The organism is Sphingomonas psychrotolerans, assembly GCF_002796605.1.
Lineage (GTDB): Bacteria > Pseudomonadota > Alphaproteobacteria > Sphingomonadales > Sphingomonadaceae > Sphingomonas > Sphingomonas psychrotolerans.
This window is the reverse complement of record NZ_CP024923.1, coordinates 3278723-4183956: the sequence shown is the minus strand read 5'-3', so window position 1 is coordinate 4183956 and position 905234 is coordinate 3278723. Positions and strand designations below refer to the sequence as shown.

The window sequence follows — 905234 nt, the reverse complement described above, 5'->3', positions numbered from 1 at the left end:
ATCGATGCCGAGTTGGCCGAGCGGTTGGCCGCGGTCGCCGCGGCGGCACCGACCCGCTGGGAAGGGCTGGTCCAAGAGAATATTGGCTATATCCAGCTTGCGCTAGAGCCCGACGTGCAGCGCATTATGTTGCGCGACGGGCCGGCAGTTCTGGGCGATCCAGCGAACTGGCCCGGCGCGCTCGCGTGCATCGCGTCGATCCGCGGCAATATCGAGCGGCTTCAGGCGGACGGCGTCGTCCGCGCGGACATCGACCCCGAAGCGGCGGCGCGTATGATCACCGGCTCTTCAACTGACGCAGCGCTGTGGATTGCCAATTCGGCCGACCCCGCGGAGATCTCGCGTCGCGTGATCCCGGCGTTCAAGGCGATGCTGGAAGGTTTGCTCGCCAGTCTCTGAGGTCGCCAAGGCCCCCGACGAGAGCAGTCACGCGAGGATGGCGTGCCCGCATAATCGCGCCCAGAAAGCGTTAACGGCAACCGCGCGTAGCTGCTCTGCGCCCGATTTCAGTCATTTGACATCCCCACCACCGCCGCCAAAAGCAGCCGTTCGTTCATTTGGCTGGTCGGCGGTTGATAACGACGGACTTTGGCATTCACCTGCGGGGCCGTTTTGGCGGCAATCCGCGCAATATAATTGCGGGTGTCCACGCCCCGCGTCGTTGATTACACGGACCGGTGTGGGGAGGAATCACTTGCCCCCTCTCGAAACGTAACACAACGACTGGCGGGGCTATTGGAATGCTACAGTCGGACGGCCTCATGTTCGGTGATGTTGTGTTGGATCGCAGCGGCCTGTTCGCGCATCGCGACGGCAAACAGATCCGGTTTACCCGTAGCGAGCGGGCGCTCCTTTTGGCGCTGTCGCGGCAACCGCACAGCCTGATGCGGCGCAGCCAATTGCTCGACGCGATTGCATCGACGGATTCGGACATCTCGGATCGCAACATCGATTTTCTAATCAACCGGCTCCGTGCAAAGCTGGGCGACAGCGCACGATCTCCCAGATTCATCGCCACGCAATATGGCGAGGGCTATGTGTGGATCGCCGCCCGATCGCCGGTTGCCGCCCCGAAACAGGATCGCGCGCCCGCGAACGAAATTCTGGCGATTGTCCCTGCCGTCCCCCGGCAGGATGCGCGCTTGGCCAAACAGGCAGAGGCCATCACCGGACAGATGCGTGACAGGATCGTGGGCGCGATCGGCCCGGGCCAGGCCGTGATCGTCATGGGCAGCGAAGCGGGGATCACGACACGATATCTGCTGAACGTACGCTATCAGGAAGGCGGCGCCGGCCTGTGTTGCATGGCCACGCTTCGGGAGGTCCAGTCACGGCGCATCCTCCGGGCGCTTCGGATTGAGATCGAAAGCGGCGATGCCACGCCGCGCACGCCCGAGATCGAACGCGCCGCGAACGATGTCGTCGAGGCGCTGCAGCGAAATCTGGCCGAGGCGTCGGAAGGGCTGGGCACGCCGACCGACCAGCCACTCGAGATCCGCCTTCGCAAGGCAACGACATTGCTATCGGCCTCCAACCCGGAATGGCTGGAGAAAGGCCTGCAACTGCGCGCTGCGCGCGAGCAGAACCCGGCCAGTGCGGACCTCGCGCTCCAGTGGTGTCTGCATCTGTTCGCACGCCTCGTCCTCACCAATCCATTCACGGGCATCAGCCGCGGCGAGCGCGACGATCTGGAGAGCGAAATCGAAGCGACCGTTCTGGAATGCCTGCCACTCATCGAGAGCAATCCCCTGCTGATGCTGGCCGCCGCCAAGCTTCTCTACTTCGTCGACCGCGGTCACCTGGAGCTGGCGGAGGATCTCGCGGAGCGGGCCTTCGCCCGCACGGCGGATTTTGCAGCCGCCCTGCCGATACTCGGGCAACTCCGGCAGGCGCGCGGCAACTTTCCCGCTGCGGTGGCTTTCTTCGATCGCGGTATCGAGATGGCGGATCCCGGTTCCGAGTTCGAGACGCACATGCGTGTCCTGAAGTGCATCGCGCTGCTGGCCGCCGGCGATCGCGAAGCACTGAAGGCAGAGGCGCCCGCTTATGAAAGCCCGCATTCCCCGCCTGCACTCCGCGTGATGGTCGCCGTTCTGGTCACCCCGCCCGGTGACGCGATACCGCAGGTGGCCACGGACGTCCTTGTCGCCGCCGGTCCCGAAGGCGCACGCAATGCAATCGAGTTCACCTACATGACGTCCGCGCGCCAGCTCACCTCGCCAGAGGCGCGCGCCAACATCGTCCATGGGCTTCTTGCCCACCTGACCCGGCTGCACGGCGCGGGCGTCATTCCGCCGGTCGTAATGACGGGCCTCAACGCGCCGATCTGAGCGCGCGGTCACGCACATTTTCGCACGCCGTTCGGGGCGGCGGCGCATTCGTGCCATTTTCAAATATTGCGCAAACAATCGCCTGCTACCGGCGGCTCGACTGTCCAGATCGTCTGGTCCCCATAGCTCGCCCGGCCTCCAGCCGGGGTCGGTCTGATGGGACACCTTGTCCTTCGATACGCCGGAGCCTGCCATGTCCGCTTCTTCGTCACGCCCGCGCAAAACCGATCTTCTGCGGCTGTTCCTCATCGCAGGGGTCTCGGTTCCAGCCCTTCTGGTGGCGTGCGCGAAGCCGGCCATGGCCCAGGCGGTCGTCAACGATGGCGAAACGCGGGAGTTGCAAGGGAACTGGACCGTGATCGAGGATCTGACGCTGAGCGGCAGCGGCACGGCCGGAAGCGGCGCGTTGCGCAATCTGTCGGGCACCAACGTCGTCACCGGCGACATCACGCTGGCAGGGGACACCTGGCTCCGTGCAGATACCGCTCCGATCGGTCTGCCCGCATCCACATTGGTGGTGGCCGGTGGGCTCGACGGCGGGGGTTTCGATCTGACGACCACAGGCACCGGCCGGATATTGATCCACTCCCCTCTCACCAACATATCATCGCTGACGCAGATTGAGGGGCGCCTCACGCTGGATGATACGAACACCTTTACCGGTCCCGTCACCATCAACGGCGGCTATCTCGAGCTGCTAAACGGCCAGGCCCTGGCTGACACCGTCGCGCTTACCGTCAACACCGGCGCGGCCGTGCACATCGCCAATTCGGAAACGATCGGATCGCTGTCCGGTGGCGGAAGCGTCTTTGCGGCGGAGGACCCCTTTGCAGTGGGCGCCCCCGTGACGCTGACGGTCGGCGGCAACAATGCTTCGACGACCTTCTCCGGATCGCTCCAGGACGGCGGTGCCAATGTAGCCCTCTTCGCCAAGATCGGCACCGGCACGCAGACGCTGACCGGCGCCAACAGCTATTCCGGCATTACCACCATCAGCGGCGGCACGCTGCAGATCGGCAATGGCGGCACGACCGGCACGCTGGGCACGGGAAATGTCATCAACAACGCAGCGCTGCGGTTCAACCGGTCCAACGCCTACGCCGTTGCCAACCGGATCCAGGGCACCGGCACGGTCACGATCGCGGGCACCGGACCGATCAGGTTCACCAACTTAAACACGTATAGCGGCGCTACGACGATCCTGTCTGGCGCCACGCTGACCATTGCGAACTCGCTCGCGCTGGGTTCGAACGCCAGCGGCACGACCATCCAGAACGGTGGTACGCTGGAGCTGCAGGCTAGCATCTCCGTCGCCGAGGATCTGACGCTGAGCGGCAGCGGCACGGCCGGAAGCGGCCCGCTGCGCAACCTGTCGCAGCAGAATTTGGTCACCGGCGCCGTTAATCTGGCGGGAGACACGCTGCTCCGTGCGGATGGCGATCCGAACGGCCCGCCGCTGTCCGAAATGCGGTTGACCGGCGCGTTCAACGGTGGCGGCTTTACGCTGTCGACGACGGGCACCGGCCGGATCTCGCTCACCGGCAATATCAGCAATCTGTCGTCGCTGACGCAGGACGATGGGGTGCTTGCGCTCCTTGGGACGAACACGTTCACCGGACCGGTCACCGTCAACGGGGGCTCCTTGCAGCTGGCGAACGGTCAGGCCCTGGCCGATACTGTCGCGCTTACGGTCAACACCGGCGCGGTCGTTCAGCTCGGCGCGCCTTCGGAGACGGTCGGGTCGCTGGCGGGCGGCGGACGCATCATGGCGGCCATCGGCCCCGCGACGCTGATGGTCGGCGGCAACAACGTTTCGACCACCTTCTCGGGATCGATCGAGAATGGCGGTGCCAATGTGACCAGCTTCGCCAAGATCGGCACCGGCACGCTGACGCTGTCTGGCAACAACAGCTACACCGGCACGACGACGATCAGTGGTGGCACGCTGCGGGTGGGCAATGCCGGCACGACGGGCGCATTGGGCACCGGAAATGTCGTCAACAACGCGGCGCTCGTGTTCAACCGCAGCAACGCGCTGACGATTGAAGGTGCGATCAGCGGCGGCGGCACGGTTCAGCAGATCGGCATCGGCACAACGATCCTGACCGGCAACAACAGCTTTACCGGGATCACGACGATCAACAGCGGCACGTTGCAGATCGGTAATGGCGGCACGACCGGCACGCTGGGCAGCGGGAATGTCGCCACCAATGCGGTGCTGGCGTTCAACCGCAGCGACGTGCTGACGGTCGCCAATATCATTACGGGCGGGGCCAGCGGCAGCCTCAACCAGCTCGGCAGCGGCACGACGATCCTGACCGGCGCCAACACCTATACCGGCACGACTGCAGTCTCGGCCGGGATCCTCAACATCCGCAACGGCGGCGCGCTCGGGTCTTCGGCCGGCGGCACGACCGTCTTTACCGGCGCCGCGCTCGAGCTGCAGGGCGGGATCACCGTCGCCAGCGAAGTGCTGATCCTGTACGGTACCGGCGCCGCCAACGGCGGCGCATTGCGCAACGTCTCCGGGAACAACGTCTGGGGCAGTGCTGTCTCGCTAGGATCGGATTCGCGGATCGTCGTCGAGGACGGTGCCGCGCCCGGCGTGGATGAATTGGTCCTGCAGTCGTTGCTTGCGGGCAACGGCAACGCGCTTACGGTGGCGGGCGCCGGGCGGCTGACCATCAACGGACCGGTTACCGGGCTGAGCGCGTTGACGATGGACGGCACCGGCACCTTATCGCTGGCCGGCGGGGGCTATTCCGGCGCGACGATTGTCAATGGCGGCACGCTGTCGCTGCGGGCCAACACCCTCTTCACCAGCGACTTCACGGTGAACGGTGGTGGCACGCTCTCGCTGGCAGCGGACAATATTCTGCAGAGCCTGTCGGGCGCTGGAATCGTGACCGGCAACGGCTTTAATCTCCAGCTGCGCGATGGCGGCAGCTTCGGTGGCGCGCTCAGCGGCGTGAATACGCTCACGCTTTCGGGCGGCACCTTCGCGGTCACTGGCGCTGGCAGCCTGGCCACCAGCATCAACCTTTTGGCAAATGCGGCATTCGACATTTCGGGCGTCAACGGCAGTGATTTTGCCGTGAGCCGGATTGGCGGCAACGGCAACATCTTGCTGGGAGCAAAGACGCTCGTGTTGAGCGGCGCCGGCGGTGACAGCGTGTTCGCCGGCAGGATCGCGGGCAGCGGCGGTCTCACCGTCACCGGCGGCATGCAAACGTTGTCCGGCGACAACACCTATACCGGCGTCACCACCGTCACCAATGGAACGCTGCAACTCGGCGACGGCGGCACTTCCGGATCGGTCGCGGGCGCCATTGCGCTCGCCGGCGGCACGCTCGCGATCAACCGCTCGGACGATATCGCGCTCGGCAACATCACCGGCACCGGCGGCTTCGTGCAGAACGGCACGGGTACCACCCAGTTGACCGGCATCAGCGGACTGACCGGCATTACCGTCGCGCGCGGCGGACTGAGGCTGGTTGGCGATCCCACGACCAGCGCTGCGCTGACGGTCAATGGCGGCACGCTCTATCTGGGCGACTTGACCGGCGGCACTGGCCGCTTCGCGAGCCTGACCGGCCTTGGCGGGGGTGCCATTCAGCTGGGTTCAACCACGCTGACGGCTGGCGACACCGGTTCAACGGCCTTTGACGGCGTGATCTCCGGCACGGGCGGCTTCAATAAGGTGGGCACTGGCGTGCTGACCCTGTCGGGCGCCAACACCTATACCGGCGCCACCGAAGTGCGCGAAGGCACGCTCCGGCTGGGCGCGAACGAAGTCCTGTCCGACGATAGCGTGCTTTGGGTGCTGAACGGCGCAACGCTTGATCTGCAGGGCTTCACCGAGACCGTTGGCAGCTTCTCGATCCAGGGCAATCTGATCGGCAACGGCAAGCTGATTGCGGGCGCCTACCGTTTCTATGGCGGCACGGTCGGCCAGGGGCTCGGCGCGGGTGCGGTCTATCAGATCTCCGGCACTACGTTGCTGCAGGGCACCTCTGACGCCGCAACGGTGCACGTGCAGGGCGGGACGCTTGCGCTCGGCGCGACCGAGCGCCTGTCGGACAGCGCCGCGCTAGATGTCCAGACCGGCGCCACGCTCGACCTCGGTGTCTTCGACGAGACTATCGACACGCTGGCGCTGAGCGGCACGCTGGACGGCACCGGAACGCTTGCCGCGACGAGCTATGCGCTCGACGGTGCGACCGTGAACGCCAATCTCGGCACCGGCACCCTGACCCAGGCAGCCGGTACGTCGCTGCTGAACGGCAGTGCGCGCGCGCAGACGGTGACGGTTTCGGGGGGCATGCTGCGTCTGGGGGCGGCGAACCGTCTGGCGGACAACGCGGCAGTTACAGTGGCAAGCGGCACGACGCTCGATCTCGGCAGCTTCGACGACACGGTGGCGTCGCTGGCACTGGCCGGCACGCTCTCCGGTGCCGGTACGCTCACTGCAGGGACCTACACCCTCGACGGCGCCACGCTCGACGCCAATCTCGGCACCGGCGCGCTGACGCAGACAGGCGGCACTTCCGTGCTGAACGGCAGCGCGGCGGCGCAGACCGTGACGGTTTCCGGCGGCACGCTGCGTCTCGGCGCGGCAAACCGGCTTGCCGACAATGCGGCGGTCACCATTGCCAGCGGCACCACGCTCGATCTCCAGGGCTTCGGCGACGCCATTGGCTCGCTGGCGCTGAACGGCACGCTCTCCGGCGCGGGTACGCTTTCGGCAAGCAGCTACACGCTGAACGGCGCAGCGATCGACGCCAATCTGAACGGCGGAACGCTGACTCAGGTGGGCGGGATCTCGATCCTGCGTGGCGCCGCCACCGGCGCCTCGGGGCGGATCGATGGCGGCACGCTCCAGATCGGCGACGGTGGTACGTCAGGCAGCTTCGCGGGAAACATTGCCGTCACGGCCAATCTCGTCTTCAACCGCAGCGATACGACGAGCTATGCCGGCGCGCTCTCGGGCAATGGCAGCATCACCCAGCGGGGTGGCGTGTTGACGCTCAGCGGCGACAGCTCAGCCTTCGCCGGCACCACCACGGTATCGGGTAGCGGCCTGACGGTGGTCGGCACGCTTGGCGGCGCGGTCGCGGTCGACCAGGGCGCGCTTTCCGGCACCGGCAGCATCGGCGGCGCGATCACCATTGCCGACGGCGCCTCCCTTGTCGGCGCGCAGGGCAGCGTGTTGTCGATGGGTTCGCTCGTGCTGAATGCGGGCGCGATCCTCCAGGTCTCGCTGTCACAGCCTTCGTCATCGGCATTGTTCGACGTCGGTGGGGCATTGACGCTCGACGGCGTGCTCAATGTCCGCACAGGGCCGGGGTATGGCCCCGGCATCTACCGGTTGTTCGATTATGCCGGTACGTTGACCGACAATGGTCTTGCGATCGGCACCATCGACGGCGCTGCGGCAACCGGGCTGAGCGTACAGACCGCGGCCGCGGGCCAGATCAATCTGGTCAATTTGAACAGCGCAACGCTGGCCTTCTGGGACGGCGGCAACACCGCGCTCCATGACGACAATGCAGTCGATGGCGGCGCGGGCAGCTGGAGCGTCGGCGGGCGCAACTGGACGACGCAGAACGGCGCGCTGAACGGCGCGATGACGCCGGTGCCGAGCTTCGCGGTGTTCCAGGGCAATGGCGGCGCGGTGGCGATCGACAACGGCGCCGGCCAGGTTGCCGCCACCGGCATGCAGTTCGCCGCGGACGGCTACACGCTGAGCGGCGGCGCGCTGGCGCTGTCGGGTGCGCGGGCGACGATCCGCGTCGGCGACGGCACGGCAGCGGGCGCGGGCTACACCGCCACCATCGCCTCGGCGCTCACCGGCAGCTCGACCTTGGTCAAGACCGATCTCGGCACGCTCGTGCTGACCGGGGCCAACACCTACACTGGCGGCACCGCGATCGAGGCGGGCACGCTGATCGGCAATGCCGGCTCGATCCAGGGCAATGTCGCCAATGCAGGCGCGCTGGTGTTCGATCAGGCGGCGGGTGGCAGCTATGCCGGCAGCGTCACCGGCACGGGCACAATTACCAAGGCAGGAGTCGGCGCGCTTAACCTGACCGGCGCGAATGCCACCAAATGGTCGGTTACCGGTGGCAGCCTGGTGACGACTACGACGCTGTTCAGCGGCGATGTCGCGCTCAGCGGCGGCACCAGCCTGGTGTTCGATCAGACTGCCGCTGGCACTTATGCCGGCGTGATCGGCGGGTCCGGCCGTTTGGTCCTCCAGGGCGGCGGCGCGGTGATGCTGACGGGCGATAGCTCGGCCTTCGCCGGCAGCGCTACCGTCGGCAACACGCTATCGGTGAACGGCAAGCTCGGCGGCATGGCCGATGTGCTCGCCGGCGGCCGCCTGCAGGGCATCGGTACCATCGGCTCGGCCCGGATCGCCGGCACGGTCGCGCCGGGCAATTCGATCGGCACGCTGACCGTCATGGGCAACCTCAGCTTCCTTTCGGGAAGCACCTATGAGGTGGAAGCCAATGCCGTGGGCCAGAGCGACAATATCGTCGTCGGCGGCAGCGCTGCCATCGCCGGCGGCACCACGGTTACGGTGTTCGCAGCGAACGGCAATTACGCTGCAAACACCACCTATACGATCCTCACCGCGGCGGGCGGCATTGCCGGTACCTTCGCCAACGTGACATCGAACCTGGCCTTTCTGACGCCGACACTGACCTATAGCACTACCTCGGTGGCACTGAACTTGCGGCGCAACACGATCGACTTCGCCACGATCGCCCAGACCAGCAATCAGCGCGCCGTCGCCCCGGCGGTCGAAGCGCTGGGCCTTGGCAATTCGGTGTTCGACGCCACCGTCGTGCTAACCGCGCCCGAGGCGCGCGCAGCGTTCGATCAGCTTGCCGGCTCGGACTATGCGAGCATGCGTGGCCGTCTGGTCGAGGACAGCCGCTTTCTGCGCGACGCGATGCTGGCGCGTTCCGAGCTTGGCGGGGTCGAGGGCCTGTCGGTCTGGGGCCGTGCGATCGGTTCGTCGGTCACGATGGACGGCAACACCGAGGCCCAAGGCTATAATCGTTCGACCAAGGGCTTCCTGACCGGCTTCGACGGTTCGCTCGGCGCCAGTTGGCGAGCGGGCGTGGCGCTCGCTTTTGCCGATAGCGAGTTGCGCACCGGCAATGCCACGCACAATGCCGACAGCTACAGCGCCGGTGGCTATTTGCTCGGTTCCTACGGCGCGCTGCGCGTGCAGCTGGGCGGTGCATATAGCTGGCACGATGTCCGTTCGCTGCGCAGCGTCGCATTCGGCGATCTCGCCCAGGTGCTGGTTGACCAATACGACGCCCGGACCTTTCAGGTCTTCAGCGAAGTCGGTGCCAAGACCGATCTCGGCGGATTCGAGCTCCAGCCGTTCATCGGGGTGGCGCATGTCACCGTGTTCGACGGGGGGATCGCCGAGCATGGCGGCTCCGCCGCGCTTTCCGGCGGCGCCGATAGCGTCAAGGTCACTTATGGCAATGTCGGCCTGCGCACCAGGCTGGCGTTCAATCTCGGTGAGACCGAGTTGCGGCTCGCGGGTTCGGCAGCGCTGCGCAGGACCTTCGGCGACCATGTGCCGGCGGTCGATCTGCGCTTCGCCGGCGGTGCGCCGTTCCAGGTGCAGAGTGTGCCGCTCGATCGCATCAGCGGCGTGGTCGATGCCGGGATCGAATTCGATCTCGGCAAGTCCACCGTGCTCGGCATTTCCTATACCGGCGCTTATGGTTCGCGCACGACCGACCACGGTGGTCGTGCAGCGATTAGCATACGGTTCTAACCACCGCATCTGCTCGGATGTGGTCCATCGCGAATGTCCGCTTTCCGCCCTCGAGGCCTTGAAACTGCCAGTCCGCCTGCGGCCCAGAACCGGTCGTCGAAAGCTGGAGTGGGGAGTGGCTGAAAATGGGCCGCTAGCTGCCTGTCCGCTTCTCGTTGCGAAAGCGCCAAAGCAGCCGTGGAACACGTGGCGGTAGCAAAACACCAATTCTCCACGCTCCGAATGCGGGATCGGGGCTTCGATTTGTATGTGTGACAACTACAAATGTTACGCTACCTTAATCAACGGATCGTATTTGTTCCAACGCACCAGCCTCTTCGAGTGTTTATGACGACCGACGGGAATGAACGCCAGCGTGCCCTCGATCCGCTTGCGTATCAGCAAAGCGTGATCGACCACCTCAAGCGCGAGGAACCGCACGCATGGGAATGGTCGTCCTCGGCTGGGTCGGACCGGGAAGCCGACGAGGTTCGCGACTCCATGCTGCGCGACACCTATCGGATCGAGCAGACCGGTCATCCCCAGGTGTTCGAGGCCTGCCGGACGGCAATGACGCGGGTCGGCATCGAAGCGCCGGTCACACTGTACCAAGCCACCGATGGCAGCATGAATGCCTCGCTGGTCTACGTACCCGGCGAAGTCCATCTCGTCTTCTTCGGCCCGATCCTCGAAAAGCTCAACCCAGCCGAGCTGCTGGCGCTAATGGGGCACGAACTCGCGCATTATCTCCTGTGGTCGATGGCTGAACGCGACCATTATCGCGCCAGCCGGGTCCTCGACCATGCGCTGTCCTATTCCGACGCCAAGCCGTCCCACCGCGAGACTGCACGGCTGCTGAGCCTGCATACCGAACTATTCGCCGATCGCGGAGCGGCGCTCGCCGCCGGTGCGCCCGGCCCGGCCATCGCGGTGCTGGTCAAGGTGATGACCGGGCTCTCCAACGTCGATCCCGACGCCTATCTGCGGCAGGCCGCAGAGATCGAGGCCAAGAGCGACAAGTCACAAGGCCTGTCGCATCCCGAGATCTATTTGCGCGCGCGTGCGCTACAACTCTGGTGGGACGGCGATCCCGGTCTCGACGCATGGCTGCGCAAGCATCTCCACGGTCCGCTCTCGATCGAGGCGCTCGACCTGATGGGCCAGAGCAAGCTGACACAGATGACGCGCGCCTTCCTCGCCCGCTTCCTGACCGAGATCGAGGAGCCCGGCGCCGAGATCGTCACGCAGCTGCGCGCGGTCTTCGCCGATTTCGGGCGACAGGAGGAACGCCTGCTCGACCTCGCCGAGATCGGCGTCGAATGGATCGACGATGCCACCCGCGACTATTTCGTCGCGCTGATGTTTGACGTCGCCATGGCCGATCCCGACGCAACCGATGCGGTCATGCTCGCCGCGGCGAAGACCGCAGCGGAGATCGGCGCGACCGAGCGCCTCACCGGCGCGCTGCGGCGTGATCTCAAATGGACCAAGACGCGCAGCGACAGGCTGGTGACACAGGCGGCGAAGGCAGTATGAACACGCAGCCGATCGACACAGCCGAAAGCCCCCACGCGACGCCCGCACGTACGCTGCGTATGGTAATTCAGGATGGCAGGCTGCTGCCATCCGACGATCTGGTACACGCCGTGCTTGGCCTGATGCGGCAAGTGGCGCAACTGCACGCCGAGGGCCGGGTCGCGCGCCTCGCCCTCGACACCGTGATCGAACTCGACGACGGCCGGCTGGCTTTGGCCGACCCCGTGGGGATTCCGCCGTCCGGCAACCTCAAAGCAATCCATGCCGTGCAGCCGCAGCTTTCGAGCGCGCTCAAGCTCGTCGGCAACTATCGCGTAACGCAAGACGAGGAGCGCGGCACCAGGATCGACGATCTGCGCGTGCTCGACGGCGACGAGCTTACGATCGAAAGTCCCGCTTATGTGACGCGGCTGCGCAGCTGGGAGATCGAGCTCGGTCACCATGACGAGATCACGGATGTGTTTCAGCTCGGCATGATCATGGCGTCGCTCGCTTGCGGTCTCGATCCGGCTAATGTCGAGGACCTTGGGCGGTTCTCCCTGGGTCGCGACAATTTGTTCGCCATCGCCCCGAGACTGCATCCGGTGATCGCCTCGCTCATCCTCGAGGCGACCGAGCTGAATCGCCATGAGCGCGCCCACGACCTGGCCGAACTGGCGCGGCGGCTCGACACGTGGCGCGATCAGCCGACGGGCATCGCAGTCGAGCGCGTGCTCGCCGAGGCGCGAGGCGTGCCTGGGCGCCGCACGGCCGTGCTCGCACACTTGCGGGACCGGCTGTTCGATCTGTCGCGCCGCAACCGGCTCATTCACTTCCGCTCCACCCAGAGCTCGGTCAACTTCACCGATGCCAGCATCCCGATCGTCATGCGCATCGAAAGCGTCCGGGCAGATTCGCTGTGCACGTGGAAGGGGCAGTTCGCGAAGGACCTGCTGGGCGCCAAGCCGGTGTCGCTCAATCGCTGGCTGCGCTTCGAGGACCAGCCCCAGATCCCATCGCAGCTCGACAGGATCATCCAGGAAAACCGCCGCAACCGCAACGAATATGGCTTTTCGAGCCTGCGCCTGACGGTGGCCTTCCTGCATTGGCACAATCTCAAGGAAGCGCCCGAGGAACGCATCAGCTCGCCGCTGCTTTGGCTGCCGGCCGAAGTCGCCAGACGCAAGGGCGTGCGCGACCAATATGTGCTGAGTTGCCAGGACCCGGTCGCCGAATTCAACCCGGCGCTGCGTCACATGCTGCGCCAGCTTTACGACATTGATCTGCCCGAGACAGTCGACTTGTCGGAAACCCCGATCGAAGCGATCCATCAGGCGATCCGCGCCCAAATCCACGAAAGCGCGCCGGGCGTGCGGCTCGAACTGCAGGAGCGTCCGGCGATCCGCCTGATCCTGCAGCGCGCCGTGCAGCGAGTGAATCGCTTCAATCGGCGGCGCTCGGGTCAGAAGGAGACGATCCGCGCCAAGGCCGACTTCAATTATTCGCGCGACGACTATCGTCCCCTCGGACTCGCTTTGTTCGAGAAATTCGTCAAACCCGATCCGCTGCCGCAGCGGCTGGCGGCCGGCGGCGGCCACATACCCAAGCGCGAGTTCATGGTCGCCGAGACCGAAGCCACCGCCTACGGCAAGGCCGGCGGCGAAGGACATAAGTTCTCCTGGGAAATCGACCTCACCCAGGTCACGCTGGCGAACTTCAATTACAAGAAGATGTCCTTGGTGCGCGACTACAACGCGCTGATCGAAACGCCCGAGCCGCAGCCCGCCTTCGACCAGGTGTTCTCGATCGAGCCGCGCCCCTTCGTCGAGGACGCGCCGCCGCCGATCCCGCCCACTCAGCAGTGGAGCGTGGTGCCGAGCGACGCGACACAGGAGCAGGCGGTCGCCTTCGCCCGCACCGCCCGCAGCTTCATCATTCAGGGCCCGCCGGGCACGGGCAAGTCGCAAACCATTACCAATCTGATCGCCGACTTCGCCGGACAGGGTAAGCGTGTGCTGTTCGTGTGCGAAAAGCGCGCCGCGCTCGACGTGGTGTTCCACCGTCTCGGGCAGGCGGGCCTCGATGGCCTGGCAACGATCATCCATGATTCGCAGGACGACAAGAACGCCTTCATCGCCGACCTGCGCGAGCAATATGAACGCTGGGGCCGCACGACGGACGGGCTGGAGGACGCGCACGCCGCGCGCACGCAGACGGTGGCGGCGCTCGAAGGGCATCTTCACCAGATCGCCGAATTCGAGGCGGCGGTGGGTCGCACTGGCGCCGACGGCGAACCGCCGTTGCGCGACCTCGTGCGGCGCGCCGCGGCCCTTCCTCCCGTCGGAGCGGAGATCGGCCCCGCCGCGCGCGAGACGCTTCCGTCCCTCGCGTTATGGGACGCGCAGCGCGATATGGCGGTTCGTGTGTTTCGCGGGTTGCACCAGATCGTGGGCGCGCAGAGCCTCGCGGTGCATCCTTTCGCCAGGCTGTGTGGCCGGCTGCTGCGCGAAGAGCGTCCTTATACTGCGGTGGAGGCCGCGACGCAGCGCGCCGAAGTGCAGCTGCAACGGCTCGATGAACTGCTCGACGATGCGGCCGTACCGCTCGCGGGCAGTTCGACCCTCGCCGATACGCGCGACGTCGCGGCGCTGGCGGAGCAGTTGGTGGCGACAGGTCTCGCCGCCGCATCCGACCTGCTCGATCGATCGTCGCCGCAATCGCAGACGCTGGACGCGGACCTGGCCACCATCGCCGTGCTCAAGACTGCCGAACAGGCAGCTGCGCGGACGGCGCATGCCTGGCACGACCCGCTCGACGCCGCGGATACCGCGGCTGCGCTGGAGCTCGCGAGAGCCAAGGAAGGCTCGTTGTTCGCGGTGTTCAGCGGGAGCTGGCGCGCACTTAAGGCGACCATCCGGACACGCTACGACTTCGCCTCGCACGTCGTCGCGCCGAAGGTCAGCACGGTGCTCGAGGCGCTCGCCGCACTGCACCAGGCGCGCGAGGCGCATACGTCCGCCCGCACCGCGCTGGAGCGGCGGATAGGCACGACGGACCTCGCCGGCCTGCTCGACATGCGCGCGCGGCTGGGCGACGCTGCGCCTGGCGGCGCTGTTGGTGCCACATTGGCGCTGGCCAGATCGGGCGACAGGCAAGCGCTCGCGTGCATCGCCCGGCATGCCCCCACGCTGCGTGCCCTCGACGCCACGCTCGACGGCGCGCTCGACGCGCCCGATCTGCTGACGCTCGACGAGCTCGCCGAGCTGCTGCGCGACTTACGCGAGAATCTAGACGACCTTCCCGACCTCCTGCCGCATCTCGCGGAAGTTCATAACGCTCCGGCGGCGGTCGCCGCTGCGCTCACTCGCCTGCCGCTGCCGCTGGCGTCGATCGAGGCCCTGGTGCTCGATGAGGCGATTGCCGCGCGCGAACGCGCCAATCCCGATATCCGCCGATTCGACGTCGACCGCATGATCGCGCTTTCGCGCCGCGTCGCGGCGGCGCGTGACCTGCTGCGCGACCAGAATTCCGCAGCGATCCGCGCCACGCTGCACCGGCAGTTCCGCGACCACGTCAAGCTATCCGAGACCTCGATAACGCAACTCGACAATGCTGCGCGCGGGTTCAAAAAAGTCTACGCCACCGGTCGCCGCGAGCTCGAGCACGAATTCGGCAAATCAATGCGCTACAAGTCGATCCGCGAACTCGCCAGCGGCGACAGCGGGCGGGTCGTCAACGACCTCAAGCCGATATGGCTGATGAGTCCGCTGTCGGTGTCCGATACCCTGCCGCTCGCGCCCGATCTGTTCGACGTGGTGATCTTCGACGAGGCGAGCCAGATCCCGACCGAGGACGCGGTCCCGGCGCTGTGCCGCTCGCGCCAGGTCGTGATCGTCGGCGACGAGATGCAGCTGCCGCCGACGAGCTTCTTCTCTACTGCGCAATCGGACGACGAGATGGAAGTCACGGCGGAGGAGGACGGCGAGCGCATAGCCATCGTGCTCGATGCCGACAGTCTTCTGAGCCAGGCCGCGCGCAATCTGCCGGCGACGCTGCTCGCCTGGCACTATCGCAGCCGGTTCGAGGCGCTGATCAGCTTTTCCAACGCCGCCTTCTATGCCGGCGATCTCGTCACCATCCCCGATCGCACGTTGCGCCGCCGCCATAAAGGCGGCGAGCCGGTACAATCCGACAGCGACGAGGCCTGGGCAGCCGGCGCCGAGCGCCTGTTGTCGGCACCGATCACCACGCACCGCGTGGCCGACGGGGTCTATGATCGCCGCGCGAACCTCCCCGAGGCGCGCTACATCGCCGGGCTGGTGCGCGAACTGCTGGCGCGCGAGACCGGCCAGAGCATCGGCATCGTCGCCTTCTCCGAAGCCCAGCAATCGGAAATCGAGGACGCGCTCGAGCGGCTCGCTGCCGAGGACGACGCGTTTTCCACCGCACTCACGCGCGAAGTCGAGCGCGAGGAGAACGGGCAGTTCAGTGGGCTGTTCGTCAAGAATCTCGAGAACGTGCAGGGCGACGAGCGCGACGTGATCCTGATGAGCGTGTGCTATGCCCCCGACTCCGACGGGCGCATGGCGATGAACTTCGGCCCGATCAACCAGCGCGGCGGGGAGAAGCGGCTCAATGTCATCTTCAGCCGCGCCAAGCGACACATGGCGATCGTCTCGACCATCGCGCCCGAGGCGATCACCAACATCCACAATGATGGCGCTCGAGCACTACGCAGCTTCCTCGCCTTCGCCGAGGCGCAGTCGGCGGGGGCCGAGGACAGCGCCCAGGCGGTGCTGGCGACGCTCAACCCCGATGCCGCGCGCGTCTTCGACGCCCAGCTGCCCCCCGATCCAGTGCGCGAGGCCATGGCCGCGGCGCTGCGCGCGAAGGGGCACGAAGTGCACGAGCATGTGGGCGGGGCGAGCTTCCGCTGCGACCTTGCCGTGCTCGAGCCGGGGGGAGAAGGCTATGCGCTCGGCGTGCTGCTCGACCGCGCGGCGACTGGCCCCGACGCGATCGAGGAGCGCTTCGTCTTCCGTCCGGGCATATTGCGCGCCTTTGGCTGGCGCGTGGTCGATGTTCCGGTGACCAGCTGGCTGCGGGCGCGCGACGCGGTGATCGAGCGCATTGAGCAGGAGTTGCGGCGATCGAGCTGGGACCTCGCCGAGGCCGATCCCTTGGGCGGTACCAACCTACCCCCCCTGCCGACCGCGTCGGCCGCTGCCACCGAGGTCAAGACTGGAAACGGCGGCGCTGTCGCGCCAACAGGGGCCGCAGGGGAAGATGCACAGCCCTTTGTCGGCATGACCGAATATCGATTGGTCGCAGGCACCTCGAACAAGTTCTGGCGCGTTGGAGTCGCGGGCACCGATCTGATCGTCGAGTTCGGCCGCGTCGGCACCAAGGGTCAGCGCGTGGTCAAGAGCTTCGAGGATGAGGACCGCGCCCGCCGCGAGGCGAGCAAGTTGGCTTTCGAGAAGACCCGCAAGGGCTATGAGGAAGTCGGCTGATCCCGCCGCCGGGCCTCAGGCCCCGGCGTTCAAATGTTTGAACAGCGGCGGGTTGATCGTGCAGTTCTCGATCACCTTCGACAGGCGCAGCACGGCCTGGTCGATATCGCTGCCGCCCATGGCGATGAGCGTCGCGATGGCGGCGTTGGCGACGATCTTCGAGCGCATGCCTTCATCGCCGGCGCACATATAGGTCGCGGCGGTCTGCGCCACCTTCGCCAGCGCGTCGATCGCACGCGCGCGATCCGGCATCAGCGCCACCAGCCATACCGCGCCGCGCAGGAATTCCTCGTTCTGGACGCTGACTCGCATCCAGGTGGCGCGCGATTCGTAGGTGCTGCGCCCGTCCGCGCGCCGGTACACCGGCTTGCGCAGCCCCAGCACGCCTTCGGTGGCGCGCGTGTTCTTGTAGACATAGTCGTCCGTGCGAATCAGTTGCGTGTGCAGCGCGCTGCACAGGCCATGCTGCGCTTCGCTGGCGAGCACCATGGCAACCGCCCTGCCGAGCGCAGCCACCGAATCAGCATGCCGCACCGGCCAGTCGGGATGCTGTGCTTCCAATTGATCGATCGCGACGGCGAAGCGATCGCCGTTGCAAAGGTCGGAATACGTCGCCTTGTCGAGTGCCGGCGTGTGGAAGAGCGCCAGCCAGTCGTGCAGCCGCGCTTCCACAAGCTCCAGCCCGAGCGGCGCGCACGATGCCAGCGCCTCCTTCTGCCAGGCCGCGGTCGCCCTGGTGGCGCGGCGCTGCGTGATCAGGGTTTCGACAAGCGCGGTCCAGTCCGAATTCTCGAGGTCGGCGAGCACGTCGAGCCCCGGAATCTGGTCGCTGTTCCACATGTATCGGGAATGGGCCTGGGCGAGCTCAATCATGCCCGGCAGGCGGCGATAGGCCGCGGGATCGGCGAACCCGGTGCGCTTGCCATTGTGCTGGCTGAGACTGGCGAGCGCAGTGCCGCCGTCCTGCCAGGCCGCGAAACGCGGCGCGACGTCGCCGACCGTCGGCCAGGCTGCGGCAAAGGCAGCGCCGTCACGCATCCACGCGGCCTTCGCGCCGCCCTTCGTCTGCCGCCGAATATCTTCAAGCGCGACCGTCACCTCGGCAAGGAGGTCGGCCCAGAATTGGGCGTTGAGCCGCTCGCATTCTTCGATGGCCCAGGGATTTTCCGCCCCCTCGCAGCGCTGCAGGAGAAACTCGGTTGCGCTCACCTCGACACCGGCGAGCTTCTCGAGCTTTTCGGCGCGCGCGATCATCTTCTTGGTATCGGCTTTGCGATAGGAAGAGTTACCGCCACGTATCTCGGCCGCCATGGCGCTCAACGCTTCGCAGTCGCGGCTCGAGAGGTAGCCCCCCTGCTTGATCGCGCTGCCGATGAGCGTGAGCAGCGTGTCGAAACTCGTCTGCGCGTAGCGCTGCTTGCGCAGGCGCTCGTCGCCCAGAAGCAGTTTTACGAGTCCGCCGATGTGCTCCGCGCGCACTTCGACCGGCTGGCTGTAGATACAGCAGTGGGCATGGTAAGCGGCCTTCGCGCGCGGCGACGCGCCGTCGCGGTTGCCGTCGTGGAGGCCGGGCCGGTCGGCGAGATCGGCCAGCAGATCGCCGCGCTCCTCCGCCGTGAGATCGTGGAGGGCCCGCGACTGGCGGTAAAGGTCAGAGAAGCCCGCCTTGTCGAGGTCGCGTTCGCTCGACAGCGCGGCAAAGAACCGGTCGAATGGCGTGCTGCCACCGAAAAGTCGGTCCTGGGCTCGTGGTTCCCCGAGCCCCTTGCGCCCGAAGCCCTGCCCCAAGCCCTTACGACCGAACCCCATGAAACCCACGATGCGCCTCCCCAAGACACCTTCCCACGTCGCAGAATCCCTAGCTGATCGTAGTTTAGATGAAATGAATATATTCTCCTAAGAGCCGGGCGCTCCTCTCTTCCCGTACTTCCAGACGGCCGATCAGTCGGGCGTCCGATAGCTATTGCCTGTGCTACGAAAGGTCGTTCGCTCAGCGCGGCAGGCGAAAATGCGGCCGGTTTCGGGATCGCCGCTTGATCCGGTGAATGGCGGCACCTGGGCGCATCGCGGCCGCTCGTCTTGCGCGGCTGGAACCGGGCCGATAGCGGTCCGGGAGCTTTTTCGGGATCGGGATGGATTGCTGCCGGTCACGCGGTCGATGACTGAAGGTCCGCTTCGATATCACAGTGGTTGAAACCGGCGATAATCGCTAAGCATTTTCCGCAGCCCACGCTGCCGCTCTCTAGAGAATTCCGTATATTCTACAATTACTTGGAATTTTCGTTAACTTTGTCTTAACCTATAGCCCCTATCGATCATCGGAGCATTCGTAGTTTCCGACTCGCGTAGATCGAGCAACGAGGCGATCCGGCTCAAGCCGACTATCAGAACTTTCTACGTGTGCACCCCACCGCTGCGTGAGGTGCGTCACGCTCTGATGACGCGCCAGCACCCGAGAACATCATGTTCAAGCCAAGCCACGTCGCGTTCGCGATGCTCGCGATGCCTGTCGCCGCGCAGGCGCAGCAAGTGCCCAGCGTAGGCACGCAGCTTCAACAGCTTCCGCAGCCTCCCGCACCGGAGCGGCCCGCGCCCGATCTCGTCGTCGACCGGGCGGTGATCACCGCCGATGCGCCGGGCGGGCCCTCCATCCAGGTGCATTCGCTCCGCATCACGGGGCAGACGCGATTCTCCGAGGCCGAATTGCTGTCCGCGGCCGGTTTCGTACCCGAGCGGTCGTTGACCTTCGCCCAGCTCCGCGCACTCGCCGCGAGAATCTCCGAATTCTATCACGCCCGGGGCTATATCCTCGCCCAGGCCTATCTCCCCGAGCAGGACGTTCAGGACGGTGCGGTGACGATCGCCGTGGTGGAGGGCCGCTACGGCAAGATCGACCTGCGCAACAGCGCCCCTATTTCGAACGGGGTACCCGCGCGGGTCCTGAGAGGCCTCGATTCGGGCAACCTCGTCTACAACGACACGCTCGAACGCCGTCTGCTGCTATTGTCCGACATTCCGGGCGTTCGGGTAAAGGCCACGCTGGCGCCTGGCACTGCGGTGGGCACCTCCGATCTGATCGTCGATGTGACGCGCGGCCCCCTGATCACTGGCAATGTCGAGGCCGACAATGCCGGCAGCCGCTATACCGGCGCCTATCGTTTCGGCGGCACCATCAACGTCAACAACCCGGCGGGCATCGGCGACTTGCTCAGCGTCCGCCTGCTCGCATCCGACGGGGGGCTCGGCTATGGGCGGATCTCGTACCAGGCGCCGGTCGGCAACGCGACGCTGGGGCTGGCTTTTGCCCATCTGCGCTACACGCTGGGTCGCGAATTCGACGCGCTCGACGGCACGGGGACCGCGAACATCCTCACCGCTTTTGGCAACTATCCGGTGGTCCGTTCGCGACGCGCCAACCTCTATGCGCTGGCCGCTTTCGACCGCAAGATGCTCAACGACGATATCGGTCTGGTATCGAGCGAGTCACGCAAGCGGATCCACGCCGGAACGCTCGGTTTCTCGGGCGATTTTCGCGATGATCTGGGCGGCGGCAGCACCAACGTCTTCTCGGCCGGCTGGACGATCGGCAATCTGAATATCCGCAGCGCGCCCGAGCGCCTCATCGACGCAGTCACCGCGCAGAGCGCCGGGGGTTACAACAAGCTCCAGGCCAGCTTCGCGCGGCTGCAGACGATCGCGGGTCCCTTCTCGCTCTACGGCGCGGTGCGCGGGCAGATCGCTTTCGACAATCTCGACAGCTCGGAGAAGATGGAGCTCGGCGGCGCTTATGGCGTGCGTGCTTATCCGAGGGCGAATCGTTCGGCGACATCGGCTATCTCGCCACTGTCGAGGCCCGGCTGCGGCTCGGCCAATGGACGGGCAAGCTTCCCGGCGAATTCGAGCTGATCGGCTTCGTCGATACCGGCCAGGTGCGATACGCGCAGGATCCCTGGTTCACCGGCTCCAACCATGCCCGCCGCAGCGGCTACGGTGCCGGACTCAACTGGTACGGGCCCGAGGGCTTCATTCTGCGCGGCAGCTATGCCCGCAAGCTGGGCACCGGCCCGGCGACGTCCGCGCCCGATCGCGACGGGCGCTTCTGGTTCCAGATCGTGAAGATGTTTTGACGAGCGACCGAGATTGGCTGGGCGCCCCGCCCGTACGCGTAAAGGATTGCACCATGACCAGCACCGATCGCCGCAAGCGCCTGTTGTTCGGATCGACGGCGCTGGTGAAGTTCGTCGGCCTCGCCGCGCTCGGCATCGCGTCGCCCGTGGCGACGGCACAAGCCCAGACTTTGCCGAGCGGAGGCACGGTGACGGCTGGTACGGCGACGGTGACCAGCAATGCGAACACGCTGACGGTCAACCAGAGCAGCCAGAACGCCGTGCTCAACTGGCAGAGCTTCTCGATCGGCAAGACCGAGACCGTCGTCTATGTCCAGCCCAACAGTAATTCGGTCGCGCTCAACCGGGTGACCGGTCCCGATCCGTCGGCGATCCTCGGTTCGCTCTCGGCCAACGGCAAGGTGTTCCTCGTCAACCCGAACGGCGTGGTCTTCGGCAAGGGTGCCAACGTCAATGTCGGCGGGTTGGTCGCCTCGACGCTCGACCTCTCCGACGCGGACTTCATGAACGGGCATTATGCCTTTTCCGGCAGCGGCGGCACGGTGCGCAACGACGGCACGATCACCGCCGATGGCGGCTATGTCGCTTTGCTGGGCGGGCGCGTCGACAATCAGGGTGTGATCCGCGCCAATCTGGGCACCGTCGCGCTCGCCGCAGGCACCGCGATCACGCTCGACGTGGCGGGTGACGGACTGCTCAACGTCGCGATCGACAAGGGTGCGGTGAACGCGCTCGTCCAGAATGGCGGCATGCTCCAGGCCGATGGCGGGCTGGTGATGATGACCGCGCAGGCGGCGGGCGCCTTGCTGCGCACCGCAGTGAACAATAGCGGCGTAATCGAGGCGCGCAGCCTGCAGAACCGCGACGGCAGGATCATGCTGCTCGGCGACATGCAGAACGGCACGATGCGCGTGGGCGGCGTCCTCGATGCCAGCGCGCCCAATGGCGGCAATGGCGGCTTCATCGAAACCTCGGCGGCGACGGTCAACGTCGCCAGCAACGCGCGCGTCACCACCGCCGCCGTATCCGGCCTCACCGGCACCTGGCTTATTGATCCGGCCGACTTCATCGTCGGCGCCGGCGGCAACATCTCCGGCGCGACCCTGTCGACTCAGCTGGTCACCAACAATGTCGTGATCAGCACGATCCCGCTGCCCGGCGCCGCTACCGGCGGCAATGGCGACATCATCGTCAACGATGCCGTCGCGTGGACCGCTTCGGGCACGCCGACGACATTGACGCTCAACGGCTATCGCGACGTCGTCATCAACGCCGCGATCAGCGCGACCAACGGCAACATCGTCGCGTGCTGCGGCCGCGACGTGATCGTCAATGCACCGCTGACCACGGTCAACGGCAGCATTTCCTTGAGCGCCGGCCGGAATATCCAGGTGTTCCACGCGCTCACCACCACCGACGGCAATATCCGCCTGTGCGCGGGGCACGATGTGCATATCGACGCCGCCGTCACGCTGACCCGCGGCTCGACCATTCCGGCGCAGAGCCTCGGCCTGCCGGTCGGGCTGACCCTGATCGCGGGCGCGGACGGCAGCGGCCCCGGGCCGGCCGGCGGAACGGTGATCTTCGCCCCGCTCGCGCCGCCCACCACGGTCACCGTCGCGCCGGTGAACCTCTATTATAATCCGGTCTCCTATGCCGCGCCGACCGACTTCTCGACCCGCTTCGTGCTGACCGAGGGCGCGACTCTGACCCAGCGCATGCTGGTCTTCCCCAATGGCGACAAGGTGTTCGACGGCACCAACACCGCCACCCTGACGGGGTTCAACACCAACGCTGCATCCGGGCTTCCCGTCGGCGTCGTGCTGATCCAGAACCCGGGCGCGACGGCGGTGTTCGACGATTCCGCAGTGGGAACCGGGACCGGGATCACCTTCGTCGGCTACAGCCTCGGCGGCGCCAATGCCGACCAATACGCGCTCGCCGCAAATTGCTGCGCTGCCGGTTCGAGGACGCGCGGGACGATCAGCCCGGTGGCCACGCCGACGCCGACTCCTGCGCCGACCCCTACCCCGACGCCGACACCCGTCCCCACGCCGACTCCAACGCCAGCTCCCACGCCGACGCCTACTCCAGCTCCGACTCCGACTCCGACTCCCACGCCGACGCCGACGCCGACGCCGGTCCCGACCCCCACGCCAACGCCAACGCCGGCACCGACACCTGCTCCGACTCCGGCACCGACGCCCGCGCCGTCAGCGAGCCTGCCCGCCATTCAGCAGCCCCTCACCGGGCTCGCCCCCGAGGTGCGGATGCTGCCGATCGCGCCTGGCCTCGCCGTCGCGGACACCGGCGTGCGGATGCCCGGCACACAACTGGCGTCGTTCGAGGCGCCCATAGTCGCCGACCAGCGCCCGATCAGCCGCGTCGGCAGCGAAAAGACAGGAAACAGCTTCCTCGAGGCCCCGAAGCCCAAGGCGCCGGTCGTGCCGGTCTATCGTCGAAAACAGGCGCGGCACTGATCTGGCCCGAATCGTGCGCCACCATAAGACCCGCCGAACCGGGATAGCGCAGCGCCCGGCAGCGCGGCGCCTGCTGCTGACAGCGCTGATCGGCAGCTTCGGACTTGCCATGCCTGCCGGGGCGCGTCCGCTTGCGAACGCGCCCGGCGACGCCAGAACCGACGCTGACTTCGGCGGCGAAGTCGCCTCCAAAGAGGTCCGCCAGATCGCCAACTGGATCTTGGCTTCGCGCGACAATCAGGCATTGCCGTTCATCGTCATCGACAAGATCAGCGCCAAGGTCTTCGTCTTCGATGGCGAGGGGCGGATCCGCGGCGCGGCGCCGGCGCTGCTCGGCATGGGCCGCGGGGATGATACGGTCCCGGGCATCGGCCAGCGCAAACTCGCGACGATAAAGCCGGCCGAGCGCACCACCCCGGCAGGACGGTTCGAAGCCGCGCTCGGAAACGACTTCGACCAGGACATTCTATGGGTGGACTATGACAGCGCATTGTCGCTCCACCGCGTCATCCAAGGCAATCCCAGAGATCGGCGGCATGCCCGCCTGGCCTCGCCGACTCCGCTCGACAACCGCATTTCCTATGGCTGCATCAATGTGCCGGTGCATTTCTATGACGCAGTCGTGGCGCCTGCGTTCAAGGGCACCGTCGGGATCGTCTATATCCTGCCCGAGACGAAGTCGCTCGAAACAGTATTTTCGCTTCGCGCGGTCGCGATCCCTAGCCCCTGATTATGCCCGGTTCGCCGCGTTTTGCGTCGGCGATGGCGGCGCGCAGCAGCGACAGACGCCGAAACAGATCGGGATGTGTCGCGGCGACCCCCGTGCTCTGATTTACCAGTCCGCGGATGAACCTCTCGGCGCCCGACAGGTCATATGCCGCCGTCGTCGCGAGGCTCACTGCGAGGCGATCGGCCTCTTCTTCAGTCGCGCGCATCTGCGCAGACCCCACCGGGGTCAAGGGCAGCATGGTGTTCAGCGAAGCGCCTTCGGCGCCGAGCCGATGGCGATGATGGAGCAGGTTGTGCGCCATCTCGTGCCCGATCACCAACGCGAGGTCGTCGTCTGTGCAACGGTTGAGCAACCCGTCGCTGATCATCACGCGCGTTCCGTCGGCCCAGGCGTTGACTTCCTCGTCAGGGATGAATTCGACGTTGGACGGACAGCCCTGCTCGGCGACGAACCGAATATCGCGCTCGCCGCTTGTCGAGGACACGCGAAGTGTCACGGCGCCGCGGCGCATTTGCGCGACCAGTATCTGCTGCACCCGCTCGACCGACAAGCGGCTTGCATCGCCATCGACGACAGGCTCGCCAAGATCGTGTCCATTCACCGAAAGAAGCTGGTCTCCGGCCACAAGCCCGGCTTTGGCGGCGGGAGTCCCGCCGATCACGGCCATGACTCCGACATACCGCCCAAGCCCGAAATTGCGTGCTGCCTCTGGCCGGTCCGCAGTCTCATATTGTTCGAGCCTGTGGAGAACGAAACCCGGTTGTGGCGTGAGAACGGGCTTGCAGCGTGCTCCGTTCGCGATCGCAAGTTTATACGCAACACGGGCGACCCTCAGGTCCTGCGCGCGCAATTGCGCAAAACGGCCGTCCGGCACCGGGCCGGTGCTCGCAGAAGCGGCACCGATCGATCCGATCGCCAGCAAGGCTGACAATATCGCGCAGCAGACGGATTTGACGCGCGCGGCGCCGAACAGGTCAAGATGCGCCAACCACGGTGCTACATACATTCGCCCCATCTAGGTCGCCCGGCCCCGGCGCAAAACACCGGAGCATGGCCAATAAAGGGACGTGCCGAAACGGTACCGAAGAGAAACCTGTTAACTGCTTGCTCTCTATTCGGCGAAAAGGCGCACGGCATACGAAGCTGCGCCAGATGTCATTCCTTCTCCCCGCCGGAATCGCAGCCTGCAGCGCAAGCCGCATTTTCTTGATTCCGCGATCATCAACGAAGCTGCGAGCAAGCACCCCGCTCCGTTCAAAGCGACGTCGTACCACGACGATATTCCACACTCTTCTTTAGACCGCGGCCAATTGCAGAATAACTGAAGCGCACTGGACCGCCGCTTATCAGCTGATATTCGAAAAGAACGACCGCTTTCAGGCTCAGCCCTCGCCGCGCTTGGTGATCGCTAGTGGCGGATTGCTGCCGTTCGTCGGGGACGTCCGCAATTGGGCCGGTTGCAGAAACGACGTATCAAACCAGCCGGTCGACGCACCGACTTAGTGGGCTTCCCAAGACTTCTGTTCGATCCTCTTGCCGCCGTCGATCTCCAGGCGCGCCTTAGAGGGGAGGCGTCGAGGGAGCCTCTCCCATCGATTGGGCGCTGCATGAGCTGCTTCATCAGCGCTGTGGCCCGCCTGTCGTGTCGGGCACTGCAATGACGGCGTTTTGCTCGCGGACTCAGATTGCCGCTAAGCTAGACGGACTGATGCAGCCCGATGCAAATATCTACGCGTTCGGTTTTGGTTCTGAGGATTGGATACGCAATCGAGTATCTTGGACACGCAATTGATGTCGGACGATCACGCAAATCTCACGTTTTTTGCGGATCGCTGGCCACGCAATCGGTTTATGCCAGACGGCTCCGATCGGCGCGCAGGCTCTGATCGGGCCGACGATGGCGGCGAAGCCGACGTTTAGCCGGGCCACGCCACGGGTCCCCTCCCTTTCTGGGGAGGGAGGAATCGGCAGAGATCAGCTCTCGGCGTCTTCCGCCGGCGCCTCGCCCTCGGCAGGACGCTCGAACCACGCCTCGACCGGGCCGGTCAGCTTGATCGTCAGCGGCTGGCCCTTGCGGTCCATCTTCTTGCCGAGCGCGACGCGGATCCAGCCTTCGGAGATGCAATACTCCTCGACGTCGCGGCGCTCGACGCCCTTGAAACGGATGCCGATGCCGCGTTCCAGCAGCTCGCGCTGAAAATGGGGGTTGCCGGGATTGACCGACAGGCGGTCTGGAGGAGTATCGCTCATGAATCGGCCCTTTGCCGTTATTGCGCGACGCTTTCAAGATAACGGTGGATCGCCGAGACCACCACCGATCCCTCGCCTACCCCCGAGGCGACTCGCTTGACCGATCCCGAGCGCACATCGCCCACCGCGAAGACGCCGTGCGCCGACGAGCAGAAGAAGGTCTCGCCCGAGCCGGTCCTCACGAACCCGGCCTGGTCGAGCTCGACGCAGCCGTCGAGCCAGTCGGTGTTGGGCTGCGCGCCGATCATCACGAACAGCGCGCCGACTTCGTGCCGCTCCACGGTACCGCTCTGACGGTGCGTCCAGCTGAGCGCGCGCAAATGCTTGTCGCCTTCCAGCTCGGTCACTTCGGTGAAGGGATGGAGGGTGATCTTGTCCGAAGCCTCGATCCGCTGGATCAGATAGTGCGACATCGTCGCCGCCAGCCCCGCCCCACGCACCAGCATGTGGACGTGTCCCGCGGTGCGCGAGAGATAGATCGCCGCCTGCCCCGCCGAATTGCCGCCGCCGATCACCACGGCGGTCTGCGCGGCGCACAGCCCGGCCTCCATCGCGGTCGCGGCATAATAAATGCCGTTGCCCTCGAGCTCGGCATAAAGCGGCAAATCGAGCTTGCGGTAGCGCGCACCGGTGGCGACCACCACGGCATGCGCCTTGAGCGTCGCGCCGTCGTCGAGCCGGATCGTATAGGGCCGCGCGTCGCAATCGATCCCCGCGGCACTGCGCGACACCAGCAGCCGCGCCCCGAATTTCTGCGCCTGGACCTGGGCACGCCCGGCGAGCGCCTGTCCCGAAATACCCGTCGGGAAGCCCAGATAATTCTCGATCTTCGAGCTCGTCCCCGCCTGTCCGCCCGGCGCCACCGATTCGATCACGATCGTGTCGAGCCCCTCCGACGCGGCATATACCGCCGATGCAAGACCGGCCGGCCCCGCGCCCACCACCGCCACGTCATGGACATGCTCGGGATCCACCGCCGAGGCGAGCCCCAGTGCATCGGCGAGCTGGGCGTTGCTCGGGTTGCGCAGTGCCCGCCCGTCGGCGACCACCACCGGCAGATCGGCATCGCTCAGCCCGAAACATTCGAGGAAGCCCGCCGCGTCGCCATCGGTTTCGGTGTCGATCCGCCGGTGCGGCAGCGCGTTGCGCGACAGGAAGGTCTCGATCCGCGCGGTGTCCGACGCATGCGCCGGCCCGACCAGCGCCACCCCGGCCGTTCCGTGAAGCAGCATCCCCACCCGGCGCAGGATGAAGGCACGCATCACGATCTCGCCGATATCGGGCTCGGCCACCATCATCCGGCGGAACTCGGCGCGCCCGACCCGCACTACCCGGGTCTCGCCTTTGGCGCGCGCGCTGACGAGGATCGTGCGGTCGTTGAACAGGTCGAGCTCGCCGGTGAACTGGCGCGGCACATGGGCGTGGACCACGCTCTCGCCGCCCTTCACATCCACGTCGACGATCTCGATCGCCCCGCCCAGGCACAGGAAGAAATCGACGCTGCGATCCCCGCGCCGGAACAACATCGCGCCGTCCGCCAGTCCTTCCTCGGTGCCGAACGCGGCAACCCGCGCCGCCATCTCGCCCGACAGTGAAGGAAAGGTCTGCGCCTCGCGCAGATAGGGGTCCGAAGGATCGGGTCGTTGCGCTGGCGAATCATGTCCCATGCCGGCACTTTAGCGCCTCTTCCGCACATGCGAAGAGCGGCGCGGACCTGCGCCCGCGCCGCTCGTCTCACCCGGCGACCGGATCAGCGGCAGTAACGCACGCGCACACGCCGATCGAGATACGGATCATAGACCCGCCGCACGGTGCACCGGTCCCAGCCGCCGCGATAGCGCCGCTGGTAATCGCGGTAATAATAGCCATCGGTCGGGTAATAACCGCGCTCGCGATAATAACGCCGGTCGTAATCGTAGCGACGATCGTAGCGGTCGCCGCCGGCCAGCGCCGCGCCGATCGCGAGCCCGGCAATGCCTGCGACGATCGCGGTGCCGGCATCACCGCGATCACGATGATAATAACGGTCGCGATAACCGTAGCGCTGCGCCTCCGCCGTCGGCGCGACGGCGACCAGCACGCTGGCGCCGAGGACCGTGCCGAGCACTGCCTTCTTGACGAGATTGGTCATGCTATTCCTCCTCTCAAACAACACGCCGGGACATGAAAACAACGCGATTGGCGGCGCTTATGTCCCTGAATAGCGCGCCGCGGCTGAACCCATCCGGAATCGGGTGTTCAGCCGCGGTTTAGGCGGTTAATCGGTGCGGCATGGCTTATTGGCTCCTCCGCTCCGAACCCGATGCCTATGCGTGGGACGATCTGGTCCGCGACGGCGCCACCGAATGGAACGGCGTGCGCAATTATACCGCGCGCAATTTTCTGAAAGAGATGCAGCCCGGCGACCGCGCCTTCTTCTACCATTCGAACACCGAAAAGGCCGTGGTCGGGATCATGGAGATCACCCGCGCCTGGCAGCCCGACGGCGACGACGGCAAATGGGCCAGCGTCGCAGTCAAGCCGGTCGAGAAGCTTGGCCGTCCGGTCCCGCTCCCCGACATCAAAGCCGAGCCGCGCCTCAAGGATCTCGAGATGCTCCGCCAGTCGCGCCTGTCGGTGACTCCGGTGCGCGAGGCCGAATGGGCGGTGCTGCTGGAGATGAGCGGCACCTAGACCCTCCCCGGAACGGGGAGGGGGACCAGCCGCAGGCTGGTGGAAGGGGCTCTCCGCGAGCGAGTCCGTTGAGAGCTCGCTCTCCACCCCGAAACCAGGTTATGCGGCCCCCTCCCCGTCCCGAGGAACTTCCGCCTCCTCCGCCGGCACCCAGGCCTCGGCCTCCTCGATCAGCATCACCGGCTCCAGCGAACCGCGATACGGCGTCCCCTCGAACGGCAGAGTCACGAACGGCTCGTCCGGATCGTCCTCGGCCACGTCGGCGGCCGCCTCTCCACCCGCATCGATCGCGGCATCGCCAGCGGCGCGACGCTCGGCACAAGCGACGATCGCCGCCGCGACCGCCGCCTCGGCCTCGGCATCGAGCGCCACTCCGGCAAACCCCGCCAGCGCTGCCGCGAGCCCGTCGTCGCGCAGCGCGCCGGCCTCGCCCCCGCCCACCTCGCCGTCGCTGACCACGGTCTGCACCATCGCGCTCGCCTGCGCCGCCGCGATGCTCCCGCCATCCACGATGCTCCTTCCCGCACCGACACCCGTCCCCGCGCTCGCCCGCGTCGAGAAATAGTTGATCGTCGTGCGCTTGCCCGAAGCGTCGCGGCCGTAATGGCGCAGGCAGAAGATCAGCAGCGCAGTGTTGTGCTTGCGGCGAAAGCCCATCAATTTGCCGCCGACGAACACCGGGATCAGTTCGCCCTCGATCGCGCGCTCGAAGGCCAGGTCCTTCAACCGTGCCAGCCCGAAATCGAGTGCCGCGTCCCACGCCCGCCGAAATCCTTCGGCCCCAGCCGCGCGGCGCAGCGCATAGGCATTGGCCTGCGCCATATTGACCATCGCCGCCGCGCGCCGGACGGATCCCGTGTCGGCAAGCGCCGCGATGAACGCCTTTTGCCGCTCGGGCGTCCACCCGTCATGCCGATTGCCCTTGCGCGGCACCGCCGCGAAGTCGGGTATATCAGGCCGCGCCGCGCGCGGAACGGGAACACGGTTTTGCATGAAGACCCCTCCTGTCGAATCGCCAATCGATCAGGGTGTATGGATTTCGCGGCGTGTAGGAAAGGGTTTTGTTTCCGGTTTGTTCTATCGCTGGATAGCCTCAGCCAAGCGGCAGCCTGACCACCGCGCGCAGTCCGCCCTCTGGACGGTCGGCTCGCTCGATCGGCGCGGAGAGGAGCATGGCGAGTTCGTCGAGGATCCGGCTGCCATTGCCTGGCTTCGCTGCGGGCCCGAGGCCGACACCGTCGTCTTCGACGATTAGCTCGGCATAGGGTCCGTCGAAGATCAAGCGGACCGCAAGATTGCCGCCTGTCTCGGGGAATGCATATTTGAGAGCGTTGACCACCAGTTCGCTGGCAATCAGCACAAGCGCCCGCCTTTGCTCGGATGTCAGCCACAATTCCGCGACCGAACAGCGCAATCGGACCGGCCGTTCGCCATTTCCGAAAAGCTGGACGAGCCCCGTGACGACCCGCTTCAGCAGGTCCGCGCAGGGCATCTTCGCGCCGGGAGCCTGTTCTTCAGCGAGTTCGGCATAGGCAGCGGCGAGCGCGTGCGCGTTTGCTGCCATATCCTCGAGATAAGATGCGTCAGGCAATCGAGCGCGCATATGGACCAGCGCGGCCGCGAGCTGCGCAAGATTTCGCGCGCGATGTACGGAATCTCCCGCCCATAGCGCGCGTCTGGCATCTGGGGTAAGTGAAGTATCGATGCGCGCTGGCGAGACCGGCGGACTGAACAGTTGAATCAAAGATTCCGCCGTTAACGCCGAATTGCATCCCGTGGAGGCAGACTTGTCTCCTTGTGCCTCCACTGTGCTTTCCCCAGCGTAATCTAGTCCATGCTAGTCGAGTTCTGGGGGCAGTTTCTTGCTCATGATCAGTGATACGCACGGGAAAATGCATGATTTCTGTGGAGTCGCTGCGCCCACTGGATTTCCGGCCTGCGCCAGGGGCAATGGACGAGACCAAACTAGCGGATCCCGCCGTTGGAAGTCCCGCCGTTGAAGGTCCCGCCGGCACCAGGATTGCCATCGACCTCCTGCAGGACGTCGATGCCAAGCGTGGTCGCGATCACCGAAAGTAGTCGATGGGCGGGATTATCCCCGGGATCGTCGTCACGTTGGTCGCTGATGTCGTTCTGCACCTCTACGGCGGTCCGCACGATATCCACCGCTTCCCCGACCGACAGGACCGATCGCATCAGCAGGCCGTGAATAAGACTTTCCACGAGGAGAAGTGCAGCTTCGCCGTGCGGGTCGGGCCGCGCAGGGTTCGCGGCCGAGGCCACTTCATTGTCGGTAACATCAGACATGGATTGGCGCCTTGGACAGCAGGCGAGGAAGGATCCTCAGCCGCCGACGCCTGAAACGTGTATCGACGATAGCTGGAACCTAGTGGCTGCGCCGCTCCGTTCCTAGCTTGAACTTAACTTTGGATAATATCCTACGGCAATATATTGTAGCGAGGCTATTTCGTAGGCCTTGCAGGCATGGCAAATCGGTTTGTCCAAAAACTCAACGGCTTCGTCCAATTGGGCGGCGAGGAGATCGCCGCGCTTGAGCGCGCGACCGCGCATCCGCGGAAGCTGGCAGCCAGGCACGACCTGATCCGCGAGGGAGACAAGCCTGGGCCGGTGTTCGTGGTCCTCGATGGCTGGGCCTTCCGCTACAAGATCCTTCCCAGCGGTTCCCGGCAGATTATGGCATTCCTGATGCCGGGGGATGCGTGCGACCTGCACGCCGGCATGCTCGCAGAGATGGATCACAGCATTCAGACGGTCGTGCCCAGCCGGGTCGTCGCCATCGCGCGCGGCGAGATGGACAGGATGATGCAGGATTACAACGCCATCGCCAGAGCGATGTACATCGCCCAGCTCGCGGACGAGGGCACGCTGCGGGCCTGGATCGTCAGCATGGGTCGCCGCAGCAGCACCGAGCGCGCCGCGCATCTCATGTGCGAGCTCTATATCCGCGCGCAGAATATCGGGCTGGTGGAGGGCACCGAGTTCGAGCTCCCGCTTTCCCAGATCGTGCTGGCCGACGCGCTCGGGATGACGCCCGTCCACACCAACCGGGTCCTGAAGCAGCTGCGCCTTGCCGGCGCGATGGTCCTGCGGCGCGGAAGCCTGACGATCATGGATCCGGTGAAGCTGATCCAGATCGCCGGTTTCGACGAAAACTATCTCCACCGCCGGCTGCACCCGCCCCGCTGATCTGTCTCACCCGCCTCCGGTCCGCGTCGTGCCCAAGCAAAAAGCGCCGGGGTCTCCCCCGGCGCCTCTCATACTCCCAAACCCTCAGGCCGCCTGCTTCGCCCGGCTGGCCCGCTTGCGATCATGCGGATCGAGGAAGCGCTTGCGCAGCCGGATCGACTTGGGCGTGACCTCGACCATCTCATCGTCGTCGATATAGGCGATCGCCTGTTCGAGCGTCATCTTCTTCGGCGGGGTGAGGCGGATCGCATCGTCCTTGCCGCCCGATGCGCGGAAGTTGGTGAGCTGCTTCGCCTTCATCGGATTGACCTCCAGGTCATCCGGCTTGGCGTTCTCGCCGACGATCATGCCCTCGTAGAGCTGCTCGCCATGCCCGACGAACAGGATGCCGCGCTCCTCGAGCGGGCCGAGCGCGTAGCTGTTGGCCTCGCCCGAGCCGTTCGAGATCAGCACGCCGTTCTTGCGGCCTTCGATCTGGCCCTTGTGGGGGCCGTATTTCTCGAACAGCCGGTTCATGATCCCGGTGCCGCGGGTGTCCGACAGGAATTCGCCGTGATAGCCGATCATCCCGCGCGAAGGCGCCGAGAAGGTGATGCGGGTCTTGCCGCCGCCCGAGGGGCGCATATCGGTCATCTCGGCCTTGCGGATGTTCATCTTCTCGACGACCGTGCCCGAATATTCCTCGTCGACGTCGATGATCACGGTCTCGTACGGCTCGGTCTTCTTGCCGTCCTCGTCGGTGCCGAACAGCACCCGCGGACGGCTGATGCCAAGCTCGAAGCCCTCGCGGCGCATCGTCTCGATCAGCACGCCGAGCTGGAGCTCGCCGCGGCCGGCCACTTCGTACGAATCGCGGTCGTCGGCTTCGGTGACCTTGATCGCGACGTTGCTCTCGGCTTCGCGGAACAGGCGGTCGCGGATCATCCGGCTGGTCACCTTGGTGCCCTCGCGGCCCGCCATCGGCGAATCGTTTACCGCGAAACGCATCGACAGTGTCGGCGGATCGATCGGCTGAGCGTGGAGCGGCTCGGAGACCGAGGGGTCGCAAATCGTGTTCGAGACGGTGGTGTGCGTCAGCCCCGCGATCGAGATGATGTCGCCCGCCTGCGCTTCGTCGGTCGGCACGCGCTCGAGACCGTGGAAGGTCATGATCTTGGTCGCACGCCCGGTCTCGACGATCTTGCCGTCATTATCGAGGCTGTGGATTGGCTGGTTGGTCTTGACCGAGCCCGAGAACACCAGGCCGGTGAGGATGCGCCCGAGGAAATTGTCACGGTCGAGCAAGGTCACGAGGAACTTGAACGGTCCGTCCGGATCGGCCGAGGGCGGCGGCACATGCTCGATGATCTTGTTGAACAAGGGCGCCAGCGTGCCTTCGCGCAGGCTGTGATCGTCATTGGCATAGCCGTTGCGGCCCGAGGCATAGAGCACCGGGAAGTCGAGCTGCTCGTCGGTCGCCTCGAGGCTGACGAACAGGTCGAACACTTCGTCGAGCACTTCCTGGATGCGCTCGTCGGGGCGGTCGACCTTGTTGACCACGACGATCGGACGCAGCCCGAGCGCGAGCGCCTTGCCGGTGACGAACTTGGTCTGCGGCATCGCGCCTTCTGAAGAATCGACCAGCAGGATGACGCCGTCGACCATCGACAGGATCCGCTCGACCTCGCCGCCGAAATCGGCGTGGCCCGGCGTGTCGACGATGTTGATCCGGGTGCCTTCCCAGTCGACGCTGGTGCACTTGGCGAGAATCGTGATGCCACGCTCTTTTTCCAAGTCATTGGAATCCATGGCTCTTTCTTCGATCCGCTGATTGTCGCGGAACGTGCCGGACTGGCGGAAGAGCTGGTCGACGAGCGTGGTCTTGCCGTGATCGACGTGGGCGATGATCGCCACGTTGCGGAGGTTCATGCGTATATCCTGATTGCCGCAAAGGTGCGGTTTCGCGGGCGCCTTTAGCGCAATTTGTGCGTTGCGGGAAGAGCAGCCCGCGCTAGGGATAAACACATGGCCGAACCATTGAGCATCCTCGTCATCATGGGCAGCGTACGCGAGGGGCGCATGGCGCTGCCGGTGGCGAAATGGGTGCTCGAACAGGCAGCTGCGCGCGACGACCTCGCCTGCGCGCTGGTCGACCTCAAGGATTGGAACCTGCCCTTCTATCCCTTCGCGCACGCGCCCGCGCAAGGCAATTACGTCGATCCGCTCCAGATTCGCTGGGCCGAGAAGATCGCGTCGGCGGACGGCTACATCCTGATCTGCCCGGAATATAATCACGGCCCGCCCGCGGTGCTCAAGAACGCGCTCGACTTCGTCTATGCCGAATGGAACCGCAAGCCGGTGACCTTTGTCGGCTATGGCGGCAACGGCGCCGCACGCTCGATCGAACAGCTGACCTGCGTCGCGCGCGAGCTGCAGATGGCCCCGCTCGAAGCCTCGGTCCACGTCATGGGCGTATGGGGCAAGGTGAAGGACGGCCTGTTCGCCGGCGACGACAAGGATATGCGCTGGACCGGGCATTTGTTCGACGAACTCGTCTGGTGGGGCCGGGCGCTGAAGGCGGCGCGCTGACCTTGGCGAGGGCGCCAGGGTGTACTATTTAACTGCTACACTTGGATAGCTGACGCTTAGCCCTTATGGATGGTCGCAACAGCTTTGGAGATTTGAGCATGGCGACCGAGACTGCAGTAGCCGAACAGGAGCTGGTACTCACGCCACCGAGTCCCGTGGCAGTGGTGGCGCCTGAAAAGGCCGCCGGTCTGGTGCCGGTGGAAGACACCAAGAAGAACGAGCTCGAGAAGCGGGTCGAGGGGTTCATCGACGATCTGATCGCGCAGGACGTCAACTCGCCCGAATTCGGCAAGCGCGTCGATGCGATCGCGGCGATGGGGCAGAAGGAGATCCGTGACGCCGCGGGCCAGTCCAATCGCTTCCTCGACAGGCCCGTGCGCGCGATGAGCACCGACACCGGCGTCGGCGCCGATCTGCTCCAGCTGCGCAAAACCGTCGAAGAGCTCGATCCGGGCCGCAACGGCAAATTGATCGGCGGCAATGACGGGTTCCTGTCGAAGCTGTTCGGCGGCTCGCCGCTCAAGCAGTATTTCCGCAAATACCAGTCGTCGCAGAGCCACATCCAGGCCATCCTCAAGAGCCTGTCCAGCGGCAAGGACGAGCTGCTGATGGACAATGCCGCGATCGACACCGAGCGCGCGAACCTGTGGGCGGCGATGGGCCGGCTCGAGCAGATGATCTATCTGTCCAAGGCGATGGACGCCAAGATCGAGGACAAGGCCAACGAACTCGATCACACCGACCCAGCCAAGGCCAAGGCGCTGCGCGAGACCGCGCTATTCTATGTCCGCCAGCGCACGCAGGACCTGCTCACCCAGATGGCGGTGACGGTGCAGGGCTATCTCGCGCTCGATCTGGTCAAGAAGAACAATGTCGAGCTGGTGAAGGGCGTCGACCGCGCCTCGACCACCACGGTTTCGGCGCTGCGCACCGCGGTTACCGTCGCGCAGGCACTGACCAACCAGAAATTGGTGCTCGACCAGATCACCGCGATCAACACCACCACCGCGGGGCTGATCGATTCGACCGGGCAATTGCTCAAGAGCAACACCGCGGCGATCCACGAGCAGGCGGCGAATTCGACGATCCCCGTCGAGACGCTCCAGCGCGCCTTCCAGAACATCTACGACACGATGGACGCGATCGACACCTTCAAGCTGAAGGCGCTCGACAGCATGAAGACCACGGTCAACACGCTCTCGAACGAAGTCGAGAAGTCGAAGGGCTATATCGCCCGCGCCGAGGGTGCCGCGCAGAACCAGGGCGGCGGCGCGACCGACACCTTCAAGCTGGAGGCGATGTAAGCCCGTGACCGATGTCGACCGTTTGAGCGCACGCGCCGAGGAACTGATGGAGCGTGCGCGGGCGCGCGCGCCTTCGACGGCGGCCGACAAACGGCTCCGTCGCCGGCGCGAGGCCGAAGTGGTCCGGCGTGTCGGGCGAATCGCGATCGCCGACGGCGCGATACTCTTCGGTGCGATCGTCTTTGCGCTTGCCGTGGCGCCGCTGGGTATCATGGGGGCGATGCTCGTCGCCTTGCTGCTGGTCGCCGCGACGCTGTTCTTCGCGGTCCTGCCGGCGGGGAGCGGCGCGCCGGAGGTCGAGCAGCTCGCACAAGTACCGCTCAAGGCATTGCCGCGTACCACCGAGCATTGGCTCGACACGCAGCGGCCCGCCTTGCCCGCCCCGGTGCACGGTCTGGTCGATTCGATCGGAGTGAAGCTCGAGTTCCTCGCGCCGCAGCTCGCATTGCTGGATGAAGCTTCGCCCGCGGCGGGCGAGGTCCGCAAACTGGTGGGCGAACAATTACCCGAGCTGATCAAGGGCTATGCGCGGGTGCCCGAGCCGCTGCGCCGGGTCGAGCGCAACGGGCTCACCCCCGACCAGCAGCTCGCACAGGGGCTGCAGGTGATTGACGACGAGATCGCCCAGATGTCGACGCAGCTCGCCCAGGGCGATCTCGACCTGCTCGCAACGCGCGGCCGCTATCTGCAGATCAAATATCAGGGCGACGAGGTAGGCGGCGCCTGAACCCATCCGGCGCAGCGCGCGTCGAAGTCACGGGCGAGCATACCGAGGCTGACCGAAGCGAACCGCGCGAGCAGCAGCGCCTCCGCCTCGCCCAGCGCATCCGCCACGGCTTCGTTGACCAATTTCTCGACGAGGCAATCCGGCTGATCCGATTCGGCGCCGATCGCGAACAGCTGCGGCCCGCCCACGGCGCGATGCACGTCGAGTAGCGACACCGAATCGAGATCGCAGGCGAGCAGCCAGCCGCCGCCATGCCCCTTCTCCGAGCGGACATACCCCGCATCGCGCAGGCCCGCCATGGTGCGGCGGACCACCACCGGATTGGTGCGCAGCATCGCCGCGATCATCTCCGACGTCATCGGCCCCTCGTGCCGCGCCATGTGCAGCAGGACGTGGAGCATTCGGGAAAGGCGGCTGTCGCGTCGCATCGCTCGATCCTTGGACCCTGCACCGGAATTGGCAAGCAGCGCCGTTCATGCTACATTTGATGTTACATGATTCGCAGGAGTTGCCAATGCGCCGAATGAACGACCCCGATCGCTGGAACGAGATGGCGAAACATTATGAGGAAACCGCGCACCCGTTCACGGCGCCCTTCGCCGAGGCGGCGCTCGCGCGGATCAAGGTGACGCCGCAAACGCGGCTGCTCGACGTCGCGACCGGCACCGGGGCGCTGGCGCTGGCGGCGGCGCGGGCGGGCGCGCAGGTGCTGGCGACCGACTTCTCGTCAGGCATGGTCGCGCGCGTGGCCGCGCACGGCCTGCTTAATCTCGAAGGCCGGACGATGGACGGACAGGCGCTCGACCTGCCCGATGCGAGTTTCGACGCGGTGTTCTCTGTGTTCGGAGTGATGATGTTCCCCGATTGGCGCAAGGGCCTCGCCGAGATGGCACGGGTCACCCGGCCGGGCGGACACGGCGTGGTCGCCACGTGGCAAAGCCAGGGCGCGGCGACCCATCTTCTGCTCGGGCAAGTGGTCCGCGCGCTGTTCCCGGATCGCGAATGGCGCACCGGCCTTCCCGAAGGCCTGACGATGCTCGGCGATCCCGAGCAGCTATCGACAGAAATGGTTGCCGCCGGGTTCGGCGCTCCGGGCATCGAGACGATGACTCACGATTATCTGCTCCGGATGACCAATCTCGATCCCGAGACCCAGTTCGGGCTGAGCGAGGATTGGGCCACGCTGCGCCCCCAGGACCAGAAGGCGGTGATCGACGAGGTCCGCCGCCGCGCGGACGGCAGGGAGGTGCTGCCCATTCCATCGACCGCGCTCATCGCGCTGGCCATCCGCCCTGACGTTTGAGGGCAAGCGCCGGGAAGCGGCACCGACCGCGACCTGACATCCCGACGCCGCGCACGGTTGCGCGACAAAAGGATGTTCTCGATGCCCAGATTTTCGAACAAGGTAATACTCGTCACCGGCGCCAGTTCGGGCATCGGGCTGGCGACGGCGCGGCTGCTCGCCGCCGAGGGCGCCAGACTGGTGCTCTCAGGGCGCAGCGCCGATGCCCTTGCCGAGCTCTGCGCGGAAATCTCGGCGACGGGTGGCAAGGCGGAAGCGCTGGCCGGCGATGTCCGCGACGAAGACACGGCGCGAGCGCTGGTGCGTATTGCGGAGGATCGCTTCGGCGGGCTGGACGCGGCGTTCAACAACGCCGGGATTGTCGGCGATATGGGCCCCCTCGAGGAATTGCCGCTCGAGGCGTGGCGCACGCTGGTCGACACCAACGTCACCGGCGCGTTCCTCGGCGCCAAGCACCAGATCCCGGCGCTGCGCCGGCGCGGCGGCGGCGCATTGCTGTTCACCTCGAGCTTCGTCGGGGTCGGCGCCGGATTGCCCGGCATGGCGGCCTATGCCGCGACCAAGGCTGCCTTGGTCGGCCTCGCCCAGGGGCTCGCGGTCGAGCATGGCGAGGGGGGCATTCGGGTCAACGCGCTGGTCGTGGGCGGTACCGACACGCCGGCCAACACCGCGCGCGGCGCCGGACCTGAAGTGCTCGAATTCATCCAGAAGCTCCACGCGCTGCGGCGGCTCGCCGAGCCCGAGGAGATCGCCCGCGCGGCGGCGTTCCTGCTTTCCGACGAAGCGAGCTTCGTCACGGGATCGGCGATGGCGGTCGATGGCGGCGCTTCGGTCACCAAGACCTGAGCTTCAGCGCTTGCCGATCGCTTCCTTCGCGCGATCGGCAAGCCGCGCGACCGCGGCGGTGTGAATGCCGGGGCTCGTCGTCAACACCCCGAACGCCTGCGCGTCGGGCGTGTTGAAGGCCAGCGGCCGACCGAATGCGTCGCTGACCGAGGCGCCGGCCTCCTCGGCGAGCAGCACCGCCGCGGCGATGTCCCATTCATTGCCCCAGCGGATCGTCGCGAGCAGATCGGCCTCGCCCGCCGCGACCATCGCGATGCGCAAGGCGATCGAATTGGGCTTGGCGACCGTCACCAGATCGTGATCGACCTTGGGGAGCTGGTCGGCCGGCACGCGCGCTCCGGCCAGTTCAGTGCGCTCGGTCACGCGCAGGCGCTCGCCGTTACGGAACGCGCCCGCCCCCGCCTGCGCGGTCCACACTTCGTTCCGCGCCGGCGCATCGAGCACGCCGATCACCGGCCGCCCCTTGTCGACCAACGCGACCGACACGGCCCAACCCGGCCGCCCGCGCAGATAATCGCGTGTCCCGTCGATCGGATCGACCACCCAGATCCGCTCGGCATCGAGCCGCGCGGCATTGTCGATCGTCTCTTCGGACAACCAGCCGGCGTCGGGAAGCAATTCGCTCAACCGGTAGCGCAGCATCCCGTCGACCTCGAGATCGACCGCGCAGACCGGATTGCCGGGCGATTTCTCCCAGCGTCGGAAATCGGTGTCCCACAATTTGATCGCGAACCGCCCCGCATCGGCGGCGATGTTCTCGACTTCGGCGGCCAGATCACGCACCGGCGATGGTCATCCCGTCGATGCGCAGGGTCGGCGCGTTGATGCCAAAGCGGAACTCGAGATCGTTGGCCGGGGTCAGCGCGAGGAACATGTCCTTCAGGTTGCTCGCGATCGTGATCTCCGAGACCGGGCGGGTGATCTCGCCATTCTCGATCAGAAAGCCCGCGGCGCCGCGGCTGTAATCGCCGGTAATGCTGTTGACCCCTTGCCCGATCAGCTCGGTGACGAGGATGCCGCGCTCGATCTCGCCAACCAACGTCTCGGGCGGAATGCTGCCGGGCTGCATATAAAGGTTGCTCGGCGCGACGCCCGGCGCACCGGCACCGCCGCGCGCGGCATGCCCCGTCGGCTCGAGCCCCAGCTGCCGGGCCGAGGCGCTGTCGAGCAGCCACGTCTCGAGCATGCCTTGATCGATCAGCTTGATCGGGAGCACCGGCAGGCCCTCGCCGTCGAAGGGCCGCGAGCGCAGTCCGCGCGGGCGGTGCGGATCGTCGCAGATCGTCACGCCTTTCGCGAAGACCTGCTTGCCGAGGCAATCGAGCAGGAAGCTCGTCTTGCGCGTGATCGCCGCGCCGGAAATCGCGCCGAGCAGATGTCCGACCAGCCCTGCCGAGACGCGGCGATCGAATATTACCGGCATCGCGCCGCTTTGCACTTTGACCGGATCGAGTCGCGCCACTGCGCGCTCGCCCGCCAGCCGGCCGATCGCTTCGGGTGCGTCGACCATCGCGGCGTGGCGCGCGCTGTGATGCGCATGATCGCGCTCCATCGCACCGCCGCTCCCCGCGAGCACGCTCGCCGAGACGCCGTGGCTGGTCTGGGCATAGACGCCGGTGAAGCCGTGGCTCGTCGCGATCGCCATGACCGAACGGCTGGCGCCCGCGCCGGCTCCTTCGCTGTTGGTCACGCCCGGGACGGCGCGCGCGGCCTCCTCGGCGGCAAGCGCGCGCAGCTTCAACACCTCGGGCGCCTCGTTCGCGCCGTCGTCGAGGTCGAGCAAAGGCGGGCTGCCGTGCAGCAGCCGCTCCTGCGGGGCGAGGCCGGCCCATTTGTCCTCGGGCGCCTCGCGCGCCATCGCAATCGCGCGCTCGACCAGGGCGTCGAGCGCATCGGTGCTGAGGTCCGAAGTCGAGACGCTTGCCGAGCGGTGCCCGACGAAGACGCGCAGGCCGAGTTCCTCGCTCTCCGAACGCTCGACATCCTCGAGCGCACCCATCCGCACCGACACCGACAGCGAACGATCCGCGGCGAACACGGCGTCGGACATATCGGCGCCCGCCGCGCGTGCACGATCGACGATGTCATGGACGCGTTCGCAGGCTTGGGACTCGGTCAGCATCGCAGCGACTTAGGGAGCCTGCCCCGCAAGGTCAAAGCGTCTGACCAACGACGAAGCAGGCGGCGAACATCAACAACCCGGCATTGCGGTTCGAGCGGAAGCGATGGAGCGCATTGGCACCGTCGGCGGGGACCAAAGTCGCCACCTGCCAGCCGAGATGGAGCGCCATCGGGAGCAAGGCCGCAAGTGCCAGCGGATCCGGGCGGAGCTGCCAGATGGCCGCGCCCCAAAAAGCGAGGGCAGCCGCATAAAAGCCGGCGACGCCGCCGCGGACCCGGCTTCCCAGTCGCCGTGCCGAGGAGCGGACGCCGACCAGTGCATCGTCCTCCACATCCTGCAGTGCATAGATCGTGTCGTAGCCGATCACCCAGAAGATGCAGCCGACGTAAAGCAGCAATCCCGGGAGCCGCGCACTCTCCGGCGCTTCAGCCCAGCCGACCAGAGCAGCCCAGGAGAAGACGAGCCCAAGCCACGCCTGCGGCCACCAGGTGATTCGCTTCATGAACGGATAGGCGGCGACCAGCGCGAGGCTGCTCAACGCTACGACTGCACCCGGCGGCGTGAGCTGAACCAGAACGACCAGCCCGATCAGGCACAGCGCCAGCAGCCAGATCCACGCCGCGCGAAGCGAGACCGCCCCGCTTGCCAGTGGCCGGCTGGCAGTTCGCGCCACCTGTCGGTCGAGGTCGCGATCGACGATGTCGTTATAGACGCAGCCGGCGCCGCGCATCGCGATGCTGCCAAGCAGGAACCAGAGGATCAGGTCCCAGCGGGCCAGCGCGTTGCCCGACAGCGTGATCGCCCAGGCGCCGGGCCAAAACAGCAGCCACCAGCCGATCGGCCGATCGAACCGGGCAAGCAGCGCGAAGGGGCGCAGGGCGGCGGGGAGCATCCCGACCAGCCCGCGATGTTCGGTGTCGGGGACGATTTGCGCCGGTTGTACCATGCCAACGCTTCTTGGACGGGCGGCTGCAAAGATCAAGCAGGCCTGTTGAACCGTGTGGACGGATCGGCCAGAGAGTCGCCATGCGCGCGCTCTGCCTCGCTCTTGCAGCCACATTCCTGACCGCGGCACCCGCATTTGCCTGCTCTGTCGTGTCGGGCTATCGCGTGCCGACCAGCCTCACGCTTGCCGACCGCGCCGACACCATCTTCGTCGGCACCGTCATGGGAGAGCGCAGGGAGGCGGATGGATCGGGAGGCGTGGTGCTCGTCCGCCCGACCCTGTTGCTCAAAGGCAGCGCATTGCCGCAGCAAGTGGCGCTTGGCGGCTGGCTCGCGAAGGCGCGGGAGATGATCACCCGCAGCGATCCCCGGGAACTGAGACAACCCAATTCCGATGCGCTGGGCGGCGGGTGTACCCGCTACGTTTTCGCGAAGGACATGAAGCTGCTGCTGTTCTTCGAGCGCAAGGCAGGGAAACTGGTTTTCGCCGGCTATCCTTTCGCGCGCGTATCCGAAGACGTGCCATCGGATGACTCGCGTTGGGTGAAGGCAGTACGGACCTATGTTGCAATCGCCGCATTGCCGGGGAGCGAGCGGAAGTCCGCGCTGATCGCGAGACGCGACGCGCTGCGTGCGCAGCCAGGGGATACGGACGCCGCGGCCATCGCCGACGACATTGATCGGGAGCTCGCTGCCCAACGCACGCCTCCGTTCGATTGAAATGCCCGCAACCCCCGCCTGGCCGCCGCAATCCACTCCGCGCCTGTTCGTCGAGACCGAACTCGCGCCCGGCCCGCTGCGCATCGATGGCCCGCCCGCGCATTATCTGATCCAGGTGATGCGGCTGAAGACGGGCGATCCGGTCAAGCTGTTCGACGACATCACCGGCGAATGGCTCGGCATCGCGCAGGCGGTCGGCAGGCGGGATATCGTGCTCGATGTAGTCGAAAGGCTGCGCGAACGCGAGCCGGTGCCCGATCTGTGGCTGTGCGCCGCACCGATCAAAAAGGGTCGGATCGACTGGGTCGCCGAAAAGGCATGCGAGCTGGGCGTCGCACGGCTCGCACCGGTGCTCACGCGACGCGCCGTGGTTGACAAGCTAAACCTCGGTCGGCTGCGCAGCCACATGATCGAGGCGGCCGAGCAATGCGGCCGCACCGCGCTGCCAGAGCTGGTCGAGCCGGTGAAGCTCCCCGCGATGCTGCGCGACTGGCCCGTCGAACGCGCATTGTTCTTCGCCGACGAGACCGGCGGCATGCCCGCGCTGGAAGCGATGCGCGCCCGTCCCGGCCCCGGCGCGATCCTGGTCGGCCCCGAAGGCGGCTTCGACGCCGAGGAGCGCGAGGCGATCCGGGCGCATCCGAAAGCGATTGGAATTGCGCTCGGTCCGCGTATCCTGCGCGCTGAAACCGCGGCAGCGGCCGCCGTAAGTCTTTGGATGGGAACGGTCGGCGATTGGTGACCGAACGGTATGAAATTGCGACTGGCGCGTGTCCTCACGCGCAGCTAAAGGCCCGCGGATGAGCACGAAGACCGTTTCGGACAGCAACGCAGCGGTCATCGAGGATCGTGCCCAGCTGGTGGACTATTTCGCTCGCGGCGAGAAGCCGAAGGACCGCTGGCGGATCGGCACCGAGCACGAGAAGTTCGTTTATTGGAAGACCGCCGATCACCGCGCGCCCAGCTATGAGGAGCCCGGCGGCATCCACGCGCTGTTGATCGGCCTGACTCATTATGGCTGGAAGCCCGTTTATGAGGGCGACAACATCATCGCGCTCTCCGGCCCCGACGGCGCGATCAGCCTCGAGCCCGCCGGCCAGTTCGAGCTTTCCGGCGCTCCGCTCGAGAATTTGCACGAGACCTGCGCCGAGACCGGACGGCACCTCCAGCAGGTCAAGGAAGTCGGCGACCGCCTCGGCATCGGCTTCCTCGGTCTGGGCATGTGGCACGACAAGACCCGCGCCGAGCTGCCGATCATGCCCAAGGGCCGTTACAAGATCATGCTGAGCCACATGCCGCGCGTCGGCAGCCTCGGGCTCGACATGATGCTGCGCACCTGCACGATCCAGGTGAATCTCGATTATGCGACCGAAGCCGATATGGCGAAGAAGTTTCGCGTCGGGCTCGCGCTCCAGCCGCTGGCGACGGCATTGTTCGCCAATTCACCGTTCACCGAAGGCAAGCCCAACGGCTTCCTCTCCTTCCGCAGCAACATCTGGTCGGACACCGATCCGGCGCGCACCGGCATGCTGCCCTTCGTGTTCGAGGACGGCTTCGGCTATGAGCGCTACACCGACTATGCCCTCGATGTGCCGATGTACTTCGTCTATCGCGACGGCAAATATATCGACGCCGCCGGACAGAGTTTCCGCGACTTCCTGAAGGGCGAACTCCCCGCTTATCCCGGCCACAAGCCGACGATCGACGACTGGGCGGATCATCTTTCGACTGCCTTCCCCGAAGTGCGGATGAAGCAGTTCCTCGAGATGCGCGGCGCCGATGGCGGGCGATGGGGGCGGATCTGCGCGCTGCCGGCCTTCTGGGTCGGATTGCTCTATGACGATGCCGCGCTCGACGCGGCGTGGGATCTGGTCAAAGGCTGGTCGATGGACGAGCGCGAGACGCTGCGGAGCGCAGTGCCCAGGCTCGCGCTCGACGCGCCGATCCCCGGCGGCGGCAAGCTCAAGGACATCGCCGGCGAAGTGCTCGACATCTCGGCCGCCGGCCTCAATGCCCGCGCCCGGCTCAACGCCTCGGGCGACAATGAGAGCGGCTTCCTCGACCCGCTGCGCGAGATCGTGCGCACCGGCAAGGTCCCGGCGCAGGTGCTGCTCGACCGGTTCAACGGCGAGTGGGCCGGGGATATCACCCGCGTCTACGAAGAAGCGAAATTCTAGAGCGTTCCAGGGCGTAGGGCCGGCTCGCTCGAAATCCTCCCCCGCTTGCGCGAGGGAGGAATATCACGCTCGCCGTCAGTTCGACGGTGCGAGCTTGGTATTGAGCACCCAGCCGACATTGTCGTTCTCGTCGGCGACTTCCCACCACAGGCCGTTCTTGGTGCCAGTAGGATAGACGATCGCGCCCGCAGGCAGCGTCCGCAAGACCCTGGCTGACGCCGAGGCGGACGCGCGCAACGCGACGGGAGCCTGCGCAGTGAAGGTCTTGGTCGGCGTGGCGCCGGCCGTACCTGCGTCACCGTCGCGCACCAGGCCGAGGCCGGTGACCATCCGGCTATACGCCTGGATGAACGACAATGTGACGATGCGGCCGATGTCGGTGTTGTCATAGCCGCCGCCGACGGCGCCGCCGATCGCGAGGAAGCCGCCGCCGCCGAACGACAGATTGTTCTTGGCGGCATAGCCCTCTTCGACTGCGATCGTCTCGGTGGTGCGGACGTTGGTCAGCGAGAGCTGGGTGTTGGCTTCCATCTTCTTGCTCTTGATGCCGCCGAGCAGCCCGCCGACGCGGCCGCCGACCAGTCCGCCGATGCCGGCCGCAGCACCGCTGCCGCTGACATTGCTGTTCGCGCTCTGGATCTCGGCGACCAGCACATAATCGGCCGCCTTGATCTGACCTTGGCCGACATTGGAGCCGCGCTGCATACCGAGGCCCGCGCCGATGTTGCGCTCGCGCGTCGCGGCATTGAGGCCGGTGCCGCGATCGACGATGTTGAAGCAGCCCGAACGCTGGACGAGCACGCGCAACAGCTTCTGCGGCGGCGCCAGCTGGTTCTGGGTCCAATAGCTGGGATCGTCACCGTCCATGATCGCGACCGTGCCGAGCTTGCGCGCGCAACGCGGCACGTCGGACGCGGCGGCTTCCTGCATCTTCTGGCCCTTGGAGGCGCGCGCACCCTGCGCGGCGGCCGGCGTCACCGCCAAGGCCGCGGTTGCCACCGAAACTGCGAACAGCATCGCTTTCATCAGATTCCCCTTTGTGATCACATGCCCACTGACTTGCGGCATATGGGCGAAACGACCCAAAGGCTAGTCCCGCGCGACCAGCCGAGGGCGGTTCGCAGCGCTCAACGCCGGCCGAGGATCCGGTCGAACAGGCGCGGCACCGGCGCATTCCGCGCCATCCAGGCGGAATATTCCTGATAGGCCGGATCGCTGCCGAGATGGCGTTCCTCGGTCTGCGCGCGCCAATAATAGACTCCGCTGACGCACGCCATCACTGCAGCGTTGCGCACCGCATCGTGCCAGCCGGTGGTGGCGAGGAACGGCATGGTCGAGAGCCACCAGAAGAGGTTCTTCGAGAGATAGGCCGGGTGCCGGGTCCAGGCATAGGGACCATGGGTCAGCACGCCGCGATGGGTGAGATTCGAGAAGCGCAGCCCGAAGGCAATCGTCGCCCAGGCGTAGATCGCAGTGAGCGCGACCAGCACCGCGCCGAGCGCCGGCAGCAGCCACGGAAAGCTCCCCAGCCAGTGCGACCAATCGGCGCTGCCCTGATGATAATCGAGCGGCCCGCCCTGCCCCATCAGCAGGAACGGCGGATAGCAGATCAAAGCCGCGGTCCAGCCGGCGGCGTAAGGGTTGGCGGTGCGGATGTGCGAGTCGAGCGGGCGCAGCGTGAGGATGTAGCCGGCAGTGGCGAACGCGACGTCGGCCACGAACATGAAGGTGACGCAGTACATCGCCAGTGCAACCGGGTTCCGCAGTACCGTCATCGGGTCGATCGATATGAATTCCGCGAAACCGGGCGGCACGATCGCGACCATGAAGGCGAGGAAGAACGCCTTCACTGCCCAGCTGCGCAGATGATTGAAGATTGCCTCGCGGTCCCAGCCCTCGACGCCCATCGCCCATGCGCCGAGCGACCAGGCGCCGTCGCGCGGCTCGGTCAGCTTGCGGTCGAGCCAGAGCACATAGGGCACCGACAGCGCGAACAATGCCGGTGCGATCGCGACGAAGCACGACATGGCGAACGGGTAATTGGCGTAACGCGTGTCCCACCAGACCCGGCCGAGCGCGTAGATTGCGGCGATCGCCCCCCAGGTCAGCCACAGCCCGGTGAGCTTGGTGACCGAACCATCGAGCGTCTCGCGCCACGGCCGCTTCAGACTCCAGTCGATGCCGGTCGAGGGATTACGGTGCACCTTGTCGACTGCGAGCGACCAGACCACCATCGGCAAGGCGCAGGCAAGGACGTTGACCAGCGCCGCATAGGGGCCGTTCATGCCGAAATGGTGCGCCACGATCAGCCAGGCGGTCATCCCGGCCAGCCCGACGAAACCGACGGCGCCGCTCACTGCGGAGCGCGGGCGCGGATCGGCCTTGGCGCGCGAGGCCAGAGCGGGGTCGTGATACATGGCCGAAACCTCTAGCCCGCAATGGTTAGGGAGCCGTGAAGGCTAACCGCCAGCCCTTTACCTCCCGTAATTCAACGGCCTAAGAGCCACTATCTCCTCGTGGACAAGAGGTCCTTCCCAATGCTTCGTGCGCTTTCCGTCGCTGCCCTGCTCCTCGCCACCGCCGCGCCCGCGCTCGGGCAGAATTCGGCGCCCCAGCCGGCACCGTTCGTCGATACGATCCCCGAGGCGCGCGACACGGCCTATCCCGGCACGATACTGCTCGACATTGATGCCACCGACACCCAGCGCGGCATCTTTCGAGTCAAGCAGACCATCCCCGTGGCGAAGAGCGGGCACCTAGTTTTGCTCTATCCCAAATGGCTGCAGGGCAAGCACGGTCCGCGAGGGGAGATCGAGAAGCTCACCGGATTGCAGATCAGCGCGAATGGCAAGCGCCTGCAATGGAAGCGCGATCCGGTCGACGTGTTCGCCTTCCATATCGACGTGCCCGGCGGCGCGAAGAAGCTCGACCTCGAATTCCAGTTCGCCTCGGCCACGTCGAGCGATCAGGGGCGCATCGTCATGACCCCGGCGATGATGAGCCTCCAGTTCAATTCGATGAGCCTCTATCCGGCTGGCTATTATGTCCGCCGCATCCCGGTGCAGGCGCGCGTGAAATATCCGGAGGGCTGGTCGGCCGCGTCGGGTCTGCCGTCGAAAGCGACCGGATCGACCTACAATTACGAGAAGACCAATTACGAAGTGCTGGTCGATTCGCCCGTGCTCGCCGGTCGCTATTACCGCCCGATCGAGCTCAGCCCGCGGGTGACGCTCGACGTTTTCGCCGACACTCCCGAGGAGCTCGAGGCCAAGCCCGAGCAGATCGAGGCGCACAAGCGCCTCGTCGATCAGACGGTGAAGACAATGGGGTCGCAGCCCTACGACCAATATCACTTCCTGCTCTCGATCAGCGACGAGTTGGGCGGGATCGGGCTCGAGCATCACCGCAGCTCCGAGAACGGCGTGAAGCCCGGCTATTTCATCAAATGGGACGACAACCCCACCGGCCGCAATCTGCTACCGCACGAATTCACCCATAGCTGGGATGGCAAATATCGCCGCGGCGCCGACCAATGGGCGCCCGATTATCGCACGCCCACCCGCGGCTCGCTGCTGTGGGTCTATGAGGGCCAGACGCAGTTCTGGGGCTATGTGTTTCAGGCACGCTCGGGGCTGGTGAGCAAGAACGACACGCTCGAATCCTATGCGAGCATCATGGCGAGCCTCGACAATCGCAAGGCGCGCGAGTGGCGGCCGATGGGCGACACCACCAACGATCCGGTGATTTCCGCGCGCGCCCCGAAAGGCTGGGTGAGCTGGCAGCGCTCGGAGGATTATTACAACGAGGGCCTGCTGATCTGGATGGAAGTCGATTCGGTCCTGCGCGAGCAATCGAAGGGCATGAAGTCCATCGACGATTTCGCGCGCGCCTTCTTCCAGGGCCGCGACGGCGATTATGGCGAAGTGACCTACACTTTCGACGATGTCGTCCGCACGCTGAACGCGATCCAGCCTTATGACTGGCGCACCCTGCTCGATCAGCGCGTCAATCAGGTGTCGCAGCGCGCGCCGCTCGCCGGATTCGAGCGCAACGGCTACAAACTGGTCTATACCGAGGAGCCCAACAAGGCGACCGGCAAGACCGTGGTCGATCTCGCTTACTCGCTGGGGCTGACGCTCGGGCCGAAGGGCATCACCACCGTCGCGTGGGACAGCCCGGCCTTCGAGGCGGGCGTGGATCTGGGCGACGAGATCGTCGCAGTGAACGGTCGCGCCTATACCGGCGACCGGCTCAAGCAGGCGGTCAAGGAAGCCAAAGGCGGCAAGGATCCCATCAAGTTGCTGCTGAAAAGCGGCGAGCGCTACCGTGAAGTCGCCATCGACTATCATGGCGGGCTTCGCTATCCGCACCTCGTGAAGACGGCCACGGGAGAGGCTGGCCTCGACAAGCTGCTCCAGCCCCGCTGAGACGGGACGGAGACGCCAACCAAGCAAGGTCCGCAATGCGTATCGATTTGATTCCGGTCGGCGATAATCCGCCGCACACCCTCAACGTCATCATCGAAGTGCCGACCGGCGGCGAACCCGTGAAATACGAGTTCGACAAGGCCAGCGGCGCACTGTTCGTCGATCGCATCCTCCACACGCCGATGCGCTATCCGGCTAATTACGGCTTCGTGCCGCATACGCTTTCGCCCGACGGAGATCCGCTCGACGCGCTGGTGATCGCGCGCTCGCCGTTCATCCCGGGCTGCGTCGTCCGCGCGCGTCCGATCGCAGTGCTCAACCTCGAGGACGAGGCCGGGGGCGACGAGAAACTGGTCTGCGTCCCCGACGACAAGACCTTCCCTTATTATTCGGACATCGAGGAAAAGGACGATCTGCCCAGCATCGTGATGGAGCAGATCGAGCATTTCTTCACCCACTATAAGGACCTCGAGAAGAAGAAGTGGGTGCGCGTCGGCACCTGGGGCGGCGCCGACGATGCGCGCCGCATCACGCTCGAGGCGATCGAGCGCTACAATAGCGACAAGGCGGCGGCGAAGGAATCGGTCGAGGTCTCGCACGGCTGAGGCAGTTTCCGGGCCGATGCATCGCGTCGGCCCGGTACGCCCGCCACCGCTGGCCCCGGCGCCCGACCGACGCTAGGCTGCCGCGATGACGGAACGCTCTCAACGCGGCATCGGCAATCTGATTGCGCCGCCGCGCTTTCTGATCTTCGCCGCGGCGACTGCAATCGCCGCGACCTTGGCGATTCCCTATTTTGGCCTGCGCACGGGCACGATGATCGCGTTCGACATGGGCGCGGCGCTGTTTCTGCTGATCTCGCTGCCACTGCTGCACCACCGGTCGGGCGACATGCGGAGGTCGGCCGAACGCAACGACGCCAACCGGCTGTTGCTGCTGTTCCTCACCCTCGCGGTGAGCCTCGTCGTTCTCGTCGCAGTCGCCAGCGAATTGATGCAGGGCGATTCGCCCGACATGCGATCGATCGCACTGATCGTCGGCACGCTCGTTTTGTGCTGGGTATTCAGCAACACGATCTACACCCTGCATTATGCCCATCTTTATTATCGTGCCGGCGATGGCGGCGACGCCGGGGGACTGCAATTCCCCGAGACGCCCGAGCCCGATTATTGGGACTTCGTCTATTTCGCCTTCTGCCTCGGCATGACCTTCCAGACCAGCGACGTCAGCGTCACCGATCGGGGCCTCCGGAAAGTCGTGACTTTGCACTGCCTCGCGGCGTTCGTGTTCAACCTCGGCATCGTCGCGTTCACGATCAACGTGCTGGGCGGTTAGGACTTCCCTCCCTGCCGGGAGAGGAGGTCGCGACGGAATGTCCGCGGCCGCGCAGCGCAGGCTTGCATGGCGGGCGCGCAGACACCAATCAGCCGCGATGCGGATCGCTCTCTTCGAACCCGAAATTGCTGGAAACGTCGGCGCCGTCCTGCGGCTCGGCGCATGTCTCGGCGCCGCTGTGGACCTGATCGAGCCTATGGGGTTCGAATGGGAGGATCGACGGGTGCGCCGGACCGCGATGGACTATATCGACCATGTCGTCGTTGCACGGCATGCCGGTTTCGACGCGTTCAGGGCGACCATCGGTTCGCAAAGGCTGGTGCTGTTCACCACGAAGAGCGCGCGATCTGCGTTCGATTTCAGCTTCCTGCCCGACGATATCCTGCTCTTCGGAAAGGAAAGCGCGGGCGTTCCGACTGTTGTCGCCGATGCCTGCGATGCACGGGTGCGCATTCCGATGCGGCCAGCGGTACGCTCGATGAACCTTGCTTCGTCGGCAGCGCTGGCGTTGGGCGAAGCCCTGCGCCAGACCGCCATGCTACCGGATTAGCCGCACGCGCGCGTCGTCCGGCTTGCAATGTAGGATTTCGCCTGCGGCGCTCGACGCGCCGGAAGCCGTTCCGCTGCTCTTTGACAGGTCCGCAATTCACTTCGCTTCGCGAAAGAATATTGCGAGATGAATCGCGTTTCCGTGAACTGAGTCAATTTAAGGGCTGCCGCCCGATAGCCGGCCTATTGGTCAGTGCCCCTGGGGAGAAGGCGAATCGGGCCGTCCGGCGGAAGGGTGCCGGAAAAGCCCGCATCTCCGAGCTGTTGACCACACAAGACCAGTGCGGGCACGTCCAGTCCATCGAACGAACCGTCCGGCAACGGTATCGTCGCACGCCATGGGCGGCCGCCTTCGCGCACTGCCACGTTACAGACCCTTCGTGCTTTCAGATCCCGAATCGCTTCGATGAAATGCGCGTAGGTCGGCTGCGGGGCGAGAGTGATGAATGCCAGCGCTCGCTCCCGGCCGGCCATGGTTTGCACCGGGCTCATGGAAGCCGCGAGGCCCTTGTCGTTGCTGTCCCACTCTCCCTGATGCAGGCGCACCGCGGGTTGGCTGGCGGGCACCTCGATGGAGAGTGAATCGATACCGACCCAAGTGACCGTCCCCACCGCATCGACGCTGTGCCAGCGCCACGCGAAGAATGCGGTGTTTGCTGCCACGAGCAAGACTACCATCACACTCAGCGATGCGCGGCGCCTGAGCATGCTAGCGCTTCTTCGGCTTCTTCTTCGGCGCGCGCTGTCCGGCGGCGATCCCCAGCGCGGCCCATTCGCGCATCGCGTCGGCGTCGTCGTACACGTCCTCCGGCGCGCGGCGATAGTTCATGGTGCCGATCCGGCCGTTGGCGAATTCGTAGCTGAAGCGCTCGCAGCCTGCGGCGTCCCACAATGCGTCGCTCTCGGCATCGGCCTTGAATCGCAGCATGCCGTCCGAAGTGACGATCGCGAACGGCGCGCCGCCGAGATAGAGCGTCGCGCCGCCCATCATCCGGCGCATCGTCACGCTGCCGAGGGGTTCGAGCGCCTCGGTCACCCACGCGACGAGCCCTTCGTCGACCGCCATCAGTGCGCCGTCAGCTTGAGGCCGGCGATGCAGGCGACCACGCCGAGGATCAGCAGCGAGCGCAGCACCGTGACCGGCTCGCCGAACCACAACATGCCCACGACCACCGCGCCGACCGCGCCGATCCCGGTCCACACCGCATAAGCAGTCCCCATCGGAATGCTGCGCGACGCCATTTCGAGCAACACCATCGACAGCGTCGCGGTGACGAGAAAGCCGAGAGTCCAGGGGATGTTGCGAAAGCCGTCGGCGTAGCGGAGGCACGTGGTGAAGCCGACCTCGAAGCAGCCGCCGAGGATGAGCAGCAGCCACGCCATCAGCCGCCCCCCGCCAGCTTGACCAGCGCGTCGCCCGCGACACGCTGGACGCGCCATTCGTCCATGCCCACTGCGCCCATCGCGCGGTAGAAATTGATCGCGGGCTCGTTCCAGTCGAGCACTGCCCATTCGAATCGACCGCAGCCGCGTGCCAGCGCGATGCCGGCGAGGTGCCGCAGCAACGCGGTGCCGACCCCCGCCCCGCGCGCTGCCGGCGTGACGTAGAGATCCTCGAGATAGATTCCCGGCCGGCCGGTCCAGGTCGAGAAGTTCTGGAAGAACAGCGCAAAGCCGGCCGGGGCGCCGTCCAGCTCGGCGATCACCGCCTCCGCCGTCACGCGCGGGCCGAACAGCGCCGCCTCCAGCATCTCCTCGGTCGCCTCGACGGCATCGGGCTCGCGTTCGAACTCGGCAAGTTCGCGCACGAGGCGCAAGATCAGCGGCACGTCGGCGGGCGTGGCGGGGCGGATTTGAGTCATGGGAACGCTGCCTCTGCTTCGGGTGCGGCGCCGTGGCCGCCTTTCTTGCGCGCGGCGAGCAGGCAGCCCGCCACGATCAACACGGTGCCCGCCACGGTAGCGAGCGTCAGCTTCTCGTCGAACATCCACCAGCCCATCAGCGACGCCCAGATGAAGGCGGTATATTCGACCGGGAGCAACACCTGCGCTTCGGCACGGGCATAGGCCCAGGAAAGCAGAAGCAGCGACACGACCGCCAGCAAAGCCGCAATGACGATTCCCGGCCAATGCGCCGCCGCCGGCACCGCCAGCCACCACGGCGCCGCGAGCGCCAGCAGCCCGAGCACGAATAAATTCTGGAAAAACGCAATCTCCAGCGGCCTGGCCATCTGCGCCTGATGCCGCGCGACGACGAGGTTCATCGCGTAGACCACTGCCGAGAACAACACCGCAGCCATGCCGAGCACGGTCTCATGGCTGTGCGTCCCGCCGACCCGCCCGGCGACCACCACCGCGACTCCCGCCAGCCCGAGCAATGAGCCCCATATGGATTGCGAATTGATGCTTTCCTTGAGGAACAGTGCAGCGAGGCCGAGTGCGATCAGCGGGGCGATGAACGACAGCGCGATCGCCTCCGCCAGCGGCACGCGGACGATCCCCCAGAAAAAGGCGATCGCCATCACCGCGACGAGGATGCTGCGGCCGAAATGCACTTTCATCGTGCCCCGATTCGGCAAGGTGGGCCGGGTGCAGGCATAGACCGCGCCGGTCAGCAGTACCGCGACGCCGATCCGCCAGACCAGAGTGTTGTACGCGCCGATCTCGATCGACACAGCCTTCATCACTGCGTCCATGATCGCATAGAGTGCGATTCCCGCCGACGCGACGCCTAGTGCAACAGTGTTGGGACCCCGCATAAGGCGCGCATAGCCGCCGCGCGCGCCGAGGTCACGTCTGTCTAGCGCAGCCGCATCTCGTCGCCGGCCAGATGGACCGAACGCAGCTTGCGCAGATAGGATTGGCCAAGCAGCGACACGTCGAGGTCCTCGACCACCGCGGCATGGACGTCGCGCACGCGTTTGCCGTCGAGGACGATGTCGTCGATCACCACGCGCTGGCCGTAGACATCGCCCGAGGCGCCGCGCGCGACGACATCGAACCGTTCGGGATCGAACTTGACCTTGGCACGCCGAGCATCATCGAGCGTGAGCGCGACCATGTCGGCGCCGGTATCGACGAGGAACTTCACCGTTTCTCCCTCCACCTGGGCGAAGGCGAAGAAATGACCGCGGTTATCGGACTTGATCACGGTCTCGACCGGCACGTCGGCGGGCGCAGCCTCAGCAAGGGCAACGACCGGGGCCGGTGCAGGCGCCCGCTTGACCGGCGCCATCACACCGATGACGACGCCGATCGCCACGACCGAGAGGAATGCCCACCGCATATCGCAGCCGAGACTAGACTCCGCTGCTTACCAGCCGGCTAACGCGTCGCGGAATCCCTGATCATACCGCCCGCGTGCGCCAGTCGGCAGGAAGGTTGGCCGCGTTGCGAACCCATGATGCCATCCCCCGATCGAGCGCGAACACCGCTGCGGCGATGCCCAGCACGCCGGTCAGTACGATGCCGATCTGCACGGTCCAGCCGCTATCGAAGCCGACAAGGACGAGATGAAACGGCGGCGCGATCAGATAGCCGACCCCCAGCCTGCCGCCCCATGTCGCGACTGTGTACGCGATTCCGAGCCGCATTGGTTCGCTGATGCGATGCCCCTCCGGCAATTGGATGCGGCGCGAGATCGCCGGCTTCAGTCGTGTGAGCGCGACCCAGATCAGCCCCTGCCGAACGAGCACCAGCGCGACACCGAGCACGAGCCATGTCGCGAACGCCGCGAAATAGCTCGAAGCTAGTATCACGCCGCCGCCTGGGCCGCGGCGCTCTCGGCGGCTTCGATCTCGGCGGCCTTGGCCTCGACCAGCCGGACGATGTGCTCGATCATGCCGGCGTCCTGAACATGGTGATCGGTCACGCCCGACAGATAGACCATGTGCTTGCCGTTACCGCCGCCGGTGATCCCGATATCGGTCTCGCGCGCCTCGCCGGGGCCGTTGACCACGCAGCCGAGCACGCTGAGCGACATCGGGGTGCGGATATGCTGGAGCCGCTCTTCCAATGCCTGAACGGTGCGGATCACGTCGAAGCCCTGCCGTGCACAGCTGGGGCACGAGACGACCCGGACCCCGCGGTTGCGGATGCCGAGCGCCTTGAGGATCTCGAAGCCGACGCGGACTTCCTCCTCCGGCTCGGCCGACAGCGAGACGCGGATCGTGTCGCCGATCCCGTACCAGAGCAACGAGCCGATCCCGATCGAGGACTTGACCGTCCCGCCGACGAATCCGCCTGCTTCGGTGATGCCGAGATGCAACGGGCAATCGACCTGGTCGGCGAGCTGCTGATAGGCGGCGACCGCGAGGAACAGGTCGCTCGCCTTCACCGCGACCTTGAATTCGTGGAAGTCGCGATCCTGAAGCAGCTTGATGTGATCGAGCGCCGACTCGACCAATGCCTCCGGGCAGGGCTCGCCATATTTCTCGAGCAGGTCCTTTTCGAGGCTGCCCCCATTGACGCCGATCCGGATAGCGCAGCCATTTGCCTTGGCGGCGTTGACCACTTCGTTCACCCGGTCGGCCGAACCGATATTGCCCGGATTGATGCGCAGGCACGCGGCGCCCGCATCGGCAGCCTCGAGCGCGCGCTTATAGTGGAAATGGATATCGGCGACGATTGGCACCCGGGCAGCGCGGACGATCTGCTTGAGTGCCGCCGTGCTTTCGACATCGGGGCAGCTCACCCGGATGATGTCGACGCCGGCGTCCTCGCACCGGCGGATCTGATCGATCGTCGCGCGCGGATCCGAAGTCGCGGTGTTGGTCATCGTCTGCACCGTCACCGGCGCGTCGCCGCCGACGGGGACGTTGCCCACCATGATCTGGCGGCTTTGTCGACGCACGATGTCGCGCCACGGGCGGAGGGACATGGACTTCCTTGCTAACGCTTTGCTTACTCGCCCCGCATATAGCCCTCTGCGCCTCGCCGCGAAAGGCGCGAGTGGTCGAGGACAAGGTTTTGACAGCGCCCCGCGCGAATATCGGTACCCAGCAGAGCCAACGCCATTACGGCATGGACTGGTTGCGCATCGCCGCGTTCGCGCTGCTGATCGTCTATCACGTCGCGATGGTGTTCGCGCCCTGGGCGTGGGTGATCAAGACCAGCCACAGCTATCCCCAACTGATCGCGCCGATGGCGCTGCTGACACCATGGCGGCTCCCCTTGCTGTTCGCGGTTTCGGGCTATGCCTCACGCAAATTGTTCGATCGATCGGGCGGCGCGCCGGCCTTCGCCCGCTCGCGCGCGCTCCGGCTGCTGGTGCCGCTCGCCTTCGGCATGGCGGCGGTCGTGCCGGTCGAGATGTGGGTGCGAGTGATGGAGACCGGCTACCCACATGGCTATCTCCGCTTCTGGGCGATCGACTATTGGCGCGCCGGCAGCTTCTACGAGCGCGAATTCCCGAGCTGGGAACATCTCTGGTTCGTCGCCTATCTCGCCGCCTACAGCCTGCTTCTGGCCGCGGCGCTGGCATGGCGCGGCCCGAAGGTGTTGCGTGCACTCGCGCGCCTCGCCGACTGGCTGACGCACCGGTGGCGATTGCTTTGGGTGCCGGCCGTCGTGCTCGTCACGCTCAGGCTCGGCCTGTTGTTCGTCGCGCCGGAACGCCAGGGGCTGGTGTCGGACTGGGGCGGCCACAGCCAATATGTGCCGCTTTTCCTGTTCGGCTTCGCGCTAGCCGGCGCGCCGCAGCTCTGGCTGGCGGTCGCCCGCATCTGGAAGGCCGCGCTCGCGGCAGCAGCAATCGCGGGAGCCGTGATCGTGGCGATCGAGATCGCCTATCCGGGCACTGCCGTGCCTTCACATGAGCTGATGGCACTCGACCGTGCGGCGCGTGCGGTGATGGCGTGGGGCATGATCCCGGCCTTGTTTCACGTCGCCGAGACCTGGTGGAACCGCGATCACGAATGGCGCAAGCCGCTCGCCGAGGCCGTGTTCCCTTTCTATATCATCCACCATCCCGCAATCGTGGTGATCGCATGGTACAGCCTGCCGCTGGACCTCAACCCGTTCGCCGAGTTCGCGCTTCTGCTCGGCGGCACCACTGCGATCTGCTTCACGGTCTATGCGATCGGGCGTCGGATCGGCTGGCTGCGGCCGCTGATCGGGCTGCGGCCGCTGGCGCGCGGTTCGCGATCTGCTAGGGAGGCGTCGATTTCCGGAGTGCCGTGATGCGCCTCTTGCCCTTCTTGCTCGGAGCCCTTCTCATGCCGCTGGCTGCCCAGGCCCAGGATAAACCCAAATGGACGCTCGTCATTCATGGCGGCGCCGGGATCATCGAGAAGAGCCGGATCACGCCCGAGCAGGAAGCCGGCGCGACGGCGGGGCTGAACGCCGCACTGGACGCAGGATCGAAGGTGCTGATTGCCGGCGGCAGCGCGCTCGACGCAGTGCAGGCGGCGGTGCAAGTGCTCGAGGACGATCCGCACTTCAATGCCGGGCGCGGCGCGGTCTTCACCTGGGACGGCCGCAACGAGCTCGATGCCGCGATCATGGACGGGCGCAACCGCGCCGCCGGATCGGTGGCGGGAGTGACCACCACCCGCCACCCGGTCGCCGCCGCACGCGCAGTGATGGAAAAGAGTCCGCACGTGATGCTCTCGGGCGCGGGCGCCGACGCGTTCGCACGCGAGCAGGGGCTCGAACAGGTCGACAATAATTGGTTCGCCACCCCCGAGCGGCGCAAGCAGCTCGACAAGATGAAGGCCAACGACAAGCTCGGCTGGTTCGACGTCGATCTCAAATACGGCACCGTCGGCGCAGTGGCGATGGACGGCGAAGGCCATGTCGCCGCCGCCACTTCGACCGGCGGATTGACCGGCAAGCGCTGGGGCCGGATCGGCGACGCCCCGATCATCGGCGCGGGAACCTATGCCGACGACCGCGCCTGCGCGGTGTCGGCGACCGGCGCGGGCGAGTTCTTCATCCGCGAGGGCGTCACCCACGAGATCTGCGCACGCATCCGCTTCAAGGGCGAGAGCCTGCAGCAGGCGGCGGAGACGGTGATGGCCGAGGTCAAGGCGCTGGGCGGCACCGGCGGGGTGATCCTCACCGGCCCGGGCGGCGAAATGGCTTGGACCTTCAACACCCCCGGCATGTATCGCGGCCGCGCCTCCTCCAACGGCGACCGGCTGGTCGCATTCTATGGTGACGACAAGTGAAGCGATTTCTGATCCTGCTCGCTGCGATCCTCGGCTTCGGCGCGGCGACTACGCCCGCCCAGGCGTATTGGGAATATGGCCACGAGACCGTGGCCGCGATCGCGTATCGCAACGTGACGCCCGCGGTACGCGCCGAGATCGGCAGGCTGCTCAGGCAACAGGCGCTGCTCGAGACGCCGACCTGCCCGGCGCGCACGATCGAGCAGGCCAGCGTCTGGGCTGATTGCATCAAGGAGCTCGGGCCGCGCTTCAGCTATGCGTATAATTGGCACTATCAGAATGTGAACGTCTGCAAGGACTTCACCCTCAAGGGCAATTGCCCCGACGGCAATTGCGTCTCGGCGCAGATCGAGCGCGACACCAAATTGCTCAAGGACCGCAAGGTGCCGGCGCGCGAGCGGGTGATGGCGCTGGCCTTTCTCGTTCACTTCGTCGGCGATCTGCACCAGCCGCTCCATGCCGGCGATCGCGGTGATCTCGGCGGAAACCGGGCGAAATCGACCTACGGCATCTACTCGACCGAGAAGCTCAACCTCCACAGCATCTGGGACGGGCTGCTCGCCGAGCGGGCGATCTCCACGCCACCCTCGCTGGTCCGCCTCTATTCGCCCGAGGAGCGTACCGCGGTGAACGGCGGCGGCGTCGAGGACTGGAGCCGTGACAGCTGGCAGATCGCCCGCGATGTCGCTTATGCCAGCGCTTATGGCGATCCGTGCGGTCCGGTTCCGGAGCGGGCCAGGCTCGACGAGGCGACGATCGAGAAATTGATCGAACCGGCGCGGCAGCAACTCGTGAAGGGCGGGCTGCGACTGGCGCGGCTGCTCGACGAGGCGCTCGGCTAGTCCTTGTCGCCCCAGCGCCAGCGCCAGCCGCCGTCGGTCTTTAGCCAGCACAGCCACAGCGTTCCGACGAACAGCGGGAGGAACAGCAGCTGATAGAGAGCGCTGCGCTGGGTGAGCTTTGCAATGCAGCCGGCGACAAGCAGCGTCGCGAGCATCAGCGCCCAGCCCTGCCAGGTAGCGGGTACGGCACCCCAGCCATAGCGCTTCCTGGCGAACCAATAGCCGGGGCGGACGGGGACCCAGCCGCGGATCCACGCCGGCCTCATGACAGTGCCATCACGATCCCGACGGCGAGCAGCATCAACGCCGTCCCGACGAGCCATGGAAGCCGCTTTGCGCTGCTGTGAAACACCATCATCATCGCATGTCTCCTCGATGCTATCTGCGGGCCTCAGCCCCTGGCGTAGTTCTCCAGAAAGCCGCAGCGTTGGCAGCGCCAGACCTGGATATCGATCGGCTTGTGGGGCAGCTTCAGGCCGAGCAGCAGGTTCTTCCTGGGCGGCCCCGCCACCCAGCCCGCGGCGCGGCGATAGGTGTCGCGCCCGGACAGAGTGAAGCCCTCCTCCATCGCACTCTGACATTTGGGGCAAGCGTGCGAGCGCATCTCACTCTCCTTCTTTGGTCTCCGGCGCACTCTGCCGGGGCGGTCGTCCCCTGCGGGGGCGGACCGGATCCGCCAGCTTGACCCCGCGGCGCCCAAGCGCCTCGCGCAGCAGGCATTCTACCTGCGCATTGACGCTTCTCAGGTCGCTCGCCGCCGCGCGCTCGATCGCCGCGTAGAGCGCGGGATCGAGACGCAGGGGGAACGCCTTTTTGGGGGGTGCCGACACGCAGGGTTCCTATTGGTAGAGCGAGCCCGCGTTGACGACCGGCTGGGTGTCGCGCTCGCCGCACAGCACCACCATCAAGTTCGAGACCATCGCGGCGCGGCGCTCGTCGTCGAGTTCGACGACGTTCTTCTCGGAAAGCAACGCCAGCGCCATCTCGACCATGCCCACTGCGCCCTCGACCAAAGTGGTGCGCGCCGCGACCACTGCCTGCGCCTGCTGGCGCCGCAGCATCGCCCCGGCGATCTCCTGCGCATAAGCAAGGTGCGTGAAGCCGCATTCGTCGACGGTGATCCCCGCCACGGTCAGCCGGGCGATCAGTTCGGCGCGCAGCTCGCCGCCGACCTGATCGTGGTTGCCGCGCAGGGTGACTTCCTGATGCTCGAAATCGTCATAGGGATAGCGCGAGCCGATCGTGCGCACCGCGGCCTCGATCTGGACCATCACGAACGCCTTGTAATCGTCGACGTCGAACAGCGCCTGCGCGGTATCGGTGACGCGCCACACCACTTGCGCCGCCATCTCGATCGGATTGCCGCGCAGATCGTTGACCTTGATCCGATCCGAGATGATGTTGTTGGAGCGGACCGACACTTTCTTCTTGATCATCCACGGCCAGGTCCAGCGCAGCCCGCTGGTGCGATCGGTGCCGCGATAGTCGCCGAACAGGGTGATCACCACCGCCTGGTTGGGCTGGAGCAGATAGAAGCCGGCAATAACGAACAGGAACAGGAAGCACGACACCAGCAAGGTCGAAACTATCACAGCATCGGCGACGCGATCGATCTGGCTGATCGCCCCGACCACCCCTGCAATCGGCAGCAACAACAGCAGCAACATGCCATAGCCGCTCATGGTGTGCGCCGCGCGCTCGCTGCTCTGCCGCAATGCAGAGGTCGCGCCACGAATGTCCGTCATCCTTGCCTCCCGTTATTGTGATATCACTTTTATATCGCAGATAGCAGACTTGCAAGCGCAATCGGCAGACACGCGAACGCCGCCGATCCGCGAGGATCGACGGCGCCCGGAAAAGCCCGTGAGGGCGTGGTTCAGTTGATGACGATGGTCACCGCGCGGCGGTTCTGCGCCCAGCTGCTTTCGTCGGAGCCCAGTGCCAGCGGGCGCTCCTTGCCATAGCTGATCGTGGTGATCCGCGTCGCCGAGACGCCACGCGCCGCGAGATAGTTCTTGGCGGCGTTGGCGCGGCGATCGCCGAGCCCGAGATTATATTCGCGGGTGCCGCGCTCGTCGGCATGGCCCTCGAGCGTGATCCGTGCCTCGGGATGCGCGACCAGCCATGTTGCCTGGCTATCGAGGATCGAGCGGGCTTCGGAGTCGATATCATATTGGTCGAGCGCGAAATGGACGGTGTCGCTGGTGACTTCGCGCTTGAAATGCTCGTTCAGGCGCCCGGCGAGCGTATCGCTGCTCTCGCCGCCGCCATCGGTGGGCGCCGTGGTTTCGGTCGGGGTCGGCGGCAGCTCGGGAGGACGCTTCTTGGCGCAGCCCGCGGTGGCGACAAGCGCCAGGCCCAGGACCAGGCTGGTCGTCATCTTGGCCATCATATTTCTCCTCTAGTCGTGATCTTTTGCAGCAATCCGCTTGCGTAACGTTTCAGGGGCGAATCGGTCCCCAGCTCGGATCCGAGCCGTCGAGCGGCGTCGGGATCTTTCGCGCATTGACCCCGGTGAGATCGACCGACCACAGGTCGGGCCGGCCCGATCCCTGCGCCGCGCGGAAGAACATCAGCACGCGGCCATTGGGCGACCAACTCGGACCCTCGTCGCCCCAGGCGCTGGTCAGCAATTTCTCACCGCCGCCGCTGGCGTTCATCACCCCGATCCGGAAGGCGCCGCCGCCGGTGCGGGTGAAGGCGATCAAATCGCCGCGCGGGCTCCACACGGGCGTCGCATAGCGCCCGCCGCCGAAGCTGATCCGCTTCTGGTTCGAGCCGTCGGCGTTCATCACGTAGAGCTGCTGGGTGCCGCCGCGATCGCTTTCGAACACGATTCGGCTGCCGTCGGGCGAATAGCTGCCGCCGGTGTCGATGCCCGGCACGTTGGTGAGGCGCTGCGGCGCGCCGCCGGTGGCGCTGATCCGATAGATGTCGGTATTGCCCGCCACCGACATCGAGAAGAGCACCCAGCGCCCGTCGGGCGAGAAATGCGGCGCGAAATTCTGGCTGACATTGTCGACCAGCCGGCGGTTGGTCCGCGCGCTCATATTGTAGATCCAGATCGACGGGCGCCGGTTCTCGTAGCTCATATAGACGATCGCGTTTTGCTTCGGCGACATGCGCGGGGTGAGCACGATATTCTGGCCGTTGGTCAGGAAGCGGTGATTGGCGCCGTCCTGATCCATGATCGCGATCTGCTTTCGGCGTTTGCCCTTGGGCCCCTGCTCGGCGACATAGACGATCTGGCTGTCGAAATAGGGGCCTTCACCGGTCAGCCGCGCATAGATCGCATCGGCGCATTTATGGCCGGCCCGGCGCCAGTCGCCGGGGGAAACGACGAAGCCCTGACGGACCAGCTCGGTCTGAAGCGAGACGTCGTAGAGATAGCAGCCGACGGTGAGGGTGCCGTTGCCGTTCGCACGCACATATCCCTGGATCAACGCCTGCGCCGAGCGGCCGCTCCACGTCGCATAATTGGGCGCATTGACCTCCGAATAGTTGATCCCGGGGACCGCATTCGGTCCGCGCGTGGCAAACAGGCCGGTATTGCGCAGGTCGTCGTCGATCACCTGCGCGAGCTTGCGGCCGAGTTCGTCGGTCGGCCCGGCGGCGGTCGACACCGCTTGCGAAGTCGGCATGGCGGGAATGGCGATCGCCATGTCCTGCCCCGCCTGATTGGTCACGTCGACGCTGAGCACCGACTCCTGGCCCTGATCCTGCCCGGGCGCCGGCGGCGCCTGCTGCTGGTCCTGCGCAATCGCCGTGCCGCTCGTGGCGAGCAGCAGCGCGAGCGCCATTGACGTTGCCTTCATGGTTACAATCCCTCGTAAAGTGTCGGTCCGATCGTCTTCCACGCATCGTAGAATTTGGGCGGGAGCCTGAACGGCGCCGCGAGCGTGACCGCGCGGATCGCACGTTCCTTGTGCAGCGCCGCCTGCGAACGATTGCTCTCGGTCAGACCCGTCTGGGTCACCCGCGGCGCTCCGGCAAGGCTGCCGTCCTTGTTGAGCGACACGATAATACGCGTCTTCAACTTGTCCGAATCGGCGCCGCTTGGTGGCCGCCAATGCGGTTTGATCTGGCGCATGACCTCGGCCTCCAGCGCCGATCGGACCTGCGGCCCGACTGTTGTTGCCGGCGGGGTTTGCGCTTTGCCCTGTGTCGCCTGCGCAGTCAGCCCACGCTCGAACTCGGCGCCGAGCAGGCCGCTGGGCCGTACCGCACGCGGGTTGGGTTGCGGCTTCGCGACCGACTTGTTCGGGGCCGGCGCAGGCTTGGCGGGCGCCGCCTTGGGTACCGGAGCGGGTTTGGCGGGTGCCGCCTTGGCGGGCGCCGGTTGGGACTTTGGCTGTGGTGCGGGTTGCGGTTGCGGCTCGGGCTTTGCGGCGGGCGCTGTCGCGGGCTCGGGCGGCGCCGACTCGGGCTCGACCGGTCCCGCTTCGGGCGCGATCTGCGGTGCCGGCGCTTCGCTGCTCAACTGGGGCGCGCTGCTTTCGAGCGCGGCATCGTCGGTGATCGAGACCTCGATTGGCTGCGGCTTGAGCGTCTCTGCATTGGGCGTCGCCAGGAAGCCGACCGAGAGCAGCCCGAACAGCGCCACATGGCCGAGGGCGGCGATAGCGAGCCCGCCTATCTCTGCGCGTGTCAACGCCATGGCATCACTTGCTCGCGGCGTTGGTCAGCAGCGAAACGCGGTTGAGCCCGGCACGGTTGAGCTCGCCCATCACCCGCATGACCTTGCCGTAACCGAGCCCCTGATCGGCGCGCAGAAAGATCTGTGGCGGCTTGCCGTCGGCGCCTTTGCGCGCAGCGACCTGCTCGAGCATCGCGGCCAGCCCGGCGTCGTCGACCGGCTCGTCGTCGACGAAAATCTGGCCCTTGTCGTCGATCGCGAGCTGGACTGGCTTCTGCTCCTGATCGAGTGCCTTGGCGCGGCTCTCGGGCAGGTTCACCGGCACGCCGGCAGTGAGCAACGGCGCGGTGACCATGAAGATGATCAGCAGCACCAGCATCACGTCGACCAGCGGCGTGACGTTGATCTCGGCCATCGGCGCGCGGCGACCGCGGCTCTTGTTCGAAGGAAGCTGCATGGCCACGCTTTAGGCCTCCATCTCCAGGCGGCGGCTGAGCGTCGCGTGGAAGCCGTCGGCGAAGCGGTTGAGCCGCGCCTCGACGCGGTTGATGCCGTGGCTGTAGCGATTGTACGCGATCACCGCGGGGATTGCCGCGAACAGGCCGATCGCGGTGGCGAACAGCGCCTCGGCAATGCCGGGCGCCACCACCGCCAGCGACGAATTCTGCTCGGCTGCGATGCTGGTGAAGCTGCGCATAATGCCCCAGACGGTGCCGAACAGCCCCACGAACGGCGCGACCGCGCCGACCGTGGCGAGGAAGTTCAAGCGATCGGCGAGGCGATCGATCTCCTGCGCAACCGTGGCGCCCATCGCCGTGGCCAGGCGCTCGCGCGTGCCTTCGCGATCGATCGACTTGCCGGTGGTCGAGCGGCGCCATTCGGTGACGCCGGCGGAGAAGATCCGCGCGATCGGCTGATCGCGAGTCGAGGCGCGGCGGTGGAATTCGTCGATATCGTCGGCTTCGCGATATTCGGTCTCGAAGCTGGCAATGCCCTTCTTCACCGAACCGATGCGGAAGCCGAAGCTGAGGATGATCGCCCAGGTCCACAGGCTCGCCAGCAGCAGACCGATCATCACGCCGCGGACCACCCAATCGGCCTGGAGGAACAGGGCGACGGGCGACATGGTCGCGGCGGCGGTATTCAGAAACAACATATGGAGTTCAGTTTCCCTTCCATAGCAGCGGCTCGAACGCCGCCACCCATTGCGCCGGCTGGCGCCGCGGCCGACCTGCCGGGGAGACGAACGCCGCCTCGACTTCACCTGTGGCCACGATTGTTTCGCCGCGCATGACTCGTTGCTGAATGACCACGGCCGCGGCGCGCATCGACACAAGCCGGCTCACTACGATCAGTTCCTCGCCAAGCCGCGCCGGCGCGCGATAGTCGAGCCGCACGCTGCGCAGCGCATAGGCGCCTTCGCCGCTCTCGAACGTGGTGCGCTGATCGACGCCGGCGGCGAGCAGCATGTCCGAGCGCGCGCGCTCCATGTAACGCAGATAATTGGCGTGATAGACGACGCCCGTCAGGTCGGTGTCCTCGAAATAGACGCGCAAGCCGAAATGATGCTCGAGCCCCTCGAAGCGGCCGATGGCGGAGAGCGCGTGCATGAACGGGCCTTAACCAAGCCTTGGACTCGGGGGAACCCCCGCGCTCAGTCGAACAGCCCCTCTTGTGCGGTGGGCGGCGGATCGAGCCCGAGATGCTTCCAGCCCGCGGCGTTGAGGCAGCGCCCGCGCGCCGTCCGCGCGATCATGCCGATCTGGATCAGATAAGGCTCGATCACTTCCTCGATCGTGTCGCGCGGCTCGCTCAGCCCCGCGGCTAGCGTCTCCACCCCGACCGGGCCGCCTCTGTAGATGTCGGCGATCATCATCAGATAGCGCCGGTCCATATTGTCGAGTCCGAGCCCGTCGACCTCGAGCCGGGTGAGGGCGGCATCGGCGACCTCGGCGTGGACGGTCTCCTCGCCCGCCACGGTGGCGAAATCGCGGACACGGCGCAGGAGCCGCCCGGCGATCCGCGGAGTGCCGCGCGCGCGCCTGGCGATTTCGTGTGCGCCGTCAGGGGCGACGTGCAGGTCGAGCAAGGTCGCGGCACGGGCGACGACGCGTTCGAGCTCCTCGACCGTGTAGAACTGGAGGCGGATCGGAATGCCGAAACGATCGCGCAGCGGCGTGGTCAACAGCCCCTGCCGGGTGGTGGCCCCGACGAGGGTAAAGCGCGGCAAATCGATCCGCACCGAACGTGCCGACGGGCCCTCGCCGATCATCAGGTCGAGCGCGCGATCCTCCATCGCCGGATAGAGGACTTCCTCGACCGCGGGATTGAGCCGGTGGATCTCATCGATGAACAGCACGTCGCCATCCTCGAGATTGGTGAGCAACGCCGCGAGATCGCCCGATTTGGCGATCACCGGCCCCGAGGTCGAGCGAAAGCCCACCCCCATTTCGCGCGCGACGATCTGCGCGAGCGTGGTCTTGCCGAGCCCGGGCGGGCCGAAAAAGAGAACGTGATCGAGCGCCTCGCCGCGCTGCTTCGCGGCCTGGATGAAGATGCGCAGGTTTTCGCGTGCGGCGCGCTGGCCGACAAACTCGTCGAGATGCTTCGGGCGCAGCGCGGCGTCCACGTCCTCGGGTTTGCGGATGGGGGCGATGATGCGGTCGGCGTCGGTCATCGGGGCGCCCAAAGCTCCGAGTATCCCTCAGCGGTCAAGACCTGCACCGAAGCGAAGCGCCGCTGGAGATACTGCAGGGTATCGGAGGGGAAGAAAGCACCGACCTGCGCCAACGTCACGTTGGAAGGCAAACTAGGCAGAACCACCGAAACGTGCTCGTCATGCAGATAATGGCGAGCACGAATCGGTGCGTCAGGGTCGCCAAAGAAATAGTCGATGAAATTATAATCCTGCTCAAGCTCGCCGTCGTTGAACATCATGTCGCGCCCATGTTCGATACGGAACGGCGCACCCAAATCTCCAGCTTCGAAGACGACAAAGGTGGAAGGAAGCTCGCCTGGCGCCGACCACGAACGCTCGCCCTTCCATTCGGGAACGAAAGGATGATCTGCCCCGCTCACTTCGCCGCCTTGCGCAGCGCGAGCCGCACCAGCGCGTCTAGCGTCGCGCCCGCACCGAGCTCCTCATTGGCGGCGCCGACCGCATTGCTCGCCTCCGCCGGCTTGAAGCCGAGATTGAGCAGCGCCGAGACCGCATCCGACGCGGCGCTTCCCGCGGGCACCGGCGCGCCACCGCCGCCGCCGAGCGCCATGCCGCCGGCCTTGTCCTTGAGTTCGTTGACGATGCGCTGGGCGAGCTTGGGTCCGACGCCGTTGGCGCGGGCGATCATCGCCGAATCGGCGCGCGCAACGGCGGTGCGCAATTCATCGGGGGCGAGGATCGACAGGATCGCCAGCGCGACCTTGGCGCCGACGCCCTGGACATGGGTGAGCAGCTTGAACCAGTCGCGCTCGTCGGCGGTGGCGAAGCCCATCAGCCGGATGAAATCCTCGGCGACGAGCATCTCGGTATGGATCGTCACCGGATCCCCGGTGATGCCGAGCTTCTCGAGCGTCTTGGCCGAGGCGCCGACCAGATAACCGACCCCGCCCACGTCGATCACCGCGCTGTCCGCGCTCGTCGAGACGAGCATGCCCTTGAGGTGGGCGATCATGCGCGGCGAGTCCGACATCCAACCATCTGGTTGGTTGACTCGCTTGACTCGATTCGCGTTTTTGCGCCGCCGCTTGACTCGGTCCGAAGCGCTTCGCGCGCGGCCGTGGCGGCAAGGCGGAAAGCCGGAAGGATCATGCGCGGTACATAAGCAGAACGCACCCATGCAGGAAAGCGAAATCAGGCGCGGAGGCGGCGAGCGCTCGCGAGATGGTGCGCGTGGCAGATCGCCACTGCGAGCGCGTCGCCGGCATCGGGGCCATCGATCTTCACTCCAGGCAGCAGCCGCGCGACCATTGCGTGGACCTGCGCTTTCTCGGCGCCGCCGGTGCCGACCACCGCCTTCTTGACGATGCTCGGGGTATATTCGCCGACATCGAGCCCCGCGCGTGCCGCCGCACACAGCACTACCCCGCGCGCCTGGCCGAGCTTGAGCGTCGATTGCGCGTTGGAATTGACGAACACTTCCTCGCAGGCCGCAGCCTCTGGCGTATGATCGACGATCAAAGCGGCGAGCATCGCATCGAGATGCGCAAGGCGGCGGGCGAGCGGGGCTTGCGGATCGGTCTTGAGCTTGCCGTTGGCGACATGGCTGAGCCGGTTGCCCTCGGCACGGATCAGGCCCCAGCCGGTGGTGCCGAGCCCGGGATCGAGGCCGAGGATGATCAGTTTTGAGCTCCGGCTGGCAAATCGATCTTTATCGTCGCCGTCACCGCATTGTTCGGGTTCGGGGTGAGGAGAATTATGATTGCGCTAGTCAGCCCCAGAACACCCCACCAGTAAGAGCGGCGACGTAGGTCAACAATACCGCGCGCTGCGCAATATACCGCAGCAACAACCCCGGCCCAAAACCATGGGCTCAACCCAATTTCTCCATAATTTCGTCGGAGACTTCGTAATTGCCCCATACCGTCTGGACGTCGTCGTCGTCGTCGAGCGCGTCGATCAGCTTGAACAGGGTCGCGGCATCGCCTTCGTCGACTGCGACCATGGTCTGCGGACGCCAGGCGAGCTTGGCGCCTTCGGCCTCGCCGAGCACCGGCTCGAGCGCCTTGGCAACTTCGTGCAGGTCGCCCTGCGCGGTCCAGATCTCGTGACCTTCCTCGGAGCTCGTCACATCCTCGGCGCCGGCCTCAAGTGCGGCCTCGAACACCTTGTCGGCATCGCCAGCCTTTGCCGGATAGTTGATCAGCCCCATGCGATCAAAGGCATGGCTGACCGATCCCGGCGCACCGAGATTGCCGCCGTTCTTGGCGATCGCAGTGCGCACATTGGTGACGGTGCGGTTGCGGTTGTCGGTCAGCGTCTCGACGATCAGGCTGACGCCGCCCGGGCCGAACGCCTCGTAGCGGATTTCCTCGTAGCTCTCGGCATCGCCCTTGCTCGCTTTGTCGATCGAGCGCTGAATATTGTCCTTGGGCATCGACTGCGCCTTGGCGGCGTTGACCGCCGCGCGCAGCCGCGGGTTCATGTCGGGATCGGGCAAGCCCATCTTGGCCGCGACGGTGATTTCGCGGCTCAATTTGGAGAACATGCCCGAACGCTTCTTATCCTGCGCGCCCTTGCGGTGCATGATGTTCTTGAATTTGGAATGGCCTGCCATGGCGCTCTCTTCGGGAAATGGAGGGTCTCTCTAGGCCAGGCGCGGCGGGATCGGCAATGGCGCCCCCGTCTCGTCATCCCGGCGAAAGCCGGGATCTCATGCCAGTTGCCGTTCGCTTGACCGCCTGAGATCCCGGCTTTCGCCGGGATGACGGATTTTCTCAGTGCAGCCCGAGCGCGTTGCGATAGGTTTCGAGCAGCGCGTCGGCCTCGTCGCGGTGATGCTTCTCCATCTTCCGCAGGCGGACGATGTGGCGCATCGTCTTGGTGTCGAAGCCAGTCGACTTGGACTCGGCATAGACGTCCTTGATGTCGTCGGCGATGCCCTTCTTCTCTTCCTCGAGGCGCTCGATCCGCTCGATGAAGAGGCGCAATTGCTCGGCGGAAATCGAATCGGACATTTGGACGCTCCTGCTGGTTTGACGCCGCGCCTGCGCAGGACCGCAACTGCGGCCCCGGGGATCGGCGAGGAAAAGGAACCGGGCGCTTAAAGGACGCAGGCGCCGGGCTCAAGTGCTACCGGCCGGGCTCGCTCATCGACGGCGGATCGCTGGCGGGAAAGCTCTCATCGAGCGCCTCGTCGAGCAACGCCTCGCGATGATTTTTGGCGAGGCTCTCCTCCATCCGCGCAAGCTGCTCGGGGCTGGCCTGCCCCTGGAACTTCGCCTTCCATTCGGCGAAGGGCATGCCGTGGATCAACGCGCGCGCTTCGTCCCTGGTCAAGGTGCCATCGGCCTCCTGCACCCAATCCGCGAGGCAATTGCGGCAGAAGCCGGCAAGCCCCATCAGATCGATATTCTCGGCATCGCTACGATGGCGCAGATGGTGGACGAGCCGCCGGAATGCGCTGGCCGCCACTGCGTCGTCTAAAGTCTCGAGTGTCGGCACATGAACCTCCGTGGTTGATCCACACGGATTAACGGTTAGAGGCAGGCGCGCACAAGGATGACAGCGATGACAAAGGCCATAAGCCCCCGCAGCCGTAAAGTCCGCGTCCTCGCGACGCTGGGACCGGCGAGCAACACCGTCGAGATGATCGAGCGCCTGTACGAGGCGGGGGCCGATGCCTTCCGCGTCAACATGAGCCATGGCGATCAGGCATCGAAGGTGCCAGTGATCGCGGCGATCCGCAGTCTCGAAAAGAAGTTCGGGCGCCCGACGACGATCCTCGCCGATCTTCAGGGCCCCAAGCTGCGCGTCGGCAAGTTCGCCGAGGGAAAGGTGGTGCTTGAGACGGGCCAGGAATTCACGCTCGATCGCGATCCGACGCCGGGCGATACGACTCGCGTCGAGCTGCCGCACCGCGAGATCTTCGAAGCGGCGCATCCCGATGCGCGGCTGCTGCTCGACGACGGCAAGATGGTGCTGCGCGTTACCGCGGTCGAGAAGGACAAATTGATCACCCGCGTCGAGGTTGGCGGGACCCTGTCCAACTCCAAGGGGCTCAACGTCCCCGACATGGTGCTGCCGATGGCGGCGCTGACCGAGAAGGACCGCAGCGACCTCGCTTTCGCGGTCGAGCAGGGCGTCGACTGGATCGCGCTGAGCTTCGTCCAGCGGCCCGAGGATCTGATGGAGGCGCGCCGGCTGATCGGCGGCAAGGCGGCCCTCCTCGCCAAGATCGAGAAGCCGAGCGCGATCACCCGGCTCGAGGAGATCGTCGAGCAATGCGACGGCGTGATGGTCGCGCGCGGCGATCTCGGCGTCGAATTGCCGCCGCAAAGCGTGCCGCCGCTGCAGAAGCGAATCGTCGAGACCGCGCGGCGGATGGGCCGTCCGGTGATCGTCGCGACGCAGATGCTCGAATCGATGATCGATTCGCCCTCGCCGACCCGCGCCGAAGTCTCCGACGTCGCGACTGCGGTCTATGACGGCGCCGACGCGATCATGCTTTCCGCGGAGAGCGCGGCGGGCAAATGGCCGATCGAATCGGTGGCGATGATGAATTCCATCGCCGACGCCGTCGAACGCGACCCCGCGCATGGCGACCGCGTCCACTTCACCGTCACGCGGCCCGATCCGACCACTGCCGACGCGCTCGCCGAAGCAGCGAAGAACATCGCGCGCACGGTTTCGGCATCGGCGATCGTGTGCTTCACCAGCTCGGGGTCGACTGCGCGGCGAATCGCCCGCGAACGGCCGACCGTGCCGATCATGGTGCTGACTCCGAAGATCGAGACCGCGCGGCGCTCGGGCCTGCTCTGGGGCAGCCACGCCGTCCACACCCGCGACGTCGAATCGTTCGAGGAGATGGTCGCCAAGGCCAAGCGCATGGCGCTGCGCCAGGAGCTGGCTGGCGCGGGCGACCGCATCGTGGTGTGCGCCGGCGTCCCGTTCGGAACGCCGGGGTCGACCAACGTGCTGCATGTCGTGACGATTTTGGGCGACGAGCTGAAGAATTATCAGGGACCCGAGGGCGGCTAGGCTATCGTCACCCCGGCGAAAGCCGGGGTCTCGGGCCGCGGACCCTGCACTCGCCGCATGAGATCCCGCCCTTCGCCGGGATGACGCTAGCTGCTCAACAACCCCAGCCGGACCAGCTCGGTGCGGAAATCCTCGGCGGACGTGAACAGCACGCCGTGGATACCGGCGGCATTGGCGCCTTCCACATTGGCGGGGCTGTCGTCGACGAACACGGCGTCGGGGCCTTTCAGCCCGAATCGTTTCAGCGCCAGCGCGTAGATCGCCGGATCGGGCTTCACCAGCTTCTCGTCGCCAGAGACGACGATGTCGCGGAAGCGATCGAACAGCTCCGCATATTGCGGCACCCAGGCGCGCCAGAATTCGCCCGAGAAATTGGTGATCGCAAAAAGCGGCACGCCCGCGGCATCGAGCGCGCGGACGATATCGGGCATGCCCGGCACTTCGTGCGGAATCGTCTCGTTGAAACGCGGACCCCAGGCGTGGATCAGTTCGGCATGCTCGGAATATGCCGCGCTCAGCTCGGCCGAGGTCTCGGCGAACGGACGCCCGGCATCATGCTGGAAATGCCATTCCTTGGTGACGACGTTCGCCAGAAACGCTTCGAGCGCCCGATCGTCCTCGATCAGGCGCTCGTAGAGGTAACGCGGATCCCATTCGAAGAGGACCCTGCCGACATCGAAGATGACGGCCTTCGGCGTCCCCACGTCCGGAATTAGCCCTGGCGGGCCTTGAACCGGCGGTTGGTCTTGTTGATCACATAGGTCCGGCCGCGACGACGAATCACGCGGTTGTCGCGGTGACGACCCTTGAGCGACTTCAATGAATTCACGATCTTCATGACCGATTCGCTTCTCAAATATCTGATGCTGGAAAAGAGGCGCCCGCCTAATGGGGGTGGACGCCCAAGTCAAGGCGCCGACGCCCTTGTGGAACCGACTCCATCGGGGCAGGGTTGAGCTGCGGCGGGGCGTTCTCCCCGCGAGACAGGAGGCGTGCCCCGTGACCAAGGTTCTCAGCATCGCAGTAGCGGGCGCGGCTTTGCTCGCGGGCGGCTGCACCACCAATACGCGTACCGCCCCGGTGGAAGTCACCCGCTATCATCTCGGCCAGCCGATGGAGCGCACCACCGTCGCGGTCGAGCCGATGACCGGCGCGGCGCAGATCAGCCCCGAATATCAGCTCTATGCCGATGCCGTGGCGGCCGAGCTCGAGCGACTCAGCTATGTCCAGTCGCGCAGCGACATGGCGTCGGGCTATATCGCCGCGGTCTCGTTCACGCGCACCCAATTGGGCAGCTATCGCGAGCAGCCACCGGTTTCGATCGGCCTCGGCGGCGGCGGCATCAGTGGCGGGCGGCGCGGCGGCGTGGGGCTCGGCGGCGGGCTGTCGTTCGGGATCGGCGGCAAGACGCGGCAAGTGATCGGCTCCGAACTCGCGGTCCAGCTGCGCCGGCGCAGCGACAATACCACGGTATGGGAAGGCCGCGCCGTCACCGAATCGGTGAGCGGCAAGCCCGGCAGCGACCCGCGCGAAGCGGCGGCGCGGCTCGCACGTGCGCTCTTCAGGGACTTCCCAGGCGAGTCCGGGGTGACTACCACGGTCAAATGAGCATCCAGATCAACGCCGCTTTCGACGGCGGCAATATCCGTGTGGTGGCGATCGAGGGAGACCGGGTCGACCTCGAAATCGTCAAGGATCACCTGTCAGACTTCTACCAGTGGTTCCATTTCCGACTGGCGGGAGCGAAGGGCCGCACCCTCACTTTCCGCATCCTCAATGCCGGAGGCTCGGCCTATCCGTTCGGCTGGCCGGGCTATCAGACGCGCTGGAGCACCGATCGCGAGCTTTGGCGGTCCACCGACAGCGACTATTCCGGCGGCGTGCTGAGCTTTACCCGCACGATCGACACCGATCTGGTGTGGTTCGCCTATTTCGCACCCTATTCGATGGAGCGTCATCACGATCTGGTGACCCGGATCACCGCGCAGCCGGGCGTCAGCCACCGCGAACTCGGGCAGACGCTCGACGGCCAGCCGATCGATTGCCTGAGCGTGGGCGAGGGCCCCAGGCAGGTCTGGCTCTATGCCCGCCAGCATCCCGGCGAGACGATGGCCGAATGGTGGATCGAAGGCGCGCTCGAGAAGCTGGTCGACCTCGATGATCGAACCGCGCATGCGCTGCGGAGCAAGGCGACCTTCCATATCGTCCCCAACATGAACCCCGACGGGTCGCGCCGCGGGCATCTGCGCACCAACGCCGCGGGGATCAACCTCAACCGCGAATGGCATTCGCCGACGCCTGAGAAGAGCCCCGAAGTCCTCGCAGTGCGCAATCGGATGGACGAGACCGGCGTCGATTTCGCGATGGACGTGCACGGCGACGAGGCGATTCCCGCCAATTTCCTCGCGGGCTTCGAGGGCATCCCGAGCTGGACCGACGAACTCGGCGAGAAATTCTACAATTTCGCCCGCCGGCTCGCCGACTCCACCCCCGAATTCCAGCTCGACCTCGGCTATGAGAAGTCCGCGCCGGGCAAGGCCAATCTGTCGATGTCGACCAATCAGCTGGCCGAGCGCTTCGGCGCAGTCTCGATGACGCTCGAAATGCCCTTCAAGGATCACGACGCCAACGCCGATGCGGAATTCGCCTGGTCGCCGGCGCGCTGCAAGATCCTTGCGCATGCCTGTCTCGACACCCTTGCCAGCATGATCGACGAAATCTGATGGAAATCCGCGACGGGGGACTCGACGACCCACAGGTCGTCGCGCTGCTGAACGTGCATTTTCAGGGGATGCTCGCCAATTCGCCCAAGGACAGCTGCCATTTTCTCGACCTGTCAGGGCTGCGCGCGCCGGGCGTGACCTTCTGGTCGGCGTGGGACGGCGAAGACCTGCTCGGCTGCGGCGCGCTCAAGCAGCTCGACCCGCAGCATGGCGAAATCAAGTCCATGCGCACTGCCGCCGAACATCTGCGGCGCGGCACCGGTGCGGCTCTGGTGTCGCACATCCTCGGGGTTGCACGCGCGCGGGGCTACAAACGGCTGAGCCTCGAGACCGGATCGGGCGAGGCTTTCGACGCGGCGCATGCCCTGTACCGCCAGTTCGGCTTCACCGAATGCGCGCCGTTCGCGGACTATAAGGAAGATCCGTTCAGCCGCTTCCTGTCGCGGGTGCTCTAGCCCTCCTCGATCGTCCGCTGCTCGGCGGGGCCGATCGCCAGTTCGTGCCAGTCGAGCGCTTCCTGCAGCCGCTCGAATTCCTCGGCGCCGATCGCATCCTCGTCGCGCAGCGCGTGCAGCCGTTCGCGCTGCGCTGTGATCGCCTTCAGCTTGAGCCGCTGGCGCGCGAGGAAGTCGGCGCAGGCTTCGCCCCCTTCGAGCGCGGCGCGATCGATCTCGAACTGGCGCCGAACCTCCCCGGCGACGCGACCGTCCGTGCGGCCCACGGTATCGAGCGCCGCGTCGGCGAGCGCGCGTTGCGCCACCACGCGCTCCCGGTGGTCGTCATCCTCGTTCAGCCCGAGCAACCGGATCAGCGGCGAAAGGGTGAGGCCCTGCACCACCAGCGTCGCGAGCACCACGGCGAAGGCGGAAAGAACGATGAGGTCGCGCTGCGGGAAATCGGAAGGCAATGCGAAGGCAGTGGCGAGGGTGACCAGCCCGCGCATCCCGCACCAGCCGATCACCACAGCCTGCGCGAAGCTCGCCGGCCCGGCGTCGCCGCGCAGCCAGGCGAACCGCACCGCCAGCCGGTTATAGGTCAACACCCAGACGAGCCGGGTGACGATGACCGCGGCGACGACCATCCCCGCGACTCTCGCCGCCTCGCGCAGCCGATCCGGAGTCATCGCGCCGATGATCGAATGCGCCTGCATCCCCATCATCAGGAACGCGACGACGTTGAGCACGAACACGACGACGCCCCACACCGCGAAGGACTGGACGCGATCGCGTGCCTCGATCTTCATGCGGGGATCGTTGGCGATGAACATTGCCATCGTGACGACGCAGAGCACTGCCGACAGCCCGAGCCGCTCGGCGATCAGCCAGGCGAGGAAGGTGTTGACGAATTCGAGCAGATTGCCGCCGAACGAGCCGCGCGTATGCGGAACGATGAAGCGGAATCCCCATGCCATCGCCAGCCCGAGCGCGATCCCGCCGGGAACCGCCAGACCGAGCTTTAATCCGACCACGCCGTCGATCGCGCCATGGCTCTGGATCGCGACGGCGGCGCTGAACAGCAACAATGCCGTCGCGTCGTTGAGCAGGCTCTCGCCGGTGAGCACTTGCGTTGTGCGCCGCGGGAGCGACGCCGAGCGCAGCACCGTGGTCGCCGCGGCGGCATCGGGCGGCGCTACGATCGCCCCGAGCGTGATCGCCGCGGCGAGCGGAAGTCCGGCGAACGCCCAGCCGACCCACGCCACCACCGCGGTGGTCAACAGCACCGCGACCACTGCCAGCGCGACCAGGGGTCGCCACAATTTGCGTACTGCCGCGAGCGGGAAATCGAATGCGGCGTCGAGCAGCACCGGCGCGATGAACAACGCCAGCATCGTGTGCCCGTCGATCGCGATCTCCGGGCTGCCCGGCACGAGGGCGACGATCACGCCCGCGGTGGCGAGCATCGTCGGATAGGGGATCCACGTCCGCCGCGACACCTGCAGCAATATGACTGCGAGGAGCAAGAGTGCGACGAGGCTTTCGAAAAAGGTCATTAACCCGGGCTAACGCACGACGCGCGCATTCAGGCGAACAGTCTTTCGAGGAAGTCCGCCATCGCGCGCCAGCTGCGTCGATCGGCGCGCGGCTCGTAAGCGACGCCTCCCGTGCCAACTCTGCCGACATCGGTAAAAGCGTGACCGGCATGGCCAAAGGCAAGAAGCTGCCAGTCGGCGCCGCTTGCGGTGAGCTCATGCGCGAGCGCGACGGTCGCATCGGGCGGTGAGATCGGATCGTCCCAGCCGTGGCAGATCAGCAGTTTCGCGGTGATCGGCGCGACGTTTGGAAGATCTGGACGATCATAGACGCCGTGGAACGAGACGCCGCCGAGGATGCCGAGCCCGGCGCGCGCCATGTCGAGCACGCATTTGCCGCCGAAGCAGAAGCCGATCGCGGCGACCTTGCCCGAATCAGCCTGGGGCAAGCCCTTCAATGCCGCGAGCGAGGCGGCGAGCCGGTCGCGGAGCAGCGCGCGATCGGCATTGAGTGCGTCCATGTAGCGGCTGCGATCCTCGGCCTGCAGCGTGGTGCGCTTGCCCTGCCCGAAGACATCGGCGGCAAGCGCGACATAGCCGAGCGCCGCCAGCGCCTCCGCCTTGAGATTGTCGGCTTCCTTCTGGCCCAGCACATTGGGCAGCACGAGCAGGCAGGGGCGCTTGCCCTGGATTGCGTCGTCCCATGCCGCGACGCCCTCGAACGGGCCGCCGGGACCGTCATAGACCAAAGTCTGCCGAACGATTGCCATCGTCTGTCTCCTTGTCCGCGCCGCATCAGCCGCTAAGGACCTCGGCAACCCGTTTCAAGGAGGCCGCATGCCCAAGCTCGTCCTGATCCGCCACGGCCAGTCGGCGTGGAACCTCGAAAATCGCTTCACCGGCTGGTGGGATGTCGACCTTACCGAATTGGGGGTCAAGGAGGCCTGGGCCGCGGGCGAGCTGATGAAGCAAAAGGGGCTCGACTTCGACCTGACCTTCACCAGCTTCCAGAGCCGCGCGATCAAGACGCTCAATCTTTCGCTTGAGGCAATGGGCCGGCTGTGGCTGCCCACCGAAAAGAGCTGGAAATTGAACGAACGCCATTATGGCGGGCTCACCGGGCTCAACAAGGCCGAGACCGCGGCGCTGCACGGCGACGACCAGGTCAAGATCTGGCGGCGCAGCTTCGACATCCCGCCGCCGCTGCCCGAAGCGGGATCGCCCTGGGATCTGGCGAAGGACCTGCGCTATCACGGCGTGCCGATCCCGCAGACCGAGAGCCTGAAGGACACGATCGCGCGGGTGCTGCCTTATTGGGAAGAGCGGATCGCGCCCGAGATTCGCGCGGGCAAGCGCGTATTGATCTCGGCGCACGGCAATTCGCTGCGGGCGCTGGTCAAGCACCTGTCGGGGATCCCCGACGAGGAGATCGTCAACCTCGAAATCCCGACCGGCCAGCCGATCGTCTATGAGCTGGACGAGAAATTGGTGGCGACCGATCGCTATTATCTGAGCGAGCGCTAGACCGACATCAGTGCGTCGAAGATGCGGCAGCGCCAGGTCACCCGACGCGTGACGATAAGGTCAACGGCCTCGACCGGCCCTCCCCGGCGGACCTGGATCAGCACCTGATAGCGCTTTGGCGTGCCCGAAGCCGCGGGCGCAGTGGGAAGATCCGTATAACAGCCATCGGGATCGTGTTCGACAACACAGCCTTCCGCGCGATAGCCGGTGCCCGGCACCAGCAAGGTCATCGCCGCGGGCGGATTGCCGACGATGCCCCCGCACTCATAGGCGACGACGCCTGCCACCACCGGTTCCTCAAGGCGCTCGACCCGCAATACGGAGGGAAAGCCGGGCTCCCAACCAGATGAATTCTGGACGTTGATCGTGCAGCCGGAGCGATTGTTGCCGACGAGCCCGTTGATTTCCTCGATCGGATAGGGCGCCGCCGCCATGACCCCGCCGAGCACGAAGAAAAGCACGATCGCGGCCAGCACCTTGCGCATTGCCAATCTCCCCCTTTTTCCGAAGGTGGCGTCGGCATCTTCATAGTTCAACCGGCGTTGCCCTTCGCGCCCCGCCCCGCTAGGCAGCGGCCTCCTCGCGGGAGCACGGGAATGGCGGACGCGCCTCTGGTCGGCATCATCATGGGCAGCACTTCCGATTGGGAGACGATGCGGCATGCCGCGCGGGTGCTCGACGAACTCGGAGTGCCGCACGAGACCAGGGTGGTCTCGGCGCACCGCACCCCGCAGCGGCTCTACGACTATGCCACAAGCGCCGCGGACCGCGGGCTCAAGGTAGTGATCGCCGGCGCCGGCGGCGCGGCGCATCTGCCGGGCATGGCGGCGTCGATGACGCATCTCCCGGTGCTCGGCGTGCCGGTGGAGTCGAAGGCGCTGAAGGGCGTCGACAGCCTCTATTCGATCGTCCAGATGCCCGGCGGCGTCCCGGTGGGCACATTAGCGATCGGCAAGCCCGGCGCGATCAATGCGGGCCTGCTCGCCGCCGCGATCCTCGCGACTTCGGACGACGCACTCGCCGAGCGCCTCAAGGCGTGGCGCGCTGCGCAGACCGAAAACGTGGCGACCGACCCCGAATGAGCGCGCTGCCTCCCGGATCGGTGATCGGCATCCTCGGCGGCGGCCAGCTCGGGCGGATGCTCGCGGTGGCCGCGGCCCAGCTCGGCTATCGCACCCACGTCCTCGCGCCCGACGCCGAGAGCGTCGCGGCGCAGACGGCCTCCAGCTACACCCGCGCCGATTATCACAGCCGCATCGTCCTCGACGAAGTCGCCGACCAGACCGACGTGGTGACCTACGAGTTCGAGAATATCGCGATCGGTCCGGTCGAGTATCTGTCGGGCAAGGTGCCGGTGCGGCCCGGCCCGCAGAGCCTGTCGATCGCGCAGGATCGCGCGCGCGAGAAGGCTTTCGTCGCGGCGCTGGGCGGGCGGACCGCCCCTTGGGCATCGGTGTCGACGCTGGAAGAATTCAAGGCTGCGATTCGCGAGATCGGCGCTCCGGCGATCCTGAAGACGCTTCGGCTGGGCTATGACGGCAAGGGCCAGGTGCGTATCCGCGACGCCGCCGAAGTCGAGGCCGCCTGGGCCGATATCGGCGAGCGGCCGGCGATCCTCGAAGGCTTTGTGACCTTCAGCCACGAATTCTCGATCATCACGGTGCGCGGGCTCGACGGCGCGCTGACCAGCTATCCGCCGCCCTGGAACGAGCACAAGGACGGCATCCTCGCGCGCTCGACGCTCCCCGCCCCGGCCGAGATCGCGCGGCACTGGGCCGAGGCGGCGACGCTGGCGGGGCGCGTCGCCGAGGCGCTCGGCCATGTCGGCGTGTTGACGCTCGAATTCTTCGCGACCGAGGATGGGCCAGTATTCAACGAAATGGCGCCTCGGGTGCACAATAGCGGGCATTGGACGATCGAAGGCGCCGAAACCTCGCAATTCGAGAACCATATCCGGGCGATCTGCGGACTGCCGCTGGGCAGCACTGCGCTGACCGGCAGCCATGTCGAGATGATCAACCTGATCGGCAGCGACGCCGACCAATGGCCTGAACTGCTCGCCGAGCCGGCGACGCACCTGCACCTCTACGGCAAGGGCAATGCCCGACCGGGACGCAAGATGGGGCATTTGACCAGGGTTCGGCGCTGACCAACAATTCGTCACCCCGGCCTTTGGCCGGGATCCACTCACGCGTCGACACGAAAAGCCTGGAGGTGTGAGGCCTAGCTGGCGACGAGGTGGACCCCGGCACAAGGCCGGGGTGACGGTTTAGATAGCAGCCCCGCAAACGAAAAGGCCCGCCTCCTTTCGGAAGCGAGCCCTTTGTCTCAGCCTTGGGAAAACCTCAGCCGCGCGTACCGTTGATCGGGAAGCTGCCAAACGCGCCCGCAGTGACGGTGCCGTTGAGGTTGTCGCCGTCGACGGTCGCCTCGACGGTGAGCGTCATCGGCATCGGCACGGTGATGTCGAGCGAGAAGTTCAGCGTGTCGCCGTCGACCTTGCCGTCCTTGATGTCTGTCGTGCCGAGCCCGCCCGAGAAATTGCCGGTGAAGCTGTCCCCCGCGCTCTGCACGGTCAGCACTGCCTGCTGATCGCCCATCGGCGATTTGGTCACCGTGTTCCAGCTGCCGTCAACATTCGCCATCTCGTCTCTCCTGATCCGGAAATTACTTCGACGCGGCGGTCGCGGTCGAACCCGCCACCGACGCTGCGGGGACCACCTCGACAGGCAGGCCGAGGCTGTCAAGCTGCGGCTTGACGGTCTTCGCGTCGCCCACGACCACCCAGACGAACTTCTTCGTGTCCAAAGCCGCGCGTGCCGCAGCGTCAAGCTGCGCGACGGTCATGCTCCGATATTTTTGCGTCACGGTGTCGTAGAAATTGTCCGGGCGCTTGCGCAGGTCGTTCTGCTGCATCGCCGAGAGCACTGCCCCCGACGTCTCGAATCGCCCGGCAAGCTCGCGGGTGGTGCCGTTGATCTCGCGCGTCAGTTCGGCATCGGTGACGCCCTTGGTGCTCAGGAAATCGCCCACCTGCTGCTGGATCGCCTTGATCGATTCGCCGGTCTTGTCGGCCTGGACCGGGGCGCCGATCGTGTAGGGCACTGCCTTTTCGAGCCAGTCGTAACCGCCGCGCGCGCCGTAGGACCAATGCTTGTTCTCGCGCAGCTCCATGTTGATCCGCGACAGGAAGCCGGCGCCGAGCACCTGATTGGCCGTGACCTGGGTGAGCAACTCGCTCGACGGATCGAGCTGAGTCATCTGCCCGGCGAGGATCAGCGACTGCGGCGAATCCGGCCGGTCAACCAGCACGATCTTCGGCGCGACTTGCTTCGGCGCCACGGTGAACGCCTTGACCCCCGCGGCCCCCTCGCCCTTCCAATTGCCGAAGCGCGCCTCCAGCGCCGCCTTGACCTCGGCCAGCGGACGATCGCTGACCACGAAGATCTTTGCCTTGTCCGGCCGGATCCACGCCCGGTAGAAAGCGAGCAGATCGTCCCGGGTCAGCGCTTTGACTGCGACCGGATCGCCGCCGCCGGCGCCAAGCTTCACATAAGGGTTGCCGGGGCCATAGATCAGCGGCGGCAGCACGCGATTGGCAAGGCCCTGCGGATTGGTCAGCTCGGCGGCGATGCCGGTGAGCTGGGACGTGCGCAGCCGCTCGATCTCGTCGGGCGCGAAAGCCGGATTACGGACGACATCGGCAAACAGATCGAGCGCACCGGGAAGGTTCGGACTAGGCGCCGCCACCGACAAATAGGTCCGATCCGACGAGCTGCCGGTGTTGATGCTCGCGCCCAGCCGCTCGCGCGCCTCGGCGATCGCGATCGAATCCTTGGTTGTGGTGCCTTCGTCGAGCAGCGAGAGCACAAGGTTCTGGGTGCCGAGCTTGTTGGCGGGATCGGCGACGACGCCGGCGTCGAAGCTCATCACTACTTGCGTGACTGGCACCGCAGTGCGGTTCGCATAGATGATCTCGACGCCGTTCGAGAGCTTGCTCCGCGAGACGTCGGGGAAGTCGAGGTCGCCGATCTGCGCGACATCGGGGAGTGCCCCGCGAGTGCCCTTGAACGGCTCGGCCTTGGTACCTTCGGCCGGCTTGACCGCAGCGGGCACTGCCTGCGCTTCCTGATAGGCTTCACGCTGGCCGGGCTCGACCATGATCGTCAGCGACGGACGGCTGAGCCACTTCTGGCCGGCAGCCCGCACCTGCGCCGGAGTCACCCGGGCAGTCTCCTCGAGCTGCTTCTTGAAGAAGCCCGGATCGTTCGAATAGAGTTCGCCCGAGGCCAGGGCGACGGCCTTGCCGCCGAAACCACCGACCGATTCGAGCCCCGAGATGCGGCCGGACACCGCCGTGGTGGCGACACGCTGCACTTCGTCGGCGGTCGGCCCGTTCTTGATCAGATCGGCGACGATCTCGTCGAGCCGCTTCGCCACCAGATTGGCGTCGACGCCCGGCTTAACGATCGCCTGGACCTGGAACATGCCGAGCTGCGCCATCGACTGGATTCCGGCCGAGACCTGCACCGCCAGCTTTTCCTTGCGCACCAGCGCATTGTCGAGCCGCGAGCTGGCGAGCCCGCCGAGCACGTCGCCGAACACGTCGAGCGGCACCGAATCGGGATCATTCAGCCCCGGCACCGCCCAGCTGCGCAGCACCATCGTCGCCGCGACGCGGTCTTTCATCACCACGGTCTTCGACTGGGGCAGCGTCGGCACCTCGACCTTGGGGAGCACGCTCTTCGGACCCGCCGGAATCGCGCCGAAATATTTCTCGACCAGCGGCCGCGCTTCCTTCGCGTCGACGTCGCCGGCGAGCACGAGGACCGCATTGTTCGGCCCGTAATGCGATCGGAACCAGTTCTTGACGTCGTCTAGGCTGGCCGCATCGAGATCGGCCATCGAGCCGATCACGTTATGGCCATAAGGGCTGCCCGCGAGCAGCTCCTCGAGCAATTTGTAATAGACGAGGCCATAAGGCTGGTTGTCGCCCTGGCGCTTCTCGTTCTGGACGACACCGCGTTGCTCGTCGAGCACGTCCTGGGTGATCGCGCCGAGCAGATAGCCCATGCGATCGCTCTCGAGGAACAATGCGCGGCCGAGCGCCGGCCGCGGCACGGTCTCGAAATAATTGGTGCGATCGAACGAGGTGGTGCCGTTGAAGTCGGTCGCGCCGACTTGTTTGAGCGGCTCGAAGAAATCGCCGGGGGCGTTCTCGGAGCCATTGAACATCAGATGCTCGAACAGATGCGCAAAGCCGGTCTTGCCGTTCGGCTCGTGCTTCGAGCCGACATCGTACCAGGTCGACACCGCGACGATCGGCGCCTTGCGATCGGTGTGGACGATCACCCGCAGCCCGTTCTTGAGAGTGAATTCCTCATACGGAACGTCCACCCGCTTGACGAGCTCGGCGACCGGCACGGGCTTCGCCGTCGGCGCCGCCACCTGCTGGGCAACGGCGGGCGTGGAGGCGGCGGCGAGCGCAATCGTCGCGGCGCTGCAATACATCAGGAATGATTTCATGGTTGTTGGATTACCCCGGAGCATGATGCTGACGCGAGCATAACGCAGACAGTAACCGCTGCAACCGAATCTGGACGGCGAAGATCCGTCGCGACACCACTTCCTGTACGCATTTGCGACGCGCCTGTTTTCGGTTAGCCTGAGCGGGCCAACGCCTTTTCGAAAGACCTCTCCACACATGCGCGTTCCGATGCTCCTCGCCGGGCTGCTGCTCGCCGCCGCGCCGCTCGCCGCGCGCCCGCAGGCGGCGCCCGGGGAGCCGCGGTTCAGCGCGGCCGAGATCCGCAAGCACGTGACCTTTCTGGCCGACGACCGGCTCGCGGGGCGCGACGCCGGCACGCCGGGGCACGAACTCGCCGCGCGCTATGTCGCCGAACAATTCGCCGCACTGGGCCTCAGGCCCGGCGGCACCGACAAGGGCTGGTTCCAGCAGGTGTCGCTGGCCGAATATGGTCTCGACGACCGCCGCCCCGCCTCGCTTCGTGTCGGCCCGCACAAATTCGCCAACGGCGCCGAGGTGCTGATCGCGCCTTCGCCGCGCTTCGGCACCGCAACCCAGACCGTGACGGGCGGCGCGGTGTTCGTCGGCTATGGCCTGGAGGCGCCCGATCTCGGCTATGACGATTATGCCGGGCTCGACCTGCGCGGCAAGTTCGCGGTGATGCTGATCGGCGTGCCGAAGGGGCTGCCGGCAGCGACGGCCGCGCGCATCAACCGCGAGCGCGGCGTGACCGCCGCGAAGCACGGCGCGGCCGGCATATTGTACATCGCAGGGCCGGCCGATCAGCGGCAATGGCGCTATGCCGCCGGCTATATGCTCGATGACACGACCAAATGGCTGAGCGAGCAAGGTTTCCCCGACGGCATCGATCCGGGAGTCCAGATCGGCGCCTATCTGAATGAGACTGCGGCAAAGGCGCTCTTCCAGGGTGCCGGTATGCGCATCGAGCAAATATTCGCCGCGGCCGCGTCCAGCGGCAGGCTCAAGGGCTTCGCGCTCAAGCAACGGGCGACGCTGGAGCGCACCAGCAAGGTCAAGGCCTATCGCAGCCCCAATGTGATCGGCGTCCTGCCCGGCTCGGATCCGGCGCTCGCCGATCAATATGTCGTGCTGAGCGCGCACCTCGATCATGTCGGCCGCGACTCGCATTTGCCGGGGGACAAGATCCACAACGGCGCGATGGACAATGCCGCGGGCGTCGCGACGATGCTCGAGGCGGCCCGCGCCTTCGCGCAAGGCAAGACACGGCCGAAACGCTCGATCCTGTTCGTCGCGCTCACCGCCGAGGAGGACGGGCTGCTCGGCTCCAGCTATCTCGCCCGGCATCCGGTGACCGGCAGGGGCCGCCTCGTCGCCGACGTCAATCTGGACATGCCGATCCTGCTCTACGACTTTCAGGACGTGATCGCATTCGGCGGCGAGCATTCGACGATGGGCGAGATCGTCGCGCGCGCCGGTGCCCGGATGGGCGTCGCCGTCTCGCCAGATCCGGTGCCCGAGGAACAGTTTTTCGAGCGTTCCGACCATTTCAATTTCGTCAAGGCGGGGGTGCCGTCGATCTTCCTGATGACCGGCTTCGCGAATGGCGGCGAGAAGGCATTTCGCGATTTCCTCGCCAACAATTATCACCAGGTGTCCGACCAGATCGACCTGCCGTTCAATTGGGACGCAGGCGCGAAATTCGCGCGGCTGAACTATCTGATCGCACGCGAAGTGGCGGATTCACCCGAGGCTCCGCGCTGGTACGCGGGCAATCCGTTCGGCGATCGCTATGCGCCGAACGCGCCACGCGCGCCGCGGCCCGCGAAGACGAACTGACACGCGTCGATCGGGCCGCCCTTGTGTTGCACAATGGCAACACTACATCGCTTGCGTAACCAACAGGGGCCAGCATGAACCTCGAAAAATTCACCGATCGCGCCAAGGGCTTCCTTCAGTCGGCGCAGACCGTCGCGATCCGCATGAACCATCAGCGGATCGCTCCCGAGCATCTGCTCAAGGCACTGCTCGAGGACGAGCAGGGCATGGCCAGCGGGCTGATCCAGGCCGCGGGCGGCGAGGCGAAGCGCGCGCTTTCGGAAACCGACGCGGCGCTGGCGAAGATCCCCGCCGTGTCGGGCGGCGGTGCGCAGCAGACGCCGGGGCTCGACAATGACGCAGTGCGCGTGCTCGATTCGGCCGAACAGGTCGCTGCCAAGGCCGGCGACAGCTTCGTCACCGTCGAACGCCTGCTGCTCGCGCTGACGCTCGCCACCACGACGACGGCGGGCAAGGCGCTCGCCGCCGCCGGGGTGAAGGCTGAAGCGCTCAATGGCGCGATCAACCATCTGCGCAAGGGCAAGACCGCGGATACCGCAGGTGCCGAGGACCGTTACGACGCGCTCAAGAAGTTCGCGCGCGACCTCACCCAGGCCGCCCGCGAGGGCAAGCTCGATCCGGTGATCGGCCGCGACGAGGAGATCCGCCGCACGATCCAGATCCTCGCGCGCCGGACCAAGAACAATCCCGTCCTCATCGGCGAGCCCGGAGTCGGCAAGACTGCGATCGCCGAGGGCCTCGCATTGCGCATCGTCAATGGCGACGTCCCCGACGGGCTCAAGAACCGCGCCTTGATGTCGCTCGACATGGGTAGCCTGATCGCCGGCGCCAAATATCGCGGCGAGTTCGAGGAGCGGCTGAAGGGCGTGCTCGATGAAGTGAAGGCCGGCGAAGGCGACATCATCCTGTTCATCGACGAGATGCACCAGTTGATCGGTGCCGGGAAGAGCGAAGGCGCGATGGACGCGGGCAATCTGCTCAAGCCCGCGCTCGCCCGCGGCGAACTGCACTGCATCGGCGCGACCACGCTCGACGAATATCGCAAATATGTCGAGAAGGACGCGGCGCTCCAGCGGCGCTTCCAGCCGGTGTTCGTCGGCGAGCCTACGGTCGAGGATACGATCTCGATCCTGCGCGGGCTCAAGGAGAAATACGAGCTGCACCACGGCGTGCGGATCACCGACGCCGCGATCGTCGCTGCCTCGACTCTGTCCAACCGTTACATCACCGATCGATTCCTGCCCGACAAGGCGATCGACCTGATGGACGAGGCGGCGTCGCGCATCCGTATGGAAGTCGAATCCAAGCCCGAGGAGATCGAGAATCTCGACCGGCGGATCATCCAGCTCAAGATCGAACGCGAGGCGCTGCGCAAGGAAACCGATGCGGCATCGAAGGACCGGCTCGCGACGCTCGAGGCCGAACTCGCCAATCTCGAGCAGCAATCGGGCGAACTGACCACGCGCTGGCAGGCCGAGAAGGACAAGATCAACGCCGAATCCCGGCTCAAGGAACAGCTCGATGCCGCCAGGCTTGAACTCGACCAGGCGCAGCGCGCCGGCGATCTCGGCAAGATGGCCGAGCTCAACTACGGCACGATCCCGGCGCTGACGAAGCAATTGGCCGAGGCCGAGCAGCAGACCGGCAACGCGATGCTGCGCGAGGAAGTCACCGCCGACGACATCGCAGCGGTGGTGGCGCGGTGGACCGGGATTCCGATGGAACGGATGCTGGAGGGCGAGCGCGAGAAATTGCTGCATATGGAGGAGCAGCTCGGCAAGCGCGTGATCGGGCAGGCCGAGGCCGTGAAGGCCGTCGCGACCGCAGTGCGGCGTTCACGCGCCGGGCTGCAGGATCCCAATCGTCCGCTCGGCTCGTTCCTGTTCCTCGGGCCGACCGGCGTCGGCAAAACCGAGCTGACCAAGGCGCTCGCCGAATTCCTGTTCGACGATTCCTCCGCGATGGTGCGGATCGATATGAGCGAGTTCATGGAGAAGCATTCGGTAGCGCGGCTGCTCGGCGCCCCTCCCGGCTATGTCGGCTATGAGGAAGGCGGCGTGCTGACCGAGGCGGTCCGCCGGCGCCCCTATCAGGTCGTCTTGTTCGACGAAGTCGAGAAAGCGCACAGCGACGTGTTCAACGTCCTGCTCCAAATGCTCGACGACGGGCGGTTGACCGATGGACAAGGCCGCACGGTCGACTTCACCAACACGATCGTGATCCTGACTTCGAACCTCGGCTCGCAATTCCTCACCAACCTGGCCGACGGGCAGAAGGTCGAGGATGTCGAGCCGCAGGTGATGGAAATCGTCCGCGCGCATTTCCGACCCGAATTCCTCAACCGGCTCGACGAGATCATCCTGTTCCACCGGCTCGCCGCCGATCACATGGCGCCGATCGTCGACATCCAGGTCGGACGGGTGGGCAAGCTGCTCGCCGATCGCAAGATCCGGATCGAACTGACCGACGCCGCTCGCGGCTGGCTCGGGCGAGTCGGCTATGATCCGGTCTACGGCGCGCGTCCGCTCAAGCGCGCGGTGCAGCGCTATCTTCAGGATCCGCTCGCCGATCTGATCCTGCGCGGCGACGTCAAGGACGGATCGACGGTGCACATCGATGAGGGCGACGGGGCGCTGAGTCTGCGCGTCGCCTGACGGGCTGACGCATGCCGGGCGGCTTTGCCCTCGGCATGCGTCGTGTCGTCAGCAGCCGGCCTGGCGCTGGCAGGTGTTGGTCTGCGACCGCTCGACATTCTGACGGTCGAGCTGACGCTGCTCGGCCCATTCGGCGCGGGTCATGCAGACCTTGCGCGTCTGGAGGCGACTGCCGAGAACTTCCTCCTTCTTGCACACGACCTCGTTGGGGTCGCGCGGCTTGGGCTTCGATTGCTGTGCCGTCGCCGACGTCGCGATCAGCGAGAGCAAGGATGCCGCGACGATCGCGGCTGCAGCACTTCGGATCATGATACGCTTTCCAAAATCAGGCCGCCCGACAGCGGCAATATGGCCGATTTTGAGCGCGAACCACGGCCGAGTCCAGCGCTCAGAGCGTGTAGCCGAACTTCTCCGCCCATGGCGCAAGCGCAGGCAGCACCGGCTCGAGATGCGCGCGGTAACGATGCCAACGGCCGACGGCACGCTTGTAGATCGGCTCGGTCACCTGCGAATAGCTGGCAGTGGTGATCAGCCCGCGCGATCTGGCGGTGCCGACATGGTCGACCGCCTGCGGGTGCCATTCCAGCCCGAGCCAGTCGAACAAGGGCCGGATCTCGGCCTCGACATTCTCGATCAGGCGTTCGTAGACGATCGGGTGCGCCTCGACCGCGAACAACGCGTTCGCGCGTTCCCAATGGCTGAAGCTCAGATCATAGAGTGCCGCGGCATCCTCCAGCCGCAGGAAGTTCGACATCGCGCGGTTGAGCCGGAAATTGCTCATGAAGCAGCTGAGCAGCACGTCGCAGGGATGGCGCAGCGCGAGGATGAAGCGCGCCTCCGGAAACAGCCGCTTGATCAGCGGCACCTTATGCAAAAACAGCGGCGACTTGTCGACGAGCAACTGCCCCGGCGCCAGCGGCACGAGCTTGGCGACTTCCTCGAAGTAGCGCGCGCGCGCCGCGGCGATCGCATCGGGATCCATCGTGGCCAGCGTGTTCAGACCGCCGATCGCGTCGTCGACCAGGTTAAGCGCCGGCTTTTCCTCGAGCACGGCAACGTCAGGATGCCCCATCAGGATGGTGTCGAGCAAGGTGGTGCCCGAGCGCGGGAACCCGACGAGGAACACTGGCGCGGGCTGATGGGACGGCGGCACGTCGCCGGTCCAGCCGGCTACCCATTCGGGGGTCATCACGGCGAGTTCGCCGCGCAGTTCGCCGCGCAGTTCGGCAGCGCGCTTGAGTGGCTCCGACGGGTCCGCCGCATGCCGCGTCGCGGCCTCCTCGAACCATTGAAATGCTTCATCCGAGCGGCCGAGCCGGTCGAGCAATGTCGCGTGCAGATGCGCGGTGCGTTCGGGCTCGACTTCGGGCGGTACCAGCGCCAATGCTGCCAGTCCTTCCTCGAAACGCTTGGCGCGGCGATGCTCGAGCGCCCGCAGGAAGCTCAGCGTGCCGATGTCCGCGCCGCTCGCCTCGGCCCGTGCGATCAGCGGCGCAAACTCTTCCTCGCGATTGGTGTGCTCGTATTGAATGGCGAGCCCCAGATAGGCGTCGCGCGCGCGCGGATCCACGTCGAGCGCCCGCAGAAAGGCCTGCTCCGCCTTCCCGGTTTCCATCACCAGCCCGTATTCGATGCCGAGCTTGAGCTGCATCCCGGCGTGCGCCGGGTCGCGCTGCACTGCCGCTTCGAGCATCGGCAGTGCTTCTTCGTGCCGTCCGTCGCCCTTCAGCAGGACATAGAGGTCATGCCTGGCGTGCGAATCTTCGGGAAAGCTCTCGGCCGCAGAGCGCAGGACGGCTTCCGCCTCGGCCCGTCTCCCCGCGGATCGCAACGCCGTCGAGAGATTGAGGTGCGTCGGTGCCGCCCGAGGATCGAGCGCGATCGCCTGTTCGAGCGCAGCGATGCTGCCGTCGAAATCGCCCAGCGCGGAGCGGGCATTGCCGAGATTGTTCCAGCTCTCGAAATCCTGCGGAGCGCGCTCGATGACGAACGCGTAGGCTTCGGCCGCCTCGGCGAAGCGATCGAGCGACTGAGCGAGGAACCCGCGATAGCGCGCGACCCGAAGCGTGGAATCGTTGAACGCCAGCTCCGGCGTAGCCACTGCGAGCGCCGCTTCGCGGTCCCCCAGATCGATCAGCACGGCGATCCGGTTGCAGGCGATGGTCGCATCGCCGGGGCGGGCACGATGTGCGCGGCCAAGGTGCCCGGCAGCAGCGGCGAGATCGCCGGCACGCGCCGCGAGCATTCCGAGAAAGGCGTAGAGCGGCGCCGGATCCGAGCTTCCCGGGACGGCTTCCTCTGCGCGCGCACGGGCACCGTCAAGGTCTCCCGCCTGCGCGGCGCGCACCGCGTCGCGAAGCGCATCTGCGGTAATCGGATCGAGCGTCGATGCATTGGCCATTGCCCAGCTATGAACCGGCAGACGCAGCCAGCGCAAGCCAGCGGGCGCGAGACAAAAAAGGGGCGGCCGGCTTGCGCCGACCGCCCCGATTTGTCGTCTTGGTCGAAACTTAGAAGCTCAAGGTCACGCCTGCGAACAGGTAGCGGCCCAGCGCATCATAGGTCCCCGGATAGGTGTTGCCGTTGCAAGGACCGGTCGGGCAGAGGTTCGAACCCGAGCGGTTGGCATTGCCCGAGGTCACCAGCGGCGGCTCGAGGTCGAACAGATTGTTGACGCCGAGACGGAAGGTGTACGATTCGCCGATCGAGAAGGTCGACGTCAGATCGATATAGTTGAACGCCTTGAGGCGCGTGCCGGGGTTGAAGTTGAAGTTCCCCTCAAGGCTCGGCTGATCGGTCGTCGTCTCGGCATGAACGGGGCCGAGGTGACGCCACTGAACCGAAAGGCCGACGCCGCCATCCATCTGCAGCGTCGCGCGCAGCTTGTGCCGCCACTCGGGAAGCGGCGAGCCCGCATCCGTCGTGCCGCCGATGCTGCAGGTCGGACCGTAAAGGCCGGCGCAGTCATACGGCGTCGTCAGGCCGTTATTGACCTTGTAGCTGTCGAGATAGGTGCCGTTCATGTTGAGCGCCAGCCGGCCGAGGCCGAAGAGCTGCATCGAATAGGATGCCCCTACTTCGATGCCCTTGGTCTGCAATTGCCCAACGTTGTTCGGCAGATCGGTGACGAAACCACCCGGCGTGAGCCACAGCGAGCCGGCGGCGTCGCGGTTGATCAATGCGCACGATGCTGGCGTGAACGTCGCTGTCGCATTGTCGGTGCAATCCTGCAGGATCGCGTCCTGGCCGTACGAGCGGATCGCCTGTTCGATCTTGATGTCGAAATAGTCGACCGTCAGCGCGAAGCGCGGCAGGAAGCTGGGCTGGAAGACGACGCCGAGCGTCTTGGTCGTCGCCTTTTCGGGCTGCAGATCCGCGTTGCCGCCGATCAGGCCGTTATACTGGCCGGCCGGATTTCCGGTAATCCCCTGCCCCACCGCGATACCCTGCGCGCGGCAGCCATAGTCCGTTGCTGCGACTGGACGGGGATTGCCATTTGCATCGGTCAGGCTCGCGCACGGATCTTCCGAACCGTTCAGACCGACAGTCGCGGTCGAGAACAGCTCCTGGATGTTCGGCGCACGCACCGCTCGGTTATACGTGCCGCGGAAGCGGATGTCGCTGATCGGCGCGAAGTCGACGCCAACCTTGTAGGTGTCGGTCTTGAGCTCGAGTTCGGTCTTGCGCCACTCGACACCGACGTTGATCCCGACGCCCTCGCTCGCCCAAGGCGTCTGGATGCCGTAGCCGCCCAACTGGCCGGTGAACGAGATGTTCGCTACCTGCTCGGTGGTCTGGCCCTGCTGGAAGCCTGTCGCCGACAGATAGTTCACCGCCGCTGGGCTCACGCCGCCCGGACCGGCGAAGATGTTGTAGGGCACACAGTTCGCGTCGCTGCCGTCGAGCACCGAACGGCAGATCGGCTGGACTCCGGCGACGCGGGGGTCATCGACGATGTCGAGCGCGCGCGTGAGACGCGCCACCGAGAACTCGTTCGAATAGACCTGCGAATACTTGACGCGGCCGAACTGGTAATAAGCGTCATACGACCATTGCTCGCCAAGGTCGCCCTTTGCGCCGATCACACCGCGATAATTGGTGTGCTGGAGATCCGACTGGCGCGGACCGCCTTCGGTGTTCCGCCGCAGCACCTGGAAGAAGGCGCGGTTATAGGGCGCGCCGGTGATCGGATCGAAGAAGGTGAGCGGTGCCGCACCCGGGTTCGGATTGTACTGCGCAGCCGATGCCAGCGGGAAGTTGCCGAGGAAGCCGTTGATCAGGTTGCCCGACGCGCAGGTCACTGCGCGTTGCGCAGCCGAGAGCAGCGGATTGTCGCAATTGACCGTCAGCGTGTTGCCGAAATTGCCCGACGGGGCGATCTGGGCGACCGTGCGGTCGTCCATGAACATGAATTCCAGGTACGGCTTAAACGCTTCATCGACGTCGTAATTGATGAACGCACCGGCCGTGTAGCGCTCGTCTGGGCGCTGGAAATAGTTGGTCGGCGCGAAGTTGAAGCGCGTCGTGGTGTTTTCGAACCCGCCGCCCGGCATGAAGGTGTAGACGGTCGACGAGGCGGTGTTGAGGTTCGGATCGAACAGGATCACCGTGCCGTTGCCCGAAGTCAGCGAGCCGCCGCAATTGGGAGCGCCGCCGCCGGTGTTCTGGATGGTGCACGCGCTGTAATCGCGACGCGACTGGGTGACTGCGTTGACCTTGCGATAGCCAAAATAGGCAGTCGCGTGGCCGCGATCGTCGCCGCCGAAGCTGGTGCCGAACGAGACGGTAGTGTCGATGGTACCGCCGTCAACGACATTGCTCGTCGGATATTCGAAGCCGGTCCGGCCCTCCGCCTGACGTGCGTCGAGGATGCCCGGGGTGAGCTTGTTGCGGTTGCTGTGCTGATAGACGCTATACTGGCTGTCTATCTTGAAGCCTTCGAAATCGGTGTCGATGATGAAGTTGACGACGCCGGCGACGGCGTCGGCGCCATAGGTCGACGATGCGCCGCCGGTCAGCACTTCGACGCGCTTCAGCATCGAGGCGGGGATGATGTTGATGTCGGCAGCCGAGCCGCTGGTCGGGCTCGGATCACCCGGCAGCAGGCGCCGGCCGTTGACGAGGGTCAGCGTACGGCTGGTGCCGAGACCGCGAAGATCGACCGAGGCGGTACCGTCGGCGCCGTTCGACATCGCCGAAGTCTGGCTGGCGAACACAGCCGGCAGCGAGTTGAGCATGTCTTCGACGCGGGTCGTGCCCTGGAGCTTGATGTCCTCGGCGCCGACCACGGTAACAGGCGCCGTGGAGGTGATGTTGGCCTGCGGAATGCGCGAGCCGGTGACGACGATTTCGCCCTGGGGCGTCGCTGCGTCCTCGGTCGCCTGACCTTCAACCGGCCCGGAAACCGGCACTTCGGTCTGCGCGAAAGCCGGCGCGGCGAACAACGTTCCTGCCAGCACGAGCGCCGACAACGCCGTGCCGCCGCGCAAACCGCGTGCGATATTGGTTTTCTTCGTGCTGATCCCTCGCTTAACTTCCGACCGGGTCCCTGGACCGGCGGTCGGCGTGTCTCCCCGCTCCGCATGCCGCGCTGTGCACGTGCAATAATCAGAGCTTGGAGGTGGGATGAAGCGGCGCTTTGCTAGTGTAAAGCAGGCATTGGGCTCGGCCCGCCGCCTTCTTGAAGCGTGTAACCGAAAAGCCACAGAATGGGTTCGAATGTTGCGCGGCAACATCGCCTGGAGCACAAAAATTATGTTGCACCGCACCCGGCGATGCCGCTCAATCCGCCGCCGGCATGGGTCCGGCGACGAGCAGCGGGTCGATCCGCGCGTCGCGCCACTTCAGGCTCCAGTGCAGATGCGGCCCGGTCGCGCGGCCGGTGCGCCCCACCGCACCTACCGGCTGGCCGCGCCGCACCTGTTGGCCGAGCTTCACGTCGATGCGGGAGAGATGCATGAAAGCGGTGTTCAGGCCCATGCCGTGATCGATCATCAGCAAATTGCCCTCCAGCGTAAACGGCGTGGCGGCGGCGAGCACCACAACACCGTCGGCCGGCGCGAGCACGACGGTTCCTGTCGGGCGCGCGATGTCGATCCCCGAATGATAGGCCCCGGGCTCGCCGCGATAGATGCGCTGCGAGCCGAACAGAGTGGAGATGCGACCGGTCACCGGCCACAGGAAGCTCTGACGCCAGCCTTGCGAATCGCTTCGCATCGCGCGCGCGGCATTGATCCGGGCCAGTTCGGCGGGGCGCACCCGATCGAACTCGGTGCGCGGCACCGGATATTTGGGCAGCGTGTTCAGGCGCGAGATGTCCCATGCGCGCGGCGCAATCGCGAGCGTCTGGCGCACTTCGCTGCCATTGGCGAGCCGGGCCGCGAGGACCGCAGTCGGCGTGGCATCGCGATCGAACGCGATCAGGAAGCGGCGATCAGCGGCGATCGCCACGGGCGCACCGTTCAGGCTGAGCAAGGTCGTTCCGCGCGGCGCAGTGCCGGTCGCGAGACCGCCTTGCACCATTTGCCCGACAAGGCCGAAGCGATCCCGCTGGGTCGCGGCCGCCGCGCTTTGCGGGCTCCCGTTGCCCTGCGCATTGGTGCAGAGCAGACCGGTCGCCAGCGCGGCGATCGCGAGCCGCCAACGCTTCATTTGCCGTGCAGCGCCGTGGCCGCATGTTCGGCGGCGGCATAGGGCTCCTGACGCTCGACGCTCCAATAGCGCAGGATGTCGAGCGGAATGCGGTCGCCGCTGACTGCGCAGACGACATGATCGCCGGGCGCGAGAACGCGGAAGCCGTTGGCCATATAGTGCAGCTTCGCGGCGCGGGCGGTGTTGGACATCAGCATGGCGGCGCTTCCTCGTCACGTATCGGGTTCATAGCAGGCTCGGCTGCTCGGGTTTGACGGCAGTGTAGGATTTGCCGGCGGCTCGCTCAACCCGGGCGTCTACCGGGCCGTCCCTGAACTGGAGCGTAATCGCCCCCGCCGCCTGCGCCTCGGCGACGGTGGTGACGACCTTTCCGCTCGCCTTGGCGCCGACGCGGACATAGCCGCGCTCGAGCAGATTGTCCGGATTGACGCTGTCGAGCAGGCGCGAGGCCCCTTCGAAGCGATGCTTCGCAGTGGCGATGAGTTGATCGAGCACCGCCGGCCGCAGCGCCCCGGCATCGCGATCGAGCCGGGCCCGCGCAAGCGTGACGCGGCGCTCGAGCGCGCGATCGAGCCGGCCGGCCAGATCGTCCATCTTCTGGCGCTGGGGGCCGAGCAGCGCGTCACGGCGCGGGAGCACGCGGACCAAAGCCGCGAGCCGCTCGCCGGCGCGCTCGTGATAGCGGCGGACGCAGCGTTCGGTGCGGTGGGCGAGCGTCGCGACGGTGTGGCGCACGTCGGCGAGCACCGGCACCGCGATCTCGGCGGCGGCGGTCGGCGTCGGCGCGCGCAGATCGGCGGCGAAATCGCACAGGCTGGTATCGGTCTCGTGCCCCACCGCGGAGATCACCGGAATGTCGCTGTTGGCGACCGCTCTGACCGCTATCTCTTCGTTGAACGCCCACAAATCCTCGATCGAGCCGCCGCCGCGCGCGACGATCAGCAGGTCGGGACGGCGGATCGGGCCGTCCTCGGGCAGCGCGTTGAAGCCCTGCACTGCCGCCGCGACCTCGGCGGCCGCCCCCTCCCCCTGCACCTTGACCGGCCAGACGAGGACGTGGCTCGGGAAACGATCGCCGAGCCGGTGGAGGATGTCGCGGATCACGGCGCCGGTGGGCGAAGTCACCACCCCGATCGTCCGCGGCATATGCGGCAACGGCTTCTTGCGCGCGGCGTCGAACAGTCCCTCGCCGGCCAGCTTCGCCTTCAATTTCTCGAACAGCGCCATCAGCGCGCCTTCGCCGGCAAGCTCCATCCGCTCGATGACGATCTGATATTTGGAGCGGCCCGGATAAATGGTGAGCTTGCCCGTCGCGATCACTTCGATCCCGTCCTGCGCCGCGAAGGGCAGAGCCGCGGCCGCGCCGCGCCAGATCACGCCGTCGATCACGGCATCGGCGTCCTTGAGGCACAGATAGGCATGGCCCGAGGCGGCGCGCTTCCACCCCGAAATCTCGCCGCGCAGCCGGACATGGCCGAACTCGCCCTCGACCATCCGCTTGAGCGCCGAGGAGAGCTCGCTGACGCTCATGGCAGGCGCGTTGTCCCCCGGCATTTGCTCGGCTACCAGCCGGCCGGATGACGTATCGGAAAAGGGGTCGGGCATGAACGTCCTGTTGCTGGGTTCGGGAGGCCGCGAGCATGCGCTCGCATGGAAACTGGCGCAATCGCCGCTCCTCACGAAGCTCTACGCCGCGCCGGGCAATCCGGGAATAGCCGAGCATGCCGAGCTGGCCGAACTCGCGCTTTCGGATCACCGCGCGGTGATCGATTTCTGCCTGCGCCACTCGATAGGCTTCGTGGTGATCGGGCCAGAGGCGCCTCTGGTCGAGGGGCTCGGCGACAATCTGCGTACCATGGGGATCCCCGTGTTCGGCCCCAACAAGGCCGCGGCGCAGCTCGAAGGGTCGAAGGGCTTCACCAAGGATCTGTGCGCGCGCGAGAACATCCCGACCGCGGGCTATGTCCGGGTCGAGAGCCGCGATGGCGGGCTGGCGGCGCTCGGCGATTTCACGTTGCCGGTGGTGGTCAAGGCCGATGGGCTCGCCGCGGGCAAGGGCGTGACGGTGGCGATGACTCGCGAGGAGGCCGAAGAGGCGATCCGGGGGATCTTCGCAGTGCCCGGCGGCAGCGCAGTGATCGAGGAGTTCCTCGAAGGCGAGGAAGCCAGCCTGTTCGTGCTGACCGACGGCACCACTTTGCTGCCATTCGGATCCGCGCAGGACCATAAACGCCTCGGCGAGAGCGACATCGGGCCCAACACCGGCGGCATGGGCGCCTACAGCCCCGCCCCGGTGCTCACCCCGGAGCTCGAGCGGCGTGCGATCGACACGATCGTCCGTCCGACGGTCGAGGCACTGGCGCGGATGGGGACACCCTATTCGGGGGTGCTCTACGCGGGGCTGATGCTGACGGCAGAGGGGCCGAAGCTGATCGAGTATAATGCCCGCTTCGGCGATCCCGAATGCCAGGTGCTTATGCTGCGCTTCGAAGACGATTTGCTGGAGCTGATGGTCGCGACGGCGAAAAGCGAGCTTGCCGGCCGGGCGGACCCCGCTTTCTCGGCGGACACGGCGCTGACCGTGGTGATGGCGGCGAACGGCTATCCCGGCACGCCCGAGGCCGGCGGCGCCATCCGCGGAATCGGCGCGGCCGAGGCGACCGGTGCGAAGGTGTTCCATGCCGGCACCCGCAAGCAGGGCGATACGCTGGTGGCGAGCGGCGGGCGCGTGCTGACGGTGACGGCGCAGGGGAATTCGGTGCGCGCAGCGCAGGCGGCGGCCTATCGCGCGGTGGACGCGATCGACTTCGCCACCGGCTTTTGCCGCCGCGACATCGGCTGGCGGGAGGTGGCGCGCGAGGGCGCGGCCGGCTAGCAGCTCAAGCGAGCCGGCATTCTCCCGGCTTGATCCCGTCGAGCGTCCAGTCGCCGATGCTCCATCGCACCAGTCGCAAGGTCGGGTGGCCGATCGCGGCGGTCATCCGGCGCACCTGCCGGTTTCGCCCTTCGCGTATCGTCAGCCTGAGCCAGCAATCGGGCACCGTCTTGCGGAAGCGCACCGGCGGATCGCGCGGCCAGAGCGCGGGAGCGGCGATGCGCTCGGCCTCGGCCGGGCGAGTCATGCCGTCCTTCAGCCGGACGCCGTGCCGCAGCGCCGCGAGGCCGGTCTCGGTCACCTCGCCCTCGACCTGCACGAGATAGGATTTGGGCAGCTTGAACTTCGGATCGGCGATCCGCGCCTGCACCCGGCCATCGTCGGTGAGCAGCAGCAGGCCCTCGCTGTCGAGATCGAGCCTTCCCGCCGGATAAACCTCCGGCATCTTGATGAAGTCCGCCAAGGTAGGCCGCTTCGGCCCCGCGCTCTCGTCAGTGAATTGACACAGCACGCCATAGGGCTTGTTGAACAGGACCAACGTCATCGGCGGCGCAGCCTTGCGAGCGCGATCCCGGCGAGATTTTGCGACCGCTTGATATGGCGCACCCGCGGTCGGCCTGCGGCGGACGCCAACGCGCGAAACCGCTCGAGATGGCGAATATCGACGCCGCGACATTTCACCGTGCCATTGGCCTTCGCAACCACATCGGCGGTATCGCCGATCAGGACGAAGTCCGCGGCATCGAGCGATCGGGCGATCGTCAGCGCCTGAATCAAGGCGAGCCACTCGGCATCGCTGCTCGTTCCGTTGCCAAGATCGCGCAGGATGGTCGTCCGCCCCCCCGCGACGACTGCGATCTCGATCGCCCCCGGATTGGGACGGCAGCCGCCATCGAAGAAGATTTTCAGGCGTGACGGCATCCGGATGCCTTTATCCAGCGCACGGGCGAGCGCAACCGACCGGGCGGAATCCTGTCCTCCGCCCGAACCTGCCCGCTGATTGGCGCGAAACCGTTACCGCCCCCTAGCGGACGCTCGCACCGGCGGTTAGCTTGGCCAATGCTCGAACTTGATGATCCACGTTGGTCGACCTTAACGCATGCGTACGGAAGTGCTGCCGACACTCCAGAACTAATTCGTCAGCTCGCGCATGCGCCGGGGCCGGCGGGCGACCATGAAAAGGAACCGTGGTTCACCCTCTGGTCAAGCCTATGCCATCAAGGCGATGTATTCGACGCCTCTTACGCGGCCGTGCCGCATATCGTAAAAATTGCCTTCTCCGCGATGGAACCCGTCGATTTCAGCTTCTTTCAGCTACCCGCGGCAATCGAAATCGCTCGAAACAATGGGCGTGGGCCGCAAGTCCCGGCGCACACCGATACGGCCTATACGCAAGCCCTATCTCGCCTGAACGAGTGCGTCGCAGTGCATCGGCACGAAGATTGGGACGAACCCATGCTCCTGTCCGCGCTATCGGCGCAGGCCGTAGCCAAGGGTCACCATAGAGTCGCTGAGGCGATCATGAACCTCGACGACGATCTCATAGGAAGGATCGTTGATCTCAATCTCGGCGAGGTAGAGTGACGAGCGCTCTCCACCCTCAGCCGACGATGCTCCGCGCCACGGCTTCGGCGACCTTGATCCCGTCCACCGAGGCGGAGAGGATGCCGCCAGCATAGCCCGCCCCCTCACCGGCGGGGAACAGCCCCGCGGTGTTCAGGCTCTGAAAGTCGTCGCCGCGGGTGAAGCGCACCGGCGACGAGGTGCGCGTCTCGACGCCGGTCATCACCACGTCGGGATGATCATAGCCCGGGATCTGACGGCCAAAGACCGGCAGTGCCTCGCGCATCGCCGCCACTGCGAAATCGGGCAGGCACTGCGCGAGGTCGGTCGGGTGCACGCCCGGGCGGTAGGACGGGACGACGCTGCCCAGGCTTTCCGACGGCCGTCCGGCGAGGAAATCGCCGAGCCGCTGGGCGGGCGCCTTGTAGCTCGACCCGCCGGCGACATAAGCGGCGGATTCCCAATGGCGTTGCAGCGCAATGCCGGCGAGCGGATCGCCGGGATAATCACGCGCCGGATCGATCGCGACCACCAGGCCCGAATTGGCGTTACGCTCGTTGCGCGAATATTGGCTCATGCCGTTGGTCGCGACGCGGCCTTCCTCCGACGTCGCCGCGACCACCGTGCCGCCCGGGCACATGCAGAAGCTGTAGACCGTGCGGCCGTTCTTGCAGTGATGCGAGATATGATATTCGGCGGCGCCGAGGATCGAATTGCCGGCATCGGCGCCGAAGCGGGCCTTGTCGATCCACGATTGCGGGTGCTCGATCCGCACCCCGATCGCGAAAGGCTTGGCCTCGACATATACCCCCGCTGCGTGAAGCATCGCGAAGGTGTCGCGCGCGCTGTGCCCGATCGCCAGCACGACATGATCGGCCTCGAGCGTGTCGCCGGTGTGGAGGTGGAGGCCGCGGACCCGGCGCTTGCCCTCGGCGTCGGTCGCGATGTCGAGCCCGTCGACGCGGGTGGAGAAGCGATATTCGCCGCCCAATTGCTCGATCGTCTCGCGCATGCTCTCGACCATCGTCACGAGGCGGAAGGTGCCGATATGCGGATGCGCCTCGGTGAGGATCTCGGGCGGGGCGCCGGCCTTGACGAACTCCGTGAGCACCTTGCGGTCGAGATGGCGCGAATCCTTGATCCGGCTGTAGAGCTTGCCGTCGGAAAAGGTGCCCGCGCCGCCCTCGCCGAACTGGACGTTGCTTTCGGGATTGAGCACGCTGCGCCGCCACAGCCCCCAGGTATCCTTGGTCCGTTCGCGCACGACCTTGCCGCGATCGAGGATGATCGGGCGGAACCCCATCTGGGCGAGGATCAGCCCGGCGAACAATCCGCACGGCCCCGCGCCGATCACCACCGGGCGCAGCGAGACGCCGCTCTCGGGCGCCTTCGCCACGAACTGATAGCGGGTGTCGGGCGTGCGCTGGACGCCCCGATCCTTGCGGAAGCGGGCGAGCACCGCCGCCTCGTCCCTGACGTTCACGTCGACCGAATAGACAAGCTGGATGTCGGTCTTGTCGCGCGCATCACTGGCGCGGCGCGCGATGACATGGCGGACGAGCTCGCGCGGCGTGATGCGCAGCCGCCGGCAAATCGCGGCGGGCAGCGCCTCCTCCGGATGGTGGAGCGGCAGCGTCAGTTCGGTGATGCGCAACATCAGGGCGCCTTAGCGAGTGGCGGGGCCCGGCGCCACCGAGGCACGGCTTGGGCAAAGGCGCCTCAGGCGCGCAGGGCCCCGCCCGCGATCAGTTTTTTGGAAAGCGCCTGCCAGTCGAAACCCCAGCGGACCGGGTCTTCCTCACCGACGATATGGTCGCTGCCGCCCGAGCCGGACAAAAAGACGTCCTCCAGCGTGAGCGGGGCGCGGCCGAGCGCGCAGTGGAAGATGCGGACCTTGCTCCGCGTCTCTTTCGCGCCGTCGGGCAGCACGATACCGAGGCGATTCGAACGCATCCGGACCAGCAGGCCCGGAGGAACGACCCCGATGCTGCGGAAGAATTTGAACAGCAGCTCGCGATCGAAATGCCCTTCCCAGCCGTACATCTCGGTCGCGGTGCGCAGCGGCGTCCAGCCTTGCTTGTAGGCCCGGTCCGAAGTGAGCGCGTCATAGACGTCGCAGATCGCGCCCATCCGCGCGGCGAGACTGATCGCGTTCCCCTTGAGGCCAAAGGGATAGCCCGAGCCGTCGATCTTTTCGTGATGGAGCAGGCTGACGTCGAGCACTTCCTGGGTGATGCCCTCGCCCTTTTCGAGCATGGCGTGGCCCTGTTGCGGGTGCGCGCGGATCAGCGCGAACTCGGCTTCGTTGAGGCGGCCGGGCTTGTTGAGGATCGTGTCGGGGACACTCATCTTGCCGACATCGTGGAGCAGGCCGGCGAGACCCATCGACCGCACGGTCGGCTCTCCGAGGGCAAGCTGTCGCGCGAGATTGACCATCAGCGCGCAGACCGAAACCGAATGGAGATAGGTATATTCGTCCTTCGACTTGAGCCGCGCCATGTCGATGAACATCGCGGGGTTGCGATCGACGGCGTTCGATATGTCCTCGGCCACCGAAGTCGCAGCCTCGGCATCGATCGGCCGACCCGACCGGGCGCCGTCGTAGATGCCCTTCACGACCCGCTTCGCCTGCGCAATCGTCTTCTTCGCACACTCGCGATCGGCTTTGGCGGTGTCGCGGGGTACGACCGGCACGGTCGCCGGAGGTGCGGGACGAAGTGATGCGCGGGGGCGGAGCCTGGCGCGGGCACGGATGGCGCAAGGCCGCGCTCGACATCGATCACCACCGCCGACACCTCGCTGGCGAGCACGGCGGCGAGATCTTCCGGCCGCTCGAGCAGGAAGCGTGTGCGCCAGAAGGGATGGCTGAACCACGAGCCGTCGAACCCGTGGATGTACATCCCCATCTTCACCTGGCTGGGCGGTATCCGTCGCAGCAAGTCGGGCCTCGGCAAAATCTTCCCCGCAGCCGGGCTACCATGCGCCAGGTTACGCAGAACTTAAGGTGCGCGATTTGTCTGAGAGTTCCGCGCAACCATCAGGGCTGCCTCTTTGACCTTGGCCCAGGCGAGCCGAGTGCGCTCCCCTCCCGCTTGCGGGAGGGGAATTGCCCATTCGTCCGTCAGCCGGCGGCGCGATTCGCCGATTCGTGCGCCAGCTTCTTAAGATCGGCTTCGGCGCGCGCGCCGTAATGCTGGATGATCTCGGCGGCGCAGATCGCGCCGAGTCGCAGCGACTCCTCGAGCCCCCGGCCCTGTGCCTGGCCGAACAGGAAGCCGGCGGCGAACATGTCGCCGGCGCCGGTGGTGTCGACCAGCCTGGCGATCGGCTCGGCAGGGACTTCGACGCGCTCCGAACCCTGCAGCGCCATTGCGCCCTGCTCGCTGCGCGTGACGACGAGCAGCGGCACCTTTCCGTGAATGTGCTGGACCGCCGACTCGAAATCCTCAAGTTCGCACAATGCGAGCAGCTCGCTCTCGTTGGCGAACAGGATGTCGATCAGGCCATCCTCGATCAACTTGCGGAAGTCATCGCCGTGGCGCGAGATGCAGAACACGTCGGACAGGGTGAAAGCCACCTTGCGCCCGTTGGCGCGGGCGATGTCGATCGCCTTGCGCATCGCTGCGCGCGGCTCTTCGGGATCCCACAGATAGCCTTCGAGATAGAGGATCGCGCCGCCGGCGATCAGTTGTTCGTCGAGCGCGGCGGCGGGCAGGAATTGCGACGCCCCGAGGAAGGTGTTCATCGTGCGCTGGCCGTCGGGCGTGACGAAGATCAGGCAGCGCGCGGTGGTCGGCTGGCCGGCACGCACCGCGGTGTCGAAGTCGACGCCGGCGGCGCGGATGTCGTGTGCGAATACGGTGCCGAGCTGGTCGTCGGCGACCTGGCCAATGAACGCGCACTTGCCGCCGAGTGCCGCGATCCCCGCGACGGTGTTCGCCGCCGAGCCGCCCGAAACTTCGCGGCCGGGCCCCATCTTCGCATAAAGCGTGTCGGCCTCTTCGGGCGAGAACATCAGCTGCATCGACCCCTTGGCGACGCCGATCTCCTCGATGAAGCTGTCTTCGGCCTGGGCGAGGATGTCGACGATAGCGTTGCCGATCGCGACGACGTCATGCGTAATGGTCAAGGTGGAAAGCTCCGACAGGGTTGCGCGGACGCCCTAGTGGGGGCCAAAGCATAGCGCAATGATCCACGGTCTTCTCCTCGCGCTCGGCCAATTGTTCGACCGGCAGATTTTGCGTGTGCTGGTCAAGTCGCTGGCGCTGACCCTGCTGCTCTTCGTCGGGTTTGGATTCGGCCTCTGGGTCGCGATGGACCGGCTGGCGGGCTTCGCGAACGAATGGATGGGGCTCGGCAGCAATGCGGGCGTGCTCGCCGATGTCGCGACCCTGCTACTGCTCGCGCTCGGCTGGTGGCTGCTGTTCCGCGCGGTCGCAGTGGCAGTGGTGGGAATCTTCGCGGATGAAGTCGTCGCCGCGGTTGAGGCGAAACACTATCCGCACGCCCATGCCGCCGCGCGCGACGTGCCGTTGGGGCGATCGATCACGATGGGCGTGGGCTCCGCGGTGCGGACGATCGGCTATAATTTGCTGCTCTCACCGCTATACCTGATACTGCTCATCACCGGGGTCGGCACCGCGCTCGCTTTCTTCGCGGTCAATGCGTGGCTCCTCGGGCGAGATCTTGGCGACATGGTCGCGGCGCGGCATATGCCCTATGCGCAGTTGGCCGAGTGGCGGCAGGGCACCCGGCTCCGCCGCTTCGCGCTGGGGGCGATCGGCACGGGCTTGTTCCTCGTGCCTTTGGTCAATCTGCTGGCGCCGGTGCTCGGCGCGGCGCTGGCGACGCATGCATTCCACCGCGGGAGAGGTACATGAGGTTCTGGGTATTGGCGGGCGGGCTGCTGCTATCGGGATGCGGTGGCGAGATCGTCCCCGCCGCGCGGCCGGCAGCCTATGTCGCCGTGCCGAGCGCGGCGCCCGCCCCGACGAGCGCCGTCGCCGTCGCCGTGAAGGGGCAGACCGCGCCGCGTCTGATCGCGCAGTTCGGCCCGCCCGCGCTGGATGCCAGCGAAGGACCGGCGCGCAAGCTCCAGTTCGCCGGGCCGATCTGCGTGCTCGACGCCTATCTCTATCCCGCGAAAGGGCGCGGCGAGCCGGTGGTGACGTATCTCGACACGCGCCAGCGCGACGGCGGCCCGATCGACCAGGCGAGCTGCGTCGCAGCATTGGCGCTACGGCAGCCGGCGGGCCGCTAAATCAATCCTCTCCCCTGAGGGGGAGGGGCTTTGAAGCCGCGCCAGCGCCCATTCGGCTGCCTCGCGGATCGTCTCGTCGGGATCGCCCAGCAATGCGCGGACCGGCGGCACCAACGCCGCACTGCCACTGTTCCCTGCCGCGACCAGGCAATTGCGGACCATGCGGTCGCGGCCGATGCGCTTGATCGGCGAACCGGCGAAGACTTCACGGAAACCCGCATCGTCGAGCGCCAACAGGTCCGCCAGCGCCGGCGCGGTGAGCTCGGCGCGCGGCGCAAAGGCCAGGTTCGCCTGCGCCGCGGCGGCGAACTTGTTCCACGGGCAGACCGCGAGGCAATCGTCGCAGCCATAGATGCGGTTGCCCAAATTCTCGCGGAATTCGAGCGGGATCGGCCCCTTGTGCTCGATCGTCAGATACGAAATGCAGCGCCGCGCATCGAGGCGATAGGGCGCGGGAAAGGCATTGGTCGGGCATGCCGTCTGGCACGCGTCGCAGCTGCCGCAGGTGCTATGCTGGGCGCGGTCGGGCGCGAGATCGAGCGTGGTGTAGATCGCGCCGAGGAACAGCCAGCTGCCATGGCTGCGGCTGACGAGATTGGTGTGTTTGCCCTGCCAGCCGAGCCCCGCGGCTTCGGACAGCGGCTTCTCCATCACCGGCGCGGTATCGACGAAGACCTTGACGTCCGCGCCCGGCGCCGCGCCGACCAGCCAGCGCGCCAGCTCCTTCAATTTGCGCTTGATCAAGTCGTGATAGTCGGCGCCCTGCGCATAGACCGAGATCCGGCCGATCTCGCCTTCGCCCGCCAGCGCGAGCGGATCGACCGCAGGCGCGTAGCTCATGCCGAGCGCGATCACGCTGCGCACCTCGGACCAGAGCGCGGCGGGGCTCTCCCGGTGGTGCGCGCGCTCCTCCATCCAGATCATCGAGCCGTGTGCGCCTTCGGCCAGCCATTGGCGCAGGCGCACACCCGCGGCCGGCGCCGCGTCGGCACGCGCGACCCCGCAGGCGGCAAAGCCGATTTCGGCCGCCTTCTCCTGGATCCTTTGTTCGAGTGGCTTGTCTTGGCGCACGCGGACCCGCTACCACGAAGCGCAACGGAGGACATTAGTTTGAGCAGCGATCTGGCGGTGAGCGCCACCGGCCTCGTCAAGCGTTTCGGCGACCGGCGGGCAGTCGACGGCGTCAGCATCGCGGTTCCCAGGGGGCTGATCTACGGCGTGCTCGGCCCCAATGGCGCCGGCAAGACCACGACGTTGCGCATGCTGCTCGGGATCATCGAGCCGGACGAAGGCGAACGCATGCTGCTCGGGCACGATGCGCCGCGCGATGCGAGCGACCGCGTCGGTTATCTGCCCGAAGAGCGCGGGCTCTATCCCAATATGAAGTGCCGCGAGGCGATCGCCTTCATGGGCGCGCTGCGCGGGTTGCCGTGGCGCGTCGGGCGCAAACGCGCCGGCGAACTGCTCGAAGCCGCCGGGCTTGGCCACGCTGCCGACGACAAGATCCGCAAGCTCTCCAAAGGCATGGCGCAGCTTGTCCAATTGCTCGGATCGGTGGTGCACGAACCCGAATTGCTCGTTCTCGACGAGCCTTTCTCTGGCCTCGACCCCGTCAATCAGGAACGGCTGGAAAAGCTGATCCGGGCGCAGCGCGACCGCGGCGCGACGATCCTGTTCTCGACCCATGTGATGGCCCATGCCGAACGGCTGTGCGACTATCTGTCGATCATCGCCGGGGGCGTGGTGAAGTTCGAAGGAACGGTGGACGAGGCCCGCGCACTGCTGCCGCTCAAGGCGCATTACACCCCGCACCACCATGCCGAGACCGCCGGCGCGCTGCTGCCGCCCGACGCCGAGCGCAAGAACGGGAGCTGGCGCTTCACCGTGCCCCCGGAGGGGATCGAGGCATTGCTCGTCCGGCTGATCGATGCGGGCTACGGGATTTCGGGGCTGTCGATCGAGCGGCCGGGGCTGCACGATGCGTTCGTCAAGATCGTCGGCGCCGAAGCGCTGGAGCAAGCGGCATGAAATTCTCCCGCATGCTCCGCCAGGCGCTCACCGTCGCGCGCCGCGACTTCACGGCGACGGTGATGACGCCTACCTTCCTGCTCTTCCTGCTGAGCCCCTTGCTGATGATCGGCTTCGCGCTGGTCGGCAGTATGACTGCGTCGAGCGCGGCGGGGGGCAGTGCGGAACGCGAACGCGTCGTGATCGTCGCAGCGCCCGGCAGGGCCGGCGCGATCGCCGCCGCAGACAAACAGCTGCGCAAGCTCGTCGCCGGGCCGAGGTCGTGGACGACGCTGCAGATCGAAGGCGCAGGCGACCACGTTGCGGCACAAGCGCAGGCACTGCTCGACAGCAGCCAACATGACGTGACCGCGGTGCTCTACGGACCGCTCGAACGGCCAATCATCCTGCGGCGACCGGCACGCGACCCGGACGCCAATTATCTCGCCCAGTTGGCCGAGCATACGCTGCGCGCCGAACGGAGCGGCGGCGCGCAGTTGAGTCGCGCCGAGATCAAGGTCGTCGGCGCTGGACAGGCGACGAGCGGGGGGCGGAGCCAGACTGCGTTTTTCGCCGCGCTGGGCATCTTCTTCCTGACGCTGATGCTCTCTGGCCAGGCGGTCGGCGCGATGGCCGAGGAACGGTCGAACAAGGTGATCGAAGTGCTCGCCGCCGCCATTCCGCTCGAGAGCGTGTTCTTTGGCAAGCTACTCGGCGCGTTCGGATCGGCCCTGCTGTTCGTGTGCTTCTGGGGCACGCTCTTCGCCAATTTGCCGCGCTTCCTGCCGCCCGCCGTCGCCGACGGGTTGAGCAACCTCAACGTCGCGATCGGACCGATCTTTCCTCTGCTGTTCGTCGTCTATTTCACCATGGCATACATGCTGCAGAGCGCGGTGTTCCTCGGCGCCGGCGCGCTTGCGGGCACCCAGCGCGAGATCCAGATGCTGTCGCTGCCGATCACCATTTTCCAGTTCGCGATGTTCGGCTTTGCCTCTTATGCCGCCGGCCACCCCGATGACTGGCTGGCGCGCGCGGCGGAGATCTTCCCGTTCAGCTCGCCACTGGCAATGGCGGCGCACGCGGCGAATTCGCCCGCTTTGTGGCCGCACGCGCTGGCGCTCGCCTGGCAAATGCTGTGGGTCGCGATCACCGTCACCGTGGCGGCACGGCTGTTCCGCCGCGGGGTACTCCAATCGGGCAGCCCGAAGCGGAGCAAACGCGGGGAACGCCGCGCTATTGACACAACTGTCAGTTAAGGTTCTCCTCTTCCCAAAGCAGGAGAGGCAGAATGGCGACGCTGGCAACCGAGTCGATTTCGGGGGACGCAGTCGATCCGCTCGATATGAGCCGTCCCGAGCTCTATCGCGACGACGTCTGGCAGGCGCCGTTCCGCGAGCTGCGCGAGAAGGCACCGGTATATTATACCGAGCATAGCAGCTTCGGGCCCTATTGGTCGGTCTCGTCGTACAAGCCGATCGTCCAGGTCGAATCGCTGCCCGATCTCTATTCCTCCGAAGCCGGCGGGATCACTATCGCCGACCTGAAGGAAGGCGACATCAAGATGCCGATGTTCATTGCGATGGACCGGCCCAAACATACCGGCCAGCGGCGGACCGTCGCCCCGGCGTTCACGCCTTCGGAAATGGTGCGGATGAACGAGAATATCCGGACCCGCAGTGCCGAGATTCTCGATTCGCTCCCGGTCGGGCAGGAATTCGACTGGGTCGATACCGTGTCGATCGAGCTGACCACCCAGATGCTGGCGATCCTGTTCGACTTCCCATGGGAGGAGCGACGGCTGCTGACCTATTGGTCCGATTGGGCAGGCGACATCGAAATCGCCAAGGATCCGGTGCGCAAGGAGGAGCGACGGACCATCCTGTTCGAATGCGCCGCCTATTTCGGCAATCTGTGGCAGGGCAAGATCGGCAAGGAGCCCACTCCCGATCTGATATCGATGATGATCCATTCGGATGCGATGGCGCACATGGATCAGATGGAGTTCCTCGGGAATCTGATCCTGCTGATCGTCGGCGGCAACGACACGACGCGCAATTCGATGAGCGCCTACGCCTGGGGGCTCGAGCAATTCCCCGACGAGCGCGCGAAGCTCGAGGCCAATCCGGGGCTGATCCCCAACGCGGTGCAGGAGATCATCCGCTGGCAGACCCCGCTCGCCCACATGCGCCGCACCGCGACGCAGGACAGCGAACTGGAAGGGCAACAGATCCGGGCGGGCGACAAACTGGCGCTCTGGTATCTCTCGGCCAATCGCGACGAGAGCGTCTTCCCCAATGCCGACAAGATCATCGTCGACCGCGAGAATGCCCGGCGGCATCTCGCATTCGGCCACGGCATCCATCGCTGCGTCGGCGCGCGGCTCGCCGAGCTGCAGATCGGGATATTGCTCGAGGAGATGGCCAAGCGCCGGCTGCGGGTGAACGTGCTGCGCGAGCCGGAGCGGGTCGCCGCATGCTTTGTGCACGGATATAAGAAGATGCCGGTGGAATTGAGCAGGTATTGACTAACGCCTTCTCCCCTTGTGGGAGAAGGAAGGGGCCCGCGCCGAAGGCGTGGGAAGGATGAGGGGGCCGCCTGGTGAGGCACACACACCCTCACCCTTCCGCCGACTTCGTCGGCTCCCTCCCTCTCCCACAAGGGGAGAGGGAAGCGGTTGGAACTGGGCCACAGGCTTCCCACATCTCTGCCATGCAAACCGATCGCCGCACGCTTCTCACTGTCGCCGCACTCGGCGCCGCCACCGCCGCTTGCGGCGGCGTGCCCGCGGAAGCGGCACAGCGCTTTGCCTTCACCCTCACCGATGCCGAGTGGAAGAAGCGGCTGAGTCCCGCCGCCTATCGCACGCTGCGCCAGGGCGCGACCGAGTTTGCGGGAACCAGCCCGCTCAACAAGGAGCATCGCGCCGGGGTGTTCGCTTGCGCGGGATGCGGGCTGCCGCTGTTCTCCTCGTCGACCAAATTCGACAGCGGAACGGGGTGGCCGAGCTTCTACAGGGCATTGCCCAATGCGGTGATTACCAAGAGCGATCGCTCGCTGGGAATGGCGCGCGTCGAAGCGCTGTGCCGGCGCTGCGGCGGTCATCTCGGCCACGTCTTCGATGATGGACCGCGGCCGACCGGCAAGCGCTACTGCATGAATGGCGTGGCGCTGGCGTTCACACCGAAAGCCTGAGTTCAGTGCTCCTGCTTCTGCAGGAGCGCCAAACTCAGTTGATGCCGGCTTCGGGCTGCAGATCGCTGAGGTCGAGGGTCAGCGAAGCGACCAGCACCTTGTCGGCCTTGTTAGCCATTTGCGGTGCTTGGAATGCGTCATCGTCGGCGCCGTCGGAATAGATGAAGCCGTTGATCGGATAGCTCGAGGTGCCGAGCCCGCCGAGCGGGGCGAACCACACGCGGACTTCGCTCCAGTCGCCCGCCGCCGACACGTCGACTGCGCGGACGTCGCGCTCGATGCCGCCGCGGCGCGACCAATTGGCGTGGCTGAGCAGCACTTCACGGTCGCTGACGATCTGCGAGACCATGGCGACATGGCCGAACCGGTTCTTCGCGGTCTTCTTGAACGACATCACCGCGCCGACCCTGGGGGTGTTGCCGCGCTCATAGCGACCGGCGGCCTGACCCCACCAGGTCCAGGCATTGCCGTGGATCTTCACGCCGGAGATCTGACGCGCATAGGGGACGCACTGCAGGAAGGCGCTCTTCGCCTGGGCGGGCACGGCAGTCATCAGGGCGCACGACACCACCAGCGCAAAACGCGCTGCGAAAACACGGAAATTCATTGGACCCCCCGGTCAGGAAGCGGTTGAGAGTTGCTAACCTGATCATAGGACGACGGTACACCCCCTCGGCGCGCCGATCCGACGAAGCGTTGCGGCGAACCGACGGGCCGAAGGAACGACCCCGAGAACGGCGGAAATCAGCGGGTTTTACGTAGGTACGGAGGTTTAGAATCTCTTAATTTCGCCAGCGTTTGAAGGTCCGGATCCGCCCGTGACGGGAGTCCGTCGGGTTGCGGAACGCGGGATGCGCCGCGCAGTTTTGTTGCGCCAAGGCATCAGTCTAGGTGTTTTCCACGATGCCGAAACTCGGCTCATCGCAAGCGATGTTGCGCCGCAACACCTTTTCGATTCCTATAATGAATGGGAGCCAACGGCTGATTAAGCGGCGCGTTAACCATTCTGCCGCATGATCACCGCTGGGGATGAGTGGGGTGGGAGTATTAGGTGATGGCATCGAGAATGAAGCCGGCCGAGGGCGCCATGACGCTGGCCGAAATGAAGGAATTTGCAGGGTTCACTGCAGCGACGCAGCGCTATGTGCGCCGTGCGCTCGACATCGGGCTCGAACGCGAGGACGCGATGGAGCGCTGGTCGCGCGATGTGGTCGAAGCCGCGAGCATCCGCGCCCAGGCGCGCATGTACGAGCGCATCCCCGAGCTGCGCGCGCTGATGCCCGACGATAGCGACCTCGCCGCGGTTGAGCCGTTCATGGCACCGCTGGTCACCGTTTCGGCGTTCGATCTCGGCCAAGGGCGTCTGACCAGCTTCTCGGCCTATCGCTTCCTCTATGAGCGGCTGGTCGGCGCCGAGGTGCGTCCGTGGCTGCCCGCCGCCTTCTGCGCGGCAGCGGCGCTGCCGCACCTCCATCCGGATCTGCGGCGCAAGCTGCTCCAGTCGATCAGCGAAGCCGCGGCGACCGCCTCGGGCTGGTCGAACCGTCAGCCGGCCTTCTTCCCGCAATGGGTGGAAAAGGTCGACGCCGCGGCGCTGCCTAACTAACTTCGAACGGGTCTGTCCTCACCGGCAGGCCCGCCACCCCATTTCTCCGCGTGTCGCCTGATCGAGGTGCAAGTGATCGCGGTGCGCCGCATTGTAATCGGGCGAAAGCACCGTCGAGAACAATTTGCACCCGCCGGTGCGCACCTCGCGCAGAAACGCGGCCTTTTCTCCACCCTTGTCCCAATCGCCGAGCACGCTGATGTGGGTACCGTCGGAAAGCCGGAAGCCCGCCACGTCGATCGCGTCGGCGGTGGCATGCTCGCTCCAGTCGCCCGCGCTGCGGCCGTAGAGACGGCGGCAGGAATAGCTGCCGAGATGCTCGACTCGCTCGACCCGCGCGCCGAAATGTTTCTGCGCGGCGGGCTGAAGGACGTTCCATTCCCACATCGCGAGGCCGGCGGCGACCGGGCAAGAGACGCCCAGCCGCGCGGGACTGAAGCCGATTCGCTGCGCGCCGCCGGGGGCGAAGCGCAAGCCGTCGACATAGCCGCATCGCTCGCCCGATTTGACCGTCGGCAGGATCGTGTAGCGCACCCCCGCCGACTGGAGCAGCGCCCGGCATTCGGCGAAATTGTCGGTCAGTCCGGCGAGCTTGCGGCCGGTGAAGGCGCCGATCGGCTGGCCGAGGTCGAGCCGGGTCCAGGGCAGATCCTGCGGGCGATTGCGGACGGTCGCGTAGATCGCGAAAAAGACGAGGAGCAGCACAGCGAAGATCACGACGGCGAGGATCGCCTGACGGAGCGTTTTCATGCGCGGATTGCCCGCGCCAGCGGCTCCTCGGTGACCGGATAGCCGAGATCGTCGGGGATGCAGAGATGCGCGCCGTCGTCGCGCGTCTCGATCCACGGCGTGATCGTGCGCACCGGAAGCGCGCGCGTAGCGGCGACAGCATCGGCGAAGCTGGCGAAAAGCGCGAGCCGCTCGAGATTGCGGCGGGTGGGGAAGATGATCGTCGCCTCGCCGCGATCGGCGGCGTCGAGCACCGCGCGCGCCGACGCCCAGAGCACCCGGACATTCTCGTTGCCGTCGACCACCGGCTCGGCGCCCTGCGGCGCGCGGGCGAGGTAGAAGCGCGTGTCGAACACCTTGTGGTGGACGCCGGCGGGCAGCCAGCGCGCGAACGGCACCAGCGCGTCGAGATCGAGCGCGCCGCCGACTTCGTCGAGCAACGTCCCCATCGCTTCACCGGCGTAAAGCCGGCGCTGGAGATCGGGAATGGCGGCGGCCGGCATGCGCACGCCCACTGCGACGCCGGCTTCCTCGATCGTCTCGCGCACTGCCGCGATCCGGCCGGCGACATCGTCCCGATCGCCGGCCATCGTCGCTGCCAGCACATGATCGCCGGGGTCGACGCGGCCGCCGGGGAATACCAGCGCGCCGCCCGCGAACGACATCGCGCGCGCCCGCTCGACGATCAGCAGCTCGGGCGGCCCGCCCTCGGCTTCGCGCATCACGATCACGGTAGCCGCGGGAATCGCCTCGGGTTCGGACATGCCTCCGATCTAGGGGGCGATTCCCCGCTTCACCAGCCCGGGCTCTTCAGGCGGACGCGCGCGAGCATGTCGCTTGAGGTCAGGAACAGCGTCTTGCCGTCCTCGCCGAACGCGCAATTGGCGATCGCCTTGCCGGTGGCGATCAGGCCCAGCGCCTTGCCTTCGGGCGACAGCAGGTAAATGCCGCCGGGGCCGCTGGCAAACAGCCGGCCCGCTTTGTCGACCTTGAGCCCGTCGGGCAGGCCGGGCAATTTGCGCGCGAGCGGCGCGCTGAAATCGTGAAAGACGGTTGGGGCCGTACGCGGCAGCCCGTCGGCGCCGAGCGGATACGCCAGAATCTGCGGGCGCGCCTCGTCGGACATCGCGACGTAGAGCGTGGTCTTCTTGGGGCAAAGGGCGATGCCGTTGGGCCGCTTGAGCGTCTCGTCGATCACCCGGATCCTGCCGTCGGCGGTGCGCAGGAACACGCCGTTGAACGCCAGCTCCTTCAGCGGCGAGGTGTCGCCTTCGGTGAGACCGTAAGGCGGATCGGTGAAATAGAGCGCGCCGCTCTTGCCCGCCACCACGTCGTTGCAGCTGTTGAAGCGCTTGCCTTCGTAGCGCTCGGCGAGGATCGTCCGGCGCTTGCTGGCGAGATCGACCGCGACGACTGCGCGTGTCCCCGAATCGGCGATGATCAGCCGCCCCTGCGCATCGACCGTCATGCCGTTCGATCCGGCCTCGCGGATGCCGGCGGGGATCGGCCCGGCCAGGCCCGACGGGGTGAGGAACGGCGCGATCGCTCCCCCTTGTTTCCATCGATAGGCGATGTTGGCGGGAACGTCGGAGAAGAGCAGATAGCCGCCCTTCTTCACCCACACCGGCCCCTCGGCCCATCGATAGCCGGTGCCGAGCACTTCGATCGGGGTGTTCACGTCGATTACGGCATCGAGCGCGGAATCGAAGCGCGTGATGCCGCCGACGTTCGCCGCGCGGGCGAGCATGGGGACGAAGGGAAGCGCCGCGATTCCGGTGAGCGCGGCGCGGCGCGTGATGGCCATGGTCATATCCCTCTCTTTACACGAACGGCCAGATCAGCAGCGCGATTCCGAAGCTGGTCAGACCGGCGATCGTCGCGCCGATCGTCCAGCTGCGAAAGGTCTGCGCCTCGGTCAGCCCGAGATATTGCTTCACCAGCCAGAAGCCGGTGTCGTTGACATGGCTGGCGATCGTCGCGCCGCCGCCGATCGCGATCGTCACCAATGCGATCCGGCTGGGGCTGAGCGCCGCGGCGGTGATCAGCGGCCCGGCAAGCCCCGCGGCGGTCACCATCGCGACCGTGGCGGATCCCTGCGCGATGCGGACGAACGCCGCGAGCAGGAAGGCGAAGACCGGCACCGAGACTTGCGCGGCAGTGACCAGCGCGGTGATCTGCTGCCCCGCCCCCGATTCGATCAGCACTTCCTTGTATGCCGCGCCCGCGCCGATGATCAGCACCATCAGACCGGCAGGCTCGAGCGCGCGGGTCATGATGCTCGACAGCGTCGCCCAGGGCGCGCGCTCGCGCACTCTCAGCCAGCCGGTCACCGACAATGCGGCGAGCATCAGTGCTGTGAAGGGGTGACCGAGGAACAGCAGGAAAGTCTTGGCCGGCCCCGGCGCCATCGCCTGCCCCGCCACCGCCGCGATCAGGATCAGGGCCAGCGGGAACAGCATCGCCAGCAAAGCCGGCAGGAAGCCGATCGCGTTGGTCTGCGGCGCGCCTTCGTCGAGCATCGGCGGCGGCGCCTGATCGCCGAAACCGGGCGCGCCATGGAACATCTTGGCGAAGACCGGCCCCGCAAGCAGCGCCGAGGGTATCCCGCAGATCAGCCCGTAGAAAGCGAGCAGCCCGTAATCGGTATGGATCAGCTCGGCGACGGCCACTGGCCCCGGGTGCGGCGGCAGCAAGGCGTGCATCGTCATCAGCCCGGCGAGCAAGGGCAGCGCGAAATAGGTCACCCGGCGTTCGGCGCGGATAGCCAGGGTGGCGAGCAACGGCGCGAGGATGATGAACGCCACGTCGAAGAACAGCGGCACGCCGACCACGATGCCCACTGCGGTCAGCGCCCAGGGCACGCGCTTCTCGCCGAACATGTCGAGCAGGCGGTGGGCGATGGCGTTGACGCCGCCGCTCGCCTCGAGCAGCCCGCCGAGCACCGCACCGAGCCCGATCACCACTGCCACGAAGCCGAGCGCCTCGCCGGTGCCCTTGCGGATCGCCGCGATCACTGCCTGCGGTTCGCCGCCAAATGCGAGCCCGGTGACTAGCGCGACAAGCAGCAGCACGAGGAACGGCTGCAGCTTGAAACGCAGGACGAGGAAAATCACCGCGGCGATGCTCGCGGCGACGATCGCCAAAGTGTACCAGGGCTCGGGCATCAGGCCTTCGCCACCCGGATCGTCTTGCCCTCGCGCGCGGCGCGATAGATCGCCTCGATCAGCCGCATGTCCTTGAGCCCCTCTTCGCCCGCGACGATCGGCTCGCGGCCGCTGATCGCGCATTCGGCGAGATGATCGAGCTGGGCGACGAACTGGTTCTTGGCCGGCGCCGGCAAGGTCACCTGCTCGGTCTTCCCCTTCTTGCGCGTCCACATCTGGTGGCCGTCATAAGGCGTGGAAGGCTCCATCCCTACCCAGCCTTCGGTTCCGGTCGCCCGCCATGCATTGTGGTTCGAGCTGTAGCTCGAAACGCAAGCGGCCAGCGCGCCCGAGGGGAAGCGCATCTGCCAGTCTATCCGATCCTCGACATTGCGGAAGCGGGGATCGCTGCGGTCGGTCGATTCCATCGCGCTGACTTCGATCGGCTCCTCGCCCGCGAGATAGCGCGCGGCGTTGAGGCTGTAGATGCCGATGTCCATCATCGAACCGCCGCCCGACAGCGGCCGATCGAGCCGCCACTGATTGGGCTGGGCGTTGAAGCCGTGCTCGGAAGTGATCAGCCGCGGGCGGCCGATAAAGCCGCTCTTCACCAGCGAAATGCCGTGGCGGTTATAGGGCTCGAAATGGCTGCGATAACCGATCATCAGTTTCTTGCCGGCCTTTTTGGCCGCGGCGATCATCGCCTCGCATTCGGCCGAGGACACCGCCATCGGCTTTTCGCACAGCACGTGCTTGCCCGCCTGGCTGGCGCGGATTGAATATTCGGCGTGCAGGGAATTGGGCAGCACGACATAGACCAGGTCGATATCGGGATTGTCGCGGATGCTGTCGTAATTGGCATAGCTGTAGCGATGCGTTTTCGGAATGCCATATTCGGTGCCGAAGCGCTCAAGCTTCTCGGGCGTGCCGCTGACCAGAGCAGTGAGCTTTGCGAATTCGCAATCCTTCAGCCGCGGCATGATCTGGCGGGTGGCATAGCTGCCCAGCCCGACGATCGCATAGCCGAGCTTGCGCTTCGGCGGCTCCTGCGCGCGGCCGCACGCCGGCAGCGTCGCCGCCAGCAACGCGGCGCCCGAACTGGCCAAGATTTCGCGACGGCTTTGCCCGTTCCTCATCATCCTCTCCTCTCTCCGAGGGTAGCGCTATCATGAGGATGGCGGCAGGCGAAAGACACTCATGGTCGTATGCGCGATAGCCGCCCCCGCGCGCTAGACCGGCAGGCGGACCGTGGCGATCAGTCCGCCGCCCTCCCTGTTGGCCAGTGCGACGTCGCCGCCATGCGCGCGCGCCACCGCCCGCGCGCTGGGCAGGCCGAGGCCGACTCCGCCGGTATCGCGATTGCGCGAGCGCTCGCCGCGGAAGAAGGGTTCGAAGACATGATCGAGATCTTCCGCCGGGATACCGGGTCCGGAATCGCGCACGTCGAGCACGGCATGGCCGTCGATCAGGGCCAGCGACACCTCGGCCCCGCCGGCATATTTGACGGCGTTCATCACCAGATTGGTCACCATCGCCTTGATCGCCGCGGGATTGGCATTGAGGACCAGGGGTTCGCCCGGCGCGAGCGTCACGATCTCGCCGCGATCGGCGAGATCGTCGACCACCGTCTCGGCGAGCGAGCGCAGATCGAGCGGCCGGCGCACCGGCGGCTGGCTGGTCTCGCGGACATAAGCGAGCGCCGTCGACACCAGCCCCTGCATGTCGCGGATATCGCCCTCGCAGGCCTGGCGCAGATCGTCGGGCGCGGCCTCGAGCCGCAAACCTAGCCGCATCAGCGGGGTACGCAGATCGTGCGCGACTGCGCTCATCACCGTGGTGCGATCGTCGACATAGCGATTGAGCCGCGCCTGCATCGTGTTGAACGCCGCTGCGGCTTCGGCGATCTCGCCGGGACCCTCGAGCTCGAGCGGCGGCGCGCGTGGATCGCGCCCCAGCCGCTCGGCGGCGGCGGCGAAGGCGCGGATCGGCCTGGCGAAGCGATGCGCGAGCGCCCAGGCGAACGGCGCCACCGCCACGGCCGAAACGATCAGCCAGGCCAGCACGAACCAGCGCCACGCCTCGAACCCCTCGACCGGCTCGACCCGGAGCCACTGCCCGTCAGGCTGGCGCCATGCTGCCGCGAAATCCCCGATCAGGATCACATCGCGCGCCACTGCGGGGCTGATCGGCGCGGGCCGCGGCACCGCCGTGCGCTGGAATACCCGCTCGCGCTGCAGGAACGGCGTTGGGAAACTAATGCGAACCGATGTCGCCGGAACGCCGAGCGCAGTGGCGAGCGCCGCCTCGATTCGCTCGCCGCGCGGGTTCCACGCCGCCGGCTCGACCGCCGCGAGTCGCTCGACCTGCAATTCGCCACCGGGATCGCGCCCGTGCATCGCATGGACGACCTGCCCGACCGTATAGAGCTTGGCCGACGGCGTCTGGACCGCGATCAGCAGCGTCAGGTTCATCAGCTGGACCACCGCGACGCAGACCAGCATCAACAGGAAGATCCGCAGGAACAGCGGCGAACGCGCCGCGCTCCCGGCTGAGATCATGCGCGCGCGACTCGCGGGACGAACAAATAGCCTTCGTTGCGCACGGTACGGATGATCTCGTCGCCGCCGGCGCGCAGCTTGCGGCGCAGGCGGCTGACCTGCACGTCGATCGCGCGATCATAGGCGTCCGAATCGGGTCCGCGCGCGGCCTGGAGCAATGCCTCGCGCGTGAGCACCCGGCGCGACCGCTCGATGAACACGCGTAGCACCGCGAACTCGCCGTCGGTGAGGCCGACCAATACGCCGTTCGGATCGAACAGCTCGTGGCTGCCGAGATCGATCCGCCACCCGTCGAAGCCATAGACCTCGCTCACCGGCGCCGGGCCGATTCCGCGCTTGCGCAGCGCCGCACGCACGGTGGCGAGGATTTCACGCGGACTGCACGGCTTGGGCAGATAATGGCCCGCGCCGACCTCGAGCCCGAGGATCCGATCCTGCTCCTCGCCGAGCGCGCTGAGCAGGATGATTTCGGGTCCGTCGCGTCGCGCGATGCGGCGGCAGGCGGCAAGCCCGTCCTCGCCGGGCATCATCACGTCGAGAATCACGCAATCGACCGGCGTGCGCGCGAGCACTTCATCCATGCCGCGTGTGTCGGCCGCGGTCTCGACACGGAAACCATGCGCACCGAGGCTGTTGGCGAGGAGATGGCGAATGTCGTGATCGTCGTCCACGACGAGCAACGTCGCCGAATCGGCATGGGTCTGGGCTAAGCTGGCCATATCCCATTGTAGGTGCGATGTGTCTGAAATGCTGCCCTATTTTTTCTATTGAGCGCAATGGCTTGTCGGCACCCGGCCAAGACGGGGACGGGCCCCGCCATCGCTGGCGGAGCCCGTCTTGATCAACCGTCAGCCGGCTTCAGTGGCCGCGGCGGCCATTGCGGTCATGCTTTTCGATCTGGATCCGCGCCGAGAGCGCGTCGAAGCGGCGATCGAGATCGCGGCGCTCGGCGAGGGTCAGGCCCGGGCGGCTGGCGCGATAGCGCGCCTCGAGCCGGCTGAGCTCGCGGAACTGCATCTTGAGCCGCGTCGCTTCCCGGCGGCTCAGCGCACCCGAGCGGATACCCTGATTGATGCGCGCCTCGAGCCGTGCCTGGCGCGCATTGATGTTCTGCCAGCCGGCCTGATAGCTCGCGGCGTGCGGCGCCGGAGCGGCAATGGCGGTGGCGGGAACAGCCGCGGCGGCGATGCCGAGGCCGGCGAGCATGAGCGAGAACTTCTTCATGGTACTCTCCTTTGAAACGGGACCGCGCTGCGGTCGAAGGGCGTTATCGAACGCCGCTGTCGCGGGAGTGTCCCAGGGCTCGTCCTATTGTGTCGCGATTTGTCGCAGAGCCGGCGCGAGGCTGAACGGGGGTTCAGAAACCAGGGCGTATCGACCTTCAACGGCGCAGGACGATCCAATCCTCCCCCGCCAGGGGAAGATTACGGAATGTCGATTGCACCTAGGCCGCGAGCAGCCGTTCGGCCTGCGCGCGCGCCTCGGGAGTGATCTCGGCGCCCGAGAGCATCCGCGCAATCTCCTCGCGGCGCTGGCCGGAGTCGAGCGGAGTGACGCCGGTGCGAGTGACGAGGCCGTCATGGCTCTTGGCGATCAGCAGATGCTGGGCGCCCCGCGCCGCCACCTGCGGGCTGTGCGTCACGACGAGGACCTGCGCGGTCGAGGCGAGCCGTGCGAGCCGATCGCCGATCGCGCTCGCCACCGCGCCGCCGACGCCCCGATCGATCTCGTCGAAGATCAGCGTACCGGCGCCGCCTTCCTCGGCCAGCGCGACCTTGAGCGCGAGGATGAAGCGCGACAATTCGCCGCCGCTGGCGATCTTGATCAGCGGCGCGAACGGCGCGCCCGGATTGGTCGAGACCGCAAACTCGACCCGGTCCATCCCCGCCGGCGACCACGCGCTCTCCTCGAGCGGCTCGACCACAGTGCGGAAACGCGCAGCATCGAGCTTGAGCGGCTTGAGCTCGGCCTCGACCGCGACATCGAGACGCGTAGCGGCCTGCGCGCGAGCCTCCGATAGCGCGCGTGCCGCATCGCGATAGACGCGATGCGCTTCCTCGACGGCGAGTTCGAGCCGGGCGATCCCGGCCCCGCCACTCTCGACCCGGTCGAGCCGGGCCGACAGCGCGTCGAGCAGTGCGGGCAATTCATCGGGCTGAACGCGGTGCTTGCGCGCGAGCGCACGCAACTCGAACAGCCGGGTCTCGTCCGCTTCGAGCGCAGCGGGATCGAAAGCGAGCGCCCCCGCCGCCGCATCGATGCGGTCCTGCGCGTCGGCGCCGTCGGTGATCGCCCGGTCGATCGCGGCGAGCGCCTCGGCCAGCGCCTCATGACTGTCGGCGATCCGTTCGAGGATGCGCGCCGCCTGGCGGAGCTGGCTAAGCCCGCCTTCCGAGCCTTCGAGCAGTTGGGCCACCGACTGGAGCTCGCCCGCGACCTTCTCGCCGCGCTGCATGGTGGCGCGGCGGCCGGCGAGAAGCGCTTCCTCGCCCGCTTCGGGCGCGAGCGCGCGAAGCTCGGTCACCGCATGGGCGAGCCATTCGCGGTCGCGCTCGGCGACGTCCTGTTCGGCGCGCGCCACCGCGAGCGCGTCCTCGGCCTCACGCCAGGTGCGATGCGCCACGGCGATCGGTCCGGCATCGAGTCGGCCGAACGTGTCGAGCAAAGTGCGATGCCCACGCGGATTGAGCAGGCCGCGATCGTCGTGCTGGCCGTGAATCTCGACGAGATGCGGGGCGAGTTCGCGGAGCAGCCCCGCCGATGCCGGCTGATCGTTGACGAAGGCGCGGCTGCCGCCGTCGGACTTGACGATGCGGCGGACGAGCAGAGGCTCGCCGGGTTCGAGTTCGAGGCCGTTCTGCGCCATCAGATTGGCGATCGCCCCGTCCTGCGCCGGCGTCTCGAAGCTGGCGGTGACGACGGCCTGGGCGGCGCCCTGACGCACCAGCCCGCTTTCGCCGCGGGCGCCGAGCGCCAGCCCCAAAGCATCGAGCAGGATCGACTTGCCTGCGCCGGTCTCGCCGGTCAGCACGCCCAGTCCCGTGCCGAATTCGAGGTCGAGCGCCTCGATCAGCACCACGTCGCGGATGGAGAGCGCCGTCAGCATGCGGGGCGGCTTATTGCAGGAACGGAGGAGGAACGGAAGTCATCGCTTTCACCCCTGCCGTCATCCCGGCGAAAGCGGGGATCTCAGGCGAAGGCGCATGCGGCCCGAGATCCCGGCTGTCGCCGGGATGCCGGGTGTTTTCGGTAACGCGCAATAGCTCTCAGCTCGCGGCGGGAGTCTGTGCCTTGGCGAGCTTGTCCTGATTGTCCTGCATCAGGTCGTAGGCCCGCTTGTACCAGTCGGTGCCCGGATAATTGGCGCCGAGTACCGCTGCCGCCTTCTGCGCCTCGCTCGGCATGCCGAGCGACAGATAGCTTTCGGTCAGCCGCAGCAGCGCCTCGGGCACGTGCGTGGTCATCTGATAGTTTTCGACGACGTTGCGGAAGCGCATCGTCGCGGAGATCCACTGGCCGCGGCCCTCGTAGAAGCGGCCGATCTCCATTTCCTTGCCGGCGAGATGGTCGCGGACGAGATCGATCTTGAGCCGCGCATCGGCGGCATAGCGGGTGTTGGGATAGCGGCGAGTCAGCTCGCCAAGCGAATCGAGCGCCTGCTGAGTGATCTTCTGGTCCCGGGTCACGTCGGCGACCTGCTCGTAATAGCTGAGCGCGATCAGATAATAAGCGTAAGGCGCGTCGCGATTGCCCGGATGGACCGCGAGGAACCGCTGCGACGAAGCGATCGCCTGCGAATAATCCTGGTTCAGATAGTAACTGAACGCCCCCATCAGCTGCGCGCGCCGCGCCCATACCGAATAGGGATGCTGGCGCTCGACTTCGTCGAACAGGGCGGCGGCCAGCTTGTACTGGCGCTGGTCGAGCCGCTCCTTGCCGGCGCTGTACAGCGTGCCGACGTCGCGCGCGACATAAGGAAGGTCGGAGCGAGCGCCCTGCTTGGCGCAACCTGCGACCGAGAAGGCGAGCACCGGAACGAGGGCGAGCGCAAGCGCGCGGGTAATTGGAATACGCATCGACGGGGGTCTTAGCCCAGCGTGGTGGCGTCAAACAATCCTTTTCGCGGCGGCTTTGTGGCGGCCGGGTTCGCACCGGTGATTGCACTGGCGCAGCGGATCGGTTGACGGCATTGGTGCGTTGCACAATCATTGCGCATCCGAACCGGAGGAATTTTAGTGACTGCGACGCTTCTCGCCACGCATCGTGTCGAAAAACCGTGGGGACGCCACACATTGTGGCCCGGCTTCGCAGATCCGGCGCCCGATCAGGATCCCGTCGGCGAGATCTGGTTCAAGACTCCGGGCAACGACACGCCCGACCTGCTGATCAAATATCTCTTCACCAGCGAGAAGCTGTCGGTGCAGGTGCACCCGAATGACGAACAGGCCCGGGCCAAGGGTCTGCCGCGCGGCAAGGACGAATGCTGGGTGATCCTCGACGCCGAGCCCGATTCGACGATCGCGCTGGGCACGAAGCAGCCCGTCGATCGCGATACACTGCGCGCCGCCGCGCTCGACGGATCGATCGAGGATCTGCTCGACTGGAAGCCGGTCAAAGCGGGGGACTTCTTCTACTCGGCCTCGGGCACCGTCCATGCGATCGGCGCCGGGATCACTTTGGTCGAGGTGCAGCAGAACAGCGAGACGACGTATCGGCTCTACGATTATGGCCGCCCGCGCGAGCTGCATCTGGAAGACGGCGTCGCCGTCTCGGATGCGACGCCTTATGTGCCGCATCCGATGCCCGGCAAAGTGGCCGAGGATCGCACGATCCTCGTCGAGGGCCCCAAATTCGTGCTCGAGCGCTGGGAAGGCGGGCGGCGCACGTTCACGCTTCCGGAGGGCGTGACCGGCTGGCTGGTGGCGCTGGCGGGCCAAGGCGTGGTGGACGGCGTCGCTTTCCACGCCGGCGAATGCCTCACGCTGGCCGGCGAATGCGAACTCCATGTCGAGGCGGGCAGCGACCTGCTTTTCGCCTATCCGGGCAGCAGCCGCATCTGAAGCCGCGTCATGGCCGGCAGATGAACATGACGTAGTTTGACATTCACGCAACTTCGCGACGATCCGGCACGTTGGGTTTGCATCCGAATAGAACAGGAGCAAATCCATGCGTATCCTATTTGCCGCCGCGATCGCCGCGGTTGCGCTCCCGGCACTGCCGGCGATGGCGCAGACCCCGCGCCAGGAATATCGCGAGAATATCCGCGACGCGCAGCGCGACTGTAATCGCGAACTGCGCCGTGCCGAAAGTCGCCGCGAATATAATCGCGAGATGCGCGAATGCCGCCGCGAAATGCAGCAGGCCCAGCGCGAATATCGCCGCGACAGCCGCGATTGGCGCCAGTATCGCAACTATGACTACAACCGCCTGCCCCGCGGCCAGAACGCCTATTATGCCGATCAATATTATCGCGACGGCAGCTATTATCAGGAGCGCCGCCTGAGCCGGAACGACCGCGTCTATCGCGGCAATGACGGCCGCTATTATTGCCGCCGCTCGGACGGCACGACCGGCCTGATCGTCGGCGGTGTCGCCGGTGGTCTGCTGGGCAACACCCTGTCGAACGGCCGTAATGCGACGCTCGGCACCCTGCTCGGCGCAGCCGCAGGTGCGGCGCTGGGGTCGTCGGTCGACCGCGGCAACGTGCGCTGCCGCTAAACGTCTCTGCCACGCAGGCGAGAGGGGCCCGGCGCTTCGGCGTCGGGCCTTTTCGTTGGGCTAGATCAGCCCGCCGGTGAGGAACAGCCTGATCCCGCTGATCGCGAGGATCAGCAGGTTGAGGTTGCGCCCGGAATTGCTGCTCGACAGCATCCCGATCACCGTGCCGACCAGGGCGAGCGGAAATGCGACCCAGTTGAGCAGCGGCACCAGCGGGAACGGGATCACTCCGACCAGCGCGAAGAGCCCCGCGAACAAACCGATCAGGATGGAGACGATGTTCAGCATTCGGCGAATATGGTGCCTCGAGGGTGTGTTGGCAAGCTAAAGCGCATCGGTATCTCCAAAGGGTTCCTTAACCTTGCTGCGGCATGACCTCGACGTTCAAAGGAGCGTCTTGCGCATGGTCCGCACCCTCGGTTTCATCCTGTTCGTCTTCCTGCCGCTGGCGCTGGCCGGCTGCGGCGGGCCCGACAATGCCAACAACATGATGAGCGATGCGGAACTCGGCAACGCCGCCGACCCGGCGGTCACCACCGCGCTGCAGGACCAGATCATGGTCGACCCCCAGCTCGGCCGCCAGGCCAATGGCGATGCGATCCGCCCGCCTTCCCAGCCTTATTCGGGAGGCGTCCCAGCCGACGGAGTCGCCACCAACGGCGAGAAGGTCGACACCGCCGGCCTGATCAAGGCCCCCGCCCCCGTCGCCGGCAAGGATTGCCCCGAATGCGCGGCAGCGCGCGAGGCAGTGACTCTCGGCGGGATCGCGGCGCGGCAGAAGAACCCCCGGATCAAGGGCTGCGCCGGCGCGCTCAAATATTCGGCCGCCTGGGCGCAGCGGCTTCCCGCCGATCTGCCGCTCTATCCGCAAGCACGGGTGACCGAAGCGGCAGGCGCCCAAGGCGGCAATTGCGCATTGCGCGTGGTCAGCTTCTCGGCCGCCCAGTCGATCGACGCGCTGCTCGACTGGTATTACACCAGGGCCACCCGTGCCGGCTACAGTTCGGAGCATCAGCGCGACGGCGCACAGCATGTCCTCGGCGGTACGCGGAGCCGCGACGACGGCGCCTATGTGCTGTTCCTGACCAGGCGCAAGGACGGCGGCACCGACGTGGATCTGGTCGCCAATAACGGCATCTGATCCGGCGCACACGAACAGCGCGGTTCCCCTGAAGAGCAAACCGCGCTACCGGCGCGATATGCCTTCACTTCTTCTAGTCATGCTCGGCGGCGCGTTCGGCGCCGGCGCCCGACATCTCGTCGGGCGGGCGACGCTCGACCTGCTCGGCCCGAACTTTCCGTGGGGCACGCTCGCCGTGAACCTGATCGGCGGGCTCGCAATGGGCCTGCTCGCCGGCGGCCTCGTCCGCTTCGGCGCGCAGGGCGAGCAATGGCGGCTGTTGCTCGGCGTCGGCGTGCTCGGCGGATTCACCACTTTCTCGGCCTTTTCACTCGACGTGATGCTGATGCTGGAGCGCGGCGATTGGGGCGTGGCGCTCGGCTATGTGCTCGCCTCGGTGGTCGGTTCGGTCGTAGCGCTCGCACTGGGCCTCGGCATGGCAAGGGCAGTGGCATGAGCAACGACGTCCGCCAGTTCATCGTCGGCGCAGACGACGACGGCATCCGTCTCGATCGCTGGTTCAAGCGGCATCTGCCCGACGAATCGAGCTTCAACATCGTCTCGCGCTGGGCGCGCACCGGCCAGCTGCGCGTCGACGGTGCGCGCGCCGATCCGGGCGACCGCATCGCGGCGGGACAGACGATCCGGGTGCCCCCGGCCGAGCCGGTCAAGGCAGGGCCCGCCAAGCCCAAATCGGACCGCCCGCCGCTCAGCGACGAGCAGACCGCGTTCATCCGCGAGATGGTGATCCATCAGGACGCGCAGGCGATCGTGCTCAACAAGCCCCCCGGCCTCGCGACGCAGGGCGGCACCAAGACGACGGAGCATGTCGACGGGCTGCTCGACGCGCTCCAGTTCGAGGCCGAAGGCCGGCCCAAGCTCGTCCACCGGCTCGACAAGGATACCTCGGGCGCGCTGCTGCTCGCCCGCACGTCGCGCGCCGCCGCTTTCTTCTCCAAGCACTTCTCGGGGCGAAGCGCGCGCAAGCTCTATTGGGCGCTGGTCGTCGGCGTGCCCGAGATCGAGGACGGCCTGATCGAGCTGCCGATCGGCAAGCAGCCGGGCACCGGCGGCGAGAAGATGCAGGTCGACACCAAGGAAGGCGCGCCGAGCCGCACCCGCTACCGCGTGATCGAACAGGCGGGCAACCGCACCGCGTGGGTCGAGCTCCAGCCGCTCACCGGACGCACCCACCAGCTCCGCGTCCACATGGCGGCGATCGGCCACCCGATCGTCGGCGACGGCAAATACGGGCTGCAGGAAGCGTTCCTGACCGGCGGCATCTCCCGCAAGATGCATCTCCACGCCCGCCGCATCCGCATCGATCATCCCGATGGCGACAAGATCGACGTCACGGCCGAATTGCCCAAGCATTTCGCCGAATCGATGCACACGCTCGGCTTCGACCTCAGTCTGGGCAACACCAATGCGCTCGACGATCGGCCGCCGATGAGCCGCGAGCAGAAAAAGGCGCAGGGTCGCGCGCACGCCAAATCGGTGCGCAAGGAGCGCCGCGGCGAGCGGCGCGGCAGGGGCCAGAAGGACTAGATGCGCGCCAGAGAGAAGCGGCCGTGGTTGGGTCTGGCTCTCGCCGCTCCCGCATTGACGGGCTGTGTAGCGCACGGCGCCACGAAGCCGATCGATGTCCTGTCCGCCTTCTCTGCCAATGATGGCCAGCGCATCGAAGTCCGTGGTTTCCTTCGGTATGGGGACGACGCGCGAGGCGTGTGGCAATCGCAGGCATCGTATCGTGACTATACGCCCGAAGCGGCACCCGCCTGCATCACGCTCTGGAACGCAGGCGCGTTTCGTGAGCAGCTCTTGCGACGCGATGGCTCGACGATAACGATTACCGGAAAAGTCCGCGTCGAACCGCCGCTCCACGCCGGCGAAATCTCACTCGGCCGATGCAGCGACGTCGGGCTCGTCATCGAGCGTCTCCGATGAACCGCCTCGCGATCTTCGATTGCGACGGCACGCTCGTCGACAGCCAGGCCAATATCTGCCGCGCGATGGAGGAATGCTTCGCCGTCTCGCGGCTGGATCCGCCGCCGCGCGCGGCGATCCGGCGGATCGTCGGGCTGAGCCTCGTTCCCGCCATCGCGCAATTGCTTCCGCAGGCCGAGGCGGGGCAGCACGAGACGATGGCCGAGGATTACAAGCGCGCCTTCTTCGCGATGCGCGCCAGCGGGGCGCTCGATCCGGAGCCGTTGTTCGATGGAATCGCCGAAGCGATCGAGACGCTCGATGCGGGCGGCTGGCTGCTCGGCGTGGCGACCGGCAAATCCGATCGCGGGCTGAAGCACATCCTCGAGCATCACGGGCTCGCTCACCGCTTCGTCACGCTGCAGACCGCCGATCGCCACCCCTCCAAGCCGCACCCCTCCATGATCGAGACGGCGATGGCCGAGGCCGGCGCCGCGCCCGAAACCACCGCGATGATCGGCGACACCAGCTTCGACATCAGGATGGCGCGCGCGGCGGGCACGCATGCAGTAGGTGTTGCATGGGGCTATCACACCATGCATGAATTGCTCGAGTCGGGCGCGCACCATGTCGTCGCGCATGCGTCGGCGCTGCCCGCCCAGCTGGAGGCCCTATGACCGACATGACGGACGCCGATCGCCTTGCGCGCAATCGCTATTTCATGATCGCCGGAGTCAATCTGCTCGCCACCGCCGGCGCGGTGCTCGGGCTGCTCGTCGCCGGGCGCTCGAACAGCTGGGAAGGCAGCGTGCTGGGCGGCGCGATCCTGCTCTCGGCATTGTACGTCATGGCAGTCGTGCCCCGCGCGATGGCGCGGCGCTGGCGAACCCCGCAGCCGTGAGACGTTTCTGGAAAGACGTGACGGTCGAGCCGGGCAACGGCATCGCGCTCGACACCCGGCCGGTGCGCACGCCCGGCCGCGCCACGCTGACCGTGCCGACGCGCGCACTCGCCGAAGCGATCGCCGAGGAATGGCGCGCGGTGGGCGACACGCTCGATCCGCGCGCGATGCCGCTGACCGGGCTCGCCAACGCCGCGATCGACCATGTGGCGCCCGACCCCGCCGCTTTCGCCGCCGGGCTGGCCGCTTACGGCGAGAGCGACTTGCTCTATTACCGTGCCGAGGAGCCGGCCGCCCTGGTCGACCGCCAGGCCGCCGCCTGGGACCCTTTGCTCGACTGGGCGCGCGGGCGCTACGACGTGCATTTCGAGCCGACCGCCGGGGTGATGCATCATGCCCAGCCCGAGGCGACGGTCGCGCGGCTGGGCGAAGCCGTCGCGGCGCTCGACGCGTTCCGGCTCGCGGCATTGTCGCCGGTGGTGACGATCAGCGGCTCGCTGGTCGCCGCGCTGGCCCTGATCGAGGATGCGGCCACCCCCGAAGCGGTGTGGCAGGCCGCGCATATCGACGAGGATTGGCAGGCCGAACGCTGGGGCGAGGACACGCTGGCGGTCCAGGCGCGCGAGGCGCGGCGGGTGGATTTCGACGCGGGGGTACGGTTCCTGGGGCTGCTCTAATTGGAAAGGCCTGCGGTGTTCGCCTCGCCGCGGCTAAGAACATTTAGCGAACGAATCGTTGACATGTAGGAAAGCAATTTGTCTAGCCTTATCTCCAGCAACGGAGGTGAGCATGTTCAAGGTAAAAGACCACGGCGCAGTCGGTGATGGGGTGGCCGACGATACATTTGCTATTCAGAGTTTATTGAATCAATTTGGTTCTATCGGCGTAAGTCAATCTACAACCGTTGTTAATATTGACTTCGGGGAAGGCGTCTATCGTATTACGCAACCACTATACGTTAAGCAGAATTATCTTAGGCTCTTTGGGTCGAGCGCCACGATCAAGTGCGACGGGGCAGCCTACGGCCTGTTCTTGTCATACGACAATTCGGTCAACAACTTGATCGGCGTTCAGATCGAAGATCTGTGGATCGAAGGGGCCGACGTGCACGGAATCATTGCACAGTGTGCCCCCCAATCGCGTTTTCGGCGACTGAAAATCACAGGCTGCGGTGGCGATGGCATCGCCATATTCGGCTCTGTCGCAGTGAAGACGGAGGATTGCGTCCTCGAGGACAACGGCGGTTGGGGCTATCGCGAGCAGGCGTTCTCGAAGACTTATGCAGGCGCTCCGCAACCGGTCATCGTCGGCTGCATCGCCAACGAGGTAATCCGGCCCCGCGCCTATCGAAATAAGTTCGGCGGGCTGGCGTTTTATGAGAGTCAGCAACCGTACGTCTTGCGGCCAGATTTGGAAGAGAATGGCGAGACCAGCGGTCGCGGTATCAGTTTCGAGACGGTTCTCAACGGTGTCATCGACACCCCCTACGATGAGAAGTCGCGCTATGCGGTCATATTTGAGGCGGTCCCCCGGCTTATGCCCGCTTTCCAGGGTGGCCATAACGAAGTGCGATCTGGTCAGTTGAATGGCGAACTGGTGGACGGAGCAGTTCCACTCTCTGTCTACATCATCGCTACGGATCACAACGTTATCGCGGGAGGCAGGCTCGCCGGCAACGTGCAGATCAATGCAACCTCGGCCGACAATGTCATCATGCCTGGGACGTTCATCGGCGGGACGCTTACGAACAACGGCGTTCGCACGAAGGATTTGCGATAGTTCGAGACCTTATGAGGTAGCGAAAGTTGGCGCGGCGGCTCGATGAGTCGCCGCGCACGGCAGGCATGATCTACGCGAATGTCCGCTAGTCGATGGCATGGGGAAGCCCTTAGGCTCCCGCCACACTCGGGCGCCCTCGCGCGCGATTAAAAAGAACAAACCTTGAACATCGTCCGCGATGCGCTACCTATATCCGGCGACTAGATCGCCGCTCCTTGTTATCGTCGCATCGCTCCCCTTCCCGATACCGAATCAACCGGCGCGCTTGTGTCGCGTCAGAGCCGCCAAGCTGTCGCGTGTATGCCGCGCGGGTGGCGTGTCGCTGTAGCGTGGGTGTCGCGTCAGCGTGGCGTTACGGGCGCGTTGGCCCGTGCCGAGTCAACCACGCTCAAGTTTTTATTATTTTAAATCAGCGCGTTACCGAGTCAAGCAACCCGCAAAAACCCGCTTTCGAGTCAAGCAGCACGCGCTTGACTGCGCTCCCGCCTCGGCGACGATCCGGCAACCCTATTTCATCAGCCCGCGGATAAACCCGATCAGCCCGGTCTGGCGCGAGCGGCGCAGCCGCTCCGCCTGCAGGATCGTGTGGACCGACTCGAAGCATTCCTCGACTTCGTCGTTGACCAGCACATAGTCATAGCCGTCCCAGTGGCTGACTTCGTTGGTCGCCCGCGCCATCCGCGCGTCGATCACTTCGACCGGATCGGTCGCGCGGCGGAGCAGCCGTTCGTGCAATTCCTTGAGCGACGGCGGCAGGATGAACACCCGGACGACATCGCCGCCGGCGAGCTGGAACAATTGCTGCGCGCCCTGCCAGTCGATGTCGAACAGCACGTCGCGGCCCGAGGCGAGGATCTTGTTCACGCCGTCGCGCGGGGTGCCATAGCGATGGTCGAAGACGTGCGCCCATTCGAGGAACTCGTTGTTCGCCACCATCTCGCGGAATTTCTCGAGGTCGATGAAATGATAGTCGACGCCGTCTTCCTCGCCCGGGCGGATCGGCCGGGTGGTGTAGGATACCGACATTTCGAGGAACGGATCCGCCTTGAGTAGTTTCCGGGCAATCGTCGACTTGCCCGCGCCCGAGGGCGAGGACAGCACGAAAAGGACGCCGCGGCGGCGGAATTTATGCGGATCGTTCTCGGTGCGGTGGGGCATGGGCGCTACTGGCGTGCGGACTCGGCCCCCGTCAAGTCAGACGCGCTCGTTGCGTCGCCTGCGGCGATCCCTGGCGAAGCGATACAGGCCGTAGCCGCCGGCGAGCAGCAGCCCCGGCGTGCCCATCCGGGTGATCGCGCGCTGCGCGACATAGCCAATCGCCGCGCCCTTGACGCCGCCCCGGCCGTCGCGCCGGTCGATGCGATTGCCGATGAACGCCCCGATCAGGTTGCGGATCATATCGCCGTCTCCGAACTGGCGAAGCGGTGGACGCCGTACGCGAGCGCGCCGAATACCAGCAAGGCGGGGACGACATTCTTGGCGACCTTCCACGCCGCCACCCCGGCCACCGCGCCGAGCGTGCCGCCCTCGCCGTCGCTGGCGTCTATCCTGTTGCCGATAAAGGCGGCGATTGCGTTGCCGATCATGCGAGACTCCCGGATTGGTTTCGGGAAGTAAGCGGTTAAATCCGATGCTTGTTCCGCTCCTGCAAGCGTAAGCGGAGGGCCGGTCGCCGCTTCTGTCCGCCAGGCAGCGATTAAGTTACCGTTCAGCCGAACGCGCCTTTTCTCGGGCAAGACAAAAATCAATCGGGGAGGAATTACACATGCTGCAGGTCTTCGCTCTGGCGATAGCTGCGTTCGCGCTTCCGCAGACCGCCCCCGTCGCACAGCAACGCCCGGACGCGCCGCAGCCCACGCCGACCGCGACGCCGACCGACACGCCGGGCACGCCTGCCGGAAAGTCGATCAACGAGGCGGGTCCCCAAGGCCCGGCCCCCAGCCGTCCGAAGCCCCGTCCCACGACGACCCCCGGGGTCAAATTCCGGCAGTGATCCGCATCCGGGCGCACACCCGGATGCAGTCAATCGCCGTCGGGGATCAACGCCCGACCATCGTCTCCGGCCGGACATATTGGTCGAAGGTCGCTTCGTCGACCAGCCCGAGCGCCAGCCCGCTCTCCTTGAGCGTCAGGCCCTTTTCATGGGCGTTCTTGGCGATCTTGGCGGCATTGTCATAGCCGATCGCCGGGGCGAGCGCAGTCACCAGCATCAGCGAGCGGCCGACCAGATCGGCGATCTGCTTCTCGTTCGCCTCGATCCCGTCGACGCAGCGCTCGGCAAAGCTGGTCATGCCGACCGACAGCAGATGGATCGAGCGCAGCACGTTCGCCCCGATCAGCGGCATGAACACATTGAGCTCGAAATGCCCCTGCATGCCGCCGACGGTGACCGCCTGGTTGTTGCCGATCACCTGCGCCGCGACCATCGTCAGCGATTCACACTGGGTGGGATTGACCTTGCCCGGCATGATCGAGCTGCCCGGCTCGTTGGCGGGCAGCGACAATTCGCCGAGCCCCGAGCGCGGACCCGAGCCCAGCAAGCGGATGTCGTTGGCGATCTTGTTGAGCGCGACGGCGAGCGTATTGAGCGCGCCCGAGAAGAAGACCAGCCCGTCCTTGGCAGCCAGCTGCTCGAACTTGTTCGGCGCTGGCTCGAAGTTCGTGCCGGCGATATCCGAGATCGCCGCCGACATGTCCTCGGCCCAGCCCTCGGGCGCATTGAGCCCGGTGCCGACGGCAGTGCCGCCGATCGCGAGCTTGCGCAGGTTTCCATTGAGCGCGCCTTCGATCCGCGCCTTGCAGCTGATCAGCTGTGCGGCATAGCCCGAGAATTCCTGGCCGAGCGTCAGCGGGGTGGCGTCCTGGGTATGGGTGCGGCCGATCTTGATGATGTGGTCCCAGCCCTCGGCCTTGGTGACCAGCGAAGCGGTCAGCCGGTCGAGCGCCGGGATCAGCGCGCCCTGCGTCGCGCGGACCGCGGCGACATGGAGCGCGGTCGGGAAGCTGTCGTTCGACGACTGGCTCATATTGACGTGATCGTTGGGATGCACCGGCGATTTGCCGCCGCGCGTCCCCGCCAGCACGTCGTTGGCGCGGCCGGCGATGACTTCGTTGACGTTCATGTTGGTCTGGGTGCCGCTGCCGGTCTGCCAGATCACCAGCGGGAACTGGTCGTCGAGCTTGCCGTCGACGATTTCCTGCGCGGCCGCCTCGATCGCGTCGGCGATGCCGCCGTCCATGCCATGCTTGCGATTCACCCGCGCCGCGGCCTGCTTCACGATTGCTTGCGCATGGACAATGCCGATCGGCATCCGCTCCATCTCGCCGAACGGGAAATTCTTGATCGAGCGCTGTGTCTGCGCGCCCCAATAGGCGTCGGCAGGGACTTCGATGGCGCCGATCGAGTCGGTTTCGGTGCGGGTAGTCATTCTTCCTCCGTCACCCCGGCGAAGGCCGGGGTCTCAGGCCGCTGACGCAACCTTTGTGGCATGAGATCCCGGCGTGCGCCGGGATGACGGTCCCTTAGCTATTTCTTCCGCTTGAAGTCCACCGAGACGACGTTCGAGCCGTCGTCGGCCGGAGTCACCGTCGGGCCGTCATTCTCGGCCTCTTCGTGCGGCTCGGGGCCTTCGGGCACGTCCTGCGCCTGGAAGCGCAGCTCGAAATTGACCGCCGGATCGTGGAAGCCGGTGATCGCCGAGAACGGGATGTTGAGCATCGCCGGCACCTGGTTGAAGCTCAGCCCGACCGAGAATTTCTCGTCGTCGACCCTGAGGTCCCAGAAGCGGTGCTGGAGGACGATCGTCATTTCGTCCGGAAACCGCTCGATCAGCCGCTGCGGGATGTCGACTCCGGGCGCATGCGTCTTGAAGGTGATGTAGAAATGATGCGCGCCGGGCAGCGCCTGAGTCGCCGCGACCGAGCCGAGCACGCGCCCCACCACGGCACGCAGCGCCTCCTGGACGATCTCGTCATAGGGAATCAGGCTATCGGGCACGGTACCGGTCATGGACCTTGGGTAGCGCTTCACGCCCGCGGGTCAAGCGTATGCTGCTTGGCCCCAAGCAAGCCTATTTTGCTTGGGAGCGAGTGGGCGCTATGGGGGCGCCATGCGAACCGCCACGATCAGCCGCAAGACCAGCGAGACCTCGGTCGACGTCACCCTCAACCTCGACGGCACCGGCGCCTTTGCCGTGTCGACGGGCATCGGCTTCTTCGATCACATGCTCGAGCAGCTCAGCCGCCACTCGCTGATCGACATGGAGGTGAAGACCGTCGGCGACTTGCATATCGACCAGCACCACACCGTCGAGGACACCGGGCTCGCGATCGGCGAAGCCGTGGCCAGGGCTCTTGGCGACAAGAAGGGCATCCGCCGCTACGCCGATGCGCTCTCGCCGATGGACGAGACGCTGGCGCGCGTGGCGATCGACATTTCGGGGCGCCCCTTCCTCGTCTGGAAGACCGCGTTCAGCCAGAAACGCCTCGGCGAGATGGACACCGAGATGTTCGAGCACTGGTTCCACAGCTTCGCGCAGACCGCGGGCGTGACGCTCCACGTCGAGACTTTGTACGGCAGCAACAACCACCATATCGCCGAAGCCGCGTTCAAGGGTCTCGCCCGGGCGCTGCGCGAGGCAGTCGAGATCGATCCGCGTAAGGCGGACGCGATCCCGAGTACCAAGGGAGTGCTGTGATGATCGTCGCAATCCTGGCCTATAAGGCACCGCTCGAGACGGTCGACCTTCACCGCGCCGCGCATATCGAATGGCTTCGCGCGCGCTATGCCGACGGCACGATGCTTGCCTCGGGCCGCCAGACGCCGCCGACCGGCGGCGTGCTGTTGCTCCGCGCGACTCGCGCGGCCGCAGAGGCGCTGCTCGCGCAGGATCCGTTCGCGGTCCACGACATCGCCGATTACACCCTCACCGAATTCACCCCGACGATGACCGCGCCGGGGCTGGAAGCGCTGGCGGGATGAGCGTTGCGCTGATCGATTACGGCGCGGGCAATCTCCACTCGGTTCACAATGCGCTGAAGGCGGCAGGCGCCGAGGGGCTGGTGATCACCGCCGACCCGGACGTGGTGGCGAAGGCCGATCGCATCGTGCTGCCTGGCGTCGGCGCGTTCGGTGCCTGCGCCCGGGGCCTGCGCGAAGTCGACGGGATGATCGCCGCGCTCGAGCAACGCGTGCTGACCCAGGCCACACCCTTCCTCGGCGTGTGCGTCGGCATGCAGCTGATGGCGCGTCGCGGCGAGGAGCTCGGCACCCATGACGGGCTCGGCTGGATCCCGGGCGTAGTGCGGCATTTGCCGCCCTCCCCCGATGTGCGCGTACCCCATATGGGCTGGAACGATGTGATCCCCGTCGGCGCTCACCCGTTGATTGAGCCTGGCGAAGCCTATTTTCTCCACAGCTTCGCCTTCGAGGGCGAGCATGTTCTCGCCACTACCGAGCATGGCGGCCAGGTCACCGCGGCGATCGGTCGCGACAATATGGCCGGCGTCCAGTTCCACCCCGAAAAGAGCCAGCGCTACGGCATTGCGCTGCTGGAGAGGTTCCTAAAATGGAAGCCGTAGCTTCTGGCCTGATCGTCTTCCCCGCCATCGATCTCAAGGCCGGGCAGGTCGTCCGGCTCGCCGAAGGCGATATGGACCGTGCCACCATCTATGGCGACGATCCCGCGGCGCAGGCCGAGATCTTCGCGCAGGCCGGCGCCGAATGGCTCCACGTCGTCGATCTCGATGGCGCCTTCGCGGGCGAATCGGTCAACGGCGCGGCAGTGGCGGCAGTCCTCGAGCGGTTCGGTGGCAAGATCCAGCTCGGCGGCGGCATCCGCAATCGCGAATCGATCGATCGCTGGCTCGATCTCGGCGTCGCGCGCGTGGTGATCGGCACTGCGGCGCTGGAGAATCCCGAACTGGTCCGGGCCGCGGCGCGTGACAATCCCGGCCGGATCGTCGTGGCGGTCGACGCCCGCGATGGCATGGTCGCGACGCACGGCTGGGCCGACGTCTCGGACGTATCGGTGGTCGATCTCGCGCGCCGGTTCGAGGATGCCGGGGTGGCCGCATTGCTGTTCACCGATGTCGGCCGCGACGGTCTGCTCAAGGGATGCAATGTCGAGGCGACCGTGGTGCTGGCGCGCGCGGCGTCGATACCGGTGATCGGCAGCGGCGGCGTGACCGACATCGGCGACATCCACGCGCTGAAAGGCCATGTGACCGACGGAATCGAGGGCGTCATCACCGGTCGCGCGCTGTATGACGGGCGCCTCGACCTCGCCGAAGCAATCGCGGTGGCCAAGGCATGAGGGAAGCCGTCGCCACGATCGCTCCCCTCCCGCTCGCGGGAGGGGGCGGGGGAGGGGCTGGCCACATGCCGGCGCCCTCGCGGCGCTCCCCTCCCCTCACCCAGTGCCGGGTGAACGATGCCCCGCATCGTTCAGGCCATGCCGGGGGCATAGCCGACCCGGCGCTCGCAAGCGGGAGGGGAATTTGACCGTCCGCGCCCGCGTGATCCCCTGCCTCGACGTGGCGAACGGCCGCGTGGTGAAAGGCGTCAATTTCGTCGACCTGATCGACGCCGGCGATCCGGTCGAGCAGGCGCGCGCCTATGACGCCGCCGGCGCCGACGAGCTCTGCTTCCTCGACATCACTGCCAGCCACGAGGCGCGCGGAACGATCCTCGACGTCGTCCGCCGCACCGCCGAGGTGTGCTTCATGCCGCTCACCGTCGGCGGCGGCGTGCGCGGCGTCGAGGATGCACGTGCATTGCTGCTCGCCGGCGCCGACAAGGTCGCGGTCAATTCGGCCGCGGTGTCGCATCCCGAAGTCGTCGCCGAGATCGCCGAGCGGATGGGCAGCCAGTGCGTCGTGGCCTCGGTCGACGCGCGGCGCGTTGGCGAGCGCTGGGAAGTGTTCACCCATGGCGGGCGGCGCGCGACGGGGATCGATGCGGTTGCGCACGCGCTTCGGCTCGCGGAGCTCGGCGCGGGCGAATTGCTCGTCACCTCGATGGACCGCGACGGCACGCGCGATGGCTATGACCTCGACCTGATCCGCACGATCGCCGATCAGGTGACGGTGCCCGTGGTGGCATCGGGCGGCGTGGGCAATCTCCAGCACCTCGTCGCCGGCATCCGCGACGGCCACGCCTCGGCGGTGCTCGCCGCATCGATCTTCCATTTTGGCGAGGCCAGCATTGCGGAGGCGCACGCCGCGCTGGCGGCGGCGGGGATTCCGGTTCGCAAGTGAACCAGTGCTCCTGCGAAAGCAGGAGCGCGCCCCGCTTAACCCTTCCCCAACCCTGCAGCCGCTACACCCTCCGCATGCTCCGCATCGCCATCGCCCTGCTGATCGCCGCCCCCGCCCTCGCTGCGGCACCGCACAGCGGTGTCGTCGGCACGCGCTCGATGCCCGAGCTCTCCGACATCGCCTTGTTCGCCTGCGCGGCGTTCGGCGTGTGGTTCGTGCGCAATCGGCTGCGCGCGCGCTTCCGCCGCGACACGCCCAAGGATTGACAGCCGCGCGCCTCTCCCGCAGCCGGAGCAGCATGGCAGATACTCTCGACGCGCTTGAAGCCGTGATCCGCGAACGCCGCACCGGCGACCCGGCAAGCTCCTATGTCGCCCGGCTGACCGCGAAGGGTCGTGCCAAGATCGCGCAGAAGCTCGGCGAGGAAGCGGTCGAAACCGTGATCGCCGCGATCCAGGATGACAAGGCTGCGCTGACCAGCGAAGCCGCCGACCTGCTCTTCCACCTCGCGGTGCTGCTCGCCGATGCCGGGCTGAGCCTCGACGACGTCCGCGCCGAACTCGCCCGCCGCGAAGGCGTGTCCGGGATCGACGAAAAGGCCAGCCGGCCCACGCAATGAGCGTCACCCCGGCGAAGACCGGGGCCCAGAGTTTCTCTGCTGTTCGGCCTGCGGCTCTGGGTCCCGGCTTTCGCCGGGATGACGGTTTGGTATGTCCAGAAGCAGAGGAGAACCGAAATGCCCATCGACGCCGCCCGGCCCTATGATCCGGACAACATCTTCGCCAAGATCCTGCGCGGCGAGATCCCATCGAACAAGGTCTATGAGGATGCCCACGCCCTCGCCTTTCACGACATCAATCCGCAGGCGCCGCGGCACATCCTCGTGATCCCCAAAGGGGCCTATGTCAGCTGGGACGATTTCGCCGCCAAGGGTTCGGATGCGGAGATAGCCGGCTTCGTCCGCGCCGTCGGGCAGGTCGCGCGCGACGCGGGGATGGTCGAGCCCGGTTACCGGCTGCTCGCCAATATCGGGCAGGACGCGCATCAGGAGGTGCCGCACCTCCATGTCCATATCTTTGCGGGACGTCCGCTGGGGCCGATGCTGGTACGCTGAACCGCCGCACTAAGGGATTGCGCCACCCGGTTTTGCGGCTAGGCTCGCGCCTTTCAATTTCGGGGCGGCGCGAACCGGCGCCGCGAAGGGGACCACTCAATGATATTCGGGCGCGTAAAATCACTCGACGCCATTCTGGCGACAGCCGAAAAGAAAGCGCTGCATCGCTCGCTCGGCGCCTTCCAGCTCACCATGCTGGGCATCGGCGCAGTGATCGGCACCGGTATCTTCGTGCTGACCGCGGAAGCGGCGCAGAAGGCCGGTCCCGGCATGATGCTGGCGTTCGTGATCGCGGGCTTCGTCTGCGCGGTCGCCGCGCTCTGCTATGCGGAAATGGCGGCAATGGTGCCGGTTTCGGGCTCTGCTTATACCTATAGCTATGCGGTGATGGGCGAACTGGTCGCCTGGATGGTCGGCTGGGCACTGATCCTCGAATATGCCGTCGCCGCGGGCGCGGTGTCGGTGGGATGGTCCGGCTATGTGGTCGGGCTGCTCGAGAACGCCTTCTCGATCGACATCCCCGACATGCTGGTGCGCGGACCCTATGACGGCGGCCTCGTCAATCTGCCCGCAATGGCGATCGCCGGCCTCGTCACCTGGCTGCTGGTGATCGGTACCAAGGAAAGCGCATTCGTCAATTCGATCCTCGTGCTGATCAAGGTTGCCGCGCTGACGCTGTTCATCATCCTCGCCGTGCCGGTGATGAACATGCAGAATTTCGAGCCCTTCTCGCCGCTCGGCTTCGCCGGCGTTTCGGCGGCGGCGGCGTCGATCTTCTTCGCTTATGTCGGCTTCGACGCGGTCTCGACCGCGGCCGAGGAAACCAAGAACCCGCAGCGCAACATGCCGATCGGCCTGATCGGCAGCCTCGCCATCTGCACGATCTTCTACCTGCTCGTCGCCGCCGGCGTCATCGGCAGCGTCGGCGCGCAGCCGATGCTGGGCCCCGACGGCGCGGCGCTTGCCCCGGGCAGCGTCGAGCTGACCAAAGCGTGCGCCGACAACATCGCCGCCACCGGCCGCGACGCGGTGGTCTGCTCGAAGGAAGCTCTGGCCTGGACGCTGCGCGAAATCGGCTGGCCACAGATCGGCAATCTGATCGGCCTCGCCGCCGGCCTGGCCCTGCCTTCGGTCATCCTGATGATGATGTTCGGCCAGACCCGCATCTTCTTCGTGATGAGCCGCGACGGCCTGCTTCCCGCGGTCTTCTCCAAGGTTCATCCGAAGTTCCACACCCCGCACGTCATCACCATCCTGACGGGCGTCTTCGTGGCCTTGTTCGCGGCCTTCTTCCCGGTCGGCAAGCTGGCCGACATCTCCAACTCGGGCACCTTGTTCGCCTTTGCCGCGGTGTCGATCGCGGTACTGGTGTTGCGCCGCACCGATGCCACGCGGCATCGCCCGTTCCGCACGCCGCTGATCTGGCTCACTGCGCCGTTCGCGATCCTCGGCTGCGTCTATCTGTTCTACAGCCTCGGCTACGACACCAAGATGATGTTCCTAATCTGGGCGGCAATCGGTCTCGTGGTGTATTTCGCCTATAGCCGGCGCAAGAGCCATGTGGGCCGCGGTCTCACCGAAGTGCACGAGCACGAGGCCTATGAGGAACTCGATCCGCCGGTGCCGGGCACGAAGTGAGCCGGGCACGGACCTGAAGGGGCCGGAGGAGCGATCCTCCGGCCTTTTTCATTTACATCCCTCCCGAAAAGCAGCTTGCGTCAGTAATGATATAGAATATCATTACCGTTCATCCGGGGGTCATCCCAGAGGCGCAACAACTCCCCGGACGGCCCGCAAGCGGCCGGCAACCACTGGGGAGAGTCACATGCCGCGTTCCGCGTTGATGCTCGGTTGTTCCGCCATCCTGATCAGTTCCGCCGCGCCGCCCCCGCCCCTCAAGGCGTCCCCGCCCACCGTCGCGCAGGATCGGCATTCACCGGTACGCTGCGTTCGCGAGCGCGGCCAGCCCGAGGCACTGCCCGCGCCAGGCTATGCGCCGCCGCCGGCTTATGCGCCTTCCGCACCCCCGCCACCGCTACTCAGCATCGCCCCGCCGACGGCCGAGATGCGCGTCACCGGACAAGCGATGAAACGGGCCACGGGCATGGCCGTGCGAACCGCCCCCTACGGCGCGCCCGGCAACAGCGAACGCTATGACGGCAAGGAAGTCGCATCGATCCAGCAGGTCCTCGCCAACCCCGTCTCCACTTTCTCGGTCGATGTCGACACCGGCGCCTATGCCAATGTCCGCCGCTTCCTGACCCAGGGGGAGGACGTGCCCGCCGCGGCAGTGCGCACCGAGGAGATGATCAACTATTTCCGCTACGATTATCCGCGCCCCGACTCGCGTGAGGCACCGTTCAGCATCACGACCGACGTCGCGTCCACACCGTGGAACCCCGACACGCGGCTGCTCCGCATTGGCCTGCGCGGCTATGACGTGAGCGCGAAAGGCCGCCCGCCCGCCAATCTGGTCTTCCTCGTCGACGTCTCCGGCTCGATGTCGAGCCAGGACAAATTGCCGCTGGTGAAGAAGGCGCTGACGATGCTCGCCGATCAGCTGACGGTGAAGGACCGGGTATCGATCGTCGTTTATGCCGGCGCCGCGGGCGTGGTGCTCGAACCCACCCACAAGAAGGAATATGTGAAGGCCGCGCTCGAATGCCTCGACGCGGGCGGATCCACTGCGGGCGGCGACGGCATCAAGCTGGCCTATTCGGTCGCACGGGCCAACTATCTGGAGGGTGGGATCAATCGCATCTTCCTCGCCACCGACGGCGATTTCAATGTCGGGATCAACGACAACAAAGTGCTCGAGGATCTCGTCAAAAAGAACCGCGACGACGGCATCACGCTCACCACCCTTGGCTTCGGCACCGGCAATTACAACGAAGCGATGATGGAGCGCATCGCCGATGTCGGCAATGGCAACTACGCCTATATCGACAGCGCGATGGAAGCGCAGAAGGTACTCGACGACGAACTCGGGGCGACGCTCTTCACCATCGCCAAGGACGTCAAGGTCCAGGTCGAGTTCAACCCGGCGCAGGTCAGCCAATATCGCCTGATCGGCTATGAGAATCGCGCGCTCGCCGAGGAGGATTTCGCCAATGACAGCGTCGATGCCGGCGATATCGGCGCGGGACATCAGGTGACTGCCTTGTACGAAGTCGTCCCCGCCGGCGCCGCAGGCTGGATTTCCGCGCGTCGCTACGAGGGCAATCGCCCTGCCCCCGCGCCCGCGACGGGCGACGAGTTCGCGCATGTGAAGCTTCGCTACAAATTGCCCGGCGAAGCGGCCTCGCGGCTGATCGCGCGCCCCGTCTCGGCCGGGCTGCTGCGCACCGCGCAGGCGCCCCGCGGCGACATGGCCTTCGTCACATCGGTCGCGGCGTTCGGCCAGCGGCTGCGCGGCGACAAATATCTGAACGGCTATGGCTATCGCGACATCGGCGCGCTGGCAGGCGCCTCCGACAATTACTGGCGCAGCGAGTTCGCGCGGCTGGTGCGCCTGGCCGATAGCGGCAAGGGTTCGGTCGCCTCGGCCGAATGACCCGGCTGGACGCTGCGGAATCCGGCGCTATGCAGTTGAGAATGCGCGTGACTGCATGGCGTCGGGAGCGAATTGGATGAACGATACGGCTTGGCAGACGGGCGGCGCGTTATACGACGGGGCGCCGGTGTGGCTCACTTTGTCTTTCGTGCTGATCGGCGTCGGTATCCTCGCGGCCTTGTTCGTCCTTGCCTGGGGCACCCGGCTCGCTAAACGACGCCAGCAGGCACGTCAGCAGCTCGAGGCGCGCGGTGAAGTGCACCAATCGAGCGAACCCGCTCCACCGGTGCGCCCGGTCGCGGCCCCGCCCGTCGCTCCCTCACCGCCACCGATCGCCGACACGCCGGTGGTGGCCACCGCGCCTCAACCCGATCCCGAACCGGCACCGCTCGCCGACGAGCCGATCGCCGCCGCCGCGCCGCTCGATGCTTCGCCTGCCGCGCTCGCTGCATCGGATCCAGCGCCCGCGCCGTCGAGTGCCGACGACCTCACCCGGATGAAGGGAGTCGGCCCCAAGCTCGCCGAACGGCTGAACGCGCTGGGCGTCACCAGCTTCGCCCGGATCGCCGCACTCAGCCCCGCCGAGGCCGAAGCGCTCGACGCACAGCTCGGAACGTTCCAGGGCCGCATCCACCGTGATCGCTGGATCGAGCAAGCCGGCTTCCTCGCCCGCGGCGATCAGGCAGGTTATGAAGCAGTGTTCGGCAAGCTCTGACCCCGCTTCGCGAGGGAGGAAATTAGCCGGCCTGCCGCACCAGCAGCTTGTCGATCTTGCGCCCGTCCATGTCGACGATCTCGAAGCGCCAGCCCTGCTCGGTGAACAGCTCCCCCTCTTCGGGCAGATGTTTGAGCACCGCCAGCGCCAGCCCCGCGACCGTCGCATAATCGCGGTCCTCGGGCAGATCGATGCCCAGCCGCTCGGCGAGTGCGTCGGCCGGCATCTGGCCCGAGACCAATAAGGATCCGTCCTCGCGCACCACCAGGCTCGGCGTATCGCCCGGCTCGGCGTCGGACGCGAAATCCCCCGCGATCGCCGCGAGCAGATTGGCGGGCGTCACGATCCCTTCGAAATGGCCATATTCGTCATGGACCAGCCCCATCGGCACCTCGGCGCGGCGCAGCGCACCCAGCGCGTCCATCGCGTCGACCTGGTCGGGTAACACCGGCGCAGGGCGCATCAGCCGCCGCAGGTCGAGCGTCTCGCCGCGAAACAAAGCCGCGGCGATGTCGCGCGCCTGGACGACGCCGATCACCGAATCGACCGAACCTTCGGCCACCGGCAGCCGGGTATGCGGCGTGGCGAGCAGCGCATCGCGGATTCCGGCCGCGTCGAGATCGACGTCGAGCCAGTCGACATCGGTGCGCGGCGTCATCACTTCGCGCACCGGTCGGTCGGCGAGGCGGACGACGCCCGAGATGATCGAGCGCTCATGCTCCTCGATCACGCCGGACCGCGATGCCTCGGCGACGATCAGATGGAGTTCCTCGACGGTGACGCGGTTTTCCGATTCGCGCTTGAGGCCGATGATGCGGAAGATCAGCGCGCTCGATTTGTCGAGCAGCCACACGATCGGCGCAGTGATCCGGCTGAGCCACAGCATCGGGATCGCCATCACAGCGGCGATCGGCTCGGGCGAGCGCAGCGCGAATTGCTTGGGTACCAGCTCGCCGACGACCAGCGAGGCATAAGTGGTCACGGCGATCACCAGCGTGATCCCCACCGTGCGCGCGGTCTCAGGGTCTAGCCCCAGCCCCTCGATGCGCTGCGCCACCGGCGTGCCGAGGCTGGTGCCCGAATAAGCGCCGGCGATGATGCCGATCAGGGTGATGCCGATCTGCACGGTCGAGAGGAATTTGCCGGGATCGGCGGCGAGCCGAATCGCAGTCGCGGCGCCGCGGTTGGTGCGCGCCAGCGCCTCGAGCCGGGCGGGGCGCGCGGAGACGATCGCCAGCTCCGACATCGAGAAGACACCGTTGATCGCGATCAACACGAGGATGATCGCGACGTCGATCCAGGGAAAGGGAGCGGGCATGATGTGTGCCCTCCATATCCGCACTGGGCCGCGCTTCACAACCGCCTCTTCACGAAGCTTCGATGCGCAGGCGGAACAAGGCGCGGCTGCGGCGGGTTTTCCGGCCACGGAATCACAAGAGGAACCCCCTATGTCCATCACTCGCAAGACGCTGATCGCCACAGCGCTCGCCGCCACCACGCTCACCGCAGCCTGCGTCACCGATCCGGTCACCGGCGAACGCCGCGTCTCGCGAGCGGCGATCGGCGCGGGCGCGGGCGTGGTCGGCGGCTATCTGCTCGGCGATCTAGTCGGCGGCCGCAACGACCGGACGGAGAAGATCGTCGGCGCCGGCATCGGCGGCCTCGCCGGAGCGGGCATCGGCGCCTATATGGACCGGCAGGAGCAGGAGCTGCGCCGCCGCACCGCCGGCACCGATATCCGGGTGATCCGCCAGGGCGACGATCTGGTGCTCAACATGCCATCGAACGTCACTTTCGCCACCAACGAATCGAGCGTCCAGCCGCAGTTCCGCGCCACGCTCGATCAGGTTGCCGACGTGCTCAGGCAGTATAACCAGACCTATATCGACGTGTACGGCCACACCGATTCAACCGGCAGCGACAGCTATAATCTCAGCCTGTCGCAGCGCCGCGCCACCGCGGTCGCCGACTATCTGACCGGCCGGGGCGTGCAGAGCGCGCGGCTCGGCACCCGCGGTTTCGGCGAGACCCAGCCGATCGCCAGCAACGACAGCGAAGAAGGCAAGGCCGCCAATCGCCGCGTCGAGATCAAGCTGGTGCCGATCACCCGGCAGGACGTCGGGTAAGCCGTTCGCTCGAACGATAGTGCTCCTGCGAAAGCAGGAGCACTGGATGGCTAGGTGCGACGCTTCCTGAAAAAATCGCGCAGCAACGCCCCCGCCTCGGCCTCACCGATCCCGGAATAGATTTCGGGGCGGTGATGGCAGGTCGGCTGACCGAAGAAGCGCGGACCATGCTCGACCGCGCCGCCCTTGGGATCGCTGGCGCCGTAAAAGAGCCGCGCGATCCGGGCATGCGCGATCGCCCCTGCGCACATAGCGCAAGGCTCCAGCGTCACCCACAAGTCGCAATCCTCGAGCCGTTCATGACCAAGGATGCGCGCCGCCTCGCGAATCGCGAGGATTTCCGCATGCGCGGTGGGGTCGTGGAGCCTGCGCGGGGCGTTGGCGGCTGTGGCGATCGCCTTGCCCTCGTGCATCACTACCGCGCCGACCGGCACTTCCCCCGCCTGTGCGGCCTCGCGGGCAGCATCCAACGCGGCGCGCATCGGTTGGGGGAGGGGGAACATGACGGTGGACTACTGCCCCTGACCCTCTTCGTCACCCCGGCACTTCGACCGGGGCAATGACTATGCAGTAGCCGCAGTCGTCGGCGCATCCGATCGGCTATGACGCAGCACCGCCCACAGCGCGAATGCAACGCCCGGCAAAAATCCCAGCACGGTCAGCCCGCACGCAATCAGGAAGTCCCGCCCCGGCCCCCGCGCGAGGTACACGCCCAACGGCGGCAGCAGCACTGCGGCAACGATTCGCCCGGCCTGCATTATTTCGCGGCGGGCGTGGGCGCGGGCGTGCCCGGCGCCTGTTTCACGTCGATCGTCGGGAGAACCACGGTCGCCTTCTTCATCTCCACGGTGGGCACCTCGACGGTCCTCGCGGTATTGCCGATCCCGACGCTGCCCGTCTCCGCGCTATATTTGGGCAGCTGGCCGCCTTCGGACTGCAGGGTCACCGTCGGCAGGCTCGCGCCTTGCTGCTGGTTGAACCGCAGCATGCCCGTCGCCATCGCTGCTACCACGCCAAGGGCGATCAGCCCGATCAGCACGAGGATTGCACGCATTGCCTTAATCTCCCTGATCGAATCGTTTGCGTAATAACGCCGCAAGCGCCAAGTGGGTTGCGTCGGCTGGCGCTTTGATCGGCGAATCGGTTGACGCACCCGGCCATTACCGCTATCGGCGCGGCCTTTCCGGCTTATGCCAAGAACCAGGATTTAAAGCGATGTCGCGCATTTGCGAGCTGACCGGCAAGGGCCGGCAGGTGGGACACAACGTCTCCCACGCCAACAACAAGACCAAGCGGACTTTTCTGCCCAATTTGCAGAATGTCACGCTGATCTCGGATTCGCTGGGCCGCAGCATCCGTCTGCGTGTCTCGACGCACGGCCTGCGTTCGGTCGAGCATGTCGGCGGTCTCGACAATTGGCTGCTCAAGACCAGCGAAGACGATCTGTCGCTGCGCGCTCGTCGCCTGAAGCGCGAAGTGCGCAAGGCGTCGACTGCCGAGAAGACCGCGGCCTAACCAGTCTTTTGCGGATTGGCGTCAGCCCGTTCCCTTCGCGGGGGGCGGGCTTTTCGCTTGTCCGGGGTTAGCCTTCAGGTCCAGCCGGAACTTGAGCAGCAGCGACTGCTCCCAGATCTCGCCATTGTCGTCCGACGCGATCCACACGATCGTGTCCGCGCCTTCGCGGGTGACCGCCAGCGCCTCGAAATTGTCGTGCTGCACCGGGCGTTGGAACGTCGCCAGCTCGACGCCGCGCGCCACCGTCCCGGCGCGCAGTCCGCGCATGTCGATCAACACCAGTTTGGCAGTGAACAATCCGGACAGTGTGAGCCGGCGATTGAGCACCAGCAGCCGCCCATCGGGGAGCTCGGCCATGTCGGTCGGGTCATAATTCGCCGGTGGCACGTAAGCGAGGCGTTCAGGCGCCCGCACCCTTTCGGTCGGATCCCCGGCAAAGCGCAATACGATCCGGGCGTCGGGCCGGCCCCGCGGCCGCGCCGTCTCGCTGATCACGAGGAATTCGCCGCTGCGCAGCCGCACCATCGCCTCGGCGCCACCGGCGATCGACCAGTCGGCCATCGCCGCCGGCTGAACGCTCCGCTCGGCGCGGGTCAGGCTCGAATCATAGCGCCAGATCGCATTGCGGTTCTCGAAGCCGATCCACGCCCGCCCGGTCGCCGGGTCCCAGGCCAGCGATTCGGAATCGCGGTGTCGCTTGATCGCGCCGGTACCCGGCCCGGGCAGATCGGCGAAGCGCAATTCACGCGGGCGCAGATCCGCGCCCATGCGGAACGTGACGAGATTGCCGCCGTCGCTCAGCAGGGTGAACCTGTCTCCCACCACACGCATCGCCGAAAAGCCGCCAAACGCCGGATCGTCGCTTCGCAGATTCAGCCCGCCGAGCCAAATGAGCGCTCCCAGCCTTGTCCGGGCGGGATCGGAAGGGTCGAGCGGCACCGGCGTGGCGATCATCTTCGGCCGGTCGCCGAGGATCTGGCGCGGCTCGATCCCCGAGGCGGTGACCGACAGCATCAGGAGCGACGAGAGCGGAACGGCGAAACGCATTGGTCCGCCATAGCCGTTCGGCCTGAACGAGCCAGCCCCGCGGAAGATGAACCTCGGATAACAAGTGCGTTCAGCCAATGCCAAGGAGTGACGGCTATAGGCAGCAAGGTAGTTTGCGTATCGAGGTCCTCGCGTAGCGTATCGAGGACCGGGGGGCCGGCTCCTCGCGGAGCCGGCCCATTTCCTGTCAGTACATGTGCTGCCCGCCATTGATCGACAGAGTCGACCCGGTCACGAAGCCCGCTTCCTCCGAACACAGGAACGCCACGCCGCGCGCGATTTCGCTCGCCTGGCCGAGCCGGCCGACCGGGATTTTGGCGACGATCTTCTCGAGCACCTCGGGCGGCACCGCGGCGACCATGTCAGTATCAATATAGCCCGGCGCGATCGCGTTGACTGTCACGCCGGCGCGCGCGCCTTCCTGCGCCAGCGCCTTGGTGAAGCCGTGAATGCCCGATTTGGCCGCGGCATAGTTGACCTGGCCATATTGCCCGGACTGCCCGTTGATCGAGCCGATATTGACGATCCGGCCCCATTTGCGGCTGCGCATGCCGGGGAAGGTCGCGTGCGCCATGTTGAAGCAGCCGCCCAGATTGATGCGGATCACGTCCTCCCACATATCGCGGCTCATCTTGAGAATCGTGCCGTCGCGGGTGACCCCGGCATTGTTGACCACCACGTCGACCGGACCGAGCTCGGCCTCGACCTGCGCCACGCCCGCGGCGCAGGCGTCGAAATCGCCGACGTCCCATCTATAGGCCTTGATGCCGGTGCGCTCGGTGAAGGCCCGGGCCTTCTCGTCGTTGCCGGCATAGTTGGCCGCGACCGTCATGCCCGCGTCCTTCAGCGCAAGGCTGATCGCCTCGCCGATTCCGCGCGTTCCACCCGTCACGATCGCTACGCGTGCCATTAGCTGCCATCCTCTCTTCGTTTTCGTTACGCAACGCTAGGCAGCGTCTGCCCAGCCCGCAAGTTCCCGCGCCAATATCTTCTTGAGCATCGCCACGCCGACATGGCTTGCATTGAGACAAGGCAAAGCCGCGAAATCGGTGCCGCCGGCGGCGACAAAGGTCTCGCGGCCGCGGATCGAAAGCTCCTCGAGCGTCTCGACGCAGTCCGCCGAGAAGCCCGGGGCGACGAGTGCGATCCGGGTGATGCCCTTCGCCGGAAGCCCCGCCAACACCGTATCAGTCGCCGGCTCGAGCCATTTGGCGCGGCCGAACCGCGACTGGAAAGTGATCGTCAGCTCCCGCCCCAGAGCCTCGCTCAGCAGCCGCGCGGTCTTCTGGCAGTGGCAGTGATAGGGGTCGCCGAGCTCCAGCGTCCGCTGCGGCATGCCGTGGAAGCTGGCGAGAATCGCCTGTGGCTCGAAATCAAGCGCGGCCAGCGACGCCTCCACCGAGGTCTTCAGCGCATCGATATAAGCCGGATCGTCATGATACGGCGGCAGGGTGCGCAGTGCCGGCTGCCAGCGCATCTGCGCCAGCGCCGCAAATGCCGCGTCGTTGGCGGTCGCGGTCGTCGCCGCGCAATATTGCGGGTAGAGCGGCGCGATCAGGATGCGCTCGCACCCCGCCGCCTTGAGCGCGCGCAGCCGGTCGCCGAGCGCCGGGCGCCCATAACGCATCGCATAATCGACGATCACGTCCGGCCCGAACGCACCCTGCAGCGCCGCCGCCTGCTCGCGGGTGATCGCGGCGAGCGGGGATCCGTCCTCGCGCCAGACCTGCTTATAGGCATGTGCGGACTTCGCAGGCCGGGTGCGCAGGATGATGCCGTGCAGGATCGGCTTCCACACGAAGCGCGGAATCTCGATCACGCGCGGATCGGACAGGAATTCGGCCAGATAGCGCCGCACCGCGCCCGCCTCCGCCGCATCGGGCGTGCCAAGGTTGACGAGGAGCAATCCGACCTTGCGGGTCGGGATCGTCGGATGGTCGCCGGGGGGAGTCATTCGATGTCCGATAACAGAGGCAGGCGGCGGAAGCGCACGCCTGTAGCAGCCTGCAACGCATTGGCGATCGCCGGGGCGACCGGCGGCACCGCCAGCTCGCTCGCCCCACCCGGCTCGGCGCCGCTGCGGATCAGCTCGACGGTGATGTCGGGGCAGTCGGCGAGCGTCGGCAGGCGCAGCTCGGAAATCTCGCGAACGTCGGCGACATTCTCGGTGAACCCGGTCGAGCAACCCACCGCGCCCGCGAGCCCGAACAACAATCCGCCCTCGATCTGCTGCATCACCAGATCGGGATTCACCATCCGTCCGCAATCGACTGCGGCGACCAGCCGCTCGACCTTGACTCGCCGATCGCTGGTCAACTGTGCCTCGGCGAGCACCGCGATGTGCGATCCGCGGAAGCTGTGGCAGGCGATCCCCTGCCCGCTCCCCGGCTGGCCGCCCTGCCAGCCGCCCAATTGCGCCACGACTTGCAGGCAGCGCGCAAGCCGCGGCTGCTGGCCCAGCATCGCCATTCGGAACGACAAGGCGTCCTGCCCGGCGACGTGCGCGAGTTCGTCGAGGAAGCTCTCGGTGAAGAAGCAGGTGTAGCTATGCGCGCCCGAGCGCCAATAGCCGGTCGGCACGCCGATCGTCGCGGGATGGTAGTCAACTGCGAAATTGGGGATCGTATAAGGCGGCACCGCACCCGCCACTGCGCTCGCATCGCCCCCGCCCAGCGCCAGCGCCGCGGCCGGCAGCGCATCGCCGTGAAGCAAGCGTTGTGCAAGCTCGCGTCCGCTCGCCGGCGCGGCGATCTTGGCGAGCCAGCCGGTCAGCCGGCGCTGCGGGTCGAGCCGTGCACTCATCCGTCCCGCCGCGGCGGGACGGAAGCGATCGCGCCGGAAATCCTCGCCGCGCGGCCAGGTCAGCTGGACCGGCCGACCGATCTTCACTGCCAGCAACGCCGCCTGCGCCGCGACGTCGGTTTCGAGCTTCGCGCCGAACGAGCCCCCGGCCATGGTCGGGTGGAGGATCACGTCGTTCTCGGCGACCCCCGCCGCGCGCGCCGCGGCAGCGCGCGCGAGCCCGGGCGCCTGGGTCGGCAGCCACAAGGTCACCCGCCCGTCGCGAAACACCGCCGTGGCAGTCATCGGCTCGAGCGAGGCATGAAGCGCCAGCCCGACGCGATATTCGGCCGCGACCAGCTGCGCGCCGCGGAACTGCGCTGCGAGATCGCCCGCCGCGGCGATGCGCGATCCCGCGCCGTCGAACGCCGCGCTCAACGCCTGCTCGATCGAGTCGCTGTTGACCACTGGCTCGGGGGTGCGGAAGCGCGGCCGCATCGAATCGAGCGCACGATCGGCCGCCCAACTATTGTTCGCGACGGTGGCCACCCAGTCGTCGGTGGTGACGACCGCGAGCATGCCGGGAATCTTGTCGGCGGCGGCACGGTCGATGCGCGCCAGCCCGGTCTCGCCCACCGGCCCCTGCCGGATCGAGGCATAGACCATGTCGGCCAGCCGGATATCGGCCGCGAACAAGGCGCTGCCGTCGACCTTGGGCGGCGCATCGAGCCGCGGCAGCGGCTGGCCATAGAGCCGCGCCTCGTCGCCCACGCGCGGCGGCACGGTGTCGGGAAGGCTCTGCTCCGCCGCCTCGGCCGCGAGCGCGCCGAAGCCGAGCTTATGATTGCCCTGGAAGACAAGGTGGTTGAACGTCCCGCACGCCTGCCAGTCGACGCCCCAGCGCTTCGCCGCCGCCTTGCACAGCAATGCGCGCGCGGCCGCGCCGGCGCGGCGCAGCTCGCCTTCGAAATTGCGCACCGACGTCGAGGCGCCGGTCAGCAACAGCCCGGTTCGCCGGACATAGCTCGCACGGAGCGCGTCGGGGAGCTCGCCCAGCGCCGCCTCGAACAATTCTTCCGCCGCCAGTTGGTTGGCATAAAGCGGATTGAGTGGCGCGGGCTCGACTCCAACCATCTTCCAGTCGGCACCGAGCTCGTCGGCGATGATCTGCGGGAAGGCGGTATAGACTCCCTGCCCTTCCTCGCATTGCGGCACCGCGACCGAAACATGCCCGTCGCTGCCGATCTTGAGCCACGCGCCGAACAGACTTTCGCCGGGCGCCGCGGTCAAATTGGGAAGCCAGGTGCGCGGCCATGCCGCCCACGCCACGACCAGCCCGATGCCGGCGCCGCCGCCGATCAGCAGCGTCCGCCGATCGAGCCTGATGCGCGCGCTGGGGTCCCGGGCCATCGCATTGCTCTATCGCGGGGCTTGCGCCTACGCCAGCCATTGCGGTCTTGGGTTTACCGCACGGCTGCTCTATCGCAGGCCGACGAACGATTGCCGGGGAACGACAAGACCGTGCTGCTCCACCTTCTCGCCGCCGCCAGCGATCATATCCAGTTCAAGGATCTCGGGCTGAGCCCGGTCGCGGTCAATCTCGGCTTCTTCCAGATCAAATGGTATTCGCTGGCCTATATCGCCGGCATCCTGATCGGCTGGTGGTATCTGCTCAAGCTGCTCGCCCAGCCCGGCGCCCCGATGGCGCGACGCCACGCCGACGATCTGGTCTTCTATGCGACGCTCGGCATCATCCTCGGCGGCCGGCTCGGTTATGTCCTGTTCTACGCGCCCAACATGATCGTCGAAGCGCCGTCGCAGATCATCCGGCTGTGGGATGGCGGCATGTCGTTCCATGGCGGGGTGATCGGCACGACCGTCGCGATCCTCCTGCTCGCGCGGCGCCAGGGGCTGAGCTGGCTGCGAATCCACGATTATGTCGCCTGCGTCGCGCCGTTCGGTCTGTTCTTCGGCCGCCTCGCCAATTTCGTGAACGGCGAATTGTGGGGCAAGCCGGCGGACCTCCCCTGGTCGGTCGTCTTCCGCAATACCGTCGAGACCGGCCTGCCCGAACCCGCCCGTCACCCCAGCCAGCTCTACGAAGCGGGGCTCGAGGGCGTGCTGCTCTTCGTAGTGCTCTGGTTCTTCTTCTGGCGGACCGATTCGCGCTATCAGCCCGGCAAGCTCGTCGGCATCTTCGTGCTCGGCTATGGCCTGTGCCGCTTCTTCGTCGAGTTCTTCCGTGAGCCCGACGCACAGCTCGTCTGGCTGGTCGACGCCACCGGGCTGCACATGGGCCAGTGGCTGTGCATTCCGATGATCGTGGGGGGCATCTATCTGATCGCCACCGCCAAGGGCCGCCGCCAGCGCGTCGAGCCGATCGCCGGATCCGAAAGCGTCGCCTGAGCCCTGGCGCCGGGATGACGGCACGGATGCGACGCGTTAGGGACATAGTGTGACCAATCCCGATCATCCCCTCGCAGCTTCGTCCGCCGAGCGCATCGAAAACGCCGCCGCGCCGCTGCTCGCCGAACGCCTGTCCCGCGCGATCACCCTCGCCGGGCCGATCCCGCTCTCGCAATATATGGGCGCGGCCAATACGCATTATTATGCGACGCGCGATCCGCTGGGCAGCCGCGGCGACTTCACCACCGCGCCCGAGATCAGCCAGATGTTCGGCGAGCTGATCGGGCTGTGGCTCGCCGATCTCTGGGATCGCGCTGGGCGGCCGGCCGCGCGCTATGTCGAACTCGGGCCGGGACGCGGCACGCTTGCCGCCGATGCGCTCCGCGCCATGGCCAGGGCGGGTCTCGCACCGCCGGTCGACCTCGTCGAGAACAGCCCCACGCTCCGCGCCGCACAGGCCGAGCGCGTGCCGGGCGCCGAATGGCATCTCGATCTGGTCGGACTGCCGGAAGACGCGCCGCTGCTCGTCGTCGCCAACGAATTCTTCGACGCGCTGCCGATCCGCCAGCTGGTCGCCACCGGAGAGGGCTGGCGCGAGCGGCTCGTCGCCTGCCAGGACACTTTGTTCCTGCCGGTCGTCGGCGACCGCAGCTTCGACATGATCATCCCGCGCGACTTGCTCCACGCCGATCCGGGATCGATCCTCGAGACCTCGCCCGCCAGCGTCGCCATCCTGCGCAACCTTGCCGCACGATTGCTCACGCAGGGCGGCGCGGCGCTGATCATCGACTATGGCTATGAAGGTCCGGCGATCGGCGACACGCTCCAGGCAGTGCGCGGCCATGCCTATGCCAATCCGTTCGAACATCCCGGCGAGGCCGACCTCACTGCGCATGTCGATTTCGCCACGCTCAAGGAAGCCGCCGAACTCGAGGGACTGATCGTCCATGGCCCGGTCACGCAGGGCGCGTTCCTCAAGGCGCTCGGGATCGAGCCCCGCGCCGAAGCGCTCACCAGGGCATCGCCCGATCGCGCCGAGGCGCTCGCCATGGATCGCGACCGGCTGATCGACCCGGAGCAGATGGGCGAATTGTTCAAGGTCATCGCGCTCACCGCCCCGGGCTGGCCGGTGCCGGCGGGGTTCGAATGAACGCCACGATGATCCGCTATCGCGACGCCACCCCCGCCGACCTCCCCGAGATCGACGCGCTGTACCGCGAAAGCTTCGTCGCGACGTTCGGCCATCTCTATCGCTCCGCCGATCTCGCCGCCTTTCTCGGCCAATTCACGCCCGCCGCATGGGCGCACGAGTTCGCGAAATCCGGCAATGCCTTTCGGGTTGCCGAGGACGATGACGGCCTGCTCGGCTATTGCCACCTGGGCCCTGTCACGCTGCCGATCGAGCCCGACGCTTCCGCGATCGAATTGCACCAGCTCTATCTCGCCGAGCGCGGCAAGGGCAGCGGCGCGGCGCAGGCGCTGATGGACTGGGCGATCGCCACCGCCCGCGCGCGGGGCGCCGCGCGGATCGTCCTCAGCGTCTATGTCGACAATCATCGTGCCCAGCGCTTTTACGCGCGCTACGGCTTTCGCGAGATCGGCAAGAATGCATTCCGTGTCGGCGATCATGTCGATGACGACCGCATCTGGAGCATGGATCTGTGAGCCATGTCGAAGTGATCCGCGCCCGCGCGCTGGACGGCGTAGCGCACGGCTTTCTTGGGCGGCGCGGCGGCGTCTCGACCGGCATGCTCGCCGGACTCAACGTCGGTACCGGCTCGGCCGATGATCCGGCGCTGATCGCCGAAAATCGCCGCCGCGCCAGCGAGGCGGTGCTCCCCGGCGGCCGCCTCGTCACGCTCTTCCAGGTGCATTCGCCCGACGCCGTCGCCGTGATCGAGCCGTATGAGGAGCGGCTGCGCCCGCGCGCCGACGCCCTGGTCACTGACCGGCCGGGGCTGGCGCTCGGCATTCTAACCGCCGATTGCGCGCCCGTGCTGCTCGCCGACACGCAAGCGGGAGTCGTCGGCGCCGCGCATGCCGGGTGGAAAGGCGCGATCGGCGGCGTCACCGATTCGACGATCGCGCTGATGGAAACGCTCGGAGCGAGGCGCGAGCGCATCGCCGCCGCAGTCGGCCCGTGCATCGCCCGCGCCAGCTATGAAGTCGACGATGGCTTTTTCCGCCGCTTCGCCGAAGCCGATCCGGCCAACGAACGCTTCTTCGCCGACGGCAAGTCCGGGCACCACCAGTTCGATCTCGAAGCCTATGTCGCGCATCGCCTCGCCGCAGCGGGAATCCGCACCGTCGAAGTGCTCGGCCTCGACACTTATTACGACGAAAACCGTTTCTACAGCTTCCGCCGCGCGACGCATCGCGGCGAGCCCGATTACGGCCGCCAGATCGCGATAATTGGTATCAATTGAGACGTTCCTTCGGCTAGGGAGCGATCAAACAAATCCGGAGAGCCCCATGACCGACGAAACCGAAGCCGAGCTGACCGGCGCCACCGCGCGGCGTCGTCCCAAGGCCAGCGTCGACAAGATCGGCGGGCGCGAGCTCAAGCCGTCGACGATGATGATGGGCCATGGCTATGATCCGGTGCTGTCGGAAGGGTCGCTCAAGCCGCCGATCTTCCTGACCTCGACCTTCGTCTTTCCCAACGCCGCGGCGGGCAAGCGCCACTTCGAGGGCGTCACGGGCAAGCGGCCCGGCGGCGCGGACGGCCTCGTCTATTCGCGCTTCAACGGTCCCAATCAGGAAATCCTCGAAGATCGCCTCGGCATCTGGGAAGGCGCCGAGGACGCGCTCGCTTTCTCTTCGGGCATGTCGGCGATCGCCACCCTGTTCCTGTCGATGGTCAAGCCGGGCGACACGATCGTCCATTCGGGCCCGCTCTACGCCGCGACCGAGACGCTGATCGCGCGCATCCTCGGCCGCTTCGGCGTGCACTGGCTCGATTTCCCCGCCGGCGCGACGCGCCCGGAAATCGACGCGGTGCTGAACCGGGCCGCGAGCGGCAACGTCGCCTTGATCTATCTCGAATCGCCGGCCAACCCGACCAATGCATTGGTCGATGTCGAGGCCGTCGCGGCGAGCCGCGACGCGATCTTCAAAGGCGCCAAGCCGCCGATCGCGATCGACAATACCTTTCTCGGCCCGCTGTGGGCGCAGCCGCTCAAGCAGGGCGCCGACATCGTCGTCTATTCGCTCACCAAATATGCCGGCGGCCATTCGGATCTGGTCGCAGGCGGCGTGCTCGGCTCGAAGGAGCACATCAACACGATCCGGCTGATGCGCAACACGATCGGCACGATCTGCGATCCCCACACCGCGTGGATGCTGCTGCGCAGCCTCGAAACGCTCGAACTGCGCATGAGCCGTGCGGGCGAGAATGCGGTCAAGGTCTGCGAATTCCTTCGCACCCATCCCAAGGTGGAGCATGTCGGCTATCTCGGCTTCCTCGAAGAGGGCAGCCGCCAGGCCGACATCTACAACCGCCATTGCACCGGCGCCGGCTCGACCTTCTCGCTCTATCTGAAGGGCGGCGAGAAGGAGGCGTTCGCGTTCCTCGACAGCCTCAAGATCGCCAAGCTCGCGGTCAGTCTGGGCGGCACCGAGACGCTGGCCAGCCACCCTGCGGGCATGACCCATCTGTCGGTACCCGAAGCGCGCAAGCAGGCGTTGGGGATCACCGACAACCTCGTCCGCATCTCGATCGGAGTCGAGGACGCCGACGATCTGATCGCCGACTTCGAAGAGGCGCTGCAGGCGGTCTAAATTGTCTCGGTGCTCCTGCGAAAGCAGGAGCACCGAGAATCACAAGCGACGTCCTTAGTAACTCTGGGCTCCTGCTTTCGCAGGAGCACGGCAGACCTAATTGCGCAGTGTCAGGTCCTTGGTGCGATCGGTGGCCGGAGGCGTCACCGGCCCGCTCGCAAAATACGCCTCGAGCGCGTCGAGATCGGCCACCCCGGTCAGCAATTCCTCGCCCCCGGCCAGCGTGGTGAAACCGTCGCCGCCATTGGCGAGGAAGTTGCTGACCACCACCCGATAGACGCGATCGTCCGTGATTGGCGCGCCGTTCAGCCGCGGATCCACCACCCGCTGCCCCACCGGCTTGCCAAGGTCATAGCCGAAGCCGAAGCCGCGTGAGACCAACAGCAAATTGCGCCCGCCCGCTTTGTTTTCGTCGAATTGCTGCTCGAGCACCGCGCGCAATTGTTTGCCGGTCAGGCTCTTGATCACGAGCGTGTTGCCGAAGGGCTGCGCGGCATAGATGTCGCCGAACGTGATCGTCCCGTCGGCACGCGGGGTGAGCGATACGCGGGCACTGCCCGCGTTCATCAGCGCGATCTCGGCGCCGCCATTTGCGGGCGACGCCGTCGCGGCGAGCTGGGCGTCGGCGATCAGATTGCCGAGCACTTGTTCGCGCATGTCCTCGTCGGTGCGCGGCGCCGGCGCGGTCAGCCGGCCGATCGGCCGCTCGGCATAGCTTTTCGTCGCCGCCGCATAGCGCGCGACCAAAGCCGCCACCCGCGGCTCGGGGACGAATCGCGCATAGCGCTCGCTGATCGGCACCGGTCCTTTGGCGCCGGTGAACGCCTCGCCCTGGACGAGCACATTGTTGGCGCGCTTCGCCACGACGCGGCCCGCCACCGGATCGATATCGAGGCGGATGTCGGTCAGCAAAGTCCCGCCATATCCCGCGCTGGTCAGCAGCAGCGGCCGGGTCGCATCCACGCTGCCATAGTCGCAGACATAGGCGTTGTGGGTATGGCCGGAGACGACGAGATCGACGCGCGGATCGAGCCGCTGCAAGACGGGCAAGATGTCGCCGGTCATGCCCTCACAGCTGTTCGCGTCGAAGGCCAGCTTGCTGTAGCCGCCCTGATGGATCAGCACGACGATCGCGTCGGCGCCTTCGGCCTTGAGCTTGGGTACCAGCCCATTGACGGTATCCGCCTCGTCCTCGAAGTTCAGCCCCGCGACGCCGCTCGCCATCACCAAGGTCGATGTGCCCTTCAGCGTCATGCCGATGAACGCCACGCGAACCTGCCGCGTGCCCTTACCGAAGCTGCGGATGCCATAGCTGGGGAACAGCGTGCCGCCGTCATCCTTGGCGACATTGGCGGCGAGATACCGGAACCCCGCGCCCTCGAACGGCTCGATCGCGCAGGGCACGCGCTTGGTGTTCTTCTCGCAGCCGCCGTTCTGGAGACGGAGTAGTTCCTTCTGGCCGCGATCGAATTCGTGATTGCCGACGGCGTTGAAATCAACTCCGATCAGGTTCATCGCGTGGATCGTCGGCTCGTCGAGGAACATCGACGAGACCAGCGGACTTGCGCTGATCATGTCGCCTGCCGAGACGGTTACGCTATTCGGATGCCCCGCGCGCAGCTTGGCCACCGCTGAGGCGAAATAGGCGGCGCCGCCGGCGGGCACGCGCATGACGCCGCCGTCACCCGGTATATCCACCGCCAGCTTGCCGGCCTCCAGATTGCCATGGAAATCGTTGAACGCGATGATCTGGACCGAGACTGGCGCCGTTGCGGGCGCAGCACCCGGCTCGGCGACGCGCCCCGCACACCCGGCCAGCAAAGTCGCCGCCAGCATCCCGATCACACCACGCATCCGCACCACCTCCATCCGCCACGCCGTGGCGGGGAGATGTTACCGCGTGATTTCGCTCAGCGTCAGCCCCATAGTCGCGCGCGATACGCCTCGAAACAGCGTGCGCCGCATTTGAGCCGGATCAGCGCGCCCTCGGCCATCGCCGTCGCGCGGCGCGGATCCTCTTCGACCGCGGGCCTGATCGCCTCGCGGTTCCAGTCCTCGCTATGCTTGACGTCGAGCACTGCGTGGAGCGTGAAGTACCGGGCTTCCTTCGGCGTCAGCCCGACACGCTTGAGCCCTTCGGCAACCAGCGCCGAGCGCCCCGGCGCAGTCAGCTCAACCACACCCAGCGCGCCGACCGAATGCCATGCATAGCGCCGGTTAGTCGCCATCGCAGTCATCGCATTGGCAAGGCTCAGGCTCTCCCACACGGTCTTTTCGATCACCGGCTCGACTGCGAGCGTCTCGACCAGCGCATCGAGCATCGGGCCGTGCATGCCCTTGGCAGTGCCATGGCCCATCTCGTCCCAATAATTGCGCGCGAGCTCGAGCTTGGGGCGGACCGGCAGCTTGACCTGCGTCATCGCCACCAGATCGTCGAACCCGGCCTCGCCCGCGGCCTCCTGCTCGAAGAACCAGCGTAATTCGTCGCGGTTCGCTTCTTCGGCGAGCCACGGGAACAGCGGGTCACCCTGCCCGGGCCCGCGCTCCTTCAACCCTTCGAACCACGCGATGAAGCCCTCGACATCGGTCGGCGCCGCAGCGGCCTCGTCGGCCACTTCGGCGCGAAGCTCTTCAAGGAAAGCCCCTTCGAGCCGCTGCATCTTGATGTCGCGTTCGAATATCCGGCTCCAGTCATGGCTGGGAAAGCCGGGCTCGAGCCGCTCGCGATTCCAGTGCGCGAGGCCCCGTTGAAAGCTGTCGGTTAGAAATTGCGAACCCGCATCATTTGCGAAATCGCTCGGACGTGTAGCCATGTTGGTATGCTCTCCTGCCGGTATTCAAACCGGCAGGCCCGCCCGATGGTTCCCGCAAACGACCTGTAAGGGCCGCCAACAGACTGCAATTTAACCCAAATCAATCAAATCGGCGACGCGTCCATCGCCTGGTCGAGCTGCCGCAGATCGGCGCCGCGGGTCTCGCGCCCGAACCACGCGACCAAAGCGAGCGCGACGAGGGTCGGCACCAGGATCGCCGCCGCAGCCCAGCCCATCGCCGGCACCAGCGCCGTGATCGACAGCAATTGCGCGAGCACGCCGCCGGCCTTGGTGCACGCCGCCACCCAGCCGGTCGCCCGCCCGCGCACGCGCATCGGGAAGCTCTCGGCAGTGTAGGGCAGCACGATCGCGATGATCCCGTTCGAGCCGACGATCAGCAGCGCCACTGGCAGCACCGGGCTCATCCCGCCGACCAGCTCCAGCCACATCACCCCGATCAGCCCCAGAAAGGTGATCCCGATCACCGTGACCAGCGACCATTTGGTGCTCCACCGGCTGTAGAGAAACGCGCACAGGAACACCGTCGGGAAGGCGATCAGCGCCGAGGCGGCGAGCAGCTTGCTCGACACCGCGACCGAATAGCCCTTGCTCACCAGATCGGCGGGCAGCCACAGTAGCAGCCCGAAATTGATCAGCCCCCATGCGATCGCGGCGGTCGACAGTGCGACCAGCTTGCCGATCAGCTTCGCGCCGGTGAGCGGAACATGCGCCGCCGTCGTCCGCGCATCGGCTTTGGGCGCCGCCACCTTGCGCACCGTCGAGCCGAACCTCGCCATCACCGCCGCCGCCTCGGCGCGCCGCCCGCGCGCGAGCAGGAACTTGGCCGATTCGGGAATGAACACGCCCAGCAGCACCAGCAACAGCCCGGTCGGCAGGTTGAGCAGCCACAATATCCGCCAGCCGAAGATCGGCTGGAGCAGCGCCGAGGCCCCGCTCGCCGCGAAATAGCCGCCGACCGCCCCGAGCCCGCCGACCAGCACGAGGCTCCAGCCGCGGTGCTTGCTCGGCATCATCTCCGCCAGCAGGGCATATGTGACGGGCAGCATGCCGCCCGCCGCGGCGCCCATCATGAAGCACATGCCGATGTTCCACGCGAGGCTGGGCATCGCGCCGCAGATCGACGTACCGACGAACATCACCGCCGAAAGCAGGATCGTCGCCTTGCGGCCATAGATGTCGGCGAGCACCCCCCACACCACCGATCCGGTCACCGTCCCGCACAAGGCGAAGAACGGCACCAGCGACACGGTGGCTTTGGACACGCCATATTCCATGACCATGCCGGGCACGGTGAAGCCGAGCGCGGCGGGCTTCATGATGTCGATGATCAGCGCGACCACCAGCACTACCATCAGCCCCCAATGCGCCGGTCCCAGATGCGCGTCCTCCGGCGCGGCGATCTCGAAATCGTCCTGCGCCGCGAGCTGCGCCGAGACGTTGCGTGGCAGCAGACCCCAGGCGGCGATCAGGCAGCCGACGACGATCAGCCCCATCCCGCCGACCATGTCCCAGCCCATCGGCATGCCGGCGAGCATATAGTGCATGTCCTTGCCCATCAGGAACATGGGGATGTGCATCAGCACACCGATCGTGACCGCGACGCAGCCGAGCACGAACAGCCACACGCCGCGCCGGTCGATAAAGGTACTGCCCGCCTGCATGTAAGGTCGCCCCTTGCCCCGCAACGGGCATAGGGGAGAGCGGCGTGAAGAGCAAAATCGGACTGGTGCAAACCGCGATCGTGCTGTCGCGCGGGACCAACACCCAAATCGAAGCAGGGTTGGAACGGTCCTCGGCGCATGCTTTAACCCGCCCCATGCCCAGTAGCTTTCCCCGCGCATTGGCTGCGCTCGCCGCCCTTTCCCTCACCACCGCGCCGCTCGCCGCGCAGACTGCTTACGAAAGCGTCGACCCGTTCATCGGCACCGGCGGCGAGGGTCACACGTTTCCGGGGGCCGTCGCGCCCTTCGGCATGGTCCAGTTGAGCCCTGACACCGACACCGGCTGCGTCATTCGTGAATGCTACGGCCATGCCGCCGGCTATCGCTACGACGACCCGACGATCCAGGGTTTCTCGCACACCCATTTCTCGGGCGCGGGCCATTCGGATCTCGGCGACTTCCTGATCATGCCCGCGGCGGGCGAAAGCGTACTGCTCGAACCCGGCGACGCAGCCAAACCTGGCTCGGGCTATCGCTCGCGCTTCGATCACGCCACCGAGACCGCGCAGCCCGGTTATTACGCCGTCACCCTCGCCGACGCGAAGATCCGCGCCGAGCTCACCGCCGGCACCCGCGTCGGCGTCCATCGCTACGCCTTCCCCGCCGGCACCCCCGCACACCTGATCCTCGATTTGCGCAGCGTGCTCTACAATTATCCGGGCAAGACGCTCTGGTCGTCGATCCGCATCCGCCCCGACGGCACGATCACAGGATCGCGCGAGACCCGCGGCTGGGCGCCGGCGCGCAAATTGTTCTTCGCGATCCGCCCCTCGACGCCGCTGACCGGCCACGCCTTCCTCAACCGCGAGGAAAAGATCGACTATAAGGGCTTCCAGGGTCCGGGCCGCGGGCGCGACGACCTCGACCAGCTCGCCGGCCGCGCACTCGTCGCCCGGCTCGATTTCGGCAAACTCGACAAGCCGCTCGAACTCCAGGTCGCGCTCTCCAGCGTCGACGAGGACGGCGCCATCGCCAATCTCGACAGCGAGCCCGGCGGCTTCGACGCGATCCGCGCGAGCACGCGCACCGCATGGGAGCAGGCGCTCGGCGCGATCGAGATCGAGGCGCCGGCACCGACCAAAACGATGGTCTCGACCGCGCTCTACCACGCACTGATGGCCCCCAGCGTCTTCTCCGACGCCGACGGGCGCTATCGCGGTCCCGACGATCAGGTCCACAAGGCCGAAGGCTTCACTTTCCACTCGACCTTCTCGCTCTGGGACACGTTCCGCGCCGAGCATCCCTTGCTGCTGCTCGTCCAGCCCGAGCGCCGCAATGCGGACTTCGTCAATTCGCTGCTCGCCAGCCAGCAGCAAAGCCCGTTCGGCATCCTGCCGGTCTGGCAGTTCCACGGCCGCGAGACGTGGACGATGATCGGCTACCACGCCGTTCCCGTCATCGCCGACGCGTATCTCAAGGGCGTCCGCGGCTTCGACGCAGAAGCCGCGCTCGACGCGATGGTGAAGAGCGCAAGCTACGGCCCCTATGGCGGGCTCGATCACTATATGAAGCTCGGCTACGCGCCGATCGACAAGGAGCCCGAGGCCGCGTCGAAGACCGTCGAATACGCCTATGACGACTGGACCATCGCCCGCATGGCGCGCGCGCTCGGCAAGGACCAGGTCGCCGCCAGCTTCGAGAAGCGCGCCGGCAATTGGCGCAACAGCTTCGACGCGAAGACCGGCTTCCTGCGCGCCCGCAAAACCGACGGCAGCTTCCGCACCCCCTTCGATCCCACCGCGATCAACTATGGCTCGGATTATACCGAGGGCAACGCCTGGCAATATTCGTGGTTCGTGCCGCAGGACCAGGCGGCGATGTTCGGCCTGCTCGGTGGCGACAAGGCCGCGGTCAAAAAGCTCGACGCGATGTTCGACTTCGACAATTCGAAGCTCGATTACAGCCATGCCGAGGACATTGCCGGGCTGATCGGCCAATATATCCATGGCAACGAGCCGAGCCACCACGTCGCCTATCTCTACGCTTTCGCCGGCCAGCCGTGGCGCACGCAGGAGCGGCTCAAGCAGATCGTCGAGAGCCAGTACAAGACCGGCCCGGCGGGTCTCTCGGGCAATGACGATCTCGGCCAGATGTCGTCATGGCTCGTCTTCACGGCGCTCGGCTTCTATCCGGTCGCGCCGGGATCGAACCAGTATGTGATCGGCCGCCCGTTCGTGGATCGCGCGACGCTCAATCTGCCAAACGGTAAACGCTTCACTGTCCTCTCGGATGGCCTGTCGGCGACCAACGGCTATATCGGCAAGGTCACGCTCGACGGGAAGCCACTGGACCGCAGCTACATCACGCACGACGAACTGTCCGCGGGTGGCGAGCTGCGCTTCACGATGCAGGCGAAACCGAACCGGAGCTGGGCGACCTCGCGCGCGGCCCGTCCCTTCTCGACGAGTACCGCGCGTTAGGTCGAAATCGGCGCGAGCACGTTCATAGCCGCTAGCGACTCGTTGCGCTGCCCAACCTGCATGTGCCCGTCACTCCGGGCCGCCATCCAGGTCGCCGACACACTGCAGCTCGGGATCTGCTTGCGCCATGCGTTTCAATTCTCCCGTTCGCGCAACGATCCCCGGAAAAATTGCGTCAGGGGCGGCCGTGTAGGTCCGAATCAGCCGCAGGGCCCAGGCATAATGCTGCGCGCCCGTTTCGCAGCTGTTGCTGCCGCCGTCACTTTCACCCCAGACTTTGCGCCATGGGGCTTGGCCGTCACGCTTCAGGATGGCCTGAAAGTCACCGATGGGACCCGCCCCATGGACATAGGCAATTGCCCGCGATCCGGCACGCAAAACGCGAAATTGGCGGAATGTGAAACGCGACTGCGGGTCATCGTCACCCGCGTGCAACGTCTTGACGATCGCGGTGCGTTCGGCGCTGCCAGCTACGGGCGTATGGACAGTCTGCGACTTGGCAACGGCCGTTGGCGCCAGGACAAACAATATCGTCGCAGTGCCCCGCGCACACCATGATCGTGTCATATCACCAGCCTTGCAATGTAGGATTTCGTCTGCTTGGCTCGCCGTGCCGAACGATGCTCGACCGCTCTTTCACATGTCCGCAACTTGACTCCATCTCGTGAAATAATGTTGCGAGATGAATCTCGTTTTCGTGAACTGAGTCAACTTAAGGGAACGAAGGCCTAGCCGTCGCCGACACGCTCAATATCGGCGCCGACGCCCTGGAGCTTCTCTTCCAGCCGCTCATAGCCGCGGTCGAGATGGTAGACGCGCTGGACCTGCGTTTCGCCCTCGGCGACCAGCCCGGCGAGGATCAGGCTCATCGACGCGCGCAGATCGGTCGCCATCACCGGGGCACCGACCAGCTTGTCGACGCCGTGCACCACTGCGGTCCGCCCGCGCACGTCGATATTGGCGCCCATCCGCGCCAGCTCGGGCACGTGCATGTAGCGGTTCTCAAAGATCGTCTCGGTGAGCACGCTGGCGCCGTCGGCCTTGCACAGCATCGCCATGAACTGCGCCTGCATGTCGGTGGCGAAGCCGGGGAACGGCGCGGTCGACAAGGTCAGCGGCTTGATCCCGTTCGGCGCGGCGATGCGGACCGAATCGCGCTTCTCCTCGACCGTGACGCCTGCCTCGATCAGCGCGTCGAGCGTCGCACGCATGTCGCCCGCATCCGCGCCGACCAGTTCGAGATCGCCGCCGGTGATCGCCGCGGCGCAGGCATAGCTGCCTGCCTCGATCCGGTCGGGCATCACCGCATAGGTCGCGCCATGCAGCCGGTCGACGCCTTCGATGGTAAGCGTCTCGCTATGGATGCCGTCGATCCGGGCACCCATCGCGACCAGCAGATTGCACAGATCGACGATCTCGGGCTCGCGCGCAGCATTTTCGAGCACGGTCGTGCCCCTCGCGGTCGCCGCCGCCATCAGCGCATTCTCGGTCGCGCCCACCGACACCACCGGGAAGCGGAAGCGTCCGCCCGCAATCCGCCCGCCCGGCGCGCTCGCCTTCACATAGCCCGCGGCAACCTCGATCTCGGCGCCCATCGCCTGCAATGCCTTGAGATGCAGGTCGATCGGCCGGTTGCCGATCGCGCAGCCGCCGGGCAGCGATACCGTCGCTTCGCCGGCGCGGCCGAGCAGCGGCCCGAGCACGAGGATCGACGCCCGCATCTTGCGCACGATGTCATAGGGCGCGACGGTCGAGGTCAGCTTGCCGGCGCGCGTGGTCATCACCCGGCCGAAATCATTGGGGCGGGTACCCTCGATCGCCGTCGAGGCGCCGAGCTCATTCAGTAGATGTCCGAAGCTGTCGACGTCGGCCAGCCGTGGCAGATTTCGCAGCGTGAGCGGTTCGTCGGTCAGCAATGCGCAGGGCATCAGCGTCAACGCGGCGTTTTTCGCGCCCGAAATGGCGATTTTTCCGGAAAGGCGGTTTCCGCCGCGGATGAGGATACGGTCCATGGCCGAGCTTCTAGCTCCTCGGGACGCAGGTGCAAGCGCGACGGGCCGTGAAACGGGTTGATCGACTTTAATGCATTGATTCCGCTGCACTGCTTTGCACTGGGGACGGGGGGAATACGAATTCGTGTCGGGTAGTTGTTTCGCGGATATAGTGAGCGAGCTCGTAGAGCTTTCCCAAGGGGAGAGGGATGCGCTCGAAAAACTGGAGGAACGTCAGCGGCCGGTGCGCCGCGGGGCGGTGCTGCAGCGTGAGAACGAGCCGTGCAACGAGCTCTTCATCCTGCGCAAGGGGCTGATGATGAGCTATGTGCTGCTCGCCGACGGCAGTCGCCAGATCCTCCGCTTCCTGTTTCCCGGCGACATGCTCGGCGTGTCGAGCGCGGTGTATCAGGAAGCACCCGAGACGCTCGCCGCGCTTTCCGATTGCGTGGTGTCGCCGTTCGATCGCGCCGCACTGGCCGAGATCATGCGCGAACATCCGCGGCTCTCGGCGCTGATCCTCGTTTATTGCCAGATCGAGCGCGTCGCTTTGACTGACCGGCTCGCCGCGCTCGGCCGAACCAGTGCCAAGGCGCGCGTCGCCGCATTGCTGCTCGAGCTGCGCAATCGCCTGCGCACGACCAATAAAAGCATCGCCAATGCCTTCGCGCTCGGTCTCACCCAGGAAGAGATCGGCGATGCGACCGGTCTCACCGCGGTGCACGTCAATCGCATGCTGCGCCAGCTCGAGGAGGACGGCCTGATCACCCGCGAATCCGGGCGCGTTACGCTCCTTGATGAGCGTGCGCTCGGGCATGCCGCAAATTATGTGAACCGCTATAAGGGCCTCGATCTGAGCTGGCTGCCGCCGCCGCGCAGCTGAACTTCGGCGCAGAGGGTCTCGCTAAGCTTTTTCCAGCGTGCACTGCAGCGGATGCTGGTTCTGCCGGGCGAAATCGATCACCTGGCTGACCTTGGTCTCGGCGACTTCGTAGCTGAATACCCCGCAGACGCCGACGCCGCGCTGGTGGACGTGGAGCATCACCCGAGTCGCCTCCTCCATGTTCATCCGGAAGAAGCGCTGCAGGCAGAGCACGACGAACTCCATCGGGGTGTAATCGTCGTTGAGCATCAGCACGCGGTAAGGCGTCGGCTTCTTGGTGCGCGTGCGAGTCCGCGTCGCGAGTCCGACCGACGGATCGCGCGTCCCCGTGTCGTCGTCGCCGTCGTCGCCGTCCTCGGCCATCCGGATTATGAATTTGCTGGTTTCGGCCATCGCGCTGAAAATATGGGCTCGTCGGAGTCGAGGCAAGGCCAAGGCCACGCCATTAATCTTCAAAAGAAGCACGCGCCGTCAAAAAGAAAGGGCGGCTGCCCTGCGGCAACCGCCCGTCTACGCGTTTACTGGAGCGCAAAAATGCGCTCAGGCGACGGTCTTCACCTTCTCGGCGGCAACCGCGAAGCGACCGGAGATCGGCTGCGCGGCGTCGCCGGCGAGCTTGAGCACGGCTTCGGTATTCTTCGAAGCTTCAGCGACATACGCGTCGAATGCGCCGCGAACGAAGTCGCTCTGCAGCTTGAAGAAATCGGCCGGCGACTTGACGGTCGCGAGCGTCTTCAGTGCGGCAGTCGCGTTCTCGAACGACTTGCGGCCATATTCGGCAGCATCCTGGCCGAGGGTCTCGAGGCCCTTGGCAGCGATGCGGCTCGACTCGACGACGGCCTCGAGGTTGCCCTTGGCGAACTCGTTGGCTTCCTCGACCAGCTTGGTCGACTTCTCGACGGCGGTCTTGGTGCGATCGTTCCAGTCGGCGAACAGAGCTTGGGCCTTGACGGTGTTGTTCTCGAAATTGGTAGCCATGGTGCTGGTTTCCTTGACGATGGGCGCCGCGGCGGTCTCGATGACGGCTTCGGCTGCGTTGACGGTTTCCGCGACGGCGACTTCAGTCTGCTCTGCCGCCACTCGAACGGTTTTCACTACTTCCTGCGACGCTGTTTCCACGACCGGAGCCGGTCCGGCAGCATTCACCGGAGCAACTGCTTCGATGACGGCTTTCGGCACGGGCTTCTTCTCGGTTTTGGCTGCGACAGCCTCAGCCTTGGGCGCTGCCGGCTTCGTGGCGCGCGCCGCAGGCTTCGGAGCGATCGGCTTCGCCGGCGCTTTCGGTCCCTTGGTGGCCATGTGACTCGGTCCCCTGACTATTGCTGCAATGCAGCATATAAAGAGCAGTTGCGTGCATTGCAAGAAGAAATATTGTGCAGTGCACAAAAGTCGTTTACGCTACGGAACGAGCAGCCTCAGCGCGTGCGGACGTAGCTCCCCGGTGCATCCTCGATCGCCTTGAGCTTGCCCTTTCCGGGCACACGTGCACCTTTTGCACCCACCTTCCTCGAATCGACGCTTTCGATCCACCCAACCCAATCGGGCCACCAGCTTCCCTTGGTCTCCTTCGCGCCGGCCATGAACTCGGCGAGCGTCTCGACCTTCGCGTTGTTGACCCAATATTGGTATTTCCCCGCGGCCGGCGGGTTCACCACCCCGGCGATGTGCCCCGATCCGGCGAGCACGAACTTGAGCGGCCCCTTGAGATGGTGGGTGATTTTCCACACGCTTGCTGCAGGTGCGATATGGTCCTCGCGACCAGCCTGGACATAGGTCGGAGTCGCCACCTTGCCGAGATCGATCGGGGTTCCCGCGATCGAGAGCAGCCCCGGCGTCACCAATTTGTTGTCGCGGTACAGATCCGTGAGATAGCTCAAATGCCAGGTCGAGGGCAGGTTGGTGACGTCCGAATTCCAGTGAAGCAGATCGAACGGCACGTAATCCTGCCCCATCAGATAATTGTTGGTCACATAGCTCCAGATCAGGTCGCGGCCACGCAACAGGTTGAAAGTCATCGCCATATAGCGCCCGTCGAGGAATCCTTCGCCGCTGAGGCTCTTGATCCGCGCCAGCTGATCGTCATCGACGAACATCTGCAGGTCGCCGGCCTCGGAGAAATCCACCTGCGCGGTGAAGAAGGTCGCGCTCTTCACTTTTTCGGGCTCGCCCCGCGCTGCGAGCACGGCCAGCGTTGCCGCCAACGTCGTCCCCGCTACGCAATAGCCGATCGCATGCACCCCTTCGACACCGAGCACCTCCCGGACAGTGTCGATCGCGTCGATCTGGCCGCGTTCGACATAATCGTCCCACACCACGTCCTTCATGCTGGCGTCGGCAGACTTCCACGACACGACGAACACGGTCAGCCCCTGCGCGACCGCCCAGCCGATGAAACTCTTCTCCGGGGTCAGGTCGAGGATGTAGAAGCGATTGATCCAGGGCGGGAAGATGATCAGCGGCGTGGCATAGACCTCCTCGGTTACCGGCGAATATTGGATCAGCTCGTAGAGCGGCGTGCGTTTGATCACCTTGCCCGGCGTCATCGCAAGGTTCTTGCCCAGTTCGAACGCACCTTCCGCCGTCTGCGTCATCTGCCCCTTGGCGATGTCCGACAACATGTTCTGCAGGCCCTTGAGCAGGCTCTCGCCCTTGGTCTCGACGATCTTCTCGAGCACCTGCGGATTTGTCGCGGGGAAATTGGTCGGGCTCACTGCGTCGATGAAGCCTTTGGTCGCGAAGCGGATCTGCTCCTTCTGCTTCGGATCGACGCCTTCCAGTGCGTCGACGCCCTTCAGCAGATTGTCGGCAATCACGAAATAGCTCTGGCGCAGGAAGTCGAACACCGGCTCCTCCCGCCATTGCGGCGCCTTGAAGCGCTTGTCCTTCGCCTGTTCGGGCGTCTCCTCGAACGGAATCGCATGCGCCGGATCAAGGAAGCGCTGCCACAGCTGCATCGTGTCGGCCCAGAAGTTCGCACTGGCCCTGAGCGCGCTCGCCGGATCCATCGCCGGGGCCGTCGGCACCTGGCGCATCAGATCGAAGCCATTCTCGAGCATCATCTGCTGTGCCTTGCCCAACACCCAGGTCCAGTGCTGGAGGTCCTCGAGGCGGGGAGGCGGCGTCGTGGTATCTTCCATGCGTTTCCCTCTCGATCGGCGACTGCGAACCTTTAGCGCCGACAAGCCAACTCGTCATTCCCGGACACGCAGGAATGGCGTAGGAACGCATCACGGCGCAATGCAGCGCCCAAATTCGAGAGAGAAGTGGAAATGTCCGAAGAGTTCTACCGCATCAAGCGGCTGCCGCCCTACGTCATCGCCGAGGTAAACGGCATGCGGGCAGCGGCGCGTGCGGCGGGCGAGGACATCATCGATCTCGGCATGGGCAATCCCGATCTGCCGCCGCCCGATCACGTAATCGAAAAGCTCTGCGAAGTCGCCCGCAAGCCCGACGCGCACGGCTATTCGCAGTCCAAGGGCATTCCCGGCCTGCGCCGCGCCCAGGCGAATTATTACGGCCGCCGCTTCGGCGTCGAGATCGACCCCGAGAGCGAAGTGGTCGTGACCATGGGGTCGAAGGAAGGTCTCGCCAGCCTCGCCACGGCGATCACTGCGCCCGGCGACGTAATCCTCGCGCCCAACCCATCGTACCCGATCCACACTTTCGGCTTCATCATCGCCGGCGCCACGATCCGCGCGGTGCCGACCACGCCCGACGAGCATTATTTCGAGAGCCTCGAGCGCGCGATGAACTTCACCGTGCCGCGCCCCTCCATCCTTGTCGTAAATTACCCGTCGAACCCGACCGCCGAGACGGTCGACCTCGCTTTCTACGAACGGCTCGTCGCCTGGGCACGCGAGAACAAGGTCTGGATCATCTCGGACCTCGCTTATTCCGAGCTTTATTACGACGGCAACCCGACCGTCTCGATCCTGCAGGTGAAGGGCGCGAAGGACGTCGCGATCGAATTCACCTCGCTCTCAAAGACCTATTCGATGGCCGGCTGGCGGATCGGCTTCGCGGTCGGCAACAAACAGCTGATCGCGGCGATGACTCGCGTGAAATCCTATCTCGATTACGGCGCCTTCACTCCGGTTCAGGCCGCGGCCTGTGCGGCACTCAACGGCCCGCAGGACATCGTCGAGAAGAATCGCCAGCTCTATCACAAGCGCCGCGACGTGCTGGTCGAGAGCTTCGGCCGCGCGGGCTGGGACATCCCCTCTCCGCGCGCATCGATGTTCGCCTGGGCGCCGCTGCCGCCGGCACTCGCGCATCTCGGCTCCCTCGAATTCTCGAAGCAATTGCTCAGCCATGCCAAGGTCGCAGTCGCGCCCGGCGTCGGTTACGGCGAGAATGGAGAGGGCTTCGTTCGCATCGCAATGGTCGAGAACGAGCAGCGCCTGCGTCAGGCGGCGCGCAACGTGCGGAAGTACCTGCAGTCGATGGGGGTCAACACACCCAGCGTGAAAGCGGGCTAGCGCCTTACTTCCTCGTCACCCCGGCCCTGTGCCGGGATGACGAATAAAGGGAGGTCAGGCGGTCTCGCGGTCGAGAAGCTCGTTAACGTCGAGCCCGAGCAGCGCGATGTGATCGCGTACCCGCGGCCAATGGCCATTGAGGAAACGCTCGCGCTCGGCGATGCGCAGCCGCTCGACCGCGCCCGGCAGCACGAACATGCCGACTCCGCGGCGGACCTCGACATAGTCGTCGTCCTGGAAGCTCTGATAGGCCTTGGCGACAGTCAGCGGATTGGCCCCGTGCTCGGCGGCGAGCGCGCGCACCGAGGGAAGCTGGTCGCCCGCGCGATATTCGCCGCGCAGGATCGCCGCGGCGATGGTGGCGCGGAGTTTGAGGTAAACGGGTGAGTCGTCGTGCTCGAGCGCTGTCATGGTGCAATAATACACCAATTAGCGATCGGGTCCATACCCGGGATTCCATTCGTGTACGATTTCGGACAGTTTGCCGCGCGGCCGCTCCTCGAGTTCGCGCCCCGGCGTGCCGATGAAGACGAACCCGGCGATCCGCTGCGGCGCCGCGCCGAACAAGTCGCGCACTTGCTCCGAATAGGCGGCCCAACCGGTCAGCCAGCTACCGACGAACCCCATCGCATGCGCCGCATGGAGCAGGTTCATGCACGCCGCCCCTGCCGATAGTTGCTGTTCCCATTCGGGAATCTTGTGTCCGGGCACCGCCGCAGAGAGCACGACGATCAACGCAGGCGCCTGCGTCACGAACTGCGCCGTCGCCTCTTCGTCGCGCGCATTGCAGTCAGGTTTCTCGGCGCGCTGGATCTCGACCAGCCTGAGCGCCAGCGCAGGCCGTGCCTCGTCAGGTACGATCACGAAGCGCCACGGCGCCAGCTTGCCGTGATCAGGCGTGCGCGCCGCGATCGCGACTATCGCATGCAGTTGTTCGAGGCTCGGCCCGGGCGCCACCATGTCGCGCGGCTTGCCCGAACGGCGGGTCTGGAGAAGACTGAGCGGCGTGGCGCGGTCATTGAAGGTCATGCCTGCGATCTAGGGGCCGATCCGCCGCGCGCCAACCGTGGTTTATGATCGGAAATCGTCCGCGGCGACGAGGACCAGTTCAAGATCCCGTGGCGAGCCGCTTAGCTTGACTCAGTTTGCGGAAACGCGATTGATCACGCAACTTTCTTTCGTGCGTCGTGGATCGCGCAGGGCATCAACCGAGTCAAAGAGCGGCCGGTTACCGGCCCGGCGAGGCAAGCAGACGAAATCCTACATTGCAAGCGCCCCGGCGCTCCCGGCAGGACGGGAGGGCGCCGGGCCTCGCGCTTTACACCCGCGACTTTCCGTCTAGTTTGACCGCCCATGCGCCGGGCCAAGTCCCGGAAACCGATATATAAAGGTCGAAATTCCGCATGGTCGAAACGCCAACCGCCGACAGCCCGGCAGAACCCGATATCAGCCACGTCAATCCCGCGGCGGAAAAGACCTGGTTCGGCCATCCCCGCCAGCTCGCGCGCATGTTCACCACCGAGATGTGGGAGCGCTTCGGCTTCTACGGCATGCGCGCGCTGCTCACGCTCTACCTCACCCAGCATTTCATGTTCGGCGACCGGCAGGCGACGGGTATCTATGGCGGGTTCACTGCGCTGGTTTACCTCACTCCGCTAATCGGCGGGTACCTCGCCGACCAGTTCCTCGGCTCGAAGCGCGCCGTGAAGTTCGGCGCGATCGTCATGTCGCTGGGCTATCTGATCCTGTGCTTCGGCGGCCCGACCGCGCAGCCTCACGCGAGCATCGACGGCCAGCGCTACGAAGTCTCGATCGAAAAGGCCGGTGATCGCGAAGTCCGCTATGTCGTAGACGGCGCGCGCAAGCTCGAGATCAAGGGCAATGACGACGGCTCGGTCGACCTGCTCGAGAATGGCGCGCCAGTCCGCAAGATCGCCAAGGGCGCCTTCGAATCGGACGCTGATCGCAGCCCGTTCTACGTGATGGTGATGCTGATCGGCCTGTCGATGGTGTCGACCGGCAACGGCTTCTTCAAGCCCAACATCTCCACGATGGTCGGCGAACTGTACCAAGTCGGCGACAGGCGACGCGACGCCGGCTTCACCATCTTCTACATGGGCATCAACATCGGATCGTTCTTCTCCCAGATCCTCTGCCCGTTGCTTGCAGTGGTGCTCGGCTGGTGGGCGGGCTTCGGCCTCGCCGCGATCGGCATGATGGTCTCGTGGGCGCTGATCCAGTTCAACGGCAACTCGCTCGCCGGTTATGGGGAGCCACCGGCACGCCCCGAGGTCGAGCGCCAGCAATGGTTCATCTATGCCGGCGCGCTATTGATCGTGCCGGTGTTCTACTTCCTCTACGTCAACCTGATGAACTCGGTCGAGCCCGCGGCGGGATCGGGGATCCTCGGCTACATCGCCTCACTGCCGCTGATGGGCAAATTCCTGTTCGGCACCTTCCTTCTCTCGGTCCCGGGCATTCTGATCTGGTCGTTCGTCGCGGGCAGCCGCCAGGAATTCCAGATGATGCTCGCGGCAATGACGCTGATCGTGTTCAACGTGGTGTTCTGGACCTTGTTCGAGCAGGCCGGCTCGTCGCTCACTCTGTTCGCCGACCGCAATACCGATCTCTCGGTGTTCGGCTTGTTCAGCATCACCGCCCCGCAGACCCAGTTCTTCAACGCCGCCTTCATCATCCTGCTCGCGCCGTTCATGAGCATGTTGTGGACCGGCCTCGCCAGGCGCGGGCTCGAGCCCTCAATTCCGGTCAAATTCGGCATCGCGTTGATCGGCGTGGCGGGCGGCTTCCTGCTGCTCGTCTGGGGCGCCAGCTTCGCCGATACCAACTTTCAGGTCGGGCTCTGGTGGCTTGCGGGCCTATATCTAATCCACAGCTTCGCCGAGCTTTGCATCTCGCCGGTGGGTCTCAGCATGATCACAAAGCTGTCGATCGCGCGCGTGGTCGGGTTGATGATGGGCGTGTGGTTCCTGTCGATCTCGGTGGCGCAATATTTCGCCGGGATGATCGCGCAGATCGCCAGCGTCGATACGGTGGGTGGGCAGGTGACCAACCTCAAGGTCAGCCTCAATACCTACCTCGATATGTTCACCTTGATCTCCTATTGGGCGATCGGGCTGGGCGTGCTCCTGCTGCTGCTCAGCTGGCCGCTCAAGAAATGGATGCACGGGGTCACATAGGATGGAGTCGACCGACGGGGGCTGCCATTGCGGCGCGGTGCGCTACCGCGTCAGCGGCGAACCCGCCGCCACAACCCACTGCCATTGCGCCGACTGCCGCCGGATCACCGGCGGGCCGACGCTCGCCTGGGCGATCTTTCCCGAAGACAAGGTGGAGATCCTTGCCGGCGAGGTGGCGGTCTATGAATCGTCGCCCGGAGTGGAATGGGGGTTCTGCGCGCGCTGCGGATCCACCCTTACGTATCGCCGGGCGAGCCGGCCGGGGCTGTTCGACGTTACCACCGCCACGCTCGACGATCCCGAGATCTTTCCGCCCGAGAAGGAAATCTGGACCGGCGAGCGGCTGTCATGGATCCGCTCGAACCCGGACGTGCCGCACTTTGCGCGGGCTGCGGGGGGCTAGGTAATTCGTCGGCTGATCCGTTCCCCTGCGAAAGCAGGGGTCCAGGGTTGCAAGCGATGCGCTCTGGGCTCTGGACCCCTGCTTTCGCAGGGAAGTGGAGCAAGTGAAAGCACCAGATACGAAAAGGGGGGAGCGTCGCCGCTTCCCCCTTTTCGGTAGAACTTGCGGGCTCGCTCAGCCTGCCTGTGCGGCGTTGCGGCGGTGCGAGAGATAAAGCGCGATCAAGGAAAACATCGGACAACCCTCATGAAAGTCTCTGCTGCAATGCAGCATAGGACGCATTTGGGTCGTTGTGGTGCCAGCGGCAAATGCAATGTTTCCGGATTGCGGTTGCACAAACTGCAATCGCTTCTGTGAAGCCGTCGAAACAAATCGCCCCGACATCTCTGCCGGGGCGATCCGCGTTACGATGGGGAGGCGCTTACCAGATGTGCACGCGCTGCTCGGGGGGCAGATAGAGCGCGTCGCCCGGCTTGATGTCGAACGCCTTGTACCAGGCGTCGACGTTGCGGACGATACCGTTGACCCGGAACATCGGCGGCGAGTGCGGATCGGTGAGCAGCTGCTGGCGCTGGGCGTTCTCGCGCGCCTTGGACTGCCACGCCTGCGCGTAAGACAGGAAGAAGCGCTGGTCACCGGTGAGCCCGTCGATCACCTTCGCCTTGCCGTGCTTGGCCTGATATTTCTGGTACGCCGCATAGGCCGCCTCGACTCCGCCGAGATCGCCGATATTCTCGCCGAGAGTCAGCGCGCCGTTGATCTTGGTGCCGGGGATCGGCTCGAACGCATTATATTGGGCGGCGAGCGCCGCGGTGCGCTCCTTGAAGCCCTTCTTGGCCGCATCGGTCCACCAATTCTCGAACTTGCCGGTGGGGCCGAACATGCTGCCCTGATCGTCGAAGCCATGCCCCATTTCGTGGCCGATGATCGCGCCGATCGCGCCATAGTTCACCGCCGGATCGGCGTCGGGATCGAAATAAGGCGGCTGCAGGATCGCGGCCGGGAAAGTGATCTGGTTCGCCAAGGGGTTGTAATAGGCGTTCACCGTCTGCGGCGTCATTTCCCACAGCGAGCGATCCACCGGCTTGGGGAAACGCTGAAGCTGAAGCTGGTGCTGGAATTCGCCCGCGCGCATCGCATTGCCGAGCACATCGCCGCGCTCGACCTTCAACGCCGCATAGTCGATATATTTATCGGGGTGCCCGATCCGCGGCTCGAACGCCGCCAGCTTGGCGAGCGCCGCCTTGCGCGTGGCATCGTCCATCCAGGTCGAACCGGTGATCCGCTCCTGATAAGCGGCACGGAGGTTCTCGATCAGCTCGCTCATTTGCGCCTTGGCTGCCGGCGGGAAGTGCTTCGCCACATAGATCGCGCCGACCGCCTCGCCCAACGCGCCGTTGGTGAGCTGTATGCCGCGCTTCCAGCGATCGCGCTGCACCTGCACGCCGTTGAGCGTGGTCGAGTAGAAGCCGAAGCGGGTATCGTCGAACGCCTTGGGCAGGAACTGCGCGTGATCGCTGACGAAGCGATATGCCAGATAGTCCTTCCACGTCTGGAGCGGCGTCGCGACGAGGATCTTGCCGATCGCAGTGATCGCGGTGTTCTGGGTCATCAACACCGTCGGCGACGAATCGAGCCCGGCGGTCTTGAGCATCAGTGCCCAGTCGAACTCGGGCGCCTTGGCCTCCAGCCCGGAAAGCGGCTGCGGATCGTTGAGCTTGGCGATGTCCCGGCTCTGCTCGGGCGACCATTGCTGCTTCGCGATCGCGGTTTCGAGCGCGACGATCGCATCAGCCCTGGCGCTCGCGTCAGGGATGCCGGCAAGTTCCTGGATCTTCTGGACATAGGCGCGATAGGCGGTGCGGAACGCGACGTATTTCTCGCCGTCGAGCAGGTAATAATCGCGGGGCATGCCGAGCCCGCCCTGACCGGCGACTGCGGTGTAGCGCGTCGGATCGGCGAGGTCGGGGATCACCCCCAGCTCGACCGGCGCGGCATAGCCGGGGCTTGCGAAAAGGACCTGCAGACCCGCAAGGTCGTTCACTGCGGCGATCTTGCCCAGATAGGGCTTGAGCGGCGCGGTTCCGCGCGCCTCGATCCCCGCCGCGTCCATCCACGTCGCGTAGAAATCCCCGACCTGCTTGCCCGACGCGCCATATGCGGCCGGGTTCTTCGCCATGTCGTCGAGGATGGCGCGGACGTTCGCTTCGGCCTCGACCGTGAGCAGCACGCCATAGCCGGCCGAGGCACGGTCGGCGGCGATCTGGGTGCGCTCGTTCCAGCCGCCATTGGCGAAGGTCCAGAAATCGTCGCCCGGCCTCACCCCGGCCTTCTGCGCAGTAAGATCGACGCCGAAGCTGCCATATTTCGCCCCGCCGGAGGTCGATTGAGTAAACGCAGGCGCAGTCACCACCAGCGCGACGCCCGCAGCGAGGCGCGCCAAAGCCCTGATCTTCATGAAAGAATTCCCCGTAATCCAGTGTATTATCGGAGTGTATCGCCGGCCTGTGGCGGGCGCAACGGGCAATCGTGAGCGACGAACGCAACCCTCCCCCGCCAGGGGGAGGAGTAACGCGGCTCACCCCACCCGGTTCGCCACCAGATCGTCGACCACCGCGGGATCGGCGAGCGTGCTCGTATCGCCCAGCGACGACACCTCCCCCTCGGCGATCTTGCGCAGGATCCGCCGCATGATCTTGCCGGAGCGCGTCTTGGGCAGTCCCGGCGCGAACTGAAGCGCGTCGGGCGTGGCGATCGGGCCGATCTCGGTTCGCACCCAGTTGCGCAGTTCGGTGCGCAGCGCCTCGTCGGCCACACAGCCGGTGTTGAGCGTGACATAGGCGTAGATGCCCTGCCCCTTGATGTCGTGCGGCATGCCGACCACCGCGGCTTCGGCGACCTTGGGGTGGAGCACCAGCGCGCTCTCGACCTCGGCGGTGCCCATGCGGTGGCCCGAGACGTTGATCACGTCGTCGACCCGCCCGGTGATCCAGTAATAGCCGTCCGCGTCGCGGCGGCAGCCGTCGCCGGTGAAATATTTGCCGGGATAGGTGGTGAAATAGGTCTGGAAGAAGCGCTCGTGATCGCCCCAGACAGTGCGCATCTGCCCCGGCCAGCTGCGCGCGATGCACAGATTGCCTTCGGTGGCGCCGTGCAGGACAGTGCCTTCGGCATCGACGATCTGGGGATCGACTCCCGGCAGCGGCAAGGTCGCCGATCCAGGCTTGAGGCCGGTGGCGCCCGGCAGCGGCGAGATCATCTGCCCGCCGGTCTCGGTCTGCCACCAGGTGTCGACGATCGGGCAGCGCCCCTCGCCCACCACCGCGTGATACCAGCGCCACGCCTCGGGATTGATCGGCTCGCCGACCGTGCCGAGCAGCTTGAGCGACTTGCGCGAGGTCTTGGCGACATAGGCGTCGCCCTCCCGCATCAGCGCGCGCAGCGCCGTCGGCGCGGTATAGAGGATCTCGACCTGGTGCCGGTCCACGACCTGCCAGATCCGCGACGCGTCGGGCCAGTTGGGAACCCCCTCAAACATCAGGGTCGTCCCGCCATTGGCGAGGGGGCCATAGACGATATAGCTGTGCCCGGTGACCCAGCCGATATCGGCGGCGCACCAATAGACCTGCCCCGGCCGGTAATCGAAGACCAGCTCGTGGGTGTAGCTCGCCCAGAGCAGATAGCCCGCACTGCTATGGAGCACGCCCTTGGGCTTGCCGGTCGAGCCCGAGGTATAGAGGATGAACAATGGATCCTCGGCGCCCATCGGCTCGGCCGGACACTCCGCGGAGACCAGAGCTGCCGCCTCGTGATACCAGACGTCGCGGCCCGGCTGCATCGCTACCTCGCCGCCGGTCGCCTTGACGACGATCACTTTCTCCATCGCGCGTGCATGCGCCGCCGCAGCATCGACATTGGCCTTGAGCGGCACGCGCTTGCCCCCGCGCCGGCCTTCGTCGGCGGTGATCACGACCTTGCTGTCGCAATCGGTGATTCGCCCCGCCAGCGCCTCGGGTGAGAAGCCGCCGAACACCACCGAATGGATCGCGCCGATCCGCGCGCAGGCGAGCAAGGCGAATGCCGCCTCGGGGATCATCGGCATATAGACGGTGACGCGGTCGCCCTTCTCGACGCCCTCGGCCTTGAGCACATTGGCGAAACGGCAGACTTCTTCGTGAAGCTGGCGATAGGTGTAGCGCCGCGCCTCCTCGTTGGGATCGTCAGGCTCCCAGATGATCGCGATTTCGTCGCCACGGCGGCCGAGATGCCGGTCGACGCAATTGGCCGCGACGTTCAATTTGCCGTCGGCGAACCAGCTGATGTGGAAATCCTCTTCGTCGAACGACCAGTCGCCGGCGAGCTCGGGGCGACGGATCCAGTCGAGCCGCTTTGCCTGCTCGAGCCAGAAGCTGCCGGGATCGGCGATGCTGCGGCCGTACAGCTTTTCATATCCGGCGGCATCGACGCGCGCGCGGCGCGCCCATTCGTCGGACACGGGGTACAGGCTGTCGCTCATCTTGAATCCGCTCCTATTGCCCGCGCTCCATGTCCCGAACCGACGCCCCCGCGCAAGTCGCGGAATCCGTTACGGCACCGCTCCAAGCCGTAGTTTTTCTGAAGCTGCGACAAACTGCGACATATTTTAGGTGGAACCGATCGCCTCCGCCGACCATCTTGCCAGCCATGGCCAGACGCCCGATCGCCCTGACGCTCATTCTCGCTTTGCCGCTCGTCGCCTGCGCGGCGGGGCCGGACTATCGCCCGCGCACCGCGCCCGAGCTTGGCGTGCCCGATCGCTATTCGGTCCCCGCCGACCAACGCGCCCGCGAAGACCTGACCCGGTGGTGGGAAAAGTTCGACGATCCGCAATTGGCGTCGCTGGTCCAGCGGGCGCAGGCGTCGAACCTCGACATCGCCCAGGCAGTCACTCGACTGCGCCAGGCGCGCGAATCTTTGGTCCAGCAGCGCGCATCGCTGTTCCCGAGTATCAGTGCCTCGGGCGGCGCAGCGCGCAGCGAATCGCTTCGCGGCGGGACGACCACCACGACACTTCCCGACGGCAGCGTCACCTCCTTCTCGACCGGCGGCCGCAACAGCTTCTCGCTCGGCGCCGATGCCAACTATCAACTCGATCTGTTCGGCGGGGTCCGCCGCGGCGTCGAATCCGCCCGCGCCGGCTACGAAGCCGCAGGCTTCGACTATGCGACGGTGCTGATCTCGATCGAGGCGGAGACCGCGCGCAATTACGTCCTCGCCCGCGCCGCGCAGGCGCAGCTCGCCAATGCGCGCAATTCGCTCGCGCTGCAGGAGGACAATCTCCAGATCGCCCAGTGGCGGGTGCAGGCGGGGCTGGTCTCGACGATCGACCAGGAACAGGCGCGCGCCCAGCGTGCCCAGACCGCCGCGACGATCCCCAGCCTCGAGGCCAATTACAACGGCTTCGTCTCGCGGCTCGGTGTGCTCACCGGCCAGGCGCCCGGCGCGCTCAAGGCCGAGCTCGAGGCCGTCAAGCCGATCCCGCGCGGTCCGGCCCAAGTTGCTGCGGGCATCCCCGCCGAAGCGCTGCGCCAGCGCCCCGACATCCGCGCCGCCGAACGCAACCTCGCATCGGCAACCGCGCAGATCGGCGTCGCGGAGGCACAGCTATACCCCTCGCTCGGCATTGGCGGCAGCATCGACGTCGGCAGCAGCGCGCTCAGCTCGATCTTCGACGTGATCACCGGCCGGCTGTTCGCCAACATCGCCCAGACGATCTTCGACGCCGGCCGCACCCGCAGCCAGGTCCGCTCGGCACAGGCTGCGGCGGACGGCGCGTTCCTCTCGTACAAGCAGACCGTGCTCACCAGCCTCGAGGACATCGAGAATTCGGTAATCGCGCTGCAGGCAGCGCAGCGCCGGGAAGCCGAGTTCCGCATCGCGTTGGAAGCGGCGAACAGCCAGGCGATCCTCGCGCGCATGCAATATCGCTCGGGCCTGTCCGATTTCACCACGCTCAACCAGGCCGAGAGCCAATTGCTCTCGGCGCGCAACGGCCTTGTCGGCGCGCAATCCGATCAATCGACCGCGCTGATCCAGCTCTATCAGTCGCTCGGCGGCGGCTGGGACAGCGAAGTCACTCCCACGGCCCCGGCGCGGGCCCCATCGACCACAGGCGGCACCGCGAATGGCGACTGATCCCAATTCGAACCTCAATGATTTCCTCGGTACGCCCGCGCGCCCGTGGTGGCGGCGCTGGCTCAAATGGATCATCGTCGGCGTAGTGGTGCTGCTCGCCGTGCTGCTGCTGTCGCGTTTCGTGTTCGGCGGTGCCACCGCCACGCAATATTCCACCGAAGAGGCCGCGCGCGGCAATCTCACCGTCACGGTTTCCGCCACGGGCAAACTTGCCCCGACCAATCAGGTGCAGGTCGGCTCCGAGCTTTCGGGTCTGGTCGAGACCGTCACCGTGGACGTCAACGACCGCGTCGTGAAGGGCCAGCCGCTCGCGGTGCTCGACACCTCGCAGCTCGACGACGAGATCACCCAGGGCAGGGCTCAGCTCAACGCCCAGCAGGCGCAGGTGGCGCAAGCGCAGGCGACCGTCGCCGAATCGCGCGCGCAGCTCGCCCGGCTCGAGGAAGTCAGCCGCCTCTCGGGGGGGCGTGTTCCCGCCAAGGTCGAGATGGAACAGGCGCGTGCCGCCTTCCAGCGCGCCAACGCGGCATTGGCTGCGGCGCAGGCCAATGTCGTCGCGGCGCGCGCCGGGCTCTCCTCGAACGAGACACGGCGCTACAAGGCGGTGATCCGCTCGCCGGTAAACGGCGTCGTGCTCGCCCGCCAGATCGACGCCGGCCAGACCGTCGCCGCCTCGTTCAACACGCCGACGCTGTTCGTCATCGCCGAGGACCTGTCGGCAATGGAGCTGCAGGTCGCGATCGACGAGGCCGATGTCGGCTCGGTCAAGGACGGCCAGCTCGCGAGCTTCACCGTGGATGCCTTTCCGGGCAAGACCTTCCCGGCGACGATCACACGGGTCGATCTCGGCTCCAACCTCTCGGGCCAGTCCACCACCACGACCACCACGACTCAGTCGCAGGTCGTCTCTTATGCGGCGACCCTGAGCGTCGCCAATGCCGACCAACAGCTCCGCCCCGGCATGACCGCGACTGCGGAGATCGTCACCAAGGCGCGGCCCAACGTGCTGCTCATCCCCAATGCGGCGCTGCGCTTCCGTCCCGGAGCGGGCACGAGCAGCGGCCAGGGCGGTATCGCGGGTGCGCTCGTTCCGCGCGGACGTCGCGGCGGCGGTGGCGGCGCGCAGCCCAAGGCGGCGACGATGAGTCGCGGTGCGCAGCAGACCGTCTACATCCTCGGCGACGACGGCCAGCCCCAGCCGGTGCAAGTCACCACCGGCGACACCAACGGCACCGTCACCGAAGTGACCGGCGGCGATCTCAAGCCCGGCATGAAAGTGATCACCGGCCAGCTTGCTGCCGAGGCCGGTAGCCAGCGGCGACAGGGCGGCGGCCAGCGGCGCCAAGGTGCCGGCGGCGCAGGAGGCCAGCGTGGCGGGCAGTGAAACGCCGATCATCCGGCTGCGCGGCGTCACCAAGCTCTACGGCCAGGGTGCGACTGCCTTCCAAGCGCTGAAAGGCGTGGACCTCGACATTCAGGCCGGCGATTTCGTCGCGGTGATGGGCCCGTCGGGCTCGGGCAAGTCGACCACGATGAACATCCTCGGCTGCCTCGACGTACCCACGGACGGGCAGTTCCTGTTCAAGGGCGTGCATGTCGAACGGCTTGAGCGCGACCAGCGCGCCTTGCTCCGCCGCAAATATCTCGGCTTCGTCTTCCAGGGCTTCAACCTGCTCGCGCGCACCTCGGCGCTCGAGAATGTCGAGCTTCCCTTGCTCTATCGCGGCGACGGCAAGAAGGAGCGCCGCGAGACCGCGATGGCCGCGCTCGACAAAGTCGGGCTCAAGCAATGGTGGGACCATACCCCCGCCGAGCTTTCCGGTGGCCAGCAGCAACGCGTCGCGATCGCCCGCGCGCTCGTCACCAACCCCGACGTCCTCCTCGCCGACGAGCCTACCGGCAATCTCGATTCGGAGCGCTCGATAGAGATCATGCAATTGCTCACCGATCTCAACCGGACCAGCGACATCACCGTCATAATGGTCACCCACGAACCCGACATGGCCGCCTTTGCGCGGACGATCATCCACTTCAAGGACGGGCTGGTCGAGCGGATCGACAACCACGCGCGCGAGCCCGCCTGATGCTCGGCACCACCTTCTCGCTCGCGGTCCGTTCGATCTTCCGTCACAAATTGCGTTCGTTCCTGACGACGCTCGGCATCATCATCGGCGTCGCCGCGGTGGTGGCGATGGTCACGCTCGGCAAGGCGACCACCAAGGCCGCGCAGCAACAGGTCGCCAGCCTCGGCACCAACGTCCTCCAGATCCGCCCGGGCCAAGGGTTCGGCCGCGGCGGTGGTGGCCCGCGTCCACCCGACTTCAAGGAAGCGGATGTCGAGGCAGTCGCGCGGCAGGTCGCCGGCGTCAACGCCGTCGCCCCCCAGGCGCAATCGACTGCGACGGTGATCTATCAGGGCGCCAATTGGTCGACGACGATCAACGGCACCACCAGCGCCTTCTTCCAGGTCCAGCCCTGGCCGCTCGTCTCGGGCCGCGTCTTCACTCGCGCCGAGGAGCAGGCGGGCAAGGCGGTGTGCATCATCGGCAACACGATCCGCACCAACCTGTTTCGCGGCGGCGAGGCAGTCGGCGAGCGGCTGCGCGTCAACGGCGTGTCGTGCGACGTGATCGGCACGCTCTCGACTCGCGGCCAGGGCGGGTTCGGCGATCAGGACGACGTGATCATCATGCCGATCAAGCAGGTCCAGCGCCGCTTCACCGGCAGCCGCGACATCAGACTGATGCTGGTCGGCGTGGACCCCGCTTATGACGGCGCGCAGGTTCAGGAGTCGATCAAACAGGTGCTGCGCGAACGACGCCAGATCAGCGGCGGCAAGGAAGACGATTTCAACATCTTCGACACCGCGCAGATCAGCGCGACGCTCACCGGCATCACCACCCTGCTCACCCAGATCGTCACTGCGGTGGCGGCGATCAGCCTCGTCGTCGGCGGAATCGGGATCATGAACATCATGCTGGTCTCGGTCACCGAGCGCACCCGCGAGATCGGCATCCGCCTCGCGATCGGCGCAGTGGCGAGCGAAGTGCTGATGCAATTCCTGATGGAAGCCGTGGTGCTCTCCTGCCTCGGCGGGCTGGTCGGGCTGCTGGTGGCGCAATTGGTGGTGCTCGGGCTCGCCCCGCTGATGCAGGTCGAATGGATGTTCGAGCCGCAGATCAACGTGATCGCGTTCCTCGTCTCGGCGCTGATCGGCGTGGTGTTCGGCTATTTCCCCGCACGCCGCGCGGCGAGCCTCAATCCCATCGACGCGCTGCGGCACGAGTAATTTCTACTTCCCGTCGGTCGGCAGTCCATAAAGAGCGCGCAGCTTGTGGAGGTCCTCGCGCGTGTCGACATCGACCAGCTCCGCCGGGCTGGTGACGACATGATGCCCGCGCTTGATCAGCTCGCGCCCGCCCTCATCGCCCTTCAGATCGAGCAGCGCATCGAACAGGTTCCGGCCGAACAGCGCCGGCGGACCTGGCTGCACGCCGTCGCTCGAGGCGACGATCGTGTCCGCCCCATCGGCCGCATCGAACATCCGGTAGATATGCGCCGCCGTCACCCGCGGCATGTCGGCCAGCGCGACCAGCACCGCATCGGCGCCCGCCGCCTTCGCAGCCGAGACGCCGTGGCACAACGACCGCGCCTGCCCGAGCGAAGGATCGAGACTGGGCTCGACGCGATAGCCCAGAGCCGCAAAATCGAGGCTGGTGGCGGAAACCACGGCGATGCGCGTCAGGAACGGCACATTCTCCAGCGCCGTCACCAAATGGTAAGCCAGCGGCTTGTCGAGGAACGGCTCGGCTAGCTTGTCCGCATCGGTGAAGCGCAGCGAGCGTCCCGCCGCGAGCAGGATCAGCGCAGTCCGTTCAGGCGTCAGCATGAAAACTCCTCACCATCGAAGCGGCGATCGAAAGCGCGATCTCCGCAGGCCCGATCCCGCCGATGTGGATCCCGGCGGGTCCCTCGATCCGCATGAGATCCGCCTCCGCGACACCCGCAGCGCGCAGTCGCTCCAGCCGCGCGGCATGGCTCTTGCGCGATCCCAGCGCCGCGACATAGCCGGTGGAATGGCCAAGTGCGGCGACCAGTGCCGCATCGTCGATCTTCGGATCGTGGCTGAGCGTTACCACCGCGGTGGCGCGATCGGGGCGCAGTGCAGTCACGGCCTCGTCGGGCCAGCGGTCGTCGAGAATCACGCCCGGGAAACGCTCTTCGGTGAGAAACCGTCCGCGGGGATCGATCACATGGGTGACGATGCCCAGCTCGCGCGCCAGCCCGGCGAGCCGCTGCGCGATCTGCACCGCGCCGACGATCAGCAGCCGGCGGGGGGGATCGTAGCGATTGACGAAATCCCCCTGCGAACCCGGAGCGCTGCGGCCGGTCGCAAGATCGGTCCCCACGTCGAGGAACGCACCGCCCGCCCGCGCGGCTTCGATCGCCTCGAACAGCTGCGGATCAAAGCCCTCGGCCGATACCGGCTGCACCAGCACCGCGATCTCGCCGCCGCAAGGCAGACCCACTTCCCATGCAGCCGAGTCGGCTACGCCGTAGCGCTTCACCATCGCCGGCGCGCCGGCGATCACCTCCGCCGCCGTGGCAAGGATGTCGGTTTCCACGCATCCACCCGAGACGGATCCCTCGAACCTCCCGTCACCATGCACCAACATATGGCTGCCGCGCGGCCGGGGCGCCGAACCCCAGGTCGAAACGACCGTGGCGAGCGCCATCGGTGCGCCTGCCCACGCCCGCGCCGCTGCCAGCACTCCGTCGTTTTCCGCCACGCTTCGCCTCGCTCTCGTCACAACCGCCCGATAACGCCTGGACGGTGGAAAGTTTCGTGGCAAGATCGCTGGCGATCACGACGTTGCTGCTGGCGCCGGCCTGTGTCGGCGTGCAGGAGAGAGGTATGGCCGGTTCGCCCATCGTCATCGCGCACCGCGGCGCCAGCGGCGAACGCCCCGAGCACACCTTGCTCGCCTATCAGCTCGCCATCGAGCAGGGCGCCGATTTCATCGAACCCGATCTCGTCCCGACCAGCGACGGCGTTCTCGTCGCGCGCCACGAGAACGAGATTTCGGGCACCACCGACGTGGCCGCGCATCCCGAATTCGCAAGCCGCAAGACCAGCAAGCAGATCGACGGTGCCGCGGTGACCGGCTGGTTCACCGAGGATTTCACCCTCGCCGAACTCAAGACGCTCCGTGCGAAGGAACGGCTCCCTCAGCTCCGCCCCGGCAATATGCGCTACGACGGACAGGCCGAGATCCCGACGCTCGACGAGATCATCGCGCTGGCCAAACAGGCCTCGCGTGCAACCGGCCGGACGATCGGCATCTATCCCGAGACCAAGCACCCGAGCTATTTCGCCGCCATCGGCCTGCCGCTTGAGGAACGGCTGATCGCGGCCCTGCACTCGGCCGGCTGGGACCGCGCCGATGCGCCGGTGTTCATCCAGTCGTTCGAAGTCGCCAATCTGAAGAAGCTCAAGTCGATGACTCGCGTGCCCCTCATCCAGCTGATGAGCGCGAGCGGCGGTCCCGCGGACGGCGCCGAGCCGAGCTATGCGGCGATGGCGATGCCCGCGGGGCTCGCGCGGATCGCAGGCTATGCGGCGGGGATCGGCCCCGAACGGACGATGATCCTCCCCGCCTCGGGTCCCGCCACCAGCCTTGTCGCCGACGCGCATGCCGCGGGGCTCAAGGTCCACCCCTGGACCTTCCGCGCCGAGAATTTCTTCCTGCTTCCCGCGTATCGCACCGCCGGCGGCCCGGCCGAACAGGGTCGGCTCGCCGAAGAAATCGCGTATTTCATCGGACTCGGCGTCGACGGCTTCTTCAGCGATTATCCATATATAGGTGTAACAGCGCGCGCGTCGGCATCCGCTTCGCCCGCACATCGAAAGTAGAATTCATGCGCAAGTTGCTTCTCCCGATCGTCATCGCGCTTCCCCTCCTTTCGGGCGGCTGCATCGCCAAGACCGCGTGGGACGTTGCCACGCTGCCGGTCAAGGCAGGCTCGCAGGCAGTCGACTGGACGACCACCAGCCAGGAAGAATCCGATCGCAATTACGGCAAGAAGATGCGCGAGAAGGAAGCCAAAGAGGGCAAGGAGCGCCGCAAGCGCGAGAAGGAATGCAAGAAGAACCCGGACAATTGCCAGTCCTATGACGGCTACCGCGCCTCGGATCCTGAGTGATCGCCCAGTATCTGCGCCACGGCGCGCAGCACTTCGGGCTTCATCTGAACCCATAAATGGCTGCTGCTGATTTCGATTGCGCGCGCGCCCGAATCCTCTGGCTCGCGGCAGATCAGGCCATTCACCAGCCCGTCATTGCGGCTCCAGATCGCTGTCGCCGGGACGGGTAGCGGCCTCGCCGCCTCTTTCAGCCGTGCGTTCAGCGCCGGATCGTCGATCTTCTCGCCGGTCAGCCATTCGAACTGACGCCAGACATTGGTGCAGGTCGGCGGGCCGGCGAAAGGCGCGCTGATCGTGATCACTTCGCGCACCAGTTCGGGATGCCGGTGCGCCGCTACCCGAGCCATGATCCCGCCGAGCGATACGCCAATCAGGGTGACTTTCTCACCGGTCTCTGCATGCAGCGTGGCGATCCGCTCCATCAGTCGTTCGCCTTCGGGTCCGATCGCGCGCGCGCCCAGATTCCTGCCGAGTGCCCAGCCTTCGGCGCGATAGCCGAGGCGCGCCAGATAGCGCCGCATCACGAAGTTCGAGCGGTCCGAATTGACCAGCCCGGGCAGCAGCAGCACCGGGCGGCCATCGCCTCGTGGTACGTCGTCGAGCGTCTTCCACTCGCGGATCAGCCGCCCCAGCCCCCAGGCGGCGCGCGGCCATTCGGAAAGCAATGCCAGCGGCGGCGGCGGTACCTCGGCGGAGGCGGGTACGGCCAGTTTCAGAACCATTGCATCACTCCCGAGGGAAACGGCGTCCATATTCCGGCCCGGACGCCCGCGGCGCGCAGCGCCTCGCCCGTCCAGGCATTGCAGGTACGGAACAGGCTGTACCCACCCCGCGCGCCGTAGAACGCATCAGCGGCGCCATAGCCGCGTGCCGGCGCCCCTTCGCCGAAAGTCCCCCGAAGAAATGCCGCCAGCCGCCGATATTCTTCGGGGCTGAGCGTGATCGCTTTTGCATCGGGCCCGATTTGCGGTTCCGCGATGTGCGATACGTGCATCACGGTTTCACCCGCGCCGGCCATCGCGCGCGCGACTCGAAGCGGGTTCACGTCCCACCAGGTCGGGGTATTCAGATAAAAGTCGCGGTCGCCCCAGCCGAATGCGAGGTGGCTCGCGGCGGCTCGCGCCGGATCGGCGAGATGCTCGGGCCGGATCAGGTCGTCCCACGCGACGCCCTCCGCGGAGACCGGCAGCACCAGATCGGTATGGATGCCGTTGTCGATCACATAGACGGTCACGCCCTGTGCCGAAGGCTTCCACCCGCGATTGGCGGGTATCGCGCTTCCCACCAGTCCCGCGGCAAGATAGCAGAGCATCGCCACGCCCAAAGCGAGCGACAGCTTCCATGTCCAGCGCAGGGTCCGCACCAGGCCATTTCGTATCATTTGCAACAATGCTATGGCGGTTCCGATGACCAACGACACCCATGTCCTCGACCGTCCGCCCGAGGGCGCGGCGGCCGACTGGACGATACCGCAGAATTGGCAGGCGTACACCGCCGAGGAACACGCGACCTGGGACATCTTGTTCGAGCGTCAGGCGAAGCTTCTCCCCGGCCGCGCTGCGCAGGCCTATCTCAAGGGCCTCGATGCGCTGCGTCTGTCCGAATCGGGCATTCCCGATTTCGAGGAATTGTCCGAGCGGCTGATGAAGCTCACCGGCTGGCAGGTGGTCGCGGTCCCCGGCCTCGTCCCCGACACGGTGTTCTTCGACCACATGGCCAATCGCCGTTTCGTCGCCGGCAACTTCATCCGCCGTCCCGACCAGCTCGATTATCTCCAGGAGCCCGACGTATTCCACGACGTGTTCGGCCACGTGCCGATGCTCGCCGACCCGGTGTTCGCGGATTATCTCGAAGCCTATGGCCGCGGCGGCGTTCGCGCGATGGAGCTCGGCGCGCTCAAGCAGTTGGGCCGGCTCTATTGGTACACGGTCGAGTTCGGGCTGGTGCGGGAGGCCGAAGGCTTGCGCATCTACGGCGCCGGCATCGTATCGAGCTCCGCCGAGAGCCGCTTCGCGCTCGAAGACCCGAGCCCCAACCGGATCGGCTTCGACCTCCGCCGGGTGATGCGTACCGAATATCGGATCGATGATTTCCAGCAGAATTACTTCGTCATCCCGAGCTTCGAGGAGTTGCTACGCGTGACGATCGAGACCGATTTCGCGCCGCTCTACGAAGAAATCCTGCCGTTGCCCGACATCCCCGTCGCCGAGATCCTGCCGACCGACGAAGTCATCACTTACGGTACGCAGGAATATGCACGGGGCCGCGCCTGATGAAGTTTCTCGATTCTCTGTTTGGCAAGAGGGAAAGCCCCGCTCCGATCGAGAAACCAGTCGCAGTCGATGCTGCAAGCGACGCAATTTTCGAGCGTGCCGACGCCGAGCTGCGGCTCAAAACCGAAGCCGCGATGGGAATGTGGGGCTTGGGTTCAGGTGAAAGTTGGGCGGCCGATCTCGAAGCCGGGACGATCACCTTCGTCAATGACAAGGGCTGGGAGATCACTGCGCCGGTGCAGGTGGTGGGCACGCTCAACACCGCCGACGGCACTTGGCTATGGGGCTGGGACCACCCTTCGGTGCCAGAGCCGGTCTCCGCACATGCGCAACGCGTACGTGAGTTCGGCGAGCAGCACGGCCTCGCGGCGCTCACCACCCGCAAGATCGAAGCCGAGGAATCCGACGGCTGGTCCTTCACTGCGCTGGCTTGCCATCTCGCGGACGCGCAGGGCGGCTATCGCGGCCCCGCCGGCAATACGCTGGTGTTCATGACCTATGGCGAGGTCAGCATCCGGGATCCAAACGCCGGCTGAGCGTCAAATATCGAGCGCCCAGCCGTCACGTCCCTTGGGATCGGGCGGCGTGGACGGCACGTAGCGCGCTGCCCCCGCCCGCAGCCGCAGGATCGTCCAGTCGCCGCGGCGATCGAATTCCTCCAGCGTGCAGCCGCAGCCCGCAAACGCCGCCACCACCTGCACGCGCTGCGTCTCGAGCAGCCCCGCGAGCACGATCGTCGCGCCGGCATCGGCAATCGCCGCCAGCTCGGGCGCCATCGAGACCAACGGCCCGGCAAGGATATTGGCGATCACCAGATCATAAGGCGCCTGCGCCGTGATCGCATCGCTGAGCGCGCCGTCGGCGACGACGAGGTCCACACCCCCGATCCGGTTCGCCGCGGCGTTTACCTGCGTCACTTCGATCGCGGAGGGGTCGATATCGGTCGCAACGATACGCGCCTCAGGCCAGAGATGCGCCGCCGCGAATGCCAGCAGCCCGGTGCCGGTGCCCACGTCGATGACGCTCGCGAAGGCGCGGTCCGCCATCGCGTCGAGCATCCTGAGGCATCCCGAGGTGGTCGCATGATGCCCCGTCCCGAACGCGCGGCCGGCATCGATCAGGAAGGCGCGTCCGCCTTCGGGCGCATCGACCGGATGCGCGCTGGTATGCACCACGAACCGGCCTTCGCGGATCGGCTCGAGCCCCTGCTGGCTCATCGCCACCCAATCCTCGTCGGTCAGCGGCTCGATCACCGGCGCGACGCCTGCCGCGCTCGGCGCCAATGCGCGCAGCGCCGCAATCATCGCCGCATCGGGTTCCTGCTCGGTATAGGCGTCGAGCCGCCAGCGCTCGACATCGTCCTCGACTTCCTCGGTGGTCATCAGCACCGCGTCGATCGCCAGCTCGCCGGCATCGATCGCCTCGGCCTCGGCGCGGGTGCAGGGGAAGCTGGTCTTCCAGCTGTCGACCTCAGCGGACATAGCTCGCCCCGTTCACGTCGAGGACCGCGCCGGTCATCGAGGGCGGCGCCTCGAGCGCGCAGAAGCGCGCGAGCGTCGCCACTTCCTCAGGCGCGGCGACGCGGCCGAGCGGGATGTCCGCGAGCAATTTCTCGCCGCCGCGGCTGGCCAGATACTCCTCGGCCATGCCGGTCATCGTGAAGCCGGGGCAGATCGCGAAGGCGAGGATACCCTGGTTCGCATAGCCGCGCGCGATCGACTTGGTCATGCCCACCATGCCCGCCTTGGACGCGGCATAATGCCAATGTGCGGGGCTGTCGCCGCGATAGGCAGCACGGCTGGCCACGTTGACGATCCGACCCGGCCGGCCCTCGGCCTGCCAGTGGCGCACCGCGAGCCGGCACAATTCGGCCGATGCGGTCAAATTGACCCGCATCGTCCGCTCCCATCCTGCAACCCAATCGTCATGATCGAGGTCGAGCGGATTGCTTTCGAAGATACCGGCATTGTTGATCAGCACGTCGATCCGCCCATCGAGCACATCGAGGGCCTTCTGCCAGAGCGCCTGCGGCGCGGCCGGATCGTTGAAATCGGCAGGAATGCCGCTGCGCGTGCCCTGGCCGACAAGCCGCAGGCCTTCGCCGGTCAGCGAGTCGGCAATGGCCGCGCCGATCCCGCGGCTGGCGCCGGTGAGTAGGATATTGGTCATAGGACCGCCCTAGCCCGAAGGCCGGGGCGGCGCCAAGATCAGGCGGCGACCGAATTCGAGAAGGTCTCCGCAGCGGCACGCAGCTGGTTGAGCCGGTCGTCGACTTCGGCGACGTCGTGCTGGAGGGTGTCGATCTCGCTGGTCACCGTCTTGGTGTCCTCGCGGATCGCGCCGATCGTCGCCGACATCGAATCGGCGGCGAGCGCAGTCTCGTCGACTGCGGCTGTGATCGCGGTCACGGTCTGCGCCTGGACTTCCATCGCGGTGCGGATGCGGTTGGCGCTTTCCTGCACTTCGTTGACCGTCGAGCGGATCGAGGCGTTGGTCTCGACCGTCGACCGCGTCGCCGACTGGATCGAGGCGATCTTGGCGGCGATGTCGTCGGTCGCGCGGGCGGTCTGGCTGGCGAGGCTCTTCACTTCCTGCGCCACCACTGCGAAGCCACGACCGGCATCGCCGGCACGCGCCGCCTCGATCGTAGCGTTTAACGCGAGCAGATTGGTCTGACCGGCAATGTCGCGGATCAGCCCGAGGATCGATTCGATCGACTTGGCGTGATCGGAAAGCATCTCGGACATCCCCACGGCAGCCCCCGCCTGGCCCGAGGCGCGCGTCGCGATATCGGCCGCGGCCTCGACTTCCATCCGGGCGTCCTCGATCGCGCGGATCAGTCCGGCCGCGGTCTGCGCGGCTTCGCGCATCGCGACCGCCGATTGCTCGGCCGCCGCGGCGACTTCGCTGGCCTTGCCCAGCATGCCGCGCGCCGAATTCGACGCGCCCTGCGCCTGGACGCGGATGCGGTTGCCCAGCGCCGTCGCGCCTTCGATCGATTCGCTGATGCTGGCGCGGAAGCGCGCCGAGCTGTCGCGCCGCTCTTCGCTGACCTGGGCCGCGTCGGTGGCGCCGAGATGGCCCGCCATCAGATCGGCCTCGGCCATCGCAAGGCGCTGCACCACGTCGCAAAGCCGACCGAGCCGATCGGCATCGGAGACCTTTTCGCGCAGCACCGCCATGGTCGCGCTGTGCGCATAGGCGAAGGAGGCGAGCACCGCGGGCAACGGCACCCCGCCTTTATAGGTCTCGGCCGCATAGCCGCACGCCATCTCCACCCACGCCTCGGTGAACGGACTGCCATATTTCAGCTGCGAATAGCGCGCGCCGAGCTGGACCTGTTCCTCGAAATTACGTGCGTCCTCGAATGCTGCGCGCATCGGCGCGCTCGCCGGCAGGACGATGAAATGCTTCCAGAAAGCGCGGGAGATATCCTCGTGATGTCCCTCGAGCAATTGGCTGATCTCGGCACAGGCAGGCAATACCGCCTCGTCCCAGTCATAGACCCGCCGATGCTCCTCGACCGAGCGGGTTCCCCCGCTCCAACGTCCCGGTTCGCGCCGTCCCACCATTTGCGTCTCTCCTAGGCCGCGACTTTCGATACGAAGTCGCTGGCGCTGAACTTTAGCGTGCCGAGCTGGGCGTCGAGGGCGGCGAAGCCCTGACCCACCCGGTCGATTTCGGATGCCACGGTCTCGGTATCCTCGCGGATCGCGCCGATCGTGGCGGACATCGAGTCGGCGGCGAGCGCAGTCTCGTCGACTGCGGCGGTGATCGCCGTCACCGTCTGTGCCTGCACCTCCATTGCGGTGCGGATGCGGTTCGCGCTTTCCTGCACTTCGGCGACGGTCTCGCGGATCGAGGCATTGGTCTCGACCGTGCTGCGCGTCGCCGACTGGATCGATGCAATCTTGGCGGCGATGTCGTCGGTCGCGCGGGCGGTCTGATTGGCAAGGCTCTTCACTTCCTGCGCAACGACCGCGAAGCCACGACCGGCATCGCCGGCACGCGCCGCCTCGATCGTCGCATTGAGCGCGAGCAGATTGGTCTGCCCGGCGATGTCGCGGATCAGCCCGAGGATCGACTCGATCGACTTGGCGTGATCGGAGAGCATCTCGGACATGCCGACGGCGGCACCCGCCTGACCCGAGGCGCGGGTGGCGATCTCGGCCGCAGCCTCGACTTCCATGCGCGCATCCTCGATCGCGCGGATCAGCCCGGCAGCGGTTTGTGCGGCCTCGCGCATCGCCACTGCCGATTGCTCGGCCGCGGCGGCGACTTCGGACGCCTTGCCGAGCATGCCGCGGGCCGAGGCCGAAGTGTGGACGGCCTGCACGCGGAGCTGATCGCCCTCGCGCGACGCGCTCTCGACGGTCAGACCGATCGAATCGCGGAAGTCGGCCGCGAGCCGGTCGCGCGCGGTCTGCGCGCTGTGCTCGCGGTACATGTTGTAGAGCTCGACCGTGATGTCGCCCTCGAGCGCCGAGAGACGCATGAGCGTATCGATCAGCCCGACGAGCCGGCTGTCATCCGAAGCAAGCCGGCGCGTCAGCACCTGCAACGCGGCGCGATCGCTGGCGCTGATCATCGACAGCAAAGCCATCGGCGGCACATCGGCGTCATAGGCCGCGGCGACCGAGCGCTCGATCGATTCGATCCATGCGCTGCCCTGCGTATCGAGGAACCGGTTCTTGAGAAATACCACGCCGATGTCGATCATCTTGGCGGTGTCGTCGGACGCCCAGCTGCGCTCATCGGCGAAGCAGCGCAGCCATTGCTGCCAATAGGCTTCGGACACCGAGTGGATCTCGGGCTCGAGCGCTTCCCAGGTTTCGCGGCTCGAACGCACCAGCGATCCCTCGACGTCGAACACGCGCAGCCGTGCGCGAATGTCGATCCGGGCGCTCATCGTGCCGGGTGCCGGCAGATCCTTGGTCGATGCCACAGTACACAAATCCCCTTGGAGCCGCCGCGGGAACTCTCGGCCGCTATTCCCTCCGCTATGGCGGGAGATTGGTTAAGAGCGGGTTAGGACCCATCGCGACTGCGCATCCCGACTTGCATCCGTTGCACTGCGGACTAAGGAAGCGGCGTCGACCCGAAAGGAATGCCCTTGGCCAACGTCCGCAACCCCGCGCGACCGCTCTCGCCGCACCTATCGATCTGGAAATGGGGCCCCTCGATGGCGGTCTCGATCGTTCACCGCGCCACCGGTTCGGGCATGGCGACCGTGGGCACGATCCTGTTCGTCTGGTGGCTGAGCGCGATGGCATCGGGGCCGGCCGCCTATGGCGCGTTCGTCGATCTGTTCACGGTCAGCTCGGGCAAGCTCAACGTGGTCGGCTACATCTTCGGCATCGGCCTGACCTTGTCCTTCTTCCAGCATATGGCATCGGGCGTCCGCCACCTGTTCCTCGACGCCGGTGCGAATTTCGAACTTGGTGCGAACAAGCGCACCGCGCTGGCGACATTCGTCGTCGCGGTGGTGGCAACTTCGGCGTTCTGGTTGTTCCTGTTGGAGAAGAGCAATGGGTGACGGCACCGAACTGGGCCGCGTCCGCGGCCTCGGCTCCGCGCATCAGGGTGCCGAGGGCTGGTGGCACCACAAGATCAGCGCCGGATCGAATCTGGTCCTCGTATTGTGGTTCCTCCTCTCGATCGCGCTGCTGCCGGCATATGATTATCCCACGATCAGCGCGTGGCTGGCCCAGCCTTGGGCCGCCGTGCCGATGATCCTGCTCGTCGTCAGCGTCTTCTATCACTTCCATCACGGCCTCACCGTGGTGATCGAGGACTATCAGCACGATCACACCCGCTTCGTGCTGCTTCTCCTGCTCAAATATTTCACCATCGCCACCGCGACGCTGGCGATCTTCTCGATCCTCAAGGTCGCCTTCACCGCCGGAGCCGCGCTCTGATGCCTGCCGCCTACAAGATCATCGATCACACCTATGACGCGGTCGTCGTCGGCGCCGGCGGTTCGGGGCTGCGCGCGACGATGGGCTGCGCCGAAGCGGGCCTCAAGACCGCGTGCATCACCAAGGTGTTCCCGACCCGCAGCCACACCGTCGCCGCGCAGGGCGGCATCGCCGCCAGCCTCGGCAACAACTCGCCCGATCACTGGTCGTGGCACATGTTCGACACCGTCAAGGGCTCGGACTGGCTCGGCGATCAGGACGCGATCGAATATATGGTCCGCGAGGCGCCGGCAGCGGTCTACGAGCTCGAGCATGCCGGCGTGCCGTTCAGCCGCAACGAGAACGGCACGATCTACCAGCGCCCGTTCGGCGGCCACATGCAGAATATGGGCGAAGGCCCGCCGGTGCAGCGCACTTGCGCCGCCGCCGACCGCACCGGCCACGCGATGCTCCACGCGCTCTACCAGCAGAGCCTGAAGTACGACGCCGACTTCTACGTCGAATATTTCGCGCTCGATCTGATCATGGAGAACGGCGCCTGCCGCGGCGTGATCGCGCTCTGCATGGAAGACGGCAGCATCCACCGCTTCCGCAGCCATGCCGTGGTGCTCGCCACCGGCGGCGGCGGCCGCGTCTATCAATCGGCGACCTCGGCGCACACCTGCACCGGCGACGGCAATGGCATGGCGCTGCGCGCAGGCATCGCGCTTCAGGACATGGAGTTCGTCCAGTTCCACCCGACCGGGATCTACGGCGCGGGCGTGCTGATCACCGAAGGCGCGCGCGGCGAAGGCGGCTACCTCACCAACTCCGAGGGCGAGCGCTTCATGGAGCGCTACGCCCCGTCGGCCAAGGACCTCGCATCGCGCGACGTCGTCGCGCGCTCGATGGCGATGGAGATGCGCGAAGGCCGCGGCGTCGGCAAGGACAAGGATCACATCTTCCTTCACTTGAACCATATCGACCCGAAAATCCTGCACGAACGCCTGCCCGGCATCACCGAGACCGGCAAGATCTTCGCCGGGGTCGATCTGACCCGCCAGCCGCTGCCGGTGACGCCGACGGTCCATTACAATATGGGTGGCGTCCCCACGAACTATCATGGCGAGGTCGTCCAGAATAAGGACGGCAATCCGGATACGGTCGTCCCCGGCCTGTTCGCGATCGGCGAGGCGGCTTGCGTATCTGTCCACGGCGCCAACCGCCTCGGCTCCAATTCGCTGATCGACCTCGTCGTATTCGGCCGCGCCACCGGCCTCCGCCTTAAGGAAATCATCAAGCCCGGCACCGCGCATGCCGCGCTGCCCGCGGGCTCGGAAGAATTCGCGCTCACCCGGCTCGACCATTTCCGCAACGCCAGGGGCGCCACGCCCACCGCCGAGATCCGCCGCGACATGCAGAAGACGATGCAGCGCCACTGCGCCGTGTTCCGCGACAGCGCCTTGCTGGCGGAAGGCGTCACGCACATGGACGAAGTCTATAAGAGCTTCGCCGATGTGGGCATCCAGGACCGCTCGCTGATCTGGAACACCGATCTGGTCGAGACGCTCGAGCTCGACAATCTGATCGGTCAGGCGGTGGTAACGATCCAGTGCGCCGCAAATCGCAAGGAAAGCCGCGGCGCCCACATGCACGAGGACTTCCCCAATCGCGACGACGCGAACTGGATGAAGCACACCGTAGCGACCTTCGGCGGCTGGGGCGGCAAGGACGGCGGCGTCGCGATCGACTATCGCCCGGTCCACGACTACACGCTCACCGACGAGATCGAGTACATCAAGCCGAAGAAGCGCGTGTACTGAGGACGGGGACACCCCGTCGAGGAGACGATGGGGATGAAACGGGGATTGATAGCGTCTTGCGTCAGCCTCGCGGCGGCGGCGCTTGCCGTCCCCGCCGCGCTGGTCTGGGCAAGCCCGGCCTGCGCTGATTCGTGGACATTGCCGGAAACCAGAACCTACCTGTTGGCAAGCAAGGGGTGCCGTCTCACGATCGTCCCTCGCGACCTCGAGAGCCAGCTCGCTTTTTTTGAGGGCAAAGTCGACCACACCGAAAAAGCTGGTCAGCGCCCCGGCGGCACGCCGCAATCCAACGCCACCCTCGAACGCCGGCTCCCGGATGGGCGGTGGGAGCGCATATGGTCGCGCGCGTTGGTTAATGACGTGGCGCCCGTCGACGCGCTGGTCAGCGATGGCATGGACTATGTCGTCACCTTCGATAATTGGCACTCCATCGGCTATGGTGACGACGCGATCGTGATCTACGATATCGCGAACGGTGGCGTCCGTACCTTTTCGGTCGAGAAGTTGCTCGGCACCGATTACTTTGCCGCGCTTCCGCACTCGGTCAGCTCCGTCCAGTGGCGCGGCGACAAGCGCATCGAGGGCGGCCAGCTTGTGATCGACGTGGTCGTGCCCGACGAATCGCGAAGCATGGGCCACGAAAATCACGTCAAGCTGGCGATCGACCTCGCATCGGGCAAGACAACCGAACGCTCGCCGGGCGCGTGGAGGGGGGCACGGACATTCGCCGAACGCGTCAACGCCGCTTCGCGGGCAGCGGAGCAAGCGAACCGCGCGGAGCGCGGCGCACCGCTGCCTGGCCCTGCGTCGCATGACGTGCTCGGATGGCACAGCTATTTGCGCGAGGCCTTCTGGCGCGTCGATCCCGACTGGATCGAAGGGTCTCCGGCGACGACGGTCCTGCTAGCGCGGCGCGCTCCGAACTATCGCGATTCGGTAAAATGGATCGGCAAGCATCTCGAAGAGAGCGGCGGAGGACCCGAGATGTTCGCAGGCGTCGACGAGGCAGATCTGATGGGGGTGCTCACAAAGGTGACCGCCCGGCTTCGTCCGGGAGCGCTGCATGGCAAACAGGTCTACATAGCAGCATCGCAGGCCGTCCATGCACGCCTCACTGCCCTCTTCGCCCCGAGTCGCGCGACGCTGGTCCTGCTCGATCCAGCCAGGCCCATCCCGCAGCGCCCGGAACGCCTCCCCCGGGCGGATGGCAGCTTGCCAACTCCGTTCGATTTTCGAAAATCCGAAGATTCACCCTAGGCCGGCAGCTTGACTTCGCGACGAGGCCCACGAGATTGGCGGTAACAATCGGGGGCATGCTGTATGCGTTTTGTGTTCCATGCATGGGTAGCAGCGGCGATGCTGCTCGCGGCTCCAGCGGCGACGCAAGTCGTACAGATCGCCCACACCAAGGAATGGCCGCAGATCCTCGGCGGCGCGAGCCAGTCCGAGATCGCCGACGCGGTGGCGCTCGGGCCGCAGCTCGAGCGTGGGCGTCCGGCCAAATGGCTGCTTTCCGACCGCCGGAATCTCCTCCGCACCGCCGATGCGCTCCTGCCGCAGCGGGCCGGGCTGGTCGACGCCTATGTCGTGTCGGTCGCGCTCGACAGCGATCCGGTATTCGGCCGCGAGGCGCGCGAGACCGCCAAGGTCCTGTCTCGCCGCTACGACGCGGCCGGGCGAACCCTTTTGCTCGCCCGCAACGGCGACGCCCCGGCGGGAAGCCTCGAATCGCTCACGCTCGCCCTCGCCCGCGTTGCCGAGGTGATGGACAAGAAGCAGGATGTGCTCGTTCTCTACGCCACCAGCCACGGCGCCAAGATCGGCATCGCCTATCATGATGGCGACGAAGGCTATGGTATCCTCTCGCCCAAACGCCTCGCCGCGATCCTCGACGAGCTCGGCATCCGCAACCGGCTGCTGATCCTCTCCGCCTGTTATTCGGGCGTGTTCGTGCCGGTCCTGTCGAACGACAACACCGTCCTGCTCACTGCCGCCTCGTCCGATCGCACCTCGTTCGGCTGTCGCGCCGAGAACGACTGGACCTTTTTCGGCGACGCGCTGATCAACCACGCATTGCGCAAGCCCCAGCCGCTCGGCGACGCACTCGTCGAGGCGCGCGACATGATCAGCGAGTGGGAAATGTCGAACCGCCTGCCGTCTTCGAACCCGCAGGTGACGGTGGGCGAAGGGGTCGAGGCGTGGCTCGCCCCGCTCGAGGCGCGCATGCCCAAGACCGCTACTGCGCCGGTCGGCGCGCCGGCGACCGACGCGCTCCAGCCGTGAGGCGGAACCGCGGCTCCCGCAAAGGGTTGCGCACGCGATGACCGACACTCAGGAAAATCGCGCCGCCCGCTACCCCCTGCTCAGCCAGCCGCACGTCGTGCTGCACGGCCCTGTGGATCACGACATGTATGCGAGCTTCCGCCGACAGCTGGCCGATGCGCCGGCCGATGGACCCTTGGTGATCGCGATCTCGACGCTCGGCGGCGATCCCGAAGTCGCCCGGCTGATGGGCGACGAACTCCGCCTGCTGCGCGACTATACCGGGCGTGAAACGCTCTTCCTCGGCAAGGTCGCGGTCTATTCGGCGGGCGCCACCTTCATGGCGAGCTTCCCGGTCGACAAGCGCTTCCTGACCCGCGGCACCCGGATCATGGTCCACGAGCGGATCATCACCAAGACCGTCGATATTGCAGGTCCGCTCAAAAGCGTCGTCGCCGGGCTCAAGGCCAATCTCCACGAGATCGAGGAATCGGTGCGGATCGAGGAGGAAGGCTTTCGCGACCTCGTCGCGGGCTCGAAGATCGCCTTCGAGGAAGTCCAGAAACGCGCGCCTTCGAACTGGTATATCGAGGCCGAGGAGGCGCGCGACCTCGGCCTCGTGCTGGACTTGATCTGAGGCTTTAGACGAAGATGCCGCCGCCCACGTCGATGGTCGCGCCGGTGATGTACGAGGCATCGTCGCTCGCGAGGAAGGACGCGACGCCGGCAATCTCCTCGGGCCGGCCATATCGCTTCAGCACGGTCAACGCGCGAATCTGATCGGCGAACTCGCCCTCATCGGGGTTCATGTCGGTACCGACGGGGCCCGGCTGGATCGCGTTGACCAGGATGCCACGGGGCGCCAGATCGTGCGCCCAGGCTTTTGCGAACATCGACGCCGCGGCCTTGCTGGCGCCGTAGACGCTGTTCCCGGCAAAGCCCGCCGTGAAGCCGCTCACCGAACTGACCAGGATCACGCGCGCGCCGTCGCTCAGATGCGGCAGCGCCGCGACCGTTCCCGCCAGCACACCCTCGACATTGACTCCGAAGACGCGGCGATAGGTTTCGAGCGATTCGCCCCCAAGTGGCGCGAATTCCGCCACGCCGGCATTGTGGACGAGGATGTCGATCCCGCCCAGCGACGCCGCCGCCTCGTCCACCGCCCGCCGCACCGCCTCGGCATCGGCAGCATCTGCCTGGATCGCCTTGCCCTTGACGCCTTCGGCTTCGATCGCCGCTACGCTTGTCTTCGCCCCGTCATGGTTGCCGGCATAGGTGATCACGACATCGGCGCCGTCGGCGGCCAGCCGTTTGGCGATCGCCGCGCCGATCCCGCGCGATCCGCCGGTCACCAGCGCGCGCTTGCCCTGAAGCTTCTTCGACATTCTACTAATCTCCAATCCCCAGCCAATCGCTTCGCCGGCTGCCGGGACAGGCAGTTATTTGGGATGCCCAACGAATAGTTCAATATTACCGAACTATGGAATTGATGAAACATTCCTATATCGGGAGTATGGATCGCCTGGTGCACCCCGACCTCAAAGACGTGAGCCTCGCTGCGGCGCTGCACGCACTCGCCGATCCGGTACGGCTGGAGATCATCGCGCGGCTGGTCGAATGCCCCTGCCTCAATGCGAGCGCTGCCTGCGGCCAGAGCACGCCGAAAAGCACCATCTCCAACCATTTGAACGTGCTGCGCGCCGCCGGGCTGGTCGAGACCAAGGTCGAGGGGCGCGAGCGGATCAACCGGCTGCGTTGCATGGATTTCGACGCGCGCTTCCCCGGGTTGCTCGCCGCGGTGCTCGCCAATAAAGGCTGAGCTTTGCGGCGCCTATGGGGTTGCGCTGCGAATGCGAAAGGCATAGCCCGCGCGCAACACCGTAGTCTCGAGGACTCCCAGGAATGGCCGATTTCCGCCTGCCCAAGAACAGCCGCATCACCAGGGGCAAGGAGCACAAGGCCGACGCGTCCGCCACGCGCGTCAAGAAGTTCAAGATCTACCGCTACGATCCCGATAGCGGCGAGAATCCGCGCTACGACAATTTCGAAGTCGATCTCGACGCCTGCGGCCCGATGGTTCTCGACGCGCTGATCAAGATCAAGTCGGAGCAGGACAGCTCGCTCACCTTCCGCCGCTCGTGCCGCGAGGGCATTTGCGGGTCGTGCTCGATGAACATGGACGGGCGCAACGGCCTCGCCTGCACCACCGCGATCGAGGACATCAAGGGCGACATCCGCATCACGCCGCTCCCGCACATGGACGTGATCAAGGACCTCGTCCCTGATTTCACGCACTTCTATGCGCAGTACAGCTCGATCAAGCCGTGGCTGCAGACAGTCTCGACCACGCCTTCGGGCAAGGAGCGGCTCCAGAGCCCCGAGCAGCGCGACAAGCTCGACGGCCTGTACGAGTGCATCCTGTGCGCCTGCTGCTCGACCTCGTGCCCGAGCTATTGGTGGAACAGCGACAAGTTCCTGGGGCCAGCGATCCTGCTCCAGGCCTATCGCTGGCTCGCCGACAGCCGCGACGAGATGACCGGCGAGCGGCTCGACCAGCTCGAGGATCCGTTCCGCCTCTATCGCTGCCACACGATCATGAATTGCGCGAACGTGTGCCCCAAGGGCCTCAATCCGGCCAAGGCGATCGCCGAGATCAAGAAGATGGAAGCCGAGCGGGCGCTTTGAGCGAATTCGTCGAGCAGCACTTCCGCTACGACGACGATCCCGATCTGCCTGGCTGGAAACGCTGGGAGATCCTCGACCAGGGGCGGTTCAACAGCTTCATCGGCGCGCTGTCGGTCAAACTCGACGGCAAGGTCGCGCGGGTCCGCACGACCTTTCGCCACCAGCATTCGAACCTGCGCGACCATATCCATGGCGGCGCGATCGCCGGCTTCATCGACATGGCATTGTTCGCCGCAGGACGCAGCTTCGGGGTGCTTAGCGGCCCCGCATCGACATTGGATATGTCGATCCAGTTCATCACCGGCGGCGCGATCGGGGTGGCCACCGAAGCGCATATCGAGCTGCTTCGCGAGACCGGCCGGCTGCTGTTCCTGCGCGGCGTCGTGGTGCAGGACGAAGTGATGGTCGCCAGCTTCCTCGGCACGATCCGCAAGCCTTCGCCCAAGTGAGCAAGGTCCTCGCCCGCTATCGCGAACTCGTCGCTGCCGGCGAGCTTCGCGCAGATGCAGAGCAGGCCGCCGCGGCCGAGCGGCTCGACCGGCTCGCGCAGGAACTCGAGGCCGTCCCCCAAAAGGGCAGCATCCTCTGGCGCGCGCTTGGCCGCAGGCCCGAGCCGCCGCGCGGCGTGTATATGTGGGGCGGCGTCGGGCGCGGCAAATCGATGCTGATGGACCTGCTGTTCGACTGCGTCCAAATCCGCCGCAAGCGCCGCGTCCATTTCCATGAATTCATGCTCGAGGTGCACCAACGCCTCAACGCCGAGCGCCAGAAGAACACCGAAGATCCGGTAATCGCGGTAGCGGAAGCATTGGTCGACGACATTCGCCTGCTCGCCTTCGATGAGATGGTGGTCAACAACCCCGCCGATGCGATGATCCTCTCGCGGCTGTTCACCGAGATGATGGCCCACGGCCTGACCGTCGTCGCCACGTCCAACCGCGCACCCGGAGAACTCTACAAGGATGGCTTGAATCGCGAGTTGTTCCTGCCGTTCATCGCACTGATCGAGGGCAAGATGGACGTGCGGACCCTCAACGGTCCGGTCGATTACCGCCTCGATCGCCTTGGCAGCATGGACACATGGCTCGTCCCCAATGGCCCCGAAGCCACCGCCCAGCTCTCCGCCGCCTTCTTCCGCCTCACCGACTATCCGGTCGAGGACCGCGCGCGGGTCCCCGCGTGCGACCTGCCCGTTCAGGGCGGCCGCGAGATTCGCGTGCCGAAATGCGTCAAGGGCGTCGCGGTCTTCTCGTTCAAGCGGCTGTGCGGCGAGGCGCGCGGCGCGCCCGACTATCTCGCGATTGCGCGCCGTTTCCACACCATCATCCTCGTCGGCATCCCACGCCTCGGTCCCGACAACCGCAACGAGGCGGCACGCTTCGTCACCTTGATCGACGCACTATACGAGAACCGGGTCAAATTGCTCGCCGCGGCCGATGCCGCGCCCGACGATCTCTATATCGCCGGCGACGGCGCGTTCGAGTTCGAGCGCACCGCCTCGCGCCTCCACGAAATGGCTTCCGACCAATATCTGGCCGAGGGGCATGGCGAGCATTAGACTGACATAAATACCGTGCTCCTGCTTTCGCAGGAATACGGTAGAGGGAGAGAGCATGATGAGACGGTTGTCGCGCGCGCTGGCCTTGCTGGTCCTGCTCCTCGCCCCCTCCGCCTTCGCCCAAGCCGTGCTCACCGGCGCCGACATGCGCCCCGCGCAGAGCCTCGACGGCGCCTGGCACTGGTCGGTCGATCCTTATCGCGACGGCAAGGCGGGCTTCCACGGCGGCATGCCGGGGGAGAGCAGCCGGCGCTGGAGCGATATCATACAGGCCGACGCCCTCGAACAGAACCCGCGCGCGCGCTACGAGTTCGACATGCAGCGCTCGCCGGTCACGCACCTCCCCGGCAGCTGGATCGGTCACGCCGCCGAGATGCGCTATTATCAGGGCCTTGTCTGGTACCAGCGGACCTTCGACGCGCGAAAGCCCGCGGCCGGCACTCGCATGTTCCTGCGCTTCGGCGCCGCCGATTACACCACCGACGTCTACCTCAATGGCAAGTCGGTCGGCAGCCACAAAGGCGGCTTCACCCCCTTCGTCTTCGATGTGACCGAGTTGCTCCGCGACGGCAGCAACCAGATCACTATCAGCGTCGATTCCGCGCGCACCGACGACGACGTGCCCCCGCCCGTCACCGACTGGGAAACCTATGGCGGCATCACCCGCTCGGTCACGTTGGTCACCGTCCCCGAGACTTTCGTCGACGACGCGTGGGTCCGGCTCGGCCGCGACGGGCGCATCCATGCCGATGTCCGCCTCTACGGGCATCAGGCGCAAAACCGTGACCTCGCGGTGCGCATTCCGGCGCTGGGGCTGACGCTGTCGGGCAAGACCGACTCGAGCGGCAGCTGGACCAGCAGCGCGCCGGCGCCGGGCATGCTCAAGCGCTGGTCGCCCGAAGTGCCGACTCTTTACGATGTCCGGATCGAGTCGGGCACCGACCTGCTGCAGGACAGGATCGGCTTCCGCACGATCGAGACGCGCGGCACGCAGATCCTGCTCAACGGCAAGCCCGTCTTCCTGCGCGGCATCTCGATGCATGAGGAAGAGCTCGGCAAGGACCCGGTCCGCGCGATCACGCCTGCCGCCGCCCGCGCACTGCTCACCGAGATCAAGCAGGGGCTGAACGGCAATTTCGTCCGCCTGGCGCATTATCCGCACAGCGAAGTGATGACTCGCATGGCAGACGAACTCGGGCTGATCGTGTGGAGCGAGGTCCCGGTCTATTGGCGCGTCAACTGGAACAACCCGGCGACGCTCGCTTCGGCCCGCCAGCAACTCCGCGAGAACATCGTCCGCGACCGCAACCGCGCCTCGATCGCCCTGTGGAGCGTCGCCAACGAAACCCCGATCGGCGACGCGCGCAACGCGTTCCTGCGCACCCTGATCGCCGATGTCCGCGCCATCGACGACAGCCGGCTGGTCACCGCGGCCCTGCTCAGCAAGCGCGAAGGCAAGGTGATGCGCATCGACGATCCGCTCGTCGCCGATCTCGATGTCATGGCGATCAACACCTATAACGGCTGGTATTCGCAGGATCCGCTTGCCGAACTGCCCAGCTTCGAATGGCGCTCGCCCGCGAACAAGCCGCTGATCTTCTCCGAATTCGGCGCCGATGCCCAGGCTGGTTACAACGACGCCGCAGCAGATCCGCACAAGTTCAGCGAAGAATTCCAGGCTGAATATTATCGCCAGACGCTGGCGATGGCGGCGAAGGTGCCGTCGCTGGCGGGGTTGAGCCCATGGCTCCTCAAGGACTTCCGCTCGCCACGCCGCCAGCATCCGGTCTTCCAGCAAGGCTGGAACCGCAAGGGGCTGATCTCGGAAACCGGGGCCCGCAAGCAGGCGTTCTTCGTGCTAGCGGAAGAGTATCGAAAGCGGGCTGGGCACTAATCCTCCCTCGCGAAGCAAGGCGGATTTCGCCTACCCAGCCATCGCCGCCGCCAGGTCCTTCCCGCGCCCGCTCAGCCCATACAGCGGCAGCGGCGGAAAGCTGCCCTCAAGTCGTCGCGTCACAAGATCGCGGCCAATCATCGTCTGAAGCGTCTGTGACAGCGCGCGCGGGGTGACCGGCGTCAATCTTGCCTGGAGTTCGCCGAAGCGGCTCCATTCAGGCGCAAGGCCGACCACCAGCGGCAGGCTCCAGCGCGGCAGATCGGCAATACCAATCCCCTGCCGCCGGCGCTCGTCCATGATCCGTTCGGACAAAGCCCCCGCCACGCGCCCCGTCTCGCTCAGCAGATATTCGGGGCGAAGCGGATGCCCATGTCCGGGATTGGGGATCACCCAGCCGCGGCTGCGCAGATGTTCGAGGCACCGTGTCAGGCTGTGCGGCGACATCGCGTAATGCCGGCCGATCACGGCGAACCGCGACCCGCCCTCGCGTGAAAGCAGCGCCATCACCGGCAGCGCCCAGCGATTGGCGCAGAGATTGCGCAAAACCTCGTCGGGAATGATGGCCGTTGACATCCTGCCCATTTCAATATCAGCTATATAAATGGAAGCATAGAGTCGAAAGGAAGAAATCGATGAACACCATCGCCCCTGCTGTCGCGGAAGCCGCTGCTTCGTCTGCAATCGCCTATGACGGCGGGCTCACCTGCGCGATCAACGTCTCCAGTCTCGATCGTTCTATTCGCTGGTATTGCGACGTGCTCGGCATGAAGCTGATTTATCGGATGGACGAGATCGCGTGGTGCGAGCTCTCGACATCGGTCTCGCGAGTGAATGTCGGGCTGTCCGAAGTCGAGCAGGTACCTGTCGGCGGCGGTGCCGTCCTTACTTTCGGGGTGACGGATCTCGATGCCGCCAAGGCCGCGCTCGACGCCGCGGAGGTGCGACAGGACGGTCCGGCGCAGGAGATCCCCGGCATGGTTCGGCTGCTCACCTTCTACGATCCCGATGGCAGCGCACTGATGTTCTATCAGGACCTGAGCGGCGCCCCGACGAGCTAAAACAGGCTGGCGAACCGCACGCTTACGCAATGGCGATGCGTGCATGAGCATACGTCCGAGATCTATTGCACTTGCGAATTAGTTGCAAAGATAATCCCTAAGCGATGCGAGTCTCGGGTTGCGGCGACTCTATTATGGGCCTAAGCCGCCCGCGTTTCAGGGGTGCCACAGCTGCGCCCCGCGGTTGCTTGACTAGCGCTTAGGAGATTCCATGGCTCGCAAGAAGATCGCGCTGATCGGCGCCGGTAACATCGGCGGCACGCTCGCCCACCTCGCGGCACTAAAGGGCCTGGGCGACATCGTCCTGTTCGACGTGGTCGAGGGCGTGCCGCAGGGCAAGGCACTCGATCTCAGCCAGTGCGGCCCGGTCGAGGGCTTCGATGCGAAGATCACCGGCACTAATGATTATGCCGACATTGCCGGTGCCGACGTGATCATCGTCACCGCGGGCGTCGCCCGCAAGCCAGGTATGAGCCGCGACGATCTGCTCGGCATCAACCTCAAGGTGATGAAGGCAGTCGGCGAAGGCATCGCCGCCAACGCCCCCGACGCGTTCGTGATCTGCATCACCAACCCGCTCGACGCGATGGTCTGGGCGCTGCGCGAATTCTCGGGGCTGCCGCACCAGAAGGTCGTCGGCATGGCCGGCGTGCTCGACAGCGCGCGATTCAGCCACTTCCTCGCCGACGAGTTCAAGGTTTCCGTCAAGGACGTCACCAGCTTCGTGCTCGGCGGGCACGGTGACACGATGGTGCCGGTGATCGAATATTCGACCGTCTCGGGCATCCCCGTCCCCGATCTCATCGAGATGGGCTTCTCGACCAGGGAGCGCATCGACGCGATCGTCCAGCGCACCCGTTCGGGCGGCGGCGAAATCGTCGGCCTGCTCAAGACCGGCTCGGCTTTCTACGCGCCGGCCACCTCGGGCATCGCGATGGCGGAGAGCTATCTCTACGACCAGAAGCGCGTGCTTCCGGCCGCGGCGCACCTGACCGGTCAGTACGGCATCGACGATCTCTATGTCGGCGTGCCGGTGATCATCGGGGCGGGCGGCGTCGAGAAGGTGGTCGAGATCAAGCTGGGCGACGAAGCCAAAGCCAACCTCACGGTCTCGGTCGACGCGGTCAAGGAATTGCTGGTGGCGTGCAAGGCCATCGACGAGAGCCTGAACTGAGCCGATGCCTCGCGGTCTGATCCTCTCCGCCTGTTTCGTTGCGCTCGCCTTTCCGGGCGTCGCTTCGGCGCAGAGCGGGGCCATGTGGACGGACGACCTCGGCCGCATGATGTCGCTCGATTTTGCCGGCGGTACTGCCACGCCGCCAGCGCCCGTCGCGATCGAACCGGCCGCCATGACCGACCTTTTCAAGAATGTATGCGTGCTCGGCGACGCGCGGGCAGTGGGCGTGAGCAAGGCGGCCGTAGCCCAGTCGCTCACACCCGTTCAGTTCGCGATGGGCGGCAAGAATCCTCCTGCGATCGGCCTTTGGCGCGGTGAGGGCGTCATCATTTCTCAGGCCGACGTCTTTCTGGGAAACAAGTCGCCGCAGTGCAACGCGACATTCTATGTCGCCGGCCTGCCTGCGAAGGACGCGGTGGTTTCCGCGATGACGGCGGCGCTCGGCGCGCCTCCGGCCAATGCCGCCGAGGCGGTGGGCAAGAACGGCAAGCCAGCCAAATGGTGGACTCCCGAATGGTCGGTCACGGCCACTGACGGAACCCCGCTGATCGCTGTCGCCCATATCACCAGGGGCGGTCGCGACATGCCGGGTGACCGCATCCAACTTTCTCTTCGCGTTGCCAGCAAAAAGGGCCGCTGAAACTCATGAGCATCCTCGTCGACAAGAACACCAAGGTCATCACCCAAGGCATGACCGGTGAGACCGGCAGCTTCCATACCAAGGCGGCGCTGGAATACGGCACGCAGATGGTCGGCGGCGTCACGCCGGGCAAGGGCGGCACCGAGCACCTCGGGCTGCCCGTGTACAACACCGTCGCCGAGGCCAAGGCGAAGACCGGCGCCACCGCGTCGGTGATCTACGTGCCGCCCCCCTTCGCAGCCGACTCGATCCTCGAGGCGATCGACGCCGAAATCCCGCTGATCGTCACGATCACCGAAGGCATTCCGGTGCTCGACATGGTCAAGGTCAAGCGCGCGCTTTCGGGCTCGAAGTCGCGCCTGATCGGCCCGAACTGCCCCGGCGTGCTGACGCCCGGCGAGTGCAAGATCGGCATCATGCCCGGCAGCATCTTCTCGCAGGGTTCGGTCGGCGTCGTATCGCGCTCGGGCACGCTGACTTATGAGGCGGTGTTCCAGACGACCAATGCCGGCCTCGGCCAGACCACTGCGGTCGGCATCGGCGGCGATCCGGTCAACGGCACCAACTTCATCGACGTGCTCGAATTGTTCCTCGCCGACGAGGCGACTCACTCGATCATCATGATCGGCGAGATCGGCGGCGACGCCGAGGAGCAGGCGGCGCAGTTCCTGATCGACGAGGCGAAGCGCGGCCGCAAGAAGCCGATGGCCGGCTTCATCGCGGGCCGCACCGCGCCTCCGGGCCGCCGCATGGGCCATGCCGGCGCGATCGTCTCGGGCGGCAAGGGCGATGCCGAGAGCAAGATCGCGGCGATGGAAGCAGCCGGCATCCGCGTCGCCGCCAGCCCCTCCGAGCTCGGCTCGACGCTGGTCGAAGTGCTCAAGGGGTAAATTGCTGCGCTCGCACGCCTATATGAGGATGTGAGCGCTACCACGGAACGGAATTGACCATGGGCTATGAGGGCCTCGACTTCGACGACATCGCCGGCGGCGTGAGCCCCGCCTTCGTCGAGACATTGTACCGCCGCTACAAGGCCGACCCGAATTCGATCGAGCCGGGCTGGCGGCAATGGTTCGAGGGCCTCGACAACACCGCCCAAGGCCCGAGCTGGGCCAATCCGCGCTGGCCGCTGAGCGAAACCGACGCGCTGACGGCAGGGCTCGACCCCACCCAGATGGAGCCCGCGCCCAAGCCGGCCAAGCCCGGCACCCTGCCCAAGCCCGCAGCCGCCACCCCGTCGCAAGACGATATCGTCAAGGCGGCGGGCGATTCGATCCGCGCGATGCTGCTGATCCGCACCTATCGCGTGCGCGGCCACCTCGCCGCCAATCTCGATCCGCTCGGGCTCGCCCGCCAGGATCTACCCGAGGATCTGCGCACCGAATATCACGGCTTCCCCGACAGCGACCTCGATCGCCCGATCTATCTCGGCGGCGTGCTCGGGCTGCAATGGGCGACCGTGCGCGAGATCATCGACATCCTGCGCGCCAATTACTGCGGCAATGTCGGCCTCGAATATATGCACATCGCCGATGTCGAGGAGCGCCGCTTCCTCCAGGAGCGGATGGAAGGCAAGGACAAGGCCGTCACCTTCACGCCCGACGGCAAGAAGGCGATCCTCTCCAAGGTGATCGAAGCCGAGCAGTGGGAGAAATTCCTCGGCCGCAAATATGTCGGCACCAAGCGCTTCGGCCTCGACGGCGGCGAAGCGATGATCCCGGCGCTGGAAGCGGTGATCAAATATGGCGGGTCGATGGGCATCCGCGAGATCGTCTACGGCATGGCGCATCGCGGCCGCCTCAACGTCCTCGCCAACGTCATGGCCAAGCCGTTCCGGGTGATCTTCCACGAATTCGGCGGCGGCTCGGCCAACCCCGATGACGTCGCCGGCTCGGGTGACGTGAAATACCATCTCGGCACCAGTACCGATCGCGAGTTCGACGGGATCAGCGTTCATATGTCGCTGGTCGCCAACCCCTCGCACCTCGAAGCGGTGAATCCGGTCGTCCTCGGCAAGTCGCGGGCGTTGCAGACGCTGCGCAGCGACCTCGTCGAGCACGAGCAGGTTCTTCCCGTCCTCATCCATGGCGACGCGGCGTTCGCGGGCCAGGGCATCGTCTGGGAGTGCCTCGGCTTTTCGGGGATCCGCGGCTACAATACCGGCGGCTGCATCCACTTCGTCATCAACAACCAGATCGGCTTCACGACGAGCCCGCAATTCGCACGCTCCTCGCCGTACCCGTCGGATGTCGCCAAGGGCGTCCAGGCGCCGATTCTCCACGTCAACGGCGACGATCCCGAAGCGGTGACCTTCGCCTGCAAGGTCGCGATCGAGTTCCGCCAGAAGTTCAAACGCGACGTCGTGATCGACATGTGGTGCTATCGCCGCTTCGGTCATAACGAAGGCGACGAGCCGAGCTTCACTCAGCCTTTGATGTACGCCAAGATCAAGCAGCATCCCCCGGTCAGCGAGGTTTACGCCAGGCGTCTCGCCGCGGAGGGCGTGGCCGATCAGGCCTTCGTCGACGAGAAGACCAGCCAGTTCACGACCTTGCTCGAAGGCGAGTTCGAGGCGGGCAAGTCGTACCTCCCCAACAAGGCCGACTGGTTCGCCGGCCGCTGGTCGGGCCTCGGCGCGCCCGCCGATGCCGAGACCGCGCGGCGCAGCGTCGATACCGGCATTGAGAAGAAATTGTTCGACAGCCTCGGCCGCACGCTGACCGAGATCCCCGCCGACCTCGAGATCCACAAGACTCTCGGCCGCGTGCTCGACGCCAAGCGCGAGATGTTCAAGTCGGGCGAGAATTTCGACTGGGCGACCGGCGAGGCGCTGGCGTTCGGCGCGTTGCTTTCCGAAGGCTTCGGCGTCCGCCTCTCGGGGCAGGATTCGGGCCGCGGCACGTTCAGCCAGCGCCACGCCGTCTGGGTCGATCAGAAGACCGAGAACAAATACGTGCCGCTGCAGACGATCCCGCACGGCAATTTCGAAGTGCTCGACAGCCCGCTGTCCGAATATGGCGTGCTCGGCTTCGAATATGGCTATGCCTCGGCCGATCCGAAAGCGCTGGTGCTGTGGGAGGCGCAGTTCGGCGATTTCGTCAACGGCGCGCAGATCATGATCGATCAGTTCATCGCGTCGGGCGAAGCCAAGTGGCTGCGCGCCAACGGCCTCGTGATGCTGCTCCCGCACGGCTATGAAGGCCAGGGCCCCGAGCACAGCTCGGCCCGTCCCGAGCGCTTCCTTCAGCTCTGCGCGCAGGACAATATGCAGGTGGTCAACATCACCACGCCTGCCAACTATTTCCACTTGCTGCGCCGCCAGATGCACCGCAATTTCCGCAAGCCTTTGGTGCAGATGACCCCCAAGTCGCTGCTTCGCCACAAGATGGCGGTGTCCCGGGCCGAGGACTTCCTCGGCGACACGCACTTCCAGCGCATCCTCTCGGATCCCTCGGCACCGGCGGATCTGGACGTGAAGCGCCTGGTGCTATGCACCGGGAAGGTCGCCTACGACCTGATCGAGGCACGCGACGCGGCGGGCGACCAGAACACCGCGATCGTCCGGATCGAGCAGCTCTATCCCTTCCCGGGCGAGCCGCTCACTGCGCGTCTCAAGCGCATGCCCAACCTCGAAGAGGTGATCTGGGCGCAGGAAGAGCCGAAGAACAACGGCTATTGGTTCTTCGTCGAGCCGTTCATCGAGCAGTCGCTGATCGATGCGGCCAGCAAGCCGCAGCGCCCGCGTTATGCCGGTCGCGCCGCGGCGGCGTCGCCCGCCACCGGCCTGATGAAGCGCCACACCGCGGAGCAGGGCGCGCTCGTCGCCGAAGCGCTCGGCCACAGCGTTCGCGAAGAGATTCGTCGGACCCGGAAATCGTAATTCCCGTCATCCCGGCAAAAGCCGGGATCTCGGGCGATAGCATATAACACCATGAGATCCCGGCTTTCACCGGGATGACGAGGTAGACAAGATGGCAGACGTTAAGGTCCCGGTCCTGGGGGAATCGATCACCGAAGCGACGCTCGGCGAGTGGCTCAAGAAGCCCGGCGACGCGGTCAAGCTCGACGAGCCGATCGCCAGCCTCGAGACCGACAAGGTCTCGGTCGAGGTCCCTTCGCCCGTTGCGGGCGTGATGGGTGACCAGTTGGTCAAGGTCGGCGACACCGTCGCAGTCGGCGCGGTGATCGCGACGGTCGGCGAAGGCGGCGGAGCCGCTGCTGCCGCACCCGCCTCTGCCCCTGCCGCACCCGCGCCCGTCGCGACCGGCGAACAGGCAGGACCCGGCGAGCAGGTCCGCGAACGCGGTGCCGACGCCGCCGCACTGTCGCCGTCGGTGCGTCGCGCGGTGCTCGAGACCGGCGTCGATCCCTCGACCGTGCAGGGCACCGGCAAGGACGGCCGGCTGACCAAGGACGATGTCGTCGCCGCCGCAGCAGCCAAGCCCGCTGCCGCTCCGGCAGCCGCGCCTGCTCCTGCTCCGGCCGCTTCGACTTCGGGAGGCCGCAAGGAAGAACGCGTCCGCATGACGCGCCTGCGCCAGACCGTCGCCAAGCGCCTCAAGGAAGCGCAGAACACCGCCGCGATGCTGACGACGTTCAACGACGTCGACATGACCGAAGTCATCGCCGCGCGGACGAAGTACAAGGATCTGTTCGAGAAGAAGCACGGCGTCCGTCTCGGCTTCATGGGCTTCTTCGTGAAGGCCGCCGTCCAGGCGCTGCGCGACATTCCCTCGGTCAACGCGTCGATCGACGGCGAAGAGATCGTCTATCACGATTATGCCGACATTTCGGTCGCAGTCTCCGCACCGCAGGGCCTCGTCGTGCCCGTCATCCGCGACGCGCAAAGCCTGTCGGTCGCCGGCATCGAGAAGACGATCGGCGATTTCGGCAAGCGCGCCAAGGACGGCACGCTCAAGATGGAAGAGATGAAGGGGGGGACTTTCACCATCTCCAACGGTGGTGTGTTCGGCTCGCTGATGTCGACTCCGATCATCAATCCGCCGCAAAGCGCGGTGCTCGGCCTTCACCGTATCGAGGACCGCCCGGTGGTCCGCGATGGCCAGATCGTCGTCCGTCCGATGATGTATCTCGCGCTCAGCTATGATCACCGCCTGATCGACGGCCGCGAGGCAGTCACCTTCCTCGTCGCGCTCAAGAATGCGATCGAGGATCCGACCCGGCTGCTGATCGATCTGTAAGATCTATCTCCATGTGCTCCTGCGAAAGCAGGAGCCCAGGATTACTAAAGGACATCGCTTGCGACTCTGGGCTCCTGCTTTCGCAGGAGCCCATGACGGGAGGCAGAAACGAAATCCGGCTGTGTCTACATCATGGCGAGCAAGCGCAACGGAACGCTCTACACCGGCGTCACCAGCGACCTCCCCGGACGTGTGTACCAGCAGCATCGCAACGGATTGGTGGAGGGCTTCACCAAACGGCACGGCTGCAAGCTCCTCGTCTGGTACGAGGCACATGACGATCTCGATGCAGCTCGCCTTCGCGAGCTGCAGATAAAAAATGGAAGCGGGCTTGGAAGATCGAACTGATCGAACAACATAATCCGCAGTGGAAGGATTTGTACGGGACGTTGTTTGGCTAGTCGTGCTCCTGCGAAAGCAGGAGTCCAGAGCCACAAGCGGCGCCCTTCGTAACCCTGGGCTCCTGCTTTCGCAGGAGCACAAGTGGAGCAAGTAGATGGCAGACGGCAATTACGACTTCGACGTCCTCGTGATCGGCTCCGGCCCCGGCGGCTATGTCGCTGCGATCCGCGCCGCGCAGCTCGGCCTGCGTACCGGTTGCGTGGAATCGCGCGAGACGCTGGGCGGTACCTGCCTCAACGTCGGCTGCATCCCTTCCAAGGCTTTGCTCAACGCCTCCGAGAAGTTCTACGAAGCCGCCTCGGGCGCGCTCGCCAAGCATGGCGTCAAGCTGGGCAGCGTCGAGCTCGATCTGCCGGCGATGATGGCCGACAAGGCGAAGGCGGTCACCGGCCTGACCGGCGGTATCGAATTCCTGTTCAAGAAGAACAAGGTCGAATGGGTGAAGGGTCTGGGCACCTTTATCGACGCACACACGGTGCAGGTCGGCGAGCGGAAAGTCACCGCGAAGAACGTCGTCATCGCCACCGGATCGTCGGTGACCCCGCTCCCCGGCGTCGAGATCGACCAGAAGATCGTCGTCGATTCGACCGGCGCGATTGCGCTGGAGAAGGTCCCCGAGCATCTCGTCGTGATCGGCGGCGGTGTGATCGGGCTCGAGCTCGGCTCGGTCTGGCAGCGCCTCGGCGCCAAGGTTACGGTCGTCGAGTTCCTCGACCAGCTGCTCCCCGGCATGGACAGCGAGGTCCGCAAGGAAGCCGCCAAGATCTTCAAGAAGCAGGGCATGGAGATCAAGCTCTCGACCAAGGTCACCGGCGTCGCCGTCAATGGCGGCAAGGCGACGGTGACGGTCGAGCCCGCCGCAGGCGGCACACCCGAGACGATCGAGGCCGATGCCGTGCTCGTCTCGATCGGGCGCAAGCCCAACACCGACGGCCTCGGCCTCGACAAGATCGGCCTCGCCACCAACCAGCGCGGCCAGATCGAAACCGACCACAGCTTCCGCACCAAGGTCGACGGCGTCTGGGCGATCGGCGACGTCATCCCCGGCCCGATGCTCGCGCACAAGGCCGAGGACGAAGGCATCGCGGTTGCCGAGAACATCGCCGGCCTCACCGGCATCGTGAACCACGATGTCATCCCGAGCGTGGTCTACACCCACCCCGAAATCGCCGGCGTCGGCCTCACCGAAGAGCAGGCCAAGGAAAAGGGCGAGATCAAAATCGGCAAGTTCCCGATGGCAGGCAACAGCCGCGCCAAGGCGATCGACGACACCGTCGGCTGGGTGAAGGTCATCGCCGATGCGAAGACCGATCGCGTGCTCGGCGCGTGGATCATCACCTCGGTCGCCGGCACGATGATCGCGCAGGTCGCACAGGCAATGGAGTTCGGCGCGACCTCCGAAGACATCGCCTATACCTGCCACGCCCACCCGACCCACAGCGAGGCGATCAAGGAAGCCGCGATGGGCGTGCTCGGCAAGCCGATCCACATCTGATGCGCCGGGCCGGCGACGGGATTAGCGGAGCTAATCGCGAGCGCCCCAGGCCCGGCCGGCCGGCGGCGCCAAAGCGCCGACCGACGACGCGGCTTTGCCGTGTCGCTATCGCCCTGTCTCTGCTCGCCCCGTCGGCATCGGCGCGCGCCCAGGACGCAACGATCGCCGTCCCTGCCGGCGATCCGGAGATGGCGGCGGCGATGAAGAAGGCGCGCGCCGGCCTCCCCGTCTTCTTCGGTCACGCCACTGCACCCGGCCCCGACGAGGGCGGGTTCATGATCAAATATGATCTGCTTCCCGGCGCGCCTTCCGAATTCATCTGGGCCGAAGTGATTTCGCACAAGGGCGACGTGACGATCGCGCGCCTGCTCAACCCGCCACACTCACCCGGTTTCACGCAGGGCCAGCAAGTCAGCGTCCGCGACAATCAGGTGGTGGACTGGGCGTGGTGGCACGCAGGCACGCTGATCGGCGGGGCGACGATGCGGGTGCTGATCGCGCGAATGCCTGCTGCCGAAGCGCGGGCGATGCTAGACCGCTTCGGCTGGTAGCACGCGTCGGTCGGCCACGCGCGCAATCGCGACGGTCAGCGCCGCCGCGATCAGCGCCGCCAGCCACAGCGCCTCCCACCCCCAGCGCAGCTGGCTCGCCGCGCCCGAGACCACCCCGGCGAGAAATCCCAGCCACAGCGCCAGATACGGCACCCAGCCCCAGCGATCGCGGTCGCCCATCAGCGCACCGGCGAGCTTCTGCCCGATCCGCACCAGCGATCCGGTCATATAGGTCAGCCCGATCGTCACTTCGCCGTCGCGATTGAACACCCCATTTTCGGTGCCCATCGCCGCGGCGAGCAGGACGAGCACCGGCGGCCCCGGCGCCACCGCCGCGACGATCGCCGCCAGTGTCAGCAAGCCCGTCACCGTCGCCATCACTGCGGTCTTGTGCCGCGCGCCCGCTGCGCGGACGAGCACGCTCGACACGATCACTCCACCCACGAAGCTCAGGATCAGCCCGCCCGCCACTGCCGCGTCGCTGCCGATCCCCTGGCCCAGCCCGACTCCCAGCCGCGTCGAATTGCCGCTCATGAACGAGGCGAAGAAACCGCCAAGGCTGGTGAAGGCGAGCGCATCGACGAACCCCGCGAGCGCGGCGAGGCAGACGGCGACGGCGATCAACGGCGATTCAGTCCGTTCCATGCAGCCTTAATGCCGCAGCACATCGGATGCCGCCACCCCACGTTTGACCTCTCCGCGCCGACAGGGGACAATGCCGTCATGCAAGCTCAGGTCGCTGCCCAGATCGGCCCCATCCTTCCCGTGCTCGATCTATTCGGCATCGCCGTGTTCGCCGCGACCGGCGCACTCTCGGCCACGCGCCGCGCCCAGACCTTCGTCACCGTGGTGTTCTTCGCGCTGATCACCGGCGTCGGCGGCGGCACCGTGCGCGACTTGCTGATCGGCGCGCCGGTCTTCTGGGTCCATGACGCGACGTTCGCGGTGCTGATCCTCGCGGTCGCCGCGGCGATCTGGTTCACCCCGCAGCGCTGGTGGAGCGCCCGCACCTTCGACTGGCTCGATGCCCTCGGCCTCGCCGCTTATGCCGCGTTCGGCGCCGCCAAGTCGCTCGGCTACGGCATCCCGCCGGTTCCGGCCGCCTTGATGGGCGTGATGACCGCGTGCCTCGGCGGGATCATCCGCGACGTGCTGGTCGGCGAGCCTTCGATCCTGATGCGCCCCGAACTCTACGTCACCGCCGCCGCGCTCGCCTCGTCGGTCTATGTCGCGCTCAGCCTCGCCGGCCTCACGCCGCTGGCCGCCGGGCTGATCGCCGCGGCCGCCGGCTTCGCACTGCGCGCCGCCGCGATCGTCTGGAAGCTGCATCTGCCCGCCTATCGGGGAGGGCGGTAGAATGTGGGATTTCCACGAACGGCATTTCCGCAGCGGCGACATTCGAGAAGAACCGGCTATCGCGGCGTTTGCTTCGGGGCTTGTCGCGGATGGTCCCGGGAGAATCGACGTGCAGCGGAGCGTGCTCGCTCGCTATCCCCTGCAGGTGCTGCCGCTGATCGAGTGGGATCTTTCGGAGAATGCTCCAGAACTTTTCGGGACGTTGCAAAGCGGCGGCGCTACCAGGGGCTTCTTCCTAGATTATCCTGGCGACGGCGTGACCGGGCGATTTCATGTGTGCGATCTGACGCCCGAGATCGCTACGCTAATTTGCGACGAACGCCTGTTTGGCTCGGCAACGGTCTTCGTGGACGATCTCTTTCTGTCGGTGATCGCAGCCTGGTACACCGACATCACGCATCTCTGCATGCGCGTTCCGCTGTTCGACGCCCATCTGGCCGAGCATCCACTCCACCTCGATCTTTTCGGCGACCCTGCAGAGCGCCCGGCGTGCAACTTCGAAGAGGCATTGAAGGGGGCTACGAAACGAATCGCCGCCTGGTTTGACGCGCCTCGACGCGGCGTTAGCCCCGCACCACCCCGACATCGCTGAACTTCTTCGGCTCCACCGGTGGCACGACCGGCGCGTTGAGCTCGCATTGCCAGAAGCCGACGTCGATCCACTGGCCGTGCTTGAAGCCGACCTCGCGATAGACACCGGCGCGGCGGAACCCGGTCGCCTCGTGCAGCCGGATCGAGCGGTCGTTGGGAAGGGTGATCGCGCCGATGGCATGGACGAAGCCCTGCGCGCGCAGCGTGTCGATCAGCGCCTCGTAGAGCAGCCGCCCCACGCCCGAGCCGCTCGATGCGTCGGTCAGGTAGATCGAAGTCTCGCAGACGTAGCGATAGGCCGGCCGGTCGCGGAACTTGCCGGCAAAGGCATAGCCGATCACCCCGCCATCGGGATCGCCGGTGGTGGCGACCATCCACGGATAGAGCCCGTCGCTGGCGGCCATCCGCGTGCGCATCGCGCGTGCATCGGGCGGCTCGATCTCGAACGAGGCGGTGCCGGTCAGCACGTGCGGCGCATAAATCGCCGCGATCGAGGCTGCATCCTCCGGCGTCGCCGGCCGAATCGCGATCACAGGCCGATCCTCGCGATCAGCAGGTCGAGCAGGCTCTTGTCGTCGGCGCGCATCATCGCCGGTCCCATCCCCATGCATTCGAGGCAGCGCATCTGCACCGATCCGCCCAGCGCCAAGCGCCGCGCATCGCCCAGCGCCTGGCCGAGCAATGCGCGCCGCTCCAGCGCAATCCGCCCATAAAGGTCGGCACCGGCGGGTTGGTCGGCCCAATCCTCGTCCTCATCCTTGTCGCCGCCGCCGATCACCGACGCGGCGAACTGCATCCACGCGCTCGGCCCCTTTTCGAGATACACCGCATGGACCTTGGCCGGGTCGAGCTTGGCGCGCCGCGCCGCCTCAGCGATCGCATCGTCGATCCCGCCGAAGCGGTCGACCAGCTTCAATTGGTGCGCCACTCCCCCGATCCACACCCGACCCTGCCCGATCTCGTCGACCCGCTGCGGCGTCAATTTACGCGACTGGGCGACGAGGTTGACGAAGCGCCCGTATCCGGCCTCGATCGCCGCCTGCAGGATGCGATCGGTGACCGGGTTGATCCCGCCCATCAAATCGGGCTGCCCGGAGAGTGGCGTGGTCCGCACCCCGTCGGTCGTCACGCCGATCTTGGCGAGGCTGTTCTCGAACGATGGCAGCACCCCGAATATCCCGATCGATCCGGTGATCGTCGAGGGCTCGGCGAAGATCGCGTCGCCCGCAGTCGCCACCCAATAGCCACCGCTCGCGGCCAGGCTGCCCATCGAGACCACCACCGGCAGGCCCTGCGCCTTGGCCTGCAGCACGGCCTGGCGGATCTGCTCGGAGGCCATCGCCGATCCGCCCGGCGAATCGATCCGCACCACCAGCGCCTTCAATTTCTTCTCGGCGAGCCCCCTGAGCAGCAGCGAACTCACGCTTTCGCCACCGGCATGACCCGGCCCGGCCTTGCCGTCGACGATCTCGCCGGCGACGGTGATCACTCCAATCGCGTCGCCCCCGGTCGGGGCCGGATTGGCGACCACCCAGTCGGCCAGCTTGATCGTCTTGAAGCTCCCCGCCGGCTTGCCCGCCGGCGCGCCGGCGATCTCGGCGACGCGCTTGCCGAACGCCAGCCGGTCGCCGACCTTGTCGACCAGACCGTAAGCGAGGTTCGACGCCGCGATATCGCCGCGCGACCCCGCCACCACCACGTCGGGCTGGGCCAAATAATCGGCGATCCGCGCCTTCGGCCGCGCCTTGGCGACACCTTCGCGCCACTGGGCGAACAGCGCGCCGTACAGCGCGTCATTGGCGGCGCGCGCCTCGGGCGACATGTCGGCGCGGATATAGGGCTCGACCGCCGATTTGAACTTGCCGACCTTGTAGACGTGCGCATTGACGCCGAGCTTGTCCATCAGCCCTTTGTAATAAAGCTGGGTGCCACCCGGCCCGGCGATCAATGTGCCGCCCAGCGGATTGACCCAGATCTCGCTGGCATTGGCCGCGAGCGCATAGCCGTCGTCGGTATAGCCGGTCGCGTAAGCGAGCACTTTCTTGCCGCTCGCGCGCACCTGGCCGATCGCATCCGCCACTTCGGTGACCGCCGCGGGATAGCCGCCCATGAAGCGGTCGAGATCGAGCACCACGGCCTTGACCCGCCCGTCGGTCCGCGCGGTCTCGAGCGCACGCAGCACGTCGCGCAGGCGATGCTGCTTCATCGTCTCGCCGCCGCCCAGATTGGCGAAGGGATCGGCTTCCTCAGGCTGCTCGACTAGCGTCCCGTCGAGCGCGACGACGAGCGCGCCGTCAGTCACCGCCGCCTTGTTGGGCTTGTACGAGAGCGCTGCGAACAACCCGGCAAAGAATAGCAGCATCAGGGCAAGGACAAGGAAGTCCTTGATCCCGACCAGAATTTTCCACGCGCCCCGAACCAGTCTCACTTGGCACCGCTCCTCGATTGCTCCCTTCTGCTACCGGATGGCGCAAGGCGAGTAAACGGCCGTGTGTTATTTCTGCAATACAGATGGCGCCCGAGCGGCGATCAGCGCGCCACCAATCGCGTGTAGAGGTGCCAGGTCGCATAGCCGAGCACCGGCAGCACCACCGCCAACCCGACGAAGAAGGGAATCGATCCCGCCACCAGCAAAGCCGCGACGATCACGCCCCAGCGTGACATCATGCCCTTGTTGGCCATCACCGCCATCCGCGAGATGTGGATCGCGGTGCGCGCGTCGACATCCTTGTCGACCAGCATCGGCATCGCCACCACGCTCATCGTCAACACCGCCGCGGAGAAGCAGAGCCCCGCCAGATTGCCGAGCACGATCAGCGCCCATCCCTCCGGCGTAGTGAACAGCCGCGTCGCAAAAGCCGCGGCGCTCTCGGGCGCGCCGACCCCCATCAGCGTGACATACAGTCCGGCAGCGACCGCCAGCCATGCGAAGAACAACATCAGCAACAGCGCCGCCACCGCGAGAAACGCGTCGAACGAAGGCCGCCGGACGACATCGAGGAAGTGCGACCAGTCGGACTCCAGTCCGGCCTCGCGCCGCCGCGCCAATTCGTAGAAGCCGCCCGCCGCCGCCGGACCCATCAGCCCGACACCCGCGGCGATCGGAAAGAACAGCGGGATCAGCGAATCCTGCAGCGCGATCGCCGCCGCCGCAAAGCCCACCAACGGATAGATGATCCCGATGAACAGCAGGTCGCCGCGATGTGCGAGAAAGTCTGCCCAGCCCTGGCGCAGCGAATCGCGCAGGTCTGCGGCAGTGACGGTGCGGACTTCGAACGCCTCTGCGGGGCGCCCGACAGCGTCGATACGAGCGACAGTCATGACGCGCTCCTTCGATGTCCCCGGCAAGCGCAATTGTACGCCTTCCAGCGGCGATAAGCGAATCGATTACAGCGACCGGCGCGGGTGTGAGCTAATACATCGAACGCACGCCACGGAGGCCCACATGGTCGATCCCGCCCGCTCCACCGGTGCCGACAATCCGATCGGCCCGCCTTCGCCGCAGCTCGCGACGCAGGCGCAACTCGCGATCAGCGCGAACCGCCTGCCCGGCGGCGGCGTCGACGTGCAGGGCCTCGCCGCCAGCGTCGAGCGCGTACGACAGGAAAATCCCCAATCCGCCGGCTGGGTGGAGGCCGAGATCGACCGCAACCTCACTCCGGTCGAACGCGGCGAACTCGCCCGCGCGCTCGAGGGCGACACCGCCACACCGCCGACTCCAGCGAACGACCCCGGTCCCGATCCGGTGCAGCTCGGCCTCGACCTCACTCAGCTCGCGCTCGACATCACCGGGATCATCGAGCCGACGCCGATCTCGGACGGTAGCAACACGGTCATTTCGGCCGGTCGCGCGATCGGTTCGCTCTTCTCGGGCGATTTCGGCGATGCCGGCGGTCACGCGCTCAACGGCGTCCTCTCCGCCGCCGGGATCATCCCCTATCTCGGCGACGCGGCCAAGGCCGGCAAGGTCGGCAAATGGGCGCAAACCGTCAGCGACTCGGTTGCCGCCGTCGTCGCCAATCCGGCGTTGCGCGGCGCGCTCGAGCCGGCGCTGCGTCAGGTCAAGAATGCGGTCGACGCGATCCCGCAGGGTGCGATCGACGCGCTCCCTGCCAGCGCGCGCGACGCGATCCAGCGCATGAAGAGCCAGCTCGACGAATTCTTCGGCGCCGGCACGCGCCAGGCCGACGAGGGCGTCTATCAGGGCACGGTACGCGGGCAGACCGTCGAGCTTCGCGGCGTCGACTCGGTCTCGGTCAATTACGTCAAGCGCGACCGCGTCGAATACGCTGCGCTCCGCCGCGACTTCGACTCCACTGTGCGCGGCGATTTCCTGCGCGATCTGGCGAGCGATCCGGCCAAGGTCGATGCGCTGCGTCGCGCCGGGCTCGATCAGGCCGCGATCGACCGGATCGCTTCGGGCCGCGTGCCGCAGGGCTGGCAGGTTCACCACAAATTGCCGATCGACGACGGCGGCACCAACAGTTTCGACAATCTCGTGCTGATCAACAACGATCCGCACCATCTCGCGCTCACCAACGCCCAGCGAACCTTGGTCGGCGATCTCGCTGTCGGACAGAGCCGCCAGATAGACTTCCCGATCCCGCGCGGCTTCGTCTATCCTCCGACGCCATAGGGGATCGCACGGGAAGCTGAACGCTGATGGCCGGAGATGATGGCATGGATGCAGTGATAGTGGCGGCGCGCGACGCGCAGGTGGCGGTAGGCGAGATCGTCCAGGCGGGCGCCGACGAAACGAGGATCGCGGCGTTGCGGGCGGCGCTGAAGCGCGAATTCAGCGCGACCTTGCCCGACGATTATGCCGCATTGCTGCGCCGCTCGGACGGCGTCGATTTCGACGGCCTCGTCCTCTACGGCAGCTGGCAGAGCGCGGCGACGCCCGGCCCCGGCGGCTTCTGGCAAGGCCTCGTCGCCGCCAACAAGCTCTGGCGCGAAGGCCCCGGCCATGACGCGTATCTGGTGCTCGGCGAAACCGACATCGACCTGTTCACGGTAAACCTCGACGGCTCCGGGCCGGTGCTGCGCGACAAGGTGTCGAGCGACATCAACGAGACCTTCCCCAGCGTCGCCGCCGCGATCCAGCGCCTGCTCGCCACGCGCCGCTAAGCCACTCCCGTGCTGCGGCGACGGCCGGAGCGATGGCGAAAGCGATGTTCTAGCACACCCAGCGCTCCGGCCTGCGTCCGAGCACGAGATCGGTTGGACCGGCTCGTCAAAGATTCCGCCGCAACCCCGTTGACGAATCCCTTCCGGCTACGCATATCCAACCGTGTTAGCACTCGGGCAAGCTGAGTGCTAAACCCCGTTCAATCTAGTTAGAGGATCGCAGCGCAATGAGCTTTCGTCCGTTGCATGACCGCGTGCTCGTCCGTCGTGTCGAAGCCGAAGAGAAGACCGCCGGCGGGATCATCATTCCCGACACCGCCAAGGAAAAGCCGCAGGAAGGCGAAGTCGTCTCCGTCGGCACCGGCACCAAGGCCGAAGACGGCAAGGTGACCCCGCTCGACGTCAAGGCCGGCGACCGCATCCTGTTCGGCAAATGGTCGGGCACCGAGGTCAAGGTCAATGGTGAGGATCTCCTCATCATGAAGGAATCCGACATCCTCGGAATCCTGGGCTGATTTTCCGTCACCCCGGCGAACGCCGGGGTCTCCCTCCACCAGCGCGGCACCAGCCGCCTGAGATCCCGGCTTTCGCCGGGATGACGAACTAGAGAAGGAATAGCCAACATGGCAGCCAAAGACGTAAAGTTTAGCCGCGACGCACGTGAGCGCATTCTGCGCGGCGTCGACATCCTCGCCGATGCAGTCAAGGTCACGCTCGGCCCCAAGGGCCGCAACGTCGTGATCGACAAGTCGTTCGGTGCGCCCCGCATCACCAAGGACGGCGTGACCGTCGCCAAGGAAATCGAACTCAAGGACAAGTTCGAGAACATGGGCGCGCAGATGGTCCGCGAAGTCGCTTCGAAGACCAACGACGTTGCCGGTGACGGCACCACCACCGCCACCGTGCTCGCACAGGCGATCGTCCGCGAGGGCATGAAGTCGGTTGCCGCCGGCATGAACCCGATGGACCTCAAGCGCGGCATCGATCTCGCGGTCATCAAGGTCGTCGAGGACATCAAGGCGCGCTCGAAGCCGGTTTCGGGCACCAACGAAATCGCCCAGGTCGGCATCATCTCGGCAAACGGCGACACCGTCGTCGGCGAGAAGATCGCCGAGGCGATGGAGAAGGTCGGCAAGGAAGGCGTGATCACCGTCGAGGAAGCCAAGGGTCTCGATTTCGAGCTCGACGTCGTCGAAGGCATGCAGTTCGACCGCGGCTATCTGAGCCCGTATTTCATCACCAATCCGGAAAAGATGACGGTCGAGCTCAGCGATCCCTACATCCTGATCCACGAGAAGAAGCTGTCGAACCTGCAGGCGATGCTGCCGATCCTCGAAGCGGTCGTCCAGTCGGGCCGTCCGCTGCTGATCATCGCCGAGGACATCGAGGGCGAGGCTCTCGCCACGCTCGTCGTCAACAAGCTGCGCGGCGGCCTCAAGGTCGCAGCGGTCAAGGCACCGGGCTTCGGCGATCGCCGCAAGGCGATGCTCGAGGACATCGCCGTCCTCACCAAGGGCGAAGTGATCTCCGAGGATCTCGGCATCAAGCTCGAGACCGTGACGCTCAGCATGCTCGGCACCGCCAAGCGTGTTTCGATCGACAAGGACAACACCATCATCGTCGACGGTGCGGGCGAGCATGACGCGATCAAGGGCCGCACCGATGCGATCCGCCAGCAGATCGAGAACACCACCAGCGATTACGACCGTGAGAAGCTCCAGGAGCGTCTCGCCAAGCTCGCCGGCGGCGTTGCCGTGATCAAGGTCGGCGGCGCTTCGGAAGTCGAAGTCAAGGAGCGCAAGGACCGCGTCGACGACGCGCTGCACGCAACCCGCGCAGCCGTCGAAGAAGGCATCGTCCCCGGTGGCGGCACGGCCCTGCTGTACGCAACCAAGGCTCTCGACGGCCTCAAGGGCGTCAACGAAGACCAGACCCGCGGCGTGGACATCGTCCGCAAGTCGCTGACCGCGCTGGTTCGCCAGATCGCGGCCAATGCGGGCCATGACGGCGCCGTGGTGTCGGGCAAGCTGCTCGATCAGTCGGACACGTCGTTCGGCTTCAACGCCGCGACCGACACCTACGAGAACCTCGTCTCGGCCGGCGTGATCGACCCGACCAAGGTCGTCCGCACCGCGCTGCAGAACGCAGCCTCGGTCGCCGGCCTGCTGATCACCACCGAAGCGGCGGTGAGCGAGCTGCCGGACGACAAGCCCGCCATGCCCATGGGCGGCGGCGGCATGGGCGGCATGGGCGGCATGGACTTCTAAAGTCCTTCGCTTCACTGAACATGCGAAGGGCCGGGGAAACCCGGCCCTTTTGCTTTTTTTCGACAGACGCGCTCCTTCCTCCCGGCCTCCAGAGAGCAGGCCAAGGGAGTTGACTTCCCAGACCCACAAAGCGCTTCCCTGCGCCGGGAAAGCGCGACAGATTGGGCTTTCCAACTGCGCCGGGCCGGTCGGCGCGCTCTTCGGGGAAGCCTTGATGACCGAACTATCCCGCCGCGAAGCGTTGGCTGCTGCTGGTGCGCTCGCGAGTCTCGCCATCTCCGCGCCCGGCTGGGCCCAGGGCGCCGCCCAGGCTGGCGGCGCCGCGTGGGACCTCACCGAAATCTACCCCGATGACGCGGCGTGGGAGGCGGCGCGCAAGGGTGCGCTCGCGGCGTTGCCGGGCATAGCCGGATATAAGGGGCGGCTCGGCGAGAGCGCCCAGGTGCTGGCCGAGGCGCTCGGGCTCCAGTCCGATCTCGGCAAGACGATCGCCCGGGTCTACACCTATGTCGGACTGAAGGGGGACGAGGATGTCCGGATTGCCGCCTGGCAGGAGAAGCAGGCGCAGGCAGTCGACCTCTACACTGCCTTCGGCGAGGCGACTGCGTGGTTCGCGCCCGAGATCCTCGCTGTCGGCAAGCCCAGGATAGACGGTTTCATCGCCGCCAGTCCGACGCTCCGGACGCGTTTCGACTTCTACCTCGCCAACATCGTCCGTCAGGCCGAGCATACGCTGTCGCCCGAAGGCGAAGCCCTGCTCGCCAGCGCGGGCGCGCCGCTCCAGGCGCCCGGCGACATTTCGGGCCAGCTGCGCTCGTCGGACATTCCGTGGCCGACGATCAAGCTTTCGAACGGCAAGGAGGTCCGCCTCGACAGCCAGGGCTATACCCTCAATCGCGACGCCCCCGACCGCGCCGACCGCAAGGCGGTGTTCGACGCTTTCTGGACTGCGCACGGCAAGTTCAGGAATTCGTTCGGCGCGACCTACAACGCCAAGGTCAAGAGCGATATCTTCTATGCCAAAGCGCGGAAGTATCCCACCTCGCTCGCCGCCGCGCTTTCCGGCAACAACGTGCCCGAGGCGGTCTATCGCACGCTCGTCGCCGAGACGAACAAGGGCCTGCCCCAGCTCCATCGCTATTTCGATCTGCGCCGGCGGATGCTCAAGCTGCCCGACATCGCTTATTACGACATCTACCCACCTCTGGTCTCGCTCGACCGCCCGTTCAGCCTCGATCAGATGCGCACGCTGACGCTCGAGGCGGTCAAGCCGCTCGGCCCCGAGTACCAGGCCCGTATCGCGAAGGCGACCGCGGCGAAGTGGATGGATCCGTGGCCGCGCGAGGGCAAGAGCCCCGGCGCCTACATGAACCCCGGCGCCTATGAAGTGCACCCCTATCTGCTGCTCAACCTGTCGGAGAAATATGACGGGCTGAGCACTTATGCGCACGAATGGGGCCACGCGCTCCACTCGCTGCTCGCCAATGCGGCCCAGCCTTATGACAAGGCCGATTATCCGATCTTCCTCGCCGAGATCGCCTCGACGCTCAACGAGCAATTGCTCGTCGCGCACATGCTCAAGCAAGCGAAGACCAAAGAAGAGAAGCTCTTCTATCTGGGCCAGCAGATGGAGAATTTCCGCGGCACCTTCTACCGCCAGACGATGTTCGCCGAGTTCGAATTGAAGACGCACGATCTCGCCGAAGCGGGAGAAGGCCTGTCGGGCAGCAAGTTCACCCAGGTCTATTTCGACCTGCTCAAGCGCTATCACGGCCCGAGCATGGGCTTCGACCCGGCCTATGCGAACGAATGGGCGTTCATCCCGCATTTCTACAACAGCTTCTACGTCTATCAATACGCCACCTGCATCGCCGCGGCGACGTACTTCGCCCAGGCGATCCTGAAGGGCGGCGCCAAAGAGCGCGACAATTATCTCTCGGTGCTGAAGGCCGGCGGCTCGGACTATCCGGTCGACATCCTCAAGCGCGCCGGCCTCGATATGGCGTCGCCGGCGCCGTATCAGGCGCTTGTCGCCACCTTCAAGGACACGCTCGATCAGGCCGAGGCGCTGCTCGCCTGATCGCAGCGGCGGCCCGGCGTCACCGTTTCAGCGCGTCGACGATCTTCCGGATCTCCTGGCTGCGTCCGCGCGGCAACACGAGGATGTCGTTCCCGGTCGCAACCACGATCAGATCGCTGACCCCGACCAGCGCCACGCGCTTGCCGGGCTCGCTACGCACGAGGCAATTCACCGTGTCGATCGCCACTACGTCGCCGCGGCAGACATTGCCGTCGCCATCGGCTTCGCTGATCGCATAGAGCGCGTCCCAGCTGCCGACGTCACTCCAGCCCATCGCGACGGGGACCACTGCCACCCGCGGCGCCTTCTCCATGACCGCATAGTCGATCGAATCCGACGGCGACTTCGCAAAGGCCTCGGCGTCGGGCCAGATGCGCAAGCCGTCGCGCCGCGCCTTGTCCATCGCCGCCTGCGCCGCCACCAGCATGTCGGGCGCATAGACGCTCAGCGCGCCCAGATACATGTCGGCGCGGAACAGGAAGATGCCGCCGTTCCACGCATGATCGCCTGCCGCGAGCATCGCTTCGGCCTTGTCGCGCGGCGGCTTCTCGACGAAACGCGCGACCCGGTGGACGCCTTCGGCAAGCCGCTCGCCCACCTTGATCCAGCCATAGCCGGTTTCCGGTGCATCGGGCGCGATGCCGAACGTAACCAGCCACCCTTCCTGGACGAGCGGAAGCGCAGCCTGGATCGCCGCATGAAACGCGTCGACGTCGGCGATCACATGGTCCGACGGCATCACGAGGATCGGGTCGCTCCCGCCGCCCGCCGCGATCGCGGCAAGCGCGATCGCCGGCGCGGTATTGCGTCCCGCCGGCTCGAGGATCAGCGCCTGCACTTCGGTCACGACGTCGGCGAGTTGCGCCTCCACCTGATCGGCATGCGCGCCATTCGCCACGATGATCGGCAGGGCGAAGTGCTCGCCCGCGGCACGCAGCGCGGTCAATTGCAGCATCGTCTGCTCCCCGGTCAGCGACAACAGCTGCTTGGGTCGCTCGGGGCGCGACAGCGGCCACAGCCGGGTCCCCGATCCTCCCGAGAGGATGACGGGAATGATCGGCTTCGCTTCCGGCATGGTGAATGGCTCCCTGTTCAGGCCGCAGATATAGGTATTCGCCCCGCCCGACTAAACGATGTGGGCCCGAAACGGTTTCGTGTCGAACCGCCGTTTCCGACACATTCCCCGCTCCCGCGACGCGTGTCGGGTTTGTTTACACTTTGGCTCTAGTCCTGCGGGAGCCATGATCCGTTTGTTCAAGCATTACGTGCCGAACGCCGTGCTGCTGCTCGGCCTGCTGGACCTCGTCCTGTTGCTGGCCGCCGGCGAGCTCGGCTGGATACTCCGTGCCCATCAGCTGGGCATGGGGCCCACCTCGATGGCCGACCGCGCGCCGCAATTGCTGAGCTACACGGCCTTCATCGAAGTGTCGATGATCGCCGTCGGCGTCTACGGCACCGACGCGCTCCAGTCGCTGCGCTACGCCACCGCGCGGCTGATCGTGGCGGTATCGCTCGGCGTGATCGGCCTCAGCGTCCTCTATTTCCTGATCCCCGAAATCAGCTTCTGGCGCTCGAACCTGCTCTACGCGATGGGCGTGTCGGTCGTCCTGCTGATCTTCCTGCGGATCCTGCTCGGCAAGACGCTGGGCAGCCAGGCATTCAAGCGGCGCATCGTCGTGCTGGGCGCCGGCGCCCGCGCCGCGCGGCTCAAGACGCTGTCCAAGGCGCCGGGCGCGGGCTTCGCCGTGGTCGGCTATGTAGCGATGAGCGAGGCCAACCGCGTCATCCCCGAAGCGATCGCCCGTGACGCCATCTACAATCTCGCCGATCATGTCGAGCTGCTCAACGCCAGCGAAGTCGTCCTCGCGCTGGAGGAGCGCCGCAACGCACTGCCGCTCAAGGATCTGCTGCGAATCAAGACCACCGGCGTCCATGTCAACGAGATCTCGACCTTTCTCGAGCGCGAGACCGGCCGGGTAGATCTCGACAGCGTCAATCCGAGCTGGCTGATTTTCTCCGACGGCTTCTCATCGGGCCGCATGGTGTCGAGCGCGTTCAAGCGCCTGTTCGACATCTGCGCCAGCCTGTTATTGCTGGTCCTGACCCTGCCGCTGGTCCTGGTCACCGCGATCGCGATCAAGCTCGAGAGCAAGGGCCCCGCTTTCTACCGCCAGCGCCGCGTCGGCCTGTACGGCGTCGGTTTCGACGTCATCAAGCTGCGCTCGATGCGCCAGGACGCCGAAGTGGGCGGCAAGGCCGTCTGGGCCGAGAAGGACGATCCGCGAATCACCCGCATCGGCCGGATCATCCGCAAGCTGCGCATCGACGAGTTGCCGCAATGCTGGAGCGTGCTCAAGGGTGAAATGAGCTTCGTCGGCCCCCGCCCCGAGCGCCCCCAGTTCGTCGAGGATCTCGAGCAGAAGCTGCCTTATTATGCCGAGCGCCACATGGTGAAGCCAGGCATCACCGGCTGGGCACAGATCAACTATCCCTATGGCGCCTCGATCGAGGATTCGCGTCAGAAGCTCGAATACGACCTGTTCTACGCCAAGAACTATTCACCCTTTCTCGACCTGCTGATTCTGCTCCAGACGATCCGCGTCGTGCTGTTCCCGGAAGGCGCGCGCTGATGACGGCCGCGCTGATCCTGTGGAGTCATGCGCTCGCGGCGTTGCTCTTCGGCGGGCTCACGATCTGGACGGTGCGCGCATCGGCCAGCGGCTTGCCGCGCCGGCCCCTCGCCGCGGCACTGGCGCTGACCGCGTTATGGGCGCTTGCGGTGGCCGGGATCGGCGCAGGCGAGATGGTGACGCGCATCTTCGAAACGCTGCGCAACCTCGCCTGGCTCGGGTTCATGGTCACGCTGCATCGGCGCGACGCCAATGTCCGGCCGCCGCTGGCGCTCGGCACGGTATATGGCGTGGTCGCACTCGTCAGCATCGGGACGCTGGTGCTGCACATCGCAGCGAACGTCGGCACCCCCGAGGCGGCAGGGCCGATCGAGAGCGCCGTGCTGCTGCTCCGCATGCTCGTCGCGGTCGCCGCGCTGGTGCTGATGCAGGCGCTCTACTCCGCGCTCAATCCGTCGGCCGGGAGTGGGCTGCGCTGGATCGTGGCGGCACTGGCGGGACTGTGGATCGCCGATTTCGCATTGTTCTGCACCGAGTATCTGACGGCGCATCCCCACCCGCAATCGATCGCGGCACGCGGCGTCGCGATGGTCGCGGCGGCGCTGGCGATGGTGACTGCGCTCCAGCGCAAGGGCGAACTCAACGTCCAGGTCTCGCGCGCCGTCGCCTATCAGTCCTTGTCGCTCGTCGCGATCGGCGCCTATTTCGCGTTGCTCGCGCTCGCCACCAGCGCGCTCGCGACGATCGGCGGGAGCAACGCACGGCTGCTCCAGACCGCGTTCGTACTCGGTTCGACCGCCGCGATCCTCACGCTTGTCTCGAATGGCTGGCTGCGTGCCTGGGCCAAGGTGAAGCTGGCCAAGCATTTCTTCCGCCACCGCTACGATTATCGCGCCGAATGGATGCGCTTCACCGAGACGCTGGGCGCGCCCGAGGGCGCCGCTCCGCTCGACGAGCGCATCGTCAAGGCGATCGCCGATCTGACCGAATCCCCGGCCGGCCTGTTGCTGGTGCCCGACGATAGCGGCCTCGAACCCGGTGCGAGCTGGAACTGGGATCGCAGCAGACTGCCCGTCGCCGCGGATGCCGCCCTTGCCGGTCATCTCGCGGATACCGGCCGGATCATCGAGCTCGATCGAGTGCGCGCCGATCCCCGGTCCCCCGACGCCGCGGCGGTGCCCGGGTGGATGCTGGACGCCGTCGATGCCTGGGTGCTCGTGCCGCTGCCGCATCTCGGAAGCCTCGCCGGCGCGATCCTGCTTGCCCGCCCGGCGCTGGACCGCGCGCTCGACTGGGAGGATTTCGATCTGCTCAAGGTCGCCGGGCGTCAGGTGGCGAGCTATCTCGCCGAAGCGCGCGCGCAGGAGGCGCTGGCCGATGCCCAGCGCTTCGACGAGTTCAATCGCCGCTTCGCCTTCATTCTCCACGACATCAAGAATTTGGTGAGCCAGCTCACTCTCACCGCGCGCAACGCCGAACGGCATGCCGACAAGCCCGAGTTCCGCGCAGACATGATCGCGACCCTCAAGGACTCGGCCGAGCGGATGAACGCACTGCTCGCCAGGCTCTCGCAGCATCATCGTGGGCGCAGCGAAGCGCCGCACGCCGTTGAGGTCATGCATCTGGTTCAGCGCGCAGCGGCGGCGCGCGCGCGGCAGCATCCGATGAACCTCTCCGGCGCCTCGAGCGCGATAGCCCATGCTGACCCGGCAGGACTCGAACAATTGCTCCATCATCTCGTCCAGAACGCGATCGAAGCGAGCCCCGCGGACGCCCCGGTCACCCTCACCGTCGGCGCCGATGAGATCAACGTCACGATCGACGTGGTCGATCAGGGCTGCGGCATGTCTCCCGCCTTTGTTCGCGACAAATTGTTCAAGCCGTTCGTCTCGTCCAAGGCCGGCGGCTTCGGCATCGGCGCGTTCGAGGCGCGCCAGCTCGCCGCGGCGATGGACGGGCGGATCGAAGTGACATCGCGCGAGGGCGAAGGCACACGCTTCCGGGTAATCCTCAAGGCCGCCCACGCCGCCGATCTTCGCCACGAGCGTGCCGCATGACCGAGATCCGGAAATTGCTGATCGTCGAAGACGATGCCGGCCTCCAGCGCCAGTTGCGCTGGGCCTATGAAGGCTATGAGATTCACACCGCCGCCAATCGCGAGGAAGCGATTACGCTCATCCGCGCCGAAGAGCCGCAAGTGGTGACGCTCGATCTCGGCCTGCCGCCCGATCCCGACGGCACCACCGAAGGCTTCGCGACGCTGGAAACGATCCTCCAGCTCCGTCCCGACACCAAGGTGATCGTCGCCTCGGGTCACGGCGCGCACGAATCGATGCTCAAGGCGATCGCATTGGGCGCATGGGATTTCTACCAAAAGCCGATCGATATCGACGCGCTGGGGCTGATCGTCGCGCGCGCCTTCCACGTCCATGCGCTCGAAGCTGAAAATCGCCGCCTTGCCGAACGCGCCGAGGCCGGCGCCGTGCTCGGCGGGATGATCACCGGCGCCCCCGAGATGCTCAAGGTCACGCGCACGATCGAGCGCGTCGCCGGCGCCGACGTCTCGGTGATGCTGCTCGGGGCAAGCGGCACCGGCAAGGAATTGCTCGCGCGCGGAGTGCACGACGCCAGCCCCCGCAAGAAAGGCGCGTTCGTCGCGATCAACTGCGCGGCGATCCCCGAGACTCTGCTCGAAAGCGAGCTGTTCGGGCACGAAAAGGGCGCATTCACCGGCGCGGTCAAGACGACCGAAGGCAAGATCGAGCTCGCCCAGGGCGGCACGCTGTTTCTCGACGAGATCGGCGACGTGCCGCTGCCGCTCCAGGTCAAATTGCTGCGCTTCCTGCAGGAGCGCGTGATCGAGCGGATCGGCGGCCGCAAGTCGATCGCCGTCGACACCCGGGTGGTCTGCGCGACGCATCAGGACCTCGACGCGATGGTCGCCGACGGACGTTTCCGCGAGGATCTCTATTATCGGCTCGCCGAGATCGTGGTCCGCATCCCCGGCCTCGCCGAACGCCCCGGCGATGCGGGGCTGCTCGCGCGCCACTTTCTCACCAAATACGCCGCGGCGATGCAGACCGGCGCAAAGAGCTTCGCGCCCGATGCGCTCGCCGCGATCGACGCATGGAGCTGGCCGGGCAATGTCCGCGAGCTCGAGAACCGGGTGAAGCGCGCGGCGATCATGGCCGAGAGCAAGATGGTCACCGCTGCCGATCTCGACCTCGAAGACAAGGCCGATCCAATGCCGATCAACCTCAAGGCCGTGCGCGAGCTGGCCGACCGCAAGGCGATCCGCCACGCGCTCGCGCGTGCCGAAGGCAATATCTCGGGCACCGCGCGGCTGCTCGGGATCAGCCGTCCCACTCTCTACGATCTGATGAAGGCCTATGACCTCCAGCCGTAAGCATTCCCGCACCACCCGGCGCAAGCCCGGGCTTCGCCGCCTGATCGTGATCGGCGGCGCGATCGGCGCCTTCGTGCTGGTGCTCGCGGCGTGGTTCACGCTGTCGCCCGCCCGGCTCGATCCGGTGGCGGCGCGCGCCGCGCTGGAGAGGAGCGGCAAGCTGCTCGATGCGCACAACGCCACCGCCGCGCGCGACGCCGCGCTTGCTGCGGTCCGCGCCGATCCCGGCAATGCCCAGGCCCATTTCACGCTGGCACGTGCGATGCTCGCGCTCCGCGACGGCGTCGGCGCTGCTGCCGAGCTCCAGCGTGCCGTCGAGGCCGGGTACAAGCCGAAGCAAGTCGCGCATCTGCGCGCGCACGCCCTGCTGCTGCAGGGTCAGGAAGAAAAAGCGCTTGCCGAAGCGAATAAGGCCGACCCGCAATATCGTGTCTATGCGCTGCGCATCCGCGCCCGCGCGCTGGCATCGTCAGGCAAATTGCCCGATAGTTTCGCGGCGCTGGACGAGGCTTTCCGGGCCGCACCGCGCGATGCCGATCTCTGGGCCGATGCCGGACGTCTCAAGCTCGATGCCGGCGACGTGCTCGGCGCGATCCAGGCGTCCGGACAAGCCGTGACGCTCGATCCGGGTAATCTCGATGCCCTCGTGCTGCGCGGGGAAATGGTGCGCAGCCAGTTCGGGCTGGTCGCGGCGCTGCCGTGGTTCGAGGCGGCGCTGAAACGCGATCCGGATGATTTCGGCGCGCTGATCGAATATGCCGCGACCTTGGGCGATGCCGGGCGCACGCTCGATTCGCTGGCGGCGACGCGACGGGCCCTGGCGGTGCGGCCCGGCAGCGCGCAGGCGCTCTATCTACAGGCGGTGATCGCGGCGCGCGGCGGCAATGCCGATCTCGCCCGGAGCCTGATCGAACGCGCCGGTCCCGGCCTTGCTCAAGTTCCCGCGGCGTTGCTGCTCGGCGGCGCGCTCGACATCGAGGCGGCCGATTACGAGCAGGCGATGGAGAAACTGAAGCCGCTCGTCGCCAATCAGCCGATGAACCTCGCGGCGCGCAAACTGCTCGCGATCGCGCTGTTGCGCACCGATTCGGCGCGCAATGCGATCGACTTGCTCCGCCCCGTGGTCGCGCGCAGCGACACCGACAGCTATTCCCTGGTGTTAGCAGCCCGCGCCCTCGAACGGATCGGTGACCGTACCGCCGCAGCGCAATTGCTCGACCGCGCCGCCTGGCCGGTGCGCGGCGACGCGGGCGCATTCTCGACTGACGACAGCACCTCCGTGCTGGCAGCCGACGCGGATCAGCGTCCCGGCGATCCCGCCGCGCTGGTGCCGCTGATCCGGGCGCTGATCGGCCAAGGCGACAAGGCTGGCGCGCTCTCCAGAGCGCAGGACCTCGCGCGGCGGCATTCCGGCGTTCCCGCAGCACATCTGCTCGTTGGCGACACGCTAATGCTGACGAACCGCTTCGCCGATGCCGCGCTCGCCTATCGCAGCGCCGCCGGCCTGCGCTTCGACGAACCGACGATGCTGCGGCTGGTCGAGGCGCTCGACCGTGCCGCCCGCCGCGCCGACGCCGCCAACGTCCTTGCGCTCTTTCTGTCGCAGAACCCGGTCAACGCTGCCGCGTTGCGGCTCGCGGGCACATGGCAGCTCGCCGCCGGCGATTACGACGCGGCGATCGACACGCTGGAACTGCTGCGCGACCGGATCGGCGACGGCGACGCTGCGCTCAACGCCGATCTCGCGGTAGCGTATACCGGCGCGGAGGAATTCGACGCGGCCGCAGATTTCGGCGAGGCCGCCTACGGGCTCGCGCCAGGCAACCCGGTGGTCGCAGACGCTTATGGCTGGGCGCTCTATCGCAACGGCGACGTGCAGGCCGCAGTAGAACTGCTGCAGAAGGCGGTAGTGCTCGCTCCACACCATGCCGGGCTGCGCTGGCATCTCGCCCAGATCTATACCGATCTCGGCCGCAAGCCCGAGGCGCGGGCACAGGCGCAAGCGGCGTTGACCGACCCACGCTTCGCCGAGCGCGCCGCGGCGACAGCATTGGTTGTCCAGTCCTGATCCCCGAGCGAGCTTACTGCTGCTCGTCTTCGACCAGTACTCAAAATGAAAGAGGCCGCCGGGCCCCGTCAGGGTACCCGGCGACCTCCGACATGGTCAGCGGCCGGAGAGTTCCAGCTTGGGAAACCATGCGGGCCGCTTCGTGAAGGGCGATGTGCGTTGACTGGAGGAGGATACCTCCCGCGCATCTACGGACGGAGGGCTTCCGTCCGCGCCTTCAACTCAGCGGCGCGTCTCCCGAACGAACTGAACCGACCCCATTGCTGAACCATGAGACATCGGATCACCTCCTTTCGCTAGTTGAAGAACGAGCGTGGCTTGCGGCCACGAGCGAATCTTGAATCATCGCGACTCGCAGAACAAGTCTTGTTTTGCGATCAAGATGGTGCGATTCTTAGAGTTCTGTGGTTCGCGCGACTTAACCGCGGCAATCCTCCGCCACCCGCAAGATCTCGGCCCAGGCCGGCACGACGAGGGTCGGCGCGCCGCCGCCCTCGACCACGAACCGCCCGCGGCTATACCCCATCGCGTCGATCAGCGTGTCGCGTGCGCCGAGTTCGGCGGTCGAGCCGGTGGTCGTGGGAGTGACGGCAAGCGTTCGCGCCACGCTGGTGGTGCGGACGACGAGGCTCGGCGCCGAGAACGATCCATACCGCGACAGCAGGATGCGGCCGCGATCGCAGCGCAGCGTCAGTTCCGGAGACTGGGCGGAGCGTCCGAACGCGGCCACGCTGCCCTGCCCCTCCGGCCGCCAGCTCCAGCTGCCGGGGGTCAGCGGCCAATCGCGCCAGTCGGCACTCCGCGGCGGCGGTGGCGGGGCGGGGGCCGGCGGGGGCGCGGGGGTGGGCACCGCCACCGGCGGCGCGGGCCGTATCGGGGGCTGGCTGGGCGCGACGCAGGCGGTGAGCGACAAGGCCCCCACGGCGACGCTGGCGAACACGGACGAACGACGCATGCCGCGCCTTATGGGGGAAGTCCCCCGCCGCCTCAACCTTGGATCAGGCGGCTGCCCGCTGAGACGCGATGACTCGCTCGACATGGGCGTAGAGCACGCGCTCCTCCCGTTCGATCCGCTCGGCGAGATCGGCCATCAGGATGCGGGTTTCGGCGCCGAACCACTCCCATTCGCGCGAGATTCGGCCGACCGGCCAGGCAGCCATGTAATTGGCGAAGGCCGGCCCCAGCATGCCATGCTCCTGGCGATAGGACCAGGCGATATCGGTCGCAATCGCGTCCCCCGACGAAAGCAGCCGGTCGTAGACCAGCCGGTCCTCGCCGGCGCAATGATCGCGTAGCGCCTGCGCCATCTGCCAGCGCATCGCAGCGACGGCAGCGGCGTCGGGCACCGCGGCCGAGACGATCGAGAGCAATTGTGCGGCCTGCACCTCGAGGGCTCGATGTTCCGCGCAAAGCCTTTCAATCACTCGGTCGTGTCCCATGGTCATACCCAAAGCACAGCTACCGTACGACGGTCAGTCCGTAGAGTCCCCATCCCGTGTCGTTACGGAGCAATATCTATCCAATATAGTAATGGGTGTGGCGGCCGATCAGCGTGAACGCCCACCACCCATCCGCATCTTGCTCTGCTTGCCGTATCGCGTCTTGCGCGTCCCCGGTTTACCTTCGTTGCTGCGGCCCATGATCGGCGCCTTGCGCTCACCCGCAGGCAATCCGAGCTCCTCGGCCTCGAGCGCGCGGATCTCGTCGCGCAGCCGCCCGGCCTCTTCGAACTCGAGATTGGCGGCAGCGTCGCGCATCTTCTTCTCGAGGCTCTCGATATAGCCGCGCAGATTGTGGCCGACCATGTGCGGGCGATCGGCGTCGATCTCGACCGTGACACCGTCCTTGTTCGACACGTGCGCGATGATGTCGCCGATGTTGCGCTTGATCGTCTCGGGCGTGATACCATGCTCGATATTATACGCATGCTGCTTCTCGCGGCGGCGCCCGGTCTCGGCGAGCGCGCGCTCCATGCTGCCGGTCACGCGATCGGCATAGAGGATCACGCGGCCGTCGACGTTGCGCGCGGCGCGGCCGATCGTCTGGATCAGCGAAGTCTCCGAGCGCAGGAAGCCTTCCTTGTCGGCATCGAGGATCGCGACGAGGCCGCATTCGGGAATATCGAGCCCCTCGCGCAGCAAGTTGATGCCGATCAGAACGTCGTACACGCCCATCCGCAAATCGCGGATCAGCTCGATACGCTCCAATGTCTCGGTGTCCGAATGCATGTAGCGGACCTTCAATCCCGCCTCGTGCATATATTCGGTGAGGTCCTCGGCCATCCGCTTGGTCAGCGTGGTGACCAGGGTGCGATAGCCGAGCGCCGTCGTCTTCTTGCACTCCTGGATCAGATCCTGGACCTGCTCCTCGACCGGCTTGATCTCGACCGGCGGATCGATCAGCCCGGTGGGGCGGATGACTTGCTCGACGAACACGCCGCCCGCTTGCTCCATCTCCCACGCGCCCGGCGTCGCCGAGACATAGGTGGTCTGCGGACGCATCGCTTCCCATTCGTTGAAGCGCAGCGGGCGGTTGTCGATCGCCGAGGGCAGACGGAAGCCATATTCCGCCAGCGTGATCTTCCGCTTGTGATCGCCGCGCGACATGCCGTTGATCTGGCCGATCGTCTGGTGACTCTCATCGACGAAGAGCAACGCGTTCTCGGGCAGATATTCGAACAAGGTGGGCGGCGGCTCGCCGGGCATGCGGCCGGTGAGGAAGCGGCTGTAATTCTCGATGCCCGCGCAAGAGCCGGTCGCGGCGATCATCTCGAGATCGAAATTGGTGCGCTGTTCGAGCCGCTGATGCTCGAGCAATTTGCCCTCGGCCTCGAGCTCCTTGAGCCGTTCGGTCAGCTCGTGGCGAATGGCTTCCATCGCCTGCTTCATCGTCGGCCCGGGCGTCACATAATGCGAGTTGGCGAAGACGCGGACATAATCCAGGTTCGCAACCTTGCTACCGGTCAGCGGGTCGAATTCGGTGATCTCCTCGATATCGTCGCCGAAGAAAGAGATCCGCCAGGCGCTGTCCTCATAATGCGACGGAAAGATCTCTAGGCTGTCGCCGCGCACCCGGAAATTGCCGCGCGAAAATGCCTGATCGTTGCGCTTATACTGGAGCGCGACAAGTTTGCGGATGATCTCGCGCTGATCGGCGACCTGGCCCTTTTTCAAGTCGAAGATCATCGCCGAATAGGTCTCGACCGAACCGATGCCGTAGAGGCACGAAACCGAGGCGACGATGATCACGTCGTCGCGCTCGAGCAGCGAGCGGGTGGCCGAGTGGCGCATCCGATCGATTGCCTCGTTAACCGAGCTTTCCTTCTCGATGTATGTATCCGAGCGGGCGACATAGGCCTCGGGCTGATAATAATCGTAATAGCTGACGAAATATTCGACTGCGTTCTCGGGGAAGAAGCTCTTGAATTCGCCGTAGAGCTGCGCGGCGAGGATCTTGTTGGGCGCGAGGATCAACGCCGGGCGCTGGAGCTCCTCGATGACCTTGGCCATGGTATAGGTCTTGCCCGATCCGGTGACGCCGAGCAGCACCTGATCGCGCTCGCCGTTGCGCGCCTGCTCGACCAGTTCGGGGATCGCATAGCGCTGGTCGCCCGAGGGCTGATAGTCGCTGACCAGCTTGAACGCCCGGCCGCCCTCGAGCTTGTCGGGGCGGTTGGGGCGATGGGGGACGAAGCCCTGCCCGGAATCGGGCTCTTCGAGCGAAGTGCGAATCTGGATGGCCATAATGGAAATATGGGGCCTCTATCGGGGGACGCAATCGGGACGTGCCGGTTGACTCCGGTTGACTCGTTCGTGGCTTTTTTCGCGGAAGCGGCGGGTTTGCGCCCGCGATGCGTCGGGTACGCGACACCTGCGCGACATACACGCGCCACCGACGCGACATGTGCGCGGCAGGTGCGCCACACCTGTGGGCCACGAACGCGACTGCCGCGCGCCAACCACGCACCGGCCTGGCGACGGGCGCGGCGGCGAAGCGGCGGCGGCGCGCGCGGGTTGGTTGGAAGAGATTCTGCTGGTTGCCCATCTTATGGAACAAAAGCAGATCAAATCCCATTTTACCAGCGCTTTGATGAAGCCGTGGGGCGGCTGCAATGCAGTTTGCTGCCGATAGTGGCGCCTGGGCTTTTGGGCATCCCCCCTTTCGACAGGGACATCCGCCAGGCGAGAAGCGGACAGGCGGAAAGTTACCTGAGCCGTCGAAATCGACATCTCGCGCAGCCGGCGTGCCTCAGGGTTTCAGCTCGAACGCGCCTTCGGGCGGCGGTGGATAGACGCGGGGCTTGTCGCCGTAGCGCGCAATCAACGCATCCTCGCGACGATCGTGGTCCATTGACTCGACATTGACCTCTTCGGGATATTTGAACGACACTTCGAATTTGCCGTCCTTGATGGCATATTCCATCACCGACCAGCGCTTGCCCTCCGGCTCGAGGTGCCACGCCTCGAAGAGCAAGTCGATCAGCTCCTTGTTGTCGGGGTCGAGCCAGCGAACCAGCTTCCCCTCCTCCTTGAATATGTTCGGGCTGATCCACCCTTCGGCGATCTCGACGTAGAGAAACACGTCTTCCGGGTCGCCATCTGCGATGTCGGCCAGCACGCCTCCGACCTGGCTCAGAAGCGGCCCCAGCAGATCGAGCTTATCTTTTGCCATTTTTCTTGTCCGTGGCTTTGTTCGGGAAATTCTTGAACTGTCTTCTTCCGTTGACATACCAGGTGACCGCGACGGCATCGGGCCGCTTCGACGCGCCTTCGTAATGCGGGACGATATCGACGAACACCTTTTTCCCCGCTCGCAACTCTGCGGCCCATAGATCCTCGAGGACGCGGTAGCCGCCGCGATTGAAATTGGCACTCTGGGCGAAGTGGTTGAAGCTGTCAGTGGGGCCGTTGAAACGAGCAGCGACATAGTGCCCGCCGTCATCTTTTTCAGCGCGATCCGGTACATTCGCCTGATTTGCGCGTGATCGCCTGGGTCTCTCCGCGAAAGTGAGGAGGCCGGACGCCCGCCGCGTCCGGGAAATGACATCGATCTGATAATCATAGCCATTTCGGCTCTCCCTTCTCCAATTCGAGTCGAGGATCTGGCTCTGCAGCGACGGCGGATTTGCCGGGTTCGGCGGTAACCGTCCGCCATGCGTGCGCATGTAGTAAGCGAGCGCGAGAAACTTGTTCTTCGCTTCCCGGCCCTCGTCCAGATATCGCTGATGCGGCAGCTTCAGTCGCTGGCCGACCCGGAGACGCTGATCGGATGGAATCCGGTTAAGCCACGCCAGATCTTTGATCGTCAGCCCTTTGCGGGTGGCGGCGATGCGCGTCAGACTGTCGCCGTTCCGGACGACATAGATCGCATGATTGCGGGGATTCTGAGGATCATTCTCGCGCTGGGCCCGTGCCGCGTCCGTCTCCCGAGCGAATGCATCGCCCGCATTTTGCGGCGACGCTGTCCTACGCGCCCCGGCCCGCGGACTTCGTGCGCTGCTCTTCCCATCTGGAAAGTAGCGCCCTTGATCCTTGAACGTGAATCTCCCGTCGTCAGGGTCATGCCACGGGTTGAACTTGCGCTCGATGGCATCGCGAACCGGACGGCGACCGGTTCTGAGGTAGATTTCGAATGCAGTGGCGTGGTGAGACCGCTCTTCTGGATGCTGCATAGACATGCCTCCCGTCCGGCGACTTAGCATGTACGTTGGAACAAATCAAGAACATTATCTAGAGGCTTCGGCATTGCCAATCGCCGCGATTTGCGCTGAGGAGCGACCGGTCACGACTAAGGGAATTTGCCACGATGCGCGCCATCATCGTCCTCGGAGCGGCTACCCTCGCCCTCTCCGCCTGCCAATCCGCCGAGGAGAAGCACGCCGCAGAAACCGGCGAGATCGATGTGACCAACGCCCCCACCGATCAGGTCTCGAAGCTGATCAAGGCCGCCGCGCCGAAGACCGCGGTCAAGCCCGGCCTGTGGAAGGCCGAACTGCGGATCGAAGCGGTCGATACCGGCCCGGGAATCGATCAGGCGCAGCAGCTCGGGCTGGCGAAGCGGCTCGAGCGCGACGCGATCGAGTGCAAGACCGCCGCGCAATTGAAGCCGTTCGACATCGAGAAGCTCGAGAAAGCCGCCGGCAAATGCACTTTCATCCGCTATGTCTCGAAGGGCGGGAAGGTCGATGCCAAGATCCAGTGCAGCAAGCCCAATGCGCCCGCCACGGCGATCCTGATCAACGGCACCACATCGGCCACCGGCTTCGACGTGACGATCGACAACCAGACCGGCGCCGCCGGCCAGCCCGGCTATTCGCTGGTCAAGATGCGCTCGATCGGCACCCGCGTCGGCGAATGTCCCGCATCCGCCAAAGGCTGAGCCCCGCGGCTCAGCGCTCCACGCCCCGCCGATAGGCGATCCGCCACATCGCCGCGGCAATCGCCGCGGCGATGCCCGCGAGGATCGCGCTGGTCGCCAGCGCGCTCAGCCAGCGGTACAGCCAGGTCCGGCTGTCCATCGCGGGCATGTCGAACATCCCGAAGCCATAGGTCTGCGCGCCGACGAAGATCAGCATCGCCGTCATGGCGCCGACCAATGCGGCGTGCCATGTGCGGCGGAGCCCGGCGATGTGGAGCGCCAGCCAGATCGGCCCGCCCACTGCCGTGATCGCCACGCCCGAGAAGATGCTGACGATCAGCCAGCCTTTGAGCAGGTCGAGTGGATCGCGCTGGCCACCGAGCAGCAACAGCGCGAGCCCGATGCCGCCAGCCAGCGCACTGCCCGCGCCGAGCGCGAGTCCCGCCCGATCGATCGTCGTCTCGTAGCGGCGCTGCGCGCGCATGGCGCGTCGATTGATCTGTTCCAGAGCCCTCTCCCGCCGGCAGGTTACGCTGGTCCGGACCCGGCCTCAAGCCGCTCAGCGGAACGCGTCGAACCGTCCGTCGCGTTCGCACTGCGCGACTCGTGCCATATCGGGTCGCCGAGCCGGTGCGCCGAGCGCGGGCACGTCGAAGGGGACGCCGATCGCTACGGGTGCGAAGCGGGCCGGGTCGCTGCCGGCGCAGACCTGTGCCGCACGCAGCATGCGCGGCGGCGTGGCATAGCCTTCGCGCGAGAGCCGGAAGGTGCCCCAATGGATCGGGAGGGCGAAGGGGCGCCCGAGGCCATCCCATACCCGCAAGGCGTCACGCGGCCCGATATGGCTGCCGCTCGCCATCTGGCCTTCCTCGAAGCGGAAGGCGCCGATCGGGATCGCGGCGAAACGGATCGGGCCAAGCGCAGCCGCCTCGGCGGGCCATTTGCCGTCGCCGAGCCCGGTATCGCCGGCGAAGAAGACATTGCCATGCGGCAGGCGGACCACGAAGCTCGACCAGAGCGCCCGGTTGCGATCGCTGAACCAGCGGCTGTCCCAATGGTGGTTACGAGTGACATGCACCATGGCCGGCCTGACTGGCGATTTCGGCGGATCCCCGCTCCACGGATTGTCGAAACGCATGACCGGAGTGGAGTCACCCCAGTCGAGCGCCTCGAAACCCGGACAATCGCCGCAATCGGTGGCGTCGTATCGGCCTGGAATTCCCGCGGCCCGAAGCAACGCGTCATTGCCGAGGCTGGTCACGATGATCGGCTCGTCGCGATCCCAAAGTCGCTTGAGCGTCGCGAGATCCATATGATCGTAATGGTTGTGGCTGACGAGAACGAGATCGATCTTCGGCAGGTCCTCGAAGCGCACGCCTGGCTGCGCGACGCGGGTAGGGCCGAAGCCGAACGGCCCGGCGCGCTCGCTCCACACCGGATCGGTGAGGATGTTGAGGCCGTTGGTCTGTACCAGCACGCTGGCATGCCCGATCCAGGTGACGCGCATCGCCTCCCCTTCGACGCGCGCTGGCGGTTTCGATGGACGTACCGCCACGCGCCCGGGCCAGACCGGCTGGGTCGGGTCGCCGAAAATCCGCCGCGCGAGGAAGCCCGCGCGGCTGCTTGCCGCGGGCAAGCGATCATCGTCGCCGTCGGGATTGAAGAAATGCGCCCCGTCGAAATGCGCGCTCACCGGTCCGCGATAATAGATGCGGTCGAGGAAATGCGGGAGCACGGTAAGGAAGAGGCACAGGATCACCAGGATCCACAACAGCCCGGCAAGGGCAAGCTTGAGCAGGCGCATTCGCCCTTCTTGCGGGGGGCACCGTTGCAATCAAGCTTGATCGGCGGCGCCCGCCTCCCCTAACCCGACGAACATGACATCCGCGCTGCCCCGGACCGAGGAAGAAGCCGCCGCCGAGCTGGCCCGGCTTGCCGACGAAATCGCTCATCACAACAGACGCTACCACGACGACGACGCCCCCGAGATCAGCGACTCGGAATTCGACGCGCTGATGCGGCGCAACACTGCGATCGAAGCCGAATTCCCCGAACTCGTCCGCGCCGATACGCCGTCGCGCAAGGTGGGCGCCGCGCCCGCGGGCCACCTTGCCAAAATCGCGCATGCACGGCCGATGTTCAGCCTCGACAATGGTTTTGCCGAGGAGGATGTCACCGACTTTCTCGGCCGGGTTCGCCGCTTTCTGAACCTTGGCGAGGATGCGGCGATCGCCCTCACCGCCGAACCCAAGATCGACGGGCTCTCGTGCTCGCTGCGGTACGAGCAGGGCAGGCTCGTCCAGGCGCTCACCCGCGGCGACGGCCAGATCGGCGAGGACGTCACTGCCAATGTCCGCACCATAAGGGACATTCCGCAGGAGATCGCCGGCGCGCCTGCGATCTTCGAGGTGCGCGGCGAGGTCTATATGGCCAAGGACGACTTCGCCGCCTTGAACACGCGTCTGCTCGCCGAGGCCGGGGAGACCGGCAAGGAGGCACGCCAGTTCGCCAATCCGCGCAACGCCGCCGCCGGTTCGCTGCGCCAGAAGGACGCGTCGGTCACCGCATCGCGTCCGCTGCGCTTCCTCGCCTGGGGCTGGGGCGAAGTCACTGCGCTGCCAGGCGAGACGCAGACCCAGGTCATCGCGGCGATTCGCGGCATGGGCTTCCCGGTGTCGGAGCTGTTCGCCGGGCCGCTCGCCCTCGCCGCAGCGCTGGCGCAGTATCGCACGATCGAGGCACAGCGCGCCGATTTGCCCTTCGACATCGACGGCGTCGTCTACAAGATCGACCGGCTCGACTGGCAGACCCGGCTCGGCTTTGTCGGCCGGGCCCCGCGCTGGGGCCTGGCGCACAAATTCCCCGCCGAACGGGCGCAGACGACATTGCGCGCGATCGACATCCAGGTCGGCCGCACCGGCAAGCTCACGCCCGTGGCGCGGCTCGAGCCGGTGACGGTCGGCGGCGTCGTCGTCACCAACGCGACGCTGCACAATGCCGACGAGATCGCCCGGCTCGGCGTGCGCCCCGGCGATCGCGTAATGCTCCAGCGCGCCGGCGACGTGATCCCGCAGATCGTCGAGAATTTGACGCTCGCGGAGGAGCGCCCGGCTTTTGCCTTCCCCGACCATTGCCCGCGTTGCGGATCGGAAGCCGTGGCCGAGGAAGGCGAAGTCGACGTCCGCTGCACCGGCGGGCTGATCTGCCCCGCACAGCGGCTCGAGCGGTTCAAGCATTTCGTCAGCCGCGGCGCGCTCGACATCGAAGGGCTGGGTGAGAAGACCCTCGTCGAGTTCCTCGACCTCGGCTGGATAGCCGAACCGGCGGACATCTTCCGCCTCGCCGCGCATCGCGAGGAATGGCTGGAGCGCGAGGGCTGGCAGGCGAAGTCGGTCGACGCGCTGCTCGCCGCGATCGAGGCCAAGCGCACGCCCGATGCCGCCCGGCTGCTCTTCGGGCTCGGCATTCGCCATGTCGGCGCAATCACTGCGCGCGACCTGATGAAGCGCTACACGACGCTCGTGGCGATCCAGACGCTGGCCGACGAGTGCATCGCGCTGCGCGATGCCAATCCGGCCGCGCTCGGCGAAAGCGCACAGAAGCACCGCGCGCGGCTCGACAAGGCGATCACCGAGCATATCGGCGTGGAGAATGTCGGCGGCGCCGTCGGGCAGGCCCTCGCCGATTTCTTCCACGAGCCGCATAATCGCGCACTGTGGGACGATCTGCTCGGCGAGGTCGCGCCGCCGCCCTTCATCGTCGAGACACGCGCGTCCGAGGTGTCGGGCAAGACGTTGGTGTTCACCGGCAGCCTTGAGACGCTGAGCCGCGACGAAGCCAAGGCGCAGGCCGAATCGCTGGGCGCGCGAGTCGCCGGATCGGTGTCGGCGAAGACCGATCTGGTGATCGCGGGACCCGGCGCCGGCTCCAAGCTCAAAAAGGCCGCAGAGCTTGGCATCGAAGTGATTTCCGAGGGAAAATGGGCCGAGATCGTCGCTGCCGCCGAGTGACTTTTTTGCAACGCAACAGATGAATCAACTGTTACCAACAGCTTGCACAGGCCGTCCCGGTTGACTGTCATCGAGTCGACATAAATGAATTCCAAGGGCAGCCGCGACGGTGAACGACACCGCGCGTGTATTCGTGCACCTTGGGCACACCGAAAGGGACTTTTCTAAAATGCGCACAAAGCTTTTTGCCGGCGTGGCTTTTGCCGCGCTGATGATTCCCGCGAGCGCGCTCGCGCAGTCGACCGGCACGATCGACTTCGAAGAGGGCAGCGAAGAGATCGTTGTCACCGGTACGCGCACGCAGAACGGCGTGAACGGCATCGTGGTTCCCGACACCACGAAAACCCGCGGCGTGCTCAACCAGGAATTCATCCAGCGCCAGGCCCCCGGCCAGTCGGTCAACGACCTGATCAACCAGCTTCCGGGCGTCAGCTATACCAACAACGATCCGTTCGGTTCGTCGGGCGGTTCGCTCAACATCCGCGGCTTCGAAGGCAGCCGCATCAGCCAGACCTTCGACGGCATTCCGCTCAATGATTCGGGCAACTACGCCATCTACGGCAACCAGCAGCTGGATCCCGAGCTGATCGAGCAGGTCAACGTCAACATGGGCACCACCGACGTGGACAGCCCAACCGCCGGCGCCACCGGCTCGACGGTGAACTACCGCACCCGCAATCCGGGCGAGGATTTCGGCGTCAGGCTGATCGGTTCGGTGGGCGACTTCGACTTCTTCCGTGTCTTCGGCATGGTCGATACCGGCACCTTCACCTCGTTCGGCACCCGCGCCTGGCTCTCGGCGAGCACGGCGCGCAACCACTCGCCGTTCAACGACCGCGCTCAGGTCGAGAAGCAGCAGTATAACGCCAAGCTCTACCAGCCGCTGGGCGACAATGGCGACTTCGTCGCAATCTCCGGTCACTGGAACGAGAACCGCAACAACTTCCAGGGTTCGGTGCCGCTGCGCACGGACGTGGTTCAGTACAATACCTCGACCGGCGCCGTTACCGCGCCGCGCGTCGTCGGCCCGAACACCGGCGATCGTTTCCCGATCACCAACGACGAGCGCGAATATTCGGTGCCGCTCTGCCAGATCAACAATACCGCCCGCGCCGGCATTCTCGATGCGGCCAATAGCTGCGGCTCGGTATTCGACGAACGTTTCAACCCGTCGAACACCGGCAATGTCCGCATCAATTCGCGCTTCACGCTCGCCGAAGGCCTCGTCTTCGCGGCCGATCCCTACTACCAGTACACCAAGGCCAACGGCGGCGGCACCACGGTCGGCCAGGAAGCCCGCCGCGACGTCAATCCGGCGCTGCAGAACCCGGCGCTGCCGTCCTCGGCAACCAATCCGGCCAATTCGAACTGCAACACCACGCCCAACGGTGCGACGGTGAGCTGCCAGGTCGGCTATATCGGCGGCACGCCCTATTTCGGCCGTGACCTGAACGGCGACGGCGATCTGCTCGACACCGTCCGTCTGCTTACGCCGAGCCAGACCCAGACCCATCGTATCGGTGTGATCTCGTCGCTGCGTTACACGCTGTCGCCCGGCCAGACCGTGCGTGTCGCCTACACCTATGATCGCGCACGCCATCGCCAGACCGGCGAGACCGGGTTCCTGCAGTATAACGGCAAGCCCTATGACGTCTTCCCGGTCAACGATCCGGTCCTCGACGTGAACGGCAACGCTCTCCAGAAGCGCGACCGGCTGTCCTTCGCCATCCTGCATCAGTTCGCTGCGCAATATAATGGCGAGTTCTTCGACGGCACCGTCCGCGTCGACGCGGGCATCAGCGTCAAATTCATGCGCCGGAACCTGAACAACTATTGCGCCACGTCGAGTGCTGCAGGCTTCATCGAGTGCTTCGGCCCGGACACCGCGGCGCAGGCCGCGTGGCTTGCGGCGAACCCGACGCAGACCGTGCCCTACGCCGCAGGCGTCGAGGGTGCGACCTGCCCGGCCAACCCGGTACCGGCCACCAACTGCACCTTCCCTACCCAGGGACCGCAGCAGCGCATCGTCGATTACAAGCGCGCCCTGCCGAACATCGGGTACGTCGCCGACATCACCGACAAGCTCTCGCTTTACGGCAACTTCTCGCAGAGCATCCAGGTCCCGGGTACGGATAATCTGTACAACTCGTTCTTCTATCCGGTGACCGCCGATCAGGCGAACCCGAAGCCCGAAACCACGGACAATCTGGAAACCGGCGTGCGCTATCGCTCGTCGAAGATCCAGGCGCAGGTCGCGGCCTGGTACACCAACTATAACAACCGGCTCGCTTCGTCCTACGACGCCGATCTGGACAAGACGGTGTATCGCAACCTCGGCAAGGTGAAGCGCTTCGGTTTCGACGGCACGATCGCCTATCGCCCGATCAACGAGCTGAGCGTCTATGCCTTTGGTTCGTACCTCGAATCGGAGATCCAGGACAACGTCGTCGCCGGCCGCACCGGGGCAGGCGCGCCGATCTACGCTCAGACCAAGGGCAAGCGCGAATCGAACGCCCCGATCTACACCTTCGGCGGCGGTGCGCAGGCAAATCTGGGCTTTGTGGACTTCGGCTTCAACGTGAAGCGTACCGGCCCGCGCTACGTCTACGACACCAACGAGTCGGTGCAGCAGATCGTCGCCTTCACTGCGGCGAACAGCCCAACCGGCGTTGCGCAAACGCGTACCATCCAGGTCTTCGGCAACAAGGTTCCGGCCTATACGCTCGTCGACTTCAACGCGCGCCTCCCGCTCGGCTGGGCCGGTCTCAACGACAAGACCTACTTCCAGCTGAACGTGCTCAACGCGTTCGACAAACTGTGGGTGAGCTCGCTCAACAGCGGCAACGGCGCGCTGAACCAGGGCCCGACCTTCAACCCAACGAACGGCGCGGTCACTGCATACGGCAACGCACCGAACTCGCAGATCGGCTATCCGCGCACCTTCATGGGTTCGCTGGTGGTGGGCTTCTAAGCCCCTCCCGACCGGGAACAACAAAACCGCCGCTCCAGCGATGGAGCGGCGGTTTTCGTTTGTGCCGGCCGCGGCGTCGCGCCGCTGCCGGGATCAGTCGGGAATCGCGACGACTTCCAGAATCTCGATCGCTTCGGGCCGGCCGTTGAAATCGACGCGCTCGCCGGCCTCCGCGCCGAGCAAAGCGTTGGCCAGTGGGGCCGAGAAGGCCAGCCGGTCGGCGTGCGGATCGGCTTCGTCATTGCCGACCACGTCGATCACGCGCGCCTTGCCCGCCAGCCGGATACGCACGCGCGAGCCGATCCCCACGACGCCCTCCTCAGGCGGTGGCGCGATCTCGGCAGTGCTCCGCCGCGTGTTCCAGTAACGCCGCTCGCGCCGGAGCACTTCGCGCGGCTCCTCCGCGGTCTCGGCAGCGATCGCCGCCTCGAGCTCGACAACCTTGGCCTCGATCAACGCGAGCCCGCGCGCAGTCACCAGATTGGGGCCGGCGGGCAGCGGAATCTCGAACTTCGGTTCCTTATGTTCCTCGTCGCTATCGCGGCGGAAGGCGACACTCATCTTTGGGGCAGTTCCTCTAGCGTGGATGATACCTTCCAAAGATCGACGGCGCCTTCGGTTGCATGGGTGTCGATCTCCGCAAGCTCCTCAGGACTGAAATTGAGACTTTTTACCGCATCGAGCGAGTTATCGAGCTGCTCCACCGTGCGCGCGCCGATCAACGCCGAAGTCACCCGCGGATCGCGCAACACCCACGCGATCGCCATCTGCGCGAGCGTCTGACCGCGGCGTTCGGCGATGGCGTTGAGCGCCCGGATGCGCGTGATATTCTCCTGCGACAGCAGACCGTGGCCGAGCGAACCGCCCTTGGCGGCGCGTGCGTCGGCGGGAACCCCGTTCAGATATTTGGACGAGAGCATCCCCTGCGCGAGCGGCGAGAAGGCGATGCAGCCAGTGCCGAGATCGCCGAGCGCGGCGAGCAGGCTCTCTTCCACCCAGCGATTGAGCATCGAATAGCTCGGCTGGTGGATGAGCAGAGGCACCCTGTATTCGGCGAGGATCGCCGCGGCCTGGCGGGTCAGCTCGGGCGAGTAGCTGGAGATGCCGATATAGAGCGCCTTGCCCTGCCGGTGGATATGGGCGAGCGCGCCCATCGTTTCCTCGAGCGGGGTCTTCGGGTCAACCCGGTGCGAATAGAAGATGTCGACATAATCGAGCCCCATCCGCTTCAGGCTCTGATCGCACGAGGCGATCAGATATTTGCGCGATCCGCCGACATCGCCGTACGGCCCCGGCCACATATCCCAGCCGGCTTTGGTTGAGATCACCAGTTCGTCGCGGTGGCTGGCGAAATCGCTCGCCATGACACGGCCGAAATTCTCCTCGGCGGAGCCGTAAGGCGGGCCGTAATTGTTCGCGAGATCGAAATGAGTGACGCCGCGGTCGAAGGCGCGGCGCAGCATCGCGCGGCCGGTCTCGAACACGTCCGCGCCGCCGAAATTCTGCCAGAGGCCGAGGCTGATCGCGGGCAGATCAAGGCCGCTGCGCCCGCAGCGGCGATAGGGCATGCGGCCGTCGTAGCGCATGGGGTCGGCGGTCCAGGGCTGGGGATAGGACATGGGCTTCGAAACTCCGGCGAGTGCAGGTGCGAGCGTGTAGCCTATCGTGCGGGACGGAACAGCCCGGCTGACGAACCTGCTATAATGATACCGGCCCCGCCGCGTCTGTGAAGGATTGTCCAACCATGCCCCGATTGGCGCTCGTCATGATCGTGCGGAACGAGGCGCGCTGCATCGCGCGCTGCATCGATAGCGTGCGGCAGCATGTCGACGTGATGATCGTGCTCGACACTGGATCGACCGACGACACGGTGGCGATCGCCGAGCGGTGCGGCGCGACGGTCCATCACTTTACGTGGTGCGACGATTTTTCCGCGGCGCGCAATGCCGCACTGGCTTTCTCGGACGCCGACTGGAATTTGATCCTCGACGCCGACGAGTGGCTCGAAGGCGACGTGGCCGCACTCGGCAGCCAGACACTGCCCCCTGCCCCCGCTCCGGCGCGCTTCATCGGCGGTGTCAGGATCGTCAATCAGGCCGGGCCGGACCAGCCGGCGGCGCGCAAATTCATCCCGCGGATCCTGCCGCGCGGAGTTCGCTATGAAGGGCGAATCCACGAGCAGCCGGTCTCGCCTTTGCCTTTGCCAATGACAGTGCTGCCGCTCGCGCTGCGCCACGACGGGTTCGAAGACGCGCAGCTCGCGCGCAAGGCCGGGCGCAACGAAGCGCTGCTGCGCGCCGAGCTGGACGCCAATCCCGATGATTCCTATTTTTGGTTCCAGCTCGGCCGCGAGCATCTCGTGCGCGGCAACGCCGATGCGGCGGCCGATGCGCTGCTCTCTGCGCATCGCACCAGCGCGCCCGACGCGGCATGGCGCCACGGCGTGGTCGTCGCCGCGCTGCAGGCGCTCAAGCGCGCCGAACGGTTCGATGAGGCGCTGGCATTCGCCGACGCCGAGCACGCCCATTGGCAGCGCTCGCCCGATTTCTACTTCGCAGTCGCCGACCTCTATCTCGAATATGCCAGCCGCAACCCGGCGATCGCGATGGGCGAATTGCTGCCGATCGTCGAAGGGGCGTGGAAGCGCTGTCTCGAAATCGGCGAGCGCCCCGACCTCGACGGGTCGGTCGAGGGCTGCGGCAGCCATCTCGCCGCGCAGAACCTCGCAATGTTCTACGAGACTCTCGGCATCGAAGACGAGGCGCAATCCTATACGGAGATGGCCGCCGGGATGCGCGGGCGGCTGGCCGCCTAGACGGTGAAGCTCTCGCCGCAGCCGCAGCTGCCCTTGGCATTCGGATTCTCGAAGACGAAGCCTGCAGTGAAATCGTCCTCGACCCAGTCCATCGTCGATCCGACCAGATAGAGCACCGAGGCGCCATCGACGAAAAAGGTGCCGCCGGGGGTCTCGATCTTCTCGTCGAACGGCTTGGCCTCGCTGACATAGTCGACCGAATAAGCCAGCCCCGAACAGCCCCGCCGCGGCGTGGAGAGCTTGACTCCGACGGTACCCTCCGGGGCCTTGGCCATCAGTTCGGCGATGCGGGCATGCGCACGTTCGGTGAGGTTGAGCGCGGCGGGGCGCGTGCGGAGCGTGGCCATCACAGCATCCCCAGTTCGAGCTTGGCGTCGTCGGTCATCTTCTGCGGGTCCCAGGGCGGATCCCAGACCAGATTGACTTCGGCATGGCCGATCCCGGGCACCGATCCGACGCGCAATTCGACTTCGCCGGGCATCGATTCGGCTACCGGGCAATGCGGCGTGGTCAGCGTCATCTGCACCGAGGCATGGCCGTCGGCGGTAATGTCGACGCCGTAGATCAGCCCGAGATCGTAGATGTTCACCGGGATTTCGGGATCGTAGATTTCCTTGAGCGCGGTGATCACCGACTCATAGAGGTCGCCGCCGGGCTCACCCGCCGGATGCGGCTCGGGCTTTTGCGACAGGAAGCCGGCGAGATAGTCGCGCTTGCGCTCGAACGTCTCATGGACCTCCTCGACCCGCGCCTTGGGCGGCGTCTCGACGGCGTCGACCTCTTCCACTGCGATCTTGCGTTCCTCGTTCACCCGAAGATCCTCGTCACTCGTTCGATACCCTTGACCAAAGCGGCGATGTCGGCCGCTCCATTGTAAACCCCGAAGCTCGCCCGCGCGGTCGCCGAGACGCCCAGCGCATCCATCAGCGGCTGCGCGCAATGATGCCCCGCGCGGATCGCGACATTGCCTTCGTCCAAGATGGTGGCGACGTCGTGCGGATGCACCCCCTCGACTGCGAAGCTGACGATCCCGGCGCTGTCGTCGGGGCCGAACAGGCGGACGCTGTTGACCTGCGTCAGCGCGTCACGCGCCGCGCGCACCAGGGCCGTCTCGTGCGCATAGATACGCTCCAGTCCGATGCCCGCGACATAGTCGACCGCCGCGTGCAGCCCGACTACACCGACGATGTGCGGCGTCCCCGCCTCGAAACGGCCCGGCGGCGGCGCATAGGTGGTGCGTTCGAACGTGACCCGATCGATCATCGAGCCGCCGCCCTGCCAGGGCGGCATCGCGTCGAGCAGGTCGTAACGGCCCCACAGCACCCCGATCCCGGTGGGTCCGTAGAGCTTGTGGCCCGAGAAGACATAGAAGTCGCAGCCGATCCCGGCGACGTCCACCGGCAGCCGCGGCACTGCCTGGCAGCCGTCGAGCAGGATCTTCGCGCCCACCGAATGCGCGATTTCGGTCGCCCGCTTCGCGTCGAGCACCGAGCCGAGCACGTTCGAGACATGCGCCAGCGCGACGAGCTTGTGCGCCGGCGTGATCATCGCCGCCATTGCGTCGAGATCGATACGATGATCGGCGGTGAGCGGGATTACGTCGATCGCGGCGCCGACGCGTTCTGCGACCATCTGCCACGGCACGATGTTCGAATGATGCTCGAGCGTCGAGAGCAGGATGCGGTCACCGGCCTTCAGCTGCGTCCCCGCCCAGCATTGTGCGACGAGGTTGATCCCCTCGGTCGCGCCGCGGACGAAGATGATCTCCTCGGGCTTGCCGCCGATGAATGTCGCCACCCGGGTGCGCGACGCCTCGAACGCCAGCGTCATGTCGGCCGAACGCTGATAGACCCCGCGATGCACGGTGGCGTAGGTTTCGCCATAGCCGCGGGCGATCGCGTCGAGCACCGGCCTGGGCTTTTGCGCCGTCGCAGCGGTGTCGAGATAGGCCCAGCCGGTCGGAATCGCCGGGAAATCGGCGAGCAGATCGAGCGGGCGGGTGTCGGCAACGACGCTCACAACGCGGTCTCCAGCCACTTGTCCGCATCCGCCTCGAATGCCTCGCGCACCGCGTCCTCGCCGATCCGCGACAAGGCGTCGGCGACGAAGGCGCGCGTCAGCAGCGCCTTGGCGCGCGGTTCGGGGATACCGCGGCTTTCGAGATAGAACAGCGCGCGCTTGTCGAGTTCGCCCACCGTCGCGCCGTGCGCGCACTTCACATCGTCGGCGAAAATCTCGAGCTCGGGCTTCAAATTCACTGTCGCCCCGCGATCGAGCAGCAGCCCGCGCAGCGACTGCTCGCCATCGGTCTGCTGCGCGCCGCGCGCGACTTCGACCCGGGCGGCAAGGCTCGCCACCGAACGGTTCGCCGCCACTGCGCGCCACAATTGCCGCGAAGTGCCTTCGATCGCCTCGTGCCGCACCGTGACCGCAGCTTCCTGGCGCTGGGTGCCCGCGAGCAGGGCGCCGCCCATCTCGGCGAACGCGCCCTTGCCGGTGAGCGTCAGGGCACCGTCGATCCGGCTGCCCATCCCGCCGGCGCCGAGGAAGATCGAAGTCAGACTCGCCGCTTCGCCGACCTCGGCCTCGTCGCGGATCGAGACGAAACCCTCGGCCTGGAGCAGCCGCACCGAACGCATCAGCCGAGCGCCGCGGGCAAGCGTCATCCGGCTGGTCCGATTGGCCCAGCCCGCGCCGGCATAGGTCTCGACCACCGAGGCGACCGCGTCCTCGGCCAGCACGATCCGCGCGGGCACATGGCTCTCGCCGCCCGAACCGAGATGGACAATCTGGACGCCGGTTACCGCCGCCTGCGCGTCGAGCGTGAGCACCCAGCCCTCGCCCTCGGCCATGCTGCCGAGCGGATGCGCCGTGTCGGGCACGAAACGCGCGATCTTCACCGGTCCGGGGCGGCTATGCGCAGGCTCGAACACGCCGTCGACGAACAACAGACGGGGACCCTCGATATCGAGGAAGAGATCGGCAGGCCTGACGTCCGCGTCGCGCGGCTCGGCATCGGCGGCGGCACGCAGCGCAGCCATATCCGCCCAGCGCCACTCCTCGAGGCGGGGCGAGGGAAGTTCGAGGACGGTCACGCCGCCACGACTCCATAGCCTTCGCGCTCGAGCGCATGCGCGAGTTCGGGGCCGCCGGTGCGGGTGATACGCCCGGCTTCGAGCACATGGACGAAATCGGGCTGCACGTAATCGAGCAGGCGCTGATAATGGGTGATCAGCAGCACCGCCTTGTCGGGCGCGCGCATGATCCGGTTGATCCCCTCGCCCACTGCCTTGAGCGCGTCGATGTCGAGCCCGGAATCGGTCTCGTCGAGGATCGCCAGCTTCGGGGCGATGATGCCCATCTGGACCATCTCGTTGCGTTTCTTCTCGCCGCCCGAGAAACCGACATTGACCGGACGCTTGAGCATTTCCTGATCCATGCCGAGCGCATCGGCCTGGGCGCGCGCGAGCTTGAGGAACTCGCCCCCGGAGAGCGGCGCCTCGCCGCGGGCACGACGCTGCGAATTGAGCGCCTCGCGCAGGAACTGGACGTTCGAAATGCCCGGAATCTCGACCGGATATTGGAAACCGAGAAACAGCCCCGCCGCGGCGCGCGCATGCGCACTCATTTCGAGCAGATCGGCGCCTCCGAAGGTCACGCTCCCGCCGGTCGCGTCATAGCCCGGCCGGCCGCCGAGCACATAGCCGAGGGTCGACTTGCCGGCGCCGTTCGGCCCCATGATCGCGTGCACTTCGCCCGCATTCACGGTGAGGCTGAGCCCCTTGAGAATTTCCTTGCCGTCGATTTCGGCGCGCAGGTCGGTGATGTTGAGCATTATTCCTGTTCTTCCCCGAGCCGGGTGCGCGCATATGCGAGCAGCTGCGGCCGCACGCAGGCGCGCATCGCCGCCGCTTCGTTGATTCCGGTGCGTGCGCAGGCGACCGTCGCCTCGCACGCGGTGCGATCGAACCCGCTATCGCCGCTGGTGCGGGCGATCGAGCACGAGCGAATGCGCTTCTTGCGGTCGAGCTGGAGATGGACGTCGAGCGCACGCAGCCGCGCGGTGACCACGATTTCCTCCTCCGGCGGCTGCGGCACATCCTGCACCGCCGGCGCCATCAGCAGGGCGGCGAGCAACAGGCTCATAACGGCACCGTCAGCAGCTTGATCGTCTTGAGCGGCTCGGGCGCGTTATACGCGTCGACCCGGCCGCCTTCGGGCAGTTCCCAGATGATCTTGTATTGCTTGGGCTGGACGATCGCCGCGGCGACATCGGCCTCGACCGCGTCGAGGATAGCTTCCATCCGGCCCCACCAACGCTTGTTGACCGGACGATCGCCGAGCAGGATCCGGCCCTGCGCATAGTCGCTCTCGACGAACGCGCGGCACCCTTTGATCGCGTCGCCCACCTTGGCAGCGCGCGCGGCAGCCTCGGCCGGGGCGACGCCGACCTGGCGGACGATGCAGCGGGCGTGGCGCGTGGCGATGCCGATCTGCGGCACGCTGTCGACGGCGACGCCGCCGGCCGCCTGGACGGCGAGCGCGAGCAATATTCCGAACGTCATTCCGATACTCCCAAGGGCGCGAACACTCGCCCCTTCAAACGCTCTGCCCGGAAGATGCTTGCCGGGTGCTGACTGCGCGCGGTGCTCATTCGCCGAGCTCCTTCGCCGGCCCGAGGCGAATCACCGGCCCATCCGAAGGCGGTTTGGGCAGCGGCGGCAATTTGACTCGCTGGCGCTCGGTCTCGCGGCTCGGCTCGGTGAGCCCCAGCGGTCCCGCCTGGCCATCGGCGAGCGAGGGGCCGGGATCGCGTAGATTGGGCAGGACAAAGGTCTGCGGCACTGCGGTGGCGACGGGCCGCAATGCGCCCGGCGTCGGCGCCATCGCCATTTCGAGCGGCCCCAATTCACGGCAATCGGTCACTTCGTCGGCGGTCTTCGCGAAGCAGATCGGCGTCGCCTGGCAGGCATTGGTGTCGCGCTTCTGGCTGCCGCTCGACACCATGATCCGGCAATTGCGCAGCTTGCCGTCGGCGCCCTTGTCGAACAGCATCGTGGTGTGTCCAAAGGTCGCGCGCACGACGATCTCCTCGCCTTCGACCTCGTCGGCGGCGGGCGGCGCAGCAGGCAGGTCCTGCGCTAGAAGGAGCAAGGCGAAGGGGATCATAGCGCGTGCTGTTCCCGAGCGCCTTTCAATTCCGCGATGATCTCGCGAATGGCGGGGAGATCGAACATGCCGTCGCCTTGTTGCAGAAGCTGTTGTCGAAACGGCTCCAACTCAGGCGTAGCTCTTACCGAAGTGAAGTCGTCCCACTCCCATTCGCCACAACCGGGCGTATCGCCGATGAAGCGCTCAAGCATCTCTGCGAGTTCGAGCTTGGTCACCCCACGCTCCCCTCCAGCGAGATCCCCAGCAGCTTCTGCGCCTCGACCGCGAATTCCATCGGGAGCTGCTTGAGCACTTCGCGCGCGAAGCCGTTGACGATCAGCGCGACCGCGGCCTCGGAATCGAGCCCGCGCTGCATCGCGTAGAACATCTGGTCTTCGCTGATCTTCGAAGTGGTCGCCTCGTGCTCGATCTGGGCGGTGGGATTCTTGACCTCGATATAGGGCACGGTGTGTGCGCCGCACTGGTCGCCGAGCAACAGGCTGTCGCACTGGGTGAAGTTGCGGACATTCTCGGCGCCGGCATTGACCAGCACCTTGCCGCGATAGGTGTTGTCGCTCCGCCCCGCCGAAATGCCCTTCGAGACGATCGTGGACCGCGTGTTCTTGCCGATGTGGAGCATCTTGGTGCCGGTATCGGCCTGCTGGCGGCCGTTGGTCACCGCGACCGAATAGAATTCGCCGACCGATCCGTCGCCCTGCAGGATGCAGGAAGGATATTTCCACGTGATCGCGCTGCCGGTCTCGACCTGGGTCCAGCTGACCTTCGAGTTCTTGCCTGCGCAGAGCGCGCGCTTGGTGACGAAGTTGAAGATGCCGCCGAGCCCGTTCTCGTCACCGGGATACCAGTTCTGCACGGTCGAATATTTGATCTCGGCATCGTCGAGCGCGACCAGTTCGACCACCGCCGCATGGAGCTGGTTCTCGTCGCGCATCGGCGCGGTGCAGCCTTCGAGATAGGAGACATATGCCCCCTTGTCGGCGACGATCAGCGTGCGTTCGAACTGGCCGGTATTCTCGGCATTGATCCGGAAATAGGTGCTGAGCTCCATCGGGCAGCGCACGCCCTCGGGGATGTAGACAAAGGTGCCGTCGGAAAAAACCGCCGCATTCAATGCCGAGAAGAAATTGTCGCGCACCGGTACGACCTTGCCGAGCCATTTGCGGATCAACTCGGGATATTCGCGGATCGCCTCGGAGATCGAGCGGAAGATGACGCCCGCTTCCTCCAGTTCCTTGCGGAAAGTGGTCGCGACCGAGACGCTGTCGAACACCGCGTCGACTGCGATCTTGCGCGCACCCTCGACCCCGGCGAGGACCTTCTGCTCCTCGATCGGGATGCCGAGCTTCTCATAGACGCGCAGAATCTCCGGATCGAGCTCGTCGAGGCTGCCGATCGTCTTCTTCGCCTTGGGCTCGGCGTAATAATAGGCGTCCTGATAGTCGATGTGCGGGATCTGCAGCTTCGCCCATAGCGGAAGCTCCATCTCCTGCCAGATGCGGAACGCCTTCAAACGCCATTCGAGCATCCATTCGGGCTCATTCTTCTTGGCCGAGATGAAGCGAACGGTATCCTCGCTCAACCCCTTGGGCGCGAACTCCTGTTCGACGTCCGAGGCGAAGCCCCATTCATATTTCTTGTTCGCGGCGGCAAGCGCCTCGGCGTTCCTGGTAGCCATATTACACCTGTTCCCCGGCAAAGGCCGGAACCTGACGAGGTTCCGGCTGCAGGGTCCCGGCCGGTGCCGGAGAGCTGGAGAGTTGCGCGAGAGAAACCCCCGCGAGCGCGCCCTTAACGGCGCCGTTGACTGCGTTCCAGTGCGGCCTGACCCGGCAGGTTCCCTCGACCGCGCAATCGTGGCGACCGCTGTCGACGCAGGTCGTCAGCGCGATCGGTCCCTCGATCGCCTCGACGATGTCGGCGACCGTGATCGCCGCGGGCGGGCGCGACAGGCGGAAGCCGCCGCCGGTGCCGCGCGCGCTTTCGATCAGCCCGGCCGCCGAGAGCTTGCTCACCAGCTTCTGCACCGTCGGCAGCGGCAGCCCGGTCTCCCCGGCGAGCAGAGTCGCGTTCAGCCGGCACGACGCGCCGCAATGGCGCGCGGCGGCGGCCATCATCACTACGGCATAATCGGCAAGGCTCGAAAGACGCATCTGCTCTCTGCTAGCCCTCTGCGCAAAAGCGCGACGGACTTCAATCGGAATGATTCTGTCCGATTGCAGATGGTATCAAGCGGCGCGAAGGTCAACCGGTTCGGGGAAGACTTCGGGCAGGAAGTGAAATCCTTCGTTCTGCAGCGTCAGCGCGAGCGCCGGATCGACGTTACCGCGCAGAGTGGTCGGGGTGTGTCCGGTGAAGTGCTTGACCTCGTTGATCATGTGCGACTGATCGGCAAACGGGCCGACCACGTCGGAGATCGGCGCGCCCTGGAAGATCTGCATCGCGGCGCGGATCGCGCGGAACTTGCGCTTGAGCTTGGTCGGCGGCCCGCCGAAATATTCGAGGCACAGCCGCTGGACCTGGCGCTCACCGAGCCCGGAAGTCACCTCGATCGTGGCATAGAGCGCATCGATCGTCGGATCCTCGCTCGCCGCCCATTCGCGCACCGCCTCGAGGAACGGGAAATGCGCGTCGGGAACCGGCTTCACTTCCTCCTGCCGCATGATCAGCTGGGGCGCGATCGCCGAGATCATCTCGTCGAGCTGGGTCATGTCGCGCAATTGCTCGAGCAGCCGCGGCGCGCGCTCGCAGAACAATTTCTCGCCGTCGATGATGTGATCGGTGACCTTGTGCGCGGGGATGCCGATCAACGCTTTCCAGCCGATCGCACGCAGCACCACGCCGAAGCAGAGCACCGGGCCGCGCATCCGGTAGGTCGCGGCGGCGGTGCCGGGGCCGGCCACCATGATCGGCTTCAGTGCCTCGATATGGCCGTCGGGGAAGGTCATCTCCCCCTCGCCGTGGATCAGGAAGCGGATATGCCCGAGATCGATCCGTTCGGAGCGTTCGAGCTCGCCTTCACCGTCCCAGCGGAACAGATAATAGGATTCGACATGGGGGAGCAGCCGTCCCTTGGCGCGCTTCAGCGCGATCGTCGGTCCGGACGAACGTACGACATGGCCGTCGGAACGCGCATGCGCCTCCGCGACGATGGAATTACTTGTGGTTGCGCCCCGCATGTACGACCCGAGCCCCCCGGTTCCCCGAATCTGTGTCTCGCTCGTACCTATAACCGGCGGCGCGCGCAGATAAAAGTGGCCCGGCCGGTGTTACCCGGCCGGGCCAGTGGAAAGGGTTCCCCCCGTTGAAGCGGAAACCCCTCGGGTCGCAAAATCTGATTAGCCCACCCGTAGGACTACGTATTGGACGGATTCGACATCGCACGATTTTTGACGCGCGCGCCGCTCGATGCGAAGGCGTTCGGCATGTCCTATCCGCTCCGTTCCGCACTATTCTCCCTCGACGCAGAGAATGCGCATCACGCGACAATCGCGGCGCTCCGCGTCTGGGGCAGCCTCGGCACCCCCTTCTCGAGTCGCTCCGGATCGGATGCATCCTCCGCGGTGCGGGTAGCGGGAATCGACTTCCCCAACCGGGTGGGGCTCGCAGCGGGCCTCGACAAGAACGCCGAGGCAGTCGCGGGGCTGTTCGGACTCGGCTTCGGCGCAGTCGAGGTGGGGACGCTCACGCCCCGCCCGCAGCTCGGCAATCCCAAGCCGCGGCTGTTCCGTCTCGTCGAGGACGAAGCCGTGATCAACCGGATGGGGTTCAACAATCAGGGGATCGACGCCGCGCTGGCGCGAATCGCGAAGCTACCGCGCCGCGCCGGGGTGCTCGGGATCAATGTCGGCGCGAACAAGGATTCTGTGGATCGAGTCGCCGATTATGCCGAGGGCGTGCGCAAGGCCGCGCCGCATGCCGATTACATCACGATCAACGTCAGCTCGCCCAACACTCCGGGCTTGCGCGATCTCCAGTCGCGTCCGGCGCTCGACGAATTGCTCGCCGCCTGCCACGCCGCGCGGGGCGGCACCCCGCTGTTTCTCAAGATCGCCCCCGACCTCGATCGCGCCGGGATCGACGGCGCGGTGCGCGCCGCGATCGACAACCGGATCGACGCGCTTATCGTCTCGAACACCACGATCTCGCGTCCGTCGGGGCTGCACTCGCCGCTTTCGGGCGAAACCGGCGGCCTCTCCGGCGCGCCCTTGCGCGAACTCGCCGCCGCCAAGCTGGTCGAGGCACGCGCGGCAAGCGGCGACGCGCTGCCGTTGATTTCGGCCGGCGGGATCCACAGCGCCGACGAAGCCAAAAGGCGGCTCGATGCCGGGGCGGTGCTCGTCCAGATCTACAGCGCTCTCGTCTATCGCGGCCCGGGACTGGCCCGCGCGATCGTCCGCGGTCTGGCCGCAAACCTCTGACGTAGCGTCTTTGCCGGCACGCCAAAGCGGGCTACGGCTGGCTCTATGAAAACAATGGTCGCGCTGCTGGTTGCCCTGTTCCTGCCCTTCGCCGCATCGGCGCAGGGGATCGTCAGCGCCGCCGACCCGCGCGCCGCCGCCGCGGGGGTGGAAATCCTGCGCAAGGGCGGATCGGCGACCGACGCGGCGATCGCGACGATGCTGGCATTGAACGTCGTCGAGCCGCAGAGCGCCGGGATCGGCGGCGGCGCGTTCTTCGTGCAATATGATGCCAAGCGGAAGGCGACCACGACGGTCGACGGCCGCGAGGCCGCGCCGATGGCCGCCGATTCGCGCTGGTTCTACGCCGACGGCAAGCCGCTCGGCATTCGCGACGCCGTTCCCGGCGGGCGCAGCGTCGGCGTGCCCGGCACGCTGCGCGCGATGGCGCTGGCGCATCGCCGCGGCGGCAAGCTGCCTTGGGCAGCCTTGTTCGAACCCGCGATCCGGCTGGCGCGCGAGGGTTTTGCGGTGTCGCCGCGTTCGAAAGGCGCACTCGGACGCTTCCGCCACGGCGATGCCGGAATCCGCGCGATCTTCTACGATGCTGCCGGCAAGCCGCTCGACACGGTCCGCAATCCCCTACAGGCCGATTTGCTCGCGCGCATCGCGAGGCTGGGACCCGACAGCTTCTATGTCGGCCCGCAGGCGGCGAAGCTGGTCGCGACGGTCAACAATGCGGCGCGCAATCCGTCGAAGATGACGCTCGGCGACCTTGCCGCCTATGAAGCGAAGGAACGCCCGGTCCTGTGCGGCAGCTATCGCCGCCACAAGATCTGCTCGATGGGACCGCCTTCCTCCGGCGGCCTCGCCGTGCTGATGATCCTTAAGCAGCTCGAGCGCTTCGACATGGCGAAGCTGGGCAAGGACTCGCCGGTCGCGTGGCACCTCTTCGCCGAGTCGTCGCGGCTCGCCTACGCCGATCGCGACATGTATCTCGGCGACCCCGATTATGTGCGGATCCCGCTCAAGGGCCTACTCGACTCGAAGTACATCGCCCGCCGCTCGGCGCTGATCAGCGCGACCGGCAGCATGGCGACCATCGCCGCGGGCACCCCGCCCGGCGCCCCGCCGCGGGTCCGCGCGCCCAATAGCGAAGTCCCCGGCACGACCTCGCTCTCGGTCGCCGACGGTGCGGGCAATGTCGCGCAGGTGACCACGACGATCGAGAGCCCGTTCGGCTCAGGCCTGTCGGTCGACGGGACGATGCTCAACAACGAACTCACCGATTTCGACATCGTGCCGGAGAGAGACGGGTATCTCGTCGCCAACCGGGTCGAGGGCGGCAAGCGCCCGCGCAGCTCGATGGCGCCGACGATCGTCTACGGCCCCGACGGCGCGGTCCGCCTCGCGGTCGGTGCCGCGGGCGGATCGACGATCATCGCGCAGGTATCGAAAGCGATCATCGGCGTGGTCGACTGGAAACTGAGCGCGCAGGACGCAGTCGCGCTGGGGCTGGTCTATGCGCCCGGCCCGGTCGCGATGGTGGAGAAGGGCACCGAGCGCGAGGCGATGATCCCGGCGCTGCAGGCATTGGGCGAAAAGGTTCAGGCTGCCCCGCTCGGGCTCAAGGCAAATGCGATCGAGCGTGTGGGCGGCCGCTGGGCCGGTGCCGCCGATCCGCGCAGCGAAGGCGTGGCGATGCACCAGGACGGGCGCGTGCCGGAGATAAAGCGCTTCGGCGCGGTGCCGAGCCGCCCGTCGGAATAAACGGGACGCCGCCAAAGCGGTGCTCAAGGGGAGAGCGATGCGAAAACTCGAGCGGTTCGACAATTTGGTCCAGATGTTCTTCACGCGGGCGCGCGAGAAGGGCGACAAGCCGTTCCTCTGGCACAAGACTGGCGGCGCGTGGCAGCCGACCAGCTGGGCCGAGGCCGCGCGCCAGGTCGCCAGCCTCGCCACCGCGCTGCAGGCGCTGGGGCTCAAGCCCGGGGACCGGGTGATGCTGGTCTCCGAGAACCGCCCCGAATTCTGCATCACCGACCTCGCGATCATGGCCGCCGGCTGCGTCACCGTGCCGACCTACACCACCAATACCGAGCGCGATCACCAGCATATCATCGAGAATTCGGGCGCCTGCGCGATAGTCGTTTCGAACACCAAGCTCGCCAAGACCCTGCTTCCGGCGGCGATCCGATCGTCCTCGGCGCGGATGGTGATCGGGATCGACGAGGTCCGGGCCGGCCAATCGGGAACGATGGACTTCCACGACTGGAAGGATCTGATCGCGAAGCACCCCGCCGATCCGGAGACGGTCGTTGCCCGCGCCTCGTTCAAGCGCGAGGAACTCGCCTGCATCATCTATACCAGCGGCACCGGCGGAAGCCCGCGCGGCGTGATGCAGCATCACGGCGCGATCCTCCACAATGTCGCCGGCTGCTGCACGATCATCTCGGAGGATTTCGGCTGGGAGGACGAGGTATTCCTCTCGTTCCTGCCGCTCAGCCACGCCTATGAGCATAGCGGCGGGCAATTTTTCCCGATCGGGCTCGGCGCCGAAATCTATTATTCCGAAGGTCTCGAGAAGCTCGCCTCGAACATCGAGGAGGTCCGCCCGACGATCATGGTGGTGGTGCCGCGATTGTTCGAAGTGCTGCGCACCCGGATCACCAAGCAGATCGAGAAGCAGGGCAGGTTCGCCAACATGCTGCTCGACCGCGCCGTCTATCTCGGCGGCAAGCGCGCCGCGGGCACCACCAGCCTGCTCGACACGCCGATGAACCTGCTGCTCAAGGCGACCTTGCTGCCCAAGATCTCGAAGCGCTTCGGCGGGCGGATCAAGGCGATGGTATCGGGCGGCGCGCCGCTCAATCCCGAAGTCGGCATCTTCTTCGACTCGATCGGGCTGACCTTCCTGCAGGGCTATGGCCAGACCGAGGCGGCGCCGGTGATCTCGTGCAATCGCCCCAAGGCCGGGCTCAGGCACGATTCGGTCGGCCCGCCGCTGCCCGACGTCGAGGTCAGGATCGCCGAGGACGGCGAGATCCTCGTCCGCGGCGAGCTGGTCATGCACGGCTATTGGCGCAACGAGGAAGAGACCGCGCGGGTTCTCAAGAACGGCTGGCTCCACAGCGGCGACATCGGCGTGATCGACGACAAGGGCAGGATCAAGATCACCGATCGCAAGAAGGACATCATCGTCAACGACAAGGGCGACAATGTCGCGCCGCAAAAAGTGGAGGGGATGCTCACCCTCCAGCCCGAGATCGTCCAGGCGATGATCGCCGGCGACAAGCGACCGTACATGACCGCGGTGATCGTCCCCGATCCCGAATGGACCGCCGAATGGTGTGCGCACACCGCCACGCGCTGCCATTTCCGGGAATTGTCGCACGATCCCGATTACAAGGCGGCGGTCGGCGCCGCAGTCGAGCGAGTCAACCGAGACCTGTCGGTGACCGAGCGCGTCCGCAAATTCATCATCGCCGACGCGCCGTTCACGATCGAGAACGAGCAATTGACGCCAAGCCTCAAGATCCGCCGGCACGTGCTGAAGCAGGTGTACGGAGAACGGCTCGACGCGCTGTACTGAGCGCCCGAACTCCCCTCCCTTCAGGGAGGGGAGTTTATTCAGCCCCCCGCTTGCGCGTCAGGCCCGGGCACCACCACCATCGTCCAGTCCCGGTCGGGCCGCAGATACTTCTGGGCGAGCGCCTGCACCTCGGCGGGCGAGGTCGTCGCCACGTCGCGCGCCAGCGTCTCGACCGCCGCGACCCGCGCCGGATCGAACGCCCCGCCCTCGACCAGCCGCATCCAGAACATGTTGCCGCTCGATTGGCGGATCAGCATCTGCTTGATCGGAGTCAGTGCGCGGTTGAGTTCGTCGGCGTCGACCGGTTTGGCGATCAGATCGGCAGCGATCCCGCGCGCGAGCTTGAAGAAGAACTCGGTCTTGTCGGGCGGCACCATGCCCAATGCGATCAGCTTGCCGCCCGATTCCATGCCGAGCGGCCATTGGCTGGCGACGTTGGGCGAATAGCTGATCCCCGCCTGACTGCGCAGCTGATCGATCATCCGATCGCGGAAGATCGCTGCGAGCACTTCGAGCTTGCGGCTCTCGGTGATTCCCGCGCTACCCGCGCCGGTCGGCCACGCGATCACTGCCGCCGCCTGATCGGCCTTGCCGCTATGGGTGCGGACGACCGGCTTGTCGGCATGCGCGGGGAAGGCGACCACAGGCACGGGCGTCTTGCTCGCCGGGCGCGGCTTGAGCGCGCCGAAGGTTTCCGCGACGGCCTTGATCGTCGCATCCGAATCCATGTCGCCGAACACTTCGACTTCGATCGGTCCGGTGGCGAGCAAGGGCTCCCAAAGCTTGCGGAAGCTCGCCGGCGTCGTCGCCTCGATCGTCTGGCGATCGGCGATGCCCCAGCGCGGATCGCCCGAATGGAGCAATTTCTCGAGATCGCGGCCGAGCACTGCGTCGGGCGACGAGGACAGTCCGGCATAGCCGGAGAGCACCGCGGTCTTGGCGCGGATCACCGGATTGGGATCCCATGCCGGCGCCACCAGCTTCGCCGCGAACAGCCGCAGCTGATCGGGCAGATCTTCCTTGTTGGTCTGCCCGTTGAAGCGGAACGCGTCGCCGGCGACGTCGAAGTCGAAGCCGATCTGGCGCTTGCCGATCAGCGCATCGAGCTCTTCCTGACCAAGCTTGCCCACGCCGCCGGCGACCAAGGCCATCTCGCCGGCCCAGCCCGGGCTCGGCCGGGCCGGCAGATCATTGAGCCCGCGTCCGAAGCGGACATTGACATAGACCTTGCCGACTTCGGAAGAATCCTTTCGCATCAGCAGATTGACGCCGTTGGCGAACACCACTTTCTCGATCTCGAGCTCGGGCAACAACGGCGTGCGGCTGACCATCTTGCCCGGCGTGCCGAGCTTCGGCAGCTGGGCGAAGCTGACATTGCCGAGCGCCCGGCGCTTGCCGCCATTGGCGACGACATCGGCCTGCAACGCCGCGGTGACCTTGGTCATCAGCTGCGGATCCGGTGTGTGCGTGTTGACCAATGCGCGGACCGCAGTGCCCTCGAACACCCGCTTTGCCGCGGCCTGCACTGTCTGGGGCGTGAACATCTTCGCCGCGACGGCCGCCTTGAAAATGTCGTACGAAGCCTCGGGCGTCGTCACCGTCTCGTTGATGTCGACTGCTTCGACCAGATCGTCGGCGAGCTTGGCGCCGGCTTCGACCGGCGCGGTCGAGATCCGCTGCTTCATCGACGATTCGATCTCGGCGAGCTCGCGGTCGATTTCGGGCTGGCCCGGCGCAGTGGTCTGGGCGTCGGCGATCACACCGCGCACGTCGCGCAGCGCCGTCTCCCAGTCCGCGCCCACCGGCATGACGTTGACCGTGGTGACGTTGGCCGAGCGTGCGACGTCGCTCAGATCCGCACCGGCACCGACGAAGCTGCCGCCCGAGCGCGCACGTGATTCGAGCCGCCGGTTGATGATCCGGATTGCGACGAGGTCGATCATCCGCTTCTGGTTGAAGATCACGGTATCGCTGAACACCGTCCACGGGCGGACGATCGCCATCATCGCGAGCGGAGGCACGGCCGGCTCGACGATGCTCGCGGCGACCGGGTTGCCTTCGGCCGACGGTTTGCCGAAATCGGGACTTGGCGGATTGGGTCCGTCCGCCTTCCACGTGGCGAAATGCTTCTGCACCAGCGTCTCGAGCACCGCCGGTTCCATATCGCCGATCACGATCACCACGGCGCGGTCGGGCCGGTACCAGCGGTCGTGGAAGGCCTTCACTGCGGCAGGCGTCGCCGCGGTCAGCGCGGCGGTGGTGCCGATCGGCTTGCGATTGGCGACCGGCTGTCCGGCGAACATCAGCCCGAGCATCGCGTCCTGCATCCGCTCCTGCGCGCCCGGCTGCTCACGCGCCTCGGCGAGCACCACCGGGCGCTCGGCATCGAGCGAGGCCTGGGTGATCGCCGGGGCGGACAGCATGCCGGTGAGGATCTTGAAGCTCTCGTCGAGCCCGGCGGCGGTCGCGGTCGGCAGATCGAGCTTGTAGACGGTCTCGGTGAAGGTGGTGCTCGCGTTCGAATCCGAACCGAAGGTCACGCCCAGCCGCTGCCAGATCCGCTTCGATTCCCCATCGGGAACGAAAGTCGAGCCGCGGAACGAGAGATGCTCGAGAAGGTGCGCGAAGCCGCGCTCGCTGTCCTGTTCGTTGAGCGAGCCGGCATCGATCCGCACGCGTACCGAGACCTGGCCGGGGGGCACGCCGTTCTTGCGCACGGCATAGCGCACGCCGTTCGAAAGCCGGCCGAACTTCCACTCTTCGTCATGGACGAGGTCGCTGCCCTTGTAGAGCCAGGGGTCCTCGGCGGTCTGGACCGGCCGAGGGGCGACCTGCGCGTGCACCGGCAGGGCCGGGGCGAGCGTGACGAGGGCGAAAGAGGCGAGGAGCGGCGACCGCAGGAAACGAAGCATGGATCCCCATCTAATGGCGAAACCCCGCGCTTGCCACCGGGTACCTTTCGCGCAGGTGTACGGCTTTGCGGGAAGGCTGCGGTTATTCCCGTCTTTCTCGTCACCCCGGACTTGTTCGGGGTCCCCAGGCGGCTGAGCGATGCGATAGAGTTCTTTGCCGGCACTTGCGGCGCGGCGGACCCCGAAACAGGTCCGGGGTGACGATGGGAGGAGTGGGTCAATTCGTCCAATCGACCGTTGAACCGCAGGCGCTACACCACCATCTTGGTGCTCACAGGAATTCGACATGCTGACCGATAATGCCCAGGCCTGGAGCGAGTTTCGGCGGATGCTGGTGTGGATCGCACTCGCCGGCGTACTGATGGTCATCGGGGCGCTCTGGTATCTCTCGCTCTACGACGCGCTCTATCCTTCGGCGATCCTCGCCGCGATCGGCGGTGTGTTCCTGTCGACCCTGCTCGGATGCGGGCTGTTCGCCGCCGCCTTCTTCAGCGACAAAAGCGGCCATGATTCGAACGTGAGCAGCGCGACGCAGCAAGACGACGAACAGGGCAGCTGATTTTCTCCCGCGAAACCTTTCGTTTCCCGCCGCCCGCTTGATCCGGGGCCTGCCAGGCGCCACATGCCAGCCATGTTGATCGAGACCGAAGCCACGCCCAATCCGGCGACGCTCAAATTCCTCCCCGGCCGCACCGTGATGGACGCGGGCACCCGCGACTTCGCTACGCCCGAGGACGCCGAAGCGTCGCCGCTCGCGAGCGCGCTGTTTTCGTTCGGCGACGTGACCGGCGTTTTCTTCGGGCGCGACTTCATTTCGGTCACCGCCGGCCCCGGCGTCGACTGGCGCGACCTCAAGCCCGACGTGCTGGCGATCCTGCTCGATCATTTCTCGGCCAACATGCCGTTGTTCCACGCCGGGTCGGCGGGTTTCTCGGTCCCGCCCGAATCGGCCGATTTCGGCGACAATCCCGAGGATGCCGAGATCGTCGCGCAGATCCGCGAGCTGATCGACACCCGCATCCGCCCCGCGGTCGCCAATGACGGCGGCGACATCGTCTATCGCGGGTTCGATGCCGGCAAGGTCTATCTCCAGATGCAGGGCGCCTGCGCGGGCTGCCCGTCCTCGACGGCGACGCTGAAGAACGGCATCGAGCAATTGCTCAAATATTATGTTCCCGAAGTCACCGAAGTTCGCGCGATCTAGCTTCGCGCACCACCGAAAGGATTGAACCATGGGTCGTCCCCTCGATGATGCGGGGCTGGATACGATCTTCCGTACCGCACGCACTTATAACGGCTATACCGACCAGCCGGTCACCCAGGCCGATATCCAGCGGATCTACGATCTGCTCAAGATGGGGCCGACCGCCGCCAATCAGCAGTCGGCACGCTTCGTCTGGCTGCTGAGTCAGGAGAGCAAGGACAAGCTCGCCGACCTCGCGACCGCCAGCAATCCCGACAAGATCCGCAAGGCGCCCGCGACGGTGATCATCGCGATGGATCTCGCATTCAACGAACAGCTTTCGTGGCTCTTCCCGCACGTTTCCGATGCGAAGAACTGGTTCGCCGATGACGCGATGCGCCACGCCAACGCCTTCCGCAATTCGACGCTGCAGGGCGGCTATTTGCTGATCGCCGCGCGTGCTTTGGGCTTCGATACCGGTCCCATGTCGGGATTCGACAACGCCAAGGTTGACGAAGCCTTTTTCGGCGACCAGCCCAATCTGAAGTCGAACTTCATTGCAACGCTGGGCCATGGCGACCCTTCCACCATCTTCGGGCGGCTTCCCCGCCCCGAATTCGATCAGTTCAATCGCATCGCCTGACGCGTTGCTGACGCTCGTCATCGAAACCGCGACCGCCGCCTGTTCGGTGGCCCTGCTGCGCGGCGGCGAAGTTGTCGCCAGCGCGCACGAAGTCGTCGGGCGCGGCCATGCCGAGCGGCTCGTCCCGATGATCGCGGCCTTGCCCGATCAGGGACGCGCCCCGCGGATCCTCGTCGATGTCGGCCCCGGCAGCTTCACCGGAGTCCGCGTCGGGCTCGCCGCGGCGCTTGGCCTCGCGATCGGCTGGCAGGCCGAGATTCACGGCTATTCGTCGCTCGCCTTGCTCGCCGCAACCGGGTTCGCGGAGTCTCCGCAATGTCCCGCACTTGCCGCCATACTCGAGGGCGGGCACGGTGAAGTCTTCATGCAGTCGTTCACGGCATCGCCGCTCACGCCCGAAGGCCCGTTGCAGTCGCTGGTTCCCGCGGCAGCTTTAGCCGCGCTGGGGCAGCGGCCCGCGATCGGCAGCGGAGTCCGTCATCTCGCCGCGCTCGATCCCGGCCGTGCGTTGACCGAGGCGCTTCCTCGCGCGGAGGACGCACGGCTGCTCGCCAGTGATCTCGCCAGCCTTCCTCCCCGTCCGATCTACGGCCGCGCGCCCGACGCGAAGACACTGGCGGAGCGCGGCCTGGCATGACCGGCACGCTCAACCTGACCGAGTTGCGCGAAGGCGGCGCGCAGGACCTCATCGAAGTCAGCCGCATCATGGAAGAGGCATTCGACCCGCGCTTCGGCGAGGCATGGACCAGCGCGCAGTGCCTAGGCATGCTGTCGCTCCCCGGAGTCTGGCTGGTGATCGCCAGTTTCGATGGCCAGGACGTCGGCTTCGCGCTCGCCCGCGCGATCGCCGGCGAGGCCGAATTGCTGCTGCTGGCGACTCGCCCCGCCGCGCGCCGCCGCGGTGTCGCCGGGGCGCTGCTCCGCGCGATAGTCGCCGAAGCCCAGGCGCGTGGAGTCGCGCAACTGCATCTCGAGGTACGCGCGGGAAACGATGCCGTCCGGCTATACCGTCGCGAAGGTTTCGAGAAGGTCGGCGAGCGCAAGAACTATTACAGAGGCAAGATGGGCCAGGCGTTCGACGCTCATACCTATGCGCGCGAGCTTCGCTGATTTTTTTCGTAACTGAAGGTTAACGACTTGCCTTCGGTCTAATATGGTCCGATAGGGCCGCCGCAGGTGGCATCTATAGTCACCGCAAAATGGGTCGAAGGAAATAAGATGGACAGTTCAGCTGACATTCAGGAAACACTCATCACGCTTACCGCGGATATTGTTGCGGCACATGTGAGCAACAATAGCGTTGCTGTTTCCGATCTTCCGGTGCTTATCCAGAATGTACACGGCGCCTTGACTGGCCTTGGCCGTACTGTTGTTGAACCGGAAGTAAAGCAGGAGCCCGCCGTTTCGATTCGCTCTTCGGTGAAGCCGGACTTCATCGTTTGCCTCGAAGACGGCAAGAAGCTCAAGATGCTCAAGCGTCACTTGATGACGCACTATCAGCTGACGCCGGAACAGTATCGCGCGAAGTGGAATCTTCCCGCTGACTATCCGATGGTCGCTCCCAACTATGCCGAGCAGCGCCGCACGCTCGCCAAGAAGATCGGTCTGGGCACCCAGCGCCGCAAGCGCTGAAGTCCCGCCGCAAGGCATGAGATGGCGCGCCGGCCGGAGCAATCGCTTCGGCCGGCGTCCTGCTGCCTCTTCCCCCTCGCGCACATTGCCGTTACATCGACGCCATGCCGCGCAAAATCGATCTCGAGCAGCTCTGTCACGACAAGGGACTGCGCATCACCGAGCAACGCAAGGTGATCGCGCGGGTTTTATCCGACGCCGACGATCATCCCGACGTCGAAAAGGTCTATGAGCGCGCCTCGGCGATCGATCCGGGCATTTCGATCGCCACGGTCTATCGCACCGTCCGGCTGTTCGAAGAGGCCGGCATCCTCGATCGCCACGATTTCGGCGACGGCCGCGCGCGCTACGAGCCTGCGCCCGAGGCGCATCACGACCATCTGATCGATGTCGAATCGGGCAAGGTGATCGAGTTCGTCGATCCTGAGCTCGAACTGCTCCAGAAGCAGATCGCCGAGCGGCTGGGCTTCCGCCTCGTCGATCACCGCATGGAGCTCTACGGCGTGGCACTCGACCGGAAGATCTGATCGTGGATGCGCGGCGCGCCGAGGCCGCCGCGGGTGTGGCCGCCAGACTGACGATCGCGGAACAGGCGCGGATGTGGAGCCGCGTTGCTTTGCTGGTGCTCGCGGTGCTCAGCCACGTGCCGATGTACTATTTGTGGCGGCTGCTGCGTTTGCCCATGCCCTGGCCGCGCTGGTTTCTCGGCCGCGCCGCGCGCATCGCCGGCGCACGCGTCGTCAAGGTCGGTACGCCGCTTCGCCGCGACGTCTTCTATGTCTCCAACCATCTCAGCTGGATCGACATCCTCGCATTGGGCGGCGCGAGCGGCACTGCGTTCGTCGCCAAGGCCGAGATCGGCACCGCCCCGGTGGTCGGCTGGCTCGCGGGGATGAACCGCACCGTCTACGTCAAGCGCGAGAACCGGCTGGGCGTCGCCGATCAGATCAACCAGTTGCGCGATGCGCTGGCCGACAATTGGGCGATCACGATCTTCCCCGAAGGCACCACCACCGACGGCAAGTCGCTGCTGCCGTTCAAGACCCCGATGCTGCGCGTGCTCGAGCCGCCGCCGCCCGGCGTGATGGTTCAGCCGGTGCTGCTCGATTATGGCGACGCCGGGGAAGAGATCGGCTGGATCGGCCAGGAGCGCGGAATCGACAACGCCCGCCGCATTCTCGCGCGCAAAGGCAGCTTCGAACTCCGGGTTCACTTCCTCGAACCCTTTTTCCCCGGCGACTTCCCCGGCCGCAAGGCGATCGCCGCGGAAAGCCGGCGGCGGATCGAAGCGGCGTTGGTGGCGGCGCTGGGGCACCCGTTGCGCCCGTTCCGGTTTGCCGAGGAAGCGATCGGATACAAACCCTCGCCCAATTCTTGATCGTCACCCCGGCCCTTCGGCCGGGGTGACGGATTGCGTGGCGGAAGCTATAGCCCGCTCCAAATGAAACCGACCCCCAAAACCTTCCACGTCAAGTCGTTCGGCTGCCAGATGAACGTCTATGACGGCGAGCGCATGGGCGAGCTGATGGCCGCGCAGGGCATGACCGCCACCGACGACGCCAATGCCGCCGACCTCGTCGTGCTCAACACTTGCCATATCCGCGAGCGGGCGACCGAGAAGGTCTATTCGGACATCGGCCGCCTGCGCAAAGTCGCGCGCGAAGCCGATCGACCGGCACCGATAATCGCCGTCGCCGGCTGCGTCGCGCAGGCCGAAGGCGCCGAGATCGTCGCGCGCGCCAAAGTCGACGTCGTGGTCGGCCCGCAGGCCTATCACAACCTCCCCGGACTCGTTGCGCAGGCCGCCGCCGGCGCCGCCGCGGTCGACACCGACATGCCCGCCACCGCCAAGTTCGGCGTACTGCCGGCGCGACGCAAGGTCAGCCCCTCCGCCTTCCTCACCGTGCAGGAAGGCTGCGACAAATTCTGCACTTATTGCGTCGTGCCCTATACCCGCGGCGCCGAGATCAGCCGTCCGTTCGACGCGATCGTCGACGAGGCAAAGGCTTTGGTCGATGCCGGCGCGCGCGAGATCACCTTGCTCGGCCAGAACGTCAATGCGTGGGACGATGCCGAGGGCCGCGGCCTCCACGGCCTGATCCGCGCGCTCGACCGGGTCGAGGGGCTCCACCGCATCCGCTACACCACCAGCCACCCCAACGACATGCGCGAAGGCCTGATCCGCGCGCATGCAGAGGTCGAGAAATTGATGCCCTATCTGCACTTGCCCGTGCAGGCGGGCAGCGACCGCATCCTCAAGGCGATGAACCGCTCGCATAGCCGCGCGTCTTACCTCGCTTTGCTCGAGCGCGTCCGCGCCGCGCGGCCCGACATCGCGCTGTCGGGCGACTTCATCGTCGGCTTCCCCGGCGAGACCGAGGCAGATTTCGCCGACACGCTGAGCCTGATCGACGAAGTCGGCTATGCCGCGAGCTTCAGCTTCAAATATAGTCCGCGCCCCGGCACGCCGGCGGCCGAGATGACCGACGGCTTCGTACCGGAAGAAGTGATGGTGGAACGTCTCCAGCGGCTCCAGGCCGCGATCGCGCGCGATCAGGCGGCGTTCAACGCGGCCACCTTCGGCAAACGCTGCACGGTCCTGATCGAGCGCAAGGGCAAGCTTCCCGGCCAGATGCTGGGCAAATCGCCCTGGCTGCAATCGGTGCATCTGATGACCGACGCGCAGATCGGCGATCTGATCGAAGTCGACATCGTCCGCGCCGATCCCAATTCGCTCGCGGGTGTGGAGCGCCTGCGCGACGCGGCCTGAGTGGGGGGCGGTGCCGCGGCGCTGTCGTCGCGAGGTCACACATGCACTTTATTCGGCATGTATCTCGCCTGCCTCTGTCAAAGAGGGTTTCCGTCTGCCATCTTCACCAGGACTCATGCGCCACGGAACCACTTGCACCGCTTCCGGTTTCGCCTCTTCAGGCCGCGCAATCTCTACGCTTCCAACCCTGCCGCCGGCGGACCGCGCCGGCATTGCGTTCGACCACCGTTTCCCGCCTGAAAGGACCGCATGAGCCGCAAGCCAGTCCAAGCCCAGACCGGGGAACGCTCGCGCACCGAAGTCAATTTCGACAAGCCCCAGCTTCTGCCGCAGCTTTTCGGCGAATATGACAGCAACATCCTCGCGCTCGAGGAGCGGCTGGGTGTCTATATTCATGCCCGCGGCCAGCGCGTGGTGATCGAGGGCTCCGCCGAAGCGGTCGCCCATGCGCGCGAAGTACTCCAGGAACTCCACAGCCGAGTGATCCGCGGCGAGGACGTCGATACCGGGCTGATCGACGCAGTGATCGCGATGTCGACCGAGCCGATGTTCACGGGCATCGTCAAGACCGACATCCCCGCCGGCAATGGCGGCGGCGCCCCGCCGATCATGATCCGCACGCGCAAGAAGACGATCGTGCCGCGCTCGGTCGCCCAGACGCATTACATGCGCGAGCTGATGTCGAACGACATGATCTTCGCGCTCGGGCCGGCTGGCACCGGCAAGACCTATCTGGCCGTGGCGCAGGCAGTGGCGCAGCTGATCACCGGCAGCGTCCAGCGGCTGATCCTGTCGCGTCCGGCGGTCGAGGCAGGCGAGCGGCTCGGCTTCCTGCCCGGCGACATGAAGGAGAAGGTCGACCCCTATCTCCGCCCGATCTACGACGCGCTCTACGATTGCCTGCCCGCCGAGCAGGTCGAACGTCGGATCGCCTCGGGCGAGATCGAGATCGCGCCGATCGCGTTCATGCGCGGCCGTACTTTGGCCGACGCCTTCGTCATCCTCGACGAGGCGCAGAACACCACCCCCGCGCAGATGAAGATGTTCCTCACCCGCTTCGGTGCCAACAGCCGGATGGTGATCTGCGGCGACCCCAATCAGGTCGACTTGCCCGGCGGCCCGCCCGCCTCCGGTCTGCGCGACGCGGTCCAGCGGCTCGAGGGAGTCGAAGGCATCTCCTTCTCGTGGTTCACCGCCGCCGATGTGGTGCGCCATCCGATCGTCGGCCGCATCGTCCAGGCCTATGAGGGCCCGAATGCTTGATGCTTCCAATAAAGCCCCTCCCCTTCAGGGGGGGCTTTAGATGCTTGACGTCGCCGCCCTTCGTGAGGAGCCTTGGCCACAAGGCGACTGGGAAGCCCTCGCCACCCGCGCCGCCAACGCCGCGATCGCCCAGTCCGCCCATGGGGAATGGCGCGAATGGCCGACGGTGATCGAGATCGCCGTCCGCCTGACCAGCGATGACGAGGTTCAGACGCTCAACCGCCAATATCGCCAGAAGGACAAGCCGACGAACGTGCTGTCCTTCCCGATGGTCCAGCCCGATCTGCTCGAGACCGTCACCCAGAACAGCGACGACGGCGAAGTCATCCTCGGCGACATCGTCCTCGCCTACGGCATCTGCGCGGCCGAGGCGGCCGAGCGCGGCGTCAGCGTCGAAGATCATGCCAGCCACCTGATTGTCCACGGCGTGCTGCATCTGCTAGGCTATGATCATATGGAGGACGCCGCGGCCGAGGGGATGGAAGACATGGAGCGCGCCGCGCTCGCCAGTCTCGGCCTGCACGACCCATATTCCGTGCGCGAGGACTGAACACGAACATGCCCGAGGGCCCCAGTACCGGACACAGTACCGGCACCAACGAGTCCCCTTCCGAACGCGGCGGCATATGGCGGGGCATCCGCACCTTGCTGTTCGGCGACGAGCAGGAAGAGACGCTGCGCGACCGCATCGAGGAGGCGATCGACGAGCATGAGGACGAAGGCGGCAAGGCGCCGGCCGGCGACCTCGCGCCGATCGAGCGCCAGATGCTCCGCAACCTGCTCCATTTCGGCGAGCGCGACGCGGGCGACGTCGGCGTACCGCGCGCCGACATCGTCGCGATCGAGGAAACCACCAGCTTCGACGGGCTGGTTCAGCTCTTCGCCGAGGCGGGGCACAGCCGCCTGCCGGTCTATCGCGACGAGCTCGATACGATCATCGGCATGGTCCACATCAAGGACGTGTTCGCGATTCTCGCCACCGGCGCGCCGCAGCCCGAGACGATCGCCGGGCTGATCCGCCAGCCGCTCTATGTCCCCCAATCGATGGGGGCGCTGGACCTGCTCGCGCGGATGCGCTCGAGCCGCACCCATCTCGCGGTGGTGCTCGACGAATATTCGGGGACCGAGGGGCTTATCACGATCGAGGATCTGATCGAGGAGATCGTCGGCGAAATCGAGGACGAGCATGACGATGCGCCGACCGCCTTGCTCGTGCCGATCGACGGCGGCGGCTGGGATGCCGATGCCCGCGCCGAACTCGAGGACGTCGCCGAGACGGTAGACCGCCGACTCGGCGAAGTCGAAGAGGATGTCGACACGCTCGGCGGGCTCGCCTTCGTGCTGGCCGGGCATGTCCCCGCACCAGGCGAATGCCTCGCCCATCCCAGCGGCTGGACGCTCGAAGTGACCGAGGGCGATTCGCGCAAAGTCACCCGGCTGCGCCTGCACCCGCCCAGGCAGCTCGCCGAGTTCGAGGAATAGATTTCATGCTCAAGCGCATCCTCATCGTTCTCACTCTGCTGGTCGTCGTGGCGATCGCCGGATGGTTCTGGGTCAGCCAGCCGGACAAAGCGCGCCTCAGTGAGCAGGCAGTGACCGGCAGGACGCCGCAGCTCAGCGAGACGCGGAGCGAGGGCTTTCCCACGGTCGGGATCGCCAAGCCGGTGGGCTGGGCCGGCGGCGCGAGGCCGACGGCGGCGGCGGGGCTTCAGGTCACGCCCTTTGCCGACAAGCTCGATCATCCGCGCTGGCTCTATCGCCTGCCGGGGGGCGATGTACTGGTCGCCGAGACCAACTCACCGCCGCGCAAGGGGGGCGGGATCACGGGTTGGGTGATGGGCCTGCTGCTCGGCCAGGCCGGCGCCAACGTTCCTTCGCCCAATCGCATCACCTTGCTGCGCGACACCAACAATGACGGCGTCGCCGACCAGCGCTCGGCACTGCTCACCGGGCTCAACTCGCCCACCGGCATGGCCCTCGTCGGCAACTGGCTCTATGTCGCGAATACCGACGCTCTGGTCCGCTACCCCTTCACACCGGGCCAGACGAAGATCACTGCGAAGCCGGAAAAGATCATCGCGCTTCCCGGCGGCGGCAATCACTGGGCGCGCAACGTGGTCGCCGCGCCCGACGGCAAGACACTCTATGTCAGCGTCGGCTCGGCCTCGAACATCGCCGAGAACGGGCTTGAGGCGGAGGGCACGCTCTATGCCGGCGGCCCGCGCGCCAATTTCGCGAAGAACGGCCGCGCGCTGATCCTGCAGGTGTGGCCGGATACCAAATATGCGCGCGTCTACGCCTGGGGCTTGCGCAATCCCAACGGCATGGCGTTCGAACCAAAGACCGGTGCGCTGTGGACCGTGGTCAACGAGCGCGACATGCTGGGATCGGACATGCCGCCCGATTATCTGACCCAGGTCGATTTCGGCGCCTTTTACGGTTGGCCGTGGAATTATTGGGGCGGCTATGTCGACAAGCGGGTGACGCCCGAGCGGCCGGATCTGCGCGAATATTCGAAGCGGCCGGACTTTGCGCTGGGCGCGCACGTGGCGCCGCTGGGGCTGAGCTTCGCCGGCGACGCCAGGCTCGGCGGCAATTGGGCCAACGGCGCGTTCGTCGGGCTGCACGGATCGTGGAACCGCGAGCCCAAATCGGGCTACAAAGTGGTCTATGTCCCCTTTGGCGACGACGGCTTTCCGGCGAAAAGCGCGAAACCCGTCGACCTGCTCACCGGATTTCTCTCCGCGGACGGCAAGACTACGCGCGGCCGCCCGGTCGGGGTGATCACCGATGCGAGCGGCGCGCTGCTCGTCGCGGACGATGTCGGCAACGTGATCTGGCGCGTGAGCGCCAAATAGGCCGTTACTCGAGCAGCTTCGTGCCCTTCTCGGTCAGCTTCTCGCGGATCTTCGACGCGAACAATGCGAGCATCGGCGGCAGATCGACTTCGGCGTGGACCTTGTCGTCGAGCACGTCGAGCCGGCTGGACACCTTTTGCCCCATCGCCGACACGGTGAAGTGCAGCGTGTCTCCTTCCCACCGTTGCTCGACATGCCCGCCGCCGGGCACGATCTCGGTGATCCTGCCCACGCCTCCGGCAATGCGCGCGCGCGCCGCGGCGCGGCCCAATTTGTGCGGAATATCGACGACGACCGGATCAGCCATCAGCGTGCGAACAAATTTGCATCGTCGGCAAACGCCTTGAACTCGAGCGCGTTGCCGCTGGGGTCGTAAAAAAACATCGTCGCCTGCTCGCCGATCTGCCCCTTGAAACGAACATGCGGCGCGATTCCGAACCGGATCCCTGCCGCCTCGAGGCGGGCGGCAAGCGCCTCCCAGTCGGGCATGGTCAGCACCACGCCGAAATGGGGCACGGGGACGTCGTGGCCATCGACTGCATTGACGACTGCTGCCGGCTTTGCGCCGGGATCGCGGTGCGTGACGATCTGGTGACCGAACAGATCGAAATCGATCCAGCTATCGGTCGAGCGCCCCTCCGCACAGCCGAGCACGCCGCCGTAAAAGGCACGCGCGGCTTCGATGTCGTGGACCGGGAAAGCGAGATGGAAGGGACGCAGGGTCATGCCCTTCCCTTACCCCGCCTCCCGCTACCCGTCACCCGGCCTCGTGCCGGGGTGACGAGAGACGGGTAAAGCGTGCCACCTCTCCCCCTTGTCGAAAGGATCGGGTAAGCGACGACCGATGCTTTCCCGCCCCCTGCTCACGGCCCTGCTCGCCGGCCTGATCTCTGCCACCGGTTTCGCACCGTTGAACCTGTGGCCGATCACGCTGCTCGCCTTCGCCACGCTGCTCTGGCTGAGCTGGTCCGCACCGACGTTGAAGAGCGTGCTGCTGCGTGGCTGGTTGTTCGGGCTCGGGCATTTCACCGTGGGCAACAACTGGATCCAGCACGCCTTCGACTATCAGGACAAGATGCCGCCGGTGCTCGGCTATTTCGCCGTGCTGCTGCTGGCATCGTACCTTGCGATCTATCCGGCCTTCGCAATGGGGCTCGCCTGGCGCTTCGCCCGGCTTGTCCGCAGCCGCGCCGGCCGGGAAGGGCCCGATATCGCCTTCGTCCTTGCGGCGGCGGCTTCGTGGATCGTCACCGAATATCTGCGTGCCGTGCTCTTCACCGGCTATCCGTGGAACCCGCTCGGGGTGATCTGGCTGACGACACCGCTGGCGCAGATCTCGGCATGGATCGGCACCTATGCCTTGTCGGGCGTCGCGATCCTGGCCGCCGGCTTGCTCTTCCTCGCTTCACGGCGCCACTATCGCCCGGTGATGATCGGCGCGCCGTTGCTGATCGCGCTGTCGCTGGTCAACATGGACTTCGCGCTAACCGCGCCCACTCCAGACTCGACGGCGCCGCGCGTCCGCGTGATCCAGCCCAATATCGGGCAGGAGGACGTGGCCGACGTCGATTACCCCGAGCGCGTGCTGGTCAAATTGCTCGAACTGAGCGGGCGGCCCGGCCCGGCGCCCCGGCTGCTCGTCTGGCCCGAGGGCACGGTCAATTATTATGTCGAGGACGGCTATCCCGACACGCGCTTCTATGGCCGCGGCGATCCGCGCTGGGTCCGTGCGCGCATCGCGGCGCAACTCGGACCGAAAGACATCGCGCTGATCGGCGGAACAGCCTTGTTCTTCGGTAAGGACGGGCAGTTGAGCGGGGCCGGCAATTCGGTCTGGTCGCTCGATTCGCAGGGCAGGCTCGGCCAACGCTACGACAAGGCGCATCTCGTCCCATATGGCGAATATCTGCCGATGCGGACGCTTCTCGCCCCGCTCGGGCTCGCCCGGCTGGTGATGGGCGAAATCGACTTCATCTCCGGCCCCGGCCCGCGCGCGATCGACACGCCCGGCTTCGGCAAGGCCGGAATCCAGATCTGTTACGAGATCATCTTCTCCGGCCAGATCGTCGATCGCCGCAACCGACCGGACTTTCTGTTCAACCCGTCCAACGATGCGTGGTTCGGCAAATGGGGGCCGCCGCAGCATCTGGCGCAGGCCCGGCTGCGCGCAATCGAGGAGGGACTGCCGATCCTGCGCTCCACCCCCACCGGCATCTCCGCGGTGATCGACGGGCGTGGCCATGTGCTCGAATTGATCCCGCACCAGCAGCAAGGCGCGATCGAGCTGGCCCTGCCCCGCCCGCTGCCGCCGACACTCTTCGCGCGAATCGGCAACTGGCTCGCCTTCCTCGTCGCCGGCGCATTGTATTTGTTCGCGATTGCGTTCCGTCGTCTGGCCCGCTAGGGGCAAGATATAAGGAAAGCTTTATATGGGCATGGCAACGGCCCGGCTGTCCTTCCCACGACTCGAGGAAAATCATGCGTTCCAGCTATCTCTTCACGTCCGAATCGGTTTCGGAAGGTCATCCCGACAAAGTCGCCGACCAGATTTCCGACGCCATCGTCGACCTGTTCCTGTCCAAGGACCCTGAAGCTCGCATCGCCTGCGAGACGCTCACCACCACCCAGCTCGTGGTTCTCGCCGGGGAAATCCGCGGCAAGGGGATCATGGACGAGGCCGGCAATTGGGCGCCCGGCGTAAAGGAAGAAGTCGAAGCGACCGTGCGCAATACGGTGAAGCGGATCGGCTACGAGCAGGACGGCTTCCACTGGGAGACGCTGCGCTTCGAGAACAATTTGCATCCGCAGTCGGCGCACATCGCGCAGGGCGTGGACGCAGGCGGCAACAAGGACGAAGGCGCCGGCGACCAGGGTATCATGTTCGGTTATGCGGCCAACGACACCCCCGATCTGATGCCGGCGACGCTCTATTACAGCCACAAGATTCTTGAGCGCATGGCCGCCGATCGCCATTCGGGCGCGGCGCCGTTCCTAGAACCCGACGCCAAGAGCCAGGTCACGTTGCGCTACGAGGGCAGCAAGCCCGTCGCAGCCACGGCGATCGTCGTCTCGACCCAACACGGCAAGGGCTATGACGAAGGCGACAAGGAAGCCGAGCTCCATGCCTATGTGAAGAAGGTCGTTGCCGACATTCTTCCGGCCGAGCTGCTTTCGGAGACCGTCTATCACATCAACCCGACGGGCAGCTTCGAGATCGGCGGACCCGACGGCGACGCCGGCCTCACCGGGCGGAAGATCATCGTCGACACCTATGGTGGCGCGGCGCCACACGGCGGCGGCGCCTTTTCGGGCAAGGACCCCACCAAGGTCGATCGCTCGGCGGCGTACATCACCCGCTATCTGGCGAAGAACATCGTTGCCGCCGGCCTCGCCCAGCGCGTGACGATCCAGCTCGCCTACGCGATTGGCGTGTCGAAGCCGCTGTCGCTCTATGTCGACACGCACGACACCGGCACCGTCGGCGACGACGAGATCGAAGCCGCGATCCAGGGCATCGAGAAGCTGGGCGGGCTCACCCCGCGCGCCATCCGCACCCATCTCGGCCTCAACAAGCCGATCTACGAAAAGACCGCGGCCTACGGCCATTTCGGCCGCAAGGCCGAAGGCGATTTCTTCCCTTGGGAGAAGACCGACCTCGTCGAGGACCTCAAGGCCGCTCTGGCCTGATCGGACTGCAAACCTCAAACAGGGGCCGGGGGAGCGATCCTCCGGCCCTTTGCGTTGCAATCGCCTCTTTCCGCGCTAGTCTTCCGGCGAGGGGGATATGAGATGCGCCCGGCATCGCTGGCACTTGCCCTGGTCTCCGCGTCACCGGTCCACGCGCAAGCGGGCGGTGACGAAGCTGGGGCGCTTCAGGCCGCTATCGAGCGCGGCCGGCTGCTTTATTCCTATGACCAGGCCGCGTGGCATGGCACCGACGATATGCTCGGAAAGATCAAGAAGCCGCAGGAGCGGCTGGGTGGGTGGATCGTCGACGGACCGCCCGAATCAGCGGAACTGGTCTTCTACGACCAGAATACAGCTGATCCCCACGCCGTCTATGTGGCTACCTTCAACGGCAGCAAGTTGCTTTCCTCGCGTGTGCTCGGCCCCGGAGAGGATCGCAGTCTCACGCCGCAGCGAAAGCGCATGATCGCCGCGGTCAGAACCGCGACTGCCGCCTTAGAAGCCAGCCAGGTCAAGCGATGCGTGGAGAAGCCGTTCAACACGGTCGTGCTGCCGCCCGCGAGCGCGAACGATCCGGTGAGCGTCTATTATCTCACTCCGCAGATCGACACCAAGGTCATCCCATTCGGCGGCCATTACCGCGTGGACGTCTCGGCGGACAACAAAGCGGGTCCGGTCCGTGCGTTCACCAAATCGTGCATCGCATTTCCGATAGAACCGCCTGGCAAGAGCAAGAATGCGAAATCGACGATCCTGACAATCACCCATCTGCTCGATCCCACACCAACCGAAATTCACGTCTTTTCCTCACTCGTGGCGGGCAGGCTCGTCATGGTAATCACGGCGGCGGAAAGAATCTGGTCAGTCGATGGCGACAGGGGTATCCGCCCCTTCGATCTCCGCGCCAGATAGCCGGCGCCGTCTGGCATCGCTCGCCGCGGGATTCTACGGAGCTCGCGTTAACCCTCAGGTAACCGCGCTTGTTCACTACGATGGCTGCAAAGGAGCGGAAACGTTGGAGTCGCAGTCAGTGACATCGGAATCGGAAGGCGGGTCGAAGTCCGACTCAGGCCTTACCATCGCGTTTCAGCCGATCGCCGATATCTCCGGCAATCGCGTCTACGCCTATGAGGCGATCATCCGCGGTCCCAACGGCGAGACTGCCACCCAGATTTTCGAGTCGCTCTCCCCCGAAGCCAAAGTGAGCTTCGACCAGCGCTGCGCCGCGGGTGCGATCCGCTGGGCAATGTCGGCGGGGCTCGGCACCAGCGGTGCGCGTCTGCTGATCCCGGTCCAGGCCGAATCGATCCACGCTCCCGCCGAGCATCTCGAACCGATCCTGCGGGTCTCGCGCCTATCCGGCCTGATCCCGGAGCGCCTGATCTTCGGGCTCGACGGCTATCGGCAATTGTCGGGTCCCCATCTCGCCGAAATCATCGACGTCCACCGCAAGGCAGGGCCGCTGACTGCATTCTCCGGCCTCGGCCCCGGCCATGCCGGGCTTGCGCTGTGCGGCCGATATCTGCCCGATCTGGTGATCCTCGAATCCGAACTCGTCAGCGCGATCGCCAGCAGCTGGTCGCGCCGACTCGTTCTCGAGGATCTCACGCCGCGTATTCGCAGCCTCGGCCTCAAGGTGATCGCCACGGGCGTCGATAGCGAGCCGGTACTCCAGCGGCTGCGCGGCTACGGCATCACATTGGTCCAAGGCGAGGAGATCGCCAGTCCCGCGGTGCGCACTCTTCCCACGCCGACGCTGCGCCGCGCCGCCTGAACCTCCGGCGCTCGCTCGCCGATCGCGCCGCCGAATCCCGAAGCGCATCACGCGATTCCGAATGACGCGTGTGCGCAGTCGACATTGCGGCATCGATTCGCTCGATCTTGTTGGCGCGGCGTGCGGCCTTTGGCACCGCGAGCTCTTCCTTGCCATGCCGCAACGACCCGCGGGTAGCCGTGCGGTTCGACGGCCGACTCCGCATGGTATCGGGTGTAACCCCGGAGAATCCCTATCGGTGGGAATCCAACGCGGCAACGCACGGAATGGGCAGGGCGGACATTAACCAATATTTCAGCTCCCGAACGAGGAGCCCGCATGACCGCCACCTATTCAGCCCCCCTGTTGACCGCCACGCTCAATCGCGCCGATCCGCGGCTCGATCTCACGATCGGCTTCCGCCCGATGATCGCCAAGGGCGCCGATCGGCCCTTTGCGTGGCAGGCAGTGGCGAGCGGCGTCGATGGCCGCAGCTTTGCGGCAATCTCCGCCTCCTTGCTCCCCGAGCAGCGCCCCGCGCTCGAGGCGCGTCGCCTCACGCTGGCGCTGGCACGCGCCGCCGCACTGGGCCTCCATCGCGGCGAGGCGTTGATCGCCATCCCGCTCGGCGCCGCGGCGGGGCTGGCCGAGCCGCTCCTTTCGCATCTGTTCCGCGCCGCGCTGGCGAATCATGTCGCCAGCGATCGGCTGGTGGTCGAGATCAGCGCCGACGAGCGCGGCGATCTTGATCAAGCCGTAGCGCTCGCCGAGGCCTGCACCCGGCGGGGTATCTCGATAACGCTCGATGCCTTTGCCGCCGGGCCGGTCGCGCTCAAGCTGCTCGCGCGCTTCACGCCGCGCTTCGTCAAGCTCGACCCGTCGCTGGTACGGGGAATCGACGGCAGCGCATCGCGCCGGCTGATGGCCGAAGGCGTAATGCGGCTCGCTCGCAACATGGGGGTCACCGTGATCGCCCGTGGCGTCGAGCGTCGCGGCGAGCATGACCTGCTCCACACGATGGGCGTGCACCACTTCCAGATCGCCACCGCGTCGATCCCCCATCCCGACCTCGCCCGCCGCGAGCCCCGCGGAGTCGCACAGCCGCTGCACCGTCGCCTCGCGCATCATAACCGCGCCGCCTTTCCGCTGCGCGCCGCCCGCCCCGCCGAAATGGCGCTCGCAGTCTAGGTTGCACGCCGCCGCAACGGCGCTAACAGGCCGCATGGCCGATCCGATCACCATCCGCCGCCTCTATGGCCGCGCCAAGGGACACAAGCTCCGTCAGGGCCAAGCGGCGTTGGTCGAGGAGATGCTGCCCGAAATCAGCATTCCCGAAACCGGCCCGCTCGATGCGCGCACGTTGTTCGGCGACGACCGTTCACTTGAGTTCGAGATCGGTTTCGGCGGTGGCGAGCATCTCGCCGGCCAGGCGGCGATGCGCCCCGATCACGGCTTCATCGGCTGCGAGCCCTTCCTCAACGGCGTGGTCGGCGCGCTCAACCATATTCGCGACGACAAGCTCGACAATGTCCGGTTGCACATGGGCGATGCGCTCGAAGCACTCGAGCGACTGCCCGACGCCAGCCTCGATCGCGTGTACCTGCTTCACCCCGATCCCTGGCGCAAAGCGCGTCACGCCAAGCGCCGGATGGTCAATGACGGTCCGCTCGACCTGATCGCCGCCAAGCTCAAGCCCGGATGCGAGTTTCGCCTCGGCACCGACGACCCGACTTATTGCCGCTGGGCGATGATGGTGATGAACCGGCGCCGCGACTTCGCATGGCAGGCAGAGAGCGCAGCCGACTTCCTCACGCGCCCGGCCGATTGGCCCGAGACACGCTACGAGCGCAAGGCGCGGCGGCAGGGGAACGAAGTCTGGTACTTCCGGTACCTGCGAGTCTGAACCTCATAGATCCAGTTCTACCCACACCGGCGCATGATCGCTGGTCTTCTCCCAGCCGCGCACATGCGAATCGACTTTGGCCGTCGTCAGCGTCTTTGCCGCGGGCGCGTTGAGCAGCAGATGGTCGATCCGAAGCCCGGCATTGCGGGCGTACGCGTTCCGGAAATAGTCCCAGAAGGTATAGATCGTCTCATCGGGGTGCAGCGTGCGCAGCGCATCGCTCCAGCCCTGAGCGAGCATCCGGAAATACGCCGCCTTCACTTGGGGCGCGAACAGCGCGTCGTCTAGCCAGCGCTCGGGCTTGTAGACGTCACTGTCGGTGGGCATCACGTTATAGTCGCCCGCGATCACCACCGGCGCTTCGGTCCCCACCAAGGTCGCAGCATGCGCGATCAGCCGGTCGAACCAGCGTAGCTTATAGTCGAATTTTGGTCCTGGCTTCGGGTTGCCGTTGGGAAGATAGAGCCCGGCCACCAGCACACCGTTCACAGCGGCCTCGATATAGCGGCTGTGGCTGTCGTCTGGGTCGCCGGGAAGACCGCGTCGGGTCTCGACCGGATCGCAGCCGCGCGCGAGGATCGCCACGCCGTTCCAGCTTTTCTGCCCGTGCCAGACTGCGCCGTAACCGGCATCGCGGATCACGCCCTCGGGGAATTTCTCGTCGGGCGCCTTGAGTTCCTGAAGGCACACCACGTCGGGTTTGGTTTCGGCAAGCCAGCGCAACAGTACCGGAAGCCGCCCGTTCACGCCGTTCACATTCCAGGTCGCTATCCGCACGCAGATCCTCCGCCCCAACAAGGCCTGTGAAGCACAAAGGGTTCCCATGTGCCGGTTGACCCGCCCGTCAGCCGCGCTTAGGGGCACGCAGCGTGGGTCCGTAGCTCAGTTGGTAGAGCAAGCGACTTTTAATCGAGAGGTCCCGGGTTCGAATCCCGGCGGACCCACCACTCGAAACCCTTGCTGTCGGGACAACCTGACCCTGACCCTCGGGCAACCTTAAGGCGACCCTGCGCGGGCAGTAATAGTGGCTGCATCTAGATGCGGTGTCAGTAAGCACGATCATCCTTGCCGGAGGTGATGTGGCAAACGCCCCGCGCAATGACCAATGGTGGGCCGTTTGTGGTCCGTCCGCTTTCAACTGGCTCGGCCGCGATAGCTGCCATCGAGGCCGCGAGGCTCGCGAACGGCAGCTCACGCCCCTATTCACGGAATAGCCCCAAAGTCGGCCGTTCAGGCTGGTGAGGCGCATCCCCCGAAAGCGGACGTTTGTTCATCTGGGCACAATGACCGCCGGCCGAAGTCCGATCGACAGCACGCATATGAAGGTCCACCGCTCGGCGGGCGGCGGAAACGGCGGTCATTTAGCGTGGCCGCGTCGCTGCCCGAAAGCGGCGATACGTTCAGCTTGAGGGCGAACGGCCGCTACTGCAGAGGACCGCGCTGCCCGCCATCCGCTCCCAGCCAATCCCCACTGCCTAGTATAAGCGCCGTGCGAATCAGCGCCGGGGAACTGAGGCCCCTGCATATGGGTCATAATTTGGCGGCTGTTTTGATGGCTCGACTGAAACTGCCAGGACGGGCGGTGGCACCGCGGCGGATTGGCTTCCATGAATGGCGCTTTTAAGGCCTGCCACGATGCTTGAGGCCCCAAAACGGGATAAAGCAACCCAGAATGACGGTGAGCGCGCGCCGGATGTCGACGCGACTGCTGAGCGCCACGAAACTGACGCTGGCGACTGCGATGACGGCAACAGTTGTTGCTTGCCGAGCAGAGTGCCCTGCAGCCAGCCGAGTATTTGTTTAGGCTACAATAATGCGCACGCCTATTATGCAGCATTAGACAGCCAAAATCTACTTGATAACCCTTGGGCGAATACTGTGTAGGCACCATAACCAGAACGAAACAACGGCTGTAATCGTTAACCCACGTAAATATACCTCCATTCTGGTCACCGGCTCCCGAAGGTCAGGAAGGGCATTAATTAGCAGAAAAAGCCACAACAACACCACGCCTAGCAAGCCAGCGTAGTAGGCAAGTTTTATACGCATGATTATCCCAATTAGTCCAAATATCATAAGGATTGTAATGGCTATCCTGATCCATTCCTTCAAGCCACCGTCAAGGAAGATGCCTACGTAAAATATGGCCATAACGAACAATGCCGAAGCCATGACCAGCCGGAGCCTAAAGGTTGTGCTATTGGACATTTCTTTCGCACCACTCTTTCATCTCAGATTTGGTGAATCTGTGAAAATTGTTGCCATCGTAACCTGTCTGTAGCGCATCTATTGAATAAGGGCTGCTTCCGCCGAAAATCCTCTTGATGGGCTTGATCCAGTTTTGATAGATCCACACCTCCGGATCACTCCATCCGTCTTTGGCCGCGAAAAGAAAGTTCTCTGCATTCCTGTACGTGGTTACGTTCCACTGCTTCGGAGCGTTATCGGGATTACGCAAGTGCACAGCGAGCTGGTGCGCGGTCTCAAAGTTCCAATTTGCCTTCGCCAACAGAGCGCAAACCAAGCGATTTCTGGCGGCTGTTTTCTTTGGATCCGCCTTTTCCGGTTTCGCGGGCCTGCAGGTTGACGGGAGCCCATTTGTGATGAGGCAGGGACCTTGGGAAGTCTGCCTCCGCTGAGCTGCGGCGCGACTTTCCGCCTCCTGATAGTTGCATAATCATACCAGTTCAGCCCGTCGCCATATCCGATCGGATCCGTCTGCAGGAACCGCCTTCGTCGCGAGACAGGGCAGCCCCACCTTCTATCGCGATGCAAGCGGTGAACTCAGGCGCGGCCTTGAGCGCTACCGCGCAGGGATGGAGCATTTGCCCGAGAAACGGCATTAACAAAATGGACAGCATGGTACTTCCTCAAGCAAAATTGGCGCAGGTATTCGCTCGCGCACACGCAATTTGCGTCGGCGGTATTCGTCGATGTTCGGGTGGTGCTTAGCCTTAGCTTGGCGGAGGAGAACTATAGTTGATTAGGTCACCTGGCTGGCAATTTAACTCACGGCAAATCGCCTCTAATGTTGAGAAGCGGATCGCCTTCGCTTTGCCCGTCTTCAGAATAGACAAATTGGCTAAGGTGAGGTCGATGCGTTCGGAGAGCTCCGTCAGGGTCATACCGCGCCTCTGAAGTAGGACATCGAGCGTCACACCGATCGGCATCAGACTGTGCCAATCAGATCGTCGCGCATCGCCGAACCGTGCCGAAATACACGAGCGAGGATGAAAACCGTCGCGGCGAGGACTATTCCTCCACAGGGCGCTCCGAAGTTGACCGTCAACTCCTCGAAATACTGCGAGAGCCAAAAGGCGATACCACTGGCTAGCCAACCGCCTGCGGTTGCACCCAGAGCATACCATCCCATCCGGGCCAGCCGCTCTGCGTTGGCGGGCTCGAACGGGTCGCCGGTTCGCACCGTTCCAATAATACGTCCCAGCTGCATGGCGAATAGGACAGACAAGAAAAGTGTTAGCAGCACGACCATAGCACCGACGACGATCAGCGGAAGCGCAAACGATGGGGCGCTAGCGAGACCCTCGAAGATATTCGACTTAGGGTCGAGGAGTATCACTATCGTGGCACCCGCAACGATGACCGCGAAGAGTGCGGTGACCGCAATGTAGATGTGCAGTCCTATGCGGGAGATAGTGAGTAGCACGTCTCCCCGCTGCCTGTTTGCCATGGTTTTACCTCCAAAAAGCCGTTAGCCACAGCATCTCGAATATCGATAAGCACCTAGAAGCATATCGTCAATCAATAATATTGATATTCGATGTGGCCGGTGCTGTAAGGCGCTGCTCGGCAGAGTCGGGCGCGCGGGCGGCATGCCCATCCTCTCAAAGAAATTCCTCGCTCGCGCGCCTACTCAAGAATCCGCAACCACCGAATTGCCGTCGTTCGCGGTGGGATGAACAAACGGCGGCTTTCGGGTGCCGGCGCGACCGTTCGGAACGACCAGCGTTGAGCGCAAAGCTGCCTTCCCTCCCCTGCCGATCTTTTGGTCAGAGCGCCTAACCAGATCGCTCAGTTCGGCTGAGCGGGAGGAAGCCCGGATTCCCCGCAGCGAATTGCTTTGACAGAACAATCTTATGGGCAACTTCCAGCTACCCCACACTTTCCCCCACCCTTGGTGTGAGATTGTATGGAGCGATGCGACATGGCTCGCGACCGGTAGGCGCCCAATTGCCGCCGTCCAGCGGCACTCGCGCGAAGCCCATAAGCTGCCGCTGGTTCAAGCTTGGGCAGTCCCACGCTTGACCATCATCGCCACGATGGCTCGTTTGAGGGGTGTAGGACGGTACCCCCCCATGTCCAATCGGCTCCGACTCGAGCAGCTTCGTTAGGAGGGCCCACATCGCTCCCGGGGGTCGGCTCATTCTCGCTACGCATCTTTGCGAGTGGATCGGCCGACACTTTCTTAACGGCAGTTGTTAGATCATCGCGACGTGCAGGGAGTACCAATATGGATCGCCACACCCTCGACAGCTTAGTATTGATGCCGCCGCCCCCCTTCGCTCACCAGGAGCACTGGGAGCGGTGTCCGAGTTGCAGCCAGTGGTTTGACGCGCGTGACCTCGCTGATGTGCTTCATCACGATTTCGAAAAAACCACTCCGAAGCGAGCGCACTGAATTTTGGGAGGAGGCGAACTTAGATGGGTGCGGACTCGCTGAGCCAAGCGAAGTCTCCCGATCTTATTCGGCCTCACTCCGAAGGCAGAGGCCACTGGTTCGAATCCAGTCGAGTCCCATAAAATCAATAACTTAGAGACTCAACGCGACGGCCGTGCGGAAAACGTACGGAAAACGTCGTCGGACCAATTCGTCCAATTTGGGACGATGTTCCGGCGGTCGGGCGGATGCTCTCCCTGATTCGCATCCGCTTTGAGGGCAGATCGCGCGCTTGCACGGAGTCAGAGCCGATGCGTCGAAACACCGCGGTCGGTCGATCAATGTCCTGTTGTGAGCCGTTTGCAGACCGGCAGGTTTCGGCATTGGAGTTCCGATTGCTGCCGTTCGCGAGTGTTGCAGACGCAGCAGTACGCGCTGGCTGGTGTTGGGTTACCGCCACCCAATCCATCGATATCAAGGCGCATCAAATCGATATAGATGGTCTGATCTCGGCGACGCGTTCCTAAGCTTCCCCCTCCCAGCCGCGGACCGAAGAGAATCGGCCCATAATCGACAAGAAAGACCAGGAACGCGCCAGCCCAGGTGACCGCCGCAACCTCCATCCCAAATCCATAGTCGAGGAGACCGAGCGACGCCGAAACCCTCAGCAGGGCACCGCCGGTCACGAGCGCGTAGAGGAGCACGGTCAACGGACTCGCTTTGAGCTCGCGGCCGGTATGACTCAGGCTCGCCCGTGTCATCACGGCGAGGATCATCGTCGCCATCGCACCCGCCGTCAGGGCATGGATCGCCGCCGACCGCGGGATCGGCGCGCCGAGGATCGAGGCGGCCAGAAGAACGAGCCCTACCGGGACCCAAGCATAGCCGATGTGGAGGATGAGCACGAGGGGGTCCGCTGCCGCGCGCAATCCGCGCCAGCGCGCCAGGCGTATCGTCTGCAACAGGCCGGCGGCCAGCAGGACGGCTCCCACATACCGCCGCTCGGGAGTCGCTACCCAGGTGAGGAGGCCCAGCGCCGTAATCGCGATCGTCGCCAGATCGAACCGGCCCGGCTGACCGGGCAAACCTTGGCTGACCCCCCGTTTTGCGAGCCAGTTGTGCGTGAAAGAGGGAATGATCCGGCCGCCGATCAGCGAGATCATCAGTACGACCAGCCCGAGCCCCAACCGCCAACCCAGTCCGTCGTCTGCGAACCACCCAAACGCGGCCGCATAATCAACGGCGTTCGCTATCCCGAAGAGCAGAACCAGACCGACTGTGGGCACATTGCGGTTCTTGCGGGCGCGCACTTCCCGGGCTGCGAGGCCTGCCAGGAGGAGGTAGAAGCCGATGTCGAGCAGGGCGGCGGGGACGATCCCGATAATCGCCGAAAACAGTACGGCCAGGCGCGCAACGAGCCAGACACCGAACAGAGCCGCGAGAGGGGCGCCGGCAATGGGAAGCCGCCCGGTCCAGTTGGGAACCGTGGTGAGCAGGAAACCCGCGACTACCGCTCCGACGAACCCGAACAGCATTTCATGCCGGTGCCACGCGAGCGGCTCAAACGCGCCGGAAATCGTCAGCGCTCCGGTAAGCGCTGCCGCCCACAAGGCGAGCGCCACGACCGCCCAGACCGCTCCGCCAAAGAAGAAGGGCCGGAAGCCTCCGCGTAGAAAAGGCGGCGCGGCCGCCATCCTCCGCCGTCGCAGCGCCAGCATCTTCTCGCCTCGGGTTTGCACGTTAGCCTCCATAGGTCGCCAGAATTCGTCTGACACGAGCACCCATCATGTGGCCAAGTCAGTCCACTCCCGTAACCGCGGGGCCGGCGGTTCGACCGTCGGCGAAACCTAGTCTCCACATCTGGCCGAGACGACCGCAGCGCGTGGTTCCGCCGGGCAAAAAGTGCCCAGCCAGTACGTACCACTACCAATCGCTTCCCACAGGGGACGATCGCTAACAAGCAGTGCGAGGCGCTTGTTTACTGGAGAGTTGCAGTGAGGATGAAGGACGCTGGCGCGGGAGGGGGAATGTGCGCAGCCTAGATCTGGCAGCGATAGTTTGGCTGCGACGAGGATTCCCGGTCCCATCGCGATGTCGCTGCCTTCGCAACGACAGAACCAGAGCTGTGCTGTGACTGCGCCTGGTCCGTCGGGCGATGCAAAGCCTCGCGAGCGCGTGTTGTTGATCGACTCCGACGACGGACTTCGGCGGACCCTGCAACTCCTGCTGGCCGGGAACGGCTATGACGTGCGTTCCTTTGCGTCCGCGACTCAGGCGCTGGCAGACTCGGCTTGCGGCGAGGCCGATTTTCTCATCGTTGGCGACATGCTGCTGGACACCAGCGCCGCGAACGTGGTCGCCGAACTCCGGGAGCGTGGCTGGCAGGGACGCGCAATCCGGATCGGCGATCTCGGCGATGCAAACCAGGTCAATACGGCCGCCGACAGCTTCGCTTCGATCATCACGCGGCAGGGCGGCCGCCTCGAGCTGCTGGGTGCATTGGCCAGGTGACGAGCCCGTCCCGGTTTCACCGAAGGCGGATCTATGTCATGCAGGCGCCTCCGTCGAACGCCAGGAGCAAGCTTGACCGGATTTGTTTTCGAGAGTGCGTAGAAGCGACGTGGGCGATCGGACCAAGGCTCCTGTAGCCCGGTACTTGTTGCGCTTTGGCTACGCCGTTGCCGCCGTCGCTGTCGCCGCGGGACTCCGCCTGCTGATGGAGCCGTTGCTGCACGGGCGATCCGCCTATCTTCTGTTCACGGTCGCCGTCCTGGTGAGCGGATTGTTCGGCGGTGCGCTTCCGGCGGTGGTCGCGACGCTGGCCGCGGCGCTGGCGGTTCACTTTCTTGGGTGGACGTCGGGGGGCGGCGAGCTCGCCGAGCTGCTCACCTTCATCCTGGTCGCCGCAAGCATTATCTGGGTCTCCGGATATGTCTCCCGGCTGCGCGACCGATCAATCGACAGCGAGGCCAGGGCGCGTTTTCGCGCCGACCGCTCCAACGAACTCGCAGACGAGCTGAACCTGCTGATCGACGGCGCCGCCGGCTATGCCATGTACACACTCGATCCGGAGGGACGGGTCTCCATCTGGAACGACGGCGCCGAGCGCCTTAAAGGCTGGAGCGCGGAGGAGGTGGTGGGCCGTCACACCTCCATCTTCTACCCGCCAGCGGCGGTTGCAGCGGGAAAGCCCGAGGCCGATCTCGAGCGCGCACGCTTGACCGGGCGGCTCGAGGAGGAAGACTGGCGCCTTCGCAAGGATGGTTCCGAGTTCCTCGCCCACATCCTGATCACGCCGCTACAGGACGGACAGGGCCGGCTTCGGGGGTACGGCAAGGTCATCCGGGACGTTACCGACCAGCGCGCGGGCCAGCATCAGGCGAGCGCGAGTGCAAACCATCTTCGCTCTATCCTGTCGACCGTCCCCGATGCCATGATCGTCATCAACAAGTCGGGGGAAATCCTCTCCTTCAGCGCGGCGGCGGAGCGCCTGTTCGGCTATGAGGAAGCCGAAGTCGTGGGAACGAATATCAGGCGGATGATGCCCTCCCCTGACCGTGAACGTCATGACGGCTATCTCGATCGCTATCTGCGCACCGGCGAGCGCCGGATCATCGGCACGGGACGCACCGTCATCGGCCTGCGCCGCGACGGCACAACTTTCCCGATGGAACTTGCCGTCGGCGAGGCTGTCACAGAGGGCGAGCGCCTGTTTACCGGGTTCATTCGGGATCTCACCGAGAAGCAGCGGACCGAGGAGCGCATCGAGGAACTCCGTTCCGACCTCGTCCATGCCGCGCGGGTGAGCGCGATGGGCACCATGGCATCGACCCTGGCGCACGAGCTGAACCAGCCGATCACCGCAGTCGTCAATTATGTTCGAGGCGTCGACAACCTGCTGCGCGAAGGCAATCCCGACGATCTGGCAATGATCCGGGAGGCGCTCAGCGACGCCTCGAAAGAGGCGCTGCGCGCCGGCAACATCGTGCGACGGCTCCGCGAGTTCGTTGCCCGCGGCGAAGTCGAGAAAGGCGTCGAGCCGCTGCCCGAGCTGGTCGAGGAGGCATCGAAACTCGCATTGACCGGCGCGCGCGAGAAAGGGATCGAGGTGCGCTTCGACCTCGATCCGCACGCCAGCCCGGTGCTTGTCGACAAGGTCCAGACGCAGCAGGTGCTAATCAACCTGATGCGCAACGCGATCGAGGCGATGTCGGAGTCACCCGTGCGCAAACTCTCGGTCTCGACGCACAAAGATGGCGCCGGCTTCGTGCGCGTCACCGTGGCCGACACCGGTCCCGGCGTGGCCCCCGAGATCGCCGACAATCTGTTCCGCGCCTTCAACAGCACCAAGACTGCCGGGATGGGGCTTGGTCTTTCGATCTGTCGGACTATCGTCGAGTCCAATGGCGGCCGCATCTGGATGGAGCAAAGGGAGGGCGGTGGATCCCTGTTTCACTTCACCGTGGTCCATGTCGAACCGGAGACGATGCAATGACCGACAAGCGCCTCATCCACATCATCGACGACGAGGATGCGGTCCGCCGTTCGGCCAGCTTCATGCTCAAGACATCGGGGTTCGCCGTTTGCACCTGGGAGTCGGGCGTCGCCTTCCTCAAGGAAGTGCGGCACGCCGAATCCGGATGTATCCTGCTCGACATTCGCATGCCCGAGATGGATGGCCTTGAAGTGCAGCAGGCGTTGAACGAGCGAGGCATCACGATGCCGGTGATCGTGCTGACCGGGCATGGCGACGTCTCGGTCGCGGTACGCGCCATGAAAGCCGGGGCCGTCGATTTCATCGAAAAGCCATTCGACAGCGACGTGCTCATGGCCGCTCTCGAGAACGGATTTGCGCGCCTCGATTCGTCCAGCGACGCAGCGACGCGGGCAGAGGACGCGGCAGTTGTGCTTGGTGCGCTCACGGCACGCGAGCGCGAGGTGCTCGAAGGGCTGGCGCAGGGACTGCCCAATAAAACCATCGCCTATGACCTCGGAATCTCGCCGCGAACCGTGGAAGTCCATCGCGCGAACGTGATGTCCAAGCTCGGCGCGCGCAGCCTGTCCGATGCGCTCCGGATCGCCTTTGCCGCCGGTCTGGGCCATGACAAGGGATCGCCCGGTCCGGGCTCCGCGCCTGGGACCGCGGGAAACTCCGTATAGCCGAGCCGCGAGCGCCGTCTCTAGACTGAAGCCTTGTTTGAGACGATCAATCAAGGCGATGAGACTGGCCATGAGTTACGACGCAATCTTCAACAGCGCGCTCGCACGTCTCCATGCCGAGGGTCGCTACCGCGTGTTCTTGGACATTCTGCGAAACAAGGGTGCCTATCCCAATGCGCGCTGCTTCGCGGGTGCGGGGGCCTCCCGTCCGATCACCGTGTGGTGCTCGAACGATTATCTGTCGATGGGCCAGCATGCCGATGTGATCGCGGCGATGGAAGAGGCGCTGCATGATGTGGGGGCCGGCTCCGGCGGAACGCGCAACATCAGCGGCAACACGCACTACCACACCGAGCTCGAGGCCGAACTCGCCGACCTGCACGGTAAGGAAGCCGCCCTCCTGTTCACGTCCGGCTATGTCTCGAACGAAGCCACGCTGGGAACCTTGGGCAAGATCCTTCCGGGCTGCATCATCTTCTCCGACGCGCTCAATCACGCGTCGATGATCGCCGGGATCCGCAATTCGGGCTGCGCGAAGCAGGTGTTCCGGCATAACGACCTCGAGCATCTCGAGGAACTGCTGGCCGCGGCGGACCCCGCGGCGCCGAAGCTGATCGCGTTCGAGAGCGTCTATTCGATGGACGGCGACATCGCGCCGATCGGTGCGATCTGTGATCTGGCCGAGAAATACGATGCGCTCACCTATCTCGACGAAGTGCACGCAGTGGGGATGTACGGCCCGCGCGGCGGCGGGATCTCGGAGCGGGACGACGTCGCCGATCGCCTGACGATCATCGAAGGTACGCTGGCCAAGGCGATCGGCGTGATGGGCGGCTATATCGCGGCGAGCAAAACGATCGTCGATGTGATCCGCAGCTACGCGCCCGGCTTCATCTTCACCACCTCGATTGCGCCGGTGCTCGCTGCAGGCGCGCTGGCCAGCATTCGCCACCTGAAGCGCTCCTCCGTCGAGCGCGAGCGCCAACAGGCGGCCGCGGCGCGGCTCAAACAATTGTTCGCAGATGCCGGGCTGCCCGTGATGGTGTCCGAAACCCATATCGTACCGTTGCTGATCGGCGATCCGATCGTGGCGAAACGGGTGAGCGACGCGCTGCTGGCGCGCTGGGGCTTCTACGTCCAGCCGATCAACTATCCGACAGTGCCGCGCGGCACCGAACGCTTGCGCTTCACCCCGGGGCCTTCGCACAGCGACGAAGCCATGATCGCGCTGACCGGAGCGCTTGCGGAACTCCTGGCGCCCTCGACGCTTCGCCTTGCAGCCTGACTTGCGCGTTCGTCTGGACGATCTCCCGATGAGCATGGTGCAGTGACGAGAGACAAAGACGCATGACTGGTCGAATCGAGTGCCCGAGCCTCCGCTCGCGGGTAATGAGCGCCGAGGATGCTGCCCGGCACATCGTCTCGGGCTCTACCGTTGGGATGAGCGGATTCACCGGATCTGGCTATCCGAAGGCGGTGCCGCTCGCGCTGGCCGCGAGGATCGAGGCCGAGCATGCCGCTGGCCGGCCGTTTCGCGTTCGGGTGTGGACGGGTGCGTCGACCGGCCCGGAACTCGACGGGGCGCTCGCCAGGGCGGACGGCATCGAGTTTCGCCTGCCGTACAATGCCGATCCCATTGCCCGCGAGAAGATCAATCGTGGCGAAATGGAATATTTCGACATGCACCTGAGCCAGGTGGCGCCGATGGCGTGGCAGGGTTTTCTCGGGCCCCTCGACACTGCCGTAATCGAAGTGACCGGCGTTCGGGCTGACGGAAAGCTGATCCCGTCATCCTCGGTAGGCAACAACAAGACCTGGCTGGATCGCGCGAGCAAGGTGATCCTCGAGGTCAACCGATGGCAGAACCCCGCGCTCGAGGGGATGCACGACATCTATTACGGGACGGCGCTGCCGCCGGACCGGGTGCCGATCCCGCTCGTGCGTCCCGACGATCGGATCGGCGAACCCTATCTGCGCTGCGACCCCGACAAGATCGTAGCGATCGTCGAGACCGAATCCCCGGATCGCAACCTGCCGTTCGACCCGCCGGGAGAGGCCGCGCACGCCATTGCCGCGCATTTGCTCGAATTTTTCGGCCGCGAAGTGAAGATGGGGCGACTGCCGCAATCGCTGCTGCCGATCCAGTCGGGCGTAGGCAATATCGCCAATGCGGTGCTGACGGGCCTGATTGACAGCCCCTTCTCCAACATGACCGCCTATACCGAAGTCATCCAGGACGGGATGCTCGACCTGCTCGCGGCCGGCAAGCTGCGGATGGCTTCCGCGACGGCATTCTCGCTCAGCCCCGAAGCGGCGGCGCGGCTCAACGCCGACATGGGAGCGTTCCGCGACCGGATGATCCTGCGCCCGCAGGAGATCAGCAACCATCCCGAACTCATCCGGAGGCTCGGCTGCATCGCCATGAACGGGCTGCTCGAGGCCGACATCTACGGCAACGTCAATTCGACGCATATCATGGGATCGCGGATCCAGAACGGGATCGGCGGTTCGGGAGACTTTGCGCGCAATGCCTATGTCTCGATCTTCATGACGCCCTCCACCGCGAAAGGCGGCAAGATCTCCGCCATCGTGCCGCAGGTCAGCCATGTCGATCATATCGCGCAGGACGTGCAGGTGATCGTCACCGAGCAGGGGCTGGCCGATCTGCGCGGGCACAGCCCCAAGGAGCGGGCGCGGCTGATCATCCAGAATTGCGCGCATCCCGGCTTCCGGCCGGCGCTTCAGGACTATTTCGAGCGCGCCTGCCGCGATTCCTACGGCAAGCAGTCGCCGTCGCTGCTGCACGAGGCGCTGTCGTGGCACCAGCGGTTCATCGACACCGGGACAATGCTCGCCTGACCCGCGGCAGCGTTAGCCCAGCGTGCGGCGAAGCACGACGCAGGTCGGATCGCCGTCGATTTCCTCGGCAGTGAATCCCATTTCGTGCTCGAGGCTGATCGCAGCATGATGCTCGCGGCTTTCGATCGACTCGATCGTCTTGAGCCCGCGTCCTTCAGCATAGCGCACGACGTGCTCGAGCAGCGACCAACTGACCCCGCGGTGCTTGTAATCGGGACGGATCGAGATCGCGACTTCGCCGCGCTCGCCCGCCGGATCGATGGCCAGCATCGCCGTCGCGATCACCGTGCCCTCGGCTTCATCGAAGGCGAGGAAGTTCTCTGTCCGGTCGTGATCGACCACGGTCATCGCGACGAGGCGCTCGTGACCGACTTCGCGCACGGCGGAGAGGAACCGGAAGCGCAGATCCTCGGGGCTGACCAGCGCGAAGAAGGCGCCGAGGGCCGCTTTGTCCTCCGCCCGGACCGGCCGCACGGTGAACCGATAGCCGCTATGGGTGACCAGTGTGGCAGCAACTGAACGCAAATCGGATTGAGTGTTCATCGTCGTCCTTTCAGGATCAGGGTTGGAGGACGATACGGCCGTCGACCTTGCCGGCGCGCAGTCGGTCGAGCACGTCGTTTACCGCCGATAGCGGTTCCACCGCCACCTTCGCCCGCACCTTGCCCTCGGCCGCAAAGGCGAGCGCTTCGGCCAGATCCTGCCGCGTACCAACGATCGAACCCCGCACAGTGATCCGCTTGAGCACCACGTCGAAGATGGGCGTCGGGAAATCGCCCGGCGGCAGCCCGACGAGCGCGACGGTTCCCCGCCGGCGCGCGCAGGCGATCGCCTGGCCGAAGGCGGCTCGCGATACGGCGGTCACCAGCACGCCATGTGCCCCGCCCCCGGTCGCGGCGACGATGCTGGCCACCGCGCCCTCCGTCGCACCATTCGCGGTGAAGTCGGCACCGAGTTCGCGCGCCAGCGCCAGCTTGTCTTCGGAGACGTCGATCGCGGCGACGTGGAGCCCCATCGCCTTGGCATATTGAATTGCGACATGGCCGAGACCGCCAATCCCGGAGATCACGACCCATTCGCCGGGCTTGGCCTCGGTTTCCTTGAGGCCCTTGTAGGTGGTCACGCCCGCGCAGAGGATCGGCGCCAGAGCGGCGAAGTCCGGGTTCGCCGGAAGACGGCCAGCATAGGCCGCATTAGCTATCGCGTATTCGGCATAGGTGCCGTTGACGCTGTAGCCGCTGTTGTTCTGCCGCTCGCAAAGCGTTTCCCAGCCGGTCCGGCAATATTCGCAGCGGCCACACGCATCGTGGAGCCAGGGGATGCCGACCGCGTCGCCTTCCTTGAGGTCGGTGACGCCGGCGCCGAGGGCGGCGACATGGCCAACACCCTCATGGCCCGGAATCAACGGCAGGGTCGGTTTGACCGGCCAGTCGCCGTCGATTGCATGGATGTCAGTGTGGCAGACGCCGGTCGCCACGATCTTGACCAGCACTTCGCCGGGGCCGGGCACCGGGATCGGCATTTCCTCGATCGTGAGCGGCGCGCCGAAGTATCGCGCTACTGCCGCAGTCATCGTAGTCATCGGCTTGCCTCCATGGCTATGCTCGCGCGCCCCGCCTACGGAGCCGTAGTCCTTCGATAAATGCGTGGATTCCCGTAAATGGTCCGGCGGCCGCGCCGGCGAGGCGATCAGGCGACGAACGCGAAGGCAGAGAACGCAAAGCCCGTTTGACTCGCATGGGGGCCCGCAATCGGGCGCGACAGGAGGTTTCCCAAGGCTGGTGGGTTCGTGCCCGCTTTGGCCGTAACCGACGTGAAACCAGCGCTAGCCGGCGCGCTTCGCTGCGCGCTGCCGTTCGCAAGGCATCGCATGACAGGTCGTGGCGCACGGGTCCTTGCGCGGCACCGGGTCGGCCGGCGCGGCCGGCTGCGTTCCGCAGAAGCGCCCGAATATCGTTGCACCAGTCGCGGGCGCCGGCACCGCAAGGGCAAGCGGCGGAAGCAGCAGGAACAGCCGGCGCTTCACGCTTCGGGATCCTCGTCGATGAGGATGCGTAGCGCCGCGCCATCCATATCGTCGAATTGCCCGGCGTTGAGCGACCAGACGAAGGCGCCGAGGCCAGCGAGCCCGAGCGTCAGCGCCACGGGGATCAGAAAGATGAGGCCGTTCATCGCGCGCAACTCCTGAGACGAAGGGCATTGGCGACCACGATCAGCGACGATCCGGACATCGCCAGCGCGGCGATGAGCGGAGTCACATAGCCGGCGATCGCGAGCGGGACGGCGAGCGCATTGTAGCCGATGGCAATCGCGAAATTCTCGCGCACGACCGCCAGCGTGCGCCGCGCCGCGCGCACTGCGACGGGGACGGGGAGCAGGCTGTCGCCCATGAAGACGAAGTCGGCGGCGGTTTGCCCGACATCGCTCGCGGAGGCTGGTGCCATCGAGACATGTCCCGCGGCCAGCGCCGGGCCGTCGTTGAGCCCGTCACCGACCATCAGAACCCTGTGCCCCTCACGATGGAGGCGCTCGATCGTCTCGAGCTTCGCATCCGGGGTTAGCCGGGCTACCGCGAACAGATGCAGCGCCTTCGCTACCGGCGCGACTGCCTCGGGCCGATCGCCCGACAAAATGGCGGAATCAATGCCGAGCGATGCCAGCTGCTCGATGGCGCCCAATGCGTCCGGGCGAAGCGCATCGGTGAAGCTGAGCACCTTCGGCGCGTTCCCATCGATCAGAAACGCAGTGGCGAGCTCCTCGTGCGCCGCCGTGATCCCCAGCCAGCTGGGTCGGCCGAGCCGGACAAGCTTGTGGTCGAGCTTTCCCTCGATTCCGAGCCCGGCGTGTTCGCGTACGTCGCTGAGATTGGCCGCGCGGACACCGGCTGCTTCCAGCGTCTGTGCGAGCGCGCGGGCGATGGGATGACGGCTCGCGCGCGCCAGTGCGAGTGCGGCCGGCGCCTCGTCCGCTTCGAGCGCAAGCGCCCCTTGCGGGACCGGCCGGCCGAGCGTCAGCGTGCCGGTCTTGTCGAAGCGCGCCGTGTCGGCTTCGGCAAGCCGCTCGAGCGCCGAGCCGTCCTTGACCAAAATCCCTCGGCGCATCAGTGCGCCTGCCGCGACCACCTGCGCCGCCGGCACGGCAAGGCCGAGCGCACACGGACACGTGATGATGAGCACCGCGACCGCGATCAGCAAAGCCTCGTGCCACCCGGCGCCGGCAAGCATCCAGCCGGCGAAGCTGGCGGCTGCGAGCGTGTGGACGGCCGGGGCATAGAAACGCGCCGCCCGGTCGGCGACACGGACGTAGCGGGAGCGGCTTTGCGAGGCGGCCTCCATCATCCGCGCGATCTCGGCAATGGTGGTGCGCTCGCCCGCGGCAGTGACGCGCACCGTCAGCGGCGCATCGAGGTTGAGCGTGCCGGCGAGCACCCGGCTTTTCGCCGCCACTGCCTCCGGGCGACTCTCGCCGGTGATCAGCGAAAGGTCGAGGCTGGAGCTGCCCTGCTCGACCACGCCGTCGGCCGCCAGCCGCTCGCCCGCGGCGACGATGAGCCGCATCCCCGGTTCGATCGCGTCGGCGGCGAGCCAGCCGGTGGTGCCGTCGGGCAGCAGCACGGTCCCACCCGGTGCAGTCTGGCGCAGCAGCGCCTCGACGCCCGCGCGCGCGCGATCGCGCATCACGCTGTCGAGGAAGCGCCCGATCAGCAGGAAGAAGACCAGCATCACCGCGCCATCGAAATAGGCGTGCGGACCGCCGGTGATCGTCTCGAACAGGCTAAGTGCGGATGCCAAAGTGACGCCGATCGAGATCGGCACGTCCATGTTGGTGCGCCCGCGCTTGAGCGCCGTCCACGCGGACTTGAAGAAGGGACGGCCGGCATAAGCGATGGTCGGCAGCGCGATCAGCGCCGACAGCCAGTGGAACATGTCACGAGTCACGCCCACCGCGCCCGACCAGACCGACACCGACAACAACATGATGTTCATCGATGCGAAGCCGGCGACGGCGACGGCGCGCAGCAGCGCCCTGGTCTCATCGCCCTGCGGGGAGGATTGGGTCGAGACGATCGGCTGGGCGTCGAAGCCGATCTGCCCAAGCGCGAGGCGCAAGGCCTCGGGCGTGACCGAAAGATCGTGGTCTACCACGACACGCTTGCTCGTGAAGTTCACGCGCGCGCTGCGGATCCCGGGTAGCGGCGCCAGTTCGCGCTCGATCCTCGAGATGCAGCTCGCGCAGCGGATGCCCGGGACGCTGAGTTCGCTGTGCTCGGCCGTGGCGCTCATGCCGTAACGTCCTTGATGAGGTCGGCGTGCTGGTGATCGCGGGCAACGCGCAAATGGAGCCGCCACCGGCCCGCGGGAAGCCGCGTCTGCGCGACATAATGGCCCGGCTCCACTTCGAGGAAGCGCAGCCGGATTTCGGGCGCCCGGCCCAACGGGTGCCTTGCGACCGCTGTGATCCTCGCCTCCGCTAGCGCGCCCGACCCGGCATTGCCCTCCAGGACCGGGCGGCGATCGACGCTTCGCGCCGCGATGGTCCAGCCCAGCCGATCCTGCGCCTTGGCCTCGGCGAGCCAGCCGTTGAACTTCTGGCTGGCGACATAGCTGTTCGCCACCACCACGCCGCCGAAGGTGCGCGTGGCGAGCGTCGCCATCGTCACGTTGACGCTGACCACGACGCCGAAAAAGGCGACCATCGCGGCCAGCATGTGCCACCCGGTGAAACGGAAAGGCCTGGTCATTCTACTGTCTCCGGACGGTCGAACCGTGCTGCGTCGCGGTCGGCCCCGCCTTGGTCATCGAGTGCGGTCAGGCCGAACGTGAAGTCCTGCGCGGCAGGCCCGCTGCGGGACGCACGGACATAGATCCGGCGCCTCGCCACCTGGTCCGGCCCGACCTGAACCGTCAGCGAGGGCCGGGCGCTGCCCTCATCGCTCAGCGAGTCCCAGATCGCGCCGCCGGACAATCCCTCGATCGAGATCCGCACGGTGCGCGGCCGCGTCTCCATGTTGCGGACCTTGATCGTATAGGCATTGCGCACGCTGCCGTCGGAAAGTTGGACGAAGAGCGGATTGCGCTCCTGCGCTACCGACAGGTCGAGCCGGGTGCGCGCGCCGAGCGACACGATCATGCCGAGCCCCACTGCCGCCCAGAGGCCGAAATAAAGAAAGGTTCGCGAGCGCAGGATGGTTCGGCGCACGGGCACGGGCGCGCCACCCTTGCGCTCGACGTCGCAATCTTCGAACGTCGCATAGTCGATCAGCCCGCGGGGACGGGCGATCCTTGCCATCACGTCATCGCAGGCGTCGATGCACAGCGCGCAGGTGATGCAGCCGATCTGCGGGCCGTTGCGGATGTCGATGCCTGTCGGGCAGACCGCGACGCAGGCATTGCAGTCGATGCAATCGCCGGCTTCGTCGCCGACCTCGACCCGATCGACCGCGCGCTTGAGGCCGCGAGTACGCGGCTCGCCGCGCCACTCCTTGTAGGTCACGATCAGCGAGCGCTCGTCGAGCATCGCGCCCTGGATGCGCGGCCAGGGACACATGTAGATGCACACCTGCTCGCGCATCCACCCGCCGAAGATATAGGTGGTCGCGGTGAGGATCGCGATCGTCGAATAGGCGACAGTCGCCGCGCGGCCGCTGAAGAGCTCCCGCAGCAGGGTCGGCGCGTCGGCGAAGTAGAAGATCCACGCACCGCCGGTGAGCGTGCCGACGAGCAGCCATGCGCTATGCTTGGCGGTACGCTTCACGATCTTCGACGGGCCCAGAGGCGCCTTCCGCAGCTTGATCTGGGCATTGCGGTCCCCGTCGATCAGCCGCTCGATGTGGAGAAACAGATCGGTCCACACGGTCTGGGGGCACGCATAGCCGCACCACGCTCGCCCAACCGTCGCGGTGAGCAGGAACAGCCCGATCCCGGCCATCACCAGCAGCCCGGCGACATAATAGAATTCGTGCGGCCAGATTTCGATTGCGAAGAAATAGAAGCGGCGATTCGCCAGATCGACAAGCACCGCCTGGTCGGGGGCATAGACGCCCCGCTCCCACCGCAGCCACGGGGTAACGTAATAGATGGCCAGCGTGACCGCCATGATCGCCCATTTCAGCCGACGGTAGAAGCCATCGACTGCTCTGGGGAAGATATCGGGCCGGCGGGCATAGAGCCCGCCTGCCTTTCCGGTGCGGTTCACGTGGCTGGACATGGCGCCTGCGCTATCGCTTCGCCTGCTCGCCGCCGCCGAGCGAGTGCACGTAGGCGGCGAGCATCTTGACCGTCACGGGATCGAGGCGCTGGCCCCAGGCCGGCATCACGCCCTGGCGCGCGTTGGTCACGGTTTCGGTGAGCGCGGCGCGATCGCCGCCGTAGAGCCAGATCGGGTCGGCGAGGTTCGGGGCGCCCACATCGCGGTTTCCCTCGGCATTGGCGCCATGGCAGGCCGCGCAATTGTCCGCGTACAGCTTGGTGCCGCGCTGCGCAGAGGCGCTCGCCGGCTCTTGCCGCGAGACGAGGCGCACATAGGATACGACATCCTCGACCTGCGCCGCAGTCAGCATCTGATCCCGCCCGAACGCCGGCATCTGCGATACGCGCGTGGCGTCATCGCCCGGCTGGCGGATGCCGTTGACCAGCGTTGTGTGGATTCCGGCCAGGTCGCCGCTCCACAACCAGTCGTCGTCGTTGAGATTGGGGTAGCCTTTGCTCCCTGCGGCGCCCGAGCCGTGGCACTGGACGCAATTCACCTTGAAGGCGGCCCGGCCGCCTTCGACCGCGGCGCGCATCAGTTCAGGACTGGCGGCAAGCTGCTCGATCGGCATTTGCGCGATCGCTTTGTTGGTGCTCGCGCGCGTCGCCTCCGCCGCTGCGACCTCCTTTTTCAGATCGCCGCGGCTCGACCACCCGAAGGTTCCTGCGGTCGCCGAATCCATCAGCGGAATCGCTGGATAGACGACGACATAACCCAGCGAGAAGATGATAGTCGCGTAGAAGGTCCACAGCCACCATCGGGGCAGCGGCGTGTTGAGCTCCTGGATGCCGTCCCACTCGTGAGTGTTGAGTTCGGTGCCGGTAGCGGCGTCGATCTGCTTTTCGGAATTCTCGCTCATTGCGCGGGGTCCTCATCACGCAAGGGGATCATGCGGGCCTCCTCCATCTGGCTCGCAGCCGAAGGTCGCAGCGCGCGCCAGACGGCGAGGAGGAACACGCCGACGAGGAACGCGAGGCCCCAGCTGTCGGCAAAGTGGCGGAGTACCTCGTAGCGGCTCATTTCGCCTGCTCCTTGGCTTCGGCCTTGGAGGTGTCTACGAGCGTGCCCAGCATCTGGAGATAGGCAACGAGCGCGTCCATCTCGGTCAGGCGCGATGGATCGCCGTCGAAGTCGCGCACCTGCGCCTTCGGGTACCGCTTCTGCAGATCCGAGCCGTCGGCGTTCGCCGTCGCCTGGAGCTTCAGGTCCTCGAATGCCTTCTTCACATCCGCGTCGGTGTACGGAACGCCGACCCGGCGCAGCGCCTTGAGGTCAGCGCCGACGCCAGCGCCCTCCAAGTCGCGCCCGGCGAGGAAGGCGTAGGTCGGCATGATCGATTCGGGCACCACCGACTGGGGGTTCTTGAGGTGCTGGACGTGCCATTCGTCCGAATAGCGACCGCCGACGCGCGCGAGGTCGGGGCCGGTGCGCTTCGAGCCCCATTGGAACGGATGGTCGTACATGCTCTCGGCAGCGAGGCTGTAATGCCCGTAGCGCTCGGTCTCGTCGCGGAACGGCCGGATCATCTGCGAGTGGCAGTTGTAGCAGCCCTCGCGGACATAGATGTTGCGGCCGGTTTGTTCGAGCGGCGTATAGGGCCGCATCCCCTCCACCTTCTCGACGGTCGAGTCGATCCAGAAGAGCGGCGCGATCTCGACGATCCCGCCGATCGCGACGGTGATGAGCGAGAGCACGAGCAGCAGCGTGACGTTGCGCTCGATCTTGCCGTGGTCGAAGAACTTGGTTGCCATTGTTGCGGGTCCTTATTCGGCAGCCAGAAGCTGGGGCGGGGTGTTCGCCTTCGCGCCCCGGAGCAGCGGCTTGTCGGCCGCCGGATCATATTGGGCGTCGCTCATCGGCTTCTCCTCGCGCAGCTTGCCGCGGATCGTCTGGAAGAGGTTCCAGGCCATGAAGAAGGCCCCCAGCAGGTAGAGCCCGCCGCCCGCGGCGCGGATCAGGTAGTAGGGCTGCATTGCTCCCACGACTTCGGCGAAGCTGTAGACGAGGTAGCCGTCGGGGCCGTACTCGCGCCACATCAGGCCCTGCATGATGCCCGCGACCCACATCGCCGAGGCGTAGAGGACGATGCCTGCGGTCGCGCACCAGAAGTGCCAGTTGATCATGCGCAGCGAATAAAGCCGCTCGCGCTTCCATAGCCGCGGGGCCATGAAATAGATCGCCGCGAAGGTGATCATCCCGTTCCAGCCGAGCGCCCCCGAATGGACGTGGCCGATGGTCCAGTCGGTATAATGCGAGAGCGAATTGACGCTCTTGATCGACATCATCGGACCTTCGAAGGTGCTCATGCCGTAGAACGCGAGCGCCAGCACCATCATCCGGATGATCGGATCGGTGCGGATCTTGTCCCATGCGCCGTGCAGCGTCATCAGCCCGTTGATCATGCCGCCCCAGCTCGGCATCCACAGCATCACCGAGAAGACCATTCCCAGCGTCTGCGCCCAGTCGGGCAGCGCGGTGTAGTGGAGGTGGTGCGGCCCCGCCCAGATGTAGAGAAAGATCAGCGACCAGAAGTGGATGATCGACAGGCGATAACTATAGACCGGGCGTTCGGCTTGCTTGGGCACGAAATAATACATCATGCCAAGGAAGCCCGCGGTCAGGAAGAAGCCGACCGCATTGTGGCCGTACCACCATTGGGTGAGCGCGTCCTGCACGCCCGCAAAGGCCGAATAGCTCTTGGAGCCGACGAGGCTCACCGGCATCGACAAATTGTTGACGATGTGGAGCATCGCCACTGTCACGATGAAGGCGAGGTAGAACCAGTTCGCCACATAGATGTGCGGCTCGTTGCGCTTGAGGATCGTGCCGAGGAACACCGCGAGATAGGCGACCCACACGACCGTCAGCCAGAGATCGACATACCATTCGGGTTCGGCATATTCGCGGCCCTCGGTGATCCCCAGCAGGTAGCCGGTTGCCGCGAGCACGATGAACAGCTGGTAGCCCCAGAACACGAACCTCGCGACGCCCGGCAAGGCGAGCCGCGCGCGGCAGGTGCGCTGGACGATATAGAAGCTGGTGGCAATCAGCGCGTTGCCGCCGAAGGCGAAGATCACCGCCGAGGTGTGCAGCGGCCGCAGCCTGCCGAAGCTCGTATATTCGAGCCCCAGGTTCAGCGCAGGAAAGGCTAGCTGGAGCGCGATGTAGAGCCCCGCCAGGAAGCCCGCGATTCCCCAGAATACGGTGGCGATGGTGCCCCAGCGGATCACCTCGTCGTCATATTCGCCGCTCTTGAGAGCTTGCACGGCCGGGGTCGCCACGCCGCGCATCGCATAGAAAGCGGCGATCAGACCCGCTCCGGCGCAGATCGCCATATGGATACTGAAAGCCGTATCCACGCTCGTCGCGGCTGCGAGAACCGCCAGCATTGCCAAGAAGGCCCAGGCAAAGGATCCCGTGACAGCTTCGTCCATATTCAGCCCCTTCGTTCCGCCAGGCAGGCGTCACGTGTTCAAAATCAGGGCCTCCCGTTTCATTCTTGCGATCGAAACGGACAGGTCCCCCGCCCATTGGCTCTGTAGGTGCGTCGATGAACCGCACGGAATACGTAGAGGTACGAAGACGCATTGACCCGGAGGGCGGCGGGACCAAACGCGTTGCTCGGTGGGCTTGTGCACCACGAAGCGGAAATCGCCGTCAGGCGTTGGGGACCCGCATGCCACGGAAACATAGAACACCGGCATCCTCTAGGCCGTAGACTCATAAAAAGCGGCCAGTCGGCAAGCGCCCCATTGAGCGTCATTCAACCTGCCGCAGGCCGCCGCCTGAAAGCGGCCATTTATATCAGAGGGAACGACCACTAACGAGCCAACATCAGTCGGGTGGATCACGCACGTGGCCAACCACGCAAGGGTGGTTGATCGGCATCGAAGTCTCAGAATGAAGCCCAATTGCCGGACTGAGGGCCCTGGGGCACCACCTTCGCCATGTCGAGCGCCCTGACGGGCGACACATAGCTCGAGGTGCGAGGTCCAGGGCGCCTTGGGGGAACCTGGCCGGCGACCGCAGATCGCACCCCGGCCCCGATGTTGAATTTGGCCGCCTGTTCGCTCAGCGCGGCAACTTCGCCCGTCAGGCTACGCGCAGCAGCGGAGGTCTGCTCGACCATCGCGGCATTCTGCTGGGTCGACTGGTCCATCGTCCCGATCGCGATGCTGATCTCGCTGATCGCAGTCGATTGAGCCTGATTGTCGCTCGCCATCTCGCCGAGCAGCTTGTGGACTTCGCCCACATCGCCCGAAATGTCGGCAAGCGCCGTATCAACCTTCTGGACCATCCCCACCGCTGCGACGATGTCGGTCTGGGTGGCGGTCAACTGGTCGCGGGCACGGCCCGCTTCCTCTTCCGCCCGCATGGCGAGCGCCGAGACGAGATCGGCGACGACCGCGAAGCCGCGGCCGGCTTCACCGGCGCGACCGGCTTCGACCGCGGCGTTCATCGCGAGAACGCGGGTCTGGAAAGCGATCTTGTCGAGTCCCTCGATCACGCTGTCGATGCCTTTCGCGCTTTCGCTGACACGGCCCATCGCCTGCACTGCCTCGTCGGCGACCGTGCGGCCACCCGAGACCGTAGCGATCGCGTCATCGGCGCGTGTCACAGTTCGACCGGCAGCTGCGGCGGTCGCCTTGAGGCGCGCGTCCATCTGCGTCACTGCGGCAGACGTTTCCTCGAGGCTCGCGGCATTGGCTTCGGTGCGTCGCGCAAGATCCTCCGACGCCTGGGCGATTTCGCCCGAGCCGCTATGGATCGTCGCCGCACTCTCCGTCACCGTGCTGATCAGCGCCCGCAGGGATTTGAGTGCTGCATTGAAGTTCTCCTTCAGAGCAGCGTAACCGGCAGGGAATTCATCTCCGATGACGGCGGTGAGGTCACCATCTGTCAAGCGCTCGAGGCTCTCGCTCAGGCTCCCGACGGCGTCTGCCTGCTCCTGCGCCTGACGCTTCTGCTCGACAGCTGCTTCCCGGAAAGCATGCATGGCCTTGGTCATTCGACCGACGCAATCCTGATAGTCGGTGAATTGAATCGGTGTCACGAGATCGCCCGCGGCAAGCGCTTCCATGCGGACGACTGTAGCCACATAGGGATCCGCGATTGCCTGGCGATAGCGCACGCACTGAACTGCCGCGCCGCCGATCAGGAGCGCCACGACCGGAATTCCGACGATCAAGGGGGCGAACATCGCCACCACCGCGACAATCGCCATGACCGCCATCAGCGAGGTGAACGCTATGAGAAGCTTCGCACGGATTGGTGCGACTTCGCGGAACCGTTGCATATTCTGGTCTTCCGTTTTGAAGCCCGCCGGATCGTGGCCATGTCGGTACCACGTTGCGCAGACACGCAGATGGTCTCGATTCCTTATAGGACATCTCGCGGAAACAATTCACGAAGATGCAGTTATCGCCCGTTGATGCAGAAACCCGTGTTGCGAATCCATGCGCTATGGCCCAATCGACGCTGCGCCCGACAATGAAGCGTGCTCTCCTCCCGCAATACCCGGAAGTTATGGTCATGTGCTCGCGCGAGCGCTGCTCACGGCCGATTCACACAGGAAATTGATCACCGGACCGACAGGTCCAACGTGACGATCGGCACCCGAACGACTGACCGGGATCGATAGAGGATGGTTCTGCCTGCACTGAACGAAAGTCCGCTTTCCACCAATAGTCGGTCGTTCCGCCCTTGCGCCGAAAGCGGTCGTTTATGAGTTCACGACCTAGTTTGATGCTGGAGCGACCGCGGTGCTGCTGAGGCTGGAAACCTTCAAACGGCGCTGGAGGATCGGCTGGGATGCGTGACTGCGCGGGCAACTGAGCGCGTGCAAGTGCGAGATAGTGGCCGGGGATAGAGGCAGGCGACGCAACTGCACCGCCTGCCCCGGCATCGATCAGAAGCGGAAGCCGATCCCCACGCCCGCCACGATCGGATTGATGTCGACGTCGACCGACCGCCGGGTCGCGCCGGTCGCGAGGTGCGCGGTCGTGTTCATATCGATATATTTGATGTCGGCGTTGACGAAGAACTTCCGCGTGACGTCCACGTCCACACCCGCCTGCAAGGCATAGCCGAAGCTTTCGTCGAGTTTGACGCTCGTCTCGCCCCCGAGCGCACCCTCGAGCGAACGGCTCGCATCCGCCGAGTAGAAGATCGTGTAGTTGACCCCAGCACCCACATAGGGCCGCACATGGCTGCGCGGTGCGAAATGATATTGCAGCGTGAGCGTCGGCGGGAGGACCCACGTGTCGGCGATCTGGTCGAGTGCCCCGATCGAGCCACGCCCGGTGATGCCGTGCTTGGTCGTCGCGAGGATGAGCTCGGCGCCGATATGATCCGTTACCAAATAGGTGAAGTCGATCTCTGGCATCACGGAATCGCCGACGCCGACCTCGCTTCCGGCGATACCGCTGACTGGGCCGCTATCCTCGGTGGGCGACACCATGATGCCGCGCAGCCGGACGAGCCAGTCGCCCGCTTGCGTCTGTGCGCCGGCCGGAGCGGCCGATAGCATCGCCGCGGCTGCGGTTGCGACGGATAGGAACGTACGCATTGAAACCTCCTTGGTTGAGGAGGCTGCCCTTAGGTTTAAAGCAAACCGGTTCGGATGCGTAATTTCCCGTACGCTGGCGGCTGGTCCCGCACCGGGCTCGAGAGCCGCTCGTGGCGCGCGGACCACCGTCTTATCGGTTCACGCCGTTTGGTCCGTAACCATGCCGGTCTGTGCTACGGATCTGACGGTCTAACGACCGGGATTCATCTCGTGCCCGGGCAGCCGGAGCGCGTCACGACGCCTACGAGGGAGCGCCGACGCAAGACCAGGATGCCTGAAATCACAGACTCAGGTACCTCAGGCTCAACGACCTAAGTCCGGGTTAGGGCGCCCTGTCAGCCTCATGAGCGGAAACCAGTGCGCGCAAAGCAATCCGACCCCTCGCCGAGTTGGCGAGGAGCCGGCAAGGCGATCCGGGGGCCCTCAGCGAGCATGACGACACCCGAGGCCCCTTTCGAGCCCCCCTGCCCGCCTTAGTAGGCCAGTGGCGCATTGCTGGCTGCATCATGCCTTAGCTGCGGTAGCCCTGGCGCGGGTTAGTCGACGCCATTGACCGAGGTTGGCGCAAACCCTCCTGCCCCTGCCCGACCGCTTTCCGGAGGCTTCCAAGATAAAGCGGCTGGCAGATCGCAAGGCTAGCCTCGGCACGACGGACAAACTGCTGCTCGTCCTTTCCGGCTAGTGCCCGCTCGCCGCGGCGGGATCGGCCGGCTGATGCGCCTTGAAGATGGTCGCGTTCTCCGGCCCCTCGACGACGAGCAGTCCCTTCAGCCCGCGCTCCATCCGCGACAGCGCATGGTCGACGAGGACGAATCGGCCCGGCACTTCGACCTTGAACTCGGTCACCCCGGCGCCGCCCGGCGGGACGGTGATCGTCTGCACGTCGGTCATCGGGGCCGAAGTGATCGACGCCAGCGGATAGGCTTTGTCGAACACCTCGCCGATGACGTGGAAGCTCGAGGTCTTGTTCGGGCCGCCGACGCCGAAGTAGATGCGGACCGTCTCGCCCACTTTGGCTTTTAACGGCTGCTTCACCAGCGCGTCCGCCGCGCCGTTGAAGACGTAATACTCGGGCGTCTCGGCGAGCAGCTTGTCGATGCTCTCGGTGAGCTCGCCCTTGGTGCCGAACGCCTGCTCGGTATAGACTTCGCCCTGCATCACGTAAAATTCGCGATCCACCTTGGCCATGCCTTCCGCCGGCTCGACGAGGATCAACCCGTACATGCCGTTGGCGATGTGCTGGGCGACCATCGGCGTCGCGCAATGATAGACATAGAGCCCGGGGTTGAGCGCCTTGAAGGTGAATCCCTTGCTCTCGCCCGGATTGGCCAGCGTCGCGACGGCGCCGCCGCCGGGACCGGTCACCGCATGGAAATCCACATTGTGCATCATCACGCTGTCGGCGGCATTCTTGAGCGTGACCTCGACCGTGTCGCCGACGCGGACACGGACGAACGGCCCCGGCACCTTGCCGTTGAAGGTCCAATAGTGATAGCTGGCGCCGTCATCGAGCTTGCCGGATACTTCGACGGTATCGAGGTGAACCCGTACGGTTTCCGGGTTGCGCCGCGTAACTGCGGCAGGAAGATCGTCCGGGGCGCGGACAATGTCGCCCGACTTTGCACCGGTAGTGGCAACTGCATGCGGATGGGCATCTTGCTGCGCGACCGCGCTTACAGGAATAGTAAGAGCGAATACTGTGGCTACAGTCGCCAGCAGCAAATTCTTGCTCAACATCGATCTATCCTTTCACTCTCAACTTGTCTGGCTCTGTTGTATAGAGTCCCGGCCGCCCCGCGTTGCGGAGGATCAAATTTGTGCTGCAGCTGCGAATTTGACGTGGATCACTTTGCGGCTGGGCGCGGCGGCCCGCGCCGCTAGCCGGCGGCGAGATTCTCCAGCGCCGCGCGGTCGAGGATCAGCAGCTCATGGATCCCCATCATCCGGACGAGCCGCGCCGACTTGAGCGCGCCCAGCTCGCGGCTCACCGTCTCGATGCGCAGCCCGAGATAGTCCGCGATGTCCGAGCGCGACATCGGCAGCAACGCGCGCGGCGCCTGGCCTTCGGTCTGCGGGGTGTGCGCCACCATCTGGAGGATGAAGGTCGCCAGACGCTCGGCCGCGGTCTTTCGCCCGAGCAGGACGAGTTGGTCGCGCGCCGCCGAAAGCTCGCGCACGGCGGCGGTGTAGAGCCGCCGCTCCATATGCGGGTGTTCGTCGACAAAGGCGTCGAACCGGGGGCGCGAGAAGCGGCAGAGCTCCGTCGGCGCCACGGCTTCCACGGTGAAGGGGTGCTCGTCGTCCATTGTGATGCCCAGGAAATCGCCGGGGAAGGCGAATCCGGTGATCTGGCGCCGTCCGTCGGGGAGGAGCTTGGACAGCCGCAGCACGCCCCGCGTCACGTTGTACACCTGGCCCGCAGTCGCACCTTCCCAGCACAGCGCCTCGCCCGAATCGAGGTGCCGGGTGTTCCCGCTCCGCTTGAACGCGGCGAGATCAACCTGACCGAGCACGTTGCACACCGCATGATCGCGCACCGGGCAGCCGAAACAGGGGTGGTCGCACTGCAGAAGGGTGTCGGCGGGCGGGGGGGCCGCAACGGCCGTGTCGGGAAGGTACATCGGATGTCTCCGGAGGAATTGCGCGGAAGTGAGGCAGGTCAAGGCGTTGGCGGGGAGACCCGTTATGGCGAGGTTATTCTGCGAAGGGATCGAGCGGTTATGGCGTATCTCTCAGTTGCCGAGATGGCGTCCGACGAGGGCGACGCGGCCTATGCGCTCGTGCGTACGCTGGACCCCGGGCTGGGCCCGGCCTGCTGGTCGGCGTTCATCGAAGCGCAGCACACCCGCGGCGGAATCCTGGTGTTGCGCACCCCCGACCGGACGGTGATGGGACTGGCGAGCTGGCACGTAGCCGATTGCGCCGGGAACGGCCGGCTGATGGTGGTCGAGAATTTCGTAACCGCCGAACTCAGCGCCGCGACCCCGGGCCGGCGAAGGCTCGCCGGCGCGATCGAGGCGCTTGCACGCGCGCGCGGGTGCCGCGGCATCCGGCGATCGCCGGGCGATCGCCCGGGATCGGCGGAGACGCTCCGCAACCATGTCGCGATTTCGCGCAATCCCCCGCTGCGTCGAAGTCGCAGTGGCAGCGCCGCCGAGATGTACCCGGCCTTGTGACTGTTCGCGGCTCATGGCGCGGAGCTCGACGCAGGCGCCGACAGCGAACGGATTGTAGCTGCGAGCGCATTACCGAACAGCGGCTTTTCGAGCAGCGCCGCCCCCGCCTGCGCGACGAGCCCGCGCAGGCGCGCGTCGGGATTGGTGGTGATCAGAATCGCCGGGGTGGCGATGCCGCGCGCGCGCAAGTCGCGCAGCAGCGTGAGCCCGTCCATGCCCGGCAGCCGGTGATCGAGGATCATGCAGGCATCGCCGCTGAGCGGTGCCCAGGCGAGCGCGGCCTCGGCGCTCGCATAGGTTGCCACCTCGAAGCCTTCGGTCTCCAGTGCGAACGCGATCGCAGAGCGCACCGCGGGGTCATCGTCCACCAGCAGTATCCTGGGGTCCGACATCACGCGCCGCCCGCCGCTGCGACGCGGTGGCTGCCGAGGGATTGTGCGCCCGGACCGCACCATGGACGTGTCATGTTGAATTCTCCGTTCCACTGCGGCACTCGGGCGACCCACATATCGTGAGAACCGCTTAGGCGCGGCCACCGGGAGCTGGAACTTGGGTCTTCATCCTACGGCAGGTACCGGAGGCGCGCCGCTGAAAGGAGAGACGCTCGCCGCGGCATTGCGCCCGCGCGCCTCGCCGCCGATCATCGAGCGGATCGATGCCGTGACCGCGACGTTCGCCGGGCTCACGATCGGCTGCGCGGGGCTCGCGTTGCGCGTCGGGCTCGACCCGTTGCTCGAGAATCGCGCGACCTATATCTTCCTGGTGCCGGGCGTCGTGGCCGCGGCGCTCGGCGGCTTCTGGCCGGCAGTGATCGCGGCGCTGTTGACGATCGCCGGCGGTGTCGCCGCCGACCGGTTCACTGGCGACCTGCTCTTCGGCGACTGGGTCGCGGCGAGCGTCTTCCTGTGCATCAGCCTGGTGATCGGGGCAGGCGGCGCCTGGCTCAAGCGCGTGCGCGCGCGCGCCGCGGCGAGCACGCAGGCGCTCGCCCAGCGGGAGGCGCATCTCATCTCTATCCTGCAGACCGTCCCTGACGCGATGATCGTGATCGACGAGGCGGGGTGCATCCGCGACTATAGCCACACCGCCGAGCGCCAGTTCGGCTGGACCGCCGAGGAGGTGACCGGCAAGAACGTCAGCATGCTGATGCCCTCACCCTATCGCGAGGCGCATGACGGCTATCTCGAGCGTTATTATCGCACCGGCGAGCGCCGGATCATCGGCGTCGGCCGGGTGGTGGTGGGTGAGCGCAAGGATGGCTCGACCTTTCCGATGGAGCTTGCGGTTGGCGAGATGCGCCTCTCGGGTCGCCGCTTCTTCACCGGCTTCGTCCGCGACCTCACCGAACGGCAGAAGACCGATGCGCGGCTCCAGGAGCTTCAGACCGAGCTCGTCCATGTCTCGCGCCTCACCGCGCTCGGCGAAATGGCCTCGGCGCTGGCGCACGAGCTCAACCAGCCGCTGAGCGCGATCGGCAATTATCTGATGGGGAGCAAAACGCTCCTGGAGCGCGAACCGGTTCCGAACGCGCGCGTCGTCGAGGCGGTGCAGCTCGCGAGCAAGGAGGCGTTGCGCGCGGGCGAGATCATCCGGCGGCTGCGCGACTTCGTCGCCAAGGGCGATACCGAGCGTCGCCTCGAGAGCCTGCCCAAGCTGATCGAGGAAGCGAGCGCGCTCGCGCTGGTCGGCGCGCGCGAGCACAATATCCGCGTCCGTTTCGAGATGAGCCCCGACGTCGATCTCGTGCTGGTCGACAAGGTGCAGGCGCAGCAGGTCATCGTGAACCTCATCCGCAATGCGGTCGATGCGCTGGGCGACTGGGATGGCACGCGCGAGCTCACCGTCCGCGTTGCTCCGCAGGACGGCGACATGGCGCTGGTCGAAGTGGCGGACACCGGGCCGGGCATCCGTCGCGATGTCGCCGCGCAGCTCTTCCAGCCGTTCGTCACCACCAAGCGCACCGGCATGGGCGTGGGACTTTCAATTTGCCGCACGATCATCGAAGCGCATGGCGGCAAGATCTGGGTGGAGGCCTACCCCGGGGGGGGCGCCGTGTTCCGCTTCACCATACCCAGCGTAGGCCAGGAGGAACTAGATGATGGCGAATGAGCAGGTGGTGCATATTATCGACGACGACGAGGGTGTCCGCTCGTCGCTCGCCTTCCTGCTCGATTGCTCGGAGATCCCCACGCATACCTATGAATCGGCGGCGCAGTTCCTGAAGATCGTGCCGACGATGCAGCGAGGTTGCATCATCACCGACGTCCGCATGCCTGAGATGAACGGACTCGAACTGCTCGCCAGGCTCAAGTCGCTCGGCGTGCCCGATCCGGTGATCGTCATCACCGGGCATGCCGACGTGCCGATGGCGATCCAGGCGCTGCACGCCGGCGTATCCGACTTTATCGAGAAGCCGTTCAGCGACGAAGTGATCCTGCTCGCGGTGCGATCGGCGCTCGCCAAGCAGCATAATCGCGAGGAGATACAAGTCGAGCGCGACCAGATCGACAAGCGGATTTCGACGCTCTCGGCACGCGAGCGCGAGGTGATGGATCGCCTGATCGAGGGGAAGGCGAACAAGGTGATCGCCTATGACCTCAGCATCAGCGCGCGTACCGTCGAAGTCTATCGCGCCAATGTGATGACCAAGATGCAGGCGCGCACGCTTTCGGAACTGGTGCGGATGGTGATGATCGCGCGGCTCGCCTAGCCGCGCCCGAGCCTCAGCCCGCGCGCGGCAGGCCCCATTTGTCGGCGATCCACGCGCGGAACCGCGCCTTGGGATCGACGCTCTCGTCGCGCGCTCGCGGTGTCGCCTCGAGCACGCGCGTCACTTCGGGCACCCAGCGGCGGATCGATTGCTCGATGCCGCGCTTCAGCGTGATGCTCCCCGAAGGGCAGCCTCCGCAGGCGCCCTCCATCCGCACCCAGGCGGTGCCGTCTGCGGAATCGAACCGCACGAGCAAAGCGTCGCCGCCATCGGCGGCGAGCATCGGGCGCACCCAGCGATCGAGGACATCCTCGATCTGCTGCTCTATCTCGCCGAGCGGCGCCGCGGGCTCTCCCCGTTGCGGCGCGGGGCTGTCGGGCGCGTCGGCGATCGCGAAGGCGATGTCGGGGCGCAGCGTGTCCCATGCGGTATGGGGGCCGTCTCGCACCACGGTCACGAATTGTTCGGCGATCATCACGCGCACGACGCCATGGATCGCGAGCAGCGCATCGGCGAGCGGGTCGGCGCCCGCGGTGGTTCGGTCGAACTGGCGCGGGGGACCCGGCGGGAACGCCCGATCCGCCCGGACGCGCAATGCGTCAGGGTTGGGCGTCGCCTCGAATTCGATCCCGGTCACGGCGCGTCGGCCGGGACCGGCCGCGCCCAGGCGAAAAGCCGCCGCACCCGCACCCGAAGTCGCGTGCGGGCGACCGGCGATCGCGTCGCCTCGGTCTCGATGGCGGGGACGGGCGCCGCCTCGGCCCATTCGGCCACCGGGACGAGCGCCATCAGGCCGGCGCACGGCCAGACTGCCACAATCTCACGGGCGTCGCACATTGCTCGCTCTCCGAACGAATTGCTGTTGTTCACGCCGCCGGCAATGGTCCCCGCGGTCCGCGCGACCTATTGGGATGTTGACCCTAGGGTGCGTGCCGGAGGCGCCCGCCCGTCAGGGCTTCCCGTCCGGGCGCGGGCCGATCAACATCGGGCCATAAGCGAGCACGAACAGCACGAACGCCCCGCCCCATGCCGCGCCGGCGATCTCGATCGCGCGCATATAGTCGATCGGCAGCAGCGGCGCGGCGACGCGCAGCGCCGCGCCGAGCGTCACGAGGATGTAAATCGCGCGCGTGCTGAGATCGGCGGCGAGCGGCCGGCCGGTGTGGCCCCGCGTCGCGCGCGTCATCACCGCGAGCGTCATCGATGCCATTGCCCCCGCCGAAAGCGCGTGGAGCGCGGCGGAGACGGGGATTTGCCCGAGGAAGATGCTGCCGCCGAGCAGCAACAGACCCAGCGGGAGCCACGCATAGGAGGCGTGCAGGATCAGCACGAGCGGCTCGCGCACGACCCGATGGCCCGCCCAGCGCGCAAGGCGCGCGGCCTGAAGAATGCCGGCGATCAGCAGCAGTGCGCCCGCATAGGGCGCATAGGGCACGGCGGCCCACGCGAGGAGCGCGATCACCGTGGCGGCGATCGTCGCGATGTCGAAGCGATTGGCCTGTGGCGGAAGATGCTCGGTTTTTCCCTGGCTGGTCAGCCAGTTGCGGGTGAACGCCGGGATGATCCGGCCGCCTATCAGCGTGATGAGCACCAGCACGATCGCGAATCCCAGTCGCCAGCCGAGCCCGGCGGGAACGGCGAGGCCGAGCGCCTCGGCATGGTCGAGCGCGGTGGCGAAGGCGAAGAGCGAAACCGCGATGACGATCGGGAAGTTGCGGTTGCGCGCGGCGATGACCTCGCGCGCGGCGATCACCGCGAGGACGGCGAGGAAGCCGATGTCGAGCCCGATCGCGAGCGGCGCGCCGAGCGTCGCGGAAAAGAGCAGCGCCAGCCGCGCGGTCAGCCACAGCAGCGCGAGACCCGCCAGCGGCGCGCCGGCCATCGGCGGACGGCCGGTCCAGTTGGGGATGGCGGTGAGCAGGAAGCCGCCGATCACCGCGCCGAGATAGCCGAACAGCATCTCGTGGCGATGCCAGGCGAGCGGATCGAGGTGGCTGGGCAGCTCGAGCCCGACGGAAAGCACGGCGACCCAGAGCACCAACACGATCAGCGCCCAGAGCGCTCCGCCGAGGAAGAAGGGCCTAAAGCCGCCGCGGAGCAGCTGCGGAATGCGCATCGGGCTCTCGCCTTGGGAGTCGGTCTTCATCGCGGGTACCTGCGCTTGTCGTGAAAAGGAGGCCGGCCCCGCCCGAAGGCGGGACCGGCCGGGCGATGCCGCTTATTCGGCGGGCATCAGTTCCGGCTCGCGGACGTCGGCCGCAGGCTGACGGCGACCGAGGAACATCTTCGCCACACACAGCGCCAGCAGCATCGCGCCGATGCTGAAGACGATGTCCCCCGGAACCCGCATCCACACCAGCGTCTCCATGACGGTGCCGTGGACGATTTCCGGCGAGCGCGCGTACCAGAAGCTGTTGGTCACGCTGTGATACGCCTGGTAGAGGCCGGACGGTACGAGGCTGAGGAAGACCATCCCCGCCAGCCCGAGGTTGAGCGACCAGAAGACCGCCTTGAGCAAGCCCTCTGACCAGACGGCATCGCGGAAGGCGGTGCGCAGGCAGAACAGCATCAGGCCGATACCCAGCATCCCATAGACCCCGAAGAGCGCGGCATGGGCGTGGCTGGGCGTCATGTTGAGGCCCTGGATATAGTAAAGCGAGATCGGCGGATTGATCGCGAAGCCGAGGATCCCCGCGCCCACCAGATTCCAGAACGAGACTGCGACGAAGAACAGGATCGGCCATTTATAGGTGAGCACCCACGGCGCGGCCTTGGTCCTCCGATAATTGTGCAGCGCTTCCACGCCGAGCAGCGCCAGCGGCACCACCTCGAGCGCCGAGAACATCGCGCCCCAGGCAATGATGGGTGTGGTCGTGCCCGAGAAATAGAGGTGATGGAGCGTGCCGAGGATGCCGCCGGTCAGGAATACCGCGGTCGAGAAGACCACCGCGATATTCGCCGCACGCGCGCGCACCAGCCCCAGACCCGCGAAGATGAGCGCGATCACCGCAGTGGCGAACACCTCGAAGAAGCCCTCGACCCACAGGTGGACCACCCACCAGCGGAAATACTCGATCATCGAGAGCGGGCTGTGGCGACCCCAGGTGAGCGCCGCGCCGAAGAACAGCCCGATGCACACAGTCGATACGAAGACCATGCCGATCAGCCCGCGGCTCTCCGACGGCGTCCTCAGCGCCGGCCAGAGTGCCCGACCGACCAGGGTCAGCCAGAGCATCAGCCCGATGAAAAGCAGGATCGCCCAGAAGCGGCCGAGATCGACGAATTCATAGCCCATATGGCCGAACCAGAAGTTCGCGGCATGCCCCAGCTTCTGCTGGATCGCGAACCACTCGCCCGCGAACGATCCGATCACGACGACGAGCAACGCGACCCACAGGAAGTTCACGCCCAGCTTTTGAAACCTGGGTTCGTGGCCCGAGAGCATCGGCGCGACATAGAGGCCGGTGGCGAGCCAGGCAGTGGCGATCCAGAAGATGCCGAGCTGGGTGTGCCAGGTGCGGGTAAGCGCATAGGGAATGTAGTCTGAGATCGCGACGCCGTAAAAATCCTGCCCCTCGACGGCGTAATGGGCAGTGATCGCGCCGAGCACCACCTGCGCGAGGAACAATCCGATGACGGTGACGAAATATTTGGTCGTCGCCTTCATCGAGGGAGTGGGCTTCATGCCGAGCAGCGGATCCTGCGCCGGAACGTCGGCATGCTCTTCTTCGCCCTGACGCGCCTGATACCAGGTCAGCCAGCCGACCCCGGCGATCAGGAACAATACGCTGGCGATCGACCAGATGCCGAGCGCGGCGGAGGGCGTGTTGCCGACCAGCGGCTCGTGCGGCCAGTTGTTGGTATAGCTGATCGTGTCGTCGGGGCGATTGGTAACGCTGGTCCATGCCGTCCAGAAGAAGAAGGCGCCGAGGCTGGCGCGGTCCGTCGCGTTGGTGAGCGAGCGCTCGGGAATCGCATAGTCGATGCGCAATTCCCGGAGGGCCGGATCGCTGCTGAACAATTTGGTGTAATGATCGGCGACCTCGGCCATCGCCTGCCCGCGCTCGGGCGAGACGGTGATCGCGCCGGTGCCGGCATCGTAGCTGTTGGTGCGAAGCTCGTCCTTCAGCCGCTGTCTGAGCGCGGCCTGGTCTTCCGAGCGGAGTTGCGCGAACGGCTTGCCGCGCTCCTTCTTCGCCCAGATGTCGAGCAGCGCGGTCGCCTCGCGGTGGAGCCAGTCGGCGCCCCAATCGGGCGCGACATAGCCGCCGTGACCCCACACCGAGCCGAGCTGCATGCCGCCCAGCGTCTGCCAGACCTCGCGGCCCGTCTGGACCTGCGCTTTGGTATAGAGGGTGTCGCCCATGGTGGTGACGACGGTTTCGGGCACCGGTGGTGCCTTCACGAAGATCTCCCGGCCGATAAGGCCGAGGATTGCGAAAGAGATGACGAAAATCGCCCCCAGCCACAACCATAGCTTCTTTGAGTTGATCATCTTACCCCCGATGGGTTTGAAGGAGACTGCGCGATAGGGCGGCGTGGCGCTCCCGAAAATTCGTGGGCGCGACCTAGGGTACGTACCGGAGGGAGAATTCCGGAGGGGCGGCCCGGGCGCGTTCGAAAAGCCAAAGGGCGCCGCCTTCCGGCAGCGCCCTTCGATCATCGCCCGTGGATCAGCGGACGCCGGCGAGGAGTCCCGCCATCACCGGCTTGGCCTTGCCCGGCAGGCTCACTGCCTTGGCCTGGGCGAGATTGGCGGGATTGCCCACGATCACCACACCGACCATGCCCATGCTCAGATGCGGAGCGCATTTGAAGCCATAGACGCCGGGCTTGGTGAAGGTCACCGTGAGCGGCTTGCTGAGCGCGCCCTTGAACGGCTGGGCGCCAGCGGGAAGCATTCCCGGGATGGTCTCCACATTGTGGCCCATGTCGTTCGGGGTGAAGGTCACGCTCTGGCCGGGCTTGATGCGGACGATCGCCGATTCGAACACCATCATGCCCGCAGCGCCGCGATTGAGCATTTTGACCGTCGCCGCTGGTGCGGCCGCAGGCGCCGGGGCGCCGGGCGATCCGAGGGCGAAAGCCGCGACGGCGGGAAGGGCGACGGCGAGCGCAACGGCGCTGATCTTCAGAGCGGTGATACGCATTTAAATCTCCATTCGACTGAAGGGCGACTTTTGCCCTTGGCTGAAGCCTTGTTGCGCCCGAATCACCGCGGACCGCGTGAGCTGGATCAAAAACGGACGCGGCCCCGCTGATTTGAGGCAGATCAAACGCGCCGCACGCGCCCTCCCCCATCGCTGGGCTCAATCCGCCAAAACCGCTGCGAGGGGACAAAATCATGGAATTCGCGAACGCGCTTGCCGAAGAGATCTGGTCGGCCAAATACCGCTTCCAGCCCGCGCCGGACGAGGGCGACGCCAGCGTCGATGAGACGATCGATCGCGTCGCCGCGGCCATCGCCGAGGCCGAGCTGCCCGAAACGCGCGACGCCTGGCGCGCGCGCTTTGAGGAAGCGCTGACCGACTTCCGCTTCATCCCCGCCGGCCGCGTGCTCGCCGGTGCCGGCACCGACCGCTCGGTCACGCTGTTCAACTGCTTCGTGATGGATACCATCCCCGACAGCCTCGCCGGCATCTTCGCGCATCTGCGTGAAGCCGCGGTCACGATGCAGCAGGGCGGCGGTGTGGGGATGGACTTCTCGACCATCCGCCCCTCGGGAAGCGCGGTGCGCGGCGTAGGCGCGCAGGCCTCGGGCCCGATCAGCTTCATGGATTGCTGGGACTCGATGTGCCGCACGGTCGAATCGGCCGGCCAGCGACGCGGCGCGATGATGGGATGCCTGCGCATCGATCATCCCGACATCGAGGCTTTCATCGATGCCAAGCGCGATCCCAGGCGCCTGCGCAACTTCAACATATCGGTGCTCGTCACCGACGCGTTCATGAAGACGCTCGCCGCGGGCGGCGAATGGCCGCTGGTCTTCGAGGACGAAGTTGTTCGCACCGTCCCCGCGCGCGCTCTCTGGGAACGGCTGATGCGCGCCACCTATGACACCGCCGAGCCCGGGGTGATCTTCATCGACCGGGTCAATGCGATGAACAACCTCGCGCATTGCGAGACGATCGCGGCGAGCAATCCGTGCGGCGAGCAGATGCTGCCGCCTTATGGCGCGTGCCTGCTCGGCTCGATCAACCTCGCGCGGTTCGTCGATCGCCCCTTCTCCGGCGGGGCGGCGCTGGACGAGGAGGCGCTTGCCGAGGTCACCCGCGTCGCGGTGCGCATGCTCGACAACGTCATCGACATCTCGCGCTATCCGCTGCGCGACCAGGAAGTGGAGGCAAAAGCGAAACGGCGCATCGGGCTGGGCGTCACCGGGCTCGCCGACGCATTGCTGTTCGTCGGCGCGACCTATGGCAGCAGCAAGGCCGTAACGCACACGCGCCGCTGGCTCGAGGTGATCAAGCGCGAAGCCTATCGCACCTCGGCGCTGCTCGCGCAGGAAAAGGGTGTCTTCCCGCTCTACGACACGTCGATGCTCGATCGACCGAATCTAACCTCGCTCGACGCGGAGACGCGCGCGCTGATCGCCGGGCACGGCCTGCGCAATGGCTGCCTCACGTCGATCGCCCCCACCGGAACGACCTCGCTGCTCGCGGGCAATGTCTCCTCGGGTATCGAACCGGTCTTCGCTTATTCCTACACCCGCCGGATCCGCCAGCCCGACGGCAGTACCCGCGAGCAGGCGGTGGAGGATTATGCCATGCATATCTGGCGGCGCGAGAAGGGCGACGCCGAGCCCCCGGCCGAGCTGTTCGTCAGCGCGCAGACGCTCACCCCGTCGGACCATCTGACGATGCAGGCGGCGGCGCAGGCGCTGGTCGACAGCTCGATCTCCAAGACCGTCAACTGCCCCGAGGACATCAGCTTCGACGCGTTCGCCGACATCTATGTCGAGGGCTATCATCTGGGGTGCAAGGGGCTGACCACCTATCGCCCCAATGCGGTGACCGGCTCGATACTCAGCGTCGATGCGCCGGCCAAGGCCGAGGCCATCGAGGAGATCGCGCTCGCGCCGCGCGCAGAGGCGCTCGACGGCACGACCTACAAGCTGCGCTGGCCCGAAAGCTCGCACGCGGTCTACGTCACCATCAACGACGTGCCCGACGGGGACGGCCGGCGTCCGTTCGAGATCTTCGTCAACTCCAAGAATATGGAGCAATATGCCTGGACGCTGAGCCTGACGCGGATGATCTCCGCCGTTTTCCGTCGCACGCGCGACGTCGCGTTCGTGGCGGAGGAACTCAAGGCGGTGTTCGATCCGCGGGGCGGGGCGTGGATGCACGGGCGATACGTGCCCTCGCTTCCCGCCGCGATCGGCGGAATCATCGAGCGCCACATCGGCGGCCTCGACCATCCCCACCCGCATCCGCATGCCGAGACCGCGCCCACGGCAAAGGCGACCCCGCCGATCTGCCCGCAATGCGGCGCCGCATCGCTGATCAAGGTCGAAGGCTGCGCCAACTGCCTCGACTGCGGCTATTCGAAATGCGGGTGAGCGCTAGACCGCGCGCGAGTGCCGCGCGTTCGTCTGCCCCAGATATTCGTCGAACGCCGCGGCGACGGCGCGCACCAGCGGGCGCGCGTCGTGCGGCACTTCGATCAGCCCGCCCTCGAGCGTTACCAGCCCGTCAGCAACCAGCGCCGGGATCTCGGCCGCGCCGGCGAGCATCCGTGTCGCATCGCTCCCATGCCGTCCGCACAAATCGGCAAGGTCGACGCGATAGTCGCACATGATCCGCTCGATGATCGACGCGCGTAGCCGGTCCTCGCCCTGAAAGGCGCACACCTTGGTGCTCGCGGTGCCGTGCCCGGCGACTCGCTTCTGATAGTCGCCGATCAGCACGGCGTTCTGCACATAGCCCTGGGGCAGCCGTCCGATCGACGAGGCGCCGAAGCCGAGCAGCGTCGCGCAGCCATCGGTGGTGTAGCCCTGGAAGTTGCGGTGCAGCTTGCCCGCCGCCGCTGCCTGCGCGAGTTCGTCCTCGGGGAGCGCATAGTGATCGAGGCCGATGCGGACATAGCCGGCGCCTTCGAGCAGGCCGGCGATCGCTTCCGCCTGCGCATGCCGCTCGGGCCCGCTCGGCAGCGTCGCCTCGTCGATCTTGCGCTGGTGGATCTTGAAGCTGGGCACGTGCGCATAGCCGAACACCGCGAAGCGATCCGGCCGAAGCTCGAGCGCGCGCGCGACCGTATCGGCGCAGGAGTCGATCGTCTGGAGGGGAAGGCCGTAGATCAGGTCGAAATTGACGCCCGCGACGCCCGCGGCGCGCAAGCCGCGGGTCGCCGCGGCGGTCTGCTCGTAGCTCTGGATCCGGTTGATCGCGCGCTGGACCACCGGGTCGAAGCTCTGGACGCCGAGGCTCGCGCGGGTGATCCCGCCCTTCCCCAGTGCGGCGATCATCTCGGGCTCGAGCGTGCGCGGATCGAGCTCCATCGCGACTTCGGTCGCTGCGTCGATCCCGACGGTCGCGCGGAGCCGTTCCATCAGCGCGAGAAACTGGTCCGGATGCATCAGGCTGGGCGTGCCGCCGCCGAAATGGATATGGCGCGCGGGCAGCACCCGCCCGATCCGCGCGCCCGCCCATGCGATCTCCGCGTGAAGCGCATCGAGATAGCGGGCGATCGGCGCGTCGCGCGCGGTGATGGTCGTATGGCAGCCGCAATACCAGCACATCGACCGGCAGAACGGAACGTGCAGATAGACCGACACCGGCTCGCCTTGCGGCAGCGCCGCCAGCCATTCGCCATAAAGCTGCGGGTCCATGCCCGGCGCGAAATGCGGCGCGGTGGGATAGCTGGTGTAGCGCGGCAACGCGCGATCGGCGTAGCGGCTGATGGTTTCCGGCGTCACGTGCAACTCCTGCGGATGGTCGAGCGCCCGGCGCTCTAGCTCAAGCGAGGTCGGGCTGCCCCTTGGGGACGTACCGGATGGGAATTCTCCGCGCCTTGGCCAATCTGTGCGCCCGCGCCTTGTGCCGCCAGCGCAGGATCCCGGTGACGAAGAGCAAAGCCGGCAGTAGTCCCGAGACGAAGACCAGCATTCGCCCGGCAAGCCCGAACGCCTCCCCATTGTGGAGCGGGTGGAGCCAGTTGAGCGCTTTGTCCCCCCATGAATCGAAACGCGGATCGCGCACCGCCAGCACCCGCCCCGAATATTGATCGATCCACACATTGGTGCGCGGGAAGCGCTGGCTCGGCTCGTGCGGCTGCGCGAGGTTGATGCGGTAGACCCCGCCCGGCCCGTCCGGAGTTTCGATCCAGGCGAGGCGGGCATGCGGGAAGCGCCGCGCGGCGATGGCCACGGCGGCGTCCACGGCGATGCGCGAAATGCCCGGTGCCGAATGCAGCACCGGCGGGCGATGGAGCGCGCTGACGCTGGAGAGCAGCGGCTTCACCTGATCGGGCAAGTCGAGCAGCGCGCCCGTCGCAGTGACGACGGCGAGGAGCACCAGCCCATAGACACCGGAGAGGCTGTGGATGTCGTAGACCCGCCGCTGCGGCGCGGCGTGCGGCTTGGGTGCGAGTGCGCCCCTGAGCCGCGCCGCCGCCGGCCACCAGAGACAGAGGCCCGACGCGAGCAGCAGCAGCGCCAGCAGCCCGGCGACCCCGACGATGCCCGCGCCCGCCGATCCGGCGAGCAGGCGATAATGGAGATCGTAGACCCAGGTCATCCCGCCCTCGCCCCAGCCCTGCTGGCGGACGATGCGCATCGCGCCCGGATCGACCCAGGCGAGCAACGGCGCGAAGCCGCGCTTGGCCGCCTGCGGGGTCTGCATGTAGCGCGCCGGAACCGCTCCCCCGCCCGGCTGGACCTCGATCCGCCACGCGCCTTGCAGCGCCGGATTGGCGGCGCGCAGCGCGCCGAACACGTCCTCCCAGCGCGCGGGTTGCGCGCCCGGCGCGGCGTGAACCGGCGGGTGCATCCCCGCGTCGATCCCGCGATAAAAGACCAGCGCGCTCCCGCTCAACCCGAGCAGCGCGAACAGTCCGCCGAGCGTCAGCCCGATCCACAAATGGAACTGCACCCATGCGCGCCGGGCGGGACCCGTCATGGTCAGAACTTCGCCGCCAGCGCCGCGAATATGCTGCGCTTGTCCATCGGCGAATGGAGCGTCTGCGCGCCGTCCCACCAGACATATTCGGCATAGCGATTGGCGAGGTTCTTGACCTGCACCTCGAGCTCGAGATGGTCGGTCAGCGCGTGGCTCAGCTCGAGGTTGAACTGCACATTGTCGCCGTAACGCGCGGTGCTGTTGGTCTTTTCGAGATAATAGCTGCCCTGCGCGGTGCCCCATAGCGACACGCGCCAGCGCTTGGTGGGCTCCCACGCGAAGCCCGCCGAGGCGAGGAACGCGGGCACGTGATCGATCTGCTTGCCGAGGCTCTCGGGGCTGGCCGGATCGGGCTCGGTGATCTTGCCCTCCTGCCAGCCGATGCTGCCCCAGGCCTCGATCCCGGCGGCGGGGCGCGCGGTGACCTGAAGGTCGACCCCGCGGCGGCGCGTGGCGCCGAGATTGTCATAGTCGCCGGCGGGATCGTTGAGCTTGCGCCGCACTTCGCCGGTGGCACTCTGCTCCCAATAAGCCAGCCGCGCCTCCAGCTTGCGCCCGGCGGCGTATTTGGCCCCCGCCTCCCAGCCCTGGTTGATCGAGGCGGCGAGATCGGTGACGCGCGGCGGCACCTTGTAGGTGCCCGCGCGCCCACGCCGATCTGGAAGGTGCGTCCCCAATTCCCGTACAGCGTCAGCCCGCCCAGCGGCTCGACTGCGACGTTGATCTTGGGCTGTTCGATCGCGCCATAATCGTTGACCGGATAGCTCTGGCCGGTGAGCCGATCGGCGAACGATCCCCCAACCCAATCGACCCGGAACGCCGGAACCAGCTTGAGCCAGCGCGTCGGCTCGATGACCGCCTGGATATAGGCGCCGGTGACGTCGAGATCGAAATCCTGGTCGCGGGTCTGGCGGGTGCGGACGCGTTCCGCGGTGTTCCAGCGCAGGCTGTGGTTCGACTGCGCCTGATGGTCGCCGCCGGTTTCGAGGGTGAGATTGTGGAGCCCGACAAATTCGGGGCGCCATTTGACGTGCCAGGTCACGCCGCGCTGCTGCTCGTCGGCATAGCGCTCCTGCTGCGAAACGCCCGCGCTGAACCGGATGAACCGCCGGTCGTCGAAGGTGTTGAGATAGCCGCGGAGGCTGGCGTCGAGCCCTCGTGCGAGATCCGCCTCGGCATGCAGGCTGTACTGGCCGATCCGGCGCTCGCCGCCGTCGCTGCGCGAGATCGCATAGGATTGGCGCGGGTCCGCACGCGCATCGGCTTCGCTCAGATAGCCGGGCTCTTCGGCCTCGCTGCGATAATGGCGCGCGATGGCGCCAAGCCGCACGTCGCCGCCCGCGGGCGCGTAGAACCACTTGCCCGCCAGCGCCAGCCGATCATAGTCGCTGTGCGCGCGAAACCCGTTGGAGCGGCGATAGCCGACGAGATAATCCTGCGTGAACGCCCCCAGCCGCAACCCGCCAGCTGCCTGCATGTCCAGAATCTGGTGGCTGCCATAACCGAGCCGTGCCGCAACGCCCTCGCCGCCGGTGCGCGTCCGCACCGATGCGTTGCCGGCGATGTTGTGCAGCCCCCAGCGCGGGTCGCTGGTGCCGCGCACCGTCTCGATCGACGCGATGTCGAGCGGGAACAGCATGTCGATGAAGGGCATGTTGCCGTCGTTGGTGTTGCTCGGGATGCCGTCGATCAGCAGCTTCACCGCATTGATCTCGCCCTCGCCATTGAACCCGCGGAACGAGAATTTGCCCGAGGTGGTGCCTTGGTTGAAGCTGGTGAGCGTCACGCCGGGCGGCCTTCCGAGGAGTTGCCAGGCATTGTCGACATTCTGGCGCTCGATGATGTCGGCGCCGAGCCGGTCCACCGAAGTGAGCACGCTCGCCGCGGACTCGCGGTCGCGACGGCCCACGACCAAAATCTCGCCGATGACGAGCGAGGGATCCCGGACCTGGAAGTCGGATGGCGGGGCCGGCCGATCGTCGTCCGCCCGGGCTTCCGGAACCCCCATCGCCGCCAGCAGCAGCACCGCCCCTATCGCGCGCATGATAACCCCCGTATCTTCGAGGCCCGGGCGGGCGGCACCCCATGTGCCGATCGCAGGCCGATCTTGAGGGCGGCTTTCCTCCCGGCCGCGTGCAGCCGCAACTTCGGTGCCGTGCCTAGGGGAAGATACGAATGCCCCGCAGCGACGCGATCGGTCTGGTTGCGTTGCGGCGTCGGTTGACGTCGCGTTCAAGCCGCAAATCGCGGTCGCCGAAAGGAAACCGGTCGCAGCTTGCCGATGCTAGGCCAGCATGGTGCCAATCATCGTTCGGGGGAGCCGCGTGCGCGCGCCGAGGCCTAGCAGCGCCCCGCGCAGCGCGCGCGCATGGGGGCGCTCGTCGGTGTAGAGCGACACGATGTGGTTGGTGGCCTCGAACACCGGCCGGCACAGCAACCGGTGCCGCTGCTCATAGCGGCGCAGCGGCCGGAGATCGCCGAGATCGCTGCCGCGTCGTGCGCTTTCGGCAAGCTGGCGCGCGAGCGTCGCCTGACCCTGGATCCCGAGGTTGAAGCCGTGCGCGGTAACCGGGTGCATGCCGACCGCAGCGTCGCCGATCAGCGCCGCGCGGGGCGCCACGAACCGGTGCGCGAAGGTGGTGACGAGCGGGTAGCGGAAGGGCTCGGATAGTAGCGTGATGCTGCCCCAGCGGCGCTTCGACCGGCGCTCGAGTTCGGCGGCGAGGGCCGCGGGCGGCAGTGCGCACAATTCGCGGATCTCGCGATCGCCCAGCGTCAGCACGAACGACGATTGCCGCGGCTGCAGCGGCAGCAGCGCGAGAGTCTGGCCGTGATCGAACCATTCGGTGGCGATCTGGCCGTGATCGTGTTCGTGCGCGACCTTGACCACCAGCATCGATCGCCCGAGCGCATTCATCTCCGCGCCGAGCCCGAACGCTTGCCGCGTCTGCGACAGCCGCCCATCGGCCGCTACTACCAGCGGCGTGCGCAAGGTGCGCCCGTCGTTCAGGGACAGCGCCGCGCTCGCGGGCTCGAACGCGATACCTTCGACATCGCGCTCGACGAGCCAGTCGAGCCCGTCCTGCCCGGCCACGCCCTCGAAGAGCGCGCGCCGCAGGTCCTGGTTCGACACCATCTTGCCGAGCTCGCGGCGCCGGCGCGCCGGATCGAGCACCAGTGCGCGCTTCGCGCCGCCGTTGAGGACGTGCGCCGCGGCAAGGCTGGCGACGCCGCCGGGCGGCAGGAGGTGCCGGACGCCGAGATCGTCGAGGATTCTCACCGAGCGCTGGCTGAGCGCGATTTCGCGCCCATCATAATCGGGCCGGGCCAGCGCGGCGAGCGGCTGGCGCTCGATGATCGCGAGCTTGAGCCCGAAGCCGGCAAGCGAGCGCGCGAAGGCCAGGCCGATCGGACCCCCTCCGACGATTGCGATATCATAATCCATCCGGCTCGTGATAGCCGAGCGCGCCTCGGTGCGCTTGACCCAGGTCAAACCGGCGCCGGCATCCGGCGCAATGGCCCGACGGTTGCGGTGCCAGATTTCCAAGGCTGGGCGGCGTTCCGCCTCGACAAGATCGGCCTCTCTGTTGACGTTAGAGCATTGCTCGCCAAGCCATCCGGCACGGCCGAACCCCACCAGTTCAGCGAGCCGTCAGCGAAGGGTTTGGTGAGCGCATGGCATCACCCCTACTCGGGCGCATTAGGTGATCAATTCCATTTGGAGAGCGATCCTCCCTCGCACCTGCCGTTCGCGGATTGGTGACCGCGCGGCCGCTTTTGGATCTGCTTCTCGCAGCCCGAACGGCGGACTCTGGGCGCATAGCGGCAACGCTATGGTTGCCTTCTCCCTCGCTCGCCCAGCGCCATATTTTAGGACGACGAGCGGCTCTATTCCTCACCGTGCCCGCTGCATCAAGAGGAATAGAGCTGGAGAGAGCGACCAGACTTGGTTCCCGGCACACGGACAGCAGGGAGTGGCCAGCGCCCCCGAAATTTAGCTGGAGCGGAATGGGTTGGGAAATAACGGTTTTGGAGCAGGTTCGGTTGGGCAGGTAAGGTTGGGAACCCCGGGTTCCCGTGCGTCTGGGGTGCAGACACGGGTTGGCCCAACACCGGCTGCCGGTTCGATGAAGCGGCACTAGGCAGGGAAATCGTTGCGGGTAGTTGCAAGGGCCAGCCGCGGACGGCGCCACGGCCACACAACGTTGCATGCAACGGTTGCATTTCGCCGGCGATTGCCGCGTATTTGCGACCATTAGTTCTCAACCTGAAGGTATATCGGTTTCGGGAAGCAGCGCGGCAACGCTGAACGAACGCTATTGGGCGCATTCCCGCGCGTCAGCTATGCCCACACCTGCCCGGCGGCTCTTGGGCCGAAAGCCGTCGGGCAGCTTCAAGTATGATCGATCAAAAGCCGCCACTCGCTCGGTGCTACGCCGGCAGCTTACACCAACACCTGCCCAGCGGTTTTTGGGCCGCTTCCAGACTGTCGGCTTTTAGGAAGCAATGGCGCGATAGCTGCCATTAAATTTTGGCGGGCGTCCGCTTTGGTCCGCTCCCACTCCAATGACGGCGATGCTGGCCCAAGGATCGGGAGGCAACCTTTTTGACCCTTCTGCGTCAGCTGAACTGTGGCCGGCGCCTCGAGGCGGGCGACGAGATCGTCGCTTCGCATGCGGTCCGAAAAGTCGGCCATATCAATCGCTGAACACTGGAGGCTTGATGTCTCCCGCTCCCTCGCCGTGGCGGCGCCGGCCAGTCGTTTGCGCACCGGGAGGTGAACGTCCTCCCGGTGCGCAGCCGATCAATAGCTGGACACCCGCGAACGCTTCGAGTTGTGGCCACCATTGCGATAAAGAATGTCGCTCGCCGTTTCCGGGGTCACGCTGGCGTCGGTCGTATCCACCGACACGAAAACGCCACCGCGACCGAGGTGATCGCCGTAATAGGCGGTGTCGTCCTCGCTGACGCCGTGCTTCACCAAGGTCTCGCTAAGGGTGCCTGCTGCAGCGCCAGCGAGTGCCCCGATGGCGGCGGCGCCCGGAACGGCACTCGCAGCTATTGCTCCCGCGGCTACCAGCGGACCGACGCCCGGGATAGCGAGCGCTGCAATGCCGAGACCGGCGCCGAGCGCCCCTCCGCCGAGGATTCCGCGCAGCACGCTGCCATTGTCCTCGTCGACGACCTCACCGGTGGCGTCCTCGGTAGTTGCGGCACCCTCGTTTTGGGTCACGACCGAGAGCGCCTCGTGTGGCACTCCGGCGGCGCGGAGCTCTTCCACTGCGCGCATCGCTTCCGCGCGAGTGTCGAATACGGCCGAAGCCAGATGGGACATCATCATTGGTTCTCCTGTGGATTTCAACGAACGGAGCCCCGGCGGACGAGATTGACGACCGCGAGCAGGACGACTGCGCCGAGCAACGAGACGAGAATGGACGGGATGCTGATCTCGCCGCTGGTGATGGGTGCGCCGCCAATCAGGGGCGTGAGAAGGAAGCCGGCAACAAGCGCGCCGACGATGCCCACGACGATATTGAGGACGATGCCCTGCTGGGCGTCCGTGCGCATGATCATGCTGGCGACCCAGCCGATCAAACCGCCTACAATTAGAAGGACGATGATGCCCATGACTGCTCCTTTGACGAGGTTATTCGAGCGGCATTAACGGGCACGACCATCACAATGTTCAGATGCTGCTCGGTCCAGTAAGCGCGCTTGTTAGTGCAGGTGCACTAGCGTGGTTGGTATCGAGCAGCGGAACGAACCTGCGCGCAGAGACTTCAGATCACATGCCAACCGTCGATCCGCCCCCGTTGTTGCAGCCCACATTCCGGCATTTGGAGCAGTTAATGGCCCAGCTGCTGGACGGAGTGATCCTGATCGATCCCACCGGAACGATCCTGAGCGCCAACGCCGCCGCCCTGCGGATGCACGGCGTGCGCACGGCGGCGGGACTGGGAACGACGGTCGAAAGCTATGCCGAGCGTTTCTCGCTACGCGGGCAGGATCACCGCGCGCTGAAACGTCGCGAGTATCCGCTGTTCCGCCTCCTTGCCGGCGAGAGCTTCCCCGACCTGATTGTCGAGGTTGCGCCCGCAGGCGAGGACGACGTCCGCTGGGTACACCAGGTGCGCGACGTGACCATGGACGATGACGGCGGCGAGCCGGACTGCCTGGCGCTCGTTATCAGCGATGTCTCGGACCGTTTCGATGCGGAGGCACGGTTCAGGGCATTGTTCGAAGCCAATCCGGCACCGGCGCTGATCGTGCGACTGCGCGATCAGCGCATAACCGAAGCCAATCCGGGTTTTCTGGGGCTGACAGGCTTTCAGCCGGATCAACTGGCTGGTCGGACTCTCTTCGGGCTCGACCTGCTCCAGGATCTGCCCGATTCTGCCGCCTTTCGCGAGCAGGTGGAGGCGGGTCAGATCGTACCGCAGACCGAGGCGGAGTTATTGGTTGTCGACGGGTCACGGCGGCGCGTTCTTTTTGCTGGCCAGCCGGTCGACGTCACCGGGGAGGACGCCCTGTTGCTGACCTTCGCCGATCTCGAGCCGTGGCGACGGGCGCAGAATGCGCTCGCCGAAAGTGAGCGGCAGCTTTCCTCCATGTTCGAGATGGCACCGGTCGCCATGGCTATCACAAGCGACGCCGATCACAGGGTCCGCCGTGTCAATGCCGCCTTCCGTCACCTAACCGGGTTTCACGAAGAGGAGACTGTTGGGCGCACCGTCGACGAGTTGCAGCTCTGGGAGGATGGGGAACAGCGCGAGGCAGCCGAGAAGGAAGTGAAGGAGTACGGTAACTTCCGCAATCGGGAGGGGCACCTGCTGCCGAAAGGCGGAGCGCCTGCTGACTGCCTCGTCTCGGCGGATACGATCAGCGTGGAGGGCGCACCTTGCGTGCTGTGGACCTATGAGGACATCACCGAGCGACGCCGCAGCGAGCAAGAACTGGCTGCGGCCATTGACGAGGTGATGAAGGATGCGAGTTGGTTAAGCCGCTCGATCCTGGACAAGGTCGCCAACCTGCGGCGACCCGGAGCCCCGATACCTCCGGTCGACCTCAGTCCGCGTGAACGTGAGGTGCTGGAACTTATTTGCGACGATCTGGACGACGCCGCGATAGCGCAGCGATTGGCGCTCTCGCGCAATACCGTGCGCAACCATGTTGCCCGCCTTTACACCAGGATCGGTGTCAACCGACGAAGCGCTGCAGTGATCTGGGGTCGTGAGCGAGGAATGGGGCGCAGGTCTGAGTAACGGACGGGCCCGGACCCGCCGGTCTCACCTGAGCGTTGAGCCAGACACTAGGAGAGCAAAATGACGATGAACCCGAAGCCAGGCAACGAGCCCGATTCCAGTGACATGTCGATCGAGCACGATCTCGACGCGGAGGTGCGCAAGCCTGCAGATCCAAACCTTGCCGAGGAAGAGGAGGCCGCGAAGCTCGGCGATTTCGCATAGAATGGCAGGCGCACAACCGCACGCCGGTAGCTGGACAGAGCGACTGGCGCTCGGCTTCAGTGGCGTTCGCCCCCAGGCACACGCTCTCGCCGGCGAAGTTTCCAGACGATGATGCCATCCCCTTCGTAATCGAATTCCACCTCACGCTTATCCGGCTCCACGAGGCCCGCCGTCGCATGATCGCAAACCATGCGGGTGCAGCCGAGGTGGGGTTCGCGGTTGGTTATGAAAGCGCCTCGCAGTTCAGCCGTGAGTACAAGCGTCTCTTCGGAGCGCCGCCGTGTCGGGACACAGAGAGGGCAAAGGCAGGTTTGGGGCGCATCAATCCGCACTGATCAGGCGACAGCGCCGCATCCATCCTTCGTTACGCCGTTCAAGCTCGTGCAACCCGCTCGCTTCGCATGTTTGGGATCGATTGCTATGACCGTCACATGTCGCGCGCAAATTCCTATCAGGCAATTGGGTGCTTCAGCGCTGCGGGTCACCGAGATAGGCGCGGGCCGCCGACGATCTAATCATATCGTGTAGGGCGCGGTGCCCGCCGTCCATCGTAGACCTTGCGACAATGATGACGTCGCAAGGAACGGAATGATGGTAGACGCAGTCGGCGGTGGCGGCTCCAGCAGGGATAGCTCGCGGAATGACTCGGCATCCTCCAGTTCGAGGTCGATGCAGGAGTCGGCGCAGCGCAGCGCCGCTACCCCCCAGGATACAAAGGCGGATCCGCAGCGCTCGCTGGCAGAAGCGGCAGCCAAGGGTACTCCGGTGGAAGCAGGGAACGCTCTGCGCGCGCTTGACACGCAGAATGACGGGAACCGCGCCGCGACCAATGCGCAGGTGGAAGCCCAAAAAACGTCGAGCGTGGCCAATGGCGTCTATTCCGCCACCCAATCGGTGTCGACGACGACGCGCTCGGTTGATGGCGTGGAAGCCGTGACCGATGAGCGCAAGCAGACCATCTCGGTCAACAACAAGAGCGCGTCGATCAGTAATACCACCACCCGCACTGCCACGACCCAGGAATATGACGATGCGGGCAAGGCAGTGCACAGCGATCCAGCGACCGGGACTCCGGCTGAAACGGTGCAATCGAGGTCGCAGCAGACATCGACGAAGTCGATAGACGCCAACGGCATCAGCGCGACCAAGTCCGTTTCGGAACAGCGCGGCAGCTACGGCGTCGGCGCCGAAAGCAAGACTTCGCTCGGCGAAAAGGGTGTTACCACCGGCGGGACCGTTTCCGGCAATATCGGCGACCTGAATGCCAAGGCAAATGGCGGCATCACTGCCAACAGCCAGGGTGTCACGATCAGCGGCGGCCTGAACGTCAATGCCGGCCCGATCGGCGTCCAGACCAGCGTGGAACAGGTCAGCCAGACCGGGCTGACCAGGACAACCACGGTGACCTCCGCGAAGATCGGAACCGTGCCGGGCACGCCTGTAACCGCCGCGGTGGAATACAAGCAGACCAATGTCAGCCAGGCCAGGCACAATCTCGACGGCACCGTCACCTATGACGTGACCGGCGAGACGAAGGTGGGCGGGACAGTTGGCATCGATGCGAAGCAGACGAAGGTCGATGCCTCGCTGACGACCGGTTATCGCACCGTCCACTCGATCACTGTCGCCAAGGATGTCAATGTTACGACCATTGACCCCACCAAGCCGGCCAGTTGGCCCGCCGGCACCCGGGTGACGATGAAATCTGAGGATTTCAACGCCAATACGCTCAGCGCTTCGTATCAGAATGTCGGGCTTACGCTCAGCCAGGAAAGCAGCCTCGGCACGACCGTGTCCATCGAGAAGCAGGCCGATAATACCGTCTCCGTGACGGCCGGGCCGACGGCGGGCTTCCTGTCCAACGGCAAGCTCTCCGCCGATCTGGCAGGCTTCGGCGCGCAGATCGGGGTCGAGAACAAGACAAGCATCAGCGCGTTCAGCAGCTTCAATCTCGATCTCGACGCGCCTGCCGCCCAAAAGGCGCTGAGCGAGGTGCTGAGCGGCCAGAAGCCGCCACAGGCGAGCACGGTTGGCGTCAGCAATTTTGCGACGACCAACACGCTCACGAACAACTACAACCTGTCGGCGCAGCTGAACACGCCGCTTGGCCCCCTGGGTCTTGGCCGGAAGGTAAATGACCAGAATGTCACCACCACGCTTGCCGATGGCAGCGTCACCTTCTCCGATACGTTCGATCCGAATGCCGATGGCAAGCCCGAACTGACCATCAGCGGGGCGATGGTCAACGACGTTGCGGTGGAGCGGACTTTCTCCTTCCACCTGAAGGCCGCCGACGAACAGGACGTGCAGACTTTGCAGGCCACTACCGGCAATATGGGCATCAAGGTTGGCGACACCGTGAATGTGTCGCTGACGGAAGCACAGTTGCAGGATCTGCGCCTGGGTAACCGTCCGGCGGAAACCACGCTGCACGAACGGCAGTTCAGCAACGCCGCGCTGGCGGAGAACATCACGCTCACCGGCAGCACCCAGGGCATGGCCACGCAACTCGCCAGCATGCTTTCGGCGAACCGCTTCGGCGATCACGCGTCGCCGGCGCAGATGTTCGACTCAAGCGCGACGATGCCCGGCACGATCACGGTTACGCGGTAATATCAGCCTCGGCAGCGCGTCCAACAATGACGGTGTATGGAACACTGCCGGCGCAACGCTGGAATTCGAGATCCGGCCCACCTTCCTGCAGAGCTGGCCATTCAAGCTGCTGTGCGGCGCAACGCTGCTCGGGCTGCTCTGGCTCGCTTACAGAATGCGAGTGCGCGCCATCGCGGGGCGCATCCGGTCTCGCATGGCCGAACGCGAACGGATCGCACGCGAGCTGCACGATACGCTGATCCAGAGCGTGCAGGGTCTTATCCTCCGCCTGCAGCTGATCGCGGAGGATCTGCCCGCGGGTCAGGCGCAGCGCGCGCCACTGGAGGACGCGCTCGACACCGTCGACGCGATGCTGGGACACGCCCGCGACCGGGTGCTGAACCTTCGTGCCGCAGCCGACGATAGCGCCGACTTTGAAGCCATGCTCGCGAGGGCTGCTGAAGCGCAGGACCGGGCGAGCGGGCCGCCGGTCGCCGTGTTCGTCGAAGGGCGCTTAGCGGCCGGTGGCGCCGTCGATGCGCTGTTCAGCCTTGTCCCTTTTCACTGGCCGCCAGTGCCGGCAGGCGGTGCTGCGCCGTAGCACGCGGTCGCGCGCGCCAGCGCGCGAGGCGTCCCCCTCCTTCACATCCGCGGGCCGCTACACTTGAGGCAGTCCAGTCACTGCGGCACCGCGGCCCCGGCATAAGGATCATAGCCTGCCGGTCGCTGCGGCAGCGTGGCGAGCGGCGATAGGTCGGGCGTCATGGGTCGTGGCGAGGCAAGCACGGGCCCGCCCCCCTCGCCCACGGCGCTTTGCAAACCGGCCACGATGCTCGATGCCCCGAACAGGATGAAACACCCGACGATGACCGTCACGGCCCGGCGAAGATCGACGCGCCCGCTCAAGGCCATGAAGCCCATGCTCGCGACGGAAATCACGGCAACGGTGGTGGCGATGGTTCCGAGCAGGGTTCCTTCCAGCCATCGAACGGCGGCGACAATCGCGCCGGAGCCCGCTGGATCGTTGAAGGAAGGGGCGTAGCCCAAAGCTGCGGTGGCCTCCCACGCAGCTGTGAAACCTGCAAAATCGAACATGCTCTGCATGCTGCGCTGGAGACAGCTGCCGATCAAGCGATCTATCGCACGGCATCGACCTGTTTGAATCGCCAGCGTCGACAGTCTCGGCGTCGTCAGTCATCTCGGGCCGGATTCGGCTAACCGCGCGATTCCGCAGCGCCGAGAGATTTTGGGGGAGATAAGTGCATCCTCTCGACCGCAGCGCGCTCGCTGCGAATGCTGCCAGGCGAATCTGCCCAAGGAAAGATGCTGGATGTAGGCAATCACAGCCCCCCATCTCTCAACCTGGCAACCAAGTCATGCCGATCGACAGCAACAACAAACTGCTAACGCGCGCTGTGCTGAAGCAGTGATCGACTTTCGGCCAGATGTTACCCGGACGCGAGGCCCCGCGCCGCCGCGCGCGCCGCTTTGTATCCAGCACGCCGGCCCTGTTCGAAGCCGATGCGCCGCTGGTAGCCCGGGTCGTCCGGATAATCGCGGAATTCGTCGACGACCTCATCGAAAAGCTCGCGCATCTCGTCTTTGAATTCGGGGTGCGAGAAGATGTAGAACCGGTTCGCACGGATCGCGTCGAGCGTCCGCTCGGCGACGATGTCGGGCTCCATGCCGAACTGGTGGACCTGTTCCAGCCGCCCGACCATCTCAGTGTTGACCGCCTTGGCCCCGCCCAGCAGCGCCGCAGGGCGCACTTCGTCGCTCGCGTAGATATGGCTTTTCACCAGCCCCGGGCACAGCACCGACACACCGATCCCGAACGGCGCGAGGCTGTAGCGCAGCGACTCGCTCATCCCGCGCACGGCGAACTTGGTGGTGTTGTAGATGCCGGGCTGCGGCCCGCACAGAAAACTCGCCATCGACGCGGTGTTGACGACGTGCCCGCCGTCCGCGCGCGCCTTCATCCGCGGCACGAAGGTCATCACCCCGTTGATCACGCCGTGGAGGTTCACGCCCATCACCCAATCCCAATCGTCGAAGCTCGATTCATCGATCGTCTGGAACAGGTTGATGCCGGCGTTGTTGAACAGGAGGCTCACCGGGCCGAGTTCCGCCTCGACGCGGTCGGCGGCCGCCGCGAAACCTTCGCGCGAGGCAACGTCGAGCGTCACGCCGATCACATGCTGGTTGTCGAGCGCCTTCAGCGCCGCCTCGATCGCATCCTCGCGGATGTCGGCGATCGCGACTTTGCAGCCTTGGGCAAGCAACGCGCGCGCGATGCCGAGTCCGATGCCGTTGGCGCCCCCCGTGACAAAAGCCGTGCGGCCCGCGAAATCCTTCATGCGTCCACCTTCATGCCGGCGTTGAGAGACTTTTGCCGCGCGATCTCCGCGGCATGGATCGGGTTGCGGAACAGCACTGCATAGAGCGATTTATACTCGGTATTCTCGGGCAGATCGGGCACCGCCGCGACCATCGCGTCAGCGCGGTCCTTCACCCCATCGTAGAATTCGCGGTGCGTGAGGATGTAGAGTTCGTCGGCGAGGATTCCGCGCAACACCCGCTGCCCAACCTCCTCCCTGGTCTGGTAGAGATGGGTGTTGGCATCGGCCGCGCGACGTTTGTCGGCCTCGGCATAGCCGGTGTCGGCGAGGGTTGCGGGTCGGGTTTCGCCGGCCTTCGCGATGTTGGTCGCGACCGCGCCGGGGCAGAACACCGAACAGATGATTCCACGCGGCTCGAGCTCGAGCCGCATCGCCTCCATCATGTTCGCCACAGCGCCCTTGCCGGTCGCATAGATCGTCGCGCCGGGGTGAGGCATGATGCCGGACATGGACGAGGTGTTGACGATGTGCCCGCCCTCGCCATGCTTCAGGATGCGCGGGAGCATGGTGACGATGCCGTTGATCGTCCCGCCCAGATTGACCCCCATCACCCAGTCCCAATCGGCGTAGCTGGCCAGTTCGGTGGGGCCGACCACCGCGACGCCGGCATTGTTGCACAGGAGGTGGATATTGCCGAACCGCGCCTCTGTGGCATCGGCGGCGGCGGCATAGGCGGCGCGATCGGTGATATCGAGCCGGAGCGCGAGGACATTCTCCCCGCCGTCGAGCTCGACCGATGCCGCGGCGAGATGATCGTCGCGAATGTCGGCGATGACGACGTTCATTCCCGCGCCGAGCAGCGCCTTGGCGATGCCGAGCCCGATGCCGCTCGCACCGCCTGTGACGAACGCGGTCTTGCCTTGCAGATTCTGCATCCAGTCTCTCCCTCGCGGCGATGTTTTCAGCGCCGCATTTTTCTCTCGCCTTTTGTATCCAACACGTACAGTTTGCCAAGCGAAAACGAGGCCGCCCGAGCAGCCCGAAATTCGAGGGAGGATGAAGATGGCGATCGGCCCCGCGGCGGCATCCGTCGAGATGACGGCAGGCGAAGAAATCGCGAACCCTGAGGCGAAGCCCCATCCGGCGCGCGAGTGGCCGACGCCGACCGCCGCCTATTGGGCGCTGTTCGTCATCGTGCTGGCCACCTTCATGACCTTTTTCGACCAGGTCGTGTTCGGTATGCTGGCGCAACGGATCAAGGTCGATTTCGGGCTGACCGATGCGCAGCTCGGGTTCCTGGCGGGGCCGGCGAGTATCATCTGCTATTTGTTCGTGGGCATTCCGCTGGCGCGGCTGGCCGATATCTATCCGCGGAAATATGTGCTGTCGGGCGGTGTCGCGGTGATCGGGGTGATCACCGCGCTGGGCGGGATCGCGCAGACCTTCGTCCAGTTCGTCGTCTCCCGCGTGTTCCTCGCGGCCGGCGGATCGGCGCACGCGCCCGCATCCTATTCGCTGCTCGCCGATGCCTTTCCGCCGCACAAGATCCCCCGCGTATTCGCGCTGCTCCAGTTCGGCTTCATCGGCGGCGTCACGCTGGGCCCGATCGTCGGCGGCATGCTGATCGCCATGACCGGCCACTGGGCGCCCACCGAGATCGCGGGCCTGCGGATCCTCGGTTGGCAGTGGATCATGGTCTGGATCGGATTGCCGGGACTGCTGATCGCGCTGCTGTTCCTCACCATCAAGGAGCCAGCCCGGCTCGCTCCCGCGGCCGATGCCGTCCAGGCCCCGGCCGATGCGGCATTCGGCCGCCGCATCTTGACTTTTACCGGGTTGGACGCCGCGCGCGCGATCCACGCCAATCGCAAAGTGTACTACCCGATGTTCGCCGGGCTGGCGCTGAGCGCGATCGAAACGTTCGGGCTCCAGTTCTGGCGCGTGCCCTTCATGATTCGCACCTACGGCTGGGACGAAGCGCAGATCGGCGCGATCATGGGCAGCATGCTGCTGGTCGCCTCGTTGCTCGGCCTCCTGCTGGGCAGCATTTTCGTCGAATGGCTGGGCAAGCGCCACAAGGATGCCAATGTGCGCGCCGCCGCGATCTTCTTCGGCTGCACCACGATCTGCGCAATCGCCGCCCCGCTGATGCCCAACGGCCATCTCGCGCTATTGATGATGTCGATCGGCTCGATGTTCGGCATCGCCGGCGCGGTGCCGCAGAACGCGGCGATCCAGCGGGTCGCGCCCAACGCGATGCGCGGGCAGGTGACGGCGATCTACCTGTTCATGTTCACGTTCTTCGGCGCGATGGGCAGCTTCATCATCGGGCTCGTTCAGGACCTCGTGATCGGGGCCGAGGCCGATCTGTGGAAGACGCTGGTGCTGACCGCCTCGACGCTGCTGCCGCTGGCCACCTTCTTCATCTTCCGTGCAATCAGGCCCTATCGCGAGGAGGTCGAACGGCTCGAGGCGGCGGGGCGTTGACTCGTGCCCAAGGCCAGCGCAGATTGTACGCAATACATACAAAAAGGAGGACGAGGATGTCGGATACAGATCGCATCGCCACGCTCGAACAGCAGGTCGCGGACCTGGCGCAACGGATCACGGTGCGTGAGGACGAGCTGGACGTGCGCAAGCTGCAGTATCTCTACGGCTATCTGATCGACAAATGCCTCTATAACGAGACCGTCGACCTGTTCACCGACGACGGCGAAGTGCGTTTCTTCGGCGGCGTCTGGCGGGGTAAGGAAGGCATCCGCCGGCTCTATGTCGAGCGGTTCCAGAAACGCTTCACCTACGGCAACAACGGCCCGATCGACGGCTTCCTGCTCGAGCATCCGCAGATGCAGGACATCATCGACATCCAGCCCGACGGCGTGACCGCGCTCGGTCGCGCGCGATCGATGATGCAGGCGGGGCGCCACAAGGATTATGTCGGCAGCGAGCCGCACCTCCAGGCGCGTCAGTGGTGGGAAGGCGGCATATATGAGAACACCTACACCAAGGTGGACGGTATCTGGCGCATCCAGATCCTTAACTACATGCCGCAATGGCACGCCGATTTCGAAACCGGCTGGGCCAACACTCCGCACGAATATGTCCCCTTCCCCAAGGTGACCTATCCCACCGACCCGACCGGCCCCGATGCGCTGATCGAGGATCACTGGTTGTGGCCTACCCACAAGCTGGTGCCCTTCCACATGAAGCATCCGGTGACCGGCAAGGAAATCGTCGCGGAGCGCTGGCAAGGTGACGCCGACCGCGCGGTGGCGAAACAGACAAAGGCCGCGGCGGAAGCCGGAGCCTGATCGCCGATGGCATATCCCGATCTTGCGATGATCATCGACGGTGAGCGCGTTTCGGGCGGCGGGCGGCGCACGCACCTCGTCGTCAATCCCGCGACGGGCGCGACGCTGGCCGAACTGCCGCTCGCCGATGCGGCCGATCTCGACCGCGCGCTGGAGACCGCGCAGCGCGGTTTCCGGCGCTGGCGGGATTCGACCCCGCACGAACGCGCCGCGGTGCTGCAGGGTGCGGCCCGGCTGATGCTGGAGCGCCAGGAGGATCTCGCGCGCATCGCGACGATGGAGCAGGGCAAGCCGCTCGCCGAGGCGCGGATCGAAGTGCTGATGAATGTCGGCCTGTTCAATTTCTACGCCGGCGAGGTCTTTCGCCTCTACGGCCGCACGCTAGTCCGCCCGGCCGGGCTGCGCTCGACGGTCACCAAAGAGCCGGTCGGGCCGGTCGCCGCGTTCGCGCCGTGGAACTTCCCGCTCGGCAATCCCGGGCGCAAGCTGGGCGCGCCGATCGCCGCCGGCTGCTCGGTGATCCTGAAGGCGGCGGAGGAGGCCCCGGCGTCCGCGCTCGGGGTGCTCCAATGCCTGCTCGACGCCGGGTTGCCCAGCGAAGTCGCGCAGGCGGTGTTCGGCGTGCCTGACGAGGTTTCGCGCCACCTGCTCGGTTCGCCGATCATCCGCAAGCTCAGCTTCACCGGATCGACCGTGGTGGGTAAGCATCTCGCCAAATTGGCGGCCGACGATTGCAAGCGCACGACGATGGAACTCGGCGGGCACGGCCCGGTGCTGGTGTTCGACGATGTTGATGTCGATCAGGTGCTGGCTACGATGGCACCGGCGAAATATCGCAACGCTGGCCAGGTCTGTGTGTCGCCGACCCGGTTCATTGTGCAGGAGGATGTGTTCGAGCGTTTCCGCGATGGTTTCGTCGAGCGCGCCGGCAAGATCGTTGTCGGCGACGGGCTCGATGCGGAGACGCAGATGGGGCCGATGGCCAATCCGCGCCGCCCCGATGCGATGGAGCGGCTGATCGGCGACGCTACGCGCAAGGGCGCCACGCTCCACACCGGTGGCGAGCGCATCGGCAATCGCGGCTTCTTCTACAAACCCAGCGTCCTCTCCGAAATTCCGCTCGACGCCGAGATCATGAACGAGGAGCCGTTCGGGCCGATCGCGCTGATCAACCCGTTCGCGGACGAAGACGCGATGATCGCCGAGGCGAACCGTCTGCCCTACGGCCTCGCCGCCTATGCCTGGACCAGCGACGCGAAGCGTCAGCGGCGCATCGCGCGCGCGATCGAAAGCGGGATGATCGGCATCAACACCAATATGATCGGCGGCGCGGATGCGCCGTTCGGCGGAGTCAAATGGTCGGGCCATGGCTCCGAAGACGGACCCGAAGGCGTCGAGGCGTGCCTCGTCACCAAGGCAGTGCACGAAGGGTGAGACGATGAGCCACGACCTGAATACCGGCGGCGATCGCGGCTACAAGCGGATCGCCACCGAGGAAGCGTTTGCCACCCGCGAGCAGATCGACGTCTATCTGCGCATGGTGAAGGGCGGCACCGCCGACAAGGGCATGGTATCGCTATGGGGCTTCTACGCGACCAGCCCGTCGGAACGCGCGACGCAGATCATCGATCGGCTGCTCGATCTGGGCGAGCAGCGGATTCGCCACATGGACGAAACCGGCATCGACGTCGCGGTTCTCGCGCTCACCGCGCCGGGCGTCCAACCGCTGCTCGATCTCGATGAGGCCAAGGGGATCGCGCGGCGATCCAACGACCATCTCGCCGAACATGTCACGCGCTATCCCGATCGCTATGTCGGGATGGCGGCGGTCGCGCCGCAAGATCCGATATGGTCGGCAGACGAAATCCGCCGCTGCGCGCGCGATCTGGGCTTCAAGGGCGTGCAGATCGCCAGCCATACGCAGGGCGAGTATCTCGACGATCCCAGGTTCGATCCGATTTTCCGCGCGCTCGCCGATACCGGCCAACCGCTCTACATCCACCCCTCGACCCCGCCCGACAGCATGATCGGGCCGATGCTGGACGCGGGGCTGGACGGCGCCATCTTCGGCTTCGGCGTCGAGGCGGGGATGCATTTGCTGCGGCTCATCACCAGGGGCATCTTCGATCGCTATCCCGATCTCACCATCTGCGTCGGGCATATGGGAGAGGCGTTGCCCTTCTGGCTCTACCGGCTCGATTTCATGCACCAGGCGGGGGTCCGCGCGCAGCGCCATGATTTCCTGAAACCGCTCAACCGGACGATCCACGAATATCTGCGCAGGAACGTGATGATCACGACGAGCGGGATGGCATGGGAGCCCGCGATCAAGTTCACCATGGACGTGCTGGGGGATGACCGCGTGATGTATGCAATGGACTATCCGTACCAGTATTTCGCCGACGAGGTCCGCACCCACGATAATCTGTCGATCGGCGATGCCGCCAAGAAGAAGCTGATGCAGACCAACGCCGAGCGCGTGTTCAAGCTATGAGGGACGTATCGCCAAGAGCGTTGCCGACGCTCGTGCCGAAGGGCGCGCGGTACGCGCTGGCGCTGGTCGCGCTGACCAATGCGGTCAGCCTGCTCGACCGGCAGATCCTCGCGATCCTGGCGCCCGCGATCAAGGCCGACCTGCATGTCGGCGATGCCGAGATGGGCCTGTTGTTCGGCACCGTCTTCGCGCTGTTCTACGCCTTGTTCTCGATACCGCTCGGACGACTGGCCGACGGCTGGGTGCGCACGCGGCTGCTCTCGATCGCGCTGGCCTTCTGGTCGGCGGCGACCGCGCTGGGCGGTCTCGCGAACAGCTTTGCAGTGCTTGCCGTCTCGCGGCTCGGCGTCGGCATCGGCGAGGCGGCGAGCCAACCGGCCGGCACCAGCATGATCTACGATTACTGGCCCAAGCACCGGCGCGGATTCGTGATGGCAGTGCTCGCCTCGGCGATCGCGCTCGGCATCGGCGGCTCGCTCGCGCTCGGCGGTCTGGCCGCAGAGTGGTGGGACGGGCTTGCCAAAGCAGGGCAAGCGCCGATTGCGCTGCGCGGCTGGCAGTTCGCGTTGATCGTCGCCTCGCTCCCCGGCTTCGTGCTGGCGCTGCTGATGTGGAGGCTGCGCGAGCCGGTGCGCGGCGCGATGGACGGGATCGACACCGCGCCCGATCCGCACCCGTTCCGCGCGAGCGGCGCGGTGTTCGCCGCGGTCCTGCCCGGCCTGCACTGGATCGTGTTCGCCAGGCGCCGCGCGCCGCGCGCGACATGGGCGTTCAATTTCGGCGCGCTGGCACTGATCGTCGCGGCAATGGTGACGCTGACGCACATCGCCAACGGCCTGTCGCCGCGACCGCCGATGACGCTGCTCGGGCTGACGTTCAGCGCGCACGCGCTGCAATGGGGCGTGATCGGCTTCGGCCTGCTGGTGATCGTCAACCTGATGCAGTCGATGCGGATCGCCGATCCCCAGGCGTTCCGCGTCATGACGAAATCGCCGACGCTGATGATGGCGATGGCGGTCGGCGCGCTGCAATCGGTGCTCAATTACGGGATGATGGCGTTCAACCCCAGCTTCATCATCCGTTACTACAACCAGTCGATGGCGGAGACTGCGTGGCAGTTCGGCCTGCTCGCGGCGGTGATGGGGATCGTCGGTCCGCTGATCTGGGGGCCGCTCTCCGATACGCTCCAGAAGCGCTTTCCCGGGGCGGGCCGCGCCTATGTGGCGTTGTTCGCGATGGGGCTATCACCGATCCTGTCCTTCTGGGTGTATCTCGCGCCGACCGCGGGCGACTTCTATCTGCGCTTCGTGTTCTATAGCCTGGTGCTGACCGGCTGGATGCCGCCGCTTTATGCGATCATCTACGATCAGGTGCTGCCGCGGATGCGCGGTATCACGTCGAGCGTCTATCTGCTGGTGATGACCATCCTCGGCCTCGGCATCGGTCCCTATGTCGTCGGGCTCCTGTCCGACGCCACCGGAAACCTGCGCTGGTCAATGCTGGGAATCAACGCGGTTGGCGTGCCGATCGTGATCCTGATGCTGCTGATAGCAAGACGGGCGCAGCGGGACGAGGACGGGATAAGGGAACGGGCCGGGGCTACGGCACCCGCCACACCTACAGCTTGAACGCCGGCGCATAACGCGCGCCGGCGCAGACATCGTGACGCCGTCCGGGCGCGTCTATCCCGCCTCGTGCACGAAGATCACGCCGCCAGGCCGATCTCCTCGGCGGTGGCCCAGTTGCCGTGGAGCCCGAAGCGCAGCCGGATCGGGATGCGGACCTCGGCGATCGGGCCCTTCTCGATGTCGAGCGCATCGAACAGCAGCAGATCGGAGCGATGCTCCTCCAGCCGATTGCACACCATGACGATCCAGCCGTCGCCCTCGGGCGCGTCGGGGCCGCGCGCGATGAAGCATGGCTCCTGCAACGACGATATTGGGCCGCACCACCATTTCTGCTCGGTACCCGCTTCATGGTCGATCAGCCCGAGCGTGTTCATCAACATGCCCGCCGGGCTGCCACCCCTCAGCTCGACCGGCTTCGTCGGATCGATCACCAGCATCCAGCCATAGCGATAGGGCAAGCCGGCGCGCCGTTCGTCGATGCGCGGAAATTCGCCCATCATCGTCGTCAGCCGCTCGCGGCTTTCGAATGCGTCCGAATTCGACGCCATGTCGACCGTCCAGCGCGTCAGGAAGCTCGCCGATTCCGGCCCGTTGAACGGCGCGCCGTGGATGTCGGGAAAGAACGGGAACATGTTGTTCTTCGCCTCGGGCGTGTCGAAATGGAGCCTGGTCCCGTCCTGGAACGCGTTCATCACATGGCTGGCGAAGCAATTGTCGCGCTTGAACCAGCGGATGTCGTCGGCAGTCGCGTCCGCGCGCCGCGGCAGGACGCCCAGATAGACCGGCAACGTCGTATCGAAGCCGAAATGCGGCAGTCCCTGCTCCAGCCGCTCCCAGTTCGACGTGCACGGCACGACGTGGAACAGCGCGTAATCGGGAGTGATCGCGAAATCGTGCATCATCGCGTAATAGGGCAGCTCGAACCACAGCTCCTGCTTGAGCTCGCCTTCGGGCGACACGACGTAATAGGTCATGTCCCGGGTCAGCACTCCCTTTGCCGCATAGCCGAACGCGATCATGTCGCCGGTTGCCGGATCGACCTTGGGGTGCGCGGTGAAGGTCTGCCCGGTCATCGCGCCGTTGAACCAGGTATAGCCCTCGGTCTCGAGCGTCGCGGGGTTCATCACCAAAGCGGGAGAATCCTCCTTGAGCGCATAAAGCTTGCCGCCATAGACGAACGCGTTGGTGTTCGCGGTGCCGCGGATTTGCCCCTTGACCCTGTCATCGTCGGTGAGCGGATTCCGATAGGCGCCGAACAGCCCCTCCCCCGCCGCGTGTTCCAGCTTCCATTTGTCGGTTTTCGCCCAGCGCTGCTTGAAATCGACTCTGCCGCCCTTCAGCCGGAACATCGTGATCATGCCGTCACCGTTGAACGAAATATCGTCGCCCAGGCGCGGCGCGAACTGCGGATCGGGCTGGACGCGGTAGAAGGCGCCGTCGAGTTCGGGCGGGATCGTCCCCTTCACATCCAGATCGGCGATGTCCGCCTCGATCCGTGACGGCGTGTTGAAGCCGGTAAACGACGGCGTGTCGGGGAAATGCGTCACGGCCAATCCTCTCATTTTGTTGTTTGACGGCATTGTATGCAACGCCAACAATTTTTCAAGCCGAGGCATTGACGCTCGGGTCCCCGCCGCCCAAACTGTTACTATGAATTACCTGTCTAAGCAGAAGCGGCCTCGCCCCGCCGAACAGGTGGGTATCGGCGGCATCGAAGAGATTGTCGGCTTCCACATCCGGCTCGCGCATGGCGCTGTGTATCGCCATTTCACCGAGACCTTCTCCGAGCTCGATCTGACGCAGAAGCAGGTTTCGGTGCTGTGGTTGATCGACGACCATCCCGACATTGCCCAGGCCGATATCGGCAGGCGGCTGCAGATGGACCGGGCGACCGTAATGGCGATCATCAATCGCCTTCAGAAGCGAGGCTTCGTCGAACGCGGCGCGTCCACCATCGACCGGCGGCGCCAGACCCTGCACATTTCCGAGGCGGGTCACGCCGCGTTGCTTGCGGCGCGCGCGTGTATCCTCGATCACGAACGATGGTTGAAGGCGCGGTTCACCCCGGCGGAAACCGCGCTGCTGGTCGAGTTGCTGCGCCGGATCCACGAATAGCCGCCACGCTTGAACATTTTGTAGGGCTTCCCTCGTGACCAGTCTCCCCACCCGCACGATCGGCCCGTTCACCGTCTCCGCCATCGGCCTCGGCTGCATGAATCTCAGCCACGCATATGGCCATCCGGTGTCGGAGGAGGACGGCGCGGCGTTGCTCGGTCGCGCGCTCGATCTCGGCGTGACCTTCCTCGACACCGCTGCGCTATACGGTGGCGGCAATAACGAGCGCTTGCTGGCAAAAGCAGTGATGCACCGCCGCGCGCAGTTCACCCTCTCGTCGAAATGCGTGCTCGACATGCATGACGGCAAGCGCGGGCTGGACGGTTCGCCCACAGCCATCGCCCGGACGCTCGACGGGGCGCTGCAACGCCTCGGCACGGACTACATCGATCTCTATTCTCTCCACCGCCTCGACCGGAATGTGCCCGTCGAGGAGTCAGTCGGCGCGCTCGTGCGCGCGAAGGAAGCGGGCAAGATCGGCGCGATCGGGCTATCGGAAATGTCGGCGGAAACGATCCGGCGCGCGCACGCCGTTCATCCGATCGCCGCGGTGCAAAGCGAGTATTCGCCGGTCGTCCGCAACCCGGAGATCGCGGTGCTCGATACCTGCCGCGAACTGGGGATCGGCTTCGTCGCCTTTTCCCCGGTTGCACGCGGGCTGCTGTGCGATGCCGTGCGCGACGATGCTTATGAAAGCGACAACGATATCCGCCGCGCGATGCCGCGCTTCACGGGTGAGAATCTGCGGCACAATCTGATCGCGGTCGGCGCGTACAACGCACTCGCCCTGCAGGTCGGGGCGACGCCGGCGCAGCTCGCGCTCGCCTGGGTGCTGGCGCGGGGCAATCATGTCGTTCCCATTCCGGGCACCCGCAACATCGCCCATCTCGAGGAAAACCTCGGCGCGCTCGATCTGACGCTCGACGCGAGCGTGTTCGCCGAGATCGATGCGATCTTCGCCGACGGCGGGATCCGCGGCCCACGCTATTCTGCGGCGATGCAGGCGCAGATCGACACCGAGATCTTTCCCGGCGAAGAGCTCGCCTGAACGCTATTTCGCGCCGTCGAAGCGCAGCTTGACCCCCGAAAGCGCAACAGCGGCGATCAGCGACCCCAGCGCCAGCGCGATCGCGACTCCGGCAAGCGGCAGCCCTGCCGCAAACAGGAAGCCGGCGAGGATCGGCGACAGTGCCGCCCCACCCCGCCCGATCCCGATCGCGAAACCCGTGCCGGTCGCGCGGACGTGCGTGGGAAAGGCGCGTGCGAAGATCGTGTAGAGCCCGACCACCGCACTATTGGTGAACAGCCCGGAGATGCAGGCAAGTGCCGCCAGCCCGGCGAGCGAGCGCACGCCGGCCGCACCGAACAGCGCGATCATCACTGATGACAGCGCGAGGACCACGACCGTCATCGGCTTGAGCGCGAAGCGTTGCGCAAGCAGCCCGAAGATCGCTCCGCCGACCGCCCCGCCGACATTGGCCCAGACCAGTACGCTCGCCGCCTGCGCCGGCGGATAGCCGAGATCGACAACGATCTTCGGGACCCATTTGAGGATGAAGTAGAAACTCACGATGTGCGCGAAATAGGCAATCGTCAGGAGTATCGTGATGCGCCGCAGCCCAGGCTTCAATATGTCCGCAACCGACGCGCCTTCCTCCTCGGGCGTCGGCGCCGGAAGCCCGTCGACGGGGCCGTGTCCCATCCGCGCGAGCGTGCGGTTCACCTTTTCAAGCGCACCCGCGGGGCGCCGCGAGACGAGGAACTGCACCGGTTCGGGCACGAGGAACCAGACGATCGGGATGAAGCAGGCGGTGACGATCGCGCCGAATTCGAACACCGCTCGCCAATCGCCGCCCTTGAGCAAGAACGCCGCGATCGTGCCGCCGACGACCGCACCGATCGGATAGCCGATCACCATGACCGCCAGCGCCAGGTTGCGGCGGCGGCGGTTGGCGAATTCGGCGGTGACAGCGTTGATCGACGCGAGCATCCCGCCAATGCCTAGCCCTGTCAGGACACGCCAGATCGACAGCGACACGATTCCATCGGCCTGCGTCACCATCAACATACCGATCGACATCACGACGAGGCAGCCGAGGATCGTCGCACGGCGGCCGATCCGGTCGGCGACCCCGCCGAGCAGCACCGATCCGACCGCCATGCCGATCAGCTCCATCGACAGCACGATGCCCAGCGCGGCGCGATCGATCCCCCATTCCGCCGCGATGCCCGGCGCGGCGAAGCTGATCGACAGCACATCGAACCCGTCGAGCGCGTTCAAGCCGAAGGCCACCGCAACCGCGGTGATCTGCAACGCGCTCATCGGCGCGTCTTCGATGATGGTGCGCGGATCGCGTGTCATGATCTTCCCCTGAATGATCGAGGACGAGCCCGTCGGCCGACCCTTGGCGACTGCGTGGAGCACTGCTGGATCAACCTCCGGCATGGGTCAACCTCTCTCAATGTAATCCGTATGCAACACTTACTATGATGGCGTAGTGAGAGACATTAGAACCAATAAGCGATCGCACGCATCTCGATCGACGAACGGGGCGGGACATCCGCGGCGCAATCGGGATCGTCAAACGCCACGTGTGGCACGCTATGGGCCATCGCGGGATCGCTGTCGTTGGTCTTGAATATGATCACCTCGTCACGGGTGAGGTCGCGGAACCAGTGCCAGCGATGCGTGGCGGAATGGGCGACCACCAGTCCCTCGAAAGACCAGGCATCCACCCCGTCGCGATCAAACATCGCATCGGCCGGGATCAGTTCGTCCGCAGTGACGCTGCGCGCGTCGCACAGTGCAAGCGGTACGTCTTGCGGCGGCGCGGAGAGCGCCCGCCAGACATTGTAGTGCGCGACGCGGCGGGGCTTCCGCCCGCCTTCCGGTTGCGACCGCGCCGCGAACTGGGCCGCAGTCAGATCCGACACGTCGACATGCGCGAACCGCGCGGGACGCGAATTGTCCAGCGCGCCAGAGAGCGCCGATCGCTCCGCGAAACGCAGCACGCCGGGCCCCGAGACGACGATCGCATCGGCACTGGTGACGCTTTCGAGCAGCGCCACGATCTCGCCGGGATGGACTCGCGCCACTTCGCCGGCGTCGGCGAAATCGATGACCTGGCTACGATGTGCGACAAGCTCGAAACCGTCGCGGTCGAGTTCCGCGCCCGAATCGCGCGAATCGGTAATCGTCATCACGTGGGGATCGAGCACGACGGTGTCGCGGCTCGAGTCGTTGGCAAAATAGGCCATCCGCGCGGCGCTGCGCGCAACATAATTGATCGTCGCCTGCATCGCGTATTCCTCTCCGACTCGGTCGCTGGACTAAGCCGCGACCGTATGCTTAACATACACTTGGTGCCTCGCCCGCTCGTGCGATGCAAGCATCATGGCACGCGGATAGCGTCGCATTCCTGCAACGGCCGAAGACTTAGCGTCCGGGCATCTTGCCAGCCGCGAAATTGTATGCCTTACTCACAATCGACGCCAACCTAGAGCGTCATGGCGGCCACGTTTCGATCAAGAGCGGGCGCAGCCAGATTCAGGAGAGGATCTAAGATGCAGAGCACCGCTCGTTCGCCCTTTCAGCGAATCCTTCTCGCCTCCGTGTCGGCGTCTGCGATGCTCGTCGCGAGCCCGGCGATGGCGCAGGACGCAGACCCGCAGGCCGCTATTGTGCTCGCTCAGGCCGAGACGCCGTCCGCGCCGGGCGCAAAATCCACACCGCCACCGCCCGTTGATGATACCGCACCCGCGCAAGACGACGCCGATATGTCGGCGGAGATCGTCGTCACCGCGCAGTTCCGCGAGCAGCGATTGCAGGACATCCCGATCTCGATCACCGCAGTCAACGCCGCGCAGCTCGAATCGCGCAGCCAGACCAACCTGGCGCAGGTCGCCGACGCTGCGCCGAACGTGTCGCTGAAACCGCAGGGCGCCTCGTTCGGCCCGTCGATCAGCGCATCGATCCGCGGCGTCGGGCAGAATGACTTCAATCCAGCCTATGAGCCGGGCGTCGGCATATATATCGACGACGTCTATTATCCGCAGCTGACTGGCGCGGTCTTCGATCTGCTCGACGTCGATCGCGTGGAAATCCTGCGAGGTCCGCAGGGCACCCTTGCCGGCCGCAACTCCGAAGGCGGCGCGATCAAACTCTACTCGCGCAAGCCGACCGGCAAAGATGGCGGCTTCGTCGAGGGCTCTTATGGGAGCCGCAACCGGATCGGCCTGCGCGCCGCGGCCGATTTCAAGCTTACCGACAAGTTGTTCGGGCGTCTCTCGGGCGTGTTCAAGCAACAGGAAGGGTTCGTCGACCGGATCGATTACGGTTGCGCCGTCCCGACGAGCGGGATCGCGACGACGCGTGCGCCCGGCGATTGCCGGATCAGCAAGCTCGGCGGCGTGGGGTATCAGGCGGTCCGCGGTATCCTGCAGTGGGAGCCGAGCGACGCGCTCGAAGTTACCCTCATCGGCGACTATACCCATGACGAACACACGATCGCGGGCGAAGTGCTGCTGGCGACCTCGACGATCAACTCGCCGAACACCAATGCGGCGCCCGGGACCCCCTATGACAACCGCTTCGTCTGCGGCTCCTATTGTAACTACATCACCACTGGCCAGCCAGCCGGGACATGGGTGCCGCCGATCCCGGCCGATCCGTTCGGCGCGGCGGGTACGCGGCTCGCGGCGACCTCGGGCACCGATCGCAGCATCTACGATGGTTGGGGCGTGTCGGGGCAGATCAACTATACCCTGAGCGACATGTTCTCGGTATCGTCGATCACGGGCTATCGTGCGTTCGAGACGCAGTTCGACAGCGACGACGATCTGTCCCCCGCCAGCATCGGCTTCGGGTCCAACAGCCTTGTGAACTGGAGCTTCAGCCAGGAACTGCGCCTGAACGCCAAGCTCGGTGAGGCGATCAACTTCACCCTCGGCGGCTATTATTTCGAACAGGAATCCACCTATGATTCGCTCCAGGACATCCGGTACGTGCCGGTCTATCCGCTGCAGTTCCGCCAGCCCGATCCGACGTCCGCAAAGGCCAAGGCCGTGTTCGCGCACGCCTCGTGGGAACCGGTCGAAAATCTGACGCTCAGCGGCGGCTTACGCTACACCGATGAATCGAAGGACCAGACCTATTTTCGCCTGAATCTCGATGGCACGGTCAACCGCTTCCTCGATCCGATCGGGGCCGCCTACGGCCTCGCCTATTCGGGGCCCGATACCCGAGACTCGAACCGCAACGGCAACATCACCGAAATCGTCACCGCCCTCTCCGGGCTGACCGCGCATTATGACGCGCGACGCTGGGACTATCGGCTCGCGGCGGACTATCGTCTTTCCGATGCGCTGCTCGTCTACGCCACGCTGTCGACCGGCTTCAAAGGCGGCGGCAGCAACCCGCGGCCGTTCAATGCCGCGCAGGTCATCTCCTTCGCACCCGAACAGCTGACCGCCTATGAAATCGGGTTCAAGAGCGACTTCTTCAGCCGCAAGGTGCGCCTCAACATGTCGGCGTTCCTCAACAACTACAAGGATATCCAGATCCCGGTCAGCACTTGCCCGGGCGCACCTTGCGCCGCGCGCCTCAATGCCGGCGACGGGCGGGTGAAGGGTTTCGAGGCCGAGCTGACCGCCTTCCCGATCCCGGGTCTCGCGATCGACGCATCGCTCAGCTACCTCGACTTCGCCTACCACGCGGACAGCCTCAACCCGGCGGCCGCTTATCCGACCAATCCAGGCGGCGTCGACCCCAACGATCCCCCGACGGTGCCGCCATGGAAGGCCAATATCGGCGTGCAGTACAAGATCGATCTCGGCGACGCCGGCAGCCTGACGCCGCGTGTCGACGTCAACTACCAGGACAAGCAATATACCGGCCCCACCGTGATCGCCGGCACGCGTATCCGGAATTTCATTCCGGCCTACACGCTGACCAATGCGCGCCTGACCTGGCAGAACGCCAGTAAGGACCTCGACGTATCGCTCGAAATGACGAACGTCTTCGACAAATACTATCTGCTGACGATATTCGATCTTCGCGCCGCCGGCGCCGGGTTCCGCAAGGGTCGGCCGGGGAATCCGATGGAATGGGCCGTCTCGGTCAAGAAGAAGTTCTGACGGGTCGGCCGGGATGACGACGGTCGCCGCCGCCATCCCGGCCCCCTCCCCCTATCGAAGGAGGCTGTCCTCGCATGACCGATGTCGCGCTCTACCACTGGGAGCCGAATGCCAATTCGGGCAAACCGATGCTGGCGCTGATGGAGAAGGGCGTCGCGTTCGACAGTCACTATCTCGATCTGCTCAATTTCGACCAGCACAAGCCCGCCTACCTGGCGGTCAACCCGCTCGGCACGATCCCGGCGATGACTCATGGCGACCGGGTGCTGACCGAATCGACCGCGATCATGGAATATGTCGACGAGGCGTTCGACGGCCCCCGACTGATGCCCGGCGATCCGGTCGACCAGTGGCGGGTGCGCTGGTGGATGAAGTTCATGGACCAGTGGCTCGGGCCGAGTTTCTCGATGATCGGCTGGAGCATCTTTATCGGCCCGTCGGTGCGCCAGAAGGATCCGGCCGAGCTGGAGGCGGCGATCGAGCGTATCCCGATGCCCGAGCGCCGCGTCGCGTGGCGCAAGGCGATCGGCGGTACCTTCTCGGCCGAGGAGATGGCCGAATCGCAGCGTCGGGTCGGGCTTGGCATCGTCTTCCTCGAGCAAGCATTGGCGAAGCGGGAATGGCTCGCGTCGGACAGCTACAGCCTTGCCGACATCAATGGCTTCAACCTCGCTTATGCGCTGCCGTTGTCGCAGCCGACGCTGTCCAACGACACGCTGACGCCCAACATCATGCGCTGGCTCCGCGCAATCTACGCGCGCCCCGCGACCAAGGCGTGCTGGGCAATGGGACGAACTCCCATGGCGAAGCGCGTGGCGATTCTGGAGGGCAAACCGGCATGATCCCCATCCTGTACCATGGCGAACCGAACGGGCCGTCGTTGACGGTCCTCGCCGCTGCGTTCGAGAAAAGCGTAGACGTCACGCTCGCACGGATCGATCTCGCCGCGGGCGAACGGCATTCGGAACGCGCGCCGCACGCGTTCGAGGTGGACCAGTCGATCGAAGGCGAAGGCCCCATTCTCATAGTGGACGGCATTGCGATGACCGACAGCGTCTTCGTCGCCTGCTATCTCGACGATGTCGGCAGCGGCCCGGCGCTGCGCCCCGCCGACCCCTATGAACGCTGGCAGACGATGGCGTGGTGCCGCTATGTGATCGAACGCGTGGCGCCCGCTGCATCCTATCTCGGGCTCGAGCAGATGCCGCCACCGCTGGTGCCCGATGGCATCGCGAGCGTCGACCTCGCCGAGCGCTGGCGCGATGCGCAAGCGGGTCGCTTCGATGCGGACAGGCTCGCCGATAGCCGCGTCAAGATCGCGCAAGCCACCGACAAGGTCGAGGCGCAGCTTGCTGACGGACGCGACTGGCTGATGGGACCGTTCGGCATCGTTGACCTAGAGACCTATGCCTGGCTCGCGGGAATGCCGGGAATCGCGCCCGATGCTTTCGCCGGAAAGCCCCGTATCGCGGCCTGGCTGGCGCGTGTCGCGGCACGCCCCTCGGTCGCACGCGCGCTCTCGCTGGCGACGAGCGAGGCGCCCGAAGCGGTCTGGGCGCCCGGCCCCGAAATCAACCGCTGGGGCTGACATGCGCTCGATCGACTATTTCGACCGCGGCCACGATCTCGATCCCCGGCGCGCCTGCCTGATCGACACCGAAAGCGGCGAACGCCTGACCTTCGCCGAAGTGAAGGCGCTGACCGAGCGGATCGCGATCGCGATGTACGCGAACGGCTTCGAGAACCAGGCCCCGGTCGCGCTGTACGGCCCGAACAGCGCGGCGATCATGGTCGCCCTGCTCGCGATCTGGCGCGCCAACGGCCAATGGGTGCCGGTCAACACGCGCAACGCGATCGACGCCAATGCGGGCTATCTCAACTATGTCCGCTGCGGCTGGCTGTTCTACCATTCGAGCCTGCAAGCCGATGTCGCGGCGCTTCGCGCGCAGGTGCCCAGCCTCACCCGCTTCATCTGCCTCGATCGCCCGTGCGACGGCGATCCCTCGCTCGACCGGTTCGTCGCCGATTCGCCTGCGGGCGATCTGCCCGACATGTCCGATCCGTTCGGCAGGCCCGACGACGTCGTCGGCCTGTTCCCGACTGGAGGCACCACCGGGCCGTCGAAGGGCGTCGTCGTCACCAATCTAGGCTGGGGTACGATGCTGGAGACGCTGGGCGACGCGGTCGGCGGGCGGACCGATGATCCGGTGTCGCTGGTGGTGGCGCCGGTCACCCATGCGGCGGGGCCAGTCGCGCTCGGCACGCTGGCGCTGGGGGCGACGCAGGTGATCCTTCCCGGCTTCGATGCCGACACCGTGCTGCGGACGATCGCCGAGCATCGCGTGACCCACATGTACCTTCCCCCGACCGCGCTCTACGGCCTCCTCGCTTCGCCCGAACTGGGCAGGCAGGACACGTCGTCGCTCAAGATCTTCATCCTCGTCGGATCGCCGGTGTCGCCCGAAAAACTGCGGCTTGCGGTCGAGAAGTTCGGGCCGTGCATGTGCCAGGCATATGGCCAGGTCGAATCTCCGATGATCACGACGTGGCTGCCCCCCGAGGTGGTCGCGGCGGCCGCCGCCGGCGATCATCCCGAACGGCTGGCGAGCTGCGGACGCGCGACACGGTCGGTCCGGGTCGGGCTGATGGACGATTGCGGCAATCTGCTGCCCGATGGCGAGCCCGGCGAGATCGTCGTGCGCGGCGTGCTGGTCTCGAAGGAATATTTCGAGCTGCCCGAGGCGACCGCGGAGGCGCGGCAGTTCGGCTGGCATCATACCGGCGACGTCGCCTATCGCGACGCCCACGGCTATCTCTTCATCGTCGATCGCAAGAAGGATATGGTGGTGACCGGCGGGTTCAACGTCTTCACCGCCGAGGTCGAGGCCGCGATAACCGAACTCGCATCGGTCAGCGAATGCGCCGTGATCGGCGTGCCGCACGAGAAATGGGGTGAATCGGTCCATGCCATCGTCGTCGCCGACGGGATCGACGAAGCGACGATCATCGCGCATGCCAAGGCGCGGCTGGGCGGCGTAAAAGCCCCCAAGAGCGTCGCCTTCGTCGATGCGATCCCGCGCACGCCGGCGGGCAAGATGGACAAGAGGGCGCTGCGGGCCGCGCATTGGGGCGGCGGGCGGATGGTCAATTGACCGGACGACGGACAGCGTCGCTGGCACGAAAGAGGATGCGGGCAATGCGGATCGATGTGCGGCGCGCGGGTATCACGGCGCTGATCGTGGCGGGAGCGGCGCTGTCGATGGCGGTCTCCGGAGCCAGCGGGCCCGGCACGCATGCCAGCGGAGTCGATGGTCAACGGATCGCCGCGGGAGCGCCGGGCGAGTGGCTGTCGACCGGGCGCACCTATGACGAGCAGCGCTTCAGCCCACTCGAGCAGATCGGCACAGGCAATGTCGGGCAGCTCGGCCTCGCCTGGTCGGCCGATCTCGATACCGCGCGAGGGCAGGAAGCGACTCCGCTGATGATCGACGGCGCGCTCTATGTCTCGACCGCGTGGAGCATGGTGAAAGCGTATGATGCGCGCACCGGCAAGCCTCTATGGTCCTATGATCCGGAGGTGCCGCGCGAGACGCTGGTCAAGGCGTGCTGCGACGCGGTCAACCGCGGCGTCGCGGCATGGGGCGACCGGCTGTTCGTCGGCACGCTCGACGGCCGCCTGATCGCGCTCGACCGCGCCACCGGCAAGCCGGCATGGAGCGTCGTGACGCTCGACCAGACCAAGAATTACACCATCACCGGCGCGCCGCGGGTGGTGGGCGGCATGGTAATCATCGGCAATGGCGGGGCTGAATTCGGCGCGCGCGGCTATGTCACCGCCTATGATGCGCAGACCGGCAAGCAGCGCTGGCGTTTCTACACCGTCCCCGCGCAGCCGGGCACGGAACCGGACGAGCCCGCCTATCTGAAAACGGCCGCCTCCACCTGGTACGGCGAATGGTGGAAGCAGGGCGGCGGCGGCACCGTGTGGGACGCGATGGCCTATGATCCCGCGCTCGACCTGCTCTATATCGGCGTCGGCAACGGCAGCCCGTGGAACCAGGCGTATCGGTCCGAGGGCAAGGGCGACAATCTGTACCTGTCGTCGATCGTCGCGATCAAGGCGCGCACCGGCGAATATGTCTGGCACTACCAGACGACGCCCGGCGATTCGTGGGATTTCACCGCGACCCAGCACATCATGCTTGCCGACCTCACGATCGACGGCAAGCCGCGCAAGGTGCTGATGCAGGCGCCCAAGAACGGCTTCTTCTACGTCCTTGATCGCACCAACGGGCAATTGCTCTCGGCGAAGAATTTCGTGCCGGTCAATTGGGCCACCGGCGTTGACATGGCGACCGGGCGTCCGATCGAGACGCCCGAGGCACGCTATTACAAGACCGGCAAACCGTTCTTCGGATCGCCGGGCGCGACGGGCGCGCACAGCTGGCATCCGATGGCGTTCGATCCGAAGACCGGGCTGGTGTTCATCCCCGCGAACATCGCCGCTTTCCCTTATTTCCCGGACAAGGACTGGAAGCCGTCGAAGCTCGGGTTCAACGTCGGCGTCGATATGGGAGCCGCGACGATGCCCGCCATCCCCGCGGTCCGCCAAGCCGCGGCTGCGGCGACGACCGGCGCGCTGATCGCCTGGGATCCAGTGGCGCAGAAGGAGCGCTGGCGAATACCCTATAAGGGCCCGTGGAACGGCGGTATCTTGGCGACCGGCGGCGGGCTGGTCTTCCAGGGCAATGCGACCGGCGAATTCGCCGCTTATTCGACCGGGGACGGGCGCAAATTATGGTCGTTCCCGGCGCAGACCGGAGTGGTCGCCGCGCCGATGAGCTATGCGATCGACGGCGAGCAATATGTCGCGGTGCTCGCCGGATGGGGCGGCGTGTGGGCGCTGGCGCCGGGCGTTCTCGCCGACATCAGCGGGCCGAGCCGCAACATCAGCCGGTTGCTGGTGTTCAAACTCGGCGCGAAGGGCGCGCTGCCCCCCGCTCCACCATTCGAGCAAATCCCGCTCGATCCGCCGCCATCGACAGCGACGCCGGCTGTGATCGCCACCGGCGCGGCGCGGTTCGCGCGCTATTGCGGGGTGTGCCACGGCGACGCTGCGGTCGCGGGCAGCCTGATCCCCGATCTGCGCCGCAGCGGCACCCTCAACGACGCGGAGACCTGGCGCCAGATCGTCCATGACGGCGCGCTCAAGGACAACGGCATGGTCGGCTTCCAGTCGGTGATGACGCCCGCCGAGATCGACGCGATCCGGACCTATGTCATCCGGCGCGCCAATGAGGACAAGGCACTGGAAGACAAGACCGCCCGGACGCAATGACGGTGGACCAAACTGTATCCGTGGGATACCAATTGGACACGACCGGCAGGAGAGACGCCATGAACGAGATGACCAAGATTTCCTACGCGCAGCACGCCTATTCGGACGGCGCGAAGACGGCGCTGGGTCGCCGCCCGCAATTGTTCATCAACAATGAATGGGTCGATTCGTCGCACGGCGCGACCATCCCCGTGATCGATCCGTCGAACGGCAAGGAAGTGACTCGCATCGTCGACGCGAGCGACCAGGACGTCGATCGTGCAGTGGCGGCCGCGCGCACCGCGTTCGACGACGGCCGCTGGTCCGATCTGCCGCCGATCGTGCGCGAAGGCATGATGCACAAGCTCGCCGATCTGATCGCCCGGCACGCCGACGAATTCGCCGAGCTCGAGGCGATCGACAACGGCAAACCCAAGGGCATGGCCGCCGGCGTGGACATCCCCGGGGCGATCGGGATGATGCACTACATGGCGGGATGGGCATCGAAGCTCGGCGGCGACATGATCGAGCCGATGTCGATGCCACGCGGCACCGTCCACAGCTATGTCCGCCGCGAGCCGGTTGGCGTCGCCGCGCAGATCGTGCCGTGGAACTTCCCTTTGCTGATGGCGGTGCTCAAGATCGCGCCGGCCCTCGCGGCGGGCTGCACGCTGATCCTCAAGCCGGCCGAACAGACCTCGCTCACTGCACTGCGCCTCGCCGATCTCGTCGCCGAAGCCGGATTTCCCGCGGGCACGATCAACATCATCACCGGCAACGGCCACACGGCGGGTGACCGGCTCGTCCGCCACCCCGATGTCGACAAGGTCGCGTTCACCGGATCGACCGAAGTCGGCAAGATCATCAACCGCACCGCGACCGACAGCCTGAAGCGCGTGACGCTCGAACTCGGCGGGAAATCGCCGGTGGTGGTGCTGCCCGATGTCGATGTCGACGCAACCGCCGTCGGCGCGGCGGGGGCGATCTTCTTCAATTCGGGCCAGGTCTGCGTTGCGGGGTCACGGCTCTATGCGCATCGTTCGATATTCGACAAGCTGCTCGAAGGCGTCGCCAACGCCGCGGCCTTCTGGGTGCCGCGCCCTTCGCTCGACCCTGCCGGCCATATGGGGCCGCTGGTGTCGTCCGAGCAATTCGATCGCGTGATGGGCTATATAGACGCGGGCAAGAAGGCGGGCGCCAGCGTCGCGATCGGCGGAGATTCGCCGTCATCGGACGGCGGCTATTACGTCAACCCGACGGTGCTGGTCGATGTGCGGCCCGACATGAGCGTGGTGCAGGAGGAGATTTTCGGCCCGGTCGTGGTGGCGCAGCGCTTCGACGATCTCGACGAAGTGGCGAAATCCGCCAACGACACCTGTTTCGGACTGGGCGCGGGCATCTGGACGCGCGACATCTCGGCGATGCACAAGCTCGCCGCCAAGATCAAGGCGGGCACCGTCTGGGGCAATTGCCACGCGGTGATCGATCCGGCGCTGCCGTTCGGCGGCTACAAACAGTCCGGCCTGGGCCGCGAACAGGCGCGCCAGGGTGTCGAGGCCTATACCGAGCTCAAGTCGGTCATCATCCAGCTGTGACCGTCACGCGCCCGATCGGGCGCGAACCAGGCTGAACGCATACATCCCGCCGCTGCGCAGGCGGCGGGGGACAAGGAGAGGTCATGCCCGTGGATCCCAGTAAGGTCGTCGCCATCGACGTCCACGTCCATGCCGAGGTGTCGTGCCACGATCCCGAGGATCCGGTGATGGCGAAGTTCTTCGATGCCGCATCGGCCTATTTCAAGGCCGATCGCAAGCGCCCGACGATTCCCGAGACGATCGCTTATTATCGCGAGCAGAATATCGCCTTCTGCCTGTTCACGGTCGATTGCGAGAGCGGGATCGGCGCCAAGCGAGTCAGCAATTACGAGATCGCCGAACTGGCCGCGCAGCATGATGACATCGTCATCCCCTTTGCCTCGATCGATCCGCGCAAAGGCAAATACGGCGCGCGCGAGGCCCGCGACCTGATCGAGAATTACGGAGTCAAAGGCTTCAAGTTCCACGGCATCATGCAGGATTGCCACCCGGCCGACCGCGTCGCCTATCCGATCTACGAGGTGATCGCCGAATACGCTCTGCCCACAATCTTCCACACCGGCCATTCGGGCATGGGCACGGGGATGCGCGGCGGCGGCGGCGTGCGGTTGAAATATGGTCAGCCGATGCTGATCGACGATGTCGCAGTCGACTTTCCCGACATGAAGGTCATCCTCGCCCATCCCGGCTGGCCGTGGACCGACGAGAGCCTGTCGATGGCGCTGCACAAGGACAATGTCTTCATCGATCTGTCGGGCTGGTCGCCCAAATATTTCCCCAAGCAGGTGATCCAGTACGCCAATACGCAGCTGAAGCATAAGATGCTGTTCGGCAGCGATTTCCCGCTGATCCGCCCCGACAAATGGCTGGCGGCGGCGCAGGAAGCGGGGTTCCGCGAGGAGGTGTTGCCGCTGATCATGAAGGACAATGCGGTCCGTGTGCTGGGGCTCGCATGAGCCCTGTCGCCGGTCGCCCTCTCACCATCCTCACCGTCGGAGACTGAAGCCGTGGCCCTCAGATATTATCATGCCGAACCGGTCGCCAATTCGCTCAAGTCGATGATCCCGCTGAAGGAGAAGGGTCTCGATTTCGAGAGTGTCTATGTCGATCTCCACAAGTTCGAGCAGCACCAGCCCTGGTTCGTCGCGATCAACCCCGAAGGGCAGGTGCCCGTTCTCGACCATAACGGGACGATCATCACCCACACGAGCGTGATCAACGAATATCTCGAGGACGCTTTCCCCGACGCGCCGCCGCTGCGCCCGAACACACCGGAGGGCAATGCGCGGATGCGCTACTGGAACAAGTTCATCGACGAGCATGTGATGAACTTCGTTTCGATGCATGGCTGGCACCGCATGGTCGGCGTGATCGCGCGCGGTATCGACACCGGCGAATTCGACCAGCTGGTCGAGCGTATCCCGCTCCACGAGCAGCGCGAGAAATGGAAGACCGCGCGATCGGGCTTCAGCGAGGCCGATCTGGCGAACGCGACGCGCAAGATCGAAGTCGCGGTCGACAAGGTCGAGACGCAGCTCGCCGCGAACCAATGGCTGGCCGGCGAGAGGTTCACGCTCGCCGACATCAATTTCTATTCGCATTGCGGGATGATGGTCGAACGGATGTTCCCCGACCTCGAGATCGCCACGCACGCGCCACGCCTCGTTGACTGGCGCGACCGGGTGACTGCGCGACCCGGCGTCGCCGCCGCGCTCGGAATGCCCGATCATACCGCGCCGGGCCTGCGCACCTGGACGGGACACGCGCGCTGATGCTGGCTGAGACGATCGACGGACGCGCCCTCGCTCGCGCGGTGGTCGAACAGGTAAAAGCCGGCATGGTGGCGCTCGATCGCGCGCCCGGTCTCGCGGTGATCCTCGCCGGCGAGGATCCGGCGAGCCATGTCTATGTGAACGGCAAGGTCAAACTCGCGCGCGAGATCGGCTTCGCCGCCGAGGTGATCCTGCTGCCCGCCGATACCAGCGAGGACCGCGTGCTCGCCGAGATCGCCCGGCTCAACGCGCGCGACGAGATCGACGGCATCCTCGTCCAATTGCCGCTCCCGGCGGCGATCAACACGTTGCGCGTGATGGCGGCGGTCGATCCGGAGAAGGATGTCGACGGGCTCCATGCGCTTAACGCCGGTCGGCTCAGCCAGGGATCGGGCGGGCTCATCCCCTGCACTCCGCTCGGCTGCATGAAGATCATCAAGTCACTCGTCCCTGATCTGACCGGCAGCCACGCGGTGGTCATCGGCAGCTCGAACATCGTCGGCAAGCCGATGGCCGCGCTGCTGCTCGAGGAGCACGCGACGGTGACGCAGGCCCATGTCCACACACGCGATACGCAGTTCATCTGCCGCGGCGCCGACATAGTGGTGAGCGCGGTGGGCAAGCCGGGGCTGGTCCGCGGCGACTGGATCAAGCCGCGCGCGGTGGTGATCGACGTCGGCACCACGCGGGTCGCGAAGCCGGAGGGCGGATACCGCATCGTCGGCGACGTCGCCTTCGACGAGGCACGTCATGTTGCCGGTGCGATTACTCCGGTGCCCGGCGGAGTCGGCCCGATGACCATCGCCTGTCTGATGGAGAACACCCTGACGGCCGCCTGCGCCCGCGCCGAGGCACGGCGGCTGGCAGCGGCGGCCTGATCGGGATCGGTGACGAAGATCTGCCGCAGCCTGAACCAGCTGCGCCAGCCCGAGATGTCGGCGCTACCCCCTCAGAAAGTAAGCGCGCCGCGGCGCTGGGCAAAGCGCCAGCCTTCGCCGGTCAGGACGAAGCGATCCTCGAACCCGCCGATCAGCGGCGGCGCATCGACACCGGTGAACAGCAGCATTGCGCTCGATCCACGCGCCGCGGTCGCACCCTCGACATCGATGACGATGTTCGAGCAGATGTGACGGGTAATGCGCACCGGTCGCGACCGGAAGGCGGTGAGGATCGCATCCCTCCCCATGATCGGCGCATCCGGCGCGGTCGGGCGCGTCATGCTGCCATCGGCCGCATAGAGCGCCGCAACCTCCTCCCAGCGTGTCGCGTCGCTCAACTGCGCGTAGAGATTGATCAGCCGCGCGCATTCCCACTCGATCGCGCGCGCCTCGGCCGGGGTCAGCCCCATGTCGCGTCCTCCCGTCAGAGCCGCGCGGCGGCGAGATCGGCACCCTCGCGCAGCGCGGCCAGCTTCTTCCATGTTACCGCCGGATCGATCTTGCCATAGCCGGCGAAGGTGCCGAAGCCGCAATCGGTGCTCGCGATCACCCGATCGGCGCCGACGATATCGATGAAGCGCGCGATCCGCTGGGCAATCAACTCGGGATGCTCGAGATAGTTGGAGCAGGTGTCGATCAGGCCGGGGGCGAGGATCTTGTCGTCAGGCAGCGCGGCATCGCGCCACACCGTCCATTCATGCTCATGCCGTGGGTTCGCCGCCTCGAACAGGATCGTCGCGGGCCTGGCGCGCAACACGATGTCGATGATCCGCTCGAGCGGGATGTCATGATCGTGCGGGCCTTCATAATTCCCCCAACAGATATGCATCCGCATCCGCTCGGGCGCGATATTCGCGGTCGCCGCGTTGAGCGCCGCGACATTGGCCTCGATCGTCTTCAGGAACGCCGCCTCTTCCATCTCCTGGTACCCGGTGTGGCGCGACATTGCGAGATCGGGACAATCGAGCTGGAGTTCGAATCCCGCCTCGGCGATCGCCTCATATTCGGGCCGCATCGCGTCCACGAGATCGGCGAGATAGGCATCGTGGGTCGGATAAAAAGCGTTCGCCTGAAAGGCGGTGATCAGCCCCGGCGAGGCCGAATTCATGAAGGCGCGCGCGCCTTCGCCATGCCGATCGAGCGCGGTGCGGAAGCGCCTGATGTCGTCGTGGAGCGGATCGAGGTTGACGAGCCTGATAGGCCCCACGCAATCGGCGCGGGTGAATTCCTGCGCGCCCATGATCGCCGCCAGCTTGGTGCGCAGCTCCGGCAGCGGCGCCAGATCGAGCGCGGGCTTGCGCGCGCTATTACCTCCGAACCCGCTCAGCCGCTCGATGATATAGGTCGAATAGCCGACCTTGCCGAGCTCGCCGTCGCTGACGATGGTCACTCCGGCTGCGACCTGCGCCGCGACCGCGGCATCAACCGCCATCTGCACCGCGCTGTCGAACGCCGCCGCGTCATAGGGCTCCCCCGCGTCCCGCGCGAGCAGCAGCGGGGTAAGCTCGGATCCGCGCGGCAGGCTGCCGACATGCGTAGTGGGAATCGAGCTGGTCATGTTGGCATTACTCCTGGGTTCGCGATGGCTATTTCCCTTTAATGCGGCGTGTCACTCCCGGAGGCCGAGCATCGCCCGCGTCTCGCCGATGCTGGCGACATCGCCGCCCAGCCGATCGATGATGTCCACGCCCCAGCGCACCAGATCGGCATTGTCCTTCGCCTGGCGTCCCTTGCGCAGATAGACCGTATCCTCGAAACCGACGCGGACATTGCCGCCGAGCAGCACCGCCTGCGCCGCCATCGGGAAGGAATGGCGGCTGACGCCGAACCCCGTCCAACGCGCGCCGCGCGGGATCTGGTTTTTTGCGTACATCATCGCCTCGGGCGTCGCGGGCAGGCCGTATTTGGTGCCCAGCACGAACGAGAATGGCGCGCCCTTCGGCAATGCGCCCTTCGCCATCAGATCGTCGGCGAACACGAAGTCGCCCGCCTCGAAACACTCGATCTCGGGCAGCACGCCGGCGTCCTGGATCATGTGCCCCATCCTGGTGATCATCGGATCGAGGTTGATCGCGACGCCGCCCCACAGCTGCATCGTACAGATGTCGAGCGTGCAGATATCGGGCTTCAGATCGAGGATATGTTCCAGCCGCCGTTCGGCGGTGAACATCAGCGTGCCGGGGCCGCACACCGCCGGGTCGTCCGCGCTTTGCATCCAGGTACAGCCCGGACCGGTGGTGACATTCAGGATCACGGCGTCGTTCTTTGCGCGGATCAGGCCAACCACCTCGCGGTAATCTTCCAGCGACTGCGACGGTTCGCCGGTCTCCGGATGCCGCACGTGCAGGTGGATGATCGTCGCGCCCGCATCGGCCGCAGCCAGCGCTTCGTTCGCGACATGATCGGGCCGGAACGGGAAGTTGGGATGTGCCGGCATCTTGGCGCTGCCGGTCACCGCGCAGGTTATGAAGACCTTCTCGGCCACGCTCGCTCTCCTTTGCGGCCTCGGTTATGCTACTGGCATAGAGGGGATGCTCGCAGACACCGCGATGGCCGGGAAGGCCGCTCGGTCTGCCATTATTGAAAGTAACTGGATACGCATGGCGCATCGTGAAGAACTGACCCGTTTTCTGAAGACCGCGCGCGCCCGGCTTTCTCCCACCGATGTCGGCCTCCCGCCGGGAGAGCGCCGACGGACTCGCGGGCTGCGGCGCGAGGAAGTGGCGACGCTCGCCGGGATGAGCGTCACTTGGTACACTTGGTTCGAGCAGGGCCGCGACGTCCAGCTCTCGGTGCCGATGATCGAGCGCCTGGGCCGCACGTTGCGGCTCGACGGCAACGAGCGCGAATTCCTGTTCGCGTTGGCGCAGCACCGGCCGCCCCCGCTGGAAACGCAGATAGACGAGGAAATCCGGCCGGGCACGCAGCATTTGATGGACAGCCTCTCGATTCCGGCCCTGGTCATCGTCGAGGACTGGACGGTCATCGGGTGGAACGCGCTCGTCGCGCGCGCCTTTCGCGATTATGGCGCGCTGCCGCGCAGCGAGCGCAATCTGTTCCGCATATTGATGCTGAGCGATCGTTATCGTGAGGATCCCGATCACTATCGGGAGATGGCCCAGCGGCTCACCGCGCGGTTCAAATGGGACTATAGCCGCACGTCGAAGCCCGAGATATTCGACGCGATCATCGCCGAAATGCTGGAGCAATCCGAAATCTTTCGCGAATGCTGGCAGGAATCAGAAATCCTCGCGCATTTCGAACATATCAATTCGGCCAATATGCCGAGCGTCGGGAGAATTCTGTTCCTGCATACCTCCTATGCCGTCGAGGGCGCGCCCGGCCAGCGCCTGATCCTGTTCGCGCCGCTCGACGCGATCAGCGCCGAACGGCTCGCGAAACTGGCGGCCGACCAGCTCGGCTAGGACGCGAGCGCGGCGGGCAATTGGGTGCCGAGGATCAGGTCGGCGCCGCGTTCGGCGATCATGATCGTCGCCGCATTGGTGTTGCCCGATACGATCCTCGGCATGATCGACGCATCGATGACGCGCAGGCGATCGACGCCGCGCACGCGCAGTTCGGGATCGACCACCGCGGCGGAATCCGCGCCCATCCGGCACGTCCCGACGACATGATAGAGCGTCGATCCGGCCATCCGCGCATAGCCGAGCATGGATTCATCGGTGTCGCCGAAGGGATCGTCGGTCGAGACCAGATAAGGCGCGACCGCGGGCTGGTGCATGATCTTGCGGATCAGCTTGAGCTGCGCGACCGCGACTTCCTGATCGATCGGATCGGATAGATAATTGGCGACGATCCGGGGATAGACAGCCGGATCGCTCGACGCGATGTGGATATTGCCGCGCGACTCCGGACGCACCTGGCACGGTGTGCAGGCAAGCCCCGGCGTGCGTTCCAGATCGAACTGTTGATGGTCGTTCTGCTTCTGGAGATCGACCGACGCCGCCATCAGATGCAGTTGCACGTCGGGGCTCGCCAGCTCGGGCCGCGTCTTGGTGAAGGCGACGATGTGCGCCACCGCGTAGCTCAGCAGTCCGGTGCGGTTGATCGCATATTTCGCGACCTCTTTGGCCAGCCCCCAGCCGTGCGCCATCTGGTTGATCGTGCGATAACCCGGCTTCACTGCCCATTGCGCGCCGATCATGAAGTGATCCTGCATATTCTCGCCCACCCCGGGCGCTTCATGCAGCAGATTGATGCCGTGTTCGCGCAGCACCTCGCCTCGGCCGATGCCGGACAGCTCGAGCAGCTTGGGCGATTCGACCGCGCCCGCGGCCAGAATCACTTCGGCATTGGCGCGGGCGCGCACGGTCCTGCCATTCTGTTCGAATTCGACGCCGATCGCGGTCTTGCCGTCGAACAGGATGCGCTGGGCATAAGCGCGCGTTTCGATGCGCAGGTTGCTGCGCCCCTCGACCGGATGGAGATAGCCGACCGCGGTCGAACAGCGTCGGCCATTCCGGGTGGTCAGCTGGAACCAGCTGACCCCTTCCTGGTCGCGCGCGTTGATGTCGGGCGAATAGGGGATGCCCGCCTCGACACAGGCATCGAGCAGCGCCTGACTGACCTCGTTATGTTCGGGAAAATCGGCGGTGTTCAGTGGGCCGCCGACACCGTGGGTGTCGCATTCGCCGCGTTCCTGGTTCTGCGCGCGGCGGAAATAAGGAAGCACGTCGTCATACGACCAGCCATCGCACCCCATCTGGCGCCAGCCATCATAATCCTCCGCCTGGCCGCGAATGTAGAGAAGTCCGTTTATCGACGACGACCCGCCCAGCACCTTGCCCTTGGGCCATTTGTGGACGCGCCCGCCGGTTCCCGCGTCGGGCTGGGTCTCGTACATCCAGTTGACCTTGCGGTCGTTCAGGGTCTTGCCGAAGCCGATAGGCATCTGGATCAGCATATTGGAGACGAACTGACCAGGTTCCTTCAGCGGCCGATCGTCGCCCCCGGCCTCGAGCAGCAGCACGCGGTTGCCGGGAGCCGCCGACAGGCGGTTCGCGAGCACGCAACCGGCGCTGCCCGCCCCCACGACGATATAATCCGCCTCGATGTCGAACTGGGTAGCCATAGATCCTCTCCGCTTTTGCCGCGAAGCGTGCGCGACCGGCCGAGGGCGCGCAAGGAAGCATGCAGTTCTATCAGCGGCACTACCCGGTACCGCTGCGCAGCGCGGCCGCTACTTTGTGAAATACGCGATCGCGCGGAATTCGTAGCTTTCGCGCGTGTGCGCATCCGGCCGGCCGGTGTCGTGGAACGCAGTGTGCGGCGCGCGCCACGCACGGTCATGGTCGCTGTCGTGAAATTTGATGAAGATCACCTCGTCCGCGGTCATGTCCGGGAAATACCACCAGCGGTGCGCCGGGTTGTGGCGGAAGATGGTCGCGGCCATCATCTGATCCTCGCCCTCGATCGGGGCGAACAGCGCATCGCCCTCGGGAATTTCGTCGACATCGACCTTGACGTTGGGGACGCCGTCATCGTCGCCGATGCTGGCGAATTCGCACAAAGCCAGCGGCCAGTCCTGCGGCGGATCGGAAAAGGTGCGCCACAGGCTGAAGGCGATGAAGCGCTTGTAACCGGGTCCGCCGGGCGCGGTCTTGTCGTAGATCGCTTTGGCGAGACGGTTCGCGGAGGACGTGTTGAAATCGACATGCGCCTCGGCCGCGGGCGGCTGGATTCCCGCACCCGAGATCACCGGCGAGCGCAACTGGCCGCCCATCGGCACTACCAGATCGCAGCCGGTCAGCGCCTTGGTGATCGCATCCACCTCGGCGGGATAGGCGCGCTTCAGCACTGCCTGGTCGCGGAAATCCTCGATCCCGCTCGGCTGGTGCGAGAGGCAGAAACCGTGCGTGTCGAGCGTGAAAGGCTCGGGCGCCAGCCGCGCGTTGCGGATGGTGACGGGATAGGGCTGGTAGATGCCGGTGTTGAACTCCTTGCCCGGCGCCCAGAAGCGCCGGTTGATCCGCGATGTCGGGATCAGGTAGTCGATCGTCGTGTCGATCCCCGCGGGCGCCTCGCTCCTGGTCATCACCATCGCCATCATTCCTGTCCTTGGTTCGTCCGTTCGAACAATGCCCGGACCGTATCGGGCACGCGCTCCGCCTTCAGCCCGCCGGGCCGGTCCGCCGCGGGCACGGTCCACACGCGCTTCTCGGTGCATTCGACGCAGATCGCGCCATCGAGCAGCAGCCGGTGCTCGACCGTGAAGCTGGCATTGCCGAATGCCGGCGCGGCGCTCTCGATCGTCACATTGTCGCCATAAGTGGTCGGGCGCAGAAAGCGCGCCGCGACATCGACCATCGGAAAGCCCGCCACCCCCATGTCGCGCAGCATATCGCGCTTGCGCGGCAGGCCCGCCGCTTCGAACAGCAGGATCGTGCTTTCCCCGAACATATCGAGATAGCGCGGCGCATAGACGATCCCCGCCGGATCGCACTGGCCCCATTCGATGCGGACGCGGCGGGTGAGGAAGGGGGTCATGAGGCTCAGGCGAGGATGTTCTGGCCCTGGCGGGTGGTCTTCTCCGCCATCTCCTCCGCACTCGGGGGCGTGGGCACCAGCAGTCCGCGCTGCGCCGCCGGCCGCGCAGCGATCGCATCGAGCCAGCGCTGGAGATGGGTGAATCCGCTCATATCGACCCCTGCCCAGTCGTGGCCGCGGACCCAGGGGAAGCATGCCATGTCGGCGATCGAATAGTCACCGGCAAGATACTCGTTGTCGGCCAGCTGCGCGTCGAGCACGCCGAACAGCCGCTGGCTCTCGCGGACATAGCGGTCGATCACTTTGGGCAGCTTCTCGTCGAAATAGCGATTGAAGACGGTCGCCTGCCCCATCATCGGCCCCAGCCCCGACATCTGCCACATCACCCATTGGATCACCTGGCTTCGCCCCTTTGGATCGGCCGGCAGGAACCGGCCGAACTTCTCGGCAAGGTAGATCATGATCGCGCCGGATTCGAATATCGCGAAATCGTCTGCATCATGGTCGATCAGGGTCGGAATGCGCCCATTGGGATTGAGCGCGACATACCAGTCCTGCTTCTGTTCGAGATTGGTCAGCGAGATCGGCGTAACCTTGTACGGCTCACCCAGCTCCTCGAGCAGAATCGCGACCTTCCAGCCGTTCGGGGTCTCGGACGTCAGCAATTCGAGCATGATGTTTCTCCGGTTCGGCACTCGATGAAGCAAAGTCCCGCGTGCGCGGCAAGGTAAGTGCCGGCGCTATCATCGGGTATGACAGGTTGGGCGTGGCCGGCAGGCGCCCACGCAGTTACTCCGGCTGATAGTATCGCCAGGCGACTTGCGCCGCTCGACATGCGGCGCCACCGGTTTCGACAGGCGCAATGGCGCGATCGGAGAGGATATGGAGAGTTCCGCATGTTGACGCTGTACAGTTTCGGTCCTGCGGCGAACTCCTTGAAGCCGCTTCTCGCGCTGTATGAAAAGGGCCTCGAATTCACCCCGCGCTTCGTCGATCCGAAGCGGTTCGAGCATCACGAGGACTGGTTCAAGCAGATCAACCCGCGCGGCCAGGTGCCGGCACTCGACCATGACGGGCACATCATCACCGAATCGACGGTGATCTGCGAATATCTCGAGGACGCCTTCCCCGAGGCACCGGCGCTGCGCCCGGCCGACCCCGTCGCGATCGCGGAGATGCGCGTTTGGACCAAATGGGTCGATGAATATTTCTGCTGGTGCGTATCGACGATCGGCTGGGAGCGGATGATCGGCCCGTCGGCGCGCCAGCTGTCCGACGCGGAATTCGAGGACAAGGTCGCGCGCATCCCCGTCGCCGAGCAGCGGACCAAGTGGCGCAACGCCCGCGCCGGCTTCCCGCGGGAAGTGATCGACGAGGAAATGCGCAAGATCCGCCTCTCGATCGCCAGGCTCGAAGCGCGGCTGGCGGAGAGTCCCTGGCTCGCGGGTGACGATTACACGCTTGCCGACATCTGCAACTTTGCGATCGCCAACGGCATGCAGTTCGGCTTCCCCGAAGTAGTGAACGCGGAGGCGACTCCCCATCTGCTAGGCTGGATCGATCGGATCAACGCGCGTCCGGCGGCGCAGGCGATGTTCGCCCGGTCGAAGAGCGAAATGCCCGCACGCGAACCGGCGACCGTATGACGGAGAAGCAGCGATGAACTGGAGCGACGAACCGGCGAGCGGCCAGCTCAGAATGTATCACATTCCGGGCTGCCCCTTTTCAGAACGGGTCGAACTGCTGCTCGACCTCAAGGGGCTGCACGACATCATGGCCGATCACGAGATCGACATTTCGAAGCCGCGCCCCGACTGGCTGCTGCGCAAGACCCGCGGCACCACCGCGCTGCCTGCGCTCGAGCTGGAGAATGGCGAGACGCTGAAGGAGAGCATGGTCATCCTGCGCTACTTCGAGGATCGCTTTCCCGAGCGGCCCGTCGCGAGGGCCGACCCATACGAGCATGCGGTCGAGGCGATGCTGTGTGCGACCGATGGCGCGTTCACCGGCGCGGGCTACCGCATGATCCTCAACCGCGATCCGGCGAAGCGCGACGAGCATGCCGCCGAGGTCGACGCGCAATACGCGCGGCTCGACGATTTCCTGCTTTATTATGCGCCCGACAGCGATTTCCTGTTCGACGCATTCGGCTGGGCCGAGGTCGCGTTCGCGCCCATGTTCAAGCGGCTGGCATTTCTCGAATATTACGAGGCCTATGCGGTGCCACAGCACCTGACCCGCGTGCTGCGCTGGCGCGCGGCGTGCCTGGCGCATCCGGTGGTCGAGCGGCACCACAGCCACCGCGAGCTGATGACGCTCTATTACGATTATTCGCAGGGCGGCGGAAACGGGAAGATCCCCGAAGGCCGCCAGATCTCCAGCTTCACGCTCGATCCCGCATGGCACACCCGGCCGATGCCGCCGCGCGACAAATGGGGCACGCCCGCCACCGACGCCGCGCTGGGCCTGATCCCCGCCTGATCTTTTCCAAAGGAATATTCCATGAAGAGCTATCCGCAACATTACATCGACGGCCACTGGGTCGACAGCCTCGGCGGCCGCAAGCTCGAGGTGATCAATCCCGCGACCGAGCGGCCGGCATCCGAAATCGTGCTCGGAACCGCTGAGGACGTCGATGCCGCCGTCGCTGCCGCGCGCCGCGCGTTCGAGAGCTTCTCGCAGGCATCGAAGGAGGAGCGAATCGCACTGCTTGAACGCGTGATGGCCGAATATCAGAAGCGCGTACCCGAGATCGCAGAGGCGATCGCCACCGAGATGGGCTGCCCGATCTCGGTGGCAATGACCGCGCAGGCAGGCTCCGGCATGGGCCATCTCGGCCATGCGCTGAAGGCGCTGCGGGAATACGGCTTTCAGGAGAAGATCGGCGACAACATGGTGATTCGCGAGCCGATCGGCGTCGTCGCGCTGATCACGCCGTGGAACTGGCCGATGAACCAGATCGTCGCCAAGGTCGGCCCGTGCCTCGCCGCCGGCTGCACGATGATCCTGAAACCGTCGGAAGAAGCGCCGACTTCGGCGGCGATCTTCGCCGAGGTGATGGAAGCCGCAGGCGTGCCCGCGGGCGTGTTCAACCTCGTCCAGGGCGATGGCGCAGGCGTCGGCACCGCGCTCGCCAAACATCCCGGCATCGACATGATCAGTTTCACCGGCTCGACCCGCGCAGGTATCATGGTCGCGAAGAACGCCGCCGATACGGTGAAGCGAGTCGCGCAGGAACTGGGCGGAAAATCCCCCAACATCATCCTCGAAGGCGCGCCGCTCGATCAGGCGTTGCCGGGCGGGGTCGGCGGGGTACTGCTCAACTCGGGCCAGAGCTGCGTCGCGCCGACGCGGATGCTTGTCCACATATCGCAGCATGACGAGGCCGCGCAGAAGGTTGGCGCGATGTTCGCCGCCAAGCAGGTCGGCGAACCGCTGGCCGAAGGCGATCACATCGGCCCGGTCGTCAACGAAAGCCAGTGGAACCGCATCCAGGGGTTGATCCAGACCGGCATCGACGAGGGCGCGACATTGGTTGCCGGCGGCACCGGCCGCCCGGCGGGCAGGGAAAGCGGCTTTTATGTGAAACCGACGGTATTCTCGAACGTCACCCCTAACATGACGATCGCGAAGGAGGAGATTTTCGGCCCCGTCCTCGTCATCATGCCGTATCAGGACGACAATGATGCAGTGCGCATCGCCAATGACACGCCCTACGGCCTTGGCGCCTATATCGCGGGCGATCCGGCCCAGGCGAAGAAGATCGTTCCCCGCATCCGCGCGGGCGCGGTGTATGTCAACGCGGGCGGGCTCGCCTTCGACATGCCGTTCGGTGGCTACAAGCAATCGGGCAACGGCCGCGAGTTCGGCAAGTTCGGGCTGGAGGAGTTCCTTGAGGTGAAATCAGTGATCGGCGTGATGCCCGAAGACGCGCCGGTCGCAGCCTGATCGGCGACAAAAACCCGATCGCGCAAATGGAGCTTTGACGAGGCGGGGCCTGGGCCCCGCCTCAGAGCGTGATCAGCGCGTCCAGCGCAATTGCGCCTTGGCCCTGCGGATAGACGATCACCGGGTTGAGATCGACCTCACGGATCGCCGGCGTCGCGGCCACCACCCGGCCCAGCGCCGCGACGATATCGGCGACGGCGCCTATATCCATGTTCGGCGCGCCGCGGAAACCATCAAGCAGCGGCGCCATGCGCAAAGTGCGGAGCGCGGCGACAATCGCCTCGCGGGTGAGATCGGCCGCCAACAGCTGCACGTCGTGGAGCAACTCGGTGGCCACCCCGCCGAACCCGACAAGGATCACCGGCCCCCAATCCGGATCGTTGCGCGCGCCGACGATCAGTTCGATCCCGCGCTCGGCCATCGCCTCGACCAACACACCATCGAGCGTCAGGTCGGGGCGCGCGACGGCGATATTGGCGGCCAACCGCGCCCAGCCTTCGGCGACCGCGCCGGCGTCCGCCAGTCCGACGATCACGCCGCCCGCATCGCTTTTGTGCGGGAGCGCCGCGGCCTGCGCCTTGAGCACCACCGGATAGCCCAGCCGCTCGGCGGCCTCCACCGCCTCGTCCGCCGTCTTCACCAAGGCGAATTGCGGGAAGGCAATGCCGCGCTCGCCGAGCAGCGCCTTAGAGCGATATTCAGGGACGATGCAGCCTGCGCCGGGCAGTCCCTCCAGCGGTGCGGCGTCCATCGCCGCGACCGAATCGTCGCGCGCGGAGAAGGCCGTGACCCGCGCCAGCGCCCTGAGCGCGCGCTCCGCGGTCGGCAGATAGGGTACGTTCAGCGCACGGAGTGCGGTAATGTCTTCAGCCAGCACGCCCCCGCCCTCGTCGACCCTTGCGACCAGCACGGGTTTGGCCGTGCGCAGGTCGCGCAATGCGTCGAGGACCGCGGCGAATTTGATATGCGAGGTACGGGCATCGGTGTGAATCAGCATGACGACGACCGGGCCGATGCGGTCGTCCGCGAGCAGTGCGGCAAGTGTCCGCCCATACAGACCCGAATCGACCAGTCCCTGCGCGGTCACGTCGAGCGGGTTGCTGACGGGCACGAAATCGGGGAGCGCCGCGCGCAGCGCCGGGCTGTCCGCATCGGTCAATGGCGGCAGGTCGAGGTCGATTGCCTCGGCCAGGTCGAGCATCATCGCCTTGAACGCGCCCGATTCGGCGATCACGCCCGTGCCGCCCGCCGGCAGCGTCGTACACCGCACGGCGATCTCGGCCACGTCGCCCAATTCTTCGAGGGAATCGACGAGGATCACGCCCGCGCGCTCGACATGGATGCGCATCACCGCATGATCGCCCGCCATCGCGCCGGTGTGAGTCGCGGCGCTCGCAGCCCCGGCAGCGCTGCGCCCGGGATGGAGCAGCACGACCTGCTTGCCCGCCGCGCGCGCCGCGCGGGCCACGGCCAGGAACCGCGCAGGCTTGCGGAAATGCTCGACGATCATCGCGATCACCCAGGTATCGGGGTCGGCGATGAGGTGCGCGACATAGTCCTCAACGCCGCTGGCGGCCTCGTTGCCGGTCGAAACATAGCAGCTGAGCGGCACCTCGCGCGTGATCATCGTCGTTGCGAGCACCGCCGCCATCGCGCCCGATTGCGACACGATCCCGACGCGCCGGGGCCCCTCCGCGTGCGCCTCGGGCAGTTCGATGAAGGTGAGCGAGACGCGGTCACAGAAGTTGACCAAGCCGAGACAGTTCGGCCCCTCGACCACCATCCTGGCGTTTCCGGCGATCCGGGCGATTTCCTGCTGGTCGGCAAGGCCCTGCGGCCCATCCTCGGCGAAGCCCGCCGTGAAGATCACCACCGCGCCGGCCTTGCGCCGTGCAAGCCCACGGATCGCATCGAGCACGCCGGCACGCGGAATCGCGAGCACCGCCGCATCCACCCCTTCGGGTAGATCGTCGACCGAAGCGACGCAGGCACGCCCGCGAATCTCGGTGCGTTTGGGATTGACCAGATGGATCGCGCCCGAGAAGCCCTGCCGCTCGAGATTGGCGAGCACCGATGCGCCGAGCGCGCCAGGCTTGTCCGATGCCCCGATGATCGCCACCGAGCGCGGCCGGAGCAGCCGATCAAGCGGCAAACGCCCAGCCACGTCACGCAGCGTCGAACCCGCAATTTCTGCATCGCTCATGTCGGCAACCACTCCCCGGTCGGCTGCGCGAACGGCGCGCCACGCTCTTATCGCGGAGACTGTATGCTAGGCAGACAGTTTTGCAACCCCGCCGCCTCTCCCCCGCTTGGCCGCACCGGCGGCATCGCGCGGCTGGCGGAGCTTGCGGACCAGCGCCACCAGCGCGGTGCGCTCCTCGGCAGAGAGAGCCGCGCTCATGCGACGGTCGGATTCACGCAGGCGCGCGACCATCTCGGCGAGCCGCACCTCCCCGTCAGCGCTGAGGTGCAACGCGTTGGTCCTGAGGTCGCGGCCGGCGCGGCGCTCGACGAGATCGCGCTCGGCGAGATAGTTGATCAGCTTCATCGCACTCGAGCGATTGATCCTCAGCGCGCGTCCCAAGGCGGTCTGATCACAGCCGGGATTGGCGCGGATCAGCAGCATCGCGGTCAGCTTGGCGGGAGTGATGTCGAACGGAGCCAATGTCGCACGCGCGTCGGTCACCATTGTCAGATGCGCCATCTCAATCTGATAGCCGAGCAAGGTCTCGAGGTCGCGGTCCTGCTTCATGGGTGGTCGTCGTCCCTGATTCTGCGTCCGTATCGACGCTTCCGCGATGCCACGCACAAAATCCAGCCCCTGTTGTGGCACGACGATGGCAGGGACGCGATGACGCGGTATAGCGGCAGCATGGGCGACAACCATTCCAGTCCGGTCAAATCGGCGATCCGCACGCTCGACATCATCGAATATGTCGTCGCGCGCGATCGGCCGGTGATCGCGCAAGAGATCGCGGAGGCGCTGGTGATCCCGGTCAGCAGCCTGTCCTACCTGCTGACGACGCTCGTCGAGCGCGGCTATCTGGCGCGCGATGGCCGCCGCTATGCGCCCGGGCCGGGGCTCGAACGGCTCCAGTCCCGCACCGCCAGCTTCACGCTTGCCGAGCGTGTCGCGCCGCTGGTGCGTGCGCTCCGGTTGCAGCTCAATGAGACCGCCTCCTTCTTCATCCGTTCGGGCTGGGAAGTGGAGGCGCTCGTCACCGAGACGAGCGAGCATGCGCTGCGCTACGCGGTAGAGGTGGGATCGCGCACGCCGCTGCATGGCTTTTCCGCGGGCAAGGCGATCCTTGCCGCGTTGCCCGACGCCGAGGTCGCGCGATTCCTGGCCGAGACCGACCGCCAGGCATTCACCCCGGCCACGATCGTTTCGGCCGAGGGCTTGCGCGATGAGGTCGACGACATCCGCCGCACCGGCGTGGCACGGACGCGGGGGGAGCATAGCCCGGGCATCCATGGCATCGGGCGCGCAGTGATCGTCGACGGCGTGCTGATCGGCGCGTTCAGCATCGCGATCCCGAGCGTCCGGTTCGACGCGGCGATCGAACGGCGCGCGGTCGGGCTACTTGCCCGCACCGCCGCGCTGCTCGAAGCGCCGTGACGCACCGGGGAGCGCCCCCCGTGCACCCGTCTGTCAGGCGGGCTGACGGTTCCGCCAGCTCTCTGCATAGGCATCACGCGCCACTTCGGAATAGGGCACGGGGCTGACCACCGCCTTGATCTCGGTCTGAACGTGTTTCTCGACCGTGGGCTTGCGGGTGCCGCCGTCGGGCTCGCCCCATAGCAAGGTCACTTCGGTGCCCGGTTCGGCATGTTCGGCATCGAGCATGGCGAGAGTCAGCATCCGGCCTTCGTTCGCGCTGTACCCGATCCAGGTCGAGACACCGACGAGCTTCCCGTCGATCAGCACCTGATCATAGGGATGCATCGCGTACACCGCCGAGGGGAATTCCATATATTTGGCGCGGTCGGCCTTGGTGAATTGCGAGCTGACGACGCGCATCAGATCTTCGTTGTCGAGCGCGAGCGTCACCTTGCGGCGGTGTGGCAGCCCGGCCATCCGCTCCAGCGCATCGCGGCCGATGAAGTCGTGATCGAATTTGACGAACGGACCATAACCGAGGTCCCACGGCGTCAGATAATAGCCCTCGACCGTTTCGGGCACATAGCTGCCGCCGATCGACGCCTTGGCTTCATAGGAATTGGCCGAAAGCCATTCGCGATACGGGCGCAGCGCCTCGCCGGTATAGGTCGCTGGCAGCGGCGACGGGATCCAGCCCGATTCGATCGTGTTCGACGAATAGGTGCGGCCACCGACCAGCGTCAGCCCGAACTCCTTGCCCGCCTCGATCAGCGCATTGCGCACGACGTCATAGTCAGCCCAAGGACCGAACAGTTCGTAGCCCGGCTGCCCCGCCATGCCGTGGCGCAGCGCGCGGACTTCCTTCCCGGCGATCGCGGTCCGCGCCATGTGAAAGAATTTGAGATCGGGCGGAGTCGCACCCATCGCCTTTTCCAGCGTGGGCATCGCGTTTGGCCCCTGGAGCTGGAAGCGATAGGAGCGCCGGTTTTCGGGATCGGGACGCACCGCGGTCCGCTCGTCGCGCGAGACGGTGACGTTCCAGCCGCCCGTCGCGGCATGATATTCGACCCACTCGATCACGGGCGCGCGGCCGACCAGGTTGAACTTGTCCTCATCGAGGTAGAACAGGATGACGTCGCCGATCACATAGCCATCGGGAGTGACGGGCACGAACTGCTTGGCGCGATCGGGCACGAAACCCTTGAAGCTGTTGACACCCAGCGCGTTGAGCATGGCGAAGGCGTCCGGCCCCTCGACCGCCAGATCGACCATGTGGAACGACTGATTGAACAGCACGCAGGTCTGCGCCCAGGCCTGCTGCTCGGCACGCCAGTTCGAATATTCGGCCGGCACGCCTGGATAGACATTGGGGCCGGTCTGCTGGTTGCGCAGCAGCTCGACGATGTCGCCGCTGGCGTCGAGCAACTGCTGCAGGGTCTGGTCGGTCATGCGGTCTTCTCTCCATGTGACGATGTTGGGGATGGCGTTTCGGGTGCCGCGAGCCAATCGGCGATCGCCGCGTTGAGTGCGCCGGGGGTCTCGGCCGGCAGCATGTGGCCCGCGCTTTCGACGACGGCGAGTGTCGCGCCGGGGATTCGTGCGGCGATATTCTCGTGCTGCACCGGGGGGCTCCAGCGATCCTCGCTGCCGACCGCGATGAGCGTCGGAACCTGGATGCGGGGCAGCAGGCTCTCTACTTCGGGACGGGCAAGCAAGGCCTCGATCTGCGCTTCGAAGCGCCCCATCCCGGCGTCGACGCACATCCGCCGCAGCGGCGTTACCAGCGCCTCGTCGGATTGCCGCGCGGAAGCCACCATGGGCGGCAGCCAGGCGTCGACCAGTGCCGCCATGCCCTTCTGCCGTCCGATATCGCGCAATGCATGGCGCTTCGATGCTTCCTCAGCGTTTGGCAAATGAACGCCGGTGCTGACCAGCGCGAGGCGCGCGACCCGATCGGGCGCAAACCGGAACACCTCCAGCGCCACGCGCGCGCCCATCGAATGGCCCAGCAGCGCGAAACGGCGCGGCGCCGCCTCGAGAACCAGTTCCGCCATCGCGGTGAGCGAGCTCGCCTCGCCATAATCGGGCGCGCCAATTGCGGTGGGGAAAGCACGCAATTGCGACGCGAATATCCGGACATCGCACATCAACCCCGGCAACAGGATCAACGGGCACGGATCGTTCTCCGAGTCCAGATCATTCGCGTCCATGAATGTTTCATCTATACGAATTACATCGGCGGCGCTAGAGCGATCGTCGCGACGGCAGCGAAGCGCGACGTCGCCGCAGGAGGAGCCGTCATGTCGATTCCGCAGATCCATCCCGCATGGGACAAGCCGCCCGCAGGCGTGACCGACGGCTATTCACTCGAGATGACTGCCAAGGACGTGCCGGCGCTCCGCGCCGCAGCACCCCGGATCGCGCCCGAAACCCCGATCGCGATCACTTTCCTGCCCAACGAGACGATGGATGCCCGTATCGCCGCCGCGGCCGAGGTGCGTGCGCTGGGGTTCGAGCCAATGCCGCATTTGTCCGCGCGCCGGATCGCCTCGCGCGCGGAGCTCGAGGCGATCGTCGCGGGGACGGTCGCCGAGGCCGGCGTCAAGCGCGTGTTCCTGGTTGCCGGCGATCCGCCGGTGCCCGCCGGGCCGTTCGAAGACACGATGGCGCTGCTGCGCACCGGATTGTTCGAGCGCAACGGCATCACCGCGGTCGGCGTCGCCGGGCATCCGGAGGGACACCCGACGATGAGCGAAGCGCAATGCTGGGAAGCGCTGGAGATCAAGCGCGCCGAGATCACAGCGCGCGGCATGGCGACCTTGATCGTTACCCAGTTCGGCTTCGACGCCGACCCGTTCATCGCCTGGCTGCTGGCGCTGCGCGCGCGCGGCATCGACGCGCCGGTGCGGATCGGCGTGCCCGGGCCGGCGGGGATCAAGACACTGCTGCGCTACGCCGCGCATTGCGGCGTCGGCGCTTCTGCAAGCGTGATGACGAAATATGGCGTGTCGATCACGCGGCTGCTGGGGACCGCCGGGCCGGACAAGCTGGTCGATCGCCTCGCCGCCCGACTGACCCCGGTGCACGGCCCGGTGCGGCTGCATTTCTATCCCTTCGGCGGGCTCGAACGCACCGTCGACTGGATCGAGGACTACGCCGGCAAGGGCTGAAGGCTCGTCGCGCGGACCCTGCTCAGCCCGCGTCGCTGCCCCCCGTCTCGTCGACCGCGGCGAAGTGCGTCGCCGGCGTCTGCGATGGCGGCGGCCCATTCTCGGCCAGCTGGCGCAACGCTGCCAGCGCGACCGGATCGAGACCTGCCCCGCCAGCCGCGACATGATCCGCAATATGGCGCCGCATGCGCGGATCCCAGAAGGCGGCGATGTGATCGGCGGTTGCGACGATCGCCCGTTCGCCGCCGCCGACTGCGACGTTCCGCGCGATCTGGTTGACCATATAGACTAGCCTGTCCACGCCGCTCACTCGGCCGGCTCCGCCACGATCCGGCGCGACCGGACTCCAATCGCTTCGTAGCCCTCCTGCCATTCGCTCGGCCCGTTGGAGGCGGCGACCTGGACCGCCGTCACCTTGTATTCGGGGCAATTCGTAGCCCAGTCGCTATATTCGGTGGTGACGACATTCGCCTGCGTCGTCGGGTGGTGGAAGGTCGTATAGACCACGCCCGGCGCAACGCGGGTGGTGACGAGCGCGCGCAATGTCGTCTCGCCCGAACGGCTTGCCAGCCGCACCCAGTCGCCATCCTTCAGCCCGCGATTCTCGGCGTCGGAGGGATGGATCTCCAGCCGGTCCTCGGGGTGCCAGGCGATGTTCTCGGTCCGCCGGGTCTGCGCGCCGACATTATAGTGCGCCAAGATGCGCCCCGTGGTCAGCAGCAGCGGGAAGCGCGGCCCGGTCTTCTCGTCGGTAGGCACATAATCGGTTACGACGAAATTGCCCTTGCCGCGCACGAAGCCGTCGATGTGCATCACCGGCGATCCTTCGGGCGCCGCTTCGTTGACCGGCCATTGCAGCGATCCCGCCGCGTCGAGCTTGGCGAAGTTGACCCCGGCGAAGCTCGGCGTGAGGCGCGCGATCTCGTCCATGATTTCGGACGGGTGGGTATAGCTCCAGCCGAGCCCCAGCGCATTGGCCAGGCCCTGTGTCACCTCCCAGTCGGCGAGCCCGTTCAGGGGCGACATCACCTTGCGCACCGGCTGTATGCGGCGCTCGGCATTGGTGAACGTCCCGTCCTTTTCGAGAAAGGTCGATCCGGGCAGGAAGATATGCGCGTAGTTCGCGGTTTCGTTGAGGAACAAGTCATGAACGATGACGCATTCCATCGCCGCCAGCCCGGCCGCGACGTGCGCGGTATTGGGGTCTGACTGGAGGATGTCCTCCCCCTGGACGTAGAGTGCCTTGAAGCTCCCCTCCACGGCGGCGTCCAGCATGTTGGGGATGCGCAGTCCCGGCTCGGGATCGAGCGTGACGCCCCACGCCTCCTCGAACAGCGCACGGGTCGGGCCGTCCGAGATATGGCGATAGCCGGGCAGTTCGTGCGGGAAGCTGCCCATGTCGCACGCGCCCTGGACGTTGTTTTGGCCACGCAGCGGGTTCACCCCGACCCCGGGGCGGCCGATATTGCCGGTCGCCATCGCGAGATTGGCGATCGCTATGACGGTCGACGAGCCTTGGCTGTGCTCGGTGACGCCAAGGCCGTAATAGATCGCCGCATTGCCCCCGGTCGCATAGAGCCGTGCCACCGCGCGCAGATCCGCGGCGGGCACGCGCGTCACCCCCTCCAGCGTTTCCGGGCTGTTGCGCGGCTGCGACACGAACCCCGCCCAGTCGAGATACCCGTCCCAATCGCAGCGTTCGCGGACGAACGCCTCGTCGGCGAGCCCTTCGGTGACGACTACATGCGCGATCGCGGTCAATACCGGAACATTGGTGCCGGGCTGGAGGGCAAGATGGTGCGACGCCTCGACATGCGGCGAGCGGACGAGGTCGATCCGGCGCGGGTCGATCACGATCAGCTTGGCACCCTCGCGCAATCGCCGTTTCATCCGGCTGGCGAAGACCGGATGGCCGTCGGTCGGGTTGGCGCCGATCACCAGGATCACGTCGGCGTCCATCACGCTGTCGAAATCCTGCGTCCCGGCCGAGGTGCCGAAGGTCGCCTTGAGCCCGTAGCCGGTCGGCGAATGGCAGACCCGCGCGCAGGTATCGACATTGTTGGTGCCGAAGCCCGCGCGAACCAGCTTCTGGACGAGGTACGTCTCTTCGTTGGTGCAGCGCGACGAAGTGATACCACCGAGCGCGCCGCGGCCATGATTGTCGCGGATGCGGTTCAGTTCCGACGCGGCATAAGCGAACGCCTCGTCCCACTCGACCTCGCGCCATGGCTGGTCGATCCGGGCGCGGATCATTGGTTTGAGGATGCGGTCCTGATGCCGGGCATATCCCCAGGCGAACCGACCCTTGACGCAGCTATGCCCGCGATTGGCCTTGCCGTCCTTCCAGGGCACCATCCGCACCAGCTGCTCGCCGCGCATCTCCGCGCGGAACGTGCAGCCGACCCCGCAATAGGCGCAGGTGGTGACGACCGCCTTGTCGGGCAGCCCGATCGTCTTGACCGCTTTCTCGGTGAGCGTCGCCGTCGGGCACGCCTGCACGCAGGCGCCGCAGGAAACACATTCGGACGACAGAAAATTGTCCCCCGGCAGTCCCGCCGACACCGTCGAGGCGAAGCCGCGGTCGTCGATGGTCAGCGCGAACGTGCCCTGCACCTCGTCACACGCCCGCACGCAGCGCGAGCAGACGATGCATTTGGAGGGGTCGAAATCGAAATAGGGATTCGACGTATCGATCGCCGCACCGAGATGGTTGGCGCCCTGATAGCCGTAGCGGACGTCGCGCAGGCCCACCGCGGCGGCCTGGTCCTGCAGCTCGCAATCGTTATTGGCGCTGCAGGTCAGGCAATCGAGCGGGTGATCGGAGATGTAGAGTTCCATCACCCCGCGCCGCAGCTTTTCGATCCGCGGGGTCTGGGTGCGCACGACCATGCCCTCGGCGACCGGTGTGGTGCAGCTCGCCGGCGTCCCGCGCGCGCCGTCTATCTCGACCAGGCACAGGCGGCACGAACCGAAGCTCTTGAGATCGTCGCTCGCGCAGAGCTTGGGGATCGATGTGCCGTTTTCGGCCGCCGCGCGCATGACGCTGGTGCCCGCAGGGACGGTGATGGGTTCGCCGTCGATCGTCAGCGCCACCATTTCGGTGGATCGACTGGCGGGCGTGCCGAGATCGCGTTGTGGTTCGTAGCCCATTGTCAGACCCCCTGCGCCACGCGGCCCTGCCCCGCGTCTTCCACCGCGGGCAGGCCGAAATCCTCGGGCCAGTGGCGCAGCGCACTCATCACCGGGTAGGGGGTGAAGCCGCCAAGCGCACAGAGCGAGCCATATTGCATCGTCTCGCACAGATCGGTCAGCAGCGCGACTTCGTCGGCGCGGACACGACCCGCCGCCGTGGCATTGTGCATCTGCGGCAGCGCCTCGACCACGTCTGCCAAGCGCCCGCCGCTGCGGATACGGTCGAGCGTCTCACGCCCGCGTACCGCGCCGAGCCGGCAGGGCGTGCACTTACCGCAGCTTTCCACGGCGCAGAAGTCCATCGCGAAACGGGCCTGCGCGAGCATATCGGCGCTGTCATCGAACACGACGATGCCGCCGTGGCCTATAAGGGCGTCCGCGCCCGCGAACGCTTCGTAGTCGAACGGCAGGTGGAAGGCAGAGGGAGGGATATACGCGCCGAGCGGACCGCCGACCTGCACCGCCTTGATCGGCCGGCCGCTGGCAGTGCCGCCGCCGATGTCGTTGACGAGCTCGCCCAGCGTCACGCCGAACGCGGTCTCGTAGAGCCCGGCGTGGCGGATATTGCCGGCAAGCTGGATCGGCATCGTCCCGCGCGACCGACCGACGCCATGATCGACATAGGCGGTCGCGCCCTCGGCAAGGATGAACGGCACGGCGGCGAGTGTCAGCACATTGTTGACGATGGTCGGCTTGCCGAACAGTCCTTCGATTGCGGGCAGCGGCGGCTTGGCGCGGACCTCGCCGCGCTTCCCTTCGACGCTGTTGAGCAACGAGGTTTCCTCGCCGCAGACATAGGCGCCGGCGCCTTCGCGGACATGGAGCACGAACGGCGCGACGATCGCGCGGCTAGCCTCGATCGCGGCGGTCAGCTTGGCGATGGCGTGCGGATATTCGGAGCGGACGTAAATATAGCCGCTGCCGGCACCTGCCGCATGGGCGGCAATCGCCATCCCCTCGATCAGGCAGAAGGGATCGCCCTCCATCAGCATCCGGTCGGCGAAGGTGCCGCTATCGCCTTCGTCGGCGTTGCAGACGATGTAGCGGCGGTCGGCGGGAGTATTGGCGACCGTCCGCCACTTGATCCCCGCCGGGAAGCCCGCGCCGCCGCGCCCCCGAAGCCCGGAAGCGGTGACGGCGTCGAGAACGGCCTCCGCACCGATCGCGTGGGCGCGCTCCAGTCCCTTCCAGCCGCCGGTGGCTGCATAATCATCGAGGCTAAGTGGTCGCGTCCGTCCGGCGCGCGCGAAGGTCAGGCGCCGCTGCGAGGCGATGAAGGGGTGGTCGGCGATCAGGCCGATCGAAAGTGCGTCCGCGCGGCCCTGGAGGATCGCGGGCACGTCGGCGGCGGTGGTGGGGCCGAAGCCGTGACCATCGATCTCGACCAAAGGTTCGAGCCAGTGCATCCCCCAGGAGGAAACGCGTTCGATCGTGGCCCCGGCCTTCTCGAACGCCGCGGCGACCGGGTCGGCGCCGCAGGCAAGCGCGGCGGCATCGTCGGAGATGCGGATGATCATGCCATCGCCTCGATCAGCGCAGCAAGCCGCGCGTCATCGAGCCGTGCATGGATCTGGCCATCGGCCATCGCCGCCGGGCCGACGCTGCACAGCCCGAGGCAATAGACCGTTTCGATCGCAACGCGGTCACTAGCGGCCCGTGTCGCGGCGGGCACCAGCGCCTCGACCCCGCGCGCTTGGCATGCCTCGGCGCGGCATAGTTTGAGCACCGGGCGCGGCTCGGCGCGCTCGCGGAAATCATGATAGAAACTGACGACGCCGTGGACCTCGGCGCGGCTCAGGTTGAGCGCGGCGGCGATCCGCCGCTTGGCGGTTTCGTCGATACAGCCGAATTCGCGCTGGACAGCGTGGAGGATCGGCAACAACGCCCCTTCCTCCTGCGCATGCCGCGCGATCGCCGCGTCGAGCCGCAAGTCTGCGTCCGGTCTCTCCATAGCTGCAACTTACGCCGAATGTCGCATCGAGACAAATCGTATTTGTATGCAAGGCATACTATCATAGTATCAGGACCGAGACGATTCTGCGTTGGCGACTTTTGCGGCGGTTCCGTGATTGGGGCTTGTGTGGCACTCCGACCCGGCATAGGAATTTCCTATAGGTGAATTTTTCGCATATAAGAAATCAACACAGTTAAGGATCAGCATGGACAGCCAGCCGACGGTGCGAAGGAGGAAGTGGGAACGACGCCACTTATCGCTGCCGTGCGCCTAGGGTGTTGCGCCAAGCTATTATTTCCAACCGAAGGAAGAGCGCCGTGACCGATGTCTGTACCCTGACCTTGTCCTGCGACGACCGACCAGGTCTCGTGGCGACCGTCGCGGGCTTCCTCGCCGCGCATGGCGGCAACATCCTGGCCGCGCAGCAGTTCGACGATCGGCTGACCAACCGCTTCTTCATGCGCGTTGTGTTCGCACTGACCGATCCCGGCGTCGACGTGGTCGCGATCCGGGACGCGTTTGCCGAGGCGGCGGCGGCGCACGGCATGGACTGGAAGCTGTGCGCCGCGGGCGAGCGTCAGCGCGTGCTGCTGATGGTATCCAAATTCGACCATTGCCTGGGCGACCTGCTCTATCGCCGCCGCATCGGCGAGTTGGACATGGACGTCGTGGCGATCGTGTCCAATCATCCGCAGGCGGTGCTCAACGTCTCGATGATGGGCGACATCCCCTATCATCACTTGCCCGTGACCCGCGATACCAGGCCGGAGCAGGAAGCCCAGATCAAAGCGCTCGTCGAACAGACCGGCACCGATCTAGTGGTGCTGGCGCGCTACATGCAAATCCTCTCGGACGACATGGCGGGCTATCTGTCGGGCCGCTGCATTAACATCCACCACAGTTTCCTGCCCGGCTTCAAGGGCGCCAAACCCTATCACCAGGCGCATGCACGGGGCGTGAAGATGATCGGCGCCACCGCCCATTATGTGACCGCCGATCTCGACGAGGGCCCGATCATCGCGCAGGATGTCGAGGCGGTCAGCCACGCCGACACCCCCGACGATCTGGTGCGCAAGGGCCGCGACATCGAACGCCGCGTGCTGGCCGCCGCGGTGCGCGACCATCTGGAACACCGCGTACTACTGAACGGCGCGCGCACCGTCGTCTTCCGGGACTGACGCACAGATGGCGCCAATCACCGATCGCGGGGGCGCGCACGCCGAACTTCGCATCACGGTGCGCGATCTGCCGGTGATGGCAGATATCGGCATCAATCCGCACGAGATCGGCTATCGCCAGCCGCTGATCGTCAGCGTGACGCTGGGGATGGATCGCGTGGCGCGCGATACGATCGACGCCACGATCGATTACCGCCAGGTCGCCCGTGCGGCGGAAGCGCTGGGCGAGCAGCGGATCGCACTGATCGAAACCTTCGCTGACCGGCTCGCGCATGCCTGCTTGGCGCTGTCCGGGCACGCGCACTGGTGCGAAGTGACGATCGACAAGCCACACGCTTTGCCCGCCGGCATCGCCTCGATCACGGCCAGGTACGAGACCGCTGACGCCGCGGCTGGGCGCACATCTGCACCAGGAACTTAGCGAATGGCGGGCGGAACACCGATATTGCATCGAGCGACCCGGTCGCCCGGCTACCAGAATTCGGGCCAGTAGAGGCGCATCGGGTTGTCGATTAGCAGCTTGCGCTGCAGGTCGGCGGTTACTGCGATCCGCGGGATGACATCGACGAGCGATCCGTCGTCGGGAATGCGATGCTCCATGTTCGGATGCGGCCAGTCGCTCCCCCATAGCACCCGATCCGGGTAGCGCTCGACCAATGGACGAATCACCGCGACGAAGTCGTCGAACGGCGGTCCTTGCGGCGACAGGCGCTCGGCGCCCGACACCTTGGTCCAGATGTGGGGATGCGCGTCCAGCAGATGCTTGAAGGCAATGATGTCCTTGCCATCCCGCCCTTGCGCGATATCGGGACGGCCGAGATGATCGACGACGACGATCGTCGGGATCGCTTCGAGAAACGGCACCAGCTCGTCGAGAAGATCGGCCTCGAAATAGACGACGACGTGCCAGCCGAGCGGAGCGATCTTGCGGGCGATTTCGAGAAACTTGCCCTTCGGCGCATCGTCGACCAGCCGCTTGAGGAAGTTGAAGCGTACGCCTCGAATCCCGCCTGCGTGGAGCCGCTGAAGCTCGGGAAGGTCGATATCGGGATCGACCACGGCGACGCCGCAGGCGAGGCCTCCCGATTTGGCAATTGCTGCCAAAGTCGCGGCGTTATCAGTGCCGTGGCAGCTCGCCTGGACGATGACGTTGCGCGAAAAGCCCAGCCGGTCGCGCAGCGCGAACAGCATTTCGGGCGTGGCGTCCTCGGGATGGTATTTGGCCTTGGGACTGAACGGAAATTGCGCCTCGGGCCCGAAGACATGGACATGCGCATCCACTGCGCCTGGCGGCGGCACGAAAGCGGGCGCGGTTGGCGTATCGATCCAGGTCTTGGTGCGGCTCATGCGAAGATCATCCCGTCCATCAGCTTGCGCGCGGTGCGCAGCAGCGCGGCGCTGACCACGGTGCCTGTCTCGTCGGTTTCGAGCACGCAGCTCATCTCGCCGGTGGGGTGCTCCACCGACAAGGTCTTGCGTCGCCCCACAGGCACCCGCGCCACTTCGGCCGCGGGCGATCCCGGGACCAGGCAAGCGGTGGCGACGCTGACCGCGCCGAGCACGCCGATCGTGGCGTGCGCGCGGTGCGGGATGAAGCTGCGCACGGTCACCGCGCCGCCTTGCGCGGGCGGTGCGACCAGCATCATCTTGGGCACCGATTTGTCGGTGACGTCGCCCAGGTTCATCATCGGCCCGGCGCGCAGCCGGATCGCCTCGATCCGCGCCTTGAGCGCAATATCGGCATCGAGCATGTCGCGATCCTCATAGCCGGTGGCGCCGACATCCTCCGCCTTGAACACGACGCACGGCATGCCGTTGTCGATCAGCGTGCAGGCCACGCCCTCGATCCTATCGACGGCATTGCCGGTCGGCAGCAGCGCACCGCACGATGATCCCGCGGTATCGCGAAATTCGAGCGGGATCGGCGCAGCGGTGCCGGGCACGCCGTCGATCGCCGCATCGCCGGCGTAACGCGGCATGCCACCGGGGGTCTGGCAAGTGGCGATCGCGATCTGCCCGGTATTGACCATGAAGATCGAGACGTGCGTCTCGTCCGCCGTTGCCGCGATCAACCCGCGCTCGATCGCGAAGGGGCCCACACCGGCGAGCATGTTGCCGCAATTCTGCGCGTCGGACACGATCGCCTGATCGACGAACACCTGCAGAAACAGATAGTCGACGTCGACACCGTCGCGATCGGATCGGCGCACGATCGCGACTTTCGAGGTCAGCGGATCGGCGCCGCCCATCCCGTCGATCTGGCGCGGATCGGGCGAGCCCATCGCGCCGAGCAGGAAAGCGTCGCGCGCCGCCGGCTCCTGCGGCAGATCGTCGGCGACGAAGAAGCCGCCTTTCGACGTGCCGCCGCGCATCCACATGCAGCGTATCCCGTCACTCATAGGTCAGGCCGAGTTCGGCAAGCTTTCCGCGCATGTCGTAGATGTCGAGCCCGAGCTCGCCCGCGGCCAGCCGTTGGCGCTTCGATTCCTCCGCCGCCTCGCGTGCCTGCGCCTTGGCGAGCACCGCCGCGGCATCGGCGCGCTTCACTACGCATACGCCATCGTCGTCGGCGACGATCACATCGCCCGGATCGATCGCCGCGCCGGCGCAGACGATCGGCAAATTGACCGATCCGAGCGTCGCCTTGACCGTCCCTTGCGCGAATATCGCCTTCGACCAGACGGGGAAGTTCATCTGGGCAAGATCGCGGACGTCACGCACCCCGGCATCGATCACCAGCCCACGACAGCCGCGCGCCATCGCCGAGGTGGCGAGCAAGTCGCCAAAATAGCCGTCTTCGCACGGGCTGGTCGGTGCCAGCACGAGTATGTCGCCGGGCTGGAGCTGTTCGATCGCGACATGGATCATCCAGTTGTCGCCTGGCGGCGCCGAGATCGTCACTGCCGATCCGGCGATGCGCGCGCCGGGATAAATCGGTCGCAGGCGGCTGGCGAGCAGGCCAATGCGCCCCTGCGCCTCGTGCACGGTCGCAACGCCGGCGGCCGCCAGACCGTCGATCACTCTTGCCTCGGCCCGCTCCACAATGCGGATCACCCGTCCCGGCATGCTCGAACTCCTATCCAGGCACCAAGCCCTAAGCGCAGGAACCGCGGCGCCCAATCGGAATTGCACTCCGGCGATAAGCTATTGCTATAGGTGCGCAGATGCTGCGCCCCTTCGATCTCAATCTGCGCCACCTGCGCGCGCTTCCGGTGATCGTCGCGCAAGGCAGCATGAGCGGCGCGGCGCTGGCAGTGAATCTGTCGCAGCCGGCGCTCACCCAAGGGCTGGCGAAGCTCGAGCGCCAGCTAGGCGTAGCGCTGTTCGACCGCCACCGCGACGGGGTCTCGGCGACCGAGGGCGGGATGTTGATGGCCGACCGGGCGACCGCGGCGTTCGGGCATCTGGCTGCGCCGACGGCCCGTCGCGGCGGGCGCGGCTTCGCGCGGCCCGAGCAACTGATGACCGCCAGCCAGCTCCATGCCTTTCTGGCGCTGGCCGATGCCGGCAGCTTCGTCGGCGCAGCAATGGCGACTGGGCTCTCGCAGCCTGCGCTCCACCGCGCCGCACGCGATCTCGAGCAAATTGGCGGGGTCGTCCTGGCCGAGCGGCGCGGTCGCGGCGTCGTGCTCACCGCCGCTGGGCGCCGGCTCGCGCGCGGCATCCGACTCGCTGCGCGCGAGATCGCGGCGGGGATCGTCGAAGCTTCCGGCGCAGCCGAAACCGGGACGATTGCGATCGGCGCGATGCCGCTGTGCCGGGCGCTAATCCTGCCCCATGCCATCGCCGCATTCGTCGCGGGCACGCCGCGCGCTCTGGTCGATGTCGCCGAGGGATCGTGGCGCGAACTCGTCGAGCCGCTTCGCGACGGCGTGATCGACCTGATGATCGGCGCGCTGCGTGATCAAGCGCCGCACGGACTTGCGCAGCGCGCGCTGTTCACCGATCGCCTGGCGGTGATCGGCCGCGCCGGCCATCCGCTGGCCGCTGTCGCCGAACCGACGCTCGAGGATCTCGCGCGGTTCGGCTGGATCGTCGGGCAGGCCGACACCCCGCTGCGATCGCATTGGGAGGCGCTGTTCGCCGGCCGTAAGCCTGCAGAAGCGCCGATCGAATGCGGCTCGGTAATGGTGATCCGCGGAGTCTTGCGCGATAGCAACTTGCTGACCTTGCTCTCGCCAGACCAGGTTGCGCTCGAAGTACGCAGTGGCGTCCTCGCTACGATCGGTCCCCCGCTGGCGCAATGCGTGCGCACGATCGGCATCACCACGCGCCTCGGCTGGCGCCCGACCATGGCGCAGCGTCGCTTCGTCGATCTGGTCGAAAACGCGGTTGCCCAGACCAGAATTCCGGAAACCGAATAGCCGGGGCGGCATTGTGATTGGCGGGCCAGCGCGGCGCTGCCCTAGGCTTCCACGATGGACGTTGCGTTCGCCTTTGTCGGTTTTGGAGAGGCCGGTGCTGCCTTTGCGGGTGGCGCTCGGGCTCGGGGCTTTGATCGCAAAACCGACGATCCCGCCACGCGCGAGGCCAAGCTCGCCGACTTCGCACGCGCAGGCGTGCAGGTTTGTGAGACGCCCGCCGAAGCGCTTGCCGGGGTTGGCGCGGTACTGTGCCTCGTCACCGCAGACCAGGCACTCGCCGCCGCCCGGACCGCTGCGCCGCTGATCGCATCCGGAACGCTGTGGCTCGACATGAACAGCGTGGCTCCCGACACCAAGCGCGCCGCCGCGGCGTTGATCGAGGGTGCCGGCGGGCGCTATGTCGATGTCGCGGTGATGTCGCCGGTCCATCCCAAGCGCCGGGCCGCGCCGGTACTGGTCGGTGGCCCGCATGCCGAAGACGCCGCAGCGTTCCTCGCAGGCATCGGCTTCACCGATGTCACAAGGGTTTCAGGACCGATCGGCCAAGCCTCGTCGATCAAAATGATCCGCTCGGTAATGGTAAAAGGTCTCGAGGCACTGACCGCGGAATGCTTCCTTGCCGCCGATGCCGCGGGCGTCGGCGAGACGGTGCGCGCTTCGCTCGACGCGACTTGGCCGGGCGGCGATTGGGCAGGCAGAGCCGACTATAATCTCGATCGCATGATGGTCCACGGACTGCGCCGCGCCGCGGAGATGGAGGAAGTCGTCAAGACGCTCGACGCGCTGGGTACCGGATCGGCGATGACGCGCGGCACGGTCGAGCGCCAGCGGGCGATCGGCGCGCTGGGACTGGTTCCGCACGACGGCCTCGCCGCGAAGCTGGCTGCGATAAAGGGGGCGACCCGATGATCATCGATTGCCACGGCCATTATACCACCGTGCCCGCCGCACACGCCGCGTGGCGCGAGGCCCAGAAGGCGGCATTCAAGGCCGGCGAGGCGCCCCCGCCCTACCCCGCCATCTCCGACGACGAGATCCGGGAAACGCTGGAAGCCAACCAGATCCGCCTGATCCGCGAGCGCGGCGCCGACATGACGATCTTCAGCCCGCGCGCCTCGGCGATGGCGCCGCATGTCGGCGACGAGGGCGTGGCGCTGGCCTGGGCACGCGTGAACAACGATCTGATCAAGCGCTGCGTCGATCTGTATCCGGACGTGTTCGCCGGCGTGTGCATGCTGCCGCAGAACCCCGAGGCGGGGCTGAACGGGTCGATCGCCGAACTCGAGCGCTGCGTTACCGAACTCGGCTTCATCGGTTGCAATCTCAATCCCGATCCGGGCGGCGGGCACTTCACTGCGCCGCCGCTCACCGACCGATATTGGTATCCCTTCTACGAGAAGATGGTCGCGCTCGACGTGCCGGCGATGATCCATGTCTCGGGCAGCTGCAATCCGGCGATGCACGCCACCGGTGCCTATTACATCGCCGCCGACACGATCGCCTTCATGCAGCTGATCGAAGGCAATCTGTTCGCCGATTTCCCGACGCTGCGCTTCATCATCCCGCATGGCGGCGGTGCGGTGCCTTATCATTGGGGCCGCTATCGCGGGCTGGCCGATATGCTCAAACAGCCTGATCTCGGCGAGCATCTGATGCGCAACGTGTTCTTCGATACCTGCGTCTATCACCAGCCGGGGATCGACCTGCTGGCAAAGGTGATCGACACCAGGAACATCCTGTTCGGCAGCGAGATGGTCGGCGCGGTACGCGGAATCGATCCGCAGACCGGCCAGTATTTCGACGACACCAAACGCTATGTCGACGCGCTGCCGATCACCGACGCGCAGCGCCATGCGATCTTCGAGGGGAATGCGCGGCGCGTCTTCCCCCGGCTCGATGCGATATTGAAGGAGAAAGGCCTGTGACCGGCCCCACCGACATCCACGCCTATCTGGCGGCGTTCGACGATATTCCGGGCACCCGCGTGTTCACCGCCAAGCGCGCGCGCCAAGGCTACCAGCTCAACCAGTTCGCGATGAGCCTGATGAAGCCCGAAAATCGCGAGCGCTGGAAGGCGGACGAGCGCAAATATCTCGAAGACTGGAAGCTGAGCGACGAGCAGCGGGAGGCGCTGCTGGCGCGCGACTATAACCGGCTGCTCGATCTGGGTGGCAACGTCTATTTCCTCGCCAAGCTGTTCTCGACCGACGGCTTGAGCTTCGCACAGGCGGTGAGCACGATGACCGACATGAGCTTCGAGGAATATACTAGGATGATGGTCGGCGGCGGGCGATCGCCCGAGGGCCAGCGCTCGATCAAGGAGGGCCGCTGAGATGGCACGTATCACTGCAGGCGTCGGGTCCAGCCACGTTCCGCTGCTCGGCGTCGCCTCCGATTTCGGCAAGGATTCGGACGATTATTTCGGCCCGATCTTTAACGGCTATGAATGGACCCGCGTCTGGGAACTGGCCGAGAAGCCCGATGTCGTGATCCTGGTCTTCAACGACCACGCCTCGGCGTTCGACATGAAGATCATCCCGACCTTCGCGATCGGCTGCGGCGAGCAGTACAAGCCCGCCGACGAAGGCTGGGGCCCCCGCCAGGTGCCCGATGTCGAGGGGCATGCCGACCTGGCCTGGCACATCGCACAGAGCCTGATCCTCGACGAATTCGACATGACGATCATCAACGAGATGGACGTCGATCACGGGCTGACCGTCCCCCTGTCGATGATGTTCGGCAAGCCCGACAAATGGCCGTGCAAGGTGGTGCCGCTGGCGGTCAACGTGGTCACCTATCCGCCGCCCTCGGGCAATCGCTGCTGGGCGCTGGGCGAAGCGATCCGCAAGGCAGTGGAGAGCTTTCCCGAGGACCTCAACGTCCAGGTCTGGGGCACCGGCGGGATGAGCCACCAGCTTCAGGGACCGCGCGCCGGGCTGATCAACCGCGAATGGGACAACCGCTTTATCGACGGGCTGATCGGCTCGTCCGACGCGCTGCGTCATATCCCGCACCTCGAATATCTGCGCGAGACCGGATCGGAGGGCATCGAGATGGTGATGTGGCTCATCATGCGCGGCGCGATGGGCAAGACCACGCGCCTCCTCCACCGCCATTATCACGTGCCGTGCAGCAACACCGCGATCGGCCATCTCGTGCTGCGCCCGGACAATGGCGAGGGGCTCGACATGACCGGCAGCGATTTCGCGGCCGCGGCTGAATAGAGGACCAGGATCGACCATGAAAATCGCACTCGCCGGCGCCGGTGCCTTTGGCGAAAAGCATCTCGACGCGCTCAGGCTGATCGACGGAGTCGAAGTCGTGTCGGTGGTCGGGCGTCGGCTCGAGCCGACGCGCGCGGTGGCGGACAAATACGGCATCGGCCATGCCTGCACCGATCTCGCCGAGGCGCTCGAACAGCCGGGGCTCGACGCAGTGATCCTCGCGACGCCGACCCAGATGCACGCGGCGCAGACGATCCAGTGCTTGGAGGCAGGCAAGCACGTCCAGGTCGAGATCCCGCTGTGCGACAATCTCGCCGACGGCGAGGCGGTGCTCGCGAAGCAGCAGGAGACCGGGCTGGTGGCGATGGTCGGCCACACCAGGCGCTTCAATCCCAGCCATCAATATCTGCACGGCAAGATCGCGGCCGGCGACCTCGCGATCCAGCAGATGGACGTCCAGACCTATTTCTTCCGCCGCCAGAACATGAACGCCAAGGGCGAGGCGCGCAGCTGGACCGACCATCTCTTGTGGCACCACGCCGCGCACACGGTGGATCTGTTCGCCTGGCAGGCTGGTCCCATTGTTGCCGCCCATGCGCTCGAAGGGCCGATCCATCCGGAGCTCGGCATCGCGATGGACATGGCGATCCAGCTCAAGAGCGAAAGCGGGGCGATCTGCACTTTGTCGCTGAGCTTCAACAATGACGGGCCGCTCGGCACCTTCTTCCGCTACATCTGCGACAAGGGCACATGGATCGCGCGTTACGACGATCTGGTCACCGGGCGCGAGGAAGCGGTGGACCTGAGCGGCGTCACGGTGTCGAGCAATGGCATCGAGTTGCAGGACCGCGAATTCGTCGCCGCGATCCGCGAAGGGCGCGAGCCGAATGCCAGCGTCGCGCAAGTGATGCCCTGCTACCGCGTGCTCGACGCGCTGGAAAAGCAGCTGGCCGGCTGAGCCCAGTGAAGACCAAGGTGGCGATCATCGGTGCCGGCCCCGCCGGATTGCTGCTCGGCCATTTGCTGCGCAGCGAGGGGATCGACTGCGTCATCGTCGAGCGCCAGTCGGCGGCACACATCCTGTCGCGAATCCGCGCCGGCGTGCTCGAAAGCGTCACCACCCAATTGATGCACCGGCTGGGTCTGGACGCACGAATGAACGCCGAAGGGATGATCGAGCACGGCTTCAACTTGGCCGACGATGACCGGATGATCCGCATCGATATCGAGGCGCTGACCGGGAGGTACGTCACGGTCTATGGCCAGACCGAATTGACTCGCGACTTGATGGATGCCGCGCTCGATCGTGGCCTGCCGATCGTCTACGAAGCCGGCGAAGTCGCGCTCCACGATGTGGACGGCGAGCGGCCGTGGATCAGCTACGTCGTCGACGGGCAATCGCAGCGAATCGATGCGGACTTCATCGCGGGGTGCGACGGCTTTCACGGCCCTTCGCGGAAGGCGGTCGGCGACCATCCGGCGCGGACGTTCGAGCGCGAATATCCGTTCGGCTGGCTGGGTATATTGGCCGACGTAGCGCCCTGTCACCCCGAACTGATCTACGCCAACGGCCCGCGTGGCTTTGCGCTGGCGTCGATGCGCTCACCCACCCGCAGCCGCTATTATATCCAGGTGCCGCAGGCCGCGCGGATCGAGGATTGGTCGGAGGATCGGCTGTGGGACGAACTCGCCGCGCGGTTCGACTCGATTTCGGACCGCGGTGTCGCCCGGGGCCCCGCGCTCGAAATGTCGATCGCGCCGTTGCGCTCGTTCGTGTTCGAGAAGATGCGCCGCGGCCGCCTGTTCCTGGCGGGCGATGCCGCGCACATCGTCCCTCCGACCGGCGCCAAGGGGCTCAACCTCGCCGCCTCCGATGTCGCTTATCTTGCCGAGGCGCTGATCGCCTGGTTCGCCAAGGGCGACGCGGCGCCGCTCGCCGGCTACGAAGCGCGGGCGCTGGCCCGTATCTGGAAAGCCGAGCGCTTCAGCTGGTATCTGACCAAGCTGATGCATCGCTTCCCCGAAGACGGTGCATTCGAGCATCGTATGCAGCGCGCCGAAATCGACTATGTCGCGACCTCGCGCGCGATGCAGACCGCGATCGCCGAGAATTACGTAGGGCTGCCCTTGTGAGCGTTTTGCCCGAGCGCACGCCCGGTTCGCTCCCGACCCAGGAACGCGCCACCGACTGATCCGTCAGATCGTGCCCCAGACGTCTTGGGCGACTCCCATCACCAGCCGCAGCTTCGCCGATTGCTGCTCCATCGCGATATCGTTGCCGTGCACCGTCGACGAGAAGCCGCATTGCGGCGAAAGCGCCGCTTGGTCGAGCGGCAGGTATTGCGGCATCGTCGATCCGGCGCTTGACGTCGTCGGCGCTTTCCATGTCGGCGAGCTTGGTCGTGACCAGCCCGAGCACCACGGTCTTGCCCTTGGGTACATGCCGCAGCGGCGCGAAATCGCCCGAGCGCGGATCGTCATATTCGAGGAAATAGCCGTCGACGGCGAGGTCGTTGAACAGCACTTCGGCGACCGGCTCGTAGCCGCCCTCGGCAGCCCAGGACGAGCGGAAATTGCCGCGGCACAGATGGACGCAAATGACCATGTCGGCAGGCGCGTCGCGGATCGAGTCGTTGATGATCCGGGCATAGAGCCGCGGCAGTTCGTCGGGATCCATGCCGCGGTGGCGGGCATTGTCGCGCTGGGTCTCGTCGCAGAGATACGCCAGATTGGTGTCATCGAGCTGGAGATAGCGGCACCCGGCATCGGCGAGGCTCGCGATCTCGGCGCGATAGGCCGCGGCGATGTCCTCGTAGAACTGGTCGAGGTCCGGATAGGCGATAGCGTCGATCGCGTCGCGCCCGCCGCGGAAATGCAGCATCGTCGGCGAGGGGATCGTCACCTTGGGCGTTTGCGACGTGCACGATGCGAGGAACTCGAAATCGCGCCGCTGGATATCGTGCGCGTGGCGCACCGGCCCGGTCACCTTCATCACCGGCGGCGCATATTCGAGCTCCTTGCCGCCATGCTGGTGAAACTTGACCTGGGTGCCGCCGGCTTCGTCGACTCCGTCAAGCTGGAGCAGGAAATCGGTGTGGAAATAAGTGCGGCGAAATTCGCCATCGGTAATCCCGTGGAAGCCGAGCGATTCCTGCATCGCCACGACATCGCGGATCGCCGCGTCTTCGGCGACACGCAGCGCCGCCGTGTCGATCCGGCCTTGCTTGAAAGCCCAACGCGCCTCGAGCAGCGCGGCGGGGCGCAGGAAGCTGCCGACATGATCCGCGCGGAAGGGCGGCTTGGGCATGATCACGGCTCCGATACGGCAGGAAAATTGGTATGCGGTACATGCATTTCCACGCCAGTGTTGACAAGTCTGCACGGCTGCGAATCGCCGAATCAGCGCGCAATCACTGTTGCGTGACATAGCATTTTGCGCGAGGCTCCCGAAAATCGTGGAGAGGACGATGCCTGACGACAATCCCCAGGAGATTCTGGATCGCGCCCCGATGTCGCGCGCGCAATGGGGAGTCGTCGCGGTCATGGTCGGCCTCAACGCGCTCGATGGATTCGACGTGCTGTCGATCAGCTTCGCGTCGCCGGGAATTGCGCACGACTGGGGGATCGAGCGCGCCGCGCTCGGGCTGGTGCTGTCGATGGAGCTGATCGGCATGGCGGCCGGGTCGCTGGCGCTTGGCGGGATCGCCGACCGGATCGGCCGGCGCGCGACCATCCTGACCTGCCTCGCGATCATGACCGCCGGAATGCTCGCCGCCGCAAGCTCGACCAACGTCTACCTGCTCTCCACCTGGCGGCTGATCACCGGCCTCGGCATCGGCGGCATGCTGGCCGCCACCAACGCCGCGGTGGCGGAAGCCGCCAATGCCCGGCGGCGGGCATTATGCGTCGTGCTGATGGCCGCGGGCTACCCGCTCGGCACGATCATCGGCGGCTCGATCTCTGCGGTGCTGCTCGCTTATTACGGATGGCAGGCGGTTTTCGTTTTCGGCGCCGTGGCCAGTGCCTGCTTCGTCCCTGTGGTACTTCTCGCAGCGCCTGAGTCGATCGCGTTCCTGCTTCACAAACGCCCACCCGACGCACTGGCGAAGATCAACCATGCGCTGGCACGGATGGGCCACGCCGCGATCGCTTCGCTGCCCGAGCCCGAATCCATGGCGCGCAAAACGTCCGCGATCGAATTGTTCTCGGTCGGCCTCAGGCGCCAGACCGTGCTGCTGACCCTCGCCTATCTCGCGCATATCATGACTTTCTACTTCATCCTCAAATGGATTCCGAAGATCGTCGTCGACATGGGCCATGCCCCGTCGGAAGCGGCAGGAGTGCTGGTCTGGGCCAGCGCAGGCGGTGCGATCGGATCGCTGCTGCTCGGATTGCTGACTTCGCGAGTCAGGCTGCTGCCGCTAACGATCGGCGCAATGCTCGCATCGGTGGCGCTCGTCATCCTGTTCGGCCGCGGCGGCAGCGATATCGCCACCCTGTCGCACCTCGCGGCAGCCGCCGGTTTCGCCACCAATGCCGGGGTGGTGGGGCTATACGCACTGGTCGCGCGCAGCTTCCCGACCGGGCTTCGCGCCACCGCCACGGGGTTCGTGATCGGCATCGGTCGCGGCGGCTCGGCGCTCGCGCCCGCACTGGCGGGGCTGCTATTCGCCGCCGGCTATCCGCTGGCGACCGTCGCGATCCTGATGGCGCTGGGCTCGGCGGTGGGTGCGCTGGCGCTGTTCGGCCTCGCCGGCCGTCGGCGCGCGTCCGGATGAAGAACGATAGTATTGCAGGCGTACATTTTAAGCTATATAACATAGCAATATCCGGAGAGGCTCAATGGCAACCTTGGTTGAAGAAGCGCGGACGTTCGACCGCCGCAATCCGGTGACCGGCGACGTCGCGACCAGCGCGCCCGCCGCGACGGTGGCCGACGCCAATGCGGCGTGCGCGGCGGCGGCCGCGGCGTTTCCCAAATGGTCTGCGCTGGGCCCCAATGCGCGCCGCGCACTGCTGATGAAGGCGGCGGTCGCGCTGGAGGCGCGCGCCGAGGATTTCGTCGCGGCGATGATGGGCGAGATTGGCGCCACCGAAGGCTGGGCACGGTTCAACCTGATGCTCGCCGCGGGCATGGTGCGCGAGGCCGCGGCGCTCACCACCCAGATCACCGGCGAGGTCATTCCCTCGGACAAGCCCGGATGCCTGGCGATGGCGCTGCGCGAGCCGGTCGGCGTGATGCTCGGCATCGCGCCGTGGAACGCGCCGATCATCCTCGGCGTCCGCGCGATCGCGGTGCCACTCGCCTGCGGCAATACGGTGGTGCTCAAGGCGAGCGAGCAATGCCCGCGCACCCACGCGCTGATCGCCGAGGCATTTGCCGAGGCCGGGCTGCCGGAGGGTGCGGTCAGCCTGGTCACCAACGCGCCCGAGGATGCCGCCGAAATCGTCGGCGCGCTGATCGACAATCCCCATGTCCGCCGCATCAATTTCACCGGGTCGACGCATGTCGGACGGATCATCGCAGTGCGCGCGGCGCAGCATCTCAAGCCGGTCTTGCTCGAACTAGGCGGCAAGGCGCCGCTGATAGTGCTGGCCGATGCCGATCTCGACGAAGCGGTGAAGGCCGCGGCGTTCGGCGCGTTCATGAACCAGGGCCAGATCTGCATGTCGACCGAGCGGATCATCGTCGAAGACAGCGTCGCCGACGCGTTCGCCGCGAAGTTCAAGGCCAAGGTCGCGTCGATGGCGGTGGGCGATCCGCGCGCGGGCAAGACTCCGCTCGGCGCGGTGGTCGATCAGAAGACCGTCGACTGCGTCCGCGGCCTGATCGACGACGCGCTCGCCAATGGCGCCGAGCAATTGGTCGGCAGCGACGCCAACGGCGTGCTGATGCCGGCGCATGTCATCGACCGGGTCACGCCGGCGATGCGGCTGTTCCGCGACGAGAGCTTCGGCCCGGTCGTCGGCATCGTCCGCGCGCGCGACGAGGCGCATGCGATCGCGCTGGCCAACGATACCGAATATGGCCTGTCGGCCTCGGTCTTCACCCGCGATACGGCGCGCGGGCTGCGGGTCGCGCGGCAGATCCAATCGGGCATCTGCCATATCAACGGCCCCACCGTCCATGACGAGCCCCAGATGCCGTTCGGCGGAGTCAAGGCCTCGGGGTACGGCCGCTTCGGCGGCAAGGCCGGGATCGATGCCTTCACCGAACTGCGCTGGATCACGATCGAGACCGAGCCGGGCCATTTCCCGATCTGATCGATCGCCTGCCAGACACTAAAAGGATTAGCCGAAACCATGACTGAACTGAGCAACGCCGGCGTCGTCGCCTATGAAGTCGAAGACAGCATCGCCTGGGTCCGCTTCAATCGCCCCGACAAGCGCAACTCGATGAGCCCGACGCTCAACCGCGACATGTTGGCGGTGCTCGAAGCGCTCGAATTCCGCAGCGATGTCGGTGTGCTGGTGCTCAGCGGCGAAGGCGCCGCCTGGTCTGCTGGCATGGATCTCAAGGAATATTTCCGCGAGAACGAAGCCAAGGGCCTCGGCGCGACGCGCCAGGCGCAGCGCGAGGCCTATAGCTGGTGGGAGCGGCTGCGCTGGTATCAGAAGCCGACGATCGCGATGGTCAATGGCTGGTGCTTCGGCGGCGGCTATGGCCCGTTGTTCGGCTGCGATCTCGCCTTCGCCGCGGAGGAAGCGCAGTTCGGGCTTTCGGAAATCAACTGGGGCATCCTGCCGGGCGGCGGCGCATCGAAGGTGGCGACCGAGCTGCTGCCGTTCCGCAAGGCGATGTATCATGCGATGATGGGCGAGAACCTCAGCGGCACCCAAGCCGCCGAATGGGGACTGGTCAACGAAGCGCTGCCGCTCGCGCAGCTCAAGGATCGCGTCACCGAAGTCGCCAAGGTGCTGCTCGCCAAGAACCCGGTCGCACTCAAGGCGACCAAGGACGCGATCCGCCGCGTGCGCGAGATGAGCTATGACAATGCCGAGGACTATCTGATCCGGGCGCAGGAAGCGGCCAACAGCTTCGATTCCGAAGGGCGCAAGGAAGCCACGCGCCAGTTCATCGACGAGAAGAGCTACAAGCCCGGGCTCGGCGCCTATGATCGATCCAAGGCCGACGTCTGAGGTCGATCGTCGATTAGGGGCGTGCGCGCCCTGTCTCTGCCAGCCCCTCTCCGCCCGCTGGGTCAGGATATATGATGCCCGATCTTTCCCGCCTGCTCACGCCGCGCTCGGTAGCAATCGTCGGTGCTTCGCCTACCCTTGGCGCGTTGGGCAATTCGGTACTCGCCAATCTGGTGCGCCACGGCTTTGCCGGCGACATCCATTTGATCAACCCCAGGCGCGACACGATCGATGGCCGGCCATGCCTCAAGTCGATCGAAGAGCTGCCGGAGGGCGTGGACGCCGCGGTGCTGGCGATCCCGGGCGCTGCGGCGATCGACGCATTGCGGGCATTGGCGGCGCGCGGCGTGGGGGCGGCGATCGTCTTTGCGGCGGGCTTTGCCGAGGGCGGCGAGGAAGGCCTGGCGGCGCAGGCCGAAGTCGGCCGGATCGCCGCGCAGCACGACATGGTGATCGAGGGCCCCAATTGCCTCGGCATGGTCAATTATGTCGAAGGCGTGCCGCTGACCTTCGTCGAGACGCCGGCATTGCGGCTGGGCAGCCGGCCGGGGGTCGGGATCGTCTCGCAATCGGGGGCGATGGCGGTGGTGCTGGGCACCGTGCTGATGGGCAAGGGCCTCGGCATCTCGCTCTCGGTTTCGACCGGCAACGAAGCGGCCAGCGGCGTCGAGGATTACGTCGCGCATCTGATCGGCGCGCCGCACACCCGCGTCATCGCGATGATCGTCGAGCAGTTCCGCAATCCCGCGCGCTTCCTAGCGCTCGCGGCGCAGGCCTACGCCGCCGGCAAGACGATCGTCTTGCTGCACCCCGGAAAATCAAGCGCGGCGCGCGAATCCGCCGCCACTCACACCGGCGCGATGGCCGGCGACTGGGACGTGATGCGCGTCAAGGTCGAGCGCGCCGGGATATTGCTGGCCGATAGCCTCGAGGAGCTGGGCGATCTGGTCGATCTGGCGCTTCGCGCGCAGCCGCTCGGCGCGGGCGGCACGGCGGTGCTGACCGAATCCGGAGCGTTCAAGGCACTGACGCTGGATCTTGCCGAAGCGATCGGCTTGGCACTGCCTACATTGGACGGGGATACCGCGGCGCGGCTCCGCGCGGCGATGCCCGATTTCATCCCGGTATCGAACCCGATGGACCTGACTGCGCAGGCGTTGGTCGACCCGGATCTGTACCGGCGCGCGATCGAACCGTTGCTCGACGATCCGGCCATTTCGGCGGTCGTGCTAGCGATCATCCAGACCGACGAAGCGACGTCGGCACGCAAATTCCCCGCGATCATCGATGCGCTTACCGCGCTGGCGCCGCGCAAGGCCATGGTCTTTGCAGGCCTCGACGAAGGGGCAATGGTGCCAGCCGGATATGTCGAGCAACTGCGTGCGCTGGGCGTGCCCTATTTCCCTTCGGCCGATCGGGCATTCCGGGCACTGGCGCGACTGTCGCGGCACGCGGCGCGCGATCAAGGCACAAGCGGCGCCAAACCGATCGCGCTCGATGGGCTCCAGGCGGGAATCACACCCGAATATCGCGCCAAGCAATTGCTGGCGCGGGCCGGCATTGCCTTTCCGGCTGGCGATCTGGCGACCACGATCGAGAAGGCGCAAACCATCGCCGAACGCGTAGGCTATCCGGTGGCAATCAAGGCACAAGCCTGCGAACTGTCGCACAAGAGCGACGCCGGCGGCGTGATCCTGGGTCTCCCCGATGCCGAGTCACTCGCGCGCGGATGGGACCAGCTTCACGCGAACATCGCCGGACACGCACCCCGCACGACGCTCGAGGGCGTCTTGGTCGAGGCAATGGGCGCGCGGGGCGTCGAACTGATCGTCGGTGCGCGCAACGATGCCGAATGGGGTCCGGTGATCCTGGTCGGGATGGGCGGCGTCCAGGCCGAGCTGACCCATGACGTGCGGCTGATCGCTCCCGATCTCACCGAAGCCGCAATCATCGCCGAATTGCGACAGCTGAAGAGCGCGGCGCTGTTCGACGGCTTCCGCGGATCGCCGGCGCTCGACCTCGAGGCGCTGGCGGCGATGATCGCGCGGCTGGGCGCAGTGCTAGCCGGCACGCCGGCCATCCGCGAGATCGATCTCAACCCGGTGATCGTCTATCCGCGCGGGCAAGGCGTGATCGCGCTCGACGCGCTGATCCGGGCCGAATAGCCTCTACCCCGCCGGGCTCTCGATCCGCGAAAGCAGGTTGAGGAGCAATTGCTGCTCCAGATCGCTCAAGCCCGCCAGCAGCTTCTTCTCGTGCACGGCGATGCGCGTCATGCATTCGGCGAGAAGCGCCTTGCCCGAGACGGTGAGCTCCAGCGAGAAGGAGCGGCGGTCGCGCGGCGTCATCGTCCGTTCGAGCGCACCGCGCTCGACAAGCTCGTTGATCAGCGAGACCATGTTGGCGCGCTTGATGCCGAGCATTTTGCCGACCGCGCCCTGATTGATCCCCGGATTGGCCTCGACGACGGCGAGGATGCCGACCAGCACCTGGCGCATGCCGGTGCCTTCGACGGCCGATCGGAAATCGAGCGCGAACTCGCCCGACGCGCGGCGAAGGTGGAAGCCGACAAGGGGAGAAAGGCTGCCGAAGCTGATGGTTTTGCGCGACATCGCGCAGGTGAAAGCGGGGTTTGCCGCGGCAGTCAACCAGCGTGCGGCGGGCGATCGTGGCGAACATCGCCCACCCGGCGCGCGCGCAGCGATCGAAAGTCGCGTGCAGCCGCGATCATGCGGAGCGCGTCGTCGCGATAGAATTGCCATCCGGCGGTCGTGCCGGTGCGGCTCGCGGCGATCGCCGAGGCGATCCGTTCGACCATCGTCATCCCACCCCTCCTTGCTCTGGCGGCACGGTATCGCGCGCCGCGCATTTGTACGTGTTACATACCGATTAGCAAGCGCCTCATGACCATCGCGCGCGGCACGGAGGTCCCCCGGCACGAAGCCGGGGCGACCTGTGCCCGAGGTCTCAGACGCGGGTGGTGCGCCAGCCTTGCTGGTAGGTTTCGCGCGCCACCCGCGAATAGGGGACCGGGCTGACCACCGCGCGGACTTCGATCTGCCGGTGCGGCTCCACCGTGGTCTTGCGGGTGCCGCCATCGGGCTCGCCCCACACCACTTTCAGTTCGGTGCCGACCTGGATCTCATGATCGATCGTCGCCAGGCTCAGCGCCGATTTCTCGTTATAGCTATAGCCGGTGAACATCGACAGGCCGACCGTGCGGCCCCCCGAATCCACGACCTTGTCGTAATTGGACGAGGCGTAATTGGCGAGCGGCAGATCGAAGAACTTGTAGTTCTCGCCGTCCGGATCGAGCATCGACGCGAAGATCTTCGCCACGTCCTCGGCGTTCCACGCCAGCGTCACCTTGCGCCGCTGCGCGTCCTTGTCGAGCGCTTCGAGCGCCTCGCGCCCGTGGAAATCATGGTCGAACTTGACGAACGGGCCATAGCCGAGCTCGTACGGGTTGAGATAATAATCCTCGATGCGCTCGCCGACGAAGCTGCCGCCGATGCCGCCGGTCGCCTCGTAGCTGTCGGCGCCGAGCCACTCGCGATAGCCCTTCAATTTGTCGCCGGTGTAGATCGCCGGGAGCGGCGACGGGATCCAGCCGCTTTCCAGCGTGTTCGACGGATAAGCGCGGCTGCCGCAAGCGACGATCCCGAACTCCCTGCCCGCTTCGAGGATCGCACTCCGCACTTCTTCCTGCTCGTCATACGGGCCCCAGATTTCGAGCCCCGGCGCGCCCGACATGCCATGGCGCAGCGTGCGGATCGTCTTCCCGGCGATGTTCATCATGCTCATGTTGAAGAATTTGAGCTGCTCGACCGGACCGCCGTTGAGCTTCTCGATGATCGCCCAGGCATTTGGTCCCTGGATCTGGAAACGCCAATTGACCCGCCGGACCGGCTTGCCCATCGGCCGCGCCGGACTGCGGTCGTCCTTGACGATCTCGACGTCATAGCCGCCGGTCTGGGCGTGGTACATCAGCCAGTTGGCGGCCGGCGCGCGGCCGACATAGACGAACTTCTCTTCGGCCAGATAGAAGAGGATGCCGTCGCCGATGACATGGCCATAGGGCGTGGTCGGGACATATTGCTTGGCCTTGTCGACCGAAAAGCCCTTCATCGAATTGATCGCAGTGGCGCTGATCAGCTTGAGCGCGTCGGGTCCGCTGATGAACAGATCGACCATGTGGTGCGACTGGTCGAACAGCACCGCCGAATGCTGCCACGCATATTGCTCGCTGCGCCAGTTCGAGAATTCGGGCGCGACCACCGGATAGACATAGGCCCCGATCTGCGAATTCCGCAGCATCTCCACGGGATCCCCCGCGGCGCTCAGCACCTGTTCCAGATTGGCTGCCGTCATGTCGCTATCCTCTCGCTCGCAATATCATTGCGCCGCATTCCCGCGCCGCTTGCCGCACCCTATTCCTCCCGATATTGATACGCAACACATACAATTAGGTGATGGCTTGCGAAGGGGTCCCAGCGACTCGAGTTCTGCAGATTGACGCTGTCGTGCGTCGCCCGTCGGGCCTGCTGGCAGGAGCATGTTGCTCGATGGCACGAGGACCGTCCTGTTTACGAACCGAGCGCGGGAGGCGAGATCGCTGCGTGCATGGAGGCGCTTCGCCCCAAGCGGCATGCGCATCGGATGCGCGGCGACGGAAATCACCTCGCGTTTCACCAGGCGCGAGGTCCGGCGCGAGGTCCAGCAGTTGATTAGCCTGCTGAAGCGGATACGCAGCTGAACATCGGCGCTCTTCTCCGCTTGGTAAGGGAGAAAAGAAGAAACTTCAGAAGCTGCTCGACAGCTGCACGAACCAGCTGCGCGGCCGCGCATAGATGCGCTCGGCATAACCGAGCGTTCCCAGCGATGCATTGCCCTGGATCAGATAGTGCTCGTCGAACAGATTGGCGATGCCCGCGGTGGCCTCGATGCCGTTGCCGAGCACCAGCGTGGCCGAAGCGTTGGCGACGAAATAGCCGTCCTCCTCGATCGAGCGGATGCTGCCGGTGATGAAGGTTTCCTTGGCGGTGTAGCTGCCGTCGAAGCGCGGGGTCAGCTTCATGCCGTTGCCCAGTTCGATCGCATAGGAAATCCCGACACTGCCCTGGAATTCGGGGGTGAACGGCAGATCGTCGCCCGGTGCGACGGTGGCAGTGGCGCCGGGAACCGGGGTGATGCTCTTGATCTTGTCGCGCAGATAGCTGCCGGCGGCATCGAAGGTCAGGCCCCAGGGCGAACGATAGCTCAGCTCCGCCTCGACGCCGCGCATCCGCGCTTCGCCGGCGTTGAACAAGAGCGGCACGACGCCCTGGCGGAAGATCAGCTGGATGTCCTGATATTCTGCCTGGAACGCCGCGAGGTTCAGCCGCACCCTGCCGAACTGGGTCTTGACGCCGACTTCGTAGCTGGTGACTTTTTCCTCATCGAACGGCACCGGCAGATTGCCCGCCGGCGCGGCATTGTAGCGCGTGTTGAACCCGCCCGATTTGAAGCTGCGCGCATAGGACGCATAGGTGCTGATCGCGTCGTTCCAGCGATATTGCAGGCTGGCTGAGCCAGTGAGCGCCGAGAAGGTTCGCGCGAAGGGTCGATTGAAGATGAACAGCGGCCCGCCCTGCGACGTCGCCAGCGTCGGCAGCGGGCTGGGATCGGGCAGCGTGGAGGGGAAGAGGTTGAACACCGTCCCCTGATACGTCTTGCGGTCCGTGGTATAGCGCAGGCCACCGCTGATCTCGAGCCCGGTCGCGGGCTTGACGCTGACTTCGCCGAACGCCGCCACCGAATCGGTCTTGAGCCGCGAGACCTGAAGATCGCGGCTGGTCGGCCCGCCTGCCAGGATCGAGCGGATCACCGGGGGCGAGGGCGGGAATGCCAGCGGCACCGTCGCGCGTTCGCGGGTGACCTCATTGAAATAATAGCCGCCGAGGATCGCGCTAACCGCGTTGAAATCGAGCTGGAGCTGGACTTCTTGGCTGAACTGCTGCGATTTGCCGCCGACATCGGTGGTGATCATCAGGAACGGCGTATTGTCGGCATCGCGGACGCCGCGCGATTCGGTCTCGCGATAGGCGCTGATCAGCTTGATCGACGCCTGTTCGGTGAGGTGGATGTTGGCAGTGGCGGCCGCGCCCCACACTTCGGAAGTGCTGAGCACCGGCGCGGTGCCGCCGTTGACATAATTACCGCGCGCCTGGAAGTCGTTGGCACAGCGGGCATCGTTGATCAGCGGCACGTTGGGCGCGCCGAAGCGCGGATTGCCCGGGGCGATCGGCGCGAACGGGATCGTCGCGCCGGGGCAGCCGGCGGCGACGCTGACGATCGCGGCAACGGGTGCCTGCTCGTTGATCTCGGCAAAGACGAACGGCGCGCCATGTTCGCGGCGCTTCGAATAATCGGCGCGGATGAACAGGTCGAAGGCGCTCGACGGCGCCCATTTGACGGCGGCGTTGAACGACTGGCTGTTGTCGTTCCCCAGATCGAGCCCGTCGAACGCACGGATCACATAGCCGTCGCGCTTGCGAAAGCCGCCGGAGATGCGGGCGGCAGCGGTGTCTCCGAGCGGGATGTTGAGCGCGGCAAAGCCTTCGTAGAGATTGTCGGTGCCGACACGGAAGCGCGCCTTGCCGCCAAACACGCCGAGTTCGGGCTGGCGCGTCCGCACCAGGATCGCGCCGCCGATGGTATTGCGCCCGAACAAAGTGCCCTGCGGTCCGCGCAGCACTTCGACTCCGTCGATGTCGCCGAAATCGATCGCGCCGCCGACCGCGCGGCCCAGATAGACTTCGTCGAGATAGATGCCGACCCCGGGATCGACTGCCGCAGTGGGATCGACCTGACCGACGCCGCGGATGAACACCACCGAGGACGCACTATTGCCCGAAAGCTGGCCCGCGGGCTTGAACTGGAGGCTCGGCGTGACGCGCTCGAGATCCTGGGTCTGGAGAATCTGCCGGGTCTCGAGCATTTCGGCGGTGAAGGCCGATACCGCGACCGGCGTGTCCTGCAGCCGCTCGGCGCGGCGCCGGGCAGTCACCAGGATTTCGCCGTACTGGGGATCCTGCTGATCGCTCTCTGCCGAAGGCTGCTGATCGGTCGCCGCAGTCTGCGCGATCGCGGGCGGAGCGACTGCGCAGAGACACGCCGCGATCGAGGCCAGGCTGCAAGCGGACAATACGTGACGAAGCGGCGATTCGATCATGTCTTCCTCCCCTGGCCTTCCGCGAGTTCGCCCCGCTGTGTCGGCCGGTGGATCATGGATCGCGCTTGGGGGGATGTCAATAAATGCTATGATACATAGCTAGACAGCCGCAAAGCTTGGTCGCGCTTTGCTGGTCGAGCCACCAGGTACGCTCGATCACATCAGTGCGGCTGACCAAGCGCGCTAGCCGGCCCAAACCCATCCTCGAGCGGGCCGAAACCGCCGGTCAGCGGTTTTCTGCTGACCGCTGAGGTAGATCCGCATGGCCTCACGGCGGGAACGCGCCGCACCACATTTGAGGATTCGCCCAGGCTCGGATGTTCAAGAGTGTCACAACGTGTATCAAAAACTTGCCCCCTCGATCTGCCTTCCGAATGTCAGTGACGTCGCGGCGCCGGTCCACCGAGCGGCCGCCAGGCGGGCGTTCCCTTCTCGAACGGATCGTCGGTCAACGCATGCGCGTCGCTGCCATCGGCCCGCATGACGTAGATCTCGCCATAAGGCTGGGGGTTCGCCGGATGCAGCAGTGCCTCGTCCTTGAACCCGCTCCTCGCGCTCGCGAAGGCGATCCACTTGCCATCGGGCGACCAGCTGTTGTGGGCATCGTTGCCGGGCGCGTTCGTCAGCCGCTGCAATCCCGAGCCGTCGGCATTGACCGTCCAGATCTCGTAGTCGCCGTCGATATCGGCGGTGAATGCGATCCTGTTCGACACCGGCGACCAGGACGGGAAATTATAATGTGCCGGGCCGCTCAGCAGCGTGCGGCGCGAGCCCGAGGCGGCATTGACGATTTCGAGCCCGTTCCCGCCGGCTCCCGCCTTGCGGAAGACGATCTGGCTGCCATCGGGCGACCAGCTCGGGAACCCGTAATTGCCCGCGCCATCGGTGAGCACCTTGAGGTCGCCGCCTTCGCGGTTGATCGTCGCGATGTCCGCCCGGGCGGGACCCTTCAGGTTCTGGAAGAACTGACCGAGGCCGAAGGCGATATGCGTACCGTCGCGTGACAATTCAGGGGCAAGCGCGCTTCGTTCGGCCTCGCCGAAGACACGCTTTGCACCGGAGCCGTCCGCCGCCATCGTCAGGATGCTGTTGTGCAGGATGCCCGCGGTCTGATCGTTGCTCACCCTGTGGTCGCCATCGGGTGTGTAGGACGGGAAAATGCCCGTTCGAATGATCCTGAAGCGCGGGTCGAGCGAGGTCCAGGCGCGGTGCGGCGGCCAGGTGCTCTCGACGTCGCGGTGGAAGATCACCTTCCGGCCGTCCGGCGACCAGGCCGGGTTGCTGAAGGCGCCGCGCGCGCCGGGCGATCCGGCCGCGCGCTCGACGCCACCCTCGGGGCCTCCCGACACATAAGCGATCGATTGCTCGCCGAGCCAGCGCGGTGACCATTTCTCGCCGTCGCCGGTCGTCAGGACGGTCCGTTGCCCCGTCGCCAGTTCCAGCGTCTCGATTTGCGTGGTTCCCCGCAGGCGCCGTGCGGCCGTTACCTTGGCCACCTCGCCGATCGGCGCGGTGTAGAAAGCGAGCCGCGTGCCGTCGGGCGACCAGGAGGGACTTCCGGCAAAAGCATCGTCCACCGACACCCGCCGCAGGCCGCTTCCGTCGGGCCGCACGATGTGGATTTCGGTGGAATGGCGGATGGTGAAATCGCGTGCGGGAAGCCTCGGCTTGCGCGATTCGCGGTCGGACGAGAAGGCGATCCACTTCCCGTCCGGCGACCAGGAGGGGCGGAAATCACCTCCGGGTGCCCGGGTGAGATTTTTGACCCGTCGTGTCCGCATGTCGAGCAGCCAGATGTCGGCGTTTCCGCTCCGGCTCGATACGAATGCCAGCGTGCTTCCGTCCGGGGAGAGCGCGGCCTGGTCGTCATAGGCACGGTGGCTGACGAGCGCCTCCAGCCCCGAGCCGTCGAGCCGCGCGCGATAGATGTCGTACGAACCCGCGCGGCGCGAAGCGAAGACGATCCACCTGCCGTCAGCCGAAAAGCTGGCATTCGCATCAGCTTCGGGGTGTGCGAGGAAAGGGCGGGCATTGCCGCCATCGGCGTCGGCGATGAAGATATCAGCATTGAGCGGCGCGAAGCTGGCGAAGGCGATCTCATACTCGGCGGTTTGGCTGGTGGCTGAACCGGCGAGGGCGAGTAACAAGGTCGGGACAGCCATCAGCAAGGCGTATCGACTTAAACTCACAGTGGCTCTCCTCAATCAAAGGGTTCGACGCTGTCGGGACGCGGAACCCGGATGCCTCATTTCAACCTGAAAAGACGTTCGGCATTACGATGGAAGATGCTGGCACGCTGCGCGCCGGTCAGGCTCACCCCTTCAATGAATGCAACCGCATCATGGGAGCTTTCATACGGATAATCGACTGCCCACATCACGTTCTCGTTTCCTGCGGACTTGAGCACCAGGTCGAGCAGGTCGGGGGATTCGAATCCGCTTGTCGTCACGGCGAAATTGCGGCGGAAATATTCGCTCGGCGCCAGCGCAAGCGGCTTCATCCGCCCGTCTCTGGCTCGGCGTGCCGCCATATGGTCGAGGCGCCACATCCAGAATGGCAGCGCCTCGCCCATGTGACCGAGGACGATACGCAGGCGCGGATAGCGATCGAACACGCCGCTGAGTATCAGCCGCACGGCGTGCGTTCCGGCCTCGACGCCGAAGCCCCAGATCGATCCGCCCATGCTATAGTCGCGGAAAGGCGCCGCCATCCCGTTCGACGGCGCGCGCGGGTGCAGATAGATCGGCCGGTCGAGCGCCTGCGCCGCTTCGAGAATCGGCGCGAAGCGCGGGTCATCCAGATACAGATCCCCGGTGTGCGAATTGACGATGAAGCCGTTCAGCCCGAGCCTGTTCACCGCGCGCTCCATTTCCAGCGTGGCGCGAATCGGATCGTGCGGGGCGAAGCAGGCCAGTCCGGCGAAGCGCCGGGGATGGCGCGAGATCGCCGCCGCGAGATGATCGTTGGTGGCGATGGCGAACGCACTTGCCGCAGCCGGCTCGAACATCTGCACGCCAGGGATCGTGACGGAGAGGACCTGCACGTCGACCCCCGCCTGATCCATGTCGGCGAGGCGCTCGCCGTCGAGATCGAGCAATTGGCGGCGAAACCGGTCCTGGTTCGAACCCGGGCGCGGATTGTCGAAGATCGAGAGAATGCCGGTCGGCACATCAAGGCTCGCTTTTGGATCTGTACGTGCAATCTCCAGCCATGCTTTGGCGAGGGCGGGCGTCGCAAACGCTTCTTCCGTGGCGATCTTGCGGATCGGCACCGTGTTGGGCCGGCCGCGCGCAGAGACGACCGGGCCGGTCATCGCGAGGCCGGCAGTCGTTCCGCCCAGAAAACCGCGACGCGTGGTGCGCATGGTTGGTCTCCCCAATCTGAATGTCATACCGAGCCTGACTGCCGCCTTGCGACGCGCGCACGCAGCGCGGCATTCAAGGCCGCCGTTCGCGCAATCTGCGTCGACGCCCGCGGATCTGCTCGATCAGGTCGCCGAGCTGCGTCAACACCGCCATCGGGCCGCACAGGAACCCGATGGCGTAGATCGTGACCGCGGCCCAGAAGAACCCCGGTTCCTGCTCGAGCGTGACCCAGCGCCCGCCCCACCGCCGCGGCATGAAGGTCGAATGCGTAGCCCAGGCCAGCCAGAGAAGGCGGCCGCACATGACGAACGCGGCACTGCACGCGACAATCCAGAAGACCAGTGCCCCTGTCTTGCGCAGTCGCCGCCTTGCGCCCTTGTCGATACCGATGCCCATAGATCCTGCTCTCCTGCCTCATGCGCTGGTGATGCCGCTCAGCATCTGATTCGCTGTTTCAGGACCCAGAGCTGTTGCGCATCGGGTGTGGCGAGCGCGAAGTAGCTGCCTTCGACATGGCCATCGGGGCGGATATGGCCGCGATAGGCGCTGCTGCGGCCATTCGACCATCGCACGCGGAAGCTGAGATTGCGGCCATGGATTCGACCATCGTGCAGCATGCCTCTGGCCGCCGTCGGCGTCGTGACGCTCCCGGAGAAATATGTGTCTATCTGGGCGATTTCGACCCGGGCGAAAGTGCCGTCGGCATGGGTGACCTGCCACAAGACGCCCAGCCGGCAGGGCGTAGTCTCACGCACCGGCGTCGCGACGGACGGGCTCGACGCGAGGCCGGCCGAAAGGGCGAGCGTAGCCGTCAGCCGGCGATGTCGCGCGGTGTAATGATGGTTTCGCATACAAGTCCCTATCCTGCGATGGCCGGATGATCTCGCTGCGTCCGGCCTATCGGGCGGTGGCTTTGGTCAAAAAGGACCCGGGCCTGACTTGAGGCTGACTTTTGGCTGATTTCTGGGGTAAGAGGCGCCCGTGAAGACGACTTTGGCCAACGAGCCCGAGCTTGCGCTGGGGGCCGGTACGCTTCGGCCGCCGACATGCGAGTTCACTTGGTCAGGCGGCACCGGGACGCTCGAACCGCAAGTGGTCCAGGTGCTGCTCGTGCTGGCCCGTAGCGAGGGTCGGGTGGTCTCGCGCGATGCGCTGGTCGAGCAATGCTGGGACGGCAGGGCCGTCAGCGAAGATGCGATCAACCGCGTCATCTCGCGCATTCGCCGCCTGTCCGAACGGACCGGCGCGTTCGGCCTCACCACGATCCGTTCGGTCGGCTATCGAATCGATCCCCCGCAAGGCGCGACCGCGCCAGTGCCGTCCGAGCCGCGGCTGGACGCATCGCCCGGTCCGGCCATTCCCGAGCCCGAAGCGCCCCCGCGGCGAACCTGGCGGATCATCGGGGCGCTGGCCGTTGCGGGATTGGTCGTATCGGGCGTTGGGATCACCGTTTGGCCGGGCGCCAAGGGCACCGATGCCGCGCCCGTCGCGCGCGCCGCAGGGTACACGATCGCCGTCTTGCCCTCGGCGCCGAACGAGCCGCATTCCGAGGCGCTGGGCCATCTTGCCGAACGGCTGCGCCTTGCAGTGTCGCGGATGAGCGGCATGCGCGTCGTCGACACCGCGGTGATCGGCGAGCCGGGCAAGCGTTCGGCGACCGACCTGGTGCTCAGCGGCGGCGTCGCTACCGCGGCCGGCCGGGAGACGATCACCCTCAGCCTCAACGACGGCCGGACTGGTGTGCGGGTATGGGGTGCGACCTTCGACTCCCGCAGCGCGCCGGGGCTTGTTGCAGAGGAGCGGGCGATTTCCTCCGCGACACGCTATCTCGCGCTCTGGCTGGGCGACCGCCGCGCCGGCCTTCCGGCGGCGCGCGAGCCCGAGGATCCGGACGTCCTCACGCTGGTTGGGGGCGCCGACAGGAAATATGCGCAGGCAAGCGAGGCGCGCGAGCTGGGCGACTGGCCGACCTCGAAACGGCTCAGCATGGACGCACGCGCCCTGAGCGACGAGGCGCTGGCGATGGATCCGGCCTCGGTCGCCGCATTGATGCTGCGCTATCGCGTTTCGATCACACCGCGTCATCCGCGCGAAGGAGAGGATTTCGCCGCGTTTCGAGCGCGCCAGGCCCGCGCGACCGAAGCGGTCAACAAGGCGCTGGCAATCAACCCCGACGATCCCGAGGTGCTGATCGCCGCCGCCGCACAATTCGAGAGCGCGCGACACTGGGACGATTCGCGACGACTGCTCGACCGGGCGGTCGCGCTCGCGCCCAATTCAGCCGATGCCAATACCTGGTATGCTTATGCCGTGGGCGTGACCGGAAAATGCGATGAGGGACTGCGCCACGCGCAGATTGCCGCCGCGCTCGAACCCGAGCGGACATGGCGACGGCTTGCGGTGCCGCGACTGCTGCAATGCGCGGGTCGCTCGGCCGAGGCGGTCAAGACCTATCTCTCGCTGATCCGCCGCGATCGCACGCATGTGTTCGTGCTCGGCGATCTCAACCTCATCCTGCTCGGCAATCGCAGTGCGTCCGAACTCCGCGCTGTTTCGAAGCACATTCGCGAGCGCGTCTGGGCGGGTAAGCCAATCCCGCCGGTCGCCGTGCGGCTCGACCGATTCGATGCGGCGGCCGAGGCGATCGAGGGGCGGCCGGCGCGCTACCTGGCAATGATCCGCAAGGACGAGCGGGAGGTGCGGAGCAGCGCACCCGCGCGCGCGGGCTTCACGCGCACCTTGCCCGATGCGCTGTTCGTGCTCGCCTTCGAATATGCGCATGCCGGCGCGACCCAAGATGCGATCCGGTGCCTGCAGGAAGCCGTGAAGGGCGGCTCGCTATATTTGCCTTGGGCCCTGCCTTACGGCGCGTTCGAATTTCCGGGCGCGGTTCGGCGGGACCCGCGCTATTTCGCGCTCTGGCGCTCCACCCCCGAACTGAGTTCGCTGATGGAGGAGCGTCGACGCGCGGTCACAGAACGGCCACCAGCATCGGCAAGGCAGGCGGCAGGCAAATAATATAGGCCCCTGCGCGGGCCGGCGACCCAGTAACCCCCGAGAAATCAGGAAAAGATCAGCTTCAAGTCAGGCTGGCGTCCTTTCTGGAGGAGGCCCTTCCCAATAGGTCAGGCCGCGTGCCGCACGTGGCGCGGAGTGACCTTTCCGAGGGGATTCATCATGACCAATATGCGCTTTTGCCGACGCTCCAAAGGCGCCTGCCTTGCGTTAATCGCACCTTCCGCGTTCGTTACCCTGCTTTGCACCTCAGGCCCCGCCTTCGCGCAGGTGACGATCGGAGGCGAAGGGGCGGGGGAAATCTCTGCCGTCTGTTCGGCGGACGGCATGCTTGCCGTGACCATCAACAGCGACGATTGTGGTGGCGGGCTGAATTTCTATCCTCCAACCGGGCTGCGCATAGGCTCGACCACGACCGGAACGACGTTCGCGCTCAATGGCACCGCGACTTTCAACGCCGCCACGACGACATTCAACGGGAGGGTCGTCAGCGCCAATATCGCCAATGGCGGCCTGGTCTCCACCGGCCGGCTCGAAGTAGCTGGCGCCACCACGCTCAACACCTTGTCGGTGGCAAATCGCACGACGATGAGCGTGGCGCAGATAGGCACGCTATCGGTGACCAACGGCACTGACCTTGGCGCGCTGGAAGTGACCAACAACACGTTGATGCGCGGCACTCTGAGGGTCAACCAGCAAGCAACGCTCAACGGCGGCGCTGCCATTCTGGGCACTACCAACGTTCAGACCCTGGAGGTTGCCGCCGGACTGGCGGTCGCCCCGGGCGCGACGGTCGAAATGGGTGGCAATCGCATACAGAATGTGGGTTCGCCCACAACGGGCACCGACGCAGCGAACAAGACCTATGTCGATGTGATGGTTGCGAGCGTCGCGACGGACGTGACGACGCTGAACGACCAGGTCAACCGCCAGGAGGCGCGCATCGCCGAGGTCGTGGACACCAACGCGGCGCAGGACGCGCGGCTCGGCGTAGCGGAGACTGAGAACGGCACTCAGAACACCCGACTGGCATCTATCGAGACGAAAGACATCAGCCAGGATGTGCGGATGACATCGATCGAGGCGAAGGATGTCAGCCAGGATTCGCGGATGACCGCGATCGAGGCCGTTAACACCATGCAGTCGGGCCAGATCAGCACATTGCGGGATGATGTCGGCGGGTTGCAGACCTCGGTCAACGGGCTGCGCCGGAACATCCGGGAAGCAAATGGCGGCATCGCGGCCGCGGTAGCGCTGGGGGCACGATGATCGTACCGGACAGCGCCGTTTCCATGTCGTTCAATCTGGCCACATATCGCGGCCAGCAAGGCTTTTCGGGCTCCGTCGTCGGGCGGATTTCACCGAAAATCTACGTGAACGCCGGAGTCGGGGGATCAACCGTGCGCCGATCAACTGCCGGGCGCATAGGCATCAGCTTCGGACTGTAATCTCCCCGAAGGAAATTCGATACCAAAGCAGATGAAGCTCGCAAAGTCCGCGCCGAGGCGTCGTGATCGCGTTTTTCCGGGGAAAGCAGGTCTCGGTGCTCCCCTCTGTTGTGTCCAGGATTGACCCTGAGCGTCGATGGGGCTTGCGCATTCGTTCGCTCGGAGCCCGGACCGCATCCACCGACGCGGGACATTCAACCTCCCCCGCGTTCCAGGAAGAATGGACGACAGGCTTTTGTGAAGTGCGCGAGCCCTCTCCTCTGGTCGGCAACAAGTGAGCGCTTTACTGACTGGCGGTCCAGGCGCGGCCACCCGGAACGCGGCCATATTTCACGTATCCGTCCAGCGCGTAGACCGTGTAAGTCTGTCTTCCGGCATCAGGGAAAGCGGACGGGAGTATGTGCAGGTCGCGATCGACGATGCCTCACGCATCGCCTGCGCCAACATCCTGCCCGATGAGAAAGCGAGCAGCGCCGCCGCAGCGCTCCGCCATGCAGTGGCCTATTATCAAAGCCTCGGCGTCACCGTAGCGCGCATCATGACCGACAACGGCGGCTGCTACCTCTCGGAGGCCTTTCGCCTCGCCTGTCGCGACCTCGCCCTCAAGCACATCCGCACCAAACCCATACGCCCCGCACGAACGGCAAGGCAGAGCGCTTCATCCAGACCGCGCTGCGCGAGTGAGCCCACGGGAGGATCTCTAAATACGGATCCGCGAACAGCGCTGCTTCGCGCCCCTGGTTTTCGTGCCGGCTGAAAGTCAAGATAATCCGAGTCTCGTAACAGGCGCGTCACAACTCTTCCCCACCGGGCTCGGCGGGGGCGAATAACGCCCGGGGGAGCGCAATGGTTTGGATCACGGCTATTCGCCGGTGTTTGCCGATGCAACACGCCGATTGGCGCGGAAAAGATTTCGCACAAGTCATCCTGACGCAGCGATGCCAGCGGGGGCAGCAGGAACTTTGACAAGTCCGCCTGTAGCCGAATCAGCGCGCTGAAGGTCACCGAGCGCGCACGCTGCTCGCGCAACTCAATTCTACGACAGACCCGTCCTCTCGCGGCCCGCGGTTCGGGGGGACGAATTTGCTCGCCCCGGCGCTCGAGCCGGCGAGCCGCCACTCAGAAGAGACACAGGAGAATTCGAAATGAACCGGAAGTTCAGGAACCTCGACCGCACGACACCGCTCCTTCTCGGAGCCGCTCTCGTCGCACTCACCGCTGCCCCCGTCGCCGCCCAGACCGCGTCGGTGCCACCGGCGGACGAGGCGGGCGCAGATGAGGATATCGTGGTTACCGGCTACAGCCGCAGCCTCCAGGAGGCGATCGACATCAAACGCGACACGATCGGCTTCTCGGACTCGATCGTCGCCACCGACATTGCCGATTTCCCCGAGCAGAATCTGTCCGAAGCGCTCCAGCGCGTCCCTGGCGTGACGATCGAGCGTGACAAGGGTCTCGGCACGCGCGTCAATGTCCGCGGCCTGCCGAGCGAGTTCACCTTTGTGTCGATCAACAAGCTGGCGACCGCGTCCGGTTCGGGCGGCCGCGACGTCGAGTTCGACATTTTCGCTTCCGAACTGATCCAGTCGGTCACCGTGCAGAAGTCCCCGACCGCGGCGGACGAGGAAGGCGGCATCGCCGGCTCGGTCTCGATCCGCACTGCGCGCCCGTTCGACACGCCCGGCCTGCGCCTCGTTGGCAGCGCGGAAGGCGCGTACAATTCGATCTCCGAGAAGATCGACCCGAACTTCTCCTTCCTCGCCAGCAACACCTTCGGCGACTTTGGCGTGCTGGTCTCGGTGGCCAAGCAGCAGCGCACCAACCGCACCGATTCGAACTCGGGGATCAACTTCCGCCCGATCTCGCGCTGGACCGACCGCACCGGCGCCAACCGGAACCAGGCGATCGCAGTGCTGCAGCGCGATGCCGGCGTGACCTTCACCAACGACCTCAAGAACAGAATCGTCTTCCTCGATAAGGTCGGCGACCGCGTCTATCAGAACGATCAGGATCGGCTCGGCCTTTCCGGCTCGATCCAGTACAAGCCGAGCGAGAGCTTCAGCCTCGCCTTCGACGCGTTCGTCGGCTCCTACGACACGGTCGAGGACGAATATGATGCGGCGGGCTATTCGGCGTCGAGCAATTCGACGCTCGAGACGATCCACGACTTCGACGCCACCACGCTGGCGGACGACGGCATCATCGTGCTGCGCGACGTCTCCTACACCAACACCCAGCACGAATTCCTGAGCAAGGAATATGTCAACGAGACCGACTATCGCCAGTTCGGCAGCGAGATGAACTGGGAGACCGGCAACTGGAAGATCAACGCGCTGGGTGGCTATTCGGGCGCGCGGAAGACGCTGGACTTCGCCAACCTCAAGCACGTCGCCTACGCGCCGTCGCGCACCCGGTATACCGAGAATGGCGGCGAGACGATCCCGAGCGCCAATCCGCGCACGATCGACATGTATAATGCGCCGTCCTCCTATCTGTTCGAGGCGTATGAGACGACGCGCGAGCGCATCAAGGACGACAAATACGCAGCCCAGCTCGATGTCAGCTACCAGTTCGACACGTCTGCGTTGAAGCGACTCAACTTCGGCGGGCGCTACACCCGCAAGACCAACGAGCGCGAATATGGCGAAGAGAAGATCCAGGGTCCGACGCGCGGCAGCACGGCTTATATCAACCGCCGTACGCTCGCCGACAGCCCGCTCGAGAAGGTGACCGACATCGTCGGCGGCAAAGCCTATCAGGCGCGGGACCTCGACTGGGCGCAGATCTCGAACGAATATGCCCGCGACTTCTTCCGGCCTGCCGGCTTCGTCACGCCATTCGGCGATGCCAATTATTACAAGGTCAAGGAAGAGACGCTCGCCGGCTATGCAATGGTCGATTTCGAATTCGACGTGTCGGTGCCGCTGTTCGTCAATCTCGGCGGTCGCTACCTGCGCACCGCGATCCGTTCGGAGGGCTTCCACCAGATCCAGAACCCGAATGGCACCACCGGCCTCACCCCGGCGCCCGTGTCTAGCGAGGGCCGCTACGACAAATTCCTGCCCTCGTTCAATGCGCATGCCGAGCTGACCGACAGCCTTTACCTGCGCGCCGCCGCGTCGCAGACGCTGATCCGGCCCGCGCTGACCGACCTCGCCTACAAGCGCACGGCGAGCTGGAACGACTTCCGCTTCACCGACGGAAACCCCAATCTCAAGCCGACCTATGCCGACCAATGGGAAGTCGGCGTCGAGAAGTATCTCGGCCGCGGCGGCATCCTGGCGGCGTCGTATTTCTGGAAGAAGATCAAGGGCGTGGTACAGAACGAGCTGACGGGCACCGTCCCCGACGTCACCAAATACAACGCCAACGGCACGATCGACGGCGTCTACGACTTCGACGTCTACCAGCCGGTCAATGCCGAGGGTTCGTACACGGTGAGCGGCGTCGAGCTCAACGCAGTGGTGCCGTTCGGGATGTTCGCCGACTGGCTCGACGGCTTCGGCGTCAATGCCAACGTCACCTTCCTCGACAGTTCACTGACCGGCGAATCCGACCTCGACATCGCGACCTCGCCGATCGGGCTGGCCGACAACACCTACAACGCCACCATTTTCTACGACAAGGGTCCGCTCTCGCTGCGCGTGTCGTACAACCGCAAGGGGCTTATGTGGAGCGAATCGAGCGCAACATGTATCCGGTGTACCGCGATGCCTATGGCCAGTTCGACGTCTCGGCGAGTTACCAGTTGACGCCGAACTTCCGCGTTGAGCTGCAGGGCATCAATGTCGGGAACGAGAAGACCACGGGCTACACCATGGATCCGTCCTTCCCGACGACCTACGAATTCTCGGGAAGCCGGATCAGCCTGGGCGTCCGCGCGCAGTTCTGAACCGTTGCGGGCTCTCGCCGCAGTATGGCGACGAGGGCCCGCACGATTAGCTCCACTTAGGAAAGCATCGCCCCATGATCTCCCGCATTGCAATCATCGCTCTGCTCGCTGTCGCCAGCCGGCCTGCCCTGGCGCAGGATGCCGCACCCGATCTGTCGCGCGCGGCGCGCGGCGATGTGCGTCAGCCCGGCGGCGCGCGGCGGCTTCCGGGCGATATGCGCCAGACCTATCGCAAGCTGAGCGCCAAGGGCGAAGTTCGCAACGTCATCCTGTTGATCGGCGACGGCATGGGAGATTCGGAAATCACACTCGCGCGCAACTATGCCGAGGGTGCCGGGGGCTATTTCAAGGGCATAGACGCCCTCCCCTTCACCGGCCAGTACACCCACTATTCGCTCGACCGCGAGACCGGCAAACCCAATTACGTGACCGATTCCGCGGCATCCGCGACTGCCTGGGCGTCAGGGGTCAAGAGCTATAACGGCGCGATCGGCGTCGATATCCAAGGCAAGCCGCACCAGACGCTGCTCGAACGCGCCAAGGCGGCGGGGCTCGCCACTGGCGACGTGTCGACCTCGGAGATCCAGGACGCGACCCCCGGCGCGCAGATCGCCCATGTCGTTCAGCGCAAATGCTTCGCGCCGGCGGTGACCAGCAAGACCTGCCCGGAGAACGCGCTCGAGAATGGCGGCGCCGGCTCGATCACCGAGCAGTTGCTCGACACGCGCGCCGATCTCGTCCTCGGCGGCGGCGCCGCAAGCTTCGCCGAATCCGCCATGGCGGGAAAGTGGAAGGGCCGCACGCTTTTCGACCAGGCGCAGGCGCGCGGCTATCGCATCGTCCGCAACGCCGCCGACCTCGACGCCGTGACGCGCGCCGACGATCGCCAGCCGCTGATCGGTCTGTTCGCGGAAGGGAATATGCCCGTACGCTGGACCGGCCCGCGTGCGAGCTACCACGGCAATATCGACAAGCCCGCCATCACCTGCCAGCCCAATAGTGAGCGCACCGCCGCCACGCCGACGCTCGCCGCGATGACGCGCAAGGCAATCGCACTGCTCAAGGACAAGCCCAAGGGGTTCTTCCTCCAGGTCGAGGGCGCATCGATCGACAAGGAGGATCACGCCGCCAATCCGTGCGGGCAGATCGGCGAGACTGTCGACCTCGACGAGGCCGTCCAGGTCGCGCTCGAATTCGCCAGGGCGGACGGGCACACGCTGGTCATCGTCACCGCCGATCATGCGCATACCAGCCAGATCGTCGGCAACGGCACGCGTGCACCGGGGCTCACGGCGGCGCTCAACACGCGCGAAGGCGGGGTGATGACAGTCAATTACGGCACCGCCGAGGAAGGGTCGCAGGGGCATACCGGCACCCAGTTGCGCATCGCCGCTTTTGGTCCGCGCGCAGTCAATGTCTCCGGCCTGCTCGATCAGACCGACCTTCACTACATCATCCGGGACGCGCTCGCGCTCGACTGAGCGGGGTTCCGCTACGCTCGATATGCGCCTTGTTGGTGAAACCCGTCGTGTTCGAGGCAGAGCCCGCCAAAACGAGACGCAGTCCATAGCTGCCAAAGGCGACAGGAATAAGCGTTGGCGGCGCTTGATCGAAACGTTCGTCCACTGCCTTTTGCCGCCGCGACATCGGCTGGCCCGCGGACCTATAGTCTATCCGATTACCGACAGCCGCGGCCGCGGCTTCTATTCCACTCGCGAGCCCAATAGCAGCGAGAGAGATGGACATGGCCCTAGCCGTCGACAGTGCCGGTACACGAACCGCGCCGCCGCCGCCGCCGGTCCAGGCCCCGACGACGGTCCAGCTCGCCCAGGCCCCCGCGCAAGTCCCCGCTCAGCCAGGCGGTCTTACGCCCCAGGCGCAGGCTGCACGCACCGAGATCGATCGCCGCCTCGATGGCACCGGGACCTTCGGCGTCCAGACGCATGGCGACGACCAGGCGATCGCCAGCACGCTCGCCGGCCTTTCACCGAGCGATGCCAATGCCGTCGTCGCCGATCTCCAGGCTTCGGGCCGCCTCGACGACCTGGCCGGGACGGTTACCTCCGGCAGCCTGTTCACCGGCTCGCTCTCAGCCGACGAGCGCAACCAGTTCTTCACCGACATGGCCGGCAAGCTCGACGGCAATAACCTTGCCTCGCTCAGCCGCGCCTTCGACACGATCGGCGGCGATGATGGCCGCGAAGGCGCCGGCTATGTCCAGGACCTTGGCAACGCGATCGCGGCGCATTCCACCGCGCAGACCAAGATCGATTTCGTCCGCGCGCTCGGCCCCGACACCGTCGCCGCCGGCAAGGATTCGCAGTTCGACGCAGGCCTGCTCAGCCGCACCAGCTATTACGGCAATCCCCAGGCAGTCGCGGTCGGCGAGGTGCTGAGCTCGCTGCGCGGCGCCCAGGCCCAGGAAGCGTTCAACGCGCTCGACAGCAACCAGCAGAGCGCAGTGTTCCAGGCCGCGATCGGCGAGACCTCCACGCACTTTACCGGCCAGCGGGGGGGCAATTGGACGCCGGGGTACGATACCCGCCTGTTTGGCGAGATCACCACCGCGCTCGCGACGATGCCCGATGCGCACCAGAAGGCGCAGGCCTTCGCGGTCGGCGCCGAAGTGATGCGCGGCGAACGCCCCGGGAACGCCGCGGTGCTCACCGGCCAGAACACCAGCGAGCCCCAACGCGCGATGACCGAGATGGCGGCGGCGCTCGGCAACATCATCGACAGCGATCCGAGCGGCATCGTCAATGACCTCTCGAAATTCCGCCAGCCGCCGGCCGGCTCGGGCGACGTTGCCACCGCCAACGGCAACGCGCTCGCCAGCTATGCGCGGGTGATGCTCGACAGCGGCCAAGGCCCGCAGGGCAGGCTCGGCGCGCAGATGGCGCAGGTCGCCGCGGGCAGCGACGGCCAGCCGAACCGCGACACGGCGTTCGACCATGCGGTGGACGGCCAGTATCGCACCGCTACCGGGCTCGGCTATTTCATCGGCGCGGCATCGGCTGCGGCGAGGTCGATCAAGACCGACAATGCCGAGCAGAACCAGCTGATCGGTAATACGCTCGCATCGGGCCTGACGCTGCTCGACAAGTCCGGCATCGCCGCCACCGCCATGGCCGTGGCCAAAGATTGGGTACGCACGGCGACCAACTCGATGAACGGGGCTGGCGCGAGCGATCCCACCCAGGCCTTGACCGATGCGGCACTTCCGACCGACGCAGCGGGCAATGACTCGTCGCTCTCCGATTCGCGCTCGGCTTTCCTGTCGACGCTCAATTTCGTCTCGGCCAACGCCAAGCCGTAGCCTCGCCGCGGCGCTGGGCCTGGCACTGATCGGCGCGGCTTGCTCCCAGGCCGCACCGGTCGCGTCCCCGTTCGACCCGCCGGGCGCGGTAGCCGACGCGCGGATACCCTTTGCCGATCCCTATCGCGCCGATCTGGTGCAGAGCGCCGATCTGATGCTGCGTCGCGCGCGGCAGCAGGGCGCCGAATGCGCGGAGGCGCGCTTCCTGCGTGTCCCGGCCGGCAGCGCGGCCGGGGTCCTGGCGAGCTATCGGCAGCAGTTGCAGGAAGGCTGGACGCCTGCCGATACCGTCGCGCCCACCTTGACCAGGGGCGCTTCCTTCCGGAACGGCGATGTCTGGTTCGCGGTCGCCATCGCCGACCGCCCACAGGGCAAGTGGACGGGCATGGTGATCGTCACCAATACCTGGTGGGACGCCCCGTCGCGCGATGCGCTAGCCAAGTGCCGCGCCGGCTAGGCGCGCATCGACCTCTTTTCGTTGTTCCCGAGGGCAAGAATCCGGGGTCGCTGTGATGTGCACGTCCATGGCACGGCTCATCGGCAGCGATCCGCGACAGCGGGGCAGCCGAATAGACAAGCGATCCGGTTTTCCTGTTGCTCCTGCACCCGCTGGGCACTCCGTCGATCCGAAAGCGGCGAAAGATGATTCGCGTTCGTACCGGCAGACCCGTCGAGGACCCGCTGCAAGATCGCGAGCTGCTCCCAGGCGATGAGTTCGCTCTCTACCGACGGCTGGTCGCCCCCGGCGCCCCTGCGCGCTCATCCAGAATCCTTTGTGCGGACCGTAGCCCGCGTGCGCTATTATGGCGGAAGGAAATTACCCCCTCCGGCTCGTGACATGTGAATGAATTTGTTGCCAGAAACTGCCTTCGCCGCGGCCCGACTAATCGAGTCCGCTCTTGCCTGGCGCCCAATATGCCTTGGCGGCGATCCGGCTCGCCGGAACGGCCAGCCGCTTCAGCCCCTGACGAAGCCGCTGGATGGTGCCGGCCTTGCCGGTCAGCACGAACGACGCGCCGGTTGCCGCCAGCCTCGCCAACTGTTCCTCGATCTCAGGAAGGTGCGCATCGTGTGCATCCCGGGCGATCAGCGCAAACTCGCCGAGCTTTAGCTGCGCCATGACCTCGCGGCAGCTTCTGACGTCCGCGACCTCGAAGCAGCCGGCAACCGGGCCGTTCCGCCCTCCCTGCGCCAGCGCATAAGCGAGCCCGATCGACGTCTCGTCCCCGAATATCGCCAGCGGCCCGGCCATGCGTCGCATATCGAGAGACGGTCGAGGACCGAAGATGTCGCACATATCGTGCGGTGCCACGTCGCGCAGCCAGGTGCTGCCCGGTCCTTCGCCGTGGACATATCCCAGGATACAGGCGCGCCCCGTTGCGGAGTTCCATTCGATCGGCGTGTAGGTGCGCGACGTAAACGCCGACCCCATCGCGATCTGGATCTTCTGCCCCGGCACCCAGGCGACGCCCTCGAGCGCCGGACCTTCGAGCGTGATCAGGCGAAACCGCTCGGCCAGTTGCTCGTTGGCGGTCACCGCCGCCCGCTTCATCAGCAGGCGGATTACCGCCTGGCTCAGCCGGCCAGGGACCTTGGGCGCGACACGTTCGGGGATTCCATCGGCAGCATCACCGGGTCCTCACGGTGAATTCGTTGCCGCGCCCCTCGTCGATCGCGAGCGCCTGCGACAGATAGCCATTGGCGGGATCGCGGACATAGGCCTGGTATTGTGGATCGAAGGCGTTCCCGCCGAGCGCCATTGCTCCAGTGCGCAGATGCGGCTCGAGCAGCTTGGTAGCCCATTGCCCGGCGCCCTCGCCCGACGCCTCTATCTCGGCCATCACCTTCTCGACATGCGCGTGGTCGGCCACGTGTGCGTCCTGGTGCAGCTTGTCCAGCAGCGACGCGACATTTCCCGTTTCCAATGTGTTCACTTGCTTCGCCCTTCCCGGCTCGACCGATCTGGTCCGACTCGATAGAGGCAATGAGGAATGGCGTCATTGCGAAGGGCGGACATAATGTTATCCATTTCCGCCAATCGAGCGAGTGGGGCATCATGCCTATTCTGACCGAGCTCAGCGATGAATCCGATTGGGTCGAGCCCGACGACGTTCCCCGTCCGGTAGTGACCTATGGCTTCATGGCCGAAGATTTCGGCGGCCTCGAACTCGACCTCCACCGGCACGCCAAGGGCCAGATCGTGCTGGTGCAGCGTGGCGCCCTGAGCTGCGAGGTCGACGGCGGACTGTGGATCGTTCCGCCGCGTAGCGCGGTGTGGATCCCCGGCGGCGCGCTGCACGCGATCAAGGTGAGTGGTACGCTGGATGGTTATGGCGCGTTCATCGACACGGCGTGGAGCGCGGGGCTGCCCACGAGCTGCTGCGCCATCTCCGTAACACCACTCCTCCGCGAGCTGCTGGCGCGGGCGGCGAATCTGCCGCTGCTCTACGCGGAGAATGGCGTGAATACGCGACTGATCTCGGTGCTGCTCGATGAGCTCGGGTCGGCCGAGATTGAGGACCTGCACCTGCCCATGCCAAGCGACCCGCGGCTGCGACGGATCGTCGAGGAAATGATGGCTGCACCCGCCGATCGAGGAACCATCGACGCCTGGGCCGGGCGTGCCGGACTCAGCGAGCGGACTTTGGCCAGACTGATACGCCGTGAGACAGGGATGAGTTTCGGTCGCTGGCGGCAGCAATTGGGCATCATGCTCGCGGTCAAGTGGCTCGCCGCCGGCGGTTCCATCAAGCAGGTCGCGGGCGACCTCGGCTATGAGAGCGTACCAAGCTTCGTGACCATGTTCCGCAAGGCGCTGGGAACCTCACCCGGCCGCTACATGGCCGAACGTCACGCCGGGCGGCACTGAGACCGCCACGCGGCTAACATCGGATACGAAGCCGGGCGGGGACGTTCCAAACCGCGCGTCAGGATCTTGCCTGCCGGGAAGGATCAGCCTCCAGGCTTCGCACGATGCCGTCAGAACGCAGTCGAGAGCGAGAATTTGACGGTTGCCGGCAGCCCTTGCGCGAGCAGGCTCGATCCCGTCGCCGCCCAATAGCGCGTGCCGGCGATGTTCTCGCCATAGACGCGCGCGATCATGCGGTTGCCGCGCAGCCGGAAGGTGTAGCTCATCCCCAGGTCGAAGGTCGTATAGCCCGGCACATGGCCCTGGTTGAGCGCGTTCACTGCGCGGCGCCCGACGTGAAACAAGCCGCCCGATACGCGCACGCCTGCGATCTGGGGCACGCGATATTCGACGAACAGCGAACCGGAGAATTTCGCGGTGTTCTCGATGCGCTTGCCGACCACCGCCGCCGCGCCCGATTCCTGGGTCGCGTCGAGCACGATGCCGCTCGCCATGAGCGAGAGGTTGGGCGTTACCTCGCCCGTGGCGCTGAACTCGACGCCTTCATAGACGGCGCCGCCATCCTGCACGAAGAAGTTCTGCGCATTGAGATAGGAGGATGGCCGGGTGATGTGGAAATATGCGGCGGTCAGCAGCAGGCCGCGCATCGGCTCCAATTTGGCCCCGACCTCCTTTTGCTTGCTGAGCGCTGCGGGCAGGATTTCGCCGGCATTGTTGGCGATCTGCTGCGCGATCGCGCCGGGTTCCAGCCCCTCGATATAGTTCCCGTAGAGATTGGCCCACGAAACGGGCTTCACCATCAATCCCCAGGAGAAAGTGCCGGGCTTGAGCGCATAGGCGCTGGTGCGACTGACATCGCTATAATCGGTCTTTCGATAGCCGATCGTCGCCTGGAACCATTCGCCGTAAGTGATCCGGTCGAAGGCATAGACACCGAGATCCTCGATACGCGAGGGATTGGGGACGATGGCCGGCGGCGTGGGCTGCTGCGGAATCGCGACGGGATCGTAGAGATTTTGCGCGAAGGAGCGTCGCACCGCGGTCGGCACCCGGGAATCGCGCGTGGTGTACGAAACGCCGACCAGCAGATTATGCTCGAGTGGGCCGGTGTGGAAAGCTCCCGAAAGGTCGCCGCGATAGATGGTGTTACGATAGTCGTTTCCGCTCGTCATCGCGACCGCGACAATGCCGTTCCCGGTGGCGAGATCGTAGCTGCCGAAGGAGGAATAGTCCCGGTCGCGCGAGAGGAAGGAGTCGCCGATCGCGGCCGCCAGCCGCCAGCCCGGTGCGACTTCATAATTGGCCCGCGCGAGCAGATTGCGCTCCCACCCTTTGGCCTGCATCCATTCGGCGCCGAGGTTCTTGGAAGGCGATTGCAGCGGCGGGATGGCAATGACGCCATTCGCCGCGGCGGGCAGGGCGAACTCGGTCGGCTCGCTGATCGTCTTGTAGACAGTTTCGGCGTCGAGCAAGATCTCGAGACCTTCGGCGGGCCGCCAGTCGAACGCGGCGGTGACGAAATGGCGTTCGCCTTCGACGGCGCGTACGCCGGGCTCGAGGATCGCGCTGCCGGCGTTGACGCGTAGGCCAGCCGACCCGAAGCGGCGACTGACGTCGAAACTGCCGCCGATCGTGCCGTGACTGTTGCCGATGATCTCGAAGCGCGTGACGGGACCATCGATCGGCCGCTTGGTGACGAGATTGACGATGCCGGAGGGGTTGGCGAAGCCGTAATAGAGACCCGCCGCGCCCTTAAGCACTTCGATCCGGTCCTTGCTCTCGATCGGCTGCTCGACCAAATTCACGACCGGCAGGATGCCGTTCCAGCGGACATTAGCGAAATTGTTGACCGGGATGCCCCGGATCGAGAGGTTGCTGTAGATCACCGTGTTGATTTGCGCCTGGGTGACGCCGGGGGTGTTGCGCACGGCGTCAATCAGCGAGCGCGCTTCCTGTGCGTCGAGCAGTTCACGCGTCATTACCGCGACGGTCAGCGGAGTATCGCGAAGCCGGGAATCGCGGAAGGTGCCCGCCTGCACGAAGTCCGCGCTGAAGCTGCCCAGCCGATCCGCGGTGACGACGATGTCGCCGGAAGTCTCTTCGTCGCTCGATGGCGCGGCACCGCCGGGTGCCGTCTGGGCGGAAACGGGGCTACACGCCAGCAACGACGCCGAGGCGACCATAACGCTGTTCTGTTTGAACGCTTGCGTTCGCCCAACCCTGGACGGCCGAACTCGATTGCCAGTGCGCGCCATTCTTCCCCCGAGGATCGATCCGGAGGCCCCTGGCTTATATGCAAATGGTTTGCAATATCACCTCGGAACGATCAGCGTGCCAGCGTCTCGATGATCGGGCAATCGGGACGGTCGTCCCCATGACAACGGGCCGCGAGATCGAGCAACGTCGACCGCATCTCCTCCAGCGCCCGAGCCTTCCGCCCGAGCTCTTCGGCCCGCGCTGTGGCAAGCGCCTTCACATCCCCGCTCGAGCGCGCCCTGTCCTGCCACAAGCCGAGGAGCGAGCGGATCTCCTCGATGGGGAAACCCAGATCGCGGGCATGGGCGACGAACCGCAGCCTCGCCACATCCGTATCCGAATAGTCGCGATAGCCGCTGTCGCGGCGCGGCGGCTCCGGGATGAGTCCGATCTTCTCGTAGTGACGGATCATTCGCTGCGAGACCCCGCTCGCACCCGATGCCTGGCCGATGTTCACAGGCGGGCTCCGTTCAACCTCAGCGCGTTGGTCACAACTGCAAACGAGGACAATGCCATCGCTGCGCCCGCCAGCATAGGCGAAAGCAGGATCCCCGCCACCGGATAGAGCACGCCCGCCGCGATCGGCACCCCGATGCCGTTGAACAGGAACGAGAACCACAGATTTTGCCGGATATTGCGCATGGTGGCTTTCGCCAGGCGGCGCGCGCGGACCATGGCGGCAAGGTCCCCCTTCGTCAGGGTCATGCCTGCGCTCTCGATGGCCACATCGGTCCCGGTGCCCATGGCGATGCCCACATCGGCGGCAGCCAGCGCCGGTGCGTCGTTGATACCGTCCCCGGCCATCGCAACCACCGCGCCCTTCGCCTTGAGCTCGCCGACGATGCGCGCCTTGTCCTCGGGCTTCAGGTCGGCATGCACTTCATCCACGCCGCCAATCGCCTTGGCGACTGCGTCGGCCGTCCCACGGCCGTCGCCCGTCAACATCACGATCCGCAAGCCCTCCGCGTGGAGATCACGGATGGCGCTGCGCGCGGACGCCTTCACCGGATCCGCCACAGCCAGCATCCCGGCGAGCCTGCCATCCAGCGCCACAAGCGTCACGCCAGCGCCTTCCGCCCGCCGCGCCTCGGCGCGGTCATGGAGGGGACCCGGATCTGCCCCAACCGATCGCATCATCGCCGCATTGCCGATCGCGACGGTGCGTCCGGCCACGCGCGCCGAAACACCTGCGCCCGTGATCGAGCCGAAATCCTCGACGGCGGGGATCTCGAGACCCCGCTCCCCGGCGGCAACCACGATCGCATGGGCGAGAGGGTGCTCCGAACGGCGCTCGACCGCGGCGGCCCACGCCAGCAGGTCGCTCTCGTCGACGCCCTCCATAGCTTCGATCCCTACCAGTTTCGGCTTCCCCTCGGTGAGCGTTCCGGTCTTGTCGATCACAAGGGTGTCGACCTTTTCGAGCGCTTGCAGCGCCTCGGCGTTCTTCACCAGCACGCCGGCATGTGCGCCGCGCCCGGTGCCGACCATGATCGACATCGGCGTGGCGAGTCCGAGCGCGCAGGGGCAGGCGATGATCAGCACCGCGATGGCGTTGAGCAGCGCGTGACCGAAGCGCGGCTCCGGTCCGACCAGGTTCCAGACCGCGAACGTCGCCAGTGCGATCGCCACGACGAGCGGCACGAACCAGCCGGAGATCCGGTCGGCAACGGCCTGGATGGGCGCGCGACTGCGCTGCGCCTCCGTCACCATCTTGACGATCCGCGCGAGGACCGTGTTCGATCCGATCGCCTGCGCCTCCATGACGAGGCTGCCGGTGGTATTGACCGTACCCCCGGTCACTTTGGAGCCCGGCGCCTTTGCCACAGGAGCCGGCTCGCCGGTCAGCATGGCCTCGTCGACCGACGAGCGACCCTCGATCACCGCACCGTCGACCGGCACGGCCTCGCCAGGGCGGATGCGGAGCCGATCGCCCTGCATCACTTCCGAGAGGTCGATTTCCTGCTCGCTGCCGTCGGGGCCGATCCGCCGCGCAGTCTTCGGCGTCAGGGTCATCAGCGCACGAATCGCGCGGCCCGTGGCGGCGCGGGCGCGGAGTTCCAGCACCTGTCCGAGCAGAACCAGCGTGACCACGACGCCCGCGGCCTCATAATATACCGGCACCATCCCGTGCATGCGGAAGCTGGACGGGAAAAGCCCGGGAGCCACCGTCGCCACCAGGCTGTAGAGAAATGCCGCGCCCACCCCGATCGACACCAGGGTGAACATGTTGAGGTTGCGCGTCCGGATCGACGCCCAGCCACGCTCGAAGAATGGCAAGCCGGCCCACAGCACGATCGGCGCCGTGAGCAGGAGCTGCACCCATGGATTCCAGCTTGCCGGGACGAAATGAACGCCGGTCATCTCGGCGACCATCGAAATCATGAGCAGGGGCACCGTGAGGGCGCCCGCCACCCAGGTCCTGCGCGTGAAATCGACCAGCTCCGGATTGGGGCCATCGTCGAGGCTAGGCTCTTCCGGCTCCAGCGCCATGCCGCAGATCGGACAGGTGCCGGAGCCCTCCCGCCGGATCTCGGGGTGCATCGGACAGATCCAGATCGCCCTCGGGCTCGCTTTTGGCGCAGGCTTCGGCTTGTCTCCCAGCCAGGCGTCAGGGTTGCCGACGAACTTCGCCCGGCATCCTGCCGAGCAGAAATAGTATTCGTGAGCGGCGTGCGAGACGCGGTGCACCGTCTTCTCCGGATCCACGTCCATGCCGCACACGGGATCCTTCGCGATGGCAGTGGTACGGACCTTGTCAGGGTCGCCGCAGCAACCTCCGGCATGATCGTGAGCAGCGTGGTCCATCGAACGATTCCTCCAACGCCGTCTCTTGTGAGGCCTGACATCATGTCAGGGTCAAGCGGTATCGGCGAAAGGAGTCAGGGACCCAACTTCCTTGCGGCCGTGTCCTCCCGACCCTACAATGAGGGCTTGATGACCCGGCTTCTCGCCTCTTTTCTCGTGGCGTTCGCCATGTTCTTCTCGCCGCTGGCGATGGAGATGGGCGTCGGCATGGCCATGGCGCAGACGACCGCCAGCATTTCCGATGGCGGCTGCGCCGGAATGCATGATCCCGCCCCGGAGCACGAGCAGAAGTCGGGCCTGAAGATGAACTGCGCGGCAGCCTGCGCAGCCATTCCGGGAACGCCGGCCACCGTGCGCGCCCGGTTCATCCATCCCAAATCCAGGGCTGCAATGGTGCCGACGCAGGCGCTTTCCGGAATCCGGCCCGAGGGAGAGACTCCCCCGCCGCGAATCGCTTCAGAAATCTGAACCACCCGTTCTTCGTTCTGATTTTCTGGAGCTACCAAATGAAAATGTTTCTGACGACGATCGCGCTTGCGATCGCGACGCCTGCCGTGGCGCAGACCGCGCCCGCCAATCCGACAGGCCAACCGCAGACCGCGCCCGCCACTGCCTGCACACCCGAGCACGCCGCGATGGGTCATTGCACCCTCAACAAGCTCGCTGTTCCTGCCGCCGCTCCCCATGCCGGTCACGACAGGGAGGGCGACTGCTGCCAAAAGGGCGCTGACGGCAAGATGGTCTGCTGCGACAAGAGGGCGCAAGCGGGCCATAACGGCCACTGAGACGGCCCGGGAGGCGCCGCACCGGCGCCTCCCGGATCTCACGACATCGGCTCCGCACGTTCGGGGCAGCCGAGGAATTTACATGCACCAGCTTATCGAACGGCGGGCGTTCCTGCGGGCGGGAGCCCTGGGCGCTGCCGGACTCGGCGCGGCAGGCCTGTTCCCCGCATGGGCGCAGAACGGCACGCCTGGCCTCGTCCCCGACATGGAGACGCTCAGCGGTGCGGACATCCGCTTGCGCGTCGGGCATGACATGTTCTCCGTCGGCGGCCGCAAAGGGCACGCCGTTACGCTAAACGGCGTGCTGCCCGCGCCGCTCATCCGCCTTAAAGAGGGACAGAATGTCCGGATCCATGTCGAGAACGCGCTCGACGAGGACACTTCGATCCATTGGCACGGGCTTCTTTTGCCCTTCCAGATGGACGGCGTTCCGGGGGTCAGCTTCCCCGGCATCAAGCCGCGGTCGACCTTCACCTATGAATTTCCGATCCGGCAGAGCGGCACCTATTGGTATCACAGCCATTCGGGTCATCAGGAACAGCAGGGCCATTACGGTCCGCTGATCATCGAGCCCGCTGCGGCCGATCCCGTCGCCTATCACCGCGAGCACGTGATCGTGCTCAGCGACTGGAGCTTCCTCCACCCCCATCAGCTGATCACCAGGCTCAAGCAGGAGGGCGGCTATTTCAACCGCCAGAAGCAGACGCTGCTCGGCCAGCTTTCCGGCGCGTCCGAGGACCGGATGTCGGCGAAAGATCGCCGCATGTGGGGCAAGATGCGGATGGATCCGACCGACATCGCCGACGTCACCGCCGCCACCTATACCTATCTGATCAACGGCCACGGGCCGCACGAAAACTGGACCGGTCTCTTTCGGCCCGGCGAGCGCGTCCGCCTGCGGATCGTCAACGCGGCCGCGATGACGATCTTCAACGTCCGCATTCCGGGACTCCGGATGACCGTGGTGAGTGCGGACGGCCAGAATGTGCGTCCCGTGACGGTCGACGAATTCCAGATCGGCAATGCCGAGACCTACGACGTGATCGTCCAGCCGACCGAGGATCGCGCCTTCACCTTCGTCGCGGAGTCGATCGACCGTTCGGGCATGGGCCGCGCGACGCTGACGCCGCGTCTCGGCATGCGCGCGCCCGTACCGCCGCTGCGCGATCGACCCGTCCTGACGATGAAGGACATGGGCATGGGCGGCATGAATCACGGCGCGATGGACATGCGCGGCATGAACATGCGCGACAAATCCAGTGTGCCCCCCAACGTCAAGGTGGGCGTCGGCGTCGACGCGATTGCCATGGCCCCCGTCGATCGGACCGGGGAACCCGGAATTGGCCTCGAGAATGTCGGTCACAAGGTGCTCACCTATCGCGACCTCGTCTCGCTCGCCCCGAACCCCGACGCGCGCCCGCCTGCACGCACCGTGGAGGTGCACCTTACCGGCAACATGGAGCGCTTCATGTGGTCGTTCGATGGTAAAAAGTTCAGCGAGGGGGCGGAGCCGATCCGCTTCGAGCTGAACGAGCGGACCCGCGTCGTGCTGATCAATGACAGCATGATGACTCACCCGATCCACCTCCACGGGCACTTCTTCGAGGTGGTGAACGGCCACATCGGGAACCATCCGGTGAAGCACACCGTCATGGTGCTCCCGGGGGGAAAGGTCGCCTTCGACCTGACCGCGGACGCGCCCGGGGACTGGGCGTTCCACTGCCACCTGCTGCTCCACATGCATGCCGGGATGTTCCGTGTCGTCACAGTGCGGCCGCTTCCGGGAGAGGCCGCATGAGAACCATGCTCTTTCTGCTCGGCCCTTTGGCATTCGCCACCCCGGCCTTCGCGCAGCACAGCGGCCATGCGGCTACTGCCCAGCCGGCTGCCGCTATCGACCCGTCATGCCCGCCCGAGCATGCCGCGATGGGCCATTGCACGCCCAGGCCGGCGGGAACCGCAAGCGGGCAGGAGCCGGGCGTTGCTGGCCCTCCAGTGGCGCCGCCCTCGGCCCGGGCGCTGGGCGGCCCCATGAATGCCGCGGATCAGGTTTACGGCACCGACGCGATGGCGGATGCCCGTGCGGTACTCCGCAAGGAACATGGCGACATCGTCACGTCGAAGGTGCTGATCGACCGGGTCGAGGCCGGGTTCCGGCAGGGCCACCAATCCTACGCCTGGGAGGCGCAGGGCTGGTATGGCGGCGACGTCGACCGGTTCTGGATCAAGTCGGAAGGCGAGGGAACGTTCAGCGAAGCACCCGATACGGCTAAAGTGCAAGCGCTCTACAGCCGTGCGATCGATCCATGGTTCAACCTGCAGGCAGGCTTGCGCCAGGATCTGGCAGGCCCGGACCGGACGCATTTCGTGCTCGGCCTCCAGGGTCTGGCACCTTATTGGTTCGACGTGGCCGGCGCGCTGTTTCTCTCGACAAAGGGCGATCTCACCGGCCGGTTCGAAGCCGAATACGACCAGCGCCTCACCCGGAAGCTGACTCTCCAGCCGAACCTCGAATTCGATCTTGCCGCCCAGGACGTGCCAGAGCTCGGCATCGGCGCCGGCCTCTCCACGGCCGAGGCCGGCCTCCGGCTGCGCTACGCGTTGATCCCGGAGTTCGCGCCTTATATCGGCATCAAATATGAACGCGCATTCGGCCGCACCCGCGATCTGGCGCGGGCGCGCGGCGATACGGAAGGCTTCAGCTTCCTCATTGGCTTGAGGACCTGGTTCTGAGCGATCAAGCGGCGGATCGCTGCATGCCTCAAACCTTGGTCAAGCGAACCGCGATATAGGGTTTGCCCGGCAACGCGATCGTCGGGCGGCGCGGGTCCTGCACTTCATATTCATTGAGCTGCGCCATGCGGAACACACCGTCGACCGGCGTGATCGTCATATTCCATGTATCGATCACGTCGACACGATAGCTGTTGTGCGGATCCTTGGCCCGCGTCGGCAGCACGACGGCCCATTCGCTCGGCCGCGTGCCGCCGAAATACTTCAGATACCAGCTGAAATCGCGCCCGCCGAGATGATAGTCCCAAAATTGCTGGATCGGATCGATGCCCGGCAGCGGCCCGCTTTCGAGGATGCGGCGCAGGAAGGCGAGGCGCGGCGGACTCGTACCGCGCAGGCGCCCGCCCTGCCCCAGCCACGAATGATCAGGGTCGCCGCTATCGGTGATCACTTCACCGTGCCCGACATAGGCGCCGCCCACGGTTCCCCACCAGAAGCGCTCGACCAGTTGCTCGCCGGTCAGCCGCGCCCAGCGCTTGTCCGAATTGCCTTCGTAGATCACTTCGTCGAAGATCACTGCCTTCTGCGCGAAGTTGCGATGCGGATGGACCCGGCCGTCGTCGAGAACCGCGGCGCCATGCTGGATGCTCGCATGGGTGATCCACGGCTTGCGATGGTCGTAATAGACGTCGAGCTGGTGGATCGAGCGTAGCCGGTCGTGCGGATCGGCGGCGACCAGTATTTCGAACAGACGGTCCCAGTCGGCGACGACCTTGTCTTCGACGATGTCATATTCGTTGGCCATCGACCACCAGACGTTGCGGAATGCCCCGAAGCGCGCGGCCACGTAGCGCAGATAGCGCTCGTCGTCGGCGCGCCGCATGCCCGAATAGCCGCGCTTCTTGTCATAGGGATGGAACAGGATGACATCCGCCTCGATCCCCAGTTCGCCCAGCTTTCGGATGCGATCCTCGAACCGCCGGAAATAAGCAGGGTCCAACCGGGTCGGATCCCAGTCCCTGGCCCCGCTCCCGGTCCGCACGAACGGATCGGTCGCGACCGACGGCACGTTAGGAAACACGCACATGCGGATCTTGTTGAACGGAGCGGCCTTCAGCGTGGCGAGCGTCTCGGCGCAATGCGCGTCGGATTGCAGCGCCCACGAATAGGCAGTGGTGCCGATCGGCCGATACGGCGTGCCGTCGGCATAGACGAAGTGATAACCGTCCGGCGTCATGCGGACCGGACCGCGATTGCCGGTACGGGGCGCGACACTTTCTACGGCGCCGCTGCGACCGTCGAGAGCGGCCATGTTGCTCGTCGTCCGCCACGTCCAGCGGCCGAGCTCGGGGGGCTGAAGCGGACGCGATACACGCCTTGGCCGTCGTAGAAGCCGGGAACCGCCATCTTCTTCCCCGCGAATTCGAAGACCGCCGCGAGCTGGACGTCGTCGAACGGATTGCCGGCGGCCGGGCCGTCCAGCGCGATCTCGTACAGGCCCCAGCGTTCGACACTCGCGACCCTCGCGGCGGAGGCTTGCGGTATCAGCGCCGCCGCGCCCGTTCCCAGCGTCGCTCCCAACATCGTCCTGCGCGAAACCGTCAACGGCTCTCTCCCCGACACATCTTTATGACTCTTTCCGGCTCCAAAACATAATATCATATGTCGTCATATAACAAGACACGTGTCATCTGATTGACGGCTAGAGGATCGCCAGTTAGACATCATACGTCTTATAAATTCGCGTTGGAGGGGCTGGTGGTCGCGCTATTCGGCGAGAGATTGTCGCGGCGGGCGCTCGCCGAACGGACCGGCAGCCTGTCGCAATTCGCCGGGGTGCAGCTTTCGACGCTCGGCGACGGCGTCGAGCGCGGCGTCCGCCGACTCGAGTTCCGCACCGGCACCGGCCTGCGCTTCACCGTGCTGATCGACCGCGCCATGGACATCGCCGAATGCGAACATGCCGGCCGCGCAATCGGCTGGCACTCGCCATCGGGTTTCCGGCATCCCGGCCTCCACGATTATGAAGGCGAAGGGGGGCTCGGCTGGTTCCGTTCGATGTCCGGCCTCAACATCACCTGCGGCCTCGACCATACTTTGTTCATGCACGACGACCCCGCGGGCCATTATTTCTACGGCCCCCGCAAAACCGTGTCGTCGTCGCTGCACGGCCGCGTCGGGACGATCCCCGCGCGCCTCACCGGCTATGGCGAGCGCTGGGAGGGCGACGAGTGCGTGCTGTGGGCTGAGGGCGTGGTCCAACAATCGACCGTGTTCGGCGAGGATCTGCATCTGATCCGCCGCATCGAGGCAAATGTCGGCAGCGACGAGATCCGCCTGCACGATCGCGTGGTCAACCATGGCTTTTACCGCACGCCGCACATGTATTGCTACCACATCAATGTCGGCCATCCGGTGCTCGCCGAAGGATCGCGCTACGTCGCGCCGATCCGCGAGGTGTTGTGGGCGGCGCACGCGGATAAGTACGAAGCGCAGGGCGTCGGCTATCGCACCGCCCCCGCCCCGATCACCAATTTCCACGAGCAGGTCTGGCAGCACGACATGGCCGCCGACGGCGACGGTCGCGTCAACGTCGCTCTGGTCAACGAGCGGCTCGGCTTCGGCTTCGAGGTCGAGACGCTCAAGAGCCAGTTCCCGGCAATGTATCAGTGGCAGAACTTCCACGCCGGCCATTATGCGCTCGGCATCGAGCCATCGACCAACCATGTCCTCGGCAAGGATTTTGCGCGCGAGCGCGGCGAACTGATCTGGCTCGAGCATGGCGACGAGCGCCGCTACGATACGGTGCTGCGCACCCTGCCGAACGCCGCTTCGGTGTCCGATGCCGTCGCCCGGATCGAGCGCGTGGCGCGCCAGCCCGACGCGGAATATCCGCAACCCAGCGGCAACTTCCCCGCGATCCCCGGATGCTTGGCATGAAGGGCCGCACGATCCTCTACACCGGCGCGGCGGGCGGGCTCGGCCTCGATACCAGTCTGTTGTTGATGCGGCGCGGCGCGACCGTGGTCGCGATCGACAACGATCCCGCCAAGGTTGCGAAGCTGCGCGACGCAGCCGCCGCGGTCGAGACCGGTCGGCTCGTCGTTTCGACCGCCGATCTCTCGGACCTCGGGGGCTTCCGTGCCGAACTCGACCGGTTGATCGCCGAACTCGGGGGCTTCGATGTCGTCGTCAACAACGCCGCGATCTATCCGTCGAAACCCTTCGAGGACTACACGATCGAGGAGCATCAGTTCGTCCAGCGGGTGAACGTCGATGCCGGCGTGGTCGCGGTGCAGGCGGCGTTGCCGGGGATGCGCGCGCGCGGCTTCGGCCGCATCGTCAACATATCGAGCATCACCATCTCGGGCGGCTGGGCGAACCTGTCGCCTTATGTCGCGTCGAAGGGCGCGCTGATTGGGCTGACGCGGGCATGGGCACGCGAATTCGGTCCGTACGGCATCACCGTCAACGCGATCGCGCCCGGCGCCTTCCCGACCGACGCCGAGAAGATTCACCCCGATCCCGAAGGCTATAACCGCATGGTGCTCGACGCGCAGTCGATCAAGCGTCGCGGATCGGCCGAGGACATCGCCGCGGCGATCGCCTTCTTCGCCGCCGACGAGGCGAGCTTCATCACCGGCCAGACGCTGCACGTCAACGGCGGCTGGGTCATGGCCTAAGGACCAGCGATACCCATGAATATCCTCAGCGGCATCCGCGTGCTCGATTGCTCGATCGCGATGGCCGGACCGTTCGCCGCGCAGCGCCTCGGCGATCTCGGCGCCGACGTCATCAAGGTCGAGCCGACCTCGGGCGAATGGCAGCGCCACGCCGCGGCCGGCGGCGCGACCGGCAACCAGATCAACGTCTCGTTCCTGTCGCTCAATCGCAACAAGCGCTCGCTCGCGGTCGACCTGAAGGCGGCCGAGGGCAAGGCGTTGCTGGTCGAGATGGTCAAGACCGCCGACGTCTTCCTGCAGAATTACCGTCCCGGCGTCGCCGAGCGGCTGGGGGTCGATTACGCGACGCTGTCGGCGATCAATCCACGGCTGATCTACATCTCGATGTCGGGTTATGGCGAAGACGGCCCCTATCGCAGCTATCCCGGACAGGATCTGCTGCTGCAGGGCATGTCGGGCGCGATGCTGTCGGCGGGTGCGGAGGGGCAACCGCCCTCCCCCGCCGGGCAATATCTGGTCGACGCAGTGACGGCCTATTCAGCGTTCGAGGGGGCGCTCGCCGCCTTGTTCCACCGCGAACGCACCGGCGAGGGCCAATTGGTCCAGATCAACATGCTCGATGCGATCACGACGATCCAGATGCAGGAATTGTCGGTGTTCACGGTCGGCGGCAAGCCACAGGCGCGCTCGGCCGAGGCGCACGCCCACAGCTATATCCGCGCGCCCTACGGCGTGTTCCAGACCAGCGACGGCTATATCACACTGGCGATGGCACCGCTGGCCAAGCTCGGCGCGTTGCTCGACGATCCGTTCTTCGCCGACATGGACGACCAGACCGATGGCTGGACGCACCGCGACGCGATCTTCGCGCATGTGAAGGCCAAGCTGCTGTCGGCGACCAGCGCCGAATGGCTCGACCGCTTCCGCGCCGCCGATATCTGGGCAGGCCCGGTCTATGGCTATGCCGAGCTCGTCGACGATCCGCAGATCAAGCACAACGGCACCTTCGTCGAATATGAGCATCCGACCGAAGGCCGGGTGAAGACGCCAGGCTTCCCGATCCGCTTTTCGAAAACTCCGTCGCAGATCGACCGCGGTGCGCCCTTGGTCGGCGAACATAGCCGTGAGGTGCTGACCGAGCTGGGGCTGGACCTCGACGCGATCGATCGGCTGGTCGAATCGGGCGTGGTACGCCAGCACATATGACGCAAAAATATCGCGGTCTCACTTGGGATCACCCGCGCGGCTACAATGCGCTCGCCGCCGCGGCGGACGCCGCGTGCGACGTGGCGATCGCGTGGGACAAGCATTCGCTCGAAGGCTTCGAGTCCCGATCGATCGCCGAGCAATGCGCGCTCTACGATCTCGTCGTGCTCGACCATCCGCATGTCGGCGAAGCAGTCGCGGCCGATTGCCTCGTCCCGCTCGAGGATCTCTTCGCGGGCGACGAACTCGCGCAATGGGGCAATGCGGCGATCGGTCCGTCGCTGGAAAGCTATCTTTATGCGGGCCGACACTGGGCGCTGCCGCTCGATGCCGCGACGCAGGTGATGGCATATCGCCGTGACTTCGCCGAAAATCCGCCAGCCAGCTGGGATGCAGTGATCGCGCTCGCCGAACGTGCGCCCGTGGCGCTGTCGCTCGCCGGCCCGCATGCCGCGCTCAGTTTCCAGTCTGCGTGCGGCGCGCTCGGTGCCGAGCCGCCCCAGCCGCGCGACGGCTTCCTCGACCGCGCCGTTGCCCGCCTGGCCTATGCGATCCTCGCACGCCTGACCGGCGATGCCACGCGCCGCGCGGCGGGTCTCAATCCGATCGCGATGCTCGAGGCGATGGCCTCGGGGGACGGGCCGGCTTTGTGTCCGCTGATCTACGGCTATGTGAACTATTCGGCGCGCGGCACCATCGCTTATGCCGACGCGCCGCGTGGACCCGGCGGCCGGATCGGATCGACCCTCGGCGGCACCGGCATCGCCGTATCGCGCCGCGCGAAGGTGACGCCGGAGCTGCTCGAGCATCTCCGCTGGCTGATGTCCGACGCCGTGCAGCGCGACTTCATTCCCACGCACGATGGCCAGCCGTCGCTGCGATCCGCCTGGACCGACCCGCGGGTCGATGCCGCCGCCGGGGGTTTCTACAGCGCCACGCGCGCGACAATCGAGACAGCGTTGGTCCGTCCGCGCCATGACCATGCCATCGCGTTCCAGACCGAGGCCTCCGCGCTATTGCGCGCCGGTCTGCTCGATGGGTCGCCGGCCGACCCGGTGCTCGACGCAGTCGAAGCTGCTTATTCCCGACATCATATTCCCGGAGTGGAAACATGACCGAAGACCTGCGCTTCACGATTCAGGATCGCGTCGCGACGATCCTGATCGATCGCGCGCACAAGCTGAATGCGATGACTCCTGCGATGGCGAGCGCGCTGGTCGCGGCCGTCGCGGAGTGCAACGCCTCGGACGCTGTGCGTGCCGTCGTGGTGACCGGCGCGGGCGAGAAGGCGTTCAGCGCCGGATCGGACATCACTACGCTCGACGGCTATGCGACCGCATGGGATTTCCGCAACCGCGCCGATTATTGCGACGCCCTGCGCGCGTGCCGCAAGCCAGTGATCGCCGCGATCAACGGCTATGCGCTAGGCGGCGGGCTGGAGACCGCGATGGCCTGCGACATCCGCATTGCTTCCACCAACGCCCGCTTCGCCGCGCCCGAGATCAAGCTCGGCTGGATCGGCGGCGGCGGCATGGCCGCGGGGCTGGCCTATTCCGTCGGCACTTCGAACGCCGCCATGATGCTGCTGACCGGCGACATGATCGACGCCGATCGCGCGCTGGCATGGGGGCTGGTCAGCGAAATTCTGGCCCCCCATCGCCTCGTCGCGCGCGCCCACGAGATTGCAGGCGTCATCGCATCGCGCGCGCCGATCGCCGCGGAGACCGCCAAGCTCAATTTGCGCGCCGCGTTCACGATGCCGTGGGACAAGGCGATCGAATATGAACGCGATCTGCAGGCGATCTGCTTCGCGACCGACGACGCCCGCGAGGGCCGGGCCGCCTTCGCCGAAAAGCGCGCACCCGATTTCAAAAGGCGCTGAACATGCTGCTGGACCCTGACGACATTCTGCCGCGCGACCGCGACGCATTGCTGCTCGGCCGCGTCTGGCGTCCCGATCGCTGCGGCCCTTCGCCGGTCCGCGTCCATGGCGATCGCCTGATCGACATCAGTGCGGTCTTCGCCACCGCACGCGATGTCTGCGAGGCAACCGACCCCGCCGCGGTGCTGCGCGATGCGCCGGGAGAGGATATCGGGCCACTCACTGAAATCCTCGCCAACACCGACCCGCATGATCGCGACGAACGCCGCCCGTGGCTGCTGTCGCCGATCGACCTCCAGGCAGTGAAGGCGGCGGGGGTGACCTTCGCGACCTCGATGCTCGAACGCGTGATCGAGGAGCGCGCGCGCGGCGATGCCGACGCCGCCACGGGTATCCGCGAGCAAGTCCGTGCGCTCGTCGGCGACGATCTCCGCCGGTTGCGCCCCGGCTCGGCCGAGGCGATGGCACTCAAGGATGCGCTGATCGCAGCGGGCGCGTGGAGCCAATATCTCGAGGTGGGGATCGGCCCCGACGCGGAAATCTTCACCAAGGCCCAGCCGCTATCGACGGTCGGCGTCGGGGCCGAGATCGGCGTCCACCCGGCCTCGAGCTGGAACAACCCGGAGCCCGAGATCGTGCTGATCGTCGCCTCGACCGGTCGGATCGTCGGTGCGACCCTGGGCAATGACGTCAATCTGCGCGACGTCGAGGGACGATCGGCGCTGTTGCTGGGCAAGGCCAAGGACAATAATGGCGCCGCCGCAGTCGGGCCGTTCGTACGGCTGTTCGACCATCGTTTCGCGCTCGCCGATGTGGAAGCGGCGGACGTGGCCTTGACAGTCACCGGCACCGACGGTTTCGTGCTCGAGGGCCGATCGGCGATGTCGGCGATCAGCCGGCCGCCCGCCGATCTCGTCGCGCAGGCGATCAACGCGCACCATCGCTATCCCGACGGGCTCGTGCTCTATCTCGGCACCATGTTCGCACCGACCGAAGATCGCGATGCCGAGGGCAAGGGCTTCACCCATCACGAGGGCGACGTCGTGCGGATCAGCTGCGATCCGCTCGGCGCGCTGGTCAACCGCGTGACGGCGACCGATGCATGTGCGCCATGGGCGTTCGGCATTGCGGATTTGATGCGCAATCTCGCCGCCCGCGGGCTGTTGTGAGCCGCCCGCGAATCCTGCTGACCCGGCGCTGGCCGGCGGAAGTCGAGGATCGACTGGCCGAACGCTACGACGTGACGGCCAATCTCGACGATCTCCCGCTGGACGCCGCCGCTTTTGCCGCCGCGATGCGCGATTATGACGCGGTCTGCCCGACCGTGACCGACCGGCTGCCCCAGGACATCGTTGCAGTCAGTGATCGCCGCGCCCGGATCATCGCCAATTACGGCGCCGGTTTCGAACATATCGACCTGGACGCTGCCCGCACCGCTGGGATCATTGTCACCAACACCCCCGACGTACTGACCGATGCAACCGCCGATATCGCGATGATGCTGATCCTGATGGCCACCCGCCGCGCGTCCGAAGGCGAGCGCGAGTTGCGTGCCGGGGAATGGTCGGGTTGGCGGCCGACGCATCTGCTCGGCACCAGCCTTGGCGGCAAGACGCTCGGGCTGATCGGCTATGGCCGCATCGCGCGCGCGACCGCCGTTCGTGCGCGGGCGTTCGGGATGACGGTGATCTATCATAGCCGCCACCCAGCCGACGACATGCCGGCAGAGGCCTATCGCGCGACGCCCGCTGCGCTCGCAGCCGATTCCGATGTCGTCTCGCTCCATGCACCCGGTGGCGACGCGACGCGGCACATGGTCGACACCGCCTTCCTGTCGGCGATGCGCCCGACGGCCGTGTTGGTGAACACCGCACGCGGCACCTTGGTCGACGAGGCCGCGCTCGTATCGGCGCTGACGAGAGGGACGATCGCGGCCGCGGGGCTCGACGTCTATGCGAACGAGCCGCGGGTGGGGCCGGCACTGCTCGCCTGCCCCAATGCGGTGCTGCTGCCGCACCTCGGCAGCGCGACGCGCGAGACGCGCATTGCGATGGGGATGCGCGTCACCGACAATCTCGACGCCTTCTTCGCGGGTGCGCCGCCGCGTGACCGGGTCGCTTGATCGCGTCGAGGCGGCCGTTCGCGGCTGGCTCGATTCCGGGACGGGCCGGCCTTTGATTCTCGGTCTGTGCGGTGCGCAGGGATCGGGCAAATCGACCCTCGCGAAGGGACTGCGCGACCGGATGGAGGCGCGCGGTATCGCCACCGCACTCCTCTCACTCGATGATCTCTATCTGTCGGGCCATGCGCGGGCGGCAACGGCGCGGGACATCCACCCGTTGCTGCGCACGCGCGGGGTTCCGCTGACGCACGACGTTGCCCACGGAATTGCGTTGCTCGACGCGGTGCGGGGTCGCGAGGCCACGTCCTTCCCGCGTTTCGACAAGGCTCGCGACGAACCCGAAGCGCAGCGCCAGCCTGTCCCGGCCAAGCTCGACCTGCTGATCTTCGAAGGCTGGTGCGTCGGCGCCCGCGCGCAGGACGACGCCGCCGTCGCGGCACCGATCAATGCCCTCGAACGCGACGCGGATCCCGACGGCAGCTGGCGTCGCGCGGTCAACGCTGCCCTGTGCACGGGATATGCCGAGTTGTTCGCGCGGATCGACCGTCTGGTCCTCCTCGCTGCGCCGGGCTTCGAGATCGTCGCGCGCTGGCGCCTCGAGCAGGAGGAAGCGCTCCGGCGAACGCTCGAAGCACAGGGCCGCAGTACGGCGGGCCTGATGGATGCCCCCGCCGTACTGCGGTTCGTCGCGCATTATGAGCGGCTGACGTGCTGGATCCTCGACGAAATGCCGGCACGCGCGGATTTGGTGCTGCGCCTCGACGTCGACCGGAACCTGATTGCCTGAAAAATAGGCCGCCGCGCCGTTGAGGCGCAGCGGCCGAGGACCGGGGTTGGGGGCCGGCTACAGGAGTTGCTTCAGCGGCGGACGCCCGCATTGGCGATCACTGCCTTCGCCTCGGCGGGCCAGTCGCGGTCGGGGATGAGGGGGTTATCGCGCTCGGTGTTGCCGATCTCGGTGAGCCAGCGCCCGCCGGTGGCATCCGAATTGTGCCAGTTACCGGTCGCCAGATTGTCGGTCGAGATCCGCCGCCGGAACATCTTGCCGGCGGTGTTGATGTTGAGCCACTTGCCGCGCGTCTCGACGACGTTCCCGGTCACCCGGAAATGCTTGCTGCCTTCGTCGAGATAGATCGCGATCTTGTCGTCAATGTCGAAGATGTGGTTGCCGCGGATCACCGCGCCGGGATTGGCCGACAGATTGTAGATCGCGCCGCCATCCATGAACCACGTCTTCACCCCGTGGATGCGGTTGTTCTCCACCACTGTGTCGCGCAGCGTGGTCGGGGTGGTGTAGCGCGTGTTGTGGACATAACCCTTCTGGTTCTCGTCGTAATTCGGATTGCCGCCGGCATCGTTATAGCCCCAGCCCCAGCCGACCGCGATGCCGTCATACGGCGCGTCGCTCACATCGTTGTGCGCGATCCGCGCGCCGCTGATGTAGGTGGTCAGGATCGCGGCATTGTCCTTATAGTCCTGGCTCACGGTCGCGACATTGTTGTCCTCGATGACGAGGTCGCGGTTGACCAGCGCAGGGTCGCCGGCATGGTGCGCGTCGACGCGAATACCGCCCGCCATGATCGCGCTGCCCGACAGGACCGCGAAATGATTGCGCGCGACTCGTATCCGCGCGGTGGCGAGACCGACGCCGCTCAAATTCGCATTGGCGTCGTTGCCGATCCCGAGCGCGATCTGGCCGAGCTGGGTGAAGCGGTTATTCTCAAAGGTGACGTCACGCGCGGCGGCGACCTGGACAGCGGCGGGCATCTGGTTCCAGCGCTGACGCATCGATTCGAACTCGACGCAGCCCCAGCCACAGCTCTGCCATGCCGCTGCCGGCCGGATCGGCGAGGTTTCGGACAGAAAGGCGCCGCTCTGCTGATTGGCATAGCCGGTCGGCTGCGAGGGCCCCATCCAGCTGGTGTACGAGAAACGCAGGCCCCGGAACGCCAGCCGCTCGACCGGCGCCGCCGGCGTCCCGGCGATCGAGACCAGCGCATCGAGCCGCGGCAGCACCACCTTCAATCGCCTGATGTCGTCGTCCTGCGCGATCCGGAGGTATAATTTGCCCGCCTGCGGATCGAGGAACCACTGATACGTCCCCGCATGCCAGTCATTCACCTTGCCGATGAACTCGAGCGCATTGACGAGAAACAGCCGCGAATCCGCCGGGAAGATCGGCTTGGTGATCGTGTCGTAGCCCCAGCTGTTATTGTCCCACGCCGGTTGCTGCATCGTCACCGTGCGCCCCGAGATCGACTTCACCGGCGAAAAGCGATCGGTGAAGAAGCCAGTCGCCTCCACTTCCAGCCGGTCCGCCCGCTTGATCGCGGCGACATAGGCCAGATCGGGATTGACGATGTCGAAGCCGGTGGCGTTGAATGCCAGATCGGCGGCCTTGATCTCGATCCACGGCCGCTCGGCGAGCTGATCGTTGACCCAGAGCTGGCGCGCATCGACTCCCTTGGGCACGTCGGCAACCCAGATCCGCCGCTCTTCGTCATAGGGACGAAAGCCGCTGACCGTCAGGCCGCCCGACAGCATCGGCCGGGCGCCATCGGCGGCGCGCCATTCGACATGGTGGCCCCGCTGGCCCCCGTCCGCGGCCCGAAAGCGGAGCGGCCGATCGAGGCTGTAGGTGCCGTCGGCGAGGACGACGGTGACGTCGCCACCGGCATTGGCCGCGCGCGCCAAGGCCTGCGCGCGTTCGAGCGAACGGACCGGGCGCGCCTTGCTGCCAAGCGCGCGATCATCGCCGCTCGGCGCGACGTGGATCACCGCCTGCGCGAGAGCGCTCGTCGCCGAGAGCAATGCCACCATTGCCAACGCCGTTCGCAGGGGGACGCGGATCGGCGATCGAGGTGCGCCAGCGTTCATCGATCCTGCTCCCGGATGGCTTCTCGTTGATCAAACGCCGATGGACAGCGTTCGCGATAGACGTATGATGTCTTATGTTTAGCACGCATGCAAGCGCGCTATCATCGGGAGAGCGCATGTTTTCGGCCGCCACTTTGATCAACCGTCGATCCACCCTGCTCGGCACGGGCGCCGTGCTGCTCGCGGCCGGCCTGGCGGACGAGGCGCAGGCCGTCGCCACGGGCGTGTTCGAAGATGTCCGCCGCCATGGTGCCCGCGGCGATGGCGTGGCGATCGACAGCCCGGCGATCAATCGCGCGATCGAGACCGCAGCGAAGCGCGGCGGCGGCACCGTCGTGGTGCCCGCAGGCCGCTATCTGTGCTTCACGCTGCGGCTGCGCGACAATATCGCGCTCGTGCTGTCCGCCGGCGCGACAATCGTGGCCGCCAATCCCGACACCCACGGCGCGCATTATGATCCGCCGGAAAACTACAGGGAGGAGCAATTCCAGGATTTCGGGATCACCCATGTCCACAACAGCCTGATCCGCGGCGACGGCGTTTCCAACGTCTCGATCCTCGGCCCCGGCATGCTCCACGGTCTCGGGCTCGATCGCGAAGGTCCTGGAGATCGCTGGCATGCCCGCCGGGGCTGGCAGTCGGCGGCCGCGCTCGGCATCACGCCGCGTGAATTGGCGTTGCGCGACCCCAAAGAACGGGCGCCGGTCGGCCGCGCCAACAAGACGATCGGTCTGATGAACTGCCGCAACGTTCGGCTCGATGGGTTCACGATCCTCCAGGCCGGACATTTCGGAATAATCGCGCACGGCTGCACCAACATGCAGATCGACGGTGTGGTGATCGACACCGACCGTGATGGCATCGATATCGACGCATGCCGCGACGTGCGCGTGGTGAACTGCACAGTCAACGCGCCCAAGGACGACGCGATCGTCCTGAAGAGCAGCTACGCGCTCGGCCGCGCGGTGATGTGCGAGGACATATTGATCTCGGGCTGCAAGACCAGCGGCTATGCGATGGGATCTTTGCTCGACGGCAGCTATCGTGCGTCGGACTATCTCTCTCCCGACAAGCTCGGGCCGCTCGGCCGGATCAAGCTGGGTACCGAGACCAATGGCGGCTTCCGCAATGTCCGGATCAGCGATTGCATCTGCACCAACAGCCGCGGAATCCTGATGGGGATCGTCGATGGCGGGACACTGGAAGACGTGTCGGTATCGGGGATCATCCTGCGCGATCCGGTCAATCACCCGCTGTTCGTCCATCACGGCGCCCGGATGCGCGCGCCGCGCGGCACGCCGGTAGGCCGGATCCGCCGGGTACGGTTCGAGGATGTCACGGTATCGGGTGCGCATTCGCGCTTTCCCTGCGGAGTCGAGGGCATCGCCGATGCCCCGGTCGAGGACGTCACCTTTCGCAACATAGACATCGCCGCGCAGGGCGGCGGCACCCGCGAAGACGCGTCGCGCGTGCCCGAATATCGCCGTGAAACCAGCCTCGAAGTCAGCTATCTTGGCACCCTGCCCGCCGCCGGCTTCTATGCCCGCCACGCCCGCCGGCTCACGATCCGCGACGTCAGCCTGCGCACCGCCGCCGCTGATGCCCGGCCGGTCATCGCCTTGCGCAACGTCGAGGGTGCGATCGTCGACGGGATCGCATCGCCGATGCTCCGCGACGCCGTGCTCGACACCCGCGACAGCCGCGATGTCGCGCTGGGCGAGGTCACGACCTGGGGAGACTGAAACGGGTTGTTCTTGGCCCCTCCCCTTCAGGGAAGGGGCTTTGAAATGGTTCAGAAGCGGATGCGCGCACCTGCCGAGACGCGCCGGCCGGTCTGGCGGAACTCCTTGGTCCGATCCGCGCTGACCGAGTAGATGAATTCCTTGGCATTGTTCAGATTCACTGCGTCGGCAAAGACCGTGAAGTGCGATCCGATATCGTACGACAGGCTGACGTCGAGCTGGCCATAGGCATCGAAATATTCCGGCTCGCCGTTGCGCCCCGACGCGACCTGCAGGAAATTATCCCGATAGGTATAAGCGGCGCGCGCCGAGATGCCGTATTTCTCGTAGAAGCCGACGAGGCTGTACGAAGTTTTCGACAGCCCCTCGAGCCCGAACGACACATTGGCGACGGCGTTGGTATAGTTCGCATTCGATTCGGTGTAATTGAAGCTGGTCTGCACGCCGAAGCCGTCGAACGGCGACGGCAACCACGACCCGAACGACTGGCGATAGCCGACTTCGAAGCCCTTGACCGTCGCGCCCTTGCCGTTGCCGGGCACGGTGACCTGGAAGGTGACCTGATCGACCAGCTGCGGCGTGGTGATCAACGTCACGAAGGATTCGATGTCCTTGTAGAAAACAGCGGCGTTCAGCAGCGAATCCGGCGCGAAATACCATTCGGCGCCGAGTTCGACCTGCTTCGCGCGGAACGGCTGCAGATCGGGGTTGCCGCGACGGATCGTCTCGTTGCCCGGGTTGGTCTGGATCGACTGGCGCGGCGACAGATCGGACAAGGTCGGCCGCGTCAGCACCTTCGAGGCGGCGAAACGCAGCAGCAGATTGTCGGTGAGCGACAGCCGTGCGTTGAGCGACGGCAGCCAATCGTCATACTTCCCGCGGAAGCTGACCGGGATCACCGGCGACACGACGATGATGTTCTGCCCCGCCCCGTTCGGACGCGCGCTGGTGACGGTGCGCGATGCGCCCGACGAGGTATAATCGGTATTCTCGTAGCGCACCCCGACATTGATCGCGAGCGGCATGCCGCCGATCTGCGTGTCGAGCGACCCCATCAGATAACCGACCCGCACCTTCTCATCGACCACCGACGATGCCGAGGGAGAGAACACCGCCGGATTGAACGCCTTGCCGTCCTGTGCGGCGAACTGGTCGACGGTCTGGACCAGCGCGAGCGGATCGTAGATCAGCCAGTCGCGGAGAATGTTGCCGCCGCCGCCGGAGAAGAAATTGCGGTTGGTCGGCTGGAAAAGCGACGTCGGCAGCACGCGATTCGAGTCACAATAGGCGCATTGCTCGCCGAACGGCGTCTCGTCGGCGGTGATCGTCTTGATCCGGCTCTGCGCCATCGCGCCGGCGCTCAGGGTGAAGGCGCCGCCGCCCGGCTTCCATTCCACATCGCCGCGATATTCCTCGATCTCGTCGTCGATGTCGGCGCCGCCGCCCCAGATGTAATAATGCGCGGTCACGCCCTGCGGATTGGTGGCCGCGTTCGCATAATTGGGGCTGCTGAACGTATAGTCATAGATCGGACTGCCGCTGCGCCGATCGAAGGAAAGGTCGACATTCTTGCGCCGGATCGTGGTGAACAGATTGTTCTCCTTGCCGCGACGGCGCGCATCGGACACCGACCCGTCAAGCCGAAGCCGCAAATCGTCGGTCGGGCGCCAGTCGACGTTGATTCCGAGCTGATCGGTGGTGACGTCGCGATCGTCATACTGGATGATCTGGTCGACGAAGCCGCCGACATACCGCTGATAGACGGCCTCTCCGCCCTCGACGACCTGCTCGGCGAGAGTCCCGCCCGCGAAGTCATAAGCGAGCCCGGTTTGCTGCTCGACGAAGCGCGCCTTCGAATACAGCCCGTCGATGGTGACGGTGAACTTGTCGCTCGGCCGCATCTGGACCGATACGTTCGCGCCCCAGCGAGTCAAATCGCGCTCGAAGAAGAACGGCGACAGGTTCGACGGCATCGAGACGCGGCTGAACGGCGCGACTCCCGGACCGATGCGGCCGCCCGGGACGCCGGCCCGATTATAATAGGAATCGGTGCTTGATCGACGAACGTGACCGGCGCCGATCGTGAATTCGTCGTAGCGGTGCTCCTGCTCCGAATAGACGCCCGCCAGCGCGACCCCGAAGGTGCCCGCCTCGTTCTTCCAGCTGCCGACCAGCGAGAATTCGGGATTCCAGCTGTCGGCGAGCTCCGACCACATCCCCGACGCCGATCCCGCCAGCTTGAACCCGGTCTTTTGATCGAGCGGGCGCAGCGTGCGGACGTCGACGGTGGCGCCGATCGACGCGCCGTTGATGTTGGCCTGCGGCGATTTGTAGACGTCGGCGCCCGAGATGATTTCGGACGGCAGCACGTCGAACGAGAATTCGCGCCCGTTATTGTCGGTCGCCAGCGTGCGGCCGTTCACCGTGACTGCGTTGAATTTGGGACCAAAGCCGCGGACGGTGACGAACCGCCCCTCGCCACGATTGCGCTCGATCGTGACGCCGGAGACGCGCTGGAGCGATTCGGCGACGTTGCCGTCGGGAAGCTTGCCGAGATCCTCGGCGACGATCGAATCGACCACCGCGACCGAATTCCGCTTGATGTCGATGGCGGCGCGCTCGGCGGCGCGGATGCCGGTGACGACGATTTCGTCGGTTTCTTCAGACGCGGGGTCGGAAGCCGTGGTCTGCGCGACCGGTTCGACCGTCTGCGCGGCAGCGGCTCCGCTCCACAGCAAGGCACCCAAGGCGGGCGCCGCGAGCAACGCGACACGAAAATTACGGGCCGAAAACGTCATGCTATCCCCTCCGATTATTTTCTCCCGTCCACCATAATATGCATCACCTGTCAAATGATGATCATACATATTACGTTTAGCGGACGGACCGGATCGGCAGGACGCACAGAGCGGAACCGAAGACGAAGACGATCGCCGCCCAGAAGATCACGCGATAGTCGCCGCCGGTCGCGCCGAGCAACGCCGCGGCCATCACCGGGCTGAGGATCTGGGGGATGTTCACCGCCGTGGTCAGCACGCCGAGATCGCGCCCCTCGTCGCCCAGCGCACTCTGCGGCAGCACCTGGGTCATCAGCGCGATGTCGATCGACATGAACATGCCGTAGCCGATTCCGATCACCGCGGCGTAGATCCACATCCCCGACATCGACGGCAGCGCCAGCGGGGCGATCATCGCGCAGCCCATGATCAAGCTGCCGGCGATGACGAACGGCTTGCGGCGCTGGATGCGATCGGACCACCAGCCCGAGATCAGCGACGACGCGACGAGGCAGATCAAGGTGACGATCGCCATGTTTGCGATGGCGATGTTGGAGGCGCCGTCTTCGAGCCGGATATAGTCGCGCAGGATGTAGAGCAGATACGCCGCTACCGCCTGATAGCCCATATAGATGGTGAAGCGGCTGAGGAACGCCCAGGCGAAATCGGGATGCTCGCGCGGGCTGATCCAGAAGCCGCGCAGAAACTCGCCCCACACGATCGGACGCCGCGGCATCGCTGCGCTCGACGGCTCGCGGTTGAGCCCGACAAAAGCGAGGCACGAGACCGCAATGGCGGCGGCGAACAGGCCGTAAGCGAGCATCGCAGCGCCCGCCAGATAGCCCGCGACCACCGTGCCGGCGGTCAGCCCCGCGGTCATCCCGGCGCCGACGATCCCCGATATCCCGCCGCGCGCTTCGGGTGCGAAGCGATCGGCGATCAGCGTGGTCATCGCCGGCTGCATCGAATTGTAAGCGACCGCCGCCATCACCCAGAGCACGATCAGCGACCAGAAACTGGTCATCAGCGACACGCCGAAGAGCGCGAGCGAGCCGATCAGCGATCCGATCGCGATCCACGGCGTGCGCCGGCCCCAGCGGCTGCGCGTCCGATCCGACAGCGCGCCCGCGATCGGCGTCGCCAGCGTCGAGAAGACCGACGTGATTGCGAACAAGAGCGCGAGGTTGTTCGCCTTGTTGCCCGGATCGAGCTCGGCGATCTGGTTGGGCAGCAGCACCCCGAGCACGCCGCTGTACAGCGCCATGAGCAGGAAGAAATTGATCATCAGCGAGACCTGCAGCCGCCTCCGCTGACGTCCCTGCACATAGTTCGGCGCGTTGGTCGCGGCGCTCAATGCACGGGTCCCTCGGGGACCAGCCGCAGCCCCGCCTCGCGCGGACGGCGGTGCGGACCGGCGCCGGAGGTCCAGCTGCCATCGGCGCGGTCGCGTGCGATCCGCGCCTCGTCGACCAAAATCCCCAGCCCGGGACGATCGCCGAGCACGATGCCGCCGTCGGCGATCTCCTGGTCGATATCGAGCCCGATCGGCCAATTCATATCCTGCACTTCGATCCCGATCATGTTCGGCGCCGCCGCGGCGGCATGCGCGATCGGATTGCCGTCATAGCCGACCGGCGATACCGGCAGATCCCGGACGTGCGCGGCGATCGCGACGCGCTGGAAATGGGTGATCCCCCACACGCTGCCGGCCTGGACGACATCGACCGCGCCGGCATCGAGCAAAGGCGCGAATTGCTCGAGCCCGGTCAAATTCTCGCCGGTCGCCACCGCGCACCGCGCAGCGCGGCTGATCGCGGCAAGCCCGGCGGCGTCCCAGCGCCGGACCGGCTCCTCGATCCATGTCAGGTCCACGCCCGCGGTCTCGATTTCGGCGAGGTGGCGGATCGCCTGCTTGCGGTTCCAGCTTTCGTTGACGTCGAGCATCAGCGCGGGGGCCGGCGTATTGCTTCCCAGGATGCCGCGCACACGCTTCAGCCGGCGGATATCGCGCGCCAGATCCTTGCCGCCCTTGATCTTCGCCGACGTGAAACCGCGCTCCGCCCAGCGCGCATACAGCGCGTCGAAGGCGTCGTCGTCGAGGCCGTAGCACAGGCCGGACGCATAGCCGCGGACGAAGCGATCGAGCGCGCCCAGCGTCCGCCACAGCGGCTCCTCGGCCATTTTCGCCTTCAGATCCCACAATGCCATGTCGATCGCGGCGATCGCGCCATAGGTCAGCCCGGCATGGCCGCTCTTGAAGACGTGCGACAACATGCTGTCGTAAAGCGCCGGAACCGCGCGCGGATCCTGCCCCTCGACCGCCGGAAACACCCGGTCGATATCGGCATGCTGGCCCAGCCCGATACCCTCCAGCCCCGAATCGGTTTCGAGGATCAGGATCGGCACCTCGGTGATGCCGGAAGCGACGACGCCATTCGCGTCGCCCACCGGGCGTCCCCAATCATGCGAGGTGACCAGGCTACGATAGCCGGTGACTTTCATTCATGCCCCTTCACTGCAATCGTCAGGTCCTACGATGCAGAATACGTATTATGTATTATCTTTCCTATTGGCAAGGCGTTGACGAAGCCGCCGCCAAGCGCTCAACGTGCGGCAATCGACCGCCTTCATGAACGAGACGCACCTGCAATGAACGACCGTCCCACCCCCGAGCCGATGCGCATCCGGCGCCGTCCGCGCCTGGCGGAGGCAGTGGTCGAGGATCTGGTGAACGCGATCGTCACCGAAACCTATCCGGCCGGCACCGCGCTGCCGCCCGAAGGCATGCTCGGCGAGATGTATGGCGTCAGCCGCACGGTGGTCCGCGAAGCGACGATGGCGCTCACCGAAAAGGGCCTCGTCGTGTCGCAACAGGGCCGCGGCACGATCGTCCGCGATTCGAGCGCATGGGGCATGCTCGACCCGATGATCCTCGCCGCCTTGTTCAAGCGCGAGGACGGGCTGTCCTATCTCGACAATCTGTCAGAAATCCGCTCGCTGCTCGAAGGCGCAATGGCGGGCAAGGCCGCCGAGCGCCGCACGCCCGAGGCGCTCGCCGAGCTCGGCGAGCAGATGGCCAAGCTCCAGAAGCTGATCCCGCACCCCGCCGCTTATGTCCACGAGGACATCGCTTTCCACGACATCCTGATGCGCATGTCGGGCGACAAATTGAGCAAGGCGGTGATCGACGGCGTGCAAGCCGAGGCGCTGCGCAACCACGGCTATAGCGGCAAGCTGACCGTCGAGCATGTCCGCGAAACCCACGCCTCGCACGAAGCGATCTATGCCGCGATCGTCGATGGCGATGCCGATCGCGCGTGCCGGGCGATGCGCGACCATATCGAATCGTCATGGGCGCGCCGCCGCGCCGCGCGACTGCCGCGCCGCTGATCGACACGAAGCGGCACGGCACGATGCGCATCCTCGATTCGCATATCCATTTCTGGCGGATCGGCGGGCCCGGCCACGCTTGGCCCGACGCCGACTGGCCGCTTATCCATCGCGATTTCGTGCCCGATGATTTGCGCGCCGAGGCGGCGGGTCTGGGCGTGGTCGGCGGCGTGCTCGTCCAGTCCCAGCCCGACGACCGCGATACCGACTGGATGCTCACGCTCGATGACCCGCTCATTCGCGCGATCGTCGGCTGGGTCGATCTCGCCCACCCGGAAGCGCCGCGCCGCATTGCCGAACTGGCCCGCCAGCCGAGAATCCGGGGCCTGCGTCCGATGCTCCAGGGGATCGCCGATACCGAGTGGGTCCTGCAACCCAGCCTCGACCCGGCAATCGAGGCAATGCTCGCGCACGGGTTGCGGTTCGACGCGCTGATCGAGCCGCGTCATCTGGGCACGCTCCACCGCTTCGCCACGCGCTGGCCCGAGTTGCCCATCGTGATCGATCACGCCGCCAAACCCCATGCGGCGCGGGGTGAACTCGATCCGTGGCGCGACGAGATCACCGCGCTAGCAGCGCTCCCCAATCTCTGGTGCAAGCTCTCGGGCCTGCGCACCGAACAGGCGACGGGCCAGCCTTACGAGGCGTTGCGCCCCTATGTCGCGCATCTCGTAGCGAGCTTCGGCGAACGCTTGATGTGGGGCAGCGACTGGCCGGTGCTGCGCCATGCCGGCGACAGTTATGCCGACTGGATCCGCGCAACTCGCGATCTGGTCGGCACGATGACATCGGCTGCGCTCGAACGACTGTTCGAGGGAGCTGCGAAAAGCTTCTACGCCATTGACGTATGACGTATGACAAGCTTTAGCTGACGCGTCGTTCAGTCAGTCGGAGCCGGGTGCGATGGTCGATCTCAATGCCTTGGGGCGGCTGGGCTTCGGCGCGGCCTCGATCGGCAATCTCTATCGCGCAATGCCCGACGAAGACGCCGCCGCTGCCGTGCGCAGTGCGTGGGACGCCGGTCTGCTTTATTACGACACCGCGCCGCATTACGGCTTCGGCCTGAGCGAAAAGCGCCTCGGACATGCGCTCGCCGAAATCGATCCGGAGCAACGCGCGATCCTCTCGACCAAGGTCGGCCGCCGGCTCGATCCGGTTCCGTCCGGCACCGACCTCACGGTGCCGCGTCAGGCGTTCGTCACCCCCGAGCCGTTCGAAAGCGTGTTCGATTACAGCTACGACGCAGTGATGCGATCGTACGAAGCGAGCTGCGCCCGGTTGCGGCGCGACCGCATCGATATCCTTTATGCGCACGACATCGGCCGCATGACCCATGGCGACGATCACCAGCGCCGCTTCGCCGAATTCATGGAGGGCGGCTACCGCGCGATGCGCGAACTGCGCGACAGCGGCGCGGTCGGCGCGATCGGCCTCGGCGTCAACGAGACCCAAGTGTGCGAAGAAGTGATGGCGGTCGGCGAGATCGATGTCGTCCTGCTTGCCGGCCGCTACACATTGCTCGAGCAGGAAGCGCTCGAAACCTTCCTGCCGCTGTGCGAGGGACGCGACGTGAAGATCGTGCTCGGCGGTCCCTATAATTCGGGCATTCTCGCCAAGGGCGTACGCCGCGGCGGCGAGCTCCATTACAATTACCAACCCGCCCCGCCCGCGATCGTCGCGCGCGTCGGCGCGATCGAGGATCTCTGCGCCGAGCATGGGGTGCCGCTGGCCGCGGCGGCATTGCAGCTCCCCCTCGCCCACCCACAAGTCGTCTCGGTCATCCCCGGCATGAACAGTCCGCGCCAGGTCGCGCAGGCAGTGGCGCTGATCGACACCCTTATTCCGCCTGCTTTGTGGTCCGATCTCAAGGATCGCGGACTCATCCGCGCCGACACCCCCATTCCCACCCCCCGTTTGAAAGCCTAAAGATGCGCCTTGCAGGCAAGACCGCCGTCGTCACCGCCGCCGCCCAGGGTATTGGCCGCGCCACCGCCGAACTGTTCGCGCGCGAGGGCGCCCGCGTCGTCGCTGCCGACATCAACCCTGAAGCGCTCGCCACGCTCGAGGGCTGCGAAACGCATGTGCTCGACCTGCTGGACGGCGAGGCGATCGCCGCTTTCGGCGAGCAGTTTGGCGGAATCGACATCCTGTTCAACTGCGCGGGCTTCGTCCACGCCGGCACGATCCTGACCACCGACGAAAAGGATTTCGACTTCTCGTTCGATCTGAACGTCAAGTCCGCCTACCGGATGATCCGCGCCTTCCTGCCCGGCATGATCGCGCGCGGCGGCGGGTCGATCGTCAACATGTCGTCAGTCGCCGGATCGGTGATCGCGGTCCAGAACCGCTTCGTCTACGGCGCCTCGAAAGCAGCGGTGATCGGGCTGACCAAGTCGGTGGCGCAGGACTATGTCGGCAACGGCGTGCGCTGCAATGCGATCTGCCCCGGCACGGTCCAGTCGCCGTCGCTGGACGAGCGGCTCGCGGCGACTGGCGATGCCGAAAAGGCGCGCAACGCGTTCGTCGCGCGTCAGCCGATGGGGCGGATCGGATCGGCCAAGGAGATCGCCGAACTCGCGCTCTACCTCGGCAGCGACCTCTCCTCATACACCACGGGCACGATCAACGTCATCGACGGCGGCTGGAGCAACGCGTGACCCGCATCTGCCTCGCGCTCGACCTGATCGACGACGCCGGGCTGATCGCCGAATATGAGCATTGGCACCGCGCCGGAAACACCGATCCCGCGGTTACCCAGTCGATCCGCGACGCCGGCATCGACAATATGGAGATCTATCGCGCGGGCAACCGGCTGTTCATGATCATCGACGCGAGCGAGAACTATTCGCCCGATCGCAAGGCGCAAGCCGATGCCGCGAACCCGGTGGTGGTCGCCTGGGTCGCGAAGATGAAGCGCTTTCAGCAGCCGATCCCGGTAGCCGGTGCCGACGGGACGTGGCACCCGATGGAGCGCATCTTCCGCCTTACCGAGCATTGACGCGCCCCGTGCGCCGTCGGAGCACGGGGCCAGGTCGTTGATTTAACCAAGGACCAGCCCCCATTTTGTTATCCCCGCGAAGGCGGGGACCCATCTCCCACGCGACCCGCGAGCGCGCCGGCGCATCTGCCGCTCGCTCAGGAGATGGGCCCCCGCTTTCGCGGGGGATGACGGGTTTTGAGCTACCGGGCCACCACGTCAATCGCCGACACCAGCGCCTCGCCCACAACCCCGGCGAAATCGAGGGTCAGCGTGCCACCCCGAACCGTTGCCGGCAGCTCTACCGTCGTCGCCGTCATCCCCGCCCCGGCCTTCGCCACCGGATCGATGCGAACCGGTGCGCCGCCGCTCGCGGTAACGGTGAAGACGCGCTTGCCCGGCGCCGTCTCGGCTGGATCGAACAGATGGAGCGTCACCCGGTATTGGCCATCGGGCAGCGGCAGCGCGTAGCGAAACGCCTTGCCCGTCCGCCAGCTGGCATAGAGCCGCGGTTCGCGCGCACCGGCGACGACCCTCGCCGCCTTGCGCTGCTGGCCGGCCGCATAGAGTTCGCGCTGGTACGGATTGAGCGTGAAGCCGAGGCCACCGTCGAAGAAATCGTCCGACCCATACCGCGTGCCGCCGGCCAGCGTAACGCCTTCCAGCGTGCCGGTACGGACATGGATCGCCCGTTCGGGACCGGTGTAGCGAAGCGTCATTCGATCGGTCTGCCCGGCCGCCGTCGCGACGAGCGCATTCTCGCCGGGCACCAGCCGCACGCCCGGCCAGACGCAGACAAAATCCGCGCACGCCGCGGTCCCCAGCGCGCGCCCGTTCACGCTCAATTGCGCTTCGGGCGCGTTCGAATAAGCGCGCACCTCGATCACCGGATAGGCGCGATCGACATAGCGGCGCCCGGTCAGATGCAGCACCGGCGCCTTGCTCCACGCCGCCTTGTAGAACCAGTACGCGTCCTTCTTGACGCTGCGATCGAAGGTCACCAGCCCCTTGGTGTTGATGTCGCTGCTGTCGCCTTCCTCGCGAAGGTCGCTGGTGGCGTCGAACATCTGCCACACCCAGGTTCCCCACAGAAAATCGAGCGGCTTGAGTTCCCTCCACGACAATTCGTGGACGACCGCCTGGATCTCCTCGGCCTGCGGGCGATAGATGCTCTCGATCTTCCCGCCATGGACATTGTCGGTGTGCTGGCTGATCGCACCGCCCGCGCCATATTCGCCGACCCCGACCGGCAGCGTCGGATTTTCGCGGTGATAGCCCTGCATCACTGCGCCCAGCCGCGCCGCATCTGCGACCCGGCCCGACGTGTACCAGCCATAATAGAGGTTGTAGGCCACCGTATCGGCGGTCCCCGCGGTGCGATCGCGGCCGTCGTCCTTCTCGCCGGGCAGCACTTCGCAGCACGCCGCGATCGTCGTCGGCCGGGTCGGGTCCTCGCGCTTGGCGACGGCGTTGAGCGCGTTCATCAGCGGCCGCGCATTCGACGGAGTCAGGCCCTTCGACGCCCAGTTGGTGATCTCGTTGCCGATCGACCACACCCCGACCGAGGGATGGTTGTAATTCTGGCGGATCAATTCGACCATCTGCGCCTCGGCATTGGCCTTCATCGCCGGCGGGGTATCGGCCTTGCCGGGGATCGAGGCCAGATTGACCAGCCCGAGCTCGGCCCACAACACCATGCCGTTGCGATCGGCGAGGTCGAAGAACGGCGTCGCGTGATTATAATGCGCCAGCCGGATCGAATTGGCGCCGAGTTCCTCGATCAGCGCCATATCCTGCTCGTGATCGGCCTGAGTCAGCGCCCAGCCCTTTTCCTGCCGGTCCTGGTGGCGATTGACGCCGTTCAGCCGCATCGGGCGGCCGTTGAGGAGGAACCCCTTGTCGGCGTCGACCGCGACCGTGCGCAATCCGAGCGGCTGCTCGACCCGGTCGAGCACCGCGCCGCCGCGGCCCAGCAATTCCACCGTCATGCGATAGAGATAGGGATCGTCGAGCCCGTTCCAGCGCCGCGGCCTGGCGATCGTCAGCGCGGTCTCGCGCGCCGTCGCCGTACCCGCGGCGAGGCTGAACCGCTGTTCGGCTTGCGCGACTTGCCGGCCGTCGCCGTCCGCAATGCGCGTGCGCAGCGTGACGGCGCTCACCCGGCCCGAATTGCGCAGCCGCGTCAGCACCGCGACCGTGGCGGCGGCATCGTTCAGCGTGGTGATGCGGCCATAGATTCCGGGACCGCCGTGATCGAGCAGGTCGATATGCGCCTGCCCGGTCACGATCAGCGATACCGGGCGATAGAGCCCGCCATACATGAAGAAGTCGCCCGAGATCGGCACGACGAACTCGGTCGGGCTGCCGGGGTCGGGCTTCGAATTGTCGACCTTCACCGCGACGATATTCTCGCCCGGCCGCACCGCGTCGGTCGCGTCGACGCGGAACCGGCTGAACGCGCCTTCGTGTCGCCCGAGCTTGCGGCCGTTGACCCAGACATCCGCGACGATGCTCGCCGCGTCGAACTGCAAATACACGCGCTTGCCCGCCGCGTTCGCCGGCAGCGTGAAGCGCAGCCGATACCAGCCCACGCCGCGCGTCGTATTGGCATCCGGACGCCGCGTGACGGCGTAATTGCCGACCTTGTTCCAGGTGTGCGGCACCGCGACGCGTTGCCACGCCGCATCGTCGAAACCCGCCGCCGTCGCGTCGCCGCGTACCTCGCCCAGATGGAAGCGCCAACCCTCGGCGAGCGTCGTCTCCGCGCGGCCCTGTGCAGCGGCGGGCGACACCCCGAGCGCGAGCAGGAACAGTAACACGATCGCGAAGACCCGGTTCGGCATCATTCTCTCCAACCTGTTGTTCGGGGGCCGAGCCAGCGGTCGGCAAAAGCGAGGAAATGCGTCCAATCCGACGCGGTCAGCGCATGCGGCCCGGTGCGGACATGGTAGCCGATCCGCGACTGAATCGAGCGATCCGGCGCCGGCATCACGGCGCTGTCGAGCCCGCCCGCGCCGAGCAGGCGATAGACCCCTTCGGCACCCTTGGCGGCGAGGAATTCGCCCTTCGGATCGCTCCACCAATCCTCGGTCGCGCTGGCGATGTAGACGGGACGCGGCGCGACGAGCGCGATCAGTTCGTGAGCATCGACGGGCAGTTCGTTCTCGCGCCCGGCCCAGGTCTTGAACCGCGGCGCGAACCAGTAATTGTTCATGACGCGGATCGTCTCGCCGAAATTGCGTCGATAGAGCGACGCGCCGCCCTCGCCTGAATCGTTCGCGATCACCATCGCGAAGCGCTCGTCGCGCGCACCTGCCCAGAGCGCGGCCTTGCCGTACCGCGAATGGCCGAACACGATCACCCGGCGCGGATCGACGGCGCGATCGGTCGCCAGATAGTCATACACCCGGCTGAGCCCCCACGCCCAAACCGAGACCGCGCCCCAATGCGCCGGATCGGAAGCGTTGGTGCGGAAATAAGGCTGGATGCTATCGCCGCGCTTGCTCTCGTCGTCGGGATAGAGGTCGCCGGTGAAATATGTCGCGACGCCGTAGCCGGCCTCGAGGATCGTCTCGATCGGCCATTCCGCCGCATCGATCCCGCGCGATTGCATGGTGGCGCTGCCTTTGCGGATGCCGGTGGCCGGCACCACCCAGCTCGGCGTTATCGCAATCGCCGGATCGGCGTTGACGGCCTGATTGCCATGAAAATTGGGACCAACGAACACCGGCACGCGACCGGTCGCGCGGGCGGGCAGATAGAGCAGCACGCGCAGCTGCGGCCCGTCGCGGCGCCCGTCGAGCAGGATCGTCACCTGCCGGCGCAACGCCAGCCCGCCAAATGCCGTGCCCTGTTCGTCGAGCTGGTAGCGCTGCCGCCGCAAGGGCGCAGGCGCGACGCCGTAGATCGACTGCTCGAACAGATGCACCAGTTCGGCCCGCCGCTTGCGCCAGCCGCGTGCATCGGTCACCGACCGCCCGCCTGCAGAGGTGAGTATCGGCGGGAGCGTATAGGCGCCAACCCGCACCTCGTCGGAATTCCCGTCAAGCTGGGCGGACGCCGGTATCGCACCCAGCGCCACGCCGGCGAGACACAGGCCGAACGCGAAGGGGCGAGTCCGGAACTTCAGCTTTTCATCCTCTCGAACAACCTGTAATACAGGATTGACTGCGTGCCTATCGATTAATCTCGTTGTCATTGCACTCAAGCATTCATACGATGATCATATGAATTAGAACAAGGGAGGAAGCATGCGGCGTCGCGATCTCATCCGGATGATGACGGCTGCAGGCGCGATCTCCGCCTTGCCGCGTTTCGCCTATGCGGCAGGGGCCGTGGTGAAACTCGGGTTCGATCCGAACCGCACCGGCGCGACCATCCCGCGCGATTTCGTCGGCCTGTCCTTCGAGCGCGCCCAGCTCTCCAATCCCGGCTATTTCTCGGCGGAGAACACCGAACTCGTCCGGCTGATCCGCGGACTATCGCCTGCCGGCAATCTGCGCCTCGGCGGCTCGTCGGGCGAGCATACCGACTATATCGGCGACAAGACCCGGCCGCCGCCGTTCGAAATCTTCGGCCCCGAGCACAACAAGACGATCAAGCAGGGCATGTTCGTCTCGACCGCCGCGCTCCGCACGCTGCGCGGATTCCTCGACGCGACGGGCTGGAACTGCCTCTACGGGCTGAACCTCGCGCATGCGACGCCCGAGCAGGCGGCGCGCGAGGCGGCGGACGTCCAGCGTATCCTCGGACCGCGCCTGCTCGCGCTGCAGATCGGCAACGAGCCAGACGCCTTCCGCAACCGGTTTCGACCCGCCGAATGGGGGCCGCGGGATTTCCTGGCTGAGTGGGATCGCTTCCACACCGCGATCGCCGCCGCCGCCCCCGGCGTCAAATTCGCCGGGCCCGACATCTCGAACAAGCTCGACTATCTGACGGCGTTCGCCGGCGTCGCGCGGCATTATCCCGACGTGATCATGCTGACCGGCCATTATTACGCAATGGGGCCGGCGGGTTCGCCCGACGCCACGCTGGATCAGCTGATGGAGCCCCAACCGAAGACGACGACGCTCAAGCTGGCGGGCGTCGAAACCGTGCAAAAGGCGGTGCGAACCGCGGGTCTGCCCTATCGCATGGCGGAGGGGAACAGCTGCTGGGACGGCGGCAAGATCGGCGTGTCGGACGTCCATGCCGCGGCGATTTGGGGCGCCGATACGATGCTGCGGTTCGCGCGCCGCGGCTGGATCGGGGTGAACTGGCACGGCGGCGGCAACGGCAATTATTCCCCGATCGTCGGCACCCCCTCCAAAGGCTTTACGCGGCGCCCGCTTTATTACGGCACGCAGTTCTCGCAATTGCTTGACGGCGCGACCTTCCTCGACACTGATGTCACGACCGTCGATCCGTATCTGGGCTATTATGCGCTGCGGCAGGCGGGTCGAACGAGGATCGTGGTGATCAACAAGCGCGACACGCCGGTGACGGTGCAATTGCCCACCTTGCCCGAGGCCAAGCGGATGGTGCTGACCGGCCCCTCGGCCACAGCGAAGGATGCCACGACGCTGACCACCCGATCGCAACGCCCGGCCCGGAGGGTGACGATCCCGCCCTTGACCGCGATGCTGTTCACCCTCGCCCGCGGCCGCGGCTGATGCCCCTGCGCCTCTCACGCCGCGCTGCGATCAAGGCCGGCACCGGCGTCGCGCTGGCGGGCGCGCTGCCCGGCCATGCCGCTGCCGCGGTCACCGCCGAGGATGCGAACCTGTTATGGTACGATGCGCCCGCGACCGAATGGGTACAGGCGCTGCCGCTGGGCAATGGGCGGCTGGGCGCGATGGTGTTCGGCGGAATCGCCAATGAACGCATCCAGCTCAACGAAGACAGTTTCTTCGCCGGGTCGCCTTATGACAGCAATAATCCCAAAGCCGGTGCCGGTCTGCCGCAGGTGCGCGAGCTGGTCTGGGCGGGGCGCTACAAGGAAGCGCAGGAGTTCGCCGACGAGGTGGCGGTCGGTCGGCCCAGCCGCCAGATGTCGTACCAGCCGATCGGCGACCTGCTGCTGCTGTTTCCGGGCATCGAGAATGCCCAGAATTATCGGCGGTCGCTCGACCTCGACGGCGCGATCGCGCGGACGCGGTTCAAGGTCCGCACCGTCACCCATCTGCGCGAGGTGATCGCCTCCGCCACGGATCGCGTGGTCGCGCTCCGCCTGAGCACCGACGCGCCGGCCGGTTCGGTCAACGTCACGCTCGCCTTGTCCACCCCGCAGGATGCGGAGATCGCGGTCGAGGGCGACGCGATCGTCCTGCGCGGCATCGGTCCTGCGCAACACGGCATCCCCGGCGGGATACGCTTCGAGACGCGGGTCCATGTGCGGCGCGTCGGCGGCCGCCAGACCGTCGGGCGCGACGGCATCCGCATCGAGGACGCCGACGAAGTCATCCTGCTGGTCGCCACCGCCACCAGCTTTCGCCGGTTCGACGATATCGGCGGCGATCCTTCCGTCATCGCGCGCGCGGACATTGCGGCCGCGAAGGCGAAAAGCTGGCCGGACCTGCTCACCGCGCATCAGGCCGAGCATCGACGGCTGTTCCGTCGCATATCGATCGATCTCGGGCGCAGCCCGGCGGCCGACATGCCGACCGACCAGCGCATCGCCCGGTCCGCCGACCTCGACGACCCGGCGCTCGCCGCGCTCTATTATCAGTTCGGGCGCTACCTGCTGATCAGTTCCTCACGTCCGGGCACCCAGCCCGCCAATCTGCAGGGCATCTGGAACGAGCGGACCGCGCCTCCCTGGGAGTCGAAGTGGACGCTCAACATCAATGCCGAGATGAACTATTGGCTGGCCGACACCGGGCATCTCGGCGAACTGATCGAACCGCTGCTGCGCCTGACCGAGGATCTGGCGATCACCGGGCAGCGCACCGCGCGTAACGATTGGGGCGCCCGCGGCTGGGTGGCGTATCACAACACCGACCTCTTTCGGCAGACGACGGTCAACTCTTCGGCGTTCTATGGCATGTGGCCGATGGGCGGGGCGTGGTTGCTCAGCACCTTGTGGGACCATTGGGACTATTCGCGCGACCGCGATTTCCTCGCGCGGCTCTATCCGCTGATGGCATCGTCATGCCAATTCTACCTCGACGCGCTGGTGCCGCATCCGCGCACCGGCGAGATGGTGATGAACCCGTCCAACTCGCCCGAGAACTCGCACCATCCCGGCGCGTCGATCTGCGCCGGGCCGGCGATGGACAGCCAGTTGCTGCGCGACCTGTTCAACCGGACGATCGCGGCGTCGAACCTCCTCGGCAGGGATGCTGGGCTACGCGCCGAGATCGCCGCGAAGCTGACGAAGATCCCGCCCGACAAAATCGGCAAGGCCGGCCAGTTGCAGGAATGGTTCGAGGATTGGGACATGGAGGCGCCGGAGATCGATCACCGGCACGTCAGCCATCTCTACGCACTATATCCGAGCGACCAGATTTCGCTGCAACGCACCCCCGCGCTGGCCAAGGCGGCGCAGCGTTCGCTCGAAATCCGCGGAGACGATGCGACCGGCTGGGGCCTCGCGTGGCGGATCAATCTATGGGCCAGGCTCGAACAGCGCGAACGCGCGTACAAGGTGCTCAAGATGCTGCTGCAGCCGGGCCGCACCTATCCCAACATGTTCGACGCCCACCCGCCGTTCCAGATCGACGGCAATCTGGGTGGGGCGAGCGGGATCGGCCAGATGCTGCTGCAAAGCCATTCGGGAATGATCCACCTGCTGCCCGCGCTGCCGCGCCTCTGGCCCAGCGGCCGCGTCTCCGGCCTGCGCGCGCGCGGCAATGTCGGGGTCGACATCACCTGGTCCGGCGGCAAGCTCGAGGAAGCGACGCTGACTGCCGGGAGCGACGGCGATGTCCGCGTCCGATCGGCAGATGCAATCCTCGATGTCGCCTTACGCAGGGGTGATCGCTTTCGCCTGACCTCGGGGCCAACCGGGCTGCGCGCCACCCGGCTGCGCCGCGGCTAGCCGACGGTACCGACCCCGTATCGTTGCCACTCCGGCCGGATCAAATGGTGATCGACGAAGGCCGGGCCGTCGCATTCAACCGCGATCACGGTGGTCGGCGCATCCGGCGCGACCTCGGGCAAGCCGGTCAGCCGCAGCGATACAGCGTCCTGGGTGAAGTGCACCGGCTGGCCCGTCCCGAGCAATCGCGCCGACAGCGCCCTGGCACGCACGCCGCCCACCGCGACCACCGTCTCGGGTCCGAAGAAATCGAGCCACGCCGCCGCCCGGGTCTTTGACGGCCAGAAATAGACGTGGACGTACAGCGTGTTCCCCGACGCAGTGAAATTGGTATAATTGCCGAAGGCATCGGCGGCGCGGCCGCGCGCGCCATAGATCGCTGCGCCGTTGGTCTTCAGCCAGCCCCCCACCGCCTCCAGCACGCGCACCGATTCCGCCGGCACGTCGCCCGCCGCATCGGGGCCGATGTTGAGCAGATAATTGCCGCCCTGCTGGACGCACAGTGTCAGGTCGTTGACGATCCGCTTCGGGCTCTTCCACTCGTCGTCGGTGCGTTGATAGCCCCATCCCAGATTCATCGTCTCGCACGTCTCCCACGCGCGCTTGTCCGCCGCGACCTTATGCTCGGGGGTCGAGAAATCGCCGGCGAGGCCGTTGCGGTTGTTGACGATGATCTGCGGCTGGAGATCGAACACCATCGCGTTCATTTCGTCCGCGCGCCACTGTTGCGGCGTCAGCGGCAAGGTGACGTCGTACCAGAGGATGTCGATCGTGCCGTAATTGGTCAGCAGCTCGCGGATCAGCCCGTGGGTGTACGCCACGAAGCGTTCGCGCGCGGCGGGATCGGTCGCACAGGTCTCGCCATCGGGATGATGCCAGTCCATCAACGAATAATAGAGCCCGACCTTCAGCCCCTCGGCACGCGCCGCCTCGACGAACTCGCGAACGAGGTCGCGGCGCGGGCCCTGCTTCGCCGCGTTGTAATTGGTGAGCTTGCTGTCCCACAGACAGAAGCCCTCATGATGCTTGGCAGTGAGCACCACGTATTTCTGGCCGGCGCGCTTCGCCAGACGGGCCCAGTCACGCGCGCAGCCGCGCTTCGGATTGAAGTGGCGGGCGAGCCGCTCATATTGCGGGATCGGGATCCCTTCGGATTCGAGCACCCATTCCTGATGGCCGATGACGCTGTACAGCCCCCAATGGATGAACATTCCGAACTTGGCTTCGTGCCACCAACGCATGCGATCGGCCCGGGTGTGCTCCTGGTACGGGAGTAGTGTCGGTCCTCCGATCGTCTGAGGGGCGGCATGTTCCTGTGCCAACGCAGGCGCACCGAAAGACAGAGCCGCCACGCCCGTCGCCCTGCTCAGGAAATCGCGACGCCCGACTCGATTGTCCATCCTGCTCTCCCGCGATTGCCGGTCCCTGAGTTGGCAAAGCCCGGCCCGATGGGACGGACCGGGCTCTGCTCTTCTGGCGCTTCCCGAGGGCCTAGAATTTAAGCGCGACGCCGGCCGAGAATTTGCGGCCGCTATAGGTGCTGTAGAGCGAGTCCTCGCGGTTCGAATCCACGTAGAAGCCGAGCTCCTGATTGGTGAGATTCTGCGCCTCGAGGCGGATCTGAACGCTCGGCGTCAGCTGGTAGGACGCAGTGGCGTCGACGAAGAATGCCGAGATATTTCCCTGCACGTCGCTGCCCGCGCGGCCCGACGGCACGCGCAGCAGGAAGTTGTCGCGCCACGAACCGCTGGCCCGGATGCTGAACTTGCTGTCTTCGTAATAGAGCGTGCCGTTGGCGGTATATTTGGACAAATTGACCAACGCCGCCTGGATCGGCGCCTGACACGCGGCATCGTTGCAATAGGAAATGTCGGAATCGGCGTAGGTGAAGTTCGCCAGCGCCCCGAGGTTCGACAGGAAGCCGGGCAGGAATTCGAAGCCCGACTGGATGTTGACCTCGACGCCTTTCAGCGGGCCGCCAGGGGTGTTGTTCTTGGTCGAAAAAGTGAATTCGGTATCCGCGGTGTTGCCCGATCCGGCGAGCAGCGACAGCGGCAGGCCCGTCTGGCTGAAGGGGACGTTGATTTGTCGAGTCTGGATGAAGCTGTCGATGTCCTTGTAAAAGCCGCCGATCGCGATGATCCCGGTCTTGCCGAAATAATATTCGAGGCTGATGTCGGCGGTCTTGGCGCGGATCGGGTTGAGCAGGAAATTGCCCGCCGACACGGTGCGCGTGTTTTGCGCGATCGACACGTTGCCGGGAATCAGATCGCCCAGTTCGGGCCGGGTCATCACCTTCGCCGCGGCCAGCCGCAAGATCAGCTTGTCGGTCACATCGAAGGTCAAAGTCGCGGAGGGCAGCCAATCCTCATAGCTGCGGGTCAGCGTGGTGGGTGCGCCGTTGATCGCGCCGAACCCTTGCTGCGTGGTGTGAACATACCGCACGCCCAGATTGCCGCGCAGCGGCACGAACAGGTCGCCGGCGAAGTCGAACATGGCATAGCCACCCTTCACCGTCTCCTTCAGCGATCCCAGCTGCGGCGGATTGAGCGCATAGGCGCCGGTCTGGTTCTCGAAGTTGAACACCGAATTGAACTTGGCATAATCCGGCGCGGCCCAACTCGAGATGGTATCCACCGGCAGCGAGCGACCGAAGTCGCCGATCGGCGTGGTCAATTGCGCGATCGTCGTGCCGGTGGGGAGGCCCGGCGCAAGGTTCTGAGTCACGCGGTCGCGGCTCCAGCGCTGATACTCGGCCTCGCGGTACGATCCGCCGGCGCGGAACTTGACGCCCTCGACCAGATCCAGCGAACCGTTGAGCTCGGCGGTCAAATTGTTCGATTCGTCGCGGCTGCGCTGCATCGCCAACGTGCCGTTGACCGTGCCGTCGGCGGACGGCGGCCCGAACCCGAAATTGGCCGGGTTGTCGACGTCGACGCCCCAGTTGATCGTGGGGAAGCGGCGGTCACCCCGGAAATCGAAGGAGAAATTGTTCACATTGTTCGCGAACGTCGCGATCTGCGTACGCACGGGCTTGTCATAGATGGTGCGCGACATGCCGATATAGCCGTCGAGCTGGAAGCCCCCGAAATCGCGCGATCCCGACAGATTCACCTGGCTGAACGTCGTCGTATATTTGCTATAGGTCAAATCGTTGGTCAGATCGACGCCGTTGAAGCGGCCATAAAGCAGCGTGCCGTTCGGATCGCGCTCCGCCTCCAGAACCGAGGTTTCGGCGCTGCCATGCTGTCCGGCGTTGCGCGAGAAGGACAAGGCGGTGATCGTCTGGTCGCTGCGGGTCACGTCATAGCGCGAGAACAGGCCGTCGAGCGCGAAGCGCGTATAATCGTCCGGCCGCGCCTCCAAGGTCACGGTCGCGCCGAAACGCGAATAATCCTGGTCCGAGCGGACGAGGCGCGGGCTGCGCGGGATGAAGGTGCCGGTGCTGTCGACCAAAGCGTAATTGGCGTTGTTGGTCGTCGTGTTGGGCAAACGCGGATTGCCGGTCGAGCAATTGGCGGCTGTCGTGCCGTTCAGCGCGCTGTTGCCGGGGCTCTGTGGCGCAAATCCGACCGGCGAACAGAAACGATTGAGACGCCCCTGGATGACGTCGACCGCCGACCAGCCTTCCTCGCGCGTGTAGCGCTTGGTCCAGGCGACCGACGCGGAGACGCCGAACGTGTCGTCGAGGAATTTCTTCGAGATCAGCCCGGTCACGCGCGGGCTGAACTTGCGCCGCAGATCGTCATAGGTTCCCTGCGCGCTGACCGCGAGCGTGAAATCCTGAGCCGCGGCCAGCGGCCGCGGCGTCTGGAGATCCACCGTCGCGCCGAGCGATCCCTCCTCGATGTCCGCCGACATGGTCTTGCGCACCGTCAGCGAACTGAACAGCTCCGACGCGAAAGTGCTGAAATCGAACGAACGCGACGAGACATAGCCCGAGCGGATGTCGGAAGATCCGGCCGAGCTGGCGCCTTCCATGCCGTTCAGCTTCACGCGGGTGAACTGCGCGCCGAGACCGCGAACCGAGATCGTCTTGCCTTCGCCGCCGTCACCCCGGGTGATCGCGACGCCGGGCAGACGCTGCATCGATTCGGCGAGGTTCGAATCCGGAAATTTGCCGACATCCTCGGCGGTGATCGTATCGACGACGCCGACTTCCTTGCGCTTGATCGCCAGCGCGTCACTGAGCGATTCGCGGAAGCCGGTGACGACGATCTCATCCTGCTCGGCCTCGGCCGGCTGGCCGCCAGCCGCGTCCTGCGGGGCCGTGGCATCCGTCTGCGCGAACGCCGGAGCAGACAGAGCAAGCCCGATCGCCAGCGCTGTCGCGGAGACCGTTACACGCACAGAATCCTTACGCGAAATCATCCCGAAATCCTCCCCGATATGTTTTGATTTAAGTTCTCGGTAGACAAACCTGTAAGACAGATTAACCTGTAAGACAACATACAAATTCGGCCCTGATATCAGGGCGATCATCAGGAGAGTGCCCCCATGGATTCAACGCGTCGCGAAGCGCTGCAACTGGCCTCGGGCGCGCTGCTCTGCGTGTTGCCCGCGCTCCCTGCGCTTGCCGCGCCGAAGCGCCGGATCGACATCCGTCGCCACGGTGCAGTGGCGGACGGCACCACGGTGAACACCGTCGCGATCCAGAAAGCGATCGATGCGTGCGCCGCTGCGGGCGGTGGCGCGATCCTTGTCCCCAAGGGCGTCTTCCTATCTGGATCGATCGTGCTCAAGCCCGGCGTCGGCCTCGAATTGAGCAAGGGCGCGGTGCTCAAGGGATCGCCCAATCTCGCGGACTATCCGCTGGTGCTGCGCCGCTTCTGCGAGGCCTATCCCGAAGCGTTGCGCATGGCGCTGATCAACGCGACCGGCAATCACGGCCTGCGCATCACCGGCCCCGGCACGCTGGACGGCAATGGCGAGCCGTTCTGGCGGATGTTCTTCGACGCGCCCGAGGAGCATGTCGGCACCACCAAGGTCTATTATCCCTTCCCCCAGATCGCCTTCATCCAGGACTGCGAGGACGTGCTGGTCAGTGGCGTCACGTTCAAGGACGCGGCGTTCTGGAACCTGCACATGTATCGCTGCCGCCGTTCGATCATCGAGGATTGCTCCTACGAAGTGCCGCACGTCATCCGCGCGCCGAGCAGCGACGCGATCGATCTCGACAGCTGCCAGGACATCACGGTGCGCCGCTGCCGCTTTTCGGTCGACGACGATTGCATCGCGCTGAAGGGTACGCAGGGTCCGGGCGCGGCGGCGTATAGCGAGGCGCCGCCGGTCGAGCGCATCCACATCCACGACTGCATCTTCGAATATGGCCTGGGCTGCGTCACCTTCGGCAGCAACGGCACCGTGATGCGCGACATCAAGGTCGAGCGGATCATCAATGTCGGCGATATCCCGACGATCCGCTTCAAGATCCGCCCCGACACGCCGGGCCAGGTCTATGAGCGGCTCCATGTTCGCGGTGTCCGCCTCCAGGAAGCCCCGCAGCCGGTCAGCTTCTGGCACCGCGGAGAGGTATTCCACGGCTATAACAAGCCCAATTTCGGCGCCGATGATCCCGCGATCGGCCTGATCGTCAACGCCCGCCTCACCCACGGCACCAAGGTGCCGGGCAAGGCTCCCGGCGGGATCATCCGCGACATCATCATCGAGGACGTCCGCGGCACGACACGCGGCTTCGGCAACATCAGCGGCAACGCGACCACGGCGGTCTCCAATTTCACGCTGCGCGATGTGGACGTGACGCTGACCGATCCGAAGCGGACCAAGCTGATCGCCAAAGGCGTGCCGGGGCTCAAGCTGGAGAATGTCCGGGTGAACGGCGCGCCGGTGGTGGTGGAGGCCTAGGCGAATTCTCCTTCTCCCCTTGTGGGAGACGGAAGGGGCCCGCGAGCGCAGCGAGTGGGAAGGATGAGAGGGCCGTGAGACTCACTCCCCCTCACCCTTCCGCCGACTAAAGTCGGCTCCCTCCCTCTCCCACAAGGGGAGAGGGAAAGCTCACAGCCGATACGCCGCCTTCACCAGATTGTACGCAAGGTCCTTCGCCACCGCGAAGGCCTCGTCGCGCTCGAGACGATGTTCGGCGACCAGCCGGGCGAGGAAGCCGCAGTCGACGCGGCGGCTCAGATCGTGCCGCGCGGGGATCGAGAAGAATGCCCGGGTATCATCGTTGAAGCCGACGGTGTTGTAGAAGCCGCCGGTCTCGGTCACTTGCTCGCGAAAGCGCCGCATCCCCTCAGGACTGTCGTGGAACCACCATGCCGGCCCGATCCTCAGCGCCGGATAATGGCCGGCGAGCGGCGCGATCTCGCGCGCATAGGTGCTTTCGTCGAGCGTGAAGAGGATGATCGTCAGGTCGCGTTCGTTGCCATAGGCATTGAGCAGCGGCTTGAGCGCGCGGACATATTCGGTCGGCGATGGCCAGTCGTCGCCCTTCGCCTCGCCGAAAGTGCCGGTGACCGCGGGGTTCTGGCTGCGCAGCGCGCCCGGGTGGATCTGCATCACCAGCCCGTCATCCACGCTCATCCGCGCCATTTCGGTCAGCATCTGCCCGCGGAACCGCTCGGCCTCCCCGGCGCTGGCCTGGCTCGAGACGATGCGGCCGTACAGTGCCGCAGCCTCTTCCTGCGGCAAATTCTCGGTGTGCGCGGTCGGGTGGCCGTGGTCGGTCGAGGTCGCGCCGCCATGTTCGATGAAATACAGCCGCCGCTTGCGCAGCGCCGCCAGATAGCCTTGCCACGTCCCGACATCCTCACCGGTGATCCGGCCGAGCTCTGGCAGGTCCTCGCGAAACCGCGGATGCTCGGGATCGGTGACGTTGTCGGGACGGAACGCAGTCATCACCCGGCCGCTCCAGCCGCTCGCCTTGATCGCCTTGTGATGGCGCAGATCGTCGAGCGGATTCTCGGTGGTCGCGATCGCCTCGATCCCGAACCGCTCGAACAATGCCCGCGGCAGAAATTCGGGCCGCTTCAGCTGCGCGTCGATCTGATCGTAGATCCGGTCGGCATTCGTCGGCGACAGGCGCTCGGTGATGCCGAGTATCTCGTGGAACGCATAATCGAGCCACATCCGGCTGGGCGTGCCGCGCAGCAGGTGGAAATTCTCGGCGAAGCGGCGCCAGATTTTCCGCGTGTCGGTCTCGGTCCAGCCGCCGTCGATCCGCGGCACGCCCAATTCCTCGAGCGGCACGCCCTGGCTGTAGAGCATCCGGAAGATGTAGTGATCGGGGATGATGAACAAGGTCGCCGGATCCGGAAACGGCTGGTTCTCGGCGAACCATGACGGATCGGTGTGCCCGTGCGGGCTGATGATCGGCAGATCCTTGACCGACAAATAGAGTTCGCGTGCGATCGCGCGGGTCTCGGGGTCGGCGGGCAACAGGCGATCGGGATGCGGCGCCAGCGGCGCTTCGATGGTCATGTATTCAGAATCCCTGGGATGCGCCGCCGTCGATCGGCAGCAGGACACCGGTGACGAACTTCGCGGCCGGCGAGCAGAGGTAGACCGCGGCGAGGCCGATATCCTCGGCTTCGCCGAAGCGCTGCATCGGCGTGCGCTGGAGGATGCGCGACGAGCGCGCCGGATCGCCGTCAAGCGCCTTGCGCAGCATCGGTGATTCGATCCAGCCGGGGGCGATCGCGTTGACTCGCACCCCCTGCCCGGCGACTTCGACTGACAGCGCACGGACCATGCCGACATAAGCCGATTTGGCCGCCGAATAGGCGATCACGCCGGGCATGCCGAGCATGGAGGTCATCGACGCGGTGAACAGGATGCTGCCGTGGCGCACCGCGAGCATCCCCGGCAGCACCAGCCGCGTCAGATTGTGCGCGGCCAGCACATGCGTGTCGAGCATGCCGCTGAATTCCTCGACGCTGGTGTCGACCGCCAGTTTCTTGAAATTGTGCCCGGCATTGTTGGCGAGGATCGAGATCGGCCCGACCCGTTCGCGGACCCGCTCGACCAGCGCAGCGATGGTGTCATAGGCAGTGACGTCGGCGACTTCCCAATGCGCGCCCTCGCCCAGTTCCTCGGCCGCGGCCTTGACCATCTCGGCGCGGCGGCCGACCAGCACGACCTGTGCGCCGGCTCCGTGCATCGCGCGCGCCATGCCGAGGCCCAGCCCCGATCCGCCGCCGGTGATCAATGCGACTTCGCCGTCGAGGCGAAAGGCGGATGCGGGATCAAGCGGCACTGCGGCACCCCCGATCGAGATCCGGCGTGTCCTGGTGCTTGTACATCACGAAATACTCCCTGTGCCCGAGCGCTTCGGGCTTGCTCGGCATCCCCCCGGCGACATCGGCGACCATCGCGCCCAGTTCGTCGGCGCATTGATCGAGCGTCATCTCGCCCGCCAGAACGCGGCCGGCGTCGAAATCCATGTCCTCGTGCATCCGGCTGAAAGTGCGGCTGTTGCCTGTCACCTTGATCAGCGGGGCGACCGGCGACCCGATCACGCTGCCGCGCCCGGTGATGAACAACACGATCTGGCTGCCACCCGAGATCAGATCCATGATCCCCTCGGTATCGTTGGGATTGGTGTAGCCGAACTGCATGAAATGCGCGTCGGGCACCGAATCCATCACCCACATGCCCGGCCAAGGCGGCGTCTCGCCGACCTTGATCACCCCCTGCAGCGGTCGCGATCCGCTCTTGGCGAAGGCGCCCATGCTCTTTTCCTCGATCGTGGTCAGCCCGCCCGCGAAATTGCCCGGCGACACCGAATATTGCCGCACCTCGCGGCAATAACGCTCGGCCTTGGCATAAGCCGCCTCCAGCTCACCGCGGGCGCGATCGTCGGCGGCCCGGTCGAGGATGATGTCACGCAGCCCGATCATCTCGACGATCTCCTCGCAGATCGCCGAGCCGCCGGCATCGACCACGCGATCGAACAGCCGCCCCACCGCCGGATTGCCGACCAGCCCGCTGGTGCCATCCGATCCGCCGCACTCGGCGCCGAGGATCAGATCGGCAAACCCCATCGGCACGCGCGGGGTCTCGCGGTGGATGCGGTCGCGCAAGCTCCGCACGATCGCCTTGCCCTTTTCGGTCGACGAGCGCGTTCCGCCGACATCCTGGATGAAGAAGGCGTCGGCCGGGCGCCCGCTTTTCTCCACCGCCTCGGCGATCCGCGCCGGCTGAGTATATTCGCACCCCAGCCCGACCGACAGCACCGCGCCGACATTCGGATGCCGCGCCAGCGACAGCACCAGCCGGATGGCATATTGATTGTCGTAGCAGCCCGGAAAGCCGATGACCTGAACATCGTCCTCGCCCGCGGCGATGGCGTGGGCGACATGCGCGGCGCACTGGACGGTGTAGATCACCAGCACGAGGTTGCGCACGCCCTTGCGCCCGTCGGGACGCAGCCACCCGCTCCAGCTGCGATCGAACACTTCAGTCATAGCGCATGTCCTTCCCCGCGCCGGTGATCACGTCGAAATCACCCGAGCGCTCGTCGAAGCCGCTGATGCAATTGTGCAGATGGACCCAGTCGCCGCGCGCGATCGCGGCGCTGGCGGTGCCGATCGGGATGCCGAACTTCACCACTGCTTCGCCGGCGGCGATATCGGCGACCGCGACCTTGTGTCCCAACGCGATCGGCCGGAGCAGGGCGACATCGCCGCCCGCCTCGCCGTGCAGCACCACGCGGTCTTCGGCGTCGCCGAGCAAGGTCGCGACATTGTCGGCCGCGTGGATCTGGAAGGCGGTGGTCACAGGATGCCGTATTTCAGAAAGGCGTCGGTGCTCGACATACCGGCATCGATCTCGCGGCGCACCAGTTTCTCGCCCCGCGCCTTCTCCAGCGCGCGGTCTACCACCTCCTGCTCGACTGCGCGCGGGATGACCAGCACCCCGTCAAGATCGCCGAACACGAGGTCGCCGGGCTGGATCGCCACCTGCCCCACCTCGATCGGGCAGCGATAGTCGATCACCTTGGTCCGCACCCCCGAATCCGCCGCGAACCGGCCGCGGCTGAACACCGGCCATTCCTGCTCGAGGATCTGCGGCGTATCGCGATGATAGCCGTTGATCGCCGCCCCGTTCGCCCCGCGCTGGCGCGCCGTCGCGGTGAGGATCTCGCCCCAATAGGCGCAGCGCATCGCGCCACCGCTGGCGATGTAGATGTCGCCGGGCTCGAGCTGGTCCAGCGCCTCGGTCAGCTTGCCGAAGGGCTGTGCCTGCGTGCCATAAACGTCGATCATCAGCACCGGCATCGCACGGCCGATCAGCTTCATGTGCGTCTGCATCGGCTGGATCGGCTGCGGCAGGAACTGGTGGACCAGCCCCAAAGTGTCGAGGATGTCCCCGACCACGGGGGTGTACAGCTCGGAACGGAACAGGTCGAAAAGTTCGGCGTCGGTCATCGGGTTTCCACGCGGAAGGAGCGGCGCAGGATCAGCGCCATGAGCAATACGGCGAGGGGATAGGCACACCCCGCCGCGATGAAGAGAACCATGTAGTTGCCGCCGGTGGCATCGAGGATGCGCCCCACGGCCATCGCGACGAACATGCCGCAAATGCCTGCCGCGAAGCCGCCGATGCCGATCACCGAGCTCACCGCGCGGGCGGGCAAAGTGTCCGATACGATCGTGTAGAGATTGGCCGAAAGCCCCTGATGCCCGGCCGCGGCGAGCGCGATCAGCAGCACCGCGCTCCACATGCTCGACACGCCGGACACGAACACGACCGGCATTGTGCACGCCGCCATCAACGCCATCGCCACGATCCGCGCAGGCACTGCGGGCATCCCGCCCTGCACCAGCCGCGACGAGATCCAGCCGCCAAGGATGCTGCCGACATCGGCGACCAGATAGATCGTCACCAGCGGCGCGATCGACGTCATCATGTTCATGCCGAAGCGGGTGTGGAGGAAGCCGGGCACCCAATTGAGATAGAACCACCAGACCGGGCTGGTCAGCAGCATGCCCAAAGCATAGGCGCAGGTGCCGCGATAGCGGAGCAGCGACAGCCACGGCACGCGTTCCGGGCTCGGTTCGTCGCCGCTGCGGATATAAGCGAGTTCCTCGGCCGAGACGCGACGCTGCCGCTCGGGCACTTCGTAGAAGCGCAGCCAGAGCACCAGCCAGATAATCCCGAGCGCCCCCGCGATCAGGAACGCCGCGCGCCAGCCGACCAATGCGACGACGAACGGCAGCGAGATCGGCGTGACGATCGCGCCGATATTGCTGCCGGCGTTGAACAGGCCGGTCGCGAAGGCGCGCTCTTTGGCGGGAAACCATTCGCGCACCGCCTTGATCGACGCCGGGAAATTGCCGCCTTCCGAAAGGCCCAGCGCGCCGCGCGCGAACTTGAATCCGATCACGCTCGACATCAGCCCGTGCAGCGCCGCGCTGATGCTCCAGCCGGCGACCGCCAGACCCAGCCCGCGCCGCACGCCGATCAGATCCATCATCCGCCCGCCGAACAGATAGCCAAAGGCATACATCAGCGAGAAAGTGGCGACGATGTCGCCATATTCGGTTTCGGACCAGCCGAGTTCAGCGTCCAGCGTTGGCTTCAACAGGCCGAAGATCTGCCGGTCGATGTAGCAGATGGTGGTCGATGCGAAGAGCAATGCGACCACCACCCAGCGATACCGTCCCGCGGGCTTCGCAGCCGGCGCCGTGATCGTCGCGGCTGGCGCGCTGACGATGGGGGTCATGGGGGTTGCTTCCTCTCCGGACCGCAATTTCCGCACGACGCGATTGCCATCCTGTATTACAGGTTTGGAGCATTTGAGTAAGCAAGGCAAGCCAGTTTTTGCTTTGCGCACGCTGGGCCGCTGCTAATGCGGTAAGACAGGCTGGGCATACGGCGCGCTCTGGGGAGAGATGATTTGCCGGCGATCGCGAATGAAACCGTGACCGTTCCTTCGAAAAGCGGACTGGTCGATCTAGTGATCGAATATCTCCGCGATCACGTCGCGACCGAGCGCCTGCGCCCTGGATCGAAACTGCCGAGCGAGACAGCGATCAGCACCACTCTGGGCGTCAGCCGCCCCGTGGTTCGCGAGGCGATGCGCGCGCTGGCGGGCACCGGGTTGGTCGAAATGGCAGTCGGCAAGCGGGCGACGATCGTGTCGGTCGACGGCGAGATGATCTCGCGCGTGATCGAAAACGCCGTGCTGATTGGCCAGGCGGGCGCGCCCGACATCCTCGAAATGCGTCGCGGTATCGAGATCACCATGGTCACCCTCGCCGCATCGCGCCGCACCGATGCGGAGGCCGCAGCGCTCGGGGCGATCATCGAGGAAATGGCCGGGCTGCTCGGCGACGCCGATCGCTACGCCGAACTCGACATGCGCCTGCACATGACTTTGGCCAAGGCGACCGGCAACCCGCTCTATCCCTTGCTGATCGAGGCGTTCCGCCAGCTGATCCAGGCGTCGATGCTCGAGGGGCTCGAACGCTGGGCGGCCACGCCCAAGCTCCAGCGCGTTCAGGACCTGCACGTCGAGATCGTCAAGGCGGTGATCGACAAGGATCCCGGCCGGGCCGGGCAGGCGATGGCGCAGCATTTCGACGACGCGATCAACGCGATCCTGGGTCCGCTCGTCGACGATGGCCCGAACGGCTAGCCGATCCACGCGACGCTGCCGATCTGCACGTCGCTGCTGCCGGTCGCCTTCACTGCAAGCGCGGCCGGCGCCGATGCGCGCACCCCATGGATCTGCGCGCCGGCCACATCGTCGAGCACGATCGCGGGTCGTGCGTCGGGCTGGTCGGTGGTGAAGCTCACATCCTTCGCCGCCACGCCGCGTGCGTGCCGGACGTAGAGCCCGAATGCCGGCAACGTTCCCATGAAACTGGGTTCCAGACTCGAATTGCGCCGCTCCGGGGGAATGCGCGCCGCATCCTCGGGCGTGCCGCCACCCGAACAGCGGACATGGACATTGGTCAGTGTGACGTCCTCGATCGCCTTGTCCTCGATCCCGACCACGCCGCACGGATAGCGCCCGTCGGCGCCCGATACGTTGATGTCCGAGAAGCGCACGCGCCGCACCGTCGCGACCGGCGCGCCTTCCGGCGCGCGCTGGCGGGCGGAGAGGCGGACGAACAAGGGGTGGTTGACGATGTTGCGCATCGTGATGTTGGAGAAGGTGACGTCCTCCAGCGTGCCGCCGTCAATCGCGCCCATCTGCAAGCCGCGGCTGTTCTCGCAAGTGCAGTCGGTCACCAACACGTTGCGAAAGCCGCCGACGCTGTCGGTACCGAGCTTGATCCGGCCGAGCACCCCGACCTTGTCGGTCGAGACATAATCGGATTTGCGATAGCTCCCGTCGAACATCGCGCCCAGCGCATAGCCGCTGGTCTTGCACCCGATCACCGTCAGGTCCTCGCAGACGATCCGGCGATTGAGCGCGTACGAACTCTTCAGGCAGATCGCGTCGTCCTTGTGCGCATTGACGATGCAATTGGCGACGCGGACGTTGCGGCAACAATCGATATCGATGCCGTCGCGATCGGTGTCGACGGTCAGATTGTCGATCGTCACGTTGCTGCAGCCCAGCACATAGACTGCGAAATGGCCGCCCTGCAGCACGGTGAAGTCGCGCAGCAGCACGTTGCGGCTTTCCTTGAACGCCACTGCCTTGTTGCCGCGCCCTTGCTGCTCGCGCTCAGCCGGATCGGTCAGCCGCGCCTGCTCGGGGGTAAGGCCCAGCGATTGTGGCAACCGGAAACCGGGCATGCCGTGCCAGCGCGGTCCCGGCCCTTCGCGCTCGAGCCCCAGCCCGTGGATCAGCCCCTTGCCGATGATCGCGACGTTGTTGACCCCGTCGCCGTAAATCAGGCTGGTATGGTTATGGTACACGCCGAAATCGGTGAACTGCTCCTCGAAGGCCCCTTCGGGCAGGTCGTAATGGCGGCCATGCGTATCCGGATCGGCGGCGACGATCACCGATCCGGCGGACAATACCAAAGTGATGTTGTCCTTCAGCCGGATCGAGAAGCAGAGATAGCGCCCCGGGGGCACGATCACGGTGCCGCCCCCTGCCCGCGCCGCGGCGGCGATCGCGCGGTTGATCGCCGCGCTGTCGATCGCCCTGCCGTCGCCCTTCGCGCCATAATCGCGCACGTCGTGGAAGCTGCGGAGCGCCCCGCTCGCCCGCACCGGCAGCGCCGCGGTGGCGAAGGCGGCGCCGAGCCCGAGCGTCACGGCGCGACGGCCGAACTCGGCATTGGCCAGCAGCAATGGCGATGCGCCCACCGGTCACTCCCCTGATTTTGATGTTGTGAGCCGGATGTAGCCGCCCTATCCTGTAAGACAAGTTTTATCGGGAGGGGAATGCGCGATGCGCATCGAGACGTTCGAGACCTGGATCTGCAAGCGTCCCAAGGGTCTGTTCGACGAAGACCGGCAGGGCGCAGCACCGATGCCGTGGAGCTACGGCGTCGGCAAGATCATTACGTCGGACGGGATCGAAGGCATCGCCACTTTCTGGGCGGCGCGATCGGGCGCGGTAACCGATGCCTATCTGTCCGACGTGATCGCGCCGGTGATCCTCGGGCGCAGCATCCACGACCGCGAGAAGATCTGGCACGATTTCTGGAACATCGACCGCCACGGCGCCTTCTTCCCGGTCTTCCTCCCCGGCCCGATCGACGTGGCTTTGTGGGACGCCGCGGCGCGCACCGCCGAGCTGCCGCTGCACCAATATATCGGCAGCTACCGCACCAGCATGCCCGTCTATGCCAGCAGCCTGTGGCTGCCCGGGGTCGACGATTATGTGCGCGAGGCGCTGGCCTACAAGGCGCGCGGCTTCAAGGCGTACAAGGTTCATCCGTGCGGCCCCAGCGGCATGGACATGGAGATCCACGCCGCGGTGCGCGCGGCAGTCGGCCCCGACATGATCCTCATGAGCGACCCGGTTTCCGAATACACCCTGCACGAAGCGATCAAGGTCGCGCGGCACATGGAAAGCCTCGATTATTATTGGCTGGAAGAACCGTTCCGCGACTATGAGCTCGACAAATATGCCAAGCTCAGCGCCGCGGTCGATATTCCGATCGTCGGCACCGAAACCACGCGCGGCGGCCCGTGGGGAGTAGCGCAAGCGATCCGCGACAATGCCGTCGACATGGTCCGCGCCGACGTGTCGTGGAAGGGCGGGATCACCGGCACGCTGAAGGTCTGCCACCTCGCTGAAGCGCACGGGATGAACTGCGAACTGCACACCACGACGATGGGGCCGATGGACGTGGCCAACCTCCACGTCGCCTGCGCGGTGCGCAATTCGGAATATTTCGAGCTGTTCGTTCCCGAAGACACCTTCCAGGTCCCGATGAAGCAGAGCCTGCGCGATTTGATGGACGCCGACTGCAATATCCACGTGCCAACCGGTCCGGGCCTCGGCATCGATGTGGATTGGGACCTGGTCGACGACAATTGCGTGTCGCACCACCGGTTCACCGCACGCCCTGACGCCTGAATATCGCCTCACCAGCAAGGAGAGGCTGCCGCGGGCCGGTAGCCGCAAGGGAATCATGCGGTAGCCGCCCCGGCATGAATTGCTGTCCGTTGCCGGGGCGACGGCTGTCCCCCTAGCGACGGTTAGATGAACGAAAGCGATATGCCACCGGGAATGGGACCGGGGCGTGGCCGCATCGTTTCCGGGCCCTTCCGAAAGGGGCAGCCGGGGTGCCCGGTGCTCTCGTCCAGTTCTTGCGTCCCGGCTCTATTTCCGTTCGAATGCCGTCTAGGACTCGCGATATCATCTTTGCCGTCGGTTCGGCGGTGCGCCTCCCGGGCGAATAGCCCGGCGAAAAACACGGCGGCGAAGCTAGAATGATCGGCCGTCGGAAGCCGTCTTCGCGCGTACCGGCCCGTCCCGTGAAACGGGCTGAACATTCGCCTGTTGCAAAATATTGGCGTAATCGCATTGTTGGGGCAGGATTCGAGGGGTAGGCAAAGTGCGATTTCGGACAGTCTGGCCATATCTGGCCGCGTTGTTGAGCTTTGCCTCGGCGCTTCCCGCCGCCGCGCAGGATTCGCTGTCGGATCCCGCGGGATCGGGCGTGATCGTGTCCGCGGTGCGCTGGCTCGAGGGGACGTTGCTGGGAACGGTCGCAACCGTCGTGGCGGTGATCGCGGTCGCCACGGTGGGGCTGTTGATGCTCACCGGCCGGATCAACTGGCGCTATGGCGCAACGGTTATCCTGGGCTGCTTCATCCTGTTCGGCGCTGCCAGCATCGTCGCCGGGATCCAGTCGACCGCGCAACTGGGACAATAGGATGAACGGTCTCGAGCAAGACCAGTTGTTCGTCGCGCTCACGCGTCCGCAGATGTTCGCGGGCGTCACCTACAGCTATTTCATCGCCAATGCGGTCATCGCGACCGAATTGTTCCTGATCTTCAAGTCGCCCTGGGCAGTCGTGGTGGCGCTCGCCATTCATTTCGCGGGCGTGATCCTCTGCCTGCGCGAGCCGCGCTTCTTCGATCTGTGGCTGACCCGGCTCGGCCGCTGCCCGCGGGTACGCAACTATGCGATCTGGCGATGCAACTCCTACCGGCCCTGACCAGCGATCCCGGGGTCGTGCGGCGCGAGGCGCCGGCCGGGCGCCATTTGCCTTATGCCCGGCACGTCGACGATCGCACGATCGAGACGCGCGACGGGCTGCTGATGCAGGTGCTCCACCTGCGCGGCCTGTTGTTCGAGACCGCCGACACCGATGAGATCAACTATCGCAAGCGGCTGCGCGATGCGATGCTCCAGTCGATCGGGTCGTCGCGCTTCGCAGTCTACAGCCATGTCGTCCGGCGGCGCGTCGATGCGGGGCTGACCGCCGATTTCCCCGACGCCTTTTCGGCCCGGCTTGACGCGACGTGGAACGCGCGGCTCGCGCAGAAAAAATTGTACGTCAACGACCTGTTTCTGACCCTCGTCCGGCGCCCGTTGCCGGGTCGCATCGGCCTTCTCGACCGGCTGCGCGGCGGCACGACGGAGGCGAGCACCGGACATGAATTGCGCCAGCTCGACGTCGCCCGCGATGCGCTGCTCGCGGCTTTGGGCAGCTACGACCCGCGGCTGCTCGGCGTCTATCAGACGCCGCAGGGCACCTGTTCGGAACCGCTCGAATTCCTGTCGTCGCTGTACAATGGCGAGGTGCGGCCAGTGCTGCTGCCGCTGCAGGATCTCGGCGCCTATCTGCCCTATCGCCGGGTGAGCTTCGGCCAGGAGACGGTCGAGCTCGGCCCGACGGGCACGCTGGCGCGCAGCTTCACCGGGCTCATCTCGATCAAGGACTATCCCGGTCAGACCGCGCCCGGCATGCTCGACGAGCTGCTGCGGCTGCCGTTCGAGCTGACCGTCGCGCAGAGCTTCGGCTTCGTCGAACGGCAGGCGGCGCTGTCGAAGATGAACCTCGCGCTCCGGCGGATGCGCTCGGCCGAGGACGAGGCAGTGAGCCTGCGCGCCGACCTGTCCGGCGCCAAGGACGATGTTGCCGCCGGCCGCGCCGGTTTCGGCGAGCATCACATGACGATCGCGGTGCAGGGCGGCACGCCGGCCCAGGTCGACGAAGGCGTCGCCGAGGTCCAGGCGGTGCTCGCCGATATGGGGATCATCGCGGTTCGGGAGGAGATCGCCCTCGAGCCGGCGTTCTGGGCGCAATTCCCCGGCAATTTCAAATATATCGCACGGCGCGGCCTGATCTCGACGAGCAATTTCGCGGGGTTCGCCAGCGGCCACAATCTGCCGCAGGGGCGTGCCGCCGGCAATCACTGGGGCGATGCGGTGACTCTGCTCGAGACCACCGCCGCGGGTCCCTATTATTTCAATTTCCACCAGGGCGATCTCGGCAATTTCACGGTGATCGGGCCGTCGGGATCGGGCAAGACCGTGGTGCTCAACTTCCTCCTCGCCCAGGCGCGCAAATTCGCCCCGCGGATCATCTTCTTCGACAAGGACCGCGGCGCCGAGCTATTTCTGCGCGCGATCGGCGGCCGCTACGATCTGCTGCGCCCCGGCACGCCTTCGGGCCTCAACCCGCTGCAGATCGACGACAATCCCGCCAACCGCCAGTTCCTGATCGACTGGATCGCATTGCTGGCGGGCGGCGCCGACATCGAAGAGATTGCGCGGATCAAGGACGCGATCGACGCCAATTTCGGCCAGCCGATCGAGCAAAGGCGCCTGCGCCACCTCGCCGAACTGTTCCGTGGCGGCCACCGTCCGCATGGCGCCGATTTGTGGGCGCGGCTGCGCCCGTGGTGGGGCGAAGGCGAACGCGCCTGGCTTTTCGACAACGAAAGCGACGAGACCGATCTCACCGCCGACACGGTCGGCTTCGACATGACCCAGATCCTCGACGATCCGGCGATGCGCACCCCGGCGATGATGTATCTCTTCCACCGGGTCGAGGAGCGGCTCGACGGCACTGCGGCGATCATCGTGGTCGACGAGGGCTGGAAGGCGCTCGACGACGACGTCTTCGTCCGGCGGATCAAGGATTGGGAAAAGACGATCCGCAAAAGGAACGGCATCGTCGGCTTCGCCACCCAGAGCGCGCAGGACGCGCTCGAGAGCCGCATCGCCAGCGCGATCATCGAACAGGCCGCGACCCAGATCTTCATGGCCAACCCGAAGGCGCGCGCCGACGATTATGTCCACGGCTTCGGCCTGACGCCGCACGAGTTCGAGCTGATCCGCACGCTTCCTGACAATGCCCATTGCTTCCTGATCAAGCATGGCAACGAGAGCGTCGTCGCCCGGCTCAACCTGACCGGCGAGCGCGACCTGCTCACCATCCTGTCGGGGCGCGAACGCACCGTCCGGCTGCTCGACGACATCCGCGCCACCAGCGGCGACGATCCGGCGGACTGGCTGCCGCGCCTGCTGGAAGTGGCATGAGCATTCCCTGCCCCGGCGTGGTCGACGACGCGTTCCTCCAGAGCGTGCTCGGCTTTGTCGACTGCCAGGCCCAGACGCTCGGCGCTGCCGGCTATCAGGCGCTGTCGGCGCCAGGATCGCCGCTGTCGCTGTTTCTCACCGGGCTGCTCACTCTGTTCGTTGCGTTCGTCGGCTATCGCATGCTGCTGGGCGAAACGCCGGGGATGCGCGACGGCGTACTCGCTCTGGTCAAAGTCGGCATCGTGCTGGCGATGGCGACCAGCTGGCCGGCCTATCGGACCCTGCTCTACGACACCGTCTTCCATGGACCCGCCGAACTGGTCTCCAGCGTTGGCGCGCCGGCCGGCCTCCCCGGCACGACCGGCGGCATGGCCACGCGACTCGAGCTCGTCGATCAGGCCTTGCTCGCACTTGGGCGACTGGAGATCGCCGCCGTCAACACGACCGGCGAGATCCGCGTCGTCGACGGCCGCGAAGTCGTGGTGCCGCCGCCTCAGCGCGATCCGCAGACCATCTTCGGCCCGACTGCATTGGGCACCGCACGCTGGGTGTTCCTGACCGCCACCATCGCCGCCTTCGCCTCGGTCCGGCTACTCGCCGGCCTGCTGCTCGCGCTCGGCCCCTTCTTCGTAGCCTTCCTGCTGTTCGAGGCGACGCGCGGCCTGTTCGACGGGTGGATACGCGCGCTCGCTGCGGCGATGCTTGGCGCAGTGGCCGCGACGTTGCTGCTCGCGGTCGAGCTTGCCTTGCTCGAACCGTGGCTGACGGAGCTGATCGCGCGGCGCGAGGCGACCTTGCCGATCGGCGGCGCGCCGACCGAGCTGTTGGCGGTGACTTCCGCCTTCGCGCTGGCATTGGTCGCCGGGCTCGGCATGGCGGCGCGACTGGCCGTCGCCTTCCGCCTGCCGCCGCGCTGGCGGACCGTGCCGGCACAGATCATCGCCGATCTTCGCGCCGACAGTCGCGCCCGCGCGCCGCTCGCCGAACGCCACGCGCACACCCCCGCCGAGCAATTGTCGCGCGCCGCCGCGGTGGCCGAGGCCGTGGCGCATAGCCAGCGCCGTGAGGCAGCGGCTGCCGGTACCGGGGTCGGCGGCATCCCGGCGCAGGCTGCGATCAAGACCGCCACCGGGCGCGACATGCCGGCGGCGGCGCCGGCACCGCTCGGCCAGAGCCACCGCCGTCGAACCCAGAGCCGGGTCTCCGCGGGTGCGGCGCGAAGGGACAGCAACGCATGAAGAACAAGGCGCGCGAAGCGCTCGACGCTTATTATCGCGAGGCCGGGAGCTGGGCGGAGGACCGGCAAACGACCTTGCGTGCCTCGCGCCGCGCCGCGTGGATCGTTGCAGCCATCGCCACTGCGGTCGCGCTGATGCTCGCGCTCGCGCTGCTGCTCCTGATGCCGCTCAAGACGGTCGAGCCCTATACGTTGCTCGTCGACAAGCAGACCGGCTTCGTCCAGGCGCTCAAGCCGCTCGACCCGCAGCAGGTGAGTGGCAACACCGCACTCACCCAAAGCTTCCTCGTCCAATATGTCATCGCGCGCGAGAGCTTCGACATCTCCGCCGTACAGGCCAATTACCGCAAGGTCTCCTTGTGGTCGCAGGGCGACGCGCGCACGGCCTATGTCGCGAGTGTCCAGGCTTCCAACCCGGACAGCCCGTTGGCCAGGCTCCCCCGCAGCACGGTGATCGAGACGCGCGTGAAGAGCGTGTCGCCGCTCGGCCAGAACGCGGCTTTGGTCCGCTTCGACACGATCCGGCGCGATGCGGGCGGCCGCACCGAGCCGCCGCGGGCCTGGGTATCGGTGATCCGCTATCGTTACGCGGGCGAGCCGATGAGTCTCGAGGATCGCTTCGTGAACCCGCTGGGCTTCGAAGTGACGCGCTATCAGCGCAACGCCGAAGCCCCGCCGCCCCCCGAACCCGGCCCGACCGCGATGCCGCAGCCCCGCGCGACTCTGGCCCCGCTCGCGCCCGCGACTCCGCAGCCGGCGCCGCGTCCCGCCCGGCCCGAGGTGGAGTTGTGAGACGGTGGTTGGTCATCGCGCTGATCTTCGCGCCCGCGGCTGCACTGGCGCAGTCCGCATTGCCCCCGCTCCCGCCCAATCCGCGCTTCCAGTCGGTCGAATATAGTCCGGACACGGTGTTCACCCTGCGCGCGGCGCCAGGCTATCAGGTGGTGGTGGAGCTCGCCCCGGACGAGCGCATCGAGAATGTCGCGGTCGGCGACAGCGGCGCGTGGCAAGTCACGGCCAATCGCCGCGGCGATCGCCTGTTCGTCAAGGCAGTGCAGCAAGGAGTGACGACCAACATGACGGTGGTCACCGATGCGCGGCTCTATTCATTCGAGCTGGTGCCGCTGCCCGGGCCGACGCTCGACATGGCCTATGCCCTGCGCTTTCGCTATCCCGATCCGTCACCCGATCCGGCGAAGACCGCCGCCGAGACCGAAACCGGTCGCTACAAGATGCGCGGCAGCGAGGCGCTGATCCCGAGCGGCATGCACGACGACGGCACCCATACCTATATCGAATGGCCGCCGGGTCGCACACTGCCGGCGATCTATGCCGTCAACGACGCGGGCAAGGAGACGCTGGTCAACGGCATGATGCGCGAGGGCCGGATGGTGATCGACAGCGTCCAGCAGAAGCTGATCTTCCGCATCGACGACCGCAAGGCGACCGCCGTGCGCGTCGCGGCCGGGGGCCGCTGATGGCGACGGCACCTTCCACCGACCCCCGCACGGCCAGCGAAGCCACTGTCCTTCCGGCAGTCGCGCGGCCGCGATCGGGACCGCCGGTCTGGGCGATCATGCTCGGCGTCGCGCTGGTCGGGCTGCTGCTGTTCGTCGCGCTCGACGCCCGGCGCCGGTCACTGACGGCGCCCGCGGTGCGCGCGCGCTCCGCCGACCTCGTCACCACGCCGGCGCCCCCGCCCGCTTTATATGTTCCCCCCGAGCCCGCGCCGCCACCGCCCGTCATTCAGCCGGTGACGGTGGTGCAGCCGGCCCCGACGTACCGGGCCCCACCCCCGCCATCGCCGCAAGTCATCTACGTCCCCCAGCCGACGGCCGCGCCGGCACCCGCGCCGTTGCCGCCGCGGCGCGCGACGACCGAACCGGCGCTGGTGATCGACACCACCGGCCCCGCGCCGGCCGGCCCCAATGCGCAGGGCGGACCGCAAGTCCAGATGTCGCCGCTCGGCAATCCAGGCGGCAGCCTCGCCGGCGCGCGTGCCGGCGCCGGCGTGCTGGCCAATCGCGCGACGACGGTGCCGCAGGGCACGTTGATCCCCGCAGTGCTCGAGACCGCGCTCGATTCGACGCGGCCGGGGCTCGCCCGCGCGATCGTCTCACGCGACGTTCGCGGCTTCGACGGCAACCGGGTGCTCATCCCGCGCGGCAGCCGGCTGATCGGCGAATATCGCTCGGACGCCGAAGCCGGCCAGAACCGCATGCTGGTCAACTGGATCCGGCTGATCCGCCCCGACGGCGCGACGATCGCGATCGGCTCGCCGGCAGGCGATACGCTCGGACGCGGCGGCATCCGGGCCAGCGTGAACACCCATTTCTTCGAGCGCTTCGCAGGGGCGATTCTGCAATCCGCGCTCGACGTGGGCGTCAATCTCGCCTCGCGCTCGGTGGATTCCTCCGTCGTCCTCCTCCCAGGCGGCGGGCTTCAGGGCGGGGTGATGCGCTTTCCCAATCAAATCCGGCCGACGCTCAAGGTCAAGGCGGCGACCAGCATCTCGATCTTCGTCGCCCGGGATCTCGATTTCACCGGCGTCGAGGGGCGATGACCGGCGCCGCGGCCGAGCGCGAGGGGCAGGTCTATCTTCGCTCCTACCTGGCGCCGCTGACCGGCATGCTCGCGCGGCCCGACGTCACCGACATCTACGTCAACCGTGCACACGAAATCTGGGTGGAGACGCTGGGCGGCGCGATCGAGCGGCACGAAGCCCCCGCGCTCGACAATGCGACGCTCGAGCGGCTCTCCCGCCAGATCGCCGCACTCTCCCATCAGGGGATCAGCCGCGAGCACCCCTTGCTCTCCGCCAGCCTGCCCGACGGCGCACGCGTGCAGATCGCCGCGCCGCCGGCGACCCGCGGACCGATGGCGATAGCGATCCGCAAACATGTCACTTCCGATCTGTCGCTCGCGGACTATGAAACGGCGGGCGCGTTCGATGCGACCCGCCACGGCAGTGAACGCGACGCGGTCAGCGCGCGGCTGGCGGAAATGCTCGCCGCGGGGGACATTGCCGGGATGCTCGCGGCGGCGGTGCGGGCGCGCAAGAACATCCTCGTGTCGGGGGGCACGTCGACCGGCAAGACCACCTTCCTCAACGCACTGATCCGCGAGATCCCCGCCGAGGAGCGGTTGATTCTGATCGAGGACACCCCCGAGCTTCACCAGCATCACGACAATCTGGTCGGGCTGCTCGCGGTGCGCGGCGCGCTCGGCGAGGCGCGGGTGAGCGCCACCGATCTGCTCGCCGCGTCGCTGCGCATGCGCCCCGATCGCATCATCCTCGGCGAGCTGCGCGGCGAGGAAGCCTATGCGTTCCTGCGCGCGGTCAACACGGGGCACCCCGGCTCGATGACCTCGGTCCACGCCGATTCGGCCGAGCGCGCAGTGGAGCAGATCGTGCTGCTGGTGCTCCAGGCAGGCACCCAGCTCGGCCGCGAGGACGTGCGTCACTATGTTCGCAGCACGGTCGACGTGTACGTCCATCTTGCGCGCAGCGGCGGCAAGCGGCGCGTCGCCGAAGTGGTGCTCGCAGCTGGCTAGATCCCGCGGCGCGAAAAGCGGTTCGAGCCTCCGCCAGATGCGCCGATCCGCGCGGTCTGCCGCGTAAGGAGAATCCCCTAACGCCGGGCCGCCGCCGCCGAACCCTCTATAATCACTGGATGAAGGTCCGGAGATAGAGTGATGGCGTTCCTTGCGCGCATGAATATCGGCAAGCGTATATTGATGATCGGTGCGGCCTCGCTTCTGGGGCTGGTGCTCGTGCTGGCATTGTCGATCGGCCGCCTCGATGCGGCGCTCACCCAGAGCTTCGACGAGCGCACGAAGCAGACGCTCGACGTCGCCTATAGCCAGTTCGACCGCTTTCAGGCCGAGGAACGGGCGGGCCGGATGACGCGCGAGCAGGCGCAGGCCGCCGCCAAGGACGCGATCCGGTCGATGCGCTTCGGCAAGGACGATTATTTCTTCATCCTCGATACCGATCACAACATGATCCTCCATCCGGTCAAGCCGGAGAAGGAAGGCAAGAACGTCGCCGACGGCACCGACGCCGACGGCAAGCATCATTATCGCGAGATGGTCGAGGCCGTGAAATCCGACGGCGCCGGCTTCATCTCGTACAATTACGAGTTGCCCGACGGCAAAGGCTCGAAGCCCAAGATTTCCTATGTCCGCGGATACAAGCCGTGGGGCTGGGTGATCGCGACCGGCGTGTTCAATTCGGAGATCCGCGCCGCGGTGAACGACGCGACAATGCGCCTCGGCGCGGTCGTGGTATTCGTCCTGCTCGGCCTCGCCGCGTTGATCCTCGTGATCAGCCGCTCGATCACCGCGCCGCTCGGCCAGATCACGGTACGGATGCGTACCCTCGCCGACGGCGACACCAGGGCCGAAATCCCGGGCGCCGATCGCCGCGACGAGATCGGCAACATGGCCGGTGCGCTCCAGATCTTCCGCGACAATGCCATCGCCAAGGCCGCGGCGGAAGCCGCCAAGGCACAGGCCGACGCCGATCAGCAGGCGATCGTCGCGTTGCTGTCCGAAAAGCTCGAGGCGCTGTCCGAAGGCGATTTGACCGGCACCATCTCGGGCAACGTTCCGCCCACTTACGCGGCGCTAAGCGGCAATTTCAACACTGCGCTGGGCAATCTGCGCGATCTGATCGCGGCGCTTGCCGACGCGTCGCAGAGCATCGAGAGCGGATCGAGCGAGATCGCTGCCGCCTCGGACGACCTCGCGCGCCGCACCGAGAGCAACGCCGCCAGCCTCGAAGAGACGTCCGCGGCACTTTCTCAGATGAACGCCCGATTGAAGTCGAGCGCCGAAGCGGCGGACCGCACCGTCGACCGCGCACAGCAGGCGATCGGGATCGTCGGCTCGGGCCGCGCCACCGCCGAGGAAGCGACCTCGGCGATGGATCGCGTCTCGGGCAGCGCGCAGGGCATCGACGACGTCATCGAAGGCCTCGACAAGATCGCTTTCCAGACCCGCGTTCTCGCAATGAACGCCGCGGTCGAGGCCGGCCGCGCCGGCGAGGCGGGCCGCGGTTTCGCCGTGGTCGCCGATCTGGTCTCGGCACTGGCGATGCGCGCCGAGGAAGAAGCCAAGCGCGCCCGCGAGCAGCTCTCCACCACCCAGAGCGAGATCCGCTCCGCCGTCGACGCAGTGCTCAAGGTCGATGCCGCGCTGGCCGAGATCACCGGCAGCGTCGAGCAGGTCCACCAGTTCGTCGAGACGATGGCGAGCGACAATCGCGCGCAATCCGCCACGATCGGCGAGATCGCCACCGCAGTGAACGTCATGGACCAGTCGACCCAGCAGAATGCGGCGATGGTCGAGCAGACGTCCGCGGCGGCGCGTAATCTCGCCGGCGAAGTCGTCGCGCTCACCCGTCAGTCGGCGCGCTTCAATGTGGGGACGACCGTCAAACGCCCCGCAGCGAAAGCGAGCCCGCCGGCGCAACGGGCGGCTCCCGCGTTCATCGCGGCGAGTCGCGCCGAACCCGAATGGGCCAGCTTCTAGCCAGCCCGATCTCTTCCGCAGCGCGCCGCCAGGGACGGAGCGCCCTCTCTACCCACTCGGTAGCCCGGATGCGCCGTGCGCGGCGTGCACGGCTCCCGCTGCCCTAGCTGGAAATACCAATGCTCCGTCCCCTCACCCGCCTCGCTTTCGGTGTCTCGCTGCTGGCGCTCACGATTGCGCCTGCCGCCGCGCAGACATTCACGCCGATCTCGACCGATCCGGCCGTGCCCGGAAACGAGATTCTGGTCATCGCGGCCTATAACGGATCGTCCGAGACGCCGGGCAAGAAGCAGGACGTGCCCCCAGCGCAGCCCGCCACCCCGCCAAGCGAGGCAACGCCCGAGCGCGCGCCCGCCAATCCCGCGGTCCGCGCCTATCCGCGCCAGGCCGATGGCCACGGCATCAAGCTCGGCGGCTACAATCTATCGCGCTGGGCCGAAGATTGGCGGATGATGCGCGATCCGAAGAAGCGCAAAGATTTCCTCGATCGTCTCAAATACCTGCCGATCGACGCAGCGGGCGATGTCTATCTGACCCTGTCGGGCGAAGTCCGGCTCAGGGCGGATTATTATTCGAATCCCGGCATGGTCGACTCGGAATATCGCGTCGAGGAAAAGCTGCGTCTCGTCGGCGGCGCCGACCTTCATGTCGGGCCGTTGCGTTTCTATGGCGAGCTCGCGCATGGCGGCCTTGCCGGGCATAATTACGGCACGCCGACTGCCAAGTTCCGCGATGACCTGTTTGCACAGCAATTCTTCGGCGAAGTCGGCGGCACGATCGGCCCGGTGACTCTCGGCGCGCGTTACGGCCGGCAGGAATTCACCGACGGCTCCTCGACGCTTGTCCAGCAGAAGGACAACAACTCGATCCGCACTGTCGAGCAGGGATTGCGCGGCTGGGCACAGCTCAGCGCCTTCCGCGTCGACCTGTTCGACTTCGAGCACGTCAAGCTCGGTACCAAAGGCCTCAGCGACGACATCCCCGATGCCCAGACCCGGTTCTCGGGCGTGACCGCAGGTGTGGTGCTGCGCGACGACAAGACCCACAAGCTGTTTCTGGATCCGTTCGTCTGGCGTGAGCGCAACGACAAGCAGCGCTGGGGCAGCATCACCGCCCGCGAGATTCGCCGCTATTACGGTGCGCGGCTGTGGGGCAGCTATGGCGATCTGACGCTCGACTGGACCGCCGCCCATCAGTCCGGCGAATTCGCTGGCCGTGCGATCAGCGCATGGAGCGTAGCCGCCGCGCAAACCTATGTCCTGAACAAGAAGGGCTGGGCGCCCAAGGTGGGCGTGCACTTCGATTACGGGAGCGGCGGCGGCAGCTTCGGCACGGGCACGATTCATGCGGCGCGTCCGGTCACCGCCGGCAGCGTAGCCTACAGCTATCAGGGCGCGCTGATGACCACCAATCTGTTCCAGGTGTCGCCCAACTTCACCGTTTCGCCCGCCAGGACGCTCGACGTGACCGTCGAGTATCAGCGCAGCTGGCGCCCGAGCGAGACCGACGCGGTCTATCGGGGTGCCGGCACCGCTTATGCCGGAACCCAACGGATCGTCGGCGATCATATCGGGGACGCGCTGCATCTCCAGGCGAGCTGGAAGATCACGCCGCGTCTCTCGCTAACCGGGCGCTGGGAGTATTTTGCAGCAGGCGATGTCCTCGAAGGTGTCGGCGTCGCCGACTCACATTATTTCGGCAGCTGGCTCAACTTCCGCTTCTGATGTGGTGCCATCGTCCCTCGCGCAACGAGGCACGATGGCATTCCGCTGAACCACGCTTCCGTCACATCGAACACTCTTGATACCTTATATCATCTCAGCTACCGCGCCGCAGCACATTCTTGTTCGGGGTATCCCATGCTGCGTAGTCTTTTGCTTGCCACTGCCGCCTTCGTCGCCTTGCCAGCGCATGCCGAGGAGAAGGCAGCTCCTGACGCCACCGCCAATGCTCCGGCCGACGCACCTACGACCCCCGGGCAGGACCGCGATCACGCCCAGCCCAACCAGGAAATCGTCGTCACCGGCACGCGCGCCCGCGCCACTGCGGACGTGCTCGGCGGCACGGCGGTCCTCGCCGCCGAGGAACTGACTCGCGAGATGCGCCCGACGATCGGTGAGACGCTCGCGTCGCAGCCCGGCGTGTCGGCAACCTCGTTCGGCCCCAATGCCTCGCGCCCGGTGCTGCGCGGCTTCACCGGAGATCGCGCGCGGCTGCTGATCGACGGAATCGGCAGCATCGACGTATCGAACACCTCGGCGGATCACGCCGCAGTGATCAACCCGCTCACCGCCGACCGTATCGAAGTGCTGCGTGGCCCCTCGGCCTTGCTGTTCGGTCCCTCGTCGATCGGCGGCGTGGTCAACGTCATCGACAGCCGTATCCCGCGCCGCATGGCCGAAAGCCCGCTCCATTTCGACGGGATGGCAACCTATGGCAGCGCATCGGACGAGCGTTCGATCACCGGCGTCGCCGACGTGCCGGTCGCGGGCAAGCTCGTCGTCCACGCCGATGGCAGCTACACCAAGACCGGTGACCTGCGCAGCGGTGGCTATGTGCTGACCCCCGCGCTGCGCGCGCAGGCCGCGGCCAGCGCCGATCCCGACATCCAGGCACTCGCGAACCTCAAGGGCGAGGTCCCCAACACCGCTGCGCGCACCTGGGACATTGCCGGCGGCGCGGCGATCGTCGACGATCGCGGCAGCCTCGGCTTCTCGGTCTCGCGTTACGACAGCCTCTACGGCGTGCCGATCCGCTATTCGCTCGATCCGTCGGTCGAAGCCGAAGCGGTCCAGCTGCACGCCAAGCAGACTCGTTTCGACGTGCGCGGCGACATCACCACCGAGGCCGCGGGCATCCACCAGATCCGCGTCCGGCTCGCCGCGGCGGATTATCAGCACAGCGAGATCGAGGACACCGGCGAAGTCGGCACCACCTTCTACAGCCAGGGTTTCGAAGGCCGGCTCGAATTGGTCCAGGAAACCCATGGCGAGTGGGAAGGCGTCACCGGTGGGCAATTCTCGACCCGCAACACCCGCATCGTCGGCGAGGAGAAGTTCCTGCCGCGCACCGAGAGCAGCCAATATGGCCTGTTCACGCTCCAGTCGCTCGATTTCGGCGCGCTCAAGGCCGAAGCGGCATTGCGCTACGAACATAACGGCCTGCGCGCGCAGGCCGATCAGGATATCGGCAATCCGCTGCTCGATCGCAGCTTCGACAGTCTCTCTGCCTCGCTCGGCGCCAGCTATGCGCTGGCCGAGCACCTGCGTCTCGGCGTCAATGTGTCGCGCAGCGAACGTGCGCCGACGCAGGAAGAATTGTTCGCCAACGGGCCGCATGCCGGCACCCAGGCGTTCGAGATCGGAAACCCCGACTTCACCACCGAAAAGGCCTGGGGCGTCGAAGGCACGCTCAAGGGCAGCGGCGACGGCTGGAGTCTGTCGGCGGCCGCTTATTACAACTGGTTCACCGACTATATCTACGATGCCCCCACCGGCGCGATCGAGGACGGTCTGCCGGTGTTCCAATATAATCAGGCCAATGCCCGCTATTACGGCTTCGAAGTCGAGGGCTCGGCGCGGCTCGCGCAACTCGGCGGCTTCGCGATCAATGCCGACGCATTGTCGGATTTCGTCCATGCCGAATTGGTCGATCAAGGCCCGGTCCCGCGCATTCCGCCGCTGCGCGTGATGGGCGGACTCGAGGCGCAGTCGGACGCGCTCACCGGTCGCATCGAGGTCGAGCACAGCTTCAAGCAGGACCGAGTCACCGATTTCGAGACCAGGACCGGCGGCTTCACCCTGGTCAACGCGTCGGTCTCGTGGAAGCCGTTCGGCGCAGGCTCGAACACCAGCCTGATGCTGTCGGCGAACAATATCTTCGACGTCGAGGCGCGCCGCCACACCAGCGTGCTCAAGGATTATGCCCCGCTCGCCGGCCGCGACCTGCGTGCGACGCTGAGGGTGCAACTCTAGGCGCGATGCGGCATTAGGGGCGGATGGAGACTCCGCCCCCCGAGCCCGTCGTCGCGCTCAAATCGGAAGCCGCATCGTCGCGGCGTATCCCCTGGCCGATCGTCGCGCTGGCGGCGGTGGCGCTGCTGCTCCTTGGGCTGGTCTGGTTCGGGCACGCGATCATGGACGACGACGTCGCCGAGATGGACCGCGCGATCATGCTAGCGATGCGCGTCTCCGGCCACCCCGAACAGCCGCTCGGTCCGCATTGGCTGCCGTCGGCAGTGCGCGACGTGACTGCGCTGGGCAGCTCGACCGTGCTCACCATGGTGGTGGTGTTCACGGCCTGCTTCCTCATGCTGCAACGGCGCTTCCGCTCGGCCCTGCTCGTCGTCGCCGCGACCAGCCTTGGCGGGTTGGCGGTCACCTTCGTCAAGGCGCTGATCGCCCGCTCGCGCCCCGATCTGGTCGACCGGCTGATGGAGGAGACGTCGCACAGCTTCCCGAGCGGCCATGCCGCCAACAGCGCGATCGTCTATCTCACGCTGGCGACCCTGCTCTTCCCGCTGGTTCGCGGCTGGCGGATGCGCGGGTTCGTGATCGCAGTGGCGATGCTGCTGGTCGGGCTGATCGGAGTGAGCCGCATCTATCTCGGCGTCCACTGGCCCAGCGACGTCCTCGCCGGCTGGGCGTTCGGCAGCTGCTGGGCACTGCTCTGGTGGGGTGTCGAGCTGAAGTTGTTCCGCAAAACGACCTAGCCAACCTGTCACCCCGGCCTTGTGCCGGGGTGACAAGCTAACGCATGTCCGCGCTTACGAGCCATTCCGGCGGAACGGCTTTTCTCAGGCGTGCCCCACCTTGCCACCCATACCCACACCTTCTCGTGCGGAGTCATGTCGGCATCATCGACGTCCGCGTCAGCCCTCGCGCTCGGCCAGCTTGCGCTCCCACGCCAGCGCATCCTTGACGATTCCCTCGAGATCGTCGTGCTTCGGCCGCCACGGCAGGGCGCTCAGGATCTTGCTGTTGTCCGCGACCAGCGCGTCGGGATCCCCCGCCCTGCGCCCCTCCAGCCGCCGCTCGATCTTGCGATTGGTCACGCGATCCACTGCGTCGAGCACCTGCAGCACCGAGAAGCCGCGGCCATAGCCGGCGTTCATCGTGTGGCTCTCCTCCGGCCGCGCGATCAGCAGATCCAGCGCATCGACATGCGCCGCGGCGAGATCGGTGACGTGGATGTAATCGCGCACCCCGGTGCCGTCCTCGGTGGCGAAATCGGTGCCGAACACCGATACCGCGTCGCGCTTGCCCGTCGCCGCTTCCGCCGCGATCTTGATCAGATGCGTCGCGCCCGCGGTCGATTGGCCGCTGCGGCCCTGCGGGTCCGCACCCGCGACGTTGAAATAGCGCAGCGCGCAATAGTTGATCGGGTGTGCCGCGGCGACGTCGCGGAGCATGAACTCGGTCATCAGCTTGGACATGCCATACGGATTGATCGGCACCTTGGGGCTGTCCTCGGAGACGGGCACCTGCTCGGGGATGCCATAGGTCGCCGCGGTCGAGGAGAAGATGAAATGCTTCACCCCGGAGGCCACTGCGCTCTCGATCAGCGATCGGCTCGCGACGGTGTTGTTGCGGTAATATTTGAGCGGGTCGCTGACGCTCTCGGGCACCACTACCGATCCGGCGAAATGCATCACTGCAGTCACGCCATTGTCGCCCATCGTCGCGCGAATGGTCGCCTCGTCGTCGATGTTCGCCACGACCAGCTTCGCGCGCTTGTCGACCGCCCAATCGAACCCGGTGACGAGGTTGTCGACCACCACGACCTTCCAGCCCGCATCGAGCAAAGCCAGCACCGCATGGCTGCCGATATAGCCTGCTCCGCCCGTCACCAGCACACACCCGTCGCGCATTCGGATCTCCCTTTGGCGCTTCGCCTATAGCGGCGATTGCGCTCAGCCAACCCCAACCTATCTTAACCGCGACAAGGAGATCGAAATGACAGTCGAAACTGCGACGCTCGCCGGCGGATGCTTCTGGTGCACCGAGGCGGTGTTCAATGATGTCGTCGGCGTGAGCAAGGTCGAGAGCGGCTATATCGGCGGCAATGTGCCCAATCCGACCTACAAGCAGGTCTGCGGCGGCGACACCGGCCATGCCGAGGCGATCCGGGTGACCTTCGACACCGATCAGATCCGCTATGGCGATCTGCTCGACATCTTCCTCGCGACCCACGATCCGACCCAGCTCAACCGCCAGGGCAATGACGTGGGCACCCAGTACCGCTCCGCGATCTTCCCGCATTCCGACGAACAGGAGGCCGAGGCAAAGGCTGCGATCGCGCGTGCCTCGGCCGACTGGCCTGCGCCGATCGTCACGACGATCGAGCCGCTGTCCGAATGGTACCCCGCCGAGGATTACCACCAGGAATATTGGCAGGGCGAAGGCCAGCGTAATCCCTATTGCATGGCAGTCATCCCGCCCAAGCTGCGCAAACTGCGCAAGAGCTTCGCCAACCGGCTCAAGGAAGGCGCTGCGGCCTGAACGTCATCCCGGCGAAAGCCGGGACCTCAGGCTGCGAGCGGACGGCTGCCTGAGATCCCGGCCTTCGCCGGGATGACGGCTATTTGGGAAAGGCCGCCCTTCGCAGCCGGTCGTTGATCGCCACGCCGATTCCCGTCTCCGGCACCGGCGCCACGGCGATCGCTGCCGCTGTCGACGCATCGCCGCGATGCAGGGCGTCGAACAAATTCGCCGCGGCCTCGACCAGATCGCCGCGGATCGACAGCGTATCGTCCCCCGGCACCGCCCCGAACCCGATCAGCCACTCGCCTTCCCGCCGCACCGTCGCGTTCAGCCGCAACGACTTTCCGGGAGCATAGTGGCTGTCGAGCTGTCCGGGCGCCACTACCCGGTGCTCCGGCGAAGGCCGGAGCGTTGCGTCACCGAGCGATTCGCGCTGTAACGCAGGGTTCCGGCCTTCGCCGGAGAACAAATCTCTCTCGCTCAGCGGCCCCGGCCGCAGGATCGTCTGCCCTTGAACGATCGTCGACTCGATGCCGGCAGAGGTCGGCCCATCGTCGATCACCAGCGGAATCCGCCCGGCCAGGCTCTTCGCGACATGCTCGGCCCGAGTCGGCGAAATCGACCCGCTGGCATTGGCCGACGGCGCCGCCAGCGGCAGCCCGGTCGCGTCGAGCAGTGCCTGCATCGCGCGATGATCGGGCACGCGGATCGCGATCGTGTCGAGCCCCGCGGTCACCAGCGAGGCGATCCCCGCCCCGGCACGCAGCGGCAGCACCAGCGTCAACGGCCCCGGCCAGAAGCGCCGCGCCAGGTCGCGTGCCGCATCGTCGAACATCGCGATGATCTCGGCCGCCTCGAGATCGGGCACATGCACGATCAGCGGGTTGAAGCTCGGCCGCCCCTTGGCCGCGTAAATCCCGGCCACCGCACGCGAATCACTTGCGTCGGCGGCGAGCCCGTAGACCGTTTCGGTCGGCACTGCGACGCAGCCACCCGCGCGAATCACCGCGCAGGCCTCGGCGATCGCGGCCGCGCCGTAGGGTAAGATGCGGGGATTTGTCGGGCTCACCCGACGGGCGCTATAGCGCGGCAAACAAGACGACAAGAGAGGCCTGATGTTCACTCCCGCCATCGCCGAGCAGCGCTTCGTGCTCGAGTCCATCGTCCGCCTGTCCGAGATCAGCGCGGAGGCCGGCGAAATCACCGACGCAGTGCTCGAAGGTGCGGGACTGTTCGCCGCGGGCGAATGGGCGCCGCTCGACCGGCTGGGCGACACCCATGGCCCCAAATGGAGTGAGCAGGGCGTGACGATGCCCGCAGGCTATGCCGCGGCGTACAAGGCCTATGTCGAAGGCGGCTGGGGCACGATCGGCTCGCCCGCTGAATATGGCGGTCAAGGCCTGCCGGTCAGCCTGTCGATCGCGGTGCTCGAAACGCTCGGCACTGCCAATATGGGCTTCGCGCTCGCGCCGATCCTGACGGTGGGCGCGATCGAGGCACTGGCGCATCACGGCACCCCCGAGCAGCAAGCCCTCTATCTCCCGAAGCTCGCCACCGGCGAATGGACCGGCACGATGAACCTCACCGAGCCGCAGGCAGGCAGCGACGTCGGTGCGCTCAAGAGCAAGGCCGAGCCCGTCGGCGACGGCACGTTCCGGATCAAAGGCACCAAGATCTTCATCAGCTTCGGCGATCACGACATGGCCGACAACATCGTCCATCTCGTCCTCGCCCGCACCCCCGACGCGCCCGAAGGGACGAAGGGCCTGTCGCTCTTCCTCGTCCCCAAATACCGGCTGAATCCCGACGGCACCCCCGGCGATTTTAACGACGTCCGCACCGTCTCGATCGAGCACAAGATGGGGCTCCACGCTTCGCCCACCTGCGTGCTCAGCTTCGGCGATCATGACGATTGCATCGGCGAGTTGATCGGCGGCGAGATGGGCGGCATCCGCGCGATGTTCACCATGATGAACAATGCCCGGCTCAATGTCGGCCTGCAGGGCGTGCAAGTCGCCGAGCGCGCCACCCAGCGCGCCGTGGCTTATGCCCGTGAGCGCGTCCAGGGCGTCCGCGCCGGCGCGCCCGCCGCGATCGTGGAGCATCCCGACGTCCGCCGCATGCTGCTGCGGATGAAGGCGCAGACCCAGGCGGCGCGCGCTTTGGTCTATTACGCCTTCGGCCAGCTCGACCGCGGCCGTGCCGGCGACAAGGCCGCGCAGGCCCGCGTCGAATTGCTCACCCCGCTCGCCAAGGCGCACGGCACCGATCTCGGCAACGAAGTCGCCAGCCTCGGCGTGCAGGTCCATGGCGGGATGGGCTATATCGAGGAGACCGGCGCCGCCCAGCATTTCCGCGACGCGCGCATCACCCCGATCTACGAAGGCACCAACGGCATCCAGGCCGCCGACCTCGTCGGCCGCAAGCTCGGCATGGACAATGGCGGCACCTTGCTCGCGTTGCTCGATCAGATGCGCCGCGAGGCCGAGGATGCCGAGTTGCTCCGGCTGATCGACGCGTGCGAGGAAGTCGGGCGTCATTTGCTCGGCGCCGACACCGACGACCGGCTCGCGGCAAGCTACCCGTTCCTGACCATGCTCTCGGTCGCCACCTGCGGCTGGCTGATGGAGCATCAGGGCCGCGTCGCCGCGCGGTCGGAGGGCGATCCCGCCTTCCTCAAGATGAAGGCCGCCGCGGCGCGCTTCTACGTCGAGCAGATCGTCCCCGAGGCCATGGGGCTCAAGGCCGCAGCGATGGCGCCGGCGGAGCTGCTCTATTCGATCGATGCCGAGGCGTTCGCGGTCTGACTATTTACCGTCACCCCGGCCGAAGTGCCGGGGTCCACTGTGCGGCTGGGCGAGGCGATAGCGCCTCTAGCTGCTCGCGTCCGGATCGGTGGACCCCGGCACTTCGGCCGGGGTGACAGAGGGTTGCTTGTGTCCGCTCCGCCGCCACATCCCGCGCAGCATCCGCCCCGCCAACGCCGGCAGCCCCGGCCGCACGAACAGCCAGTCACGGATCGCCGGACCGCGTTCGGCGCCGATCACGCGCTTGTACCCGCTGTCGCCCGCGCCCCAGTCGACGGTCGTGATGCCGTCCTCGATCCCGCGGACGAGGTTGCGATAATAGAGCAATTTGCCCGGCGAATGCTTGGCGAAGGCGGGATCGTAGCTATTGGCGATCGCATATTTGAGCGCGCCCGCATTGAGGTCGAACGAGAAGGCCGCGGGCGCGCCGTCGACGCGCAGCACCGCCGCCCACATCATCCCGGCAATCACCGGATCGGCCGAAGCCGCGCGCCAGAAGCCGCCATGGCCTTCCTCAGTGAATTTGGCGTCCGATCCGTCGGTCCGCGCGGCGATCCAGCTCTTCCGCTCGATTTCGGCCAGCGCGTCGAAGGCGGCCATGTCCCAGTCCGCCCCCGACACGAAGCGCCAGTCGAGTTCGCCGTGCCCGCCCAGATGCTTTTCATGAAAACGATTCTTGCGCAGCGTCGAGTTGCGCGGCCAGCCGCCATCGGCTTGCGACGCGGCGATATCGAGCAGGAAGCTTTCGGCGACGAAGCGGTCGAGCACTGCCCAGCCCTTGGCCGTTGCGGCCTCGCGGAGCAGCTCGAGCGCCGGATCGCCGTCATAGACCGGCCCCAGCCGCAAGGCATTCGCCTCACGCCCCAGCCGGGCGAGCAGCGCCTCGGCCACTTCGATCCCGGCGTCGGAACGCACCGGGAAGCTGCGAAACGGCCAATAGCATCCGGGCGCTGTCGCGAGCCGCAGCCAGCCTGGACCCATCGGCACGATCGGCAGCGCCGCCGCCGGCTCGCCTTCGCGTGCCACGGTGAGCGTCCGCGCCGCGCCGCCATAGGCCTGCAGCGCCGCCGCGAACCAGCCATAACGGAGAAAACGGTGCGAGGGCGCCGCGCGGGCGGCTACCGAATCGATGCTCGCCGCCAGTCCGTCGACGCATTCGACCGTCAGTACGGGCGGCAGGCGCGTGAAATCGTCGAGCGGCATCGGCTTGGTCATCCCCCGTTCTTACGCCCGGATCGGTTACCAACCGGTAGATTACCTAACCCGCTTGCGCTCCGCCGCGCCAGCCCGTCATAACCGGCACATGATGTCAGGCCCCTATCTCTCCACCGTCGCCGACACGATCCAGAGCGCGATCGCGCCGGTGTTCCTGCTCGCCGGCATCGGCGCGATCCTCAACGTGATGGTCGCCCGCCTTGCGCGGATCGTCGATCGGGCGCGCACCCTCGAGGAGATCCATCCGCGCTCGACCGGGCCGGAGCATGATCGCCACGTCTGGGAACTGCGCCTGATCGACAAGCGCATCTCGGTGATCAACATGGCGATCTTCCTGTGCGTCTCCAGCGCGCTGGCCACTTGTTTCGTCGTTGCGTTGATGTTCGTCTCGCGGCTGTTCGGGCTTCATGTCGGCGGAATCGTCGCGGTCGCCTTCGTCGTCTCGATGCTGCTGCTGATGACGTGCCTGATCTATTTCCTGATCGAAGTGCGCATGTCGCTCGGGGCGATCCATGTCCGCGCAGAATTGCTCGAGCTCGACAGTAGATAAGCGTCAGATCTCCCGATGCGCGAAAGCTCCGCGGAAGGATATTGCGTCACCGAAGCGTCTGCGGTCCCAGCTCGGCCGGCGCGCTCGGCAGATAGCGCGGCGGCACCCGTGCCTGCGTCGCCTGTTCATAGGCAAAACCCGCCTTGAGCAGCAATTCGTCGGCATAGGCCGTCCCGATGAACGACAGCCCCGCCGGCAGCCCGCCCTCGACCAGCCCCATCGGCACGGTGAGGTGCGGATAGCCCGAAACCGCCGGCAGTTTGCTCGCGGAAGGGCCGCTGAACTGGTCGCCATGCGCAGGGTCGCTGAGCCACGGCGTGCCATAGGTCGGCGTCACGAGGATCTGCGCGTTCGCGGCCTTGAGCATCGCGTCGATCCCTTCGACTCCCGCCAGCCGAAGCGATTTCGCGCGCGCGCCGAGATATTCGGCGTCCTTGGTCCTGCGCGTCTTCTCCGCCTTGAGGAAGCTCTCCTGCCCGAAGAACGGCATCTCCACTGCCTTGTTCGCTTCGTTGAACGCAATCACGTCGGCCAGCGTGCGCACCTTCACTGACGCCGGCGTGGTCGCGAGATAGGCCGCCAGATCGTCCTTCAATTCGGTGTAGAGCACTTCGCTCTCGGCATCGCCGAGCCCCTTCAATTCGGGCATCTTCACTTCGACCAGGATCGCCCCGGCGCCGCGCAGCTCGTCCAGCGCCTGGTCGAAGCGCGCGGCGAGTTCGCGATCCATCTCGGGCTTCCAAAAGCCGAGGCGCATACCCCGCAGCGCCTCCGCCGAAAGCCCGGCGGCATAGTCCTTGCGGTATTTGTCGGCGCCCCTGGTCGCCGCATCCTTCGGATCGCTGCCGACCATCGCCGAGAACAGGATCGCCGCATCCTTGACGCTGCGCGCCATCGGCCCCGGCGTGTCCTGGCTGTGGCTGATCGGCACGACATGGGTGCGGCTGACCAGCCCGAGCGTCGGCTTGAGCCCGACCAGCCCGTTCATCGATGCGGGGCAGACCACCGATCCGTCGGTCTCGGTCCCCACCGCGACCGCGGCGAGGCTCGCCGCCACCGCCGCGCCGGATCCGCTGGACGAACCGCAGGCGCTGCGATCGAGCGCATAGGGGTTCCTGACCAGCCCGCCGACCGCGCTCCACCCGCTCATCGAATGGTTCGAGCGGATATTCGCCCATTCGCTGAGATTGGTCTTGCCGAGGATCACCGCACCCTCGGCACGCAGCAGCGCCACCATCGGCGCGTCGCGCCCGGTGCGGTTGTCGGCCAGCGCGAGGCTGCCCGCGGTGGTCGGCAGTTCCTTGGTGTCGATATTGTCCTTGATCAGCACCGGAATGCCGTCGAGCGGCCCTTTCAGCGTGCCCGCCTTGCGCCGCACGTCGCTCGCCCGCGCCTGATCGAGCGCGTTGGGCGAGATCGCGATCACCGAACGCAGCGTCGGGCCGTTCTGGTCGATCGCCTCGATCCGGTCGAGATACGCCTGGGTCAGCCGCGCGCTGGAGGTGCCGCCCGCGAGCATCGCACGGAGTTCGTCGATCGACTTCTCGGCGACGTCCACGGCTCCGTCCTGCCCCGTCGCGGGGGCGCTCGCCATCAACGCCAGTGCCAGCAAGCCCATCCGCATGCGCCGTCCCCCCAAAAATCAGGCGCATAGTCCTAGAGCGCAACACCCATGCCGAAAAGTCCCGGGTGCATTCGCGCCAACTCGCACCCGGCCCTGTGCCGGGGTGACGCGTGAAGCGGGCGCGGTGACCGCGAGGATCTTGCCGGTCGCTCGTCGAACGACTGCCGGCGGCATATCGCGAAGGCGCCCGCCGATCGCCCGAACACTACCCCCGAACACTACCCATTGTGTCCACCGATTCCTCCCCGGAATATTTTTTCGGTTCGCGCTGTGTTCTCTTGCCTTTCAGGGACCCGAGGATTGACCATGCGTCGCAGGTTCGGGGCCACTGCGAGCCGAGTCATTTTAGCGATGAACCGTTTGGTAAAGGGCTGATTTAACCCCTTGTGCCCGGACTCGGTTTGGCACAATCTGTAGTGGTAAGACTAAGGGGCAGGCTCAAGCACTGGTAGAAGCACCCCCGCATACCCATATGCGGTGAGGCTCTGTCGTGCCCGGCTGCCGGCGCTGAGTTCGTTTTTTGTTCTCGCGCGAAGCCGTGGCGATGACTACTATCGCCGAGCCGCCCCGAGTCGCACCGAAGCCTCCCGGAAGGAGGCGCGTGCAGAGTCGAAAAAGGGTCGGATGACATGGAATTCAGGGACACGGAAAACAGCGTGAACGACACCGTCGCCGAAGCCCCCGCACCTGCCGAAGCCAAGGCAGCCAAACCGAAAAAACCCGTGCGCGATTCGCATGCGGTGAACCCGCGCGCCTGGCCGCTCGAGGTCGATCACAGCCGCGACGCCTTGCTCACCGAATTCGGCAAGGAGACGCTGAAGGACCGCTATCTTCTCCCCGGCGAGACCTATCAGGATCTCTTCGTCCGCGTCGCCTCGGCCTATGCCGACGATGCCGCGCATGCCCAGCGCATCTACGACTATATCTCGAGATTGTGGTTCATGCCCGCCACTCCGGTCCTGTCGAACGGCGGAACCGGCCGCGGCCTGCCGATCAGCTGCTTCCTCAATTCGGTACCCGACAGCCTCAACGGCATCGTCGACACGTGGAACGAGAATGTCTGGCTCGCCTCGCGCGGCGGCGGCATCGGCACCTATTGGGGCAATGTCCGCGGCATCGGCGAGCCGGTCGGCCTCAACGGCAAGACCAGCGGGATCATCCCCTTCGTCCGGGTGATGGATTCGCTGACTCTCGCGATCAGCCAGGGGTCGCTGCGCCGCGGTTCGGCCGCCTGCTATCTCGACATCTCGCATCCCGAGATCGAGGAATTCCTCGAAATCCGCAAACCCTCGGGCGATTTCAACCGCAAGGCATTGAACCTCCACCACGGCGTGCTCATCCCCGATGCGTTCATGGAAGCCGTCCGCGACGGCGCTGAATGGTCGCTCAAGAGCCCCAAGGACGGCTCGGAGCGCGCCAAGGTCGATGCCCGCGCCTTGTTCCAGAAGCTGGTCGAGACGCGCCTCGCGACCGGCGAGCCGTACATCGTGTTCGCCGATCACGTGAACTCGAACATGCCCAAGCATCACCGCGATCTCGGCCTCAAGGTCTCGACCTCGAACCTGTGCAGCGAGATCACCTTACCCACCGGCAAGGATCATCTCGGCAATGAGCGTACCGCGGTGTGCTGCCTGTCCTCGCTCAACCTCGAGACGTGGGACGAGTGGAAGGACGCGAAGGGCTTCATCGAGGACGTGATGCGCTTCCTCGACAATGTGCTGAGCGACTATATCGAGCGCGCCGAGCCCGGCATGGAGAAGGCCGCTTATTCGGCGATGCGCGAGCGCTCGGTCGGTCTCGGCGTGATGGGCTATCACAGCTTCCTGCAGGCGCGCGGGCTCTCGTTCGAGGGTGCGATGGCCAAGTCGTGGAACCTCAAGATGTTCAAGCACATCAAGGGGCAGGTCGACGAAGCCTCGATGCAGCTCGCGGTCGAGCGGGGCCCTTGCCCCGATGCTGCCGACATGGGCGTGATGGAGCGGTTCAGCTGCAAGATGGCGATCGCGCCGACCGCGAGCATCTCGATCATCTGCGGCGGCACCAGCGCGTGCATCGAGCCGATCCCGGCCAACATCTACACCCACAAGACGCTGTCGGGCAGCTTCTCGGTCAAGAATCCGTATCTCCAGAAGCTGCTCAAGGAGAAGTCGAAGGATTCGGACGCAGTGTGGAACACGATCCTCGAGCAGGGCGGCAGCGTCCAGCATCTCGACTTCCTCTCGGCTGAGGAGAAGGATTGCTACAAGACCAGCTTCGAGATCGACCAGCGCTGGATCCTCGAGCTCGCCGGCGACCGCGCGCCCTATATCGATCAGGCCCAGTCGCTCAATCTGTTCATCCCGGCCGATGTCGAGAAATGGGACCTGCTGATGCTCCACTTCCGCGCATGGGAGCTCGGCATCAAGTCGCTGTATTATCTCCGCTCGAAGAGCGTCCAGCGCGCCGGCTTCGCAGGCGGGGTCGAGGCCGACAACACGATCGAGAAGCCGCAGTTCAATCTGGGCGAGAGCACGGACTATGACGAATGTCTGGCGTGCCAGTGAGGTGGCAGGGGTAGGTCACCCAGGATCGCTCAAATCTCCCTCTCCCCTTGTGGGAGAGGAGTGCAGGGTCGTGCATGCCCCCGGCATGCACTCAACAGCGCGGGGCGCTGTTGACCCGGCACTGGGCCCGCGCGCGAAGCGCGTGGGAAGGGTGAGGGGGAATGCGGCGGGCCTGACCAAACGGCAGTTGCTTCCTGCCACTACACCTACGCGCTCGCGCGCACTGCGTCGTGATGCCGGTCCGGTGGAGAGGTTACTCAAAGCGGCGCTCCCTGCGGCGAAGTTCCGCCATCAAGTGCCGTTTGGCCCCTATCACGCCGATTTCTGCTCGCACGCCGCAAAGCTGATCGTCGAGGTCGACGACGCGATGCACGCGAACCGTCGCGATCACGATGCAATGCGCACCGCCTTTCTCAAAGCGGAGGGCTACCGCCTGCTACGCTTCTGGAACAATGATGTGATGACGAATATCGAAGGCGTGCTGGCGGAGATCGCCACGAATTTGCCGCCCGAATTGCGGGGAAGCTTCGCATGATACGTCCCCCTCACCCTTCCCACGCCTTCGGCGCGGGCCCCCTCCCTCTCCCACAAGGGGAGAGGGAGGGAGTGACTCCCAATTCCCTCTCCCCTTGTGGGAGAGGGAGGGAGGCGCGCAGCGCCGGAAGGGTGAGGGGGACTCGCCTTGAGGCTAGATCACCCCGCCTCTTCTTCCTCGAAGCTGATCGCCACATCGGCGTTGGCGCTGAGCCGCACCTTGTCGCCCTCGACCTCGGCGACCAGCCCGAGCGAGATGAAGTGATGGTGCCCGGCATGCGAGCCCTCGGCGCCTTCGATCTCCGCGCCGCTGTCCTTCTTGGTCAGCTTGATCCGGTCGCCCTCGACATGGTCGACGGTGCCGACATGGACGCCGTCGGCGCCGATGACTTCCATATGTTCCTGAATTGCACTGGTATCGGCCATGGGGTTGCTCCTTGGGTTGGTTCGGCTCGGCAACGCACAAGCGCGGCGAACGATGCAGGAGATAGGAAATGAACCCTCTGCGTAACAGTGCCGCGCTCGCCGCATGCGCGCTGCTCGCCGCATGCGCGACCCAGGTGAGCAGCGGCGTGAACCCCCAGGCGCCGGGCTTCCTGCTCGGGCTGTGGCACGGCTTCATCTTCCCGGTGGCGTGGTTCCTCAGCCTCGTGATGCCCGACGTCGCCCTCTATGCCGTGCCCAATAATGGCGGCTGGTATGATTTCGGCTATTTCCTCGGGATCGTGGTGTTCGGCGTCGGCGCCAATCGCGGCCGGAAAGTCGTCTATCGCGACCGCGTGATCCGCGAGCGCACCAGAGTGATCGACCACGAATGACCCGCAGCCTCGCCTTGATGGCCGGACTGGCCGGCGCCGCGGGCGCGCTCGGGCTGACGACCTTGGTGCGTCCCGGCCTCACCCGCCGCGCGCTGCGCCTGCCCGATGCAGAGGCGACCGGCTATGCGTTGCGCATCGCCGGCATGATGCTGTTCGCGCTCGGCCTGTTCCTCGGCGGCTTCGCGGCCGTCGCGACGATGATGGAGGCGGCGGCATGATTCGCGTCTTCAGGAACTCCGATGTTCGGTCGATGGTCTGCGGGTTCGTCGGGGTTATACTCTTCCTTGCGATATCCGACCTCGCCGGGTTTAGCGCCTGGTTGCGCGCGGCCCCGGTCGCTCAGGCCGTTGTTCGCGTATTTGCTGTTCTGCTTTTCGGCGCCGGCGGCCTCGTTCTGTTGATCTGGCCGAAGCTCGATGGGCCGCGTGCACGACCCCTGTTCTACCGCCTGCTTGGTGCCTTCATGCTCACCATCGCCCTTGCCCACGCCACGATCCTGTTTGGCGATCCTCTTAATATTCGTCCGGAGTAACCCGCATGTCCCTTCTCGAAGCCCGCAAGACCTACAAGCCGTTCGAATATCCCTGGGCCTATGAGTTCTGGAAGCGCCAGCAGCAGATCCACTGGATGCCCGAGGAAGTGCCGCTCGGCGAGGATTGCCGCGACTGGGCGCAGAAGCTGTCGGATCACGAGCGCAACCTGCTCACCCAGATCTTCCGCTTCTTCACCCAGGCCGATATCGAGGTGCAGGATTGCTACCACGAGAAATATGGCCGCGTGTTCAAGCCGGTCGAGGTCAAGATGATGCTCGCCGCTTTCTCCAACATGGAGACGGTGCACATCGCGGCGTACAGCCATCTGCTCGACACGATCGGCATGCCCGAGAGCGAGTACGGCATGTTCCTCGAATATGCCGAGATGAAGGACAAGCACGACTATCTGCAGCAGTTCGGCGTCGATAATGACGAGGACATCGCCAAGACGCTGGCGATGTTCGGCGGCTTCACCGAGGGGCTCCAGCTGTTCGCCAGCTTCGCGATGCTGATGAACTTCCCGCGCTTCAACAAGATGAAGGGTATGGGCCAGATCGTGTCGTGGTCGGTCCGCGACGAGAGCCTCCACTGCGAGGGCATCATCCGCCTGTTCCACACCTTCACCCGCGAGCGCGACTGCCTGACCAAGTCGGTCAAGTCCGACATCATGGACATGTGCCAGACCACGGTCCGCCTCGAGGACGCGTTCATCGATCTCGCCTTCGAGCAGGGCCCGGTGACCGGCATGACGCCCAAGGAGATCAAGAAGTATATCCGCTACATCGCCGACTGGCGGCTGGGCCAGCTCGGCCTCAAGCCGATCTACATGATCGACGAGCACCCCCTCCCCTGGCTCGCGCCTTTGCTCAACGGCGTCGAGCACGCCAATTTCTTCGAACAGCGCGCGACCGAATATTCGAAGGGCGCGACGCGGGGCAGCTGGAACGAAGTGTGGGATTCGTTCGACAAGCGCCAGAAGGCCAAGGTCCCGGCGGCGAACGAGGATGCGGGCGACGCGGCGGATGCTGGCGGGGATATGTTCTCGAAGGCGGGAATCGCGGCGGAGTAGGCGCGCTCCGGTAAAATAGGAAACTGACATGCTCACGGAAGCTAGTGCCGCCTTGGCCAGCCTTAGCGCTGCAATGGATATTGCTAAGGGCATCCAAGCTCTTGACACTAATGCCAAGGTCAAACTCGCAACTATCGAGCTCATGGAAAAGATACTCACAGCTCAACAAGAAGCCTTCGCCGCGCAGCAAGCCCAAGCGACACTCTTGGAACGCATCCGTAAACTGGAGGCAGACGCCAACCGGGTTAGCGATTGGGAGCAGGAGAGAGCGCGCTACGAACTCAAGGAGTTTCCGACGGGCGCGATGGCTTACGTGCTAAAGGGGAATGTCTCAGACGGCGAGCCGGGGCACCGCATATGTCCCGCCTGCTATCAAGACAGTCGAAAATCTATTCTGCAAACGATCTCGCGCGGAAGGGGCGGAGAAGTAGTAGATTGTCCCCGCTGCGAAGTCAGGCTTACCCTCGTGGAGTCGGCGCCAATACGCATCGACGCCTCTAGAACAAGTGGCTACTACTAAGAAATCCCGTCACCCCGGCCTTGTGCCGGGGTCCACTGTGCCACCCGCCACACCGCCAGCGGCTTCACCGCAAGGTCGTTCCCCGCAGGGTTCTCTCGCTCGATCTGCGCTTCTGGCCACGTCGCCAGCGCGCCGTGCCGTCGCATCCGTCTTACCTCGGCGCACCGTGGATCCCGGAACAAGTCCGGGATGACGATGGGAAGGATGGCAAGCGACGCCCCAACACCCAAACCGTCACCCCGGCCTTGTGCCGGGGTCCACCAAGCCGCCCGTCACACCCCCAGCGGCGCCAGCCCCAGCCCCGACCGCAAGGTCGTTCCACGCCGGATTCTCGCGCTCGATCAGATTGCGCTTCCACTCGCGCCGCCAGCGCTTGAGCCGCTTCTCCCGCGCGATCGCGCCTTCCATCGACTCCCCGGTCTCGAACCAGACCAGCCGGTGAATGCGGTAGCGTTTCGTGTGCCCGTCGAACGCGCCCTCGCGATGCTGGATCATCCGGCCGACCAGGTTGGAAGTCACGCCGACATAGAGCGCACCATTGCAGCGGTTCGCGAGGACGTAGACGCAAGGCGTGCCCTCGATCATCGGCCGCACAGCCTGCCGCCCGCTGACTCCCGGCAAAAGGCCAGGGTGACGGTCAGGAGCGGAGATCGCACCACTTCGGACGCGCTTGCCCCGGCAGCCCGCCCACGCACTACCAATGTTGGATTTCGCCTGATACGCCGAAGGCGACTCGCACCGGTCCGCTCTTTGGCATCGTCGACAAAAGCCCGCGCGAAACATCCGCGCCCCGCGCGCGCCCGGCAAACGTGCAGACATCCACCGGCCAAAGCAGCGACACGCTGTCAACCTGGTGTCAACTTCGGCGTTTACTTGTTCCGCGTTCCCCCTCGGAAAGCGATCGCAATCGCCGAACGCCCCGATTCCGCGCGACGCGAGTGCGCCTTTCCCTCCGCTCAGCGGAAATTGTCGGCGTAGGCCTGCAGCTTGAGTTTGCGCTCCGGCGCCGGCACCACGTGATAGGCATAGCCTTCGCGCTCGGCATGCGCCTTCGCCGCCTCCAGCGTCGGAAAGCCGATGCGGATCTGGTTCGACGTGTCGCCGCCGCCGTTCCAGCCGGTCAGCGGATCGGCTTCCTGCGGAGTCACGGACTCAAGCTCGAGCATCCATTGATCGGTGCGGGCGCGGCCCGACTGCATCGCGTTCTTCGGGCGCTGATAGATACGGGCAGTCTTCACCTGGGCCTCCTTGTGACCTCTGCGCCTCTAACGCGCCGCGGCGTTCCTTGCATCAGCCTTTTTGGTCTTGAGCGTCGCCGAAGCGCTCGCCGGATCGTCGGGCCATGGATGCTTGGGGTAGCGCCCGCGCATCTCCTTGGCCACCGCCACCCAGCTCCCCGCCCAGAAACCGGGCAAATCGCGCGTCGTCTGGATCGGACGCCCCGCCGGCGAAGTCAGGCTCAGCACCAAAGGCGTGCCGTCGCCGAGCATCGGATGCGCGGCGAGCCCGAACAACGCCTGCACCCGCACTTCGACGGTCGGCCCCGCCTCGGCGCCATAATCGATCGCATGGCTCGATCCGGCGGGCGTCTCGAGCCGCGCCGGCGCCAGCCGGTCGAGCGTCTTCTGTCCGTCCCAGCCGAGCAGATTGTGCAGCGCCTGGGTCAGCCCCTCGGCCGCCACGGCATCGAGCCGGCGCTTGCCGTCGAGCAACGGCGGCAGCCAATCGTCGAGCCCGGCGAGCAAAGCCGGATCCTCCAGCGCATCGATCCCGGCGAACCGCGCCCGCAGCCGCAATGCCTGCGCAGTCTCGGACCAAGGCAGCAGCGCAAGGCCATGCGCGCGCACCGCCTCGAGCAGCAAGGCGGCGGTGTCGACCGGCCCGCTATCCGGCCCTGAAGACAGCCGCAGCGCCCCCAGCCGCCGCTCGCGCACTGCCTCGACCCGCCCGGTGGCGGAGTCGAAGCTGGCGCTGCGCCGCGTCTCGATCCGCTTGCCGAACAGCGCCTCGATCGTCGCATAGTCGATCTGCGCCGCCGACAGGATCCGCGCCCCCGCGGCCATGCCCTGCGTCTCGGCCACCGCGAGCCATTCGGCCCGCGCCAGCGGCGAGGCCGGGTCGAGCCGAAACCCGCGCCCGCCCGCCGACGCCCAATTCTCGCCCGAAGCATCCCGCCGCCGCGCGATCCGGTCAGGGAAAGCGAGGGCAATGCAGGTGGCTAACGCTTCTCCGCTCGCGGGAGAGGCTGTGGCAGCAAGCGGAAGGGGAGCGAGTTTGCTCCACCGCTCCGCCAGCCTTCTGCCATTCTCCGCCCGCTGCCCGCGCTCCCCCCGCCAGCGCCGCAAGCGCAGTTCGAGATCGGCGTCATTGCCGCCCAGCCCCCGCTCGCCGAGCAAAACCGCGACTTCGGCCGCGGTCTTGGCCAGCCCCATCTCGCCGGCCCGCACCAGCATGTGCCCCAGCCGCGGCGGCAGCGGCAGCCGGGCGATCGCCTTGCCGTGCGCTGTCGGCCGGCCGTCGCCGTCGAGCGCCGCGAGCGCCGTCAGCCGCCGCCGCGCCTCGCTCACCGCGGCCTCGGGCGGCGGATCGAGCCAGCGTAGTTCGCGCGGATCGGCGACGCCCCACAGGGCGCAATCGAGCAGCAATGCCGACAGGTCCGCCTCGAGGATCTCGGGCGGATCGAAGCGCGGCAGCCCCGCGGTCGCCGCCTCCTCCCACAGCCGATAGGCGACCCCAGGCCCCTGCCGCGCCGCGCGCCCGGCGCGCTGGGTCGCCGCGGCCTGGCTCGCCCGCTCGGTGACCAGGCGAGTCATCCCCGCGGCCCGATCGTAGCGCGGCCGCCGGGCCAGCCCCGAATCGACCACCACCCGGATCCCGTCGAGCGTCAGCGAGGTCTCGGCGATCGACGTCGCCAGCACGATCTTTCGGCGCCCCTCGCGATCCGGGCCGATCGCGGCACGCTGCGCGGCCGGCTCCATGCTGCCATGCAACCGGTGCAATGCCACGCCGTCGAGTCCTTCGAGCCGCTCGGCGGTCCGCTCGATCTCTCCCACGCCGGGCAGGAAAGCGAGCACCCCGCCCTCCGCCTCGCGCAGCGCGGTGCGCACCGCGGCGGCGACGCTGTCCTCGATCCGCGCCTCGGCCGCCCGCCCGAGATGACGCAGCGTCAGCGGCCAGCTGCGCCCTTCGCTCTCCACGACCAGCGCATCGCCCATCAGGCCTGAGAAGCGCGATCCGTCGAGCGTCGCCGACATCGCCACCAGCCGCAGATCGGGCCGCAGCGCCGCCTGCGCGTCGAGCGCCAGTGCCAGCCCGAAATCGCTATCGAGGCTGCGCTCATGCACTTCGTCGAACAATACCGCCGAGATGCCCGCCAGCTCGGGATCGCTCTGGATGCGATTGACGAAAATGCCCTCGGTGACGACCGTCACTCGCGTCGTCGCCGAGCGCTTGCTGTCCATCCGGGTGGCATAGCCGAAGGTCCTGCCGACCGGCTCGTCGGCGAGTGCCGCCATCCGCTCGGCCGCCGCGCGCGCGGCCAGCCGGCGCGGCGAGAGCAGCAGGATCTCGCCGGCGCACCACGGTTCGCCGAGCAAGGCCGGCGCCACCGCAGTGGTCTTGCCCGCGCCCGGCGGCGCGACCAGCACGGCATTGCTCGCATCGCGCAACGCGGCGAGCAATTCGGGCAAAACGGCGTGGATCGGCAGAGTCTCACTCATCGTGCGCAACCAATTCCCCAAAGCGGGGTTGGGCGCAATCGAAGCCTAAGGAGCATGAGACATGGCACGGACCCTGGCGCAGTTCACGATCACCCCCGATAGCGCGGGCGACTACACGCTGCACCTCGAGGATGAGGACGGCGAAACGATCGAGTTCACTGCCGGCTTCGAGCAGCTCGACCTGATCGTCGAGGCGATCGAGGAGCAACTCGACAATGACGAGGACGACGCCCTCGCCGTCGACGACGAAGACGAGGCGGCCCCCGAGGAAGAGTGACGCGAGGCACGCCGCGGGCACCAGCCAGCTGCCTGGGCAACCGGCACCAATCCCGTCGCGCCATCGATTGTACCGGTTATCGGCCCTCGATCCAGGCAGTCAGCAGCGTGTGGGCAATCGCATAAGGCGGGGGGGCACCGAACGTTGCCGCCGGGTCGCCGGCCAACGCCAGCCGGACCTCGTCGCGGGTGAACCAGCGCGCGTCCTCGAGCTCGTGGGTGTCGATAGTGATTGCCTCGCCCTCGGCCGCGCCGATGCAGGCGATCATCAGCGAGGAGGGGAACGGCCAGGGCTGGCTGGCGACATAGCGCACCGCGCCGACGCGGACGCCGGCTTCCTCGAATATCTCGCGGCGGACCGCCTCCTCGATCGACTCACCGACTTCGAGGAACCCCGCGAGCGCAGAGTAGCGGCCTGCCGGCCAGGGCGGCTGGCGGCCGAGCAGCACCTTGTCGCCGCGTTCAGCGAGCATGATCACCACCGGATCGACGCGCGGGAAATGCTCGGCATGGCAGTTGGGGCACTGGCGCGCCCAGCCAGCGCGGAAGATCGCCGTGGCGATGCCGCAAACCGCGCAAAAGCCGTGTCGCGAATGCCAGTCGACGAGGCTGCGCGCTGCGGCATAGAGCGCCGCGTCGCCGGCGCGGAAACGGTCGAGCATCGCGAACAGAGCAGGTGAGCGGCCGCCGGGGAGCGGTTGGCCCGGCGGCGGGGCGGCCGCGAACAGCGGCGCGCCGTCGTCAAAGCCGAGAAACAGCCGCTCGGTGGTCGCGGCGTCGAGCGCGGTCCAGACGAGGCGGTCGGCTTGATCGAGTTCGGGATCAAGCCCGTGGAGCACGAGCAGCCGGGCGCGCGGATCGACCTCGGCCTCGCGCAGCAGTGCGGGATCATGACGGACCCGATCGGCACGATCGATGGTTCCGCCGGTGAAACCAGGCGCCTTCACTTTGCAGGACTCATTGGGCAAGATCGGCGTAGATTGCTTTCGATGCCTCGCGCTTGAGGTCCTTGTCGCTGAAGGTGTTGATCATCGCCACGCCGCGCAGCTTGCGCACGGGATCGGCCCAGCCGATAGTCCCCGCCGCACCGCCCCAACCGAAAGTGCCTTTGCCGGGCCCGCCGGGCTTGTCGGCGAGATAGACCGAGCCCCCGGCGCCAAAGCCGATCGGCACCCCGCTGTCCGCAGTCATATGCGCCAGCGTCGACCGGTCGACGCTCGCGGGCAGGAGGTCCGACATCGCCAGCTTCACCGTCTCCGGTTTGAGGATGCGGGCGCCGTCCAGTTCGCCGCCATTAACGAGCATGTGGAGGAAGCGATCATAGTCGCGCGCCGACATGGCGAGACCGGCACCGCCATAAGGGAAGCTCGGCGGCTGGAGCCAGACTGAGGCGGCGCCGGTATCGATCGCCAGCTTGGGCGTCATATAGTTGGTGGCGAGAATGCCCGCCTTGTCCTGCGGCACTGTCCAATAACTCGCGCGCATCTTGAGCGGGTCGAAGATGCGCGTTTGCACGAACTGGTCGAACGGCATGCCGCCGGCGACTTCGATCACCCGGCCGAGCACGTCGAGCCCGATCGAATAGCTCCATCTGTCACCAGGATCCGAGAGCAGCGGCAACGTCGCAACGCGGTTGGCGAACTCTTCGAGGCTCTTGGGCCGGGCCGCGCGCATGTTCGGTTCCATCAGCGCGTTGACCGCAGCCGGATTGATTCCGAGACGGTTATACTCGTCGAGCAACGGACCCTTGGTGATGATCGTATAGCCGAACCCGGCAGTGTGGGTGAGCAGATGGCGCACGGTGATCGGGCGAGTCGCGGGCCGGCTGGTCAGGTCCCTGGCAGGATCGACGAGGACCTTCATGTCCTTGAACGCGGGGATGAAGTCGCTGATCGGCTGGTCGAGCTTGAGCTTGCCTTCCTCGACGAGGATCATCGCCGCGATGCCGGTGATCGGCTTGGTCATCGAATAGACCCGCCACAGGCTGTCCACGTCCGCCGCCGGCGCATTCGGCTCGAGCGAGATGCGGCCCTCGGAAACCACACGCGGCGGAGCATTGCCGACTCCACTCAGGATAACGATGCCTGGAACCCTACCTTCGGCGACGTAGCGCTTCGCGACAGCGGCAGTTGCGGACTGACTTTGGTCTGTCCGCGACGGCAGCGGCACTGTCGCTTGTGGCCAGGCCGGACTGGCGAGCGCCAGCGCCGCGATCGATCCGAATATCCGCCAGCTATGCATGCATCCTCCCGAACACCCTCACCGCCTTGGCGAACACCGTCGGTAGTCCCGCCGCTTCCACGTCGGCGACCGGCCACCATTCGCCCTCCGGCGCGTCTGTGTGCGCCGCGATTGTTGCAGCCGCAAGCGCCACGTCGAGGTTGAAATGCGTGAAACCGTGGCGAACCTGCGCGTCGAGCAGCCGCCAATCGGCCGCGAACGGCGCGCCGGCGAGGCCAGGCGGCAAATCGCCCCACGGCCCGGTCGGCAAGGCGCGCATGCCGCCGAGCAGGCCCTTTGCCGGGCGGCGGACGAGCAGCACGCGGTGGTCGCGCTCGATCCAGAACATAGTGCCATAGCGCTGCGGCTTGGGCAGCTTCGCGGCCTTGACCGGGAACGTCTCGGGCGCGCCGGTGGCGAAGCCGTCGCATTGCCCGTGCAACGGGCAGGCAAGGCAGCGCGGGGCGCGGGGCGTGCAGATGCCGGAGCCCAGGTCCATCATCGCCTGGGCGAAATCGCCCGCGCGGGCGTCGGGGGTGATCGAATCAGTGAGCGAGCGGATCCTCGGCCGGACCCCGGGCAGCGGCTCGGTCACCGCAAACAGTCGCGTTACCACCCGTTCCACATTGGCGTCGACCACCACCGCGCGCTGACCAAAGGCGATCGCGGCGATCGCCGCAGCGGTATAGCCGCCGATGCCGGGCAGGCCGAGCAACTCGGCTTCGGTCTCCGGGATGCGCGCACGTGCGGCGACTTCGCGGGCGCAGGCGAGCAAATTGCGTGCCCGGGCATAATAACCAAGCCCGGCCCAGGCCGCCATCAGCTCTGCATCCTCCGCAGCTGCCAATGCTTCGAAGCTCGGCCAGCGCGCCGTGAACTTCTCGAAATAGGGGATGACGCTCGCGACCTGGGTCTGCTGGAGCATCACTTCGCTTAGCCACACGCGATAGGGGTCGGGCGCGTTGGCTCCCGGCCGCGCCCGCCACGGCAAATCGCGCGCATGGGCGTCATACCATTTGAGCAGAGGGGCGGCGATTGCGCGAGGGACGTTGTCGGGCACGCCCCGCCTATGGCATGGGTTGGCGGCAATGACGAAGGCCTCCGATAAACCGAAGCGCGCAACCACGCGCCAGCCGAAGCTCGAGCCGCCGCGATCGAACCGCGCGCGCGCGGTTTCGGAGCTTCTGCCCGATGTCGGCCGCGCCGCATTTCGGAAGTTCGGCTTCGTTCAGCATGCGATCGTCAGCCGCTGGGGCGAGATCGTCGGCGAGCGCTATGCCCGCGTGTCGATGCCCGAATCGATCCGCTTCCCGCAGGGCAAGCGCGCCGAGGGGGTGCTAAGCCTCGTCGTCGGCGGCGCGCACGCACCGATGATGCAGCATATCGCTCCCGAGATCATCGAGCGGGTCAATCGCTTCTTCGGCTATGCCGCGGTGGCCCGCGTCGCGATTCGCCAGGGCGAGATCAAGCGCACGGCCAGAGCGACAGCGCCGGCCAGCCTCGCGCCGCTTTCCGAGGCGATGGGCGACAGCCTGCGCGGCATCGTCGACCCCGAACTCAAGGCAGTTCTCGAATCGCTCGCCGCCGGAGTCGCGGCGGCCGAAGGCATCAAGCTCGGCAGGATCGACTAAATGGCATTTCGTCTTCTCGCCGCGGCGCTGTTGCTGCTGGTCGGCATCGGGTCGCCGGTAGCGGCGCAACAGGCACGCCGCGCGCCCGCTGCCAACTGGGTCAATGTCGTCGTCAAAACGCCGGAAGGCGGGTTCCGGCAGGGCAACCCGAACGCGCCGATCAAGCTGGTCGAATATGGCTCGCGCACGTGCCCGACCTGCGGGGCGTTCGCCGCCGAGGGCATGGAGCCGCTGCGCCGCGAATGGATCGCCAGCGGCAAACTGAGCTACGAGTTCCGCGACTTTCTGATCCACGGCGTGCCCGATCTCTCGCTGGCGCTCCTCAACCAATGCGTACCCCCCGCGCGCTTCTTCCCGGTGCTCGACCAGATGTTCGCCAACCAGCGGGCATTCGACGCGCCGCTGCACAAGCTGATCGAGACGCAACCCAAGGTCGTCGAAGGCTGGCAGCAGCTTCCCCCGCCGCAGGCCGCGACCAAGTTCGCCGAAGTGCTGGGGATGATCGCTTTCATGAAGACCCGGGGCTTGCCCGAAGCGCAGGCGCGGCGCTGCTTGTCCAATCCGGCGATGATCAAAAGCGTGGCCGACGCGTTCGCGGGCGGCGCCAAAGCCGGCGTTCAGGGCACCCCCAGCTTCTTCGTCAACGGCCGCCGCGTGCGCGCCTTCACCTGGGATCAGCTCCAGCCCGAGCTTCGCGCCGCGGACAGCTGATCGAACCCTTTTCCTTCGGAGACTTAAGACCATGCGTTCTGCAATTGCCCTTCTCCCCCTCCTCGCACTCGCGGCCTGTGGCGGCGAAGGCGGCAATGCCTCGGCGCCGGTGACGTCGAGCACGCCGGTGGCCAATGTCGCCCCGCCCGCGGGCAAGCAGTGGGTCGACGTGGTGAGCAAGACCGCGGAGGGCGGCTATATCCAGGGCAACCCGAATGCGCCGATCAAGCTGCTCGAATATGGCTCGCGCAGCTGCCCGACCTGCGGGCGCTTCGCCATGGAAGGCGTGGAGCCGCTCCGCCAGAAATACATCTCGACGGGCAAGGTGAGCTACGAGTTCCGCGACTTCCTCGTCCACGGCGCGCCCGATCTGTCGCTGGCACTGCTCAACCAGTGCGCGCCGACCGAGGCGTTCTTCCCGATTCTCGATCAGATGTTCGCCAACCAGGAAGCGTTCTACAAGCGGACCGATCAGCTGCAGCAGAGCAATCCGCAACTGCTTCAGCAGCTCCAGCAGCTGCCGCCGCCGCAGGCCGCCGCCGGCTTCGCCGAAGCGCTCGGGCACATCGAGTTCATGAAGCAGCGCGGTATCCCCGATGCCCGTGCGCGCCAGTGCCTGGGCGATCAGAAGACGATCGAGGCGATCGCCAAGGTCAATGCCGACGCGACCAACGAGCATGGCGTCACCGGCACGCCGAGCTTCTTCATCAACGGCAAGCCGGTCGAAGCAGCGATGTGGTCGCAGGTCGAGACTGCGCTGCAGGCGGCCGGGGCCCGATAAGGCCCCGAGCCGCAGGGGGGCGGGCGATGCAGATCAAGCGGCTGCGGCTGACAGGCTTCAAGAGCTTCGTCGACCCGGCCGATCTGCGCATCGAGCCGGGCCTCACCGGCATCGTCGGCCCCAATGGCTGCGGCAAATCCAATCTGCTCGAAGCGCTGCGCTGGGCGATGGGCGAGAACAGCGCCAAATCGATGCGCGGCGCCGGCATGGAAGACGTGATCTTCGCCGGCACCGCGACCCGGCCGGCGCGAGACTTCGCCGAAGTCTCGATCCTCGCCGAGCAGGTGGGCGAGGATGATGAGCTCGAAGTCGTCCGGCGGATCGAGCGCGGCGCGGGGTCCGCCTATCGGATCAACGGCCGCGACGTCCGCGCCAAGGATGTCGCTCTGGTCTTCGCCGATTCGGCTACCGGTGCGCATTCGCCTGCCCTGGTCAGCCAGGGACGGATCGGCGCGATCATCTCCGCTAAGCCAGGTGAACGCCGCGCGATGCTCGAGGAAGCGGCGGGGATCGCCGGGCTGCATGTGCGCCGCCGCGATGCAGAGCAGAAATTGCGCGCGACCGAAGCCAATCTGACGCGGCTCGACGAAGTGATCGGCGATCAGGAGGCGCGGGCGGCCGCGCTCAAGCGGCAGGCGCGACAGGCCGAGCGCTATCGCGAGCTTTCCGAGCGTATCCGCATCGCCGAGGCGCGGATGATCTTCGCGCGCTGGCGCGATGCCGCCGCCGCCGCCGATGCGGCGAAGAAGGAAGCTGCCGCCGCCGAGGGTCTCGTCGCCGAGCGCGCGCAGGCGCATGACGCCGCGGCGGCGCGCCAGCAGGATGCGGCCGGGAAACTGGCGGCGGTGCGCGCGGATGCGCTCGCGGTGCGCGATCGTGCGACAGAGGCGATGCACCGGCTGGCGACGTTGCGCAGCGAGCGTGCCACGGTCGAACGGCGCATCGGGGAGCTGCGCGATGCGCAGGCCCGGCTCGCCGACGATCGCAGCCGCGAGGGCGCGCTCGCGCATGACGCGGCCGAGGCGCTGGCCCGCCTTGCCGACGAGGCCGGCACGCTCGAGAGCCGGATCGCAGATGCGACCGCGCGGATGCCGACGCTCGATGCCGCGCTTGCCGAGGCCGAGCGCGCGGCGCGCGATGCCGAAGTCGCGCTCGCCCAAGCGCTGGCGGCGCAAGCGAGCGAGGCGGCGGAAGCGCGTGTGGCGGAGGCGGCGCTGATCGCCGCGCGCACCCGCGCCGAACGCGCCGCGCGCGATCAGGCGCGTGTCGATGCCGAGATCGCTGCGCTGGGCAGCGCCGAGCCGCTCAACGCCGAGAAAGCGCGCGCCGCCGAGGCGCGTGCGCAGGCGGTGCGACAGGCCGAGACGGCGCGCGCCGGTCTCGCGCGGGCCGATGCCGACGAGCGTGGCGCGATCGAATCGCGGGATCGTGCCCAGTCGGCGCGTTCGATTGCGCACGCCGAGCTTTCCCAGCTCGACAGCGAGGCGGCGGTGCTCGCCAAGGCGACGCGCCCCTCGGGCAAGGATCGGTTGCTCGATCGGCTCAAGGTCGATGCGGGATATGAGCGCGCGCTCGCCGCGGCGCTGGGCGACGATCTGGAGACGGGGCTCGATACGAGCGCCGAACGCTATTGGGCGGGCGCAGCGCCGCTGCCTGACGATCCTGTCGCGCCGGCAGATACGACGCCGCTGGCACGGCACGTCGCGGCACCGACGGGGCTCGCGCGGCGCCTTGCGCAGGTGCTGGTGGCGGAGCGCGACAGCGGCCAGCCGCTGGCGGTGGGACAGCGCCTGGTGACGCTCGCCGGGGTACTGCGGCGCTGGGACGGCTATGTCGCCAAATCGGGCGGAGCCGCTGCCGCCGAGCGGCTCGAGCGCGTCAATCGGCTGGCGGCGATCGAGAAAGCGCGGCCCGCGGCGGTGCGCGCAGTCGAGGCGGCCGAGGCCGAATTGGCGCGGATCGACGAGACGATCGGTGCGGCTCGCCGCGCTGCCGCCGAATGCCGCCGAATGCTCGACCATGCCGAGAATGCCGGGCGCGAAGCGGGGCGCGCCGAGGATCGTGCCACTGCGCAGCTCGAACGGCTGGAGTCGCAACGCGCCGATCTCGAAACGCGGCGGGCGCGGGTCGGTGGCGAGCAGGAGGAGGCGGCGAGCGAACTGGCCCGTGCCGAAAATGCCAAGGCCGGGCTGCCTGACGGCTCGGCCACGAGGGAGCGCGTTGCCGCGCTGTCGTCCGAGGCGGAAGTCCGCCGCGCCGCCGCGGCCAATGCGCGGAGCGAGCGCGGGACGCTGGAGCGCGAGATCGGGCAGGCGCGCGAGCGGCTTGCCGCCGCTACCGCCGAGAGCCGCAGCTGGAAGTCGCGCGCGGGCGAGGCGGCGCGGCGTGCGGCAGAAATGGAGAAGCGCACGGCCGAACTGGCGGAGGAAAGCTCCGCACTTGCGGCGCGCCCCGCCGAGCTGGACGCCGCCGTCGCCCAGGCCGAGGCGGCGACCGAAGCCACGCGCGCCGAATCGGCGGCGGCGCAGGCCGCCGAGCGCGAGGCCGAGGCGGCGCTCCGTGCTACCGAAGGCGATGTCCGCGCCGCCAATGAGGCCCTGGCCGAAGCACGCGAGGCGCGAGCGGGGGCCACCGCGCGGGCCGAGAATCAGGAAATGCGCCGCATCGAGATGGGCCGGCTCTCGGGCGAGCGCTTCGAATGCCCGCCGCCTCTGCTCCCCCAGAAGGCCGGATTCGAGGCGGAAAGCGTGCGCAGCCCGCAGGACGAATCATCCGCGCACGAGAAGCTCAGCCTGGATCGCGAGCGGATCGGGCCGGTCAATCTCGTCGCCGAGGCCGAACTCGCCGAGCTCGAGGCGGCGTTCACCAGCAACGCGCAAGAGCGCGACGAACTGGCGCAGGCAGTCAACCGGCTGCGCGGATCGATCGGCACGCTCAACCGCGAGGGGCGGCAGCGGCTGCTCGCGGCGTTCGAGGCAGTCGACCTGCATTTTCGTCGGCTGTTCTCGACCTTGTTCGACGGCGGGCAGGCGCATCTCGAACTGGTCGATTCGGACGATCCGCTTGAAGCCGGGCTCGAGATCATGGCGCAGCCGCCGGGGAAGCGGCTGCAATCGCTCACGTTGCTCTCGGGTGGCGAGCAGGCCTTGACCGCAGTGGCGCTGATCTTTGCGCTGTTTCTGACCAATCCCGCGCCGATCTGCGTCCTCGACGAAGTCGATGCGCCATTGGACGACGCCAATATCGAGCGCTTCTGCGACTTGCTGGAGGTGATGACTCGCGAGACCGCGACGCGCTATCTGATCGTCACCCACAATGCCGCGACGATGAGCCGGATGCACCGGCTGTTCGGAGTGACGATGGTCGAGCGCGGGGTGAGCCGACTGGTGTCGGTAGACCTCGGCGGGGCGGAGACGCTGTTGGCAGCGGAATAGGCCTAACTTCACGATCTTCGCGCGTATGAAAGAAGGAAGTTGCCGGTGCGGTGCGAAGTTAGCCCGCGTTTGTCGACAATTTCAAAGAGCGGGCCGGGGCGCTGGCGCACCCCAGGGCGGGCGAGTGCAGCAGACGAAATCCTACATTGCAAGGCGGCGTTCAGGACAGGATCCGCTCGTACAAAGCGATGTATTTGTCGGCCATTGCCTCGACCGAGAAATGCGCCTCGACGTGGCGGCGGCAGGCGGTGCGGTCGATGGCGTCGATCTGCGCCAGCGCGAGGATCGCCTCGCCGGCCGAGCGGACGAGGATGCCGGTTTCCGGCGTGATCAGCTCGGCCATGCTCCCGCGATTGATCGCGATCACCGGGGTACCGCAGGCCATCGCCTCGATCACCGACAGGCCGAACGGCTCGTCGAAGTTGATCAGATGGAGCAACGCCCGCGCCTTGCCGAGCGCGCGCAGGCGCTGCTCGCCGCCGACCGGGCCGAGATAGCGGATCCGCTCGCCATCGACATGCGGCTTCACCTCGCGGTCGAAATAGCCCTGATCCTGGACGATACCGTAGAGATCGAGCCGCCTGCCCGAGGCGAGCGCGACATGGATCGCCTCGGCGGCGCCCTTGTCGGGGTGCATGCGGCCGAAGAACAGCAAATCGTCGCTGCCCTCGGCATCGAACGGGAATTCGTCGAGGCGGATGCCATGGTGGATCGTCGCGGCATATTCGAGCGAGGGATGCCGATCGGCCTCGCTGATCGCGACGAAGTGCACGCGGTTCTCGAACGGCTTGTACATCGGCAGGATGCGATCCGAGGAGAAGCCGTGGATCGTAGTGACCATCGGGGTGTCGATCAGCGGCGCATAGGCATGGGCGGGGAAATCGGCCTGATTGTGGATCAGGTCGAACTCGCCGGCGCGGGCGAAGAGATGCGACTGGTGGGCATATTCCCAGACCTTGGCATCGATCGCGGGATCTTCCTCATAGCCGCGCGGGACCACGCCCGCGAGCGTGCCGGCGGTCTGCGAATCCTGCGTGGCGAACAATGTCACGTTCACGCCACGCGCGACGAGGGCTTCGGTGAGCAGGCTCGTCACCAACTCCCATGGACCGTAATGCCGCGGTGGCGTGCGCCACGCGATCGGCGCCAGCATTGCGATCTTCATCCGAGAATATAGCCTTCGTTCGGGCCCAGCACCGCGGGATCGCCGCCCGTCCCGGTGGTGAGCAGAACCGACAATCCCTCGGCCCATTCGGGTATCGCAAAGCTCTGGGGCGTATCGCCGAGGTTGAGCACGACCAGCAGCCGTGCTTCGCGGTGACGGCGTTCATAAGCGAGCAGGCCGCCGGAACATTCGATCGGCAGCCAGTCGCCGATCGCCAGCGCGGGATGCGCACGACGGAGTGCGAGCAGGTCATGATAGAGGCGCCACATCGAATGCGCGGTCTCGCGTTGCACGGCGAGGTTGCGCACCTGCCAGTCGTCATGGAGCGGCAGCCACGGCGTGCCGCTCGAAAAGCCGGCATTGGCGCTGTCATCCCATGCCATCGGAGTGCGCACCGGATCGCGGCCGAGCCCGATCCCGGGCTCGCGCAATTCGCGCGGGTCCTGCACCTGATCGGGCGGGATCGCGACATCCGCCATCCCGATCTCATCGCCATAATAGATCGTCGGCGTGCCCCGCAGCGTGAGCAGCAGCATCGCCGCGACCCGCGCCTGCGCTAGACCGAAGCGCGTCGCCGCACGTGGGCGATCGTGGTTGCCGAGCACCCAGTTGGGCCATCCGCCGGCCGGCAGCGCGGCCTCGTAATCGGCGATCAGCCCCGCGAGGCTGCGTGCCTCCCAAGGCGCATCGATCAATTGGAAGTTGAAGGGCAGATGCACGCCCGGTTCGCCTTCGCCATAATAGGCCATCAACCGATCAACCGGCAGGTAGATCTCGCCGATGAGCACGCGCTCGGGATAGCCATCGGCGACGCGGCGCATGTCGGCGGCGATGCCGTGGACCTCGGGCTGGTCGGTCGAGTGGAGCTGAAGCACCTGATGCATCTCGCCCATCGCCGGGGTGTAGGCCGGGTTGGCCGGATTGTCGGGGAAGTCGGGGTGCTTGATCATGTGCCACAGCACATCGATGCGGAAGCCGTCGACCCCGCGATCGAACCAGAAGCGCAGCACGTCGAGCATCGCCCGGCGCAGATCGGGATTGCGCCAGTTGAGGTCGGGCTGCTCCTTGAGGAAGGCGTGGTAATAATATTGGCCGGTGGCCTCGTCATATTCCCACGCCGAGCCGCCGAAATCGCTGATCCAGTTGTTGGGCGGGCCGCCGTCCGGGGCGGGGTCGCGCCAGATATACCAGTCTCGCTTCGGGTTGTCGTGCGACGCGCGGCTCTCGAGGAACCACGGGTGCTGGTCCGAGCTGTGGTTGGGGACGAAATCGAGCAGCAATTTGAGCCCGCGATCGTGCGCGGCCTTCAGCAGCGCATCGAAATCGTCGAGCGTGCCGAAGCGCGGGTCGATCCCGGTGTAATCGGCAACGTCATAGCCGAAATCGGCCATCGGCGAGGGATAGATGGGCGAGATCCAGATCGCGTCGACGCCCAATGCGACGAGGTCGTCGAGGCGGGATTCGATGCCTTTGAGGTCGCCGATGCCGTCGCCGTTCGAGTCCTGGAACGAGCGCGGATAGATCTGGTAGATGACGCCGTGCTGCCACCAGAGGGGTTCGGTCATTGGTCCGCACTCCAAACCCGTGCTCCGGCGAAGGCCGGAGCGTTGGCAACAGAATGCACCGCTTGCGACACGGCGCTCCGGCCTTCGCCGAAGCACGGCAGGATGTGGATCACCGGAACCGCTCCTTCGGAATGTGCGTGATCCGGCAGGCAAGGTCGGCCTCGCCGCCGGCGACGATGTAGCGATCGCCCGCATCCGCGATGCCGGTGGTGAAGGTCACCGGCGTCGGCAGGTACATCTGATGCGCGATCTCCGCGGTAAGCGCCGGGTTCGCCTCGATCAGCGGGACCTCGTCCTCCAGTCGCAGGATCTGCGACGGATCGTCCTTGTCGAGCAGCGCCCAGAAGCTGCGATAGATGCCGACGCTCCCGCGCTTCTCGACGCCGTGATAGATCATCATCCAGCCTTCGGGGGTCAGCACCGGCTGGCTGCCGCCGCCGATCCGCTGGGTGCTCGTCGTACCCTTGCGCGCGCGGATGCCGGGGGTGTCGAGCGGCTTCCAGTGGAGCCCGTCGGGCGATTGCGCGATGTTGATCGACGGTCCGCCCAGCCAGGGGCTGTCCTCGGGATAGGCGAAATAGCATTCGCCCAAGGGACGCGTGAGCGCCATGAACTTGTCCGCGACCTTGCCCTCGAACAGGATCATGTCCTTGTTCTGGTGATCGAGAACGATGCCGAGCAATTCGTAATCGAGCCCGTTCGCCGAGCGGTACATCGCGGTGCAGTGGCGCTCGGCCGAGACGCCGCAGGCGGTCATCCAATACTGGCCGTCGACCTTGGTGATGCGGGCGTCCTCGACGCCGTAATCCATATAGCTGGCCGAGGGCTGGATCGCCTTGTCGTAGTGAATCGCGACGATGTTGCGCCCCTCTCCATCAAGCTCGACCGGGAGCAGCCACGAGAGCGAGGTCAGCCCGAGCAACCGCGGATTGCGGTCCTTGAGCGCGAACTGGCGCGGATCGTCCATGTCGATCCGGTGGACCGGGTGGCGATCGAGGACATAGCCCGCCGGTGTCCAGCGGATCGCGCGGGCGCATTCGGTGTGGACCGGGTCCCGGAGCGCTTCGGCGACGCGGACCATCAGCAGCAGATTGCCGTTCGGCAGCCGCGTGAAGCCGGGGTTGAACGCGCCGAGCACATGCGTCGGCTCGTCGACTCCGTGCCGGAGCGGCGAGCGCGTCAGGTCGACCTGGTCGGGGCGGAAGATCAGATAGTCGTCGCCGTCGGGCATTTGCCCCCCTTGGTCAGCAGCCGGGAATTTGGCTCTCGCCGCCCTCGAGGACGAAGCGGTCGCCACGCCGAACGTATCGTTCGGCGAACGATCGGGTTCCCTGATAGCGCACGGTGAAGCTGCGGTCGCGGACGATATCGGTCAAGCTGCCGGTCAGCGATTGCGGATTGTCCTGTTCCATCCCGCTATCGTCGAAAATGGTGGTGATGCTTGCGAGGCTCGCGGGTCCGGTCGGGCGCAGCTCGATCAGATCGGTGTCGCTGACGGTGCAGCCCTGCCACGTCCCGCCGCCCTCGACCACCAGCACCGGCAGCGTCGCGAACTTGTCCGAGACAGACCATTTGGCGAGATCGCCGAAGCTGCCGCTCATCGCCGCTTCGGGATACGCCCTGGCGAGTTCGAAGCGACCCTGCTGCTCGCGCAGATAGTAAGCCGCGATCACGCCGCCCTCCGGATGGCCCGCATCAGGGGCATGCCCGTGGCGGAGCAGCACCGGACCGAACGGTGTGTCGAGGAGTTTGTCGTCCTTGCCGAACGTATAGCGGCCGTCGCCGGGTGGCACGACGCGCAGCGCATCTGCGAGTCGTTCGGCGGGAGAGCGGGGCGCCGGGCTCGCGACAGCCCTGGGCCTGGCCTTATGGGTGGGAGCGGGATTTGGCTTGTCCGGCACGGCATTGCAGCCGGCGAGCAATGCCGCGAGCGCGGCCAGGCAGGCGGGGACCCGGGGGGTCATATCTGGTCGCGCAGCCGCTCGTGGTGGCGAATCACTTCGTCGATGATGAAGCGCAGGAACTTCTCGGAGAATTCGGGATCGAGATCGGCGTCCTTGGCCAGCGCGCGCAGCCGGGCGATCTGCGCCTCCTCGCGCGTGGGGTCGGCCGGAGGCAGGCTGTGAGTGGCCTTGTAGGCACCGACCGCCTGCGTGATCTTGAAGCGCTCGGCGAGCATGTGGATCAGTGCGGCATCGATATTGTCGATGCTCTGGCGGAAGCGGTTGAGCGTCTCGTCGGGCATGACGGCCTCTTTGCCTGCGGCGCGACGCTACGCAAGCCTTGCCTTTGCCGCCGCCACGCGCCAGAGCCCCGGCAATGAGCGCTACCATCCATCGCCTGGGGCAAAAACCCGAGCCGTCGCTGGAACCGATGCTGCAACTGGTGGCGCACGACCTCAATCTGGTGAACGCGGTCATCCTCGATCGCATGCAGTCGGATATTCCGCTGATCCCCGAGCTCGCGGGGCATCTGATCGCGGGCGGCGGAAAGAGGATGCGGCCGATGCTGACGCTGGCGAGCACGCGGCTGCTCGGCTATTCCGGAGCGCGGCACCACAAGCTCGCTGCGGCGGTCGAGTTCATCCACACCGCCACCCTGCTGCACGACGATGTGGTCGATTCGTCGGACCTGCGGCGCGGCAAACGGACCGCCAACATCATCTGGGGCAATCCGGCGAGCGTGCTGGTCGGCGATTTCCTGTTCTCGCGCAGTTTCGAGCTGATGGTCGAGGACGGCAGCCTCAAGGTGCTCAAGATCCTGTCGAACGCCAGCGCGGTGATCGCCGAGGGCGAGGTCAACCAGCTTACTGCGGTGCGCCGGCTCGACATCTCCGAAGAGCGCTATCTCGACATCATCGGCGCGAAGACCGCGGCATTGTTCGCCGCCGCGTGCCGGATCGCCGCGGTGGTCGCCGAGCGTTCGGAGGCGGAAGAGACCGCGCTCGACACTTATGGCCGCAATCTCGGCATCGCCTTCCAATTGGTCGACGATGCGATCGATTATGTCTCGGACGCCTCGACGATGGGCAAGGATGCCGGCGACGATTTCCGCGAGGGCAAGATGACCCTGCCGGTGATCCTCGCTTATGCGCGCGGCGACGAGGCGGCGCGGGGCTTCTGGAAGGAAGCCATCTCCGGCCGCCGGGTCACCGACGCCGATTTCGCCGAGGCGATTTCGCTGGTCCGCGCCAGCCGCGCGGTAGACGATACGCTCGCCCGCGCCCGCCATTACGGCCAGCGCGCGATCGACGCGCTCGGCGGGTTCGCGCCGGGTGCGGCGAAGGACGCAATGGTCGAAGCCGTCGAATTCGCGGTCGCCCGCGCTTACTGAAAAAGCGCCGCCCCATGGGGAGCGGCGCTTCTCCTGATCAGAAGGCGGCGCGCAGCGTCAGCTGGACCAGCGGGCCCGAATGCTCGCGCTCGATTTCATATTCGTCGAGATCGCCGGCGGCGCGGTTCTCGAGGATCTCCTCGAGCGAATCGCCGTCATATTTGCGGAAATCCTCGTACTTCACGCGATCGAGCAGATTCTGCGCCGAAAGGCGGACGACGAAATTCTGCCCGAAGCGCTTTTCGACGAACGCTTCGAGATCGGGATCGTAGCGCAGCCGCACGGTCTCATCGAAATTGCTCTCGGTGGCCGCGCTGCGCCCCGAGATCGTCGTGCCGAAGCTCACCCCGGCGCTGCGCAGATTGTGGATGACGCCGAGATTGTAGACGTGACGCGGCTGGTTGTTGAACCGGCGCTTCTCCCCGGTGAAGGGGTCGGTCGTCTCGCTGTCGAGATAGGTGTAGTTCGCGAATATGCCGGTGTCGGGCATGCCGAACAGCGTCAGCGGCGCCGACAGATCGAACTCGACGCCCCATGCCTTGCCGTCGCCGACATTCTGCGGGATGAACGCGCGGCCATCGTCATTGTCGGGATTTTCGCCAAGCGAGACCAGCTCGATCAGGTCGCTGATGTCGCGATAGAAGAAATTGACCCCGGCGATGCCGCTGCCGCCGATGCGATGCTCGTAGCCGACATCGACGCCCCATGCGCGCTGGTTGCGGAGCGACGGGTTGCCGGTGGTGACGTCGTCGTCGCCCGGACCCTCGTCGGTGACCGGTGAGAGCAGGTCGTAGTCGGGCCGGCGGATGGTGCGTGCGACGGAGGCGCGGAACTGCCCTGCACCCGCCGCATAGCGCAGGCTAAGCGAGGGGTTGAGCAATTCGTCGTCATAGGAAACCGCGCCCGGAAGCGATTCCGCGGCAATTTTCCGGCGCGTGATCTCGTAGCGCACGCCGCCGTCGATGCTGAGCGGACCGGCTTCGTAGCTCAGACGGACATAAGGCGAATAGCGGTCTTCCCGGATGCGGAAACTGCCGCTGAGGAAGGTGCCGTCGTTGAGGCCGTCGCGCGTCTTGAACAGCAGGTCCGAGCCGATCTTGACCTTGACCCCACCGTCCGGGCCGAACGCGCCGTAGATCGTGCCGGTCCATTCCTTGTCGTCGATGTCGATGCTCGACTCGTCGGTTTCGGCGGGGTCGGGAAATTCCTCGCTGATTTCGACTGCATCGGTGTTTTCCTTGTAGGCATTCCAGCCCGCCGCCACTCCGAGCTCGAACCCGCCGAGCGGCAGGCGCAGATCGGCGCCGACCGACCAGGTCCGCTGGTTGATGTCCTCGACCTGCGTAGCGAGTTCCTCATAGTCGAGGTCCGCGCCATCATAGGTCTGCGAGACTTCGGTTTCCTTACGGTCGGTATCGACGAACAGGCCGTTCAACCGGATACGGCCGCCGCTGGCGAATTCACGCGTGATCTCGGCATTGCCCGAGAAATCGGTGCCGTCGCGCGTGTCGCTCTGCGCCTCGAAATTGTTGAACTCGGGATCGGTGACGTAATTGCTCTGCGCGGGATCGCCGGGGAAGCGCTTGTCGTCCGTGGTCGCCTCATCGTCGAAGCGGTACGAGACCTTCTTCTTTGGATTGCGGCGCTTCTGATAGTTGAGCGCCACCCAGTAATCGGTCGCCGCATCGATCTTGCCGGCATAGGCCAGCGCGCCGCTGGGGCGGATCACGCCGTCGCGGGTGTTTAGCAAAGCGCCCGCCTTGAGGAAGCCCCCCTCGAACGACGCCGCTTCCTTGGTGACCACGTTGAGCGTCCCGGCGATGCCGTCGCTCGGTTGATCGGGGCGCGGCGCGCGGACGATCTCGATCCGCTCGACCAGTTCGGCGGGGATGCGATCGACGAAAAAGCTGCCGTCGCTCTCGCCGCCCGGCGCGCGGCGGCCGTTGATCAACACGTTGGTGAAGCCGCCGGGCAGGCCGCGGAACTGGACCTGGTCATATTCGAGCACGTCGGACGTGAAGGTCGCGCCGGGGACCCGCTTGAGCATCTCGCCGACCGACACCGGCTCGAACTTCTGGAAATATTCGAGATCATAGGAGAGCACCGGATTGGTGTCGGCGGTGCGATTGCGGAAGAAGATCTCGCCGGTGACGAGGATCTCGTTGGCGCGCTGCTCGGCTTCGGGCTGCGCCTCGGCGACCGGCTGGCCACTGTCCTGGGCGTGCGCCGGCGCGGCGGCGAGCAGGCTTGCGAGCGCCGCCAGCGCCGACCCGCGCAACAGGTGCGAAACAATCATGTCATTTTCCCCTTACAAAGGGGTCGTCGACCCCCGCTCCCGGGGCGCTCAACAGGACGGATGTGAAGATGCGGGGAAAGCTCGGCTACAATTTCGTTACGGCGGCATTTCTTTTGGCCGGTTGCACGCCGGCCACAGCCCCGCAGCCGGTCGCGGCACCGACCGTGGCGTCGGCGCCGACCGTCGAGGTGCCGGCTAGCGGCGAGACCGTGGCGGTGGCGACCCAGCTGGCCGACGCTGCCGACGATCCCGCGATCTGGACCCGGGCGGGCGGGCTGGACTTCGCCGGCAAGCATCAGGACGGCATCATCCTCGGCACCGACAAGAAAGCCGGGCTCTATGTCTTCGGGCTCGACGGCCAGTCGCTCCAGTTCCTGCCCGAGGGGCTGCTCAACAATGTCGATTTGCGCGGCGACGGCGACGGCTTCATCGCCGGCGCTTCGGACCGCGGGCGGATGGGCGTGGCGCTCTATCGCTTCACCGGCGCGGGGCAACTGACGCCGGCGGGGTTCATCAAGTCCGACGTGATCGAGCCCTATGGCTTCTGCATGGGCCGGCTGGACGGCACATTGATCGCAGTGTTGATCGCCAAGGACGGAGCGGTGCGCGAATATGCGCTGGCAACCGGGCCGGACGGCCTGAGCGGGACCGAGCGACGGCGCTATGCGGTGGGATCGCAGTCGGAGGGCTGCACGATCGATGATGCGACCGGCACGCTCTATATCGGCGAGGAGTTGAAGGGCGTCTGGCGCTATCCGCTACGCAGTGCAGCAGGCACGCGGACGTTGGTCGCGGACATCGGCGACGGGCGGCTGATCGCCGATGTCGAGGGCACCACGCTGATCCACGACGGCGGACGGACCTTGCTGCTCGTGTCGAGCCAAGGCGACAGCGCCTTTGCCGTCTGGGACGTCAGCGGCGCGTCGGGTGCGGAGCGCTATATCGGGCGCTTTCGGGTTGCCGCGGCAGGCGGAGTCGACGCAGTGACGGGGACCGACGGCCTCGATGCGTGGACCGGGGCGATCGGGCCCTATCGCAGCGGGCTCGTGGTGGTTCAGGACGACGTCAACGAAGGCGGCGCGCAGAACTTCAAACTGGTGGATTGGGCCCCGATACGGGTCGCGCTGGGGCTGTAGGTTGTCGCCTCTTACGCGGATGAGGACTCGCGCGTTCCTAAAGCTTCTCCTCGGCAGGCAGCGTCGCTTCGTCTGCAGGCGTTTTGCGAAACAGTGACCGGTCCTCCGGCCCGAAGCCGAACTTGATCATCACGAACAGGAAGGTGACGAGGATGGCCGGCATGCCGAGGCTCAGCTCGGCCCATTCATAATGGTGCGGCAGCGACATGAACGCCGCGCCGACCAAAGCCGCCGCGCCGATCGCGACGAAGAAGCTCGGCCGGATGCTGACCACCGGCGCGCCGAGCATGTGCCGCAGCATGATCGCCTTGGCCGCCGAGCCGATCGTCAGCGACACGGCGAGCGCCGCCGCCGGGCCGGCCGCCTGCACCGGCTCGGACCAGCCCTGCGCCCGCGCGAAAACGACGAAGGCGAAGCTCAACGCGATCTGGAGCAGCAGCACCGCGAGCGAGATCACCAGATTGCGGTGACGCGCGACATAGATCAGGCCCGTCTCGCATACCGCGCCGGTCGAGGCGAGCACTTCGGCGACGAGCAGGATGCACATCGCGCCTGCGCCGACGACGAATTCCGGGCCGATCAGCCCCATCACGCCCTCGGCGGGAATCCCGAAGACGACGAGGCACGCGGCCTGCGCGCTGACGATCCAGAAGCCGACCTGGCGAACCTGTTTGGCGACCGACTTGCGGTCATTTTCAGCGAGGCTGTGGGTGACCACGGGCGCGAGGATCGGATCGAAGCTGGACTTCAGCCGCTGCGGGATCGAGGCGACCTGCTGCGCCATGTAATAAATGCCGACCACCGCCGGGCTGAACAGCAAGGCGAGGATGAAGCGATCGACGTTGCGGGTGCCCCATTCGATCGCGTCGGCCCCGGCGAGCGGGGCGTTGCGACGCGCCAGCGTGACGATATCGGACACCCGCGGATGCCAGCCCCGCGGCACGCCATATTCGCGAACAAAGGGTAGTACCGACGCGGCGAGCGCGGCGAGCATCGACAGCACATAAGCGTACATCAGCCCGTCGCGCGACGAGACATAGGAGAAGCCCCACGCCGCGATGCTGATCGTCCACGGCTCAACGATCGCACGCGCGGTCACCGAGGCGCGGATATTGTGGCGATAAGCGAGCGCGGCGAGCGTGACGTCGGAAACCGCCACCGCGAATACGACGAGCGGCAGCAGCCGCTCGAGACCCATGACCTGGCTGTTGGGATACATCGCCTGGGGGAAGGCGATCAGCACCGCGCTGGCGATCGCCGAGGCGATCAGTGCGACCAGCACTGCATCCCATACGACATGCGCATGTGGTCGTTCGGTCGAGGCCAGAGCCTGTGCCAGCCCGCGCTTGAGCCCGAGCGTGGCAAGCAGCGCCGCGACTTCGATCACCAGCACTGCGATCGCGTAGCGCCCGACGATGTCGGGGCCATAAGCGCGCCCGGCGATGAACAGGAACGGCAGCCGCGCAGCGAGCCGCAGCAGGAAGCCGAGGATGTTGGTCCGGCCGCCCTTGGCGAGGGCGTTGATGTCGTCGGTGGACGCGGCTTCGCTCAATGCGCCGCGCCCCAGCTCGGCCCAACCCCGATCTCGACGCCGAGCGGGACGGTGAGCTTGATCGCCGGTTCGGCGGCAGTGGCCATCACCCGCTCGATCACCGGCTTCGCCGCCGCCACATCGCCCTCGGGCAGCTCGAAGACGAGTTCGTCGTGCACCTGCATCAGCATCCGGACGCCCGGCAGCCCGGCGTCACGCAATGCCGGCCCCATCCGCGCCATCGCCCGCTTGATGATGTCGGCGCTGGTGCCCTGGATCGGGGCGTTGATCGCGGCGCGCTCTGCGCCCTGCCGTTCGTGCTGGACGCTCGATTTGATCCGCGGGAAATGCGTCTTCCGGCCGAACAAGGTCGTGGTGTAGCCCCTGGCGCGGACCTCCTCGAGCGTCGAGACGATATAGGAATTGATCCCCGGGAAACGCTCGAAATAGCGGTTGATCATGTCCTGCGCCTCATCGGCGGTGACGTCGAGCCGGCCGGCGAGTCCCCAGCGCGAGATGCCGTAGAGGATCGCGAAGTTGATCGTCTTGGCGCGCCCGCGGGTGTCGCGATTGACTTCGCCGAACAGCTCCATCGCAGTCATCGAATGGATGTCGTCGCCATTTTCGAACGCCGTGCGCAGCGCCGGCACGTCCGCGATGTGCGCGGCGAGGCGCAATTCGATCTGCGAATAATCGGCGGCGAGGATCAAATTGCCGGGTTCGGCGACGAATGCGTCCCGGATTTGTCTGCCCACTTCGGTGCGGATCGGAATGTTCTGGAGATTGGGATCGGTCGAAGAGAGCCGCCCGGTTTGCGCGCCGGTCAGCGAATAGCTGGTGTGGACGCGCCCCGTTTCCGGATTGATCTGCGCCTGCAGCGAATCGGTATAGGTCGATTTGAGCTTGGACAGCTGGCGCCAGTCGAGCACCTTGACCACCATTTCGCGGCCCGGCGAATCCTTGTCCGCGGCGATCCGCTCGAGCTCGTTGACGTCGGTCGAATAGACTCCGGACTTGCCCTTGCGGCCGCCCTTGATCCCCATCTTGTCGAACAGCACGTCCCCTAATTGCTTGGGGCTGCCGATGGTGAACTTGAACCCGGCGATGGCGTGGATTTCGCCTTCGAGGCTGGCGATCTGCTTCGAGAATTCGTCCGAGAGGCGGGCCAGCACTTGCGCGTCGACCTTGACCCCTGCCCGCTCCATCCCCGCGATCACCGAGACCAGCGGCCGGTCCACCATTTCATAGACGCTGGTCACGCTCTCATAGGCCAGCCGCGGCTTGAACCGCCGCCACAGCCGCAGCGTGACGTCGGCATCCTCGGCGGCGTAGCGTGTCGCCGCGCGCAGATCGACTTCGTGGAAGCCGAGCTGCTTCTTGCCCGTCCCGACCACGTCCTTGTACGCGATGCAGCTGTGCGAGAGATGCGTCGCGGCGAGCTCGTCCATGCCGTGGCCGTGGAGCCCGGCGTCGAGATCGAAGCTCATCACGATCGTGTCGTCATAGGGCGCGACGGTGATCCCGCGGCGCGCGAACATGATCATGTCGTACTTCAGATTGTGCCCGATCTTGAGCACCGCCGGGTCCTCGAGCAGCGGCTTGAGCCTGGCCAGTGCCAGCTCGGCATCGAGCTGGACCGGCTTCTCGGCGAACATGTCGCTGCCGCCATGCGCGATCGGGATATAGCACGCCTTGTTCGGGGCCAGCGCGAGGCTGATCCCGCACATTCCCGCGCGCGTCGCGTCGAGCCCGGTGGTCTCGGTATCCACGGCGACCCAGCCTTGGTGCGTGGCCTCGGCGATCCAGCGGTCGAGATCCGCCTCGGTAACGACGGTCTCATAGCCGTCATGCTCGCAGGGGGGGTCCTCCTCGAAGCCAGGCGCTTCCTGCGTGTGGACCGGGGCATCGGCCACGGCCGAGAGGCGATTGAGCAGAGTGCGGAAACCGTGATGCTCGAGGAACGCGCGCAGCGGCGCGTCGGGAATGCCCTTGAGTTCGAGCTCGTCGAGCGGATCGGGCAAAGGCACGTCACAGGCCAGCTCGACCAGTTTGCGCGAAAGCCGCGCCATATCGGCATGCTCGATCAGATTGTCGCGCAACTTGCCCGGCTTCATCCCTGGCGCGGCGGCGAGCACCGCTTCGACATCGCCATGCTCGAGGATCAGCTTGGCCGCGGTCTTCGGCCCCACCCCGGGTACGCCGGGGACATTGTCGACGCTGTCGCCCATCAACGCGAGCACTTCGCCGAGCTTTTCGGGGCCGACGCCGAACTTCGCCTCGGTGTCCGCAGGCCCGAGCCGGCGATTGTTCATCGTATCGAGCATGTCGACCGACGGATCGGTCATCAGCTGCATCAGATCCTTGTCCGAGCTGACGATGGTGACCGACCAGCCCTGCGCCAGCGCGGCCTTGGTGTAGGAGGCAATCAGGTCGTCCGCCTCCCAGCCCAGTTCCTCGATGCACGGCAGCGAGAAAGCGCGGGTGGCGTCGCGTATCATCGGGAACTGCGGAACCAGATCCTCGGGCGCGGGCGGGCGATGCGCCTTGTATTGGTCGTACATTTCGTTGCGGAAAGTGTGCTCGCTCTTGTCGAGGATCACCGCCATGTGGGTGGGGCCGTCGGCCTTGTTGAGCTCGTCAACGAGCTTCCACAGCATCGTCGTATAGCCATAAACCGCGCCAACCGGCTCATTGTGCTTGTTGGTGAGCGGGGGCAGCCGGTGATAGGCGCGGAAGATATAGCCGGAGCCGTCGACGAGATAGAGATGGGGCATCGTCGCGGGGATAGCCGAGCCGCGGGGCCGGGCAAAGCCTCCGCTTCACTGCGCGTCGTGAAAGATGATTCCCAGCGTGTGCCGCCGCCCGATATGGACCGCGCTGACCCCGTGGCGCATCGTCACGCGGTAGTCACCCTTGCCGCCGCGCACCGGCCGCTGATTGACCGCGAACACCACTGCATCGCCCTGCGTCAGCGGCACCACCGCGGCGCGCGACTGCATCCGGGGGCGCTGTTCGGTGAGGACGAACTCACCGCCCGCGAAATCGCGTGTCGGCGCCGAGAGCAGCACCGCGAGCTGGAGCGGGAAGACGTGTGCGCCGTACAGATCCTGGTGCAGGCAATTATAGTCGCCCGGGCCGTAGCGCAGCAGCAGCGGCGTCGGCCGGGTCTGGCCGGCGGCGTGGCATTCGGCGAGCCAGCCGGCGTGCGACGCGGGGAAGCGCCGGTCGAGCCCCATGCGGAGGTGCCAGCGATTGGCGATCGCGGCGAGCGGGGGATAAAGCCGGGTCCGGAGCGCCTGCACGGTTTCGGGCAGCGGATAGGCGAAATAGCGATATTCGCCGCGGCCGAAGCCATGGCGCGCCATGATCACGTGGCTGCGGAAATGTTCGGGGGCGTCGTAGAGCACCGCAATCCGCTCGCAGATGTCGGGGTCGAGAAGCTTGGGCAGCACTGCCCAGCCATTGGTGTCGAGTGCCTCTGCGGCGGCGGTCCAGTCGATATCGGTCATGGCGAGGGACTAGTCGGGGACGCTACGCGACGCCCCCCGCTGCTTGCGCTCTAATTCGTCATCCGGGCGAAAGCCGGGACCTCGGGCGGCAAGCGCCGGCGCGCGGCACGAATCCCGGCTTTCGGCGGGATTACGGGTGAAATGGGCGAGACGGTCAGCGTTACGGTCGGCCGCCGGTCATGAAGGACGAACCCGAGGGCTGGTGATGCGCGACGATCGCGCTCCCCACTGCCTGCATCAGCAGCTGGCGCTCGCGGATCGGCCGCGAAGTATCGCCGATCATCACTGCGACGGCATAAGACCGGCCGTCCGGCGCCGTCAGGATACCGACATCGTTGAAGCCCGCGGTACGCCCGCCGAGATCCTGGCCGGTGCCGGTCTTGTGGCCATAGAGCCAGCCTGGCGGAACCGCGCCGCGCACGCGCGCCTTGCCGGTCTTGGCGCCGCCCATGGTGGCGAGCAGCCAATTGGTCGAGCTGGCCGAAAGCAGCTCGCCACGGTGCAGCCGGGCCAGCGCATCGGCGATCGATGCCGCCGCGGCCCCGTCGGGCGGATCCTTGACATAGGCTTCGAACGCCGCGCGCCGGACGTCGGGGGAGAGCCGCGAGCGCGCGACCGCGAAGGCATTGCCGGTCGAATATTCGGGCCGCCATTGCAACCCCGCGGTGCCCGCCTGGAGCAATCTCTCGCCGGGGCCGAAACGGATCGTCCCAAGCTGTTTGCGGTAGATGAAGTCGCGCACCGCCTGCGGCCCACCGACGAGGCGCAGCAACTTGTCGTTGCAGGTGTTGTCGCTCAGCTGCATCGCGCGGCGCATGATCTCGCCCACGGTAGTGGTGTAGCCGGCATCGCCCTTGACCAGAGCCGCGATCGGCTGGTGGAACAAAGTGAAGTCCGAGCGCGTGATGGTCAGCGGATCGTCGAGCCGCACCGTGCCGCGATCGACTGCGTCGAGCACCGCCATCGCCACCCAGAGCTTGCTGACGCTCTGCTGGGGCATCGGGCGGCTGGCGGTGACGTTGCTCGCCGTCCAGCCATCGTCGATGCTGGTCACCGCGACGCCAACCAGCCCGTTGAAGTTGCGCGTGATATTGTCGATCGACGTAACGAGGCCGAGCGGCGCCGGCGGGCGCGGCTTTGCCGGGGCGGCGACCGCAGCGGGAAAGGGCATCAGCACGCTGTAGCTGGGCGCCGGCAGATAGGCGGCGAGCTGGGTATCATCGTGCACTGCGCAACCGAGCAACATCGCGGGACCCAGGCCCGCGACGGTCAATGCCCGCTCGACTTTCGAGAAACTCTTGAAATTCTTCACGAATGCAACCCTTTGCGCCCCCTTTAACATGTGGCGAACTCGACTCGCATCAAAGCCCGATCGCCGCGCGATGCGACGAATCCGGTAACGATAGCGACGAATCGTGAAAGGAGAGGAAACTTGCGCGCCCATTCGCCATCAACGCGCGGGATCAGATGGCGTTTCCGGAAGCCGCGTCAGGGCACCAGGATGGTATCGGCGGCGATGTCGAGTGTGTCGGGATAATCGAGCGTGTAATGCAGCCCGCGGCTCTCCTTGCGGTGGAGCGCCGAGCGGACGATCAGGTCCGCGCTCTCGAGCAGGTTGCGCAATTCGATCAGATCGCCGGTCACGCGGAAATGGCCGTAATAGTCGTTCACTTCGCCGCGCAGCATCTGGATGCGGTGCGCGGCGCGCTCGAGCCGCTTGGTCGAGCGGACGATGCCGACGTAATTCCACATGAAGCGCCGGATCTCTGTCCAGTTCTGCTTGATCACCACTTCCTCGTCCGAATCGGTGACGCGACTCTCGTCCCATTGCCGGATCGGCGGGGGCGGGGGGAGATCGCTCCAATTCGCGGCGATGTGGTTGGCCACCGCCTCGCCGAACACGAAGCATTCGAGCAGCGAATTGGAGGCGAGGCGATTGGCGCCGTGCAGCCCCGACTGGCTGACTTCGCCCGCCGCGTAGAGATTGGGTAAATCGGTGCGCCCGTCACGATCGACCACCACCCCGCCGCAGGTATAATGCTGCGCGGGCACCACCGGGATCGGCTCGCGGGTCATGTCGATGTCCAAGTCGAGCAGCCGGGCGTGGATCGTCGGGAAGTGCTGCTTCACGAAATCCGCGCCCATGTGGCTGATGTCGAGATGGACGTAATCGAGCCCGAGGCGCTTGATCTCGTGATCGATCGCGCGTGCCACCACGTCGCGCGGCGCGAGTTCCAGCCGCGGGTCGAAATCGGGCATGAAGCGGTAACCGGTGCCGGGGATCTTGAGCTGGCCGCCCTCGCCGCGCACCGCCTCGGTGATCAGGAAATTCTTGACCTCGAGATTGTAGAGGCAAGTCGGGTGGAACTGCATGAACTCCATGTTGGAGATGCGGCAGCCGGCGCGCCACGCCATCGCGATGCCGTCGCCGGTCGCGCCCTTGGGTGCGGTCGAGAACAGATAGGTGCGGCCCGCGCCGCCGGTCGCCAGCACAGTGGCGTTGGCAGTGAACAATTCGACGCGGTTGGTCGCGCGATTGAAGGCGTAGACCCCCCAGACATTGCCCGCGCCCGAATAGCGCTCTTCGTGCCGGCTGGTGGCGAGGTCGATCACCACCATATCGGGTACGAGGGTGATGTTGGGGTTGGCGCGGGCGGCCTTGAGCAAGGCCTCCTGCACCGCCCAGCCGGTCGCGTCGTCGACATGGACGATTCGGCGATGGCTGTGCCCGCCTTCGCGAGTCAGATGCAGCGAGCCCTTGTCGGTGTTGAACGGCACGCCGAGCCTGGCCAGCCGCTCGATCGCCGCGGGAGCGTTCTCGACCACCATCTCCACCGTGGCACGATCGTTGAGCCCGGCACCGGCGACCATCGTATCCTCGACATGGTTCTCGAAAGTGTCGCCGGGCTCGAGCACCGCGGCGATCCCGCCCTGTGCCCAGGCCGTGGAGCCTTCGTTGAGCGCCCCCTTGGCGAGCACGGTGACCTTGAAGCGCGCCGCGAGATTGAGCGCCGCGGTGAGCCCCGCCGCGCCCGAGCCGATGACGAGGATTTCGGAGATGTGGGGGTCGTTTGCCATCGTCTCTTCCGCTGGTTCAGGCACTTGCCCGAGTCAAATTGAGGAACACGTCCTCCAGATCGGCCTCGCGGGTCGAGACGTCGACGATGCCGTAGCCGCCGCTTTGCACCGCGCCGAGCACTTCGCCGGCATTCGCCTGGTCCTTGCGATAAGTGATCACCAAGGTCCGCTCGGCCTTCAGCTCGATCTTCAGGAAACAGGCATTTTCGGGCAGCACCGGCACGTCGCGGTCGACGGTGACTTCGACCACTTTCTCCTGCGCCATCCCGACCAGCTCGCGGGTCGGCTTGTTGGCGATCAATTTGCCGTGGTTGATGATCGCGATCCGGTCGCAGAGCTGCTCGGCTTCCTCGAGATAGTGCGTGGTGAGCACTACCGTGATGCCGCGGGCGTTCAGCGCCTTCACATAGGCCCAGAGCTGCTGGCGGAGCTCGACATCGACTCCCGCGGTCGGCTCGTCGAGCACGAGGACGGGCGGCGAATGGACCATCGCCTTGGCGACCATCAGCCGCCTTTTCATGCCGCCCGAGAGCGTGCGCGAATAGGCGTCGGCCTTGTCCTCGAGATGCACCGCGCGCAGCAGCCCCATCGGATCGCGCTGCGCTTTGGGAACGCCGTACAGCCCCGCCTGGATCTCGAGCGTCTCGCGCGGGGTGAAGAACGGATCGAAGGTGATCTCCTGATTGACGATGCCGATACTCGCCTTGGCGTTGCGCGGATGCGCGTCGACGTCGAAGCCCCAGATCGTCGCGCGGCCCGCGGTCTTGTTGACCAGCCCGGCGAGGATGTTGATCAGCGTCGACTTGCCCGCGCCGTTCGGCCCCAGCAGCCCGAAGATCTGCCCGCGCGGCACCTCGAAGCTCACGCCGTCGAGCGCGCGCTTGCCGCCGGTGTACGTTTTGCAGAGATTGTCGATCTCGATCGCGGCCTGAGTCATGGGGAGCGCTCTAAGCCGCGGGGCGGAGCTCGCCAAGTATATCCCGTCACCCCGGCCTTGTGCCGGGGTCCACTATGCGGCTGGGTGAGTCCATCGAGCCTTCCCTCTTCCCGCTCGCGGACAAGTGGACCCCGGCACAAGGCCGGGGTGACGAAGGAATTGAAGGGGCGCTTCGGCCTTGCTATCGGCGAGTCATGACCGCGCCTTTGCCCGAAACGATCCGCACCAGCCACGCCCGCATTGCCTGCGACGGCAGCGGCCCCGGCGTGCCTGCCGCGCTTGGCCATCCGCGCGTGTTCCTGCAGATCGACGAGCACGGCTATGTCGATTGCGGCTATTGTGATCGCCGCTTCGTGCTGATCGGCGGACCCGCCGACGGCGCCGACCAGAGCCAATTGCCCGATCATCCGGCTGGCGCGAGCGTCTGACGCGCCTATATCGGAGGTATGCCGATTCCCTCCGATCCCCGCGCCTATCTCTATCGCGAGCTTGATCCCGAAACCGCCACCCGGCTGACCGCCGATGCGCTGGCGAATGCCGAGGATGGCGAGCTCTATCTCCAATATCGCAAGACCGAGGCGTTCGGCTTCGACGACGGGCGGCTGAAAACCGCGAGCTTCGACACCCAGTCGGGCTTCGGGCTGCGCGCAGTCTCGGGCGAGACCACGGCGTTCGCGCACGCCAACGAGATCAGCGCGCAAGCGATCCGGCGCGCCGCCGAGACGATGACGCTGATCGAGCCGGGCAAGGCCGGCAAGGCCGCCCCGCCGCAGGGCAATAACCGCCATCTCTACACCGACAAGGATCCGCTCGACCTGGTGCCTTTCGCCGACAAAGTGAATCTGTGCCAGACGATCGACGCTGCCGCCCGGGCACGCGACAGCCGCGTGGTGCAGGTATCCGTGGGGCTCACCGGATCGTGGGGCGTGGTCGAGATCGTCCGCCCCGACGGCTTCATCGCCACCGATGTCCGCCCGCTCGTCCGGCTCAACGTGTCGGTCGTGGTCGAAACCAACGGTCGCCGCGAGACCGGCAGCTTCGGCACCGGCGGGCGCACGCTCTACGACCGGTTGTTCGAGCCCGCGACGTGGAACCGGGCGATCGACGAGGCGCTGGCCCAGGCGCTGGTCAATCTCGACGCAGAGGACGCGCCCGCCGGCGACATGACGGTGCTGTGCGGCCCCGGCTGGCCGGGGGTGCTGCTCCATGAGGCGGTCGGCCACGGGCTCGAGGGCGATTTCAACCGCAAGGGCACCAGCGCCTTTTCCGGCCGGATCGGCGAGCGCGTCGCCGCGCCGGGCGTCACCGTGGTCGACGACGGCTCGCTGATGGATCGGCGCGGATCGCTGTCGATCGACGACGAAGGCACGCCGACGCGCGAGACGATCCTGATCGAGGACGGCATCCTCAAGGGCTATATGCAGGATCGCCTCAATGCGCGGCTGATGGGCGTCGAGCCCACCGGCAACGGTCGCCGCGAATCGTTCCAACACGCGCCGATGCCGCGGATGACCAACACCTTCATGAAGGCCGGCAAGGACGATCCCGCCGAGCTGATGTCCCGGGTGAAGAAGGGCATTTATGCCAAGAGCTTCGGCGGCGGGCAGGTCGACATCGTCTCGGGCAAGTTCGTCTTCTCGTGCACCGAGGCCTATCGGATCGAGAACGGCAAGCTGGGCCGCCCGATCAAGGGAGCGACGTTGATCGGCGACGGGCCGTCGGTGCTCACGCGGGTAACCGGGATCGGCAACGACTTCGCGCTCGATGAAGGCGTGGGAATGTGCGGCAAGGGCGGGCAGTCGGTCCCCGCGGGCGTCGGTCAACCAAGCTTGCTGGTCGAGGGGCTGACGGTGGGTGGCACCGCCGCCTGACGGCAGCGACCCTTGCCCGTGCTCCTGCGAAAGCAGGAGTCTGAGGAGATGAGGCACCCGAATCACTTTGTGCTCCGGCGAAGGCCGGAGCTCTGGCCTCTGGCGGGTCGCTTGCCGCCAGCGCTCCGGCCTTGCCGGAGCACGGGTTGGCTAAATTCACCCCCGTCCCGAAAACTGAGTCTTTCGTGCCACACCACCAGCGCTTGCGCCTGTGGATAACTTCTTGACTCAACATCTGGTCGGATGCCCAAATGTTCTGTGGCGTTAGTGCTTTAGAAGGCATTTTCGTTAACCAATGTTTGCTTGACGACGGACTCCGTGACCCGCGAATACGGGGGTTCGGGCAAGGGAGTTGAGTGAATGGGGGTGTTGGAAAAGGTGAACGTGCGGGGCCGCACGGCTGCGGAGCCGGTGCCGGTGCTGCCGCTCGACACCATCCTGCGGGGCGATTGCATCGCGGCGATGAAGGCGCTTCCGCCCAAGTCGATCGACCTGATCTTCGCCGATCCGCCCTATAATCTGCAGCTCGGCGGCGACCTCAATCGCCCCGATGGCAGCCATGTCGACGCCGTCACCGACGAATGGGACAAGTTCGACAGCCTCGCCGCTTACGACAAGTTCACCCGCGAATGGCTGGCCGAGGCGCGCCGGATCCTCAAGGACGACGGCTCGATCTGGGTGATCGGCAGCTATCACAACATATTCAAGGTGGGTTCGGCGATCCAGGATCTCGGCTTCTGGATCCTCAACGACATCATCTGGCGCAAGGCCAATCCGATGCCCAATTTCAAGGGCACCCGCTTCACCAACGCGCACGAGACCCTGATCTGGGCGGCGAAGGGCGAGAAGGCGCGCTACACTTTCAATTATCGCAGCATGAAGACGCTCAACGACGAGCTACAGATGCGCAGCGACTGGGAATTCCCGATCTGCGGCGGGCAGGAGCGGCTCAAGAAGGACGGCTACAAGGTCCATCCGACCCAGAAGCCCGAAGCCCTGCTCTACCGGATCCTGCTGGCGAGTACCAAGAAGGGCGACGTCGTCCTCGACCCGTTCTTCGGCACCGGCACCACCGGCGCGGTCGCCAAGCGGCTCGGCCGCCGGTGGATCGGGATCGATCGCGAAGGCGTCTATGTCGAGGCGGCGCAGGCGCGGATCGACGCGGCGCTGCCGCTCGACGAATCGGCACTGACCACGATGCAGGCCCCCAAAGCGGCGCCGCGGGTCGCGTTTGGCCAGCTGGTCGAGAACGGCTATCTGGCGCCGGGCACCGTGCTCACCGATTCGAAGCGGCGCCACCGCGCGGTGGTCGGCGCCGACGGATCGCTCAAATGCGGCGATGCCGCGGGCTCGATCCACAAGCTCGGCGCGACGCTGCAGAATGCGCCGTCGTGCAACGGCTGGTCATACTGGCATTTCGAGGACGAAGGCGCACTCAAGCCGATCGACGCGCTGCGCCAGACCTGGTTGCTGGCGACGCAACCGTGATTAGGGTTGCAATGTAGGATTTGGCCTGCTTGGTTCACGCGCAGCGCCTAGCGCCAAGCGATTGATACAGAACGGGAAAATGACGTCGATAGTGTCAATCTCGTGTCAACTTTGCCATTCCTGGAGGTGTCGTGATCGATCTTCCCGCCACCGCCCGGCTCTATTTGCGTCCGGTTCATTTCGCCGACACCCCGGTCGGGCGGGATGGCGAGGTGGCGCGGCTCGCGGGCGGGCTCGGCTGGTTTGCGGCCTATGAGCTGATCGCGGCGCAGGATGGGCGGCGTGTGCTGCAGCAGACCATCCCGGTCGCCGATCTCCCCAACGACGAGCGCCTGTACGCGCTCGCCGCGCGCGTCTCGGCGCCGCGCGCGCCGCTCAAGCTCGGCGAGCGCATCGTCCGCCTCGATCAGCCGCAGGTGATGGGCATCCTCAACGTCACCCCGGACAGCTTCTCTGATGGCGGCAAGCATGTCGGCGAGCCCGCCGCGGCGGCGCAGGTCGGCGTCGACATGACCGTCGCGGGGGGCGCGATCGTCGATGTCGGCGGCGAATCGACCCGGCCGGGCGCGGCGGCGGTGTGGGAAGGCGACGAGATCGCGCGCGTGGTTCCCGTAATCGAGCGGCTGGCGCGCAGCGGCGCGGCGGTGTCGATCGACACGCGCAAGGCGGCGGTGATGGAAGCAGCGCTCGCCGCGGGCGCGCATCTGATCAACGACGTCTCGGCTCTGCTCTATGACGATCGCGCCCTCGACGTGGCGGTGAAGGCGGGGTGCCCGGTAGTCCTGATGCATTCGCCCGATCCCGCGAAGACCGGCCATGACGGGGGCAATTATGGCGACGTGCTGGTCGAGGTCTATGACTGGCTCGAGCGCCGCGTCGACGAAGTGGTCGCCCGCGGGATTGCGCGCGAGCGCGTGCTGATCGACCCGGGCATCGGCTTCGGCAAGTCGCTCGCCGACAATCTCGCGTTGCTCAACGGGCTCGCGCTCTTCCACGGGATCGGCTGCGGGATCGTGCTCGGCGCCAGCCGCAAGCGGATGATCGGCGCGCTCTCCAACGAAGCGCCGGCCGAGGCGCGGCTCGGCGGTTCGCTCGCAGTGGCGCTCAAGGGCGCCGAATTGGGCGCGCAATTGCTCCGCGTCCATGACGTGTTCGAAACCGCGCAGGCGCTGCGCGTTTGGCGCGGGATGCGCGACGCGGCGCTGGTGGCGCGCATGCCGGGCTAGAGCGTGTAGCCACCGTCGCTGAGCAAAGTCGTGCCGGTCACCAAAGCGCTCTGCTCGGAGAGGAGGAAGCCGATCTGACGGGCGATCTCCTCGGGTTTGGCATAGCGGCCGAGCGGGGTGGCGATGGCGGCCATTTCGGCAAAGGCAGCATCGCGGCCGACCTCGGCGGCGCGTTCCGCGAACATCGGGATCGCGTCCCATACCGGGGTCTCGACGCCCGCGGGTGCGATGGCGTTGACCCGGATGCGCTGCGGCGCGCCTTCCTTCGCGGCGACCTTGGCGAGGTGGATCAGCGCCGCTTTGGACGTGCCGTAGGCGGCGACGCCGGGTTCGGCCTTTACGCCAGCCGCCGAGGCAGTGAGCACGATCGATCCGCCGCGCCCCCGCATCGCGCGCATCGCGGCGCGCAGCGTCAGGAACGCGCCGTCGAGATTGATCGAGAGGATGTGCCGCCACGCCTCGAGGCTGAGCTCGGCGATCGCGCCCGCGCCGGCGACGCCCGCATTGACCACGGCATGATCGAGCCCGGTCAGATCGAGCGCATCCCATAACGCCTCGTCGCGCACGTCGCCGGCCACGGCCTCGTGCGCGAAGTCGGCGGGAATCGAGTCGCGGTCGACGAGGATCAGCCGTGCCGCCCCCTGATCGGCGCAATAGCGCGCCACGGCGAGGCCGATGCCGGAAGCAGCGCCGGTGACGAGGATGGATTTGCCAGAGAAAAGGGACATCCTCATCGTCTAGCCCTTAGATTCATAAATCGCGAGTGACCGGGCGTGCAGGAAGCGATCGTCCGTAAATCTAGGCGCGAGAAACCGCGACAAGCGCGTCGCCATCTTCGCGCTGCTGAACTTCGCAATGTACGATGGTCCCGGGTGGGTAGCGCCAGATCTCGTCATCGGGCATCGGTCCGATTACCTCGAACCGGCCATCGGCGAGTAACTCAGATTTAACCGCACACCACGACTTTGCTCCTCCTTTTTCGATCGGGATCAGGATGCCGATCAGCCGAACGAACCCCTCCTCCCAATGGTCCTGGTCCAGAGCGTATTTACCGATCTCGAAGCCAGCAGGATAATCCCTGAAGCCCGGCTGTGATGACAGTCGATCTATCGCGTGTTTCGCGCTGGCATGGCTTCGATAGACGCCAATAAGCTTGGCATCTTCTCGATATTCGTCGTCTTCACGAACGTGATGCAAAAGATACACGTGTTCCATGAACCCAGCCTATCGAGCACACCGACGGATTCAAGCGCCGCTAATGTCCATAGATTGAGTCATTCTGCGTTTATGCGTTCACCACCTGGGTCTTGGCAGGCGAGTCCGGCAGGCGGAACCGCTTGACGCTGTGCGCGCCCGCCGCGACAGCAAGGTCGGGATGGGAGGATAGCGGTTTTGATGCGGAACGCTGCAAAAGCGGACTGGCGCCGCGCCGACCTGCTCGTCATCCCCATTTTGCTATTCGCCGCGGGGCTGCGCCTTGCCACCGCGGGCTATTCCTTGTGGTTCGACGAGATCGCCGCGGTCACACTCGCGCACCAGCCGCTGGAACTGTTGTGGAGCGGCTGGATGGCGCGCGAGACCAATCCGCCGCTTTACTACACATTGCTCAAGGGCTGGATGGCGGTGTTCGGCGAAAGCGACCTTGCGGTGCAGACGCTGTCGACGCTGATCGGCACCGCGGGCATCGGCGCGGCGTGGTGGCTCGCGCGGCGGATCGGCGGCGTGCGCGCGGGTCTGCTCGCGGCGCTGCTGTTCGCCCTTTCGGCGGCACATGTCGATTTCTCCCAAGAGGTGCGCGGCTATATCCTGGCGCAGACGGCGGCGCTGTTCGGCTGCGTGGCGATGCGAGCCTATCTGGAGAGAGCGCGGTTAGGACCGCTTATCGGCTATGTCCTTGCCGCACTGGCGGCGCTCTATTCGCATACGACGATGGTGGTGTTCGTCGCGCTGGCCAATCTCGCGATGGTCTGGCTATTGCGGCGCGACTTGCCGTCGCTTCTGCGCTGGTTGGCGGCGAACGCGGTTGTGGCATTGCTGTGGAGCTGGTGGGCATGGATCAGCCTTGGCCAGGCGCAAGCCGGAGGCGCGGCGTTCGGCTGGATTACTCGACCCGACATGATCTCGGCGCTGGAAATCACTGCGGTGATCTACCTCCCGCTCTATTCCGCCACCGAGAAGGTCGCGATAGCCCCTTTGCTTGCGCTGGCCGCGTTGGGCGGCATGGCATGGTTTGCCGCGCGCGATCGGCGGCCGGCGATAGTGCTGCTCGCAGCCCTGGCGATTGCCGCGCCGCTACTGCTTTGTGCGCTTAGCCAGGCGCTGCCGGTATTTCTTCCCCGAACTCTGTTCTGGGCTTCGGGGCCGGTGTTGGTGCTGCTGGCGGTGGCGCTTGCCGGGCTCTCGCGATCGATGCGACTGGGACTGCTGCTGCTGGTAGTGGCACTACAGGCCGGCGCGGTGCTTCGCTCGCTTCCGGAGCGCGAGATCGAAGCCTGGCCGCAGCAGCTTGCCACGATCGCACGCATGGATCCGCACGCCATCGTGATGGTGCAAGGGGATGCGATGGGCGTTGCGGCGCAACATTATCTAGCCGCCAACGGGCCTGGCCTTCGCATGGTGATCGTCGACCGGCCTGCTGGAGGACCGGATCGTTGGGCCGACGGCCTCGTCTCCGCACCGCGAGTCGACGCCGCTGCGGCGCGTGCGATGCTGGTGCGGGACGGACGCGTCTTCACGCTCGTGCGCGGGGACTATGATCCGGGCAAATTGCTCGCCTTGGCCGGCGTCGAGCAGCGGCTGCCGGAATCAGAACGGGACCGGCAGCCGCGGCTCAGCTTGTGGCGTGTTGGGCCGTCCCCGGCGCATTAGACGGTCAGGCAGCGCTCTGGTCGATGCCGAGCTCGCCGAGCTTGCGATAAAGCGTCGAGCGCCCGATGCCGAGGCGGCGGGCGACTTCGGTCATCCGCCCGCGATAATGGCCGATCGCCAACCGGATGACATCGGCTTCGATCTCGTCGAGCGCGCGCAGATTGCCGTCGGGGCGGAACAAGGTGACCCCGGCATTGCCCGAGCCGTGCTGCGGCGGCGCGCTGCCGGCCGGGCGACCCGCCGCGAGCTGGGCGATCTGCGGGAAGTCCGCGCGAGTCAGCCCGTCGCCTTCGCAGAGCACTGCGGCGCGGAACAAGGCGTTCTGGAGTTGGCGGACATTGCCGGGCCAGTCATAGCTGCCGAGCAAAGCCAGCGCGTCGTCGGTGATGCCGATCTGGCGAAGACCGGGCTGTTCGGCGATTCGCGCAAGCAAGTGGCGGGCGAGGGCCGGGATATCGCCCGCACGCTCTCGCAGCGCAGGAATCGTCACCTGAACGACGTTGAGCCGGTAATACAGGTCTTCGCGGAAGCGCCCGGCCTCGACTTCGGCAAGCAGGCTCTTGTTGGTCGCGGCGATCACTCGGACATCGACTTCGCGCGGGTGGCGCGCGCCCAGCGGCTGGATCTCGCCCGTCTGGAGCACGCGGAGCAATTTGACCTGCGCGTCGAGCGGCATCTCGCCGACTTCGTCGAGGAACAAGGTGCCGCCATCGGCATCCTGGAAGCGGCCGATCTTGCGCTCGAACGCGCCGGTGAACGCGCCTTTCTCGTGCCCGAACAGTTCCGATTCGACGAGGTTGGCGGGGATCGCGCCGCAATTGACTGCGATCGCCGGCTTGCGGCTGCGCGGGGACGCGGCGTGAATCGCCTCCGCCACCACTTCCTTGCCGACTCCGCTCTCGCCCTCGATCAACACCGGAACGCGGGCGCGGGCGGCCTTGGCGGCAATTGCCAGCGCGGCGCGGAATTGCGGGGCGCTGCCGACGATCTCGTCGAAAGCGAGACTGACCGACAGCTTCTCGGTGAGCGGGCGAAGCTCGCCCGCGGCGAGACCTCCCGCCGCAACCTCGAGCGCGGCGAGCAGCCGCTCGGAGGCGATCGGCTTGACGAGGAAATCGGTGGCACCCGCACGCATCGCGCTGACTGCGGCGGCGGCCGAGCCGTTGGCAGTGAGCACGAGGATCGGCAGCTGCGGACGGCGCTCGCGCAGTTCGCCGATCAAGGCGGCGGCATCGGCGTCGGACGCGGCATGATCGAGGATGATCGAGTCGAGCGCCATGCCATCGGGCGTGCCGAGCATCGCGATCGCAGTCTCGAAATCGCCCGCGAAGACCGTGCGCCAGCCGCGGCGCGCAGCGATGGCCGCGACAAGGCGGCGTTGTGCCGGCTCATCATCGATCAGCATCAGGAGGCGCTGCCCGTTGCGCGTCATCCGTCTGTCCCCGTTGTCCCAATTCAGGTCGTATCCCATAATCGACATGGGTAAAGGCCCGCTTAAGCCTCGACGCAGACGATGTTTGCCGCGCCGGGGTTGAGGCTGCGCCGCGCGGCGGTTAAGGTCTCGGCAAAAGTTACGCATAGGGGATCGAGACGCATGGCCGACACGGGCGAAAACAGCACCGACATTCAGGCACATGCCGAAACCTATGGCGGCTTCACCAAACTCATGCTGTGGGGCACGATCGCGTCGGCTGCCGTGGGCGCCTTCGTCGTCTTCATGATCGCCAGCTGAGGTGAAGATCGCGGTGCTCAAGGAGGCCACCGCCGGCGAGCGGCGCGTCTCCGCGACTCCCGAGACCGTCAAGAAGTTCATCGGGCTCGGCGCCACCGTGGCGGTCGAGACCGGAGCGGGCGAGACGGCATCGATCGCCGATCAGGGTTTCGCCGATGCGGGCGCGACGATCGGCGGCCGCAGCGAAGTGCTTGCCGATGCCGATATCGTGCTCGGCGTGCAGGGTCCCGATCCGGATGCGCTGCCCGGGCTCAAGCAGGGCGCGTGGATCGTCGCGGGGCTCAATCCTTTCGGCGAGCGCGCGCGGGTCGACCGCTACGCCGCGCTCGGCGCCGAGGCGCTGGCGATGGAATTGATGCCGCGGATCACCCGGGCGCAGTCGATGGACATATTGTCCTCGCAGTCGAACCTCGCCGGCTACAAGGCCGTACTCGACGCGGCCTCGGAATATGGCCGCGCCTTCCCGATGATGATGACCGCGGCGGGCACGGTGAGCGCCGCCAAGGTGTTCGTGATGGGCGTCGGCGTCGCCGGGCTGCAGGCGATCGCCACCGCGCGGCGGCTCGGCGCGCAGGTCTCGGCTACCGACGTGCGTGCGGCGACCAGGGAACAGATCCAGTCGCTCGGCGCCAAGCCGATCTTCGTCGAGAATGTGAAGGGCATCGAAGGCGAAGGCAGCGGCGGCTACGCCACCGAGATGTCCGACGAATACAAAGCGGCGCAGGCCGAACTGGTCTCCTCGCATATAGCGAAACAGGACATCGTCATCACCACCGCGCTGATCCCGGGGCGTCCGGCACCCCGCCTGATCAGCGACGCGCAGATCGCCAGCATGAAGCCTGGCAGCGTGATCGTCGATCTCGCGGTCGAGGCTGGCGGCAATGTCGAGGGCGCGGTCGCGGGCGAAGTGGCGATCGTCCACGGCGTCAAGATCGTCGGCCATCGCAACGTGCCGTCGCGGCTGGCGGCGGACACCTCGGCGCTGTTCGCGCGCAATCTGTTCAACTTCCTGAGCGCCTTCTGGGACAAGGAAGCGGGCAAGCCGGTGCTCGACGACGAGATCGGCAATGCAATCCGCCTTACGCAGGGCGGCAAGGTGGTGCACGAGAGGCTGCTCGGGTGAGCGCGCCTCTTGGGCTCGCCGCTGCGTTGACGCTTATCGCGTCACCGGCGATCGCCGGCGATCGCCAGCTGACGACGGTCTGGATGATTGAGGAAGCGCCGGTATCGCCCGAAGAACGGGAGGTAGTGCGGGAGAACTTTGTCATCCAGCAGCGCCTGATGCCGGTGGGTGTCGCACAGCTCACGGCTGGCGATCTGCCTTCCGGAATCGACGCATCGTTGAGCGCTGCCCAGCTCGTTGAAATCAGAACGCCTAATGCGCTCGTTTTCTGCGATCCGGAAATCCGTTCGCAGAAGCTGATCGGGCACGCTCAGTCCTGCTTTGTCGATGCAGACCGCGATGGGCGGTTCGAGGCAATGTTTCTGACTTCGAGTGTCACCAAAGGATTGCTGACGATCCAAGGCAATCGTCCGAAAAAACCCAAGGCGATCACCCCACTTCCCTACAAGCGCCTCCGGCCGGAAGACTTCAAGGCCGAATATTTTGTGGGCGTTCAGTATCGCGGAAATGCCAATCCAGCCGGCAATCATGTCTTCGAGATAAATTTTGGTACGCGGGATAAGATGGGCGCCCTTGGCGACCGATTTATTATCAAGAGATCGGAAATTCCTGGTTCAAGGACGCCATTCGGGGGACAGTTCACTATTCTCTCGACAAACCAGACCGGCATCAAGATCCGAGTCGATCGACCATTTCCCAGCCAGCCGTTCGGTATTGTGCAAACAACGACCTATCGCATCTACTGAGGCATTTTTCATGGACTTCATCTCGATCCTGTCGATCTTCGTGCTGGCTTGTTTCGTCGGCTATTATGTCGTCTGGTCGGTCACCCCGGCGCTGCATACGCCGCTGATGGCGGTGACCAATGCGATCTCGTCCGTGATCATCGTCGGCGCGCTGATCGCGTCGGCGGCAGTCGGGCTGGGCAGCGGCGGCGCGACGTCGAAGTGGCTCGGGCTGCTCGCGGTGGTGTTCGCCAGCATAAACATCTTCGGCGGGTTCGCCGTGACTGCCCGGATGCTGGCAATGTACAAGAAGAAGGTACGCTGAGATGGAACATGCCGTCGCAGTGAGCCCCTGGGTGCCGCTGGCCTATCTGGTCGCGGGCGTCTGTTTCATCCTCGCATTGCGCGGGCTTTCGAGCCCCGTCACCAGCCAGCGCGGCAATCGCTTCGGCATGATCGGCATGGCGATTGCCGTGGTGACGACCTTGGTGACCCACGTTCCGATCGACTCGAACGTGACGATTTTTGCTCCAACGCCGCCGCTATTCGGCGGTGTTATCGATGCCGTTACCGTCGCGGAAATCCTCGGCGCAATCGGCATCGGCGCGGCGATCGGCCTGGTCACTGCGCGCCGCATCGCGATGACCGCGATGCCGCAGCTCGTCGCAGCCTTCCACTCGCTGGTTGGCCTCGCCGCGGTGCTGGTCGCCGCAGCCGCCTTCCTCAACCCCGTCGCGTTCGGCATCGCGCAGGTGATCCGGCCGATCTACGGACCCGACCTCGTCAACATCCTGCCGGTCAGCCGGATCGAAATGGCGCTCGGCATCGCGATCGGCGCGATCACTTTCTCGGGATCGGTGATCGCGTTCCTCAAATTGAACGGCAATATGAGCGGCAAGCCGATCCTGCTGCCCGGGCGGCACGTGATCAATCTCGGGCTGCTCGCCGGCATCCTCGGGCTAATCGCCTATTTCGTCACCGACCAGAGCCCGTGGGTATTCTGGACGATCACCGTGCTGAGCTTCGTCATCGGCTTCCTGCTGATCGTGCCGATCGGCGGCGCCGACATGCCGGTCGTGGTGTCGATGCTGAACTCCTATTCGGGCTGGGCGGCGGCGGCGATGGGGTTCACGCTCCACAACACCGCGATGATCGTCACCGGCGCTTTGGTCGGCAGCTCGGGCGCGATCCTCAGCTACATCATGTGCCGCGCGATGAACCGCAGCTTCATCAGCGTGATCGCCGGCGGCTTTGGCGGCGACAGCGGCGGCGGCGCGGCCGCGGCGGCCACCGATCGGCCGTGGAAGCGCGGCTCGGCCGAAGATGCTGCTTTCCTGATGCAACAGGCCGAACAGGTGATCATCGTTCCCGGTTACGGCATGGCGGTCGCGCAGGCGCAGCACACGCTGCGCGAGATGGGCGACAAGCTCAAGGCGCATGGCGTCCGCGTGAAATACGCGATCCACCCGGTCGCCGGCCGGATGCCGGGGCACATGAACGTGCTGCTTGCCGAAGCCAATGTCCCTTACGACGAAGTGTTCGAGCTCGAGGACATCAATTCCGAGTTCGCGCAGACCGACGTCGCCTTCGTGATCGGCGCCAACGACGTCACCAACCCCGCCGCCAAGACCGACAAGTCGTCGCCGATCTACGGCATGCCCGTGCTCGACGTGGAGAAGGCCAAGACGGTGCTGTTCATCAAGCGATCGATGGGCGGCGTCGGCTATGCAGGTGTGGACAACGAATTGTTTTACCGCGACAATACGATGATGCTTCTGGCCGACGCCAAGAAGATGGTGGAAGAGATCGTGAAGTCGCTCGACTAGAAGCGATGGACGGGGGATTTCGACAATAAGTCTCGATAGTCTCGCCATTCGATCCGGAATGGACGCTTGATCGATCAACCCGTCGCGCGGGTCGCCTCATAACCTCCAAAATGGAGGAAGTCGGACTCAATTGTTTCGGGGCCTTGCGGCATCTCCGGAACAGAAGGCGAACTTGAGGCAGGTGATGGCGAGATTGACCATGCTCCCCGAAAGCTCCGGCGACGGCTATGCCAGCGCCGCTGCGATTGCATTGGTCATCGCGGACAGCCCAGAGGCCGCCGCGGAGGCCCTCGAGGCGCTGGAGCTCGCCGGGGGCAAGGCCCGCAAGCCGGTCTCCTTCGCCGAGGCTTCGGCCGATCTGAGCAACTATGACGGGCTCGATCTGATCCTGATCGAAGCGGCGGGCGCGCCCGAAGCGCTGCTCGACATCGTGCTGGCGCGCGTCGATACGATGGCGCGCGAACGCTCGCTAGGCGTCGTCGCGACGGTGCTGCCCGAACAGATCGACGTGGCGGCCGCCCAGTTGCTCGGCCCGCACAGCCAGATCCTTTGCCGCCCTGCCCGCGCCGAGCGGATCAGTGCGATCGCCGCCGCCAGATGGCACGCCCGCGGCGTGATGGACGACGTCAACCGCGAGGCCGAGTCGGTCCGCCTGCGTCGACTGAGCGAGGAAGTGGCGCGGATCGCCGAAACGCTCGCGCGATTGACTCGCAGCGAGGACTCCGAACCGCGCGCAGGGGTGCGCGACCGAGGCAGCGGCTATCGCGGTCCCGAGGCCGGGCCACCGGTGGAGATCGCCGCCGCGGAGATCCGCGCGGTGATTCGCGCGCGAAGGATGCGGGCGCAGTTCTTCGCCGACGAACTGTTCGCCGATCCGGCCTGGGATATGCTGCTCGATCTGTTTGCCGCGCAACTCGAACGGCGCCAGGTCTCGGTGTCGAGCCTGTGCATCGCCGCGGCGGTGCCGCCGACGACGGCGCTGCGCTGGATCGGCACGCTGCACGATGCCGGACTGTTCGAACGGCAAGCCGATCCGGCCGACCGGCGGCGCGCCTATATCGGGCTCAGCCCCAAGGGGATCGAAGGCATGCGAAGCTATGCGAGCGCAGTCAAGCGGGCCGGATTGCCGCTCGTGTGAAACCGGGCCTTGCCCCCGCGCGCAGCTTTTGGCATCGGCGGGGTGCAAGGGCGCTTAGCTCAGTTGGTAGAGCATCTCGTTTACACCGAGAGGGTCGGCGGTTCGAGCCCGTCAGCGCCCACCATTCCCTCGCATCGGCCGCTAGCTTGCCTTGAAGGTCGGCGTGCCATTGGCGTAATTGACCGTCACATAGGCATTGTCGCAGACGTTGATGGCGCTCCACACCGCCGAGCTCCCGTCGTCGAACGTCGCCTTCAGATCGTATCGACAGCCGCCGCCCTTGTCGAAATGAACGGTCATCTTGCCGTTGGGCTTGACCGATTTGGCCTCTTTGGTGAGCTCGGTGTCGATCTTGTTCGCCACCCAGGTGCCGGCGCCACCCGGCGACACCTCGACCGTCTTGATCGTTTTGCCCGTATTGTTGACGAGGATGAAATCCCAGTCTTCGGCCAGCGCCGGCGCGGCAAACACCAGCACGGCTGCGATCGCCGTTGCGCTTTTGATCATTGCAGTCCCCTCCTGCATTGCCCTTTTCTGACCGGAGATTGCGCCTCTCCGCGGCGGTCGGCAAGGGGCTAGAGCGCGCGCACCAGTCGCACCGCACAGGCGATCCAGGCCGGGTCATTCACCACTTGCTGCCGCGCGCCGGCGCCGAGCGGCAGCAGATGCAATTTGTCGCCTTCGCGCCCGATCAGCCGGCCGAACAGGAACCGACCGGCGGGCCGCGGCACGAGCACGTCGCGGTTCAGCGCGCCGGCATAAGCGCCGGGCGCGAGACGATTGCACCAGATCTCGTCGCCGGCGCGATAATCGCCGATCCCGCCGCTCACCGTGATGGCGATCATCCCCGGCTCGCTCCGCGGGGGCACCACCGAAGCCGGACGGCGCGGTGCCTGCGCACCGCTGCCGTCGAGGACCGCCGCGACCGCGATCTCCGGGCGATCGGGCAGACGGACCAGATCCGCGGTGTCGACGTCGAGCGCCGCGGCGATCCGATTCAGCCAGCCGATGGAAACGGTGCGCGTGCCGGTCTCGAGGCGACCTATCGTCTGCGCGGTGGTGGGCGGATCGCAGCGTTGCGCGACTTCGTCGAGGGTTAGCCCTTTGGCGCGCCGAACCTCCCGAATGGCAGTGATCATTCTGCGGACTCCTAACCAATATGGTTTTTTCTCTTTCCTACAAACAGGACTCCGTGGCAAGGGGATGGAATAGAACAAAAGGAGATCAGCATGCGTGAACTCGTCGAACGGAAAACCGATCGCATCGGCACCGGCGAAACGGCGCGCCGGGCGCGGCGAAGCGTCACCGTCAATCTCGCCGAATCGCCTTTGGGCTGGCTGCGCGCGCGGGGGCATGTCGACGCGCGCCAGTTCGAGGCGGGCGAGCGGCTGCGGGTCGATTACGAGATGGCCGCGCTGGGTCCGTGCGTGACGATGCGGTGGGACCCCAGCCCGCGCGCCCCGCGGGGCGCGCGGCCTGCGCTGGATCCGACCTTGACGCAGATCGCCGCCAAGCGCCGTTTCGACGCCGCCGTGACGGCAGTCGGGCGCGGGCTCTCGGATGTGCTCTGGCGGGTAGTCTGCGCCGGAGACGGGCTGACGATGGCGGAGAAGACACTGGGCTGGCCGAGCCGTGCCGGCAAGCTGGTGCTTGGCATCGCGCTCGATCGGCTGGCGGATCATTATTGCCTGCCCTGAGCGGCAGGGAACGAGGTCAGGCGGCGAGGTTCAACGCGCCTTGGGCACCGCGAACGTCACTGGTTCCGCCGCTGCATAGCGATCCCAGTCGGCACGCGTGCGGAACCCACCGTTGCCGAGCGTCCATGCCGAGCCCGAATGATAGACGAACGGCTTGCCTGGAGTGACGCGCAACAGCGCCAGATGATTGTCGGCATCCTTGACGACGTCGACGAGCATCGCCGGATCGAAACGCAGCGCAACCGCCATCCGTCCGTGATCGCCTTGCTCCGGCCCCCACCACGAAATCAGCCCGCGCGCCTTGTCGACCGTCACTTCGCCTTCCGCACCGGTGGGCTTGCGCGCGATTCCGATCCCCACCACCAGCGGCCCGGGTTTGTCCGAGCGGATCGTCGACACCATGCGGGTGAAATGGGTGCCCATCGGCAGAGTGAAGCGCCGCGTCTCCCAAACCTTGCGGTTCACATCGACTGGCCATGGCGCGTAGTCGACTTCCAAATCGGCGGCGTCGGGACCGTTCCTCAGGATGCGATGGTTCCTGAAGTTGCGCGAGGTCCACAGCTTGTTGTCGAGCCAGATGCCGAGCCCTCCGGCCCCGCGCGAGGTGCCGACATTATAATGATCGAGCCCCTCGCCGTGGAAGCCGTGCTGGTCGCCGCTCCTGAGTTGCCGGTCCATGAACGGCCAGGCGACGTTCTTGCCCCAGCTGTCGATCCCGGAACCCGAAGGCGGCTCATAGGCTTCGAGCGCATGACCATAGATTCGGTGCGCGGTGCGATCATTCTCCCATAGCAGATCGTCGTAGCGATAATCGGCGAGCATCACGTTCGCGCGGGGGTGGCGATCGGGGGCGGGCGGAAGCGGCTTGTCGATCCTGGGCAGCCGGGGCTGCAGCACGTCCTGCGCCGCGAGCGAAAGCGGCAGTGCCAACAGCGCGGCGGCGGCAAGCGAACGAACCCACGACATCGGCAAATCCCCCTCGGGCGCCGGTCGTCCGGCCGCTGGTCAGGCCAGGCTAGCCAGCCGTTCGTGGCGTGACAAGTTCAGCCGAGCGCCGCGACGGCCGCGTTCCAGGCATCGGCTTCGTCCTCGCGGCGGGCATGAACTACCGGGTCTTGGGCTCGCTCGCCCGCGAGATCCACTTCCACGCTGGCATCGTAGAGAAAGGTCGCGTTGCCGCTGATCGTGACGATGCGATCGGCGGCCGCGCGCCCGCCGACCAGCCCGCCTTTGTTGAGCACCCGCATTTCGGTGCCGATCGGTACCCGCCCGGTGAGTCCCGCGGCGAGCACCGACGCCGCCATTGCGCTGCCGCAGCTGTCGGTCAGCCCCACGCCGCGTTCGAAGGTGCGCACGAACAAGTCCGGCCCGCGCAGCTCGACGAACGACACATTGGCCCGGCCCGGGATGAGCGCCGGCCCGGCCTCGCAATATTCACCTAGCGCCACCAATTCGGCTTCGTCGATCGTATCGACAAAGGTCACGAGATGCGGATTGGGCATCGCCACTGCAGTGAACGCGCGGTGGCTGGGGAGCTCGGACAGCGCTCCCATGAGACCGATATCGGCCAGCTCGGTCGAGGCGGGTCCCACGACCGTGCGAACCGTCTCCACCCCCGGCGCAAGCGGCGCTTCGCGCGCAACTGCGGCCGAGCTGGTCTTGAGTTTGACATTGGCCACGTCGATGCCGAGCGCCTCGAAGCCGGCGCGCGCCACGCAGCGCAGCCCGTTGAGGCAGGTTTCGGCCTCGGAGCCGTCCGAATTGAACATCCGCATCCCGAAGGCGTGTCCATCGTCACCGGAAACGAGCAGCAACAGCCCGTCGCCACCGACGGGACCGTCGCGGTCGGCGAGCGCACGCGCCACCCGCGCCCAATCCCGATCGTCCAGCGCGATCGCGCGCGCGTCGATCAGGGGAAAGTCGTTCCCCGAGCCATGGCATTTGATGAAGCCGAACCGCATGCCGCCCATCTAAAGCCCGACACGCGGCTTGGCTACTCGCCTGAGGCGGCCTGCCCGGCGATCACCGGACCGCCCATCGCGGCCACCACCGCCTGATCCTTCGCGACGATCGACGCGAAGCTCGGGCGCGCCAATATCGCCTCAACATAACCGGCGGTACGCGGATAGCGCGCGGCGTCGGCCACCACGCCGATGCAGCCGAGTGTCGCGAACGGGCTCACCACCGCTATGTCTGCAAGCGTCAGCCGGTCCTCGACGAGGAAGCCGCTCGCCGGGATGATCTTCTCGAGATAATCGAAGAGCGGCGGCAACAGGTCGCGCTCAGCCAGATCCGCCGCCTCATGATCGCATTCCTGCTTGAGCACGCGCGGCCGAACGAAGCGATTGCCGAAGATCGCGCTGCCCGCCGCCATCATGAGCGTATCCGCCAGTTCGTCATACCAGATCGTCCGGGATCGCGCGCGAGGCTCGAGCGGGATCAAATTGGGGTCAGGAAATTTGGCCTCGAGATAAGTGACGATCGCTGACGAATCGGAGATCAGGAAATCGTCATCCTTGAAACCGGGTATCTTGCCGAAGGGGCTGGCGGCCTGGAAATCGGCCCCGCCGCGCCCGAGGCCGGCGGGCTGCAGCTCGAGATCCAGTCCTTTTTCCGCCCCGAACACCATGCATTTGCGCACGTAAGGCGACAGCGTCGAACCAAACACGATCATCGGACATTCCCTCCATCATGCCGCAAACCTGACACTCCGGACCCCGGGGAGCATCTGGTTTGCCACGACAGCGCGAATCCGCTGTGCCAAGGAGAAGCTGGTGGACATCTTCACGCTCCTGCTCGCCCTTGGTGTCGGCGCGGCCTTCTTCGTGGTCCTGCGTCGCCTCGCCGTTTTGGAACAGGAGTTGCGTCGCGTCGAGTCACTCGTCGTGCGACTGGGGGAGCGCGAGTCCCGTTTCGTCGCACCTGCTTCGGCCGACGCGCCGGATGCGGCCGACGCAGTGCCGAGTGCGGAGCCGGAGGCCCCGCCTCCGCCGCCAGCACGCGCGATCGCCGCTGCGGCGCGTCCTGCGGCACAAATGGCGCCTGCGCCACGCGCCATGCGCGCGCCACCTTCGGTCAATCTCGAATCGCTGATCGGCGGGCGGTTGCCGATCTGGATCGGCGGGGCGGCGCTGGTCCTCGCGGGCTTCTTCCTCGTGCGCTACTCGATCGAGAGCGGGTTGCTCGGCCCTGGCACGCGCACGATGCTCGCCGCATTGTTCGGCGCCGCGCTGATCGGCGCCAGCGAAGCCGCGCGGCGCTTCCCCGCGACGGCCGAGGACCCGCGCGTCGCGCAGGTCCTCGCCGGTGCCGGCATCGCCAGCCTGTACGGCACGCTCTACATGGCGGCGGCGCTTTACCATCTGATTTCGCCGCTCACGGCGTTCGTCGCCGTTGTCATCGTCACGGCCACGGCGATGGGACTCGCGCTGCGCCACGGCCCGCCCACCGCCGTGATGGCGCTGATCGGCGGCTTCGCGGCGCCGTTGGTCGCGGGGTTCGACGCGGCGGGGATCGGGCCGCTGCTCGTCTATCTCGGCCTGTTCATCGCGGCGTTGTTCGGGCTGGCGATCCATCGCGGCTGGGGCTGGCTTGCGCTCGCCGCTAGCGTCGCGGGGTTCGGCTGGGTCAATTTCCTGATCGCGGCGCTGCCAGGGCGCGGCGGAGATCTGTCGGCGGTCGGCGCCTTCACCATGCTGCTCGCCGTCTGCGCCAGCGCCGCGCTGCCCGCGACCGGCACGCATAATCGCTGGCTGCGGCTCGCCCCGCTCGTCGCCGGCTTCGTTCAATTGCTCGCGCTCGCGCCTTCGCTTGAATTCGGCGCGCTGGCGTGGAGCTTCTATCTCGTGCTCGCCGCGGCGGCGTTGTTCCTGTCGTGGCGACAATCGCTTTATCTCCCCGCGGCACTGGCGGCGCTCGGCTTCCTGCTGGTGCTCGAAACGCTGGCGCTGATCCAGCCGGAACGCAGCGCGACTCCGCTGGCCGCAGCGGTCGCCAGCGTGTTGTTCGCAGTTTCGGGCCATTTGCTCGCGAGCCGGGGCCGCAGCTGGGCGGTGCTCGCGCTCGGCGGCACCGCCGGGCCGCTGCTCGTCGCACATGCGTGCGCGCCCGCGCTGCTCGCGCCGGAGGCCTGGGGGATGCTCGAGCTGCTTGCCGCCGCGGCCTGCGCCCATCTCGCCTGGCGTGTGAGGAGCGAGGTGGGCGACCCCACGCTGACCGCCGCCAGCCTGGTGACCGCTCTGCTCGTCGCGCTCGGCCTTGCCCAGTTTCTGCCCGGAGCGTGGCTCGCGCTGCCGCTCGCTCTGGTGCTGCTCGGCCTCGCCGGCTGGGCACGGGTCGCCCGGGCGCCGGCGCTGTTCGCGCTTCCGGCCCTGCCCTATGTCGCCGCGCTGATTGCCGCCGCGCTCCCGCTCGCCGAACTGGCGAAGCTGATCGCTACGTCGCTGGCCGGTGATCCACTGCCGTATCTCGCCATCCCCGCACTGCGCGATCTGTTCCCCGCACTCGCCCTGCCGACTGCGGCGCTGCTCGGAATTATGCCCGATCCGCGCCAGCTCGGACGCGCGCGGCGGCTGATCGGCAGCCTCGCGATCGGGGTGGGGATCCTGCTCGTCTATGTGCTCGCCAAGCAAATTCTGACGATCACGACGCCGGAGCATTTCGCGAGCCTCGGCTTCGTCGAGCGGGCATTGCTCAGCCAGGCGTGCCTGGCTTCGGGGTGGTACCTGCTGCGCAGCGGCCGCTTCATGTCGCTCGGCAGGGTCTTGTTCGGGCTCGGACTGTTCCGCATCGCCTGGTTCGATCTGCTGCTGCTCAATCCCGCAATCGTCCCGCAGGGCGTGGGCGCGGTTCCGCTGCTCAACGCCGCGGTCGTCCACGCCGTCACGGCCGCCCTCTGGCTGTGGACCGTGGCGAGGATTCCCGCGCACCGCGTCGGGGGGGCGCTGCTCACAGTCGTCGCCTTGCTCGTCACGGTTCGCCAGGCAACGCATGGCGATATGTTGACCGGCCCGGTAGGCACGCTCGAAAATGGCGGCTATTCGGCCGCTTTGCTCGGCTTGGCCCTGTTCTGGCTGTGGCGCGGGATCACCGCCGGCGTCTACGACCTGCGGATCGCCGGGCTCGCCTTGCTCACGCTGGTGACGTTCAAGGTGTTCCTCGTCGACGCCGCCGCGCTCGACGGCATGCTGCGCATCCTGTCTTTCCTCGCGCTCGGCGTGGTACTGATCGGGATCAGCTGGGCCTATAGTCGCTTCCTCGCCCGACCCGCGACACCGGCGAGCGACGCCGAAGCGGCAGTCGACGGCTAGCGCCGTTCAATCGAGAAGCTGCAGCTCGATGTTCCGGAACTCGATCTGATGGCCCTCGCTCTGCAAGGCGATATAGCCTTGGCCAAGCTGCAATTTGCCCCCCGCCGCAGCGATCAGCGGCTGCGCGTCCTTGTCTTCGGGATCGAGCTCGGGCGCGGAAAACCGCAGCACTGGCTTTCCGTCGATGCTCTGGGTGATTTCGCCGCCGGGCAGCACCTCGAGTTCGGCCCGCGTCCAGCGGCCGAGCGGGATCAACGGCGACGAGGAAAGGATGCAGTGGCGCGGATCGCGTTTGCCTTCGAACACCACCGTCGTGCCCGGCGTGCACAGATTGCCGCTCGGCTCCTCGGTCGGCCGCGGGACGGCGAGCAACTGCATCTCGAGGCTCACCGGAAAGTCCTGGTCGCGCCGCATCGTCTCCGGCGCCTGCGAATGGAACATCAGCCCCGAATTGCTCGTCTGCCAGACCTTGATGCCGGGCAACGGCTCCCCGAACAGGCGGTATTCGAAGCGAATGCGATAGGCCTTGAGCGGCGTCTTCCAGAAGAGGTGGCCAAACTCGCCTTCGAATTTCGAGTAATTCGCATGCGAAACGCGGATCGCGCCTTCGTGCACGGTGAACATGCCCAGCGGATCCTCGCCCACCGCGCGGCCGGCAATCTTGGGCGTCCAGCCCGTGAGCGTCTTTCCGTCGAAGATGCGCTGCCATTTGGCTTCGGGCGCTGGTGCCGCGCCGAGTAACGCCAGCATCGGCAAGATGAAGAGTCGCATGCCCTGAAAACTCCCGTTGCCGGCGAACCGGGATGCAGACCTTACCCGCGGATCACATTGGCGCAAGGCTTGGCCAGACGCCTGAAAGCCGATCGTCACGGCTGCCGTTCGTAGCGCCCCTTGGGAAAGCTCTCCGGGATGAGCGCGGCGCCGGCGACGCGCAGGCGAAAGGTGGTGAACGCCGGCGTGGCCAGTTGCTGCAGATCCACTGCAAAGCGAACGATCCCGCTCCCGAGCGGGCCAAAAGCAATCGCCTTGTCGCTCGTCGGCGCACCGTCGATGTGCAGCGTCGCACTTGTTGCCTGCTTCGCCGCCGTGCCAGCTACGAACGCGAAGCCGCCGCTTCCCGTCGTCAAGCGCTCGTCACTTCCGTCGGCATAGCGAAGCAGGACCTGCACGTTGCGCATCGGCTGCTGCGAGGCGAGATCCGTCACGCGTACGCCCAACTGACGAGCCGATGGCTGCGGCGTGGGTTCTTCGTCGCCCGGGAGGGTGCATTGCCCGGGAAGCACGGGATCGGTCAGTAAAGGCTTCGGCAGACCGGCTTCGCGTGCGGCCTCGAATGCGGCGTATCGCGCATTCAACCAGGCGGACTGCGCCGCCAGCACGCGATCGACGCCGGCGTCCCCGCTGTCGGGCGACGCATTGTCCGAAATCCAGCGACGCGCGAGCGACTCGACCTGGGTGCGCGACGATACAGCCGCACGCAACGCCGCCGCCGCACGTTCGCGAAGCACCGGCGCGGGCGCGGGCGTTGGGCCGACGGTGCCGATCATCGGCGGGAGCATTGCTTCGACGTCGGGCTCCGGAAGGAAAGGACAGCGTGCGCGAACGATCGCTTCCGCCTCCGCCAATATCCGTCGGTGGCGTTCCTGCTCGGCTTCGGCGCCCCACGGCTCGGTCGCCAGATAGCTGAACAGCGGCTTGTCGGTGCGGACCGGGGCAGTAGCGAGCACGATCGCGTCGCCCTCGACACGCCATGTCCCCTGTGCCGCCTGGTCGAGCGCACCATAGCTCAGATACCATTCGAACGACCCGTCGGCACGCAGCAGCAGCTCCGACCCGGTCTCCATGACGCCGGAGAGGTAGTAATGACCGGCGAAGCGGGCGGGGTCGGCCGGGCGCGCCTGCGCAGCGGAGGGTGTCGGCGCGGCGAGCGCCAGCCACGCCAGCGCAAGCCAGCCGAAGCCGCCGTGCCGGCGGGCGCCGGGCTTGCCCCGCGTCAAAGCGGCTTCCCGTCCTTGTCGAGCAATTCCATCCGGTAGGCGCAGCCATAGAAGGTCTTGCCCGGATGGGTGGTGGCGTTGGAGATGCTGCGCGCCACGATCATATGGCTGCCAAAGCTCTCGCCGCCGCTCGCCGGCTCGGTAACGTCGTTGAGAATGCGTTCCCCGAGGAACTTGCGGAACTTGATCTCGGCTTCCGCCTGCACACGGGTTACCTTGCCCGAAGCGACGAGGTCGGCGATCAGCGGTTCGGGGTTCATCGCATTCTCGATATGCGCATCGCGCGCGATCACCCCGGGATCCGCCAGATCGAGGATCGCCAGAATCGCGTCGGCCGTGAAGGCGATCCGTGTGGTGCTGTAAGAACCCGCCACGATGATCGGCTTCGGCAGCTCGTATTCGTTCATAAACGGGTTACGGGAATCGATCTTCTTCCAGCCGCGCTTCTTCGCGATTTCTTCCTCGCCCTGGATCGCCATCGCGAACTGGTTGTAGCCGGGCACGTCGAGACGACACTCGATCGCGTCGACTTCGCGGACGCGCAACGGGTCGGCATTCGCGCTGCCCTCCGCCTGGAGCGGCGAGGCGACAGATGTGACGAACAGCGCGAAGGACAAGAGCGTCGCCGGAACCATAAACTCGCTTTCGGGTGTGGAAATCAGGCTTGGCCCGCCGGCCTGCCGTCGGTCTCTGCCGCCGTTTCGGTGCGCCGCGCCCATTCCTTGTTGATGCCGAGCGCGGCGAGCGTGCAGACCGCGCCGGAGAGCAGATAGACACCGACCGACCACAGCCCGAAAGTGCTCGCCAGTGCGAGCGCGACGAGCGGCGCGAAGCCGGCGCCGATCAGCCACGACAGATTGGCAGTGGTCGCGGCACCGGTATAGCGTCGCTCGCTGGAGAAGCTGCCGTTGACCGCACCGGAGGATTGGCCGAACGCCAGCCCCAGCAGCACGAAGCCCGCGAGCATGTATACCGTTTCGCCGAAGCCGCCTGCACCCAGCAATTGCGGCGCGAACCCGCTATACGCGGCGATCAGCGCCGCCGACACGCCGAGGACCGCACGCCGCCCGACCCGATCGGCGATGATCCCCGAAGCGAGCATCGACAGCACACAGAAGACCGCGCCGATGATCTCGATGACGAGGAAGCGCTCGGCCGCCTCGCCGCGATACAAAGTCACCCAGGACAGCGGGAACACCGTCACCAGATGGAACAATGCGAAACTCGCGAGCGGCGCGAACGAGCCGAGCGCGATCGTCCGTCCCTCCAGCCGCACGGTTTCCCAGAACGGCGCGGGCTGGAGCTCGCGGCTCTCGAACAGATGCTCGAACTCGGGCGTGGCGACGAGCCGCAGCCGGGCGAACAAAGCCACCACGTTGATCGCGAAGGCAACGAAGAACGGATAACGCCAGCCCCAGGACAGGAAGTCCTCGCTCGACAAGGTCGACAGGAAGAACGCGAACAGCCCCGCCGCGACGATCAGCCCCAGTGGCGCCCCGAGCTGGGGAATCATCGCATACCAGCCACGATTCTTCTCGGGCGCGTTGAGCGCGAGCAGCGAGGGCAGCCCGTCCCAGGCGCCGCCCAGCGCCACGCCCTGGCCGACGCGGCACAAGGCAAGCAGCCAGATCGCGGCGACACCAATCTGGTTATAGCTCGGCAGGAAGGCAATCGACATGGTCGAGCCGCCGAGCAGGAACAACGCAATCGTCAGCTTGACCCCGCGCCCGTGCTTGCGATCGATCCACATGAAGATCGCCGAGCCGAGCGGGCGCGCGACGAACGCCAGCGCGAACAAGGCGAAGGAATAGAGCGTGCCGGTCAGCGGATCGACGAACGAGAAAACCAGCGACGGGAACACCAGTACCGAAGCGATGGCGTAGACGAAGAAGTCGAAGAACTCGCTCGTCCGGCCGACGATCACGCCGATGGCGATCTCGCCCGGCGCGATCTTGTGATCGCGTGCATTCACGATCCGCGCATCGCGTTCGAGGGGCGTCGAATTCGACGCGGCGATCGGTGCACTCATTCTTTTCGCTCCGGCAGCCTATGGCTGTGTTATTGCGTTTGAACGTGCGTTGCACCAGAAAAGCGCCGCGACGGGGATAGGACAAAATGTCCAATGTCGGCGCATGGGCGCGCCGGGATAGGCGGAGGCCATGCGCGAAGACTCACCTTTGTCACCAGCACGCCGGCTCCTTGCCCTGCTGCCGCTTTTCGCCCTGGCGGCGTGCGATCGCGCGGTGCTCAATCCCGCGGGCGATATCGCGCTCCAGCAGCGCGACATTATCTATATCTCGACGGCGCTGATGCTGCTGATCATCGTGCCCGTGCTGGCGCTGATCGTGGTGTTCGCGTGGCGCTATCGCGAGAGCAACAAGGACGCGACCTACGACCCGCATTTTGACCATTCGACTGCGCTCGAACTGGTCATCTGGTCGGCGCCGTTGCTCATCATCATCTGCCTGGGCGCACTGACCTGGTGGAGCACACACCTGCTCGACCCGTTCCGCCCGATCAATCGGATCTCGGCCGAGAAGGCGATCGACCCCAAGGCCAAGCCGCTGGTCATCCAGGTCGTCTCGCTCGACTGGAAATGGCTGTTCATCTATCCCGAGCAGGGTGTCGCCACGGTCAACGAACTGGTGCTCCCGATCGATCGCCAGGTGCGTTTCGACCTCACCTCGACCAATATGATGAACACCTTCTACGCGCCGACCTTGGCCGGGATGATCTACACCATGCCCGGCATGCGCAGCACGATGCATGCCGTGCTCAACAAGCCCGGCCAATATGACGGCATGTCGGCCAATTACAGCGGCGCGGGTTTCTCGGACATGCACTTCAAGCTCTACGGCGTCGCCCAGGGCGGGTTCGACAATTGGGTCGCGCGCGTCAAGGCCAGCGGCCCGGCGCTCGACACCGCGCGCTTCCTCGAGCTCGAAAAGCCGACCGAGCGCGTACCCGCAATGTATTTCTCGGGAGCCGAGCCGGACCTGTTCGACCGCATCTTCAAGCGCTGCGTAAAGCCCGGCACTCCGTGCGGGACCGGAATGCACGGCATGCAGGGCGGCAGCCACGGCACCGCGCCTGAAAAAGGTAAGCCGGAAGGCGCGCTGATGAAGCAAGGCGAGGAAAAGGACACGGGCGAGAGCCTCACCCCGCCGCCGGGCGCGCAACCCCGCCCCGCACCGCATTCGCACCAGGAGCGTTAAATGTTCACCGAATCGCTGGCGCGCACGATCTTCGGTCGCCTGACCTTCGAATCCTTCCCGCTTCACGAGCCGATCCTGCTTGTGACCTTCATCGTCGTCGCCCTGCTCGGGCTCGGCATCGTCGGCGCGGTGACCAAATATCGGCTGTGGGGCTGGCTGTGGCGCGAATGGTTGACCAGCATCGATCACAAGAAGATCGGGATCATGTACATGATCCTCGGCATCATCATGCTGCTGCGCGGCTTCGCCGACGCGATCATGATGCGCCTCCAGCAAGCGATCGCCTTCGGCGGCAGTGAGGGCTATCTCAACTCCCATCATTACGATCAGATCTTCACCGCGCACGGGACGATCATGATCTTCTTCGTCGCGATCCCGCTGATCGTCGGGCTGGTCAACTACATCATGCCGCTCCAGATCGGCGCGCGCGACGTCGCCTTCCCGTTCCTCAACAATCTGAGCTTCTGGCTCACCGTCGCGGGCGCGCTGCTCGTCATGATCTCGCTGTTCGTCGGCGAGTTTTCGCGCGGCGGCTGGCTCAATTACGTGCCCGTCACCAACCTGCAGAACAGCCCCGATACCGGACCCGATTATTATCTATGGGCGCTGCAGATAGCCGGCGTCGGCACCACCTTGTCCGCAATCAACATGGTCACCACGATCATCAAGATGCGCGCGCCGGGCATGACGATGATGAAGATGCCGATCTTCTGCTGGACCGCGCTTTGCAGCAACGTGTTGGCGATCGCGATCTTCCCGGTGCTCACCGGCGCCTTCGCGCTGCTGATGCTCGATCGCTACGTGGGGACCAACTTCTTCACCAACGATCTCGGCGGCAACCCGATGATGTACTGGAACCTCGTCTGGATCTGGGGCCATCCGGAAGTGTACGTCCTCGTCCTGCCGGCGTTCGGCATCTATTCCGAGATCACCTCGACCTTCACCGGCAAGCGGCTCTTCGGCTATTCGTCGATGGTCTATGCCACGGTGGTGATCACCATCCTGAGCTATCTGGTGTGGCTCCACCACTTCTTCACGATGGGCTCGGGCGCCAGCGTCAACAGCTTCTTCGGCATCGCCACCATGGTGATCTCGATCCCCACCGGCGCGAAGATCTTCAACTGGCTGTTCACGATGTATCGTGGCCGGATTCGCTTCGAGCTGCCGATGATGTGGGTGATCGCCTTCATGATCACCTTCGTGGTGGGCGGAATGACCGGCGTGCTGCTCGCGGTGCCCCCGGCCGACTTCGTGCTCCACAATTCGCTGTTCCTCGTCGCCCATTTCCACAACGTGATCATCGGCGGCGTGGTGTTCGCACTGTTCGCGGCGATGGATTACTGGTTCCCCAAGGCATTCGGCTTCCGGCTCGACCCCTTCTGGGGCAAGATCACCTTCTGGGGCTGGGTGATCGGTTACTGGGTCGCGTGGACGCCGATCTACATCGTCGGGCTGATGGGCACGACGCGCCGGGTCAACCATTTCGACGATCCGAGCCTGCAGATCTGGTTCGTCATCGCCGCGATCGGCGCGGTGATCATCCTGATCGGCATCCTCGCCTTCGTGATCCAGATCGCCGTCAGCATCATCAACCGCGAGAAACTGCGCGACACTACCGGCGACCCGTGGAACGGCCGCACGCTCGAATGGGCGACCTCGTCGCCGCCGCCGGCCTACAACTTCGCGTTCACGCCGCAGGTCCACGATCTCGACGCGTGGTACGACATGAAGGATCGCGGCGCCCGGCGCCCGACCACCGGCTTCAAGCCGATCCACATGCCGCGCAACACCGGCGCGGGCGTGATCCTGTCGGGCCTCGCAATGGCGCTCGGCTTCGCAATGATCTGGTACATGTGGTGGCTGGCGGTGGTCTCCGCGGTGGGGCTGCTGGTGGTCAGCATCCTCCACACCTTCAACTATAATCGCGATTACTTCATCCCCGCGGACGAAGTGGCGCAAAGCGAGGACGCGCGCACCAAGCTGCTCGCGGCGGGAGCCTGACCATGGCCGCGGATGCACTGACCGAACCGCACGCAACCGAATTGTCCTTCTACGACATCGAGGACACGCATCATCACGAATCGGGCGGCAGCACGCTGCTCGGCTTCTGGATCTACCTGATGAGCGATGCGCTCATCTTCGCGACCTTGTTCGCCACCTATGGCGTGCTGAGCAGCGCTTATGCCGGCGGACCCTCTCCGCGCGAGATATTCGAGCTGCCGCTGGTCGCAGTGAACACCGCGCTTCTGCTGACTTCCTCGATCACTTACGGCTTCGCAATGATCGCGATGCAGGAGGGCAAGCTTCGCGGCACGCAATTGTGGCTGGTGATAACCGGGCTGCTCGGCATCGGCTTCGTCGCCATCGAACTCTACGAGTTCGCCAATCTGATCCATGAAGGCGCAACGCCCCAGGCCAGCGCCTTCCTGTCGGCCTTCTTCACCCTGGTGGCGACCCACGGGCTGCACGTTATCTTCGGGATCATCTGGCTGGGCGTGATGCTGGTCCAGCTCGGCCAGCGCGGACTCCACCCGGAAAACCGGCGCCGGCTGATGTGCCTCAGCATGTTCTGGCACTTCCTCGACGTCGTCTGGATCGGCGTCTTCACCTTCGTCTATCTGCTCGGGGTCCTGCGATGAACGACGCCACCCAACACGCCGATCACGGCCATGATCATGCCGACGGCCCCGGCCATTTCACCCGGCGCGGCTATCTGATCGGGTTCCTGCTGTCGGTGGTGCTCACTGCAGTGCCGTTCTGGCTGGTGATGACCGGCGCACTGCAGGATGCGCAGACCACGGCGATCGTGATCATCGCCTTCGCGGTGGTGCAGATCCTCGTCCACACGGTGTGCTTCCTTCACGTCAACACCCGCGGCGAGGGCGGCTGGACGCTGATGGCCTATGCCTTCACTGCCGTGATCGTGCTGATCGTGATCGCGGGCTCTTTATGGATCATGTACCATCTCAACTCGAACATGATGCCGATGCCCTCGGCGGAAATGAGCGCCCAGCCCTGAGCGGCGCCCGCCGTGCGCTGTTCGCCGCGCTCGCGCTGCTCGCCGCGATCGGCTTCGCGGCGCTCGGCGTCTGGCAAGTCGAGCGCCGCGCGTGGAAGCTCGACCTGATCGAGCGCGTCGAGGCACGGATCCACGCCCTGCCCGCCACGCCGCCCCCGGTCGCGGCATGGCCCCGCCTCGACATGCAGGACGCGGAATATCGCCGAGTGCGCCTGACCGGAACCTTCGACCATGGCAACGAGACTCTCGTCCAGGCGCTCACCGAGCGCGGCGCGGGCTTCTGGGTGCTCACCCCGCTGCGTACGCCGCAAGGGATCGTGCTGGTCAATCGCGGCTTCGTTCCGCCCGAGCGCCGCGCACCGCAGGCGCGATCGGCCGGCCAGGCCGGCGGAACGGCAACGGTTACCGGCCTGATGCGGGCGAGCGAACCGAAGGGCGGCTTCTTGCGCCCGAACGACCCGGCGGCCGACCGCTGGCATTCGCGCGACGTCGCCGCGATCGCCCGCGCACGCAATCTCGGCAATGTCGCGCCCTTCTTCGTCGATGCCGACGCCTCTCCCAACCCCGGCGGCTATCCGGTAGGCGGGCTCACCATGGTCCGCTTCCGCAACACCCATCTCGTCTATGCGCTGACCTGGTTCGCGCTGGCCGCATTGAGCGGCGCCGCGGCGGTGCTGGCGCTGCGCATGCGCGGCGGGCGCTGATGGACGCGCCGCTCCTCGCCCTGACCCGCAGGGCAGCGGGCACGCTGGAGACCGCGGCGGCGGAGAATATGCGCCAGCTCGTCCAGCTGCGCTGGATCGCCGTCGCCGGACAAACCGCCACGATCCTGCTTGTCCATTTCGTGCTGCGGGTCCCGCTGCCGGTGGTCGAGATGCTCGGCATCGTCCTCGTACTCGCCTTCGCCAATCTGCTCGGCATGATCGCGCTGCCGCGGCACCGGGTGCACGACGGCGAGATCATGGTGGCGCTGCTGCTCGACATGGCGGCGCTCACGCTCCAGCTCTATTTCAGCGGCGGCGCGACCAATCCGTTCATCTCGCTCTATTTGCTCCAGGTCGTGCTCGGCGCGATCCTGCTCCCCTCCGCCGCGGTGGCGGTGCTGGTGGCGGCGACCGCGCTCAGTTATGCACTGCTCAGCCTGAGCTATGTGCCGCTGGCGCTCCCACGGGGGCTGCTCACCGACAGCGCCGATCTGTTCGCGATCGGGCAGTGGGTCGGCTTCATCATGGTGGCGAGCCTGCTCGTGCTGTTCATCACGCGGATCAGCCGCAATCTGCAAGCGCGCGATGCAAATGTCGCGGATCTGCGCCAGCATGCCGCGCAGGAGGAAGGCATCGTCCGCATGGGCTTGTTCGCCTCGGGCGCCGCACATGAGCTGGGCACGCCGCTCGGCACGCTTTCGGTGATCCTTGCCGACTGGCGGCGCATGCCGGCGATCCTCGACGATTCCGTGCTCGCGACCGAAGTCGAGGAGATGCAGGCCGAGGTCCAGCGCTGCAAGGCGATCGTTTCCGACATTCTCCACTCAGCCGGTCAACCGCGCGGCGAGGCGATGGAAAGCCGGGCGGCGGGCCCGTTCCTCGACGCCGTCGCCGAGGCCTGGCAGGCGGCACATCCCCAGGTGCCGCTCGATTATGCCCGCGACAAGGCAGAGGGCGCCGTCGTCGCGGTCGACGCGGCGCTGCGCCAGGCGGTGTGGAACCTGCTCGACAATGCCGCGGAGGCCTCGCCGGCGGGGGTACGGCTGACGGCGGAGATCGAGGACCGCATGCTCGTGATCGCAGTGAGCGACTGGGGCGACGGGTTCAGCCCCGAAGCGCTCGCCAAGGTCGGCAAGCTCTATCAATCGACCAAAGGCGCCGGGCACGGGGTCGGGCTGTTTCTGGCGACCAATGTCGCGCGGCGGCTCGGCGGCGGGCTGGAGGCGAGCAATCGTGTGGGGGCGGCGCCGAGGTGCGCCTGGTGCTGCCGCTCGCGCTTCGCGCGAAGGCGCGCTGAGATGGACGGGCCGAGCCTGGTCCTCGTCGAGGACGACGCGATCTTCGCGCGCACGCTGCAGCGCTCGTTCGAGCGGCGCGGCTATCGGGTCCGGATCGCCGCCGATATCGGGCAGCTCGAGACGTTGCTCGAGGCCGAGGTCCCCGAGCGCGCGGTGGTCGATCTCAAGCTGGCGACCTCGTCGGGTCTGCCGTGCATCCAGATGCTCCACGCCCGCGATCCCGCGATGCTGATCGTCGTGCTCACCGGCTATGCCAGCATCTCGACCGCGGTCGAGGCGATCAAATTGGGCGCCTGCCATTATCTGGTGAAGCCGTCCAACACCGACGATATCGAGGCGGCGTTCGAAAAGCCGGCAGGCGATCCCGACGCGCCGCTCACCAGCCGCGCCTCCTCGATCAAGACCCACGAATGGGAAATGATCAACGAAACGCTGGCGGCGACCGGCTTCAACATTTCCGAAACCGCGCGGCGGCTGGGGATGCACCGCCGCACGCTCGCGCGAAAGCTCGAGAAGCGCCCGGTGAAATAAGCGCCCGGGCGGGCCGTTCAGAAACGGACGGTCAGGGCCGCATTGGCCATATGGTCCCGGTTTCGGCGTGAAAGGGTGCCGCGATAGCCGAGGTCGAGCTCCACTTGTCCGCCGAGCCTCGCGACAAGCCCGAGATCGCCGGCGAAGCTGTCCTCCGCGATCGGAAGGCCGATGCTCTGGAACCGTGCGCCGTCCACCATCATCGCCACCTTCGGTACGCGATCGCCAAAGACGTGCTGCCATCCAGCCGAACCCCGCAGCGACAGCGTTCCGCCACCAAAGGGCAGCAGCGTCTCCCCGCGCAGACCCAATGTCGCGTAGTTGGTGGTCATGATGTCGTGCGCCAGCGCGAGCGCCGCGGCGTCGCCCCGTTCGCCCCCCTGCTCGACGTCGAGCACGACATGCGCGAGATTGGCGAACGGCTCGAGCGCGGCGCGGCCGAGCGTCAGGCGCCAGCCGAGTTCGCCGAACGCCTGCGCGGTCGTGGCGCCGTAGCGCGCGCGCACCTGTTCCTGCAGCCCACCGCCGCTGATCTGGCGACGCGTCGCTACGTCCTGCCAGGCGATCGTCACGCCCGTCCGCACCGAGAGGCCACCGAACTGCGCACCGGCATAGAGACCGGTGTGATAGCTATCCACATCGGCATTGCCCGCGCCGCGCAGATCGGATTGGTGATAGCCGCCCAACACGCCCAGCCGCACGTCGCCGCCGGGCACCAGCGCCTCGATCCCGGCGAGTCCGCCCGCCGCAGAGCGCCGAAGCCGCGCGGCGTTGCCGTCGCTGGCATAATGTCCCCATGCGCCGATCGCCTCGCCCCAGGCCGATATTCCGGGCTCGCCGGCCGGCCCGCGCAGCCGCCCGAGCACCGCCCTCCGCGACAAGCGGCTGTCCTCGACCAGCGCGGTGCGCAACGACGCATGGAAATCGCCCGAGATGCTGTCGAACGCCGCGCGGGCATTCGGCACATCGGCAGCGACCACCGCATCGTATAACGGCCCCGCGACCATGGTCTGCAACGCCGTCCCCACCGCGCGCTGGTTTTCGCTCACCGCAACCTCGCTGAACTGGACGTCGTTGCGATCGAGCGTCAGCCTGACCGAGTTGCTGTCATATTCGAGCCGCGGCGTCAGGAAAGCGAAAGACGACGAAACACCGTCGAACCGGCCTTCGATCCCGCCGTTCGCCAGCAGGATCATATAGCTCGAGGACGGCGCATAATTGCCGCTGGTCCCGATGTGGAAGACCGAGCCGGCCAGCCGCGCGACCCCCCTGACATACAGCACGTCACTGAGGACGTTGCCGTAAACATCGACTTCGAACCGTGCACCAGGTTCGAAAGTGAGGTCGCCATCGATCCGCATCGAATCGGTCACTGCGTCGGGTAGCGCCGGGCTTGGCCGCGGCGAGATGGTTCCACCGCGTGCGACATGCACCGAGCCCACCTGGCCATCGCCGGACAATATCCCGTTCGCCTCGACGACGACATGGCCGCGCAGCGCGCCATCGACCAGCAACTCGCCGCCGGCGATCCGCGCGGTGCCTGCGAAAGTCTGCGAGCGCCCGGTCAGTACCAGCCTGCCGTTGCCGGTCTTGATCAGGCGGCCGTTGCCGCGAAACTCGGTAGCGAAGCTGACATCGTTCTGCACCCCCAGTTCGAGCTCGCCGCCGCCCAGCAGGGTGGTCACATCGCTGAAATAGCGATCGGCCTGCGCGACCAGCCGGCCCTCCTCGACGGTCCAGTCGAGCCGGCTCTCCCGCGCGAGCGTGAGCACGCCGCTGCCGCGCTTGATCATCTTCCCCGCATTCCCGCGCAGACCGAGAACCTTGTCGGCGAAAGTGCCGTTGGCACGCTGATCGAACACCACCGTCGCGCCGTTGAGCAAGGTATTGCGGATCGATCGGGTATCGCCGACCAGCGTTCCGCCTTCGACTTCGGTCGCCCCGGTATAGCTGTTGACGCCCGACAGGATCAGTGTCCCCGCATCGTTCTTGACCAGGCGGCCGGCGCCGGAGATCGGCGCGGAAATTTCGGCGGTGATGGTCGAGGCCCATTCGCCGCCATCGCCGACGCGGATCACCGTGCGCTCTCCACTGCCCGCGAGCCGCAGCCCGCTTCCCGATAGCGAATAGCCCGTGACGGCGAACTGCATTCCCCCGGTCTGGGCCACCCCGTCGATCACCACTTGCCCGCCGCGCGCGTCGAACACCGAGAAACCGGTCCCCACATAGTTCTGGTTCTTCTTGCCGGTGCGGTCGGTCCAGCCGGCAATGTTGCTGCGCCAGACCCCGGGTCCACCCTCGATCCTGCCGTCATTGAAGCGCGTCGGATCGCTGCCGTCCCAGAATTGCATCGGCGTGCCGCCGACTTCGGAGACGAGGTCGACTGCCCAGGGGATCGTCGTGCTGATCGAGATCTGCGAGCGCTCCTGGCCCATGGGCAGGCTGCCGATCGCCAGCCCGTTATTGGTGAGCTTTCCCCCGAAATTGATCAGCCGGTAGATCCCGGCACCGATCGGTCCGGTGCCGGCGATGTTGAGCGTCCCGTCGAGCGTCAGATTGCCGTCGACATAGAAGAGTTGCGGAGTGGCCACCGTCCCCAACCGCGCATCGATGATCGCGCCGGGACCGAGCACGAGCGAGGCCATCCTGAGGAATTCGCCGGGGGTGCCGATCAGCCGCCCGCCGTCACCGACGGCGACATCGCCAACCGTGCCGTTGCCGCCCAGGCGCCCGCCCCCGTCGACATAAAGCGTGCCGCCGAGTGTACCCTCGACGCGCAGCGCCGCGTTCCGCACTTCGCTATGGCCGGCGAAGCTGCCCGAATTGGCAGTGAGCACCAGCAGTCCCTTGCCCGCCACATCGAATCGGCCCGCACCCGACAATGCATAGCCATAGGTCGAAGCGACTCCGGCGATTTCTCCCGAGCTGAGCGTCAGACGCGCGCCATCGGAAACGCCGATATTACCGCCAAAGCCTCCGCCCCGGGCGACCAGCCCGCCCTGCTCGACGCGCCAGTCGAGCTGGCTGCCGGCCGCCAGCGTCAGATTGCCGGCACCGCGCTTGGTCATCAGCCCCCAGGTGCTCGCCAGTCCGCTGACGCCGCCCTGGAAAGTACCGTCGAACGCCTGATCGAAGATCACGTGGCCGCCATTGCCCAGATTGCCGCGGATCGAGCGGGTATCGCCGATCAGCGTGCCCCCGTCGACACGGGTGCCGCCGGTATAGCTGTTGTTCCCCCCGAGGATCAGCGTGCCGAGTGCATTGTAGAGCAGCCCGCTGTCGCCGGTCAGTTCGCTGTCGATCCGCGCGGTGATGCCGTCACCGGTGCGGATCGAAGTGAACGCCCCGCCCTCGAGCCGTAGTTGTCCGCCGGACACGCGATAGCCATTGACGTTGAACAGCATCGAACTGATCGCGGGAGTGCCTTGGCCGGCGTCGATCGTCACGATGCCCGGCGTGCCCTGGAATATCGCGAAGGCCGGCACCGGCTGCATCGGACCGTTGATCGCGCCGCCGGCATCGGTCCAGTTCGGCGCCGTCGCGCTCCAGATACCGGCGCCGCCGTCGATGGCGCCATTGGCATGCCGGGCGGGGTCGCCGCCGTCCCAGAAGCGCAGCGCCGGTGCCGCAGCCGCGGCTTGGGCAGCGCCGGGCGGCGCCTCGGCGACGGGCGGTGCGGGAACAACCACGGTCAGGCTTGCCGGCGGAGGTGGCGGCGTGGTCTGTGCCTGTGCCGCTCCCGATGCCAGCACGCCGGCCCCGCACAGCAGCAGCGCACGATATCCGCGATCGGCCTGCTTTCCCCGCACTAATGCTCCGCGTCGATTGCCTCGTCGCACCAGCGCCTCCCTGTTTACGCCTTACTATGTCGGGCATCCCCTCAGGCGCGCGCGGGCTTGGCAATGGTTTTGCGCCAGCCCGTGAAGCCGGCGCGGGGAGACGATCGTCACCAGATTTGCCGGACGAGCGGCTCGATGCGCAGCGTGACGCCATCGCCCCACCCGACGCCCGCACCGCCGATAAAGGCGGCGAGCCTCCGTCGACCGCCCTGAACATCGCGATTCGGCGGAGGTCGGCGAGATGGACGTGTCAGTTCGCCAATCGGGGGAACTGGCTGGATCGTGCGGTTGCCATCAGCGACGCCATGCCTTCTTCGACGGCCTCGCCGCGATACGGCTTTTCCAGGACCGGCAGAACGGCGCGAAGTTCCGGCTCGAGATCCTCGACGCGGAAGTTTGCCGACGTAAGCAGAACGGCAAGTCCGGGCCGGTGACGAAATATCCAGCGGGCCAGTCCGACGCCGTCATGGCGGCCGGGCATCTGAACGTCCGAGAAGACGCAGTCGACCGCGCTGCCGTCCTGCTGGAGAAGCACCAAAGCCTCGTCCGCGCTGGCGGCTTGCAGAACTATATGGCCCCTTCGTGCCAGATGATCGGCGATCTGCGATCGAATGCGCGGATCATCTTCGACGACCAGAACCCGCAGGATCGGGCTGACATCGCGAAAGTCTGAGGGTGCAAGATCCATAACGGGCGAGAAGTTACGCCTCGGCAATGAGATGACCAGTAAACAGTTGTAACCGGCTGACACCTCTATTGCCGTGACCGGGCAAGCGAGATGTAAATTGTTGTAAATTACCCGTTGCGGAGTCCCGGAGCCCGCACTTTACTGATATTCGAAAAATCCCTGCGGTAAATTGTCTTTCGTTCTCGAAGCAACCCACAACTGCCGGAGGGGCGACGCTCCGGCATGCTCCCCCACGGCATGATCGGGCACGCGGCCCCGCCTGACCCCCCCGGCGGGCGGGGCCAATCGCCCGAGGTCCGTGATCACCCCTCCGCGATTCCGCAGCGTGCCCTGTGCCCGAATCTACCGCGGCCGTTACAACTGTTTACAAGGCTGCGATTGTCGCTCTTCCGCCCCGTTGCTAGCAGCGGGACATGTCGCAGAGCAGCAGCCTTTCCGGAAACGCGATCGACTTGCACCTGTCGCACGCGCTAGCGATCCGAACCTTCGTCGCGGCGCAACACGACAGCATCGTCGCCGATCCACGGCACCGGGCTGGGGCGCTCATGGCTGAGCCCTATTGAGATCACGCAAGGGCCCTGCATGCGAATCGCAGTAGTCGATGACGATGAAAGCGTGATCGAGTTCGCTTCGGCAGCATTGGCCGCCGCGGACCATAGCTGCATCAGCTTCCGCACCGGCGCCGCGCTTTTGGCCGCGCTGCGCAGGCAAACCTTCGACTTGATCCTGCTCGACTGGAATCTGCCCGACAGTTCGGGGATGGAGCTGCTGCGCTCGATCCGGGACGCCGTTTCGCGGGCAACCGCGATCATCATGCTGACGAGCCGATCCGACAAGGACGACGTCGCCGCCGCGCTGCATGCGGGGGCCGACGACTATGTCGTGAAGCCCGAAACCGCGACGGTGATCGTGGCGCGCGTGCAGGCAGTCCTTCGCCGCGCCATGCCCACCGCCGTGCAGGATCGGGTATTACAGTTCGGTTCCTATGGCTTCGACCGTCTGACCGAACGGGTGAGTGTCGGGGACGAGGAAGTCGCGCTGAGTGCGAAGGAGTTCCAGCTCGCGCTCACGCTATTCGAAAACATGCACCGCGCGCTTTCCAGAAGCTATCTGCTGGAGACGATCTGGCAGAGCGCCGCCGACCTCTCGACGCGAACGCTCGACATGCACGTGTCGCGAATCCGCTCCAAGCTCAAGCTGACTCCGGAGAACGGCTACCGCATCGTGGCGATTTCCGGTTATGGCTATCGCATGGAGCGTTTCGGGGCAGAGAGTTGAGCATGTTTCTTGCGGTCGCACTCCAGACCGCGGCCGTTGCGTCCCCGCCTGCCCAGAGCGAGACGATTTCGTACGTCATCCGGCGCGGCGACACGCTCGAGCGGCTGAGCCGCAGCTTTCTGGTCCCGGAGCGCCGTTGGCAGGCGCTGCTCAAGCTCGCCGGGATACGCAATCCGAAGCGGCTTCCGGTCGGCCGGCAATTGCGCATCCCCCGGCAGTGGCTGCGCTTCAAGGTGGAGCCCGCCCGCCTCGCCAGCTATCGCGGCACGGTCAGCCTTTCGATCGGCGGCAGGACGATCTCACCCTCGCCTGGAGCCATTGTCGGTGAGGGGACCCAAATCGCCACCGCCGGGAACAGCTTCGCGACGCTGATGCTGGCGGACCGATCGCAAGTGGTGATCCCGTCACAGAGCCGCGTGCGCATTCGCGAGCTGCGCCGGATTCTGCTCACCGGCGCGATCGACTATCGCATCGACGTGGAAAAGGGCCGTCTGGAGACGAGGGTCACGCCGCTGGAACAACCTTCCGGCAGATACCGCATCCGTACCCCGATCAGCATGACCGCGGTGCGCGGAACCGAATTCCGCGTCTCCTTCGAAGAAACAGGCCGCACGGCCGCCACCGAGGTTCTAGCCGGGAGCGTCGCCTTTTCGGCGCCCGAAGCCCCCACCGCGCTCGCCCTCGATCGCAGCTTCGGCGCCACGCTCGATCAAGGCGGCGAACCGCGCGTCGAAAAATTGCTGGGCGCGCCGGACCTCGACGATCCGGCGCCGCTGCAGACGCGCGACGCCGTGGCGTTCCGCGCGCGCAAGCTGGCGGATGCGATCCGCTACCGGGTGGTGATCGCATCCGATGCCGGCTTCATCGACAATATCGCCGAGCAATTCTCCGACGATGGGGTGTTCGCGCTGCCCGACATCCCCAACGGCAATTTGTTCGTCCGGGTCTCCGCGATCGCGCGCAGCGGGCTCGAGGGGATGGCCCAGGCCTATAGCTTCACGCGCCGACTCGCTTCGATCCACGGCAGTGTCGAGGCCGGAGAGGACGGATATCGCTTCCGCTGGTCGGGGGCCGGCAGCGGCACGCGCCGGTATCGCTTCCAGCTGATGCGTGACACGCCGCAAGGCGCGCTGATGGTCGACGAAGTGGCACTCGCACACGATACGCTCACCCTGCGGCGGCTGGCCGGCGGCATCTATTACTGGCGCGTGGGCCTGGTGCAGATCGAGGGTGGCGAAGTCACCGAATCGTGGACCGATCCCGAGAAGCTGACGATCACCGATCCCTCTCGACCGCGCAGGCAGTAGAATTTGTTCCGGCGACTGCTGATCGAGTGGTGCGCGGTCGCGTTGCTGGTGCTGGCGCTGACGTTCGGCCTGACGCTGGCCGGCGCCACGTCCAAGGCCGACGATGCCCTCTACGATCTCGTCGTCGAACTGCGCGCGCCACCGGCTTCCGAACGGATCCTGCTGGTCACCATCGACGATGCCAGCCTCGCCGCGCTCGGCCAATGGCCGTGGCCGCGCACGCTTCATGCCCAGGCATTGGAAGTGCTCGCCGCCGCCCGCCCCGCAGCGGTCGCCTATGACGTGCTGTTCACCGAGCCCGCGCGTTCCAGCGGGGAGGATGCAGCGCTCGCCGGCGCGCTGCGGCGGACGAAGGTGGCGCTGCCGGTGCTTTTCGACGCACCCGGCGTGAACGGGCGCGCTTTCGAGACCGTCGCCCCGATTCCGCCCGCCGCAGACGCCGCCGCGGCGCTGGGACACGTGGCTTTGCCGCATGAGGCGGACGGCACTGCCCGGGCGGCGCTGCTCGAGGTGAACGACGGATCCCGTGCCTGGCCGCATCTGGTCGAACAGACGTACAGACTGGCATTCGGCCGGCCCTCGCCGGCGTGGCGGCGCGCGTCGCAAAGCGGCGAAATGTCGGTGCTGGTGCCCTATCGATCTGCCGGCGCATACCGCACCGTCTCGTTCGGCGACCTCGTCGCCGGGCGGGTGCCCCCGGCTTTCGTTCGCGACCATATCGTCCTTGTCGGCGCGGCGGCGGGAGGGCTCGGCGACCGTCATGACGTCGCCGGTGCGGGCACGCTCGCCGGAGTCGAGGTGCAGGCCAATTTGCTGAACGCGATGCTCGCCGACCGCTTCATCCGCGAGGCGCCGCTGGCGATCCGTCTGGCGGCGGGCGCACTGCCGAGCCTCATCCTGTTGTTGATATTCTGGCGGCTCAGGCCGTCCGGTGCGCTGATCGCCTCGCTTGCGATGTTTGCCGCCGTCGCTGCGGCGCCGATCGTGTTCATCGCCGCCACCGGGCTGTGGATCCCACCCGCGGCCGCCCTGCTCGGCGTGGCGTTCGTATACCCGTTATGGGGCTGGCGACGGCTGCACACGATCGACAAGGCCATCGCCTGGGAGCTGTCACGGCTGTCGGAAGACCTTGGCGGCTCAGTGACGCAGACCCCCGCGCGGCTCGATCACGCCGGACGCAACGCGCTCGCCCTCAGTGGCTCGATCTCGGCGCTGCAGGATCTGAAGCGCCTCGTCGCCGACACTGTCGAAGGCGTGGCCGATCCGCTGATCGTCACCACCATGGCAGGCGATGTGCTGGTCGCCAACGGCCGCGCCGAAGCGCTTCTCAGGCAGGACACCGAGGTTCGCGCTGCGCTTTACGGCATTCCCGCGGTCAACGATCTCATCTCGCTGGACGGCCGGCACTTCTCGCATCGTCGGACCTCGCTCACCGATGCCAATGGCGCGCAACGCGGCTGGATCCACCTTTTGGCCGAGATCACCGGGATCCGCGCGATCGAGCGGGACCGCGAGCAGGCCCTCGAATTCCTCAGCCACGACATGCGCTCGCCCCAGGCGTCGATCATCACCTTGCTCGAAGGCACTCCGGTGGACGGGTTCGGCGCCGATACCGCAGACAAGATCGCCTATCACGCCCGGCGGACGCTGGGGCTGGCCGAGAATTTCGTGCAGCTCGCCCGGCTTCACGAAACCAGCTTCGATCCCGAAGAGACCGACCTTCACGATTGCATCGGCGAAGCCAGCGACGCGCTGTGGCCGCTGGCGTCGAAAAAGGGCGTGCGCATCGTCACCCCCGCGAGCGAGCCCTGCTGTGTCGCGGGCGAACGCCACGCGCTGACCCGCGCCTTTCTCAACCTGCTCGACAACGCCGTGCGTTTCAGCCCCGCCAATGCCGAAATCCGCTGCGGGATCGACGCGGTGATGTCCGAAGGCAGCGCCCGGTTCGAGGCGTGGGTCGAAGACGAGGGCCCGGGCATCTCGGCGGAGCGGCTGGCAGACCTGACCGGACGCTTCGGGCCTCTGGCCGGATCCGCGCCCGGGCTGAGCGTCGGTCTCGGGCTGGCCTATGTCAGAACGGTAGCCGAACGCCATGGCGGCCGCCTGCGCTATGCCACGGTCTCGCCGCATGGCTCGCGCTTCATCCTCGCGCTACCGGCGCTCGCCTCCGCCCTTACCCATTGACGGCAGCGCGCACCATTTTGGGCAGGATCTTTCCCGGCGACGTCCCGCAATGCCGGGCAGCCGCGGCGTTGCGAAACAACACCTCCCCGCTCGCCCGGTCGATCATCCCGACGGTGAGCACGTAGCGCCGCGGACGGCACAGAACGATCGGGTTTCGCCGCATGCTCCTCGCTGCAGACTCGCCGCTTTCCGCGCGCTGCACCTCGAGCTCGGGCGCGGCGCTCGCCAATCCGACTTCGAGCCGGTAGCGCCCATTCGCCGTCTCGCGATACCCCTTGTCCGCAAGCGCGTCGCGGACCAGCGAGACCGCGCCGGCCACAGCCGCATCACTGTCACCCGGAACCGGCGCGAGCGCGTAAGTGGCATCCGCGAGCCCTTCGCCGGGCGGCGGCAGCCGGCCCTCGCGGCTGAGCGGAGACGTACAGGCGCCCACGAGCAACAGCAGCGCTCCTGCGATCAACGATCCCGTGTTCATGCCGCTCTCCAGTCGATACCGGGCCGGGCATAGACGAAACCGTCGCCGAGGCTCAACTCGGCGGCGGTCGGCTGGGGTGCGGCCGCCGGGTGGCTGCCGAGCCCCCGTTCGACGGATGCGACGGACACGGACCAGCGTTTGACCGGCGTTAACGATCCACATCAATGGATTGATTTTACATCATTTTACAAAATACCGGGAGCGAAACGACCTTTGGAACATTGTGGGTCTGCGGCTGCCTCCGGGTGCCGTAAAACCTTGTAACGCGCGCTTGCGGCGAGACCCTGCGGCTCTCAGATGCTCAAGCCTCACTGTCCCGAGGAACCCGAATGTCCCGCGTCTTGCGCCAGCCCCCCTGTTCACGCGCCCCCGGTTCCGGCCGTTGAGCAGCGCTACGCCTTCGCTTCGGCACGTGGCCAGGATGTTGGCGAAGCTGGAGGCCGAACGGTTCGACGGTCCCGGCGCAAGGTCGATCCGAGTGCGGGAGCGCAGCCCGACTGGCCTGGATCTCGGAGCGGAGAGAGTCCAGGCACGGTCGGCGATGCGCTGGGGGACGCCCGACATACGCGATGGCGGCTGCGACGGTACCGCGTCCTGAGACCATTCAGCGTCCGATCAGCCGCCCTACGATCCAAATGCTGCAGACATATCGAAATTCGGGATTCCAGGCGGCGTTCGGCGTCGAACCATAGCCCTCACCTGTGATTGGGAGGGGAATTCGGACGCCCAGGCATCGAGCTCGATACGCCCTAGAGCGCCTCGCCGCTGATGTCGGGCTTGCCCGGGCGCTCGGCGAAGACGCGGTATAGCAGCCCGCCGGCGGCGGCACCCAGAAGCGGTGCGATCCAGAACGCCCAAAGCTGCGCAAGCGCCCAGCCGCCAACCAGCAGCGCAGGGCCGGTGGAGCGGGCGGGATTGACCGACGTGTTGGTGACCGGGATCGCGATCAGGTGGATCAGGACGAGCGCCATGCCGATCGCGATCGGGGCAAAGCCCTGCGGCGCCCGCGCATCGGTGGATCCGAGGATCACGAGCAGAAAGCCCATGGTCAGGATGAATTCGATGAGCAGGCCGGCGGCCAGCGAATATCCTCCGGGAGAGTGCGCGTCATAGCCATTCGCCGCGAGGCCCGATGCCTGCAGGTCGAATCCCGCCTTTCCGGAGGCGATCAGATAGAGCGTCGCGGCGGCGAGGATCGCGCCGAGCAGCTGGGCGAGAAAATAAGGCGGGATATCGCGGGCGGGGAAGCGTCCGCCGATCCACAGGCCGAACGTCACTGCCGGATTGAGATGGCACCCGGAGATATGGCCGATCGAATAGGCCATAGTCAGCACGGTCAGGCCGAACGCCAGGCTGACGCCGACAAAGCCGATGCCGAGTTCGGGGAAGCCCGCCGCCAACACGGCCGAACCACAACCGCCAAAAACCAGCCAAAAGGTCCCGCAGGCCTCTGCGAGAAACCGAACGCTCAACCTGGGCATGATCCTGCCTCCCCCTTTGCGCTGGAGCCCATGGACGCATGATTCGGGTGCCGGTCAACAACGGCGGCGACCCGTCAGATCCACCGGTTTTCAGCCGATGCGCCTGTATACAGGCGCTCGGGCAATTGCGCAGCAATCCCGTTGCGGCGTTACAATGATTTACATTCAAGCCGAGGCCGGGCGGAGATGCGCGCGTTTCGCGGCGATCTCGGGCCGGGGCCCTCAGGGAGGCGAGCCCTGGCGGAGACGGAGGGATTCGAACCCTCGGTACCAGTAATCCCGGTACGGCGGTTTAGCAAACCGCTGGTTTCAGCCACTCACCCACGTCTCCGTAAGAGGCTCGAAGCCGAGGCCTATAGCGACCTAGTTTTGCGCGATCAACGGCATAACCGTCTCGACGCAAAATCGATTCCCCTCATCGTCCGTTCATTGCAGGGTCAGGCGTGCCGGCGTAGCGTGGGGGGCTGGTTTTCTGGGGGTGATGAATGCGCGTGCGGACCTTGATGCTGTGGGCGGCGACGGCCGCGCTCGGGCTCGGCACTGTTCCCGCCGCGGCCCAGATCACCACGATCGATCCCAATACGGCGATCGATTCGGACCTGCAGTCACCGCCGCCGCCGCCGCAGAACGAGCCCCAGCCGGTCGATCAGGGCGCGTATCAGGAGGTTCCCCGCAACGAAGCCCCCGTCGACGCGCAGGCCGCGCCACCGCCCGCGGATGCGAACACGGCGGAAAATGCGCGCGCGCAGGCGACCAACACCTATCAGCGCGACGATCTGATCGGCGCAGCCGAGGGCGTGTTCGGCAAGGGCGCGTCGGGGCTCGCCGGGATCCTCGAGAACATCCTCAAGGATCAGGGCCAACCCAATGCCTATATCGCCGGGCGCGAGGCGGGCGGCGCGATCGGCGTCGGCCTGCGCTACGGCTCGGGCGAGCTGTTCCACAAGGTCGAGGGGCAGCGAAAGGTCTATTGGACCGGGCCGTCGATCGGTTTCGACATCGGCGGCGATGCCAACAAGGTCTTCGTGCTGGTCTATAATCTCTACGACAGCCAGGAGCTCTACAAGCGCTTCCCGTCGGGCGAGGGGCGCGTCTATTTCGTCGGTGGATTCTCGGCGAGCTATATGCGGCGCGGCGACGTGGTGCTGATTCCGGTCCGGCTCGGGGTCGGTTGGCGGCTGGGCGTCAACGCCGGCTATATGAAATTCAGCGAGAAGCAGCGCTGGCTGCCATTCTGATCCACAGACCGCGGTTGACTTCAACCTCTTGGGAACAAAGGCGCGTAAAACCCGTTTCGCCCGGCGAGCCGGGCCGCATGTGGGACCCGCGGGAACCCCATGACGCGTATCGCGGCCGCTTCCACCGGACCAGAGATGAATCGCTTCGAGCTTCTGGTTCAGAGCGTCACCGATTATGCGATCTACATGCTCGACCCCACCGGAGTGGTGGCGAGCTGGAACGCCGGCGCGCAACGCTTCAAGGGGTATGAAGCGGACGAGATCATCGGCCACCATTTTTCGCGCTTCTATACCGACGAGGATCGCGCAGCGGGCATTCCCGTCATCGCGCTACGCACCGCCGAGGAGGAGGGCCGCTTCGAGGCCGAAGGCTGGCGTGTGCGCAAGGACGGCACCCGCTTCTGGGCCAATGTCGTCATCGATCCGATCCGCGATCCTTCGGGTCAGCTGGTCGGCTTTGCGAAGGTGACGCGCGACCTCACCGAGCGCCGCGCCGGTGAGGAAGCATTGCGCCGCAGCGAGGAGCGCTTCCGTCTGCTCGTCCAGAGCGTGACCGATTATGCGATCTACATGATCGACGTGGACGGCAATGTCGCGAGCTGGAACGCCGGCGCCGAGCGCTTCAAGGGCTATCGCGCGGACGAGATTATCGGCCGCCATTTCTCCAATTTCTACACCGATGAGGATCGCGCCGCGGGCATTCCGCGAAAAGCGCTCGAGCTGGCGCGGACCGAGGGCCGCTTCGAGGCCGAGGGCTGGCGCGTGCGCAAGGACGGCACGCATTTCTGGGCCACTGTCGTCATCGATCCGGTACGCGATCCCTCGGGCATCCTGATCGGCTTCGCCAAGATCACCCGCGATCTCACCGAACGGCGCCGGTCGCAGCTCGCGCTCGAACAGGCGCAGGAGGCCTTTTTCCATGCCCAGAAAATGGAGGCGATCGGCAAGCTGACCGGCGGGGTGGCGCACGACTTCAACAATCTGCTCGCCGCCATCGTCGGCAGTCTCGATCTCGCGCGCCGCAAACTGGCAGGAGGCGGCGACGTCTCGCGCTTCATCGACAATGCGATGAAGGCCGCCGAGCGCGGCGCGACGCTCACCCAGCGGATGCTCGCCTTCGCACGCAAACAGGAACTCAAGCTCGAGACCGTCGACCCTTCGGCACTGGTCCGGGGCATGGCCGATCTGCTTCAGCGCACGATCGGCGGCGGCATCCGCATCGACACCCAATTTCCCTTGCTGGTGAAGCGAGTGCACGCCGATCCGGCGCAGCTCGAGCTGGCTTTGCTCAACCTCGCGGTCAATGCCCGGGATGCAATGCCCGATGGCGGGCGGATCGTCATCGCCGCGCGAGAGGAACGGGTCGTGGCCGGCGAAGGACTGAAGCCCGGCACCTATGTCTGCCTCTCGGTGTCCGATACCGGCGCGGGCATGGATCCCGCCACGCTCGCCCGCGCGACCGAGCCGTTCTACACGACCAAGGGCGTCGGCAAGGGCACCGGACTAGGTTTGTCGATGGCGCACGGTTTTGCCGAGCAATGCGGCGGCAAACTGGTGCTCGACAGCCGGCTCGGCGAAGGCACCACCGCCGACATCTGGCTCCCTGTCTCGGAGGGCGCGCTGACCGAACAATCGATCACGCCCGTCGAAGACCGCAGCACGCACGTTCGGCAACTCGTCATACTCGCCGTCGACGACGACGCGCTGGTGCTCACCAACACCGCGGCGATGCTCGAGGACGGCGGCCACCGCGTGCTCCAGGCCACCTCGGGCAGAGTCGCCCTCCAATTGCTCAGCGAGTGCCACGTCGACATAGTCGTCACCGATTTCGCGATGCCCGAAATGAACGGCGCCCAGCTGGCCGAGGCGGCGCGAGCGGGCTGGCCGGCACTGCCGGTGCTGCTCGTCTCGGGCTATGCGGAGCTCCCGGAGGGGATTGCGAACGACCTTCCTCGCCTCGCCAAGCCGTTCCGGCAGGATCAGCTGCTGCCGGCGGTCGAGCAGGCGGCGGCCGCGCGGAATGCCGGGGGCGCCGTGGTCCAGTTCCCGGGGCGCAAGCGGCGCCAGGATTGACCGAGCCTGGCGGTCACCAGCCCCATCGCCGCTTCGGCCTAGGCGGTGGAGGTTCGGCAGGCTCGCGATGGACCATCCAGCTATGGTTCTCCACGATCACCGCCGGTACCATCCTCCCGCGCGCATCGCGCGACGGGCGGAAGCGGAAGCGCGCTTCGATCAGCCGACAAGTCGTCGCATCGAGTTCGGCGCTGCCGCTCGACCGGGTGATTTCGCAGTCCCGAACCCGGCCGTCGGTCCAGACGAGATAACGCACCCCCACGGTCCCGCCCACTCCGGCCTCGGCCGCGCCATCAGGGTAATCCGAATCCTTCAGCTCGCCGCGCGTCCAGCGGGGCGGAGTTTCGGCGCCGCCATCACCGCTGCCGTCCCCCTCACCGCCGCTGCCACGCCCATCGCCTTGCCCACCGCTGCCGGTGCCGGGACCGGCAATCTCGGCACTGCCGGCGGACGGATCGCCACCCGCCCCTGCAATCGGCGCGGCAATGACCGGCGTCGGCACGGGCAAGCGCAGCACAGGTTCAGGCGCCACGATCTCGGTCGGCTCCGATCGCAAGTTCGGGGGCGAGGCCGCGCCTTCGCGTCGACTGCTTTGCAGCCGGTGCGGCCTGAGCTTCTCGCGCTGCGGCGGGGGCGGATCGGGTCCGATCTCGAAGATCCGGAGCGCCTCTTCGGGGGATGCCCCCCTGCCCAGCGCCAGCCCGGCGACCAGAGCATAGCCGAGCGCAACGGTCAGCAGCGCCGCGGCCAGTGCCGCCCTGCTCCGCTCCATTCGCGTCGATCGTACGAAACCCATGCGGAAGGAACGTCCGCGCCTGCCACCGGGATGCATTGCGCATCCCCGTGCACAGGCGTCAGCCGAACTCGACTGCCTCGAACCTCACCGGCGCGCCGATCGCCGCATTGGCGAGTTGGCCTTCCCACATCACCCGATTGCCGCGGATGATCGTCCCCACCGGCTTGCCGGTGAGCGTCATGCCGGTGAACGGCGACCAGCCGCAGCGCGAAGCGAGCCATTGCTCGTCGATCGTCCAGCGCGCCTTGAGATCGACCACAGTGAAATCCGCGTCATAGCCCACCGCGATCCGTCCCTTGCCGACGATCCCGAAGATGCGCTGCGGTCCGGCGCTGGTCATGTCGATCAGCCGCTGCAGCGTCAGCCGCCCCTCGGCGACGTGATTGAGCATCAGCGGCAGCAGCGTCTGCACCCCGGGCATCCCGCTCGGGCTGGCGGGATACTCCTTCGCCTTCTCCTCGCGCGTGTGCGGCGCGTGATCGGATCCGATCACGTCGGGAACGCCTTGATTGAGCCAGCGCCACAGCCCGTCGCGATGCGCGCCCGAGCGGATCGGCGGGTTCATCTGGGCGAAGGTGCCGAGCCGCGGATAGGCGTCTTCGCCGGCCAGCGTCAGATGCTGCGGCGTGACTTCGCAGGTTGCGATATCCTTGTTCCTGCCCAGCAGCTCGAGCTCGGCGGGGGTGGTGACGTGGAGCACATGGATCCGCCGTCTGGCTTCGCGCGCCAGCCGCAGGATTCTCTGCGTCGCCAGCAACGCGCTCTCGTCGTCGCGCCACACCGGATGCGAGGCGGGGTCGCCCGCTACCCGCTCGTCCATCCGCGCGTTCATCCGCGCTTCGTCCTCGGCATGGATCGCGACGCGTCGCTTGCCCGAGGCGAGCACTCGCGCCAGCTCCGAATCCTCGGCGACGAGCAAGTCGCCGGTCGAGGCGCCCATGAAGATCTTGACGCCCGCAGTGCCCGGCAGCCGTTCGAGTTCCTTGAGCAGCGGTGCGTTGGCGGCAGTCGCGCCGACATAAAAGGCATGATCGCACCACATGCGGTCCCTGGCCCGCGCCAGCTTGTCGTTGATCGCTTCGGCGCTGTCGGTATTGGGCTTGGTGTTCGGCATCTCGAACACCGCAGTCACTCCGCCCAGCACCGCCGCCCGGCTGCCGCTTTCCAGATCTTCCTTGAGCTCGAGTCCCGGTTCGCGGAAATGGACCTGGCTGTCGATCACGCCGGGCAGCACGTCGAGCCCGGTGCAATCCACCGTCTCGCCCGCGTCGCCGACATCGCCGATCGCGACGATGCGCCCGCCGCTGACGCCGATGTCGACATCGACAGGTCCACCGGGCAGATGCACTCGCCCGCCCTTAAGCTTGAAATCGACGTTCGTCATATCGCCCTCTTCCGTCGCGCGTCCCTGGCTCCTACCTGTTCCCCATGAACGAGACCAGTCCCGGAACATGGCTGCCCGATCGCGCGCTGCTGCGCGTCGGCGGCGAAGACGTTCGCGGCTTTCTGCAGGGGCTGGTGACGCAGGACCTCGCACTGGTGACGCCCGCCACGCCGCAATGGGCGGGGCTGCTGACTCCGCAAGGGAAAGCACTGTTCGATTTCCTGCTTTGGGCGGATGGCGACGCGATCCTGATCGACTGCGAGACAACCCGGCGCGAAGCGCTCGCCCGACGTCTGACGCTCTATCGCCTCCGCCGCCCGATCCTGATCGAGCCGGTCGAAGGCGGCGTCCACTGGAGCCTGGAAGAGGAAGAGGGCGTCGCCGATCCGCGCCTGCCAGCGCTGGGCCGCCGCTGGCTGGGTCCCGGGGCCGGCAGCCCTGCCACCGGCTGGCTGGCGCATCGCCTTGGCCTGGGTGTGATCGAGGGCATGGACGAACTCGGCCAGGACAAGACGCTCTGGCTCGAATGCAACGCGGCAGAACTGAACGGAGTCAGCTTCACCAAGGGCTGTTATGTCGGCCAGGAAAACACCGCGCGGATGCACTATCGCGCCAAGGTCAATCGCCGGCTGGTAGTGGCGCCGCTCGGCGAGCCGGGGGAGCGGACCCGGACGCGCTATCCGGATTTGGGCCTGATGATCGAATTACGGCGAACCGAGGCGCTCGGCGATGCAATCACGCCGGAGTGGCTGTCGGCCGCCTTAGGGGGTTCGCCGGACACCTGATTGCCCGCCCGGCATGCGCGCCCGACGCCTGCCAACCAGCGCAGGATCATCGTCTGGGATCGCGCCGAATAGACCAGCGCGTGCCCCGCCTCGGGCACCAGCCCTAGCCTCACGTTCCTCGCGACGCCGGCCAACGTCGTGCTGTGACGCGCCGGGATCAGGTGATCGGCGGTCCCGTGGAGCAACAATATCGGAGCCTCCACGCGCCTGATCTTCGCGCGATTATCGAAGCGGTCACGCAGCAACACCCGCACCGGAACCCAGGGATAAAGCGGCGCCACCACATCGGGCATGCTGGTAAATCCGGAAACGAGTACGAGCCCGGCCACCGGCGCGCCGGCGGCGATCTCCGTCGCAACGCCAGAGCCGAGCGAGTTACCGACGACGACGATGCAGCGGAAATCCACCCCGCGCTGCATTAGCCAGGCCAAAGCAGCTCGCCCGTCGCGATACAGCCCCTGCTCGCCGGGGCTGCCGGGATTTCCGGCGTAACCGCGATACTCGACCAGCAACAAGCCATAGCCGGCGGCGCCGATCGCGCGCGTCGCGTCGTCGGCGCCCGCCAGACTGTCGCCATTGCCGTGAAAGAAGACGATCGTGGCAAGGTTGCCGGAGTTCGGCCGATAGGCGGCTGCCAGCCTCAAACCATCCTCAGTATTCAATTGCGCTGCCCCGAAGCCGGGCGGGGGTGCCGCACTCGCGCCGCGCGGGGCGGGGAACAGCAGGGCACGCTGCGTGAAAAACAGCGCGAGCACTATCGTGAAATAGAGCGCCGATAGCGCGACAAAGATACGCAACGCCGTCCGGGAGCTCATCTGAATAAGCTCACGGTTTCTGGTGTCGCGTCGTCCACAAAGAAAAAGGGAGGCCGGTTTCCCGACCTCCCCTTGTTCTTTGTCGTTCCGAAGAACCGCTGTGGCTTACTGACCCGAACCCGGGCCGTACATGATTTCCACACGACGGTTCTGCAGTTCGCGGACGCCATCGGCGGTCTCGACGCGCGGGCGGCTTTCGCCGAACGCTTCGGTCGAGATGACACCGTCGGAGATGCCACGGCCCGACAGATAGGCCTTGGTTGCATCGGCGCGACGCTGCGACAGACCGACATTGTAGCTCGCCGAACCCGAACGGTCGGCGTGGCCCGCCAGCATGACCTGCGAGTTACCGCAGTTCTGATAGTTGCTGATGGCGTTGTCGAGAATGCTCGCGGCCTCCGGCGTGATATCCGACTTATCCCAGTCGAAGAACACGATGTACGGTCCGGGGGTGCACTGGATGGGCTGTGCAACCGGCGGCTGTTCCGGCGGCGGGGTGTAGGTCGGCGCCGGGGTCGGTTCCGGCGTCGGAACGACGGGCTCGGGCTCAGGCGCACCGAAGTTGAAGGTCAGGCCGCCCATGATGCTGTGCGAACGGAAACGGCCGTACCACTGACGACCTGCAATGTCGACGAGCTCGACGCCCGGTGCGTTGAAGAAGCGATACTTCAGCGACACGTCGATATTGTCGGAGATCGGGGCGCGAACGCCCGCAACCGCCTGCCAGGCAACCACCGTGTCCGAATCGTCGAGCGCATCGCCATTGGTGTTGAGCGCCAGACGGCTCTTCACGCGAGCGACACCGAGACCCGGGCCAACGAAGCCCTGAACGCCGTCGTCATCACCGAAGTCCCACAGCGCGTTGACCATGAAGCTCAGTGCCGACGTACGGCCGCCGGCATAATCATAGCTGCCACCAGGTGCGAACACCGTAGCGCCTGCTCCGTTCACGAACGGAATGGTCGTCGTCGAGCGCAGACCGGTCACGTTCGCTGCACGATAGCCGACTTCGGCTTCGAGGCGGACGACACCCAGGTCGTAACCGACGGTACCGCCGACGTCGAAGCCGGCGCGGTGGTCGACGGTCGTGCTGTCAATGGCAGCCCCAACGTCCCAATCAATGTCTTCGACCAGCATGGCGCCGCCCTCGACACCCACATACCACGCATCGTCGCGTGCAAGTGCGGGCGTGCTGAGCGCGGTCGTCGCAAGTGCCAAAGTTACGGCAAGCTTCCGCATATTAATCCCCTTTCAAAGTTGTCACTACGGACAGCGACAAACTCACTACCGAAACGAAGGTTTCTGCGCAAGCACACAAAACCGAGACTGTTGCATTAGCGCCACAGGTTCAACCTCCCTCGATCAAACCATGTGAACGCATTGCTTCCAGTATCGAAACGATTGCCGTCCGCGCTTCGGCATCAACCGTCGACCCTCCCGAGGGTTCCGCCACTGCGTCGCCCCTTGGGCCAACCACTTGGTCTCCCTCGACAAAAACTTTTCCGTGGAGCTCTCCGAGCCGCCATATCCCCGCCGAGAACCGTGCAATACCCTGTGTCGATCCGAGCGAGAGCTGCATGCCCTCGCGGGGCTCTACGAAAATCCATCCCGAACGCGTCCAGCCTGCCAGCGCGTGCGGATGACCTGCCCAGACGCCGTCGGGCGCCGCGCCCACGAGCCAACAGGCGCCGGGTTCGGGACTCGTCGGCGGTGTGTCGACGCCGGCGGCGACGACCGCGCCCTGCACGATCAAATCGAGTCGCGCGAGCGACTCGTTATGCGTCATCTCCTTCTGTGCCTGACCCGATTGAAGCAGCGGCATCGCGAGGCGGGGCGTCACATTGTCGGTCATCAGCCTTCTCCCGTTGGCAATTCCAGCGTGGCCGGCGGAGACAGCCCGTGCGCGCCGATCTGGCGGATGGTGGCCGCAGCCGTCGCCAGTCGCTCTTCTGCGTTCAGCACGAAGCGCGGCGCTTCGGTCTCGACCGTACGGGTGCCGCCCGCCGCAAGCGCAAGGGTGAGCTGGTAGCGCTCGCTTTCCTCGCCGAGCGGTGCATCGACGCCGTCGATCCAGTCCCAGCCGTTCCTGCTGCGGCGCACCCAGCTGATCTCCGTCGCCCCGTCGGCCAGGATCCGTTCGCGCGGGTGCGCCGGCGCGGGCGGCACCAGCGAGATGCCGCGCACATGCGCCTGCGCTTGCGCCGCTTCGTCGTCGCTCACGCTTTGGGCGAGCACCTGCACGATCGCCCCTGTCGCCTGTGCGGGCAGATCGAGCGTCGCCAGCGCCTCCGCCTCGAGCAGGACGAATCGGTCGCCCGGCGCCTGGCTCCCGATCGCCGGCTCGGTCCCGCGGCGGCCGCGCCATAGTCCGTGCAACTCCCATTGGCGGCCGCCCAGCGGAGTCGCGTGCGCGAACTGGAGCAGTTCGTCGCCCACCATCGCGAGGTTCGACCCCGCCGCGAGCGCGGCGTCGTTGGCGTCGTGCAACAGCATCGCGCCGCTCGCCAGCTCGACGACGATCGCATGGATCCGGTCGGCGAGCTGCGCGGGCGCTACGCCCGGGGGCGTAATCACGCGCCCGACCACCGCCGGCATCGGGGTTGCTCCGGCGGGGGACCAGCTCGCGCCTTGATCGACGCTGACGAGGAGCGCGGCGCTTCGCCAGCCGGGACCCGTGCCGCCCGCCGCGACCGCGAGCTGCGGGACGGTCGCGAGCGGGCCCAGCGGCGGAAGCTCGAAAGCGTGGACGACGGTCTCGCCCATTGCGAGGTCGGGGGCCGGCAGCACGCGTCCGCCGCTCGCCTCGCCCGCCAGCGTCCCCGGAGCGACCGCGACGCATTCGAGCAGCACCGCCATGTTCTCCAGTCGCCATCGATCGACTCGCCAGATCCCGCGCGCGCCGGCGATCGTCACGCGCTCGCCGGGCCGAATCGCCAGCGAGTCCCACGGCAGCGCCAGCGTTCGGCGCTCGCGTTCCACGTCGAGCCGGGTCAGCGCAGTCTCGGCGATGGACCGCGCACCGGTCGCGTCGATCGCCGCGGCAAGCTCCATCCGTGCCTCGCGCATCCCCGCGCCCGGCCGCACCGCGCGCTGGATGCCCGCCTGATAGTCGCGCGCCGGCTCGTAATAAGCGAGCGTCAGCGTGCGCGGCGCAGTCTCCGCCGCCGCGATATCGCGCCGCCTTTGGCTGCGATGGGCTTCGCCCGCCCCCCTATCGGCGAGCGGAACCGCCGCACCGGGGCCGCTCAACAGCGTCAGCGCTTCGGCCTCGGCCCGGAACCATCCTCCCGTGGCCCCCGCCAGCACCTCCACCGCGGCGCGCACGCTCGCGCCCGAAGCCGCGAAGCCGGCAAGCCGAACCGTGTCTTCCGGTATGGCCACCGCGCCCTCGCCCAGTTCCGCCACGACCGCACCGGCCGCCAGCGGCCCCGGATCGGCGATAACCTCGAAGCTGAGCGAGGGAATGCGATTGCCGAAATCGGCGAGCTCGAGATTCTCGAACACCGCATAAGCGATCCCGCGGTGCGCCGGAGTCAGTCCGATCCCCTCGGCGGCGGCGATCAGCGGATCGGGCTGCTGATCCTCGCTGCCGGGATGCAATCGGAAGCCGGTGCGGCTCTTGAAGTCGCCGGCGGTGCCGCGCAGCAGCTTGCCGTCCGCCCAGATCCGCCCGATGCCCTGAATCGGTCGCGCCGAAAGCGCCACTGCGAACGACGCCGTGTAGCTGAAACTGGTGGTGCTCGGTCGGCCCTTGCCGCCGCTCTGCTTGCTGCGGTGCTCGACCAGGTCGGTCGCCCAGATCACCGATCCCGCCACGCGCATCGTCCCGAACAGTTTCGGGATCTGGGTACCGTAGGAAGAGGTCTGCACACGCAGCTCGGTCAGCCGCGGACCTTCGCGCCCCTTGGGCTTGAACAAAAGTTCGCGGTCGAGGGCATTGCCGATCATCCCGCCGATCGCGCCGCCCACCGGCCCGCCGATCAGCGTGCCGGCGACCGTCAATATCACCGTCGCCATGTCAGTCTCCCTCGTGCCCCCGCCAGCGGCCGATCACCGGCCAGGGCAATTCGCGCCGTTCCACCACGCGCCGCAGCATCGCGTCGGCATGGATCATTCCGTCCTCGGTCTGGATCGCGAAATGCAATTGCCCGGGTCCCGCGCGCAGCAACAGCAAGTCGCCGGCCCGGGCCTCCGTGGCCGCCACCAGCCCCGCCGCCTCGATCGTCGCCACGACCTGCGCGACATCGTCGGTGCGCAGCGCATAGCCGCTCGGCACCGCGCCGCCGACGCCCGCGGCACGCATCGCCAATGCGGCCAGCCCGACGCAGTCGAGCCCGTCCGCGTCGCGCCCGTGCAGCCGAAACCGCACGCCCAGCGCGCCCCGCGCCGCTGCCACGGCGCGGTCGCCGGAGCTCACGCGCCCGGGTAGCGAGTCAGCAAGTCGATCCCCGGCAGATACGGCTCGCCGCGGAAATTCGCCGCATTGGCAAACCGCTCCGCACAGGTCGCCAGCCTTTTGTCGCAGCCCTGCTCGATCGCCACTAGCGCGCCGACGGCCGCGAACCGCGGTGGCCGCCGCAACGTCACCGTCGCGCCTTCGGAGCGGGCGACGGCATCCTCCAGTCCCGAATTCGCTCCGCCGAACCAGCGCAGCCGGCCGCCGCCATAGCCATTGGCGATCGGCTCCGCCGCGTCGAGGGTCAGCACCGCACCCACCTCCGCGATCACCCGCGCGAACCGCCGCCGCCCCGCCATCGCCACGCGGCAGCGCCGATCGCCGAGCGCAGCCCGGCATTCGGGCGACGTCTCCTCGACCACCGGCCGTTCGAGCGCCGCCGAAACTCCGCGCAGCTCCGCGGTCAGCATGTCCCCGCGCGTCTCCACCGCGCCGATCGTCCCCTCGCCCAGCGGCACGCGCGCGCCCGGATCGCGCCAGTCGGTCGCGAACAGCATCACCCGCGCGCCGTCCCAGCGCCCGGCGAGCAGATCGGTCTCGCCGATCGCGGCGCTGGTCAGCGCCCCGGTCACGTCCATGCTGTCGGCGTCGAGGCTCGCGCTCCGCGCGATTGCGCTCGGCGTCATCCCCGGCGCGGCGCGATAGACCAGTCCGTCGATCTCGAGATCGCGATCGTGCGCGGTGATTCCGATCGTCACGCCGTCGCGCCGGTCGATCCGCCAGCACAAGGCCAAGCTGGTGAGTTCGCCTTCGAGCCAGCTCATTCGCGCACCTCGATCAGCGGCACCGATGCCGCCGCCCCCGCCAGATAGGTCGCGCGGCTAACGCTCAGCCGATCCTCGGCGAAGCGCACCGGCACGTCGAAAGCGAAGCTCGCCGTCACCACCGCGCCCGCCGGCGGCGGCACGTCGAGCGTCACCATCCCGCCCTCGAGCGTGAAGGCCGCGGTCTCCAGCCCGTCCACGGCCACGCGCACGCTGCCGCGCACCGGTCGCGTGATCCGCCGCACCACTTCGCCATAGCGTTTGACCAATTGGAAGCGCGCCTCGGCACCGTCGCCGATCCCCAACACGACATTCTCGCCCGAATGATCGAACGGATCGCGCAGCCGAAACCCCCGCGCCGGCCCCATCCGCGCCCGAAAAAACCCGATCAGTGCCGCAATGTCGGCCTCCGATCGCACGCCCGGCCCGACATCGTAGCGCAATCGCGCCTCGGCCCATTCGGCATTGCGGTTCTCGCGCCCGCCGGCGCTGGTCACGATCGCAGTCGAGACCTCGGGCGCCACTTCGGCCTCGCGACCCAGCGCGAGCGGGAACAGCACATCGTCGAACGCGTCCACATCATCCTCCTGCTCGAAATGCACGAAGCCGTCGCGCAACACCTGCGGCAGCGCCCAGACGAAGGTCGCCGCAACGCCGCGCTGGCGTCCACGCTCCGCCGCCGCCGCGATCGGCCGCCACTGATCCTTGTCCTCGGCGTTGAGCACGAACCCCGCGAGATAATGTTGCGCCGAAGCCGGATAGCCGAGCCGCGCCTCGGCCAGCGCGACGCCCTTGGCGCTCGCTGCGGCATTGCCCGTGGCGGCCCAGTCATAATCCTCGAGCTGGAGTATATCGAACGCCGGCGCCGCCCAGCCGAGCGGCAAATTGGCGCGCTGAAGCTCGGGCATCGCCCGATCGAGCACCGTCGGCAGATACGCCAGCAACAGCACTTCCGCTCCCGGCGCCCAGCGCACCACATCGCGCAACGCCAGCGTCGAAGCGGCGAGCAACGCGCCCGCCGCATCGAGCACAGCGCTATCCACTTCGCCCCGAACATTCTGTTCGGCCGGATCGTCGAGTTCCGCCCGCGCCGCCTCGTCATGGATGCACAATCGTCCGTCGGGCATCACCCACCACCACGGCTCGCCGATCTGGAACTTGATCGCCAGCCCGGCCGCCTGCGCAATGCCGACGAACGCCAGCGCCACCACCCGCAGATAATACATCGCCCCCGCATGTGCGGGCGACAGCAACGCCGAGGGCGGGCTCCAGCCGGTGAGCCCCGGCGCTCCATCGGCGGCACGCTGCTTCCAGTCGTTCCAGCAATGCTGGTCGAGCAGCTCGTAGGAGAGCGACCAGATCACTTCATAATCGAGCGCCGCCGCGCGTCGCGCGAAATCAACGTGCCATGCCGCACACGCCACGTTGAGCGTGCCTCCGGTCAGGCTGACATAATAGCCGCCCGAATTGGGCTCGAGCCGGAAATAATGGCTCATCCCGACATAATGCAGGATGCTCCCGCGATAGCCGAGCTGGAGCGCATTCCTGAGCACCCGCGCCGGCGTCAGATGATAGCAATCGTCATAGCCATTGGCGATCTGCAGCCCGTGCTCGGGCACCACGACATCGCCGATCGCCAGCACCGAACCCGGCCCGTCGCAGGCGATCTCGCTGAGCTCGACCCACGCCGCGACCGGCGCCGCCAGCGCCGCATCCATGCCCGAATAGCCTTCCGCTACCAGCGACACGAACATCCGGTCGACGTCCCCGGCGAACACCGGATCGGCTTCGCCGGGCAGCAGATAGCCGCCCTGAACCGTGGTGAAGTCGATCGAGACCAGCGCGTCTTCAGGGGCACCGCTCGCATAATTCCACAGCCGCACATACCAGGCACGCGGGTTGCCCGCCGCGTCGCGCCCCTCGATGGTGAGCACCGGCCCGCTGACCCGGTCGAGCGCCAGCACCCCCGCCGAGCGCCAGCGAAACCGCAGCCGGCACCCGCGAAAATCGCGGCTGGTCTGATACCGCAGCAGCACGTGATCGTGCCGGTCCTCGGCCTCCCAGATCAGTCCGGCAAGATCGTCCTGGCGATAGAACACCGCATCGACGCGCAGCGCGTCGGGCGCCGTGGTCACCACGCTCGCCATCATCGGCCGCGGGAAATTGACGGTCCAATAGACAGGGTCGAAACGTGAGAGCACGCCCTCCGCCTGTCCGCCGCGTGCCTCGGCTAGCCACTGTCCCATTCTCCCTCTCCCATTGGGAGAGGGAAGGGCCCCATGCCAAAGGCATGGGAAGGGTGAGGGCGACAACCGCCCCGCACCCTCACCCTTCCGCAGCTCCGCTGCTCCCTCCCTCTCCCGGCGGGAGAGGGATTTTATTCCACCCCCGCCAGCGCCGCCTTCACTGCCCGCGCCACTTGCCGGCTCGATTGCGCCAGCGCCCGCGGCGCCTCGCCCGCGCCGGCGTTGATCGTGATCGCAACGCGCACTTCCCGCGCCGCACCCGCCACCGGCGCCGTCACTGCGCCCGCACTCGCCGGCACGAACAGCTCCGGCCCGCGCTCACCTACCCAATAAGGGCGCCCGGGGCTCACCGGCCCGCCGGTCGCACGGCCGGGGGATCCGCCGAACAAGCCGAGGATCGCCCCGAGCAAGCCTCCGCCGCCCGATCCACCGCCGCCCAGCGCCCCCAATCCCTGGTGCAGCGCCGCCGCGGCAATCTCGCCGAGCACGCCCAGCGCCACGCCGCGCAGATCCTCGAAGCCCAGCTTGCCGGTTCGCACCGCGCGGAGCAGCGCATTCTCGATCCCGCGCCCGGCGCGATCGGCGCCCGCCTCCAGTGGTCCCTCGATCTGCCCGCGCATCTCGGCCACGTCGCGCGCAAAGCCGCGCGTGTCGGCGCGCACGCCGATGATCAGCTGTTCGATCTCTTCATCCATCGGGAAAAAGCTCCTTGAGCCGCGCGATCTCGCCTGCGCCGGGCGGCGCCACCTCCTCACCGGCCAGCGCCCGCACCAGCGCGGCCAGCTCGGCCGGCGTCGCGTTCCAGAAAGTCTCGGGCATCCACCCGAATGCCAGACCCGCCGCCCCCGCGAGCCGCGTCGCCGCCTCGGCAAACATCACCGCCCCGCCAATATCTGCCCGAGCAGCGTCTTCAGCACCGGCGTGTTCGCCGCCAGCCCCCGCGCGGTCACTGCCTCGGCAAAGCCGTCGCGGGTCAGCCGCTCGGGCCGCGCGCGCAGGCAATGCCAGAACAGCCCCACCATCTCGCTTAGTCCCAATCGCCCCTCGGCGGCGCGCTCGACCAAAGCGAATAGCGGCCCCAGCTCGCCCTCGGCGGCCACCAATGCGGCAAAACTCGGCCGCAACACCAAAATCTCGCCAGCTATCCGCAGCTCCGCTTCGCCGCGCGCTGGATTGGCAGCCTCTTTAAGGGGCTCGGGCGCGAGCACCCCGCTCATGCCGACACCACCGGCCCGGAACTTTCGAGGCTCAGCGTGTAGCTACGTTCGCCATTGAAATCCCCGGCATAGTCCAGCCGGGTGACCAGAAAGCGTCCGGTCATGCTCTCCCCGCTCTCGAAGCTCAGCCGGTAATCGTCGATCACGCCGGCGAGCGCATTGGTCTTCACCCGGTTTTCCGCCGCCGATCCGGTGAACACCCCCGCGCCCGACACGCTCACCGAGCGCACGCCGGCGCCCGACAGCAATTCGCGCCAGCCGCCCGAATCCTTCGACGTGATCACCACCGCTTCGCCGTTGACGCTCAATTGCGTCGTCCTCAGCCCCGCCACCGTGGTGAAGCCCACCGGTGACCCGCCATTCCCCACCTTGAGCAGGAACGCGCTACCCTTCTCCGCCGCCATATTCTCTCTCCTAATTCGCCTGCAGCATCCGCACCCGGAACTCGATCACCGCCGCGCACTGCCCGGGGCCCTCGCGGAAGATCCGGCTGCGCAGAAAGGCGAGGCTGGCGATCCGCCATCCCTCGCCCAACTCGCTCGGGAGCTGGGGGATCGCCGCCGCGATCTGGTCGGCCAGTGCGCGCAGCCGCTTACGGTCCTCGCCCATCTCGAACAGTCCCACCGCCAGCCGGCCCTCACGCCCGATCATGTCCTTGGTGCTCCAGTCGACGAGCACCGCATCCTCGATCACTGCGTAGGGCCGCACCGCGCGCTGCGGTGGCGAATCGAAGACCCCGTTGACTGCGATCCCCACGCCCGGATGCGCGCCCAGCAGCGCCTCGACCGCTTCGGTCAATTTCGCATGCGCGCTCATCGCAGCCACCCTCCCGGCCAGCGCAGCGCGGCATCGCGCAGCCAGCGCCGCCCCAATCCGCGCCCCGAAATCACGACGCGCCCGGGCTCGGCCTCCACCGAAAGTCCGGGCAGCGCCTCGCGCGCGGCATCGCGCAGCCGCGACACCGCCTGCGCCGCGGCGCGCTCGCCCGCCGCTTCGGCGCGCGCCTGAAGCCCCTTCATGCCGACCGCCGGGCGGCTTCGAGCCGCACCCGCCGCCACGGCCGCCACAAAGCCGCCACCGCCGCCGGCGGCGCGCCGCCGCTCGCGCGCGCCTCGAAAAAATGCGTCGCGAGCAGCACCACGCCCTGCGCCAATGGCGCCGGCACGGCCGCCCAGTCGGATGCGAGCCCGGCCGAATAGCCGATCCGGATCCGTCCGGCGGCGATCGCCGGGTTGCCGCGCACCCATCCTTCGCCGGCCGCGTCGATGTCCATGCCATAGGCTTCGGCGGGCAGCGCGAACCCGTTGCCCGACGCGCTCAGTCCTTCGACGCTATGGATCGCCGTCACCGGCGCGCCCGAAAGGCGTTGCCATGCGCCATGCGCCGGCAGCACCGTTTCCCATGCCCGCGCGATCAGCGCCTGGCCGGTAAAGGCCTCGCACAAAGCGAGCGCAGCCGCGACATGGGTTTCGAGCAGCGCATCCTCGGCGGTGCCCGTGATCCGCAAGTGAAGCCGGGCAGCATCGCGCGCAGCCGCGATCACCGCCGCCGGAAAGGGCGGAGCAAGCATTGGAATCTCCTCACCTAAATCCCTCTCCCCTTGTGGGAGAGGGAGGGAGCGCCGAAGGCGCGGAAGGGTGAGGGTGAGTGAGACTCAAGTCCCCTCACCCTTCCCACTCGCTCCGCGAGCGGGCCCTTCCCTCTCCCACAAGGGGAGAGGGAATTTGATCACGAAGCTGCGAACTTGAGCAGCTTGATCGCCTCGGAATTGCTCACCATCCCGCCGACCCGCTTGGTCGCATAGAAATGCACGAACGGCTTGTTGCTGTAGGGATCGCGCAGCACCTGCGTCTCGCCGCGCTCGGCGATCAGATAGCCTGCCTTGAAATTGCCGAAGGCGATCGACAATGCGTTCGCCGCGATGTCGGGCATGTCCTCGGCCTCGACCACTGGATAGCCGAGCAACGTCGCCGGCTGCCCCGCGGCGAGCGAAGGGACCCACAGGAACGCCCCGTCGCTGGTCTTGAACTTGCGGATCCGCGCCAGCGTGGCGCTGTTCATCACCCAGCTCGCGCCTTGCCGATACGGCGCGCGCAGGCTCTGGACGAGGTCGATCAGTTTCTCTTCCGGGTTCGCCGCGAACGCCCCCGCCGCGCCGCTCGCCAGATATTGCAGCGTCCCGAACGCCCGTGTCGCGTCGCCGGTGGCCGCCGTCGGCACGGCGAGGAATCCCTTGGGCTTGTTCACGCCGTTGCCGCTGACGAACGCCGCGCCCTCGGCCACTGCGAACTCGCGCGCGACTTCGCCCGCCAGCCATTGCTCGACATCGAACGCCGCGTCGTCGAGCATCGCCTGGCTCGCCGCCGGATTGGCATAGAGGTCGCCCATCGGCACGCGCCTTCGTTGAACACCGGCGTGTCGGTCTCGGCGCGCGCCGCGGTCTCCGCCGCCCATCCGCTCTCGAACCCCCCGCTGGTCACCAGCTTGCGGTAGCCGCTGGTCCCCACCTTCACGACATTGGCGATGCCGCGGATCGGCGACACCGCCTTCAGCGTCGCGTCGATCCGGCTGTCGATCTCCTCGGGCACGGCATAGCCGCCCGCGGCGTCGCTGGCGCCCGAAAGCGCCTTCATCTCGAGCCCGCCGCCGCCGCTTCGCAGAAACCCTTCGAACGCCGCGCTGCCCAAAGGCCGCCCGCCCGCCAGCATCGGCCGCACCGGCGGCAATCCCGCTTTCTCCACTGCCTCGAAGCTCGCTTCGAGCGCATCCGTCGTCACGTCGTCCATGTCCGTCTCCCACATAAAGAAATGGCGCGGATCTCTCCGCGCCACCTGTCACTTTGCACTGTCGATCACTCGGGACCGCCGCGGCGGTCAGCTGTCGGCAGCAAGCCGCCAGTTCGTTCCGTCGAAATAGAGTTCGACCCAATCGCCGGCGGCGTTCAGTATCTTCAGCGTCGTGCCACCTTGCTTCACCGCCAGCGTGAACGACCCGCTCGCCGATCGGACCACGCGAACCCGATCCCCGGACCATGAAGGTGCGAGAACCAGATTGCGGTTCGCCGTCAGCGGGGCATCGAAGGAGATCTGGCGCGCGTCCACGGCCGGATCCCAATTATAGTCGACGTCGCTCTTCTGCACGTACCCGCGCTCGAGGCGGGTATGCACGATGGTCGAGGTCGGGGAGGCGAGACTGAAATAGCCCGACGTCCCGGGGACCCAATTGTCGATTTCGAACCGGTTGTTCGCGGAGCTTCCCACGCCGTTATGCTCCTGAACCGCGTAGAGCATGTTGCCCTGCGTATCGATGACGCTGCCAGTGATGACGCAGTTGACGGCGTTGGAGATGGCAAAGGCTTCCGACGGGTTGACCGTTCCCGGATTCCGCCCCCGCACGTTGCGGATACTGCAATTGGAGGGCTGATTGCCCTCACCTTGGTCGGTAATGCAGCCAAGGCACTCGCCCTGATTCTCGAAATAGGCGTCGACGATGTGGCAATCGACCGGTGCGCCGGTTTCGGTGGCCGAGATCGAGGCGCCGTGGCCCCCGCCGTTCTTCGCGGTAACGCCCCTGATCCACGTGCCGATCGAATCGCCGGCGATGACCACGGTATCGCCGAGGGCACCGTCATATTCGGTGATGTTGGAGGCGAGGCACCAATTGGCGTTGTAAAACGACATGGTGGTAGAGTCACCGCCATTCCCGCTTCCGGAGATGTTCGAGAAGGTCAGCAACGCGCAATCGCGCGCCCTCACGCCGATCGTGGCGCAGTTGCGCGTATGAATGTTCGAATAGGTCGAGAAGACCGAATTGCCGCCCCCGACGTGCATCCCCCAATCGCCGGCGGCCTCGATGAAGATCCGGTCCACCCGCGCGCGCGGGCTATCGTAAAGCCAGATACCGTGGCCCGGCGTGTTCCGGGTCGAGATGTCGAGCAGCAAGACGTCGGCACATTGCGAAACGAACAGGCCGTGGCTCGTGCCGGTTGCGCCAGTGTCGTCCAGCGTCATGCCGGTCACCGCGACCGAGTTCGCGAGGGACGCGGTCAGGATGTTGTAGCTGCTTCCGCTCACGATCTTGAGCGTGGTCTGGCCCGGGCCTGCACCCTGCAAATGCTTGCCCGCAGGCAGTTGCACATTCTCCACGCAATAGATCCCCGGCGGCACGATGATCTGGCTGGCGGTGCTGCCAAGTGCTGCCGCAAAGGCCGCGCTGTCGTCGGTGATCCCATCGCCAACGGCGCCAAAGCTCGTCACGTCCACTGAAGTCGTCATCGCATTTCCTTCTTGGTTGATTGTATTGGGCGGGTTGGCCCGCGGGCATCGCCGGCGCTGGCCTCATCCGCTCACTGCGTGCACTCGCGCCAGCGGCTGCATCGGGCTCGCCACGAGGCTGATCTCGAGCAATTCGAGCGCGCGGATCTCGCGCCGCGTCACGCCCCGCGCCTCGGTCACGCGGTAGCCGAACGAAAGCCCGGTCACCGCGCCCTTCGCCACGGCCTCAGCCAGCCCGGACGCCGCGACCCGTCCGATCACCCGCAGCCCGCGGCTGTCCTCCGCCAGCTGCTCGACCATCCCGACCGGCGCCCCGTCATGCTGCCACAGCAAGGGCACCGGTCCCGCCAGCCGGAAGGCGCCACGGCGCACCACGTCGCCGCCGCGATCGGGCACGTCGAACACCGCGGCGTATCCTGCGAAGCGCACGCTCATTTGAGCCACCCGGGAAAGCCCAGCTTCACTGCCAGCCCGACCAGCACCAAAGCCGCCGCCATTCGCCCGGCCCACGAAAACGCCGCCTTCAATGCCGAGCGCTTGGCGTCGCGCCACGCGCCCAGCAGCTCGCGCAGCTCGGCCATGTCCTTGGCCGCGCCGACATCCTCGAGCCCCAGCCGCGCCAGCGCGCGCTGCGCGCTCAGTTCGCCCGCCTCCTCCGCGATCGCCCTGAGCGTCGCGATATCGGCGCCGTCTTCCTTTGCCTGCTCGATCAATTGCGCGAGCACTGTCTCGTTACGCATCCTACTCTCCTCGATCCCCCGGATTTGCCCGCCCGCGCGGCAGCGCTTAGGCAGCACCCATGCGCCGCCTGCTCTTTCCGCTGCTCGTTCTGTTGACCGTCGCGCTCGCCGCGCTGCTCGCGTGGCTCTGGTGGTCGGATTATATTCTGGTCGACAAATGTCTGGACGCAGGCGGCCTCTGGAACGCCGGGACCCGCATCTGCGAGCTTCAGGTCACGACAATCCGACCATAGCCCGTTTCTCGTCGTCGCTCAGAAAGTCCGCCGCGCTCACCTGGCGCCACAGCCGTTCGCGATCCTCGGCCAGCGCCGGCACCTGGTCGAGGTCGATCGCCAGCGACGCGTCAGGGAACCAGCCGCGCAACGCCTGCGACAGCCCCGCGAGGATGTTGCCCGCGATCGGCAGGATCGCCAGCCGCCACAAGGCCCGGTTGGCCTCGCGGTAATTGGCGTAGGCGGCGTCGCCGGGCAGCCCCATCAGCATCGGCGGAACCCCGAACGCCAGCGCGATCTCGCGCGCCGCCGCCGCCTTCAGCCCGACGAAATCCATATCGGCCGGCGTCATGCTCATCGCCTGCCATTTTAGCCCACCCTCGAGCAGCATCGGCCGCCCCGCGTTCGCCGCACCGGCAAACCCCGCCTCGAGCTCGCCTTTCACCCGCGCGAACTGGTCGGGGCTCAGCACCCCGCCGTCGCCGACGTCATAGACCAGAGCGCCCGAGGGCCGCGCCGCATTGTCGAGCAACGCCTTGTTCCAGCGCGTCGCGGCATTGTGGATCGCCACCGCTCCCGCCGCCGCGCCGAGGCAGCCGAGCCCATAATGGTCGTCGACCGGATTGAACGTCCGGATATGCGCCACCGCCGGCCGCCCCGCCGCATCCTCCGCCGTCAGCCGGTTGACATGCGCGCCCACCCGATAACGATACGCCACCGGCCAGCCGCTCGCATCGGCCTCGACCGTCATCCGCTCGGGTCGCAGCGCGAACAGCTCGCGCACCATGCCCTCGCTGTCGGTCAGGATCTGCACCCAGGCATTGCCGTGGAGCAGCAATTGCGCCGCCAGCGCCTCGGTCAGCACCTGCCCGCTCGACCGCGCCGTCGCCAGCGCCGCCAATGCCGGATCGCTCGCGACGAGCGGCGCCGATCCGACGCTCTCGCTAACCAGTTTGACTGCGCGCTGCGCCACCGGATTGTGGCAATAGCCCTCGCGCACCTGCGCCTCATAGCTGCGCGGCCATTCGCCGAGACTGGTGATGCTGCCGCCCTGCGCCAGCGCCGGCCGCGCGCCATCGCGCCCGGCCGACTTACGTCCGAACCATTTCATGCCTGTCTCCCGGATCAGAGTCGCGTTCGCGCAACCTTCGCTGTCATGGGCAGCTGCCCGGCGCCCCTTCTCGGCACAGGGCATGACCGGCCCAATCATTCCCTCTCCCGCAAGGGGAGAAGGCGTTTGTCCGCCAACTACCAATAGTCGTCCCCGGCATGACTGAACATCGCGGGCGCGCGCTACCCGCACGCCTCGCCGGGGCGTCACTCACCCTGAGTTAGAGACAATCCCCGGTCGAACAGACTGCAAACAGCGTCCAAAATGGAATCGCGCCGACGCCGAGCACAATATAGACGATCGCCACCAACGCCTTGGTCTGTCCAGACCAGGGCCCGGTCGCCGCGCCTGCCAACCCGGTGGCGCCAGCCAAAAACATGGCCAGCAAATCCAGGCCGGACACAGTCGGTCGTATGAGGTGCGCCCAGAAAAGGAGCATCAGCGGGGGCGCCGCGAGCATGATCGCCAAGGTGCGTGCCGTCGCAATCATGGCCGATCCTCCTGCCGGGGCCGGCGTCGACTATCGAGTGGAAGGCCGTCGCCCCCTCGCATCAACCTCACCGCTTCGTCGCGAACCAGATCACGTGCCGCGGCCCCTTGCCGTTGCTCCGTGCCTTCACGCCGACTTCCTCGACTGCGAACCCGGCGTCGTTCAGTCGCCGCACGAATGCCGCGTCGGGCGCCGCCGACCACACCGCCAATATCCCGCCGGTCCGCAGCGCCGCCCGCGCCGCCGCCAGTCCGCGCATCGAATAGAGCCCGTCATTGCCCGGCCGGGTCAGCCCGTCGGGGCCGTTGTCGACGTCGAGCAGGATCGCGTCATAGCCGCCGCGCCCGTGCCGGATCATCGCGCCGACATCGTCGAGCACCACTTCCACGCGCCGGTCGTCGAGGCATCCCGCCGTCAATTCGGCCATCGGCCCGCGCGCCCAGTCGATGATCCCCGGCACCAGTTCGGCGACGGTCACCCGCGCATCGCCGTCCAGTCGCCGCAATGCCGCGCGCAGGGTAAACCCCATGCCGTATCCGCCGATCAGCAGATGCGGCGCCGGCACTCGCAGCCGATCGATCGTCATTTCGGCAAGCGCTTCTTCCGATCCGCTCATCCGGCTGTTCATCAGCTCGTTGCGCTCGAGCACGATCATATAGTCGCTGCCGCGCCGGAACAGCCGCAACGGCTCGCCGCCGGGCACGTCCGCCGTATCGATCAATTCACGTGGTACCATGCGGTCGCTATCCGCTTTGGCCTGCGTTCGCACAAGCGCCGATCGGCTGCTCGATCTAATTGTTACCATCCAGCGCTCCCGCAAAGGCAGTGGCTGAGTTTGCGTAGCGCTAACCTTGGACTTGGCACGAGGAGAACGATCCGTCCCCCGCGTGGAATTTGCGGGTCCTCATCCGTCAGCCGGGCCATGAGTGACCGAGATTGGCAATGCACACTCACATGTTGATTGCCGATGGCCATTATGCCCGAACCAACACATTCGCGTTACAGGGAGCGTGACAGCCGTCGCTGTTAAATTGGTCAGGTAAACACAAGCGATGACTTGACTTTCTGGATGGACGGTAGCCTTGTTCGGACAGAGGAGCTCTACCCTATCAGAGGAAAATCAGTCGTTTAACTCGGATTATCCGCATTATTTTGGTTTCTCATCGGCATGTTATTATGAATTAATTTATAGACCAAGATCTCGAAAACTCCGATATAGTCCGCATGTGCGAGACTGGCAGGAGGGGAAGATGACAAATTATCTAAAGATAGTTGGCGTGATCGTGACCGCTATTGCAGTGCAACCAGCTTGGGCGGCAGGAAGCTGTACAAATCTTGTAGGGAGATGGAGCAACGAGCTCCAATCCACTATGACAATCACATCAGTAGACGCGGCCACCGGGCGCATCGAGGGCACCTACTCTTCGCCTTCGGGAACAGCTGGAGAGACATTCAATCTGATTGGTTGGCTGAATACCACTGCACCCGATCCGACGAAGGATGTGGTGCCTGTGCTGACCTTCACCGTCCGGTGGACTCCCTATGGGAGCGCAACCGCGTGGGCCGGAACGTGCCGGGAGGTAGCAGGCAGATCCGTCATCAGGACGGTTTGGCATCTCGCGAGACCGAAAACTGCTTTTCCATTCGAGCACGTGTTGGTCGGCGCCGATACCTTCACCGCAGTTCCTTAAAATTCTTCGCTAACCCGGCGATCTGACGAGTTGATCCGGAATGTCCGCGTTTGGGTCGTCGCGGACATTTCCAAAGGTTCGATCCGAGACGGTAGCTATTACGTATTCGGTTTCCAGGAGGCTGCTTCATAAACCGCCCTGGATCGATTGCCGCGCCCGCTGCGCCAGTCCGGCTCACATCACCGTAACCCGCGCCGCACCCCGCTTGCCCAGCATCAATTCGGTCATCGCCCAAACCAGGGCATCGGCACGGTCGGGTGAACGCCCCGGCCCTTCATAGCCGCCGCCCGCCTGCAGCCCGCACAATTCATCCTCCAGCTCGGGGAACGCCCCGGCATGCCGTGCTTTGCCTGCCTCGTAGAGCATCGCCACCGGCTCGGCGCGGGCGCTCTTGCCGCGGGAGGCGTGGACCAGCCGCACCGGCAATCCGCTGTCCGCCCCGCGCAGCACGCTCGCCACCATGTCGCCGCCCTGGTTCTTCTCGGCCACCACCCGGTCCGCCGCGTGCCGCGCCGCGCACGCCACCACCGCGCGTGCCCAGCCCTCGGGCGAGGCACCGGCGACGGTCGCGTCTTCGAGCACATAGCCGCACCCATCGCGCCCCAGCCCGACCGCGACGATCCCGCAAGCGTCCCCCTCGGCGCTCGCCGGCGGGTCGACGCCCACCACCACGCGCACCAGCTCGGGCGCCGCCGAAATCCGCGCGCGCTCGATCAGCCGCCGGGTCCATAGCGCCCCGGCGACGTCCTCGAGCAATTCGCCGTCCAGTTCCTGTCGCGCCAGCCGCGTCCCGGCATAGGTCGCCAGCATCGCCGCGACGAAGTCCGCGGGCAGGTTCGGATTGTCGGCCGTCCGGCCCCGGATCGAAGCTTCGTCCTTGTTCGCGAGCCGCTGCACCCGACGAACCAGTGCGGTTGGCTTCGGTGTCGTCGTCACCAGCACGCGCGGCCGCGTCGCCAGCCGCAGACCGAACATCAGATTGTCCCATGCGGCATCCCCGCCGCGTCCCCATTTGCCGATCTCGTCGCACCACGCTGCGTGATGCTCGGGTCCGCGCAGCGCTTCGGCAGCCTCGGCCGAATAGGCGAACGCAATCGCACCCGAGGCGAAACGGACTTCGCCCCGGTCGCGCGTCCAGACGATCGCCTCGTCTTCGCGGGCGACGGCGAGCAACCCGCTCGGCCCCTCGACCATCACCCGGCGCACGTCGTCGCGCGTCGCCCCCACCAGTGCGAAGCGGCCATCCTCGCATTGCCGCGCCAGCGCGCTCAGCCATTCGGCGCCCGCCCGGGTCTTGCCGAAGCCGCGTCCGGCCATGATCAGCCAGACCAGCGGGTCCCCGCCCGGATCGAGCTGCCCGTTATGCGCCCAGATCGGAAAGCGTTCGACCAGTTCGACGCTTTGCGCTTCGTTCAGCCGCGCCAGCACGCGGGGCCACTCCCGCAAGGGGAGCGCGGCCAGCGCGCGCAGCAGCGCCATGTCTTCGGCGGCCGCCGGGTCAGGCGTCATCGGACAGACCCAGGCGCTTCTTCGCCGCGGCAATCGCCTTGATCAAAACGGCATTGGTCTCTTCGCGGGTCGCGCGCCGACGCGCGGCTCCGGGGCGGCGCCCGGCCTGGCCATGGCGCTGGCTGCGATACAAAGCGAGTATCCGGAGCGCCTTGTCGAAGTCGAAGGGCGGCGGCGCGGCGCCTTCCTCCCCGGCGCGATACGGATCCGCCGGCTCGAGCGCGACGCCCGCGCCGCCGTGTTCGAGCACCAGCGCCTCGAGCCGATCATATCCGGCGGTCAGCGCCTCCTGCCATTGCCTGGCAAAATGCGGATCCCGCCTTCGGCAGGTATAAGGCGTGACGCGATGCACCCCCGCATGCGCGGCGGATGCCTCGACGTTGCAGGTCAGCGCGAGTGCGTCGAGGAATCGCTGACGCTTCGGCCCGGTAAAGGCTTTGGCGCGCGCCCGGCGCTTCTGCCGCTGCCCGGTTTTTTCGCAAAAGGTGATGATTTTGTCCAACAGTCGCACTCCCGCGCAACAGAAAGGCCGGACGCACTCGGTGCATCCGGCTCAGGAGAGGCCCGAAGACCCCGACTCGCAATTCTTCAGCGTTCCTGATTGGTACCTGATCAGCGTTACGATGTCAAGTGTTTTGTGCCTATATGGTTATTTGATGTGAGCGTTTTCGTCTTGCCGCTCTTCCCGACGGCGGTTGCCCTTCCATGCATTCCAATGGCATGCGTCCACGATGCATCGATCGCTCCGCCTCGTTCTCTGGGCAGCCCTCCTTTTCACCTTCGTGATGGCGGTGCTGCCGCATCCGCCGCAGCTCCCCGGCCAGCCGACCGACAAGATCCAGCATATCCTCGCCTTCACCGTGCTCACCGGACTCGCAATCGCCGCATGGCCTGCGGCAACATGGCTTCGCCTGCTCCTCGCCTTGTCCGGTTTCGGCGTGCTGATCGAACTGGTCCAGGCGATCCCCGCGCTCCATCGCAGTTCCGACTGGCGCGACTGGCTCGCCGATACCGGCGCGATCCTCGCCGTTCTGGCGATCGCCGCCGCGATCCGTTGGTGCCGCCCCTCGCGCTGAGACGCCCGACCCGACTGCCATTGATACTTACTTGCAATAAGCCCCGCCGCGCGCTAGCGCCGCGCCGCTTCTACAGGGGTAATCATGCGCATCCGGGTCCGTTCGCTTCTCGCCGTCTCTTCGCTCGCGCTCGCTGCGCCGGCGCTGGCGCAACAGGCGCCCGAAGCACCGGCGGAGACGCAGGCTGAAGACCAGGGCGAGATCATCGTCACCGGCGCGCGCACCATCCTGCCCGCCAATGCGCTGCCGCTCACCATCGACGTGATCGATCGGGCGGCGCTCGGCCAGCAAGTGTCGATCGCCGGCTCGGTGGTCGACGCGGTCGCCAATCTCACTCCCAGCTTCTCGCCGACCCGCCAGAAACTGTCGGGCGCGGGCGAGACGCTGCGCGGCCGCTCGCCGCTCTACGCGATCAATGGCATCCCGCAGACCACCCCGCTGCGCGACGGCGCCCGCGACGGCTTCACCATCGATCCCTTCTTCATCGATCGAGTCGAATTGATCTACGGATCGAACGCGCTGCAGGGGATCGGCGGCACCGGCGGCATCGTCAATCAGGTCACCGTCGCCCCGCCCGGTGCCGAGGGGCTGAGCGGCCGCGCGCTGGTGCAGGGCAATGCCGATACCGGCTTCCACGGCGACGGAATGGGCGGCAAGGTCGCCGGTTTGCTCGCGTGGCGCGCGGGCCGCTTCGACGCGACGATCGGCGGCGCGTATGAGAAGCGCGGCGCCTTTTACGACGGCGCGGGCCACCGCGTCGGCACCGATCTGACTCAGGGCGAGACGCAGGATTCGCAGAGCTGGTCGTTGTTCGCCCGGCTCGGTTTTGCAGTCAGCGACACGATGCGGCTCGATCTCACCGCCAGCCGCTTCGAGCTGAAGGGCGACGGCGATTATGTCGCGGTCGCCGGCAATTACCGGATCGACTTGCCGACCGGCTCGGTGCGCGGCACGCCGCCGGGCGTGCCGGCGACCAACCGTACCGAGAGCGTGGCGCTGTCGCTCACCGATTCGTCTTTATGGGGCGGCAATCTGGTCAGCCAGCTCTTCTACAATCGTTCGCGTGACACCTATGGCGGCGAAATCGCGCCGATCGCCACGTTCCAGGACGCGCGGATCGCGCCGGTCGGCACCTTGTTCGATCAGTCGCAGAATCGCTCGCGCAAATTCGGCGGCAAATTGAGCTACGAGCGCGCGATCCCGGGCTTCGAGGCGCTCACCGCCACGGTCGGCTTCGATGCGCTGTTCGACAAGACCGAGCAGCGCCTGATCGCCACCGACCGGATCTGGGTGCCGCCCGCCGAGTTCCGTAGCCTCGCGCCGTTCGCGCAGGCCAATCTGGCGCTGTTCGACAAGAAATTGCGCCTCGCCGGCGGCGTGCGCCACGAGAGCGTCGAGATCACCATCGACGATTACACCACCCTGGCTTCCTATGCCGGCGGCCATTTCGTCTCGGGCGGCAGTCCCAAATTCAGCGACACCTTGTTCAACGGCGGCGTGATCGTCGAGCCGCTCGCCGGCCTCCGCGCTTATGCCAGCTACGCCGAGGGCTATACCGTCCCCGATGTCGGCCGCATCGCCCGCGCGATCAATCGCGACGGCGTCGATCTCGACGATTATCTCGATCTGACGCCGATCGTGTCCAACAATCGCGAGATCGGAGTCGAGGTGAAGCGCGGCCCGCTGGACGCCAGCGCCACCTATTTCTGGTCGAGCAGCGATGAGGGCTCGCTGCTCGTGCTGATCGGCGGCTCGTACGAAGTCCAGCGCCAGCGCGTCGAGATCCAGGGCCTCGAGCTCAGCCTCGCGGTCCGCACGCCGCTTCCCGGGCTCAGCGTGTCTACCGGCTATGCGCACTTGATCGGCCGCACCGATTCGAACAGCGACGGCAAGGTCGATCAGGACCTCGACGGCGCCAATATCTCGCCCGACCGGTTCAACCTCGCCGCCATCTATGCCGCCGGCCCGGTCTCGGCGCGCGTACAGACTCAATTTTATCTGTCGCGCCGTTACGACGGCCTCGCCCGCATCCTCGACTTCCGCGGCTACAACGTCACCGACGCCAGCATCCGCTACCAAACCGGCTTCGGCGGCCTGACGCTCAGCGCCCAGAACCTCTTCGACACCTTCTACATCGACTACTATTCCGACACGGTTCGCCCCACCGACAACCTCCATTATTTCGCGGGCCGGGGCCGCAACTTTACCCTCGGCTGGGACCTGCGATTCTAAGGCATGAAGCTGCTCGACCTTATCCACCGCTGGGCGGGCGGGCTGATCGGGCTGCTGCTGGCACTGATGGGGCTGTCGGGCGCGATCCTCGTCCACCGCGACGCCTGGGTGACGTTGCCGCATGCCGGCGACGCGCAGATCCAGTCGACCGCGGCGATCGCCACGGTGGCCGAGCGGCTGATGGCGGATCCGGCGACGCGGCCCCAGAGCGTCACCTTCGCCAGCGCCAATTTCGGGCTCGACCGGCTGGCGACGCCGGGCGGCGGCGGTGCCTATACCGATCAGGCGGGCAATGTCCTGCTGCGCTGGAGCAGCCAATGGGAGCGTCCCGAGCTCTGGCTGTTCGACTTCCACCACCACCTGTTCACAGGCGACGCCGGTGAGGCGGTGATCGGCGTGGCCGCGCTGATCGGGCTGTTCTTCGTGATCTCCGGCACGATCCTGTGGTGGCGCACCCGCAAGACTTTTGCCTTCCGCCTGTGGCCCGCGCGGATGACCCGGCCCGCAATCGTCCGCCAGCATCGCGATCTCGGCATCGTGATCGCGCCGCTGCTCGCTTTGTCGCTACTCACCGGCGCGACCTTGGTGTTCCGGCCGCTCACAGCGGTCATCCTCGGCCCCTCCGCGCCCGCGACGATCGACAAGGCGCTGAAAGCCCCCAAAGCGCCGCCCGCAAGGCTCGCCGACCGCCTCGACTGGCGCGGCATGATCGTCGCTGCCCGGGCGCTCTACCCCGATGCCGAGATCCGCAGCCTCGCTTTGCCCCGCGGCGCCGGCGGCACGATCACCCTGCGCATGCGCAAGCCCGCCGAATGGCTCCCCAACGGCCGCACCACCTTGTGGTTCGCCGCCGACACCGGCGCCTTGCTCGCGCATCGCGACGACTCGAAACTCCCGCAGGTCGTCAAGGCCTACAACACCATCTACCCCCTCCACGCCGCCAAAGTCGGCGGCCTTGGCTACCGGCTGGTGATGACGCTCTCGGGCCTCGGCCTGGCGATGCTCGGCAGCTTCGCGGTGTGGAGCTTCTGGTTCCGCCGCCCGCGCCCGGGGCGCCGGCTCAGCCGATAGCCGGCCCGCGGAATGGAATGTCGCGCCGCCAGAAAGTGAGCGCGCGCCATACCCATTCGACCGGGCCGTAGCGGAAGCGCCGCAGCCACCAATGCGCCAGCACCAGCTGCGCCGCAATCGCGCCGAGTCCCACCCACAGCCGCACCAGCTGGTTCCAGTCGTCGTGCAGTCCCAGCCCAAACCCGTAAAAGACCGGCACGAACACCAGCGACTGCAGGATGTACAAAGTCAGCGTCGTCCGCCCGACGGCCGCCAGCGGGCGGAGGAGCGCGCGTACCGGGCTCTCGTACAAGGCGAGCAGCAGCAGCGCCCATACCGCCGTCCCCGCCAGCTCGAACCAGGTGCCGAGCAGATACGATAGCAGGCGGTCCGCCGCCTCGCCGTGATGCTGCGCGGCGAACCACGCCTTGACCCCGTCGCGCAGGAAATAGAGCGCCAGCGTCAGCGCCGCCGCAAGCCCCAGCGCGATCCACCGCGCCCGTGCGAAGTCGCCAAGCCGCGCGAAGAAGCCGATCCGCCCGAACACCATCCCGACCAGATACAGCCCGAGGATCTGGGCCATCCGCCCGGATTCGACCATGAACCACCATTTCGGCAGCTGCCCGGCCCAGAGGTTGGCGCGGATATGCTCGGCGAGACTGCCGTGGAGATAGACCGTCATCGCCGGATCCGAAAAATGATGCGGCGGCTGGTTCGCCCAGCCCGCCCCGGCCATCGCCGCCCAGAGCTGGACCAGCATGATCGGGCTCAGGAAGCAGAAAGCGGCGATCCCGATCAGCAGCCGGTTACTGCGCACCCGGTGGAAGGCGAGCAACAGGAACCCCGTCAATGCGAGCAACTGGATGATGTCGCCGCGATAGATCATCGCATGGACGAAGCCGATCGCGAACAACATGGTCAGCCGCCACGCGAAGCGGGCGGTGAAATCCACCCCGCGCCGCGCCGCGCGGTCCATCAGGATGAAGAAGCTGAACCCGAAGCAGAGCGCGAGCAGCGAGAAGCTCTTGCCCATGAACAGCAGATAGACCGTGTCCGAGATCGGCCCGGTCCTGGGATCCGCCCAATAAAGTTCGTAGCTCTCGATCATATGGACGAGAAACAGCGCCATCAGCGCGAAGCCGCGCACGATATCCACCGATTCCAGCCGTGCGTCCGGGGCAGCGTGCCTCGCGGCCGTTGCTTCTTGCATTCGCGACTCCTTTTGCGCGGCGCACGCTAGGGGCGGCTTCCACCGAAATCCAGCAACCTGCGGTCGATCTTTACCGGTTGTTCTTCATGCTGCCGTAGCAACAGAATCATGGTCGGGGGGATCATCAAACTGTTGCTGGCGTTTGTCAGCTGCGTCGCTTTGCTGTGCGGCGTGCCGGCCTGTGCGCAGAAGGGCGTCGCCGGCGAGCCGCTTGAAGTCTGCATATTGCGCGACATCGGCGGCATGGATCCTGCCGCGCTGATCCACCAGCCCCGCCGTTTCGACTGCGACACCGAACAATATCGCTTCGGCCCAGGGGATTACTGGGTGATCTCGCAAGAGATCGATCGCCCTTCGCATCCCCATCTGCCGCTCAACGTTCGGGTAGCGAGCCTGTGGCAACAGTCGCTCACCCTCCAGATCCTCTATGCCGACGGCAGCATCGATGCGCAGACCACCGATGCCCGCGGCATAACCCCGCTGCTCCAGCTTGGCGCGATCGCCGAACACCCGCTCCCGGCGCGGCAGTCCAAAATCGTCCGCTTGCTCTGGCATGTCGAGGGCGCCGCCAATCTGCGCGGCATCCTGCTCGGCGCGCGCCTGTCCACAGCCGCCGAAAGCGCGCACGCGAATTTGACCATGGCGGCGCTCTACGCCGGCTTCGCGGGGCTCGCGCTCGCGCTGATCATCTACAATCTCGCTTTGTGGGGCGCGCTTCGCCACCGCTTTCAGCTCTATTACTGCCTGATGGTCGCGCTGCTGCTGGCCTATACCTTCTCGACTTCCGGCGCGCTCGCCTGGGCATGGCCGGAGATCGCCAACAACACCCGGCTGCGGACCAACTTCCTGCTGCTCGGCGCCACCGGCACCGCGGCGCTCGTCTTCGCGCGCAGCTTCTTCGAGGAGCGCATCTTCGCCGGTTGGCTCGGCCGCTACGCCACCATGGTGGGATTTGCGACGAGCGGGGTCGGCCTGTTCTACTTCCTCACTGCCCCCTTCGCCATCGGGCTGACCGACACCGCGTTCACCTGCTCGTTCATCGCATTGTCCGCTGCGGTCTTTCCTTTGCTGTGGCGCGCATGGCGGTTGCGCAGCAACTATCTCTGGCTGTTCGCCTTCGCCTGGGGCGCGCCTATCCTCACCGCCGCGCTCCGCGCGCTCGCCAATCTCCATTTGATCCGATGGGGATTCTGGATCGACAATTCGACGATTCTCGCGATGATGATAGAGGCGGTCGTCTCCTCGCTCGCCGTGGCATATCGCATCAAGCTGCTGCGCAGCGAACGCGACGATGCGATCGAGCGCGAAGTGATGATGCGCCGACTGGCGGACACCGATCCGCTCACCGGCCTGCTCAATCGCCGCGCCTTCCTGAATCAGGCGATCGGCCGCAGCGGCGAGCAATTGCTGCTGATCATCGATCTCGATCATTTCAAGCGAGTCAACGAAACCCTCGGCCATGACGGCGGCGACGAAGTGCTCCGCGTATTCGCGCGGATGCTGCGCACTTCGGTGCCGCAGGGCACCCTCGTCGCACGCATCGGCGGCGAGGAGTTCGCCATCCTCACGCCTGTGGACGCGCCGGTCGAGCCCGAAGCCGTGCTCGCCCGGCTCCGCCAGATGCGCATGCCGTTCGACATTCAGGTCACCGCCAGCATCGGCACGTGCCGCGGCACGCTGAACAGCGAAATCGAATGGAAAGCGCTGTACCGCATCGCCGATTCCGCATTGTTCGACGCCAAGTCGGCGGGGCGCGACCGCGTCCGCCACGCCCTGCGCGAAGCCGCCTGATTCGCTTGCCGCCCGCGCGCGGCGGGCCTATGCCCGGTCCGGGAGGAATGCGATGTTCAAGCGTAGCCGGACTTTTCTGATCGCCGTCGCGGCGGTGCTCGCATTCTTGATCCTGGCCTCGCCCGATCATCGCGCCGACATCCGCATCCTCGCGCATCGCCCCGGCGATCTCGCCCCGCAAAAGGCGCAGGCGATCGTCGATATCGGCCTCGCTTCGGTCTCGGTCCTCGTAACCTGGAGCAAGCGGCTCGGCTATTGAACGATCGCCGCAGCCTGCTTACACCCGTGTAAATGACCGACCCCGAGCACGTCTGGCGCACTGCGTTTCATCATCCCGGCCAATGGGATACGCGTTTCCCCCCCGCCACGATGGTCGACCTTTTCGAAGCGAGCGCCGCCGCGCATCCGCAGGCGCCCTTGCTCGATTTCATGGGCCGCAAATACAGCTATGGCGAGACCCGCAATGGCGTTCACCGCGTCGCCTGCGGACTGAGAGCGCTCGGCTACGGCCCCGGCGACCGGATCGGGCTCTTTCTGCCCAATGTCCCGCATTATGTCGCGGCCTATTACGGCATCCTCAAGCTTGGTGCGACAGTCGTCAATTTCTCACCGCTTTACTCGGTCGAGGAGCTGGCGGCGCAGGTCGCGGATTCGGGCACGAAGCTGCTCTTCACGCTTTCCGCTTCGGCGCTGCTGCCCACTGCGCTGAAAGTGCTCGAGCAGAGCGCACTCGAGCGTCTCGTCGTCGGCTCGGTGGCGGGGGCATTGCCCCCGGCCAAGTCGCTCTTCTATCGCTGGTTCAAGGCAAAGGAAGTCGCCGAGCGCCCCGATGATCCGCGCATTCTCGCTTTCTCGCAGCTGATCGCGAACGAGGGCGGCTGTGAGCCTGTGGCGCTCGATCCCGAACGCGACGTCGCGCTGATCCAATATACCGGCGGCACCACCGGTACGCCCAAGGGCGCGGTGCTGACCCATCAGAATCTTTCGGCCAATGCCCGGCAGGTCGCCCAGCTCGATCCCGATTTCGGCAAGACCCGGGATTCGATCCTCGGCGTCCTCCCCTTCTTCCACGTCTTCGCCAACACCTGCGTGCTCAACCGCACCGTGCTGACCGGCGGCGAGATCGTCATGCTGCCGCGCTTCAACGCCAAGCAGGCGCTCGCCGAACTCCGCCGCACCCGGCCGCGCTCGCTCCCCGGCGTCCCGACCATGTACCAGGCGCTGCTCGACGCGCCCGGCATGAAGGCTGCCGACTTCAGCTCGCTGCGCTACTGCATCTCGGGCGGCGCGCCGCTCTCCGCCCAGCTCAAGGAGGAATGGGAGCGTGTCACCGGCGCGCGCGTGATCGAGGGCTATGGCCTGTCCGAAAGCTCGGGCGTGGTCTCGACCAATCCCTATGAGGGGCTCAACAAGCCTGGCACGATCGGCCAGCCGCTCGCCGCCACCCGCGTCCGGCTCGTCGACAAGGAAGATCCCACCCGACCGCCGCCCCCGGGCGAGCCCGGCGAGATCGTCGTTTCGGGCCCACAGATCATGAAAGGCTATTGGAACCGCCCCGACGCCGACGCCGAGGTGTTCGTCGATGATCATTGGCTGCGCACCGGCGATGTCGGCACCATCGACGAGGATGGCTATATCCGCATCGTCGACCGGCTGAAGGACATGATCGCAGTCGGCGGCTTCAAGGTTTTCCCCAGCCAGATCGAGGCGGTGCTGTATCGCCACCCGGCGATCAAGGAAGCGCTCGTGATCGGCCTGCCCGACGCCTATCACGGCGAGCTGCCCCACGCGTATGTCGTGCTGAACGAGGAAGCCGATCCGATCTCGGGTCCCGAACTCTCCCTTTGGCTCAACGCCCAGCTCGGCAAGCACGAGCGCGTCAGCCAGGTGGTGATCCGCGAAAGCCTGCCCAAGACGATGATCGGCAAGCTCAGCCGCAAGGACCTGATCGCCGAGGTTTCCGCCTGAATCCTCCCCTCGCCGAGCGGGGGAGGATTTAATCCCCTGGCTTGCCCCCGCCGAACATCACCGCCTTCAAATTCATGAACTCGTGCATCCCCCACGGCCCCAACTCGCGCCCGTGGCCCGACAGCTTCACGCCGCCGAACGGCGCCTCCGGCGTCGAGGCGAGCAGCGAATTAACCGCAGTCATCCCTGCCTCGATGTCCCGCGCGAACCGCTCGATTTCCGCCTCGTCGGTCGTCCACACCGCGGATCCGAGCCCGTACGGCACATCGTTAGCCAGCGCGATTGCGGCATCGATGTCGTCGGCCTTGTACACCGCCGCCACTGGTCCGAAGATCTCCTCTTTGGCGACATCGCTCTCCGGATTGAGCCCCATCAGCACCCCTGGCGTCATCCACGCACCTTCACGCTCGATCTTCTCCGCGCCGAACAGCAGCTCCGCGCCCGCCGCCTTCGCCCGCGCGACCTGTTCCAGCACGGTGTCGCGCTGCTGTACGCTGGAAAGCGGCCCCATCACCGTCGCTTCGTCCATCGGGTCGCCGATCTTCACTGCCTTCATCCCTGCCGAGAATTTCTCCAGAAACGCGTCATAGACCTCGGCATGCACGATCATCCGCTTGGCGCAGATGCAGCTCTGCCCCGCATTCTGCACGCGCGCGGTGACCGCAGTCTTCGCCGCGAGGTCGAGATCGGCCGAAGGCATCACGATCAACGGGTCCGATCCGCCGAGCTCGAGCACCACTTTCTTGAGCGCCTTGCCCGCCGCCGCGGCGACCTTGGCGCCCGCGCCTTCGCTCCCGGTCAGCGTCACCGCCACCACGCGCTTGTCGGCGATGATGTCGGAGACCTTGTCGGATTTAATCGCGAGGTTCTGGAACAGCCCGTCGGGCGCTCCCGCGGCGCTCGCCAATTGCTGCATCAACGCCGCGCAGCCCTGCACGCTCGACGCGTGCTTCAGCAAGGCCACATTGCCCGCCATGATCGTCGGGGCGAGGAAGCGCACCACCTGCCAATAGGGGAAATTCCACGGCATCACCGCGAGCACCGGCCCCATCGGCAACCAGCGCGCGACAGCATGTCCGGTCGGGGTCTTGATCTCGGTCGGCTCGAGATAGCCGGGGCCATGCTCGGCATAGTGCCGGAACCCCGATATGCACTTCTCGACCTCGGCAATCGCCCCGGTGATCGGCTTTCCCATCTCGCGGACCGCCGTCTCTGCGAGGTGACGCTTGTTCGCCTCCCACTGATCCGCGATCGCCGAGAGCAATTGCGTCCGCTGCTCGAGCGGCGAATTGCGCCACGATTGGAAACAGGTTTGCGCCCGGCTCAGGGCCAGTTCCACGCGGTCGGCATCCAGTTCTTCGAAGCTGTCGCCGGCCTCGCCGCTCGCGGGATTGATGCTGTTGAACATGGCGCCGTCTCCTCGAAAACCCGGCCCCCAACATGTGGCGCGGTTCGGCGGTTGCAATCCCCGCCCGCCCTGCCGCATAGCGAGCGCATGGCAGACGAAGCGCAAATCGCGGAGCTCTCGTTCGAGGAGGCCCTCAAGGAACTCGAACGGATCGTGACCCGGCTCGAGAGCGGCGACGCCCAGCTCCAGGAGGCGATCGACCTGTACGAGCGCGGCGATCAGCTTCGCCGCCAGTGCGCCGCGCGGCTCGACGCCGCGCAGGCGCGCATCGAGGCGATTCGCACCGACGCGCAGGGCCGTGCCGTGGGCACTGCCCCCTTCGCCGCCGGCTGACCGGGTGGCGAGCGTGGCCGATGCGTCTCTCGCGCTCCAGGCGGCCCTCCGCCAGGTCTCCACCGAGATCGACCGCCAGTTCGATCTGCTGCTCGCGATCCCCGACGATCCGCGCCAGGGGCTCTACCGCGCGATGCGCCACGCCGCGATCGGCGGCGGCAAAAGGCTGCGGCCTTTGCTCGTGTTCGGCACCGCAGGCCTGTTCGGGGTCAATCGCAATGCCATCGCGCGCGTCGCCACTGCGCTCGAATGCATCCATGTCTATTCGCTGATCCATGACGATCTGCCGGCAATGGACGATGACGACATGCGCCGCGGCAAGCCCACCGTGCACAAGGCCTTCGACGAGGCCACAGCGATCCTCGCCGGCGACTGCCTCCACGCGCTCGCCTTCGAGATCCTCGCCGACGATGCCACCCATCCCGATCCGTTCGTGCGAGTCGAACTGGTCGGCGCGCTCGCCCATGCCTCGGGGCCCTCGGGCATGGCCGGCGGACAGATGATGGACCTCGAGGCCGAGAAAGCCAGCTTCGACTTGCCCACCGTCACGCGGCTGCAGGCAATGAAGACCGGCGCGCTGATCAGTTGCGCGGTCGAATCGGGCGCGATCCTCGGCCGCGTACCGCCCGAGGGCCGCACCGGCCTGCGCGGCTATGCCCGCGATGTCGGCCTCGCTTTCCAGATCGCCGACGACATCCTCGATGCCGAGGGGGATGAGGCGCTTGCCGGCAAGAAGCTGCGCAAGGACGAGGCGGCGGGCAAGGAGACCTTCCTCAGCCTGCTCGGCCTCGACCGTGCCCGCGAACAGGCGCGGCTGCTCGTCGATCAGGCGATCACCCACCTCAAACCCTATGGCGCCGAAGCCGACCTGCTTCGCGATATCGCCCGATACACGCTCGAGAGGGACCGATGACCATCCGCACCGGCGTCTATCCCGGCACCTTCGACCCGATTACCCGCGGGCATATGGACATCATCCGTCGCGGCGCGAAGCTGGTCGATCGGCTGGTGATCGGAGTGACCACCAATCCGTCCAAGTCGCCGATGTTCAGCATCGACGAGCGCATGGCGATGGTGCTGCGCGAAACTGTCGGGATCGAAGGCGACATCGAAGTGGTCAGCTTCGATTCGCTGCTCATGGATTTCGCCGAGCGCGCCGGCGCCAGCATGATCATCCGCGGCCTCCGCGCGGTCGCCGACTTCGAATACGAATATCAGATGGCCGGCATGAACCAGCAGCTCAATGACCGCATCGAGACGGTCTTCCTGATGGCCGACGTCTCGCTTCAGCCGATCGCGTCGCGGCTGGTCAAGGAGATCGCGCTCTATGGCGGCGCGATTCGCAAGTTCGTGAGCCCTGCGGTCGAGGTCGACGTCGCCCGCCGCGTGTCCGAGATCGGCCGCAAGGGCAGCTGAATGGCTGCCTTTCCGCGGCCACACCTTTGCTCTAGACCCTTCGCCGACAAGAAAATCCGAGTGGGGATATTGATGCGTTTCGTTGCCGCCCTGGCCGCTGCTGCCGCCATGCTGTTTGCCTTGCCCGCCACCGCGCAAAAGGGTCCGCCCGCCAAGCCAGAGATCGAGACGTTCAAGGGCGTCGCCGCCGATCCCAAGGCCGCCGTCGCCACTGCGGTTGCCGCCGACCCCGAAAATACCTGGGTGCTCGATCTCTCCACCGGCGGCCGGGTCACCATCCGCCTGCGCCCCGATGTCGCACCCAAGATGGTCGAGCAGATCAAGACGCTCACCCGCCGCAAATTCTACGACGGCACGGTCTTCCACCGCGTGATCGACGGCCCCGAGAACATGGCGCAGGGCGGCGATCCGACCGGCACGGGCACCGGCGAATCCGACCTTCCCGACGTCGTCGCCGAGTTCAATAATCTCCCCCATGTCCGCGGCGCCGTCTCGGCCGCACGGACCAAAGATCCTAACAGCGCCAACAGCCAGTTCTTCATCATGTTCGGTCCGCGGCTCGGTTTCGATCATGACTATACCGTGTTCGGGCGTGTGGCCGAAGGTATGCAATGGGTGGACAAGATCGAGCGCGGCGAGCCCCCGGCGAACCCGACCCGGATCGTTCATGCCTATATCGCGGCGGACAAGCCGCCGGCCTATCAGGCGGCACCGGTCGCCGCCCCGGCGCTGCCGGAGGGCGAGACCAAGGTCACGCTGCCCCAGTAAGTGCCAAGTAATATTTAAGTGAACGTCGACCTATTCGATTTCGAACTGCCGCCCGAGCGGATCGCACTCCGCCCGGCGAGCCCGCGTGATTCCGCCCGGCTGCTGGTGCTCGACGGCGCCGAAACGCGCGACGCGTGCGTGCGCGATTTGCCGTCGTATCTGCGCAAGGGCGACCTGCTCATATTCAACGACACCCGCGTCATCCCGGCGCAGCTCGACGGGCTGCGCGGCGAGGCGCGTATCGGCGCGACGCTCCACAAGCGCGAAGGGCCGCGCCGCTGGCGCGCCTTCATCCGCAACGCCAAACGCCTGCGCCAAGGCGACAGCGTGGATTTCGGCCACGGCGTCACGGCGATCGCCTCGGACCGCGCCGAGGACGGCAGCTTCGCACTCGACTTCGCCGGGACCGAGCCGGTCGAATTGCTCCTCGAACGCTGCGGCCGCATGCCGTTGCCGCCCTATATCGCCTCGAAGCGCCCCACCGACGCGCGCGATGCCGACGACTATCAAACCATGTTCGCCAGCCAGCCGGGCGCCGTCGCCGCGCCCACGGCCGCGCTCCACTTCACGCCCGAACTGCTTGCCGCCCTCGACGCCGCCGGCATCGGCCACGCCACGCTTACGCTCCATGTCGGCGCGGGCACCTTCCTGCCGGTCAAGGCCGAGGACACCGACGCGCACAGGATGCACGCCGAATGGGGCCGGATCGACGCAGAGACTGCTGATCGGCTCAATGCGGTCCGCGCCGCGGGCGGCCGGGTGATCGCAGTCGGCACCACAAGCCTGCGCCTGATCGAGAGCGCCGCCCGCGATGACGGCCGCATCCAGGCGTTCGAAGGCGACACCGCGATCTTCATCACTCCCGGCTATCGCTTCCGCGGAATCGACGGGCTGGTCACCAATTTTCACTTGCCGCGCTCGACCCTGTTCATGCTGGTATCGGCGCTGATGGGGCTCGATCGGATGCAGGCGGCCTATGCGCACGCCATTGCCACAGACTACCGCTTCTATAGCTATGGCGACGCCAGCCTTTTGCTGCCCTGAGAGGACGTCGATGCGCCTGTTCCTGTTGCTCGCCACCTTCGCCGCGACTCCCGCCCTCGCCCAGCAGGTGCCGGCCCCGCCGATCGTATCGGTCCCGCAGAGCCAGCCGGCCGCCACGGTGATGGCCGAGCCGGTCGCGATGATGATCGCGGCGTTCGATCGCGACGGCGACGCGAGGGTCAGCCGCGCCGAATTCGACGCAGGCCTCCGCCAGAGCTTCGACAGCATCGACACGCGCAGTGCCGGATCGCTCGGCTATATTGGCTTTTCCGACTGGTCCGAGCGCTGGCTCGGCGATCGCAACACCCTGCCCAGCCCGTTCGAGACCGATCGCGACGGCGACAACCGCATCACCTGGGACGAACTCGCCGCGCGTTTCGCCTTGCTCTTCGCGCGGTTCGACTCGAACAAGGATGGATCGCTCGCGCGCAGCGAATTGCTGACCCTGCGCCCCCAGATGTTCGATCGCGACCGGCGCGGGCGGCCCATGGGCAAGCCTGCCCGGTAACCGCGCCTCGCCTGTGTCAGGCGCGCGGTGCTTGATCAGAGCAGATAGCGCATCCGGATTTGCTGGATCCCGCCGTTCGGGGCGACCGCAAACCGTGCCGCATCGAAGCGCGGCGGGCCGAAGCGGATCGCGGGATTGCGCGAGAAGCCGAAGCCCTCGCGCGGGATGCCCAGCATGGTATCGAGCCTGGAATTGGCATTGGCATCGTGAATCACTGCGACGGCATAGTCACCGGGCGCCAGACCTTCGAAGCGGATGCGCGGCGCAGCGGCGGACAAGGTGCGCTTGATCCCGCCGCCGCTCTTGCAATCGGGGAAGGCGCCGACATCGGCGGTGAGGCACAGCTGGATCAGTCCCTTGCCCGAGCGCAGACCGGTGATCTCGATTTCAAGGCTGGCGAGCGGCGTCGCTCCGGGGAGCAGCGCGAGGCACAGCCCCGCGGCCGCGATGCGCGAAATCGCCGAGCCCCTTGTCGGTGCCGCACAGCCGGTCCCAGAAGCGAAAGTAGAGGCCATAATTGCATCCATAGAGCTGGTGGTGCCGCTGATGATGGCTCGCGGTGATCAGCCATCCGCCCAATGGCCCGCTATGCATGAACCGCGGGAAAATCTCCCAGCCCATATGATTGGTCACTCCCATAAGCGTCATGATGGTCAGCACCAGCCCCAGCGCGCCAACATGGATCGGGATCAGGAAGACGAGCAAAGGAATGACGATCGCGCCGGTGAGCGCCTCGACGGGGTGGAAGCTCATCGCCGCCCATGCGGTGGGCGGGCGGCTGGCATGATGAACGGCGTGGGCGATGCGGAACCAGCGCGGGCGGTGCATCAGCCGGTGCGTCCAGTAGAACCAGGCGTCATGCGCGCATAAATAGAGCAGCACCGACAATGGCAGATACCAGAGCGGCCATGCGGCGATATCGCTGTAGACCCGGGTCCAGCCGTGATTCTGCCAGCCCCACGCAACCACTCCGGCAGGAATGCCGTAGATCGCCGCGGAAGCGAGGCTCCAGCCGATCTCGCGGCGCACCTGCCGGTCGAGCCCGGCGTAGAGACCGGGATGCCGCAATCGCGTCGCGAGCGCGAAGGCGCCCGATGCGGCGAGATAGCGCAGCCCGACGATCAGCGTCATCGCCAGCGAGGAGATAAGGATGGCGAGGGCCATGGTCCCGCCTACACCCGCCGCCCGTTGGCGTCACCCGCCTTGCCAGGTCCGGACCGCCTCGATCGGCCAGACGAGCATCAGCACGTTGAGCGTCAGATTGTCGCGGATCAGCGCGAGCGTCATCAGCTCGAAGCCGATCGCCAATGCGATCGTCGCCCAGGCCGGCAGCTTCGCAGCGAGCCAGAAGCCGAACGCCATCCAGCCGATATCGCTCAGCGCATTGACGATGCTGTCGCCCGAATAGCCGAGCGCGATCGTCGCCTCGCGGTAGCGGTTGATGATGATCGGCGAGTTTTCGAGGAGCTCCCAGAAACCCTCGACCGTGACGGCGATCGGCAGCGCCCAATCCCGCGCCCTCCCGCGCAGCGCAAAATGCGCGGCGGCGTAGAACAGGAAACCGTGGATGATGTGGCTGAAGCTGTACCAATCGGCGAGGTGCTGGCTGTTCTCGTTCGACTGGACCACGCCGTGCCACAGCTTGATCGTCCCGCACGCGCAGATCGGTGGCCGGTCCATCGCCACCAATATCCCGGCCACCGCGAGGCAGATCAGCAACGCCGCAATCGCCGCGCGCCCTGGCACCCGCAGCGCGCTCAATTGCCCGCTCCCGCGATCAGGTCGACGCAATCGCGGACGACTTGCTCCAACTCCTCGCGCGATGCACCGGCACGTGCGCGAACGCTGAGCGAATGGAGCACCGAAGCCACCAGCCGGCCCTGCGCTTCGGGAGCCGGGCTGCCCGCCGCGGCGAGCAGCTCCGCGATGCGATCGTCCTCCACCTTCAGGAACGCGCCGACCTTTTCGCGGACCAGCGGATCCGAAGCCGCCTGCGTCGCCGCGGTGTTGATGATCAGGCAGCCTTCGGGTCCGTCGCTGCCGGTCAGATACAGGTTGATTCCGCCGAGCAGTAGCCGCTCGACCAGTTCGCGCGGCGGCAGCCGGGCCTCGCCGAGGCGGATCAACTGGCGCTCGACCCGCGCCATCAACCGCTCGATCGCGGCAATATACAGCGCACGCTTGTCGCCGAAAGCCGCGGCGAGGCTCGGCCGCGCCAGCCCGGTCGCTTCGGACAATTCGTCGAGCGACGTCCCTGCGAAACCAAATGTCCGGAAGCGCTCCGCCGCGCGCTGGAGCGCCTCGTCGGGATCGAAGCTGCGCGGACGTCCCCGCACTTTCGTGGGCATTTTATGCGAACCCGCAAATAATCTCTTGACCCGAACATTTCTATGCGAGATCGTATAGAAATCAAGGGAGGTTGGTCATGAAGCTCTATTTTCGTCCGTTCGCCTGCTCGCTCGCCGCGCGGATTGCGATTGAGGAGGCCGAGCTCGACGCCGAGTTCGTGGCGGTGCCGGCGGACGGCCGGCTGCCCGACGGTCGCCATTTCAGCCAGCTGAGCCCGATGGGCTATGTCCCCGCGATAGAGACGCGCGGCGGCTTCGTGCTCACCGAAGGCCCGGCGGTGCTCACCTACATCGCCGAGCTGGCGCCCGAAGGCTCGCTGAGCTTCACCGGCTTTTCCGATGCGCATTACCGGATGCTCGCCTGGCTCAACTTCATCAGCACCGAGCTGCACAAGGCGGTGTTTGCCCCCCTGCTCGGCAAGTCCGCGAGCCCTGAGGAGCGCACGGCTGCACTGACACGCGTCGCCAGGCCTTTCGATATGCTGGCTCGCCATCTCGAGGGCCGCGAATTTCTCGAGGACCGCTTCACCGTTGCCGATGCCTATCTTTTGAGCGTGCTAAACTGGTGCGAGCATTCGGGCGTGGCGATCGCCGACTGGCCGGTGCTGCTCGATTATCGCACCCGGCTTCGCAAGCGCCCTTCGGTCGCCAGGGCGATGGCCGAGGAATGGCCGCTGCTCAAAGCCGCCTGAGACAAGCTCTCGGGGGCGAGCCGCATCGCTCCGCTCCCGCCACACCTGCCCTCCCCGGCCTCGCGCCGGGGAGGGTTTTTGTTGGAACGCCCGGCCGCGCTGGGCTAGGCCGAGGCGATGTCGGCCACGATCAGCTGCGACCTCGCCATCGTCGGCGGCGGTCTTGCCGGAGGATTGATCGCCCGCGCGGTGCACCAGCGGCACCCGCATGCGGAAATCCGTCTGATCGAAGGCGGCGCGCATCTTGGCGGTAACCATCTCTGGTCGTTCTTCGCCAGCGACGTGACGCCCGCTAATCGCTGGCTGGTGAGCCCGCTGATCAGCCATGGCTGGACGCGCTATGACGTCGCCTTTCCGGATCATGCCCGCACGCTGAAGTCGCCTTATTATTCGATCGAATCGAGGCAATTCGAGCGCCAGCTGCTTGCCGCGCTGCCGGTGTCTGCCGTCATGCTGGAACGCCAGGCGATCGAAGTAACCAGCAATATCGTACAACTCGCCGACGGCGACCGCATCGAGGCGAAGGGTGTGATCGACTGTCGTGGAACCGGCGACCTCGCGACACTCGAACTCGGCTGGCAGAAATTCCTCGGCCGCGAGCTCGTACTGACCAGCCCGCACCATCTCCAGCGTCCGATGGTGATGGACGCGACGGTTGACCAACAGGACGGCTATCGCTTCGTCTATTGCCTGCCCTTTGGGGCCGACCGGATCTTCGTCGAGGACACCTATTACAGCGACGATCGCGCCATCGATGCGGATGCTCTTGGCGGCCGGATCCATGCCTATGTCGCGGCGCGCGGCTGGCAGGTCGCTTCGACGGCGCGCGAGGAGAGCGGGGTGCTGCCGGTCGCGCTCGGCGGCGATTTCGAGGCCTATTGGCGCTCGGGTGGCGCCGTGGCCAAAGCCGGGATGCGCGCCGGATTGTTTCACCCGCTCACCAGCTATTCGCTGCCCGACGCGGTGCGCACGGCGTCGCTCGTTGCGCAGGCGACCTCGTTCGACGGCGCCGCGCTCCACAATCTGCTGCACCTCTACGCCGCGCGCCTGTGGCGCAGCCGGCGATTCTATCGGATGCTCGCGGCGATGCTGTTCAAAGCCGCCGAGCCCGAGGAACGCTATCGGATCCTCGCGCGCTTCTATCGGCTGGACGAGGGCCTGATCCGCCGCTTCTATGCGGCCAATTCAAGCCTGGGCGACAAGATCCGGGTGATGACGGGCAAGCCGCCGGTGCCGATCGGCCGGGCGGCGCGCGCGATAATGGGGGTCCAATGAAGAAAGCGGCAGTGATCGGTGCAGGGATTGGCGGGCTCGCGCTCGCGATCCGGCTGCAATCGGCGGGGGTGGACACCACCATCCTCGAGGCGCGCGACAAGCCCGGCGGGCGCGCTTATTTCTGGGAACGCGACGGCTTCGTCTTCGATGCCGGACCCACCGTGATCACCGCACCCGAAGCGCTGCAGGAATTGTGGCGGCTTTCGGGGCACGACATCTCCGAAGACGTCAATCTGATGCCGGTCTCGCCCTTTTACCGGCTGTCCTGGCCCGATGGCACAGCCTTCGACTATGGCAATGACGACGCGCAACTGCGCGCCGAGATCGCCCGGCTCAATCCCGACGATGTCGCCGGCTATCGCCGCTTTCTCAAATATTCGGAAGGTGTCTATCGCGAAGGCTATCTGAAGCTCGGCCATGTCGCCTTCCTCGACTTCGGCTCGATGGTCCGCGCGGCGCCAGCGCTGATGAAATATCAGGCGTGGCGCTCGGTCTATTCGATGGTGTCGCACTTCGTGAAGAACGAGAAGCTCCGCCAGGCGCTGAGCTTCCACACCCTGCTGGTCGGCGGCAACCCGACGACGACGAGCGCGATCTACGCGCTGATCCACAAGCTTGAGCGCGACGGCGGCGTGTGGTTCGCGCAAGGCGGCACCAACAAGCTGGTCGCCGGCATGGTCCGCCATTTCGAGCGGCTGGGCGGCGTGGTCCGGCTGGGCGACGCCGTGGCGGCGATCGACACACTGGGCGATCGCGCGACCGGCGTGCGTACCGAGAGCGGGTTCGAACTGCTGGTCGATGCCGTCGCCAGCAACGCCGATGTCGTCCACAGCTATCGCCATTTGCTGAAAGATTCGCGCAGCGCCCAGCGCGCCGCGTCGAAGCTCGAACAGAAGCGCTTCTCGCCTTCGCTGTTTCTCGTCCATTTCGGCGTGCGCGGCACCTTCCCCGAGATCCCGCACCATTCGATCCTGTTCGGCCCGCGCTATCAGGCGCTGCTCGCCGACATCTATGATCACGGCGTGCTGAGCGAGGATTTCTCGCTCTATCTCCACCATCCGACCGCGACCGATCCCGCCATGGCCCCGGAAGGCCATTCGACTTTCTATGCGCTTGCTCCGGTGCCGCATCTGGGCAAATTCCCCGCCGACTGGAGCGAAGTCGGCCCGGTGCTCGAGGAACGCATCCTCGCCGAAGTCTCGCGCCGGCTGATTCCCGACCTCAAGGACCGTATCGTGACCAAATTCTCTTATGCGCCGCCCGATTTCGCCACCGATCTGCACGCGCATCTCGGCTCGGCGTTCAGCCTCGAGCCGATCCTCACCCAGAGCGCCTGGTTCCGCGTCCATAATCGCGACGAAGCGATCTCGAATCTCTATTTCGTCGGCGCGGGCACGCATCCCGGTGCCGGCATTCCGGGCGTCGTCGGCAGCGCAAAGGCGACTGCGGCGCTGATGCTGGGAGATGCCCGGTGAAGCGGGTCGCAGTCTATTGCGGATCGGCGACCCCGGTCGATCCGGTCTATGTCGAATCCGCCCGTCAGGTAGGGCGAAGCCTCGCCGAGCGCGGCATCGGCATCGTATATGGCGGCGGCAAATTGGGGCTGATGGGCGCAGTCGCCGATTCGGCGCTGGCAGCGGGCGGCGAAGTGATCGGCGTGATCCCCACCGCTCTGGTCAATGCCGAGGTCGCGCATCGCGGGCTCACCGAACTCCACGTCGTCGATACGATGCACGAGCGCAAGGCGCGCTTCACCGAACTCGCCGACGGCTTCGTCAATCTGCCGGGCGGGACGGGTACGATGGACGAATTGTGGGAGGCGCTGAGCTGGGCGCAGCTGGGCTATCACGCCGATCCGATCGGCCTGCTCAACATCGCTGGCTATTACGACAAATTGATCGACTTTTGGCAGCATATGGGGAGCGTTGGCTTCGTGCGGGCGCAGCACCAGGGGCTGCTGCTGATCGACGACACCCTCGAGGGGCTGCTCGTGCAAATGGCGGCATTCGAGCCCGCCGTGCCGATCATCCAGATGAAGCGCGAGGACCTCTGAGCGGAAACCTGCCCGGGCGCGACGCGATCGTAGCGACCGCGGGCGAATCGATCGGCCGCGGCTCGAAGAGCTTTTCGGCGGCGAGCCGGTTGTTCGACCGCAAGACGCGCGAGCGCGCGTGGCTGCTCTACGCCTGGTGCCGCGCCTGCGACGATCTCGCCGACGGGCAGGATCACGGCCACCGGATGATGGCGGTTGCGGACGCCGAGGCGCGCCTCGAGGCGATCCGCCTGCGCACCGCGGCGGCACTCGAAGGCCGATGGGTCGGCGATCCAGCCTTCGATGCGCTGCGCATCGTCGTCGAGGAGACGGCGATGCCGCATCGGCTCGTCTGGGACGTGGTCGAAGGCTTCACGCTCGATGCCGCGGGCTGGCGCCCGAGCACCGAGGCCGATCTGCTGCGCTATTGCTATCATGTCGCAGGCGCGGTCGGCTGCATGATGGCGGTGGTAATGGGGATATCCCCCGACGACGATAGCGTGCTCGACCGCGCCTGCGATCTCGGGCTCGCCTTCCAGCTCGCCAACATCGCCCGCGATGTCGGCGAGGATGCCGCCGCCGGGCGCTGCTATCTTCCCGAGGATTGGCTCGCCGAAGCCGCGATCCCGCGCGACCGGCTGATGGAGGATCGGGTAAAGCTCGCGGCGCTGACGCGGCGACTCACCGATCGCGCCGCGGAATATGAGGCACAGGCACGCGCGGGCACGCCGGCCTTGGCGTTCCGTTCGGCTTGGGCGGTGCTCGCAGCCGCCGGCATCTATGGCGACATTGCGCGCAAGGTGGCGCAGCGCGGCGACGCCGCATGGGATTCGCGTGTCACCGTCTCTGGCATCGACAAGCTAGGCTGGATCGTTCGATCGGCGGCTCAGGCTTTCGGCAGGAAGCAACGCTACGCGAACGCGAATCTGACAACCCGGATTTGGCAACGGCCGCGATGACGACGCGGTCAGCTGCCGCGACGATCGGCCATCGCAGCGCGCGCATCGGCCACCTGCCCGGTGTGGCGCTGACAGGTGGCGCTGATCACCGGGAAATCGACGTCGATGTTGCGCCGAAGCGCGGCGGGCATCGCTTGCTGGCATGCCTGGATCGACGTGTAGCGCGCAGGCTCGACCCGCGCCTGCTGGCACTGCATCGAATCATCGCCGCAGCCCATGATCGCCAGCACGTAGAGCACCTGATCCATCGCGGTTCCTTCCGCTCCTGAAAACGAAGGCGCCGCCGCGACGTTCCGCCAGACTGTTGCAAGCGCGCGCCCGGCGCACCAAATCGAGACTTGATGCCTCCACTAAATTCTGAATCCGCACCCGAGCGCCCGTTGCTCGCGACGATGAAGCGCTTCCTTCCCTATCTCTGGCCGAAGGACTCGCCCGGGCTGCGTGCGCGCATCGTCATCGCGCTCGTCCTCGTGGTCTTCTCGAAGCTCATCCAGGTCTATGGCGCACCGTTCGCATTGCAGGGCGCGATCGATCGGATGGCGAGCGGATCACGCGACGCCGTGTGGCTCGTGACCGCTCTGGTCGCCGGCTATGCTGCGGCGCGATTGGGCGGGGTGCTGTTCGACAATCTGCGCAACGCCGTGTTCGAGAAGGTCGGGCAGGACGCGACCCGGCGCCTTGCGTCGGACGTGTTCCGCCATCTCCACGGCCTGTCGCTGCGCTTCCATCTCGAGCGTCGCACCGGCGCGATCACCAAGGTAGTCGAGCGCGGCACCAAGAGCATCGATACGATGCTCTATTTTCTGCTGTTCAACATCGCCCCGACGATCCTCGAGCTGGCACTGGTGCTCGGGATCTTCTGGACGCGCTTCGGCGTCTGGCTGGTCGTCGGCACTTTGGTGATGGTGGTGGCATATATCGCCTTCACCCGTTGGGTGACCGACTGGCGGTCGAAGCTGCGTGAGCAGATGAACGATCTCGATACCGGCGCGGTCGCCCACGCAGTCGATTCGCTACTCAACTTCGAGACCGTCAAATATTTCAACGCCGAAGCGCGTGAATCGGCGCGCTACGACAAGGCGATGGCCTCGTACATGAAGGCTGCGGTCACCTCCGAAAACTCACTTGCCTGGCTCAATATCGGCCAGGCGCTGATCACCAATCTGATGCTCGGCGCAGGGATGACTCTGGTGGTGTTCGGGTGGCACTCGGGAAAATTCACTGCGGGTGACGTGGTGCTCGTCTCGACACTGCTCAGCCAGTTGTTCCGTCCGCTCGACATGCTCGGCTGGGTCTATCGCACGATCCGCCAGGGTGTGATCGACATGGGCAGCATGTTCGACCTGATCGACACCCATGCCGAGATCGTCGACGCGCCGGACGCGCAGCCGCTCGCGGTCGGCCAGGGCCATGTCCGCTTCGAGAATGTCGAATTCGGCTATGATCCGGATCGGCAGATCCTCAAGGGGATCGACCTCGACATCCCCGCCGGGTCGACGGTGGCGGTGGTCGGGCCTTCGGGCGCGGGCAAGTCGACGCTCGCGCGGCTGATGTACCGCTTCTACGACGTCACCGGCGGCCGGATCACGATCGACGGCCAGGACATCCGCGACGTGACGCAAAGCTCGCTGCGGGCGGCGATCGGCATCGTTCCGCAGGACACGGTGCTGTTCAACGACACCATCGGCTACAACATCGCTTATGGCCGCGAAGGCGCCACGCCCGACGAAGTCGCGTCGGCGGCGCGCGGTGCCGCGATTGCCGGGTTCATCCAGTCGCTTCCCGAAGGGTTCGACGCGCGCGTCGGCGAACGCGGGCTCAAGCTGTCGGGCGGCGAGAAGCAGCGCGTCGCGATCGCCCGGACCTTGGTCAAGAACCCGCCGATCCTGATCCTCGACGAAGCGACCAGCGCGCTCGACAGCCGCACCGAAGCCGACATCCAGGCGACGCTCGAGGCGATCGAACGTGGCCGCACCACGATCGTCATCGCCCACCGCCTGTCGACCGTGGTCCATGCCGACCGGATCATCGTGCTCGAAGCCGGCCGCGTCGCCGAGCACGGCACCCACGCCGCCTTGCTCCGCCAGGGCGGCATCTATGCCGAGATGTGGGCACGCCAGGCACAGGAGCGCGAGGCCGGCGACGAACTCGCGGCCGAGTAGTTCAGCCCTTGAGGTCCTGCCATTCCGGGTGCCGCGCGATATAGGCCGCGACGAAGCTGCATTGCGGACGGACCTTGAGCCCGCGGCTGCGGACATCGGCGAGCGCCCCCTCGATCAGCCGGCTGCCGACCCCCATGCCCTGCAGCGACGCGGGCACCACCGTGTGCGTGAAAGTGATCACCTCGCCTTCGATCTGATATTCGGCGAAGGCGAGATGGCCTTGCTCGACCAGCTCGAAACGTTGCTCGTCGGTATTGTCGCGGACGTCGCTCATCGGGCACCTTTGCTACGTGGGGCGTTGTCGCCATGGCCGGACCCTATAGAACGGTCCGGATCGGGCAAGGAGCCGAAGCAATGCTGTTTCCTTTGGGCATATTGGGTGTGGCGAGTCTCGGGCTGGCGGGCTGGTCGGCTTATGTGGGCCGCAAGGCCGAGGAGATGGTCCCGCCCGACGGGCAGTTCGCCGAGGTTCCGGGCGCCCGGCTCCATTATGTCGACACCGGCCCGCGCGATGCCCCCGCGATCGTGATGGTCCACGGGCTGATGGGGCAGCTCCGCAATTTCTCGCACTCGCTTTCAGAGTGGCTCGCGGCGGATCACCGCGTGATCCTCGTCGACCGGCCGGGCTGGGGGCATTCATCGATCGCGGGGCCGCGCCCCGGGATCGGCACGCAGGCCGCGATGATCGCCGCGCTGATCGAACAGCTCGAGCTCGATAAGCCGCTACTGGTCGGCCATTCGCTGGGCGGCGCGGTGGCGCTCGCGCTCGCGCTCGATCGGCCTGAGCTGGTCCGCGGGCTTGCCTTGATCGCGCCGCTCAGCCAGCCGGTCAGCACGGTGCCCAAAGTCTTCGCCGGCCTGCTCGCGCCGCAGCCGCTGCGTCCGGCGATCGCGTGGCTGATCGCGGTGCCCGCGGGGACGATGTCGGGCGCCAAGGTGGCACAGGCGGTGTTCGCGCCCGATCCGGTGCCGGCCGACTTTGCGACGCGCGGCGGCGGTGCGCTGTCGCTGCGCCCCAAAAGCTATATGGCGGGATCGTTCGAGATCCGCATCGCCGCCGCCGAGATGGCAGCGCTCGCCGCGCGCTACGCCAGCTTCCGCGTGCCCGTGGCGATCCTGTACGGCCGCGAGGACCAGGTGCTCGACCCGCAGCTCAACGGCGAAAAGACCGCCGCCGAAATCCCCGGCGCGACGCTCGAGCTGATCGCGGGCGGCCATATGCTGCCAATCACTCATGCCGACGAAACCGAAGCATGGCTACGCCGCGTGCTGGCCGATGACGCTCAGGCCACCGGCGGCGCGCTCACCGACACCGTCTGACCGCCGGGCAGCTTCACCGATCCGCCTGCCCCGGCCTGCTTCTGCACGAACGATCCGATGAACGCGCCGAGAGTCAGCTTGGCGAGGTCCATGAAGGCGGGAAAGCGGATCGCGAGGAGCGAGAAGAACAAGGTCAACCCGATCGTCGCGAGCGGCAGGCCGGTCAGCCCCAATTTGGTGAATGCGCCGGTGAACCCGCTGAGGCTGGTCAGCCGGATATATTGGGTGACCGCGTCTTCCTGACCCGATTTCACCTGATCGCAGATCGTCGCCCATTCCTCGCTGTTGATCACCCGGCCGGGTTGCTGGCCGCGCGAGAGCCCCACCGACCGCAGCAGCTGGATCCCCAGGATCGCGCCGACGAAGCCGATCCCGCTGAGGATGAGCTCCGGGGTGAAGTCGGCGAGCGTCGTCGCGCGCTCGCTGGCGTGCGTGTCATCCTGCACCAGCAGATAGCAAACGAACCCGAACAGAGCGACCGCACCATAGATAAGACCGATCCCCGCCAAGGCCAGCGAACTACGCCCCAAATTGAATCCGGGCGGTTCGTTCGAATCGTCAGAGTCGTTTTCCATGACATGTCCCTCCCGTTGCTGGTCGGGAAGCTAACATGAACCAGCGTGACTTTAGAAGCGGAGCTCAACCCACTTCGGATGGTTGGGTCGTCCAGCCGAGCCGGGGAATCGTGATCGAACGCTTGCCGGCGAGATCGACGCGCGTGACGAACAGCTCCTTGCTCTCGATATAGGTGAGCAGCCGGCGAACCCGGCCGAGCGAGCTGGTGCCATAGGTGGCGGCCAGCTCGGTATCGCTCGGGCAGGGCAGCCCTTCGCGCGCGGCGCGGGCGACGAGCAGGAACGGCCCGAGCATGTCGTCGGGCAGCGCGCGCGCGGCGTCGAGCGCCTGCGCCCAATCGGCGTCGGGATCGCCGTGGATTCCCGCGCGCGCCGCGGAAAGCCGGCGGACGAATCCCGAAAGGTCGAGCGGCGGCCGCGCCAGCCCGACCATCCGGCAGCGGACGAGAAAGTCCTGATAGAGCACCGAAGGCGAGCGATAGGTCGAATCGGGGTCTACGACGATGTCGCGCAACACGTCGGCGATGCGCCCCGCAGCCTCTTCGGGATCCACCGGCACTTCGTCCACCGGCGCGGGAGTCGAGCGTGCGAGCGCCTCGATCAGTCGCTCCGAAGGCATCTGGGTCGGCACCGGCGCCGGTGTCGGCGGCGTCCATTCGGGCTCGGCGGGAGCGAGCAGCAGGCCCTTCATGTCCTCGGCCGCGGCCTGCGGCAGCGGCGTCAGCTTGGGGCTCGAACTGCGCGCGCTGGTCTCGACCGCGCCGATCTCGATCGCCACCGGCCGCCGCGCCACCGCCGGGCCGAGCGCGAGGAAATGGCCGCGCTGCAAGTCGCGGATCGCTTCGGCCTGGCGGCGCTCCATGCCGAGCAGATCGGCGGCGCGCGCCATGTCGATGTCGAGAAAGGTCCGCCCCATCAGGAAGTTCGACGCCTCGGCGGCGACGTTCTTGGCGAGCTTGGCGAGGCGCTGGGTGGCGATCACCCCGGCGAGCCCGCGCTTGCGCCCGCGGCACATCAGATTGGTCATCGCGCTCAGCGATGCGCGGCGGACGTCCTCGGCGACTTCGCCGCCGCCCGCCGGCGCGAACAATTGCGCCTCGTCGACCACCACCAAAGCGGGATACCAATGTTCGCGGGGCGCATCGAACAGTCCGTTCAGGAACGCCGCGGCGCATTTCATCTGCCCTTCGGCCTCGAGCCCCTCGAGGCTGAGCACCACCGAGGCGCGGTGCTCGCGGATCCGCGCGGCGAAGCGCGCGACGTCGCGCTCGCTATGCTCCGACGCCTCGATCGCGATATGACCATAGCGGTCGCTCAAGGTGACGAAGTCGCCCTCGGGATCGATCACCACTTGCTGGACCTGCCCGGCGCATTGCTCGAGCAGGCGGCGCAGCAGATGCGACTTTCCCGACCCCGAATTGCCCTGGACGAGCAGACGCGTGGCCAGGAGCTCCTCGAGATCCATCGACACCGGCGCCCCGCCCGTATCCTTCCCCATTTCCACGCGAACCGTCATTCGCCGCTGCTTTGGCGGATGCGGAGGGGCGCAGGCAAGCGCCGCGTGCGGCCGGCCATCGCAATGCTGTGGATGGTGGCCTTGCCCGACGCGACGCGGCGAGGGATAGGGACCGCGTGAACCAACCGCTCGACATTCTCCGGAAAACCTTTGGCTTCCCCGATTTTCGCGGCGTGCAGCCGCAGGTGATCGAGCGCGTTATGGCGGGCGCGAACACGCTCGCCGTGATGCCCACCGGCGCCGGCAAGTCGCTCTGCTATCAAGTGCCCAGCCTCGCGCTCGACGGCACCTGCATCGTCGTCAGCCCGCTGATCGCACTGATGCACGATCAGCTTCGCGCCGCCGAGGCCGTCGGCATCCGCGCCGCGACACTGACTTCGGTCGACGACAATCGCGAGGAGACGATCGCGCGCTTTCGCGCCGGCACGCTCGACTTGCTCTACATCGCTCCCGAACGCGCTTCGGGCGAAGGCTTCCGCAACCTGCTGAGCCAGGCCAAGCTCAGCCTGTTCGCGATCGACGAGGCGCATTGCGTCTCCGAATGGGGGCATGATTTCCGCCCCGATTACCGCCTGCTTCGCCCGCTGCTCGATCGGTTCGGCGATGTGCCGCGGCTGGCGCTCACCGCCACTGCCGATGCGCATACCCGGGCCGACATCCTCGAGCAGCTCGGCATCCCGCAGGACGGGCTGATCGTCGCGGGGTTCGACCGGCCCAATATCCGCTACACGATCACCCCGCGCGAGAACACGACGCGGCAGATTGTCGACCTCATCGCCGAGCAGCCCGGCCCCGGCATCGTCTATGCCCAGACCCGCGCAGGCGTGGAGAAACTCGCCGCAAAGCTCGCCGAGACCGGGCGCAGCGTATTGCCCTATCATGCCGGGCTCGACCCCGCCGTCCGCCGCCGCAACCAATCGGCGTTCGTCGCCTCGGAGGATATGGTGGTGGTCGCCACCGTCGCGTTCGGCATGGGGATCGACAAGCCCGACGTCCGCTTCGTCGCCCATGCCGGGCTGCCCAAGTCGATCGAAGCCTATTATCAGGAGACCGGCCGCGCCGGCCGCGACGGCGATCCGGCAGTCGCGCATCTCTTCTGGGGTGCCGAGGATTTCGCCAAGGCACGCCAACGGATCGGCGAAGTCGAAGCCGGACGGCAGGCGGGCGAGCGCGTCCGGCTGACTGCGCTCGGCGCGCTGGTCGAGACCGCGGGGTGCCGTCGCCGCATCCTGCTCCGGCATTTCGGCGAGGACGCCCCCGAGAGCTGCGGCAATTGCGACAATTGCCTCACCCCGCCCGCCGCGATCGACGCCACCGTCACTGCGCAAAAATTCCTCTCCGCGGTGTTCCGCACCGGCATGATGTTCGGCGTCGGCTATATCGAGAGCATCCTGCTTGGCCAGTCGAGCGAGCGCAGCCTGATGAACGGGCACGAAAAGCTTTCGGTGTTCGGCATCGTCGATGGCGACGAGGCGGCGATGCTCAAGCCGGTGGCGCGCGCTTTGCTGCTGCGCGACGCGCTGCGCACCAATGCCCATGGCGGGCTCGAATTCGGCCCTGGTGCAAAGCCGATCCTCAAGGAAGGCGCCGATCTCAAGCTGGTGCTACCGCCCAAGCGCGAGCGCCGCTCCAAGCGCGGACGAACCGGAGACGGCGGCGTCAATCCGATCGGCAATCCGCTGTTCGAGGCGCTGCGCGCCAAGCGCCGCGAGATCGCGATCGAGGCGGGGCTGCCCCCCTATGTCATCTTCCACGATTCGGTGCTGCGCGACATGGCGATGGCGCGGCCCGACAGCCTGTCCCGGCTTGGCCAGATCTCGGGCGTTGGCGCGCGCAAGCTCGAAGCTTATGGTGACGCGTTCCTGCAAGTAATTCGCGAGGCGGCATGATCCGGAAGATCGACGAGACAATATCGGTAGCGCCGCAGATCGCGCCCGAGGAAGTGGCAGGCCTCGCCGCGGCGGGATTCACCGCGATCGTCAACAACCGCCCCGAGGGCGAGGAGTTCGGCCAACCGACCGGCGATGCAGTGCGCGCCGCGGCCGAGGCGGCGGGACTGTCCTACGCCGAGATCCCGGTGACTCATGCCGGCTTCTCGGCGACTCAGGTTGAGGCGATGGCGAAGGCGATCGAGGGCGCCGGAGGACCAATGCTCGCTTATTGCCGCTCGGGCACGCGCTCGTGCAACCTCTGGGCGCTCGCCGAAGCCAGCCGCGGCGGCGATCCCGCCGCGCTCACCGTCAAGGCGGCAGGCGCGGGCTACGACATTTCGGGCATCCGGCCGCTGCTCGACGCGCTCGCCGGACGCGCATGAACTGGACCCAGCTCGGCGGTTCGCTCGTCGCGGTCGTGCTGCTCGCGTGGATCGCGCGGCTGCTCAAGCTGGGCGAGAGCCGCATCGCCGATGCCGAAACCGCGAAGCGCATGGCTGAGGAGGCATTGGGCGATTTCGCCCCGCGCGCCGCTCTGGTTGGCACCAACGGCGCGGCGGCGCTGGTGCTCGGCAGAGACGGCATCGCATTGCTCAAGCGCCATGGCGCCAAGGTCGCGGTACGCCGGCTGGGCCGGCCGCTGTGGCGGCGTTCCGCGCCCGAAGGGGTGACGATCGAGACCGGCGAGCGGATGTTCGGCCCGGTGCTGTTGTACGGTGTGCTTCCCGAGGACGTCGACAGGCTGGAAGCACAACTTACAATCATGTAAGTACGCCGGCATGACGCTCGCCGATCCCGTGACGCTGGCGATTCCCGCCTTCGTGCTGCTGGTGCTGGCGGAGATGATCGTCGCGCGAATCAAGGATCGCGGCCGCTATGAGCCGCGCGATACGCTGACGTCGCTCGCGCTCGGGCTGGGCAGTACGATTGCCGGAGTGCTTTCCGCCGGGGCGGTATTCGCGCTGGCGATGTGGGTCTGGCAGTTCCGGCTCTTCGAGATCGGTTATGGCTGGTATTGGTTCGTCCTCGCCTTCGTGATCGACGACTTCGCTTATTATTTGTTCCACCGCTCGGCGCATCGCGTCCGCTGGTTCTGGGCGAGCCACGTCATCCACCATTCGAGCCAGCATTATAATCTGTCGACCGCGCTGCGGCAGACCTGGACCGGCTTCTTCAGCCTCGCCTTCCTGTTCCGCCTGCCTTTGTTCCTGATCGGCTTCCCGCCGGCGATGGTCTTCTTCGTCGCGGGGCTCAACCTGGTCTACCAGTTCTGGATCCACACCGAAGTGATCGGCCGCATGCCACGCTGGTTCGAGGCGGTGATGAACACACCCTCGCACCACCGCGTCCATCACGCGACCAATCCGCGCTATCTCGACCGCAATTACGCCGGCGTGTTCATCGTCTGGGATCGCTGGCTCGGAACCTTCGAGCCCGAGCGCGACGACGACAAGCCCCGCTACGGCATCGTCAAGGATCTGGGCAGCTTCAACATCCTGTGGGCCGCCACCCACGAGTGGATCGGCATCGCCCGCGACGTCTGGCACGCGCCCGGCTGGAAGGCGCGCGTCGCCTACATGATCCGGCCACCGGGCTGGAGCCATGACGGCAGCCGCGACACGTCGGAAATCATAAAGGCGCGGTGGCAGGCCAGCCAGGAACGGGGGCAGGAATGGAAGAAGCCGATATCGTCGTCATCGGATGCGGATCCGGCGGGAGCGCCGTCGCGGGCCGCCTGAGCGAAGGCGGCAAATACACAGTCGCGGTCCTCGAGGCAGGCGGGCGCAACACCAGCCTCAAGACGATCATGCCCGGCATGATGCCCTTCCAGACCGACAAGACCAACTGGCGCTTCGAGACGGTGCCGCAAGCCGGCCTGAACGGCCGCCGCGGCTACCAGCCGCGCGGCAAGGGTCTGGGCGGATCGAGCGCGATCAACGCGATGCTCTACATCCGCGGCCACCGTCAGGATTATGACGAGTGGCGAGATCTCGGCTGCACCGGCTGGGGCTGGGACGACGTGCTGCCGTGGTTCCGCCGCTCGGAGCATAATGTCCGGGGTTCGGACGAATTCCACGGCGACGACGGTCCGCTCTGGGTCAGCGACCAGGATTTCGCCCATCCGGGATCGCGCGCGTTCATCGAGGCGGCGTCGCGGCTGCAGATCCCGGTCAACCGCGATTTCAATGGCGCACGGCAGGACGGCGTCGGCCTCTATCAGGTGACCCAGAAAGGCGGCGAGCGCTGGACGGCGTCGCGCGCCTATCTGTCGGACGCGAAGCGGCGCGACAATCTGGAGATCGTCTGCGACGCAATGGTCGAGCGCATCCTGTTCGAGAAAGGCCGCGCCTGGGGCGTCGCGTACCGGCAAGGCGGGCAGTCGCGCGAGATCCGGGCGCGCCGCGCCGTCGTGCTCGCCGCCGGCGCTTTCCAGACTCCGCAATTGCTGATGCTGTCGGGAATCGGCCCTGGCGCGCACCTCGCCGAGATGGGCCTTTCGGTGCAGGTCGATCGCCCCGCGGTCGGCTCGGACCTCCAGGACCATATCGACTATGTCGCGGCGTTCGAGACCGAGGGCAGCTTCTTCCTCGGCCGTTCGCCGATGGGGACGCTCAAATCGCTCGGGGCGCTCGTGCAATGGCTATTCACCCGCCGCGGCGGGATGACCTCGCCTTATGCCGAGGCAGGCGGGTTCCTGCGCACCGAACTCGCCGGCGCGCGCCCCGACGTCCAGCTCCACTTTCTGATCGCGATCGTCGAGGATCATGGCCGTACCAAGCTCAAGGGGCACGGCTATAGCTGCCACACCTGCGTGCTTCGGCCCGAGAGCCGGGGCACCGTCCGGCTCCAGTCGCCCGATGTGCATTCGCCGCCGCTGATCGATCCGAACTTTCTGTCGGACCCGCGCGACATGGCGGTGCTCAAAGCCGGGGTTCGCGCGATGTACCGCATCCTCGGGACTCCGCCGCTTGCCGGCTATGCAGGCCGCGACCGTTATCCGATCGATCTCGCCAACGATGCCGCGCTCGAGCGCCTGATCCGCGCGCGCGCCGACACGGTCTATCACCCCGTCGGCACGGCACGGATGGGATCGGATGCGGATGCCGTCGTCGATCCGCGGCTCAAGGTTCGCGGAGTCGACGGTCTCTACATTGCGGACGCCTCGGTGATGCCGCGGCTGATCGGCGGCAACACCAATGCCCCGAGCATCATGATCGGTGAGCGCTGCGCGGCGTTCCTTGCGGAGGCGGGCGCGTGAGGCAGGCCGTGGATTGATAGTCGCGATTGGCCGAAAGTGGGTGGATTGCAGACCAGCAGCTTTCGGTTGTGGTCGGTGGAAACCCGCCGTCGTCAACCGTAGAACAAGCACTCGGGGATTCGCTCTCAATCGATTGGGACAACATGGCTGGCAAGTTTCTTAGGCGCGGCGCGATCATCGATACGATCAAAAGCGAAGAGAAGATGAACAGCCTGCAGGCGCGTAGCGATGGACCAAAATACCATGTGGATACCGTTCCGTGCGGCTGCCCGGACGATAACTGTGGCGCGTTCCATCAAATGAGAACGGGGCGACCGCTACCATCGTCCGACGAGGCGGATGCAACTCTCTTGGCGCGCCGCCGAGAGAAACGTGCGACGGGAAGATAGCGAACCGTATGGCGCCGAAGCGCCGCGCACTCTGCATGTTCAACCATCCCAGCTTGAACAAATGGCGGCTCTTAGGATCTAGCCTGAGCTGTCTGAACGGAAGAAAATTGAGCGTTAGCGGACCAGCAGCCACACAACGGACGCAACCGCCACGAAAGGCGAGAGGAAAGCGATGATTCCGCCAAACCAGCCCCATTTTCGATAAGCTAGCTCTACGATACCTTCCCAAAATCCTTGAATGACGAACTCTGCGATCCAGCCCATCAGCACTTTCTGGGGCAGCCGCAGCATGTCTGCAACCGGGTTGTAACTTGGTGCCGCGGGGTGGCTGATTGGGGGCGTTAGCGGTCGTCGTCCCCAGCGATTAACAAACGTCAGCTTTCGGGAGATGAGTCTCGCCGGCTGAACAACCGACTTTGGGGCGTTAGCCGACGTTCCCGTTGCGGGCTCACGCCTGGCACCTCCCGGGCCGGATCCGCACTTGCAATGTAGGATTTCGCCTGCTTGGCTAACGCTGCGGGCCTCCGCGCTCCGCCGCTCTTTGACACCGTGATTGCACCATATCCGCGCGCGACGGCGCTGCCTCGATGGCTTGACTCGCGCCCGACAAAAACGCGTTTCGAGTCAACCAAGTCAACCAACCCTTTGGTTGGTTGACGCACCGCCTTCGCACCTGATCATCCGACAAGTCTTTGTGAAATAAGCCATTTCCAGGCCGAGACCCCGGTTGACCTGGTTCTGCGGGGGGATCGAAATGCCGGACCCCGAGTCAACCGCGAGTCAACTGCATCGGCCGGCGAAAAAGAGGGCCGGCGGTTCGAAAACCACCGGCCCAGTCGTCCGCAGGAGGAACCTGGTTAGGGCGCCGCGCCGTAAGAGGCGCGGCGCCCGATCTCGTCAGTAATTATAGGCGCGTTCGCCATGCTCGTTGATGTCGAGCCCTTCGAGCTCGACTTCTACGCTCGGACGAAGGCCGATGGTGTGCTTGAGCGCGAGGAACAGGATCGCCGAGACCCCGCCCGAGAGCAGCAAGGTCACGCCGACCGCCTTGGCTTGGGTCAGGACCTGCGCGGCCATGTTGAACTCGCCCGCAGCGACCGGGATGACCGTGAAGTTGAGCACGCCCTGGCCGCCCAGATCGGGCGAGGCGAGGATGCCGGTGCCGATCGCACCGATGATCCCGCCGACGCAGTGGATGCCGAACACGTCGAGCGTGTCGTCATACTTGAACTTGTTCTTCACGGTGGTGACGAAGAAGAAGCACACGAGCGAGGCCACTGCGCCGAGGACGATCGCGGTCATCGGATGGATCAGGCCGGCGGCCGGTGTGATCGCGACGAGGCCCGCCACGACACCCGAGGCCGCGCCGAGAAGCGACGGCTTCTTGTGGATGATCTGCTCGATGATCGCCCACATCGCGCCCGCCGCGGCGGTGGCGGTCATCGTATTGATGAAGGCGAGTGCGGCGAACTTGTTGGCTTCGAGGTTGGAGCCGGCGTTGAAGCCGAACCAGCCCACCCACAGCAGAGCCGCGCCGATCATCGTCATGGTCAGCGAGTGCGGCGGCATCGGGTCGGTCTTGTAGCCGGTGCGCTTGCCGATCACGAGGCAGCCGACGAGGCCGGCGATACCCGCATTGATGTGGACGACGGTGCCGCCGGCAAAGTCGAGCGCGCCCATGTTCCACAGATAGCCGGCGTCGGAGGGGTTGGCGGCCAGGAAGTCCGGGCCCGCCCAATACCACACCATGTGCGCCATCGGGAAATAGACCAGGGTCAGCCAGGCGACGACAAAGATGATCAGCGGAGTGAACTTCACCCGCTCGGCGAACGCACCCACGATCAGCGCGGGGGTGATCATCGCGAAGGTCATCTGGAAGACGATGAACACCGTCTCCGGCAGATAGACGCCGTTCGAGAAGGTCGCCGCGAAGGTGTTCGCGTCGACGCCCTTGAGCAGCACCTTGGAGAAACCTCCCACGAAGCTGTTGAGGCTGCCGCCGTTGGTGAACGCCATCGAATAGCCCCAGGCGCACCAGACGATGCCTGCGACGCAGACGATGGTCAGCACCTGCATCAGCACCGACAGCATGTTCTTGGTGCGGACGAGGCCGCCATAGAAGAGCGCGAGGCCCGGCACCGACATCATCAGCACGAACGCCGTCGAAACGAGCATCCACGCGACGTCGCCCTTGTTGACCATCGCGTCGGTCGGCACGACCGTCGCCGCGGCGTCCTGCGCCCATGCGGGTGCTGCCGCGAACAGGGCGAGCCCCGCCCCCGCGGCCAGTTTCATTCCTGTCTTCATCTGGACCCCCTTCATCACAGCGCCGTCTCGTCGGTCTCGCCCGTGCGGATGCGCACCGCCTGGCCGAGATCGAGGACGAAAATCTTGCCGTCGCCGATCGCGCCGGTGCTGGCCGCGGCCTGGATCGCCTCGACCGCGCGGTCGACGATGTCGGTGCCGCAGGCGATCTCGAGCTTGATCTTGGGCACCATGTTGGTGCTGTACTCGGCGCCGCGATAGATCTCGGTCTGGCCCTTCTGGCGACCGAAACCCTTGACCTCGGTGACGGTCATGCCGGCGATCCCCACTTGCGTGAGCGCCTCGCGTACCTCGTCGAGCTTGAACGGTTTTATGATGGCGATGATGAGCTTCATGTCGCCCCCTCTTGGCGGTTAACCCCGGGGGACGCTCAGCAAGTGCCGTGCCAGCCGCCAATTCCGCGTATTTTCGCCGCGTCGCAGCGCAATCCTTTCTCGTAGGCGGGCAAATTTCGTGCAGACCCGATAGGCTGCCCGATAATTAGGCACGCTTCCCCCTACCCGCGGCTGCAGGCCGGTCAACACAGCCATTTATGCTGCGCCAGCGCCGCATGCCGGTCGGCCTCGAGCGGTCCCTGCTCGATCGCGCGCAGATTGGCCTCGAGATGCATGCGCTGGTGCATGCCCACCGCCACCGTCGAGACGGCAGGGTGCGACAGGCAGAAGCGTAGCGCCATGTCGGTCACCGAGCGATCGGGCGGGGCCACCAGCCCCTCCAGCTGCCGCACTCGCTCCGCCGTCTCGCAGCGATGTTCGTCGAAGAAATAGCCGCTGCGCCAATCGCCATCCGGGAAGGCGGGTGTCCGAGCGAAAGCCGGCGTGATCGCACCATAATAAAGCGGGGATCGTACGACGACCCCGACATTGTGCTTCTCGCACAGGGGCAGCAACGCCGCGGCGGCTCCCTGATCGAAGATATTGTACATCAGCTGCACCGCGTCGATCAGGCCGCTGGCGACGGCCTCCAGCGCCGCGTCCAGGTCATGATCGAACAGCGAAACCCCGAAGCCGGCGATCTTCCCTTCGTCCCGGAGCCGAACGAGCGTCTCGAGCCAGTCGCCCTCGTGCAGCCATTCGGGGCACCAGGCGGGCAATTGCACCAGCGCCAGCCGCTCGATCCCGAGCCTGCCCAGCAGTGCTTCGGCCTCGGCACGCAAATGGCTGCCGGGATAGGCCTGCCACGCCGGCACATGCGGCGACGGCAAGTCGAAAGGAACGCGCGACGTCGCCGTGGCGCAGACATGCACGGCGCGGATCCCGCCCGTTCCAGCGAGGAGTCCGGCAGCTTCCCGGTCGCCCGCGCAGATGGTCACGGTGTTGACGCCGAGGTCGAAAGCCGAAGCAATGGCGGCGGCGGTGTCGCCCGGGTCCCCCGCCGACACGCCGATGGCCAGTTCCGACAGATCGAGGCCGGCGCGCCCGAGCTTGCGAAAGCGCATCAGCACGGATCCGCGGCGGCAGTGATCACGATCTGCAGTCCGGGCACGTGCCGATTGGCCCAGGAAGAACGATGCCAGGCCCCCGACTGCCCCGGCGTCTGCACGCGGTGGATACTGGCGGCGCCCGGCGTCACTTCGCGCTCGGATTCCGGGTCGCGCACAAACCGGAAGCGCCCCGAAACCATCGCCGCGAGCTGGACCGGGCGATGCGCCCACAACGCCTCGACCGGCACGCCGGTTCGCAGGACACGGGTGTCGAGCGCACACAACAGCGGATATTCGCGCTGCATATAAGCGCGGTAAATCTCGGGGTGGATATTGTCCGCCGGCGTCACGTGCATGCCCGCCGGGCGCCCTATCGGCCATACCAGCCGGAAGGCGACCGCTTCATTGACCCGATCGACGTGCCACACCAGATCTCCCGGCGCGAAATAGGTGCGGATCGACACCGAAGCGCGGGCATTCACCAGGCCGCTGGTTAAATCGGCTAATGCCGCAATGTCCTGTGCGAGCAGCGCACGCTCATGGACGAAGGCGCCGACGCCGAGCAGCCGATCGGAAACCAGCGCGAGCGCGGCATCGGGCTCGAGACGATTGAAGTCGAGCTTGAACCCGGGCCGCGCGAGCAGCGCACGCACCAGTGCATGGTACGGCAATTCATCGAGCGGCGGTCGCGGGAGTTCCACCGCACCATGCGTGGAGCGATCGAGCAGTTTGCGGACGACGAGTGCGCCCTCGTCAAGCCCAGCGCGCGCAATCCTGCCCGCCACATCCTGTCCCTGCGCAATCTTCATCGCGGCAATCTAGCATCAAATCCGGGGCCGTCCTGCGCAGACGGCCCCGGCTGCGATCAGTTGCCGAACTGGATGCGCACGCCGCCGAGAATGCGGCGACCGCCATAGTTCATCCGCATGACCCGCGGCGTGCCGTCGGCGAACGGCAGATACTCGCCGGTCGAGATCGTCTGCACCTGCCGGGTCATGTTGCGGCCCTCTGCATAGACCTGGAAGTTGCGCGTGATGTTGTACGAGATTTTGGCGTCGATGAAGGTCGAGCCGTCGGCGAACCGCGCCACGCCGGGATTGTAACCGGGCGCAACGAGCCGAACGTTGGTCCACTGCTCGCCGGGATAGTTGATGTCGGTGGAGTTGCCCCCGCACGGAGTCACGCACATGAAACGTGAGCTGCGCTTCTGATAAGCGACGCGGATGTTGAGCTTGCCGTCATCATACCAGAGCGAGGCATTGGTGTAATATTTGGACTCGTCGGGCGGCAGCATCACATCGCCGGTCAGCGGATCTTGCTGGCCCGAAGTCACCACAGAGCTGAGGATCGAGAAATTGGCATCCGCGCCAGTATATTTGAGGAACCACGGCAGGAAGGTGAACGCGGTCTTGCCCGAGAACTCCCAGATGGAACGCTTGTAGCCGGGGCCATTGGCCCAGGTGGGAACCTGGAACTCGATATCGGCAAGTGCGGTGCCTGTGATCGGATCGACCTGGGTGCTGTCCGCGAACGGGCGCTCGAGGACGGTAACTGCGATCGGGTTACCGACCTTGACGTCGAGCTTGCCATAGGTTGCCGAGAACATCGTATCTGCGTTCGGATACCATTCGAGGCTGGCATTGTAGTTCCACGCCTTGAACGGCGAGAGCGCCGGGTTGCCGACGCGGCCGCTGCAGCCATAATCGTCATCGTCCGCGGTGAGGTCGACGCGCTGGTCGATCGAGCAGGTGCCGCCGGGGATCAGATTGTTGATGTTCGGCGCCGCGACCGTCTTGGCGCTGTAGAGGCGGAGAACGACCTTCTCGTTGAAGGCCCAGAAGTTGAGGTTGACGCTGGGCAGCCAATCGGTCGTGCTGCTCTTGAAGGCGGTGTTCTGGCTATAGGTATAGACGGTGATGCCGCCCGCGTTGTTGGGATCGCCCGGGTTGAAGGTTCCGGTCGTCCGGATCGTCGAGATCGTCTGCAGGCCGGACGATTTGACGCTCCTGAAAACGCCGCGGAGGCCGACATTGCCGTTGAACAGCAGCCCGAGCGGCAGACGCTGCTCGAAATCGACCATGCCATAGATGTTCTTGATCGTCTCGTTCGCGCGGGTGATCGGCTGATCGTAGGTCTGGCCGTCACTGCCGACGCACTGCTTCATGCAATCGAAGTTCATGAACTTCGACGCGCCGAGCGCGGCGAACAGCTCGTCGGTGCGGATGCCTTGCCACGCCGGCGGCAAATTGCCGCGGTTCGGCACATCGCCGAAATATTCGGAATCGCTGTCCTCGAGCGTCTTGGTGAAGAGGTCGATCAGTTCCTGCCGGGTGAGCGTGTCGACGCCCGAACGGTTGTTCAAGGGATTGGTGCTGGGCACGAAGCCGTAGTTGCACGAGAGCCCTCCGAGCGCCGATGACCCCGCCGTCGGTTCGCACGCGCGCAGCGTGCCGCGGACCTGCGCGACCGGCACGACGACCGCGGGAACATAGCCTGCCTGCCCGAAGATGCCCCGCTGCGGGCTCGCCGTATAGCCGCCGCCGCCCCAGCGCTTGATATCGTTGTCGCGGTACATCGCGCCGACCTTGAAACGCGTGATGAACGGCAGCATGTCCTCGGTGCGATAGGTGAGATCGAGCTTGGCGATCTTCTCGGTCGATTCGCCGATGCGCGGCGAATAGGAGACGCTGAAACCCGGCGTGGTCAGCGGCATCTGCGAGACGAGATAGGCGGGCGTCGCCGGCCCGGTGGGGCTTGCCGCCACGGCGTTCTGGCCAGTGCAGGTAGCCGGGTTGCTGCCCCCGGAAACGCATGCGGCGGGGCGCACCTGCGCGAAGTTCGCGGGGTTGGACTCATCGTAATTGGCGGGCAGTTCGATGTCCCACAGCCCGTTGGGCTGCAACGCCAGCGTCGCGTCGCCATAAGCATAGGTGCGCGAGGTGCGCATGTCGCCGCGAGTCGTCTCCGCGGTGGTGAGCCCCGCCATCGCTTCGACGTCGAGGCGATCCCCGTGATATTCGGCGCCGACCTGCGCATATTTGGTCTTGGTGTCGATCCGGTTCTCGATCTGGTCGATGTTCACCGAATTGTTGGTCAGCGTCATCCCGGTGACGTTGTGATCCGCGTCGACCACGACGCTGCCCGGTATCACGTTGAGCACATTGCCCAGCACGGTGTTGCTGCTGACATTGTTGATCCCATAAGCCGGGTCGAACAGATGATAGCCGGCCGGCGCGTTGAGCGAGACGGTGCGGGTGCGCGGATTGGTGGGCGCGGTGGAAATGTCGAAGGTGCCGTTGAGGTTCTGGTTGAACAGAGTCACCGGATTGCGGCTACGATTCTGGTCGTGCACCTTGCGGTTGGCGATCGTGCCCTTGGCGAAGATCGTCAGATTGTCGGTCAGCCGATAATCGAGGCGCCCGTCGAACGAATAGCGTTCGTCGGTCTGGGTGTTCATGAAGTTGCGGATCAGCGACGGCGTATAGTCATTCCACTGGTTGAGGCAGGTCTGCTGCTCGAGAATGCGCTGGTTGCGCGCATTCGTGCTGGCGCTGGTTGCCAGATGCGGGAAGAGCTGGAGGCACTGCGCCTTGCTGGTGGCACCGGCCGAGAGCGTGACCAGTTCGCGCGGCGTCAGCGAGGTGCCGTCGGGAGCGGTGCTGTTGGCGAAGGCGACGTCGGCCGCGTCGGTACCCACGGTCGCGGGATTGAATGCGAAGGTCTTTTCGGCGGACTGGTCGAAATCGAACAGGCGCGAATAGCCGCGATTGTTGCTCGTCGTCGTTTCGAAACCGTGACCGTTGTTCTGGATCTTCGAATAATTGCCGCTGACGATCACGCCGAGCCGGTCGCCGAACAGCTTGGTGGCGGCGACGCCGTTGAAGTCGGGAGTCCAGTCGCGCCCGAGCGAATTCTGCTGCGCGCCTGCGCGGAGCGAGATGTAAGGCTTGCTAAAATCGAGCCCGGTGCGCGTCTTGATCGAGATGCTACCGCCGAGCGACCCCTCGGTCTGGTCGGCGGTCGAGCCCTTGACCACGTCGACGCTCTTGATCAGCTCGGCAGGCAGTTCGCGCAGATCGGCGCCGCGGCTGCTGCCGCCGTCGATCGCCAGCGAATTGGTGGCCTGGACGCCGATGCCGTCCAACTCGACGCGGGTCAGATCGGGGCCATTGCCGCGCACCGCGACGCTGTCGCCCTCGCCGAACTCATTGCGGCTGAGCGCCACACCCGGGATTCGCGAGATCGCTTCGTTGACGTTGCGATCAGGGAAGGAGCCGATGTCGTCGGCGACGATCGAGTCGGTCGCGGTGCGGGCGTTCTTCTTGCGTCCGATCGCCGATTGCTGGCTGGCGCGCGATCCGACGACGATGATCGTCTCGGATTGGGCGTTGGCATCGTCCACCTCGGGAGCGGTTTGCTCGCCCGCCTCGGGTGCAGCCTGCTCGCCAGACCCGGGCACGGTCTGTGCCGCTGCCTCATTTCCACAGGCGAGCAGCAGCCCCAATACCATCCACGAGGCAGTCGCCCCGATCCGGACGCGCGACGTCGATCCAATATGCATGTTTTCCCCTCTCCACCGTGTTGCGCACGCACTCGCCCGCAGCGGGTCCAGGATTTCCCTGTTGTCCCCCGCGACGGACACCCGAGAGATTGGGCTTTCCCAATTCTCTCACAATATGAGACAACTATTCAGCTTATAGAATTATCAGCTTTTTTGACCCACGCAACCCATTTGTCAGACCAAGCGGTAACGAGGTGATTCGTGAGAATGCTCGCCCTTAGGCGCTGCGCTGCGGCCAACCCGGCGGCTTGAGCATATCTGTCTGTGGCGGCCGTCTCGCTGAGGGCCTCAGCGATTCGCCTCCGTCGCGCATTGGTAAGGCCAATATTCCTCGCGTGCCGGAATGGCTTGACCATTTTTAGCCCATATCTCATAAGCTGGTGCCAAATGGTGGAATGCCCGTCATCGTGGATGACGCCCGAGTGAGGTTTCCTTGAGAGAAGGTCTGATCCGGCTTGCGGCCGCGCTGGCAGTGCCCGGGGGGGCCAGCCCCGCGATTGCGCATGACGCGTCCACTGCGGTGGCTTCCCCGCGCACCACGTGGAACCTCAACCCGGGCTGGCGCATGGCTGTCGGCGAACAAGCGGGCGCCGAGCAGAACGACTATGACGACCGCGCATGGCGCGCCGTGACATTGCCCCACGCCTTCAACGAGAAGGAAGCCTTCGCCCGCGACATCAAGAAGCTGTCGACGGGCATCATCTGGTATCGCAAGCGCATCGTCTTGCCGGCGCGGCAGGAAAGCGGACGGGCGTTCCTCGAATTCGAGGGGGTGCGGCAGGCCGCCGAAATCTGGGTCAACGGCCAGTGGGTTGCCTTGTCCGAGAACGGCGTGAGCGCGTTTGGAGCGGATATCAGCCCGGCACTCAAGCCCGGCGCGAATCTGATAGCGGTGCGCGTCGACAATGACTGGAAATACAAGGAACGCGCGACCGGCAGCGGCTTCCAGTGGAACAACGACAATTTCAACGTCAATTACGGCGGCATCACTCGCAACGTGCGGCTGCATCTTACCGGGCCGGTCTATCAGACCCTGCCGCTCCAGCCCGGGCTGGGCACCAGTGGCCAATACGTCTGGGCGGACGGTTTCGATCTCGCACGTCGCGCCGCGACGATCCATGCCGAGACCGAGGTTCGCAACGCCGGCGCGGTGCCGCGGCGGATCGGCTATCGCGTCGAGATCCGCGACCGCAACGCCCGCCTGGTCGCGCGACTCGACGGCGGCGAGGCGACGCTGGCTCCCGGCGAGACCCGGACGCTCGCCGTGGCGGACCGAGTGGCGGGGCTCCATTTCTGGAGCTGGGGTTATGGCTATCTCTACACGGTGACCACTAGTCTCACCGAGAATGGTCGGCCGATCGACAGCGTCGATACCCGCACCGGCTTCCGCCAGACGCAGTTCGCCGAGGGTATGGTGACGCTCAACGGCCGCGTGATCCAGATGCATGGCTATGCGCAGCGGACGTCGAACGAATGGCCCGCGCTGGGCGTGTCGATCCCGCCCTGGCTGAGCGACTTCTCGAATGCCCTGATGGTGGAGAGCGGCGGCAACCTGGTGCGCTGGATGCACATCGCGCCCTCGAAGCAGGACGTGGAATCCGCCGATCGGGCCGGGCTGATCCAGGCGATGCCGGCGGGCGACGCCGAGAGCGACGTCACCGGCCGGCGCTGGGAGCAGCGTAAGGAAGCGATGCAGGCGGCGATCGTCTATAACCGCAACAATCCGTCGATCCTGTTCTACGAAGGCGGCAACGAGAATATCAGCGAGGCGCACATGGCCGAACTGAAGGCAATCCGCGATCGCTTCGACCCGCATGGCGGCCGCGCGATCGGATCGCGCGAGATGCTCGACAGCAGGCAAGCCGAATACGGCGGCGAGATGCTCTACATCAACAAGAGCGGCACCAAGCCCGTATGGGCGATGGAATATTCGCGCGACGAAGGCGCGCGGCTCTATCAGGACGAGCTGACTCCGCCGTTTCACAAGGATTCGCCCGACTATAACCGCAACCAGGACAGCCATGCGATCGAGGACGTCAAGCGCTGGTGGGACTATTATCGGGTGCGGCCGGGCACGGGGAAGCGAGTCAGCTCGGGCGGCGTCAACATCATCTTCTCGGATTCGAATACGCATTATCGCGGCGACAATAATTACCGCCGCTCGGGCGAAGTCGACGCGATGCGGCTGCCCAAGGCCGGGTTCTTCGCGCACAAGGTGATGTGGAGCGACTGGGTCGACAGCGTCACTCCGGCGACGCACATCATCGGCCATTGGAACTATGCCCCCGGTGCGCGCAAGGACATGACCGTGGTCTCGAACGGCGAAAGCGTCGAGCTGTTCGTCAACGGAAAATCGCTCGGCAAAGGCGTGCGGAGCAGCGGCTTTCTGTTCGGCTGGAAGCAAGTCGCCTGGGCACCGGGGACGCTGCGCGCAGTGGCAACGTACGCCGATGGGCGAACATCCGAACATCGCCTCGAAACCGTCGGGCCGGCGACAGCGCTGCGACTGACCCCGCATGTCTCGCCGCGTGGGTTCGTGATGGACGGCGCCGACGTCGCGCTGGTCGATGTTGAGGTGGTCGACGCGAAAGGACGGCGAGTGCCGACCGCCGGTGATCTGGTGCAGTTCACGCTCGATGGGCCGGCCGAATGGCGCGGCGGCATCGCGCAGGGAGACTCCTCGGGCCGGCAACGGTCGGATGTCGCCGCCGGGCCGGCCGAGCCTGTCAAGCCCGCCGGCGCCGACCAAACCACATATTATGCCGGCACCGCGCGCGAAGAAGACAATTACGTCCTCTCCCGCAAGCTGCCGGTCGAAGCCGGGGTCAACCGCGTGCTGCTGCGCGCCCGAACGCAGGACGGCCGCGTGCGGGTCACGGCAACCGCTGCGGGGCTCAAGCCTGCCCTGTTGACGATCCCGACGATACGCGTACGCCCCGCAGCCGGCGGGCTTTCAGCGGACTTCCCTGAAGATCATCAGCCCGGGCTGCTGACGCGTGGCCCGACACCCTCGGGTCCGTCGTTCACGCCGAGCCGCACGACGCTGATGCCGGCATCGATCGCAGCCGGCTCGAATGTTAACGAGGCGCAGCGCAGCGCCGACGACAACGAGCTCTCGCGCTGGACCAGCGATGGCCGGCCCGAATCGGCGTGGATCGAATATCATTTCGGTACGCAGGCGACGCTGAGCGAGATCGACCTCAAGCTCGTCGGCTGGCGCTCGCGCAGCTATTCGCTGCGCATCACACTCGACGGACGAATATTGTGGGAAGGCGCCACCGAACGTCAGCTCGGCTATGCCCATCTGGCGTTCGCCCCTGCCACCGGCCGGGTGCTGCGGATTACCCAGATGGCGCCGGTCGAGGACCGCGACGCTTTCGGCAAGGTGGTCGAGCTCGACACGTCGCGCAAGGCGGGGGATACCGGCGCCGACGCGGTGCCGCCGGGCTGGCGGCTCGGGATCGTCGAGGCCGATTTTCACGGTCCCGTCGCCGGTCGTTAATCCGGCCGCTCGAGCAGCCCCCGCGCCACGTCGACATCCTCGTCGTCGACCATCACCCGCACCGGGATGAGCAGCCAACTGCCGTCGGCGATGCTCGCGCCTGCATCGAAGACGAAGCTCATGATGCCTTCGCTCTCGAGCCGGGTCTGGACGATATAGGCTTCCTGCCGATCGAAGCGGCCGAGTTCCACCAGCGCCATCACGCGTCTCCGATAAAATGTGCTGCCGCCGCGCGCGCCGCGGCTGCTTCGGCGCAAAGCCATTCGCGAAACAGCCCGATCTTGCGGCTGTGCCGGCGCGCGATCGGGTAAGCGAGCCAGAAGGACCGCCCCGCCGACACCACCCGGTCGTGCGCGGGGACCAGCCGACCGGCATCAATCTCCGCCCGGAACAGGATCGGCGAGGCGATCACCACGCCGTGCCCGGCCAGCGCCGCCGCGACGTCGAGATATTCGGTGGCGAGGCTGGTGCCGAAGCGCGAGGGCGGCGGACCCTGCTCCCAGCCCAATGCCCGATACCATTGCCCCCACCAATCGGGCCGGCCGAGCAGCGGCACTGCCAGCGGGGTGCGCGGATCCTCGATTCCCGCCGTCGCGGGCTTCAGCTCGGGCGCGCACAGCGGCATGAAGACGCTGGGGAACAGCTCGATCGTGCGCAAGCCCGGCCAGCCGCCATCGCCGTTGCGGATGGCCAGATCGAAGCGCCCCGCGGCGAGATCCTCGGCGATGTCCGAAACGTCGAGCTGGACCTGGATGTCGGGATGCAGCGCGCGAAAGCGGCCGAGCCGCGGCGTCAGCCAGCTGGTGCCGAAGGTCGGCAAGGCAGTCAGCGACAGCCGGTTTCCATCGATCTCCGCCGCGCGCGCAAAGCTGGCGCGCAGTCCCGCGAACGCTTTCTCCGCCTCGGCCGCAATCAGCGCGCCCGCCTCGCTCAGTTCAACCCGGTGCGGGTGTCGACAGAATAAAGTGACGCCCAATTGCGCCTCCAGCTGGCGAACATGATAGCTGACCGATGCCGAGGACGTGCCGAGCTCGGTGCCGGCCCGGGTGAAGCTGCCGTGCCGCGCCGCCGCCTCGAAGGCGCGGATGGCGGCGAGCGACGGGAGCGGCCGGTCGAGCATAAGTATGACTTACCCTCCTGCCTAAAGCTTCGCATAGCCAAAAGCATCCGCGCACGATCTTCTCGGCCTGCACGAGCGACGAGGTGGGCAGATGCAAATGCAGGTTTCGCGACGCGAGCTGATCGCCGGGATCGCCGCCGGGGCGCTCGTGCCTTCGGGACCGGCACTCGCCCTGGATGCCCGTGCGACCCGCGAGCACGACTGGGACTGGCTGGTGGGCAATTGGGACGTATGGCACCGCCGGCTCAAGGAGCGGCTGGCGGGCAACAACGAGTGGCAGGAATTCACCGGCAAGAGCGCATTGTGGCTGGCGCTCGACGGCCTCGCCACGATCGACGACAACATCGTCGACATCCCCACCGGCACCTATCGTGGACTGACCGTCCGCGCCTGGGACCCGAAAAGCGCCCGATGGGCGATCTGGTGGGTGGACGGGCGCTACCCGACCGTGATCGACCCGCCGGTGCGCGGCGGCTTCGCCGGCGACACCGGCATCTTCGCCGGGCCCGATGTCTTCAAAGGCACCCCGGTCACCGTGCGATTCCGCTGGCTCGATATTCACAGCGCGCGGCCGCATTGGGAACAGGCGATGTCGACCGACGGCGGCAAGAGCTGGGAAATCAACTGGGAGAATTTCTTCACCCGGATCGCTCCTGTCGCGACGCCGCTGCCGATGACCGCGGATCGCCCGCGCGACTTCGATTTCCTCCATGGCAGCTGGTCGGTCCGGCATCGCCGCCTCCGCCGGCGGCTCGCCGGCAGCGGCGATTGGGAAATCTTCACCGGCACTTTGGTTAACCGCCCGATACTCGGCGGCTGCGGCAATATCGGTGGCAACCGCTTCGACCGGCCGGGCGGAGCGCACAACGGAATCGGGCTGCGCACGTTCGATCCCAAGACCGGCGATTGGCTGAGCTGGTGGCTCGACGGCCGCGGCCCGACGCACTTCGCCGCACCAGTGCGCGGCCGCTTCGAGGGCGGCGTCGGCACCTTCGAGGGCGATGACCTGCTCGACACCCGGCCGGTAAGGACCCGGACCCGCTGGTCGGCGATCACCGCGCACAGCGCGCGCTGGGAGCAGGCGATGTCCGGCGACGGCGGGGCAAGTTGGGAGACCAACTGGATCAGCGAGTTCATGCGCCGCTCATGATCCCTCGTCTGCTGACCTTGCTCGCCGCGTTCGCCCCCGGCGGCGTTCCGCTGCAGGTCGAGATCGTCGGCACAGCCGAGCCATTCGCGCCCGGTATCGCCTCGGCCGCGCATTCCGAGATCCGGCTGACGCTCAGCCCCGATGGCAAGTCGGCCTTGTGGTTCAGTCGCGAACGTCCGGGCGGGTCCGGCGGCTACGACATCTGGATTTCGCGCCGCACCGAGGGCGGGTGGCAGCCACCCTCGCCTGTGTCGTTCAACAGCCCCGGGCGCGACTTCGATCCTGCATTCTCGGCCGACGGACGAGTCGTCTATTTCTGCTCGGATCGCGCAGGAGGGTCGGGCGGCGACGACATCTATCGCGTGCCGGTCACCGCCGGTGCCTTCGGCCTCGCCGTCAATCTGGGACCGGCCGTCAACAGCCCCGGCGATGAGTTTGCGCCGATGCCGGCGCCGGACGGACGCACCTTGCTCTTCTCGAGTGACCGCGGCGGCGGGGCGGGCGGGCACGACCTGTTTACTGCGCGCCGCAGCCGCTCGGGCTTCGCCGCGGCCGGGCGGCTGCCCGGCGCCGTCAACAGCGCGGCGAACGAGTTCGACGCCACCTTCCTGCGCGACGGCACGACGATCATATTTGCCCGCGCGACGGACTTCCGCAAAGACCGGGTCGAACTATTCCACGCCGCACCCGGCCGTCATGGCTATGACGCGGGGACCCGGCTCCCGGCAGCGGTCAACAACGACCAGGACAGTTATGGCGCGATGCTCGACTGGTCGGACCGCAACTGGCTGACCTTCTCCGCGCAACGCGGAAAGGACGGCGATATGGATCTCTATCGCATTCGCTATCGCATCGCGGCCAAAGCTTCGGGTAGGTGACATGGGCAAGATCGTCGTGCCGGGCCTGTTATGGTTCTCTGCGATCGGCTGCGGGCTGATCGCGGGGCTTTATTTCGCCTTCTCGACCTTCATACTGCAGGCGCTCAACCAGCTGGGCCCGGCCCCTGCGGCGCAGGCGATGAACGCGATCAACGCCCGGATTCTGCAGTCCTTATTCATGCCGCTCTTCCTCGGCACGACTCTCGCGGGTCTGGCTCTCGCAGTGATCGGCGCGGTCAATCGAGACGAGGCTGGCGCGACCGCGATGCTCTCTGGCGGTGCGATCTATGCGATCGGCATGTTCGGCGTGACGATGGCGTTCAACGTACCGCTCAACAACGCACTCACCCGGGAGGCCGCGGCGCTATGGCCGCACTATCTCAGGCGCTGGGCATTGTGGAACCATGTGCGCATGCTGGCCTCGGCGATCGCCAGCGCATTGTTCATTCTGGCGATCGCGGCGCGCTAGACTTGCCGAGTATCCGCGCGATCGGAATGCCGACGAGCAATATGTGGATCGCGAGCGGGATCAGGATTCCTCCAAGCCCGGCCGAGGCGCCTCCGGCGCCGGCAAAGCGCAGCGGCAGCACGATCCAGTACATCACCAGATAGAGCAGCATGCCATAGCCGATGCCATAAACCAGCCATCGCTCGCGCAGCCACGGCAGCCGGGGTGCGAGCGCGGCGAAGACCCCGGCCATCACCGCCGTGATCGCGAAATGCACCGCGAGCCCGGCCGCGGCGCCGAGCCAGTCGTTCGCGCGCGGCCATGCGCCGAACGGCCCCGAGGCGACCCCTTGCAGCATCGCCATCACCGATTTGCCGCCAAGCAAGGTGAGGAGGATCGCAGATGCGATATCGAGTGTGCCAGCGACCAAAGTCGCAATGGCGATCGGCTTTCCCTGCATACCCCTCCTGCTTTTCGCAGGTATTGTGCGCCTGCGGGCAAGGGCGCACCAGACGTTTTGTCCAGGGGCGCCAGCATTGAACATCTGCTACCCGCGCCCATCTTGGACGCATCTGGTGGAGGGTCTCTGACAGCCTCACCGATCGGCGGACCTGTGTGCCGCAGCCACGAGACGGATCGACATGACCTCGCCCGCGCTTACGGAAGACGATCTCAACCGGGTCGTCGAAGCCTTCTACGCCAGCGTTCGCACCGACGAGATGTTGGGGCCGATCTTCAACGGCGCGATCCACGACTGGCCCGGCCATCTCGCGACGTTGCAGGCCTTCTGGTCCTCGGTGATGCTCACCTCCGGGCGTTACAAGGGTCAGCCGATGGTGGCGCACACCCGGCATGCCGCCGAGATAAGTCCCGCCATGTTCGAACGTTGGCTGGTACTGTGGCGCGAAACCACCGACGCGCTTCTACCGGCCGATGCCGCCGCTGCGATGCAAGAAAGGGCCGCGCGGATCGCCGAGAGCCTGATGCTCGGTATCGACTTCTATCGAAATCGCACGCTGGGCGTCCGGAGCTAGCAACGACACGGCGCCGGGATCACCCGGCGCCGTGCCTTGCGGTTCAGAAGCGGAACCGCGCGTCGACCACTGCGCGATCGTCGCGATACAGCGCGCGACCGATCCGGCTTTCGAGCCCGGCACCGAACTCGACCGGGCCGTTGACGAGGCGGAAGCCACCGCGGACCTCGCCATAGGCCACATCGCCGTTCATCAGCGGGAGCAGCATCGCCGCATCGGGCGCCGCGGCGAAGCGTACCAGCATCGACCCGCGGTCCCCAGCCAGTGTGCGGACATAGTCCGCCGTCATCTGTGGAACGAAGGTCCAGCTGCCCATCTTCGCCGATCCGGCGAACTGGACGCCGGCACGACCGTCGAAGGTCGAGGCGCTCATCCGGTCGACCTGCAGCGCCAGTTCGCCGCCGCCTTCGCGGAACGGCGTATAGGCGAAGGCCGAATAGCCGAACGACACACGTGGCGTGACGGTCAGCTTCTGCCCCACGACCACGTTGACGCCTGCCTCGGCACGCGCGGCATAGCGGCTGATATTGGCACTCCCGGCCAACCGATACGCCAGATCGCCCGTGCTTGCCTCGCGGCGCAGTCCCGTGCGGGTCTGCTCGGCCATCCCCAGCCCGGCGAGATAGGCGCCGCCGCCGAGCCGGTGCGAGCCATAGACCGCGATCTGCGAGACGCGGGTATCTGCCTCGTCGCTGTCGACGCCAGGACGGCTGGTGCCCTCCGAGAAGCCGACCGCGGTGCCGAAGGTGGTGTAGTCCGCAACTTCCATCTCGAGACCCATGCCGACGTACCAGCTTTGCTGGCCGTTGGTCTGGCCGCGCACGCCATAGCCCGAGCTCCCGTTGGTGAAGCCGCCCGAGATGAAGCCCGAGACCTTCTCGGGCAAATTGCCGATGCTGGTCGTTCCCGGCAGCAGCGAGCGCACCGTGCTGGAACGCGCAGCGGTTTCACCCCGGTCGATGCTGGTCAGCCCGGCGAGCGCGTCAGGCGTGCCGACGATGCTGAGCTTGCCGGCCATCTGGCCAGTGCCGAGCATCGAGAGACGATCCGTCACTGCGCTGAGCATCACCATGGACTGGCGTTCCTGGAGCGCCCGCGATTCACCCATGATCGCGGGATTGAGCCCACGCAGCGTCGACGCCATCTGGTCGGGCGCCATCAGGTCGACCGAACCGAAGAGGTTGTACAAACTGTTGTAATGCTTGCCGCGCAACGAATCGAGGGCGCTGGCGAAGGTACCCGCGACCCCGCTGTTCCTGCCCAGAAACGCCGCCATCGAGCCGGCCTGGAGCGTCACCGTCACCGAGTTGGTGGCGTAGGTCACCTGCGGCTGGAGCAAACCGAGGCTGCTGCTCGTCACGTTCGCGAAGGTGCCGTTGACGCCGCCGGTCGCAGTGAGGAACACGAAGCTCTGGCCGTCGCGCGGCGTCGTCGACATCAGCCCGCGCGTGAACGCCACGGTGCCGCCGAGCGCCGCGATGCCCGTATTCAGCGTGTCGCCTTGAACGACCAGCCTGTCCCATAGCGACTGGCCGAGATCGATCGCAAGCGTCGCCCCCGACGAGAGGATCAGATCGCCCTTCACCGTGAACGTGCCGGCGACCGGGCCGCCGGGGCTGACCGTGGCTGCACCGACGGTCAGATAGGTCGGATCGATTGTGCCCGTGCCGGTAAGCGTGCCAGTTGCGATCAGCGCCTCGCGCGAGCGCAGCAGGCCGTCGATGTTGCTCCAGCCCGACCATTGGGTAAAGTCGGTGAGAACGTTGAGCTGACCGGTATTGCGGACATCGAACAGGTGCGATCCGCTCACCGTCAGCCGGTCGATCGTGCGGTTGGTGCCAAGGCTGGTGAGGCCCGCCGCCGAAAGCGCCACATCGTAATAGCGCGCCTTCACGCCGGTCGTCGGATTGGCGACGACGTTGTTGGGAACGAAGTTGGTCGTGCCCGGTCCGCCGACGATGTAGATCGGCGTGCCGCTGCCGGTGGGGAAAGGCGTCGCCTCTGGATCGTCGGCGAGGTCGGTACAGTCGTCGAGGAAACAGACCGAGCCGAACTTGACCGTGCTGCCGCTCACCCCCAGCGCGGGCGTGTCGGGCAGGCTGTTGACCAGCTGACCATTGACGGTGATTGCGTAGTTGGGGTCCATGTCCTGGATCCAGTGGTTGGCATCATCCCAATCCGCGGCGCCTGCTTTGGCACTGGCATAGACGTAGCTGTTGTTGGCGACGATCGCGTCCCAGAACAGGAACAAAGGCTGATAGAAGCTATGCGTGCCGTAGGTCGAGAATGGCTGGCCGGCGAAAAAGCGCGAGCCGCCCGAGAGCACGCCGATCACCACCGGCTTGTTGAACGCCTGATCGGCGATTAGCGGTCCGCCCGAGTCGCCTCCTGCGGTGGTACCTTCGCGAGGCAACGCGCCTCCGTCGAAGACGTCGAAATCATAACGGCCGGCGGCGGGGTTGTACGCCGCCTGCCCCGCCGGGCTGTCGAAATCGAGCATGTAGAGGCTCTGCGGGTTGGAGGCCGGCGCGGGGCCGAACAACCAGTCGTCGCGGTCGTCGAGCGAGCCGAGCACCGAGACCATGTTCTCCGCAACGCGGCGGCGGAAATCGATGCCTGTCGCGCCGGTCGCGCTGGTGCCCCGGCTGCCATAGCCGGTGATGACTGCATGGGTCTCCTCGGTCAGTGGCGAGAACAGCATCGTCCAGGTGGGGATGCCGGTCGCCGGCGCATCGAGCGTCGCCAGCGCGACGTCACCCTCGAGGAAGCTGTTGGCGCTGGGCGTGGTTGAGCGCGGATCGTACCAGACCTGCTCGACATTGTAGAGCGCGTTGGTGGTGTTGGTGGCATAGTTGCCGGCACCGAGCCATTGCTGGATCGCGGGCAGATTGTTCATCTTGAAGCCGACGCTGATCCCGGTGCCGCCGCTCGCCTTGCCATAGCTGTTGGCGGCCGCGTCGTTCACGCAATGCGCCGCGAAGATCACCGTGCGGGGGTTGATCAGCGTGCCCGTGCACAGTCCGACCGAACCACCGCCGGCATCCACCGTCACTTGCCCCACGCCGGTGATGTCGACAGGATCGAGGACCCCGGTCGGCGGCAGCGTGTTGGGGTTGAGATCGTTGCGGATCACGATCCCCGGCGTGTTCTCGACCCCGGTGGGCCGTCCATCCTGCGCATAAGCTTGCGTAGCCAGCGTGATCGCGCCGAGCGCAGCCGTCCCTTGCAGCACGCGCCGAAGCGCCGTGCGAGCCGGTGTCGAAGCCATAGTCATTAACTCCCCTGTTGGGGACGACTGCCCTCGGCGCGAGCCGCCGTCGCCCCCAAATCGGGACCGACGAAACCCAAGCGGGATTCGACAATCCCGGCGACTCGCAACTCCCACGTTAACAGCGATATTTTACCTTGAAAGCGCTTTTGTAATTTTCGTTCCTCTCGGATGTTTCATTCCGATATTCTGCGCGCATGCGCAGCAATTGCAGGCCTTGCTTCGCTGGAGGAGTTTCATCTTGCCGCGGCGCGGCCGACGCATCGCGCGATCTGCCGACGGTCTTTATGTGTCGCGGAAATGAAGCTAGAGAGCGGCACCGGTCGCCACGTCGTTGGTCCCGGCCGCCACATGTCAGCAGCCAGGAGCCGATGGCCACCGCCCAGCCCAAGCCGCAGCCCGATACCAGGCCCAAGCGCGTCCGCCGCCGCCCGCCGCGGCCGCGTTCGCTGCGGCTGCACGGCACGGTGGCGCGCGAGCTCGGCATCCGTATCGTCTCGGGGGTGCTCAAGCCCGGCGAGATTCTTGAGGGCGAGATCGCCGCGAGCAGCCAGTTCAACGTCTCGCGCACTGCCTATCGCGAGGCGATCCGCATCCTCGCCGCCAAGGGGCTGGTCAATTCGCGGCCCAAGATCGGCACCCAGGTCTCGCCCCGGAAGGAATGGCACCTTCTCGATCCCGACGTGCTTGGCTGGATCTTCGTCGGCGAGCCTGACGAGGGACTGATCGCCAATTTGTTCGAGCTGCGCCGAATCGTCGAGCCCGATGCCGCCCGCCTCGCCGCCGCACGCCGCACACCCGAGCAGCTCGCGCGGATGAAGGCGGGGCTGGACGGCGTCGCGCAACATGGCTTCGCCACCGAGATCGGCCGGCGCCGCGACGAGGAATTCCACTCGGCACTGCTCGAGGCCTCGGCCAACGACTTCATCATCTCGCTGACCAGCGGCGTCGCCGCGGCGATCGCGATCACCACGGCCTTCAAGCAGCACCGGCTTCCCGCACCGCACGACGCGCTGCCGGTCCACCTCGCGGTATATGCGGCGATCGAGGCGCAGGATGCGCAAGGCGCACACGACGCGATGGCGCGGCTGGTCGAGCGTGGGCTGACCGACACGATGGAGGCGCGCGATCCGAGCTCCGAGCGGGGGCGGGTCGCAGTTTGCTGCTAAGCTCGGGTTGAACCACGGCGTCGGCGTGCTTAAATCCTTCCGTATACATTGTTACCGCTAACTTCATTTAGTCACATCGGAGAGTTCGCATGCCGCTGACCGGGGAATTGTTTGTCGCATCGAAGCGCGTGCGCAGGGACGGACCAGGCTTCCGGGCGGTCGCGGCCGCGACCGGGGCGGAGATCGAGCCGAGCTTCAGCATCGCCACCACCGACGACGTCGAGACCGCCGCCGCCGCCGCCGAGGCCGCCTTTCCGATCTATGCCAATTTACCGCGCGAGGAGCGCGCCAAATTCCTAGAGGCGATCGCCGAAGAAATCGAGGCGCTCGGCGACGAGCTGGTCGAGCGCGCGATGCAGGAAAGCGGCCTGCCCCAGGCACGACTGACTGGCGAACGCGGGCGCACCGCGGGCCAGCTCCGGTTGTTCGCGAAGGAGCTGCGGCTCGGCGACTATCTGCGCGCCCGCATCGATCACGCCATCCCCGACCGCGCGCCGGCGCCCAAACCCGACCTGCGCCTGCGCATGGTGCCACTCGGCCCGGTGACGGTGTTCGGGGCGAGCAACTTCCCGCTCGCTTTCTCGGTCGCCGGCGGCGACACCGCAGCGGCGCTGGCCGCAGGGTGCCCGGTCATCGTCAAGGGTCACTCGGCGCATCCCGGCACCTCCGAGCTCGTCGCCGGCGCGATCACGCGGGCGGCTGAAAAGACCGGGATGCCCCAAGGCGTGTTCTCGCTGATCAACGGCGCGGGCAATTCGGTCGGGTCGGCTCTGGTCACCGATCCGCGGATCAAGGCGGTCGGCTTCACCGGCTCGCGCGGCGGCGGCACGGCGCTGATGAAGCTCGCGCAGAACCGCCCGGTGCCGATCCCCGTCTATGCCGAAATGAGCAGCATCAACCCGGTCTTCCTGCTGCCGGGCGCGCTCACTGCCAAGGCGGAGGCACTGGGCACGGGCTTCATCGCCTCGCTGACCATGGGCGCGGGCCAGTTCTGCACCAATCCCGGCCTCGTGCTCGCGCTCGAAGGCCCCGATCTCGATCGCTTCGTGACTGCGGCATCGGACGCGATGTGCGGCGCGCCCTCGCAGGTGATGCTCACCCCCGGCATCCACAAGGCCTATACCAGCGGCGTGGCACGCTGGGCCTCGGCGCCCGCGCTCAAGCTGCTCGCCGAAGGGCAGGAACCCAGCGGACCAACCTCTGGCCGCGGCGCGCTGTTCACGATGACAGGCGCCGACTTCATCGCCGATCCCAGCCATGCCGAGGAAGTGTTCGGCGCGGCATCCTTGCTGGTGCGCTGCGCGAGCATCGAAGAGCTGATCGAGGTAGTGAAACTGCTCGAAGGCCAGCTCACCGCGACGTTGCACCTCGCCGAGGACGACACCGCGCTGGCACAGCAGTTGCTGCCGGTGCTCGAACGGCTCGCGGGCCGCATCCTAGCCAATGGCTGGCCGACCGGCGTCGAAGTGACCGACGCACAGGTCCATGGTGGACCCTTCCCGTCGACTTCGGACGGCCGCAGCACTTCGGTGGGCACCTTGGCGATCGAGCGCTTCCTGCGCCCGGTAGCCTATCAGGATCTGCCCGCGGCGCTGCTCCCCGCCGAGCTGCGCGACGGTGAGGCCGGCATCCCGCGCCGCGTCGACGGCAAGCCGACGCTCTGACGTTCAGCCCGCCGGCGCGACGTTGGACCCATCCATCGTTGCGCCGTCGGTCGGACGTATTAGCCTGCGCTCCTCAATCGCGAGGAGATCAGCCCATGCGTAGCTTGTTGTTGCTTGCCGAACTTGTGATCGCCGTTCCGGCCGCGGCGCAGGAAAAGGACGAGGCAGGCGCCCGCGCTGCGGTAAACCATTATCTCGCCGGCCACGCCACCGGCAGCGCCGACGAATTTCGCGCGGCCTTTTATCCCAAGGCGATGCTCTACTGGAACAAGGACGGCGCTTTCGCCGAACGGACCAGTGCCGATTATATCGCCGGCGCTCCTGGCAAACCTGCGGCGGACGAGGCCCGGCGCCGCCGCACGATCGAGAGCCTCGACGTTACCGGCAACGCCGCGATGGCCAAGGTGGTCCTCGATTATCCCAACGTGCGCTTCACCGACTATCTGTCGCTAGTGAAAGCCGAGGGTGAATGGCATATCGTCAACAAGATCTTCAACGTGGAGCGTAAGACGCGGTAGGCGCCGGGTCAGGAATTCCGTACCCCTCCGCGGTGCCCTGCAATCTACTCAAACGCCCCCGCCAGGTCCTCCGCCGTCCGGAACCGGAACGCCATATCGTGGCGATATTCCTCCCCCGGATCGAGCCGTGCCGAAGGAAAGTTCGGCTTGTTCGGGGTGTCGGGGAATTTCTGCGGCTCGAGACATAGTCCGCCGCGCGCCGGATAAATGCCGCCGCCGGTCCCCGGTGCGCCGTTCGCGATATGGTTGGCGGTGTAGAGCTGCACGCCCGGCTCGGTCGAATGCACGTCCATCACCCGGCCGGAGGCGGGATCGAACAAGGTCGCGATCCGCCGGATCGTACCCGCGGCGCCAACCAGTACGAAATTATGGTCATAGCCGTGGCCGAGCGCGAGTTGGGGGTCGGCGGCCTCAATATCGCGACCCACCGGCTTGGGGATGCGGAAGTCGAACGGCGTTCCCTCCACCGACTTGTATTCGCCGGTCGGGATCAGCCCAGCGCCGACCGGGGTGATCTGGCTCGCCGGGATCTGCAACAGGTGATCGAGGATCGTCGTGCCGCTGCTCTCGCCGGCGAGATTGAAATACGCATGGTTGGTCAGATTGACCACCGTCACGCGGTCAGCGGTGGCGCGGAAACCGATCGATAGTCCGTCCGGCTCGATCGCATAGCGGACCCGGACGTGAAGATTGCCCGGAAAGCCATTGTGGAGATGCGGACTCAGCAGCGCGAAGGTCACCGAATGCGCGTCGCGCGCCTCGATTGTCCAATCCTGCAGATCGAAGCCGCCCGGCCCCGAATGCAAGTTGTTCGCCCCATTGTTCGCCGGCAGCCGATATTCGACGCCGTCGAGGGTGAAGCGCGCGCCGCCGATCCGGTTGGCGTAGCGCCCGGCGGTGGCGCCATAGAAACGCGCACGCGCGCGATACTCTTCGAGGTCGCGATAGCCGAGCACGACATTGGCGCGGCGGCCATCGCGTCCGGGCACCTGGAGCCGGCGCAGCGTCGCGCCGAGCGTCAGCAGCTCGGCGCGATGGTCGCCGCGGGCGATCGTCACCGTCTCGATCGTCGCGCTTTTGCTCACGGTTTGGCACCTGGGCAGACCGAGTTGTTGGGATCGGAGACGATCCGCACATCGGCGATGCTCAACCCGAACGGACCGCTCGCCTCGATCACCAGCGGCACGAGGACCTTGGCAAGATCGACGCCGTTCTGCTGATAGCATTTGAGGAAGACCTTTGCGTTGCGCCACGTTCCCGTCTGGCCGGTGAACAGGCTGGTCGCGTCGATGCTGCCCTTGTTGGTGCCGCCTTCCATCGACAGCCGCACCTTGCCCGCCGGCGCGCGGTCGACCCGGTAGCTGATCTGGAGCGACAGATCGCCGTTCGCCTCGCGGCTCAAGTCGAGATCGCCGCCGCCGATCCGCAGCGTCGCCGGGCCGCTGGGCCAGACGAGCTGCTGCGCGCCTTCCTGCGTCTGCGGACCATCGACCGTCGTCCGCGTAATGCGGCTGTCGGTCGCGAACGAGAACGGCGCGGGCGTCACCCCCTTCGCGAAATAGGTGCTGGTATTGCCGAGCGACGGGTCGATGCCAGCCTCCTCGCTGAGTGCCGGCACCGCGCCGCCTTTGGCATAGGTCAGGCCATAGCCGAGGGGAAACAGCGGGTCGTAGCCCGGCTTGCCCTTGTTGAGCGTGAACTGCCCCGCAGTCTTCGGCCAGCTGAACGACAGACGCCCCTTGAAGTCGGTGCGCGGCTTGCCGGCGGCGTCGCCGACCAGCACATCGGCGACGCCGCCGCCTTCGCTGCCCGGGAGCCACGCCGCGACGAAGGCGTCGGAGGCGTTGATCTCGGGATTGGTCCACAGCGGGCGGCCCGAGAGGAATACCGACACCACCGGCACCCCGGCGTTCTTGAGCTTCTTGAGCAGCCCCAGCGCCTGCTTGTCGCCGGGCTGGAACTCGAGCGTGCGGACGTCGCCGCGCATCTCGGCATAAGGCTGCTCGCCGAACACCACGATCGCGACATCGGGCTGTGCCGTGAAAGTGCCGTCGGGCGAGAGCGTCGCGGTGCCGCCCGCGGCCTCGACTGCCTTCTTCACCCCGGCGAAGATCGTCTCGCCATTGGGGAACAGCTCGTTGCCGTTGCCGTCGCCCTGCCAGCTCAAAGTCCAGCCGCCGGTCTGCATTCCCATCGAGTCGGCGCCCGGGCCGGTGACGAGCACCTTCGCGCTCGCCTTGACCGGCAGCACGCCATTGTTCTTGAGCAGGACGAGCGATTTGGCCGCGGCCTCGCGCGCAATGGCGCGATGCTCGGGACTGCCGAGCACCCCGGCCTTGCCTTCGAGCGGGCGGGCGGGATCGAACAGCCCGAGCTTGACCTTGACGCGCAGGATGCGGCGCACCGCATCGTCGACGCGCGCCATCGGGATCGTGCCGGCCTTGACGTGCTTCACCGTCGAATCGAACAGGCCCTTCCAGCTGTCGGGCGCCATCGCCATGTCGAGCCCGGCGTTGAAGGTCGCGGCGCAGTCGGTCGGGGTGCAGCCCGGGATCTGGCCGTGGCCGTTCCAGTCGCCGACGACGAAGCCCTGAAAGCCCATCCGGCCCTTGAGCACATCGGTGAGCAGCGACTTGTTGCCGTGCATCTTCACGCCGTTCCAGCTGTTGTACGACGCCATCACGGTGAGCGCTCCGGCCTCGACCGCGTTTGGATAGCCGGCGCTATGGATCGCGATCAGCTCGTCCTCGCTGACCCGGGTATCGCCCTGATCGACGCCGTTGAAGGTGCCGCCGTCGCCGAGGAAATGCTTGGCCGATGCGGCGACCTTGCCCTTCTGGATGCGGCCGGTGGTGGTCGGTTCGCCCTGCAGTCCGCGGACCATCTCGCCGGCAAAAGAGCGGACGATCGCCGGATCCTCCGAATAGCCTTCATAGCTGCGCCCCCAGCGATCGTCCTGCGGCACCGCGAGCGTCGGCCCGAACGCCCAGTCGGGGCCCGTGGCGGCGGTCTCGGCGGCGGTCGCTTCGCCGAGCCGGCGGATCAGCGCAGGATCGTTCGCCGCGCCGAGCCCGATATTGTGCGGGAAGATCACCGCGCCGATGACGTTGTTGTTGCCGTGGACGGCATCGACCCCGAAGATCAGCGGAATGGTGACGCTGCCCGGATGCGGCTCCATCGCGACGGCGCGGAAGGCGCGCGCGGTGGCGACCCAATCGGCCTGCGGCGCGCGGTCATTGCCCGATAGCGGCGGCGAATTGCCGCCTGCGAGGATCGAGCCGAGCGGATATTTCCGGAGATCCTCGGGCTTCACGCTGGCGATGTCGCCCTGGATCATCTGCCCGACCTTCTGCTCGAGCGTCATCTTCGCCAGCAGATCGGAGACGCGCTTCTCGGTGGCGGTGTCGATCAGCCCTTCGCTCGCGGCCTTGGGCCATTTGGCGGGGTCGGCGACGGTGGGTCCGCCAGACAGCGTTGTCGGCGCCTGCTGCGCCAAAACCGGCGCGGACCAGAATATCGTGGTGGCAAGCAACAGCTTCGTTCCGGACCGCATCTCATCTCCTCCGTCTTGTTCTTTGTGTTAGCGATAACGCAAATTCAGCGCCTGAGTCCACTTGCCAGCCATTTCGCGGCTTCGTCGGGGCTTTTCTTGTCGGCATCGCGATCGACCAGGTAGTTGGCCTCGCGCATTTTTTCGACCGGAATCGCGCCGATCAGCGGGCGGAGCGCCGCCTGAAACCGCGCGTCGCCGGCACGCTTGGGGGCGAGCAGCAGGATCGCGTCATAGCCGGGGATCGCGCCCTTGGGATCCTGCAGGATGGTGAGGCGATCGGCAGCGATGCGCCCATCCGAGGAGAAAGCCGGAATCACATCGGCCTCGCCGCTCGCCAGTGCGCGGTACATGAAGGTCGGCTGATAGGGCCGTGCCGACTTGAAGCTCAGGCCATAGGCACGGCGCACCGCGGCCCATTCGGGGCGCTCGAGGAACTCGATATCGGTGGCGAAATCGAGGTCCCGGGCTTGCAGCGCGAGATCGCTCAGGCTGGTTATCCCGCGCCGTTTCGCGTCGTCGCCGCGCATCGCGAAGGCATAGGCATTCTCGAACCCCAGCGATCCGAGCAAGGTCACCCCGTGCGTCGCCTTCGCCCATTTGGCGACACCCGCGACGATCGCCGCGCGCGGCGGAACGTCGGCGCGTTGCATCTGGTTGGTCCAGATCGTCCCCGAATAATCGACATAGATATCGATATCGCCCGTCGTGAGCGCGCCGAAAGCGACCGCCGAGCCGAGGCCCTCGCGGTACCGCACCTGGTACCCTGCGGCCTCGAGCCGATGGCCGATCAGTCGAGCGAGGATATATTGCTCGGAGAAGCCCTTGGCGCCCACCGTCACCGTGCCCCGTGCCGCCGGCCATGCCGGTGCCAGCGCCACCATTGCGGCAATCGCGAGCGTGGCGAGACTGGCCCAGGTCAGCCCGCGCTTGCGCCGGGCGATGCCGCGCTCGGCGAGTCCGAGCAAAGCGTCGACTGCGAGTGCCAGCACTGCCGCAGCGACGCAGCCGGCCAGTACCAGCGTCCAGTTCTGCGTCTGCAAGCCCGCAAAGATCAGGTCCCCGAGGCTCGGCTGGCCGACCGTGGTCGACAGCGTCGCCGCGCCGATCGTCCAAACTGCGGCGGTGCGGATGCCCGCCATCAGCACCGGGGCCACCAAAGGCGCCTCGACCAGCCACAATTTCTGGTTTCGGGTCATCCCCATGCCGTCGGCCGCCTCGATCACCGCGGGATCGATATTGGCCAGCCCGGTGACACCGTTCCGAAGGATAGGCAGCAGCGCATAGAGCGACAAAGCGAGCAGCGAGGGCAGGAAGCCGAGCGCCGGGATGCCACCGCCGACCAGTGCCGAGAGCCACAACAGGATCGGGTAGAACAATGCGAGCAGCGCGAGGCTCGGAATGGTCTGGACGAGGCTGGCGAAGCCGAGCGCGACTCGCGCCACCGACCGGTTGCGCGACGACAGCACTGCCAGCGGCAGGCTGACGACCAACCCGAGCAGCAGCGCTGAAAAGGCCAGCAGCAGATGCTGCGCGAGCAATTCGGGAACGCGGGAGAAGGCTTGGCTCATCTTGATCCTCCCCCGGAGGGGGAGGGGGACCAGCGAAGCTGGTGAAGGGGTAATAGCCGCAGGCAACGCGGCGGCTTGTGGAGACTACCCCTCCACCGCTTCGCGCTCCCCCTCCCCCTCCGGGGGAGGAATTGGAACAGCCCCCTCACGTCTCCAGCTCCGCCAGCCGGTGCGCCTGTTCGCGCGGCACTGCGATCAGTGCGTCGGCCGCGGGGCCCGCCCTGCCCGACAGCAATTCGCGCGGCGTGCCGTCCGCGACGATCCGACCCGCCGCCATTACCAGCACGCGATCGGCGAGGAGCAGTGCCTCGACCATGTCGTGGGTGACGAGGATCGTGGTGAGCGCCATCCGGTCGTGCAGCGCGCGTATCGCCTTGCCGAGTCCGTCCCGGGTCACCGGGTCGAGCGCGCCGAACGGCTCGTCCATCAGCAGCAGCCCGGGCCGGCAGGCGAGCGCGCGCGCCACGCCGACGCGCTGGCGCTGGCCACCCGACAGCGCATCGGGTGTGCGCTCCGCCAGTTCCGGCGCGAGTTCGACCAATGCGAGCAGCTCCGCCACCCGTGCGGCCGTGTCGCGCTCGCCCGCCAGCCGCAGCCCGATCGCGACGTTCTGCGCCACGCTCATATGCCGGAAGAGCCCGATATTCTGGAAGACATAGCCGATCCGCCGACGCAGCAGGTGGGCCGGCTCCGCGCTTACCGGCATGCCGCCGATCCGCACTTCGCCCGCGCTCGGTTCGATCAGCCGGTTGACTGTCTTGAGCAAGGTCGACTTGCCCGATCCGGAGGCGCCGACCAGCGCCACGAAACTGCCGCCGGCGATCTCCAGCGACACGTCGTCGACGGCCTTCACTCCGCCCGCATAGACCTTGCTGACATTTTTGTAGGTAACGCTGCGCGTTTGCTCTGGCATCGGCGACTTTTGTGCGGGATGAAGTTCAAAAGGTCAAAACAGGGGGGCAGGATGGCAGGCGAGAAGGCGATCTTCATCACCGGCGGGGCGTCGGGAATCGGCCAGGCAGTCGCGAAGCTGTTCGCCGCGCGCGGATGGCGAGTCGGACTCGCCGACATCAACACCGCCGGGCTCGCGGCGACCCGGGCTATGCTTCCCGCCGGCATGGCGACCACCCACGTTGTGGACGTGCGCGACCGCGGCCAATGGCGCGAGGCACTGGCGGCGTTCACCGAAGCCAGCGGCGGGCGGCTCGACGTGCTGTTCAACAACGCCGGGATCGCCGTCGGCGGAGCGCTCGCCGGGGCGACCGACGACGAGATCGATCGCATCGTCGGGATCAATCTGGTCGGGGTGATCAACGGCGCGCGCGCGGCCTATCCCATGCTGAAGGCGACCCCGGGCTCGGCACTGGTCAACACCGCGTCCGCCGCCGCGATCTACGGATCGAGCGGGCTCGGCCTTTATGCTGCGGTCAAGTTTGGGGTCCGTGGGCTTTCGGAAGCGCTCGACGCCGAATGGGCCGCCGACGGGATCAAGGTGCGGGTGGTGATGCCGAGCTTCATCGACACGCCTTTGCTCGATTCGAACGTCTCGGGCACCAACCACACCGCGCGCGATTCGGTGCGCGCCGCAGGGCTCGAGTTCACGCCGGTCGATCAGGTTGCCGAGGAGATCTGGAACGGCATCCAGCGCGACAAGGTCCATATCATCATCGGCAAGACCGCGCGCCGCCTCGCCTTCGCGGCACGCTGGATGCCGGGGGCGCTGCGCAAGCAAATGCGGCGCGGCGCGATTCGCTAGAGCAACGCGTCAATCGCCTGCGCCATCACGATGTCGCGCTGGGAAAGGCCACCGGCGTCGTGGGTGGTGAGCAAGATTTCCACCCGGTTCCACACGTTCGACCATTCGGGATGGTGGTCGGCCTTCTCGGCGATCAGCGCGACACGCGCCATGAAACCAAACGCCTCGTTGAAATCCTTGAAGGTGACGCGCCGCGTGATCGCGTCGCGGGCTTCGTCCCAATTCCAGTCCGGGATCGCAGCAAGCGACTCGCGCCTGTGCCCCTCGGTCAGCCGTGCCACCATGATCGCCTCCTTGCCCCGCCTCCGCCCCTCCGCCTATGGGTTCGCGGATGAGCGGGCAAGCGGCTTCCCACGCGCCGGACGCAGCAAGGATCGAGGCGCTGGCCCGCGAGGCGCTGGCGCGTATCCCGTCGCCCTTTGCCGAGCACCTCGCCGACGTGGTGCTGATCGTCGAGGAATTCGCCGACGACGAGACGCTCGATGTAATGGGGATCGAGGACCCGTTCGAACTGACCGGCCTCTATCACGGCCGCCCGATCGGCGAGAAATCCGCCTTCGACTCCGGAGCCTTGCCCGATCGCATCCACCTTTATCGTCGCGCGATTCTCGACGAATGGAGTGATACGGGGGTGAGCCTTGAGGCGCTGGTCAGCCATATCGTGGTGCACGAGGTCGGGCATCATTTCGGGTTGTCCGACGACGACATGCACGCGCTGGAAGACGCCGCCGGGTGAGCGCCGGCCTCGCCTTCGCCGACGTTGCATGCGTTCGCGGCGGACGATTGCTGTTCGAAGGGCTGCGCTTCGCGCTGGGACCCGGCGACGCGGCATTGGTCACCGGACCCAACGGTACCGGCAAATCGAGCCTGATCCGCATCGCCGCGGGGTTGCTCCCGGCCGCAGCGGGGCGCGTGACCGGCAAAGGAGCGCGCGCCTTGCTCGCCGAGACCGCGGCGCTCGATCCCGAACTAGCGCTCGCCGCGGCTTTGCGCTTCTGGGCGCGTATCGACGGGCGCGCCATGGCGGTCGAAGCGGCGCTTGCTGCAGTCGACCTCGAACAACTCGCGCAGGTGCCGGTGCGGCTGCTGTCGACCGGGCAGCGCCGACGCGCCGCCTTTGCCCGAATTCTGGCGAGCGGCGCACCGGTCTGGCTGCTCGACGAACCCGCCAACGGACTCGATACGCAATCGGCGCAAGTTCTGGAGCAGCTGATCGCCGATCATCGAGGCTGCGGCGGGATCGCGTTGGTGGCGACGCATTTGCCGATCGCGCTGCCGCACGCGCAGGAAGTGCGGCTGTGAGCCCCTTCACCGCCATCGTCTGGCGCGAGTTGCGGCGGGCGTGGAGCAGCGGCGGGCTGCTGATGCCGATCGCCTTCTTCCTGCTCGTCGCGATCCTGTTTCCCTTCGCGATCGGCCCCGACGGCAAATTGCTGGCGCGGGTGGGCGGCGGGGTGATCTGGGCGGCGGCGTTGCTCGCGGCATTGCTCCCCGTCGAACGACTGGTGACCCCCGACGTCGAAAGCGGGGTGCTCGATCAGTTCGCTGCGCGTGGGCTTTCCGATGCGGGAGTGGCCGCCGCGAAGATGGTCGGTCACTGGCTTGGCTTCGCGCCGGCATTGCTCGCCGCGACAATGATCGCCGCGGCACTTCTGCACTTGCCTGCCCCCGCGTTGTTGCCGCTGCTCGCGGGCCTCGCGATCGGAACGCCGGGGCTGGCCGCGCTCGGAATCGCCACTGCGGCTCTGGTCGCGGGCCTGCGCGGCGCGGGCGCCCTGGCGGGACTGGTGATGCTCCCGTTTGCAGTGCCGCTGCTGATCTTCGGCGCGGGCACAGGCAGCGACCAGCCCGGCGCCTTCAAGCTGCTCGCCGCGGTGAGTCTGCTATTGGTAGCGGGCTGCCCGTTCGTCGCCGGCGCGGCGATCCGGATGGGCCGGAGCTAACGGCTCCAGCGCGCGAAGATCGCGGTCGGCAGCTCGAGCCCACGCGCTTCCTCGCGCACGGTCAGCTCGCCGGCTTCGACCTTGCCGCCAAGATCGGCGAAATGCTGGCGGACCAGCTCGCCGATCGCCAGCGCCGACATGCGCACTGCGTAGACCGTCAGGAACAAAAAGCGCGACTCGGCATCGAGCAGCTTGCGGGTATCGGCGATCAGCGCGGGCAGCCCTTCCTCGAGCTTCCACACCTCGCCGTTTGGCCCCCTCCCCCATTTGGGCGGATCCAGGATGATCCCGTCATAGCGCCGGCCGCGGCGTACCTCGCGGGCGACGAATTTGCCCGCGTCGTCGATCATCCAGCGGATCGGCAAATCCTCCATCCCGGAGAGCGCGGCATTGGCCTTGCCCTCGGCGACCGATTTCTTCGACGCGTCGACATGCGTCATCCGCGCGCCCTTGGCCGCCAGCGCCAGCGTACCGACGCCCGTATAGCCGAACAGGTTCATGCATTCGGCCTCGGGCTTGTCGGCGATCTGCCCCCGCATCCAGCGCCACACCGGCGCCATATCGGGGAAGAAGCCGAGATGGCGGAATGGCGTGGTCTGGGCAGTGAAGCGGACTTCTTCCCAAGCGAGCGGCCAGCCTTCGCGCGGGGTCGGCTGATGAAACATCCAACGGCCGCCGCCCTCCTCGTCCGATCCGGGAAGGAACTCGCCATGCGCATCCCAATCGGCGGCGGGCGCCCACATCGCCTGCGGCTCGGGCCGGATGAAACGGTATTTGCCGTAGCGCTCGAGTTTGCGGCCGTGGCCAGAGTCGATCAGCCCGTAATCGGCCCAAGGCTCGCCGGTGAGAGTGATGAGATCCATGCCGCCCATTATCGAGGCTGCGGCCAATTGTCAGGCCTTGGGCGTTGCGCGCTCGGCGATATAGGCAGTCACCGCCTCGAAGGTGGCGGGAAGCACGTCGTAGCGCTCCTGACGCTCGTGCAAGTCGCCCACGCGTGCCGGCACCGAAGGGCGCAAACCGGTAGCGCGCTCGACTGCGTCGGCGAACTTGGCAGGATGCGCAGTGGCGAGCGTCACCATGGGCACGTCCGCCGGCAGCCCGGCGCGACGTGCGGCGGCAAGGCCGATCGCGCTGTGCGGATCGAGCACCTGCCCCGCTTCGGCATGAGCCCAGCGCATCGCTTCGCTCATCGCATCCGAATCGATTCGATCGCTGACGAACAGCCCGGCCGCGCCTTCGCGCTGGGCATTGGTCAGCCGCATCGCCCGGGCCGCCTCGAAGCCGCGCATCTGATCGGCAATGGACCCGCCGGCGAGATCGGCAAGCAGCCGCTCGAAATTCGAGCTGACCTGGATGTCCATCGACGGAGCCGCAGTGGGCGTTACCGTTCCGGTCGAGTAATCGCCCGAGGAAAGCGCGCGGTGAAGGATGTCGTTGACGTTAGTCGCGACGATCAGCTTCGCTACCGGCAACCCCATCTTCGCCGCGACATAGCCCGCGAACACATCGCCGAAATTGCCGGTGGGCACCGAGAAGGCGACCGCCTTCTCGGGCGCGCCGAGCCGGATCGCGGCGTAGAAATAATAGACCACCTGCGCCATCAGCCGGGCCCAGTTGATCGAATTGACCGCGGTCACCTGGAAACGCCCGGAGAAAACCGCGTCGTTGAACATCGCCTTCACCAGCGCCTGGGCATCGTCGAAGCTGCCTTCGATCGCGATGTTGTGGACGTTGGGCGCCAGCACCGTGGTCATCTGGCGGCGCTGGACCTCGGAAACCCGGCCCTTGGGGTGGAGCATGAAGATATCGACGCCGATACGTCCGGCCACTGCGTCGATCGCGGCGCTGCCGGTGTCGCCCGAAGTCGCGCCGACGATGGTGAGATGCGTCGCGCCGCCCGCTAGGAATTTCTCGAACAACAGCCCGAGCAGTTGGAGCGCGACGTCCTTGAACGCGAGCGTGGGTCCATGGAACAATTCGAGCAACCAATGCTGGTGATCGAGCTGGACCAGCGGGGTAACCGCGGCGTGCGAGAAGCGCCCATAGGCCTGGGTGCACAGATCGCGTAGTTCGTCCTCGGACAGGTCCGGGCCGACGAACGGCAGCATCACCCGGACGGCGGTCTCGACATAGGATAGGCCGGCGAGCCCGGCGATCTCGTCGCGGGTGAGGCTCGGCCAGATCTCGGGGACGTAGAGCCCGCCATCGCTCGCCAGTCCGGCGAGCGTGACGTCGCGAAAGCCGAGCAGGGGCGCGGCGCCTCGGGTGCTTTGGTAGCGCATGGCGGCGGGGTTAGCGGCGCACAGGCCCGGTCACAAGATAGGCTATGTTTACCCGTGTCGTCACCTTGGCGAAGGCCGTGGTCTCAAGCGGCGCGCTCGCAGCTCGAGAGCCGGGCCTTCGTCGGGACGACGGCTATGGCGCCTTGCGCCCCCGCCAGCGCAGCGCGAGAATGTAGATCACACTCGCCACCGCCGCGAACAGGAACCATTGCACGCCGTACGCCAGATGGTTGTTAGGCACCGACGACAGGTCGGGCGCAGCGTTGGGGACGAGCCCTGGCGCAGGCGTATCCGCCACCAGCAGCAGCCGCTTCGGCGCGCGATCGAACAGCGACGCCAGCATCGAACGGCCGTCGGGCGCATGGCTGATCGTCCCGCGCACCGCGCCGCCCTTCCACACCGGCTTCGCCATCGGATCGCGGGTTGTGCCGAGCTGGACCAGCATCCCCGGACCTTCGCCTCCGCCGGTGCGGCATTCGACGATGAAGCGGAAGCCGGCGCTCCCCGCCCCGGTGAGCCTGCTTGACACCGGCTGCACACAATAGCCGCTCGCCTTGCGGAACAGCAGCCGGTCGTCGGGGAGCCGGGGGAAGGCGATCTCCGGCTTGCCTGGGTTGGCGGCGAGCTGCGCGAGCGCCGCCTCTTTCTGCGGCTTGCGGATCACCAGCTGCCACAGCCCGAGCCCGATCATCGCCGCGACGGCGAGCGCGACGACGACGGTGGGGATCAGGGGAACACGGCGGGTCATTCGTCCGAGGCGATCCGACCTTCGCGGGCGCGGTGGCGGTATTCGAGCGCGAGCAGCAAACCCTTGGCGACGCGGAGCGCCAGCACGGTGAGAAGCAGGGTCAGCGGGACCCACAGCAGGACGTGGATCAGCAGCCCGGGTTCGAAAGAAAATTCCACCCACAAAGCCAAAGCGGTGATCAGCGCGCCGATGCCGAGTGTGAGGAACACTACCGGACCGTCGCCGACGTTGAAAGCGCGATAGTCGAGCTCGCAGTCCGGGCAGATATCGGCGAAGGCCACGAAGTTGCGGAACAACGTCTTCGCGCCGCAACGCGGGCAGCAGCCATATAGTCCGGAATGAATGGGGGGAGGCAGCTTTGGGCCACCTCCCCCCGACAATTCAGGCTGTTCGGGCACGTCAGCCGTGCACCGGCGCACCCCAGCCGCCCCAGACGTAGATCGAGGCGAAGAGGAACAGCCAGACCACGTCGACGAAGTGCCAATACCAGGCGGCGGCCTCGAAGCCGAAATGCTGCCGCGGAGTGAAGTGGCCCTTATAGACGCGCACGAGGTTGACGATCAGGAAGATCGTGCCGACCAGCACGTGGAAGCCATGGAAGCCGGTCGCCATGAAGAAGGCGCCGCCATAGCTGCTGCCATGCTCGCTCGCCGCCTTGAACGGGAACGGTGCCTCCATATACTCGACCGCCTGCAGCGCGGTGAAACTGAGGCCGAGGATCACGGTGAGCCACAGCCCCTTCTTCACCGAATCATTCTCGCCGACGCCGATCAGACCCCACAGGCCCTTCATCGCGCCGCCGCGCTGATTGTGGAGCAGGCCGTGATGCGCCCACGTCACGGTGCAGCCCGAGCAGAGCAGGATCAGCGTGTTGAGCAGCGGCAGCTGGAACGCGTCGAACACGTGCATACCCTTGGGCGGCCACGTCCCACCTACCGCCTCAACCGTCGAGGGGAAGAGCGCGAAATCGAACCATGCCCAGAACCAGCCGACGAAGAACATCACTTCGGAGGCGATGAACAGGATCATGCCGTAGCGCAGGTGGAGTTGGACGATCGGGGTGTGATCGCCGGCATGCGCTTCCTTGATCACGTCGGCCCACCAGCCGAAGAACGTGATCAGGATGCCCGCGACGCCGGCGAAGAACACGAGAGTCCCGCTCGAGCCAACTTCCTTGGGGTGCATCCACATGATGGCACCCGCGGCCAGCACCAGCGCGGACATCGCACCGAACAGCGGCCAGACACTCGGCGGAAGGATGTGATATTGATGGTTCTTGGCACCCGCCATCGGCTCGTCCCTGTTTCTTAGGTTTGGCGCTGCTCTAGCTTGCAGTCTTGCCGGAATCTACCGGGTAAAATGTGTAGGAGAGCGTGATCTCCTGGATGTCCTTCGCATCAGGATCCTTCTGGATCGCCGGGTCGACATAGAAGATCACCGGCATGCGGACTTCCTCCCCCGGCTGAAGCGTCTGCTGGGTGAAGCAGAAGCACTGGATCTTGGTGAAATATTTGCCCGCTGCGGCGGGGGTGACGTTGAACGTCGCCGAGCCGGTTACGGCCTTGTTCGACAGATTCTTCGCCTTGAAGAACGCCATGTCGCGTCCGCCAACGTCGATCGTGTCGGCGCGACGCTCCGGAACGAAGGTCCAGGGCAGCCTGGGGCTGACGTTGCTGTCGAACGCGACGGTGATCTTGTCGCCGGTGGTCCCCGGCGCGCGAAGCCCGCGCTGGGTGGTACCGTTGAGACCGGTGACTTCGCAGAACATCCGGTAGAGTGGCACGCTGGCGAAGCCGATCCCGGTCATCGTACAAACGCCGAGTCCGGCGAGCAGCGCGGTCCGCAAATTGCGGCTCATCCCGAATGCCCGATCTGCATCTTCACGATCGAGATCGCGAAGATGAGAATGACGAAGGCAGCAAGGAGCAGCCCCATGATCCGTGCGCGCGAACGCTGGCGGGCGCGGATCAGGTCGGTCGAATCAATATCAGTCATGCAAGCCACCTATCGGCCACCAGCGCGCCGAACATGAGGAACAGATAGAGGATCGAATATTTGAATAGCCGTTTCTCGGGGATCATTGCGTCGTTGGTCCCCGAGCTGCGGAACGCGACCATCGCGGCGAAGGCGAGGAAGATCGCGCTGAGCAGCATTGCGGACCAGCCATAGATCGCCCCCGCGAGCCCCAGCGGCCACGGCACGATCGCGGCGGCGATCATCGGCAGGGTGTAGAGCCCGATCTGGATGCGGGTCGAACGCTCGCCCGCCACCACCGGCAACATCGGCACCCCGGCATTGGCGTAATCGGTTTTCACGAACAGCGCGAGCGCCCAGAAATGCGGCGGAGTCCACAGGAAGATCAATGCGAATAACAGAACCGGCAGCAGCGCAACGTCGCCCGTCGCCGCCGCCCAGCCGATCAGCGGCGGAAAGGCGCCCGCGGCGCCGCCGATGACGATGTTCTGCGGGGTCCGCCGCTTCAGCCAGATCGTATAGACGAACACGTAGAACAGGATCGAGACGGCAAGGATCACAGTCGCGGTCAGGTTGATCGCGAAATACATCAACGCCAGGCTGAAGCCGGCGAGCCCTACGCCGAAATGCAGTGCAGACTGACGGTCCATCCGCCCGGCGGGAAGCGGGCGCTGCTGGGTCCGCTTCATCTTGGCGTCGAGATCGGCCTCGTACCATTGGTTGAGCGCGCCCGCGGCGCCCGCACCCAATGCGATGCACAGGATCGCGGTGAAGCCAAGGATCGGATGGATCGGCACGGGTGCTGCGAGCATCCCGCACAACCCGGTGAATACGACAAGCGTCATCACCCGCGGCTTGGTGAGCGCGAGGAAGTCGCGCCAGTCGGCGGGAAGGGTGATCGGGGCGGCGGTGGTGGTCATGACTCGTTGCGGCCTATAAGCCGCGGTTGCGCGAGGCGAAAGGGGCAGCGCGACGGCCAGGCCGGTGTCAACCCAGCCGTGTGCGGTTGGCCTTCACCTTGCCGCGATAGTGACGCAGAACCTTGCGCGTGTCCGCCAGCGGATCGCCGCCCAGCCGACCACTGACCAAGGCCGTTTGAAGCTCAAGCGCAGCCTGCATCTTCTCCGAGACCATCAGTCGCGCCTCTTCGGCCGCGCCGGTCCCACCCGCCGCCATCTTCATGGTGCGCAGGCCGATCACTGCGGAAGCCTCCATGCCCAGCGTCCAGGCGTCGATGCCTGCGCTGGCCCAGCCGCCATATGCCCATTTGTACATCGTCGACCCTTCCAAGAGCGCCAGGAACGAAGCCGCGCCCCGCTTTAACGAGCCAGTGTCGCGCTTGGGTCCGCAATTTCCAAACGAAAACGCCCCGGAGTTTCCCCCGGGGCGCTTGCGTCCGCCTTCCGGCAGAGGGTTTAGTGGTGCGAGCCGCCGTCGATCACCGGCAGCGTCTCGAACTGGTGGAATGGCGGCGGGCTCGACAGTGTCCATTCGAGCGTCGTCGCGCCTTCGCCCCACGGATTGGCACCCGCCTTCTTGCCCGCGAACAGCGACCAGAAGACGTTGACGAAGAAGATCAGCACGCCGGCGAACATGATCATGTAGCCATAAGTCGCGACCGTGTTCCAATGGGCATAGGCATCCGGATAGTCCGGATAGCGACGCGGCATGCCTTGGAGACCGAGGAAGTGCATCGGGAAGAACATCACGTTCACGCCGATGAAGAACACCCAGAAGTGCAGCTGGCCGAGCAGCTCGCTGTACATCTTGCCGGTGATTTTGGGGAACCAGTAATAGAAGCCTGCGAACAGCGAGAACACCGCGCCGAGCGACAGCACATAGTGGAAGTGGGCCACCACGTAATAGGTGTCCTGCATGTAATCGTCGACGCCGCCATTGGCGAGCACGACGCCGGTCACGCCCCCGACGGTGAACATGAAGATGAAGCCGATCGACCACACCATCGGGGTCTTGAAGCTCAGCGAGCCGCCCCACATCGTCGCGATCCACGAGAAAATCTTCACGCCGGTGGGCACCGCGATCACCATCGTCGCCGCGGTGAAGTACATCTTCACGGTGACCGAAAGCCCGGTGGTGAACATGTGGTGTGCCCAGACGACGAAGCCGACCAGGCCGATCGCGACCATGGCATAGGCCATGCCGAGATAGCCGAACACCGGCTTGCGGCTGAAGGTGGCGATGATCTGGCTGACGATGCCGAAGCCCGGCAGAATCATGATGTAGACTTCGGGGTGGCCGAAGAACCAGAAGAGATGCTGGTAGAGGATCGGATCGCCGCCGTACGCGGGATCGTAGAACGCTGTGCCGAAGTTGCGATCGGTCAGCAGCATGGTGATCGCCGCGGCGAGCACCGGCAGCGCCAGCAGCAGCAGGAAGGCGGTAATCAGCACCGACCAGACGAACAGCGGCATCTTGTGCAGGGTCATGCCCGGCGCGCGCATGTTGAAGATCGTCGTGATGAAATTGATCGCGCCGAGGATCGAGCTGGCGCCCGCGAGGTGAAGCGACAGGATCGCCATATCCACCGAAGGACCGGGCTCGCCATAGGTCGAGAGCGGGGCGTAGACCGTCCAGCCGGTGCCCGCGCCGTTGCCGACAAAGGGCGAGGCCAGAAGCAGCGCGAAAGCCGGGATCAGCAGCCAGAACGAGATGTTGTTCATCCGCGGGAACGCCATGTCCGGCGCCCCGATCATGATCGGCACGAACCAGTTGCCGAAGCCGCCGATCATAGCCGGCATGACCATGAAGAACACCATGATCAGGCCGTGCGCGGTGATCAGCACGTTCCAGAAGTGGAGCGATTCGTCGAACGTCGCCGAGCCGTGGAGATATTCGAGCCAGGTCGGCAGATACTGGATGCCCGGATGCATCAGCTCGGCGCGCATCAGACCCGAGATACCGCCGCCGATGATTCCTGCGACGATCGCGAAGATCAGATAGAGCGTGCCGATGTCCTTGTGATTGGTGGACATGAACCAGCGCTGGAAGAAGCCGGGCTTGTGATCGGCATCGTGATGATCGTGCGCATGATCTTCATGCGCGGCATAGGGAATGGCGGTGTCGGTCATGGTCTCAGTTGCCCGTCTGTCCGAGGCCCGCCGGGTTCTGCGTCGCGGGCTTGTTGGTGACCGCCGGAGCGGCAGTGGCGTTTACGACCGGCCCGGCCTCGCTGGCGTTGTCGGGCTCGGCGGAGGCGTCGTTGCCCGCCGCGGTGGCCGATTGCGGCTCGGCCTTCGCGCCCGGCATCTTGCCGCCCTTCGAGGCTACCCAGCGCGCGAACACTTCGGGCGAAACCGCCTCGACCGCGATCGGCATATAGGCATGGCGTGCACCGCACAGCTCGGAGCATTGGCCGAAATAGAGGCCGGGCTTCTCGATGATGAAGCTGGTCTCGTTGAGGCGGCCGGGGACGGCGTCGAGCTTGATCCAGAAAGCGGGAACCGCCCAGCTGTGGATCACGTCCTGCGCCGTGGTGACGAGGCGGATCGGCACGCCGACCGGCAGCACGACGCGGGTGTCGGTCGCAAGCAGGCGCGGGCCGTCGGCGTCGGTGCGATAGCGCTGGCCGGCGGGAACCTCGGCCTGCTCCTTGAGCATGTTGGCGGTCAGCTTGATGTCGCCGTGATCGGGATATTCGTAACTCCAGAACCACTGGTTGCCGATCGCCTTCAAGGTCACGGCATTGTCGGGCGCAGGCTTGAACTGCGCGGCGAGCAGCCGGATCGAGGGAACCGCGATCGCGATCAGGATCAGGACCGGTAGCAGCGTCCAGACGATCTCGATCGCAGTGTTGTGGCTGGTGCGCGACGGCGTCGGATTGGCGGCGCGGCGATAGCGGATGATCACGTAGATCAGCAGCGCGAGCACGAACAGCGAGATGATCACGATCAGCGGCATCAGCACCCAGTTATGGAACCAATGCGCGTCGCGGCCATTCGGCGTAACCTGCTCCTGCAGGCCATAGATCGCGTCCTGCGGCTGGCCCATGCCCGGGACGGCCTTGGTCAGCGGCTTGCCCGCGGCATCGAGCGTCGGATCGGGGATCGCGGCAGGCGTCGGCGCTGCGATGGTGGCTGGAGCGCCGGCCGGCGCTCCCGTCGTGCCGGCATCCTGCTGAGTCGCGGCGGCGGGCGCCGGCGCAGCGACAGGCGCGGCGCTATTCTGGGCGTGGACCGGCGCCCCCAGCGCCAGCCCCGCAGCCAGGACAATCGAAGTCAATCCAAGCATGCGCATCGTCTATTTTCACCCTGTTCGCGTGGCTGCGCGGTCGGCAAGAAAAGGAAAAGGAACCGAGTCAGCGGCCTATACGCGGCTCATGCCCATTCTCAACCCTTTTTGCATGGCCGTTGCGGTCGCGGGGTGCCGACCCTAAGAGTGCCCGCCGGTGCAACATGAGGAGTGAAGCGTTGACACGCGACGAGGTTCTGGAGGAGTTCCGCGCTGCGGATGCATTGCTCGAGGGCCATTTCATCCTCTCTTCCGGGCTCCGGAGTTCGCGCTATCTCCAGTGCGCGCGAGTGCTGATGGATCCGGCGCGCGGCAGCCGGCTCGCCGAGGCGCTCGCGGCGCAAATCCCGGCCGAACTGCGCATACAGATTTCCGCCGTGGTGTCCCCCGCAATGGGCGGCGTCATCGCCGGGCACGAAATGGCGCGGGCGCTGGGCGTCGAGGCGATGTTCGTTGAGCGCCCGACCGGCAGTTTCGAGCTGCGCCGCGGCTTTCGCCTCGAACCCGGCCAGAAGGTGCTGATGATGGAGGATGTCGTCACCACCGGCCTGTCTTCACGCGAGGCGATCAAGGCGATCGAGGAAGCGGGCGGGCAAGTGATCGCAATGGCTTCGCTGGTCGATCGCTCGGGCGGCAAAGCGGAGTTCGACATACCCTTCTTCGCGTTGATCGAACTCGACGTCCCCGCCTATCAGCCCGACGCACTGCCCCCCGAGCTCGCCGCGATTCCCCCCGTAAAGCCGGGGAGCCGCGCGGCGGCATGACCGGCAAGCTCCGCCTCGGGCTCAACATCGATCACGTTGCGACCGTGCGGAACGCGCGCGGCTCGGGCTATCCCGATCCGGTGCGTGCGGCCTTGCTCGCCGCCGAGGCCGGCGCCGACGGCATCACCGCGCATCTGCGCGAGGATCGGCGCCACATCACCGACGAGGACATCGCCCGTCTCTCCGCCGAGCTTACCGTGCCGCTCAACCTCGAAATGGCCGCGACCGAGGAGATGCTGGCGATCGCGTTGCGTCATCGTCCGCATGCGGTGTGCATCGTCCCGGAAAAGCGCGAGGAACGCACCACCGAAGGCGGGCTCGACGCTGCGGGCCAGCATAATCATCTCGCGCCGATGGTGAGCAAGCTGCTTGACGCCGGTTGTCGCGTATCGCTGTTCATCGAGCCCGACGAACGTCAGATCGACGCGGCTTTGCGCCTGCGCGCGCCGGTGGTCGAGCTGCATACCGGTCGCTATTGTGAGCTGGCTGAGGATGCGCGCGCCCAAGAGCTGCGCCGGATCGCAGATGCCGCCGCGCTCGCGGTCAAAGCCGGGCTCGAGCCGCATGCCGGCCACGGCCTGACCTTCGACAATGTCGTGCCGATCGCCGCGATCCCGCAGGTGATGGAGCTCAACATCGGCCATTTCCTGATCGGCGAGGCGATCTTCGACGGGCTTGCACCGGTCGTGCAGCGGATGCGTGCGCTGATGGACGAGGCGCGATGAGATTGCAGGCAACTGCTTCCGCCATTGCGGCTTCGCTGATAACCTTGGTGGCAGTTGTGCCAGTGCATCGATACCTCGCGAAGATCGATCCGGACACCGCGCAGAGGGCGCGCGAAATCTTTCGCGACGAGGGCCTACCCTGTCTTGTGCTCGGTCTAGGCTGCGTGCTTGCCGGTCTCTATTTCGTACCGTCCCGTCCCCGGGTCGCCTGGTTGCTTCTGCTCGGAGCGCCCTTGCTGGCATGGTGCGCGCAACTAGCAATCTGGTTGTTGCTATGATCCTCGGCCTAGGCTCCGACCTCTGCAACATCGAGCGGATCCAGAATTCGCTCGATCGCTTCGGCACCCGCTTCGAGCAACGCGCCTTCACCGAGGTCGAGATCAAAAAGGCCAATCGCCGCCCCCATAATCGCGCCGCGACCTTCGCCAAGCGCTTCGCCGCCAAGGAAGCTTATTCGAAGGCGGTCGGAACCGGGTTCAAGCAGGGAGTGTTCCTCAAGGACATCGGTGTCGTCAACGCCCCTTCGGGTGCGCCGACGCTGGCGCTGACCGGGGGAGCGAAAGCGAGGCTTGACGCCCTCACTCCCGACGGCCACGTCGCGAAGGTGCATCTCACGCTGACCGACGATCATCCCTGGGCGTTCGCCATGGTGATGATCGAGGCGATCGCGGTCGGGAAGGACGATTGATGGCCATGGCCGCAGACGAGTTGGCGTTGACGCACGAAGAGACTTCCAGGATCGAGACCGAGACGCGGCGGGGCACCGATTGGTGGGCCGAATTGCGCGGCATTTTCTGGCTGATCCTTGCGGTGCTCGGCTTCCATAGCCTCGTCGCCAAGCCCTTCTACATCCCGTCCGAATCGATGATGCCGGGGCTGCTGGTCGGCGATCGGCTGGTCGTCACCAAATATCCCTATGGCTACAGCTTCGTCACGCCGACCTTCCACTTGCTTCCGTTCATGCCCGGCCGGGTGTTCGGCAGCCTGCCGAGGCGCGGCGACGTAGTGATCGTCACCCCGCCGGGGACCGAGACCGACTATATCAAGCGCGTGATCGGGCTGCCCGGGGACCGGATCGCCGTACGCGAGGGCGTGATTTATCTGAACGGAAAGGCGATCCCGCGCCGCGCCGCAGGAACGCGCGACATTTCCGTCGACGCCAACACCCGCTGCGATCCCGACCATTATCGCGACAGCCTCGTCCGGCTTTCGGATGGCAAGGCGGTGTGTCGCCTGCCGATCTTCCGTGAGACTCTGCCCGAGGGCCGCTCCTACGACACCGTCGACCTCGGCTGGAGCCCGGGCGACAACTACCCGGAGACCCTCGTGCCGCAGGGTCGCGTGTTCCTGATGGGTGACAATCGCGACAACAGCGCCGACAGCCGCTTCACGGTCGCCCAGAACGGTCTAGGCGGCCCGGTGCCGTGGGAGAATATCGGCGGCCGCGCCGAATTCCTCACCTTCTCGCTCGACGGCAGCGCGAGCTGGAACCCGCTCAGCTGGCCCGCCTCGTTCCGCCGCGGCCGCGCCGGAACTTCACTCCACCCGACGCAGGAGACCCGATGACTGCCGACTCACCGGAGAGCGAAGGCGTCCAGGTGGTCCACCAGCCCGGCCCCAACGAGCTGCGCGATCCGATCGTGCGCGCCGAGCTGAAGCGCGCCTCGGTATGGTTCGGGCTGGCGATCGGCACCGCTTTGGTGGTGCTGCTGATCCAGCCTTTGCTGATCATCTTCGGTGGGCTGGTCTTCGCCTCGATGCTTGACGGCGGGGTACGACTGCTCGGCCGCGTTTTACCGATTCCGCGCGGATTACGGCTGCTGCTCGTCGTATTGTTCGTCATCGCGTTCATCGGCGGCGTCTTCTATCTGACCGGCGTCCAGATCGCACTCCAGGCCGAACAGTTGCGGACAACACTCGAAGTCCAGGGCAACCGCGTCGTCGAATGGATCTCGAGCCTCGGCTTGATGCCGGGGCGCGCCGATCTGACCGGCATGGCGCAGCAGGCGCTCGGTTCGATTGGCCGGCTCACTTCGGCCGTAGGGTCGGTGCTCGGCGCCGGCGCGAGTCTGCTCATGGTGATGTCAATCGGGTTGTTCGTTGCAATGGACCCGCGGATTTACGAACGCGGGCTGCAATGGATGGTGCCGATCGGCGCGCGCGACGATTTCTCGGTGACGATCGCCCGCATGGCGCGGATGCTTCGCGTGCTGCTCGCCGGCCGGCTGCTCGGCATGCTGTTCGAGGGCATGCTGACCTTCATCCTGCTCTGGTTCGCCGGAGTGCCGATGGCCTTGCTGCTCGGCATCATCACCGGCATCCTCGCCTTCATTCCCAATATCGGCGCGTTCGTCAGTGGCGTGCTGATGGTCTCGGTCGGCTTCAGCGCCGGCCAGGATCAAGGCCTGTGGGCGATTGCGATCTATTTCGGCGTGCAGACCTTCGACGGCTATGTCCTGATCCCGCTGGTCGCCAAGCGCACCGTCGACTTGCCGCCGGCACTTACGCTCTCCGCCCAGATCCTTGCCAGCACCTTGTTCGGGGTGATGGGCCTCGCGCTCGCCGATCCGATCGTCGCAATGATCAAGGTCGCGCTGGAGAGCGAGGCCGAGCGCGCCGCCAAGGCCGGCGAGAACGCGCCTCGCGGCTTCCACTGGCGCATCCGCCATCGCGATACGGTCGCCGGTGCGGCGACGATCGCTGAACCGCCGGGGCAGCCCGCCGCCACCTGAGCCAACCGGGGAAATGCCATGCTGCTTCACGATTATTTCCGCTCGTCCGCAGCCTTTCGGGTCCGCATCGCGCTCAATCTTAAGGGCCTCACCTACGAACGCCGCGAGGTGATGCTGCTCGAGAACCAGCAGCGCAGCCCCGAGCATCTCGCGCTGAATCCGCAGGGTTTCGTCCCTGCGCTCGAGGTCGACGGCAAGGTGCTGACCCAGAGCCTCGCGATCATCGACTGGCTCGATGCCAGATACCCCGAGCCGCGGTTGATCCCCGCCGATCCCGATGCGCGCGCCGCCGCGCTTGCCCGCGCGCTGGTGATCGCCGCCGATACCCACCCGCTAAACAATCTCCGCGTGATGCGCCGGCTCAAGGTTATGGGTGTCGACGACGATGCACGCGACGAATGGACGCGCCACTGGATCGCGGAGGGCTTCGCTGCGCTAGAGGCAATGGCTGGCGACGGGCCGTTCCTCGGCGGGACAACGCCCGATGTAGCCGACATCTTCCTCGTCCCCCAGATGTTCAACGCGCGCCGCTTCGCCACGCCGCTCGAGGCGTTTCCGAAGCTGGTTCGCGCCGACGCCGCCGCGCAGGAAATTCCTGCCTTCGCCGCCGCGCACCCGGACCGGGTGGGTCCGCATGCATAGCCAGGGCTGGTTACTCGCAGCCGGCGCCGCGCTCCTTCCGCTTCCCGCCCTCGCCCAGACCGACCCGAACGACATCGTCGTCACCGGCCGCGGGCTCGATGCACCGCCGGGCGAGGCGGCCTATGACGTCGTCACGATCGATCGCGAGCGCCTCACCGGCACGGCGAGCAACCGGATCGAGGACGCGCTGCGCGACGCAGCGGGCATCGCCCAGTTCCGCCGCTCGGACTCGCGCTCGGCACACCCGACCAGCCAGGGCGTGACGCTGCGCGGGCTCGGCGGCAATGCGTCGAGCCGCGCTTTGGTGGTGCTCGACGGCGTGCCGCAGACCGATCCGTTCGGCGGCTGGGTCGCCTTCCCCGCTTATATGCCCGACCGCCTTGCCGCGATCCGCGTCATTCGCGGCGGCGGCAGTGGCTATGCGGGGCCGGGCGCGCTTGCCGGCACCATCGACCTGACCAGCGGATCGCCCCGCGATTTCGGCCCGCTCCAGCTGCGCGCCGCTTATGGCAGCCGCGACAGCATGGACGCCAGCGCGGTCGCCTCGGCAGAGCTCGGCGGCGGCTTCGTCACGCTCGCCGGCCAATATGCCCGTGGCGACGGCTTCGTGCCCGTGGTCGCGGAGGACCGCGGCCCCGCCGACCGCGCCGCGCCCTACGAGCAAGCCAGCCTCGCACTGCGTAGCGTCGTCGATATCGGTGCCGGCGCCGAGCTCCAGGCCAATGTCTCGGGCTACACCGACCGGCGCGACCGCGGCATCGACTTCACCCGCGTCGCCAGCGACGGCGCCGACGCAAGCATCCGGCTGGTCAAGCGCGGCGGCTGGGGCTGGTCGGCGCTGGCCTGGCTGCAAGCGCGCCAGTTCGCGAGCGGCTTCGCCAGTGTCGACGATGCCCGTGCCGCCGCATCTCCGACGCTCGACCAGTATAATGTCCCGGCCACCGGCATGGGCGGCCGTATCGAGCTGGCGCCTCCGATCGGCGGAGGCATCACGCTTCGGCTGGGCGGCGATGTTCGCCGCGTCTCCGGGCGCACCCAGGAGCGCTACACCTTCGTGGCGGGCACCCCGACGCGCCGTCGTGTCGCCGGCGGCGAGAGCAATATCCTCGGCGGGTTCATCGACGCGAGCTACGAAGCCGGCGGGCTGACGCTCAATGCCGGCGGGCGGCTCGACCACTGGACGATCACCAATGGTTCACTGGTCGAACGCCCGCTCGCCGGAGGCGCCGCGCTCACCAATCTCGCCTTCGCCGACCGCAGCGGCACCGAGGCGACCGGCCGCGTCGGCGCGGCGTTCGCAGCCGGCCCGGTCACCTTTCGCGCCGCCGCCTATCGCGGCTGGCGCCTGCCGACCCTCAACGAACTCTATCGTCCCTTCCGCGTCGGCGCCGACGCGACCGCAGCCAACACCGCACTCGATCCCGAACGGCTGACCGGCGCCGAACTCGGCCTCGACTGGCGCCCGCTGGCTGCGCTGACGCTGCGCGCCACCGGCTATTGGAACCGTCTCGATGGCGCGATCGCCAATGTGACGATGGCCAGCGGCCCGGGCATTTTCCCCGGCGTCGGCTTCGTCTCGGCGGCAGGGGTTTATCGCCAGCGCCAGAATCTCGACGCCGTCGAAGCCCGCGGGATCGAGCTGGACGGCAGATTCGACACCGGCGCGATCCGCTTGTCGGCTTCCTACGCCTTTGCCGATTCGCGCGTGCGTGCCTCAGGCGCGGCCGCGGCGCTCGATGGTCTCCGCCCCGCGCAGACCGCGGCGCACCAAGCCTCGACGACACTGGCATGGCATCGCGACGATCTGGGGGCATCGCTCACCGCGCGCTATGCCTCGCCGCAATATGAAGACGACCAGAACAGCCGCGAACTCGCCGACGCGCTTACCTTCGACGCGGTCGCGGCGGTGCCATTGACGAATAACCTGACCGTCGAGGCGCGCGCGGAGAACCTCGCGGATGCACGGGTCGAAGCGGGGATCAGCGGCCCGGGGGTGATCGAACGGGCAACCCCGCGGACATTGTGGCTGGGGCTGCGCTACCGGCTACGCTAACCTTTCAGAAGAACAGTCCTGCGGCAAAAGCAGGAGCCCTGGCGCTATTTCGCGACCAGCCGGTCGAACAGCGCGAGATATTCCGCGATCGGATCGCCGCCCGCCGCGACCGGTGCCGGCCGCGGGCGTCCCGGCGCCAGCCAGAAATTTAGCGCGGCTACCAGACTCGCAGCATCCTCCCGCGCGATCACCGTCCCCAATTCCGGCGCACCGACGATCTCGCGCACCGCGACGCTCGATTCGGTCGACACCACCGGCGTCCCCACCGACAGCGCCTCGCGCAGCACGCCGGGCACGCCTTCATAGTCCGACGTCAGCACCGCGACCGCGGCCCCGGCCAGCGCCGGCAGCGGATCCCCCGCATGGCCCGGCATCCGCACACGCGCGGCCAGCCCCAGCGCTGCCACCTGCGCCTCCAGCTGCACGCGCATGCTGCCTTCACCAAGGATCAGCAGCTGCACATGTTGGTCATCGGTTCGCGCCAGCGCGTCGATCAGCCGGTCCCAGCGTTTCTGCGGCTCGAGCCGCCCGACGCCGACGATATAGCGCCCCTCCGGCAACTGCACCGGCGCGGCATCGGGGCGCGGCAAGGCCGGCGGGTTGGCGATCACGCTCACGCGCTCGGGGGCGATATGCATCTCCGCGACCGCCTCCGCCGCCATCGCCGGCGTCATCGCGACGACATGATCGATGAAGCGCGGGTGGAGCCGCAGCCAGCGGCGATAGGCCCAGGCTTCGCGGCCAGTCTGCTCGGGGCGAACCAGCGCATTCGATACCTTGGCGACGATCGGCGGCGAGGCGCGACCGAGGCGCAGCCGGGTCAGCGCCGCGACACCGCTATAATGATTGCCCGGGCAAAAGATCAGATCCGGCGCCACATTCCGGACATGCCGCGCAAGCGCGAACAGCGCCGAATAGCGCGCGTCGCCGAGATGGATCAGATCCACGCCTGGCGGGATCTCTGCGGCCAATGGCCCCTCGTCGCTGCCCAGCACCAAGGTCACCCGCCGGCCGGCGCGCAGCCAGCCTTCGACCATGCGCAGCAGCGCCCGCTCGACCCCGCCGCCACGCATGGTCTGGGCGTAACTGAGGACGTGTTGTGCGGTTTCGGAATAGGTGCGGTGCAACATCTGCCCTTGCGGTTTGCCATCCTTAGGCCCAAATCGCCCCGGCAATAAACCGCATTCTGCTGTCAATCCGCCATCTCCGCACGGGCACGCATTTTGGGGAAGCGATGCAAGACGCGGAAACAAAGCGAATTTGTTTTTACGTGTCTGCAGCGGAAACAACCCAGTGAATGAACCAGCAGTGGAGGCTTCGGTGAACACCAGCGCTGTCGAAGCCCCCTTGGCGGGCACGCCGGACCTGGCGGGGCTCGAACCCGTCGAAAAGATCAGACGCCGCTGGCCGATGCTGCTGGGCGGCGCGCTGACGCTGCTGATGATCGGCGCGCTGGCGCACGAATTGTTCGATTCGGGGCTTGCCGGCCTGTCGCGGCGGCTGCCGACCAATCCGCTCTTCTATCTCGCTTTTGCGCTATATTATTTCGGCCCGCCGACCTTCGATTACGTGATCTTCAAGCGGCTGTGGAACATCCCGCTCGCCGGCATGGCCGCGCTCCACAAGAAGCGCATCTCGAACGAAGTGCTGATCGGCTATTCGGGTGAGGCCTATTTCTACGCCTGGGCGCGCCAGCGTACCCAGATGGTCGCGGCGCCGTTCGGCGCGGTCAAGGACGTGACGATCCTTTCGGCGATCGCGGGCAACATGGTCACGCTGGCGATGATCGTGCTCGCCGCGCCGTTCGGGATGGGGCTGCTCACCCATGTCCAGCAGAATTGGGTATGGGGCTCGATCGCGATCATCGTCGCCACGTCGCTGCCCTTCATGATCTTCTCGCGGCGCGTCTTCTCGCTGCCGCGCGGCACCTTGTGGTGGATCTTCGGCGTACATTGCGCGCGCATTCTGACCGGCTCGTTCCTCATCGCGCTGGCATGGCATTTCGCGCTGCCCGAAGTTTCGGTCGGCTTCTGGCTGCTGATGGCCGCCGGACGCCTGCTCGTCTGGCGCCTGCCTTTGGTCCCAAACAAGGAAGTCGCCTTCGCGACGATCGCCGGCGTGGTGATCGGGCAAGGCGATGCCCTTTCGGAGCTGATGGCGCTGATCGCTGCGCTGACGCTGCTCGCCCATGTCGCGCTGATCGCGGGCTTCAGCGCGCACGCCCTGATCACGAGGAACAAGCAATGATTCGCCCCGCTCTTCTCTCGCTCGCGCTTGTCGCGCTGGCGCTGCCCGGCGCGGCGCGGGCGCAGGACCCGCTCGACGGTTCGTGCGCGCGCGGCGTGGGGCCCAAGCTCTACGTCAACGTCACCGGCCTCAAGGATCGCGGTGGCCGGCTCAAGCTCGAACTCTATCCCGGCAACGAGGCCGATTTCCTCAAGGACGACCGCACGATCAAGGCCGAGGGCAAGCAGATGCGCCGCATCTGGGCGGCCACGCCGGCTTCGGGCGCGGTTACCCTGTGCATCCGCGCGCCGGGGGCCGGGCAATGGGCCTTGCTGTTCACCCACGATCGCGACGGCAAGAACAAGTTCAATTTCTGGCAGGACGGCGCCGGCTTCCCCAGCAATCAGCGGCTCGGGCGGAGCCGCCCCAAGGTCCGTCAGGCGCTGGTTAATGTCCCCGCGAATGGCGGCCAGATCACGGTGCGCGCGCAATATCTCAAGGGGCTCGGCGGCTTCGGCCCGCTCGATTGAGGAGGCCGCGAATGCGCATCGTCGACGTCAACGAATTCTACTCCCCCACCGGCGGCGGGGTGCGCACCTATATCGACCGCAAGATCGGCATCATGGCCGATATGGGGCATGAGCTGACCGTCATCGCCCCGGCGCTCGAAGACGGAGTCGAAGATCGCCCCGGCGGCGGCCGCATCCTCTGGGTCAAGTCGCCGGCGCTGGTGCTCGACCGCAATTACTGCATCTTCGTCAAGGACGAGCCGGTCTGGGAATTGCTCGACCGGCTCCAGCCCGACATCGTCGAATGCAGCTCGCCCTGGCTCCCCGCCTGGACAGTCGCGAACTGGCAGGGCGACGCGCTAAAGGTCTTTTTCGCGCATGGCGATCAGATGGGCGCCTATCCGCAGCGCTGGCTCGACAACATCGCCACGCCGATTCAGGTCGAGCGCGCCTTCGCCTGGTACACGCGCTACATGAACCGCTTCCTCAGCCACTATGACGCGTTCGTCACCAACGGGCCGGCGCTCGCCAAGCGCTTCCGCCGCCGCGGCATGACGGTCGACGCATCGATGCCGCTGGGGATCGAGCGCAGCTGGTTCTCGCCCGATCTGCGCGACGAGAAGCTGCGCGTGGCGCTGCTCGAGCAATGCGGGCTGCCGCCCGAGGGGCATTTGCTGCTCGGGCTCGGTCGGCATCACAAGGAAAAGCGCTGGCCGCTGGTGATCGATGCCGTCGAGGCGGCGGCGACCGATTTGCCGGTGGGGCTGATCCTGATCGGCGACGGCCCGGAGCGCCGCCATCTCGAGACCCGGATTGCCGGAAGCCCGCACATCCGGATCTTCCGCCCGGTATATGACCGCGTCCGGCTGTCGCGGATCATGGCGAGCTGCGACGCGCTGGTGCACGGCTCCGATGCCGAGCCGTTCGGGCTGGTCGCATCCGAGGCGCTGGCTTCGGGCCTGCCGCTGATCGGCCCCGACGAAGGTGGGTTCGCCGAACTGGCCGATCCCCTGTTCGCCGAGACCTATGCCGCACGCGACGCACTGTCGGCCGCCGATGCGATCCGCCGGATGTTCGCGCGCGAACCCGCGATCCTGCGCGCCGCTGCGCGCGTGGCCGCAGGCAAGGTGCGCAACGACCGCGATCACACGGTCGAGCTGATGGCTTATTATGAAGGACTTCTGGCCGCGCGGCGCGGCGCGACGCCTGCGGTGCTGCCCGGCGCGGCATAGATTTCGAGGAGCGTCTTGCCGAGCGGGTAGTGCCCGCGCAGCGTGTAATTCCCCGCCTTCAACCGATCGATCACCAGCCGGCGCGATTCCGCGCGTTCGCCGGAAAATGCCGGCCCCATCACGACGATCTCGGGCCGCCGCGCGAAGATCCGGCCGATCTCGGCAAGCTGATCGACTCCGATCGCGCCATTCTCGCGCTCGCGCGACAGATGGCTGGGATAGACCCACGGGCTCAGCGCACAGCGCCCGGTGTGTGAATAGAGGCTCGAATTGCCCGAATAGACGTATAGGCAGCCGGGCCCTCGGCCGATCGCCTCGGCCAAGGTCTCGAGCTGCCGCGCGTCGCCGCGGTGCCATTTTGCGCTCCACACGGTGTACTCACCGCCCAGCCCCGCCGCGAGCAGCAGCAGCGGCGTGACGAGGCGCCGCCCGGTTGGATTGCGGCCGAGAAACCCCGCGCAGCACAGGCACGCCGGCAACATCACCGGCAGCGCATAATGGTTGAACCAGGTGCCGAACACGATCAGCCCGAACACCGAGGCGATCAGCCAGCCGAAATAGAGCGCACGTATCGGGCGCTCGCTTTCGTCCTTGACCGGAACATGGCGCGAAAGCCCGCCGACGATCAGCAAGGGTGCGAGGATCAGCGCGACCTTCAGGAACGCGCCGAGCAGCACCAGCGGCGGATCGCTGTTGCGATCGAGGATCGAACCCAGATTGGCATAGAACCACGCATAGCCATGGCCGAACACGGCATAGACGCCCCAGGCGAGGAACGTCGGTACCATCGCCGCCACGACCAGTTCGACGCCGAACACCCCGATCCGCCACGGCGCGCGGCCCAGCCGATGCTCGCGCCAGAGCAGCCACAGCCCGAGGAACATCCCCTCGAACAGCACCGAATATTTGACCTGCAGCGCAACGCCGATCAGCGCCATCGCGCCGATCGCCCGGGCCCTGCGCAGTCGGCCGGACGCCGCCGACGCGGCACAGGGCAGGGCGAGCACCATCGCCGAGGCGGTTAGCAGATTGTAGAATATCGGCGCCTGCCCGCTCTGCCCGTCGCCGAAGCCGAGCATGAAGAGATAGAGCAATGCCGCGACGAGCCCGCCCTCGCCCCAGCCGCCGCGCTCGGCGAGCCGCAGGATCAGCAACGCGGTGAGCACCACGCTCGCCAGCGCCATCAATTGATAGACCCAGAGCCCGACCCAAGGTCCGAACCCGGCTGCCGGCAGATAGATCAGGAACAGCCCGATCGGCTTGCGGTCCCAGATGTCGACATAAGGCAGCGCGCCTTCGAGCATCCGCTGCGCCGTGAGGAAATAGAACTCCTCGTCGACATGCACCACCGGGTTGCCGAAGGCGACCGCACGCACCGCGATCGCGGCCGCAAGCAGCACCAGCCAGGGAGGAAGCGCGGCCAAGGCGGTGGCGAGCGACGGCAGCCGCAGCGTGCGCGTCGGCGCAACGGCGCTTTCGCGCGCCATCAGTTGCGCCCGCCCCGCTTCTCGGATGCCAAAGTCCGCGACGAGTGCATGGATTTCGCCTTGTTTGCGACCGACCTGGTCGTCGCTTACCGAAGGCGGCACAGGCTGTCACCCGCCGCCGGACTTCGCGCACCGACTTTGCGATGAAGGGCCATCCAGCCATGTCGCCGCGACGCGATGCCGGCTAGGCCGCCCGGCTTTCCAGCCCGAGCAGATATCGTTTCGCCTCGAGCCCGCCGGCGAATCCGGTGAGCTTGCCGCTCGCGCCGATCACCCGGTGACAGGGCGCGATGATCGAGATCGGGTTGCGTCCGTTCGCAGCGCCCACCGCCCGCGCTGCGCCGGGCCGCCCGAGTTGCCGCGCGATCTCGCCATAAGAGCGCGTCTCCCCAAACGGAATCGCCAGCAACGCTTTCCAGACACTTTTCTGGAACGCAGTGCCGCTGAAATCGAGCGGCACGGTGAACGCATCGAGCTTGCCCGCGAAATAGAGTGCGAGCTGGCGTTCGGTCTCGCACAGGATCGGATGATCGGGGTCGTCGATCATCGCGCCCAACCGCACACGCCCGGGATCGTCATTCTCCCAGAGGATGGCCGTCAAGCGATCGTCGCGCGCCACGAGAGTCAGCACGCCGATCGGCGACGGAATTGCCTTGCGAACATGGGTCATGCGGGTTCTCCGTTCCGGAATGGGCATGCCATCCTGCCGCGGCGCGCACCGCGGCGCTTCCCGGAACCACGCGTCAAAGCCGGTCAGTCCAGCGACTTCGACGCCTGCTCGAACATGTCCTTGCTCAGCCCCGGCGTCGCGACGATTCGCTCGAGTTCGGCGCGCATCTTGGCGGCGCGCGCCTCGTCGAATCGCTTCCAGCGGCCGAGCGGGGGGATCAGCTTGGCGGCAGTCTGCGGGTTGAGCTTGTCGAGCGCGATCAGCTGATCCGCGACGAAGCGGTAGCCGCGGCCCGACACGTCGTGAAAAGCGCGCTGGTTGACGCTGAATGCGCCGATCAGCGACCTGGCACGATTGGGGTTCGAGAGCGTGAAGTCCCGATGCGCAACCAGCCGCTCGACCATCTCGGCGGTATCTTCGCGGGTCGACAGCGCCTGCGCCTGGAACCATTTGTCGAGCACCAGGCCGTTACCCTGATAGCGCTGGTAGAACGCCTCCAGCGCCTCCTCACGCAGCGGCGACGCGCCGTTGACCAGCGTGGTCAGCCCACCTTGCCGATCGGTCATGTTGTCGGCCAGCGAGAACTGGTCGAACGCCAGCTGATCGGCATCGGCCGCTCCGCTCGCGGCGATATAGCCGAGCGATACCGTCTTGAGCCGCCGCGCGCCCTTTGCCGAGGGAGAATATTCGAAGCGGTTGGCCAAGCTTCCCTCATAGGCCGCGCGCCATTCGGCTTCGAGCGCCTTGCCGAGATCCGCGCGCAGCGCCTCGCGCGCGCGGAAGATCGCCTCGGGCTCGACCACCGCCATTTGATCGCCGATGAAGCTGTCCGACGGCAACAGCACCGCCTCGGCGACGAAGGCGCGATCGAGCGCGGAATCGGTCAGCGTGTTGCGTACCGCCTCGATCACTGCCGCATGATCGGTTCCGCCATTGGTGACTGAGGTCACCAGCGTATCGAGCATCAGCTGCTGCATCGCCTCGTAGCGCGCAAACGGATCGTCATCGTGCGCCGACAGGAAAGCGAGGTCTTTCGCGGTGCGGTTGGTCTCGACCACGATCGGCGCCGAGAAGCCGCGGTTGATCGACAGCACCGGCGTCTCGGACAGGTTTTCGAACAGCAGTTCCTGTGCGTCTTCCTTGAGCAGAATCAATTGCTCGTCGCACATCGGCCGGCCGGTGAAGCCGCCGAACAGCTTGAGCTTCAGCGGGAGCACCATCGGCTCCTTGACCGGCTGGCCCGGGGTGGGCGGAACGAGCTGGCGCAGGCTGAGCCGCGCGCGGCCGCCCTCCTGCGCGAGCGTCGCCGAGACGCGCGGCGTGCCCGCCTGGCTGTACCAGCGACGGAACTGGGTCAGGTCGACTCCGCCGGCCTGCTCCATGCACTGGACGAAATCTTCGCAGGTCGCGGCGGTGCCGTCGAAGCGGTCGAAATAGAGATCGGTCGCGGCACGGAATTTCTCGGGACCGAGGATCGTCGCCATCATCCGGATGACTTCGGCGCCCTTGTTGTAGATCGTCGCGGTGTAGAAGTTAGAGATCTCGATATATTCGTCGGGGCGCACCGGGTGCGCGAGCGGACCCGCATCCTCGGGGAACTGACTGGCGCGCAGCCCGCGCACGTCCTCGATCCTCTTGACCGCGGCGCTGCCCTGATCGGCCGAAAAGCTCTGATCGCGAAAGACCGTGAAGCCTTCCTTGAGACTGAGCTGGAACCAGTCGCGGCACGTGACGCGATTGCCCGACCAATTGTGGAAATATTCGTGCGCGACCACCGCGGCGATCGCGTCGTAATCATAATCGGTCGCGGTATCGGGATCGGCGAGGATGTAGCGGCTGTTGAAAACGTTCAGCCCCTTGTTCTCCATCGCGCCGAAATTGAAATCGTCGACCGCGACGATGTTGAACACGTCGAGATCGTACTCGCGGCCATAGACCTTCTCGTCCCACGCCATCGAAAGCTTGAGCGCGTGGAGCGCGTGATCGGTCTTGGCGAGATCGGGCGCGCGTACCCAGATGCCGAGCTGCACTTCGCGCCCCGACATCGTCGTGAAGGTGCCGCGATTGGCGACGAGATCGCCCGCCACCAAAGCGAACAGATAGCTCGGCTTGAGAAACGGATCGTGCCACTCGGCCCAATGCTTGCCGCCGTCGAGTTCGCCCTGCGCGATCGGATCGCCGTTCGCCAGCAGCACCGGGAAGCGCGTTTTGTCGGCAGTCAGCTTGACCTTGTAGCGGCTGAGCACGTCGGGCCGGTCGGGGAAGAAAGTGATGCGGCGGAAGCCCTCGGCCTCGCACTGGGTGCACAGCATGCCGCTCGAGGCATAAAGCCCCTGCAGCTGGGTGTTGCGTTCGGGCGCGATCTCGACCTCGGTCTCGATCGTGTGCGCCGACCCGGAAAGCGGCACCACGAGGTTCGGGCCGTCCATGTGCCAGTCCATGGTCTCGGCACCGTCGACCTTGACCGAAAGCGCGGTCAGCCCGTCGCCGTCGAGCCGCAGCGGCCGATCATGCACGCCGCCCCGTTCGACCCACAAAGTCGTGCGCACCCGAGTCGCAGCGGGGTCGAGATCGAGGTCGAGCGCGATCTCTGGAACGCGCCAATCGGGTTCGTTGTAATCCTCGCGGCGCGTCACGTTGGGCGCCTGGGTTGCGGTCTGAGCGTCTGCCATCATGCTTGCGATATAGGATCAGCCCCTTGGGCCGCCACCATAAACTGTCCGCTTGCCTAACGGTTGCGCGCTGCTACCGGTAAGTCATCCCAGACTTTCCTCAGGATTACCCTATGCTTCGACTGATTGCGCCGCTCGGCCTGATCGCGCTCGGCGCCGCTCCAGCGCTGGCGCAGACCCCGACCGCGGCACCTGTACCTTCACCTGCCCAGACCAACGCGCTGCTCAACGCCGAGCTTCCCGCCGATCAGGCAGCGCTCAAGAGCCACATCATGTTCCTCGCCTCGGATCAGATGCGCGGGCGCGAGGCGGGCAGCGCCGAATATGACATCGCCGCGCAATATGTCGCATCGCAATTCTACGCGCAGGGCCTGCGCCCCGCCGGCGACGACGGATCGTATCTCCAGAAGGTACCTTTGATCAGCTACAAGCCGGCCGACAAGGGCAGCATGGCGTTCACGCGCAAGGGCGGCGAGCCGGTCGCGTTCGTCTTCGGCGAGGACTATCTCCCGGCCGGTAATCCAAACAAGACCGCCTTCCAGCTAAGCGCCCCCTTGGTGTTCGTCGGCTATGGCATCGCCGGGCTGGGCCGCGACGATTACAAGGGCGTCGACGTAAAGGGCAAGATCGTCGCCTTCTTCGGCGGCGCGCCGTCCAAATTCCCCGCCGAGGAGCGCGCCCATTTCGGAAGCGTGCCCACCAAGGCCGAGATTGCGCGCGCAAAGGGTGCGATCGGCTATATCACGCTCGAGTCGCCGCGTGCCGGTCGCGGCAATTATCCATTCAAAACGCTTGCGGGCACCTATGATCGCCCACGCGTCACCTGGGCCGAGGCCGATGGCAGCGGCCATATCCCGACGCCGACCGCGCCTGGGCTCGGCATGTTGAGCACCACCGCGGCCGCGCGGCTGTTCGAGGGCTCCGGGGTAAAGTGGGCGACCGTCGCGAAGCTCGCCCAGGATGACAACGCCAAATTCAAGGCGGTGCAGCTCCCGGCCACGCTGTCGGTGACGCTCAACACCGCCAACACCGCGATCGCAAGCTACAATGTCGCCGGCATCCTCCCCGGCAGCGATCCGGCGATCGGCAAGGAAGTCGTCGTCCTCTCGGCGCATCTCGACCATGTCGGCGTCGGCAAGGCCGATGCGAAGGGCGACACCATCTATAACGGCGCAATGGACAATGCCGTCGGAGTGGCCTCCCTGATCGAGGAAGCGCGCCGCTTCAAGGCATCGGGCAAGCCGCCGCGCCGCTCGATCCTGTTCCTCGCAGTCACCGCCGAGGAAAAGGGTCTCGTCGGCGCCGACTATTTTGCGCGCAATCCCACCGTCCCGAAGGCGAACCTCGTCGCCGACGTCAATCTCGACATGCCGATCCTCACCTACAAGTTCGAGGACGTGACGCCGTTCGGCGCCGCGCATTCGACTCTCGGCGAGACGGTGGCGCGCGCCGCCGCGCAGATCGGCGTCGGGATGGGCGGCGATCCGCGCCCCGACGAGGCGTTCTTCGTCCGCTCGGACCATTATCGCTTCGTCCAGCAGGGTATTCCCTCGGTGTTTCTGTGGCCGGGCGAAAAGGGTCCGGGCAAGGCAGCGACCGAGGCGTTCCTGAGCACCCATTACCACCAGCCGTCGGACGATCTCGTCCAGCAGCCGGCGATAGACTGGGAATCGGGGGCGCGCTTCGTCGACGTCAATTATCGCATCGCCCGCGAGATCGCTGATGCCGACCAGAAGCCGATGTGGAAGAAGGGTGACTTCTTCGGAACGCTGTTCGGCGGGCCGATGGAGAAGTGAGGAGTGCGAACATGAAAAGTCTGCTGATCGCATTCTCGCTGCTCGAGCCGCTGCCGGCAATTGCGCAGGGCCTTCCGCCCGCCGAGGCGGCGCTCAAGGCGCATGTCGCCTTTCTCGCCTCGGACGCGATGCGCGGGCGCGATACCGGCTCGAATGAACTCGCGGTGGCCGAGCAATATGTCGCCGCGCAGATGCTCGCGGCCGGGCTCAAGCCGGGCGGTCCCAACGGCGCATGGCTCCAGCCGGTGCCGCTCGTGTCGTTCAAGGGCGCCGATCACGGGACCCTCACGCTCACCCGCGGCACCACCGCGACGCCGCTCGAATGGGGCAAGGACTATGTCGCCCGCTCGAACCCGCGCGAGGCGAAGGTCGCCTTGTCGGCGCCGGTGGTGTTCGCGGGCTATGGCGTGACCGATCGCGCCACCGGCTACGACGATTACAAGGCCCTCGACGTAAAGGGGAAAATCGTCGCGATCCTGCGCGACGCCCCGCAGGCGCTGCAGAGCGAGGTCCGCGCACATCTGAGCCAGCCCGACGAACAGGCGCGCAACGCCGCCGCGCATGGTGCGATCGGCGTGATCCTGATCGAGGGCAACACCCGCCACGCGGTCTTCCCGTTCGAAGCGAGCGTCGGTTACTGGAACAGCTCCGGCATGACCTGGGCCGATCCCGACGGCAAGGCGAACAGCGGAGGTCCGCGCGCACCCGCCTTCGCCTATCTGAGCATGGCCGGCGCCGAGAAACTGTTCGCCGGCGCGAAACTCAAATGGGCGGATGTCCTCGCCGCGGACAAAGCAGGCAAGAAGCTCCCCACCGGCGCGCTCGGCGTAACCGCGCAGGGCATTGCCAATACCGAGATCGAGACGCTCGGCGCCAACAACGTCGTCGGCTTGCTCGAAGGCAGCGATCCCGCACTCAAGGGCCAGTATGTCGTGATCTCGGCGCATCTCGATCATGTCGGAATCGGCAAGCCCGATGCGAAGGGCGACACGATCTATAACGGCGCGATGGACAATGCCGTCGGCACCGCGTCGATGCTCGAAGTGGCGAAGGCGTTCACTGCCTCGGGCAAGCGTCCGCGCCGCTCGATCCTGTTCGTCGCGGTCACTGCCGAGGAGAAGGGGCTGGTCGGCTCGGACTATTTCGCCGCCAACCCGACCGTGCCCAAAGGCAGCATCGTCGCCAACGTCAATCTCGACATGCCGGTGCTCACCTACAAGTTCGAGGATCTGGTGGCGTATGGCGCCGACCGCACCAGCATCGGCGCGACGGTGGCGGCGGTGGCCAGGGCCGAGGGGCTGACGCTCACCCCCGATCCCGCGCCCGAGCAAGCGAGCTTCGTGCGTTCGGACCATTACAGCTTCGTCCGCGCGGGCATCCCCGCGGTGTCGCTCGAACCCGGCCCCGCGGGCCCGGGCAAGGCCGCGGTCGAGGAATTCGGCGCGAAGCACTACCACCAGCCTTCGGACGAGGTGGGCCTCGTCGATTTCGGCCAGGGCGTGCGCTTCGTGAAGCTCAATTATGCGATCGCCCGCGCACTCGCCGACGCCGACCAGCGCCCCTTGTGGAACAAGGGCGACTTCTTCGGAACGCTGTACGACGGCCCGGGTGCGAAGTGATGGTGCCGCGCATCCGCTTCTTGCCCTCCTGCCTGAAAGGGGGGCGCGTCGCAGCCGCGCTCCTCGCGCTTGCCTCTCCCGCCCACGCGCAGCAACTCCCTCCCGAACAGTCGGCGCTCGCGGCGCATGTCCAGTTCCTCGCCCAGGATACACTGCGCGGACGCGAGGCGGGGACCCACGAGTACGACATCGCCGCCGAATATGTCGCCGCGCAGATGCTCGCCACGGGGCTCGCGCCGGGCGCGGGGGGCAACTGGCTCCAGCCGGTGGGACTTGCCACCTGGCGCCCCGCCGAAAAGGCGAAATGGACGCTGACTCGCGGCGGTAGCGCGATACCGCTCCAGTTCGGCATCGATTTCGTCAACCAAGGCATTCCCACGACGCCCGATTACCGGGCCTCGGGTCCGGTGGTCTTCGCCGGCTACGGCCTCGTCTATCCCGAGGGCAAGCGCGACGATTATCGCGGGCTCGATGTGCGCGGCAAGATCGTCGCGCTCTATGCCGGCGTTCCCGCGGGACTCCCCGACGAAGTCGCCGCGCATCTCGGCGACGACGATCAGAAGGCCCGCCTCGCCGAGGCGCGCGGCGCCAAAGCGGTGATCATCCTCGAATCACTCGAGCGCCGCGGCGAATTCCCGGTCGAAGCGATGGCGCCTTATTACGATTACGAGCGCACGACGTGGATCGCCCCCGACGGCAAGCCGCACATGATCGCGCCGGGCGCGCCGGTGGTCGGCTATGTCGGCCAGGCCGGCGCCGAGAAATTGTTCGCCGGCTCGCGGATCAAGTGGCGCGACGTGCTCGCCGCCGAGCGTCGTGGTGCCCGGCTGCCGACCGGTCCGCTCGTCGGCACACTCGCAGTGACGGCGAAGACGCAGGTGCGAGCCAGCCGCAGCAGCAACGTGGTCGGGTTGCTCGAGGGCTCCGATCCGGCGCTGCGCGGCGAATATCTCGTGCTCTCGGCACATCTCGATCATGTCGGGATCGGCGAGCCCGAGAAAGGCGACAGCATCTATAACGGCGCGATGGACAATGCCGTGGGCGTCGGCACGATGCTCGAAATCGCACGGACCTTTCGGGCATCGGGCAAGCGGCCGCGCCGATCGATCCTGTTCGTCGCGCTCACCGCCGAGGAAAAGGGGTTGGTGGGGTCGAGCTATTTCGCGGCACGTCCCGGCGTGCCGCAGGGCAGTCTGATCGCCGACATCAATCTCGACATGCCGATCCTGACTTTCGCGATGCAGGACATCGTGGTGCTGGGCGGCGAGCGATCGAGCCTTGGCGCGGTCTATGCCGCCGCAGCCGCGGCAGAGGGGCTCAGGGTGGTGCCCGATCCCGCACCCGAGGAGATGTTCTTCGTCCGCTCGGACCATTACAGCTTCGTCCAGGCGGGGATTCCGGCGGTCTCGATCGACAGCGGACCCGGCGGACCCGGCGAGGCGGCGCAGCAGGATTTCCTCGCCAATCATTATCACAAGCCTTCGGACGATCTGTCGCTGCCGATCGACTGGGCGGCCGCCGCGAAGTTCACGCGCGTCAACTATGCCGCCGCCCGGGCGATCGCCGACGCGGATGCGCGTCCGCGCTGGGCCAAGGGCGATTTCTTCGGGGCGCGGTTCGGTGGTTACGGCGCGCGCTAGCCAAATCCTCCCCCGGAAGGGGAGGATCAGCGGATGCGCCTGCTGATCTTCGGCCTCGGCTATACCGGCAGCGCGCTGGCGCGGCACCTCGCCCCCGGGGGCTGGCGGATCGCGGCAGTCACCCGCGACGGGCGCGATGGCAGCATCGCCTTTGCCGATCGCGAGCGCGCCGCGTTCGAGATCGATCACGCCACGCATATCGTCTCGACCGTCGCGCCGGACGCGGCCGATCCCATTCTCGCTGCATTCGGCCCTGAACTCGCACGCGCGCGCGGCTGGCTCGGCTATCTCTCCTCGACCGGGGTCTATGGCGACACGCGCGGCGCCTGGGTCGACGAGACCGCAACCACCGGTGGCGGCCGCCGCACCGCGCGTACCGAGGCCGATGCTGCGTGGCTGGCGCTCGGCGCGCGCGTGTTCCGTCTGCCCGGCATCTACGGCCCCGGCCGCTCGCCGCTCGACCGCGCCGCGCGGGGCGACGCCGCACGGATCCATGTCCCGGGTCAGGTCTTCAGCCGCATCCATCTCGACGACCTCGTCGCCGGCATAGTCACCGGATTCGACGCGCCACGAGGCGCCTGGAACCTCGCGGACGACCTGCCCGCGCCGCAGAGCGACGTCGTCGCTTATGCGTGCCGGCTGCTCGGCATCCCCCCGCCGCCGCTCATCGCGCTGGGAGAAGCGCGGCTCAGCCCGCAGGCACGCGCTTTTTATTCGGAGAATCGGCGCGTCGCGAACGGCAAGGCAAAGCGCTTGCTCGGCTGGCGGCCGCGTTTCCCCGATTATCGATTGGGCCTGCGCGCCTTGAGCGCCAGCACCAGCCCGATCATCACCAGCGCTGCCCCCGCCACGGCGAGCAGCGACCAGCGATAGCCTTCGTAGATCGTCGAGAGCAGCATCGCGATCACCGGGATCAGTACGCTGGTATAGGCCGCCTTGGCCGGGCCGATCGTGCGGATCAGCTGGAAATAGATGGTGAAGGCCAGCGCAGATCCGAGCACGCCGAGATACAACGTGCCGGCGATGTAGCTCCAGCGCATCTCGATCACCGGCGGGCCGGTGGTGGTCCACGCGAACGCCGCGTCGATCGCTGCGCCGGTCAGCATCGCCCAGCCGAGCGTCGTCGCCATCGGATAGGCCCTGGCGGTCTTCATCGCCTGCATGACGTTGGCGACCGAAGCGGAGAGCACGCCGAGCAACGCGATGCCAATCCCGATCAGCGCGGCTTGGGGTCCGGCATCGCTCAGCCGCGCCTCGTGGAGGAACAGCAAGGCGACGCCCGCCATCGCCACCGCCGAGCCGATCAGCAATTGGCGCCCCATCAGCTGGCCGAGAAACACCCGTGCAAGGATCGCATTGGGCACCAGCAGCAGCGCATAGACGATCGCCACCACCCCCGAGGTGATGTGCTGCTCGGCGCGGTAGACGAAGTTGAAGTTGAGCACGAACTGCGCGAAGCCCAACGCCACCGCGAACGTCCAGCCGCGCGCATCGAGCTTGAGCGAGTCCCGCCGCAACGCCGCCCAGCCGAGGATCACCACGCCCGCCACGACGAAGCGATAGGTCACCGACCAGCTCGGCGGCACCACCGACAGCTGGTCGCGGATGACGATCCACGTCGATCCCCAGATCAACGTGACGACGAGGAACGGGATCAGGACCGACAGGCGCGCGGAGCGGGGCGGTGCCGCCTCGCTCACAGCGCCGCGATCGCGTCCGCGAGTGGCCGGATCGCCGCCTCGCTTTGATCCCACGACGTCACCAGCCGCACCTCGCCCGGCGCCCAGTCGTGGAAATCAAAACCCAGCCTGCGCAGCGACGCCGCCTCGTCGGGCGTGACCTTCAGGAACACTTCGTTCGCCTCGACCGGATGCACCAGCCGATCGGCCGCCGCTTGCGCCAGCAGCTGCGCACCCGCATTGGCCGCGCGCGCATTGGCCAGCCACAGATCGTCCTCCAGCATCGCGAGCAATTGCGCCGCGAGATAGCGGCCCTTCGACAGCAGCAGCCCCGCGCGCTTGCGGCGGTACAAGGTCGCGTCGGCCAACTCGGTCTGGAAGAAGATGAGCGCCTCGGCGCTCATCCCGCCATTCTTGACGAAGCCGAAGCTGAGCACGTCGACTCCGGCACGCCACGTCACGTCGCCGGGCGCGCAGCCTAGATGCGCCACTGCATTTGCAAAGCGCGCGCCATCCATATGCAGACCGAGCGCGCGCGCCTTTGCGACTTCCGAGATCGCCGCGACTTCGCCCGGCGTATAGACCAGCCCATATTCGGTCGCATTGGTAATCGAGATCGCGTGCGGCTGGACCCAATGGACCCCCTGTTGGACGCGGTCGAGCACTGCGATGACGCTGTCGGGGGTCAATTTGGCGCCAACGCCTTCGGCGAGCGCGAGCTTGGCGCCGTGCGTGTAGAATTCGGGCGCGCCGCACTCGTCATTCTGGATGTGCGCGTCGCGATGACACACCACGCTGCCGTGCGGGGGACACAAGGCCGCGAGCGCGAGCGCGTTGGCCGACGTCCCCGAAGGCACCCACAAGGTGCGCACCGGCGTTTCGAACAAATCCGAAAACGCCCCGTCGAGCTGTTGCGACCAGCGATCGCCGTCATACGCGGTGTCGAGCACATTCACTCGAGCCAGCGCCTCGAGCACTTGCGGGCAGACCGGGGCGGCGTTGTCGGAGAAGAAGCGCATGGCCTGCCATCGCGGGCCCCGCACTTCAGGTCAATTCCCCTATTCTTCGCCGCGGCGTCCGCCGGTAGCGCGCGGGGGCGGACCCTGCTCGTCTTCGAGCGGAGGCTCTTCCTCGTCCTCCCGCACGGGCCGGTCGCGCGGGCCGAACACATCGGTCTCGATCCCCGAACCCTCGACGAAATCGCCGACGCTGTTGAGCACGTCGTCGAGCGTCGTCTCGTTGACGGTTTCGTCCTCGACCACCGGCGCCGGCGGCAGCGAGACGCCCAGTGCGCGCACCATGAAATCGCGCCACACCCGCGCCGGGATGCCCCCGCCCGACAGGCCGGGGATTGGCGAATTGTCGTCATTGCCGATCCACACCGCCGCGACCAGATCGCCAGCATAGCCGATGAACCACGCGTCGCGGGCGTCCTGCGTCGTCCCGGTCTTGCCGAAAGCGGGGATCGACAGCGCCGCGCTGCGCCCGGTGCCCGAAGTCACCACGGTGCCGAGCATCGAACGCAGATCGGCGAGCTCGCCCCCGGGGATGCGCGTCGCCGCGCCCAGCCGCGCGGCGAGCCAGTCATCGGCAGATTCGGCGTCGTCGAGGCCGCGCGGCCGCACTGGATAGCTGCCGTTCGCCACCGCGGCATAAGCCGCGGTCAGTTCGAGCAGCGACACCGTCGAAGTGCCCAATGCGATCGAGGCCTCGTTGGCGATCGGTGTCGAAATGCCGAGATCGCGCGCGGCGCGGATCACCCGGCCGACGCCGATCTCGTTGGTCAGCCGCGCCGCCACCACGTTGCTCGATTTGGCGAAGGCCTGGCGCAAGGTGATCTTGCCGGCATAGCGCCCGTCGCTGTTGGTCGGCGACCATTCGCCGATCGTCACCGGCGAGTCGTCGACCATGCTGTCGGGCGTCATTCCCGAGCGCAGCGCGGCGAGATAGACGAACAGCTTGAAGGTCGATCCCGGCTGGCGCCGCGCCTGCGTCGCCCGATTGAACGGGCTTTCGCGATAATTTTTGCCGCCGACCATCGCGACGACACGGCCGTCGGGGCGCATCGCCACCAGCGCGATCTGGGTCTTCTTCAGCCCCGCGCCGCGCACCGCGCGCTCGGCCGCCGCCTGGATATCGGTTTCCAGCGTGGTTCGCACCGTCTGCTCAGTCGCGACGCCGCCGGCGCGGTCGCGTGCCTCGGGCAGCACCCAATCGGCGAAATAGGTGCCATTGGGCAGTTCCTTTTCCTTGCTCACCTTGAGCACCGCCGGGCGCACCCGCGCCGCCTCGGCCTCGGTCAGCGCGCCGCTGGCAATCATCGCGCCGATCACCAGTTTCTGCCGTTCGCGGGCGCCTTTGAGGTTGCCCGTCGGCGCCAGCCGGCTCGGCGCCTTGACCAGACCGGCGAGCAAACTCGCCTGGCTGACCGTCAGATTTTCCGGTGCGACGCTGAAATAATGCTGCGCGGCGGCACGCAGGCCATAGACGTTGTCGCCGAAATAGACGTTCGACAGATAGCGCGAGAGGATCTCGTCCTTCGACAGCCACGCCTCGAGCCAGAAGGCGATCATCACTTCGCGCAGCTTGCGCGTCATCGTCCGGTCGGAGGTCAGGAATGCGTTCTTGGCGAGCTGCTGGGTGATCGTACTGCCGCCCTGCGAGCGGCCGTCGCTCGTCGAATTGTGCAGGAACGCCCGGGCAATACCGCGCGGATCGACCCCCATATGCCCGAAGAAGCGCCGGTCCTCGATCGCGATGAACGCCGCGCCGACATGTTTGGGCAGCTTCGCGACATCGACCGGTGCCGCAATCACTGCACCCCGCCGTGCGATCGGCTTGCCTTCGGCCGAGAGCAAGGTGATCGAAGGCGGCGCGGGCGGCTCGAGCGACTTGGACAAGGGCGCGGTCAGCGCCAGCCACGCCACCGCGAGCACGAACAACAGGATCAACCCGGCCACGCCCCAGCTCAGCCAGCGCCAGCGGAAGCGGAAACGCTTGCGAATTGCGGGAAGGTTGGTGCCGCCCTCGCCAGATGGTGGTACGCCTTCGGGAGGCACCGGTGGCAGAGGCGGCGGCGGCGCGGCGCGCCAGAAGGGATCGGGCGTCAGGCCGGGTTTCGGCGCCTCGAGTGCCGGCTTGCCGATCGTCATCTCGATCGGCGCCGGATCGGCATTCTTCGGCCGCCACGCACGCACCGGCGCACCCGACGAATCCTCGCCCGATTCGGTCTGCCGCCGAAGCGGGAAGCGGACGTCGCCGGAGCCGGGTTCACGGGCCATCAGCGCCTCTTATCGGCCTCTGGCCATTGGGAAAAGCAATACGCCACGGTGTGTTGTTATTATAAGACAGTCCGCGAGGCAAATGTTCCCCGAACGCGCGCGCGTCGCGCTCGAAGACGCTATTTCGCGCAGCGCAGAAGATCGGGCGCCTTGCCGTTCGAGCCATCGGCATAGCTCGCCCCGACCAGCCGGTTGCCGTCGGGCGACAGGCGGAGCGTCGCCATGGCGGGCTCGTCGCCGTCATAGGTCGACAAAATACCTTCGTAACGGACGCTGTCTCGGCTCAGCATCGTCACGCGCGTGATCTTCACACCCTCTTCATAGTGTCCGATCTCGCGCGGACCGATGGTCATGCCTTCGGTATTGTCGCCACCCTTCGAGCCGCAATCGGTGAGCCGGACCGCCCATTCGCCCTGGAAGCGTGCGGGCATGACATTTTCGGAGGCCGCTGCGGAACCGGCAGCTCCAGCGAAAACGAGAATGGAAAGCAGGATACGCATCTTTACTCCTCAACGAACCGGGGCCGTATAGGCGCGCCACCGCGATTGCATAGCGTGTCCGATGGCGCCCGGGGTCAGGCTTCGAGCTCCACATCCCAATAGAGCCAGTCGCGCCACGTCTGGTGAAGATAATGCGGGGGGAAGCGTCGGCCATGTTCCTGCAACTGCCAGCTCGTCGGCCGGATCGGTTCGATATGGAGCGGCATCGCTGCCTGCTTCGGCGTGCGCCCGCCCTTTTTGAGATTGCAGGGCGCACAGGCAGTGGCGACATTTTCCCAGGTGGTACGGCCGCCCTGGGCGCGGGGGACGACATGGTCGAAGGTGAGGTCGCGCTGAGTCCCGCAATATTGGCAGGAGAACTTGTCGCGGAGGAACAGGTTGAAGCGCGTGAAGGCAGGGAATTGAGAAGGTCTGACATATTGTTTGAGCGCGATGACCGAAGGGAGCTTCAGCCTCGCGCTGGGACTTCGGACCTCGCGTTCGTAAAAGGAGACGACGTCGACCCGGTCGAGGAACAGCGCCTTTATCGCGGTCTGCCACGGCCACACGCTGAGGGGATAATAGCTGAGCGGCGTGTAATCGGCGTTGAGCACAAGCGCGGGGCAACCGTCCGGATGGCGGATAAGATCGGGATGATACATGCGCTCCCTCACCAGTTGCGGCCGCCACTTCCTGACCGGATATGGTGACGGGCACATGACAGCATATGCCGCGACTCGCGGTCAAGGGCCGGTTTGATGGTTATGCACACGCGCTTCGCGCCGAGCCCGACGGGACGGCTTCACCTCGGCCATGCCCTCTCCGCGACCCGCGCGCATGATTGCGCGCGTACCGCCGGCGGGCGCTTCAGCCTGCGCATCGAGGACATCGACGGCACCCGCAGCCGCCCCGAGCATGTCGAGGCGATCCTCCGCGATCTCGAATGGCTGGGGCTGGGCTGGGACGGCCCGGTGACGTTCCAGTCACAGCGGCTGAACCTGTATCAGCAGGCGCTCGACCGGCTGCGAAACATGGGGCTGCTCTATCCCTGCTTCTGCACCCGAGCCGACATCGCCGCGAGCCTGTCGGCGCCGCACGGGCCGGAGGGGACAGCGTATCCGGGCATTTGCCGTGGGCTGGCAGCGCCAGACCTCACCCGCCCCCATAGCTGGCGGCTCGATGTGGCGAAGGCGCTTAAACTCCCTCTCTCTTTTTCCCAAGGGGGGAGGGGAATCTGGTGGCACGACATCTTCGCCGGCCACATCCGCGCCGATCCGTTGTCGCATGGCGACATCATCCTCGCCCGCAAGGACGCCCCGGCCAGCTATCACCTCGCCGCCACCGTCGATGACGCCGCGCAGGGCATCACCCACATCGTCCGCGGCAAGGATTTGTTCGGGGCCACTCACATCCACCGGCTGCTCCAGGCGCTGCTAGATTTGCCGACGCCCGAATATCGCCACCACGAATTACTGCTCGGCCCCGACGGCCAGCGCCTCGCCAAGCGCCACGGCGCGCCGACGCTGGAGGCGATGCGCCTCGCCGGCGAGGACGGCCGCGCGCTCGCCGACCGGCTGCGCGAAGGGCGGCTTCCGGTTGGATTCAGATCGGCAAAGGCGTAGGGAAGCCCCATGACCTTCTTCCTCGCAGCCCTCCTCATTGCCGCGATGCTCGCGGTCGTCTTCGTGCTCATCAAGGGATTGGTGAACATGGCGCAGACCACCACGAAGGATCTCGAAGGCGACGGTCCCAGCGAGCGCGCGCTGCGCTCGAACAAATTGATGCAGCAGCGCATCCTGCTCCAGGGAGTGGCGATCGGGATCATCGCGCTGCTCCTGCTGATCCTGTCCGCCAAGGGCTGATGCGGCTGTCGGGCGCTCGCTCAGCGGATCAGCATCGCCACGCACCAGATCAAAGCGATCAGCATCACGCCGATCAACACCGCCAGTTCGAGATCGAGCAAGGGCGGACGGCGCATCGTCTCGCCCCGCGTCAGGTCACAGGAAGCCGAGATGCGTTACCAGCGACTGGTGCAGCGTGCCCTTGAACTTGAGCCCGACCACGCCTTCGGCCGCCCAGCAGACCCGGGCCGGCATCGGCGCGAGATGCGCGATCGCGATCCACACTTCGTCGCCTTCGTGCAGGCCCCAGGTGTAGATCTTGCAGCCTTCCACCGAGACATCGGCAACCTCGCCCTTGATCCGCCGCACTTCGCCGCTGGCGCGGATCGTCGCGGTCAGTGCGGTCGGCGTGCGCGGATTGGTGCGTCGGTCAGCCTCGGCCAGCCGGCCGATCAGTGCGTCATTCCGGTTTTCATCGGTCGGGTTCATGGCAGACTCCCCTCTCTCACCGATCGCACAGCACCGGTTTACGCTCCGTCGCCCGACAGCCTTAGCGAAGGATAAACCGCGTTTGCGCCTGGCGGCCGGTATCGTGGGTCAAGGCAATGGCAAATCGGCCGGCCCGGGCGTAGGACGGCGGCGATGGTCAAGCTCAACAAGATCTACACGCGCACGGGCGACGATGGCACCACCGGGCTGGTCGACGGATCGCGCGTGTCGAAGGCCGATCCGCGCATGGCGGCGATCGGCGACGTCGACGAAGCCAACAGCGCGATCGGCGTGGCGCGCGCGGCGATCGGCCCGGGCAGCTTCAGCGAAATGCTCGCGCGCATCCAGAACGACCTGTTCGATCTCGGCGCCGATCTCGCCACCCCGGTGGAGATCGAAGGCGCGCTGCGCATCGTGGCCAGCCAGATCGATTGGCTCGAGAAGCGGATCGATCACCTCAACGCCGCGCTCGATCCGCTGACCAGTTTCATCCTGCCGGCGGGCGAGCCGGCCGCCGCCGCCCTCCATCTCGCCCGCGCGGTCGTGCGCCGGGCCGAGCGGACCGCAGTCGGCACCGCCGCGCAGGTGACGCTCCGTCCCGAAGCGCTGGCCTATCTCAATCGCCTCTCGGATCTGCTCTTCGTCACGGCGCGCGCGATGAACCGGAACGGGGTGGGCGACGTTCTGTGGGTGCCCGGCGCCTCGCGCTAACCTGAATTGATTTCGGGTTGACGCTACGACGGCCGCGCCGTAGAGGGAACATTATGAGAACGGAGCGCGATGTGAACCCGGCTTCCTCCGCCCTCGCGTCGCGTTTTGCCGCGGTCCGTGCGCTCAGCGCCGATCTCGTCGCGCCGCTTTCGGATGCCGATGCGACGATCCAGTCGATGGACGACGCCTCCCCCGCCAAATGGCATCTCGCGCACACCAGCTGGTTCTTCGAAACCTTCGTGCTGCGTGATCATGTCCCCGGCTATCGGCTGTTCGACGAACGCTGGCCGTTCCTGTTCAACAGCTATTACGAAGCCGAGGGGCGGCGCCATGCCCGCCCGCGCCGCGGCATGCTATCGCGCCCCTCGCTCGCCGAGATCCTCGACTATCGCGAGGCAGTCAACGCCGCGTTGCTCGCGGCACTGCCCGATCTGCCCCCGGCCGTGCAAACTCTGGTCGAGCTCGGCTGTCACCATGAGGAGCAGCACCAGGAACTCCTCCTCACCGACATCCTCCACCATTTTTCGGTAAATCCTCTAGAATCAGCAATTTGGTCCGGAGACCCCAAGGTCCCGGTCGCCATGCCCGCCCCGATCGGCTGGATCGAAGGCGCCGTAGGCCCCGTCGAGATCGGCTGTGGGCAACCTTCGTCATCTTTCACCTTCGATTGCGAAGGCCCGCGGCATACCGAATTGCTCCATCCACACGCGCTCGCCGACCGCACCGTGACCAATGGCGAATGGGCGACGTTCATTGCCGACGGAGGCTATCGCGATCCCCGTCATTGGCTCGCCGACGGCTGGGCGTGGGTGCAGACCGAGGGCATCGGCTCGCCGCTTTACTGGAAGCAGTGCGACGGCGGCTGGACGCGCTTCGGACTCGACGGCCGCCGCCCCGTCGATCCCGCCGCCCCGGTCACCCATGTCAGCTTCTTCGAGGCCGATGCCTATGCCAGCTGGGCCGGCGCCCGGCTGCCCACCGAGTTCGAATGGGAAGCTGCGGCGAGCGGCCGTGATCCGAACGGCGGCAACCAGCTCGACCGCGCCAGCGCAGTCGAGCCCCGGCCCGCAAACGGCGGCCCCGCCTTTTTCGGCGACGTCTGGGAATGGACCGGCAGTGCCTATCGCCCCTATCCGGGCTTCCGTGCCGCCGAAGGTGCCGTCGGCGAATATAACGGCAAGTTCATGAGCGGACAGTTCGTCCTGCGCGGCGGCAGCTGTGCGACGCCGCGTGGGCATGTCCGGGCAAGCTACCGCAACTTCTTCTATCCGCACCAGCGCTGGCAGTTCACCGGCGTACGCTTGGCAAAGGATCTGTAACGATGCTCAAGCAGGAACAGGAGGATGGCGAGCGCGGTCTCGCCGATCCCAATTTCCGCGCCGATATATTGACCGGCCTCGCCGCGCGCCCGCGCGCGATTCCGGCCCGCTGGTTCTATGATCGCCGCGGCTCCGAATTGTTCGAGGCGATCACCGGCCTGCCCGAATATTACCCGACCCGCACCGAAACCGCATTGCTGATGCAGATCGGGCCGCAGCTCGGCGCGCTTGCGGCAAACAATGCGGCGGTGGTCGAGTTCGGTTCGGGCTCGTCGACCAAGACGCCGATCCTGCTTCGAGCGATCCATCCCGCCGCCTATGTGCCAATCGATATCTCGGGCGAATTCCTGCGGGATTCGGCGCGTGCGCTGGCCAAGGGATTTCCGGGGCTGCCGGTGCTGCCGGTCGAGGCCGATTTCCTGCGCCCGGTGCCGTTGCCCGACGAGGTGGCGGGGCTGCCCAAGCTCGGCTTCTTCCCCGGATCGACGATCGGCAACATGAACGCCTTCCACGCAGTTGATCTGCTGCGCGCGATGCGCGATTGGCTGGGCGAAGGCGCGCGGCTGCTGATCGGCATGGACCGGGTCAAGTCGCCCGACATATTGATCCCCGCCTATGACGATGCGCAGGGCGTCACCGCCGCATTCAACCTCAACTTGCTCGAGCGGATCAATCGCGAGCTGGGCGGGACGATTCCCGTCGACGCGTTCCGCCACCGCGCGATCTGGAACCCCGACGCGGCGCGGATCGAAATGCATCTCGAGGCCCGGCGGGACATGGCCTTCACTGTCGACGGACGGCCGTTCAAGATGGCGGCCGGCGAGACGATTCACACCGAGAATAGCCACAAATACGGACCCAATGGCGGCCGCATGCTGCTGCGCGCCGGCGGCTGGACTCCGATCCGCGAATGGACCGATCCGCAGGACTGGTTCGGGCTGATATTGTGCGAGGCGCAGCCGCTGCGGATGGCACCGTGACCGATCAGCGATAGACCGGCTCGGCCTTCCACGTGCGCAGCCAGTTGATCGACCCGCGGCACTCGCCCATCGAACGCAGTTCGATCAGCACGAAGCCCTTGCCGTCCCAGACATAATTGGCGCTCTCGCCGCAATCGCCGATCCCGCGGCCCTTGGCGTGGGTGCTCAACATGCTGGTTTTTGCGTCCCACCACGCATTGGTGAGCATCGGCGCCTCACCGCTGCCGTCGCCCGAATAATCGATATCGGCAACTGCTGCTTTTCCGCCGCGCAGGACGAACGGCGCGCTGTTGATGTTGTAGGCACCACTACCGCAGGGCAGCAGCGCCAAGGTAGCGCCGCCGCCCAGCGCGAAGGTCTGGACCTTATCGGCCGCGTCGGACTCGGTCGCCGATTCGTCGCAGCCCGAGCGCTTTTCCATTTGCTGGCGCAATGCAGCACTCACCGTCGCGGGCGCTCCGCTCGCGCGGAGCGCGGGAACGCGGGGCACCGTCGGCGCGGCGGGCACGGCAGTGGCGGGCTTCGTTCCCTTGGCCGCCGCAGCGGTGACCGTGCCGGCGCGCCCCTGCCCGGTATCGATGAAGCGCAGCGCCGCAGACGATCCCTTGAGCGAGACCTTTGCGATCACCGCCTTGCCGTTGGCGAGCGTGAGATTCGTGCCGTCGATCAAAACCGCGACGATGCGCGCAGCATCGGCACCGCGGAAACGCACCGCGCCCTCGCGCGGCACGGCCTGCGCCACCGGTTTGCCGTCGATGGCGAGCGTCAGGCTGCCGGTTGCCCTGGCCGAATCGACTACGATCTCGAAGCCGCCCTGCGGCCCGGGCGCGCGGCTGATCGACGCCGCCAACGGGCCGTCCGCGGGCCAATCGCCGTCGTCACCGATCAAAGAAGTCATTTCGCAGATTTTGAGATTGTCGCAGGCCACTGCCCAATCGCCATAGGTCTGCGAAACGCCGACGGCGGGATCGGCGGCGAGCAGCAGGAGTGCGAGCGTCAGCATGCCCGGCGTCTAGCCGAGGTCAGCGCAGGGCGGTAGGGGCAAGCAACAAAGTGATCGTGGAGACGGACGATGCAGACGGTTGGGGTGATAGGCGCGGGGCAGATGGGCGCGGGCATCGCGCAGGTTTCGGCGCAGGCGGGCTATGCCGTATTGCTCTCCGACATGGACCGGGCGCGCGCCGAGGCGGGGAAAGCCGGGATCGGCAAGCAACTCGCCCGCGCGGTCGAGAAGGAGAAGATCAGCGCCGCCGATGCCGAAGCGGCGCTCGGCCGGATCACTCCCATCGGCGACGTCGCCGCGATGGCGCCGTGCACCCTCGTCATCGAGGCTGCGACCGAGCGCGAGGCGATCAAGCGCAGTATCTTCGAGACCGTCGGCAAGGTGCTCGGCCCTGACGCCATCCTCGCCAGCAACACCTCGTCGATTCCGATCACGCGCCTTGCCCAGGCGGCGCCCGATCCCGCCCGCTTCATGGGCGTCCACTTCTTCAATCCGGTGCCGGTGATGGGGCTGATCGAACTGATCCGCGGCCTCGCCACATCGGACGCCACCGTGGCGGCGGTCGAGAAATTCGGTCAGTCGCTCGGCAAGCGGATCGTCCACGCCAACGACGCACCCGGCTTCATCGTCAATCGCGTGCTGATGCCGATGCTCAACGAAGCCTGCTTCGCGCTCGGCGAGGGCGTGGCGACGATCCCCGATATCGACGCCGCCTGCCAGCTCGGGCTCAACCATCCGATGGGCCCGTTCACCCTCGCCGACTTTATCGGGCTCGACACGTGTCTAGAGATCACTCGCGTGCTGTTCGAAGGCACCGGCGATCCAAAATTCCGCCCCGCGCCCTTGCTGGTGAAATATGTCGAAGCCGGCTGGTACGGCCGCAAGACGAAGCGCGGCTTCTACGATTATTCGGGCACCGAGCCGGTACCTACGCGCTAGGGCAGCAGCAGCCCCGCCAGCGCCGCGCTCATCAGATTGGCGAGGCTGCCGGCGACCAGTGCCCGGATCCCCAGCTTGGCGATCATCGGCCGCTGATTGGGCGCAAGACTGCCGGTCGCGGCCATCTGGATCGCGATCGAGCTGAAATTGGCGAAACCGCACAGCGCGAAGGTGATGATCGCCACGGTGCGCGGGGCGAGGTCCTTCATCTCGCCGAGCTGGATGAACGCGACGAATTCGTTGAGCACGACCTTGGTACCGAACAGGCCGCCCGCCGCAGTCGCCTCGTGCCACGAGATGCCGAGCAGATACATCACCGGCGCGAACACCGACCCGATGATCTTCTGGAAGCTGAGATCCTTGAACCACTGCGCCCATTCGGCATTGCCGCTGGCATAGACGACCCAATTGCCCGCGCCTCCGAGCAGCCCGTTGGCGAGCGCGACAAGCGCGACGAACGCCAGCACCATCGCGCCGACCGCGACCGCGATCTTGACGCCGGTCGAAGCGCCGCTCGCCGCCGCCATGATCAGGTTCGCGGCGCGTTCTTCCTCCAGATCGTGCTCGGCGACCTTGATCACTTCTTCCTCGGGATTGTCGCCGAGCGGCAGCTGGCCTTCGGGGGCGACCGGATCGTCGGGCATCATGATCTTGGCCATCAGCAGCCCGCCCGGCGCCGCCATGAACGAGGCGGCGAGCAGATAGGGCAAGGCCTGCGAACCGAGCAGGCTGGCATAGGCCGCGAGGATCGTCCCCGCGACGCCCGACATGCCCACGGTCATCACGGCGAAGAGCTGCGGCGGAGTCAGCCGCGCCAGATAGGGACGGATCACCAGTGGCGATTCGCTCTGGCCGACGAAGATGTTCGCGGCGGCGCACAGCGATTCGACCTTGGTGGTCCCCACCACCTTCTCGATCGCCCCACCGATCCAGCGGATGACGAACTGCATCACGCCGAGATGGTAGAGGATCGACACCAAGGCCGCGAAGAAGATGATCACCGGCAGCGCCGCGATCGCGAAGCTCTGCCCGCCGAGTTCGGGCCTGGCGAGCGGGCCGAACAGAAAGCTGGTACCGGCGCCGGCATAGCCAAGCAGCGCCGTCACGCCGTTCGAGAGGCTGTGCAGTGCCGCCTGTCCCCAGCTGGTACGCAGCACAAGGACCGCGACCCCCGCCTGAAGTGCGAACGCCGCACCGACGACGCGGAGCCGGATTGCCCGCCGGTTGCCCGAAAGGGCATAGGCGATGGCGAGGATCGCGAGCACGCCGAAGATACCGATCGGGAAATGAGTCATCCGCTTGAAAATCCGCCCCAATAGCCGGCCTGAGATGGAGCCGGCGACACGCGAGCATACACGCTGCATGGCATGAGGCCAGTGGCGGATGCCCGCGGGATCGGGGCGCAGGCGGACACGTCCGCCGCTGCGAACGGCCCGCGGTGAGGCGCGGTCTTGACCCGCAACCAAATTGACTCCGATTGACTCGAAATGCGATCCGGGCGGCTGCGGTTGACCCGTCCGGGAATGCCGACAGGCAGAAACCGCGGGAATCTGCCGATTCTGGCTGGCCGGCGTTGGATCGTGTGCCGCGCTGGTGGTGCGTGCGTAACGTGCAGGTGGCGCGTGGATGCCGCGCGAGTGCGGCGCGCGCGGCGCCTGGCCGGCGCGTCGACGGTGCGTTGTCTCCCATTCGAAGGCGCTGAGGTTCGGGGTGCGATTCTACGGGCTCGGGCACCGGCAACACTCCCCCTCACCAGTCGTATTGCGGTCGGGACCCGGCCCCCGCGGGAGTGCGTGCATACGCGTGCGACCAACAGTATTAGTGGAACATATAGAGAACAATGCAATCCCTGGCGCATCTTTCGCGGGCGCATCTTTCCCGCTAGCGTAAGATCATGGAAAGCCGCCCCTATATCACCCGTTCGCTCTTCTTCCTCTCGATCTTCTACGGCGGCATGGTCTGCATCGCCGGGGTTCTCGGCAACAAGCAGGTGTCGCTGGGACCGATTTCGGCGATCGGCAATTGGGTGGGCGTCGGCCCGCTCGCGGTCGAGGCGGGGATCTTTGCCTTCCTTTTGCTGGTGGCAGTGTCGAGCGCGGTCGCCGAGCTCAACGGGCCAGAGACCGCGCGACGGCTGGTCGTCTGGGGCTTCATCCCTCTGATCACCTCGGTGCTGCTCTCGCTGCTGGTGCTCGCTTTGCCCGCCTCGCCGAGCATGGAGCTCGACCGGCTGCACGCCTTCGAGATGATGATGTCGGGGACGCCGCGCATCTGGCTGGGCGGGATCGTCGCCTACGGCATTTCGCAGATCCTCAACGTCACCATCTTCAGCGCGCTCAAGAGCGGCGGCGGCAAGCTGTTGTGGCTGCGCGCGGCGGTCGCGAGCATGCTCAGCCAGATCGCCGACACGCTGATCTTCATCACCATCGCGTTCTACGGGGTGTTTCCGATCACCGAATTGCTCGTCGGCCAGATGCTCACCAAGGTCGTGCTCAGCCTCGTGCTGGTGCCGCCGCTCATTTATTTCTTCGTCGGGCTCGGGCGCTTCCTCGATCGTCGGCGCTCGCTCTGACGGCTTGGGCTGGCCGCAACTTTGTCCTAAGGGCGCGCGATGACCGATAACGCACCCGATCCCGCGCTGCTCGCCAAGGCCGAGACGCTCACCGAAGCCCTGCCCTATCTGCAGCGTTACGCTGGCGCGACCTTCGTCGTGAAATATGGCGGCCACGCGATGGGCGATCCGGAGCTGGCGCGCGACTTCGCCGAGGACGTCGTGCTGCTCCAGGCCGTCGGGATCAACCCCATCGTCGTCCATGGCGGCGGTCCGCAGATCGGCGCGATGCTCAAGCGGCTGGGCGTCGAATCGCAATTCGTCGGGGGCTTGCGCATCACCGATGCCGAGACCGCCAAGATCGCCGAGATGGTCCTCGCCGGATCGATCAACAAGGAGATCGTCGGCTGGATCGGCCAGGCGGGCGGCAAGGGCGTCGGCATCTCGGGCAAGGATGCCGGCCTCGTCACTGCCGAGAAGGTCCAGGGCCGCGAGCCCAATCCGCTGAGCGGGATCGAGCGCCATGTCGATCTCGGCTTCGTCGGCGAGCCGGTCGCAGTCGATCCGGCGATTCTCCACTCGCTGGCGGCGCAGGGTTTCATCCCGGTCGTCGCCCCGATCGCGCTGGGCACCGATGGGCATACCTACAACATCAATGCCGACACGATGGCGGGCGCAATCGCCGGGGCGTGCGGCGCCAAGCGCTTCTTCCTGCTCACCGACGTGGCCGGGGTGCTCGACAAGTCCGGCGATCTGATGACCGATCTCGATCCCGCCGGCGTTGCCGCACTCAAGGCCGACGGCACCATCTCGGGCGGCATGATCCCCAAGGTCGAGACCTGCGTCGCCGCGGTCGAGGCGGGCGTGGACGCCGCAGTGATCCTCGACGGGCGGGTGCCGCATGCCATGCTGCTCGAGATCTTCACGCGGCGCGGCGCCGGCACGCTGGTCCACGCCTGAACCACACGCTATCTAGTGCCAATCACCTCTCACGGAGAACGGGTTTGATCCTGATCCTCGACATCCTCCAGATCATCCTGACCGTCATCTGGTGGATCATCATCGTCCAGGCCATCCTGTCGTGGCTGATCGCGTTCAACGTGATCAATACTCACAACGAATATGTCGGGGCGATCTGGCGCGCGCTGAAGACGATTACCGATCCGATCTATCGGCCGATCCGGCGGGTGCTGCCCGATTTCGGCGGGCTCGATCTTTCGCCGATGGTCGTGCTGGTGATCCTGCTGATCCTCCAGCAGGCGGTGCTGCCCGCACTCTACCGCATCGCTCTTGGCGGGCAGCTCTGAGCCGCGCGGGCGCAGCCTGGACGCTGCGCCGAGACGGGATCGAGATCGCTGTGCGCGTGACGCCGCGCGCGTCGCGTGACGGGTTCGCGCCAGGCACCGACGCGCATTTCGCCGCGCGGCTGGCGGCGCCTCCCGTCGAAGGCGCCGCGAACGCGGCTTTGGTGCCGCTGGTGGCCAAGGCTTTCGGCGTTCCCAAGCGCGCAGTTACCGTGATCGCGGGCGATACTGCCCGTCTCAAGCGGCTCGCCATCGCCGGCGACGCGCATGCGCTGGCGAAGATCGCCGCCAGCCTCTATGGACGCGAACCATGAGCGCAGCATCGATCGACGGCAAGGCATTCGCGGCGGGCCTCCGCGCCCGCATCGCAGAACGGGTTCCCACATTCCGGAAGGCGACCGGGCGCGCGCCCGGGCTCGCGGTGGTGCTGGTCGGCGAGGACCCCGCCTCGGCGGTCTATGTCCGTTCCAAGGGCAAACAGACCCGCGAGGCCGGGATGGAGAGCTTCGAGCACAAGCTGCCGGCCGACACCGACCAGGCGACCTTGCTGTCGCTGGTCGAGCAGCTCAACATGGATCCCGCGGTGGACGGCATCCTCGTCCAGTTGCCGCTCCCCGCGCATATCGACGCCGACGAAGTGCTGCTGCGGATCGACCCCGACAAGGACGTCGACGGCTTCCACCCGGTCAATGCCGGGCGTCTCGCCACCGGGCTGCCGGGCTTCGTGCCGTGCACGCCGCTCGGCTGCCTGATGCTGCTTGAAGACAGGCTCGGCGACTTGTCCGGGCTCGATGCGGTGGTAGTCGGCCGATCGAACATCGTCGGCAAGCCGATGGCGGCCTTGCTCACCGCGAAAAGCTGCACCGTCACCGTGGCGCATTCGCGCACGCATAATCTGCCGCATTATCTTCGCCATGCCGATATCGTCGTCGCCGCAGTCGGGCGCCCGCACTTCGTCAAGGGCGAATGGCTCAAGCCCGGCGCCACGGTGATCGACGTTGGCATCAACCGCACCGAGAACGGCCTCACCGGCGATGTCGACTTCGACAGTGCCGCGAGCGTGGCGGGCGCGATCACCCCGGTACCCGGCGGCGTCGGCCCGATGACGATCGCGGTGCTGCTCCGTAACACGCTGGTGGCGGCGCATCGCCGTGAGGGAGTCGCGCTCGAAGAAGGAGATATCTGATGTTGGCCCTTTTGCTGCTGCAAGTCGCCGCGCCGCAGACTGCGGTCGATGCCGAGCGCGCGTTCAACGCAGCGGCGCAGGAGAAGGGGCAGTGGACTGCGTTTCGAGATTACGCGGCGGCGGACGCGACGATGTTTGTTCCGCAGCCGGTGAAGGCCCAAGGCTGGCTCAAGGATCGCGAGGACCCGCCAAAATCCGTCGAGTGGTGGCCGACTGAAAGCTACGTCTCGTGCGACGGCAAGCTGGCAGTGAATACCGGTGGCGCGCACTGGCCCAGCGGCGCGGTCAGCTATTTCACCACCGTGTGGCGGCGCGAAGCGGACGGCAGCTGGAAGTGGATCGTCGATGGCGGCGACGCGCTCAAGGTTGCGCGCGAGCGCCCCGCGAAGCCAAAGGTGAAGCGCCCGTCCTGCCGTCGCCTCCCCTCTGGCGATGACGGCCGCATTCCCATAGGTCCTCACCTCACCGAGGATGGAGAAGGCACGTCACCGGATCGTTCGCTGCTGTGGGAATGGCATGTCATGCCTGATGGCCATCGGACTTTCCTGACGCATCTGTGGGACGGTGACGGATACGAAATTGTCTTGCTCGACGATATCGCAGCGCCCGCCAAATGATCGAACTCTATGTCTCCGCGTTCATCACCTTCTTCGTGGTGATCGATCCGCCCGGCTGCGCGCCGATCTTCGCGGGGCTCACCACCGGCGCGAGCGCGGTGCATCGCCGGACGATGGCAGTGCGTGCGGTGCTCGTCGCCTCGGCGATCCTGTTCGGCTTCGCGCTGTTCGGCGAGGCGTTGCTCAAGGCGCTGGGCATCAGCCTCAATGCCTTCCGCATCGCCGGGGGCATCATGCTGTTCCTGATCGCACTCGAGATGGTGTTCGAAAAGCGCACCGAGCGCCGCGAGGACCGCGCCGAGAAGATCCGCGCCGAGGAACCGGCCGACATCTCGATCTTCCCAATGGCGATGCCGATGATCGCCGGGCCGGGATCGATTGCCTCGGTGATGCTGCTGATGTCGCAGAGCAACGGCCTCGCCAATTCGGCGGTGGTGCTCGCCGCAATGGCGTCGATCCTCGCGCTGACCTTGCTCGCATTGCTGATCGCCGGGCCGATCATGCGCGTCGTCGGCGCCAAGATCGAAGCGGTGGTGTCGCGGCTGCTCGGCGTATTGCTCGCCGCGCTTGCCGCGCAGTTCGTGATCGACGGGCTGCGCGCCAGCTTCAGCGCCGGGGCAGTGCTTTCGGGGCACTGACGGGTGCGTCGGGCAAATCGTAGCGAATCCGCCACAAGCGGAACGGCGATTTCTCCGGCAACTTTACCGGTTCGAGCCAGTTGGGCACCTCGCCGCGATGCAGCTGGCCATAGAATCCGTTCGCATTGCGCGCGCGATAGACCGTGGTCTCGGCCATGTTCGGGCAGATCAGCAGATAGCGCGCCTTGTGCCGCGCCGCGATCGCCCGGAAGCCGCTCGTCTGGCCGGTAAAGGCGTGATGCACGTCGAGGATCGCATTGCCGTTGCGATGGTAAGGGCCGGCGACACCGTCATGATGCGTGATCGTGATCAGCCGCGGTCCCATGTCGACATGGCTGAACAGGATCGCCCGCGGGATCGTATTGAGCGGCCGCAGCGACGACATCCGTGCACAGGCGGCATTGGCCTGCGCGACCTTGTCGGGACCGGTCTTGCCCGGCTTGCCCTTTTCCGAGGGAATCCACGGCAGGACGAGGCCGGCGAAAAGGCCTGAAACGAGCAGGAAGGCAATCGCCGAGCCGAACACGCGGACCAGCATCGACGAACGGCCGAGGAACCACGGCACCACCAGCCACGCCAGCGCCGTTGCACCCGGTACGCTCAGCATCTGCGCGGCGGGTCCGGCGCGGATCTGCCAGAGCAGCATCGCCGCCGCGAACGCAGTGAACAAGGCGATCGTCGCCCACGCGACTGCCGCCTCGCTGCGCCGCGCGCGCCACGTCGCGACCAATGCGCCGATTATGCCGATCACCGGCAGCACTGCGATCGGGAATCCGGTCTTGAACGGATGGCGGTAGATCGGCCGCGCCTCGCGGACATTGTTGAGCCATGTCCGCGCCAGTTCGTCCGAGACTTGCTCCGGGCGGCCGAGGCATTGCGGGAATAGCAGCACGAACCCCGCGACGACGGCGCCGCCCGCCGCTGCCGTCAGCGCCAGACGAATCCAGCGATTTCCGATGTTTAGCAGCGACAGTGCGAAGAGTAATGTTCCCGCCGCGACCATCACGGTCAGCCACACCGGAGTCAGTGCGTCGCAGCGCAGTGCCTGGTTGGCATTCGAGGCGAACACAGCGAAGCCAAGCGCCGAACCGCCGGCGAGGCTCAGCCCATAAACCTGCATCCGCCGCGCGTCGCCGCCATCCCACACCCAGCGCAATGCGATGATCGCCCCCGCCATCGCGCAATAAGGCAGCATCTCGAGCCCGATGGTGAGCGACAATGCGCTCGACAGCCCGACGGTGGCGCCGCCGCGGGCGCGCCGCGTGTCGGCGAGACCCGCCACGGTGAGCGCGAGACAGGCAAGCTGCCAGCCATGATGATCGATGCGCATCGGCGCAAACATCAGCATCGTCGAGGTGCAGCCCATCAGGATGATCAGCGCCAGCGGCCAGGCGTGCGGCGCGATCAGCCGGCGGACGGTGAGGCTGAGCCCGGTCATCGTAAGCGCCAGCGGGAGCAAAGGCGCCAGCCCGCATGCCCATTTCTCCGCCTCCGCAGTCCCCAGGAACGGCTTGAGCAGCAGAATCAGCCCCGCGATCGGCAAGTCGACGATGCGTGACCAGTGGATGTCGAACCCGCCCATCGCCGGATCGAGCCGATACTGACGCAGATCGTACCAGCCCTGGCCGCCGAGCAGCGCGCGGACCTGCATCAGCCGCATATTGTCGTCGGTGTCGCCGAGCGCGAGCCAATGCACATTGCCCTGCCGCTGCCACAGATACCAGGCGATCACGCCGAGCCAGAACAACAGCATCCCGGTCAGCCAGCGCCGATCGAGTTCCTCTTTCACGCGCAAACCGCTTATCCCGCTCAGCTTCAAAATCGCTTTCCTCGCTCCGCGCTCCGCATTAGGGCGGCGCCCTGCGCGAGGGCAAGCTAGACTAGTGACCGCATTTCAGCATCGGATCGAATCATTGATGGCCAGCGGCGTGTTCGGCCAGCTGATCCGCTTCGGCATCGCCGGCGGCATCACCACCGGATTGTACACGCTCGTCTATTCTCCGCTGGCGGCGTTCAAGATCACTTCGGAGCAAGTCGCCAACATCTGCGGCTATCTGGTCGCGATGCTGTCGGGCTATCTGCTCCACAGCAAATGGAGCTTCCGCGGCCATGGCGCGGAGGCGACCAAGACGAGCTGGCGCTTCTTCCTCGTCTCGCTGGTGAGCTATGGGCTCAACACCGCCTTCGTCTGGCTGTTGACCGATGACGCGATGCTCGCGGGGCCGTGGTGGTGGCCGCTGATCCCGATCCTGTTCGTCACGCCGCTGGTCACTTTCGCGCTCAATCGCATCTGGGTATTCGGGTAAAATGGATCGCATCGTCTACGAGCGCATGGCCGCGCACGACACCACCCATTGGTGGTACCGCGCCCGCCGCGACATCCTCGCCGATTACCTCGCGCGCTGGGGCGATCTGCCGAAGGACGCGCACATCCTCGAGATCGGTTGCGGCACCGGGCACAATTTGCCGATGCTCGCGCAGTTCGGCGAGATCGACGCGATCGAGATCGACGAGACCGCCGGCGCCAAGGCGAGCGAGCGGCTGGGCAAACCGGTCGGCACCGCGCCGCTTCCCGAGCTCGTCGGAGTCGCGCCGGGCAGCTACGATATGGTCGCGGTGCTCGACGTGATCGAGCATGTCGAAGACGACGTGGCGGCGCTCAAGGCGATCGCGGCGGCGCTCAAGCCGGGCGGCAAGATCCTGATCACCGTGCCCGCGCACCAATGGATGTGGAGCGCGCACGACGTGGTCAACCACCACAAGCGTCGCTATTCGAAAGCGGGGTTCGCCGCATTGCTCGCAAAGTCGGGACTGGAGGGCCACAAGCTCGGTTACTTCAATTCGCTGCTCTTTCCGGTCGCAGTCGCGGCGCGCTTCGCCGGCAAGCTGATGGGCAAGGACGACAGCGACGATTCGCCGCCGCCCAAGCCGCTCAACACGTTGTTCGAAGGCATTTTCCGGCTCGAGCGCCACATGGTCGGCCGGGTACCGCTGCCGCCGGGGCTGTCGCTGATCGCGCTGGCTTCGGTGAAATAGCCGACCTCAGGCGGCACGCGAACGGCAGGGTGGCACGCGATCCCGGCGTTCGCCGGGATGACGACCCTATTCTCCCGTTTCGCTCCGCATCGTCTGCGGCGAGACGCTGACTTCGCCCGAATCCTCGAACCGATAGCCGAGCGAAGCGTGGCCCAGCACCGGACCGGCGACGTCCGCCACCAGATAAAGCGGCCGCCGCTTTGATTCGACGTAGAGCCGCCCGAGATACTCGCCGATCATCCCGAGCACGAACATCTGCACCGCGCCGAGCACCACCACGACGAGCATCAGCGAGGTCCAGCCGGGGATCGCCGCGCCGAACAGCCAGCCGATCAGGATGTAGAGCACGAGCAAGGCCGACGCGCCGGTGAGCAGCAGCCCGACATGGCTGGCGAAGCGCAAGGGCGCAGTCGAGAAGCCGGTAATCGCGTCGAGCGCGAAGCGGATCATCTTGCCGAGCGGATATTTGCTCTCGCCGGCGTGCCGCTCGTGCCGATCATAGGGAAACGGCACTTGCTTGAAGCCGATCCACGCCACCATCCCGCGGATGAACCGGGCCTGCTCGGGAAGCGACAGAAAAGCGTCGAGCGCGCGCCGGGTCATCAACCGGAAATCGCCGGTATCGAGCGGGATCGGCGTGTCGGTGATCCGATCGAGCATGCGATAGAAAAAGGCGGCGGTGATCTTCTTGAAGATCGTCTCGCCGTCGCGCTTGCGCCGCACCGCATAGACGACGTCCGCGCCCTGGCTCTTCATCGCGGCGCGCATGTCGGTCAGCAATTCGGGCGGATCCTGCAGATCGGCGTCGATGATCAGGATCTCGTCGCCCGCACACAGATCGAGCCCCGCAGTGAGCGCGAGCTGGTGGCCATGATTGCGCGACAGATTGATCGCGACGAGGCGTGGATCGCCTTCCGACAGCCGCTGCATCACTTTCCAGCTCGCGTCGCGCGAGCCGTCGTTGATCAGCACGATCTCGTAATCGCTCCCCACCGCCGCCTGCGCCGCGGCCGAAATGCGCCCGTGCAGCATCTCGAGGCATGCCTCTTCATTGTAGCAGGGAACGACGACGGAAAGCTTGGGTCTCTTCATGACCGGCCGCTGTAGCGCCGCGGGGGGCCGGCGTCACATGAAATTCGGCAGGTGCACCAGTCAGCCGCTCGATTCGTTACGGGATTGACCATAAGGGAGAACGCTCCTACCCGAAGGCTAATGCGAGTCAGTCGCACTAGCGAAAGGGGTCAGATGAAGCGGTGGGCAATGGGAGCCAGCATGTTGGCATGTGCTACGGCACTGCCGGCATGGGCGCAGGGAACGATGCAAACAGCGGTGATAAGCGACGACGTCGTCGACAATCGCCCGATCACCGTGACCGCGACACGCCAGCCACTGGCCACGGTCGATGCGCCGGCCACCGTGACGGTGATCGACGAGCGCCGCATCGCCGACGAGCTGGTGACCGACATCAAGGATCTCGTCCGGTTCGAACCAGGCATCAGCGTTCCCCGATCGCCGGCGCGGTTCGGCGCCGCGCTCGGCGCGACCGGCCGCGCGGGCAATGAAGGGTTCGTCATCCGCGGCATCGGCGGCAATCGCGTATTGATGCAGGTGGACGGCGTACGCGTGCCCGACGGCTTCAGCTTCGGTGCGCAGGCGGCGGGGCGCGGCGACTATGTCGATCTCGGGCTCATCAAATCGGTCGAGATCCTGCGCGGCCCGGCCTCGGCGCTGTACGGCAGCGACGGGCTGGCGGGGGCAGTGAGCTTCGTCACCAGCGATCCGGTCGATTTCCTGCACGACGGCCGCACGATCGGCGGCCTCTTCCGCGCCGCCTATAGCTCGGCCGACGCGGAATTCGCCGAAACCGCGATCCTGGCGGCGCGCAGCGGAAACTGGTCGGCGATGCTCGCCTATACGCGTCGCGACTGGTCGGAGCTCGACAACAAAAGCGAGGTCGGCGGCACCGGCACGGCCCGAACCGAGCCCAATCCGCAGGATGGCCGTTCGGACGCTTTGCTCGGGCGCATCGTCTATGCCCCGGGCAGCCACAAATTCCGCCTGACCGGCGAATATCTCGACACCCTGGTCACCACCGACGTGCTGAGCGGGCTCAGTTCGACAGTCGAACTGCTCCACGGCCGCGACACCGGCAAGCGCAAGCGCCTGTCGGGCGACTGGACGTGGCAGGGGACGGGCGCGATCAACTATGCGCGCATCGGCGTCTATTGGCAGGATGCGGAGGATCGCCAGTTCACCGACGAGGACCGCACCCCGGCGGCGGATCGCGAGCGGCTCAACACCTTCGAGAATCGAGTCTATGGCGCGGCGGCCGAAGTGCGCGGCGGCATTGGCGGCATCCGCCTCGTCGCCGGCGGCGACGTCAGCTTCACGCATCAGCAAGGGCTGCGCGACGGGGTGGTCCCGCCTGCCGGCGAGACCTTCCCGACGCGTGCCTTCCCCGAGACCGACTTCATGCTCGCGGGTCTGTTCGTCGGCGGCGAGCTCGACCTGGGGCCGCTCACGCTTTATCCGGCACTGCGCTTCGACGCCTATGATCTCGATCCCGAGGACGACCCGCTGTTGCCGACCTTCAAGGGCGCCGCGCAGGACGGATCGCATCTATCGCCCAAATTGGGCGCGGTGCTGCGGCTCGCCGATTCGGTCCGGCTGTTCGCCGATTACGCCGAGGGCTTCAAAGCGCCCTCGCCGAGCCAGGTGAACAATTTCTTCGAGAATCCGCCGGTCGGTTACCTCAGCATTCCCAATCCGAACCTGCGCCCCGAAACCAGCCGCAGCATCGAAGGCGGCGTGCGCTTCACCGGGCAATCGGCTTCGCTCGAGCTGACCGGCTACCATTCGGAATATGATGATTTCATCGAGCAGATCGAGACCACCGGCCGGCCCTTCCCGGTGCCGGGCAGCCCGTGGATCTATCAATGGGTCAATCTGACCGGCGCCGAAGTGAGCGGATTCGAGGCGCGGGGCGAAGTGCGCCCGGCGCCCGGCGTCAGCGCGACGCTCGCCCTAGCCTATGCCGAGGGTTCGGCGATCTCGGCGACAGGGGCGAAGACGCCGCTCCAGTCGGTCGATCCGTTCCGTGCCGTGTTGAGCCTCGGCTATGACGATCCCGGCCGCGCCTTTGGCGGGCGCTTCGCCGCTACCTATGGCGGCCAGAAGGAGAATAAGGAGACACGCGGATCGTCCTGCTATCCGCTGCCCGGCACCGCCACGCCCGTCCCGACGCCCGCTTGCTTCCGGGGCGACGACTATCTGGTTCTCGACATCACCGCATATTGGCGGGTGCTGCCGGATATCACTTTGCGCGCCGGCGTGTTCAACCTCACCGACCGCAAATATTGGCAATGGGCCGATATCCGCGGGCTCGCCACCAGTTCGCCGATCAAGGACGCCTATACACAGCCGGGCCGCAATGGCAGCGTCTCGCTCAGCGTCCGCTTCTGAAAGGAATGACGATGCACCATTTTCGCTTCGCCGCCGCATTGGCGCTGCTCGCGCCGCTCCCCGCTTTCGCGCAAGCCGCACCGGCGGCCGCGCCCGCCGCGACATTCGAAGCTGACCGCGCCGACATTCTGGGCATGGCCGGAAACTACAAGGTCAAGTTCGACATGCAGGAGGCGACCTCATGGCGTGCCGACTACACGCCGATCCCGGTCAAGGTCTCGGGCGGGTTCGAGGCGGTGCGGGTGATCGAGGACGCTGGCCGGGTCATCCGGCTCCAGCATCTGCTCGTCGTCGATGCCGGCGGCAAGCCGATGGTGATCAAGCATTGGCGGCAGGATTGGGAATATGAGCCCGCACGGGTGCTGACCTATGCCGGGCCGGACGCCTGGAGCTGGACCGCGCTCTCCCCCGAAGAGCGCAAGGGCGTCTGGTCGCAAACGGTATATCAGGTCGACGACAGCCCTCGTTATGGCGGCTGGGGCAAGTGGGAGACGGTCGGTGGTATACGCCGCTGGCAGTCCGGACAGAGCTGGCGGCCGCTCGCCCGGCGGGATGCCATCCGCGGGCCGGTCTATGACCGCTATCTCGGGATCAACCGGCACGCGCTGGCGCCCGCCGGCTGGATCCACTGGCAGGACAATCTCAAGATCGGCGACGTGAGCGGCAAGCTTGCGCCGATCGTGCAGGAATATGTTCTCAACAGCTACACGAAGAACGATGGGTTCGAAGTGAAGGCGGCCGAGGATTATTGGGCCGCGACCAAGGGCTATTGGGCCGCGATCCGCGCCGAATGGGACCGCATCGCCGCAGCCAAGGGCGGCATCCGCATCACCGAGGAGGCCGATCACGGCACCGTGATCAGCGGCCGCGTGCTCGAGATCGCCGACGAAGTGCAGTCCGGCAAGATCAAGGAAGCCGACGCGATCCGCACCGCCAAGGCGCTGATGGACCAGGCGACCAAGGCGGCGGGAGGCTAGAGTCCCTCTCGCGTCGGGAGTGCTCCGCGTCACCCTCACCCTTCCGCCGCTTCGCGGCTCCCTCCCTCTCCCGGTGGGAGAGGGACGTTAGGCCCTTTCGACCGAGTTCACGACGTCGGCCGCGCGCAGCGCTGCGAGCAATCGCATCAGATGCGTGGCGTTGCGGACCTCGAGGTCGATGGCGTTGGTGTGGAAAGTGGTGTCGCGATTGTCCATCCTGAGCCCGAGGATGTTGGCCTTCTGGCCGCCGATCAGCGTCGCCACCGCGCCCAGCGCGCCCGGCTCGTTCTTGAGCGTGACTGCGATCCGCGCGATGCCGCCCTCGGCCCGGTCGCCCCAGGTCAAGTCGACCCAATCCTCCTCGTCGGTTTCGCCCAGGCCGGCGCAATCGATGCGGTGGACCTCGATCGGCTCGCCGGGGCGGCGCACGCCGACGATGCGGTCGCCGGGGACCGGGCGGCAATCCTCGGAGAAATTGAAGGCGACGCCCGGAGTCAGCCCCTTGATATCGATCGCCCGCGCCTGGCTGGGCATTTCGTCTCCGGCGCCTTCGGTCGAGCCGGGCATCACCGCTTCCATCACTTGCCCATCGGTGAGCTTGCGCCGCGCGATCGCCTCCATCAGCGCGCCTTCATCGGGGAGCTTGAGCCGCTTGAGCGCGTCCTTGAGCGCCCCCTCGCCAGCCGGGGTCGGCAGCCGCTGGACGATCTCGTCATAGAGCTTGCGGCCGAGCGCCACGGTCTCGTCGCGCTCCTTGTGGCGGATGTGCCGCCGGATCGCCGCGCGCGCCTTGCCGGTGATCGCGAAGTTGAGCCAATTGGCCTGCGGCTCCTGCGCCTTCGAGCGGAGGATCGCGACCTGGTCGCCTTGCTCGATCTCGGTGCGCAGCGGCACCACCTTGCCGTTGACCTTGGCGCCGACCGCCTGATCGCCGAGATCGGTATGAACCGCATAAGCGAAGTCGATCGGCGTCGCGCCCTTGGGCAGCTGGATCAGCTCACCCTTCGGCGTGAAGGCGAAGATCCGGTCCTGGTACATCGCCATGCGAGTATGCTCGAGCAGCTCCTCGGGGCTCTCGGCGTGCTCGAGGATCTCGATGAGGTCGCGGATCCAGCTGACCTGGGTGTCCGGCCGCACCGAATCCTGCTTGTAGGCCCAGTGCGCCGCGAGGCCGAATTCGGCGCGCGCATGCATGTCGCGGGTGCGGATCTGGATTTCGACGCGGGTATCGCCGGCGTGCATGATCGTCGTGTGGAGCGAGCGATAGCCGTTGCGCTTGGGCGTCGAGATATAGTCCTTGAACCGCCCCGGCACCATCGGCCAGCGGCGATGGATCACCCCGAGCGCGCGGTAGCACGCCTCCTCGCTTTCGACGATCGCGCGGAAGGCCATGACGTCGGAGAGCTGCTCGAGCGACACGTGGCGCTCGGACATCTTCTTCCAGATCGAATAGGGATGCTTCTCGCGCCCCGAGATTTCGCCGTCGACTCCGCCGCGCGCGAGCAGCAGCTTGAGCCCCGAGGCGATCTTGGCGATGCGGTCCTCGCCCTCGACCTTCAGGCTCTCGAGCCGTTTGGTGATGCTCTCATAGGCCTCGGGCTCGAGCTCGCGGAAGGCGAGCGTCTGCATCTCCTTCATGAACTCGTACATGCCGATCCGCTCGGCGAGCGGGGCATAGATGTCCATCGTCTCGCGGGCGATACGTTTGCGCTTGTCCGGATTCTTGATGAAGTGGAGCGTGCGCATGTTGTGCAGCCGGTCGGCCAGCTTGACCAGCAGCACGCGGATGTCGTCGGACATCGCGAGCAGGAACTTGCGGAGATTTTCCGCCGCGCGCTCGCTCTCGGTCTGCGCCTCGATCTTGGAGAGCTTGGTGACGCCGTCGACCATCCGCGCGACATTGTCGCCGAACAACCGCCGGATCTCCTCGGGGGTCGCGACGGTATCCTCGATTGTGTCGTGGAGGATCGCCGTGGCGATCGTCTCGGCATCGAGATGCAAGTCGGTGAGGATGCCGGCGACTTCGATCGGATGGCTGAAATAGGGGTCGCCCGAGGCGCGCTTCTGGCTGCCATGAGCATTGACCGAGAAGACATAAGCGCGGTTGAGCAAAGCCTCGTCGGCTTCAGGGTCGTAGGACAGGACCCGATCTACAAGTTCATATTGACGCAGCACGGGGCCTAGATGGCGCCCCGTGCTGCTGCATTGCAATGTTTTTCGAGGCCTAGCGCGCCTTGGCGTTGCACCTGGCGAGCGCATCCGCGTCGAAGTTTGCGCCATTGGCGCGGAACGACGAGAGCTGGCCGACTTCGCGCGCGACGAGTTCGCAGACGATGTTGTCGCGGGCATTGGCTTTCGAAGCGACGCAGACGCCTTCGCCGCACTTCCAGATCGTCGAGCGCGTGACGAGGCTGTTCTTCTCCGGCGAAGTCATCGGCGTGGCGGTATAATAGCCGCGCGCGGTCTGCGCGAAGCCGGTCGCCGGGGTGAGCGCCAGCGTGGCCGCGGCAGCTGCCGCGACGGCAAGATATCGGGTCATGTCGTCCTCCTGGGGAACTTCCGGGCGCAACATCAGTTGCGAATCAATACCTAATTGACACACAAGTAAGTTGCAAGCAGAAACTATTGCTGCGTCGCAATGTGTTATGCCGTTTCTTGGGCCGGCGAATTGAGATAGGATATACAGTCATGGGTGGTGCGGTCCGAGAGTCGCTGCGCGAGCTGGCGAAAGAGTGCAGCCTTCCGGCGGCGCTGGAAGCGATGGGCGAGCGCTGGTCGTTCCTGATCCTGCGGGGATCGTTCAACGGCCTCTCCCATTTCGAGGAGTTCCAGTCCGAGCTCGGCATCGCGCGCAATATCCTCGCGAACCGGCTGGCACGGCTGGTCGACAAGGGCATTCTCGAGCGTCGGCCCTGCCCCGAGGATCGGCGAAAGATCGAATATCGCCTCACCGACAAGGGTTATGCGCTGCTACCGACGATGATCGCGCTCCGGCAATGGGGCGAACGCTGGGAAACCTGCGTGCCGGCTTTTCCGGTGCTGGTCGACGCCCGTGATCGCCGCCCGATCGCGCCGGTGACGGTGCAGGCACATGACGGCCGCGTGCTCCAGAAAGGCGACCTCGTATGGGCGCTCCCCGAAGACATTGCCGAGGACGAGCCCGAGGCGCGCGCCGCCGAATAGGCCCTCGCCCGGCGCGGTTCGGGGACGTCGACGGCTTCTCGACAGCTGCGCGGCAACCAACCCGTCGCGCGCCGCGCGTGCTGCGGCGCAAGATTCCAGTCCCATTTACGCTTCGTTAACGTTTGACGTTCATCTTTCGGCAATAGTTTTCGACAATCCGGACGTTGATCGAGGGGTGGCCAATGTATCGGCGCATCGTCACGCTTATGTTATGTGCAATGCTCGGCGCCTGTGCGACGAAGGCACCGCCGCGGGTGGTGCTGATCAGCACGGTCACGGTCGAGGAGCCGCCTGCATGGCGCGCTTCGATCAGCCCTGAGGACGAGACGCGACTGGAAGGTCTGCGCAAGAGCTGGACGGGCCTTCACGCGAAACTGTCGCCCCGCGTCCGGACGGCGCAGGGCAAGCTGGTCGATCCAGCCGCCGGTCTCGACCTGCCCAGCCTCACCCCCGGCTCCTATCGCTGCCGCGTGGTGCGGCTGCGCACGCCGCCGCGTGGTTCTGCCACCGTCCGCAGCTCGACCAGCGACTATTGCTTCATATCCGGCACGGCCGACGGGATCGCATTCGTCAAGCAGACCGGCAGCGATCCGGCAGCGGGCTATTTCTATCCGGACGGGAAGCGGTATGTCTTTCTCGGCGCCCGCCAGCGCCGGCCGGGCGACAATTCGCTGGGTTATGGCAACGAGCCTGCCCGCGACATGGTCGGCGTCGTCGAGCGCGTCGGCGGCTTCCGCTGGCGGCTCGCGGTCGCCGGGGCCGATTCCCGCCAGCTCGACATCTACGAACTCACCCCGGTTCCCGCCGATCAGCAGCCGCGCGGCTGATCAGGGCAATCAGCACCAGGGCTGGCGGCGCCCGGTCCAGTGGCGCGCCAGTCCTTCGTCGACCAATTGCCCGCCCAGCGAGCGCCCGTCGCGCGTGACGATACGCAGCTTGCGTCCGTAGCGATCGGTATCGCGATCGGCGATCTGCAGCGTCACCGGGCCGTGATTGAGCAGCGCCTGCAGCCGCTCGGTCGCGGCGCTGCCCAACCGGGCTTCTTCGGCGCAGCGCGGTGGATGCGTCTCGGGCGCGTCGATATCGGCGATGCGGATGCGCTCGCCACCCAGCCAGAAGGTGTCGCCGTCGACCACGCAATTGGTTCCCCCGCCGCTGTGGCAGAAGCCGAACCGCGCGGAGACATTCGCGGAAGCGGGGCTCGCACTCCGCCTGTCGCTAATCTGGATCCGCGGCGGACCTTCCTGATCCTCGAGCAATTCGGCCGACCTGCGCGATTCGGCCCATGGATCGACTGTGTCCGGGAGCGCAGACGGCGGCGCGTCGATCGGTCCGCGCCATTCGCCGCTTAGCCGCAGTCCAAGCACACCACCGACAAGTACGACGACCACCAACGCGGCCCGGAAGTCGAGACGGGCGCGGCGACGCCAGCGCGTGCGGCGTATCTGCCGGTGGAAATCGGGGGAGTGCCGCATCCCGCGAGGTTAAGCGGGCGAGGTAACCAAAACGTATCCGCGCCGTTGGCCGCACAGACATCTCCGTTTCGGAGGCACTTTCGTCCGAAGCGGACGCGAACCATGCCAGGATGCGCGCATGGCAGAGGGCGGTACTCCTCGGGTAGAATATGCGTGCGAACGGTGCGGCAGCGTGGCCGTGACGCGCGACGCTTGGGCGGAATGGAACCTGGAAAGCCAGACCTGGGCCCTCAGCGAAATATTCGACTTCGCCTTCTGCCATACCTGCCACCGCGAAGCCCGGCTGACCCAGCGGGCGCGGCGCTAGGCGGGAAGGGAAATCCTCCCCCGGAGGGGGAGGATTGAAGGATCGATCGCGCCCTATCCCTCTACCCCCAGCTGCCACAGGAGGAACGCCATCTCGTCGGCGGATTCCTTCAGGCTCTCCCAGCGGCCCGATTTGCCGCCATGTCCCGCGCCCATATTGGTCTTGAGCAGCAGCACGTTCGCATCTGTCTTCGTGGCGCGCAGTTTCGCCGCCCATTTGGCCGGCTCCCAATAGGTCACCCGCGGATCGTTGAGCCCTCCCGAGATGAACAAGGGGGGGTAAGCCTGCGCCCGCACATTGTCGTAGGGCGAATAGGAACGGATCAGTGCGAACGCCTTGGGATCCTCGACCGGATTGCCCCATTCGGGCCATTCGCCCGGGGTGAGCGGCAGGCTCTCGTCGAGCATCGTGTTGAGCACGTCGACGAACGGCACATCGGCGACCACCGCCCCCCATAGATCGGGGTCCGAATTGACCACCGCGCCCATCAATTCGCCGCCCGCCGAGCGTCCCGCGATCGCGATCCCGCCTTGGTGGGTGAAGCCCCGCGCGATCAGCCCCTTGGCCACGTCGACGAAATCGTTGAACGTGTTTTCGCGCTTGTCGAGCTTGCCGTCGTGATACCATTGCTGGCCGAGATCGTCGCCGCCGCGAATATGCGCGATCGCAAAGGCGATGCCGCGGTCGAGGAACGACATCCGGCTGGTCGAGAAGCCCGGCGGGATCGCATGACCATAGGCGCCATAGGCGTAGAGATAGAGCTTGCCGCTGCCATCGCGCGGGAAGTCCCTGGGATAGACGATCGAGACCGGCACCTCGGTCCCGTCGCGCGCCGCGATCTTGAGCCGCTCGGTACGGTATTTCGACGCGTCATAGCCGCTCGGAATCTCCTGCACCTTGAGCGTCTCGAGTTCGCCTGTGGCCACGTCGTAATCCTGCACGGTGCCCGGCGTGACCATCGATTCGTAGCTCAGCCGAATCTTGTCCATCGCATATTCGGGATTGTCGCCGATCCCCGCGACATAGCTCGCCTCGGGGAATTTGAGCCGTACCGGTGCAATTGCGGGATCGTAGCGATGCAGCTGGACCTGATCGAGACCGTCCTCACGCCCCTCGACGATGAAGAAATCGGCGAAGCAGGCCACGCCGGTCATGTAGAAATGCTTCGATGGGCCGATTCGCTCGATCCATTCGCCGGGATTGGCGATGCTGGCGGTGACCAGCCGGAACTGCGGATCCACGTCGTTGGTGTGGATGAACAAAGTGTCGCCATGCACGTCGACATCATATTCGCGGCCGCGCTTGCGCGGGCTGACCATGATCGGCTCAGCCAGCGGATCATGTGCGGGATAGAGCCGGATCTCGCTGGTTTCGTGATCGCTGGTGGTCAGGAAGATCCACTTGCGGTCGCTGCTCAGCTCGGCACCCACCGAGAAGCCCAGTTCCTCCTCATGATAGACCACGACATCGCCGACAGGGCTGGTGCCGAGCCGATGCAGCTTGACCGTCCGCGTCCGCCAATTCTCGTCGGTCACGCCATAGAGTATCGCGTCGCCGCCGGCGGTGAAGACGATGTTGCCAATCGTGCCTTCGATCGAGACATCGCCCCATTTGCCCGCCACCCCTTCGATCGTCTCGCCGATCGGGGCACCGCCGCCCAGATCCTTGAAGCGGATCGTGTAGCGCTCCGATCCATCCTCGTCGGTCGACCAGGCCATCAGCGCGCCGTCCTCGCTGATCGTGATGGCACCGACGCGGAAATATTCCTTGCCCGCGGCCAGCGCCGGCTCATCAAGGATCAATTGGTCCTCGCCGCCCGCCACCGGCTTGCGCCACCAGCGCGGATACTCGCCGCCGGTCTCGTAATCGGTCCAGTAGAGCCAGTCGCCGTCCTTTTGCGGCACGGTCGATTCGTCTTCCTTGATTCGCCCGCGCATCTCCTCGAACAGCCGCTCGCTGAGGGGCTTGAGCGGCGCCATCACGGCTTCGAAATAGCTATTCTCTTGCTCGAGATAGCCCAGCACATCCTTGTCGGTGACTTCGGGATAGCCGGGGTCGCGCAGCCACGCCCAGGGATCCTCGATCACCGTGCCATGGACGGTAAAGCTGTGCGGGCGCGTCGCGGCGATTGGGGGCTTGGGAAGATCGGTCATTTCCCGCCCTTATCGCAGCTTGGGCCCGTGTCGAACCCCCGAGCATCGCGTCAGGCGCGCGGCAGCACCGGCTGCACACCCCCGCTGGCGCGCACGATCCGGTTCCGTCCGGCCTGCTTGGCCTCGAAAAGCGCCTTGTCCGCGCAGCCGAGCACGTCGTCGAGCGCCTCGCCGCCGAAGCCACAGATGCCCGCCGAGCAGGTCAGCGCCTGCCCATCGAGCATGATCAGCGGGGTATCGATCAGCCGCTGGTTGACGCGCGCGAGCACCCGCGCCGCCTCGTCTTCGGTCGCGCCGCGAAACAGCACTGCGAACTCCTCACCGCCCCAACGCGCGACCAGGTCGCCGCGACGCAACTCGGACGAGAGCCGCGCGGCGAAATCGCGCAGCACACGGTCGCCCTCGTCATGCCCGAAACGGTCGTTGAGTGCCTTGAACCGGTCGAGGTCGATCAACGCAATCGTACCGCGCCGCTCGGCGGGCAGGAAGTCGCCGATGTCGGCGACGAAGCCGCGCCGGTTGCGCACCCCGGTGAGCAGATCCTCCTTCGCTGCGAGATCGAGCTCGCGCATCCGCGCCTCGGCGGCGCTCGCCGCGCGATTCACGCTGCCGAGCAGAGTGCCGATCACGTCATCGCCGGTGCCGGAGAGCGGCGCGGGCGCCGCCTGCGCGACAGGGAGCGGCGCCAGCATCGCGCCGATGCCGAACAACGCGACCGCCATCCCGATCGCCGTCGCCAGCAACAGCAGCAGGAAACCGGCGAGCGCCAGTCGCCCGGTCGCGGCGCCCCAGCCGACATAAGCGAGCAGCGGCAGATTCGTCGCCACGAAGCAGATCGCGAACAGGCGCAGCCGGAAGCCGGGCGGGAACACGAACAAGCTGGCGAGATAGAAGCGCATGATCCCCGCATCCTGATGGCGATCGTCGCCTATCCGACGAATCGCCTCAACATATGCAAAACAGTAAAGCTTAACGCAGCGGTTCGAGGCCGGTCGGGCGCGGTCAGCTCGATCGGCCGCGTGCCGTCACCGGCCAGGTCTCGGCGATCCTGTCGCCATCGAGCACATGATAAAGGTCGTAGAGATTGACGGTCGGGTCGCAATGCGGCGGCATCAACGTCACGCGGGCGCCGAGTTCGGGCAGATCGTCGCCCAGCAATGCGCCATGCTCGTCGCCGGTAAAGACGTAGCGGCTCGCCGGTGCACCGGCGAGGACCACCGGCACGCCTGCGTCGGTCGCGAACGCCTTCAGCCCCGAATCGATCGTCACCATCCCCGGGGTGTTCGCGCTCACCACCGTGGCGTCGACGAACAAAGCGGGTTCGAAGTGCGGGCCGGCGAGTTCACAATCCACATATTCGCGATCGAGGAAGATGTACGATCCGACCTGCAGCTCGGTGAACGCGCCGAGCGACGCGTCGATCGCGAAGGTTCCGGTGCCGCCGCCCGTCACGATCGGCACCGCGAACCCGGCTTCGCGCAGCGCCGCGAGCACCGTGCCGAGATAGGCTGTGCGTTCGACGATCGCCGCGCGCCGTTCGGCGAGGCTCTGGATGTGCTGGTGCGAGCCGCAATAATATTGCACCCCGGCCAGCCGCAGAATGCCGGTCTCCGCAATCGCCTGCGCCAACGCGACCGCCGCCGCCGGCGACGTCACCCCGGTGCGGTGGCTGCCCGGATCGACATCGATGAACACGCGGAGCGGCGCGTCCACGCCTTGCCCGAGCAGCCGCGCATTGACTGGATGATCGACCACGACCGACAGGGCGATCCGCCGGTTGAGCGCCGCCAGCCGCGCGATCGCCGAAGCCGTCACCACCGGCGAAGTGAGGTGACTGTCGCGCACGCCCTCCTCTGCCAGCGCCTCGGCCTCGGCCAGCTTGGCGCAGCAGATGCCGGCGGCGCCCGCGGCGATCTGGCGCCGCGCGATGTCGGCGCTCTTGTGCGTCTTGGCGTGCGGCCGAAGCGCGATGCCATGCGCCGCCGCGAACGCGGCCATCGCGGCGATGTTGCGCTCGAGTGCTGCGCGATCGACGATCAGGGCGGGCGTGGGCAGGTCGGCGCGGAGAAGCGGAAGGTTCATCGTCAGGGCATAGCGCTTCCCAATCGCGATTCCATCGGCCAAACGGTCGTCAATCAAGCTGCCGACTCACGGCGCCGATCCCGGAGTCCGCGGCCGACCCGATGTTCGAGGAACCGCCATGTCCAGCTATGCCGACCGCCTGCACGCCCTTCGCGAACAGCTGAAGCGCGACCGGCTCGACGGCTTCGTCGTGCCGCTCACCGACGAGCACATGTCCGAATATGTCGGCGCCTATGCCCAACGCCTCGCCTGGCTGACCGGATTCCAGGGCAGCGCCGGCAGCGCGGTGGTGCTGTCGAGCGCGGCGGCGATCTTCACCGACGGGCGCTACACGCTCCAGGTGCGCCAGCAGGTTTCGGCCGACCAATGGCAATATGTCTCCGTCCCCGGCACCAGCATGGCCGGCTGGCTGGGCGAACACGCCCCCGATGGCGGGCGGATCGGCTATGATCCGTGGCTGCACACGCGCGCCTGGGTCGAGGAGGCAAAGAAGGCCCTCGCCGAAAAGGGCGCGGAGCTGCTCGCAGTGGATACGAACCCAGTCGATGCGGTCTGGCCCGATCGCCCTGCCCCCTCCGACGCGACGCTGCGCGTCCAGGACGATGCCGCGGCCGGGCGGACGTCCGCCGCCAAGCGCGCCGAGATCGCCGAGTGGCTCACCGCGCGAAAGGCGGACGCCGTGGTGCTGTCGGCGCTCGATTCGATCGCCTGGGCATTCAATATTCGCGGCAACGACGTGAGCCATACCCCGGTCGCGCTCGCTTATGCGATCGTCAACGCCGACGGCACCGCCGATTTGTTCGTCGCGCCGGAAAAGATCACCGATACCGTCCGCCAGCATCTCGGCAACGCGATCCGCGTCCATGATCGCGCGGCGTTCGCGCCGGCGCTCACGGGCTTTGCGGGCAAGCGCGTCGCCGCCGATCCCGAGCGCGCGGTCGCCGCGATCTTCGATTCGCTCGATGCCGGCGGCGCGAAAGTGCTGAGCCTGCGCGACCCTGTCGTCCTCGCCAAGGCACTCAAGAACCCCGCCGAGATCGCCGGGCACAGGGCCGCGCAGGCCCGCGATGGCGCGGCGCTGATGCGCTTCCTCAAATGGTTCGAGGAGACCGCGCCGGCCGGCGGACTCAGCGAGATGTCGGCCGCCGCGAAGCTCCAGCAGTTCCGCGAAGCGACCGGATTGCTCAAGGATCTGAGCTTCGACACCATCTCCGCCACCGGGCCGAACGGCGCGATCCCGCATTATAAGGTCACCGAGGAATCGAGCCTCCCAATCGAACCGGGCCAGCTCTACCTCGTCGATTCGGGTGGCCAATATGCCGACGGCACCACCGACGTGACTCGCGTCATGCCGGTGGGCGATCCGACCCCGGAAATGAAGGATCGCTTCACCCGCGTGCTCAAGGGGCATATCGGCATCGCCACCGCGCTGTTCCCCGACGGCACCACCGGCGCGCAGCTCGACAGTTTCGCGCGGGCGCCGCTCTGGGAAGTGGGGCTCGATTTCGGCCATGGCACCGGCCACGGCGTGGGCGCCTATCTCTCGGTCCATGAAGGGCCCCAGCGCATCGCCCAGCCCTTTTACCCGGGCGGCCAGAGCCTCGAGCCGCTTCGCGCCGGCATGTTCCTGTCGAACGAGCCGGGCTATTACAAAGCCGGCGAATACGGCATCCGCATCGAGAATCTGGTGCTGATCGTCCAAGCCGAAGTTCCCGGTGCCGAGCAGCCTATGCTGGCTTTCGAAACCCTGACTTTCGCCCCCATCGAGCGGCGGCTGATCGAGCCGGCGCTGTTAACCTCAAAGGAACTTCAGTGGCTTAATGCGTATCACGCGCGGGTCCTCGAAGTGGTGGGCCCGCAATTGGGCGAGGAAGAACGGCTATGGTTGGAAGCGAAGGTCGCGCCAATCGGATGATGTGGTTTCTGGCAGGTGCCGTCTCGATGGCGATGTACCTGATGGGTCCCCACGTCATCATCGACAAAGGCTATGCCTTGGGATCGTTCGCCGCGGGCTGGGTGCAGTCGCGCTGAGGCTCCGCCTCGGCCGACTGCGCGCGCGCCTGTTGTTTACGTTTCCTCAGATTGGCCCGCAGCGCCTCGGCGCGCCGGGCCTGTTTTTCCGTATCGTTCATGCGGAGCATCGATAAACCGGCCGGCTTCGGGTTGACAATCACTCACCCCCAAGCACATAGGCCCCTCCCGCCCGGTCCCCGACCGGCGAGTGCTGCCGTAGCTCAGTGGTAGAGCGCATCCTTGGTAAGGCTGAGGTCGTGAGTTCAATCCTCACCGGCAGCACCATTTTTCCCGTGATTTAGCGAGATCTCCTCGGCCCCGGGGCCGCTCGGGTCGCACCGGGGTAACACGCGCGACCAATGTGACGCCCACGGTGCCCGCCAATCGCTACGGCCGCACGACTTCGCCGTCTTCCTTCGTGAATTCGGTCGGAACGCAGTCTAGCAGCGGCAACACGGCTTCGGACGGCCGACATAGCTTCGTGCCCTTCGGCGTCGCCACGATCGGTCTGTTCACCAGGATCGGGTGTTCGATCATGGCTTCCAAGATCGCTTCATCGGACGCCGACGTATCGAGCAAGCCAAGTTCAGCGGCGGGCGTGCCCTTCTCGCGCATTACGTCACGCGGCTTCGCCCCCATTGCGGCTAGCAGTTGGTCAAGCTGCGGCCGTGTCCAGCCGGCTTTGCGATACTCGACAACCTTAGGCGCGTATCCGGCCGATTCGATCATCGCGAGCGTGTTGCGCGAGGTGCCGCAATCGGGGTTGTGATAGATCGTGATCGGGAATTCGTCGGTCACTGTGGGCTTTCCTCTTTCAATAGCCAGCCGAAAAACGCGATGGCCGCGAGGGTGCCGACAAGCTGCCCCGCGATGAAGACGGCGATCGACGCGGGCGCGATCCCGGCGAAGGTGTTCGACAAGCTTCGGGCGATCGTCACGGCCGGGTTCGCGAAGGACGTTGACGCCGTGAACCAATATGCGGCGGTGATGTAGAGTCCCACAGCGATCGGCGTGAACTCGGGGCGATGGCGTTGCGTGCTGAAGATCGTCCCGACCAGGCCGAAGGTGGCGACGCATTCGGCGAAGCCTTGCGGAAGGCCGTCGCGCGCCTTGCTCGATATCTGAAGGATCGGTTCGGCGAACATGGCGTGTGCTGCCCATACCCCAATAATCGCCCCGGCTACCTGCGCAGTGACGTAGAGGATCGCGACACGCGCTGTCGTGTCGCGTTTCAGCAAGACGGCCAATGTCACCGCCGGGTTGAAGTGCGCGCCGGAAACGGGTCCGAACATATGGATAAGGACGATCAGCCCCGCGCCGGTTGCGATCGTATTCCCGAGCAATGCGACCGCACCATTCCCGGCCGCGAGCCGTTCGCCCATGATCCCCGAACCGACAATGATCGCGAGCAACATCGCCGTACCGGCGAACTCGCCAGCGATGCGCCGCGATAGCGTCACGAACAGCAATCGGCGTTGGTCGCGAGTTCGCCAAGCGAACCGCATATCTCGGGGCGCCCGGCGCAACAGTCGGCGACAAGGAAGCCGAGAAGATCGCGCATCCCGTCATAGTCGGCCGAATAGATCACCGAACGGCCGTCGCGTCGCGATCGGATCAACCCCGCATTGCCGAGGATCGTCAAATGCGTCGAAAGCGTATTGGGAAGCGCTCCAACTTCGCGAGCAATATTGCCCGCCGCCATGCCATCCGAACCGGCCCGCACTAGCAGACGGAAGACGGCAAGACGGCTGGCATGTGCGAGGCCGGACAGCGCCTCTACGGCCATGGGCAACTGCATTAGCAGCAAGCCGCCTTCGGGGCTGCATCGGGGATCATTTCGTCTACGCCGTATGCGGTCGCTTCGCCATGCGTGAAGAAGGTTTCCCAACGAACGCCTGCGGTGTCCGTAACCCATGACTTGTCGGACTTCGCGTAGCAGCACGTCGTTGCCTCTTGATCGAACGTCGTTGATCCTGCGGCCTTCAACCGCGTAGCGAGTTCGGCGAGTTCGTCGGCGCTATCGACCTGGACGCCGACATGATCGATCCCGGTTGCCCGAGCCCGCGACGATATGGCGAGATTGACGCGCGGGTCTTCAAGCATCCACTTCGCATAATCGTCCTTCACGACGGCCGGGGGCGCGTCGAACAAGGTGCTGTAGAATGCGATTGCCTGTTCGATGTTCGGCACACTGACGTGCATGTGAAGGCGCTTCATGGTCGCTATCTCCGTTGCTTCGATGTTTCGAATATTCCCGAAATATCGATTCGGCAAGCGGTGAATGCGGCGATTTATCGCGTTCGTGATACCCCGAAACTTCGGCAAACCGCCATGTTCGTAAACCTTGATCTAAAGTGATTATCTTGCCATCTTCCTGCCTCACCCTCGCCTTCGGGGGGCAGCTGTCGTGAGTTCAATCCTCACCGGCAGCACCATCCCTTCTTGCAAGCCGCCCCGGCTTCCCCGATCAGGCGCCTGAGCAAGGAGACGCCCATGAAGACCAGAGCCGCCGTCGCATTCGAGGCGAAACAGCCGCTCGAAATCGTCGAACTCGACCTCGAAGGTCCCAAGACCGGGGAAGTGCTGGTCGAGATCATGGCGACCGGCATTTGCCATACCGATGCCTATACGCTCGACGGCCTCGATTCGGAGGGCCTCTTCCCCTCGGTGCTCGGCCATGAAGGCGCGGGGATCGTGCGCGAAGTCGGCGCAGGGGTAACCAGCGTGGCTCCCGGCGACCATGTCATCCCGCTCTACACCCCCGAATGCCGCCAGTGTAAGTCGTGCCTCTCGGGCAAGACCAATTTGTGCACCGCGATCCGCGCCACGCAGGGCAAGGGGCTGATGCCTGACGGCACCACTCGCTTCAGCTACAAGGGTCAGCCGATCTACCATTATATGGGTTGCTCGACCTTCTCGAACTTCACCGTGCTGCCCGAGATCGCCGTCGCGAAGATCCGCGAGGACGCGCCGTTCCAGACCAGCTGCTATATCGGCTGCGGAGTCACCACCGGCGTCGGAGCGGTGGTCAACACCGCCAAGGTGCAGGTCGGCGACAATATCGTCGTGTTCGGACTGGGTGGCATCGGGCTCAACGTGCTGCAGGGCGCGAAGATGGCCGGTGCCGGCAAGATCATCGGCGTCGACATCAATCCCGACCGCGAGGAATGGGGCCGCAAGTTCGGCATGACCGATTTCATCGACGCGCGCGGCAAATCGCGCGAGGTGACCATCGCCGAGATACTCGCCCTCACCGATGGCGGCGCCGACTTCACTTTCGACTGCACCGGCAACACCGAAGTGATGCGCACCGCGCTGGAGGCCTGCCATCGCGGCTGGGGCACCAGCATCATCATCGGCGTGGCCGAGGCCGGCAAGGAGATCGCCACGCGTCCGTTCCAGCTGGTTACCGGCCGCAACTGGCGCGGCACCGCGTTCGGCGGCGCCAAGGGCCGCACCGACGTGCCGAAGATCGTCGACTGGTACATGAACGGCAAGATCCAGATCGACCCGATGATCACGCACGTGCTTAGCCTCGACGAGATCAACAGGGGTTTCGACCTGATGCATTCGGGCGAGAGCATCCGCACCGTCGTGGTCTATTGAGGGGATAGAACGATGTTCAATCACATCATGATCGGCTCGAACGACATCGACGGGGCGCGACGGTTCTACGACGCAGTGCTCGGCACGCTCGGCTTCGCGGGCGAGCCGCTCCGCAACGTCGCGTCGAGCGGGCACGTGCGGCTTTTCTACCGCCACGACGGCGGCACTTTGTGCATCTCCGAGCCGATCAACGACGAACCCGCGACTTTTGCCAATGGCGGCACGATCGGGTTCAAGTGTAGCTCACCCGAACAAGTGAAGCAGTTCCACGACGTCGCCATCGCTCATGGCGGCCAGTCGATCGAGGGGCCCCCCGGCGCGCGCGATGGCGGCCTTCTGGGCACGATGCATCTCGGCTATGTCCGTGATCCCGACGGCAACAAGCTCTGCGCGGTTTGGCGCGTGCCGGCGTGAGCGAACCCGTCAATCTGGCGGAGAAGTTCGCGACCTTCACCGAACATTGGGCCCCCCGGCTGGTCGCCACCTATAACGGCAACGATGTGCGCATCGTGAAAGTGGCGGGCGAGTTCGTCTGGCATGCCCATGCGGACACCGACGACTTCTTCCTCGTTCTCGAAGGCGAGCTCGACATCGAGCTGCGTGATCGCACCGTCACGCTCGGCCCGGGCGAGCTCTTCGTCGTCCCGCGCGGCGTCGAGCACCGCCCGGTCGCGCGGCGCGGCGTCGAGCACCGCCCGGTCGCGCGGCGCGGCGAGGTCCGCATGATCAACATCGAGCCAGGCGGCACGCATAATCTGGGCGAAGGATCGCCGCAGCGCCCGGTGGTGGAGGGATGACCTCTTCCTGGCTGCCGACGCTCGATTGCGAGGACCGCCCCGGCATCGCCGCGGCGGTCAGCGGCTTTCTGGCGGAGTGCGGCGGGTTCATCCTTGATAGTCAGCAATATGCCCATCTCGATGCCGGGCGCTTCTTCATGCGAGTCGAGTTCAAGGCGGCCGGATACCGACGCGTTGCGCGCGGTGTTTGCACCGGTTGTCGGGCGGCTGGCGCTCAACTGGACACTTTCATCCGCACGATCGTCTCCCGCTAAGGACCGTTATGGAAACCCTCTCCACCAACAAGGCGCATGATGGCGTGCAGGGCGTCTATCGCCACGCATCCCTGGCGACCGGCACCGAGATGACCTTCTCGGTCTATGTGCCGCCGCACCCGGCAGGCGCGAAGCTGCCGGTGCTCTGGTATCTCTCCGGGCTCACCTGCACCCACGCCAACGTCACCGACAAGGGCGAGTATCGCCGGGCCTGCGCCGAGCGCGGCGTCATCTTCATCGCGCCCGATACTTCGCCGCGCGGCGAAGGGGTGCCGAATGACGACGCCTATGATTTCGGCCAGGGCGCTGGTTTCTATGTCGATGCCACTGAAGCGCCCTGGGCTTCGCACTTCCGCATGCGCAGCTATATCGAGCAGGAGCTGCCCGAACTGATCGCCGCCGAATTCCCCGCCGACATGACCCGGCAAGGCATTACCGGCCATTCGATGGGCGGGCATGGCGCGCTGACCATCGCACTGCGCAATCCGGATCGCTTCCGCAGCGTCTCGGCCTTCGCGCCGATCGTCGCGCCCAGCGTGGTGCCGTGGGGCGAGAAAGCGCTCGCCGGTTATCTCGGTGCGGACCGAACGGCATGGCACCCCTATGACGCGTGTGCGCTGATCCTCGACGGTGCACGCGTTGGCGAACTGCTCGTCGACGTCGGCGATGCCGACCAGTTCCTCCACGATCAGCTGCGCCCCGAACTGCTGCGCGCCGCGTGCGACGCCGCAGGCATCCCGCTGACGCTTCGGGTCCAGCCGGGTTACGACCACAGCTATTATTTCATCTCGACCTTCCTGACCGATCATGTCGCCTGGCACGCCGAACGGCTGACGGCGTGACTCGCTACGACGTTCTGATCGTCGGTGCCGGACATGCCGGTGCGCAGGCCGCGATTGCGCTGCGGCAGCACCAGTTCGCCGGCTCGATCGGTCTGCTCGGCGACGAGCCCGAGCTTCCTTATGAGCGCCCCCCGCTCTCCAAGGAATATCTCGCCGGCGACAAGCCGTTCGAGCGGCTGCTGATCCGCAACGCCGCGTTTTGGGACGAGCGGCAAGTGGCCTTGCTCCCCGGCCGTACGGCCGTGAAGGTCGATCCGGTCGGTCACACCATCGCCACCGCGGACGGCGAGAATATCGGCTATGGCACATTGATCTGGGCGACCGGCGGCAAGCCCCGGCGACTGGCCTGCGCCGGCGGCGATCTGGCGGGCATCCACACCGTGCGCACCCGCGCCGATGTCGACCGGATGATCGCGGAGTTGCCCGCTGTGCGCCGGGTCGTGGTGATCGGCGGCGGCTATATCGGGCTGGAGGCCGCGGCGGTGCTCGCCAGGCTCGGGCGCGAAGTGACCGTGCTGGAAGCACAGGACCGGGTGCTCGCGCGGGTTGCCGGCGAGCCGCTGTCGCGCTTTTTCGAGGCGGAACACCGCGCGCACGGCGTCGACATTCGGCTCGGGGTGGTGGTTGAGGCGATCTTCGGCGAAGACCGCGTCACCGGCGTGCGGCTGGCCGGCGGGGAGACCTTGCCCGCGGAAATGGCGATCGTCGGCATCGGCATCGATCCGGCGGTCGCGCCGTTGCTCGATGCGGGCGCGAATGGCGGCAATGGCGTGCTGGTCGACGCGCAATCCCGCACTTCGCTGCCAGACATATTCGCGGTCGGCGATTGCGCGCTTCATGCCAATCGTTTCGCCGCAGACCGCGGCATCCGTCTCGAATCGGTCCAGAACGCGAATGATCAGGCGACGGTGGCAGCAAAGACGATCCTCGGCGTCGACGCCGTTTACGATGCAGTGCCGTGGTTCTGGTCCAACCAGTACGACCTCAAGCTTCAGACCGTCGGCATTTCCGCCGGGCACGATGCCGTCGTGCTGCGCGGCGAGCCCGCGAGCCGCAGCTTCTCGGTGATCTATCTGCGCGCCGGCCGGGTGATCGCGCTCGACTGCGTCAACGCGACGAAAGACTATGTTCAGGGACGCAAGCTCGTGCTCGAAGCTTCGGTGATCGATCCGGCGCGGCTTGCCGATAATACCACACCGCTCAAGGACCTCGCCTGATCCGGAAGGAGAGACGAGGTCCCGGCGGTATTTCATAAGGGGCAATCAGATGATGCGTTTCCTCCGGCCCGGCTTGGCCGCCCTCGCACTGGCTTTCGCCGCGCCGGTGCAGGCACAGGCGCTCAAGGACGCCGATCCGGCATTGTGGGTGGTGGAGGATGCCGACACCAGGATCTATTTGTTCGGCACCATCCACGTGCTCAAGCCGGGGCTCAGCTGGTTCGACGAAGCGGTTTGGGCGGCATACAATCAGAGCGACGAGATCATGCTCGAGATGATCGAGCCCGATGAGGCGACGATGGCCGGCATGATCATGAAGCTGGCGATCACGCCGACCGGCCCGACGCTCACCGAGAAGCTGCCGGCGGACAAGCGCGAAGCCTATACCAGGGCACTCACCGATCTAGGCATACCCGCCGCCGCGCTCGATCGGTTCGATCCATGGTTCGCCGCAGTCACGCTGACCGTCGCGGGGCTGCCCAAGCTCGGCTACGATCCCGAGAGCGGCGCCGAGCGCACCCTCTCGACCGCCGCCAAAGCGGCTGGCAAGAAGCTGGGCGGGCTCGAGACGGCCGAACAGCAGCTCGGCTTTTTCGACGCGCTGCCCGAGCCGCTCCAGCTTCAATTCCTCGTTTCGACGATCGACGATTTGCCGAAGATGGGCACTGAAATCGACAAGATGGTGACAAGTTGGGCCACAGGCGATCCCGATTCGCTGGCTGCGACGCTCAACGAGAGCATGCGCGAGACGCCCGAGATCGGCAAAGTGCTGCTTTCGGACCGCAATGCGCGCTGGGCCGAATGGATCGACCAGCGCATGCGCACCCCCGGCAATGTGTTCATCGCCGTGGGTGCCGGGCACCTTGCGGGGCGCGACAGCGTTCAGGCGTGGCTGGCGAAGCGCAAGCTGACCGCCAAGCGAATCCGCTACTGACCGCTTTCGGAGAGAATCGCATGTCCAAAGGTCCGCGCCCCTTGATCGGGCTGTTCGCCGGAGTCGCCGCGGGACTGGTCGCTTCGGCGGCGATGGCGGCGTTTCAGGCACAGGCGCAGAAGCTGCTGCCCGATAGCGGGGACGAGGACCCGGCGACGGTAAAGGCCGCCGACGCGGCAAGCGAGGCGATTATCGGTGATCCCGTGCCCGCGCCCTATCGTGCGCCGGCAGGACAGGCGGTCCATTATATTGCCGGCGCGGTGATCGGCGGCATCTATGGAATACTTACCGAATACCAGCCCGAGGCGCGTTCGGGTTTCGGCAGCGCCTATGGGATCGCGACGGCGGCGCTGCTCGACGAGGCGGCAGTGCCCGCAGTGGGCCTCGCACCGGCACCCGACGAGACGCCGCTTGTCGTTCACGCTTATGGCGCGGCGTCGCATCTCGTTTATGGCTGGGTGCTCGAGGGGGTGCGCGCGTTGATCGCCGGGCGGCGCTAGAGCAGCAAATCCTGCGTCGCCGAGTTGCGGCCAACTGCGCCACCGCCACTGCGCCGGATATGCTCCTGTTGCGCGGTGTGCCGCACGTCGACGTCGCGGTCGCCGAGAAATATTGCGAGCGATTCGTCGTCGATCTCGCTCCATTCCTTGCCGCGATCAGGGCCGTAGCGAACGCGCGGCAGCAGCCCGGGCTCATTCGACCATGCAATCAGCTGCTCGACGCTGGCTTCATTGAGCATGTCGCGCAGATGGAAGGCTGTCACATAGGCGTCGGGGAAGGCGCGGTGCGCCGGAAGCCCGCGCTCGTGCACCAGGCCCTCGGGCTTGCGCCAATAGCGCAGCATCTGGTTGGAGAAGCCCGGCGAACTCGGCCACAGCCGCATCGCGCACTTCCAGGTGCAGATCCAGTCGGCGCCACGGGTGAGCGAGGCCGTGCAGAATTGCTGCTCGAAATCGGCGCGGTGCGCGGCGAGCGCGATGCGGCGTGGCCACGGATCGAGCACCGGGCGCGCGACATCGTGCCAATAGGGCGCGTCGGCGACATCCTCGTCGCGGATATGGTGCACCGCCATCGTCAGCGGCGGAATCTGACGGCCCGGATTGACCATCCGATTACCGCCCTCGCCATAGATTTCCCAGCGTCCGTCCGGCTGGAGCACGATGTCCTGCCAGCCGATCTCGCACACGCCATGCGTCGGCGGCGCCTGGCCGGTGGTTTCGAGATCGATGACACGGATGAGCGAGGGGGCGCGGGAGGCCATGCCGGCTAGGTGGGGCGTGACGTCATAGAATACCAGCCAAAACTTGCGACGGACAGATCGACACTATCAATCGCTGCCAGCATTCTCTCGCTCGGCGCGGGCCTTATGCTTCTGCAACAAATCCTCGGCGCGTTCGGCCAGTTCCTTGGTTGCCTCGATGCTCTCGCGCAACGCGGCCTGCGCGTCTTCGATCTCAGCGATGTCGTTCAGGGTTTTGTCGTTCATGGCCGGGTCCCACTCGGACGGATGAACCCTTGATGCAGATCAAGGTTCCACCCGTCGAACGGTTCCGCCGAATTAATGCGCAGCTTGCGGTCCGCGTTCGAGTCCGCTGGCGGCGAGCTGGGCGTCGATCATTGCCATCAGCCGATCAAGGCCTTCCTGGCTCTTCGCCTCGGCGCGCGCGACGAGCACGTCCTGGGTGTTCGATGCGCGCAATAGCCACCAGCCGTCGGGCGTGTTCACCCGTGCGCCGTCGGTGCGGTTGACGTCGGCACCCTCGGCCTCGAGCCGGTCGAGCACTTCGTCGATCACCGCGAACTTGCGCGTGTCCGATACCTGGAAGCGCATTTCCGGCGTGTTGATCATCGCCGGCATCTCGTCCTTGATCTGGGTGAGCGACTTGCCGATCACGTGCACTGCCTGGATCAGCCGGATCGCGGCATATTGCGCGTCGTCAAAGCCATAATAATTGTGCGCGAAGAAGATGTGCCCGCTCATCTCGCCCGCCAGCGGCGCGCCGGTTTCCTTCATCTTGGTCTTGATCAGGCTGTGCCCGGTCTTCCACATCAAAGGCTGACCGCCGAGTTCGGCGACGCGGTCGTAAAGCGCCTGGCTCGCCTTGACGTCGGCGATGATCGTCGCCCCCGGCAGCTCACGCAGAACGGGTTCGGCCAAAATGGACAGAAGCTGATCGCCCCAGACCACCCGGCCTTGCCCGTCGATCGCGCCCAGCCGGTCGCCGTCACCGTCGAAGGCCAGTCCGAAATCGAGGTTCTTCTCGGCGACAAGCCGCTTCAGGTCGGCGAGGTTCTTCTCCTCGGTAGGATCGGGATGATGATTGGGGAAATTGCCGTCCACTTCGGTGAAGATCGTATGATGCTCACCCGGCAGCAGCTTGACCAATTTCTCGACCACCGGACCGGCGGCGCCGTTGCCCGTATCCCATCCGACGCGATAGGCGCCGCCGGCATAGCCCGCCATCAGCCGGTCGACATAAGTGTCGAGGATATCATAGTCGCTGACGGTGCCCTCGTCGCCGGGCTCTACCGATTCCCAATCGCCTTCGGCAGCCATCCGGCCGAGCGTCTGGATGTCCTCGCCGAAGAACGGAAGATGCTGAAGCACCATCTTGAAGCCGTTGTAATTGCCGGGATTATGGCTGCCGGTTATCTGGATGCCGCCATCCACTTCGAGCGTTGCTTCGGCATAATATAGCATCGGCGTGGGGCCGAGGCCGATGCGGACCACGTCGCAGCCCGACGCGGTGAGCCCCTCGACCAGAGCCGCCTCGAACGCGAGCGACGAATTGCGGCCGTCACGACCCACCGCGACGCGATGCCCGCCTGCGCGACGGACCAGAGTGGCGAAGCCGCGACCGATCGCGCGCGCATCGTCGGGTCCAAGCGCTTCCCCCACGATTCCGCGAATGTCGTACTCGCGCAGCGAAGTGGGGTCGAAACGGTGGGTCATGGTGCCTCCGGGGAAGATGTTGCCGGCCTGGGGCCTGTACGCAGGCCCCAAATCGCGAGCGGGGCGAAAGTTCAATTGCGCATGCGTAACAAGGGCGATGCGGCGGCCCGTGTGGGCTACGCGCTACGGCGAAGCAACGTGTCGCGCGCGGCGTTGATCCGTCGCGTCAACTCCTCGGATCCGCCCTTGTCGGGATGGACCGCACTGACCAGCCGGCGGTGTGCGCTACGAATCGCTTGCTCGTCCGCATCGGCGGCGACGCCGAGGATCGCACGGGCTTCATCCCGCGGCATTTTGGGGGCGCTGGGCTTGGGCCGCGGCTTGAAGAACAAATAATAGATCGCGCCGATGATAAGCGCCGCGAGGATTGCTTTGGCCATCAGGCGAACAGCGGCATCGTGACTTCGGGAAGCGCGAGCCCCGCCATCATCTCGCGCAGCTCCTGCCGCGCGGCGACGTGGCTGAGACCCATCTCGCCGAACTCGCGACTGTCGAGCATGGTCAGTCCCTGCGGGAACAGTTCGCGATAGATGACCCGTTCGGACAACCCCGAGATCACCCGGAAGCCGACGCGTTTGGAGAGCTGGTCGATCGCTTCCGAGACGCGGCGCATGTTGCGGGCCTCAATGTGTTGCATGCGGTTGCGCAGCACCACCCAGTCGATCGTCTCGCCGTCAGCCTTGGCGCGGCGTTTGCGCGATTCCCAGATAAGCTCGGAATAGAAGCTCGGGCGAGTGACCTTATAGGTATCGGGGTCGACATGGCCGATCAGATCGAAATCGACGAAGCTGTCATTCATCGGCGTGACGAGCGTATCGGCGTTGGTGACGGCGATGCGGGCGAACTTGTCGTCGCGGCCGGGAGTGTCGATCACGAGGAAATCGGCGTTCGAACCGAGCCGCTCCAGCGTATCGGAGAAGAAATCCATGCTCTCGCCGTCATGCGTTTCATATTCGGGCGTCGGCAGGTCGCGCCCGACGCGCTTGATCGTGGCACGGCGGTTGTCGAGATAGCGACCCATGGTGCGCTGGCGATGGTCGAGGTCGAAGCACGCCACCCGCGCGCCTTTCGACGACAGCGCGATCGCCGCGTGGACCGCCGTCGTGGACTTGCCGGTGCCGCCCTTTTCATTGGCAAAAACGAGCACGTGCAAGCGCTTAGCTCCGTCGGTCAACCGTACAACATCCTTTATTGATCCTGCCGCCCGCGCCCCATAGAAGGCCGCGCTCCTGTCTTATCGAAAGTGGTCAAGCGTGCAAACCGTCCGTCAGCTCGATGCCCTTCGCGGCGCCGTCGCCACATGGCGCGCGGCGGGCGAGCGCGTCGCTTTGGTGCCGACGATGGGGGCGCTGCATGACGGGCATATGGCGCTGGTCGAGGCAGCGCGCCGCGCAGCCCAGCGCGTGGTGGTCTCGATCTTCGTCAATCCGAAGCAGTTCGGGGCGAACGAGGATCTCGCCAAGTATCCGCGCAAGGAACTCGCCGACTCGCGCATGCTCGCCGCGGCCGGCGTCGAACTGCTGTGGCTGCCCCCGGTCGAGCTGATGTATCCCGACGGCTTCGTGACCAATGTCGCGGTACGCGGAGTAGGCGAAGTGCTGGACGGCGCCCACCGCCCCGGCCATTTCGATGGCGTCGCGACGGTGGTCACCAAATTGCTCAATCAGGTGCGGCCCGACATCGCCTTGTTCGGCGAGAAGGACTGGCAGCAGCTGGCGGTGATCCGCCGCCTCGTCGCGGACCTCGACCTCGATGTGGAGATCCTGGGGGTGCCCACCCAGCGCGAGGATGACGGGCTCGCGCTGTCTTCGCGCAACGCCTATCTGATCCCCGAGGAACGCACGCGCGCCGTGGCCCTGCCGCGCGCGCTGGGCGTCGCCGAGCGCGCGATCGCCAGGGGCGGCGATGCCGAGACGGCGCTGGCGCAGGCACGCGAGATGCTGGTCACTGCCGGGTTCGAGGTTGATTACGTCACCCTCGCCGATGCCGAGACTCTGGGCGACCCGATCGAGGGCCGGCCGATGCGGCTGCTCGCCGCCGCGCGGATCGGCGGCACCCGGCTGATCGATAATATCCCTCTGAATACGAATGATTACGGTTAACCTCGTTAACCTTTTGTTTCCCGCTTACCTGCCAGTCCTTGCAATAGTAGGGATCAGCAATTGGAAGAGCGGCAATGGCCAACAGCCTCAAGAGCGCACGTTTCCTGATAGAGAGCCGACTGAGCGATGCAGCGCGCGGTGACTCGAAGGCGTGTTTCGATCTCGGCATCGTCTATTCGAGCGGCGCCGAAGGCGTCGACGTCGATCTCGTCGAAGCGCACAAATGGTTCAACATCGCCGCCGTCTCGGGCAGCGAACGCGCCGCGGAATGCCGCGCCGAAATTTCCGAAGACATGACCGCACGCGAGATCACCGACGCGCAGAAAGCGGCACGCGCCTGGCTGCGCGGGCTGGAGATGCGCGCGGCGTAAGCCATTCCGCGCGACCCCGGTGCTCCTGCGAAAGCAGGAGCCCAGAGCCTCGAAACGCACCACTTGTGATCCCAGGCTCCTGCTTTCGCAGGAGCACGACTCATTTCTTCGCCGCAGCCTTTTTGGCGGGCGCTTTTTTCGCCGCCGCCTTTTTCGGCGCGGCTTTCTTCTTGCCCTTGCCCTTGGGGGGGCCCGCGGCGGCGCGCGCGTCGATCAGCTGGGCAGCCTCCTCAAGCGTGAGCTGGTCCTTGTCGATCGACTTGGGCAGCGTCGCATTGGTCTCGCCATCGGTGACATAGGCGCCATAGCGGCCCTCCATCAGCTTGATCTCGGCCTCGGTGCGCGGATGCTTGCCGAGGACCTTGAGTGGTTCGCGCGCGGCGCCACGCGCCGGACGGCCGCCATTGGCCGCCGCTTCCGCAAGCTTGACCACCGCGGCGTTCATGCCAGTCTCGAACACCTCTGCGGTCGACTGGAGCCTGGCATATTTCCCGTCATGCGCCAGATACGGCCCATAGCGCCCGATCGACGCCGTGATCGGATTGCCGCTCTCCGGGTGATTGCCGACCGTGCGCGGCAGCTTGAGCAGCTTCAGTGCCCATTCCAGATCGAGATCGACATCCTTGGGGATCGAGGCGCGCGCCGCTTCCTTGCCTTCGCCGAGCTGGATGTACGGCCCGAAACGCCCCGATTTGCGCTCGACGTTGAGCCCGGTGTCGGGATCGACGCCCAACACTTCCGGCCCCGTCGATTCGGCGCCCTCGCCGCCCGGCTCGCCGAAGCGACGCGTGAATTTGCACTCGGGATAGTTGGAGCACGCCACGAACGCGCCGAACTTGCCGCCGCGCAGCGCGAGTCGGCCATTGCCGCAATTCGGGCATAGCCGGGGATCGCCGCCATCGGCCTTGGCCGGAAACAGATAGGGTTCGAGGAACAGATCGAGCGCCGCAGTGACTTCGCTCGGCTTCTGCTCCATCACTTCGGTGGTGCGTGGCTTGAAGTCCTTCCAGAAGGATTCGAGCACCGCCTGCCACTGGGCGCGGCCGCCTGAAACATCGTCGAGCTCTTCCTCGAGTTCGGCAGTGAAATCATAGCCGACATATTTCTCGAAGAAGCGCTCGAGGAACGCCGTCACCAGCCGACCGCTCTCCTCGGCGAAGAAGCGGTTCTTCTCGATCCGCACATAAGCGCGGTCCTTCAGGGTCTGGATGATCGAGGCATAGGTCGACGGGCGGCCGATGCCGAGCTCCTCGAGCCGCTTGACCAGCGAAGCCTCGGAGAAGCGCGGCGGCGGCTGGGTGAAATGCTGCTCGGCGTTGACGGACTTCTTGGCCGGCGCATCGCCCGCAGACAGGCGCGGGAGGCGGCGGCTGTCCTCGTCACCCTCATCGTCGCGGCCTTCCTCGTACAGCGTGAGATAGCCGGCGAAGAGCACGACCTGACCGGTCGCGCGCAGCCCCTGCTGACCCGTGCCGTCCTCGAGATCGATCGTGGTGCGCTCCATCCGCGCCGACGCCATCTGGCTGGCGAGCGCGCGCTTCCAGATCAGCTCGTAGAGCCGGCCATGATCGCCGCTGCCGGCCTTGTCCTTCGAGAAATCGGTGGGGCGGATCGCCTCATGGGCTTCCTGCGCGTTCTTGGCCTTGGTGGTGTAGATGCGTGGCTTGTCGGGCACGTACGAGCCGTCATAGCGCGTCGCGACGGCTTTCCGGGCCTCCTGGATCGCGCCCGGGTCCATCTGGACGCCGTCGGTACGCATATAGGTGATCGCGCCGTCCTCGTAGAGCCCCTGCGCGATGCGCATCGTGTGGCTCGCCGAAAAGCCGAGTTTGCGCGCGGCCTCCTGCTGGAGCGTCGATGTGGTGAAGGGCGGTGGCGGGTTGCGCGTCGCGGGCTTGGTCTCGACCGAGGCGACCGAGAAGCGGCCTTCCTCGACTGCCTTCTTGGCGGCGAGCGCAGTGCCTTCCTCGCCGATCGTCAGGCGATCGATCTTGTGGCCTTTATATTTGACGAGGCGCGCCACGAACGGGGTGCCGTCCTGCTCCATATCGGCAGTAACCGACCAATATTCCTGTGGGCGGAAGCTTTCGATCTCGCGCTCGCGATCGACGATGATACGCAGCGCGACCGATTGGACGCGGCCGGCCGACTTTGCGCCGGGCAGCTTGCGCCACAGCACCGGCGAGAGCGTGAAGCCGACGAGATAATCGAGCGCGCGGCGAGCGCGATAGGCGTCGATCAAATCGGTATCGAGCTCGCGCGGCGCCTTCATCGCGGCGAGGATCGCCGGCTTGGTGATCGCGTTGAAGGTGACGCGCTCGACTTCCCTGGGGAGCACCTTCTTGTTGCGAAGCACTTCCTGGACGTGCCAGCTGATCGCCTCTCCCTCGCGATCGGGATCGGTCGCGAGGATCAGGCGGTCGGCGGTCTTCGCCAGATCGGAGATCGCCTTCAATTGCTTGGACTTGTCGGCGTAAGTCTCCCACTCCATTGCGAACCCGTCTTCGGGGTTCACCGATCCGTCGCGCGGCGGCAGATCGCGGACATGGCCGTAGGAGGCGAGGACGCGGTAGTCCGAGCCCAGATATTTTTCGATGGTCTTCGCCTTGGCGGGCGATTCGACGATGACGAGCTGCATGGGGGTTAAGCTATCCTCACGTGTACGCGTGTAAGGTGGGGACCGGCGGCGGGAGCCGTCAAGCGGCCCCGTGCAACGGGATGCGCCCCGGGGCCAAGGAAAAAGGGGATGTTCGATGCTGGCATGGTTGACGCTCGCGACCCTGATCGGTGCGCAGCAAGGCGAAAGGCTGGTCTGGCCCGCGGCCCACGGCTTCGTTGTCGGGCATCATCAGGAGACGCCGCAGGCCAGTATCGAAGAGCAGGTGCCCAAGGGGGAAACGGTCCAGAACTGGACGCGGATGATCACCCGGATCAGCCGGGGCCCGATCGACCCGCTGCAGTTCGCCGTTCGCATGGCCGCCAGCTGGCGACAGGCCTGCGTGGGCGCGAAGGCCAGCGATCCGGTCGCCGGGCCTCGCGGTGTCGACATCCGGATCGATTGTCCGCGCAACCCGCAGACCGGCAAGCCAGAGACGATGTTCCAGCGCACCGTCGCCGGCGGGGCGCGGCTGTACATTCTGCAAGTCGCCTTCCGCTCCACGCCGGGCGCCCAGCAGGCAGCCTGGGCCCGCGCCCAGCTCGATCGCGCGACGCTGTGTCGCGCGGATTCGAAGGAGGCCGCCTGCCGCTAGACCGCCGGGCTACATTCGAGCGCGGACTGCGTCGATGTCGGCGGCATCGTGGCGCTCGGCGAGGCGCTGGTCCTCCGGCCCCGAGCCGCGATTGACGAGGCGCCCGCGCTGCACCGGCTCGCGCCCGGCGACTTCTTCGGCCCAGCGATTGAAATGCTGGTATTCGGCAGTGTTCAGGAACTCGGCCGCGCCAGTATAGGCGTCGCCGCGCGCCACGCTGCCATACCAAGGCCAGACCGCCATGTCGGCGATGGTGTATTCGTCCCCCGCCAGATAGCGATTCTCGGCAAGGTGCGTGTCGAGCACGTGGAACTGGCGCTTCACTTCCATCGCATAGCGATTGATCGCATACTCGATTTTGAACGGCGCATAGACATAGAAATGGCCGAAGCCGCCACCGAGGAATGGCGCCGATCCCATCTGCCACATCAGCCAGCTCAGCGTCGCGACGCGCTTCGCCGGGTCGGCGGGGAGGAAAGCCCCGAATTTCTCGGCGAGATAGACGAGGATCGCCCCGCTCTCGAACACGCGGATCGCGGGATCGACAGAGTGATCGACCAGTGCGGGAATCTTGGAATTGGGATTGATCGAGACGAATCCGCTGCCGAACTGGTCGCCATTGCCGATGTCGATCTTCCACGCGTCATATTCGGCACCCTGATGCTCCGCGGCGAGCAGTTCCTCGAGCAGGATCGTCACCTTCTGCCCGTTGGGCGTACCGAGCGAATAAAGCTGGATCGGATGCTTGCCGCGCTGCAGCGCCTTGTCGTGCGTCGCGCCCGAGACCGGCCGGTTGATATTGGCGAACTGGCCGCCGCTTGGCTGCTCCCACGTCCAGACCCTGGGCGGCACATAGCCCGCGGGCTGGTTGTCGGCGGGATCGGGGGCGTCGGCCATGCATAGTCTCCTCGGGCTGCTCATCGCGATGTAGGCGGCGCCCCGGGACTTGCCAGACGGCGGGGAGATGGTTTTGCTTTATCCGATCAAACTTGCGCGACCGCCGGCATGGCGATCGAGGCGCCCGGCCAGCTCGAGCTCGAGCAGCACTGTCTGTACCACCGCTGGCGCGAGGCCCGACTGGCGGATCAGTTCGTCGACCGCGACCGGCACCGGGCCGAGCAGGCCGACGATCGTGCGGCGGTCGGCGTCGCCGGCATCGAGCGGCGGCGGAGGGTCGAACGGATCCACCGGAGAGCGCACTGCCCGGGCATCGATCGGCCGGATCATCTCGAGGATGTCGTCGACCGACTGGACGAGCGTCGCGCCTTCGCGGATCAGCAGATTGCAGCCTTGCGCGCGCGGATCGAGCGGCGAACCCGGCACTGCCATCACTTCGCGCCCCGCTTCCGCCGCGATGCGCGCCGTGATCAGCGAACCCGATCGCGGCGCCGCCTCCACGACCACGGTGCCCGTGGCCAGCCCGGCAATGATCCGGTTGCGCGACGGGAAGAAGCGGGCAAGCGGCTCGGTGCCCGGCGGCTGCTCGGCGACGAGCAGGCCTTCGCGGGCGACGCGTTCCTGCAGCGCGGCATTCTCGGGGGGAAAGGCGATGTCGATGCCGCTGGCGATGACGCCGATCGTGCCGCCGGCGAGCGCGCCGATATGCGCTGCGGTATCGATTCCGCGCGCAAGCCCGGACACCACGGTGGCACCCTCGTCGGCCAGTCCGAGCGCCAGCTGCCGTGCGAAGCGGCAGGCGGCGGCAGAAGCGTTGCGCGCTCCGACCATCGCGACGCAGGTGCGCGCCGCTAGTTCGAGCCGTCCGCGCAAGATCAGCGCCGGGGGAGCGCTCTCGATCTCGGCGAGCAGCGCTGGATAGTCCGGATCGCCGAGAAACAAATACCGCGCGCCCAATTTCTCGACCGCCGCGATCTCGCGCCGGATCGAGCCCGCATCTGCGATCCTCGGCGCGCGCCCGCCGCCCCGCGCCGCAAGCATCGGCAGCGCGTCGAGCGCCGCCTCCGCAGTGCCGAAGCGCGCGATCAGCTGGCGCCAGGTGATCGGACCGATATTCGCCGACCGCAGCAACCGAAGCCGCGGCTCGCGCGAATCAGCCACGCTTGCTGCCGATGCGCGGCTCGGTGCCGCTCAGCAGCCGATCGATATTTTCGCGGTGCTTCCACAGCACGATCAGCGCGAGCGCGAGCAGCAGCAGGACGAGGTCGATACGGCCCCAGAAGGCGGCGCTCACCGGCGCGCTGATCGCTGCGGTGATCCCGGCAAGCGAGGAAATGCGCAGCGCCGCGAGCAGGCCGAGCCAGACTGCGGCATAGACGAGACCCGAGGGCCAATGCAGCGCGACGACGATGCCCATCAAGGTCGCCACGCCCTTGCCGCCTTTGAACCGCAGCCACACAGGATAGCAATGCCCGAGGAACGCGCCCATGCCCGCGAGCACCGCGGTTCCCGGCAGCAGCCACTCAGCAAGCAGCACCGCCGCGGCGCCCTTGGCGAGATCGAGGAGCAAAGTCGCGGCGGCCAGCCCCTTGCGGCCGGTGCGCAGCACGTTGGTGGCGCCGATATTGCCCGAGCCGATCTGACGCAGATCACCAGCACCGCCGAGGCGCGTAAGCAGCACGCCGAACGGGATCGAGCCCAGCAGATAGCCGAGCAGAATAGCGGCGGCCGGCGGCATCCAGACGATTTCGGTTGGCAATTCAGAACCCCCTGTCGCCACCAGCATAATCCATGTCGGGCAGGGTGCAACCGCTCGTCCGCCGCGGTTGACGGCGCATCGGCAGCAGGCCATGCGCCCGCCATGGCTGATCGCCGCCCGATCCTGTTCTTCGATTCCGGCGTTGGCGGCCTCTCCGTTCTCGCGCCGACGGCCCGGCTGCTACCGCACGCGCCGTTGATCTACGTCGCCGATTCGGCCGGATTCCCTTATGGCACGCGCAGCGAGGCCGAGATCGCGACGCGCGTGCCTGCATTGCTCGGCCGCCTCGCCGAGCGCTACGACCCGCGGTTGATCGTCATCGCCTGCAACACCGCCTCGACGATCGCCCTCCAGCACGTCCGCGCCGCACTCGACGTGCCGATCGTCGGCACGGTTCCCGCGATCAAGCCGGCGGCCGAACTGAGCCGGACGCGAGTGATAGGAGTGCTCGGCACTGCGGCGACGGTTCGCCAGCCTTATGTCGACGACCTCGCCGCGCGTTTCGCTGCGGATTGCACGGTGCTCCGGCACGGATCGGCCGAACTGGTCGAACTCGCCGAAACCGCGCTCGGCAGAGAGCGGCCTTCGATCGAGTCGGTTCGCGACGCCTTGGCCGGGCTTCTGTCGCAGGAGCGCGCCGAGGCGATCGACGTGATCGTCAATGCCTGCACCCATTTCCCGTTGCTTGGGGACGAACTCGACGCCGCCACCGGCGGCAAGATCGCTTTCATCGACGGGGGTCCGGGGATCGCAAGGCGGGTGGCGTATCTGACTTCGGGTCAGGAATGGCCGTCGGCGATGCCCGGACGCGCAGTCTTCACGGCGAGGAACGCACATACCGAAACCCTTGTGCCCGCGCTGGCGCGTTTCGGACTGAGTGAAATCGAGACGCTCTAGGCTACCGAATTCTGCAATAGGTTCGAATAGCGATCCGTTCGCTTGAGCATCATGATCAGCGTCCCACCTTTACCGCATGGTTTCGAAGCTTTTCTATCGCTCCAGCCTCGAATGCGGCATATCGGTTACGCATAGACGATGTCGCCTTCGCTTGGACCGAATGGCTGGAATTCGACGAATTTTGGGGGTAGGGAGCGGGCCCATGCACACGAAGGACAGCCCCGCGCCCGCAATCGACTATTCGCGGGTCTTCAATCAGGCGATCGACCGATTGCACGCCGAGGGCCGCTACCGGGTGTTCATCGACGTTTTGCGCAACAAGGGCGCCTACCCCAATGCGCGCTGCTTCGCGGGGCATAACGGTCCCAAGCCGATCGTGGTGTGGTGTTCGAACGACTATCTCGCAATGGGCCAGCACCCGGATGTGATCGCGGCGATGGAGGAAGCGCTCCACGATGTCGGCGCCGGCTCGGGGGGCACACGCAACATCGGCGGCAACACCCATTACCATATCGAGCTCGAGCATGAGCTCGCCGAACTGCACGGCAAGCAAGGCGCACTGCTGTTCACTTCGGGCTATGTCTCGAACGAGGCGACGCTGTCGACGCTCGCCAGATTGATGCCGGGCTGCATCGTCTATTCGGACGAACTCAACCACGCCTCGATGATCGCCGGCATCCGCAATTCGGGCTGCGAGAAGCGCGTGTTCCGCCACAATGATCTCGCCCATCTCGAGGAACTGCTCGCCGCCGACGATCCGGGCGCGCCCAAGCTGATCGCGTTCGAGAGCGTCTATTCGATGGACGCCGACATCGCACCGATCGCCGCAATCTGCGACCTTGCCGACAAATATAACGCACTGACCTATCTCGACGAAGTCCATGCCGTGGGCATGTACGGCGCACGCGGCGGCGGCATCTCCGAGCGGGACGCAGTGGCCGATCGCATCACGATCATCGAAGGCACACTGGGCAAGGCGTTCGGGGTGATGGGGGGCTATATCGCCGCCGATCAAGTGATCATCGACGTGATCCGCAGCTATGCCCCGGGCTTCATCTTCACCACTTCGCTGTCGCCGGTGCTCGTCGCGGGCGCACTCGCCAGCGTCAAACATCTCAAGGCGTCCACCGCCGAGCGCGACGGCCAGCAGGCTGCGGCGGCGACGCTCAAGGCGCTGATGGCCGAGGCGGGGCTGCCGGTGCTGCCTTCGACCACCCACATCGTGCCGCTGATGGTCGGCGATCCGGTCAAGGCCAAGAAGATCAGCGACGTGCTGCTCGCCGAATACGGCGTCTACGTCCAGCCGATCAACTACCCCACCGTCCCGCGCGGCACCGAGCGGCTGCGCTTCACTCCCGGCCCAGCCCATGACGAAGCGATGATGCGCGAACTCGTCGACGCTCTCGTCGAAATCTGGGGTCGGCTCGAGCTTCGGCTGGCGGCCTGATCGGGTCAGGCCATACTCCTCGCCAGCACGCGATCGTCATAATCGCGCGCGCCGACCCTGAAGCGCCGCTCGCCGATCTGCTCGAACCCGTGCTTATGATAGAAAGCGAGCGCGCGACTGTTGCCGGCATAGACGCCGAGCAAGAGCCGCTCCGCGCGGCCCGCGGCGGCGGCGATCACGACTTCCATCAATGCGGAACCAAGGCCCGTGCCGTGGAAGCGCGACAGGCTGTAAATCCGCTTGAGCTCGAGATCCACCGCTGGATCGCCGCCGGGCAGGTCCGCCGTCGCAAGCAAGGCAAAGCCGATCGGCGCGCCGCCTTCGTCCGCCTCGGCGAGCCATGCCTCGGCGCCTGCTGCCAGATAGCGGTGATAAGCAGCCGCGCTGTGCTCCTTCGAGCAATGCGCCACGATCGCCGAACCGTCGAGCACGCCTGCAAAGGTTTCGAGGAACGTCGCGGCGCCGATCAATGCCAGGCACTCGGAATCGCCGGCTTTCGCCTCCCTGATGCGCCACTGCATCCGTTCCACCACCCCGCTAGCGCCTGCGGAGCACCGCACTCCAAGCGTAGCCGCGATAGAGCGGCGTGAATTCGAGCGCCAGATCCTGATCTTCGGCCACGCGCTTGAGCACTGCCGGCAATTCGCGCCGCGGGAAGACGTGAAAATCGTTGAGCGACTTGAAGTGGAACCGCTTCGCCCAGCCCGGCAGCCGCTCATACTGGCCGAAATCGACGATGTGCAGGCTGCCGCCGGGCGCAAGGCACGCCGCGCCGCGTTCGATCGCCTCCTGCCATGGCGGGATCATCGATAGCGTATAGCTCATGAACACCCGATCGACCGTGTCGAGGCCGAACAGCGTGCCCGTGTCGAAACAGGCCGCATCGCCTTGCGCGAGGCGGATATTGTCCGCGAGGCCATGCTTCGCGACCGACTTGCGCGCCGTATCGAGCATCGCCTCGCTGATGTCGAAGCCATAGAAACGCGCGTCAGGCCATGCCTTGGCGGCAACCGTCAGATTGCGCGCGGTGCCGCAGCCCACTTCAAGCACCGCCCCGCCCGGCGGCGGCGCGAGGCTGCGGATCAGCCGATCGCGGCCGAACAGATAGAATTTGCGCGTGAAGTCGTAGAAATGGCGATGAAGTCCATAGACGTCGTCCATCAGCGCCTTCTGATCGGCCCGCGAAGCGCTCACAGGTGCGGCTTCAGCGTCCAGAGATGCGTGGCACCATAGACCGACGAGCGATCACGCCGGGTCCAGTCGGCGCGCTGCGCCGGATCCGCATATTGCCATTGGTTGAGGATCGTCGGTGGCACATGCCCCGCCACAACGTCGGGCGCCGCGGCGGTGCGATAGAGCACCCGCGCATCCGGCCTGGCAGTGCGCGTGATCTCGCTCCAGATCCGGGTGAGCTGGGCGTCGGTCATCCAGTCCTGCGCGTCGAGCAGCACATAGCGGTCGAGCGACTGGGCCGGCATGCTCTCAAGATAATCCGCCATGTTCTGGTGCCGGATCTCGACGCGGTCGGCACGCGCGTGAACCTCGCCGTACCGCGCGGCCTGCAGATAGGGCGGCAGCGGCGCGTCGGCGTGCTTGCCATAGCCGCGGCCGAACGCCTGCCACGCGTAGAAATTGTCCTTGAGATCGAAGTCGCAGGCGAGCTTGCGTAACCGGCTCTTCAGCGCGCCGGTGATGCCCTGCGCGTCGTCCGCTTTGAGCAAGTCATATTGCGCCGGCGGGATGCCGAAGCCGAACAGCGCCGCCGGCTGATCGACCAGCCAGCGCAGGAACTTCTTTTCGAAGAAGGGCGCATAACGCGTTTCGAAGATCGCGCGCTGCTCCTCGCGCGTCCGTGCCTCGAGGATTTCGCCGGGATCGATGCGGTAGACCCGTCCGAGGAAGTGCGCGAAGCCGATCAGACGGCCGAGCAGCCCGCGACGATAGAAGCCGGTCGCAAAGCCGGAGATGCGGCGGCGCCCGCTCCAGTCGCGGGCGTCCCAATAAGCGCGCGTCGTCTCGTCGAGATGGTCGCGCAAGTGGCGCCTGTACAGGTCGACATTCTCAGCCCGATCGGCATCGGCGAAGAAGCCGCGGAAGCTCGCATAATCGGGCAGGCGCTGCGCGGCCGTCCGCTTGAGGTTGTTGAGTGCAATGTGGGCGGGATTGAGGTCGACCGCAGTGATCTTTTTGGGATTGGCCGCGAGATAGGAGAAGACGTTGCACCCGCCCGAGGCGATCGTGACGACATGGCTTTCGGGAGTGATCGCCAGCGCTTCCATATCGATTTCGGGATCTTCCCAGATCTGGGCATAGACGAGGCCGCGGAACGCAAAGGTGAAGGCGCGTTCGAGCAGGCCTTCCTTGCTGAGATGCTCGTGCCGGTGCACGGCACCCCGCACGGCGCCATTCTTCGGCGTCTTGGCAAAAGTAGGCATGGCCGGACTCCTGAAAGGGCGCCCGCATTACGCGCCGGGCGAAGCCATTCCGCACTAGCCGGGCGTTGTGACAGAATCTTGTCACCCGGGTGGAGCCCTCTCGGGAGTTCAATACTTTTGGCCCGCCGCAGACGGGCGTCTCCAGCGGGCAGGCGTGATGCCGGACGCATTCGCGGCAATCCAGGTCAGGATCATTTCGGCCGCCGTCGCAGGGGCGTTGCCCGAAGGGCAGCGCTGGCGGCTCCTCCTTGGCAATGGCACGAGTGTGCCTATTGCCACTATCTGCGCGCCCGAGGCGCGGCAGCGACACTGGCTGCGCCAGCCGCCGCGCCCGTCAACAGGCTAGTGAGTCGTGTTGTCGATCGCGTTGCCCGCGTCGCGAGTGCCCTGGGCCACGGTGTCGCCGACATCGTCAGCGGTGTTTTCGATTGCCTTGCCGGCGCGGTCGGCGCCGTTCTCGATCATGTCGCCGGTCTTGGCGGCGGCATTCTCGAGGCTCGCGCCGGTATCTTCGACGGCGCTTGCCAGATTGTTCTGCGCGCTCTCCGAGCAGGCGCCCAAAGCGAGGCCAAGCGCGAGCGCGGGCGCTATGGTGATAATAGATTTGCGCATTTCGGTCTCCAGAGATTGTCCCGTCTAGCCAGCACAGGCCCGAGGGCGTAGGGAGCGCGGCATGCCGCGCCGTATCGCCATAGCCTCAGATCATGCCGCCTTCGTCATGAAATCGGAACTCGCCGAATGGTTGCGCGGGGAGGGTCATGCAGTCATCGATCTCGGCCCCGCCAGCACCGAAAGCGTCGACTATCCCGACTATGGCTATGCCCTCGCCCGCGCTATCGAACAGGGCGAGGCGGAGGTCGGCGTCGCGCTCTGCGGATCGGGCATCGGCATCTCGATCGCCGTCAACCGCAATCCGGCCGCACGCTGCGCGCTTGTCTCGGAACCCCTATCGGCAAGCCTCGCCCGCCAGCACAACGACGCCAATGTCGTGGCGCTAGGCGCGCGGCTGATCGGCACCGAGATGGCCAAGGCCTGCGTCACTGCATTCCTCGACACCGACTTCCTCGGCGACCGCCATCAGCGGCGCGTGGACAAACTCAGCCATCCCGAAAGGAGCCCCGCATGAGCACCAACCCCCAGATGGCCGGGCTGCAGCCCGACGGCTTCTTCACCAAGGGCCTTTCGGAAGTCGATCCGCAGGTTTTTGCCGGGGTGCGCCACGAATTGGATCGCGAGCAGCACCAGATCGAACTGATCGCCAGCGAGAACATCGTCTCGAAAGCCGTCCTTGAGGCGCAGGGCAGCGTCTTCACCAACAAATATGCGGAGGGCTATCCCGGCAAGCGCTATTATCAGGGCTGCCACCCTTCCGACGAAGTCGAGACGCTGGCGATCGAGCGTGCAAAGCAGCTGTTCGGCTGCGGCTTCGTCAACGTCCAGCCGCATTCTGGGGCGCAGGCCAATGGCGCGGTTATGCTCGCGCTCACGAAGCCCGGCGATACGATCATGGGGCTGAGCCTCGATGCCGGCGGCCACCTGACTCACGGCGCCAAGGCCGCGATGTCGGGCAAATGGTTCAATGCGATTCCGTACGGCGTCGATCCGGAAACGCACCTGATCGACTTCGACCAGGTCGAGCAGCTTGCCAAAGAGCACCGCCCCAAGCTGATCATTGCCGGCGGCTCCGCCTATCCGCGAATCATCGATTTCGCCCGCTTCCGCGCGATTGCCGACGAAGTCGGCGCGATCTTCATGGTCGACATGGCGCATTTCGCCGGTCTCGTCGCGGGCGGTGCGCATCCGACGCCGTTCGGCCATGCCCATGTCGTCACCACCACCACTCACAAAACTTTGCGCGGCCCGCGCGGTGGCATGGTGCTGACCGATGACGAGGCGATCGCCAAGAAGATCAACAGCGCAGTCTTCCCGGGTCTGCAGGGCGGGCCATTGATGCACGTGATCGCCGCCAAGGCGGTCGCGTTCGGCGAGGCGCTGCGTCCCGACTATAAAAGCTATATCACCGCCGTGGTCGAGAATGCCAAGGTGCTCGCGGCGACGCTCAAGGAGCGCGGCGCCGATCTGGTCTCGGGCGGCACCGACACGCATCTCGCGCTGGTCGACCTGACTCCGCTCGGCGTCACCGGCCGCGACGCCGACGAAGCGCTCGAGCGAGCCGCCATCACCTGCAACAAGAACGGCATCCCCAACGATCCGCTGCCGCCGGTCAAGACCAGCGGCATTCGTGTCGGTTCGCCGGCGGGCACCACGCGCGGTTTCGGCACCGGCGAGTTCCGCGAGATCGGCAACATGGTCGCCGACGTGCTCGACGGGCTTCGCAAGAATGGCGAGCAGGGCGACGCGCAAGTCGAGTCCAATGTCCGCGAGCGTGTCCGTGCGCTGTGCGAACGCTTCCCCATCTATCCGGAGCTGTAATTGCGCTGCCCATTCTGCGGAAATGAAGACAGCCAGGTAAAGGACAGCCGCCCCACCGAAGATGGGGCGGCGATCCGCCGACGGCGGCAATGCGAGGCGTGCGCGGCGCGCTTCACGACCTTCGAACGCATCCAGTTGCGCGACCTTACCGTGGTCAAGAATCAAGACCGGCGCGAGCCGTTCGAGCGCGACAAGCTCATCCGTTCGGTAACACTCGCGGCGCGCAAGCGCCCCGTCACTTCGGCGCAGATCGAACGGCTTGTGTCGGGCATCCAGCGCCAGCTCGAAACCCAGGGCGACAGCGAAATCCCGTCGCAGCGGATTGGCGAGATGGTGATGGAAGGCCTCAAGGGCCTCGATTCGGTCGCCTATATCCGCTTCGCCAGCGTCTATAAGGACTTCCGCGAGGCGAAGGATTTCGAGGAATTCGCCGGCAACGTTACCGAGGCGGGCAAGACTTGAACCCGGTCATCGTTCTCGTGCGCCCGCAATTGGGCGAGAATATCGGTAAGGCCGCACGCGCAATGCTCAATTTCGGGCTGACCGAAATGCGCCTCGTCGCCCCTCGCGACGGCTGGCCCAATCCGTCGGCGGGGCCGGCGGCGAGCGGCGCAGATGTGGTGTTGGAAAACGCGCAGGTTTTCGACAGCGTCGCGGAGGCAGTTGCCGATTGTGGACACGTCTATGCCACCACGGTGCGCAAGCGCGGGGTGACCAAGCCGGTAGTTACCCCCGAGACCGCCGCGGGAGAAATCCGCGGAGTGCCCGAGCGGTCGGCGATCCTGTTCGGTCCCGAGCGGTCGGGGCTCGAAACCGACGACGTCGCTCTCGCCCGCACGATCATCACAGTCCCGATCAACCCCGAATTCGGCTCGCTCAATCTTGCGCAGGCGGTGATCCTCGTTGCCTATGAATGGTCGAAGGGTGCGGAGCTGGCCAGCCCGCCCGCCACCGATCTCGATCCCCCGGCGCCGCAGGAGGAACTGGAAGGGATGATCGGCCAGCTCGACGCAATGCTCGAGCAATTGGGCTATTATTTTCCGCCCCACCGCGTGCCGGTGAATCGCCGGACGCTGCGTAGCTTGCTCACCAAGCCGGGCTGGACGTCGCAGGAAGTTCGCACGCTGCGCGGCGTGTTTTCGGCGCTCGGCGGCAAAAAAGCGCATCGCAAGGTCTAGCAGCGCAACGATATTGTCTCGGGTCGCGGGATGAGGTTTAATCGCGGATACAAACCGGGAGATTTCGATGCGTTTCATAGTCCTGATCACGATGATCGCCCTGGCTGCGCCGTCGGCGGTGCTCGCACAGGAAGCGCCCCCGACCGAGACCGGCAAACCCGAGAAGCCCGTCTGCAAGACCACCTCGACGACGGGCTCGCGGTTACGCAGGACGCGCTATTGTATGACCAAATGGGAAGCCAAGATCGACGAGGAGAAGTCGCGGCGCGACGTCGATCAGATGCGCCGGACCGACACCTATACGCCGCCGGCCGGCCCGTTCTGACCGCCCGGCATCAACGCCGGTCGAACGCCCCCAGTTCATACGCGATCGACGCCTCGACCAGCTGCTCCCAGAGTTCGCCGACCGACGCCTCGGGAATTCCCGCGGCGCGGGCGTGCATACGCGCATTGGCGATCACCTGCGCCTTGCGCGCCTCGTCGCGTACTTGCCCGCGTTCGGGCTTGATGCGCGCGGCGGCGTCCATATAGCCGAAGCGGCGCGCGAGCAGCGCGATCAGCGCGCGGTCGACGGCGTCGACACCCGCGCGGACCTCCGCCATCGTCGTGCAGTCTCCGGGATCGATCGTGTCTTGCATGGCCAGCCCCCTAGGCGGGTGCCCACGCGCCTGTCCAGCTTGACTCATCGGCGGCCGAGCGCTAACCGCGCGCCTTCGCAATGGCCCCGCACCCCGGTGAAGCGGTGGCCCTGCCCTCCCCACAAAGGAACCAGCAGGCGGATACCGGGACCAACGTTGTTCAGCGATTGCAAAAGGAACCAACATGTCGAAGCGCCATAGCGCCAAGCACAAGCTCGACCGCCGGATGGGCGAGAACATCTGGGGTCGCCCGAAGAGCCCGGTCAACAAGCGTGAATACGGCCCCGGCCAGCACGGCCAGCGTCGTAAGGGCAAGATGTCGGATTTCGGCATCCAGCTCCGCGCCAAGCAGAAGCTCAAGGGCTATTACGGTGACATCACCGAGAAGCAGTTCAAGAAGTCGTACGAGGAAGCGTCGCGCATGAAGGGCGACACCGGTCAGAACCTGATCGGTCTGCTCGAGATGCGCCTCGACATGATCGTCTATCGCGCCAAGTTCGCACCGACGATCTTCGCCGCGCGCCAGCTCGTCAACCACGGCCATGTCCGCGTCGATGGCGACAAGTGCAACATCGGCTCGCGCCGCATCAAGCCCGGCCAGATCGTGTCGCTCTCGTCCAAGGCGCAGGAAATGGCGCTGGTGATGGAGGCGCAGAGCCTGTCCGAGCGCGACATCCCTGACTACGTCGTTCCGGAGGGTGCTTCGAAGATCACCTTCACGCGCATCCCGACGCTCGACGAAGTGCCGTATCCGGTGCGCATGGAGCCGAACCTGGTCGTCGAGTTTTACTCGCGCTGATCGCGGGCCTCGACCCAACAGAGACAAGGGCGGTCGCTGAAGCGGCCGCCCTTTTTCGTATCGGGCCATCTTCAGCGAGGCCCGCAGAAACTACTCGGTGCGCTTCAGCATCGTCGTGCGCGCTACGCTATCGTCGAGCTGATGGCCGAACCAGCTCGCCGCGCCGCCGGCTTCGCAGAGCTTGCCGACCATCACATCGGTCCCAAGCCAACCGAAATCGTCCGGTGCTCCTGCGGAAGGAGGAGAACTGGATTACGCGTGGTGTCGCTTATGGCTCTCTGGACTCCAGCTTTCGCAGGGCACGGGAATGGGGTCCAGCTGTCCACGCATCGATCGCCGCCCAGCCGTAGATATCGAGCGGCTTCAGCCCCGCCGCCCGCCGTGGATCCATCCCGCCCAACGCAATAACCGGGACCTGAAGGCCGCGAATCATCAGCCCGAGCCTCGCCCGCCCCAGCGCCCGCGCCCCATGATGCGAGCGCGTCGCGAACACCGGCGACACGAACAGCAGATTCGCGCCTGCACGTATTCCTGCAATTGCCTCGCGCCGCGAATGTGCCGGCCATGTGCGCAATCCTTCGCCGCGACGGCCATGAACTCCCGCCGCGCCGCGCCCGAGCCGCTCGGCCCCGGCGCGAATCACCAGCAACCCCCGGCGCCGTGCGACCTGCGTCACGCGCGCAAACAGCGCCCCTCGCTCCCCCGATGGCAAACCATAATGCCGGAACACCACGCCGCTCCCGCGCGGCAGTCGGGCGAGCGCATCCCATAACAAATCGCCCATCCGCTCGTCGGTCATCAGCCAGAGCTGCGGCAGAGGGTGGCGGGGGCGCATCGGCCCGCCTATAGCGCGCCGCATGCCCATAGACGACGCCTCAACCCGGCTCGCCGAAGTTCGCGAGAAGATCGCCCGCGCCGCGCATCTCGCCGGCCGCCTGCCCGAATCGGTCGAACTGATCGCCATCACCAAGACCCATGACGCCGCAGCGATCCAGCCGTTGATCGATGCGGGCCAGTGCGTGTTCGGAGAGAATCGCGTCCAGGAAGCCGCGGCCAAATGGCCCGGGTTGCGCGAGGCGACCGCCGTCGCCCTCCATCTCGTCGGCCAGCTCCAGTCGAACAAGGCCGAGGAAGCGATCGGCCTGTTCGACGCCATCCATTCAGTCGATCGGCCCTCGCTCGTCCACGCATTGGGCAAGGCGATGGACAAGACCGGCAAACGCCCGGTCTGCTTCGTCCAGGTAAATATCAGCGACGAGCCGCAAAAGGGCGGCTGTGCGGTCGCCGATCTCGCCGCGTTGCTTGCCGAAGCCCGTGCCGCGGAACTGCCGGTCGGCGGACTGATGTGCGTTCCCCCGCTCGAGGTCGAGCCCGCGCCCTATTTTGCGCTGCTCGCCAAGCTTGCCCGCGATTCCGGCCTTGCCGGCCTCAGCATGGGGATGTCGGGGGATTACGAGACCGCAGTCGCTATCGGCGCCACCCATGTCCGCGTCGGTACCGCCTTGTTCGGAGAGCGTGCGTGAAGTTCGATGCGATGATCTTCGATTTCGACGGCGTGCTGCTCGAGAGCGAATATGCCGGCAACCGCCAGATCGCCGACTATCTGACCAGCATCGGCCATCCGACTACGCCCGCGGATTCGATGGCCAATTTCATGGGTCTGGCCGGTCCCGACTTTCTGGGGGCGATCGAAGCGTGGATCGGCCGCGCGATTCCCGAGGACTTCCACACCGTGCGCGCGGTCGAGGATCGACGCGCGCTGGAGGAGGGGCTTCCCGCCGTGGCCGGGGCGATCCGTTTCATCGAGAACCTGCCTTCGGCGCTGCCGCGCGCGATCGCCTCGTCGAGCAGCACCGAGTGGATCACCCGTCATCTCGATCATCTCGGGGTGCGGGACGCCTTCGGCGACAAGATCTTCAGCGGGCGCGAGCATGTCGCGCGCGGCAAGCCCGAGCCCGATATCTATCTGCATGCCGCGGGCGCGCTCGGAGTCGAAATCCAGCGCTGCGTGATCCTCGAGGATTCGCCGGTGGGGGTCACGGGTGCGGTGGCATCCGGAGCCTATGTCATCGGGCTTTGCGCGGGATCGCATTGTGCACCTGATCATGCGGACCGGCTGCGGGCGCTCGGCGTCGCGGCCATCGCGCATGATTTCGACGAGGTCGCCCGGCTGATCGGCTAGGGTGGGTCGACGTTCAGGCAGCGGGACAGCTTGCCGCACTCCCACGGTGGACCCGGACCAGTTCCAGGGTGACAGAAAGCGGGACGGGACTTCCCGGTAGCCCGAATGTCGATGCGCGCTAGAGCTGGTGCCCGGTGCGGTCGCGCTTGGTCGCGAGGTAGTGCGCATTATGCGGGTTGGGCGGCAGCTTGTGCGGCACCCGCTCTATTACCATGATCCCTGCGGCTTCCAGTGCCGCCACCTTGTCCGGATTGTTGGTCAGCAGCCGGATCGTCTTTTGGCCGAGCAGCCCCAGCATTCGCCCCGCAACCGCGAAATTGCGCGCATCGATGGCGAAGCCCAGCCGGGTATTGGCGTCCACCGTGTCGAAGCCCTGGTCCTGCAGCGCATAGGCGCGCAGCTTGTTGATCAGTCCGATCCCGCGCCCTTCCTGCCGCAGATAGAGCAATATGCCCCAGCCGCTCGTCTCGATCGCCGCGATCGCCGCCTTGAGCTGCGGCCCGCAATCGCATTTGAGGCTGCCGAGTACGTCGCCGGTCAGGCATTCGCTGTGAAGCCGTACCAGCGGCGGATTGCCGTCGGGCTGGCCGACCAGCAGCGCGACATGCTCGCCCGGCATCTCGTCGGTGCGGAAGGCGACGATCTCGCTGTCCTCGGCGCCGGCGACGGGCAGTCGCGCGCGCCCGACGATGCGCAGTCGATCGGCATCCTCGTGGGTGTCGATGTCGGCAGGGGTGATCGCTCCTTCGGTACTGTCGGTCATTGCGAAGAACGCCGGCAGCAACCCCGCCACCCGCGCCAGCCGCAAGGCGGCCGCCGCGGCATCGGGGGCCTCGACGGCAATTGCCCGGAATGGGCCCTTGAGCGGCGTTGCCAGATCGAGCTGCGGATCGGCGAGCGCCGTCGCGGTGTCGAAATCGAGCCAGGGCACGCGTTCGACGAGCACCGGTCCCTCGGGCGCGGCCGCTGCACGCTGATTGGCGAGCTTGAGCGTCGCCGCTCGGCCCGCCGACAGCAAAACCGGTGCCGCGCCCTGCGGATCGAACGCCCTGAGCCGCTCGGCATCGGCGGTTTCGACCGCGAGCAGCCGGAGCGTGCCGTCTTGCCCGCGAATCGCCACCGGCCAGCCGCGGCGCAGCGCGTCGATGGCGCGGGCAACAGCGCGCGGGTCGCTCAAAAGTCGAACTCGGTGACGAGCGGCACATGGTCGGATGGCTTGAGCCACGAGCGGCACGGCTCGCACACCTTGTGGCTGACGGCCTTGTCCGCCACTTCGCGGCTGGCCCACATATGATCGAGCCGGCGACCGCGATCATTCGCGGTCCAGTCCTTCGAGCGGTAGCTCCACCAGGTGAAGCAGCGTTCGGGGGCAGGGATGAAATGCCGGCCCAGATCCACCCAGTCGTGCGCCGCCTGCAGCCGCCCCAGCGCCTCGACTTCGATCGGGGTGTGGCTGACCACGCCCAGTAGCTGCTTGTGGCTCCAGACGTCGCATTCGAGCGGGGCGATGTTGAAATCGCCGGTGAGGATGGTCGGCACGTCGAGCGTCTCGGCCCAGCGAGTCATCCGTTCGACAAAATCGAGCTTCTGGCCGAATTTGGGGTTCACGTCGCGATTGGGGACGTCGCCGCCGGCGGGAACATAGACGTTCTCGAGCCGGACGCCGTTGGGCAAGCGGACGCCGACATGCCGCGCTTCCTGGTTCGCCTGCCAGTCGAACCGGTCGTCTTCCACCACCGGCACCCGGCTGATGATCGCCACGCCGTGGTGCATGCGCTGGCCGTGCTTGATGACGTGGTCATAGCCGAGCGCATGGAAGGGTGCCTCGGGAAAGTCGCCGTCGACTACCTTGGTTTCCTGCAGGCAGAGTATGTCGGGCGTCTCCTCGCGAAGGAACTGCTCGACGATGCCGATACGGAAGCGGACAGAATTGATGTTCCAGGAAGCGATCTTCATCGGGGGCGATGTAAGCAGGTCTGCCGGATACGGAAAGGCCCTCGCTCCGGGGGCATTGGAGCGAGGGCCGACCTAGCGTTCGTCACGCAGGCGGGAAGTGGTTCGACCTCGAGCAACAGGGGGAAAATCCCGAGTACCGCCCCACATCCGCAAGATCATTTCTAGGGCCGGCAACCTGTCGCCAGCATGAACAATATTCAGAAAACTCAGCGATTCCGCGGACCTTTGCTCCGCGGGTCGTTCCAGCGGAACACTCCGTCGGAAACATTGCCGTTGATCTGCTGGCCCGACAGCCGGATCGTCGTGCGGTTGTTCTGCGAATCGAGTGCGACCCAACCCTGCAACATCAGCCCCGCGGGGCCCGCCGCGTTCTTCTGGAAGATCATCGTGATCCGGCCATATTCGGGATGTGCGGGGTCGTGAACTTCGATCGATACGACACGCGGGTCCCCGGTCGGATTGAGCTTGGCGAATTTGGTGATGTCGCGCTTCGGATTCAGTAAAACCGCGAGCGGTGAATTGCCGATTGGCCAGCGATCGACCTGACGCACTTGATAATCGATGAAATAGAGGCTGCTGCCGTCGGCGACGATCAGCTGGGGAACGCCCTTCTGATATTGGAACCGGATCTTGCCGGGGCGCTTGAGCGTCATCGTGCCGGTCAGAACGCGGCCGTTGCGGTCGGTCTGGCTGAAATTGGCGGTCATGCTGGTAACGCCCGTCAGATGCTGCTGCACCTGGGCGAGTTCTCCGGCAGGGGCCGCCGCGATCAGCGCCGGCGCTGCGAGGAGAGTGAAAGCGAGGGGCCGTGCAAACACGTCTATCTTCTCCGAATGCTATGCTGGACCGCTAGCTGGCGGGTTTTGAATGCCCCCTGAACCCCCCCTGCTCCCGAAACGATCCTCACAGCGGCCGCCCGTCGGTGTCCATCAGGACCTCGCGGCGGCCGACATGGTCGGGGCGTGAGACCAGCCCGTCTTTCTCCATCCGCTCGACCAGCCGTGCCGCGCTGTTGTAGCCGACGCGCAGCTGGCGCTGAAGCCATGACGTCGACGCCTTCTGGCTTTCCGCGACCAATTGGGTGGCGCGGCGATAGAGCTGGTCCTCGGGGCTGTCGTCGCCGTCGGGGCTGCCTTCGAGCGCGAAACCGCCATCCTCGGGCTCCTCGGTCACTGCAGTGATGTAATCGGGGGCGCCTTGCGCACGCCAGAAATCGGCGACTGCCTGAACCTCGTCATCGCTGACGAACGGGCCGTGGACACGGACGATCTGCTTGCCGCCGGGCATGTAGAGCATGTCACCCTTGCCGAGCAGCTGTTCGGCACCCTGTTCGCCGAGGATCGTGCGCGAATCGATCTTCGAAGTGACGTGGAAGCTGATCCGCGTCGGCAGATTCGCTTTGATCACACCGGTGATGACGTCGACCGAGGGGCGCTGGGTCGCCATGATCAAGTGGATCCCCGCCGCGCGCGCCTTTTGCGCGAGCCGCTGGATCAGGAACTCGACTTCCTTGCCCGCGGTCATCATCAGATCGGCGAGCTCGTCGACGATGATGACGATCTGCGGTAGCGCCGCCAGCTCGAGCGTCTCTTCCTCGTAGATCGGCCGGCCGCTCTCCGGGTCGTAGCCGACCTGGACCTTGCGCCCGAGCTTCTGGCCCTTGGCCCTGGCCTGGCGGACCTTGTCGTTGAAGCTGGCGAGGCTGCGGACGTTGACGCTCGCCATCATCCGATAGCGGTCCTCCATCTGCTCGACCGCCCATTTGAGCGCGCGCACTGCCTTGGGCGGATCGGTCACCACGTCGGCGAGCAGATGCGGGATGTCCTTGTAGATGCTCAGCTCGAGCATCTTGGGATCGATCATGATCATCCGGCACTGGTCCGGAGTCAGCCGGTAGAGCAACGACAGGATCATCGCGTTCAGGCCCACCGACTTGCCCGAACCGGTGGTGCCGGCGACGAGCAGATGCGGCATCGGCGCGAGATCGCCGATCACCGGATCGCCGCCGATGTTCTTGCCCAGCACCAGCGGCAGCGTCGCGCCCTGCGCTTCGAAGGCTTCGCTGCCGATCAATTCGTGCAGATTGACCGATTCGCGCTTCACGTTCGGCAGTTCGATGCCGATCACGGTGCGTCCCGGAATCGTCGCGACGCGCGCCGAAATCGCGCTCATGTTGCGGGCGATGTCGTCGGCCAGCTGGATAACCCGGCTCGCCTTGATCCCCGCGTTCGGCTCGAACTCGTACATCGTGACCACCGGGCCGGGGCGGACCTCGACGATCTGACCCTTCACATTGAAGTCGTCGAGCACGCTTTCGAGCAGCCGCGCGTTGCGTTCGAGCGCGAGCTTGTCGATCTGGGGATTCTGGTTGGGCGGCGCGGCCTTGAGCAAATCCAGCGGCGGCAGCTTGTAGGTGTCCTTGAAGTCGAGGCTGCTCTGCACCGGCGGCTTGGGCCGGGCAGGCGAGGGCCCGATGCTCGGCTCGGCGATGACCGGGCCGGGGCGATTGTCGGGCACCACCAGTTTGCGGGGCTCGCGCGGCTCGGGTGGTTCGCGGGTATCGCGCAGCTCCTGCGGGTCGGGAGCGCGCAGCAGCGGCGTCTTGCCCGGGCCGAACAGCCGCGGCATCCCGATTCCGACTCGCTCGGGCAGCGTGAAATCGAGGCTGCGCCACCAGATCCAGAGGCCAGCGAGCGCGAAGATCAGGCCCAGCCCGCGCGCCATCCAGAAGATCAATACCGGATCGCCGATGAATCCGATCATCCAGCTGAACAGCCCGGCGATCGAAAGCCCGACCACGCCGCCCCAGCCGCCGACCAGCCACAGCACCGAATCGCTCGAGAAAAAGGCAAGCGCAGTCGCCATCAGCACCACGCCGATCATCACGCCGCGAAGCATTCGCTTCCAGTCGCCGAGCGGCCGATCGAGCCACAGCCGGTTGGTGAGGATCAGCCCCGCTGGCGCCAGCAATGCCGCGGGCAGGCCGAGCGTCGCCAGCAGCAGATCGGCGATCCACGCACCCGGCAGCCCGAGCAGGTTGCGCGCAGGCCCGCCCGAAGCCGTGTTGAGCGACGGATCCTGCGAATTATAGGTGAGTAGCGCCAGCACGACACCAATGGTCGCGAGGAACAACAGGGTTCCACCGATCAGTGCGCTGCTGCGGCGCACGCCGGCCTTCATCGTGTCGCGCAACAGCGACGGTTGTGCCCGGGACGCCATGGCCCAGTCTCCAAAATGTCAGGGGGTGCGAAAGGAATCATCGCCGTTGACGAGTCCGCCGTCAAGCCGGGTGCACCAGGGCTTAAATTGACTCGCTTCACGGAAACGCATTCAATTGCGCAACTTTCTTTCCCCAAAAGCGAACGGCGGAAGGACGAGAGTCACCCGGGTTCACGGAACAATAGCAGAACAATCTGCTGTAGGAAAGCGTTTGTGGTGCGAGGGACGCGGCGTTAGGGCAGGCACATGGATAGCGCGGACGTACTCATCCTCGGCGGCGGACTGGTTGGCAGTGCGCTGGCAACGGCGCTCGACGCACATGGCCTCACTTCGATCGTCGTCGATCCTGCCGAGCCCGAGACGATCCTCGCCGCCGGCCATGACGGGCGCGCCTCGGCGATCGCCAGCGCGCCGATGCGGATGTTCGAAGCGATCGGCGTCGCGCCGCGGCTCGCCGGCAGGGGGTGCCCGATCCAGGGCATCCGGGTCAGCGACGGGCTCGCGCCCGGCAAGCTCGATTTCGCGCCCGACGCTGAGGAAGATGCGCTCGGGCACATGTTCGAAAACCGTATCCTGCGAACCGCCTTGTTCGAAGCGGCACGGGCCGCGCCGGGTGTCGATCTGCGGATGAAGACGCGTGCGGTCTCGGTCGAACGCGGCGCGTTCGGGGTTACTGCCACGCTCGATTCGGGCGCCGTCGTGCGTGCGCCGCTGCTGGTCGCCGCCGAGGGCCGCAATTCGCCGACTCGCGACGCCGCCGGCCTCAAGACCGCGCGCTGGAGCTATGACCATGCCGCGATGGTCGCGACGCTCGGGCACGCGCGCAGCCACGAGAACATCGCCTACGAGATATTCTATTCCGAAGGCCCGTTCGCGATCCTGCCTTTGCTCGATGACGAACATGGCCATCGCTCGGCGGTGGTCTGGACCGTCAATGCGCGCGACGCGGCGGGGATGAACAAGATTTCCGACCGCGCCTATCTCGCCGAAGCCGAAAAGCGCATGGGCGGCTTCCTCGGCAAGCTCGGGCCGCTGTCGTCGCGCTTCAGCCACCCGCTCGGCTTCCACCATGCCGCGTGGATCACGTCGAACCGGCTCGCTTTGGTCGGCGATGCCGCGCATGGCATCCATCCGATTGCGGGCCAGGGCGTCAATGTCGGCTTCCGCGACGTCGCCACCCTGGTCGAGGTGCTCGTCGAGGGCAAAAGGCTGGGCATGGACCTCGGCGATCCGCAATTGCTCGCACGCTATCAGCGCTGGCGCGGGCTCGATACCTTCATGGTCGCCGCAGCCACCGATGGGCTGACCCGCTTGTTCGGCATCCCCGGCAAGACCGCCGCCCGCGTTCGTCGCTTCGGCCTCGCCGCGGTCGACAAGCTGCCGCCGCTCAAGAACTGGTTCATGGCCGAGGCGCGCGGCGAATCGGGCGACGTCCCGAGGCTGTTGCAGGGGTTGACGATATGATGCCGATGCTCGCGGCGACGTTGCTGACGGTGCCGGCTGCGATCCAGCCCGCCGATCCGCTGGCGGATGCATGGCTGGTGCAAGTGAAGCCGGGCGCGAAACTCTATTTCTTCGACGACGTCGAAGGCGCGAAGCCGCGGCCGAGCCGGGCCTATGTCGTCGCCGGCGACATGCTGGTGGCCAGTGGCACCAGCGGCGGGTTTACCTCCGTTACCTTCGTCACGCCGACGGGGCGGACTCGCGGGGGATGGCTCGACAGCGCCGGCCTCGTCCGGATTGCTGCAGGCAAGAACTGGCAGGGCGTGTGGAAAGCGTGGGAGTCCGAGATCGAGGTCGCGCCGGGCCGGATCCGCGGCACACTGCACATCGAGGGCTCGGCGACCTGGGGCGCGCATGATCCCCAGCGGGTCGCGATCGGCGGGGTCCATGTCGGCGAGTTCGCAGTCGATGCGCAAGGCAGTGGCGACCGCATCGCCTTTTCGGTCGACGAGGGCGCCGAAAGCGGAACGATGGCGCGCGGATTCGACGACGCGCCGGAGGAAACCTATCGTTGCCGGGTGCAGTTGCGACTGCTCGGCCCCTATCTGCTCGCGCGCGACAATGGCGTCTGTGGCGGTGCGAACGTGTCGTTCACCGGCACCTATCGGCTGAGCGGCCGCCGCTAGAGTTTCCCCTGCATTCGCAGGGGAAAAGAAGGGATCACTCCCTAACGAATCTGTCTCGCCGCCTCGACGATCAGCACCGGCATCCCCTCGCGCACCGGATATGCGAGGCCCGCTTCCTCGGACACGAGCTCTGCCGCCGCTTCGTCGTAGCGCAGCGGGGTGCGCGTGATCGGGCACACCAGCCGTTCGAGAAGCCAGGGGTCGATCGCCGTGCTCATTGCAGCGTCACTCCGCCTTCTTCGCCGTGGCGGCCGAAGAACTGCATCAGCTGGACAATCAGATCGGCACGCGCGGAAAGCCCGTTGGCTTCGAGCAAAGCCTGTTTCGAGGCGACGTCGAACGGCGCGATCTGGGCGATGCCGTTGACCAGCGATTCGTCGTCGAGCCGGGTCACCGCTTCCCAATCGACGGCATAGCCGAGCCCGTCGGCAAATCGCCGCGACTCGATCTCGAGCGAAGCGCGCTCGGCAATCGCGAGTGCTTCCGCTTCGCCGGCCGCTTCCAGCTCGGCTTCGATCTGCCGGAACGGCGTCGTGACGTCGAGTTCGCGCAGCACGGTGAACCGCGTCAGCCCCTCGAGCACGATATCATAGCGCCCGTCGGGCAGCGCTTCGACTTCGGCGATCCGGCCGACGCAACCCACATCGAACAATGTCGGCGGCTCGTTCGCATCGCGCGGCTGAATCACGCCGATCCGCCGGTCGCGCGCGAGCGCGTCGGAAATCAGCGCCCGGTAGCGCGGCTCGAAGATGTGGAGCGGCAGATGCATCCGCGGGAAGAGCAACGCCCCCGCCAGCGGAAACACCGAGAGCCGCGTCGCGGTCATCCGAACAGAATCGCCGAGAGCTTCCGGCGCTGTGCCGAAACCCAGGGATCTTCGAGACCCACGGCTTCGAACAGCTTGAGCAGCCGGGCGCGGGCGGCGCCTTCGTTCCATTCGCGGTCCTCGGCGATCATCGCCAACAAGGTCGCCGTTGCCGCCTCGCGGTCGCCCGCCGCCATCTGGCCGCCGGCGAGCTCGTAGCGCGCATCCATGTCGCCGGTCGCGGCCCTCGCCGCGAGCCCCGACAGGTCCTCGACCGGAACCACTTCCCGGGCGAGCGCCACCGCGGCGCGCGCCTGCTCGATCTCCGGCCCCTTGGCCGTGACCTCGGGAAGCGCCGCCAGCACAGCCTCGGCTTCGTCAGCGCGGCCCAATGCCACCAGTGCGCGTGCGCGGCCGGCGGCGATTTGCGGATGCTCGGGGGCGATCTCGGCGATCTGCTCGAAGATCGAGAGCGCGCGCTCGTGGTCGCCGTCGTGGAGTACCTGCTCGCCCATCGCGATCAGCGGCTCGAGCTCGGCCTCGGCCTGGGCTTCCTCGCTCTGCACCGGCAACTGGCGCAATATCTGGTCGAGCATCGTGCGCAGCTGGGTCTCGGTGCGCGCGGTGGTCAGGTCGGCGACGAGCTGGCCCTGGAACATCGCATAGACCGTCGGGATCGAGCGCACCTGGAATTGCGCGGCGATGAACTGGTTGGCGTCGACATCGACCTTGGCCAAGGTAACGCCCTTGGCGGCGTAGTCGGCGGTGACCTTTTCGAGCACCGGAGTCAGTGCCTTGCACGGGCCGCACCATTCGGCCCAGAAATCGATGACGACAAGGCCCGTCATCGACGGCTCGACGACGTCGCGGCGGAAGGCCTCGACGGCTTCCTTCTCTTGCGGGGACAGTCCAAGCGTGGCCAAAGGATGCTCCTGGGCGTTGATGTCGGGTTGCGCCGCTATGTGGGGGTTTGCGCCGCGCGCGCCAAGCCTTTTCCCGAATCGCGCATAGGGGCTTGCACTGCCCGAAACCCGCTGCTAGTGGCCGCGCCTCACCCGCCCCAAGCGCCAAGTCGCACGGGGCCAGACGCCAGAGCGGGCGTAGCTCAGGGGTAGAGCACGACCTTGCCAAGGTCGGGGTCGAGGGTTCGAATCCCTTCGCCCGCTCCAGCTTCTCGCAGTGGTCTAGCGGCGCTAGACCACGATCGGCGAGATCGCGGCTCCCAACGTTCCGTTTCCATATCCGCGCCTTGTGGGGCACATCCATGCTTTCCAGATTCGGTGTCGTTCACCGGAGAGCCATGGTCGGTGTTCGAGAGAGGGTCTGTGATGAAGTCCGTGATTCCCAAATTGCTCGCGGTCGCGCTCGTCGCGCTGCCTGTCGCTCCCGCTTTCGCCGACGAGCCCGCCGCGCCGCCGATTGCCACCGAATGGCGCAATCCGGGCAACAGCGTCCATGTCCGCATCGACAAATGCGACGGCCGGCTGTGCGGCACGGTGACCTGGGCGAGCGCCAAGGCACAGGCCGATGCGCGCCGCGGCGGCACCGAGAATCTGGTCGGCACGCGGCTGTTCCGCGATCTCGAGCCCGCCGGCAGCGGCAAATGGCGCGGCAAGGTGTTCGTGCCCGATATCCGCAAGACCTTCTCGGGCACGATCAGCTTCGCCGATGCGAACACGATGGTCGGCAAGGGCTGCGTGCTTTTCGGGGTGATCTGCAAGTCGCAGACGTGGAAGCGGCTTCCCTGAGTTCGAGCGCAGCTTCCGGGACTGACCGGACGCGCTTTCTCGGCTAGACCCGCCGCATGGCAAGCGCACCCATAAGAATCGGCATTGGCGGCTGGACCTTCGAGCCTTGGCGCGGGACCTTCTATCCCGCAGGGCTCACCCAGAAGAAGGAACTCGAATTCGCCTCGCGCCAGCTGAGCGCGATCGAAGTCAACGGCACCTATTATTCGACCTTCAAGCCAGCGACCTTCGAAGGCTGGGCGAGGACGGTGCCCGAGGGATTCGTCTTCACGGTGAAGGGCTCGCGCTTCTGCACCAATCGGAAAGTGCTCGCCGAGGCGGGGGAATCGGTCCAGCGCTTCGTGAGCCAAGGGCTGGTCGAGCTTGGCGACAAGCTGGGTCCGATCTTCTGGCAGTTCATGGCGACCAAGAAGTTCGACGCCGAGGATTTCCGCGCCTTCCTCGCGCTGCTCCCGCGCGAGGAAGCGGGCGTGAAGCTGCGCCACGCGATCCAGGTGCGCCACGAGAGCTTCCACGTGCCGGAGTTCGTAACGATGTGCCGCGAGGCGGGGGTCGCGCTGGTCTATGCCGATTCGCCGCAATATCCTGCGCTCGCCGACATTACCGGGGACTTCGTCTACGCCCGGCTCGAGGCGGGCGAGGACGAAAATCCGCTCTGCTATCCCGAAGCCGATTTCCCACGCTGGACCGAGGCGGCGAAGATCTGGGCCGACGGCGGACGCCCGGACGGCCTCCCTTACGTCACCGAGGAGGTGCCGTCGGCAACCCCGCGTGAGACCTTCATCTTCTTCATCCATGGCGGCAAGGTCCGCGCCCCGGCGGCGGCGCAGGAACTGATCCGGCGACTGGGCTGAACGCGCAATTCGAGCTGCCCGCGCTGCGCGTAACGCGCTATCGGCCCCCAGGGGGTGAAGCGATGCAGATCATGGTGCTCGGCGCGGGCGGGTTCATCGGCCGGCAAATACTGGCGGAGCTGACCTTGGCCGGCCATCAAGTGCGCGCGGTGGTTCGAACGCCCGGCGGTATCGAGGAAGCCTTTCCCGACGTGCGCTTCGTGCGACTGGACCTCGCCGATGCCATCACGCCTGCGGATTGGATGCGCCACCTTTCCGGTGTCGAAATGATCGTGAACGCCGCCGGCATGTTGCGCGGCGCGGAGATGGAGGCGGTGCATGTTGCCGCGCCGCGTGCGCTGTACACCGTCGCCGCGCAGGCAGGAGTTCGCCATGTCGTCCTGCTGTCGGCGATCAGCGCCCGCACCGACGTGACGACCGACTATGCCCGCTCGAAACTGGCCGGTGAACAGGTGCTGCGCGATTCCGGGCTCGACTGGACGATCCTCCGGCCGTCGCTGGTCTATGGCGACGGCAGCTATGGCGGCACCTCTTTGTTGCGCGGAATGGCCGGCCTGCCATGGCGCGTGCCGCTGCCGGGTGACGGAAGCTTCTCCTTCACGCCGATCCACGTCCGCGATCTTGCGCATGCGGTCCGGCTCGTCTGCGAGGAGACACGGTTCGCAGGCCGGATGCTGGAGCCGGTGGGACCGGAGACGCTTACTCTGCGCGATCTGCTGACGCGCTACCGCGCTTGGCTGGGCTTTGGCAAAGCACGGTACGTGACTGTCCCGATGCCGGTGATGCGGTTGCTCGGGCGGGCGGGCGATCTCATCGGATCGGGTCCGATCGCCAGCAACAGCCTCGAGCAGCTGGTGGCCGGCAACGCGGGGGATAGTGCGGCCTTCGCCCACGCGGCCGGTTTCAAGCCCCGCAGCCTCGCCGATGCGATGCGGGATCGGCCCGCACAAGTGCAGGATCGTTGGCACGCGCGGCTCTTCTTCCTCGCCCCGGCGATCCGCGCCGTTCTGGTCCTTCTTTGGCTCGCCTCCGCCTTGCTCGGCCTGGCGAGTAGCAGCGCCGCCACTGCTGCGTTCGGCGATGCCGCGGGACTGCCTCCAGGTTCGGCCGATGCGCTGCGGATCGGTACCAGTCTCCTCGATATCGCGATCGCCGGGCTGGTGTTGTTCGATCGCCGCGGAAGGCTGTCGACGCTCGCGCAATTGGCCACCGTCGGCGGATACACCCTGGTGCTGGGTGCCGTGATGCCTGCCTTGTGGCTCGATCCGCTCGGTCCCCTGCTCAAGAACTTGCCGATTCTGGCGCTGATCCTCGTCCATGGCGCGATCGGGGACAAACGCTGATGGACTTCTATCTCCTCGCCAAATGGGTCCATGTCCTGAGCAGCACGATCTTGTTCGGGTTCGGCGCGGGAACTGCCTGGTATCTGTGGCAGGCGCATCTGACGCGCGATCCCGCGACGATCGCCAGTGTCGGACGAATGGTGGTGCGGGCGGACTGGATTTTCACCGGCACCAGCGGGCTCGTCCAGCCGGCAAGCGGCGTGTATCTCGTGTTGCACGCGGGATGGTCACCCACCGAACCGTGGCTGCTGGCAGCCTATGGGCTCTATCTCCTCGCTTTCGCCTGTTGGGTGCCCGTCGTCGACTTGCAGATCCGGGCGCAGCGGCTCGCGCAAGGCGCCGCCGCCGCGGGGACGCCGCTTCCGCCTGAATATGCGCGCGTGATGCGACGCTGGTTTCTGCTCGGATGGCCGGCGTTTCTCGGCCTGCTCGGTGTCTTCTGGCTGATGATCGCCAAACCCCCGCTCTGGTAGAGCCTCAAACGGCAGTGGGCCGCTTCGGGCTCGGCCGGTCCGAGACCATGCGTTCGCCGTCGATCACGATCGGGCTCGCCAGCCCCGGCATGCCCTCGCGCTCGATCCGCATGCCGCGCGCGATCACCTGTGGGTCGGCGAACACTTCGTCGACCGTGTTGATCGGGCCGGCAGGCACGCCTGTAGCCTCGAGTGCTTCGTAAAGGTCTGCCTTGGCCCAGGTCAGGATGGCGGCCTCGATCAGCGGGATCAGCGCCGCGCGATTGGTCACTCGCGCGGGGTTGGTCGCGAAACGCGAATCGCCCGCGAATGGGAGGTCGAGCACTGCGCACAATTTGCGGAACTGCGAATCATTGCCCACCGCGACGATCAGCGCGCCGTCCTTCGTCTCGAACGCCTGGTACGGCACCAGATTGGCGTGGCCGTTGCCCATCCGGTGCGGCACCTTGCCCGGATTGGCCATCCAGTTGAGCGCCTGATTGGCGAGCACCCCCACCTGGGTGTCGAGCAGCGCCATGTCGATATGCGCACCCTCTCCGGTGACGTCACGGCGTCGCAGTGCGGCGAGGATCGCCACTGCCGAATAGACCCCGGTGAAGATGTCGGCATACGCAACGCCGGCCTTTTGCGGCGCGCCGTCCGGCTCTCCGGTCAGCGACATGATCCCGCTCATGCCCTGGATGATGAAGTCGTAGCCGGCGCGGTGGGCATAGGGGCCGTCTTGCCCAAACCCGGTGATCGAGCAGATTACCAGCCGCGGATCGGCGGCGCGCAGGCTGGCCGGATCGAGCCCGTATTTGACCAGACCGTCGACCTTGTAATTCTCGATCACGACGTCCGCTCCGGCGATCAGCGCGCGCACCTCGGCCTGTCCCTCGGGTGTAGCGATGTCGATTCCGCGGTTGGTCTTGCCGCGGTTGGTTGCGTGGAAATAGGCGGCGTCGAGATTCGCGCCATCCGGGCCGTGCATAAACGGTGGCCCCCAATGCCGCGTATCGTCGCCTTCGCCAGGCCGCTCGATCTTGATCACCTCGGCACCGAGATCGGCGAGCAATTGTCCGCACCACGGGCCGGCGAGGATCCGTGCCAGCTCGACGACCCGCAGCCCGTCGAGCGGCTTCACGGCCTGCGAATCTCGTAGACCACATGGGGCTTCATCTCGCCCGCCATCAGCCGCAGCTCGGTGCCGGGCCGCAACACGCCGCCGATCTTTTCCATCGCCTTGCGCGAACGGATATTGCCTTCGCCCACGGTGAACACCACGGTCCCGACTTGCGTGTGGATATGATCGAGCATCAGCCGCTTGATCTCGCGATTGTAGCTGCCGCCCCAATAATCCCGCTTCAGGTACGTCCAGCCGATCTCGATCTCGTCCACCTCGGGCTTCCAATTGTCGAAGCGCGACGATCCGATCACTTCGCCGGTGGCGCGGTCGACGATCGTCAGCGCCCCGCCGCTCGCAATGCCGGCGTCGAAATAGGCGCGGAACACCGGCTCCTGCCAGCGATCGTGCGCGGGATGGACTTCCCAGATCAGCGGATCGGCGGCGACGGCGAACAGCGCGTCCCAATCGTCCGGCGTGCTCGGCCGCAGTGTCACGCGCTCGCCGGTCAGGGTCGGCTGGCGATCGGGCGCCATCAGAACGCCGCGATCCCGGTGATCGCACGGCCGAGGATCAGCCCGTGGACGTCGTGGGTGCCCTCATAGGTGTTGACCGTCTCGAGGTTGATCGCGTGGCGCATGACGTGGAACTCGGCGGAGATGCCGTTGCCGCCGTGCATGTCGCGCGCGACTCGGGCGATATCGAGCGCCTTGCCGCAATTGTTGCGCTTGATGATGCTGATCGCCTCGGGGCTCAGCGTTCCCTCGTCGAACATCCGCCCCGCGCGCAACGCTGCCTGGAGTCCGAGCGCGATCTCGGTCTGCATGTTGGCCAGCTTCAATTGCACCAGCTGAGTCGCCGCCAGTGGCTTGCCGAACTGGGCGCGATCGAGCGTGTATTGCCGTGCCGCGTGCATGCACGCCTCGGCTGCGCCCATCGTGCCCCAGGCGATGCCGTAGCGCGCGCGGTTGAGGCAGCCGAACGGCCCTTTGAGCCCCTGCACTTCGGGGAGAAGCGCGTCCTCGCTCACTTCGACGCCGTCCATCACGATCTCGCCGGTGACCGAGGCACGCAGCGAAAGCTTGCCTTCGATCTTGGGGGTCGACAGGCCCTTCATCCCGCGTTCGAGCACGAAGCCCTTGATCCCGCCGCCATGCGCGTCGGATTTGGCCCAGACGACCATCACGTCTGCGATCGGCGAATTGGTGATCCACATCTTGGTGCCGGTCAGGCGATAGCCACCATCCACCTTCTCGGCGCGGGTGCGCATCCCGCCGGGATCGGAGCCGGCATCGGGCTCGGTAAGCCCGAAACAGCCCACCCATTCGCCGGTCGCGAGCCTGGGCAGATATTTCCGCTTCTGCGCCTCGGTCCCGTAGGCGTAGATCGGGTGCATCACGAGGCTCGACTGCACGCTCATCGCCGAGCGATAGCCCGAATCGACGCGCTCGACTTCGCGCGCGACCAGCCCATAGGCGACATAGCCGAGCCCGGCACCGCCATAGCTTTCGGGGATCGTCGGGCCGAGCAGCCCGAGCGCGCCCATCTCGGCCATGATCTCGCGGTCGAAGCGCTCGTCGAGGAAGGCGCTGGTCACCCGCGGCAGCAGCTCGCCCTGCGCATAATCGCGCGCGGCGCCCTGCACCATCCGCTCCTCGTCGGTCAGCTGCGCATCGAGCGCGAACGGATCCTGCCAGTCGAACCGGCCCATCTCTGCCATATATCTTTCCTTCAGCTCGCTGCCGGCCGCGCGGGTCCCGCGGCAGACGGCACGGCCGGCGCTTCGAGCGCGGCCCGTTCGATATCGAGCAGTCCCTGTCGCGCAGCGATGTAGCGCCGCGCCGCGACGATCCAGCTCTGGGCGCTGGCCACTCCAGGCAGGTGCACGATTTCGGCGAGCGCCGCCTCGACGTCGCCGTGATCGAGCGCGAGCCGGGCACGGCGCAGCCGATCGGCGGTGCGCGGACTCGGCGACTCGGTCTGACGCAGCACGACGAGGTCGCTCAGCAGCCGCCGCACGCTCATCCACATGCTGTCGTCGGCGCCGCTGGCGAGCCGCGGTGCGATCGTCTCCAGCGCCAGCCGCAGATCGCCGAGAGTCACCGGCTCAGCCGAGGCGCGCAGGATCATCCCCACGGCTTCACCGCGGGTTTCGGCGAAGCGCTGGCGCAATTGGGCTTCGAGCGGCCCCAGCGGCTGGCCGCGCTCGATCGCCCGGCGAACCGCAGCGGCGATCAGCAATTGTTCAGCGCGACTGGCATAAGATGAGGCATTGCGCGCGCTGCCGCTGATGTCGCGAAGCCGCAGCTCAAGCTGGTCGAGCTTGCCGGCAAGCTCCTGCTCGCGCGCGCCCAGCGTCGCGATATCGGTGCCGGGCGGCAGCGCGGCAGCGGGATTCGCTTGCGGTTGCGGCGCCTCGATCCGCGGCCCGGGGTCCGGTTGCGGCGCGCCGATTCCGCCGGCAAGCTGGAACGCGGCTGCGGTCACGGCGATACCGCCAGCAAAGGCAAGGCCGCCAATGAGATAGGGGGACCGCGTCCCGGCGCCGCGAGTCGGCTCCGGCGCGAAGGGCTCGTCGCTCATGCCCCCTTATTCGCTGCCCCGCCCGCGCGGTCAATCGGCCAGCGCGATTGCCGCGTCGATCAGTGCCTCGCTGGTCCTTTCGCCGGGCACGACAATCCGCTCCCAACCTGTCCCGGCTGCGGCCGCGGCGCGCGCACTCACTGCCACCAGCGCGATTCCGGATCGGTCGAGCCTCTGCGCATCGGCGAGTTCGCCCAGCCACGCGCCGCTGCGCGCGGATTGCACCAGCGCGATACTGCCGGCGAGGCGTGCGATATGGTCCGGCGTGCGGCGCACGCTGGTATAGACGGTGATCACCTCAGCAACGATCCCGCCCGCGGCGATCGTTCGTTCGCGCCCGGCAAGGTGCAGCGCCTGGCGAACCCCGGCCGCTTCCGCCCTGGTCAGCAGGGAAAGAGCGTCCGCTTCGCCGACGAACGCCAGATCGAATCCGTGTTGCAAGGCTGCATCCGCGGTCGCTTTGCCCACGGCGTATACCGGCAAGCGGCGAAGTGCTGCGAGTTCCGCCCCGCCGTGACGCAGGGCATTGGCGCTGGTCAGGATCAGTGCGTCGAACGCTCTCGGGTTGGGCGCTTGCCAGGCAAGGGGCAGCACCTCGAACAGCGGCATTCGAATCACTTGGCCTCCGCGCGCCTCGACTGCGGCAGCCGTCGCGCGGTTGCCCGGTTCGGGTCGCAGCACCGCGATGGCGCGGTTCATCCGCCGAACAGCCGGCGTATCGCCTCCGGTGCCCCCACCAGCAGATCGCGCGCCACGGCGATCGGCAGCACCGGATCGGTCGGCGCGCCGGCTTCCTGGGCGTGGACATGGAAGCTGCCGTCCTCTGATAGCAATTCGGCGCGCAGCGTCATGATCGCCCCCTCGATCGTCGCCAGCGCCGCGACCGGCGAGCGGCAATCAGCCTTGAGCGCGGCGAGCAGCGCGCGCTCGGCGAGCACGCAGGCATGCGTCGCGGGATCGTCGATCCTGGCCAGCATCGCACGGACATGGGAATCGTCGGCACGGCACTCGATCCCCACCGCGCCCTGCGCCGGCGCGGGAAGCATCACGTTGATCGGGATCGCGACACCGACGTCATGACGCCCGAGCCGCTCGAGCCCGGCGGCGGCGAGCAGGGTCGCATCGGCCTCGCCGGCGGCGAGCTTCGCCAGCCGGGTGTCGACATTGCCGCGGAACAGCACGATCTTGAGGTCGGGCCTCAGCTTGCGCATCTGCGCCGCCCGGCGCGGCGAGCTCGTGCCCACCACTGCGCCTTGGCGAAGCGCCTCGATCGAATCGGCGCCGACCAGCCGATCACACACGTCTGCCCGCGGCAGCATTGCCGCGATCGCGATCTCCGCCGGCCGGATCGTCTCGACATCCTTCATCGAATGCACCGCGGCATGAATCTCGCCGTCGAGCAGTGCGCGATCGAGTTCCTTGGTCCATAGCGCCTTTCCGCCGATCTCGGCGAGCGCACGGTCCTGCACCCGGTCGCCGGTGGTGCGGATCGGCACGATCTCGATTTTGTCGGGCGCGATAGCACGCGCGGCGGCCAGCGCAACGCGGACCATATGGGCCTGGGTGAGTGCGAGCGGCGAGCCGCGGGTGCCGAGACGGAAGATGGGCATGGCTTGTGCTAATGCCCCCGTGGACTAATTGGATGCAATGGCGCTGATCCTTGGCCTCGAATCGAGCTGCGACGAAACCGCCGCCGCGCTGGTGACCAGCGATCGGCAGATTCTGGCGCACAAGCTCGCCGGGCAGGAAGCGGCGCATCGCCCCTATGGCGGCGTCGTCCCCGAAATCGCCGCGCGCGCACATGTCGAAGTGATGGCGCCTTTGGTCGAGGCGGCGCTTGCCGAAGCCGGCGTTACGCTTGCGGAGGTCGACGCGATCGCCGCCACGGCGGGTCCGGGGTTGATCGGGGGCGTGATGGTCGGCCTCGTCACCGGCAAGGCGCTCGCGCTGGCGAGCGGCAAGCCGCTGGTCGCTGTCAATCATCTCGAAGGCCATGGCCTGTCGCCGCGCCTCACCGATCCCGATCTCGCCTTTCCCTATCTGCTGCTGCTCGTCTCCGGCGGGCATTGCCAGCTGCTGCTGGTCGAGGGGGTCGGTGCCTATCGCCGGCTCGCCACGACGATCGACGATGCCGCCGGCGAGGCTTTCGACAAGACCGCCAAGCTGCTCGGCCTCGGTTTCCCGGGCGGTCCCGCGGTGGAAAAGGCCGCGGCGCAAGGCAATCCCCGCGCGGTCCCGCTCCCCCGCCCGCTGCTCGGTTCGGCCGAGCCCCATTTCTCCTTCGCCGGATTGAAGAGCGCAGTCGCGCGCGTCGTCGGCCACTATAGCGCGCCGGATGTGGCCGCATCGTTCCAGCAGGCAGTGGTCGATTGCCTGATCGATCGCACGCGCCGCGCGCTTCAGTCGGTCAACGTCACGGCTTTGGTCGTCGCCGGCGGGGTCGCGGCGAACACCAGCGTCCGCACCGCGCTCCAATCCCTTGCCGGCGAACATGGCCTGCGCTTCGTCGCCCCGCCGCTATGGCTGTGCACCGATAACGCCGCGATGATCGCCTGGGCGGGGGCCGAGCGGTTCGCTGCCGGCCTCACCGATCCGCTCGATTTCCCGGCGCGCCCGCGCTGGCCGCTCGATCCGGGGGCGGAAAAGGTGCGCGGCGCGGGAGTGAAGGCATGAGGATCGCCAAATGCGGATAGGTGTCATCGGCGGCGGCGCCTGGGGCACTGCGCTGGCGCAGGTCGCGGCGCGCGCCGGCCTGCCCGTGACACTGTGGGCGCGCGAGCCCGAAGTGGTCGAAAGCGTCAACGGATTCCATGAGAACCGCCACTTCCTCGCTGGCGTGCCGCTCTCCGACAGCATCCGCGCCACCGTGGACCTCGCCGATCTCGCCGGCCACGATGCGCTCCTCGTCGTCGCCCCCGCGCAGCATGTCCGCGCCGTTCTCGCCGCCGCGCCGGTGGGATGCACCCCGCTCGTCCTCTGCGCCAAAGGGATCGAGGCGGGCACCCGGCTGCTTGTCGGCGAAGTCGCGCGTCAGGCCGCACCGGAAGCGCCGATCGCCGTCCTTTCCGGCCCGACCTTCGCGCATGAAGTCGCCGCGGGAAAGCCTACTGCGGTTACGCTTGCCTGCGAGGACGAGGACCTGCGCGCCCGTCTCGCCGAGCGCCTCGCCGGCCCCGCCTTTCGCACTTATGGCTCGGCCGACGTGACCGGTGCCGAGATCGGCGGGGCGGTCAAAAATGTGCTCGCCATTGCTTGCGGTGTAGTGGAGGGCGCCGGACTCGGGCTCAACGCTCGCGCCGCTTTGATCGCGCGCGGCTTTGCCGAGATGACTCGCTTCGGGCTTGCGCGTGGCGGTCAGGCCGAGACGTTGACGGGCCTCTCGGGCCTCGGCGATCTCGTCCTCACTTGCTCCTCCACCAATTCGCGCAATTTCTCGCTCGGGGTCGGGCTCGGCCAGGGCAAAAGCGCCGCCGAACTGCTCGCCGACCGCAAGACCGTTGCCGAAGGCGCCTTCACTGCGCCGGTGCTGCGCGCGGCGGCCGCCGAGGCCGGGGTCGACATGCCGGTGACACAAGCGGTCAACGCATTGCTCGAAGGCGCGGACGTTCGTGGCGTCGTCGAGGCCCTGCTCAGCCGTCCGCTGCGCGAGGAACAGGCATGAAACGCTGGGCGGCGCTGCTCAAGGGCGTCAATGTCGGTGGCAACCGCAAGCTGCCGATGGCCGAGCTGCGCAGCCTGGTCGATGGCCTCGGTTATGCCAACGCGAAGACGCTGCTCGCCTCGGGCAACATCGCGTTCGACGCATCCGGCCCCGCCGCCGCGATCATCGCCAGGCTTGAGGCGGCGCTCGCCGAACAAGGCTGCAAGACCGACGTGCTGCTCCGCGATCTCGCCGAGATTGACGGAGTGATCGCGGCCAATCCCTTTGGCGAAGCGGCAACCGATCATCCGAGCCATTTGCTGGTGGTGTTCCACCGCGAGCCCTTCCCCACCGGGCTGCTCGACCGGCTCCCCGAAATCTACACCGGCCCCGAGCGGCTCTATGCCGAAGGACGCGAGCTCTTTATCGATTACCCGGAGAATATCGGCGAATCCAAGCTAGATCGCGCGCTGGCGAAGCTCAAATTCCCGGCTGTCGCCACCGCGCGCAACTGGAACACCGTCAACAAGCTCCGGGCAATGCTCGACGTCTAGAAGTCGACTGCCACGCCCTTGCGCTCCCAATCGCCATAGCGCGTCGGGTCGAGCGGGTCTGCCGTCGGGGCAGCCGGCGCGGGCTTGGGCACTGGCGGGCTCTTCGAGAGATGCCGGGGGGGCTTCACATGGCTCGGGCGCTGGCCCATGGCACTGGCTCCAATGAACAAAGCTCCCCATCGTCCTGGCCGCCCGAACGGTCAAGAGCCCGACGCTCCCGGCGTTCCCGCCCGCCGCGCCGCACTGAAGCTGCTCGATGCCGTGCTCCGCCGCGGCCTCGCGCTCGAACAGGCGCTCGATTCGGCCGCACAGGGCCTCGCCCCGAATGACCGCGGGCTCGCCCACGCCATCGTCGCCGAAGCGCTGCGCCGGCTTCCCGATCTGGATGCGCTGATCGATTCGGCAACCCAGCGCCCGCTCCCCGATGACGCCAAGGCCCGGTTCGCGCTCCGCATCGCGCTCGTCCAGGCGCTTGCGCTCGGGACGCCCGGGCATGCCGCGATTTCCACTGTGCTGCCGCTGGTCGACGGCGGCCCGCGCAAACTTGTCCACGGCGTGTTCGGCACCTTGCTGCGCCAAGGCGCGACGCTTCCCGAGCCGCCGACGCTCCCGGATCCGGTGGCGCTGCGCTGGCATGCCGCGTGGGGCGATCAGCTGATCGAGGATGCCGAGCGCGCCATTGCCGTACCGCCGCCGCTCGATCTGACGCTGCGCGATCCTTCGCGGGCGCCCGATCTGCCCGGCCGCAGCCTGCTGCCCGGCCATCTTCGCCTCGACGAGAAGGCATCGGTCACCGGTATCGAAGGCTATGCCGAGGGGGATTGGTGGGTGCAGGATCTGGCCGCATCGATTCCGGCGCGGCTGATCGGCAAGGGCGCGGGGACCGCGCTCGACCTATGTGCCGCGCCCGGCGGCAAGACGCTCCAGCTCGCTGCCGCCGGCTGGCAGGTGACCGCCGTGGATGTCTCCGAAAGTCGTCTTGCGCGACTTCACGAAAATCTCGAACGCACCGGCCTCAGCGCCGCGGTCGTCGCCGCCGATCTGCTCAAATGGCAGCCTGGCGGGCCCGCCGACGCCGTGCTGCTCGACGCGCCGTGCAGCGCCACCGGCATCTTCCGCCGCCATCCCGACGTGCTCCACCGCGTCCGCCCCTCGATGATCGCGGAGATGGCCGAGCTCCAGGCCCGCCTGCTCAATCGCGCCGCGGAGTGGGTGAAGCCGGGTGGCGTCCTCGTCTTTTCGACCTGCTCGCTCGAGCCGCAGGAAGGCGAGGTCCAGCTCGAACGCTTCCTTGCCGGGCACTCCGAATTCGCGATCGTTCCGGTCACTGCCGACGAACTGCCGCAGGGCGTCTCGGCGCGGCGCGACGGCGCGCTGCGTCTGCTCCCCGGCATGTTGGCAGAGCAAGGCGGCCTCGACGGCTTCTTCATCGCCCGGCTGCGCCGCGCCTGACCGATAGCTTCATGTGCTTGAAGCCCGGTTGCGTGCGATTCGGGCCATGCTAAGGATTCGCGCATGTCCGCCATCCGCATTGCCCCATCGATCCTCTCCGCCGACTTCGCCCGGCTAGGCGAGGAGATCCGCGCGATCGATGCGGCGGGCGCGGACTGGATCCATGTCGACGTCATGGATGGCCATTTCGTGCCCAACATCACGATCGGCCCCGCAGTGATCAAGGCGCTCCGCCCGCACACCGCCAAGCCGTTCGACGTCCATTTGATGATCGCGCCGGTCGATCCGCTGCTGGCCGCCTTCGCCGATGCCGGCGCCGATACGATCTCGGTCCATCCGGAGTCAGGTCCGCATCTGCACCGCACGCTTCAGACGATCAAGGCGCTGGGCAAGCGCGCCGGCGTGGTGCTGAATCCCGCCACTCCGGTCAATGTCGTCGACCATGTCATGGACATGATCGATCTGATCCTCGTGATGAGTGTCAATCCCGGCTTCGGCGGGCAGAAGTTCATCGAGAGTCAGCTCCCCAAGATCAGCGAGCTGCGCCGGCGGATCACTGCATCGGGCCGCGCGATCGATCTCGAAGTGGATGGCGGAGTCGATCGCGACACTGCCCCGCGCGTGATCGCGGCGGGCGCAGACGCTCTGGTCGCGGGCACCGCGACCTTCACCGGCGGACCCGATCGCTATGCCGCCAACATCGCCGCATTGAGAGGCGGATGAAAAATTCGCCGCCCGAATCCGGCGCCGACGGGGTCGACGAAGGCAAACGGCTCATCCGCACCGGCGGCGATCGCGGCCTGAGCCTTGCCGAGCGGATCTCCGAGCGCTTTCAGCGGCTGACCTGGGGCACCCCCCTCCACGCGATGCGGCTGCGCGGCCGCCATCCGCTCAAGCTCATCGCGGTTCCCGACGATCCTTTTTTCGGTGACGCCAATCGCGGCAACGCCTTGCTCGACGGCGTGCTCCGTTTCCGTGGCGAGGATCGCGCGATCGAGGCGATCGATTTCGCCGCGCCCGATTGGTCGCCGGCTTTTGGCGACTATCTCCAGAGCTTCGCCTGGCTGCGCGACTTGTCCAGCGTCACCACGCGGGCGCGCGGCGTTCCGATCGCCGAAGAGATCATGCGCCGCTGGCTCGCAGCGCATAGCGAAAAAGTGTCCGAGCCGGCGTGGCGCGCCGACCTGTGGGGCCGCCGGATCCTGTACTGGACCGCGCACGCGCCGTTGATCCTGTCCTCGACCGATCTGGTCTATCGCTCGAGCGTGCTCCACGCGCTTGCCCGCGGCGCGCGACATCTCGACCGGGCCGCGGACCGCGTCCAGCCGGGCGCCGCACTGATCGCGGCATGGTCGGGCGTGCTGGTTGCCGGCCTGGCGATGCCTGGCGGTGATCCGCGCCGGGCCTATGGCGAGAACGGCCTCAGGCGCGCGCTCGAACAATCGGTGTTCGAGGACGGCGGCAGCGTCACACGCTCGCCGGCCGCGCAGATCGAATCGATCCAGTTCCTCACCATCCTGGGTGAGGCCTATGCCGCGCGGCGGCTCGAAGCGCCGGAATTCATCGACGCGACGCGCACCCGCATGGTCACAGCGCTGCTCGGCCTTTGCCACGGCGACAAGGGGCTTTCGAGCTGGCAGGGATCGGGTCCCGTTCCGGGCGACGTCATCGAACAGCTCGTCGAGGCCACCGAAGTGCGAACCCGGCCGCTCAAGCAGGCGCGCGAATGGGGCTATCAGCGCCTCTCCCAAGGGCAGAGCGTGCTGATCATGGACGTCGCGCCGCCGCCGCTCGCCCGGCTGGTCGAGGGCGGCTGCGCCTCGACGCTGGCCTTCGAGCTTTCCGACGGACCCGATCGCGTCGTCGTCAATTGCGGCGGCGCGCGCGCAGCCCACGCCAAAGTACCGGCCGCGATGACCGAAGGCCTGCGCACCACCGCGGCGCATTCGACCCTGGTGTTGAGCAACAGCAATTCGACTGCGATCCATGCCGACGGTACGCTCGGACGCGGAGTGGTCGAAGTCGAATTGGTGCGGCATGAGACCGACACCGCCAGCCGGATCGAGGCGAGCCATGACGGCTATGTCCGCCGCTACGGCTATCTCCATCGTCGGGTTCTCGCGATGTCGCCCGATGGCCGTGATGTGCGCGGCGAGGACATGTTACTCCCGGCGGACCGGCGCAAGCACAAGGCGCCGACGGTATTCGTGATCCGCTTCCATCTGCACCCGCAGGTCGAGGTCACGCCGACTGCCGATGGTCTCGCGGCGATCCTGCGCACTGCCTCGGGACATCTCTGGCAGTTCCGCTGCAAGGGCGGCGGCCTCGCGATCGAGGACAGCGTCTGGGTCGATGCGCGCGGCCGCCCGCTCGCCAGCCAGCAGCTTGTCGTCACCGGTGCGAGCCCCGCCGGCGGCGCCAATGTCAGCTGGCTCTTCCACCGCGCCAAATAAGGCCAAATAAGGGTTGCGGGCCGGGGCCCGATCCTTAGGAGGGCGGGCCATGGATCAGGTCAGCATCAAGCGCGCGCTTCTCTCGGTTTCCGACAAGACCGGGATCGTCGAACTCGGCCAGGCGCTCGCCGCGCACGGGGTCGAACTCGTCTCCACCGGGGGCACCGCCAAGGCATTGCGCGATGCCGGGCTCGAGGTGCGCGACATTTCCGATCTCACCGGCTTTCCCGAGATGATGGACGGCCGGGTCAAGACGCTCCATCCCAAGGTCCATGGCGGGCTGCTGGCGGTGCGCGGTAATTCCGAGCACGTCGCCTCGATGGAAGAGCACGCGATCGGCGCGATCGATCTGGTGGTGGTGAACCTCTATCCTTTCGCCCAGACCGTCGCACGCGGTGCGGCACGCGACGAGATCATCGAGAATATCGACATCGGCGGGCCGTCGATGGTGCGTTCGGCCGCCAAGAATCACGAATCGGTCGCGATCCTCACCGATCCGGCCGATTATCCGCTGGTCCAGGACGGCAGCACCACGCTCGAGCAGCGCCGCAAATTCGCCGCCAAGGCTTATGCCGCCACTGCCGCCTATGACGCCGCGATCGCGAGCTGGTTCGCCTTCGCCGATCAGGGCGAGAGGTTCCCGCAGACGCTGCCGGTAGCGCTCACCAAGGGCCCCGAGCTGCGCTACGGCGAAAACCCGCACCAGTCGGCCGCGCTCTATCTGCCGCAGACCGGCGCTCGCGGCATCGCGCAGGCCGAGCAGCTCCAGGGCAAGGCGCTCAGCTACAATAATTACAACGACGCCGATGCCGCGCTCGAACTCGTCAGCGAGTTCAAGGACGGTCCGCCGACGGTCGTCATCGTCAAGCACGCCAATCCCTGCGGCGTCGCAACCGCGGCCACGCTGAAAGACGCCTATCTTCAGGCGCTGGCCTGCGATTCGGTCTCTGCGTTCGGCGGGATCATTGCCGTCAACCGCACGCTCGACCGCGAGACCGCCGAGGCGATGGCCGGCATCTTTACCGAAGTCGTCGTCGCGCCCGATGCCGATGCGGATGCCCGCGCGGTCTTCGCCGCCAAGAAGAATTTGCGCCTGCTGATCACCGGCGATCTCCCCGATCCCGCGCGCCCGGGGCTGATGCTCAAGTCGATTGCCGGCGGCATGCTTGTCCAGTCGCGCGACAATGGCCGGTTGGAGGACCTCAAGGTCGTCACGCAGCGCGCGCCCACCGAGCAGGAACTGGCCGACTGCCGCTTCGCCTGGACCGTTGCCAAGCACGTAAAGTCGAACGCGATCGTCTATGCCAAAGGCGGCAGCACCGCCGGCATCGGCGCCGGCCAGATGAATCGCCTCGAATCGGCTCGCATCGCCGCGTGGAAAGCGAAAGACGCCGCCGAGAAGGCCGGCTGGGCGCAACCGCGCACCATCGGCTCGGCAGTCGCTTCGGACGCCTTTTTCCCCTTCGCCGACGGCTTGCTCGCGGCAGTCGAGGCAGGGGCCACCGCAGTGATCCAGCCCGGCGGCTCGATTCGCGACGACGAAGTCATTGCCGCCGCCGACGAAGCCGATCTCGCGATGGTGGTCACTGGCATGCGGCATTTCCGGCACTGATCGAGACGGATCATCAGGTCAGCCTTGCTGACCTACTCGACAAGGCTTTTGAAATTTTATAACAAGCGTCCGGAAACCGAGTCCGTGCGTTCTCCGAGCGACACGGTCCGCAATTCGGAGAGACCATGGACGCCCCGCGCGCAAATTTGCCGCCGCTATCGTTGCATGTGCCCGAGCCCAAATTCAGGCCGGGCGACGAAGCCGATTTCAGCGATGTCGATGTCCCGCCAGCGGGCTCGGCACGCCGGCCCGACAGCGCCGCCCCCGCCGACAGCTTCCACGAGCTCGCCTACACGCTGATCCGGGTGCTCGACGATTCGGGACAGGCAGTCGGCCCATGGAACCCGCGGCTCGACCCTGAGGCGCTGCGGAAAATGCTCCGTTCGATGGCGATGGTCCGCGCTTTCGACGAGCGGATGTTTCGCGCCCAGCGCCAGGGCAAGACCAGCTTCTACATGAAGTCGACCGGTGAAGAGGCCGTCTCGGTCGCCGCGACGATGGCGCTCGCCGCCGACGACATGTGCTTCCCTTCCTATCGCCAGCAGGGGATCCTGATCACGCGCGGCTATCCTTTGGTCACGATGATGAACCAGATCTACTCGAACAAGGGCGATCCGCTGCAGGGCCGGCAGTTGCCGATCATGTATTCGGCCAAGGATCACGGCTTCTTCTCGATCTCTGGCAATCTCGCGACGCAATATCCGCAGGCAGTGGGCTGGGCGATGGCGAGCGCGGCGAAGGGTGATACCCGCATCGCCGCGACATGGTGCGGCGAGGGGTCGACCGCCGAGGGCGACTTCCACTCGGCGATGACCTTTGCGACTGTGTACAAGGCGCCGGTCATCCTCAACGTCGTCAACAATCAATGGGCGATCAGCAGCTTTTCGGGCTTCGCCGGCGCCGAGGCCACGACCTTCGCGGCACGCGCAGTGGGCTATGGCATCGCCGGTCTGCGAGTCGACGGGAATGATGCGCTCGCGGTCTATGCCGCTACCCAATGGGCGGCCGAGCGCGCGCGCACCAATCAGGGCCCGACCTTGATCGAGCATTTCACCTATCGTGCCGAGGGGCATTCGACCTCCGACGATGCGTCCGCCTACCGCTCGGCAGGCGAACCTAATGCGTGGCCGCTCGGTGATCCGGTCAGGCGCCTCAAGGAGCATTTGATCGCCCTCGGCGAATGGGATGAGGAACGCCACGCCGCGCAGGACCTCGAACTCGCCGAGGAAGTGAAGCGCGCGCAGAAGGAAGCCGAGAAGAACGGCGTCCTCGGCCACGGCATGCACCAGCCCTTCGAGACGATGTTCGAAGGCGTGTTCGAGGAGATGCCATGGCACCTCAAGGAACAGTCCGAACAGATGATCGCCGAGCGCAAGGCGGCGGGGATATGAGCGCCACGAACGAGGCGGGCGGCACCACCCGCATGAACATGATTCAGGCGATCAACTCCGCCATGGACGTGATGATGGCGCGCGATCCCGACGTCGTCGTGATGGGCGAGGACGTGGGGTATTTCGGGGGCGTCTTCCGCGCCACTGCCGGCCTCCAGACCAAATACGGCAAGACCCGCGTGTTCGATACGCCGATCACCGAGATCGGCATCATCGGCGTCGCGATCGGCATGGGCGCCTATGGCCTGCGCCCGGTCCCCGAGATCCAGTTCGCCGATTACATCTATCCTGCGCTCGACCAGCTCGTCTCGGAAGCCGCGCGGCTGCGCTACCGCTCGGCGGCGGATTTCACCGCGCCGATTACCGTGCGCTCGCCCTTCGGCGGCGGCATCTTCGGCGGCCAGACGCATAGCCAGTCGCCCGAGGGCATCTTCACCCACGTCTCCGGGATCAAGACGGTGATCCCGTCCAATCCCTATGACGCCAAGGGGCTGCTGATCTCGGCGATCGAGGACAATGATCCGACGCTCTTCTTCGAGCCCAAGCGCATCTATAACGGCCCGTTCGACGGCCATTATGATCGCCCGTCGAAGAACTGGTCGAACCATCCGCTCGGCGAAGTGCCCGAGGGCTATTACAAGATCCCGCTCGGCAAAGCCGCGACGGTGCGTGCCGGCGAGGCAGTGACGATCCTGTGCTACGGCACGATGGTCCATGTCGTCGCCAACACGATCGAGGAAATGCAGGTCGACGCCGAGATCATCGACTTGCGCACGCTCGTGCCGCTCGACATCAAGGCGATCGAGCAATCGGTGAAGAAGACCGGGCGCTGCCTGATCGTCCATGAAGCGACGCGCACCGGCGGCTTCGGTGCTGAACTCTCGGCCCTGGTCCAGGAACGCTGCTTCTATCATCTCGAAGCGCCGATCGAGCGCGTCACCGGCTTCGACACGCCTTATCCCCACAGCCTCGAATGGGCCTATTTTCCCGGCCCGGTGCGTATCGGCGAGGCACTCAAGAAACTCCTGAAGGACTGACTCGCATGGCTCGCTTCACTTTCCGCCTGCCGGACATCGGCGAAGGCATCGCCGAGGCTGAGATCGTCGCATGGCATGTGCGCGTCGGCGAACGCGTCGAGGAGGACCAGCAGGTCGCCGACATGATGACCGACAAGGCGACGGTCGAGATGGAATCGCCGGTCTCCGGCATGGTGGTCGAGCTGGCGGGCGAGGTCGGCGATCAGGTCGCGATCGGATCGGCGCTGATGGTGGTCGAAACCGATGGCGACGAAGCGGGGGTGCCGAAGGAAATCGAGGAGCAGGTCGAGGCCGAGAATCCGGGTGTGGAGGAAGTGGCTGACCTCACCCCGCGCGCTCCCCTCCCCGCAGGGGAGGGGTCGGAGGGCTTGGCCTCGAACGAACCGCCGGCGGTTTCAGCCCCTCCCCCGCCCCCTCCCGCAAGCGGAAGGGGAGCAGAAGTAAGGGGAGCAGAGAAGCACGTCCTCGCCTCCCCGGCAGTCCGCGCCCGGGCGCTGGACCTCGGCGTGGACCTCGCCACCGTGAAGGCCGAAGGTGATCGCCTGCGCCATTCCGACCTCGATGCGTATCTGCGCTACGGCCAAGGCCAGGGCTATCACGCCCCCCACGCCAGCCGCGCCCGCGAGGACGAGGCGATCAGGGTCATCGGCATGCGCCGCCGCATCGCGGAGAACATGGCCGCGTCGAAGCGCGCGATCCCGCATTTCACGTATGTCGACGAGATCGATGTCACTGCGCTCGAGGATATGCGGGGCGACCTCAACGCCAATCGCGGCAACCGCCCCAAGCTGACGATGCTGCCGTTCCTGATCGTGGCGATCTGTCGGACGATCCCGGACTTTCCGATGATCAACGCGCGGTACGACGACGAGGCCGGTGTGGTCACCCGCCACGGTCGCGTCCATCTGGGTATGGCCGCACAGACTGATGCAGGGCTGATGGTGCCGGTGATTCGCGATGCACAGGACAGGAATGTCTGGCAGCTCGCCAGCGAGATCGGCCGGCTCGCCGAAGCCGCGCGCACCGGCAAGGCCAGGTCCGAGGAACTCAGCGGCTCGACTCTCACCATCACGTCGCTCGGTCCGCTTGGCGGCATCGCCACAACCCCGGTGATCAATCGTCCCGAGGTCGCGATCATCGGTCCCAACAAGATCGTCGAGCGCCCGATTTTCCAGGGCGACGAGATTGTCCGCGCCAAATTGATGAACCTGTCGATCAGCTGCGACCACCGCGTTGTCGACGGCTGGGACGCGGCAAGCTTCGTCCAGGCACTCAAGAAGCAGCTCGAAACGCCTGTTCTGTTGTTTGCCGACTGATGGCGCACTTCCTGCTCCGTTACGAACTCGCGGCCGACTATCTCGAACGCCGGCCGGCCTTTCGCGGCGCGCACCTCGCGCTCGCCTGGGCCGCAGTCGAGCGGGGCGATCTGCTGCTCGGCGGTGCGGTCGGCGACCCGGTCGAATCGGCGCTGCTGCTGTTCACCAGCGCCGAGACCGCGCGCGCTTTCGCCGAAGCCGATCCCTATGTCGCGCAGGGCCTCGTGGCGCGCTGGAACGTGGCGCTCTGGTCCACCGTGGTCGGCGCCGAAGCAGCCAATCCGGTCAGACCAGAAGGCTGACGGCGCTCAGCCGGCAAATATCGACTTGCTGAGCGCGTCGCGGACCATTTCGCGTCCGGCCGCCATGCGTTCCTGCGCGGCGCGGTCGATTCGTTCGGCCTCGCCCGCCAGCGCTATCCGCCGCTTCGCGAGTGCGCGGAAATGCGCCTCGTCGGCGGCATTTCGGAAGCCGAAATAGCCGCCATTGTTGAACCAGCCACGCTTCGCCAGCAGCTCGCACAGCTCGGCCGTCGAACCGGCCATGGCGAGCTGGTTGGCGAGCAATGGATCGCCCGCGGGCTCGGCCGGTCGAGCCCGGGCCATAATGGCTATGCCTTCCTTTGCCTTGGCGGACAGGTTGGCTGCATCCAGCGCACCGGCGATGACCTTGGCGCGCTGACCACGCGCCGCCGCCAGCGCCTTGGCCTGCGACTGGAGTTCCGCGATGGCGGCGCATTGCGATAGCGTCTGTGGATCCCGTTCGAGCAGATAGGGGCTGGTGAGGTTCGCCACGCCCAGCTTGCCGAAGGCGGCACCGAAGTCGCGCTGCGCCTGCGCGTTGGCAGTCACGCTCTCGACGAACAGCCGCGAAAGCGGCCCGCGTGCTGCGGCACCGGGTGGAAACTGCGCGGCGCCGCCGGGCCCGAATTCGACTTCGGCGAAACTGCTCGCATCGGCGCGCGCGATCGTCTCGAACTGGCCGTGGGCGATCAGCGCCGCGCCGAGTCCCACCGCCGCCAGCAGCACCAGCGAGCCAAGCTTCCAGGCGATAGTCGAATAGCGTGTGGTCACCGCGAACCCGATCGCCCAGAGCAATAATGCGAGGCCGGCGCCCGCGCCGAGCAGCACTGCCAGCGGTTGTTGCGATACCATGCGCGGCAGCAGCAACGCACCGAGCACCAGCACCGCAGCGCCTGCCAACGTGGCGATCACCGGATGGTCGTACGGCGTCGTGCGAGCGGCTTCGTCGAGTTCCATATGTTCCCCCTTTTTCGGTGAAGTAGCGCGCCGGCTCGCGGTGGCAAGAGCGTAGCGTTGCTTGTCGGAGCTCAAGCGCGTCGAGCTTGCCGTGACTGCGTCGAGCGGCGATGGGAGCGCATGCGCAATTCGTCCAAGCCCGATGCCGCGGGTCTCGCGTTCGGCGTCGGCTCGTACACCCTCTGGGGCGTGCTGCCGCTCTACATACACTTGCTGAAGGGTGTTCCAGCGCTCCAGGTTCTGGCGCATCGCGTGCTTTGGTCGCTGGCGCTCCTCCTCGTGCTGATCCTCGTGCTCCGTCGCGCAAAAGGGATCATCACCGCTGCGCGCGGGCGCACCCTGCTGTTGCTCGTCGGCAGCGCGCTGATGATTGCGATCAACTGGATCGTCTATATCTGGGCAGTCCAGAACGAGCATGTTCTCGAGGCGAGCCTCGGCTATTTCATCAATCCGCTGGTCAATGTCGCGCTCGGCTTCGCCTTTCTCGGCGAGAGGCTGCGAAGGCTTCAGGGCGTGGCGATCGCGATTGCCGCAGCGGGGGTGGTCGTGCTCGCGACCAGCGGCGGCGGCGCCTTGTGGATCTCGCTCCTGCTCGCGCTCAGTTTCGGATTCTATGGGCTGCTGCGCAAAGTCGCGGCAATCGATGCGCTCGGCGGACTCACCGTAGAGACGCTGCTGCTCGCGCCGTTCAGCGTCGCGCTGCTGCTTCATGCCGGCCACACCGGCACCACCGCCTTCGGTCAATCGAACCATATGGACCTATTGCTCGCGTTGGCCGGGGTAGTCACCGCCCTGCCGCTGCTGCTGTTCGCCGCCGCGGCTCGGCGGCTGCCCCTGGCGACGCTCGGCCTGCTCCAGTATATCGCTCCTTCACTCCAGTTCGCCGAGGCGGTGCTGATTTTCGGAGAGCCGATGCGCACCGCCCATATCGTCACCTTTGCGCTGATCTGGACCGGCTGCGCCTTGTACGCCTTCGACGCCGTTCGCGCGGCGCGGGCCAGGCCGGCACTGCCGGCAGAATAATATTCAACCATATGGTTGACTAATATCGGTGTTGCTACCATGTTCAACCATATGGTTGAACAACGACTCGACACGACCTTCCACGCCCTCGCCGACCCCACCCGGCGCGGCATGCTCGCCACGCTTGCGCTGGGCGAGAAGTCGATCGGCGAACTGGCCGAGCCTTTTTCGATGAGCTTCGCGGGTGCCGCCAAGCATGTGAAGGTGCTCGAAGGTGCCGGCCTCGTCGCGCGACGAAAAGTCGGCCGCAACCAGCTCTGCCGCCTCAATGCCGGCCCGCTCGGCGAAGCCGACAAATGGCTGCGCCAATGGGAGCAATTCTGGACCCTCCGGCTCGACCGGCTCGAGGCGCTCATCGAAGCAGACAAGCAGCAGGAGACGAAGCGATGAGCTATGTCGACGGGTTCGTTCTCGCGGTGCCCGCCGCCAACAAGGAGCGGTTCCGCGCCATGGCGCAGCGCGTGGCGGAAGTCTTCACCGATCACGGGGCGATCCGCGTGTCGGAGAATTGGGGGGACGACGTGCCTGTGGGCGAGCAAACCTGGTTCGCCCGCGCAGTGAACCTTCAGGACGGAGAAACTGTCTGCTTCTCGTGGGTCGAATGGCCGTCAAAGGCGGCGCGCGACGAGGGTAACGCAGCGATCGCCGCGGATCCCCGGCTCCAGCCGGGCGCGGATGAGGCCGACATCATGGATTCGAGGCGGATGATCTATGGCGGCTTCGCGTCGCTGGTCGATCATCGCAGTTGAGCGGAGGACCGAATGACCAAGGCAACTCCCTTCCTCATGTTCCAGCATGGCAAGGCGCAGGCGGCGCTCGATTTCTATGTCGAGTCGGTTCCCGGCAGCCGTATCGTATCAATCGAGCGCTTCGGCCGCGACGGCCCGGGTCCCGAGGGGACGGTCTTGCGCGCGCATGCCGAGATCGCCGGCCAGCCGGTGATGGCGCATGACAGCTTCATCACCCATGGCTTCGACTTCACGCCGTCCTGGTCCTTCTTCGTCGATTGCATCGACGCGGCCGAAACCGACCGATTGTTTGCCACGCTCGGCGAAGGCGGTCAGGTGCTGATGCCGCTCGACAATTACGGCTGGAGCCGTCGGTTCGGCTGGGTATCGGACAGGTTCGGCGTCTCGTGGCAGGTCAACCTGCAGTGAGCGGTCCGGTCATCCTCAAGGTAACCCGCGCTTTCGCCACGTCGGCGACGCGCGCGTTCGACGCCTGGCTCGATCCTGCCGATGCGGCGCGCTTCCTGTTCGCCACGCCGGACGGCGAGATGATCCGCTGCGAGATCGATCCGCGCGTCGGTGGCGGCTTCACTCTCACCGAGCGCCGCGCCGCAGGCGATGCCGAGCACCGTGGCCGCTATCTCGAGATCGATCGTCCGCGCCACCTCGTCTTCCTCTTCGCTGCCGATCCGGCGGACGAAGGCGAATGGACCCGCGTGACCATCGACATCGTCGATACGCCGGCCGGCTGCACGCTCACCCTCACGCACGAAATGGATCCGCAATGGGCGGTCTATGAGGATCAGACCCGCAAAGGCTGGACGACGATCCTGGAAAGTCTCGCCCGCATATTGGAGAGCTGAAATGGTTGACACGATCACTGCCGAAACGCTGCGCTTCGAGCGCGAGCTCGCCGCGCCGGTCGAGACGGTGTGGCAATATCTGGTCGATCCGGAACAGCGCGCGCGCTGGTTCATGGGCGGGCCGACCGATCTGCGCGAAGGCGGCGCGATCGGCATGACGATGCGCCACGGCAATCTCGCCGACGCGCCCGATCCGATGCCCAAACGCTACGCACCCTATGACGGCAAGGCCTGGCACGAAACGATCACCCGGCTTGATCCGCCAAATCTGATCGCCTTCACATGGTCGGGCGGCGAGGCGGGCGAAGTGACGATCGAGCTCGCGCCGATCGGCGACGCACGCACGCGCCTGACACTCACCCATACCGGACTGCGCGGCCCTGACGACGCGCGCAATTTCGGCGGCGGCTGGGGGGCGCACCTGGCGGTGCTCGAGCGGCGGCTGGAGGGCAAGCACATCGCCAGCTTCTGGGCATTGCATGCCGAGGCCGAGGCGGCGGCGGCGAAGGCGCTCGGGGCCTAGGGAATCTCGAACAGCCCGGCGGCGCCCATGCCCCCGGCGGTGCACATCGAGACGACGACATAGCGCACGCCGCGCTTGCGTCCCTCGATCAGCGCATGGCCGACGAGCCGTGATCCGGTCATCCCGAACGGGTGCCCGATCGCGATCGCGCCGCCATTGACGTTGAGCTTGTCGGGGTCGATCCCAAGCGTGTCGCGGCAATAGAGACATTGGCTGGCGAACGCCTCGTTGATTTCCCACAGGCCGATGTCCTCGACCTTAAGGCCGGCGCGCGCGAGCAGCTTCGGCACCGCGAAGACCGGGCCGATTCCCATTTCGTCGGGCGCGCACCCCGCGACCTGGAAGCCGCGATAGATGCCGAGGATCTGCTTGCCCTCGGCCTCGGCGGTCTTGCGATCCATCAGGATCTGCGCGGCGGCGCCATCGGAGAGCTGGCTGGCATTGCCTGCGGTGACGTGCCGGCCCTCCTTCACGAAGTCGCCGTCTTTCCAGACGATCTTGAGACCGGCGAGCGCCTCGACCGTGGTTCCCGGTCGGATGCCTTCGTCGCGGGTGACCGTCACGGTTTCGCTGCCGGTGCGATTGCCGTCCTTGTCGTACAGTGCCTTCTCGACGGTGATCGGCACGATCTCCTCGGCGAACGCGTCGCTTGCAAGTCCCGCCGCGGCGCGCTGCTGGCTGGTCGCGGCGAATGCATCCTGCGCCGCACGGCTGATCCCATAGCGCTCGGCGACGACCTCGGCGGTCTCGATCATCGGGATGTAGGCCGCCGGCACCTTGGCCGTAACCGACTGGTTCACCACCCGCGGCGCGTTCTGCATCGTCAGGCTGATCGACTCCATCCCGCCGGCGAGCGCCACGTCGATCTCGTCGGTCATGATCGAGCGCGCTGCCAGTGCGATTGCCGTGAGGCCCGAGCCGCATTTGCGATCCAGGCTGAATGCGGGGACGCTGTACGGGACGCCCGCGGCGAACAAGGAGAGCCGCGCCATGTTGCCGCCCTGCGTCCCCCATTGATTGCCCATGCCGTAGAACACGTCGTCGATCCGGCCCGGGTCGATTCCGGCGCGCGCGATCGCCGCGTTCATCACATGCGCGGCGAGAACCGGCGCTTCGGTGTCGTTGAACCAGCCGCGCCCGGCCTTGCCCACGCCGGTTCGCGCAGTCGAAACGATGGCAGCCTCTCGCATTCAGGGACTCGCTTTTCGAGTTTCGGGTATGGACGTTGATCTAGCGACAGGTGCTCCGATTGCAATAGTCAGTCGGTAAAGTCGGGCGTGCGCTTCTGCATATTGGCCATCACTGCCTCGATCTGGTTGGTCGTGCGCAGCAGCCGCGCCTGCTCCGCGCTCTCCGCGACCAGCGTCTCGGCGGCGCCGGTCTCGAGATTGGCAAGCCGCTTCGCCGCCCTGATCGCATCCGGATTGCGTCCTGCGATCGCCCGCGCGAGCGTCATCGCTTCGGCATGCGGGTCCGCCGCGATCCGGGTGACGAAGCCGAGCGCCTGCGCTTCCTCGGCGCCGAACTCGCGCGCGGTATAAACCAATTCGCGCAGCACATCGTCGCGCACATTGCCGCGCCACAAGGCGAAGCCCGCCATATCGGGCACGATTCCCCATTTCATCTCCATCACCGACAATCGCGAATCGGGTGCGGCGATCCGCACGTCGGCGCCGCTGGCGATCTGCAGCCCGCCGCCGAAGGCGACACCATGCACCGCCGCGATCACCGGCACCGCCAGCGTCCGCCATCCCCAGGCGACCTGTTGAAAATCATTGGCCAGTCCCTGGGTTCGCGCCGCCAGATCGACTCCCGATCCGGCGCTCGCCATGCTCGCCATGTCGAGTCCCGCGCAAAAGCCGCGCCCCTCGCCCGAAAGCACCACGGCGCGTAGCCCCGGCGTCTCTCCCAGTTGCGCAATCGCGTCGATCAGCGCGGCGAACATCGCCGGATCGAGCGCGTTGAGCTTATCCGGTCGCGCCAGGCGGACGTCTGCGACATGATCCTCGATGGTGATGGTGACGCGCTCGGTCATTTCGGCTCCTCTTCCCGGGGGTACGCTACGCCAATCGCCGTCACCGGTCAGCCCGGTCAATGAGCCGATATCCGCGTCCTTTGTCGGTCACCAGCATCGGCACCGCGAAGCCGCGGTCGAGCTTGGCGCGTAACCGCGAGACATGCACCTCGACGACATTGGTGCCCGGATCGAAGCTTAGCCCCCATACCGCGGCGAGCAACTCCTCGCGCCCGACGCAGCGCCCTGCCGACCGCGCGAGATAGAGCAGAAGCGCATATTCGCGCGGCAGCAGCGTGATCGCGCGGCTCTCGCGCTCCACCCGCCGTTCAACCGTGTCGATCTGCAGCCCACCCACAATGACGGTCGGGGCGTGGCAGCGCAGCCGCGCCGCCAGCCGTGCCGCGATCTCCCCGGCGCAGACCGGCAGCACGACGGCGTCGTCGGCACCGGCGTCGAGTGCCCCCGCGATGCTGGCGTCGCAATCGCTGGTCAGTGCAAGCATCAGCGCGCCCCGCCAGCCTTGTGCCCGCGCCCGCGCTACGCACACGGCCGGATCGCGCCCCTCGAGTCCGATGATCGCGGCTTGCGCGCCGCTGTCCGCCAGCGCCGCCGAAGCCACAGGGACAATAGCCAGCCCGCGCGCGCCCGCCGCCTCCCGCAGCTTCGGGATGTGGAGCGCGCATGCGACAAGTTCGGCCACCACGCCAGCCTAGCGCGCATTTGCTCCGGACCGGATCAAAACATCTCCATTACGGAGCAGCTCGCATCGCCAGCCGCGCCCGGGCGTGGCCCGCAACATAGCGGCTCCCCGCGCCGGCAGCGCTTTCGAAAATCGCATTGGCTTCGCTCGGCAACGCCGAGGTGAGCGCATCGAGCGCCGTTACGCGCATCCGCTCGCATGGGTGGTTCCGGGCGAACGCGGCGGCGAGATCCGCGCCATTGCCGATGTGCACCGCGACGGCGAGCAATGCCTCGGCCCCGGTGCAGGTCAGCCCCTCTGCGATCACTCCACGGGCGATGTCGAAGCGATATTGGTCGAGCCACGGCTGGGTCGGATCGGCACCGAGGATGTTGAGCGAAACCGAGAAGGCGTCGGGGGGCAACTGGACATGGATGTCACGGCGCATCCGATAGAGCATGAGCTTGCCCGGCTCGAGCCGCGAGCGCTCGACGAACCGCAGGCCGGCGTCCTCCCCCGGCACCCCGGCGAGCGCGTCCACATCATATTCGAAATAGTCGCTCCAATAGCCCGGCCCCAGATAGCCATAGGTCAGGAACGGGAAATTATGATCGTGCGGCAGGTCGTAATAAAAGGCCGCTGGACCACTGGCGCGCACGAGGGGATCGTCACGCGCCGGCCAGAAATTGGCGCGCAGCACATAACGCCCGTTGGGCGGCCGGAGCAGGAAGACCTGCGCCCCATAGCCGTTGCCACGATGCTGGCCTTCGCACCGCCGCTTGAGCTCGTCGATCGCGAGGTCCGCGAGAAAATCGGGGTTGCGGCCCAGCCGCGCGAGCAGCGGACCCAGCGCCGCGATGCTGTCTTCGTCGCGTGCATCGAAATCGGCCCTGTCGAGCGCCTCGACGAGTCCGTCGAGCCCGATCGCCGTGCCTTCGTCCGCGGCGATCAGGCGGGGCATCGCGCGTCCGTCAGCCGGGCCTCAACCACCCTGAGCATATGCGTGGCCGCGACGCGCACTTCGTCCTTGGGGTCGATCGCCGCCATTTCGGCGAGCCGCGGTGCCGCGCGCGCCGCGTCCAGCGCCAGCCATTCGCGCATCGCCGCCCAGCGCAGATGAAAGTCCGCCGCGTGCGTTGCGTCCTCGAAACAGGTGGCCGCGTCGGCCCGTCCCGCGACGCGCAGGAAGCGCAGCAGCATCGCGGTGCGCGACGGTCGATCGTCGGCATCGGCAATGCGCTGCAGCGTGCCGGTTTCCAGATCATATTCGCGCATCAGCGGTGCCGCACCGGCGCGGATCGTGGCGACGAGAGTCACTACGTCGCTCGCCGCGTCACCGATCGATTGCGCCTCGTGCCGGCCGTCGGTGCGGTGAATCGCGCCGTCGCGGAGTGGCCATGAATCGGCCGGAATGCACCGCGCGTTGCCCAAAGTGTCGGGCGTCGTGGCCCATCGTTGCAGCCGGGCTCCGCCCGCCTTGGCGACGCGAGTCACTGCGATCCGGCCGGTGAAGACGATTGTCCGTGGTGCCGGCAATGTCTCCATCGCGGCGGCACTGCTGACGCTCGCGGCGATCGACGCCGCCGGGCAATCAAGCAGCACCGCGCCCACCCGTCGTGCGTCGCGATGGAATTTGAATGCCGGCTCGAAGAACGGGTCGGCAGCCAGCGCATCCACCAACGGGGCGACCAGCGCCCCGGCCCAATCATCATCCGCGAGAAGCTGCTCCGCACGATCCGCCGCCCGTTCGGGCGAGTCCGCGCATCCTGCGAAGGCCGCCGTCGCCGTCCGATATGCGGCCCCCCCGCGCCATTCCCGCATGGTTGCGCCGGATCGTGCCCGCGCCGCGACCATAGCTGCGCGCGTCGTTTCGGAAATCCTGGGCATCGCTCAACCGCCGGGCGCGAGCTCGTAGATCAGCACGGCGATCCCGACGAGCAGCTCGAAAAGGTCGTCGATGCTCGTCTCTTCTCCCGCCCGCACTGCGCCGTGGATCGCCACCAGCGTGTCCAGCTCGACGATCTCGGCCGGATCGATTTGCACCAGCTTCATTTTTCGCTCCCTCCCGCAAAGTCCGGTCAGATTAAAGCGAAGGCGCCAGGCAGTGCACGTTACATCCTTGTAATGTTGCTGGTTTGCGCGGCCCCGCTCGCCGCGCTAGGGCGACGGTATGACCGACAGCGACACGCCGGCGGCGCGCGCCTTCGATCCCAAATTGCTGTTCGGCGGCCGCTTCGGCGGGCATGGCGGAAGGCTCGGGATCGTCTATCACGATCATGGCGACGACTGGGCCGAGCTGGCATTGCCATACCACTCCGATCTGATCGGCGACGAAGCTTCGGGCGTCATCGCCTCGGGGCCGATTCTCGCGCTGATGGACATGGCAACCAGCGTCGGGGTGTGGCGCAAACTCGATGCGTTCAAGGGCCATGCCACGCTCGATCTGCGCATCGACTATTTGCGCCCCGCCCGCCCTGGCCAGACGGTGATCGGCCGCGGCGAATGCTATCGGATCACGCGCTCGATCGCGTTCGTCCGCGGTCAGGCCCATGACGGCGACCCGAACGATCCGCTCGCGCATGTCGCGGGCACCTTCATGGCAGTGGAGGGCTATTGGTGATCCCTTATGCGAGACTGCTCGGGCTTGAGGTCGAACCCGGCGAGACCGCGCCCACTTATGTCATGCCCTTCGCGATCGATGTCGTCGGCCGGCCGAGCTTCCTCCATGGCGGCGCGATCGGCGGGTTGCTCGAAATGGCCGCGGTCGGCGCGCTCAAGCAGGCGCTCGAAGCCGAGGGCGGCGCGCGGATCAAGCCGATCAACCTCACCGTCGACTATATGCGCGGCGGCCGCGACAAGCCGACGCGCGCGCGGGGCACCGTCACCCGGCTCGGCACGCGGGTCGCCAACGTCGAGGCGGTCGCTTGGCAGGACGAGCCCGAACGGCCGATCGCCGCGGCGCGGATGAACTATCTGATCGTCCGTTAGCTCAACCGGGCGTCAGCTTGAGCAGGCGTCCGTTCGAAGCATCCTCGAGCACCCAGATCGCACCGTCGGGCCCCTGTTCGACTTCGCGAATGCGCTGGTTGAGCCCGATTCGCTGCGCTTCGGAAGCGTTCGTCGACGTGAAGCGCACGCGCACCAGCCCTTGGCTCACCAGCCCGGCGAGGATCGCGTCGCCCTGCCACACGGCGAACAGGCTGCCCGAATAGAGGATCATTCCGCCCGGCGCGATCACCGGCGTCCACCAAGCCAAGGGGGCGACATAGCCGTCGCCGGGGGTGTGATCGGGGATGTTGCCGCCGCCATAATTCTGCCCGTTCGAGGCATTGGGCCAGCCATAATTCCCGCCGCTTGCGATCAGGTTGAATTCGTCGCCGCCCTCCGGCCCCATCTCGTTCTCCCAGAGCCGGCCGGCGGAGTCGAAGAACAGCCCGTAAGGATTGCGATGGCCATAGGACCAGATCTCCGGCCGGGCGCCGGCGGTGGCGACGAACGGATTGTCGGCGGGAACGCTGCCATCGGCGTTGAGCCGCACTATTTTGCCGAGCGTCTTGGTCAGATCCTGCGCAGGGGAGCCTTGCTGGCGTTCGCCTGCAGTGACGAACAAGTGTCCTGATGGGCCGAAGGCCATGCGCCCGCCAAAATGCCCGCTGCCGCTCACCTTGGGGGTCTGGCGCCAGATCGTCGAGACATTGGTCAGCCGTGGCCCGGCACCGTCCTCGACCAAGGTACCGCGCGCTACCGCGAGCCCGGCCCCGCCCGTCCCCGCTTCGGCAAAGCTGAGATATACCCCGCCGTTGGTCGCGAAGCCGGGATGTAGCGCCACATCGAGCAGACCGCCCTGCCCGCCCGCCGAGACTGCGGGCACCCCGCCGAGCGCAGCCGATTTGACGCCGGCCTGCGTCACGATCCGCAACGTGCCGCCTTTCTCGGTGACCAAGGCGCGGCCATCGGGCAGGAACACCATCGCCCAAGGGGAGGCGAAGGTTGCGACCGCAGTCGACTGGACCGAGGTGATCGGGGTCGGCGACGGAGTTGGACTGGGCGAAGGCGAGGGTGATGGGCTGGGAGAGGGGCTCGGTGTCGGCGTCGGGGTGACGACACCGCCGTCGCCACCGCCGCCGCACGCCGAAAGCACCGCCAGCGCCGCGCCCGCCAGCCAGAGGTTGTACCGCATCAAACGCTCCTCCCGCCGGCGCTTTTCCTCAGCCGGCGGGAGTCAAACGCAGCAAACGTCCTTGAGAGCCATCGTCGCCGTCCTCGAGCAGCCAGATCGCGCCGTCAGGCCCTTGCTCGACTTCGCGGATGCGCGCGCCCATCGGCCATTGATCGCCCTTCTTCGCATTGGTGCCGTCGACGTGGACGCGCACCAGTGACTGGCTCGAAAGCCCCCCGATGAACAGATCGCCTTGCCATTGTGGGAACAATTTGCCCGAATAGGCCATCAGCCCCCCCGGACTGATCACCGGATTCCACCAGACTTTGGGCGCCTCGAAGCCGTCGCCCGGCGCGTGATCGGGGATGTCGCGACCGTCATAGTGGCTACCGTTCGAGACCTTGGGATAGCCGTAATTCTTGCCCGGCAAGACCAGATTGACTTCGTCGCCCCCCTTGGGACCCATCTCCTGCTCCCACAGATTGCCCTTCGCGTCGAAGGCGATGCCGAGCAGGTTGCGATGGCCGTAGGACCACACCGCCGGGTGGAAGCCCTGCGCCGCCAGCGGATTGCCCTGCGCGGGCTTGCCGTCGAGGGTCAGTCGCAAAACCTTCCCCAGCGTCGCCTTGGGATCCTGGGCCGGATCGAATTTCTGTCGCTCGCCATTGGTGAAGAAAAGGTACTTGCCGTCGGGCGAGAAGGCGATGCGGCCCGAATAATGGCCGTTGCCCGATACGAACGGCGTGGCGCGAAACAGCTCGGTGATTCCCGTCAGCGCCGGATGCCCGCCCTGCGCGCCGAGCACGCCGCGCACGAGTACCACGCCTTTGCCGCCCTCGCCCGCCGCCGAATAGCTCAGATAGACCTGCTTGCTCCGCGCGAAATCGGGAGCGAGGACCACGTCCATCAGCCCGCCCTGCCCGGCCGAATCGACGGGCAGCGTCGCGATCGGGTGCTTTTGCTTGCCGCCGGCCGAGACGAGCAGCAGCGTTCCCGCTTTCTCGGTCACCAGCATCTGCCCGTCGGGAAGGAAGGTCATTGCCCAGGGCGCGTCGAAGTCCGCTACCGGCGTTACGCGAAACGGCAGCCCGGCAGCCGTCCCGGCATTTTCCTGCGCCACTGCGCCGGACGGCGGATTGCACGCGGCCAGCAATGCCGCGGCCGGCAAGATCACCCGTAATTTGCGCATCGTGTCACCCTTTTGCGATTGGCTGTGCAACGCGCATCCGGCAATTGCGCTCCACTGTCGAGCGGGGGCGTCGCTCATTGCGCAAACGTATCGAATAGTTGCGTGTTTCCACGATATTGCGCAATTTTATTCCGTCGATCATGCTCTGCCCCGGTAAAAAGGCTTGGGGGCAAGTCGATGATGTGGCGGTATCTGTGCGGCGCCGTGCTGGCGCTCGGCTGTTTTCAGGCAGGGCCTGCGTCCGCGGCGCGCGACGTGTCGCCGGTCGACGCGGCCATCTATTTCACGCCGCCGGCCATCGAGGATGCCACGCTGTCGCCGGATGGGCTGCGTGTCGCGGCACGCGCGCTCGTTGATGGCCGTCCCGTTCTCGCAGTCTACGATTTGTCCGGCGCCGCGCCTGCGGTTCGCCCGGTCGCGCTGCCCGAGGAAGAGCGGCTCGAATGGCATGGCTGGCTGGGCCCCCGCCGGCTGCTGGTCAGCCTGCTCCGGCAAGGCGCCGCACCGAGCGCACGCTTCGTGACGATCGATCTCGACACCGGCAAGCGCAGCCAGCTCGGGGCCGTCCGCCCGGTCGAGGCCGGCGACGAAGTGATCCACATCGCCGCCGACGGCAGCTTCCTGCTGCTCAAATCCATGGTCCCGGACAAGCCGACGCCCGGTGTCTACCGCCTCGATCTCGCCAGCGGCGCGGTCACGCTTGCCGTCGCGCCGCGCGAGCATGTCTGGAACTGGTATGCCGATTCGGCCGGGGTGATCCGCGCCGGGCTCGCCACGCAGGGTAAGCGGTCGTGGCTGCTCTATCGCAAGAACGAACAGGACTCATTCAGCCGACCGACGCGCGGTGCCGGCGGCCTTGCTGGTGCCGATCGCTTCGTCCCGATTCGCGGCAGCGATCGTGGCTATGCGCTGGCCCAGACCGCCGCCGGGCGAATCGGGCTCTATGCCTATGATTTCGGCAAAGGGCGCCTCGGCGGGTTGCTCTACGAAGATCCGCAAGCCGACCTAGAGGGGTTCCAGACCGGGTCCGACGGGCGGTTGCTCGGCGTGAACGCCGCCGGGCGCTCCGCGACGCACTGGCTGGATCCGGCAATGGCGCAACGTCAGACGCGAGTCGATTCGGTACTGCCGGGTCGGGCGAATCGCGTGATCTCGTCGAGCGCGGACCAGACGCGGTCGCTGGTATTCAGCGAATCCGCCGGCGATCCGGGCGCCTTTTATCTCTATGGCGAGGGGCGCGCGACGTTGGTCGCCGCGGTCAGCCCGGCGCTGACCAACAAGCGCGGAGCGGAGATGCAGCCAGTGCAGTATCGTGCCCGCGACGGGCTAGAGATCAGCGGCTATCTGACCCTGCCGGCGGGGCGTGCGGCCAGCGGCCTGCCGTTGATCGTCATGCCGCATGGCGGTCCCTTCGCGCGCGACAGCTGGGGCTATGATCCGTGGGTCCAATATCTCGCCGATCGCGGCTATGCCGTGCTCCAGCCCAATTATCGCGGTTCGACCGGCTACGGCCGTTCCTTTGTCGAGAAGGGCAATGGCGAATGGGGCCGGGGCATGCAGCGGGATATCGACGACGGCGTCGACTGGCTCGCGGCGCAGGGCCTGGCCGACCCGCGCCGGGTCTGCATCATGGGCGCGTCTTATGGCGGCTATGCGGCGATGTGGGCCGCCACGGACCCGTCGCCGCGCTATCGCTGCGCGATCAGCTTTGCCGGAATATCGGACGTCGCGGCGCAGCTCGCTTACGATCGCAAGACATTCGACGAACGAGATTATCGCGCGTGGAAGAGCCGCATCCAGGGCCGGGCGCCTTCGCTCGACGCGCTTTCGCCGATCGCAAGGGTCGATGCCCTGCACATGCCGATCCTGATCGCGCACGGCACTGCCGACGATACGGTGCCGGGAGACCAATCGGTCCGCTTTCACGAGGCGCTGACGCGCCGCGGCCGCGCGCATGATTATGTCGCTTATGCGGACCAGGGCCACACCCTCGAAGGCCCCGGCGACAATGCCGATTTCCTGACTCGCGTCGGCAAATTCCTCGAAGCGCACAACCCCGCCTAGCCCCACTTGCCTGGGCGGCGGCGAGCGCGTATATCGCACGTGCTTTCTCGACATCGTCACACATGCCGAGGTCGGGGCCCGCAGGGCTCCGGCGCTGAAGCTGCTTATCTGATTGCCGGAGACCCGATGGCGAACATCGCCGCATTGACCAGCCTGATCGAACCCGAAGCCAAGGCGCTCGGGCTCGAACTCGTGCGCGTCAAGATGTTCGGCGGCACGTCCGATCCGACGCTGCAGGTGATGGCCGAGCGCCCCGACACGCGCCAGCTCACCATCGACGCATGCGCCGATCTCTCGCGCCGCATCTCGGACAAGTTCGACGCGCTCGAAGCCGAGGGCCGCGATCCGATCGAGCATGCCTATCGGCTCGAAGTCAGCTCGCCCGGCATCGATCGCCCGCTCACTCGCCTCCAGGATTATCAGGACTGGGCGGGGCACGAGGCGCGGATCAATCTCGCCGAGAAGCTCGACGGGCGCAAACAGTTCAAGGGCGACCTTGCCGGGATCGAACCCGAAGCGAAGGCCGTCCGAATCACCGACGCACAAGGCGTGCAGCATTCGGTGCCGTTCGACCTGATCGAGGACGCCAAACTGACGATGACCGACAGGCTCATCGCCGCAACCGCGCCCCTGTCGGCAGCGGGAGCTGACGACATTCTTTATCAAGAGGCGCCCACCGAGGGCGCCGAAGAAATCATCGAAGTAGAAGGGTAAGCCATGGCCACTGCCGTTACCGCCAACCGGGCCGAGCTGATCGCGATCGCCGATTCGGTCGCCAAGGAAAAGCTGATCGACCGCGCCATCGTCATCGAGGCGATGGAAGATGCGATCCAGCGCGCCGCCAAGAACCGCTATGGCAGCGAGAACGACATCCGCGCCAAGCTAGACCCGACCACCGGCGATCTCCGCTTGTGGCGCGTCGTCGAAGTGGTCGAGGCAGTCGACGATTATTTCAAGCAGGTCGATCTGAAGGGCGCGCAGAAGCTCCAGAAGGATGCCGCGATCGGCGACTTCATCGTCGATCCTTTGCCCCCGATCGAGTTCGGCCGCATCCAGGCCCAGGCCTCGAAGCAGATCATCTTCCAGAAGGTCCGCGACGCCGAGCGCGAGCGCCAGCACGAGGAATTCAAGGACCGCATGGGTGAGATCATCACCGGCGTGGTCAAGCGCGTCGAGTTCGGCCACGTCGTCGTCGATCTGGGCCGCGCCGAGGGCGTGATCCGCCGCGACGCACAGATCCCACGCGAAGTCGTCCGCGTCGGCGATCGCGTCCGCTCGATCATCCTCAACGTGCGCCGCGAGAATCGCGGGCCGCAGATCTTCCTCAGCCGTGCGCATCCGGACTTCATGAAGAAGCTGTTCGCGCAGGAAGTCCCCGAAATCTACGACGGCATCATCGAGATCAAGGCCGCGGCCCGCGATCCGGGCTCGCGCGCCAAGATCGGCGTGATCAGCCACGATTCCAGCATTGATCCGGTCGGCGCCTGCGTCGGCATGAAGGGCAGCCGCGTTCAGGCAGTCGTCCAGGAAATGCAGGGCGAGAAGATCGACATCATCCCTTGGTCGCCCGATACCGCGACCTTCGTCGTCAACGCGCTCCAGCCGGCCAATGTCAGCCGTGTCGTGATCGACGAAGAGGATGACCGCATCGAAGTCGTCGTCCCCGACGATCAGCTCAGCCTCGCAATCGGCCGCCGCGGCCAGAATGTCCGTCTCGCCAGCCAGCTCACCGGCAAGGCGATCGACATCCTCACCGAGCAGGATGCCAGCGAGAAGCGCCAGAAGGAATTCGTCCAGAACTCCGAGCTGTTCCAGAACGAGCTCGACGTCGACGAGACGCTGGCCCAGCTGCTCGTCGCCGAAGGCTTCGGGTCGCTCGAAGAAGTCGCTTATGTCGAACTCGTCGAGATCGCCGGGATCGAAGGCTTTGACGAGGAACTCGGCCAGGAGCTGCAGAGCCGTGCGCAGGAAGCGCTCGATCGCCGCGAGGAAGCCAATCGGCAGCTACGCCGCGAACTCGGTGTCGAGGACGATCTTGCGACGATGCCGTACCTGACCGAAGCGATGCTGGTCACGCTCGGCAAGGCAGGCATCAAGACGCTCGACGACCTCGCCGATCTCGCCACCGACGAACTGGTCCAGAAGAAGCGCCAGGAGCCCCGCCGCCGCGCCGAGAACAGCAAGTCGTCGGAGCGCGCCGAAGACAAGGGCGGGATCCTCGCCGAATATGGCCTGACCGACGAACAGGGCAACGAGATCATCATGGCCGCCCGCGCGCATTGGTTCGCGGACGAAGAAGAGCCGGCATCGGCCAGTGCGGAGGACGCTGTTGCGGAATCCGAGCAATGATACCCCGTCGGTAGAGTCGCTCCCCTCCCGCTTGCGGGAGGGGTCGGGGGAGGGGCCACCCTCCACTACTTCGTCTGAGGCGCGGCCCTCTAACTCCTCCCGCAAGCGGGAGGGGAACGATCCCGTTCGCACCTGCATCCTCAGTCGCGAGGAATCGCCGCGCGACGGGCTGGTCCGACTCGCGCTCTCGCCCGATGGCGAAGTGCTCCCCGATATCCGCGCCAAGGCCCCCGGCCGCGGCGCGTGGATCGGGGTGCCGCGCGCCGAGCTCGAAAAGGCTCAGGCCAAGGGCAAGCTACGCGGTGCGCTGTCGCGTGCATTCAAGACGCAGGACCTGCGTATACCCGACGATCTCGGCGCGCGAATCGAGGCGCAGCTGCTGCGCAATTTGCTCGATCGGCTCGGGCTGGAATCAAAGGCGGGCCACGTCACCATCGGCGGCGAACGGCTCGACAAGGCGGCGCGCTCGGGGAAATTGCACCTGCTGCTCCACGCCTCCGACGCCGGTCAGGATGGCGCCGGCAAGCTCGCCCAGGCGTGGCGGGTCGGCTCGGACATGGAAGGTAGCGGGCGCAAGGGGTTAACATTGCCCCTTCCGCGCACCATATTGTCCTTGGCGCTGGGCCGTGAAAATGTGGTACATGCCGGCCTGACAGATCCCAAGGCGGCCAGCCGGGTGAGCGAAGCGCTCGACCGCTGGCTGCACTTTATCGGACCCGACCCCGCTTCCCGCCCTTGCGAAACAGGCTCGCAGGGCGCATCGGCGTTCCCGCCGGGCGGGTCGCAGATTACGACGAACTCGACTGAAGGACTTTGAGCAGCCGCATGAGCGATACCGAGAACGAAAAGCCGAAACTGGGCATGCGCGCGCCGCTGGGGCTGAAGCGCACGGTCGAGACGGGCAAGGTGAAGCAGAGCTTCAGCCACGGCCGCTCCAATACGGTGGTAGTGGAAGTAAAACGCCGTCGCGTCCTCGGGCCGCAGGGCGCGCCGCAGGAAGAACAGGCGCCTGCGCCTGAACCCGTCGCCGCCGCCCCCGTCCCGCAGGCACCGCGTCCCGCCGCGCCGGCACCGCGCCCGCCCGTCTCGAACGAGTCGGCGCAGGAGCGTCAGTCGCGCATGCTGCGCGAAGCCGAAGACCAGCGCATGCAAGCGCTCGAGGAAGCGCGGCGCCGCGAGGAGCGCGAGCGTGCCGAGGCCATCGAGGCCGAAGCCCGCCGTGCCGAAGAGCGTGCCCGCGCCGAAGCCGAAGCCGCCAACGCGCCCAAGGTCGAAGCCGCGCCCGAGCCTGAGCCCGCAATCGCCGCGCCGGAAGCTACGCCCACGCCCGCGCCGACTGTAGCGGCCACGCCTGCGGCTCCAGCTCCAGCTCCCACGCCTGCTCCCGCCCCGCGGCAGGTCGGAATCCAGCTCGATCCGAGCCGCCCCGCGCCGCGCATCTTCACGCCGGTGCAGCGCCCAGAAATCCCCAGGCCGCAGCCCAAGCCCGAGCCCGCGCCACAGGCGCAGGCACAGTCCCCGGCACAGGAGCGTCCTGCCGCCGCCGGATCGGCGGGCCCTGCCGCACCGCGCACCGCGCCGACGACCGGCGGTCTCGCGCCGCGCCGTCCGGCCGAGCCCGCGCGTCCGCAGCAGCGTGATCGCAAGGGCGACGATCGTCGCCAGGCAGGCAAGCTCACCGTCACGCGCGCCCTTGGCGGCGATGACGGTGCGCGTGCCCGTTCGCTGGCAGCGCTCAAGCGTGCACGTGAGAAGGAGCATCGCCGCTCTTATGGCGGTTCGCGCGAGCCGCAGGCCAAGCAAGTCCGCGACGTCGTCGTCCCCGAGGCGATCACTGTCCAGGAACTCGCCAATCGTATGGCCGAAAAGGGCGCCGACCTCGTCAAGACGCTATTCAAGATGGGCTCGCCCGTCACGATGACGCAGACGATCGACCAGGACACCGCCGAGCTGCTCGTCACCGAGTTCGGCCACAACATCGTCCGCGTCTCGGATGCCGATGTCGATCTGGCCACCGATATGGTCGAGGATGCCGAGGATACGCTTCAGCCGCGTGCCCCGGTCGTCACGATCATGGGCCATGTCGATCACGGCAAGACCTCGCTGCTCGACGCGCTGCGCGGGACCGATGTGGTCAAGGGTGAGGCCGGCGGCATCACCCAGCATATCGGCGCCTATCAGGTCACCCTGAAGGACAAGTCGAAGATCACTTTCCTCGACACCCCGGGTCACGAGGCTTTCTCGGAAATGCGTGCGCGCGGCGCCAACGTCACCGACATCGTCGTGCTGGTGGTGGCGGCGAATGACGGGCTGATGCCGCAGACGATCGAGGCGATCAATCACACCAAGGCGGCCGGCGTGCCGATGATCGTGGCGATCAACAAGGTCGACCTCGACAGCGCCAATCCGCAGCGCGTGCGCCAGCGTCTGCTCGAGCACGAAGTGATGGTCGAGGAGATGGGCGGCGAAGTCCAGGATGTCGAAGTCTCGGCGCTCAAGAAAACCGGGCTCGACGCACTGATCGAGAAGATCCAGCTCCAGGCCGAATTGCTCGAATTGCGCGCCAACCCCGATCGCGAGGCCGAAGGCACCGTGATCGAGGCCAAGCTCGACAAGGGCCGCGGGCCGGTTGCCACCGTGCTCGTCAACCGCGGCACGCTCAAGGTCGGCGACGTCTTCGTCGTCGGCGCCGAGAGCGGCAAGATCCGCGCCCTGGTCGACGACAAGGGCCGCCAGATCAAGGAAGCCGGTCCGGCGATGCCGGTCGAGATCCTCGGTCTTTCGGGCGTGCCGATGGCGGGCGATCCGCTCCAGGTCGTCGAGAACGAGGCGCGCGCCCGCGAAGTCGCCGAATATCGCGCCGGCGTGATCCAGAACAAGCGGACCACCAACGCGCCTGCCAGCCTCGAGAGCATGTTCTCGGCGCTCAAGGACAAGCAGGCGATGGAATATCCGCTGGTCGTCAAGGCGGACACTCAAGGTACGGTCGAGGCGATCGTCGCCGCGATCAACAAGATCTCGACCGACGACATCAAGGCACGCGTGCTGCACGCCGGGGTGGGCGGCATCACCGAGAGCGACGTTACGCTCGCGGGTGCCAGCGGCGCGCCGATCATCGGCTTCAACGTCCGTCCGAACGCCAAGGCGCGCGAGATCGCCGATCGGCAGAAGGTCGCGTTCAAATATTATGACGTGATCTACGAGCTGACCGACGAGATTCGCGCCGGCATGGCGGGCCAGCTCGGACCGGAAGCGTTCGAGACGATCGTGGGTCGCGCCGAGATCAAGGAAGTGTTCAGCGCGGGCAAGCACGGCAAGGCGGCGGGCCTGCTCGTCACCGAAGGCGTCATCCGCAAGGCGCTCAAGGCGCGCATCACCCGGGACGATGTCATCATCTACCAGGGCGAGATCGCGTCGCTGCGGCGCTTCAAGGACGATGTCGCCGAAGTGCGCGCGGGGCTCGAATGCGGTGTCACGTTCACCCAGAACTTCACCGACATCAAGGCCGGGGACTATCTCGAAACCTTCGAGGTCGAACTGCGCGAGCGTACGCTGTAACTAAAATCCCTCTCCCTTTGGGAGAGGGAGGGAACCGCGGAGCGGCGGAAGGGTGAGGGTCGATGGGCATGACTGCCCACCCTCCCACTCGGCTGCGCCGAGCGGGCCCCTCCCTCTCCCGCCGGGAGAGGGAATAGATGGCATCGATTTTCGACGATTTTCCCGTTCCCTCCTCGGGCAAGCTGCTTGGCTGGGAAGTTCGCGCGGTGGACGTGGCCGCAAAGACGATCGAGATCGGCTTCACCGCTGATGATCGCTTTCTCAATCCGGCGGGCACGGTACAAGGCGGCTTCCTCGCTGCGATGCTCGACGACACGCAGGGTCCGGCATTGTTCTCCGCCACCGAAGGCGCAGTCTATGCGCCGACGATCGACTTCCACGTCGTCTGCCTGAAGCCCGCGCTGCCGGGGCGTTTCACGGGCAAGGGCAGGGTAGTCAACCTCGGCAAGACGATCGCCGTCACCGAGGCCGAATTGTTCGACGAAGGCGGCAATCTGGTCGCCCGCGGCACCTTCACCGGCCGCGTCATGCAGGGCGCGATGGCGCGTCGGGACTGAATCAGACTATGAAGCATACCCAGACCGAAGACCGTTCCGTCCGCCTGCTCCGCGTCGGCGAGCATGTGCGCCATGTCCTGTCCGAGATTCTCCAGCGCGGCGACGTGCATGACGAGACCTTGGCGCGCCATATGGTCTCGATCACCGAAGTCCGCATGTCCCCCGATCTGCGTCACGCCACCGTGTTCGTGAAGCCGCTGCTCGGCAAGGACGAGGAAGCCGTGCTCAAGGCGCTGCGCACCAACACCGCCTATCTCCAGCGCGAAGTCGCGGCGCGGGTGAAGATGAAATATGCCGCCAAGCTCAAATTTCGCGCCGACGAGAGCTTCGACGAAGGCAGCCATATCGAGCAGCTTCTGCGCGCGCCCAAGGTGGCGCAGGATCTCGGCGAATCGGAGGACTGACTTCGCCGTCGCGCATCCCTAAGGGTGCCGGATGGCCAAGCTCTATTTCTATTATGCCTCGATGAACGCCGGCAAATCGACCACCCTGCTCCAGGCCGATTTCAATTATCGCGAGCGCGGGATGCGGACCCTGTTGTTCACTGCCGGGGTGCATGATCGCGGCGGCACGGGCGTGATCGATTCGCGACTCGGTATCCGCGTCGGGGCCATTCCGTTCGACGCGAGTACCGATCTGCAGCAGATCGCGCAGGACGCGCATTTCGATGCGCCGCTCGCCTGCGTTCTGGTCGACGAGGCGCAATTCCTGTCGGCGGCGCAGGTCCGCCAGCTCGCCGCGCTGTGCGACGAGGATGATATCCCGGTGCTGGCTTATGGGCTGCGCACCGATTTCCAGGGGAAATTGTTCGCAGGCTCGGCCGAATTGCTCGCGCTTGCCGATTCGCTGATCGAGATCAAATCGGTCTGCGAATGCGGCCGCAAGGCCACGATGAACCTGCGCGTCGACGATAGCGGCCGCGCGGTGCGGCAAGGCGAGCAGAAGCAGATCGGCGGCAACGAGCGCTATGTCGCATTGTGCCGGCGGCATTTCATGCAGCGTACCGGCGCGGCGGGCTGATCGGTGCACGGCTGGATCATCCTCGACAAGCCCCTGGGGCTCGGCTCGACGCAGGGCGTCAGCGCAGTCAAGCGGGCGCTGCGCGACGGCGGCTATGGCAAGTTCAAGGTCGGCCATGGCGGCACGCTAGATCCGCTGGCGACCGGCGTGCTGCCGATCGCGATCGGCGAGGCGACCAAGCTCGCCGGGCGGATGCTCGACAGCGACAAGGTTTATGCGTTCACGATACGCTTCGGCATGCAGACCGACACGCTCGACCTGGAGGGCAAGGAGATCGCAGTGTCCGATGTTCGGCCGACCTTGGCGCAAGTCGAAAGAATACTGCTGCGCTTCACCGGCCCGATCGAGCAGGTCCCGCCGGCCTATTCGGCGCTCAAGGTGGATGGCGAGCGCGCCTATGACCTCGCCCGGGCGGGCGAGGAAGTGGTGCTGACCAAGCGCGCGGTGACGGTCTACTCACTTGTTCGTCATCCGGGCGACGGTGTGGAAGAGGTCACCCTCACCGCCCATGTCTCAAAGGGTACCTATATCCGCAGCCTCGCCCGCGACATCGCGCTCGCGCTAGGCACCGTTGGCCATGTCACCATGCTCCGCCGCACCAGGGCCGGCCCGTTCAGCCTCGATTCTGCAATTTCGCTGGACATTTTGACCGATGCCGCTAAGGCCCGCACCCTTGAACAGTTACTCCTGCCGTTGAGGGCGGGGCTGGACGACATCCCGGCTCTATCTCTCACTCCCGACCAGGCAGGGCTGCTCCGCAGGGGGCAGGTTCTGGAAGGGACCGCCGCCGATGATGGCCAATACTTCGCGACACTGGACGATGTGCCGGTCGCGCTGGTGGAGGCACAGGCCGGATTCGTCCGGGTCGTCCGCGGCTTCAATCTGTAATGCGATGTCGTAGGAAAGAGACATATGTCGATCACGCAGGAGCGCAAGGACGCGCTCGTCAAGGAACATGGCCGCGAGAGCGGCGACACCGGCAGCCCCGAAGTCCAGGTTGCGATCCTCACCGAGCGGATCACCAACCTGACCGAGCACTTCAAGACCCACGCGAAGGACAATCACTCGCGCCGCGGTCTGCTGCTGATGGTCAACAAGCGCCGCAGCCTCCTCGACTATCTGAAGAAGAAGGACGAGGCCCGCTACACCGGCATCATCGCGAAGCTCGGCCTTCGCAAGTAACAAGAAAGGGCGCCCTTGCGGCGCCCTTTTGACATTCGAGCCACGGGCGATCCGGCCTGCGGCTCCGGCAGGGATGAAGACCATCCCGAACCGCCCGGGCCGGGATAGCCCGGACATAGGCCCCCGCCGCATCTGGCAGCGGGAGTGAAGGAAATCCAATGTTCGACAAGAAGACTGTATCGATCGAGTGGGGCGGCAAGACGCTGACTCTCGAAACGGGCAAGGTTGCCCGTCAGGCCGACGGCGCGGTGATCGCGACGCTCGGCGAGACCGTGGTGCTGTGCGCAGTGACCGCGGCCAAGCACGTCAAGGAAGGCCAGGACTTCTTCCCGCTGACCGTTCACTATCAGGAGAAGTTCTCTGCCGCGGGTCGTATCCCGGGCGGCTTCTTCAAGCGTGAGCGCGGCGCCACCGAGAAGGAGACCTTGATCTCCCGCCTCATCGATCGCCCGCTCCGCCCGCTCTTCCCGGAAGGGTTCTACAACGAAATCAACTGCATCGCGCAGGTGCTATCCTATGACGGCGAGAACGAGCCGGACATCCTCGCGATGGTCGCCGCTTCGGCTGCGATGACGCTGTCGGGCGTGCCCTTCATGGGCCCGATCGGCGCGGCGCGCGTCGGCTATGACGGCACCGATTACATCCTCAACCCGACCGACGAGCAAGTCGATGCCGGGCTGCTCGACCTCGTCGTCGCGGCGACGCACGACGCCGTGATGATGGTCGAATCCGAAGCCAAGGAGCTTTCGGAAGAGATCATGCTCGGCGCCGTGATGTTCGCGCATCGCGAGAGCCAGAAGGTGATCGACGCGATCATCAAGCTGGCCGAGCAGGCCGCCAAGGAGCCTTGGGAACTCAAGGTCCAGGACGACAAGGTCGAAGTGAAGGCCAAGCTCAAGAAGCTGATCGGCAAGGACCTCGAGGCCGCCTACAAGCTGACCGACAAGCAGGCCCGCCAGACCGCGATCAACGAGGCGCGCACCAAGGCCCGCGACGGCCTGACCGACCTCAAGGACAGCGATCCGCAGGCCTATCTCGCCAGCCTCAAGCTGGTGAAGAAGCTCGAGGCCGACATCGTCCGCACCGCGATCCTCAAGGAAGGCCGCCGCATCGACGGCCGCGACACGAAGACGGTCCGTCCGATCGTCGCGGAAGTCCATTTCCTCCCGCGCGCGCACGGCTCGGCTTTGTTCACCCGCGGCGAGACCCAGACGATCGCGACCTGCACGCTCGGTACGCGTGACAGCGAGCAGATGATCGATGGTCTCGGCGGCCTCAGCTACCAGCACTTCATGCTGCACTATAACTTCCCGCCTTACTCGGTCGGCGAAGTCGGTCGCTTCGGCGCGCCGGGCCGTCGCGAAGTCGGCCATGGCAAGCTGGCATGGCGCGCGCTGCACGGCGTGCTGCCCACCAAGGAAGAGTTCCCCTATACGATCCGCCTGACCAGCGACATCACCGAGTCGAACGGCTCGTCGTCGATGGCGTCGGTCTGCGGCGGTTCGCTTTCGCTGATGGACGCCGGCGTGCCGATCAGGCGTCCGGTCTCGGGCATCGCGATGGGCCTCATCCTCGAGGGCAAGGAATTCGCGGTTCTCAGCGACATCCTCGGCGACGAGGATCACCTCGGCGACATGGATTTCAAGGTTGCGGGTACCTCCGAAGGCATCACCACGATGCAGATGGACATCAAGATCGCCGGCATCACCGAAGAGATCATGAAGGTCGCGCTGGATCAGGCCAAGGAAGGCCGCATCCACATCCTGGCCGAAATGGCCAAGGCGCTCGATCACACCCGTGAGGAGCTGTCGGCGCACGCACCGCGTATCGAGACCTTCACCATCGACAAGTCGAAGATCCGTGAAGTCATCGGCACCGGCGGCAAGGTGATCCGCGAGATCGTCGCCACCACCGGCGCCAAGGTCGACATCGACGACGAAGGCGTGATCAAGGTCTCGTCCTCGGATCCCGCGCAGATCGAAGCCGCGATCAAGTGGATCAAGGGTCTCGTCGAAGAGGCCGAGGTCGGCAAGGTCTATGACGGCAAGGTCGTCAACCTCGTCGATTTCGGTGCGTTCGTGAACTTCATGGGCGGCAAGGACGGCCTCGTCCACGTCTCCGAGATCCGCAACGAGCGCGTCGAGAAGGTCTCGGACGTCCTCAGCGAAGGCCAGGAAGTCAAGGTCAAGGTCCTCGAGATCGATCCGCGCGGCAAGGTTCGCCTGTCGATGCGCGTCGTCGATCAGGAGACCGGTGCCGAGCTCGAAGACACCCGTCCGGCGCGCGAACCCCGCGAAGGTGGCGATCGTGGCCCACGCAGCGGTGGCGGCGATCGCGGTGATCGCGGTGACCGTCAGCGCGGCGGCGGCGGCGGTGGCCGTGGCGGCGATCGTGACCGTGGTCCGCGTCGCGAAGGCGGCGGCGATCGTGGTCCGCGCGGCGAAGGCCGCGGCGATCGCGGTCCGCGTCCGCCGCGCGAAGGCGGCGAAAATGGTAGTGACAAGGGCGGCGACGATATCGGCCTGCCGGCGTTTCTCACCGGCGGCAGTGACGACTAAGTCGGGTTCAAAGCCAGACTAAGAAGGGGCTCGGGAAACCGGGCCCCTTTTTCGTTCCGCTACCGAAATCAGTGGACCGTAGCCACGTCCTTTATTAGGGGCGTCGCGCCGTTGTGGCGGGCTTCGCGTCCTCTGGACGGCGAGGATGCCAGTTTCACGGGCATTCAATTCAATATTGGGGGGACGGGATGAAGAAGATTTGGGGGATTGCTGCTGCGATCGCATGCGTGCCCGGCGTGGCTGCGGCGCAGGATTTCGACGGTGCCCGCATCGAGGCGCGCATCGGCTACGAAACGCCGACCGTCAGCGAGGACAATGACGTCTACAAGATTGGCAGCGCCCTATCCTATGGCGGCGAGATCGGATTCGATTTCAAGGCGAACAAGGTCGTCGTCGGACCCTATGCGAACTACGAATTCTCCAGCGTGGAGCTCTGCGACGGCGGAGATTGCCTTGGCGAGAAGGGCAATCTGAGCGTTGGCGGCCGCATCGGCGTCATCGTCGGCCAGCGCGGCCTGATCTATGCCAAAGCCGGCTATGCCAGCATCGAGTTCGAGGCGAGCAGCGGCGGCGCGAGCGTCTCTGAAAGCAAGAGCGGCATTCAGGGCAGCCTCGGCTTCGAGTTCGGGCTCGGCAAATTCTACGGCTTCGTCGAGGGCAGCTATGCCGATTACGGCAAGTTCTACGACATCAATCTCCAGCGCCGCCAGGTCGCGGGTGGCGTCGGTATCCGCTTCTGAGCGGATCGTGCCGGATCGAGCTGCGAGGGGGTCCGGGAAACCGGGCCCCTTTTTCTATCCAACCCCTCGGCCGTCACCATTCGCCGCGTTAACCGCGAATATGGCGGAACGCCGTCGGGGCGAGCGCGCTGTGCCCCGAAAGGTCGCAAAAAACGGGTGGGATTATGTGTTCGCTGAAGCGCTTTGCGCGCCTGCTTGCTCGCGATGCGATGCTTCCGGACAGGCTGCCGAGTGGCGGCGATCCCGACTATCGCCCGAAGCCCGCGGCGCCGCGGCCGCGTGCCGGCACGCGCGAGTGCGGCAAACCCGTACGGCAGTTTCCCGGAAGCCATCGCTAGCATTCCGTTGTCCACCCTCGCGTATATCAGTGAATGAGGTTCCGAGGGCTCTGCTTTCCGGGGTCTTGGCCGGGCGGCGATCCCTGACTGCCGCCCGGTCTTCGCTTGACGCGAGCAGCAGGGCGCGCGCGGCGTGCCGCAATCGATCATCCAAAGCGAAAGTGGGGAGCTTCTGTTGCCCGGTGCCCCCCGTACCGCTGGAATCCGCTTCTGTTGCCCGGTGCGGTCCAACCGCGCATTTTAGAATAACCTTAGGCCGTTAAGCCGTGGGGTTACGCCGCAATAGCGAGTGCTTCGTTATCGTTGGCACTTGTGTTTCAGACCGTCACAGTGGCCCACGCTGAGAGATAGTCGGCGCTTTTCAACACACGTCGATCCTGGTTCGGCCCCGTCAGAAACGGTGTCCAGATACACCACCACTTATGGTGGAGCCGCCGGGTACTGCCCCCGGGTCCGCTGCGCCTATTGCACGCCGTCGTTTATCCCCATAGCCGGGCGAACCCGGCAAGACCCATATAGGGTGCTCTTCGCTTAATGAAAAGGTCAGGTTGCAGCCTCTAGGGGGTTCACACCGAAGCCTCGGCTTGGCATGGAGGGTGCATAATGTTGACCCAGCGGTCCCGCTACGCGCTTCGCGCGATGCTTTTCCTCACCCAGCAGCAAGCTGCGACCGGACCTGTGCCGATGAACCGCATCGCCGCCGAAGCCAATGTACCGCGCAAATTCCTCGAACTCATCCTCGCCGATCTGCGCGAGGCGGGCTTCCTGCTGTCGACCCGCGGCAAGATGGGCGGCTATCGCCTCGCCCGCCCGCCGCATCTGATCTCGCTCGGCGAGATCATCCGCGTGATCGAAGGTCCGCTCGCTTTGGTCCCCTGCGTCAGCCGCACCGCTTATCGGTCGTGCAACGATTGCAGGGACGAAGCGACCTGCGCGATCCGCCAAGCAATGGCGCGCGTCCGCGACGAGACCGCGCGCATCCTCGACGGTACCAGCCTCGCCGATGCCGTCGCCGAGGAACTTGCCGCGGCCTGACGTTCACGTGTCGGTGGAGACTTCGTCCCATTCGGCATCGTTGTAGCGAATCAGCCAGTTGAGTGCGTGATGCCGTTCCATTGTCACGCCGGGTTCCAGACCGCCGGAGGGCACTTCGCCGTCGATCGATGCCTGCCGTACCGCCCAGTGGCAGCGATAGATCAGATCGGCCTCGTTGAGGATGTCGTTCGCCGAGCGCAGGCCGCGAGCCGCCAGGTCCGGCGTATCGCGCACCGTCCCCGCCAGCCGCGGCACGTCGCAGATCGCGCGCGGCAGCCCGAGCACCGGCGATTCGTCCCATCCCAAGGCCCAGAACAGCACCCATGCCGCTTCATAACGCCAACTGAACTGCAGGCGGTCGTGCTCGCTCGGCGGATTCTCTGCGATGAACGCGTGCTCTTTGGGGGAGAGCAACGGCAGCACGCCGCGCTCTTCGGCGATGGCATCGACCGTTTCCTGATCGAGGCCCTCTCCCTTGACTGCGACGATCGCCAGCGCAAGCAGCCGGCCGGCCACTTCCTCGGGGGTACGCAGCGTAACCTCGGCCTCGCTTTCGATCGCCGGAAGGTGGGGATTGACTCGTACGCCTTCGTTGGAGAGCAGCGCCTCCATGAATTGCTTGCGCGCAACTTGGTCGCCATAGAGCTGGCCCGGTTCGCTTGGCGGCAACTGGACGCTCAGCAGTGGCTGGAGGCGCTTCGGAGGTTCTGCGGGCGCGGGTGTGGGCGTGCCGCCCAGCAACTTGCGGAACCAGCTCATGGCCGCTTCTTCAGCTCGTCGCGGATCTCGCGCAGCAACTCGACTTCCACCGGATCGACCGCCGCCTCTTCTTCGCGGCGCAACACTCGATTGGCGAAACGCACCAACAGGAAGATCAGGAAAGCGAGGATCAGGAAATTGATCACCACCGTGACGAACTGCCCGAATCCGAGCAACGGCACGCCCGCCGCCTTCAACGCCGCATAATCGCTCAGCGAGCCGGTATAGCCCGCAGGCACCGCGCCCAGCTTGATGAAATAGCTCGAGAAATCGAGCCCCCCGAAGAGCGCGCCGATCACTGGCATGATCAGATCGTCGGTCAGCGATTTGGTGATCGTGCCGAATGCGGCGCCGATGATCACGCCCACCGCGAGATCGAGCACGTTGCCGCGCGCGATGAACGTCCGGAATTCCTTCCACATGGGCACAAACCTCCCTCCACAACCGTTCCTCGTCGTTCCATGTCCGATTTCGCTTTCGGGCTCCAGTGTTGCCGTCGTATAAGACACTTCTCGACCAAGATCCGGAGGATCAACAAGGTGATCAAGTTTCGTGCCGCATTCGCGCTAGCCGGCGCCGTTCTGCTCTCAGCCTGCGGGCTCAACAGCGTGCCAACCGCCGAGGAAAACGCCAAGGCGCGCTGGGCCGACGTCCAGACCAATTATCAGCGCCGTGCCGACCTGATTCCGAATCTCGTCGCAACGGTGAAGGGCGCCGCCGGATCCGAGGGCAAGATCCTCAACGACGTGGTCAGCGCGCGCGCGCGGGCGACCCAGATTCAAGTGAGCGGAGACGACCTCACCGATCCGGCCAAGGTATCGGCGTTCAACCAGGCCCAGAACGGCCTGTCGCTGTCGCTCCAGCGACTGCAGGAAGCCTATCCGCAGCTGCAGAGCCAAGGCAATTTCAAGACGCTGATGGACCAGCTCGAAGGCACCGAGAATCGCATCGCGATCTCGATCCGCGACTACAACACCGCAGTGCAGGCCTATAACACCCGCATCCGCACCTTCCCCGACGCGGTCGGCGCCAAGATCTTCTACGGCTCGAAACCGATGACCCCGTTCCAGGCGCAGGCCGGGGCGGACAAGGCGCCGACGGTCGACTTCGGGAACGGCAGCTGATTCCGATAGCGCTTCTGCTTTGCGGGGCGCTGGCAGCATGCAACGCTGCCGCGCCCTCCAGGGCGCCTCCTGCCGGCTATGATTTCCCGGCGCTGGCGGGGTGTGTCGTGGATACCGCCGATCTGCTCCCGCCCGCCATAGAGGCGCAACTGGCGGCACGTATCGCGAACGCCGAGGCGCAGTCGAAACATCAGTTCGTCGTCGTGACGGTGAATAGTCTGGGCGGCAAATCGATCGAAGACTATGGCCGGGCGCTCGGCAATTGGTGGGGAATCGGGCGAAAGGGTGGCGACGACAGCGTTCTGCTGATCGTCGCGCCGAACGAGCACAAGGCGCGGATCGAAGTTGCCGACGGCCTGACGAAGGCGCTTACCGACCAAGAGGCAGGCATCATCATGGACGATACCATCCTGCCGCGCTTCCGCGACCAGCATATGGCCGACGGCATCGTCGCGGGCAGCAACGCCATCCTTCGCGAGATCACAGAATGAACATCCTGCGTTATCTGCTTGCCTTGTTGCTGCTCGCCATACCCGTCACGGTGCAGGCGCAGCCCAATTTCCCAAAGCGCGAGCGCGAACCCGTGGTCGACGCCGCCAATCTGCTAACCGATGTCCAGAAGGCCGAGGTCACCAGCCTCGCCGAGGATATCAACAAGGCGACCACGCGCCAGTTCGTCGTCGCCACGATCCCCGATCTGCAGGGCTATGACATCGCCGATTACGGCTATCAGCTCGGACGCGCCTGGGGAATCGGACAAAAGGACGCCAATAACGGGATCCTGCTGATCGTCGCGCCCAAAGAGCGCAAGGTGCGGATCGAAGTCGGCTATGGGCTCGAACCGATCATGACCGACGCGATGTCGAGCACCATCATCAACGAAACGATCCTTCCCCGTTTCAAGGCCGGCGATATGGCCGGCGGCATCGTCGCCGGTGCCAACGCAGTTGCCGAGCAGATGAAGCTGCCGCTCGAAGCCGCGGAGGCGCGCGCCAAGGCGGCCGCCGACAAGCAGGCGCAGAGCAAGCCGCGCCGCGCCGGCGGCGGTGGCGGCTTCCCCTTCGGCTTGCTGTTCTGGGGAATCATCTTCCTCTTCGTGCTGTTGCCGATGCTCGCGCGCGGGTTCGGAGGCCGGCGCCGCAAGGGACCGTGGGGCGCACGCAGCTATCGCAGCAATGACGGCGGTGCGCTGCCGATCATCCTGTGGAGCATCGCCAACGAGATCGGCCGCAACGCCGGCCACGGCGGCGGCTCCTCCGGCTGGGGTGGCGGCGATGGCGGCGGCTGGGGCGACGGCGGTGGGGGAGGCGGCTTCTCCGGGGGCGGTGGATCGTTCGGAGGCGGTGGCGCCTCGGGGAGCTGGTGATGCGATTGACCAAAGCCGATCATGCGCGGGTCACCGCAGCGGTCTCGCAGGCCGAACAGTCGACCGATGGCGAGATCGTCACGGTCGTCGCCGGCCGTTCCGACGCCTATCACGACGTCGCGCTCCATTGGGCCGTGCTCGCGATGCTGTTCGTGCTGGCGCTGCTCGCGTGGCAGCCGGGGCCGGTCGCATGGCTCCACGCGCTGCTCGTCGATGCCTGGTCGGAAACGCCGCCGCATTGGTATCTCACTTTCGCGCTGATCCTGATGGCGCTCACCTTCCTCGTCGTCCGCGTCCTCCTCGCGCGCGATGCGCTGCGGATCGCGCTGACCCCGGGCGCGACGAGGACGCGGCGGGTGCACGCCCGCGCGATGGCGCTGTTCCGCACCGCCGCCGAAAAGCGCACCAAGGCGGCAACCGGCGTGCTCCTCTACCTTTCGCTTGCCGAGCATCGCGCGGAGATCATCGCCGAAGAATCGATCCACTCGAAGGTGAGCGCGGAAGTGTGGGGCGAGGCGATGGCGGCGCTGATCGCCGCGGTGAAAGATGGCAGACCGGGCGATGGTCTCGCCGAAGCGGTCGCCCAGATCGGCAAGGTGCTCGCCGAGCATTTTCCGCGCAGCGAAGGCGACACGAACGAGCTTCCCGACCGGCTGATCGAATTATGAGCACTCCGGAAGAGCCGGTCGAAACCGTCTGGCAAGGCAAATGGATCGTGGCAAGGCGGCAGGGCAAATGGGAGTTCGTCTCCCGCGCCCGCAACATCCAGGCGGCGGTGATCGTGGCGATCGACGACGAGGATCACGTCCTGCTCGTCGAGCAACATCGCGTGCCGCTGGGCCAGCGCTGCCTTGAGCTTCCGGCAGGGTTGATCGGCGACGAGCATGACGGCGATACCGCGCTCGATGCCGCCCGCCGCGAGCTCGAGGAGGAAACCGGCTATCGCTGCGAGACGGTCGAGGCGCTGGGCTATTTCCACTCCTCGCCCGGGATGGTCAGCGAAGGCTTCACGCTGGTGCGCGCTACGGGCTTGACCAAGGTGAGCGAAGGCGGCGGCGTCGCGGGCGAGGATATCGTCGTCCACCGCGTCGCGCTGGCCGAGGTCCCCGCCTTTGTCGCACAGAAGCGGGCCGAGGGGCTCGCCATCGACGTGAAGCTGCTGCTGTTACTGGCTGAAACGATGTTGCGCCGCGCATAGCCGCAACCGCCTGCCTTCAGGCGCGGATCTCCACCTGCACCCGATCCCCCGCGGCGATACCGGCGGCGCGCCGCACTTCGGCCTTGACCGGCAACAGATAGCCGTCGCTTTCGCTGTGCGGGAAGACGGAGGTGGCGAACGGCACTCCATTGACCCGCGCCTCGACCCGGACGGATCCGAAGCCGCGCCCGCCGCCCATCGCGCGCAGCTCAAAAGCGCGCGCGCGGATCGCGTCGGCGGGCACACCGGTGACCGTCACGAAATGCCAGCTGGCCTTGGCCGGGGGCGGGGGTGTCCAGCGCCAGAGTTCGGCGGCAAAGGTCAGTGGGGCATCGTCGGGCATGGACATCGGCCGCACCCTTGGCGCTGTTCGGCAGCGGGATAAAGCGAGGCGGGGTCAGCGCCGCGCGAGACGGTGGGCGATCTGCCGTATCCGCAGCCCGGTGACGGGATCGCGCCAGTCAGGCGCAACCGCGAGTAGCGGCTCCAGCACGAAGCCGCGTTCGCGGAAGTGGGTATGCGGCACGGTGAGCCTCCGCTCGCCCCACATGCCTTCGGACCAGAGGACGATGTCGAGATCGATCACCCGCGCCCCCCAATTGCGTCCGCGCCGCCGCCCGAAGCCGCGTTCGATCGCCTTGAGCCTGCCGAGCAGCGCCGGAGGGTCCTCGTCGCTCTCGATCAGCGCGACGGCATTGGCGAAGCGGCGCTTCGAAGGGCCGAGCGGCGCCGTACGCAGTACCGGCGAGACAGCGACCACCTTACCCAGCGCGGCGAGCGCCGCTTCGATCTCCGCCTCGGGGCTGCCGTGGCGTCCTCGGCGGTTGGAGCCTAGAGCGATGGCATAGACGGGTGTCGGCACGCCCTGGCCTTAACGGCGCGGGCGCGAATACGCCATGCTGACCGCGATACGCCGGTCAGATTCAAACGCGTAATTTTCGTTCGAGATCGACTGCGAATCGGCCAGGTGAGTCACTTTAGATGTCTTCGACGAGCCGTCCGTAAAGCTCGGGCCGCCGATCGCGGAAGAAGCCGAACGCCGCACGGTGGCGCTTGATCCGGTCGAGGTCCAGCTTCGCGATGATCACGCCGGTTTCCTCGCGGTCGAGTTCGGCGAGGATATCGCCGCGCTCGTCGGTGATGAAGCTGGTGCCGTAAAAGGTCTGGCCGTGCTCGGTGCCGACGCGGTTGGCGGCGACCACGGGGACGACGTTCGACACCGCATGCCCGACCATCGCGCGCCGCCATAGCCGCGCGGTGTCGAGGCTGTCGTCGTGCGGTTCGGATCCGATCGCGGTGGGGTAGAACAAAACCTCGGCGCCCATCAGCATCATCGCGCGGGCGGTTTCGGGATACCATTGGTCCCAGCACACCCCCACGCCGATCCTGGCGCCGGGTCCGTTCCACACCTTAAAGCCGGTGTTGCCGGGGCGGAAATAGAATTTCTCTTCATAGCCCGGTCCGTCGGGAATGTGGCTTTTGCGATAGACGCCCTCGACTCGCCCGTCGGGGCCGATCATCGCGAGGCTGTTATAATGATGCGGCCCATCGGCCTCGAAAAAGCTGGTCGGGATATGGATGCCGAGGTCCGCGGCGAGATGCTGCATCGCCAGCACCGCCTTGTGCTCGTTCACCGGTTTGGCGTTGGAAAACAGCGCCTCGTCCTCGACCCGGCAGAAATACTCGCCCTCGAACAATTCGGGCGGGAGCACGACCTGCGCGCCCTTGCCCGCCGCCTCGCGGACGAGCTCGGACACTGCCTTGATGTTGGCATCGATGTCGTTGGTGAAGGCGAGCTGGAGCGCCGCGACGGTAATCTCGGTCATTGGGTTCCTCAGAGCCGCGGAAGCTGCTGGCTGATGCAGTGAAAGCTGCCGCCGCCGGTCAAGATATGATCGGCGCGCTGGCCGACAACCTGCCGGCCGGGGAAAAGCGCCTCCAGCGCCGCGATCGCCGCGTCGTCATTCTCCTGGCCGTATACCGGCACCACCACCGCGGCGTTGCCGATGTAGAAGTTCATGTAGCTCGCGGGGATGATCTCTTCCTCGGGGCTCAGCACCCGGCCGGGCGAGGGGAAGCGGATCAATTCGACTCCGAAGGCCTCGGCGCGCCGGGCGGCGTCCTGATAGATTCGCCAATTGGGGTCGTTGTCGGTCGCCTCCGGGATCAGCAGCCGGTTCTCGCCGACGAAGCGCGCGAGATTGTCGACATGACCATCGGTATGGTCGTTGAGCAGCCCGTCACCGAGCCACAGCACTCGATGATAACCGAGGCTGGCTTCGAGCAGCGCCGCGACATCTGCCTTGGTCAGGTTCGGATTGCGATTGGGGTTGAGCAGACATTGTTCGGTGGTGACGCACAGCCCGGTGCCGTCGCCGTCGATCGCGCCCCCCTCGAGGATCCACTGATGCTCCTCGACCACGAGCTTCCTGGCCCTTGCGAGCCGCGCCCCGACGTCCGTATCGCCCGCGAGGTCGTATTTCCCGCCCCAGCCGTTGAAGCGGAAATCATGCGCGCGGCCGGCGCCGTCGATGATCGGGCCGGTGTCGCGCAGCCAGATGTCGCCGAACGGCTCGATCACCACCCGCGCCGAATCGCCGGCATGTTCGCGCGCCGCCGCCGCCGCTTCCTCGTCGGCGGCGACGAGGATCACTTCCTCCCCGCTTCCTCCCGCGCGGACCGCGCGGGCAAAGGCGGCGACCTCTTCTCGCGCCGGATCGAGGTCTTCGAGCCACAGCTCGGGATGGCTCGGAAAACCGATCCACACGGCATCGTGCGGCGCCCATTCGGGAGGGGGAGGTAGAATCATGGCGCGCTATTACTTCCCCGCGCGGCTCTTGTCTCGGGTCGCGCGGAATTCGGCGGTCGGATACCAATTAGGCCAGTTTGAGCCCTCGGCGAGCTGGCGGCCGAGCCCGTAGAAGATGCTCAGATCCTCGATCGCGCCGTCCCAACTCCAGCTGGGATCATATTGATCCTGCGGCTTGTGATAGCGATTGGCGGTATAGTCGTCCGAGGCCTTCTTGCCGGCTTCCTTGCCGCCGACGCGGAGATCCTCGCCGCTTTCGCCATAGAGCATCGGCACGCCGAGCTTGGCCATGCTGAAATGGTCCGAGCGATAATAATAGCCGCGCTCGGGAGTGGGCTCGGGGACGATCACCCGGTCCTGCGCCGCCACGAAAGGCTTCACCAGATCCTCGAGCTCGGACTTGCCGACGCCGACCAGCACGAAATCCTTCGCGCGCCCGACATTGTTGACGCCGTCCATGTTGACCCCGCCCACTGTCCTCGCGAGCGGATATACCGGGTTCTCGGCATAGAATTTGGAGCCGAGCAGCCCCGATTCCTCGGCGGTCACTGCAAGGAAGACGAGGCTACGCTTCGCCGGCCCCGCCTTCACATGTGCTTCGGCAAGCGCGACCAGCCCGGCGGTGCCCGACGCATTGTCGAGCGCGCCGTTGCAAATGTCGTCGCCATTCACAGCGTCGCAGCGGCCGAGATGGTCCCAATGCGCCGAATAGAGCACCACTTCGTCCGGGCGTTCGCTGCCGGGCAGGATGCCGATGACGTTCTTCGATGCCTGACGCCGGATCGTGTTGTCGAACGACACGTTCGCCTTCACGCCCAGCGGAACGGCTTTGAAGCCCTTGTGCTTCGCCGCTTCGATCAAGGCGACATAGTCCTTGCCCGCGCTGGCGAAGAGCGCCTTCGCGGCATCCTGCTGGATCCAGCCGATCGCCTTCGACTGGTCCATATGGTCGCCCGGCGTGTCCTGCTCGAGCTGGGGTCCGGTCCATGACGATTGCACCACGCCCCAGCCATAAGCGGCGGGCTCGGTGTCGTGGATGATGATCGCCGCCGCGGCGCCCTGCCGCGCGGCTTCCTCATATTTGTAGGTCCAGCGGCCATAATAGGTCATCGCCCGGCCGCCGAATTCGCCCCGCAGCCCCTGTGTCTGCCAATCGGGATCGTTGACGAGGATGACCACGGTCTTCCCCTTCACATCCATGCCGGCATAGTCGTTCCAGTCGCGCTCGGGGGCGTTGATGCCGTAGCCAACGAACACGACGTCGCTGTCCTTGACCTGAACCTTCGGCGTGACCTGATAGGTCGCGATCACCAGATCCTTGCGGTATTCGAGGCTGACCGGCGTCTTGCCTCCGGTGAAGGTAAGGGGCGCGACGTTCTGCGACGTGATTTCGACCAGCGGCACCTCCTGGAACCAGCTGCCCTTGTTGCCCGGCTTGAGCCCGGCCCTCTGGAGGCGCTCGACCAGGTAAGCGAGCGTCTTCTCCTCGCCCGCGGTCGCCGGCGCGCGGCCTTCGAATTCATCGGACGAAAGCCGCTCGGTGACTTGCTTGAGCGTGTCGAGCGAGAGCTGCGGCGCGGTCTGCGCGACGGCAGCGGTGCTGGTGAGCAGAACGGCGGTGGCGAACAGGATGCGCATGGAAACTCCCGCGGATATGGATGGAGCGAATGTGGCAGCGAGGCGCGGGGGTCGCAAGCATTGCAGTTCGTGTCGAGGCCGGAGACGCAACGGCAGTGATAATGGAGAGGGCGATGCGGCGGATGACTACAGGCAGCTTCCTCGCGGCGGCGGTCGCCTCGCCGGCCGGGTCGCCGCTTGGGGCGGCGCGGACCGGCCACCCGCGGATTACGGAAAGTGCTGACTCCAGCCCGTAACAGGAAGATCGACTTCCATCAGCGTCAAGGCGGCACAGTAACCGCGACAACTGGCCGGTCTTCATAACCTTCGCGACGAGCTCTCTTTCCGGGAAAGAACATCGACTTGCGTCGCAGTGATATGCGCCCCCGAAGTCAATGAAGAATAAGACTTGCCCAAGATCGTTTCGGTAGTAAGCTGTGGGTCAACGGGGGGGATTCAGGCATGGCTGAGCCGTTTTTATCGGAGCTTAGGCTTTTTTCCTTTGTCTTCGCGCCGAAAGGCTGGGCGCTGTGCAACGGTCAGTTGCTGCCGATCAACCAGAATCAAGCGCTGTTCTCGCTGCTGGGCACCACCTATGGCGGAGACGGACGGGTAAACTTCGCGCTTCCTGATCTGCGTGCCCGGACGCCGATGCACGTCGGTAACGGCCATACGCTCGGCGAGCGGGGCGGTGAGCAGGCGCACACGCTCTCGATCGCCGAACTGCCCCAGCACACCCATGTGCTGCAGGCGACGTCGACGAATGCGACCACCAATATTCCCAATGCCACCATGTTTCTTGCGGGAACGGCTCCAAACGATTTCTATACCGGTGCGGCGGCGCTTACGGCGACGGCGCCGGCTTCGGTCGCCACTGTCGGCGGCAGCCAGGCGCATAACAACATGCAGCCGTATCTGACGCTGTCCTGGTGCATCGCGCTCCAGGGCATCTTCCCCTCGCCAAACTGAGGAACCCGACCGATGGCGCAACCTTATGTCGGTGAAATCCGGATGTTCGCGGGCAATTTCGCGCCCGCCGGCTGGATGTTCTGCGAAGGGCAGCTCCTGCCGATCTCCGAGAATGAGACGCTCTTTCAGCTGATCGGCACCACCTATGGCGGGGACGGTCAGGAAACCTTTGCGCTACCCGACCTGCGCGGCAGGCTTCCGGTGCATCAGGGAAACGGCTTCATCCTTGCCGAGGCCGCAGGTGTCGAGCAGGTCACGCTGACCGTCCCGCAAATCCCTGGGCATAGCCACCCGTTGCTCGCATCGCTCAACGTGGCGACCTCGCCGACGCCGACCAACAATCTGATCGGCAAGTCCGGCTCGATCGACGCCTTCATCAACGCCCAGCCGACCGATCCGCTGAACGCACTCTCGGTAACCCCGGTCGGCAACAACCAGCCGCACACCAACATGCAGCCCTATCTCTGCGTCGACTTCATCATCTCGCTGTTCGGGATCTTCCCGAGCCCAACCTGAGGAGCCGATCCGTGGCCGATCCGTTCGTCGCCGAAATCCGGGTCTTCCCCTTCAACTTCGCGCCCAGAGGCTGGGCGTGGTGCGACGGGCAATTGCTGCCTTTGTCGCAGAATACCGCATTGTTCTCGCTGCTGGGCACCACCTATGGCGGCAACGGCAAGAGCAATTTCGCGCTTCCCGATCTGCAGGGCCGAGCGCCGATGCATCCGGGACAGGGACCCGGCCTGTCGCTCCACGATCTCGGCGAGACCGGTGGCTCGGAAACCGTGACGCTGCTCGAATCTGAAATGCCAGCGCATGCGCACGCGCTCACCATGTCGTCGTCGGACGAGGCCGAAAACAACATACCGACCAACAACGCCCTGACGCGGGCCAAGCTGAACATCTACTCGCCCAACACAACCCTCACGCCGCTGGCGCCCGAGGCGCTCGCTCCTGCCGGTGGCGGTCAGCCGCACAACAACATGATGCCTTATCTGACCCTCTATTTCTGCATCGCGTTGCAGGGCGTGTTCCCGCCACGGAGCTAGCAGCTGTCGTGCCCTTGCCGCTTGTCGGTGCCGCGACGCTGGACGTCGGGTTACGGCCGATGTCGGATGCCGACCTCGCCTTCACCGCCGCGCTTTATGCCTCGACGCGCACCGAGGAATTGGCGCTGGTGCCTTGGCCCACGGAGACCAAACAGGCGTTCCTGCTTCAGCAGCATGCCGCGCAGCACGCGCATTACCAGCAGCATTATCGTGGCATGGAGGCGATGATCATCGAACGCCATGGTGTCGCGATCGGACGGCTATATCTGTACGAAATGCCGACCGAGATCCGGATCGTCGACATCTCGCTGATGCCAGAGGCGCGAGGCCAGGGGGTCGGCGCGGCATTGCTGCGCGATCTGTTCGCCGACGCCGGGCCGCGCGGCCAGAATGTCACGATTCATGTCGAGAAGAACAACCCGGCGCGCACGCTCTATACGCGACTCGGCTTCGAGGTCCTCGACGAGGACCGGGGCGCCTACGACCTTTGGCAATGGCGTCCGGCAGCTTAGTAGAACACCGCCTCATAGCGGATATTGTCGGCCTCGCGCGCAACCGGAACGATGAAGATCTCATGCCCGTCCTCGCCACCGCGGGTGAAGCGATAGGTTCCTTGCGGCAGAACCGGTTCGCCGGGGCCGAGAAACTCCAGCCGGAACGATCCGCCCTCCCGCCCCGAATCGGACAGCGCCTGCGCCTTGTGGAGCGTGAGCGGATAGGCGGCGTCGCCGCCGGACACGTCATAAATGGTGCCCGCCGCAAAGTCGGACAAACACAGCGCCGTCATCCGGGCACGCGGGGCAGCGGCGACGAAATCACGAAGACAGCGATGCGCATGCAAAGTCCTGTGAGAAACGACTTAGGCAGATCTTGGCAGGCTGGTCTCGGCCTCGCAAGGCCCGGCCTTCCAAGCGGATCGTTTCGCTTTACGCTCGAACGACTAATATTCGAGGAGGCCCGCCCAGTTCTTCGCCGCGTGCGGCTCCGCGGTGCTCCAACCGAATTTCCGCGGGTCGGCGGGCCATGCCGATGCGTGGTTCCAGGAGAATGGTTTCCAGTCATGGCAAACCCCGCCCGAGATCGCGGCGTTCGCCGGGACGAGGCCTTCGGCGTCAGAAGCGGAAGGCAGTGCCCACATAGACCGCTTGGCTGTCGCGCCGATTGTCGGTCATCTTGGGGAGGCGGTCCTGCTCGCTCTTATAGCGCACGCCCGCAGTCACATCGAGGTTGCGGGTCAGCGAATAGCTGCCGCCGACGTCGATCGAATAGCTCGGCTTGTCGCCGATCAGCACCGGCGTGTTGGCCAGCGGACGCTCAGCGGCGGCCTGGACGCGGCCAGTGACGCGGCTGCCCGAATAGCTGACCCCGACATTGGCGCGTTCGGTGCTGCCCGGCTGGGTGACGAGTTCGACGCGAGTAACGTCGCCCGCGACGGCGAAACGCTTCCAGCCGACCGAGACGCCGAGATTATACGCGATCGGCGCAAGGCTGACCGGGGTTGCGGCGATCACGTCGCTCCGGCTGGCGATCGCTGCGGTCCGGGTCGAGCGCGCGCGGACTGCAACGGTCACGGCACGGCCGCCGCGGCGCGATTCGGACGGGGTGAAGCGGAAGCCGGCCTCGGGCAGACCGCTGCGCGCGAGAATCGCGGCGAGCTTGGGATCGGCGGCGGCTGGCGTGAAGGTGCCGAGGCCGCTGCGCGACGCCGTAGCGGGCCGCTTGGCATAGCCCGATTCGGCCCTGCCATTTTCCTGCGCCTGGAGCGCCGGCGCAACGAGAGCACCGGCGGCGCAAATCGCCCCCAGTCCCATCATCGTCGTCCACCGTGCCAGAAGCATTTTCATCCCCTTTTATGTAGAGGGACGTACCATGATTCGGAAGCGAGGTTCCACAGGCGACTGAAATTTCGTGGCAGTGTTGCCCGATGCCCACAGATTCGGCAGCGAATCGACCCGTTTGGGGGAGATTCCCCGACGAACGTCCGCGGGCGCTGCCGCCTTGCTCCCGCCACACGAGCCCCTATAGATGCTTTCGCTTTCTCCTTTCGGGCTTAGGAATGTGTCGATGAACCGCCTGTTGCGCACCGCGATCCTGGGGTCGCTCGCTCTTTCGATCACCGCATGCGGCGGCAACAAGCGCCCCGAGGCCGATCTCGCCGCTTCGAAAGTGACGACGATCGGCGTCAATTCCTATCTATGGCGCGCGACTCTCGACACGCTGAGCTTCATGCCGCTGCTCCAGACCGATTCGAACGGCGGCGTCATCGTCACCGACTGGTACGTCAATCCGAACACGCCGGCCGAGCGGATGAAGGTGACCGTGACCGTGCTCGACCAGGATCTGCGCGCCGATGCGCTGCGGGTCGCGGCGCTGCGCGAAGTCAACCGCACCGGCCAGTGGGTCGCAGCCCCCGTGCAGGCCGCGACGGTGCAGAAGCTCGAGGACATCATCCTGACCCGCGCTCGCGACTTGCGTCGTGCCGCCATCGTCAACGACTGATCGACCGCTTCTTTCGATTGTAGCGCGCCGATCGCCGACCCCGGCCCCACATGGGGACGGGGGTTGATCGGCTGTGCGGCGCTGCCTAGTGCCCGAGCTGCAAAGTTGAAGGAATTTCGTACGTGTCGCGGTTCAATGCGCTGAAGTCCGATTCGCACTGGCAGAAGGTTTGGGACGAGCGCCGCACCTTCGCCGCGCGCGACGACAGCCCCAGGCCCAAGAGCTTCGTGCTCGAGATGTTCCCCTATCCCTCGGGGCGCATCCATATGGGGCATGTCCGCAACTATACGATGGGCGACGTGCTCGCACGGTTTCGCCGGATGCAGGGCATGGAAGTGCTCCACCCGATGGGCTGGGACGCCTTCGGCATGCCCGCCGAAAATGCCGCGATGGAAAAGAAAGTCCATCCCGGCAACTGGACCCGCCAGAACATCGCGACGATGAAGGCGCAATTGAAGCGCCTCGGCTTCGCGCTCGACTGGACCCGCGAACTGGCGACTTGCGAGCCCGATTATTACGGGCACGAGCAAGCCATTTTCCTCGATTTCTTCGAGAGCGGGCTGGTCTATCGCAAGGAATCGGCCGTCAATTGGGATCCGGTCGACATGACCGTGCTCGCCAACGAGCAAGTGATCGACGGGCGCGGCTGGCGCTCGGGCGCGCTGGTCGAGCGCAAGAAGCTCAGCCAGTGGTTCCTGAAGATCACCCAGTTCGCCGACGAGCTGCTCGAGGGTGTGCGCGGGCTCGAGCATTGGCCCGACAAGGTCAAGCTGATGCAGGAGAACTGGATCGGCAAGTCCGAGGGGCTGCAGTTTCGCTTCAAGCTGACCGACGGCGGCGAAATCGAAGTGTTCACCACGCGCCCGGACACGATCTTCGGATCGAGCTTCGTCGCGATCGCGGCCGACCATCCGATTGCCCGGAGGTTAGGCGAAGGCGACCCCGAAATCGCCGCGTTCATCGAGCGCTGCAAGCAGGGCGGCACCACCGCGGCCGAGCTGGAGACACAGGAGAAGCTGGGTTTCGACACCGGGCTGCACGCTACGCATCCCTTTGATCCGGCTTGGGAATTGCCGGTCTATATCGCGAACTTCGTGCTGATGGACTATGGCACCGGCGCCGTCTTCGGCGTGCCGGCCCACGACCAACGCGATTTCGAATTCGCGACGAAATACGCGCTGCCGATCCGCCGCGTCGTCTCCGAAGGCGACAAGACCGCGCCCGAATTCCACGACACCGAAGCGTATAGCGGCCCCGGCACGTTGGTGAATTCGCACTTTCTCGACGGGATGGACGTGACCGACGCCAAACGCGCGGTGATCCAGCGCGCCGAGCAGGGCGGCTGGGGCACCGGCACGACCGTATGGCGGCTGCGCGACTGGGGCGTCAGCCGCCAGCGTTACTGGGGCACCCCGATCCCGATCGTCCATTGCGAAAGCTGCGGACCGGTGGGCGTGCCACGCGAGCAGTTGCCGGTGGTGCTGCCCGAGGATGTCAGCTTCGACATTCCCGGCAATCCGCTCGACCGGCACCCGACGTGGAAGCATGTGAACTGTCCCAAATGCAACGCACCCGCGCGGCGCGAGACCGACACGCTCGATACCTTCTTCGATTCCTCGTGGTATTTCATACGCTTCGCCAGCCAACCGGCCGACAAGCCGTTCGACAAGGCGGTGGCCGAGCAATGGCTGCCGGTCGGCCAGTATATCGGCGGAGTTGAGCATGCGATCCTGCATCTGCTCTATGCGCGCTTCTTTACCCGCGCGCTCCAGCATATCGGCAAGCTCGACGTCGCCGAGCCGTTCGCGGGGCTGTTCACCCAAGGGATGGTGACGCACGAGACTTACTCGTTCCCTCCCGTTTCGGAGGGACATGGTCCGACTTGGGTATCGACGGATGACATCGAACGTCGGCCCGAAGGCGTATTTGAGCGCAGCACCGGTCGACAAGTGACGATCGGCCGCGTTGAGAAGATGTCGAAGACAAAGAAGAACACCGTCGATCCCGAGCCGATCGTCGACCAGTACGGCGCCGACGCAGTGCGCTGGTTCATGCTCTCGGACTCGCCTCCCGAGCGCGACCTCGAATGGAGCGATAACGGCATCGAGGGCGCGTGGCGCTTCGTCCAGCGGCTGTGGCGGTTGTTCGACGGGCTCGAAGATGCGCAAGGCGAGGACAAGGATCTCGACCGCAAGCTCCACCGCACGATCGCTGGCGTCGCCGGCGACATCGAGGCACTGACTTTCAACAAGGCCGTCGCGCGGCTCTACGAGCTGGTCAACGCCGTCGAGAAGGCCGCCCCCTCCGCCTCGCGGACCAACGCGATCCGCACGATTATCCGGATCGTCGCGCCGATGGTGCCCCATATCGCCGAAGAGGCTTGGGCCGCGATGGGCCAGGACGGGCTGATCGCCGACGCGGCATGGCCCGAAGTCGATCCGGCGTTGTTGGTCGACGACGAAGTCACGATCGCGGTGCAGGTCAATGGTAAGCTGCGCGATACGCTGGTAATGCCCAAGGGGGCGCCGAAGGATAGGGTCGAAGCCGCGGCACTCGCCGCCGACAAGATCGTTCGTGCGCTCGAGGGGAAGCCGCCCAGAAAGGTGATCGTCGTGCCCGACCGTCTGGTGAACATCGTCGCATGAGGGCCGTGACGCTCCTCTGCGTGGCGGCGCTTGTGCTGTCTGGCTGCGGGCTACGGCCGCTTTACGGCGGCGGTGCCGGCGGATCGGTGCAGACCATGCTCGCCGCAGTGCAGGTCGCGCCGATCGAGGGCCAATCGGGCTGGCTCGTCTCCAACGCACTGCGCGACCGATTGCACGGCGGCGACACGACGCCGCGCTATCGGCTCGAGATTCAGCTAGACGATTCGACCGTCGGGCTCGGCGTGCGCCGCGACGACAGCGTCGCGCGCGAGCGGCGGACGCTACGCGCGCGCTATCAGCTCGTCGATCTCGCCAATGGCACGGTGGTGCTCGACGCGACCGCCGGTTCGGATGCCGGCATCGACGTGGTCGGATCGGAATATGCGACGATCGCGGCCGAGAAGACCGCGCTCGAGCGGCTCTCGGGGATCGTCGCCGATCAGATCGTCGCGCGAGTGGCGCGCTATGCCCAATCGGGTCCAGCGTCCGCACCCACCGCCGCAGTTCCTGCGGGCAGCACCGGCCAATGAAGTCCAGCGCGGGACAGATCCGCGCCGCCGTCGACAAGCCCGATCCTGCGATCCGGCTCTATCTGTTCCACGGGCCCGACGAAGCCGGCGCGGCCGAGCTCGCCGCGCGGCTGGCGCGCGCGCTGGGGCCCGACGCCGAACGCGTCGATCTCGACATGAAGGCGCTTCGTGAGCAGCCCGGGCGGCTGGCCGACGAAGCGGCGTCGCTCTCGCTGTTCGGCGGGGCGCGTTATATCCGGCTCTCGGGCATCGAGGAGAGTGCCGCCGAGGCAATCGGGCTGCTGCTCGCCGCCGAGCGCACGGGCAGCCCGGTGATCGCGATCGGGCCAGGCCTCAAGGCGAGCGGCAAGCTGGTCAAACAGGCGATCGCCACTCCCGCCGCCCTCGCCTTCGCCTGCTATGTGCCCGAAGGGATCGACGCGGCGCGACTGGCGACCACCGTAGCGCGCGAGCACGGCCTGCGCCTGACCGGCGACGTACCTCAGCGGCTCGCGAGCGCGACCGGCGGCGATCGGGCGATCCTCGCGCGCGAGATCGAGAAGCTCGCGCTCTATCTCGACGCTGCGCCGGAGCGGCCGCGCGATGCCGATGGCGACGCGCTCGATGCGATCGGCGCCGATCTCGGCGATACCGAGCTGTTCCACGCGATCGATGCAGTGCTCGACGGGCGAGTCGCAGAGGTGGGTGCCGAGCTTGCGGGACTGGGCGACGGCGTCGCGGTGCCGCTGATGCGCCAGCTGTCGCGTCGGCTGATGACCTTGGCCGAGCTGCGCAGCGACATGGATCGGGGCGCAAGCGTCGACGAAGTGCTCGAAAAGCACCGCATCTTCTTCCGCGAAAAGGCCGCGACCGGGCGCGCGCTGCGTCGCTGGAATGCGGCCCAGATCGCGCGCGCGATCCAGCGGGTGCGCGAGACCGAGCGCGCGCTGATGCATTCGGGAACCGCCGGCGAAGTATTGGCCGACGCGGAGTGCGCGGCGATCGCAAGAGCAGCGGCGCGGGCGCGGGGCTGAGCCTTCGTCATACCGGCGAACGCCGGGATCTCGGCAGTCTTTTCGGCACGAAGATCCCGACTTTCGTCGGGATGACGGTCTGCCGTCAGATTCGCTCGCCGGTCAGCCGCTGGCAGACCATATCGAGCTGGTCGAGCGTCGAGTAGCCGAGAGTCAGCGCGCCGCCCTTGGGGCCATGCGCAATCTTGACGTGGAGGCCGAGTACGTCGCCCAACTGCCGCTCGAGTGCCGCGATGTCGGCGTTACGGCTTGCCCCCTCCCCGCTCTTGTTGCGCTGCGTTCCCGGCTTGGCTTCGCGCGCGAGCTTCTCGGTCTCGCGAACCGACAGGCCCTTCTCGGCCACGGTGCGCGCCAGACGTTCGGCATCGGGGGCGCCGATCAGCGCGCGGGCATGTCCCATCTCGATCGCACCGGTGACCACCAATTCACGAACCGGCTGCGGAAGATCTAGCAATCTCAATAGGTTGGCGACATGACTGCGTGATTTGTGGACGAGCTTGGCCAGCGCTTCCTGGGTGTGACCGAACTCGCCAATCAGCTTGGCATAGGCCTCGGCTTCTTCGATCGCATTGAGGTCCTCACGCTGGATATTCTCGACCAGCGCGATTTCCATCGTCTCGGCGTCGGTCAGTTCGCGGACGAGGACAGGAACTTCGTGGAGTCTGGCGCGCTGCGCCGCACGCCAGCGGCGTTCGCCGGCGACGATCTGATAGCTATGGCCATGTGGGCGCACGACGATCGGCTGGATGAGTCCGCGCGACGCAATCGACTCGGCGAGATCGTTGAGCGCCGCCTCGTCGAAATGCCGGCGTGGCTGGCCCGGATGCGGCGCCATCGCACTGACCGGGAGCATCCGCACGCCTTGGCCGCCGCCGCGCTCGGAATCGCCCGACACCGGCGTTTCGGCGACGTTGTCCCCGAGCAACGCGCTGAGGCCGCGGCCGAGGCCGTGTTTGCGGGGGCCAGGATCGGTCATGCGGCTTTCCTGAGCTTGGGCAAGCGCTCGATCACTTCGCGGGCGAGGGCGATATAGGCCTCCGAACCGGCGCAGCGATAATCGTAGATCAACGCGGGCATCCCGTGGCTGGGCGCTTCCGAGAGGCGGACGTTGCGCGGAATCACCGTATCGAACACGACCTTGCCGAGCACCGCGCGGACATCGTCGGCAACCTGATCGGTCAGGCGGTTGCGGCGGTCGTACATGGTGAGCGCGACGCCGAGGATCGACAGGCCAGGATTGAAGCGGCTGCGGATGCGGTCGATCGTGCTGAGCAACTGGCTCAGTCCTTCGAGCGCGAAGAATTCGCACTGGAGCGGGACGAGCAGCGCATGCGCCGCGACCATCGCATTGATCGTGAGCAGCCCGAGCGACGGCGGGCAATCGATCAATACCACGTCCCAGCGCGCGGCCGCGTGGCGCGCGAGCGCAGCGTCGAGGCGATGGGTGCGGGCTTCGAACTCAATCAGTTCGATCTCGGCACCCGATAGATCCTGCGTCGCCGGCACGATGTCGAGCCGGGGCACCTTGGTAGGCATCGCCACCTCGTCAACGCTGGCGTTGCCGACGAGCAAATCATAGGTCGAATGCTGGTCACGTTCGGCGCGGCCGATGCCTAGCCCGGTCGAGGCATTTCCTTGGGGGTCGAGGTCGAGCAACAGAACACGCATGCCGGTCGCCGCGAGCGCGGTGCCGACATTGATTGCAGTGGTGGTCTTCCCCACCCCACCCTTCTGATTGGCGATTGCTATGCAGATCATTTGGGTCGCACCCCTCGGGCTACCACGATGCCGGATTCCGGCTGGGTGATGCTTGGTTCCACGTGGAACACACCTTGCCATTTCCGGCGCGCGGCTACTACCTCCGAGTGCGCCTTCTGCCCCTTTGGAAGCACCCAGATTGTGGACAAACCGGTGCAATGTGCTGTGGATTGCAGCAACGCCGGCAGGGCCGCTACCGCACGCGCCGAAACCACCGCAACCGGTTCGGGGGGATGGTAGCTCTCGATCATCGATCGCTGCACAGTGATGCGCGACTTGAGGTCCAGCGCCGCTATGACCTGCTCGAGGAATGCGACACGCCGGGATCGCGGTTCGCACAGCACTATCGGACGGTCGTCGAGCAAGATCCCGACGACGATCCCGGGAAGCCCGGCACCGCTGCCGACATCAAGCCACGTTCCACGTGGGGCGTCGGCTGCGAGCGGAATGAGTTGGGCCGAATCGACGAAATGCCGAGACCAGAGGGCGTCGAGCGTAGAGGCGGCAACCAGGTTTTGACGGGGCGCTTCGGCGATCAGCAGTTCGGCGTAGCGGGCCAGAAGCGTTCCACGTGAAACACCGAAGCTATCGTCGATCCAAGTGCGCGCGTCATCTTCCGTCATGCGGCAGACTTGCGCGCATGAAGAAGGATCGCCGACAGCGCGGCCGGGGTGATCCCCCTGAGGCGCGAGGCGGCGCCGAGCGTTTCGGGACGGGCCGCGTTCAATTTTTCGACCATCTCATTTGACAGGCCCGGGATCGTGTTGAAGTCAAGCGCAGCGCCCAGACGCACATTATCGTTCGCACGGAGCTGCGCCACCTCTGCGGCCTGCCGCTCCAGATAAGGCGCGTAGCGCGCATCCTCGACGAACTCGGCGAGCAGCTGTGGGTCCGCTTCAACCGGCTCCGAAACATGCGCGAGTTCGACTCCCGGAAAGCGCAACCACTCCTTTGCCGAACGCCTTGCGCCATCGAGCGCCACTGGCGCACCGCGGGTGTGCACAGCTGAAGCAGTCAGCGGCACTGCGAAATGCTGCTCCAGCTGATCGCGTGCTTCGGTCCGTGCCGCATGCCTGGCGATCCGTTCGGGTTGCAAAAGATCCAATTGCGCAGCCGTCTCGCCGAGACGAGTTTCGGCGTTGTCGGCGCGCAGGCGCAACCGGAACTCGGCGCGCGCGGTGAGCATTCGATACGGCTCGGTCACGCCCTGCAGGACCAGATCGTCGACCATGACGCCCAGATAGCTGGTAGCCCGATCGAGGATCAGGGGCTCCAATCCGCGGGCGCCAGCCGCCGCATTCGCGCCCGCGACCAGCCCCTGTCCTGCCGCTTCCTCATAGCCGGTGGTGCCATTGATCTGGCCGGCGAAATAGAGACCGGGGATGTCCGGCAGCGCCAGCAGCGAGTCGAGCGCGCGCGGATCGATATAGTCATATTCCACCGCATAGCCCGGAGTCACGATAACCGCGCGCTCGAGCCCCGGAATCGACGTGACCATCGCCCGCTGGATGTCGACGGGAAGCGATGTCGACATCCCGTTGGGGTAAATGAGGTGGGTGTCGAGCCCCTCGGGCTCAAGGAAGATCTGATGGCCGTCGCGATCACCGAAGCGATGGATCTTGTCCTCGATCGACGGGCAGTACCGCGGCCCTTGCGCGTCGATCGCTCCGGTGAACAGCGGCGATCGATCAAGGCCGGCGCGGATCGCATCGTGAGTCGCATTGGTAGTGCGCGTAATCCCGCAATGGAGCTGCGGGAGCACACGGCACGCCGTCATCGGCGACATCGTCCACAACACCTCGTCCGAAGCCTGCCCCTCGATCCGCGACCAATCGATCGTCCGGCCATCAAGCCGCGGCGGTGTGCCGGTCTTGAGTCTGGCCATCGGTAAAGCGAGCCCACGCAATTGCTCTGCGAGACGAGTCGCCGCCGCTTCACCGATGCGGCCACCCGTCTCACGTTCTTCGCCACGGAAGATCCGGCCGCCGAGAAAAGTCCCGGTGGCGAGCACCACGGCCTTTGCTTCAAGCAACGTTCCATTGGAAAGCCGGACCCCGGTGATCTTCCCGCCGGCAAGTTCGAGCGCGTCGGCTTCACCCTCGACCAGTGCCAGATCCGGCTGCGTCCCCAGCATCGCCTGAATCGCTGCAGCATAGCGCATGCGATCCGCCTGGACGCGCGGACCCTGGACCGCAGTGCCCTTGCTGCGATTGAGCATTCGGTAGTGAACGCCGGCGGCATCAGCCGCACGCGCTATGAGGCCGTCGAACGCATCCACTTCGCGGACGAGATGCCCCTTGCCCAATCCGCCGATCGCCGGATTGCACGACATAGCTCCGAGCTTGGTCAGATCGAAGCTGAGCAACGCGGTGCGCGCGCCGCGACGCGCGGACGCGGACGCGGCCTCGGTGCCGGCATGGCCCGCGCCGATGACGATTACATCGAACTGCATTCCGGCTCGCTACTGTGTTGCGGGCGCCGCGTCAAAAGCGTTCCACGTGGAACAGTCTATTTGCCGATGCAGAATCGGGCGAAGAGCGCGTCTAGCATCGCCTCGACATCTGCCCTTCCCGTGATTGCGTCGAACGCACCGCGCGCGGCACGAAGTTCTTCGGCAAGCAACAACGGGTCTTGTTGCAGTGCAGCACAATCCAGAGCCTCCCTTGCGATTTGCGCTAGTTCGCGCTGCCTGCGATTGAGGGCGAGCAGGTCGAGCGGCGGCAACAGCGCGACCGCCAATGCGCCGAGCCTCGCCCAAAGCGCGCCAAGTCCCGCACCGGTAGTAGCGGAGACCGCCAGGTCCCGCCCAGCTGGTCCTGCACGCCCGGGGAGATCGGCGCGAGCATGGAGCCACAAAGTCACGGGATGCGGCGGCGGGGCATCGTCGCCGAGCCACAATAGCACATCGGCTTCCTCCAGTGCGGCGCGTGCGCGATCGATCCCGATCGCTTCGATTGGATCGGCGGTCTGTTCCGCCAGCCCGGCGGTGTCGATCAGCAGCCAGGCAACACCCTCGCGCACCACCGGCGCTTCGATCCGGTCGCGCGTCGTGCCGGCGATCGCCGAGACGATCGCCGCCTCGCGCCCGACCATCGCGTTGAGCAAGGTAGACTTGCCGGCATTGGGCGGGCCAGCGAGAACCACGCGTAGCCCGTCACGGAGCCGCTCGACCGGCGGCCGGGCGGTGACGTAGCCAATGTCTCTGGCAAGTTCGGCTGTCGCCGCCCGAATCCCGGCAAGCGAGTCGGCTGCTCCCGCGACGTCGTCCTCGTCGCTATGATCAAGCTGCGCCTCGACTTGCGCGGCGAGCTGCAACAACCGCTCTGTCCAGCCCTCGACTTCGCGACGCACGCCTCCCTCCGCGGCGCGCACCGCCACGCGGCGCTGCGCTTCGGTCTCGGCCATCAGCAAATCGCCCAGCCCTTCGGCCTCGCTGAGATCGAGCCGGCCGTTGAGCAGCGCCCGGCGCGTGAACTCGCCCGGCTCAGCCGGCCGCAGCCCGTCGATCGCGCCGAGCGCGGTTTCGACCGCGCGCACCACTGCGCGGCCGCCGTGAAGATGCAGCTCGACAAGATCCTCTCCGCTCGCGCTGCGCGGGCCGGGAAAGGTGAGGACGAGCGCGCGGTCGAGCAATTCCCCGGTGGCGTCGTGCAGCGCCCGAAGTCCCGCCCGGCGCGGCTCGGGCAGCGTGCCTGCCAGCAGCTCGGCGGCATCGAAGGCACGGGGACCGCTCAGCCGCAGCACGGCGATGGCGGCGGGCGGTGCCCCGCTCGACACCGCGAAGATCGTGTCCATCTCAGCTTTTGTTGCCGCTCTCGAACATCGTCCGCCAGAAGCTCATCGCCCCTTCGCCCATCGGCCCCCAATTGCGGATCATATCCGCCATCCCCTCGGGTGTTCCTTGTTTATCAACGGCTTCCACCATCATCTGGACATAGCGATCGTGCACCGGCGACAGGTCTGGAAGCCCCATTGCGCGGCGCGCCTCTTCGGGTGTGCAATCGACTTCGACATTGATCTTCATGCCCATCTCCGTTGCGCCGGCCGCGGAGCGGCTGCTAGTCTGGGGCTATGTATGCGCGCGACCACGCCCTGATCGCAACGCCCATCGGCACCATCCGGCTCGAGGGTGACGACGAAGTGCTGACGGCGATCCGGATCGGCGACGCCGGTGCGCCCGTCAAGGCCGCCGCCGCCGCGGTTCGCGCTGCCGCGGAGCAGCTCGAGCAATGGTTCGCCAAGCAGCGCGAAACCTTCGACCTGCCGCTAACCCCGGCAGGCACCCCGCGCGGCGAGGCGCTGCGCGCGGGGCTGATCGCAGTCGGCTATGGCGAGATGCTGAGCTATGGCGCACTCGCCCGGACGCTGGGATCAAGCCCGCGCGCGATCGGCCAGCTCTGCGCGCGCAACCCCTTTCCGATCGTCGTCCCCTGCCACCGGGTGCTCGGCAGTGGCGGTACGCTCGGCGCCTATTCGGCAGGCGACGGACCCAAGACCAAATCCTGGCTGCTCGAGCATGAGCGCCGGCATGTGAGAGGAACCCTGTTATGACGGTGCTCATCGATGCGAGCGACCACAGCGGCAGCTTCGATGCTTATGTCGCCAAACCCGAGGGCGTCTCCCGCGGCACGATCGTGGTGATCCAGGAGATTTTCGGCCTGAATCCGGGGATCCGCAAGAAATGCGACGATTGGGCGGCGCAGGGCTATCTCGCCTTCGCGCCCGACCTGTTTTGGCGGCTGCAGCCGGGAATCGAGCTCGATCCCGACGTGCCCGAGCAAATGCAACAGGCCTTGCGCTGGATGAACCAGTTCGACCAGAATAAGGGCATCGAAGATCTCGAGGCGACGATCAAAGCGGCGCGCAAGCGTGCGGGCGGGGGCAAGGTCGGAGTAGTCGGCTATTGTCTCGGCGGCCGGCTCGCCTTCATGTGCGCGACGCGGACCGATTCGGACGCGACGGTCGGCTATTATGGCGTCGGAATCGACAATCTGCTCGGCGAGAAGCATGCGATCGCCAACCCGGTGCTGCTCCACATCGCCGGCGCCGACCATTTCGTCACGCCGGACGTGCAAGCCAAAATGCATGCGGGCCTCGACGATCACCCCAAGGTGACGCTGTTCGACTATCCCGGTGAGGATCACGGCTTCGCAGCGGAGATGGGCAAGCGGCGGTCGGAAGCGGCGGCGCAGCTGGCGGACGAGCGGACCGCGGCGTTCTTCGCCGAGCATATCGGCTAGCTGACCTCAGTCACCCCGGCAGGAGGGGGGCGACACCTGGTTTGCGGCGCCGCGGCCTCAGGCGAAGAAGCTGATGATCCCCGGCGTCTGGTGATTGCCCACCCAGCCTTCGTAGATCATCTTGCCCGCTACGAAGACGATCACCGCGAGGCCGAAATAGGCGATCCAGCGATAGCGATCGATCAATTTGGCAATAAAGTTGGCGGCGAGACCCATCAGCGCGACCGAGAGCAACAGCCCGACGACAAGGATGCCGGGATGCTCGCGCGCCGCGCCGGCGACCGCGAGGACATTGTCGAGGCTCATCGACACGTCGGCGATGGCGACTGCCCAAGCGGCACCCGCGAAGCTCCTCGCCGAGCGGACACCCGAATGCTCGTCGCCGTGGATTTCATCCGAGCCGTGGCTCTCGCCGGCATGGCGAATCTCACGCCAGAATTTCCAGCTCACCCAGAGCAGCAACAGTCCGCCCGCGAAGATCAATCCGACGATGCCCATCAGCCAGCTGACGACCAATGCGAACGCGATGCGCAGGACAAGCGCCGCGCCGATGCCGATCAGGATGACCTTCTTGCGCTGTTCGGCAGGGAGGCCGGCAGCCAGCGCGCCGACGACGATCGCATTGTCGCCGGCCAGCACCAGATCGATCATCAGCACCGATCCGAATGCGGCGAGCCGCGCCGGATCGCCGAGGTTCGAGAAATCGGCAATGATATGGTGCCAGATTTCCGCGGGGGAGCCGATGCCGGACACCGCGGCGCTGAAGATCAGATCAAGCATGGGCACCTCCTAGCGGCGGTTGGCGAACAGGCAACCAAAACACGTCATCACGGCCGAAGTGCCGGGATCCACGTGCCGCATGCGACGGACGGGAGGCGCCTGCTCTTCGGCAAGCTGCGCGGTGGACCCCGGCACAAGGCCGGGGTGACGCAGAATTACTGATTCATCGAATCGAAGAAGTCCTCGTTGGTCTTCGAGTCCTTCATCTTGTCGAGCAGGAATTCCATCGCGTCGATCGTGCCCATCTGCATCAGGATGCGACGCAGCACCCACATCTTGGTGAGCTTGGCCTTGTCGACGAGCAGCTCCTCCTTGCGGGTGCCCGATTTGCCGACGTCGAGCGCCGGGAAGATGCGCTTGTCGGCGACTTTGCGGTCAAGGACGATTTCCGAATTGCCGGTGCCCTTGAACTCTTCGAAGATGACTTCGTCCATGCGGCTGCCGGTGTCGATCAGCGCAGTTGCGATGATCGAGAGCGATCCGCCCTCCTCGATGTTGCGTGCGGCACCGAAGAAGCGCTTCGGGCGCTGCAGGGCGTTCGCGTCGACACCGCCGGTCAGCACCTTGCCCGAGCTCGGCACCACGGTGTTGTAGGCACGGCCCAGACGCGTGATCGAATCGAGCAGGATCACCACGTCCTTCTTGTGCTCGACAAGGCGCTTTGCCTTCTCGATCACCATCTCGGAGACCTGGACGTGGCGCTGGGCGGGTTCGTCGAAGGTCGAGGAGATCACTTCGCCCTTCACGCTGCGCTGCATGTCGGTAACTTCCTCGGGGCGCTCGTCGATGAGCAGCACGATGAGGAACACCTCGGGGTGGTTCTCGGTGATCGCGCGGGCGATGTTCTGGAGCAGAACCGTCTTACCCACCCGCGGCGGCGCGACGATGAGCGCGCGCTGGCCCTTGCCCTGCGGCGCGACGATGTCGATCACGCGGGCCGACTTGTCCTTGATCGTCGGGTCGAGCGTGTCGAGCGTCAGCTTGCTCTCGGGATAGAGCGGGGTGAGATTGTCGAAATTGACCCGATGGCGGACGGCTTCCGGATCGTCGAAATTGACCGAGACGAGCCGGGTCAGCGCGAAATAGCGCTCGCCGTCCTTGGGGCCACGGATCTCGCCTTCGACGGTGTCGCCGGTGCGCAAGCCGAATTTGCGGACCTGATTGGGCGAGACATAGATGTCGTCGGGGCCGGCGAGATAATTGGCCTGCGGGCTGCGCAGGAAGCCAAATCCGTCGGGCAGCACTTCGATCGTGCCTTCGCCCATGATCTGCTCGCCATTCTCGGCCTGGGCCTTGAGGATCGCGAACAGCAGATCCTGCTTGCGCAGCGTCGACGCGCTCTCGACGCCGAGCTCCTCGGCCATCGAGACCAGTTCTGCTGGCGGGGTCTTCTTGAGTTCCTTGAGATGCATGGGGAGTCCGAATGCTGGGAAGCTATTGGGGGAGCGTCGGTCGGCGGATGCGCACGATGGGCGATGCTGGGAGGAAGGAACCGTCGCTCGATGAGCATCCGGCCTGATTTGCGAATTAGGTGTGGGTCTCTCTCAAGTCAACGGGCATCGCACCGATTCGCGCGCAGGAAAATTGCGGAAAGCGCGGAGACGCCGCAAAATTAGAACGGTTTGACTACTGCGAGCACGACAATGAAGACCACCGCCAGCGCCGGCACCTCGCCCAGCAGGCGCAGCCTCCGCGACGGGATCGCGCCCTCGCCCGTCACCAGTTTCTTCGAATAGCCGATCGCCCAGCCGTGATAGCCGCTCAGCGCCAGCACGAAGAGCAATTTGGCGTGGAGCCAGCCGAGCCCCGGCTGACCGTCGAGCAGCCCGATATTGAGCGCGAGTGCGAGGCCCAGCAGCCAGACGATTCCTATCGACGGCTCGAGGATCATCCGGCGGAGCAGCGTCTCGCGCTTCTCCCACGCCGCTGCCTCGGGCGTGCCAAGCGCCTCCTGGTGATGGACCAGATAGCGCGGCAGCAGAAACAGTCCGGCCATCCAGAAGATCACGAAAACAATGTGGAACGCCTTCACCCATAGATAGGCACTGCCCAGCCAGCCCGTCATCGTCCCCTCCGTACCCGCGTCAGCAATTGCTCGACATGCGCGATCGGTGTGTCGGGCAAAATCCCGTGGCCGAGATTGAACACATGGGGGCGCTCGGCAAAAGCGGCGAGAATACGGTCGATAGCCGTATCGAGCGTCGTGCCTCCCGCGATCAACGCGAGCGGGTCGAGATTGCCTTGCACCGGCAGGTCCCCGGGCAAGGAGGCATGGGCCCAGTCCGGGTCGACCGTCTCGTCGACCCCGATCGCATCGACTCCCGTCTCACGGGCATAAGCGGGGAGCTTTCCGCCGGCGCCCTTGGGGAATCCGATCACCGGGACATGGGGCGCCCGCTGGTGGAGCGCCGCCACGATCCGCGCGGTGGGCGCGATTACCCATTGCTCGAACTGCGCAGGGGAAAGGCTCCCCGACCAGCTGTCGAACAACTGCACCGCCTCAACCCCGGCCGCAATCTGACCGAGCAGATAATCGATCGTGCAATCGGCGATGCGATCGACCAGCGTCTGCATCAGTGCGGGATCGCGATAAGCGAGGCGGCGCGCTTCGGCTTGCTCGCGACTGCCCTGTCCGGCGATCATATAGGTCGCAACGGTCCACGGACTGCCGGCAAAGCCGAGGAAGCTGGTCTGGGGGGGCAATTGCGCCGCGACCCTGCGGATGGTGCCAAAGACCGGCTCGAGCACCTCAGGCGTCGCCTGAAGGCCCTCCAGCACGTCGCGTGCCTGGACGGTAGGCGCCAGCCGCGGACCTTCGCCGGTTTCGAACCACAGATCCTGCCCCAGCGCCATCGGCACCACCAGAATGTCGGAGAACAGGATCGCGCCGTCCATGCCGAAGCGATGGATCGGCTGAAGTGTGATCTCGGCCGCGGCATCGCTGTCCATCGCCAGCGCGAGAAAGCCGCCTTTCTCTTCACGAAGCGCCCGATATTCGGGGAGATACCGTCCGGCCTGACGCATCAGCCAGATCGGTGGGATTGGCTGCTTCTCGCCCTTCAGAGTCGCGAGCAGAGGCTTGGGGGACGGGGAGTTCAGGGCCTCTATCCTAATACTATAAGATAAGAATCTAAGGGTTGTTGGAGATAGTAGGGGCGTGGAAGCCGGGGCTTAGGCACTTGCCCGGAAATTGCCAACAGATTGACTCTGTCCGCCCCGCGGCGCGCCCCGGATTCGGACTCGCACTCCCCGCTTTCCACAGCCTGTGGGCCGGCCAGGGAGCCTGGGGACGGGGTTGTGGATGAAGCTGCGGCGATTCCCCGGTTTCGCCGCGCTTGGCCGCCGCGCGTGGTTGCGCTAGCGGCTGTCCGGCATGTTCTCCACAGATTCACGCACGGGCTGATGCGCCTCCATCTCCACCTCCTTTCCGATTCCACCGGCGAGACGCTGGAAAATATCGCCAAGGCGGCGCTCGCCCAGTTCGACGATGTCGAGACGCTGCGGCATTTCTGGCCGATGGTGCGCAGCGAGGCGCATCTCGAGCGGATCCTGCAGGAGATCGCACAGAATCCCGGACTGGTGATCTTCACTCTGGTCAACGCCGATGTCCGTCGCACCCTGGAGAGCCGCTGCCGGGCGATGGGGTTGCCGGCGATCGCGCCGCTCGATCCGGTCAGCCATGCCTTGTCGGGCCTGCTCGGTCAGGAAGCCAAGGCGCGCCCGGGTCGGCAACACACCCTCGATGCCGCCTATTTCGCGCGTGTCGAAGCGATCCAGTTCACGATCGCGCATGATGACGGCATCGGCGCCGACGATTGGGAGGAATGCGATATCGTTCTTGCGGGCGTGTCGCGTTCGTCGAAGACGCCGACGTCGATCTATCTGGCCAATCGCGGCTACAAGACCGCCAATATCCCGATCGTGGTCGAGTCTCCACCTCCGCCCGAACTCTACAAGCTCAAGCATCCGCTGGTCGTCGGACTGACCACCAGCGCCGATCGGCTGGTCCAGATCCGCCGAAACCGGCTGTTGTCGCTCAATCAGAGCCCCGAAACGAGCTATGTCGACCAGGAGTCAGTGCAGCGCGAGATCGCTTTTGCGCGCCGTATGTTCGCCGATAATGGCTGGCCGGTGATCGACGTGACGCGGCGATCGATCGAGGAGACCGCCGCGGCGATCATCCAGCTCTGCAATGAGCGCAATCTGCAGGCGCGCGACGCATGAATCTGGTTCTCGCTTCGCAAAGCGCCTCGCGGCGGGCAATGCTCGATGCCGCAGGCGTGGCTCATGAGGCTGTGGCCGCACAGGTCGACGAAGCGACCGCGAAGGAATCGCTGGTCGCGGGCGGCATTTCCGCACGCGATCTATCCGACGCACTCGCCGAATTGAAGGCGCTCAAGGTCTCCCGGCTGGCGCCAGGGGCGCTGGTGCTCGGCTGCGATTCGGTGGTGGCGCTTGATGATGGCACCTTGCTCGACAAGCCGGTGAGCCGCGAGGATGCCGCCGGGCATCTCCGGATGATGTCGGGACGGCACCACGATCTCTACAGCGCCGCGGTGATTGCCGAGGGCGGGCATGCAGTCTGGCGGCATGTCGATCGCGCCCGGATGCATGTGCGGCGGTTGTCGGAGGATTTCATCGCCGACTATCTGGATCGCGAATGGCCGGCGATCGGTGGCTGTGTCGGCTGCTATCGGATGGAAGGGCCGGGCGTGCAGCTGTTCAGCCGCACCGAGGGAAGCCATTTCACCATCCTCGGCATGCCGATGCTGCCGTTGCTCGATTATCTGCGCGTGCGGGGAGTTTTGACGTCATGACGGCCTATGCCGAAGTCATCGGTGATCCGATCGCGCATTCGAAATCGCCGCTGATCCACGGCTTTTGGTTGAAGGCGCTGGGGATCGACGCCGAATATCGCGCGATGCGCGTCGCCCCTGACGCATTGGTGGGCTATTTCGAATCGCGCCGGGCCGACTCAGCCTGGCGCGGGTGCAACATCACGATCCCCCACAAGCAGGCGGCGCTCGATCATGTCGCGGACCGCGGCGATGTGCGCGGCTCGATCGGCGCGATCAACACCGTGGTCCGCGCCGAGGATGGCGTGCTGGTCGGCACCAATACCGATGCCGGTGGCTTCTATGCTCCGATCGCGGGACTCGATCTCGAGGGTCGGCACGCTGTGGTGATCGGCGCCGGCGGCGGCGCCCGCGCGATCCTGTTCGCGCTTTCGAGGGTGGGAATCGGCCGCGTCACCATTCTCAACCGCAATGTTCTCAAGGCGGCCGCCTTGCTGTCGAGCTTCGGGATCAAGGGCGACGCGGTGCCGCTGGGCAATCCGCTGCCCCCCGCCGACCTGCTGGTCAATGCCAGTGCGCTCGGCATGGTCGGACAACCGCCGCTCGATCTCGACCTGTCGCCCTTGCCCGTGGAGGCCGTCGTTTACGACATCGTCTACACTCCCCTCGAAACGCCCTTGCTCGCGCAGGCGCGCGACCGCGAACTCGATACGGTCGATGGGCTCGACATGCTGATCGCCCAGGCGGCGCTGGCGTTCGAACTGTTCTTCGGGGCCGAACCGCCCCGCGACCGCGACGACGAATTACGCGCGCTGCTGACGCGATGATTACCGTCGGCCTCACCGGGTCGATCGGCATGGGCAAATCGACTGTCGCCGAGATGTTCGCCGAGGAAGGCGTTCCGGTATTCGACGCCGACGAGACCGTCCATCGGCTGCAGGGTCCGGGCGGCGCGCTCGTCGCAGCGATCGAGGCGGCGTTTCCCGACACCACCGGTGACCAGGGCGTCGACCGCACTGCGCTGCGCGAGGCGGTATTCGGCGACGAGGAGGCGTTCGCCCGGCTCGAGGCCTTGGTTCACCCCGCCGTCGCCCGCGAACGCGATGCGTTCCTGCAGGCGCACGCGAATGCGCCCGTGGTGGTGCTCGACGTGCCTTTGTTGTTCGAGGCCGGCGGCTGGGCCAGGGTCGACAAGATCCTCGTCGTCTCGGCGCCGCCCGAGGTTCAGCGCGCGCGCGTGCTCGGTCGTCCGGGGATGAGCGTCGAGCGATTCGAGGCGATCCTCGCACGTCAGCTCCCCGATCCGGAAAAGCGCGCCCGCGCCGATTTCGTGATTTCCACCGACGGGCCGCTGGAGGAGACTCGCGCAAAGGTTCGTAAGGTCCTCACTTGCCTCGCCGGCTCCGTGGGTCGATAAGGCGATATGCGCGAAATCGTGTTCGATACCGAAACGACGGGGCTCAGCTTCGCGGGCGGAGACCGGCTGGTCGAGATCGGCTGTATCGAGATGCTCAACCGGGTGCCGACCGGCAAGCATTTCCACCAATATATCAACCCGCAACGCGACATGCCGGCTGAGGCTGAGCGCGTCCACGGGCTGAGCGCACGCTTCTTGTCGGACAAGCCGTTGTTCCACGACGTCGTCGAGGATCTGATCGAATTTCTCGGCGATTGCCCTTTGGTTGCGCATAATGCCGGGTTCGATTTCTCGTTCTTGAACGGCGAGCTCGGCCGCTGCGGCCGGCCGACGATCTGCACCAGCCGGATGGTCGATACGCTGGCGATTGCGCGGGTCAGGCACCCGGGCGCCAAGCACACGCTCGACGCTTTGTGCGTGCGCTACGGTATCGATCTCAGCGCACGCCAATTGCACGGCGCGCTGCTCGACGCGCAGTTGTTGGCGCAGGTCTATGTCGAACTGACCGGCGGCAGGCAGATCACGCTCGGCCTCGCGGTCGACGCGCCGGTGATGCGCGAGAGCCCCGCGGAGGCGCCGACGCGCATCCATGTGCGGCCCGCGCGGCATTTTGCGGCATCGGCTGTGGAACTTGAGCGCCACGCAGCCTTTGTCCATGGATTGGAGGACCCGCTCTGGGCCCTGGCCGCATCCGGTTGATCCGGATCCGGCCATCGGCGCAGACGGGCGGCCTCATATTGAAGCGGAGGTAACATCATGGATATCCGAGTCTCTGGCCATCAGGTCGAAACGGGCGATGCGCTCAAGACGCTGGTCACCGAACGGCTCCAGGGTGTCGCTGACAAATATTTCTCGCGGGCGATCTCCTCGCAAGTGACCTTCGGCAAGGGTCCGCACGACAATGGCTTTACCTGCGACATCGTCATGCACGTGATGCAGGGTCTCGTGCTCAAGGCGGCCAATAAAGGGATGGAGGCCAATGGCGCGTTCGATGGCGCGGCCGACCGGATCGACAAGCAGCTTCGCCGCTATACCCGCCGGCTCAAGGACCGGCAGACCGGCGCGATCACTGCGCTCGCCGAGAACGGTGCCTATGACAATGCCGGCTATACCTTGTTCGAGGAGCCGGCCGAGGAGGAAGAGCCTGCCGAAGCGCCGCTGATCATCGCCGAAACGCGTGTCGACGTGCCCGAGGCGACGGTTTCGGACGCAGTGATGATGCTCGATCTGCGCCACACCAATGCCCTGCTGTTCCGCAACACTGCGACGGGCGCGCACAACATGGTCTATCGCCGCGGCGACGGGACGATCGGATGGGTTGAGCCCAACCGCGCACAGGCCTAGGGGGGCATCGCCCTTGGGGGCGATTGTTTTTGGACAGGCGATGACCGAACTCAGCGATTTGCTGACGCCCGAGGCCGTGCTCGCCGGCCTGGGTGCGGCAAACAAGAAGACTCTGTTCCAGCAGCTCGGCACCGCCGCGGCGCGCGCTTATGGCGTCGACGCGAAATTGGTGACCGAGCGGCTGGCCGAACGTGAGAAGCTCGGCTCGACCGGCTTTGGCAGCGGAATCGCGATTCCGCACGGCAAGCTCGAAGGGCTGAAGCGTGTCGCAGGGGTGTTCGTCCGGCTCGATCACCCGGTCGATTTCGCCGCGATCGACGATCTGCCGGTGGATCTCGTCTTCATGCTGCTCTCGCCGGTCGGCGCCGGGGCCGAACATCTCAAGGCGCTCGCTTGCGTGTCGCGCAAACTGCGCGACCGCAATTTCGCGGCCAAGCTGCGCGGCGCAGGGTCGCCCGATGCGCTGTTCGCATTGCTCGCCGGCGTGGAGACGCGTGACGCCGCCTGAACCCCGCGGCGCAGCGGCGCATTTCCGTGCGCTCGAGTCGCTCTATGCCGCGGCGCCGATCAATCGGCTGTTCGAATCGACGCTGGAAATCGCCGAGGGCGGAGTCGCGCGGATCCGTTTCCAGATCGACTCGCGCTATTTCCACGCAGCGGGCGCGGCGCATGGCACCAGCTATTTCAAGATGCTCGACGACGCCGCTTTCTATGCCGCGAACAGCCTCGTCACCGATCGCTTCCTGCTGACCACGGCGTTCAATCTGCTGTTCACCAAACCGTTGGGTGAGGGTCCGGTGATCGCAGAAGGGCGCTGGGTGAGCGGCCAGCGCCGGGTATTCGTCGCCGAGGCGCGGCTGATCGATGCAAGCGGCGAGGAGGCAGCGCGCGGGACGGGTACGTTCATGCGCTCGCGAATTCCGCTCGCCTCGCTCCCTGGCTATCGGGCGGCTTGATGGCACGGCTGACCAGCGCGATGCTGGTGAGCGCACTGGTCCGCCGCGCGGATCAGCAGGGCGGCTCGGCGATGGTCCTCGCAAAAGGCGATGAAACCTCCGGGGGCATCTTGTTGGTGACGTACCACAAAGGCACGAATCCGCGCTTCTTCGAACGGGGCTTGGGCCCCCAGGGCGTCCCCGCGCTGATCCCTTCGGGACCACAAGATATTGCGAATGAGGGGGCAGTCAGCGACTATTGGCAGCGCCGCCGCGGTTTCGACTGCGATTTGTGGGTGATCGAACTGGATATCGCAGACGCCGAACGCTTCGCCGCTGAAACGATGAACCTTAGTTGACTCAGAACGTGCGCGCGGGCCATTGGCGGCATTCGTTCAATAGCGTTGTGTCGGTCGGGGTGTGAAACCGGGCGGTTACGCAGTCGGGGGGACGTCCGGCAGCCCATGGATATGACGGGGCTGGCTGCACACCACCGCATAGTATCGAAGTTTGATGAAGTTCATGCCACGCGCCGCGACTTTCGCGGCTGTGACTTTTTGCGCTGGCGCACTTGCGAATGCCGCCACGCTCGACGCCAGTCTGGTGAGCCAAGAGGCCCAGGTTCAGGCAGTCAACACCCAGGAACACCATGTGGTTCCCGCGCCCATGATCGTGGCGCAGCCGGTCCTGAAGCAGGACGGCGAGATCGTGCAGCCGCTTCCGCAGGCCGCACTCCAGGAAGATCAGGATTTCGCCTCTCTCTCCGCCGCGGTTGCCGCGCACGAGGGCGGCGCCGGTGCCGATAGCGAACTCAACTGCCTCGCGGTCGGTGTCTATTACGAAGCGAAGAGCGAGCCGCTCGCGGGCCAGCTCGCCGTCGCCGACGTAATCATCAATCGCACGCAATCCGGCCGCTTTCCCAAGTCGATCTGCTCGGTGATCACCCAGCGCGGCCAGTTCTCGTTCGTCCGTGGCGGCAAGCTGCCGACTCCGCCGGCCAATGCCCAGTGGCGCAAGGCGCTCGCGGTAGCCAAGGTCGCGCAGAAGGATTTGTGGGACAGCCCTGCCGCGAACGCGCTATATTTCCATGCACGCTATGTGAAGCCGAGCTGGAACCGGCCGCGCGTCGCCACCGTCGGCAATCACGTTTTCTATCGCTGATGCCGATGCGGGGCTTCCCCGTGTTCGCTGAATGTTCTAACAGCCGGGGATGACCTCCCCGGCTGTTTTGTCATCCGACGCGCCCTTGGTGGCGAGCGACGTCGCCCGCGGCGTGACGCGGATGCTGCTCCGTCACGATATCGCGACGATTGCCGAAGTGCCGCTAGACGGCGGCCGGCGTGCCGATCTGATGGCGCTCGATTCGCGCGGCAACATCGTGATCGTCGAGATCAAGGTGTCGCGCGCCGATCTGCTCGGCGACGCCAAATGGACCGACTATCTCGCGCATTGCGATCGCTTCTTCTGGGCGGTGCCGCAGGGGTTCGACCTGAGGCCGTTCGAACAGGAGGGTTTCCTGCCTGCGCGCGCGGGTCTGATCGTCGCCGATCGCTACGATGCGGCGGTGGTGCGCGAAGCGGCGACGGTGCCGCTCGCCAGCGCGACGCGGAAGAAATGTACCCTCGCCTTCGCCCGCCGCGCGGCGCGGCGCGTCACCCACCTGCTCGACCCGGAGGCTGAGCAGGTCTTCTGACCGGTCAGCGCGTCGGACCCGGCGCCCCGGCTTTCTGGCCGGGCTTCGGCGCGGCGGCGAGCAGCTTTGCGATTGCCGGGTAGCGCGTGTTCTCGCGGGCATAATCGCGCGCGGATTTGCCGCTGCCGAAATCGGCGCGATCGGGATCGGCCCTGGCGTCGAGCAACTGGCGGACGATCTCGACATTGTGCATCTGCACGGCGCGGATCAGCGGCGTCTCGCCCGCGGTGTTGGCGAGGTTCACGTTGGCGCGATATTTGATCAGGATGCCGACGCCCTCGCTCCAATTCTGCGCGATGGCGAAGATCAATGCGGTGTTGCCGCGTGCGTCCTGCAGGTTCGGATTGACGTCGTCGGCCTGAAGCAGCACCCGCAGATAGAGGGCGTCCGAGCGCTTGGCGACGATGTGCAGCGCGCCCTCGCCGCTGCTGCGCTCCTTGGTGTTGACGATGCGCAGCGAACGATCGAGCAGGAATTTGTTGACCTTGGCGCCGTCGGAATCCCGGATCGCCTTGAGGAATTCATAACCGTCCGAAAACTGCTGCGCTGCGGCGGGCATGGCGCTGATCGCCAATGCGGCGACGGCGGCTACGCGGAACACACGAAAACCCATGATACGGCTGACCCCTGGCTGAACCCCGTTCTTGCAAGCGCCCGCCTAACAGATCATGGCTGCGTGCACCATGTACAGGATGTTTCCAGCCCTCGCGCTGCTCGCCGCTGCTCCGCTCGCCGGTTGCGGTGCCGGCAAGGCCGAGGCGCCCCCGCTCGCCGGTGCGCGGATCGGCGGTCCGTTCGCGCTCGTCGATCAAGACGGCAAGGCGGTGCGCGACAGCGATTTCGCCGGCCGCTACCGCATCGTCTATTTCGGCTACACCTATTGCCCCGACGTCTGCCCGACCGACATGGCCAAGATCGGCCAGGCGATGAAACTGCTCGACGAGCAGGCGCCGCGCGTCGCGCAGAAGGTCGTGCCGATCTTCATCACCGTCGATCCGGAGCGCGATACGCCCGCGGTCGTCAAGCAATTCGTGGCCAATTTCCACCCGCGCATCGTCGGCCTCACCGGCAGCCCGCAGGCGATCGCGGCGGCCGCCAAAAGCTATGCGGTCTATTTCAAGAAGCAGCCGGCCGGCCCCGGCGGCGGCTACATGGTCGATCATCTCGCGGTCGCCTTCCTGATGGGACCCAATGGCGAGCCGATCGCTTCGCTGCCGATCGACAAGGACGGCGCGGCGATCGCCGAGCAAGTGCAGCATTGGGCAAGATGAGCGGCCGCTTCTGGGAAGATACCCCGCTCGACAAGCTCGATCGCGCCCAATGGGAGGCGTTGTGCGACGGTTGCGGCAAATGCTGCGTGCACAAGCTCGAGGACGAAGACACCGGCGAACTGCACGCGACCAACGTCGCCTGCCGGCTGCTCGATCGGCGGATGGGGCGGTGCAGCGATTATCGCCACCGCCATGCCTATGTCAGCGAATGCGTCCGGCTCAACACGAACAATGTCGCGGGGATCGAATGGCTCCCCTCGACCTGCGCCTATCGGTTGCGCGCCGCGGGCGAGCAGCTTCCCGACTGGCACTATCTGGTGAGCGGCGATCCCGAGTCGGTGCACACTGCCGGTCAGTCGACTCGCGGCTGGACGATATCCGAGGACGATGCCGGCGATTTCGAGCATCATCTGGTGGACCGGGAGCTGTGACGGGGGCGATCGAAATCGTCCGCCACGCCCGCGCCCGCCGGATGCGCCTCGCCGTCGATCCCCGCGACGGCAAGGTGCGGCTGACGTTGCCGCCGCGCGCGTCGATCAAGAAGGGATTGGCCTGGGCCGAGGAGCAGCGCGGATGGATCGCGACGCAGCAGGCCCGGCTCCCGGGCAGTCTGCCTCTGGCTCCCGGCGCGCGTTTTCCCTTTGGCGGGTGCGACATAGAAATCGATTATGTGCCGACAGCCCCGCGCGTGCCGCGGCGGGAGGGCGAAAGACTGATCTGCGGCGGTCCGCGCGAAGGGCTCGAACGCCGCATCGAGCGCTGGCTGCGTGCCGAAGCGCTGCGTGTGCTCAGCGCAGAGACTGCCGAATATGCCGAGCGGGCCGGGGTGAGCGTGACTCGCGTGTCGATCGGCGATCCGCGTGGCCGCTGGGGGAGCTGCGCATCCTCGGGGGCGATCCGCTATAGCTGGCGGCTGATCCTCGCGCCGGATTTCGTGCGCCGCGCGACGGTGGCGCATGAAGTGGCCCACCGCATCCACATGAACCATTCGCCGGTCTTCCACCGGCTGGTCCAGACGCTGTTCGAAGCCGATCCGACACCGGCGCGGCATTGGCTGCGGCGCAACGGCGCAGCGCTGCACTGGGTGGGACGTGGGAACGAGGCGCCAACGGCCTGAACGCCGTTAAAACCCCTCCGGATTTTCCCGCGGAGGCGCGCGATCCTGCGGCGGCTGGCGGGCGGCGTCGCGGGGCGGCGGGGCGCGGCCGGGATCGGGCTGCGGCGCCGGCGGGCGATTGCCCGTCATCCGATCGATCCAGTCCTGATCGAGCTGCTCGTCCCCCTGCGCACCTTCCTCGCTATCGTCGCTGCGCGGCTGCCGCTCCTCAGACAGCGGATTGCCATCGGCGTCGACGAACATCCCGTTATCGGGCGCGGTATAATAGGCATTGTCCTCGGGCTCGAGCTGCCATTCGGGCAGGGTGACCTGCGTCTCGAACTGCTCGACCGGGCGTTTAGCCACCGCCTTGGTCATGAAGGCCGCAAAAGCGCGCGCCGGTGCGGTGCCGCCCTGCAGCCCCGGGACGACCTTGGCGTCGTCGCGACCCATCCATACCCCGGTGGTCAGTCCGCTCGAAAAGCCGATAAACCAGCCGTCCTTGTTCGAACTGGTGGTGCCGGTCTTGCCGGCGACCGGCCGGCCGATCTGCGCCGCGCGCCCGGTGCCGGTGGCGACGGCGGTCTGGAGCAGGTCGGTCATCTGCGCCGCGACATAGGGGGCGACCAGCACATGGCTGGTATCTACTTCGTGCTGGTAGATCACGTTGCCGTTCGCAGTGACGCGGGTAATGCCGTAAGGCGTGACCGCGACGCCCTTCTGCCCCACCGAGGCGAAGGCGCGGGTCATGTCGATCAGCCGGACGTTCGAAGTGCCGAGCACCATCGCCGGCTGGGTGTTGATCGGCGTGGTGATGCCGAAGCGCCGCGCCATGTCGGCGACGGTGCCGAAGCCGACTTCCTGGCCCAGCTTCGCCGCGATCGTGTTGATCGAATAGGTGAAGGCGGTGCGGATCGTGATCTGGCCAGAATTGCGCCCCGAATTGTTGCGGGGGCTCCAGCCGTTGATCGTCACCGGCTCGTCGACGACGATATCGTCGACCTTGTGCCCGGCCTCGAGCGCGGAGAGATAGACGAACAGCTTGAACGCGGATCCCGGTTGGCGGACGGCCTGCGTGGCGCGATTGTAGATCGAGGCGACATAGTCCTTACCGCCGACCATCGCCCGCACAGCGCCGTCGCGATCGAGGCTGACGAGCGCGCCCTGTGCATCGCCGGGTGCGTTCTTGCGGATCGCTTCGTCGGCGGCGCGCTGCATGCCCAGATCAAGCGTCGTCCACACTTCGAGCGGCGCCTCGGTCTCGTCGATCAGCGTCTCGAGCTGGGGGAGTGCCCAGTCGGTGAAATAGCGCACGCTGTTCTGGCGCGGCTCAGGGGCGAGCTTGACCGTGCGCGGATCGGTCGCCGCGGCGGTCGCCTGGCTGATCTTTCCGGTCTCGGCCATCACGCCGAGCACGACGCTGGCGCGGCTCACCGCAGCCTCGGCGTCAGCGGTCGGCGAATAATGCGACGGCGCCTTGACGAGGCCGGCGATCACTGCGGCTTCGGCGAGGCTTAGACTGCTCGCCGGATGCCCGAAGAACTTCCGGGACGCGGCGTCGATTCCGTACGCGCCGCCACCGAAATAGACCTTGTTGAGATAGAGTTCGAGGATCTGATCCTTGGAGAATTTGCGCTCCATCGCCAGTGCGAGCACCGCCTCGCGCATCTTCCGTCCGAAATCATATTTGTTCGACAGGAAGATTGTGCGCGCGACCTGCTGGGTGATCGTCGAGGCGCCTTGCAGGCGGCGTCCGGTCCCGCGATTGGCGATGCCGGTGCGCACCGCGCGCGCGAGCCCCAGCGGATCAACCCCCCAATGGCTCTCGAACCGGCGATCCTCGACGGCGATGATCGCGTCCTTCATCACCTGCGGAATCTGGTCGTATTTGATCCACTCGCCGTAACTCGGCCCGAGCGAGACCAGAACGGTGCTGTCGGCGGCGTGGACGCGGACCATCTGGCCGTTGGGCGAGGATTTGAGCTCGTCATAGCTCGGGAGCGACGAACGCGTCGAATAGACGGCGGTCAGCAGCGCCACCATGGCAATCAGCCCGACGCCGACGCCGGCGATCAGGGTCCATAATGCGATCCGCTTCCAGGCCGAGCCGGTGCGCCACCAGGATTTGCGGGCGGGTGTTTGCGGTTTTCTGGAAGCCATCGGAAGCGGTGGTTAAGCCCTAAACCGGCGGCTCACAAGAATCACGCGCCGGACGGTTCGCCGCTAGCGCCATTTGGGTTGCCGGTCCGTGAACGAAAGTCGAGGCTCACCGAGTTCATGCAATAGCGCAGCCCGGTCGGTAGCGGGCCATCAGGAAAGACATGGCCGAGATGGCCGTCGCAGCGCGCGCAGCGTGCCTCGACGCGGCGCATGCCGTGGCTGTTGTCGACATGCTCGACAACCCGGTCGGGCGAAATCGGCCGGGTGAAGCTCGGCCAGCCGGATCCCGAATCATATTTGTCGGCGCTGTCGAACAGCTCGAGCTGGCAGGCGGCACAGCGGTAGAGGCCGTCGGCCTTGTTGTCGTTGTAGAGCCCGGAAAAGGCGCGTTCGGTGCCGGCTTCGCGCAGCACATGATATTGTTCGGGGGTGAGGCGCTTGCGCCATTCAGACTCGGACAGGTTGAGCTGTTCCATGGGCGGGAGCATGTGGGCGAGGGTCCCGCGCGTCAATCCGGCTCGGCACCTGCCCGAATCCGTCCGCCGCGGGCCTTGAGCTGGCGCTTGAGCAGTTCGGCGCGCGGCGCCCACAGGAAGCCGAAGCTCACCGTGCCGTGCTTCGATTCGACCGCGTGGTGGAGCCGGTGGGCCTGGACGATGCGCTTCATGTAGGCCCCGCGCGGTATGTAGCGATGCGCGAGCCTTTTATGGACGATGACGTCATGAAAGCCGAAATAGATCGCGCCATACGCCGCGATCCCCGCGCCGATCCAGGCGAAGCCGGGCCACCAGCCGAGCTGCACGCCGCCGAGCAACAGCACGATCGACGGAATCGCGAAGATCACCGCATACAGATCGTTGAGCTCGAACGCCCCTGCGCGCGGGATGTGATGGCTTTTGTGAAGGAACCAGCCGGGACCGTGCATCACCCAGCGATGCGCGGCATAGGCAAAGCCCTCCATCGCCACGATGGTGCCGACGAACAGCAGGATGCCGGGCCAGAGGTTCATCGCTGATAGATAGGGTGGCGGGGGCCGCGCGTCATGCCCGTCAGAAAGCGAACTTCGTATCGCCGCATGCGACCGGGGTCAGCCGATAGGAGGCGAACGGCTTTTCGGTGCCGTCGCGCTTGCGTTCGATGATCGTCCAGCGCCAGCCTTTGCCGTCGGCCGCCATGCGATTGGCATAGACTGACTCGGGATAGGTATAATCGATTGCGATCGTGCCCTGCTTGATCTCACCCTGCCCCGCAGCGCTGTAGCCCGCGCCGAAGCTGTCCATCCACCAGCCGCTGAGCCTGGTCTGGTCGTGATCCCCGATGACGATCGCCGCGTCGTAGGGATCGGCCGGATCGAGCCCGTGCATCTCGATCAGCAGGTAGCGGCCATCGAGTCGCCACGCGCCGCGGACCCGCGTCCGGACCTGCTTTCCCATCACCTCGCCGGGAGCATCCCAGCAGCCAGTGAGGCGGTCGAGCGCGGCATGCGCCGGATCGACGGGAACAGGGAGGATGGCGAGCATGGTTGCGAGGAACATCCGCGCCCGATAGCCGGGCGCAATGACCGGGACCATCGCTCTTTTCCCGCTCGCCGCATTGCTGCTCGTCGGCTGCGCGGTCCCCGAGGCGCGGTTGCGCTCCGGCCTCATCCGCGCGGGTCTGCCGAGGCCGCTGTCGGCCTGTATGGCCGAGCGGATGGTCGACCGGTTGTCGCTCAAGCAATTGATGCGAATCGCCGATCTACCCAACGCGCAGGGCGCCGAGTCGGTCGATCGCTTCCTTCATCGCGTCCGCGCGCTCGGCGACGCCGAGATTCTCGGAGTGACTTCCAGCTCTGCGGCGCTCTGCGCGACGGGGTTGGCGGGCTGAGCGTACCAACTGCAGCGCATTTATTGCAATAGCGTCGCATTCGCAATTACTCGGAAAAGGTTTGGATTCGTCCGCGCGCCGTGCTTAAGGCCTCCGCAAACGATCCCGCCGGCAACACGAGGGCGTGCCCAATGAACATCCATGAATATCAGGCCAAGGAACTGCTCGCGAAATTCGGCGTGCCGGTTCCCGTCGGCTTTGCCGCACTCAGCGTTGAGGAGGCCGTCGCGGCTTCGAAAAAACTCCCCGGACCGCTCTACGTCGTCAAGGCCCAGATCCATGCGGGCGGCCGCGGCAAGGGCAAGTTCAAGGAACTCCCGCCCGAGGCCAAAGGCGGCGTCCGCCTCGCGAAGACCGAGGAAGAGGTTCGCGCTGCGGCAACCGACATGCTCGGCAACACGCTGGTGACGATCCAGACCGGCGAGCATGGCAAGCAGGTCAATCGCCTCTACGTTACAGACGGCGTCGACATCGCCAGGGAATTCTACCTCGCGCTTCTGGTCAATCGCGCAACCGGCCGCATCTCGATGGTCGCCTCGACCGAGGGCGGCATGGACATCGAGACCGTCGCGCACGACACCCCCGAAAAGATCCACAGCATCGACATCGATCCGGCGACCGGCTTCATGCCGCACCACGGCCGCGCCGTCGCCGCCGCGCTTGAGTTGACCGGCGATCTCGCCAAACAGGCCGCCAATGTCGCGTCGAAGCTGTTCGATGCGTTCCTCGGCACCGATGCCGAGCAGATCGAAATCAATCCGCTCGCGGTCACCGAGGACGGCAAATTGCTGGTGCTCGATGCCAAGGTGGCGTTCGACGGCAATGCGATGTTCCGCCACAAGGATCTCGCCGAACTGCGCGACGAAACCGAAGAGGATCCGGCGGAGCTCGAGGCGTCGAAATATGACCTCGCTTACATCAAGCTCGACGGCGACATCGGCTGCATGGTCAACGGCGCCGGCCTCGCCATGGCGACGATGGACATCATCAAATTGAACGGCATGTTCCCGGCCAACTTCCTCGACGTCGGCGGTGGCGCCAACAAGGAGAAGGTCACCGCGGCGTTCAAGATCATTCTGAGCGATCCCGTGGTGAAGGGCATCCTCGTCAACATCTTCGGCGGGATCATGCGCTGCGACATCATCGCCGAGGGCATCGTCGCCGCGGCGAAGGAAGTGAACCTTCAGGTCCCGCTCGTCGTTCGCCTCGAAGGCACCAACGTCGCGCAGGGCAAGGAAATCCTCGCCAATTCGGGTCTCGCCATCGTGCCCGCGAACGACCTCGGCGATGCCGCGCGCAAGATCGTGGCCGAAGTGCAGAAAGTCGCGGCCTGACCCTGATCGGCAAGCGGGCCGCACAGGCGGCCCGCTCGTCGATTACTGGAGGTCCTTTTTCTTGAGCGAACCAGTCGCCGCCGGCGCGACCGCCTTGATCGTGGTCGGCGTCATCGACAGGCGCGAGGGCATGTCGCCGCTCGACGCCGGTGTCGCCGGCACAGCTTCGACGGCTGCCGGTGGCGCGTCCTCGTTGCGGCGGCCACCGGTATAGGTTCGTCCCTTGCCCTCCGCAGCTTCCGCGCCACCGGTAGGCGGGCAATTCCCATCGGTTTCGGCCGTCTTCAGGTTGGACCCGCCCTTTACGATGATCCCGCCGATAGGATTGCCGGGCGCGCAGCGCGCATAACTGGCTGACGCGGCACCGGGCATCCCCGAAATCGTACCAGCCTTTGGCTTGGCCTTCTCCCTGGCCGCCGCCGGTACATCCTGTGCGAATGCGGGTGCCGCCGCTATGGTCACCGCCAGCATCATCGAGAACGACAAACTAGATTTCCCCATATTCTCTCTCCCTTCCTGCACGAAGCTGCAGCTTCCCTGCTGAATTTGCGGTGAACTGATGCCGCCTCCCTAACAAGGCGTTCGAGCAGCTTTTTCGATGATCGGGTATGCTGAAGGCGCTTTGGGGCTGGACTTGAATCGATTCTCGGGCATTAGCGATTGGCATTGCCGATCTTCCAGCGATGGAGAGGATTCCGATGAAGGTGCTGGTGCCGGTCAAGCGGGTGCTTGACTATAATGTGAAGCCCCGCGTGAAGGCGGATGGGACGGGGGTCGACCTCGCCAACGTCAAGATGAGCATGAACCCGTTCGACGAGATCGCCATCGAAGAGGCGGTGCGTCTGAAGGAGAAGGGCGTCGCCACCGAAGTGGTCGTCGTCACGATCGGCGTGCCCAAGGCCGAGACCGATGTTTTGCTCACTGCGCGCGCGATGGGCGCCGACCGCGGCATCCTGATCCAGACCGACGACGAGATCGAGCCGCTGGCAGTCGCCAAGCTGCTCGCCAAGGTGGCGCAAGAGGAGCAGCCCGGGCTGATCATCCTCGGCAAGCAGGCGATCGACGACGATTCGAACCAGACCGGCCAGATGCTCGCCGCCTTGCTCGGCTGGGCGCAGGGCACTTTCGCCTCGAAGGTCGAAGTCGAAGGCGATCGGGTCAAGGTCACCCGCGAAGTCGATGGCGGGCTCGAGACCGTGGATCTCAAGCTGCCGGCGATCGTCACTACCGATCTCCGCCTCAACGAGCCGCGTTACGCCACCTTGCCCAACATCATGAAGGCCAAGTCCAAGCCGATCGCGAAGAAGACCGTCGCCGATTACGGCGTCGACGCGACGCCGCGGCTCAAGACGCTTCGGGTGGTCGAGCCCGGCAAGCGCCAGGCGGGCGTCAAGGTCGGCAGCGTCGACGAACTGGTCGAGCGCCTCAAGGGTCTGGGAGTCGCGAAATGAAGACGTTGGTCTGGGTCGAACACGACAACAAGCACGTCAAGGACGCGACGCTCGCCACGGTCACCGCCGCGTCGAAGCTCGGTGAAGTCCATCTCCTCGTCGCCGGTTCGGGTGCCGCGGGCGTGGCGGACGAAGCCGCGAAGATCGCCGGCGTCGGCAAGGTCCATCTCGCCGACGATGCCGCGTTCGAACACGCGCTCGCCGAGAATGTCGCGCCGCTGATCGTCACCCTGATGGAGAGCCATGACGCAATCCTCTTCCCGTCGACCACCACGGGCAAGAACATCGCGCCGCGCGTCGCCGCCTTGCTCGACGTGATGCAGATTTCCGACATCCTCTCGGTCGAGAGCCCGGACACCTTCACGCGGCCGATCTATGCCGGCAATGCGATCGCCACGGTGCAGACCAGCGACAAGAAGCTGGTGATCACCGTGCGCGGCACGGCGTTCGAAAAGGCCGCGACCAGCGGCGGCAGCGGCACCGTCGAGGCAGTAGGCGGCAGCGGCGATGCGGGTCTCTCGACTTTCGCCGGCGCCGAGATCGCCGAATCGACTCGCCCTGAGCTGACCGCCGCCAAGGTGATCGTCTCGGGCGGCCGCGCGCTGCAGAACAGCGAGAACTTCCATGCGCTCATCGAGCCGCTCGCCGACAAGCTCGGCGCCGCGGTCGGCGCCTCGCGCGCAGCGGTCGACGCGGGCTATGTGCCCAACGACTATCAGGTCGGCCAGACCGGCAAGATCGTCGCCCCTGAAGTCTATATCGCAATCGGCATCTCGGGCGCGATCCAGCATCTGGCGGGTATGAAGGATTCGAAGACGATCATCGCGATCAACAAGGACGAGGACGCCCCGATCTTCCAGGTCGCGGACATCGGCCTCGTCGGCGACCTGTTCAAGATCGTCCCGGAGCTCACCGAAAAGCTTTGAGCTTGCGGCTCGACTTCAAAGCACATGGGGCGGCCCGCCTGCACGGCGCGGCCGCCCCTTTTCTGTCCGCACTCGAGGCGCTCGCCGCGGCCGCGCCGCAGGATCAGGCCGGTGTGCGGCTGCATGGCGTACACCGGCCTCACCAAGCTTCTCGCCCTGCCTCTGCTCGGCGCGGGCGCGGCCGAGCGGCTCGGTCACCGTGCGCGGCCCGTGCGCGCAATTCTGTTCGACAAGAGCTCGGCAACCAATTGGTCGCTCGGTTGGCATCAGGATCGTACCATCGCGGTCAGGGCGCGCGCCGACGTGCCCGGCTACGGGCCTTGGTCGATCAAGGCGGGAATGCAGCATGTCGAGCCGCCCTTTTCGCTGATCGAGCGAATGGTGACGATCCGTATTCATCTCGATCCGGTTCCCCACGACAATGCGCCGTTGCTCGTCGCGCCGGGATCGCACCGCTTCGGCAGGGTCGCAGACCCGGCACTGGCCGAAATCGTCGCGCGCTGCGGCACCGCGATTTGTCTCGCCGACCGGGGGGATGTCTGGATCTATGCGACGCCGATTCTTCATGCCTCCGCGGCGGCGGCTCGGGGCGGGCACCGGCGTGTATTGCAGGTAGATTTCTCGGCCGATCGGCTGCCGTTCGAGCTGGAGTGGCTTGGGATCTGATCCATTAGTCCCTATGCTCGTTCGCCTACGGACAGGAGCACAGGATGCGCGGAACGTTGCTAGTGATTTGCGGACTCGCCATCGTGGCGATCAACGGTACCGCGCAAGCCCAGGCGAAGGACTTTCGTTGCCGCGCCGGGGCTGGACGCTCCGAAGCCGTGACGCTCGGGAAGGTCGCTGCGCGGGGCCGCATCGCAGGCGACATCTCAGTGTCCAGTATGTCCATGCATGTGAAGTACGCCACGTTCGGTGGGGCCAATTTCGCTGCTGCGGATGGGAGCTGGACGGCACGATTGGACGTCATCGGCTCCGCGAGATCCCAGAGGAATTTGCTACTTGCCCGATTACGGGTTCTGCGTAGCGGCAAAGAGCAAACCTATTCGCTTGGCGATCTGGGAATCGGCGTGACCGTTCCCTTCTCGCTGACCGTCGCCGACGGCAAGGTGACGGCCACGCTGGGCAAGAAGACCGCGGAAGCCGATATTCCGGTCGCGCCCTCGACTGCGAAGATTGCCTGCTCCACTGGCGAGGTGACGTTCGCCGACGTTGAACTGACCCAATAGCTTCCCCGCGCGCTGCATTCATATGTGCAGCGCCGGTTGGTTGACGCGTCCGCAGCATGACCACTTGGGGCCGATGCACGCCCCGCTCCTCGCACTCACCCCGCCGCGCTCGTCCATTTCGCGCTGGCGATGGGCGGGTTCGCGATCGGTACCACCGAATTCGCGACGATGAGCCTCGTTCCCTATTTCGCGCGGGGGCTGAGGATCGACGAGCCGGCCGCGGGGCATGTGATCAGCGCTTATGCGCTCGGCGTGGTGGTCGGCGCGCCTTTGCTCGCGGTGCTGGGCGCCAGGATGGCGCGGCGGACGCTGCTGATCGTGCTGATGGCCAGCTTCGGACTGTTCAACGGGCTGAGCGCGCTTGCGCTGACCTATGACTGGATGCTGGTCTTCCGCTTTCTGAGCGGGCTGCCCCACGGGGCCTACTTCGGGATCGCCGCGCATTTCCGGTCGCTCTGCCTCGCAGTGTTCGCGATCGGCTTTGCCGGGGCGCTCGGCGCGATCCTCCAGACGCGGCTGATGGACGTCGTCGGCGACGCGCAGGGGCTGGCGGCGTCGCTCAACCATTCGGCGTTCGACACTGCCAATGCGCTCGGGACCTGGCTCGGCGGGCTGGCGATCGCCGCCGGCTGGGGCTGGACCTCGACTGGCTATGTCGCCGCCGGTCTCGCGTTGGGCGGGTTCGTGGTCTGGTGCGTCGCGATGCTGGCCGAACGCCGCGCGCTCAGGACCCCCGCCGTCTTACGATCAGCCTGAGCGCCAGCATGCGCCGCGGCGGCGCGAATCGCAGCACCAGATAGCCGGCAACCGCCGACAGCAAGGATCCGCCGAGCACCCCGATCTTGACCTCGTCGGTGAGCGCGGCGTCGCCTGCAAAAGCCAACCCGCCGATGAACAGGCTCATCGTGAAGCCGATCCCGGCGAGCAGCGACACGCCATAAATTTGCGGCCAGCTCGACCAGCCCGGCTTCGGCGCGAACCCGGTGCGGTGCGCGATCCAGACACTGCCGAAGATGCCCAACTGCTTGCCGACGAACAATCCCAGCGCGATGCCGAGTGGTAGCGGCGCGAGCAGCACCGCAGGTGTCACGCCCGCGAGCGAGACGCCGGCATTGGCGAAGCCGAATAGCGGGACGACGAGGAACGCCGACCAGGGGTGGAGCGCATGCTCGAGCCGGTGGAGCGGCGATTCGCCATCGCGCGCGCCGATCGGGATGGTCAGCGCCGCCGCAACGCCGGCGACCGTGGCGTGCACGCCCGAACGGAACACGAAGACCCACAGCAACATCGCGAGCAACAGATAGGGCGAGAGCCGCCGCACCCCGCGCCGATTGAGCAGGACCATCGTCAGCAACACCGCCGCCGCAAAGGCCAGCGCGACGAGGTCGAGCCCGGCGGTGTAGAACAAGGCGATGATCGCCACCGCGCCGAGATCGTCGACGATCGCGACGGTGGTGAGGAACAGCTTGAGCGAGGTCGGCGCGCGCTTGCCGAGGATCGCGAGCACGCCGATCGCAAAGGCGATGTCGGTCGCCGCGGGGATCGCCCAGCCCTGGACGAGCCGCGGCTGGCTCCCCGCAACCAGCAGATAGAGCAAAGCAGGTGCCGCCATCCCCGCCGCCGCGGCGAGCACCGGTAGCCGCCGCCGCTCCCAGCTCGCCAGCCGCCCCGCCACGAACTCGCGCTTGATCTCGAGCCCGACGAGCAGGAAGAACAAAGCCATCGCAGCGTCGTTGATCCACAGATGCACTGTCATCGGCCCGAATTTCGGGCTGATCACCGGGCCGGTCTCGACATGCAGCGCGTGGAAATAAGCGACCGACCAGCCGGGCAGATTGGCGACCAGCATCGCGCACGCCGCCGCTGCCATCAGCACGATTCCGCCCGCTGCCTCGCTGTGCAGGAAGTCGCGAGTCGCCGAGCGGACGCGGTGGATCATGCCCTTGCGAGCGCCTCGGAAATCAGCTTGCGGCTGTTAGCGATCCCGTACAGCGCAATGAAGCTGCCCATCCGCGGCCCCTGCTCCGAGCCGAGCAAGGTTTCGTAGAGCGCCTTGAACCAGTCGCGTAGATTCTCGAACCCGCCGGTCTTGCCGATCTCGTAGACGACATTCTGGATGTCCTCGGCCGGAGCATCGGCAGGCAGCGCCGCCAGCTCGGCATCGAGCCGTTTCAGCGCGTCGACCTCGACTCCCTCGGGCGCGCGCTTGTTCAGCGTCGGCGTCACGAAATCGCGCGCATAAGCCAGCGCATAGCCGATCAGCGAGTCGAGCGCGGGATAGGTCTCCGGTGTCGCGTCGGGAACGTAATTGGCGAGATAGCCCCAGACCTGCTCCTTGCTCGCCTCGCCCATCACCCCGACGAGGTTGAGCAGCAGCCCGAAAGTCACGGGCAAAGTCTCGCCGGGCGGTGGGCCATTGTGGATATGGTGGACCGGATTGCCGAGCTTCTGCGCGATCGGCTGCTCGGCGTAATTGGCGCGGAACTGCCAATAATCGTCCACCGCGCGCGGAATCAGCCCGAGATGCAGCGCCTTGGCCTTTTTCGGCTCGCGATAGATGTAGAAAGCGAGACTCTCGTCGGGGCCATAGGTCAGCCATTGGTCGAGGCTGAGCCCATTACCCTTCGACTTCGAGATCTTCTCGCCCTTCTCGTCGAGGAACATCTCGTAATTGAAGCCCTCGGGCGGCCTGCCGCCGAGCACCCGCGCGATCTTCGACGACTGGATCACCGAGTCGATCAGATCCTTGCCCGCCATCTCGTAATCGACGCCCAAAGCGACCCAGCGCATCGCCCAATCGACTTTCCACTGGAGCTTGGCCCGGCCGCCGAGGATCGATTGCTCGATGCGCTCACCCTCATCCTCGAACGCGATCATGCCCGTCTCGGCGTCGAGCACTTCGATCGGCACCTGCAGCACCACGCCGGACTTCGGGCTGACCGGCAGCACCGGCGAATAAGTCGCCTGGCGCTCTTTGCGCAGCGTCGGCAGCATCACGTCCATGATGCCCTGATAGTGGCGCAGTACGTTCTTCAGCGCGTCGTCGAAAATGCCGCCGGCATAATAATCGGTCGACGAGACGAACTCGTACTCGAAGCCGAAGCGATCGAGGAATTCGCGGAGCAACGCGTTGTTGTGCGCGGCGAAGCTCTCATGCGTGCCGAAAGGATCGGGGATGCGCGTCAGCGGCTTGCCGAGATGCGCGGTCAGCATCTCCTTGTTGGGGACGTTGTCGGGGACTTTCCGAAGCCCGTCCATATCGTCGCTGAACGCGATCAGCCGCGTCGGAATGTCGCTCAGCGCCTCAAACGCGCGACGCACCATCGTCGTGCGCAGCACTTCGTTGAAGGTGCCGATATGCGGCAGCCCCGACGGGCCATAGCCGGTCTCGAACAGCACATGCCCTTTTGCCGGCGCACCGTCGGGATAGCGCTTGAGTAGTTTCCGGGCCTCTTCATAGGGCCAGGCCTTGGATTCGAGCGCGGCTGCGCGGAGCGTCTGCTTGTCGGTCATACCGGCCGCGTCTAGCGAAGCGCAGCGGCCGGTGCCACCCCAGCGCCTCGTCGAGCCGCTGGAGCGCACCACGGCAGGTATGTCGTCAGGCGATGCTCAGCCCGACATCGACATTGCCCCGCGTCGCGTTCGAATAGGGGCAGATCTGGTGCGCCGCCGCGACCAGCTTCTCGGCATCGTCGCGATCGACTCCGGGCAGGCTGACTTCGAGATCGGCAGTGATGCCGAACCCGCCCGCCGCACGGGGGCCGATGCCGACGGTAGCGGTCACCGTCGTCTCGACGGGCACCTTGAGCTTGAGCTGTTGCCCGGCGACCTTGAGCGCGCCGATGAAGCAGGCCGAATAGCCCGCCGCGAACAGCTGCTCGGGATTGGTGCCGTCGCCGCCTGCGCCGCCCAGTTCCTTCGGCGTCGAAAGCCTGGCGACGAAACGGCCGTCCTCGGAACGGGCCTCGCCGTCGCGGCCGCCGGTGGAGGTGGCGCGGGTGCGGTACTTCACGTCTACGGACATCGTCGGACTCCTTTTGTGCCTGCGATAATCATTATCGCGATACATGTCTATTATGCGTGCGAATCGCCCTTGTCCAGCACATTCTGTATCGCGATATATATTTCTCTGATATCGGCTCCGATCGAAGGAGAATGTCCGTGCCCGCCGCCCTTCCGCTCGACGACCAGCTCTGCTTCTCGCTCTACGCGACGAGCATGGCGATCAATCGTGCCTATAAGCCGATGCTCGACCAGCTCGGCATCACCTATCCGCAATATCTGGTGCTTCATGCGTTGTGGGAGCAGGACGGCCGAACCGTCGGCGCGATCGCCGAACGGCTCGCGCTCGAATCAAGCACGGTGACGCCACTGGTGAAGCGGTTGGAAGCGGCGGGCTTCGTCACGCGCGAACGCAATCCGGACGATGAGCGTCAGGTCCGGGTGGGACTCACCGAACGCGGCTCGGCGATGCGCGAACAATCCGGCTGCCTCGCCGAAGCGCTGCTCGAGCGCGCGGGGATGAGCGGCGAGCAGCTTGGAGCGCTCAACCACCAGGTCCAGGCGCTCTGGCACGCGCTCCGGACGCCACGGGAATGAATCGATACCCGGTCCACAGGGGCCCGGAACCGAAATTCCTCGCTTTCAATGTAGGATTTCGTCTGGGATAGGCTCGTCGATGCGCGAGTCGCCACCTCCCGATACGCCCGGCGCCGAGGACGAACTCCCCGATTTCACCCCCGTGCCGCTCACCCGCCATCGCCACGACGGCTGGACGCCCGAGCGCCAGCGCGGCTTCATCGCCGCGCTTGCGGAAACCGGGGTGGTCGCGCAGGCGGCGCGCTCGGTGGGGATGAGCGCGGCTTCCGCCTATAATCTGCGCCGCCGTCCGCGTGCCGAAAGCTTCGCGCTCGCCTGGTACATGGTCGAGGACGAAGCCCGCGAGCGCGCGCTCGCTTTCGTGATCGATCAGGTGACGCACGGCTCGACACGGCCGCGTTTCTATCGCGGCAAGTTCGTCGGGACGATCCACAGCTTCGAAACCCGTATCGCGCTGGCCGCGGTGCGCGCCGCGTTCACGGTGCCGCCGCGGCGCGTCGTGCCGACGGGCAAAGTTGACGAATGACTCACGAGTCCGCAACTTTGCCGTGCTTGACTCGCGAATTCGGCTGGCGATGCGGAACGAAAAGCGTACAGGCTGATCCGCCGATGACGCCGCCTCTGCCCTATCCCGCGCTCCATGCCAGCCATGGCGGCATCTGGATCGCCACCGCGGAGGAAACCCGCGCGGTCAGCCGGGGCGAGGCGATCCGGTTCGCTGCCGATACGCCGATTCTCCTGCTCAATGCGCCGCTGGTGGGGCAACGGCTCGGTCATCCCGAGCTCAACGGGCTCGATCTGCTGGAATTGTTCGCCTTTCTCCATCCCGCGCGCTTCATGGTGCCGACGCCCAAAGGCCTCGCCCGGGCGGCGGGGATCGACATGCCGGCGAACGATAGGGATGTCGCCGCTTTCCTGCGCGACGCCGCCGCGGCTTTGCTCGCGGTGCCTGCCGGGCAATGGGCGGAGCGCGAAGGTGCGTGGAATTCGCTCCAGTCGCTGTTCCGGTTGCGCTGGCCTTGGGCACCGGCACTGAGCGCGGCGGTGGCCAAGCCGGCGCAGGCCGAGCGCTGGCCATTCTCGAAGCTGCCCGAATGGGAAGAACGCCCGCCCCGGCCGACGCCGCGCACTGTCACCCTGCCCGACGCCGACATCGCCGAACGGCTCGCGCGGCTCACCGGCAGCGGTGCCGAGCAGCGGCTGGGGCAGCGCGATTATGCCGTCGCCGCCGCGGCTGCCTTCGCGCCGCGTGCGGTGCGCGATTCGCCCAATCTGGTGCTCGCCGAGGCGGGTACCGGGATCGGCAAGACGCTGGGTTATCTCGCCCCAGCGTCGCTCTGGGCCGAACGCGCCGAGGGGCCGGTCTGGGTATCGACCTTCACCAAGGCGCTGCAACGCCAGCTCGCGCACGAAGGCGAACGGCTGTTCGCCGATCCCGAGACCCGCAAGCGGCGGATCGTCACGCGCAAGGGGCGTGAGAATTATCTCTGCCTGCTCAATCTCGAGGATGCGCTGCAGGGCGGGTTCGCCGGCCGCGCGGCGATCCTCGCGCAATTGGTGGCGCGCTGGGCGGCGTACAGCGCCGATGGCGACATGATCGGTGGCGACTTGCCCGGTTGGCTGCCCACCTTGTTCCGCCGCAACGGCTCGACAGCGCTGACTGATCGGCGCGGCGAATGCATCTATGCTGGCTGCCCGCATTACCGGAAATGCTTCATCGAGCGCGCCGCGCGGGCGAGTGCCGAGGCCGACATCGTCATCGCGAACCACGCATTGGTGATGGTCAATGCCGCGCGCGGCCGCGAGTCGGCGACCCGGCCGACGCGCTATGTGTTCGACGAGGGACATCATTTGTTCGATGCCGCCGATGCGATGTTCTCGGCGGCGCTCACCGGGCAGGAGGCGATCGAGATCCGCCGCTGGATCACCGGTCCCGAATCGGGGTCGCGCGGGCGGCGGCGCGGATTGGCGGCGCGCCTCTCCGACGTCGCGAGCTATGACGAGGAAGGCGGCCTGGCGATCGGCGAGGCAGTCGATGCCGCTCGCGCGCTGCCCAGCGACGGCTGGCTTCAGCGGCTGAATGAGGGGGAGCCCTTCGGCCCGGTCGAAGCGTTGCTCGCCACGGTGCGCGGGCTGGTCTATGCGCGCGACGTCAACGGATCGGGCGATGCCGGCTACGGCCTCGAGACCGAGCTCGCCGAGCCCGACGGCGCATTGGTCGAGGCGGCGGGGCCGGCGGGCGCCGCGCTCGATGCGCTCGTCCGCCCTTTGGTGAAGCTCGGCCGCCGGCTCGAGGCGGTGCTCGCCGACGCGCCGGACTGGATGGACGGCCCGGCGCGCGCGCGGATCGAAGGCGCGATCGCCTCGCTCGGCTGGCGCGCCGAGACCGTCGGTGCGTGGCTCGCGCTGATCGCCCGGATCGGCGGGCCGGCGGATCCCGAATATGTCGATTGGCTGGCGGTCGATCGCGTCGAGGGGCGCGAATATGATGTCGGGCTCCACCGCCACTGGCTCGATCCCTCGAAGCCCTTCGCCAAAACGGTGCTCGAGCCGGCGCACGGCGCAGTGATCACCTCGGCGACGCTGCGTGCCGGCGGCGACTGGAATGTCGCTGAGGCGCGGTCGGGCGCGTCGCATCTGCTGCGTCCGGCGCAGCGCTTCGAGGCGATCAGCCCGTTCGACTATCCGGGGCAGGCCGAAGTGCTGATCGTCACCGACGTCAAACGTGGCGATCTGCCGGCGCTCGCCAATGCCTATGCCCGGCTGGTCGTCGCCGCGGACGGCGGCACGCTCGGGCTGTTCACTGCGATTCGCCGGCTGCGCGCGGTCCACGCGCGAATCGCCGACCGGCTGGCGCGCGAGGGGCTCCCGTTGCTCGCCCAGCATGTCGATCCGATCGACACGGGCACGCTCGTCGACATATTTCGCGACGATCCGCGCACGTCGCTGCTCGGCACCGATGCCCTCAGGGACGGCGTCGACGTCCCCGGCCATTCGCTGCGGCTGGTGGTGATGGAGGGTGTCCCCTGGCCCAAGCCAAGCGTGCTCCACGCGGCGCGGCGGCTTGCCGGCGGCGGCACGGCTTATGACGATCGCATCGTCCGCGCGCGGCTGGCGCAGGCGTTCGGCCGGTTGATTCGCCGCGCCGACGATCGCGGCACCTTCATATTGCTCTCAGCCGCCAGTCCCTCGCGTCTGCTCGACGCTTTTCCTCCGGGCACGCCGGTCGCGCGCGTGACGCTCGACGAGGCGGTGGTGCGGGTTCGGCTTTCCTTGGACGCGCGGTTGCGGCATGGAGCCCCCGCTACCGCCTGAGAGTTCGGGGACGCATGAAGACGCTCACGCTGCTGCGCCACGCCAAATCGGGCTGGGACGATCCCGTCGCGCGCGATTTCGATCGGCCGCTCAATCCCAAGGGCCAGCGCGCCGCGGCGATGGTCGGGCGCCATATGAAGTCGCTGGGGCTCGCCTTCGATCATGTCGTCGCCTCGCCGGCGGTGCGCGTGGTCGAGACGCTCGATCAGGTGAGCCACGGTTATGGCAGCGATCTCGCCCCCGCCTGGGATCAGCGGATCTATCTCGCCTCGGCCGCGACGCTTCTCGACGTGGTGCATGCTCTGCCCGCCGGCGCCGGGCACGTGTTGCTCGCCGGACACAATCCGGGGCTCGAGGAACTGGTGTTGCTGCTGGTGCCCGACGATGGCGGTGCCTTGCGCGACGAAGTGGAAGTGAAGTTCCCCACCGCGACGCTCGCCGAGATGACCTTCGCGGCGGATCATTGGGACGATGTCCGGGCGGGGGCCGCAATGCTCACCCGCTTCGTGCGTCCACGCGATCTCGATCCCGGCCTCGGTCCCGATACGCCCTAGCCGCCGTCTTCCTCGAGTGCCTTGACCAGCGCGTTGCGGACGGCACGAAACGCCTCGGCGCTGCTCCTGGGAGCAGACTTGCTTGCTTTCTCCTCGGCCAGCAGCTTCTGCACGCCGCGGATCGTATAGCCTTCGTCGGTGAGCAGGTGATGGATGCGGCGCACCAGTGCGACGTCGTCGGGGCGGTAATAGCGGCGGTTGCCGGCGCGGGTCAGCGGCCGCAATTGCGGGAACCGCGTCTCCCAATATCGCAATATATGCTGGGGACGGCCGATTTCCTGCGCAAGTTCGCCTATGGTGCGGAGGGCGCCGGGCGCCTTCTCCGCGGTCGGCATCCCGTCTCTCAGCTGCCTGCCACGATGCGGTCGCGCATCATCTGGCTGGCTCTGAAGGTGAGCACCCGGCGGGGTGCGATCGGCACTTCGACTCCGGTCTTGGGATTGCGGCCGACGCGTTCGCCCTTGTCGCGCAGGATGAAGCTGCCGAAGCCCGAGATCTTGACGTTCTCACCCTTCGAAAGGGCCTCGCACATATGCGTCAGGATCTGCTCGACGAGGCGGGCAGCATCGGCGCGCGACAGACCGACTTCGCGATGTAGCGATTCGGCCAAATCTGCCCTGGTCAGCGTGCCCGCAACCGGCATGTCGGCAAGTCCCCCAATTAATCCATGTTCAGATTTGATGGTATCAGATTGTCTTCACGTCGCAAACACAACATTCCGTTACGGAAACGAGTCGATACTCAATCTGACACATATCAGAAACGTACGACCGCTGCACCCCATGTAAATCCGCCGCCCATCGCTTCGAGGACGATGAGATCGCCTTGCTTGATTCGGCCGTCGCGGACCGCAGTGTCGAGCGCAAGCGGTACCGAGGCGGCGGAGGTGTTGGCGTGCTGGTCGACCGTCACCACCACCTTCCCGGGCGCGAGGCCCAATTTGCGGGCGGTGGCGTCGAGGATGCGGGCATTGGCCTGATGCGGGACCACCCAGTCCACCTCGTCCGACGACAGGCCTGCGGCTGCGAGCGATTCCGACATCACTGCCGCCAGATTGACCACGGCGTGGCGGAACACTTCGCGACCCTTCATCCGAAGCTTGCCGACGGTACCTGTGCTGGAAGGGCCGCCATCGACGTAGAGCAAGTCGTTATAGCGGCCGTCGGCGTGCAGTCGCGTCGCAAGGATGCCGCGGCCGCCCTGCTCCGCGCTTTCCTGCCCCTCGAGGACGATCGCACCGGCACCGTCGCCGAACAACACGCAGGTCGCGCGGTCTTCCCAGTCGAGGATGCGGCTGAAGGTCTCGGCGCCGATCACCAATGCGCGCTTGTGGGCGCCCGCGCGGATCATCGAATCGGCGACCTGCACCGCATAGAGGAAGCCCGAGCACACCGCGGCGACGTCGAACGCGACGCAATCGTTGATGCCGAGTGCGGTCTGGACGCGAGTCGCGCTGGCCGGGAAGGTCTGATCCGGGGTGGCGGTGGCGAGCACGATCAAGTCGATGCTGGTCGCTTCGATCCCCGCCGATTCGATCGCGGAGCGCGCCGCGGCGGTCGCCAGCGTGCTCGTCGTCTCGTCATCGCCGGCGATGTGGCGGAACCGGATTCCGGTGCGCTCGACGATCCATTCGTCGGTGGTGTCGACACGCTCCGCCAGTTCCGCATTGGAAACACGTCTCTTCGGCAGGAACGAGCCGGTACCGATAATCACCGAACGGAGTGTCACGCAGCCTTTGCCTCGAAATTCCCGAGATCCTCGGCGATTCGCCGATTGAGGTCGTCGCGCAGCATTTTCGCTGCGAAGCCGATGGCGGTATCTACGCCCACTTCGTTCGCGCTGCCATGGCTCTTAACGACGATGCCGTTGAGCCCGAGGAAGATAGCGCCATTGTGATTGTTGGGATCGAGATGGGTGCGCAGCAATTCTGTCGCCGGCCGCGAGATCAGAAAGCCGATCTTCGAGCGAGTCGAACTGGAGAAAGCGCGCTTGAGCAAATCCGCCACGAAGCGTGCGGTGCCTTCGATCGTCTTCAATGCGATATTGCCCGAAAAGCCGTCGCAGACGATCACGTCGACTTCGCCGCGCGACAGCTTATTGCCTTCGATGAACCCCTTGAAGTCGAGTCGAAGATGCGTCGCGGCGCGCAATTCGGCGGCCGCGTCGCGGATCTTGTCGGTCCCCTTCATCTCCTCGGTGCCGATATTGAGCAGCGCGACTCGGGGATTTTCGAGGTCGAGCGCGATTCGCGCATAAGCGGCGCCCATCACCGCGAACTGGATGAGATTTTGCGCATCGACTTCGGTGTTGGCGCCGAGATCGAGCATGACCGTATCATTCTCGCCCAGAGTCGGCATCAAGGCGGCGAGCGCGGGGCGATCGATGCCGGGCATGGTACGCAGCGACAGCTTGGCCATCGCCATCAACGCACCGGTATTGCCTGAGGAGACCGCGGCGCCGGCGCGGCCCTTCTTCACCATGTCGATGGCGATTCCCATCGACGTGGTCTTGGCGCGGCGGATCGCGGCGCTCGGCTTTTCGTGGGACGTGACGACGCCCGCCGCGTGGACGATCTCCGACGCGGCAGTGAGATTGGGATGACTGTTCAGACCCTCGCGGATCTGCGCCTCGTCGCCGACGAGGATGAATTCCATCCCCTCGAAGCGACGGCGCGCACGCGCCACCCCGGCAAGCATGACCGCGATCCCCTCGTCACCGCCCATGGCGTCGACGGCGATTCGCATGGAAGTGGTCATGCCGGCAGGTTTTCGGTGGCGTGCGTGGCTCAGCCCTCGGCGGAGACGATCTCGCGGCCATTATAATGGCCGCACGCCGCGCACAGATTGTGCGGACGCTTCAATTCGCCGCAGTTCGAGCATTCCTGGAACGCTGCGACGGTGAGCGAATCGTGCGACCGGCGCATGCCACGCCGTGACGGCGAGGTCTTTCTCTTGGGAACGGCCATCAGGCACCTTTACGAAGAAACACGTGAATCAGGTCGCGATACGCCCACGTCGGTGTCCGGGCAAGCGACGGTTGGAGCCGGCCGCCCGCCGGACCAACAGGGCAGGTCACGAAGCGAGGCCGCGCGTATACCGATTCTTGCCCGACTTGCAAGGGCGTGGCACGTGTCGGCGGTTCCATTAGGGGGTCATCCATGTTTTTCTTGCCCGTCGCGCTCGTCACTGCCGGCGCTTCCGCGCTCCTCAACTTCTGGCTGGGGTTGCGCGTCAGCCGGCTGCGCATCTCCGAGAAAATCCTGGTCGGCGACGGCGGCAATCTGCGGCTGGTGGCGCGGATGCGCGCGCAGCTCAACTTCGCCGAATATGCGCCGATCGTGCTGATCCTGATCTCGCTGATCGAGCTGGCGCGCGGCACCCAGACTTGGCTGTGGGGCGTCGCTTTCGTCTTCATTATCGGCCGCGTGCTGCACGCGTTCGGGATGGACGGGTGGAGGTTGGGGCGGATGATCGGCATTGCCGCCACGATGCTGGTGATGCTCGGCCTCGCCGCTTATGCGGTCTTTCTCGGCTATACCGGGCTCAACCCTTTGCGCTGAGCGCGGCATCGCCGACGAAAGGATTCGTCCGCCGCTCATGCGCGAAATTGCTCGGCTGGCCGTGGCCGGGGACGAACACCGTATCGTCTCCCAACGGCCATAGCCTGCCGGTGATCGCGTCGATCAGGTCCTGATGGTTGCCCCTCGGAAAGTCGGTGCGGCCGATCGATCCCTGGAACAGCACGTCGCCGACGATCGCCAGCTTCGACGGGGCATGGTGAAAGACGACATGCCCCGGCGTGTGGCCGGGGCAATGATAGACGTCGAGCACCAGTTCGCCGACGGTCACCTGGTTGCCATTGATCAGCCAGCGGTCGGGCTCGAACGGCGCTCCGACCACGCCATATTTGCGCCCGTCCTCGGCGAGGCGGTCGATCCAGAAGCGGTCCGCCTCGTGCGGGCCTTCGATCGGCACGCCGAGTTCCGCCGCGAACTCGCCGGCGGCGCCGCAATGATCGATATGGCCATGGGTGATCAGGATCTTCTCGATCGTGACTCCGTGCTGCCCGGCCGCCGCGCGCAGCCGGTGGAGATCGCCGCCGGGGTCGACAAAGGCGCCGCGCATGGTGCGGGTGCACCAGAGCAGGCTGCAATTCTGCTGGAGCGGCGTGACGGGGACGATCGCCACGCGCATCGGGGGATTGGACATGCCTGGCAGATAGGAGGCGGTGCCTGTCGCGGCAACACGGGCTTGCCGCGGCGCATCGGCGGCGGCATGCGCATCGCGATGGCGTTGCCCCCTCCTCCTTTCGTGCTGCTCGACGATGCCCGTCCAGGCGGCGCGGCGGCGCGGCTTTATGCCGATCCGGTCGAGATCGTCCGTGCCGACTCGCCCGACGCGGTGCAGCCGGCGCTCGAGATCCTTCGCGCAGCGCGTGCGCGCGGCCTCGATGCGGCGGGCTATCTGCGCTACGAGGCGGCGGCGGGGATCGAGCCGAAGCTTGCGGATCTTGGTGCCCCCGGACCGCTGCTCTGGTTCGGGCTGTTCCGCGGGTATCGCGAGGTCGATTCTCAGGCCGTTCTGCCCGACCCCGCCGGGGCATGGGCCGGCGCCCCCCGGCCGATGATCGAGCGCCACGCTTATGCGGAAAGCTTCGCGCATGTCGCCGGACGCATCACCGCGGGGGACATCTATCAGGCCAACCTCACCTTCCGCGCCGAAGTGGCCACCATGGGCGCGCCCGCCGCCGTCTATGCGCTGCTGCGGAACCGTGCGGCGGCGGGCTATGGCGCGCTGATCGCCACCGGCGACGAGTGGCTGCTCTCCTTCTCGCCCGAGCTGTTCTTCGCCCTCGATGCGGGAACCCTGTCCGCCCGGCCGATGAAGGGGACTGCGCTGCGCGACACGGATTCTGCCCAGGACATGGCCAATGCCGGGGCATTGCGCGCCGACCCCAAGCAACGCGCCGAGAATCTGATGATCGTCGATCTGATGCGCAACGATCTCAGCCGCGTCGCACGCCCAGGCAGCGTCGCGGTGCCGCGACTCTTCCACGTCGAGCATTACCCGACCGTCCATCAGATGGTGTCGGAGATCACCGCGACCATCGATCCGGAGCGCGACGCGATCGATGCGCTCGCCGCGCTCTTCCCCTGCGGCTCGATCACCGGCGCGCCCAAGCTGCGCGCGATGCAGATCATCGCCGAGACCGAGGATGCCCCGCGCGGCGTCTATACCGGCGCGATCGGCCGGCTCGATGCCAGCGGTGATGCGATGTTCAATGTTGCGATCCGCACGCTGACGCTTGTCGGGGGCGACTCGACCGCGATTTTGGGTTTAGGGTCGGGCGTGGTTGCCGATTCGGACCCCGATCAGGAATGGCAGGAATGCCTCGCCAAGGGGGCGTTCGTGACTGCGGGTGAGCGCGCCTTCGACCTGATCGAGACGATGCGCTTCGATCCGCTCGACGGCATGCCTTTGCTCGAGCGCCACCTTACCCGGATGAAGGAAAGCGCCGCCGTGTTTGGCTTCGCGTTCGACCGGCATACGGTACGCAACGAGCTCCAGGCCGCCACATTCCGGCTGCGGACCGCCTCGAAGGTGCGGCTGCTGCTCGCGCCGTCGGGAGCGATTTCGATCGGCATAAGCCCGCTCCCCGAAGCGCCCGACCAGCCCGTGCGTGTCGCGTTGCGTCGCCACGAAGTCGCGCCGGACGACTTTCGCCTGCGCCACAAGACCAGTCGCCGGGGCTTTTACGATCGCGCGCGGTCCGCGGCGGGCACGTGGGAAGTTCTGTTCACCGATCCCGAGGGCTTCCTCACCGAAGGCAGCTTCACCAATGTCTTCGTCGAACGGGACGGCATTTTACTCACCCCGCCGCTCGCGCGCGGGCTGCTGCCGGGGGTGCTCCGCGCAGAGCTGATCGCGAGCGGCCAGGCGATCGAACGCGATCTGCGCCCCGCGGATCTCGCCGCTGGTTTCCAGCTCGGCAACGCGCTGCGCGGACTGGTTTCAGCCGTTACAGTTGCGGAAGCCGCGAACGCGGACGTATAGGCGCGCGCATTCCCTCCCGGAAAGGCGCCTTATCCCATGCAGACGTCCGCCGCGCTCCAGCGCATCCAGCCCTCCGCCACGCTCGCGATGACGAGCCGCGTGTTCGAGCTGAAGCGGCAGGGGATCGATGTGATCGGCCTCGGCGCCGGCGAGCCCGATTTCGACACCCCCGATTTCGTCAAGGAAGCGGCGATCGAGGCGATCCGTGCGGGCAAGACGAAGTACACCAATGTCGACGGCACCCCCGAATTGAAGCAGGCGGTGCTGGCCAAGTTCGCGCGTGACAACGGCCTGACCTATGCCGAGAATCAGATCAGCGTGAACTCGGGCGGCAAGCACACCTTGTTCAATGCCTTTTGCGCGACGATCGACGCGGGCGACGAAGTGATCGTCCCCGCGCCATATTGGGTGAGCTATCCCGATGTGGTCGAGTTCGCCGGAGGCAAGCCGGTGTTCATCGCCGCGGGTGCGGATCAGAACTACAAGATCACCCCCGAACAACTCGATGCCGCAATCACTGCGAAGACCAAATGGGTGGTGCTCAACTCGCCGTCCAACCCGACAGGTGCAGCGTATAGCGCGGCGGAGCTCAAGGCGCTGGGGCAAGTGCTCGAACGGCACCCGCACGTGCTGATCTATGCCGACGATATGTACGAGCATATCCTCTATGACGACTTCGAATTCGCGACGATCGCGCAGGTCTGCCCGTCGCTCTACGATCGCACGCTGACTGCCAACGGCGTGTCCAAGGCCTATGCGATGACCGGCTGGCGGATCGGCTATGCAGGCGGCCCAGCCTGGCTGATCAAGGCGATCGGCAAGCTCCAGTCGCAATCGACCTCGAACCCGTGCAGCATCTCGCAGGCCGCCTCGGTCGCCGCGCTCAACGGTGATCAGAGCTTCCTCAAGGCGCGCGTCGCGGCGTTCCAGGGCCGGCGCGATCTGGTCGTGTCGATGCTCAACCAGGTCAATGGCATGACCTGCCCGCGCCCCGAAGGCGCCTTCTACGTCTATCCCGAGTTCGCCGGGCTGATCGGCAAAGCCACGCCCAAGGGGCAGGTGATCACTACCGACGAGGAGATGATCTCCTATCTGCTCGACGAGGCCAAGGTCGCCGCAGTCCATGGCGCCGCCTTCGGTCTCTCGCCGGCGATGCGGATCAGCTATGCCACTTCGGAGGCTTTGCTGACCGAGGCGTGCACGCGCATCCAGACTGCGTGCGCGGCCTTGCGCTGAGGCGCGCGAACGACGATCTTGCGCCCATGCTGAAATGGGCCCTTCCCCTTGGTCTCGCCGGCGCTGCTGCGCTGCTGCCGGCGATCGCTGCCCCCGCCGCCGAGCGCGCGGTGCCGATCCCGCCGCCCGCGCAGGATGTGACGGGCGGCAAAAACCAGCAAGTCGCGGTGCTCGCCGGTGGCTGCTTCTGGGGAATGGAAGCGGTTTTCCAGTCGGTGAAGGGCGTGCATTCGGTGACCAGCGGCTACGCCGGTGGCACGCGCAGCACCGCGAATTACAGCAAGGTCTCGACCGAACGCACTGGCCATGCCGAGGTGGTGCGCATCGTCTATGATCCGCGGAAGGTGAGCTACGGCACCTTGCTGCGCGTCTATTTCTCGATCGCGCACGATCCGACCCAGCTCAACCGGCAGGGCCCCGATACCGGTCCCAGCTATCGCTCGGCGATCTTCCCGCAGGACGATGCCCAGCGCCGCGTCGCGACCGCCTATATCGCGCAGCTCGGCCGCACCAAAGCGTGGGCGAAGCCGATCGTGACCCGGATCGAGAGCGGGACCTTCTATCCGGCCGAATCCTCGCATCAGGACTTCTTCTGGCGAAACCCGACCCACCCCTACATCGTGCGCTGGGACAAACCCAAGGTCGCCGCCTTCCGCAACGCCTTCCCGCAACTGGCGAATTGATCGCCACCCCGGCGAAAGCCGGGGCCTCAGGCGGCAAGCGCAACCTATGCCGGCATGTGATCCCGGCCTTCCCGGGATGACGATTTAGGTCAAATCAGTCCCATCGCAGCGAGTTCGCCGACCAACCCCGGCGGCAGTTCGGAAATCCCCGCGCCCGCTTCGCCCAGGTCGGTCGGCGCGTCCGCGCCCTCCAGATAGCGCCAGCCCTGGTGCGCGCGTTTCGGTCGCGCCTGGACGAGCACCAGCTTCGGCTCGAGATAGATCGCCACGCGTCCGCCCTCAGCCTCACCGAAGCCGCTGATCGGGGAACGGCCGATCAGCTGGTGCTTGATGATCCAGAACAGCGAGCCGCCGACAATCTCTTCGTGCCTTTTGGGCAGATACCGTGTGGTGAGAAACGCCGGCTGATGCGCGGCCTTGAGTGCGAGGCGTTCCTGCAGATATTCGATGCTGTCGCAGCCATAGGCGACTTTGGTCAGATGTAGCGGCATGACACTCGATGTGGCGCGTGTGCCTGACCGTTCAAGGTCGCCGTCAAGCGCCGCCATGCACGCGGAACAAGGTGGCGAGCCCGAGAAACGCGAAGAAGCCCAGCGAGTCGGTCATCAATGTCACGAACACGGCGGAGGAGACAGCGGGATCGATCCGCAGCCGGTCCATCGTCAGCGGGATCAGCACACCGGCCAGCCCCGCGATCAAATTGTTGATGAGGATCGCCAACCCGAACACGAACGACAAGGTCGGGTTATGGAAGATCACCAGCGTGCCCAGCCCGATCAGCACGCCGAGCGAAAGCCCGTTGACTGCGGCGATCCGCAACTCGCGCAATACGGTGCGCGTCATGTTCGATTCGGTCAGCTGGTTGGTCGCGAGCGCACGCACCACCACTGCCAGCGTCTGGGTGCCGGCGTTGCCGCCCATCCCCGATACGATGCCCATCAGTGCTGCGAGCAGCGCATAGCCGGCGATCACGCGGTCGAACAGATTGACCACCGACGCGGCAATCATCGCCGTGCCCAGATTGACCACCAGCCACACCAGGCGGGTGCGCACCGTGGTCAGTACCGGCTCGTTGATGTCGCCATCGCCTGCGCCGGAGAGGCGCAGGATGTCCTCGCCGGCTTCTTCGGAGATGATGTGGACCACGTCGTCGACGGTGATCATGCCCACCAGCCGACCGCTGCTGTCGACCACCGCAGCCGAAATGAGCGCGTATTTCTGGAAGCGGAGCGCAACTTCTTCCTGGTCCATATCGCCCGGAATCAGCGTCTGCTCGCGCTTCATCACGTCGGAGATCGAGACTCCGCGCGGCGTGCGCAGGATCCACGAAAGCGCGCAGGTGCCGACCGGGTGATGCGCCGGATCGACGACGAAGATTTCCCAGAAGTCGGTGGCCAGCTCTTCGTGGCCGCGCAGATAATCGAGCACATCGCCGACGGTCCAATGCTCGGGCACGGCGATCAGCTCGCGCTGCATCAGGCGGCCGGCGGTCTCTTCGGGATAAGAGAGTGCTTCCTCGATCGCGGCGCGGTCGTCGGGGTCGAGCGCGCGCAGCACTTCGCGCTGGTCCTCGAAATCCATGTCCTCGATGATCGCGACGGCGTCGTCGGTATCGAGCTCGGCGGCGATGTCCGCGACCTGGTGCGGTTCGAGCGCGTCGACCAGTGCCTCGCGCACCCAGTCGTTCATCTCGGCGAGCACGTCGCCGTCGATCAGGTCGCTGATTGCCGCAGCCAATGCCGGGCGCAATTCGGCCGGGGTCAGTTCGACCAGATCGGCGATGTCGGCGGGATGGAGCGGGGCGACCCGCATCCGGGCAGTCTCGGCATCGCCTGCCGCAACGGCCTCGAGCACCGCGCTGACGAACTCGGGCTTGAGCCGGTCGTCCTCGTCGAGCTCGCTTTCAGGCGGCTGCTGCTCGGGATGAAGTTCGGTCTCGCTCATCGTCCGACCTCCCTGTTGCGCCCCGGTTCGCGCCGCTAGTGCCAATGCAGCGAGCGTGTTGCAAGTCACTCGCGACCCTGCCAGAGCCGCGGCGATAATTTAGGGAGTAGCCCATGTCCGAACCCAGCACGCTCGTCCTGACTCTCGACAGCGGTGATGTCCGCATCAAGCTGCGCCCCGATCTCGCGCCGAAGCATGTCGAGCGGATCGTCAAGCTCGCCGATGACGGCTTCTATGACGGGGTGATCTTCCACCGCGTCATCGACGGCTTCATGGCACAAGGCGGCGATCCCTCGGGCACCGGCATGGGTGGCTCGAAGGAGCCCAACCTCAATCAGGAATTCAGCGCCGAGCCGCACGTCCGCGGCGTCTGCTCGATGGCGCGGACCAACGATCCGAATACCGCCAATTCGCAATTCTTCATCTGCCTCGACGATGCGACCTTCCTCGACCGTCAGTATACGGTGTGGGGCGAAGTCACCGAAGGCATGGAGCATGTCGACGCGCTCCCCAAGGGCGAGCCGCCGCGCGCTCCCGGCAAGATCGTCAAGGCACGGACGGAGGCCTGATTCGTCACCCCGGCGAAAGCCGGGGTCTCGTGCCGTACCGGCGTCCCTGCTGCCTGAGATCCCGGCGTTCGCCGGGATGACGGGAATTCAGGCGCTCTCCGCCCGCAATGCCTCGATCAGCCAGTCGTGGAAGATCTTCACCGGGCGCTGGCCGAGCGCCCGGGGGCGACAGACGAACCAATAGCTGTAATGGCTCTCCACCGTCAGGTCGAAGAGCTGGACGAGCCGCTCGTCGCGCGCCGCCTCGAAATGCGATTCGAGCATGAAGGCGACGCCGAGACCCTGCGCCGCCGCCTCGAGCATCAGATTGCCCGAATCGAAATGATCGATCGCCAGCGGCTCGAGATCGGGGAAGCCCGCCGCCGCGCGCCACGCAGTGAAGGTCTCGGGCATGTCGCGATGCACCAGAGCGGTGAGCTTCGAAAGCTGCTCGGGGCGAGTGACCGGATCGGGGCCTTCGATCAGAGCGCGCGATCCGATCACATGAACGCGATTGCGATCGAGCCGCTTCGAATAGAAGCCAGGATCGATGTCGCGCGCGATCACGATCGCCGCGTCGAGCCCATCGCCCAGCCGCGCCACGCCATAGCCGGCGGTGTCGACGTCGAGGTGCAGTTCGGGATGGCGCCGCTTGAGCTCGGGCAGGCGTGGAAGCAGCTGCTGGGTCGCATAGAGCGGCAGTACGCCGAGGCGTAGCCTGAGCAATTCGCCGCCGCTGGTCATCGCCTCGACCGCGTCGGTCATCGCGTCGAGCGCCGGCGCGATCATGCCAAGCAGGCGATCGCCGTCGTCGTTGAGTCTGAGCGCCTGATGGCGCCGCTCGAACAGCGGCTTGCCGATGAAGCGTTCGAGCGCCTGGACCCGGCGGCTCAGCGCAGGCGAGGACAATGCCAGCTCTTCCGCCGCGGCCTTGATCGAACCGAGCCGCGCGACCTGGACAAAAGCTTCGATGGCGGTGAGGGGCGGTAGCCTGCGCATGGTCTTTCTTTTGTGCACTGCAATACAAGCTACGCCAAGCGTTCGAACGCATGCAAGCCCTCACAGCACGAGCATGGAACGTATTACCCGGACGGTATACGATTGCAATCCGTGCAACCACCTAAGGAACATTTCGCACTTGCACAAAAATATGCCGCGTCGCACATAGAGCAGGCCTTTCAGGCATCCTCTCCTAAAACTTTCCAAGGCGGGCTTCGGCCCGCCATTTTTTTGCCCCCTCGCGGCACGCAATCCGGCTTCCTATGTTCCGCCTTCACTCCTGAAGGAAAGCATAGTGGCGGACGACGAAAGCAGAGGGCGCAAGCTCCAGGTTGCCAATAGCCGGCCCGAAGACAGCGGCCGCGGCCTCGCGCATATCCCGCGCACGCTGATGGCGGCTTTGGGCATCACCGAAGGCGAAGTGATCGAGATCGTGGGCAAGCGTGCCACGCCGGCCCGCGCGGTGCTGCCTTATACTGAGGACGAGGGTCTCGAACTGCTCCGCATCGACGGCCTCCAGCGCGCCAATGCCGGCGTCGGCTCGGGTGATTTCGTCGAAGTGCGCAAGGCGGCGTCCAAACCTGCAACGCGGGTGGTGTTCGCACCTGCACAAGCCAATCTACGACTCCAGGGTTCGGCTCAGGCGCTCCAGCGCACTTTTTATGGCCGCCCGCTCGCCCAAGGCGACATCGTCGCCACCGCCGGGCATCACCGCGTGGTCGATCCCAACGTCCAGCGCTGGGTCAATGCCCCGGCTTATGCGCTGCAGGAGATCCGTCTCGCCGTGGTCTCGGCGGCGCCCAAGGGCATCGTCCATATCGACGAGAATACCGAAGTCGAATTGCGCCCCGAATATGAGGAAGCTTCGGAGAGCCGGCGCGCCGACGTCACTTATGACGATATCGGCGGCATGGCCGGGACGATCGATCAGCTGCGCGAGATGGTCGAATTGCCGCTGCGCTATCCCGAATTGTTCCAGCGCCTCGGCGTCGATCCGCCCAAGGGAGTGCTGCTCCATGGGCCGCCCGGCACCGGCAAGACCCGGCTCGCACGTGCGGTGGCCAATGAGAGCGACGCCAATTTCCATCTGATCAACGGCCCCGAGATCATGGGCTCGGCTTATGGCGAATCGGAAAGCCGGCTGCGCCAGGTGTTCGAGGAAGCCGCCAAATCGGCGCCATCGATCGTGTTCATCGACGAGATCGATTCGATAGCGCCCAAGCGGGGGCAGGTGTCGGGCGAGGCCGAAAAGCGCCTCGTCGCGCAGCTGCTGACGCTGATGGACGGACTCGAGGCGCGCGCCAACATCGTGGTGATCGCGGCGACCAACCGCCCCGAGGCGATCGACGAGGCGCTGCGGCGTCCCGGCCGGTTCGATCGCGAGATCGTCGTCGGCGTGCCCGACGAGCGCGGCCGCCGCGAGGTTCTCGGCATCCACACCCGCGGCATGCCGCTCGCCGAGGATGTCGATCTGGCCGAGCTTGCGCGCACCACTTACGGCTTCGTCGGCGCCGATCTCGCCGCGCTCACGCGTGAGGCGGCGATCGAATCGGTGCGCCGGATCATGCCGCGGCTCAATCTCGAGGATGGCAGCATCCCGGCCGAAGTGCTCGATACCCTGTCGGTCACCCGCGACGATTTCGTCGAGGCGATCAAGCGCGTCCAGCCATCGGCGATGCGCGAAGTGATGGTGCAAGCGCCGCAGGTCCGCTGGGACGATGTCGGCGGGCTCGACGACGCGCAGATGCGGCTGAAGGAAGGCGTCGAGCTGCCGCTCAAGGATCCCGATGCGTTCCGCCGGCTCGGCATCCGCCCAGCCAAGGGCTTCCTGCTCTACGGTCCGCCGGGCACCGGCAAGACCTTGCTCGCCAAGGCCGTCGCGCGTGAAGCGGAGGCGAACTTCATCGCCACCAAATCGAGCGACTTGCTCAGCAAATGGTATGGCGAATCCGAGCAGCAGATCGCCCGGCTGTTCGCCCGCGCGCGCCAGGTCGCACCCTGCGTGATCTTCATCGACGAACTCGACTCGCTGGTGCCGGCGCGCGGTGGCGGCCTCGGCGAGCCGCAGGCGACCGAACGCGTGGTCAACACCATCCTCTCGGAGATGGACGGGCTCGAGGAGCTCCAGTCGGTGGTGGTGATCGGCGCGACCAATCGGCCCAATTTGATCGACCCGGCGCTGCTCCGCCCGGGGCGTTTCGACGAGCTGATCTATGTCGGCGTTCCCGACAAGGCGGGGCGCGAGCGTATCCTGCGCATCCAGACCGAGAAAATGCCGCTCGCGAGCGACGTCGACCTCGGCGACATCGCCGAGCAGACGCCGCGCTACACCGGCGCCGATCTCGAGGACGTTGTCCGCCGCGCCGGTCTCGTCGCTCTGCGCGAGTCGCTTCAGGCTCGCGAGGTGACGAAGACGCATTTCGAAGCGGCGCTCGCCGATTCGCGCGCGACGGTGACGGTCGAGATGGAACAGGAATACGAAGCGATGTCGGGCCGGCTCAAGCAGCAGGCCTCGGCGATCCAGCCGCTCGGCTTCATTGCGCCGGGGATGCTCCGCGGCCGGGGTCCGAAGGGCGAAGACTGAGCCAGGCGTAGACCAGCAGGCAAGCGAGCGCGGCGGCCGCGGCCAGATAGGGCAGCGGCCGCCACAGCTCGTACAGGCCCACGCCGATCGACGGGCCGAGCACGAACGCCGCGCCGTTGATCGAAGTGACCTTGCCTGCCACCGAGCCCTGTCCCTCGGCGCCGACCGCGAGCGATGAGCCTGCGGTGAAGCCCGGCCGCGCCAGCCCCATACCGAGCGAAGTCAGCGCATAGCCCAGTGCGATTCCGTAGAGCGATGTCGCGCTGCCGGTGGCAATGCAGCCGAGCACCCCGAGCACGGTGCCAGCGAGCACCAGTGCGCGCGGCTTGAGGTCGAGCAGCGGGATCAGCCCCCATTGCGCGAGCAAGGCCGAGCCCGCGCCCATCATCAATACCAGTCCGGTGGGCTCGAGCGCGTCCATCGGCGAGACCGCCAGCCGGTCGATGATCAGAAAGCCGATCGCTTGCCCGGTCATCGCCTGGGCATGTCCGATGACCAGCCCGCTGATCATCCACACGCGCACCCGCGGATCGAAATAGCCGATCTTCTCGCTCGATGATCCGGTGGCGGCAGTGACGGTGGCGCCGGTCCCCTGCCCGCCGATGCTCGGATAGCTCGCCGCCGCTCCGTGCGACACGCCTTCGTCATGGGGCAGCAGCCGCACCACCGCGATCCAGATCACCGCGCCGATCGCCGCCGCGACGAAGGCGGGGCCGGCCAATCCGATCTCGGGTCCGCCGTGCCAGAGATGGCCGAGCACGAGATACGGGGCGAGCGCGGGTCCGAGGATCGTCCCCAGCCCGAACGCCGACGCCAGCAGCGTGAGCGCCTTCGTGCGCTCCTCGCGCGTGGTGCGCCCGGCGACGATTGCCTGCACCGCCGGCGGTGCCGCCGATCCGAACGCCCCGTAGATCACCCGCGCCGCGATGAACGCGATGAAGGTCGCCAGCGGTCCGAGCACGCCGTTGATCCCGAGCGCGAGGAAGATCCCGCACAGCAGCAGCGAGACGGTGAACCCCGCGATGCCCAGCAACACCATCGCGCGCCGCCCATGCCGGTCCGAGCGATTGGCCCAGAAGGGCGCGGCGATCACCCACAGCAGCGCCGAGACCGAGAACACCGCCGCGACGGCGCTGTCGGCGGCGCCGAGCGAACGCCCGAGCGCGGGCAGCACCGATTGCAGCGCGGTATTCCCTGCCGCGATCGCCAGCATCACCGCGAACAGCACCGCGAAGGTGCGATCGAATCCGCCGGCCTTCATTCGCGCATCCACGAATAGCTGCGGCGGATGTCGGCGACGTGGAGCCGATACCATTTGTACCAGCGGCCGCGTCCGGCCTCGCGAGTCGCGGCATGCTCGGGATGGTGGCGCCACGCGACGGCACTCGCCTCGTCAGCCCAATAGCTGAGCGTGATGCCGAGGCCACCGGCCGAGACGCTGTCGATCCCGCGATAGCCCGGCTGTTGCGCGGCGAGCGCGTCCATCGCATCGGCAGCGGCGGAATAGCCGTGGGGATCGTCGCCGGTGCGCTCGGAGACGAACATCACCGCCACTTGCCCTGTGCGATCCTCCGCCATGCGCGCCTCCCTGACCTTATGTCCGATAGGCACTTTGGCGCTGCAGGCAAACCCGCTACCGGCGAGCGATGATCCTCGACTGGCATTTCTACGCCCTCGCCATCCCCGCCGTGATCTTGCTCGGGCTGGCCAAGGGCGGGTTCGCGGGCATGGGCGCGCTGTCGCTGCCGATGCTCACTTTCGCGATCGACCCGGTGCGCGCCGCGGCGATCCTGCTGCCGATCCTGATTGCGCAGGATGTGGTCGGGGTCTGGGCGTTCCGTCGTACCGTCGACTGGCGCGTGCTCGTCTGGATGATGCCCGGCGCGATGTTCGGAATCTGGCTCGGTTACGCTTTTGCCGCGAGCGTGTCGCCGCTTGGCGTCATGGCGGCAGTCGGCGTCATCTCCATGATTTTCGGCGCCTATCGCCTCTGGGCGGCGCGCCATAGGGGAGCGCCGCGCGAGGCCGCGCGATGGCCTGAATGGGTGGGCTCACTGTTCGGTATCGCTTCGGGTTTCACCAGCCAGATCGCGCATGCGGGGCAGCCGCCCTTCCAGCTATGGGTGCTCCCGCGCAAGCTCGACCGCGACGTGCTGATCGGCACCACCGCGCTGTTCTTCGCTGCGATCAACTGGATCAAGGTGCCCGCTTATGCCGCGCTCGGCCAGTTCACCGCGGCGAATCTTCTTACCGCAGCGGTCCTGCTGCCGCTTGCGCTGGTTTCGACGGTGGCGGGCGTGTGGCTGGTCCGCCGCATCGCGCCCGAGCGCTTCTACACGGCGATCTACTGGCTGATGATCCTCGTCGGCGGGGCGCTGATCTGGGAAGCGCTGGCCTGAACCTCAATCGAAAAGCGACGACACCGAACTCTCGTCGGCGATGCGCTTGATCGCCTCGGCGAGCAACGGCGCGATCGTGAGATGGCGGGTCTTGGCGCTTTCGGCGATCACGGCGTGGTTGCCGATCGAATCGGTGATCACCAACTCGGTCAATGCCGATGCGTCGACGCGCGCGACCGCGCCGCCCGACAGCACGCCATGAGTGCAATAAGCGACCACGTCCTCGGCGCCGGCGGCCTTGAGCGCCGCAGCCGCGTTGCACAACGTCCCCGCCGAATCGACGATGTCGTCGATCAGGATGCAGAAGCGCCCCTCAACCTGGCCGATGATGTTCATCACTTCGGATTCGCCCGGGCGCTCGCGACGTTTGTCGACGATCGCCAGCGGCGCGTTGTCGAGCCGTTTGGCGAGCGCGCGGGCGCGGACCACACCGCCCACGTCGGGGGAGACCACCATCCACTGCTTGCCCGGAAAGCGCGTGGTGATGTCCGCCGACATCACCGGGGCAGCGAAGAGGTTGTCGGTCGGGATGTCGAAAAAGCCCTGGATCTGGCCGGCGTGCAAGTCGACCGAGAGCACGCGATTGGCGCCCGCCGTGGTGATCAAATTGGCGACCAATTTGGCCGAGATCGGCGTGCGCGGGCCGGGTTTCCGATCCTGCCGGGCATAGCCGAAATAGGGGAGCACCGCGGTGATCCGTTTGGCCGATGCGCGCCGCAGCGCATCGATCATGATCAGCAGTTCCATCAGATTATCGTTGGCCGGATAGCTGGTCGACTGGAGCACGAACACGTCCTCGCCGCGGACATTCTCGAGGATCTCTACGAAGATCTCCTCGTCGGCAAAGCGGCGGACATTGGCCTGGGTCAACGGAATCTCGAGATAGCCCGCGATCGCGCTGGCGAGCGGCATGTTCGAATTGCCGGCCATCAATTTCATCTGCGCGCGCTCCGTCCGCTGGTCCCGGCGCTCCCCTTAGGACGCCGAACGGACGAGGCAAAGGGGCATTGCCGCTAAAGCAGGTCGAGCCTAGGTCGGCAGCCATGACGGTGACCACGCGCTTCGCTCCCAGTCCGACCGGTACGCTGCACGTCGGCAATCTACGGACTGCGCTCCACAACTGGATGTTCGCCCGGGCACATGGCGGCCGCTTCCTGCTGCGCATCGATGACACCGATCGCGCGCGTTCGGAGGAACGGCATGTCGAATCGATCCGCGCCGATCTCGCCTGGCTGGGTCTGGTGCCCGATGGCGAGGGACGCCAGTCGGCGCGGTTCGACCGCTATGAGGCGCGCTTCGCCGAACTGGTCGCCGCCGGTCGCGCCTATCCGGCATATGAGACTGCGCAGGAACTCGATCTCAAGCGCAAGGTGCTGCTCGGCCGCGGGCTGCCGCCGGTCTATGATCGCGCCGCGCTCGCACTGAGCGATGCCGAGCGTGCGGCGTTCGAGGCCGAAGGCCGCGCCCCGCACTGGCGCTTCCGGCTCGATCACGACCTGCCGATCGAATGGGACGATCTGGTCCGGGGACCCCAGCGATTCGAACCGAAGACGATGAGCGATCCGGTGATCCGCCGGGCCGACGGCTCGTGGCTGTATCTCTTCCCTT

At 66.1% G+C, this 905234-nt stretch carries 880 protein-coding genes, 5 tRNA genes, 1 other RNA gene and 7 pseudogenes (2 of these 893 running past the window's edge); 464 read left to right on the top strand and 429 right to left on the bottom strand.

Annotation, left to right across the window (positions count from 1 at the left end):
• Positions 1-399 carry the 3' portion of a TetR/AcrR family transcriptional regulator gene (locus tag CVN68_RS19125; RefSeq protein WP_100283604.1) on the top strand. The gene continues 198 nt to the left of window position 1, outside the view, so only the last 399 of its 597 coding nucleotides appear in the window; its start codon lies off the left edge, out of view; the stop codon is at positions 397-399.
• 107 nt (positions 400-506) lie between these two features.
• Here the strand turns inward: CVN68_RS19125 and CVN68_RS23430 are convergent, their stop codons facing one another.
• A complete protein-coding gene (locus CVN68_RS23430) occupies positions 507-650 on the bottom strand; it encodes a hypothetical protein (RefSeq protein WP_158298962.1) in 144 nt (47 codons plus the stop codon).
• Between the two features lie 90 nt (positions 651-740).
• Between CVN68_RS23430 and CVN68_RS19120 the strand changes: the two genes are divergently transcribed.
• The 4 genes and pseudogenes from CVN68_RS19120 to CVN68_RS19105 all read left to right on the top strand — a co-directional run bounded on the left by CVN68_RS19120 (position 741) and on the right by CVN68_RS19105 (position 17144).
• Positions 741-2330, top strand: coding sequence for a winged helix-turn-helix domain-containing protein (locus tag CVN68_RS19120; protein WP_100283603.1), 1590 nt, complete (start codon positions 741-743; stop codon positions 2328-2330).
• 193 nt (positions 2331-2523) lie between these two features.
• A pseudogene (locus tag CVN68_RS19115) lies at positions 2524-8238 on the top strand (beta strand repeat-containing protein); the annotation flags it as partial.
• A gap of 2226 nt (positions 8239-10464) precedes the next feature.
• Complete coding sequence (locus CVN68_RS19110) at positions 10465-11652, top strand: M48 family metalloprotease (RefSeq protein WP_233503433.1); 1188 nt, start codon at positions 10465-10467, stop codon at positions 11650-11652.
• A complete protein-coding gene (locus CVN68_RS19105; protein ID WP_100284541.1) occupies positions 11649-17144 on the top strand; it encodes an AAA domain-containing protein in 5496 nt (1831 codons plus the stop codon). Before CVN68_RS19110 ends, CVN68_RS19105 begins: the two co-directional genes overlap by 4 nt.
• 15 nt (positions 17145-17159) lie before the next feature.
• On the opposite strand, the gene CVN68_RS19100 is transcribed toward CVN68_RS19105, so the two are convergent.
• Positions 17160-18962: a hypothetical protein gene (locus tag CVN68_RS19100; RefSeq protein WP_158298960.1), complete on the bottom strand. Its 1803-nt coding sequence runs from the start codon at positions 18960-18962 to the stop codon at positions 17160-17162.
• 645 nt (positions 18963-19607) lie between these two features.
• Between CVN68_RS19100 and CVN68_RS19095 the strand changes: the two genes are divergently transcribed.
• Genes CVN68_RS19095 through CVN68_RS19085 form a run of 4 tightly spaced genes read left to right on the top strand, consistent with a single transcriptional unit; the run spans position 19608 to position 24481 of the window.
• A complete protein-coding gene (locus CVN68_RS19095; protein ID WP_233503432.1) occupies positions 19608-21050 on the top strand; it encodes a ShlB/FhaC/HecB family hemolysin secretion/activation protein in 1443 nt (480 codons plus the stop codon).
• A 23-nt stretch (positions 21051-21073) separates the two neighbouring features.
• On the top strand, positions 21074-21271 hold the full coding sequence (locus CVN68_RS24070; protein ID WP_233503431.1) for a hypothetical protein: 198 nt from the start codon (positions 21074-21076) through the stop codon (positions 21269-21271).
• 53 nt (positions 21272-21324) lie between these two features.
• Positions 21325-23751: a two-partner secretion domain-containing protein gene (locus tag CVN68_RS19090; protein WP_100283599.1), complete on the top strand. Its 2427-nt coding sequence runs from the start codon at positions 21325-21327 to the stop codon at positions 23749-23751.
• Between the two features lie 13 nt (positions 23752-23764).
• Positions 23765-24481, top strand: a complete 717-nt coding sequence (locus CVN68_RS19085) for a L,D-transpeptidase (protein WP_199560133.1) — start codon at positions 23765-23767, stop codon at positions 24479-24481.
• On the opposite strand, the gene CVN68_RS19080 is transcribed toward CVN68_RS19085, so the two are convergent.
• From CVN68_RS19080 to CVN68_RS19065, 4 genes are all read right to left on the bottom strand, one after another.
• Positions 24471-25148 carry a M48 family metallopeptidase gene (locus tag CVN68_RS19080; RefSeq protein ID WP_158299045.1) on the bottom strand — a complete coding sequence of 226 codons (678 nt, stop codon included), beginning with the start codon at positions 25146-25148 and terminating at the stop codon, positions 24471-24473. The two genes, CVN68_RS19085 and CVN68_RS19080, sit on opposite strands and share 11 nt — an antisense overlap.
• Before the next feature lie 1307 nt (positions 25149-26455).
• Complete coding sequence (locus CVN68_RS19075) at positions 26456-26731, bottom strand: DUF3297 family protein (protein ID WP_100283597.1); 276 nt, start codon at positions 26729-26731, stop codon at positions 26456-26458.
• Positions 26732-26748: 17 nt separating this feature from the next.
• Positions 26749-28398, bottom strand: coding sequence for an FAD-dependent oxidoreductase (locus CVN68_RS19070; protein ID WP_100283596.1), 1650 nt, complete (start codon positions 28396-28398; stop codon positions 26749-26751).
• A gap of 83 nt (positions 28399-28481) precedes the next feature.
• On the bottom strand, positions 28482-28862 hold the full coding sequence (locus CVN68_RS19065; protein ID WP_100283595.1) for a hypothetical protein: 381 nt from the start codon (positions 28860-28862) through the stop codon (positions 28482-28484).
• A 140-nt stretch (positions 28863-29002) separates the two neighbouring features.
• On the opposite strand from CVN68_RS19065, the gene CVN68_RS19060 reads away from it, so the two are divergent.
• Positions 29003-29404: an EVE domain-containing protein gene (locus tag CVN68_RS19060; RefSeq protein WP_100283594.1), complete on the top strand. Its 402-nt coding sequence runs from the start codon at positions 29003-29005 to the stop codon at positions 29402-29404.
• A 99-nt stretch (positions 29405-29503) separates the two neighbouring features.
• On the opposite strand, the gene CVN68_RS19055 is transcribed toward CVN68_RS19060, so the two are convergent.
• From CVN68_RS19055 to CVN68_RS19045, 3 genes are all read right to left on the bottom strand, one after another.
• On the bottom strand, positions 29504-30397 hold the full coding sequence (locus CVN68_RS19055; RefSeq protein ID WP_199560132.1) for a hypothetical protein: 894 nt from the start codon (positions 30395-30397) through the stop codon (positions 29504-29506).
• 100 nt (positions 30398-30497) lie between these two features.
• Positions 30498-31211 (bottom strand): ATP-binding protein, encoded by a 714-nt coding sequence (locus CVN68_RS19050; protein WP_158298959.1) that lies wholly within the window; start codon positions 31209-31211, stop codon positions 30498-30500.
• A gap of 158 nt (positions 31212-31369) precedes the next feature.
• Positions 31370-31711, bottom strand: coding sequence for a hypothetical protein (locus CVN68_RS19045; protein ID WP_100283592.1), 342 nt, complete (start codon positions 31709-31711; stop codon positions 31370-31372).
• 219 nt (positions 31712-31930) lie between these two features.
• Here CVN68_RS19045 and CVN68_RS19040 point away from each other — a divergent pair, with 219 nt between their 5' ends.
• Positions 31931-32611 (top strand): Crp/Fnr family transcriptional regulator, encoded by a 681-nt coding sequence (locus CVN68_RS19040; protein ID WP_233503430.1) that lies wholly within the window; start codon positions 31931-31933, stop codon positions 32609-32611.
• Between the two features lie 84 nt (positions 32612-32695).
• On the opposite strand, the gene typA is transcribed toward CVN68_RS19040, so the two are convergent.
• On the bottom strand, positions 32696-34519 hold the full coding sequence (typA, locus tag CVN68_RS19035) for a translational GTPase TypA (protein WP_100283590.1): 1824 nt from the start codon (positions 34517-34519) through the stop codon (positions 32696-32698).
• Between the two features lie 96 nt (positions 34520-34615).
• On the opposite strand from typA, the gene CVN68_RS19030 reads away from it, so the two are divergent.
• The 3 genes from CVN68_RS19030 to CVN68_RS19020 all read left to right on the top strand — a co-directional run bounded on the left by CVN68_RS19030 (position 34616) and on the right by CVN68_RS19020 (position 37210).
• Positions 34616-35179 carry an NADPH-dependent FMN reductase gene (locus CVN68_RS19030; protein WP_100283589.1) on the top strand — a complete coding sequence of 188 codons (564 nt, stop codon included), beginning with the start codon at positions 34616-34618 and terminating at the stop codon, positions 35177-35179.
• Between the two features lie 98 nt (positions 35180-35277).
• A complete protein-coding gene (locus tag CVN68_RS19025) occupies positions 35278-36483 on the top strand; it encodes a toxic anion resistance protein (protein WP_100283588.1) in 1206 nt (401 codons plus the stop codon).
• A 4-nt stretch (positions 36484-36487) separates the two neighbouring features.
• Positions 36488-37210 (top strand): hypothetical protein, encoded by a 723-nt coding sequence (locus CVN68_RS19020; protein WP_100283587.1) that lies wholly within the window; start codon positions 36488-36490, stop codon positions 37208-37210.
• Here the strand turns inward: CVN68_RS19020 and CVN68_RS19015 are convergent.
• The gene (locus CVN68_RS19015) at positions 37183-37638 is read right to left on the bottom strand and encodes an Rrf2 family transcriptional regulator (protein ID WP_100283586.1); all 456 of its coding nucleotides are present in this window, start codon (positions 37636-37638) and stop codon (positions 37183-37185) included. The genes CVN68_RS19020 and CVN68_RS19015 overlap by 28 nt on opposite strands.
• Positions 37639-37724: 86 nt before the next feature.
• On the opposite strand from CVN68_RS19015, the gene CVN68_RS19010 reads away from it, so the two are divergent.
• Positions 37725-38513: a class I SAM-dependent methyltransferase gene (locus tag CVN68_RS19010; protein WP_100283585.1), complete on the top strand. Its 789-nt coding sequence runs from the start codon at positions 37725-37727 to the stop codon at positions 38511-38513.
• Positions 38514-38594: 81 nt separating this feature from the next.
• Positions 38595-39359 (top strand): SDR family oxidoreductase, encoded by a 765-nt coding sequence (locus CVN68_RS19005; protein WP_100284539.1) that lies wholly within the window; start codon positions 38595-38597, stop codon positions 39357-39359.
• Positions 39360-39362: 3 nt separating this feature from the next.
• Here the strand turns inward: CVN68_RS19005 and CVN68_RS19000 are convergent, their stop codons facing one another.
• From CVN68_RS19000 to ubiA, 3 genes are read right to left on the bottom strand one after another with little or no spacing between them, the layout of a single operon-like run.
• Positions 39363-40142 carry a 3'(2'),5'-bisphosphate nucleotidase CysQ gene (locus CVN68_RS19000; RefSeq protein WP_100283584.1) on the bottom strand — a complete coding sequence of 260 codons (780 nt, stop codon included), beginning with the start codon at positions 40140-40142 and terminating at the stop codon, positions 39363-39365.
• Positions 40135-41481 carry a TldD/PmbA family protein gene (locus CVN68_RS18995; RefSeq protein ID WP_100283583.1) on the bottom strand — a complete coding sequence of 449 codons (1347 nt, stop codon included), beginning with the start codon at positions 41479-41481 and terminating at the stop codon, positions 40135-40137. Before CVN68_RS18995 ends, CVN68_RS19000 begins: the two co-directional genes overlap by 8 nt.
• 31 nt (positions 41482-41512) lie before the next feature.
• Complete coding sequence (ubiA, locus tag CVN68_RS18990; RefSeq protein ID WP_100283582.1) at positions 41513-42427, bottom strand: 4-hydroxybenzoate octaprenyltransferase; 915 nt, start codon at positions 42425-42427, stop codon at positions 41513-41515.
• An 80-nt stretch (positions 42428-42507) separates the two neighbouring features.
• Between ubiA and CVN68_RS18985 the strand changes: the two genes are divergently transcribed.
• Genes CVN68_RS18985 through CVN68_RS18975 form a run of 3 tightly spaced genes read left to right on the top strand, consistent with a single transcriptional unit; the run spans position 42508 to position 45323 of the window.
• Positions 42508-43146 (top strand): hypothetical protein, encoded by a 639-nt coding sequence (locus tag CVN68_RS18985; protein WP_158298958.1) that lies wholly within the window; start codon positions 42508-42510, stop codon positions 43144-43146.
• Between the two features lies 1 nt (position 43147).
• Positions 43148-43888: a 16S rRNA (uracil(1498)-N(3))-methyltransferase gene (locus CVN68_RS18980; protein WP_100283580.1), complete on the top strand. Its 741-nt coding sequence runs from the start codon at positions 43148-43150 to the stop codon at positions 43886-43888.
• 58 nt (positions 43889-43946) lie between these two features.
• Positions 43947-45323, top strand: coding sequence for a glutamate--cysteine ligase (locus tag CVN68_RS18975; RefSeq protein WP_100283579.1), 1377 nt, complete (start codon positions 43947-43949; stop codon positions 45321-45323).
• Positions 45324-45398: 75 nt separating this feature from the next.
• On the opposite strand, the gene CVN68_RS18970 is transcribed toward CVN68_RS18975, so the two are convergent.
• Positions 45399-46349, bottom strand: coding sequence for an SH3 domain-containing protein (locus tag CVN68_RS18970; RefSeq protein ID WP_100284538.1), 951 nt, complete (start codon positions 46347-46349; stop codon positions 45399-45401).
• A 101-nt stretch (positions 46350-46450) separates the two neighbouring features.
• Positions 46451-47740, bottom strand: a complete 1290-nt coding sequence (locus CVN68_RS18965) for a methyltransferase family protein (RefSeq protein ID WP_199560131.1) — start codon at positions 47738-47740, stop codon at positions 46451-46453.
• 120 nt (positions 47741-47860) lie between these two features.
• Here CVN68_RS18965 and CVN68_RS18960 point away from each other — a divergent pair, with 120 nt between their 5' ends.
• From CVN68_RS18960 to CVN68_RS18945, 4 genes are all read left to right on the top strand, one after another.
• Positions 47861-49750 (top strand): M61 family metallopeptidase, encoded by a 1890-nt coding sequence (locus tag CVN68_RS18960; protein WP_100283578.1) that lies wholly within the window; start codon positions 47861-47863, stop codon positions 49748-49750.
• Between the two features lie 35 nt (positions 49751-49785).
• Positions 49786-50355 carry an inorganic diphosphatase gene (gene ppa, locus CVN68_RS18955; RefSeq protein WP_100283577.1) on the top strand — a complete coding sequence of 190 codons (570 nt, stop codon included), beginning with the start codon at positions 49786-49788 and terminating at the stop codon, positions 50353-50355.
• An 85-nt stretch (positions 50356-50440) separates the two neighbouring features.
• Positions 50441-51085 carry a DUF1345 domain-containing protein gene (locus CVN68_RS18950; RefSeq protein WP_199560130.1) on the top strand — a complete coding sequence of 215 codons (645 nt, stop codon included), beginning with the start codon at positions 50441-50443 and terminating at the stop codon, positions 51083-51085.
• Between the two features lie 97 nt (positions 51086-51182).
• A complete protein-coding gene (locus CVN68_RS18945; protein ID WP_100283576.1) occupies positions 51183-51635 on the top strand; it encodes a tRNA (cytidine(34)-2'-O)-methyltransferase in 453 nt (150 codons plus the stop codon).
• 182 nt (positions 51636-51817) lie between these two features.
• Here CVN68_RS18945 and CVN68_RS18940 read toward each other — a convergent pair whose 3' ends face one another.
• From CVN68_RS18940 to ispG, 8 genes are all read right to left on the bottom strand, one after another.
• Entirely contained in the window at positions 51818-52342 is a 525-nt protein-coding gene (locus tag CVN68_RS18940; RefSeq protein ID WP_100283575.1) for a hypothetical protein, read from the bottom strand.
• A 1-nt stretch (position 52343) separates the two neighbouring features.
• Positions 52344-52700 carry a TfoX/Sxy family protein gene (locus CVN68_RS18935; protein ID WP_100283574.1) on the bottom strand — a complete coding sequence of 119 codons (357 nt, stop codon included), beginning with the start codon at positions 52698-52700 and terminating at the stop codon, positions 52344-52346.
• Positions 52700-53017 (bottom strand): DMT family transporter, encoded by a 318-nt coding sequence (locus CVN68_RS18930; protein ID WP_100283573.1) that lies wholly within the window; start codon positions 53015-53017, stop codon positions 52700-52702. Before CVN68_RS18930 ends, CVN68_RS18935 begins: the two co-directional genes overlap by 1 nt.
• Positions 53017-53496, bottom strand: a complete 480-nt coding sequence (locus tag CVN68_RS18925) for a GNAT family N-acetyltransferase (protein ID WP_233503429.1) — start codon at positions 53494-53496, stop codon at positions 53017-53019. The genes CVN68_RS18930 and CVN68_RS18925 overlap by 1 nt, the downstream gene beginning before the upstream one ends.
• Positions 53493-54392, bottom strand: coding sequence for a DMT family transporter (locus tag CVN68_RS18920; RefSeq protein ID WP_100283572.1), 900 nt, complete (start codon positions 54390-54392; stop codon positions 53493-53495). The genes CVN68_RS18925 and CVN68_RS18920 overlap by 4 nt, the downstream gene beginning before the upstream one ends.
• Before the next feature lie 41 nt (positions 54393-54433).
• Positions 54434-54919 (bottom strand): retropepsin-like aspartic protease family protein, encoded by a 486-nt coding sequence (locus tag CVN68_RS18915; protein WP_100283571.1) that lies wholly within the window; start codon positions 54917-54919, stop codon positions 54434-54436.
• Positions 54920-54980: 61 nt separating this feature from the next.
• Positions 54981-55391, bottom strand: coding sequence for a hypothetical protein (locus CVN68_RS18910; protein ID WP_100283570.1), 411 nt, complete (start codon positions 55389-55391; stop codon positions 54981-54983).
• Positions 55388-56512 carry a flavodoxin-dependent (E)-4-hydroxy-3-methylbut-2-enyl-diphosphate synthase gene (ispG, locus tag CVN68_RS18905; RefSeq protein WP_100283569.1) on the bottom strand — a complete coding sequence of 375 codons (1125 nt, stop codon included), beginning with the start codon at positions 56510-56512 and terminating at the stop codon, positions 55388-55390. Before ispG ends, CVN68_RS18910 begins: the two co-directional genes overlap by 4 nt.
• Positions 56513-56601: 89 nt before the next feature.
• On the opposite strand from ispG, the gene CVN68_RS18900 reads away from it, so the two are divergent.
• Genes CVN68_RS18900 through CVN68_RS18890 form a run of 3 tightly spaced genes read left to right on the top strand, consistent with a single transcriptional unit; the run spans position 56602 to position 59644 of the window.
• Positions 56602-57813, top strand: coding sequence for an acyltransferase family protein (locus CVN68_RS18900; protein ID WP_158298956.1), 1212 nt, complete (start codon positions 56602-56604; stop codon positions 57811-57813).
• Positions 57814-57848: 35 nt separating this feature from the next.
• Positions 57849-58802, top strand: a complete 954-nt coding sequence (locus CVN68_RS18895; protein WP_233503428.1) for an isoaspartyl peptidase/L-asparaginase family protein — start codon at positions 57849-57851, stop codon at positions 58800-58802.
• On the top strand, positions 58799-59644 hold the full coding sequence (locus CVN68_RS18890; RefSeq protein ID WP_100283566.1) for a S1/P1 nuclease: 846 nt from the start codon (positions 58799-58801) through the stop codon (positions 59642-59644). Before CVN68_RS18895 ends, CVN68_RS18890 begins: the two co-directional genes overlap by 4 nt.
• Here the strand turns inward: CVN68_RS18890 and CVN68_RS18885 are convergent.
• The 17 genes from CVN68_RS18885 to CVN68_RS18805 form a co-directional block, all read right to left on the bottom strand.
• The gene (locus CVN68_RS18885) at positions 59641-59910 is read right to left on the bottom strand and encodes a hypothetical protein (RefSeq protein ID WP_100283565.1); all 270 of its coding nucleotides are present in this window, start codon (positions 59908-59910) and stop codon (positions 59641-59643) included. The genes CVN68_RS18890 and CVN68_RS18885 overlap by 4 nt on opposite strands.
• A 125-nt stretch (positions 59911-60035) precedes the next feature.
• Entirely contained in the window at positions 60036-60248 is a 213-nt protein-coding gene (locus CVN68_RS23425) for a PF20097 family protein (RefSeq protein WP_158298955.1), read from the bottom strand.
• A gap of 1 nt (position 60249) precedes the next feature.
• Complete coding sequence (locus CVN68_RS18880; RefSeq protein WP_100283564.1) at positions 60250-60474, bottom strand: toxin-antitoxin system HicB family antitoxin; 225 nt, start codon at positions 60472-60474, stop codon at positions 60250-60252.
• 9 nt (positions 60475-60483) lie between these two features.
• Positions 60484-61389 carry an SPFH domain-containing protein gene (locus CVN68_RS18875; protein WP_100283563.1) on the bottom strand — a complete coding sequence of 302 codons (906 nt, stop codon included), beginning with the start codon at positions 61387-61389 and terminating at the stop codon, positions 60484-60486.
• Between the two features lie 131 nt (positions 61390-61520).
• Entirely contained in the window at positions 61521-62033 is a 513-nt protein-coding gene (gene pal / locus CVN68_RS18870) for a peptidoglycan-associated lipoprotein Pal (RefSeq protein WP_100283562.1), read from the bottom strand.
• Positions 62034-62085: 52 nt separating this feature from the next.
• Positions 62086-63459, bottom strand: a complete 1374-nt coding sequence (tolB, locus tag CVN68_RS18865; RefSeq protein WP_100283561.1) for a Tol-Pal system beta propeller repeat protein TolB — start codon at positions 63457-63459, stop codon at positions 62086-62088.
• A 2-nt stretch (positions 63460-63461) separates the two neighbouring features.
• Positions 63462-64301, bottom strand: a complete 840-nt coding sequence (locus CVN68_RS18860) for a cell envelope biogenesis protein TolA (protein WP_324870414.1) — start codon at positions 64299-64301, stop codon at positions 63462-63464.
• Positions 64302-64305: 4 nt separating this feature from the next.
• Positions 64306-64743, bottom strand: a complete 438-nt coding sequence (tolR, locus tag CVN68_RS18855) for a protein TolR (RefSeq protein WP_100283560.1) — start codon at positions 64741-64743, stop codon at positions 64306-64308.
• Between the two features lie 3 nt (positions 64744-64746).
• Positions 64747-65436 (bottom strand): protein TolQ, encoded by a 690-nt coding sequence (gene tolQ, locus CVN68_RS18850; protein WP_100283559.1) that lies wholly within the window; start codon positions 65434-65436, stop codon positions 64747-64749.
• A gap of 7 nt (positions 65437-65443) precedes the next feature.
• Positions 65444-65890, bottom strand: coding sequence for a YbgC/FadM family acyl-CoA thioesterase (locus CVN68_RS18845; RefSeq protein ID WP_100283558.1), 447 nt, complete (start codon positions 65888-65890; stop codon positions 65444-65446).
• Positions 65891-65934: 44 nt separating this feature from the next.
• Complete coding sequence (gene ruvB, locus CVN68_RS18840; RefSeq protein WP_100283557.1) at positions 65935-66957, bottom strand: Holliday junction branch migration DNA helicase RuvB; 1023 nt, start codon at positions 66955-66957, stop codon at positions 65935-65937.
• Positions 66954-67358 (bottom strand): hypothetical protein, encoded by a 405-nt coding sequence (locus tag CVN68_RS18835; RefSeq protein WP_100283556.1) that lies wholly within the window; start codon positions 67356-67358, stop codon positions 66954-66956. Before CVN68_RS18835 ends, ruvB begins: the two co-directional genes overlap by 4 nt.
• Positions 67355-67951, bottom strand: a complete 597-nt coding sequence (gene ruvA / locus CVN68_RS18830) for a Holliday junction branch migration protein RuvA (RefSeq protein WP_100284533.1) — start codon at positions 67949-67951, stop codon at positions 67355-67357. The genes CVN68_RS18835 and ruvA overlap by 4 nt, the downstream gene beginning before the upstream one ends.
• 179 nt (positions 67952-68130) lie before the next feature.
• Positions 68131-68619 carry a crossover junction endodeoxyribonuclease RuvC gene (gene ruvC, locus CVN68_RS18825; RefSeq protein WP_100283555.1) on the bottom strand — a complete coding sequence of 163 codons (489 nt, stop codon included), beginning with the start codon at positions 68617-68619 and terminating at the stop codon, positions 68131-68133.
• 190 nt (positions 68620-68809) lie between these two features.
• Positions 68810-69553, bottom strand: a complete 744-nt coding sequence (locus CVN68_RS18815; protein WP_100283554.1) for a YebC/PmpR family DNA-binding transcriptional regulator — start codon at positions 69551-69553, stop codon at positions 68810-68812.
• A 160-nt stretch (positions 69554-69713) separates the two neighbouring features.
• A complete protein-coding gene (locus CVN68_RS18810) occupies positions 69714-69953 on the bottom strand; it encodes a DUF2312 domain-containing protein (protein WP_056617902.1) in 240 nt (79 codons plus the stop codon).
• 115 nt (positions 69954-70068) lie between these two features.
• Positions 70069-70440, bottom strand: coding sequence for a DUF1244 domain-containing protein (locus tag CVN68_RS18805; RefSeq protein WP_100283553.1), 372 nt, complete (start codon positions 70438-70440; stop codon positions 70069-70071).
• A 66-nt stretch (positions 70441-70506) separates the two neighbouring features.
• On the opposite strand from CVN68_RS18805, the gene pyk reads away from it, so the two are divergent.
• Entirely contained in the window at positions 70507-71976 is a 1470-nt protein-coding gene (pyk, locus tag CVN68_RS18800; RefSeq protein WP_100284531.1) for a pyruvate kinase, read from the top strand.
• An 86-nt stretch (positions 71977-72062) separates the two neighbouring features.
• Here pyk and CVN68_RS18795 read toward each other — a convergent pair whose 3' ends face one another.
• Together CVN68_RS18795 and ykgO are read right to left on the bottom strand one after the other, a co-directional pair.
• The gene (locus CVN68_RS18795; RefSeq protein WP_100283552.1) at positions 72063-72680 is read right to left on the bottom strand and encodes an HAD family hydrolase; all 618 of its coding nucleotides are present in this window, start codon (positions 72678-72680) and stop codon (positions 72063-72065) included.
• Positions 72681-72688: 8 nt separating this feature from the next.
• On the bottom strand, positions 72689-72814 hold the full coding sequence (gene ykgO, locus CVN68_RS18790) for a type B 50S ribosomal protein L36 (RefSeq protein WP_029724010.1): 126 nt from the start codon (positions 72812-72814) through the stop codon (positions 72689-72691).
• Positions 72815-72975: 161 nt separating this feature from the next.
• Here ykgO and CVN68_RS18785 point away from each other — a divergent pair, with 161 nt between their 5' ends.
• The 3 genes from CVN68_RS18785 to CVN68_RS18775 are packed head-to-tail and all read left to right on the top strand — an operon-like array spanning position 72976 to position 75154.
• Positions 72976-73584: a DUF4136 domain-containing protein gene (locus CVN68_RS18785; protein ID WP_233503427.1), complete on the top strand. Its 609-nt coding sequence runs from the start codon at positions 72976-72978 to the stop codon at positions 73582-73584.
• Positions 73581-74699: a M14 family metallopeptidase gene (locus tag CVN68_RS18780; protein ID WP_100283550.1), complete on the top strand. Its 1119-nt coding sequence runs from the start codon at positions 73581-73583 to the stop codon at positions 74697-74699. The genes CVN68_RS18785 and CVN68_RS18780 overlap by 4 nt, the downstream gene beginning before the upstream one ends.
• Complete coding sequence (locus tag CVN68_RS18775) at positions 74699-75154, top strand: GNAT family N-acetyltransferase (protein ID WP_100283549.1); 456 nt, start codon at positions 74699-74701, stop codon at positions 75152-75154. Before CVN68_RS18780 ends, CVN68_RS18775 begins: the two co-directional genes overlap by 1 nt.
• On the opposite strand, the gene CVN68_RS18770 is transcribed toward CVN68_RS18775, so the two are convergent.
• The gene (locus tag CVN68_RS18770; RefSeq protein WP_100283548.1) at positions 75151-76689 is read right to left on the bottom strand and encodes a cation:proton antiporter; all 1539 of its coding nucleotides are present in this window, start codon (positions 76687-76689) and stop codon (positions 75151-75153) included. The two genes, CVN68_RS18775 and CVN68_RS18770, sit on opposite strands and share 4 nt — an antisense overlap.
• A 29-nt stretch (positions 76690-76718) precedes the next feature.
• Positions 76719-77438, bottom strand: a complete 720-nt coding sequence (locus CVN68_RS18765) for a dienelactone hydrolase family protein (RefSeq protein WP_100283547.1) — start codon at positions 77436-77438, stop codon at positions 76719-76721.
• Between the two features lie 67 nt (positions 77439-77505).
• Between CVN68_RS18765 and gpmA the strand changes: the two genes are divergently transcribed.
• Positions 77506-78192 carry a 2,3-diphosphoglycerate-dependent phosphoglycerate mutase gene (gene gpmA, locus CVN68_RS18760; protein WP_100283546.1) on the top strand — a complete coding sequence of 229 codons (687 nt, stop codon included), beginning with the start codon at positions 77506-77508 and terminating at the stop codon, positions 78190-78192.
• Here gpmA and CVN68_RS18755 read toward each other — a convergent pair.
• Positions 78189-78677, bottom strand: coding sequence for a hypothetical protein (locus CVN68_RS18755; protein ID WP_100283545.1), 489 nt, complete (start codon positions 78675-78677; stop codon positions 78189-78191). The genes gpmA and CVN68_RS18755 overlap by 4 nt on opposite strands.
• A 111-nt stretch (positions 78678-78788) precedes the next feature.
• Here CVN68_RS18755 and purE point away from each other — a divergent pair, with 111 nt between their 5' ends.
• Together purE and CVN68_RS18745 are read left to right on the top strand one after the other, a co-directional pair.
• Entirely contained in the window at positions 78789-79274 is a 486-nt protein-coding gene (gene purE / locus CVN68_RS18750) for a 5-(carboxyamino)imidazole ribonucleotide mutase (RefSeq protein WP_100283544.1), read from the top strand.
• Positions 79271-80341, top strand: a complete 1071-nt coding sequence (locus CVN68_RS18745) for a 5-(carboxyamino)imidazole ribonucleotide synthase (RefSeq protein WP_100283543.1) — start codon at positions 79271-79273, stop codon at positions 80339-80341. Before purE ends, CVN68_RS18745 begins: the two co-directional genes overlap by 4 nt.
• A gap of 196 nt (positions 80342-80537) precedes the next feature.
• Here CVN68_RS18745 and CVN68_RS18740 read toward each other — a convergent pair whose 3' ends face one another.
• Positions 80538-80837, bottom strand: a complete 300-nt coding sequence (locus CVN68_RS18740; protein WP_100283542.1) for a hypothetical protein — start codon at positions 80835-80837, stop codon at positions 80538-80540.
• Positions 80838-80859: 22 nt separating this feature from the next.
• Positions 80860-83718, bottom strand: coding sequence for a M16 family metallopeptidase (locus tag CVN68_RS18735; RefSeq protein WP_100283541.1), 2859 nt, complete (start codon positions 83716-83718; stop codon positions 80860-80862).
• A 178-nt stretch (positions 83719-83896) separates the two neighbouring features.
• On the opposite strand from CVN68_RS18735, the gene CVN68_RS18730 reads away from it, so the two are divergent.
• On the top strand, positions 83897-85537 hold the full coding sequence (locus CVN68_RS18730) for a M20/M25/M40 family metallo-hydrolase (RefSeq protein WP_100283540.1): 1641 nt from the start codon (positions 83897-83899) through the stop codon (positions 85535-85537).
• A gap of 74 nt (positions 85538-85611) precedes the next feature.
• Positions 85612-88191, top strand: a complete 2580-nt coding sequence (clpB, locus tag CVN68_RS18725) for an ATP-dependent chaperone ClpB (protein WP_100283539.1) — start codon at positions 85612-85614, stop codon at positions 88189-88191.
• Between the two features lie 48 nt (positions 88192-88239).
• Here clpB and CVN68_RS18720 read toward each other — a convergent pair whose 3' ends face one another.
• From CVN68_RS18720 to xseA, 6 genes are all read right to left on the bottom strand, one after another.
• Positions 88240-88500 carry a hypothetical protein gene (locus tag CVN68_RS18720; RefSeq protein WP_100283538.1) on the bottom strand — a complete coding sequence of 87 codons (261 nt, stop codon included), beginning with the start codon at positions 88498-88500 and terminating at the stop codon, positions 88240-88242.
• Between the two features lie 79 nt (positions 88501-88579).
• The gene (locus CVN68_RS18715; RefSeq protein ID WP_100283537.1) at positions 88580-90592 is read right to left on the bottom strand and encodes a tetratricopeptide repeat-containing sulfotransferase family protein; all 2013 of its coding nucleotides are present in this window, start codon (positions 90590-90592) and stop codon (positions 88580-88582) included.
• A 109-nt stretch (positions 90593-90701) separates the two neighbouring features.
• Positions 90702-93662 carry a TonB-dependent receptor domain-containing protein gene (locus tag CVN68_RS18710; RefSeq protein WP_233503426.1) on the bottom strand — a complete coding sequence of 987 codons (2961 nt, stop codon included), beginning with the start codon at positions 93660-93662 and terminating at the stop codon, positions 90702-90704.
• Positions 93663-93972: 310 nt separating this feature from the next.
• The gene (locus CVN68_RS18705) at positions 93973-94842 is read right to left on the bottom strand and encodes a M23 family metallopeptidase (RefSeq protein WP_199560129.1); all 870 of its coding nucleotides are present in this window, start codon (positions 94840-94842) and stop codon (positions 93973-93975) included.
• The gene (locus CVN68_RS18700; protein WP_100283536.1) at positions 94839-95039 is read right to left on the bottom strand and encodes a DUF2093 domain-containing protein; all 201 of its coding nucleotides are present in this window, start codon (positions 95037-95039) and stop codon (positions 94839-94841) included. Before CVN68_RS18700 ends, CVN68_RS18705 begins: the two co-directional genes overlap by 4 nt.
• Before the next feature lie 28 nt (positions 95040-95067).
• Complete coding sequence (gene xseA, locus CVN68_RS18695) at positions 95068-96447, bottom strand: exodeoxyribonuclease VII large subunit (RefSeq protein ID WP_100283535.1); 1380 nt, start codon at positions 96445-96447, stop codon at positions 95068-95070.
• Between xseA and purD the strand changes: the two genes are divergently transcribed.
• On the top strand, positions 96446-97717 hold the full coding sequence (purD, locus tag CVN68_RS18690) for a phosphoribosylamine--glycine ligase (protein WP_100283534.1): 1272 nt from the start codon (positions 96446-96448) through the stop codon (positions 97715-97717). The genes xseA and purD overlap by 2 nt on opposite strands.
• A gap of 4 nt (positions 97718-97721) precedes the next feature.
• Here the strand turns inward: purD and CVN68_RS18685 are convergent, their stop codons facing one another.
• Both CVN68_RS18685 and CVN68_RS18680 read right to left on the bottom strand, forming a co-directional pair.
• Positions 97722-98261, bottom strand: coding sequence for a pseudouridine synthase (locus CVN68_RS18685; protein WP_100283533.1), 540 nt, complete (start codon positions 98259-98261; stop codon positions 97722-97724).
• Positions 98258-98638, bottom strand: a complete 381-nt coding sequence (locus tag CVN68_RS18680) for a ribonuclease HI (protein ID WP_100283532.1) — start codon at positions 98636-98638, stop codon at positions 98258-98260. The genes CVN68_RS18685 and CVN68_RS18680 overlap by 4 nt, the downstream gene beginning before the upstream one ends.
• A gap of 138 nt (positions 98639-98776) precedes the next feature.
• Between CVN68_RS18680 and CVN68_RS18675 the strand changes: the two genes are divergently transcribed.
• Positions 98777-99301: a hypothetical protein gene (locus tag CVN68_RS18675; RefSeq protein ID WP_100283531.1), complete on the top strand. Its 525-nt coding sequence runs from the start codon at positions 98777-98779 to the stop codon at positions 99299-99301.
• A gap of 16 nt (positions 99302-99317) precedes the next feature.
• Here the strand turns inward: CVN68_RS18675 and CVN68_RS18670 are convergent, their stop codons facing one another.
• The 4 genes from CVN68_RS18670 to CVN68_RS18655 form a co-directional block, all read right to left on the bottom strand.
• Positions 99318-100937 carry an NAD(P)/FAD-dependent oxidoreductase gene (locus tag CVN68_RS18670; protein WP_100283530.1) on the bottom strand — a complete coding sequence of 540 codons (1620 nt, stop codon included), beginning with the start codon at positions 100935-100937 and terminating at the stop codon, positions 99318-99320.
• 62 nt (positions 100938-100999) lie between these two features.
• Entirely contained in the window at positions 101000-101974 is a 975-nt protein-coding gene (locus CVN68_RS18665; RefSeq protein ID WP_233503425.1) for an HD-GYP domain-containing protein, read from the bottom strand.
• A complete protein-coding gene (locus tag CVN68_RS18660) occupies positions 101893-102180 on the bottom strand; it encodes a DUF3391 domain-containing protein (RefSeq protein ID WP_233503734.1) in 288 nt (95 codons plus the stop codon). The genes CVN68_RS18665 and CVN68_RS18660 overlap by 82 nt, the downstream gene beginning before the upstream one ends.
• A 221-nt stretch (positions 102181-102401) precedes the next feature.
• A complete protein-coding gene (locus CVN68_RS18655) occupies positions 102402-103409 on the bottom strand; it encodes an adenosine kinase (RefSeq protein WP_100283527.1) in 1008 nt (335 codons plus the stop codon).
• Positions 103410-103467: 58 nt separating this feature from the next.
• Between CVN68_RS18655 and CVN68_RS18650 the strand changes: the two genes are divergently transcribed.
• Together CVN68_RS18650 and CVN68_RS18645 are read left to right on the top strand one after the other, a co-directional pair.
• Entirely contained in the window at positions 103468-104160 is a 693-nt protein-coding gene (locus CVN68_RS18650; protein WP_100283526.1) for an EI24 domain-containing protein, read from the top strand.
• Positions 104157-104540 (top strand): hypothetical protein, encoded by a 384-nt coding sequence (locus tag CVN68_RS18645; protein ID WP_100283525.1) that lies wholly within the window; start codon positions 104157-104159, stop codon positions 104538-104540. Before CVN68_RS18650 ends, CVN68_RS18645 begins: the two co-directional genes overlap by 4 nt.
• On the opposite strand, the gene queG is transcribed toward CVN68_RS18645, so the two are convergent.
• Positions 104517-105611 carry a tRNA epoxyqueuosine(34) reductase QueG gene (queG, locus tag CVN68_RS18640; protein WP_100283524.1) on the bottom strand — a complete coding sequence of 365 codons (1095 nt, stop codon included), beginning with the start codon at positions 105609-105611 and terminating at the stop codon, positions 104517-104519. The two genes, CVN68_RS18645 and queG, sit on opposite strands and share 24 nt — an antisense overlap.
• Before the next feature lie 39 nt (positions 105612-105650).
• On the opposite strand from queG, the gene CVN68_RS18635 reads away from it, so the two are divergent.
• The 4 genes from CVN68_RS18635 (at position 105651) to msrB (CVN68_RS18620) (ending at position 109739) form a co-directional block, all read left to right on the top strand.
• Positions 105651-106568: an ABC transporter ATP-binding protein gene (locus CVN68_RS18635; RefSeq protein ID WP_407695516.1), complete on the top strand. Its 918-nt coding sequence runs from the start codon at positions 105651-105653 to the stop codon at positions 106566-106568.
• Complete coding sequence (locus tag CVN68_RS18630) at positions 106565-107803, top strand: ABC transporter permease (protein ID WP_100283523.1); 1239 nt, start codon at positions 106565-106567, stop codon at positions 107801-107803. Before CVN68_RS18635 ends, CVN68_RS18630 begins: the two co-directional genes overlap by 4 nt.
• 32 nt (positions 107804-107835) lie before the next feature.
• On the top strand, positions 107836-109071 hold the full coding sequence (locus tag CVN68_RS18625; RefSeq protein ID WP_100283522.1) for a cytochrome P450: 1236 nt from the start codon (positions 107836-107838) through the stop codon (positions 109069-109071).
• 185 nt (positions 109072-109256) lie between these two features.
• The gene (gene msrB, locus CVN68_RS18620; RefSeq protein WP_100283521.1) at positions 109257-109739 is read left to right on the top strand and encodes a peptide-methionine (R)-S-oxide reductase MsrB; all 483 of its coding nucleotides are present in this window, start codon (positions 109257-109259) and stop codon (positions 109737-109739) included.
• Between the two features lie 34 nt (positions 109740-109773).
• On the opposite strand, the gene CVN68_RS18615 is transcribed toward msrB (CVN68_RS18620), so the two are convergent.
• The gene (locus CVN68_RS18615; protein ID WP_100283520.1) at positions 109774-110346 is read right to left on the bottom strand and encodes a CHAP domain-containing protein; all 573 of its coding nucleotides are present in this window, start codon (positions 110344-110346) and stop codon (positions 109774-109776) included.
• Positions 110347-110793: 447 nt separating this feature from the next.
• Between CVN68_RS18615 and CVN68_RS18610 the strand changes: the two genes are divergently transcribed.
• Positions 110794-111345 carry a hypothetical protein gene (locus CVN68_RS18610; protein WP_100283519.1) on the top strand — a complete coding sequence of 184 codons (552 nt, stop codon included), beginning with the start codon at positions 110794-110796 and terminating at the stop codon, positions 111343-111345.
• A gap of 18 nt (positions 111346-111363) precedes the next feature.
• On the opposite strand, the gene CVN68_RS18605 is transcribed toward CVN68_RS18610, so the two are convergent.
• The 10 genes from CVN68_RS18605 to CVN68_RS18560 form a co-directional block, all read right to left on the bottom strand.
• Positions 111364-112095 (bottom strand): extensin-like domain-containing protein, encoded by a 732-nt coding sequence (locus CVN68_RS18605; RefSeq protein ID WP_100283518.1) that lies wholly within the window; start codon positions 112093-112095, stop codon positions 111364-111366.
• Positions 112092-112838, bottom strand: coding sequence for an NUDIX hydrolase (locus CVN68_RS18600; protein WP_100283517.1), 747 nt, complete (start codon positions 112836-112838; stop codon positions 112092-112094). The genes CVN68_RS18605 and CVN68_RS18600 overlap by 4 nt, the downstream gene beginning before the upstream one ends.
• 29 nt (positions 112839-112867) lie before the next feature.
• Entirely contained in the window at positions 112868-113884 is a 1017-nt protein-coding gene (locus tag CVN68_RS18595) for an SMP-30/gluconolactonase/LRE family protein (RefSeq protein WP_100283516.1), read from the bottom strand.
• A 10-nt stretch (positions 113885-113894) separates the two neighbouring features.
• Entirely contained in the window at positions 113895-115238 is a 1344-nt protein-coding gene (locus CVN68_RS18590; RefSeq protein ID WP_100283515.1) for a GntT/GntP/DsdX family permease, read from the bottom strand.
• Positions 115238-116353: a Gfo/Idh/MocA family protein gene (locus tag CVN68_RS18585; RefSeq protein ID WP_100284527.1), complete on the bottom strand. Its 1116-nt coding sequence runs from the start codon at positions 116351-116353 to the stop codon at positions 115238-115240. Before CVN68_RS18585 ends, CVN68_RS18590 begins: the two co-directional genes overlap by 1 nt.
• Before the next feature lie 93 nt (positions 116354-116446).
• On the bottom strand, positions 116447-117775 hold the full coding sequence (locus CVN68_RS18580; protein ID WP_100283514.1) for an ATP-binding protein: 1329 nt from the start codon (positions 117773-117775) through the stop codon (positions 116447-116449).
• Positions 117772-118494, bottom strand: coding sequence for a response regulator (locus CVN68_RS18575; protein ID WP_100283513.1), 723 nt, complete (start codon positions 118492-118494; stop codon positions 117772-117774). Before CVN68_RS18575 ends, CVN68_RS18580 begins: the two co-directional genes overlap by 4 nt.
• Positions 118495-118633: 139 nt before the next feature.
• Complete coding sequence (locus CVN68_RS18570) at positions 118634-118999, bottom strand: hypothetical protein (RefSeq protein ID WP_100283512.1); 366 nt, start codon at positions 118997-118999, stop codon at positions 118634-118636.
• 220 nt (positions 119000-119219) lie between these two features.
• On the bottom strand, positions 119220-120881 hold the full coding sequence (gene recN / locus CVN68_RS18565) for a DNA repair protein RecN (RefSeq protein WP_100283511.1): 1662 nt from the start codon (positions 120879-120881) through the stop codon (positions 119220-119222).
• A 160-nt stretch (positions 120882-121041) separates the two neighbouring features.
• Complete coding sequence (locus tag CVN68_RS18560; protein ID WP_100283510.1) at positions 121042-121851, bottom strand: outer membrane protein assembly factor BamD; 810 nt, start codon at positions 121849-121851, stop codon at positions 121042-121044.
• A 159-nt stretch (positions 121852-122010) separates the two neighbouring features.
• On the opposite strand from CVN68_RS18560, the gene CVN68_RS18555 reads away from it, so the two are divergent.
• Complete coding sequence (locus CVN68_RS18555) at positions 122011-122835, top strand: pirin family protein (protein ID WP_100283509.1); 825 nt, start codon at positions 122011-122013, stop codon at positions 122833-122835.
• Positions 122836-122941: 106 nt separating this feature from the next.
• Positions 122942-123493: a glycine zipper 2TM domain-containing protein gene (locus CVN68_RS18550; RefSeq protein ID WP_100283508.1), complete on the top strand. Its 552-nt coding sequence runs from the start codon at positions 122942-122944 to the stop codon at positions 123491-123493.
• Between the two features lie 60 nt (positions 123494-123553).
• On the opposite strand, the gene CVN68_RS18545 is transcribed toward CVN68_RS18550, so the two are convergent.
• A complete protein-coding gene (locus CVN68_RS18545) occupies positions 123554-123781 on the bottom strand; it encodes a hypothetical protein (RefSeq protein WP_100283507.1) in 228 nt (75 codons plus the stop codon).
• A gap of 115 nt (positions 123782-123896) precedes the next feature.
• Here CVN68_RS18545 and CVN68_RS18540 point away from each other — a divergent pair, with 115 nt between their 5' ends.
• From CVN68_RS18540 to CVN68_RS18505, 8 genes are all read left to right on the top strand, one after another.
• Positions 123897-124634: a hypothetical protein gene (locus CVN68_RS18540; RefSeq protein WP_100283506.1), complete on the top strand. Its 738-nt coding sequence runs from the start codon at positions 123897-123899 to the stop codon at positions 124632-124634.
• Between the two features lie 58 nt (positions 124635-124692).
• Positions 124693-125070: a fluoride efflux transporter CrcB gene (gene crcB, locus CVN68_RS18535; protein WP_100283505.1), complete on the top strand. Its 378-nt coding sequence runs from the start codon at positions 124693-124695 to the stop codon at positions 125068-125070.
• Complete coding sequence (locus CVN68_RS18530; RefSeq protein ID WP_100283504.1) at positions 125067-126161, top strand: RluA family pseudouridine synthase; 1095 nt, start codon at positions 125067-125069, stop codon at positions 126159-126161. Before crcB ends, CVN68_RS18530 begins: the two co-directional genes overlap by 4 nt.
• Positions 126162-126560 carry a hypothetical protein gene (locus CVN68_RS18525; RefSeq protein ID WP_158298953.1) on the top strand — a complete coding sequence of 133 codons (399 nt, stop codon included), beginning with the start codon at positions 126162-126164 and terminating at the stop codon, positions 126558-126560. It abuts the gene before it with no gap.
• Complete coding sequence (locus CVN68_RS18520) at positions 126557-127216, top strand: HAD-IA family hydrolase (RefSeq protein ID WP_100283502.1); 660 nt, start codon at positions 126557-126559, stop codon at positions 127214-127216. Before CVN68_RS18525 ends, CVN68_RS18520 begins: the two co-directional genes overlap by 4 nt.
• The gene (locus tag CVN68_RS18515) at positions 127213-127440 is read left to right on the top strand and encodes a hypothetical protein (protein WP_233503424.1); all 228 of its coding nucleotides are present in this window, start codon (positions 127213-127215) and stop codon (positions 127438-127440) included. The genes CVN68_RS18520 and CVN68_RS18515 overlap by 4 nt, the downstream gene beginning before the upstream one ends.
• Positions 127437-128117, top strand: a complete 681-nt coding sequence (locus CVN68_RS18510) for an ATP12 family chaperone protein (protein ID WP_100283501.1) — start codon at positions 127437-127439, stop codon at positions 128115-128117. Before CVN68_RS18515 ends, CVN68_RS18510 begins: the two co-directional genes overlap by 4 nt.
• A gap of 112 nt (positions 128118-128229) precedes the next feature.
• Positions 128230-129219, top strand: coding sequence for a glycosyl hydrolase family 28-related protein (locus tag CVN68_RS18505; RefSeq protein ID WP_100283500.1), 990 nt, complete (start codon positions 128230-128232; stop codon positions 129217-129219).
• 507 nt (positions 129220-129726) lie between these two features.
• Here the strand turns inward: CVN68_RS18505 and gmk are convergent.
• From gmk to CVN68_RS18490, 3 genes are read right to left on the bottom strand one after another with little or no spacing between them, the layout of a single operon-like run.
• Positions 129727-130377, bottom strand: a complete 651-nt coding sequence (gene gmk / locus CVN68_RS18500) for a guanylate kinase (protein ID WP_100283499.1) — start codon at positions 130375-130377, stop codon at positions 129727-129729.
• Between the two features lie 36 nt (positions 130378-130413).
• The gene (locus CVN68_RS18495) at positions 130414-130617 is read right to left on the bottom strand and encodes a hypothetical protein (RefSeq protein WP_100283498.1); all 204 of its coding nucleotides are present in this window, start codon (positions 130615-130617) and stop codon (positions 130414-130416) included.
• Positions 130614-130805: a hypothetical protein gene (locus CVN68_RS18490; RefSeq protein WP_100283497.1), complete on the bottom strand. Its 192-nt coding sequence runs from the start codon at positions 130803-130805 to the stop codon at positions 130614-130616. The genes CVN68_RS18495 and CVN68_RS18490 overlap by 4 nt, the downstream gene beginning before the upstream one ends.
• Before the next feature lie 179 nt (positions 130806-130984).
• On the opposite strand from CVN68_RS18490, the gene CVN68_RS23725 reads away from it, so the two are divergent.
• A complete protein-coding gene (locus CVN68_RS23725; protein WP_199560128.1) occupies positions 130985-131212 on the top strand; it encodes a hypothetical protein in 228 nt (75 codons plus the stop codon).
• A gap of 46 nt (positions 131213-131258) precedes the next feature.
• On the opposite strand, the gene fumC is transcribed toward CVN68_RS23725, so the two are convergent.
• Both fumC and CVN68_RS18475 read right to left on the bottom strand, forming a co-directional pair.
• On the bottom strand, positions 131259-132647 hold the full coding sequence (gene fumC, locus CVN68_RS18480) for a class II fumarate hydratase (protein WP_100283496.1): 1389 nt from the start codon (positions 132645-132647) through the stop codon (positions 131259-131261).
• A gap of 98 nt (positions 132648-132745) precedes the next feature.
• Positions 132746-133228: an SspB family protein gene (locus tag CVN68_RS18475; protein ID WP_100283495.1), complete on the bottom strand. Its 483-nt coding sequence runs from the start codon at positions 133226-133228 to the stop codon at positions 132746-132748.
• A 100-nt stretch (positions 133229-133328) separates the two neighbouring features.
• Between CVN68_RS18475 and hisB the strand changes: the two genes are divergently transcribed.
• From hisB to CVN68_RS18415, 11 genes are all read left to right on the top strand, one after another.
• The gene (gene hisB / locus CVN68_RS18470; RefSeq protein WP_100283494.1) at positions 133329-133916 is read left to right on the top strand and encodes an imidazoleglycerol-phosphate dehydratase HisB; all 588 of its coding nucleotides are present in this window, start codon (positions 133329-133331) and stop codon (positions 133914-133916) included.
• Positions 133916-134200, top strand: coding sequence for a YciI family protein (locus tag CVN68_RS18465; protein ID WP_100283493.1), 285 nt, complete (start codon positions 133916-133918; stop codon positions 134198-134200). The genes hisB and CVN68_RS18465 overlap by 1 nt, the downstream gene beginning before the upstream one ends.
• On the top strand, positions 134197-134799 hold the full coding sequence (gene hisH, locus CVN68_RS18460) for an imidazole glycerol phosphate synthase subunit HisH (protein ID WP_100283492.1): 603 nt from the start codon (positions 134197-134199) through the stop codon (positions 134797-134799). Before CVN68_RS18465 ends, hisH begins: the two co-directional genes overlap by 4 nt.
• On the top strand, positions 134787-135533 hold the full coding sequence (gene hisA / locus CVN68_RS18455) for a 1-(5-phosphoribosyl)-5-[(5-phosphoribosylamino)methylideneamino]imidazole-4-carboxamide isomerase (RefSeq protein WP_100283491.1): 747 nt from the start codon (positions 134787-134789) through the stop codon (positions 135531-135533). The genes hisH and hisA overlap by 13 nt, the downstream gene beginning before the upstream one ends.
• Positions 135534-135717: 184 nt before the next feature.
• Positions 135718-136476 (top strand): imidazole glycerol phosphate synthase subunit HisF, encoded by a 759-nt coding sequence (gene hisF / locus CVN68_RS18445; protein WP_100283490.1) that lies wholly within the window; start codon positions 135718-135720, stop codon positions 136474-136476.
• Positions 136477-136550: 74 nt separating this feature from the next.
• Positions 136551-136742 carry a hypothetical protein gene (locus tag CVN68_RS18440; protein WP_100283489.1) on the top strand — a complete coding sequence of 64 codons (192 nt, stop codon included), beginning with the start codon at positions 136551-136553 and terminating at the stop codon, positions 136740-136742.
• Between the two features lie 32 nt (positions 136743-136774).
• Positions 136775-137095 (top strand): phosphoribosyl-ATP diphosphatase, encoded by a 321-nt coding sequence (locus CVN68_RS18435; RefSeq protein WP_100283488.1) that lies wholly within the window; start codon positions 136775-136777, stop codon positions 137093-137095.
• A 117-nt stretch (positions 137096-137212) separates the two neighbouring features.
• A complete protein-coding gene (locus CVN68_RS18430; protein ID WP_100283487.1) occupies positions 137213-137590 on the top strand; it encodes a histidine triad nucleotide-binding protein in 378 nt (125 codons plus the stop codon).
• A gap of 99 nt (positions 137591-137689) precedes the next feature.
• Positions 137690-139228, top strand: coding sequence for an amino acid permease (locus CVN68_RS18425; protein ID WP_100283486.1), 1539 nt, complete (start codon positions 137690-137692; stop codon positions 139226-139228).
• 187 nt (positions 139229-139415) lie between these two features.
• Positions 139416-141143 carry a vWA domain-containing protein gene (locus CVN68_RS18420; protein ID WP_100283485.1) on the top strand — a complete coding sequence of 576 codons (1728 nt, stop codon included), beginning with the start codon at positions 139416-139418 and terminating at the stop codon, positions 141141-141143.
• 76 nt (positions 141144-141219) lie between these two features.
• Complete coding sequence (locus tag CVN68_RS18415; RefSeq protein WP_100283484.1) at positions 141220-141858, top strand: hypothetical protein; 639 nt, start codon at positions 141220-141222, stop codon at positions 141856-141858.
• A gap of 22 nt (positions 141859-141880) precedes the next feature.
• Here CVN68_RS18415 and CVN68_RS18410 read toward each other — a convergent pair whose 3' ends face one another.
• A complete protein-coding gene (locus CVN68_RS18410) occupies positions 141881-143176 on the bottom strand; it encodes a hemolysin family protein (protein WP_100283483.1) in 1296 nt (431 codons plus the stop codon).
• Between the two features lie 130 nt (positions 143177-143306).
• Here CVN68_RS18410 and CVN68_RS18405 point away from each other — a divergent pair, with 130 nt between their 5' ends.
• The gene (locus CVN68_RS18405) at positions 143307-143984 is read left to right on the top strand and encodes an OmpA family protein (RefSeq protein ID WP_100283482.1); all 678 of its coding nucleotides are present in this window, start codon (positions 143307-143309) and stop codon (positions 143982-143984) included.
• A 50-nt stretch (positions 143985-144034) separates the two neighbouring features.
• Here CVN68_RS18405 and CVN68_RS18400 read toward each other — a convergent pair whose 3' ends face one another.
• The 3 genes from CVN68_RS18400 to CVN68_RS18390 form a co-directional block, all read right to left on the bottom strand.
• On the bottom strand, positions 144035-144466 hold the full coding sequence (locus CVN68_RS18400) for a nucleoside deaminase (protein ID WP_100283481.1): 432 nt from the start codon (positions 144464-144466) through the stop codon (positions 144035-144037).
• 81 nt (positions 144467-144547) lie between these two features.
• Positions 144548-144742, bottom strand: coding sequence for a YqaE/Pmp3 family membrane protein (locus tag CVN68_RS18395; protein WP_100283480.1), 195 nt, complete (start codon positions 144740-144742; stop codon positions 144548-144550).
• Complete coding sequence (locus tag CVN68_RS18390) at positions 144742-145038, bottom strand: hypothetical protein (protein ID WP_100283479.1); 297 nt, start codon at positions 145036-145038, stop codon at positions 144742-144744. The genes CVN68_RS18395 and CVN68_RS18390 overlap by 1 nt, the downstream gene beginning before the upstream one ends.
• A 161-nt stretch (positions 145039-145199) precedes the next feature.
• On the opposite strand from CVN68_RS18390, the gene rpmB reads away from it, so the two are divergent.
• Entirely contained in the window at positions 145200-145499 is a 300-nt protein-coding gene (rpmB, locus tag CVN68_RS18385) for a 50S ribosomal protein L28 (protein ID WP_100283478.1), read from the top strand.
• Between the two features lie 21 nt (positions 145500-145520).
• On the opposite strand, the gene CVN68_RS18380 is transcribed toward rpmB, so the two are convergent.
• The 4 genes from CVN68_RS18380 to CVN68_RS18365 all read right to left on the bottom strand — a co-directional run bounded on the left by CVN68_RS18380 (position 145521) and on the right by CVN68_RS18365 (position 150737).
• Positions 145521-146546 carry an esterase-like activity of phytase family protein gene (locus tag CVN68_RS18380; RefSeq protein ID WP_100283477.1) on the bottom strand — a complete coding sequence of 342 codons (1026 nt, stop codon included), beginning with the start codon at positions 146544-146546 and terminating at the stop codon, positions 145521-145523.
• 187 nt (positions 146547-146733) lie between these two features.
• Entirely contained in the window at positions 146734-147456 is a 723-nt protein-coding gene (gene phbB / locus CVN68_RS18375) for an acetoacetyl-CoA reductase (RefSeq protein ID WP_100283476.1), read from the bottom strand.
• A gap of 36 nt (positions 147457-147492) precedes the next feature.
• Entirely contained in the window at positions 147493-148500 is a 1008-nt protein-coding gene (gene hemH, locus CVN68_RS18370) for a ferrochelatase (RefSeq protein ID WP_100283475.1), read from the bottom strand.
• A complete protein-coding gene (locus CVN68_RS18365) occupies positions 148497-150737 on the bottom strand; it encodes a xanthine dehydrogenase family protein molybdopterin-binding subunit (protein WP_100283474.1) in 2241 nt (746 codons plus the stop codon). Before CVN68_RS18365 ends, hemH begins: the two co-directional genes overlap by 4 nt.
• A gap of 111 nt (positions 150738-150848) precedes the next feature.
• On the opposite strand from CVN68_RS18365, the gene lgt reads away from it, so the two are divergent.
• Genes lgt through CVN68_RS18340 form a run of 5 tightly spaced genes read left to right on the top strand, consistent with a single transcriptional unit; the run spans position 150849 to position 155513 of the window.
• A complete protein-coding gene (lgt, locus tag CVN68_RS18360; RefSeq protein WP_100284525.1) occupies positions 150849-151733 on the top strand; it encodes a prolipoprotein diacylglyceryl transferase in 885 nt (294 codons plus the stop codon).
• A 49-nt stretch (positions 151734-151782) separates the two neighbouring features.
• A complete protein-coding gene (locus tag CVN68_RS18355; protein WP_233503423.1) occupies positions 151783-152883 on the top strand; it encodes a class I SAM-dependent methyltransferase in 1101 nt (366 codons plus the stop codon).
• An 8-nt stretch (positions 152884-152891) separates the two neighbouring features.
• Positions 152892-153398 (top strand): GNAT family N-acetyltransferase, encoded by a 507-nt coding sequence (locus tag CVN68_RS18350; RefSeq protein WP_100284523.1) that lies wholly within the window; start codon positions 152892-152894, stop codon positions 153396-153398.
• Positions 153395-154159, top strand: coding sequence for a peptidoglycan editing factor PgeF (pgeF, locus tag CVN68_RS18345; RefSeq protein ID WP_100283473.1), 765 nt, complete (start codon positions 153395-153397; stop codon positions 154157-154159). The genes CVN68_RS18350 and pgeF overlap by 4 nt, the downstream gene beginning before the upstream one ends.
• A gap of 46 nt (positions 154160-154205) precedes the next feature.
• Entirely contained in the window at positions 154206-155513 is a 1308-nt protein-coding gene (locus CVN68_RS18340; RefSeq protein WP_100283472.1) for a cystathionine gamma-synthase family protein, read from the top strand.
• Positions 155514-155609: 96 nt separating this feature from the next.
• Here the strand turns inward: CVN68_RS18340 and CVN68_RS18335 are convergent, their stop codons facing one another.
• The 3 genes from CVN68_RS18335 to CVN68_RS18325 all read right to left on the bottom strand — a co-directional run bounded on the left by CVN68_RS18335 (position 155610) and on the right by CVN68_RS18325 (position 160008).
• Positions 155610-157367: a bifunctional metallophosphatase/5'-nucleotidase gene (locus CVN68_RS18335; RefSeq protein ID WP_100284522.1), complete on the bottom strand. Its 1758-nt coding sequence runs from the start codon at positions 157365-157367 to the stop codon at positions 155610-155612.
• 62 nt (positions 157368-157429) lie between these two features.
• Positions 157430-158326 (bottom strand): iron-containing redox enzyme family protein, encoded by an 897-nt coding sequence (locus CVN68_RS18330; protein ID WP_100283471.1) that lies wholly within the window; start codon positions 158324-158326, stop codon positions 157430-157432.
• A 104-nt stretch (positions 158327-158430) separates the two neighbouring features.
• The gene (locus CVN68_RS18325; RefSeq protein WP_100283470.1) at positions 158431-160008 is read right to left on the bottom strand and encodes an MFS transporter; all 1578 of its coding nucleotides are present in this window, start codon (positions 160006-160008) and stop codon (positions 158431-158433) included.
• 155 nt (positions 160009-160163) lie between these two features.
• Between CVN68_RS18325 and CVN68_RS18320 the strand changes: the two genes are divergently transcribed.
• Positions 160164-162488 (top strand): GH92 family glycosyl hydrolase, encoded by a 2325-nt coding sequence (locus CVN68_RS18320; RefSeq protein ID WP_100284521.1) that lies wholly within the window; start codon positions 160164-160166, stop codon positions 162486-162488.
• A 69-nt stretch (positions 162489-162557) separates the two neighbouring features.
• Here the strand turns inward: CVN68_RS18320 and CVN68_RS18315 are convergent, their stop codons facing one another.
• Both CVN68_RS18315 and murA read right to left on the bottom strand, forming a co-directional pair.
• Positions 162558-163016, bottom strand: coding sequence for a hypothetical protein (locus tag CVN68_RS18315; protein WP_158298952.1), 459 nt, complete (start codon positions 163014-163016; stop codon positions 162558-162560).
• Between the two features lie 200 nt (positions 163017-163216).
• Entirely contained in the window at positions 163217-164500 is a 1284-nt protein-coding gene (gene murA / locus CVN68_RS18310; protein WP_100283468.1) for a UDP-N-acetylglucosamine 1-carboxyvinyltransferase, read from the bottom strand.
• A 151-nt stretch (positions 164501-164651) separates the two neighbouring features.
• Here murA and CVN68_RS18305 point away from each other — a divergent pair, with 151 nt between their 5' ends.
• A complete protein-coding gene (locus CVN68_RS18305; RefSeq protein WP_100283467.1) occupies positions 164652-165362 on the top strand; it encodes a Crp/Fnr family transcriptional regulator in 711 nt (236 codons plus the stop codon).
• Positions 165363-165383: 21 nt separating this feature from the next.
• Here the strand turns inward: CVN68_RS18305 and clpS are convergent, their stop codons facing one another.
• From clpS to CVN68_RS18290, 3 genes are all read right to left on the bottom strand, one after another.
• Positions 165384-165725, bottom strand: a complete 342-nt coding sequence (gene clpS / locus CVN68_RS18300) for an ATP-dependent Clp protease adapter ClpS (RefSeq protein ID WP_100284520.1) — start codon at positions 165723-165725, stop codon at positions 165384-165386.
• Between the two features lie 177 nt (positions 165726-165902).
• Entirely contained in the window at positions 165903-166724 is an 822-nt protein-coding gene (gene phaP, locus CVN68_RS18295; protein WP_233503422.1) for a phasin family protein, read from the bottom strand.
• A 53-nt stretch (positions 166725-166777) separates the two neighbouring features.
• Positions 166778-168499 (bottom strand): PHA/PHB synthase family protein, encoded by a 1722-nt coding sequence (locus CVN68_RS18290; protein ID WP_100283465.1) that lies wholly within the window; start codon positions 168497-168499, stop codon positions 166778-166780.
• Between the two features lie 132 nt (positions 168500-168631).
• Here CVN68_RS18290 and CVN68_RS18285 point away from each other — a divergent pair, with 132 nt between their 5' ends.
• Entirely contained in the window at positions 168632-169840 is a 1209-nt protein-coding gene (locus CVN68_RS18285) for an LL-diaminopimelate aminotransferase (RefSeq protein ID WP_100283464.1), read from the top strand.
• 54 nt (positions 169841-169894) lie between these two features.
• On the opposite strand, the gene CVN68_RS18280 is transcribed toward CVN68_RS18285, so the two are convergent.
• Both CVN68_RS18280 and CVN68_RS18275 read right to left on the bottom strand, forming a co-directional pair.
• Positions 169895-170251, bottom strand: coding sequence for a GntR family transcriptional regulator (locus CVN68_RS18280; protein ID WP_100284519.1), 357 nt, complete (start codon positions 170249-170251; stop codon positions 169895-169897).
• 18 nt (positions 170252-170269) lie between these two features.
• Positions 170270-170869 carry a nitroreductase family protein gene (locus CVN68_RS18275; RefSeq protein ID WP_100283463.1) on the bottom strand — a complete coding sequence of 200 codons (600 nt, stop codon included), beginning with the start codon at positions 170867-170869 and terminating at the stop codon, positions 170270-170272.
• 374 nt (positions 170870-171243) lie between these two features.
• Between CVN68_RS18275 and CVN68_RS18270 the strand changes: the two genes are divergently transcribed.
• Both CVN68_RS18270 and CVN68_RS18265 read left to right on the top strand, forming a co-directional pair.
• Positions 171244-173037 (top strand): peptide MFS transporter, encoded by a 1794-nt coding sequence (locus CVN68_RS18270; protein ID WP_100283462.1) that lies wholly within the window; start codon positions 171244-171246, stop codon positions 173035-173037.
• Position 173038: 1 nt separating this feature from the next.
• Positions 173039-173440: a GFA family protein gene (locus CVN68_RS18265; RefSeq protein ID WP_100283461.1), complete on the top strand. Its 402-nt coding sequence runs from the start codon at positions 173039-173041 to the stop codon at positions 173438-173440.
• A 421-nt stretch (positions 173441-173861) separates the two neighbouring features.
• Here CVN68_RS18265 and CVN68_RS18260 read toward each other — a convergent pair whose 3' ends face one another.
• Positions 173862-175898, bottom strand: coding sequence for a M13 family metallopeptidase (locus CVN68_RS18260; RefSeq protein WP_199560126.1), 2037 nt, complete (start codon positions 175896-175898; stop codon positions 173862-173864).
• Positions 175899-176018: 120 nt separating this feature from the next.
• Positions 176019-177956, bottom strand: a complete 1938-nt coding sequence (acs, locus tag CVN68_RS18255; RefSeq protein ID WP_100283460.1) for an acetate--CoA ligase — start codon at positions 177954-177956, stop codon at positions 176019-176021.
• 167 nt (positions 177957-178123) lie between these two features.
• On the opposite strand from acs, the gene CVN68_RS18250 reads away from it, so the two are divergent.
• Genes CVN68_RS18250 through CVN68_RS18235 form a run of 4 tightly spaced genes read left to right on the top strand, consistent with a single transcriptional unit; the run spans position 178124 to position 182903 of the window.
• Positions 178124-179614 carry an efflux transporter outer membrane subunit gene (locus CVN68_RS18250; protein WP_100283459.1) on the top strand — a complete coding sequence of 497 codons (1491 nt, stop codon included), beginning with the start codon at positions 178124-178126 and terminating at the stop codon, positions 179612-179614.
• Complete coding sequence (locus CVN68_RS18245) at positions 179604-180998, top strand: efflux RND transporter periplasmic adaptor subunit (RefSeq protein ID WP_100283458.1); 1395 nt, start codon at positions 179604-179606, stop codon at positions 180996-180998. Before CVN68_RS18250 ends, CVN68_RS18245 begins: the two co-directional genes overlap by 11 nt.
• Entirely contained in the window at positions 180985-181698 is a 714-nt protein-coding gene (locus CVN68_RS18240; RefSeq protein ID WP_233503421.1) for an ABC transporter ATP-binding protein, read from the top strand. The genes CVN68_RS18245 and CVN68_RS18240 overlap by 14 nt, the downstream gene beginning before the upstream one ends.
• Positions 181698-182903, top strand: coding sequence for an ABC transporter permease (locus CVN68_RS18235; RefSeq protein WP_100283457.1), 1206 nt, complete (start codon positions 181698-181700; stop codon positions 182901-182903). The genes CVN68_RS18240 and CVN68_RS18235 overlap by 1 nt, the downstream gene beginning before the upstream one ends.
• A 3-nt stretch (positions 182904-182906) precedes the next feature.
• Here the strand turns inward: CVN68_RS18235 and CVN68_RS18230 are convergent, their stop codons facing one another.
• The gene (locus CVN68_RS18230; protein ID WP_100283456.1) at positions 182907-183503 is read right to left on the bottom strand and encodes a nucleotidyltransferase family protein; all 597 of its coding nucleotides are present in this window, start codon (positions 183501-183503) and stop codon (positions 182907-182909) included.
• A complete protein-coding gene (locus CVN68_RS18225) occupies positions 183490-184404 on the bottom strand; it encodes an XdhC family protein (RefSeq protein WP_100283455.1) in 915 nt (304 codons plus the stop codon). The genes CVN68_RS18230 and CVN68_RS18225 overlap by 14 nt, the downstream gene beginning before the upstream one ends.
• 125 nt (positions 184405-184529) lie before the next feature.
• On the opposite strand from CVN68_RS18225, the gene CVN68_RS18220 reads away from it, so the two are divergent.
• Entirely contained in the window at positions 184530-185528 is a 999-nt protein-coding gene (locus CVN68_RS18220) for a glycerophosphodiester phosphodiesterase (RefSeq protein ID WP_100284516.1), read from the top strand.
• A gap of 5 nt (positions 185529-185533) precedes the next feature.
• Entirely contained in the window at positions 185534-185818 is a 285-nt protein-coding gene (locus CVN68_RS18215; protein ID WP_100283454.1) for a hypothetical protein, read from the top strand.
• On the opposite strand, the gene CVN68_RS18210 is transcribed toward CVN68_RS18215, so the two are convergent.
• The gene (locus tag CVN68_RS18210; protein WP_158298951.1) at positions 185794-186540 is read right to left on the bottom strand and encodes an esterase/lipase family protein; all 747 of its coding nucleotides are present in this window, start codon (positions 186538-186540) and stop codon (positions 185794-185796) included. The two genes, CVN68_RS18215 and CVN68_RS18210, sit on opposite strands and share 25 nt — an antisense overlap.
• The gene (locus CVN68_RS18205; RefSeq protein ID WP_233503420.1) at positions 186531-187181 is read right to left on the bottom strand and encodes a TIGR02117 family protein; all 651 of its coding nucleotides are present in this window, start codon (positions 187179-187181) and stop codon (positions 186531-186533) included. Before CVN68_RS18205 ends, CVN68_RS18210 begins: the two co-directional genes overlap by 10 nt.
• A 43-nt stretch (positions 187182-187224) precedes the next feature.
• Between CVN68_RS18205 and phhA the strand changes: the two genes are divergently transcribed.
• Together phhA and CVN68_RS18195 are read left to right on the top strand one after the other, a co-directional pair.
• Positions 187225-188091 (top strand): phenylalanine 4-monooxygenase, encoded by an 867-nt coding sequence (gene phhA, locus CVN68_RS18200; protein WP_100284513.1) that lies wholly within the window; start codon positions 187225-187227, stop codon positions 188089-188091.
• Positions 188091-188627, top strand: coding sequence for a DUF6882 domain-containing protein (locus CVN68_RS18195; RefSeq protein WP_199560125.1), 537 nt, complete (start codon positions 188091-188093; stop codon positions 188625-188627). Before phhA ends, CVN68_RS18195 begins: the two co-directional genes overlap by 1 nt.
• 3 nt (positions 188628-188630) lie before the next feature.
• Here the strand turns inward: CVN68_RS18195 and CVN68_RS18190 are convergent, their stop codons facing one another.
• From CVN68_RS18190 to CVN68_RS18175, 4 genes are read right to left on the bottom strand one after another with little or no spacing between them, the layout of a single operon-like run.
• On the bottom strand, positions 188631-189572 hold the full coding sequence (locus CVN68_RS18190; protein WP_100283453.1) for a 50S ribosomal protein L11 methyltransferase: 942 nt from the start codon (positions 189570-189572) through the stop codon (positions 188631-188633).
• Positions 189562-190260, bottom strand: coding sequence for an SDR family NAD(P)-dependent oxidoreductase (locus CVN68_RS18185; RefSeq protein WP_100283452.1), 699 nt, complete (start codon positions 190258-190260; stop codon positions 189562-189564). The genes CVN68_RS18190 and CVN68_RS18185 overlap by 11 nt, the downstream gene beginning before the upstream one ends.
• Before the next feature lie 38 nt (positions 190261-190298).
• Positions 190299-191663, bottom strand: coding sequence for a methyl-accepting chemotaxis protein (locus CVN68_RS18180; protein WP_100283451.1), 1365 nt, complete (start codon positions 191661-191663; stop codon positions 190299-190301).
• Positions 191664-191674: 11 nt separating this feature from the next.
• The gene (locus tag CVN68_RS18175) at positions 191675-193000 is read right to left on the bottom strand and encodes a methyl-accepting chemotaxis protein (protein WP_199560321.1); all 1326 of its coding nucleotides are present in this window, start codon (positions 192998-193000) and stop codon (positions 191675-191677) included.
• A 204-nt stretch (positions 193001-193204) separates the two neighbouring features.
• Between CVN68_RS18175 and sdhC the strand changes: the two genes are divergently transcribed.
• The 6 genes from sdhC (at position 193205) to CVN68_RS18145 (ending at position 198710) form a co-directional block, all read left to right on the top strand.
• On the top strand, positions 193205-193627 hold the full coding sequence (sdhC, locus tag CVN68_RS18170) for a succinate dehydrogenase, cytochrome b556 subunit (RefSeq protein ID WP_100283450.1): 423 nt from the start codon (positions 193205-193207) through the stop codon (positions 193625-193627).
• Positions 193620-194009 (top strand): succinate dehydrogenase, hydrophobic membrane anchor protein, encoded by a 390-nt coding sequence (gene sdhD / locus CVN68_RS18165; protein ID WP_100283449.1) that lies wholly within the window; start codon positions 193620-193622, stop codon positions 194007-194009. The genes sdhC and sdhD overlap by 8 nt, the downstream gene beginning before the upstream one ends.
• Positions 194009-195811 (top strand): succinate dehydrogenase flavoprotein subunit, encoded by a 1803-nt coding sequence (gene sdhA / locus CVN68_RS18160; protein ID WP_100283448.1) that lies wholly within the window; start codon positions 194009-194011, stop codon positions 195809-195811. Before sdhD ends, sdhA begins: the two co-directional genes overlap by 1 nt.
• Positions 195812-195844: 33 nt before the next feature.
• Positions 195845-197068, top strand: a complete 1224-nt coding sequence (locus CVN68_RS18155) for a hypothetical protein (RefSeq protein WP_158298950.1) — start codon at positions 195845-195847, stop codon at positions 197066-197068.
• Between the two features lie 63 nt (positions 197069-197131).
• Positions 197132-198094 carry a C13 family peptidase gene (locus CVN68_RS18150; RefSeq protein WP_233503419.1) on the top strand — a complete coding sequence of 321 codons (963 nt, stop codon included), beginning with the start codon at positions 197132-197134 and terminating at the stop codon, positions 198092-198094.
• A 37-nt stretch (positions 198095-198131) separates the two neighbouring features.
• A complete protein-coding gene (locus CVN68_RS18145) occupies positions 198132-198710 on the top strand; it encodes a ClpP family protease (RefSeq protein WP_100283446.1) in 579 nt (192 codons plus the stop codon).
• 4 nt (positions 198711-198714) lie between these two features.
• On the opposite strand, the gene CVN68_RS18140 is transcribed toward CVN68_RS18145, so the two are convergent.
• The gene (locus CVN68_RS18140; RefSeq protein ID WP_100283445.1) at positions 198715-199458 is read right to left on the bottom strand and encodes an SDR family NAD(P)-dependent oxidoreductase; all 744 of its coding nucleotides are present in this window, start codon (positions 199456-199458) and stop codon (positions 198715-198717) included.
• A gap of 140 nt (positions 199459-199598) precedes the next feature.
• Between CVN68_RS18140 and CVN68_RS18135 the strand changes: the two genes are divergently transcribed.
• From CVN68_RS18135 to CVN68_RS18115, 5 genes are all read left to right on the top strand, one after another.
• Positions 199599-199892 carry an ArsR/SmtB family transcription factor gene (locus CVN68_RS18135; RefSeq protein WP_233503418.1) on the top strand — a complete coding sequence of 98 codons (294 nt, stop codon included), beginning with the start codon at positions 199599-199601 and terminating at the stop codon, positions 199890-199892.
• A gap of 83 nt (positions 199893-199975) precedes the next feature.
• The gene (locus CVN68_RS18130) at positions 199976-200758 is read left to right on the top strand and encodes a succinate dehydrogenase iron-sulfur subunit (RefSeq protein ID WP_100283444.1); all 783 of its coding nucleotides are present in this window, start codon (positions 199976-199978) and stop codon (positions 200756-200758) included.
• Positions 200755-201207 carry a PaaI family thioesterase gene (locus CVN68_RS18125; RefSeq protein WP_100283443.1) on the top strand — a complete coding sequence of 151 codons (453 nt, stop codon included), beginning with the start codon at positions 200755-200757 and terminating at the stop codon, positions 201205-201207. The genes CVN68_RS18130 and CVN68_RS18125 overlap by 4 nt, the downstream gene beginning before the upstream one ends.
• Positions 201204-202316 carry a cell division protein ZapE gene (gene zapE, locus CVN68_RS18120; protein ID WP_100283442.1) on the top strand — a complete coding sequence of 371 codons (1113 nt, stop codon included), beginning with the start codon at positions 201204-201206 and terminating at the stop codon, positions 202314-202316. The genes CVN68_RS18125 and zapE overlap by 4 nt, the downstream gene beginning before the upstream one ends.
• Before the next feature lie 58 nt (positions 202317-202374).
• A complete protein-coding gene (locus tag CVN68_RS18115) occupies positions 202375-204210 on the top strand; it encodes a glycoside hydrolase family 2 protein (RefSeq protein ID WP_100284508.1) in 1836 nt (611 codons plus the stop codon).
• A 30-nt stretch (positions 204211-204240) separates the two neighbouring features.
• Here the strand turns inward: CVN68_RS18115 and CVN68_RS18110 are convergent, their stop codons facing one another.
• Entirely contained in the window at positions 204241-204786 is a 546-nt protein-coding gene (locus CVN68_RS18110; RefSeq protein ID WP_158298949.1) for a winged helix-turn-helix transcriptional regulator, read from the bottom strand.
• A 59-nt stretch (positions 204787-204845) separates the two neighbouring features.
• Between CVN68_RS18110 and CVN68_RS18105 the strand changes: the two genes are divergently transcribed.
• The 9 genes and pseudogenes from CVN68_RS18105 (at position 204846) to CVN68_RS24065 (ending at position 214737) form a co-directional block, all read left to right on the top strand.
• Positions 204846-205271: a VOC family protein gene (locus CVN68_RS18105; RefSeq protein WP_100283440.1), complete on the top strand. Its 426-nt coding sequence runs from the start codon at positions 204846-204848 to the stop codon at positions 205269-205271.
• Positions 205272-205482: 211 nt separating this feature from the next.
• Entirely contained in the window at positions 205483-206445 is a 963-nt protein-coding gene (gene mdh / locus CVN68_RS18100) for a malate dehydrogenase (RefSeq protein WP_100283439.1), read from the top strand.
• Positions 206446-206449: 4 nt separating this feature from the next.
• Positions 206450-207088 (top strand): hypothetical protein, encoded by a 639-nt coding sequence (locus CVN68_RS18095; protein ID WP_100283438.1) that lies wholly within the window; start codon positions 206450-206452, stop codon positions 207086-207088.
• A gap of 5 nt (positions 207089-207093) precedes the next feature.
• Positions 207094-207978, top strand: coding sequence for a succinate--CoA ligase subunit alpha (gene sucD / locus CVN68_RS18090; protein WP_100283437.1), 885 nt, complete (start codon positions 207094-207096; stop codon positions 207976-207978).
• 59 nt (positions 207979-208037) lie between these two features.
• Positions 208038-210968: a 2-oxoglutarate dehydrogenase E1 component gene (locus CVN68_RS18085; protein ID WP_100283436.1), complete on the top strand. Its 2931-nt coding sequence runs from the start codon at positions 208038-208040 to the stop codon at positions 210966-210968.
• Between the two features lie 91 nt (positions 210969-211059).
• The gene (odhB, locus tag CVN68_RS18080) at positions 211060-212289 is read left to right on the top strand and encodes a 2-oxoglutarate dehydrogenase complex dihydrolipoyllysine-residue succinyltransferase (protein WP_100283435.1); all 1230 of its coding nucleotides are present in this window, start codon (positions 211060-211062) and stop codon (positions 212287-212289) included.
• A 132-nt stretch (positions 212290-212421) separates the two neighbouring features.
• Positions 212422-212690 (top strand): annotated as a pseudogene (locus tag CVN68_RS18075) (GIY-YIG nuclease family protein).
• Between the two features lie 95 nt (positions 212691-212785).
• On the top strand, positions 212786-214186 hold the full coding sequence (lpdA, locus tag CVN68_RS18070; protein ID WP_100283434.1) for a dihydrolipoyl dehydrogenase: 1401 nt from the start codon (positions 212786-212788) through the stop codon (positions 214184-214186).
• Between the two features lie 200 nt (positions 214187-214386).
• Positions 214387-214737, top strand: coding sequence for a DUF2314 domain-containing protein (locus CVN68_RS24065; RefSeq protein ID WP_233503417.1), 351 nt, complete (start codon positions 214387-214389; stop codon positions 214735-214737).
• Here CVN68_RS24065 and CVN68_RS18060 read toward each other — a convergent pair.
• Positions 214717-215382, bottom strand: coding sequence for a YoaK family protein (locus CVN68_RS18060; protein ID WP_100283432.1), 666 nt, complete (start codon positions 215380-215382; stop codon positions 214717-214719). The two genes, CVN68_RS24065 and CVN68_RS18060, sit on opposite strands and share 21 nt — an antisense overlap.
• 78 nt (positions 215383-215460) lie before the next feature.
• Between CVN68_RS18060 and CVN68_RS18055 the strand changes: the two genes are divergently transcribed.
• Together CVN68_RS18055 and CVN68_RS18050 are read left to right on the top strand one after the other, a co-directional pair.
• Positions 215461-216093, top strand: coding sequence for a trimeric intracellular cation channel family protein (locus CVN68_RS18055; RefSeq protein ID WP_100283431.1), 633 nt, complete (start codon positions 215461-215463; stop codon positions 216091-216093).
• 1 nt (position 216094) lies between these two features.
• Positions 216095-216685 (top strand): hypothetical protein, encoded by a 591-nt coding sequence (locus CVN68_RS18050; protein WP_100283430.1) that lies wholly within the window; start codon positions 216095-216097, stop codon positions 216683-216685.
• Here CVN68_RS18050 and CVN68_RS18045 read toward each other — a convergent pair.
• The 3 genes from CVN68_RS18045 to CVN68_RS18035 form a co-directional block, all read right to left on the bottom strand.
• Positions 216657-217217, bottom strand: coding sequence for a GNAT family N-acetyltransferase (locus tag CVN68_RS18045; RefSeq protein WP_100283429.1), 561 nt, complete (start codon positions 217215-217217; stop codon positions 216657-216659). The genes CVN68_RS18050 and CVN68_RS18045 overlap by 29 nt on opposite strands.
• Positions 217214-219112 (bottom strand): signal peptide peptidase SppA, encoded by a 1899-nt coding sequence (sppA, locus tag CVN68_RS18040; protein WP_100283428.1) that lies wholly within the window; start codon positions 219110-219112, stop codon positions 217214-217216. Before sppA ends, CVN68_RS18045 begins: the two co-directional genes overlap by 4 nt.
• 101 nt (positions 219113-219213) lie before the next feature.
• Complete coding sequence (locus tag CVN68_RS18035) at positions 219214-220005, bottom strand: DUF2189 domain-containing protein (RefSeq protein WP_100283427.1); 792 nt, start codon at positions 220003-220005, stop codon at positions 219214-219216.
• A 124-nt stretch (positions 220006-220129) separates the two neighbouring features.
• On the opposite strand from CVN68_RS18035, the gene CVN68_RS18030 reads away from it, so the two are divergent.
• The 5 genes from CVN68_RS18030 to pepF all read left to right on the top strand — a co-directional run bounded on the left by CVN68_RS18030 (position 220130) and on the right by pepF (position 226158).
• Positions 220130-221320 carry an HNH endonuclease gene (locus CVN68_RS18030; protein ID WP_100283426.1) on the top strand — a complete coding sequence of 397 codons (1191 nt, stop codon included), beginning with the start codon at positions 220130-220132 and terminating at the stop codon, positions 221318-221320.
• A 44-nt stretch (positions 221321-221364) separates the two neighbouring features.
• Positions 221365-221811, top strand: a complete 447-nt coding sequence (locus CVN68_RS18025; protein WP_158298948.1) for a YrhA family protein — start codon at positions 221365-221367, stop codon at positions 221809-221811.
• A 227-nt stretch (positions 221812-222038) separates the two neighbouring features.
• Positions 222039-222326, top strand: coding sequence for a co-chaperone GroES (gene groES, locus CVN68_RS18020; protein ID WP_100283424.1), 288 nt, complete (start codon positions 222039-222041; stop codon positions 222324-222326).
• 108 nt (positions 222327-222434) lie between these two features.
• Entirely contained in the window at positions 222435-224078 is a 1644-nt protein-coding gene (gene groL / locus CVN68_RS18015; RefSeq protein ID WP_100283423.1) for a chaperonin GroEL, read from the top strand.
• A gap of 214 nt (positions 224079-224292) precedes the next feature.
• Positions 224293-226158 carry an oligoendopeptidase F gene (gene pepF, locus CVN68_RS18010; RefSeq protein WP_100284507.1) on the top strand — a complete coding sequence of 622 codons (1866 nt, stop codon included), beginning with the start codon at positions 224293-224295 and terminating at the stop codon, positions 226156-226158.
• Between the two features lie 19 nt (positions 226159-226177).
• On the opposite strand, the gene CVN68_RS18005 is transcribed toward pepF, so the two are convergent.
• The gene (locus CVN68_RS18005; protein ID WP_100283422.1) at positions 226178-227233 is read right to left on the bottom strand and encodes a mannose-1-phosphate guanylyltransferase/mannose-6-phosphate isomerase; all 1056 of its coding nucleotides are present in this window, start codon (positions 227231-227233) and stop codon (positions 226178-226180) included.
• A 166-nt stretch (positions 227234-227399) separates the two neighbouring features.
• On the opposite strand from CVN68_RS18005, the gene CVN68_RS18000 reads away from it, so the two are divergent.
• Genes CVN68_RS18000 through CVN68_RS17985 form a run of 4 tightly spaced genes read left to right on the top strand, consistent with a single transcriptional unit; the run spans position 227400 to position 234262 of the window.
• Positions 227400-228788, top strand: coding sequence for a TIGR03013 family XrtA/PEP-CTERM system glycosyltransferase (locus tag CVN68_RS18000; RefSeq protein ID WP_100283421.1), 1389 nt, complete (start codon positions 227400-227402; stop codon positions 228786-228788).
• Positions 228788-230845, top strand: coding sequence for an XrtA/PEP-CTERM system histidine kinase PrsK (gene prsK / locus CVN68_RS17995; RefSeq protein ID WP_100283420.1), 2058 nt, complete (start codon positions 228788-228790; stop codon positions 230843-230845). The genes CVN68_RS18000 and prsK overlap by 1 nt, the downstream gene beginning before the upstream one ends.
• On the top strand, positions 230842-232194 hold the full coding sequence (gene prsR / locus CVN68_RS17990; protein WP_100283419.1) for a PEP-CTERM-box response regulator transcription factor: 1353 nt from the start codon (positions 230842-230844) through the stop codon (positions 232192-232194). The genes prsK and prsR overlap by 4 nt, the downstream gene beginning before the upstream one ends.
• Positions 232178-234262 carry a tetratricopeptide repeat protein gene (locus CVN68_RS17985; protein WP_100283418.1) on the top strand — a complete coding sequence of 695 codons (2085 nt, stop codon included), beginning with the start codon at positions 232178-232180 and terminating at the stop codon, positions 234260-234262. Before prsR ends, CVN68_RS17985 begins: the two co-directional genes overlap by 17 nt.
• Before the next feature lie 418 nt (positions 234263-234680).
• On the opposite strand, the gene CVN68_RS17980 is transcribed toward CVN68_RS17985, so the two are convergent.
• The 5 genes from CVN68_RS17980 to CVN68_RS17960 all read right to left on the bottom strand — a co-directional run bounded on the left by CVN68_RS17980 (position 234681) and on the right by CVN68_RS17960 (position 239933).
• A complete protein-coding gene (locus CVN68_RS17980) occupies positions 234681-235217 on the bottom strand; it encodes a hypothetical protein (protein WP_100283417.1) in 537 nt (178 codons plus the stop codon).
• Between the two features lie 43 nt (positions 235218-235260).
• Positions 235261-235647, bottom strand: a complete 387-nt coding sequence (locus tag CVN68_RS17975; RefSeq protein ID WP_158298947.1) for a hemerythrin domain-containing protein — start codon at positions 235645-235647, stop codon at positions 235261-235263.
• Positions 235648-235809: 162 nt separating this feature from the next.
• Positions 235810-238005 carry an excinuclease ABC subunit UvrB gene (uvrB, locus tag CVN68_RS17970; protein ID WP_100283415.1) on the bottom strand — a complete coding sequence of 732 codons (2196 nt, stop codon included), beginning with the start codon at positions 238003-238005 and terminating at the stop codon, positions 235810-235812.
• Positions 238006-238510: 505 nt separating this feature from the next.
• A complete protein-coding gene (locus CVN68_RS17965; protein ID WP_100283414.1) occupies positions 238511-238933 on the bottom strand; it encodes a hypothetical protein in 423 nt (140 codons plus the stop codon).
• Positions 238920-239933: a LysM peptidoglycan-binding domain-containing protein gene (locus CVN68_RS17960; RefSeq protein WP_100283413.1), complete on the bottom strand. Its 1014-nt coding sequence runs from the start codon at positions 239931-239933 to the stop codon at positions 238920-238922. The genes CVN68_RS17965 and CVN68_RS17960 overlap by 14 nt, the downstream gene beginning before the upstream one ends.
• A 134-nt stretch (positions 239934-240067) precedes the next feature.
• On the opposite strand from CVN68_RS17960, the gene CVN68_RS17955 reads away from it, so the two are divergent.
• Positions 240068-240640: a DUF3617 domain-containing protein gene (locus tag CVN68_RS17955; RefSeq protein ID WP_100283412.1), complete on the top strand. Its 573-nt coding sequence runs from the start codon at positions 240068-240070 to the stop codon at positions 240638-240640.
• 10 nt (positions 240641-240650) lie between these two features.
• On the opposite strand, the gene CVN68_RS17950 is transcribed toward CVN68_RS17955, so the two are convergent.
• Positions 240651-241103, bottom strand: a complete 453-nt coding sequence (locus CVN68_RS17950) for a hypothetical protein (protein WP_100283411.1) — start codon at positions 241101-241103, stop codon at positions 240651-240653.
• 75 nt (positions 241104-241178) lie between these two features.
• Complete coding sequence (locus CVN68_RS17945) at positions 241179-242423, bottom strand: MBL fold metallo-hydrolase (RefSeq protein ID WP_100283410.1); 1245 nt, start codon at positions 242421-242423, stop codon at positions 241179-241181.
• 73 nt (positions 242424-242496) lie between these two features.
• On the opposite strand from CVN68_RS17945, the gene ligA (CVN68_RS17940) reads away from it, so the two are divergent.
• Complete coding sequence (gene ligA / locus CVN68_RS17940; protein WP_100283409.1) at positions 242497-244629, top strand: NAD-dependent DNA ligase LigA; 2133 nt, start codon at positions 242497-242499, stop codon at positions 244627-244629.
• A gap of 169 nt (positions 244630-244798) precedes the next feature.
• Complete coding sequence (locus CVN68_RS17935) at positions 244799-247600, top strand: TonB-dependent receptor (RefSeq protein WP_100283408.1); 2802 nt, start codon at positions 244799-244801, stop codon at positions 247598-247600.
• 93 nt (positions 247601-247693) lie between these two features.
• On the opposite strand, the gene CVN68_RS17930 is transcribed toward CVN68_RS17935, so the two are convergent.
• Together CVN68_RS17930 and mgrA are read right to left on the bottom strand one after the other, a co-directional pair.
• Positions 247694-248161: a GreA/GreB family elongation factor gene (locus CVN68_RS17930; protein WP_100283407.1), complete on the bottom strand. Its 468-nt coding sequence runs from the start codon at positions 248159-248161 to the stop codon at positions 247694-247696.
• Positions 248158-249219, bottom strand: coding sequence for an L-glyceraldehyde 3-phosphate reductase (gene mgrA / locus CVN68_RS17925; RefSeq protein WP_100283406.1), 1062 nt, complete (start codon positions 249217-249219; stop codon positions 248158-248160). The genes CVN68_RS17930 and mgrA overlap by 4 nt, the downstream gene beginning before the upstream one ends.
• A gap of 125 nt (positions 249220-249344) precedes the next feature.
• Here mgrA and CVN68_RS17920 point away from each other — a divergent pair, with 125 nt between their 5' ends.
• Positions 249345-250415, top strand: a complete 1071-nt coding sequence (locus CVN68_RS17920; protein ID WP_100283405.1) for a glycosyltransferase family 2 protein — start codon at positions 249345-249347, stop codon at positions 250413-250415.
• Here the strand turns inward: CVN68_RS17920 and CVN68_RS17915 are convergent.
• The 12 genes from CVN68_RS17915 to CVN68_RS17860 all read right to left on the bottom strand — a co-directional run bounded on the left by CVN68_RS17915 (position 250412) and on the right by CVN68_RS17860 (position 258763).
• A complete protein-coding gene (locus CVN68_RS17915) occupies positions 250412-250762 on the bottom strand; it encodes a HesB/IscA family protein (RefSeq protein WP_100283404.1) in 351 nt (116 codons plus the stop codon). The two genes, CVN68_RS17920 and CVN68_RS17915, sit on opposite strands and share 4 nt — an antisense overlap.
• A complete protein-coding gene (locus CVN68_RS17910) occupies positions 250762-251226 on the bottom strand; it encodes an SUF system Fe-S cluster assembly protein (RefSeq protein WP_100283403.1) in 465 nt (154 codons plus the stop codon). Before CVN68_RS17910 ends, CVN68_RS17915 begins: the two co-directional genes overlap by 1 nt.
• Positions 251223-252434 (bottom strand): cysteine desulfurase, encoded by a 1212-nt coding sequence (locus tag CVN68_RS17905; protein WP_100283402.1) that lies wholly within the window; start codon positions 252432-252434, stop codon positions 251223-251225. Before CVN68_RS17905 ends, CVN68_RS17910 begins: the two co-directional genes overlap by 4 nt.
• The gene (locus CVN68_RS17900; protein ID WP_199560122.1) at positions 252431-253510 is read right to left on the bottom strand and encodes a SufD family Fe-S cluster assembly protein; all 1080 of its coding nucleotides are present in this window, start codon (positions 253508-253510) and stop codon (positions 252431-252433) included. Before CVN68_RS17900 ends, CVN68_RS17905 begins: the two co-directional genes overlap by 4 nt.
• On the bottom strand, positions 253507-254250 hold the full coding sequence (gene sufC, locus CVN68_RS17895) for a Fe-S cluster assembly ATPase SufC (protein WP_100283401.1): 744 nt from the start codon (positions 254248-254250) through the stop codon (positions 253507-253509). The genes CVN68_RS17900 and sufC overlap by 4 nt, the downstream gene beginning before the upstream one ends.
• A complete protein-coding gene (locus CVN68_RS17890; protein WP_100283400.1) occupies positions 254250-254561 on the bottom strand; it encodes a hypothetical protein in 312 nt (103 codons plus the stop codon). Before CVN68_RS17890 ends, sufC begins: the two co-directional genes overlap by 1 nt.
• Entirely contained in the window at positions 254558-254980 is a 423-nt protein-coding gene (locus CVN68_RS17885; protein ID WP_100283399.1) for a hypothetical protein, read from the bottom strand. The genes CVN68_RS17890 and CVN68_RS17885 overlap by 4 nt, the downstream gene beginning before the upstream one ends.
• An 85-nt stretch (positions 254981-255065) precedes the next feature.
• On the bottom strand, positions 255066-255584 hold the full coding sequence (locus tag CVN68_RS17880; protein ID WP_100283398.1) for a hypothetical protein: 519 nt from the start codon (positions 255582-255584) through the stop codon (positions 255066-255068).
• Positions 255581-255802: a hypothetical protein gene (locus CVN68_RS17875; protein ID WP_100283397.1), complete on the bottom strand. Its 222-nt coding sequence runs from the start codon at positions 255800-255802 to the stop codon at positions 255581-255583. The genes CVN68_RS17880 and CVN68_RS17875 overlap by 4 nt, the downstream gene beginning before the upstream one ends.
• A complete protein-coding gene (gene sufB, locus CVN68_RS17870; protein ID WP_100283396.1) occupies positions 255799-257262 on the bottom strand; it encodes a Fe-S cluster assembly protein SufB in 1464 nt (487 codons plus the stop codon). The genes CVN68_RS17875 and sufB overlap by 4 nt, the downstream gene beginning before the upstream one ends.
• A 1-nt stretch (position 257263) precedes the next feature.
• On the bottom strand, positions 257264-257737 hold the full coding sequence (locus CVN68_RS17865; protein ID WP_100283395.1) for an SUF system Fe-S cluster assembly regulator: 474 nt from the start codon (positions 257735-257737) through the stop codon (positions 257264-257266).
• Positions 257738-257812: 75 nt separating this feature from the next.
• Positions 257813-258763, bottom strand: coding sequence for a helix-turn-helix domain-containing protein (locus CVN68_RS17860; RefSeq protein ID WP_100283394.1), 951 nt, complete (start codon positions 258761-258763; stop codon positions 257813-257815).
• Positions 258764-259009: 246 nt separating this feature from the next.
• Here CVN68_RS17860 and CVN68_RS17855 point away from each other — a divergent pair, with 246 nt between their 5' ends.
• From CVN68_RS17855 to CVN68_RS17845, 3 genes are read left to right on the top strand one after another with little or no spacing between them, the layout of a single operon-like run.
• Positions 259010-260005 carry a quinone-dependent dihydroorotate dehydrogenase gene (locus tag CVN68_RS17855; RefSeq protein ID WP_100284505.1) on the top strand — a complete coding sequence of 332 codons (996 nt, stop codon included), beginning with the start codon at positions 259010-259012 and terminating at the stop codon, positions 260003-260005.
• 45 nt (positions 260006-260050) lie between these two features.
• Positions 260051-261754: a gamma-glutamyltransferase family protein gene (locus CVN68_RS17850; protein ID WP_100283393.1), complete on the top strand. Its 1704-nt coding sequence runs from the start codon at positions 260051-260053 to the stop codon at positions 261752-261754.
• 37 nt (positions 261755-261791) lie between these two features.
• Positions 261792-263576, top strand: coding sequence for an AMP-dependent synthetase/ligase (locus tag CVN68_RS17845; protein WP_100283392.1), 1785 nt, complete (start codon positions 261792-261794; stop codon positions 263574-263576).
• Positions 263577-263614: 38 nt separating this feature from the next.
• Here CVN68_RS17845 and CVN68_RS17840 read toward each other — a convergent pair whose 3' ends face one another.
• Entirely contained in the window at positions 263615-266488 is a 2874-nt protein-coding gene (locus CVN68_RS17840; RefSeq protein WP_100283391.1) for a M16 family metallopeptidase, read from the bottom strand.
• A 286-nt stretch (positions 266489-266774) separates the two neighbouring features.
• Between CVN68_RS17840 and CVN68_RS17835 the strand changes: the two genes are divergently transcribed.
• The 13 genes from CVN68_RS17835 to CVN68_RS17775 all read left to right on the top strand — a co-directional run bounded on the left by CVN68_RS17835 (position 266775) and on the right by CVN68_RS17775 (position 276837).
• Complete coding sequence (locus CVN68_RS17835; RefSeq protein ID WP_233503416.1) at positions 266775-267047, top strand: hypothetical protein; 273 nt, start codon at positions 266775-266777, stop codon at positions 267045-267047.
• Between the two features lie 72 nt (positions 267048-267119).
• A complete protein-coding gene (locus tag CVN68_RS17830) occupies positions 267120-267692 on the top strand; it encodes a NifU family protein (RefSeq protein WP_100283390.1) in 573 nt (190 codons plus the stop codon).
• Between the two features lie 28 nt (positions 267693-267720).
• The gene (locus tag CVN68_RS17825; RefSeq protein ID WP_100283389.1) at positions 267721-268314 is read left to right on the top strand and encodes a malonic semialdehyde reductase; all 594 of its coding nucleotides are present in this window, start codon (positions 267721-267723) and stop codon (positions 268312-268314) included.
• A gap of 4 nt (positions 268315-268318) precedes the next feature.
• Positions 268319-268951: a tRNA (adenosine(37)-N6)-threonylcarbamoyltransferase complex dimerization subunit type 1 TsaB gene (gene tsaB / locus CVN68_RS17820; RefSeq protein ID WP_100283388.1), complete on the top strand. Its 633-nt coding sequence runs from the start codon at positions 268319-268321 to the stop codon at positions 268949-268951.
• Positions 268948-269424, top strand: a complete 477-nt coding sequence (locus tag CVN68_RS17815; protein ID WP_100283387.1) for a GNAT family N-acetyltransferase — start codon at positions 268948-268950, stop codon at positions 269422-269424. The genes tsaB and CVN68_RS17815 overlap by 4 nt, the downstream gene beginning before the upstream one ends.
• Before the next feature lie 108 nt (positions 269425-269532).
• Positions 269533-269946 carry a MucR family transcriptional regulator gene (locus tag CVN68_RS17810; protein WP_100283386.1) on the top strand — a complete coding sequence of 138 codons (414 nt, stop codon included), beginning with the start codon at positions 269533-269535 and terminating at the stop codon, positions 269944-269946.
• Positions 269947-270050: 104 nt separating this feature from the next.
• The gene (locus CVN68_RS17805) at positions 270051-270473 is read left to right on the top strand and encodes a Fur family transcriptional regulator (RefSeq protein WP_100283385.1); all 423 of its coding nucleotides are present in this window, start codon (positions 270051-270053) and stop codon (positions 270471-270473) included.
• Positions 270474-270544: 71 nt separating this feature from the next.
• Entirely contained in the window at positions 270545-271324 is a 780-nt protein-coding gene (locus CVN68_RS17800; RefSeq protein ID WP_100284503.1) for a lysophospholipid acyltransferase family protein, read from the top strand.
• 111 nt (positions 271325-271435) lie between these two features.
• Positions 271436-272716, top strand: coding sequence for a tRNA (N6-isopentenyl adenosine(37)-C2)-methylthiotransferase MiaB (miaB, locus tag CVN68_RS17795; RefSeq protein ID WP_233503733.1), 1281 nt, complete (start codon positions 271436-271438; stop codon positions 272714-272716).
• Between the two features lie 249 nt (positions 272717-272965).
• Positions 272966-273979, top strand: a complete 1014-nt coding sequence (locus CVN68_RS17790; RefSeq protein WP_100283383.1) for a PhoH family protein — start codon at positions 272966-272968, stop codon at positions 273977-273979.
• Positions 273980-274019: 40 nt separating this feature from the next.
• Positions 274020-274529: an rRNA maturation RNase YbeY gene (gene ybeY, locus CVN68_RS17785; protein ID WP_100283382.1), complete on the top strand. Its 510-nt coding sequence runs from the start codon at positions 274020-274022 to the stop codon at positions 274527-274529.
• An 8-nt stretch (positions 274530-274537) separates the two neighbouring features.
• On the top strand, positions 274538-275461 hold the full coding sequence (locus CVN68_RS17780; protein WP_100283381.1) for a hemolysin family protein: 924 nt from the start codon (positions 274538-274540) through the stop codon (positions 275459-275461).
• 5 nt (positions 275462-275466) lie between these two features.
• Positions 275467-276837: a PQQ-dependent sugar dehydrogenase gene (locus CVN68_RS17775; RefSeq protein WP_100283380.1), complete on the top strand. Its 1371-nt coding sequence runs from the start codon at positions 275467-275469 to the stop codon at positions 276835-276837.
• Between the two features lie 4 nt (positions 276838-276841).
• Here CVN68_RS17775 and CVN68_RS17770 read toward each other — a convergent pair whose 3' ends face one another.
• The gene (locus CVN68_RS17770; protein ID WP_100283379.1) at positions 276842-277144 is read right to left on the bottom strand and encodes a polyhydroxyalkanoic acid system family protein; all 303 of its coding nucleotides are present in this window, start codon (positions 277142-277144) and stop codon (positions 276842-276844) included.
• Positions 277144-277563: a VOC family protein gene (locus CVN68_RS17765; protein WP_100283378.1), complete on the bottom strand. Its 420-nt coding sequence runs from the start codon at positions 277561-277563 to the stop codon at positions 277144-277146. The genes CVN68_RS17770 and CVN68_RS17765 overlap by 1 nt, the downstream gene beginning before the upstream one ends.
• A gap of 118 nt (positions 277564-277681) precedes the next feature.
• Between CVN68_RS17765 and lnt the strand changes: the two genes are divergently transcribed.
• The 6 genes from lnt (at position 277682) to trmB (ending at position 284180) form a co-directional block, all read left to right on the top strand.
• A complete protein-coding gene (gene lnt, locus CVN68_RS17760) occupies positions 277682-279241 on the top strand; it encodes an apolipoprotein N-acyltransferase (protein WP_100283377.1) in 1560 nt (519 codons plus the stop codon).
• 74 nt (positions 279242-279315) lie between these two features.
• Complete coding sequence (gene metK / locus CVN68_RS17755; protein WP_100283376.1) at positions 279316-280524, top strand: methionine adenosyltransferase; 1209 nt, start codon at positions 279316-279318, stop codon at positions 280522-280524.
• A gap of 102 nt (positions 280525-280626) precedes the next feature.
• A complete protein-coding gene (locus CVN68_RS17750; RefSeq protein WP_100283375.1) occupies positions 280627-281436 on the top strand; it encodes a hypothetical protein in 810 nt (269 codons plus the stop codon).
• A gap of 118 nt (positions 281437-281554) precedes the next feature.
• Positions 281555-282298, top strand: coding sequence for an EAL domain-containing protein (locus CVN68_RS17745; protein ID WP_158298946.1), 744 nt, complete (start codon positions 281555-281557; stop codon positions 282296-282298).
• A gap of 318 nt (positions 282299-282616) precedes the next feature.
• A complete protein-coding gene (locus CVN68_RS17740) occupies positions 282617-283465 on the top strand; it encodes an EAL domain-containing protein (protein WP_100283373.1) in 849 nt (282 codons plus the stop codon).
• A 34-nt stretch (positions 283466-283499) separates the two neighbouring features.
• Positions 283500-284180 (top strand): tRNA (guanine(46)-N(7))-methyltransferase TrmB, encoded by a 681-nt coding sequence (gene trmB / locus CVN68_RS17735; protein ID WP_100283372.1) that lies wholly within the window; start codon positions 283500-283502, stop codon positions 284178-284180.
• Positions 284181-284183: 3 nt separating this feature from the next.
• Here trmB and xth read toward each other — a convergent pair whose 3' ends face one another.
• Positions 284184-284957: an exodeoxyribonuclease III gene (gene xth / locus CVN68_RS17730; protein ID WP_100283371.1), complete on the bottom strand. Its 774-nt coding sequence runs from the start codon at positions 284955-284957 to the stop codon at positions 284184-284186.
• Positions 284958-285051: 94 nt separating this feature from the next.
• Here xth and CVN68_RS17725 point away from each other — a divergent pair.
• Positions 285052-285127 (top strand) — tRNA-Lys (locus CVN68_RS17725).
• 2007 nt (positions 285128-287134) lie between these two features.
• Here CVN68_RS17725 and CVN68_RS17710 read toward each other — a convergent pair.
• From CVN68_RS17710 to CVN68_RS17700, 3 genes are all read right to left on the bottom strand, one after another.
• Positions 287135-287350 carry a helix-turn-helix domain-containing protein gene (locus tag CVN68_RS17710; protein ID WP_100283369.1) on the bottom strand — a complete coding sequence of 72 codons (216 nt, stop codon included), beginning with the start codon at positions 287348-287350 and terminating at the stop codon, positions 287135-287137.
• Complete coding sequence (locus tag CVN68_RS17705; RefSeq protein ID WP_100283368.1) at positions 287350-287871, bottom strand: DUF2975 domain-containing protein; 522 nt, start codon at positions 287869-287871, stop codon at positions 287350-287352. Before CVN68_RS17705 ends, CVN68_RS17710 begins: the two co-directional genes overlap by 1 nt.
• 1265 nt (positions 287872-289136) lie before the next feature.
• Entirely contained in the window at positions 289137-290516 is a 1380-nt protein-coding gene (locus CVN68_RS17700; protein ID WP_199560120.1) for an NnrS family protein, read from the bottom strand.
• A 457-nt stretch (positions 290517-290973) separates the two neighbouring features.
• On the opposite strand from CVN68_RS17700, the gene CVN68_RS17695 reads away from it, so the two are divergent.
• The 5 genes from CVN68_RS17695 (at position 290974) to CVN68_RS17675 (ending at position 296817) form a co-directional block, all read left to right on the top strand.
• Positions 290974-291309, top strand: coding sequence for a DNA-binding transcriptional response regulator (locus CVN68_RS17695; RefSeq protein ID WP_233503415.1), 336 nt, complete (start codon positions 290974-290976; stop codon positions 291307-291309).
• A gap of 205 nt (positions 291310-291514) precedes the next feature.
• A complete protein-coding gene (locus CVN68_RS17690; RefSeq protein ID WP_100284500.1) occupies positions 291515-293293 on the top strand; it encodes a PAS domain-containing sensor histidine kinase in 1779 nt (592 codons plus the stop codon).
• Positions 293290-293958 (top strand): response regulator transcription factor, encoded by a 669-nt coding sequence (locus CVN68_RS17685; protein ID WP_100283367.1) that lies wholly within the window; start codon positions 293290-293292, stop codon positions 293956-293958. Before CVN68_RS17690 ends, CVN68_RS17685 begins: the two co-directional genes overlap by 4 nt.
• Before the next feature lie 70 nt (positions 293959-294028).
• Positions 294029-295243 (top strand): 5-aminolevulinate synthase, encoded by a 1215-nt coding sequence (gene hemA, locus CVN68_RS17680; protein ID WP_100283366.1) that lies wholly within the window; start codon positions 294029-294031, stop codon positions 295241-295243.
• A gap of 62 nt (positions 295244-295305) precedes the next feature.
• Positions 295306-296817 carry an acetyl-CoA hydrolase/transferase family protein gene (locus CVN68_RS17675; RefSeq protein WP_100283365.1) on the top strand — a complete coding sequence of 504 codons (1512 nt, stop codon included), beginning with the start codon at positions 295306-295308 and terminating at the stop codon, positions 296815-296817.
• A gap of 12 nt (positions 296818-296829) precedes the next feature.
• Here CVN68_RS17675 and CVN68_RS17670 read toward each other — a convergent pair whose 3' ends face one another.
• The 14 genes from CVN68_RS17670 to CVN68_RS17600 all read right to left on the bottom strand — a co-directional run bounded on the left by CVN68_RS17670 (position 296830) and on the right by CVN68_RS17600 (position 312255).
• On the bottom strand, positions 296830-297360 hold the full coding sequence (locus tag CVN68_RS17670; RefSeq protein ID WP_199560119.1) for a GNAT family N-acetyltransferase: 531 nt from the start codon (positions 297358-297360) through the stop codon (positions 296830-296832).
• A 16-nt stretch (positions 297361-297376) separates the two neighbouring features.
• Complete coding sequence (gene adhP / locus CVN68_RS17665; protein WP_100283364.1) at positions 297377-298399, bottom strand: alcohol dehydrogenase AdhP; 1023 nt, start codon at positions 298397-298399, stop codon at positions 297377-297379.
• 440 nt (positions 298400-298839) lie between these two features.
• Complete coding sequence (ccoS, locus tag CVN68_RS17655; RefSeq protein WP_100283362.1) at positions 298840-298989, bottom strand: cbb3-type cytochrome oxidase assembly protein CcoS; 150 nt, start codon at positions 298987-298989, stop codon at positions 298840-298842.
• Complete coding sequence (locus CVN68_RS17650; protein ID WP_100283361.1) at positions 298986-301100, bottom strand: heavy metal translocating P-type ATPase; 2115 nt, start codon at positions 301098-301100, stop codon at positions 298986-298988. Before CVN68_RS17650 ends, ccoS begins: the two co-directional genes overlap by 4 nt.
• Positions 301097-301558 (bottom strand): FixH family protein, encoded by a 462-nt coding sequence (locus CVN68_RS17645; protein WP_100283360.1) that lies wholly within the window; start codon positions 301556-301558, stop codon positions 301097-301099. The genes CVN68_RS17650 and CVN68_RS17645 overlap by 4 nt, the downstream gene beginning before the upstream one ends.
• Entirely contained in the window at positions 301555-303024 is a 1470-nt protein-coding gene (gene ccoG / locus CVN68_RS17640) for a cytochrome c oxidase accessory protein CcoG (RefSeq protein WP_100283359.1), read from the bottom strand. The genes CVN68_RS17645 and ccoG overlap by 4 nt, the downstream gene beginning before the upstream one ends.
• Before the next feature lie 10 nt (positions 303025-303034).
• The gene (ccoP, locus tag CVN68_RS17635) at positions 303035-303925 is read right to left on the bottom strand and encodes a cytochrome-c oxidase, cbb3-type subunit III (protein WP_100283358.1); all 891 of its coding nucleotides are present in this window, start codon (positions 303923-303925) and stop codon (positions 303035-303037) included.
• Positions 303922-304086, bottom strand: coding sequence for a cbb3-type cytochrome c oxidase subunit 3 (locus CVN68_RS17630; RefSeq protein ID WP_100283357.1), 165 nt, complete (start codon positions 304084-304086; stop codon positions 303922-303924). Before CVN68_RS17630 ends, ccoP begins: the two co-directional genes overlap by 4 nt.
• Positions 304083-304817, bottom strand: coding sequence for a cytochrome-c oxidase, cbb3-type subunit II (gene ccoO, locus CVN68_RS17625; RefSeq protein ID WP_100283356.1), 735 nt, complete (start codon positions 304815-304817; stop codon positions 304083-304085). Before ccoO ends, CVN68_RS17630 begins: the two co-directional genes overlap by 4 nt.
• A 12-nt stretch (positions 304818-304829) precedes the next feature.
• Positions 304830-306500, bottom strand: a complete 1671-nt coding sequence (ccoN, locus tag CVN68_RS17620) for a cytochrome-c oxidase, cbb3-type subunit I (RefSeq protein WP_100283355.1) — start codon at positions 306498-306500, stop codon at positions 304830-304832.
• Between the two features lie 461 nt (positions 306501-306961).
• The gene (locus tag CVN68_RS17615) at positions 306962-308362 is read right to left on the bottom strand and encodes a methyl-accepting chemotaxis protein (protein ID WP_100283354.1); all 1401 of its coding nucleotides are present in this window, start codon (positions 308360-308362) and stop codon (positions 306962-306964) included.
• Positions 308363-308974: 612 nt separating this feature from the next.
• Complete coding sequence (locus CVN68_RS17610) at positions 308975-309634, bottom strand: OmpW/AlkL family protein (protein ID WP_100283353.1); 660 nt, start codon at positions 309632-309634, stop codon at positions 308975-308977.
• 678 nt (positions 309635-310312) lie between these two features.
• Positions 310313-311371: a copper-containing nitrite reductase gene (gene nirK / locus CVN68_RS17605; protein WP_100283352.1), complete on the bottom strand. Its 1059-nt coding sequence runs from the start codon at positions 311369-311371 to the stop codon at positions 310313-310315.
• A gap of 140 nt (positions 311372-311511) precedes the next feature.
• Positions 311512-312255: a Crp/Fnr family transcriptional regulator gene (locus CVN68_RS17600; protein WP_100283351.1), complete on the bottom strand. Its 744-nt coding sequence runs from the start codon at positions 312253-312255 to the stop codon at positions 311512-311514.
• A 99-nt stretch (positions 312256-312354) separates the two neighbouring features.
• On the opposite strand from CVN68_RS17600, the gene CVN68_RS17595 reads away from it, so the two are divergent.
• Positions 312355-312810 (top strand): hypothetical protein, encoded by a 456-nt coding sequence (locus CVN68_RS17595; protein WP_100283350.1) that lies wholly within the window; start codon positions 312355-312357, stop codon positions 312808-312810.
• An 11-nt stretch (positions 312811-312821) separates the two neighbouring features.
• Here the strand turns inward: CVN68_RS17595 and CVN68_RS17590 are convergent, their stop codons facing one another.
• Positions 312822-313178: a response regulator gene (locus CVN68_RS17590; RefSeq protein ID WP_158298945.1), complete on the bottom strand. Its 357-nt coding sequence runs from the start codon at positions 313176-313178 to the stop codon at positions 312822-312824.
• A gap of 181 nt (positions 313179-313359) precedes the next feature.
• Between CVN68_RS17590 and CVN68_RS17585 the strand changes: the two genes are divergently transcribed.
• Both CVN68_RS17585 and fixJ read left to right on the top strand, forming a co-directional pair.
• Complete coding sequence (locus tag CVN68_RS17585) at positions 313360-314919, top strand: PAS domain S-box protein (protein WP_233503414.1); 1560 nt, start codon at positions 313360-313362, stop codon at positions 314917-314919.
• A complete protein-coding gene (gene fixJ / locus CVN68_RS17580; protein ID WP_100283347.1) occupies positions 314909-315520 on the top strand; it encodes a response regulator FixJ in 612 nt (203 codons plus the stop codon). The genes CVN68_RS17585 and fixJ overlap by 11 nt, the downstream gene beginning before the upstream one ends.
• Positions 315521-315533: 13 nt before the next feature.
• Here the strand turns inward: fixJ and CVN68_RS17575 are convergent, their stop codons facing one another.
• The 5 genes from CVN68_RS17575 to CVN68_RS17560 form a co-directional block, all read right to left on the bottom strand.
• Positions 315534-316157 (bottom strand): NifU family protein, encoded by a 624-nt coding sequence (locus CVN68_RS17575; RefSeq protein ID WP_158298944.1) that lies wholly within the window; start codon positions 316155-316157, stop codon positions 315534-315536.
• Positions 316154-316357, bottom strand: coding sequence for a hypothetical protein (locus CVN68_RS23420; protein WP_158298943.1), 204 nt, complete (start codon positions 316355-316357; stop codon positions 316154-316156). The genes CVN68_RS17575 and CVN68_RS23420 overlap by 4 nt, the downstream gene beginning before the upstream one ends.
• Before the next feature lie 112 nt (positions 316358-316469).
• Positions 316470-317666: an NnrS family protein gene (locus tag CVN68_RS17570; protein ID WP_100283345.1), complete on the bottom strand. Its 1197-nt coding sequence runs from the start codon at positions 317664-317666 to the stop codon at positions 316470-316472.
• 72 nt (positions 317667-317738) lie between these two features.
• Complete coding sequence (locus tag CVN68_RS17565) at positions 317739-320015, bottom strand: nitric-oxide reductase large subunit (protein ID WP_100283344.1); 2277 nt, start codon at positions 320013-320015, stop codon at positions 317739-317741.
• A gap of 178 nt (positions 320016-320193) precedes the next feature.
• Positions 320194-320670 (bottom strand): pseudoazurin, encoded by a 477-nt coding sequence (locus CVN68_RS17560; RefSeq protein WP_100283343.1) that lies wholly within the window; start codon positions 320668-320670, stop codon positions 320194-320196.
• Between the two features lie 194 nt (positions 320671-320864).
• Here CVN68_RS17560 and CVN68_RS17555 point away from each other — a divergent pair, with 194 nt between their 5' ends.
• A complete protein-coding gene (locus tag CVN68_RS17555) occupies positions 320865-323081 on the top strand; it encodes an adenosylcobalamin-dependent ribonucleoside-diphosphate reductase (RefSeq protein ID WP_100283342.1) in 2217 nt (738 codons plus the stop codon).
• Positions 323082-323084: 3 nt separating this feature from the next.
• On the opposite strand, the gene hemN is transcribed toward CVN68_RS17555, so the two are convergent.
• From hemN to CVN68_RS17525, 7 genes and pseudogenes are all read right to left on the bottom strand, one after another.
• The gene (hemN, locus tag CVN68_RS17550) at positions 323085-324437 is read right to left on the bottom strand and encodes an oxygen-independent coproporphyrinogen III oxidase (protein WP_199560118.1); all 1353 of its coding nucleotides are present in this window, start codon (positions 324435-324437) and stop codon (positions 323085-323087) included.
• Positions 324438-324477: 40 nt separating this feature from the next.
• A complete protein-coding gene (locus CVN68_RS17545; protein ID WP_100284498.1) occupies positions 324478-325638 on the bottom strand; it encodes a PepSY-associated TM helix domain-containing protein in 1161 nt (386 codons plus the stop codon).
• A 2-nt stretch (positions 325639-325640) separates the two neighbouring features.
• Positions 325641-326267, bottom strand: a complete 627-nt coding sequence (locus tag CVN68_RS24350; protein WP_324870294.1) for a TonB-dependent receptor domain-containing protein — start codon at positions 326265-326267, stop codon at positions 325641-325643.
• 89 nt (positions 326268-326356) lie between these two features.
• Positions 326357-327646 (bottom strand): annotated as a pseudogene (locus tag CVN68_RS24345) (TonB-dependent receptor); the annotation flags it as partial.
• A gap of 276 nt (positions 327647-327922) precedes the next feature.
• Positions 327923-329185: a 5-demethoxyubiquinol-8 5-hydroxylase UbiM gene (gene ubiM, locus CVN68_RS17535; RefSeq protein WP_233503412.1), complete on the bottom strand. Its 1263-nt coding sequence runs from the start codon at positions 329183-329185 to the stop codon at positions 327923-327925.
• Positions 329186-330442: 1257 nt separating this feature from the next.
• Positions 330443-330976 (bottom strand): general stress protein, encoded by a 534-nt coding sequence (locus tag CVN68_RS17530; protein WP_233503411.1) that lies wholly within the window; start codon positions 330974-330976, stop codon positions 330443-330445.
• Positions 330977-330996: 20 nt separating this feature from the next.
• The gene (locus CVN68_RS17525; RefSeq protein WP_100283338.1) at positions 330997-331266 is read right to left on the bottom strand and encodes a GlsB/YeaQ/YmgE family stress response membrane protein; all 270 of its coding nucleotides are present in this window, start codon (positions 331264-331266) and stop codon (positions 330997-330999) included.
• Between the two features lie 221 nt (positions 331267-331487).
• Here CVN68_RS17525 and CVN68_RS17520 point away from each other — a divergent pair, with 221 nt between their 5' ends.
• The 5 genes from CVN68_RS17520 to CVN68_RS23405 all read left to right on the top strand — a co-directional run bounded on the left by CVN68_RS17520 (position 331488) and on the right by CVN68_RS23405 (position 336297).
• Positions 331488-332900, top strand: coding sequence for a helix-turn-helix transcriptional regulator (locus CVN68_RS17520; protein ID WP_158298942.1), 1413 nt, complete (start codon positions 331488-331490; stop codon positions 332898-332900).
• 60 nt (positions 332901-332960) lie between these two features.
• Entirely contained in the window at positions 332961-333104 is a 144-nt protein-coding gene (locus CVN68_RS23415; RefSeq protein ID WP_158298941.1) for a hypothetical protein, read from the top strand.
• Between the two features lie 176 nt (positions 333105-333280).
• The gene (locus tag CVN68_RS17515; RefSeq protein WP_199560318.1) at positions 333281-333439 is read left to right on the top strand and encodes a helix-turn-helix transcriptional regulator; all 159 of its coding nucleotides are present in this window, start codon (positions 333281-333283) and stop codon (positions 333437-333439) included.
• Positions 333440-333773: 334 nt separating this feature from the next.
• Positions 333774-335717, top strand: a complete 1944-nt coding sequence (locus tag CVN68_RS23410) for a hypothetical protein (protein WP_158298940.1) — start codon at positions 333774-333776, stop codon at positions 335715-335717.
• A 193-nt stretch (positions 335718-335910) separates the two neighbouring features.
• The gene (locus CVN68_RS23405; protein ID WP_158298939.1) at positions 335911-336297 is read left to right on the top strand and encodes a histidine kinase; all 387 of its coding nucleotides are present in this window, start codon (positions 335911-335913) and stop codon (positions 336295-336297) included.
• 77 nt (positions 336298-336374) lie between these two features.
• Here the strand turns inward: CVN68_RS23405 and CVN68_RS17505 are convergent, their stop codons facing one another.
• From CVN68_RS17505 to CVN68_RS17495, 3 genes are all read right to left on the bottom strand, one after another.
• The gene (locus CVN68_RS17505; RefSeq protein WP_158299044.1) at positions 336375-336791 is read right to left on the bottom strand and encodes a TrbC/VirB2 family protein; all 417 of its coding nucleotides are present in this window, start codon (positions 336789-336791) and stop codon (positions 336375-336377) included.
• A gap of 353 nt (positions 336792-337144) precedes the next feature.
• On the bottom strand, positions 337145-338053 hold the full coding sequence (locus CVN68_RS17500; protein WP_100283335.1) for an SDR family NAD(P)-dependent oxidoreductase: 909 nt from the start codon (positions 338051-338053) through the stop codon (positions 337145-337147).
• On the bottom strand, positions 338050-338970 hold the full coding sequence (locus CVN68_RS17495) for an SDR family NAD(P)-dependent oxidoreductase (RefSeq protein WP_100283334.1): 921 nt from the start codon (positions 338968-338970) through the stop codon (positions 338050-338052). The genes CVN68_RS17500 and CVN68_RS17495 overlap by 4 nt, the downstream gene beginning before the upstream one ends.
• Before the next feature lie 127 nt (positions 338971-339097).
• On the opposite strand from CVN68_RS17495, the gene CVN68_RS17490 reads away from it, so the two are divergent.
• The 5 genes from CVN68_RS17490 to CVN68_RS17470 are packed head-to-tail and all read left to right on the top strand — an operon-like array spanning position 339098 to position 345468.
• On the top strand, positions 339098-340522 hold the full coding sequence (locus tag CVN68_RS17490) for an MFS transporter (RefSeq protein WP_100284495.1): 1425 nt from the start codon (positions 339098-339100) through the stop codon (positions 340520-340522).
• A 56-nt stretch (positions 340523-340578) separates the two neighbouring features.
• The gene (locus CVN68_RS17485; RefSeq protein WP_100283333.1) at positions 340579-341346 is read left to right on the top strand and encodes a nuclear transport factor 2 family protein; all 768 of its coding nucleotides are present in this window, start codon (positions 340579-340581) and stop codon (positions 341344-341346) included.
• A gap of 6 nt (positions 341347-341352) precedes the next feature.
• Positions 341353-342780 (top strand): NAD-dependent succinate-semialdehyde dehydrogenase, encoded by a 1428-nt coding sequence (locus CVN68_RS17480; RefSeq protein ID WP_100283332.1) that lies wholly within the window; start codon positions 341353-341355, stop codon positions 342778-342780.
• 4 nt (positions 342781-342784) lie between these two features.
• Complete coding sequence (locus CVN68_RS17475) at positions 342785-343840, top strand: amidohydrolase family protein (RefSeq protein ID WP_100283331.1); 1056 nt, start codon at positions 342785-342787, stop codon at positions 343838-343840.
• 20 nt (positions 343841-343860) lie between these two features.
• A complete protein-coding gene (locus CVN68_RS17470; RefSeq protein WP_233503410.1) occupies positions 343861-345468 on the top strand; it encodes an MFS transporter in 1608 nt (535 codons plus the stop codon).
• Positions 345469-345545: 77 nt separating this feature from the next.
• Here CVN68_RS17470 and CVN68_RS17465 read toward each other — a convergent pair whose 3' ends face one another.
• Entirely contained in the window at positions 345546-347015 is a 1470-nt protein-coding gene (locus CVN68_RS17465; RefSeq protein ID WP_100284494.1) for a carotenoid oxygenase family protein, read from the bottom strand.
• Positions 347016-347034: 19 nt separating this feature from the next.
• Between CVN68_RS17465 and CVN68_RS17460 the strand changes: the two genes are divergently transcribed.
• Both CVN68_RS17460 and CVN68_RS17455 read left to right on the top strand, forming a co-directional pair.
• Entirely contained in the window at positions 347035-347583 is a 549-nt protein-coding gene (locus CVN68_RS17460; RefSeq protein WP_233503409.1) for a MarR family winged helix-turn-helix transcriptional regulator, read from the top strand.
• 34 nt (positions 347584-347617) lie between these two features.
• Complete coding sequence (locus CVN68_RS17455; RefSeq protein ID WP_233503408.1) at positions 347618-348631, top strand: aldo/keto reductase; 1014 nt, start codon at positions 347618-347620, stop codon at positions 348629-348631.
• Positions 348632-348634: 3 nt separating this feature from the next.
• On the opposite strand, the gene CVN68_RS17450 is transcribed toward CVN68_RS17455, so the two are convergent.
• Positions 348635-349945, bottom strand: coding sequence for an MFS transporter (locus CVN68_RS17450; RefSeq protein WP_100284492.1), 1311 nt, complete (start codon positions 349943-349945; stop codon positions 348635-348637).
• A 146-nt stretch (positions 349946-350091) separates the two neighbouring features.
• Positions 350092-350883, bottom strand: coding sequence for a CmcJ/NvfI family oxidoreductase (locus CVN68_RS17445; protein ID WP_100283328.1), 792 nt, complete (start codon positions 350881-350883; stop codon positions 350092-350094).
• A 264-nt stretch (positions 350884-351147) separates the two neighbouring features.
• Here CVN68_RS17445 and CVN68_RS17440 point away from each other — a divergent pair, with 264 nt between their 5' ends.
• The 9 genes from CVN68_RS17440 (at position 351148) to CVN68_RS17400 (ending at position 363280) form a co-directional block, all read left to right on the top strand.
• A complete protein-coding gene (locus CVN68_RS17440; RefSeq protein WP_100283327.1) occupies positions 351148-353718 on the top strand; it encodes a TonB-dependent receptor in 2571 nt (856 codons plus the stop codon).
• A 74-nt stretch (positions 353719-353792) separates the two neighbouring features.
• Positions 353793-354560: a glutathione S-transferase family protein gene (locus CVN68_RS17435; RefSeq protein ID WP_100283326.1), complete on the top strand. Its 768-nt coding sequence runs from the start codon at positions 353793-353795 to the stop codon at positions 354558-354560.
• Entirely contained in the window at positions 354557-355306 is a 750-nt protein-coding gene (locus CVN68_RS17430; protein WP_100283325.1) for a glutathione S-transferase family protein, read from the top strand. Before CVN68_RS17435 ends, CVN68_RS17430 begins: the two co-directional genes overlap by 4 nt.
• Position 355307: 1 nt before the next feature.
• Positions 355308-356870, top strand: a complete 1563-nt coding sequence (locus CVN68_RS17425; RefSeq protein WP_100283324.1) for an AMP-binding protein — start codon at positions 355308-355310, stop codon at positions 356868-356870.
• Positions 356871-356914: 44 nt separating this feature from the next.
• A complete protein-coding gene (locus tag CVN68_RS17420; protein WP_100283323.1) occupies positions 356915-359056 on the top strand; it encodes a PQQ-dependent dehydrogenase, methanol/ethanol family in 2142 nt (713 codons plus the stop codon).
• 59 nt (positions 359057-359115) lie between these two features.
• Positions 359116-360630 (top strand): aldehyde dehydrogenase family protein, encoded by a 1515-nt coding sequence (locus tag CVN68_RS17415; protein ID WP_100283322.1) that lies wholly within the window; start codon positions 359116-359118, stop codon positions 360628-360630.
• Between the two features lie 83 nt (positions 360631-360713).
• A complete protein-coding gene (locus tag CVN68_RS17410) occupies positions 360714-361586 on the top strand; it encodes an amidohydrolase family protein (RefSeq protein WP_100283321.1) in 873 nt (290 codons plus the stop codon).
• 51 nt (positions 361587-361637) lie between these two features.
• Positions 361638-362402, top strand: coding sequence for a glutathione S-transferase family protein (locus CVN68_RS17405; RefSeq protein ID WP_100283320.1), 765 nt, complete (start codon positions 361638-361640; stop codon positions 362400-362402).
• On the top strand, positions 362402-363280 hold the full coding sequence (locus CVN68_RS17400; protein ID WP_199560117.1) for a bifunctional 5,10-methylenetetrahydrofolate dehydrogenase/5,10-methenyltetrahydrofolate cyclohydrolase: 879 nt from the start codon (positions 362402-362404) through the stop codon (positions 363278-363280). The genes CVN68_RS17405 and CVN68_RS17400 overlap by 1 nt, the downstream gene beginning before the upstream one ends.
• A gap of 71 nt (positions 363281-363351) precedes the next feature.
• On the opposite strand, the gene CVN68_RS17395 is transcribed toward CVN68_RS17400, so the two are convergent.
• From CVN68_RS17395 to CVN68_RS17385, 3 genes are read right to left on the bottom strand one after another with little or no spacing between them, the layout of a single operon-like run.
• Entirely contained in the window at positions 363352-363750 is a 399-nt protein-coding gene (locus CVN68_RS17395) for a nuclear transport factor 2 family protein (protein ID WP_233503407.1), read from the bottom strand.
• A gap of 14 nt (positions 363751-363764) precedes the next feature.
• Positions 363765-364898: a cobalamin-independent methionine synthase II family protein gene (locus CVN68_RS17390; protein WP_100283318.1), complete on the bottom strand. Its 1134-nt coding sequence runs from the start codon at positions 364896-364898 to the stop codon at positions 363765-363767.
• Positions 364899-364949: 51 nt separating this feature from the next.
• Positions 364950-365825, bottom strand: a complete 876-nt coding sequence (locus CVN68_RS17385; protein ID WP_100283317.1) for a BKACE family enzyme — start codon at positions 365823-365825, stop codon at positions 364950-364952.
• Positions 365826-365940: 115 nt separating this feature from the next.
• On the opposite strand from CVN68_RS17385, the gene CVN68_RS17380 reads away from it, so the two are divergent.
• Positions 365941-366765: a helix-turn-helix transcriptional regulator gene (locus CVN68_RS17380; protein WP_100283316.1), complete on the top strand. Its 825-nt coding sequence runs from the start codon at positions 365941-365943 to the stop codon at positions 366763-366765.
• Here the strand turns inward: CVN68_RS17380 and CVN68_RS17375 are convergent.
• The 4 genes from CVN68_RS17375 to CVN68_RS17360 form a co-directional block, all read right to left on the bottom strand.
• Positions 366762-368432: a GMC family oxidoreductase gene (locus tag CVN68_RS17375; RefSeq protein ID WP_100283315.1), complete on the bottom strand. Its 1671-nt coding sequence runs from the start codon at positions 368430-368432 to the stop codon at positions 366762-366764. The two genes, CVN68_RS17380 and CVN68_RS17375, sit on opposite strands and share 4 nt — an antisense overlap.
• 108 nt (positions 368433-368540) lie before the next feature.
• The gene (locus CVN68_RS17370) at positions 368541-369395 is read right to left on the bottom strand and encodes a CmcJ/NvfI family oxidoreductase (RefSeq protein WP_233503406.1); all 855 of its coding nucleotides are present in this window, start codon (positions 369393-369395) and stop codon (positions 368541-368543) included.
• An 11-nt stretch (positions 369396-369406) separates the two neighbouring features.
• Positions 369407-369847 (bottom strand): acyl-CoA thioesterase, encoded by a 441-nt coding sequence (locus CVN68_RS17365; RefSeq protein WP_100283313.1) that lies wholly within the window; start codon positions 369845-369847, stop codon positions 369407-369409.
• A gap of 5 nt (positions 369848-369852) precedes the next feature.
• Positions 369853-370521, bottom strand: a complete 669-nt coding sequence (locus CVN68_RS17360) for a glutathione S-transferase family protein (RefSeq protein ID WP_100283312.1) — start codon at positions 370519-370521, stop codon at positions 369853-369855.
• Between the two features lie 261 nt (positions 370522-370782).
• On the opposite strand from CVN68_RS17360, the gene CVN68_RS17355 reads away from it, so the two are divergent.
• The 3 genes from CVN68_RS17355 to CVN68_RS17345 are packed head-to-tail and all read left to right on the top strand — an operon-like array spanning position 370783 to position 373795.
• Positions 370783-371493 carry a glutathione S-transferase family protein gene (locus CVN68_RS17355; RefSeq protein WP_233503405.1) on the top strand — a complete coding sequence of 237 codons (711 nt, stop codon included), beginning with the start codon at positions 370783-370785 and terminating at the stop codon, positions 371491-371493.
• 13 nt (positions 371494-371506) lie between these two features.
• Positions 371507-372328 carry a glutathione S-transferase family protein gene (locus tag CVN68_RS17350; RefSeq protein ID WP_233503404.1) on the top strand — a complete coding sequence of 274 codons (822 nt, stop codon included), beginning with the start codon at positions 371507-371509 and terminating at the stop codon, positions 372326-372328.
• A gap of 21 nt (positions 372329-372349) precedes the next feature.
• A complete protein-coding gene (locus CVN68_RS17345; protein ID WP_100283310.1) occupies positions 372350-373795 on the top strand; it encodes an aldehyde dehydrogenase family protein in 1446 nt (481 codons plus the stop codon).
• Positions 373796-373856: 61 nt separating this feature from the next.
• On the opposite strand, the gene CVN68_RS17340 is transcribed toward CVN68_RS17345, so the two are convergent.
• Together CVN68_RS17340 and CVN68_RS17335 are read right to left on the bottom strand one after the other, a co-directional pair.
• Positions 373857-375998 (bottom strand): acetate--CoA ligase family protein, encoded by a 2142-nt coding sequence (locus CVN68_RS17340; RefSeq protein ID WP_100283309.1) that lies wholly within the window; start codon positions 375996-375998, stop codon positions 373857-373859.
• A 66-nt stretch (positions 375999-376064) separates the two neighbouring features.
• Positions 376065-376547 (bottom strand): MarR family winged helix-turn-helix transcriptional regulator, encoded by a 483-nt coding sequence (locus CVN68_RS17335; protein WP_100283308.1) that lies wholly within the window; start codon positions 376545-376547, stop codon positions 376065-376067.
• 99 nt (positions 376548-376646) lie between these two features.
• Here CVN68_RS17335 and CVN68_RS17330 point away from each other — a divergent pair, with 99 nt between their 5' ends.
• Positions 376647-377414: an IclR family transcriptional regulator gene (locus CVN68_RS17330; protein ID WP_233503403.1), complete on the top strand. Its 768-nt coding sequence runs from the start codon at positions 376647-376649 to the stop codon at positions 377412-377414.
• A 33-nt stretch (positions 377415-377447) separates the two neighbouring features.
• Here the strand turns inward: CVN68_RS17330 and desA are convergent, their stop codons facing one another.
• Positions 377448-378845 carry a syringate O-demethylase gene (gene desA / locus CVN68_RS17325; RefSeq protein WP_100283307.1) on the bottom strand — a complete coding sequence of 466 codons (1398 nt, stop codon included), beginning with the start codon at positions 378843-378845 and terminating at the stop codon, positions 377448-377450.
• The gene (locus CVN68_RS17320; RefSeq protein ID WP_100283306.1) at positions 378842-379606 is read right to left on the bottom strand and encodes an alpha/beta fold hydrolase; all 765 of its coding nucleotides are present in this window, start codon (positions 379604-379606) and stop codon (positions 378842-378844) included. Before CVN68_RS17320 ends, desA begins: the two co-directional genes overlap by 4 nt.
• A 90-nt stretch (positions 379607-379696) precedes the next feature.
• Here CVN68_RS17320 and CVN68_RS17315 point away from each other — a divergent pair, with 90 nt between their 5' ends.
• Positions 379697-380566 (top strand): methylenetetrahydrofolate reductase, encoded by an 870-nt coding sequence (locus CVN68_RS17315; protein ID WP_100283305.1) that lies wholly within the window; start codon positions 379697-379699, stop codon positions 380564-380566.
• Positions 380567-380588: 22 nt separating this feature from the next.
• On the opposite strand, the gene CVN68_RS17310 is transcribed toward CVN68_RS17315, so the two are convergent.
• Genes CVN68_RS17310 through CVN68_RS17295 form a run of 4 tightly spaced genes read right to left on the bottom strand, consistent with a single transcriptional unit; the run spans position 380589 to position 385709 of the window.
• Complete coding sequence (locus tag CVN68_RS17310) at positions 380589-380876, bottom strand: formate dehydrogenase subunit delta (protein ID WP_233503402.1); 288 nt, start codon at positions 380874-380876, stop codon at positions 380589-380591.
• On the bottom strand, positions 380873-383716 hold the full coding sequence (fdhF, locus tag CVN68_RS17305) for a formate dehydrogenase subunit alpha (protein ID WP_100283303.1): 2844 nt from the start codon (positions 383714-383716) through the stop codon (positions 380873-380875). Before fdhF ends, CVN68_RS17310 begins: the two co-directional genes overlap by 4 nt.
• Before the next feature lie 2 nt (positions 383717-383718).
• The gene (locus CVN68_RS17300; protein ID WP_100283302.1) at positions 383719-385275 is read right to left on the bottom strand and encodes an NADH-ubiquinone oxidoreductase-F iron-sulfur binding region domain-containing protein; all 1557 of its coding nucleotides are present in this window, start codon (positions 385273-385275) and stop codon (positions 383719-383721) included.
• Positions 385272-385709 carry an NAD(P)H-dependent oxidoreductase subunit E gene (locus tag CVN68_RS17295; protein WP_100283301.1) on the bottom strand — a complete coding sequence of 146 codons (438 nt, stop codon included), beginning with the start codon at positions 385707-385709 and terminating at the stop codon, positions 385272-385274. Before CVN68_RS17295 ends, CVN68_RS17300 begins: the two co-directional genes overlap by 4 nt.
• 320 nt (positions 385710-386029) lie before the next feature.
• Between CVN68_RS17295 and purU the strand changes: the two genes are divergently transcribed.
• Both purU and CVN68_RS17285 read left to right on the top strand, forming a co-directional pair.
• Entirely contained in the window at positions 386030-386890 is an 861-nt protein-coding gene (gene purU / locus CVN68_RS17290; protein WP_100283300.1) for a formyltetrahydrofolate deformylase, read from the top strand.
• Positions 386891-386897: 7 nt separating this feature from the next.
• On the top strand, positions 386898-387311 hold the full coding sequence (locus CVN68_RS17285; protein ID WP_100283299.1) for a dihydroneopterin aldolase: 414 nt from the start codon (positions 386898-386900) through the stop codon (positions 387309-387311).
• Between the two features lie 50 nt (positions 387312-387361).
• Here the strand turns inward: CVN68_RS17285 and CVN68_RS17280 are convergent, their stop codons facing one another.
• Genes CVN68_RS17280 through CVN68_RS17270 form a run of 3 tightly spaced genes read right to left on the bottom strand, consistent with a single transcriptional unit; the run spans position 387362 to position 389956 of the window.
• Positions 387362-388237, bottom strand: coding sequence for an amidohydrolase family protein (locus CVN68_RS17280; protein WP_100283298.1), 876 nt, complete (start codon positions 388235-388237; stop codon positions 387362-387364).
• The gene (locus CVN68_RS17275) at positions 388234-389289 is read right to left on the bottom strand and encodes a 4-oxalomesaconate tautomerase (protein ID WP_100283297.1); all 1056 of its coding nucleotides are present in this window, start codon (positions 389287-389289) and stop codon (positions 388234-388236) included. Before CVN68_RS17275 ends, CVN68_RS17280 begins: the two co-directional genes overlap by 4 nt.
• Positions 389282-389956 carry a 4-carboxy-4-hydroxy-2-oxoadipate aldolase/oxaloacetate decarboxylase gene (locus CVN68_RS17270; RefSeq protein WP_100283296.1) on the bottom strand — a complete coding sequence of 225 codons (675 nt, stop codon included), beginning with the start codon at positions 389954-389956 and terminating at the stop codon, positions 389282-389284. The genes CVN68_RS17275 and CVN68_RS17270 overlap by 8 nt, the downstream gene beginning before the upstream one ends.
• 98 nt (positions 389957-390054) lie before the next feature.
• Here CVN68_RS17270 and CVN68_RS17265 point away from each other — a divergent pair, with 98 nt between their 5' ends.
• From CVN68_RS17265 to pobA, 7 genes are read left to right on the top strand one after another with little or no spacing between them, the layout of a single operon-like run.
• Entirely contained in the window at positions 390055-391254 is a 1200-nt protein-coding gene (locus tag CVN68_RS17265; RefSeq protein ID WP_100283295.1) for a LysR family transcriptional regulator, read from the top strand.
• Positions 391255-391308: 54 nt separating this feature from the next.
• Positions 391309-392163, top strand: a complete 855-nt coding sequence (locus tag CVN68_RS17260; protein WP_100283294.1) for an NAD(P)-dependent oxidoreductase — start codon at positions 391309-391311, stop codon at positions 392161-392163.
• On the top strand, positions 392160-393179 hold the full coding sequence (locus CVN68_RS17255) for an amidohydrolase family protein (RefSeq protein WP_100283293.1): 1020 nt from the start codon (positions 392160-392162) through the stop codon (positions 393177-393179). Before CVN68_RS17260 ends, CVN68_RS17255 begins: the two co-directional genes overlap by 4 nt.
• Positions 393176-393586: a protocatechuate 4,5-dioxygenase subunit alpha gene (gene ligA / locus CVN68_RS17250; RefSeq protein WP_100283292.1), complete on the top strand. Its 411-nt coding sequence runs from the start codon at positions 393176-393178 to the stop codon at positions 393584-393586. The genes CVN68_RS17255 and ligA (CVN68_RS17250) overlap by 4 nt, the downstream gene beginning before the upstream one ends.
• A 1-nt stretch (position 393587) precedes the next feature.
• Positions 393588-394478 carry a class III extradiol dioxygenase subunit beta gene (locus tag CVN68_RS17245; RefSeq protein ID WP_100283291.1) on the top strand — a complete coding sequence of 297 codons (891 nt, stop codon included), beginning with the start codon at positions 393588-393590 and terminating at the stop codon, positions 394476-394478.
• Positions 394479-394494: 16 nt separating this feature from the next.
• Positions 394495-395436, top strand: coding sequence for a Gfo/Idh/MocA family oxidoreductase (locus CVN68_RS17240; protein WP_100283290.1), 942 nt, complete (start codon positions 394495-394497; stop codon positions 395434-395436).
• 5 nt (positions 395437-395441) lie between these two features.
• On the top strand, positions 395442-396611 hold the full coding sequence (pobA, locus tag CVN68_RS17235) for a 4-hydroxybenzoate 3-monooxygenase (protein ID WP_100283289.1): 1170 nt from the start codon (positions 395442-395444) through the stop codon (positions 396609-396611).
• 268 nt (positions 396612-396879) lie between these two features.
• On the opposite strand, the pseudogene CVN68_RS17230 reads toward pobA, so the two are convergent.
• Positions 396880-397785 (bottom strand): annotated as a pseudogene (locus CVN68_RS17230) (5-methyltetrahydropteroyltriglutamate--homocysteine S-methyltransferase); the annotation flags it as partial.
• A 160-nt stretch (positions 397786-397945) separates the two neighbouring features.
• Here CVN68_RS17230 and CVN68_RS17225 point away from each other — a divergent pair.
• The 4 genes from CVN68_RS17225 (at position 397946) to CVN68_RS17210 (ending at position 403783) form a co-directional block, all read left to right on the top strand.
• On the top strand, positions 397946-399256 hold the full coding sequence (locus CVN68_RS17225; protein ID WP_100283288.1) for an MFS transporter: 1311 nt from the start codon (positions 397946-397948) through the stop codon (positions 399254-399256).
• Between the two features lie 64 nt (positions 399257-399320).
• On the top strand, positions 399321-400742 hold the full coding sequence (locus CVN68_RS17220) for an aldehyde dehydrogenase (protein WP_100283287.1): 1422 nt from the start codon (positions 399321-399323) through the stop codon (positions 400740-400742).
• 39 nt (positions 400743-400781) lie between these two features.
• A complete protein-coding gene (locus tag CVN68_RS17215) occupies positions 400782-401618 on the top strand; it encodes a p-hydroxycinnamoyl CoA hydratase/lyase (RefSeq protein ID WP_100283286.1) in 837 nt (278 codons plus the stop codon).
• Between the two features lie 74 nt (positions 401619-401692).
• Entirely contained in the window at positions 401693-403783 is a 2091-nt protein-coding gene (locus tag CVN68_RS17210) for an acetate--CoA ligase family protein (protein WP_100284488.1), read from the top strand.
• A 3-nt stretch (positions 403784-403786) separates the two neighbouring features.
• Here the strand turns inward: CVN68_RS17210 and CVN68_RS17205 are convergent, their stop codons facing one another.
• The 8 genes from CVN68_RS17205 to CVN68_RS17170 all read right to left on the bottom strand — a co-directional run bounded on the left by CVN68_RS17205 (position 403787) and on the right by CVN68_RS17170 (position 413047).
• Positions 403787-404230: a MarR family winged helix-turn-helix transcriptional regulator gene (locus CVN68_RS17205; protein ID WP_100283285.1), complete on the bottom strand. Its 444-nt coding sequence runs from the start codon at positions 404228-404230 to the stop codon at positions 403787-403789.
• Between the two features lie 32 nt (positions 404231-404262).
• Positions 404263-404442, bottom strand: coding sequence for a hypothetical protein (locus CVN68_RS17200; protein ID WP_100283284.1), 180 nt, complete (start codon positions 404440-404442; stop codon positions 404263-404265).
• A 143-nt stretch (positions 404443-404585) separates the two neighbouring features.
• Positions 404586-405989, bottom strand: a complete 1404-nt coding sequence (ligM, locus tag CVN68_RS17195) for a vanillate/3-O-methylgallate O-demethylase (RefSeq protein WP_100283283.1) — start codon at positions 405987-405989, stop codon at positions 404586-404588.
• A 430-nt stretch (positions 405990-406419) separates the two neighbouring features.
• Positions 406420-408831, bottom strand: a complete 2412-nt coding sequence (locus tag CVN68_RS17190; protein ID WP_100283282.1) for a TonB-dependent receptor — start codon at positions 408829-408831, stop codon at positions 406420-406422.
• Positions 408832-409208: 377 nt separating this feature from the next.
• Positions 409209-410999, bottom strand: coding sequence for a PD40 domain-containing protein (locus tag CVN68_RS17185; protein WP_100283281.1), 1791 nt, complete (start codon positions 410997-410999; stop codon positions 409209-409211).
• 77 nt (positions 411000-411076) lie between these two features.
• Positions 411077-412195, bottom strand: a complete 1119-nt coding sequence (locus CVN68_RS17180) for an amidohydrolase family protein (protein WP_158298937.1) — start codon at positions 412193-412195, stop codon at positions 411077-411079.
• Positions 412196-412268: 73 nt separating this feature from the next.
• Positions 412269-412592, bottom strand: a complete 324-nt coding sequence (locus CVN68_RS17175) for a hypothetical protein (RefSeq protein WP_100283279.1) — start codon at positions 412590-412592, stop codon at positions 412269-412271.
• A gap of 38 nt (positions 412593-412630) precedes the next feature.
• The gene (locus CVN68_RS17170) at positions 412631-413047 is read right to left on the bottom strand and encodes a hypothetical protein (protein ID WP_100283278.1); all 417 of its coding nucleotides are present in this window, start codon (positions 413045-413047) and stop codon (positions 412631-412633) included.
• 130 nt (positions 413048-413177) lie between these two features.
• On the opposite strand from CVN68_RS17170, the gene CVN68_RS17165 reads away from it, so the two are divergent.
• The 9 genes and pseudogenes from CVN68_RS17165 (at position 413178) to CVN68_RS17135 (ending at position 424324) form a co-directional block, all read left to right on the top strand.
• Positions 413178-415214: a winged helix-turn-helix domain-containing protein gene (locus CVN68_RS17165; protein ID WP_100283277.1), complete on the top strand. Its 2037-nt coding sequence runs from the start codon at positions 413178-413180 to the stop codon at positions 415212-415214.
• Between the two features lie 159 nt (positions 415215-415373).
• The gene (locus CVN68_RS17160; RefSeq protein ID WP_158298936.1) at positions 415374-416480 is read left to right on the top strand and encodes a hypothetical protein; all 1107 of its coding nucleotides are present in this window, start codon (positions 415374-415376) and stop codon (positions 416478-416480) included.
• On the top strand, positions 416477-416659 hold the full coding sequence (locus tag CVN68_RS23400; RefSeq protein WP_158298935.1) for a YadA-like family protein: 183 nt from the start codon (positions 416477-416479) through the stop codon (positions 416657-416659). The genes CVN68_RS17160 and CVN68_RS23400 overlap by 4 nt, the downstream gene beginning before the upstream one ends.
• 370 nt (positions 416660-417029) lie before the next feature.
• Positions 417030-417340 (top strand): annotated as a pseudogene (locus CVN68_RS17155) (DDE-type integrase/transposase/recombinase); the annotation flags it as partial.
• A gap of 464 nt (positions 417341-417804) precedes the next feature.
• The gene (locus CVN68_RS17150) at positions 417805-420411 is read left to right on the top strand and encodes a TonB-dependent receptor (protein ID WP_267893711.1); all 2607 of its coding nucleotides are present in this window, start codon (positions 417805-417807) and stop codon (positions 420409-420411) included.
• Positions 420351-420551 (top strand): TonB-dependent receptor, encoded by a 201-nt coding sequence (locus CVN68_RS24220; protein WP_267893710.1) that lies wholly within the window; start codon positions 420351-420353, stop codon positions 420549-420551. The genes CVN68_RS17150 and CVN68_RS24220 overlap by 61 nt, the downstream gene beginning before the upstream one ends.
• A gap of 74 nt (positions 420552-420625) precedes the next feature.
• Entirely contained in the window at positions 420626-422032 is a 1407-nt protein-coding gene (gene phoA, locus CVN68_RS17145; RefSeq protein ID WP_100283275.1) for an alkaline phosphatase, read from the top strand.
• A 263-nt stretch (positions 422033-422295) separates the two neighbouring features.
• A complete protein-coding gene (locus tag CVN68_RS17140) occupies positions 422296-423867 on the top strand; it encodes a hypothetical protein (RefSeq protein WP_158298934.1) in 1572 nt (523 codons plus the stop codon).
• A gap of 136 nt (positions 423868-424003) precedes the next feature.
• The gene (locus tag CVN68_RS17135; RefSeq protein WP_100283273.1) at positions 424004-424324 is read left to right on the top strand and encodes a hypothetical protein; all 321 of its coding nucleotides are present in this window, start codon (positions 424004-424006) and stop codon (positions 424322-424324) included.
• 426 nt (positions 424325-424750) lie between these two features.
• Here CVN68_RS17135 and CVN68_RS17130 read toward each other — a convergent pair whose 3' ends face one another.
• Positions 424751-425419: a siderophore-interacting protein gene (locus CVN68_RS17130; protein WP_100283272.1), complete on the bottom strand. Its 669-nt coding sequence runs from the start codon at positions 425417-425419 to the stop codon at positions 424751-424753.
• A gap of 76 nt (positions 425420-425495) precedes the next feature.
• Positions 425496-425801, bottom strand: a complete 306-nt coding sequence (locus CVN68_RS23715) for a hypothetical protein (RefSeq protein WP_199560115.1) — start codon at positions 425799-425801, stop codon at positions 425496-425498.
• Positions 425802-425923: 122 nt separating this feature from the next.
• Between CVN68_RS23715 and CVN68_RS17120 the strand changes: the two genes are divergently transcribed.
• Entirely contained in the window at positions 425924-426736 is an 813-nt protein-coding gene (locus CVN68_RS17120) for an AraC family transcriptional regulator (RefSeq protein WP_100283271.1), read from the top strand.
• Positions 426737-426846: 110 nt separating this feature from the next.
• Here the strand turns inward: CVN68_RS17120 and CVN68_RS17115 are convergent, their stop codons facing one another.
• From CVN68_RS17115 to CVN68_RS17105, 3 genes are all read right to left on the bottom strand, one after another.
• The gene (locus CVN68_RS17115; protein WP_158298933.1) at positions 426847-428919 is read right to left on the bottom strand and encodes a TonB-dependent siderophore receptor; all 2073 of its coding nucleotides are present in this window, start codon (positions 428917-428919) and stop codon (positions 426847-426849) included.
• Between the two features lie 143 nt (positions 428920-429062).
• The gene (gene cueR / locus CVN68_RS17110) at positions 429063-429449 is read right to left on the bottom strand and encodes a Cu(I)-responsive transcriptional regulator (RefSeq protein WP_100283269.1); all 387 of its coding nucleotides are present in this window, start codon (positions 429447-429449) and stop codon (positions 429063-429065) included.
• Positions 429446-431704 carry a heavy metal translocating P-type ATPase gene (locus tag CVN68_RS17105; RefSeq protein WP_233503401.1) on the bottom strand — a complete coding sequence of 753 codons (2259 nt, stop codon included), beginning with the start codon at positions 431702-431704 and terminating at the stop codon, positions 429446-429448. The genes cueR and CVN68_RS17105 overlap by 4 nt, the downstream gene beginning before the upstream one ends.
• A gap of 222 nt (positions 431705-431926) precedes the next feature.
• Between CVN68_RS17105 and CVN68_RS17100 the strand changes: the two genes are divergently transcribed.
• The 4 genes from CVN68_RS17100 (at position 431927) to CVN68_RS17085 (ending at position 435315) form a co-directional block, all read left to right on the top strand.
• Entirely contained in the window at positions 431927-432265 is a 339-nt protein-coding gene (locus CVN68_RS17100; protein ID WP_158298932.1) for a hypothetical protein, read from the top strand.
• A 38-nt stretch (positions 432266-432303) separates the two neighbouring features.
• Positions 432304-432582 carry a hypothetical protein gene (locus CVN68_RS17095; RefSeq protein WP_100283266.1) on the top strand — a complete coding sequence of 93 codons (279 nt, stop codon included), beginning with the start codon at positions 432304-432306 and terminating at the stop codon, positions 432580-432582.
• 82 nt (positions 432583-432664) lie between these two features.
• Entirely contained in the window at positions 432665-434380 is a 1716-nt protein-coding gene (locus CVN68_RS17090) for a copper resistance system multicopper oxidase (RefSeq protein WP_100283265.1), read from the top strand.
• Positions 434377-435315, top strand: a complete 939-nt coding sequence (locus CVN68_RS17085) for a copper resistance protein B (protein ID WP_100283264.1) — start codon at positions 434377-434379, stop codon at positions 435313-435315. Before CVN68_RS17090 ends, CVN68_RS17085 begins: the two co-directional genes overlap by 4 nt.
• A 28-nt stretch (positions 435316-435343) precedes the next feature.
• On the opposite strand, the gene CVN68_RS17080 is transcribed toward CVN68_RS17085, so the two are convergent.
• Both CVN68_RS17080 and CVN68_RS23710 read right to left on the bottom strand, forming a co-directional pair.
• A complete protein-coding gene (locus tag CVN68_RS17080; protein ID WP_199560114.1) occupies positions 435344-436627 on the bottom strand; it encodes a DUF5605 domain-containing protein in 1284 nt (427 codons plus the stop codon).
• On the bottom strand, positions 436594-436920 hold the full coding sequence (locus CVN68_RS23710; RefSeq protein ID WP_199560113.1) for a DUF5060 domain-containing protein: 327 nt from the start codon (positions 436918-436920) through the stop codon (positions 436594-436596). Before CVN68_RS23710 ends, CVN68_RS17080 begins: the two co-directional genes overlap by 34 nt.
• Before the next feature lie 153 nt (positions 436921-437073).
• Here CVN68_RS23710 and CVN68_RS17075 point away from each other — a divergent pair, with 153 nt between their 5' ends.
• From CVN68_RS17075 to CVN68_RS17040, 8 genes are read left to right on the top strand one after another with little or no spacing between them, the layout of a single operon-like run.
• A complete protein-coding gene (locus CVN68_RS17075) occupies positions 437074-438255 on the top strand; it encodes an aldose 1-epimerase family protein (RefSeq protein ID WP_100284487.1) in 1182 nt (393 codons plus the stop codon).
• Positions 438252-438998: an SDR family NAD(P)-dependent oxidoreductase gene (locus CVN68_RS17070; protein WP_100283263.1), complete on the top strand. Its 747-nt coding sequence runs from the start codon at positions 438252-438254 to the stop codon at positions 438996-438998. The genes CVN68_RS17075 and CVN68_RS17070 overlap by 4 nt, the downstream gene beginning before the upstream one ends.
• A gap of 15 nt (positions 438999-439013) precedes the next feature.
• Positions 439014-440204 (top strand): CaiB/BaiF CoA transferase family protein, encoded by a 1191-nt coding sequence (locus CVN68_RS17065; protein ID WP_100283262.1) that lies wholly within the window; start codon positions 439014-439016, stop codon positions 440202-440204.
• Complete coding sequence (locus CVN68_RS17060) at positions 440201-441319, top strand: extracellular solute-binding protein (RefSeq protein WP_100283261.1); 1119 nt, start codon at positions 440201-440203, stop codon at positions 441317-441319. The genes CVN68_RS17065 and CVN68_RS17060 overlap by 4 nt, the downstream gene beginning before the upstream one ends.
• Entirely contained in the window at positions 441316-442086 is a 771-nt protein-coding gene (locus tag CVN68_RS17055) for an enoyl-CoA hydratase/isomerase family protein (protein WP_100283260.1), read from the top strand. Before CVN68_RS17060 ends, CVN68_RS17055 begins: the two co-directional genes overlap by 4 nt.
• A gap of 2 nt (positions 442087-442088) precedes the next feature.
• Positions 442089-443255 (top strand): fumarylacetoacetate hydrolase family protein, encoded by a 1167-nt coding sequence (locus CVN68_RS17050; protein ID WP_100283259.1) that lies wholly within the window; start codon positions 442089-442091, stop codon positions 443253-443255.
• On the top strand, positions 443252-444208 hold the full coding sequence (locus CVN68_RS17045) for a 2-hydroxyacid dehydrogenase (protein WP_407695515.1): 957 nt from the start codon (positions 443252-443254) through the stop codon (positions 444206-444208). The genes CVN68_RS17050 and CVN68_RS17045 overlap by 4 nt, the downstream gene beginning before the upstream one ends.
• Positions 444192-444995, top strand: a complete 804-nt coding sequence (locus CVN68_RS17040) for a kinase (protein WP_100284486.1) — start codon at positions 444192-444194, stop codon at positions 444993-444995. Before CVN68_RS17045 ends, CVN68_RS17040 begins: the two co-directional genes overlap by 17 nt.
• A 71-nt stretch (positions 444996-445066) precedes the next feature.
• Here CVN68_RS17040 and CVN68_RS17035 read toward each other — a convergent pair whose 3' ends face one another.
• On the bottom strand, positions 445067-447028 hold the full coding sequence (locus CVN68_RS17035) for a right-handed parallel beta-helix repeat-containing protein (protein ID WP_100283257.1): 1962 nt from the start codon (positions 447026-447028) through the stop codon (positions 445067-445069).
• 173 nt (positions 447029-447201) lie between these two features.
• On the opposite strand from CVN68_RS17035, the gene CVN68_RS17030 reads away from it, so the two are divergent.
• A complete protein-coding gene (locus CVN68_RS17030) occupies positions 447202-448827 on the top strand; it encodes a rhamnogalacturonidase (RefSeq protein WP_100283256.1) in 1626 nt (541 codons plus the stop codon).
• Between the two features lie 50 nt (positions 448828-448877).
• Here the strand turns inward: CVN68_RS17030 and CVN68_RS17025 are convergent, their stop codons facing one another.
• The 3 genes from CVN68_RS17025 to CVN68_RS17015 all read right to left on the bottom strand — a co-directional run bounded on the left by CVN68_RS17025 (position 448878) and on the right by CVN68_RS17015 (position 454106).
• Positions 448878-451625: a TonB-dependent receptor gene (locus tag CVN68_RS17025; protein WP_100283255.1), complete on the bottom strand. Its 2748-nt coding sequence runs from the start codon at positions 451623-451625 to the stop codon at positions 448878-448880.
• 76 nt (positions 451626-451701) lie between these two features.
• Positions 451702-452958, bottom strand: coding sequence for an MFS transporter (locus CVN68_RS17020; protein WP_233503400.1), 1257 nt, complete (start codon positions 452956-452958; stop codon positions 451702-451704).
• Positions 452955-454106 carry a mandelate racemase/muconate lactonizing enzyme family protein gene (locus tag CVN68_RS17015; RefSeq protein WP_100283254.1) on the bottom strand — a complete coding sequence of 384 codons (1152 nt, stop codon included), beginning with the start codon at positions 454104-454106 and terminating at the stop codon, positions 452955-452957. Before CVN68_RS17015 ends, CVN68_RS17020 begins: the two co-directional genes overlap by 4 nt.
• Before the next feature lie 147 nt (positions 454107-454253).
• Between CVN68_RS17015 and CVN68_RS17010 the strand changes: the two genes are divergently transcribed.
• From CVN68_RS17010 to CVN68_RS16990, 5 genes are read left to right on the top strand one after another with little or no spacing between them, the layout of a single operon-like run.
• Positions 454254-454994: a FadR/GntR family transcriptional regulator gene (locus CVN68_RS17010; protein ID WP_100283253.1), complete on the top strand. Its 741-nt coding sequence runs from the start codon at positions 454254-454256 to the stop codon at positions 454992-454994.
• Positions 454955-455845 carry an amidohydrolase family protein gene (locus CVN68_RS17005; protein WP_233503399.1) on the top strand — a complete coding sequence of 297 codons (891 nt, stop codon included), beginning with the start codon at positions 454955-454957 and terminating at the stop codon, positions 455843-455845. The genes CVN68_RS17010 and CVN68_RS17005 overlap by 40 nt, the downstream gene beginning before the upstream one ends.
• A gap of 52 nt (positions 455846-455897) precedes the next feature.
• The gene (locus CVN68_RS17000; protein WP_100283252.1) at positions 455898-456920 is read left to right on the top strand and encodes an aldo/keto reductase; all 1023 of its coding nucleotides are present in this window, start codon (positions 455898-455900) and stop codon (positions 456918-456920) included.
• 2 nt (positions 456921-456922) lie between these two features.
• The gene (locus CVN68_RS16995) at positions 456923-457651 is read left to right on the top strand and encodes an SDR family oxidoreductase (RefSeq protein WP_100283251.1); all 729 of its coding nucleotides are present in this window, start codon (positions 456923-456925) and stop codon (positions 457649-457651) included.
• Positions 457648-457992 carry an L-rhamnose mutarotase gene (locus CVN68_RS16990; protein ID WP_100283250.1) on the top strand — a complete coding sequence of 115 codons (345 nt, stop codon included), beginning with the start codon at positions 457648-457650 and terminating at the stop codon, positions 457990-457992. Before CVN68_RS16995 ends, CVN68_RS16990 begins: the two co-directional genes overlap by 4 nt.
• A 182-nt stretch (positions 457993-458174) precedes the next feature.
• Here the strand turns inward: CVN68_RS16990 and CVN68_RS16985 are convergent, their stop codons facing one another.
• The gene (locus CVN68_RS16985; RefSeq protein ID WP_158298931.1) at positions 458175-460814 is read right to left on the bottom strand and encodes a glycoside hydrolase family 2 TIM barrel-domain containing protein; all 2640 of its coding nucleotides are present in this window, start codon (positions 460812-460814) and stop codon (positions 458175-458177) included.
• The gene (locus CVN68_RS16980; RefSeq protein WP_158298930.1) at positions 460814-461941 is read right to left on the bottom strand and encodes an alpha/beta hydrolase family protein; all 1128 of its coding nucleotides are present in this window, start codon (positions 461939-461941) and stop codon (positions 460814-460816) included. Before CVN68_RS16980 ends, CVN68_RS16985 begins: the two co-directional genes overlap by 1 nt.
• A 280-nt stretch (positions 461942-462221) precedes the next feature.
• Between CVN68_RS16980 and CVN68_RS16975 the strand changes: the two genes are divergently transcribed.
• Together CVN68_RS16975 and CVN68_RS16970 are read left to right on the top strand one after the other, a co-directional pair.
• Positions 462222-463622, top strand: coding sequence for a hypothetical protein (locus CVN68_RS16975; protein ID WP_100283247.1), 1401 nt, complete (start codon positions 462222-462224; stop codon positions 463620-463622).
• Positions 463622-465988 (top strand): glycoside hydrolase family 95 protein, encoded by a 2367-nt coding sequence (locus tag CVN68_RS16970; protein WP_100283246.1) that lies wholly within the window; start codon positions 463622-463624, stop codon positions 465986-465988. The genes CVN68_RS16975 and CVN68_RS16970 overlap by 1 nt, the downstream gene beginning before the upstream one ends.
• Here the strand turns inward: CVN68_RS16970 and CVN68_RS16965 are convergent.
• Positions 465985-467229, bottom strand: coding sequence for an alpha-L-fucosidase (locus tag CVN68_RS16965; RefSeq protein ID WP_199560112.1), 1245 nt, complete (start codon positions 467227-467229; stop codon positions 465985-465987). The genes CVN68_RS16970 and CVN68_RS16965 overlap by 4 nt on opposite strands.
• A gap of 250 nt (positions 467230-467479) precedes the next feature.
• Positions 467480-470359, bottom strand: a complete 2880-nt coding sequence (locus CVN68_RS16960) for a TonB-dependent receptor (protein WP_158298929.1) — start codon at positions 470357-470359, stop codon at positions 467480-467482.
• A 126-nt stretch (positions 470360-470485) separates the two neighbouring features.
• Here CVN68_RS16960 and CVN68_RS16955 point away from each other — a divergent pair, with 126 nt between their 5' ends.
• Positions 470486-471853, top strand: a complete 1368-nt coding sequence (locus CVN68_RS16955; protein ID WP_100283243.1) for a glycoside hydrolase family 28 protein — start codon at positions 470486-470488, stop codon at positions 471851-471853.
• 150 nt (positions 471854-472003) lie between these two features.
• Here CVN68_RS16955 and uxaC read toward each other — a convergent pair whose 3' ends face one another.
• The 6 genes from uxaC to CVN68_RS16925 are packed head-to-tail and all read right to left on the bottom strand — an operon-like array spanning position 472004 to position 477674.
• Complete coding sequence (gene uxaC, locus CVN68_RS16950) at positions 472004-473428, bottom strand: glucuronate isomerase (RefSeq protein ID WP_100283242.1); 1425 nt, start codon at positions 473426-473428, stop codon at positions 472004-472006.
• A gap of 4 nt (positions 473429-473432) precedes the next feature.
• Positions 473433-474203 (bottom strand): SDR family NAD(P)-dependent oxidoreductase, encoded by a 771-nt coding sequence (locus tag CVN68_RS16945; protein ID WP_199560111.1) that lies wholly within the window; start codon positions 474201-474203, stop codon positions 473433-473435.
• A complete protein-coding gene (locus CVN68_RS16940; protein ID WP_100283241.1) occupies positions 474193-475413 on the bottom strand; it encodes a UxaA family hydrolase in 1221 nt (406 codons plus the stop codon). The genes CVN68_RS16945 and CVN68_RS16940 overlap by 11 nt, the downstream gene beginning before the upstream one ends.
• Positions 475406-475726: a UxaA family hydrolase gene (locus tag CVN68_RS16935; RefSeq protein WP_158298928.1), complete on the bottom strand. Its 321-nt coding sequence runs from the start codon at positions 475724-475726 to the stop codon at positions 475406-475408. Before CVN68_RS16935 ends, CVN68_RS16940 begins: the two co-directional genes overlap by 8 nt.
• On the bottom strand, positions 475723-476376 hold the full coding sequence (locus CVN68_RS16930) for an RraA family protein (RefSeq protein ID WP_100283239.1): 654 nt from the start codon (positions 476374-476376) through the stop codon (positions 475723-475725). The genes CVN68_RS16935 and CVN68_RS16930 overlap by 4 nt, the downstream gene beginning before the upstream one ends.
• The gene (locus tag CVN68_RS16925; protein WP_100283238.1) at positions 476373-477674 is read right to left on the bottom strand and encodes an MFS transporter; all 1302 of its coding nucleotides are present in this window, start codon (positions 477672-477674) and stop codon (positions 476373-476375) included. The genes CVN68_RS16930 and CVN68_RS16925 overlap by 4 nt, the downstream gene beginning before the upstream one ends.
• A 198-nt stretch (positions 477675-477872) precedes the next feature.
• Here CVN68_RS16925 and CVN68_RS16920 point away from each other — a divergent pair, with 198 nt between their 5' ends.
• Entirely contained in the window at positions 477873-478589 is a 717-nt protein-coding gene (locus CVN68_RS16920) for a FadR/GntR family transcriptional regulator (protein ID WP_158298927.1), read from the top strand.
• Here the strand turns inward: CVN68_RS16920 and CVN68_RS16915 are convergent.
• The gene (locus CVN68_RS16915; RefSeq protein WP_233503398.1) at positions 478586-480220 is read right to left on the bottom strand and encodes a rhamnogalacturonidase; all 1635 of its coding nucleotides are present in this window, start codon (positions 480218-480220) and stop codon (positions 478586-478588) included. The genes CVN68_RS16920 and CVN68_RS16915 overlap by 4 nt on opposite strands.
• A gap of 85 nt (positions 480221-480305) precedes the next feature.
• Between CVN68_RS16915 and CVN68_RS16910 the strand changes: the two genes are divergently transcribed.
• From CVN68_RS16910 to CVN68_RS16850, 13 genes are all read left to right on the top strand, one after another.
• On the top strand, positions 480306-481442 hold the full coding sequence (locus CVN68_RS16910) for an enolase C-terminal domain-like protein (RefSeq protein WP_100283236.1): 1137 nt from the start codon (positions 480306-480308) through the stop codon (positions 481440-481442).
• A 520-nt stretch (positions 481443-481962) separates the two neighbouring features.
• Positions 481963-482244 (top strand): TrbC/VirB2 family protein, encoded by a 282-nt coding sequence (locus tag CVN68_RS16905; protein ID WP_233503397.1) that lies wholly within the window; start codon positions 481963-481965, stop codon positions 482242-482244.
• 1 nt (position 482245) lies between these two features.
• Positions 482246-482530 (top strand): type IV secretion system protein VirB3, encoded by a 285-nt coding sequence (locus tag CVN68_RS16900; RefSeq protein WP_100282388.1) that lies wholly within the window; start codon positions 482246-482248, stop codon positions 482528-482530.
• Positions 482509-484863, top strand: coding sequence for a VirB4 family type IV secretion/conjugal transfer ATPase (locus CVN68_RS16895; RefSeq protein WP_100282389.1), 2355 nt, complete (start codon positions 482509-482511; stop codon positions 484861-484863). The genes CVN68_RS16900 and CVN68_RS16895 overlap by 22 nt, the downstream gene beginning before the upstream one ends.
• Positions 484860-486101, top strand: a complete 1242-nt coding sequence (locus CVN68_RS16890) for a type IV secretion system protein (protein WP_100282390.1) — start codon at positions 484860-484862, stop codon at positions 486099-486101. The genes CVN68_RS16895 and CVN68_RS16890 overlap by 4 nt, the downstream gene beginning before the upstream one ends.
• Positions 486098-486892: a virB8 family protein gene (locus CVN68_RS16885; protein WP_100282391.1), complete on the top strand. Its 795-nt coding sequence runs from the start codon at positions 486098-486100 to the stop codon at positions 486890-486892. Before CVN68_RS16890 ends, CVN68_RS16885 begins: the two co-directional genes overlap by 4 nt.
• On the top strand, positions 486889-487578 hold the full coding sequence (locus CVN68_RS16880) for a TrbG/VirB9 family P-type conjugative transfer protein (RefSeq protein WP_100282392.1): 690 nt from the start codon (positions 486889-486891) through the stop codon (positions 487576-487578). Before CVN68_RS16885 ends, CVN68_RS16880 begins: the two co-directional genes overlap by 4 nt.
• Positions 487578-488663 carry a TrbI/VirB10 family protein gene (locus CVN68_RS24050; RefSeq protein ID WP_233503396.1) on the top strand — a complete coding sequence of 362 codons (1086 nt, stop codon included), beginning with the start codon at positions 487578-487580 and terminating at the stop codon, positions 488661-488663. The genes CVN68_RS16880 and CVN68_RS24050 overlap by 1 nt, the downstream gene beginning before the upstream one ends.
• Positions 488660-489655, top strand: a complete 996-nt coding sequence (gene virB11 / locus CVN68_RS16870; RefSeq protein ID WP_100283235.1) for a P-type DNA transfer ATPase VirB11 — start codon at positions 488660-488662, stop codon at positions 489653-489655. The genes CVN68_RS24050 and virB11 overlap by 4 nt, the downstream gene beginning before the upstream one ends.
• Positions 489656-489796: 141 nt before the next feature.
• Positions 489797-491635 (top strand): methyl-accepting chemotaxis protein, encoded by a 1839-nt coding sequence (locus tag CVN68_RS16865; RefSeq protein WP_100283234.1) that lies wholly within the window; start codon positions 489797-489799, stop codon positions 491633-491635.
• Positions 491636-491754: 119 nt separating this feature from the next.
• A complete protein-coding gene (locus CVN68_RS16860; protein ID WP_233503395.1) occupies positions 491755-493359 on the top strand; it encodes an alginate export family protein in 1605 nt (534 codons plus the stop codon).
• 135 nt (positions 493360-493494) lie between these two features.
• Positions 493495-495609 carry a TonB-dependent receptor gene (locus CVN68_RS16855; RefSeq protein ID WP_100283233.1) on the top strand — a complete coding sequence of 705 codons (2115 nt, stop codon included), beginning with the start codon at positions 493495-493497 and terminating at the stop codon, positions 495607-495609.
• A gap of 23 nt (positions 495610-495632) precedes the next feature.
• Entirely contained in the window at positions 495633-496346 is a 714-nt protein-coding gene (locus CVN68_RS16850) for a phosphatase PAP2 family protein (RefSeq protein ID WP_100283232.1), read from the top strand.
• Positions 496347-496505: 159 nt separating this feature from the next.
• On the opposite strand, the gene galE is transcribed toward CVN68_RS16850, so the two are convergent.
• Positions 496506-497504: a UDP-glucose 4-epimerase GalE gene (galE, locus tag CVN68_RS16845; protein WP_100283231.1), complete on the bottom strand. Its 999-nt coding sequence runs from the start codon at positions 497502-497504 to the stop codon at positions 496506-496508.
• 85 nt (positions 497505-497589) lie between these two features.
• Between galE and msrA (CVN68_RS16840) the strand changes: the two genes are divergently transcribed.
• Positions 497590-498135: a peptide-methionine (S)-S-oxide reductase MsrA gene (gene msrA, locus CVN68_RS16840; RefSeq protein WP_100283230.1), complete on the top strand. Its 546-nt coding sequence runs from the start codon at positions 497590-497592 to the stop codon at positions 498133-498135.
• A 79-nt stretch (positions 498136-498214) separates the two neighbouring features.
• Here the strand turns inward: msrA (CVN68_RS16840) and CVN68_RS16835 are convergent, their stop codons facing one another.
• Complete coding sequence (locus tag CVN68_RS16835; protein ID WP_233503394.1) at positions 498215-499186, bottom strand: L-threonylcarbamoyladenylate synthase; 972 nt, start codon at positions 499184-499186, stop codon at positions 498215-498217.
• Between the two features lie 46 nt (positions 499187-499232).
• Here CVN68_RS16835 and CVN68_RS16830 point away from each other — a divergent pair, with 46 nt between their 5' ends.
• Positions 499233-500924, top strand: coding sequence for an acyl-CoA dehydrogenase (locus CVN68_RS16830; RefSeq protein WP_100283229.1), 1692 nt, complete (start codon positions 499233-499235; stop codon positions 500922-500924).
• A gap of 66 nt (positions 500925-500990) precedes the next feature.
• On the opposite strand, the gene CVN68_RS16825 is transcribed toward CVN68_RS16830, so the two are convergent.
• The gene (locus CVN68_RS16825) at positions 500991-502139 is read right to left on the bottom strand and encodes a GNAT family N-acetyltransferase (protein ID WP_100283228.1); all 1149 of its coding nucleotides are present in this window, start codon (positions 502137-502139) and stop codon (positions 500991-500993) included.
• A 91-nt stretch (positions 502140-502230) separates the two neighbouring features.
• Between CVN68_RS16825 and CVN68_RS16820 the strand changes: the two genes are divergently transcribed.
• Positions 502231-502689 carry a DUF2721 domain-containing protein gene (locus tag CVN68_RS16820; RefSeq protein WP_100284477.1) on the top strand — a complete coding sequence of 153 codons (459 nt, stop codon included), beginning with the start codon at positions 502231-502233 and terminating at the stop codon, positions 502687-502689.
• Between the two features lie 46 nt (positions 502690-502735).
• Here the strand turns inward: CVN68_RS16820 and CVN68_RS16815 are convergent, their stop codons facing one another.
• Positions 502736-504307: an amidase gene (locus tag CVN68_RS16815; RefSeq protein ID WP_233503731.1), complete on the bottom strand. Its 1572-nt coding sequence runs from the start codon at positions 504305-504307 to the stop codon at positions 502736-502738.
• 635 nt (positions 504308-504942) lie between these two features.
• On the opposite strand from CVN68_RS16815, the gene CVN68_RS16810 reads away from it, so the two are divergent.
• The gene (locus tag CVN68_RS16810; protein WP_100283226.1) at positions 504943-506856 is read left to right on the top strand and encodes a ribonucleoside-diphosphate reductase subunit alpha; all 1914 of its coding nucleotides are present in this window, start codon (positions 504943-504945) and stop codon (positions 506854-506856) included.
• Between the two features lie 70 nt (positions 506857-506926).
• Positions 506927-507391, top strand: coding sequence for an endonuclease domain-containing protein (locus tag CVN68_RS16805; RefSeq protein WP_324870231.1), 465 nt, complete (start codon positions 506927-506929; stop codon positions 507389-507391).
• A 158-nt stretch (positions 507392-507549) separates the two neighbouring features.
• On the opposite strand, the gene CVN68_RS16800 is transcribed toward CVN68_RS16805, so the two are convergent.
• Entirely contained in the window at positions 507550-507816 is a 267-nt protein-coding gene (locus tag CVN68_RS16800; RefSeq protein ID WP_100283224.1) for a DUF2171 domain-containing protein, read from the bottom strand.
• A gap of 68 nt (positions 507817-507884) precedes the next feature.
• Between CVN68_RS16800 and CVN68_RS16795 the strand changes: the two genes are divergently transcribed.
• The 5 genes from CVN68_RS16795 to CVN68_RS16775 are packed head-to-tail and all read left to right on the top strand — an operon-like array spanning position 507885 to position 510330.
• Positions 507885-508208, top strand: a complete 324-nt coding sequence (locus CVN68_RS16795; protein ID WP_100283223.1) for a hypothetical protein — start codon at positions 507885-507887, stop codon at positions 508206-508208.
• Positions 508205-508426 carry a hypothetical protein gene (locus CVN68_RS16790; RefSeq protein WP_100283222.1) on the top strand — a complete coding sequence of 74 codons (222 nt, stop codon included), beginning with the start codon at positions 508205-508207 and terminating at the stop codon, positions 508424-508426. Before CVN68_RS16795 ends, CVN68_RS16790 begins: the two co-directional genes overlap by 4 nt.
• Positions 508423-508740 carry a hypothetical protein gene (locus CVN68_RS16785; protein ID WP_100283221.1) on the top strand — a complete coding sequence of 106 codons (318 nt, stop codon included), beginning with the start codon at positions 508423-508425 and terminating at the stop codon, positions 508738-508740. Before CVN68_RS16790 ends, CVN68_RS16785 begins: the two co-directional genes overlap by 4 nt.
• Positions 508741-508745: 5 nt before the next feature.
• Positions 508746-509810: a ribonucleotide-diphosphate reductase subunit beta gene (locus CVN68_RS16780; protein ID WP_100283220.1), complete on the top strand. Its 1065-nt coding sequence runs from the start codon at positions 508746-508748 to the stop codon at positions 509808-509810.
• A gap of 28 nt (positions 509811-509838) precedes the next feature.
• A complete protein-coding gene (locus CVN68_RS16775) occupies positions 509839-510330 on the top strand; it encodes a hypothetical protein (RefSeq protein WP_158298926.1) in 492 nt (163 codons plus the stop codon).
• A gap of 234 nt (positions 510331-510564) precedes the next feature.
• On the opposite strand, the gene CVN68_RS16770 is transcribed toward CVN68_RS16775, so the two are convergent.
• The 3 genes from CVN68_RS16770 to hrpB all read right to left on the bottom strand — a co-directional run bounded on the left by CVN68_RS16770 (position 510565) and on the right by hrpB (position 514049).
• On the bottom strand, positions 510565-510915 hold the full coding sequence (locus CVN68_RS16770) for a GIY-YIG nuclease family protein (protein ID WP_100283218.1): 351 nt from the start codon (positions 510913-510915) through the stop codon (positions 510565-510567).
• 371 nt (positions 510916-511286) lie between these two features.
• Positions 511287-511568, bottom strand: coding sequence for an ETC complex I subunit (locus CVN68_RS16765; protein ID WP_100283217.1), 282 nt, complete (start codon positions 511566-511568; stop codon positions 511287-511289).
• Between the two features lie 27 nt (positions 511569-511595).
• Complete coding sequence (hrpB, locus tag CVN68_RS16760; protein WP_100283216.1) at positions 511596-514049, bottom strand: ATP-dependent helicase HrpB; 2454 nt, start codon at positions 514047-514049, stop codon at positions 511596-511598.
• Between the two features lie 61 nt (positions 514050-514110).
• Here hrpB and CVN68_RS16755 point away from each other — a divergent pair, with 61 nt between their 5' ends.
• Positions 514111-514326, top strand: a complete 216-nt coding sequence (locus CVN68_RS16755) for a hypothetical protein (protein WP_100283215.1) — start codon at positions 514111-514113, stop codon at positions 514324-514326.
• 76 nt (positions 514327-514402) lie between these two features.
• On the opposite strand, the gene nudC is transcribed toward CVN68_RS16755, so the two are convergent.
• From nudC to CVN68_RS16740, 3 genes are read right to left on the bottom strand one after another with little or no spacing between them, the layout of a single operon-like run.
• On the bottom strand, positions 514403-515272 hold the full coding sequence (nudC, locus tag CVN68_RS16750) for an NAD(+) diphosphatase (protein ID WP_100283214.1): 870 nt from the start codon (positions 515270-515272) through the stop codon (positions 514403-514405).
• 10 nt (positions 515273-515282) lie between these two features.
• A complete protein-coding gene (locus CVN68_RS16745) occupies positions 515283-516566 on the bottom strand; it encodes a serine hydrolase domain-containing protein (protein ID WP_100283213.1) in 1284 nt (427 codons plus the stop codon).
• Positions 516559-517605: an A/G-specific adenine glycosylase gene (locus tag CVN68_RS16740; RefSeq protein WP_100283212.1), complete on the bottom strand. Its 1047-nt coding sequence runs from the start codon at positions 517603-517605 to the stop codon at positions 516559-516561. Before CVN68_RS16740 ends, CVN68_RS16745 begins: the two co-directional genes overlap by 8 nt.
• A 28-nt stretch (positions 517606-517633) precedes the next feature.
• Here CVN68_RS16740 and CVN68_RS16735 point away from each other — a divergent pair, with 28 nt between their 5' ends.
• From CVN68_RS16735 to smc, 4 genes are read left to right on the top strand one after another with little or no spacing between them, the layout of a single operon-like run.
• The gene (locus CVN68_RS16735) at positions 517634-518176 is read left to right on the top strand and encodes a DUF721 domain-containing protein (RefSeq protein ID WP_100283211.1); all 543 of its coding nucleotides are present in this window, start codon (positions 517634-517636) and stop codon (positions 518174-518176) included.
• Complete coding sequence (locus tag CVN68_RS16730; protein ID WP_100283210.1) at positions 518177-518887, top strand: DsbA family protein; 711 nt, start codon at positions 518177-518179, stop codon at positions 518885-518887. It abuts the gene before it with no gap.
• Positions 518888-518918: 31 nt separating this feature from the next.
• A complete protein-coding gene (locus tag CVN68_RS16725) occupies positions 518919-519668 on the top strand; it encodes a thioredoxin domain-containing protein (protein ID WP_100283209.1) in 750 nt (249 codons plus the stop codon).
• Between the two features lie 26 nt (positions 519669-519694).
• Positions 519695-523102 (top strand): chromosome segregation protein SMC, encoded by a 3408-nt coding sequence (smc, locus tag CVN68_RS16720; protein ID WP_100283208.1) that lies wholly within the window; start codon positions 519695-519697, stop codon positions 523100-523102.
• A 160-nt stretch (positions 523103-523262) separates the two neighbouring features.
• Here the strand turns inward: smc and CVN68_RS16715 are convergent, their stop codons facing one another.
• The 5 genes from CVN68_RS16715 to CVN68_RS16695 form a co-directional block, all read right to left on the bottom strand.
• The gene (locus tag CVN68_RS16715) at positions 523263-524267 is read right to left on the bottom strand and encodes a glycosyltransferase family 4 protein (protein ID WP_100283207.1); all 1005 of its coding nucleotides are present in this window, start codon (positions 524265-524267) and stop codon (positions 523263-523265) included.
• The gene (locus CVN68_RS16710) at positions 524264-525832 is read right to left on the bottom strand and encodes an alpha-amylase family glycosyl hydrolase (protein WP_100283206.1); all 1569 of its coding nucleotides are present in this window, start codon (positions 525830-525832) and stop codon (positions 524264-524266) included. The genes CVN68_RS16715 and CVN68_RS16710 overlap by 4 nt, the downstream gene beginning before the upstream one ends.
• Before the next feature lie 109 nt (positions 525833-525941).
• On the bottom strand, positions 525942-527063 hold the full coding sequence (locus tag CVN68_RS16705; RefSeq protein ID WP_100283205.1) for a glycoside hydrolase family 130 protein: 1122 nt from the start codon (positions 527061-527063) through the stop codon (positions 525942-525944).
• A 13-nt stretch (positions 527064-527076) separates the two neighbouring features.
• A complete protein-coding gene (locus CVN68_RS16700; protein ID WP_100283204.1) occupies positions 527077-527796 on the bottom strand; it encodes a hypothetical protein in 720 nt (239 codons plus the stop codon).
• Positions 527793-528077 carry a chorismate mutase gene (locus tag CVN68_RS16695; RefSeq protein ID WP_100283203.1) on the bottom strand — a complete coding sequence of 95 codons (285 nt, stop codon included), beginning with the start codon at positions 528075-528077 and terminating at the stop codon, positions 527793-527795. The genes CVN68_RS16700 and CVN68_RS16695 overlap by 4 nt, the downstream gene beginning before the upstream one ends.
• 74 nt (positions 528078-528151) lie before the next feature.
• On the opposite strand from CVN68_RS16695, the gene CVN68_RS16690 reads away from it, so the two are divergent.
• Positions 528152-529165, top strand: coding sequence for a polyprenyl synthetase family protein (locus CVN68_RS16690; RefSeq protein ID WP_100283202.1), 1014 nt, complete (start codon positions 528152-528154; stop codon positions 529163-529165).
• Between the two features lie 37 nt (positions 529166-529202).
• Here the strand turns inward: CVN68_RS16690 and CVN68_RS16685 are convergent, their stop codons facing one another.
• Positions 529203-531461 carry a TonB-dependent receptor plug domain-containing protein gene (locus tag CVN68_RS16685; protein ID WP_100283201.1) on the bottom strand — a complete coding sequence of 753 codons (2259 nt, stop codon included), beginning with the start codon at positions 531459-531461 and terminating at the stop codon, positions 529203-529205.
• 68 nt (positions 531462-531529) lie between these two features.
• Between CVN68_RS16685 and CVN68_RS16680 the strand changes: the two genes are divergently transcribed.
• Positions 531530-532597, top strand: a complete 1068-nt coding sequence (locus tag CVN68_RS16680) for a phytase (RefSeq protein ID WP_100284476.1) — start codon at positions 531530-531532, stop codon at positions 532595-532597.
• Positions 532598-532634: 37 nt separating this feature from the next.
• Here the strand turns inward: CVN68_RS16680 and CVN68_RS16675 are convergent, their stop codons facing one another.
• The 6 genes from CVN68_RS16675 to CVN68_RS16650 form a co-directional block, all read right to left on the bottom strand.
• Positions 532635-534149: a lipopolysaccharide biosynthesis protein gene (locus CVN68_RS16675; protein WP_100283200.1), complete on the bottom strand. Its 1515-nt coding sequence runs from the start codon at positions 534147-534149 to the stop codon at positions 532635-532637.
• Positions 534146-536902, bottom strand: coding sequence for a DNA polymerase I (polA, locus tag CVN68_RS16670; RefSeq protein WP_100283199.1), 2757 nt, complete (start codon positions 536900-536902; stop codon positions 534146-534148). Before polA ends, CVN68_RS16675 begins: the two co-directional genes overlap by 4 nt.
• 45 nt (positions 536903-536947) lie before the next feature.
• Complete coding sequence (locus CVN68_RS16665; protein ID WP_100283198.1) at positions 536948-537637, bottom strand: 2OG-Fe(II) oxygenase; 690 nt, start codon at positions 537635-537637, stop codon at positions 536948-536950.
• 160 nt (positions 537638-537797) lie between these two features.
• Entirely contained in the window at positions 537798-538883 is a 1086-nt protein-coding gene (locus CVN68_RS16660) for a serine hydrolase (protein WP_100284475.1), read from the bottom strand.
• A gap of 242 nt (positions 538884-539125) precedes the next feature.
• Positions 539126-540715, bottom strand: a complete 1590-nt coding sequence (gene nadB, locus CVN68_RS16655; RefSeq protein WP_100283197.1) for an L-aspartate oxidase — start codon at positions 540713-540715, stop codon at positions 539126-539128.
• A 16-nt stretch (positions 540716-540731) separates the two neighbouring features.
• A complete protein-coding gene (locus CVN68_RS16650) occupies positions 540732-541652 on the bottom strand; it encodes an ABC transporter ATP-binding protein (RefSeq protein ID WP_100283196.1) in 921 nt (306 codons plus the stop codon).
• Positions 541653-541846: 194 nt separating this feature from the next.
• Here CVN68_RS16650 and CVN68_RS16645 point away from each other — a divergent pair, with 194 nt between their 5' ends.
• The 4 genes from CVN68_RS16645 (at position 541847) to folP (ending at position 546237) form a co-directional block, all read left to right on the top strand.
• Positions 541847-542080: a zinc-finger domain-containing protein gene (locus CVN68_RS16645; protein ID WP_100283195.1), complete on the top strand. Its 234-nt coding sequence runs from the start codon at positions 541847-541849 to the stop codon at positions 542078-542080.
• Between the two features lie 18 nt (positions 542081-542098).
• Entirely contained in the window at positions 542099-543523 is a 1425-nt protein-coding gene (gene tldD / locus CVN68_RS16640) for a metalloprotease TldD (protein WP_100283194.1), read from the top strand.
• 360 nt (positions 543524-543883) lie between these two features.
• A complete protein-coding gene (locus CVN68_RS16635) occupies positions 543884-545011 on the top strand; it encodes a site-specific DNA-methyltransferase (protein WP_100283193.1) in 1128 nt (375 codons plus the stop codon).
• 131 nt (positions 545012-545142) lie between these two features.
• Positions 545143-546237, top strand: coding sequence for a dihydropteroate synthase (folP, locus tag CVN68_RS16630; RefSeq protein ID WP_100283192.1), 1095 nt, complete (start codon positions 545143-545145; stop codon positions 546235-546237).
• On the opposite strand, the gene CVN68_RS16625 is transcribed toward folP, so the two are convergent.
• Positions 546234-546965 carry an SDR family NAD(P)-dependent oxidoreductase gene (locus CVN68_RS16625; RefSeq protein ID WP_407695514.1) on the bottom strand — a complete coding sequence of 244 codons (732 nt, stop codon included), beginning with the start codon at positions 546963-546965 and terminating at the stop codon, positions 546234-546236. The two genes, folP and CVN68_RS16625, sit on opposite strands and share 4 nt — an antisense overlap.
• 70 nt (positions 546966-547035) lie before the next feature.
• Positions 547036-547452 carry a DUF7336 domain-containing protein gene (locus CVN68_RS23705; RefSeq protein WP_199560110.1) on the bottom strand — a complete coding sequence of 139 codons (417 nt, stop codon included), beginning with the start codon at positions 547450-547452 and terminating at the stop codon, positions 547036-547038.
• 180 nt (positions 547453-547632) lie between these two features.
• Between CVN68_RS23705 and CVN68_RS16615 the strand changes: the two genes are divergently transcribed.
• Positions 547633-549105, top strand: a complete 1473-nt coding sequence (locus tag CVN68_RS16615; RefSeq protein WP_100283190.1) for a glycosyltransferase family 39 protein — start codon at positions 547633-547635, stop codon at positions 549103-549105.
• A gap of 4 nt (positions 549106-549109) precedes the next feature.
• On the opposite strand, the gene CVN68_RS16610 is transcribed toward CVN68_RS16615, so the two are convergent.
• Positions 549110-550537: a sigma-54-dependent transcriptional regulator gene (locus CVN68_RS16610; protein ID WP_100283189.1), complete on the bottom strand. Its 1428-nt coding sequence runs from the start codon at positions 550535-550537 to the stop codon at positions 549110-549112.
• 162 nt (positions 550538-550699) lie between these two features.
• On the opposite strand from CVN68_RS16610, the gene CVN68_RS16605 reads away from it, so the two are divergent.
• The 7 genes from CVN68_RS16605 (at position 550700) to CVN68_RS16575 (ending at position 555773) form a co-directional block, all read left to right on the top strand.
• Complete coding sequence (locus tag CVN68_RS16605) at positions 550700-550837, top strand: aa3-type cytochrome c oxidase subunit IV (protein WP_100283188.1); 138 nt, start codon at positions 550700-550702, stop codon at positions 550835-550837.
• Between the two features lies 1 nt (position 550838).
• Positions 550839-551960, top strand: coding sequence for a Re/Si-specific NAD(P)(+) transhydrogenase subunit alpha (locus CVN68_RS16600; RefSeq protein ID WP_100283187.1), 1122 nt, complete (start codon positions 550839-550841; stop codon positions 551958-551960).
• Positions 551957-552706, top strand: a complete 750-nt coding sequence (locus tag CVN68_RS16595; protein WP_158298925.1) for a hypothetical protein — start codon at positions 551957-551959, stop codon at positions 552704-552706. The genes CVN68_RS16600 and CVN68_RS16595 overlap by 4 nt, the downstream gene beginning before the upstream one ends.
• 10 nt (positions 552707-552716) lie before the next feature.
• Positions 552717-553010 carry a proton-translocating transhydrogenase family protein gene (locus CVN68_RS16590; protein ID WP_100283185.1) on the top strand — a complete coding sequence of 98 codons (294 nt, stop codon included), beginning with the start codon at positions 552717-552719 and terminating at the stop codon, positions 553008-553010.
• 1 nt (position 553011) lies between these two features.
• A complete protein-coding gene (locus CVN68_RS16585; protein ID WP_100283184.1) occupies positions 553012-554511 on the top strand; it encodes an NAD(P)(+) transhydrogenase (Re/Si-specific) subunit beta in 1500 nt (499 codons plus the stop codon).
• Between the two features lie 184 nt (positions 554512-554695).
• On the top strand, positions 554696-555649 hold the full coding sequence (locus tag CVN68_RS16580) for a winged helix DNA-binding protein (RefSeq protein WP_100283183.1): 954 nt from the start codon (positions 554696-554698) through the stop codon (positions 555647-555649).
• Positions 555650-555697: 48 nt separating this feature from the next.
• Positions 555698-555773: transfer RNA gene (locus CVN68_RS16575), tRNA-Val, on the top strand.
• 17 nt (positions 555774-555790) lie between these two features.
• Here CVN68_RS16575 and CVN68_RS16570 read toward each other — a convergent pair.
• Entirely contained in the window at positions 555791-556156 is a 366-nt protein-coding gene (locus CVN68_RS16570; protein ID WP_100284474.1) for a hypothetical protein, read from the bottom strand.
• Positions 556157-556224: 68 nt separating this feature from the next.
• Positions 556225-556788, bottom strand: a complete 564-nt coding sequence (locus CVN68_RS16565; protein WP_100283182.1) for a helix-turn-helix domain-containing protein — start codon at positions 556786-556788, stop codon at positions 556225-556227.
• 90 nt (positions 556789-556878) lie between these two features.
• Here CVN68_RS16565 and CVN68_RS16560 point away from each other — a divergent pair, with 90 nt between their 5' ends.
• Entirely contained in the window at positions 556879-557346 is a 468-nt protein-coding gene (locus CVN68_RS16560) for a DUF6456 domain-containing protein (RefSeq protein WP_100283181.1), read from the top strand.
• Positions 557347-557376: 30 nt separating this feature from the next.
• Here the strand turns inward: CVN68_RS16560 and CVN68_RS16555 are convergent, their stop codons facing one another.
• From CVN68_RS16555 to CVN68_RS16545, 3 genes are all read right to left on the bottom strand, one after another.
• Entirely contained in the window at positions 557377-558312 is a 936-nt protein-coding gene (locus tag CVN68_RS16555; protein WP_100283180.1) for a DUF4861 family protein, read from the bottom strand.
• A gap of 77 nt (positions 558313-558389) precedes the next feature.
• The gene (gene dapF / locus CVN68_RS16550; RefSeq protein WP_199560109.1) at positions 558390-559307 is read right to left on the bottom strand and encodes a diaminopimelate epimerase; all 918 of its coding nucleotides are present in this window, start codon (positions 559305-559307) and stop codon (positions 558390-558392) included.
• A 32-nt stretch (positions 559308-559339) separates the two neighbouring features.
• A complete protein-coding gene (locus tag CVN68_RS16545; protein WP_100283178.1) occupies positions 559340-560020 on the bottom strand; it encodes a glutathione S-transferase family protein in 681 nt (226 codons plus the stop codon).
• A gap of 100 nt (positions 560021-560120) precedes the next feature.
• Between CVN68_RS16545 and CVN68_RS16540 the strand changes: the two genes are divergently transcribed.
• Positions 560121-562655, top strand: a complete 2535-nt coding sequence (locus CVN68_RS16540; RefSeq protein ID WP_233503391.1) for a DUF2339 domain-containing protein — start codon at positions 560121-560123, stop codon at positions 562653-562655.
• Positions 562656-562661: 6 nt separating this feature from the next.
• Here CVN68_RS16540 and CVN68_RS16535 read toward each other — a convergent pair whose 3' ends face one another.
• The 4 genes from CVN68_RS16535 to CVN68_RS16520 all read right to left on the bottom strand — a co-directional run bounded on the left by CVN68_RS16535 (position 562662) and on the right by CVN68_RS16520 (position 566681).
• A complete protein-coding gene (locus CVN68_RS16535) occupies positions 562662-563426 on the bottom strand; it encodes a 3-keto-disaccharide hydrolase (protein WP_100283177.1) in 765 nt (254 codons plus the stop codon).
• A gap of 95 nt (positions 563427-563521) precedes the next feature.
• Positions 563522-564652, bottom strand: coding sequence for a hypothetical protein (locus CVN68_RS16530; RefSeq protein ID WP_100283176.1), 1131 nt, complete (start codon positions 564650-564652; stop codon positions 563522-563524).
• Positions 564649-565287, bottom strand: a complete 639-nt coding sequence (locus tag CVN68_RS16525) for a hypothetical protein (protein ID WP_100283175.1) — start codon at positions 565285-565287, stop codon at positions 564649-564651. The genes CVN68_RS16530 and CVN68_RS16525 overlap by 4 nt, the downstream gene beginning before the upstream one ends.
• 23 nt (positions 565288-565310) lie before the next feature.
• Positions 565311-566681, bottom strand: coding sequence for an MFS transporter (locus CVN68_RS16520; protein WP_100283174.1), 1371 nt, complete (start codon positions 566679-566681; stop codon positions 565311-565313).
• 130 nt (positions 566682-566811) lie between these two features.
• On the opposite strand from CVN68_RS16520, the gene cyoA reads away from it, so the two are divergent.
• The 7 genes and pseudogenes from cyoA (at position 566812) to CVN68_RS23700 (ending at position 573419) form a co-directional block, all read left to right on the top strand.
• Positions 566812-567867, top strand: coding sequence for a ubiquinol oxidase subunit II (gene cyoA, locus CVN68_RS16515; protein WP_100283173.1), 1056 nt, complete (start codon positions 566812-566814; stop codon positions 567865-567867).
• On the top strand, positions 567868-569868 hold the full coding sequence (gene cyoB / locus CVN68_RS16510) for a cytochrome o ubiquinol oxidase subunit I (RefSeq protein ID WP_100283172.1): 2001 nt from the start codon (positions 567868-567870) through the stop codon (positions 569866-569868).
• A gap of 2 nt (positions 569869-569870) precedes the next feature.
• Positions 569871-570506, top strand: coding sequence for a cytochrome o ubiquinol oxidase subunit III (cyoC, locus tag CVN68_RS16505; RefSeq protein ID WP_100283171.1), 636 nt, complete (start codon positions 569871-569873; stop codon positions 570504-570506).
• Positions 570503-570886 carry a cytochrome o ubiquinol oxidase subunit IV gene (gene cyoD / locus CVN68_RS16500; protein ID WP_100283170.1) on the top strand — a complete coding sequence of 128 codons (384 nt, stop codon included), beginning with the start codon at positions 570503-570505 and terminating at the stop codon, positions 570884-570886. The genes cyoC and cyoD overlap by 4 nt, the downstream gene beginning before the upstream one ends.
• Complete coding sequence (locus tag CVN68_RS16495) at positions 570817-571590, top strand: SURF1 family protein (protein ID WP_100283169.1); 774 nt, start codon at positions 570817-570819, stop codon at positions 571588-571590. The genes cyoD and CVN68_RS16495 overlap by 70 nt, the downstream gene beginning before the upstream one ends.
• Positions 571590-572768, top strand: a pseudogene (locus tag CVN68_RS24340) (ATP-binding protein); the annotation flags it as partial. The gene CVN68_RS16495 and the pseudogene CVN68_RS24340, both read left to right, overlap by 1 nt.
• Before the next feature lie 120 nt (positions 572769-572888).
• On the top strand, positions 572889-573419 hold the full coding sequence (locus CVN68_RS23700) for a response regulator transcription factor (protein ID WP_199560108.1): 531 nt from the start codon (positions 572889-572891) through the stop codon (positions 573417-573419).
• Positions 573420-573436: 17 nt separating this feature from the next.
• Here the strand turns inward: CVN68_RS23700 and CVN68_RS16485 are convergent, their stop codons facing one another.
• On the bottom strand, positions 573437-577228 hold the full coding sequence (locus CVN68_RS16485; protein WP_100283167.1) for an autotransporter domain-containing protein: 3792 nt from the start codon (positions 577226-577228) through the stop codon (positions 573437-573439).
• Between the two features lie 280 nt (positions 577229-577508).
• Entirely contained in the window at positions 577509-577946 is a 438-nt protein-coding gene (locus CVN68_RS16480) for a response regulator (RefSeq protein WP_100283166.1), read from the bottom strand.
• Between the two features lie 413 nt (positions 577947-578359).
• Here CVN68_RS16480 and CVN68_RS23395 point away from each other — a divergent pair, with 413 nt between their 5' ends.
• From CVN68_RS23395 to CVN68_RS16465, 4 genes are read left to right on the top strand one after another with little or no spacing between them, the layout of a single operon-like run.
• Positions 578360-578509 (top strand): hypothetical protein, encoded by a 150-nt coding sequence (locus CVN68_RS23395; RefSeq protein ID WP_158298924.1) that lies wholly within the window; start codon positions 578360-578362, stop codon positions 578507-578509.
• A gap of 19 nt (positions 578510-578528) precedes the next feature.
• Positions 578529-579224, top strand: coding sequence for a response regulator transcription factor (locus CVN68_RS16475; protein WP_100283165.1), 696 nt, complete (start codon positions 578529-578531; stop codon positions 579222-579224).
• 2 nt (positions 579225-579226) lie between these two features.
• A complete protein-coding gene (locus CVN68_RS16470; RefSeq protein ID WP_100283164.1) occupies positions 579227-580531 on the top strand; it encodes a FecR domain-containing protein in 1305 nt (434 codons plus the stop codon).
• A gap of 3 nt (positions 580532-580534) precedes the next feature.
• Positions 580535-582715 (top strand): CHASE2 domain-containing protein, encoded by a 2181-nt coding sequence (locus CVN68_RS16465; protein WP_100283163.1) that lies wholly within the window; start codon positions 580535-580537, stop codon positions 582713-582715.
• Here CVN68_RS16465 and CVN68_RS16460 read toward each other — a convergent pair.
• The 4 genes from CVN68_RS16460 to CVN68_RS16450 all read right to left on the bottom strand — a co-directional run bounded on the left by CVN68_RS16460 (position 582705) and on the right by CVN68_RS16450 (position 585002).
• Positions 582705-583190 (bottom strand): DUF4136 domain-containing protein, encoded by a 486-nt coding sequence (locus CVN68_RS16460; protein ID WP_100283162.1) that lies wholly within the window; start codon positions 583188-583190, stop codon positions 582705-582707. The two genes, CVN68_RS16465 and CVN68_RS16460, sit on opposite strands and share 11 nt — an antisense overlap.
• Positions 583187-583318 (bottom strand): hypothetical protein, encoded by a 132-nt coding sequence (locus tag CVN68_RS24215; protein WP_267893708.1) that lies wholly within the window; start codon positions 583316-583318, stop codon positions 583187-583189. Before CVN68_RS24215 ends, CVN68_RS16460 begins: the two co-directional genes overlap by 4 nt.
• A 621-nt stretch (positions 583319-583939) precedes the next feature.
• Positions 583940-584671, bottom strand: a complete 732-nt coding sequence (gene aqpZ / locus CVN68_RS16455) for an aquaporin Z (RefSeq protein ID WP_100283161.1) — start codon at positions 584669-584671, stop codon at positions 583940-583942.
• 238 nt (positions 584672-584909) lie between these two features.
• Positions 584910-585002, bottom strand: a tRNA-Ser gene (locus CVN68_RS16450).
• A 154-nt stretch (positions 585003-585156) separates the two neighbouring features.
• Between CVN68_RS16450 and CVN68_RS16445 the strand changes: the two genes are divergently transcribed.
• The gene (locus CVN68_RS16445) at positions 585157-585909 is read left to right on the top strand and encodes a DUF1134 domain-containing protein (protein WP_100283160.1); all 753 of its coding nucleotides are present in this window, start codon (positions 585157-585159) and stop codon (positions 585907-585909) included.
• Positions 585910-586008: 99 nt separating this feature from the next.
• A complete protein-coding gene (locus CVN68_RS16440) occupies positions 586009-587982 on the top strand; it encodes a hybrid sensor histidine kinase/response regulator (protein ID WP_100283159.1) in 1974 nt (657 codons plus the stop codon).
• Positions 587983-587995: 13 nt separating this feature from the next.
• Here CVN68_RS16440 and CVN68_RS16435 read toward each other — a convergent pair whose 3' ends face one another.
• On the bottom strand, positions 587996-588754 hold the full coding sequence (locus CVN68_RS16435; RefSeq protein WP_100283158.1) for an energy transducer TonB: 759 nt from the start codon (positions 588752-588754) through the stop codon (positions 587996-587998).
• Between the two features lie 82 nt (positions 588755-588836).
• The gene (locus tag CVN68_RS16430) at positions 588837-590162 is read right to left on the bottom strand and encodes a dihydroorotase (protein ID WP_100283157.1); all 1326 of its coding nucleotides are present in this window, start codon (positions 590160-590162) and stop codon (positions 588837-588839) included.
• A 44-nt stretch (positions 590163-590206) separates the two neighbouring features.
• On the opposite strand from CVN68_RS16430, the gene ygfZ reads away from it, so the two are divergent.
• Entirely contained in the window at positions 590207-590947 is a 741-nt protein-coding gene (gene ygfZ, locus CVN68_RS16425) for a CAF17-like 4Fe-4S cluster assembly/insertion protein YgfZ (RefSeq protein ID WP_100283156.1), read from the top strand.
• Here the strand turns inward: ygfZ and CVN68_RS16420 are convergent.
• The 18 genes and pseudogenes from CVN68_RS16420 to CVN68_RS16340 form a co-directional block, all read right to left on the bottom strand.
• On the bottom strand, positions 590839-591744 hold the full coding sequence (locus CVN68_RS16420) for an alpha/beta hydrolase (RefSeq protein WP_233503390.1): 906 nt from the start codon (positions 591742-591744) through the stop codon (positions 590839-590841). The genes ygfZ and CVN68_RS16420 overlap by 109 nt on opposite strands.
• Positions 591745-591867: 123 nt before the next feature.
• The gene (locus CVN68_RS16415) at positions 591868-593001 is read right to left on the bottom strand and encodes an OmpA family protein (protein ID WP_100283154.1); all 1134 of its coding nucleotides are present in this window, start codon (positions 592999-593001) and stop codon (positions 591868-591870) included.
• A gap of 109 nt (positions 593002-593110) precedes the next feature.
• Positions 593111-593614 carry a DUF2793 domain-containing protein gene (locus CVN68_RS16410; RefSeq protein ID WP_100283153.1) on the bottom strand — a complete coding sequence of 168 codons (504 nt, stop codon included), beginning with the start codon at positions 593612-593614 and terminating at the stop codon, positions 593111-593113.
• Positions 593614-595779: a phage tail protein gene (locus tag CVN68_RS16405; protein ID WP_100283152.1), complete on the bottom strand. Its 2166-nt coding sequence runs from the start codon at positions 595777-595779 to the stop codon at positions 593614-593616. The genes CVN68_RS16410 and CVN68_RS16405 overlap by 1 nt, the downstream gene beginning before the upstream one ends.
• 1 nt (position 595780) lies before the next feature.
• Entirely contained in the window at positions 595781-596179 is a 399-nt protein-coding gene (locus CVN68_RS16400; protein WP_100283151.1) for an NlpC/P60 family protein, read from the bottom strand.
• Positions 596176-596982, bottom strand: a complete 807-nt coding sequence (locus tag CVN68_RS16395) for a DUF2163 domain-containing protein (protein ID WP_100283150.1) — start codon at positions 596980-596982, stop codon at positions 596176-596178. The genes CVN68_RS16400 and CVN68_RS16395 overlap by 4 nt, the downstream gene beginning before the upstream one ends.
• Positions 596979-599228 (bottom strand): DUF2460 domain-containing protein, encoded by a 2250-nt coding sequence (locus CVN68_RS16390; protein ID WP_100283149.1) that lies wholly within the window; start codon positions 599226-599228, stop codon positions 596979-596981. Before CVN68_RS16390 ends, CVN68_RS16395 begins: the two co-directional genes overlap by 4 nt.
• A 131-nt stretch (positions 599229-599359) precedes the next feature.
• Positions 599360-599923, bottom strand: coding sequence for a tail tape measure protein (locus tag CVN68_RS16385; protein WP_100283148.1), 564 nt, complete (start codon positions 599921-599923; stop codon positions 599360-599362).
• Positions 599916-600104 carry a phage tail assembly chaperone gene (locus CVN68_RS16380; protein ID WP_100283147.1) on the bottom strand — a complete coding sequence of 63 codons (189 nt, stop codon included), beginning with the start codon at positions 600102-600104 and terminating at the stop codon, positions 599916-599918. The genes CVN68_RS16385 and CVN68_RS16380 overlap by 8 nt, the downstream gene beginning before the upstream one ends.
• On the bottom strand, positions 600104-600445 hold the full coding sequence (locus CVN68_RS16375) for a gene transfer agent family protein (protein ID WP_100283146.1): 342 nt from the start codon (positions 600443-600445) through the stop codon (positions 600104-600106). The genes CVN68_RS16380 and CVN68_RS16375 overlap by 1 nt, the downstream gene beginning before the upstream one ends.
• Positions 600442-600849 carry a phage major tail protein, TP901-1 family gene (locus CVN68_RS16370; protein ID WP_100283145.1) on the bottom strand — a complete coding sequence of 136 codons (408 nt, stop codon included), beginning with the start codon at positions 600847-600849 and terminating at the stop codon, positions 600442-600444. Before CVN68_RS16370 ends, CVN68_RS16375 begins: the two co-directional genes overlap by 4 nt.
• Before the next feature lie 10 nt (positions 600850-600859).
• The gene (locus tag CVN68_RS23390) at positions 600860-601261 is read right to left on the bottom strand and encodes a DUF3168 domain-containing protein (protein WP_158298923.1); all 402 of its coding nucleotides are present in this window, start codon (positions 601259-601261) and stop codon (positions 600860-600862) included.
• Complete coding sequence (locus tag CVN68_RS23385) at positions 601258-601464, bottom strand: hypothetical protein (protein ID WP_158298922.1); 207 nt, start codon at positions 601462-601464, stop codon at positions 601258-601260. Before CVN68_RS23385 ends, CVN68_RS23390 begins: the two co-directional genes overlap by 4 nt.
• Positions 601461-602015, bottom strand: coding sequence for a head-tail connector protein (locus CVN68_RS16360; protein WP_100283144.1), 555 nt, complete (start codon positions 602013-602015; stop codon positions 601461-601463). Before CVN68_RS16360 ends, CVN68_RS23385 begins: the two co-directional genes overlap by 4 nt.
• A 158-nt stretch (positions 602016-602173) precedes the next feature.
• Positions 602174-603231 (bottom strand): annotated as a pseudogene (locus tag CVN68_RS16355) (phage major capsid protein).
• Between the two features lie 87 nt (positions 603232-603318).
• On the bottom strand, positions 603319-604719 hold the full coding sequence (locus tag CVN68_RS16350) for a glycosyl hydrolase family 28-related protein (RefSeq protein WP_100283143.1): 1401 nt from the start codon (positions 604717-604719) through the stop codon (positions 603319-603321).
• Positions 604720-604782: 63 nt separating this feature from the next.
• The gene (locus CVN68_RS16345) at positions 604783-605154 is read right to left on the bottom strand and encodes an HK97 family phage prohead protease (RefSeq protein ID WP_100283142.1); all 372 of its coding nucleotides are present in this window, start codon (positions 605152-605154) and stop codon (positions 604783-604785) included.
• Positions 605151-605459 (bottom strand): DUF6127 family protein, encoded by a 309-nt coding sequence (locus CVN68_RS16340; RefSeq protein ID WP_100283141.1) that lies wholly within the window; start codon positions 605457-605459, stop codon positions 605151-605153. The genes CVN68_RS16345 and CVN68_RS16340 overlap by 4 nt, the downstream gene beginning before the upstream one ends.
• 59 nt (positions 605460-605518) lie before the next feature.
• On the opposite strand from CVN68_RS16340, the gene CVN68_RS23695 reads away from it, so the two are divergent.
• Complete coding sequence (locus CVN68_RS23695) at positions 605519-605692, top strand: hypothetical protein (RefSeq protein ID WP_199560107.1); 174 nt, start codon at positions 605519-605521, stop codon at positions 605690-605692.
• Here the strand turns inward: CVN68_RS23695 and CVN68_RS16335 are convergent.
• The 3 genes from CVN68_RS16335 to CVN68_RS16325 all read right to left on the bottom strand — a co-directional run bounded on the left by CVN68_RS16335 (position 605673) and on the right by CVN68_RS16325 (position 608008).
• Positions 605673-606782, bottom strand: coding sequence for a phage portal protein (locus CVN68_RS16335; RefSeq protein WP_100283140.1), 1110 nt, complete (start codon positions 606780-606782; stop codon positions 605673-605675). The genes CVN68_RS23695 and CVN68_RS16335 overlap by 20 nt on opposite strands.
• Positions 606783-607002: 220 nt before the next feature.
• Complete coding sequence (locus CVN68_RS16330; protein WP_100283139.1) at positions 607003-607272, bottom strand: hypothetical protein; 270 nt, start codon at positions 607270-607272, stop codon at positions 607003-607005.
• Positions 607273-607339: 67 nt separating this feature from the next.
• Complete coding sequence (locus tag CVN68_RS16325; protein WP_100283138.1) at positions 607340-608008, bottom strand: spermine/spermidine synthase domain-containing protein; 669 nt, start codon at positions 608006-608008, stop codon at positions 607340-607342.
• A 514-nt stretch (positions 608009-608522) separates the two neighbouring features.
• Here CVN68_RS16325 and CVN68_RS24495 point away from each other — a divergent pair.
• Positions 608523-608963, top strand: a complete 441-nt coding sequence (locus tag CVN68_RS24495) for an avidin/streptavidin family protein (protein WP_100284471.1) — start codon at positions 608523-608525, stop codon at positions 608961-608963.
• Positions 608964-609137: 174 nt separating this feature from the next.
• On the opposite strand, the gene CVN68_RS16315 is transcribed toward CVN68_RS24495, so the two are convergent.
• On the bottom strand, positions 609138-610472 hold the full coding sequence (locus CVN68_RS16315) for a DNA-packaging protein (RefSeq protein WP_100283137.1): 1335 nt from the start codon (positions 610470-610472) through the stop codon (positions 609138-609140).
• Complete coding sequence (locus CVN68_RS16310) at positions 610462-610974, bottom strand: hypothetical protein (protein WP_100283136.1); 513 nt, start codon at positions 610972-610974, stop codon at positions 610462-610464. The genes CVN68_RS16315 and CVN68_RS16310 overlap by 11 nt, the downstream gene beginning before the upstream one ends.
• A 229-nt stretch (positions 610975-611203) precedes the next feature.
• On the opposite strand from CVN68_RS16310, the gene CVN68_RS16305 reads away from it, so the two are divergent.
• The 3 genes from CVN68_RS16305 to CVN68_RS16295 all read left to right on the top strand — a co-directional run bounded on the left by CVN68_RS16305 (position 611204) and on the right by CVN68_RS16295 (position 614851).
• Positions 611204-611548, top strand: a complete 345-nt coding sequence (locus tag CVN68_RS16305; protein ID WP_100284470.1) for a VanZ family protein — start codon at positions 611204-611206, stop codon at positions 611546-611548.
• 84 nt (positions 611549-611632) lie between these two features.
• Entirely contained in the window at positions 611633-613780 is a 2148-nt protein-coding gene (locus CVN68_RS16300; protein WP_100283135.1) for a TonB-dependent receptor, read from the top strand.
• Positions 613781-613783: 3 nt separating this feature from the next.
• Positions 613784-614851, top strand: coding sequence for a PepSY-associated TM helix domain-containing protein (locus tag CVN68_RS16295; RefSeq protein WP_100283134.1), 1068 nt, complete (start codon positions 613784-613786; stop codon positions 614849-614851).
• On the opposite strand, the gene CVN68_RS16290 is transcribed toward CVN68_RS16295, so the two are convergent.
• Complete coding sequence (locus tag CVN68_RS16290; RefSeq protein WP_100283133.1) at positions 614841-616040, bottom strand: DUF418 domain-containing protein; 1200 nt, start codon at positions 616038-616040, stop codon at positions 614841-614843. The two genes, CVN68_RS16295 and CVN68_RS16290, sit on opposite strands and share 11 nt — an antisense overlap.
• A 108-nt stretch (positions 616041-616148) precedes the next feature.
• Here CVN68_RS16290 and CVN68_RS16285 point away from each other — a divergent pair, with 108 nt between their 5' ends.
• From CVN68_RS16285 to CVN68_RS16275, 3 genes are read left to right on the top strand one after another with little or no spacing between them, the layout of a single operon-like run.
• Entirely contained in the window at positions 616149-617831 is a 1683-nt protein-coding gene (locus CVN68_RS16285; protein ID WP_100283132.1) for a sensor domain-containing diguanylate cyclase, read from the top strand.
• 52 nt (positions 617832-617883) lie between these two features.
• A complete protein-coding gene (locus CVN68_RS16280; protein ID WP_100283131.1) occupies positions 617884-618090 on the top strand; it encodes a hypothetical protein in 207 nt (68 codons plus the stop codon).
• Between the two features lie 32 nt (positions 618091-618122).
• Positions 618123-619799, top strand: coding sequence for an AMP-binding protein (locus CVN68_RS16275; protein ID WP_100283130.1), 1677 nt, complete (start codon positions 618123-618125; stop codon positions 619797-619799).
• 28 nt (positions 619800-619827) lie between these two features.
• Here the strand turns inward: CVN68_RS16275 and CVN68_RS16270 are convergent, their stop codons facing one another.
• Positions 619828-621207 (bottom strand): NAD-dependent succinate-semialdehyde dehydrogenase, encoded by a 1380-nt coding sequence (locus tag CVN68_RS16270; RefSeq protein ID WP_100283129.1) that lies wholly within the window; start codon positions 621205-621207, stop codon positions 619828-619830.
• Between the two features lie 87 nt (positions 621208-621294).
• On the opposite strand from CVN68_RS16270, the gene CVN68_RS16265 reads away from it, so the two are divergent.
• The 6 genes from CVN68_RS16265 to CVN68_RS16240 all read left to right on the top strand — a co-directional run bounded on the left by CVN68_RS16265 (position 621295) and on the right by CVN68_RS16240 (position 625276).
• A complete protein-coding gene (locus CVN68_RS16265; RefSeq protein ID WP_100283128.1) occupies positions 621295-621540 on the top strand; it encodes an exodeoxyribonuclease VII small subunit in 246 nt (81 codons plus the stop codon).
• A gap of 4 nt (positions 621541-621544) precedes the next feature.
• Positions 621545-622453 carry a polyprenyl synthetase family protein gene (locus tag CVN68_RS16260; protein WP_100283127.1) on the top strand — a complete coding sequence of 303 codons (909 nt, stop codon included), beginning with the start codon at positions 621545-621547 and terminating at the stop codon, positions 622451-622453.
• 2 nt (positions 622454-622455) lie between these two features.
• On the top strand, positions 622456-622956 hold the full coding sequence (gene coaD, locus CVN68_RS16255; RefSeq protein WP_199560313.1) for a pantetheine-phosphate adenylyltransferase: 501 nt from the start codon (positions 622456-622458) through the stop codon (positions 622954-622956).
• A gap of 72 nt (positions 622957-623028) precedes the next feature.
• Positions 623029-623724, top strand: coding sequence for a peptidylprolyl isomerase (locus CVN68_RS16250; RefSeq protein WP_233503389.1), 696 nt, complete (start codon positions 623029-623031; stop codon positions 623722-623724).
• 18 nt (positions 623725-623742) lie between these two features.
• A complete protein-coding gene (gene queA / locus CVN68_RS16245; protein ID WP_100283125.1) occupies positions 623743-624768 on the top strand; it encodes a tRNA preQ1(34) S-adenosylmethionine ribosyltransferase-isomerase QueA in 1026 nt (341 codons plus the stop codon).
• A gap of 10 nt (positions 624769-624778) precedes the next feature.
• Positions 624779-625276 (top strand): EF-hand domain-containing protein, encoded by a 498-nt coding sequence (locus CVN68_RS16240; protein ID WP_100283124.1) that lies wholly within the window; start codon positions 624779-624781, stop codon positions 625274-625276.
• 35 nt (positions 625277-625311) lie between these two features.
• Here the strand turns inward: CVN68_RS16240 and CVN68_RS16235 are convergent, their stop codons facing one another.
• From CVN68_RS16235 to CVN68_RS16220, 4 genes are all read right to left on the bottom strand, one after another.
• On the bottom strand, positions 625312-625647 hold the full coding sequence (locus tag CVN68_RS16235; protein ID WP_233503729.1) for a DUF2141 domain-containing protein: 336 nt from the start codon (positions 625645-625647) through the stop codon (positions 625312-625314).
• Between the two features lie 16 nt (positions 625648-625663).
• Positions 625664-626440, bottom strand: a complete 777-nt coding sequence (locus CVN68_RS16230) for a sterol desaturase family protein (RefSeq protein WP_100283123.1) — start codon at positions 626438-626440, stop codon at positions 625664-625666.
• Positions 626441-626470: 30 nt separating this feature from the next.
• The gene (locus tag CVN68_RS16225; protein ID WP_233503728.1) at positions 626471-626956 is read right to left on the bottom strand and encodes a DUF2585 domain-containing protein; all 486 of its coding nucleotides are present in this window, start codon (positions 626954-626956) and stop codon (positions 626471-626473) included.
• A gap of 77 nt (positions 626957-627033) precedes the next feature.
• The gene (locus tag CVN68_RS16220; RefSeq protein WP_100283122.1) at positions 627034-627624 is read right to left on the bottom strand and encodes a TetR/AcrR family transcriptional regulator; all 591 of its coding nucleotides are present in this window, start codon (positions 627622-627624) and stop codon (positions 627034-627036) included.
• Positions 627625-627701: 77 nt separating this feature from the next.
• Here CVN68_RS16220 and CVN68_RS16215 point away from each other — a divergent pair, with 77 nt between their 5' ends.
• From CVN68_RS16215 to CVN68_RS16195, 5 genes are all read left to right on the top strand, one after another.
• A complete protein-coding gene (locus tag CVN68_RS16215) occupies positions 627702-628316 on the top strand; it encodes a glutathione binding-like protein (protein WP_158298920.1) in 615 nt (204 codons plus the stop codon).
• Between the two features lie 117 nt (positions 628317-628433).
• Complete coding sequence (gene crtY / locus CVN68_RS16210; protein WP_100283120.1) at positions 628434-629591, top strand: lycopene beta-cyclase CrtY; 1158 nt, start codon at positions 628434-628436, stop codon at positions 629589-629591.
• Positions 629588-631066 carry a phytoene desaturase gene (locus CVN68_RS16205; RefSeq protein WP_100283119.1) on the top strand — a complete coding sequence of 493 codons (1479 nt, stop codon included), beginning with the start codon at positions 629588-629590 and terminating at the stop codon, positions 631064-631066. The genes crtY and CVN68_RS16205 overlap by 4 nt, the downstream gene beginning before the upstream one ends.
• On the top strand, positions 631063-631644 hold the full coding sequence (locus CVN68_RS16200; RefSeq protein ID WP_100283118.1) for an LOG family protein: 582 nt from the start codon (positions 631063-631065) through the stop codon (positions 631642-631644). Before CVN68_RS16205 ends, CVN68_RS16200 begins: the two co-directional genes overlap by 4 nt.
• Positions 631641-632582 carry a phytoene/squalene synthase family protein gene (locus tag CVN68_RS16195; RefSeq protein ID WP_199560311.1) on the top strand — a complete coding sequence of 314 codons (942 nt, stop codon included), beginning with the start codon at positions 631641-631643 and terminating at the stop codon, positions 632580-632582. The genes CVN68_RS16200 and CVN68_RS16195 overlap by 4 nt, the downstream gene beginning before the upstream one ends.
• Before the next feature lie 8 nt (positions 632583-632590).
• Here the strand turns inward: CVN68_RS16195 and CVN68_RS16190 are convergent, their stop codons facing one another.
• Complete coding sequence (locus CVN68_RS16190; RefSeq protein ID WP_100283117.1) at positions 632591-632830, bottom strand: hypothetical protein; 240 nt, start codon at positions 632828-632830, stop codon at positions 632591-632593.
• Positions 632831-632923: 93 nt separating this feature from the next.
• Here CVN68_RS16190 and CVN68_RS16185 point away from each other — a divergent pair, with 93 nt between their 5' ends.
• On the top strand, positions 632924-634744 hold the full coding sequence (locus CVN68_RS16185) for an ABCB family ABC transporter ATP-binding protein/permease (protein ID WP_100283116.1): 1821 nt from the start codon (positions 632924-632926) through the stop codon (positions 634742-634744).
• Position 634745: 1 nt separating this feature from the next.
• On the opposite strand, the gene CVN68_RS16180 is transcribed toward CVN68_RS16185, so the two are convergent.
• Positions 634746-635018 carry a GNAT family N-acetyltransferase gene (locus tag CVN68_RS16180; RefSeq protein ID WP_100283115.1) on the bottom strand — a complete coding sequence of 91 codons (273 nt, stop codon included), beginning with the start codon at positions 635016-635018 and terminating at the stop codon, positions 634746-634748.
• A gap of 80 nt (positions 635019-635098) precedes the next feature.
• Here CVN68_RS16180 and CVN68_RS16175 point away from each other — a divergent pair, with 80 nt between their 5' ends.
• A complete protein-coding gene (locus CVN68_RS16175) occupies positions 635099-636064 on the top strand; it encodes an alpha/beta fold hydrolase (protein WP_100283114.1) in 966 nt (321 codons plus the stop codon).
• Here CVN68_RS16175 and CVN68_RS16170 read toward each other — a convergent pair.
• Together CVN68_RS16170 and CVN68_RS16165 are read right to left on the bottom strand one after the other, a co-directional pair.
• Positions 636028-636639 carry a hypothetical protein gene (locus CVN68_RS16170; RefSeq protein WP_100283113.1) on the bottom strand — a complete coding sequence of 204 codons (612 nt, stop codon included), beginning with the start codon at positions 636637-636639 and terminating at the stop codon, positions 636028-636030. The genes CVN68_RS16175 and CVN68_RS16170 overlap by 37 nt on opposite strands.
• A gap of 64 nt (positions 636640-636703) precedes the next feature.
• The gene (locus CVN68_RS16165; RefSeq protein WP_100283112.1) at positions 636704-638155 is read right to left on the bottom strand and encodes an ATP-binding protein; all 1452 of its coding nucleotides are present in this window, start codon (positions 638153-638155) and stop codon (positions 636704-636706) included.
• A 116-nt stretch (positions 638156-638271) separates the two neighbouring features.
• Here CVN68_RS16165 and recQ point away from each other — a divergent pair, with 116 nt between their 5' ends.
• From recQ to CVN68_RS16140, 5 genes are read left to right on the top strand one after another with little or no spacing between them, the layout of a single operon-like run.
• Positions 638272-640044, top strand: coding sequence for a DNA helicase RecQ (recQ, locus tag CVN68_RS16160; RefSeq protein ID WP_100283111.1), 1773 nt, complete (start codon positions 638272-638274; stop codon positions 640042-640044).
• Complete coding sequence (locus CVN68_RS16155; protein WP_100283110.1) at positions 640041-640469, top strand: TIGR01244 family sulfur transferase; 429 nt, start codon at positions 640041-640043, stop codon at positions 640467-640469. Before recQ ends, CVN68_RS16155 begins: the two co-directional genes overlap by 4 nt.
• On the top strand, positions 640466-640855 hold the full coding sequence (locus CVN68_RS16150; RefSeq protein WP_100283109.1) for a hypothetical protein: 390 nt from the start codon (positions 640466-640468) through the stop codon (positions 640853-640855). Before CVN68_RS16155 ends, CVN68_RS16150 begins: the two co-directional genes overlap by 4 nt.
• Positions 640856-640865: 10 nt before the next feature.
• Positions 640866-641825, top strand: coding sequence for a sterol desaturase family protein (locus CVN68_RS16145; RefSeq protein ID WP_100283108.1), 960 nt, complete (start codon positions 640866-640868; stop codon positions 641823-641825).
• Positions 641759-643345: a GMC family oxidoreductase gene (locus CVN68_RS16140; protein WP_100283107.1), complete on the top strand. Its 1587-nt coding sequence runs from the start codon at positions 641759-641761 to the stop codon at positions 643343-643345. Before CVN68_RS16145 ends, CVN68_RS16140 begins: the two co-directional genes overlap by 67 nt.
• A 503-nt stretch (positions 643346-643848) precedes the next feature.
• Here CVN68_RS16140 and CVN68_RS23380 read toward each other — a convergent pair.
• The 6 genes from CVN68_RS23380 to CVN68_RS16115 all read right to left on the bottom strand — a co-directional run bounded on the left by CVN68_RS23380 (position 643849) and on the right by CVN68_RS16115 (position 652043).
• The gene (locus CVN68_RS23380) at positions 643849-643998 is read right to left on the bottom strand and encodes a hypothetical protein (RefSeq protein WP_233503388.1); all 150 of its coding nucleotides are present in this window, start codon (positions 643996-643998) and stop codon (positions 643849-643851) included.
• 633 nt (positions 643999-644631) lie between these two features.
• The gene (locus CVN68_RS16135; protein WP_100284465.1) at positions 644632-646041 is read right to left on the bottom strand and encodes an ammonium transporter; all 1410 of its coding nucleotides are present in this window, start codon (positions 646039-646041) and stop codon (positions 644632-644634) included.
• A gap of 14 nt (positions 646042-646055) precedes the next feature.
• Positions 646056-646394, bottom strand: coding sequence for a P-II family nitrogen regulator (locus CVN68_RS16130; protein ID WP_100283106.1), 339 nt, complete (start codon positions 646392-646394; stop codon positions 646056-646058).
• A 182-nt stretch (positions 646395-646576) separates the two neighbouring features.
• Positions 646577-647497: an aldo/keto reductase gene (locus CVN68_RS16125; RefSeq protein WP_158298918.1), complete on the bottom strand. Its 921-nt coding sequence runs from the start codon at positions 647495-647497 to the stop codon at positions 646577-646579.
• On the bottom strand, positions 647497-648291 hold the full coding sequence (locus CVN68_RS23375; protein WP_158298917.1) for a hypothetical protein: 795 nt from the start codon (positions 648289-648291) through the stop codon (positions 647497-647499). Before CVN68_RS23375 ends, CVN68_RS16125 begins: the two co-directional genes overlap by 1 nt.
• A 56-nt stretch (positions 648292-648347) precedes the next feature.
• Positions 648348-652043 (bottom strand): TonB-dependent receptor, encoded by a 3696-nt coding sequence (locus tag CVN68_RS16115; RefSeq protein ID WP_233503387.1) that lies wholly within the window; start codon positions 652041-652043, stop codon positions 648348-648350.
• 433 nt (positions 652044-652476) lie between these two features.
• On the opposite strand from CVN68_RS16115, the gene CVN68_RS16110 reads away from it, so the two are divergent.
• Positions 652477-655545 carry a glycoside hydrolase family 2 protein gene (locus CVN68_RS16110; RefSeq protein ID WP_100283102.1) on the top strand — a complete coding sequence of 1023 codons (3069 nt, stop codon included), beginning with the start codon at positions 652477-652479 and terminating at the stop codon, positions 655543-655545.
• On the opposite strand, the gene CVN68_RS16105 is transcribed toward CVN68_RS16110, so the two are convergent.
• Together CVN68_RS16105 and CVN68_RS16100 are read right to left on the bottom strand one after the other, a co-directional pair.
• On the bottom strand, positions 655542-655745 hold the full coding sequence (locus CVN68_RS16105; protein ID WP_100283101.1) for a putative signal transducing protein: 204 nt from the start codon (positions 655743-655745) through the stop codon (positions 655542-655544). The genes CVN68_RS16110 and CVN68_RS16105 overlap by 4 nt on opposite strands.
• Positions 655745-656665: a LysR substrate-binding domain-containing protein gene (locus CVN68_RS16100; RefSeq protein ID WP_100283100.1), complete on the bottom strand. Its 921-nt coding sequence runs from the start codon at positions 656663-656665 to the stop codon at positions 655745-655747. Before CVN68_RS16100 ends, CVN68_RS16105 begins: the two co-directional genes overlap by 1 nt.
• A gap of 97 nt (positions 656666-656762) precedes the next feature.
• Here CVN68_RS16100 and CVN68_RS16095 point away from each other — a divergent pair, with 97 nt between their 5' ends.
• The 3 genes from CVN68_RS16095 to CVN68_RS16085 are packed head-to-tail and all read left to right on the top strand — an operon-like array spanning position 656763 to position 659162.
• Entirely contained in the window at positions 656763-657815 is a 1053-nt protein-coding gene (locus CVN68_RS16095; protein WP_100283099.1) for a hypothetical protein, read from the top strand.
• On the top strand, positions 657812-658693 hold the full coding sequence (locus CVN68_RS16090) for a TolB family protein (RefSeq protein ID WP_100283098.1): 882 nt from the start codon (positions 657812-657814) through the stop codon (positions 658691-658693). Before CVN68_RS16095 ends, CVN68_RS16090 begins: the two co-directional genes overlap by 4 nt.
• A 1-nt stretch (position 658694) precedes the next feature.
• Positions 658695-659162, top strand: coding sequence for an anthrone oxygenase family protein (locus tag CVN68_RS16085; protein WP_100283097.1), 468 nt, complete (start codon positions 658695-658697; stop codon positions 659160-659162).
• Here CVN68_RS16085 and CVN68_RS16080 read toward each other — a convergent pair.
• Positions 659137-659601, bottom strand: a complete 465-nt coding sequence (locus tag CVN68_RS16080) for a hypothetical protein (RefSeq protein ID WP_100283096.1) — start codon at positions 659599-659601, stop codon at positions 659137-659139. The genes CVN68_RS16085 and CVN68_RS16080 overlap by 26 nt on opposite strands.
• A 181-nt stretch (positions 659602-659782) precedes the next feature.
• Here CVN68_RS16080 and CVN68_RS16075 point away from each other — a divergent pair, with 181 nt between their 5' ends.
• Entirely contained in the window at positions 659783-660175 is a 393-nt protein-coding gene (locus tag CVN68_RS16075; protein ID WP_100283095.1) for a group III truncated hemoglobin, read from the top strand.
• A 43-nt stretch (positions 660176-660218) separates the two neighbouring features.
• On the opposite strand, the gene CVN68_RS16070 is transcribed toward CVN68_RS16075, so the two are convergent.
• Positions 660219-663443, bottom strand: coding sequence for an autotransporter domain-containing protein (locus CVN68_RS16070; RefSeq protein WP_158298916.1), 3225 nt, complete (start codon positions 663441-663443; stop codon positions 660219-660221).
• Between the two features lie 371 nt (positions 663444-663814).
• Here CVN68_RS16070 and CVN68_RS16065 point away from each other — a divergent pair, with 371 nt between their 5' ends.
• The 3 genes from CVN68_RS16065 to CVN68_RS16055 all read left to right on the top strand — a co-directional run bounded on the left by CVN68_RS16065 (position 663815) and on the right by CVN68_RS16055 (position 666794).
• The gene (locus tag CVN68_RS16065) at positions 663815-664612 is read left to right on the top strand and encodes a FadR/GntR family transcriptional regulator (RefSeq protein ID WP_100283093.1); all 798 of its coding nucleotides are present in this window, start codon (positions 663815-663817) and stop codon (positions 664610-664612) included.
• Positions 664613-664701: 89 nt separating this feature from the next.
• Entirely contained in the window at positions 664702-666276 is a 1575-nt protein-coding gene (locus tag CVN68_RS16060) for an aldehyde dehydrogenase (NADP(+)) (protein ID WP_100283092.1), read from the top strand.
• Positions 666277-666371: 95 nt separating this feature from the next.
• On the top strand, positions 666372-666794 hold the full coding sequence (locus CVN68_RS16055) for a nuclear transport factor 2 family protein (RefSeq protein ID WP_100283091.1): 423 nt from the start codon (positions 666372-666374) through the stop codon (positions 666792-666794).
• A gap of 44 nt (positions 666795-666838) precedes the next feature.
• On the opposite strand, the gene CVN68_RS16050 is transcribed toward CVN68_RS16055, so the two are convergent.
• The 4 genes from CVN68_RS16050 to CVN68_RS16035 form a co-directional block, all read right to left on the bottom strand.
• Positions 666839-667879: an aldose epimerase family protein gene (locus CVN68_RS16050; RefSeq protein ID WP_100283090.1), complete on the bottom strand. Its 1041-nt coding sequence runs from the start codon at positions 667877-667879 to the stop codon at positions 666839-666841.
• Positions 667876-670347, bottom strand: coding sequence for a glycoside hydrolase family 3 protein (locus CVN68_RS16045; protein WP_100283089.1), 2472 nt, complete (start codon positions 670345-670347; stop codon positions 667876-667878). Before CVN68_RS16045 ends, CVN68_RS16050 begins: the two co-directional genes overlap by 4 nt.
• 44 nt (positions 670348-670391) lie before the next feature.
• Positions 670392-671915 (bottom strand): glycine betaine ABC transporter substrate-binding protein, encoded by a 1524-nt coding sequence (locus tag CVN68_RS16040; RefSeq protein ID WP_100283088.1) that lies wholly within the window; start codon positions 671913-671915, stop codon positions 670392-670394.
• Positions 671916-672060: 145 nt separating this feature from the next.
• A complete protein-coding gene (locus tag CVN68_RS16035) occupies positions 672061-672828 on the bottom strand; it encodes an ATP-binding cassette domain-containing protein (protein ID WP_100283087.1) in 768 nt (255 codons plus the stop codon).
• A 51-nt stretch (positions 672829-672879) separates the two neighbouring features.
• Between CVN68_RS16035 and CVN68_RS16030 the strand changes: the two genes are divergently transcribed.
• Positions 672880-673671: an SDR family oxidoreductase gene (locus CVN68_RS16030; RefSeq protein WP_100283086.1), complete on the top strand. Its 792-nt coding sequence runs from the start codon at positions 672880-672882 to the stop codon at positions 673669-673671.
• Here the strand turns inward: CVN68_RS16030 and CVN68_RS16025 are convergent.
• The gene (locus CVN68_RS16025) at positions 673668-673955 is read right to left on the bottom strand and encodes a 4a-hydroxytetrahydrobiopterin dehydratase (RefSeq protein ID WP_100283085.1); all 288 of its coding nucleotides are present in this window, start codon (positions 673953-673955) and stop codon (positions 673668-673670) included. The two genes, CVN68_RS16030 and CVN68_RS16025, sit on opposite strands and share 4 nt — an antisense overlap.
• A 47-nt stretch (positions 673956-674002) precedes the next feature.
• On the opposite strand from CVN68_RS16025, the gene CVN68_RS16020 reads away from it, so the two are divergent.
• From CVN68_RS16020 to CVN68_RS16010, 3 genes are read left to right on the top strand one after another with little or no spacing between them, the layout of a single operon-like run.
• Entirely contained in the window at positions 674003-674407 is a 405-nt protein-coding gene (locus tag CVN68_RS16020; protein WP_100284464.1) for a metallopeptidase family protein, read from the top strand.
• Positions 674404-674973, top strand: a complete 570-nt coding sequence (gene ccmA / locus CVN68_RS16015; protein ID WP_100283084.1) for a heme ABC exporter ATP-binding protein CcmA — start codon at positions 674404-674406, stop codon at positions 674971-674973. Before CVN68_RS16020 ends, ccmA begins: the two co-directional genes overlap by 4 nt.
• On the top strand, positions 674970-675614 hold the full coding sequence (locus tag CVN68_RS16010; protein WP_100283083.1) for a heme exporter protein CcmB: 645 nt from the start codon (positions 674970-674972) through the stop codon (positions 675612-675614). The genes ccmA and CVN68_RS16010 overlap by 4 nt, the downstream gene beginning before the upstream one ends.
• Here the strand turns inward: CVN68_RS16010 and CVN68_RS16005 are convergent.
• From CVN68_RS16005 to coxB, 11 genes are all read right to left on the bottom strand, one after another.
• A complete protein-coding gene (locus CVN68_RS16005) occupies positions 675611-676477 on the bottom strand; it encodes a class I SAM-dependent methyltransferase (RefSeq protein WP_100284463.1) in 867 nt (288 codons plus the stop codon). The two genes, CVN68_RS16010 and CVN68_RS16005, sit on opposite strands and share 4 nt — an antisense overlap.
• Positions 676478-676507: 30 nt before the next feature.
• Positions 676508-677899, bottom strand: a complete 1392-nt coding sequence (gene thrC / locus CVN68_RS16000) for a threonine synthase (protein WP_100283082.1) — start codon at positions 677897-677899, stop codon at positions 676508-676510.
• A gap of 133 nt (positions 677900-678032) precedes the next feature.
• Entirely contained in the window at positions 678033-678647 is a 615-nt protein-coding gene (locus CVN68_RS15995) for an SURF1 family cytochrome oxidase biogenesis protein (protein WP_100283081.1), read from the bottom strand.
• Entirely contained in the window at positions 678644-678943 is a 300-nt protein-coding gene (locus tag CVN68_RS15990) for a DUF983 domain-containing protein (protein ID WP_324870158.1), read from the bottom strand. The genes CVN68_RS15995 and CVN68_RS15990 overlap by 4 nt, the downstream gene beginning before the upstream one ends.
• A 103-nt stretch (positions 678944-679046) precedes the next feature.
• Complete coding sequence (locus tag CVN68_RS15985) at positions 679047-679937, bottom strand: cytochrome c oxidase subunit 3 (protein ID WP_100283080.1); 891 nt, start codon at positions 679935-679937, stop codon at positions 679047-679049.
• A 34-nt stretch (positions 679938-679971) separates the two neighbouring features.
• Positions 679972-680505 carry a cytochrome c oxidase assembly protein gene (locus CVN68_RS15980; protein ID WP_100283079.1) on the bottom strand — a complete coding sequence of 178 codons (534 nt, stop codon included), beginning with the start codon at positions 680503-680505 and terminating at the stop codon, positions 679972-679974.
• Positions 680502-680642 carry a hypothetical protein gene (locus CVN68_RS23690; RefSeq protein WP_199560102.1) on the bottom strand — a complete coding sequence of 47 codons (141 nt, stop codon included), beginning with the start codon at positions 680640-680642 and terminating at the stop codon, positions 680502-680504. The genes CVN68_RS15980 and CVN68_RS23690 overlap by 4 nt, the downstream gene beginning before the upstream one ends.
• On the bottom strand, positions 680639-681541 hold the full coding sequence (locus tag CVN68_RS15975) for a heme o synthase (protein ID WP_100283078.1): 903 nt from the start codon (positions 681539-681541) through the stop codon (positions 680639-680641). The genes CVN68_RS23690 and CVN68_RS15975 overlap by 4 nt, the downstream gene beginning before the upstream one ends.
• Positions 681542-681608: 67 nt before the next feature.
• The gene (locus CVN68_RS15970) at positions 681609-681896 is read right to left on the bottom strand and encodes a hypothetical protein (RefSeq protein WP_233503386.1); all 288 of its coding nucleotides are present in this window, start codon (positions 681894-681896) and stop codon (positions 681609-681611) included.
• A gap of 140 nt (positions 681897-682036) precedes the next feature.
• Entirely contained in the window at positions 682037-683710 is a 1674-nt protein-coding gene (gene ctaD / locus CVN68_RS15965; RefSeq protein WP_100283077.1) for a cytochrome c oxidase subunit I, read from the bottom strand.
• Positions 683711-683714: 4 nt separating this feature from the next.
• On the bottom strand, positions 683715-684869 hold the full coding sequence (gene coxB / locus CVN68_RS15960; protein WP_233503385.1) for a cytochrome c oxidase subunit II: 1155 nt from the start codon (positions 684867-684869) through the stop codon (positions 683715-683717).
• A gap of 179 nt (positions 684870-685048) precedes the next feature.
• On the opposite strand from coxB, the gene pyrE reads away from it, so the two are divergent.
• The 7 genes from pyrE (at position 685049) to CVN68_RS15925 (ending at position 691785) form a co-directional block, all read left to right on the top strand.
• Entirely contained in the window at positions 685049-685633 is a 585-nt protein-coding gene (pyrE, locus tag CVN68_RS15955) for an orotate phosphoribosyltransferase (RefSeq protein ID WP_100283075.1), read from the top strand.
• Entirely contained in the window at positions 685630-686358 is a 729-nt protein-coding gene (locus CVN68_RS15950) for a pyridoxine 5'-phosphate synthase (RefSeq protein WP_100283074.1), read from the top strand. Before pyrE ends, CVN68_RS15950 begins: the two co-directional genes overlap by 4 nt.
• Positions 686359-686632: 274 nt before the next feature.
• On the top strand, positions 686633-687046 hold the full coding sequence (gene acpS, locus CVN68_RS15945) for a holo-ACP synthase (RefSeq protein WP_100283073.1): 414 nt from the start codon (positions 686633-686635) through the stop codon (positions 687044-687046).
• A 5-nt stretch (positions 687047-687051) separates the two neighbouring features.
• Complete coding sequence (lepB, locus tag CVN68_RS15940) at positions 687052-687924, top strand: signal peptidase I (RefSeq protein WP_100284460.1); 873 nt, start codon at positions 687052-687054, stop codon at positions 687922-687924.
• Entirely contained in the window at positions 687921-689090 is a 1170-nt protein-coding gene (locus CVN68_RS15935) for an AI-2E family transporter (RefSeq protein WP_100283072.1), read from the top strand. The genes lepB and CVN68_RS15935 overlap by 4 nt, the downstream gene beginning before the upstream one ends.
• 18 nt (positions 689091-689108) lie before the next feature.
• Positions 689109-689732, top strand: coding sequence for a maleylacetoacetate isomerase (gene maiA, locus CVN68_RS15930; protein ID WP_100283071.1), 624 nt, complete (start codon positions 689109-689111; stop codon positions 689730-689732).
• Positions 689725-691785, top strand: a complete 2061-nt coding sequence (locus CVN68_RS15925; RefSeq protein WP_100283070.1) for a TonB-dependent receptor — start codon at positions 689725-689727, stop codon at positions 691783-691785. The genes maiA and CVN68_RS15925 overlap by 8 nt, the downstream gene beginning before the upstream one ends.
• Positions 691786-691829: 44 nt before the next feature.
• Here CVN68_RS15925 and CVN68_RS15920 read toward each other — a convergent pair whose 3' ends face one another.
• Positions 691830-692915 carry a glycosyltransferase gene (locus tag CVN68_RS15920; protein ID WP_100283069.1) on the bottom strand — a complete coding sequence of 362 codons (1086 nt, stop codon included), beginning with the start codon at positions 692913-692915 and terminating at the stop codon, positions 691830-691832.
• Between the two features lie 190 nt (positions 692916-693105).
• Here CVN68_RS15920 and CVN68_RS15915 point away from each other — a divergent pair, with 190 nt between their 5' ends.
• The 3 genes from CVN68_RS15915 to CVN68_RS15905 are packed head-to-tail and all read left to right on the top strand — an operon-like array spanning position 693106 to position 695752.
• Positions 693106-694032 (top strand): hypothetical protein, encoded by a 927-nt coding sequence (locus CVN68_RS15915; protein WP_199560101.1) that lies wholly within the window; start codon positions 693106-693108, stop codon positions 694030-694032.
• Positions 694029-694541, top strand: a complete 513-nt coding sequence (locus CVN68_RS15910; protein ID WP_100283067.1) for a DUF2141 domain-containing protein — start codon at positions 694029-694031, stop codon at positions 694539-694541. The genes CVN68_RS15915 and CVN68_RS15910 overlap by 4 nt, the downstream gene beginning before the upstream one ends.
• 11 nt (positions 694542-694552) lie before the next feature.
• Entirely contained in the window at positions 694553-695752 is a 1200-nt protein-coding gene (locus tag CVN68_RS15905) for a glycosyltransferase (RefSeq protein ID WP_100283066.1), read from the top strand.
• On the opposite strand, the gene CVN68_RS15900 is transcribed toward CVN68_RS15905, so the two are convergent.
• The 3 genes from CVN68_RS15900 to pepN all read right to left on the bottom strand — a co-directional run bounded on the left by CVN68_RS15900 (position 695689) and on the right by pepN (position 700581).
• Positions 695689-697239, bottom strand: coding sequence for an ArnT family glycosyltransferase (locus tag CVN68_RS15900; protein WP_233503384.1), 1551 nt, complete (start codon positions 697237-697239; stop codon positions 695689-695691). The genes CVN68_RS15905 and CVN68_RS15900 overlap by 64 nt on opposite strands.
• A gap of 184 nt (positions 697240-697423) precedes the next feature.
• A complete protein-coding gene (locus CVN68_RS15895) occupies positions 697424-697909 on the bottom strand; it encodes a methylated-DNA--[protein]-cysteine S-methyltransferase (RefSeq protein WP_100283065.1) in 486 nt (161 codons plus the stop codon).
• Positions 697910-697992: 83 nt separating this feature from the next.
• Positions 697993-700581 carry an aminopeptidase N gene (pepN, locus tag CVN68_RS15890; RefSeq protein ID WP_100284458.1) on the bottom strand — a complete coding sequence of 863 codons (2589 nt, stop codon included), beginning with the start codon at positions 700579-700581 and terminating at the stop codon, positions 697993-697995.
• A gap of 113 nt (positions 700582-700694) precedes the next feature.
• On the opposite strand from pepN, the gene CVN68_RS15885 reads away from it, so the two are divergent.
• Genes CVN68_RS15885 through CVN68_RS15870 form a run of 4 tightly spaced genes read left to right on the top strand, consistent with a single transcriptional unit; the run spans position 700695 to position 706509 of the window.
• Positions 700695-702377, top strand: coding sequence for a M28 family metallopeptidase (locus CVN68_RS15885; RefSeq protein ID WP_100283064.1), 1683 nt, complete (start codon positions 700695-700697; stop codon positions 702375-702377).
• 11 nt (positions 702378-702388) lie between these two features.
• Entirely contained in the window at positions 702389-703996 is a 1608-nt protein-coding gene (locus CVN68_RS15880) for a M28 family metallopeptidase (RefSeq protein ID WP_100283063.1), read from the top strand.
• A complete protein-coding gene (locus CVN68_RS15875; RefSeq protein WP_100283062.1) occupies positions 703996-705636 on the top strand; it encodes a M28 family peptidase in 1641 nt (546 codons plus the stop codon). The genes CVN68_RS15880 and CVN68_RS15875 overlap by 1 nt, the downstream gene beginning before the upstream one ends.
• A gap of 33 nt (positions 705637-705669) precedes the next feature.
• A complete protein-coding gene (locus tag CVN68_RS15870) occupies positions 705670-706509 on the top strand; it encodes a Rossmann-fold NAD(P)-binding domain-containing protein (RefSeq protein ID WP_100283061.1) in 840 nt (279 codons plus the stop codon).
• Here the strand turns inward: CVN68_RS15870 and CVN68_RS15865 are convergent.
• The 5 genes from CVN68_RS15865 to CVN68_RS15845 form a co-directional block, all read right to left on the bottom strand.
• Positions 706419-707336: a DMT family transporter gene (locus CVN68_RS15865; protein ID WP_100283060.1), complete on the bottom strand. Its 918-nt coding sequence runs from the start codon at positions 707334-707336 to the stop codon at positions 706419-706421. The genes CVN68_RS15870 and CVN68_RS15865 overlap by 91 nt on opposite strands.
• Positions 707333-708334, bottom strand: a complete 1002-nt coding sequence (locus tag CVN68_RS15860) for a threonine aldolase family protein (protein WP_100283059.1) — start codon at positions 708332-708334, stop codon at positions 707333-707335. The genes CVN68_RS15865 and CVN68_RS15860 overlap by 4 nt, the downstream gene beginning before the upstream one ends.
• Positions 708335-708373: 39 nt before the next feature.
• Complete coding sequence (locus CVN68_RS15855; RefSeq protein WP_100284457.1) at positions 708374-710467, bottom strand: transglycosylase domain-containing protein; 2094 nt, start codon at positions 710465-710467, stop codon at positions 708374-708376.
• A 248-nt stretch (positions 710468-710715) separates the two neighbouring features.
• Positions 710716-711096: a hypothetical protein gene (locus CVN68_RS15850; RefSeq protein ID WP_158298915.1), complete on the bottom strand. Its 381-nt coding sequence runs from the start codon at positions 711094-711096 to the stop codon at positions 710716-710718.
• Positions 711097-711170: 74 nt separating this feature from the next.
• Positions 711171-711737: an HNH endonuclease gene (locus CVN68_RS15845; protein WP_100283057.1), complete on the bottom strand. Its 567-nt coding sequence runs from the start codon at positions 711735-711737 to the stop codon at positions 711171-711173.
• 96 nt (positions 711738-711833) lie between these two features.
• Here CVN68_RS15845 and gluQRS point away from each other — a divergent pair, with 96 nt between their 5' ends.
• Both gluQRS and CVN68_RS15835 read left to right on the top strand, forming a co-directional pair.
• Entirely contained in the window at positions 711834-712697 is an 864-nt protein-coding gene (gene gluQRS / locus CVN68_RS15840) for a tRNA glutamyl-Q(34) synthetase GluQRS (RefSeq protein WP_199560100.1), read from the top strand.
• 9 nt (positions 712698-712706) lie between these two features.
• The gene (locus CVN68_RS15835) at positions 712707-712937 is read left to right on the top strand and encodes a twin transmembrane helix small protein (RefSeq protein ID WP_100283055.1); all 231 of its coding nucleotides are present in this window, start codon (positions 712707-712709) and stop codon (positions 712935-712937) included.
• Between the two features lie 135 nt (positions 712938-713072).
• Here the strand turns inward: CVN68_RS15835 and CVN68_RS15830 are convergent, their stop codons facing one another.
• Entirely contained in the window at positions 713073-713405 is a 333-nt protein-coding gene (locus CVN68_RS15830) for a PilZ domain-containing protein (RefSeq protein ID WP_100283054.1), read from the bottom strand.
• Between the two features lie 153 nt (positions 713406-713558).
• On the opposite strand from CVN68_RS15830, the gene CVN68_RS15825 reads away from it, so the two are divergent.
• Genes CVN68_RS15825 through egtD form a run of 3 tightly spaced genes read left to right on the top strand, consistent with a single transcriptional unit; the run spans position 713559 to position 716415 of the window.
• Positions 713559-714116 carry a cob(I)yrinic acid a,c-diamide adenosyltransferase gene (locus CVN68_RS15825; RefSeq protein ID WP_100283053.1) on the top strand — a complete coding sequence of 186 codons (558 nt, stop codon included), beginning with the start codon at positions 713559-713561 and terminating at the stop codon, positions 714114-714116.
• A 53-nt stretch (positions 714117-714169) separates the two neighbouring features.
• Entirely contained in the window at positions 714170-715435 is a 1266-nt protein-coding gene (gene egtB, locus CVN68_RS15820; protein WP_100283052.1) for an ergothioneine biosynthesis protein EgtB, read from the top strand.
• A 2-nt stretch (positions 715436-715437) separates the two neighbouring features.
• Positions 715438-716415, top strand: a complete 978-nt coding sequence (egtD, locus tag CVN68_RS15815; RefSeq protein WP_100283051.1) for an L-histidine N(alpha)-methyltransferase — start codon at positions 715438-715440, stop codon at positions 716413-716415.
• Positions 716416-716419: 4 nt separating this feature from the next.
• Here the strand turns inward: egtD and CVN68_RS15810 are convergent, their stop codons facing one another.
• Entirely contained in the window at positions 716420-717418 is a 999-nt protein-coding gene (locus tag CVN68_RS15810) for a DUF1176 domain-containing protein (protein ID WP_100283050.1), read from the bottom strand.
• A gap of 69 nt (positions 717419-717487) precedes the next feature.
• Between CVN68_RS15810 and CVN68_RS15805 the strand changes: the two genes are divergently transcribed.
• The gene (locus tag CVN68_RS15805; RefSeq protein WP_100283049.1) at positions 717488-718357 is read left to right on the top strand and encodes a 3-hydroxyacyl-CoA dehydrogenase NAD-binding domain-containing protein; all 870 of its coding nucleotides are present in this window, start codon (positions 717488-717490) and stop codon (positions 718355-718357) included.
• On the opposite strand, the gene CVN68_RS15800 is transcribed toward CVN68_RS15805, so the two are convergent.
• On the bottom strand, positions 718354-719652 hold the full coding sequence (locus CVN68_RS15800; RefSeq protein ID WP_100283048.1) for a NupC/NupG family nucleoside CNT transporter: 1299 nt from the start codon (positions 719650-719652) through the stop codon (positions 718354-718356). The two genes, CVN68_RS15805 and CVN68_RS15800, sit on opposite strands and share 4 nt — an antisense overlap.
• Positions 719653-720251: 599 nt before the next feature.
• Between CVN68_RS15800 and CVN68_RS15795 the strand changes: the two genes are divergently transcribed.
• Genes CVN68_RS15795 through CVN68_RS15765 form a run of 7 tightly spaced genes read left to right on the top strand, consistent with a single transcriptional unit; the run spans position 720252 to position 724653 of the window.
• On the top strand, positions 720252-720929 hold the full coding sequence (locus tag CVN68_RS15795; protein ID WP_100283047.1) for a queuosine precursor transporter: 678 nt from the start codon (positions 720252-720254) through the stop codon (positions 720927-720929).
• A gap of 39 nt (positions 720930-720968) precedes the next feature.
• Complete coding sequence (argB, locus tag CVN68_RS15790) at positions 720969-721868, top strand: acetylglutamate kinase (protein ID WP_100283046.1); 900 nt, start codon at positions 720969-720971, stop codon at positions 721866-721868.
• Between the two features lie 44 nt (positions 721869-721912).
• The gene (locus tag CVN68_RS15785) at positions 721913-722215 is read left to right on the top strand and encodes a YggT family protein (protein ID WP_100283045.1); all 303 of its coding nucleotides are present in this window, start codon (positions 721913-721915) and stop codon (positions 722213-722215) included.
• A 56-nt stretch (positions 722216-722271) separates the two neighbouring features.
• Entirely contained in the window at positions 722272-722526 is a 255-nt protein-coding gene (locus tag CVN68_RS15780; RefSeq protein WP_233503382.1) for a DUF167 domain-containing protein, read from the top strand.
• The gene (folD, locus tag CVN68_RS15775) at positions 722523-723398 is read left to right on the top strand and encodes a bifunctional methylenetetrahydrofolate dehydrogenase/methenyltetrahydrofolate cyclohydrolase FolD (protein WP_100283044.1); all 876 of its coding nucleotides are present in this window, start codon (positions 722523-722525) and stop codon (positions 723396-723398) included. Before CVN68_RS15780 ends, folD begins: the two co-directional genes overlap by 4 nt.
• Positions 723398-724015 (top strand): Cif family virulence factor, encoded by a 618-nt coding sequence (locus CVN68_RS15770; RefSeq protein WP_100283043.1) that lies wholly within the window; start codon positions 723398-723400, stop codon positions 724013-724015. Before folD ends, CVN68_RS15770 begins: the two co-directional genes overlap by 1 nt.
• Positions 724012-724653 carry a MarC family protein gene (locus CVN68_RS15765; RefSeq protein ID WP_100283042.1) on the top strand — a complete coding sequence of 214 codons (642 nt, stop codon included), beginning with the start codon at positions 724012-724014 and terminating at the stop codon, positions 724651-724653. Before CVN68_RS15770 ends, CVN68_RS15765 begins: the two co-directional genes overlap by 4 nt.
• On the opposite strand, the gene CVN68_RS15760 is transcribed toward CVN68_RS15765, so the two are convergent.
• On the bottom strand, positions 724622-726406 hold the full coding sequence (locus CVN68_RS15760) for a hypothetical protein (RefSeq protein WP_100284455.1): 1785 nt from the start codon (positions 726404-726406) through the stop codon (positions 724622-724624). The two genes, CVN68_RS15765 and CVN68_RS15760, sit on opposite strands and share 32 nt — an antisense overlap.
• Positions 726407-726569: 163 nt before the next feature.
• Between CVN68_RS15760 and CVN68_RS15755 the strand changes: the two genes are divergently transcribed.
• Entirely contained in the window at positions 726570-726959 is a 390-nt protein-coding gene (locus CVN68_RS15755; RefSeq protein ID WP_233503381.1) for a GtrA family protein, read from the top strand.
• A 1-nt stretch (position 726960) separates the two neighbouring features.
• The gene (locus tag CVN68_RS15750; RefSeq protein ID WP_100283041.1) at positions 726961-727689 is read left to right on the top strand and encodes a class I SAM-dependent methyltransferase; all 729 of its coding nucleotides are present in this window, start codon (positions 726961-726963) and stop codon (positions 727687-727689) included.
• Between the two features lie 66 nt (positions 727690-727755).
• On the opposite strand, the gene CVN68_RS15745 is transcribed toward CVN68_RS15750, so the two are convergent.
• Positions 727756-728781 carry a glycosyltransferase family 2 protein gene (locus CVN68_RS15745; protein ID WP_100283040.1) on the bottom strand — a complete coding sequence of 342 codons (1026 nt, stop codon included), beginning with the start codon at positions 728779-728781 and terminating at the stop codon, positions 727756-727758.
• 180 nt (positions 728782-728961) lie between these two features.
• Between CVN68_RS15745 and CVN68_RS15740 the strand changes: the two genes are divergently transcribed.
• Both CVN68_RS15740 and CVN68_RS15735 read left to right on the top strand, forming a co-directional pair.
• Positions 728962-731151: a TonB-dependent receptor domain-containing protein gene (locus tag CVN68_RS15740; RefSeq protein WP_100284453.1), complete on the top strand. Its 2190-nt coding sequence runs from the start codon at positions 728962-728964 to the stop codon at positions 731149-731151.
• A gap of 5 nt (positions 731152-731156) precedes the next feature.
• Complete coding sequence (locus tag CVN68_RS15735; RefSeq protein WP_407695513.1) at positions 731157-732128, top strand: DUF6607 family protein; 972 nt, start codon at positions 731157-731159, stop codon at positions 732126-732128.
• A gap of 87 nt (positions 732129-732215) precedes the next feature.
• Here the strand turns inward: CVN68_RS15735 and CVN68_RS15730 are convergent, their stop codons facing one another.
• A complete protein-coding gene (locus CVN68_RS15730) occupies positions 732216-734303 on the bottom strand; it encodes a RelA/SpoT family protein (protein WP_100283039.1) in 2088 nt (695 codons plus the stop codon).
• 49 nt (positions 734304-734352) lie between these two features.
• Entirely contained in the window at positions 734353-734667 is a 315-nt protein-coding gene (locus tag CVN68_RS15725) for a CC_3452 family protein (protein WP_100284451.1), read from the bottom strand.
• Between the two features lie 149 nt (positions 734668-734816).
• Here CVN68_RS15725 and CVN68_RS15720 point away from each other — a divergent pair, with 149 nt between their 5' ends.
• Both CVN68_RS15720 and CVN68_RS15715 read left to right on the top strand, forming a co-directional pair.
• A complete protein-coding gene (locus CVN68_RS15720) occupies positions 734817-735311 on the top strand; it encodes a winged helix-turn-helix transcriptional regulator (RefSeq protein ID WP_100283038.1) in 495 nt (164 codons plus the stop codon).
• Between the two features lie 182 nt (positions 735312-735493).
• Positions 735494-736138: a DUF4893 domain-containing protein gene (locus tag CVN68_RS15715; RefSeq protein WP_100283037.1), complete on the top strand. Its 645-nt coding sequence runs from the start codon at positions 735494-735496 to the stop codon at positions 736136-736138.
• A gap of 9 nt (positions 736139-736147) precedes the next feature.
• Here CVN68_RS15715 and CVN68_RS15710 read toward each other — a convergent pair whose 3' ends face one another.
• The 4 genes from CVN68_RS15710 to CVN68_RS15695 form a co-directional block, all read right to left on the bottom strand.
• Positions 736148-736786: a thermonuclease family protein gene (locus tag CVN68_RS15710; RefSeq protein WP_100283036.1), complete on the bottom strand. Its 639-nt coding sequence runs from the start codon at positions 736784-736786 to the stop codon at positions 736148-736150.
• Positions 736787-737146: 360 nt separating this feature from the next.
• Positions 737147-739246, bottom strand: a complete 2100-nt coding sequence (locus tag CVN68_RS15705) for a S9 family peptidase (protein WP_100283035.1) — start codon at positions 739244-739246, stop codon at positions 737147-737149.
• 50 nt (positions 739247-739296) lie between these two features.
• The gene (locus CVN68_RS15700; RefSeq protein ID WP_100283034.1) at positions 739297-740145 is read right to left on the bottom strand and encodes a GGDEF domain-containing protein; all 849 of its coding nucleotides are present in this window, start codon (positions 740143-740145) and stop codon (positions 739297-739299) included.
• Between the two features lie 103 nt (positions 740146-740248).
• Positions 740249-741328 carry an alanine racemase gene (locus CVN68_RS15695; protein WP_100284450.1) on the bottom strand — a complete coding sequence of 360 codons (1080 nt, stop codon included), beginning with the start codon at positions 741326-741328 and terminating at the stop codon, positions 740249-740251.
• A gap of 118 nt (positions 741329-741446) precedes the next feature.
• On the opposite strand from CVN68_RS15695, the gene CVN68_RS15690 reads away from it, so the two are divergent.
• Complete coding sequence (locus tag CVN68_RS15690; RefSeq protein WP_100283033.1) at positions 741447-743243, top strand: aminopeptidase P family protein; 1797 nt, start codon at positions 741447-741449, stop codon at positions 743241-743243.
• Positions 743244-743313: 70 nt separating this feature from the next.
• Here the strand turns inward: CVN68_RS15690 and CVN68_RS23685 are convergent, their stop codons facing one another.
• Positions 743314-743460, bottom strand: a complete 147-nt coding sequence (locus tag CVN68_RS23685; RefSeq protein WP_199560097.1) for a hypothetical protein — start codon at positions 743458-743460, stop codon at positions 743314-743316.
• Between the two features lie 91 nt (positions 743461-743551).
• Between CVN68_RS23685 and CVN68_RS15685 the strand changes: the two genes are divergently transcribed.
• Positions 743552-743626 (top strand) — tRNA-Thr (locus CVN68_RS15685).
• Between the two features lie 102 nt (positions 743627-743728).
• Here the strand turns inward: CVN68_RS15685 and CVN68_RS15680 are convergent.
• The 4 genes from CVN68_RS15680 to CVN68_RS15665 form a co-directional block, all read right to left on the bottom strand.
• The gene (locus CVN68_RS15680; RefSeq protein ID WP_233503727.1) at positions 743729-744070 is read right to left on the bottom strand and encodes an arsenate reductase family protein; all 342 of its coding nucleotides are present in this window, start codon (positions 744068-744070) and stop codon (positions 743729-743731) included.
• Between the two features lie 65 nt (positions 744071-744135).
• Positions 744136-744801 carry an MIP/aquaporin family protein gene (locus tag CVN68_RS15675; protein WP_324871845.1) on the bottom strand — a complete coding sequence of 222 codons (666 nt, stop codon included), beginning with the start codon at positions 744799-744801 and terminating at the stop codon, positions 744136-744138.
• Complete coding sequence (locus tag CVN68_RS15670; protein ID WP_233503380.1) at positions 744798-745127, bottom strand: ArsR/SmtB family transcription factor; 330 nt, start codon at positions 745125-745127, stop codon at positions 744798-744800. Before CVN68_RS15670 ends, CVN68_RS15675 begins: the two co-directional genes overlap by 4 nt.
• Positions 745128-745138: 11 nt before the next feature.
• Positions 745139-745558 carry an ArsI/CadI family heavy metal resistance metalloenzyme gene (locus CVN68_RS15665; protein WP_100284449.1) on the bottom strand — a complete coding sequence of 140 codons (420 nt, stop codon included), beginning with the start codon at positions 745556-745558 and terminating at the stop codon, positions 745139-745141.
• Positions 745559-745834: 276 nt separating this feature from the next.
• Between CVN68_RS15665 and CVN68_RS15660 the strand changes: the two genes are divergently transcribed.
• From CVN68_RS15660 to CVN68_RS15625, 8 genes are read left to right on the top strand one after another with little or no spacing between them, the layout of a single operon-like run.
• On the top strand, positions 745835-746947 hold the full coding sequence (locus CVN68_RS15660; protein WP_100283029.1) for an S-(hydroxymethyl)glutathione dehydrogenase/class III alcohol dehydrogenase: 1113 nt from the start codon (positions 745835-745837) through the stop codon (positions 746945-746947).
• A gap of 12 nt (positions 746948-746959) precedes the next feature.
• The gene (locus CVN68_RS15655; protein ID WP_100283028.1) at positions 746960-747361 is read left to right on the top strand and encodes a VOC family protein; all 402 of its coding nucleotides are present in this window, start codon (positions 746960-746962) and stop codon (positions 747359-747361) included.
• Positions 747358-747744 carry a cupin domain-containing protein gene (locus CVN68_RS15650; RefSeq protein WP_100284448.1) on the top strand — a complete coding sequence of 129 codons (387 nt, stop codon included), beginning with the start codon at positions 747358-747360 and terminating at the stop codon, positions 747742-747744. The genes CVN68_RS15655 and CVN68_RS15650 overlap by 4 nt, the downstream gene beginning before the upstream one ends.
• Positions 747741-747998, top strand: a complete 258-nt coding sequence (locus CVN68_RS23370; RefSeq protein WP_407695512.1) for an ACT domain-containing protein — start codon at positions 747741-747743, stop codon at positions 747996-747998. The genes CVN68_RS15650 and CVN68_RS23370 overlap by 4 nt, the downstream gene beginning before the upstream one ends.
• Positions 747999-748006: 8 nt before the next feature.
• Positions 748007-748840, top strand: coding sequence for an S-formylglutathione hydrolase (gene fghA / locus CVN68_RS15640; RefSeq protein WP_100283027.1), 834 nt, complete (start codon positions 748007-748009; stop codon positions 748838-748840).
• Entirely contained in the window at positions 748837-750057 is a 1221-nt protein-coding gene (locus tag CVN68_RS15635) for an NAD(P)/FAD-dependent oxidoreductase (protein ID WP_100283026.1), read from the top strand. The genes fghA and CVN68_RS15635 overlap by 4 nt, the downstream gene beginning before the upstream one ends.
• A 49-nt stretch (positions 750058-750106) precedes the next feature.
• Positions 750107-750991 (top strand): TraB/GumN family protein, encoded by an 885-nt coding sequence (locus tag CVN68_RS15630; protein ID WP_100283025.1) that lies wholly within the window; start codon positions 750107-750109, stop codon positions 750989-750991.
• A 20-nt stretch (positions 750992-751011) separates the two neighbouring features.
• Complete coding sequence (locus CVN68_RS15625) at positions 751012-751491, top strand: DUF1440 domain-containing protein (protein ID WP_100283024.1); 480 nt, start codon at positions 751012-751014, stop codon at positions 751489-751491.
• Here CVN68_RS15625 and CVN68_RS15620 read toward each other — a convergent pair.
• From CVN68_RS15620 to CVN68_RS15605, 5 genes are all read right to left on the bottom strand, one after another.
• Entirely contained in the window at positions 751488-752252 is a 765-nt protein-coding gene (locus CVN68_RS15620) for a 3'-5' exonuclease (protein WP_100283023.1), read from the bottom strand. The two genes, CVN68_RS15625 and CVN68_RS15620, sit on opposite strands and share 4 nt — an antisense overlap.
• A 66-nt stretch (positions 752253-752318) precedes the next feature.
• Positions 752319-752477, bottom strand: coding sequence for a hypothetical protein (locus CVN68_RS23365; protein WP_158298913.1), 159 nt, complete (start codon positions 752475-752477; stop codon positions 752319-752321).
• 72 nt (positions 752478-752549) lie between these two features.
• The gene (gene pgmG, locus CVN68_RS15615) at positions 752550-753944 is read right to left on the bottom strand and encodes a phosphoglucomutase/phosphomannomutase PgmG (RefSeq protein WP_100283022.1); all 1395 of its coding nucleotides are present in this window, start codon (positions 753942-753944) and stop codon (positions 752550-752552) included.
• 116 nt (positions 753945-754060) lie between these two features.
• A complete protein-coding gene (locus tag CVN68_RS15610) occupies positions 754061-754324 on the bottom strand; it encodes a J domain-containing protein (protein WP_100283021.1) in 264 nt (87 codons plus the stop codon).
• Positions 754324-755097 (bottom strand): division plane positioning ATPase MipZ, encoded by a 774-nt coding sequence (locus tag CVN68_RS15605; RefSeq protein ID WP_407695511.1) that lies wholly within the window; start codon positions 755095-755097, stop codon positions 754324-754326. Before CVN68_RS15605 ends, CVN68_RS15610 begins: the two co-directional genes overlap by 1 nt.
• Before the next feature lie 100 nt (positions 755098-755197).
• Here CVN68_RS15605 and panC point away from each other — a divergent pair, with 100 nt between their 5' ends.
• The gene (gene panC, locus CVN68_RS15600) at positions 755198-756046 is read left to right on the top strand and encodes a pantoate--beta-alanine ligase (protein WP_100283019.1); all 849 of its coding nucleotides are present in this window, start codon (positions 755198-755200) and stop codon (positions 756044-756046) included.
• A 74-nt stretch (positions 756047-756120) separates the two neighbouring features.
• Positions 756121-756417 carry an SEL1-like repeat protein gene (locus CVN68_RS15595; protein ID WP_100283018.1) on the top strand — a complete coding sequence of 99 codons (297 nt, stop codon included), beginning with the start codon at positions 756121-756123 and terminating at the stop codon, positions 756415-756417.
• 100 nt (positions 756418-756517) lie between these two features.
• Here CVN68_RS15595 and topA read toward each other — a convergent pair whose 3' ends face one another.
• A complete protein-coding gene (topA, locus tag CVN68_RS15590) occupies positions 756518-759055 on the bottom strand; it encodes a type I DNA topoisomerase (protein ID WP_100283017.1) in 2538 nt (845 codons plus the stop codon).
• Positions 759056-759170: 115 nt separating this feature from the next.
• On the opposite strand from topA, the gene CVN68_RS15585 reads away from it, so the two are divergent.
• Positions 759171-759668: a hypothetical protein gene (locus CVN68_RS15585; RefSeq protein ID WP_100283016.1), complete on the top strand. Its 498-nt coding sequence runs from the start codon at positions 759171-759173 to the stop codon at positions 759666-759668.
• Between the two features lie 9 nt (positions 759669-759677).
• On the opposite strand, the gene yghU is transcribed toward CVN68_RS15585, so the two are convergent.
• From yghU to plsY, 3 genes are all read right to left on the bottom strand, one after another.
• The gene (gene yghU / locus CVN68_RS15580) at positions 759678-760565 is read right to left on the bottom strand and encodes a glutathione-dependent disulfide-bond oxidoreductase (RefSeq protein WP_100283015.1); all 888 of its coding nucleotides are present in this window, start codon (positions 760563-760565) and stop codon (positions 759678-759680) included.
• Between the two features lie 78 nt (positions 760566-760643).
• Positions 760644-761726, bottom strand: coding sequence for a DNA-processing protein DprA (dprA, locus tag CVN68_RS15575; RefSeq protein WP_100283014.1), 1083 nt, complete (start codon positions 761724-761726; stop codon positions 760644-760646).
• Positions 761719-762303 carry a glycerol-3-phosphate 1-O-acyltransferase PlsY gene (plsY, locus tag CVN68_RS15570; RefSeq protein WP_100283013.1) on the bottom strand — a complete coding sequence of 195 codons (585 nt, stop codon included), beginning with the start codon at positions 762301-762303 and terminating at the stop codon, positions 761719-761721. Before plsY ends, dprA begins: the two co-directional genes overlap by 8 nt.
• Positions 762304-762426: 123 nt before the next feature.
• Between plsY and murI the strand changes: the two genes are divergently transcribed.
• Together murI and hemA (CVN68_RS15560) are read left to right on the top strand one after the other, a co-directional pair.
• The gene (murI, locus tag CVN68_RS15565) at positions 762427-763221 is read left to right on the top strand and encodes a glutamate racemase (RefSeq protein WP_100283012.1); all 795 of its coding nucleotides are present in this window, start codon (positions 762427-762429) and stop codon (positions 763219-763221) included.
• 202 nt (positions 763222-763423) lie between these two features.
• Positions 763424-764668, top strand: a complete 1245-nt coding sequence (gene hemA / locus CVN68_RS15560) for a 5-aminolevulinate synthase (protein ID WP_100283011.1) — start codon at positions 763424-763426, stop codon at positions 764666-764668.
• Between the two features lie 5 nt (positions 764669-764673).
• Here hemA (CVN68_RS15560) and CVN68_RS15555 read toward each other — a convergent pair whose 3' ends face one another.
• The 4 genes from CVN68_RS15555 to CVN68_RS15540 form a co-directional block, all read right to left on the bottom strand.
• Entirely contained in the window at positions 764674-765189 is a 516-nt protein-coding gene (locus CVN68_RS15555; RefSeq protein WP_100284447.1) for a GNAT family N-acetyltransferase, read from the bottom strand.
• Between the two features lie 16 nt (positions 765190-765205).
• The gene (locus CVN68_RS15550; RefSeq protein WP_100284446.1) at positions 765206-765829 is read right to left on the bottom strand and encodes a class I SAM-dependent methyltransferase; all 624 of its coding nucleotides are present in this window, start codon (positions 765827-765829) and stop codon (positions 765206-765208) included.
• A 29-nt stretch (positions 765830-765858) separates the two neighbouring features.
• Positions 765859-767103, bottom strand: a complete 1245-nt coding sequence (locus CVN68_RS15545) for a DUF3419 family protein (RefSeq protein WP_100283010.1) — start codon at positions 767101-767103, stop codon at positions 765859-765861.
• Positions 767104-767445: 342 nt separating this feature from the next.
• A complete protein-coding gene (locus CVN68_RS15540) occupies positions 767446-767715 on the bottom strand; it encodes a hypothetical protein (protein WP_100283009.1) in 270 nt (89 codons plus the stop codon).
• 61 nt (positions 767716-767776) lie between these two features.
• On the opposite strand from CVN68_RS15540, the gene rpiB reads away from it, so the two are divergent.
• From rpiB to CVN68_RS15515, 5 genes are all read left to right on the top strand, one after another.
• Positions 767777-768229 carry a ribose 5-phosphate isomerase B gene (rpiB, locus tag CVN68_RS15535; RefSeq protein ID WP_100283008.1) on the top strand — a complete coding sequence of 151 codons (453 nt, stop codon included), beginning with the start codon at positions 767777-767779 and terminating at the stop codon, positions 768227-768229.
• A complete protein-coding gene (gene glyA / locus CVN68_RS15530; protein WP_100283007.1) occupies positions 768226-769536 on the top strand; it encodes a serine hydroxymethyltransferase in 1311 nt (436 codons plus the stop codon). The genes rpiB and glyA overlap by 4 nt, the downstream gene beginning before the upstream one ends.
• Positions 769537-769998: a transcriptional regulator NrdR gene (gene nrdR / locus CVN68_RS15525; protein WP_100283006.1), complete on the top strand. Its 462-nt coding sequence runs from the start codon at positions 769537-769539 to the stop codon at positions 769996-769998. It abuts the gene before it with no gap.
• Between the two features lie 62 nt (positions 769999-770060).
• Positions 770061-770714 carry an RNA methyltransferase gene (locus CVN68_RS15520; RefSeq protein WP_233503724.1) on the top strand — a complete coding sequence of 218 codons (654 nt, stop codon included), beginning with the start codon at positions 770061-770063 and terminating at the stop codon, positions 770712-770714.
• Between the two features lie 67 nt (positions 770715-770781).
• Positions 770782-771039 (top strand): hypothetical protein, encoded by a 258-nt coding sequence (locus CVN68_RS15515; RefSeq protein ID WP_100283004.1) that lies wholly within the window; start codon positions 770782-770784, stop codon positions 771037-771039.
• Between the two features lie 10 nt (positions 771040-771049).
• Here CVN68_RS15515 and CVN68_RS15510 read toward each other — a convergent pair whose 3' ends face one another.
• On the bottom strand, positions 771050-771352 hold the full coding sequence (locus CVN68_RS15510) for a chorismate mutase (RefSeq protein WP_100283003.1): 303 nt from the start codon (positions 771350-771352) through the stop codon (positions 771050-771052).
• A gap of 184 nt (positions 771353-771536) precedes the next feature.
• Between CVN68_RS15510 and rpsD the strand changes: the two genes are divergently transcribed.
• Positions 771537-772151 (top strand): 30S ribosomal protein S4, encoded by a 615-nt coding sequence (rpsD, locus tag CVN68_RS15505; RefSeq protein ID WP_100283002.1) that lies wholly within the window; start codon positions 771537-771539, stop codon positions 772149-772151.
• Positions 772152-772419: 268 nt separating this feature from the next.
• On the opposite strand, the gene CVN68_RS15500 is transcribed toward rpsD, so the two are convergent.
• Positions 772420-772986: a thiamine phosphate synthase gene (locus CVN68_RS15500; protein ID WP_100283001.1), complete on the bottom strand. Its 567-nt coding sequence runs from the start codon at positions 772984-772986 to the stop codon at positions 772420-772422.
• A 22-nt stretch (positions 772987-773008) separates the two neighbouring features.
• On the opposite strand from CVN68_RS15500, the gene CVN68_RS15495 reads away from it, so the two are divergent.
• A complete protein-coding gene (locus CVN68_RS15495) occupies positions 773009-773674 on the top strand; it encodes a YggS family pyridoxal phosphate-dependent enzyme (protein WP_100283000.1) in 666 nt (221 codons plus the stop codon).
• Positions 773671-774333 carry an HAD family hydrolase gene (locus CVN68_RS15490; RefSeq protein WP_100282999.1) on the top strand — a complete coding sequence of 221 codons (663 nt, stop codon included), beginning with the start codon at positions 773671-773673 and terminating at the stop codon, positions 774331-774333. Before CVN68_RS15495 ends, CVN68_RS15490 begins: the two co-directional genes overlap by 4 nt.
• Positions 774334-774451: 118 nt before the next feature.
• Here the strand turns inward: CVN68_RS15490 and ribA are convergent, their stop codons facing one another.
• The 4 genes from ribA to CVN68_RS15470 form a co-directional block, all read right to left on the bottom strand.
• The gene (gene ribA, locus CVN68_RS15485; protein ID WP_100282998.1) at positions 774452-775510 is read right to left on the bottom strand and encodes a GTP cyclohydrolase II; all 1059 of its coding nucleotides are present in this window, start codon (positions 775508-775510) and stop codon (positions 774452-774454) included.
• Entirely contained in the window at positions 775507-776289 is a 783-nt protein-coding gene (locus CVN68_RS15480) for an exodeoxyribonuclease III (RefSeq protein ID WP_100282997.1), read from the bottom strand. The genes ribA and CVN68_RS15480 overlap by 4 nt, the downstream gene beginning before the upstream one ends.
• A gap of 206 nt (positions 776290-776495) precedes the next feature.
• A complete protein-coding gene (locus tag CVN68_RS15475; RefSeq protein WP_456114944.1) occupies positions 776496-777107 on the bottom strand; it encodes a LolA family protein in 612 nt (203 codons plus the stop codon).
• Between the two features lie 85 nt (positions 777108-777192).
• Positions 777193-779508 (bottom strand): FtsK/SpoIIIE family DNA translocase, encoded by a 2316-nt coding sequence (locus tag CVN68_RS15470; RefSeq protein WP_100282995.1) that lies wholly within the window; start codon positions 779506-779508, stop codon positions 777193-777195.
• A gap of 246 nt (positions 779509-779754) precedes the next feature.
• Between CVN68_RS15470 and CVN68_RS15465 the strand changes: the two genes are divergently transcribed.
• Both CVN68_RS15465 and CVN68_RS15460 read left to right on the top strand, forming a co-directional pair.
• Positions 779755-780972 (top strand): UbiH/UbiF/VisC/COQ6 family ubiquinone biosynthesis hydroxylase, encoded by a 1218-nt coding sequence (locus CVN68_RS15465; protein WP_100282994.1) that lies wholly within the window; start codon positions 779755-779757, stop codon positions 780970-780972.
• Positions 780972-781637 carry a hypothetical protein gene (locus tag CVN68_RS15460; RefSeq protein WP_100282993.1) on the top strand — a complete coding sequence of 222 codons (666 nt, stop codon included), beginning with the start codon at positions 780972-780974 and terminating at the stop codon, positions 781635-781637. Before CVN68_RS15465 ends, CVN68_RS15460 begins: the two co-directional genes overlap by 1 nt.
• Before the next feature lie 41 nt (positions 781638-781678).
• On the opposite strand, the gene CVN68_RS15455 is transcribed toward CVN68_RS15460, so the two are convergent.
• Genes CVN68_RS15455 through CVN68_RS15445 form a run of 3 tightly spaced genes read right to left on the bottom strand, consistent with a single transcriptional unit; the run spans position 781679 to position 783350 of the window.
• On the bottom strand, positions 781679-781855 hold the full coding sequence (locus tag CVN68_RS15455) for a Trm112 family protein (protein ID WP_100282992.1): 177 nt from the start codon (positions 781853-781855) through the stop codon (positions 781679-781681).
• Positions 781852-782463, bottom strand: coding sequence for an LON peptidase substrate-binding domain-containing protein (locus tag CVN68_RS15450; RefSeq protein WP_100282991.1), 612 nt, complete (start codon positions 782461-782463; stop codon positions 781852-781854). The genes CVN68_RS15455 and CVN68_RS15450 overlap by 4 nt, the downstream gene beginning before the upstream one ends.
• Positions 782460-783350: a tetratricopeptide repeat protein gene (locus CVN68_RS15445; protein ID WP_100284445.1), complete on the bottom strand. Its 891-nt coding sequence runs from the start codon at positions 783348-783350 to the stop codon at positions 782460-782462. Before CVN68_RS15445 ends, CVN68_RS15450 begins: the two co-directional genes overlap by 4 nt.
• A gap of 186 nt (positions 783351-783536) precedes the next feature.
• Here CVN68_RS15445 and CVN68_RS15440 point away from each other — a divergent pair.
• The 5 genes from CVN68_RS15440 (at position 783537) to CVN68_RS15420 (ending at position 786860) form a co-directional block, all read left to right on the top strand.
• A tRNA-Gly gene (locus CVN68_RS15440) sits at positions 783537-783611 on the top strand.
• A gap of 159 nt (positions 783612-783770) precedes the next feature.
• On the top strand, positions 783771-784190 hold the full coding sequence (locus CVN68_RS15435) for a DUF2147 domain-containing protein (protein WP_100282990.1): 420 nt from the start codon (positions 783771-783773) through the stop codon (positions 784188-784190).
• 56 nt (positions 784191-784246) lie between these two features.
• On the top strand, positions 784247-785044 hold the full coding sequence (locus CVN68_RS15430; RefSeq protein WP_100282989.1) for a DUF72 domain-containing protein: 798 nt from the start codon (positions 784247-784249) through the stop codon (positions 785042-785044).
• A gap of 62 nt (positions 785045-785106) precedes the next feature.
• Complete coding sequence (locus CVN68_RS15425) at positions 785107-786387, top strand: SDR family oxidoreductase (protein ID WP_100282988.1); 1281 nt, start codon at positions 785107-785109, stop codon at positions 786385-786387.
• The gene (locus CVN68_RS15420; protein WP_199560096.1) at positions 786387-786860 is read left to right on the top strand and encodes a DUF2269 family protein; all 474 of its coding nucleotides are present in this window, start codon (positions 786387-786389) and stop codon (positions 786858-786860) included. The genes CVN68_RS15425 and CVN68_RS15420 overlap by 1 nt, the downstream gene beginning before the upstream one ends.
• A 4-nt stretch (positions 786861-786864) precedes the next feature.
• Here the strand turns inward: CVN68_RS15420 and CVN68_RS15415 are convergent, their stop codons facing one another.
• Genes CVN68_RS15415 through hemC form a run of 6 tightly spaced genes read right to left on the bottom strand, consistent with a single transcriptional unit; the run spans position 786865 to position 792155 of the window.
• A complete protein-coding gene (locus CVN68_RS15415) occupies positions 786865-787983 on the bottom strand; it encodes a CaiB/BaiF CoA transferase family protein (protein ID WP_100282987.1) in 1119 nt (372 codons plus the stop codon).
• Complete coding sequence (locus CVN68_RS15410) at positions 787980-788498, bottom strand: GNAT family N-acetyltransferase (protein ID WP_100282986.1); 519 nt, start codon at positions 788496-788498, stop codon at positions 787980-787982. The genes CVN68_RS15415 and CVN68_RS15410 overlap by 4 nt, the downstream gene beginning before the upstream one ends.
• Complete coding sequence (locus CVN68_RS15405; protein WP_100282985.1) at positions 788498-789682, bottom strand: acyl-CoA dehydrogenase; 1185 nt, start codon at positions 789680-789682, stop codon at positions 788498-788500. The genes CVN68_RS15410 and CVN68_RS15405 overlap by 1 nt, the downstream gene beginning before the upstream one ends.
• Positions 789683-789693: 11 nt before the next feature.
• Positions 789694-790545, bottom strand: coding sequence for a hypothetical protein (locus CVN68_RS15400; protein WP_100282984.1), 852 nt, complete (start codon positions 790543-790545; stop codon positions 789694-789696).
• Between the two features lie 30 nt (positions 790546-790575).
• The gene (locus tag CVN68_RS15395) at positions 790576-791244 is read right to left on the bottom strand and encodes a uroporphyrinogen-III synthase (RefSeq protein ID WP_100282983.1); all 669 of its coding nucleotides are present in this window, start codon (positions 791242-791244) and stop codon (positions 790576-790578) included.
• A complete protein-coding gene (gene hemC / locus CVN68_RS15390; RefSeq protein ID WP_100282982.1) occupies positions 791241-792155 on the bottom strand; it encodes a hydroxymethylbilane synthase in 915 nt (304 codons plus the stop codon). The genes CVN68_RS15395 and hemC overlap by 4 nt, the downstream gene beginning before the upstream one ends.
• Positions 792156-792192: 37 nt before the next feature.
• Between hemC and tsaD the strand changes: the two genes are divergently transcribed.
• The 3 genes from tsaD to CVN68_RS15375 are packed head-to-tail and all read left to right on the top strand — an operon-like array spanning position 792193 to position 794739.
• The gene (tsaD, locus tag CVN68_RS15385) at positions 792193-793218 is read left to right on the top strand and encodes a tRNA (adenosine(37)-N6)-threonylcarbamoyltransferase complex transferase subunit TsaD (RefSeq protein ID WP_100282981.1); all 1026 of its coding nucleotides are present in this window, start codon (positions 792193-792195) and stop codon (positions 793216-793218) included.
• Between the two features lie 10 nt (positions 793219-793228).
• Positions 793229-794206: an NAD(P)H-dependent glycerol-3-phosphate dehydrogenase gene (locus tag CVN68_RS15380; RefSeq protein ID WP_100282980.1), complete on the top strand. Its 978-nt coding sequence runs from the start codon at positions 793229-793231 to the stop codon at positions 794204-794206.
• Positions 794203-794739 (top strand): DUF1697 domain-containing protein, encoded by a 537-nt coding sequence (locus tag CVN68_RS15375; protein WP_100282979.1) that lies wholly within the window; start codon positions 794203-794205, stop codon positions 794737-794739. Before CVN68_RS15380 ends, CVN68_RS15375 begins: the two co-directional genes overlap by 4 nt.
• Here CVN68_RS15375 and CVN68_RS15370 read toward each other — a convergent pair.
• On the bottom strand, positions 794736-794888 hold the full coding sequence (locus tag CVN68_RS15370) for a DUF1674 domain-containing protein (RefSeq protein WP_100282978.1): 153 nt from the start codon (positions 794886-794888) through the stop codon (positions 794736-794738). The genes CVN68_RS15375 and CVN68_RS15370 overlap by 4 nt on opposite strands.
• 13 nt (positions 794889-794901) lie before the next feature.
• On the opposite strand from CVN68_RS15370, the gene CVN68_RS15365 reads away from it, so the two are divergent.
• From CVN68_RS15365 to CVN68_RS15330, 8 genes are all read left to right on the top strand, one after another.
• A complete protein-coding gene (locus tag CVN68_RS15365; RefSeq protein WP_100282977.1) occupies positions 794902-796191 on the top strand; it encodes an RsmB/NOP family class I SAM-dependent RNA methyltransferase in 1290 nt (429 codons plus the stop codon).
• 63 nt (positions 796192-796254) lie between these two features.
• A complete protein-coding gene (gene rpe / locus CVN68_RS15360; RefSeq protein ID WP_100282976.1) occupies positions 796255-796914 on the top strand; it encodes a ribulose-phosphate 3-epimerase in 660 nt (219 codons plus the stop codon).
• Entirely contained in the window at positions 796911-798644 is a 1734-nt protein-coding gene (locus CVN68_RS15355; protein WP_100282975.1) for a heparinase II/III family protein, read from the top strand. The genes rpe and CVN68_RS15355 overlap by 4 nt, the downstream gene beginning before the upstream one ends.
• Before the next feature lie 49 nt (positions 798645-798693).
• Positions 798694-800256 carry a bifunctional phosphoribosylaminoimidazolecarboxamide formyltransferase/IMP cyclohydrolase gene (gene purH / locus CVN68_RS15350; RefSeq protein WP_100282974.1) on the top strand — a complete coding sequence of 521 codons (1563 nt, stop codon included), beginning with the start codon at positions 798694-798696 and terminating at the stop codon, positions 800254-800256.
• A 125-nt stretch (positions 800257-800381) separates the two neighbouring features.
• The gene (locus CVN68_RS15345; RefSeq protein ID WP_100282973.1) at positions 800382-801647 is read left to right on the top strand and encodes a 3-methyl-2-oxobutanoate dehydrogenase (2-methylpropanoyl-transferring) subunit alpha; all 1266 of its coding nucleotides are present in this window, start codon (positions 800382-800384) and stop codon (positions 801645-801647) included.
• A 32-nt stretch (positions 801648-801679) separates the two neighbouring features.
• A complete protein-coding gene (locus CVN68_RS15340) occupies positions 801680-802684 on the top strand; it encodes an alpha-ketoacid dehydrogenase subunit beta (RefSeq protein ID WP_100284443.1) in 1005 nt (334 codons plus the stop codon).
• A gap of 5 nt (positions 802685-802689) precedes the next feature.
• Entirely contained in the window at positions 802690-804000 is a 1311-nt protein-coding gene (locus CVN68_RS15335) for a dihydrolipoamide acetyltransferase family protein (RefSeq protein WP_100282972.1), read from the top strand.
• Positions 804000-804302, top strand: coding sequence for a YciI-like protein (locus CVN68_RS15330; RefSeq protein ID WP_100282971.1), 303 nt, complete (start codon positions 804000-804002; stop codon positions 804300-804302). The genes CVN68_RS15335 and CVN68_RS15330 overlap by 1 nt, the downstream gene beginning before the upstream one ends.
• Positions 804303-804308: 6 nt before the next feature.
• Here CVN68_RS15330 and CVN68_RS15325 read toward each other — a convergent pair whose 3' ends face one another.
• A complete protein-coding gene (locus CVN68_RS15325) occupies positions 804309-805259 on the bottom strand; it encodes a hypothetical protein (protein WP_100282970.1) in 951 nt (316 codons plus the stop codon).
• Positions 805260-805379: 120 nt separating this feature from the next.
• On the opposite strand from CVN68_RS15325, the gene rarD reads away from it, so the two are divergent.
• Genes rarD through CVN68_RS15295 form a run of 6 tightly spaced genes read left to right on the top strand, consistent with a single transcriptional unit; the run spans position 805380 to position 808396 of the window.
• On the top strand, positions 805380-806282 hold the full coding sequence (rarD, locus tag CVN68_RS15320) for an EamA family transporter RarD (protein WP_100282969.1): 903 nt from the start codon (positions 805380-805382) through the stop codon (positions 806280-806282).
• Between the two features lie 51 nt (positions 806283-806333).
• On the top strand, positions 806334-806672 hold the full coding sequence (locus CVN68_RS15315; protein ID WP_199560095.1) for an ArsR/SmtB family transcription factor: 339 nt from the start codon (positions 806334-806336) through the stop codon (positions 806670-806672).
• Positions 806669-807031, top strand: a complete 363-nt coding sequence (locus CVN68_RS15310; RefSeq protein WP_100282967.1) for a DUF1428 domain-containing protein — start codon at positions 806669-806671, stop codon at positions 807029-807031. Before CVN68_RS15315 ends, CVN68_RS15310 begins: the two co-directional genes overlap by 4 nt.
• 12 nt (positions 807032-807043) lie before the next feature.
• Entirely contained in the window at positions 807044-807439 is a 396-nt protein-coding gene (locus CVN68_RS15305) for a VOC family protein (protein ID WP_100282966.1), read from the top strand.
• Positions 807436-807873: an SRPBCC family protein gene (locus CVN68_RS15300; RefSeq protein ID WP_100282965.1), complete on the top strand. Its 438-nt coding sequence runs from the start codon at positions 807436-807438 to the stop codon at positions 807871-807873. The genes CVN68_RS15305 and CVN68_RS15300 overlap by 4 nt, the downstream gene beginning before the upstream one ends.
• Before the next feature lies 1 nt (position 807874).
• Positions 807875-808396, top strand: coding sequence for an SRPBCC family protein (locus CVN68_RS15295; protein WP_100282964.1), 522 nt, complete (start codon positions 807875-807877; stop codon positions 808394-808396).
• Here the strand turns inward: CVN68_RS15295 and CVN68_RS15290 are convergent.
• The 6 genes from CVN68_RS15290 to CVN68_RS23360 all read right to left on the bottom strand — a co-directional run bounded on the left by CVN68_RS15290 (position 808393) and on the right by CVN68_RS23360 (position 813144).
• Positions 808393-809586: a thiolase family protein gene (locus tag CVN68_RS15290; protein ID WP_100282963.1), complete on the bottom strand. Its 1194-nt coding sequence runs from the start codon at positions 809584-809586 to the stop codon at positions 808393-808395. The genes CVN68_RS15295 and CVN68_RS15290 overlap by 4 nt on opposite strands.
• 68 nt (positions 809587-809654) lie before the next feature.
• On the bottom strand, positions 809655-810431 hold the full coding sequence (locus CVN68_RS15285; RefSeq protein WP_100282962.1) for a crotonase/enoyl-CoA hydratase family protein: 777 nt from the start codon (positions 810429-810431) through the stop codon (positions 809655-809657).
• A gap of 40 nt (positions 810432-810471) precedes the next feature.
• Entirely contained in the window at positions 810472-811113 is a 642-nt protein-coding gene (locus tag CVN68_RS15280) for a winged helix-turn-helix domain-containing protein (protein WP_233503379.1), read from the bottom strand.
• 49 nt (positions 811114-811162) lie between these two features.
• Entirely contained in the window at positions 811163-812053 is an 891-nt protein-coding gene (locus tag CVN68_RS15275; RefSeq protein WP_100282961.1) for a transposase, read from the bottom strand.
• The gene (locus CVN68_RS15270) at positions 812041-812769 is read right to left on the bottom strand and encodes a hypothetical protein (protein WP_233503378.1); all 729 of its coding nucleotides are present in this window, start codon (positions 812767-812769) and stop codon (positions 812041-812043) included. Before CVN68_RS15270 ends, CVN68_RS15275 begins: the two co-directional genes overlap by 13 nt.
• Before the next feature lie 213 nt (positions 812770-812982).
• Positions 812983-813144, bottom strand: coding sequence for a hypothetical protein (locus tag CVN68_RS23360; RefSeq protein WP_158298910.1), 162 nt, complete (start codon positions 813142-813144; stop codon positions 812983-812985).
• 118 nt (positions 813145-813262) lie between these two features.
• Here CVN68_RS23360 and CVN68_RS15265 point away from each other — a divergent pair, with 118 nt between their 5' ends.
• Together CVN68_RS15265 and CVN68_RS15260 are read left to right on the top strand one after the other, a co-directional pair.
• Positions 813263-813712: a PaaI family thioesterase gene (locus tag CVN68_RS15265; RefSeq protein WP_100282959.1), complete on the top strand. Its 450-nt coding sequence runs from the start codon at positions 813263-813265 to the stop codon at positions 813710-813712.
• Positions 813706-814080 carry a PaaI family thioesterase gene (locus tag CVN68_RS15260; protein ID WP_100282958.1) on the top strand — a complete coding sequence of 125 codons (375 nt, stop codon included), beginning with the start codon at positions 813706-813708 and terminating at the stop codon, positions 814078-814080. Before CVN68_RS15265 ends, CVN68_RS15260 begins: the two co-directional genes overlap by 7 nt.
• 1 nt (position 814081) lies before the next feature.
• On the opposite strand, the gene CVN68_RS15255 is transcribed toward CVN68_RS15260, so the two are convergent.
• Together CVN68_RS15255 and CVN68_RS15250 are read right to left on the bottom strand one after the other, a co-directional pair.
• Positions 814082-815272: a PQQ-dependent sugar dehydrogenase gene (locus CVN68_RS15255; RefSeq protein WP_100282957.1), complete on the bottom strand. Its 1191-nt coding sequence runs from the start codon at positions 815270-815272 to the stop codon at positions 814082-814084.
• Positions 815273-815300: 28 nt separating this feature from the next.
• Positions 815301-816440, bottom strand: coding sequence for a PQQ-dependent sugar dehydrogenase (locus CVN68_RS15250; RefSeq protein ID WP_100284441.1), 1140 nt, complete (start codon positions 816438-816440; stop codon positions 815301-815303).
• Between the two features lie 180 nt (positions 816441-816620).
• Between CVN68_RS15250 and CVN68_RS15245 the strand changes: the two genes are divergently transcribed.
• The 12 genes from CVN68_RS15245 (at position 816621) to CVN68_RS15190 (ending at position 830468) form a co-directional block, all read left to right on the top strand.
• Positions 816621-818504 carry an alpha/beta hydrolase family protein gene (locus CVN68_RS15245; RefSeq protein WP_233503376.1) on the top strand — a complete coding sequence of 628 codons (1884 nt, stop codon included), beginning with the start codon at positions 816621-816623 and terminating at the stop codon, positions 818502-818504.
• 126 nt (positions 818505-818630) lie between these two features.
• Positions 818631-819218 (top strand): ribosome maturation protein RimP, encoded by a 588-nt coding sequence (rimP, locus tag CVN68_RS15240; RefSeq protein ID WP_100282955.1) that lies wholly within the window; start codon positions 818631-818633, stop codon positions 819216-819218.
• Positions 819219-819221: 3 nt separating this feature from the next.
• A complete protein-coding gene (gene nusA / locus CVN68_RS15235) occupies positions 819222-820853 on the top strand; it encodes a transcription termination factor NusA (RefSeq protein WP_100282954.1) in 1632 nt (543 codons plus the stop codon).
• Between the two features lie 136 nt (positions 820854-820989).
• Complete coding sequence (locus CVN68_RS15230) at positions 820990-821670, top strand: DUF448 domain-containing protein (RefSeq protein ID WP_233503723.1); 681 nt, start codon at positions 820990-820992, stop codon at positions 821668-821670.
• A gap of 8 nt (positions 821671-821678) precedes the next feature.
• Complete coding sequence (gene infB / locus CVN68_RS15225) at positions 821679-824411, top strand: translation initiation factor IF-2 (RefSeq protein ID WP_100282953.1); 2733 nt, start codon at positions 821679-821681, stop codon at positions 824409-824411.
• 137 nt (positions 824412-824548) lie between these two features.
• Complete coding sequence (locus CVN68_RS15220) at positions 824549-824968, top strand: PaaI family thioesterase (RefSeq protein WP_100282952.1); 420 nt, start codon at positions 824549-824551, stop codon at positions 824966-824968.
• An 8-nt stretch (positions 824969-824976) separates the two neighbouring features.
• The gene (rbfA, locus tag CVN68_RS15215) at positions 824977-825372 is read left to right on the top strand and encodes a 30S ribosome-binding factor RbfA (RefSeq protein ID WP_100282951.1); all 396 of its coding nucleotides are present in this window, start codon (positions 824977-824979) and stop codon (positions 825370-825372) included.
• Positions 825373-825403: 31 nt separating this feature from the next.
• A complete protein-coding gene (locus CVN68_RS15210; protein ID WP_100282950.1) occupies positions 825404-825988 on the top strand; it encodes a thymidine kinase in 585 nt (194 codons plus the stop codon).
• A 3-nt stretch (positions 825989-825991) separates the two neighbouring features.
• The gene (truB, locus tag CVN68_RS15205) at positions 825992-826876 is read left to right on the top strand and encodes a tRNA pseudouridine(55) synthase TruB (protein ID WP_100282949.1); all 885 of its coding nucleotides are present in this window, start codon (positions 825992-825994) and stop codon (positions 826874-826876) included.
• A 24-nt stretch (positions 826877-826900) separates the two neighbouring features.
• The gene (rpsO, locus tag CVN68_RS15200; protein WP_077510704.1) at positions 826901-827170 is read left to right on the top strand and encodes a 30S ribosomal protein S15; all 270 of its coding nucleotides are present in this window, start codon (positions 826901-826903) and stop codon (positions 827168-827170) included.
• Between the two features lie 158 nt (positions 827171-827328).
• Entirely contained in the window at positions 827329-829728 is a 2400-nt protein-coding gene (pnp, locus tag CVN68_RS15195) for a polyribonucleotide nucleotidyltransferase (protein WP_100282948.1), read from the top strand.
• A 188-nt stretch (positions 829729-829916) separates the two neighbouring features.
• The gene (locus tag CVN68_RS15190) at positions 829917-830468 is read left to right on the top strand and encodes an outer membrane protein (RefSeq protein WP_100282947.1); all 552 of its coding nucleotides are present in this window, start codon (positions 829917-829919) and stop codon (positions 830466-830468) included.
• 537 nt (positions 830469-831005) lie between these two features.
• Here the strand turns inward: CVN68_RS15190 and ssrA are convergent.
• Positions 831006-831351, bottom strand: a transfer-messenger RNA (tmRNA) gene (gene ssrA, locus CVN68_RS15185).
• Positions 831352-831409: 58 nt separating this feature from the next.
• Between ssrA and CVN68_RS15180 the strand changes: the two genes are divergently transcribed.
• Positions 831410-831841 carry an RrF2 family transcriptional regulator gene (locus tag CVN68_RS15180; RefSeq protein ID WP_100282946.1) on the top strand — a complete coding sequence of 144 codons (432 nt, stop codon included), beginning with the start codon at positions 831410-831412 and terminating at the stop codon, positions 831839-831841.
• 3 nt (positions 831842-831844) lie between these two features.
• On the opposite strand, the gene CVN68_RS15175 is transcribed toward CVN68_RS15180, so the two are convergent.
• Together CVN68_RS15175 and mscL are read right to left on the bottom strand one after the other, a co-directional pair.
• The gene (locus CVN68_RS15175; RefSeq protein WP_199560094.1) at positions 831845-832600 is read right to left on the bottom strand and encodes a DUF4272 domain-containing protein; all 756 of its coding nucleotides are present in this window, start codon (positions 832598-832600) and stop codon (positions 831845-831847) included.
• Positions 832597-833022 (bottom strand): large conductance mechanosensitive channel protein MscL, encoded by a 426-nt coding sequence (gene mscL, locus CVN68_RS15170; RefSeq protein WP_100282945.1) that lies wholly within the window; start codon positions 833020-833022, stop codon positions 832597-832599. Before mscL ends, CVN68_RS15175 begins: the two co-directional genes overlap by 4 nt.
• A 108-nt stretch (positions 833023-833130) precedes the next feature.
• Here mscL and CVN68_RS15165 point away from each other — a divergent pair, with 108 nt between their 5' ends.
• From CVN68_RS15165 to CVN68_RS15145, 5 genes are all read left to right on the top strand, one after another.
• Positions 833131-833724, top strand: coding sequence for a LemA family protein (locus tag CVN68_RS15165; RefSeq protein ID WP_407695552.1), 594 nt, complete (start codon positions 833131-833133; stop codon positions 833722-833724).
• A gap of 107 nt (positions 833725-833831) precedes the next feature.
• Complete coding sequence (locus tag CVN68_RS15160; protein ID WP_158298909.1) at positions 833832-834215, top strand: TPM domain-containing protein; 384 nt, start codon at positions 833832-833834, stop codon at positions 834213-834215.
• The gene (locus tag CVN68_RS15155) at positions 834212-835090 is read left to right on the top strand and encodes a TPM domain-containing protein (RefSeq protein WP_100282942.1); all 879 of its coding nucleotides are present in this window, start codon (positions 834212-834214) and stop codon (positions 835088-835090) included. Before CVN68_RS15160 ends, CVN68_RS15155 begins: the two co-directional genes overlap by 4 nt.
• Positions 835090-835758, top strand: a complete 669-nt coding sequence (locus CVN68_RS15150; protein WP_100282941.1) for a TPM domain-containing protein — start codon at positions 835090-835092, stop codon at positions 835756-835758. Before CVN68_RS15155 ends, CVN68_RS15150 begins: the two co-directional genes overlap by 1 nt.
• Positions 835755-836288 carry an NUDIX hydrolase gene (locus CVN68_RS15145; protein WP_100282940.1) on the top strand — a complete coding sequence of 178 codons (534 nt, stop codon included), beginning with the start codon at positions 835755-835757 and terminating at the stop codon, positions 836286-836288. Before CVN68_RS15150 ends, CVN68_RS15145 begins: the two co-directional genes overlap by 4 nt.
• Positions 836289-836304: 16 nt before the next feature.
• Here CVN68_RS15145 and CVN68_RS15140 read toward each other — a convergent pair whose 3' ends face one another.
• The 5 genes from CVN68_RS15140 to CVN68_RS15120 all read right to left on the bottom strand — a co-directional run bounded on the left by CVN68_RS15140 (position 836305) and on the right by CVN68_RS15120 (position 840735).
• Positions 836305-836637, bottom strand: coding sequence for a DUF1905 domain-containing protein (locus CVN68_RS15140; RefSeq protein WP_233503375.1), 333 nt, complete (start codon positions 836635-836637; stop codon positions 836305-836307).
• Between the two features lie 48 nt (positions 836638-836685).
• The gene (gene folK, locus CVN68_RS15135; RefSeq protein WP_100282939.1) at positions 836686-837150 is read right to left on the bottom strand and encodes a 2-amino-4-hydroxy-6-hydroxymethyldihydropteridine diphosphokinase; all 465 of its coding nucleotides are present in this window, start codon (positions 837148-837150) and stop codon (positions 836686-836688) included.
• A 115-nt stretch (positions 837151-837265) separates the two neighbouring features.
• Entirely contained in the window at positions 837266-838114 is an 849-nt protein-coding gene (gene aguB / locus CVN68_RS15130; RefSeq protein WP_100282938.1) for an N-carbamoylputrescine amidase, read from the bottom strand.
• An 8-nt stretch (positions 838115-838122) separates the two neighbouring features.
• Positions 838123-839097 carry an agmatine deiminase family protein gene (locus CVN68_RS15125; protein WP_100282937.1) on the bottom strand — a complete coding sequence of 325 codons (975 nt, stop codon included), beginning with the start codon at positions 839095-839097 and terminating at the stop codon, positions 838123-838125.
• 9 nt (positions 839098-839106) lie between these two features.
• Positions 839107-840735 carry a M28 family metallopeptidase gene (locus tag CVN68_RS15120; RefSeq protein WP_100282936.1) on the bottom strand — a complete coding sequence of 543 codons (1629 nt, stop codon included), beginning with the start codon at positions 840733-840735 and terminating at the stop codon, positions 839107-839109.
• Between the two features lie 441 nt (positions 840736-841176).
• Between CVN68_RS15120 and CVN68_RS15115 the strand changes: the two genes are divergently transcribed.
• The 4 genes from CVN68_RS15115 to CVN68_RS15100 are packed head-to-tail and all read left to right on the top strand — an operon-like array spanning position 841177 to position 843241.
• Positions 841177-841683, top strand: a complete 507-nt coding sequence (locus CVN68_RS15115; RefSeq protein ID WP_100282935.1) for a phage tail protein — start codon at positions 841177-841179, stop codon at positions 841681-841683.
• Between the two features lie 12 nt (positions 841684-841695).
• On the top strand, positions 841696-842199 hold the full coding sequence (locus CVN68_RS15110; RefSeq protein WP_100282934.1) for a phage tail protein: 504 nt from the start codon (positions 841696-841698) through the stop codon (positions 842197-842199).
• An 11-nt stretch (positions 842200-842210) separates the two neighbouring features.
• Positions 842211-842729: a phage tail protein gene (locus CVN68_RS15105; RefSeq protein WP_100282933.1), complete on the top strand. Its 519-nt coding sequence runs from the start codon at positions 842211-842213 to the stop codon at positions 842727-842729.
• A gap of 8 nt (positions 842730-842737) precedes the next feature.
• Complete coding sequence (locus tag CVN68_RS15100; RefSeq protein ID WP_199560093.1) at positions 842738-843241, top strand: GNAT family N-acetyltransferase; 504 nt, start codon at positions 842738-842740, stop codon at positions 843239-843241.
• Here the strand turns inward: CVN68_RS15100 and CVN68_RS15095 are convergent.
• Positions 843238-843516: a DUF6916 family protein gene (locus CVN68_RS15095; protein ID WP_100282931.1), complete on the bottom strand. Its 279-nt coding sequence runs from the start codon at positions 843514-843516 to the stop codon at positions 843238-843240. The genes CVN68_RS15100 and CVN68_RS15095 overlap by 4 nt on opposite strands.
• A 325-nt stretch (positions 843517-843841) precedes the next feature.
• Positions 843842-844573, bottom strand: coding sequence for a hypothetical protein (locus CVN68_RS15090; protein WP_233503374.1), 732 nt, complete (start codon positions 844571-844573; stop codon positions 843842-843844).
• 220 nt (positions 844574-844793) lie between these two features.
• Between CVN68_RS15090 and CVN68_RS15085 the strand changes: the two genes are divergently transcribed.
• From CVN68_RS15085 to holA, 4 genes are all read left to right on the top strand, one after another.
• On the top strand, positions 844794-845228 hold the full coding sequence (locus CVN68_RS15085) for a DUF3576 domain-containing protein (protein ID WP_100282930.1): 435 nt from the start codon (positions 844794-844796) through the stop codon (positions 845226-845228).
• A 122-nt stretch (positions 845229-845350) separates the two neighbouring features.
• Complete coding sequence (leuS, locus tag CVN68_RS15080; RefSeq protein ID WP_100282929.1) at positions 845351-847873, top strand: leucine--tRNA ligase; 2523 nt, start codon at positions 845351-845353, stop codon at positions 847871-847873.
• Entirely contained in the window at positions 847870-848403 is a 534-nt protein-coding gene (lptE, locus tag CVN68_RS15075) for an LPS assembly lipoprotein LptE (RefSeq protein WP_100282928.1), read from the top strand. Before leuS ends, lptE begins: the two co-directional genes overlap by 4 nt.
• Positions 848400-849416, top strand: a complete 1017-nt coding sequence (holA, locus tag CVN68_RS15070; RefSeq protein ID WP_100282927.1) for a DNA polymerase III subunit delta — start codon at positions 848400-848402, stop codon at positions 849414-849416. The genes lptE and holA overlap by 4 nt, the downstream gene beginning before the upstream one ends.
• Positions 849417-849501: 85 nt before the next feature.
• Here holA and CVN68_RS15065 read toward each other — a convergent pair whose 3' ends face one another.
• The 6 genes from CVN68_RS15065 to CVN68_RS15040 are packed head-to-tail and all read right to left on the bottom strand — an operon-like array spanning position 849502 to position 855198.
• Positions 849502-850392 (bottom strand): ParB/RepB/Spo0J family partition protein, encoded by an 891-nt coding sequence (locus tag CVN68_RS15065; RefSeq protein WP_100282926.1) that lies wholly within the window; start codon positions 850390-850392, stop codon positions 849502-849504.
• Positions 850389-851174: a ParA family protein gene (locus CVN68_RS15060; protein ID WP_100282925.1), complete on the bottom strand. Its 786-nt coding sequence runs from the start codon at positions 851172-851174 to the stop codon at positions 850389-850391. Before CVN68_RS15060 ends, CVN68_RS15065 begins: the two co-directional genes overlap by 4 nt.
• Positions 851171-851797 carry a 16S rRNA (guanine(527)-N(7))-methyltransferase RsmG gene (gene rsmG / locus CVN68_RS15055; protein ID WP_100282924.1) on the bottom strand — a complete coding sequence of 209 codons (627 nt, stop codon included), beginning with the start codon at positions 851795-851797 and terminating at the stop codon, positions 851171-851173. Before rsmG ends, CVN68_RS15060 begins: the two co-directional genes overlap by 4 nt.
• Positions 851794-853626 (bottom strand): tRNA uridine-5-carboxymethylaminomethyl(34) synthesis enzyme MnmG, encoded by a 1833-nt coding sequence (gene mnmG, locus CVN68_RS15050; protein WP_100282923.1) that lies wholly within the window; start codon positions 853624-853626, stop codon positions 851794-851796. The genes rsmG and mnmG overlap by 4 nt, the downstream gene beginning before the upstream one ends.
• 56 nt (positions 853627-853682) lie before the next feature.
• The gene (gene mnmE / locus CVN68_RS15045; RefSeq protein WP_100282922.1) at positions 853683-854969 is read right to left on the bottom strand and encodes a tRNA uridine-5-carboxymethylaminomethyl(34) synthesis GTPase MnmE; all 1287 of its coding nucleotides are present in this window, start codon (positions 854967-854969) and stop codon (positions 853683-853685) included.
• Between the two features lies 1 nt (position 854970).
• Positions 854971-855198 carry a DUF6489 family protein gene (locus tag CVN68_RS15040; protein ID WP_100284436.1) on the bottom strand — a complete coding sequence of 76 codons (228 nt, stop codon included), beginning with the start codon at positions 855196-855198 and terminating at the stop codon, positions 854971-854973.
• A 47-nt stretch (positions 855199-855245) separates the two neighbouring features.
• Between CVN68_RS15040 and CVN68_RS15035 the strand changes: the two genes are divergently transcribed.
• A complete protein-coding gene (locus tag CVN68_RS15035; protein ID WP_100282921.1) occupies positions 855246-855725 on the top strand; it encodes a methylated-DNA--[protein]-cysteine S-methyltransferase in 480 nt (159 codons plus the stop codon).
• Entirely contained in the window at positions 855722-856414 is a 693-nt protein-coding gene (locus tag CVN68_RS15030; protein ID WP_100282920.1) for a dienelactone hydrolase family protein, read from the top strand. Before CVN68_RS15035 ends, CVN68_RS15030 begins: the two co-directional genes overlap by 4 nt.
• Before the next feature lie 57 nt (positions 856415-856471).
• On the opposite strand, the gene CVN68_RS15025 is transcribed toward CVN68_RS15030, so the two are convergent.
• The 4 genes from CVN68_RS15025 to hemE all read right to left on the bottom strand — a co-directional run bounded on the left by CVN68_RS15025 (position 856472) and on the right by hemE (position 860218).
• Positions 856472-857194, bottom strand: a complete 723-nt coding sequence (locus CVN68_RS15025) for a TerC family protein (protein WP_100282919.1) — start codon at positions 857192-857194, stop codon at positions 856472-856474.
• Between the two features lie 155 nt (positions 857195-857349).
• A complete protein-coding gene (gene rho, locus CVN68_RS15020) occupies positions 857350-858606 on the bottom strand; it encodes a transcription termination factor Rho (protein WP_100282918.1) in 1257 nt (418 codons plus the stop codon).
• Between the two features lie 200 nt (positions 858607-858806).
• Entirely contained in the window at positions 858807-859259 is a 453-nt protein-coding gene (locus CVN68_RS15015) for a CopD family protein (protein WP_100282917.1), read from the bottom strand.
• Positions 859256-860218, bottom strand: a complete 963-nt coding sequence (gene hemE / locus CVN68_RS15010; protein WP_407695510.1) for a uroporphyrinogen decarboxylase — start codon at positions 860216-860218, stop codon at positions 859256-859258. The genes CVN68_RS15015 and hemE overlap by 4 nt, the downstream gene beginning before the upstream one ends.
• Before the next feature lie 378 nt (positions 860219-860596).
• Here hemE and CVN68_RS15005 point away from each other — a divergent pair, with 378 nt between their 5' ends.
• From CVN68_RS15005 to CVN68_RS14955, 11 genes are all read left to right on the top strand, one after another.
• Positions 860597-861418 carry a pyruvate, water dikinase regulatory protein gene (locus tag CVN68_RS15005; RefSeq protein WP_199560092.1) on the top strand — a complete coding sequence of 274 codons (822 nt, stop codon included), beginning with the start codon at positions 860597-860599 and terminating at the stop codon, positions 861416-861418.
• Positions 861415-862011: a Maf family protein gene (locus tag CVN68_RS15000; protein ID WP_100282915.1), complete on the top strand. Its 597-nt coding sequence runs from the start codon at positions 861415-861417 to the stop codon at positions 862009-862011. Before CVN68_RS15005 ends, CVN68_RS15000 begins: the two co-directional genes overlap by 4 nt.
• Complete coding sequence (gene aroE, locus CVN68_RS14995) at positions 862008-862817, top strand: shikimate dehydrogenase (RefSeq protein ID WP_100282914.1); 810 nt, start codon at positions 862008-862010, stop codon at positions 862815-862817. Before CVN68_RS15000 ends, aroE begins: the two co-directional genes overlap by 4 nt.
• Positions 862814-863407, top strand: coding sequence for a dephospho-CoA kinase (gene coaE, locus CVN68_RS14990; RefSeq protein ID WP_100282913.1), 594 nt, complete (start codon positions 862814-862816; stop codon positions 863405-863407). The genes aroE and coaE overlap by 4 nt, the downstream gene beginning before the upstream one ends.
• A 6-nt stretch (positions 863408-863413) precedes the next feature.
• Positions 863414-864106 (top strand): DNA polymerase III subunit epsilon, encoded by a 693-nt coding sequence (dnaQ, locus tag CVN68_RS14985; RefSeq protein WP_100282912.1) that lies wholly within the window; start codon positions 863414-863416, stop codon positions 864104-864106.
• A 57-nt stretch (positions 864107-864163) separates the two neighbouring features.
• A complete protein-coding gene (gene hpf / locus CVN68_RS14980) occupies positions 864164-864751 on the top strand; it encodes a ribosome hibernation-promoting factor, HPF/YfiA family (protein WP_100282911.1) in 588 nt (195 codons plus the stop codon).
• 40 nt (positions 864752-864791) lie between these two features.
• Complete coding sequence (locus CVN68_RS14975) at positions 864792-865259, top strand: PTS sugar transporter subunit IIA (RefSeq protein ID WP_100282910.1); 468 nt, start codon at positions 864792-864794, stop codon at positions 865257-865259.
• Positions 865210-865707: a PaaI family thioesterase gene (locus tag CVN68_RS14970; RefSeq protein ID WP_100282909.1), complete on the top strand. Its 498-nt coding sequence runs from the start codon at positions 865210-865212 to the stop codon at positions 865705-865707. Before CVN68_RS14975 ends, CVN68_RS14970 begins: the two co-directional genes overlap by 50 nt.
• A complete protein-coding gene (locus CVN68_RS14965) occupies positions 865707-866045 on the top strand; it encodes a DUF1491 family protein (protein WP_233503373.1) in 339 nt (112 codons plus the stop codon). Before CVN68_RS14970 ends, CVN68_RS14965 begins: the two co-directional genes overlap by 1 nt.
• 244 nt (positions 866046-866289) lie before the next feature.
• Entirely contained in the window at positions 866290-866847 is a 558-nt protein-coding gene (locus CVN68_RS14960) for a cell wall hydrolase (RefSeq protein WP_233503372.1), read from the top strand.
• A 49-nt stretch (positions 866848-866896) separates the two neighbouring features.
• Entirely contained in the window at positions 866897-867379 is a 483-nt protein-coding gene (locus tag CVN68_RS14955) for an MmcB family DNA repair protein (RefSeq protein ID WP_100282907.1), read from the top strand.
• 4 nt (positions 867380-867383) lie between these two features.
• Here CVN68_RS14955 and CVN68_RS14950 read toward each other — a convergent pair whose 3' ends face one another.
• Positions 867384-867992: an ankyrin repeat domain-containing protein gene (locus CVN68_RS14950; protein ID WP_100282906.1), complete on the bottom strand. Its 609-nt coding sequence runs from the start codon at positions 867990-867992 to the stop codon at positions 867384-867386.
• A 55-nt stretch (positions 867993-868047) separates the two neighbouring features.
• On the opposite strand from CVN68_RS14950, the gene CVN68_RS14945 reads away from it, so the two are divergent.
• From CVN68_RS14945 to CVN68_RS14935, 3 genes are read left to right on the top strand one after another with little or no spacing between them, the layout of a single operon-like run.
• Positions 868048-868650, top strand: coding sequence for an SCO family protein (locus CVN68_RS14945; protein WP_100282905.1), 603 nt, complete (start codon positions 868048-868050; stop codon positions 868648-868650).
• Complete coding sequence (locus tag CVN68_RS14940) at positions 868647-869081, top strand: YcgN family cysteine cluster protein (RefSeq protein WP_199560090.1); 435 nt, start codon at positions 868647-868649, stop codon at positions 869079-869081. Before CVN68_RS14945 ends, CVN68_RS14940 begins: the two co-directional genes overlap by 4 nt.
• A complete protein-coding gene (locus CVN68_RS14935) occupies positions 869078-869767 on the top strand; it encodes a M48 family metallopeptidase (protein ID WP_100282903.1) in 690 nt (229 codons plus the stop codon). The genes CVN68_RS14940 and CVN68_RS14935 overlap by 4 nt, the downstream gene beginning before the upstream one ends.
• Before the next feature lie 6 nt (positions 869768-869773).
• On the opposite strand, the gene CVN68_RS14930 is transcribed toward CVN68_RS14935, so the two are convergent.
• From CVN68_RS14930 to CVN68_RS14915, 4 genes are read right to left on the bottom strand one after another with little or no spacing between them, the layout of a single operon-like run.
• Positions 869774-871906: a transglycosylase domain-containing protein gene (locus CVN68_RS14930; protein ID WP_100282902.1), complete on the bottom strand. Its 2133-nt coding sequence runs from the start codon at positions 871904-871906 to the stop codon at positions 869774-869776.
• Between the two features lie 41 nt (positions 871907-871947).
• The gene (gene msrB, locus CVN68_RS14925) at positions 871948-872382 is read right to left on the bottom strand and encodes a peptide-methionine (R)-S-oxide reductase MsrB (RefSeq protein WP_100282901.1); all 435 of its coding nucleotides are present in this window, start codon (positions 872380-872382) and stop codon (positions 871948-871950) included.
• A 32-nt stretch (positions 872383-872414) separates the two neighbouring features.
• Positions 872415-872915, bottom strand: a complete 501-nt coding sequence (locus CVN68_RS14920) for a sterol desaturase family protein (protein WP_100282900.1) — start codon at positions 872913-872915, stop codon at positions 872415-872417.
• A 40-nt stretch (positions 872916-872955) separates the two neighbouring features.
• A complete protein-coding gene (locus CVN68_RS14915; protein WP_100282899.1) occupies positions 872956-873477 on the bottom strand; it encodes a hypothetical protein in 522 nt (173 codons plus the stop codon).
• Here CVN68_RS14915 and CVN68_RS14910 point away from each other — a divergent pair.
• Both CVN68_RS14910 and sucC read left to right on the top strand, forming a co-directional pair.
• On the top strand, positions 873464-873772 hold the full coding sequence (locus CVN68_RS14910) for a hypothetical protein (protein WP_100282898.1): 309 nt from the start codon (positions 873464-873466) through the stop codon (positions 873770-873772). The two genes, CVN68_RS14915 and CVN68_RS14910, sit on opposite strands and share 14 nt — an antisense overlap.
• Before the next feature lie 131 nt (positions 873773-873903).
• Entirely contained in the window at positions 873904-875106 is a 1203-nt protein-coding gene (gene sucC / locus CVN68_RS14905; RefSeq protein WP_100282897.1) for an ADP-forming succinate--CoA ligase subunit beta, read from the top strand.
• Between the two features lie 42 nt (positions 875107-875148).
• Here sucC and CVN68_RS14900 read toward each other — a convergent pair whose 3' ends face one another.
• On the bottom strand, positions 875149-875607 hold the full coding sequence (locus tag CVN68_RS14900; RefSeq protein WP_158298906.1) for a hypothetical protein: 459 nt from the start codon (positions 875605-875607) through the stop codon (positions 875149-875151).
• Between the two features lie 197 nt (positions 875608-875804).
• Between CVN68_RS14900 and CVN68_RS14895 the strand changes: the two genes are divergently transcribed.
• The 5 genes from CVN68_RS14895 (at position 875805) to CVN68_RS14875 (ending at position 879468) form a co-directional block, all read left to right on the top strand.
• Positions 875805-876557: an electron transfer flavoprotein subunit beta/FixA family protein gene (locus CVN68_RS14895; RefSeq protein ID WP_100282895.1), complete on the top strand. Its 753-nt coding sequence runs from the start codon at positions 875805-875807 to the stop codon at positions 876555-876557.
• Complete coding sequence (locus CVN68_RS14890) at positions 876554-877483, top strand: electron transfer flavoprotein subunit alpha/FixB family protein (protein WP_100282894.1); 930 nt, start codon at positions 876554-876556, stop codon at positions 877481-877483. The genes CVN68_RS14895 and CVN68_RS14890 overlap by 4 nt, the downstream gene beginning before the upstream one ends.
• 24 nt (positions 877484-877507) lie before the next feature.
• Positions 877508-878149, top strand: a complete 642-nt coding sequence (locus tag CVN68_RS14885; protein ID WP_199560089.1) for a phytanoyl-CoA dioxygenase family protein — start codon at positions 877508-877510, stop codon at positions 878147-878149.
• Positions 878150-878193: 44 nt separating this feature from the next.
• Positions 878194-878712: a hypothetical protein gene (locus CVN68_RS14880; protein ID WP_100282893.1), complete on the top strand. Its 519-nt coding sequence runs from the start codon at positions 878194-878196 to the stop codon at positions 878710-878712.
• Between the two features lie 129 nt (positions 878713-878841).
• Complete coding sequence (locus CVN68_RS14875; RefSeq protein WP_100282892.1) at positions 878842-879468, top strand: MFS transporter; 627 nt, start codon at positions 878842-878844, stop codon at positions 879466-879468.
• On the opposite strand, the gene nhaA is transcribed toward CVN68_RS14875, so the two are convergent.
• From nhaA to CVN68_RS14860, 3 genes are all read right to left on the bottom strand, one after another.
• Positions 879437-880651, bottom strand: coding sequence for a Na+/H+ antiporter NhaA (gene nhaA / locus CVN68_RS14870; RefSeq protein WP_100282891.1), 1215 nt, complete (start codon positions 880649-880651; stop codon positions 879437-879439). The genes CVN68_RS14875 and nhaA overlap by 32 nt on opposite strands.
• Entirely contained in the window at positions 880648-882225 is a 1578-nt protein-coding gene (locus tag CVN68_RS14865) for a lysine--tRNA ligase (protein ID WP_100282890.1), read from the bottom strand. Before CVN68_RS14865 ends, nhaA begins: the two co-directional genes overlap by 4 nt.
• Positions 882226-882310: 85 nt before the next feature.
• On the bottom strand, positions 882311-882736 hold the full coding sequence (locus CVN68_RS14860; RefSeq protein ID WP_100284433.1) for an organic hydroperoxide resistance protein: 426 nt from the start codon (positions 882734-882736) through the stop codon (positions 882311-882313).
• A 137-nt stretch (positions 882737-882873) separates the two neighbouring features.
• Here CVN68_RS14860 and CVN68_RS14855 point away from each other — a divergent pair, with 137 nt between their 5' ends.
• The 4 genes from CVN68_RS14855 (at position 882874) to CVN68_RS14840 (ending at position 887180) form a co-directional block, all read left to right on the top strand.
• Positions 882874-883311 carry a MarR family winged helix-turn-helix transcriptional regulator gene (locus CVN68_RS14855; protein ID WP_100284432.1) on the top strand — a complete coding sequence of 146 codons (438 nt, stop codon included), beginning with the start codon at positions 882874-882876 and terminating at the stop codon, positions 883309-883311.
• Positions 883312-883390: 79 nt separating this feature from the next.
• Positions 883391-883837, top strand: a complete 447-nt coding sequence (locus CVN68_RS24040) for a hypothetical protein (RefSeq protein WP_233503371.1) — start codon at positions 883391-883393, stop codon at positions 883835-883837.
• Positions 883838-883920: 83 nt separating this feature from the next.
• Entirely contained in the window at positions 883921-886626 is a 2706-nt protein-coding gene (locus tag CVN68_RS14845; protein ID WP_100282889.1) for an ATP-dependent DNA helicase, read from the top strand.
• Positions 886627-886640: 14 nt separating this feature from the next.
• Positions 886641-887180: a SixA phosphatase family protein gene (locus tag CVN68_RS14840; RefSeq protein ID WP_100282888.1), complete on the top strand. Its 540-nt coding sequence runs from the start codon at positions 886641-886643 to the stop codon at positions 887178-887180.
• On the opposite strand, the gene CVN68_RS14835 is transcribed toward CVN68_RS14840, so the two are convergent.
• The 5 genes from CVN68_RS14835 to rpmF all read right to left on the bottom strand — a co-directional run bounded on the left by CVN68_RS14835 (position 887177) and on the right by rpmF (position 890145).
• Positions 887177-887515: a MerR family transcriptional regulator gene (locus CVN68_RS14835; protein ID WP_100282887.1), complete on the bottom strand. Its 339-nt coding sequence runs from the start codon at positions 887513-887515 to the stop codon at positions 887177-887179. The two genes, CVN68_RS14840 and CVN68_RS14835, sit on opposite strands and share 4 nt — an antisense overlap.
• Before the next feature lie 8 nt (positions 887516-887523).
• On the bottom strand, positions 887524-887823 hold the full coding sequence (locus CVN68_RS14830; RefSeq protein WP_100282886.1) for an integration host factor subunit alpha: 300 nt from the start codon (positions 887821-887823) through the stop codon (positions 887524-887526).
• A 113-nt stretch (positions 887824-887936) separates the two neighbouring features.
• Complete coding sequence (locus CVN68_RS14825) at positions 887937-888908, bottom strand: beta-ketoacyl-ACP synthase III (protein WP_100282885.1); 972 nt, start codon at positions 888906-888908, stop codon at positions 887937-887939.
• Positions 888905-889936 carry a phosphate acyltransferase PlsX gene (gene plsX, locus CVN68_RS14820; protein ID WP_100282884.1) on the bottom strand — a complete coding sequence of 344 codons (1032 nt, stop codon included), beginning with the start codon at positions 889934-889936 and terminating at the stop codon, positions 888905-888907. The genes CVN68_RS14825 and plsX overlap by 4 nt, the downstream gene beginning before the upstream one ends.
• 29 nt (positions 889937-889965) lie before the next feature.
• Positions 889966-890145, bottom strand: coding sequence for a 50S ribosomal protein L32 (rpmF, locus tag CVN68_RS14815; RefSeq protein ID WP_100282883.1), 180 nt, complete (start codon positions 890143-890145; stop codon positions 889966-889968).
• A 192-nt stretch (positions 890146-890337) separates the two neighbouring features.
• Between rpmF and CVN68_RS14810 the strand changes: the two genes are divergently transcribed.
• Positions 890338-890739: an MAPEG family protein gene (locus tag CVN68_RS14810; RefSeq protein WP_100282882.1), complete on the top strand. Its 402-nt coding sequence runs from the start codon at positions 890338-890340 to the stop codon at positions 890737-890739.
• On the opposite strand, the gene CVN68_RS14805 is transcribed toward CVN68_RS14810, so the two are convergent.
• Positions 890723-891388 (bottom strand): MBL fold metallo-hydrolase, encoded by a 666-nt coding sequence (locus CVN68_RS14805; RefSeq protein WP_100282881.1) that lies wholly within the window; start codon positions 891386-891388, stop codon positions 890723-890725. The two genes, CVN68_RS14810 and CVN68_RS14805, sit on opposite strands and share 17 nt — an antisense overlap.
• A 78-nt stretch (positions 891389-891466) precedes the next feature.
• Between CVN68_RS14805 and pabB the strand changes: the two genes are divergently transcribed.
• The 3 genes from pabB to msrA (CVN68_RS14790) are packed head-to-tail and all read left to right on the top strand — an operon-like array spanning position 891467 to position 895152.
• Positions 891467-893233, top strand: a complete 1767-nt coding sequence (pabB, locus tag CVN68_RS14800) for an aminodeoxychorismate synthase component I (protein ID WP_100284431.1) — start codon at positions 891467-891469, stop codon at positions 893231-893233.
• Positions 893234-893269: 36 nt separating this feature from the next.
• Positions 893270-894469, top strand: a complete 1200-nt coding sequence (locus CVN68_RS14795; RefSeq protein ID WP_100282880.1) for a pyridoxal phosphate-dependent aminotransferase — start codon at positions 893270-893272, stop codon at positions 894467-894469.
• Positions 894470-894495: 26 nt separating this feature from the next.
• Positions 894496-895152 (top strand): peptide-methionine (S)-S-oxide reductase MsrA, encoded by a 657-nt coding sequence (gene msrA, locus CVN68_RS14790; RefSeq protein WP_100284430.1) that lies wholly within the window; start codon positions 894496-894498, stop codon positions 895150-895152.
• 89 nt (positions 895153-895241) lie between these two features.
• Here the strand turns inward: msrA (CVN68_RS14790) and CVN68_RS14785 are convergent, their stop codons facing one another.
• Together CVN68_RS14785 and mgtE are read right to left on the bottom strand one after the other, a co-directional pair.
• Complete coding sequence (locus tag CVN68_RS14785; RefSeq protein WP_100282879.1) at positions 895242-895643, bottom strand: DUF1489 family protein; 402 nt, start codon at positions 895641-895643, stop codon at positions 895242-895244.
• A gap of 43 nt (positions 895644-895686) precedes the next feature.
• Entirely contained in the window at positions 895687-897096 is a 1410-nt protein-coding gene (gene mgtE, locus CVN68_RS14780) for a magnesium transporter (protein ID WP_100282878.1), read from the bottom strand.
• A gap of 113 nt (positions 897097-897209) precedes the next feature.
• Between mgtE and CVN68_RS14775 the strand changes: the two genes are divergently transcribed.
• Positions 897210-897665, top strand: coding sequence for a peptidylprolyl isomerase (locus CVN68_RS14775; protein WP_100282877.1), 456 nt, complete (start codon positions 897210-897212; stop codon positions 897663-897665).
• A gap of 87 nt (positions 897666-897752) precedes the next feature.
• Here the strand turns inward: CVN68_RS14775 and CVN68_RS14770 are convergent, their stop codons facing one another.
• Positions 897753-898643: a LysR substrate-binding domain-containing protein gene (locus tag CVN68_RS14770; protein ID WP_100282876.1), complete on the bottom strand. Its 891-nt coding sequence runs from the start codon at positions 898641-898643 to the stop codon at positions 897753-897755.
• A gap of 295 nt (positions 898644-898938) precedes the next feature.
• Here CVN68_RS14770 and CVN68_RS14765 point away from each other — a divergent pair, with 295 nt between their 5' ends.
• Positions 898939-901227 (top strand): CDC48 family AAA ATPase, encoded by a 2289-nt coding sequence (locus tag CVN68_RS14765; protein ID WP_100282875.1) that lies wholly within the window; start codon positions 898939-898941, stop codon positions 901225-901227.
• Here CVN68_RS14765 and CVN68_RS14760 read toward each other — a convergent pair.
• Positions 901178-902488: an MFS transporter gene (locus tag CVN68_RS14760; protein WP_100282874.1), complete on the bottom strand. Its 1311-nt coding sequence runs from the start codon at positions 902486-902488 to the stop codon at positions 901178-901180. The two genes, CVN68_RS14765 and CVN68_RS14760, sit on opposite strands and share 50 nt — an antisense overlap.
• Entirely contained in the window at positions 902485-902805 is a 321-nt protein-coding gene (locus CVN68_RS14755; RefSeq protein WP_100282873.1) for an antibiotic biosynthesis monooxygenase family protein, read from the bottom strand. The genes CVN68_RS14760 and CVN68_RS14755 overlap by 4 nt, the downstream gene beginning before the upstream one ends.
• Before the next feature lie 68 nt (positions 902806-902873).
• Between CVN68_RS14755 and CVN68_RS14750 the strand changes: the two genes are divergently transcribed.
• Positions 902874-903626 carry a sulfite exporter TauE/SafE family protein gene (locus CVN68_RS14750; RefSeq protein ID WP_100282872.1) on the top strand — a complete coding sequence of 251 codons (753 nt, stop codon included), beginning with the start codon at positions 902874-902876 and terminating at the stop codon, positions 903624-903626.
• Positions 903627-903629: 3 nt separating this feature from the next.
• On the opposite strand, the gene CVN68_RS14745 is transcribed toward CVN68_RS14750, so the two are convergent.
• The gene (locus CVN68_RS14745; protein WP_100282871.1) at positions 903630-904565 is read right to left on the bottom strand and encodes a ribose-phosphate pyrophosphokinase; all 936 of its coding nucleotides are present in this window, start codon (positions 904563-904565) and stop codon (positions 903630-903632) included.
• 104 nt (positions 904566-904669) lie between these two features.
• Here CVN68_RS14745 and gltX point away from each other — a divergent pair, with 104 nt between their 5' ends.
• Positions 904670-905234 carry the start of a glutamate--tRNA ligase gene (gene gltX / locus CVN68_RS14740; RefSeq protein WP_100282870.1) on the top strand. 770 nt of this gene lie beyond the right edge of the window, so 565 of the gene's 1335 nt are visible here — the first part of the coding sequence; the start codon lies at positions 904670-904672; its stop codon lies beyond the right edge, outside the window.

Coding starts and splice junctions, on each gene's coding strand:
- CVN68_RS16695 (WP_100283203.1), bottom strand. CDS start 528,077: ATGCCCGACGAGACGCTCAACCGCTTCCGCCAGAGCATCGACAATATC.
- CVN68_RS17445 (WP_100283328.1), bottom strand. CDS start 350,883: ATGCAGGCGACGATCAATTATGTTGCGCGCAGCGCCGCGCGGATGGCC.
- murA (WP_100283468.1), bottom strand. CDS start 164,500: ATGGACCGTATCCTCATCCGCGGCGGAAACCGCCTTTCCGGAAAAATC.
- CVN68_RS16865 (WP_100283234.1), top strand. CDS start 489,797: ATGGCGTTCCTTGCGCGCATGAATATCGGCAAGCGTATATTGATGATC.
- CVN68_RS15400 (WP_100282984.1), bottom strand. CDS start 790,545: ATGAGCGACGAGCCCTTCGCGCCGGAGCCGACTCGCGGCGCCGGGACG.
- CVN68_RS23685 (WP_199560097.1), bottom strand. CDS start 743,460: ATGAACGATACGGAAAAACAGGCCCGGCGCGCCGAGGCGCTGCGGGCC.
- CVN68_RS16525 (WP_100283175.1), bottom strand. CDS start 565,287: ATGGTTCCGGCGACGCTCTTGTCCTTCGCGCTGTTCGTCACATCTGTC.
- CVN68_RS15420 (WP_199560096.1), top strand. CDS start 786,387: ATGGACTTCTATCTCCTCGCCAAATGGGTCCATGTCCTGAGCAGCACG.
- CVN68_RS15370 (WP_100282978.1), bottom strand. CDS start 794,888: ATGGGCCAGCGCCCGAGCCATGTGAAGCCCCCCCGGCATCTCTCGAAG.
- CVN68_RS18150 (WP_233503419.1), top strand. CDS start 197,132: ATGCGTTTTGTGTTCCATGCATGGGTAGCAGCGGCGATGCTGCTCGCG.
- prsR (WP_100283419.1), top strand. CDS start 230,842: ATGACCGAGATCCGGAAATTGCTGATCGTCGAAGACGATGCCGGCCTC.
- CVN68_RS18505 (WP_100283500.1), top strand. CDS start 128,230: ATGTTCAAGGTAAAAGACCACGGCGCAGTCGGTGATGGGGTGGCCGAC.
- CVN68_RS18265 (WP_100283461.1), top strand. CDS start 173,039: ATGGAGTCGACCGACGGGGGCTGCCATTGCGGCGCGGTGCGCTACCGC.
- CVN68_RS19080 (WP_158299045.1), bottom strand. CDS start 25,148: ATGGCCGTGATCGGCGGGACTCCCGCCGCCAAAGCCGGGCTTGTGGCC.
- CVN68_RS17340 (WP_100283309.1), bottom strand. CDS start 375,998: ATGAGCGATGCAGAAATTGCGGGTTCGACGCTGCGTGACGTGGCTGGG.
- CVN68_RS18420 (WP_100283485.1), top strand. CDS start 139,416: ATGCCGCGTTCCGCGTTGATGCTCGGTTGTTCCGCCATCCTGATCAGT.
- CVN68_RS18610 (WP_100283519.1), top strand. CDS start 110,794: ATGGCATCGAGAATGAAGCCGGCCGAGGGCGCCATGACGCTGGCCGAA.
- hemC (WP_100282982.1), bottom strand. CDS start 792,155: ATGCCCATCTTCCGTCTCGGCACCCGCGGCTCGCCGCTCGCACTCACC.
- CVN68_RS15540 (WP_100283009.1), bottom strand. CDS start 767,715: ATGCGCAAATCTATTATCACCATAGCGCCCGCGCTCGCGCTTGGCCTC.
- CVN68_RS18335 (WP_100284522.1), bottom strand. CDS start 157,367: ATGCGTGGTGTGATCGGGATGCTGGCGGCGACTTTGCTGGCCGGGTGT.
- CVN68_RS15950 (WP_100283074.1), top strand. CDS start 685,630: ATGACCGGCAAGCTCCGCCTCGGGCTCAACATCGATCACGTTGCGACC.
- CVN68_RS19030 (WP_100283589.1), top strand. CDS start 34,616: ATGGCCGAACCATTGAGCATCCTCGTCATCATGGGCAGCGTACGCGAG.
- CVN68_RS17295 (WP_100283301.1), bottom strand. CDS start 385,709: ATGGAGAGACCGGACGCAGACTTGCGGCTCGACGCGGCGATCGCGCGG.
- CVN68_RS15510 (WP_100283003.1), bottom strand. CDS start 771,352: ATGCAAGACACGATCGATCCCGGAGACTGCACGACGATGGCGGAGGTC.
- cyoD (WP_100283170.1), top strand. CDS start 570,503: ATGAACGACGCCACCCAACACGCCGATCACGGCCATGATCATGCCGAC.
- CVN68_RS16060 (WP_100283092.1), top strand. CDS start 664,702: ATGCCGCTGACCGGGGAATTGTTTGTCGCATCGAAGCGCGTGCGCAGG.
- sdhA (WP_100283448.1), top strand. CDS start 194,009: ATGCCTGCCGCCTACAAGATCATCGATCACACCTATGACGCGGTCGTC.
- CVN68_RS17700 (WP_199560120.1), bottom strand. CDS start 290,516: ATGCTGGCGCTGCGACGGCGGAGGATGGCGGCCGCGCCGCCTTTTCTA.
- CVN68_RS17845 (WP_100283392.1), top strand. CDS start 261,792: ATGCGAAAACTCGAGCGGTTCGACAATTTGGTCCAGATGTTCTTCACG.
- CVN68_RS16410 (WP_100283153.1), bottom strand. CDS start 593,614: ATGACCGACAATGTGACGCCCCGCCTCGCGATGCCGCTGCTTCAATCG.
- phhA (WP_100284513.1), top strand. CDS start 187,225: ATGACCAACGACACCCATGTCCTCGACCGTCCGCCCGAGGGCGCGGCG.
- ccoN (WP_100283355.1), bottom strand. CDS start 306,500: ATGGACGAAGCTGTCACGGGATCCTTTGCCTGGGCCTTCTTGGCAATG.
- CVN68_RS17240 (WP_100283290.1), top strand. CDS start 394,495: ATGAAAATCGCACTCGCCGGCGCCGGTGCCTTTGGCGAAAAGCATCTC.
- CVN68_RS15750 (WP_100283041.1), top strand. CDS start 726,961: ATGGATCGCATCGTCTACGAGCGCATGGCCGCGCACGACACCACCCAT.
- ccoO (WP_100283356.1), bottom strand. CDS start 304,817: ATGGCAACCAAGTTCTTCGACCACGGCAAGATCGAGCGCAACGTCACG.
- CVN68_RS15285 (WP_100282962.1), bottom strand. CDS start 810,431: ATGACCGAGCGCGTCACCATCACCATCGAGGATCATGTCGCAGACGTC.
- fixJ (WP_100283347.1), top strand. CDS start 314,909: ATGGCGAATGAGCAGGTGGTGCATATTATCGACGACGACGAGGGTGTC.
- CVN68_RS19120 (WP_100283603.1), top strand. CDS start 741: ATGCTACAGTCGGACGGCCTCATGTTCGGTGATGTTGTGTTGGATCGC.
- CVN68_RS18440 (WP_100283489.1), top strand. CDS start 136,551: ATGCTCCGCATCGCCATCGCCCTGCTGATCGCCGCCCCCGCCCTCGCT.
- CVN68_RS17060 (WP_100283261.1), top strand. CDS start 440,201: ATGACGCAAAAATATCGCGGTCTCACTTGGGATCACCCGCGCGGCTAC.
- CVN68_RS14895 (WP_100282895.1), top strand. CDS start 875,805: ATGAAGGTGCTGGTGCCGGTCAAGCGGGTGCTTGACTATAATGTGAAG.
- CVN68_RS18755 (WP_100283545.1), bottom strand. CDS start 78,677: ATGCGCAAGGTGCTGGCCGCGATCGTGCTTTTCTTCGTGCTCGGCGGG.
- msrA (WP_100284430.1), top strand. CDS start 894,496: ATGCTGAAATGGGCCCTTCCCCTTGGTCTCGCCGGCGCTGCTGCGCTG.
- CVN68_RS16075 (WP_100283095.1), top strand. CDS start 659,783: ATGACCTCGCCCGCGCTTACGGAAGACGATCTCAACCGGGTCGTCGAA.
- CVN68_RS23370 (WP_407695512.1), top strand. CDS start 747,741: ATGACCTCTTCCTGGCTGCCGACGCTCGATTGCGAGGACCGCCCCGGC.
- phbB (WP_100283476.1), bottom strand. CDS start 147,456: ATGGCACGCGTAGCGATCGTGACGGGTGGAACGCGCGGAATCGGCGAG.
- rpsD (WP_100283002.1), top strand. CDS start 771,537: ATGTCGAAGCGCCATAGCGCCAAGCACAAGCTCGACCGCCGGATGGGC.
- CVN68_RS16970 (WP_100283246.1), top strand. CDS start 463,622: ATGCCCCTGCGCCTCTCACGCCGCGCTGCGATCAAGGCCGGCACCGGC.
- CVN68_RS17175 (WP_100283279.1), bottom strand. CDS start 412,592: ATGGGCATCGGTATCGACAAGGGCGCAAGGCGGCGACTGCGCAAGACA.
- ygfZ (WP_100283156.1), top strand. CDS start 590,207: ATGAACGAGACCAGTCCCGGAACATGGCTGCCCGATCGCGCGCTGCTG.
- CVN68_RS17930 (WP_100283407.1), bottom strand. CDS start 248,161: ATGAGTGTCGCCTTCCGCCGCGATAGCGACGAGGAACATAAGGAACCG.
- CVN68_RS17300 (WP_100283302.1), bottom strand. CDS start 385,275: ATGATCATCCGCATCTCCGACGATGCCGCCGCGCTTGCCTGCGGCGCC.
- CVN68_RS16795 (WP_100283223.1), top strand. CDS start 507,885: ATGAACCCTCTGCGTAACAGTGCCGCGCTCGCCGCATGCGCGCTGCTC.
- CVN68_RS18735 (WP_100283541.1), bottom strand. CDS start 83,718: ATGAAATCATTCCTGATGTATTGCAGCGCCGCGACGATTGCGCTCGCC.
- CVN68_RS18615 (WP_100283520.1), bottom strand. CDS start 110,346: ATGAATTTCCGTGTTTTCGCAGCGCGTTTTGCGCTGGTGGTGTCGTGC.
- CVN68_RS18605 (WP_100283518.1), bottom strand. CDS start 112,095: ATGAAAACGCTCCGTCAGGCGATCCTCGCCGTCGTGATCTTCGCTGTG.
- CVN68_RS15120 (WP_100282936.1), bottom strand. CDS start 840,735: ATGCGCATCCTGTTCGCCACCGCCGTTCTGCTCACCAGCACCGCTGCC.
- CVN68_RS18395 (WP_100283480.1), bottom strand. CDS start 144,742: ATGCAGGCCGGGCGAATCGTTGCCGCAGTGCTGCTGCCGCCGTTGGGC.
- CVN68_RS16680 (WP_100284476.1), top strand. CDS start 531,530: ATGCGGGGAAAGCTCGGCTACAATTTCGTTACGGCGGCATTTCTTTTG.
- CVN68_RS17150 (WP_267893711.1), top strand. CDS start 417,805: ATGAACCGGAAGTTCAGGAACCTCGACCGCACGACACCGCTCCTTCTC.
- CVN68_RS16690 (WP_100283202.1), top strand. CDS start 528,152: ATGAGCGCTACCATCCATCGCCTGGGGCAAAAACCCGAGCCGTCGCTG.
- CVN68_RS16085 (WP_100283097.1), top strand. CDS start 658,695: ATGGGCAAGATCGTCGTGCCGGGCCTGTTATGGTTCTCTGCGATCGGC.
- CVN68_RS18220 (WP_100284516.1), top strand. CDS start 184,530: ATGGCCGGTTCGCCCATCGTCATCGCGCACCGCGGCGCCAGCGGCGAA.
- CVN68_RS17270 (WP_100283296.1), bottom strand. CDS start 389,956: ATGCCGGGACGGGTGATCCGCATTGTGGAGCGGGCCGAGGCAAGAGTG.
- CVN68_RS18320 (WP_100284521.1), top strand. CDS start 160,164: ATGCCCAGTAGCTTTCCCCGCGCATTGGCTGCGCTCGCCGCCCTTTCC.
- CVN68_RS18940 (WP_100283575.1), bottom strand. CDS start 52,342: ATGCTCAGGCGCCGCGCATCGCTGAGTGTGATGGTAGTCTTGCTCGTG.
- CVN68_RS16145 (WP_100283108.1), top strand. CDS start 640,866: ATGACGCTCGCCGATCCCGTGACGCTGGCGATTCCCGCCTTCGTGCTG.
- CVN68_RS17685 (WP_100283367.1), top strand. CDS start 293,290: ATGACCGACAAGCGCCTCATCCACATCATCGACGACGAGGATGCGGTC.
- CVN68_RS16925 (WP_100283238.1), bottom strand. CDS start 477,674: ATGACCCCCATCGTCAGCGCGCCAGCCGCGACGATCACGGCGCCGGCT.
- clpS (WP_100284520.1), bottom strand. CDS start 165,725: ATGGCCGAGGACGGCGACGACGGCGACGACGACACGGGGACGCGCGAT.
- CVN68_RS17400 (WP_199560117.1), top strand. CDS start 362,402: ATGCTGGCTGAGACGATCGACGGACGCGCCCTCGCTCGCGCGGTGGTC.
- CVN68_RS15520 (WP_233503724.1), top strand. CDS start 770,061: ATGCTCAATTTCGGGCTGACCGAAATGCGCCTCGTCGCCCCTCGCGAC.
- CVN68_RS15695 (WP_100284450.1), bottom strand. CDS start 741,328: ATGAACCTTCCGCTTCTCCGCGCCGACCTGCCCACGCCCGCCCTGATC.
- CVN68_RS16660 (WP_100284475.1), bottom strand. CDS start 538,883: ATGTTGCTCGGTTGCGCAGTGCACGATGATACCCAGCTCGCCGCCTAT.
- CVN68_RS23380 (WP_233503388.1), bottom strand. CDS start 643,998: ATGGGCTGGATCGCAGAGTTCGTCATTCAAGGATTTTGGGAAGGTATC.
- CVN68_RS18970 (WP_100284538.1), bottom strand. CDS start 46,349: ATGAAAGCGATGCTGTTCGCAGTTTCGGTGGCAACCGCGGCCTTGGCG.
- CVN68_RS17690 (WP_100284500.1), top strand. CDS start 291,515: ATGGAGCCGTTGCTGCACGGGCGATCCGCCTATCTTCTGTTCACGGTC.
- CVN68_RS17945 (WP_100283410.1), bottom strand. CDS start 242,423: ATGCGCCTGCTCAAGCTTGCCCTTGCCGGGCTGTTGTGGATCCTGGTG.
- mgtE (WP_100282878.1), bottom strand. CDS start 897,096: ATGAGCGAGACCGAACTTCATCCCGAGCAGCAGCCGCCTGAAAGCGAG.
- CVN68_RS15125 (WP_100282937.1), bottom strand. CDS start 839,097: ATGATTCTACCTCCCCCTCCCGAATGGGCGCCGCACGATGCCGTGTGG.
- CVN68_RS18400 (WP_100283481.1), bottom strand. CDS start 144,466: ATGCGCGCCGCGTTGGATGCTGCCCGCGAGGCCGCACAGGCGGGGGAA.
- CVN68_RS17490 (WP_100284495.1), top strand. CDS start 339,098: ATGGCGATCGGCCCCGCGGCGGCATCCGTCGAGATGACGGCAGGCGAA.
- CVN68_RS17800 (WP_100284503.1), top strand. CDS start 270,545: ATGTGGAGCCGCGTTGCTTTGCTGGTGCTCGCGGTGCTCAGCCACGTG.
- CVN68_RS16130 (WP_100283106.1), bottom strand. CDS start 646,394: ATGAAGCTCATCATCGCCATCATAAAACCGTTCAAGCTCGACGAGGTA.
- CVN68_RS17265 (WP_100283295.1), top strand. CDS start 390,055: ATGCTGCGCCCCTTCGATCTCAATCTGCGCCACCTGCGCGCGCTTCCG.
- CVN68_RS17570 (WP_100283345.1), bottom strand. CDS start 317,666: ATGAAGACCGACTCCCAAGGCGAGAGCCCGATGCGCATTCCGCAGCTG.
- CVN68_RS17440 (WP_100283327.1), top strand. CDS start 351,148: ATGCAGAGCACCGCTCGTTCGCCCTTTCAGCGAATCCTTCTCGCCTCC.
- CVN68_RS16555 (WP_100283180.1), bottom strand. CDS start 558,312: ATGTCGTGGGTTCGTTCGCTTGCCGCCGCCGCGCTGTTGGCACTGCCG.
- CVN68_RS23695 (WP_199560107.1), top strand. CDS start 605,519: ATGCGCCGCCTGCTCTTTCCGCTGCTCGTTCTGTTGACCGTCGCGCTC.
- fumC (WP_100283496.1), bottom strand. CDS start 132,647: ATGACTACCCGCACCGAAACCGACTCGATCGGCGCCATCGAAGTCCCT.
- CVN68_RS18545 (WP_100283507.1), bottom strand. CDS start 123,781: ATGCTGAACATCGTCTCCATCCTGATCGGTTTGTTCGCGGGGCTCTTC.
- CVN68_RS16895 (WP_100282389.1), top strand. CDS start 482,509: ATGCAACTCCTACCGGCCCTGACCAGCGATCCCGGGGTCGTGCGGCGC.
- CVN68_RS17360 (WP_100283312.1), bottom strand. CDS start 370,521: ATGCTCGAATTGCTGACGTCCGAGACCCCGAACGGCTGGAAGGTCGCG.
- CVN68_RS16965 (WP_199560112.1), bottom strand. CDS start 467,229: ATGCGTTGGTGGCACGAAGCCAAGTTCGGAATGTTCATCCATTGGGGG.
- aqpZ (WP_100283161.1), bottom strand. CDS start 584,671: ATGCCCAGGTTGAGCGTTCGGTTTCTCGCAGAGGCCTGCGGGACCTTT.
- CVN68_RS16140 (WP_100283107.1), top strand. CDS start 641,759: ATGGAAGAAGCCGATATCGTCGTCATCGGATGCGGATCCGGCGGGAGC.
- CVN68_RS17330 (WP_233503403.1), top strand. CDS start 376,647: ATGACGCGGTATAGCGGCAGCATGGGCGACAACCATTCCAGTCCGGTC.
- CVN68_RS16300 (WP_100283135.1), top strand. CDS start 611,633: ATGCGCATCCGGGTCCGTTCGCTTCTCGCCGTCTCTTCGCTCGCGCTC.
- CVN68_RS17810 (WP_100283386.1), top strand. CDS start 269,533: ATGGACAGTTCAGCTGACATTCAGGAAACACTCATCACGCTTACCGCG.
- CVN68_RS16495 (WP_100283169.1), top strand. CDS start 570,817: ATGGATCATGTACCATCTCAACTCGAACATGATGCCGATGCCCTCGGC.
- CVN68_RS15720 (WP_100283038.1), top strand. CDS start 734,817: ATGGGTGGTGCGGTCCGAGAGTCGCTGCGCGAGCTGGCGAAAGAGTGC.
- CVN68_RS18815 (WP_100283554.1), bottom strand. CDS start 69,553: ATGGCAGGCCATTCCAAATTCAAGAACATCATGCACCGCAAGGGCGCG.
- CVN68_RS16030 (WP_100283086.1), top strand. CDS start 672,880: ATGGCAGGCGAGAAGGCGATCTTCATCACCGGCGGGGCGTCGGGAATC.
- CVN68_RS18250 (WP_100283459.1), top strand. CDS start 178,124: ATGGCCAGACGCCCGATCGCCCTGACGCTCATTCTCGCTTTGCCGCTC.
- CVN68_RS17225 (WP_100283288.1), top strand. CDS start 397,946: ATGCCTGACGACAATCCCCAGGAGATTCTGGATCGCGCCCCGATGTCG.
- thrC (WP_100283082.1), bottom strand. CDS start 677,899: ATGCGCTACCAAAGCACCCGAGGCGCCGCGCCCCTGCTCGGCTTTCGC.
- CVN68_RS14775 (WP_100282877.1), top strand. CDS start 897,210: ATGTCCGAACCCAGCACGCTCGTCCTGACTCTCGACAGCGGTGATGTC.
- CVN68_RS15870 (WP_100283061.1), top strand. CDS start 705,670: ATGCGCCTGCTGATCTTCGGCCTCGGCTATACCGGCAGCGCGCTGGCG.
- CVN68_RS18325 (WP_100283470.1), bottom strand. CDS start 160,008: ATGCAGGCGGGCAGTACCTTTATCGACCGGCGCGGCGTGTGGCTGTTC.
- CVN68_RS16275 (WP_100283130.1), top strand. CDS start 618,123: ATGACCGACCCCGAGCACGTCTGGCGCACTGCGTTTCATCATCCCGGC.
- CVN68_RS16155 (WP_100283110.1), top strand. CDS start 640,041: ATGATCCGGAAGATCGACGAGACAATATCGGTAGCGCCGCAGATCGCG.
- CVN68_RS17160 (WP_158298936.1), top strand. CDS start 415,374: ATGACCAATATGCGCTTTTGCCGACGCTCCAAAGGCGCCTGCCTTGCG.
- CVN68_RS18275 (WP_100283463.1), bottom strand. CDS start 170,869: ATGACCTTCAATGACCGCGCCACGCCGCTCAGTCTTCTCCAGACCCGC.
- ccoP (WP_100283358.1), bottom strand. CDS start 303,925: ATGAGCGAGAATTCCGAAAAGCAGATCGACGCCGCTACCGGCACCGAA.
- acs (WP_100283460.1), bottom strand. CDS start 177,956: ATGAGCGACAGCCTGTACCCCGTGTCCGACGAATGGGCGCGCCGCGCG.
- CVN68_RS24220 (WP_267893710.1), top strand. CDS start 420,351: ATGTATCCGGTGTACCGCGATGCCTATGGCCAGTTCGACGTCTCGGCG.
- CVN68_RS16780 (WP_100283220.1), top strand. CDS start 508,746: ATGTCCCTTCTCGAAGCCCGCAAGACCTACAAGCCGTTCGAATATCCC.
- CVN68_RS15995 (WP_100283081.1), bottom strand. CDS start 678,647: ATGACCCGCCGTGTTCCCCTGATCCCCACCGTCGTCGTCGCGCTCGCC.
- CVN68_RS18780 (WP_100283550.1), top strand. CDS start 73,581: ATGAGCATCCAGATCAACGCCGCTTTCGACGGCGGCAATATCCGTGTG.
- cyoA (WP_100283173.1), top strand. CDS start 566,812: ATGCGCGAAGACTCACCTTTGTCACCAGCACGCCGGCTCCTTGCCCTG.
- CVN68_RS17105 (WP_233503401.1), bottom strand. CDS start 431,704: ATGGACGTGGATCCGGAGAAGACGGTGCACCGCGTCTCGCACGCCGCT.
- CVN68_RS16380 (WP_100283147.1), bottom strand. CDS start 600,104: ATGTTTGCCGAGGCGGCGACGCGGCTCGCGGGGGCGGCGGGTCTGGCA.
- CVN68_RS16240 (WP_100283124.1), top strand. CDS start 624,779: ATGCGCCTGTTCCTGTTGCTCGCCACCTTCGCCGCGACTCCCGCCCTC.
- hemH (WP_100283475.1), bottom strand. CDS start 148,500: ATGACTCCCCCCGGCGACCATCCGACGATCCCGACCCGCAAGGTCGGA.
- CVN68_RS18775 (WP_100283549.1), top strand. CDS start 74,699: ATGGAAATCCGCGACGGGGGACTCGACGACCCACAGGTCGTCGCGCTG.
- CVN68_RS16180 (WP_100283115.1), bottom strand. CDS start 635,018: ATGAGCGACGTCCGCGACAATACCGACGAGCAACGTTTCGAGCTGGTC.
- CVN68_RS17065 (WP_100283262.1), top strand. CDS start 439,014: ATGAATATCCTCAGCGGCATCCGCGTGCTCGATTGCTCGATCGCGATG.
- sucC (WP_100282897.1), top strand. CDS start 873,904: ATGAACATCCATGAATATCAGGCCAAGGAACTGCTCGCGAAATTCGGC.
- CVN68_RS19010 (WP_100283585.1), top strand. CDS start 37,725: ATGCGCCGAATGAACGACCCCGATCGCTGGAACGAGATGGCGAAACAT.
- CVN68_RS16705 (WP_100283205.1), bottom strand. CDS start 527,063: ATGCCCGACGGCGACGACTATCTGATCTTCCGCCCCGACCAGGTCGAC.
- CVN68_RS23705 (WP_199560110.1), bottom strand. CDS start 547,452: ATGGAACACGTGTATCTTTTGCATCACGTTCGTGAAGACGACGAATAT.
- CVN68_RS16785 (WP_100283221.1), top strand. CDS start 508,423: ATGATTCGCGTCTTCAGGAACTCCGATGTTCGGTCGATGGTCTGCGGG.
- CVN68_RS15210 (WP_100282950.1), top strand. CDS start 825,404: ATGGCCAAGCTCTATTTCTATTATGCCTCGATGAACGCCGGCAAATCG.
- CVN68_RS15340 (WP_100284443.1), top strand. CDS start 801,680: ATGAACATGATTCAGGCGATCAACTCCGCCATGGACGTGATGATGGCG.
- CVN68_RS17035 (WP_100283257.1), bottom strand. CDS start 447,028: ATGGTGGCATTGCTCTCGGCGACGAGCGCTCTCGCGCAGGCGGTGATC.
- CVN68_RS17100 (WP_158298932.1), top strand. CDS start 431,927: ATGACCCGGCTTCTCGCCTCTTTTCTCGTGGCGTTCGCCATGTTCTTC.
- ccoS (WP_100283362.1), bottom strand. CDS start 298,989: ATGAACGGCCTCATCTTTCTGATCCCCGTGGCGCTGACGCTCGGGCTC.
- CVN68_RS16910 (WP_100283236.1), top strand. CDS start 480,306: ATGCGCATCGAGACGTTCGAGACCTGGATCTGCAAGCGTCCCAAGGGT.
- rarD (WP_100282969.1), top strand. CDS start 805,380: ATGCGCAATTCGTCCAAGCCCGATGCCGCGGGTCTCGCGTTCGGCGTC.
- CVN68_RS23420 (WP_158298943.1), bottom strand. CDS start 316,357: ATGTGCGACGCCCGTGAGATTGTGGCAGTCTGGCCGTGCGCCGGCCTG.
- CVN68_RS17885 (WP_100283399.1), bottom strand. CDS start 254,980: ATGACGTTCGGAATATTGCTCGCGCTCGCCGTCCAGGCGGCCGGCGGC.
- CVN68_RS14915 (WP_100282899.1), bottom strand. CDS start 873,477: ATGGTCCCGGTCATTGCGCCCGGCTATCGGGCGCGGATGTTCCTCGCA.
- nadB (WP_100283197.1), bottom strand. CDS start 540,715: ATGGCAAACGACCCCCACATCTCCGAAATCCTCGTCATCGGCTCGGGC.
- CVN68_RS23725 (WP_199560128.1), top strand. CDS start 130,985: ATGCTGCAGGTCTTCGCTCTGGCGATAGCTGCGTTCGCGCTTCCGCAG.
- CVN68_RS15430 (WP_100282989.1), top strand. CDS start 784,247: ATGGCAAGCGCACCCATAAGAATCGGCATTGGCGGCTGGACCTTCGAG.
- hisA (WP_100283491.1), top strand. CDS start 134,787: ATGGAAGCCGTAGCTTCTGGCCTGATCGTCTTCCCCGCCATCGATCTC.
- phoA (WP_100283275.1), top strand. CDS start 420,626: ATGATCTCCCGCATTGCAATCATCGCTCTGCTCGCTGTCGCCAGCCGG.
- CVN68_RS19095 (WP_233503432.1), top strand. CDS start 19,608: ATGTTCAAGCCAAGCCACGTCGCGTTCGCGATGCTCGCGATGCCTGTC.
- CVN68_RS18350 (WP_100284523.1), top strand. CDS start 152,892: ATGATCCGCTATCGCGACGCCACCCCCGCCGACCTCCCCGAGATCGAC.
- CVN68_RS17335 (WP_100283308.1), bottom strand. CDS start 376,547: ATGAAGCAGGACCGCGACCTCGAGACCTTGCTCGGCTATCAGATTGAG.
- lpdA (WP_100283434.1), top strand. CDS start 212,786: ATGGCAGACGGCAATTACGACTTCGACGTCCTCGTGATCGGCTCCGGC.
- CVN68_RS17965 (WP_100283414.1), bottom strand. CDS start 238,933: ATGGCAAAAGATAAGCTCGATCTGCTGGGGCCGCTTCTGAGCCAGGTC.
- CVN68_RS18560 (WP_100283510.1), bottom strand. CDS start 121,851: ATGCGTATTCCAATTACCCGCGCGCTTGCGCTCGCCCTCGTTCCGGTG.
- CVN68_RS15115 (WP_100282935.1), top strand. CDS start 841,177: ATGGCTGAGCCGTTTTTATCGGAGCTTAGGCTTTTTTCCTTTGTCTTC.
- CVN68_RS18245 (WP_100283458.1), top strand. CDS start 179,604: ATGGCGACTGATCCCAATTCGAACCTCAATGATTTCCTCGGTACGCCC.
- CVN68_RS15150 (WP_100282941.1), top strand. CDS start 835,090: ATGCGATTGACCAAAGCCGATCATGCGCGGGTCACCGCAGCGGTCTCG.
- CVN68_RS17815 (WP_100283387.1), top strand. CDS start 268,948: ATGACCGGCACGCTCAACCTGACCGAGTTGCGCGAAGGCGGCGCGCAG.
- CVN68_RS15180 (WP_100282946.1), top strand. CDS start 831,410: ATGTTGACCCAGCGGTCCCGCTACGCGCTTCGCGCGATGCTTTTCCTC.
- typA (WP_100283590.1), bottom strand. CDS start 34,519: ATGAACCTCCGCAACGTGGCGATCATCGCCCACGTCGATCACGGCAAG.
- CVN68_RS23375 (WP_158298917.1), bottom strand. CDS start 648,291: ATGAAGATTGCGCAGGGACAGGATGTGGCGGGCAGGATTGCGCGCGCT.
- CVN68_RS15620 (WP_100283023.1), bottom strand. CDS start 752,252: ATGGCCTCCCGCGCCCCCTCGCTCATCCGTGTCATCGATCTCGAAACC.
- coaE (WP_100282913.1), top strand. CDS start 862,814: ATGATTACCGTCGGCCTCACCGGGTCGATCGGCATGGGCAAATCGACT.
- CVN68_RS15455 (WP_100282992.1), bottom strand. CDS start 781,855: ATGAGCACGGCGATCGACCCCTGGCTTCTCGAACGGCTGGTGTGCCCG.
- CVN68_RS15410 (WP_100282986.1), bottom strand. CDS start 788,498: ATGGCGCCCGATCGCCAGCCGACCCTGACCGGCGAGCGCGTGACACTG.
- CVN68_RS17365 (WP_100283313.1), bottom strand. CDS start 369,847: ATGACCCCCTTCCTCACCCGCCGCGTCCGCATCGAATGGGGCCAGTGC.
- CVN68_RS17775 (WP_100283380.1), top strand. CDS start 275,467: ATGCTCAAGCGCATCCTCATCGTTCTCACTCTGCTGGTCGTCGTGGCG.
- CVN68_RS15975 (WP_100283078.1), bottom strand. CDS start 681,541: ATGACCACCACCGCCGCCCCGATCACCCTTCCCGCCGACTGGCGCGAC.
- CVN68_RS16820 (WP_100284477.1), top strand. CDS start 502,231: ATGTCAGGCCCCTATCTCTCCACCGTCGCCGACACGATCCAGAGCGCG.
- CVN68_RS16645 (WP_100283195.1), top strand. CDS start 541,847: ATGACCGCGCCTTTGCCCGAAACGATCCGCACCAGCCACGCCCGCATT.
- CVN68_RS16225 (WP_233503728.1), bottom strand. CDS start 626,956: ATGGACCGGCCACCGATCTGCGCGTGCGGGACGATCAAGCTGTGGCAC.
- CVN68_RS18495 (WP_100283498.1), bottom strand. CDS start 130,617: ATGATCCGCAACCTGATCGGGGCGTTCATCGGCAATCGCATCGACCGG.
- mgrA (WP_100283406.1), bottom strand. CDS start 249,219: ATGTCCTATCCCCAGCCCTGGACCGCCGACCCCATGCGCTACGACGGC.
- xseA (WP_100283535.1), bottom strand. CDS start 96,447: ATGCCCGACCCCTTTTCCGATACGTCATCCGGCCGGCTGGTAGCCGAG.
- CVN68_RS16955 (WP_100283243.1), top strand. CDS start 470,486: ATGGATTCAACGCGTCGCGAAGCGCTGCAACTGGCCTCGGGCGCGCTG.
- tldD (WP_100283194.1), top strand. CDS start 542,099: ATGCCGATTCCCTCCGATCCCCGCGCCTATCTCTATCGCGAGCTTGAT.
- CVN68_RS15380 (WP_100282980.1), top strand. CDS start 793,229: ATGCGGATAGGTGTCATCGGCGGCGGCGCCTGGGGCACTGCGCTGGCG.
- mscL (WP_100282945.1), bottom strand. CDS start 833,022: ATGTGGAAGGAATTCCGGACGTTCATCGCGCGCGGCAACGTGCTCGAT.
- CVN68_RS15175 (WP_199560094.1), bottom strand. CDS start 832,600: ATGAGCTGGTTCCGCAAGTTGCTGGGCGGCACGCCCACACCCGCGCCC.
- CVN68_RS16270 (WP_100283129.1), bottom strand. CDS start 621,207: ATGTTCAACAGCATCAATCCCGCGAGCGGCGAGGCCGGCGACAGCTTC.
- pabB (WP_100284431.1), top strand. CDS start 891,467: ATGGCGTTGCCCCCTCCTCCTTTCGTGCTGCTCGACGATGCCCGTCCA.
- CVN68_RS16755 (WP_100283215.1), top strand. CDS start 514,111: ATGGCACGGACCCTGGCGCAGTTCACGATCACCCCCGATAGCGCGGGC.
- CVN68_RS17600 (WP_100283351.1), bottom strand. CDS start 312,255: ATGTACCTTCCCGACACGGCCGTTGCGGCCCCCCCGCCCGCCGACACC.
- CVN68_RS17320 (WP_100283306.1), bottom strand. CDS start 379,606: ATGGACGCGAATGATCTGGACTCGGAGAACGATCCGTGCCCGTTGATC.
- CVN68_RS16165 (WP_100283112.1), bottom strand. CDS start 638,155: ATGACGGTTCGCGTGGAAATGGGGAAGGATACGGGCGGGGCGCCGGTG.
- clpB (WP_100283539.1), top strand. CDS start 85,612: ATGAACCTCGAAAAATTCACCGATCGCGCCAAGGGCTTCCTTCAGTCG.
- CVN68_RS17545 (WP_100284498.1), bottom strand. CDS start 325,638: ATGACGGGTCCCGCCCGGCGCGCATGGGTGCAGTTCCATTTGTGGATC.
- CVN68_RS14975 (WP_100282910.1), top strand. CDS start 864,792: ATGACCGAACTCAGCGATTTGCTGACGCCCGAGGCCGTGCTCGCCGGC.
- trmB (WP_100283372.1), top strand. CDS start 283,500: ATGGCCGATCCGATCACCATCCGCCGCCTCTATGGCCGCGCCAAGGGA.
- tolQ (WP_100283559.1), bottom strand. CDS start 65,436: ATGTTGTTTCTGAATACCGCCGCCGCGACCATGTCGCCCGTCGCCCTG.
- CVN68_RS19055 (WP_199560132.1), bottom strand. CDS start 30,397: ATGCAAAACCGTGTTCCCGTTCCGCGCGCGGCGCGGCCTGATATACCC.
- CVN68_RS16885 (WP_100282391.1), top strand. CDS start 486,098: ATGAAGAACAAGGCGCGCGAAGCGCTCGACGCTTATTATCGCGAGGCC.
- CVN68_RS16815 (WP_233503731.1), bottom strand. CDS start 504,307: ATGGGCTTGCTGGCACTGGCGTTGATGGCGAGCGCCCCCGCGACGGGG.
- CVN68_RS17840 (WP_100283391.1), bottom strand. CDS start 266,488: ATGCTTCGTTTCCTGCGGTCGCCGCTCCTCGCCTCTTTCGCCCTCGTC.
- CVN68_RS15060 (WP_100282925.1), bottom strand. CDS start 851,174: ATGATCTGCATAGCAATCGCCAATCAGAAGGGTGGGGTGGGGAAGACC.
- CVN68_RS18630 (WP_100283523.1), top strand. CDS start 106,565: ATGAAATTCTCCCGCATGCTCCGCCAGGCGCTCACCGTCGCGCGCCGC.
- pyk (WP_100284531.1), top strand. CDS start 70,507: ATGACAAAGGCCATAAGCCCCCGCAGCCGTAAAGTCCGCGTCCTCGCG.
- CVN68_RS17480 (WP_100283332.1), top strand. CDS start 341,353: ATGGCATATCCCGATCTTGCGATGATCATCGACGGTGAGCGCGTTTCG.
- uvrB (WP_100283415.1), bottom strand. CDS start 238,005: ATGGCCATCCAGATTCGCACTTCGCTCGAAGAGCCCGATTCCGGGCAG.
- CVN68_RS15985 (WP_100283080.1), bottom strand. CDS start 679,937: ATGGCGGGTGCCAAGAACCATCAATATCACATCCTTCCGCCGAGTGTC.
- CVN68_RS16855 (WP_100283233.1), top strand. CDS start 493,495: ATGCTGCGTAGTCTTTTGCTTGCCACTGCCGCCTTCGTCGCCTTGCCA.
- CVN68_RS18175 (WP_199560321.1), bottom strand. CDS start 193,000: ATGAGCGCCCGGATCGACATTCGCGCACGGCTGCGCGTGTTCGACGTC.
- gmk (WP_100283499.1), bottom strand. CDS start 130,377: ATGCCCCACCGCACCGAGAACGATCCGCATAAATTCCGCCGCCGCGGC.
- CVN68_RS15665 (WP_100284449.1), bottom strand. CDS start 745,558: ATGAAGCGCCTTCACATGCACGTCAGTGTGCCGAACATCGAACAGGCA.
- CVN68_RS17935 (WP_100283408.1), top strand. CDS start 244,799: ATGCGCACAAAGCTTTTTGCCGGCGTGGCTTTTGCCGCGCTGATGATT.
- CVN68_RS16735 (WP_100283211.1), top strand. CDS start 517,634: ATGACGAAGGCCTCCGATAAACCGAAGCGCGCAACCACGCGCCAGCCG.
- CVN68_RS16930 (WP_100283239.1), bottom strand. CDS start 476,376: ATGACCGACGCCGAACTTTTCGACCTGTTCCGTTCCGAGCTGTACACC.
- CVN68_RS24050 (WP_233503396.1), top strand. CDS start 487,578: ATGGCGACGGCACCTTCCACCGACCCCCGCACGGCCAGCGAAGCCACT.
- CVN68_RS15425 (WP_100282988.1), top strand. CDS start 785,107: ATGCAGATCATGGTGCTCGGCGCGGGCGGGTTCATCGGCCGGCAAATA.
- rho (WP_100282918.1), bottom strand. CDS start 858,606: ATGCATCTCAAGGAACTCAAGAAGACCCCGCCAGCAGAACTGGTCTCG.
- CVN68_RS16230 (WP_100283123.1), bottom strand. CDS start 626,440: ATGGCCCTCGCCATCCTTATCTCCTCGCTGGCGATGACGCTGATCGTC.
- CVN68_RS18195 (WP_199560125.1), top strand. CDS start 188,091: ATGAAGTTTCTCGATTCTCTGTTTGGCAAGAGGGAAAGCCCCGCTCCG.
- mdh (WP_100283439.1), top strand. CDS start 205,483: ATGGCTCGCAAGAAGATCGCGCTGATCGGCGCCGGTAACATCGGCGGC.
- CVN68_RS15015 (WP_100282917.1), bottom strand. CDS start 859,259: ATGACGGGCTGGCTGGGCAGTGCCTATCTATGGGTGAAGGCGTTCCAC.
- CVN68_RS14795 (WP_100282880.1), top strand. CDS start 893,270: ATGCAGACGTCCGCCGCGCTCCAGCGCATCCAGCCCTCCGCCACGCTC.
- CVN68_RS15555 (WP_100284447.1), bottom strand. CDS start 765,189: ATGCAGTGGCGCATCAGGGAGGCGAAAGCCGGCGATTCCGAGTGCCTG.
- CVN68_RS18140 (WP_100283445.1), bottom strand. CDS start 199,458: ATGTCGAAGAAGCTTCAGGGCAAGCGCGCGCTGGTGACCGGCGGATCG.
- CVN68_RS15755 (WP_233503381.1), top strand. CDS start 726,570: ATGGCCAGCGGCGTGTTCGGCCAGCTGATCCGCTTCGGCATCGCCGGC.
- CVN68_RS17425 (WP_100283324.1), top strand. CDS start 355,308: ATGCGCTCGATCGACTATTTCGACCGCGGCCACGATCTCGATCCCCGG.
- CVN68_RS18650 (WP_100283526.1), top strand. CDS start 103,468: ATGATCCACGGTCTTCTCCTCGCGCTCGGCCAATTGTTCGACCGGCAG.
- CVN68_RS17770 (WP_100283379.1), bottom strand. CDS start 277,144: ATGGCTGATCCGGTCGTCGTCGATATTCCGCACAAATTGGGCCGCGCC.
- CVN68_RS16445 (WP_100283160.1), top strand. CDS start 585,157: ATGCGCGTGCGGACCTTGATGCTGTGGGCGGCGACGGCCGCGCTCGGG.
- CVN68_RS16520 (WP_100283174.1), bottom strand. CDS start 566,681: ATGAGTGCACCGATCGCCGCGTCGAATTCGACGCCCCTCGAACGCGAT.
- CVN68_RS16635 (WP_100283193.1), top strand. CDS start 543,884: ATGGGGGTGTTGGAAAAGGTGAACGTGCGGGGCCGCACGGCTGCGGAG.
- CVN68_RS16460 (WP_100283162.1), bottom strand. CDS start 583,190: ATGAACACGGGATCGTTGATCGCAGGAGCGCTGCTGTTGCTCGTGGGC.
- CVN68_RS17485 (WP_100283333.1), top strand. CDS start 340,579: ATGTCGGATACAGATCGCATCGCCACGCTCGAACAGCAGGTCGCGGAC.
- CVN68_RS14890 (WP_100282894.1), top strand. CDS start 876,554: ATGAAGACGTTGGTCTGGGTCGAACACGACAACAAGCACGTCAAGGAC.
- CVN68_RS15670 (WP_233503380.1), bottom strand. CDS start 745,127: ATGGCCGTAGAGGCGCTGTCCGGCCTCGCACATGCCAGCCGTCTTGCC.
- CVN68_RS17710 (WP_100283369.1), bottom strand. CDS start 287,350: ATGCCGATCGGTGTGACGCTCGATGTCCTACTTCAGAGGCGCGGTATG.
- CVN68_RS15770 (WP_100283043.1), top strand. CDS start 723,398: ATGTTGGCCCTTTTGCTGCTGCAAGTCGCCGCGCCGCAGACTGCGGTC.
- argB (WP_100283046.1), top strand. CDS start 720,969: ATGACCGATAACGCACCCGATCCCGCGCTGCTCGCCAAGGCCGAGACG.
- groES (WP_100283424.1), top strand. CDS start 222,039: ATGAGCTTTCGTCCGTTGCATGACCGCGTGCTCGTCCGTCGTGTCGAA.
- CVN68_RS15700 (WP_100283034.1), bottom strand. CDS start 740,145: ATGCGCTTCTATCTCGCCAGCTTGTTCGTGTTCCCGCCCGGCTTCCGG.
- CVN68_RS16475 (WP_100283165.1), top strand. CDS start 578,529: ATGCGAATCGCAGTAGTCGATGACGATGAAAGCGTGATCGAGTTCGCT.
- CVN68_RS24065 (WP_233503417.1), top strand. CDS start 214,387: ATGAAGAAGGCGCGCGCCGGCCTCCCCGTCTTCTTCGGTCACGCCACT.
- CVN68_RS17025 (WP_100283255.1), bottom strand. CDS start 451,625: ATGACGTTTTCGGCCCGTAATTTTCGTGTCGCGTTGCTCGCGGCGCCC.
- CVN68_RS17255 (WP_100283293.1), top strand. CDS start 392,160: ATGATCATCGATTGCCACGGCCATTATACCACCGTGCCCGCCGCACAC.
- acpS (WP_100283073.1), top strand. CDS start 686,633: ATGATCCTCGGCCTAGGCTCCGACCTCTGCAACATCGAGCGGATCCAG.
- CVN68_RS16830 (WP_100283229.1), top strand. CDS start 499,233: ATGTTCACTCCCGCCATCGCCGAGCAGCGCTTCGTGCTCGAGTCCATC.
- CVN68_RS16190 (WP_100283117.1), bottom strand. CDS start 632,830: ATGGATCAGGTGCTCTACGTGCTGGCGATCATGGGCTGCGGCGATGAT.
- CVN68_RS17980 (WP_100283417.1), bottom strand. CDS start 235,217: ATGCGTCGTTCGTCCGTGTTCGCCAGCGTCGCCGTGGGGGCCTTGTCG.
- CVN68_RS16415 (WP_100283154.1), bottom strand. CDS start 593,001: ATGCGGAAGCTTGCCGTAACTTTGGCACTTGCGACGACCGCGCTCAGC.
- CVN68_RS15495 (WP_100283000.1), top strand. CDS start 773,009: ATGCCCATAGACGACGCCTCAACCCGGCTCGCCGAAGTTCGCGAGAAG.
- lnt (WP_100283377.1), top strand. CDS start 277,682: ATGCTTTCCCGCCCCCTGCTCACGGCCCTGCTCGCCGGCCTGATCTCT.
- hemA (WP_100283366.1), top strand. CDS start 294,029: ATGAGTTACGACGCAATCTTCAACAGCGCGCTCGCACGTCTCCATGCC.
- ykgO (WP_029724010.1), bottom strand. CDS start 72,814: ATGAAGATCGTGAATTCATTGAAGTCGCTCAAGGGTCGTCACCGCGAC.
- CVN68_RS16385 (WP_100283148.1), bottom strand. CDS start 599,923: ATGGATGAAGAGATCGAACAGCTGATCATCGGCGTGCGCGCCGACACG.
- CVN68_RS14845 (WP_100282889.1), top strand. CDS start 883,921: ATGACGCCGCCTCTGCCCTATCCCGCGCTCCATGCCAGCCATGGCGGC.
- CVN68_RS17915 (WP_100283404.1), bottom strand. CDS start 250,762: ATGGCCACGCTCCGCACGCGCCCCGCCGCGCTCAACCTCACCGAACGT.
- cyoB (WP_100283172.1), top strand. CDS start 567,868: ATGTTCACCGAATCGCTGGCGCGCACGATCTTCGGTCGCCTGACCTTC.
- CVN68_RS17805 (WP_100283385.1), top strand. CDS start 270,051: ATGCCGCGCAAAATCGATCTCGAGCAGCTCTGTCACGACAAGGGACTG.
- egtD (WP_100283051.1), top strand. CDS start 715,438: ATGCTCAAGCAGGAACAGGAGGATGGCGAGCGCGGTCTCGCCGATCCC.
- CVN68_RS17530 (WP_233503411.1), bottom strand. CDS start 330,976: ATGATGTCCCATCTGGCTTCGGCCGTATTCGACACTCGCGCGGAAGCG.
- CVN68_RS17835 (WP_233503416.1), top strand. CDS start 266,775: ATGCTGACCGATAATGCCCAGGCCTGGAGCGAGTTTCGGCGGATGCTG.
- murI (WP_100283012.1), top strand. CDS start 762,427: ATGGCTGATCGCCGCCCGATCCTGTTCTTCGATTCCGGCGTTGGCGGC.
- CVN68_RS23700 (WP_199560108.1), top strand. CDS start 572,889: ATGGACGGGCCGAGCCTGGTCCTCGTCGAGGACGACGCGATCTTCGCG.
- CVN68_RS18285 (WP_100283464.1), top strand. CDS start 168,632: ATGTCCGAAGAGTTCTACCGCATCAAGCGGCTGCCGCCCTACGTCATC.
- CVN68_RS16040 (WP_100283088.1), bottom strand. CDS start 671,915: ATGAGCCAAGCCTTCTCCCGCGTTCCCGAATTGCTCGCGCAGCATCTG.
- purD (WP_100283534.1), top strand. CDS start 96,446: ATGAACGTCCTGTTGCTGGGTTCGGGAGGCCGCGAGCATGCGCTCGCA.
- ppa (WP_100283577.1), top strand. CDS start 49,786: ATGCGTATCGATTTGATTCCGGTCGGCGATAATCCGCCGCACACCCTC.
- CVN68_RS15705 (WP_100283035.1), bottom strand. CDS start 739,246: ATGACCGATCTTCCCAAGCCCCCAATCGCCGCGACGCGCCCGCACAGC.
- CVN68_RS18590 (WP_100283515.1), bottom strand. CDS start 115,238: ATGCCCGAGCCCTGGTACACTTTGGCGATCGTCGCCGCGAGCATCGCC.
- CVN68_RS17095 (WP_100283266.1), top strand. CDS start 432,304: ATGAAAATGTTTCTGACGACGATCGCGCTTGCGATCGCGACGCCTGCC.
- CVN68_RS17960 (WP_100283413.1), bottom strand. CDS start 239,933: ATGCAGCATCCAGAAGAGCGGTCTCACCACGCCACTGCATTCGAAATC.
- ccoG (WP_100283359.1), bottom strand. CDS start 303,024: ATGTCCAGCCACGTGAACCGCACCGGAAAGGCAGGCGGGCTCTATGCC.
- CVN68_RS17220 (WP_100283287.1), top strand. CDS start 399,321: ATGGCAACCTTGGTTGAAGAAGCGCGGACGTTCGACCGCCGCAATCCG.
- CVN68_RS15875 (WP_100283062.1), top strand. CDS start 703,996: ATGGTGCCGCGCATCCGCTTCTTGCCCTCCTGCCTGAAAGGGGGGCGC.
- CVN68_RS15345 (WP_100282973.1), top strand. CDS start 800,382: ATGGACGCCCCGCGCGCAAATTTGCCGCCGCTATCGTTGCATGTGCCC.
- CVN68_RS15740 (WP_100284453.1), top strand. CDS start 728,962: ATGTTGGCATGTGCTACGGCACTGCCGGCATGGGCGCAGGGAACGATG.
- CVN68_RS17210 (WP_100284488.1), top strand. CDS start 401,693: ATGCCCGATCTTTCCCGCCTGCTCACGCCGCGCTCGGTAGCAATCGTC.
- CVN68_RS15980 (WP_100283079.1), bottom strand. CDS start 680,505: ATGAGCCGCAATTTGCGGACCGCGCTGCTCGCCGGACTCGGCGTTTGT.
- CVN68_RS16615 (WP_100283190.1), top strand. CDS start 547,633: ATGCGGAACGCTGCAAAAGCGGACTGGCGCCGCGCCGACCTGCTCGTC.
- CVN68_RS23425 (WP_158298955.1), bottom strand. CDS start 60,248: ATGCGCTCGCACGCTTGCCCCAAATGTCAGAGTGCGATGGAGGAGGGC.
- CVN68_RS16215 (WP_158298920.1), top strand. CDS start 627,702: ATGAAGCTCTATTTTCGTCCGTTCGCCTGCTCGCTCGCCGCGCGGATT.
- CVN68_RS17630 (WP_100283357.1), bottom strand. CDS start 304,086: ATGAGCCGCTACGAGGTACTCCGCCACTTTGCCGACAGCTGGGGCCTC.
- CVN68_RS15830 (WP_100283054.1), bottom strand. CDS start 713,405: ATGAACCCGACCGATGAAAACCGGAATGACGCACTGATCGGCCGGCTG.
- CVN68_RS16175 (WP_100283114.1), top strand. CDS start 635,099: ATGCTGTTTCCTTTGGGCATATTGGGTGTGGCGAGTCTCGGGCTGGCG.
- CVN68_RS18035 (WP_100283427.1), bottom strand. CDS start 220,005: ATGACTGTCGCTCGTATCGACGCTGTCGGGCGCCCCGCAGAGGCGTTC.
- pepF (WP_100284507.1), top strand. CDS start 224,293: ATGACCGAACTATCCCGCCGCGAAGCGTTGGCTGCTGCTGGTGCGCTC.
- CVN68_RS15655 (WP_100283028.1), top strand. CDS start 746,960: ATGTTCAATCACATCATGATCGGCTCGAACGACATCGACGGGGCGCGA.
- CVN68_RS18845 (WP_100283558.1), bottom strand. CDS start 65,890: ATGCACGCGCTCTCCGCCATCGGCCGCTTCGAGGGGCTCGAGCATCAT.
- CVN68_RS15660 (WP_100283029.1), top strand. CDS start 745,835: ATGAAGACCAGAGCCGCCGTCGCATTCGAGGCGAAACAGCCGCTCGAA.
- CVN68_RS17670 (WP_199560119.1), bottom strand. CDS start 297,360: ATGAACACTCAATCCGATTTGCGTTCAGTTGCTGCCACACTGGTCACC.
- polA (WP_100283199.1), bottom strand. CDS start 536,902: ATGCCCCATCTCTATCTCGTCGACGGCTCCGGCTATATCTTCCGCGCC.
- CVN68_RS18580 (WP_100283514.1), bottom strand. CDS start 117,775: ATGATCTCAGCCGGGAGCGCGGCGCGTTCGCCGCTGTTCCTGCGGATC.
- CVN68_RS18130 (WP_100283444.1), top strand. CDS start 199,976: ATGGCCGATTTCCGCCTGCCCAAGAACAGCCGCATCACCAGGGGCAAG.
- rpmB (WP_100283478.1), top strand. CDS start 145,200: ATGTCGCGCATTTGCGAGCTGACCGGCAAGGGCCGGCAGGTGGGACAC.
- CVN68_RS14745 (WP_100282871.1), bottom strand. CDS start 904,565: ATGAAATTGATGGCCGGCAATTCGAACATGCCGCTCGCCAGCGCGATC.
- CVN68_RS15760 (WP_100284455.1), bottom strand. CDS start 726,406: ATGCTGTTGTTCTGGCTCGGCGTGATCGCCTGGTATCTGTGGCAGCGG.
- cyoC (WP_100283171.1), top strand. CDS start 569,871: ATGGCCGCGGATGCACTGACCGAACCGCACGCAACCGAATTGTCCTTC.
- CVN68_RS17085 (WP_100283264.1), top strand. CDS start 434,377: ATGAGAACCATGCTCTTTCTGCTCGGCCCTTTGGCATTCGCCACCCCG.
- CVN68_RS17985 (WP_100283418.1), top strand. CDS start 232,178: ATGACCTCCAGCCGTAAGCATTCCCGCACCACCCGGCGCAAGCCCGGG.
- CVN68_RS16340 (WP_100283141.1), bottom strand. CDS start 605,459: ATGCGTAACGAGACAGTGCTCGCGCAATTGATCGAGCAGGCAAAGGAA.
- CVN68_RS19025 (WP_100283588.1), top strand. CDS start 35,278: ATGGCGACCGAGACTGCAGTAGCCGAACAGGAGCTGGTACTCACGCCA.
- CVN68_RS15515 (WP_100283004.1), top strand. CDS start 770,782: ATGCGTTTCATAGTCCTGATCACGATGATCGCCCTGGCTGCGCCGTCG.
- CVN68_RS15460 (WP_100282993.1), top strand. CDS start 780,972: ATGCCGATGCTCGCGGCGACGTTGCTGACGGTGCCGGCTGCGATCCAG.
- CVN68_RS16960 (WP_158298929.1), bottom strand. CDS start 470,359: ATGATTTCGCGTAAGGATTCTGTGCGTGTAACGGTCTCCGCGACAGCG.
- gpmA (WP_100283546.1), top strand. CDS start 77,506: ATGCCCAAGCTCGTCCTGATCCGCCACGGCCAGTCGGCGTGGAACCTC.
- CVN68_RS18575 (WP_100283513.1), bottom strand. CDS start 118,494: ATGGCCAGCTTAGCCCAGACCCATGCCGATTCGGCGACGTTGCTCGTC.
- CVN68_RS16565 (WP_100283182.1), bottom strand. CDS start 556,788: ATGATCACTGCCATTCGGGAGGTTCGGCGCGCCAAAGGGCTAACCCTC.
- CVN68_RS17205 (WP_100283285.1), bottom strand. CDS start 404,230: ATGTCGCGCAAAACCATCAGCTTCGGCAGCCTTTCTCCCCTTGTCGGC.
- CVN68_RS17825 (WP_100283389.1), top strand. CDS start 267,721: ATGGGTCGTCCCCTCGATGATGCGGGGCTGGATACGATCTTCCGTACC.
- CVN68_RS14835 (WP_100282887.1), bottom strand. CDS start 887,515: ATGCCGACCGCGGAGAAGGCGCCCGGCGCCCTCCGCACCATAGGCGAA.
- msrB (WP_100283521.1), top strand. CDS start 109,257: ATGCAAACCGATCGCCGCACGCTTCTCACTGTCGCCGCACTCGGCGCC.
- CVN68_RS15450 (WP_100282991.1), bottom strand. CDS start 782,463: ATGACCGCGACGCGGCTCTCGGTGTTTCCGCTGGCGGGGGCGTTGCTC.
- CVN68_RS15365 (WP_100282977.1), top strand. CDS start 794,902: ATGAACAAAGCTCCCCATCGTCCTGGCCGCCCGAACGGTCAAGAGCCC.
- metK (WP_100283376.1), top strand. CDS start 279,316: ATGCGTTCCAGCTATCTCTTCACGTCCGAATCGGTTTCGGAAGGTCAT.
- CVN68_RS16860 (WP_233503395.1), top strand. CDS start 491,755: ATGCTCCGTCCCCTCACCCGCCTCGCTTTCGGTGTCTCGCTGCTGGCG.
- CVN68_RS18875 (WP_100283563.1), bottom strand. CDS start 61,389: ATGACGGACATTCGTGGCGCGACCTCTGCATTGCGGCAGAGCAGCGAG.
- CVN68_RS18000 (WP_100283421.1), top strand. CDS start 227,400: ATGATCCGTTTGTTCAAGCATTACGTGCCGAACGCCGTGCTGCTGCTC.
- CVN68_RS18660 (WP_233503734.1), bottom strand. CDS start 102,180: ATGTACATCCACGGGTTCGACGGCTCGTGGTTCAGCCATCCCTTCTGG.
- CVN68_RS18935 (WP_100283574.1), bottom strand. CDS start 52,700: ATGGCGGTCGACGAAGGGCTCGTCGCGTGGGTGACCGAGGCGCTCGAA.
- CVN68_RS18155 (WP_158298950.1), top strand. CDS start 195,845: ATGAAACGGGGATTGATAGCGTCTTGCGTCAGCCTCGCGGCGGCGGCG.
- CVN68_RS18925 (WP_233503429.1), bottom strand. CDS start 53,496: ATGACTCAAATCCGCCCCGCCACGCCCGCCGACGTGCCGCTGATCTTG.
- CVN68_RS15310 (WP_100282967.1), top strand. CDS start 806,669: ATGAGCTATGTCGACGGGTTCGTTCTCGCGGTGCCCGCCGCCAACAAG.
- CVN68_RS15500 (WP_100283001.1), bottom strand. CDS start 772,986: ATGCGCCCCCGCCACCCTCTGCCGCAGCTCTGGCTGATGACCGACGAG.
- CVN68_RS16770 (WP_100283218.1), bottom strand. CDS start 510,915: ATGATCGAGGGCACGCCTTGCGTCTACGTCCTCGCGAACCGCTGCAAT.
- CVN68_RS16585 (WP_100283184.1), top strand. CDS start 553,012: ATGGAACATGCCGTCGCAGTGAGCCCCTGGGTGCCGCTGGCCTATCTG.
- rpmF (WP_100282883.1), bottom strand. CDS start 890,145: ATGGCCGTTCCCAAGAGAAAGACCTCGCCGTCACGGCGTGGCATGCGC.
- CVN68_RS16405 (WP_100283152.1), bottom strand. CDS start 595,779: ATGGCGACGGTGATATTGACGGTCGCCGGCACGCTGATCGGCGGGCCG.
- CVN68_RS18525 (WP_158298953.1), top strand. CDS start 126,162: ATGCGCGCCAGAGAGAAGCGGCCGTGGTTGGGTCTGGCTCTCGCCGCT.
- sufB (WP_100283396.1), bottom strand. CDS start 257,262: ATGGCTACCAGGAACGCCGAGGCGCTTGCCGCCGCGAACAAGAAATAT.
- maiA (WP_100283071.1), top strand. CDS start 689,109: ATGCTGCTTCACGATTATTTCCGCTCGTCCGCAGCCTTTCGGGTCCGC.
- CVN68_RS15335 (WP_100282972.1), top strand. CDS start 802,690: ATGGCTCGCTTCACTTTCCGCCTGCCGGACATCGGCGAAGGCATCGCC.
- CVN68_RS15155 (WP_100282942.1), top strand. CDS start 834,212: ATGAACATCCTGCGTTATCTGCTTGCCTTGTTGCTGCTCGCCATACCC.
- CVN68_RS24495 (WP_100284471.1), top strand. CDS start 608,523: ATGACAAATTATCTAAAGATAGTTGGCGTGATCGTGACCGCTATTGCA.
- CVN68_RS15810 (WP_100283050.1), bottom strand. CDS start 717,418: ATGCTGACGCTCGCACTCCTGCTGCTCGCCGCCGATCCCGCCGTCGGC.
- CVN68_RS15405 (WP_100282985.1), bottom strand. CDS start 789,682: ATGGCAGAGATGGGCCGGTTCGACTGGCAGGATCCGTTCGCGCTCGAT.
- CVN68_RS15710 (WP_100283036.1), bottom strand. CDS start 736,786: ATGCGGCACTCCCCCGATTTCCACCGGCAGATACGCCGCACGCGCTGG.
- CVN68_RS16430 (WP_100283157.1), bottom strand. CDS start 590,162: ATGACGAACGTCGATTTCAAGCTTAAGGGCGGGCGAGTGCATCTGCCC.
- CVN68_RS17200 (WP_100283284.1), bottom strand. CDS start 404,442: ATGACGATGGTCGAACGGATCGCCTCGGCGATCGCCGCGAGCCGCACC.
- CVN68_RS16150 (WP_100283109.1), top strand. CDS start 640,466: ATGAACTGGACCCAGCTCGGCGGTTCGCTCGTCGCGGTCGTGCTGCTC.
- CVN68_RS16995 (WP_100283251.1), top strand. CDS start 456,923: ATGCGCCTTGCAGGCAAGACCGCCGTCGTCACCGCCGCCGCCCAGGGT.
- CVN68_RS19075 (WP_100283597.1), bottom strand. CDS start 26,731: ATGAGCGATACTCCTCCAGACCGCCTGTCGGTCAATCCCGGCAACCCC.
- CVN68_RS16070 (WP_158298916.1), bottom strand. CDS start 663,443: ATGGCTTCGACACCGGCTCGCACGGCGCTTCGGCGCGTGCTGCAAGGG.
- CVN68_RS16330 (WP_100283139.1), bottom strand. CDS start 607,272: ATGATTGCGACGGCACGCACCTTGGCGATCATGCTCGCGGCGCCCCCG.
- sucD (WP_100283437.1), top strand. CDS start 207,094: ATGAGCATCCTCGTCGACAAGAACACCAAGGTCATCACCCAAGGCATG.
- CVN68_RS18570 (WP_100283512.1), bottom strand. CDS start 118,999: ATGAAGAAGTTCTCGCTCATGCTCGCCGGCCTCGGCATCGCCGCCGCG.
- CVN68_RS14955 (WP_100282907.1), top strand. CDS start 866,897: ATGACCTCCCCGGCTGTTTTGTCATCCGACGCGCCCTTGGTGGCGAGC.
- CVN68_RS18770 (WP_100283548.1), bottom strand. CDS start 76,689: ATGACCTTTTTCGAAAGCCTCGTCGCACTCTTGCTCCTCGCAGTCATA.
- CVN68_RS15885 (WP_100283064.1), top strand. CDS start 700,695: ATGCTTCGACTGATTGCGCCGCTCGGCCTGATCGCGCTCGGCGCCGCT.
- CVN68_RS15005 (WP_199560092.1), top strand. CDS start 860,597: ATGCGCCTCCATCTCCACCTCCTTTCCGATTCCACCGGCGAGACGCTG.
- CVN68_RS15085 (WP_100282930.1), top strand. CDS start 844,794: ATGAACCGCCTGTTGCGCACCGCGATCCTGGGGTCGCTCGCTCTTTCG.
- CVN68_RS18915 (WP_100283571.1), bottom strand. CDS start 54,919: ATGCGGTGGGCATTCCTCTCGGTCGTGGCGATCGGCGTCGTCATCGGT.
- CVN68_RS18765 (WP_100283547.1), bottom strand. CDS start 77,438: ATGGCAATCGTTCGGCAGACTTTGGTCTATGACGGTCCCGGCGGCCCG.
- CVN68_RS15295 (WP_100282964.1), top strand. CDS start 807,875: ATGGTTGACACGATCACTGCCGAAACGCTGCGCTTCGAGCGCGAGCTC.
- rpe (WP_100282976.1), top strand. CDS start 796,255: ATGTCCGCCATCCGCATTGCCCCATCGATCCTCTCCGCCGACTTCGCC.
- CVN68_RS18215 (WP_100283454.1), top strand. CDS start 185,534: ATGCGCAAGTTGCTTCTCCCGATCGTCATCGCGCTTCCCCTCCTTTCG.
- hemA (WP_100283011.1), top strand. CDS start 763,424: ATGCACACGAAGGACAGCCCCGCGCCCGCAATCGACTATTCGCGGGTC.
- CVN68_RS16005 (WP_100284463.1), bottom strand. CDS start 676,477: ATGGATCTCATCACTCTCACCGGCGAGCCTTGGGCCGATTACGGGCTG.
- tsaD (WP_100282981.1), top strand. CDS start 792,193: ATGGCGCTGATCCTTGGCCTCGAATCGAGCTGCGACGAAACCGCCGCC.
- CVN68_RS15845 (WP_100283057.1), bottom strand. CDS start 711,737: ATGTATCATCCCGATCTTATCCGCCATCCGGACGGTTGCCCCGCGCTT.
- CVN68_RS16360 (WP_100283144.1), bottom strand. CDS start 602,015: ATGCTTGCTCCGCCCTTTCCGGCGGCGGTGATCGCGGCTGCGCGCGAT.
- CVN68_RS15715 (WP_100283037.1), top strand. CDS start 735,494: ATGTATCGGCGCATCGTCACGCTTATGTTATGTGCAATGCTCGGCGCC.
- CVN68_RS16545 (WP_100283178.1), bottom strand. CDS start 560,020: ATGATCGTGTTTGGTTCGACGCTGTCGCCTTACGTGCGCAAATGCATG.
- CVN68_RS23690 (WP_199560102.1), bottom strand. CDS start 680,642: ATGACTGATATTGATTCGACCGACCTGATCCGCGCCCGCCAGCGTTCG.
- CVN68_RS15375 (WP_100282979.1), top strand. CDS start 794,203: ATGAAACGCTGGGCGGCGCTGCTCAAGGGCGTCAATGTCGGTGGCAAC.
- CVN68_RS17865 (WP_100283395.1), bottom strand. CDS start 257,737: ATGCGTCTTTCGAGCCTTGCCGATTATGCCGTAGTGATGATGGCCGCC.
- CVN68_RS18465 (WP_100283493.1), top strand. CDS start 133,916: ATGATCGTCGCAATCCTGGCCTATAAGGCACCGCTCGAGACGGTCGAC.
- holA (WP_100282927.1), top strand. CDS start 848,400: ATGAAGTCCAGCGCGGGACAGATCCGCGCCGCCGTCGACAAGCCCGAT.
- CVN68_RS17650 (WP_100283361.1), bottom strand. CDS start 301,100: ATGAGCGCCACGGCCGAGCACAGCGAACTCAGCGTCCCGGGCATCCGC.
- CVN68_RS18105 (WP_100283440.1), top strand. CDS start 204,846: ATGAACACCATCGCCCCTGCTGTCGCGGAAGCCGCTGCTTCGTCTGCA.
- CVN68_RS14945 (WP_100282905.1), top strand. CDS start 868,048: ATGGCTGCGTGCACCATGTACAGGATGTTTCCAGCCCTCGCGCTGCTC.
- CVN68_RS16100 (WP_100283100.1), bottom strand. CDS start 656,665: ATGCTCGACCGGCCGCTCCCGTCGCTCGCCGCCATCCGCGCCTTCGAG.
- CVN68_RS16220 (WP_100283122.1), bottom strand. CDS start 627,624: ATGCCCACGAAAGTGCGGGGACGTCCGCGCAGCTTCGATCCCGACGAG.
- CVN68_RS19005 (WP_100284539.1), top strand. CDS start 38,595: ATGCCCAGATTTTCGAACAAGGTAATACTCGTCACCGGCGCCAGTTCG.
- CVN68_RS16280 (WP_100283131.1), top strand. CDS start 617,884: ATGTTCAAGCGTAGCCGGACTTTTCTGATCGCCGTCGCGGCGGTGCTC.
- CVN68_RS18950 (WP_199560130.1), top strand. CDS start 50,441: ATGACGGAACGCTCTCAACGCGGCATCGGCAATCTGATTGCGCCGCCG.
- CVN68_RS14970 (WP_100282909.1), top strand. CDS start 865,210: ATGCGCTGTTCGCATTGCTCGCCGGCGTGGAGACGCGTGACGCCGCCT.
- CVN68_RS18960 (WP_100283578.1), top strand. CDS start 47,861: ATGCTTCGTGCGCTTTCCGTCGCTGCCCTGCTCCTCGCCACCGCCGCG.
- CVN68_RS15470 (WP_100282995.1), bottom strand. CDS start 779,508: ATGGCGTCCCGGGCACAACCGTCGCTGTTGCGCGACACGATGAAGGCC.
- CVN68_RS16295 (WP_100283134.1), top strand. CDS start 613,784: ATGAAGCTGCTCGACCTTATCCACCGCTGGGCGGGCGGGCTGATCGGG.
- CVN68_RS19065 (WP_100283595.1), bottom strand. CDS start 28,862: ATGACCAATCTCGTCAAGAAGGCAGTGCTCGGCACGGTCCTCGGCGCC.
- CVN68_RS16395 (WP_100283150.1), bottom strand. CDS start 596,982: ATGAGCTGGCTCGAAGGCGAACTCACCAGCTTGGCCTTGTGCTGGCGG.
- CVN68_RS18550 (WP_100283508.1), top strand. CDS start 122,942: ATGCGTATCCTATTTGCCGCCGCGATCGCCGCGGTTGCGCTCCCGGCA.
- CVN68_RS16185 (WP_100283116.1), top strand. CDS start 632,924: ATGCCTCCACTAAATTCTGAATCCGCACCCGAGCGCCCGTTGCTCGCG.
- miaB (WP_233503733.1), top strand. CDS start 271,436: ATGAACGTCTATGACGGCGAGCGCATGGGCGAGCTGATGGCCGCGCAG.
- CVN68_RS16325 (WP_100283138.1), bottom strand. CDS start 608,008: ATGGTACCACGTGAATTGATCGATACGGCGGACGTGCCCGGCGGCGAG.
- CVN68_RS14760 (WP_100282874.1), bottom strand. CDS start 902,488: ATGAAGGCCGGCGGATTCGATCGCACCTTCGCGGTGCTGTTCGCGGTG.
- CVN68_RS17475 (WP_100283331.1), top strand. CDS start 342,785: ATGAGCCACGACCTGAATACCGGCGGCGATCGCGGCTACAAGCGGATC.
- ligM (WP_100283283.1), bottom strand. CDS start 405,989: ATGACGGCAGCCAATCTGGAACAGGTGCTGAGCGCCGCGGGGGATCCC.
- CVN68_RS18390 (WP_100283479.1), bottom strand. CDS start 145,038: ATGCGTGCAATCCTCGTGCTGATCGGGCTGATCGCCCTTGGCGTGGTA.
- nirK (WP_100283352.1), bottom strand. CDS start 311,371: ATGTTGAGCAAGAATTTGCTGCTGGCGACTGTAGCCACAGTATTCGCT.
- CVN68_RS19045 (WP_100283592.1), bottom strand. CDS start 31,711: ATGTCTGATGTTACCGACAATGAAGTGGCCTCGGCCGCGAACCCTGCG.
- CVN68_RS16035 (WP_100283087.1), bottom strand. CDS start 672,828: ATGCCAGAGCAAACGCGCAGCGTTACCTACAAAAATGTCAGCAAGGTC.
- CVN68_RS18885 (WP_100283565.1), bottom strand. CDS start 59,910: ATGAGGCCGGCGTGGATCCGCGGCTGGGTCCCCGTCCGCCCCGGCTAT.
- CVN68_RS17030 (WP_100283256.1), top strand. CDS start 447,202: ATGTTTTCGGCCGCCACTTTGATCAACCGTCGATCCACCCTGCTCGGC.
- CVN68_RS17955 (WP_100283412.1), top strand. CDS start 240,068: ATGCGCGCCATCATCGTCCTCGGAGCGGCTACCCTCGCCCTCTCCGCC.
- groL (WP_100283423.1), top strand. CDS start 222,435: ATGGCAGCCAAAGACGTAAAGTTTAGCCGCGACGCACGTGAGCGCATT.
- CVN68_RS16105 (WP_100283101.1), bottom strand. CDS start 655,745: ATGGCGCTGGTGGAACTCGGCCGCTTCGATCGGCAGGAAGCCTATATC.
- CVN68_RS18540 (WP_100283506.1), top strand. CDS start 123,897: ATGGTCCGCACCCTCGGTTTCATCCTGTTCGTCTTCCTGCCGCTGGCG.
- CVN68_RS15825 (WP_100283053.1), top strand. CDS start 713,559: ATGGTCAAGCTCAACAAGATCTACACGCGCACGGGCGACGATGGCACC.
- CVN68_RS18230 (WP_100283456.1), bottom strand. CDS start 183,503: ATGCTGACGCCTGAACGGACTGCGCTGATCCTGCTCGCGGCGGGACGC.
- CVN68_RS15925 (WP_100283070.1), top strand. CDS start 689,725: ATGCATAGCCAGGGCTGGTTACTCGCAGCCGGCGCCGCGCTCCTTCCG.
- CVN68_RS18645 (WP_100283525.1), top strand. CDS start 104,157: ATGAGGTTCTGGGTATTGGCGGGCGGGCTGCTGCTATCGGGATGCGGT.
- CVN68_RS18975 (WP_100283579.1), top strand. CDS start 43,947: ATGAGCACGAAGACCGTTTCGGACAGCAACGCAGCGGTCATCGAGGAT.
- CVN68_RS17015 (WP_100283254.1), bottom strand. CDS start 454,106: ATGAAAGTCACCGGCTATCGTAGCCTGGTCACCTCGCATGATTGGGGA.
- CVN68_RS16055 (WP_100283091.1), top strand. CDS start 666,372: ATGCGTAGCTTGTTGTTGCTTGCCGAACTTGTGATCGCCGTTCCGGCC.
- pal (WP_100283562.1), bottom strand. CDS start 62,033: ATGGCCAAGATGACGACCAGCCTGGTCCTGGGCCTGGCGCTTGTCGCC.
- CVN68_RS15065 (WP_100282926.1), bottom strand. CDS start 850,392: ATGACCGATCCTGGCCCCCGCAAACACGGCCTCGGCCGCGGCCTCAGC.
- CVN68_RS17055 (WP_100283260.1), top strand. CDS start 441,316: ATGACCGAAGACCTGCGCTTCACGATTCAGGATCGCGTCGCGACGATC.
- CVN68_RS15680 (WP_233503727.1), bottom strand. CDS start 744,070: ATGATCGAATCGGCCGGATACGCGCCTAAGGTTGTCGAGTATCGCAAA.
- crcB (WP_100283505.1), top strand. CDS start 124,693: ATGCCTTCACTTCTTCTAGTCATGCTCGGCGGCGCGTTCGGCGCCGGC.
- CVN68_RS18625 (WP_100283522.1), top strand. CDS start 107,836: ATGGCGACGCTGGCAACCGAGTCGATTTCGGGGGACGCAGTCGATCCG.
- CVN68_RS16315 (WP_100283137.1), bottom strand. CDS start 610,472: ATGACGCCTGACCCGGCGGCCGCCGAAGACATGGCGCTGCTGCGCGCG.
- CVN68_RS14830 (WP_100282886.1), bottom strand. CDS start 887,823: ATGCCGGTTGCGGGCACGCTGACCAGGGCAGATTTGGCCGAATCGCTA.
- CVN68_RS15245 (WP_233503376.1), top strand. CDS start 816,621: ATGTGGCGGTATCTGTGCGGCGCCGTGCTGGCGCTCGGCTGTTTTCAG.
- CVN68_RS17645 (WP_100283360.1), bottom strand. CDS start 301,558: ATGACCAGGCCTTTCCGTTTCACCGGGTGGCACATGCTGGCCGCGATG.
- pgmG (WP_100283022.1), bottom strand. CDS start 753,944: ATGACCCACCGTTTCGACCCCACTTCGCTGCGCGAGTACGACATTCGC.
- CVN68_RS14865 (WP_100282890.1), bottom strand. CDS start 882,225: ATGACCGACAAGCAGACGCTCCGCGCAGCCGCGCTCGAATCCAAGGCC.
- CVN68_RS15905 (WP_100283066.1), top strand. CDS start 694,553: ATGCGCATCGTCGACGTCAACGAATTCTACTCCCCCACCGGCGGCGGG.
- CVN68_RS16560 (WP_100283181.1), top strand. CDS start 556,879: ATGCGTGAACTCGTCGAACGGAAAACCGATCGCATCGGCACCGGCGAA.
- aguB (WP_100282938.1), bottom strand. CDS start 838,114: ATGACCGAGATTACCGTCGCGGCGCTCCAGCTCGCCTTCACCAACGAC.
- CVN68_RS14900 (WP_158298906.1), bottom strand. CDS start 875,607: ATGGGGAAATCTAGTTTGTCGTTCTCGATGATGCTGGCGGTGACCATA.
- CVN68_RS17130 (WP_100283272.1), bottom strand. CDS start 425,419: ATGAAGCGGGCGGCGGTGACCGCCAACGAGCAACTGGCCGAGCGGTTT.
- CVN68_RS17260 (WP_100283294.1), top strand. CDS start 391,309: ATGGACGTTGCGTTCGCCTTTGTCGGTTTTGGAGAGGCCGGTGCTGCC.
- CVN68_RS16685 (WP_100283201.1), bottom strand. CDS start 531,461: ATGATTGTTTCGCACCTGTTGCGCGGGTCGGCGCTGGCGGCGCTCGCA.
- ubiA (WP_100283582.1), bottom strand. CDS start 42,427: ATGGTACAACCGGCGCAAATCGTCCCCGACACCGAACATCGCGGGCTG.
- CVN68_RS17215 (WP_100283286.1), top strand. CDS start 400,782: ATGACTGAACTGAGCAACGCCGGCGTCGTCGCCTATGAAGTCGAAGAC.
- CVN68_RS18340 (WP_100283472.1), top strand. CDS start 154,206: ATGACCGACGAAACCGAAGCCGAGCTGACCGGCGCCACCGCGCGGCGT.
- CVN68_RS14930 (WP_100282902.1), bottom strand. CDS start 871,906: ATGGCTTCCAGAAAACCGCAAACACCCGCCCGCAAATCCTGGTGGCGC.
- CVN68_RS18600 (WP_100283517.1), bottom strand. CDS start 112,838: ATGTCCGAACCCGAGGCGATTCCCGCGGCTACCGTGATCGTGATGCGC.
- CVN68_RS16020 (WP_100284464.1), top strand. CDS start 674,003: ATGAGCGGGCAAGCGGCTTCCCACGCGCCGGACGCAGCAAGGATCGAG.
- CVN68_RS15935 (WP_100283072.1), top strand. CDS start 687,921: ATGACTGCCGACTCACCGGAGAGCGAAGGCGTCCAGGTGGTCCACCAG.
- CVN68_RS15040 (WP_100284436.1), bottom strand. CDS start 855,198: ATGAAGATCAATGTCGAAGTCGATTGCACACCCGAAGAGGCGCGCCGC.
- CVN68_RS17370 (WP_233503406.1), bottom strand. CDS start 369,395: ATGACCAGGAGCGAGGCGCCCGCGGGGATCGACACGACGATCGACTAC.
- folD (WP_100283044.1), top strand. CDS start 722,523: ATGAGCGCAGCATCGATCGACGGCAAGGCATTCGCGGCGGGCCTCCGC.
- hemE (WP_407695510.1), bottom strand. CDS start 860,218: ATGCGTCAGGCCGGACGGTATCTCCCCGAATATCGGGCGCTTCGTGAA.
- CVN68_RS17000 (WP_100283252.1), top strand. CDS start 455,898: ATGGTCGATCTCAATGCCTTGGGGCGGCTGGGCTTCGGCGCGGCCTCG.
- CVN68_RS15595 (WP_100283018.1), top strand. CDS start 756,121: ATGGCCAACAGCCTCAAGAGCGCACGTTTCCTGATAGAGAGCCGACTG.
- CVN68_RS17850 (WP_100283393.1), top strand. CDS start 260,051: ATGAAAACAATGGTCGCGCTGCTGGTTGCCCTGTTCCTGCCCTTCGCC.
- CVN68_RS15900 (WP_233503384.1), bottom strand. CDS start 697,239: ATGGCGCGCGAAAGCGCCGTTGCGCCGACGCGCACGCTGCGGCTGCCG.
- CVN68_RS15140 (WP_233503375.1), bottom strand. CDS start 836,637: ATGTCCATGCCCGACGATGCCCCACTGACCTTTGCCGCCGAACTCTGG.
- sufC (WP_100283401.1), bottom strand. CDS start 254,250: ATGCTCAACATCACCGACCTGCGCGCCGAAATCGACGGCAAGGAAATT.
- hrpB (WP_100283216.1), bottom strand. CDS start 514,049: ATGAGTGAGACTCTGCCGATCCACGCCGTTTTGCCCGAATTGCTCGCC.
- CVN68_RS17180 (WP_158298937.1), bottom strand. CDS start 412,195: ATGCGCACCACGCGTCGCGGTTTTCTGGGCGGAACGACTGCCGGCCTC.
- CVN68_RS17420 (WP_100283323.1), top strand. CDS start 356,915: ATGCGGATCGATGTGCGGCGCGCGGGTATCACGGCGCTGATCGTGGCG.
- CVN68_RS16095 (WP_100283099.1), top strand. CDS start 656,763: ATGCAGGTTTCGCGACGCGAGCTGATCGCCGGGATCGCCGCCGGGGCG.
- CVN68_RS17080 (WP_199560114.1), bottom strand. CDS start 436,627: ATGGCCGCTCTCGACGGTCGCAGCGGCGCCGTAGAAAGTGTCGCGCCC.
- CVN68_RS15480 (WP_100282997.1), bottom strand. CDS start 776,289: ATGAAGATCGCTTCCTGGAACATCAATTCTGTCCGCTTCCGTATCGGC.
- CVN68_RS15255 (WP_100282957.1), bottom strand. CDS start 815,272: ATGCGGTACAACCTCTGGCTGGCGGGCGCGGCGCTGGCGGTGCTTTCG.
- CVN68_RS18180 (WP_100283451.1), bottom strand. CDS start 191,663: ATGGTGGGACGGCGCGAACCGGGACGTTGGAGCGGGGGAACCCGCTCG.
- CVN68_RS17350 (WP_233503404.1), top strand. CDS start 371,507: ATGAACTGGAGCGACGAACCGGCGAGCGGCCAGCTCAGAATGTATCAC.
- CVN68_RS15090 (WP_233503374.1), bottom strand. CDS start 844,573: ATGAAAATGCTTCTGGCACGGTGGACGACGATGATGGGACTGGGGGCG.
- CVN68_RS17500 (WP_100283335.1), bottom strand. CDS start 338,053: ATGAAGGATTTCGCGGGCCGCACGGCTTTTGTCACGGGGGGCGCCAAC.
- CVN68_RS19105 (WP_100284541.1), top strand. CDS start 11,649: ATGAACACGCAGCCGATCGACACAGCCGAAAGCCCCCACGCGACGCCC.
- smc (WP_100283208.1), top strand. CDS start 519,695: ATGCAGATCAAGCGGCTGCGGCTGACAGGCTTCAAGAGCTTCGTCGAC.
- CVN68_RS17395 (WP_233503407.1), bottom strand. CDS start 363,750: ATGGGGCTGACCCCGGCCGAGGCGCGCGCGATCGAGTGGGAATGCGCG.
- CVN68_RS17495 (WP_100283334.1), bottom strand. CDS start 338,970: ATGCAGAATCTGCAAGGCAAGACCGCGTTCGTCACAGGCGGTGCGAGC.
- CVN68_RS17515 (WP_199560318.1), top strand. CDS start 333,281: ATGATCGCAAACCATGCGGGTGCAGCCGAGGTGGGGTTCGCGGTTGGT.
- CVN68_RS18730 (WP_100283540.1), top strand. CDS start 83,897: ATGCGCGTTCCGATGCTCCTCGCCGGGCTGCTGCTCGCCGCCGCGCCG.
- CVN68_RS19060 (WP_100283594.1), top strand. CDS start 29,003: ATGGCTTATTGGCTCCTCCGCTCCGAACCCGATGCCTATGCGTGGGAC.
- hpf (WP_100282911.1), top strand. CDS start 864,164: ATGGATATCCGAGTCTCTGGCCATCAGGTCGAAACGGGCGATGCGCTC.
- CVN68_RS16440 (WP_100283159.1), top strand. CDS start 586,009: ATGACGCGTATCGCGGCCGCTTCCACCGGACCAGAGATGAATCGCTTC.
- CVN68_RS17740 (WP_100283373.1), top strand. CDS start 282,617: ATGACCGCCACCTATTCAGCCCCCCTGTTGACCGCCACGCTCAATCGC.
- CVN68_RS17435 (WP_100283326.1), top strand. CDS start 353,793: ATGACCGATGTCGCGCTCTACCACTGGGAGCCGAATGCCAATTCGGGC.
- CVN68_RS18290 (WP_100283465.1), bottom strand. CDS start 168,499: ATGGAAGATACCACGACGCCGCCTCCCCGCCTCGAGGACCTCCAGCAC.
- CVN68_RS18425 (WP_100283486.1), top strand. CDS start 137,690: ATGATATTCGGGCGCGTAAAATCACTCGACGCCATTCTGGCGACAGCC.
- CVN68_RS17890 (WP_100283400.1), bottom strand. CDS start 254,561: ATGAGCCTGTTGCTCGCCGCCCTGCTGATGGCGCCGGCGGTGCAGGAT.
- CVN68_RS16285 (WP_100283132.1), top strand. CDS start 616,149: ATGGTCGGGGGGATCATCAAACTGTTGCTGGCGTTTGTCAGCTGCGTC.
- CVN68_RS23385 (WP_158298922.1), bottom strand. CDS start 601,464: ATGAAGGGGCTTCAGGCGCGCGCCGAAGCGGCGGGCGAGCGCGCCGCG.
- CVN68_RS17115 (WP_158298933.1), bottom strand. CDS start 428,919: ATGGTCGCCTCGGCGTCGTTGCTGGCGTGTAGCCCCGTTTCCGCCCAG.
- CVN68_RS23410 (WP_158298940.1), top strand. CDS start 333,774: ATGCAGGAGTCGGCGCAGCGCAGCGCCGCTACCCCCCAGGATACAAAG.
- CVN68_RS18670 (WP_100283530.1), bottom strand. CDS start 100,937: ATGTTGCGCATCACCGAACTGACGCTGCCGCTCCACCATCCGGAGGAG.
- rpiB (WP_100283008.1), top strand. CDS start 767,777: ATGCCGCGCCGTATCGCCATAGCCTCAGATCATGCCGCCTTCGTCATG.
- CVN68_RS15970 (WP_233503386.1), bottom strand. CDS start 681,896: ATGTACAAATGGGCATATGGCGGCTGGGCCAGCGCAGGCATCGACGCC.
- ybeY (WP_100283382.1), top strand. CDS start 274,020: ATGCTTGACGTCGCCGCCCTTCGTGAGGAGCCTTGGCCACAAGGCGAC.
- CVN68_RS16265 (WP_100283128.1), top strand. CDS start 621,295: ATGGCAGACGAAGCGCAAATCGCGGAGCTCTCGTTCGAGGAGGCCCTC.
- ctaD (WP_100283077.1), bottom strand. CDS start 683,710: ATGACCGACACCGCCATTCCCTATGCCGCGCATGAAGATCATGCGCAC.
- CVN68_RS15795 (WP_100283047.1), top strand. CDS start 720,252: ATGGAAAGCCGCCCCTATATCACCCGTTCGCTCTTCTTCCTCTCGATC.
- CVN68_RS15025 (WP_100282919.1), bottom strand. CDS start 857,194: ATGCTTGATCTGATCTTCAGCGCCGCGGTGTCCGGCATCGGCTCCCCC.
- CVN68_RS16080 (WP_100283096.1), bottom strand. CDS start 659,601: ATGCAGGGAAAGCCGATCGCCATTGCGACTTTGGTCGCTGGCACACTC.
- CVN68_RS17610 (WP_100283353.1), bottom strand. CDS start 309,634: ATGCGTACGTTCCTATCCGTCGCAACCGCAGCCGCGGCGATGCTATCG.
- CVN68_RS18235 (WP_100283457.1), top strand. CDS start 181,698: ATGCTCGGCACCACCTTCTCGCTCGCGGTCCGTTCGATCTTCCGTCAC.
- CVN68_RS17170 (WP_100283278.1), bottom strand. CDS start 413,047: ATGCGAAACCATCATTACACCGCGCGACATCGCCGGCTGACGGCTACG.
- CVN68_RS15315 (WP_199560095.1), top strand. CDS start 806,334: ATGGTTGAACAACGACTCGACACGACCTTCCACGCCCTCGCCGACCCC.
- CVN68_RS17345 (WP_100283310.1), top strand. CDS start 372,350: ATGAAGAGCTATCCGCAACATTACATCGACGGCCACTGGGTCGACAGC.
- CVN68_RS17410 (WP_100283321.1), top strand. CDS start 360,714: ATGCCCGTGGATCCCAGTAAGGTCGTCGCCATCGACGTCCACGTCCAT.
- CVN68_RS16250 (WP_233503389.1), top strand. CDS start 623,029: ATGCGTTTCGTTGCCGCCCTGGCCGCTGCTGCCGCCATGCTGTTTGCC.
- CVN68_RS18705 (WP_199560129.1), bottom strand. CDS start 94,842: ATGAAGCGTTGGCGGCTCGCGATCGCCGCGCTGGCGACCGGTCTGCTC.
- CVN68_RS16700 (WP_100283204.1), bottom strand. CDS start 527,796: ATGACCCCCCGGGTCCCCGCCTGCCTGGCCGCGCTCGCGGCATTGCTC.
- CVN68_RS18740 (WP_100283542.1), bottom strand. CDS start 80,837: ATGGCGAATGTTGACGGCAGCTGGAACACGGTGACCAAATCGCCGATG.
- CVN68_RS14875 (WP_100282892.1), top strand. CDS start 878,842: ATGGGCGGGTTCGCGATCGGTACCACCGAATTCGCGACGATGAGCCTC.
- adhP (WP_100283364.1), bottom strand. CDS start 298,399: ATGACTACGATGACTGCGGCAGTAGCGCGATACTTCGGCGCGCCGCTC.
- CVN68_RS17830 (WP_100283390.1), top strand. CDS start 267,120: ATGTTGATCGAGACCGAAGCCACGCCCAATCCGGCGACGCTCAAATTC.
- CVN68_RS18530 (WP_100283504.1), top strand. CDS start 125,067: ATGAGCAACGACGTCCGCCAGTTCATCGTCGGCGCAGACGACGACGGC.
- plsX (WP_100282884.1), bottom strand. CDS start 889,936: ATGACCACTTCCATGCGAATCGCCGTCGACGCCATGGGCGGTGACGAG.
- CVN68_RS23395 (WP_158298924.1), top strand. CDS start 578,360: ATGTCGCAGAGCAGCAGCCTTTCCGGAAACGCGATCGACTTGCACCTG.
- CVN68_RS18490 (WP_100283497.1), bottom strand. CDS start 130,805: ATGATCGGCAACGCAATCGCCGCCTTTATCGGCAACAGGATAGACGCC.
- CVN68_RS19015 (WP_100283586.1), bottom strand. CDS start 37,638: ATGCGACGCGACAGCCGCCTTTCCCGAATGCTCCACGTCCTGCTGCAC.
- CVN68_RS15860 (WP_100283059.1), bottom strand. CDS start 708,334: ATGCGCTTCTTCTCCGACAACGCCGCCCCGGTCTGCCCGCAAGTGCTC.
- CVN68_RS18280 (WP_100284519.1), bottom strand. CDS start 170,251: ATGACAGCGCTCGAGCACGACGACTCACCCGTTTACCTCAAACTCCGC.
- CVN68_RS16125 (WP_158298918.1), bottom strand. CDS start 647,497: ATGCGCTTTCGCAAGCTCGGGCGCGCCGGCCTCGATCTGTCGGAACTG.
- CVN68_RS18810 (WP_056617902.1), bottom strand. CDS start 69,953: ATGTCCGATTCGATTTCCGCCGAGCAATTGCGCCTCTTCATCGAGCGG.
- CVN68_RS17190 (WP_100283282.1), bottom strand. CDS start 408,831: ATGATCGAATCGCCGCTTCGTCACGTATTGTCCGCTTGCAGCCTGGCC.
- CVN68_RS14950 (WP_100282906.1), bottom strand. CDS start 867,992: ATGGGTTTTCGTGTGTTCCGCGTAGCCGCCGTCGCCGCATTGGCGATC.
- CVN68_RS15035 (WP_100282921.1), top strand. CDS start 855,246: ATGTATGCGCGCGACCACGCCCTGATCGCAACGCCCATCGGCACCATC.
- dnaQ (WP_100282912.1), top strand. CDS start 863,414: ATGCGCGAAATCGTGTTCGATACCGAAACGACGGGGCTCAGCTTCGCG.
- CVN68_RS15250 (WP_100284441.1), bottom strand. CDS start 816,440: ATGCGCAAATTACGGGTGATCTTGCCGGCCGCGGCATTGCTGGCCGCG.
- CVN68_RS18210 (WP_158298951.1), bottom strand. CDS start 186,540: ATGGTTCTGAAACTGGCCGTACCCGCCTCCGCCGAGGTACCGCCGCCG.
- CVN68_RS15920 (WP_100283069.1), bottom strand. CDS start 692,915: ATGTTGCACCGCACCTATTCCGAAACCGCACAACACGTCCTCAGTTAC.
- CVN68_RS18595 (WP_100283516.1), bottom strand. CDS start 113,884: ATGACCATGGCCATCACGCGCCGCGCCGCGCTCACCGGAATCGCGGCG.
- CVN68_RS16900 (WP_100282388.1), top strand. CDS start 482,246: ATGAACGGTCTCGAGCAAGACCAGTTGTTCGTCGCGCTCACGCGTCCG.
- CVN68_RS17285 (WP_100283299.1), top strand. CDS start 386,898: ATGGCGCCAATCACCGATCGCGGGGGCGCGCACGCCGAACTTCGCATC.
- CVN68_RS18260 (WP_199560126.1), bottom strand. CDS start 175,898: ATGAAGATCAGGGCTTTGGCGCGCCTCGCTGCGGGCGTCGCGCTGGTG.
- CVN68_RS18185 (WP_100283452.1), bottom strand. CDS start 190,260: ATGACCAATATCCTACTCACCGGCGCCAGCCGCGGGATCGGCGCGGCC.
- CVN68_RS17860 (WP_100283394.1), bottom strand. CDS start 258,763: ATGCGGGGCGCAACCACAAGTAATTCCATCGTCGCGGAGGCGCATGCG.
- aroE (WP_100282914.1), top strand. CDS start 862,008: ATGACGGCCTATGCCGAAGTCATCGGTGATCCGATCGCGCATTCGAAA.
- CVN68_RS15325 (WP_100282970.1), bottom strand. CDS start 805,259: ATGGAACTCGACGAAGCCGCTCGCACGACGCCGTACGACCATCCGGTG.
- CVN68_RS16115 (WP_233503387.1), bottom strand. CDS start 652,043: ATGCATATTGGATCGACGTCGCGCGTCCGGATCGGGGCGACTGCCTCG.
- CVN68_RS16625 (WP_407695514.1), bottom strand. CDS start 546,965: ATGTCCCTTTTCTCTGGCAAATCCATCCTCGTCACCGGCGCTGCTTCC.
- CVN68_RS15265 (WP_100282959.1), top strand. CDS start 813,263: ATGACCGACAGCGACACGCCGGCGGCGCGCGCCTTCGATCCCAAATTG.
- CVN68_RS16305 (WP_100284470.1), top strand. CDS start 611,204: ATGCATCGATCGCTCCGCCTCGTTCTCTGGGCAGCCCTCCTTTTCACC.
- rpsO (WP_077510704.1), top strand. CDS start 826,901: ATGTCGATCACGCAGGAGCGCAAGGACGCGCTCGTCAAGGAACATGGC.
- CVN68_RS18675 (WP_100283531.1), top strand. CDS start 98,777: ATGCTCGAACTTGATGATCCACGTTGGTCGACCTTAACGCATGCGTAC.
- CVN68_RS18895 (WP_233503428.1), top strand. CDS start 57,849: ATGCCGCTGGCTGCCCAGGCCCAGGATAAACCCAAATGGACGCTCGTC.
- dapF (WP_199560109.1), bottom strand. CDS start 559,307: ATGCGGTTCGGCTTCATCAAATGCCATGGCTCGGGGAACGACTTTCCC.
- CVN68_RS17765 (WP_100283378.1), bottom strand. CDS start 277,563: ATGACCCTGCGTCCCTTCCATCTCGCTTTCCCGGTCCACGACATCGAA.
- CVN68_RS17070 (WP_100283263.1), top strand. CDS start 438,252: ATGAAGGGCCGCACGATCCTCTACACCGGCGCGGCGGGCGGGCTCGGC.
- CVN68_RS18115 (WP_100284508.1), top strand. CDS start 202,375: ATGAGACGGTTGTCGCGCGCGCTGGCCTTGCTGGTCCTGCTCCTCGCC.
- CVN68_RS15145 (WP_100282940.1), top strand. CDS start 835,755: ATGAGCACTCCGGAAGAGCCGGTCGAAACCGTCTGGCAAGGCAAATGG.
- CVN68_RS23400 (WP_158298935.1), top strand. CDS start 416,477: ATGATCGTACCGGACAGCGCCGTTTCCATGTCGTTCAATCTGGCCACA.
- galE (WP_100283231.1), bottom strand. CDS start 497,504: ATGCGCGACGGGTGTGTGCTGGTGACGGGCGGAGCAGGCTATATCGGC.
- CVN68_RS18515 (WP_233503424.1), top strand. CDS start 127,213: ATGACCGACATGACGGACGCCGATCGCCTTGCGCGCAATCGCTATTTC.
- CVN68_RS15395 (WP_100282983.1), bottom strand. CDS start 791,244: ATGAACCGCGCCATCGCGGTGCTGCGACCCGAACCGGGCAACCGCGCG.
- CVN68_RS16745 (WP_100283213.1), bottom strand. CDS start 516,566: ATGCATAGCTGGCGGATATTCGGATCGATCGCGGCGCTGGCGCTCGCC.
- rbfA (WP_100282951.1), top strand. CDS start 824,977: ATGAAGCATACCCAGACCGAAGACCGTTCCGTCCGCCTGCTCCGCGTC.
- CVN68_RS15910 (WP_100283067.1), top strand. CDS start 694,029: ATGATTCGCCCCGCTCTTCTCTCGCTCGCGCTTGTCGCGCTGGCGCTG.
- msrB (WP_100282901.1), bottom strand. CDS start 872,382: ATGGAACAGCTCAACCTGTCCGAGTCTGAATGGCGCAAGCGCCTCACC.
- egtB (WP_100283052.1), top strand. CDS start 714,170: ATGAGAACGGAGCGCGATGTGAACCCGGCTTCCTCCGCCCTCGCGTCG.
- CVN68_RS18190 (WP_100283453.1), bottom strand. CDS start 189,572: ATGTCCGCTGAGGTCGACAGCTGGAAGACCAGCTTCCCCTGCACCCGC.
- CVN68_RS15110 (WP_100282934.1), top strand. CDS start 841,696: ATGGCGCAACCTTATGTCGGTGAAATCCGGATGTTCGCGGGCAATTTC.
- CVN68_RS14885 (WP_199560089.1), top strand. CDS start 877,508: ATGGGGCGGCCCGCCTGCACGGCGCGGCCGCCCCTTTTCTGTCCGCAC.
- mnmG (WP_100282923.1), bottom strand. CDS start 853,626: ATGCAGTTCGATGTAATCGTCATCGGCGCGGGCCATGCCGGCACCGAG.
- CVN68_RS18995 (WP_100283583.1), bottom strand. CDS start 41,481: ATGCTGACCGAGTCCCAAGCCTGCGAACGCGTCCATGACATCGTCGAT.
- coxB (WP_233503385.1), bottom strand. CDS start 684,869: ATGCTTGGATTGACTTCGATTGTCCTGGCTGCGGGGCTGGCGCTGGGG.
- CVN68_RS18110 (WP_158298949.1), bottom strand. CDS start 204,786: ATGTCAACGGCCATCATTCCCGACGAGGTTTTGCGCAATCTCTGCGCC.
- CVN68_RS14755 (WP_100282873.1), bottom strand. CDS start 902,805: ATGGCGGAGGATCGCACAGGGCAAGTGGCGGTGATGTTCGTCTCCGAG.
- CVN68_RS15765 (WP_100283042.1), top strand. CDS start 724,012: ATGATCGAACTCTATGTCTCCGCGTTCATCACCTTCTTCGTGGTGATC.
- fdhF (WP_100283303.1), bottom strand. CDS start 383,716: ATGGGCTACGAACCACAACGCGATCTCGGCACGCCCGCCAGTCGATCC.
- CVN68_RS16205 (WP_100283119.1), top strand. CDS start 629,588: ATGAAGAAAGCGGCAGTGATCGGTGCAGGGATTGGCGGGCTCGCGCTC.
- CVN68_RS23365 (WP_158298913.1), bottom strand. CDS start 752,477: ATGAACGACAAAACCCTGAACGACATCGCTGAGATCGAAGACGCGCAG.
- CVN68_RS17140 (WP_158298934.1), top strand. CDS start 422,296: ATGGCCCTAGCCGTCGACAGTGCCGGTACACGAACCGCGCCGCCGCCG.
- plsY (WP_100283013.1), bottom strand. CDS start 762,303: ATGCCGCCGGCCGCCGCTATTCTGCTCGGCTATCTGCTGGGCTCGATC.
- CVN68_RS14805 (WP_100282881.1), bottom strand. CDS start 891,388: ATGTCCAATCCCCCGATGCGCGTGGCGATCGTCCCCGTCACGCCGCTC.
- CVN68_RS16790 (WP_100283222.1), top strand. CDS start 508,205: ATGACCCGCAGCCTCGCCTTGATGGCCGGACTGGCCGGCGCCGCGGGC.
- CVN68_RS18585 (WP_100284527.1), bottom strand. CDS start 116,353: ATGAGGAACGGGCAAAGCCGTCGCGAAATCTTGGCCAGTTCGGGCGCC.
- CVN68_RS16725 (WP_100283209.1), top strand. CDS start 518,919: ATGCGTTCTGCAATTGCCCTTCTCCCCCTCCTCGCACTCGCGGCCTGT.
- CVN68_RS15330 (WP_100282971.1), top strand. CDS start 804,000: ATGGCGCACTTCCTGCTCCGTTACGAACTCGCGGCCGACTATCTCGAA.
- crtY (WP_100283120.1), top strand. CDS start 628,434: ATGTCGGCCACGATCAGCTGCGACCTCGCCATCGTCGGCGGCGGTCTT.
- CVN68_RS17855 (WP_100284505.1), top strand. CDS start 259,010: ATGTCCTATCCGCTCCGTTCCGCACTATTCTCCCTCGACGCAGAGAAT.
- CVN68_RS16710 (WP_100283206.1), bottom strand. CDS start 525,832: ATGACCGAACCCCTCTGGTGGCAGCACGGCGTCATCTACCAGATCTAT.
- rsmG (WP_100282924.1), bottom strand. CDS start 851,797: ATGACGGAAGATGACGCGCGCACTTGGATCGACGATAGCTTCGGTGTT.
- prsK (WP_100283420.1), top strand. CDS start 228,788: ATGACGGCCGCGCTGATCCTGTGGAGTCATGCGCTCGCGGCGTTGCTC.
- CVN68_RS17010 (WP_100283253.1), top strand. CDS start 454,254: ATGAACGACCGTCCCACCCCCGAGCCGATGCGCATCCGGCGCCGTCCG.
- CVN68_RS16290 (WP_100283133.1), bottom strand. CDS start 616,040: ATGCAAGAAGCAACGGCCGCGAGGCACGCTGCCCCGGACGCACGGCTG.
- CVN68_RS15735 (WP_407695513.1), top strand. CDS start 731,157: ATGACGATGCACCATTTTCGCTTCGCCGCCGCATTGGCGCTGCTCGCG.
- lepB (WP_100284460.1), top strand. CDS start 687,052: ATGGCCGCAGACGAGTTGGCGTTGACGCACGAAGAGACTTCCAGGATC.
- CVN68_RS16610 (WP_100283189.1), bottom strand. CDS start 550,537: ATGACGCGCAACGGGCAGCGCCTCCTGATGCTGATCGATGATGAGCCG.
- CVN68_RS17750 (WP_100283375.1), top strand. CDS start 280,627: ATGCGCCCGGCATCGCTGGCACTTGCCCTGGTCTCCGCGTCACCGGTC.
- CVN68_RS15745 (WP_100283040.1), bottom strand. CDS start 728,781: ATGAAGAGACCCAAGCTTTCCGTCGTCGTTCCCTGCTACAATGAAGAG.
- recN (WP_100283511.1), bottom strand. CDS start 120,881: ATGCTGACGGCGCTCTCCATCCGCGACGTGGTGCTGATCGAGGCGCTC.
- CVN68_RS18025 (WP_158298948.1), top strand. CDS start 221,365: ATGGATGCAGTGATAGTGGCGGCGCGCGACGCGCAGGTGGCGGTAGGC.
- CVN68_RS14910 (WP_100282898.1), top strand. CDS start 873,464: ATGACCGGGACCATCGCTCTTTTCCCGCTCGCCGCATTGCTGCTCGTC.
- yghU (WP_100283015.1), bottom strand. CDS start 760,565: ATGGCCGACGCCCCCGATCCCGCCGACAACCAGCCCGCGGGCTATGTG.
- CVN68_RS18005 (WP_100283422.1), bottom strand. CDS start 227,233: ATGCCGGAAGCGAAGCCGATCATTCCCGTCATCCTCTCGGGAGGATCG.
- CVN68_RS17050 (WP_100283259.1), top strand. CDS start 442,089: ATGCTGCTGGACCCTGACGACATTCTGCCGCGCGACCGCGACGCATTG.
- CVN68_RS17450 (WP_100284492.1), bottom strand. CDS start 349,945: ATGACACGCGATCCGCGCACCATCATCGAAGACGCGCCGATGAGCGCG.
- CVN68_RS16975 (WP_100283247.1), top strand. CDS start 462,222: ATGCGGCGTCGCGATCTCATCCGGATGATGACGGCTGCAGGCGCGATC.
- CVN68_RS14940 (WP_199560090.1), top strand. CDS start 868,647: ATGAGCGGCCGCTTCTGGGAAGATACCCCGCTCGACAAGCTCGATCGC.
- CVN68_RS16470 (WP_100283164.1), top strand. CDS start 579,227: ATGTTTCTTGCGGTCGCACTCCAGACCGCGGCCGTTGCGTCCCCGCCT.
- mnmE (WP_100282922.1), bottom strand. CDS start 854,969: ATGGACACGATCTTCGCGGTGTCGAGCGGGGCACCGCCCGCCGCCATC.
- CVN68_RS16370 (WP_100283145.1), bottom strand. CDS start 600,849: ATGGCGGCGGAGAAGGGTAGCGCGTTCCTGCTCAAGGTGGGGAATGGC.
- CVN68_RS16390 (WP_100283149.1), bottom strand. CDS start 599,228: ATGGGACAGTGGCTAGCCGAGGCACGCGGCGGACAGGCGGAGGGCGTG.
- CVN68_RS15625 (WP_100283024.1), top strand. CDS start 751,012: ATGTCCAAAGGTCCGCGCCCCTTGATCGGGCTGTTCGCCGGAGTCGCC.
- CVN68_RS14750 (WP_100282872.1), top strand. CDS start 902,874: ATGATCCTCGACTGGCATTTCTACGCCCTCGCCATCCCCGCCGTGATC.
- CVN68_RS18945 (WP_100283576.1), top strand. CDS start 51,183: ATGCGGATCGCTCTCTTCGAACCCGAAATTGCTGGAAACGTCGGCGCC.
- ruvB (WP_100283557.1), bottom strand. CDS start 66,957: ATGACCGACGCCGACCGCATCATCGCCCCCATCCGCAAACCCGAGGAC.
- CVN68_RS23390 (WP_158298923.1), bottom strand. CDS start 601,261: ATGAGCGCGCATGCGAAATTGACCGAAGCGGTCGAGGCGCTGCTGGGC.
- CVN68_RS16605 (WP_100283188.1), top strand. CDS start 550,700: ATGGCCGACACGGGCGAAAACAGCACCGACATTCAGGCACATGCCGAA.
- CVN68_RS17705 (WP_100283368.1), bottom strand. CDS start 287,871: ATGGCAAACAGGCAGCGGGGAGACGTGCTACTCACTATCTCCCGCATA.
- CVN68_RS16335 (WP_100283140.1), bottom strand. CDS start 606,782: ATGAAATGGTTCGGACGTAAGTCGGCCGGGCGCGATGGCGCGCGGCCG.
- CVN68_RS15585 (WP_100283016.1), top strand. CDS start 759,171: ATGCTGGCATGGTTGACGCTCGCGACCCTGATCGGTGCGCAGCAAGGC.
- CVN68_RS16480 (WP_100283166.1), bottom strand. CDS start 577,946: ATGGATCTTGCACCCTCAGACTTTCGCGATGTCAGCCCGATCCTGCGG.
- CVN68_RS18410 (WP_100283483.1), bottom strand. CDS start 143,176: ATGCCCGCTCCCTTTCCCTGGATCGACGTCGCGATCATCCTCGTGTTG.
- CVN68_RS17090 (WP_100283265.1), top strand. CDS start 432,665: ATGCACCAGCTTATCGAACGGCGGGCGTTCCTGCGGGCGGGAGCCCTG.
- CVN68_RS18405 (WP_100283482.1), top strand. CDS start 143,307: ATGTCCATCACTCGCAAGACGCTGATCGCCACAGCGCTCGCCGCCACC.
- gluQRS (WP_199560100.1), top strand. CDS start 711,834: ATGGTTATGCACACGCGCTTCGCGCCGAGCCCGACGGGACGGCTTCAC.
- ispG (WP_100283569.1), bottom strand. CDS start 56,512: ATGTCCCTCCGCCCGTGGCGCGACATCGTGCGTCGACAAAGCCGCCAG.
- topA (WP_100283017.1), bottom strand. CDS start 759,055: ATGCAGCTCGTCATCGTCGAATCGCCCGCCAAGGCGAAGACCATCGAA.
- CVN68_RS17380 (WP_100283316.1), top strand. CDS start 365,941: ATGGCGCATCGTGAAGAACTGACCCGTTTTCTGAAGACCGCGCGCGCC.
- CVN68_RS17560 (WP_100283343.1), bottom strand. CDS start 320,670: ATGCGTATCACCGCTCTGAAGATCAGCGCCGTTGCGCTCGCCGTCGCC.
- CVN68_RS15095 (WP_100282931.1), bottom strand. CDS start 843,516: ATGACGGCGCTGTGTTTGTCCGACTTTGCGGCGGGCACCATTTATGAC.
- CVN68_RS18055 (WP_100283431.1), top strand. CDS start 215,461: ATGCAAGCTCAGGTCGCTGCCCAGATCGGCCCCATCCTTCCCGTGCTC.
- CVN68_RS18930 (WP_100283573.1), bottom strand. CDS start 53,017: ATGGCGTGGCTGCTGCTCATCCTCGGCGGCTGCTTCGAGGTCGGCTTC.
- purH (WP_100282974.1), top strand. CDS start 798,694: ATGGATCAGGTCAGCATCAAGCGCGCGCTTCTCTCGGTTTCCGACAAG.
- CVN68_RS15610 (WP_100283021.1), bottom strand. CDS start 754,324: ATGGCCAAAGCAATCCTCGCGGCGCTTATCATCGGCGCGATCTATTAT.
- ligA (WP_100283409.1), top strand. CDS start 242,497: ATGACATCCGCGCTGCCCCGGACCGAGGAAGAAGCCGCCGCCGAGCTG.
- CVN68_RS16535 (WP_100283177.1), bottom strand. CDS start 563,426: ATGCGACTCTTCATCTTGCCGATGCTGGCGTTACTCGGCGCGGCACCA.
- CVN68_RS19070 (WP_100283596.1), bottom strand. CDS start 28,398: ATGGGACATGATTCGCCAGCGCAACGACCCGATCCTTCGGACCCCTAT.
- CVN68_RS15545 (WP_100283010.1), bottom strand. CDS start 767,103: ATGCCTACTTTTGCCAAGACGCCGAAGAATGGCGCCGTGCGGGGTGCC.
- CVN68_RS15355 (WP_100282975.1), top strand. CDS start 796,911: ATGAAAAATTCGCCGCCCGAATCCGGCGCCGACGGGGTCGACGAAGGC.
- CVN68_RS18060 (WP_100283432.1), bottom strand. CDS start 215,382: ATGGAACGGACTGAATCGCCGTTGATCGCCGTCGCCGTCTGCCTCGCC.
- CVN68_RS15465 (WP_100282994.1), top strand. CDS start 779,755: ATGGATAGCGCGGACGTACTCATCCTCGGCGGCGGACTGGTTGGCAGT.
- CVN68_RS17005 (WP_233503399.1), top strand. CDS start 454,955: ATGGGCGCGCCGCCGCGCCGCGCGACTGCCGCGCCGCTGATCGACACG.
- CVN68_RS14965 (WP_233503373.1), top strand. CDS start 865,707: ATGGCACGGCTGACCAGCGCGATGCTGGTGAGCGCACTGGTCCGCCGC.
- CVN68_RS17315 (WP_100283305.1), top strand. CDS start 379,697: ATGTCGATTCCGCAGATCCATCCCGCATGGGACAAGCCGCCCGCAGGC.
- CVN68_RS17505 (WP_158299044.1), bottom strand. CDS start 336,791: ATGTTCGATTTTGCAGGTTTCACAGCTGCGTGGGAGGCCACCGCAGCT.
- CVN68_RS17675 (WP_100283365.1), top strand. CDS start 295,306: ATGACTGGTCGAATCGAGTGCCCGAGCCTCCGCTCGCGGGTAATGAGC.
- desA (WP_100283307.1), bottom strand. CDS start 378,845: ATGACCGACCAGACCCTGCAGCAGTTGCTCGACGCCAGCGGCGACATC.
- fghA (WP_100283027.1), top strand. CDS start 748,007: ATGGAAACCCTCTCCACCAACAAGGCGCATGATGGCGTGCAGGGCGTC.
- CVN68_RS16650 (WP_100283196.1), bottom strand. CDS start 541,652: ATGACTCAGGCCGCGATCGAGATCGACAATCTCTGCAAAACGTACACC.
- CVN68_RS17565 (WP_100283344.1), bottom strand. CDS start 320,015: ATGATCAACTCAAAGAAGCTATGGTTGTGGCTGGGGGCGATTTTCGTC.
- CVN68_RS15435 (WP_100282990.1), top strand. CDS start 783,771: ATGAAGTCCGTGATTCCCAAATTGCTCGCGGTCGCGCTCGTCGCGCTG.
- CVN68_RS18685 (WP_100283533.1), bottom strand. CDS start 98,261: ATGACGTTGGTCCTGTTCAACAAGCCCTATGGCGTGCTGTGTCAATTC.
- rimP (WP_100282955.1), top strand. CDS start 818,631: ATGGCGAACATCGCCGCATTGACCAGCCTGATCGAACCCGAAGCCAAG.
- CVN68_RS18680 (WP_100283532.1), bottom strand. CDS start 98,638: ATGCCGTCACGCCTGAAAATCTTCTTCGATGGCGGCTGCCGTCCCAAT.
- CVN68_RS16985 (WP_158298931.1), bottom strand. CDS start 460,814: ATGCCGAACCGGGTCTTCGCGATCGTGTTACTGTTCCTGCTCGCGCTC.
- CVN68_RS16580 (WP_100283183.1), top strand. CDS start 554,696: ATGGCGAGATTGACCATGCTCCCCGAAAGCTCCGGCGACGGCTATGCC.
- CVN68_RS19110 (WP_233503433.1), top strand. CDS start 10,465: ATGACGACCGACGGGAATGAACGCCAGCGTGCCCTCGATCCGCTTGCG.
- virB11 (WP_100283235.1), top strand. CDS start 488,660: ATGACCGGCGCCGCGGCCGAGCGCGAGGGGCAGGTCTATCTTCGCTCC.
- CVN68_RS18980 (WP_100283580.1), top strand. CDS start 43,148: ATGCCCGCAACCCCCGCCTGGCCGCCGCAATCCACTCCGCGCCTGTTC.
- CVN68_RS15220 (WP_100282952.1), top strand. CDS start 824,549: ATGGCATCGATTTTCGACGATTTTCCCGTTCCCTCCTCGGGCAAGCTG.
- lptE (WP_100282928.1), top strand. CDS start 847,870: ATGAGGGCCGTGACGCTCCTCTGCGTGGCGGCGCTTGTGCTGTCTGGC.
- CVN68_RS24040 (WP_233503371.1), top strand. CDS start 883,391: ATGCGCGAGTCGCCACCTCCCGATACGCCCGGCGCCGAGGACGAACTC.
- CVN68_RS16775 (WP_158298926.1), top strand. CDS start 509,839: ATGCTCACGGAAGCTAGTGCCGCCTTGGCCAGCCTTAGCGCTGCAATG.
- CVN68_RS16045 (WP_100283089.1), bottom strand. CDS start 670,347: ATGCGGTCCGGAACGAAGCTGTTGCTTGCCACCACGATATTCTGGTCC.
- CVN68_RS15000 (WP_100282915.1), top strand. CDS start 861,415: ATGAATCTGGTTCTCGCTTCGCAAAGCGCCTCGCGGCGGGCAATGCTC.
- CVN68_RS16025 (WP_100283085.1), bottom strand. CDS start 673,955: ATGGTGGCACGGCTGACCGAGGGGCACAGGCGCGAGTCGCTTGCTGCG.
- CVN68_RS18380 (WP_100283477.1), bottom strand. CDS start 146,546: ATGCGTTTCGCCGTTCCGCTCTCGTCGCTCCTGATGCTGTCGGTCACC.
- CVN68_RS16715 (WP_100283207.1), bottom strand. CDS start 524,267: ATGAAGATCGCAATGCTGGCGCCGATCGCGTGGCGCACGCCACCGCGG.
- CVN68_RS18270 (WP_100283462.1), top strand. CDS start 171,244: ATGGTCGAAACGCCAACCGCCGACAGCCCGGCAGAACCCGATATCAGC.
- CVN68_RS17275 (WP_100283297.1), bottom strand. CDS start 389,289: ATGAGTGACGGGATACGCTGCATGTGGATGCGCGGCGGCACGTCGAAA.
- glyA (WP_100283007.1), top strand. CDS start 768,226: ATGAGCACCAACCCCCAGATGGCCGGGCTGCAGCCCGACGGCTTCTTC.
- CVN68_RS18520 (WP_100283502.1), top strand. CDS start 126,557: ATGAACCGCCTCGCGATCTTCGATTGCGACGGCACGCTCGTCGACAGC.
- CVN68_RS16170 (WP_100283113.1), bottom strand. CDS start 636,639: ATGGAAAACGACTCTGACGATTCGAACGAACCGCCCGGATTCAATTTG.
- CVN68_RS15305 (WP_100282966.1), top strand. CDS start 807,044: ATGACCAAGGCAACTCCCTTCCTCATGTTCCAGCATGGCAAGGCGCAG.
- CVN68_RS18720 (WP_100283538.1), bottom strand. CDS start 88,500: ATGATCCGAAGTGCTGCAGCCGCGATCGTCGCGGCATCCTTGCTCTCG.
- uxaC (WP_100283242.1), bottom strand. CDS start 473,428: ATGACCATCGAAGCGCCGCTGGCGCCGCATCCCGATCGCCTGTTGCCC.
- CVN68_RS18050 (WP_100283430.1), top strand. CDS start 216,095: ATGTGGGATTTCCACGAACGGCATTTCCGCAGCGGCGACATTCGAGAA.
- purE (WP_100283544.1), top strand. CDS start 78,789: ATGGCGGACGCGCCTCTGGTCGGCATCATCATGGGCAGCACTTCCGAT.
- CVN68_RS15550 (WP_100284446.1), bottom strand. CDS start 765,829: ATGGACGACGTCTATGGACTTCATCGCCATTTCTACGACTTCACGCGC.
- CVN68_RS18920 (WP_100283572.1), bottom strand. CDS start 54,392: ATGCGGGGTCCCAACACTGTTGCACTAGGCGTCGCGTCGGCGGGAATC.
- CVN68_RS14785 (WP_100282879.1), bottom strand. CDS start 895,643: ATGCCGCTACATCTGACCAAAGTCGCCTATGGCTGCGACAGCATCGAA.
- CVN68_RS16590 (WP_100283185.1), top strand. CDS start 552,717: ATGGACTTCATCTCGATCCTGTCGATCTTCGTGCTGGCTTGTTTCGTC.
- tolB (WP_100283561.1), bottom strand. CDS start 63,459: ATGAAGGCAACGTCAATGGCGCTCGCGCTGCTGCTCGCCACGAGCGGC.
- nusA (WP_100282954.1), top strand. CDS start 819,222: ATGGCCACTGCCGTTACCGCCAACCGGGCCGAGCTGATCGCGATCGCC.
- CVN68_RS14880 (WP_100282893.1), top strand. CDS start 878,194: ATGCGCGGAACGTTGCTAGTGATTTGCGGACTCGCCATCGTGGCGATC.
- CVN68_RS18330 (WP_100283471.1), bottom strand. CDS start 158,326: ATGGCTACACGTCCGAGCGATTTCGCAAATGATGCGGGTTCGCAATTT.
- CVN68_RS15835 (WP_100283055.1), top strand. CDS start 712,707: ATGACCTTCTTCCTCGCAGCCCTCCTCATTGCCGCGATGCTCGCGGTC.
- CVN68_RS15190 (WP_100282947.1), top strand. CDS start 829,917: ATGAAGAAGATTTGGGGGATTGCTGCTGCGATCGCATGCGTGCCCGGC.
- CVN68_RS17280 (WP_100283298.1), bottom strand. CDS start 388,237: ATGAGCCGCACCAAGACCTGGATCGATACGCCAACCGCGCCCGCTTTC.
- CVN68_RS16090 (WP_100283098.1), top strand. CDS start 657,812: ATGATCCCTCGTCTGCTGACCTTGCTCGCCGCGTTCGCCCCCGGCGGC.
- CVN68_RS18365 (WP_100283474.1), bottom strand. CDS start 150,737: ATGGCCCGGGACCCCAGCGCGCGCATCAGGCTCGATCGGCGGACGCTG.
- ruvA (WP_100284533.1), bottom strand. CDS start 67,951: ATGATCGCCCACCTCAAGGGCATGCTCGTCTCGACGAGCGCGGACAGC.
- CVN68_RS16940 (WP_100283241.1), bottom strand. CDS start 475,413: ATGACTGAAGTGTTCGATCGCAGCTGGAGCGGGTGGCTGCGTCCCGAC.
- sdhD (WP_100283449.1), top strand. CDS start 193,620: ATGGGTGACGGCACCGAACTGGGCCGCGTCCGCGGCCTCGGCTCCGCG.
- CVN68_RS14840 (WP_100282888.1), top strand. CDS start 886,641: ATGAAGACGCTCACGCTGCTGCGCCACGCCAAATCGGGCTGGGACGAT.
- CVN68_RS15895 (WP_100283065.1), bottom strand. CDS start 697,909: ATGACCCATGTTCGCAAGGCAATTCCGTCGCCGATCGGCGTGCTGACT.
- CVN68_RS16350 (WP_100283143.1), bottom strand. CDS start 604,719: ATGACGACTTCAGTGGACGTGACGAGCTTTGGCGCCGTTGGCGATGGG.
- CVN68_RS18435 (WP_100283488.1), top strand. CDS start 136,775: ATGGCAGATACTCTCGACGCGCTTGAAGCCGTGATCCGCGAACGCCGC.
- CVN68_RS23405 (WP_158298939.1), top strand. CDS start 335,911: ATGGCCGAACGCGAACGGATCGCACGCGAGCTGCACGATACGCTGATC.
- CVN68_RS16345 (WP_100283142.1), bottom strand. CDS start 605,154: ATGAGCGTGCGCTTCGCAGGATACGCCGCGGTGTTCGACGTGCCCGAT.
- CVN68_RS14810 (WP_100282882.1), top strand. CDS start 890,338: ATGTTTTTCTTGCCCGTCGCGCTCGTCACTGCCGGCGCTTCCGCGCTC.
- CVN68_RS19090 (WP_100283599.1), top strand. CDS start 21,325: ATGACCAGCACCGATCGCCGCAAGCGCCTGTTGTTCGGATCGACGGCG.
- CVN68_RS15030 (WP_100282920.1), top strand. CDS start 855,722: ATGACGGTGCTCATCGATGCGAGCGACCACAGCGGCAGCTTCGATGCT.
- CVN68_RS15690 (WP_100283033.1), top strand. CDS start 741,447: ATGTCCAGCTATGCCGACCGCCTGCACGCCCTTCGCGAACAGCTGAAG.
- CVN68_RS23360 (WP_158298910.1), bottom strand. CDS start 813,144: ATGAAGCTGGTGCAAATCGATCCGGCCGAGATCGTCGAGCTGGACACG.
- hisH (WP_100283492.1), top strand. CDS start 134,197: ATGAGCGTTGCGCTGATCGATTACGGCGCGGGCAATCTCCACTCGGTT.
- CVN68_RS14770 (WP_100282876.1), bottom strand. CDS start 898,643: ATGCGCAGGCTACCGCCCCTCACCGCCATCGAAGCTTTTGTCCAGGTC.
- CVN68_RS16065 (WP_100283093.1), top strand. CDS start 663,815: ATGGCCACCGCCCAGCCCAAGCCGCAGCCCGATACCAGGCCCAAGCGC.
- CVN68_RS18430 (WP_100283487.1), top strand. CDS start 137,213: ATGCCCATCGACGCCGCCCGGCCCTATGATCCGGACAACATCTTCGCC.
- CVN68_RS15880 (WP_100283063.1), top strand. CDS start 702,389: ATGAAAAGTCTGCTGATCGCATTCTCGCTGCTCGAGCCGCTGCCGGCA.
- CVN68_RS17430 (WP_100283325.1), top strand. CDS start 354,557: ATGATCCCCATCCTGTACCATGGCGAACCGAACGGGCCGTCGTTGACG.
- CVN68_RS17525 (WP_100283338.1), bottom strand. CDS start 331,266: ATGGGCATCATCGTCCTTCTAATTGTAGGCGGTTTGATCGGCTGGGTC.
- CVN68_RS17780 (WP_100283381.1), top strand. CDS start 274,538: ATGCCCGAGGGCCCCAGTACCGGACACAGTACCGGCACCAACGAGTCC.
- CVN68_RS15630 (WP_100283025.1), top strand. CDS start 750,107: ATGATGCGTTTCCTCCGGCCCGGCTTGGCCGCCCTCGCACTGGCTTTC.
- CVN68_RS15800 (WP_100283048.1), bottom strand. CDS start 719,652: ATGACTCATTTCCCGATCGGTATCTTCGGCGTGCTCGCGATCCTCGCC.
- CVN68_RS18745 (WP_100283543.1), top strand. CDS start 79,271: ATGAGCGCGCTGCCTCCCGGATCGGTGATCGGCATCCTCGGCGGCGGC.
- pepN (WP_100284458.1), bottom strand. CDS start 700,581: ATGGCAGACGCTCAGACCGCAACCCAGGCGCCCAACGTGACGCGCCGC.
- CVN68_RS16375 (WP_100283146.1), bottom strand. CDS start 600,445: ATGAGCGGGGTGCTCGCGCCCGAGCCCCTTAAAGAGGCTGCCAATCCA.
- CVN68_RS17245 (WP_100283291.1), top strand. CDS start 393,588: ATGGCACGTATCACTGCAGGCGTCGGGTCCAGCCACGTTCCGCTGCTC.
- CVN68_RS17520 (WP_158298942.1), top strand. CDS start 331,488: ATGGCCCAGCTGCTGGACGGAGTGATCCTGATCGATCCCACCGGAACG.
- CVN68_RS14920 (WP_100282900.1), bottom strand. CDS start 872,915: ATGAACCTCTGGCCCGGCATCCTGCTGTTCGTCGGCACCATCGTGGCG.
- nhaA (WP_100282891.1), bottom strand. CDS start 880,651: ATGATCCACCGCGTCCGCTCGGCGACTCGCGACTTCCTGCACAGCGAG.
- infB (WP_100282953.1), top strand. CDS start 821,679: ATGAGCGATACCGAGAACGAAAAGCCGAAACTGGGCATGCGCGCGCCG.
- CVN68_RS17790 (WP_100283383.1), top strand. CDS start 272,966: ATGAGCCGCAAGCCAGTCCAAGCCCAGACCGGGGAACGCTCGCGCACC.
- CVN68_RS16810 (WP_100283226.1), top strand. CDS start 504,943: ATGGAATTCAGGGACACGGAAAACAGCGTGAACGACACCGTCGCCGAA.
- CVN68_RS15725 (WP_100284451.1), bottom strand. CDS start 734,667: ATGACCCGATATCTTGCCGTCGCGGCAGCTGCCGCGGCCACGCTGGCG.
- CVN68_RS17390 (WP_100283318.1), bottom strand. CDS start 364,898: ATGACCAGCTCGATTCCCACTACGCATGTCGGCAGCCTGCCGCGCGGA.
- CVN68_RS18475 (WP_100283495.1), bottom strand. CDS start 133,228: ATGACCGGTACCGTGCCCGATAGCCTGATTCCCTATGACGAGATCGTC.
- CVN68_RS18415 (WP_100283484.1), top strand. CDS start 141,220: ATGAACGATACGGCTTGGCAGACGGGCGGCGCGTTATACGACGGGGCG.
- CVN68_RS14860 (WP_100284433.1), bottom strand. CDS start 882,736: ATGTCCGTAGACGTGAAGTACCGCACCCGCGCCACCTCCACCGGCGGC.
- CVN68_RS17595 (WP_100283350.1), top strand. CDS start 312,355: ATGGCGTATCTCTCAGTTGCCGAGATGGCGTCCGACGAGGGCGACGCG.
- pnp (WP_100282948.1), top strand. CDS start 827,329: ATGTTCGACAAGAAGACTGTATCGATCGAGTGGGGCGGCAAGACGCTG.
- CVN68_RS15850 (WP_158298915.1), bottom strand. CDS start 711,096: ATGCGTATCCTGCTTTCCATTCTCGTTTTCGCTGGAGCTGCCGGTTCC.
- CVN68_RS18965 (WP_199560131.1), bottom strand. CDS start 47,740: ATGTATCACGACCCCGCTCTGGCCTCGCGCGCCAAGGCCGATCCGCGC.
- CVN68_RS15805 (WP_100283049.1), top strand. CDS start 717,488: ATGCAGACGGTTGGGGTGATAGGCGCGGGGCAGATGGGCGCGGGCATC.
- CVN68_RS18145 (WP_100283446.1), top strand. CDS start 198,132: ATGACCGACACTCAGGAAAATCGCGCCGCCCGCTACCCCCTGCTCAGC.
- CVN68_RS16825 (WP_100283228.1), bottom strand. CDS start 502,139: ATGACCAAGCCGATGCCGCTCGACGATTTCACGCGCCTGCCGCCCGTA.
- CVN68_RS15855 (WP_100284457.1), bottom strand. CDS start 710,467: ATGACGATCGGCAAGCCGGCACTCGAGGCGCCGAAACCCGGCCTGACG.
- CVN68_RS15275 (WP_100282961.1), bottom strand. CDS start 812,053: ATGCCCCGCCTGATCGCCGCGGACGAAGGCACGGCGATCGGGCTCGAC.
- CVN68_RS18860 (WP_324870414.1), bottom strand. CDS start 64,301: ATGGCGTTGACACGCGCAGAGATAGGCGGGCTCGCTATCGCCGCCCTC.
- CVN68_RS18715 (WP_100283537.1), bottom strand. CDS start 90,592: ATGGCCAATGCATCGACGCTCGATCCGATTACCGCAGATGCGCTTCGC.
- CVN68_RS17880 (WP_100283398.1), bottom strand. CDS start 255,584: ATGATCCCCTTCGCCTTGCTCCTTCTAGCGCAGGACCTGCCTGCTGCG.
- CVN68_RS17555 (WP_100283342.1), top strand. CDS start 320,865: ATGGAATTCGCGAACGCGCTTGCCGAAGAGATCTGGTCGGCCAAATAC.
- CVN68_RS23415 (WP_158298941.1), top strand. CDS start 332,961: ATGACGATGAACCCGAAGCCAGGCAACGAGCCCGATTCCAGTGACATG.
- CVN68_RS16570 (WP_100284474.1), bottom strand. CDS start 556,156: ATGATCAAAAGCGCAACGGCGATCGCAGCCGTGCTGGTGTTTGCCGCG.
- CVN68_RS17615 (WP_100283354.1), bottom strand. CDS start 308,362: ATGCAACGGTTCCGCGAAGTCGCACCAATCCGTGCGAAGCTTCTCATA.
- CVN68_RS16135 (WP_100284465.1), bottom strand. CDS start 646,041: ATGAAGACAGGAATGAAACTGGCCGCGGGGGCGGGGCTCGCCCTGTTC.
- CVN68_RS16850 (WP_100283232.1), top strand. CDS start 495,633: ATGGAGACTCCGCCCCCCGAGCCCGTCGTCGCGCTCAAATCGGAAGCC.
- CVN68_RS18700 (WP_100283536.1), bottom strand. CDS start 95,039: ATGCTGATGTCCAACACCGCCCGCGCCGCGAAGCTGCACTATATGGCC.
- odhB (WP_100283435.1), top strand. CDS start 211,060: ATGGCAGACGTTAAGGTCCCGGTCCTGGGGGAATCGATCACCGAAGCG.
- CVN68_RS16800 (WP_100283224.1), bottom strand. CDS start 507,816: ATGGCCGATACCAGTGCAATTCAGGAACATATGGAAGTCATCGGCGCC.
- CVN68_RS17920 (WP_100283405.1), top strand. CDS start 249,345: ATGCCCCGATTGGCGCTCGTCATGATCGTGCGGAACGAGGCGCGCTGC.
- CVN68_RS16730 (WP_100283210.1), top strand. CDS start 518,177: ATGGCATTTCGTCTTCTCGCCGCGGCGCTGTTGCTGCTGGTCGGCATC.
- CVN68_RS17415 (WP_100283322.1), top strand. CDS start 359,116: ATGAACGAGATGACCAAGATTTCCTACGCGCAGCACGCCTATTCGGAC.
- CVN68_RS18030 (WP_100283426.1), top strand. CDS start 220,130: ATGGTCGATCCCGCCCGCTCCACCGGTGCCGACAATCCGATCGGCCCG.
- CVN68_RS17375 (WP_100283315.1), bottom strand. CDS start 368,432: ATGGCTACCCAGTTCGACATCGAGGCGGATTATATCGTCGTGGGGGCG.
- msrA (WP_100283230.1), top strand. CDS start 497,590: ATGACAGTCGAAACTGCGACGCTCGCCGGCGGATGCTTCTGGTGCACC.
- hisB (WP_100283494.1), top strand. CDS start 133,329: ATGCGAACCGCCACGATCAGCCGCAAGACCAGCGAGACCTCGGTCGAC.
- CVN68_RS18095 (WP_100283438.1), top strand. CDS start 206,450: ATGCCTCGCGGTCTGATCCTCTCCGCCTGTTTCGTTGCGCTCGCCTTT.
- CVN68_RS16890 (WP_100282390.1), top strand. CDS start 484,860: ATGAGCATTCCCTGCCCCGGCGTGGTCGACGACGCGTTCCTCCAGAGC.
- CVN68_RS15290 (WP_100282963.1), bottom strand. CDS start 809,586: ATGCGAGAGGCTGCCATCGTTTCGACTGCGCGAACCGGCGTGGGCAAG.
- CVN68_RS16435 (WP_100283158.1), bottom strand. CDS start 588,754: ATGGAGCGGAGCAGGGCGGCACTGGCCGCGGCGCTGCTGACCGTTGCG.
- CVN68_RS18985 (WP_158298958.1), top strand. CDS start 42,508: ATGCGCGCGCTCTGCCTCGCTCTTGCAGCCACATTCCTGACCGCGGCA.
- CVN68_RS17950 (WP_100283411.1), bottom strand. CDS start 241,103: ATGCGCGCGCAGCGCCGCTACGAGACGACGATCGATCGGGCGGGACTC.
- CVN68_RS17120 (WP_100283271.1), top strand. CDS start 425,924: ATGCCTATTCTGACCGAGCTCAGCGATGAATCCGATTGGGTCGAGCCC.
- CVN68_RS16665 (WP_100283198.1), bottom strand. CDS start 537,637: ATGACCGATATCGACTGGACCGCCGCCGCAGAGGCACTCGACACCAAT.
- CVN68_RS18085 (WP_100283436.1), top strand. CDS start 208,038: ATGGGCTATGAGGGCCTCGACTTCGACGACATCGCCGGCGGCGTGAGC.